At 44.7% G+C, this 922,746-nt stretch carries 733 protein-coding genes, 1 tRNA gene, 13 pseudogenes and 6 riboswitches (2 of these 753 running past the window's edge); of the genes and pseudogenes, 280 read left to right on the top strand and 467 right to left on the bottom strand.

The window, feature by feature from the left end; genetic code table 11:
* From ASG93_RS04460 to ASG93_RS04440, 5 genes are all read left to right on the top strand, one after another.
* Nucleotides 1–1,429: the 3' portion of an AraC family transcriptional regulator gene (locus tag ASG93_RS04460; protein WP_056829189.1), read on the top strand. It extends 824 nt beyond the left edge of the window; 1,429 of the gene's 2,253 nt are visible here — the last part of the coding sequence; its start codon lies off the left edge, out of view; it ends in the stop codon at nucleotides 1,427–1,429.
* A gap of 190 nt (nucleotides 1,430–1,619) precedes the next feature.
* Nucleotides 1,620–2,360 (top strand): SDR family NAD(P)-dependent oxidoreductase, encoded by a 741-nt coding sequence (locus tag ASG93_RS04455; RefSeq protein ID WP_056829187.1) that lies wholly within the window; start codon nucleotides 1,620–1,622, stop codon nucleotides 2,358–2,360.
* A gap of 12 nt (nucleotides 2,361–2,372) precedes the next feature.
* Complete coding sequence (locus tag ASG93_RS04450) at nucleotides 2,373–3,470, top strand: enolase C-terminal domain-like protein (RefSeq protein ID WP_056829185.1); 1,098 nt, start codon at nucleotides 2,373–2,375, stop codon at nucleotides 3,468–3,470.
* A gap of 3 nt (nucleotides 3,471–3,473) precedes the next feature.
* Nucleotides 3,474–3,794 carry an L-rhamnose mutarotase gene (locus tag ASG93_RS04445; protein WP_082614683.1) on the top strand — a complete coding sequence of 107 codons (321 nt, stop codon included), beginning with the start codon at nucleotides 3,474–3,476 and terminating at the stop codon, nucleotides 3,792–3,794.
* Between the two features lie 205 nt (nucleotides 3,795–3,999).
* Entirely contained in the window at nucleotides 4,000–7,419 is a 3,420-nt protein-coding gene (locus ASG93_RS04440; protein WP_056829181.1) for a discoidin domain-containing protein, read from the top strand.
* Nucleotides 7,420–7,485: 66 nt separating this feature from the next.
* On the opposite strand, the gene ASG93_RS04435 is transcribed toward ASG93_RS04440, so the two are convergent.
* Complete coding sequence (locus ASG93_RS04435; protein WP_056829179.1) at nucleotides 7,486–9,315, bottom strand: sensor histidine kinase; 1,830 nt, start codon at nucleotides 9,313–9,315, stop codon at nucleotides 7,486–7,488.
* A complete protein-coding gene (locus ASG93_RS04430; RefSeq protein ID WP_056829178.1) occupies nucleotides 9,312–10,868 on the bottom strand; it encodes a response regulator transcription factor in 1,557 nt (518 codons plus the stop codon). The genes ASG93_RS04435 and ASG93_RS04430 overlap by 4 nt, the downstream gene beginning before the upstream one ends.
* A 152-nt stretch (nucleotides 10,869–11,020) precedes the next feature.
* On the opposite strand from ASG93_RS04430, the gene ASG93_RS04425 reads away from it, so the two are divergent.
* The 10 genes from ASG93_RS04425 to ASG93_RS04380 all read left to right on the top strand — a co-directional run bounded on the left by ASG93_RS04425 (nucleotide 11,021) and on the right by ASG93_RS04380 (nucleotide 24,113).
* Nucleotides 11,021–11,971 carry an ABC transporter permease gene (locus ASG93_RS04425; RefSeq protein ID WP_056829175.1) on the top strand — a complete coding sequence of 317 codons (951 nt, stop codon included), beginning with the start codon at nucleotides 11,021–11,023 and terminating at the stop codon, nucleotides 11,969–11,971.
* Between the two features lie 17 nt (nucleotides 11,972–11,988).
* Nucleotides 11,989–12,885, top strand: a complete 897-nt coding sequence (locus ASG93_RS04420) for a carbohydrate ABC transporter permease (RefSeq protein ID WP_056829174.1) — start codon at nucleotides 11,989–11,991, stop codon at nucleotides 12,883–12,885.
* Between the two features lie 46 nt (nucleotides 12,886–12,931).
* A complete protein-coding gene (locus tag ASG93_RS04415; protein ID WP_056829172.1) occupies nucleotides 12,932–14,674 on the top strand; it encodes a hypothetical protein in 1,743 nt (580 codons plus the stop codon).
* Between the two features lie 119 nt (nucleotides 14,675–14,793).
* A complete protein-coding gene (locus tag ASG93_RS04410) occupies nucleotides 14,794–17,064 on the top strand; it encodes a DUF5703 domain-containing protein (RefSeq protein WP_056829170.1) in 2,271 nt (756 codons plus the stop codon).
* A gap of 66 nt (nucleotides 17,065–17,130) precedes the next feature.
* Nucleotides 17,131–17,397, top strand: a complete 267-nt coding sequence (locus tag ASG93_RS04405; protein WP_156410782.1) for a hypothetical protein — start codon at nucleotides 17,131–17,133, stop codon at nucleotides 17,395–17,397.
* Between the two features lie 77 nt (nucleotides 17,398–17,474).
* A complete protein-coding gene (locus ASG93_RS04400; protein ID WP_056829166.1) occupies nucleotides 17,475–19,739 on the top strand; it encodes a hypothetical protein in 2,265 nt (754 codons plus the stop codon).
* 136 nt (nucleotides 19,740–19,875) lie between these two features.
* Nucleotides 19,876–20,775, top strand: coding sequence for an aldo/keto reductase (locus ASG93_RS04395; RefSeq protein WP_056829164.1), 900 nt, complete (start codon nucleotides 19,876–19,878; stop codon nucleotides 20,773–20,775).
* A gap of 33 nt (nucleotides 20,776–20,808) precedes the next feature.
* Complete coding sequence (locus tag ASG93_RS04390) at nucleotides 20,809–22,743, top strand: hypothetical protein (protein WP_056829162.1); 1,935 nt, start codon at nucleotides 20,809–20,811, stop codon at nucleotides 22,741–22,743.
* Complete coding sequence (locus ASG93_RS04385) at nucleotides 22,740–23,588, top strand: amidohydrolase family protein (protein ID WP_056829161.1); 849 nt, start codon at nucleotides 22,740–22,742, stop codon at nucleotides 23,586–23,588. The genes ASG93_RS04390 and ASG93_RS04385 overlap by 4 nt, the downstream gene beginning before the upstream one ends.
* A gap of 237 nt (nucleotides 23,589–23,825) precedes the next feature.
* A complete protein-coding gene (locus ASG93_RS04380; RefSeq protein WP_056829159.1) occupies nucleotides 23,826–24,113 on the top strand; it encodes a hypothetical protein in 288 nt (95 codons plus the stop codon).
* 126 nt (nucleotides 24,114–24,239) lie between these two features.
* On the opposite strand, the gene ASG93_RS34815 is transcribed toward ASG93_RS04380, so the two are convergent.
* Nucleotides 24,240–24,377 (bottom strand): hypothetical protein, encoded by a 138-nt coding sequence (locus ASG93_RS34815; protein WP_156410781.1) that lies wholly within the window; start codon nucleotides 24,375–24,377, stop codon nucleotides 24,240–24,242.
* A 196-nt stretch (nucleotides 24,378–24,573) separates the two neighbouring features.
* Here ASG93_RS34815 and ASG93_RS04375 point away from each other — a divergent pair, with 196 nt between their 5' ends.
* The 4 genes from ASG93_RS04375 to ASG93_RS04355 all read left to right on the top strand — a co-directional run bounded on the left by ASG93_RS04375 (nucleotide 24,574) and on the right by ASG93_RS04355 (nucleotide 28,111).
* A complete protein-coding gene (locus tag ASG93_RS04375; RefSeq protein WP_056829157.1) occupies nucleotides 24,574–25,341 on the top strand; it encodes a GTP cyclohydrolase II in 768 nt (255 codons plus the stop codon).
* Entirely contained in the window at nucleotides 25,334–26,458 is a 1,125-nt protein-coding gene (ribD, locus tag ASG93_RS04370) for a bifunctional diaminohydroxyphosphoribosylaminopyrimidine deaminase/5-amino-6-(5-phosphoribosylamino)uracil reductase RibD (RefSeq protein WP_056829155.1), read from the top strand. The genes ASG93_RS04375 and ribD overlap by 8 nt, the downstream gene beginning before the upstream one ends.
* Before the next feature lie 627 nt (nucleotides 26,459–27,085).
* Entirely contained in the window at nucleotides 27,086–27,451 is a 366-nt protein-coding gene (locus ASG93_RS04360) for a group I truncated hemoglobin (RefSeq protein WP_414858836.1), read from the top strand.
* Nucleotides 27,452–27,586: 135 nt separating this feature from the next.
* Nucleotides 27,587–28,111 carry a DoxX family membrane protein gene (locus ASG93_RS04355; protein ID WP_056829150.1) on the top strand — a complete coding sequence of 175 codons (525 nt, stop codon included), beginning with the start codon at nucleotides 27,587–27,589 and terminating at the stop codon, nucleotides 28,109–28,111.
* 101 nt (nucleotides 28,112–28,212) lie between these two features.
* Here ASG93_RS04355 and ASG93_RS04350 read toward each other — a convergent pair whose 3' ends face one another.
* A complete protein-coding gene (locus tag ASG93_RS04350; protein WP_056829148.1) occupies nucleotides 28,213–28,935 on the bottom strand; it encodes a Crp/Fnr family transcriptional regulator in 723 nt (240 codons plus the stop codon).
* A 171-nt stretch (nucleotides 28,936–29,106) separates the two neighbouring features.
* On the opposite strand from ASG93_RS04350, the gene ASG93_RS04345 reads away from it, so the two are divergent.
* From ASG93_RS04345 to pflA, 7 genes are all read left to right on the top strand, one after another.
* Nucleotides 29,107–29,718, top strand: a complete 612-nt coding sequence (locus ASG93_RS04345) for a molybdenum cofactor guanylyltransferase (RefSeq protein WP_235550715.1) — start codon at nucleotides 29,107–29,109, stop codon at nucleotides 29,716–29,718.
* Between the two features lie 107 nt (nucleotides 29,719–29,825).
* Entirely contained in the window at nucleotides 29,826–29,981 is a 156-nt protein-coding gene (locus ASG93_RS34810; protein ID WP_156410780.1) for a cytochrome c oxidase subunit 2A, read from the top strand.
* Nucleotides 29,982–30,008: 27 nt separating this feature from the next.
* Nucleotides 30,009–30,479, top strand: coding sequence for a cytochrome c oxidase subunit II (locus ASG93_RS04340; RefSeq protein ID WP_056829146.1), 471 nt, complete (start codon nucleotides 30,009–30,011; stop codon nucleotides 30,477–30,479).
* A gap of 32 nt (nucleotides 30,480–30,511) precedes the next feature.
* Entirely contained in the window at nucleotides 30,512–32,176 is a 1,665-nt protein-coding gene (locus ASG93_RS04335) for a cbb3-type cytochrome c oxidase subunit I (protein ID WP_056829144.1), read from the top strand.
* A gap of 230 nt (nucleotides 32,177–32,406) precedes the next feature.
* The gene (adhE, locus tag ASG93_RS04330; protein WP_056829142.1) at nucleotides 32,407–35,013 is read left to right on the top strand and encodes a bifunctional acetaldehyde-CoA/alcohol dehydrogenase; all 2,607 of its coding nucleotides are present in this window, start codon (nucleotides 32,407–32,409) and stop codon (nucleotides 35,011–35,013) included.
* A 26-nt stretch (nucleotides 35,014–35,039) separates the two neighbouring features.
* Complete coding sequence (gene pflB, locus ASG93_RS04325; protein ID WP_056829139.1) at nucleotides 35,040–37,298, top strand: formate C-acetyltransferase; 2,259 nt, start codon at nucleotides 35,040–35,042, stop codon at nucleotides 37,296–37,298.
* A 22-nt stretch (nucleotides 37,299–37,320) separates the two neighbouring features.
* Entirely contained in the window at nucleotides 37,321–38,052 is a 732-nt protein-coding gene (gene pflA / locus ASG93_RS04320; protein ID WP_056829136.1) for a pyruvate formate-lyase-activating protein, read from the top strand.
* 112 nt (nucleotides 38,053–38,164) lie between these two features.
* On the opposite strand, the gene ASG93_RS04315 is transcribed toward pflA, so the two are convergent.
* Nucleotides 38,165–38,368 carry a hypothetical protein gene (locus ASG93_RS04315; protein ID WP_056829134.1) on the bottom strand — a complete coding sequence of 68 codons (204 nt, stop codon included), beginning with the start codon at nucleotides 38,366–38,368 and terminating at the stop codon, nucleotides 38,165–38,167.
* 421 nt (nucleotides 38,369–38,789) lie between these two features.
* Between ASG93_RS04315 and ASG93_RS04310 the strand changes: the two genes are divergently transcribed.
* Complete coding sequence (locus tag ASG93_RS04310) at nucleotides 38,790–39,332, top strand: hemerythrin domain-containing protein (protein ID WP_056829133.1); 543 nt, start codon at nucleotides 38,790–38,792, stop codon at nucleotides 39,330–39,332.
* Between the two features lie 237 nt (nucleotides 39,333–39,569).
* Here ASG93_RS04310 and ASG93_RS04305 read toward each other — a convergent pair whose 3' ends face one another.
* Nucleotides 39,570–40,586 (bottom strand): acyltransferase family protein, encoded by a 1,017-nt coding sequence (locus ASG93_RS04305; protein ID WP_082614681.1) that lies wholly within the window; start codon nucleotides 40,584–40,586, stop codon nucleotides 39,570–39,572.
* Between the two features lie 172 nt (nucleotides 40,587–40,758).
* On the opposite strand from ASG93_RS04305, the gene ASG93_RS04300 reads away from it, so the two are divergent.
* From ASG93_RS04300 to ASG93_RS04255, 10 genes are all read left to right on the top strand, one after another.
* Complete coding sequence (locus ASG93_RS04300) at nucleotides 40,759–41,286, top strand: hemerythrin domain-containing protein (RefSeq protein ID WP_056829129.1); 528 nt, start codon at nucleotides 40,759–40,761, stop codon at nucleotides 41,284–41,286.
* Between the two features lie 245 nt (nucleotides 41,287–41,531).
* A complete protein-coding gene (locus ASG93_RS04295; RefSeq protein ID WP_056829127.1) occupies nucleotides 41,532–42,572 on the top strand; it encodes a hypothetical protein in 1,041 nt (346 codons plus the stop codon).
* Nucleotides 42,559–44,730, top strand: coding sequence for a molybdopterin oxidoreductase family protein (locus ASG93_RS04290; protein ID WP_056829125.1), 2,172 nt, complete (start codon nucleotides 42,559–42,561; stop codon nucleotides 44,728–44,730). Before ASG93_RS04295 ends, ASG93_RS04290 begins: the two co-directional genes overlap by 14 nt.
* Nucleotides 44,727–45,290 carry a 4Fe-4S dicluster domain-containing protein gene (locus ASG93_RS04285; protein WP_056829123.1) on the top strand — a complete coding sequence of 188 codons (564 nt, stop codon included), beginning with the start codon at nucleotides 44,727–44,729 and terminating at the stop codon, nucleotides 45,288–45,290. The genes ASG93_RS04290 and ASG93_RS04285 overlap by 4 nt, the downstream gene beginning before the upstream one ends.
* 25 nt (nucleotides 45,291–45,315) lie before the next feature.
* Nucleotides 45,316–45,852, top strand: coding sequence for a Rieske 2Fe-2S domain-containing protein (locus ASG93_RS04280; RefSeq protein WP_056829121.1), 537 nt, complete (start codon nucleotides 45,316–45,318; stop codon nucleotides 45,850–45,852).
* Entirely contained in the window at nucleotides 45,842–46,030 is a 189-nt protein-coding gene (locus ASG93_RS04275; protein WP_056829119.1) for a hypothetical protein, read from the top strand. Before ASG93_RS04280 ends, ASG93_RS04275 begins: the two co-directional genes overlap by 11 nt.
* Nucleotides 46,027–47,532, top strand: a complete 1,506-nt coding sequence (locus ASG93_RS04270) for an MFS transporter (RefSeq protein ID WP_056829117.1) — start codon at nucleotides 46,027–46,029, stop codon at nucleotides 47,530–47,532. The genes ASG93_RS04275 and ASG93_RS04270 overlap by 4 nt, the downstream gene beginning before the upstream one ends.
* Before the next feature lie 15 nt (nucleotides 47,533–47,547).
* A complete protein-coding gene (locus ASG93_RS04265; RefSeq protein WP_056829115.1) occupies nucleotides 47,548–47,889 on the top strand; it encodes a hypothetical protein in 342 nt (113 codons plus the stop codon).
* Nucleotides 47,886–48,176 (top strand): hypothetical protein, encoded by a 291-nt coding sequence (locus ASG93_RS04260; protein ID WP_056829113.1) that lies wholly within the window; start codon nucleotides 47,886–47,888, stop codon nucleotides 48,174–48,176. The genes ASG93_RS04265 and ASG93_RS04260 overlap by 4 nt, the downstream gene beginning before the upstream one ends.
* 133 nt (nucleotides 48,177–48,309) lie before the next feature.
* On the top strand, nucleotides 48,310–48,537 hold the full coding sequence (locus ASG93_RS04255) for a hypothetical protein (RefSeq protein WP_056829111.1): 228 nt from the start codon (nucleotides 48,310–48,312) through the stop codon (nucleotides 48,535–48,537).
* Nucleotides 48,538–48,591: 54 nt separating this feature from the next.
* On the opposite strand, the gene ASG93_RS04250 is transcribed toward ASG93_RS04255, so the two are convergent.
* Complete coding sequence (locus tag ASG93_RS04250) at nucleotides 48,592–49,314, bottom strand: Crp/Fnr family transcriptional regulator (protein ID WP_056829331.1); 723 nt, start codon at nucleotides 49,312–49,314, stop codon at nucleotides 48,592–48,594.
* A 337-nt stretch (nucleotides 49,315–49,651) separates the two neighbouring features.
* Here ASG93_RS04250 and ASG93_RS04245 point away from each other — a divergent pair, with 337 nt between their 5' ends.
* The 7 genes from ASG93_RS04245 (at nucleotide 49,652) to ASG93_RS04215 (ending at nucleotide 54,187) form a co-directional block, all read left to right on the top strand.
* Complete coding sequence (locus ASG93_RS04245; protein ID WP_056829109.1) at nucleotides 49,652–50,113, top strand: GAF domain-containing protein; 462 nt, start codon at nucleotides 49,652–49,654, stop codon at nucleotides 50,111–50,113.
* A gap of 88 nt (nucleotides 50,114–50,201) precedes the next feature.
* Entirely contained in the window at nucleotides 50,202–50,855 is a 654-nt protein-coding gene (locus ASG93_RS04240; protein WP_056829107.1) for a response regulator, read from the top strand.
* Nucleotides 50,848–51,960 (top strand): PAS domain-containing protein, encoded by a 1,113-nt coding sequence (locus ASG93_RS04235; protein ID WP_056829105.1) that lies wholly within the window; start codon nucleotides 50,848–50,850, stop codon nucleotides 51,958–51,960. The genes ASG93_RS04240 and ASG93_RS04235 overlap by 8 nt, the downstream gene beginning before the upstream one ends.
* A gap of 154 nt (nucleotides 51,961–52,114) precedes the next feature.
* A complete protein-coding gene (locus ASG93_RS04230; RefSeq protein ID WP_056829103.1) occupies nucleotides 52,115–52,885 on the top strand; it encodes a formate/nitrite transporter family protein in 771 nt (256 codons plus the stop codon).
* A 109-nt stretch (nucleotides 52,886–52,994) separates the two neighbouring features.
* The gene (locus tag ASG93_RS04225) at nucleotides 52,995–53,363 is read left to right on the top strand and encodes a globin (protein WP_056829101.1); all 369 of its coding nucleotides are present in this window, start codon (nucleotides 52,995–52,997) and stop codon (nucleotides 53,361–53,363) included.
* A gap of 309 nt (nucleotides 53,364–53,672) precedes the next feature.
* Complete coding sequence (locus tag ASG93_RS04220; protein WP_056829099.1) at nucleotides 53,673–53,861, top strand: helix-turn-helix domain-containing protein; 189 nt, start codon at nucleotides 53,673–53,675, stop codon at nucleotides 53,859–53,861.
* Nucleotides 53,861–54,187 carry a hypothetical protein gene (locus tag ASG93_RS04215; protein ID WP_056829097.1) on the top strand — a complete coding sequence of 109 codons (327 nt, stop codon included), beginning with the start codon at nucleotides 53,861–53,863 and terminating at the stop codon, nucleotides 54,185–54,187. The genes ASG93_RS04220 and ASG93_RS04215 overlap by 1 nt, the downstream gene beginning before the upstream one ends.
* A gap of 738 nt (nucleotides 54,188–54,925) precedes the next feature.
* Here the strand turns inward: ASG93_RS04215 and ASG93_RS04200 are convergent.
* Both ASG93_RS04200 and ASG93_RS04195 read right to left on the bottom strand, forming a co-directional pair.
* On the bottom strand, nucleotides 54,926–56,647 hold the full coding sequence (locus ASG93_RS04200; RefSeq protein WP_056829090.1) for a SulP family inorganic anion transporter: 1,722 nt from the start codon (nucleotides 56,645–56,647) through the stop codon (nucleotides 54,926–54,928).
* A gap of 146 nt (nucleotides 56,648–56,793) precedes the next feature.
* The gene (locus ASG93_RS04195) at nucleotides 56,794–57,120 is read right to left on the bottom strand and encodes an ArsR/SmtB family transcription factor (RefSeq protein ID WP_056829088.1); all 327 of its coding nucleotides are present in this window, start codon (nucleotides 57,118–57,120) and stop codon (nucleotides 56,794–56,796) included.
* A 193-nt stretch (nucleotides 57,121–57,313) separates the two neighbouring features.
* On the opposite strand from ASG93_RS04195, the gene ASG93_RS04190 reads away from it, so the two are divergent.
* From ASG93_RS04190 to ASG93_RS04170, 5 genes are all read left to right on the top strand, one after another.
* Entirely contained in the window at nucleotides 57,314–57,910 is a 597-nt protein-coding gene (locus tag ASG93_RS04190; RefSeq protein WP_056829085.1) for a hypothetical protein, read from the top strand.
* An 18-nt stretch (nucleotides 57,911–57,928) separates the two neighbouring features.
* Entirely contained in the window at nucleotides 57,929–58,486 is a 558-nt protein-coding gene (locus tag ASG93_RS04185; protein ID WP_056829083.1) for a hypothetical protein, read from the top strand.
* A gap of 109 nt (nucleotides 58,487–58,595) precedes the next feature.
* Nucleotides 58,596–60,062 carry a spore germination protein gene (locus ASG93_RS04180; protein WP_056829081.1) on the top strand — a complete coding sequence of 489 codons (1,467 nt, stop codon included), beginning with the start codon at nucleotides 58,596–58,598 and terminating at the stop codon, nucleotides 60,060–60,062.
* A gap of 17 nt (nucleotides 60,063–60,079) precedes the next feature.
* On the top strand, nucleotides 60,080–61,189 hold the full coding sequence (locus ASG93_RS04175; protein ID WP_056829079.1) for a GerAB/ArcD/ProY family transporter: 1,110 nt from the start codon (nucleotides 60,080–60,082) through the stop codon (nucleotides 61,187–61,189).
* 24 nt (nucleotides 61,190–61,213) lie between these two features.
* Nucleotides 61,214–62,335 (top strand): Ger(x)C family spore germination protein, encoded by a 1,122-nt coding sequence (locus tag ASG93_RS04170; RefSeq protein WP_056829078.1) that lies wholly within the window; start codon nucleotides 61,214–61,216, stop codon nucleotides 62,333–62,335.
* A gap of 67 nt (nucleotides 62,336–62,402) precedes the next feature.
* Here ASG93_RS04170 and ASG93_RS04165 read toward each other — a convergent pair whose 3' ends face one another.
* The 4 genes from ASG93_RS04165 to ASG93_RS04150 form a co-directional block, all read right to left on the bottom strand.
* On the bottom strand, nucleotides 62,403–63,353 hold the full coding sequence (locus ASG93_RS04165) for an MBL fold metallo-hydrolase (RefSeq protein WP_056829075.1): 951 nt from the start codon (nucleotides 63,351–63,353) through the stop codon (nucleotides 62,403–62,405).
* A gap of 121 nt (nucleotides 63,354–63,474) precedes the next feature.
* Entirely contained in the window at nucleotides 63,475–63,855 is a 381-nt protein-coding gene (locus ASG93_RS04160) for a DoxX family protein (protein ID WP_056829073.1), read from the bottom strand.
* A gap of 174 nt (nucleotides 63,856–64,029) precedes the next feature.
* On the bottom strand, nucleotides 64,030–64,692 hold the full coding sequence (locus ASG93_RS04155; RefSeq protein WP_056829071.1) for a response regulator: 663 nt from the start codon (nucleotides 64,690–64,692) through the stop codon (nucleotides 64,030–64,032).
* A complete protein-coding gene (locus tag ASG93_RS04150) occupies nucleotides 64,689–65,912 on the bottom strand; it encodes a sensor histidine kinase (protein ID WP_056829069.1) in 1,224 nt (407 codons plus the stop codon). The genes ASG93_RS04155 and ASG93_RS04150 overlap by 4 nt, the downstream gene beginning before the upstream one ends.
* A 326-nt stretch (nucleotides 65,913–66,238) precedes the next feature.
* Between ASG93_RS04150 and ASG93_RS04145 the strand changes: the two genes are divergently transcribed.
* Together ASG93_RS04145 and ASG93_RS04140 are read left to right on the top strand one after the other, a co-directional pair.
* Nucleotides 66,239–67,633 carry an MFS transporter gene (locus tag ASG93_RS04145; RefSeq protein WP_056829067.1) on the top strand — a complete coding sequence of 465 codons (1,395 nt, stop codon included), beginning with the start codon at nucleotides 66,239–66,241 and terminating at the stop codon, nucleotides 67,631–67,633.
* Nucleotides 67,634–67,789: 156 nt separating this feature from the next.
* A complete protein-coding gene (locus ASG93_RS04140; protein ID WP_056829065.1) occupies nucleotides 67,790–69,457 on the top strand; it encodes a ribonuclease J in 1,668 nt (555 codons plus the stop codon).
* A gap of 160 nt (nucleotides 69,458–69,617) precedes the next feature.
* Here ASG93_RS04140 and ASG93_RS04135 read toward each other — a convergent pair whose 3' ends face one another.
* From ASG93_RS04135 to ASG93_RS04115, 5 genes are all read right to left on the bottom strand, one after another.
* Nucleotides 69,618–70,061, bottom strand: a complete 444-nt coding sequence (locus ASG93_RS04135) for a DoxX family protein (protein ID WP_056829063.1) — start codon at nucleotides 70,059–70,061, stop codon at nucleotides 69,618–69,620.
* A gap of 20 nt (nucleotides 70,062–70,081) precedes the next feature.
* A complete protein-coding gene (locus tag ASG93_RS04130) occupies nucleotides 70,082–70,684 on the bottom strand; it encodes a TetR/AcrR family transcriptional regulator (protein ID WP_056829061.1) in 603 nt (200 codons plus the stop codon).
* A gap of 165 nt (nucleotides 70,685–70,849) precedes the next feature.
* Complete coding sequence (locus ASG93_RS04125; RefSeq protein ID WP_056829059.1) at nucleotides 70,850–71,842, bottom strand: zinc-binding dehydrogenase; 993 nt, start codon at nucleotides 71,840–71,842, stop codon at nucleotides 70,850–70,852.
* Nucleotides 71,843–71,919: 77 nt separating this feature from the next.
* Nucleotides 71,920–72,750, bottom strand: coding sequence for a hypothetical protein (locus tag ASG93_RS04120; RefSeq protein WP_056829057.1), 831 nt, complete (start codon nucleotides 72,748–72,750; stop codon nucleotides 71,920–71,922).
* A 569-nt stretch (nucleotides 72,751–73,319) separates the two neighbouring features.
* Nucleotides 73,320–74,024, bottom strand: coding sequence for a response regulator transcription factor (locus ASG93_RS04115; RefSeq protein ID WP_056829055.1), 705 nt, complete (start codon nucleotides 74,022–74,024; stop codon nucleotides 73,320–73,322).
* A 272-nt stretch (nucleotides 74,025–74,296) separates the two neighbouring features.
* On the opposite strand from ASG93_RS04115, the gene ASG93_RS04110 reads away from it, so the two are divergent.
* The 4 genes from ASG93_RS04110 to ASG93_RS04095 all read left to right on the top strand — a co-directional run bounded on the left by ASG93_RS04110 (nucleotide 74,297) and on the right by ASG93_RS04095 (nucleotide 79,940).
* Nucleotides 74,297–75,580 carry an EAL domain-containing protein gene (locus ASG93_RS04110; protein WP_056829053.1) on the top strand — a complete coding sequence of 428 codons (1,284 nt, stop codon included), beginning with the start codon at nucleotides 74,297–74,299 and terminating at the stop codon, nucleotides 75,578–75,580.
* Between the two features lie 35 nt (nucleotides 75,581–75,615).
* A complete protein-coding gene (locus ASG93_RS04105) occupies nucleotides 75,616–78,843 on the top strand; it encodes a response regulator (RefSeq protein ID WP_056829051.1) in 3,228 nt (1,075 codons plus the stop codon).
* Between the two features lie 49 nt (nucleotides 78,844–78,892).
* Nucleotides 78,893–79,636: a PhzF family phenazine biosynthesis protein gene (locus ASG93_RS04100; RefSeq protein WP_235550714.1), complete on the top strand. Its 744-nt coding sequence runs from the start codon at nucleotides 78,893–78,895 to the stop codon at nucleotides 79,634–79,636.
* A 97-nt stretch (nucleotides 79,637–79,733) separates the two neighbouring features.
* Nucleotides 79,734–79,940: a hypothetical protein gene (locus ASG93_RS04095; RefSeq protein WP_056829047.1), complete on the top strand. Its 207-nt coding sequence runs from the start codon at nucleotides 79,734–79,736 to the stop codon at nucleotides 79,938–79,940.
* Nucleotides 79,941–80,454: 514 nt separating this feature from the next.
* Here ASG93_RS04095 and modB read toward each other — a convergent pair.
* Nucleotides 80,455–81,126: a molybdate ABC transporter permease subunit gene (gene modB / locus ASG93_RS04090; protein ID WP_056829328.1), complete on the bottom strand. Its 672-nt coding sequence runs from the start codon at nucleotides 81,124–81,126 to the stop codon at nucleotides 80,455–80,457.
* 2 nt (nucleotides 81,127–81,128) lie between these two features.
* Nucleotides 81,129–81,947, bottom strand: coding sequence for a molybdate ABC transporter substrate-binding protein (gene modA / locus ASG93_RS04085; RefSeq protein ID WP_056829045.1), 819 nt, complete (start codon nucleotides 81,945–81,947; stop codon nucleotides 81,129–81,131).
* 167 nt (nucleotides 81,948–82,114) lie between these two features.
* On the opposite strand from modA, the gene ASG93_RS04080 reads away from it, so the two are divergent.
* A complete protein-coding gene (locus ASG93_RS04080) occupies nucleotides 82,115–83,074 on the top strand; it encodes a helix-turn-helix transcriptional regulator (protein WP_056829043.1) in 960 nt (319 codons plus the stop codon).
* Nucleotides 83,075–83,511: 437 nt separating this feature from the next.
* Here the strand turns inward: ASG93_RS04080 and ASG93_RS04075 are convergent, their stop codons facing one another.
* Together ASG93_RS04075 and ASG93_RS04070 are read right to left on the bottom strand one after the other, a co-directional pair.
* Entirely contained in the window at nucleotides 83,512–85,068 is a 1,557-nt protein-coding gene (locus tag ASG93_RS04075; protein ID WP_029195725.1) for an ABC-F family ATP-binding cassette domain-containing protein, read from the bottom strand.
* A 234-nt stretch (nucleotides 85,069–85,302) separates the two neighbouring features.
* Nucleotides 85,303–86,052 carry a spermidine synthase gene (locus tag ASG93_RS04070; RefSeq protein WP_056829040.1) on the bottom strand — a complete coding sequence of 250 codons (750 nt, stop codon included), beginning with the start codon at nucleotides 86,050–86,052 and terminating at the stop codon, nucleotides 85,303–85,305.
* A 365-nt stretch (nucleotides 86,053–86,417) separates the two neighbouring features.
* Between ASG93_RS04070 and ASG93_RS36150 the strand changes: the two genes are divergently transcribed.
* Together ASG93_RS36150 and ASG93_RS04060 are read left to right on the top strand one after the other, a co-directional pair.
* Nucleotides 86,418–86,675 (top strand): WYL domain-containing protein, encoded by a 258-nt coding sequence (locus ASG93_RS36150; protein ID WP_056829038.1) that lies wholly within the window; start codon nucleotides 86,418–86,420, stop codon nucleotides 86,673–86,675.
* 63 nt (nucleotides 86,676–86,738) lie between these two features.
* A complete protein-coding gene (locus ASG93_RS04060) occupies nucleotides 86,739–87,125 on the top strand; it encodes a GyrI-like domain-containing protein (RefSeq protein ID WP_056829036.1) in 387 nt (128 codons plus the stop codon).
* Nucleotides 87,126–87,862: 737 nt separating this feature from the next.
* Here ASG93_RS04060 and ASG93_RS33820 read toward each other — a convergent pair.
* Entirely contained in the window at nucleotides 87,863–88,126 is a 264-nt protein-coding gene (locus ASG93_RS33820) for a hypothetical protein (RefSeq protein ID WP_057303991.1), read from the bottom strand.
* A 196-nt stretch (nucleotides 88,127–88,322) separates the two neighbouring features.
* On the bottom strand, nucleotides 88,323–89,219 hold the full coding sequence (locus ASG93_RS04055; protein ID WP_056829034.1) for an AraC family transcriptional regulator: 897 nt from the start codon (nucleotides 89,217–89,219) through the stop codon (nucleotides 88,323–88,325).
* A 122-nt stretch (nucleotides 89,220–89,341) separates the two neighbouring features.
* On the opposite strand from ASG93_RS04055, the gene ASG93_RS04050 reads away from it, so the two are divergent.
* From ASG93_RS04050 to ASG93_RS04035, 4 genes are all read left to right on the top strand, one after another.
* Nucleotides 89,342–90,418, top strand: a complete 1,077-nt coding sequence (locus ASG93_RS04050; RefSeq protein ID WP_056829032.1) for a Gfo/Idh/MocA family protein — start codon at nucleotides 89,342–89,344, stop codon at nucleotides 90,416–90,418.
* Between the two features lie 22 nt (nucleotides 90,419–90,440).
* Entirely contained in the window at nucleotides 90,441–91,277 is an 837-nt protein-coding gene (locus ASG93_RS04045; RefSeq protein ID WP_056829030.1) for a sugar phosphate isomerase/epimerase family protein, read from the top strand.
* Nucleotides 91,278–91,534: 257 nt separating this feature from the next.
* On the top strand, nucleotides 91,535–92,011 hold the full coding sequence (locus ASG93_RS04040) for a hypothetical protein (RefSeq protein ID WP_056829028.1): 477 nt from the start codon (nucleotides 91,535–91,537) through the stop codon (nucleotides 92,009–92,011).
* Nucleotides 92,012–92,037: 26 nt separating this feature from the next.
* Nucleotides 92,038–92,322, top strand: coding sequence for a hypothetical protein (locus tag ASG93_RS04035; RefSeq protein ID WP_047683294.1), 285 nt, complete (start codon nucleotides 92,038–92,040; stop codon nucleotides 92,320–92,322).
* Between the two features lie 44 nt (nucleotides 92,323–92,366).
* On the opposite strand, the gene ASG93_RS04030 is transcribed toward ASG93_RS04035, so the two are convergent.
* Entirely contained in the window at nucleotides 92,367–94,688 is a 2,322-nt protein-coding gene (locus ASG93_RS04030) for an AraC family transcriptional regulator (RefSeq protein ID WP_056829026.1), read from the bottom strand.
* A 155-nt stretch (nucleotides 94,689–94,843) separates the two neighbouring features.
* On the opposite strand from ASG93_RS04030, the gene ASG93_RS04025 reads away from it, so the two are divergent.
* The 5 genes from ASG93_RS04025 to ASG93_RS04005 all read left to right on the top strand — a co-directional run bounded on the left by ASG93_RS04025 (nucleotide 94,844) and on the right by ASG93_RS04005 (nucleotide 101,310).
* Nucleotides 94,844–96,364 (top strand): extracellular solute-binding protein, encoded by a 1,521-nt coding sequence (locus ASG93_RS04025; protein WP_056829024.1) that lies wholly within the window; start codon nucleotides 94,844–94,846, stop codon nucleotides 96,362–96,364.
* Nucleotides 96,365–96,651: 287 nt separating this feature from the next.
* On the top strand, nucleotides 96,652–98,178 hold the full coding sequence (locus tag ASG93_RS04020) for an extracellular solute-binding protein (protein WP_056829023.1): 1,527 nt from the start codon (nucleotides 96,652–96,654) through the stop codon (nucleotides 98,176–98,178).
* A 104-nt stretch (nucleotides 98,179–98,282) separates the two neighbouring features.
* Nucleotides 98,283–99,233 (top strand): ABC transporter permease, encoded by a 951-nt coding sequence (locus ASG93_RS04015; RefSeq protein ID WP_056829022.1) that lies wholly within the window; start codon nucleotides 98,283–98,285, stop codon nucleotides 99,231–99,233.
* Nucleotides 99,234–99,284: 51 nt separating this feature from the next.
* Nucleotides 99,285–100,160: a carbohydrate ABC transporter permease gene (locus ASG93_RS04010; protein ID WP_056829020.1), complete on the top strand. Its 876-nt coding sequence runs from the start codon at nucleotides 99,285–99,287 to the stop codon at nucleotides 100,158–100,160.
* A gap of 55 nt (nucleotides 100,161–100,215) precedes the next feature.
* The gene (locus tag ASG93_RS04005) at nucleotides 100,216–101,310 is read left to right on the top strand and encodes a glycoside hydrolase family 105 protein (protein ID WP_056829016.1); all 1,095 of its coding nucleotides are present in this window, start codon (nucleotides 100,216–100,218) and stop codon (nucleotides 101,308–101,310) included.
* Between the two features lie 92 nt (nucleotides 101,311–101,402).
* On the opposite strand, the gene ASG93_RS04000 is transcribed toward ASG93_RS04005, so the two are convergent.
* Nucleotides 101,403–102,527 (bottom strand): GerAB/ArcD/ProY family transporter, encoded by a 1,125-nt coding sequence (locus ASG93_RS04000; RefSeq protein ID WP_056829326.1) that lies wholly within the window; start codon nucleotides 102,525–102,527, stop codon nucleotides 101,403–101,405.
* Nucleotides 102,528–102,692: 165 nt separating this feature from the next.
* Here ASG93_RS04000 and ASG93_RS35680 point away from each other — a divergent pair, with 165 nt between their 5' ends.
* The 3 genes from ASG93_RS35680 to ASG93_RS03985 are packed head-to-tail and all read left to right on the top strand — an operon-like array spanning nucleotide 102,693 to nucleotide 105,813.
* Nucleotides 102,693–102,926 carry a hypothetical protein gene (locus ASG93_RS35680; RefSeq protein ID WP_056829013.1) on the top strand — a complete coding sequence of 78 codons (234 nt, stop codon included), beginning with the start codon at nucleotides 102,693–102,695 and terminating at the stop codon, nucleotides 102,924–102,926.
* A gap of 17 nt (nucleotides 102,927–102,943) precedes the next feature.
* Complete coding sequence (locus tag ASG93_RS03990; protein WP_082614679.1) at nucleotides 102,944–104,560, top strand: spore germination protein; 1,617 nt, start codon at nucleotides 102,944–102,946, stop codon at nucleotides 104,558–104,560.
* A gap of 26 nt (nucleotides 104,561–104,586) precedes the next feature.
* The gene (locus ASG93_RS03985; RefSeq protein ID WP_056829012.1) at nucleotides 104,587–105,813 is read left to right on the top strand and encodes a Ger(x)C family spore germination protein; all 1,227 of its coding nucleotides are present in this window, start codon (nucleotides 104,587–104,589) and stop codon (nucleotides 105,811–105,813) included.
* A gap of 352 nt (nucleotides 105,814–106,165) precedes the next feature.
* On the opposite strand, the gene ASG93_RS03975 is transcribed toward ASG93_RS03985, so the two are convergent.
* The 3 genes from ASG93_RS03975 to ASG93_RS03965 form a co-directional block, all read right to left on the bottom strand.
* Nucleotides 106,166–107,788, bottom strand: a complete 1,623-nt coding sequence (locus ASG93_RS03975; protein WP_056829008.1) for a GMC oxidoreductase — start codon at nucleotides 107,786–107,788, stop codon at nucleotides 106,166–106,168.
* Nucleotides 107,789–107,801: 13 nt separating this feature from the next.
* Nucleotides 107,802–109,493, bottom strand: coding sequence for a GMC oxidoreductase (locus ASG93_RS03970; RefSeq protein WP_082614678.1), 1,692 nt, complete (start codon nucleotides 109,491–109,493; stop codon nucleotides 107,802–107,804).
* A gap of 252 nt (nucleotides 109,494–109,745) precedes the next feature.
* Complete coding sequence (locus ASG93_RS03965) at nucleotides 109,746–110,639, bottom strand: SDR family oxidoreductase (RefSeq protein WP_156410778.1); 894 nt, start codon at nucleotides 110,637–110,639, stop codon at nucleotides 109,746–109,748.
* Between the two features lie 216 nt (nucleotides 110,640–110,855).
* Here ASG93_RS03965 and ASG93_RS03960 point away from each other — a divergent pair, with 216 nt between their 5' ends.
* The 3 genes from ASG93_RS03960 to ASG93_RS03945 all read left to right on the top strand — a co-directional run bounded on the left by ASG93_RS03960 (nucleotide 110,856) and on the right by ASG93_RS03945 (nucleotide 114,242).
* Nucleotides 110,856–111,560 (top strand): ThuA domain-containing protein, encoded by a 705-nt coding sequence (locus ASG93_RS03960; protein WP_082614677.1) that lies wholly within the window; start codon nucleotides 110,856–110,858, stop codon nucleotides 111,558–111,560.
* 966 nt (nucleotides 111,561–112,526) lie between these two features.
* Complete coding sequence (locus ASG93_RS03950) at nucleotides 112,527–113,240, top strand: metallophosphoesterase family protein (protein WP_056829005.1); 714 nt, start codon at nucleotides 112,527–112,529, stop codon at nucleotides 113,238–113,240.
* Between the two features lie 96 nt (nucleotides 113,241–113,336).
* Nucleotides 113,337–114,242 carry an AraC family transcriptional regulator gene (locus ASG93_RS03945; RefSeq protein ID WP_056829004.1) on the top strand — a complete coding sequence of 302 codons (906 nt, stop codon included), beginning with the start codon at nucleotides 113,337–113,339 and terminating at the stop codon, nucleotides 114,240–114,242.
* Between the two features lie 158 nt (nucleotides 114,243–114,400).
* Here ASG93_RS03945 and murA read toward each other — a convergent pair whose 3' ends face one another.
* The 4 genes from murA to ASG93_RS03925 form a co-directional block, all read right to left on the bottom strand.
* Nucleotides 114,401–115,684, bottom strand: coding sequence for a UDP-N-acetylglucosamine 1-carboxyvinyltransferase (murA, locus tag ASG93_RS03940; RefSeq protein WP_056829003.1), 1,284 nt, complete (start codon nucleotides 115,682–115,684; stop codon nucleotides 114,401–114,403).
* Nucleotides 115,685–115,709: 25 nt separating this feature from the next.
* Nucleotides 115,710–116,486, bottom strand: a complete 777-nt coding sequence (locus ASG93_RS03935; protein ID WP_056829001.1) for a DeoR/GlpR family DNA-binding transcription regulator — start codon at nucleotides 116,484–116,486, stop codon at nucleotides 115,710–115,712.
* A 179-nt stretch (nucleotides 116,487–116,665) separates the two neighbouring features.
* Nucleotides 116,666–117,022, bottom strand: a complete 357-nt coding sequence (locus ASG93_RS03930; protein ID WP_056828999.1) for a DoxX family protein — start codon at nucleotides 117,020–117,022, stop codon at nucleotides 116,666–116,668.
* A 29-nt stretch (nucleotides 117,023–117,051) separates the two neighbouring features.
* Nucleotides 117,052–117,819, bottom strand: coding sequence for a DODA-type extradiol aromatic ring-opening family dioxygenase (locus ASG93_RS03925; RefSeq protein WP_056828997.1), 768 nt, complete (start codon nucleotides 117,817–117,819; stop codon nucleotides 117,052–117,054).
* Nucleotides 117,820–117,998: 179 nt separating this feature from the next.
* Between ASG93_RS03925 and ASG93_RS03920 the strand changes: the two genes are divergently transcribed.
* A complete protein-coding gene (locus ASG93_RS03920) occupies nucleotides 117,999–118,313 on the top strand; it encodes a winged helix-turn-helix transcriptional regulator (RefSeq protein ID WP_056828995.1) in 315 nt (104 codons plus the stop codon).
* Between the two features lie 937 nt (nucleotides 118,314–119,250).
* Here ASG93_RS03920 and ASG93_RS03915 read toward each other — a convergent pair.
* From ASG93_RS03915 to ASG93_RS03905, 3 genes are read right to left on the bottom strand one after another with little or no spacing between them, the layout of a single operon-like run.
* Nucleotides 119,251–119,631: an ArsR/SmtB family transcription factor gene (locus ASG93_RS03915; protein ID WP_056828993.1), complete on the bottom strand. Its 381-nt coding sequence runs from the start codon at nucleotides 119,629–119,631 to the stop codon at nucleotides 119,251–119,253.
* Nucleotide 119,632: 1 nt separating this feature from the next.
* Entirely contained in the window at nucleotides 119,633–120,058 is a 426-nt protein-coding gene (locus ASG93_RS03910) for an SRPBCC family protein (protein WP_056828991.1), read from the bottom strand.
* Nucleotides 120,059–120,086: 28 nt separating this feature from the next.
* The gene (locus tag ASG93_RS03905; RefSeq protein WP_056828990.1) at nucleotides 120,087–120,467 is read right to left on the bottom strand and encodes a hypothetical protein; all 381 of its coding nucleotides are present in this window, start codon (nucleotides 120,465–120,467) and stop codon (nucleotides 120,087–120,089) included.
* Between the two features lie 238 nt (nucleotides 120,468–120,705).
* On the opposite strand from ASG93_RS03905, the gene ASG93_RS03900 reads away from it, so the two are divergent.
* From ASG93_RS03900 to ASG93_RS37055, 7 genes and pseudogenes are all read left to right on the top strand, one after another.
* Complete coding sequence (locus ASG93_RS03900) at nucleotides 120,706–121,707, top strand: Gfo/Idh/MocA family protein (RefSeq protein ID WP_056828988.1); 1,002 nt, start codon at nucleotides 120,706–120,708, stop codon at nucleotides 121,705–121,707.
* Nucleotides 121,708–122,235: 528 nt separating this feature from the next.
* Nucleotides 122,236–122,874: an Hsp33 family molecular chaperone HslO gene (locus tag ASG93_RS03895; RefSeq protein WP_056828986.1), complete on the top strand. Its 639-nt coding sequence runs from the start codon at nucleotides 122,236–122,238 to the stop codon at nucleotides 122,872–122,874.
* 11 nt (nucleotides 122,875–122,885) lie between these two features.
* On the top strand, nucleotides 122,886–123,596 hold the full coding sequence (locus ASG93_RS03890) for a MerR family transcriptional regulator (RefSeq protein ID WP_056828984.1): 711 nt from the start codon (nucleotides 122,886–122,888) through the stop codon (nucleotides 123,594–123,596).
* Nucleotides 123,597–123,863: 267 nt separating this feature from the next.
* Complete coding sequence (locus ASG93_RS03885) at nucleotides 123,864–124,328, top strand: hypothetical protein (RefSeq protein ID WP_056828980.1); 465 nt, start codon at nucleotides 123,864–123,866, stop codon at nucleotides 124,326–124,328.
* Between the two features lie 135 nt (nucleotides 124,329–124,463).
* Nucleotides 124,464–124,565: pseudogene (locus tag ASG93_RS37060) on the top strand (TIGR00730 family Rossman fold protein); the annotation flags it as partial.
* Between the two features lie 524 nt (nucleotides 124,566–125,089).
* On the top strand, nucleotides 125,090–125,362 hold the full coding sequence (locus ASG93_RS03880; RefSeq protein ID WP_056828978.1) for a type II toxin-antitoxin system Phd/YefM family antitoxin: 273 nt from the start codon (nucleotides 125,090–125,092) through the stop codon (nucleotides 125,360–125,362).
* A gap of 120 nt (nucleotides 125,363–125,482) precedes the next feature.
* A complete protein-coding gene (locus ASG93_RS37055) occupies nucleotides 125,483–125,674 on the top strand; it encodes a type II toxin-antitoxin system RelE/ParE family toxin (RefSeq protein WP_414858835.1) in 192 nt (63 codons plus the stop codon).
* A 91-nt stretch (nucleotides 125,675–125,765) separates the two neighbouring features.
* Here the strand turns inward: ASG93_RS37055 and ASG93_RS03875 are convergent, their stop codons facing one another.
* Complete coding sequence (locus ASG93_RS03875; RefSeq protein ID WP_056828976.1) at nucleotides 125,766–127,115, bottom strand: APC family permease; 1,350 nt, start codon at nucleotides 127,113–127,115, stop codon at nucleotides 125,766–125,768.
* Nucleotides 127,116–127,200: 85 nt separating this feature from the next.
* A riboswitch (guanidine-I (ykkC/yxkD leader) is annotated at nucleotides 127,201–127,305 on the bottom strand.
* Between the two features lie 191 nt (nucleotides 127,306–127,496).
* Nucleotides 127,497–127,595, top strand: a riboswitch (guanidine-I (ykkC/yxkD leader).
* 68 nt (nucleotides 127,596–127,663) lie between these two features.
* Between ASG93_RS03875 and ASG93_RS03870 the strand changes: the two genes are divergently transcribed.
* The 4 genes from ASG93_RS03870 to atzF are packed head-to-tail and all read left to right on the top strand — an operon-like array spanning nucleotide 127,664 to nucleotide 134,651.
* Nucleotides 127,664–128,383, top strand: a complete 720-nt coding sequence (locus ASG93_RS03870) for an urea amidolyase associated protein UAAP1 (RefSeq protein WP_056828974.1) — start codon at nucleotides 127,664–127,666, stop codon at nucleotides 128,381–128,383.
* A gap of 31 nt (nucleotides 128,384–128,414) precedes the next feature.
* On the top strand, nucleotides 128,415–129,068 hold the full coding sequence (locus ASG93_RS03865; protein ID WP_056828973.1) for an urea amidolyase associated protein UAAP2: 654 nt from the start codon (nucleotides 128,415–128,417) through the stop codon (nucleotides 129,066–129,068).
* 57 nt (nucleotides 129,069–129,125) lie between these two features.
* The gene (gene uca, locus ASG93_RS03860) at nucleotides 129,126–132,746 is read left to right on the top strand and encodes an urea carboxylase (protein WP_056829314.1); all 3,621 of its coding nucleotides are present in this window, start codon (nucleotides 129,126–129,128) and stop codon (nucleotides 132,744–132,746) included.
* Between the two features lie 21 nt (nucleotides 132,747–132,767).
* Nucleotides 132,768–134,651, top strand: coding sequence for an allophanate hydrolase (gene atzF, locus ASG93_RS03855; protein ID WP_082614675.1), 1,884 nt, complete (start codon nucleotides 132,768–132,770; stop codon nucleotides 134,649–134,651).
* Between the two features lie 611 nt (nucleotides 134,652–135,262).
* Here atzF and ASG93_RS03850 read toward each other — a convergent pair.
* From ASG93_RS03850 to ASG93_RS03830, 5 genes are all read right to left on the bottom strand, one after another.
* Entirely contained in the window at nucleotides 135,263–137,149 is a 1,887-nt protein-coding gene (locus ASG93_RS03850; protein ID WP_156410775.1) for an acyltransferase family protein, read from the bottom strand.
* 1,087 nt (nucleotides 137,150–138,236) lie between these two features.
* Nucleotides 138,237–139,349, bottom strand: a complete 1,113-nt coding sequence (locus ASG93_RS03845) for an ABC transporter substrate-binding protein (RefSeq protein ID WP_056828972.1) — start codon at nucleotides 139,347–139,349, stop codon at nucleotides 138,237–138,239.
* A 37-nt stretch (nucleotides 139,350–139,386) separates the two neighbouring features.
* Nucleotides 139,387–140,550, bottom strand: a complete 1,164-nt coding sequence (locus ASG93_RS03840; protein WP_056828971.1) for an amidohydrolase family protein — start codon at nucleotides 140,548–140,550, stop codon at nucleotides 139,387–139,389.
* A 34-nt stretch (nucleotides 140,551–140,584) separates the two neighbouring features.
* On the bottom strand, nucleotides 140,585–142,177 hold the full coding sequence (locus ASG93_RS03835; protein WP_056828969.1) for a PucR family transcriptional regulator: 1,593 nt from the start codon (nucleotides 142,175–142,177) through the stop codon (nucleotides 140,585–140,587).
* Nucleotides 142,177–143,448 carry an amidohydrolase family protein gene (locus ASG93_RS03830; RefSeq protein WP_056828967.1) on the bottom strand — a complete coding sequence of 424 codons (1,272 nt, stop codon included), beginning with the start codon at nucleotides 143,446–143,448 and terminating at the stop codon, nucleotides 142,177–142,179. Before ASG93_RS03830 ends, ASG93_RS03835 begins: the two co-directional genes overlap by 1 nt.
* A 584-nt stretch (nucleotides 143,449–144,032) precedes the next feature.
* On the opposite strand from ASG93_RS03830, the gene ASG93_RS03825 reads away from it, so the two are divergent.
* The 3 genes from ASG93_RS03825 to ASG93_RS03815 all read left to right on the top strand — a co-directional run bounded on the left by ASG93_RS03825 (nucleotide 144,033) and on the right by ASG93_RS03815 (nucleotide 148,764).
* Complete coding sequence (locus ASG93_RS03825) at nucleotides 144,033–146,708, top strand: YhgE/Pip domain-containing protein (RefSeq protein ID WP_056828966.1); 2,676 nt, start codon at nucleotides 144,033–144,035, stop codon at nucleotides 146,706–146,708.
* Between the two features lie 203 nt (nucleotides 146,709–146,911).
* On the top strand, nucleotides 146,912–147,586 hold the full coding sequence (locus tag ASG93_RS03820; RefSeq protein ID WP_156410774.1) for a phosphatase PAP2 family protein: 675 nt from the start codon (nucleotides 146,912–146,914) through the stop codon (nucleotides 147,584–147,586).
* Nucleotides 147,583–148,764, top strand: coding sequence for an MGDG synthase family glycosyltransferase (locus ASG93_RS03815; RefSeq protein WP_056828964.1), 1,182 nt, complete (start codon nucleotides 147,583–147,585; stop codon nucleotides 148,762–148,764). The genes ASG93_RS03820 and ASG93_RS03815 overlap by 4 nt, the downstream gene beginning before the upstream one ends.
* Nucleotides 148,765–149,170: 406 nt before the next feature.
* Here ASG93_RS03815 and ASG93_RS03805 read toward each other — a convergent pair whose 3' ends face one another.
* The 4 genes from ASG93_RS03805 to ASG93_RS03790 form a co-directional block, all read right to left on the bottom strand.
* Nucleotides 149,171–150,079, bottom strand: a complete 909-nt coding sequence (locus tag ASG93_RS03805) for an ArsR/SmtB family transcription factor (RefSeq protein ID WP_056828961.1) — start codon at nucleotides 150,077–150,079, stop codon at nucleotides 149,171–149,173.
* A gap of 1,353 nt (nucleotides 150,080–151,432) precedes the next feature.
* Nucleotides 151,433–151,915 (bottom strand): hypothetical protein, encoded by a 483-nt coding sequence (locus tag ASG93_RS03800; RefSeq protein ID WP_321166669.1) that lies wholly within the window; start codon nucleotides 151,913–151,915, stop codon nucleotides 151,433–151,435.
* 122 nt (nucleotides 151,916–152,037) lie between these two features.
* Nucleotides 152,038–153,051, bottom strand: a complete 1,014-nt coding sequence (locus ASG93_RS03795) for a LacI family DNA-binding transcriptional regulator (protein WP_056828960.1) — start codon at nucleotides 153,049–153,051, stop codon at nucleotides 152,038–152,040.
* Between the two features lie 131 nt (nucleotides 153,052–153,182).
* Nucleotides 153,183–153,770 (bottom strand): AAA family ATPase, encoded by a 588-nt coding sequence (locus ASG93_RS03790; protein ID WP_056828958.1) that lies wholly within the window; start codon nucleotides 153,768–153,770, stop codon nucleotides 153,183–153,185.
* A gap of 195 nt (nucleotides 153,771–153,965) precedes the next feature.
* Here ASG93_RS03790 and ASG93_RS03785 point away from each other — a divergent pair, with 195 nt between their 5' ends.
* Nucleotides 153,966–155,195, top strand: coding sequence for a serine hydrolase domain-containing protein (locus ASG93_RS03785; protein ID WP_056828957.1), 1,230 nt, complete (start codon nucleotides 153,966–153,968; stop codon nucleotides 155,193–155,195).
* Between the two features lie 149 nt (nucleotides 155,196–155,344).
* On the opposite strand, the gene ASG93_RS03780 is transcribed toward ASG93_RS03785, so the two are convergent.
* Entirely contained in the window at nucleotides 155,345–156,088 is a 744-nt protein-coding gene (locus ASG93_RS03780; RefSeq protein ID WP_056828955.1) for a GDSL-type esterase/lipase family protein, read from the bottom strand.
* A 168-nt stretch (nucleotides 156,089–156,256) separates the two neighbouring features.
* Here ASG93_RS03780 and ASG93_RS03775 point away from each other — a divergent pair, with 168 nt between their 5' ends.
* The 7 genes from ASG93_RS03775 to ASG93_RS03745 all read left to right on the top strand — a co-directional run bounded on the left by ASG93_RS03775 (nucleotide 156,257) and on the right by ASG93_RS03745 (nucleotide 165,382).
* On the top strand, nucleotides 156,257–156,589 hold the full coding sequence (locus tag ASG93_RS03775) for a DUF3024 domain-containing protein (RefSeq protein WP_056828954.1): 333 nt from the start codon (nucleotides 156,257–156,259) through the stop codon (nucleotides 156,587–156,589).
* A gap of 378 nt (nucleotides 156,590–156,967) precedes the next feature.
* A complete protein-coding gene (locus ASG93_RS03770; RefSeq protein WP_056828953.1) occupies nucleotides 156,968–158,413 on the top strand; it encodes a DEAD/DEAH box helicase in 1,446 nt (481 codons plus the stop codon).
* A 199-nt stretch (nucleotides 158,414–158,612) separates the two neighbouring features.
* Nucleotides 158,613–159,557, top strand: coding sequence for a carbohydrate ABC transporter permease (locus ASG93_RS03765; RefSeq protein WP_056828952.1), 945 nt, complete (start codon nucleotides 158,613–158,615; stop codon nucleotides 159,555–159,557).
* A 20-nt stretch (nucleotides 159,558–159,577) separates the two neighbouring features.
* Nucleotides 159,578–160,405: a carbohydrate ABC transporter permease gene (locus ASG93_RS03760; protein ID WP_056828950.1), complete on the top strand. Its 828-nt coding sequence runs from the start codon at nucleotides 159,578–159,580 to the stop codon at nucleotides 160,403–160,405.
* A 117-nt stretch (nucleotides 160,406–160,522) separates the two neighbouring features.
* Nucleotides 160,523–161,866, top strand: a complete 1,344-nt coding sequence (locus ASG93_RS03755; RefSeq protein WP_056828948.1) for an ABC transporter substrate-binding protein — start codon at nucleotides 160,523–160,525, stop codon at nucleotides 161,864–161,866.
* Nucleotides 161,867–161,966: 100 nt separating this feature from the next.
* The gene (locus tag ASG93_RS03750) at nucleotides 161,967–163,754 is read left to right on the top strand and encodes a sensor histidine kinase (RefSeq protein ID WP_056828947.1); all 1,788 of its coding nucleotides are present in this window, start codon (nucleotides 161,967–161,969) and stop codon (nucleotides 163,752–163,754) included.
* A gap of 2 nt (nucleotides 163,755–163,756) precedes the next feature.
* The gene (locus ASG93_RS03745) at nucleotides 163,757–165,382 is read left to right on the top strand and encodes a helix-turn-helix domain-containing protein (RefSeq protein WP_056828946.1); all 1,626 of its coding nucleotides are present in this window, start codon (nucleotides 163,757–163,759) and stop codon (nucleotides 165,380–165,382) included.
* Nucleotides 165,383–165,471: 89 nt separating this feature from the next.
* Here ASG93_RS03745 and ASG93_RS03740 read toward each other — a convergent pair whose 3' ends face one another.
* The gene (locus tag ASG93_RS03740; protein WP_056828944.1) at nucleotides 165,472–166,719 is read right to left on the bottom strand and encodes an ankyrin repeat domain-containing protein; all 1,248 of its coding nucleotides are present in this window, start codon (nucleotides 166,717–166,719) and stop codon (nucleotides 165,472–165,474) included.
* A gap of 396 nt (nucleotides 166,720–167,115) precedes the next feature.
* Here ASG93_RS03740 and ASG93_RS03735 point away from each other — a divergent pair, with 396 nt between their 5' ends.
* From ASG93_RS03735 to ASG93_RS03715, 5 genes are all read left to right on the top strand, one after another.
* Complete coding sequence (locus ASG93_RS03735; protein ID WP_056828941.1) at nucleotides 167,116–167,307, top strand: hypothetical protein; 192 nt, start codon at nucleotides 167,116–167,118, stop codon at nucleotides 167,305–167,307.
* A gap of 404 nt (nucleotides 167,308–167,711) precedes the next feature.
* The gene (locus ASG93_RS03730) at nucleotides 167,712–168,110 is read left to right on the top strand and encodes a MarR family winged helix-turn-helix transcriptional regulator (protein WP_235550713.1); all 399 of its coding nucleotides are present in this window, start codon (nucleotides 167,712–167,714) and stop codon (nucleotides 168,108–168,110) included.
* Nucleotides 168,111–168,157: 47 nt separating this feature from the next.
* On the top strand, nucleotides 168,158–169,501 hold the full coding sequence (locus ASG93_RS03725; protein ID WP_056828935.1) for an SCP2 sterol-binding domain-containing protein: 1,344 nt from the start codon (nucleotides 168,158–168,160) through the stop codon (nucleotides 169,499–169,501).
* A gap of 26 nt (nucleotides 169,502–169,527) precedes the next feature.
* A complete protein-coding gene (locus ASG93_RS03720; protein WP_056828933.1) occupies nucleotides 169,528–170,310 on the top strand; it encodes an SDR family oxidoreductase in 783 nt (260 codons plus the stop codon).
* A gap of 392 nt (nucleotides 170,311–170,702) precedes the next feature.
* On the top strand, nucleotides 170,703–170,987 hold the full coding sequence (locus ASG93_RS03715) for a hypothetical protein (protein WP_056828930.1): 285 nt from the start codon (nucleotides 170,703–170,705) through the stop codon (nucleotides 170,985–170,987).
* Between the two features lie 63 nt (nucleotides 170,988–171,050).
* On the opposite strand, the gene ASG93_RS03710 is transcribed toward ASG93_RS03715, so the two are convergent.
* Nucleotides 171,051–172,013: an L-lactate dehydrogenase gene (locus ASG93_RS03710; protein WP_056828927.1), complete on the bottom strand. Its 963-nt coding sequence runs from the start codon at nucleotides 172,011–172,013 to the stop codon at nucleotides 171,051–171,053.
* Nucleotides 172,014–172,363: 350 nt separating this feature from the next.
* Between ASG93_RS03710 and ASG93_RS03705 the strand changes: the two genes are divergently transcribed.
* The 8 genes from ASG93_RS03705 to ASG93_RS03670 all read left to right on the top strand — a co-directional run bounded on the left by ASG93_RS03705 (nucleotide 172,364) and on the right by ASG93_RS03670 (nucleotide 178,366).
* The gene (locus tag ASG93_RS03705; protein ID WP_056828925.1) at nucleotides 172,364–172,609 is read left to right on the top strand and encodes a dihydrodipicolinate synthase family protein; all 246 of its coding nucleotides are present in this window, start codon (nucleotides 172,364–172,366) and stop codon (nucleotides 172,607–172,609) included.
* Between the two features lie 110 nt (nucleotides 172,610–172,719).
* Nucleotides 172,720–173,184 carry a DUF4871 domain-containing protein gene (locus ASG93_RS03700; protein WP_056828923.1) on the top strand — a complete coding sequence of 155 codons (465 nt, stop codon included), beginning with the start codon at nucleotides 172,720–172,722 and terminating at the stop codon, nucleotides 173,182–173,184.
* 553 nt (nucleotides 173,185–173,737) lie between these two features.
* Nucleotides 173,738–174,391 (top strand): hypothetical protein, encoded by a 654-nt coding sequence (locus tag ASG93_RS03695; protein ID WP_056828921.1) that lies wholly within the window; start codon nucleotides 173,738–173,740, stop codon nucleotides 174,389–174,391.
* The gene (locus ASG93_RS03690) at nucleotides 174,378–175,559 is read left to right on the top strand and encodes a hypothetical protein (protein WP_056828919.1); all 1,182 of its coding nucleotides are present in this window, start codon (nucleotides 174,378–174,380) and stop codon (nucleotides 175,557–175,559) included. Before ASG93_RS03695 ends, ASG93_RS03690 begins: the two co-directional genes overlap by 14 nt.
* An 86-nt stretch (nucleotides 175,560–175,645) precedes the next feature.
* Nucleotides 175,646–176,656 (top strand): pre-toxin TG domain-containing protein, encoded by a 1,011-nt coding sequence (locus ASG93_RS03685; protein WP_162262820.1) that lies wholly within the window; start codon nucleotides 175,646–175,648, stop codon nucleotides 176,654–176,656.
* A 40-nt stretch (nucleotides 176,657–176,696) separates the two neighbouring features.
* Complete coding sequence (gene cdiI, locus ASG93_RS03680) at nucleotides 176,697–177,062, top strand: ribonuclease toxin immunity protein CdiI (RefSeq protein ID WP_056828915.1); 366 nt, start codon at nucleotides 176,697–176,699, stop codon at nucleotides 177,060–177,062.
* Between the two features lie 134 nt (nucleotides 177,063–177,196).
* Nucleotides 177,197–177,403 (top strand): hypothetical protein, encoded by a 207-nt coding sequence (locus ASG93_RS03675; protein ID WP_056828914.1) that lies wholly within the window; start codon nucleotides 177,197–177,199, stop codon nucleotides 177,401–177,403.
* Nucleotides 177,404–177,505: 102 nt separating this feature from the next.
* Complete coding sequence (locus ASG93_RS03670) at nucleotides 177,506–178,366, top strand: phosphotransferase (RefSeq protein ID WP_056828912.1); 861 nt, start codon at nucleotides 177,506–177,508, stop codon at nucleotides 178,364–178,366.
* A gap of 449 nt (nucleotides 178,367–178,815) precedes the next feature.
* Here the strand turns inward: ASG93_RS03670 and ASG93_RS03665 are convergent, their stop codons facing one another.
* The 3 genes from ASG93_RS03665 to ASG93_RS03655 all read right to left on the bottom strand — a co-directional run bounded on the left by ASG93_RS03665 (nucleotide 178,816) and on the right by ASG93_RS03655 (nucleotide 184,414).
* On the bottom strand, nucleotides 178,816–181,887 hold the full coding sequence (locus tag ASG93_RS03665; RefSeq protein WP_056828910.1) for an endo-1,4-beta-xylanase: 3,072 nt from the start codon (nucleotides 181,885–181,887) through the stop codon (nucleotides 178,816–178,818).
* Nucleotides 181,888–182,178: 291 nt separating this feature from the next.
* Nucleotides 182,179–182,589 carry an HNH endonuclease gene (locus tag ASG93_RS03660; RefSeq protein WP_056828907.1) on the bottom strand — a complete coding sequence of 137 codons (411 nt, stop codon included), beginning with the start codon at nucleotides 182,587–182,589 and terminating at the stop codon, nucleotides 182,179–182,181.
* 448 nt (nucleotides 182,590–183,037) lie between these two features.
* Nucleotides 183,038–184,414, bottom strand: a complete 1,377-nt coding sequence (locus tag ASG93_RS03655) for a hypothetical protein (protein ID WP_156410773.1) — start codon at nucleotides 184,412–184,414, stop codon at nucleotides 183,038–183,040.
* A gap of 169 nt (nucleotides 184,415–184,583) precedes the next feature.
* Here ASG93_RS03655 and ASG93_RS03650 point away from each other — a divergent pair, with 169 nt between their 5' ends.
* Nucleotides 184,584–185,015, top strand: coding sequence for a hypothetical protein (locus tag ASG93_RS03650; RefSeq protein WP_056828903.1), 432 nt, complete (start codon nucleotides 184,584–184,586; stop codon nucleotides 185,013–185,015).
* 151 nt (nucleotides 185,016–185,166) lie between these two features.
* Nucleotides 185,167–186,012 carry a phosphotransferase gene (locus ASG93_RS03645; protein ID WP_056828902.1) on the top strand — a complete coding sequence of 282 codons (846 nt, stop codon included), beginning with the start codon at nucleotides 185,167–185,169 and terminating at the stop codon, nucleotides 186,010–186,012.
* 80 nt (nucleotides 186,013–186,092) lie between these two features.
* Here ASG93_RS03645 and ASG93_RS03640 read toward each other — a convergent pair whose 3' ends face one another.
* Complete coding sequence (locus ASG93_RS03640) at nucleotides 186,093–186,497, bottom strand: hypothetical protein (protein WP_056828900.1); 405 nt, start codon at nucleotides 186,495–186,497, stop codon at nucleotides 186,093–186,095.
* A 27-nt stretch (nucleotides 186,498–186,524) separates the two neighbouring features.
* Nucleotides 186,525–186,962 (bottom strand): DUF4878 domain-containing protein, encoded by a 438-nt coding sequence (locus tag ASG93_RS03635; protein ID WP_056828898.1) that lies wholly within the window; start codon nucleotides 186,960–186,962, stop codon nucleotides 186,525–186,527.
* Between the two features lie 962 nt (nucleotides 186,963–187,924).
* Here ASG93_RS03635 and ASG93_RS03630 point away from each other — a divergent pair.
* Nucleotides 187,925–191,497, top strand: coding sequence for an OmpL47-type beta-barrel domain-containing protein (locus tag ASG93_RS03630; protein WP_056828896.1), 3,573 nt, complete (start codon nucleotides 187,925–187,927; stop codon nucleotides 191,495–191,497).
* 224 nt (nucleotides 191,498–191,721) lie between these two features.
* Here the strand turns inward: ASG93_RS03630 and ASG93_RS03625 are convergent, their stop codons facing one another.
* Nucleotides 191,722–191,979, bottom strand: a complete 258-nt coding sequence (locus ASG93_RS03625; protein WP_056828894.1) for a hypothetical protein — start codon at nucleotides 191,977–191,979, stop codon at nucleotides 191,722–191,724.
* A gap of 599 nt (nucleotides 191,980–192,578) precedes the next feature.
* Nucleotides 192,579–193,259 (bottom strand): hypothetical protein, encoded by a 681-nt coding sequence (locus ASG93_RS03620; protein WP_056828892.1) that lies wholly within the window; start codon nucleotides 193,257–193,259, stop codon nucleotides 192,579–192,581.
* A gap of 532 nt (nucleotides 193,260–193,791) precedes the next feature.
* Between ASG93_RS03620 and ASG93_RS35830 the strand changes: the two genes are divergently transcribed.
* Complete coding sequence (locus ASG93_RS35830; RefSeq protein ID WP_200984435.1) at nucleotides 193,792–193,956, top strand: hypothetical protein; 165 nt, start codon at nucleotides 193,792–193,794, stop codon at nucleotides 193,954–193,956.
* Between the two features lie 325 nt (nucleotides 193,957–194,281).
* Nucleotides 194,282–195,502, top strand: coding sequence for a multidrug effflux MFS transporter (locus ASG93_RS03610; protein WP_056828888.1), 1,221 nt, complete (start codon nucleotides 194,282–194,284; stop codon nucleotides 195,500–195,502).
* 339 nt (nucleotides 195,503–195,841) lie between these two features.
* Here ASG93_RS03610 and ASG93_RS36920 read toward each other — a convergent pair whose 3' ends face one another.
* The 3 genes from ASG93_RS36920 to ASG93_RS03595 all read right to left on the bottom strand — a co-directional run bounded on the left by ASG93_RS36920 (nucleotide 195,842) and on the right by ASG93_RS03595 (nucleotide 197,988).
* Nucleotides 195,842–196,207, bottom strand: a complete 366-nt coding sequence (locus ASG93_RS36920; protein ID WP_321166668.1) for a DedA family protein — start codon at nucleotides 196,205–196,207, stop codon at nucleotides 195,842–195,844.
* A 221-nt stretch (nucleotides 196,208–196,428) separates the two neighbouring features.
* Nucleotides 196,429–196,890 (bottom strand): GNAT family N-acetyltransferase, encoded by a 462-nt coding sequence (locus ASG93_RS03600; protein ID WP_056828885.1) that lies wholly within the window; start codon nucleotides 196,888–196,890, stop codon nucleotides 196,429–196,431.
* A gap of 147 nt (nucleotides 196,891–197,037) precedes the next feature.
* A complete protein-coding gene (locus tag ASG93_RS03595; RefSeq protein ID WP_056828883.1) occupies nucleotides 197,038–197,988 on the bottom strand; it encodes a DNA-3-methyladenine glycosylase family protein in 951 nt (316 codons plus the stop codon).
* A 155-nt stretch (nucleotides 197,989–198,143) separates the two neighbouring features.
* Between ASG93_RS03595 and ASG93_RS03590 the strand changes: the two genes are divergently transcribed.
* The 3 genes from ASG93_RS03590 to ASG93_RS03580 all read left to right on the top strand — a co-directional run bounded on the left by ASG93_RS03590 (nucleotide 198,144) and on the right by ASG93_RS03580 (nucleotide 200,694).
* A complete protein-coding gene (locus ASG93_RS03590; RefSeq protein ID WP_321166667.1) occupies nucleotides 198,144–198,686 on the top strand; it encodes a bifunctional transcriptional activator/DNA repair enzyme AdaA in 543 nt (180 codons plus the stop codon).
* 23 nt (nucleotides 198,687–198,709) lie between these two features.
* Complete coding sequence (locus tag ASG93_RS36915; RefSeq protein ID WP_321166666.1) at nucleotides 198,710–199,597, top strand: methylated-DNA--[protein]-cysteine S-methyltransferase; 888 nt, start codon at nucleotides 198,710–198,712, stop codon at nucleotides 199,595–199,597.
* Nucleotides 199,598–199,875: 278 nt separating this feature from the next.
* Nucleotides 199,876–200,694, top strand: coding sequence for an SPL family radical SAM protein (locus tag ASG93_RS03580; RefSeq protein ID WP_056828878.1), 819 nt, complete (start codon nucleotides 199,876–199,878; stop codon nucleotides 200,692–200,694).
* 47 nt (nucleotides 200,695–200,741) lie between these two features.
* Here ASG93_RS03580 and ASG93_RS03575 read toward each other — a convergent pair whose 3' ends face one another.
* The gene (locus tag ASG93_RS03575) at nucleotides 200,742–201,683 is read right to left on the bottom strand and encodes a helix-turn-helix domain-containing protein (protein WP_056828875.1); all 942 of its coding nucleotides are present in this window, start codon (nucleotides 201,681–201,683) and stop codon (nucleotides 200,742–200,744) included.
* 209 nt (nucleotides 201,684–201,892) lie between these two features.
* Between ASG93_RS03575 and ASG93_RS03570 the strand changes: the two genes are divergently transcribed.
* Nucleotides 201,893–202,630: a ThuA domain-containing protein gene (locus ASG93_RS03570; RefSeq protein ID WP_047678043.1), complete on the top strand. Its 738-nt coding sequence runs from the start codon at nucleotides 201,893–201,895 to the stop codon at nucleotides 202,628–202,630.
* A 1,145-nt stretch (nucleotides 202,631–203,775) separates the two neighbouring features.
* Here ASG93_RS03570 and ASG93_RS35825 read toward each other — a convergent pair.
* The 5 genes from ASG93_RS35825 to ASG93_RS03550 form a co-directional block, all read right to left on the bottom strand.
* Entirely contained in the window at nucleotides 203,776–203,934 is a 159-nt protein-coding gene (locus tag ASG93_RS35825; RefSeq protein ID WP_200984434.1) for a hypothetical protein, read from the bottom strand.
* 63 nt (nucleotides 203,935–203,997) lie between these two features.
* Complete coding sequence (locus ASG93_RS03565) at nucleotides 203,998–204,321, bottom strand: winged helix-turn-helix transcriptional regulator (RefSeq protein WP_056828873.1); 324 nt, start codon at nucleotides 204,319–204,321, stop codon at nucleotides 203,998–204,000.
* 154 nt (nucleotides 204,322–204,475) lie between these two features.
* Nucleotides 204,476–206,044, bottom strand: a complete 1,569-nt coding sequence (locus tag ASG93_RS03560; RefSeq protein WP_235550712.1) for a sensor histidine kinase — start codon at nucleotides 206,042–206,044, stop codon at nucleotides 204,476–204,478.
* On the bottom strand, nucleotides 206,041–206,736 hold the full coding sequence (locus ASG93_RS03555) for a response regulator transcription factor (protein ID WP_056829304.1): 696 nt from the start codon (nucleotides 206,734–206,736) through the stop codon (nucleotides 206,041–206,043). The genes ASG93_RS03560 and ASG93_RS03555 overlap by 4 nt, the downstream gene beginning before the upstream one ends.
* A 101-nt stretch (nucleotides 206,737–206,837) precedes the next feature.
* Nucleotides 206,838–207,584 (bottom strand): hypothetical protein, encoded by a 747-nt coding sequence (locus ASG93_RS03550; protein ID WP_056828871.1) that lies wholly within the window; start codon nucleotides 207,582–207,584, stop codon nucleotides 206,838–206,840.
* Nucleotides 207,585–207,766: 182 nt separating this feature from the next.
* Between ASG93_RS03550 and ASG93_RS03545 the strand changes: the two genes are divergently transcribed.
* On the top strand, nucleotides 207,767–208,063 hold the full coding sequence (locus ASG93_RS03545) for a Rieske (2Fe-2S) protein (protein WP_056828869.1): 297 nt from the start codon (nucleotides 207,767–207,769) through the stop codon (nucleotides 208,061–208,063).
* A gap of 6 nt (nucleotides 208,064–208,069) precedes the next feature.
* On the opposite strand, the gene ASG93_RS03540 is transcribed toward ASG93_RS03545, so the two are convergent.
* The 3 genes from ASG93_RS03540 to ASG93_RS03530 form a co-directional block, all read right to left on the bottom strand.
* Complete coding sequence (locus ASG93_RS03540) at nucleotides 208,070–208,411, bottom strand: YrdB family protein (protein ID WP_056828867.1); 342 nt, start codon at nucleotides 208,409–208,411, stop codon at nucleotides 208,070–208,072.
* A 321-nt stretch (nucleotides 208,412–208,732) separates the two neighbouring features.
* A complete protein-coding gene (locus tag ASG93_RS03535) occupies nucleotides 208,733–209,575 on the bottom strand; it encodes an SDR family oxidoreductase (RefSeq protein ID WP_200984433.1) in 843 nt (280 codons plus the stop codon).
* A 112-nt stretch (nucleotides 209,576–209,687) separates the two neighbouring features.
* Nucleotides 209,688–210,101: a MarR family winged helix-turn-helix transcriptional regulator gene (locus ASG93_RS03530; protein ID WP_056828865.1), complete on the bottom strand. Its 414-nt coding sequence runs from the start codon at nucleotides 210,099–210,101 to the stop codon at nucleotides 209,688–209,690.
* A gap of 239 nt (nucleotides 210,102–210,340) precedes the next feature.
* Here ASG93_RS03530 and ASG93_RS03525 point away from each other — a divergent pair, with 239 nt between their 5' ends.
* A complete protein-coding gene (locus ASG93_RS03525) occupies nucleotides 210,341–210,595 on the top strand; it encodes a winged helix-turn-helix domain-containing protein (protein WP_082614673.1) in 255 nt (84 codons plus the stop codon).
* A gap of 576 nt (nucleotides 210,596–211,171) precedes the next feature.
* Here the strand turns inward: ASG93_RS03525 and ASG93_RS03520 are convergent.
* Together ASG93_RS03520 and ASG93_RS03515 are read right to left on the bottom strand one after the other, a co-directional pair.
* Nucleotides 211,172–211,384, bottom strand: a complete 213-nt coding sequence (locus tag ASG93_RS03520; protein WP_056828860.1) for a hypothetical protein — start codon at nucleotides 211,382–211,384, stop codon at nucleotides 211,172–211,174.
* Between the two features lie 180 nt (nucleotides 211,385–211,564).
* Complete coding sequence (locus tag ASG93_RS03515) at nucleotides 211,565–212,176, bottom strand: biotin transporter BioY (protein WP_056828858.1); 612 nt, start codon at nucleotides 212,174–212,176, stop codon at nucleotides 211,565–211,567.
* 119 nt (nucleotides 212,177–212,295) lie between these two features.
* On the opposite strand from ASG93_RS03515, the gene ASG93_RS03510 reads away from it, so the two are divergent.
* The 5 genes from ASG93_RS03510 to ASG93_RS03490 all read left to right on the top strand — a co-directional run bounded on the left by ASG93_RS03510 (nucleotide 212,296) and on the right by ASG93_RS03490 (nucleotide 218,919).
* Complete coding sequence (locus ASG93_RS03510; RefSeq protein ID WP_056828856.1) at nucleotides 212,296–213,135, top strand: ATP-binding cassette domain-containing protein; 840 nt, start codon at nucleotides 212,296–212,298, stop codon at nucleotides 213,133–213,135.
* Nucleotides 213,126–214,799, top strand: coding sequence for an ATP-binding cassette domain-containing protein (locus ASG93_RS03505; RefSeq protein ID WP_056828854.1), 1,674 nt, complete (start codon nucleotides 213,126–213,128; stop codon nucleotides 214,797–214,799). Before ASG93_RS03510 ends, ASG93_RS03505 begins: the two co-directional genes overlap by 10 nt.
* Nucleotides 214,800–215,149: 350 nt before the next feature.
* Nucleotides 215,150–216,607 carry a putative glycoside hydrolase gene (locus tag ASG93_RS33795; RefSeq protein WP_056828852.1) on the top strand — a complete coding sequence of 486 codons (1,458 nt, stop codon included), beginning with the start codon at nucleotides 215,150–215,152 and terminating at the stop codon, nucleotides 216,605–216,607.
* Nucleotides 216,608–216,752: 145 nt separating this feature from the next.
* The gene (locus ASG93_RS03495) at nucleotides 216,753–217,526 is read left to right on the top strand and encodes an EcsC family protein (RefSeq protein ID WP_056828850.1); all 774 of its coding nucleotides are present in this window, start codon (nucleotides 216,753–216,755) and stop codon (nucleotides 217,524–217,526) included.
* Nucleotides 217,527–217,689: 163 nt separating this feature from the next.
* Entirely contained in the window at nucleotides 217,690–218,919 is a 1,230-nt protein-coding gene (locus tag ASG93_RS03490; RefSeq protein ID WP_056828848.1) for an NAD(P)/FAD-dependent oxidoreductase, read from the top strand.
* A 284-nt stretch (nucleotides 218,920–219,203) separates the two neighbouring features.
* On the opposite strand, the gene ASG93_RS03485 is transcribed toward ASG93_RS03490, so the two are convergent.
* The 3 genes from ASG93_RS03485 to ASG93_RS03475 form a co-directional block, all read right to left on the bottom strand.
* On the bottom strand, nucleotides 219,204–220,781 hold the full coding sequence (locus ASG93_RS03485) for an MDR family MFS transporter (protein ID WP_063891748.1): 1,578 nt from the start codon (nucleotides 220,779–220,781) through the stop codon (nucleotides 219,204–219,206).
* Between the two features lie 753 nt (nucleotides 220,782–221,534).
* On the bottom strand, nucleotides 221,535–221,870 hold the full coding sequence (locus ASG93_RS03480; RefSeq protein WP_056828847.1) for a type II toxin-antitoxin system PemK/MazF family toxin: 336 nt from the start codon (nucleotides 221,868–221,870) through the stop codon (nucleotides 221,535–221,537).
* A complete protein-coding gene (locus ASG93_RS03475) occupies nucleotides 221,867–222,169 on the bottom strand; it encodes an AbrB/MazE/SpoVT family DNA-binding domain-containing protein (protein WP_056828845.1) in 303 nt (100 codons plus the stop codon). The genes ASG93_RS03480 and ASG93_RS03475 overlap by 4 nt, the downstream gene beginning before the upstream one ends.
* 263 nt (nucleotides 222,170–222,432) lie before the next feature.
* Nucleotides 222,433–222,583: riboswitch (cyclic di-AMP (ydaO/yuaA leader) on the top strand.
* Between the two features lie 97 nt (nucleotides 222,584–222,680).
* Between ASG93_RS03475 and ASG93_RS03470 the strand changes: the two genes are divergently transcribed.
* The 3 genes from ASG93_RS03470 (at nucleotide 222,681) to ASG93_RS03460 (ending at nucleotide 225,816) form a co-directional block, all read left to right on the top strand.
* Nucleotides 222,681–224,516 carry an APC family permease gene (locus ASG93_RS03470; protein WP_056828843.1) on the top strand — a complete coding sequence of 612 codons (1,836 nt, stop codon included), beginning with the start codon at nucleotides 222,681–222,683 and terminating at the stop codon, nucleotides 224,514–224,516.
* Nucleotides 224,517–224,560: 44 nt separating this feature from the next.
* Nucleotides 224,561–224,821, top strand: coding sequence for a YqkE family protein (locus ASG93_RS03465; RefSeq protein ID WP_056828841.1), 261 nt, complete (start codon nucleotides 224,561–224,563; stop codon nucleotides 224,819–224,821).
* 116 nt (nucleotides 224,822–224,937) lie between these two features.
* A complete protein-coding gene (locus ASG93_RS03460; protein ID WP_200984432.1) occupies nucleotides 224,938–225,816 on the top strand; it encodes a polysaccharide deacetylase family protein in 879 nt (292 codons plus the stop codon).
* A gap of 16 nt (nucleotides 225,817–225,832) precedes the next feature.
* On the opposite strand, the gene ASG93_RS03455 is transcribed toward ASG93_RS03460, so the two are convergent.
* Nucleotides 225,833–226,048 (bottom strand): hypothetical protein, encoded by a 216-nt coding sequence (locus ASG93_RS03455; protein ID WP_056828839.1) that lies wholly within the window; start codon nucleotides 226,046–226,048, stop codon nucleotides 225,833–225,835.
* Nucleotides 226,049–226,196: 148 nt separating this feature from the next.
* Here ASG93_RS03455 and ASG93_RS03450 point away from each other — a divergent pair, with 148 nt between their 5' ends.
* From ASG93_RS03450 to ASG93_RS03440, 3 genes are all read left to right on the top strand, one after another.
* Nucleotides 226,197–227,609 (top strand): hypothetical protein, encoded by a 1,413-nt coding sequence (locus tag ASG93_RS03450; RefSeq protein ID WP_056828837.1) that lies wholly within the window; start codon nucleotides 226,197–226,199, stop codon nucleotides 227,607–227,609.
* Nucleotides 227,610–228,045: 436 nt separating this feature from the next.
* Nucleotides 228,046–228,612: an NUDIX hydrolase gene (locus tag ASG93_RS03445; RefSeq protein WP_056828835.1), complete on the top strand. Its 567-nt coding sequence runs from the start codon at nucleotides 228,046–228,048 to the stop codon at nucleotides 228,610–228,612.
* A 56-nt stretch (nucleotides 228,613–228,668) separates the two neighbouring features.
* Nucleotides 228,669–229,040, top strand: a complete 372-nt coding sequence (locus ASG93_RS03440; RefSeq protein WP_235550711.1) for a DUF1284 domain-containing protein — start codon at nucleotides 228,669–228,671, stop codon at nucleotides 229,038–229,040.
* Nucleotides 229,041–229,073: 33 nt separating this feature from the next.
* Here the strand turns inward: ASG93_RS03440 and ASG93_RS03435 are convergent, their stop codons facing one another.
* From ASG93_RS03435 to ASG93_RS03425, 3 genes are all read right to left on the bottom strand, one after another.
* On the bottom strand, nucleotides 229,074–229,721 hold the full coding sequence (locus ASG93_RS03435; RefSeq protein ID WP_056828832.1) for an SOS response-associated peptidase: 648 nt from the start codon (nucleotides 229,719–229,721) through the stop codon (nucleotides 229,074–229,076).
* Nucleotides 229,722–229,908: 187 nt separating this feature from the next.
* Nucleotides 229,909–231,000: a GGDEF domain-containing protein gene (locus ASG93_RS03430; RefSeq protein ID WP_056828830.1), complete on the bottom strand. Its 1,092-nt coding sequence runs from the start codon at nucleotides 230,998–231,000 to the stop codon at nucleotides 229,909–229,911.
* A gap of 176 nt (nucleotides 231,001–231,176) precedes the next feature.
* Complete coding sequence (locus ASG93_RS03425) at nucleotides 231,177–231,836, bottom strand: TetR/AcrR family transcriptional regulator (protein ID WP_056828828.1); 660 nt, start codon at nucleotides 231,834–231,836, stop codon at nucleotides 231,177–231,179.
* A 276-nt stretch (nucleotides 231,837–232,112) separates the two neighbouring features.
* Between ASG93_RS03425 and ASG93_RS03420 the strand changes: the two genes are divergently transcribed.
* Nucleotides 232,113–232,946: an SDR family NAD(P)-dependent oxidoreductase gene (locus tag ASG93_RS03420; RefSeq protein ID WP_056828826.1), complete on the top strand. Its 834-nt coding sequence runs from the start codon at nucleotides 232,113–232,115 to the stop codon at nucleotides 232,944–232,946.
* A gap of 82 nt (nucleotides 232,947–233,028) precedes the next feature.
* Nucleotides 233,029–233,657: pseudogene (locus ASG93_RS36910) on the top strand (SMP-30/gluconolactonase/LRE family protein); the annotation flags it as partial.
* Between the two features lie 850 nt (nucleotides 233,658–234,507).
* On the opposite strand, the gene ASG93_RS03410 reads toward ASG93_RS36910, so the two are convergent.
* Together ASG93_RS03410 and ASG93_RS03405 are read right to left on the bottom strand one after the other, a co-directional pair.
* The gene (locus tag ASG93_RS03410) at nucleotides 234,508–235,359 is read right to left on the bottom strand and encodes a DMT family transporter (RefSeq protein WP_056828824.1); all 852 of its coding nucleotides are present in this window, start codon (nucleotides 235,357–235,359) and stop codon (nucleotides 234,508–234,510) included.
* A 28-nt stretch (nucleotides 235,360–235,387) separates the two neighbouring features.
* Complete coding sequence (locus ASG93_RS03405; protein WP_056828822.1) at nucleotides 235,388–236,332, bottom strand: metallophosphoesterase family protein; 945 nt, start codon at nucleotides 236,330–236,332, stop codon at nucleotides 235,388–235,390.
* A 439-nt stretch (nucleotides 236,333–236,771) separates the two neighbouring features.
* Here ASG93_RS03405 and ASG93_RS03400 point away from each other — a divergent pair, with 439 nt between their 5' ends.
* The 5 genes from ASG93_RS03400 (at nucleotide 236,772) to ASG93_RS03380 (ending at nucleotide 243,788) form a co-directional block, all read left to right on the top strand.
* Nucleotides 236,772–237,542 (top strand): DeoR/GlpR family DNA-binding transcription regulator, encoded by a 771-nt coding sequence (locus ASG93_RS03400; protein WP_056828820.1) that lies wholly within the window; start codon nucleotides 236,772–236,774, stop codon nucleotides 237,540–237,542.
* A 240-nt stretch (nucleotides 237,543–237,782) separates the two neighbouring features.
* Nucleotides 237,783–239,429: a hypothetical protein gene (locus ASG93_RS03395; protein WP_056828818.1), complete on the top strand. Its 1,647-nt coding sequence runs from the start codon at nucleotides 237,783–237,785 to the stop codon at nucleotides 239,427–239,429.
* 57 nt (nucleotides 239,430–239,486) lie between these two features.
* Nucleotides 239,487–240,404, top strand: a complete 918-nt coding sequence (locus ASG93_RS03390; protein WP_056828816.1) for an ABC transporter permease — start codon at nucleotides 239,487–239,489, stop codon at nucleotides 240,402–240,404.
* A 54-nt stretch (nucleotides 240,405–240,458) separates the two neighbouring features.
* Nucleotides 240,459–241,337 carry a carbohydrate ABC transporter permease gene (locus ASG93_RS03385; RefSeq protein ID WP_056828814.1) on the top strand — a complete coding sequence of 293 codons (879 nt, stop codon included), beginning with the start codon at nucleotides 240,459–240,461 and terminating at the stop codon, nucleotides 241,335–241,337.
* Nucleotides 241,338–241,508: 171 nt separating this feature from the next.
* Nucleotides 241,509–243,788, top strand: a complete 2,280-nt coding sequence (locus ASG93_RS03380; RefSeq protein WP_056828812.1) for a helix-turn-helix domain-containing protein — start codon at nucleotides 241,509–241,511, stop codon at nucleotides 243,786–243,788.
* A 103-nt stretch (nucleotides 243,789–243,891) separates the two neighbouring features.
* Here ASG93_RS03380 and ASG93_RS03375 read toward each other — a convergent pair whose 3' ends face one another.
* Entirely contained in the window at nucleotides 243,892–244,806 is a 915-nt protein-coding gene (locus ASG93_RS03375; protein ID WP_056828810.1) for an AraC family transcriptional regulator, read from the bottom strand.
* 164 nt (nucleotides 244,807–244,970) lie between these two features.
* Between ASG93_RS03375 and ASG93_RS03370 the strand changes: the two genes are divergently transcribed.
* From ASG93_RS03370 to ASG93_RS03340, 7 genes are all read left to right on the top strand, one after another.
* Complete coding sequence (locus ASG93_RS03370; protein ID WP_056828805.1) at nucleotides 244,971–246,731, top strand: glycoside hydrolase family 35 protein; 1,761 nt, start codon at nucleotides 244,971–244,973, stop codon at nucleotides 246,729–246,731.
* 22 nt (nucleotides 246,732–246,753) lie between these two features.
* A complete protein-coding gene (locus ASG93_RS03365; protein WP_056828803.1) occupies nucleotides 246,754–247,590 on the top strand; it encodes an alkaline phosphatase family protein in 837 nt (278 codons plus the stop codon).
* Nucleotides 247,591–247,856: 266 nt separating this feature from the next.
* A complete protein-coding gene (locus ASG93_RS03355; RefSeq protein WP_056828799.1) occupies nucleotides 247,857–248,828 on the top strand; it encodes a CapA family protein in 972 nt (323 codons plus the stop codon).
* 103 nt (nucleotides 248,829–248,931) lie between these two features.
* Entirely contained in the window at nucleotides 248,932–249,144 is a 213-nt protein-coding gene (locus tag ASG93_RS37050) for a helix-turn-helix domain-containing protein (RefSeq protein WP_082614697.1), read from the top strand.
* Nucleotides 249,145–249,407: 263 nt separating this feature from the next.
* Complete coding sequence (locus tag ASG93_RS03350; protein ID WP_056828797.1) at nucleotides 249,408–251,078, top strand: polysaccharide deacetylase family protein; 1,671 nt, start codon at nucleotides 249,408–249,410, stop codon at nucleotides 251,076–251,078.
* 106 nt (nucleotides 251,079–251,184) lie between these two features.
* The gene (locus ASG93_RS03345; protein ID WP_235550710.1) at nucleotides 251,185–252,180 is read left to right on the top strand and encodes a glycosyl hydrolase family 8; all 996 of its coding nucleotides are present in this window, start codon (nucleotides 251,185–251,187) and stop codon (nucleotides 252,178–252,180) included.
* Nucleotides 252,181–252,263: 83 nt separating this feature from the next.
* A riboswitch (cyclic di-GMP riboswitch) is annotated at nucleotides 252,264–252,346 on the top strand.
* 28 nt (nucleotides 252,347–252,374) lie between these two features.
* Complete coding sequence (locus ASG93_RS03340; RefSeq protein WP_056828793.1) at nucleotides 252,375–253,484, top strand: hypothetical protein; 1,110 nt, start codon at nucleotides 252,375–252,377, stop codon at nucleotides 253,482–253,484.
* A 181-nt stretch (nucleotides 253,485–253,665) separates the two neighbouring features.
* Here the strand turns inward: ASG93_RS03340 and ASG93_RS03335 are convergent, their stop codons facing one another.
* Genes ASG93_RS03335 through ASG93_RS03325 form a run of 3 tightly spaced genes read right to left on the bottom strand, consistent with a single transcriptional unit; the run spans nucleotide 253,666 to nucleotide 258,176 of the window.
* Entirely contained in the window at nucleotides 253,666–256,143 is a 2,478-nt protein-coding gene (locus ASG93_RS03335) for a stalk domain-containing protein (protein WP_056828791.1), read from the bottom strand.
* A 16-nt stretch (nucleotides 256,144–256,159) separates the two neighbouring features.
* Nucleotides 256,160–257,374 carry a glycosyltransferase family 2 protein gene (locus tag ASG93_RS03330; protein WP_056828789.1) on the bottom strand — a complete coding sequence of 405 codons (1,215 nt, stop codon included), beginning with the start codon at nucleotides 257,372–257,374 and terminating at the stop codon, nucleotides 256,160–256,162.
* A gap of 22 nt (nucleotides 257,375–257,396) precedes the next feature.
* On the bottom strand, nucleotides 257,397–258,176 hold the full coding sequence (locus ASG93_RS03325) for a hypothetical protein (protein WP_056828787.1): 780 nt from the start codon (nucleotides 258,174–258,176) through the stop codon (nucleotides 257,397–257,399).
* 587 nt (nucleotides 258,177–258,763) lie between these two features.
* Between ASG93_RS03325 and ASG93_RS03320 the strand changes: the two genes are divergently transcribed.
* From ASG93_RS03320 to ASG93_RS03270, 12 genes are all read left to right on the top strand, one after another.
* Nucleotides 258,764–259,492, top strand: a complete 729-nt coding sequence (locus ASG93_RS03320) for an amino acid ABC transporter ATP-binding protein (RefSeq protein ID WP_056828785.1) — start codon at nucleotides 258,764–258,766, stop codon at nucleotides 259,490–259,492.
* Nucleotides 259,493–259,511: 19 nt separating this feature from the next.
* The gene (locus tag ASG93_RS03315; RefSeq protein WP_056828783.1) at nucleotides 259,512–260,384 is read left to right on the top strand and encodes a glutamate ABC transporter substrate-binding protein; all 873 of its coding nucleotides are present in this window, start codon (nucleotides 259,512–259,514) and stop codon (nucleotides 260,382–260,384) included.
* Between the two features lie 69 nt (nucleotides 260,385–260,453).
* Complete coding sequence (locus ASG93_RS03310; RefSeq protein WP_056828781.1) at nucleotides 260,454–261,107, top strand: amino acid ABC transporter permease; 654 nt, start codon at nucleotides 260,454–260,456, stop codon at nucleotides 261,105–261,107.
* A 20-nt stretch (nucleotides 261,108–261,127) separates the two neighbouring features.
* Nucleotides 261,128–261,778 carry an amino acid ABC transporter permease gene (locus ASG93_RS03305; RefSeq protein WP_056828779.1) on the top strand — a complete coding sequence of 217 codons (651 nt, stop codon included), beginning with the start codon at nucleotides 261,128–261,130 and terminating at the stop codon, nucleotides 261,776–261,778.
* A gap of 34 nt (nucleotides 261,779–261,812) precedes the next feature.
* Nucleotides 261,813–262,574: a TSUP family transporter gene (locus ASG93_RS03300; RefSeq protein WP_056828777.1), complete on the top strand. Its 762-nt coding sequence runs from the start codon at nucleotides 261,813–261,815 to the stop codon at nucleotides 262,572–262,574.
* Nucleotides 262,559–263,869 carry a sensor histidine kinase gene (locus ASG93_RS03295; protein ID WP_056828775.1) on the top strand — a complete coding sequence of 437 codons (1,311 nt, stop codon included), beginning with the start codon at nucleotides 262,559–262,561 and terminating at the stop codon, nucleotides 263,867–263,869. The genes ASG93_RS03300 and ASG93_RS03295 overlap by 16 nt, the downstream gene beginning before the upstream one ends.
* A gap of 5 nt (nucleotides 263,870–263,874) precedes the next feature.
* Nucleotides 263,875–264,777 carry a response regulator gene (locus ASG93_RS03290; RefSeq protein WP_082614670.1) on the top strand — a complete coding sequence of 301 codons (903 nt, stop codon included), beginning with the start codon at nucleotides 263,875–263,877 and terminating at the stop codon, nucleotides 264,775–264,777.
* A 137-nt stretch (nucleotides 264,778–264,914) separates the two neighbouring features.
* Nucleotides 264,915–265,064 (top strand): hypothetical protein, encoded by a 150-nt coding sequence (locus tag ASG93_RS34795; protein WP_156410771.1) that lies wholly within the window; start codon nucleotides 264,915–264,917, stop codon nucleotides 265,062–265,064.
* Between the two features lie 263 nt (nucleotides 265,065–265,327).
* A complete protein-coding gene (locus ASG93_RS03285) occupies nucleotides 265,328–266,725 on the top strand; it encodes an ABC transporter substrate-binding protein (RefSeq protein ID WP_056828771.1) in 1,398 nt (465 codons plus the stop codon).
* Between the two features lie 107 nt (nucleotides 266,726–266,832).
* Nucleotides 266,833–267,723 (top strand): carbohydrate ABC transporter permease, encoded by an 891-nt coding sequence (locus ASG93_RS34790; RefSeq protein ID WP_056828769.1) that lies wholly within the window; start codon nucleotides 266,833–266,835, stop codon nucleotides 267,721–267,723.
* 27 nt (nucleotides 267,724–267,750) lie between these two features.
* Entirely contained in the window at nucleotides 267,751–268,590 is an 840-nt protein-coding gene (locus ASG93_RS34785; protein ID WP_056828767.1) for a carbohydrate ABC transporter permease, read from the top strand.
* 67 nt (nucleotides 268,591–268,657) lie between these two features.
* Complete coding sequence (locus ASG93_RS03270) at nucleotides 268,658–269,635, top strand: family 43 glycosylhydrolase (RefSeq protein WP_056828765.1); 978 nt, start codon at nucleotides 268,658–268,660, stop codon at nucleotides 269,633–269,635.
* Nucleotides 269,636–269,786: 151 nt separating this feature from the next.
* Here ASG93_RS03270 and ASG93_RS03265 read toward each other — a convergent pair whose 3' ends face one another.
* Nucleotides 269,787–270,707, bottom strand: coding sequence for an ArsR family transcriptional regulator (locus ASG93_RS03265; RefSeq protein WP_056828764.1), 921 nt, complete (start codon nucleotides 270,705–270,707; stop codon nucleotides 269,787–269,789).
* A 116-nt stretch (nucleotides 270,708–270,823) separates the two neighbouring features.
* Complete coding sequence (locus ASG93_RS03260) at nucleotides 270,824–272,263, bottom strand: glycoside hydrolase family 43 protein (RefSeq protein ID WP_056829297.1); 1,440 nt, start codon at nucleotides 272,261–272,263, stop codon at nucleotides 270,824–270,826.
* A 245-nt stretch (nucleotides 272,264–272,508) separates the two neighbouring features.
* Here ASG93_RS03260 and ASG93_RS03255 point away from each other — a divergent pair, with 245 nt between their 5' ends.
* Nucleotides 272,509–276,330, top strand: coding sequence for a family 43 glycosylhydrolase (locus tag ASG93_RS03255; protein ID WP_063891747.1), 3,822 nt, complete (start codon nucleotides 272,509–272,511; stop codon nucleotides 276,328–276,330).
* Nucleotides 276,331–276,453: 123 nt separating this feature from the next.
* On the opposite strand, the gene ASG93_RS03250 is transcribed toward ASG93_RS03255, so the two are convergent.
* Entirely contained in the window at nucleotides 276,454–277,539 is a 1,086-nt protein-coding gene (locus ASG93_RS03250) for a GntR family transcriptional regulator (protein ID WP_056828762.1), read from the bottom strand.
* A gap of 402 nt (nucleotides 277,540–277,941) precedes the next feature.
* Between ASG93_RS03250 and ASG93_RS03245 the strand changes: the two genes are divergently transcribed.
* The 10 genes from ASG93_RS03245 to ASG93_RS03200 all read left to right on the top strand — a co-directional run bounded on the left by ASG93_RS03245 (nucleotide 277,942) and on the right by ASG93_RS03200 (nucleotide 286,501).
* Nucleotides 277,942–279,282, top strand: coding sequence for an ABC transporter substrate-binding protein (locus ASG93_RS03245; RefSeq protein WP_056828759.1), 1,341 nt, complete (start codon nucleotides 277,942–277,944; stop codon nucleotides 279,280–279,282).
* A gap of 84 nt (nucleotides 279,283–279,366) precedes the next feature.
* The gene (locus ASG93_RS03240) at nucleotides 279,367–280,224 is read left to right on the top strand and encodes a carbohydrate ABC transporter permease (RefSeq protein WP_056828757.1); all 858 of its coding nucleotides are present in this window, start codon (nucleotides 279,367–279,369) and stop codon (nucleotides 280,222–280,224) included.
* Nucleotides 280,221–281,063, top strand: coding sequence for a carbohydrate ABC transporter permease (locus ASG93_RS03235; protein WP_235550709.1), 843 nt, complete (start codon nucleotides 280,221–280,223; stop codon nucleotides 281,061–281,063). Before ASG93_RS03240 ends, ASG93_RS03235 begins: the two co-directional genes overlap by 4 nt.
* 43 nt (nucleotides 281,064–281,106) lie before the next feature.
* Nucleotides 281,107–282,087: a family 43 glycosylhydrolase gene (locus ASG93_RS03230; RefSeq protein WP_056829295.1), complete on the top strand. Its 981-nt coding sequence runs from the start codon at nucleotides 281,107–281,109 to the stop codon at nucleotides 282,085–282,087.
* A 154-nt stretch (nucleotides 282,088–282,241) separates the two neighbouring features.
* A complete protein-coding gene (locus ASG93_RS03225; RefSeq protein WP_056828753.1) occupies nucleotides 282,242–282,940 on the top strand; it encodes a pirin family protein in 699 nt (232 codons plus the stop codon).
* 25 nt (nucleotides 282,941–282,965) lie between these two features.
* Entirely contained in the window at nucleotides 282,966–283,298 is a 333-nt protein-coding gene (locus tag ASG93_RS03220; protein WP_056828751.1) for a hypothetical protein, read from the top strand.
* A 73-nt stretch (nucleotides 283,299–283,371) separates the two neighbouring features.
* Complete coding sequence (locus ASG93_RS03215) at nucleotides 283,372–284,460, top strand: nitric oxide synthase oxygenase (protein WP_056828749.1); 1,089 nt, start codon at nucleotides 283,372–283,374, stop codon at nucleotides 284,458–284,460.
* Nucleotides 284,461–284,688: 228 nt separating this feature from the next.
* Nucleotides 284,689–285,570, top strand: a complete 882-nt coding sequence (gene rarD, locus ASG93_RS03210) for an EamA family transporter RarD (protein WP_056828747.1) — start codon at nucleotides 284,689–284,691, stop codon at nucleotides 285,568–285,570.
* A 1-nt stretch (nucleotide 285,571) separates the two neighbouring features.
* Nucleotides 285,572–285,895 carry a hypothetical protein gene (locus ASG93_RS03205; RefSeq protein ID WP_056828745.1) on the top strand — a complete coding sequence of 108 codons (324 nt, stop codon included), beginning with the start codon at nucleotides 285,572–285,574 and terminating at the stop codon, nucleotides 285,893–285,895.
* Nucleotides 285,896–285,982: 87 nt separating this feature from the next.
* Entirely contained in the window at nucleotides 285,983–286,501 is a 519-nt protein-coding gene (locus ASG93_RS03200) for a YbjN domain-containing protein (RefSeq protein WP_056828743.1), read from the top strand.
* A 65-nt stretch (nucleotides 286,502–286,566) separates the two neighbouring features.
* Here the strand turns inward: ASG93_RS03200 and ASG93_RS03195 are convergent, their stop codons facing one another.
* Together ASG93_RS03195 and ASG93_RS03190 are read right to left on the bottom strand one after the other, a co-directional pair.
* A complete protein-coding gene (locus ASG93_RS03195; protein ID WP_056828741.1) occupies nucleotides 286,567–287,202 on the bottom strand; it encodes a hypothetical protein in 636 nt (211 codons plus the stop codon).
* A 561-nt stretch (nucleotides 287,203–287,763) separates the two neighbouring features.
* Nucleotides 287,764–288,747 carry a bile acid:sodium symporter family protein gene (locus ASG93_RS03190; protein WP_056828739.1) on the bottom strand — a complete coding sequence of 328 codons (984 nt, stop codon included), beginning with the start codon at nucleotides 288,745–288,747 and terminating at the stop codon, nucleotides 287,764–287,766.
* Nucleotides 288,748–289,011: 264 nt separating this feature from the next.
* Here ASG93_RS03190 and ASG93_RS03185 point away from each other — a divergent pair, with 264 nt between their 5' ends.
* The 10 genes from ASG93_RS03185 (at nucleotide 289,012) to ASG93_RS03140 (ending at nucleotide 298,123) form a co-directional block, all read left to right on the top strand.
* Complete coding sequence (locus ASG93_RS03185) at nucleotides 289,012–289,212, top strand: hypothetical protein (protein ID WP_056828737.1); 201 nt, start codon at nucleotides 289,012–289,014, stop codon at nucleotides 289,210–289,212.
* A 57-nt stretch (nucleotides 289,213–289,269) separates the two neighbouring features.
* Nucleotides 289,270–289,368: riboswitch (TPP riboswitch) on the top strand.
* A gap of 293 nt (nucleotides 289,369–289,661) precedes the next feature.
* Nucleotides 289,662–290,282 (top strand): thiamine phosphate synthase, encoded by a 621-nt coding sequence (locus tag ASG93_RS03180; protein ID WP_056828735.1) that lies wholly within the window; start codon nucleotides 289,662–289,664, stop codon nucleotides 290,280–290,282.
* Nucleotides 290,283–291,671: a glycine oxidase ThiO gene (thiO, locus tag ASG93_RS03175; protein WP_063891746.1), complete on the top strand. Its 1,389-nt coding sequence runs from the start codon at nucleotides 290,283–290,285 to the stop codon at nucleotides 291,669–291,671. It abuts the gene before it with no gap.
* Nucleotides 291,655–291,858 carry a sulfur carrier protein ThiS gene (gene thiS, locus ASG93_RS03170; protein WP_056828733.1) on the top strand — a complete coding sequence of 68 codons (204 nt, stop codon included), beginning with the start codon at nucleotides 291,655–291,657 and terminating at the stop codon, nucleotides 291,856–291,858. The genes thiO and thiS overlap by 17 nt, the downstream gene beginning before the upstream one ends.
* A gap of 5 nt (nucleotides 291,859–291,863) precedes the next feature.
* Complete coding sequence (locus ASG93_RS03165) at nucleotides 291,864–292,631, top strand: thiazole synthase (protein WP_056828730.1); 768 nt, start codon at nucleotides 291,864–291,866, stop codon at nucleotides 292,629–292,631.
* A gap of 182 nt (nucleotides 292,632–292,813) precedes the next feature.
* Nucleotides 292,814–293,680, top strand: a complete 867-nt coding sequence (thiD, locus tag ASG93_RS03160) for a bifunctional hydroxymethylpyrimidine kinase/phosphomethylpyrimidine kinase (protein ID WP_056828728.1) — start codon at nucleotides 292,814–292,816, stop codon at nucleotides 293,678–293,680.
* A complete protein-coding gene (gene thiE, locus ASG93_RS03155) occupies nucleotides 293,677–294,321 on the top strand; it encodes a thiamine phosphate synthase (protein WP_056828726.1) in 645 nt (214 codons plus the stop codon). Before thiD ends, thiE begins: the two co-directional genes overlap by 4 nt.
* Before the next feature lie 13 nt (nucleotides 294,322–294,334).
* Nucleotides 294,335–296,119 (top strand): phosphomethylpyrimidine synthase ThiC, encoded by a 1,785-nt coding sequence (thiC, locus tag ASG93_RS03150; protein WP_056828725.1) that lies wholly within the window; start codon nucleotides 294,335–294,337, stop codon nucleotides 296,117–296,119.
* Nucleotides 296,120–296,398: 279 nt separating this feature from the next.
* Nucleotides 296,399–297,004, top strand: coding sequence for an ArsR/SmtB family transcription factor (locus tag ASG93_RS03145; protein WP_056828723.1), 606 nt, complete (start codon nucleotides 296,399–296,401; stop codon nucleotides 297,002–297,004).
* A gap of 3 nt (nucleotides 297,005–297,007) precedes the next feature.
* The gene (locus ASG93_RS03140) at nucleotides 297,008–298,123 is read left to right on the top strand and encodes an aminopeptidase (RefSeq protein WP_056828721.1); all 1,116 of its coding nucleotides are present in this window, start codon (nucleotides 297,008–297,010) and stop codon (nucleotides 298,121–298,123) included.
* Nucleotides 298,124–298,659: 536 nt separating this feature from the next.
* Here the strand turns inward: ASG93_RS03140 and ASG93_RS03135 are convergent.
* Nucleotides 298,660–299,511 carry an AraC family transcriptional regulator gene (locus tag ASG93_RS03135; protein ID WP_056828719.1) on the bottom strand — a complete coding sequence of 284 codons (852 nt, stop codon included), beginning with the start codon at nucleotides 299,509–299,511 and terminating at the stop codon, nucleotides 298,660–298,662.
* Nucleotides 299,512–299,774: 263 nt separating this feature from the next.
* Between ASG93_RS03135 and ASG93_RS03130 the strand changes: the two genes are divergently transcribed.
* The 5 genes from ASG93_RS03130 (at nucleotide 299,775) to ASG93_RS03110 (ending at nucleotide 305,362) form a co-directional block, all read left to right on the top strand.
* Complete coding sequence (locus tag ASG93_RS03130) at nucleotides 299,775–300,626, top strand: sugar phosphate isomerase/epimerase family protein (protein ID WP_056828717.1); 852 nt, start codon at nucleotides 299,775–299,777, stop codon at nucleotides 300,624–300,626.
* A gap of 128 nt (nucleotides 300,627–300,754) precedes the next feature.
* A complete protein-coding gene (locus ASG93_RS03125) occupies nucleotides 300,755–301,429 on the top strand; it encodes a TVP38/TMEM64 family protein (RefSeq protein ID WP_056828714.1) in 675 nt (224 codons plus the stop codon).
* Between the two features lie 973 nt (nucleotides 301,430–302,402).
* Nucleotides 302,403–303,344, top strand: coding sequence for an aldo/keto reductase (locus ASG93_RS03120; RefSeq protein WP_056828712.1), 942 nt, complete (start codon nucleotides 302,403–302,405; stop codon nucleotides 303,342–303,344).
* Nucleotides 303,341–304,096, top strand: a complete 756-nt coding sequence (locus ASG93_RS03115; RefSeq protein WP_235550708.1) for a sugar phosphate isomerase/epimerase family protein — start codon at nucleotides 303,341–303,343, stop codon at nucleotides 304,094–304,096. Before ASG93_RS03120 ends, ASG93_RS03115 begins: the two co-directional genes overlap by 4 nt.
* A 237-nt stretch (nucleotides 304,097–304,333) precedes the next feature.
* Nucleotides 304,334–305,362: an LLM class flavin-dependent oxidoreductase gene (locus ASG93_RS03110; protein WP_056828710.1), complete on the top strand. Its 1,029-nt coding sequence runs from the start codon at nucleotides 304,334–304,336 to the stop codon at nucleotides 305,360–305,362.
* Nucleotides 305,363–305,463: 101 nt separating this feature from the next.
* Here ASG93_RS03110 and ASG93_RS03105 read toward each other — a convergent pair whose 3' ends face one another.
* Nucleotides 305,464–305,772: a hypothetical protein gene (locus ASG93_RS03105; protein WP_056828707.1), complete on the bottom strand. Its 309-nt coding sequence runs from the start codon at nucleotides 305,770–305,772 to the stop codon at nucleotides 305,464–305,466.
* Nucleotides 305,773–305,848: 76 nt separating this feature from the next.
* Between ASG93_RS03105 and infC the strand changes: the two genes are divergently transcribed.
* Complete coding sequence (gene infC, locus ASG93_RS03100; RefSeq protein ID WP_056828705.1) at nucleotides 305,849–306,334, top strand: translation initiation factor IF-3; 486 nt, start codon at nucleotides 305,849–305,851, stop codon at nucleotides 306,332–306,334.
* 642 nt (nucleotides 306,335–306,976) lie between these two features.
* Here the strand turns inward: infC and ASG93_RS03095 are convergent.
* Nucleotides 306,977–307,570 (bottom strand): C39 family peptidase, encoded by a 594-nt coding sequence (locus ASG93_RS03095; RefSeq protein WP_056828703.1) that lies wholly within the window; start codon nucleotides 307,568–307,570, stop codon nucleotides 306,977–306,979.
* A 1-nt stretch (nucleotide 307,571) separates the two neighbouring features.
* Here ASG93_RS03095 and ASG93_RS34780 point away from each other — a divergent pair, with 1 nt between their 5' ends.
* The 3 genes from ASG93_RS34780 to ASG93_RS03080 all read left to right on the top strand — a co-directional run bounded on the left by ASG93_RS34780 (nucleotide 307,572) and on the right by ASG93_RS03080 (nucleotide 309,938).
* A complete protein-coding gene (locus ASG93_RS34780) occupies nucleotides 307,572–307,874 on the top strand; it encodes a hypothetical protein (RefSeq protein WP_056828701.1) in 303 nt (100 codons plus the stop codon).
* A 310-nt stretch (nucleotides 307,875–308,184) separates the two neighbouring features.
* A complete protein-coding gene (locus tag ASG93_RS03085; RefSeq protein ID WP_056828699.1) occupies nucleotides 308,185–308,691 on the top strand; it encodes a hypothetical protein in 507 nt (168 codons plus the stop codon).
* Nucleotides 308,688–309,938, top strand: a complete 1,251-nt coding sequence (locus ASG93_RS03080) for a M48 family metallopeptidase (RefSeq protein ID WP_056828697.1) — start codon at nucleotides 308,688–308,690, stop codon at nucleotides 309,936–309,938. Before ASG93_RS03085 ends, ASG93_RS03080 begins: the two co-directional genes overlap by 4 nt.
* A 380-nt stretch (nucleotides 309,939–310,318) precedes the next feature.
* Here ASG93_RS03080 and ASG93_RS03075 read toward each other — a convergent pair whose 3' ends face one another.
* From ASG93_RS03075 to ASG93_RS03060, 4 genes are all read right to left on the bottom strand, one after another.
* Nucleotides 310,319–311,467, bottom strand: a complete 1,149-nt coding sequence (locus tag ASG93_RS03075) for a conserved virulence factor C family protein (protein WP_056828695.1) — start codon at nucleotides 311,465–311,467, stop codon at nucleotides 310,319–310,321.
* Nucleotides 311,468–311,639: 172 nt separating this feature from the next.
* Nucleotides 311,640–312,227, bottom strand: a complete 588-nt coding sequence (locus ASG93_RS03070) for a guanylate kinase (protein ID WP_056828693.1) — start codon at nucleotides 312,225–312,227, stop codon at nucleotides 311,640–311,642.
* Nucleotides 312,228–312,383: 156 nt separating this feature from the next.
* Nucleotides 312,384–314,426, bottom strand: a complete 2,043-nt coding sequence (locus ASG93_RS03065; RefSeq protein WP_063891745.1) for a DEAD/DEAH box helicase — start codon at nucleotides 314,424–314,426, stop codon at nucleotides 312,384–312,386.
* Between the two features lie 199 nt (nucleotides 314,427–314,625).
* Nucleotides 314,626–315,306: a hypothetical protein gene (locus tag ASG93_RS03060; RefSeq protein WP_056828691.1), complete on the bottom strand. Its 681-nt coding sequence runs from the start codon at nucleotides 315,304–315,306 to the stop codon at nucleotides 314,626–314,628.
* Between the two features lie 278 nt (nucleotides 315,307–315,584).
* Here ASG93_RS03060 and coxB point away from each other — a divergent pair, with 278 nt between their 5' ends.
* From coxB to ASG93_RS03010, 11 genes are all read left to right on the top strand, one after another.
* Nucleotides 315,585–316,601 carry a cytochrome c oxidase subunit II gene (gene coxB / locus ASG93_RS03055; RefSeq protein ID WP_056828689.1) on the top strand — a complete coding sequence of 339 codons (1,017 nt, stop codon included), beginning with the start codon at nucleotides 315,585–315,587 and terminating at the stop codon, nucleotides 316,599–316,601.
* Nucleotides 316,602–316,667: 66 nt separating this feature from the next.
* Nucleotides 316,668–318,500: a cytochrome c oxidase subunit I gene (gene ctaD / locus ASG93_RS03050; RefSeq protein ID WP_200984447.1), complete on the top strand. Its 1,833-nt coding sequence runs from the start codon at nucleotides 316,668–316,670 to the stop codon at nucleotides 318,498–318,500.
* Entirely contained in the window at nucleotides 318,497–319,111 is a 615-nt protein-coding gene (locus tag ASG93_RS03045; protein ID WP_056828684.1) for a cytochrome (ubi)quinol oxidase subunit III, read from the top strand. Before ctaD ends, ASG93_RS03045 begins: the two co-directional genes overlap by 4 nt.
* A 1-nt stretch (nucleotide 319,112) precedes the next feature.
* Nucleotides 319,113–319,430 (top strand): cytochrome C oxidase subunit IV family protein, encoded by a 318-nt coding sequence (locus ASG93_RS03040; RefSeq protein ID WP_056828681.1) that lies wholly within the window; start codon nucleotides 319,113–319,115, stop codon nucleotides 319,428–319,430.
* Between the two features lie 75 nt (nucleotides 319,431–319,505).
* Complete coding sequence (locus tag ASG93_RS03035; RefSeq protein ID WP_056828678.1) at nucleotides 319,506–320,363, top strand: cytochrome c oxidase assembly protein; 858 nt, start codon at nucleotides 319,506–319,508, stop codon at nucleotides 320,361–320,363.
* Between the two features lie 9 nt (nucleotides 320,364–320,372).
* The gene (locus ASG93_RS03030; protein WP_047687104.1) at nucleotides 320,373–320,834 is read left to right on the top strand and encodes a DUF420 domain-containing protein; all 462 of its coding nucleotides are present in this window, start codon (nucleotides 320,373–320,375) and stop codon (nucleotides 320,832–320,834) included.
* Between the two features lie 126 nt (nucleotides 320,835–320,960).
* Nucleotides 320,961–321,866, top strand: a complete 906-nt coding sequence (locus ASG93_RS03025) for an ABC transporter ATP-binding protein (protein WP_056828676.1) — start codon at nucleotides 320,961–320,963, stop codon at nucleotides 321,864–321,866.
* On the top strand, nucleotides 321,859–323,145 hold the full coding sequence (locus ASG93_RS03020; RefSeq protein ID WP_056828673.1) for an ABC transporter permease: 1,287 nt from the start codon (nucleotides 321,859–321,861) through the stop codon (nucleotides 323,143–323,145). The genes ASG93_RS03025 and ASG93_RS03020 overlap by 8 nt, the downstream gene beginning before the upstream one ends.
* Nucleotides 323,146–323,903: 758 nt before the next feature.
* Entirely contained in the window at nucleotides 323,904–324,161 is a 258-nt protein-coding gene (locus ASG93_RS34775) for a hypothetical protein (protein WP_156410770.1), read from the top strand.
* Between the two features lie 86 nt (nucleotides 324,162–324,247).
* Nucleotides 324,248–324,427 carry an ATP-binding protein gene (locus tag ASG93_RS33780; protein ID WP_414858834.1) on the top strand — a complete coding sequence of 60 codons (180 nt, stop codon included), beginning with the start codon at nucleotides 324,248–324,250 and terminating at the stop codon, nucleotides 324,425–324,427.
* 268 nt (nucleotides 324,428–324,695) lie between these two features.
* On the top strand, nucleotides 324,696–334,346 hold the full coding sequence (locus tag ASG93_RS03010) for a glycoside hydrolase (protein WP_056828670.1): 9,651 nt from the start codon (nucleotides 324,696–324,698) through the stop codon (nucleotides 334,344–334,346).
* Nucleotides 334,347–334,889: 543 nt separating this feature from the next.
* Here the strand turns inward: ASG93_RS03010 and ASG93_RS03005 are convergent.
* Nucleotides 334,890–337,493, bottom strand: coding sequence for a PAS domain S-box protein (locus tag ASG93_RS03005; RefSeq protein WP_056828668.1), 2,604 nt, complete (start codon nucleotides 337,491–337,493; stop codon nucleotides 334,890–334,892).
* Between the two features lie 210 nt (nucleotides 337,494–337,703).
* Nucleotides 337,704–338,594, bottom strand: a complete 891-nt coding sequence (locus ASG93_RS03000) for a LysR family transcriptional regulator (RefSeq protein WP_056828666.1) — start codon at nucleotides 338,592–338,594, stop codon at nucleotides 337,704–337,706.
* 174 nt (nucleotides 338,595–338,768) lie between these two features.
* Between ASG93_RS03000 and ASG93_RS02995 the strand changes: the two genes are divergently transcribed.
* From ASG93_RS02995 to ASG93_RS02975, 5 genes are read left to right on the top strand one after another with little or no spacing between them, the layout of a single operon-like run.
* Complete coding sequence (locus ASG93_RS02995; protein WP_056828664.1) at nucleotides 338,769–340,148, top strand: GntP family permease; 1,380 nt, start codon at nucleotides 338,769–338,771, stop codon at nucleotides 340,146–340,148.
* Between the two features lie 24 nt (nucleotides 340,149–340,172).
* A complete protein-coding gene (locus ASG93_RS02990) occupies nucleotides 340,173–340,958 on the top strand; it encodes a 3-hydroxybutyrate dehydrogenase (protein WP_056828662.1) in 786 nt (261 codons plus the stop codon).
* A 41-nt stretch (nucleotides 340,959–340,999) separates the two neighbouring features.
* On the top strand, nucleotides 341,000–341,707 hold the full coding sequence (locus tag ASG93_RS02985; RefSeq protein ID WP_056828660.1) for a CoA transferase subunit A: 708 nt from the start codon (nucleotides 341,000–341,002) through the stop codon (nucleotides 341,705–341,707).
* Nucleotides 341,704–342,384 carry a 3-oxoacid CoA-transferase subunit B gene (locus ASG93_RS02980; RefSeq protein ID WP_056828659.1) on the top strand — a complete coding sequence of 227 codons (681 nt, stop codon included), beginning with the start codon at nucleotides 341,704–341,706 and terminating at the stop codon, nucleotides 342,382–342,384. Before ASG93_RS02985 ends, ASG93_RS02980 begins: the two co-directional genes overlap by 4 nt.
* A complete protein-coding gene (locus tag ASG93_RS02975; RefSeq protein WP_056828657.1) occupies nucleotides 342,377–343,561 on the top strand; it encodes an acetyl-CoA C-acetyltransferase in 1,185 nt (394 codons plus the stop codon). Before ASG93_RS02980 ends, ASG93_RS02975 begins: the two co-directional genes overlap by 8 nt.
* A gap of 529 nt (nucleotides 343,562–344,090) precedes the next feature.
* Here ASG93_RS02975 and ASG93_RS02970 read toward each other — a convergent pair.
* The 5 genes from ASG93_RS02970 to nagA form a co-directional block, all read right to left on the bottom strand.
* Complete coding sequence (locus tag ASG93_RS02970) at nucleotides 344,091–344,990, bottom strand: fumarylacetoacetate hydrolase family protein (RefSeq protein WP_056828654.1); 900 nt, start codon at nucleotides 344,988–344,990, stop codon at nucleotides 344,091–344,093.
* Between the two features lie 112 nt (nucleotides 344,991–345,102).
* The gene (locus ASG93_RS02965) at nucleotides 345,103–345,876 is read right to left on the bottom strand and encodes an SDR family NAD(P)-dependent oxidoreductase (protein WP_056828652.1); all 774 of its coding nucleotides are present in this window, start codon (nucleotides 345,874–345,876) and stop codon (nucleotides 345,103–345,105) included.
* Between the two features lie 14 nt (nucleotides 345,877–345,890).
* Nucleotides 345,891–346,640 carry an IclR family transcriptional regulator gene (locus ASG93_RS02960; RefSeq protein ID WP_056828650.1) on the bottom strand — a complete coding sequence of 250 codons (750 nt, stop codon included), beginning with the start codon at nucleotides 346,638–346,640 and terminating at the stop codon, nucleotides 345,891–345,893.
* 1,172 nt (nucleotides 346,641–347,812) lie between these two features.
* Nucleotides 347,813–349,099 (bottom strand): IS110 family transposase, encoded by a 1,287-nt coding sequence (locus ASG93_RS02955; RefSeq protein ID WP_056828648.1) that lies wholly within the window; start codon nucleotides 349,097–349,099, stop codon nucleotides 347,813–347,815.
* Between the two features lie 577 nt (nucleotides 349,100–349,676).
* Nucleotides 349,677–350,834 (bottom strand): N-acetylglucosamine-6-phosphate deacetylase, encoded by a 1,158-nt coding sequence (gene nagA / locus ASG93_RS02945; protein WP_056828643.1) that lies wholly within the window; start codon nucleotides 350,832–350,834, stop codon nucleotides 349,677–349,679.
* 265 nt (nucleotides 350,835–351,099) lie between these two features.
* Between nagA and ASG93_RS02940 the strand changes: the two genes are divergently transcribed.
* Entirely contained in the window at nucleotides 351,100–353,463 is a 2,364-nt protein-coding gene (locus tag ASG93_RS02940) for an immune inhibitor A domain-containing protein (RefSeq protein ID WP_156410769.1), read from the top strand.
* A gap of 365 nt (nucleotides 353,464–353,828) precedes the next feature.
* On the opposite strand, the gene ASG93_RS02935 is transcribed toward ASG93_RS02940, so the two are convergent.
* The 9 genes from ASG93_RS02935 to ASG93_RS02895 form a co-directional block, all read right to left on the bottom strand.
* Nucleotides 353,829–354,914: an NAD(P)H-dependent flavin oxidoreductase gene (locus ASG93_RS02935; protein WP_056829290.1), complete on the bottom strand. Its 1,086-nt coding sequence runs from the start codon at nucleotides 354,912–354,914 to the stop codon at nucleotides 353,829–353,831.
* Between the two features lie 183 nt (nucleotides 354,915–355,097).
* Nucleotides 355,098–355,862, bottom strand: coding sequence for a glycerophosphodiester phosphodiesterase (locus ASG93_RS02930; RefSeq protein ID WP_056828639.1), 765 nt, complete (start codon nucleotides 355,860–355,862; stop codon nucleotides 355,098–355,100).
* An 18-nt stretch (nucleotides 355,863–355,880) separates the two neighbouring features.
* Nucleotides 355,881–356,873 (bottom strand): CehA/McbA family metallohydrolase, encoded by a 993-nt coding sequence (locus tag ASG93_RS02925; protein WP_056828637.1) that lies wholly within the window; start codon nucleotides 356,871–356,873, stop codon nucleotides 355,881–355,883.
* Nucleotides 356,874–356,877: 4 nt separating this feature from the next.
* On the bottom strand, nucleotides 356,878–357,342 hold the full coding sequence (locus tag ASG93_RS02920) for a hypothetical protein (RefSeq protein WP_056828635.1): 465 nt from the start codon (nucleotides 357,340–357,342) through the stop codon (nucleotides 356,878–356,880).
* Nucleotides 357,339–358,184, bottom strand: coding sequence for an ABC transporter permease (locus tag ASG93_RS02915; protein ID WP_056828633.1), 846 nt, complete (start codon nucleotides 358,182–358,184; stop codon nucleotides 357,339–357,341). Before ASG93_RS02915 ends, ASG93_RS02920 begins: the two co-directional genes overlap by 4 nt.
* Entirely contained in the window at nucleotides 358,181–359,362 is a 1,182-nt protein-coding gene (locus ASG93_RS02910) for an extracellular solute-binding protein (protein WP_056828631.1), read from the bottom strand. Before ASG93_RS02910 ends, ASG93_RS02915 begins: the two co-directional genes overlap by 4 nt.
* 25 nt (nucleotides 359,363–359,387) lie before the next feature.
* Nucleotides 359,388–360,419, bottom strand: a complete 1,032-nt coding sequence (locus tag ASG93_RS02905) for an ABC transporter ATP-binding protein (RefSeq protein ID WP_056828630.1) — start codon at nucleotides 360,417–360,419, stop codon at nucleotides 359,388–359,390.
* A gap of 96 nt (nucleotides 360,420–360,515) precedes the next feature.
* A complete protein-coding gene (locus ASG93_RS02900; RefSeq protein WP_056828627.1) occupies nucleotides 360,516–361,340 on the bottom strand; it encodes an ABC transporter permease in 825 nt (274 codons plus the stop codon).
* A gap of 29 nt (nucleotides 361,341–361,369) precedes the next feature.
* Entirely contained in the window at nucleotides 361,370–362,377 is a 1,008-nt protein-coding gene (locus ASG93_RS02895) for a LacI family DNA-binding transcriptional regulator (protein ID WP_056828625.1), read from the bottom strand.
* 300 nt (nucleotides 362,378–362,677) lie between these two features.
* Between ASG93_RS02895 and ASG93_RS02890 the strand changes: the two genes are divergently transcribed.
* Nucleotides 362,678–363,313, top strand: coding sequence for an FMN-dependent NADH-azoreductase (locus ASG93_RS02890; RefSeq protein WP_056828624.1), 636 nt, complete (start codon nucleotides 362,678–362,680; stop codon nucleotides 363,311–363,313).
* Nucleotides 363,314–363,688: 375 nt separating this feature from the next.
* Here ASG93_RS02890 and ASG93_RS02885 read toward each other — a convergent pair whose 3' ends face one another.
* From ASG93_RS02885 to ASG93_RS02870, 4 genes are all read right to left on the bottom strand, one after another.
* Nucleotides 363,689–364,651, bottom strand: a complete 963-nt coding sequence (locus ASG93_RS02885; RefSeq protein WP_056828622.1) for a DMT family transporter — start codon at nucleotides 364,649–364,651, stop codon at nucleotides 363,689–363,691.
* 161 nt (nucleotides 364,652–364,812) lie between these two features.
* A riboswitch (FMN riboswitch) is annotated at nucleotides 364,813–364,958 on the bottom strand.
* Between the two features lie 118 nt (nucleotides 364,959–365,076).
* A complete protein-coding gene (locus ASG93_RS35820; RefSeq protein ID WP_056828620.1) occupies nucleotides 365,077–365,628 on the bottom strand; it encodes a hypothetical protein in 552 nt (183 codons plus the stop codon).
* Between the two features lie 181 nt (nucleotides 365,629–365,809).
* Complete coding sequence (locus tag ASG93_RS02875) at nucleotides 365,810–366,169, bottom strand: hypothetical protein (protein WP_321166665.1); 360 nt, start codon at nucleotides 366,167–366,169, stop codon at nucleotides 365,810–365,812.
* A gap of 88 nt (nucleotides 366,170–366,257) precedes the next feature.
* Nucleotides 366,258–366,839, bottom strand: a complete 582-nt coding sequence (locus ASG93_RS02870) for a CBO0543 family protein (RefSeq protein WP_063891744.1) — start codon at nucleotides 366,837–366,839, stop codon at nucleotides 366,258–366,260.
* Between the two features lie 161 nt (nucleotides 366,840–367,000).
* On the opposite strand from ASG93_RS02870, the gene ASG93_RS02865 reads away from it, so the two are divergent.
* Nucleotides 367,001–368,317 carry an MFS transporter gene (locus ASG93_RS02865; RefSeq protein WP_056828616.1) on the top strand — a complete coding sequence of 439 codons (1,317 nt, stop codon included), beginning with the start codon at nucleotides 367,001–367,003 and terminating at the stop codon, nucleotides 368,315–368,317.
* Here ASG93_RS02865 and ASG93_RS02860 read toward each other — a convergent pair.
* The 9 genes from ASG93_RS02860 to ASG93_RS02825 all read right to left on the bottom strand — a co-directional run bounded on the left by ASG93_RS02860 (nucleotide 368,295) and on the right by ASG93_RS02825 (nucleotide 375,124).
* Nucleotides 368,295–368,702, bottom strand: a complete 408-nt coding sequence (locus tag ASG93_RS02860) for an alpha-amylase family glycosyl hydrolase (RefSeq protein WP_056828614.1) — start codon at nucleotides 368,700–368,702, stop codon at nucleotides 368,295–368,297. The two genes, ASG93_RS02865 and ASG93_RS02860, sit on opposite strands and share 23 nt — an antisense overlap.
* A gap of 9 nt (nucleotides 368,703–368,711) precedes the next feature.
* The gene (locus ASG93_RS36135; RefSeq protein ID WP_235550707.1) at nucleotides 368,712–368,855 is read right to left on the bottom strand and encodes a hypothetical protein; all 144 of its coding nucleotides are present in this window, start codon (nucleotides 368,853–368,855) and stop codon (nucleotides 368,712–368,714) included.
* Nucleotides 368,856–369,596: 741 nt separating this feature from the next.
* Nucleotides 369,597–369,860, bottom strand: coding sequence for a hypothetical protein (locus tag ASG93_RS02855; RefSeq protein WP_056828612.1), 264 nt, complete (start codon nucleotides 369,858–369,860; stop codon nucleotides 369,597–369,599).
* 50 nt (nucleotides 369,861–369,910) lie between these two features.
* Nucleotides 369,911–370,108 (bottom strand): hypothetical protein, encoded by a 198-nt coding sequence (locus ASG93_RS02850; protein WP_056828610.1) that lies wholly within the window; start codon nucleotides 370,106–370,108, stop codon nucleotides 369,911–369,913.
* 444 nt (nucleotides 370,109–370,552) lie between these two features.
* Nucleotides 370,553–371,305 carry an amino acid ABC transporter ATP-binding protein gene (locus ASG93_RS02845; protein WP_056828608.1) on the bottom strand — a complete coding sequence of 251 codons (753 nt, stop codon included), beginning with the start codon at nucleotides 371,303–371,305 and terminating at the stop codon, nucleotides 370,553–370,555.
* Nucleotides 371,306–371,315: 10 nt separating this feature from the next.
* Nucleotides 371,316–371,984 carry an amino acid ABC transporter permease gene (locus ASG93_RS02840; protein WP_056828606.1) on the bottom strand — a complete coding sequence of 223 codons (669 nt, stop codon included), beginning with the start codon at nucleotides 371,982–371,984 and terminating at the stop codon, nucleotides 371,316–371,318.
* 11 nt (nucleotides 371,985–371,995) lie between these two features.
* Entirely contained in the window at nucleotides 371,996–372,853 is an 858-nt protein-coding gene (locus tag ASG93_RS02835) for an amino acid ABC transporter substrate-binding protein (RefSeq protein WP_056828604.1), read from the bottom strand.
* Between the two features lie 115 nt (nucleotides 372,854–372,968).
* The gene (locus ASG93_RS02830) at nucleotides 372,969–374,156 is read right to left on the bottom strand and encodes a benzoate/H(+) symporter BenE family transporter (protein WP_082614666.1); all 1,188 of its coding nucleotides are present in this window, start codon (nucleotides 374,154–374,156) and stop codon (nucleotides 372,969–372,971) included.
* A 140-nt stretch (nucleotides 374,157–374,296) separates the two neighbouring features.
* Nucleotides 374,297–375,124 (bottom strand): LysR family transcriptional regulator, encoded by an 828-nt coding sequence (locus tag ASG93_RS02825; RefSeq protein WP_056828602.1) that lies wholly within the window; start codon nucleotides 375,122–375,124, stop codon nucleotides 374,297–374,299.
* 117 nt (nucleotides 375,125–375,241) lie between these two features.
* Here ASG93_RS02825 and ASG93_RS02820 point away from each other — a divergent pair, with 117 nt between their 5' ends.
* The 7 genes from ASG93_RS02820 to cydS all read left to right on the top strand — a co-directional run bounded on the left by ASG93_RS02820 (nucleotide 375,242) and on the right by cydS (nucleotide 383,099).
* A complete protein-coding gene (locus ASG93_RS02820) occupies nucleotides 375,242–376,474 on the top strand; it encodes a cysteine desulfurase (RefSeq protein WP_056828599.1) in 1,233 nt (410 codons plus the stop codon).
* Nucleotides 376,475–376,702: 228 nt separating this feature from the next.
* The gene (locus tag ASG93_RS02815; RefSeq protein WP_056828597.1) at nucleotides 376,703–378,139 is read left to right on the top strand and encodes a PLP-dependent aminotransferase family protein; all 1,437 of its coding nucleotides are present in this window, start codon (nucleotides 376,703–376,705) and stop codon (nucleotides 378,137–378,139) included.
* Nucleotides 378,140–378,296: 157 nt separating this feature from the next.
* A complete protein-coding gene (locus tag ASG93_RS02810; RefSeq protein ID WP_056828595.1) occupies nucleotides 378,297–378,866 on the top strand; it encodes a TetR/AcrR family transcriptional regulator in 570 nt (189 codons plus the stop codon).
* 62 nt (nucleotides 378,867–378,928) lie between these two features.
* Nucleotides 378,929–380,305, top strand: a complete 1,377-nt coding sequence (locus tag ASG93_RS02805; protein ID WP_056828593.1) for an MFS transporter — start codon at nucleotides 378,929–378,931, stop codon at nucleotides 380,303–380,305.
* A gap of 312 nt (nucleotides 380,306–380,617) precedes the next feature.
* Nucleotides 380,618–381,961: a cytochrome ubiquinol oxidase subunit I gene (locus ASG93_RS02800; RefSeq protein WP_056828591.1), complete on the top strand. Its 1,344-nt coding sequence runs from the start codon at nucleotides 380,618–380,620 to the stop codon at nucleotides 381,959–381,961.
* Nucleotides 381,958–382,989, top strand: a complete 1,032-nt coding sequence (locus ASG93_RS02795; protein ID WP_056828589.1) for a cytochrome d ubiquinol oxidase subunit II — start codon at nucleotides 381,958–381,960, stop codon at nucleotides 382,987–382,989. The genes ASG93_RS02800 and ASG93_RS02795 overlap by 4 nt, the downstream gene beginning before the upstream one ends.
* 5 nt (nucleotides 382,990–382,994) lie before the next feature.
* Complete coding sequence (gene cydS / locus ASG93_RS37045) at nucleotides 382,995–383,099, top strand: cytochrome bd oxidase small subunit CydS (protein ID WP_414858833.1); 105 nt, start codon at nucleotides 382,995–382,997, stop codon at nucleotides 383,097–383,099.
* Between the two features lie 262 nt (nucleotides 383,100–383,361).
* On the opposite strand, the gene ASG93_RS33770 is transcribed toward cydS, so the two are convergent.
* The 5 genes from ASG93_RS33770 to ASG93_RS02775 all read right to left on the bottom strand — a co-directional run bounded on the left by ASG93_RS33770 (nucleotide 383,362) and on the right by ASG93_RS02775 (nucleotide 389,302).
* The gene (locus ASG93_RS33770) at nucleotides 383,362–383,511 is read right to left on the bottom strand and encodes an aspartyl-phosphate phosphatase Spo0E family protein (protein ID WP_082614665.1); all 150 of its coding nucleotides are present in this window, start codon (nucleotides 383,509–383,511) and stop codon (nucleotides 383,362–383,364) included.
* A gap of 679 nt (nucleotides 383,512–384,190) precedes the next feature.
* Complete coding sequence (locus ASG93_RS02790) at nucleotides 384,191–384,700, bottom strand: SRPBCC domain-containing protein (protein ID WP_056828587.1); 510 nt, start codon at nucleotides 384,698–384,700, stop codon at nucleotides 384,191–384,193.
* Between the two features lie 24 nt (nucleotides 384,701–384,724).
* A complete protein-coding gene (locus tag ASG93_RS02785) occupies nucleotides 384,725–385,048 on the bottom strand; it encodes an ArsR/SmtB family transcription factor (protein WP_056829286.1) in 324 nt (107 codons plus the stop codon).
* 661 nt (nucleotides 385,049–385,709) lie between these two features.
* Complete coding sequence (gene cysI, locus ASG93_RS02780) at nucleotides 385,710–387,431, bottom strand: assimilatory sulfite reductase (NADPH) hemoprotein subunit (protein WP_056828585.1); 1,722 nt, start codon at nucleotides 387,429–387,431, stop codon at nucleotides 385,710–385,712.
* 38 nt (nucleotides 387,432–387,469) lie between these two features.
* The gene (locus tag ASG93_RS02775) at nucleotides 387,470–389,302 is read right to left on the bottom strand and encodes an assimilatory sulfite reductase (NADPH) flavoprotein subunit (protein WP_056828583.1); all 1,833 of its coding nucleotides are present in this window, start codon (nucleotides 389,300–389,302) and stop codon (nucleotides 387,470–387,472) included.
* Nucleotides 389,303–389,545: 243 nt separating this feature from the next.
* Between ASG93_RS02775 and ASG93_RS02770 the strand changes: the two genes are divergently transcribed.
* Nucleotides 389,546–389,737, top strand: a complete 192-nt coding sequence (locus ASG93_RS02770; protein ID WP_056828581.1) for a hypothetical protein — start codon at nucleotides 389,546–389,548, stop codon at nucleotides 389,735–389,737.
* A gap of 94 nt (nucleotides 389,738–389,831) precedes the next feature.
* On the opposite strand, the gene ASG93_RS02765 is transcribed toward ASG93_RS02770, so the two are convergent.
* From ASG93_RS02765 to ASG93_RS02745, 6 genes are all read right to left on the bottom strand, one after another.
* Complete coding sequence (locus ASG93_RS02765) at nucleotides 389,832–390,632, bottom strand: pyruvate, water dikinase regulatory protein (RefSeq protein ID WP_047679976.1); 801 nt, start codon at nucleotides 390,630–390,632, stop codon at nucleotides 389,832–389,834.
* Nucleotides 390,633–390,645: 13 nt separating this feature from the next.
* Complete coding sequence (locus tag ASG93_RS02760) at nucleotides 390,646–391,254, bottom strand: helix-turn-helix transcriptional regulator (RefSeq protein ID WP_056828579.1); 609 nt, start codon at nucleotides 391,252–391,254, stop codon at nucleotides 390,646–390,648.
* 80 nt (nucleotides 391,255–391,334) lie between these two features.
* A complete protein-coding gene (ppdK, locus tag ASG93_RS02755) occupies nucleotides 391,335–394,016 on the bottom strand; it encodes a pyruvate, phosphate dikinase (RefSeq protein ID WP_056828577.1) in 2,682 nt (893 codons plus the stop codon).
* Nucleotides 394,016–394,192: a GapA-binding peptide SR1P gene (locus tag ASG93_RS33765; RefSeq protein ID WP_082614664.1), complete on the bottom strand. Its 177-nt coding sequence runs from the start codon at nucleotides 394,190–394,192 to the stop codon at nucleotides 394,016–394,018. The genes ppdK and ASG93_RS33765 overlap by 1 nt, the downstream gene beginning before the upstream one ends.
* Nucleotides 394,171–395,226, bottom strand: a complete 1,056-nt coding sequence (gene gap / locus ASG93_RS02750) for a type I glyceraldehyde-3-phosphate dehydrogenase (RefSeq protein ID WP_056828575.1) — start codon at nucleotides 395,224–395,226, stop codon at nucleotides 394,171–394,173. The genes ASG93_RS33765 and gap overlap by 22 nt, the downstream gene beginning before the upstream one ends.
* 783 nt (nucleotides 395,227–396,009) lie before the next feature.
* A complete protein-coding gene (locus tag ASG93_RS02745) occupies nucleotides 396,010–396,912 on the bottom strand; it encodes an NAD(P)/FAD-dependent oxidoreductase (protein ID WP_056828573.1) in 903 nt (300 codons plus the stop codon).
* Nucleotides 396,913–397,327: 415 nt separating this feature from the next.
* On the opposite strand from ASG93_RS02745, the gene ASG93_RS02740 reads away from it, so the two are divergent.
* Nucleotides 397,328–397,936 carry a hypothetical protein gene (locus ASG93_RS02740; protein WP_156410767.1) on the top strand — a complete coding sequence of 203 codons (609 nt, stop codon included), beginning with the start codon at nucleotides 397,328–397,330 and terminating at the stop codon, nucleotides 397,934–397,936.
* A gap of 866 nt (nucleotides 397,937–398,802) precedes the next feature.
* On the opposite strand, the gene murQ is transcribed toward ASG93_RS02740, so the two are convergent.
* The 7 genes from murQ to ASG93_RS02705 are packed head-to-tail and all read right to left on the bottom strand — an operon-like array spanning nucleotide 398,803 to nucleotide 405,825.
* On the bottom strand, nucleotides 398,803–399,714 hold the full coding sequence (gene murQ / locus ASG93_RS02735) for an N-acetylmuramic acid 6-phosphate etherase (RefSeq protein ID WP_056828569.1): 912 nt from the start codon (nucleotides 399,712–399,714) through the stop codon (nucleotides 398,803–398,805).
* Nucleotides 399,715–399,753: 39 nt separating this feature from the next.
* Entirely contained in the window at nucleotides 399,754–400,776 is a 1,023-nt protein-coding gene (locus ASG93_RS02730; RefSeq protein ID WP_056828567.1) for an N-acetylglucosamine kinase, read from the bottom strand.
* Between the two features lies 1 nt (nucleotide 400,777).
* Nucleotides 400,778–401,602: a carbohydrate ABC transporter permease gene (locus tag ASG93_RS02725; RefSeq protein WP_056828564.1), complete on the bottom strand. Its 825-nt coding sequence runs from the start codon at nucleotides 401,600–401,602 to the stop codon at nucleotides 400,778–400,780.
* A 47-nt stretch (nucleotides 401,603–401,649) separates the two neighbouring features.
* Nucleotides 401,650–402,579 carry a carbohydrate ABC transporter permease gene (locus ASG93_RS02720; RefSeq protein WP_056828562.1) on the bottom strand — a complete coding sequence of 310 codons (930 nt, stop codon included), beginning with the start codon at nucleotides 402,577–402,579 and terminating at the stop codon, nucleotides 401,650–401,652.
* A gap of 30 nt (nucleotides 402,580–402,609) precedes the next feature.
* Entirely contained in the window at nucleotides 402,610–403,911 is a 1,302-nt protein-coding gene (locus ASG93_RS02715; protein WP_056828560.1) for an ABC transporter substrate-binding protein, read from the bottom strand.
* Nucleotides 403,912–403,952: 41 nt separating this feature from the next.
* Entirely contained in the window at nucleotides 403,953–404,975 is a 1,023-nt protein-coding gene (locus ASG93_RS02710; RefSeq protein ID WP_063891742.1) for a serine hydrolase domain-containing protein, read from the bottom strand.
* Nucleotides 404,968–405,825 carry a MurR/RpiR family transcriptional regulator gene (locus ASG93_RS02705; protein WP_056828558.1) on the bottom strand — a complete coding sequence of 286 codons (858 nt, stop codon included), beginning with the start codon at nucleotides 405,823–405,825 and terminating at the stop codon, nucleotides 404,968–404,970. The genes ASG93_RS02710 and ASG93_RS02705 overlap by 8 nt, the downstream gene beginning before the upstream one ends.
* A 499-nt stretch (nucleotides 405,826–406,324) precedes the next feature.
* On the opposite strand from ASG93_RS02705, the gene ASG93_RS34765 reads away from it, so the two are divergent.
* Nucleotides 406,325–406,489, top strand: a complete 165-nt coding sequence (locus tag ASG93_RS34765) for a hypothetical protein (protein ID WP_156410766.1) — start codon at nucleotides 406,325–406,327, stop codon at nucleotides 406,487–406,489.
* Nucleotides 406,490–406,702: 213 nt separating this feature from the next.
* Here the strand turns inward: ASG93_RS34765 and ASG93_RS37040 are convergent, their stop codons facing one another.
* From ASG93_RS37040 to ASG93_RS02635, 15 genes are all read right to left on the bottom strand, one after another.
* Nucleotides 406,703–406,822, bottom strand: a complete 120-nt coding sequence (locus tag ASG93_RS37040; RefSeq protein ID WP_082614663.1) for a MerR family DNA-binding transcriptional regulator — start codon at nucleotides 406,820–406,822, stop codon at nucleotides 406,703–406,705.
* Between the two features lie 105 nt (nucleotides 406,823–406,927).
* Entirely contained in the window at nucleotides 406,928–407,776 is an 849-nt protein-coding gene (locus ASG93_RS02700; protein ID WP_235550706.1) for an SDR family NAD(P)-dependent oxidoreductase, read from the bottom strand.
* Nucleotides 407,777–407,887: 111 nt separating this feature from the next.
* On the bottom strand, nucleotides 407,888–408,655 hold the full coding sequence (locus ASG93_RS02695; RefSeq protein ID WP_056828556.1) for a YheC/YheD family protein: 768 nt from the start codon (nucleotides 408,653–408,655) through the stop codon (nucleotides 407,888–407,890).
* Nucleotides 408,656–408,838: 183 nt separating this feature from the next.
* Nucleotides 408,839–409,180, bottom strand: a complete 342-nt coding sequence (locus ASG93_RS02690; protein WP_056828554.1) for a hypothetical protein — start codon at nucleotides 409,178–409,180, stop codon at nucleotides 408,839–408,841.
* A 969-nt stretch (nucleotides 409,181–410,149) separates the two neighbouring features.
* Nucleotides 410,150–411,292 carry an N-methyl-L-tryptophan oxidase gene (solA, locus tag ASG93_RS02685; protein WP_056828551.1) on the bottom strand — a complete coding sequence of 381 codons (1,143 nt, stop codon included), beginning with the start codon at nucleotides 411,290–411,292 and terminating at the stop codon, nucleotides 410,150–410,152.
* A gap of 23 nt (nucleotides 411,293–411,315) precedes the next feature.
* Entirely contained in the window at nucleotides 411,316–411,939 is a 624-nt protein-coding gene (locus ASG93_RS02680; RefSeq protein WP_056828549.1) for a HutD family protein, read from the bottom strand.
* An 85-nt stretch (nucleotides 411,940–412,024) separates the two neighbouring features.
* Nucleotides 412,025–413,308, bottom strand: a complete 1,284-nt coding sequence (locus ASG93_RS02675; RefSeq protein ID WP_056828547.1) for an NADP-dependent malic enzyme — start codon at nucleotides 413,306–413,308, stop codon at nucleotides 412,025–412,027.
* A gap of 39 nt (nucleotides 413,309–413,347) precedes the next feature.
* A complete protein-coding gene (locus ASG93_RS02670; protein WP_056828545.1) occupies nucleotides 413,348–414,628 on the bottom strand; it encodes a Glu/Leu/Phe/Val family dehydrogenase in 1,281 nt (426 codons plus the stop codon).
* Nucleotides 414,629–414,658: 30 nt separating this feature from the next.
* Entirely contained in the window at nucleotides 414,659–415,942 is a 1,284-nt protein-coding gene (gene hutI, locus ASG93_RS02665; RefSeq protein ID WP_056828543.1) for an imidazolonepropionase, read from the bottom strand.
* 79 nt (nucleotides 415,943–416,021) lie between these two features.
* Entirely contained in the window at nucleotides 416,022–417,686 is a 1,665-nt protein-coding gene (gene hutU / locus ASG93_RS02660; protein ID WP_056828541.1) for a urocanate hydratase, read from the bottom strand.
* Between the two features lie 30 nt (nucleotides 417,687–417,716).
* Nucleotides 417,717–418,685, bottom strand: a complete 969-nt coding sequence (locus tag ASG93_RS02655; protein WP_056828540.1) for an agmatinase family protein — start codon at nucleotides 418,683–418,685, stop codon at nucleotides 417,717–417,719.
* Nucleotides 418,686–418,890: 205 nt separating this feature from the next.
* Nucleotides 418,891–420,084 (bottom strand): helix-turn-helix domain-containing protein, encoded by a 1,194-nt coding sequence (locus tag ASG93_RS02650; RefSeq protein ID WP_056828538.1) that lies wholly within the window; start codon nucleotides 420,082–420,084, stop codon nucleotides 418,891–418,893.
* 77 nt (nucleotides 420,085–420,161) lie between these two features.
* Nucleotides 420,162–421,721, bottom strand: coding sequence for a histidine ammonia-lyase (gene hutH / locus ASG93_RS02645; RefSeq protein ID WP_056828536.1), 1,560 nt, complete (start codon nucleotides 421,719–421,721; stop codon nucleotides 420,162–420,164).
* Between the two features lie 98 nt (nucleotides 421,722–421,819).
* Nucleotides 421,820–423,151: an MFS transporter gene (locus ASG93_RS02640; RefSeq protein ID WP_056828533.1), complete on the bottom strand. Its 1,332-nt coding sequence runs from the start codon at nucleotides 423,149–423,151 to the stop codon at nucleotides 421,820–421,822.
* Nucleotides 423,152–423,682: 531 nt separating this feature from the next.
* On the bottom strand, nucleotides 423,683–426,358 hold the full coding sequence (locus ASG93_RS02635; protein ID WP_056828531.1) for a glycosyl hydrolase-related protein: 2,676 nt from the start codon (nucleotides 426,356–426,358) through the stop codon (nucleotides 423,683–423,685).
* 143 nt (nucleotides 426,359–426,501) lie between these two features.
* Between ASG93_RS02635 and ASG93_RS02630 the strand changes: the two genes are divergently transcribed.
* Nucleotides 426,502–427,392: an AraC family transcriptional regulator gene (locus tag ASG93_RS02630; protein ID WP_056828529.1), complete on the top strand. Its 891-nt coding sequence runs from the start codon at nucleotides 426,502–426,504 to the stop codon at nucleotides 427,390–427,392.
* A gap of 155 nt (nucleotides 427,393–427,547) precedes the next feature.
* On the opposite strand, the gene ASG93_RS02625 is transcribed toward ASG93_RS02630, so the two are convergent.
* From ASG93_RS02625 to ASG93_RS02540, 18 genes are all read right to left on the bottom strand, one after another.
* Nucleotides 427,548–429,902, bottom strand: coding sequence for a glycosyl hydrolase family 95 catalytic domain-containing protein (locus ASG93_RS02625; protein WP_063891741.1), 2,355 nt, complete (start codon nucleotides 429,900–429,902; stop codon nucleotides 427,548–427,550).
* Between the two features lie 228 nt (nucleotides 429,903–430,130).
* Nucleotides 430,131–430,580: a discoidin domain-containing protein gene (locus ASG93_RS02620; protein WP_056828527.1), complete on the bottom strand. Its 450-nt coding sequence runs from the start codon at nucleotides 430,578–430,580 to the stop codon at nucleotides 430,131–430,133.
* A gap of 181 nt (nucleotides 430,581–430,761) precedes the next feature.
* Entirely contained in the window at nucleotides 430,762–434,220 is a 3,459-nt protein-coding gene (locus ASG93_RS02615) for a discoidin domain-containing protein (RefSeq protein WP_056828525.1), read from the bottom strand.
* Between the two features lie 18 nt (nucleotides 434,221–434,238).
* Nucleotides 434,239–437,679, bottom strand: a complete 3,441-nt coding sequence (locus ASG93_RS02610) for a discoidin domain-containing protein (protein WP_056828523.1) — start codon at nucleotides 437,677–437,679, stop codon at nucleotides 434,239–434,241.
* A 260-nt stretch (nucleotides 437,680–437,939) separates the two neighbouring features.
* On the bottom strand, nucleotides 437,940–439,361 hold the full coding sequence (locus ASG93_RS02605) for an alpha-L-fucosidase (protein ID WP_235550729.1): 1,422 nt from the start codon (nucleotides 439,359–439,361) through the stop codon (nucleotides 437,940–437,942).
* 79 nt (nucleotides 439,362–439,440) lie between these two features.
* On the bottom strand, nucleotides 439,441–439,776 hold the full coding sequence (locus ASG93_RS02600; RefSeq protein WP_056828518.1) for a glycoside hydrolase family 95-like protein: 336 nt from the start codon (nucleotides 439,774–439,776) through the stop codon (nucleotides 439,441–439,443).
* Nucleotides 439,773–439,967: a hypothetical protein gene (locus ASG93_RS02595; RefSeq protein ID WP_056828516.1), complete on the bottom strand. Its 195-nt coding sequence runs from the start codon at nucleotides 439,965–439,967 to the stop codon at nucleotides 439,773–439,775. The genes ASG93_RS02600 and ASG93_RS02595 overlap by 4 nt, the downstream gene beginning before the upstream one ends.
* A gap of 39 nt (nucleotides 439,968–440,006) precedes the next feature.
* The gene (locus ASG93_RS02590; protein WP_056828514.1) at nucleotides 440,007–440,846 is read right to left on the bottom strand and encodes a carbohydrate ABC transporter permease; all 840 of its coding nucleotides are present in this window, start codon (nucleotides 440,844–440,846) and stop codon (nucleotides 440,007–440,009) included.
* 13 nt (nucleotides 440,847–440,859) lie between these two features.
* Entirely contained in the window at nucleotides 440,860–441,753 is an 894-nt protein-coding gene (locus ASG93_RS02585; RefSeq protein ID WP_056828512.1) for a carbohydrate ABC transporter permease, read from the bottom strand.
* Nucleotides 441,754–441,831: 78 nt separating this feature from the next.
* Nucleotides 441,832–443,184, bottom strand: coding sequence for an ABC transporter substrate-binding protein (locus ASG93_RS02580; RefSeq protein ID WP_056828509.1), 1,353 nt, complete (start codon nucleotides 443,182–443,184; stop codon nucleotides 441,832–441,834).
* 114 nt (nucleotides 443,185–443,298) lie between these two features.
* Nucleotides 443,299–444,876: an AraC family transcriptional regulator gene (locus ASG93_RS02575; RefSeq protein WP_056828507.1), complete on the bottom strand. Its 1,578-nt coding sequence runs from the start codon at nucleotides 444,874–444,876 to the stop codon at nucleotides 443,299–443,301.
* Between the two features lie 11 nt (nucleotides 444,877–444,887).
* Entirely contained in the window at nucleotides 444,888–446,696 is a 1,809-nt protein-coding gene (locus tag ASG93_RS02570; protein ID WP_056828505.1) for a sensor histidine kinase, read from the bottom strand.
* A gap of 35 nt (nucleotides 446,697–446,731) precedes the next feature.
* Entirely contained in the window at nucleotides 446,732–447,031 is a 300-nt protein-coding gene (locus tag ASG93_RS02565; protein WP_056828504.1) for a hypothetical protein, read from the bottom strand.
* Entirely contained in the window at nucleotides 447,028–449,889 is a 2,862-nt protein-coding gene (locus ASG93_RS02560; protein ID WP_056828502.1) for a right-handed parallel beta-helix repeat-containing protein, read from the bottom strand. The genes ASG93_RS02565 and ASG93_RS02560 overlap by 4 nt, the downstream gene beginning before the upstream one ends.
* Nucleotides 449,886–451,751: a heparinase II/III family protein gene (locus ASG93_RS02555; RefSeq protein ID WP_056828501.1), complete on the bottom strand. Its 1,866-nt coding sequence runs from the start codon at nucleotides 451,749–451,751 to the stop codon at nucleotides 449,886–449,888. Before ASG93_RS02555 ends, ASG93_RS02560 begins: the two co-directional genes overlap by 4 nt.
* A 79-nt stretch (nucleotides 451,752–451,830) precedes the next feature.
* Entirely contained in the window at nucleotides 451,831–453,312 is a 1,482-nt protein-coding gene (locus ASG93_RS02550; RefSeq protein ID WP_056828499.1) for an ABC transporter substrate-binding protein, read from the bottom strand.
* Nucleotides 453,313–453,386: 74 nt separating this feature from the next.
* Nucleotides 453,387–454,280, bottom strand: coding sequence for a carbohydrate ABC transporter permease (locus tag ASG93_RS02545; RefSeq protein ID WP_056828497.1), 894 nt, complete (start codon nucleotides 454,278–454,280; stop codon nucleotides 453,387–453,389).
* Nucleotides 454,281–454,301: 21 nt separating this feature from the next.
* Nucleotides 454,302–455,222, bottom strand: coding sequence for an ABC transporter permease (locus tag ASG93_RS02540; protein WP_056828495.1), 921 nt, complete (start codon nucleotides 455,220–455,222; stop codon nucleotides 454,302–454,304).
* Between the two features lie 200 nt (nucleotides 455,223–455,422).
* Here ASG93_RS02540 and ASG93_RS02535 point away from each other — a divergent pair, with 200 nt between their 5' ends.
* Nucleotides 455,423–457,804, top strand: a complete 2,382-nt coding sequence (locus ASG93_RS02535) for an AraC family transcriptional regulator (RefSeq protein ID WP_056828493.1) — start codon at nucleotides 455,423–455,425, stop codon at nucleotides 457,802–457,804.
* Nucleotides 457,805–457,866: 62 nt separating this feature from the next.
* Here the strand turns inward: ASG93_RS02535 and ASG93_RS02530 are convergent, their stop codons facing one another.
* Entirely contained in the window at nucleotides 457,867–458,745 is an 879-nt protein-coding gene (locus ASG93_RS02530) for a helix-turn-helix domain-containing protein (protein ID WP_056828491.1), read from the bottom strand.
* Nucleotides 458,746–458,888: 143 nt separating this feature from the next.
* Here ASG93_RS02530 and ASG93_RS02525 point away from each other — a divergent pair, with 143 nt between their 5' ends.
* Nucleotides 458,889–460,469 carry a HEAT repeat domain-containing protein gene (locus ASG93_RS02525; protein ID WP_056828489.1) on the top strand — a complete coding sequence of 527 codons (1,581 nt, stop codon included), beginning with the start codon at nucleotides 458,889–458,891 and terminating at the stop codon, nucleotides 460,467–460,469.
* A 287-nt stretch (nucleotides 460,470–460,756) separates the two neighbouring features.
* Here the strand turns inward: ASG93_RS02525 and ASG93_RS02520 are convergent, their stop codons facing one another.
* On the bottom strand, nucleotides 460,757–461,695 hold the full coding sequence (locus tag ASG93_RS02520; RefSeq protein WP_056828487.1) for a hypothetical protein: 939 nt from the start codon (nucleotides 461,693–461,695) through the stop codon (nucleotides 460,757–460,759).
* Between the two features lie 116 nt (nucleotides 461,696–461,811).
* The gene (locus ASG93_RS02515; RefSeq protein WP_235550705.1) at nucleotides 461,812–465,174 is read right to left on the bottom strand and encodes a DUF5107 domain-containing protein; all 3,363 of its coding nucleotides are present in this window, start codon (nucleotides 465,172–465,174) and stop codon (nucleotides 461,812–461,814) included.
* Nucleotides 465,175–465,291: 117 nt separating this feature from the next.
* On the opposite strand from ASG93_RS02515, the gene ASG93_RS02510 reads away from it, so the two are divergent.
* Nucleotides 465,292–466,182 (top strand): AraC family transcriptional regulator, encoded by an 891-nt coding sequence (locus tag ASG93_RS02510; RefSeq protein WP_056828485.1) that lies wholly within the window; start codon nucleotides 465,292–465,294, stop codon nucleotides 466,180–466,182.
* 37 nt (nucleotides 466,183–466,219) lie between these two features.
* On the opposite strand, the pseudogene ASG93_RS02505 reads toward ASG93_RS02510, so the two are convergent.
* From ASG93_RS02505 to ASG93_RS02475, 7 genes and pseudogenes are all read right to left on the bottom strand, one after another.
* Nucleotides 466,220–466,428, bottom strand: a pseudogene (locus ASG93_RS02505) (Fe-S oxidoreductase); the annotation flags it as partial.
* Nucleotides 466,429–466,480: 52 nt separating this feature from the next.
* Nucleotides 466,481–466,828, bottom strand: coding sequence for a hypothetical protein (locus ASG93_RS02500; protein ID WP_162262819.1), 348 nt, complete (start codon nucleotides 466,826–466,828; stop codon nucleotides 466,481–466,483).
* A gap of 23 nt (nucleotides 466,829–466,851) precedes the next feature.
* Nucleotides 466,852–468,912 (bottom strand): hypothetical protein, encoded by a 2,061-nt coding sequence (locus ASG93_RS02495; protein ID WP_056828477.1) that lies wholly within the window; start codon nucleotides 468,910–468,912, stop codon nucleotides 466,852–466,854.
* 274 nt (nucleotides 468,913–469,186) lie between these two features.
* Nucleotides 469,187–473,893 carry an OmpL47-type beta-barrel domain-containing protein gene (locus ASG93_RS02490; RefSeq protein ID WP_056828475.1) on the bottom strand — a complete coding sequence of 1,569 codons (4,707 nt, stop codon included), beginning with the start codon at nucleotides 473,891–473,893 and terminating at the stop codon, nucleotides 469,187–469,189.
* A gap of 124 nt (nucleotides 473,894–474,017) precedes the next feature.
* Nucleotides 474,018–475,625 (bottom strand): ABC transporter substrate-binding protein, encoded by a 1,608-nt coding sequence (locus tag ASG93_RS02485; protein WP_056828473.1) that lies wholly within the window; start codon nucleotides 475,623–475,625, stop codon nucleotides 474,018–474,020.
* An 87-nt stretch (nucleotides 475,626–475,712) separates the two neighbouring features.
* Nucleotides 475,713–476,606, bottom strand: coding sequence for a carbohydrate ABC transporter permease (locus ASG93_RS02480; protein WP_056828470.1), 894 nt, complete (start codon nucleotides 476,604–476,606; stop codon nucleotides 475,713–475,715).
* 35 nt (nucleotides 476,607–476,641) lie between these two features.
* Nucleotides 476,642–477,610, bottom strand: coding sequence for an ABC transporter permease (locus tag ASG93_RS02475; RefSeq protein WP_063891740.1), 969 nt, complete (start codon nucleotides 477,608–477,610; stop codon nucleotides 476,642–476,644).
* A gap of 227 nt (nucleotides 477,611–477,837) precedes the next feature.
* Between ASG93_RS02475 and ASG93_RS02470 the strand changes: the two genes are divergently transcribed.
* Both ASG93_RS02470 and ASG93_RS02465 read left to right on the top strand, forming a co-directional pair.
* Entirely contained in the window at nucleotides 477,838–479,439 is a 1,602-nt protein-coding gene (locus ASG93_RS02470) for a response regulator transcription factor (RefSeq protein WP_056828469.1), read from the top strand.
* Nucleotides 479,423–481,231 (top strand): sensor histidine kinase, encoded by a 1,809-nt coding sequence (locus ASG93_RS02465; protein ID WP_056828467.1) that lies wholly within the window; start codon nucleotides 479,423–479,425, stop codon nucleotides 481,229–481,231. Before ASG93_RS02470 ends, ASG93_RS02465 begins: the two co-directional genes overlap by 17 nt.
* Before the next feature lie 55 nt (nucleotides 481,232–481,286).
* Here the strand turns inward: ASG93_RS02465 and ASG93_RS02460 are convergent, their stop codons facing one another.
* The 5 genes from ASG93_RS02460 to ASG93_RS02440 are packed head-to-tail and all read right to left on the bottom strand — an operon-like array spanning nucleotide 481,287 to nucleotide 486,876.
* Nucleotides 481,287–481,958, bottom strand: a complete 672-nt coding sequence (locus ASG93_RS02460; RefSeq protein ID WP_056828465.1) for a hypothetical protein — start codon at nucleotides 481,956–481,958, stop codon at nucleotides 481,287–481,289.
* Nucleotides 481,955–482,839: an amidohydrolase family protein gene (locus ASG93_RS02455; RefSeq protein ID WP_056828463.1), complete on the bottom strand. Its 885-nt coding sequence runs from the start codon at nucleotides 482,837–482,839 to the stop codon at nucleotides 481,955–481,957. Before ASG93_RS02455 ends, ASG93_RS02460 begins: the two co-directional genes overlap by 4 nt.
* Before the next feature lie 25 nt (nucleotides 482,840–482,864).
* Nucleotides 482,865–484,799 carry a hypothetical protein gene (locus tag ASG93_RS02450; RefSeq protein ID WP_056828461.1) on the bottom strand — a complete coding sequence of 645 codons (1,935 nt, stop codon included), beginning with the start codon at nucleotides 484,797–484,799 and terminating at the stop codon, nucleotides 482,865–482,867.
* A 13-nt stretch (nucleotides 484,800–484,812) separates the two neighbouring features.
* A complete protein-coding gene (locus tag ASG93_RS02445; protein ID WP_056828459.1) occupies nucleotides 484,813–485,958 on the bottom strand; it encodes a glycoside hydrolase family 88 protein in 1,146 nt (381 codons plus the stop codon).
* A 15-nt stretch (nucleotides 485,959–485,973) separates the two neighbouring features.
* Nucleotides 485,974–486,876 carry an aldo/keto reductase gene (locus tag ASG93_RS02440; protein ID WP_056828457.1) on the bottom strand — a complete coding sequence of 301 codons (903 nt, stop codon included), beginning with the start codon at nucleotides 486,874–486,876 and terminating at the stop codon, nucleotides 485,974–485,976.
* 162 nt (nucleotides 486,877–487,038) lie between these two features.
* On the opposite strand from ASG93_RS02440, the pseudogene ASG93_RS37035 reads away from it, so the two are divergent.
* Nucleotides 487,039–487,173, top strand: a pseudogene (locus tag ASG93_RS37035) (hypothetical protein); the annotation flags it as partial.
* Between the two features lie 112 nt (nucleotides 487,174–487,285).
* Entirely contained in the window at nucleotides 487,286–488,158 is an 873-nt protein-coding gene (locus ASG93_RS02435) for an AraC family transcriptional regulator (RefSeq protein WP_056828455.1), read from the top strand.
* Between the two features lie 4 nt (nucleotides 488,159–488,162).
* Here the strand turns inward: ASG93_RS02435 and ASG93_RS02430 are convergent, their stop codons facing one another.
* The 5 genes from ASG93_RS02430 to ASG93_RS02410 all read right to left on the bottom strand — a co-directional run bounded on the left by ASG93_RS02430 (nucleotide 488,163) and on the right by ASG93_RS02410 (nucleotide 495,136).
* A complete protein-coding gene (locus ASG93_RS02430) occupies nucleotides 488,163–488,663 on the bottom strand; it encodes an NUDIX domain-containing protein (RefSeq protein WP_056828453.1) in 501 nt (166 codons plus the stop codon).
* Between the two features lie 754 nt (nucleotides 488,664–489,417).
* Nucleotides 489,418–491,463: an alpha-galactosidase gene (locus ASG93_RS02425; protein WP_056828451.1), complete on the bottom strand. Its 2,046-nt coding sequence runs from the start codon at nucleotides 491,461–491,463 to the stop codon at nucleotides 489,418–489,420.
* Between the two features lie 85 nt (nucleotides 491,464–491,548).
* Entirely contained in the window at nucleotides 491,549–493,168 is a 1,620-nt protein-coding gene (locus ASG93_RS02420; RefSeq protein ID WP_056828450.1) for an extracellular solute-binding protein, read from the bottom strand.
* Between the two features lie 122 nt (nucleotides 493,169–493,290).
* Nucleotides 493,291–494,181 (bottom strand): carbohydrate ABC transporter permease, encoded by an 891-nt coding sequence (locus ASG93_RS02415; protein WP_056828448.1) that lies wholly within the window; start codon nucleotides 494,179–494,181, stop codon nucleotides 493,291–493,293.
* 31 nt (nucleotides 494,182–494,212) lie between these two features.
* Nucleotides 494,213–495,136, bottom strand: coding sequence for an ABC transporter permease (locus ASG93_RS02410; RefSeq protein WP_056828446.1), 924 nt, complete (start codon nucleotides 495,134–495,136; stop codon nucleotides 494,213–494,215).
* A 229-nt stretch (nucleotides 495,137–495,365) separates the two neighbouring features.
* On the opposite strand from ASG93_RS02410, the gene ASG93_RS02405 reads away from it, so the two are divergent.
* Both ASG93_RS02405 and ASG93_RS02400 read left to right on the top strand, forming a co-directional pair.
* Nucleotides 495,366–496,904 carry a response regulator transcription factor gene (locus ASG93_RS02405; RefSeq protein ID WP_056828444.1) on the top strand — a complete coding sequence of 513 codons (1,539 nt, stop codon included), beginning with the start codon at nucleotides 495,366–495,368 and terminating at the stop codon, nucleotides 496,902–496,904.
* A 17-nt stretch (nucleotides 496,905–496,921) separates the two neighbouring features.
* Entirely contained in the window at nucleotides 496,922–498,676 is a 1,755-nt protein-coding gene (locus ASG93_RS02400; RefSeq protein ID WP_056828442.1) for a sensor histidine kinase, read from the top strand.
* Nucleotides 498,677–499,407: 731 nt separating this feature from the next.
* On the opposite strand, the gene ASG93_RS02395 is transcribed toward ASG93_RS02400, so the two are convergent.
* Nucleotides 499,408–503,532, bottom strand: coding sequence for a carbohydrate-binding protein (locus ASG93_RS02395; RefSeq protein WP_056828440.1), 4,125 nt, complete (start codon nucleotides 503,530–503,532; stop codon nucleotides 499,408–499,410).
* 163 nt (nucleotides 503,533–503,695) lie between these two features.
* Nucleotides 503,696–504,589 carry a LysR family transcriptional regulator gene (locus ASG93_RS02390; protein ID WP_056828438.1) on the bottom strand — a complete coding sequence of 298 codons (894 nt, stop codon included), beginning with the start codon at nucleotides 504,587–504,589 and terminating at the stop codon, nucleotides 503,696–503,698.
* A gap of 124 nt (nucleotides 504,590–504,713) precedes the next feature.
* Here ASG93_RS02390 and ASG93_RS02385 point away from each other — a divergent pair, with 124 nt between their 5' ends.
* Nucleotides 504,714–505,454 carry an SDR family NAD(P)-dependent oxidoreductase gene (locus ASG93_RS02385; RefSeq protein WP_056828436.1) on the top strand — a complete coding sequence of 247 codons (741 nt, stop codon included), beginning with the start codon at nucleotides 504,714–504,716 and terminating at the stop codon, nucleotides 505,452–505,454.
* Between the two features lie 133 nt (nucleotides 505,455–505,587).
* Here the strand turns inward: ASG93_RS02385 and ASG93_RS02380 are convergent, their stop codons facing one another.
* The 3 genes from ASG93_RS02380 to ASG93_RS02370 form a co-directional block, all read right to left on the bottom strand.
* Nucleotides 505,588–506,043 carry a CBS domain-containing protein gene (locus ASG93_RS02380; protein WP_056828434.1) on the bottom strand — a complete coding sequence of 152 codons (456 nt, stop codon included), beginning with the start codon at nucleotides 506,041–506,043 and terminating at the stop codon, nucleotides 505,588–505,590.
* 321 nt (nucleotides 506,044–506,364) lie between these two features.
* Nucleotides 506,365–507,075 carry a YebC/PmpR family DNA-binding transcriptional regulator gene (locus ASG93_RS02375; protein ID WP_056828432.1) on the bottom strand — a complete coding sequence of 237 codons (711 nt, stop codon included), beginning with the start codon at nucleotides 507,073–507,075 and terminating at the stop codon, nucleotides 506,365–506,367.
* A gap of 803 nt (nucleotides 507,076–507,878) precedes the next feature.
* Nucleotides 507,879–508,751 (bottom strand): NAD-dependent epimerase/dehydratase family protein, encoded by an 873-nt coding sequence (locus ASG93_RS02370; protein ID WP_056828430.1) that lies wholly within the window; start codon nucleotides 508,749–508,751, stop codon nucleotides 507,879–507,881.
* 334 nt (nucleotides 508,752–509,085) lie between these two features.
* Here ASG93_RS02370 and ASG93_RS02365 point away from each other — a divergent pair, with 334 nt between their 5' ends.
* Nucleotides 509,086–509,997 carry a M48 family metalloprotease gene (locus tag ASG93_RS02365; protein WP_056828428.1) on the top strand — a complete coding sequence of 304 codons (912 nt, stop codon included), beginning with the start codon at nucleotides 509,086–509,088 and terminating at the stop codon, nucleotides 509,995–509,997.
* A gap of 133 nt (nucleotides 509,998–510,130) precedes the next feature.
* On the opposite strand, the gene ASG93_RS02360 is transcribed toward ASG93_RS02365, so the two are convergent.
* Nucleotides 510,131–510,973, bottom strand: a complete 843-nt coding sequence (locus ASG93_RS02360) for an AraC family transcriptional regulator (RefSeq protein WP_056828426.1) — start codon at nucleotides 510,971–510,973, stop codon at nucleotides 510,131–510,133.
* Between the two features lie 140 nt (nucleotides 510,974–511,113).
* On the opposite strand from ASG93_RS02360, the gene ASG93_RS02355 reads away from it, so the two are divergent.
* A complete protein-coding gene (locus tag ASG93_RS02355) occupies nucleotides 511,114–512,796 on the top strand; it encodes an acyltransferase (protein WP_056828424.1) in 1,683 nt (560 codons plus the stop codon).
* Nucleotides 512,797–513,139: 343 nt separating this feature from the next.
* Here ASG93_RS02355 and ppsA read toward each other — a convergent pair whose 3' ends face one another.
* The 4 genes from ppsA to ASG93_RS02335 form a co-directional block, all read right to left on the bottom strand.
* Complete coding sequence (gene ppsA, locus ASG93_RS02350; RefSeq protein WP_056828422.1) at nucleotides 513,140–515,734, bottom strand: phosphoenolpyruvate synthase; 2,595 nt, start codon at nucleotides 515,732–515,734, stop codon at nucleotides 513,140–513,142.
* Nucleotides 515,735–516,077: 343 nt separating this feature from the next.
* Nucleotides 516,078–517,268 (bottom strand): ThiF family adenylyltransferase, encoded by a 1,191-nt coding sequence (locus ASG93_RS02345; RefSeq protein ID WP_056828420.1) that lies wholly within the window; start codon nucleotides 517,266–517,268, stop codon nucleotides 516,078–516,080.
* A 144-nt stretch (nucleotides 517,269–517,412) separates the two neighbouring features.
* Nucleotides 517,413–518,675 carry a hypothetical protein gene (locus ASG93_RS02340; RefSeq protein ID WP_056828418.1) on the bottom strand — a complete coding sequence of 421 codons (1,263 nt, stop codon included), beginning with the start codon at nucleotides 518,673–518,675 and terminating at the stop codon, nucleotides 517,413–517,415.
* Between the two features lie 464 nt (nucleotides 518,676–519,139).
* A complete protein-coding gene (locus ASG93_RS02335; RefSeq protein ID WP_063891758.1) occupies nucleotides 519,140–519,736 on the bottom strand; it encodes a response regulator in 597 nt (198 codons plus the stop codon).
* Between the two features lie 64 nt (nucleotides 519,737–519,800).
* Here ASG93_RS02335 and ASG93_RS02330 point away from each other — a divergent pair, with 64 nt between their 5' ends.
* From ASG93_RS02330 to ASG93_RS02320, 3 genes are all read left to right on the top strand, one after another.
* Nucleotides 519,801–521,255 carry a sensor histidine kinase gene (locus ASG93_RS02330; RefSeq protein WP_156410762.1) on the top strand — a complete coding sequence of 485 codons (1,455 nt, stop codon included), beginning with the start codon at nucleotides 519,801–519,803 and terminating at the stop codon, nucleotides 521,253–521,255.
* A 104-nt stretch (nucleotides 521,256–521,359) separates the two neighbouring features.
* A complete protein-coding gene (locus tag ASG93_RS02325; protein ID WP_056828411.1) occupies nucleotides 521,360–521,836 on the top strand; it encodes a hypothetical protein in 477 nt (158 codons plus the stop codon).
* A 140-nt stretch (nucleotides 521,837–521,976) separates the two neighbouring features.
* A complete protein-coding gene (locus tag ASG93_RS02320; protein ID WP_056828409.1) occupies nucleotides 521,977–523,380 on the top strand; it encodes a sensor histidine kinase in 1,404 nt (467 codons plus the stop codon).
* A 36-nt stretch (nucleotides 523,381–523,416) separates the two neighbouring features.
* On the opposite strand, the gene ASG93_RS02315 is transcribed toward ASG93_RS02320, so the two are convergent.
* Together ASG93_RS02315 and ASG93_RS02310 are read right to left on the bottom strand one after the other, a co-directional pair.
* Nucleotides 523,417–524,229: a polysaccharide deacetylase family protein gene (locus ASG93_RS02315; RefSeq protein ID WP_056828407.1), complete on the bottom strand. Its 813-nt coding sequence runs from the start codon at nucleotides 524,227–524,229 to the stop codon at nucleotides 523,417–523,419.
* An 83-nt stretch (nucleotides 524,230–524,312) separates the two neighbouring features.
* On the bottom strand, nucleotides 524,313–525,989 hold the full coding sequence (locus ASG93_RS02310; RefSeq protein ID WP_056828405.1) for an S-layer homology domain-containing protein: 1,677 nt from the start codon (nucleotides 525,987–525,989) through the stop codon (nucleotides 524,313–524,315).
* 231 nt (nucleotides 525,990–526,220) lie between these two features.
* On the opposite strand from ASG93_RS02310, the gene ASG93_RS33755 reads away from it, so the two are divergent.
* Together ASG93_RS33755 and ASG93_RS33750 are read left to right on the top strand one after the other, a co-directional pair.
* Nucleotides 526,221–526,595 (top strand): S-adenosylmethionine decarboxylase, encoded by a 375-nt coding sequence (locus ASG93_RS33755; protein ID WP_082614654.1) that lies wholly within the window; start codon nucleotides 526,221–526,223, stop codon nucleotides 526,593–526,595.
* Nucleotides 526,596–526,692: 97 nt separating this feature from the next.
* Nucleotides 526,693–527,022 carry an SET domain-containing protein gene (locus tag ASG93_RS33750; RefSeq protein ID WP_082614653.1) on the top strand — a complete coding sequence of 110 codons (330 nt, stop codon included), beginning with the start codon at nucleotides 526,693–526,695 and terminating at the stop codon, nucleotides 527,020–527,022.
* Between the two features lie 92 nt (nucleotides 527,023–527,114).
* Here ASG93_RS33750 and ASG93_RS02300 read toward each other — a convergent pair whose 3' ends face one another.
* The 18 genes and pseudogenes from ASG93_RS02300 to ASG93_RS02220 all read right to left on the bottom strand — a co-directional run bounded on the left by ASG93_RS02300 (nucleotide 527,115) and on the right by ASG93_RS02220 (nucleotide 544,375).
* Complete coding sequence (locus tag ASG93_RS02300) at nucleotides 527,115–527,573, bottom strand: type II toxin-antitoxin system VapC family toxin (protein WP_056828402.1); 459 nt, start codon at nucleotides 527,571–527,573, stop codon at nucleotides 527,115–527,117.
* Between the two features lie 13 nt (nucleotides 527,574–527,586).
* A complete protein-coding gene (locus ASG93_RS02295) occupies nucleotides 527,587–527,889 on the bottom strand; it encodes a hypothetical protein (RefSeq protein WP_056828400.1) in 303 nt (100 codons plus the stop codon).
* A gap of 107 nt (nucleotides 527,890–527,996) precedes the next feature.
* Nucleotides 527,997–528,665 (bottom strand): hypothetical protein, encoded by a 669-nt coding sequence (locus tag ASG93_RS02290; protein ID WP_056828398.1) that lies wholly within the window; start codon nucleotides 528,663–528,665, stop codon nucleotides 527,997–527,999.
* Between the two features lie 52 nt (nucleotides 528,666–528,717).
* Complete coding sequence (locus tag ASG93_RS02285) at nucleotides 528,718–529,188, bottom strand: NUDIX hydrolase (protein ID WP_056828397.1); 471 nt, start codon at nucleotides 529,186–529,188, stop codon at nucleotides 528,718–528,720.
* Nucleotides 529,189–529,305: 117 nt separating this feature from the next.
* A complete protein-coding gene (locus tag ASG93_RS02280) occupies nucleotides 529,306–529,755 on the bottom strand; it encodes a GNAT family N-acetyltransferase (RefSeq protein ID WP_056828395.1) in 450 nt (149 codons plus the stop codon).
* Nucleotides 529,756–529,844: 89 nt separating this feature from the next.
* A complete protein-coding gene (locus ASG93_RS02275; RefSeq protein WP_056828394.1) occupies nucleotides 529,845–530,606 on the bottom strand; it encodes an SDR family NAD(P)-dependent oxidoreductase in 762 nt (253 codons plus the stop codon).
* 111 nt (nucleotides 530,607–530,717) lie between these two features.
* Nucleotides 530,718–530,948: an aldo/keto reductase gene (locus ASG93_RS02270; protein WP_056828392.1), complete on the bottom strand. Its 231-nt coding sequence runs from the start codon at nucleotides 530,946–530,948 to the stop codon at nucleotides 530,718–530,720.
* A gap of 59 nt (nucleotides 530,949–531,007) precedes the next feature.
* Nucleotides 531,008–531,169 (bottom strand): annotated as a pseudogene (locus ASG93_RS33745) (NIPSNAP family protein); the annotation flags it as partial.
* A gap of 298 nt (nucleotides 531,170–531,467) precedes the next feature.
* Nucleotides 531,468–531,683, bottom strand: coding sequence for a hypothetical protein (locus ASG93_RS02265; protein ID WP_056828390.1), 216 nt, complete (start codon nucleotides 531,681–531,683; stop codon nucleotides 531,468–531,470).
* Nucleotides 531,684–531,834: 151 nt separating this feature from the next.
* Entirely contained in the window at nucleotides 531,835–533,403 is a 1,569-nt protein-coding gene (locus ASG93_RS02260; protein WP_056828388.1) for an FMN-binding glutamate synthase family protein, read from the bottom strand.
* 164 nt (nucleotides 533,404–533,567) lie between these two features.
* Nucleotides 533,568–534,065, bottom strand: a complete 498-nt coding sequence (locus ASG93_RS02255) for an AAA family ATPase (RefSeq protein ID WP_056828387.1) — start codon at nucleotides 534,063–534,065, stop codon at nucleotides 533,568–533,570.
* A 309-nt stretch (nucleotides 534,066–534,374) separates the two neighbouring features.
* A complete protein-coding gene (locus ASG93_RS02250; protein ID WP_056828385.1) occupies nucleotides 534,375–535,247 on the bottom strand; it encodes a sugar phosphate isomerase/epimerase family protein in 873 nt (290 codons plus the stop codon).
* Nucleotides 535,248–535,285: 38 nt separating this feature from the next.
* Entirely contained in the window at nucleotides 535,286–536,521 is a 1,236-nt protein-coding gene (locus ASG93_RS02245; protein ID WP_056829276.1) for an alpha-L-fucosidase, read from the bottom strand.
* Between the two features lie 71 nt (nucleotides 536,522–536,592).
* Nucleotides 536,593–538,287: an ABC transporter substrate-binding protein gene (locus ASG93_RS02240; protein WP_056828383.1), complete on the bottom strand. Its 1,695-nt coding sequence runs from the start codon at nucleotides 538,285–538,287 to the stop codon at nucleotides 536,593–536,595.
* Between the two features lie 120 nt (nucleotides 538,288–538,407).
* Nucleotides 538,408–539,307 (bottom strand): carbohydrate ABC transporter permease, encoded by a 900-nt coding sequence (locus ASG93_RS02235; RefSeq protein WP_056828381.1) that lies wholly within the window; start codon nucleotides 539,305–539,307, stop codon nucleotides 538,408–538,410.
* A gap of 71 nt (nucleotides 539,308–539,378) precedes the next feature.
* Nucleotides 539,379–540,305, bottom strand: a complete 927-nt coding sequence (locus ASG93_RS02230) for an ABC transporter permease (protein ID WP_235550728.1) — start codon at nucleotides 540,303–540,305, stop codon at nucleotides 539,379–539,381.
* A gap of 291 nt (nucleotides 540,306–540,596) precedes the next feature.
* On the bottom strand, nucleotides 540,597–542,834 hold the full coding sequence (locus ASG93_RS02225; RefSeq protein ID WP_056828377.1) for a helix-turn-helix domain-containing protein: 2,238 nt from the start codon (nucleotides 542,832–542,834) through the stop codon (nucleotides 540,597–540,599).
* Nucleotides 542,835–542,998: 164 nt separating this feature from the next.
* Nucleotides 542,999–544,375, bottom strand: a complete 1,377-nt coding sequence (locus ASG93_RS02220; RefSeq protein WP_056828375.1) for an MFS transporter — start codon at nucleotides 544,373–544,375, stop codon at nucleotides 542,999–543,001.
* A gap of 182 nt (nucleotides 544,376–544,557) precedes the next feature.
* On the opposite strand from ASG93_RS02220, the gene ASG93_RS02215 reads away from it, so the two are divergent.
* Nucleotides 544,558–545,139, top strand: a complete 582-nt coding sequence (locus ASG93_RS02215; RefSeq protein WP_056828374.1) for a TetR/AcrR family transcriptional regulator — start codon at nucleotides 544,558–544,560, stop codon at nucleotides 545,137–545,139.
* Nucleotides 545,140–545,537: 398 nt separating this feature from the next.
* On the top strand, nucleotides 545,538–545,723 hold the full coding sequence (locus ASG93_RS02210; protein ID WP_056828372.1) for a PspC domain-containing protein: 186 nt from the start codon (nucleotides 545,538–545,540) through the stop codon (nucleotides 545,721–545,723).
* 520 nt (nucleotides 545,724–546,243) lie between these two features.
* On the opposite strand, the gene ASG93_RS02205 is transcribed toward ASG93_RS02210, so the two are convergent.
* The 10 genes from ASG93_RS02205 to ASG93_RS02165 all read right to left on the bottom strand — a co-directional run bounded on the left by ASG93_RS02205 (nucleotide 546,244) and on the right by ASG93_RS02165 (nucleotide 560,225).
* A complete protein-coding gene (locus ASG93_RS02205; RefSeq protein WP_056828370.1) occupies nucleotides 546,244–547,074 on the bottom strand; it encodes a carbohydrate ABC transporter permease in 831 nt (276 codons plus the stop codon).
* A 1-nt stretch (nucleotide 547,075) separates the two neighbouring features.
* Complete coding sequence (locus tag ASG93_RS02200; RefSeq protein ID WP_056828368.1) at nucleotides 547,076–547,981, bottom strand: carbohydrate ABC transporter permease; 906 nt, start codon at nucleotides 547,979–547,981, stop codon at nucleotides 547,076–547,078.
* A 75-nt stretch (nucleotides 547,982–548,056) separates the two neighbouring features.
* Nucleotides 548,057–549,394, bottom strand: a complete 1,338-nt coding sequence (locus ASG93_RS02195; protein ID WP_056828366.1) for an ABC transporter substrate-binding protein — start codon at nucleotides 549,392–549,394, stop codon at nucleotides 548,057–548,059.
* A 229-nt stretch (nucleotides 549,395–549,623) separates the two neighbouring features.
* Nucleotides 549,624–551,225 (bottom strand): response regulator, encoded by a 1,602-nt coding sequence (locus ASG93_RS02190; protein ID WP_235550702.1) that lies wholly within the window; start codon nucleotides 551,223–551,225, stop codon nucleotides 549,624–549,626.
* Nucleotides 551,197–552,990 carry a sensor histidine kinase gene (locus tag ASG93_RS02185; RefSeq protein ID WP_056828364.1) on the bottom strand — a complete coding sequence of 598 codons (1,794 nt, stop codon included), beginning with the start codon at nucleotides 552,988–552,990 and terminating at the stop codon, nucleotides 551,197–551,199. Before ASG93_RS02185 ends, ASG93_RS02190 begins: the two co-directional genes overlap by 29 nt.
* Before the next feature lie 121 nt (nucleotides 552,991–553,111).
* Nucleotides 553,112–554,554, bottom strand: coding sequence for a glycosyl hydrolase family 28 protein (locus tag ASG93_RS02180; RefSeq protein WP_056828362.1), 1,443 nt, complete (start codon nucleotides 554,552–554,554; stop codon nucleotides 553,112–553,114).
* A 48-nt stretch (nucleotides 554,555–554,602) separates the two neighbouring features.
* A complete protein-coding gene (locus ASG93_RS02175; protein ID WP_235550701.1) occupies nucleotides 554,603–557,083 on the bottom strand; it encodes an alginate lyase family protein in 2,481 nt (826 codons plus the stop codon).
* A gap of 91 nt (nucleotides 557,084–557,174) precedes the next feature.
* The gene (locus ASG93_RS36130) at nucleotides 557,175–558,008 is read right to left on the bottom strand and encodes a hypothetical protein (protein WP_235550700.1); all 834 of its coding nucleotides are present in this window, start codon (nucleotides 558,006–558,008) and stop codon (nucleotides 557,175–557,177) included.
* A 41-nt stretch (nucleotides 558,009–558,049) separates the two neighbouring features.
* Entirely contained in the window at nucleotides 558,050–559,075 is a 1,026-nt protein-coding gene (locus tag ASG93_RS02170) for an alpha/beta hydrolase family protein (protein WP_056828360.1), read from the bottom strand.
* A 28-nt stretch (nucleotides 559,076–559,103) separates the two neighbouring features.
* On the bottom strand, nucleotides 559,104–560,225 hold the full coding sequence (locus ASG93_RS02165) for a glycoside hydrolase family 88 protein (protein WP_056828358.1): 1,122 nt from the start codon (nucleotides 560,223–560,225) through the stop codon (nucleotides 559,104–559,106).
* A gap of 108 nt (nucleotides 560,226–560,333) precedes the next feature.
* Here ASG93_RS02165 and ASG93_RS02160 point away from each other — a divergent pair, with 108 nt between their 5' ends.
* Nucleotides 560,334–561,248 carry an AraC family transcriptional regulator gene (locus tag ASG93_RS02160; protein WP_056828356.1) on the top strand — a complete coding sequence of 305 codons (915 nt, stop codon included), beginning with the start codon at nucleotides 560,334–560,336 and terminating at the stop codon, nucleotides 561,246–561,248.
* Here ASG93_RS02160 and ASG93_RS02155 read toward each other — a convergent pair.
* The gene (locus tag ASG93_RS02155) at nucleotides 561,202–562,341 is read right to left on the bottom strand and encodes a beta-L-arabinofuranosidase domain-containing protein (protein ID WP_268795981.1); all 1,140 of its coding nucleotides are present in this window, start codon (nucleotides 562,339–562,341) and stop codon (nucleotides 561,202–561,204) included. The genes ASG93_RS02160 and ASG93_RS02155 overlap by 47 nt on opposite strands.
* Nucleotides 562,334–562,504, bottom strand: coding sequence for a beta-L-arabinofuranosidase domain-containing protein (locus ASG93_RS36755; RefSeq protein ID WP_268795980.1), 171 nt, complete (start codon nucleotides 562,502–562,504; stop codon nucleotides 562,334–562,336). Before ASG93_RS36755 ends, ASG93_RS02155 begins: the two co-directional genes overlap by 8 nt.
* A 131-nt stretch (nucleotides 562,505–562,635) precedes the next feature.
* On the opposite strand from ASG93_RS36755, the gene ASG93_RS02150 reads away from it, so the two are divergent.
* Complete coding sequence (locus tag ASG93_RS02150; RefSeq protein WP_082614651.1) at nucleotides 562,636–563,064, top strand: helix-turn-helix domain-containing protein; 429 nt, start codon at nucleotides 562,636–562,638, stop codon at nucleotides 563,062–563,064.
* A 246-nt stretch (nucleotides 563,065–563,310) separates the two neighbouring features.
* Here ASG93_RS02150 and ASG93_RS02145 read toward each other — a convergent pair whose 3' ends face one another.
* From ASG93_RS02145 to ASG93_RS02095, 11 genes are all read right to left on the bottom strand, one after another.
* The gene (locus ASG93_RS02145; protein ID WP_056828352.1) at nucleotides 563,311–564,501 is read right to left on the bottom strand and encodes a glycoside hydrolase family 88 protein; all 1,191 of its coding nucleotides are present in this window, start codon (nucleotides 564,499–564,501) and stop codon (nucleotides 563,311–563,313) included.
* A 37-nt stretch (nucleotides 564,502–564,538) separates the two neighbouring features.
* Nucleotides 564,539–565,387 (bottom strand): alpha/beta fold hydrolase, encoded by an 849-nt coding sequence (locus tag ASG93_RS02140; protein ID WP_056828350.1) that lies wholly within the window; start codon nucleotides 565,385–565,387, stop codon nucleotides 564,539–564,541.
* A gap of 18 nt (nucleotides 565,388–565,405) precedes the next feature.
* Nucleotides 565,406–567,007, bottom strand: a complete 1,602-nt coding sequence (locus ASG93_RS02135; RefSeq protein ID WP_056828348.1) for a glycoside hydrolase family 43 protein — start codon at nucleotides 567,005–567,007, stop codon at nucleotides 565,406–565,408.
* A 59-nt stretch (nucleotides 567,008–567,066) separates the two neighbouring features.
* Nucleotides 567,067–569,133, bottom strand: a complete 2,067-nt coding sequence (locus ASG93_RS02130) for a TIM-barrel domain-containing protein (RefSeq protein ID WP_056828346.1) — start codon at nucleotides 569,131–569,133, stop codon at nucleotides 567,067–567,069.
* Nucleotides 569,134–570,032: 899 nt separating this feature from the next.
* Nucleotides 570,033–573,533 (bottom strand): OmpL47-type beta-barrel domain-containing protein, encoded by a 3,501-nt coding sequence (locus ASG93_RS35675; protein ID WP_056828344.1) that lies wholly within the window; start codon nucleotides 573,531–573,533, stop codon nucleotides 570,033–570,035.
* Nucleotides 573,534–573,748: 215 nt separating this feature from the next.
* Nucleotides 573,749–575,362, bottom strand: a complete 1,614-nt coding sequence (locus tag ASG93_RS02120) for an ABC transporter substrate-binding protein (protein ID WP_056828342.1) — start codon at nucleotides 575,360–575,362, stop codon at nucleotides 573,749–573,751.
* Nucleotides 575,363–575,425: 63 nt separating this feature from the next.
* Nucleotides 575,426–576,313: a carbohydrate ABC transporter permease gene (locus ASG93_RS02115; RefSeq protein ID WP_056828340.1), complete on the bottom strand. Its 888-nt coding sequence runs from the start codon at nucleotides 576,311–576,313 to the stop codon at nucleotides 575,426–575,428.
* A gap of 18 nt (nucleotides 576,314–576,331) precedes the next feature.
* Entirely contained in the window at nucleotides 576,332–577,315 is a 984-nt protein-coding gene (locus ASG93_RS02110) for an ABC transporter permease (protein ID WP_056828338.1), read from the bottom strand.
* 311 nt (nucleotides 577,316–577,626) lie between these two features.
* A complete protein-coding gene (locus tag ASG93_RS02105) occupies nucleotides 577,627–581,058 on the bottom strand; it encodes a hypothetical protein (protein ID WP_056828336.1) in 3,432 nt (1,143 codons plus the stop codon).
* A 158-nt stretch (nucleotides 581,059–581,216) separates the two neighbouring features.
* The gene (locus ASG93_RS02100) at nucleotides 581,217–583,565 is read right to left on the bottom strand and encodes an AraC family transcriptional regulator (RefSeq protein WP_056828334.1); all 2,349 of its coding nucleotides are present in this window, start codon (nucleotides 583,563–583,565) and stop codon (nucleotides 581,217–581,219) included.
* Nucleotides 583,566–583,674: 109 nt separating this feature from the next.
* The gene (locus tag ASG93_RS02095) at nucleotides 583,675–584,454 is read right to left on the bottom strand and encodes a helix-turn-helix domain-containing protein (protein WP_056828332.1); all 780 of its coding nucleotides are present in this window, start codon (nucleotides 584,452–584,454) and stop codon (nucleotides 583,675–583,677) included.
* 119 nt (nucleotides 584,455–584,573) lie between these two features.
* On the opposite strand from ASG93_RS02095, the gene ASG93_RS02090 reads away from it, so the two are divergent.
* Entirely contained in the window at nucleotides 584,574–586,964 is a 2,391-nt protein-coding gene (locus tag ASG93_RS02090; RefSeq protein WP_056828330.1) for an alpha-L-arabinofuranosidase C-terminal domain-containing protein, read from the top strand.
* 227 nt (nucleotides 586,965–587,191) lie between these two features.
* Here the strand turns inward: ASG93_RS02090 and ASG93_RS02085 are convergent, their stop codons facing one another.
* Entirely contained in the window at nucleotides 587,192–589,174 is a 1,983-nt protein-coding gene (locus ASG93_RS02085) for a beta-galactosidase (protein ID WP_056828327.1), read from the bottom strand.
* Between the two features lie 377 nt (nucleotides 589,175–589,551).
* Here ASG93_RS02085 and ASG93_RS33740 point away from each other — a divergent pair, with 377 nt between their 5' ends.
* Nucleotides 589,552–591,624 (top strand): AbfB domain-containing protein, encoded by a 2,073-nt coding sequence (locus ASG93_RS33740; protein ID WP_082614650.1) that lies wholly within the window; start codon nucleotides 589,552–589,554, stop codon nucleotides 591,622–591,624.
* A gap of 454 nt (nucleotides 591,625–592,078) precedes the next feature.
* Here ASG93_RS33740 and ASG93_RS33570 read toward each other — a convergent pair whose 3' ends face one another.
* From ASG93_RS33570 to ASG93_RS02010, 13 genes are all read right to left on the bottom strand, one after another.
* The gene (locus ASG93_RS33570) at nucleotides 592,079–597,715 is read right to left on the bottom strand and encodes a putative Ig domain-containing protein (RefSeq protein ID WP_063891739.1); all 5,637 of its coding nucleotides are present in this window, start codon (nucleotides 597,713–597,715) and stop codon (nucleotides 592,079–592,081) included.
* 143 nt (nucleotides 597,716–597,858) lie between these two features.
* The gene (locus ASG93_RS02065; protein WP_056828322.1) at nucleotides 597,859–603,864 is read right to left on the bottom strand and encodes a discoidin domain-containing protein; all 6,006 of its coding nucleotides are present in this window, start codon (nucleotides 603,862–603,864) and stop codon (nucleotides 597,859–597,861) included.
* A 239-nt stretch (nucleotides 603,865–604,103) separates the two neighbouring features.
* Nucleotides 604,104–605,468 (bottom strand): glycosyl hydrolase family 28 protein, encoded by a 1,365-nt coding sequence (locus ASG93_RS02060; protein WP_056828320.1) that lies wholly within the window; start codon nucleotides 605,466–605,468, stop codon nucleotides 604,104–604,106.
* A gap of 114 nt (nucleotides 605,469–605,582) precedes the next feature.
* Nucleotides 605,583–607,145, bottom strand: a complete 1,563-nt coding sequence (locus tag ASG93_RS02055; RefSeq protein ID WP_056828319.1) for an extracellular solute-binding protein — start codon at nucleotides 607,143–607,145, stop codon at nucleotides 605,583–605,585.
* Nucleotides 607,146–607,231: 86 nt separating this feature from the next.
* On the bottom strand, nucleotides 607,232–608,095 hold the full coding sequence (locus tag ASG93_RS02050) for a carbohydrate ABC transporter permease (protein WP_056828317.1): 864 nt from the start codon (nucleotides 608,093–608,095) through the stop codon (nucleotides 607,232–607,234).
* Nucleotides 608,096–608,123: 28 nt separating this feature from the next.
* Nucleotides 608,124–609,098 (bottom strand): ABC transporter permease, encoded by a 975-nt coding sequence (locus ASG93_RS02045; RefSeq protein ID WP_056828315.1) that lies wholly within the window; start codon nucleotides 609,096–609,098, stop codon nucleotides 608,124–608,126.
* 205 nt (nucleotides 609,099–609,303) lie between these two features.
* Nucleotides 609,304–611,535: a helix-turn-helix domain-containing protein gene (locus ASG93_RS02040; protein WP_056828312.1), complete on the bottom strand. Its 2,232-nt coding sequence runs from the start codon at nucleotides 611,533–611,535 to the stop codon at nucleotides 609,304–609,306.
* Nucleotides 611,536–611,696: 161 nt separating this feature from the next.
* Nucleotides 611,697–612,890, bottom strand: coding sequence for a helix-turn-helix domain-containing protein (locus ASG93_RS02035; RefSeq protein WP_056828310.1), 1,194 nt, complete (start codon nucleotides 612,888–612,890; stop codon nucleotides 611,697–611,699).
* Nucleotides 612,887–614,302, bottom strand: coding sequence for an amino acid permease (locus ASG93_RS02030; RefSeq protein WP_056828308.1), 1,416 nt, complete (start codon nucleotides 614,300–614,302; stop codon nucleotides 612,887–612,889). The genes ASG93_RS02035 and ASG93_RS02030 overlap by 4 nt, the downstream gene beginning before the upstream one ends.
* Nucleotides 614,303–614,394: 92 nt before the next feature.
* Nucleotides 614,395–614,871 (bottom strand): hut operon transcriptional regulator HutP, encoded by a 477-nt coding sequence (gene hutP / locus ASG93_RS02025; protein WP_056828306.1) that lies wholly within the window; start codon nucleotides 614,869–614,871, stop codon nucleotides 614,395–614,397.
* Nucleotides 614,872–615,111: 240 nt separating this feature from the next.
* Complete coding sequence (gene hutH, locus ASG93_RS02020; RefSeq protein ID WP_082614648.1) at nucleotides 615,112–616,671, bottom strand: histidine ammonia-lyase; 1,560 nt, start codon at nucleotides 616,669–616,671, stop codon at nucleotides 615,112–615,114.
* Nucleotides 616,672–617,004: 333 nt separating this feature from the next.
* Nucleotides 617,005–617,448 carry a carboxymuconolactone decarboxylase family protein gene (locus ASG93_RS02015; protein ID WP_056828304.1) on the bottom strand — a complete coding sequence of 148 codons (444 nt, stop codon included), beginning with the start codon at nucleotides 617,446–617,448 and terminating at the stop codon, nucleotides 617,005–617,007.
* 37 nt (nucleotides 617,449–617,485) lie between these two features.
* Nucleotides 617,486–618,403, bottom strand: a complete 918-nt coding sequence (locus ASG93_RS02010; protein WP_235550699.1) for an RNA polymerase sigma-70 factor — start codon at nucleotides 618,401–618,403, stop codon at nucleotides 617,486–617,488.
* A 170-nt stretch (nucleotides 618,404–618,573) separates the two neighbouring features.
* On the opposite strand from ASG93_RS02010, the gene ASG93_RS02005 reads away from it, so the two are divergent.
* Nucleotides 618,574–619,674, top strand: a complete 1,101-nt coding sequence (locus ASG93_RS02005; protein ID WP_082614647.1) for an alpha/beta hydrolase — start codon at nucleotides 618,574–618,576, stop codon at nucleotides 619,672–619,674.
* A 278-nt stretch (nucleotides 619,675–619,952) separates the two neighbouring features.
* Here ASG93_RS02005 and ASG93_RS02000 read toward each other — a convergent pair whose 3' ends face one another.
* The 16 genes from ASG93_RS02000 to ASG93_RS01920 all read right to left on the bottom strand — a co-directional run bounded on the left by ASG93_RS02000 (nucleotide 619,953) and on the right by ASG93_RS01920 (nucleotide 643,729).
* On the bottom strand, nucleotides 619,953–621,173 hold the full coding sequence (locus ASG93_RS02000; protein WP_056828299.1) for a metallophosphoesterase: 1,221 nt from the start codon (nucleotides 621,171–621,173) through the stop codon (nucleotides 619,953–619,955).
* Between the two features lie 405 nt (nucleotides 621,174–621,578).
* On the bottom strand, nucleotides 621,579–622,832 hold the full coding sequence (locus ASG93_RS01995) for an MFS transporter (RefSeq protein ID WP_056828297.1): 1,254 nt from the start codon (nucleotides 622,830–622,832) through the stop codon (nucleotides 621,579–621,581).
* 167 nt (nucleotides 622,833–622,999) lie between these two features.
* Entirely contained in the window at nucleotides 623,000–624,895 is a 1,896-nt protein-coding gene (locus tag ASG93_RS01990) for a heparinase II/III domain-containing protein (RefSeq protein WP_156410760.1), read from the bottom strand.
* Between the two features lie 182 nt (nucleotides 624,896–625,077).
* Nucleotides 625,078–626,643 (bottom strand): extracellular solute-binding protein, encoded by a 1,566-nt coding sequence (locus ASG93_RS01985; RefSeq protein WP_056828293.1) that lies wholly within the window; start codon nucleotides 626,641–626,643, stop codon nucleotides 625,078–625,080.
* Between the two features lie 113 nt (nucleotides 626,644–626,756).
* Nucleotides 626,757–627,617, bottom strand: coding sequence for a carbohydrate ABC transporter permease (locus tag ASG93_RS01980; RefSeq protein ID WP_056828292.1), 861 nt, complete (start codon nucleotides 627,615–627,617; stop codon nucleotides 626,757–626,759).
* Nucleotide 627,618: 1 nt separating this feature from the next.
* Entirely contained in the window at nucleotides 627,619–628,536 is a 918-nt protein-coding gene (locus ASG93_RS01975; RefSeq protein WP_056828290.1) for an ABC transporter permease, read from the bottom strand.
* Nucleotides 628,537–628,754: 218 nt separating this feature from the next.
* On the bottom strand, nucleotides 628,755–634,283 hold the full coding sequence (locus ASG93_RS01965) for an endo-alpha-N-acetylgalactosaminidase family protein (protein WP_056828285.1): 5,529 nt from the start codon (nucleotides 634,281–634,283) through the stop codon (nucleotides 628,755–628,757).
* Nucleotides 634,284–634,793: 510 nt separating this feature from the next.
* On the bottom strand, nucleotides 634,794–637,103 hold the full coding sequence (locus ASG93_RS01960; RefSeq protein ID WP_056828283.1) for a helix-turn-helix domain-containing protein: 2,310 nt from the start codon (nucleotides 637,101–637,103) through the stop codon (nucleotides 634,794–634,796).
* Nucleotides 637,104–637,208: 105 nt separating this feature from the next.
* The gene (locus tag ASG93_RS01955; protein WP_235550698.1) at nucleotides 637,209–637,976 is read right to left on the bottom strand and encodes a sugar phosphate isomerase/epimerase family protein; all 768 of its coding nucleotides are present in this window, start codon (nucleotides 637,974–637,976) and stop codon (nucleotides 637,209–637,211) included.
* A gap of 196 nt (nucleotides 637,977–638,172) precedes the next feature.
* Entirely contained in the window at nucleotides 638,173–640,095 is a 1,923-nt protein-coding gene (locus ASG93_RS01950; RefSeq protein WP_156410759.1) for a glycosyl hydrolase family 95 catalytic domain-containing protein, read from the bottom strand.
* Complete coding sequence (locus tag ASG93_RS01945; RefSeq protein ID WP_156410758.1) at nucleotides 640,025–640,528, bottom strand: hypothetical protein; 504 nt, start codon at nucleotides 640,526–640,528, stop codon at nucleotides 640,025–640,027. Before ASG93_RS01945 ends, ASG93_RS01950 begins: the two co-directional genes overlap by 71 nt.
* 195 nt (nucleotides 640,529–640,723) lie before the next feature.
* Nucleotides 640,724–641,410, bottom strand: coding sequence for a DUF4386 domain-containing protein (locus ASG93_RS01940; RefSeq protein ID WP_056828275.1), 687 nt, complete (start codon nucleotides 641,408–641,410; stop codon nucleotides 640,724–640,726).
* 81 nt (nucleotides 641,411–641,491) lie between these two features.
* Nucleotides 641,492–641,893 (bottom strand): hypothetical protein, encoded by a 402-nt coding sequence (locus ASG93_RS01935; RefSeq protein WP_056828273.1) that lies wholly within the window; start codon nucleotides 641,891–641,893, stop codon nucleotides 641,492–641,494.
* An 18-nt stretch (nucleotides 641,894–641,911) separates the two neighbouring features.
* Nucleotides 641,912–642,610 (bottom strand): ATP-binding cassette domain-containing protein, encoded by a 699-nt coding sequence (locus ASG93_RS01930; protein ID WP_056829267.1) that lies wholly within the window; start codon nucleotides 642,608–642,610, stop codon nucleotides 641,912–641,914.
* Nucleotides 642,611–642,620: 10 nt separating this feature from the next.
* Nucleotides 642,621–642,986, bottom strand: coding sequence for a GntR family transcriptional regulator (locus ASG93_RS01925; RefSeq protein WP_056828271.1), 366 nt, complete (start codon nucleotides 642,984–642,986; stop codon nucleotides 642,621–642,623).
* 2 nt (nucleotides 642,987–642,988) lie between these two features.
* Nucleotides 642,989–643,729: a hypothetical protein gene (locus ASG93_RS01920; protein WP_056828269.1), complete on the bottom strand. Its 741-nt coding sequence runs from the start codon at nucleotides 643,727–643,729 to the stop codon at nucleotides 642,989–642,991.
* 272 nt (nucleotides 643,730–644,001) lie between these two features.
* Between ASG93_RS01920 and ASG93_RS01915 the strand changes: the two genes are divergently transcribed.
* The 3 genes from ASG93_RS01915 to ASG93_RS01905 all read left to right on the top strand — a co-directional run bounded on the left by ASG93_RS01915 (nucleotide 644,002) and on the right by ASG93_RS01905 (nucleotide 646,348).
* Nucleotides 644,002–644,307: a hypothetical protein gene (locus ASG93_RS01915; RefSeq protein ID WP_056828266.1), complete on the top strand. Its 306-nt coding sequence runs from the start codon at nucleotides 644,002–644,004 to the stop codon at nucleotides 644,305–644,307.
* The gene (locus ASG93_RS01910; RefSeq protein ID WP_056828264.1) at nucleotides 644,294–644,974 is read left to right on the top strand and encodes a PspA/IM30 family protein; all 681 of its coding nucleotides are present in this window, start codon (nucleotides 644,294–644,296) and stop codon (nucleotides 644,972–644,974) included. Before ASG93_RS01915 ends, ASG93_RS01910 begins: the two co-directional genes overlap by 14 nt.
* A 273-nt stretch (nucleotides 644,975–645,247) precedes the next feature.
* The gene (locus ASG93_RS01905) at nucleotides 645,248–646,348 is read left to right on the top strand and encodes a GerAB/ArcD/ProY family transporter (RefSeq protein ID WP_056828262.1); all 1,101 of its coding nucleotides are present in this window, start codon (nucleotides 645,248–645,250) and stop codon (nucleotides 646,346–646,348) included.
* On the opposite strand, the gene ASG93_RS01900 is transcribed toward ASG93_RS01905, so the two are convergent.
* The 10 genes from ASG93_RS01900 to ASG93_RS01855 form a co-directional block, all read right to left on the bottom strand.
* Nucleotides 646,337–646,570, bottom strand: coding sequence for a hypothetical protein (locus tag ASG93_RS01900; protein WP_056828260.1), 234 nt, complete (start codon nucleotides 646,568–646,570; stop codon nucleotides 646,337–646,339). The genes ASG93_RS01905 and ASG93_RS01900 overlap by 12 nt on opposite strands.
* Nucleotides 646,567–647,748, bottom strand: coding sequence for a Ger(x)C family spore germination protein (locus tag ASG93_RS01895; RefSeq protein ID WP_056828259.1), 1,182 nt, complete (start codon nucleotides 647,746–647,748; stop codon nucleotides 646,567–646,569). The genes ASG93_RS01900 and ASG93_RS01895 overlap by 4 nt, the downstream gene beginning before the upstream one ends.
* Complete coding sequence (locus ASG93_RS01890) at nucleotides 647,749–649,281, bottom strand: spore germination protein (protein WP_063891738.1); 1,533 nt, start codon at nucleotides 649,279–649,281, stop codon at nucleotides 647,749–647,751.
* A gap of 179 nt (nucleotides 649,282–649,460) precedes the next feature.
* On the bottom strand, nucleotides 649,461–652,493 hold the full coding sequence (locus tag ASG93_RS01885) for a glycoside hydrolase family 2 TIM barrel-domain containing protein (RefSeq protein ID WP_056828258.1): 3,033 nt from the start codon (nucleotides 652,491–652,493) through the stop codon (nucleotides 649,461–649,463).
* Between the two features lie 74 nt (nucleotides 652,494–652,567).
* Nucleotides 652,568–653,392, bottom strand: a complete 825-nt coding sequence (locus ASG93_RS01880) for a carbohydrate ABC transporter permease (protein ID WP_056828257.1) — start codon at nucleotides 653,390–653,392, stop codon at nucleotides 652,568–652,570.
* Nucleotides 653,385–654,224 (bottom strand): carbohydrate ABC transporter permease, encoded by an 840-nt coding sequence (locus ASG93_RS01875; protein ID WP_156410790.1) that lies wholly within the window; start codon nucleotides 654,222–654,224, stop codon nucleotides 653,385–653,387. The genes ASG93_RS01880 and ASG93_RS01875 overlap by 8 nt, the downstream gene beginning before the upstream one ends.
* Nucleotides 654,225–654,410: 186 nt before the next feature.
* A complete protein-coding gene (locus ASG93_RS01870; protein WP_056828255.1) occupies nucleotides 654,411–655,724 on the bottom strand; it encodes an ABC transporter substrate-binding protein in 1,314 nt (437 codons plus the stop codon).
* Nucleotides 655,725–655,910: 186 nt separating this feature from the next.
* Nucleotides 655,911–657,686, bottom strand: coding sequence for a sensor histidine kinase (locus tag ASG93_RS01865; RefSeq protein ID WP_056828254.1), 1,776 nt, complete (start codon nucleotides 657,684–657,686; stop codon nucleotides 655,911–655,913).
* 3 nt (nucleotides 657,687–657,689) lie between these two features.
* Entirely contained in the window at nucleotides 657,690–659,267 is a 1,578-nt protein-coding gene (locus ASG93_RS01860; RefSeq protein WP_056828253.1) for a response regulator transcription factor, read from the bottom strand.
* A 40-nt stretch (nucleotides 659,268–659,307) separates the two neighbouring features.
* Entirely contained in the window at nucleotides 659,308–660,210 is a 903-nt protein-coding gene (locus tag ASG93_RS01855; protein ID WP_056828250.1) for an ArsR/SmtB family transcription factor, read from the bottom strand.
* A gap of 156 nt (nucleotides 660,211–660,366) precedes the next feature.
* Here ASG93_RS01855 and ASG93_RS01850 point away from each other — a divergent pair, with 156 nt between their 5' ends.
* Nucleotides 660,367–661,878 (top strand): alpha-N-arabinofuranosidase, encoded by a 1,512-nt coding sequence (locus ASG93_RS01850; RefSeq protein WP_056828248.1) that lies wholly within the window; start codon nucleotides 660,367–660,369, stop codon nucleotides 661,876–661,878.
* Nucleotides 661,879–661,987: 109 nt separating this feature from the next.
* Here the strand turns inward: ASG93_RS01850 and ASG93_RS01845 are convergent, their stop codons facing one another.
* Nucleotides 661,988–662,875, bottom strand: coding sequence for a prohibitin family protein (locus ASG93_RS01845; protein ID WP_056828246.1), 888 nt, complete (start codon nucleotides 662,873–662,875; stop codon nucleotides 661,988–661,990).
* Nucleotides 662,876–663,129: 254 nt separating this feature from the next.
* Here ASG93_RS01845 and ASG93_RS01840 point away from each other — a divergent pair, with 254 nt between their 5' ends.
* Genes ASG93_RS01840 through ASG93_RS01830 form a run of 3 tightly spaced genes read left to right on the top strand, consistent with a single transcriptional unit; the run spans nucleotide 663,130 to nucleotide 666,763 of the window.
* On the top strand, nucleotides 663,130–664,569 hold the full coding sequence (locus ASG93_RS01840) for a spore germination protein (RefSeq protein ID WP_056828244.1): 1,440 nt from the start codon (nucleotides 663,130–663,132) through the stop codon (nucleotides 664,567–664,569).
* The gene (locus ASG93_RS01835; protein ID WP_056828241.1) at nucleotides 664,566–665,666 is read left to right on the top strand and encodes a GerAB/ArcD/ProY family transporter; all 1,101 of its coding nucleotides are present in this window, start codon (nucleotides 664,566–664,568) and stop codon (nucleotides 665,664–665,666) included. The genes ASG93_RS01840 and ASG93_RS01835 overlap by 4 nt, the downstream gene beginning before the upstream one ends.
* A complete protein-coding gene (locus ASG93_RS01830) occupies nucleotides 665,663–666,763 on the top strand; it encodes a Ger(x)C family spore germination protein (RefSeq protein WP_056828239.1) in 1,101 nt (366 codons plus the stop codon). The genes ASG93_RS01835 and ASG93_RS01830 overlap by 4 nt, the downstream gene beginning before the upstream one ends.
* A gap of 109 nt (nucleotides 666,764–666,872) precedes the next feature.
* Here ASG93_RS01830 and ASG93_RS01825 read toward each other — a convergent pair whose 3' ends face one another.
* The 31 genes and pseudogenes from ASG93_RS01825 to ASG93_RS37015 form a co-directional block, all read right to left on the bottom strand.
* Nucleotides 666,873–668,123 (bottom strand): BNR-4 repeat-containing protein, encoded by a 1,251-nt coding sequence (locus tag ASG93_RS01825; protein ID WP_056828237.1) that lies wholly within the window; start codon nucleotides 668,121–668,123, stop codon nucleotides 666,873–666,875.
* A 21-nt stretch (nucleotides 668,124–668,144) separates the two neighbouring features.
* Nucleotides 668,145–670,331: a helix-turn-helix domain-containing protein gene (locus ASG93_RS01820; RefSeq protein ID WP_056828235.1), complete on the bottom strand. Its 2,187-nt coding sequence runs from the start codon at nucleotides 670,329–670,331 to the stop codon at nucleotides 668,145–668,147.
* An 86-nt stretch (nucleotides 670,332–670,417) separates the two neighbouring features.
* A complete protein-coding gene (locus ASG93_RS01815; RefSeq protein WP_056828233.1) occupies nucleotides 670,418–672,883 on the bottom strand; it encodes a polysaccharide lyase family 8 super-sandwich domain-containing protein in 2,466 nt (821 codons plus the stop codon).
* Nucleotides 672,884–672,903: 20 nt separating this feature from the next.
* Nucleotides 672,904–673,794, bottom strand: a complete 891-nt coding sequence (locus tag ASG93_RS01810) for a carbohydrate ABC transporter permease (protein ID WP_056828231.1) — start codon at nucleotides 673,792–673,794, stop codon at nucleotides 672,904–672,906.
* An 18-nt stretch (nucleotides 673,795–673,812) separates the two neighbouring features.
* On the bottom strand, nucleotides 673,813–674,784 hold the full coding sequence (locus ASG93_RS01805) for an ABC transporter permease (RefSeq protein WP_235550697.1): 972 nt from the start codon (nucleotides 674,782–674,784) through the stop codon (nucleotides 673,813–673,815).
* Between the two features lie 112 nt (nucleotides 674,785–674,896).
* Nucleotides 674,897–676,522, bottom strand: coding sequence for a hypothetical protein (locus tag ASG93_RS01800; RefSeq protein WP_056828229.1), 1,626 nt, complete (start codon nucleotides 676,520–676,522; stop codon nucleotides 674,897–674,899).
* A gap of 149 nt (nucleotides 676,523–676,671) precedes the next feature.
* Nucleotides 676,672–678,093 (bottom strand): PAS domain S-box protein, encoded by a 1,422-nt coding sequence (locus tag ASG93_RS01795; protein ID WP_056828226.1) that lies wholly within the window; start codon nucleotides 678,091–678,093, stop codon nucleotides 676,672–676,674.
* Nucleotides 678,094–678,942: 849 nt separating this feature from the next.
* Nucleotides 678,943–679,265: pseudogene (locus ASG93_RS37030) on the bottom strand (PxKF domain-containing protein); the annotation flags it as partial.
* Nucleotide 679,266: 1 nt separating this feature from the next.
* The coding region (locus tag ASG93_RS37025) for an immunoglobulin-like domain-containing protein (protein WP_414858839.1) at nucleotides 679,267–682,528 on the bottom strand (3,262 nt) is incomplete at its 3' end.
* Between the two features lie 2,020 nt (nucleotides 682,529–684,548).
* Entirely contained in the window at nucleotides 684,549–685,649 is a 1,101-nt protein-coding gene (locus ASG93_RS01780; protein ID WP_056828220.1) for an ATP-binding protein, read from the bottom strand.
* A gap of 215 nt (nucleotides 685,650–685,864) precedes the next feature.
* Nucleotides 685,865–687,487: an extracellular solute-binding protein gene (locus ASG93_RS01775; RefSeq protein WP_056828218.1), complete on the bottom strand. Its 1,623-nt coding sequence runs from the start codon at nucleotides 687,485–687,487 to the stop codon at nucleotides 685,865–685,867.
* A gap of 30 nt (nucleotides 687,488–687,517) precedes the next feature.
* Nucleotides 687,518–688,405 (bottom strand): carbohydrate ABC transporter permease, encoded by an 888-nt coding sequence (locus ASG93_RS01770; protein WP_056828215.1) that lies wholly within the window; start codon nucleotides 688,403–688,405, stop codon nucleotides 687,518–687,520.
* 7 nt (nucleotides 688,406–688,412) lie between these two features.
* On the bottom strand, nucleotides 688,413–689,393 hold the full coding sequence (locus ASG93_RS01765; RefSeq protein WP_056828213.1) for an ABC transporter permease: 981 nt from the start codon (nucleotides 689,391–689,393) through the stop codon (nucleotides 688,413–688,415).
* Nucleotides 689,394–689,719: 326 nt separating this feature from the next.
* The gene (locus ASG93_RS01760) at nucleotides 689,720–693,613 is read right to left on the bottom strand and encodes an Ig-like domain-containing protein (RefSeq protein ID WP_056828211.1); all 3,894 of its coding nucleotides are present in this window, start codon (nucleotides 693,611–693,613) and stop codon (nucleotides 689,720–689,722) included.
* 252 nt (nucleotides 693,614–693,865) lie between these two features.
* Nucleotides 693,866–696,016, bottom strand: a complete 2,151-nt coding sequence (locus tag ASG93_RS01755; protein ID WP_162262818.1) for a helix-turn-helix domain-containing protein — start codon at nucleotides 696,014–696,016, stop codon at nucleotides 693,866–693,868.
* Nucleotides 696,017–696,134: 118 nt separating this feature from the next.
* Nucleotides 696,135–699,143: a chondroitinase family polysaccharide lyase gene (locus ASG93_RS01750; RefSeq protein ID WP_056828207.1), complete on the bottom strand. Its 3,009-nt coding sequence runs from the start codon at nucleotides 699,141–699,143 to the stop codon at nucleotides 696,135–696,137.
* A 128-nt stretch (nucleotides 699,144–699,271) separates the two neighbouring features.
* Nucleotides 699,272–700,867 carry a response regulator transcription factor gene (locus ASG93_RS01745; protein ID WP_056828206.1) on the bottom strand — a complete coding sequence of 532 codons (1,596 nt, stop codon included), beginning with the start codon at nucleotides 700,865–700,867 and terminating at the stop codon, nucleotides 699,272–699,274.
* Nucleotides 700,868–700,893: 26 nt separating this feature from the next.
* Nucleotides 700,894–702,615 (bottom strand): sensor histidine kinase, encoded by a 1,722-nt coding sequence (locus ASG93_RS01740; protein WP_056828204.1) that lies wholly within the window; start codon nucleotides 702,613–702,615, stop codon nucleotides 700,894–700,896.
* 102 nt (nucleotides 702,616–702,717) lie between these two features.
* A complete protein-coding gene (locus ASG93_RS01735; RefSeq protein WP_056828202.1) occupies nucleotides 702,718–704,073 on the bottom strand; it encodes an ABC transporter substrate-binding protein in 1,356 nt (451 codons plus the stop codon).
* Between the two features lie 114 nt (nucleotides 704,074–704,187).
* Nucleotides 704,188–705,018: a carbohydrate ABC transporter permease gene (locus ASG93_RS01730; protein ID WP_056828200.1), complete on the bottom strand. Its 831-nt coding sequence runs from the start codon at nucleotides 705,016–705,018 to the stop codon at nucleotides 704,188–704,190.
* A gap of 15 nt (nucleotides 705,019–705,033) precedes the next feature.
* Nucleotides 705,034–705,969 (bottom strand): carbohydrate ABC transporter permease, encoded by a 936-nt coding sequence (locus ASG93_RS01725; RefSeq protein ID WP_056829262.1) that lies wholly within the window; start codon nucleotides 705,967–705,969, stop codon nucleotides 705,034–705,036.
* A 221-nt stretch (nucleotides 705,970–706,190) separates the two neighbouring features.
* Nucleotides 706,191–707,237 (bottom strand): glycoside hydrolase family protein, encoded by a 1,047-nt coding sequence (locus tag ASG93_RS01720; protein ID WP_235550696.1) that lies wholly within the window; start codon nucleotides 707,235–707,237, stop codon nucleotides 706,191–706,193.
* A 90-nt stretch (nucleotides 707,238–707,327) separates the two neighbouring features.
* Entirely contained in the window at nucleotides 707,328–708,281 is a 954-nt protein-coding gene (locus ASG93_RS01715; RefSeq protein WP_056828198.1) for an alpha-L-fucosidase, read from the bottom strand.
* Nucleotides 708,282–708,528: 247 nt separating this feature from the next.
* On the bottom strand, nucleotides 708,529–710,610 hold the full coding sequence (locus tag ASG93_RS01710; RefSeq protein ID WP_056828195.1) for a DUF5054 domain-containing protein: 2,082 nt from the start codon (nucleotides 710,608–710,610) through the stop codon (nucleotides 708,529–708,531).
* A gap of 14 nt (nucleotides 710,611–710,624) precedes the next feature.
* Nucleotides 710,625–711,518, bottom strand: coding sequence for a carbohydrate ABC transporter permease (locus ASG93_RS01705; protein WP_056828193.1), 894 nt, complete (start codon nucleotides 711,516–711,518; stop codon nucleotides 710,625–710,627).
* Between the two features lie 16 nt (nucleotides 711,519–711,534).
* Nucleotides 711,535–712,425, bottom strand: coding sequence for an ABC transporter permease (locus ASG93_RS01700; protein WP_056828190.1), 891 nt, complete (start codon nucleotides 712,423–712,425; stop codon nucleotides 711,535–711,537).
* Between the two features lie 75 nt (nucleotides 712,426–712,500).
* Nucleotides 712,501–714,162, bottom strand: a complete 1,662-nt coding sequence (locus ASG93_RS01695) for a hypothetical protein (RefSeq protein ID WP_056828187.1) — start codon at nucleotides 714,160–714,162, stop codon at nucleotides 712,501–712,503.
* Between the two features lie 141 nt (nucleotides 714,163–714,303).
* Entirely contained in the window at nucleotides 714,304–716,067 is a 1,764-nt protein-coding gene (locus ASG93_RS01690) for a sensor histidine kinase (RefSeq protein WP_056828185.1), read from the bottom strand.
* A complete protein-coding gene (locus ASG93_RS01685) occupies nucleotides 716,064–717,461 on the bottom strand; it encodes a response regulator (RefSeq protein WP_056828183.1) in 1,398 nt (465 codons plus the stop codon). The genes ASG93_RS01690 and ASG93_RS01685 overlap by 4 nt, the downstream gene beginning before the upstream one ends.
* Nucleotides 717,462–717,690: 229 nt before the next feature.
* Entirely contained in the window at nucleotides 717,691–717,993 is a 303-nt protein-coding gene (locus tag ASG93_RS37020; RefSeq protein ID WP_200984428.1) for a hypothetical protein, read from the bottom strand.
* A 12-nt stretch (nucleotides 717,994–718,005) separates the two neighbouring features.
* A partial coding sequence (locus tag ASG93_RS37015) for an immunoglobulin-like domain-containing protein (RefSeq protein ID WP_414858838.1) occupies nucleotides 718,006–722,086 on the bottom strand: 4,081 nt, incomplete at its 3' end.
* Nucleotides 722,087–723,097: 1,011 nt separating this feature from the next.
* Between ASG93_RS37015 and ASG93_RS01670 the strand changes: the two genes are divergently transcribed.
* Nucleotides 723,098–724,918, top strand: a complete 1,821-nt coding sequence (locus ASG93_RS01670; RefSeq protein WP_056828178.1) for a PAS domain-containing sensor histidine kinase — start codon at nucleotides 723,098–723,100, stop codon at nucleotides 724,916–724,918.
* Between the two features lie 240 nt (nucleotides 724,919–725,158).
* On the opposite strand, the gene ASG93_RS01665 is transcribed toward ASG93_RS01670, so the two are convergent.
* From ASG93_RS01665 to ASG93_RS01650, 4 genes are all read right to left on the bottom strand, one after another.
* Complete coding sequence (locus ASG93_RS01665) at nucleotides 725,159–726,286, bottom strand: Ger(x)C family spore germination protein (protein WP_056828176.1); 1,128 nt, start codon at nucleotides 726,284–726,286, stop codon at nucleotides 725,159–725,161.
* Nucleotides 726,287–726,291: 5 nt separating this feature from the next.
* Complete coding sequence (locus tag ASG93_RS01660) at nucleotides 726,292–727,386, bottom strand: GerAB/ArcD/ProY family transporter (RefSeq protein WP_056828175.1); 1,095 nt, start codon at nucleotides 727,384–727,386, stop codon at nucleotides 726,292–726,294.
* A complete protein-coding gene (locus tag ASG93_RS01655; protein ID WP_082614639.1) occupies nucleotides 727,383–728,921 on the bottom strand; it encodes a spore germination protein in 1,539 nt (512 codons plus the stop codon). Before ASG93_RS01655 ends, ASG93_RS01660 begins: the two co-directional genes overlap by 4 nt.
* Nucleotides 728,922–729,096: 175 nt before the next feature.
* Nucleotides 729,097–729,567 (bottom strand): prolyl oligopeptidase family serine peptidase, encoded by a 471-nt coding sequence (locus ASG93_RS01650; protein ID WP_235550695.1) that lies wholly within the window; start codon nucleotides 729,565–729,567, stop codon nucleotides 729,097–729,099.
* Nucleotides 729,568–730,030: 463 nt separating this feature from the next.
* Between ASG93_RS01650 and ASG93_RS01645 the strand changes: the two genes are divergently transcribed.
* Complete coding sequence (locus ASG93_RS01645) at nucleotides 730,031–731,293, top strand: cytochrome P450 family protein (RefSeq protein ID WP_056828173.1); 1,263 nt, start codon at nucleotides 730,031–730,033, stop codon at nucleotides 731,291–731,293.
* 88 nt (nucleotides 731,294–731,381) lie between these two features.
* On the opposite strand, the gene ASG93_RS01640 is transcribed toward ASG93_RS01645, so the two are convergent.
* The 11 genes from ASG93_RS01640 to ASG93_RS01590 all read right to left on the bottom strand — a co-directional run bounded on the left by ASG93_RS01640 (nucleotide 731,382) and on the right by ASG93_RS01590 (nucleotide 747,037).
* The gene (locus tag ASG93_RS01640; RefSeq protein ID WP_235550725.1) at nucleotides 731,382–732,359 is read right to left on the bottom strand and encodes a LacI family DNA-binding transcriptional regulator; all 978 of its coding nucleotides are present in this window, start codon (nucleotides 732,357–732,359) and stop codon (nucleotides 731,382–731,384) included.
* 277 nt (nucleotides 732,360–732,636) lie between these two features.
* Nucleotides 732,637–733,731: a glycoside hydrolase family 172 protein gene (locus ASG93_RS01635; protein WP_056828169.1), complete on the bottom strand. Its 1,095-nt coding sequence runs from the start codon at nucleotides 733,729–733,731 to the stop codon at nucleotides 732,637–732,639.
* A 35-nt stretch (nucleotides 733,732–733,766) separates the two neighbouring features.
* Nucleotides 733,767–734,579: a carbohydrate ABC transporter permease gene (locus ASG93_RS01630; protein WP_056828167.1), complete on the bottom strand. Its 813-nt coding sequence runs from the start codon at nucleotides 734,577–734,579 to the stop codon at nucleotides 733,767–733,769.
* Between the two features lie 11 nt (nucleotides 734,580–734,590).
* Nucleotides 734,591–735,478 (bottom strand): carbohydrate ABC transporter permease, encoded by an 888-nt coding sequence (locus tag ASG93_RS01625; RefSeq protein ID WP_200984427.1) that lies wholly within the window; start codon nucleotides 735,476–735,478, stop codon nucleotides 734,591–734,593.
* Nucleotides 735,479–735,556: 78 nt separating this feature from the next.
* Nucleotides 735,557–736,888, bottom strand: coding sequence for an ABC transporter substrate-binding protein (locus ASG93_RS01620; protein WP_056828165.1), 1,332 nt, complete (start codon nucleotides 736,886–736,888; stop codon nucleotides 735,557–735,559).
* Between the two features lie 88 nt (nucleotides 736,889–736,976).
* Complete coding sequence (locus ASG93_RS01615; protein ID WP_056828160.1) at nucleotides 736,977–738,323, bottom strand: ABC transporter substrate-binding protein; 1,347 nt, start codon at nucleotides 738,321–738,323, stop codon at nucleotides 736,977–736,979.
* Between the two features lies 1 nt (nucleotide 738,324).
* Nucleotides 738,325–739,893: a response regulator gene (locus ASG93_RS01610; RefSeq protein ID WP_056828157.1), complete on the bottom strand. Its 1,569-nt coding sequence runs from the start codon at nucleotides 739,891–739,893 to the stop codon at nucleotides 738,325–738,327.
* Between the two features lie 21 nt (nucleotides 739,894–739,914).
* Nucleotides 739,915–741,693: a sensor histidine kinase gene (locus ASG93_RS01605; protein ID WP_056828155.1), complete on the bottom strand. Its 1,779-nt coding sequence runs from the start codon at nucleotides 741,691–741,693 to the stop codon at nucleotides 739,915–739,917.
* 138 nt (nucleotides 741,694–741,831) lie between these two features.
* Nucleotides 741,832–743,505, bottom strand: coding sequence for a ribulokinase (locus tag ASG93_RS01600; protein WP_056828153.1), 1,674 nt, complete (start codon nucleotides 743,503–743,505; stop codon nucleotides 741,832–741,834).
* A 23-nt stretch (nucleotides 743,506–743,528) separates the two neighbouring features.
* Complete coding sequence (locus ASG93_RS01595) at nucleotides 743,529–745,322, bottom strand: L-fucose isomerase (RefSeq protein WP_056828151.1); 1,794 nt, start codon at nucleotides 745,320–745,322, stop codon at nucleotides 743,529–743,531.
* 632 nt (nucleotides 745,323–745,954) lie between these two features.
* Nucleotides 745,955–747,037, bottom strand: coding sequence for a glycoside hydrolase family 172 protein (locus ASG93_RS01590; RefSeq protein ID WP_056828149.1), 1,083 nt, complete (start codon nucleotides 747,035–747,037; stop codon nucleotides 745,955–745,957).
* Between the two features lie 118 nt (nucleotides 747,038–747,155).
* Between ASG93_RS01590 and ASG93_RS01585 the strand changes: the two genes are divergently transcribed.
* Nucleotides 747,156–748,043: a helix-turn-helix domain-containing protein gene (locus ASG93_RS01585; protein ID WP_056828148.1), complete on the top strand. Its 888-nt coding sequence runs from the start codon at nucleotides 747,156–747,158 to the stop codon at nucleotides 748,041–748,043.
* Between the two features lie 23 nt (nucleotides 748,044–748,066).
* Here ASG93_RS01585 and ASG93_RS01580 read toward each other — a convergent pair whose 3' ends face one another.
* From ASG93_RS01580 to ASG93_RS01550, 7 genes are all read right to left on the bottom strand, one after another.
* Complete coding sequence (locus tag ASG93_RS01580; protein ID WP_056828146.1) at nucleotides 748,067–749,044, bottom strand: ABC transporter ATP-binding protein; 978 nt, start codon at nucleotides 749,042–749,044, stop codon at nucleotides 748,067–748,069.
* Complete coding sequence (locus ASG93_RS01575; protein WP_056828144.1) at nucleotides 749,034–750,032, bottom strand: ABC transporter ATP-binding protein; 999 nt, start codon at nucleotides 750,030–750,032, stop codon at nucleotides 749,034–749,036. Before ASG93_RS01575 ends, ASG93_RS01580 begins: the two co-directional genes overlap by 11 nt.
* A gap of 1 nt (nucleotide 750,033) precedes the next feature.
* Nucleotides 750,034–750,858, bottom strand: coding sequence for an ABC transporter permease (locus ASG93_RS01570; protein ID WP_056828142.1), 825 nt, complete (start codon nucleotides 750,856–750,858; stop codon nucleotides 750,034–750,036).
* Between the two features lie 56 nt (nucleotides 750,859–750,914).
* On the bottom strand, nucleotides 750,915–751,913 hold the full coding sequence (locus ASG93_RS01565) for an ABC transporter permease (protein ID WP_056828141.1): 999 nt from the start codon (nucleotides 751,911–751,913) through the stop codon (nucleotides 750,915–750,917).
* Nucleotides 751,914–752,017: 104 nt separating this feature from the next.
* Complete coding sequence (locus ASG93_RS01560; RefSeq protein ID WP_200984426.1) at nucleotides 752,018–753,991, bottom strand: ABC transporter substrate-binding protein; 1,974 nt, start codon at nucleotides 753,989–753,991, stop codon at nucleotides 752,018–752,020.
* 96 nt (nucleotides 753,992–754,087) lie between these two features.
* The gene (locus ASG93_RS01555; protein ID WP_056828137.1) at nucleotides 754,088–755,554 is read right to left on the bottom strand and encodes a response regulator; all 1,467 of its coding nucleotides are present in this window, start codon (nucleotides 755,552–755,554) and stop codon (nucleotides 754,088–754,090) included.
* Between the two features lie 36 nt (nucleotides 755,555–755,590).
* On the bottom strand, nucleotides 755,591–757,273 hold the full coding sequence (locus ASG93_RS01550; RefSeq protein ID WP_056828135.1) for a sensor histidine kinase: 1,683 nt from the start codon (nucleotides 757,271–757,273) through the stop codon (nucleotides 755,591–755,593).
* A 1,000-nt stretch (nucleotides 757,274–758,273) separates the two neighbouring features.
* Between ASG93_RS01550 and ASG93_RS36905 the strand changes: the two are divergent.
* Nucleotides 758,274–762,509: pseudogene (locus tag ASG93_RS36905) on the top strand (DUF6359 domain-containing protein); the annotation flags it as partial.
* A 132-nt stretch (nucleotides 762,510–762,641) separates the two neighbouring features.
* On the opposite strand, the gene ASG93_RS01540 reads toward ASG93_RS36905, so the two are convergent.
* Together ASG93_RS01540 and ASG93_RS34745 are read right to left on the bottom strand one after the other, a co-directional pair.
* On the bottom strand, nucleotides 762,642–762,893 hold the full coding sequence (locus ASG93_RS01540; RefSeq protein ID WP_056828132.1) for a Ger(x)C family spore germination C-terminal domain-containing protein: 252 nt from the start codon (nucleotides 762,891–762,893) through the stop codon (nucleotides 762,642–762,644).
* A gap of 97 nt (nucleotides 762,894–762,990) precedes the next feature.
* On the bottom strand, nucleotides 762,991–763,140 hold the full coding sequence (locus ASG93_RS34745; RefSeq protein WP_156410757.1) for a hypothetical protein: 150 nt from the start codon (nucleotides 763,138–763,140) through the stop codon (nucleotides 762,991–762,993).
* Nucleotides 763,141–763,361: 221 nt separating this feature from the next.
* Here ASG93_RS34745 and ASG93_RS01530 point away from each other — a divergent pair, with 221 nt between their 5' ends.
* On the top strand, nucleotides 763,362–764,117 hold the full coding sequence (locus ASG93_RS01530; protein WP_235550724.1) for a YheC/YheD family protein: 756 nt from the start codon (nucleotides 763,362–763,364) through the stop codon (nucleotides 764,115–764,117).
* A 141-nt stretch (nucleotides 764,118–764,258) separates the two neighbouring features.
* Here ASG93_RS01530 and ASG93_RS01525 read toward each other — a convergent pair whose 3' ends face one another.
* The 13 genes from ASG93_RS01525 to ASG93_RS01460 all read right to left on the bottom strand — a co-directional run bounded on the left by ASG93_RS01525 (nucleotide 764,259) and on the right by ASG93_RS01460 (nucleotide 783,108).
* Nucleotides 764,259–766,007 (bottom strand): sensor histidine kinase, encoded by a 1,749-nt coding sequence (locus ASG93_RS01525; RefSeq protein ID WP_056828126.1) that lies wholly within the window; start codon nucleotides 766,005–766,007, stop codon nucleotides 764,259–764,261.
* A 9-nt stretch (nucleotides 766,008–766,016) separates the two neighbouring features.
* On the bottom strand, nucleotides 766,017–767,591 hold the full coding sequence (locus tag ASG93_RS01520; RefSeq protein WP_056828124.1) for a response regulator: 1,575 nt from the start codon (nucleotides 767,589–767,591) through the stop codon (nucleotides 766,017–766,019).
* Between the two features lie 77 nt (nucleotides 767,592–767,668).
* Complete coding sequence (locus tag ASG93_RS01515) at nucleotides 767,669–769,297, bottom strand: extracellular solute-binding protein (protein ID WP_056828123.1); 1,629 nt, start codon at nucleotides 769,295–769,297, stop codon at nucleotides 767,669–767,671.
* Between the two features lie 67 nt (nucleotides 769,298–769,364).
* Nucleotides 769,365–770,258, bottom strand: a complete 894-nt coding sequence (locus ASG93_RS01510; protein ID WP_056828121.1) for a carbohydrate ABC transporter permease — start codon at nucleotides 770,256–770,258, stop codon at nucleotides 769,365–769,367.
* A gap of 25 nt (nucleotides 770,259–770,283) precedes the next feature.
* On the bottom strand, nucleotides 770,284–771,198 hold the full coding sequence (locus ASG93_RS01505) for an ABC transporter permease (protein WP_056828119.1): 915 nt from the start codon (nucleotides 771,196–771,198) through the stop codon (nucleotides 770,284–770,286).
* A 116-nt stretch (nucleotides 771,199–771,314) separates the two neighbouring features.
* Entirely contained in the window at nucleotides 771,315–773,762 is a 2,448-nt protein-coding gene (locus tag ASG93_RS01500) for a glycoside hydrolase family 2 protein (protein ID WP_056828118.1), read from the bottom strand.
* Between the two features lie 320 nt (nucleotides 773,763–774,082).
* A complete protein-coding gene (locus ASG93_RS01490) occupies nucleotides 774,083–775,345 on the bottom strand; it encodes a Gfo/Idh/MocA family protein (RefSeq protein ID WP_056828114.1) in 1,263 nt (420 codons plus the stop codon).
* A gap of 616 nt (nucleotides 775,346–775,961) precedes the next feature.
* Entirely contained in the window at nucleotides 775,962–777,068 is a 1,107-nt protein-coding gene (locus ASG93_RS01485; RefSeq protein ID WP_056828112.1) for a Gfo/Idh/MocA family protein, read from the bottom strand.
* Nucleotides 777,069–777,151: 83 nt separating this feature from the next.
* The gene (locus ASG93_RS01480; protein ID WP_056828110.1) at nucleotides 777,152–778,027 is read right to left on the bottom strand and encodes an ROK family protein; all 876 of its coding nucleotides are present in this window, start codon (nucleotides 778,025–778,027) and stop codon (nucleotides 777,152–777,154) included.
* Nucleotides 778,028–778,057: 30 nt separating this feature from the next.
* Complete coding sequence (locus ASG93_RS01475) at nucleotides 778,058–779,548, bottom strand: glycoside hydrolase family 32 protein (protein WP_056828108.1); 1,491 nt, start codon at nucleotides 779,546–779,548, stop codon at nucleotides 778,058–778,060.
* 78 nt (nucleotides 779,549–779,626) lie between these two features.
* Nucleotides 779,627–781,225 (bottom strand): ABC transporter substrate-binding protein, encoded by a 1,599-nt coding sequence (locus ASG93_RS01470; protein WP_056828106.1) that lies wholly within the window; start codon nucleotides 781,223–781,225, stop codon nucleotides 779,627–779,629.
* 48 nt (nucleotides 781,226–781,273) lie between these two features.
* Nucleotides 781,274–782,155: a carbohydrate ABC transporter permease gene (locus tag ASG93_RS01465; RefSeq protein ID WP_056828104.1), complete on the bottom strand. Its 882-nt coding sequence runs from the start codon at nucleotides 782,153–782,155 to the stop codon at nucleotides 781,274–781,276.
* Nucleotides 782,156–782,172: 17 nt separating this feature from the next.
* Nucleotides 782,173–783,108 (bottom strand): ABC transporter permease, encoded by a 936-nt coding sequence (locus ASG93_RS01460; protein ID WP_056829254.1) that lies wholly within the window; start codon nucleotides 783,106–783,108, stop codon nucleotides 782,173–782,175.
* 545 nt (nucleotides 783,109–783,653) lie between these two features.
* Here ASG93_RS01460 and ASG93_RS01455 point away from each other — a divergent pair.
* Nucleotides 783,654–784,703, top strand: a complete 1,050-nt coding sequence (locus tag ASG93_RS01455) for a LacI family DNA-binding transcriptional regulator (protein WP_056828101.1) — start codon at nucleotides 783,654–783,656, stop codon at nucleotides 784,701–784,703.
* Nucleotides 784,704–784,852: 149 nt separating this feature from the next.
* Here ASG93_RS01455 and ASG93_RS01450 read toward each other — a convergent pair whose 3' ends face one another.
* From ASG93_RS01450 to mdcA, 11 genes are all read right to left on the bottom strand, one after another.
* The gene (locus tag ASG93_RS01450) at nucleotides 784,853–786,379 is read right to left on the bottom strand and encodes a cation acetate symporter (RefSeq protein ID WP_056828099.1); all 1,527 of its coding nucleotides are present in this window, start codon (nucleotides 786,377–786,379) and stop codon (nucleotides 784,853–784,855) included.
* A 13-nt stretch (nucleotides 786,380–786,392) separates the two neighbouring features.
* A complete protein-coding gene (locus ASG93_RS01445; RefSeq protein WP_056828097.1) occupies nucleotides 786,393–786,716 on the bottom strand; it encodes a DUF485 domain-containing protein in 324 nt (107 codons plus the stop codon).
* Between the two features lie 235 nt (nucleotides 786,717–786,951).
* A complete protein-coding gene (locus ASG93_RS34740) occupies nucleotides 786,952–787,101 on the bottom strand; it encodes a hypothetical protein (RefSeq protein ID WP_156410754.1) in 150 nt (49 codons plus the stop codon).
* Between the two features lie 392 nt (nucleotides 787,102–787,493).
* Nucleotides 787,494–788,258 carry a malonate transporter subunit MadM gene (gene madM / locus ASG93_RS01440; RefSeq protein ID WP_056828095.1) on the bottom strand — a complete coding sequence of 255 codons (765 nt, stop codon included), beginning with the start codon at nucleotides 788,256–788,258 and terminating at the stop codon, nucleotides 787,494–787,496.
* 26 nt (nucleotides 788,259–788,284) lie between these two features.
* The gene (gene madL / locus ASG93_RS01435) at nucleotides 788,285–788,683 is read right to left on the bottom strand and encodes a malonate transporter subunit MadL (protein ID WP_056828093.1); all 399 of its coding nucleotides are present in this window, start codon (nucleotides 788,681–788,683) and stop codon (nucleotides 788,285–788,287) included.
* An 87-nt stretch (nucleotides 788,684–788,770) separates the two neighbouring features.
* On the bottom strand, nucleotides 788,771–789,709 hold the full coding sequence (gene mdcH / locus ASG93_RS01430; RefSeq protein ID WP_056828091.1) for a malonate decarboxylase subunit epsilon: 939 nt from the start codon (nucleotides 789,707–789,709) through the stop codon (nucleotides 788,771–788,773).
* Nucleotides 789,612–790,340, bottom strand: coding sequence for a malonate decarboxylase holo-ACP synthase (locus ASG93_RS01425; RefSeq protein WP_082614634.1), 729 nt, complete (start codon nucleotides 790,338–790,340; stop codon nucleotides 789,612–789,614). Before ASG93_RS01425 ends, mdcH begins: the two co-directional genes overlap by 98 nt.
* Complete coding sequence (locus tag ASG93_RS01420; RefSeq protein ID WP_056828088.1) at nucleotides 790,331–792,046, bottom strand: biotin-independent malonate decarboxylase subunit beta; 1,716 nt, start codon at nucleotides 792,044–792,046, stop codon at nucleotides 790,331–790,333. The genes ASG93_RS01425 and ASG93_RS01420 overlap by 10 nt, the downstream gene beginning before the upstream one ends.
* Nucleotides 792,043–792,336 carry a malonate decarboxylase subunit delta gene (locus ASG93_RS01415; RefSeq protein ID WP_056828086.1) on the bottom strand — a complete coding sequence of 98 codons (294 nt, stop codon included), beginning with the start codon at nucleotides 792,334–792,336 and terminating at the stop codon, nucleotides 792,043–792,045. The genes ASG93_RS01420 and ASG93_RS01415 overlap by 4 nt, the downstream gene beginning before the upstream one ends.
* Nucleotides 792,311–793,207, bottom strand: coding sequence for a triphosphoribosyl-dephospho-CoA synthase (locus ASG93_RS01410; RefSeq protein WP_063891736.1), 897 nt, complete (start codon nucleotides 793,205–793,207; stop codon nucleotides 792,311–792,313). The genes ASG93_RS01415 and ASG93_RS01410 overlap by 26 nt, the downstream gene beginning before the upstream one ends.
* A gap of 10 nt (nucleotides 793,208–793,217) precedes the next feature.
* On the bottom strand, nucleotides 793,218–794,870 hold the full coding sequence (gene mdcA, locus ASG93_RS01405; protein ID WP_414858832.1) for a malonate decarboxylase subunit alpha: 1,653 nt from the start codon (nucleotides 794,868–794,870) through the stop codon (nucleotides 793,218–793,220).
* 166 nt (nucleotides 794,871–795,036) lie between these two features.
* Here mdcA and ASG93_RS01400 point away from each other — a divergent pair, with 166 nt between their 5' ends.
* Nucleotides 795,037–795,915 carry a LysR family transcriptional regulator gene (locus tag ASG93_RS01400; RefSeq protein ID WP_056828082.1) on the top strand — a complete coding sequence of 293 codons (879 nt, stop codon included), beginning with the start codon at nucleotides 795,037–795,039 and terminating at the stop codon, nucleotides 795,913–795,915.
* A 201-nt stretch (nucleotides 795,916–796,116) separates the two neighbouring features.
* Here the strand turns inward: ASG93_RS01400 and ASG93_RS01395 are convergent, their stop codons facing one another.
* From ASG93_RS01395 to ASG93_RS01310, 19 genes and pseudogenes are all read right to left on the bottom strand, one after another.
* Nucleotides 796,117–798,099: a YjhG/YagF family D-xylonate dehydratase gene (locus ASG93_RS01395; RefSeq protein ID WP_056828079.1), complete on the bottom strand. Its 1,983-nt coding sequence runs from the start codon at nucleotides 798,097–798,099 to the stop codon at nucleotides 796,117–796,119.
* Between the two features lie 46 nt (nucleotides 798,100–798,145).
* The gene (gene gucD / locus ASG93_RS01390; RefSeq protein ID WP_056828077.1) at nucleotides 798,146–799,615 is read right to left on the bottom strand and encodes an alpha-ketoglutaric semialdehyde dehydrogenase GucD; all 1,470 of its coding nucleotides are present in this window, start codon (nucleotides 799,613–799,615) and stop codon (nucleotides 798,146–798,148) included.
* A gap of 53 nt (nucleotides 799,616–799,668) precedes the next feature.
* Nucleotides 799,669–800,550 (bottom strand): fumarylacetoacetate hydrolase family protein, encoded by an 882-nt coding sequence (locus ASG93_RS01385; protein ID WP_056828075.1) that lies wholly within the window; start codon nucleotides 800,548–800,550, stop codon nucleotides 799,669–799,671.
* An 85-nt stretch (nucleotides 800,551–800,635) separates the two neighbouring features.
* Nucleotides 800,636–801,400 (bottom strand): IclR family transcriptional regulator, encoded by a 765-nt coding sequence (locus ASG93_RS01380; RefSeq protein ID WP_056828073.1) that lies wholly within the window; start codon nucleotides 801,398–801,400, stop codon nucleotides 800,636–800,638.
* A gap of 81 nt (nucleotides 801,401–801,481) precedes the next feature.
* On the bottom strand, nucleotides 801,482–803,026 hold the full coding sequence (locus ASG93_RS01375; protein ID WP_056828071.1) for a glycoside hydrolase 43 family protein: 1,545 nt from the start codon (nucleotides 803,024–803,026) through the stop codon (nucleotides 801,482–801,484).
* A gap of 31 nt (nucleotides 803,027–803,057) precedes the next feature.
* Nucleotides 803,058–804,473, bottom strand: coding sequence for a family 43 glycosylhydrolase (locus tag ASG93_RS01370; protein ID WP_056828069.1), 1,416 nt, complete (start codon nucleotides 804,471–804,473; stop codon nucleotides 803,058–803,060).
* A gap of 38 nt (nucleotides 804,474–804,511) precedes the next feature.
* On the bottom strand, nucleotides 804,512–806,839 hold the full coding sequence (locus ASG93_RS01365) for a glycosyl hydrolase family 95 catalytic domain-containing protein (protein WP_056828068.1): 2,328 nt from the start codon (nucleotides 806,837–806,839) through the stop codon (nucleotides 804,512–804,514).
* Between the two features lie 42 nt (nucleotides 806,840–806,881).
* Nucleotides 806,882–807,670, bottom strand: coding sequence for a helix-turn-helix transcriptional regulator (locus ASG93_RS01360; protein WP_235550694.1), 789 nt, complete (start codon nucleotides 807,668–807,670; stop codon nucleotides 806,882–806,884).
* A gap of 297 nt (nucleotides 807,671–807,967) precedes the next feature.
* Nucleotides 807,968–809,500 (bottom strand): carboxylesterase/lipase family protein, encoded by a 1,533-nt coding sequence (locus ASG93_RS01355; protein ID WP_056828063.1) that lies wholly within the window; start codon nucleotides 809,498–809,500, stop codon nucleotides 807,968–807,970.
* A 161-nt stretch (nucleotides 809,501–809,661) separates the two neighbouring features.
* Nucleotides 809,662–811,461, bottom strand: coding sequence for a hypothetical protein (locus ASG93_RS01350; protein ID WP_056828061.1), 1,800 nt, complete (start codon nucleotides 811,459–811,461; stop codon nucleotides 809,662–809,664).
* A gap of 43 nt (nucleotides 811,462–811,504) precedes the next feature.
* Complete coding sequence (locus ASG93_RS01345) at nucleotides 811,505–812,473, bottom strand: carbohydrate ABC transporter permease (RefSeq protein ID WP_156410753.1); 969 nt, start codon at nucleotides 812,471–812,473, stop codon at nucleotides 811,505–811,507.
* Nucleotides 812,470–813,393, bottom strand: coding sequence for an ABC transporter permease subunit (locus ASG93_RS01340; protein WP_056828060.1), 924 nt, complete (start codon nucleotides 813,391–813,393; stop codon nucleotides 812,470–812,472). The genes ASG93_RS01345 and ASG93_RS01340 overlap by 4 nt, the downstream gene beginning before the upstream one ends.
* A 373-nt stretch (nucleotides 813,394–813,766) precedes the next feature.
* Nucleotides 813,767–816,055 carry a stalk domain-containing protein gene (locus tag ASG93_RS01335; protein WP_056828057.1) on the bottom strand — a complete coding sequence of 763 codons (2,289 nt, stop codon included), beginning with the start codon at nucleotides 816,053–816,055 and terminating at the stop codon, nucleotides 813,767–813,769.
* A 152-nt stretch (nucleotides 816,056–816,207) separates the two neighbouring features.
* The gene (locus ASG93_RS01330; protein WP_056828055.1) at nucleotides 816,208–817,029 is read right to left on the bottom strand and encodes an AraC family transcriptional regulator; all 822 of its coding nucleotides are present in this window, start codon (nucleotides 817,027–817,029) and stop codon (nucleotides 816,208–816,210) included.
* A gap of 385 nt (nucleotides 817,030–817,414) precedes the next feature.
* A complete protein-coding gene (locus ASG93_RS01325) occupies nucleotides 817,415–817,645 on the bottom strand; it encodes a hypothetical protein (protein WP_056828054.1) in 231 nt (76 codons plus the stop codon).
* A 285-nt stretch (nucleotides 817,646–817,930) separates the two neighbouring features.
* Nucleotides 817,931–818,149 (bottom strand): helix-turn-helix domain-containing protein, encoded by a 219-nt coding sequence (locus ASG93_RS01320; protein WP_056828052.1) that lies wholly within the window; start codon nucleotides 818,147–818,149, stop codon nucleotides 817,931–817,933.
* Between the two features lie 10 nt (nucleotides 818,150–818,159).
* Entirely contained in the window at nucleotides 818,160–818,642 is a 483-nt protein-coding gene (locus ASG93_RS01315; protein ID WP_056828051.1) for a DUF2975 domain-containing protein, read from the bottom strand.
* Between the two features lie 36 nt (nucleotides 818,643–818,678).
* Nucleotides 818,679–818,830: pseudogene (locus ASG93_RS33730) on the bottom strand (DUF2975 domain-containing protein); the annotation flags it as partial.
* Between the two features lie 236 nt (nucleotides 818,831–819,066).
* Nucleotides 819,067–819,345, bottom strand: coding sequence for a hypothetical protein (locus tag ASG93_RS01310; protein ID WP_056828049.1), 279 nt, complete (start codon nucleotides 819,343–819,345; stop codon nucleotides 819,067–819,069).
* A gap of 206 nt (nucleotides 819,346–819,551) precedes the next feature.
* Here ASG93_RS01310 and ASG93_RS01305 point away from each other — a divergent pair, with 206 nt between their 5' ends.
* Together ASG93_RS01305 and ASG93_RS01300 are read left to right on the top strand one after the other, a co-directional pair.
* The gene (locus tag ASG93_RS01305; protein WP_056828047.1) at nucleotides 819,552–819,833 is read left to right on the top strand and encodes an ArsR/SmtB family transcription factor; all 282 of its coding nucleotides are present in this window, start codon (nucleotides 819,552–819,554) and stop codon (nucleotides 819,831–819,833) included.
* A 68-nt stretch (nucleotides 819,834–819,901) separates the two neighbouring features.
* The gene (locus ASG93_RS01300; RefSeq protein ID WP_056828045.1) at nucleotides 819,902–821,098 is read left to right on the top strand and encodes an MFS transporter; all 1,197 of its coding nucleotides are present in this window, start codon (nucleotides 819,902–819,904) and stop codon (nucleotides 821,096–821,098) included.
* Between the two features lie 528 nt (nucleotides 821,099–821,626).
* On the opposite strand, the gene ASG93_RS01295 is transcribed toward ASG93_RS01300, so the two are convergent.
* From ASG93_RS01295 to ASG93_RS01265, 7 genes are all read right to left on the bottom strand, one after another.
* Nucleotides 821,627–822,550, bottom strand: a complete 924-nt coding sequence (locus ASG93_RS01295) for a multidrug resistance efflux transporter family protein (protein WP_056828043.1) — start codon at nucleotides 822,548–822,550, stop codon at nucleotides 821,627–821,629.
* On the bottom strand, nucleotides 822,547–823,254 hold the full coding sequence (locus tag ASG93_RS01290; protein WP_056828041.1) for an ABC transporter ATP-binding protein: 708 nt from the start codon (nucleotides 823,252–823,254) through the stop codon (nucleotides 822,547–822,549). The genes ASG93_RS01295 and ASG93_RS01290 overlap by 4 nt, the downstream gene beginning before the upstream one ends.
* Nucleotides 823,251–824,036, bottom strand: coding sequence for an ABC transporter ATP-binding protein (locus tag ASG93_RS01285; protein ID WP_056828039.1), 786 nt, complete (start codon nucleotides 824,034–824,036; stop codon nucleotides 823,251–823,253). The genes ASG93_RS01290 and ASG93_RS01285 overlap by 4 nt, the downstream gene beginning before the upstream one ends.
* Nucleotides 824,033–825,274, bottom strand: a complete 1,242-nt coding sequence (locus tag ASG93_RS01280; protein WP_056829250.1) for a branched-chain amino acid ABC transporter permease — start codon at nucleotides 825,272–825,274, stop codon at nucleotides 824,033–824,035. The genes ASG93_RS01285 and ASG93_RS01280 overlap by 4 nt, the downstream gene beginning before the upstream one ends.
* A 9-nt stretch (nucleotides 825,275–825,283) precedes the next feature.
* Nucleotides 825,284–826,270 carry a branched-chain amino acid ABC transporter permease gene (locus ASG93_RS01275; RefSeq protein WP_056828037.1) on the bottom strand — a complete coding sequence of 329 codons (987 nt, stop codon included), beginning with the start codon at nucleotides 826,268–826,270 and terminating at the stop codon, nucleotides 825,284–825,286.
* A 96-nt stretch (nucleotides 826,271–826,366) separates the two neighbouring features.
* Nucleotides 826,367–827,599 (bottom strand): branched-chain amino acid ABC transporter substrate-binding protein, encoded by a 1,233-nt coding sequence (locus tag ASG93_RS01270; protein ID WP_056828034.1) that lies wholly within the window; start codon nucleotides 827,597–827,599, stop codon nucleotides 826,367–826,369.
* A 300-nt stretch (nucleotides 827,600–827,899) separates the two neighbouring features.
* Nucleotides 827,900–828,124 (bottom strand): hypothetical protein, encoded by a 225-nt coding sequence (locus tag ASG93_RS01265; RefSeq protein ID WP_056828032.1) that lies wholly within the window; start codon nucleotides 828,122–828,124, stop codon nucleotides 827,900–827,902.
* 249 nt (nucleotides 828,125–828,373) lie between these two features.
* Between ASG93_RS01265 and ASG93_RS01260 the strand changes: the two genes are divergently transcribed.
* Nucleotides 828,374–828,595 carry a hypothetical protein gene (locus ASG93_RS01260; protein ID WP_056828030.1) on the top strand — a complete coding sequence of 74 codons (222 nt, stop codon included), beginning with the start codon at nucleotides 828,374–828,376 and terminating at the stop codon, nucleotides 828,593–828,595.
* Nucleotides 828,596–828,768: 173 nt separating this feature from the next.
* Here the strand turns inward: ASG93_RS01260 and ASG93_RS01255 are convergent, their stop codons facing one another.
* From ASG93_RS01255 to ASG93_RS01240, 4 genes are all read right to left on the bottom strand, one after another.
* Nucleotides 828,769–829,269, bottom strand: a complete 501-nt coding sequence (locus tag ASG93_RS01255) for a GNAT family N-acetyltransferase (protein WP_056828029.1) — start codon at nucleotides 829,267–829,269, stop codon at nucleotides 828,769–828,771.
* A gap of 95 nt (nucleotides 829,270–829,364) precedes the next feature.
* The gene (locus ASG93_RS01250; RefSeq protein ID WP_056828027.1) at nucleotides 829,365–830,039 is read right to left on the bottom strand and encodes an alpha/beta hydrolase-fold protein; all 675 of its coding nucleotides are present in this window, start codon (nucleotides 830,037–830,039) and stop codon (nucleotides 829,365–829,367) included.
* 189 nt (nucleotides 830,040–830,228) lie between these two features.
* The gene (locus tag ASG93_RS01245) at nucleotides 830,229–830,819 is read right to left on the bottom strand and encodes a YdcF family protein (RefSeq protein WP_056828026.1); all 591 of its coding nucleotides are present in this window, start codon (nucleotides 830,817–830,819) and stop codon (nucleotides 830,229–830,231) included.
* Nucleotides 830,820–831,365: 546 nt separating this feature from the next.
* Nucleotides 831,366–831,707, bottom strand: coding sequence for a hypothetical protein (locus tag ASG93_RS01240; RefSeq protein WP_056828024.1), 342 nt, complete (start codon nucleotides 831,705–831,707; stop codon nucleotides 831,366–831,368).
* Nucleotides 831,708–831,980: 273 nt separating this feature from the next.
* Here ASG93_RS01240 and ASG93_RS01235 point away from each other — a divergent pair, with 273 nt between their 5' ends.
* The gene (locus ASG93_RS01235; RefSeq protein WP_056828022.1) at nucleotides 831,981–832,490 is read left to right on the top strand and encodes a tetratricopeptide repeat protein; all 510 of its coding nucleotides are present in this window, start codon (nucleotides 831,981–831,983) and stop codon (nucleotides 832,488–832,490) included.
* Between the two features lie 1,583 nt (nucleotides 832,491–834,073).
* On the opposite strand, the gene ASG93_RS01225 is transcribed toward ASG93_RS01235, so the two are convergent.
* The 13 genes from ASG93_RS01225 to ASG93_RS01165 all read right to left on the bottom strand — a co-directional run bounded on the left by ASG93_RS01225 (nucleotide 834,074) and on the right by ASG93_RS01165 (nucleotide 850,954).
* Nucleotides 834,074–836,623, bottom strand: coding sequence for an ABC transporter substrate-binding protein (locus ASG93_RS01225; RefSeq protein WP_162262816.1), 2,550 nt, complete (start codon nucleotides 836,621–836,623; stop codon nucleotides 834,074–834,076).
* A gap of 901 nt (nucleotides 836,624–837,524) precedes the next feature.
* Nucleotides 837,525–837,896, bottom strand: a complete 372-nt coding sequence (locus tag ASG93_RS01220; RefSeq protein ID WP_056828015.1) for an NUDIX hydrolase — start codon at nucleotides 837,894–837,896, stop codon at nucleotides 837,525–837,527.
* 894 nt (nucleotides 837,897–838,790) lie between these two features.
* Nucleotides 838,791–839,018, bottom strand: coding sequence for a hypothetical protein (locus ASG93_RS01215; protein ID WP_056828014.1), 228 nt, complete (start codon nucleotides 839,016–839,018; stop codon nucleotides 838,791–838,793).
* Nucleotides 839,019–839,552: 534 nt separating this feature from the next.
* Nucleotides 839,553–839,846: a histidine phosphatase family protein gene (locus ASG93_RS01210; RefSeq protein WP_056828012.1), complete on the bottom strand. Its 294-nt coding sequence runs from the start codon at nucleotides 839,844–839,846 to the stop codon at nucleotides 839,553–839,555.
* A 324-nt stretch (nucleotides 839,847–840,170) separates the two neighbouring features.
* Nucleotides 840,171–841,067 (bottom strand): RCC1 domain-containing protein, encoded by an 897-nt coding sequence (locus ASG93_RS01205; protein ID WP_056829248.1) that lies wholly within the window; start codon nucleotides 841,065–841,067, stop codon nucleotides 840,171–840,173.
* A gap of 26 nt (nucleotides 841,068–841,093) precedes the next feature.
* Nucleotides 841,094–841,573, bottom strand: a complete 480-nt coding sequence (locus ASG93_RS01200) for a DinB family protein (RefSeq protein WP_056828010.1) — start codon at nucleotides 841,571–841,573, stop codon at nucleotides 841,094–841,096.
* A gap of 374 nt (nucleotides 841,574–841,947) precedes the next feature.
* The gene (locus ASG93_RS01195) at nucleotides 841,948–842,307 is read right to left on the bottom strand and encodes an AAA family ATPase (protein WP_235550693.1); all 360 of its coding nucleotides are present in this window, start codon (nucleotides 842,305–842,307) and stop codon (nucleotides 841,948–841,950) included.
* Nucleotides 842,308–842,469: 162 nt separating this feature from the next.
* Nucleotides 842,470–844,089, bottom strand: coding sequence for a DUF5050 domain-containing protein (locus ASG93_RS01190; RefSeq protein WP_056828007.1), 1,620 nt, complete (start codon nucleotides 844,087–844,089; stop codon nucleotides 842,470–842,472).
* A 363-nt stretch (nucleotides 844,090–844,452) separates the two neighbouring features.
* The gene (locus ASG93_RS01185; protein WP_156410750.1) at nucleotides 844,453–845,445 is read right to left on the bottom strand and encodes a S41 family peptidase; all 993 of its coding nucleotides are present in this window, start codon (nucleotides 845,443–845,445) and stop codon (nucleotides 844,453–844,455) included.
* A gap of 306 nt (nucleotides 845,446–845,751) precedes the next feature.
* Nucleotides 845,752–846,186 carry a hypothetical protein gene (locus ASG93_RS01180; RefSeq protein WP_056828003.1) on the bottom strand — a complete coding sequence of 145 codons (435 nt, stop codon included), beginning with the start codon at nucleotides 846,184–846,186 and terminating at the stop codon, nucleotides 845,752–845,754.
* Nucleotides 846,187–846,643: 457 nt separating this feature from the next.
* Nucleotides 846,644–848,383: an ABC-F family ATP-binding cassette domain-containing protein gene (locus ASG93_RS01175; protein ID WP_056828001.1), complete on the bottom strand. Its 1,740-nt coding sequence runs from the start codon at nucleotides 848,381–848,383 to the stop codon at nucleotides 846,644–846,646.
* Nucleotides 848,384–849,278: 895 nt separating this feature from the next.
* Complete coding sequence (locus ASG93_RS01170; RefSeq protein WP_056827999.1) at nucleotides 849,279–850,619, bottom strand: FtsW/RodA/SpoVE family cell cycle protein; 1,341 nt, start codon at nucleotides 850,617–850,619, stop codon at nucleotides 849,279–849,281.
* Entirely contained in the window at nucleotides 850,616–850,954 is a 339-nt protein-coding gene (locus ASG93_RS01165) for a PadR family transcriptional regulator (RefSeq protein WP_056827997.1), read from the bottom strand. The genes ASG93_RS01170 and ASG93_RS01165 overlap by 4 nt, the downstream gene beginning before the upstream one ends.
* A gap of 161 nt (nucleotides 850,955–851,115) precedes the next feature.
* Between ASG93_RS01165 and ASG93_RS01160 the strand changes: the two genes are divergently transcribed.
* Nucleotides 851,116–851,286 carry a hypothetical protein gene (locus tag ASG93_RS01160; protein ID WP_414858831.1) on the top strand — a complete coding sequence of 57 codons (171 nt, stop codon included), beginning with the start codon at nucleotides 851,116–851,118 and terminating at the stop codon, nucleotides 851,284–851,286.
* 466 nt (nucleotides 851,287–851,752) lie between these two features.
* Complete coding sequence (locus ASG93_RS01155; RefSeq protein WP_056827993.1) at nucleotides 851,753–852,145, top strand: hypothetical protein; 393 nt, start codon at nucleotides 851,753–851,755, stop codon at nucleotides 852,143–852,145.
* A 148-nt stretch (nucleotides 852,146–852,293) separates the two neighbouring features.
* Here ASG93_RS01155 and ASG93_RS01150 read toward each other — a convergent pair whose 3' ends face one another.
* From ASG93_RS01150 to ASG93_RS01135, 4 genes are all read right to left on the bottom strand, one after another.
* The gene (locus ASG93_RS01150; RefSeq protein ID WP_056827991.1) at nucleotides 852,294–852,830 is read right to left on the bottom strand and encodes a hypothetical protein; all 537 of its coding nucleotides are present in this window, start codon (nucleotides 852,828–852,830) and stop codon (nucleotides 852,294–852,296) included.
* 144 nt (nucleotides 852,831–852,974) lie between these two features.
* A complete protein-coding gene (locus ASG93_RS37010; protein ID WP_056827989.1) occupies nucleotides 852,975–853,271 on the bottom strand; it encodes a winged helix-turn-helix domain-containing protein in 297 nt (98 codons plus the stop codon).
* Nucleotides 853,272–853,542: 271 nt separating this feature from the next.
* Nucleotides 853,543–854,715, bottom strand: a complete 1,173-nt coding sequence (locus tag ASG93_RS01140; RefSeq protein WP_056827987.1) for a DUF4317 domain-containing protein — start codon at nucleotides 854,713–854,715, stop codon at nucleotides 853,543–853,545.
* Nucleotides 854,716–855,178: 463 nt separating this feature from the next.
* On the bottom strand, nucleotides 855,179–855,727 hold the full coding sequence (locus ASG93_RS01135; RefSeq protein WP_056827984.1) for a VanZ family protein: 549 nt from the start codon (nucleotides 855,725–855,727) through the stop codon (nucleotides 855,179–855,181).
* 308 nt (nucleotides 855,728–856,035) lie between these two features.
* Here ASG93_RS01135 and ASG93_RS01130 point away from each other — a divergent pair, with 308 nt between their 5' ends.
* Nucleotides 856,036–856,815 (top strand): hypothetical protein, encoded by a 780-nt coding sequence (locus tag ASG93_RS01130; RefSeq protein ID WP_056827982.1) that lies wholly within the window; start codon nucleotides 856,036–856,038, stop codon nucleotides 856,813–856,815.
* 425 nt (nucleotides 856,816–857,240) lie between these two features.
* Here ASG93_RS01130 and ASG93_RS01125 read toward each other — a convergent pair whose 3' ends face one another.
* Entirely contained in the window at nucleotides 857,241–857,897 is a 657-nt protein-coding gene (locus ASG93_RS01125) for an RICIN domain-containing protein (RefSeq protein ID WP_056827980.1), read from the bottom strand.
* A gap of 267 nt (nucleotides 857,898–858,164) precedes the next feature.
* Between ASG93_RS01125 and ASG93_RS01120 the strand changes: the two genes are divergently transcribed.
* Entirely contained in the window at nucleotides 858,165–859,331 is a 1,167-nt protein-coding gene (locus ASG93_RS01120; protein WP_056827978.1) for a Fe-Mn family superoxide dismutase, read from the top strand.
* A gap of 78 nt (nucleotides 859,332–859,409) precedes the next feature.
* Here the strand turns inward: ASG93_RS01120 and ASG93_RS01115 are convergent, their stop codons facing one another.
* Both ASG93_RS01115 and ASG93_RS01110 read right to left on the bottom strand, forming a co-directional pair.
* Nucleotides 859,410–859,979, bottom strand: a complete 570-nt coding sequence (locus ASG93_RS01115) for a GNAT family N-acetyltransferase (RefSeq protein WP_056827976.1) — start codon at nucleotides 859,977–859,979, stop codon at nucleotides 859,410–859,412.
* A 739-nt stretch (nucleotides 859,980–860,718) separates the two neighbouring features.
* On the bottom strand, nucleotides 860,719–861,687 hold the full coding sequence (locus ASG93_RS01110; RefSeq protein ID WP_056827973.1) for an AraC family transcriptional regulator: 969 nt from the start codon (nucleotides 861,685–861,687) through the stop codon (nucleotides 860,719–860,721).
* A gap of 186 nt (nucleotides 861,688–861,873) precedes the next feature.
* Here ASG93_RS01110 and ASG93_RS01105 point away from each other — a divergent pair, with 186 nt between their 5' ends.
* Nucleotides 861,874–863,286: an MFS transporter gene (locus ASG93_RS01105; RefSeq protein WP_235550692.1), complete on the top strand. Its 1,413-nt coding sequence runs from the start codon at nucleotides 861,874–861,876 to the stop codon at nucleotides 863,284–863,286.
* A gap of 890 nt (nucleotides 863,287–864,176) precedes the next feature.
* On the opposite strand, the gene ASG93_RS01100 is transcribed toward ASG93_RS01105, so the two are convergent.
* The 4 genes and pseudogenes from ASG93_RS01100 to ASG93_RS01085 form a co-directional block, all read right to left on the bottom strand.
* The gene (locus ASG93_RS01100; protein WP_056827972.1) at nucleotides 864,177–864,902 is read right to left on the bottom strand and encodes a RibD family protein; all 726 of its coding nucleotides are present in this window, start codon (nucleotides 864,900–864,902) and stop codon (nucleotides 864,177–864,179) included.
* A gap of 48 nt (nucleotides 864,903–864,950) precedes the next feature.
* Nucleotides 864,951–865,484: a cyclophilin-like fold protein gene (locus ASG93_RS34735; protein ID WP_056827970.1), complete on the bottom strand. Its 534-nt coding sequence runs from the start codon at nucleotides 865,482–865,484 to the stop codon at nucleotides 864,951–864,953.
* A gap of 161 nt (nucleotides 865,485–865,645) precedes the next feature.
* Nucleotides 865,646–866,220: pseudogene (locus tag ASG93_RS01090) on the bottom strand (DUF3737 family protein).
* An 11-nt stretch (nucleotides 866,221–866,231) separates the two neighbouring features.
* Complete coding sequence (locus tag ASG93_RS01085) at nucleotides 866,232–866,471, bottom strand: tautomerase family protein (protein WP_268795979.1); 240 nt, start codon at nucleotides 866,469–866,471, stop codon at nucleotides 866,232–866,234.
* 468 nt (nucleotides 866,472–866,939) lie between these two features.
* Here ASG93_RS01085 and ASG93_RS01080 point away from each other — a divergent pair, with 468 nt between their 5' ends.
* Entirely contained in the window at nucleotides 866,940–867,524 is a 585-nt protein-coding gene (locus tag ASG93_RS01080) for a TetR/AcrR family transcriptional regulator (RefSeq protein WP_056827966.1), read from the top strand.
* A 7-nt stretch (nucleotides 867,525–867,531) separates the two neighbouring features.
* The gene (gene map / locus ASG93_RS01075) at nucleotides 867,532–868,278 is read left to right on the top strand and encodes a type I methionyl aminopeptidase (protein WP_056827964.1); all 747 of its coding nucleotides are present in this window, start codon (nucleotides 867,532–867,534) and stop codon (nucleotides 868,276–868,278) included.
* A gap of 907 nt (nucleotides 868,279–869,185) precedes the next feature.
* Here the strand turns inward: map and ASG93_RS01070 are convergent.
* The 10 genes and pseudogenes from ASG93_RS01070 to ASG93_RS01030 all read right to left on the bottom strand — a co-directional run bounded on the left by ASG93_RS01070 (nucleotide 869,186) and on the right by ASG93_RS01030 (nucleotide 876,602).
* Nucleotides 869,186–869,497 (bottom strand): Ger(x)C family spore germination C-terminal domain-containing protein, encoded by a 312-nt coding sequence (locus ASG93_RS01070; protein ID WP_056827963.1) that lies wholly within the window; start codon nucleotides 869,495–869,497, stop codon nucleotides 869,186–869,188.
* Nucleotides 869,494–869,631: a spore germination protein gene (locus ASG93_RS33715; protein ID WP_082614630.1), complete on the bottom strand. Its 138-nt coding sequence runs from the start codon at nucleotides 869,629–869,631 to the stop codon at nucleotides 869,494–869,496. The genes ASG93_RS01070 and ASG93_RS33715 overlap by 4 nt, the downstream gene beginning before the upstream one ends.
* Before the next feature lie 163 nt (nucleotides 869,632–869,794).
* Entirely contained in the window at nucleotides 869,795–870,541 is a 747-nt protein-coding gene (locus ASG93_RS01065; protein WP_056827961.1) for an SDR family oxidoreductase, read from the bottom strand.
* A 216-nt stretch (nucleotides 870,542–870,757) separates the two neighbouring features.
* Nucleotides 870,758–871,928, bottom strand: a pseudogene (locus ASG93_RS01060) (MFS transporter).
* A gap of 56 nt (nucleotides 871,929–871,984) precedes the next feature.
* A complete protein-coding gene (locus tag ASG93_RS01055; RefSeq protein ID WP_056827959.1) occupies nucleotides 871,985–872,947 on the bottom strand; it encodes a phosphatidylinositol-specific phospholipase C/glycerophosphodiester phosphodiesterase family protein in 963 nt (320 codons plus the stop codon).
* Nucleotides 872,948–873,013: 66 nt separating this feature from the next.
* Nucleotides 873,014–873,515, bottom strand: a pseudogene (locus tag ASG93_RS33565) (redoxin domain-containing protein).
* Between the two features lie 33 nt (nucleotides 873,516–873,548).
* Nucleotides 873,549–873,890, bottom strand: a pseudogene (gene ccsA, locus ASG93_RS01045) (cytochrome c biogenesis protein CcsA); the annotation flags it as partial.
* Between the two features lie 219 nt (nucleotides 873,891–874,109).
* Nucleotides 874,110–874,535, bottom strand: a complete 426-nt coding sequence (locus tag ASG93_RS35810; RefSeq protein ID WP_056827955.1) for a hypothetical protein — start codon at nucleotides 874,533–874,535, stop codon at nucleotides 874,110–874,112.
* A gap of 64 nt (nucleotides 874,536–874,599) precedes the next feature.
* Complete coding sequence (locus tag ASG93_RS01035; RefSeq protein WP_056827953.1) at nucleotides 874,600–875,658, bottom strand: metallophosphoesterase family protein; 1,059 nt, start codon at nucleotides 875,656–875,658, stop codon at nucleotides 874,600–874,602.
* Nucleotides 875,659–875,762: 104 nt separating this feature from the next.
* Nucleotides 875,763–876,602, bottom strand: coding sequence for an SDR family NAD(P)-dependent oxidoreductase (locus ASG93_RS01030; protein WP_056829244.1), 840 nt, complete (start codon nucleotides 876,600–876,602; stop codon nucleotides 875,763–875,765).
* A 205-nt stretch (nucleotides 876,603–876,807) separates the two neighbouring features.
* On the opposite strand from ASG93_RS01030, the gene ASG93_RS01025 reads away from it, so the two are divergent.
* Nucleotides 876,808–877,353, top strand: a complete 546-nt coding sequence (locus ASG93_RS01025) for a TetR/AcrR family transcriptional regulator (protein WP_056827952.1) — start codon at nucleotides 876,808–876,810, stop codon at nucleotides 877,351–877,353.
* 183 nt (nucleotides 877,354–877,536) lie between these two features.
* A complete protein-coding gene (locus ASG93_RS35805) occupies nucleotides 877,537–877,719 on the top strand; it encodes a stalk domain-containing protein (RefSeq protein WP_200984424.1) in 183 nt (60 codons plus the stop codon).
* A 634-nt stretch (nucleotides 877,720–878,353) separates the two neighbouring features.
* Here ASG93_RS35805 and ASG93_RS01015 read toward each other — a convergent pair.
* From ASG93_RS01015 to ASG93_RS00995, 5 genes and pseudogenes are all read right to left on the bottom strand, one after another.
* A pseudogene (locus ASG93_RS01015) lies at nucleotides 878,354–879,563 on the bottom strand (NAD-dependent malic enzyme).
* 54 nt (nucleotides 879,564–879,617) lie between these two features.
* Complete coding sequence (locus tag ASG93_RS01010; protein ID WP_056827948.1) at nucleotides 879,618–880,751, bottom strand: MFS transporter; 1,134 nt, start codon at nucleotides 880,749–880,751, stop codon at nucleotides 879,618–879,620.
* Nucleotides 880,752–880,768: 17 nt separating this feature from the next.
* Nucleotides 880,769–881,926 (bottom strand): 2-methylaconitate cis-trans isomerase PrpF family protein, encoded by a 1,158-nt coding sequence (locus tag ASG93_RS01005; protein ID WP_056827946.1) that lies wholly within the window; start codon nucleotides 881,924–881,926, stop codon nucleotides 880,769–880,771.
* Between the two features lie 299 nt (nucleotides 881,927–882,225).
* On the bottom strand, nucleotides 882,226–883,617 hold the full coding sequence (locus ASG93_RS01000) for an MFS transporter (protein ID WP_235550723.1): 1,392 nt from the start codon (nucleotides 883,615–883,617) through the stop codon (nucleotides 882,226–882,228).
* Nucleotides 883,618–884,258: 641 nt separating this feature from the next.
* The gene (locus ASG93_RS00995) at nucleotides 884,259–884,567 is read right to left on the bottom strand and encodes a hypothetical protein (RefSeq protein WP_056827942.1); all 309 of its coding nucleotides are present in this window, start codon (nucleotides 884,565–884,567) and stop codon (nucleotides 884,259–884,261) included.
* Between the two features lie 279 nt (nucleotides 884,568–884,846).
* Between ASG93_RS00995 and ASG93_RS00990 the strand changes: the two genes are divergently transcribed.
* The gene (locus tag ASG93_RS00990) at nucleotides 884,847–885,710 is read left to right on the top strand and encodes a LysR family transcriptional regulator (RefSeq protein ID WP_056827940.1); all 864 of its coding nucleotides are present in this window, start codon (nucleotides 884,847–884,849) and stop codon (nucleotides 885,708–885,710) included.
* A 398-nt stretch (nucleotides 885,711–886,108) separates the two neighbouring features.
* Here the strand turns inward: ASG93_RS00990 and ASG93_RS00985 are convergent, their stop codons facing one another.
* On the bottom strand, nucleotides 886,109–888,739 hold the full coding sequence (locus tag ASG93_RS00985; RefSeq protein WP_056827938.1) for an adenosylcobalamin-dependent ribonucleoside-diphosphate reductase: 2,631 nt from the start codon (nucleotides 888,737–888,739) through the stop codon (nucleotides 886,109–886,111).
* 424 nt (nucleotides 888,740–889,163) lie between these two features.
* Between ASG93_RS00985 and dat the strand changes: the two genes are divergently transcribed.
* Nucleotides 889,164–889,994: a D-amino-acid transaminase gene (gene dat / locus ASG93_RS00980; protein ID WP_056827935.1), complete on the top strand. Its 831-nt coding sequence runs from the start codon at nucleotides 889,164–889,166 to the stop codon at nucleotides 889,992–889,994.
* Nucleotides 889,995–890,422: 428 nt separating this feature from the next.
* Here dat and ASG93_RS00975 read toward each other — a convergent pair whose 3' ends face one another.
* The gene (locus tag ASG93_RS00975) at nucleotides 890,423–891,262 is read right to left on the bottom strand and encodes a biotin/lipoate A/B protein ligase family protein (RefSeq protein WP_056827933.1); all 840 of its coding nucleotides are present in this window, start codon (nucleotides 891,260–891,262) and stop codon (nucleotides 890,423–890,425) included.
* 886 nt (nucleotides 891,263–892,148) lie between these two features.
* Between ASG93_RS00975 and ASG93_RS00970 the strand changes: the two genes are divergently transcribed.
* From ASG93_RS00970 to ASG93_RS00960, 3 genes are all read left to right on the top strand, one after another.
* Nucleotides 892,149–893,939: a DEAD/DEAH box helicase gene (locus tag ASG93_RS00970; protein WP_056827931.1), complete on the top strand. Its 1,791-nt coding sequence runs from the start codon at nucleotides 892,149–892,151 to the stop codon at nucleotides 893,937–893,939.
* Nucleotides 893,936–894,964 carry a YqhG family protein gene (locus ASG93_RS00965; RefSeq protein WP_056827930.1) on the top strand — a complete coding sequence of 343 codons (1,029 nt, stop codon included), beginning with the start codon at nucleotides 893,936–893,938 and terminating at the stop codon, nucleotides 894,962–894,964. Before ASG93_RS00970 ends, ASG93_RS00965 begins: the two co-directional genes overlap by 4 nt.
* 124 nt (nucleotides 894,965–895,088) lie before the next feature.
* Nucleotides 895,089–896,039, top strand: a complete 951-nt coding sequence (locus ASG93_RS00960) for a hypothetical protein (RefSeq protein WP_056827928.1) — start codon at nucleotides 895,089–895,091, stop codon at nucleotides 896,037–896,039.
* Nucleotides 896,040–896,084: 45 nt separating this feature from the next.
* On the opposite strand, the gene ASG93_RS00955 is transcribed toward ASG93_RS00960, so the two are convergent.
* The 3 genes from ASG93_RS00955 to ASG93_RS00945 all read right to left on the bottom strand — a co-directional run bounded on the left by ASG93_RS00955 (nucleotide 896,085) and on the right by ASG93_RS00945 (nucleotide 897,420).
* On the bottom strand, nucleotides 896,085–896,735 hold the full coding sequence (locus tag ASG93_RS00955) for an SGNH/GDSL hydrolase family protein (protein WP_056827926.1): 651 nt from the start codon (nucleotides 896,733–896,735) through the stop codon (nucleotides 896,085–896,087).
* A gap of 132 nt (nucleotides 896,736–896,867) precedes the next feature.
* Nucleotides 896,868–897,059 carry a YqzE family protein gene (locus ASG93_RS00950; RefSeq protein ID WP_056827924.1) on the bottom strand — a complete coding sequence of 64 codons (192 nt, stop codon included), beginning with the start codon at nucleotides 897,057–897,059 and terminating at the stop codon, nucleotides 896,868–896,870.
* 79 nt (nucleotides 897,060–897,138) lie between these two features.
* Nucleotides 897,139–897,420, bottom strand: a complete 282-nt coding sequence (locus ASG93_RS00945; RefSeq protein WP_056827922.1) for a hypothetical protein — start codon at nucleotides 897,418–897,420, stop codon at nucleotides 897,139–897,141.
* Nucleotides 897,421–897,577: 157 nt separating this feature from the next.
* On the opposite strand from ASG93_RS00945, the gene ASG93_RS00940 reads away from it, so the two are divergent.
* Entirely contained in the window at nucleotides 897,578–897,814 is a 237-nt protein-coding gene (locus ASG93_RS00940; RefSeq protein ID WP_056827920.1) for a hypothetical protein, read from the top strand.
* Nucleotides 897,815–897,993: 179 nt separating this feature from the next.
* Here ASG93_RS00940 and ASG93_RS00935 read toward each other — a convergent pair whose 3' ends face one another.
* Nucleotides 897,994–898,647, bottom strand: coding sequence for a Bax inhibitor-1 family protein (locus ASG93_RS00935; RefSeq protein ID WP_056827919.1), 654 nt, complete (start codon nucleotides 898,645–898,647; stop codon nucleotides 897,994–897,996).
* Nucleotides 898,648–898,780: 133 nt separating this feature from the next.
* A tRNA-Leu gene (locus ASG93_RS00930) sits at nucleotides 898,781–898,864 on the bottom strand.
* Nucleotides 898,865–899,012: 148 nt separating this feature from the next.
* On the opposite strand from ASG93_RS00930, the gene ASG93_RS00925 reads away from it, so the two are divergent.
* Nucleotides 899,013–899,192: a hypothetical protein gene (locus ASG93_RS00925; protein WP_056827916.1), complete on the top strand. Its 180-nt coding sequence runs from the start codon at nucleotides 899,013–899,015 to the stop codon at nucleotides 899,190–899,192.
* 27 nt (nucleotides 899,193–899,219) lie between these two features.
* On the opposite strand, the gene ASG93_RS00920 is transcribed toward ASG93_RS00925, so the two are convergent.
* Both ASG93_RS00920 and ASG93_RS00915 read right to left on the bottom strand, forming a co-directional pair.
* Nucleotides 899,220–899,990 (bottom strand): adenosylcobinamide amidohydrolase, encoded by a 771-nt coding sequence (locus ASG93_RS00920; RefSeq protein WP_235550690.1) that lies wholly within the window; start codon nucleotides 899,988–899,990, stop codon nucleotides 899,220–899,222.
* Nucleotides 899,980–900,243 carry a hypothetical protein gene (locus ASG93_RS00915; RefSeq protein ID WP_321166664.1) on the bottom strand — a complete coding sequence of 88 codons (264 nt, stop codon included), beginning with the start codon at nucleotides 900,241–900,243 and terminating at the stop codon, nucleotides 899,980–899,982. The genes ASG93_RS00920 and ASG93_RS00915 overlap by 11 nt, the downstream gene beginning before the upstream one ends.
* Before the next feature lie 152 nt (nucleotides 900,244–900,395).
* Between ASG93_RS00915 and ASG93_RS00910 the strand changes: the two genes are divergently transcribed.
* Nucleotides 900,396–900,722, top strand: coding sequence for a hypothetical protein (locus ASG93_RS00910; protein ID WP_056827910.1), 327 nt, complete (start codon nucleotides 900,396–900,398; stop codon nucleotides 900,720–900,722).
* A 516-nt stretch (nucleotides 900,723–901,238) separates the two neighbouring features.
* On the opposite strand, the gene ASG93_RS00905 is transcribed toward ASG93_RS00910, so the two are convergent.
* Entirely contained in the window at nucleotides 901,239–901,565 is a 327-nt protein-coding gene (locus ASG93_RS00905; RefSeq protein ID WP_056827908.1) for a hypothetical protein, read from the bottom strand.
* 80 nt (nucleotides 901,566–901,645) lie between these two features.
* Entirely contained in the window at nucleotides 901,646–902,215 is a 570-nt protein-coding gene (locus ASG93_RS00900) for a xanthine phosphoribosyltransferase (protein ID WP_056827906.1), read from the bottom strand.
* 270 nt (nucleotides 902,216–902,485) lie between these two features.
* On the opposite strand from ASG93_RS00900, the gene ASG93_RS00895 reads away from it, so the two are divergent.
* A complete protein-coding gene (locus ASG93_RS00895) occupies nucleotides 902,486–903,202 on the top strand; it encodes a hypothetical protein (protein ID WP_056827904.1) in 717 nt (238 codons plus the stop codon).
* Between the two features lie 81 nt (nucleotides 903,203–903,283).
* Here the strand turns inward: ASG93_RS00895 and ASG93_RS00890 are convergent, their stop codons facing one another.
* Nucleotides 903,284–903,889, bottom strand: a complete 606-nt coding sequence (locus tag ASG93_RS00890) for a DedA family protein (RefSeq protein WP_056827902.1) — start codon at nucleotides 903,887–903,889, stop codon at nucleotides 903,284–903,286.
* 141 nt (nucleotides 903,890–904,030) lie between these two features.
* On the opposite strand from ASG93_RS00890, the gene ASG93_RS00885 reads away from it, so the two are divergent.
* Nucleotides 904,031–905,071: a hypothetical protein gene (locus ASG93_RS00885; protein ID WP_056827900.1), complete on the top strand. Its 1,041-nt coding sequence runs from the start codon at nucleotides 904,031–904,033 to the stop codon at nucleotides 905,069–905,071.
* Here the strand turns inward: ASG93_RS00885 and ASG93_RS00880 are convergent.
* Genes ASG93_RS00880 through ASG93_RS00860 form a run of 5 tightly spaced genes read right to left on the bottom strand, consistent with a single transcriptional unit; the run spans nucleotide 905,003 to nucleotide 911,474 of the window.
* Nucleotides 905,003–905,440, bottom strand: a complete 438-nt coding sequence (locus ASG93_RS00880) for a hypothetical protein (RefSeq protein WP_056827898.1) — start codon at nucleotides 905,438–905,440, stop codon at nucleotides 905,003–905,005. The genes ASG93_RS00885 and ASG93_RS00880 overlap by 69 nt on opposite strands.
* A gap of 32 nt (nucleotides 905,441–905,472) precedes the next feature.
* Nucleotides 905,473–905,751, bottom strand: coding sequence for a hypothetical protein (locus tag ASG93_RS00875; RefSeq protein WP_056827896.1), 279 nt, complete (start codon nucleotides 905,749–905,751; stop codon nucleotides 905,473–905,475).
* 26 nt (nucleotides 905,752–905,777) lie between these two features.
* The gene (locus ASG93_RS00870) at nucleotides 905,778–909,011 is read right to left on the bottom strand and encodes an AAA family ATPase (protein ID WP_056827894.1); all 3,234 of its coding nucleotides are present in this window, start codon (nucleotides 909,009–909,011) and stop codon (nucleotides 905,778–905,780) included.
* A complete protein-coding gene (locus ASG93_RS00865; RefSeq protein ID WP_056827891.1) occupies nucleotides 909,008–910,285 on the bottom strand; it encodes a metallophosphoesterase family protein in 1,278 nt (425 codons plus the stop codon). The genes ASG93_RS00870 and ASG93_RS00865 overlap by 4 nt, the downstream gene beginning before the upstream one ends.
* A 19-nt stretch (nucleotides 910,286–910,304) precedes the next feature.
* Nucleotides 910,305–911,474 carry a glycosyltransferase family 4 protein gene (locus ASG93_RS00860; protein ID WP_056827889.1) on the bottom strand — a complete coding sequence of 390 codons (1,170 nt, stop codon included), beginning with the start codon at nucleotides 911,472–911,474 and terminating at the stop codon, nucleotides 910,305–910,307.
* 172 nt (nucleotides 911,475–911,646) lie between these two features.
* Between ASG93_RS00860 and ASG93_RS00855 the strand changes: the two genes are divergently transcribed.
* Complete coding sequence (locus tag ASG93_RS00855) at nucleotides 911,647–912,783, top strand: GGDEF domain-containing protein (RefSeq protein ID WP_056827887.1); 1,137 nt, start codon at nucleotides 911,647–911,649, stop codon at nucleotides 912,781–912,783.
* Between the two features lie 716 nt (nucleotides 912,784–913,499).
* On the opposite strand, the gene ASG93_RS00850 is transcribed toward ASG93_RS00855, so the two are convergent.
* The gene (locus tag ASG93_RS00850; RefSeq protein ID WP_056827885.1) at nucleotides 913,500–913,853 is read right to left on the bottom strand and encodes a DUF1304 domain-containing protein; all 354 of its coding nucleotides are present in this window, start codon (nucleotides 913,851–913,853) and stop codon (nucleotides 913,500–913,502) included.
* 241 nt (nucleotides 913,854–914,094) lie between these two features.
* Between ASG93_RS00850 and ASG93_RS00845 the strand changes: the two genes are divergently transcribed.
* Nucleotides 914,095–915,036, top strand: a complete 942-nt coding sequence (locus tag ASG93_RS00845) for an aldo/keto reductase family protein (RefSeq protein WP_056827883.1) — start codon at nucleotides 914,095–914,097, stop codon at nucleotides 915,034–915,036.
* Nucleotides 915,037–916,164: 1,128 nt separating this feature from the next.
* On the opposite strand, the gene ASG93_RS36110 is transcribed toward ASG93_RS00845, so the two are convergent.
* The 12 genes from ASG93_RS36110 to ASG93_RS00800 form a co-directional block, all read right to left on the bottom strand.
* Entirely contained in the window at nucleotides 916,165–916,233 is a 69-nt protein-coding gene (locus ASG93_RS36110) for a putative holin-like toxin (RefSeq protein ID WP_235550722.1), read from the bottom strand.
* Between the two features lie 796 nt (nucleotides 916,234–917,029).
* Nucleotides 917,030–917,125: a putative holin-like toxin gene (locus tag ASG93_RS36900; RefSeq protein WP_321166662.1), complete on the bottom strand. Its 96-nt coding sequence runs from the start codon at nucleotides 917,123–917,125 to the stop codon at nucleotides 917,030–917,032.
* Between the two features lie 512 nt (nucleotides 917,126–917,637).
* A complete protein-coding gene (locus tag ASG93_RS36100) occupies nucleotides 917,638–917,967 on the bottom strand; it encodes a low molecular weight protein tyrosine phosphatase family protein (RefSeq protein ID WP_056827880.1) in 330 nt (109 codons plus the stop codon).
* Between the two features lie 277 nt (nucleotides 917,968–918,244).
* On the bottom strand, nucleotides 918,245–918,604 hold the full coding sequence (locus ASG93_RS00830; RefSeq protein WP_056827878.1) for a DinB family protein: 360 nt from the start codon (nucleotides 918,602–918,604) through the stop codon (nucleotides 918,245–918,247).
* A 184-nt stretch (nucleotides 918,605–918,788) separates the two neighbouring features.
* Entirely contained in the window at nucleotides 918,789–918,965 is a 177-nt protein-coding gene (locus ASG93_RS34730; protein ID WP_156410749.1) for a hypothetical protein, read from the bottom strand.
* Nucleotides 918,966–919,324: 359 nt separating this feature from the next.
* Nucleotides 919,325–919,750 carry an NUDIX hydrolase gene (locus ASG93_RS00825; protein ID WP_056827876.1) on the bottom strand — a complete coding sequence of 142 codons (426 nt, stop codon included), beginning with the start codon at nucleotides 919,748–919,750 and terminating at the stop codon, nucleotides 919,325–919,327.
* 90 nt (nucleotides 919,751–919,840) lie between these two features.
* Nucleotides 919,841–920,287 carry a hypothetical protein gene (locus ASG93_RS00820; protein WP_056827874.1) on the bottom strand — a complete coding sequence of 149 codons (447 nt, stop codon included), beginning with the start codon at nucleotides 920,285–920,287 and terminating at the stop codon, nucleotides 919,841–919,843.
* Between the two features lie 155 nt (nucleotides 920,288–920,442).
* Nucleotides 920,443–920,583: a hypothetical protein gene (locus ASG93_RS34725; RefSeq protein WP_156410748.1), complete on the bottom strand. Its 141-nt coding sequence runs from the start codon at nucleotides 920,581–920,583 to the stop codon at nucleotides 920,443–920,445.
* Nucleotides 920,584–920,603: 20 nt separating this feature from the next.
* The gene (locus ASG93_RS00815) at nucleotides 920,604–921,134 is read right to left on the bottom strand and encodes a DinB family protein (RefSeq protein ID WP_056827873.1); all 531 of its coding nucleotides are present in this window, start codon (nucleotides 921,132–921,134) and stop codon (nucleotides 920,604–920,606) included.
* A 190-nt stretch (nucleotides 921,135–921,324) separates the two neighbouring features.
* A complete protein-coding gene (locus ASG93_RS00810) occupies nucleotides 921,325–921,621 on the bottom strand; it encodes a DUF6509 family protein (protein ID WP_056827871.1) in 297 nt (98 codons plus the stop codon).
* An 83-nt stretch (nucleotides 921,622–921,704) separates the two neighbouring features.
* Nucleotides 921,705–921,956: a transporter suffix domain-containing protein gene (locus ASG93_RS00805; RefSeq protein WP_056827868.1), complete on the bottom strand. Its 252-nt coding sequence runs from the start codon at nucleotides 921,954–921,956 to the stop codon at nucleotides 921,705–921,707.
* Nucleotides 921,957–922,585: 629 nt separating this feature from the next.
* Nucleotides 922,586–922,746, bottom strand: partial view of an alginate lyase family protein gene (locus tag ASG93_RS00800; protein WP_235550689.1) — the 3' end only. It continues 961 nt past the right edge of the window; only the last 161 of its 1,122 coding nucleotides appear in the window; the start codon falls outside the window, past its right edge; its stop codon occupies nucleotides 922,586–922,588.

The raw sequence follows: 922,746 nt of genomic DNA, 5'->3' as shown, positions 1-922,746 counted from the left end.
CATTACGTATGCATCAACAGAGGCATTTGATTGGAAGTTGATCAGCATTACACCCTATAACGAAATCGTAAAAGATATTGAAAGATTGAAAGCAAAAACGTATCTCTTTGTTTTTGGCTTCATTATCGGAAGTGTGTTGTTGTCATTATATTTTTCACGAAGACTCTACACGCCAATCAAAGCCGTCATTCAGAACTACAACATGTTAGAAAATGAGAAGAAGAATGACTTCTACTATAAGAAACAAGACTTTCTACGGAAAATGCTTCATACAGATGACCTTATCTTGACGGAGTCTATGCATAAGCAATTTGACAAATATAAGATAAAACTTGAACCTAGAGAGCCCATTTTACTTATCCTTATCAAGCTAGATAACTTTATGGATTTCAATGCGAAGTACAATCTGGCGGATCGAAACTTATTGAAATTCGGCATCGTTAACATTGTTTCTGAGCTGTATGCGAATATGTATCCATTTGAATGTATTGAGACGGAAGAGGATCAGATTCTCATTGTCATGAACGGCAGCTCTCTAGAATTACCTTCAAAAAATGAACGATTGGTGGCGCTAGTTAAAGAAATTCAGCATAATACAGAGAAATACTTGAATATCTCAACATCGTTCACCTTTAGTGAACCATTCGAATCGTTAACAAGTTTGAACTTTCAGTACTTGAAAACGCTTGATTTATCCTATTACAGATTGATTTTAGGTCATAAATCGCTCATCTTTTATGATCATTTACCGATTAAGGCAGAGGATTTCAAGTATCCGCAAGACCAGGACAAGGCATTGATGGAAGCATTAATTCAAGGTCAAGCAGAAGATGCGAAAAAAATAGTATTCGATATTATCCGAAATGCTTCCCAGTATAGCTATACGGTTCTAAATTCCGTGCTCATTCAATTGCTTATATCCATTCGGTACGCGATTGAAATCGTAGAAGCTAACCATTCCATGAAAGTGAATTTTAATTTCAATATGTATTTCATTAAGCTTCAAAAGATTGAAACATTAAAGCAAATTGAATCCGACTTTAATGAATTATTTGAGGATATTTCGATGGCGCTAGAAGCTAAAAAAGATAATAAATACGTTCAATTAATTGAGGATGTCAATCAAATTATCCATAAAGAGTTTTCAAATCCGGCTTTGTCCTTAGATATGATTGCAGAACAGGTAAATTTAAATCCAGAATATCTAAGGAAGTTATTAAAAAAGCATCAATTAATCTCTGTGAACGATCTTATCAATCAAGTTCGATTGAAGTATGCTAGTGAGCTTATAACTTCCACTGAGGATTCCATCAATGCTATTATGGAAAAATCGGGTTTTCTAAGTCGCAGCCACTTTTTTACCCTGTTTAAGAAAGCTTATGGAATAACGCCTAATCAATTTAGAAGTAATGCAAAATCGAATAAATAAGTAAATCCGGACATGTGGAATCATCGCGTGTCTGTTTTTTTGCCTAAAACTCTGAATTTAGTACTCATGTATGGAATCAGAACCTTGATCTGACGGTTAACAGAACTAAAGTATGGTTTCCGAAATTGGTTCTTTATTCATGGGTACTTATATTGAATCTAAAGTAAATATTCAACAGGAGGAACGCCATATGTTACGAAAAGTAGCCCTGGTAACAGGCGGTGCATCAGGTATTGGCAAAGGAATTGCACGCCGTCTAGCCGAGGATGGATATGAAGTGGTCATTGCAGACCGAAACTCATCACTTATAGATGAAGTTATTAATGAAATTACAGCATCATCTGGGTCCGCATATAAGGAAGTCATTGATGTGTCAGATGAACAAGCGATCAACGAGCTGTTTCAAAGTTGGTCCGGGCGATATGGACGGTTAGATGTCCTCGTCAATAATGCTGCAACGAACAAACCCAAATCACTGATCGAGACGGAGCCGGTAGATTGGGATTTTGTGATGGATGTCAATCTTAAAAGTGTATATTTGTTCAGCCGCGGAGGATATCCGTTTTTGAAAGAGAGCCAAGGAGCCGTCGTGAACATCTCCTCCATTATGGGACAACAGCTCTTGTCCAGCGGGAATACGTCCTATGGAGTAAGCAAGGCTGGAGTCAACTATTTGACTCGAGTTCTAGCCAAGGAATGGTTGAAAGATCATATTCGAGTGAATGCGATTGTACCAGCCGCGGTAGATACACCTTTGTTAAGAGCAGGCTTATCCGAAGAAGGGAAACAGTCGCTCGAAGATAGCATCAGTAAAGGCATGATTCAAACCCCTGAACAGATAGCGGGAGTTGTTTCCCTATTTCTTAGACCGGAAGCATCCATTATTACCGGCACCTGCCTTGTAGCAGATGGCGGAAGCCAACTTGTGTGAGGAGAGATAACGATGAAAATAACAGATGTAAGAGTATATTTGTCCAAGCAAGCGAAGGATAGTCGAAAATTCGGTTGGAGAGATGGACTTGCTGGACCTGATGTTTACGGGAATACGAGCAATGCCTTACTTCGAATTATGACAGATGAGGGGATCGAAGGTTACGCTACTTATAGCAATGCGGATTATTTGGCGACGATAGCCAAGAAGTATTTTAGAGATCTGTTAATTGGAGAGGATCCTCTTCAAAAGGAACTAATCTATCATAAAATATGGGAAATCGACCGTTTAGATTATTTTCCATTACCGTTCTTTGGGCTTGTAGACGTTGCTCTATGGGATATCGCATCCAAAAAGGCACAAATTCCTCTGTATCAAATGATTGGCGGATTCCGCGAGAAAGCCATGGCTTATGCAAGCACGGCGACATACAAAACGATTGAAGAATTCATGGATGTTGCCGATCAATGTCTAGCGAGAGGCTACAAAGGCATTAAACTCCATGCATGGGGAGATGCTCGTAGAGATGCAGAGCTCTGTCAAGCATTGCGAGCAAGAGTAGGTAAAGATATTTATCTTATGTACGACGGTTCAGCAGGATTTGATTTCCAGGATGCTTTCTACTTAGGTAAAGCACTTGAAGAAGCTGACTATTATTGGTACGAAGAACCCATGCGGGAATACAGTATTTACGCTTATCGTAAGCTTGCAGATAAGTTGAAGGTACCTTTGTTAGTAGCAGAGACTTCACAAGGGAGCTTCTATAATTCTGCGGATTTCGTTCATTTCGGCAAAGGTGATATGGTCCGAATCAGTGCGGGCCTCAAAGGTGGAATTACCGGTGCAATGAAAATCGCACATATGGCAGAGTCTTTTAATCTTCGGGCAGAAGTTCATGGCGGCGGTGATCTGTGCATGCATTTGATTGCAGCGTTCCGCAATACGTCCTTTTACGAAGCCTTTGTTTGGGATAATCCAATTAACAATAATCCGGAAGTGGATTCAGATGGCTTTGTTCATGTTTCAAAGAAACCTGGGATATCTCATGATATTGACTTTGAGAAGATTGAGAGAGAAGCCTATTCATCGTTCTCTGTATTGGACTCTTAGGATATGAAAACATCACAATTACTAATGGCTATCCTTCATGAGCATAAAATTGAGGAGTATGAAAGACTTCATAACCATATCCCGGATGAAATTGTAAAGCAGTTGCTCGAAGACGGTTATACCAATGTGCGAATTTATAGGAAGGGTATTACTTTAATCATCCACATGGAAAATGATGAAGAAATGAGAGTTCCCAATCGAAAACCCAATGCAGCTGTTGAGGACGCATGGCACAAAGTAACAAGTGATTGTTTCTTACAATCATGGGAGCCTTTATCAGAAATTTTTAAAATTAATGATGTTATTTTATATCCAGAAAGCTAAGAGTAAAGCCTTAAAGATGCTGGTAAACCCCCAGAATGAAGTCAATTGCTTACTGGGGGTATCGCTTTATATTCAATCCAATTAAGGAAGTAAATTACTATGTAGCAGTTCAATGGAAGGAAAGCCTAGTTTTCCAGGTGCGAACCTGAAACCGCATACATAATGCCTGAGTTTAAACATTTAAAATTGAAAGTGAGGTAAATTGATGAAAAAAACGTTTGCATTTATAGTTATGTTCTGTATGCTTCTTTCCACTTTCATGATGATCAGCTCCACTGTGAAAGCATCCGCTGCTGTTCAAACAACATTCTATGTTTCTCCAACAGGAAGTGATGTTAATCCAGGGTCACAGGCTCAACCATTTCAGACAATAGGTCAAGCACAAACCGCGGTACGTGCTATTAACAGCAATATGACAGGTGATATAGTTGTCATTCTAATGGACGGAACTTATAACTTAACATCGACGTTAACGTTCACTTCATTGGATTCAGGGACGAATGGCTTTAACGTTATTTATAGAGCTGATACCGCTTCCACGCCAGTAATCAGTGGCGGCACTTCAATTACAGGATGGACGCTCGATGATGCAGCTAAAAACATTTATAAGGCAAATGTAGGTACTTCCCTCCAAACAAGACAATTGTATGTCGACGGAGTGAGAGCTGTCCGTGCAAGAGGAGATAATTTATCTGGTTTTACAAAAACAAGCATAGGATATACATTGCCTTCAACTGGAACCTATGCCAACATGGCAAGCTGGGGAAATGTAAGTGATATTGAAGTTGCCGCTAAAGGGTATCCATGGCAACAAAGTCGCTTAGGGATTGCCTCCATCAGCGGATCGGCTGTAACTATGAAGCAACCAGGTTGGTCTTATGCTCCATCGAACACTGGTACTAATGGTTGGGTTGAAAACGCTTACGAATTATTGGATACCGCAGGGGAGTGGTATTTAAATCGTACTACAGGATATATGTACTATATCCCACGTACTGGTGAAAACATGTCGACATCCTCTTTTATTGCGGGTACACTTGAAACGTTAATAAGTGGCGCTGGGACACTAGATGCTCCTGTACACAATATTCAATTCGATGGGATTACCTTCACATATAATACATGGTTGATGCCAAATACGAATGCCGGATACCCTGATAATCAGGGAGGAGTGATCATTATTGAATCAACCGACCCGGAACCGGAAAATCACAAAATGTTAACTCCGGCAGGAGTAGCGTTTAAAGCTGCAAAATCTATTACCGTTAAAAACTGTACCTTCACACACATAGGTAATGCCGGTTTAGGTTTCGATCGAGGCAGTCAGAACAATGTTATTGACCACAACACATTTACCGATCTTTCAGGCAGTGGTATCACGTTAGGTAATATCTTGGTTGATGATAACCACCCAACAGATTCAAGAAATATCACAAGTAATAATAACATAACGAATAATACGATCTCGAATATCGGTGTGGAATATTTTGATACTGTGGGTATTTTTGGAGGCTACACAGTTGGAGCCAAGATTCAACACAACACCCTTTACAATTTACCGTATTCCGGCATCTCTTGGGGCTGGGGCTGGGGGTATCATGACACGCTTGGAACACCCGTATCCCAAAATAACATCATTAGTCATAACCTCATTCATGATATCATGCAAACGATGAATGATGGTGGGGGTATTTACACACTTGGCAGTCAACAAGGTTCTAAAGTATACAACAATTACATCTATGCGATTAAAAACCTTTACGCACATCTGTACCGTGATAACGGAACGTCCGGTTATTTTGATACAAACAACGTCATCAGCTCGTTGGATTCAACCAACTCTTGGTGGTATTATACAAATACAGGTAGTGGCGGGTATTGGAACGCCAATAACAATAAATCATATTATAACTACTTTTCATCTGATTTGATTCTACATGGAACTGGCGGTACTAATGCTGTCGGCAACAATTATTCAGTAACCAATTATGCATGGGATGCTACGGCTCAAGCGATTATTGCAAATGCGGGAGTTGATGGAGGGGATGGTCCGGCTCCGAATTTCAATTTGCCTGCAGCACCGCCAGCATTGCCATCCATACCGCAATCCCAGATTACTGCGACAGCGACGAGTTATCATGCCGGTGCTGAGCCAAGTAAAGCACTTGACGGAAGTACAGCAAGTATATGGCACTCGGAATGGAGTCCGATGGCGAACTTGCCGCAGTCTATTACTCTGAATTTAGGCGGCACCTACAATGTTGACAAACTTAGGTATTTACCGCGAACAGATGCTTCTTCGAATGGGAATATAACGGCTTACAATATTTATACAAGCACAGATGGTATGAATTTTACAAAAGTGGCGAACGCGGGTACTTGGGTGGACGATAATACCGAGAAATCAGCCGCATTTGCACCTACGAACGCTGCGTTTATTAGACTTGAAGCCACGGCTGGTCATGGCGGGTTTGCGTGTGCTGCAGAAATTAATGTAGAGCTGACACCAAGTACAGTACCACAATCCCAAATCTCGGCAACAGCAACAAGTAATTTTGCTGGTAGTGAACCGAGTAAAGCAATAGATGGCAGTTCTTCGACCATGTGGCATACGGCGTTTAATGGTTCAACAGGAGTTCCTACTGTAAGCCTTCCTCAGTCCATTACGTTAAACTTAGGTGCAACTTATAACGTTGCCCAATTAAGATACTTGCCAAGGCAGGATGCTAGCTTGAATGGCAACATTACCAGCTATAACATATATACAAGTACAGATGGCACGAACTTTACTAAAATAGTGAACGGTGGTACTTGGGCAGATGACGCCAATCCGAAAGCCATGTCATTTACTCCGGTCAATGCTTCTTATGTCAAATTAGAAGCGATAGCTGCACATGGAGGATTTGCTTCGGCAGCTGAGATCAATATCGATACACTTGGCAATCCAATCACATTTACACCGCCAGCAACATCGAATCTTAAGCTTTGGCTGAAAGCGGATACAGGTGTGGTAGCTGACGTAAATGGAAAAGTAAGCTCTTGGTCAGACCAATCAGGAGTTGCCAACCATTCCGTGCAAGCTACTTCAGGTTATCAGCCTACATTAGTAAGTAATGTAGTTAATGGAAATCCAGTTATCCGATTTGATGGGGTTAACGACAATCTATTGTCATCCGGTGTAACGGGTTCAATGAATACGTCAACTGTGATTTTTGTGCTCAAACCTCAAGCAGTTACCAATTATAACCAAAGTATAGGCGCGGCTGGGGGTTGGGGACAATTCCAGTTCCACACGACATCGACGGGGCAGGTATATGTTGGAACCAGTGCGAGTTCAAGAATTACCCCGACAGATGGACCTGGTGCAAATACCTTGGTTGCAAATACATGGTCTAAGTTTGCCTATGTACTGAATAATGGCTCCGCCAAATTGTTTAAAAACGGAGTCCAACTTGCTTCCAAAACCATTAGTAATCCTGCTTCGTGGACAGGGTTTACACTAGGAAATAACGGAAGTAATACTATTAACGGTGATATCGCAGAGGTGATTGTTTACAATTCAGCTCTATCCGATACGGATCGCCAAAGTATTGAAACCTATTTGCAAACGAAGTATGGGTTTTAAGGACAAATGAACTTATGAAAAACTGGATCAGCGGCTACATGCCGACTGATCCAGTTTTTTGTTGTTTCATATTATTGTGGGCAGTGCAGCAAATCGTTCTGAATTCATTTCTTTGATTTCCTCCGGCTTCAAGCAAGGAATTCGCAGTGTAATACGGCTTCCATTCGAACCATCACTTTCGATGTCCAGACCATAGGAAGAACCGAACAGCAGTTTGATCCGCTCATTCGCGTTGTGCAGGCCAATGCTTCCTGTCGTTGATGGAGAAGTCGTATTTAGCTTTTGTTTAAGCTCACTAAGCTTGTCCGATGTGATCCCAATGCCATTATCCGCAATGGTTATGCAAATCGTATTGCCTTCTTGGTAACCAAGAATGGACAATTCATTATCTTGTCTTCCGCGGTCAAATCCATGAATAAGGTAGTTTTCTACAATGGGCTGAAGAATTAATTTAATGATTCCACAGTGCTTAATCTCATCTTGGATGTCGATATGGAACTGAAATAAGTTTTGATACCTGACTTCAAAAATGTTCAGATACATTTGGCAAAATTCAATTTCTTCAGCGATCGTAACGACGGAATCCGCTTTTAATGAAGCTCTAAATAACGTTGCGAGGGAATAAATCATTTGCCCGCCCTCGTCATTCCCGTCGATTTCCAATCTTGCTCGAATCGCCTCTAACGAATTGTAAAGAAAATGAGGGTTAATTTGATTTTCAAGAATTTTCATTTCAGCAATCTTCTGCTGCAACTCATAGACGTATGACTTATTAATATAGTCCTGCAGGTTGTCGCACATTTTGTTAAAGTGTATGGCGATTTGTTCGAATTCATTGTCTTTATTTGTTAAAGGAATTCTATGGAGTAAATTGCTTTTAACCGTTTTCCCCATGGCACTAACGATTCGATTGACTCTTTTCGATATGATTCCCGTTACAAAAAAATAAACGGAGAAGATCAATAAGAGAAGGATAATCGCAGCCAAATAAATTGAGTTATTAAAAATATTCAATTGTTTATTCAAGGTAGATTTAGGTAAAACGGAAGCGAAAATGAATTTACTCTCATCCGAATTGACGACATTCACAATACTTTCCTCTGCTAATTGTGCGGATTCTGATGATTGCCCTATTTTATCAAAATAAGGATACTTCTTACCGTAATAGGTGGAAGATGAGTCGAATACGACATCCCCTTCTTTGGTTAAAATCAACAGATAACCCTTCATATCTTTGCCGAATTGAATGACGGTGTTTTGAAGGTCTTCCATGCCAAACTCGATAATGAATCTTCCTAGAAATAAGCTGGATCGAGGGTAATAAAAGTTACTGGCCATTCCAAAATAGTACGTGGAACTTTGGCGTGCATGATAAGCACCTAAATGCGCTGGCAAAATAAAACTTACCTGGGATGGATTCTGCAGTTGAGGAATGTTTTTAGTAATAGGATCTGTAAAATCAGCAAAAGCATAATTTAAATCATATAAATACAAGTACGCTTTTTTCGTCGTGCTATTATACAAAATGAGATGGCTAATATTCTTGTCCACACTTACAAGGTCGTCCAGTTTATTAACCATTGTTTGCTTCTCGAACGAGTTTTGGGCATAGGATTCACTAGGTTCCTCATCTCCCATCATGCCCATGATGTAGTTGTTCAAGTCTTGATCATTATAAATTTTCAATAAAATATCTCGGATTGTTTTTGACCGATTATCCATAATATTTTGCATGGCGGCGATCATTTGTTGGTGGATACCGATTTGGCCCTTTTTTAATAGCTCAATGGAGTTGTTGGCAACATATCGCGTGAATCCATAAAGCGCAAATGAAAGTATGAGGATATACAGCAACAAGATTTTAGTAAACAGTTTGATCTGGAAAAATTTTTTCATTTGAATTGTGCTGGAGAGACCCCAGTCGCCTTTTTGAAAATTTTATAAAAATGACTAGGTTCCAAATATCCGACCTTGGCGGATATATCGGTTACCTTCATGTCGGTACGTAGAAGAAGTTCTTTGGCTTTCTCGATTCGTAAATGGTTGAGGTAATTACTAAATAGGATGCCTGTTTCCTTGCGAAATAGCTGCCCTAGATAGGAAGCATTGACATTGAACTGAAAGGAGAGTGTTTTTAATGAAAGATCCTGCTCTGAATTTTCTTTGACGTAATCCAAAATTTGTTTGATTGTTGCATTTGTCGCGTTGTCTCCCACTGAAAGTAAGTCGCAAGCGGTACTGATCGTATCATATACCAGTCCAATTAGGTCCTCGTATCGATCCGACGCAGCAAAGCGCTGATACAGATTTCTAAAGGTTAAAGGGATATGTTCAAGATGAATGATCGTATTTTTTACCGTATTGGAGACTTGAAATAAGAGCTCTAGGATCGCATTTTTAAACATGACAGGTGTTATCTGGCTATTGCCATGGAGTCTACCGAATGCGATTTGGGTGATTTCAAGGCATTCTTCTTTTTTGTTAGATAGGATGAAATTATTAATTTGTTCAAGTGGCAAATCGAGATACCATTCACCATCGTTTCTGTACTTTTCAATATCATCGGATGTAATAAGGCTATTAGGCGGTAACAGAAAAGCGTAACCCTGTAATTCCTTTGCTGTATTGTAACTTCGATAAGCGGTGAATAAGTCAGATTCTATATGGCCAATTGTACAGAGTAATTGCAGTTCAGTTTGTGTGGTTAGTGAGGTTAGGAAAGGATACAGTCTTTCATGCAAAGACAAGTCCTCATTCTTAAAATAACGCTCAGGCAGGACCGCAACGAGATCGTAAGTTGAATCACAGAACGACAAATCCTTGAGTGTTGCCCCGAACTGTTGCAAAAGAAAATCTTGAACGACGAGTGCCCCCGTATGCTTTTCCAAATTACTGTCAAGATTGAGTATTTTAAAAAGTACAATGCGATACTCATCCATATTAGTGTCAAATCGAGCCATTTCCGCTTTCTCTCGAAATTCTGTTTTTGTCACAGAGTTGGTTACCCAGCGATGGAGGAAGCTTTCTCGAAACGCGTTCATCTGCTCGTTCATGTTAATTTGGCGATCGGAATCTGCTTGCAGCTTGTCTACGACACCGGTTAGGGTCACGAGCAACTCAGATTTATCAAGAGGTTTTAACAAATAGTTTTCCACGCCTAATTTGATAGCTTCTTTCACGTATGTAAAGTCGTCATGTCCGCTTAAAATAACAATTTTAACCTGGGTACCCTTTTCCCGTATGTGTTGGATAAGCTCAATTCCATCCATTTGGGGCATTCGAATGTCTGTAAGTAGAATATCGACGTGATGTTTATCCATCCAGTCGAGGGCATCTAGACCACTGTAAGCGTTGCCGATAACTTCAAGTCCTAGATCATCCCAAATGGGTGATTTCATAAGTGCTTCTGCTACAATCGGCTCGTCGTCAACAATCAGTACATTATACATGTTCGAGTCCCTCCAGTTGCTTCCTATCATAGCAAATTAAAAATGAAAATGAAAACGCTCTATAATTTTGACAGATGGATCTAGAGTTTAAACAATTGAGATGGGAACAGCTCCGGTATAACATTGGTAAGGAAGGAGGGGATACACAGAACATGAGCAGTCAAGCAAAAAAACGCGTTGTAACCGTTTCCCAAAAGGAAGGAAAAAAGCTTTTTTACCTATCGATACCATTCATTTTACTTGTATTCGTTTTTTCTTACTTGCCGCTTTACGGTTGGATTTATGCTTTTTTTGACTACAAACCAGGGTATAAACTTTTTGATACGGAATTTAAAGGCTTCTTCTTTTTCAAGATGCTTTTGAGCGATCCAATGACAGTTGATGAAGTGAAAAGGGTCATGTCGAATACGCTTGGCATGAGCGTACTGAGTTTAGTAGTTCAAATATTACCTTTAATTTTTGCAGTATTCCTGGTGGAGATTAAATTTGAACCGCTCAAGAAAGCCGTCCAAACGCTAACTACACTTCCGAATTTTCTAAGTTGGCCACTTGTGTATGCGTTTGCTTTCTCTATGTTTTCAGAATCAGACGGGTTTATAAACAAATTTCTCATGCATCTCCATATCATTGAAGAACCCATTAGTATGCTTGTCAGTTCTGACCATGTTTGGTTGACCCAAACAGCTTACTTGGCGTGGAAGACGATTGGCTGGACGGCCATTATTTATATCGCAGCGGTGACGTCTATTGACAGTGAGCTTTACGAGGCGGCACGAATTGATGGGGCTGGCAGGTTCCGGGCCATGAAATATATTACGATTCCTTATCTGATGCCAACCTTTTTTGTTCTCATGCTGTTAAGCGTGGCCAACTTTCTGAATAACGGTCTTGAGCAATACTTGATATTTCAAAATGCATTGAACAAAGATTCAATCGAAGTGCTTGATCTCTATGTCTACAACATCGGCATTCGCAATGGGATGTCCGGATACAATTATTCTTTCGCTACCGCCGTTGGCATCTTGAAATCAGTCGTCAGCGTTGCGCTTTTGTTCTCAGTTAACTACGTATCGAAGAAGGTTCGTGGAGAAGGCATTATTTAAGAAGGGATTGTACACCCATGAAACAAAAAGTGACAATCGGAAATCTAAGTTTCAGTCTTATCAACAGCACGATATTTATCCTATTTGCAATCATATGTATTTTCCCGCTGTACTATATTTTCGTACTTACCTTAAGCAACAACCAGTGGGCTGCCTCAGGTGCCCTCGTCCTGTATCCAAAAGGTTTCCATATTGAAAACTACGTGCAGGTGTTGAAGCTGAATGGCATTGGGATGGCGTTAGGGGTTTCCGTATTAAAAACCGTCATCGGTACGGCTTTGACACTAGCTGGCTCATCTTTCTTGGCCTACTTGTTTACGAAGCCGAACATGTACATGAAAAGGTTTTTGTACCGTTTCGTTATCATAACCATGTATTTTAATGCGGGACTGATTCCATGGTATATCAATATGAAAAATCTACACCTGATGAATACGTTTGCCGTATACATCATTCCTTATATTATTGCTCCGTTCTATGTGATTCTTATCAAAACATTTATAGAAAGTATTCCTAAGGCATTGGAAGAGTCAGCGCAGATCGATGGTGCAGGAGTATTCCGGATTTTCTGGAGCATACTAGTACCACTATCTAAACCTATTTTGGCTACCGTGGCTGTTTTCGAATGTGTCAATCAGTGGAATAATCTGCGGGACAATTTGTTTTTGATTACGGATTCGAGACTGAACACGCTGCAGTTTGTGTTGTATAAGTTCATGTCCGAAGCAGATGCATTGGCAAGAAAGATCATGGTTGATGGTGGAGCGAGTTTATCGGCATCGAGCTTTAAGTTAACGCCGACAGCTGTCAGCATGACAATTGCAATGGTTGTTATTCTTCCTATTGTCTGCATATATCCCTTCATGCAACGCTATTTTACCAAAGGGATAATGTTGGGTGCAGTAAAAGGTTAGAATTCAATAAATAGGTAAGCCAAATTGATTGAGGGGGAAGCACCAAATGAAAAAGAATTTCACGAGTATTGCAGGCATGCTTTTAGTCGGAACGATGGCGATCAGTATGACAGGGTGTGGAAGCACAAAGACGGAATCGACGACTGAATCCGCCAAGCCTTCAACAGCAGCAACATCTTCCGCAACAGCGAGTACGGCATTGGAGCCTGTAAAAATTCAAGCTCTGATTGGACCTAGTTCCCTGTCAGGCATACAAAGCGATGAATTATCTAAAGAGATTTTCGAAAAGAAATTCGGGTTGAAAATGGATTACATATTCGCTGGAGATAAATTCGACGAGAGGTTGTCCGCTATTATGGCTAGCGGTGATATGCCGGATTTGATCGAATTCAAAGATAAGAAACAATTTGAGAGCGCTGTCAAAGCGGGCGTTCTAATGTCACTGGATGATTTAGTTGCACAACATGGTCCTAATATTACTAATAACTTGCCTTCTATGCTTCAGTATATGCGAGATAACTATAGTAACGGTACGGGGAAACTGTTTGGCTTGGCTTCTCAGATTGGTGCTGGACAGCCGACGAACTTACTTCATATGGCTCTCTATTCGAGATGGGATCTATACAAGAAAATCGGATCGCCAGAATTAAAAACGTATGATGATCTGTTGCAAGCGTTGAAGAAAATGCAAGCTGAGTATCCTGCTACCGCCACTGGACAGAAAGTCTATCCGCTGCAATTATGGAGCGACTGGGATTCTATTAGTATGAGCCTTGTCGACTTCACTGTGCCAGGATATATGGGGGTCAATGCGAACGCTGGTACTTTGCAGTTTACGGAATACGATCCGGCTTCCAAGCAAATCAAGAGTGTATTCGATGCCGATAGCAAGTACTTCCAAGGTGTAGATTTCTATTATAAAGCGAAAAAGATGGGGCTTCTAGATCCGGACTCCATTTCCCAAAAATGGCCGAATGCGGAAACGAAAACGAAGGAAGGCCGTACGCTAACTGCACTATGGGGATGGCAATCACAAATCTTTAATGGCAACGATTTTGTGAAAAACAATCCACAAGCTGGTTTGGTTCCGTTATTCCCGAAAGACGAGGCTAAATTCCTTGTACAAGCGGAGCTGCCAGTAGGTGGTGGATACGTATTCGGAATCGGCAAAAACTCCAAGAATGCGGATCGCATTATTAAACTGCTTAACTACGCTTCAACCGCACAAGGCTCGACTGAACTCATGAACGGTGTAGAAGGCAAAGCGTTTATGATCAAAAACGGCAAAGCTGAATATGCTCCGGAGTATTTAGACAAAGTGATGAAAAACGACCCTTCAACGGCTGGGTATGAAAGCTTCACGATGCTTAGCAAGTGGAACATCGACCCAAGAACGAACGAGCCTATTACTCACGAAGGTTGGTCACAGTTTGTGAAGCAGAACCTGACGGCCGCTGAACAGGAGTGGACGAAAGCTAACAACGTTTCGAACGTGTATGAATACGCCAAGAAAAATCTGAAAGTTGTTCAAGACGACGGGGTCACAGCTCTAGCGGGCGCTCCTACAGATGATATTAAGGTCATTCAACAAAAACTGGGAGAGTTGCTTAAGACAGCATCATGGAAAATGGTTTACGCTGGAAGTGACAATGAATACAATACGCTCAAACAAGATTTGATGGACAAAGCATCTAAATTGGGTGCCGATAAAAACTTCACTTGGGCGAAAGCTGAATATACCGCTGCTGCTCAAAAAGCATCTAAGTACAAGCAATACTCGGTTAGGTAATGGCTTCAGGTCATAAATAGGAGTTAATGGATCGCGGTTATATTTGGACATCTTTCACCTCCAAGTAGACCGCGGTTTTCATATGCAGAGGCTTAATAGCGAGAAAGGAATTCAATAATATGAAACATCTTGTTGAGAACTATGATGTGATTTGGAAGTCTCCTAGCCAAAATGCTGCGGGATCGATGCCGATCGGGAACGGCGATATCGGGCTTAACGTGTGGGTCGAAGAAGAAGGGGATTTGATCTTTTATATAGGGAAAACAGATGCCTGGGATGAATCCCATCGCTTGCTGAAACTGGGTCGAGTACGTTTGAAATTGAGCCCTAACCCTTTCGAAATAGGCATGGAATTCGAGCAACGACTGCATCTCATTGATGGCGAAATAATCATTTACTTAGGTAAGCATGATGAGGGTGTAAGGCTTCGTATTTGGGTAGATGCCTACTCGCCAGTTGTGCATATTGAAATTAAAAGCAAGCAAGAGGTGAATTGTGAGGTTGAGCTGGAGCTTTGGCGGAATGAGGCTAGGCCAATGGTCTTGGAGGATAAGCGTGAAGGCAGGACATCTGGCGGATCGGATTGCTCGCATAGTGAACAAGGGCTGATTGCCGCAGGCTTGAATCCTTGTATCACGGCGGATACCGTTGTTCCAGCATCTTCAGACAGAGCAGGCAGCCTGACGTGGTACCACCGCAATGAAACGTCGATTTGGAACGGGGAGCTTGTCCATCAGGGGATGGAGGCGTTTGCCTCTGAGGCAAACGATCCGCTAATGCATCTCACAACTGGTGGAAAGATCTGGGGGGAAGACTTTGTTGCGGTCAACACCACGTCAATTAAGACTCGGCAGCCATCTACAAAGATTCATTTGTCTGCTTGTTTATTAACGAAGCAAGCGGTTGACGTGAGCGATTGGATGAGCGAGCTTGACGCGAAAGCGGCAGAAGCTTCACGGATTCCGATAGAACAAGCGCGAGAGGCACATCGTCAGTGGTGGAAGTCGTTTTGGGAGCGCAGTTGGATCCACGTGAGCGGAGGTGATCTTCATGAAACGGAGGTTTTATCATCCTCTTGGCATTTGCATCGGTATACGGTTGCTTGCACGGCAAGAGGAAACTTCCCGGTCAAATTCAATGGATCTATCTTCAATATAGACGGAAACCATGATGTCCTTAACCAATTTTGCCACCAAGGTTATGATGCTGACTTTAGAGCTTGGGGGGGATGCTTTTGGTTCCAAAATCAACGACATATTTACTGGCCGATGCTCGCAGCCGGGGATTTCGATGGCATGCTGCCGTTTTTTAAGATGTATTTGGATGCACTGCCTTTTGCCAAAGCACATACGCAAGCGTGGTTTCAACATGATGGAGCCTTTTTTCCAGAGACGATGTATTTCTGGGGTGGATACAACCGAACAGATTACGGCCAACTACCAGCATCCGAGCGAACAGACATATCGCTTACAGACAGCGGTTATGTCCGGAGATACTGGCAGGGCGGGCTTGAGCTGCTTTGCATGATGCTCGATTATCAGGCTCACACGATGAATGAGGGGTTCTTATCAACAACGCTGCTGCCGATCGCGACGGAGATCATTCGTTTTTATAACGAGCATTATCCGAGGAATTCGGCGGGTAAGCTCCTGATCGAACCTGCACAGGCTTTAGAGACATTATGGGATGTAACGAATCCGCTGCCGGAGATCGCAGGACTCATGAAATCACTGAATGGTTTACTTGCCCTATCAGCAGATCACGTCCCGCAAACCACAAAGGATATGTGGCATAAGTTGTTATCCGAACTTCCTCCGATTCCAGTGAAGACTGTAGAAGGCAAGCAGTATATTGATGCCTGCGAGGAAAGTCGCGGAGAATCGCATAATTACGAGAATATTGGCCTGTATTCCGTATTTCCGTATCGTTTGTTCGGTGTAAATAAGCCTGGACTGGATATTGTTCAGAACACGTACTGGATGAGAACTTTCGAAGGGATGTATAAATGTTGGGGGACGGATAATATATTTGCTGCTTATCTTGGGTTAACGGATGAGGCTAGGAAAAACCTCGCTATGCGCTATACGCTACATGACGGTTATAGGTTCCCTACTTTTTACGTCGAAGGAGACTGGGTTCCTGATCATGATAACGGTGGCGTCGCCCAGCAAACTTTGCAAGCCATGCTGATGCAAACAGATGGGCGTGAAATCGTGCTGTTTCCTGCTTGGCCAGAGGAATGGGATGTGGAGTTCAAGCTTCATGCGCCGATGAACACGATCGTAGAAGCGAAGCTCAAGGGGAATAGGCTGGAATATTTGAAGGTCGAGCCATCCTGGCGTAGAGAGGATATTGTTATTTGGAACGGTGTAAAGGAAATGTCGACATAAGGGAAGTCTACGAAATAGTGATTTAACGGCGACGATTTTTATGGTATTTCATTCGAGGAGGTAATAATGATGATGTACAAACGTACAAAAAGCATTTTGAAAAAATGTGTTCCTCTCATTCTTTGTCTTTCCTTAATCTTAACCTCGCTTTTGCTGGTGAATCCGATCGTAGTGAACGCTACGAGTAGTACTTATTATGTTGATGCTGCAAATGATGCAGATACCAATGATGGAATGACTTTACTAACACCCTACAAAACGATTCAGAAAGCCGCGAGTATGGCACAAGCCGGGGATACAGTCAATATCAGAGGGGGCACTTTAATAGATTGAGAAAAGGGCAGGGACTTCATATCCTGCCCTTACAATAATTCATTGTGATTCAGTCAGTGAAAGGAATGGTAGTTTGTATGGAGCTTCGCGAACGGTTTTTCGAACAATTTAATCTATGTCTAGATGCTGTTATAACACCATTTAAAGCTTCACATCCAGTAGATTCACAAAGTATCTGTCTTGTGGATCAGGACTTACAGCGCCACAAAACTAATTATAATGGAGCAGAATGGGAAGTAACTTCCGAGATTTCGCTTGTGCAAGATTGTAAAGATGCAGTGGATCTAGACGTGTCATTCCGAGTATGTGAAGGATATTCTGAAAATACGAATGTGGCTATACGTTTAAATTTCGATAAATGGTCAACCGACAATTATGTCCTGATGCCTTCAGCGGTATACAATGGCAATCGTTTTGAGGTCAGAAAAATAGGGTATCCGCCTCAATTGTGTGAGGAAAAGGATCTTGGCGCGGATGTACCTACGATAATTTCCGATGTTCCAAGGCTAAATATCGGTGAAGAACAGTCGAGAATTCAACTTCTGACAGGAGATCTCGCAACACCGGCAGTTGGCTTTGCAGATTTTCAAAGTAAACAGGGATTCTGGCTTCTGACTGAGCAGGGTACGATTGTTGGTGACTCGGGCATTACAATGGAAGAAGATGCTGCAAATCAGATATGCGCAATTTCGATTTCAGCTCCTGGTGTCCGAGAAGATGTCAGGTATACGGTTTGTGATACAAATTATCCTTCTGAAGATAACGGTGCAGACTTCAAAGAAGGGGATACAGTCCATCTAAAGATGAGACTATTCTTTTTCAAATGTGAGGATGTCCAAGCTATATTCGACTATTTCACTGAAATTAGAAAGGATCTAACGGGAGAAGTTACGTTAAGACATGAACTGCCTTTTTCAGGTGCGTGGGAAATTCAAGAGAATAAATATAATGAACAGAACTGGGTGGAGCAATATGGCTATTACTCGGTTGGTACGTTGGAAGGTGTCCATCAAGACTGGCAGATCGGATGGGTTGGAGGTCTTATGGCCACATACCCGATGCTTGTTGAAGGCTCGAGCCTTACTAGAGAAAGAGCGTTGCGAAATTTTGACTTTGTATTCAATGGAGGTCAAGATGAATCAGGATTTTTTCACGGCTGTTGGCACAAAGGCAGCTGGTATGGCGACCATTTTACAAACTTAGATGAAAAGTGGCATTTGATTCGTAAAAGCAGTGATGCTTTGTACTATATCATCAAACAATTCATGCTTATCAGCAAGATGGAGCCAGCTCGAGCAATACCTGAGAAATGGACGGATGGCACGAGGAAATGTGCCGATGCCTTTGTGAAGCTGTGGACGAGATATCGGCAGTTTGGGCAATTTATAGATACGGAAACAGGTGAAATCATCATCGGAGGATCTGCCAGTGCCGGAATAGCTCCAGCTGGTCTTGCGTTAGCTTATCAATTCTTCGGGGAACAGAAATATCTCGATACAGCAGAAGAAGCTGCCATCTATTATTACGATCATTTTGTTAAAAAGGGATATACAACTGGAGGTCCAGGGGAAATATTGCAGTGTCCGGACAGTGAATCTGCTTTTGGGCTATTAGAGTCGTTTGTCGTCTTATATGAGGTTATAGGAGAAAAAAAGTGGCTTGAAAAAGCTGTTGATATGGCTAACCAATGTTTCACATGGTGTGTTTCTTATGATTTTGAATTTCCCAAGGAGTCGACTTTCGGTAAATTGACTATGCGTTCAGCAGGCTCCGTATATGCCAATGTTCAAAATAAGCATGGCTCACCAGGCATATGCACGCTTTCAGGAGATTCGCTTTTCAAGCTTTACCGTTATACAGGTAATTTGAAATACTTGGAGCTCATCCAGGAAATTTCGCACAACCTGACTCAATATTTATCGAGAGAAGACAGACCCATCCTTGCCTCTAACGGTAAAGCTATGCCTGCAGGATGGATGAATGAACGGGTCGAAATGAGCGATTGGCTGGAGCCAGTAGGAGAGATCTTCTATGGTTCGTGTTGGTGTGAGGTTTCAAACATGCTGACCTATGCAGAAGTTCCAGGACTGTATGTGCAAACAGATAGCGGCTTTGTTGCTGCTATGGATCATATTGACTATGAAGTTAAAGAAAATACAGATGATAGATTGGTTCTAAACGTCATAAATCCGACTTGTTTTAAGGCGAAAATAAAAGTTTTCGAAGAGACATCTTCGTCGATGGATCGTATTTTAGGTCAGAATGCTTTATTGGGATGCAAACATGTAGAACTTGAGCCTCAATCCTCAGTGGAGCTTGTTTTGGATAAAAATCGGATTTAAGAACTGATATCTGATTTAAGAACTTTTATTTTGCTAGTTATAGAACTGATCAATGGTATAAGAAATTGTACTTGTTTTAAGGCCTGATAGGATTAGATTATGACCAGTAAACCTTATATAGAAAGAGGAGAGAAACATGGAGTATACGACATTTGGTAAGACAGGCTTAAAGGTATCCAAATTAGGTTTGGGAGGAGCTCCGCTTGCAGGAGATTTCGGTAAGACGGATGATGGCGAAGTGCAGCGATTGATTCATGAGGCTATCGGTTCGGGTGTCAATTTCATTGATACTGCGCCTAAATACGGTAGCGGAGAATCGGAGCGACGCATTGGCAAAGCACTTAAAGGACTCAGAGATCAAATTGTCATAGCATCTAAAGCAACGCGATTCGACATGAGCTATGATTACGAAACGACCATTCGTTCTGTTGAAGAAAGCCTACAAAGGCTGGAGACAGATTATATCGATATATTGCAAATTCATGATGTAGAAACGCAGTCTTACGAGCTCATTATGAACGAGACGATACCGGCTTTGGAGAAACTGCGGCAGGACGGGAAAATCCGTTTTCTCGGTGTGTCGACGAGGGTTCTACCTTTGATGATGACCTATATGAGAACTTTGAAATTCGATGCGATTCAATTTTACGCGCGATATATGCTCATCGATCATACTGCTAAAGATGAGGTAATGCCGCTTGCTAATAAGCTGGGAATAGGTGTCATTAACGGCAGCGTCCTAGGTTTAGGCATGTTGGCAGACGCTCCTGCTCACTTCTTGGAAGAAGATGTTCGAATGAAGTCTTTAAAGCAAATTGAACAATTAGCTTTCTTACGTAAGACGGAGCCGAAAGGGTTGGTTGAGCCCGCAATGCGGTTCAGTTTAAGTAACCCTGACATTCATATTACTCTCACAGGGACAGCTTCACTTCAATCGCTGCGGACCAATTTGTCATTTTGTGACGGAAAAGGCTTGGAGCCTGAAGAACTGCACAAAGTGTATGGGCTATTTCAAGGCCAAGCGTTGTTTGATTAATCTAACGGCATGAATCGGAAGGAGAAATGTGCAATGAATTCATCTCATAATCACGAGCCGTTCGCATACGTTCGTGCCTCAGAGCGAATCGTTCCCCCGCAGTGGGCTTTACAGGAACAGCTGTTGTTTGAAACCTTAAACAAGGCTGCCAAAGAGTTCGTGGAGCGCTATACGCATCCGGACGGAACGCTTATTTGGTTCGAGCATTGGCCAGGTATGGACGGGTCGGATGATCCCTATGAAGGGTTTATGAATCTGGCTCTCCTTTATGTACTTGGAGGAAGCAGCGAGCTGCATGAGATGTCCCGCAAAATATGGGAGGGCATAACGTGGCAGTGGACGGAATACGGACAAATTCACCGTGAGTTTGATGCTTATTATGATTGGATGCATCACGGAGAAGGTTACTTGTATTTGTATTTTCTTGGGCTGGCAGGACCTGCAACACCGAAGGATCGGCAGCGGGCAAAGAAGTTCGCAGCGATGTATACGGGGGATGATGCAGAAGCGCCAAACTATGATAAGGATCTGAAGTTGATCAGATCACCGCTAACTGGCAGTCGCGGTCCTCGGTTTGAGGTTTCGGAGGAAGATTGGAGTACGCACAGGGGGATTTTGGACGATTACTTAGCTCCGTATGAAGATATTCCTGGGGTAGACTTTGCAAGCATGAAGTGCGCCTGGTCGAATGATGTGGTTTATCGTAATTTGATCGCCATGATGAATGAGCGAATGAATCGCGGTGACGTACCGCTGAATTTAAACGCAACTGGTTTGATTACCCATGCGTTCTTGCATGCTGGCGATGAGAGCTTGCGAAGCTGGGTAGTTGATTATTTGAATGCTTGGCAGGAGCGAACACGTCAGAACGGCGGTATTATCCCTGATAATGTAGGTTTAACAGGGCAAATTGGTGAGTACAACGATGGCAAATGGTGGGGAGGCTATTATGGTTGGCGTTGGCCTCATGGCTTCATGACCATCATTGAGCCATTGACGAATGCCTGTATGAATACAGTGTTGCTAACTGGAGACATGAAGGGGTTGCAGCTTGCTAGAGAGCAGCTTGATCGAAATTGGGAGCTTCGTAAGGAGCAGGATGGCAAGATAATAGTGCCTAATAAGCATTTTGATAGCGGTTGGACGGACTACAAGGAAGCGATGCCGAAATATCCGATCTACTTGTGGTCGATGTCGATGGCGGATGAAGATTTGGAGAGAATCGAACGCATTCCGAAAGATCACGACTGGAATGAAGTAATCGTACCTGCTTTTTCTGGGAGAGACCCTAAAACTGGACGGGAAACCAAACATTATATTGGCAATACGCAACCTTGGTATCAATTTATTCGCGGACTTAATCCAGATTATCCAGAGCGTATCTTAGACGCCAACTATGAGATGATAGGTAATCAACTGGCCAAAATGAGATCACCTGAAGGAGATCCGCGCAACTGGTCGGAGCACTATAATGAGGGTATTTACTCGGCCATTCATATCTGGCAAGAGATGTGTCCGCTTTATTTCGAAGGACTAGTGCAGCTGACACTTGGCGGGCCTATGCACATATCGCATGGGGGGCTGCAGCATGGACGCGTTAGATACTTTGATGCTGATGCCAAACGACCAGGGCTTCCAACCGGCGTATCCGCGTTGGTGGATAAATTGACAAAGGAATCAGTGACACTGTACTTGGTTAATACAAACCAGTTTGCAGATAGAGATTTAATTGTTCAAGCTGGTGTATTCGGGGAGCATCAATTTCTACATGGGGAAATTCTCAATGTCCAAGGTGATGTAATTGAAAAGATCGCAGTAGATCATAAATGGCTTTATGTATCTGTTCCTGCTGGAACAGGCATCACGATAAAGCTGGCGATGGAGCGCTATGTTCGAACCCCAACATACGATATGCCTTGGACGGACGCTGATAAGCATACAATCATTCGGGGGCGAGAAGTTAAATGATAATTGATGCACATCAACATTATTGGAAGCTTGCGCGTGGGGATTATGACTGGCTGACTCCGGAATCAGGAGCTGTCTTATTTCAAGATTATATGCCAGAACACTTAAAGCCGGAATTGCTGAGGTGCGGTGTAAGTGGAACAGTTCTGGTTCAAGCAGCCCAGACGATGGAAGAGACTGAATTTATGCTAGAGATTTGTAGACAAGAGGAAAATGTGCTTGGGGTGGTAGGTTGGCTTGATCTAAATGGCGTCGATTTTTCAGAACATTACCTTCGTTTTCGAGAAAACTCAGACTTTGTAGGCATCCGTCCAAACCTAAGAATACCTGAAGATGGAGATTGGTCATGTAATCTGAAGCAACTCAGTAATCTAGCTCTGCTTGCAGTGGATGGCTTTCCTATTGATCTCCTTATTGGGCCAATGGATCTACCTAATATCGTGAAGCTTCTGGAACTCCTTCCAAAACTTACAGTTGTCGTTGATCATCTTGCTTGTCCAGACATTTCAGGAAATGGGTTTGATGCTTGGGTGGAAAGCATGAATCAGATTGCTCAGTTTGAGAATACAGTATGCAAGCTGTCAGGGCTAGCAACTGGTGCTGGTGGAATGCCATGGAAGGCTGTCGATGTTGCACCTTATGTCGAGCGTATCTACGATATGTTTGGATCGGAACGAATTTTATTCGGAAGCGACTGGCCCGTTTGTTTACAAGCGGGCGGCTTCACTGAGATTTTAGAAATAGCGCATAAGGCGATGCCATCTTCGCTGACGACCCTACAAAGGAATGCTATTTTTGGAGGGAATGCCGTTCGTATATACGGATTGGATCTGAAAGAGTTATAGAGTTAGGGCATGCAGAAACAGTAGGGATTAGTTCAATGTAAACAACTAATAATGTAACCAGGTTAGTTTAACGTGTAACGATAATAGTGCATTAAACAAATGACCAGTCTAACACTTTATTTTCGTGTTTTGACTGGTCATTTGTTTATTAAGATCGTATTGTCTAAAACTTATTTTTGAAAGGCAAACGATTTTCCCGTGTAAAAAGCGCGTCATAATACGAGTGAACGTACGCCATTGTCCGGAGAATCCGTAACGCTCCGAATTGTTAATGATCGTCATGAGGTAAGCTTGTACTTCCGTGACTTGAATGGACAGTGGACCAAATTGGACCCCGGTTTCGAAATGTCCGGCTTCCATCATAATGTATTAGGCAACTTTCTAAGTCTCCGCATTGCGTTGAACGCTACCGGCGTAGGCAATGTGAAGTTTAGCGAATTTTCCTATCGGGCAGGTACTCCTGATGGCTTACAAGATGTCCGTTTTTCTAAAGCCGCAGCCAGGTATGTCCCGGCTGCTTGCTAATGCGCTGAACCGGGGATTGCGGGGGCGATTTTTTGGTCTTCGTATTTCGCGGCCATAACGCTCGTGACCTCTTCGCTAAGGTTGACTTGGTCGTATATTCTGCCTTACGTGTTCGGATTGGCGATACTAAGTCTCTTCGTAAGCTGGACGGTTGATTTCCGGGAGCTGCAGCAGGCTGAAACGGAGCGCCTCAACAGGTGCCGGCTGTGAAGCAGGGGAATAAGGCTTTTCCATTCGGCCTCGGAATGTATTTAACAAGTGCATAATCGGTCTTCATCCGATTGTGCCGGTGACCGTTCTTGCGAGCGGCATCGATCCGCTCAGCATGCGTGCTGGTCATTTATCTGTTGGTTGTTGGGAATCTGGCCCCTTGATGTTGAAAGCTACATAGCAGGGCTTTTTTTGCACATATTAAAACATGAAACATTTGCCTAATCCGCAATACAAAGGAGACTTTCTCATGCCTGCATTAAAGAGCTTTGACCCTAAAGTGATTTCGCTTTTACAAGAGAAAATAAAACTGATCAAAACGGACAAAGGAGCCATATATCTTGTCGGCCCCATTAAACTGCCGGTTAACTTACTTGGGGAAACAGCCCAGTTTAATTGGTACTGCTGGCTCAATTGCAGCGAAGTGACGGAAGATTTTGAACGTATTGTCGCCAAATTATCTGCTGCTAATTTAGCTGAATTTCAACAATCAAGTGTACTTGTCCATGGGGATTTTGAAAATGCTGATCATGCCTTGATCCGGTTTCACTCGATCTGTCATACCGGAGATATTTTTGGCAGCAAGCGATGTGACTGCGGATATCAGCTCAAACAGTCGATAAAACATATTGCCGAGCATGGAAGCGGCGCGTTATTTTATCTGGCCAATCATGAAGGAAGAGGCATCGGGCTCTTCAGCAAAGCACTCGCCTATATCCTACAGGAAAACGGATATGATACCGTGGATGCCAATCTCCAGCTTGGTTTCGTTGATGATTCCCGCGATTACAGCGATGCGATAAAGGTTTTGCAGGCGCTTCGTATAAAGCCGGTCACATTGATCACAAACAATCCAAGAAAATTAGATGCACTTAGTAAGGCAGGTCTGGATGTAGAAGATCGCGTGCAGCTTTGGGGGGATGTCTCCGAGTATAACGAGAAATATTTGAAAACGAAAATCGAGCGGTCCGGACACTTGAACGAAGGCAAAGGCGAAGGTTGTTGCAATAATGACTAATCACGAAATTTACATGAGGCTTGCCTTACAAAATGCGATGGCTATGAAAGGGCAGACAGATCCGAACCCGCTTGTTGGCTCTGTCATTGTGAATGATAACCGTATTGTAGGGGTTGGGGTTCATATGAAGGCAGGTGAACCCCATGCAGAAATTCATGCGATCCGTATGGCCGGTGAACACACCCATGGAGCAACAATCTACGTAACGCTGGAACCTTGTTCACATTACGGTAGAACCGGTCCTTGTGCTGTGGCAATTGTAAAAGCCGGTATCAAACGGGTAGTCATTGCCGCGTTGGATCCTAATCCAGTCGTATCGGGGAGGGGGGTCGCCATACTGCAGGAAGCCGGCATCGAAGTCATCGTCGGTGTATGTGAAGAAGAATCCCGTAAAATGAATGAGGTTTTCAATAAATTTATCGTCCAGCAGACGCCATTTGTAACCCTAAAATCCGCTGTCACGATGGATGGGAAGATTGCAAGTTTTTCATCGGATAGCAAATGGATTACCTCCGATTTAGCGCGCGAGGACGTCCATATGCTTCGAAATCAGAACGCCGCGATCCTTGTTGGCGTCAACACCGTTATCAAGGACGATCCAGAGCTTACAACAAGATTGCCTAACGGTAGGAATCCTATACGCGTGATCCTGGATTCCACTTTGCGTTTGCCTCTTGAAGCAAAGGTGGTATCCGATGGACAAGCCCCAACATGGGTTTTTACGACAAAGTCTCATGAGCCTGAAAAGAGAAAAACACTGGAGTCAGCCGGTGTCCATATATTTGTAACAGAACAGTCCGGCAGGGTCAATCCATCCGAGGTTCTTCAAGTACTAGGTAAGCAGTTGATCTCTTCTCTATTGATTGAAGGCGGCAGCGAAATCAATGCCTCATTTTTTGAAAATAAGCTTGTAGATAAAATGATTATTTACATGGCCCCCAAATTAATTGGCGGCAGGAATGCGCCGACGTTTCTAGAAGGAACCGGAATTGAGAAAATGAGCGACGCTGTAGAGCTATCCGATGTAAGCGTGCAATCTTTGGGCAAAGATTTTAAATTTACTGGATATCCGGTATATAAAGAGGGATATTCGGATTCGATATTGATGACACACTGATCAATTTGCGTTTAGGACTATCCATGTTCTGCCTATTCATTTTTAACAGTGGTAACTTTGTTCTCCCTTCCATGATCATCATTCTCATCGTAAGAGCGAATGATTACGATTGGGATGGTCATTTTGGGAACCATGATGACAAGATTTATTCCATTTGGAGGAATCATATTGACTTTCGAATCAGATTTCTAACTAGACTTTCGACGATTATATCTCTAATATTGTTGTTTTCCTCCTCCAAAATGTGAATAATATATTGTTCATTCGGTTTAGAAGCTCTGAAAATTACGTTTTTTTTATCTATTAGAATTACGTCATGGCCACAATCCTTAAGACATTGTTCATAATCATTCAAAGTTGGCTTTTGATTCTCCTCCAAGAAAATAATGCCCCTTAAAAGGGAACTTTTATCATGGTGGATTACTTTAAAATGAACGGTGAATTCTCTTTTCATAAATAGAATCATCTCCCTGTTCTCACACTAGATTAATTTTAAGTTCATTATAAATAAGATGATTGCGGGAAGCTGTGATATTTATTACACCTGTCAATAACGTACAGTGAATAAAACGTTCGTCTTAAGCGAATTATATGGTTGATAATTATTGGCAGGAGGGGGATGTAAGTTTGCAAACCCAAGAAACGCTTTATGATAAATTAGGCGGGGAAGAGGTAATCTCCAAGGTGGTGGATTATTTTTACACGCTGGTTCTAGCAGATAAAACTGTCGAAAAGTTTTTCCTTAACACGGATATGGAGAAACAACGGAAGCATCAAACCAAGTTTATTAGCTTCGCATTAGGTGGTCCTAACCAATATTCAGGATCATCCATGTCAAAAGCACATGAGGGTATGAATATTCAACCCGAACATTTTTCTGCCATTGTAAAGCACCTACATGACGCGCTTGCTCATTTTCAAGTAGATGAATCAGATATCAAAGAAGCCCTAAGTCATGTTGCACCTTTAAGAGATGATATTCTTTTCAAATGAAAAGTAAAGGAATGGGAGCTAAATGACCCGTTCTTTTTTGATTTGGAAGAATATTCATCAAAGTGACTTTTCTCACATACACTTCATTTTCTTCGACCTATAATAAAATCATAAAGGACGAAGGAGATGGTTCAAATGATGAAATGGTTAAGGGAAAATAATTACGCTGCAATGCTGTTAACGATCATCCGTTTGTATGTCGGTTGGGAATGGATGCTAGCTGGATGGCACAAAATCACAGGTGAAAAAGCTTTCGACGCTACAGGATATCTAAAAGGAGCAATTGCTAAGCCTGTTCTTGAGAGTGGAACAACAGATATGGTTTATGCGAATTATGTTGCTTTCTTGAAAAATTTCGCTCTTCCGCATATTGGGTGGTTTAATGTCATGGTTCCTTGGGGTGAGCTCTTGGTTGGTTTGGGCCTACTGATAGGTGCGTTGACTACAGCAGCAATTTTCTTCGGCTTAATGATGAATTTTATGTATATGTTTGCTGGAACGGTCAGCGCGAATCCATGGTTAATACTCCTGGGATTTTTCATCATAGCGGCTGGCGCTAATGCAGGTAAATTTGGTGTGGACCATATGATCCTTCCCTACCTGCACAAATGGTTTGATAAGATCTTAGAACGATGCCATTTAAAACCTAAATTGAGATAAGATGAGGGCATAATCCAATGTTAAATAGTGATAACACCTGTTCTTCTACTCCGTAATCTGAGAGTAAGAATAGGTGTTTATTTATGTTTAGCATGCAGTGCTTACATTCTACAGATGTCTTTAGGGCAACTTTCGCAATGGCAAATATTCTGAAGATACGATAGATCTTTTACAAGGATATGATTATTTTCGATGTGGATGGCATTTGCTCTCCGAAGCTCACTTAGCATTCGATTTACACTCTCTCGCGTAGCCCCGATCATATCAGCAAGTTCTGTATGGGTATGCGTCTTTGTGATTAAAATGTGGTTGCCTTGCTCTTTACCATAGGAGTTAGTAAGTCTGATAAGAAGCGAACATAAGGCGCCATGTTTACCAAACATCATCAAATCGCGGAACTTGGTCTGCGTCATACGATGGACAAGTCCCATCCATTTCATGAATTCAACAGCTAGATCTCCATTTTGCCAGAGCAATACCTCTAAATCCTTCTGCAAAATAACCCCGATGACACTATCCTCGATTACCTCTGCATTGAAGATATGAGTGGATTGGCAAAAAGGGTCAACTTGACCAAATAGATCGCCTTCCTGATACATGTACAAAATAAAGTGCCTTCCTTCATCCGTAGACTTTGTCATTTTAACTCGTCCGCTCTTGATAAAGTATAACTTGTCAGCGATGTCTCCCTCCCAGAAGAGACGCGACCCCTTTGTGACTTTTGACTCGTACATGATTTGCTGTAGTTTAGCTAGATTATCGGCAGAAAGGCATTCTGTATTCCGGACACCCACTTCTTCATGCAAAGAAACTCTTTCGTTCATTCGTCTCATCCCTCCAATTCCCAAATCAGCTTATATAGTATATCTCTTTTTTTAAATCGTTCGATGTGATTTGTGTCACAACAGGTATTACGGGAGTGTGACATTTTTCACTTACAGGCGAAGTTATTTTGTCTAAAGTGGACCTATACAAGAATTTGAAAAGGAGAAGTGATGGGTATGCTTTCAGGAGTTATTTTGGCTGGTGGAGCTAACCGTCGAATGAATGGAGAACTGAAGGCATTGCTTCCGTTTGGCGGAAAGCCTCTTATTGTCCGACAAATAGATAGTATGAGGGAAATATGCGATGAGTTGATTATTGTTACCAATGATCCCAAGCCCTATCTAAACAAAGTCGATCGTTCCGTTCGTATTATTACGGATTTTTTTGCAGGTCATGGGCCTCTTGGCGGTATGCACGCCGCATTATCTCTAGCTAAACATACTTCCGTCTGGGTAGTTGGGTGCGATATGCCCTTTATATCTAGTAAAGCCGCTCAGTTGATGTTGCAAAGAAAGCTGGATGGATTTGAGGCCGTTGTTCCCTTGGTGGCCGGCGAGCTTTATCCATTGCATGGCATTTATGATCGAACCTGTGCGTCCTACATCGTACCTCTATTACATCAAGGGGAAACCAAAGTTTCAGCCTTGCTAAACCGTGTTTTTTGGAGCGAGCTAGGGGATCGTTTCTTACTTGAGAATGGCGTTGATTTGAATTTTGTTTCCAATATCAAGACGTTTGAGGACTATGAGGCCATACAGTACTTGGAAAATCAACAGAAGTAACGAATTGTTCATGATTACCATTGGAGATCGTGAGAAAAGTCACAGTGAAGGAAGGGGGAATTTAATAAGATCAACGCAAGGAGTTCACACAACAGGGGGTGTTTGGTATGAGTAGCCGAAAAGAAGATGCACAAGGTTCTGAAATCACTAAAACAGATCATGAACCTTCCCTAAATGGAACCTTTGCCTCGGTTTTGCTATTAGGACTCTTCTTGGTTATCAGTTGGGTCGCGGTATTTATTCTTTTTATATCCAGACAGTAAAACACAATGTAAAGGGTGGTCTAGATTATGCATATCCATAAACTCGAAAAAATCTGGTTAACCATTGGGATCGTCATGCTGTTTGTATTTCTAGCTGTGCTGGGGGTCTCAGCATTTGCAATGGGAGTCAAGCCTCCAAGTGCGCATCACCATCAGATTGATCCTGCTAAGGTGACGGAAACCGAGCCTTTCGATAAGCCTGGACTGCACCTCATCGATGACAATAAGTATGAGGCGGTCATGACAGCATTTACGTTCGGCTATGCGCCGGATAAGATGGAAATTCCTGTAGGAGCGACTATCAACTTTATAGTAACAACGCAAGATGTGGTACACGGCTTTGAGATTCCTGGCACGAACATCAACATGATGCTTGTTCCCGGAGAAGTTAGTCACGTAAGCCACACATTTACGAAACCGGGTGAATACTTGATCCTGTGCAATGAATATTGCGGCGGTGCACATGAATTTATGAAAACAACCATTATCGTTAAATAATAGAAGATTAGGGTGGAAAGGTGGAAGACAACGTGAGAACGGGACATTTATCGTTGAAGTCTCATAAATTTGATCTCAAGGATGGTAAGCTTGTTGTCGCCTATATCCTTGTAGCATTCATAGCGCTGCTCATCGGCGGTATTGCAGGACTACTTCAAACGATGGTGAAGAGCGGAACGATTAATTTACCTTATGGAATTGGTTATTACGAGCTGTTAACCGCGCACGGGGTTTTGATGGCGATTGTGTTTACAACGTATTTTATTATCGGCTTTATTTATTCTGGCATGTCCTATACGTTAGGTGGCAAACTGCTTCCAGTGGTTCATAGAATGGGGTGGGCTGGATTTGTTTTCATGACAGCAGGGACCATTCTTGGAGTTGTCATGGTATTAACAGGAAAGGCTAGCGTACTGTACACCTTCTATGCACCTTTGAAAGCATCCCCCTACTTTTATATAGGTTTAGCGATGCTGGTGGTAGGAAGCTGGATCAGCGGTTGGGGCATTTTTTATCAGTATAAATATTGGAAAAGGACACATGCAGGCAAGCTGTCTCCGCTATTCGCCTTTATGTCTGTTGTGACGTTCCTGATGTGGCAAATCGCAACAATCGGGGTTGCGGCGGAGGTGTTGATTCAACTCATTCCTTGGTCCTTCGGCTGGGTGGAAACCATTAATGTGATGTTGAGCCGAACTTTGTTCTGGTACTTCGGACATCCACTGGTTTATTTCTGGCTAATGCCGGCTTATATTTGCTGGTATGTGATAATTCCGAAAATTATTGGAGGCAAAATATACAGCGATGCGCTCGCCAGACTCTCCTTTATTCTCTTGTTATTATTCTCGATTCCGGTAGGCTTTCACCATCAGTTAATGGAGCCCGGTATTAGTTCTTTTTGGAAATACTTACAGGTCATATTGACATTTATGGTGGTCATTCCGTCTCTTATGACGGTATTCTCTCTATTTGCGACTTTTGAGCTGAATGGTCGTGCTCTAGGGGCAAAGGGGCTATTCGGGTGGGTGAAAAAGATGCCCTGGAAGGATGTCCGATTCTTCGCTCCTTTCATGGGAATGCTGATCTTTATCCCTGCTGGAGCAGGCGGTCTGATCAACGCAAGTAATCAAATGAATGCCGTTATTCATAATACCTTATGGGTTACCGGGCACTTTCACTTAACGGTTGCGACAAGTGTCGCGCTGACATTCTTTGGGATTACATATTGGTTAATCCCAGTTGTTACCGGACGTGTGTTAACAGCCCGAATGAATAAATTAGGCATTATCCAAACCATCATATGGTGTGTGGGCATGTTCTTCATGTCAGGTGCTATGCATCTAGTCGGATTGTTCGGCGCACCGAGGCGAACAGCTTTCACGAACTATGAAGGAAGTGCCGATGCAGCGGGCTGGATGCCGTATTACGTCTTCATGGCAATTGGCGGAACCGTGTTATTCATCGGTGTGCTGCTTATGGTCTATAACGTCTTTGCCTTGTTGCGTGCGCCTAAAGGGGAGACCGAGTATCCGATAGGCGAGGCTATGGAATCAGCGGAAGCAACGCCGGCCTATTTGGATCGTTGGCGGATTTGGATCACGGTATCGATTCTGTTAATATTGTTTGCTTATACAATACCACTGATGGATATGATCATAAATCCAGCCCCGGGTTCAAAAGGTTTCATCACTTGGTAATCAACGAAATGCAGGGTGGCAGCAGGCGGCAATTTTATGAAAATAGAACTGCCGCTTTACTTGTAAATTAGAATGTGAAATTATTCACAAAACAGTCAAGGAAGAAATCGCTTTAACTTTTCGTATTGTGATTTTTATCATAGTTAGGGTACCTGATTAAGCTTAATCTAAGGGTAGAAACAACAAGTTAACGGCTTCACATGGAATGAAAATAAAGGAGTGATAGAATCATGACAACCAAAGAAGCGAAGATGAATGAACGGATTTCAGCGCAAGAGGAAGTGGGCCGGCTGGTGGCCAGAGCGAAAGAAGCACAGCAGCAATTTCTAAAGCTGGATCAAGATCAGGTAGACCATATCATTCAGCAAATGGCATTAGCCGGCATCGATAGGCACATGGTTCTCGCTAAGCTTGCTGTGGAGGAAACCGGCCGTGGTGTGTATGAAGATAAAATTACCAAAAATTTATTCGCTACTGAATATATTTATCACAGTATCAAAAATAACAAGACGGTCGGTGTGATTGAGGAAAACGCGTATGAGAACTACCGAATGGTGGCTGAGCCCGTGGGCATTATCGCTGGTGTTACGCCTGTCACGAATCCGACTTCGACGACGATGTTCAAGTCATTAATTGCGACAAAAACTCGCAACCCGATCATCTTCGCCTTCCATCCATCTGCGCAGCAATCAAGTGCTTCGGCAGCAGCGACTTTACTGGATGCGGCAGTTAAGGCCGGCGCACCAGAGCATTGTATTCAATGGGTGAAGCACCCATCTGTGGAAGCTACCCAGCTGCTGATGAATCATCCCGATGTGGCGCTTGTTCTAGCTACGGGAGGCTCTTCAATGGTGAAAGCAGCCTATAGCACCGGCAAGCCAGCCTTGGGCGTCGGACCTGGCAATGTTCCTTGCTTCATAGAGAAGACAGCGAATTTGCCGCAGGCTGTGAATGACTTGATCCTATCTAAGACCTTTGATAACGGCATGATTTGCGCCTCCGAACAAGCAGTCATTATTGAGGAATCGCTCTACGCGGAAACAAAAAAATTGATGACAGAGCAGGGCTGTTACTTTTTAAATAAAGAAGAAACGGAAGCTGTCTCCAAATTAGTGATTAACAGTGAGAAATGTGCGGTTAACGCGGTTATTGTCGGTCAATCTTCTGTGAAAATAGCCGAGATGGCTGGGATTAAGGTGCCTATGGCAACGAAGATACTGGTCGCAGAGCTAGCCGGCGTCGGTGAGGCATTCCCGTTATCAGCTGAAAAGCTAAGCCCTGTGCTCGCTTGTTACAAAGTGAAGAACGCGGAGCAAGGCATTGACCGGGCTGTGGAAGTGGTGAAATTCGGCGGCATGGGACATTCCTCTGTCATTCACTCACAGAATCCGGAGGTCATCCAGGCGTTCGCAGGTAAGCTTCAAACAGGACGTGTCATTGTTAACTCACCTTCCACGCATGGCGCTATCGGGGACATTTATAATACGAACTTGCCTTCCTTAACACTAGGCTGCGGCTCATATGGTCATAACTCCACAACCTCTAACGTGAGCGCCGTGAATCTGATCAATGTGAAGCGGGTTGCTTACCGCACCGTCAATATGCAGTGGTTCAAGATACCGCCGAAGATTTATTTTGAAAAGGGAGCTACTCAGTATTTAGAAAAAATGCCGGACATTACACGGGTCATGATTGTCACGGATCCCATGATGGTGAAGCTCGGTTACGTAGAGCGCGTTGAATATTACCTCCGCAAGCGACAACTGCCTGTGTATATCGAAGTGTTTTCCGATGTGGAACCTGATCCGTCCGTTGAAACAGTAGAACGCGGTCGGGCACAGATGGCAAGCTTCCAGCCGGATTGCATTATCGCCTTGGGCGGCGGGTCACCGATGGATGCGGCTAAAGCGATGTGGCTGTTCTACGAATACCCAGATACCAGCTTTGATGCCTTAAAGCAAAAATTCATGGATATCCGTAAACGGGTTTACAAATATCCGCGTCTGGGACGCAAAGCGAAATTTGTAGCCATTCCTACGACATCGGGGACAGGTTCGGAAGTGACGTCTTTCGCCGTAATTACAGATAAAGAGAAGGGCAATACCAAGTACCCGCTTGCTGATTATGAGCTTACACCGGATGTTGCCATTATTGATCCTGATTATGTATACAGCTTGCCGAAGACCGCGGTAGCCGACACCGGTATGGATGTCCTAACTCATGCTATTGAAGCGTATGTGTCTGTGATGGCGAACGATTATTCTGACGGATTAGCGATGAAAGCCATCCAATTAGTGTTCCAAAACTTAGAGAAATCGTATGCCACAGGAGATCCTCTTGCACGTGAGAAGATGCATAATGCCTCAACAATAGCCGGTATGGCCTTTGCGAATGCTTTCCTTGGTATTAATCACAGCTTGGCGCATAAATGGGGCGGCGAATATCACACAGCTCATGGACGTACCAACGCGATTCTGATGCCGCATGTCATTCGCTATAATGCTCAAAAGCCGACGAAGTTCACTTCGTTCCCGAAATACGATCACTTCGTAGCGGATCAACGCTACGCAGAAATCGCCCGCATGCTGGGACTTCCCGCTAAGACAACCGAAGAAGGCGTGAACAGCCTTATCGAGGCGATCCGCAAGCTAAACAAAATCCTCGGTATTCCGGAGAAATTTCAGGATCTTGGGTTCCAGGCGGAGCAATTCGAGACGCGTGTAGATTACTTGGCGGATCGCGCGTTTGAAGATCAGTGTACAACAGCGAATCCTCGGATGCCGTTAGTGACTGAGCTGGCTGACGTGTATCGAAATGCTTTTTACGGTAAGTTTTAATCGTGCATAATTAAGGAGGCTTCATCATGGCGACACGGGAGCAAGAGATACGGATAGAGAATGGTTGGAGAGAATTTACCCAAGGGAACTGGGAAACGTCCATCGATGTAAACGACTTTATTGCTAAAAACATAACCGTCTACACAGGAGATTATGCCTTCCTGGCAGGTCCAACAGAAGCGACGAATGAGCTATGGCGGATGGTAAGTACGCTAACCCAGCAAGAGCGAGAGAACGGAGGCGTGCTGGACATTGATGTCCAGACGATCTCCACGATTACCTCCCATGCGCCAGGCTATATCGCACAGAATAAGGAGAAAATCGTAGGTCTGCAAACCGATGCTCCTTTGAAGCGTTCCGTACAACCTTTCGGCGGTATTCGGATGGTTATCGACGCTTGTGAGGCTTATGGCTTTAAGCTGCCGGAGGAAATTGTTCGGGTGTTTACCGATATTCGCAAAACGCATAACCAAGGTGTGTTCGACGCGTACACTTCCGAGATGAAAACCGCACGTAAGGCTGCTATCATTACGGGTCTGCCAGATGCTTATGGGCGCGGTCGCATTATTGGCGATTACCGACGTGTTGCTCTGTACGGTGTAGACCGGCTAATCCAAGAGAAGAAGAATGATCTTCTGCTGCTGGAAGTGGACGCGATCACAGAGGATGTCATCCGGCTGCGTGAAGAGCTATCCGAACAAATCCGCAGTCTCGGTGAATTAAAGCAGATGGCCAGAACCTACGGTTACGATATTGCGAAGGGGGCTGTTAACGCCACCGAAGCGGTGCAATGGTTGTACTTTGCTTATTTAGCAGCCATTAAGGAGCAGAATGGTGCGGCGATGAGCCTTGGTCGCGTATCAAGCTTTCTTGATATTTATATCGAACGGGATTTACGCGAGGGGACGCTGACGGAAGCAGAGGCGCAAGAGCTTGTTGACCATTTTGTCATGAAGCTTCGTATCGTCAAATTTCTGCGCACCCCTGACTATAACGAGCTTTTCAGCGGCGACCCTACCTGGGTGACAGAGTCGATTGGCGGCATGGGCATGGACGGTAGAGCGCGTGTAACGAAAAATTCGTTCCGTTTCCTGCATACTTTATATAACTTGGGCCCTGCCCCTGAACCTAATCTGACTGTTCTGTGGTCGACTCAGCTGCCGGAGGGCTTTAAGGCTTATTGTGCTAAGGTATCCGTTGAGACCAGTTCGATTCAATATGAGAATGATGATCTGATGAGGCCTTATTATGGGGATGACTACGGCATTGCTTGCTGTGTATCCGCTATGCGGGTCGGCAAGCAGATGCAATTCTTTGGCGCCCGCGCCAATTTAGCCAAAGCGCTGCTCTATGCGATTAACGGCGGAGTGGATGAGAAGCTAGGAATACAGGTAGGCCCACAATTAACACCGTTAACCTCCGAGGTTCTGAATTACGAAGAAGTGGCGGAGAGATTTGATACGGTCATGGAGTGGCTGGCGAAGCTGTATGTTAATACACTTAACGTCATTCATTATATGCATGATAAATACTGCTATGAGCGGCTGGAGATGGCTCTTCACGACCGCGAGATTATACGCACCATGGCTACTGGTATCGCAGGATTATCCGTCGTAGCTGATTCGCTTAGCGCCATTAAGTATGCGAAGGTCCGCCCGATCCGCAATGAGAAGGGCATTGCCGTCGATTTCCAAATTGAAGGCGAATACCCGCAGTATGGCAATAATGATGAGCGTGTCGATACGATTGCCGTGCAAGTAACGGAAACATTCATGAATAAGATCAGGAAGCACAAGACGTATCGCGGTTCTGTACCAACCATGTCCGTTCTAACGATTACATCCAATGTCGTGTATGGGAAAAAGACAGGAAGCACACCGGATGGCCGCAAAGCCGGAGAACCCTTCGCACCAGGCGCCAATCCTATGCATGGACGTGACCGCAAAGGTGCGTTGGCTTCATTGGCATCTGTCGCAAAGCTCCCTTACGAGCATTGCCTTGATGGCATATCCAACACGTTCTCCATCGTACCGAAGGCTCTCGGTCGTGAAGAAGAGACACGCAACTCCAATCTGGTCGCGTTGCTCGATGGCTATATGGCGAATCATGGACATCATTTGAATATTAATGTATTTGATCGATCCAAGTTGTTGGATGCTATGGAGCATCCAGAGCTCTATCCACAATTGACGATCCGTGTTTCCGGCTATGCGGTAAATTTCATCAAGCTGACCAAGGAACAGCAGCTTGATGTGATCCATCGTACTTTTCACGGCACGATGTAACGATAGAAAGGGGTGCAGACCGATGAAAGGACGCATACATTCCTTCGACACCTTTGGCACCGTTGATGGTCCGGGCATCCGCTTTGTTCTCTTCATGCAGGGCTGCGCGCTGCAGTGTAAGTACTGCCATAATCCGGATTCATGGGAGATGAATACGGGCAGGCAGATGGATGTAGAGGAGATTATGAATGAGATTGAACCTTACCTAGCGTATTATCGTCATTCAGGCGGCGGGATTACAGTAACGGGTGGGGAGCCGACTTTGCAGGCTCCTTTCCTAGCCCGTTTGTTCGCTGAGTGCAAACGGCGCTGGGGTCTGCATACCGCGCTGGATACGAATGGCTTTTGTGAGCCGAGTCATGCGCAAGAGCTTTTGAATGCGACCGATTTAGTACTACTCGATCTGAAACAGATTGATCCTGCTAAGCACGTTGCCCTTACGGCACAGCCTAACGATCGTATCAAGCGCTTTGCTGAACATCTGAGTGAGATCGATAAGCCTGTTTGGATTCGTCATGTGCTTGTACCCGGATGGACGGATGACTACAAGGATCTAATCGAGCTGGGCATGTTCATCGGTTCATTGCGTAATGTTAGTAAATTTGAACTGCTGCCCTATCACAGAATGGGCGTCTACAAATGGCAGCAAATGGGGAAGGAATACCCGCTCGAACAATGTCCTACGCCAACAGATCAGGAGGTAGCCCGAGCGAGGAGACTCATTGAGATGGGCGTTCTTGCATGGCTTAAATAGCAATTTGCATATAGTAAAGAGGCGTTCCATCTTGCCTGATCTCATTTTAAAATAAAAACCAGTAGTGCCGGAGATATGCCAGCATTACTGGTTATATGGTTTTGCAGGGGAGTCATAGCAGGTACTCCTCCTGAAGGCCAGCTTGATGAAGATACTTCATCGCAGTCATATTGTCCGTCTGTGGTTCGAATTGCTGTTGTGTAATTTGTTCATCCTGATCTTGTATCCCACCAACTCTTTCAGCAAATAACTTGCCATACTCGCAGCAGAAATCATCTCGCAATTCTTCTAAATTTTCGTTATACAGGGTTGTCATAGTAACCACTCCTTCTCATTTGGTATGATTTCATTATATATCTTGCCTATGTGTATGTATGTGATATTTTTCACATAGTTATCTGCTCCATGTGTATATTTCTTGTCACCATAGCAGCAACTCTTCGAATGAATGTGATAGGGGTCACAATATCAGTCGTTCCCAGCAAAAAGATTATTGAAATCATTCATAAAGAGATGCGCTCGAACAAGTGGAATTGAATTATATAGGCGAGGTTGCAACGCGCTATCGTTATCAGGGCTCTCAGGATCGATAAGACTAGCACAGACGACTCCCGCACATAAGGCTGAAATGTCTCATATCGGCGGTTAGTGTGATGTATCGCACAGCGAGAACATGCTCTTGAAGCTATACTAAAGATAGATCGCAAACGAAATAATTACCTTGGGAGGGACTCTGTATGGCGATATATTCCACAGGCTATACCTCGGGAATTGCTTCTTCAAACCCAGAGGAGCTTGCTTTTGCTACGGATCGTTTAAGGGTAGAGCATGAAGAATTGAGAGAAATCGTAAGGATGCTCGAAACGAGTGCCAAGGAACTGATTCTATTGGATGATTCGGTGAAGGGCATACAGCTTGTCCAAGAACTCAGAAAACAGACCGATCAATTTGTGAATGAACTGGAACGACATGCAGAATGGGAGGACCAGGAATTGTTTCCGTTCCTGTTAACGTATTTTCATCGGCAATCTGCTCCCTCTATGATGCCTTCTTTCTGGGTATTGGAAAAAGACCATCAACTTGGCATGTCGTTTATCCAATCCTTTCAAGAAGCTGTTATTGAGATAACACCTCTCGTTGTGAAGAAGCGATTAGCGGAAACGGCAGCGCATCTCTTACAGGCATGTTTGATATTAAATGACCACTTTACCATGGAAGAACAACTTATTTTTCCATTAATGGAGAAAGTACTGACAGATTTGGAATCCTTTTTCTCATAGGAGATAAGCCGAATGAATCTGATTGTACATGGAAAAGATTTAACAGTAACCCCATGACGGTATTTTTATAGACCTATTATAACTGCATGACTGAAGGAGGTGTGGGTTATTCTGCCATGCCTCTTTTTTTGAAGAATAAGAAGTATAAGGTTTCTGCGGCGTGAGAGATCTCCTTTAGGCTAGGTTCGACAACGTCAGTATTGGAAAACGATGTGCAGCAGAATTCTTCTTTTCAGCCTAAGCCCTGTATTTTTCAGCTAACCAACGCTCCCAAAGAGATAAATTTGGTTCAATAAGAGGTCGACTGAACCGGCGTACCCACTCTTGTGATAGCAGCCAGGTAAGTGCGACGGCAAGCAGCAAGACGAGAGTCATTTGTGCAGAAGTGTGCACATGCGAGAAAAGTCCCATTGAAATCGCTGTTTTCGTAATAAGCGCGTGCAGCAAGAACACATATACGGTATATTTGCCCCATTCTGTAAGGATAGACGGTTTGCGAGGAACGAAGCTCAAGAAGCAAAAGGAAGCAATAGATTCCAACGCATACACGCCTAAGCGATATCCGCCCGTATACCAATAAAAGGAACCTAGCTCCCTATTAGTGAAACTGCTATATAACCATTTGGGATCCAACGGGATTACGTTCAGAAAGATCAGGACACCCAGCAGGACAATTGCGCTTAACCACTTGTTCATGCGAACGATCTGCTTAGGGATCATATTGAGGTGAAAATAGTATCCGACTAAGAAGAAAGGGAAGAAGACGAGCGTCCTGGAAAAGCTGAGCATCGTTCCGCTAAAAGGCGCGTATCCGACGAGTATCCCAAGAATAACAGAGAATACAAGGGGATGCTGCATTTTTGTGAAGAGCAGAAGGAGCAATCGCCAACAGAAATGGCTGAATAAAAACCACAATAACGAATACGGAATGAAAAATGAATAACGTACACCCGGCGCGTGGAAAGCCAACGAATCGAGCAGAGAGTAGAGGCTTTGGAAGATAAGATAATGATAAAAAATCATCTGCAGACTTTTGATTCCTGTGACATCCAGACGGAAATTTTTAGAGAAATATCCGGTTACCATGACAAACATGGGGATATGAAAGGTGTAAATGCCCAGATATAAGGAATGGAAAACTGCACTTTGTTGAATCAGGGGTTCTATACAATTGGCGATGACTACGAACAAAATGAGCAGAAATTTAGCGTTTAACATAAATGTATGCGAAGCAGCATTATCTTCTTTACCCACGACCATTACCTCCATTACGGAAACAATTCCTTTTCTTCTAATGTAAACCTAGCGTAAGCATGCCGCAGTGATTAAAGTCACGAAATAGAAACAAGAGTTGTGATACTCCTCACAGAGAATGCTGAGATTAAGGCATACAATGTGATTAAAGCGATAAAAGGAGGAATCATGTATGGTTATTGATCTTGGGATGCCGTTAGATGACGCTCAGACTTCAAGTCTTCAAGAGGTTCTGGGGCGGTTAAAGGACGAACATGGCGCGTTAAAAAGAGAGCTTGACCATGTCCAGGAAATGACAAGTCATATGGTCGGCATGCTTGGCTCGGAAGAGTCAAAGCGTTTGCTTCAAGAAATTCGAAAACAAATGGTAAACTTCATGCAGCAGCTTGAGGCTCATGAACACTGGGAGGAAGCGGAGGTATTGCCCCTCCTTACCGGGTATGCGAATCAGGGGATGGAGCCCACCTTTCTCACCTCAACTTGGGTTCTGGAAGAGGATCATAAACAAGCGGAACGGTTTGTTCGCTCATTTCTTGAGTATGCGGACCAATGTAAAGGTGCCGACAGCATAAAGCTGAAGAAGGCGATCTCGCTGCTTAGTGTGGCCTGTTCTGTCTTATCCGAGCATCTGCTATCCGAAGAGGAGATGGTTTTCCCGGTTGCGAATGAAATGCTGGAGCGATATTTACGACACATCTAATTGAGAAGTGTTTTCAAATAATGTGACGGCTGTCACACAAGCTTGCCTGTCTTCATTTACACGCTAAGGCTGCGGCGTTCCCTTGGATCTGAAAGATCTTATGGAAGGCCGTTTTTTGTCCATATAGTGACGACCAAAAATATGTGTCAGAGATGGGGTACATAGTGATTTTTCTCACAGTGTTGCAGGCCCGACTCATGGTTTAATACATCTATGAGATCACAAGTGAAGGGGCAATGGTAATCATGGATCGAGCGTTCGCGTCAAAATTCGCCAAATGTGTCTTTCTGGTTGTTTGCGGATTAATTATTCTCATGGGAGTCGGTTCAAGGTTTTTTACACATATTGACTTGGCTTTATACGGGTATATGGTAGGAACCGTAGTTTTCATTTGCGGATTCTTTTATCGTTTTATTGCTTGGGGGGAACGCCCGCCTACGAAAATTATTTTGAAAAAAGGCATAAAGCTGTTATTTCGAAAAAGCACGCCTCAGACAACCACTGAGCATCTACTCACGTACCGCTTTATCTGGAATCGCGGGTGGTATCGCTGGACACAGCACGTTCTTCTAGGTTGGGGATGTATCTTGTCTGCCTTCGTTACTTTCCCGCTGGTGTTTGGTTGGATGTACTTCACGATGGCGGAGAACGGAACATACACGGTTGTTGGCTTCGGGATCGACCTCATGAATATAAAGGCGGATGGGCTTCTCGGATTTTTATTTTATAATGCGTTGAATATAACAGCCTTCATGGTGATTGGCGGAGTATGCATGGCCTTATATCGCAGGCTTAAAAATATGCAGGCTCGTGCGGAACAAACATTTATCTATGATTTTCTCCCGCTGTATATGCTGCTGTTCGTTAGCTTGACAGGATTGCTGCTCACCTTCTGCAACATATTCCTTCACGGCTATGGACATTCGGTTGTCACATTAGTTCACCAATGGTCCGTTATCGTGACGCTGATTTATATACCTTTCGGTAAGCTTGCTCACATACCATTCCGTCCTATGAGTGTGTTTGCGCGGAATTACAGAGAACATTACGCAGAGCAACAAATGAAAAGCTGCAAGGTTTGCGGAACTGACTTTGTATCTGTCGAGCAATCCAATGATGTCATCGCTGTACTTAAAGTGAACGAGATTGAATTCAAAACAGAGGAAGGCTTCCACTTGGCAGAGCTTTGCCTGCCATGCCGCCGGAAATACCGAATGTCTCGATTTACAGGTATACCGACCCATCAGATTCGCGTAAAGGAGAGCAACCAGCATGCAAAAGGATAAGTTCTTTAAGACAATAGCGAATAAAACCCACCCGAACGAAACATTGGTTAAAACCCACTGCTCTTACTGCGGCATGCAGTGCGGGATGAATTTGCGGGTCGATACTTCTTCAAATAAAATTATCGGCGTCGAGCCGCGATATGATTGGCCTGTGACACTAGGAAAGATGTGTCCCAAAGGTGTGACGGCCTATCAGCAAACCAATCACGATGATCGCCTGCTGCGTCCATTAATCCGTGACGATGCATCGCTCAAAGGAACGAAGGAAGGCTTCCGCGAAGCCAGCTGGGAAGAGGCCTACGCGTTGATCGTGCAAAGATTTCAAGAGATGCAAGGCAAGTACGGCAAGGACTCCCTTTCTGTATTCAGCGGTGTATCGATGACCAATGAGAAATGTTATTTGACAGGGAAATTCGCCCGAGTCGCGCTGCAAACGCGTTACATTGATTACAACGGCCGATTCTGTATGTCAAGTGCAGCGGCAGGTTTTCTTCGCAGCTTTGGCGTTGACAGAGGATCCACACTACCGTGGACCGATTTGCATGAGACGGATTGCTTGTTCATCGCCGGCAGCAATACAGCCGAGTGTCACCCGACCTCTATGTTCCGCGTATGGGAAGTGCAGAATCGCGGCGGTTATTTGATTGTAGCAGATCCCCGGGAAACGCCTATCGCCAGGCGGGCGGATGTTCATCTCGATTTACGTCCAGGTACGGACTTGGCGCTTGCCAATTGCATGATCAATCTACTGATTCAAAATGGTCACGTAGATGCTGAATTTGTTGCCAATCATACCAACGGCTTTGATGAAATGAAAGAGGTTGTGAAGGAATTCACGCCTGGATATACAAGCGAAATCACGGGAGTTGCTCCTGAGAAATTGATTCGAGCTGCAGAGATTTACGGTAAAGCTCCTAATGCCATCGTTATGTTCGCTCGCGGCATTGAACAACAAATTAAAGGGTCCGATAATGTATCAGCCTACACGAATATGTGCTTGGTCACTGGGAAGATCGGCCGTCCAAAGTCAGGTGTAGCCACTTTTACCGGGCAAGGAAATGGTCAAGGCGGAAGAGAGCACGGACAAAAAGCGGATGCCCTACCTGGGTACCGCAAAATTACAAATCCGAAGCACGTTGAAGAGGTGTGCAAGGTGTGGGGGATCAAGCCGGAAGAGATGCCGCAGCCTGGTGTCTCGGCTTATGAAATGTTTGAGCTAATGCAAGACAAAACGATTCGCGGCTTGTACCTGCTTTGCTCGAATCCGGCCGTTTCTGCGCCAAACCTAAACTTCGTTCGCTCTGCTTTAAAAAATCTGGACTTCATGGTCTGCTCAGATATGTACTTATCCGAATCGGCCGAGTTTGCCGATGTTGTACTGCCATCCGTAACCTGGTCAGAAGATGAAGGTACAGTGACGAATCTGGAAGGACGGATCATCAAGATTAATAAGGCGCAAGAGCCTATTGGCGAATCGAAACCTGACTGGCTGATTCAAGTAGAACTCGCGGAGCGACTAGGCAGAGGGCAGTATTTCGGCCATCTGAAGACCGCCAGGGATGTAGCGGACGAATTCCGTCTTGCCTCCAAAGGCGGATATGCGGATTATTATGGAGCCACTTGGGAGAAGATCGACAAGCAAGACGGTGTATTCTGGCCATGCCGCGACGAAGCAGATCCGGGTACGCCGCATATGTTCCTTGATCACAAGTTCTACCATGCGGACGGCAGAGCGAAGCTATGCGCGCTCCCTTACAGACCACCGGCCGAGGAGCCTTGTGAGCAATACCCGCTACGTCTTACGACAGGCCGGGTTGTTTATCACTACTTGTCCGGGAATCAAACAAGAAGAATTCCTTTCCTGCGGGACATGTGTCCGGAGCCTTACGTCGAAGTTCATCCAGAAACAGCGGAGCGGTACAACATCGCACACGACGAGGTCATCCGGTTGTATACACGGCGCGGAGAAGCCTTTTATAAAGTGAAAATCATAGAAGCGATTCGTAAAGATACCGTATTCGTTCCTTATCATTTCGGCCACGAGCAGTCGATTAATCTGCTTACGATTGCGGCGTTGGACCCCATGTCCAAAATGCCGGAGTTTAAGGCTTGCGCAGCACAGATCGCAAAGCAACCTGAGAGGATGAACATCCGATGAAACAACATCTATACATTGAAATGGATAATTGCATCGGCTGTCGAAGCTGTTTGGCTGCTTGTACACAATGCGGAGGCCACGATGAACGAAATCGGAATTATGTGTATGATGTGAATCCGCTAGTAACCCGCCAAACGATTCCTTTGATGTGTCTTCACTGTGTGAATCCAGCCTGTGCGAGAAGCTGTCCGGCTCAGGCCATTCAGATCACCGAAGAAGGTGCTGTGCTTTCAGCATTAGTTGAGAAATGTATCGGCTGTCAGAATTGCACCATCGCATGCCCTTACGGTATACCGAAATTCGATGAAGAACAGAATCTGATGTATAAATGTGATCTTTGCTACGATCGTACCCAAGAGGGCATCCCTCCCATGTGTGCATCCGTTTGTCCGACGAATACACTTCAATGGGTGACAGAGGAAGAACTAGCAGCGAAGAAAGCCCAGCATAAGCTGGGAAAATGGACGGCAAGTCATCAACCTTTCGAGCCGCTGGAGGGAGAAACGAATGTAAAGATTAGCCTCCCGGGCATTCTGCAAGGGAAACAAAAATTGTTCTAATCTACTTGTGATGGGGTGAGCCTGTATGGAACAGGACAACAAGCAGGGTAATAATCATAGTCCTTTTAAAGAAGATAATTATACGCACAATATAAGAAAAAATGATGAAAGAAAATTGGATCGACGCGGCTTTATGAAGACGCTGGTTGGTGCAGCAGGCGTGTTCGCAGTATCGACCCTGCCATGGGGGGCGCTCGCAGCAAAAGAACTGACGGGGCTAACGAAAAAATCGTACCCCCAGCTGAAAATCGCGGATATCAGCTCGCTTAAGGTTGGCGATGCGACCCAGTTCGCTTATCCGGGCGAGCACGATTCGGCTCTACTAATTCGCCTTGGCGAGAATGAGTATAAAGCTTACCAAAATGCGTGTACGCACCTCAAGTGTCCCGTGTTTTGGAGTAAAGAGAAGGATGAAATGGTCTGTCCTTGCCATCACGGCATTTTCGATGCCAGAACCGGGTCACCCACAGCAGGGCCGCCAAAGAGACCCTTGCCAGAGGTTATCCTGAAGAAGGAGCAAGGCGCGATTTATGCGACTGGAGTGAAACGATATGAAGCGTAGCTACGTCGGCGTTATTTTATTATGTATAGTCTTGTTTCTTAACATCGTTTGTACACAAAAGGCAGTGAATGCTTACTATTTTGAGCATTACCGAACAGTTATTGTTTATGCTGTGTTGAATGGTTTGTTATTCCCTGTTGCAGCTTGGATCTATCGACGGGAGCGTGATGTGAAATGAATATCAAAAAAGTACAATTGCCTCTTCAAACCGTCAGTCTTGTACTAGGTTTCATGGTATGGGTAATCTTATCTTCGTTAATGCCATTTATTAAAGAGACGATTAAATTAACCCCCTCGCAGCTCACCTGGGTAACCGCTATTCCTATATTGTTCGGCTCCGTGATGCGGGTGCCTGTGGGGTATTGGACGAATCGATACGGGGCAAGAAAGCTGTTCGCGATCAGCTTTATACTATTGCTTGCGCCTGTTTACTGGGTCAGCCAAGCGAATTCCTTTGGGGATCTCATTATTGGAGGGTTCTTCTTGGGGATTGGTGGAGCTGTATTCTCGGTAGGTGTGACCTCCTTGCCTAAATATTATCCCAAAGAACGTCATGGCTTCGTTAACGGGATTTATGGGATCGGTAATCTTGGAACGGCGCTTTCCACCTTTGGAGCACCTGTCGTAGCTAATCAAATAGGATGGTCCAAAACCGTAATGCTCTACAGTATTTTGCTAATTACTATGGCTGTATTGAATTTTTTTGCCGGAGATCGCAAAGAGCCTCCAGTACAAACATCCCTTGTCGAGCAAATTAAAGGAGTTTCCGGGAATCCCAAGCTATGGCTCTTGTGCTTATTCTACTTTCTTACTTTCGGATCCTTTGTTGCTTTCACGGTCTATTTACCGAATTTTATGGTCAGCAGCTTTCATCTGTCCAAAGTAGATGCAGGGATGCGTACGGGCGGATTTATCGTGCTGGCAACAGCAATGAGACCTATCGGGGGCTACCTAGGGGATAAATTTAACCCATTCAAAATTCTTATGTTTGTTTTTGCAGGCTTGACGGTTTCTGGTATCCTACTCTCTTTTGCTCCATCGATGACTTGGTACACAGTAGGCTGCTTGACCATTGCCCTGTGTGCCGGAACAGGTAATGGTACCATATTTAAATTGGTTCCTATGTATTTCACCAAGCAAGCTGGTATTGCGAATGGTATCATTTCAGCTATGGGCGGTTTGGGTGGATTTTTCCCGCCGCTGCTGCTTACCTTCCTATTCAAGCTGACAGGTCATTATGCTATTGGATTCATGGCCTTATCACAGGTGGCTTTGGCCAGCTTGATTCTCATTGTTTGGATGTTTTATCAGGAGAAATTAGGTCTGTCATCTAAGATTATTGAGAATACGGTTGAAGGCATCATGGTGACTGATATAAATGGAAAGATCCGTTCCGTTAATGCTGCCTTCACAGAGCTGACAGGTTATGAATCTAAAGAAGTTATGGGTATGACGCCTAGTGTATTGAAATCAGGGAAACAGGATCGTGCTTTTTACGATACCATGTGGGATAACATTCGCGGTCAGGGCTTCTGGCAAGGTGAAATTTGGAATCGTAAAAAGAATGGTGATATTTATCTGGAATGGCTCACGATAAGCGCAGTTAAGAATGAGGCCGGGGATGTCGTCTATTATTCGGGAATGTTTAGCGATATTACCAAACAAAGAGGCTTTATGTAGGAGGGAAGATGGACAATGCCGAGTGAGTTTGCTTTGGATTTATGCTTTATTCGTGAACATGCGAAGTCTCCCTTCTCTACGATCATCGAGCAGCAATTAAATGAGCTTTTCGCAGGTAAGGGAACCTGGTATATTGATCTACGCGAACAAGAGGGGCTCGATATCGCAGTTGCCGAAGTCAAAGGTTTAGCGATTTGGGAAAGTGAAGAGGAAGTTCTGAGTTATATAGAAGAGTACACAGCGTGCAGTCTGACTTCTGAACATGATTGCTGGAATCATCTCCAAGGGTATCAGGTGAAGGTATCGCCCAAAGCAGATGCAGGTTGCTGCCGCTTAAAGAAGGAGGCACATGTATGAAGTGGGAAGAAAAATTATCACGGTGGCTTGGTACTCAAATTGAAGTGCACATTGAGGATCAGGCAGGACTCGACCCTGTAGCACCTCCCCAAAAAATGAAACTTGAGAAGATACGCATTTCCGAAGACCAAGATTATGTTCAAATGTATATGAACGAACATCAGTTTCTGGCCGTACCCTTAAGGGGAGAAGAACTTACGAGCTTAGTAAGTACGGAGAATGGCGCGGTACTTAGATCAGCTGACCTTTCGGCGGAATTGGTGTATAAAGTCCATTTCGGTTCATAGAACTTAATCAAAATGAAATAAATACAAAAGAACCATTTTCAGCCCTTCCATTCAGGCTTTAAATGGTTTTTTTGGTTGTCAAGGGGGGAAACTAAAGTTATCAGGGGAATATAGAACAAAGGGGGTGGATGCAATGGATTGTGATCAAAGTGAATCACAATGCGGAATCGATTCCGCAACGCTCAAGGGTATTTTAGAGAAATCGCTTGAGGTTGAGACAGAGTTACTCCGGACATACACCATAACTTCAGAACGGCTGCACGGTAATGAACAACTGAAAGACAGACTGCAGAATTTTGCTGAAGGGAACGCAAAAAGGTCTCGGCAATTAATCGAGGAATTAGAACAGATGAAATCGTAAAATAAACAAACATGCAAAGAAAGGACTCCACATCACTAGAATGTGGAGTCCTTTCTACATACGGCATATTTCCAGCGGGCAGTCTTCGCAGTGGCAGATATCGCGGAGGAACGTCACATTCTTAATGATAATGTGCCCATTATGAAACTCGACAACATCTTCCTTCTTCATATCGCTTAACATGCGATTGACGCTTTCACGCGTAGACCCAATCATATCGGCCATTTCGGAATTGTTGATCTTATAGTTTATCTGGATATGTTCACCTTTGGGTACGCCATAGGAATTACTTAATCTTATTAATAAAGAACAGAGCGCACCTGGCTTGCCATACATCATTAAATCGCGAAATTTCGTTTCTGTCATACGGTGCATGAGCCCCATCCATTTCATAAATTCAATGGCAAGGTCGCCATGCTGCCATAGCAGGACCTCGAGGTCTTTGCGCTGAATCACACCAATTTGACAATCTTCAGTTACTTCTGCACTGAAGCTCTGCAAAGAGTTCTGAAAGGGATCCATCTGTCCGAATAAATCACCCGTCTGATGCAAATATAGAATGAAGCTTTTACCCGTTTCAGACAACTTGGTGATGCGAACTCCACCTTGGATTACGTAATACAATTTGTCTGCTGTGTCGCCTTCCCGGAACAAAAAATCGCCCTTAGCAGCACACTTCACATACATAATGCTTTGCAGTCTTTCAAAATTTTCTTCAGAGAAAAAATTCATAATTCCTTTATGAGCTTTCGATTTCGCTTGATTGCAGGTTCTCATTTCTTCTTTTACTAAATCGTTCATGGCCATGGGGACCAACTCCTCAACGTTTCTTCGTTATCTTCATCATAACCGCTTCTCTTGGTTTTGATTATCGGGAGTTCTACTGATCTTTGAAGGTGAAACTCCCTATCTTATTGTGAGAAAAATCATAGTTTAATCCCTTACTTCTCTGACCATACGCTAAGGGCAAAATGGCGAAAAGATTACTTAAATTCCTGATGAGGAAATCAGGGTTTTCCCTGACTTACAAGGAGAGTAGAAAAGTCTACAATGATAAGTAAGGAGAATAAGCAAGGAGATTCTGTACGGTTGCGTCGAAACGGAGGTGGCCAGTATGGCGATTGGCGATGCAAAGATGTTAATAGAACTGGAGCTTTTGCGAAGCTTGACGTCAAGTGATTTCATTGCGTTGGCGCCTCTTCAAGATCATTCGGGGCGCGTCAGCTGGAAATATGTATTGGGAAACAGTAATAATCGGTATCAACAAATGGTGATAAAAATAGGTGTAGGATTAGCAGGTTCCGCTCTGCGTCTAGGCAGATGGGTAAAGCTCGATGATACACATCCAAAATTTAGTCAAGAAAGACTTCAAAGCCCTCTCATGCTTGCGGAGCAATTGCAGACGGCAGCTGTATTTCCACTCATGTCTAATTCTAGCTCTCAGATAACGGGGTTGCTCTTCATCGGTAAACGAGAACAAACCAGATTTGAACACTACGAATTGCTTGCGGTCCACGATAAAATTGACACATTTGCTTCGTATCTGGAGGAAAATAAAGGAGAAACCGCGAAATGAGTTCCCTTACTGGAATTCATTTTTTTTGTTAAGATAAGAATAGAATAAGATGGATCGGTATCATTAGCCGGTTACGAGGGGGATGGGTATGCTGAAAGTTCTGGTAGTGGATGATCACGCCGTAGTTAGGTCGGGATTAATGATGCTTCTCCATGGCAAGCACAATATAGAAGTAATCGGGGAAGCAGCGGATGGTGAAGAGGGGATCCAAGCAGCCCAATTGCTGAAACCGGATGTGGTCTTGATGGACCTTAATATGCCTTCTGGCATGGATGGGCTTACCGCGACAACGGAACTGAGACGTTTAATGCCTGACTTAGCCATTTTGATATTAACTATGCATGACGATGACGAATACTTATTCAGAGCTATTCACGTTGGCGCTTCAGGATATATATTAAAGAGTGCGCCGCACGAGGAGCTGTTGACGGCTATCCGCTCCGTTGCCGCGGGGAATGCCTATCTATATCCAACGGCGACGAAGAGGCTCATGAATGAATATATAGAACGGTTGAAGCAAGGCGAAAATACGGACACATTTGCATCACTTTCAGAGCGTGAAAAGGAAGTTCTAGCTCTAATTGCCAAAGGATTCTCGAATAAAGAAATCGCGGAACAATTGATCATCAGCGTGAAAACAGTGGAGTCACATAAAAGTAATGTGATGGAGAAACTAGGTCTCAAGACGAGACCGGAATTAGTGAAATATGCGGTGAAGAAAGGGCTGTTGAACTTTGAGTGAAGATTCGAATCGAGAGTTCCCGGAAGTCATTGGCGAAAATGTAACCGAGTTATTAAGTCGACTTGATGATCATATCTCGGACTCGTTGTTTCAGCAGGATTTGAGACAGTCACTTAAGCAATTATCCAATGTTAAATTTGCTCTCGACGAATCATCGATTGTAGCCGTTACAGACCATAAAGGAAAGATTCTATATGTGAATGATAAATTTTGTGAAATCTCCAAGTATCCACGAACTGAACTAATAGGTCGAGATCATCGGATTATTAATTCCGGATATCATGAGAAGGAATTCATGTCAGATTTGTGGCAAACGATTTCATCGGGGCAAGTATGGCGTGGCGAGATCAAAAACAAAGGCAAAGACGGCAGTTTCTATTGGGTAGATACAACCATCGTTCCATTTGTGGATGAACAGGGGCAATCCTATCAATATCTTGCCATTCGAAATGAAGTTACGGAGCTAAAGCGGGTGCAAGAAGAACTCCAGCTGATGATGTCGCAGGTTATGCAAATCCAAGAAGAAGAACGTAGGAAGTTTTCCCGTGAGCTGCATGATGGTATTGGTCAAAGTCTCTTTTCCTTATTGATCCAGATGGATCGGTTGATTGGGGAAGGGGAGTCGGAGAATTCGGAAATAACGCTTCTTAGGCAAAATGTCTCTGGAATTATCGAAGAAGTACGAAGTTTGGCTTGGCAGATCCGACCTTCCGTATTAGATGATCTGGGCGTAGTGCCAGCGATTCGTACGTATATTGAAAATTTCACCAATCATTACGGTATGCGGGTAAAGCTGGATAGTAATTTGCGCAGACGACTTGGAGCACTTGAGGAAACTACCGTATATCGTGTGATACAAGAAGCTCTTACCAATATTGCCAAGTATGCGGATGTATCAGAAGCCAGTGTTGTTGTTCATGAGATTGACTCTTATGTCGAGGTTCGAATAGCGGACAGTGGAAAAGGTTTTGCTAGAAATAGCATTGCTAAAGGAGTAGGCCTTTTTAGTATGGAAGAGCGAGCTAAAAGTATTGGCGGCAAAGTAACGATTGACTCCGTAGTCGGAGAAGGAACCATAGTGACTTTGATGGTTCCTATGAAATGATCGTTCGAGTGGCTCTGTTTGTAAAAGGATATGACTCCTTGTGTTTGATGGGTCATGTCCTCTTTAGATTATATTTATTTTGTGATTTAATTCACATACTTTTCCTTGTGGATGCTCTAAACTGAAGTAAATGGCCATGGAGGAGGAAGTCAACATGGGATTTATGAAGCCGGAGCAGATATGGGAACAAACGGTGGAAGCAGGAACTAAAAAGGTAAACTTTGGGTTTAGAAAGCAACTCGTTCTCGGTTTTTTAGGCGGCGTTTATATTGCCTTGGGCTTTTTGCTGTATATTAGGGTCAGCGCGGTATTTCCGGCTCCATGGAGTGACGTTGGCAGCATATTCGGGGCTGCTGTGTTTCCGTTGGGTCTGATAGTAACGATCATTGCAGGCGGCGAACTTCTTACTGGGAATATGATGGCGGTTCCTGCAGCGCTCTTTTCCGGAAAGATCAAATTTCACCAGCTAGTCAATAATTGGGCTGTCATTACAGTTGGAAACTTCCTAGGAGCTGTATTCATTGCCTATGTGTTCGGGCATCTAGTTGGTTTAACAGAACATGGCGTTTATTTAACTAAACTTGTAAAGCTTGTCCACGCTAAAACAGCGGAACCCTTCTCAGCAGCGCTTTTGTCGGGTATTGGCTGTAACTGGTTAGTTGGGCTTGCCGTTTGGTTAGCCTATGGGACAGATGATGATACAGGTAAAATAATAGGTGTATGGTTTCCTACAATGGCTTTTGTAGCGATCGGATTTCAACACGTCGTTGCTAATATGTTTGTCATTCCCGCGGCCATTTTCGCAAATCAGGCAACTTGGATGGATTTTTCGAAAAATTTGGTACCGGTGTACATGGGGAATTTAATTGGCGGTGCTTTATTTGTCGCGGGAATATATGCGGTGGTTTATCGTCGTTCTAATTAGAGGGTGAAATTTTGCAAGTGTGATTTGGATAACATCTTTAGTTAAAGGTATCGTGTAAACTAGGGCGAATAATATTACTAACTGAATTGAAAGGGCGGCGATTACAGTCATGGAGCTGTATGATTATATTGGTGGAGAAACGACAATACGAAATATTGTGGACGCGTTTTATCCAAAAGTTCTGGCACATCCTTTGCTTGCACCTATATTTCCAGAGGATTTGGAACCATTGATTGAAAAGCAGTTTCAGTTTTTAACTCAATTTTTTGGCGGGCCTTCTTTATATACAGACGAACATGGTAATCCAATGATGAGGGCCAGACATGCGCCTTTTCCGATTACTAGGGATCGGGCAGATGCTTGGCTTGCGTGCATGCAAAGAACACTTGAGGAAGTTGTTCCTTCAAATGAAGTGCGTTCAATTATTTTAGACCGTTTGAAAGGTCCGGCATACTTTTTTGTAAATAAAGAAGAATAGAGTGTGTTTCAACACGCAGACTTGGCACAAAATGCTGACTCTGTTTTTTTACATTTTTAACGGAATTCAGCGAGAATTCCCCCATCCTCTACAGGTGGCGGGATGAATCGCTGTCTTCTTTGTTCTGTTGTATTTTTTATTAAACGTGATATCCATCACAATCTGGAGCTCCACATTCTCGTATACTTAAGCTGTGATTGAGAACGAGTATTTAGGAGGATGGTTAATCATAGATCAATTCACAACAAGCAAGGGCCTGAAACACTTCGAGTGAAAATCGGGAAGCAAGGCTAAAGGGGGATTTCATAGATGGCAGAAGTGGAAGTTCTTAACCCTACCACTCTTCGCATAACCGCAACGGCCAATGCGATCGGTACGACCAGGGAGACGGTTAACCGTCTGCTTAATCAGCTTCGCAAGGAGGGTATCGTAGAAACAGATCATTCGGGGTTTGTGATTCATGATATCGAGGTGCTCTGGCATTGGAGAGAGAACTAATGCTCTTCCATATTCATATTGATACTTCTCTAATTGGAAACGATTGGGTGTTTCTAATTCGTGGTGGTCGAGCTCATATAGGGGCCGTAGTCATCGCATATGCCCATGGGGATAAGATCCATTGTAAGTCATTATCCGTACCTGGACATCGAGAAGAACAGTTAGCGACGGAAATGGCCATATATGCAGCGCATGAGCTTAAGCAAACGGTAACCGTGATAATGGGCATACACGTTGATCATGCAACGAAGCAAGATATTCAGGAGATCATCGCGTCTGTTCATCATGCAATGACGCAGGAAATTATACGGATTAAGGCTGGTTGAATTGGTTCCAAGACTCCTTTGCTTCTTTTTTGTTTGGCATTGGGGTCATTCGCAGAGTCCTTTGATAAAACATTCTTAACATGGTAAGAAGGTACTCCATTTCTAACTCCAGCGATTCGCTCAGTTGTTCCGCGGGCCAATGCATGTAACTTTCGATTTTACTAGTACTAATTGAAGTTTGTGTATAGTACTTCATATTTTGAACCTCCTATGTAGAGTTTTACACAAAGTGTATTCTTTTAAATTGCACGAGTCAGTGAGATTAATCACTAAAAAGGAAAATTGGTCAGTGACATATCTCACAGAGTACTAGTTAGAAAAGTAGTACATTAAAAGTAAATGATTGGGGCTGAGGATGAATGATCACTTGCGAACAATGTGGTAAGACAAATGGGTCTAGGAAGAAAGGAAACAGTTGGGTCTGTGTGGATTGCAAAATAGGGGATGTTAAAACTACCCTGATGAACCGAGGGGGCAAAGTTACGATTGTTAGAGAGAAAATAATAGGCTATGAAATTGAAAAAGGTGGAGTTAATAGAAAGTTCTGATAATCAAGGCCGTGGAGATAGATAGGGAAATTGTGACTTATGGTCATAAATAAAGTTTGAAGCAAATAGGTGTTCACTCTACTGAGTGAACACCTATTATTTTTTGGGGATGGAAGAAATTAGATGAATGAACAGGCAAGGAACGAGTGCTTTGAGTATGAAATCCTTCTTCGAAGAGATCAGGCTATAGCTAAACTCTCGGGTTTGATAGTTGACGGCATTCACGGAACGCAAAATGCTTACACCCAAGACATTGAGATTGGTTAAGCTTGGTTAATGCAAAGCTAACCGCGTCACCTGTTTTTTCGAAAAAGTGTTCCTGCCCAATGTATTCGTCTAATCCTGTTTTTTGAAGCATTTGGTGTGGTTGGTTTTGTAGTTCGGAAATGATTACGCTGCCACCGTGCTTGTTAAAGTGCTTGACGATACTTGATAAATTGGATTCCCCTGTTGTGTCCAGATAGGGAACATTGCCCATTTTCAATATTAACACTTTGGGTTTGTAATGGATTTCGTCCATAATGGATTTCTCAAACATATTGGCAACCCCAAAGAACAAAGCTCCTTCGACGGTGTAGATACTGATTTGAGGGCAATTATGCTGCTCATTAACCATATGTGCTGCTACTTTTTCATTTTTATTAGAAGGGTCGGGCAAGACCTTTGCAGTAACTAGAAGGCCGCTCATATGTTTCACGAAAATGATACCTGACAAGACTAATCCAACTTCAACGGCTGTTGTCAGATCTGTAAAAACAGTAAGAAGAAAGGTAATAAGCAAAACGAATGACTCCGCAGTTTTGGTTTTTAAAACGTGAGCGAACTCTTTACGTTCACTCATATTCCAAGCAACAACCATTAAAATGGGGGCCATACTCGCAAGCGGGATGTTCGAAGCATATGGAGCAAATAAGAACAAAACCAACAGGACGACAATACCGTGAATGACCCCAGAGAAGGGAGACTCTGCTCCGCTTTTAATATTTGTTGCGGTTCGTGCAATAGCCCCTGTTGCAGGAATACCTCCGAGCAACGGAGTTATCATATTAGCGATACCTTGACCAATCAATTCACGATTGCTGTTATGTCTGCTTCCTGACATTCCGTCAGCAACTACGGCTGAAAGTAAGGATTCAATGCCACCTAACATGGCTATTACAAAAGCGGGTTTTATTAAAGATTGAATGTGTTCAATAGAGAGTGCAGGAAAGTGTAGGCCAGGCAGGTTATTTGGAATTGAACCATAGGTAGAACCGATGGTTGCAACTTTGTCAGGATAGAATAGGGATGCTGCAACCGTAGAAATTAATATTCCCACTAATGAGCCAGGAATTCGAGGTAACAGCTTTGGTGTCAGAATGATAAGCACCAGACAAATCACAGCAGTTAAGACACTGTACCTATTGATTGTTGACATGTGAATGCCTAATTCCTTCATATTGGCAAGAAACTCTTGATGTTTCTCAAGATTATGCAATCCAAGGAAATTGGCAATTTGTCCTGTGAAGATGGTAACGGCAATTCCTGTGGTAAATCCTATTGTGACAGGACGTGGAATAAATTTAATTACACCACCTAATTTAAAAATTCCCATGAATAGCAGAATGACTCCTGCCATAAAACCTGCGATAAGCAAGTTTTCGTACCCATACTGCATCACAATTGCAAACAGAATGGGTATAAATGCTCCGGTTGGACCGCCAATTTGAAATTTTGAACCACCAAATAATGAGATTAGTATTCCAGCTACAAACGTAGTATACAACCCGTATTCAGGCTTTACGCCTGAAGCAATTGCAAACGCCATTCCTAATGGAATGGCGACAATACCAACGATCAAACCTGAAATTAAGTCTTTTTGAAATTTTTTTCCATTATAGCCTTGGAATCTGCCGCTAAAAGAGAATTTCATATTGAATCTCACCGACCTAAATATCTGATTATTTGAATATATATAAAATCATATATCTAAAATAATTTGGTGTCAATTTGATATTTTCTAGTTAAACAAAAAGAAGCAAATCGAGAATAACAACCCGATTCACTCCTTTTTGTGAATTACTGATTTTTTATATTTTCTAACATTGAAATAGCATTCACAAGATGATTGTCAAAAATCTGCTTGGTAACCGTAAGCAGGTCTTTAATTAATGGGTCTGTTAGAGAGTATACCACAGAGGTTCCGTCTTTAATCCCACGGACGACGTTTTTATTTCTTAATACGGCTAACTGTTGTGAAACGGCAGAACCTTCACTGCCCAATATCGTTTGTATCTCATTAACGTTTTTGTCGCCTTCGACTAAAACTTCAAGGATTCTTATGCGCAATGGGTGTGCTAACGCCTTGAAAAAATCGGCTTTAAAATGCTGTATTTCTTGATACATAGCGTTCTCCCCTACATATTAATATTCGAACATTTGAATATATAGAATATCATATCACAAGTTGGAAAGCATGGAAGCAAGTTTCAAAAGCCTTTGCGTTTTTAAATACTTTTCAGTTATAGTATAAGTTATAAATATTCAAAAAATCAAATATATTGTTATTTGAAACTATGAGGATAAGGGTTGGGTCTGAATGCTCGTTGGTGACGAATTGTATATAGCTACAAGAAGGTATCTAATCGAATATGGCATGCAGCATTTAAATGGAGTAGGGGCAGACCATATTTGTAAAGTGTGCATTCAAAATGGCGGTTCTTGTTGCCGCAGTTGTAGTCACTTAGTAGACGGTGTGGGCTGTCAGAATAGAAATACAAGCTGCACGTCTTGGTTATGCGGATACTTAAAATTATTATTTTACAAGGCAGGATTGATTAAAGATTGGGATACATTTTGGGATGAAGTTCCTGGTATTGAATTTCGAAAGGATTCTACCCCTCCACTAGTGAAAATGACAACGCATCTTGAAGTTCCTATGATGAGAGAACTGGGCGAAGCGCTTGCGAATGATCTTAAAATGAAGCTCGGCAGAGATAAGAATAATCTCGATTTCATTGTATTGGCTAGGGATTTAGATGATCTTATTGATGAGATTGAATTTGCTGATCATTCGGATATTGCTGCTCACTTAATAAAGAGGCTCAATTATTTAATCAAAGACTTTCATGAGTTTCATCAAGCCATAAAAAACATTGAATTACACAAATGGGGAGAGAAAACGGCTCAAGTGTAAGAGGAGGGATTCAATCTAATGACTACTTCTAGACAGATGGTTATTGAGCAGGGGCTTGATTACTTAAGAGATGTTGGCTCAGACCAACTATGTAACATTTGTATAGCTAATGGAGGATCATGCTGTAAAGGCTGCAGAAACTTATCATTCAAAAGTGGTTGTAGAATGCGCAATACAAGTTGTACGGCATGGTTATGTGGATTTCTCAGGTACTTTCTTTATGAAGTAGATCTTCTTGAAGAATGGCATTCATTTTGGAAACAAGTGCCTGGGCGGGATTATCGGGAAGACTATACACCAGATTATTTTGAATTTCAAAAAACGTTAAGAAAACAAGACCTTCGTTTTCTTAGCTACGAACTTGCAGAGGATTTAAAAATATGTTCTCGAAATAATCCTGAACAAGGTTACATTATTGATTTAAGAGAAAGAATCGATCATAATTTGGATCTTTTGTTTGACTGGGAAAATAAACCAGAAAAAAGGGCTCTTATTAAAAGTGACTTAGGCGCACTATCGAGCGAGTTTTACCGATTTCACAAAGCTCTTGAAACTTACCGCCAGATAAAAGTTTGAAAAGAGAAAGTTTATGTAAATGGCTTCGCCTTTTTAAAAGGCGAAGCCATTAGCTTTCCAATGCATAACTTGGAGAAAAAAATGGATACTATGGTTAAAGGTGATATGTATGGATTTACCGGGTTCCGTTGATCTTTTCGAAGAAACATTGAAAAGTCTGCTCCATAATTGCTCGGATCTTATCGTCAAACATGCTAATGATGACCTTAATCTCATTTATTTCTGTAATTTAGTTGACGCTAATCTCGTTAACAATCAACTGCTCAGCTCCCTACAGCAAACTCGGCTAGAACCATTCTCGATGGAGGGACTTGCTCAATTAATCCCTATTGGCCAGACGGACCTTACTTGTGAAATGGAGCAAGTCATTATCCTGCTGCTGCGCGGTTGGACAGTGGTTTATAAAGTTGGACAAACAGACGCCATACTGGCCAATACCTCTAAGCAACCAAAACGATCTCCATCTATAGCCGAAATCGAAACGAATGTGATCGGTCCTCAGATCGGATTCACCGAATCATTGGAAACGAATCTGGGTATCGTTCGCAGCTATATTGCGCATGAGGATCTATGTAATGAATCATTTGAAATTGGTGAAATAACGAGAACTCAGGTGCAATTGCTTTACTTGAAAGATGTCGCAGAAGAACAGACCGTTAATACGCTGCGTCAACGTATATCGGAACTAGAAATAGACGGTGTCATCGCGAGCACTCTGCTGGTGCAGCTTATTGAAGATAATTCGATGTCCATTTTTCCTCAAATGATCTTAACCGAACGACCCGATCGTGTCAGCTTTAGCTTATTGGAGGGCAAAGTCGTTCTGCTTGTCAATGGCAGCAATTTTGCAATTGTAGGACCGAGTACATTCCTTGATTTTTTCAAATCACCGGAAGATCATTACCTGCATTGGAATATTGCCATGTTCATAAGAGGATTGAGGTTCTTGGCTATCTTCATTTCCATCTTGCTAACCCCAGCTTATGTGGCTGCTTTAACGTTTCATTATGAGATGATTCCTCCTAGTCTGCTCGTTCCTCTAGCCCAGTCGCGATCCAAAGTACCGTTTCCTCCTTTGTTTGAATCGTTATTTCTGGAGGTAACAATTGAGCTTCTACGGGAAGCAGGGGCTAGACTTCCGACTAAGGTTGGACAAACGATGGGCATTGTGGGTGGTATTGTTATCGGACAAGCGGCGGTTCAAGCCGGATTTACGAGCAACATCTTAATTATGATTGTCGCCTTAGCAGCTCTGTCTTCGTTTACCACACCCATATACTTAATGGGTATTAGCATTCGATTCGTTCGTTTTCCGATGATTATTGCTGCGGGCATTTGGGGTGGGATCGGCATTGTGTTCACGATTTGTTTATTACTTATGCATCTGTTACGTCAAACGAGCCTTGGACATCCGTATATGCATCCGATCTATCCTCCAAGGTGGAGGGACATGATAGATACGGTAATTCGACTTCCTTTTCCAATTCTCGCCGCTCGTTCTACCTTTACACGCACGCCGAATAAGCAAAGATTCAATAAGAATCAAGCGAAGCAGAAAAAAGATATCGACGAGTAGACAGGTGATGGGAAAAAGTGGAGATTTCGGATAAACCGAGGCAAGGTTTACTGTTTCAAGCGTTCCTACTTGTTTTTGTAATTAGCAAAGCCCAATTGGGGGTGGGCGTGCTCGGATTCCAGCGAGTCATTTTTAAATTTGCGGGTCATGATGCTTGGATTTCGGTGATTGTGTCCGGTTTAGCTGCACATCTTTCCATTTGGGTGATGATTCGCACGCTAGCGCATTATGATTCTGCAGACTTGTTCGGTATTCATTATGCATTATTCGGAAAATGGGTAGGGCGGATTCTTAGCCTCCTGTTTATGACGTATTTCGCATTCTACGTCTTGACGATCTCCCGCACGTATATTGAAGCTGTTCAGTCGTGGATATTTCCTGATATCCCAACATGGCTCCTCATGCTGCTTCTCATTACGCTAATTGCTTATGGTTTGACAGGCGGAATTCGAGTGATTATTGGTATATGCCTGTTTGGTTTTGGATGTTGGGTCGTAACGACACTATTTTTTTACGCGGCGATAAGGCATGCCCAGTGGAGTTTCTTGCTTCCTATCATGGAAGCCTCGCCTTCCCAGGTGTTACAAGGAGCGGGTAAAATGCCGCTGACGCTTGCTGGATTCGAGGTCATTTTCTTTCTGTATCCGTTCATTAGAGATCAACAAAACGCTAATCGTTATGCTCAAATAGGTGTTCTTCTTAGCAACCTGTTTTATTTGTTCGTCATGGTCATTTCTATCGTTTATTATAGTCAAAATCAGATGCCAAAAACGATTTGGGCTACGTTTAGTTTTTTGAAAATTATCCGATTTCCGTTCCTGGAACGATTCGAATACATTGCGATTCCGCTCTGGATGCTTATCCTAGTATGCAACTTATTGTTATTTACATGGGTCATCCTACGTGGAATGAAGCGTGTTTTTCAGCAAAATCAAAAGCGGACGTTAGCCGTATTCTGTGTCATTCTTTTCGCATGCTCCTTTCTGTTCCAAAAACACGGACAAATCTATAAGATGAACTCTATCTTGAACTCCATGTCGACCTATATGGTCTTTCTTTATCCACCCCTTCTCTTTCTGTTGGTGAAATCCGTACATGCTTTTAAAAAAAGAAACGTTCAACGTTAGGATTACTCTCAGGGAGTGAAATACGTGAGAAGATCGCTTCGCCTCTCGTTATTGTTGAGCACAGTCGTTCTGTTCTCGGGATGTGTCAAACCATACATTTTAGAGAATTTGGCACTCGGCATTATTGTCGGTTTTGACTCTCTGGAAAAAGAACGCATACTCACAACTACGGTTTTGCATAAAATCGATCCGAGTGCCAGAGAAAAGACGCAGGTTGTAGCCAGTACGGCATATACCGGTAAAGGTACGCGCATTTCTTCGAATCGAGAGCTTAGTAAATATTTGGTTGGCGGACAGGTGCGGGTCGTCATGTACGGCAAAAAGCTTGCCTCCAAAGGGATCATCGATCTGGCAGATACCTTATCCCGTGACCCAACACTCGGCGATATGATCTATCTTTGCGTAAGCGATGACGAAGCTTCACATATTTTAACGCATCGCTATCGGGAAATATCGAATATTGGCATGTATCTCTTTGAGAATTTGAGACAAAATTCGGAGAGAGAGGAGCTTCCTTCCCCCACACTCCAAGATTTTCTTCGGGATTATTACAGTGAAGGCAAAGATCCAGTCGTTCCTTTGCTGAAACGAAAGGGCAACGAAATTTATATCAAAGGACTGGCTTTATTTCATGATGACCTCATGGTTCACGAAGCTTCGCCGCGGCAAGGATTTCTGCTGAAAGTAATGCTCAATCAGAAGAGGATGGGTTTCTTCGAACTTATAGCAGATGCTGAACCTTTGGCGAAGTACATGAAGCATCCAGATAAAGAGGTTAAAATTGTGTTTACCACTGTGAAAAGCAGCAGTAAAATTAAGCTTCTTGACTCGAAAGTACCCGAATTTATGTTATCGGTGTCCTTGCACGGGGATCTTCAAGAAATTTCGGCTCCTTATTCCTTTGATAAACCCGGGTCTGTACCAGCATTAGAGAAAGGAATTGAAAAAAAACTGAAAAAGGAAATAGAAACATTCATCGCGAGTTTGCAATCGAATGAATCTGATGCTGTCGGGTTCGGTGAGGTTTATCGGAGCCATATAAGAGACTCAAAGCTAACCAAAGCAAAGTGGCACCCTATGTTCAGAGAAGCAAAAATCAATGTTCGCGTAAATTTCACATTGAGACATACCGGTGCGATTGAGTGAAAATGAAGGCTCAGAAAAGCAAAAGCTGCCATTGGCTTAGTCCAAGGCAGCTTTATTGCTTTGTCAGTCAGTCGACCAGTGTTTCCCCGTGTTTCAGCAGTTTAAGACGACTTGAGTCGAGCTCCCTCCGCTGCCAATCGGCCAACAACCGATCAAGTGCTTCCTGCGGTGTATCATCGGCTAGCCGGAACGCCCCATAATGCATCGGGATGAACGTCGCGGCTTCAACATCAAGAAACGCCTGAATCGCCTCCTCCGGCGTAACGTGCTGCATCCCCATAAACCACTCCGGCTCGTAAGCGCCGATTGGCATGAGTGCATAGCGGATACCTGGAAACCTCGCTCCGATGTCGCGGAAGCCTTGGAAGTATCCGCTGTCTCCGGCAAAATAAATCGCATCGTTGTTCCCTGCGCCATCCATTGAATTCTCTGATGATCGATTGATCACCCAGCCGCCCCAAAGCGAACTGTTTGTATCCGTCAGCGTACGCCGAGTCCAATGCTGCGCTGGAACGAAATGGAACTCCAGCGGCCCGACCGTCGTCTTCCCCCACCAAGGCAGCTCGTGGACCGTACTCAGCCCAAGCCGCCGCATCATCAAGCCAAGTCCTTCAGGAACTAGTGCGACAGGCGAGCCTTTCAGCTTGCGCAATGATCCGACGTGCAGGTGATCATAATGCGAATGAGACAGCAAGACGATATCAACCGGCGGTATTTCATCGAGTGTAAGCCCTGGTGCCTCCAGTCTTCGGGCAAAGCCCATCCGGTTCGCCCATACCGGATCTGTAACGATCGTCAAGCCAGCCATCTGCAGCAGGAAAGTCGAATGTCCTATCCATGTGATCGTTGTTTCGCTGCTGTTATGAATAAGCAGCTCTTGCTGCTTATTCTCCGCTTGGCCGATGCGTAAGGTGAGATCCTTGACTTTCCCTTTACGTTCTTGCTGCCATCGGCGAATTTCTTTCCATGTTTTCACCTTCGCAGCTGGATCTGCATTGCTATAACGCTTGCGTGCCATAGACCGCTACTCCCCTCACAAAACCACCATAAGTACTCTTCATACACATAAAGATGTAGAATCTTTAAGCTTTTGTCAATGGAGATAGTTCAAATGATGAGGTTACTGGATCAATGAATCCTTATTCGCGATTGAATGATGTTGCAGAAAGTTTTCTGAGGAAGTAGTAGGAAAGCAGAACAAACAATAAGACGACGACAGACTTAATACTTCCCATCGGATTTCCGACCGCATTTTCTGACCAAAAGGCAGATATACAATCAATCGTAAAACCGGCATATGCCCATTCTTTTAGCTTGTTAAATCTTGGAACAAGAAGAACAATGATACCTATGAGTTTGGCTACTCCAAGAATAGTTAGAAAGTAGGCTGGATAGCCCAACAGCTGAGTCGATTCTGCTAATGTTTTCGGGGTTCGCAATAGTTCATTGACGGCACTGAGTAAGAATCCAATTAGTGTACAAATCGTAATTACCCAATACGTAATTTTAATTTTCTTCATTTTAATAACTCCTTGTATCCTATTTTTTTTGTCTTTCTTACACTTTGATTTTATCAAGAACAAGACGTGAGCAAATCAATGAAAAGTCATGTCTTCACAAAGAAAAAGGCAGAACGTTTGATCGCTAAAGTATGATTAAACTCATACTCTATGTCAAAAGTCATGCCTTTTTCATTATATTTGATGACGAACAGAGAATACGGCTGCTTGTGTTCGGTCGCGCAATCCTAGCTTAGCTATGAGATTCGAAACGTGATTTTTCACTGTACCTTCCGTGATATTAAGCAAGCCTGCGATCTCTTTATTATTTAAACCTTGACCTAATAAAGTTAGGACCTCTTTCTCTCGTTCGGTCAGAAGATTGAGGCCGCTAGGCTCATTAATATGTAAAGGATGAGCGTTATCCGGATGCCATTCCGACATTTTTTTTAACTCTTTAAGCAGCGTTGCTGTGATATCTGGTTGAAGGACGCTCCCGCCATTGTATACCGTTTGAATCGCACTTACGATTGCCTCAGAGGGCATATCTTTCAACAAATAGCCATGGACGCCTTTTTCCAAAACCCTTAAAATTAACTCCGCGTCATCGAAAGTGGTCAGAATCAGTACCTTGATCTCCGGTAAAGCCCTAAGAATCAATTCCGTTCCTTCCACGCCATCCATGCCAGGCATTCGGATATCCATCAATACCACATCGGGTCGCAATTCAAGCGCCTTCGTATAGGCATCTCTCCCATCCACCGCTGTTCCAATGACTTCCATGCCCTGTTCCAGCCCGATGATGGTCGCAAGTCCCTCCCTCATGAGCCTCTGATCGTCTACGATGAGGATTTTCAATGATATACACGCTCCATTTCCGTTACTGGATAAGGGAATTGCACTTCAACAGAAAAACCTTCTTGCTGATCCATGCCAAAATGCACCTTTCCTTTTAACTCTCTGACTCTTTCTTGCAAATTGATTAAACCAAACCCCGGCTTCAGTTCGGCAGGAACCTCTCCGTCATTACGTATGCATAGAGAAAAATCGGTCTCCGAATAGGTTAACAAGATTTTCGCATTTTTCGCATGACCGTGTTTATGAGCATTCGTCAGTGACTCCTGCACAATTCGATAGGCCGTTAATTGGAGATCACCTCGTAGTGCGACTGGTATCCCTTTTACTTCAAAAGTTGTTTGAACCTCGGCAAATTTGGTAAACTCCTCAGCAAGCTTCCCAAGGCTATCATTTAAGGAAGTTGACGTAACTGGCTCATCTCGAATAGCCCTTACCGAAAGCCGGACCTCTTGCAAAGATGATCTTATTAAATCTTCACATGCTAGATAGGTTTGTTCACTGCGTAAAGGATCCAGACTGCTTAGCTTGCGGGCTGCTTGCATTTGAACCAATAATGCCGTCAGTTTATGACCTACCGTATCATGAATTTCTCGGGCAATTCGCACTCTTTCCCTGGTCGCTGCCCACTCCTCCGCTTTGAGAGCATAGTCCTGAAGCCGCTCATGGGATTGCACCAATTGTGCATACAACTGCATCGTATCCCGACGTGCGCGTTGATAAAAATTGATTAGAGAGCTCACAATACCTGCGAAAACAATGTATGAACAGGTAATAAAATAGCCAATTTCATCAATTCGTTTAGTTAAATACCATTCAATACTGCCCATCGTAATGATATAGACGACCAACAGAAGCAAGCATGTAATAATTAGCATCCGGGTGTTCTTTAAAAACATTAAAATCGCTAAGGCTGTAATTCCAATAAATAAATGGTTCGGGAAATTTCCGCCAATATAGACATAACCATAAGAGGCGGATACCAAGAAATCTAAGATGAGAATGTGAAATAGCCAATTGTGTTTTTTTTGCATCTTCAAATAAAATAAATGAACCAGAAGAAAAACCGCCAATGAAAAGACAACAAAACTTAGGCCCCAAAAAATCGTAATTGAATTCTGAAAATAAAAAACACCGGTTAAAGCCAAATCAAAAGCAAGCTTTATGCCGAAAAACAGCCTCCACGAAAGGCTCTTTTTTATGTTGTCCGTTTCTTGGATCATTTTCTTCTTCACCTCATTATAATCGGATATACAATGACCTCCATAGATTCATCCGTAACTCATTAGCTACAGATAATGGTACACAGATTCGGGGAATTGTGCAAAAGAAACATGGAAAAGGGAAAGTGTTTACTGAGTTTCACTGCAATAATAGGAGGAAGTTAAGTTGCTTATTAGATCTGGGAGGAAAAAGTTAATTGGATTGGTTCATTGACATGCGTATGCCGCCATGCTAAACTGTAACGAAATTGATTATAGATAATGAACTTCAGCATATCGTTTAGCAACCATGGGATAGACAATCTTGAGCAGGGAGGATCATTCGTATGTCAACCGTTTTACCGCAAGATGAGCAACCATCTGTAACAGAGGCACCCGGTATTATCCGAGAACGGACGGTCTCCTGGTTACTCTGCATGACTATTATTCTAGTCGTTATGAACACGATGATGTTCAATTTGGCATTGCCCAAAATCGCTGTCCAATTCGCGCTCAACCCTTCGACCGCATCATGGATCGTGACGGGCTACTCCATCGTCTTTGCCATATCATCGATTACTTTCAGCCGATTGTCCGATTTCGTGCCCATTCGAAGGCTCTTTACGGCGGCGCTGCTGGCATTGGGCGGGGCATCCGTGATTGGCATGTTCAGCGACGGATTTGGGCTGCTGCTTATTACGAGGCTTATTCAAGCTGCTGGTGCTGGTGCTATTCCTTCGCTCGCAATCGTGCTTGTCACTCGTTACATTCCTGTGTCTCGCAGAGGGATGGCCATGTCGTTCATTTTGTCAGCCGCCTCACTTGGCCTCGGGCTTGGTCCTGTCGTCGGCGGATCGATCGTTCAGTATCTGGGGTGGCATTTCCTATTTGTGATCACCGGCCTAACCCTGCTGCTGATCCCGGTTTTCCTGCTCATACTTCCCCGGGAAAAGGCGGAGCGCGGCTCGTTTGATTTCATTGGCGCCGTCCTGATCGGGATGGGGACGACAGGTTTGCTGCTCTTCCTCACATCTAAGAGCATGGTAGCACTCGTTGTTGGCGTGATTGCCTTGGCATTGTTCGCGGTGCGTATCCGCAAAGCGAGGAATCCATTCGTCCTGCCCGCGTTATTCGGCGACAGACAATATCTGGCGCTTGGTGCTATCGGCATTACCGCCTACATGATCAGCTTCGCCTTCTTGTTCCTCGCCCCGCAAATGCTGGCCAGAGTCTTCGGTTTAACGCCGGCCGTATCGGGTCTTGTGCTCTTTCCAGGTGCGCTTCTTGCCATGCTGGTATCCAACCGGGTGGGTCGCCTCATCGACCGATATGGTAACGGCGCGCTCCTCCGCTATACGCCTTGGCTGCTGCTGGTTTCGACCGTTTTACTGGCGCTGACTGCCGTCCATTCCTTTTATGGGCTTGCCGCCGTCTATGTACTGACGAGCATCAGCATCACTTCCATCTCCAGTGCGGTCTCCAACGAGCTTTCACGGCAGTTGACGAAGGAACGAATCGGCTCGGGTATGGGCTTATTCCAGCTGCTGCAATTTTTCAGCGGGGCTTTCGCCGTAGCTATCTCGGGGAGTGCACTCGTCTGGCAGAAGACACTGCCAACCGAGCGCGCGTTCGGTAATCTCATCTGGGGCATGGTCGGAATCGCTATATTGACCATCGTCTTCGCCTTTATTTATCGCGGCTATGCTAGAAAGCGAACAAGTGCCGTTGCTACTCTGGCTTAATATAGATTAACAAAGAGGATCCCGCGCGGATCCTTTTTGTGTTTTAACAAGGAGCTTCGAATTCAGAAAATGGTTATTAGGAGAAAAATCGGAGTATAGGTTATCCCCAATCTGGAAAAATTAAAGCGAATATGTAAATTTGGGGGGGCTTTTCAGGTGAGCAAGACAGACCATCAGTTATCTGTTTTCTCTTTAGGCGGTATCAACGAAATCGGTAAAAATATGTATGTGGTGCAATACGGCGATGATATCATTGTCATTGATTGCGGCTCAAAGTTTCCGGATGAAAGCTTGCTCGGTATTGACTTGATCGTTCCGGATATTGCCTATTTACTCGAAAATAGCGATAAAGTCCGCGCACTGATTATTACGCATGGACATGAAGATCATATCGGGGGCATTCCATATATACGAAGACAATTGAACATGCCGATTTATGCAACCAGGCTAACGCTTGGGCTAATTGAAGGTAAGCTGAGAGAGGCTGGACTGCTTGCAGATACGAAATTTATTGAAATTAACTCCGATTCGAGCATCGAGCTAGGACAAATCACGTCTACCTTTTTCAAAACAAACCATAGTATCCCTGATTGCTTGGGGGTTGTTTTTCATACACCTGAAGGAACGGTCGTACATACGGGAGATTTCAAATTTGATTTGACCCCTGTGGGCAATCAATATCCCGATATTCATAAGATGGCGGAGATTGGGAAGAACGGTATTCTACTTCTATTATCAGAAAGCACGAATGCTGAACGCCCTGGCTACACACCTTCGGAAAGTCTTGTAGGTAAGCATATTGAAGATGCCTTTCATAAAGCGAAGCAAAAAGTGTTCATAGCCACCTTTGCCTCCAATGTTCATAGGCTTCAGCAAGTCGTGGATGCTGCTCAGGCAACGAATCGGAAATTAGCTTTACTTGGCCGCAGTATGGTCAATGTGGTAAGAATTGCTTCCGAGCTTGGCTACCTAACGGTCCCCGAAGGGATGCTGGTGGAAGCGGGAGAAGTCAATCGGATGGCTTCCGATCAAATAGCGATCTTATGTACCGGTAGTCAGGGGGAACCGATGGCTGCTTTATCGCGCTTGTCCCGTTCCAATTATCGTCAGGTAGAAATCATGCGCGGAGATACCGTTATTCTATCCTCATCCCCGATTCCGGGAAATGAACGCAACGTATCGAAGACCGTTGATAATTTATTCAGCCTAGGGGCAGAAGTGATTTATGGTTCGAGCTCAGCTACAGGCATGCACGTATCCGGGCATGGGAGCCAAGAAGAGCTGAAGTTAATGCTCACGCTCATGAAGCCGAAGTATTTTATTCCGATTCATGGCGAATTTAGAATGCTTCATCAGCACCGTATTTTGGCGGAAGGCGTCGGCGTGGACCCGGCTAACATCTACATTTTAAATAATGGCGATGTCGTGGATGTTAAGAACGAAGTGGCAACTCAGAGCCGCAAAGTGTACGCGGGGAATACCCTTGTCGATGGATTAGGGGATGTTGGCAACATTGTTCTGCGTGACCGCAAACAACTGGCCGAAGATGGCATCTTGATCGTGGTCCTACTGCTTAGTAAGAGTGATGGTAAAATTTTGTCCGGTCCGGATATCATCTCCCGCGGGTTTGTCTATGTTCGAGAGTCGGAAGACCTGATGGATCAAGCCAATATTCTAGCAACAGAAACGATAAACAGGCTTCAAAAAGAAAACTTTAATCAGTGGAATGTGCTTAAAACGAATGTAAAAGAGGTTCTAGGCAGGCTCTTTTATGAAAAGACGGGCAGGAGACCCGTTATTCTTACGATACTTACGGAGATCTAGATAACAAGGAAGTGGCGCGCGCCGCCCGCTGGTATGGCCCCTCATAAGGATGATTTTCATCCTTATGGCGGGGTTGCTCGGCGGCGGCCGCGAGATAGTGTGTTTTTCATCGCTAACGCTATACCATCGCGCACCATGCGCGGGGTTGCTCGGCCGAAGGTCAGCTAGCACTACCCGCCAAGAGAACCGCCGCGAGAAACACGATCTGCAGCAGCGTTCGAGCGAGCAGCTTAGGCGTAGGTCTCCCGCCGATGGTTAATCGTTCCCGGGCTGCCTTTACATTGGCTGGGAACATGGCTATCAGCAGAATCGCCAAGCAGATGGAAGCCACGCGGGAGGTAGCGGGGAGGAGAATGCCGATGGCTCCGGCAATTTCCAGCCCACCAGTGGCGGTAATCAACCAACTCGGCCTTGGGAATGCGGCAGGAACCATCCGGATCAGATCTTGTCGGTTTTTACCCCAGTGAGCGGAAGCGGTAACCAGCAGCATGATGGCCACCGCTCCTTGAAGCGGAGTTTGCCAACTGTCGAAATAGGACCAGCCGAACAGACCTAGGAGCCTAAATAGCGTAAACGAAACAATAAGCACATAAAAAGGTATCATGAGTATCCCTCCATTAAAGTCTATTGGCTTGATTTGCCTTTTAACATATCTCTCATAAACAATGAATAATCTTGGGTATTAAAAGAAGTCCCAGTCAGTGGAATCGAGGAGCGCAAGCGAAAACCGAGTGAGAGCAGAACGAACATCTCCGCTGTTTTGTCCGTATCCACGGACTCCGGAATGACCCCATGTTCTTGGCCCGTCATTATCCACTGTTTGGATACGTGCACAGACCGCTCATAATACTGCTTGAGCACATCCGCTACCAGAGGCTGATCCTCTTTTCCAAGTAAATACATCAGTACCTTATTCGTTACCTCCTGACCATCTTCCAATTCCGATAAACTTGCTGTGATCTTCTGCATAGGATTATCAAATGTGGGGTGGTCTTGATCCACTTCGTTCATAAATCGATTGTTGCTCACTTCAAGCCGCTCTTGCAGTACCCAAGCGAAGATTTCGTCTTTACTCTTCACATAATGGAAGATAGCCCCCTTTGACAATCCTGATTTCTCCATAATGTCTTTCATTGTGATTGAGTGGCATCCTTTTTCCCGTATCAGCTCTTTAGTTGAATCCAGTAGCAGCGTCGTTGTTTGCTGCCTGCGTTCCTCTTGCTTCAAAGTCATCCCTCCGAGTACGTTTGTAACCTCATGTGTCGATTATCACTATATACACATTATATATACCGACCATCGGTTTGTAAATAGGCTTTAATTATTATTGGACTATATTAAATTAAGCGCATGCCGCCCAAATGGCGCATGCGCTTATTTATATGCCAATATCTAGACAGGCAGCAAAAGCACTTTGCCCGAAGTCATATTCGCCGTATACTGCTTGATGGCATCAACGGTTTGATTCATCGGGAAGTTTTGGCTAATCTCGGTTTGGATATGTGATCCGATTGATTTTTTCATCGAGCCCTGCAGGGCAAGAAGTTCAAAAATAGATTGCGTTTTCACCCAATCGGATGCCCAGAATCCTGCGATACGTTTCCGGCGGAAAACAAGATCATCGGCGTTGATCGTTGTCGTTTTTCCTCCCAGAAGGCCGTATTGGAAAATGGTAGCGCCATCAGGGAGCGCCGACAGTACGAGGCCCGTTAAGTCGCCTCCTACGGCATCAAAGCACACGGTAGCTCCTAGTTCATGGGACTTCATCTTTAAGTCCTTCTCGAAGGTATCTGAGCTGCTGTTAACGATATGTTGTCCGCCTATTTCTCTCAGCAGCAGTTCTTGTTCTTCCTTGCGAACAACACTGATCACAGGAATGCCATGCTCTAGGCCGAGTTTCACAAGAATTCTGCCAAGTGCACTTGCACCGGCAGTTTGAACGATGGCTTTGGATTTATGCTGCTTCGCTATCTTTACCATGGCCATGGCACTCGCCGGATTGACGAAGAAGACAGCACCCTGCTCATCGGATACATGATCAGGCAGCACCATGCAGGTCATAGCACTCGCCTTGGTGTAGGGCGCCCAAGAGCCGTAAACTTCGGATACGAAGGCGACACGCTTCCCTTTTAACATACGTGCGACAAGGCTGCTGCCTGTTGCGATGACGGTTCCGCATCCTTCCATGCCGCCAACCGAAGGCAGTTCACGTTGTATCCCATAATTACCGTGCAGAAATAATAAGTCGGCGGGATTAATGGAGGCAGCATGTACTTTAATCAGCACCTCACCGCTGTTTATGTCCGGAATGGCAGTCTCGCCAAATTCAATACCTGAAATCCCTCCATACTCCTTGATCATAACGGCATTCATTATCTTCGTCATGCGAGTAAACCCACCTTATCTATTTGCGTATAATGTTCTCTAATGATTATATATGACTGCTGCAAAAGTGGGAATATTTATAACTGTCTGATAAATCCATGAGCGACATTGAGATCCGATGGCATGAATTTCGTAGCGCCTGATTTGATTAAACCAGCAAGAACGACACAATTAGAGGCAATGGCCCCGCGCATCCATTTGGGATCGAAGGGAGAGTTAGCTTCTAGGGTTTGGAGGTCCTGAGCTGCCAATTGTCTGGTTAGTAGGGTGAAATCACTTCTATGGCAGTACAGATCATCCTCAAGCTCGATCTGGAAATGACGCAAATACGTTTTCTCACCGCCCGTATAGGCAAACTGCTCTAAGGAAGCCGGTAATCGGCAGGAGAGCCATTTGATACAAGTTGCAATCTGTCTTTGATCAGGAGGTCCAAGTAAGTTGAATTGTTGGTTAAGATCCGAGATGCCGAATGGAATCAGATAAGGAGCTTCGCTTTCACTCGTGATAATTTGGATGCTGCCTCCCCCGGCATTAATCACATCAAGGTCACTGGGGATATCCGATTCGGCTATCGCTTTCTTCAGCAAGTCAGCCTCCTCTTTTTGGCTAATGGTTCTATAAGCAATCCTCAAATTCTTGCAAACTTCCTGCATATGTTCGGACAAATGTGGTGATCTTCGCATCGCTTCTGTACCAATAGCTTCGATGTCTCCTTGGCCGAGGCCGTCGATAAAGGAGCATTGCGTAGAAAGCAAAGACTTTAAAGTACCTTCAATAGACGGCAGGTCCACCCCGCTCTCCAGAAGCTCCCAGGTTAGAACATCCACTTGCTCAATATGATCGTTTGATTTCCTGAACACTTTGGCACTATGACTTCCCAAATCCAAAATTAATTTATTACTGTGCATAAGATCTCACCCATTTGTTCCATAGTTTGGTTATCCCCTAGCGTGGTCTCAGAAATCCAATACTAAAGGATTAATGATTTCTATGTCAACCAATTTTTGCTAAAAATTAGTAAAAGATTGTATTAAGATCTAGTTTCAACAAATTGCATTTTTTTACGACACATACAGAATGAAGTCAGAACGAGTAGGGGTATAGATGCAAGGATTTGCAGCTTAAGTTGAAACTCTTGAAAGAAGTTATTTGCGAAGGTTGAGGCGAAGCAAGTTAAGCCCAGAACTTAATCTGCTGAGAGGGGTTCTAAATTGGAATCCGTCGATATACTCACTTGAGGATACTGTTTGAATGCCCCCCCCGATTCGTGGCGTTGAACAATTAATAGCCACTTTCCACGCAAATAGAAGCCCCCAAAGGCTCTTATTCCTCCAAGTAGCTATCTATTCCGCCCTATCAACGACAAATAAGAGCCCCCAAAGACTCTTATCTCTCTCAGTGGCTAGCTTTCCCATCTACGACAAATAAATAAAGGGCTGCCCTCAAGGTCTAATTGACCTTTTGGAACAGCCCATTTTCACATGACAAATTTATAGCCTACGCCCCACACGGTTTTTATGTATTTCGGTTCTTTGGGATTGACTTCAATTTTTCTGCGCAAATTCGTAATATGAACGTCAATGGCACGGTCGTTTATGTAGGAATCGAAACCACGAAGTGCATTTATGAGATCTTCTCTGCGGTAAACGCGTTCGGGATGCTCGTACAGCAGCCGGATAAGCTCGAATTCCGAGAACGTCATTTCGATGGATTCGCCTCGGACGCAGAGCGTTCTTTTTTCCAAATTAATGTTTAAATCCGTGGCTGGTACGGTAACTTCATGCTCTACCTGAAGTTTTGTCGTCTCGGTAGGGTGTCCTAATTTGAAACGACGTAAGAGTGCTTGTATTCTGGCTTTCATCTCATGCATGCTGAATGGTTTGCATATGTAATCGTCTGCACCCACTGTGAATGCTTCAATCTTTTCGCTCACTCTGGAGTCGGATGAAATGATAATAATAGGCACAGGAGTTAAGTTCCGGAGGGAAGTACACAGCTCAATTCCTTCAAAATCAGGAAGATTGAGATCGAGAAGAATGAGATCCGGTTCGAATTCATGCAATGCTGCAAGGCCTTCCTGGCCGTTGTGGGACCTTAGGACTAGGAACTCTTCCTCTTTCAGATACATACAGATCATTTCACCGATAATATCATCGTCCTCAATTAGTAGAACTCTGTCCATTAGAAACTCCCCCAAACTAAGCTAAATTTTCCAATTCAAAAATTCGTGAAATGAACAGAGGGAATGCACGTCCTAACAATTTACTCATTAATTCTATTATACGGTGTCGAAATTTAAGAGTAAACCGCTATCATTGACATTTTAAGAGAAATTGTTAGTAAATTATTAGCGAAATTAGTAGGAGGAATTCGTACCATTTATGTAAGTAACCTAATAAGTGGAAAGTATAATAGAGATAATGCGTATTTATTGCTTGTAAAGGTGGTGGGGAAATGGGTCTTTTGGACGGGTATGGTGTTCTAATCTTAAGTGAATCAAGTGAATTAATATCAGAAGTTGAGGCCTTAATCGAGAAGGATACACAGTTCGTAATGACAGGTATGGCGAAGCATGGAAATACCGTACTTGATTGCATCTTGGCTAGTAAACCTGATTTGGTCATCATTGATTTAGATATGGATAACTCAGATGGTCATCTTGCGCTTCATCTTATTATGAATCATAATCCTATTCCTGTTGTAGTACTTAGTACGCATACACCCGAAGGTTCTATGAAGACCATTCAAGCGATGCGGCTAGGTGCGGCAGATTATTTTCATAAAGAAATGCTATCTCAGGAATTGAAAAATAAAATTGTGACCTCCTATTTTCTGGAACGATGCAAAATGACCATTCAGAACGGGATTCAAGGCATCTATGACTCTCACTTCTATGCAACAGGAATTGCAGAAACAGTACTTTCTGCCCCTCAGCCACATAGACAAGATCAGTTCCAAAGGCGCATGGACATCGAGTTTCACTTGCGAAGAGCGATTGATAATCATGAATTTCATCTTGTTTATCAACCAGTAGTTGATGTATATTCGAATCGAATTGTAGGGCTAGAGAGCCTGATTCGTTGGTATAATCCTACTTTGGGTCAGGTGCCTCCTTCTGATTTTATCCCTATAGCCGAGGAAAGCAGTCTTATTCATGAAATAGGGGAATGGGTACTGAAGGAAGCCTGCATGCAGAATAAGCGGTGGCAGGAAGCTGGCCTGTCCAAAGTGTTCGTTGCAGTTAATCTGTCTAGACGACAGTTCAATGATAGCCGACTTAGCCGGATGATTCAGACTATTTTGGAGAAAACAGGCCTCCAGCCCAAGTACTTGGAGCTCGAAATTACTGAAAGTATGAGTATGCAAGTTGAGCTGGCCGCAGACGCGCTTCGTCAGTTGAAGAAGCTGGGTGTTCGCGTCGCGATGGATGATTTTGGAACCGGGTACAGCTCACTCGGGTATCTCAGAGATTTTCCCATTGATAAATTAAAAATTGACCAATCTTTTATTAAGGGATTGATACAAAGCCAAGTGAATGCGGTAATCGTAAACACGATGGTCACGATGGCTAGAAATTTGAATCTTCTCGTTGTAGCGGAAGGGGTAGAGACAGAGGAGGAGCTTCAAGTACTGCGGGAGTGCGGCTGCAGGCTGGTCCAAGGCTATTATTTCAGCCAGCCGGTCAAGGCGAAGCGTATAGAGGAAATGCTGCATCTAGAAACCAAACAAACAGGATAACGTGATTATCCTGCATTCTAAGTCGATAGAGGCTGGTGAGTACTCTGCTTCACTCCTTGATTACCAATTTTGCTATTATAACGATTTTTGTATTATTTGTGGAACAGCTTTCCATCACGATGAAACTGAATGAGAAGCCTGCTTGGCTCTATAAGGTTTTTATTGGGCTTTCATATGGCATGTTGGTTTTTGTCCTCTTACACTTCAGTATCCCTGTTGATGATCACGTTATTTTTAACTTTCGCGGAATAGCCCTACTGCTTTCAATTTATCTAGGAGGATTCCTCTCCTTAAGTATTACATATGTTTGCTTATGGATAGGGCGTTACATTTTTGAAGGTCACATAGAAATTCCTCAGCTGGTATTTGGGATGATCGCTGTCACAGGGACTAGTATGATATTTGCTAGAATGCGTTCGTATTGGCTTAAATGGATATATGGAGGGGCAATTTTCTATCCGTCCTATTATACGATGATGTGGTTTGTTTATCGAACACCGTTTGATGTCTTTTATAGATATATTTTCATTCAGCTGCTTTGTTTATTTCTTGTTGCTTGTTTTCTGCGATATTTACTCCGGGCTCGTGAGTATAAACAACAGATCTATCAAGTGGAGCAGGAACTGATCAATATGCTGAGATTTCAGGCAGGATTCACGTTCAAATTCCATAAACACCGAGATCAATACGTTTACATCTTATTTGAAGGACAGCTGGTCTATCATCTTGGTCTGAGACCGAGTCTATTCATCGGCAATAAATTGGACGAAATCCATGTATTAAGTGAGGAGTTTAAACAATTCCTAAAGCAGCATTATGATAAAGCTTGGCAGGGTGAACGAGTCTCGTATGAATATGATTGCAGCGGCTCTACGATCCTTGTTAACCTACAACCCATTTATAAATATGGTTCCGTCAATGAAGTGATTGGATCTGCCGTGGATGTGACCGAGCACCGTGCAGCGCAAATCAAAGCGAGAGTCAGAGATGAGCAATATCGGACATTGGTGGAAAATTCGGAGGACTTTATTTTCAAATTTCGACTGGACGGAAGCATCTCCTCTACGAACTACAAAATGTACCAGACCTTTCACCTAGAGCCTGAGCAAGTAAGAGGACAGCAATTAACGGATCTGGTCCAGATGGATGACACCAAGAAGTGGCAGCGGACATTCGAACAAACGATTGAGATGCGGAAAACGCAGCAATTTGCAATCCATTTCCTGCTTCCGGATGGCAATCAGCATGCGTATAACGTCACCTTGTCCCCTTTATTCAATGAGGATAAAACAGAAATCACCGGGGTCACCGGTACGGTACACGATATAACCGACTTGAAGAAGCGGGAAGAAGCGGATGAGTCCAACAGGGCGAAGAGTAAGTTTCTTGCTAGGATGAGTCATGAAATACGCACTCCCCTTAACGGTATTATTGGACTTTCTTTACTCTTACAACGAACAGAATTGACGACGATTCAAAAAGAATATTTGGACAAAATTGAGTGTTCCTCGAATGTCCTGCTTACGACGATTAACGATATTCTTGATTTCTCCAAAATTGAAGCGGGTAAAATGACCTTAGAGATGGTGGATTTCTCACTAGAACTATCACTTCAAAAGGTTGCCGATCTAGTCAGCGTATCTATAGGCAAGAAGCGAGTCGAGATCATGCTGGATACTCCAGCAGATTTACCGGATATCGTTAGCGGGGATTCCTTCCGTCTCGAACAAGTACTCATTAATTTATCTAATAATGCGATTAAATTTACCAAGCAAGGCTATATCCGATTGAAAGTTCGGGTCGAGAGATATGTGGACGAAGGGGTCGTTGTTTCGTTTGCGATGGAAGACTCTGGAATTGGCATTTCCAAGGAGCAGCTATCGCAGCTATTCGTACCGTTCTCGCAAGCAGATACATCCATAAGCCGCAGGTATGGCGGTACCGGGTTAGGACTTGTCATTTGTCAGCATTTGGTGCATTCTATGGGGGGTGTTTTGCAGGTGGATACAGTCCTTGGGGAAGGCAGCCGCTTTTATTTTAGCCTGATGTTTGGCACAAAGGGGGATGTAAGGGAAGAGACGAAAAGCCTGCACAAGCACGCTGGGCTGCCGCAGGGGAATAACCGTGTGCTCTTATCTGAAGATCATCCAGTTGTAGCGCAGCATATATCGGAGCTCCTTGGTTCCTTTCAATATCACGTGGATACAGTTACATCTTTATCTGATTTATTTGCTTCTTTGGAACATGATAGCAAGACAAATTCTGCAAAAGACTATTTATTCCTAGATATGCAAATGGATCAAATGCAGCATCCTGCCACTTGGCGCCGTGTCGTAGATGCGATAGATCGCACACAGACGAGAGTGATTGCGTTTACAACACTTGAAGGCAGAGATGAAATGTTCGAATTGCCATCGGAACTGAAAGCGGATGCAATTATTGTTAAGCCCGTCAGCAGGCTGACGTTGCAGAAAAGTTTACATGCTTTGAATCAACGTAGACTGGAGGCATTTCAAGCCACTGCTAACAATGCCATTGAAGAAAGCAACTCGTTGTCCTCCATGTCCAAAGGTAGCATTTTAGTTGCGGAAGATCATGAAATTAATCAATTGGTGATTATTGGACTTCTTGAACAATTAGGTTACCAAGCGGTTATCGCGCAGAATGGCTATGAAGTTCTGGAACTTGTTGATCAGCAGGAATGGAAGCTTATTCTAATGGATATTCATATGCCTGAGATGGATGGTTATGAGGCAACACATCGGCTGAGGAAGCTCAAAGGGATGAATAAGATCCCGATCATTGCCCTTACAGCAGATGTCATGATGCAGGACCGGCCGGATATTATTAAGCTTGGGCTGAATGACATCCTGATTAAGCCAGTAGATGAAAAGCAGCTTTCCGATATGCTGGAGAAGTGGCTAAATCCGAGTTGGTTATTTGAAATCGAGGGTGCAGACACCACGCAAATCATGCGAAATATCGATCACAAAATACACATTTTTCAATATATGATGGAGAAATTTAAGCAGGATTACCGTAACTTCTCAGAGCAACTCCTCCCATTTATCATCAAACAGGAGAATGCGACTGCACGCAGAATGGTTCATACGCTTAAAGGTATTGCCGCCAATTTCTACGCGGAGCCGTTGTTAACGGCGGTTCTGGCTTTGGAAAAACAGATGGAAAACGAAATCAATTTGGATGTCTGTCATGAGGGAATTGTACGCATTCAGATGGAGATCGATCGATACTTGGCGTGAAGCGAGATGTCCCGCAAGCGAATGATCGGAGTCGTTAGATGTTGTAAAGTTGGAAGCTGCCGCGGCAGCTTTTTCTTTTTTGGGGAAGAAAAAAATATATAATAGGGAGAACCTCTGTGGTCACGCCACAATGGCAACTATTTATGCATTAAAAACAAGAGGGGTGCTTGGAGATCAAACTGAATTGACGATTGAAACAAAAGCAGGCGTATTATCGATTAGACTTGACTCACAACTGAATAAAGGGATTTACATAATGATGCAGCAGGCCCTTCCGCAATTCCAAGAGTTCAATGGTTCACTGAAAGATTTGGCATCTGTTATGGGAATTCAAGAAGAAGATATAGAAACCAATCTACCAACAGTGTATGGAAGCACGGGCATATGGACGTTGTTAGTCCCGATAAAAAACCTTAGTGCTTTCAGAACAATGAAACCGAATAATAAGCAATTTCCAGAGGTATTAAAAGAAATGCCAAAGGCGTCCGTACACCCTTTTTGCTTAGAGACATACGATGTGAATGCGCAAATGCATGCTCGTCATTTTTCATCTCCCTATTCCGGCACGATTGAGGATCCGGTTACTGGCACCGCTTCTGGTATAATGGGAGCTTATTATGCCAAATATATGAACAAGGAGACTGACTCTCCACTAAATCTTTTGATTGAGCAAGGCCATGAAATGGGCAGGGATGGCAGAATTCACGTAACAGTAACACGAAACAATGATTGGTATGGCATAGAGATTAAAGGTACTGCTGTTCATGTAAAGGATTTCGAGGTTTCGATATAATATTATGCGGCTTACAGATATGTCGCTGGAATGAAATACTCTCCATTGAGTAACAATAACGTGAATGTATTTTGTTATGGACAACGGAGGGATTTCTTTGGATCAAAAAGAATTGCATAAGAAGCTTGGACGTCCAGTTAGCTGGGCCATAACCTCGAATCCTGAAGAGAACGCGGATAACGCTATCTCGAATCATGTGGACCAGACAGATGAAGAAGTTCCGTCTAACTATCAGGCGATGGGTGAGAGCTATAGCGATACGACTAACTTTGAAGTTAATAAAGAGCCCGGCAGATTGAATTGAAATGAAAAATAGAAGGAGCCATCATACAGCTGTTGAGTAAGGAAATGGGTGCGAAATCAACTTCAGATTCATCTTTCCGGCTAAAGGACTGGAGCGACGTTAATCCCCGAAAAAGATTGAATTTGAAAATCTAATGGACTCGGCAGCCCTTAATCTACTTCAAATTGCGAAAATAAGATAGATTGAAACCGAATAACAGCGCTGAAGTCCGTAAGCTCGGAATCATCGCTCCAAATAGGCTTTTAACGGCATCCAGGTCCGTTAAACGTCTATTTCCGGTTGCGATAGCCACGGGAAAATAGCTTTGGAATATCGGTCATATCTTTGAGCGCCTTATCCGTTAATCGGTGGGGCGCTTTATTGCACGTTGGACAATCGCTAAAAATTGACGGGACCTATTCATGTTGGTGAGAAGGCACATTTAATAGATTAACCTCAATAATTAAACAAGTCCGGAAAATATAAATGAAACGCTTATAAGTTTTCCGGGCAGTTGTCTTCATATCCAAATTCTCTAATTCTTGGGCTTGTGATTTGCGAATAACATCAGTCCGAAAGAAATAATGATTATGGCTCCTGCCCAGTACCAAGCGAGGGTTTGATCACCAGATTCAACAGCAATATAGATGGCGGTAGGCAGTGTTTGGGTTTTGTGAGGGATGTTGCCTGCTATCATAAGCGTTGCACCGAATTCCCCCAGCCCCCGAGCAAAGCCAAGAATGTAAGCTGCCGTAACAGAGCGCCATGCCAAAGGTAAGGTGATATAGCGTAGAACTTGCCACTCGTTTGCTCCTGTTGATCTCCCTGCATCCTCCAGATCTTTGTTAACCGAGGAAAATCCGGTTTTCATCGTTTGATAGACTAATGGAAAAGCCACCACGATTGAAGCGATTACGGCTGCCCCCCATGTAAATATGATCGACTGATTGAAGAAACTCTCCATGAGGTACCCAATCCAACTCTTTTTACCCAGTAGGACCAGCAAGATAAAGCCTACGACTGTCGGAGGCAATACCAAAGGCAGAAGAAACGTAGTTTCTAACAACGTCTTTCCTCGAAAGCTCCGCCGCGACATTCCCCAAGCTGCTAATCCGCCAATCAGAAGAACAAAAACACTGGATACGACGGCAACCTTTAATGAAAGGAGTATCGGATAAGCAAATTCTGTCCAGTTCATCTGTTTCATCATCATTTTGGAATAGAGAATCCGTATTTTACAAACACATCTTGGGCTTCTTTACTTTGAAGATAGGTGTAAAAGTCAGCAGTTTCTTTGCCGTGTTTTGTTGCTTTTACAATACCGGCAGGATATTCAATGGGCGTGTACGTTATTGGATCAACACTAAAAGCTATTTTCACGTTTTTTGAAGTCAATGCATCGGTCTTATAAACAAAACCGGCTTCGGCATTCCCGGACTCCACATAGGTAAGTACTTGGCGTACATCCTTGGCCTGCACGATTTTGCCTTGAAGCGTATCCCAAAGCTTCGCGTTAGTCAATGCTTCTTTGGCATAGCTGCCAGCAGGGACTGTTTGCGGCTCTCCGACTGCTAAGTGCTTGATCGTTTCGTTTGTTAAATCTTCTATTTTTTGTACGGTCACTTTGCCATCAGCAGGAACAACGAGAACCAGTTCATTGATTAGCAAGTTTTTTTGCTGTGATGGTTCAATCAACTGCTTGTCGACAAGTGTTTTCATATTTTTAGTTGCTGCCGAAAAGAATAAATCTGCTGGAGCCCCTTGTTCGATTTGCTGTTGCAGAGCCCCTGAAGCTCCGAAGTTAAAATTGAGTTTAATTTGTTTGTTTTTATTCTCGTAATTCGTTTGAATTTCTTTGAATGCATCGGTTAAGCTTGCGGCTGCAGAAATCGTTAATTCTACTTTCTCAGTGGGTACTGGTGTTGAACTTGCAGCAGGTTGCTCCTTTTTGCTCGCACAACCTGTGATGATCATAGCAGTTATAACAAAAGATGATAAAACATAACTAAACATTCTTAACTTTAACATTTTGTCCCCTCCGGGGTTAAATTTATATCTATTTAATTATAAATAGAATAGTATATTTATTGATCATTATATAAAACCATATTTAATTAGTAAACAACGGGATTGAATTACCCTATTTATCCGCTTATGATAGATGATAATGAAAAACATGCTTTTGGAGGTTTACTATGACAGCTGACGTTTCCTATACAACGGAAGAGATATCTAAACTTTTGAAAATCTCCAAGCTAACCGTCTATGATCTAATTAAAAAAGGGGATCTGCCTGCCTACCGTGTCGGAAAGCAAATGCGAGTAGATGCATCGGATCTCGAGGCATATAAAACACGCACGAAAGGAGGTATAGCCTCAACTCCCAAAAAGGATCTGGCTGAACCTCATGCACAGCAGCGAGTTCATGCTCAGGCTGGCTCATCTTCGAAACAATCTCTTGTTATAACTGGACAAGATGTTAGTTTGGACATTTTAGCCAAACATATAGAGAGACATGTAGCCAATTACAGACCGCTTCGTTCTTACGTGGGAAGTCTGGATAGTTTAATTTCGATGTATAAGGGTGAATCTGATATTGTCAGCACCCACTTGCTGGATGGTGACACAGGCGAATATAACATTCCCTATATCCGAAAATTGCTGACGGGTTCTTCCTATCTGGTTATGAATCTCGTTTCACGATCGGCCGGCCTTTACGTTAAGCAAGGAAATCCTAAACAGATCTACGGCTGGGCTGACCTCAAGAAGCCTGGACTTCAATTGGTCAATCGTGAAAAAGGTTCCGGCGCACGTGTTCTTCTCGATGAGCAGCTCCGTCTTCATGGAATCCCATATCAGTTGCTAAGCGGATATGAGCAGGAGGAATCGAATCACATGGGCGTGGCTGGTAAGGTCGCCACAGGTGAAGCGGATTTCGGAGTCGGGATTGAAAAAGCAGCCTATATGGTTGGCGGCGTTGAGTTCATTCCACTTATTCAAGAGCGATATGACCTTGTCATGTTAAAGAAACCGGAGAACCTGGAATGGATTGATCGACTTAAGCAAGTCTTACAATCCGAATCCTTCCATAATGAACTGCGTCCTATCCAAGGTTATGACTTATCTCAGACAGGACGCATTTTATTCGAGACTTAATGGATCAAAACGATGTATTTTTAAAACATGCCAATTCACTAAAACACAAGTGAAAATGGCATGTTTTTTTGTTTTTGTCGCGTTGGTGGAGAAGAAGGAGTAATTCCGTCTAAGGACTGATTTTTATCCGGGTGATCTCATTTACAATAAATTCAAAGAGAAGAACGGTCACGGAAGAGTGGTGAGAATGCTGCATTATTGGCTTGGAATAGTGAGAAAACAGATCATATGGTGCAGTTGTAATTGTATTCCTATATATGTGCGCTGGGGAGTTCGAGTGGGATGGTTCATTCGAACGATTCTCATTCCCATGAAACGCATGTATATGATGATGACGCGGGGGAAGATGCCAGTTTGAAATATCATCATGCGACTCATGCATGAATATAAAAAGCTTACCTAATCGCAAGCGATTAGATAAGCTCCTTAGTTACAGTTTAAAACACTTTCGTCGTCCAAGATTCACAGTTCCATGTTTCAGTTACGACATCCCGATAAAAGTCCGGTTCATGGGAAATCAGCAGGATGCTGCCTTTGTACGCCTGGAGAGCACGCTTCAGCTCATCTTTCGCATCGACATCCAAGTGGTTCGTCGGCTCATCGAGCACGAGGAGGTTCGTTTCGCGGTTGATCAGCTTGCAAAGCCTAACCTTTGCTTTCTCCCCACCGCTGAGTACCACTACTTTACTCTCGATATGCTTGGTTGTGAGACCGCATTTGGCTAACGCCGCGCGTACTTCGAATTGTGAGAACGAGGGGAACTCATTCCACACTTCTTCAATACAGGTGTTGTTATTGGAATCCTTGATCTCCTGTTGGAAGTAACCAATTTGGAGGTTATCGCCTTTTTGTACAGATCCGGACAGCGACTTGATTTCACCTAAAATACTGCGCAGCAAGGTTGTTTTACCGATTCCGTTTGCCCCTACAAGCGCGATCTTCTGACCTCGCTCCATGCGAAGGTTGAGCGGTCTGGATAAGGGATCTTCGTAACCGATGACGAGATCTGTCGCCTCAAAAATCAGCTTACCAGCCGTTCTACCTTCCTTGAAATTAAACTGCGGCTTCGGTTTTTCTCTGCCCAGCTCGATGACTTCCATTTTGTCCAGCTTCTTTTGCCGAGACATCGCCATATTGCGTGTCGCGACACTCGCTTTGTTACGGGCAACGAAGTCCTTCAGTTCAGAAATTTCCTGCTGTTGACGCTTATATGCGGATTCAAGCTGGGACTTTCTCATTTCGTGAACCTGCTGGAAATGCTCGTAATCGCCAACATAGCGGTTTAAGGCTTGATTTTCCATATGATAAATCAGGTTGATAACGCTGTTAAGGAACGGAATGTCATGTGAGATGAGAATGAAGGCATTCTCATACTCTTGCAGGTAGCGTTTCAGCCATTCGATATGCTGTTCATCGAGATAGTTCGTCGGCTCGTCGAGGAGCAGAATGTCCGGTTTTTCGAGCAAAAGCTTCGCAAGCAATACTTTCGTTCGCTGCCCACCGCTTAAATCATTGACGTCCTTATCCAATCCAATATCCGTAAGACCAAGTCCACGAGCGGTTTCTTCGATCTTGGCATCGATCATGTAAAAATCTTGATTCGTCAGTGTATCCTGAATCGTTCCAACATCTTCAAGCATTTGCTCAAGCTCTTCTGGCGTTACGTCGCCCATCTTGGCGTACATATCGTTCATTTCCTGTTCCATGTCGAACAGATATTGAAAGGCTCCCTTTAAGATGTCACGGATCGAAAGTCCCTTGTTCAGTACGGCATGTTGATCCAAGTAACCAACGCGCATACGTTTGGACCATTCGACCTTGCCGTCATCCGGCTGGAGCTTACCTGTAATAATGTTCATGAAGGTGGACTTTCCTTCACCGTTAGCGCCAATGAGTCCGATGTGCTCGCCCTTGAGTAGGCGGAAGGATACATCGTTGAAGATGGCGCGGTCTCCAAAGCCGTGACTTAATCGTTCTACGTTTAATATGCTCATGAATTGACACCTTTTCTTTTGATCTATTCTTTCTTTATTCCTATTTTATTATAAATGATAGGTAACGAACAACACCAAAAAAGACCATCCCGATTTAGAGCAGCTAGTGCATGTCCCGGCTTCTCGGACCCGGCGGCCGTGCTTCGGCTCGCAGAGCTATCGCTGTAAGCGCATTTTCACGCTTAATTGTTCGGGCGCTTCAGGTTAAGCGCATATTCCAGCACTTATCCGTTATCACTTTGGACTGCTGTCCCTAATAACATAACCTTGTCCAAGCTCAATCTCAGTGAAACCCGCCATGTGGCGCGTTTGAAATCCGATAGGCTTATTTCTGCCCATAATAAGGATATTTAGGACGTCCGCGGCACCCTCAGATGGCAGGGCAAACGATTTGATATAAGCATATTCCTCGCTAAGCGTCGTATGAATAGCGTTTAGAAGCTGATCATTCTCACCTTTGCCTATTAGATTCATGATGATAGACCCCTGCGAATCGAGTTTTTCCTTCGTTATCCTGAAAAATTCCCTGGACGTTAAATGCAGAGGAGTACCCTTCTCCGTAAAGGCGTCTAAAATAATATAATCGTACGTCTGCGGGTCTTCACACTCAAGAATTTGGCGTCCATCACCAATATTTACATTCTCCTTGCGGTATCCAAAATAACGCTTGCTTAACTCCACAACCCTATCATCGAGCTCCGCTACTTTAAATCGTTTCTCCGAATAATGCCCTGCAATCGTTCCGATTCCGTGCCCAATGACAAATACATCCTCGAAAGATGGGGTGTTAAAATCCATTAAATGGATAATCGCACGCGGATATTCAAAAAGGATTCGTTCGGGATGATTCAAATCCATCGCACCTTGTATAGCCTTATTGGAAAACTCTAATACTCGGAAGTTTCCTTTTTCCCCATAAAGTTCTGGCGTGTCATATACCGATATTTCGTGGTTGTTGCTGGTCTCTTTGAACAGTAAGTCCAAGTCATGCAGCTCCTTCTTATATAAGAAAATGTATGAATTATTTAGGCAATGTGGTAATTTGATCAAACAAGGATGGTGCCCATGAAAACAGCGAGAATGTTCTCCATACTTATCTATTTATTAAAGAAAAAATTAATTTCAGCTGATGAACTAGCGGGTGAATTTAGAAACGATTGAAGAGGAAACCAAAGTGAAGATAAAAAAAGTACTCTCGATCATTGATGAGGGGAATAAAATTTGTATTCACTATGTCTCCCAAACAGCGATTATATCTAATCGAATCATTCAACCATTAAAATTAAATTTTATGAATAGGAGTCATATATGACAATACTCGAACTGCTTATACGGAGGCAACGGAAGACTTGACCGCAAAGTCCGTTAAAGTAGAGAAGATTGTATTACTGTTTTCAAAAAGTGAACTTGGTAAGTTGTACGATTTTTTTACGGATGATGAAATATCGGTACTTGAAGATGGGAGCTTAAAGGTAATCTTTCATTATGACAGCGCTAAAAATATATTGCCATTCCTACTCATGTTTGGCAGGCATATAAAGATATTATCTCCACTATGGCTTAAAAATGAATATCAGAATGAAATTAAATTTATTTGCGAATGCTGACAGACTGTTGTCATATTATGAATGTTATATTTTCTATATGAAAACGAATTGGAGGAAATATACATGTATGCAGCAGTGACTGAAAAATTTATTTATGGCAAGAAAATAAGAACAAATAATCAACATACAGACCAAATCCTTGATCTATGGGAAGAGTTTCTTCGTTTAAATGTAAAAGGTGATATCTATGCTGTTTATAATAATTATTCTAGTGATTTTACAGGTGATTATGATTTGCACATTGGTTCGGAAGAAAAATTTATTGATGAAAGCAGTGTCCTAATTCTAGCAGGAAACTACCATGTTGTAGAAGTAGATAATACGGATCCGCAAGGCGTCTTTCATGCATGGGTGGATATCTGGAAAAGTGATATTAATAGAGCGTATGAAACCGATTTTGAATTTTACTCTCAAGATGGCAGTATAAAGATATTTCTATCGGTAGTATAAGGAACAGGAGAAAGATCCACAACCCATTGTTGTGGATCTTTCTGTCTATTTAAGTAGATAAGAGAGTATAAGTTTTATACTGTTGCTTCGCATCTACCTTGACGAACGCGTCGTCCTAGAAGGACGACGAAGTCGTTTGTCCTTGTCAGCTTCTTCAATTCACCTAACGATGAAAGTCGATTAGGGGATAAGATAAAGACTGCTTCGAGCAGCGTGTCGGAGAGGGGAAACCGTTCGTCTCGTCCCGACTGGGTCCGCCTATACAGACTCGCTCGTCCGTTGCGTTCTATTGATGTAGTGACTCATTTAGGCATCAATCACCGAACTGCCATTCGAACGCTAGTCGCTCTGTACGAAGGATTGGTTTACCGCTGTCACAGGGGCAGCAGGCAAAAACGTCGTGCGACTCGAACTTCAACGAAGCGCAAATCAGCTTTTGCAGAATGGCTGCATTTATACATCCTTTTTACCCCTTATTTAGTTCGGTAAATAAAATGCCTGCAAAAATACACTTTTTCGCAGCTACTTCTCAGGTATAAGCAGAAATGCTGCAATAATACTGTATATTTGCAGGAATTCTTCCCTAATCGTCGCATTCGATTGAAAAAGCCTGCACTTATGCAGGCTTTTTCAGTAGATAAGAGAGAGAGTATAAGTTTTATATTTTTTCTTCGCGTCTACCTTGACAAACGCGTTCGTCCTAGAAGGAAGACGTAGTCGTTTATCCTTGTAGCCAATTATCGATTGCGTTGTAACACCAAATATCCACTAAAACTTGACGTTTTTTTCTGGAACACGATTTTAAAACCAATGTCATGGTCTAATAAGCAGTTTAAGGCATTGATAAGTAATCCATTGGGAACCAACGTAAATCTGCAGGGTTGAGCACTTCCAATAACACGAGCAGCAATAATCCTGCGTGCTGAGCCTGGGCGAAGAGGGTTTCTTGTCCAACTGATCAATATTAAATCCGGCTGTAAAACAGCTTTTGCACGAGCCATTCTGATCACCTCGCTTCTAAACTAGATTCTTTATATAAGATGCAAAGTAGATTCATAATGTGCTAAGTAAAAGGCGGAGTAATGAACACTTGAATGTACGACAAAAAAGACCTCTCAGCTGCCGACTACGGCGTGTGAGGTCTTGGCCCAGGACTGAGAAGGCCGTTTCCGGCTTCTCAGCGGGCTTGTCGACGGTTTATCCTTGCGTCACTCGTCGACCATACTCGGCTTTGCGATAGTCCTTCGGCACGATGCCTTTGCTTTCCCGAAAAATGCGGGAAAATGTCTTATAAGAACCGTACCCGACTTCCAAGGCAATCTCCGTCACGCTCATGTCGGTGGATACAAGCAGGCTGCACGCATGGCGCAGGCGCAGATCATGCAGGAAATGAACGAACGTTTGGCCGGTCGTTTGTTTAATGACCTCGCTAATGCGGGATACACTCATCGTGAACCGTGTCGCGAGGTCAGATAAGGCCAGATCCTCTTGATAGTTCCGGTGGATGTAGTGAATGATGGGCCACACGGAAGGACTCGTTTTGGCCCCAGAGAGTGGCGTGATGGCCGTAACCTCAGCCTGCCCCGCTTGTTTCCAACGATAACGATCGAACCGAACAAGGATTTCCTTCAATCTCGCTTTCAGCAGCGTTTGCCTGTAGCGTTCGTTCGCGTTGTACTCTTTGTACATATCTTCAATGAGAGCACTCATTTGCTGTTGATCTTGCCCACTCAGCTGGACATAGCCCGGCAAGGTATTCGTATCATTAAACAGGCCAGACAAGCCCTGATCGTTCCCTGGCTCCATAAGCAGGTCCATGCTGAACGAGCAGTTGAACAGGACTAGATGCTCTCCCGGATCTGTGAAAATTTCATGCACCTGATAGGGCAGTACGAACGTAAAGGTGCCTGGTGTCATTATATGTTTCACATCGTTTATGGTTTCTGCTCCTCGGCCATGAACGACATAAGAGAACTCTAAGTAATCATGGCGATGTGCCCGAAAGCCGCGGTCAAGCGTATTCCTGCTGAAGTGGAAAGGGAAAGACGATTCCATATTAGGATACGTTTTTAGATAATCGGGAAAGTACGTCATAGTGAGGCTGATCTCCTTCGAAAAAATGGGACGTTTTCCGAAATAACGGTACGACTTCTTGCTGCACTTATTTTACCATAAAAGGAGATCGAACAGGATGTGCATATGAGGAGGAACGAACAGTGGGAAGCGTTAACAAAATTAGAGTAGGTATTATTGGAGCGGGGAATATTGGCGGGGTTCACATTCGTGAATTTTCGAAGCTAGGTAATTTATGTGAAATTACGGCGATTACGGATACCTATCTGCCACTTGCGGAAGCGCGCGCACAGGAACACGGTATTGCTTACGTGCCAGCAACCCCTGAAGAACTTATACAAAGTGCAAATGTAGATGCTGTCATTATCGGCGTGCCTAATATGCACCATGCTTCGCTTGCCGTACAAGCGATTGAAGCAGGCAAGCATGTGCTGATTGAGAAGCCAATGGGTATCAATGCGGAAGCGGCCAAACAAATTTACAAGGCTAGTCAAGCATCGGATAAAGTCGTTATGATTGGTCACCAAATGCGCTGGGAATCCGTGCCGCTTCAGATCAAGGAGCAGGTCGATGCTGGTGAGCTCGGTAAAATTTATACAGCGAAAACAGGTTGGTTCCGCCGCAAGGGTATTCCCGGTTGGGGCACTTGGTTTACGAAAATGGAGGAGTCAGGCGGAGGCCCGCTGATTGATATTGGCGTTCATATGCTGGATCTTGCCCTCTACTTGATGGGGAATCCGAAGCCGGTTTCGGTATCGGGCGCTACATATGCCGAATTCGGGCCTCGCCGCAAAGGAATCGGTACATGGGGTACGCCGAACTGGAACGGTACGTACGACGTTGAAGATTTGGCAACTGCTTTGATTCGCATGGAAGATGGCAGCACGCTGACGCTGGAAGTAAGCTGGGCTGTGCATATGGATACGGACAATACGCCGTTCGTTCACCTGATGGGAACAGATGGCGGAGCGAGCTATCGCGGGGCTAACGGTAAGCTGTTAACGGAGAAGTTTAACAAAGCGATCGAGACCGATCTGAAGAAACCGGATGATGATGAAGGTGAACGTCTGCGCCTCAGCCGCCATTTCCTAGATTGCATTCGCGAAGGCAAACAACCGATTACATCGGCACTCTCCGGCTATACGAACAATTTAATTCTCGATGCCATTTACGAATCTTCACGAACTGGGAATGAAGTGAAGCTGAATTGGAACGAATAACATCACACTTGGAGGGATTAACATGCTTAGAGGATTAACAGGTGCTGGACTCGGCAAGCTTGAAAGTAATGAACAATTCATAGAGTTGGCTGCAAAATATGGCTTCGGGGCCGTCGACATCGACGCGCTTGGTTTAGTAGAGAGCTACAGTGTAGATGGGGCACGTGAGCTGCTCAATAAACATGGTCTCATCATTGGTTCCATCGGTTTGCCGGTTGAATGGCGAGGGACGGAAGAAACTTTCCGCGCAGACTTGCCGAAGCTGACGCAGGCAGCCGCCGCCGCTGCTGCGCTTGGATGTAGAAGCTGCTGCACGTACGTGTTACCTTCAACAGATTTGGGCGCTGCGCATTTCATGGCGTTAGCCACACGCAGACTGCGTACTTGTGCTCAAATCCTAGGCGCCTACGGCATCCGTCTTGGACTAGAGTTCGTGGGTCCGCATCATCTGCGTACCCGTTGGAAGCATCCGTTCATCTGGACGCTGGATGAGACGCTGGATTGGATTGACGCCATTGGCGAGAGCAATGTCGGCTTATTGTTCGACGCGTACCATTGGTACACGAACGAGCTAACAGTGGCCGATATTGAGAAGCTTCGCGCCGAGCAGATCGTGCATGTCCACATCAACGACGCACCAGACGTTCCTGTGGAGGAAGTGTTGGATAACGCACGTTTATATCCAGGTGAGGGTGTAATCGACTTGGCAGGCTTCCTGCAAGGGTTGCAGCGTATTGGTTATAAGGGGGCTGTCTCTCAGGAAATATTGACGGCAGCGCCGCCAACAGAATCCCCTGAGAGCTTAGTTCAGCGTTCCAAAGCCGGCTTCGACAAAGTGTATGCGGCGGCTGGGATTTAATTTTTAACATCGTTAATGAGAAAGGGCTCGCCTGTAGTGAGGATGGCATAGACGTGATGAAGAAGCTTGCTGGCGCAAGCGTTCACGGCCACCTTACATGGGCGTGCCCTCTTTTTTATATCGGCAAAATTTTATTCGACAAAGGTTCCTAAAATCCACCCCGAGAGTATGACAACCTTTTTATCCATTTTCTTATAGTATTTTCTTGTCCATAGAACACAAAACATCATGAATTCAAAGGAGATATCAAAGGGGAAATGGAACAAGAAGACTATATCGCAGAGGCAACCTTTCAGGCCAACATTTCATACCTCATTCAAGCCCAAACGAAAAAGCAAGCCTTAGAACAGGTTGCATACGAATTAAACGAAACCAACATCCAGCTTAATGAAATTACGCTAGAGAATGAGTTAGGGGACTCCAACGTTTTTATGGTTCAAGAAGTTGAAAAATTGGATTGGTATGATGTGGATCATACAGAGTGCTGTAATCAATTTAGGGTGTTTGGTCGTATGCAACTGCTTATTATCCTAAGGAAACAGAATGACCCTATGAAAGACGTCGAACAAGCCAACTACCATATGCCTCAGTCACTTGTATACGGTAAACCAGTTTTGACGATATCAGAAGGCTATAAGCACATATTTTTAACCGTTTCACAACATAAAATGGAGTGGAAAACCAAGCTTCAGGAAAAGGAAATGGAAACTGTGCTTTTGAGTAAACTTGCCTAACAATAAATGAAAGAGAGGATACGATCATGGAAATCAAAAAGAAAAATGACATTGGAGCGATTTTGGATAACTTTTCTACGTTTGCAAAATGGGACGCTTCAGGAGAGAAACTCTACCTTGTGTTTGCTGACAACAAACGCGGAGGGCAATGGACTTTGATGAACTACTCCGATGACCGTTTCAGCGTTCATGGACTTGGCCAAGACTATGAAGATGAGCAAGAATCGTTCTTTGAAGAACGTAACAGTGTTGTATCGTTTTTATGGGATAATCGTGCGGCACTCAAAGCTGCCGTAAAACCGACAACCTAGCATTTGGTTGCTAGGATTAGGGATAAGCAAGGAAGGCAAGGAACCTATCTGCTAGGTGCCGAGCCTTCTTTCTTTTTGTCCCGATACTGGCCGGGGGTTAATCCTTCTTGCTTGCGGAACGAACGGATGAAGTTTTGCGAATTGTTATAGCGCAGCTTGGAAGAGATATCTTTGATTGGCATATCGGTTTCGGACAGCCATTTCTTAGCCATATTGAACCGGTAGGTCGATAAGTAGTCACTGAAGGAACAGTTCGTTTCTTTGCGGAAAATACTGCTCAAATAATTCGCGTTATAATGCAGCCGGGAGGCACATTCTTCAAGCGTCAGGTCAGTATCGTAGTAGTGCTGCACAAGATCAATAATCTTCTCGGAGATGTTGTGGTACTGGGCATCCTGCCGGTCGCGATAAATGCGAATCAGCGGGTGAATGACTTCTGTCCAGAACCAGTCCTCGATTTCGGCTGCCATATGCAAACTCAGGAGCTCCTCGAAAAGGGACCCTTTGTTCGGATGGATCTGATTCAAGCCGATTCCGGATTCCTGCATCACCATGAGCAGGTTGTTGAGCAGCCGTGCCAGAGGGATTTGATACTCCTGCGGCGTCAGCGGAGCTGCGAATACCGCTTGCAGCAGCTGCTTCAGCAGCTCTTTGGACTTATCCTTTTCGGCTAGCTTGATCGTATCCATCAATTCATTTTCGATCGGCTTCGGATAGTTTAAATTCAAGTAATGCTTCCCTGAGTTAATATTTTCATATTGAATGATGATGCCCTCACCCAGCTTGATGCGATGCTTCAAAGCCTCTAGACCTTCCCGATAGGCCATCGCCATCTGCGAGAAAGCATGAATTGGGAGGCTCATTCCGATGCTAACATGGAGATTCAGGTAGCTATAGATATGCTGCTGCATCTGCTCGGTTAATGCATAAACGGTATTGCGAAAAGCAGCTTCTTCGTTATCGGCACTTCCGATCAAGGTGACCACGGTTTGGTCAATAATGATAGGTGCGAGACGCTGCTGCGAGGGAATCAGTTCCTCGATCATATTATGCACAGCGAAGAGCAGCAGCTCCATATCTCGTTTTTCGTAACGCGTATTGTCGATAGAATCGATCTGCATCGTGATTACAGACATCGTTTTCCACTCTTCAATGTGCCTGTTATAGCCGAATTGCGCCAGCTTCTCCAGCAGCTCGCTCTGTTTGATATGTCCTTGAAAAGCCTTGATTAGGAAAAACGTCCGTACCTGGCCGATATGCTGGTGGACTTCTCTTTCCAGTTGGGACTTCGATTGGAACAAGGTATGGACATGCTCGCTGATCATCTGGAACTCGTTGGCCTTCCGCTTCTGATTGACGGTCACAAGCCCGCCGATTTGGTTCAAAAGAAGCTGGATCGGCGAATACATTTTACGCGAACCTAGCCAAGCTAAAACCATGGAGAGGAGCAGCATCAGGACGCATACATAGATCGTATAGGTCCCGATTTTACTGGATTCCTTTGTCAAACTGTCGATGGAGGTTAGGGATAAATAGGTCCAGTTGTTGAGGTTGGAGCGCAGGAAGGAGACTGAGTAAGGCTTCTCGTTAATACTCGCTGAGAATTGACCCATTGGCGCCTCTAACTGCTTCAAATTTGCAAGCCCTGCTTCGGTGATGGATTTGCCGATGAGGCTTGGATCCGGATGCATGAGAATTCGATTCTGTTCATCCATAATCAGGATATCATCCAGATGCTCGGTATCGTTTTGGATCAAATCCTGCAGGCTGCAGGCAGGAATGTTAGCCAGAGCCAGGCCGTATTTCTCCAGACCGGTAGTGGGCAGCTTTTTAACCAGAGAAATACTGTAGTCACAGGTAACACTTCGCGCATTTTCTTCGGTGAAAAACCACTTGGATGGATTAAGCGTCCAAACGCTGTTCTCCTGTGTGTTCATCAGGCTCATAAGCTTATCGTAATAAGGGTAGCTGTTATAGCGGTACAAGCCCGAGTTCTTAATCATCCAGTTCTCTCTGGCATTGATCAAGATGACATCTTCCAGCTTGGTATCAAAAGATTGCATATAACGAATTTCGCTGCGCAGGTCATCATACATCATGAAATCGTTTACAGTTAGCGGCATATCCATCGCCTTCTTGAGCACGGTAGAGTTGATGACCTGATTAAGTGTATGGTTGACAGTCGTTAATTTCTGCTCTACATTAGATTTGATTTGGGTGATTAACTGCATTTTACCTTCGTTGACATTCTTTTGAATTTCGCTCGACGAGGTGACGAAGGCGAAAGCGCCGATGAAGATCACCGGCAAAGTGCTGAGCAGGAACCCAAATATGGTCATTTTGCTAAGGAAACTTAAAGAGCGCATCGCATCCAACACCTATCTATCTTGAGGATGATCATTCGGGCTATCTATGTATTGTAGTCAAGACTTGCATGAAGAGCAATAATCATCTGAGTGACGGATAATCATTTTCTCCGATTCTGACTATAAAACACTGCTGTTATAAGGGGGAAGCACTCATGAGAACAAGTTTATGCGGCAAAGGTTTCAAGCTCTTTGGTCTCCTTATGATAGGGCTATTAATGGTTGTTTTGGTTAGTGCTTGTCAGAGCAGCTCCCAAAAGACAGAGGATGTGAACGGCAATCGTCCCGTTATATCGATCATGGTACCGCTGCACTTTCCGCATCCGCCCATTCCTGAATTGGTTCAGGAAATCGAGAATCGCACACAAACGAAGCTTGATCTAAACTGGGTTCCAGACGGCATATATACCGATAAAATGAACACCGCACTCACCACAAACTCATTGAAAAAAGCAACCTATGTGAAATATACGGACTACATGCTGATGAAAAATTCGATCCGTTCCGGCGCATTCTGGGATATCGGACCTTACTTGGCGGAATACCCGAATCTGAAACAACTGAACAAGGAGATTTTGGGTCAGGCAGCTGTCGATGGCAAAATCTATGGCTTGTACACCGAGCGGCCTTCCTCTCGGCAGGGCATTATTATTCGTGAGGATTGGCTGAACAATCTGAAGCTGGCCAAGCCGACGAATCTGGATGAGCTGTATCAGGTACTGAAAGCTTTCACGTTCGGGGATCCTGATCTGAATGGGAAGGCAGATACCATCGGTCTGACGGACCGGAATGATTTGGTTTTTGGCGCGTTCAAAACGATCAGTTCTTATTTAGGTACTCCGAATAATTGGGGTACTGATGGCGCTGGGAAGCTAGTACCTGAGTTCGAAACCCAGGCTTACGTAGACACGATGAACTATATGAAGAAACTGTATGACGAGAAGCTGATCAATGCCGACTTCGCAGTCACCAGTAAGGAAGTTCAGCGCGATAAACTCATTCGCGGGATTGCAGGCGTCTATATTGGCAGCATGCAGGATGTGCAGCGTCTTTCGGATGAAGCTCATTTGAGCAACCCGGCGGTGAAGTTCACGCTAGTCAATCATATCGAAGGCCCGAATGGTTTTCGGATTTGGTCGATTCCCAACTATAGTGCGCTCTACCTGTTCTCGAAAAAAGCGATTCGTACCGAAGCGGAACTTAGGCAGGTGCTGCAATTTTTTGATCGTACGATGGATAAAGATGTAGCCAACTTGATGAAGTACGGGCTGGAGGGGCGTCATTACACAGCCAAGGGGGATCAAGTTCAACTCACGGAGGAAACCTCCAAGATCCGAGTGAATGAGGTGAATGCGCTGTATGCCCTCATGATTGCCGATCTGAATAATCCGAAGGTCATGCGCGTCTCGGAGAGCGAGTCCTTGTCACAGCTAGCGGACCGGCTGAGCCTAGACAACGAGAAAAACATCGTCAAAGACCCGACCGTTGGTCTGGAGTCGAAAACCTACGACGAGCGAGGCGTCGAATTGTACAAAATTGTGTCTGACGCTACGTACAATTACATTTTGGGGAAACTGGACAAAGCCGCGTTCCAGCAAGAGATTGAGCGTTGGAAGCGGAATGGCGGCGGCCAGATGATAAGAGAGTACAATGAGGCCTATGGTAGGCGAGGTTGAGGATGGGGAAGGGGAAACCGCTGGCGCTGGTGCGCGGCGGTTTTTTTGTGTTTTGGTGCGCTGCTGGAGGAGTTGAGGTCAACAGAGGGAGGCTCGGTTTAGGCTGAGACGATGATTTTCATCGTTAAAGTCGCCGGAGACGATAATCATCTCCCCGACCGATAATCATCATCTCACATCTCATGCCAAACCAGGCCTAGATGAGTAAATGATTATTTCGGTACCTCCCTGCGGCCGTATAGTGTGGAACTTGTAGCACACAACAATTTCGCGGAGGTCTAACCAATATGAAGAGAAAATTAGTCTCGATTCCACTTAGTGTTCTGCTTGTCTCCAGCTTTGCGCTGGCAGCTTGTTCAGACGGGGGGAAGTCAACTCCTGCAGCTACGACTAGCGTGGAGTCGCCTAAAGCAACAGCTGATAACAAACCGACGGCGATCACGATTATGGCACCGCTAAACACGGCGCAAACGCCGCCGGATACAATCATTAAAGAACTCGAAAAGTTAACAAATACGAAGCTAACGTATCAATTTTTCCCGGCGGATACGTATGAGGAGAAGCTGAATACAACGTTCGCTACAGGCGCACTGCCGCAAGTTACTTACCTGAAAAATCAGGCGACATTTATTCAGATGAAATCAGCCATTCGTGACGGGCAATTCTGGGAAATTGGTCCTTTGCTGAAGGACTTTCCGAACCTGAGTAAATTGAAATCCACGACTAATGACAATACGAAAGTGGATGGCAAGCTTTACACACTCTATCGCGGTGTAGACATTGCCCGTCAAGGCCTTATCTACCGGAAAGATTGGGCGGATAAGCTGGGACTGAAGCCACCTGCAACAACAGAAGATTTGGCTGCCATGATGAAGGCATTTACTGAAAATGATCCTGACGGCAATGGCAAAAAGGATACCATCGGCTTAACGGATCGTAACGATCTCATTTACGGATCATTCAAAACCGTTGCCACTTGGTTCGGCGTACCGAACAATTGGGGCGTTAAAGATGGCAAGCTGCAGCCTGAGTTCATGTTCCCCGAATATGTAGCGACGATGGATTACTACAAGAAGCTGCGTGATGGTGGACTTATCAACAAGGACTTCGCAGCTACAAGTAAAACGGATCAGCAAAAGCTGTTCACCAACGGTACAGCGGGTATGTACATCGGTGCCATGACAGATGTTTCATCTCTCAATAAAGATTTGATTAAGAACGTGCCTACAGCTGTAGTAGATGTGCACAGTATGGTCGCAGGGCCAAGCGGTAAATTCGCAGCATGGGCTCTTCCTGGCTATGCGAATGTCGTTCTGTTCCCGAAATCCGCTACGAAAACAGAAGCTGAGCTAAAGAAGATCTTGGCCTTCTTTGACAAAATGATGACGCCTGAAGTTGCCAATGTTGCCAACTGGGGCATTAAAGATGTTAACTACAGCGTAATCGACAACAAAGCGAAGAAGCTGGATGAAGAGAAATGGACACGCGAAGTTAAGCCGTTCACGGACGCGGCTATTGGTGATGAAGATACTTCCGGCAGATACTTGGGTATTCCTACGATTCCTGCGCAAGGTAAAGCAGATGAACTCAAGATTGCCAATCTGAAGTTCGCTGTGCAGGATCCAGCAGCTGCTCTGGATTCAAAAACGAACCAGGAGAAGGGCGTTCAACTTCAAGACTTGATTAAAGATGCAACGAACAAATATATCTATGGCACGCTTGATAAGGCTGGTTTTGACAAGGCTATTGAGGATTGGAAAAGTCGTGGCGGCAACAAAATTATCGAAGAATACAACGCTGTTTATAAAAAATAAGAAGTTCGCAGTAAATCACACCGGTTAAAAAGCGGGGAGGCTGCTGTGTCATCAGTAGCAGTCTTTCGCCCTTTATATGAATCGCCCGGAAAGGAAGAAGTCGTATGCAGGAAGTGAATGTAGCACAACGTATGATGGCTAGGAAACAAAGCAGTGAGCTGGGTAGACGACTTTGGAAAAACAAATGGATCTATGTCATGCTGCTGCCGGGAGTCTTATACTTTCTCGTTTTCAAATATATTCCTATGTACGGATTGATCATTTCGTTTCAGAATTATAAACCTTTTAAAGGGATTAGCGGGAGTGAATGGGTTGGTTTAGAGCATTTCCGGCGTTTGTTTACAGAGCCCGATTTCTTAATTATTTTAAGCAATACATTAATTTTATTTGTCATGAATCTCTTGTTTTATTTCCCGATTCCGATCATTCTGGCGCTCATGCTGAATGAGGTCAAAGGGGATCTTTTCAAAAAAGCATTTCAAACGATCGTCTATCTGCCACACTTTATGTCCTGGGTTATTATTGTTTCGATCAGTTTCGTTATGCTGACGATGGACGGCGGGATTATCAATGATATTATTGAGTTTTTCGGATTTGAAAAGATCAATTTCTTATTAGCACCGGAGTGGTTTAGACCGATCTATATTCTTCAGGTCATTTGGCGAGAAGCGGGTTGGGGCACGATTATTTATCTGGCGGCGATTGCTTCCATCGATCCTGGGTTGTACGAGGCTGCGCGTATGGATGGTGCAGGACGGATTAGACAAATGTGGCATATTACTTTGCCAGCTATTCGAAGTGTCATCATTGTTTTGTTAATTTTGAAAATTGGTGCGGTTCTCGAACTCGGTTTTGAACATGTCTACTTGCTTCTCAACTCCATGAACCGAAATGTTGCGGAGATCATTGATACTTATGTATATACGGCAGGGTTAAAACAAGGGCAGTTCAGTTACAGTGCTGCTATCGGATTGTTCAAATCGTTTATTGGACTTGTGCTGGTGATGCTAGTTAACCGAATTGCCAAGAAGATGGGCGAAGAGGGCGTTTATTAAATGCTTACGAAGAAAGTTTTGCTAAAGCAAAACTCTTAGGAGGTGTAAATCATGGTTGAAGATACTACGATTGGCGGCAGAATGTTTGGCATCATCAATTACTTGTTACTAACGATTATTGGTCTCATTACGCTTATCCCCTTTGTACATGTTGTAGCGGGGTCGTTTACGACCAGCGCGGAAATGGCAGCCAAGAAATTTGTCATCATTCCGACGGATTGGAGCATAGAGGCCTATCGATTCATTTTCTCAACGAATACGATTTTTAAAGCCATGGGCGTTTCGATTGGTACTACGCTTGCGGGAACGATCATCAGTATGTTTATCACAGCTTTGATGGCCTACGGTTTATCCCGTCAAGACGTGGATGGAAGAAAAATCATTATGTTTCTTGTTGTGTTTACGATGTTGTTTCACGGCGGCTTGGTTCCGACCTTCCTGGTTGTGAAGGAACTGGGGATGATCGATACCTACGCGTCGTTGATTCTTCCTTCTGCGATTAGTGCCTTTAATTTAATTATTTTGAAAAATTTCTTTCAAAACATCCCAGAGGGACTCGAAGAGTCAGCCAAGATCGATGGCTGCAGCGACTTTGGTATTTTGTTCCGAATTGTGCTGCCTTTATCGATGCCGGCTATCGCAACCATCTCGTTATTTTACGCTGTGACGTACTGGAACACTTACCTCAGCGCGATTCTTTACTTAAATGAGAGTGCGAAGTGGCCGATTCAGGTCCTTCTCAGACAAATTGTCGTGCTTGCCAGCGGGATGGATGTCAGTGCGGATTTGGATAGTGTCACACCGCCTCCTGCGCAATCGATCAAGATGGCTGTTATCGTCGTGGCGACTTTACCGATCTTGTGTGTGTATCCGTTCTTGCAAAAGCACTTTGCTAAAGGGGCTATGATCGGCTCCATAAAGGGATAAGGAAGGGATTTCAATTAATCCGAAAATCTATTTTGACATAGAGAGGAAATTCAATATGACTCATCATTTTGTAAAATCACCCATCGAATGGGCAAGAGCTGCCTGCGATTCAATTATGAGCACTTACACGCCTATGGAGCTGCCACCCGCTGAGCGTTGGCATTATCACCAAGGTGTATTTTTATGCGGCATGGAAATGCTTTGGGAAGCTGAACAGGATGATCGCTATGACGCCTACATTCAGGCATATGTCGATGGTTTGATCGACGAGCATGGCAATCTCTATTTCGCACGGGATGAGCTTGATGCGGTTCAAGCGGGGCTTTTGTTGTTCCGATTGGACAAACGGACAGGACACAGCAAATACCGAATCGCTGCGGATAAGCTGAGAAACTTGCTGAACACGCTGAATCTCACTTCGGAGGGCGGTTACTGGCATAAAGACAAATATGCTTTCAACATGTGGTTGGACGGATTGTATATGGCAGGCATCTTCTCATTGAAATATGCGAATGCTTACGGAGACCTCGGCTTGCGTGGAACCGTACTGCATCAAGAGAAACTGATGCGCAAATATATGAAAGATGAAGAGACAGGGCTGCTGTACCATGCCTGGGACGAAAGCCGGAAGATGCCATGGGCGGATACCGAAACCGGCTGTTCACCTGAATTCTGGGGCCGTTCACTGGGCTGGTATGGCCTAGCAGTAGCGCAGTTTCTTGATGAGCTCCCAATGGACGAACCAGGGCGCGAAGAGTTAGTTAACTCGCTGCGTGATTTCGTTCATGCGTTGATTCGTTATCAGGATCCAGAGAGCGGACTGTGGTATCAAATCGTTGACAAGGGTGATCAGCCCGATAATTGGCTGGAGACATCATGTACCAATCTATTCGTATACACGATTGCCAAAGCGATTAAGCACGGGGTTGTCGGTCAAGAATGTGTGGATGCAGCCGTGAAGGGATATGAGGGTCTGATTCGAACGTTGAAATTCGATGAGCAGGAACGAGTGATCTTACCGCTGATCTGCATCGGAACATCAGCCGGTGATTATGAGAACTATGTGACTCGACCAACAAGTGAGAATGACCTGCATGGTGTTGGTACATTCGTGATGGCGTGTGTAGAAATGGAGTCACTCATGAAGTAAGAATCCGAAGAGCTAAAATTGATTTTTGTGTTAAAAAGGCTGGACACATATTTGTGTTCAGCCTTATTTTTTTAAATAATTTTTGTAAATCGTTATTGGCTTTGTCGTAATTTAGGATCTCTGTAGGATAGTGATTTTTGGTGAAAGTAAGCTGCTACCAGTAACAAACTAGGTATTACAAATTGTAAAGGAAGTTGAACATAGGTCATGTTAAATTTAAAACCTACAGCTAGGTGCTCGGCATATGTTTTTGTCATGACATGACCAAGAGGGGCAGTGATCGCTGCAATCGGAATAAGAACGTAATGGTAACTCTTCAAATTAAATAAATGGGCTGTTCCAACCGCGGCACCATAGATGTAAACACCAACTTTGAAAAACCCCCCTGCTACCATTAGCAGAATAACTACGGCATCGATCCGCTCAAGAAAATCCGCCACAGAGGCCATTCGTATAGTCGATAATAAAGGATAGTTTAACATACCGTACAACTGAGGTCCAAGAACGGAGATCATGCCTACTATATTAAGGGATAATAAAACTCCTGCTGCCAAAACTGCAGTCATCCCCACCTTTTTAAGCTTCGTATTATCTTTTAATGTTGGCCAAATCATAGTGAATGCGACTAATTCCCCAAAAGGAAGGCTGGTAAGGGTTGGGAATGACTCTTTCCATACGTTTTTTATTCCTGTACCAAGTACAGGTGTAAGCTGTTTCAGGTCTACAACTCCTGAAGCATAAACGATGATCCATGTGCTAATGGATATTAACAGAACACCGGGAACCACCATTTCTGCCATCCGTCCAAACACTTCAATACCACCGCGGAGCGTATAAATAATTACGGCTACAAAAGTTGCAAGAATAAAAATATCTGGGGTTCCAACTAAAATTGTAGAAAGCATGAGATCGGAGAAATCTCGACTGATCCTCGCAGCTTGAGATGTGAAATAAATAATATAAGTGATACTGAGTGGATATCCAATATACCTACCTGAAACTTTTTGAATGATTTGGATCAAGGAATCATTTGGGTAAAACCCAGATAATTTGGTGAAGACGGACATTAAAATAAGCCCCAACACCATGCCGATTAATACGGCGAGCCAAGCATCTTGTTTAGCTTCCGCTCCTAACGTAAAAATGACAGCACTTCCTATTTCAAAAGCTAACATCATAAGAAAGAGTTGTTTGAAACCTATTTTCTCTTGATTCATATCGCCTTCATCCCATTTCTGTGAATTAGATATCATTATTAACGTTCACTTCTTTTTTAAACGAAAATTTGATGAATTAGGTATTATTTACCTTGATTTGTCGAAAGATAATAGTTGGAAATTGTAAGTAGAACTGCTTAAACCTTACTTATCAGGGGAGAACGGATGAAGAATATTCGTAATCTAGGTTTTGCCTTCGTGCTCACCGCTTTCATTGGATGGTGTATATATGTTTACTTACAGGAAATTTCGTCGAATTTATGGGTCCATCCCCATTTTTACACGTTTACTGTTTTGGAAATGCTGTTGGCTGCTATGGGAGCTTTCTACATGATCATTATGGTTATTATGTTAGCAGGTCATCTTTTCTTAACGTTGTTGAAAAAAATAAAGGCTTAATGGTGAGGGGATTTGGCATGGAAAAGGGAAAGTTAGGTTGGTTGAAAAGTTTAGTGGCTTCTCAACGAAAGAATACGAACTTTCTTGAACAATCATCCGCAATCCTCAGGGAACCATTGAAAAGTGATCTGCTTAGCTCGAATCTTTTACAGAATGTAGGACAATTAAAAACGATATTTGATCGATCTTCCGATATTGTATTTAGGGATTTTCAAGTGGGTGAGACTCAAAAAGGGACTCTTCTTTTTTTAGATGGCCTTGTCAACATGAAATTGATTGACGATGACGTCATAAAACCTCTATTGGAATATGGGAAAAATCAATTGACACAAGCCATGCTTCGTTACGAGGGAATGGAGGATTTTCTTAGTAAACAAGTGATCTCTGCTGCACAAATAAGCAGTGGGACAAGTTTTCAAGATGTGATAGATCATGTGTTGTCCGGGGATACCGTATTGATTCTAGACGGTGTAGAACGGGCCTTATTCGTCAGTGCAAGAGAATGGGAGTCCCGTTCGGTTGAAGAACCGGCGACTGAAGCGGTGATCCGCGGCCCTAGGGACGGATTTACGGAAAACCTGCGGACAAATACTAGTCTCATTCGCAGGCGATTGAAAACCCCCCAGCTTAAAATGGAAGCGATGAATGTAGGGCGATTATCAAAAACAGAAATCGTCATTACTTACTTGGATAACATTGCTGATGAAACGCTAGTGGCGGAAGTCCGTGAAAGAATCAGCAGGATTGATATCGATGCAATTCTCGAAAGCGGATATATCGAGGAGTTCATTGAAGACACTCCGAGTTCCATTTTCCCTCAGGTGCAGAGTACGGAAAGACCGGATAAAGTCGTTGGCAATTTATTGGAAGGGAAAGTAGCGATTATCATCGATAATACGCCTTTTGCCTTGTATGTTCCGGTTACCTTTTATGAAATGCTGCAGGCGAGTGAAGATTATTATGGGCGCTTTATGATTTCGACAGCGATCCGCTGGATACGCTTTTTGTTTCTGGTGATTGCCTTGTTTTTGCCATCTTTGTATATTGCTCTATTAACATTTCATCAGGAATTGGTTCCGTCAACTCTGTTATACAGTGTGGCTTCCTCCCGTGAAACGGTCCCATTTCCGGCTATTGTTGAAGCCTTGCTAATGGAAATAGCCTTTGAAGGATTGCGGGAAGCTGGCGTGCGTTTGCCTAGGCCGGTAGGACAGTCGGTGAGTATTGTCGGAGCTTTGGTGATTGGTCAGGCGGCTGTTCAGGCGGGCATTGTTTCCGCCCCGATGGTTATTGTCGTATCCATCACCGGTATCGCTTCTTTTATCATTCCCAGCTTTAGCCAGGCGGTCGCGATCAGAATGCTGCGTTTTCCCATGATGTTTTTAGCTGGATCGCTGGGGTTATACGGAATACTATTAGGCATGTTGTTCATCATGAGCCATATGTGCCGCCTTCGCTCGTTTGGTATGCCCTATTTGTCACCTTTAGCCCCTTTGCATTTTGGTGACCTTAAAGATGTGCTTGTTCGGGTGCCTTGGTGGCAAATGACGGATCGTCCGGAAGAAGGAGCAAAAAGAAATCCGCACCGAATGAAACAGCCGTTGCGTCCAGTTCCACCGAACCGCAAGGAGTAGGATTTACTACGGAAGGGTAATGTTGGATGAGAACACGAATTGTATGGGGTTTGATCCTTCTGATGATGCCGATTCTCTCGGGCTGCTGGAGTCGGATAGAGGTCAATGATTTAGCGTTTGTAACCGCAGCAGGAATCGATAAGATGGAGGATGGCAAAATCCGTTTAGCACTGCAGGTGGCTATTCCGAGAATGTTAGGCGCTGCAGGCCAAGGTGGCATTGGCGGGGGAAAAGACATTGGAGCTAAAGCGGTATGGATCGTTTCAGAAAAGGGGGAAACGATTTTGGATGCCTATCGAAGACTCCAAGAAAAACTGCCACGCCGAATATTCTTTTCCCACAGCGCAATTATTATTTTTGGCGAACAAATGGCCCGGGACGGAGTTTCACCGGTACTCGATTTTTTTATTAGACAGCGGGAAGCGCGAATGCGCAGTTACATCTTATTCACAAAAGGGGAGGCTGTAAAGATTCTCAAGTTTATCCCCAAACTCGAAAGAATACCCGCTGAAATCATGAGAGAGGAAGTTAAACAGCACATTGGTGTAAGGATGAATCTGAAGGATTTTGTTCATATGCTTGTGACGGAAGGGGTAGAACCGATTGCTGCTGAAATGGAACTCGTGCCTTCGAGCTTAACGAGTGGAGGGGATTCCAAGGTGCCATCTCCGTCAAATGTGGAAACCAACCTTTCGGTCAAAGGCTCAGCCATATTCAAAAAGGATAAATTAATCGGTTGGATGAATGACCTAGAGACGAGAGGAGTTCTCTGGCTTCGCAACGAAATGAAAACGGGTGTTGTTACGGTAAACATTCCGAAGGAAAAGGGAAATGGAAAAATAAGCGTTTTAATATTGAAGGCCGAGACCCAAATCAAACCTATTCTTAGGGATGGAGAATTAAGCGTGGAAGTGAAGGTAAGAGCTGAGCACGAACTTTATGAGAATAACTCGAAATTGGATGTGAGTGATCCTAAAGTCATTCATTTTGTGGAAAATAAGTTGGAAGATGATCTTAAGCAAAGAATTCAACTGGTACTCGATATGGCACAAAAAAAATTCAAATCAGATATTTTCGGATTTGGAATCGCTGTAGAACGGAGATATCCAAAAGAGTGGAAGAATAAGTTTAAAGAACATTGGGAGGAGGAATTCCCAAAGCTGAAAGTCGATACCACGGCTGATGTGATAGTAAACCGTACAGGATTAACGAATAAACCTCTTATTTTGAAAGAGAAGGAGTCAGAAAGATAATGAAAGTCATCCTGATTTTAGTTCTTTTTGTACTTCTTGCTTCTCGAGATGTGCCTGGAATGATTAGGAATAAAAACTATCACAAAGACCTGGTTGTATACAGTTTTTTGATGCTTGCCGGGTTGACCTTGAACTTTCTCGTTGTATTCCATGTTTACCTTCCGATCTGGCCGAAAGATTGAAAAGGAGCACGAAATCTTGATCGCTTGCGATTGGTTGTCTGGCAGCCTATGATTTTCCGCTGGAGTTTTCGTATCCGGAATTATGCTTGGAGCAGTGAAGGAATAACGCGAACGAAAACTCCGTGTATAAGGAAACTACTGAATGTAAAAAGGTATAGATTTATTGGGTCTTATTTGAGCTGCCGGATGATATAATCCGCCGTGCGTATAGCTAGAGCCGCCATCGTGAGCGTCGGATTTGCTGCGCCCAGAACCGGAAAAATGCTGTTATCCGCCACATAGAGACCAGGTACACCATGAATTTGCCCGTACCGGTCGGTTGCCGAGGTGGCTGGATCGTCGCCCATCCGGCAGGTTCCGGCTTCGTGGTCGCCGGCTACCGGCTCATCGGGGACCAAAGAGACGAGCGGGGCTCCAATCACGGACGTAACCCGTTTTACCTCTTCCGCAGCCTGCCCAAGAATGGCTTTATCTGCTTCATTGTAATCAAGGTGAATTTGAAGCTCAGGCATGCCGTATTCGTCGCGTCTGTACGGATCGAGTGTGATTTTATTTTCGTACCGCGGCTGGATCTTACCGAAGCCGGCAACAAACAATTCCATTTCTTCTTGGAACGGGATTTGTTTGTCATGATAAGAATGATAACCGATCGGTCCTTCCAGCACAATTTGGTAAGGAAGCTTCTCGGTTTCGGGAATCAATATGCCGATCGGACCTAATACATACGGATAATCTTTGCGATTGAATTTGGCTGTTCCTCTGACAGCAGAGTGATTGATCAGATAATGGCCGATCGCGTCTCCTCGGATCCCTGAATGCAGAAGGATACGTGGAGTTCCGAGAGTGCTTGCACTCAAGACGACGGTTTTCGCTTTCAGGACATAGGATCGTTTATCGGGTGTCATTACATGAACGCCTGCGACACGCCCTTTTTCGGTTACCACTTGTACGGCGCGGGCCAGCACAGCCAAATCGTACGACTTTCGATACAGCGCTTTGGCGAGAAACGAGATCGAGCTGAAATAGACGTTGGAGTGAATTTCGCCGTACCTGGTCGGTTCCATATCCACGGCTAGCGGCTCGTTCACCGCTGTGGGATACGGGCCGTTCCGAAGTTGATTGAGTAAAAGTTGGTTCATCGGGGATCCTTCGGTATATACATTTGTAACATGCATGGCTTGTTCGGCGATATTGTAGTACATGTCCATCTCCCACCCAGGTACAGGCCATTGCTCGGGAGTGAGATACATGCGCGGACTAACCCCCGACCAGACCAATGACCTGCCTCCGACAGCGATAAGCTGCCGAAGTCTTGTGCCGGAGACCGGAATTTTTAAACGCGGACTGTTATACGCCAAGTCGTTCCAACGCTTAAAGTCTATGGTTTCGATATTTCGTGCATGAGTTGGCAGGATCAGATTACCCGCCTCTACGACACCGATCTTCTTGCCGTTCTTTCTCCATTGCTCGCACAATCGCCAGAGTACCGCTCCTCCGCCAGGCCCGGTGCCTACGATAAGTACATCATACTCGGTTTGACTCATTTTCTCCAAGGAGCTTGTCGGTATCCAAGATACCTCGGAGACCGGGGCGGGAGTTACCTGGATACTGCCGGACTCCGAATAGGCCCGTCTCTCGGAAGCGGCGAGAGGAAGATAAACGGGAAATCCGGTAAGAGGATGATCTGGATCAGGAATTCGGAAGTTTAAAGTTATTAGATCTGATAAGTTAATGTGAAACTTTTGAGCAATTTTTCTGAGCGTATCGCTTTTGTCTGCCACATAAATCCGCATGGATTTCACATCCTTATCGTTCATCTCGCTGCTGTTGGATATAATCTGCTGTACGAATGGCCAAAGCAACGGTAGTGAGCGTTGGATTGGATGCACCGCTGGCGGGAATGACACTGTTGTCGGCCACAAAAAGACCTGATATGCCGAAGACCTCGCCATACCGATTTACTGCCGCATTACGTGAATCATTTCCCATCCGGCAAGTGCCCATCTCATGTATTTCTTCACCCGGCAATCTCAAGCAGACTTCCGAACCGCCGTTAGTTAGCAAGGTCGCATTCATGACATAACTCGCCTGTTTAACGCCCTCAGCCATTTGGCGGATAACTTCAAGATCACGATCATTATAGGAGAAGCAAACCTGAAGCTCCTGCATTCCATACTCATCCCTTTTTTGGGGATCCAATGAAACGTAGTTTTCGTACCGCGATTCAACCTTGCCTGACGCTTGCATATCGACCCTCCATTCCTGCTGCAGTGGTTCTGTCTTATAATGATACCAGTAATATTGACCTGGACCGTACATCTGTATTTGATAGGGGCGTTCTTCCGTTTGGGGTAATAAAATGTTAAGTGTGCCTAGGACTTCCGGAAATTCAAGACGGCTTATGATTGCATTGCCAACTACTCTCGAATGATTGGTCAGGTAATGACCGACCGCTTCGCCTTTGATTCCCGAGTTCAGTAAAATGCGTGGAGTTTCCAGTGTGCTTGCGGATAGAACTACAGTTTCTGCTAAGATATCATAAGTTTTTTTATCCGGAGACATGACCCTGACACCGGCCGCTCTCCCTTTTTCCGTCAGCACCTGGACTGCGCGGGCCCTCACAGTTAAATCGAACGGCTTCCGATTCAAGGCTCGTGCAAGAAATAACATCGAACTGAAAAATACATTCGAATGAAGTTCTCCATACTTGGTCTGTCCAAGATCGACAGCTACCGGCATGTCTTCGGCTTCTGGAAACCCCTGCGTCTGAAGACGTTCAAGAAGCTTTTGCGTTAACAATGACCCCTGGGAGTAGTTTCGAGTCACGCTCATCACTTTTTCGGCAATGCGATAGTAATAATCCATTTCTTTTAAAGGAACGGGCCACTTCATTATTTCGGTGGGATGCATACGGGGAGATACCGCGTTCCAAATCATGGTTCTTCCGCCTAAAGCTAAAAACTGTTGAAAAGCCAAGGGAAACGATGCGTCTATTAAATCAGGAACCGGACATACAGGCTGCGATTCCCCGACTTTTTTCCAAAACTTGGGATTGCTCCAATATTTAACGTATCGCTCAGCATCCATTGTCGCAATGTTTTGGGCGTGCGTCGGCAGCATAAGATCACCGGCTTCAATAACTCCTATTCGTTTCCCGCTTTTCACCCAATGTTCGCATAATCGCCAAAGGACCGCTCCACCCCCGGCGCCTGTCCCGACAATGAGAACATCATAATGCGTCCGGGCCATCTGTTCCAGTGAGGTAAGGGGAATCCAATGATCCAGATAATCCGGTAGCGGCTCCACCGGACAAAGGTGAAGGCTGGCCTGCGCATTGCCGGAAGGATTTAAGGAAGGAAGCTTGATTTGTAAGCCGGTGATATTTCGATCAAGAGCTGTAATGTGTGGATTAAGGGAGGTGAGTTGTTCCAATTCGATATCATTTTTTTTTGCAATTTTGAAGAGAGTATCGCCATCACTCGCAATGTATATCCTCAATACCACCAGATCCTTTCAAAACGATACAAGATACACCGCAATCTTCACTTTGCCCCGGCAGCAGTAGCGGATAGATAGGAGTTGTTCTACATATCGACACGCGGTCTAGTCATAAATGTGTCGCATTTATCCTGAAAAATATCTATGTATATCTATGTCGTCGAATGTTGATTTATTCTTTCAAACATCATTGTGATTTCGGGAACCCGTCAACATTTTAACGTAAAAATGTTGACGGGTTCCCTGAATCGGTTATTGACCGAAAGACGACCCTCCGTTCACATGGATCACCTGACCCATCACATAAGTGGAATCGTCGGATGCCAGGTAGACGTATGCGGGCGCAAGCTCCCAAGGCTGGGCGTCCCGTTTCATAGGATTATCAAAACCGGCCGACATATAAAGCTCCGGAGGCAGCGATGCCGGTTGTAGAGGCGTCCACGTTCTACCCGGAGCAACTGCATTTACACGGATTCCGCGATCGATCAGCGACATGCTCAAGGAACGCGTAAACGTGCTAATCGCGCCTTTGGTCGCCGAATAGTCGATCAACCCTTTAAATCCGATACTTGCGGTTTCGGAAGAGGTGTTGACGATCGTACTTCCGGGTTTCAAGTAAGGGAGGGCCGCTTTGGTGAGATAGAACATCGCAAAAATATTTGTTCGAAAGGTCCGTTCCAGCTGTTCGCGCGTAATGCCTTCGATGCTTTCCTGATAAAACTGCACCGCCGCATTGTTGACCAGGCAGTCGACTCGGCCGAAAGTGCGGATCGTCATTTCCACCACATGCCCGCAAAACGATTCATCTCCGATATCTCCGGCGAGCGTGAGGCACCTTCGGCCCAATTGATTGACCCTTGCCAATGTCTCCTGGGCATCCCCGTGTTCATTGTAATAAACGACGACGATGTCCGCTCCTTCTTTGGCGAACGCGTACGCCACAGCCCTTCCAATCCCGCTGTCTCCGCCCGTTATAATCGCAACTTTATCGCGCAGCTTTCCGCTTCCAGCATAAGCGGGGTTTTCGGAAACGGGCCTTGGAATCATGATTGATTCGATACCGGGCTGCTGTGGCTGATATTGCGGCAGATAATAAATCGGAATCCTTTTACAATCGGTATAACTTCCGTAAGTGGGCTTCATCATATCCCGTCCTTCTTGTGAATTGAGATATCATAACATATGCCCATTGCGGATTGGTTGTGCCGTCGGAGCCGGTTCATCATCCTTCTTCTAACTTTTGTTTCAGGTGTGTGGGTATCGCTGAAAATAATATACCTGATTCCTCTTCTGTTAATTTATGTGCAGATGATGCATATAATGCTCTGACAGGCGATTACTAATGAGGGGAGAAGGGGACGTATGAAAAGAGCATTCACTTTACGGTTTTCCCATAAGTCCTCGAACGATATACAGCTCGGGAAGAAGAAGGCGTTAATTGTCCAAGGAGGATGGAAAGGCCATTTCCCTAAAGAGATCTCGGGTATTCTTGCAGGGATCTTGAGGGAAGAAAACTTCGATGTGGAGATTTCCGATACCTTGGATGTTTTTCTGGATCGGGAAAAATTAAAACAAGTGGATCTGATAGTTCCGGTCTGGACCCTCGGCACCCTGACGGAGGAGCAGTTGAATTCGTTCCTGTCCGCGGTGGAAAGCGGCACCGGCGTTGCAGGGCTTCATGGGGGCTTGGTCGATGCTTTTCGCTGTGAAATCAGATATCAGCTCATGGTCGGCGGGCAGTTTGTTTGGCATGCCACGAAGAACGTTACTTACCGGGTGCACATCACGGATCCGAATCACCCTCTTGTGAAGGGAATTCCGGACTTTACTGTCAGAACGGAACAGTTTTATATGCTTGTCGACCCAGCCAACGATGTGCTGGCCACCACCAATTTTGAAATATCTCCGCCTGAGGTTTGGAGACCGGTCGTTATGCCAACGGTGTGGATCAAAAAATACGGTAAAGGCCGGGTGTACGCCAATACATTAGGACACTCTCCGGAAATCGTAACCATACCTCAAGTTATCGAGATGATAAGACGAGGGTTGGTTTGGGCCGCGAGGTAAACGGATTACTTGTCAAACAAGTAACAGAAACGAAACCGGTGTACGGCATAATTTAAGAGCCTATTTGTAGATCAGCCCCTCTTGTGCAAACGGAATGTAAATAAACTTCCGTAAATGTACAAGAGGGTTTTTTAACGTGTAGCCAGGGATGTTTAAGTTAACTAAAGCAATTTCCGTCATTTTTGAGTAATAAACATCCTAGTTAAGTTATTATGCCTATGACTCATTTTTGATTTTGGACCAGAATATAAAGTCTCGGCGAAAGCATTTTCTTTCCAAGCTAGAAGAGGTTTCCCTAACCGCTCTGAAGGAATGAATGTATATGGATCCAACGATGGATTGAATTGGATTTTATTAACGGAGACTTTTACGACAAATACAGAAGCAATGGAGACCCTCCGAGTAAAAGAATACTTAGTTAACGAATCATTTAGATATTTGAAATTCCAAGTGGCTTATCCTGGTATTCCTACGGATCCTGCATATCCAGGTATCTCATCTTTCGCGGAATTTAGGATAGATGGAACCAGATATGAAGTGAACGAATAAAGCGGTCGTTCGTGTGGAACAAAGATCTACAAAGGCGTAAACTTCACAGCAGTGTTCTACGACGCTCGTAATGTTGGTATGGTACACTCGTAGGCGTGGAGTCCGTCGTCACGGATACCGCTCCACGTAACCCATACCGCCTTGGCGTCTACAGTCTTCAGCACCGCCCTCAAAGGCGACGTACATCCATAGTAACAGGAAGTTGAAAGCGAGGACGTCCAACAGGACGTCCTTTTCATGTTTCTTACGTAAGATTAATGATAATTAAGGAATCCCGAATAAACCAAACTATGGTAAAATAATACGTGAATCATAGAAATACGCATAGATTAAGAGTTTGCTAGGACATGTTCTAGAACAAATAGATACCCATAAATAGACGGATTTGCCGGAGCACGCCATCAGGAGGAACAGGATATGAAAAGAACATTAGCTGTAAGCGATATACATGGCTGTGTGGATGAGTTCAAGCAATTACTCGATAAAGTAAATTTTAATGCTGTAGAAGACCAGCTCGTGCTGCTTGGTGATTACGTGGATCGAGGGCCGCAAAGTCGGGAAACCGTGGAATTCGTTATGCATTTGGTGCGAGAAAAGGGAGCAATTGCGCTCAAAGGGAATCATGACCAACGTTTTGTGGATGTTCTGGGGGACGTTGATTCATTGACGGAAATGAAGTTTTTTGAGCATGGAGGCATCCAAACATTTAAAAGTTTCTGCGGGTCCGAGGAGCTTGATTTGAAACAATCGAAAGAACGAATCCGAGCAAAGTTCAGCAATCATATTTCATTTTTAAATAATCTTCCGTATTATCACGAGGACGAGACTCACATTTATGTACATGCGGGGCTTAATCCTGCATTTTTAGATTGGAAAACCCAGCCAGAAAGGGACTTTATGTGGATTCGAGCTCCTTTTGTCCAGCAGCGAACGGTCGTTAAAAAAACAGTCGTATTTGGGCATACGCCGGCCAAAGATATTCACGGAAAAGCAGATGTTTGGTTTGATCGTGATAAAATCGGCATTGATGGCGGCTGCGCATACGGCTTACAAATGAATTGCTTGGAAATCAAGGGCAGAAATCAGTACAAGACCTATTCGGTTGCTTCCAAAGGCAGTTGGAAATCATAAATGCGATGATACCGCGTACGCCTATTAGCAAGAAAGATCAAGAACCATTATTTTAAATAGCTTACACTGTGTTTAGAATGCTGGAGGGGGCAACCGATGGACACCGATTATTTTGTGCAGATTCAGAAGACTTTGGATTATATTGAAAATCACCTATCCGAGCCTTTATCTGTTGCTTGTTTAGCTCAAGTCGCTTGTTTCTCTGACTTCCATTTTCATAGAGTCTTTCAAACCATGGTGGGAGAAGCTGTGATGGAGTATGTTCGGAAAAGAAGATTAGCGAGCGCGGCCTATCAGATTGCGCATACGGAGAAGAAGTTGATCGATATTGCCCTCGACAATGGGTTCCAGTCCCACGAGAATTTCACTCGAGCATTCAAAAAAGTTTTTGAACGTACGCCGCTTGCTTACCGTAAACAAGGCATACTGACGCCAGTTTATGCGAAAGCGAATGTGCTGCAAAGAAAATTCAACCCTTATTTAGGAGGAATTCGAATGGAATATCAACTGAAGACGAAGCCTGCTTTTAAACTGATTGGCTATGAACTGAGAACGTCCTGCAAAGAGGGAAGAAACCATCGTGAAATCCCTGCATTCTGGGGCTCGTATCTTCAAGAGGGCAAGGGGAGTCGCATTCCCAATCGCTTACATGCAAATTCACAAGTTGAGCTGGGCATTTGTACGGATTTCAACATGGAGACTGGTGATTTAAGTTACATCATCGGAATGGAGGCCACAGGTTTCGAAGGTGTGCAAGCCGATCTGGTGTGCCGAGAATTCCCTGAGGCAAGGTATGCTGTGTTCACAACGCCAAAGGTTACTCAGGATCAGTTTGTCGCATCCATTCAGAGCACGTGGAAATCCATTTTTGAAGAATGGTTTCCTCATTCTGGCTATGAGCATGCAGGAAGCGCGGAGTTCGAACTGTATGATGAACGCTGTAACCCGTCCAAAAATGAGCTTGTACAAATGGACATTTATATTCCGATTAAGGAAAAATAGAGCAGCATGTCTGTAACAAATAGGAATCATTTGTAACCAAAATGACATCTGGTTTTCATCTGGCTTTAAGGTTCGGAGCCTATACTGAAATTCGACCCCCTTTTTAAATATATATACTTGAAGACCCGCAGCCCGTTGCTGTGGGTCTCTTTTTTTATTTAGGCGCCGAATTCGACCTCTTTGTCGGGAAGGCCGCGAACCTCGATCGTGGTACCTAGGGAACGAAATGTATCGACGATGTTTTCATATCCTCTTTCAAAATGTTCTACGCCGGTAATGGTAGTTCTGCCTTCTGCCATCAACCCGCCTATCAGCAGGCAGATGCCGGCCCTAATATCTGTGGCGTGGACCAGATTGCCTCGTAAGGGTACACCGCCTTTGACGAAAGCAGTTCCCGAACGAACCTTGATATCAGCTCCGAGTCGTATTAATTGCCCTACATGACTGAATCTTTTGGGATAAATTGTATCCGTAATGATGCTTTTTCCTCCGGCTTTGGTAAGAAGTGCCGTCAGCGGTTGTTGTAAATCGGTAGCAAATCCGGGATACATGGCCGTCCTGACCCGCGTTGCTTTGAGTATCCCTGAAGAGTGCGCTGTGATGGAGTTGTCGCCGAATTCGAAAAATAACCCAATCTCAGTAAGTTTGGCAATACACGAGCCGAGATGTTCCGGAATGATATCTTCAACGGTTATCGTACCGCCGGTTGCACCCGCGGCCATAAGTAAGGCTCCCGCGATCAACCGATCCGGAATGACGGTATAGGAGCAGCCATTCAGATAAGTAACGCCTTCGATGTGAATGGTATCGGTTCCGGCGCCTTTGATGTTAGCGCCCATATGATTCAATAGGTTGGCGGTATCAACCACTTCCGGATCTTTCGCCGCGTTGCGAAGGATCGTGCGCCCTTTAGCTCTTACAGCGGCCAATAAGCTGTTGATCGTTGCTCCGGACGTAATCATATCGAAGTAAATATCTGCGCCGCGCAGCTCGCGAGCTTCCACTTCATAGTAGTCTTCGTGAAACGTAAATCTAGCCCCCATAGCGGTCAATGCTTTGATATGTTGATCGATGGGGCGGCTTACAAAATCATCCCCTCCGGGATATCCGATAATGACTTTACCGTATTTAGCAAGCAAAGCACCAACAAAATAATAGGCTGTACGGATTTTGGATGCTTTGAATGGGTCAATGGAAGTGGAGTGAATAGCACGAGGATCGATAATTACATCGCTTGTGGACTCGCGAAACATATGGACACCGAGGTCATCCGCTATTTGTCGAATAATGTGAAAGTCTGCAATCTCGGGAATGCCAGTTAGCCTTACTCGCTCATCGGCTAAACAAGCTGCTGCCAATAAAGCTAACGAACTATTTTTGGAGCCAGGAATCTTGACGTTCCCATTCAAGTTCATAGATTGAACCACTTCAATTGCTTTCACCCTGCATCTTCCTTCCATATCCAGATCAATTGTGTTCTACCGGTGCGATGATAACTTCCACACCCTGATTCTTAATCTTCTGAACATCCTCTTCTGCGGTCTCCGCATCCGTGATAATCAAATCTAACTGTCGGGTAGTTACGGAACAAGCAAACATATCGATTCCTATTTTTTCATGTGGTGCTAACCCGATTTTTTTTCGGGAAATGTCACATACAGCTCTTGTAAAGCTTGCTCCCTCCGGAGTGGCTGTGCTTATACCTTTGGCTGACAGGCCGCCTCCTGTTACGAAACATATATCCAAAGAAAACTTCCTTACCTGCTCAATCGCTAACGGGTCAATCATATTACCAGAAGCAGCTCGAAGCTTGCCGCCAATTAAATAGGAGTCAATGTTGTCATATTCTCTTATGCATTGGGCGATTTTGAGCGAATTCGTTACAATCGTGAAAGGTATATGTTTAGGCAAATATGTGAGCATACCATAATGAATCCCTGCTCCACCTATAAAAACGGCATCATTGGATTGAATATAGGAAGCAGCCAACTTGGAAATCGCATGTTGGTGTGGCATTGCTGCACCATATCGGATAGATTCCGTTTGTGGCAAAGTTCGAACCTTGGCTACAGGCATGGCGCCGCCGTACGTTTTCTTAAGCAGGCCCATTTCTTCCATCATGGTAAGATCTCTTCGAATAGAGTCGACGGATAATTGAAACTGATCGGCAAGATCTTTGGCAACAACTCGTTCGTCCTTTTGAAGGATAGATAAAATCAACTGTCTGCGTTCTTCAGCTAACATTAGTATGCCCCTTTTTTTAGAAAAATGGAAAAGATTTCTGTATTTATTTTATTCCGTATGTCTCGTCTTTGTCAATTATTATGCTCATTATTCTTCTTGAAGTTTCATGTTTTTTCATATTGATGAATAAAAAAGGCTTATCCCACGCTCATCTACAAGATGATAACAGGAAAAGCCTTTTATGCGCGCTTGGAGCGCCCTAGCACAACGATCAATGCCAGCATGAGAAAAAGAAGCGGAAGTGCCGCGGCTTTCATTCCTTGGCCTGATCGGACATGAGTTAGCATAGCGCCAGCCATTATAACTACAATAGTGCCAGCGGAGTAGAACGCGATGCGCGGCTTCCAGAAGCCGATAATCAGCCCGATTCCAGCTAATAATTCAATCGCCCCAACGATATACATGAAACTTAAACCATATCCATATGTCGTTGTGAATGCCTCCACTTGTATGGGGTGAGCTGCTAATTTCAAAATGCCAAACATCAAAAAAGCTGCTGCCAACAAGCCTTGTAGAATGCGAATTGTCCATTTCAATGAAAAGACACCTCATTATGAGCTTTCTGTTAAAATGAGACCGAAAGATAGCTGAGCGAACCGACTTCGTAGCTGCGATGAATCACTTCGGCGGGACGCTTTGGATCCCCGCTGCCCATTGTAATAAAGAGCGGAATGAAATGCTCTGGTCTTGGTACGGCCATGCGAGCATTCGGAGCTAAAGTGGCGTAGTCGAACAGCGCCTCCAGATTCTGCGTTTGCATGTTGCGGATGAGCCATTCATCGAAATCAACAGCCCAAGCGTCTGGCTCTTTGGCATCCCAATTGAGAGCTCGTAAGTTATGCACAGTAGCGCCGCTTCCGATAATCAGAATATCCTCCTGATCGAGACCGCGCAGAGCTTCGCCAATGCGATACTGCTCCGCAGGCGGCAAGTACGGGTTAACTGACACTTGAATGACTGGGCATTCAGGTAGCGGGAACATCCGTAAAAGCGGAACCCAAGAACCGTGGTCAAGCCCGCGCTGTGAATCCAAATTCACAGGGATGCCTTTCGCCGTGAAGCGGTCAGCGATTATTCGAGCCAGTTCCACATCCCCTTTGGCTGGATATTTGATTTGAAACAGTTCATCCGGGAAGCCGCGGAAATCGTAGATGGTGTCATATACGTCATTGGTGGACGAAATGGTGAGTACCTCTGTTTCCCAATGAGCCGTGAAGATGACAATCGCTTTCGGGGAAAGCTTCTTGCCATAGTCGAGCAGGAATTGCGTGCAAGCTGTATCTTGAATAGCCATCATGGGAGATCCGTGTCCTACAAATATGGGTGAAATCATTATAAAAACACTCCTTTATAAATTACTTTTCTTATTATTACTTAAATTCACTTAGTTACTTTATGTAACTGATATTACGTCAAATTTGTAGTTTCGTCAAGTAACTAAATTACTTTTTGTAACCTTGTATATCCGTGTCAACTTACTCTATAATAAATAGACATATAGAGGTGATAAACATGGAACGCAACCTACTGTGTCCTCGTTTCGAGAAAGCTGTAGAAATCCTCAGCAAGCGCTGGACATCGCTTATTGTTTTTCAATTACTATCAGGCCCGCAGCGGTTCATAAATATCGATCAGGCACTTCCCAATTTGAGCGGCAAGGTATTGTCGGAGCGACTGAAGGAGCTTGAGCATGAAGGTATCGTTAAGAGGGTAGTATTCCCAGAAAGTCCCGTCCGTATCGAATATTCACTTACGGACAAGGGGCAAGCATTGGCTCCGATATTCGGCGAGATTGCGAAATGGTCACAAGAGTGGCTGCCGGTTTAGGAATAGTGTAAAAAAAGGTCATCCAACCTGTGGAAATCTGCAGGGTAGATGGCCTTTTTTGTTTTGGAGGACCTGAGAGACTCCGAAATATACGCGAGCGAACCTTGGGTGTACGTTGTAGCGCGGCGTGAAGGCTGTCAGCTTATTCATGGAAATTGGCATTTATAGCCTTCTTCAATTAAATACCAGCCTCTACCATCTGGTGGATCATTCACTCCGCCGTGCTACAGCGATCCCTTTTCACTTATCTGTTATTGTCTGATAACTAAAATATCGCGAGGAGGGGTCCCGGTACTTTGGATCTGTTGAATTTGGGAATTTGTAAGGTTGCGTCCTACTAAAATTAAGGAAGAAGTTAGATTATTGAAATTACCTAAATTCGACACGTTTTGGCGTCCACGAAATATGCGAATGGATCCCTGAAAGTTAATTCGTGAAAACAAAACTAGTGTCACAGAATCTGTGGTTGAAACATTTCTTAGACGGAAACTGGAAAGGACGTTATCAAAACGAAACGCTCCTAAATCTCGAACTGCTACACCTCCACGTCTAAGAACAATCCGCCGATTTGTAAAATTATTGCCAGAAAAAAGTTGGAGCCTTACATCTGTGTTTGCCAATCCTATCACCCTTTCTTTTGGAATGATATATTCTATGATTGATTCATAGGAAAGGTTTGGACAAATATGCGCTATAAAGCTTGATGGAACAAAATGAATATGGAGGAACTTAATGATGTTGTAGGAAATGCAACAATTCAACGAATGAAAGACGCTCACTAGAGGTAGGGGAGAACGAGTTGTCTAAGACTTTCACTTGAGAGTGTGTGGGGAGAAGGAGTCGCTGGAGAGCCAACAATCTATTGTCCCAAATAATGCAAATGGAATGAAGTTAAGAAAAGCCGAGGGTTCGAGGAACCGACGGCTAGTAGTCTTGATTATTCATGTTTCGTAGGATCGACCAATTCCAGAGCGGATAAAGCATTTCCGCCTTCTTCATCGTCCGATTCCACGAACCGTTTGAGCACGTTTAACTTGTTTTCCCAATAGCGTTCGTAATAGGATAGCCAACGCTTCAACTCCATTAGCGGTTCTGCCTCCAGCCTGTATCGGGTCTCGCGGCCGACTTTGCGTTCTTTCACCAACCCGGCATCAGCCAAAATACGAAGATGCTTAGACACCGCGGTGCGGCTCATCGGGAAATGCCCGGAGATAACCGTTACGGGCATCTCTTGCTCTCCCAGCAACTGCAACACCTGACGGCGGGTTGGATCGGCGATCGCTTGAAAGACGTCATGCTTCTGCGAGGGGACTGCCATCTTAAGCCTCGACGTGAGCAGCCAGTTTCTTCGCCAGGCCAACCCAGCCCATCGACATTGTTTCGCGAACAGCTGTGTGAGGTTGACCGAATTCCGTAACTTTATCCGCATCCCAGCCGGAGTGGATGAGAGTGAATTCTGTTTTGTCTTCTAAATCGGTCAATTCAAAAGTCAGCGACCAATCTTTGCCCCATGCGAAAGATAGACGGTTTGGCGGGTCGAGCTCGGTTACTTTACAAGGGGATTTGCCGAAAGGTCCTGCTTCCAAGTGAAATTCATAACCAACTTCTGGTTTGAAATTATTGGGCATGAGCCAGGCTGCGATGCCATCAGATGTCGCTACGGCATTCCAAACCTTTTGAATCGGTGCGTTAAAAACAAGTGTTTGCTTGATATCCGGCAATGTGCCTTGAGTCTGATTTTCCATAAATAAGTAGCCTCCAATAAATATTTTTTTAGGATTTCGTTTTTACTTTACTCTTATGACGCAAACGCAGGGCCGACCATTTATCGTCCACCGCAACATTGCTTACAAGACGATAGTCCGTATTTTCATCCATCAACTTCCATAGAATGTCTCGGTTAATGTCGGTTTTCACCTTCGAGCTTTGCTTCGGATAGGTGATCCAGAACACAGCTTCATCGTTCAAATAGGCAATCGCTTTAGGTGCCCATTCAGCCACCTCGGCAGCATTGTTAACAAAAAGCTGAACGAAATCGTAGGTGCCATTCAGCTCCTCATTATCCTCAATCCCAAGCTTGTAGCCTTCGGGTGCCTGAAGAACGAGGGCTCGTCCTTGCTTGTAGCGCAGCTTCTTCAACAATTCGTCCTGCATCGTAAGTCATTCCTTCCTATATGTCCTTTTCGTATTGTGTCCAAAAGATTAGGTTTTCCAAAGGTATTACAATACGAAACCAAATGGTTACACAAAGGATTATACGAAACCTTTTGGTTTCATGTCAAGGGGGGGTTATTATGGGGAAATTCTGACTTCATGTTTATGTACATTTTTTCAACAACTCTGAAATCATGGTATAGTTATGAAAAACAAGAGTGGAATAAAGGAGAACGAAATGATACGTTTTGCTGTTATAGGAACCAATTGGATTACGGAAGAATTCATTCATGCTGCCCGCGAGACAGGGGAGTTCGCCTTAACTGCCGTTTACTCGCGTACAGAGGAGAAAGCTGCGGAATTCGCTCAGAAATTTGAGGTTCCTCATATCTATACAAGCCTAGAAACGTTTGCACAAAGTAAGGAATTCGATGCGGTTTATATTGCGAGTCCGAACTCATTTCACGCGGAATACGCGATACTCTGTATGAATCATGGCAAGCATGTTATCTGCGAAAAGCCTGCGGCATCCAATGTCGCCGAGCTCTCATCGATAATTAAGGCAGCGCAAACGAATAAAGTGGTGTTCATGGAAGCCCTCAAGTCCACACTGCTTCCTAATTTCAAGGCAATTCAAGACAATTTACATAAGCTAGGAAAAATTCGTCGTTATTTTGCGAGCTATTGCCAATATTCCTCGAGATATGATGCCTATAAGCAGGGGAAGGTACTGAATGCGTTCAATCCCATTTTTTCCAATGGCTCATTAATGGATTTAGGCGTTTATTGTATTTATCCGTTGGCGGTGCTTTTTGGCGCTCCGGAACGTGTACAAGCAAGCGGAGTACTGTTGGAGTCGGGCGTAGATGGCGAGGGCAGCCTGCTTCTTAGCTACAAAGAGATGGATGCTGTGATTATGCACTCCAAAATTTCGAGCTCCTATTTACCTGCAGAAATTCAGGGAGAGCACGCGACGATGGTCATCGATAAAATCAACACGCCTGAAAAAGTTGAAATCCGTTACCGAGATGGATCAGTGGAAAACCTGACGCGGGAGCAAGCTGTAAGAAACATGCGCTATGAAGCAGAAGAATTTATTCGGCTTATCAAAAGCGGAGCATTGGAGTCCACGACGAACTCACATGCGAATTCAAGCATTGCCATGGCTATTATGGATGAGGCTAGGAAGCAGATGGGGCTTGTTTTTCCTGCTGACCGGAAGTCGGAACATTCCGAGTAAGTAAGGTGGCTTTCTTGCGAATGAATCAAAGCATTACTGAAGGATCACTTCGCCACAAGCATGTAAAGAATAATGAGTTTTGACGTCTTTTTGGGCAAGAGTGGCTATCAAGATTGAGTGAGCTCGATATAGGCAAGTGGAGTAAAGTGTGCTAAATAATGCACCGAACACCGAATACCAAGAGCCAGCACTAAAGCTAACACCCACAACAAACTATTCCCTAGAATTTATACGATTTGGGGTGAGCGAAGCTTACCCCTTATTTATTTGAGTTGGGAGAAAGGTCGAAATACCTCAGCTTGAGGTATTTGATTGGATTATATCCAATGATGTCTCATGACATCGGCGGTTAGGGTTAGTTCCATTGGAATTATACAGTGGAATATGTGCAAATAGCGATGCGGATAAATCGCTGGGAACCGTATCACAAAAGTGATAAAGCGGAGAAAAAACATTTTTTAAAATCAAAAAGCACTTGTGTATCACGTTACGTGATACAGTAAAATTGACCTTTAAGAGGTGATAGAAATGAATAATATTATAAAAATGCTTTCAGCAAACAAAGACTTTAGAATGGTTATTGCTGATACACATCAAATTTCAGAAAAAGCATTAAGTGAATTTACAGGAACTCATTGTATACGCAAGTTTTTGGAGCAGATCATTACAAATTGTACACTATTATCTGCCATAAATGATTTTAATGCAAAAATAAGTTTTTCTTTTCGTCTTTCTCAAGGAGTCTCTATTTTTTGTCAAATCACAGATTCAAAATTTAGTATTGAGTATAAAGATAAACTTAATGAATTTGATGGAACTGTAGCTGATTTATTTGACAATAAATCTGTAGTGTCAATAACAACAGGGAATTGGGAAACAGGATTACACACAGGGACAGTTGAGGCGTCTATGGATAGTGTCGTTATGCTATTGTCTCATTTTACAGTACAGAGCGAACAGCTTCCAAGTCATTTTATAATGGCAGGGGATAATTCTTCAAGAGGGCTTTTGATGCAACCTTTACCATTTGCTGATGAAAAATTAATTTCTAAAAGTGATGATGAATTGGTATACCTATCAAGGGAGTTAGAACAAGTTGATTGGAATCATGTTGCAAATATGTATAGTCATTTGGCAAATGTAATATCAGAAAACAAGATAGAATAGAGTGTATAACTATGGAACAATATATAAAAATTAAAGAGCTTTCTGAATTGACTGGTGTAAGTGTACGAACATTACAATACTATGATGAAATAAACCTACTCACCCCAGCATATACCAATGAGTATGGTCATCGATTATATGATTCAAATTCTTTTTCGAAAGTTTTCGTAATCATTTCACTTAAAAATATAGGGATGAGTTTAAATAACATTAATCAATATGTAAATAATAATGATTTTGATATTCGGCTTTTTATTAAAGAAGAAAAACGTAGGATTGAGACAGCAATTACAGATTTACAATTACGTTTAATGCGATTATCCAGTCTTGATGAGCAGGTTAGCGAAAAGCAAGATATAACCCCTTATATTCTTCCGTTTTTTTCACAAATAACAAATGATACTAGAATTTCAAAATTACAGATTGAAAACTTGGCACAGAAAAAGGATACAAATTTTATCTTCAATATAAAAGGTTGGAATGAATTTATAAAAGACTTGAATTTTTGCTTAGAGCATAAATTGTCTTCAAAAGATAAGAAAACAATTAAATGTATTGAATATTGGAAGGAGAACATTCTTGAGGCAAATCAAGTATCCGATGATATGATAAAATTTGCAGAAGAATTTTATCAAAAAAATCCCACAAATACTTTTGGAATTACAGAGGATAATTATAAATATTTAGTCGGATTGATTAATGAATATGATAAAAATCAATAAATTCAATATGAATTTCAACATAATCAACATTCTTCCTTACTATTCATTGATGTCAAATATACCTTCCTGATCATTAAAACGATACTTGCCTTGCGGACAACACGGAGAATCGCCATCCAACAATTTTCTATTTGAATCATTTTTGCTATAATATTTGTGGATAAGAGGATGTATTTGAAGTTTGGCTATATGCGTGGTTCTACATTGAGGAATGGCTTAGTTTTTGATTCCTTTTGTTAGGGAATAAAGCGAAATGGAGAGATGGAAATGTCGTATATCGTTGATTTTAAAGATGTGTCTACGGTTGGTTTAGAGTCTTCACCAGTCGTGGAAGCGCTCGCTGGTTTACGTGCTAATGAAGCTCGTTACTTTATGAACAAATACAAGCATGAATTTACGGTTGAGCCAGCTAGCGAAAGTCAAGAGAGCCTTGAGTATGTGAACCGAATTTTGAAAGAAGAACGTGGTATTGAGTTTGCGGCCAAACCTTTAGAAACGTCGCGTTTTCAAGTGGAAAATATTCAATTTACCTATGTCTTTTATGAGGATGGTCTTGCGCTCAATGTCATGTATACGGTTGATGATCCTAAGAAGCGGGCCGTTGGCTTTAAGCTTTCTGAGGGGATGGAGGTACCAAAGGAGTTAGAAGCGAAGTTTAAGTTTGCCAGGCAGAAGTCTAAACTAGCCGGAACAATTCGGGGCTCGTATTTTGTAATTAAAGGACAATATTAAAGTAAGCAAAAGCGCAAGTGGAGGAATCCGGCCATTGTGGTCTGTGTCATCTAGAAAGAATTGGATTCCTTATGGAGGAAGTTGGGGAAACAGCAAGAGCAGTCAGGGCAATTGAAATTGGAAGAGATCGACCAGATGCTGGGACGAGTTGCTGATGCAGTATTAGCTGCTGGAGGCAAAGTCACTGGTGTAATGCCCCGAAACCTTTTCAAAGGTGAAATGGTCCATTCTGGTTTGAGGTAATCAGTTGGTCGCAATTGGGCATTAAAATCATAAAGTATATACCACCAAAGCAGGTCAATAAGTGGAATGAACTCACATAGAGATAAAAGTCGCCAATGTGGCGACTTTTATTGTTTTACCACTATTAATGATAAGGTGAAAACCGTATCACAAGTAACGGCAAGTTTTATTTGGAAAAGCTTGAGGAGGTATTGAGAACTCCGAGGTCGGATCGAGCAATTGTATATGATATTTCGAATACAATGAGCCGGTATGTGGCGATATGAGTGATTGTATATGATATTTCGAATACAATGAGCCGGTATGTGGCGATATGAGTGATTGTATATGATATTTCGAATATAATGAGCTGGGATGTTTCAATCAGATCCGTACGCTATGGCAAATATGTTATACCTTGCCGTTACAGACAGCGCGGTGAACCTTATCATTAATAACGGTAAAGCGGAGGGAGCAATAACTGTTGTTTTAATGATATAATATCGTCAGAATAATGTCATTCAATGGAGTTGATGAAAATGAATATTAAGCCGTCTACTACAATTCGACAGGATTATAATGGCTTTTCAAAATACTGCCATGAAATAGATGAGCCGGTTATACTTACACGTAATGGAGAAGCGGATCTGGTTGTGATGAGTCATGAAGCATTTCGACGTATGGAAGCCCGTATCAAGTTACAATCGAAGTTGCTGATTGCGGAAAAGCAGGTTGCTGAGGGAGAGCAATTAATTGAACATGACCTAGTCATAGGAAATATGCGGAGGAAGCTGAATGCCGCGAAAGAATAAGGTCAAATATACTCCCGCAAAGCAATTGATGATATGGACGAGATTTTCTCGTTTATATCGCAAGACAATGTGTCAGCCGCAGAAAACCTCTTGGAAAAGTTAGATCTTTAAATTGCAGAATTGGCGGATTTTCCAAATAAGGGTTCGGTATTGTCGGATGAGGAATATACACTTGTACAGCGTGGATATCGATTTATTATCGTGCATCCATATCTGGTTTTTTACAGGATTATTGAAAATACTGTCATCATTCACCGCATGTTGCATGGGCGTCGGGATTATCTTCGTGAGTTGTTTGGCTCGATGGAATAAAAGATGCAAAACAAATTGTTAGGATAAAATTGCGGATTCGCTTTAAACCTAAAAAGGACCGTCAGGATGATTCCTGGCGGTTTTTCTCGTTCTATTCCAAAGACCCAGAAGGACTGCCACTGCCAGTGATGATTGGTCTTTTCGACGCCGATAGCAATCGAACCGAACGCTTTCGCATCAAATGATACACAATGCCCGCGAGGAGCCATACGCCTCCCATCCATAGGGCATCTTTGTCGAGCAAAGACAGCAGATAGCCAATGAAACAGGCTCCGATCAACGGCATAATGAGATAGAGGAACGTCATCTTCGGCGAGCGCTGCTTATCTTTGATGTATTTTTGAGCGATAACGGAGATATTTACAAAGAAGAAGGCCGTCAATGCCCCGAAATTCACGAATTTCACAGCATTGTCTAGCGATATAACCAGAGCGAGCAGAGAGACGACGCTGACGATCACAATGTTAGTGACGGGTGTGTTGAACTTAGGATGCAGGGAACCGAACACCCGTTTAGGGAGAACGGAATCGCGCCCCATCACAAAGAGGAGACGAGAAACGCTAGTTACCGATGATAAGCCTTGGGTAAAAATGGCGAGTATAAGTACGGTGATGAACACAGAGCTAAGTGCGGCTCCGCCGACGAGCTTCACGATCTCGAAACCAGCCGAATCCATATCGACGAAGGTTAGCTGTGGATAAACCAGCTGTGTCAGGAAAGACGGCACCAGATACAGGATACTGGCTGTAATGATGATGATCATGATGGCCCGAGGGATCGTTTTCTCGGAGTTTTTGGTTTCTTCGGACATGGTCGTGATCGTGTCAAAGCCTAGAAAGGAGAAGCAGATCATCGAAGCTCCGGCAAGAATGGTGGAGAAGGGTACTTCGGTTTGCAGGAATGGCTGCAGCGGATGAACATCTCCGGTGATATTTCGGAAAAGGAAGAAACAGAAGACCGCTATAAAAAGAATCTGAATCCAAACGAACAGCTTGCTGATATTTGCAGAAAACTTAATGCCAATAATATTTACGATTCCGAGGACGATATTGAGCCCGATGATCCAGACATAAGCCGGAATGGACGGGAACTGGGCGTGAAGATAGATGCCGAAGGTGAGGCAGGCAATGATGGGGGAGAAAAAGTAGTCAAGGAGCAGCGCCCAGCCGACCAGGAAGCCTAAGTAGGGATGGATGCTTTTCTTCGTATAGGTGTAAGCGGAGCCTGATGTGGGAAAAGATTTGGACATAACGCCATAGCTGTACGCGGTGAAAAAGATGGCAATGAAAGCAAGCAGGTAAGCTTGCGTCAGCATGCCATGCGCATTCTCATAAGCAATGCCATAGATGGAGAAATAAATCATAGGCGTCATCCATGCAAGCCCCATGTAAACGACTTGGGATAGGTTTAAAGATTGGCGTAAAGTAACTTCTGTTTTCATAGTGACACTCCCTTATCATTGTTTGCCGTTGATCATACAGGGGCGTATATGCAAAAAAGCCAAGGAGATATCTATGAAACAGATATCCTCCCGGGCTTTTATCCCTCCGTGAACACAGGGTTAGCTGTGCGTTTTCTCTTGGTCCAGACCGAGGCTGTCATGCCCTCGCGGAACCCTAGAAAACCATGTATGTGATGAATCATTACTTACCTATTGGTGAAAGTGGCATTTTACTTGCTTGTGTTAGATATCAGCCTTATGTGTAAGTTAATATAACACAAAGTTAAGCGCGTGAGAAGTATTTTAGATAAAATACGGAATAAATCTAGAACTTATTGACACATACCATTAACGATGTTATGTTTAGTAACACAAACGAATACGATTGTTTACTAGGGTTCCGCCGGTCATGACCGGGCTGGTCCGAGAGTAAACCGCTCTTACCTAAGAGCGCCACGGAAGGATAAAAACCTGGGAGATATCACCAAGACATGAGTCTTGTGATGTCTCCCTTTTTGTTTAACGACATGGCAAAGGAGATGGGTAGCATGGATAACATTTGGAGCAAGACAATAGGGCCGGGCGGCAAGTGGTCAGGAGCGATTGGTAGAGGGAAGTTGATTCGTTTTACGGCGCTGGAGGCGGGAGCGAATGTGTCTATACAAGTATTCCACGCGCAGGATCTTACGGAGCGCTACAATATGCCGGATACGCTGAAAGCCCAGTATACAGCCCATTTGACACGCGGTAACGTTCTGATGAGTGACAATGGCCGAGCGTTAGTGAGCATTGTGGAGGACAGTATCGGTTGGCATGATCCGCTTAGTGGATACACAAGCCGTGCGGCTACGGATGCCAAGTACGGGACGACGAATTTCCAAGAGCAGCGAAATGAATGGCTGCGGAGCGGGCAGGAGAACTTCGCGGTAGAGCTGGTGCGTAATGGCCTTAGCATGCGCGATATGATGCCGGTTGTGAATTTATTTTCCAAAGTGTCTTGTGATGATAATGGGGATATGCATTTTAGTGCTGCTCATTGTCCTGAGAGAGCGACGGTTACGCTGCGTACGGAATTAGATGCCTTGCTCGTTTTATCAAACACGCCAAACCCGCTAGACCCAAGATCAACGTATCCATCTGTACCTGTCAAAATGGAGGTGCTTTCCGCATCGCCTGTGGGTGAAGATGATTATTGCTTGAATTACCGCCCGGAAAATCGCCGAGCTTTTGAAAATACATGGGAATATCACACGCTACTTGGCTTATGAAATAAGCGAAAAATGCTGAGGAGGAACTGAAATGGCTGTATTTAATCGTGTAGAAAGCCCTCGTAAAGTCGAGGATGCCAGCTATAGCGAAGTTATTCAAGCGGGAGACGGCTGGATGCGTGTTTTGAAGCCAGGGCAAGTGCTGCGCATTGTTGATCTGGAAGGGAACCAGGCGGCAGACACGTTGTTTTATGATGCAGAGAATCCGGAAGATCATTATAGTGCGGTTGCGACGATTGCAGGTCAAAACAACATTTATCTCAGCACCGGCTCTGTCCTCCGGGCAGAATCCGGTAAGGAATTGCTTGAAATCGTAGCCGACACCTGCGGGCGCCATGATACGGTCGGGGGTTCGTGCTCGGCTCAAAGCAACACGGTACGTTACTCGCACGATAAGCTATCGATGCATAATTGCCGAGATACGTTTATGCTGCAGCTTGCTCAGCACGAAAGCGGAGCATATACGAAGCGGGATTTGGCGCCGAATATTAACTTCTTTATGAATGTACCTGTCACACCAGATGGTGGACTGAAGTTCGATGATGGCGTTTCCGCTCCGGGCTGCTATGTTGAGGTTCAGTCGCTAGGCAGCTCTATGGTGCTTATCAGCAACTGCCCGCAGCTTAATAATCCATGTAATGCCTATAATCCGACGCCGATTCAGGTTCTTATTTGGGAGAATTAAGTTCCTTTGCTTAAGAGGAGATAGATGGTCTACGAAATTCTGAGGGGTGTGGATACGATGTTTACGAAAGTGCTGATTGCTAATCGTGGCGCTATCGCTGTACGTATTGAGCGTACTTTACGCAAGCTCGGGGTTGCGTCCGTTGCTGTTTATACAGGGGCAGATCAAGATAGTTTACATGTGGATGGTGCGGATGAAGCTGTTCTGATCGGGGAGGGACCGGCGAAGGAAAGCTATTTGAATACAGAGCTGATTTTGAAAACAGCGCTGGAAACCGGTGCGCAGGCGATACATCCCGGTTACGGCTTTCTAAGTGAAAATGCCGATTTCGCTCGTGCTTGCCGTGAAAATGGCATTGTGTTCATCGGACCAACGCCAGAGCAAATGGAAATGTTCGGACTCAAGCATTCTGCACGGGAAATCGCTGAAAGAGCGGGCGTACCGATGCTGCCGGGAACACCGCTGATTACGGAACTGGACGAGGCATTAGCTGAAGCTGCACGTATTGGTTACCCTGTTATTCTCAAAAGCACAGCAGGCGGTGGCGGCATTGGGATGCGCGTCTGCGCAGATGAGACCACATTAAGAGCCGCTTATGACGGCGTCCGCCATTTGGCAGAGACGAATTTCAAAAACGGCGGCATGTTCCTTGAAAAATATATCGCGAGAGCGCGCCACGTTGAGGTGCAAATTTTCGGTAATGACTTCGGGGAAGTCGTTACGCTGGGTGAGCGAGATTGTTCCATTCAGCGTCGTAACCAGAAGGTTATTGAAGAAAGTCCGGCTCCGAATTTGTCGGATGAAGTGCGTGAGGCGATGTTCGCTTCGGCGAAGCGTCTTGCTGCGGAAGTGGGCTATCGCAGTGCGGGTACCGTTGAATATCTTTATGATCCTGAGACGTTTGAGTTTTACTTCCTTGAGGTCAATACCAGACTTCAGGTTGAGCACGGTGTGACGGAAGAAGTGTTGGGTATTGACCTAGTCGAGTGGATGGTGCTTGAAGCGGCTAATGAGCTTACCAATATTCAATCGCTTATCCGTAAGCCGGTAGGGCACAGCATTCAAGCGCGGATTTATGCGGAGGACTGCCTTGAGCAGTTCCGTCCAAGTGCAGGGCAGCTGGATCGGGCGGTCTTCTCTGATAAAGCAAGGAATGAGACATGGGTTCGGGATGGCCTTACGGTCACAACCCTTTACGATCCGATGCTGGCTAAAATCATTGTCCACGGTACAGACCGTTTGGACGCTATTCGTAAATTGATCGAAGCGTTGGCGGAAACGCGCATGTACGGTATTACAACGAACCTGCAGTATTTACAGGCTCTTCTGCAAGAGAAAGATTGCGTAGACGGGAACGTCTTCACGCAATTGTTGAATACGTTCGAGCCAGTGGAACGGGCTCTGGAGGTTGTAGACGGCGGGATTCAAACCACCGTTCAGGACTTCCCGGGGCGCATCCGCCACTGGGACGTGGGTGTACCCCCTTGCGGACCGATGGATCCGCTATCGTTCCGCATCGGAAACAAGCTGCTCGGTAACGCTGACGATGCCTGCGGATTGGAAATGACACTGCGCGGAGGTTCTTATAAGTTCCGCAGCGACATGTGGTTCTGCGTCACTGGCGCAGATATGCAAGCGGAGTTGGGTGGAACGGCTATTGTAGCGTATAGGCCGGTGTTGGCAGCTCGCGGTCAAGTGCTGAGCTTCGGCGAGGCCAAGGAAGGTATGCGCACTTATCTTCTGATTGGCGGCGGCTTGGATATGCCGAAAATTCTCGGCAGCTCATCCACGTTTACGCTGGGCGGTTTCGGTGGTCATGGCGGCCGAGCACTGCGTACGGGAGATGTGCTCGGTGTGAATGAAGGCGGAAGTCCCGTTCAAGAGGCGGCAGAGCTTGCTCTGGAGCATCGTCCTGTGATGACGCGAGAGTGGACGATCGGTGTGATTCCTGGACCTCATTGTACAGGTGAGTTTTTGCACGCGGAATACTTGGATCAATTGACGGAAACGAGTTGGGAAGTTCATTTTAACTCCTCGAGGACGGGGGTTCGTTTGAAAGGACCTGCTCCGCTGTGGACGCGGGAAGATGGCGGTGAAGCGGGGCTTCATCCATCCAATATTCACGATAATGCGTATGCGGTCGGTACGCTGGATTTGACGGGGGATATGCCTATTCTGCTTGGACCTGACGGCCCGAGCCTTGGCGGTTTCGTCTGTCCAGTGACGACGGCTTCGGCTGAGTTTTGGAAGCTGGGGCAGCTTCATCCGGGTGATACCATTCGATTCCATTTGCTAACACTTCCGGAAGCGGAAGCCTTGCGCGATCTGCAGGAAAGCAATTTGCGTGCGATTGGTGAGGGGGATTTCGGGCGGCTGGTTCTTAGGCAGCTTCCTTCTGTTAATGAAGAGCTTACGCCGGAATATCCGCGTCTTTTCCATGAAACAGCTAATCGCAGATTTCCAATTACGATCCGCTGCTGCGGAGATCAGAACTTGCTTGTTGAGTATGGCGAGCTTGAGTTAGATTTGCTGCTGCGGTTCCAAGTGCAGGTTTTGATGCAAGCGATTGTGAAAAGCGGCTCGATTCCGGTGCTGGATTTAACGCCAGGGATTCGTTCCTTGCAAATTCACATCGATCCTTCACAAATAACGGTAAGTGAAGCGTGTAAGAAAATTGTTGAGATTGATGCAGCGCTGCCTCCATTAGAAGAGTTCCGCGTACCTTCACGTATCGTTCGATTGCCGCTTTCTTGGGATGACCCCGCGACACAGCTGGCGATTCAGCGTTATCGACAAGGGGTGCGTCCAGATGCGCCTTGGTGCCCTAGTAACCTGGAATTCATTCAACGCATTAATGGTTTAGAGACAATTGATGATGTTAAAAAGATTGTTTATGACGCTAATTATTTGGTGCTTGGATTAGGTGACGTGTATTTGGGGGCTCCTGTAGCCACGCCTGTCGACCCGCGTCATCGTCTAGTCACAACGAAATATAACCCTGCACGAACATGGACACCGGAAAATGCCGTTGGTATCGGCGGTGCTTACATGTGTGTGTATGGGATGGAAGGTCCGGGAGGTTATCAATTCGTAGGACGTACCATTCAAATGTGGAATCGCCTTCGCTCTACGGAAAGCTTTAAGGCGGGTAAGCCTTGGTTGTTAAGGTTCTTTGATCAAATCCAATTCTATGAGGTCAGCGCAGAGGAGCTGCTGCAATTACGTGAAGACTTCCCTCGGGGCCGGTATGAAGCAGATATTCAGGAAACGACATTTGACTTAGGTGAATATTTGCAATTCCTAGGTTCGATAGAAGAGAGTGCGGAAACATTCCGTAAACAGCAGCAGGATGCTTTTAAAGCGGAGCGGGAGAGCTGGAAGGCGAAGGGATTAGCTGAGTACGTATCTGAACAAGAAACTGTGAATGAGGCACCAGAGGATGAATTGCCGGCGGGGACTGTTGCTGTGCGCGGAATTATGCCGGGAAGTGTTTGGAAAGTGCTTGTATCTCCGGGTGAACAAGTGAAGAAGGGCGATCAACTGGCAATTCTCGAAAGTATGAAAATGGAGTTTCCGCAGCATGCGCCATGCGATGGGTATGTTTCGATGATTCAGGTGAAGCCGGGGGATCAAGTTCATGCCGGACAGCTGATTCTCGGTATTGCACAATCTGCTTAAGGAGAGAGAGGTGTCTTATCAATGACTGAGGCTAATGAGGTGGAAAAGATCGAAAAGAATGAGGACATTGAGAAGATTAACGGCATTAATATAGCTAAGGAATTAAGTATCTCATGGCTGCGGGATAAGTACGAGAAACAAGAATTAACTCCGCATGAAGTGATAGCGGCTATTGTGCAGCGCGCATCGAACGATGAGACTATGAATATTTGGATTACACCGCCGATGATGGATGTCATTCAGCCTTACCTGGAAAGATTAAAATCAGTTTCTATGGCTGATGCGCCGTTATGGGGGATTCCATTTGCGATCAAGGATAACATTGATCTGGCTGGGGTACCGACGACGGCTGGCTGCGCGGAGTATGCATATACACCAGCGGAGCATGCAGGCGTAGTGGAAAGATTGATTGCCGCAGGGGCGATTCCGGTCGGCAAGACGAACTTGGACCAGTTCGCGACAGGGCTTGTCGGCGCGAGAAGTCCCTATGGCGACGCGCATAACGCGCTTCGCCCGGAACTGATCAGCGGCGGCTCGAGCTCAGGCTCGGCCGTCTCGGTAGCTCGTGGGCAAGCGGCGTTCTCGCTTGGCACAGATACAGCAGGCTCGGGCCGCGTGCCTGCTGCGCTCAACCGATTGGTTGGTTATAAGCCGAGTCTCGGCGCCTGGCCAACCAAAGGTGTAGTACCTGCCTGTGCGAGTTTAGACTGTATCACAGTCTTCGCGCACAGCTTGGATGACGCGCTCGCCGTAGACGGCGTAGTGCGCGGGCTTCACGCAGATGACCCTTGGTCGCGCAGCGTGACTAGGGAAGCGGCTAAGCTTCCGGCCAAAGTTTTTCTGCCTGAAGGTGAATTAGGTTTTTATGGTCCTTATGCTTCGGAGTACCGCGCTGCGTGGGACGCTGCTGTTGAGAAATTGAAGGGATTAAGTGTTAATTTGAACATCCCGGTTGAATATATCGATGCTACATTGTTCGCCGAAGCGGCGGCAATTCTATATGAGGGTCCATGGGTGGCCGAAAGATGGGCGGCCTTGGGCAGCTTTATCGATGCGAATCCGGGCATCGCGTACCCCGTCACGGAAAAGATCCTCCGTTCAGGCTCCGCTGCGGAGTACGATGCTGCATCCGTATTCCACGCGATGCATAAGCTGCAGCAGTTCAAGCTGGAAGCTCGCAAACTGCTGAAGGGTGCCGTGCTTGTCATGCCTACCTGCGGGGGGACGTGGACGCGCGAGCAAGTGCTGGCCGACCCTATAGCCACGAATCGGGATATGGGGCGCTACACGAATCATTGCAATCTGCTTGATTTGTGCGGTGTTGCTGTGCCTGCGGGTGATGCGGCGCCGCAGACACCTTTTGGCATCACGTTCTTCGCGCTCGCTGAAGAAGAGAGCTTGATCTGCGGCGCAGCCGAGCAGTTCGTGGCGGGTGCTGTGGACGCCGAACTGGAATCGGCTGCTGGGGCGAGCGCGCCGCGTGCTGCAGGCTCGGCGGCGGATGAGGTTGCCGTGGCAGCGGCGCCGACGACGCTGGTCGCGGTCTGCGGCTTACACATGCGCGGCTACCCGCTGGAGAAGCAAATGCTAGGCTGTGGAGCGCGGTTCATCCGGGAGGATGAGACCGCAGCGAAGTACAGCCTGGTGAAGCTGCCATCCACGCCGGCGAAGCCGGGGTTGGTGAAGCAGCAGCAGGGCGGCGCAGCCATCCTGCTGGAGGTGTGGGAGATGCCGCTGGAAGCATTCGGCGGCTTTGCGGCTGCGATCCCAGCTCCGCTGGGGATCGGGAAGGTTGAGCTCCGGGACGGCACGGAAGTCCCGGGCTTCGTTTGCGAAGCTTACGCGGCCGCAAGCGCGGAAGATGTAACAGCTTTGCGCACATGGCGCAAAGTGGTGCCTTTATAAGAGGCGGATGTTTCTGCCTGCTGCTGAGTTTTTGGCACGATTCAGAAGTGAATACCAACACGTATCCATGAGGACTTCAGCCATTAGGGGGAGGTCCTTTGGGGCCAGAGTTGATCTCAACGGAACGACATGCCGCTAAAGTGGATGAAATGAGCTGAAAATTGAATTAGCGGAACAAGAGAGACCGTCGATTAATATAAGTTTTTTAAGCCGCAGTTCTCATGCAGCAATACCCCTTGGTCGCGGCTTCTGCCGGACGAAGGGGTCTTCAGGTCTCATTCCGAATTTTTGCCGCTTCTACGAGCTTGTGGTGATCACTAATAAATATGGAGCGTCCTATTTTTGTTCGTTGTGCATTGCACTTGGATAGGACGCGCTGTACAATTGATCGTTTTAAAAAAAGCTGGTAACCCTCTTCTTTATCATTGCGTGCTATACGAGCTGTTGTTTTACCTTGTGGGAACGTTACAAGATTACGTTTTTCAACATAGGGTTAAGGGGAATTCCACGTATTTTTTAAAAAAGGACATCGTTAGAAATAGACCTTCTAGCATACGAGTTTGCTGTTTTTTGCTTTGCCACTTATAGTCTATTGCAATACTGCAATACTCTCACTGCCGAATGGCTTTCGCGACAAGTTCGGCGTAGAACTTAGCCCCCTCCTGTTTTAGATGAACGCCGTCTTCGCTGAAGTAATTATCCTTTCCTTGACTTAAAGAATACCAGTCTACAAGTGTAGCATTCTGATAATCTGCAGAGACTTCCTTTAGGACTGAATTGACTGTGTCTTGCCATTTTTTCGGAACACGAGTATTCACAAGTACGATTTGCTGAACTTCACCGAGTGATGTAAGTAATTTTCGTAGTTCTTTGCTGTTAAACGGCCCGTTGGTACCTAGCTCAATAATAACCCGACTGCCAAGTTTCCCATTCGCTTTGAGCTGATCGACTACTTCTTGAGCTTGTGACATTTGCCTGCCAACCTTGCCGTCGATCACGATGCCTGGCAGATTTTTTTTCAGAAAAGGAGCGGCATCAAGGATAACCGAATCGCCAATAGCTGTAACCCCTTTATCGGACTCTTCCTTGGTGATTGGGGTATTGATTATCTGATCTTTAGGATTAGGAGTTTTAGGTAATTCTGTTAGTGTATTTATTGATTCCTCATTTTTAGAATGTGACGAAGTGTCGGATTGATCTTTCATATTTTGAACAGCAGTTTCTGGAGTTGCTTTGACTGAAACGGACGAATCCACTTTGTTGCTGCAGGATACAGATAAAAATAGGAGTGGGATTACTGTGATAATAAATAACAGTTGACGATAAATTAGCTTCGGATTCATGTTCATTTTTCTCCACATTTTTCCTAATAAACCATTGCGTATAGGCTCCTCGATGTATTTCCATGATAATGCGGCAAGGAGAAGACTAGCCACTAATTGAAGAAAAATACGAATAATGCCCGAGGGATTGGTTTCAACAGTAGGACTAGTTAGCATGATGACAGGGTAATGCCAAATATAAAGACTATAGGAGCGAACGCCGATCCAGCGCAAAGGACCACATCCCATGAGCCTTGCAAGGCGGCTTGCCGGATGCGCGAGTACTGCGACTACAATCGCAGATGTGATAGAGAAAAACATAAGCCCGCCATAGTAGAGATAGTCTCCGTATTCATTAGTTCGCCAAATCATAAGAATGATGATGAATAATCCAATTCCTCCAGTCAAATCCAAGAAATTTCGAGATCTACGAGATATATTTGCAGTTATATTCTGACTTGGCCAGACGATGGCAAGAGCAGCACCAAATAGCAGAGCGAATACTCTGGTGTCAGTGCCGTAGTAGACTCGACTTGGATCCATTCCCGGTACGTAGATCATCGCCATAGCTAGTACAGAAGCAGTTGCACCAACAAGTGTGAGTAAGAAAACTTTGCCTCTTTGAGGTGCAATACGCAACAGAATGATGAGAACTAATGGCCATATAAGGTAAAACTGCTCTTCAACTGCCAAAGACCAAAGATGTCCGATAGGAGAAGGAGGGCCAAAACTTTCGAAATACGATACCTCATGGGAAATAAGCCACCAGTTATTGAAATAAAGAGCTGCTGAAAGAAAGTCGGTTTTCAATGCGATTAATCGGGATTTGTCGAACAGGATCAACCATATGACAACAAAGGCTAACATTGTGAACATTGCTGGCAGCAATCGACGCGCTCGTCTTATCAAGAATTCTTTCAGATCGAGCCTCTTGTTTTGTTTCCACTGAGTGATGAGTTGATCCGTGATCAGGTAACCGGACAGAACAAAGAAAATCCCGACCCCCAAGAGCCCTCCAGAAGCCCATTTAAGGTTGAAATGATAAGCGATTACTGCCATTACAGAAAGTGCTCTAAGCCCATCTAATCCCGGCATGTAACGTTTAATTCCGGAACTATGCTTAACCAGCTGTCCTCTCTTGTTGTTATGATGAAACGTTCCCAAGGTGTCTTTCATTGTCCTCAATCCCTCGCCTTATATCTTAATGTCAATAAGACGAACGATTAGTTTAAAAAGTTTACATGTATATTTCACTAAATTTATGATGAAAACACCAAAGTAGCGTCACTACGTTCCGCGTACCAACCCCATATTTGCATTTTCGCCGAAATAGAGGCTCCTCGTTCCCCGTCAACTTAGATTAGCTGCTTATATTCACTATGCTCGCGAACATAGATCGGAGTGTTGATCGCGTAGATGAGGGCGTAATTAGTGATCAGTTGGCCTGCGGCCACCAAAGAAAGAATTGGCTCGAAAACCGAGCCTATTTTCTAGTAGATAAAGAAAGTATAACTTTTATACTTTTGCTTCGCATCTACCTTGATAAACGCTTTCGTCCCTGAAGGGTGACGAAGTCGTTTATCCTTGTCAGCTTCTTCAATTCGCCTAACGATGAAAGTCGATTAGGGGACAAGATAAAGACTGCTTCGAGCAGCGTATCGGAGAGGGGAAACCGTTCGTCTCGTCTCGACTGGGTCCGCCTATGCAGACTCGCTCGTCCGCTGCGTTCTATTGATGTAGTGACTCATTTAGGCATCAATCACCGAACTGCCGTTCGAATGCTGCAGTCGCTCTGCACGAAGGGGTGAATTTCTGCTGTCACAGGAGCAGCAGGCAAAAACGTTGTACGATACGAACTTCAACGAAGCACAAATCAGCTTTTGTAGAATGGCTGCATTTATACATCCTTTTTACCTCTTTTTTAGCTCGGTAAATAAAATACCTGCAAAAATACACTTTTTCGCAGCTACTTCTCAGGTATAAGCAGAAAGGCTGCAATAATACTGTATATTTGCAGGGATTCCTCTCTAATCGTCGGATTCGACTGAAAAGACTGCACTTATGCAGGCTTTTTCAGTAGATAAAGAAGTATAAGTTTTATACTTTTGCTTCGCATCTACCTTGACAAACGTGCTCGTCCCTGAAGGACGACGGAGTCGTTTATCCTTGGGTGAAACCCGCGATGTAGCAAGGAAAAGTACGCTGAGAAGTCGCTTTCCTCCGATCGGTTCATCACGATTCTCCGCGCCGTGCTACTTCGCCATCAAAAACTCATTCGTATATAAATCCTTAACCGGGATGTCATCTTAATCATGCCGGCTTCTTTCATCTGGCTTACAAGTGTTTTCCAACGATCTTCGGACATGTAGCCAACCCCATGTGCTTTAGCGTCTCCGCCAAAAATGTAATCTTTTGCAACGTCTTGCGCGTCTTTCAAGTGATCCACGTCGTAATCCTTGTTTACTCCGTTAAGCGCATTATTCACTTCATCAGCATGAGCATAATAGTAGTCCCAGCCTTCGGTTGTTGCTTTTAAGTATCTTTTGATCAAGTCTGGATTCTTTTTGATGAAGTCATCGGTTGCGATGACGACGTTGCCGTAGGGGTTGTAGCCAAGGTCGGCATTGAGGAACCAAGCGACGTCAACGCCTTGTTTTTTCAAGACGTAAGGTTCATTGGTGGCAAAGCCTTGCGTGATGGAGTCTTTATCTGCGCTAAAGCCAGCGAGGGAGCCGGTGTAATTTTGAACTTGGACTTTATCGAGTTTATATTTGTAGCTGATGTATTGCCAGAAGGGGAAGCCTACAGCTGTGTACACCTTGCGCCCGTTCAAGTCTTCGATTTTCTTAATGCCGGAGTCTTTGTGGTAGATCAGGTTTTGCGGATTTGTCTGCAAGTTCGCGTAGATCACTTTAACGGGGATGCCTTCTTTGCGCGCGAGTACGACTTCGTCGGCGTTAGCCATGGCGAATTGTACCTTGCCTGATGCGACTAGCTGAATGTTGGATACTTGTGGCCCGCCTTGCTGCAAGGTGACGTCTAGGCCCGCTTTCTCATAAAAATGGGCGACTTGCGCGGCGTAGTGTCCGCCCATCTCTGGTTGTGCAAACCAACTCATCGCCTGAGTAACTTTATCCGGTTGCTTAGATGTCGGAGTATTTCCATCTGTTGTTGATGTTGGTTTGGCTGTTGAAGTTGATGCTGTTCCATCTGTTGTCCCTGTTGGTTTGGCTGTTGACGTTGATTCTGTTCCTCCTGTTGTTGCTGTTGAACCAGCATTTGTACTTGTTGCTGAATTGTTCGTTCCGCAAGCTGTGAGAAGGATGACCATGGCAATGGCGGCCGTGTTAACCTTTGTTGTCCCCAGTAATTTCATTGAAATCTCCCCATTCTCTTTCGGTTATCGTTCCCTTTTAAATCTTCCAAGCGCTCTGCAATTGTTTCCCTGCGACTGGCACGCCTCGAACGCTGACGATCTCACGCGGAGGGGCGGCAGCTACCGCATGCTCAGCATTTATCGCATCAAGCAATATGAAATCTGCAGTGTCCCCAATCTGGAAAGCAGCTGCTGTGGAACCTAAGTAAGGGTAAACGGATCGCAGTCGTTCATCGTCATTCCAGCGGTTCATGTCCGCCATTCTTCGGCCTCTCGCAAGCTGATCGGTGAATCCGAAGGGTGTCCAAGCGTCCAAACCGGTATGGTCGGAGCCGAAGTAGACTCTCACACCTTGCGAGGTTAACAGCGTTACGCGAGGCATAGCTGAGTCAATGGGAACGCTTGTGACAATAGCAATGTCCAACATGGCTAGCCGTTCTGCAATAGCCAAAGATTCAGCTTCTGACACTTGGCCTAGGCAATAAGCGTGACTGATAGTGACTTTGCCGTTTTTGCCGCTTTGCTCGGTGTAGTCCATAATTCGCTCTAGGGTGAATAATCCCAGATGCCCAGGATCGTGCAAGTGAATATCGACCTCTGCGTCATGAGCAACACTTAGCTCGAATATCGCACTCAAACAGGCTTCTATATCCCGGTCAACGCCTGCGGGGTCAACACCCCCGACGATAGAAGCTCCTTCTTGAAGTGCTTGCTTGATGAGGCTAACCGACTGTGAACGGATTAATCCTTGCTGAGGGAAAGCGACGATTTCGATGTCCAGCGTGCCTTTGAACTCCTCTTTCAACCCCTGAACCATCTCCAAGTGCGTCAGTCCAATCTCGGGATCGATGTCGGCGTGGACGCGAAGTCGTGTAGTTCCGAAGGCCAACATTTGCTGTAAAATCGCTCGTGCACGCTCCTTCTGTCCGCTTTTCATAGGCGCTAGCAGATCCTTTTCCATTTGAAACTGTTTGAATAATGAATCGACCTTTCGTCGTGAAACCCACTCTCGATCCGGGAAAGCTTTATCCAAATGCACATGATAATCTTTAAAAGTAGGCAGCATCAGCATCCCTTGTGCATCCCAAGTCATCCTCTCCCGATCACTCGCCTGAGGTACGATTTGGGCAATGACGCCTTGATCCAAATAGATGTCGTGCAGGCCGCCGTTAACTTGAACGTTACTTAACCACTGTCCCATGAAACTGCTCCTTTCATCTTAATTTCCAATGCTGCTAATGCTTGCTAGTTTGTAAATAGTTTCGGAAAAGAAAGGCCAGCTTTAAGCGCAATACGTCACTCATTTTTTTGAAATCCATCTGCAGGATGTCAGCGATTTTCTCAAGTCGATAAGAAACTGTATTGCGATGAATGAATAAAAGTCGGCTCGTTTCATTGATGGAACCGTCATATTCGAGGTACACCTCGAGCGTTAATGCCAGCTCTTGATCAATATGTTTGTTATTGCCGAAGATGGGCTCCAGAACGTAATTGTAGTAGCTGCGCATCGCTTCCTTAGAAAGGTGCTGGAACAATGAGAAAAGCTCGATAGATTCATGATGCAAAACGGTTTGGTTCATGCGCAGCCTGTGGGCCGCACGGCTAGTTTCCAAACACTCGTTATAGGCGTCGTACACCAGCTCCGGATGAGCCTTGGCTCGACTAACCCAGCAATTCAAGTTAGAAGCGGAAGTTCTTGTTGTCAAATTAGATAGGCAGGATGTAAGGGCAGCGATAAATTCTTTCTTATGGAACAACTGTTCCTCCGGTAAAGCGAAGATCGAAAGCAATCCATCGGCGATATAGAGGTGTTCTGACTCATAATGCTGCATGATGGGGTGATAAATGAGCTCCTGACGCACTTCATTCAACAGTCTTTTGACATTCGGATGCTCAGGCGCGACGGTTGTAAACACACACTGATAAGTGGCGGAAAGCACGCTTAGGTGATAGATCTTGCAGCTTTTCATAAAATCATGAAAGGAGAGCTCTCTTCCGAAGAAGTCCGTAAAAACCTGGCTAAGCGCATGCTGTCGAGAAGGGTCTTTGCCTTGTTGAATATCCAAACCAAGATGATACGTTAATATTTCGGCCGCTTGGTAAAATAAGGCTTCTTCTTCTTTGAGCGTGAGCGGAGAATTCAGATACACTTTGAAAAAGCCCGTGCAGCCCTGAGGGTCCATCAAAGGAATGCGAAAACACCGCGTATCTCCGAAGCCTTCCCATTGCACGTTTTTGTGCCATGGCCACTGATGCAGCAGGATGTCTTCCGCCCACGAGGTATTATGAAATAGAACATTTCCACTATGCCCGAACACGGCAATGGGCTGCCCCAAAATCCCCGAAATCATATGGAAAATATCCGACGATTCCTTATGTCGCAGTGCAAACTGCATGAGTTGTTTTTGTTTTTCCAGAATGGTTTGCAGTTTTTTGGTCGTTTTGGTGTGTTCGGCGTTGAAGAGAGCGTCCATCTGATCGGAAAAGGTGAATTCATACGGAAGCTCAAGAATGGGGATATCTAATCGATTTGCTTCATCGAATAATTCCTGTGGAATTTGAGACCAATAGCGGCCTACTTTGATGCCTAGGCCTGCACCGCCGCGTTCGTTTAACATGCGTAGTAACGTTAAAGCTACTTCCAGGTGGTCTTTCATGGCGAAGGCGGTGGTAAACAGCATCTCACCGGACTTGACCCAATCGCCGGCATCGGGAGCATCCATCACATTGACGGATCTTAAAATGCGGGATACGCCTTTCTGTCCAGCCACCAGCTTCGCATGAGATAACGGGTAAATCGTTAGCGCTTCTTCAACAGTCAGATGCATCAGGACCCCGCCTTTCGTTCATCAAGAACCGCATTCTCATGGTAAAAGGTCGTTTGCTTCATAGTGGTAGCGACCAGCTTGCCTTTCTTCCATACGTACAGCCTCGGGGCTCGTTCGTAGACAACACTCCGAAGGTCAAAGGCATCACATAAGACAAGATCAGCGTATGAGCCAACATGCAATCCGTAATGATCAATCTGAAGGGCCCCAGCGGCGCGAGTTGTTGCCATTTCGGCAATCGTTACCATATCCTGTTTGGAACCCATATAGGCGGTCTGTGCGAGAAGCAGTCCGGTATCCAGAGGATCCGCCGTTCCAAAGGGGGTGAAAGGATTTTGAATATTATTGCTCCCAAAGATTACATTAACGCCTTGCTCTAATAGCAAGGAGACAGGAGTTAAGCCGCGGCGGGGGCGATGATCATCGCCACGACCGTTCAAATAGAGATCCGTCGCCGGCAAACACATGACGTGAATATGAGCATCTGCAATTGACTTGCAGATTTTTTTGGCTTGCTCATAAGGGAGGGAACCTAGGGAGGTGAGGTGGCCAACGCTTACACGCCCTTGCATGTCGTACTCGTGTGTCATTCGAATAATCGTGAGAATCGCCAGCATCTGCGGGTCATCGGAGAAATCTACGTGTAAATCCAGAGGCTTATTGAAGGTACGGGCTAGTTTGAAAATAATGCTTAGATGCTCCTCAAGATTGGGATCTTGATACGTAATGCCGCCGACCACATCAGCTCCAAGCTGTAAGGCTTTTCTCAGTAGTTCTTCTGTACCTGGCTGCTTAATAATACCTTCTTGAGGAAAGGCCACGATCTGTAAGGTAAGGGCATCATGATAACGTTTTTTTAGCTGCAACATGACTTCGAGGCCGATGAGTTCGACGATCGGGTCAATTTCTACATGACAACGCATGTGTGTAACGCCGTGAGCTATCGCTTGTCGAATCACTTGCACAGAACGAGTCTCGATATCTTCTTTCGTGAACGTCCGTTTAAGCTCTAAGGTTGATGCCATGGCTTGCTGTATCGTGAGGGCTTCTTCCTTCATTTGATTCAAAAGAAAAGCTTTATCCAAATGGATATGCGGTTCTATTAATCCAGGGAGCAGCACACGTCCATGAGCTTCAATGATGTTTCCTCCGCTGAAGGAGTCAGGTTGATGCTCACTCAGGAAAACAATCCTTTCCTCTTTAATGCCGATATCCATGAATGTGCTGAAATGAGGATTAGAGAAACGTTGGATGATCAAATCTGGTTCCATGCCACTGCACCTCTAATTTGTGTGTTAGTTAATATAACATTTAAATGACTTTGTTAAGTGAATTATAGGTCTGAAATGTAAAATGAGTCAATTTAATGTCAGGATAATTGTGTATTTTAATAAAAAAGGCATTGAAATTGTGATTTTGTAAATTTCAATGTAGGAATAACTAACATTGATGATGCTTCCGCACTTATCCTCCCTCTTTTCATCGATTTAAAATAGCTCTCTCCAACGGGAATCTGCTTCTTCCACCCTCACCTTTCAACCTGTGCTCTGATCTCTGTTCTTTGACCTCTGTTCCTTGTCCCTCTTTTTACGACTCTATACTGATCCATTAGAACTTATCCACAAAGTTACCCACAATATCAACATGTCCACAGAGCAGACTGTGTATAATAAATCGGACAATTTATACACATATCCACAGGACAACTTATCCACAACCATGACGTTTTCTAACGCGGAGAAGAACTCCTTTAGATGGATCCATTGGGGGGGGGGGGGGGGGGAGGGCAAATAGGTGTATGGTAACTTAGGTAGAAGGTAATATTAACCATATCGTTGAAAGCTGTGGAGGTATTATGAAGAAAATTTTGAGCATTTATTTAACGGATCTTAGGAACTTGTGGAAAGTGCCCACAGGTCTTTTTCTTATGATTGCACTAGCTATTTTACCGTCCGTGTATGCCTGGATTAATCTAGAGGCCATGTGGGATCCCTATGCGAATACGTCTGGTATCAAAATTGCTGTAACAAGCAAAGACCAGGGGGCCGTTGTCCAAGAGAAAGCTATTAATATCGGTAATGAAGTTGTGGATAATTTGAAAAATAATCATTCCTTGGGTTGGACATTTGTGAACGAGCAGGAGGCTCTGGACGGTGTTGAGCGAGGGGATTATTACGCAAGTTTGATCATTCCGGACGATTTTTCGCGAAAAATAACGAGTATTGTGGATGGATCGATGGAAAAGCCGGAGATTTTATATACGGTAAATGAGAAAATCAATGCGGTTGCACCTAAAATTACGAGCAAAGGCGCTTCCAATGTGACTGCGCAAATCAGCGAAAATTTTATTAAAACGGTGAGCACGTCTATTTTGACGCGAATGAAAGAGCTCGGTATTGATTTGGAGAAAGAGTTACCAACCATTCGGAATATGGAGTCAAGGATCTTTGAGTTGGAAAAGCGCTTGCCGGAAATTACGGCTATGGGTGACAAAGCGCTTGAGATCGAGCAGAAGCTGCCCGAAATCAAGGAGAAGGGGCAGAAAATCGTTGAGCTCGAGAAACGGATTCCCGAAATAGATCGGGCCGGAGATACAGTTCTAAAGATAGAAGAGCGTTGGCCAAAGATTGAAGCGGCTGCACAAGAGGTGTTGGTCATTCAACAGAAGCTGCCGGAGATCCAACGTGCCGCTGACCGTATCGCAGAGCTGGATCAGAACTTCGGCAAGGTCGAAGAGGCTCTAAACACGGCGATTGATAAATCACGCAAGGCGGACGAAATTGTTACCGCTGCGTTAAACGCCCTGCCTAAAGTGGAGGCCATTGCTGCGCAAGGTGGTGCTTTTGCAACCCAATTGGCCAACTTTCTGCAAAATAATGATGCGGCGTTCCAAGCGCTTATCCCCATCGTGAAGCAGAATTTGATCTTGCTTCAGCAGACAGCGGATGCTGTAACTCAGCTTACTGGTTTGCTCCAAGATGCTAATCTTGACCCGCAGAAAGCTTTGGCTGCTATAGGTCTGATCACGGATCGCCTGACTGCGGGCGTGACGGTCATCGACCGGACAGTCGATCTGTTTACGCGATTGAACACATACTTACCGAATGGTCTGCTTTCCGATTCCATAGACCGTTTGAACAGTGTCAAATCCAAGTTCAATAACCAACTTCAAACGTTAAGTAAGATCCAATCGGCCATTCAGCGCGGGGAAAAGCCGGCGAAAGACCTTGTGGATAATTTGAATACATTGTCCAAAGAGGCGAGCAGCACAATAGGCAATATCTTGTCGCGTTACGATTCAGAAATTGTTCCGAACATCACTAAAGCACTGGGTCAATTGAAGTCTACCGCCCAAAACTCAGCTGCTGTACTGCAGACACTGCAGTCCCAGCTGCCGAATATCAAAGAGATCTTAGTGGATGCGCAGAGCGGCATTCATTTCGCGCAAGCTCAGCTTGATATGCTGCAAAAGGATTTGCCGACTATTCGTGCGAAGGTGCATGATGCGTCAACAACCCTTCAGACCAAAATGAACGAGTTCACCAACGCAATTAATGAAGCCGCGCCGTTCGTTCGTAATGATCTTCCTAAAGTCGAGCAAAAGCTGCATGAGGCAGCAGACTTTGTGCGCAATGATTTGCCGGCGGCTGAGGATGAAATCCGTAAATTATCCGATCTGTACCAGACGAAATTTCCGGAGGTCGAGAGTGCCGTTCATTTAGCGGCCAACCTTGTACGTAACGATCTGCCAGCATTTGAGGTGGCTGTCCGCAAGGCTGCGGATCAAATCCGTAAGGTAGAAGGCGGGGGCAGTATCGAAGAAATTCTGCGACTGCTGCAAAATGATATTCAGAAGCAAAGCGATTTCCTCGCGAATCCTGTACTAATTAAAGAGGATAGGCGTTTTCCTATTCCGAATTATGGGTCGGCCATGTCGCCCTTTTATACAACGCTATCCCTGTGGGTAGGCGCCATGCTGCTTGTTTCGATGATGAGAGTGGATGTGGATAACCCGGACGGCTTGCTGAAGACGCACCATATCTACTTTGGACGCATGCTCATCTTCCTGACGGTTGGATGTCTCCAAGCCATCATCGTCACGCTCGGTGATATGTACCTCTTGGGTACATATGTTGTGGATAAGTTTTGGTTCATTCTGTTTGCGATTCTTATCAGCAAAGTGTTCATCACCATCACGTACACATTGGTCTCCGTATTCGGAAACATAGGCAAAGGCATTGCAATCATCTTCCTTGTGCTTCAGTTTTCCAGCTCCGGGGGTACTTTTCCGGTTAGCACAGCATCGCCTTTTTTCCAAAAGCTTAACCCGCTCGTACCGTTCACTTATGCGGTAGGTATCATGCGGGAGGCGGTTGGCGGTATGCTGCTCTCTGTGGTGCTTAGAGATGTGTTCTTCCTTTGCTTGTTCATTGCGATTTGCTACGTCATTGCTCTAGCGCTGAAAAAGCCGCTCAGCGGCTATACCCAGAGAGTTGCGGAGAAGGCGAAGCGGACGAAGCTGATTTCTTGAAGAAAGTTATGTATGATTTTTTAGACTTGTGCATAGTCACAGGTCTTTTCTGTGTATTACTCCTTTTTGCGAAAATAGAACTTAGACTTTGGTCTAGGTTTTTTCGCGACCTTTGGCTAACCAAAGACAGTACCTTGGTGCGTTAAGAACTTTTTGGATCTCTTTTATAATATAGATAACGTAAAGGAGAGCGAGGAATTGATGTGAAAAAAACTTCGTGGTGGTCGTATGTAATGGCTTGCAGCGGCTTGCTGTTGATCCCCTTAGTGGGTCTCATCTACATTCATCTGAATCAGGCGGACGGGGTGGCTTACAGCTTAGTTACGGATTTAGATCGGCAAATTCCATTTATGAAGAGCTTTGTTATACCTTACCTGTCTTGGTATGGATTTCTGTTGGTTGGGTTCTTATATTTGGTTTATAAGGATCGCAGCATGTACTATAAAACACTTTTTCAGTTCATAATGGGTCTGCTCCTGTGTTATGGGGTATATGCTATATATCAGACCACTGTTCCTCGGCCGGAGCTAACCGGAAGCGATTGGCTGCTGCGGATGGTACAGTGGGTGTATCGCTCAGATCAACCGTTTAACTGTTTTCCAAGTACACATGTGTTAACTTCGTATTTAATGATGAAAGCCTATTTAAAATCAACAGCTATATCTTGGCACTATAAAATAATGGTTTCGAGCATGTCATTGCTCATTATTGTATCTACGCTGCTCGTAAAACAGCATGTTCTTCTGGATATAGTGGGTGCGGTGCTAGTTTCTGAGGGTGTCGTGTACGTCGTAGAACGCTTTAGAATTGGTTTGCTGAAAGAATCGGTGGCTGTGAATACGCAGCAGCGAAAGTTCGAAGGGGGACTTAGAAGATGAAACGTAGGGACAAACTATTAATCCTGACAGGCAGCCTAGGGGACGGGCATAATAAAGCGGCGCAAGCAATTCTGGAAGCTGCACGGTTTTATAAACCGGATGTGGATGTGAAAGTGGTTGATTTCCTGGAGTGGACGCATCCTTACCTGCATTCAGTAGGCAAATATTGTTATATGCAGTGGGTGAAAAGTCTGCCTTCGGTTTACGGGTATTTGTACCGCAAGACGCGGGAGGACAATACATTGTCTCATATGTTTAAAAAGATGAAATCGTTCAGCACCGATAGGATGCTGGAACTTCTGCAAGAAGAGGAGCCGACGGAAGTGGTGTGCACCTTTCCAGGGGCAGCCGCGGCGATGTCGTACTTGAAATGTAATGGACTAACGACGGTGCCTACAGTGACAGTGATGACCGATTATACGGATCATAGTTACTGGGTTCATCCCGGTACGGATCGTTATCTCGTTGGCGCCGAGCATGTGAAGCAATCGCTCCTGCGTTACCGGATTCCGGAGCAGCGTATTGTGGTGACGGGTATTCCGATTCGAAGGCCTTTCACACAAACGTATGATCGTAATGAGCTCCGTGATAAGCATGGTTTACAGCGTGATATGCCTACCGTGCTGGTGATGGGCGGCGGGCATGGCTTGATTGGCAAGCAGTTCAAGTCTGTGCTGCAATCAGACGATTTGGCGGTGCCGGTGCAGTTTGTATTCGTATGCGGACGCAACGAGAAGCTGAAGCAGCAGCTAGAGGAGGAGCTAGGCGGCGAGAAAACGCGTCATCGCGTAATGGTAACAGGCTTCGTGGATCATGTCCACGAGCTGATGGCTTTATCCGATCTGATCGTGACGAAGCCGGGAGGACTTACCGTATCCGAGGCGCTCGCACTCGAGCTGCCGATGATGCTGTACAAGCCGATACCTGGACAAGAGCAGGATAATGCGGCATTTCTTGTTGGCCTTGGAGCGGCGATTGAAGTGAAGAATGCGGCGGAGCTGAAAAGACAACTGCTCGAGGTTATCGCCAACAAGTCTTTGCTGGTGAAACTTAAGAAGAATGCCAAGCTTAGTCTGCAGAACCAAGATGCTCTTCACACGCTGAATGCGATATTGGATACTCACCATCATTTCATCCCTGCACTTGATGGCCTGCAGCTAGCCTATGCAAATGTGTGATAAGTTGGGCCATCAACCATGGATGTAAAGTTAGCTTTGTTTCGGGAGTCCCTTTCTCCCTCTTTTTCCCCTTCGAAAAGCACCGTACTTTGGCTCAAATTGTACAGGTGCTTTTTGCTGTCAAGTTTGGTGTCAATGTGGGGTGTAGGAAGTTTTTTCTGATTTAAATCCGTGGAAGGAGTATTTACTTGACAAGTTGTTTTTGTCAATAAAAATGGGGGGCAGTGGAAATTGGCCGATATTGAATGCCGCTACTACTTGCGCTTCGCGCCTCACCGTGGTTGGTGCTAAGGCCAACAATATGGTCAGTACCGAGGCGAGCCTCCAGTCGAAGCCTACTGCCGGCACCACTCCGGCCACCCTACCTTTCGCCCCGCGAACTAAGGGGGCCCATTAGCATTTGATCCTACTTGTCCTCATGCATCGTAACCACGATGTCTTGCTCGTAATTTCCAAATTGCTTGCCGAACAAAGTAACGCCGCCGCAGTTGGTGGAGTCTTCTAAGGATGCAATTCGAAAATGGATGTCTTTTGCGAAAGAAATATCTAAGTCTTGGATGGTGATGTCCGAAATCTTCGTTCCGTCCAAATAAGAGCCTTGCTGATTGACAGTGATGATTTTCAAAAGACCGTGCTGAGTGAAACCATTTCCCCACCAATCCGGGGATAGCACACCTCTTTGTTTTCCAAAATCGCCAGGGCTTGTCCACTGACCTAGAGGAGTCTTATTGATAAAGAAAGAAATATCGGATAGCCAATTCTCGTTATACCCCGGGGCCTCGGAACAGATTTCAAAAGAGATTTCCATCGAGCGAAGCTTCTGATTGCTGTGAAAAAAATTAGGGATTCTATATTCCACATAGCCGCTACCGAACCAGAGGATCCCGGCGTGCACATGTTGGGGATCAGCAAAATATCTCGGATCATCAATGACGCCAATGATTTGCGTAGGAGAAGCAAGACCGCAGGTAGGCCTTACCTCGAAGGATGAGTATTGGCCAACCGGAATTGAAATCGTATTCGTCGGATGTTCATATGGTTTCTTTGCCTTGAACTGAAGCATGGCTTGCTCGAGCTGCAGATAACATACTTTCTGTGTTCCGCGAACACCTGTCATACTTTCGGACATAACAATTCCGGCTTGTTCTAGCTTCTGTATATGCTTGGTCACAATGGCAGATGAAATCTCCAACCGCTGTGATAATTGTTTGATATTCAAAGGTTCTTCACCTAGGAGCTCAATGATTTTCACTCGGGTCTCCGAGGAGAAACATTCTAGGAAGTACATATTTTTGGTTGAAACCTCAATTTGCATAGTGGAACCTCATTCTAATGTTTTAATTCATTGTATAACTTGCAGGTTAATTAAACAACGTTTAAAAGAGTGTTTGAATGCCTGGTTTCCTTAAATTGCAGTATTTGAATTTTGTGCAACTAAGCAGGTACTGCTTTATTTTGCTCAACTACGATCCCCGGCTAATGGCCGCTCCAATACGGCTCGCTCCAATTGTTGTATGTCTAATTAGTGGTGGTTGTCGCACGATTGCTCGAGTACCCTGAATGGCGTGTGTCCGACTAAAGATTATCCCTTACCCGCCGAACTGTTGTATTTTGTGCAACAATCCGGCGGTTTCTTTGGACAAATTGGCTTATTGTTGTATCGCGTACAACAATTTGGTGCGAATCGCTCGGAAATAGGCGTTTTAAGCTCGAATTGTTGTACGAAGTACAACAATAGCAGTCTAATCAGGCGTAAGGAAGGTATATTGTTGCACAAAATACAACTTGGACTATCGTGTTCACGGGGATTTTCAATTGTCGGGTACCCAACATGTGGTGGATGTCCAACTGCTCGATGCAACTATAGTTGCTCTATTGATACATGTTAGACTACTGGTTGCTCAATTGATGAATTAGACTAAATGGTTGCCCAATAGGAGCATGTCCATCTAATGATTACCTCAATGGATGCATGTCTAAGTAGTGGTGGTTGTTGCCTGATTGGTGCGAATGCTCTAATTGGTGCATTCCGACTAAAGATTATCCCTTACCCGCCGAAATGTTGTATTTTGTGCAACAATTCGGCGGTTCCTTTGGACAAATTGGCTTTTTGTTGTACTGCGTACAACAATTTGGTGTGAATCGCTCAGAAATAGGCGTTTTAAGCTCGAATTGTTGTACGAAGTACAACAATAGCAGTCTACTCCGGCGTAAGGAAGGTATATTGTTGCACAAAATACAACTTGGTCTATCGTGTTCACGGGGATTTTCAATTGTCGGGTACCCAACATGTGGTGGATGTCCAACTGCTAGATGCTAACTAAAGTTACCCGGATTGATGCATGTGCAAGTAGTGGATGCTCAATAATAATTCTCCCCAAATGGTGGTGGATACCCGTCAGAGAGACCGGGTAGTTGAAGTGAGACAAACACTTGGTGAGTCTATATATTACTGCTTTGTGTTGTTTATTCATCAACCCATGCCACTAAAGCAAATGCTGCCAAGCGCCCTCCTTCAGCTCATAGTAACAGGCATATTTGCCTCGCGTAGTCGAGCGCAGGATGCCCTTTTCGACTAAAAGGTACAGCCATTTACGTGCCGTCCGAAAATTCACATCACAGTGCATGATGATATCTTTGGGGCGAATCGGCTTTCCTGCATTTACAGCTAACCTAAGGACTTCTTTTTCTTCTGGAGAGATAGAAGAGGCTGATAAATTGCGGAGGAGATGTGTCCAATAACAAGCTGCAGCAGCATACGGCATACCTCGGGACGGCTTTGGATATCATCGAAGGAGAAATGAATCATTGTCCACCCCATTCCTGTGAGGAATGTATCTCGGTTTAGGGCGTAACTGAATTTCTCGCGGTCCATGTCTTTGATATGGCTTTGATACCCGTCGCACTCAATTCCAAAACGACCAAATGGGGTGAGGAACGCAAAGTCGAGGAATTGCGACTTGCGATTCCAGTCGTAGATCTCATATTCCGGGTGTAAGTTGTCGAAGTTTCCGAATATTGGCCACCACACCTGTTGGAGCAGCATCTTTTCCGCATAGTTGTGTCCCCTAATTAAACGCCCCTTTCTTTCGCCGCTTCTGCGAGCATGATGCTTTTCTATGAACGATTGATGTGCTAGTTCAAATGGCATTTGGCAAACGCCTCCTTATAAAAGAATAAAAAAACGCCCTTGCGCCACATGGCTCAAGGACGTTCTTCGACTAATAGACATTATAACATTTTCTGGTGGACAGAGGAATTCAAAAGATTACCTTATCCCAGCGCTTTACAAGAATCACGCTCGATGAGTTTTCCGTAGATGGAAATCTTCGCAGGGCTTCCTCCGGCATCGATTTTGCGAATGAGAAAATCCACGGCCTCATAACCAAGCTGTTCCCGCTGGACTTGGATCGTCGTTAAGCGAGGAGCGATCATTTGTGCCGCTTCAATGTCACCAAACCCAACAACAGAGATATCCCCCGGTACCTTGTGACCTTTGGAAATAAGGATTTGAATGAGGGAGATCGCAATGCGATCATCCGCACAAAACCAGGCTGACGGCATGGAAATCATCGTGTCGAGATAATCTGCTAACTGGGCGGGGGTGGAATTTAGTGCCTCGAGTGGTGAGGAATTGACGATACTGTGATTTGTATCGATTGCCAGCCCTGCATCAGATAAGGCATTTTGGTACCCGGACCAGCGTTCTTTGAAGCTCTTCGACTTACTAATCGCACCGATAAAACCGATCAGTTTGTGACCTTTGTTAATAAGATGGGTGACGATTTTGTAAGCCTCTTCGGCATTCGCTGTCACAACAGCGTCAAGCTGCAAACTATCGTAATAATGATCCACCGTAATGAGGGGAATTCCCAAGTCAAAGAGCATTCGAACATAGTTAAGGTGAAGGACACCAACGAGTAATATGCCTTGAAATTCTATTTCATGATAAAGCTCCGGTAGGATAAGTTGATCCTCCATCTCCTGTGTAACACCGCAGATAATGGCATTGTAACCATTTTCTTTGGCTCTTTTTTCTATAGACCAGAACACTTCGTAGTAGAAGATTTTATCATTACGAATGTTTTCGGGGATTAAGACGAGCAGGTTCCCGCGTTTCTTTTTTGTTCTGGTATCTGTCCGGTAGTTCAACTGATTAGCTGCTTCGAAAATACGAAAGCGTAATTCTTCGCTGACGCCAGCTTTATTATTAAGGGCCAGGGAGACTGCATTCTTGGAAATGCCCAACTTATCGGCGATGTCTTGCATGGAGGTTTTCGAGTTCATTTATGTATTGCTCCTTGAGAAGTATGTAAATCCTATTTGTATTCTATAAGTATAGGAGTCTTTTGTAAAGTTTGGTCAATCAACAAATCACTTTACAAATGGATATTGTAAATGTTTGTTAATTGGATCATTTAGCTTCTAAAAATGAAATTCTCAAGTTCATCTAGCTTTACAGATGAAAACGGTCCTGAATTATCGAAATAGAGAATTGAAAAAGGATCTATTAACCATTTGATTTCCCTGCGAACGAGTGACTGGCTAAAATGCTTCCAGTTGTCCAGCTTCCAAACATCCAAAGCGGAGCCTCTAGCCTGAATACGTTCTTGGTAGGCTTTTTCGCTTGGTAAATAGACAAAAACAGCCCTAACGCATACATCGTTAATCGTAGCACCAGCGTTTGAAAGTTCCTTTTCCAGCCAAAACGGATCTGCTAGTTCTTTGGTGAAAGGTCCGACAACAATAGCATCCAAGCCTAGCTCGAGATTCTCAAGTGCTGCGTCAATTGTTATGCGGTATCCCAAATCGCGACAGTATGTCTTGTATGTGGGGGAATCACGGTCGTTCGGGTCTTGTCCGGCAAGGGTCATGATCGTTTCTGCCGCGGGTCGGAGCAGCGTGTCCATATCCAGGAAAGCTCCTCCGTGCTTGCGTGCCCAGGCCTTGGCGAGAGTCGTTTTCCCTGCTCCGGCAGGACCTATGAAGAATATGAGTTTTCGCATGCCTAACCTCCGATAAAGTTACCTTAAGGTATTTGTACGAATATTGTAACATAAGGGGCTCAAATCACATGAAATTCAGCAAATGTTCAGCTAATATTAAGGTTCTATTAAGGTTTAAGTCATAATTACTTCACACTTATCAAGTAAAATACATACCACAGGGGGCTAAAAACCATACTGGAAGGAAAGATAGAGATGAAAAATAAAAATAAACCACTTATCGGAAGTGGAAATAAAACAGCAGCCCTTTCTTTATCAGCGTCTGGAACCCAAAATAAACAAGTTCATATTTTGAACACATCGATTCCGCAAATGACCATCAATTCTGATAGTATTTCTGAAAAAAGGGCTAATGATTGGCCTACCCAAGGTTGGAAAACGTCAACGCCAGAGGCGCAAGGGATGAACTCGGCTGGGCTAGCCAAGATGCTCGAAGTTTTTCGCGACCAGCAGGTACATAGTGTGGCGGTTATTCGTAACGGACATTTGGTTGCTGAAGCTTATAATGAGAGTACCCAAGCTGGCTTGCCGCAAGATGTGAAGTCCGTGACCAAAAGCGTGACGTCCGCATTAATCGGCATTGCCTTGTCTGAGCGGAAGCTGATCAGTTTGGATCAGAGGCTTGCTACTTTTTTTCCTGAGCTGGAAAGTGATCCGCTGAAGTCAAAAATTATGTTAAAGCATTTGCTTAACATGACCTCGGGGCTAGCATGGAACAATGAGAATGAACAATCCTCAACCGAAATGATGTACTCATCGGACTGGGTGCAATATGTGCTGGAATGTCCGGCTAAGCACCAGCCTGGCGCAGTATTTAATTATAGCAATGGTGATGCGCATCTTCTGTCTGCTGTACTGCACAAGGTAACAGGTGAGTCCATGCTTGACTATGCCAAATCCCGCTTATTCGAACCGCTTGGTATAACAGATGTAAACTGGAATCATGATCCTGGGGGGTGCACGATTGGGGCTTGGGCTATGGCTTTAACGTTAAGAGACATGGCCAAAATTGGCTATCTGTATCTGAAGGAAGGCCAGTGGGAAGACAAGACCATTATGCCAAAGTCATGGATCCGGGAGTCGGTGACTAAGCGCATATTCCTCAATTACAGTAATGGTACACAAGGTGGATACGGCTATTATTGGTGGTCCAAGCCTTTGGCCCAGGGGCTAGTCAGAGGAAGCAAAAAGCAGCATGAAGTGTTCTATGCATCTGGTTCAGGCGGAAGACGCATATTTGTCGTTCCTGATCTGCAAGTAGTCGTTGCAGCTACCGCGCATTCGGCCGATGTGGACATGCCGGAACTGCTGCTGAACCATGTGGTTGGGGCTATTCGATCGGATAAGCCGATTCCAGAGAATTCGGTTGCTTTTGCTGGGATGGGTCAGGCTATTGGGACTTTTAAGATGGGATTAGAGGTTTAAAAAAGGTTATAGAATAATGAAGGAGCTGCTGCGGCAGCTCCTTTTGTTTGTGTAAGTAGATAAGAAAGTATAAGTTTTATACATTTGCTTCGCATCTACCTTGACAAACGCGCTCGTCCCTGAAGGACGACGGAGTCGTTTATCCTTGATTAAATAATAATTCCTTTGTTCGACAAAGTTTTGCTTAAAACATCTGCCATTATGTTGTAGCCGAGCACATTTGGATGAAGGGAGTCGTCCGACAATTCGGATCGCAACGTTTTACCGTCCGGACCCACGAGATTGGCATGATAGTCAACATAGATAACTCCTTCATAATCCGCCATATGTTTTAGAGCTTGGTTTGAGAATGCAAGTAGTTCATTACGGACACTTGTACTGTTGTTGGGACAACGAATCAACGTTTCGAAGGGGAAGCAAGGAATATCTCTGCCAGTAGGCAGGTTCGAACCGACAATCGGCATAATGCCGCTGCTCTTGGACAATCGAACCATCGACGTAATATTGCTTATAATTTCATGATTGATTTGTTCAGGTGTTCTTCGTTCGTACACGTCTACAGCATCAAGTCTCCATGTATTGTTCGTTCCCCCTAAAATATGAACATATTTGGGCTTTAACTGAATAACATCAGCCGGAAAACGTCGAAGCATAATTGGTGTTATATCTCCAGAAATCCCGCGGTTGATAATGAATTTGCTAGAAGAACCGAAATAGACTTGTAAATCCCAAAATTGTGTGATGGATTCACCGATGAAAACAAAATCAACTGCGATATGATGAAACAGGATTTGTTCGTTATAGCCATCGTAAGCGGTACGCAATTGGTCAGCGGCTGCACGGAATGAAAAGTTGCCTGGCCTGATGAATGGTACTCTTTGTCTAGTGGACAAAAAATCCCCTACTTTCCGAATAATCGTTTCAATTTATGTGTATAAGAAATTCCTGCATAAAAGAACAGGATCGACAGAGGTTAAACAAAATTTTCAAGAAGTACTTGAGTTTTTAAAGCAAAATGGCATATATTTTGAAGATAATCTTGAATAATATGAGGTGGAACTATGTTTGACGAATTCACAAAGAAACGATTAGAGAACATTTTGCAGGCATATATTGAGAAGAAGATTCCCAAACATTTAAACAATCAGGTTCGGTTGATATATAAATTTAGAGGGAATAATGTGACACTCATTGAGGAAAGGGAACCATATATCGGTACGGAATGGACGCAATTAGATATAGCGCAGTTCAGATTGGAATCAAATGAATGGAAAGTCTATTGGAGAGACAGTAAGGATAAGTGGCACTGGGTTGATTATATCGATCCCGATAATAATTTTGAAAAACAATTGCAATTAGTTGATCAGGACAATACAGGCGTGTTTTGGGGATAAAGTTTGTGAGAGCTTGAATACCCGCGGCAAGGCATTAAAAAAGCGATCTCTATTGAATTAAAGGAAAGGGAACGTCGATCCTCTATTCGCCTCAAAATACGCACATAACCCACCAAAAGAGGCAAATAGAGCACCCACGTTCCGCTTCACCTCCCAAATGGAAGGAAATCGGGTATATAGCGAACTGACGTTCCGCCTGAATATGAGGATGACGTTCTTGCTCCTTATCCTCACCAGCATAAAGGCTAATTTGTCTTTACGCCTCCGTCATTGTAATGCCCTGGCAACTCCCCTGCGCTAACCTCAACCCGCTTTTTTTGTTCCCGAGGCAAGATGTAGTAATATAGGAAGAACAGCAAGAAGAAGGGGAGTTTATTCGTGGGTATTAGAAGTTTTACGGATTATAAATTGAGCGAGGATATCATCCGCGCCTTACACAGCCTTGGATACGAGCAGCCGACAGATGTGCAGAACGAAGTGATCCCTATCGCGCTGCAGGAGAAGGATCTCACCGTTAAGTCACGAACAGGAAGCGGGAAGACAGCGGCGTTCGGTATACCGATTTGTGAATTGGTGGAGTGGGAAGAAAACAGACCGCAGGCGCTGATTTTGACACCGACGAGAGAGCTCGCCGATCAAGTGAAGCAGGATATCACGAATATCGGGAGATTCAAGCGGATTAAAGCGGTGGCTCTGTATGGGAAGCAGCCGTTTGCCAAGCAGAAGATTGAGCTGCACCAGAAGTGCCATGTGGTTGTCGGTACGCCGGGCCGCGTGCTGGATCATATTCAGAAAGGGACGCTGGACCTGGAGCGGCTGAAATATCTAGTCATCGATGAAGCGGATGAGATGCTGCGGATGGGCTTCATTGAGCAGGTGGGGGCGATTATTGATGAGCTGCCGACGGATCGCATGACGATGTTATTTTCAGCGACGCTTCCGAATGACGTGGAACAATTGTGCCATCAATACATGCGTAATCCTATCGATATTGAGATTCAAACGCCTGAGGCATCCAAGGTGCAGATTGAGCATTCGATCATAACGGTTCGAGAAAACGATAAGTTTAATGTGCTTAAGGATGTCTTCGTGGTGGAGAATCCCGATAATTGCATCATTTTCTGCCGGACGCAAGAGCATGTCGACTACTTATATAGACAGTTGGAGCAGCTAGATTATCCGTGCGACAAAATCCACGGGGGCATGATACAGGACGATCGATTCCTGGTCATGAATGCTTTCAAAAGAGGGGAATTCCGTTTCTTAGTTGCCACGGATGTCGCGGCGCGAGGGATTGATGTGGAGGATATCACGCATGTCATTAATTACGATCTTCCGCTTGAAAAAGAAAGCTATGTCCACCGCATCGGAAGAACGGGACGTGCGGGGAAGACGGGCAAGGCGATTACGTTTGTTACGCCAAATGAGGACAAGTTTCTAGCTGATATTGAAGGCTATCTTGGATTCGAAATACCGAGAAAAGACGCTCCTACGGCGGAAGAGATTGCTCTTGGTCAATCGGCTTTTGATCAGAAAATGCAGGCTACGCCTGTCATTAAGAGGGATAAAAGGGACCAACTGAATAAGGGGATCATGAAGCTCTATTTTAACGGCGGGAAAAAGAAAAAGATTCGAGCGGTAGACTTTGTGGGAACCTTGGCCAAAATTGAAGGTGTGACGGCGGACGATATCGGTATCATTACGATACAGGATAATGTGTCGTATGTGGATATTCTTAATGGTAAGGGCCCGCTGGTGCTCAAAATTATGAAGAATACGACGATCAAAGGCAAGCTGCTGAAGGTGCATGAAGCGAATAAGTAGAATCACGATCCGGTTAGCCTTTAGGGCTTATCGGATTTTTTGCCGTTTGTGGTTGACCACTGCCATGCGGAGGTGCTGCAAAGTGCTCTCAGGATTCGCGCGCACAGGTTAAAATTTTACCCAAACGGGTCAATTAATTGACTTACCGATTCTTCTCCACCAAGGTAGACTAAAGAAAACACGACATGGGGTGAATTTTATGGCTACCAAAATACATTTACAAGCAGGCACCATTCCCTCCGTACAAGTGAAGCGGAAGCGGTCCATGCAGCAGGTGCGCGAGGATCTGGTCGGATACGCATTCGTCAGTCCCATGATACTTGGGTTATTTATTTTTACTTTATTTCCAATCATAGCTTCCTTTTTCCTAAGTTTTACGAATTGGAACTTTGTTGCCGGATTTTCTAAAGTGAAATTTCTCGGCTTAGATAATTTTGTTAAGCTTGTGCATGACTCTGTCTTCCTTCTATCACTCAAAAATAACCTGATTCTTATGATTGTAGTGCCGCTAACCTTGATCTTTTCACTCGTTCTGGCGGTTATCATTGATAAGAAAATTCATTTTAAAGACTTCTTTAAAGTTGTTTATTTCATTCCTTACATCTCGAGTGTTGTTGCTGTTGCAATTGTGTTTCAGGTATTGTTCCACCCAACCTACGGACCGATTAATCAGATATTAATCGACTGGGGGATAGCGAACCCGCCAAAATGGCTAGCTGATCCGGATTTTGCTTTATATTGTGTGATGGGACTTATGATTTGGGTGAGTATTGGATATAACATGATTATATTTATGGCTGGTTTGCAGTCGATTCCAAATGATCTTTATGAAGCTGCGGATATTGATGGCGCTTCGAAGTTGAGACAATTTTTCAGCATAACGGTGCCGCTCTTATCGCCAACCACATTCTTTTTACTTGTAACAGGCATAATAGGGACATTTAAAGCGTTCGATGTTATTTCCGTTCTAACAGGCGGCGGTCCTGCGAATTCAACCAGTGTGGTCGTATATCGTTTGTATGAAACAGCTTTCGTAAATCTACAATCCGGCTATGCCTCCGCGATGGCTATTGTGCTGCTGGTCTTTGTCCTCCTGATTACACTCGTTCAGTGGTTTGGACAACGTAGATGGGTCAATTACTAGAGAAGAAGGAGGAGTAACCGATGGACAAGTTTCGAAATGTTAAAAAAGCGCTGCTAACTATCCTCATGTTAATCATAGGCATATTGTTCATGTCTCCCTTCTTATGGATGATATCCGCATCTATGAAGCCGGAAGCTGATGTGTTTCTATATCCGATTCAGTGGATCCCGAAGCATTGGAATTTGATTGAAAATTATAAGACGGTTTGGTCGACGAAGTTCTCCCTGTATTACTGGAATTCTATCAAGGTTTCTGTTTTGACTACGGCGCTCTCTGTCCTGCTTTCCTCCATGGCAGCCTATGCATTCTCGAAGATCAAGTTTCGCGGCCGTCATGTACTCTTTGTTCTCGTTCTGGCGATTTATATGATTCCCAGTCAAGCGATACTCGTTCCGCAGTTCCTATTGTTCCGCTGGATGGGCTTGTTCGACAGTCACTTTGGTTTAATTTTGCTTGGTTCCTTCAGTGTTCTCGGGACTTTCATGCTTCGCCAGTTCTATATGGGCATTCATGAGGAGTTTATCGAGTCAGCGCGAATGGATGGAGCGGGTCATGTCCGAATTTTCTTCTCTATCTGTACACCGCTTGTACGTCCGGCGATCGCTACTTATGCGATTCTGCGTTTTATCTGGACATGGAATGACTATCAGAACCCGCTAATTTTCTTGAGAACGAAAGATTTATTCACACTGCCTCTCGGCATCAGATCCTTTGCTGATTTAAATGGAGAGTTCTACTCACTCATCATGGCCGCTTCTGTATCGGCAATCGTCCCTTTACTCATTATTTTCATCATTGGGCAAAAGCAAGTTATCGAGGGAATCTCGACGGGTGGGGTTAAGGGTTAAAAAGTCAAAAAATGAGTGCATGAGGTTAAAATAGTGCCTCGTGTGCTCCAAACAAGTTTGTTACGATCGATCATGTAAAGGTTTTCAAAATAACGAACACAACTTGGAGGGGTTCCTATGAAAAAGAGTTTATTAGTACTAAGCGGTGTCCTAGCAATCAGTACTGCACTTGCAGGCTGTGGCAAAGGAGAGACACCAGCAGCGGATAAGGGTAAGGATGCAGCAGCAACGGCTAAAGCTCCGGTTACAATTAAAGTACAAGGCTGGTACACCGAGGCTCAAGGGAACTGGAACGCGACTGTTGAAGCTTACAATAAAACGCACCCGAACGTAAAAGTTGTTTATGAAGGCATGTCCGAGAAGGGCGATTCCCAAGAAGGGATGAAAAAGCTTGATCTATTAGCCGCTTCCGGTGAGCAAATGGACGTGGTTATGTACTCAAGTGCACCCGAATTCGCTCAACGCGTAGGAGCAGGTATCTTGGAGCCCCTTGATGATTATTTGAAGAAAGATAACATTGTTGTTAAAGATGAATATAAGCTTGATCCGGTTGTAAACGGCAAATATTATGCTCTGCCCGGTAAAATGGCTGAATGGTTCGTTATATTGAACAAAGATAAGTTGGATGAAGCGAAACTGCCTGTGCCAACAGAGTGGACCTGGGATGATTATGCGGAGTATGCTAAGAAATTGACCAAGGGTGAAGGCGCAGCCAAGCAGTACGGATCCTACTTCCATACATGGAAAGAATACGCGGAATTGGCACTGAACAGCGACATGGATAACGCTTACCTTGTGAAACCTGACGGTACACAGAATATCGATAATCCGAAGGTTCGTTTCTCCCTCGATTTACGTAACAAAATGGAAAATGTGGACAAAACATCCGTTCCTTACTTTGAAGTTGTATCGCAGAAAATGGTTTACCGTGACGTTTTCTATGCTGGTAAAACTGCGATGTTAGCAACAGGTAACTGGATGGTAGGTGAACTGGCGCTGAATGCGAAATTTAAGACAGTGTTTGCTCCATATCCGAAGTACGACGCGAAAGATGAGAACGGTCTAACGATTGGAGGCGCGGACTTCGTGGGTGTCGCAGCAAATTCCAAGAATAAGCAGGCGGCATATGACTTTGTGAAATGGTATACGACGGAAGGAATTCAAACACAGGGTCTGTTCTTCTCTGGTTGGAAGAAAGCCGATTTGGCTAAGAATGTAGATTCGATTCTGAAAAATGGTAAACCAGAACAAGCTGCCATGATAGATAAGGATTCATTGCTAGCTACGTTGAAAGTAAATAAAGCAACGAAGCTTGTTATTCCTCCAACTTATGCCCTGCAGCAAGAGAAGGAATTCTTAACGCAAGTTGAGCTGTTCCTGACAGGCAAGCAGGATCTGGAGAAAACAATTCAAACAGCAAAAACGAAAATTGAAGATATCCGTAAAAGCAATGCCAAGTAGTTATTAACGAACAGCGCATCAATCCTGATATAATGAAAGAGGAGGCCTAGGGCTCCTCTTTTTCCCATTTCTTGATTCAACCGAAAGGCAGGAGAGTGCAGTGCCGAGCTGGCTTCGTACTTTATCACTACGCAATAAATTGGTGCTGACGATTCTGATTTGTCTCGTTCTTCCTTCCATCGTTTCCATGAACGTCTCCAGTCTGCTAACACGGGATGCCGTGAGGTCGCAAGTGGCTGATAACTCGCAGGAATCGATGCGGATCGTCAATCAAATCGTAAACGGACAAATGAAAAATATGCTTTATGTGATGAATTTCATTCAATTTGATGAGGATCTGCAGCCTTCTATTCGGGAGTTAGGCCGGGCAAATGACCAGACAGATAAAGGGGATGTCTTGGCGTATAAACAAACGATTATCAAGAAAATGACAACGGTCATCAATTCATTTGGTAATTTGTACGTCACACTGCTTTTGCCTAATGGTGAATATGTGGCTTCGTATTCAACCTTTGCTTTTAACCCGAATGAATTCCTGCGAAAAAGTTGGTTTAGCGATGTGGAAAAGGCGTCCGGTTATAATGTCAAATGGATAGGCGCTGAACCCAATTATAGTCAAGCAACCGATCAACCTTATGTATTGGCGGCAGCAAAACCGCTGCGTACAAATGGACTAACGTACGGTTATGTGGTTGTTGGGCTGGAATTAAGTACAATTCAACAGTTATTTGATCAATATAAAAATAATGAATCGATGGTCATTGTTGACGGTCAGGGGCGTATTCTGGTGGATAAAGACTCCACCGCCATTGGTCATCCATTTCCTTACTATGATCAGCTTCCGGCGCAGGATGGGTCTTCTTTTGTAAAGGTAGGTGGAGAAGATTACATATTGCATAGCAATCATTTAACGCCTGAATGGAAGCTTGTGAATATGAGTCCTTATAAAAGCGCTGCACAAAAAATTGAGTCTTTCCGGAAGACTGATTTTCTGATTCAATTATTCTTTTTAATCCTATTCGCCGTAGTGCTCCTTTATATGGTGCGTACGCTTACGAAACCGATTGCGCGGCTTGTCCAAACCGTAGTCCGCATTGAATCCGGTCAACTGAGTGAGCGTTCTAACATCAGTGGTGGAGATGAAGTAGGGCGGCTTGGTTATGTATTCGACCGAATGATCGACCGTATTGAACGGATGTTAGAAGAGAACCGCCGCGAACAAGAATTAAAGCGCAAGGCAGAGCTAGCGATGCTGCAGGCGCAAATTAATCCGCATTTTTTATTTAATGTGCTCAATTCGATCCGTCTGAAAATCATGATGAAAGGTGATTCTGAGAATGCGGAGCTGATCAGTTCATTGTCATCACTGTTACGAATGACGATTAACCGCAACAATGAATACATTTCGCTGCATGAGGAGATTGAGATTAACGAACATTATATTCGACTGTTAAATTCTCGGCACGGTGATCGGATTCAACTGCAGATTTCTGCGGCTTCAGATACCCTTCTGTTTGAAATACCTAGGTTTTTATTGCAACCGCTTATTGAGAACGCTTATATACATGGACTTAAAAGTAAGGCAGGGGAAATTACAATAGCTTCGAGGATTTGTGAGGATGGGAGGCTGCAGGTGGAGGTTAGAGATTCGGGTGTCGGGATGCCCCCTGAACGTCTAGCTGCACTTCGCAATCATTTGGATGTCGTTCCTGCCCAGCAATTTCAAGAAACAAGCAGCCCTTCCTTGTCGGGCATTGGTCTTCACAATGTATTTGAACGTCTTCGTTTAATATATGGTCATCGTTTCGAGTATGAAATCGAAAGCGGGCCAGATCAGGGAACGCAGATTGTGCTGCGCTTTCCTCAACAAGCAGGAAAGGAGGGTTAACTATGTACTCCGTTATTATTGTGGACGATGATTTGCCTGTGCTTGAATTTCTGAAGACTTCAATTAGGTGGGCAGAATTAGGGTATACATTGACAGGCGCTTACGAGAATCCACTGGATGCGCTCGAAGCAGGACGCCAGGAAAAGACAGATGTGCTTATAAGCGATATTGGGATGCCAGGCATGAATGGACTGGAGCTCATCGGGCATCTGCGTGAGATTCATCCTCACGTGAAGGCCGTTATTCTATCCTGTCACGATGACTTTCAGTTTGCGCAAACAGCGATGAAGCTGTCGGTGAGCGAATATATCTTGAAGGAAACGATGAACGTTGGCAACATTTCCGAGTTGCTGGGAAGGCTGAAGGAACAGTTGGACGCGGAGGTCCAAATATTGTCTAAGAGCCGTAAGCTTGAGAAGGAGGTTTATCAACATCGCGGTGCGTCCAAGCGTCAATTTATCCGCAGTACGGTGAACGAGCCCTTGTTTGATGCGGACGAGTGGACGCTAAAAGCGGAAGGATTCGGTATCCGACTTGGAAAACAAGGCGTACTTCCTGTCTTCGGTTACGCGAATCGTGTGAAAGAGGCAGACAATCGCTTTCAATCCAAGGATTTGTTTGAATACACCATCCAGAATATTGTGGAAGAGCTGCTTGTCGATCAGAAGGAGACAGCGCTTTTCACTTATGATACCGGGGAATTTGTTTTATTGTTTCCACATTACTCGGAGCTTCACGTCAACAACAGCCAAAAGGTGGAGCAGACGCTAAGGCAACTGCAGAGCAGCTTACAGCAATACACGAAGCTAGCATTCACCTTTCTAACGGGAAGCCCTGTCAAGGATGCGCGATCTTTGAAGGATCAATTGATTCGAATGGTCGAAGGGAAGAATCTGCGATTTTATCTGCCGGAGTCATCTATCATCAAATTGGGTCATGTCAGAGATGGATTCGGGGACGGAGGGTTGCTGCTAGCACAGTACTCCGAAGCTCTAGATGAGTTTCGGAGTGTCGTTTTCGATGAACGATTGGATATGATCGACGTATTTGTTTCGAAGTGGATAGATTTTATCCAATATAATCGGTTTCATCCGATGGAAGTAAAGGAATGGCTGCTGAAGATGATTCTCGATGTAAGGATGAGGCTCAAGTCGCTGCAGCATTATCAGTCAACCTTCTCTTCGGAGCTCTTGCATCATGATGTTCATGAATTGTCGTCTCTCCGTGAGCTTGAGCTGTGGCTCAAGGAATACCTTCAGCAGGCCATTCAATGGGCAGGTCAGGTATATCGCGAGTCACATAACCGTGAAATTCTGGAGTGTCAACGATTTGTATATCATCATCTGCATATGAAAATATCCCTCGAAGATGCTGCCACCCATCTGCATCTGCATCCAAGCTATTTAAGCCGATTGTTCAAACGGGAAACCGGGGAGAATTTCATCGAATACGTCACAAGGCTGAAAATGGAAAAAGCGAAGGAACTCTTGGAAATCACGGACAAGAGCGTTGAACAGATTTCCGATTCGTTAGGCTACGAGAATAAGAATTATTTCGGCAAGCTGTTCAAAGCACATACGGGGTTTGTGCCGAATGCTTATCGTGGACAAACGAAGGCGAACCAATAAAAAGATGGGACTGACGGATTGCCGTTTGTCCCGTCTTTTGTGACGCCGCCACAATAAGGAGGGCCCCTTTAGTATTATTTTTCTAAGGACTACTTACCCTCTAATAGTTTCACTATTAGAGCTCTTTTCTCCTCATCTATAATTTTCCTAGCTTTATCAAGGGGGGTGAGCCCGTTACTGTCTATCAGCTCAAGCTTCGAACCTTTTTTCAATAACAATCGAATGACCTCTACGTTGCTATCCAAGGCGTGATAATTAAATTCAACAGCATAGGAGAGTGCTGTATTGCCTTTCTCATCTACTGCATTGACATCCGCATTAGCATGGATCAGCAACTCGGCCATCGTATAGATATCTTGGACCGAATCATAACCGGTAGGATCAACAGCTCTCATAAGTGGAGTGATTCCCGCCCAGTTGCTCTTGGCAATCTCATTGGGGTCTGCCCTGTGTTCGAGTAACATTCCCATAATTTGTATGGATTGAGGCATAGCCATATTTACTGCCGCAAGCAGCGGCGTTTCCCCATCGGCATTAGCTGCGTGCACATCAGCTTTATACGCCAGAAGTCCTTTTATAATCTCTACGCTCTCGTCAGTTAATCCTGAATTGGCGAAAGGACGAAGCGCCGAGAGCAGTGCCCCATTTCCTAAGTTCGGATCCGCTCCCATAGCAAGCATCTTGTTAACCAGACCTAGCTGTTTTTTACTCGATACTTGCATAAGCGGGGTTATTCCATTTGCGCTTCTTACATTCACGTTAGCTTTGGCATTCAAAAGATTTTCAGTTAAATAAATGGCTCGTTCAGTAGCATAGTGCAGCGGTGTATAACCGTTTGAATCATCTACGATGTTGAGATCAACTTGCTTTTGAATCAAAAGGTCAACTAGATCAGAAACGTGCGGCTTATCTTGGAACATGTGAGCAGAACTGAAGATTTGAAGAAAAACTAGATTAAGATCCACAGGAGCTATCGCATCTACCTGCTGCTTTGTTTCTTCCAGATTTCCACGCTCAGCTGTTCCGAATAATTGAAGTGCAGTCATTTCAATTCTCGTCTTGTTTTGCTCCTTCGGGGTCCCATATGTAATCGATATTTGCTGTTCAGTCTCGTTGTATGCTACTTGAGCTCTCATACTTTCAGCTACGAAGCGGATTGGCACGTAGGCATGTCCGTTATAATTCAAAACGGTGTATTCACTATCCAACTGCTTAGAAACCCCATTAAAAAGAAAGCTAACCTGATACTTGATAGCTTGTATAGCGTCTGACCCATAAACTGTCGTAGATAAGGTAAGACCAGCCCCCAATACCATCCCAATCACTATTTTTTTCAATTTGCACTTCTCCTTTTTATAATTAAATAAAGGTACCACTCGCCATTCATATTCATAGATCGTTATACTTTATACGAAAATTTCCAGTTTTTGTTTCTTGAAATAATGACATGAGTTATGCTGATGAAGTGAATTTCTGTAAATATCCTTGCATAGGAGCCCACTGGAAGTTCGGTATCCATGATCTTTAGCGCTTATTTGCCCGTAGTAGCGTCCAATTGGATGGATTTTTATGAAATAAGGTCCACTGTGTCCGTAAGAACCGAGAAACAGTGGTTAATCAGCATTTAAACGGAAAATTAGCGATCTTGCTTTGATTCCTTGAATTCCTGAATAAAAAGTAAATATAAGGCGAATAATTGCCTAGTAATGAAATCAACCTTTAGGAGGCTTGCAATGACTGAAAACAACCAGTTTAATGAAGTCGAAGACTTCGTGAGCTTTGAAGCTATGTCGGTTATGACTGCTGCTGAGATGCCAGATGAAAGCGAAAATCCTGATGATCGTGATCCGAAGAAAGATAATCAATTCGATAATCAATTCTTATATCCGCCGATTAATCCGCATCCCCGAAATGACTTAGAATAGTGTCATCTGCCAATGTACCCCGACAATTAATATCCAATGAAGTTTGGTTCTCTTCAAAGGGAACGATAGCTCGCATGAGGCTGCCGACAAAGCAGTCTTTTTTTCACCTTCGGTCAGTTTACTTCAAGTTGATTTGCGAAAAATTAAGGTTTCTGGAAGGAAATTCAAACTGATGAAAGAATATAATACTCCCGGAAGACCTGTTGATTATGCCGACACAACAAATCCTCGTCGGAAGAACAGAAACTGAGGCAAATGTTCATAACGATTGTAAAAGAAGAAAGCGGCGATGATTATAAAGTTTGACATCGATACAATACGTGTATATACTCATATTCATGAGAGAACATAATTCAACTTCAGATTTTTCAGGGATGACCGATTATACAGCAGAGTGCGCTTGCTTGAATTTAAGAAAAGCGTCCCGGTTCATTACCAGTTTATATGATGAATATTTAAGACCAGTCGGGCTTCGGGCAACCCAATTGTCTATCCTTATGGCACTTGAACAAGCCGGGTCTGTCACCATTACATCTCTCTCCGAAATACTTCTGATGGATAGGACCACATTGCCACGGGATCTCAAGCCGCTTGAGAGACAGGGATGGGTGTCGGTCACGGAAGGTGAGGATCGCAGGAAACGATTTATTGCTCTGACACCCGATGGCCGGGACCTTCTTAAGAGTGCACTGCCGTTATGGGAACAGGCGCAAATCCGCATTCGAGACTATATGGGCGATGACCCTTATAAAGGTTTGCTCGGTCAGTTGTCTGATATCGTTAAGCTGAACAAGAGAGATTAATTTTTTTTCACCAAAAACGTGTATATACACCCAATGGGAAAGGATGGATGAAAGTGGCCGATATGAAAAAACATCCCACAGTTTTGCGTTACTACGAATCCACTGCGCAATCCGTCACTCTTGACAACGAAACGCTTGATTATGAGTGGATACGTGAATTGTGTCTTGAGGCCGGAGCTGACGATGTCGGGGTTATATCCATTGAACGCTCCGAACTAGATGATCAGCGTGATGATATTCTTTCCGCATTTCCGCATGCTAAGACGATGATCAGTTTCGTTGCCAGAATGAATCGAGAACCGATCCGCACACCAGCGAGATCCCTTGCCAATATTGAATTTCATCATACCGGCGATAAGGTAGCGGAGACAGCCCATCACATCGTGTCCGCATTGGAAGCGCGAGGGATACGGGCTTTAAATGCAGCCATGGGTTTCCCGATGGAGATGGATAAGTTTCCCGGCAAGACCTGGGTCGTTTCGCTCAAACCTGTTGCCGTTGCGGCAGGGTTAGGCCATATGGGTATCCATCGCAACGTGATTCATCCGAAATTCGGAAACTTCATTCTGCTTGGCGCCGTTATGATTGATGCCCGGGTCAACAAGGAAGACCGGCCGATTGACTACAACCCGTGTCTGGAATGCAAGCTTTGCGTATCTGCCTGCCCTGTGGGCGCGATCGGTGCGGACGGACAATTTAATTTTTCTTCATGCGCTACGCACAATTATCGTGAGTTTATGGGCGGTTTCAGCGACTTTGTGGAAACGGTCGTGGACAGTAAGAATTTCAAAGAGTACCGGAATGAAGTACCGATAACCGAAACGACTTCCTGGTGGCAAAGTTTGAGTTTCGGGGCTAACTACAAAGCGGCTTATTGCTTATCGGTTTGTCCGGCGGGCGATGATGTGATCGGGCCGTTTCTGAAAGACCGTAAAGGGTTCATGAATGATATATTAAAGCCGTTGCAGGCCAAAGAGGAGACGATCTATGTAACTCCTGGCTCCGATGCGGAAGCATATGTCATGAAACGTTTTCCCCATAAAACGGTAAAACGCGTCGGGAATGGACTCAGGCCGAATACGATCCGCCTTTTGATCACCCTGATGCCTCATGCATTTCAGCCGAAGCAGGCAACGGGTTTAAACAGCACCTATCATTTTACATTCACCGGAGATGAAACGAGACAAACGACAATCGACATTCGTGACAATAAGCTCCAGATTAGGGACGGTTTTCACGGCAAGCCGGATATTCAAATTACGGTGGATAGCAAAACGTGGCTTAAGATCGTGGGGAAGGAAAAAAATGTGGCTGCGGCATTGTTGACAAGAAAGCTGCGGATCAAAGGGAACCCCAAATTGTTGATGAAATTTGAGAAATGCTTTGCTTAATAAGAATAGAGAAAGGATTGATTTTTATGAAAATGGATTCCAACACAATTCTTATAACGGGTGGAACATCCGGGATTGGACTCGAGCTTGCTGCTCAGCTCCTTCAGCGTGGGAATACGGTAATTATTACCGGCCGGGATCAGTCCAAGCTGGATCTAGCAAAAAAGAAACTGCCAAACGTTCACACATTTCAGTGTGATGTAAGCAATCCAAAGGCAATTTCTGATCTTTTTGAAAAAGTAATCAGTCAATTTCCAGAACTGAATTTTCTGATTAATAACGCTGGGGTTATGCGTGCATTAAATCTTCATACCAAAGACGTTGATTTAGAGGATATCAATAGCGAGATTGAAATTAACCTCAGCGGTTCGATCCGTATGGTGAAACAATTCTTAACGCATTTAAAGGCGAAGAAATCCGCTGCGATTATAAATGTCTCATCCGCGCTTGCATTTGTTCCTTATCCGGTATTGCCGGTATATTGTGCGACGAAAGCCGGTATTCATTCATTTACACAATCACTGCGAATGCAGCTAAAAAATTCGAATATTAAAGTATTTGAATTGGCGCCTCCAACTATTCAGACCCCTTTAATTAAAGCTCTTGATGGCTACGAGATCAAAGGCGTAAAACCAATGGATGCCGGTAAGATGGTTAGGTACACAATCGAGGGTCTGGAAAAGGATCGCTTCGAAATCCTGCCGGGTCAGAGCAGTTTGCTGAAGTTCATGAGTCGTGTTGCACCTCAGTTTATGTTAAATCAGATGAGCAAAACTGTTGATATAATGCTCGCTCAAACCAAGAGTTAACTATACGGAACTGTATTCAAGCATCGGTCTATTCGGACCTAGATGCCTGAAGTTGATTAAGCTAACGGAAACGATAGTGAAGGAGCTTGCCTCTCGGCAGCTCTTTTTTGTTCATTCAAGTAACGGGCAGGTTTCAGGAATATTGTTAAAAAGGAGTGTAGATTGATGAGTAAAATAAACATTAATAAAATCGCTTCTTATTTTGGATATTTGAATTTGTTCGATTTAGAATGCAAAAATCTCAATAAATATTTCTGATAAAATCGTTCAACTAACAAGGGGCTGCCGCGTAGCAGCCCTTCACTCTGCTAAGGGGCAGGAATCTGAAGTTACACGCTACAATATAATGTGTAAAATTTGAGTAAAAACTAAAACTGAAGGAGGGGATTTTCGTGGATATTTTATTTGCCTTACTGGCTTTTTTCTTTATGATGTTATTCCTAAGCACACTTCGTGCGTTGATAAATAAGGATGAAGTAAATAGTAGCTTCCTCTGTATTGTTTGGATGTTTATTTTGGGTTTGTATATATGTTTTTGCACAGTAGGTATTGTTACGCTAACGAGGAAAGAGAGTTTAATGAAAGCGAAGGGGAGGCGGAAAATGTTTAGAGATGCACAACATGCATGGAATCCAGCTCCAGAAGAAATCACTTTATGCAGTCGGCGTATGTGTTGACACCGGATTCGAAGTTTTGGACCTGCGGTTGGATTGGATTCCCTTGTTGTTCCGTTGTGGGCATCACAAACTGCCGATAAAAGATGCTTGAAGAAGGTGCTTATGAATTACGCTGCAGGAGTAACGAAATTTCTCTTGTTCCATATTATCGAGATGTAGCTCAACTACTTCCTTAACGCCATCTCGAGATATGATGGCCGGAACGCCAACACATACGTTTCTCTCACCGTATTCTCCATCTAAGATCGCGGACACGGCGATAATCTTGTGATCGTCGTTTAATACAGATCGAGTGATGAAAGCCAATGCATTGCCGATACCAAAAGAAGTGGATCCTTTAAGGTTGAATATTTCCCATCCTGCCAGTTTGGTCCGTTGCTCCAATTGGTCAAGATCGACGAGACCGAATCGATGCGGATGCTGGCTTATGATCTGATGCAACGGTTTACCGCCAATAGTTACGTGTGACCAAGCCACGAACTGGGATTCACCATGTTCGCCCATTACATACCCTTGTACGCTCTTCGGTTCGACTGGAAAGATTTCAGATAAGATCTTTTTCAGCCGTGAACAATCGATGGAGGTGCCTGTTCCGATCACACGATTTCGTGGAAGACTGGATAGTTTCCATACAGTATATGTAATGATGTCTACAGGATTTGTGGCGACAAGGAAGATTCCGTTAAACCCGCTTTGCATGATCGGTTGAATGATATCCTTCATGATATGAATGGAAGATTCCATAAGATCAAGACGATTTTGATCTTTGTTCATGCTTGCCCCGGGTGTCAGAATCACAACGTCCACATCCCCACATTGATCGTAATTGCCCGCAAATACTTGGGTGCGCGAGTGAGTGAAGTCCATGCAGTGAGACAGGTCTAATGCTTGGGCCAATGCGTATTCTGGTGTGCGATTAATAAGCATTAATTCTTCGCAAACGGATTGATTGATTATGGCGTAAGCACAGTTTGAACCAACTAATCCCATCCCGACAATAGCGACTTTCCTTGGTTTCCAAGCCATAATTACCTTCCTCCTTCAAACAAATAACGCCTGGTATATTATATATGTTGTTTTGTTTGTACCATGTGACTAAACATGACGCAAAACCAAGATTTTCGGTTGATACGCAACTTTTTCTAACATGGACATCCAGTCTTTTGTTGGAAAGAAAATTGTAAAACCTCCGAGATCCTGTCAAAGCTCAGTAGCATGCTTTTTGGCTGGGTGACGTTCAAGACGGGCAGATTACGTTAATGAAGGATAAGGAAATTGGTCCAATAAAATAAATAATAATTGTACCTTTTAATTTTTCTGATTGTGATTTATGTTCGTAAATAAAGATATTTCACATTTGAAAGGATGTATTTATTATGTTTACAGGCTTAGCTGCATTTCCTCTAACTCCAATGAATGAGAGGGGAATAAATGAGCAGGCTTTAATACAATTGCTCAAACGTTTAACTTCAGCAAAAGTTGATTCGTTCGGAGTTTTAGGATCGACTGGCAGTTATGTTTATCTCAATCGGGAAGAACTACTGCGTGTTACTCAACTCGTAATGGAGTACGCCGAGGGGATACCAGTAATGATTGGAATAAGTACTTTACGTACAAAATAGTTTGAGTGTACGAAAGTTATGAAATAGCCACTTTTTACATATGGATAAATTTGGCATCAACGGATCAACTAATAAATGGTTCACAACGTCTAAATTCATGGAGGTGTCCAGTGAAGAAAGTATTTGTAATAATCATTATTCTGTTTGTAATGTCAATAGCAACTGGATGTAGTAAACAGGTAGAGAAGAAGAGCGAAGTTCAAGTAAGTCCTCTTTTTAAAAGCGAAGGTTATAATCTTCAGGGCGTTGAAGGGAAAATCGGGATACTAGCACCTGGTGGATTTGTAGCCAACAAACCGAATAAGTATATGTGGCATTTTTGGGGAACGAAAGATGAATTAGCGCAAACTCCTTTCAAAGTTGAAGCCATTGATTTGAATACTGGTGAAAAACATCAAACTTTACTTGTGGGAACGGGAACTGTCTGGGAATACAACTACGGCTTAGGTGGTCCCAATAATGGTGCTGATGCTCATTTGCCTTCAAGTTTGAAACTGCCGCACTCAGGTAAATGGCAGCTAGATGCATATTTAGGTGGTAATTTATTTGGAAGCATCGTAATTAATGTGAGTTAACGTTTTAAAAAACTTGGCAATTTTCACGTATCGGATGGGCGTCAGATCAATCTTATTGAAATGACACCTAAAGCATTTACATAATCAAGGTAGTACATCTGGTCAGATTACACTACCGGGAAACTATAGTTAAGGGGCTTGCTTCGCGGCAGCTCCTCTTTACTTTATTAAAGTAACGGGGCAGGCAAGAAATCCACCGATGAAGCAAGATGTAAAACTTGCCGACAATCAATATTTTGTTTTAGCAGACCAATGGTGGAGAAGTGCGTATAGTTCCAATATGATTGGTGCAATCCCAAAGGAATATATTAAACATTCAGTGACCACACCATCATGAAAGAACCTATTTTATTATGGCAACCCTTTCTCAAGTAACTTGTAAGAAAACAAATGAGAAAAAATACAAAATATTTTCAAACCTGATGCCCATAAATTACCAGTATCGATTCGAAATATTTAGAGTATGAAAAAAAACTATTTGGAGGCTGATAATAGGTTTGAAACATGTCCGCTTTAATTGCAGGAACGACAAAAATCGGGGAAGAGTTAATCTTTGGATGAACCCGATAGGAGGGAAATTAGTATAAAGACAAAAACGTTTATTTTCGCTGCGCTTTTTTTATCGACTGGGGCTTCATTGCTGGTTTATATTTTTTCGGGTATTTCCATGCTATACACTTTGTTAGGCGTTCTGATACTGGCATTCATGATTGGAAGTTTGATTTGGAGAAGAGTATCTTCCGAAAAACATGCGGAATTCAAGCGGCTTATCGGTTACGGCACAATAGCCGGCATCCTGGCTACATGCCTTTACGATCTTTCCCGATTCATATTAATAAAGGTGACGGGCATACAATTCTGGCCGTTTGATATTTTCGGGATTTTCGGAAAAGCGCTCGTCGGCGAGCAAGCGACCGGTCTTTGGGTTAGCATTCTAGGGGCATTGTTTCATATCGCCAACGGTACTGCATTCGGAATCGCTTATACAGTTGCATTCGGCCGCAAAGGCATCCGGGGCGGCTTGATGTGGGCGATGATCCTTGAACTGGCGATGGTTACCGTATATCCGGGTTGGCTTAACGTAAAAGCGCTTGATGAGCTCATTTCGGTTTCCATGATTGGACACTTCGTATATGGGGTCGTGCTGGGATATACGGCCAGGAAATTAATCTTGAGAAAGGAGTCCTTACACCATGTCTCAGCCTAAGCCGGTTCATGAGCGGATCGTTCGATTTTGGTGGGTTCAACTGCCCTTTCGGGCCTGCCGGTTCTCCAAAAAACTCCCGTACACGTTCTTGGACGGCCTATACTTGGCGGCATGGCCGACAGTGGCTGCTTGGGCCCCTTTGCTGGCATTATTGGCCGGTCTGGTGATCGGGTGGTGGCACCCGGGGTTCGAAAACGTCTTAAGCGAATCGCTGGTGATGCTCATGATTGCAGTAATTGTGGGAACTAGCAGCGCGAATCTCGGCCTTCTCTTTATCGTCGGCTTTAGCTTCGGCGATTTTTTTCTTCATCACACAAACTGGACTCAGGTCGGATGGCGGCGGAACGAAGGGGTTTTTGAGCATGTAATCAAGGTGAGGATCCCACTTTTGATCGAGTATGGTCTATTATATATGTTAGTGGTGAAAATTCCCATGGTCACCAAGGCGCTATCCGCTCAGCTCAGAGTTCCCTTCCTGCCTTTGAAAGCCAGTTTCAGCGTTGCAGCGGCACTTTACGTAGTGCTTACCGGAATTTTCGTTTATTTCTGGACGCAAACCGTGCCGGTGCTGATAAGGCCGGTATTCACCTGGGTTTCAACCAATCCTCCGGCGAAGGCAACCGTTCCTTTGCAGCATTACGAGTGGGTCATCATCTTTGTTGCGATCGTAATCGCCGTCGTTCGAATGCTGCTTCAGGGGATGACGGCGTTTCACAGCGAGCTCGGAAAGCCGCTTGAGGAGCTGGAGCGAGAGCTGCGGGATCTTCCCCCTGTGGAATCGCTTGAAGACCTGTTAAATCCTTGGTTTTTAACGGCGTTTGCCGCGTTGTGGTCGATTCTGCTGATTGCGGGTGTATACAAGTCGTGGATCGATCCTGTGCTTATCGGAGCGTTAATTTTTGTGCTGCTGGCGGTCCGCCGACAGTTAATTCCCGTTCCTCTCGGAGTCTGGCCGAAGTTGATGGATAAAATTCCGATGCTTATCCGTTTGGTATTCGGGTTTATACTTATTAAAATCATTTCATCGGCGATTTTGGTACATATGATGCGCACCACGGATACATTCCGGCCGCTGCTTCTGATGACCGCAGTTTCAATGTTGATTATTTTCCTGCTGACTCCCCAGCTTCCTGTTGTCCAATCGAAGGAAGGTGAGCCGTTGAAATGAAACGTTGTTCCCCTTTATGGACGCTGATCGGAGTGTTTTTGTTATTTTCTTTTCCGGACGTGGCGTTGGCCGACAATTGCGGGAGCTTGACCGATTGTTTCAATACGCAGAGAGCCGCCGTCGCAGCGACCGTTGGTTTGGGGATATTCGCCACATTGCTCAGTATCGGGCTAAATTTTGTCCCCGTCGTCGGACAGGTGAAGGGCATTATCGAAGCGATCACGGGCAAGGACCTGATCACCGGCGAAAAACTCGAAACCTGGGAAAGGGCGATGAATCTCGTTCCGTTCGGCGCTATAGGGAAATTGGGCAAATTAGGCGATATGATGGATGCCGGCGGGGATCTTGGCAAAGGATTGCGCCATGCCGACGAGCTGGACGAATTGGCGGATGCCGGCCGGGCGGGACGGACCGAAGTCCCTTCCGGAGGTTCGCGCAGGGCGGTTGATGTTGACGCCGGAAGTGGGCCAAGGCAATCGCGAGATGCAGACGGCGAAAGCACCCCAACACCGGAGGCCGGTTCCGGTGGCGCTTCCAAACCACCTAACGATGGCGGCGGGCGAGGCAGTTCCTCCGGCCACGGCGACAGCGACCCAATCCAACCGAATGATGGTGAAGGCGGAAAACCAAAAGTTCTCCTTTACAAATTAAGGCCCGGATATGATACACACTTCTCAGAAGTTGAAGATGTAGTCTGGAAGAAGGGGAGAGGTATTCTTGGGGGACACAATCTTCATAATTTTGAAGAGGTATTTACTAATAATGGTTGGAATATGGATGACTTAATTGTATCTAGAACTCCTCATCCTACAATCAATGGTGTCTATGAAATAAAATATCAATTACCCGCCAAAGATATGACAGGTAAAATAATTGAAGGGCAGTATAAAAACATTCCCTTCCCGAAGACTGTGTACGACCCGAGTGTAATACCGGATGAACGAATGTTAGAGTGGGGGCGGCAGGCAATGGCAGATGCTACACAGTCATCAAATGGAAGGATTCTAACTGGTACTGCCCCGAACGGACTTAAGTTTCAAGGATATATTGAAAACGGTGAAATAACTAACTTCTTCCCGATCCTTGAGAAGCCATAATTTTTTACTAATTTTAAATTAATACCTTAAGGAGTATCTTATGATCAATGAAAATAAGAGGGAAAAAGACCTGATAGAATTATATTACGCTAATTTAGGCCAATCTTACTTTTTGGATGCCATAAAAAATTATTGTGACAGACAAGGCTTTGGAATAGGGGCTATATGGTGTCTTTTCGCGAATGAACTTCAACCTTGGGAAGAGGGCTATTTTGGAGAGACCGGTGTAGCATACTTTTATGAACACCCTGCTGTGGAGAAGGATGAGGTACTGGTTGTTGACTACGATGATTTTTTCTATTATCTGCAAAAGGCCAGTAAAGATTTTATAGAACGTAATCCCAGTAGAGAGAATGAGATTTTCCAATACCTAGAAAAAATAAAGAGAACATTAAAATTGGTATAAATGATGATTCAATTTTTTCCCAATCATTATTGAACGAGGTGGGGGTGGGGGAACCTGTGAGTAAAATTTTGGTTCGAAGGCGGCACTGTTGTATGAATAATTTTGGCTGTTGAGGGACGGAGAACGAGAGTTGAATGACTTATACCATGGAGCTGCCGGGGAACGACTCATCTCAGAGTTCAAACTGGATATCACCATTATGGCAAGAAGGGTGGTTGAAGATCTTCATCCAAATCGACATTAAGCTGACGAATAACGTTAGCTCAATACAAAACGAAACGAGGCTGCCGGAACAAACGGCAGTCTCCATTACGTTAACGGCGCATAGTTGGTTAAAGTAAAACTATATCTTGTATACCCTCCAAAACCAACATATGATATAAGAAAGTTAAATGGCGAAAATTTACATTCCAATTAATTGTGGTTCCAAGGGGAAATGAATAATGTTAGAAAAAGAAAATGTAAACAGTATCCTCAATATTCTTTATGACGAAGGCATAATTGATAACAAAGTTATTGCAACCAATAATAAGACCGGTACTACTGATGGTATTGTTTATTTTCTTTCAGAGCATAATGAACCAAAATATGTTCTGAAAATTGACCATCCGCATCAAATTGCTTTGACCGAACAATTTCTTGGAACGTATCGGCACCTGAAACTTTTTCCTGAAATTCTTTATACTGACCCTGCAAAAGCGTATATCGTGTATACATACATTACAGGTACAACTCATTATGATCGTGGATTAAAAATAAATTGGCTGACCATCTTAGTAAAAGAACTTTTCAATAATTACGAAAATTATGTACAAACGGACGAATGGGGAAGACTAGGATCTCCGATTCAATCTTGGCGTGAGTGGAACTACCGTAGTTTGGTGGATACGAGAAATGATTGGGGAAACCTTTTATCCATTGAGGATTACAATAGGGTAGAATCAATATTTGAGAACATATCGAAAAATGAAGATCAAAAATTAAGATATTTGTTACATGGGGATACTGGTGTGCATAATTTTGTGTTTTATAAACGCTCTGTCGTTGGTGTTATCGACCCATCACCGATGATTGGTCCTATGCTATACGATTTCACTTACGCTTTTTGCTCTTCTCCAGACGATTTGAACCTAGAAACTTTAATGGCAGCTTTTGATTTGCTCCATCATGAGCCTATTGAAAAATCAAGGTTGATTGATGAAGTCATCTTTCAACTTTATTGTCGAATTGGAATCTGTATACATTTCCATCCGCATGATTTGGAGGATTACTTAAAAGCGTGGGAATATTGGAAGTCGGTGTAACGAAACCATTACTAATGTGAAGGCAGGCAGTCGATGATTTATTGCCTACCCTTAACAAGCGGAAAACGATAGCGGAACAGCGGATGCCTGGGCATCCTTTTTTTGTTAACTGTACTAAACGGGCAGTTATCTACAATCAACTGTGTTAAAATATGGATGTAAAAGAGTTGTTGAAAGCACGATTTTATTTAAAGCAAAATAGGTGGAGTGGGTATAAAGGAACTGACAAACAACCGATGTAAGGGTCCCGCCCTATCTCCGACAGGTACTTTCGTCGATACGCTTTTACGCACAGATTTCGCCATACGCAAGTATCCTAGCTAGGCGGGGCTTGGCCCTCCCACGACCGGACTTTCACCGGCTAGAAGATTCGTGCCTCTGGGCACGCCGTTACTAAAAAACTGCCCGCACGCGATAACCGCATGCGGGCAGTTCTGTGCTACTCTAGCTTACTTGTTACCTAGGGACTGAAGGATACTCTGCACCAATGCCGCGTATCCAGCCTCCAGTGCTTTCCCTGTCTGGGCGCTCACTTCATTGCTGAGGGCGTTCAGGGCATTGTCTACCTGCTTGGCGTCGCTGCTGGCCGCATGCACCTGCTTCACCTTCGCCAACAGGCTGTTTAACACCTCTGGTTTCGTAATGAAGCCATTAACACTGCCGGATTGGAACAACGAGTCCAGATGCGCGGTATCCATATAAACGGTAATTTGACGAGTGACCGTAACGGAATTCCCCGCCTTATCGCGTGCTGTCACTATGATGGGATGTACTCCGAGCGATAGACTCAATGGTGCCGCTTCAATCAAGCTGGATGCAGGCTTTCCGTCCAAAGTGACGGACACCGAATCCAAGCCGCTAGTTGCATCGGATACCACAATCGGATACTTCAGGGCATCACTAATCAGAACCTTCGTGATGTTCGGCATCGTGATCGTGGGGGCTGTCAGATCGATCTGAATGATCTTCTCCTTCACCGCTTCCTTGTTGCCCGCCCGGTCCACGCTGTAGTAACGAAGAGTGTGGATCCCTTCCGAAGTAATCGACACAGAATTGCCGGTGGTATAGGCTCCTTCGTCCAGGCTGTAATACGTGGAAGCAACTCCGCTGCCTTCATCGGTCGCTTGGAGGACCACGTTCACGGGATGGGTCTGCCACCCGGTTGGGACGTTGTCCATGGTTACAGGAGGTACCGTGTCGGACCCTGCGACAAGTTGCAACGTGCCAATCTTGAATAGATCCTGATAAGCCGTTCCGCTAGCGTCGTTCCAAGCGTAAGCGCCAATGCGCGCACCATTCATCGCTTCGTTCACCTGAACGTCAAAGCCAATATTAGTGCCAACCGTAGGCGTAATATCAACAAGCGGAATCTTCATCTCGACGGTATAGGAGTACGTATCCTCGTTGACCGTCGCAGAGGTCATCGTCGTCGCTTTGCCCTGATTGTCCGCCATGTTCGCGTCTACCGACGCAAAGCCGTCATATCGAACACGGTAATGCCCGGCAGCGTTCGTGTACATGGAGCCACCGGTACCGTTCAGTAGATCAATAAACGTTTCGAATGAATCCTGCTCCCAAGGGTTTCCGTTCCCCTTGTCCAAAGGTTCGGACGGATCTTTGGTCACCTTCGCGAGTACGTACAGGTTCGCGTTGTCCCACAACATGCGAGCGGTAGCGGCTGGCATGTGCGCACCCGTCTTCGTGTTGCCCGCCTGCGTTACATTGATATCGGTAGGAGTTGTCGTATTCCAAATGTCGTCCATCTTGCCGTCGATCGTCGGCGTTCCCATTGCAGCTGTTGCAGTTTTGCCCCCCGCAGGCTTCGCCGGAGCTTTGTAACCCTCAAGGTATTTGGTCGGGTCAATCACGGCCCAAAACGCGTCTTTCGGGTACAGCTTGCCGTCGAACAGCAACGGGCTCCCGGAAGACAACCAGCTGTTGGTGTCGGTCAGCCCCCAGAATGTGATGCGCTGCACCGTGTCCGCGAACGCAGAATCGGTATAAACTTGCATCAACCGCGCGTACTGTGCGGCTTGGGCTGTTTTCTGATCGTCAGTCAGCGTTCCGCCCGAGCCAGCGGAGATATCCAGCTCACTGATCGAGACTTTGATGCCAATATCCTTGAACATCTGGATCGTCTTGCGCGTATTGCTAGGGTTGGTGCCGAGGCCGTCATGCTCTTGCATGCCGACTCCCTGAATGAGTTGCTTGCCAGGGTGACCCACAGCCCAACGGTCATTGATGTCTTTCACCATGTCGCGAACTGCGGCGGCCTTGTTCTGGTCGTCCATGCTATAGTCGTTGTAGTACAACAGGACGTTGTAATTCGGCTCTGCTGCACGGGCATCCTTGAACGCCTGTTCGACGTAGTTATCGTCCGTCGCCTTGAGCCACGGGGTGGATTTCAGGTAGCTTTGCCAGTCTGTCGGACTAAGAGAGCTGTCACGGACGGATCCACCCATCGCTTCGTTGACGACGTCCCACGAGATGATGTTCTGCGTGCTCGCGTTGAACTTGTCGTCAAAATGCTTGAGAACCGCGTTAATATAGTCGTTCATGTTCGCATACGCCCCAGCCGCGGTCAGACCTGGGTTGGACGGAGTCGGGTCGGAGTCGGAGATCTTAGCGTTGTTCAGCCACGGAATCGACTGCCCTTCCCAGACGAGCGTATGCCCATGTATTTTTAGGCCATTGTCGATCGCGCTCTGAAGCTCCGTGTCCGCTTCGTTAAAGTCCAGATCCGCGACGTTATGCGTAGAGGCGCTGGTACCGATCAGCGAAGCTGGCTTCGTCGCGTTTTCAGGCGTCACAACGCCGAACTGGGCTTTCAGGACGGGCATGATTGGGTCTTGCATGTAATATGGGCCGATGATGCTGCCCATCAAATAATTCGGGTACGTTTTCTTAATGCTTGGCAAGGTGAGTACATCCGGGTTAATCGTTGGTGTTGTTGCAGCACTAATACTATTAACAGTAGTTAATGTAGCCGTTCCACTTTGTTTAAAGAGACCAACCGTTTGATCGTCAAAGTTGGATGTGTAAACAACCTCGCCGCTTGTTGCGTTTTTAACAACAAAGTTGTCGATGTAGTAAGTTATATTCTTTGCATCTGTAGCTCCGTTATCGCCGGTTTTAACAAACTGAATCTGTCCACCGCTTGCCGCTAGATAAGTATATGTCGCATCGTAGTGAGTCCAAGCGGGGCTTGCCGCACTTAAAGTCCCTGTATTTTTAATCCAGTTGTAGTTTCCGTTGGTTTGCAGAACAATACCCGCCACATCTTGGTCAGGGGTGTATAAGTCATATGAGAAGGTATAGGCTGTGTCGGCAGCGAGGTTCAAGCCACTGACATCTGTGGCTATTTGTGCACCATCATACTGTTTTCCGCCTGTGGTTTGAACTTTTAAAACATAATTTCCGTTCGTACTTGCCGCACTTGCCTTTTGCGCGATCCCAAACTGCGGCAAAAACAATGCAACCGCAAGCACTAACATCAAAATCTGCTTAATCCGTTTGTTCATCGTGTTACTTCCCCTCCTGTTGATAAATTGAGTAACCAAATTAAAGCGTTTACATTTTATTGAAACTTTTCCTCCTTTCTGAGAATATCAACTCAATGATAATGTAAATGTAAGCGTTTTACACTACACGGATTAAAGAAGGAGCCTCCTCATTTTATAGGTCCCCGCATATTGTACCAGAACCGTCTCCCGGACCCGAGCAGACTGCACCGAACCTCTGCACGTCACCATCGATGTGAAAAAAACTACGACGGCATAAAAAATACCTCAAGGCGGTGAAGAGTACTTGCATCAGTTCGCTCGACGATGGTTATGTTTAGCTTTAATGATGCGGTAACAGAGCTTTAAAGAATTCGGCACGGAGAGTAATTTTTCTAAAAGATAGGAGAACGCTGAACGATTTCCTCGTTTCGTATTGCATTCAATGCAAGAAGCGAGTAAGTTTTGGGGAAGATCTGAGCCTCCTTTGCTTGAAGGGACAATATGATCTACAGTCGTTGCGCGACGTCCACACCACAAACAAGTGTAATGATCCCGTTTTAATGCAGCTTTTCTATACTCTCGAAATGAGAATGGGTTGTAAAGTAATTGGATTGTCTGCTCGTCGATCCAGACGGCACGGGCTCGATTAACTTCCCTCCAAGCCCGGTGAAGTAAACATGGGGTTAGTTTTTGGCCATCCACATTGAGCACTCTTATCATAGTTAATCGCCTCCTAAGGCTAAAGTTAGTATAACCACACACAATTTGATTATTTAATACGTAGATATGTATGTTGGAGACGAGAGGAGTATCGGATATCTTTAATACCTTAACAGTTTGATAACGTCGAAGAAGCCTTGTATGGGAAAGCATCCCTGCAAGGCTTTTTTTTGAATTGGGCTCTGTTAAAACTCGATGTTGATTTTATCATTAAACTAAATGGCAGTTATGCGAAATAGTCACATTTGGTGATGGCAATTTTTGAAGGTTTTTTGTTTAGGCGAAATATTGGTGAGGCGATTGTTTCCAATAAAGCGTTATTATCCCTTTTAGTTTGCCTAACTTGAAAAGTAAACCACCTTATTCCGCTAACGGAAACGTTAGTTGATCATAACAAGGAGCAAAAGGTTCCTAAAAGAATGTGAATCGCAACATCCGAAACAAATCTCTATTTGATTCCCTTATTGTAGATGTAACTCTGCGGCACGTCGCCGGCCGCGGTCTTTTGCCCCGTTTCCAGATTGATTATCCACAGCTTGCTGCCCACCAGCACTTCACTGTCCATGCCGCGGTATAGCACATAACGCCCGTCTTTCGATAGAGCATCGAGATGACCGTTTACTTCATGTTTGCGAATATCCCCAGTTACGACGTCGATATCGAGCACCGATCGATCTTCGCTCTCTGCAACGAGCCTGCTTCCTACGCTGTCCAGTAGTACCGCATAGCCGTACTTGGCGCCGTCGACTAGCACTTTCTCGCCCGTCCCGTCGGCATTGACGAGATGGATGCTGAATGCTTGTTTCTTGCTTAGGACAGCATTCTTATTCGACTCGAACGCAATCGCTCTGCCGTCATTGACCGGCGTCGGTCGGGACGCCCAGTAAAGGATCGTCTTTGACTCTCCGCTGCCCGGGTTCTCCAACTGCACGCGTTTGAGCAGGTTGTCGTAAGCTTCAGCCGGAAATAGGTATCGCTCCGTTTTCCCGTCTCGAGCCAACACCGTAATATTGTTCGTCGAACCATCCTGCTTAATCTGTTCACCTGTCGCCACTGTTAAATTGCTGCGCGGCAGCGTAAATTCGATATCGCCCACTTTGAACACAGCTCTACGCGGTTCCGCCAAGTAATAGGCAAATTCACTCGGCAGCAGCTTAACGTTCCGGTCTTGCCAATAAAAGCTTACTCCATCGTCCTGGATGACATTCGAGTAGCCGATCGATTTTCCCGTATCGATCACAAATCGGTACATTTTCGGATCGCCGTTCGTTTGGTTCGGCGTATAGCTTTCGCGGTCTTCGCTGCGTTTTAGGAGTGAAACGAAGAACGAAGCGCTTCCGCTCTGCATCTCCGCAATCGGCTTATCGTCCGAATACTCCTTATAAATACCCGCTCTCTTTACGGTTTGTTCCGCCGGCTCAAGCGAAACCGATAGTTCCTGCATTTTTTGGTCGTTCGCATACAGCCTATAGCCGTTGAACGCTTTCGGATCCTTGACGGCTACGACGGAATGATCAGAATAACCTTCTACCGCAAAAACATCAGTTCCTTTTGCCAGGAATGCGGCATCACCGTCCTTCGTCTTATAACCTGGATTGTGGACGTTGTCCGCGACTTGGAACGCAACCTCGCCAATTTTAACGCCTATTTTCGCTGGATCCATCAAGACTGCATTCCAGTAATGGCTGTACGAAATACCGTTCAGCTTCAGGAAGTCGACCCAATCAATGATCGCTTGCCCACCAATGCCCCAGCATCCGGACAACAACGCGATCGTTAACAACAACACGCATGCTGCACTCGATAGTCGTCTGATAGTCGCCACTCCTTCATTCTGTTCTTGCTACAATAGACGAGAAATATCCCCAAAGGTTTCATCCTAGTCTGTTACTTAACTAAACGAAGAAAGATAGTGAAACTGATAGATTGCGAGGGACGGGCAGTTTAACGCAACAAATCTCCATTTTTTTCGTCTGAAAAGCAAAGGGGGGCGTATGCGGAAACCTATTTTAGCATGTGTTATTTTAGTTCTTGTGGTTGGAATGGTAGTTCTGTATAAGTTTCAATTACCAGCTTCGCTTAGTTATGATGAAATTGCACCATTAGGAGATGTCGTTAAGATAGAATATCGTCACGGGGGAAACGGCTTATTCTATGAGACAGAGAAAAAGACAGAAATTAATCATTTAATCCAGTCATTGAAAGCAACCACATATCGTAAGATAAAGCCGAATCCATGGACTGGTGGCGGAGGTCTTCAACTGTACGATAAAGAAAACAAAAAAATAATAGGCATGTCGTTTGGACCGAATCAAGATATCCAAATCAATGAAGTTTATTTTCATATGACTAATGATATTAATGACCGACTAAAGACCTTTTTTGATGAATTTTTAATTGATAATAATGTCGTCAAGGGTAAATGAGGTTAAGCTAAATGAAAAGTACAGCAGACGTATCGGTTGCTTTTCAAACGGGTAGATTGTATCGACAATAGGGTCTGGAAAAAAGAGGATTATTAGTGCCTTTCTTGAATAATAAAAAGCTATTGACTCGAACTATAAAGTGGGTGATGGCATGAACTTACAGACACTTTTCCTAGAACAGATCCTTGCACAGTCTTCATTAGGTGGACATGCAAGCGATGTATGGCTTGTAAATACAATTTCCGGTGAATACATTGTAAGATCATCGGGAGTGGATGAAAGTGTGGATGCTCCATTTTTGTGGGTTTGTAGGAACTTATTCGGAATTGAATTGAGCCGCACATATGATATTGAAAGGATCAACCATTTCTTACAGCAAACAACAACTAAAATTTGTGTGCCTAATGTTCTTTCAAAGGGATTAATTGACGGAAGACGATTTGTAATTGTAGAGAAAATGAAGGGCTCACCGCTCGATTTCTTAAATAAGCCGGCAGAGATGATGAAAGAATTTGGTAGAACCATTGGTGAAATTCATGCACGTGAATTTTATGAATGCGGTGCCCCGAACGGTATTTTTCGATATACCTTAAGGGATTTCCCTCGAAAACTTACAAACACGATATGTAACCTGTCCTCACGATATTACTTGTCCAATGATACTGTTACCAAAATGACAGAGTATTACTGTTCACTAGCCTCTAAATTGCCCGTCCCCAAAAGTGCCTCATATATAATGTTGGATATGGATCCACGACAGTTTCTTGCAGACGAGAAGCGAGTGAGAGCAATAGTTGATACTGAAGCCTATGTAATAGGACCGAGAGAATTCGAACTCTCGGCTTTGGAATGTTCCCTAGATCAATTCGGTGCAGATAACTTTATGACTGGGTACCGCTCAGTACTGCCTTTCCCTGACTTAACTCCCGTCCGTGATGTCTATCGGTTCATGTTCTACTTAATGGAAATAAAAGGCCCTTCTGTTGATAAAGTATAGTACAAACCCACGAAAAAATAAATTATTCCAATTGTAAATAAAAAAAAGATTCGGGAGCAACCCAAACCTCATCATTTTTACTAATTATAGACATTGCCCGCGCCTTGAGTAGAACACGAGGATGCATTATTGCGTAATCTTATTTGCATTTGTTGATTTGTAGCTACATTACTCCAGCTTTTTGTATACCAAGTTCCAGGCTGGGTGTAATTTCCATTAACAGTTTGGATGGAACCGTAAGTTGTATCGCCAAAGGTTCCATTTTTGACTAAAGCATATTCCATACTAGTATTACTACCACAAGCACCGACTTGCCAACCACTTATGGAAGGACTGGAATTTTGATTTGTAAAAAGATCTCCATATAACTGATTACCATAATATTGAATGGTAAATTCATAATAGTCCACGCTACTTGCAAAAGCAGCTTGTCCAAAAGAACCGAATAATACTAACGATAAAATTAATGTGCGAATTTTTTTCATAAATTAGTGAGTCTCCATTTTGATAAATTACTCTTTAAAATTGTTAGGGTCATATGGAGTATCCTGACCAACTACTATTTTCCATTGGTTACCTTCTTTTATGACAGGGAATAATCTTTGCACTTTTCCAGCGCTTTTTGTTTTGGTATCTACAGATAAAAGATAATGAGTATCATCCTCTTTTTTTACTGATAATACTTTTGTGCTAATTACGTCATCTTTAGGTAATTTTTTGTAATTTTCATTTTGGATATTCACATCCTCAAAACGTAAGTCTTTTGTGTACTTGACCATATCATCCGCGTTCCCAGATTTAATGGCGGATATGTAAGCATCAAATGTTTGCTCAATTTCCTTTTCGGGAGTAATTGAGGCACTAGTTTGATCAGATACAAAGATTGTTGTTACAGTTAAAGTACCTGCAACTGCCAATCCAAGTAATGCCACTTTAAATTTCTTTTTCATACAAAAGTCTCCTTCACTAACAAATTTTTATAACTCACACAATGAATATACAGATATTAACAAATAATGTATATAGGACTCGAATTCTATATTTTTCCAAATCCACTAGGCACATGGGTAGATGGGTAAAGTTGACATTTTGATTATGATAGTTGGTCTTCATTTCCACATTACTTCAGCAAACTTAGTAAGAGAGTTGAATAAGAAAACGATAAGGCCGCCGATAAAACGCTCGGTAGCTTTCATTAAGCTAAACGTTGAACTATAGTTGAGGGGCTTGCTTCGGCAGCTCCTCTTTTGTTTATTAAAGTAACGAGTAGTGAGATTCTGTAAAATGATGGAGCTTTTGTGAATGCTGAACGTGCTTGTTTTTTCTGAGTGCATGTTCATCTCAACAAAAGTATTCTTCAGTAAGCGAGGTAAACCTCTCGGATAAAGTAGATTCGGATCGAAAAGAAATATTGAGAAATTTAATGACGTTGTTTTTACACGACTTATCCGAATTCATTGAAGGCATAAATTTAAATTCGGATAATGGGCTTTTCGAATTAGCCAGGCACAAACCAACACTCCAGCCTTAAAATTTTGGGAAAGTGTCTATGAATTAAATTTGGTAATGCCTTATGAAAAAAGAAGAGATCGAGGAAGGAATAAGCGTAGTTTATCAATACTTCAAAACTCATTAATTATTCAACGGAAACGTAAGTTGAACTTTATTCTACCCGTGATTACGAAAACCGGATTCCTTTGTAGTAAAGGATTCGGTTTTTTCATTGCAAAAATTCGGGAAATAATCTATGGCGTTTGTACACCTGCACAAACTTCCTTATCTTTACAAAAAAATATCACCTTCCCTTTTTAAATCATGGTAAAATTTAGGGGCACATTTGGGCTTGTCTGTCCATAAAGCCTCTGATTATGAAGAAGTTTTTTTACTCAGCAAACGCTAAGGAGGAATTGTAATGAGTAGGCTAGCAGGATGGAAAACTAAACTTTTTAAAACAACACTTGCCTTAACAATCGCGTTACCGTTTCAAGTATTGGCCACAAGCAGTTGGCAAGCAGTTATGGCGGAAGGACCGACTGATCCGGCTCCATTCATTGAAGCCAAAGTTGTGAATGAAAATGCAGGCAAGAAAGTGCTTTTCGACAATACGCATGAACAAACCGCTGGAGCGGCCGATTGGGTAATTGATGGCGCCTTCTCTGATTTCGCTAATGCTTTAGCGAATAATGGTTATTATGTGAAAGAGCTGCGCAAAACGACACCCATTACCTTGAGTGATTTGAGTGGATACGATGTATTCGTCGTTGCAGAGTCGAATGTTCCTTATAAGACGAGCGAGCAGGCTGCTCTTGAGCAATATGTGCAAGGCGGTGGCAGTATCTTCTTTATCGGAGATCACTATAATGCAGACCGCAACAAGAACCGTTGGGACGGTTCGGAAGTATTTAATGGCTACCGTAGAGGCGCATGGACGAACCCAGCCAGTGGAATGAACGCTGAGGAGACCGCTTCGTCGGCGATGCAGGATGTAGCTAGTTCGGATTGGTTGGCTACACAGTTCGGTTTGCGTTTCCGCTATAACGCTTTGGGAGATATTACGGCGAATCAAATTGTAGCGCCAGAGCAAGCTTTCGGGATTACCAGCGGTGTCTCGACAGTAGCTATGCATGCAGGTTCAACATTAGCCATTCTTGATCCGACAAAGGCCAAGGGGATTGTCTACCTGCCGCAAACAAGCGATGCTTGGGCGAATGCAGTCGATCAAGGTGTATATAACGGAGGCGGAATTGCCGAAGGTCCTTATGTGGCTGTTGCTAAATCGGGTGCAGGCAAGGCTGGATTTATCGGCGATTCCTCACCGGTCGAAGATGCGACACCGAAATATGTCCGTGAGGATACGGGTGCGAAGAAGACGACCTATGACGGCTTTAAAGAGCAGAATGATGGTGTGCTGCTTGTAAATATGGTGAACTGGCTCTCGAAGAAAGAAAGCTATACAAGCTTATCTCAGGTTAGCGGTTTGCAGTTGGATCAACCGACAGCGCTGCTGCCTTTTGAAGATCCGGCTGCGTCAACGGAACCACAGCCAGAGCCTTGGGCTGCGCCAGACGCAGGCTACAAATGGTATGACCGCAGCACTTTTAAAGCGGGGTCATATGGCGGACCTGCGGCAACTGCTAGTGCAGCATACAGCTTTGTGCATCAAGCAACACTGCCCAATGCAGTGGACTTCCCAGTGAGGGTAGTTGTGGATAACCTTCCTGCGTCTACGACTGTAGCGGGGTTCAGTATGGGGATTTATTTGGTCAGCGGGGGCACTCAAATTGCCATGATTCAAAATGCAGACGGCACATGGCCTGCTGTATACGGGTACAGCTCTACGTTCAGCGTGACCTCAGATATTAACGGACATGCTTCCAAAGATTTGCAGGTTCGAATTAAGCCGGGAACGACGGCTGCGGCCAACTTGAGGCTGCGTCAAAACGGAACGAACCTGAAGACCGAAGCCGTTACGCTTGGCAACGTTCCGGCTGAACCGTTACCGGAAGAGCAGGATCCAATTCCGGCGAAGATCACCGTCGCTGAAGCACGGGGGAAAGCTTCAGGAACATTGGTGACTGTGGAGGGTGTTGTAACTACGGAGCCAGGATCATTTGGCGGGCAATCTTTTTACTTGCAGGATGCTTCTGGCGGTCTGTACGTGTTCCAGAGCTTGAGTGGATTCCATCTTGGAGACACCATGAAGGTGACGGCTTCGACAGCGCTATTTAACACGGAGTTCGAGTTAACGAATCCAGTGGAAATTGCCAAAACAGGGGTCGCTGCTGTGCCTATACCAGTAGCTGTAACAGCTGTAACTTACGAGAATCAAGGTCAATTGGTTGAGCTTAGCAATGTGACGATTAGCAATATCATCAGCGCTTCACCGACTGGATCTTTTGAATTTGATGCGGTTAGCGGAGCGGTAAGCAATCATGTTCGAGTCGATGCACGGACTGGATTAACACAAAGTGCGTTCCCGTATCAGGCAGGTCAAACCGTGAATATCCAAGGTGTCGCAGCCATTTTCAAAGGTGTATTCCAGTTGAAACCAAGAGGATTGAGCGATTTCACCAAAGTGGCTGACACCGTGGCACCTGTGACGACAGCGGCATTATCTGCTACTCCCAATAGCGAGGGCTGGTATAAAGAAGATGTGACGGTTACCCTGACAGCTGTGGATGAATCTGCGAGTGCGGTGGGGACCGAATATAGTATCAATGGTGGGACATCAACTGCTTACGTGGCACCCATTGTCATTCAAAACGAGGGAACGAGTACGATCGGATATTTCTCAACAGATGCAGCAGGGAATGTGGAAGCGGCGAAATCTTTGCAGGTGAAATTAGATAAAACAGCACCCGTTGCTGTTTTGACGGAGTCCGGTCACCCTGTGGCGGATGTGACAGATGCGGATACGCTGAGATTTGATTTGAACAGTACAGATGCACACTCCGGTGTGGCTGCGCAGACGTTGACTTTGGATGGCGCTGTGATTAACAGCGGTCAAACCATTGCTGCAGGAAGTCTAGCATTAGGTGCACATGCTGTACAATACAGTGTAGTGGATGCAGCGGGCAATTTGGTGCAATCGACACAAACTTTCAACGTGAGTGCGAGTGTTACATTCAGTCAAGCTACGCTTACTGCTGATGTGGTGTCGTTGAAGCCGTATGAAACGACGGCTACTCACGTTACAGGTACATTAAGCAATGGAGCGCCTGCTGATCTTAGTAGTGCTGTAGTTGCTTACAATACAAGCAATGGAGCCGCAGCTACTGTAGATGCGACAGGTAAAGTTAGTGCTTTGGCAGAAGGTACAACGCAAATTACTGCTACCGTCACGCTGAACGGAAAAACAGTACAAACCAACGCTGTGACTATCACAGTTGTGAAGCCGTTATCGGTTGGAGCGCCTGGTAAGCCAGTTTTATCAGATAACAGTGGTCGTGCAACTGGATTAAAAGATGGTAACTACACCGTCACAATGAACATGTGGTGGGGGAATAACGGCTCCGTGTTCAAGCTGTACGAAAATGGTGTACTGATCAGTACGCAAACATTAACAGACGCGTCTCCAGCAGCACAAGTGACTAAAGTAGATGTGAAAGGTAAAGCGAACGGCACTTATACGTATACGAGTGAACTTATTAATTCCTTCGGAACAACGGCTAGCAGCCCACTTGTAGTCAATATTACAGACGCATTGCCAGGTAAACCAGTACTATCCCAAGATAATTGGGATGGAGATGGCAACTATAAGGTGACGATGAACATGTGGTGGGGCACCAACGCTACCGAGTATCGCCTATACGAAAATGGTATATTAATCGAAACCAAGAGCTTAACCGCAGCTTCTCCGAATGCTCAAAGCGCAGTGTCAACGATTGCCGGCAGAGCCATTGGTGTGTATGAGTACCGCAGCGAGTTGGTCAATGCGGGTGGTGCCACTTCGAGTGACAAGATTACGGTGAAAGTTACGAAGTGAGTAACTAGGTAAGAGATGGAGTAAGTAACGAGTAAGAGATGAAGTGAGTGACGAAGTAAGAGATGACGTAAGAGAAGAAGTAAGTAACGACGTTTTGGAAAAAAGGCCTTTAACGACTTCGCTTGGAGTTGTTGAGGTTCTTTTTTTCTTCTGGGTTAGGGGGACGGAAGAGTGGTCTTGAGTCCATAGTCCAATTGCCACCTCTTGCAGTAATCCATTGCACTCTAGTACCTTATGCCAAAGCAGTCTAAAATCCAGCCCATAGCTGACTCTACTAGCAAACCGCCAGTAGTTTGAATGTAAAGTCCAGTAGCCAAAAGCCTCAAGCCCCGACCAAGGCCATGTAGCCCGACTAAAGTAGAACACCCGCCAGTAGCTAAGAATTCAAGTTCCCCAACCGCAACCGTAACCGCAACCGCAACCGCAACCGCAACCGCAACCGCAACCGCAACCGCAACCGCAACCCCGTAATTTTGCCACATACCGTCTTGTTAGAAACCCGACGTGTCCGCAGCAACAGATGCAGAAAGTGCAGCAAATTATGAGTTTTTCACCGATTTGAGAAGAAAAGATGCATTTAGTACATCAAATATCATCGCTATAGCTGAGATTTGCTATTATTGGCTGAATTAGCTGCACTTTTTGCATGTCTTCTCATGAAAAAAGTCTGTAGGATGAAATTTGCTGCACTTTTTGCATCAAAAGATATTATTACTGTCGCCCGAGTCGGGATTCCCTATTACGTGCCCCATCCTTATCCCCTTTCTACATCAACATTTATATGTCCATCCCCATCGTCGTATCCCACCTCATCCCCATCCGCATCCCCGTCCTCATCGCCATAACCAGCCTACATACCCAATCCTCATCCCTATCTCCATTTTTCATCTTTTTCCGTACCCGTGGCACTCATTCCCGACTACAAGTAAAGAGCAAGCTACTTCCAAGTAATCTAATAATTCTGCACACGAGCTAATATTTGGCGAGGTATCCTGTAGTTTTTCCGAGTGCAACTTTAGTGTAAAGCAGCTCTTCCGCAAACGAGTGTTCATCGAGCAATCAATCAAATGCCCAGAGCCAGCTAGTCTACAAAATCCATGACCCCGCGAGCGAGCTCGTATTGGACGACTCTGCCTCCTGCGGTACGGCATATTGGATTTAGCCATCCTTTGGTACTTAACGATTGAAGAAGTCGTACGGCTGTTCGATGGTTTATTGCGAAGTGTTCTTTAACATCTACGGGGCGTATGGGTCTAGCTAGCTGGTGGAGCAGTCGGATGACCTCTTTTTCAGCTAGGATGGCTCGGTTCGTAGGCGAGGGGGCAGACTGATAGCGGCTCAAAAGCATGCGGAGTAAGGTGATACATAGCTCAGGGCGGTGAGCAACATCGTCGTAAGCGAACGAGACAACTCGAAAGCCAAGGGCGTGGAGGAATATTTCTCGGTTTAACTCTTCGCAATATCGTTTGCGATCCATGTCCAGCACATGGGGGCCGAAGCCTTTGATTTCCCAAATGAATTTCACGTCACCGGGTAAGTAGGCGAAATCCCCGAAGTATGAACGTCCTCTCCAATCTATAACTTCGTATTCAGGGTGTAAATGCTCAAAATCCCCAATTAGCGGAAACCAGACTTGTTCCAAAAAAAGGGCCTCCGCATGTTGGTGCCCGCGTTCAAGTCTGCCTCTGCGTTCTCCAGATCTGCGGGAGATATGGGAGTCGATAAAGACTTGGTGCTTCTCATGAAAATGTAAACGACTCATATGTTCAGCTCCTCTTCGTATAAATAAAAAAACGCCCCTAATTCATCCAAGATGAATAGGGACGTTCTTCGTCACATTAGCACTTATTATAGTCGAAAGGCGAATAGTTGGCTATACCGGCTTTGCTCGGGGTTATGATTTGCTGGCATTTGTTATTCACCTTCGATAACGGTCGGCTTGGGATGTGTGTTCTATGTATAAAAATGTAAAGAAGATGGCACCATGGTCATTATATGATGTATTGAATGGTGGGTGTTAATGGGCATGGGAATAGGAATAGTGAAAACGGCAATATGCTCTTACTGCGATCAACCAGCCACATTTCGAATCGGAAATGTTGACTATGAACAGCACGCTTGTGACAAACATGAGGATGCCGCGCATAGCAAGTTTGATAGAGTGACTGGTGAAGATTCGTGGAGGATGATTTCAATGGCCTCACATGGCTTTCCTGAGCCTTGAAATTATTCATTGTATGTTCTGTGAAATGTTGGTACATAATATCAATATTATTCTTCGAAGGAGGCATAAAATGGATATAGAAATGTTTGAAGAAAATCTAGAAACGACTGTTGAGGCATCGGATATTTTGTCTGTACCAGAAGGAGCGAAAGAGTTTGTCGATATAATTGGTGACGAAAAGCTCGATGGATACGGTAACCCAGCATCAAACTTTGATACACAACAAAGGACATAAATCGAACTCCCCGTGAAAATGGGGAGTTTTTTTATTAAAAGAAAATACCACTAGCGGGGGCTAGTGGTTGGACTTGTAGGAATATTTCTCGGTTTAACTATCGCATACCGTTTGCGATCCATGTCCTGTACATGGGGGCCGAAGCCTTTGATTTCACAAATGAATTTCACCTCACCAGGTAAATAGTCAAAATCCCCGAAATACGAGTTGCCGACTCTGCATTTGTTATATCCGCTTAGCGCAGCTTTGTAAAAGTTACCTACTAGACAAAATCACATCCCGATGGTAGCGTGAATTTACTACGAATGAAAGTTTGTGATGCGTGATGTCCAATCCTCTTGCTTCCCAAGTGAGAGTATCTTCAAGTCGTTCAAGCCGTTTATGGATCGTGCTCGTGCTCGGTTCACTAGCCTCTTTCGGCCCACTCTCGCTCGATATGTACTTACCCGCGCTGCCTGTGCTCGCGAATGATCTTCATACGACTACCTCGCTGGCGCAAATGAGTTTAACTGCCTGCATGCTCGGCCTATCGATCGGTCAGCTCATCGCCGGTTCGGTGAGTGATGTGCGCGGAAGGCGAATGCCACTGCTGATCGGACTCGTTATTTATGCGATTTCCTCGGTTCTATGCATGTTCTCGCCAACGATCTGGTTATTTCTGGGTCTGCGTTTCATTCAAGGTATGGCTGGCGCAGCTGGCATCGTCATTTCTCGTGCGATTGTTCGGGATATGTATGAAGGAGTGGAGCTGACGAAATTTTTTGCCCTTCTAATGTTGGTCAATGGGGCAGCCCCTATTCTTGCTCCCATCGTAGGTGGACAAATTTTGCAATTCACCTCATGGCGTGGCGTATTTCTGGTTTTGAGCCTGGTCGGTGTGGTTATGCTCATTGCTACTGTACTCAGCTTGAAGGAGACACACCCGCCAGAGCGGCGTTCCAAAGGCGGTCTCACCAACACGCTTCGAACGTTCGGCGGCCTGATCACAGACCGTATGTTCATGGGCTATGCGTTAACGCAAGGACTCGTTTTTGCCGGCATGTTTGCCTATATATCGGGTTCCCCGTTCGTGCTGCAGGATATTTTTGGCGTTTCCCCGCAAATGTTCAGTCTTTGCTTCGCAATTAACGGTCTGGGTGTTATCATAACCGGTCAAATCACGGGCAAGCTAGCAGGTAAAATAAGCAACCCTCGATTGCTAGCTGGCGGGCTTGCCATTGCCGCTTTCGGAGGCTTGTTACTGTTCATTTCGACCCTTATCGGGGCAGGGTTATATGCGATTTTGGCGGCTTTTTTCTTCATCGTTTCTAGCGTAGGACCTGTCTCTATAGCAACTTCCTCCCTAGCTCTTCAAAATCAAGGGAAAACAGCGGGCAGTGCCGCAGCATTGTTAGGTTTGCTTTCTTTTATCATAGGAGGTCTAGTTGCTCCGTTGGTCGGTATTGGCGGGAGCCAAACCGCAGTTCCGTTAAGCATCATCATAACCGTGATGGAAATAGGAGCGATCCTATGTTTTATTTTACTCACCCGTAAAAAGGCATTATAAAAAAATCAAATAAAGGTTGCCTCTTTGGATCTTATTAAGACCGAAGGGGCAACCTTTTTCGTATATAAAGGGGTAATTGCTTTATTGAGGCTTTTGCAGCCCCGTTTTCAATCGATTACGCCATTTAACAAGTAGTAAAATAGCCACCGGAATACACAACCCAATCAAGGTATAAACCAAAAACTTTTCAACCAACATAAAAATGATAAGCCACTGATCACCGAAAAGGTAACCAATTCCGAAAAATACAATCACCCATAAAGCTGAGCCAGTGAAGGCAAATAAAGCGAAAATTCGGTATGGAACGCGGATGATGCCTACAAAATAAAAAATAAACTGTCAGATTCCCGGTATGAAATAACTGAAAAGCAGCAATTTGTTTCCGTACTTCGCGTAATATCCTCTAGATTTCTCCAGATGTGCGGGCTTCAAAAATAGCAGTTTGCCATAACGTTCGATCAGAGGCGTTCCCAGTCTATATCCGATCCAATAAGTAATCGTCATGCCGAGTATAGATCCAACCCAAGCCGCAACCATGGCCAAGAACCAATTAAGCACCCCTTTATAAGCTAAAAAACCCGTATACGTCATCGTCGTATTTCCCGGAGGAATCGGAAGCGCAATAGCGTCCAATGGCAGACCGATCAACAATACCCAATAACCATATTGTGCAAATAATTGTTCAATTAGTCCCATAAACTTCATGACCTATGCACTCCTTGTAACCAAAAAAGAGAATATTAGTAGTAGTTGTTTGCTTAGTATACTACTTCAAGTAAAGCCATGAACCGTTTGAAAGTCAAGTTTTGACCAAGACCTAAGTCTAGTTATCGGTGCTTAGACAGACGACAGATAAAACCATAGCAATAAATAAAGGCTGCCGCTTTCGATCGTAAAAGACCGAAGGGGCAACCTTTTTCTCACATTTAGGCGATTTCTTTTTGATAGAGAATAACATTGAATCCATCAATAACGGCAGGGCCTTGCAGGATATAACCGTTTTTCTCAAAAAGCTTCTGGGCGCCGAATTGATTGGATAGTGTATCTAAAATTAGCTGCTTCATACCGAGTTCTTTGGCTCTTTGCTCCAAACGGTCTAAGATCATTTGACCATAGCCTTTTTGCTGAAAGCTGGGATGTACGCGTAATCGTTTGATTTCGGCTTTGTTGTTATCGAGGATTTTCAAACCTCCCATGGCAAAGACGGTGCCATTCTCACCTGTACCTACCAGAAATTCCCCGCCTGACTGCAAATATTGCTCATCAATATGTAGGATATCGTGATAGTGCTGATGAGTAGGTTCTACTTTCGCTTCTGAGATGACTAATAAATGAATTCTCCAAACATCGTCATGATCTAGCGTAGAATAGCGTCGAATTTGTATCATAGAATATCTCTCCTCTTTGTTCTTGCTATAAATGTAATATAAACTAACGTGTAATCGATAACAAATCACGTTTTCTTATATGGAACCATAGAAAAACAAATAAATGCTAGAGATACATAACACATACGTTACATGAATTAAGAGATATCAATACAATACACGCCATAAGTAAAAAGTTGCGTAAGCTTCCCAACCATTCCATCCTTCAGCAAGCTGGCAAATGTGGGAAATTGTCGGTTTCTGCTCTAAACCTAGCACATGCTTCAGTGCATTGTGCAAGCCAACGTCGGCAAGAGGGAAAGCAGCAGGGTTCCGCAAGCAGCGCATCAGCACATAATTGGCCGTCCACGGACCGATACCGCGAATACGCAACAGCTCTTTCTCCATTTGGGCAAAATCGTTCCGCCTCAGCAGCTCCTCTTTAACGAGCAGCCCCTCAACCATCAACTTGGCGACGCCGATTAAGTATTCAGCCTTTTTACCTGTGAACTGTAAGGCAGTCAAGGCATCAGGCGTGAGCTCGGCAATTCGCTCTGGTGTAGGAAATGCCCAATACGTTCGTCCTTCCCAATCTAGCCGTGTGCCGAAGGCTTCAACAAGACGTCTTTTGAGCGTATAGGCAAAAGTCAGGTTGATTTGCTGTCCGATAATGCCCCAGCTCATCGCTTCGAATAGATCTGGAATCCCCATTACGCGCAGCCCGTAAAAGTCCTGTGTGACTTGCCGCAGCAGAGGATCACCCTTGGCCAACTCGTAGAACGGCGTAAGGTCGGTGCCGAGATCAAACCACTCCCACACATAACGAGCCACGTTTTCACGAGTTGAGGGGGTGAGGGGACCGCCCGGACTATAGATAAGTTGAATGCGCAGCTGTGAATTATCCTCACTGTTGACAGCGATTAGGACATGGTTATCCTGGGCCGGAAGCAACTTGTAAATAGCCAAGTTATCCACATGGAATAGGCATTCATTGATTGATCGGGATAAGTAACCGAGATTTTGCTCATATCGAAAAGGATCAGGAAGCGGCAGTGTAAGGGAGTTCGTCTGCTCGCACCAATTTAGGATAGAAGGGTCAAAGGATTGAAGAAGTGGCATGTTAAGTTCTCCTCTTATCTGATAAAGTTTCTTCCTCTATTATCGCTGAAGGCGGCTTTCGTAATCTTGCTTTCTCATCTCTCTTCCCTTACAAGAGCAGGATAGTTTGGGTATACTGAGCTAGTAGGGAAATGGAGCTGAGAGGAGCGGTAGTCATGCAAGAACGGTTTTGGAAAGCGATTGTTACGAATGATGCGGCTTATGATGGTACGTTTTATTATGCGGTGACGACAACTGGGATCTTCTGCAGACCATCCTGCAAATCAAGGCTGCCTAAGAAGGAGAATGTTCGGATTTTTGGGAACCGCCAAGCGGCTTTCTCGGAAAATTATCGTCCTTGCAAAAGGTGCAGGCCAGACGGCGTGAGGCTGCCTGATGAAGAATGGGTGTCTCTTATGGCGGCTCACATCGAAGAGCATTATGCCGAGCCTATGACGCTGACTATCCTGGCAGATCACTTTTATGCGAGTGTCTATCATCTGCAAAGGACGTTCAAACGCGTACAGGGCGTCACGCCTTTAACTTATCTTCAACAAGTACGCATCGAAGCGGCCAAACGGCTGCTTGTAGAGACGAATGCTCCTGTGAATGCGATTGGTGCTCAGGTGGGGATACCGAATGCGGCACATTTTGCCACGATGTTTCAAAAAAAGACCGGTTTTTCGCCATCGGAATTCCGTCAAATACAATCAATTTAAACATAACCGAGGAGGGTTCGAAGATGCAAACTATGCGGGTGGGATCTGAGGAGCAAACTGAACAGGGAGTGTCGGAGGTGCAGACCATGGGGGGGAAGTCTGAGATTCAAACCGAACAGGCGAAGTCAGAGGCGCAAACCGAACAGATACAAACCAAGCAGGGGAAGTCTGAGATGCAAACCAAGCGGGCGAAGCCAGAGATGCAAACCAAACAAGCGAAGCCAGAGATGCAAACCGAACAAGCGAAGTCTGAGATGCAAACCGAACAAGCGAAGTCTGAGATGCAAACCAAGCAAGCGAAGTCTGAGATGCAAACCGAACAAGTGAAGTCAGAGATGCAAACCAAACAAGCGAAGTCTGAGATGCAAACCGTACCGGCCAAGTCTGTCTACTGGGGAGTCGTTCGTATATTAGAGAATAACTTTTTGATGGCGGCAACGGATGAGGGGCTTTGCTATTTGCAATTTCATGAGGCGGATCCTGCAGCTGGTGTTGATGAGGGTGCGTGGTTGGAGTTAGCGAAATGGGCACGTGCGCAGCTGCCTGAGCCTAACTGGGGAGAGGATGCAGAGAAGCTGCAGCCCTATATCCTTCAATTAGAGGAGTACTTGAAAGGAGTACGTACGACATTTACTTTGCCGTTGGATCTGCGTGGTACTACTTTTCAGCAGTCGGTGTGGCGTGTGCTTCATGAGATTCCACATGGCGAAACGTTTAGTTATTCACAGGTAGCCCAGGAGCTGGATAAAATAAGTGCCGTTAGGGCTGTAGGCACTGCTATTGGGGCTAACCCGGTGCTTATCGTGGTGCCGTGTCATCGTGTAGTGGGGAAGGATGGATCGCTAACTGGCTACCGTGGCGGACTTCGGAACAAGGAGAAGCTGCTGAGGTTGGAGCGAGCGGGAATGTGAATGGATGTGGGTACACTAAACTCTAATCCATTGGAGTTATTACAATACTTTTAAATTCTGGCCTGCGGATAACCGATTCCATTGGAGATTATCCAATCAAAACTCATAGAAACGGCAAATTTCATGGAAAATAAAAAATTCCATTGGAGTTATTCCAATGAAAGTTCAAAAGTTAAAGGTAAAATAGGGATTACATTGTATTCTCTCCAATGGAATAGATGAAGTTAGATTATCTAAGTTCTCGAGGAGAAGATCTCGAAAAAAGTGGAGATGAGTCTATGAAGATTGACGTATACCGAAAGACGGCGAAGCAGCTGCTCACGAAAGCGAGCGGCTTTCTTCAGGGGTACACTCACACGCTAAACCCCTATACCGGCTGCTCCTTCGCCTGTTCCTACTGCTACGTGAGGCAGATGCCGGTCGCATTATTCCGCAGCGACCCATGGGGCGGTTGGGTCGACGTGAAAGAAAATGCGGCCGCGCTTCTAGCGAAGGAGCTGGCCAAAGCGAAGAGCAAAGCGCCGGTAACGATCTTCATGTCATCGGCCACGGATCCCTACCAGCCGATCGAACATAAGGAGCGAATCACCCGTTCGCTCCTGGAGGTGATGTCCGCGAATCCGCCGGACTTCTTGTTCGTTCAGACCCGCAGCCCGCTGGTGACACGGGATGCGGACCTGTTAAAGCTGCTCGGCGAACGCGTAAGAGTCAGCATGACGGTCGAGACCGACCGCGAGGATATACGCCGAGCGTTCTCGCCGTCCGCGCCGCCGATTCCGGCGCGGCTAAACGCCCTCCGCGAGCTCGCAGCCCGCGGCATTCCCGTGCAGGCCACGATAGCGCCAGCGCTGCCGAGCTCGAAGCATTTCGCCGAGCAGCTTGCGGGCATCGTGGATCGGGTGTGCATCGACGATTACTTCATGGGCGATGGCAGTGGAGGCAAGCGCACGGAACGCATCGGCGTGCGCGCGATTTATGACGCGCTGGAGCTGCCCAACTGGTACAGTCGGGATGCGTACGAGCGCGTGCGCGAACAGCTCCTGCGGCATTTCCCGCAGGAGCGTGTGTTTGTCAGCCAACAAGGCTTCCTGCCTTGATGGATATAACAAAGCCTCCTTCGGGATTTCCCGTGGAGGCTAGCACGCTAATCCGCCTGCGCAAGCAGAGGCGTCAGTTCTGATTGGCTGCGCATCCGTTGTTTAAATTCTTTGGGCGAGCATTGATTATGCCGCTTAAAAAGCTTGTAGAACTGCGCCATATTCAGTATGCCTACTTCAAAGCTTACTTCCATAATGCTGAGGTCGCCTGTCAACAGGAGACGCTCGGCTTTTTTGATCCGCTTGTAATTAACGTAATCGACGAAGGATATCCCCATTACCTTTTTGAAATACTTAATAAAGTAATGATAGCTCAAATTGAGCACACTGCACATGTCTTCGACCGAAATCCGTTCGCTCAGATGCTCGTCGATAAAGTCTAGCGCCGGACGCACACGAGAAATGCCGGAGTCCTCGGCCAGTGCCGAGAAATCTCTTTTGTCATTGCGCAGCATTAAAAGCAAGAGATTTTTGATCGCTGCACTGATCGCCAACTCGTACCCAATCTTGCGGGATTGCGACTCTTCGTAAATCTGCATGATGAAGTTGTAAGCCGCTTGTTTGACAGCTGCATTGCCTTGAAACAGCTCATTAAATTGCTCAAGTGGATGAGTCAACTCCGAGAAACAGTGCAGGTAGGGCATGGTGCTAAGGTCAAAATGCTGCTTTAGATCAATCTGGAAAACGATTTGCCTTAAGGCATCCGCTGAATGCTTATACGTACGATGCGGCTGAGAAGAGCCCAAGACCATGACATCTCCAGGTGCCATCACCGTATAATCGTGCTTCGTTTGGATGCCGAGTTGCCCTTCTATGACCACAAGAAATTCAACTTGCATATGTGAATGCCAACGCCAAGGAGTTGGAGGCCCGAACTGCGGGGTATCTGAACTCATTTCCCAAATTTTCAAAAAGAGCAAAGGGTTCTGGTAAATGACTTCCTCATTAACGATCTCGGTGAAGGTGCCAGAGCTATGTATAGGGTCCATGGATTTGTATACCTCACTACTGTGAAAGACATTTTTGAATACGTAAAAAGTGGCGGAATGTAAGGTTTATCAGTATTGAGTATATCATTGTTTGAAGGGGAAGGACACTATTGAATAAGAACTAGGCAGGATCTTGCCTTTATTTTCGGCGAGGGAGTGACTATACTCAAAAGTATGAATGAATACGCTACCTTGGAGGGAATAAGAAGATGAGTCAGAAGCTTAGAGTAACAGTTTGGAACGAGTTCCGCCATGAAAAAGAAAACGAAGTCGTACGAGCAGCGTATCCGGATGGTATCCATACAGCGATTGGTGAAGGGTTAAGCGGAGCAGTTGATGTCACTTATGCGACATTAGATGATGCTGAACATGGCTTGTCCGAAGAAGTCTTGAATAACACAGATGTACTCATCTGGTGGGGACATAAGGCGCATAACGAAGTACAGGATGAGATCGTTGACCGCGTTCAAAAGCGTGTATGGCAAGGCATGGGGCTTATCGTGCTCCATTCCGGACACTTCTCCAAAGTGTTCAAAAAGCTGATGGGCACTTCTTGTGACCTCAAATGGCGTGAAGCGGATGAGAAGGAACGTCTTTGGGTTGTTGCTCCGGGTCATCCAATCGTTGAAGGCATCGGCGAGTACATCGATCTTGAAGCAGAGGAAATGTACGGTGAGCATTTTGATATCCCTCAGCCGGACGAGCTGATCATGGTTTCATGGTTCGAAGGCGGCGAAGTTTTCCGCAGCGGATGTACGTTCAACCGCGGCAATGGGAAGATTTTCTACTTCCGTCCTGGACACGAGACGTACCGTACGTACTACAATGAACAAATCCGCCGTGTTATCAGTAATGCGGTTCACTGGGCGGCTCCATCCACACGTGAGTACCCGAAATACGGTAACCACAAGCCGCTTGAAGAGATTAAAGCAAAAGTCAAAGCTTAATTGTTATTTGATGGAATGCTCCCGTTTTCGGGGGCATTTTTATTAGCGCACAAAAATTGTGCGCAAGGACRGCARATCCGTCGCSACCGGGGGCTAGCGCACAAAAATTGTGCGCAAGGACGRCARATCCGTCGCSACCGGGGGCTATTACACAGTCAGACCTAAATCAGTGACTCAGCAGAAGATCGTGTATCACATGGAAAGAGCAATAATCCAAATAATTCACTCACAGTTTAAGTGCTGATGCTGTACTAGATTAGTAGCTTATATCTACTATGCTCGCTAACATAGATACCTTATTGTGGAGTAATTAACCTCTTAGAGCTACTTTTGGTTAGAATTGCTTTATTTTTGTAGAATCCACATTCTTGGTCGCATGATGTTGTATAAAGTGCAACAATTCTGCCTAGAATCGACCTCATATCCTTTCGATGTTGCCATAATGTACAACAATTTAGCTCCAAACAGGAGATTTTGTGACAAATGGGTTCGAATTGTTGTACAAACTACAACTTTTACTAGCAAAAGAGCTTTTTGGCATGTGAAATGTTTCAGAATCTATAACATTGGTAATCACGATAGCTCATCGAAATCGAAGTTGCCAAGTTAGCTGTGGTTAAAGCTTACTTTGGGCACTTTGAACTCATTCTATCGAAGTAGCAATCGTTATCAATAGACATTAAAAATTGACCCCGGCGAATACCGAATAATGGAGCCATCTTGCAGAACAGAATAGGGGTGGGTGTGAGGGTGGAAAGGAACTTTGCGGTGGGCCCCACCATCCCTCCCCGTGCTCAAAAAGTATGGGTTTGCATGTAAAAGGACCGTCAGGGTGATCTGATGTTTTTTTTGTTTGCGATGGTTGTTAGGTGGGTAGGGCATTAGGGGGAGGTCCTTTTTTGGCCGAGTTAAACTTAACGGAACGTCAATCCGCTAAAGTGGATGAAATGCGCTAAAAATTGAATCAATGGAACGAGGGAGTGTTATTTGATCAAATTTGTGGTATTCGAAGCTAAAAACAACGAAATAGCGGCGCTACGTTCCACATTTGCTTGAATTAGTTCACTTTGTAAAGCGTCCGCCCCTCATCTAAAAACAAGAAGACCACCCCGTTGGCATTATCCCCTGGATGGTCTTCTTTAGCATCATTTCTTTATTAGATTCAGCTTAAGAGCCTGCTCTTCCGTTAAAATAAACTCCTCCTGAGGCCATATCTCCTCATCTTTATCTCTCCCGAAGAGACGAAGTATCTCTGACCAGACCCCTTTTTCCATAGCTTCCGAAGCTGAAATCATGATCTTCAAAGCAAACACCTCCTGAGATTAGTTACTTGTATACCATTTTAGCTCAGCGATTAAACTAATGAGTTAGTATGGAGCCACACATTTTTCCTTCATATGCTGCTCCCCCCAGTTGCACATGGCATCTAGAATGGGTTTGAATGACCAACCATAATCGGTTAAGGAGTAGACCACTTTCGGCGGCACTTGATCATAACTTGTTCTTTTCACCATTCCGTCTTGTTCCAATTCGCGTAACTGTTGGGTAAGCATCTTCTGGGTGATGTCGGGAATTAACCTTTTTAATTCGCTTGTTCGTTTGTCCCCTTTGTCCAAATGGCACAGGATGACGACCTTCCATTTACCACCGATCACATCGAGTGTGGCTTCAACTGGAATGTTATAGGCCATAGTCGTAAACCTCCTTTTAAAAATAAGGGTACGATATAGTATCTATATACCTTTAATGTATCTATACTAATTCAAAGTGCGTACTTTCAAAAAGTTCGTATACAAATATAATAGCATTCAGAGCCAAGATGTTAAAGTGTGCGGCCGTTTGTGCTCATGAAACTTTAGGGACAGTTGATTTGTTCGTCTGCTTTCCTAGCTCGATGTAAAAGGCTACGCCATCTTTCTGGTTCGCCGCGCGAACGGTCATGCCGTGATGGTCCATGATTTGTTTCACGATGGCGAGTCCGAGTCCGAATTGACCATCTCCGCCGGAGCGGAAGGGCTCGAAAAGGCTATCCGCGATGGCTTGATCAAGAAGCGGGCCATCATTACTTATACAAAACTCAGATAAAGAGGGTTGCCCTTTTACTGTATTCTCATTGTCGAGTGACTGAGATTTAACGACGATGCGGATACAGCTTTTGGCATAGCGGAGCTGGTTGTCGAGCATATTTTCCAAGGCAATTTTCCATTGTTCCTGATCACCGATTAGTGTGGCATGAGGTGCTAGATCCATCTCCCACTTAATTTCAGGACGACGGTACCGCAGTCGCTCAACCACGTCTTCAATGACAGCATCGATCTCAAAAGGTTGAAAGGGCTTCTCTCGGGCCGTCAAATAGTTCAGCTTATTCAGCAGCAGCAGGTCGCGAATCCGTTTCTCCAGCCGCTCGCCCTCTTTCATAATAACGCCAACGCTCTCATTGAGGGTTCCCTTCGGATAGACGCCGTCTTGAATAGATTGCGCATAGCTGCGAATCACCATCACAGGTGTTTTCAGCTCGTGAGACGTATGCTGCAGGAAGAACTGCTGCGCCCGATCCTGGCGCACTAGCCGCTGCCGCATGGATTCAATCGCTTTGGCTAGCCGGCCAATCTCATCCTTGCGGCTTGTTGTGATGGGCTCGTGCCAGTCACGTTCGGCCATCCGCCCGACATGGCGCTCCATCTGAACGAGTGGACGTGTGAAGTAGCGAGCTATTCCCAGACAGGGGAGCCAGCTAATGACGATAAGACCTACCATCAGCAGCATGAGCCGGCCAAACATCGTCATCACAAGATCGTTGCGATAATTTCCCCAAGCATACGAGACGATGAAGTTGGGCTTCGTTAGATCACCTTCTTTGCGAATCACATAGAAGATACTTTTATTATCAATATTCCGCGTATATTTCTCTACGGGCAGCTGTTGTGCGAAGGCATCATGCTCCATAGCCTGCATGAAGGGCTCGCTAATAGCAGCGCTCGAAGCAAAAGTTTGATTGCTGGCAGCAGTACCGCTTATCATGAAATGCTGAATCGCTGGTCCGCTCAATGTAGCTTGAAGTGGAGCAGTTGCCCGTATCGCCATAGTTGAATTAGGGAGGATGCTGTCGGCTTTATTTAGGTCCATTTTCTGTACGAACAAAATGCGCTTGTCCATAGGTATACCCTGTACAAAGCTGGGAACCGGAAGTTGAATGGTTGGCTCCGCTGGGATTGCCAAAGTTGCCGATTTGCTGGTTTCCACACGAAGACCGCTCTGTGTATCGAGTAAAATATCATACAACTGCTCAGTGAAGAATCCCTTCAGTGTCCAAGGAAGCAGGATAGCGAGCAATGTGAAAATCAATAGTGTTAAGGAGGCGAATGCTCCCCATAGCTTAACGGCAAGAGGCCAATTTCCCAGACGCATTCTCATGCTTTCACCATCCTATATCCGTAACCATATACGGTTTCAAGCCGCAATTCCGGCAGTTTACGGCGTAATCTTCGCACCAAATCGTCAACGACACGATCCGTACCGAAGTAATCGATGCCCCAGACAGCGGTAAGCACCTGCTGGCGTTCAAGCACCTGTCCATGGTGATTCACCAGGTAAAGCAGCAGGTCGAATTCCTTCGACGTAAGCTCCGGGTTCATTCCATCGGCGTCAGTCACGATGCGGCCTTGCTCATCGATCACATAGGGACCAACTGTCAGCTTCACTCGGCGTTCTTGAGTGGCTGTCAGGGATCCGCCAAGTCGGTCCCCATAGACGCGTTCAAGTAATTTACGTGTGCGAATCACGAGCTCCCGAGGTAAAAAGGGCTTGGCCAGATAGTCATCACTGCCTAGCTCTAGTCCAATAATCCGGTCAATATCTGCATCCCTCGCGGAGATAAAGATAACAGGCTGCATCGGTTGATCCGCCTTGATTTCCCGCATGAGCTGATAACCATCCACGCCGGGCAGCATAATATCGAGGACCCACAAGTCCGGCCGCTCCGAGATTGCATCTCGGGCTGAGGTTCCGTCGGGGAACGAGCGCACTTGCCACCCCTCTTTTTCTAAATACGCTGCCAGCACGCCTCTTAAATCCTCTTCATCTTCCACTAGATAGATGTGATACATCTGCATAATCTCCTACTCTCCTGATTACATAGGGAAAAAGTGGAGCCGATCAGCTCAAAAAATGCGATCGGTTCCACTAGATTCAATTAGCTAAACAATCTTTATTTCTCAGTTGGTGTTTGAATTTCTGTTTTCAATTTCTTCGTCAACTCGCGAAGCTCTTCGGTTTGCTTCACATAATCCTTCAACAATTCAGGCAAAAGGCTTTTAATCGCCGCAGTATCATCTGCTTCCACCGCTTCTGTTAATTTCTGCTGACGTTTGAAAGCTTCGGACGGCTCCGCTTTCATTATATCACCAGCTACTGCGCCCTCATATGGGATTGCTTGGGTAACCAGCTGTTTGATCATGATATCTTTGGCAGGCGGCGTAATAACACCATCTGTCGCGATTTCAGCAGAGGCGGCGGTAACGGAAGCTGATAGCCCTTCCAATTGAAGCGCTTCGTCTTCAGTCAGGACTTTCGCATCCGTTTTACCAGTCGCAGTATCTTTCTTAATGATCACTTTTTTGGAAAAAGTAGGCTTTGGAAATTCATTTTCTACCTGTTTGCGATCTTCCAGCGCCTTCTTCCAGTCGGATAAGGTTTCTGGGGCATAGGTACTGGCAAGCAGCTTCCAGTAGTTTCGCTCATGCGATGGCTGCATCAGTAAACCTGAGCTAGCGCTAGTTGCACGGAACATCATGACTGGTTTGCTGCCTTCAGGTTGTGAGATTTGGACGGCTTGGGCCGATTTCTTGTCTTTGGTCGTGTCTGCTGCGGATGCACTTACGGCTCCGAATGCGATAGTTGCGATTACGGCTAGCAAACTAGTTTGAGCTGCACGTTTTTTCCATTGTGTTTTCATTTTAGAAAACTCCTCTCGGTATATGTAACTTGTAGGGGATGTTAGGCATTTCCCTTACACCCTTACTGTACCGAAAGATTATGGACATCCTATCGTAACATTGTGGGAAATTATGTGTAGAAACTTGTGGATTGCGATAAACTGTTAAGACGGAGTATCAACATTTTGCTAGGAGGATTAGGATGAAAGAAATTGAACTGGGTCCGGAAGAGCGATTCACAGATTTACCTGCAGAAGTTGAGGTTGAAAGTCAAAAGTACTGGATTTTGAAAAACGACGAACTGGGTAGCTACCGTTTAGTGTCGCGCAAATGTCCGCATGCTGGAGGTTTGGTAGAAGAGGAAAGCGGGGAGCTGGTATGTCCCTTGCATGATTGGGAATTCGATTCTCATAGTGGCGTATGTCTGAACGTGCCTTCAAAAAGTCTAACCGCGTATACCATTATTGTAAAAGATGGGCTGCTCGTCGCCCAAATGTAATGCTTTTTATTGTTCCCAGAGGAACTTCAGAATGCGATGAAGGATGTAAAAAAGGCCGAAACAAATTGCCAGAGAATGTTTGCCAGTTACGTAAAGGGCAATAATGGCAACTGCGAAAATAACGAGTTCGATGATAAATTGGAGAGGCTGAAGGGCGGTTATTGATGCTTTCGGTGAAACGAACATGCCCCATAGGATGGCTGCAAGAAGTGGAGTGCCAATGCCCAGAATACCTTTGAGCAGCCACCCGTTGCTGACGTGAAATCCCCAATAACAAAGGGAAGCAAGGATGCAAAGTTCTAACAGAAAACGTAAGCCCAAATTGGCGGCTTTCATCATGATCATCATGATAACAACACTCCCTTTCACAAATAAACTAATATTATAATCATATATTAACTAATGGTATTAGCTTATGCGATCTTTTTTTCTGTTTAAAAAAAAGGTTGGAACGTCGATCCGTTATTCCGTTGTATTTACCTTCGGATAGCGCTAATTTCATTGAATAACGCCTTCACGTTCCGCAAACTCAATTTTTAGCGCATTTCATCCATATTAGCGGATTGTCGTTCCGTTAAGACAAACGCTACGCAAAAAAAGACCTCCCCCTGAAGGGGAAAGTCCTCATGGATACTTCAGATGTATATCCCATCTCATTTGATTTGTTTGTTACATATTCAAATTCAGCTTACGTGTGTTGAGCATGCCATCCAGACCCGTTGGATCTTGACTCACTTTATATTGGACGAAAGCTTCCGCAGCCTCCGATGTTCGAATGCGCAATGGCTTCGGATGCAGTTCCGTGACTAATTTAACCATCACCTCTGCAACAGATTCAGATGTTTGCGGCACCGAATTTCGCTTGGCGAAGGTGTCCAAATACTCTGTGATCATCGGCTTATATTCATCCTCTAGGATGCCGCCTGTTTTTTGAACGTGACCGAGGACGGTGCTGTTAAAATTAGTTGCAATCGCTCCTGGCTCAAGCAGTGTGACATCAATATTGAACATAGGCTTGTAGTAGGTAGCCATACTTTCTAACAAACCCTCAACAGCAAATTTAGCAGCGCAATAAATCTCATTAAAGGGTTGACCGACTAAGCCGCCAACACTCGTTGTCGCCACCAGATGCCCAGCATCTGACTTGCGAAGAAGCGGAAGCCCAGCTCGAATCGTATGCATAACCCCATACACATTCGTATCAAAAACGTTATGAATCTCCTCCATAGTCGCTTGCCCCAAGGCTCTCAAAAATCCAAAGCCTGCGTTGCAGAACAAAACGTCAAGGTGACCGTGGTTCTTTTCGATAACGGTAAATGCCTGTTCCATTGATTCAGGGCTGGTGACTTCCATTTCGATAAAATGGAGATTAGCCTGATGGCCGTACTGCTCTTGATCACGTTCCACATTGCGTGTACCAGCGTAAACCGTCCAACCCATCTCTGAAAATTTCAATGCAGTCGCTAATCCTATGCCGGATGAAGCTCCAGTAATCGCCATAATTTTATTCACTCAAAACACTCCTTGTGTGTTTAATCGTTGAACTGTTCACAAACTAAACAATACAAGGATTAAACAAATTAGTCAAGACTGAAAATTAAAAATTCCCAACAGGACGTTGGGATTAGAGAGGTAATTTTTCTAAGAGTTGTTTGAGTGAAGCTAATTCTTCCTTGGAATAAGGGGTGAATAGCTGTTCAATTTTGTTATTATACGCAGCTAAAATGTTAATGATCAGTTCATTTCCTTTATCCGTCATTTGAACGAGCTGACTTCTGCGACTAGTGGGATGCGGCTTGCGGACGACCAAGCCCTGCAATTCCAATTTATCTAACAGTTGAGTGATAGCTCCTCTAGTTAGCCCGAATTCATTAGAGATATCCACAGCTATGCATTCAGGGTGTTTGCGCAGAAACTCCAAGACATACATCATAATCGGTGTAATGTGAAAGTGAGGCAGCACCTGCATCAAATAGGAGGAGATGACATTTTTAATTTCGCGAAATTTGGTCGTAATCAATTCTTGGTCATTTTCCATAAGAAGCCGCCCTTTTTTTGTATAGTTTCTATACATTATAACAAAAAAGTGACCCACAGCAACGGGCCGCGGGTCTAAGTATATTTTAAAGGGGGGTCGAACTTTATTATAGGCTTACTTTATTAAAACTAGATGAATCTAAGGTTTCATTTTCATTACATTTTTGCTAATGGTAAAATAGAGCTAATGAACACATCTAAGAATAGTGTTGCTAGAGCGGAGGAACTTTGTTTTGAAACATAAAGTTTAAGGAGACCGAGTATAACTTGTTTGCTCTGCTCTTGCAGCATGCAGGCAAAGTTATGACCCATGAGCAGCTGCTGAGCGACATCTGGGGAAGTGAATACTGCGATGAAGTTGAATATCTGCGGGTCACGATAGCGAGAATTCGCCAAAAGATCAAGAACCTTGCAGAGGGGCAGGAGACTGTGGAGATTATTGTAACCTACCCTGGCGTGGGTACATGGCGAAGCATGGGTGAGTGTGTGAAATGAAATGCATACAAGCGGCCGTGAGATAAGCAACTCCCCATAGTAAGATCCAATAGAAAAGGCTCCTTGACCGTATATCGGGTAAGGGGCATTGGTTTCTCATCACATGCAAAATAAGCTGAGAGAGCTGAAATAGACTTTTCACCGTCGGATAAGTAGCAAAATGTTGCTGAGAGCTCGAAAAGGACTTCTCGAAGTCAGAAGGATGCTTGTTAACCGACGAAAGTATGCTGAGAGAGCCGAAATGGACTTCTCACCGTCGGAAAAGTAGCAAAGTGTTGCTGAGAAGTCCGAAAAGGACGTCTCAGATCCAAAAGGATGCTTGTTAAACATAAATGAATGCTGAGAGAGCCGAAATGGACTTCTCATCGCCTGAAAAGTTACACGTCAGCGGCTGAAACGATGTTTTATATCGCTAAAGTAGGAGTTTTGCGTTAAGAGGACACTTTAGTGATGTAAATCATCATTAAATAGTGTCTGAAGTCCATCATTTTGATGATAAAGCCGCTGAGACGATGATTTTCATCACTAACGTTTATTTCTGGCTGCCATGAGACTTTTTAACGATGAAAAACCACCTTACCGGCTAAGCAGCTGCACATCCAGAGTCCAATCTGGAATCTCGAAGTAGTGGACTGAACCAGACTCCAAGTCAACAACGGTCATGCCGTTCCAACCGCTATCGGCATAAGTAACGCTGCCTGGCGTACCGACCGTCTGCGCTGGCGGCGACCATTTGGTGCATACGGGACAGAGGGATTTCAGGGCATTACAATCGAATAAAAATTCCATGCTGCACATTACAAAATCGTAAAAATTTGATATCCTCACTCGAAAAGCAATACAAAAAACGGCCTTGCAGCCGTAAAAGATTTGAGTATGAGCTCAGATCTTCTACGGACTGTAAGGCCGTTGTTCACTACTGTGGGAAAGTGCTAGCATTGACACGTATAAAAGGTAAAATTCAAAGTTTTAAACGCTAAGATCTGTAGGACTATTACTTTTAACCACGCTATGTGAAGAGGATCCCGTAAGTCTTTGCGGGGGGAATACTTGGCGAACAGGTGCAATGATAAGTGCTGCAACCACAGCTTTGATGGCATCACCAATTAAGAATGGATAGCACGCTGCAGCCATGGCTTTGGCGAATGTATAAGCAGGTACTTTGTACATTAACCAAGGAACTCCGGCCAGATACAGAATGAGAGAGCCGAATACTTCAAGGACCAAGAAGGCGGCGATGTAACCCATGATGCCATTCACGCGAATACGAGGTAAAATAAGACCGATAAGCATAGCGGAAATAGGCCAAATCATAATGAAGCCTCCGGTAGGTCCGAGGACGACACCTAAACCTCCATTCCCGTGAAGCAGGGGAAAGCCGATGGCAGTGAGGACGACAACGAGTGCCATACTAAGGAATCCATAACGAGCTCCCAGAAGTCCGCCAGCTAGCATAACCGCCAGTGTTTGTAACGTAATAGGCACGGGTGTCAAAGGAAGAGAAATTTTCGCAAAGCTGAATAAAACGAGAATAGCGGCAAATAGTGCACTAAAAACAACGCCGCGAAGAGTGAGTTTCATATTGTTCATCGCTCCTGGTTCTGTTATTGTAAAATATATTGTCAACCAAATTAATTGACATTGGTTAACAATACAGATGATAGCACATCTTTTGTGAAAGTGAAAGGAACATTTTATATATGATAAACAGAGAGATTTTAGCTTCTTTGGAGAAAGCCTCCGTCATCTATCGAACAGAATCGGGAGAAGGAAGGCAAGTGTGGTCCGATGTCTCCATGGATATTCGTCAGGGTGAGTGGATTGTCGTCATAGGACCCAATGGCAGCGGCAAAAGCACACTAGCCAGCGTATTACTTGGTTTAAGTCCGCTCTCCGGTGGGCAGTTCGTGCATAATGAAGACCAGCATTGGTTAACTCGAGGTGTGCTGCAAATACCGGATGCCCAGTTTGTTGGAGATACAGTTCAGGAAGAGCTAGACTACCTGCTGAATGGGCAGTATTTAAGCACAGAAGCGCGTAAAGAGTGGTACCTTGAAACTTTATCTGCCGTTGGATTGACGATCCCGATAGAGCGGATGCTTAACACGTTATCCGGTGGGCAAAAGCAGCTGGTGAATCTAGCAGCAGCACTTGCTGCTCATCCAGCGATCCTTGTTTTAGATGAGCCAACTGCAATGCTGGACCCTGCGGCAAGGAAGGAAGTGCGCCAAGCGGTAAGTCAAGCGCATAAACAGGGGACGACGATTGTGTGGATTACCCATCGTTTGGAAGAGTTGGCGGAAGCTACGCGTGTCGTTGGTTTTGGAGAGGGACGGATTACCTTTGATGGGGAGCCGAGAGTGTTTTTTTATGGGGAAGGGGGAGAGTTCCCTGTCATGACACCTTGTATGGAGTTGGGGTTTGATCCGCCTTTTGTGGTTAAGACAGCCATTGGTCTACTGCAGCGAGGTTGTCAGCTAGACCTCCTCCCGATAGATATGGAAGAGCTGGCTAAGGCGGTGTCGTCCTTATGCCCATAGCTCTGAGGGATATTCGAGTAGATGCTCCGGATGACGCTAACAATCAACTGCTGAAGGATATTAACTTTACTTTGTCGGATGGATCGATAACCTTGTTGATTGGTCATACGGGTTCTGGAAAATCAACATTGCTGCAGGTCATGGCCGGAATTCTGGAACCAACCTTAGGAACGATTACCCTTGAAGAGCAGCCATTGTGGCACAAGCGGAAAGTTGACCAAGCCCATCTCCTGCGTCTAGGTATAATATTTCAATTCCCCGAGCAGCAGCTGTTCGCGCGCAATGTACGCCAAGAATTCGCGTACTCCTTGCGCCCTTACAGGCTCGGGGCGGACGAACGCGAGCGCCGCATTCGCGACGCTTGCGCAGACCTGGATCCACGTGGCGTCATCGCCATGGATCGCTCGCCTTTCTCGCTGAGCGGCGGCGAGCAGCGCCGGCTCGCGCTGGCCACAACCTTCGCCACTGCGCCGGATTGGCTCCTCATGGATGAGCCAACTGCCGGCTTAGAGGCGGCAGCCGTCCGCGAATTGCTATGCATCATTCGCGTACGCGAGCGTGGCGGCTTCGTCATCGCCACGCACGACCTGGACACGTTCTTTCCGCTAGCGGACCGTGTCCTTGTTCTAGACCGCGGCGCGCTCGTCTTCGACGGCTCGCCGGAAGAGCTTTGCCGCGCGCCGGAGGTGCTGACGCGCGCGGGGGTCGGCCTCCCGAGCTGCGTGGAGGCCGCTATAGAGCTGGCGCGCTATGGCATAGCCATCGCGCCGGACCGGCTCACGCCGGCGCTTGCCGCGCCGGCGATCGCAGAGGCGCTGCGCGAACGCGGCAGCGCCAGCACAAGCCCGGCGCCGCAAGCGGCAGCGCCGGGCCCGCAGGCCGCGCGCGAAGCTGGCGTGGCAGCGAAGCCGCCGCAGGCCGCGTGGCTGCGGGTCGACCCGCGCGCGAAGTGGCTGCTCTACCTGCTGCTCGTCATCGGGACGATGCAGCAGCAGCAGTGGAGCGGCCTCGCGGTAGCCATGCTGCTCCTCAGCCTCGCGTTTCTCGGCCTCCCGCGCTCCGTCCTTCGCGGCAGCATGAAGATCGCCCTGCCATTCCTGATCTTCATGTTCATTTCGATCCTTCTGGCCGGGCTGGACTGGTCAACTGCCGAAGGACAGTTTCCGCTTGGTTTCTCGGCGGAGCGCGGCTGGAGCACGGCACTCACGTTAACACGTTTGTTTCTCGTCCTCATGGCAGGCTATTGGCTAGCCGTCACGACGCCTTATGGTCAGCTAGTGCAAGGGTTCAATTGGGCCTTGAAGTATTTCCACAAAGTGAAGCTCCCGGTTGAATCGTTTTCTTTGGCCGTCTCCTTGATTTTCCGCTTCATTCCGCTCATCCTGCGGGAGTGGCAGCGGTTCTCAGCCATCGTAAGAGCCAGAGGCAAAGCTTCCATCCGCCCAGGTGCTGTTCGCTCGCGTGATATCCCGGCGCTGGTCGTCCCCTTGCTGCTCGCTATGTTTCATAAGGCAGAGCAAATGACCATTGCGATGGAACTGAAAAAAATCGACAGCAAACAGCTGCTGCTAAAGAAAAACACTTTACAGTGGCGAGGTATGGACACCATAATCGTTGCCGCGGGCATTCTTTGTTTTTCATTACTACTGTACATGCAATCATAAATTCCGGGGGCTGTCCCAAATGTAGATAAATCTACTTGGGACAGCCCCTTAAGTCCTATAGCTTTTCAGGGACATTCGAATCAAGAAAGGCTACTTGCAATCAAAATAGTACAGGCAAAGAAGATAATTTTTTCTATTTTACTCTCCACATAATTGTACTCTCTATTTATTTCTTTTTTTAGCCGCATGGCATCAAGGTGCATAGTTTATTTACTTCACGAATATTTCAATATTGAGCATCGAATTTCCCGCTAATGGGCAGGGCAATTCTATAGTCCATACAACACCCTTTAATTACCAAAAATGTAACTACTAAAAATCAAGTGATTTTGGGAAAAGGGGAGATTATCGTGAAGAAACAAGGACTTATTTTTATCATGATATTTGTAATGCTCGCGACGTCAGCTTGTAAAACGTCAAAAGTCGTTTTAGACACGCCAAATCCATCAGAACAGCCTCCTACAACTATACAAGAGTTCACGCCCACACCCACGCCCACGCCATCGCCCTCAGATTCACCAATCGCTGTTTCGCCCACACCTGCAGCGAGTCAAGCACCTGCATTTGATCCCCCAGTACACTTCAATTATCCAGATGCTGTGCGTGGCATTTATGTAACAGGTTGGTCAGCTGGTGGTGATCGTATGCTTAAACTTCTATCACTTCTTGATAACACCGAACTAAATGCAATGGTAATAGATATAAAGGATGATGATGGATATATCACATTTAGGCCAGAGGGAATATTTGCAGAATTTGGCCAGCCTTATATAAAAAATCCACAAGCGCTCATGAAAATTCTTGAACAGCATAAAATCTACCCTATTGCTCGTATTGTTTCCTTTAAAGACACGGTTTTGGCAAAAAAACGTCCAGATCTTTCTTACATAGATGGCGACAGTATATGGCGCAATGCTAATAGAGACGGGTTTATCAACCCATTTCTTAAAGAAACATGGGATCATAATGTAGAGATAGCCAAATTAGCTGCAGAACTTGGGTTTAGAGAAATACAATTTGATTATGTTCGATTCCCAGAAGGCTTCGAAAGCAGAGACAAAATTCTTAAGTATTCAATGGGTGATTACACGGATAAAAAACCAACTAAATTTGTACAAGAAGAAAAAGACTATGCTGAAGCCTCTAAGAAATATCAAGACGATTTGTCTTCTTTACAGATAAAGTTGACAGATGCTACGGATACTTATAATTCAGTGAAAACCGAATCAAATAAAAAAGCAATGGACGATGCCCAAAAGAGTGTGTCTGACTTAAAAAAAGAAGTACCCCAAGCACCGGATTTTAGCGATAAAGCGCGTTTGACACAGCTTCGTGTTGATGCTATCAGCGACTTTGTCGCATATGCCAAAGAACAACTAAAACCGTATAATGTAAATGTCTCTGTTGATATCTTCGGATATACAGCTACATTGCCTGAAGCTCCAGGTATCGGTCAGAACTTTAACCGCATTTCTAGCTCCGTAGATGTTATTTCGGCTATGATTTATCCAAGTCATTGGTCCAATGGTTATTTCGGAATCTCAAAACCAGATAAAGAGCCATATAAACTTGTTACCGAATATATGAAAGCCGAAAAAGGGAAGTTTGCACAACTCCAAACTCCACCGCTATCACGTCCTTGGATTCAAGACTTTACAGCAAGCTGGTTAGGTTCCGGCAATTACATTAAATATGGTAAAGTTGAGGTAGAAGCACAAATTAAAGCTTTAAAAGATGCTGGTGTTAATGAATACCTAATCTGGAATGCTAACAATTCATACTCTGAAGGTGTAACATATATACCATAGATGACCAACGAGTATTCTCTGAACTATTCATCCACGATAACAGGCTACCGAATTTATCGGTAGCCTGTTCAACTAACACGTCATCTTGAGACCAACCGCCCCGTATACTATACTTAAATAAAGAACAGGGACGGCGGTGACGACAATGGACACAGCGTACACAATTTACGAGCAGCAGATGTTGAAAAAGCTGAAACGCTGGGAAATCCGGCAGCAGAGGACACCTAACCTGATGGAGAGAGCATCCAAATCCGTTCAAACCAGCATCAATAATTTGATCCCAGATAAGGTTCATAAGACGATAACCGCGACCGTCAAAGGGATCGTGCAAACGACCCTATTCGGTATGAATTACATCCCCAAAACCGGCCCGTTATACGGTGCCTCCTTAGCAGATAGCGATGCCAAAGCTGAGGAGTTACTATCCCTTTATAAAAAGATTGCCGCAGCAGAAGGAGCTGGTACGGGAGCAGGGGGGATCCTGCTAGGTCTGGCAGATTTCCCGATTCTGATCGGCATTAAATTGAAATTCCTATTTGAACTGGCGCATGCGTACGGCTACTCGACCAAAGATTATAGGGAGCGGTTGTTCATTCTCTATGTGTTTCAGCTAGCCTTTTCCAGTCCGAATAAAAAGCCGGATCTTCTTCATACCATTAAGAATTGGCACACCATTTCTCATTCCTTTCCACCAGCTGAGGATTATATGAATCAAGTGGATTGGCAGCAGCTGCAGCAGGAATACCGGGATACGATTGATTTTCGTAAAATGCTTCAGCTTGTCCCCGGCATCGGGGCAGTGGTGGGCGCTTGGGCGAACTTTGGTTTGCTGGAGGAGCTCGGTGTGGCAGGAATGAACTGTTTTCGATTACGCCGATTACATGATAAAACAGAGAACGAGGGCTTTGTTTCCAAATAAAACTTTTATTATTCAATAATTGGTCAAATTCATAGTGATTTCTGATGAGAAATAGCATATGATAGAAGAAAGAGTCGTCAAACGGCTCTTCTTATAAAAGTATGTGATATTTTTCACAAATATATGTGATTTATTTCACAAAACTTCGGAGGAGAGGATTTCAATGAGCAAACCGAAAGTGGTTATTCTTGGCGCAGGTTACGGTGGTCTGGTCACAGCTATTAGGCTTCAGAAGCAGATGAAAGCAAGTGAGATGGATGTGACCTTGGTGAACAAACATGACTATCACTACATCACGACGCATCTGCATATGCCGGCTGCCGGTACCGATCATCACGATAATGCCCGTGTGGCGATTGCGGATTTGATTGATGAGCATAAGATTCATTTTGTGAAATCAACGGTAAGTCAAATTTTGCCTGAGGAAAAGAAGGTTGTGCTCGGCGATAGAGACCTCTCCTACGATTATTTGGTTATTGGGCTGGGGAGTGAGACCGAGACATTCGGTATTCCTGGGATGAATGAATATGCGATGTCGATTAAGAGCATTAATAGCGTTCGCTTTATTCGCCAGCATATTGAATATATGTTTGCCAAGTCAAAAATGGAGCCAAAGAGAGAAGATTACCTCACCTTTGTGGTTGGGGGCGCAGGCTTCACTGGAACAGAGTTTGTAGGGGAATTGGCGGATCGGATCCCTGTGCTGAGCAGGACATATGACGTTGACCCGTCTACTGTGCAAATCATAAATATCGAAGCCTCTCCATCGGCGCTGCCTCCCGGTCTGCCTGAAGATCTTGTCGAATACGGCATGGAAGTCATGCGCCGTAAAGGTGTCCATTATAAACTATCCACACCCATTAAGGAGTGCACGCCGGATGGCGTTATTTTGGGCAATGGGGAGTTCATTCGTGCAGGCACCGTTGTTTGGTCGGGAGGCATTCGCGGGAATTCCTTGTTACAGCAAGCAGGATTCGATGTGCAGCGGGGAAGAGTCAAGGTGGACGAGTGCTTGCGCTCCTACCAGTATCCGGATGTATTCATTACAGGTGATTGCTCCATTGTGATGAGCCCTGAGGGGACGCCTTATCCGGCGAATGCCCAGATTGCCGTTCAGCAAGGCTACAACGTAGCAAGAAATCTCCTTTATGCCGTTCGCGGCCGCGACCTTAAGCCCTTCGCCTACGATTTCAAAGGGACCGTGGCTTCCTTGGGCAGAGGAGAGGCAGTTGGCCTGCTCAAAGTGAAGAAAGTTAAAGGGAAGTTTGCCGCTCTCCTGAAAAAAGTCATCGATGCTCGCTATTTATACCTCATTGGCGGCATCCCGCTCATCTGGAAAAAAATGATTTTCAAACAAAAAACAACAGCCCGCAATTATCACGTACCGAATTGAATAAGAAGCAAAAACTGGATTGAGAAGATCAGAAAATAAACTGATTTTCTCTCCAGTTTTTTGCTTAACGTGAGGGAGTATGTCCAAGCTTACTCGCTTTTTGTATCGTTACCTATCGATTTTGCGGAGCTGGGTGAGATTGTGGAGGCATACAAGTTGTACAGCGTACAACAATTTCCTTGATTTCTTCTGGTTAAGCTAAGAGATGTTGTAACGCTGTACATCAATTTAGCCTTTTTATAGTAAGGGTGGGGTAAGCCATTTATTTTTGTAATGTATTTTGGTCATGTATTTGTAGTCAGCGATTCTTTTGCAGTCCGAGCATCTCTTGCAGTCAAAGCTTCTTCTGAGTTCGTCATAGATTCTTTTGCAGCCAATGCCTCTTCCCTATTCGTCAGCACTTCTTTTCTCATAAACAAGCAAGCTATGAAAGCTACGATGGCAAAAAAGATGCCTATGGCGAAAATGTGTTGGAACGCCTCTGTAAATACCATTTTGATCTGCAGCAATAAGTCTGCTGAGAGCCCCTGTGGGATGCCTCCATTTAGTATTGTCTCTGCCGTTCCTTCTGGAAATTGGTCCGATAATCCGGATAAACCTCTGGCGATATTTCTAGAAAGCAAGCTTCCGAAGATACTGAACCCTAGCGTGGTGCCAATAGCCTGTAACAACTGCACGGTTGCAACCCCGACTCCGCTGTGTTCTTGCGCAACGGACTCTTGTACGATCAGATTGTCTGAACCAAAGAGAACGCCGATCCCAAGCCCCAAAATGAAGAATCCCGCGATAATGTAGATAACTGTTGTATCAATCTGTATGCGTGATAGCAGGATATAGCTTACGATCGGGAAGATGAACGATACGATGAAAAGATTCTTGTAGGCAACCTTCGTTATGAGATTACCGCAAAGAATACTCGCGGGAATCGCTCCCGCCATGAACGCAAGCATCAAGTAACCAGACGCAGTGGGTGACATACCCATGACCGTCTGAGCGAAAAACGGGAACCCGTACATGCCTCCCATGATGCCAAGCATCGTCAGGAAAACAATGCAGGACAAAACAACGATGGATCGGTTTCTGAAGAGAACAAGCGGGATAATCGGTTCCTTGGCCTTCGACTCGATTCGGATAAAGAGCGTGGTGAATATAGCGAATAACGCCAATAAGCCGATAATAACAGGGGACGACCACGTATAGCCTTTGATGTCGATCAAGACCGGAGCCAGAAGAAGGGAGAGCATGGCAAGAACGAGTGTGAAGGCTCCTGCCCAGTCAATGGATTTTTTCTCGGTGCTGACCGTTTCACGCAAGCCTTTGGAAACGATAAAGGCAGCGATAAGTCCTATAGGAATGTTGATCAGAAAGATCCAATGCCAGCTCACATAGCTCACGAAATACCCGCCAATCGTAGGTCCGATCAGCTGTGGCAGAATCAGTAACGGACCGACAAGGCTCTGGACCTTGGCACGCTGCTCCAGCGGAAATGTATCGCCGATGATGATCATCGCTAAAGGCATGAGCCCGCCGGCTCCGATTCCTTGAACGCCTCTTCCGATTAGCAGTATGGTCATCGAATCCGCGAGTCCGCTGATGATGGATCCGACCATAAATAGAGCGACACAGCTTAAATAAATCTTCTTGCGACCATAAATATCGGCAAGCTTGCCAAAGATCGGCATGAACATCGTAATCGAGAGCATATAAATTCCTGCTACCCAACCATAGAGCGACATGCCGTGCAGATCACGAATAATGGTCGGCAGAGCCGTAGATACGACTGTTTGATCCAGCTCTGAGAATACTAGGCCTAACAGCAGACCGATTAGAACTAACGTTTTGTTGTTTCCTTGCTTTTTCATGATTACACCTCATCGTTCATTAAATTCCTCAACGCTTCTCTAAGCATAGAGCTATAAGGTGTTTCACTCATCAGGCGCAAGCTTTAAAAAGTTCTCGGTCTGGGGATGTAGTTTTTGAACGCGGGTTTAACGTAAAAAAGCCCTTTCGGGCTTTCATGGCTTGGGGCTATGTTTTAGTCTTTTCTATTCTTATACTCACGAATCAATCGTATTAAATTTCAAATTCTCGCTACCTCTAATATTCACCGCTTCTGAACTATTTAATAGGGTAAAGGATAAAGGGATGCTTGCATCACCTGCGACTATTGCGGAGAAGTTGATTGATTTACTACTAAGTGACCAATTTGCCCAAGGTATTGTCGTTGAAGAGCTTTGAAAATCCAAAATGAAAGAAGATCACGAATAGCCCGTTTCCTTTTCCTGAAAAACAAGGCTATCAGTCGATCTGGGTATCCAGGCTGGATGTTTCTTTCAAAATTTGAATGGTACGTATTCGGGTAATACCTATAATGTGAAAGTAAATGCAGCGAGGGCTGTAAATTTTCGGCATAACCGTTTTGTTTAGTGTTGCCTATGTGAGTTCTTGTTCCAGACAAAAAGGAAGATTCAAATAAATGAGAGAATTAGAAAAGCAGGTTGTACTAGAATGTTTCGGCATTACGACTCTCGGGCGTAGCTTGCTTTGCACAAGTCCATCCGTCGTTAATCGAATAAGCATAAGTAAAGCCCTTTCGAGAATCTCGAGGGCTTTACTTATGCCAAAATGGATCGTGTATTCCGAAGGATAGTTTTCATGAAATCGGAATCAACAGGAACGTTTGCAACTATTTTTATTTTACGCTTTCTTATGTCTAAACTTTTTAACTGATCCGTAAGGACGGCACCAGTGAAAGGAAGTCCCTCTGGAAGCGGTACTTCAAAAGCATATTCCTTTGTTTGGTTGGTTATTGGACAAACGAATGCAAAGCCAGTTAATTGGTTAAAATCTACTTCAGATAATACAATTGCGGGACGACGACCAGCTTGCTCTCGCCCAGCTTGCGGGTCAAAATCAAGCCAAATTAGATCCCCGCGTGTTGGGATTGTCAAATCAGCTCGTCTCCTTCAACACCAAAATCTATTTCTTCATGGCTTTGTGAATTCGCTTTGATTTTGGAGAGAAGTGTAGTTAGATGATTGCGCAGTTCCTCGTTTGTTTCTTGTGGCTTAATTACGGGCCGAAGAAGGATCTCATTATCAGCAGTCACCATAATTTGCAATTCTGCACCTTCCTCAAGGTTAAGAAGCTTCAAGAATTGATTAGGAATACGGACTGCGCTGCTGTTACCCCATTTACTAAGCGTGGCAGTTGTCATTAGAATCCATTCCTTTCCTTTATTGTTCTCCAATTATATCGCACTCCTTACAACGTGTATATACATAAGATATACATTAAACGTGCATTTGATACCACAAATAGCACCATGCCTACGGTACTATTAGCCAAATGTTCAAAAAACCACGATGTAATAAGAGAATGGAAGTAAATCAATGAATCGCATGACTGTAAGCGCATTATTGAGTGAATGTAGGGTTGGAGTTATCTTTTTAAGTTTTTTCAATCCTTTACTATGCTGCAAGAAGAGAGTAGTATTCAACTCGTACGTTACAGTTGAATATTTCGCTTAATTTTCTTATTAGAAAAGCGGGGGAACCATAAGTTTCATGGGGTGAGTAAAGGTGCTTACGTTTGGCACCAATTAGGGCAGATTCTCGCGGCCCGAACCCGACAGCTAACCTCGTAAGCGACCGTGAGAAGGAGAACATGTGTATAAACACAAGGTCTATCCTTGTGTTTTTTTGCGTCCTAAACCGCAAGGTTATGTCAGATATTAGGTTTAATTGGGGGAACTATCACGAATGACAAGCGACTCATTGAAAAAAATTATGTTTGGCAAACCGCTTAAATCCAGCGAAATGGAATCCGAAAAAATGCAAGTTTGGAAAGGACTGCCGATCCTATCCTCTGATGCCTTATCGTCAGTTGCTTACGGAACTGAGCAGATTCTTTTAGAACTTGCGACCGTGGGGGTTGCCGCTTTTGCGTTTTCTTTGCCCATTGCGGTATCCATTATTGCTCTGATTATGCTGCTAGTTTTGAGCTATAGGCAAGTGATAGAGGCCTACCCGCAAGGTGGCGGAGCGTATATGGTTTCCAAAGAAAACCTGGGTATGGTTTGGGGGAGACTGACTGGGGTTTCGCTGCTTATTGACTATACACTTACTGTTGCCGTTTCGATCTCTGCCGGCGTGCAGGCGATAACATCAGCTTTTCCATCGGCGGTGCCGTATATTGTTCCGATTACTCTAGTTCTTGTGTGGATCATGGTTTGGCTTAATTTGCGAGGAACTTCGGAATCAGGTACGATTTTCGCTATTCCGACGTACTTTTTTATTCTTTGTATATTACTGTTAGTGGGCAAAGGCATATACGATATGATGACGGGATCCATGAATACGCATCCCATAGCGTTTGCTCCGAGCTCAATGACAAGCTCATTAACGTTATTCGTCCTTTTAAAAGCATTCTCTTCCGGGTGTTCGGCCGTGACAGGGATCGAGGCCATCTCCGATGCCGTGCCGCATTTCCGCTCACCATCCGTTAAAAACGCGAAGCGAACATTAGTATCCTTAGGGACACTTTTGGCTATCGTGTTTGGAGGCGTAACGGTGATAGCTTTGGGATATGGTATTGTACCTGATCCTAATGGCCATACCTCGGTATTATCGATGGTGACAGAGCAGGCTTTTGGTCGTGGGGCGATGTACTATGCAACTCAAATCGGTACTATGCTCATTCTGGTTTTGGCTGCTAATACTAGCTTCAACGGCTTTCCAATCTTAGCATCCATTATGGCACAGGATAAAAACTTCCCGCGAATGTTCTCATTCCGAGGAGACCGACTTTCGTTTCACTATGGGATTATCACACTTGGTGTACTAGCCAGTATTCTTCTTATTGGTTTCAAAGGTAAGACTGATGCACTCATTCCTCTATATGCGATAGGCGTGTTTTTATCTTTTACACTTGCGCAAGGCGGCTTGGTTCGTAAATGGTTGAGAGAGCGAGTGAAAGGTTGGATCGGAAAGCTGCTCATCAATGGTTTAGGTGGGATCGTTTCTCTTGCTGTTTTACTCATATTTTCCATAACGAAATTTACCGAAGGTGCATGGATTGTTATTATTATAACCCCGCTGCTGCTTTGGATAATTACGAAAATCAGTCATCACTATGATGATGTAGCGAAGCAATTGCGTATTGATATAACGATTGAACGGGTTTGTACGAAGGAGCCTTTGATTATTGTGCCTGTGGCGGGCATTCATCGGGTTGTAGCACAGTCCTTGAACTATGCGAAATCGTTGTCGCCAAACGTGATTGCCTTCTACGTATCGTTCTCAGATGAAGATGAAGAATTGATGCAGGAGAAGTGGGAGAAGTGGGATCCTGGCGTTCGATTGGTTGTTTTTAAATCACGTTATCGGACGATACTGAAGCCGTTGGCTGAATTTATTGAGAGAATTGACACGCATGTTTCGGAAAAACAAAATATTATGGTCATTCTACCGCAATTTATGCCGAAAAAATGGTGGCATCGACTGCTCCATAACCAGTCTGCTGCACGCATACGTTCAAAGCTGCAAGCAGATAAAGATATCGTCGTGGCTACGGTACCGTATCATTTGCACGAGTAGAAGTGTACAATAATAGGGAGAAACTGAACTGAGGTGAACCCGTTATGGCAAAGAAAAAATGGTCGTCTACTCCTGCTGTTACCAGCGTGCAAGATAAACCGGCAACACTTAAGGATTTGCTGCGCCCAGAAATACTTGAGGGACTCAAAGCGCAGGCTGACGCCATGAAAGCAGAGGAACAAGCGAAGAAAGATGCAGAGAGAGCGAAGGCGGATGCTGCTCGCAAAGCGGAAGAAAAACGGCTTGAGAATGATTTTGGACATCTGCTTTCTAAAAGCAGTCTAGATTGGCGAAAGCACAAATGAGGGAGCGCACAGTGTGCCTCCTTTTCTTTCTTTTCGTTATGTTAGCGTTGTCATCCTGTGAGAGGGGTAACAGAGAGGCAGCTCAAGGGACTGCTGAAGTAAGTGGTGCACCGACAGTGACAACGACACCAACAACGGTACCAATACCAACAACGACACCAATCGTACATAAAGAGGGACCGACAACATCAGCGTCATCGACGCCAATCCCAGAAGCTCAGGGCACACCGACGATTCCATCGGTGGCTCCAAGCGACCCAAGTTCATCGACTAGTCCGGATTTTCCGTCTTTGGAAAAGACCTTGATCGAGCGTTACGGAAACGCTAAACCAACGAAATGGGGCGAAAATGTCCCTGGCGTTCAGACTCATCTTACGACGAAGGAACAAGTGATTGCGCTGACTTTTGACGCATGTGGAGGGAAGGAGGGCAGTGGGTACGATGAGAAGCTGATCGACTATTTGATTAAGGAGAACATCCCGGCTACCTTATTTATCAATGCGAGATGGATAACGGCCAATAAGGACATATTTGCCAAATTAGCCGCAAACCCACTGTTTGAGATTGAAAATCATGGGACCGAGCATCGGCCCTTGTCCGTAAATGGCAGGTTGGCGTATGGCATCGCTGGAACTAAGAGCGTGAACGATGTTATTCACGAAGTGAAAGACAATGCTGACCAGATCGAGAAGCTGACTGGACGGCGTCCTTTGTTTTTTCGCTCGGGCACAGCCTATTATGATGATATTGCAGCAGGAGTTGTTCATGATTTAGGCTTTCAGCTGGCTGGTTACAATGTACTCGGAGATGCTGGAGCGACCTATAACACAGAGCAGGTATACAAAGCGCTGCTAAAAGCCCGAAGCGGTTCTATCGTACTAGCGCATATGAACCACCCGGAGAAAGATACGGCAGAAGGTATCATGAAAGCAATTCCTGAGCTAAAAAAAGAAGGGTACCGCTTCGTTCTCCTAGCTTCCTATACCTTAAACTAAGCGATAGCTTCAGCAGCTATCGTTTTTTCATTTCAAAAAATTCACAAGCCTCTCGATCATAATATGTCAAATCACTAACACGAGTTTGTACGACGACCATTTTTTCACTGAAACGCAATACAACCGCATTGGAATCCACGATATGATCATCTTTGAAAACACGGACGACAGCCTGTCTTTCAACAGCATCTTGAAAATCTGAATCCGTTACTAAGCGTTGATTTCTAGCCATCCTCGGCATTCCCCTTACTTGGTTAAAATAGTTCTTCTATTGTACCACAAGGTGTCGCTCAACCCGAATTCACACGAACTCCTCCGCCCAGCCTAGCATACAATGTAGCACCAAATGCTGTATGGGCAGAGAGGATGCGTGATCTAGGGTGGTCATTCAATTATTGCCGATTCATTGGGTTTATTTCGTATTTATCGGTTTTATTCTTACTCTTTTAATCAAGCGCAGAGACACAACGATGATTTGTGTGGTTGGTATTTTCGCGCTTGGCTTGCTGGCAACGGAAACGCTCAGCGGCTCTGTTTCTGGTATTTTCAACAGCTTCATTTATGCGACCAAGGAGCTGATGGGAACCATCATGATCATCTCCATTATTGTAGCGATGAGCCGCGTGCTCATTCGAACTGGCATTAATGAAACCATGGTCGCTCCGCTAACCCGTTTTATGCGAACGCCTGCTTTGGCTTTCTGGGGTATCGGTATCATTATGATGGTGACGTCATGGTTTTTCTGGCCGTCTCCCGGTGTTGCGCTCATTGGGGCTGTTCTATTGCCTGTGGCCGTCCGTGTTGGTCTGCCAGCGCTAGGTGCAGCTATGGCGATGAACTTATTCGGACATGGGATTGCGCTTTCGGGGGATTACATTATACAGGGAGCTCCTAAATTAACAGCGGATGCAGCTGGATTGCCGGTGACTGCCGTCATGGAGGCTAGTATTCCGCTGGTTATCGTGATGGGGCTTGTCACGACGATAACCGCTTTTTGGATGATGCGGCGGGATATGAAGAACGGAACGTGGCGGAATGGACTCGTGGCGAGTGGTCCAGGGGATAGCGGCTCACTTATTTCAGCAACTGGGCAAGCCAAGATTAATTTAGCGCCGCGTTTAAAGAAAATGTTAGCGATTATGATTCCTCTGCTCTTCGCCTTAGACGTTATTGCGATGTTCGTGCTCCATCTTCAAGGGGGAGATGCGACGGCGCTCGTCGGGGGCACCGCCGTATTCATTCTGATTGCGGTAACGCTGCTCGCGCATCGGAATCAAGGACTGGAACAAACGACTTCTTACCTCATCGAAGGTTTTGTATTCGGTTTCAAAGTATTCGGCCCCGTGATCCCGATCGCCGCTTTCTTCTATCTAGGCGATTCCGCCTTCACGGAGCTGTTCGGCAAAGTACTTCCGCAAGGCTCGCACGGGATCGTGAACGATCTGGGTGTAGCGCTTGCGGGGCAAGTGCCGCTGAATGGCGCGGTCGGTGCCGTAACGCTCACCGTCGTCGGCGCCATAACGGGCCTTGACGGCTCCGGCTTCTCCGGCATCTCCCTCGCGGGCTCGATTGCACAGCTATTCGCAACCGCCATCGGCTCCGGCGCGGCTGTGCTCACCGCGCTCGGGCAAGTGGCCGCCATCTGGGTCGGCGGCGGCACGTTGATCCCGTGGGCGCTGATCCCAGCAGCGGCCATCTGCGGCGTGAGTCCGTTCGAGCTGGCGCGACGGAATCTGCTGCCTGTGCTCATCGGCCTCGCGGTGACGACGGTCGTGGCGATGTTTTTGGTGTAACTAGAGACAGCATCGTCTAACTAGTTGTAACCAGTGAAATCTGCCACCTTGCACCAGTCATCCATCACACGGCCCCGCCTACACACGGCCCCGTCACCCCGCCACCCTGTGGGCTCCATCATAGGTGTGACGGGTTTTTCTTACGGTAGTCAAATCCGCGAAATAAGAGTCTTTGGGAGCTTCTATTTGCGCAGAAAGTGGGTAATGGAGTGGAATAAGAGCCTTTGGGACCTTTTGTTTGCACAGAATCAACTTCGTTTCCTAATTCAGCGATATCGCAAGACAAGAGCAGGAAGTATCTCCAATTTCCCATTCAATGAACGGAAAACGTACGGGATCGGAGTTGCCTATTGTCCACTTTAAGCAGTAAGCTTACATACAGTGAACTCGAATGGAAGTTGGAACTCAAGACTATAGGAAGTTGGAGATGAGATAGATGGAAGCCAAGTTTTGTATGGCCTGCGGAGCCGCTATGGAGTCGCGCGATGTGGATGGCACGATAAGAAGAGCTTGTACGGTGTGCAGCTTTGTTCATTGGGGTAACTATAGCATCGGTGTTGGCGCACTCGTGATGAAGGATGAGAAGATGCTGCTTGTACGCAGGGCTCAGGAGCCAGGAAAAGGCCGATGGACCAACCCGGGCGGCTATATTGAGCAGCATGAGCTGATTCAAGATACGATTGAGCGCGAAGTGTTGGAGGAGTGCGGAGTCAAAGCGGTTGTCAATCGCCTAGTAGCCGTAAGGGATTTGCCTAGAAGTATACATAATGTATACATTGCTTTTGAAATGGATTACATCAGCGGTGAGCCTCAGCCAGACGGCGTGGAGGTCGACGCAGCGGGATTTTACAGCTTGGCTGAGATGGAAGCGATGAATGTGGCGGATTTTACACGCTGGCTCATTGATGTTGCCCTACATTCCAAAACAACCGGGCTAGTCGAAGATAAAGATCCAATCATCAAAATGAAAGGGTACGGATTGTACCGTGTCCCTAAAATATGACGAAGGCGATCCAATTGAGAGGACATCACTTACTTTGTCTGATAGGATACAGAGGAATGGGTTATTCGAAAGAGTTTTGCGAAAACATGACGACTGTCTACGAGGAATTGCGTCAAAAGCCCGAAACGATGATCCGCATTGTTCTTGGACCCGATGATCTTTGCGCAGCTTTCCCGAAGGATCAAGAAGCGCATTGTGAAAATAGGACCGTCTATCAGCACGATGCAGAAATCGTCACCAAGCTTGGCTTGCAAGTGGAGATGGAGCTGAGCTGGTCGGAGATTTGTAGGCAAGTGGCCGATCGTGTGAAACCTGACGACATTGGCCACCTATGTGCCACATGCCGTTGGGAGCCATACGGTGTTTGTGCGGAAGGGGTACGTTTGATCGGGGAGGGTGGCGACTTGCCGCCCGTCACTACCAAATAAGAGGGCATGCGTGTAGAACGCAGCCCTCTTTTTTCATACAAAAACACTGACATCCGAACCGCTTTCTAGCTTCTCTTCAGGAGATGACAAAACATTTGCAACCATAAGCAAATCATCTACAGGTCGAAGGATGGATCTGAGGAGTCTGCTGTCTCTCATCTCTGGCTGCAGCCACATCTCGGCCTGATCTTGGTCGAGTATCGCAGGCATTCTGCGTTGATAAGGAGAGACAAGTGAGTTCGCTTCTGTCATCAGCATCATACACGTACGAAGCTCCTCTTCACCAGATGGAGCCCGCCAGACATCATACAGTCCCGCGATGCCGAAAGTGCCGCTGCGCATTTTGAACTTAATCCACTCTGTCGCTTTTCCCTCCGTCACGCTAATATAAAATCCACTGCAAGGAATGATACAGCGCTGCTTTCTGACGATACGCTCGAAGACGACATTAGTGAAGATCGAATCGCGGTCCCCGCATACGGCATCTTTTGCCCAGAACGGCATCAGACCCCAACGGAATTCATCAAGGATACGTTCTCCCTTTTTGTTCATCATCACAGCGGAAACCGACTCTGTCGGCCGCACCTCATAACGATTAGAGCTATACGATAGCAGCCGATCAATACGGAATTGTTTAACAAGCTCGTTGACATCAGCAAGAATAGATATGGATTGACACATCGTTTTACCACCTCATTTGGTTTTGGCTATTATTTGCCTAATTAACCAAATACATGTATGAGGCCTATCATTTTATTTACACAACCAGCAGCTTCAGCATCATTTCCTTCATATTATGTTCCTGGAATGGCTTAGAAACGAAATCCAAAAAAAGCTAGAAGCCCTAGGCTCCTAGCTGATGAACAATCTATTCAGAAATATGTGAATGAATGCGGTTTTTCCCATTTCTCTTGGCGGTATACAAGCATTCATCAACAAGCTGGAACCAGGCTTTTTTCATCGTATTGCGATTATAGCTAGCAAGTCCGATACTCATCGTTAACGGTTGACCCGGCATCTCAGGAATTTCGGTATTCCGGATGATTTCCATTAATTTTTCGCAAATATGTAAAACTTCCGCGTGTGATTTGCCTACAAACAGAACGGCGAATTCCTCACCGCCATAGCGAAAAGACATATCGTCAGGGCCGAGCGCGTCTTTCAGAATGGAGCCGATCGTTTTGAGAACCATGTCACCGACCCAATGCCCGTAGGTATCGTTAATCCTTTTGAAATTATCAATATCGATAAGAGCAAGCTCAAGCGGCGTATCATGGGGCATATGTGAAATCAGATGATCGGTATGTTCTTGAAAAGAACGATGATTAAACAGCTCGGTGAGCGCATCCACTTTGGAAAGTCGATCAATCATCACATTTCGAATAAGGAGATCCTGTTCGCGAACGACCGAATCTTTTAACTCTGTAATGAGAAATAGCCCTTTATTCATGATGACAAAGCACACAAGTGCGGTTGAGGTGAGGACTGTAAAGGACACGATCACATCAGAAGTTGTTAGGGCATACCCTTGAAATACCTGACAAACTAGTAATGAAATGAAATATACAATGCCTAAAATATAAGCGAAAATAATAGTTTTCTTTTGGAAATAGATTGAGGCTAAAATAATAGGGATACTAATTAATTCGTAGCTGCTCATCAGCTCGGGAATACAGATAATAAAGATGCTAACCATGGTCATGGTCCATGTAATCATGATAAAATCGCTGTATCGTTTCAGAAAGTGAATAGCCAAATAACCGGCTCCCATTAAGATGAGCTGTAGGCAAGCCGTAATGATTTGAACCTGCATGTACCGGTTAAACCATTGCGGCGGCTGATCATAACAATGATAGAAGAATCCAAGAATAGCAACTACTTCATAGAATAATAGGATCCACCATAAAATATGTATAAGTTTTCGATTCCATCTATGATCATTAGCCGGAAGTTGTTCCATGTAGTGGAGGCCACTTTCCTTTCGGTTTGGCGATAATTGGAAAAACATTTTGTGCCTTATCAGATCATTGTAAAGAATAACCCCCCGTTTAGGCAAGATGTTTACGAAGGGGAATACGACAAATAGCCCCCATCTATCAAGTTAGGAGCTATTTTCTACCGGATCAGGATTCCGCATTAGGCGCTATGATTTGGCAACAATGATCCCGCAATTAAAGACAACGTTTGCTTGTATACCGCATGGGCTGATAGTACATCTCCTAAGTGCCCACCCATGTAAAGATGAATCACGCCATGGAGCGAGGACCAGACGATACGTACAACGGATTCCGTGTCATACTGGCCTGGGATCAGTCCTTGCTCTTGTGCATTGCTGACCACGGTCAATAATTGCCGCATGGCTGTTACGGTGCCATGCATGCTTTCCTCGTCCGGTTTGAAGTCTGCGAAGGCTCCTCCGAACATCAGCTTATAATAGCTGGAGTAACGCTGCCCGAATTGCCAAAAGGCTTCGCCTAGATTCAGCAAATGCTGTGCCGGATCGGCTGCTTGCGGCGTCCCCTCGAATTCGTTAGCGAGCAGCTTGCAACCTTCCAGATACAACTGCTGAGCCAAGCCCTCTTTATTGACAAATAAGCTATAAATGATTTTAGTCGAGCAATCCATTTTCTGCGCTACTTTACGCACCGTAACGGCTTCTGGACCCTCTTCTTGCAAGAGCGTTGCCGCTGCATCAACAACAAGTTTGCGGAGATTTTCAATATTTTGTAAGCGAGCCTCTTGGTAGGTTTTCAGCACTCGAGTGTTCGTATTAACGGAGTTATCCTGGTCGCTCATAATCATCTTCCTTCGGTTATCATGTTTTCGTCAGGAAACAAAGTTTCCTAATTTCTATCAAAATTTTATACAGTTGATGGGTAGTTGTCAATGAGACATGGAATGCTCCAAGATCGTATTGACTTTCTTAAAAAGCGTGGTTACAATGAAATTAATTGGAAACACTGTTACCAGATAAGTGAAAACTCTTAATTTCTTGGGAATTGAGGATTCCTTTAACTATTCGGTAACGATGTTTCGTTATTATAACATAGTAACTAAAAGGAGAGTAGCACTATGAAAATTCAAGGAAAATGGACGCTAGTCACGGGAGCTTCTTCCGGTATTGGAGAGCAATTCGCGAGACAACTAGCCAAACAAGGCAGCCATTTGGCACTTGTGGCCCGATCGAAGGGCAAGCTGGAGAGCTTGGCATCAGAGCTCATAAAGATGTATGGCATCAAAGCCGAGGTAATTGCTATGGATCTTGCGAAAGAGGGAGCGCCCAGCGAGTTATATCGGCAATGTCAACTTTTGAAAGTGGAGATCGAACTGCTGATCAACAATGCAGGCTTTGCTACACATGGTTTGTTCGAACAAGTGTCAGGTGAGCGTCAACATGAAGAAGTGATGCTCAATGTCGCCGCTGTTGTAGATATGACCCACTTGTTCTTGCCGGACATGTTGAGCAAAAGCTCAGGTGCAGTTATCAATGTTGCATCAACCGCTGGATTTCAGCCGCTTCCCTATATGGCGGTATATGGGGCGACGAAAGCTTTCGTCTTGTCGTTTACTCAAGCGCTATGGTGGGAAAATCGAAACCGCGGCGTAAAATTCATCGCACTTTGTCCGGGTTCGACAGATACCAGCTTCTTTAATGTCGTAGGAACGGAAGAAGCATCCGTCGGAAAGAAAGACACGCCGGAAAGAGTCGTGGAGGTTGCACTTCGCGCGTTGAATGTAGGGAAAGCGTATGTCGTTCCGGGTGTGCAGAATTATATCGGGGCGCAGTTATCACGATTCATAACACGCAAGCAAGGTCTTCGGCTTGTTGGAGGCATGCTTCGACCGCGTGAAGGATCCGGCAGTCATAAGAATTTGGGTAATCAATCTGATCTTGCAGGGCAATGACAAGCTGGAACGAGCAAAAGCTCTCGGTGCATGGTAAACGATCAACTATTCGGAAGTTCCCGATTGGGATAAAGCAGAGTTAGAGCTTGATATTACCCGGGACGGCTCCATTTATTTTTCCGATACCTCGAACTATGGACGTGTGACTTTCAGAGAAATCGCCGAAAACAAGCCGCATGGACGCTTGCTGAAGTACGATCCTATGACCAAACAGATGACCGTCCTGTTAGAAAGCCTCTATTTTGCGAACGGGGTTGCCTTGTCTACGGATGAAGATTTCGTGCTTGTGGCGGAATCGTATCACTATCAGTTGACCAGATACTGGCTCAAGGGTCCAAGAAGGGGACATCTGATATTTTTGCGGACAATCTCGCAGGTTTTCCAGATAACATTACGCGTGATGAACAAGGTCATTTCTGGGTCGGGATCTTCACGACTCGCCTTTCTTTTGCAGATCAGATGCATCGCAGCCCGTGGTTGGCAGGCATCATGGCCAAATTGCCGGAGTCTCTGCTTAGCGGCGCAAGCGCACCGGCGAAGCATGGGCTTGCTGCGGAGTTCGGCCCGCAGGGAGAGCTTATCGGAAGCTGGCATGATCCGGAAGGTTCGCTGAATGGCGTAACAACGGCTGCAAGCCATAACGGATATTTATATATAGGTACAGCACCTGGAGGCAGCAAAGGCGTTCATCGCGTGCTTTTAACAAAATAATGTTGGAATCCGGGAGGGGGCTGATTTACAGCGATTATGGTCGCGGATTAGGATCGGTTAAATAATTAGTGATAAAGCATCCATGTCAGTAACCAACTTTTAAGGTGGTACTTACTTGGATGTTTTTTTTTGAAAATAACTCCAATACTTTGGTATCCCTAACCTTTTCAAATCTCTGTATAAGATCCACTAGGGGGATTTTATTCAGATAAATGGACGAGGTAGAAAGACGAGGAGTAGGGTTAGGGGGGGAAAGCCGTCGATTCATTCCCGCAACGGGTAGGCACGACTCCAAAACTCGATTTTAGAGTCGTTCAGCACCCTCATGAAGATAGATGAGCTATATTGGTTACCAATGTTGTAAAGTCTACAACAATTCACACGCCGAAAGGCTATTTTACAGGTTGAAGTTGTAGTTTGTACAACATTTCGAACCAATTTGTCCTGAAAAACCCTGTATCAGGTAGAATTGTTGCACGTAATACAACAACGAAGGGAGAAAGTCGGGATTTTGGCAGAAACTGTTGCACTTTTTACAACATCAATTCAACCGAGTATAAGGATTCATACATCAGGCAATCTCAAGTAGAATATATGACGATGGATTCCTTAGTGTTCTAGCATATTACCATAACCCATATTTTGTCAATTCAATCAAATAGGCTCATGCAACTGCGCATGGGCCTACTTGGATTTTGTTGTTTCCTTCTAAATAACGTCTTTCGTTTCAGTCTGCCAAACGAGAATAGTAAATCGCTAGAATAACCAGTTACAATGCGGCTATAACTAGAACGTTCGTTCTGCATCTTAACAAAAAAAAGTGGCATGAAGCAAGGGGAGTCCCCCCTGTTTAGCCAAAAAAGCTAATGATCAGAATGCCGGTCAAGATGAGAATGGAGCAAATAATTCTTAGTGTGCCTTGCTTCTCTTTGAGCACAACAATGCCCAGAATTGTAGCAAATACAGTGCCAATCTCACGAATGGGTGAGATATGGGCGACAGGGGCATATTTCATAGCGAACAAAAATAACAAATAAGATCCGGGATTGAGGATCGCACCCAGTAAAATGATCTTGGCGTTCAGCTTCCATTCGACGCGAAGTTGTTTAGAAGAGCGTACAATCGGCATTAGTGCTGCCATGAACCCGATGTTTGTAACCTCCAATAAGGAGATAGCAGAGACATGCTGAAGGTTAATGCGATCAACAAAAACGTAACATGTCGTACACAGGCCGACACTAAGGGCCATAAGGAATGGCTTAACAGTTCCGGAGGATGCTTGTTTACGGGTGAAAATGCCGCTAAGCCAAATGAAACCGAAGACCATGCAGAGCAGACCTATCCAACCGTATAGGGATAGGGATTCACGAAGGAACAAGACGCTGCCAATCGGAATGAAGAGCGTGCTAGTGCCTCGCATAATCGGATACACCTGGGACAGGTCGCCCATATTGTAAGTGCGTGCCAACAACAGGGAGTAGACGCTTTGCAAACACGCAGATAAAAGTAAGAATCCGTAGGCTTGTAGAGATAAAGGGGTAAGCCATAGTTCCCTGATTAAATAAGGAAGAAGTCCGATTGTGGCTATCATCATGATAGACCATAGGAAGACGCTTTTATTCTGGCTTCTTTTGGTGAATAAGCTCCAGACCGCGTGCGAAAGACCTGAAGCTGCGACTAGTAAAATTGAAACGATAAACAAATGATCATCTCCAAACGATTAGGTAGGGTTATCCCCCAGGTTGGTGTTCGGGTTGATCACGGATTACCGTACCGTCTGCCAGTCGCAGCCAGGATTCGAAAGAGCGCTCTCCTTCGCGAAGTCGAATGATCCGGGCACCGCGCGGGAAGCCGTCTTTGCCATAGGTATTATAACCTGTTGCTCTTCCGTAGCAGAGACGTACTCCGTGAAGGTCGCCCCAATAATCGTTGACGTGGTCGTGGCCGCAGAAGGTTCCGATGACATCGCCCATTTCAACTATAGCTGTAAACAAGCCCGAATTGACGGGAGGGCAGCAGACATGTTCAAACTTGTTGCCATAGCACGTCTCATTGTCCCAAACTTGTTTGTATTCCGGAAGCGGGATGTGAAAGAAAGCCAAGGCAAGGTATTCCTGCTCCCCGATGCTCGATTGGAACTTGCGGGATTCCTCCCTGTACCAGTCGATCTGATTGCTGCGAATCCAATCATAACCGTGGATATGCGGGAGCGCAGAGCGATCCCCGGAATCAAAGAAGTACAATGCAGCAGCGGTCTGACCATTGGAGCCCAAAATGGATATCGTGTAGTTGCCGACACCTTTAATTTCTTCTGGTCCTCGCTGGGCAACGGTATGGGAATGCTCCAGCACGGTCTGCATGAGCTCATCTCTAGTGATGGCAGTTTCTGTATCGTGGTTGCCGAATACAACGGCCCATGGAATACCGCGAGATTCGGCCGTATGAACGGCATCGCGAAACGCTTGATGCGGATTCTCGCAAACAGGTTCACCGGAAGCCCCTGTATAAATGACGTCGCCAGTAAATACGACAAGGTCAGGACGCTCTGCTTCTAACACTTCTTCCATTAGACGACGTGTTTGCTGATCCTCATCCCCACCATTTTCCCAATGTAAATCGGTGAACTGGACGATGGTAAAAGTTCGACCTTCGCGAAAGGCAAGCGGATACTGCACGATAAATGTCCTCCTGAAAGTTGTGTTTATGTAGTAATCATGTTGTTTCTTTATGATATAATGTTGTTTGTTGGCTATTGTATCGCTGGTTTGCCATACTGTCAATGAAGAAATTTTTGATAAAATGATTGAAAGCAAGCGTGAAACCGTATTCAAGAATATGGCTCGTGGGGGACGGTTTTTTTCACAAAAATGAGTGATTAAGCAAGAAATGCCGATATACGGTACGGAGTTCAGCAATGAAAACTTATTCATTTCGTGAGCAGATCAATCAACTGATCGCTTCGCTGGCTAAGGATAAGCCGATCCGTTGACATCGTAAGCGCCACCTTATAAACTGGATGAAAACAACAGGAAACATCACGATGTGGATATCATCGGTCAATAGCTGATGCTTACGATGCCAGTTTTCCTTAGGGAAAACTCTTAGGAGGCCATTATGTCATTAACATACGAAGATCGCAGGATGACCATTCTAAACCATTTGGAGATGGAAGGGAAAGTGCAGGTGCATCACCTGTCTGAGATGCTTAATGTCTCGACGGAAACGGTACGGCGGGACTTAGATCGGCTCGAAAAGGAAGGCAAGCTTCGCAAAGTGTACGGAGGCGCTGTCAAAATGCGCATCGAGCTGGTCGAGCCACCTTTTCTTAGGCGGGCGCAGATGATGAAGCCGGAGAAAGCGGGCATCGGCAAGCTGGCTGCCTCTTTGGTCCAAGACGGCGAAACGATTATGTTGGATAATGGTACGACGACGATTGAAATTTTGCCTTACCTGAAGGATCGTACGAATGTAACCTTGATCACCCATTCTGTTCCGATTCTCAATCTGGCCATGGAAATGTTCCGGGGAAGAATTATTTTTGCAGGCGGGGAAGTGAACATGGAGTGTCAGGCCGTAACAGGCTCGCTAACGGATCAGCTTCTGGACCAATTTAAGGTAAACAAAGCGTTTATCTCTGCCACCGGCATTTCACTCGCGGACGGCATCACCGACTTCCATTTGGCGGAAGCCATCATTTCACGGAAAATGATGCAGCGTGCCGAGGAAGCCATTCTGGTAGCGGATCATTCTAAATTCGGTATGTCTACGTTCGCTAAAGTGTCAAAGCTCGAAGATATCTCGATGCTCATTACCGATCCGGGCTGCTCGAAGGAATGGATCGATACGATTGAGGCGCTCGGCATTGAAGTGCTGATCAGCGACTAATAGGAAAATCGCCATCAACCGGCTCTCTTAGCGGCGAAAGGGGCGATTTTTTCTTTGTAAACAAGGGAATTCTCAAATAATGAGGATGGTACAAAAAAAAGCGACGTCTATTCCTAAGAAAACAATACGAATGAATAATCGACGATATACGACATCATGTGACGTGAGATATGCTTCTTTCACAGGGTAAATCTGCTTCACGGCGTTAGCGCCGGACTACGATATAAGGGGAGTGTTTCCATGAAAAGAAGATTTCAATTTAAAATGCTGCCGATCGCTGCAACCATTCTTACATTATCGCTTGCAACCGCTTGCGGAAACGCTGGGTCTACCAAAGATGCTGCTAAGGGCAGCACAGCGCCAACCGCAACGACAGCTTCTAAAGATCCTGTGAAGGTGACATTATGGACACCAATGAATCCGAACGCCAAAGCAGTCGTCAAAAGCTTGAACGAGCTGCCTATGGTGAAAGAGTGGGCCAAGAAAACAAACGTAACTTTTGATTTCCAACATTCTTCTGGAAACACACCACAAGATGATGTTCAGCAATACGGTGTCATGGTTGCTTCTAATAATCTGCCGGATTCGATGCTTTGGAATTGGAACAGTGTGCAGGGCGGAACATCCAAAATGTTCAAAGACGGCACGATTATTAAACTGAATGATTTAATTGAAAAGAATGCGCCGAATTTGAAGAAAATTATGGACGCTAACCCTCAGATCGCCAAACAGATCAAGGCGGATAACGGTGATATTTATGCGATGCCTCACTTGAAGGTAGGTCAATATGGCCAGTACAAGACTTTCAGCGGCATGGTCATTCGTCAGGATTGGCTGGATGAGCTCGGACTGAAATCACCAGAAACGATGGATGAGTGGGAAACGGTGCTCAAAGCGTTCAAAGAGAAGAAAGGCGCAATTCCTTTCACACTGAACAAATCCTATCCGATGTCATTTGCTGACTTCGCAGGCGCATACGGTGTTGCGGGAATGTCGACTATTGCCAATGCAAGCAGCTTCTTTATCGATAATGGCAAAGTAAAATTCGGACCTGCACAGCCAGAGTTCAAACAATATTTGACAACGATGCAAAAATGGTACAAGGAAGGTCTGATCGATCCGGACTTCGCTTCCAATGATTCCAAAACGATGGATGCCAAAGTAACTTCCGGCAAAGCGGGAGCGTTCTACGGCTTCATCGGCGGAAGCATCGGTACGTATACACCGGCACTGCAGAAGACAGACCCGAAAGCGAAGCTTTCTGCTGTCCAATATCCCGTGTTGAAAAAGGGCGACGAGCCTAAATTCGTGCAAGCGTCATGGGAATACGACAATGTTGGAACGGTTATTACGAGTGCGAACAAACATGCGGCAGAAACGGTAAAAGCCTTGGACTATCTGTATAGTGAAGAAGGCGCAATGCTCAAAAACTTCGGTATCGAAGGTCAAACGTACACGAAAGTAGACGGTCAACCGAAGTACACGGACCTGATTTTGAAAAATCCGGACAATCTTCCAATCGGTCAAGCGATGGCTAAATATTTTATCGCCAACTACGGCTTTTCCGGTTTGGATGATGACCGTTACAACGATCAGTATTACCAGTTGCCGTCTCAAAAAGATGCGGTAAAACTATACGCTAAATATGCGAATAATGCCTACAAAGTGATGTTACCTCCTGTGGTTCTGTCTACAGATGAGGCGAAGGAGTCTGCGAAGATTTTAAACGATGTGAGCACGCTGCTGACGGAGCAAATCACCAAAGTTGTAATGGGTGCTGCAAAAGTTGAAGATTACGACAAAACAGTAGAGCAAGTGAAGAAGATGAATATGGACCGTGCTGTGGAGATCTACCAAGCGGCAACAGATCGTTACAACAAACGCTAAAAAGTTCGCGGGGAGCTGGACTCCCCTTTTTCATCACACGTTTAAGGAAGTGAAAACATGGCCCATTCCATTCGGGTTTTACTAGATGACATAAGAAAAAATCGCGCGATCTACCTGATGGTACTGCCGGTTGTGCTGTACTTCTTCATTTTTAAATATTTCCCGATGTATGGCGCCGTTATCGCCTTCAAGGATTTTAGTCCTGCGAAAGGCATTTGGGGCAGCGATTGGGTAGGCTTTCAGCATTTCAAAGATTTCTTTCAAAGCTATTATTTTGTCCGCGTGCTGCGCAATACGTTTCTGATCAGCTTTTATAACTTGATATTCGGCTTCCCAGCACCGATTATTCTTGCGATCCTTTTGAATGAACTTCGCCAGAAGCTTTTTAAATCAATTGTGCAGACGGTGTCCTACTTGCCGCATTTCATCTCGATTGTGGTCATTTCAGGGTTAATTATTGACTTCACAAACCGTGGCGGTATTGTGAATTCCATCATTATGTTCTTTGGCGGGCAAGATTCTGCTCTAATGAATAATGCAGAGAATTTCCGTACCATTTTCGTCAGCACATCTGTTTGGCAAGAACTTGGTTGGTCATCCATCATTTATTTGGCCGCGCTTAGCGGGATCAACCCAGAGTTGTACGAAGCTGTTCGCGTGGATGGGGCAGGAAGGTTCCGCCAAATCTGGAGTGTAACGCTTCCGGGACTCATTCCAACGATTATGATTCTGCTCATTCTCCGCATTGGCGGATTGATGGAGGTCGGCTTCGAGAAGGTCGTTCTGCTTTATAATCCAAATACGTATGAAACGGCGGATGTGATTTCGTCCTTTGTTTATCGTGAAGGGCTGGCACAAGGGAATGATTATAGCTATACAACGGCCGTGGGGCTGTTTCAATCCATGATCAACTTTATTTTACTTATTAGCGCTAACAGCATATCCCGCCGATTCTCCGGCAGCCGGTTGTGGTAGCTTACGCTTACGATGTCAGCTTTTCTTATGAAAAGCTCTCAGGGGGAACTAACAATGAAATTAAGCGCAACTGAGCGTCTATTCGATATCGGTAATGCGATTCTGATGATTTTGCTTATCGTCTGTACGTTATATCCGTTCTACTATGTACTCATGGCTTCTATCAGCGATTCCAATTTGCTAATTCAGCATTCCGGGTTGTTGTTGAAACCGCTGGGGTTTAACCTCGGCGCTTTTCAGAAAGTGATTGCGAATCCCAACATTTTGACCGGATATGGGAATACATTGCTCATCTTGATAGTGGGTACGGCGGTTAATCTGTTTTTTACTACGCTTGGGGCCTACGCGCTGTCCAGAAAGTTCGTGATGCGGAAGTTCTTGATGATCTGCATCGTGTTCACGATGTATTTCAGCGGCGGATTGATTCCGACCTACTTGTTAATTAACAACTATCTGCACATGGGAAATAGCTACCTTGCACTCATCTTGCCCGTGGCGATCAGCACGTGGAACTTGATTATTATGCGAACTTCGTTCGAAGCGATCCCTGAGGGTTTGATGGAATCCGCTAAGATTGACGGCGCAGGTGAATGGCGCATTTTGTTCCAGATAGTGGTGCCGCTGTCCATGCCTGTTATTGCCGTAATGGTGCTATACTATGGGGTAGCCCATTGGAATTCTTGGTTTAATGCGATGCTGTTCCTTCACGATCGGGAGAAATTCCCGCTGCAGTTGATTCTTCGAGAAATTCTGGTGCAAAACAGCACGGATTCGATGACCACAGGAACGGGGAATGCGAACGACACGCAAGCGATTGGGGAAAGTATTAAATATGCAACGATCATGGTTGCTACCTTGCCGATTCTGATTGCCTATCCTTTTTTACAGAAATATTTTGTGAAAGGCGTCATGGTTGGCGCGCTCAAAGAATAAAGACCAGGCCTGTTCTCTTTTGGATTTTCAAAAGGGGGCGGGATATTTGGTTTTTTCCACATTCTGTGAGGGAATCACTAAAAATGATGATGATACAAAAATCGTAGATGTACTTGAGCGGATGAAGATGGGATAATACTGCATACAGCATGAGTAAGGGAGGACATCTTTGTGAAGCGGAGCGTATTTTTATTTTGGCTTTACTCGAACTTAACCATTCTATGTATTCCCATCGTCATCACGATGTTGGTTCTTTTTCAGTCGCAGCATTTATTGAACTCCGAGGTCATTAGATCCAACAAAGCGCTGCTTAACCAGGTTAAGCAATCGCTGGACAATCAGTTCAAAGATATTAAGCGGATGGGTCTCCAGCTTTCCCTGGATCCAAAAGTCATTAAGTATGTTAATCAAGCTGATTTCAACAGTTCGCAAGTCAAGATCGATACACTGGATCTGATCACTTCGCTTCGTTCTTATGCCGCTTCGAATGGGGATATTAACGATTTATATGTTTATATGAAAAAAGGGCATTTCGGGGTTACGACATCGACAATGAATCAAGATGAGCTCCTTTTCCAATTGCTCCACGCAGGAAATAAAGGCATCACCATGAAGCAGTGGAGCGACAGTATGGAGAAAATCTACTATGGAAATTTCCTTCAATTCGCTGACGATGACATGGTGTACATGCAGTCACTGCCGATTCAGAATGCGAGTGAAGCGCCGGCAACGCTTGTTGTTATGCTGAATGCAGAACGCTTGAAAGCAGCTATCTCGAATATTCAGATTGCTCAAGCAGGCAGTGTGCTGATACTCGATTCCACCAATAAGCTGCTGATGACAGCAGGCGATTCGGATCATGTATCCGATATTGATTTCGAGCAGATCAACTCAGCGGAAGGCTCATTTAGTCAAAAATGGGGCCAGGAAGAGGTAACGGTTTCTTACGTTTCTTCGGTTGAAAACGATTGGAAGTATGTGTCCATTGTTCCTACGAAAATTTATTCAGCGAAAGTAAGTCAATTGCGCAGTTGGATTTATGCGGGCTTATTTATGTGTGTTTTCGTCGGTGGTCCGATGTCCATCTGGCTGACGCGAAGACATTATATGCCGATCCGCCGCATGGTGGACTTGGTTTCTCCGAAGGTGAAGTCCAATCTCGAAGGGATTGGGAATGAATTCTCACTGCTCCAGTCCTTCATGTCGGAAAATGAAGCTTTGCAGGTTACGGCAAACCGCACCATCCAGAAGCAGCAAGACGTGCTGCGCAGCCATTTTCTGGCGCGGCTGCTCAAAGGCAGAGTCGAGAGCGGTTCTGCACTCGCGCAATCGATGGAATCGTTTGACCTGCGGTTCGAGACGAACCGTTTTGCGGTCTTGCTGTTTCATATTGGCGACTATGATGCCTTATTTAATGATAATAGGTCGCGCGATGCGGAGTCCAAATTACAGTATGTTTATTATATCGTGACGAACATTACGGAGGAGCTGATCGGCCGAAAACATACCGTGTTCACGACCGAAGTGGACGGTATGATTGCTTTTCTGGTAAATATTCAGAACGACGACGAAGCTCGGACGAAGCAGGAATTGATTGAGATTGCGCAAGAGGCGCAGTCCATTATTCAGGGGAATTTTTATATTCAACTGACGATAGGAATCAGTGATATCCATCCGCTTTTGACCGGAATCCCCCTTGGATTCGACGAAGCGCTGGAGGCGCTTGAATATAAATTTGTCATTGGCCCGAGCCAGATCATCCCTTTTGATCGGATCAAACGACCGAAGAATGAGCTGTATTACCCGCTGGATATGGAACGGCAGCTGATCAATCATATTCGAACCGGGCAGTACGAGGAGGCCATGGAGGCCGTCAGTGAACTGATCGTAACGAATGTGTCCGACGGCACGTTGTCGCTGCAGCTCGGCAAGCTTCTCATGTTTGAGCTGATCGGCACAATCTTGAAGGCTATCGAGCATCTGGATCAGGGACCTAATGAACTGGCGGTAGAGAAGCATGCGCTCATTAAACAATTGACCCAGTGCGAGTCCTTCGTGGAAATTGAAGATGAGATTTATAAGTTTTTGAAAACCGTCTGTGACTACGTCGATTCTAAGAAGAAGAGTCATAATACGAATCTGAAGGATCAAGTGCTGAGTTATATTGATGAGCATTTGGCGGATATGGATTTGAGCCTGACCTCGCTGTCTCTGAAGTTTGAAGTCAATGCGCCTTATTTGTCACGCTTCATCAAAGAGCAATCCGGTGAAACGTTTATTGATTACGTCAATAAACAACGTGTCCAGCTGGCTAAGCAGTTAATGACGGAAACCGATGATACGATTACGGAGATTACGCAAAAAGTCGGTTTCTCGAACAGTAATACCTTCATCAGGGTGTTTAAACGCTATGAAGGTATTACGCCGGGGCAATTTAGAAAAGGAGAATGAGGCAAGGTTGAAAAAGCCCCTCTTATACAGATGAAGAGGAACGTAGAAGCGTTATTTCGTGATATACACGTTGGAAATGGGATAGCGGAACGTCGTAGTTCCGCTAAAGTACGAGCGGCTGCTGTTTGATATGATGCTTCGGCTTGAATTCACTTGGCGATTGGCCGGTCCAGCGCCGGAACTGCCGCGAGAAGTGGCTAGCTGAATGGAAGCCGAGTTTCTCTGCAATGTCGGTCATCGGCAAATTGGTTGTGACGAGCAGCTCTTTGGCTAGATTCAGCTTTTGTCGGCTGACATACTGGCGCGGCGATAGTCCGTACACTTTGGAGAAGAGCTTGCTGCACTGACTGCGGCTCAGATTGAGCTCTTTCGCAACCCCCGCGACGGACGCCTCTTCGCAGAGACCGAGCGATAGCTTTTCTTCAATCGCATGGGCGACATCCGCTATGAACAAGGAGGCGTGTTTGTCCACCGTAGGCGCATGGTTTTGTTTGTACGATGAATCATGTTCGCGCAGTAAATGAAGTACATCATGGATGATAAGCAGGGTGTAGGACTGCAGCAGCAGTTTATCCTCGAAGCGCAGAAAATGCTGTTCTTGCTCCGCGTCCTCTGTCCGATTGCGATTCATGATAGCTTCTAGTTCGCTTATGTAGAACTGAAGCTTGCTTTGCTCCGCATCTTGATGATGGATGTGCCGATAAGGAGTAGTCGAGAGCAGGCTGCGTATTTCGGTATCATCGAGATCGAAATGCACATTAAAGTAACCGTAATTGGTGGCAGCGCTATTTAAGGATTGATGCCTGACGCCGGATTTGATTAGCAGCCAGTCTCCTTGCCGCATCGTAATCGATTCACGGTTCATTTCTTGCACAACTTCACCCTCCGAGCAATAAAGCAGCTCAAACAAATGATGATGATGCCGAGGATAGTGCCATCCTGGAGGCTGCAAGCCAAAATGGCATCCTACAACTTGTAAGGTATTGGTCATATTCGGAAAACGGTACAAATCATCCATGAAGGGCTCCTTCCGTTCGTCATCGCTGTACGATCCATCATAACATTTTAATTGGCACATTTGGTATAGAAGATGATCCATTTGGAGATTGAGAGAGAAGTGCTTTTTCAGCGATGATGAAGGTGAAATAAACCAAATCGCAATCATAATCCGGAGGGATCATTATGGCTAATTTACAAGTGGGAAATAAGCAATTTCTATTAGATGGGGAACCATTTCAAATGTTGTCTGGAGCTATTCATTATTTTCGCGTCGTGCCTGAGTATTGGGAAGATCGTTTATTGAAGCTCAAAGCCTGCGGGTTTAATACCGTGGAGACCTATATTCCTTGGAATTTGCATGAACCCCAGGAAAATGCGTTTAAGTTCGACGGAATAGCGAACATCGTGAGATTTGTGGAGCAGGCTGGCGAGGCGGGTCTGCATGTGATCGTGCGACCTAGCCCTTACATTTGTGCAGAGTGGGATTTTGGCGGATTACCAGCATGGCTCTTGAAATATTCGGATATTCGGCTTCGCTGCATGGATCGGGCTTATCTGGAGAAAGTCGATCGTTACTATGACGCGCTGATCCCTAGATTGGTTCCGCTGCTTAGCACAAATGGTGGACCTATCATCGCGATGCAGATTGAAAATGAATATGGCAGCTACGGCAATGATATAGCGTATTTAACGTATTTGCGGGATGGACTTATCAAGCGCGGTGTAGATGTTATGCTGTTCACGTCTGATGGTCCGGGTGACGGCATGCTGCAGGGCGGGACGATTCCTGACACGCTTGCCACGGTGAACTTCGGTTCTAAGCCGGAGGAAGCTTTTGATAAGTTTCGCGAGTATCGTGTTGATGAGCCGCTCGTTTGCATGGAGTACTGGAACGGTTGGTTTGATCACTGGTTGAAGCCTCACCACACGCGTGAAGCGGGCGATGTTGCAGACGTATTCGACCGTATGCTTCGCGCTGGCGCCTCAGTGAATTTCTACATGTTCCACGGCGGGACGAACTTTGGCTTCTACAACGGAGCGAACCATGACGGTAAATATGGAGCGACAATCACCAGCTACGACTATGATTCGCCTTTGTCTGAATGCGGTGATGTGACGGAGAAATATATAGCTGTCCGTGGCGTCATCGCAGGTTATCTAGGCAAAGATGTTAAGGATTTCCCAGAATTACCTGCACCTATTAAGAAGAAAAACTATGGTCGTATTACGTTGACCGAACAAGCAGATCTGCTTGACCATTTGTCATATCTCACTGAGACCGTGAAGAGTACTTGTCCAGAGCCGATGGAGAAGCTTGGTCAAAGCTACGGTTTCATTGTGTATTCCACGCACGTGTCCGGGCCGCGTTCCGGTGAGAACCTGCACCTGCAAGAGGTACACGACCGTGCGCAAGTCTTCTTGGACGGTGTCTACCAAGGCACGGTGGAAAGATGGGACTCGCGTCCACTCCCGATAGACATTCCTGCTCAAGGCGCGAAGTTGGACATTGTAGTCGAGAACATGGGACGCGTCAACTATGGTCCGAAGTTAAAAGACTACAAAGGCATTACAGAGGGTGTGCGGATGAACAATCAGTTCTTGTTTGATTGGACGATATATCCACTCCCACTGGAAGATTTGACGGCGATTCCATTTGGAGGCTTCGCTGAGGTGAGTGAAAGGAATGATCGACCTGCCTTTTATCGTGGGGAATTTACCGTAGAAGAAGCGGGGGACACGTTCATTCGTTTGGACAGCTGGTCGAAAGGCGTTGTCTGGATTAACGGGTTTAACTTGGGCCGTTATTGGGAGAAAGGGCCGCAGCAAACGTTGTATCTGCCGGCGCCATTACTGCGAATTGGACGCAATGAAATTATCGTATTTGAATTACATCATACGGAGAAGCCGGTCATCGAACTGACGGATACGCCAGATTTGGGATAACTTGTACTCGGAGGGATTGACAATGGCATCGACAATAGCAGTCAAAAGAGTCATCATTCTTGGCATAGATGGAGCGGGGGCGTTTGTCAGCGAAGCTGATGCGCCGTATATCGATGCGCTCCTCCTGGGTGGAGCCAAAACGGATCATGCCCAGACCGTCTTTCCCTCTATTAGCGGGGAGTGCTGGGGTTCTCTGCTGCATGGTGTAACGCCGGAGAGACATGAGTCCCATTTGAATATTAAAATGGAACGGAACTACCCGGCAGTCTCGGCAAGGCCCTCCTTATTTCAAATCATTAGTGAGGCCAAACCTAACAGCAAGTTGGCTTCCTTTGTCTCATGGGAGCCGATCCAGACCGGAATCATTGAAGAGAACGATGCGGTTTATAAATACGCTGCACCGGATGAAGAATTGGTTCCTGCCATTGCCGCGTATATCCGTAACAATCCGGATTTTGAGCTGCTATTCGTTCAGTTGGATGAAGTGGATGCTGCCGGCCATAGGCATGGGTATGGCGCCGAGGAGTACTTAATGGCTATCTCGCGTGCAGATGATCAAATCGGTGAGATCAGTAAAGCCATTCTAGATGCAGGAATGCTGGAAGATAGTCTGATTATTGTAACGACGGATCATGGCGGCGGGGGCTTGGATGCCTTCAATCATGGCAGCGATCATCCTAAAGACATGACGATTTTCTGGGGCTGTCGCGGTCCTGGCGTTCTCTCAGAGGCTGATTTGGCTGGCCTGACTATTATGGATACGGCCGCCGTCGTGCTGTCAGCGCTAGGCTTACCATTCCCGGATGATTGGGATGCCAAGCTTCCGAGCGGGTTGCTGGTGAAACCGGAGAAGCGCTGAAGGGTGAAGTATGGCGACTGGAGCTAGCCAGACGCCGAATGTAATAAGAGCGAATCGTCGTCTCAAATTTATCGTAAAGGAACCTCCAAATCCACAAGTCGAACCCGAACCCGAACCCGAACCCGAACCCGAACCCGAACCCGAACCCGAACCCGAACCCGAACCCGAACCCCGGTCTCCCAACCAGCGCGGACTCTAAGCCCTGCCTATTTTACAATCAACAACCCCTTTCATCGAATAATGTGCTCATGAGAGGAGGGAACGCGTTGGAGCAAATAACGATTGCTGCTGTCGGAGATTTGTTGATGAAAAGTGAAATCATTGACTCTGCTAAACAAGGAGACGGATACTCGTTTGATTCTATTTTTGAACCCATTAAACCTTATCTAAAGAACCACGATCTAACGATTGGTAATCTGGAGACGACCTTCTCTGGGAACAGGCAATTAGGAAGGATGGGAGTCCGTCCCAAATGCAATTGTCCAATAGAACGAAGGAATCCGAGAACCGGATACCCCGTATTCAATTGCCCGGATGCACTGGCAGCAACGCTGAAAAAAGCAGGGTTTCATGTACTGACAACTTCCAATAACCACTGTATGGATGGTGGCGCAGCTGGCTTGAAGCGAACATTGAAGGTCCTTGAACAACACGGGCTCAAGCATACAGGTACCTCTCGTACCCTTGATGAAGCTAATCAGCATCTGATAATGCGTGTAAGGGAGGTAAATATTGGCATTTTAGCCTATACCAAAGGGACGAATGCCATACCTGTTCCTCATCGATGGATGGTGGATCCCTTGGATCGAAAAAAGATGACTGCAGATATCCGCCAATTGAAAAAGAAAACTGATTTCATCATAGTCTGCTTACATTTCGGGAAAGAGTATCAGACGTATCCGGGCAGAGATCAGAAGCAATTGATGCAGTTCCTCTTTAAACAGGGCGCTAACGTAGTCTTGGGTTCACATCCACATGTGCTGCACCCGGTAACTCAGACCGTAGTGAAAGACATCGATGGTAAGGCGCGCAACCGAGTCGCTGCATCCTCCTTAGGTAACTTCGTATCGTCGAAGCTGACGAAAAGTGAGAATACGATTCGGGGAATGATTTTGTCATTGACTCTAACTAAAAATGAAAGTGGCGTCGTAGATGTCCTGAAAATTGACGAAATTCCAACGATAGTGGAGAAGAGGAAAGCGGATAAGACTACGTTTACAGTTGTTCCGGTTAGATAAACATCAGAAATGAAAAGTGCCTTTGTCCGTTCAAATCGCACGGGAAGGGCACTTTTGTTGCATTTGATAAAAAGCAACTTGAAAAAACACCGATTTAGCTTGGCTGCGTTTCAAGATATTCTCGAACAACCTAAGATCTCGCGTCGTATCTTGGAAAGCCGATTTCAGAAAGCATTGGCTACTCCTAGAAACTAATCTTCCCTTAACCGTCATCGCCGAACGCATCGGTTTCAAACATACAGAATATATGAGTGTAGTCTTCAAAAGAGCAACTGGGATCAGGCCAGGGCAGTTTCGGCAGCAGAATAAACATTGAATGCAAGATTTGTAGAGTTTTTTGTATGCACCGAACGGTGTGTTTATTCTTGTCCAAATAAAAGGATATTTGCAATTAGAACATGATCTTTAATTCCTAGTGGACAATATTGAGCCTTAAACCATATTTTGTGGTAAAATGATCAAGTCAAAAAAATAGTTCATATGAGTTTGTGTAACTTCCTGCCGTCATTACGCTATTTTAGGAAAAGATCCGTATTTATCATAGACCGAACAAGGTAGAAAAGGTGGAAACGAGTTTATATGCGAAAAATTACTTTACTAATACTTATTGTTACCTTTTTGATTTCTGATGTGGCCACAGTAAAAGGAAACGAATCCGATAACCTTCATAAGGTGTTAATTATCTACAGCCTGAAAGATGAAGCCGATATGAAACAGGTGAAAATATTAGACATATTGGTAGGACATTTTACAAAAGATAGTACCATTATTTCTGACCAAGAGATTGATTCTGTAGATAAGAATAATTATACTCATATTTTATATATTGGTTTACAGAAGAAAACGCTAGAACCTAGACTAATTGATTATATTGAACTGTTCAATGGTCCTGTCTTTCTAATTAATAACAATATTGAACAATTTACGAAACGGTTTTCTTTCGTACATACCAAAGGAGCTACAATTGTCAATTCTGTTAAATCAATTAAAAATGGTCTGGAACAAAGTCTACCAGAAGGCCGATTAGCAACAATTTTAGAAACAAGTGATGTTTTAACCCGTGTATTGGTTGAAGGTAAAACAAAAACGGGGAGTGTTCCTATATTAATTAATAAAGATCAGTCCTATTATTTAGCTATTGAATCTTTGTTTAATCCAATAGGTAATATTGTGGGAGAAACTCTCTTTGCTTTCTTTAATGAAGGAAATAGTAAGGGGAAAACTCTGTATCTCCGTCTTGAGGATGTCCATCCTAAAACAGAGGTTCGAAAATTAAAGCAAATTGCCGAATATCTAAAGAATATGAACATTCCTTATATGGTTGCGGTTATTCCCGTATATACAAATCCCAAAACGCATAAGGAGATGCATCTTAAAGATGCACCTGAGCTTGTAAGCGTGCTAAGGTATATGCAGGATAACGGCGGCAGTATTATTATGCACGGCTATAGACACCAATATCGCGATTCTGAAACTGGAGAAGGATTCGAATATTGGGATGTTGAGCAGGATAGACCCATTATGCAAGATAGAAACGAAAAAACACTAACCAAAAACGATTTCAATTCAGAGCAAGCCTACAAAGAATATGTAGAAAAAAGTGAGAAATTCGAAAGTGACTATATTGAAAATACTCTTAATAAGGGCGTACAAGAGTTAGTAACTCATAAACTTTACCCACTTGCATTTGAAGCACCTCATTACGCAATGTCACAAAATGGTTATAAAATTACTGCACAACATTTCACTACCTATGTAGGGCAACTCCAAATATCTAATCTAACATGGAAGAGTGATTATGCACCCCTATTTGAAACTAAGCCCAACTATTTACATGGAATGAACCTGCTGCCTGAAACTATTGGGTTTATTGCTCAAAATGATGAAAATGCTTTAAATAATATGGTGTCTCTTGCATCTAAATATAATAATTATTCTGATGTTTATATTTCCGCATTCTATCACCCTTATTTAGGGTTGGAAAAGCTTAAAAATGTAATAGAGAAATTACAAACGATACCAGATGCAAATTGGCTTGACCTAAAAAAACGCAATAATAAGGTAGAGGTATCAGGAGTTACCATTGTTTCTGATTCAGGAGATATTAAGGTTGATAAAGCGCCTTTCGCAAGTGATTATGAGAGGAATTACACGATTAAAAAACGTGTGATTTGGTATGGAATTCCCCTAACCATTCTTGTTTTGGTGCTTCTCATCATATGGCGGAATAAAAAACAAAGAAATAAGTGAAGGTGCGCAAATGATTTCTTTATTCAGATATTATAAAATAATTTGTGTTTTGTTATTGATGGTTATAAGCGGAATTACTATCACCTATTTCCTGAAGGATTATAAAATGAAAATATCAACTTCAGCTACAGAGAAGTTCATTCAGCAATACATGATCAATCCAAATGGAACATTTGCCACCTATCTAATGGATGACGTTTCGGTAAATGCTGATACAGTTGCAGGGAGAGAGGCACTTTCTGAATCAATGGGCCTCTGGATGCAATATGCTGTATTAAAGCAGGATCAAAGCATGTTTGAAAGTAGTTATCGATTATTGAAGAGTCACTTTATATCTCCACAAAATTATATTATTTGGAAACTATCACCTAATGGACAAGTTTCAGTTACAACAAATGCCTTGGGTGACGATTTTAGAATAATAGATTCCCTTTTAAATGCCTCTATTTTATGGAATGATGACGAGTATCAGGAACTAGCAAAGGAAATATCAGATACTTTGGTCACTTCCGTTCAAATGAATGGGTATTTTGTAGATTTTCATGATTTTTTGAGAGATGAGTCTCCTAGCACGCTTAGCTTGCCGTATGTTGATATATCAGCTTTGAAAAAAATGAATCAGAAAGGAATAATTGATAATTCAACTTATGTAAAGTATTCAGATTTGCTTTTGAAAATGCCAGATGATGGCGTGTTTTTCCCAAAAGTATTTGATGTAAATACGAAACAATATGTATTTGACGAATCTGTCAATATAATTGACCAATTAATCGTTGGGATACATTGTGCCGAACTTGGGCGTAAATCAGAGGGGCTTATTTCTTTTCTAAAGACAGAATTTGAACATCAAGGTAAACTTATGGGACGTTTTACGAGAGCTAACAGGAAGGCTGATGTAACTTATGAATCCCCATCCATTTATGGATTGGCAATCCTTCTTGCAATAAAGTCGGATGACCATGACTGGGCTAAGAAGCTATATAAGCGTATGATATCTTTACGGGATCAAGACAAATCTTACATCGGAGGCTATGTGTTCGATAAAAATACACATATTTTTGATAATTTATTCCCTCTTTTAGCGGAAACTGCAATAAAATGAGTCTAAGGTACTAGGAAGTTTTTGTCGAAAAGAAGTATGCTAGGTAATAAGAAAGAAAAGAATTAAAATATCAGTTCAACTCTTTTTTTAAAAGGCAAAGCTATCGAAAGATAGTGACGCAAAGCCACGGGTCTAAAGCGACTGCTATGACCGCCGGGCTACCGGTTTTTCTTAAATCGTGAGGAGTGAGTCATATGCTAAATGCTTTTTCGTGTATTCGCAAATTAAATATTATGTTAATTGGTTTTTTAATCTTCAGTATTATTCCTACTGATTTTGCAGCAGCCTCATCAGTATCCCCTACGGAATCCTTCATTATCAACAATCTGTACAATCCTAATCAAACTATTGCTACTCGCCTAACTAACGCAACGAGTTCATCAGACCCTGATACAGCAGGCGGAAGAGAAGCTTTATCCGAATCCTTAGGGCTTTGGATGAAGTATGCATTAAGTAAAAATGATAAAAATTTATTTGATACCAGTTATCAATTATTAAATTCTTATTTTACGACAAGCCAAGGATCAGTGTATTGGAAATTGTCATCTGACGGAACAAGTCATGTAACTACAAATGCAATGATTGATGATCATATTATTATTGAATCTTTATACACTGCTTTTGAGCAATGGAAGTCCCCGGAGTATAAAACAACTGCGGACAAGTTGAGCAATACAAGCAAAACCCATAATATGTTAAATGGTTATTTTGTTGATTATTACGATTTTAATTCTTTGTACACCGTGGATAATATTACCCTATCTTATATAGTTCCATCTGCCTTGAATCAAATGCTTAAGTATCAACAACTGGATAAAGCAACTGTAACGAAAAATATTAATTTGCTAAAATCGCTCCCAACTGACAATTCATTCTTCCCAAAGAGCTATGTAGCAAAGACTAAAAAGTATATCTATGACAATCAGATTAACATGATTGATCAAGTGTATATTGCTCTTCACCGAGCTGAGAACGGCGTGTCTTCCCCCGCACTTTATACATTATTGAAAACTGATTTCTACAAGCATAACCAACTGGTTTCAGGCTATGACCGTTTATCCAAATCACCGAATTTGAATGCGGAATGTCCTGGTCTCTATGGTTTAACTATCTTATATGCTTTGGAGGCGGGGGATCAGCATTTTGCAGTTGATTTATATAATAGAATGATCATGTTACGAGTTTCAGACCAAACAAGTCCATATTATGGTGGTTATGTTTTTGATAACGATTCCTATTCCTTTAATAATTTATATGCTCTAGTAGGCGAACAAACATTAATCAATTTGGGATTAGTTTACTAAAAAAAGAAACTAACTAATGAATATAAAGAAACAGCCTACTCGGCATTATGCTGAGCAGGCTGTTTCTTTGTTCGTAGATAAGAAAGTATAAGTTTTATACTTTTGCTTCGCATCTATCTTGACAAACGCGCTCGTCTCTGAAGGACGACGGAGTCGTTTATCCTTGCTTCATCCTCTTTTACTATTTATGCTTGACGATAATCGTCTTTGTGTCATTGTTCCATTCTACGGATTGGTGAAATCCTTCGCCTACGAAGCGAATGGGTATCATAGTTCGATTGTTTATGATTTGGGGAGCAACTTCTAATTGAATATCTGCCCCGTTAGCTCTAGCGAGTTTGTTCTGAATTTGAGTCCAGATCGTATATCCATTAAGAGCTGCTTCAACAGACTTAAATTCATCATTCCATTTAAAAGAAGCTTTTAATGCAAGAAGTAAATCTGTTAATGGAAAGAGAGCAACACCATCTTCAATGACAGGAGGTTCTGTAAATTCGACAATCTTTCCTTCAATAGAAACATTAACTTTAGTGCTAATACCTTTAAATTCTACAGTATTATTGCCCACGGGGAGCTCTATGACGAAGTGTCCTTTACGATAATAAATGGTTGGTTCTATTCGTTTGCCATTTAGAAGTACAGCTTCCGGCATCTTATTTAATTCAACTGCTTTTAGATGCTTCTCATTGTATGTAAGTGTGAGCCCATTAGAAGTTCGAGTACTATTAAGGAGTTCGCCATTGAAATTAGTGATCCACAACTGGTCGTCTTCATCCCTAGGTGTTAATTTCAATGTATAATTACCTTTAGGCAGCATGATGCCATTCGTTCCGCCAGCAGGCCACTGAGAGCCGTTGATCGAAGCTTCATACATAGGACCTTTGGGACCTGTGTCAAAAATAAAAGAAGTGGGAGCATTGATTCTGGTTTCCGTTGGTGAAATGGAAGTAGAAGAAACTACTGAACCAAGTGCGTAAGAAGCATATTTATAATTATCTAAATTTGAAGCTTTAGGTTCATAAATAGCAATTTGTTTGAAGTTTTTTGCGCCCTCAGCGATTAAGGAAGTAAATTCAAGTCCAGTTTGTCTCATTGTCGGACGGTTTCCCTGATCTGCCCGGTCGATAATGTTGATATCGAGAGATAAAGTATTTGAAGATAAAAGCTCTTCATTATGTACACGGGCCATCATATTATAACGATCAGGTCCCTTGTTCCAAAGTGTGAAAGGATCTTCTACTACAAAATCAAAATCATATTTAGATTGGAGCGCGAGCAACTCCTTCATATCAACGCCTATTTCTTTGCCTAGCTCCTTTTCGATCGACGTATCCACATTGGTAATAATTACATCTAGCGGCCGTGACCAAGCATGAGCAGAGATATAATTTAGTAATTCATTATGATGTTTTGTGATAAGCTTAATACGTTCTTGCACATAGGATTGAAGTAATTTCGCATCCTTTTGGAAGTAGTTCTGGCTTTCTAGAGTAAATATCTCTTGGGGATCGACCCCGTACTGTTTCTTGAAAGTCTGACGAAAATTATCACTCATTGGTGTAATTACATCATTTTGCAAAAAATCAGTATTGGGAGATTCAAAATACAATTCAGATATATTAACTCCATCCCAATCAAAGGCATCTAAATCTTGTTTAATTACTTCTTTTACGGCTTCCATACATTCTGGGATTTCTAGCGCCATTAAATATCGCCAATCAATATGGGCATCCTGACCACTTGCAGTCTTTTGTCTCCACTCTGGATGTTCGTCCCAGAAGGCTTTTGAAACCATCGGTAGTTCAAACCAACTATAAACTAGAAGACCGTTAACATGTGCTGCAGCAATAAATTTACTGAAGAAGCTGTTAATTAGATCAGGACTATACCAGTTGCTCAAAAATACCTTTTGGATTCCCATGTTCTTAAGACGCGATGCAAGTATTTCTGGATCCTGGTCATAATAGTAACCCCAATCGATAAAAGCAGATAATCGGTCAATTTTAATACTTGATTGCATATTTAAATAATCGAATAATATCTCATGAAAGAAAGGGAATCGATCAATTCCCCATGAATCTTTAACGTCAAGTGGAACGCCTAGATAAATAAATTTTCCTTGACCGATCTGACCGCCACTGATTACAGGGGAACCAGAGTTTTTATCACTTACAAATGTTTGTCCCTGGTAAACCGAAAAGACACGCATCTTAAGTTGCTCATTCCAGTGTATAGCCGTGTCTTTATGCATTTGGTCCACTACATCACGGACGTTGATGATTTCCGGATTAATCTTCAGACCAAGCTTACCTGCAAAGTCTGAAGGACCCTCTGTAATGATATTCATTCCTTTGTTAGTCTCTTTAATAAGAAGGTCCTGTAACTGCGGTTCTAAGGAAGATGCAGCCTCTTCAGGAATAATAACAACTTTTACCTTTGACCAATCAATGGTCTCGGAGATCCAATTAATTTGTAATCTGAGCCCAACAGAGAGCAAAGCTTGTACATAAGGTTTAGCAAAAGATTCATTCGAATGATCCTTAACTAATACAATATAGGAATTACGCTGAATAACTTCTGCTTGAGTTTTGGTGGATAGCCCTTGAAATAATATAGAAACTAATAGAAAAATTGATAGCAATTTAAACAATTTACTCAAAAGGCTTACCTCCATACTAAAATCTAACCGTCTTATCCCAAATAACTTCAGCTTTCGTAAGAAATCTTTTAATTTGGAAGTAAAGAGCTCTTACCAGTAGTACCATAAATAATTGTGCATACGTAAAATACATAATAACGGCTATAAAAATATTAGCGGGTGTTACTGCGCGATCAACCGTCAATGCGCTTAAGAGCTGCATTAAGTAAACAAGATAAGATTGAAACCATAAGATAAGTAACGGTGTTGTAATGTCTGTTTGGGCATGACCAAACAGTCCCATGAAGAACCAAATGTCAGAAACAATTAATAGAAAGACAAATCCGATGTAAACAAACAATTGCTGAATTGAATGGACTAATGTCCGGCCAGTGAACCATTCCTTTGTTCGGAAGCTTTTTAGAATAATATAAATGTTGCCTTCCATCCACCGTGTACGTTGTTTTAACCAAACACGAAACGTCTCTGGTTCTTGCTCCCAAGTGCGGGATTCAGGTACAATCGGAAGCAAACCTCCTGCTGCTGTTATCGTCATAGTTAGATCAGCATCTTCAGCGAGTGCATAAGGGTCCCAACCGCCATGTCTAAGCATAACTTCTCTCGAAACCAACATATTTGTTCCAGTCAATGAGCCCGTGTTGAACATAATCCAACGACCACTTTGCATTAATAACTGAAAAACTTTAAACTCAAGGGCAATCATTCGTGTAAGCCAGTTTCGCGACTCGTTGAGTGTCCATACATATCCTACAGCACCCACAGCATCTGGTACTTGTACAGCACGTTCTACTAGCAGCTTAAGAGCATCTGGTTCTGGTTGATTATCGGCGTCATAAACAGCAATATACTCCGAATTAGAAATGGATAATCCATGATTTAATACCCTGGATTTTCCACTTGGTTTTCCAGGAGGGACTTTAATATGCTTAATTCTAGGGAAAGTATTTGCATAGAACTCTGCGATTTCACCAGTTTCATCTTTTGAATTATCATTCAATAAATAAATAGTTAATTCACCGGGATACTCTAGCTTAACCATGGTATCCAATGTAGCTGCCACGACTTTGCCCTCGTTATGAGCAGGAATAAATATGCTAACACTTGGATAATGATCAAGTGGCTTAAAATTATTAGGCTTTGACCGGAATAAAATCCCGGATATTGTTAATACAGAATAAAAAACTAAGAGTAACCAAAACAAACCTGAAGTAATAATCATTAAGTTATTCATTTCTTGACCAGCCTCCCTGATATTAAGCTATTGCTGCCTTTAATACAATGGACTGGGTACTGCTCCACTCATCAGGAAGTTCAATAAGTTCTGAACTAAAAAGGTCGCTATCTATTGTAAGTTCATCTTGAAGAAAGTTTCTGAATCTGTTCTCAACAACCAGTGCACCTTCGACATTCGTGTTTTGCAGCATGATAACAATTTCCGAATTAGACATTTTTCCGACAAGATCATACTTATCCCTAACCGATTTTAGACTTGCATTGACGAAGGAATCATATAGGCTTTTAATAGCAAATTCCTTGTTGAATGTGTTTATTTTGATCTTTAGTAAATAGCCCTTTTCCGTTCTACGTCTCATTGCGATAAATATGGTTTCCATGCGATACATAAACTCGTTCATAGTTAAGATTGCTACCCCATCTTCAAACTTTTGAAGCAGATGAAGTTCTTCTCTCATCTTTGTATACTCTTGCCCATATTTAATGAGTTGTGCTACGGTCATCCATAAACATATAACTGATGACATGAACGTTAAATTTTTTAAGATAGCTTCTAATTGTAATAAGCTTCCCCATTGATTTATGTACCCTTGTATCGCAAGCCAGAAGCCTGCTCCAAGCATCTGAATGACTAACACAGCAAAACTTTGAAGGGGTCTTAAAAATAAAAAAAGAATCGCTAAAGATACAATTATTCCACTAAAAACAACGAGTTCAATTTTTTCCGAAACATTAACAAGGAGCACTAAAGAGATGACGAGTAAAATAAACATAATGATTATAAGCTTTTCGCGTTTCAAAATTCCCTCACCTTTTCGGCACTAATTTTAGGACTAATTACCTAATTATATAATCATTATAAATCATAATCTATTATTATCAACAAAATTTTACCTATTTCGCTATAAATGTCGGAAAGATTAATAATCAAAGTTGTGAATAAACTATCCTGAGCAATTACAAGGATTTAATCTAAACTCACACAAAGATGTTGAGGACAACAATTATAGTTATGAAACTTGATTGAATGCGTGGTAAATTTATTATTATCACTGAGAATTCTCATTCTGGGAACATGAAATAGATGCCTTGATAATCGCTGCGTTTCTGAAGGAATCAATTCGATCCTTATGCCCTCGCCGACCTGATTGAGGAGTAATGCCTATGATAACTTGTCTGGTTCCATGCCCGCAAGGATGGTCTGAAGCGCTCTGTACCCATCGACAAGAGGATTGGAAACAAGGTTCGTCATCTTGCTGTCATAGTTTTTTTCTAACTAAATGTCGGATTGCATAAGATCCCATAGTTTTTTCCTTATCATTTAAATGTGTCAATTAACATAACAAACAGTTTACATCTATATTGATCCATCGAAGGGGGGGTTCCATTGATCTCATTTCGTCAAGTAGAGAAGCATTACGGCGATTTTCATGTGCTCAAAGAAATTAATCTTCAGATTAAGCAGGGTGAGGTCGTTGTCGTTGTAGGTCCGTCTGGTTCGGGCAAGAGTACGCTGCTTAGGTGTATCAACCGACTGGAAACCATCACAAGCGGTGAGCTTATCGTGAATGAGTACAAGGTTAGCGATAAGAAGATGGATTTGAACAAGCTCCGTCGTGATATCGGCATGGTATTCCAGCATTTCAATCTCTATCCGCATAAGAAAGTGATCGATAACATTACGCTTGCACCGATGAAGGTGCATGGTATGGCTAAGAAAGAAGCCGAGGAGATCGCGATGTATTTCCTGGATAAGGTTGGTATTCAGGATAAGGCGTACAGTTTTCCTTCACAGTTATCTGGCGGACAGCAGCAGCGTGTGGCTATTGCAAGGGGACTGGCGATGAAGCCGAAAATTATGTTGTTTGATGAGCCCACATCAGCCTTGGATCCGGAAATGGTTGGAGAGGTTCTTGATGTCATGAAGGCGCTTGCAAATGAAGGAATGACGATGGTTGTGGTTACGCACGAGATGGGCTTTGCCCGTGAAGTAGCCGATCGTGTTGTTTTTATGGACAAAGGTCAGATTGTAGAAGAGTCACCTCCAGAGGAATTCTTCGTCAACCCTCGTGAAGAAAGAGCGAAATTATTTCTGAATCGGGTACTTAACCATTAATAAGGAGATGAACAAAACCATGATGTCAAAAAAGTGGAATTTCATGTTTATGTTAATTACGATATTCGCATTGGCGGGGTGCGGCTCTAACAGCACAAAAGGGGGCGCATCAAGCACTCCGGCTAGTTCTCCAGCAGCAAGCAGCGCTCCAAGCACTGCGAAGCCGGCAGGCGGAGCGTCCGTTCTGGATGATATTAAAAGCAGAGGCAAAATTGTCGTTGGTGTGAAATTTGATACCAAGCTATTCGGTTTGAAGAACCCGACTGGCGGGGAAGTTGAAGGCTTCGACGTCGACATTGCGAAAGCATTAGCCAAAGAAATTCTCGGCGATGAGAAGAAAATTGAGTTGAAAGAAGTAACGTCCAAGACGCGCATTCCGATGCTCGACAACAAAGAAATTGACATGATTGTTGCGACGATGACGATTACCGAAGAGCGGAAGAAACAAGTTGAGTTTTCCAATGTTTATTTTAAAGCCGGACAATCTTTGCTCGTTAAGAAAGGCAGCCCTATTAAGAGTGTAGCGGATGTTAAAAAAGGAACGAAAGTATTAGCTGTAAAAGGCTCTACTTCCGTTGCGAATATTAAAGCCAAATCTCCAGATGCCACCATCCTTGAGTTTGATAATTACCAAGATGCTTTCAGCGCCCTGAAAGCGGGTCAAGGGGACACGTTGACCACAGATAATGCCATCCTCTACGGCATGATGGTACAAGATAAGAACTTCGAAGTGGTTGGCGAACCGTTTACGGATGAGCCTTATGGTATCGCAATTAAGAAAGGCGAGACTGCTCTTACAACTGCTGTGAATGATGGACTGAAGAAGTTGGATTCAAGCGGTGAATACGCGAAAATCTACGAGAAATGGATTGGCAAAGCGCCAACCAAATAAGAGTAACAAGAATAAAAGAAGAGATGGGTGGCAGCTGCTGCCCATCTTCTGTCTATGAGGGGGGAGCGCATGCCGGATTTCTCGATTTTTACCGATTATTTTGATATCTACATGAAGGGCTTCTTCAACACGATCATTGCCAGCGTTATTGCGTTAATTGGTAGCTTTGTGCTGGGTACGATCATTGCCATTTTTCGTATTGGATCGGTGAAGCCGCTGCAATGGCTAGGGACTGCCTATGTAGAGTTCATTCGAAACATACCGCTCTTGCTTGTTGTATTCGTGTTCTTCTACGGGCTGCCGTCCATCGGCATTACCCTTAGCGGATTCGTATGCGGGACCTTAGGCCTTACGGTGTATACGGCAGCTTTTATCGCGGAAGCGATCCGAGCAGGCATTATGTCGGTGCCCAAAGGCCAATCTGAGGCTGCACAATCCTCGGGACTGACTTATGTCCAAACCATGTGGCATATCGTCCTTCCGCAAGCGATCAAAATTGTGATACCGCCGCTTAGCAATCAATTTATTAACCTCGTTAAGAACTCGTCGGTACTTGGCGTATTCGCAGGTTTTGACCTCATGTATTTCGGGGATCAGGTCGCAAGTGAGACCTATGCTACGTTCGATACCTATATCTTCGTTGCTGTGCTTTATTTGATACTCACGCTGCCGCTAAGTTACGTGGCCTTGCGTCTAGAACGTAAATTAGCTCGTACGGACTGACTTTAGAGGGAGGTGAACGAATGGATATCATGCAGGCTTTCTCAGCTGATAATGTAATGTTTGTATTTGAGGGTTTTTATATGACACTTAAAGTTGCTGCGATCTCTATTGTATTTAGCTTTATCGTGGGGTGTGTTGTCGGTACAATCAGGTATACGAAGCTGCCCGTTGTTTCACCCATTCTGGCCATAGCAGTCGAGCTTATTCGCAATTTACCACTGCTGTTAATCATATTTTTCTCGAGGTTCGCCTTGCCGGATGTAGGAATTAAACTCGGACCCATGAATGCAACGATCTTGGCTTTAACGTTATTTGAAGGCGCGATGATTGCGGAGATTGTGCGAAGCGGCCTGAATTCCATCGATAAAGGGCAGATTGAAGCCGCTAGATCTTCAGGACTAGGCTATGTGCAAACCCTTTGGCATATTGTTCTGCCTCAAGGGCTGCGCCGAATGATGCCGCCGCTCGTGAGTCAATTTATATCTCTGTTAAAAGATACGTCTCTTGCCATTGTTATTTCCTTGCCTGAACTGATGCATCATGCGAAAATAGTAATTGGACAAAGCTACAGTTATACCATTCCTATTCTATTTTTAGTGGCTATTCTGTATTTCGCTGTGAATTATGCGCTATCCTTAGCAGCCCGCAGGATGGAATCAAGATTGGTATAAGAGGAATTTAACATCCAGAAGGAGTCTTGGCATCATGTTACATGTAAGTTGGGAAATGATGATATTCATCATCATCGGTGGTTTTGTGGCGGCATATGTAGATTCAGTCGTTGGCGGAGGGGGGCTAATCGCTCTTCCGGTTCTGCTGGCAACGGGATTACCCCCGGCTGTCGCGTTAGGAACGAACAAATTGGCGGGCACCATGTCTTCCCTGACGAGTACGATTTCTTTCATGCGGTCTGGGAATGTCGATCTGAAAGCCGTACGCGGTTTGTTCTTTTTGTCTCTCTTGGGAGCTGTATGCGGAACGATGGTGCTGCGGCAAATTCCATCTGATTTCTTAAGGCCGTTGGTTGTCGTAATGCTTATATTGATCACCATCTATACTCTTTTTCGCAAAAATTGGGGGGATCTTTCTACCTTCCGCCAATTCTCAACGAAAACAGCGATGTTAATGGGCTTCGCAGCATTCGGTTTGGGCTTTTATGATGGTTTCTTCGGACCGGGGACCGGTTCCTTTCTTATTTTTGTATTTCTGATGTTAGGATTCGATTTCGTCAAAGCGGCCGGCAATTCAAAGGTACTCAATTTCGGGAGCAACGTGGCAAGTTTGGTTACTTTCATGGTTCTGGGATCCATTAATTATGGGATAGGCATCCCGATGGGAATAGCTATGGTTTGTGGATCTTTGCTGGGATCACGTACGGCGATCCGCAAAGGCTCAGCGTATGTCCGACCGCTATTTCTTACCGTTTGCATCATCCTCATTGGTAAACAGATATGGGATATCTTGTAGGGGGTGAAAGGCTGGGACGCTTAAAGAACGAAGGGCTGCAAATGCTTCTCGTCGCTATTGTGACGGCTATAGCCGGAGAATTTAAGATCACACCTTTCAGTGGCGAAATGTTTCGGATTGGTCTTGGCAGCAGCGCCTTTCTACTCAGTTTGCTTTTGATGAAGCATCTGCCTTATGTCTATACAGGTATCGTTACTGGAGTTTCTGTTCTGCTATTTCGGACGTTGGAAGATGGTATCCTATTACATGGGGCAATATCTTTCACCGCGAGCGCGCAAACGCATTTATCAGCCGCATTTTATTATATGGCCTTTGCGATTGCCATGAACTTCATTAAACGGAATTGGGACCAATTCCACCCTTTTGTTCTTGGGTTGTTCTTATCGGTTATTGATCTTATGTCCAATGAGATTGAATTGCTGGCGCGCAGCTTGATTTTTCATTCAGTGAACATGTTTACGGAGCAATTACTGTATATCACAGTTACCGCTGTCGTGCGGAGCTACTTTGTGGTTGGTATCTACAACAGTGTGAGCATTAATCAGATGCGAGTCGTGCATAATGAGCAGCAGAAGCGCATGGAACAGATGTTAAATACGAATAGCGGTTTATATGGCGAAGTATTTTACTTGCGGAAGTCGATGGATACGATTGAGCAAATAACAGCCAAGAGCCACAATTTATATGAAAAAATCAATGGCGCGGGGTTAAAAAGCTACTCTCGTACCATTTTGGAAATTACCCAGCAAATTCATGAGGTCAAAAAAGATTCGCAGCGCATCCTGGCCGGGTTGTTAAAGCTGTTCGATCGCGATTTCGCTTCCGATATGAGGCTGGCCGAAGTCGTGGAGTTCGCTATTAAGTCCAACCTGGGTTACAGTGCGATGCTTGGCAAAAAGATTCAATTCAAAAGCGACATTCAAACGGACTATTGTTCAGATCAATACCTCCCCCTTTTAACCGTAATCAATAATCTCGTGTCTAATGCCGTAGAAGCGATTGAAGATCATGGATCGATTCTCGTTAGTGCTTATGAGCAAGGTGCAGAGACAATCATAATCGTAGCCGACAATGGTGTTGGCATTTCTGAACAGGATCGAGATATGATTTTTGCACCTGGATTTACGACCAAATTCAATCAGGAGGGCTTTGCCGCGACAGGGATTGGACTCTCGCATGTGCGAGATATTGTTCATTCTTTAGGTGGAGACATTCATTTACGCTCTGACGAGCCTGGATTTCAGACCACATTTGTGATTACGATATTGACCGATACGTTGAAAATAGGAGCGTAGAGATCATGCTGTCATTCGGAATTGTTGACGATGATGCGGTAAGTAGGCTGATGCTGCAAAAGATCATTGAAAAAGGCGGTTTAGGCGAAGTCGTTGGTACGGCTGGCAGCGGGAGCGAAGGCGAGAAGGTCCTTCTGGAAACCACACCGGATGTCGTGGTCATTGATTTATTAATGCCGGATCAGGATGGCATAGAGACGATTATTCGATTGAAGGAGCAAGGTTATCAAGGAAAATACGTGATGATTTCGCAAATTGAAAATAAAGAAATGATTGGCAAGGCCTATCAAGCTGGTGTTGAGTTCTATATTCAAAAACCAATTAATAAAATTGAAGTGGAAGCGGTGCTGTCCAAGGTTAACGAGCAGTGGAACATCAGCCGCTCCTTGCAGGAGATTAAAGAATCTTTAACCAAGCTGAGTTTACTGCATACAAGCCCTGAGAGTACTCGTAAAAAACGCAGTGTCCGCGAAATTATGCAGCCCATTCTCATGGATATGGGGATCGTAGGGGACGCTGGCAGTCGCGACTTGATGGACATTATGGAACATCTTGCACAACATCATAAAGCGGAAGGAATTCCGCCGCTCAAGGAGCTTTATGAAATTGTATCCAGATGCCATAAGGTAAAGGAAGCGGATGTTGAAAAAGAAGGCAAAGCCGTCGAACAACGGATTCGCCGTACCGTCATGGGGGCATTAACCCATATCGCGAGTATCGGCTTGACGGATTACAGCAATCCGAAATTTGAGCATTATGCGCCTCTTTATTTTGAATTCCAGGATGTGCGTATGAAGATGAAAGAAATCGATGAGAACTCGAAGCCGGAGAAGGGCAAGGTCAATATTAAGAAATTTCTCCAAGTTCTCTATCTTGAGGTTACGGATAAGATGCGCAGCGAGTATTAGAGATAGGGCAGATAAAATTAGCGTAGATAAGAAACCTCAAACGGATAAATCCGAAAGGTCGTAGGAATTTTCCTGCGGCCTTTTTTTGTTTGGTTGCGCTGGGATAGGGTCTTTCAAAATTAGGAGGATCCTTTATCATGTTAATCATTAACGGTCAAAATATAAAATTCATGCTGCCTGGGAGGCTTCCACTACAGCAGTCTAAAGAGAAGGGCAGTCGGAATCTATGTATTCCGCTGCCCTTCTTTCTTCACTTTTGGGTGCCTATTCTTCATCTCATTAGTTAATATATATATAAACGATACAGATAGTATTTGCCCGTTTTTCATGTTTTTGAAGAAGTAATTGACTTTGAAAGCGTTTTGAATTAGTATTTAGGTAATAAATATATTTAATTATTAATATATTAACTAACTATCTAAATTGACTGCAAGGCCAGTGTCAGCAATTTTTTTCATTCAATTTTTAAATATTGATTCCATATTTAAAAGCGTTTTCATAGTGCCTCACAAGCGCTATTGAATAATAAAAAAATCTAGGAGGGGTTTACATGGTAGGGAAAAAAGGACTTTTATCCACTTTATCGCTTTCACTAATTGTTGGCACAACGCTTGTGGGCTGCAGCAGCAGTAAGGGCGTCGGCAAAACCGAAGCTACAGCTACCTCTGCAGCAACTGCTGCCAGCAGCAGTCAAAGCACAGAAAAGAAGGAAATGGCCTTCATGTTCAGGGGAGGCCCTGACGAGGAGAAAGCGTACAAAAAGATCGTTGAGAAATACGAAGGCAGCCACCCGGGTGTTACGGTCAAAGTCATCATGACGACTGCGGATCAATATGCGACGAAGCTGAAGGCAGCTATTACGGGAAAAAGCGTCCCTGACGTGTTCTACTATGGCCCCGGTGATCTGAGAGCCTATGTGAACAGCGGTATTTTGCTGGATATTACGAAGTATGTTGAGAGTTATAAGGATGTCGACATCAAGAACATATGGCCGACTGGCATTAATCTCTACCGTTATGACGGCAAGCAGGTAGGCCAAGGCAACATTTACGGTATGCCGAAAGATTTAGGTCCGTTCGCCCTTGGGTATAACAAGACGATGTTCCAGAAAGCGGGCATCCCGCTGCCGGACAAGAATAAGCCGTACACTTGGGATGAGTTTATCAAAGTGAACCAGCAGCTGACCAAGGATACGAATGGCGACGGCAAGCTGGATCAATGGGGAACAGGCTTCAATGTCAATTGGTCCTTGCAAAGCTTTGTATGGAGCAATGGCGCGGACTGGCTCGATTCGACGAAAACGAAAGTGGCGATTGACGATCCGAAGTTCGCCGAAGCGCTGCAATATTTCGCTGATATGCAAAACAAATACAAAATCACGCCTTCGATTGCCGAAGCGCAAACGCTCGATACGTATCAACGCTGGATGAAAGGACAGATGGCCTTCTTCCCGGTAGGTCCATGGGATATGAGCACGTATGAGAAGCTGCCGTTTGAATACGATTTGATTCCGTACCCGGCAGGCTCGACCGGCAAAACGGCAACTTGGTTAGGCTCCCTCGGCATTGGTGTATCCAGCAAAACGAAGTATCCGCAAGAAGCGGCCGAGCTTGTTATGGCGCTGACAGCCTCCAAAGAAGGGATGAAGGAGCTTGTTGACGCCAAGGTTCAAATTCCGAATTTGATGGATATGGCAAAAGACTGGGCTGCCGATACGTCCACAAAACCGGCCAATAAACAAGAGTTCATGAAAATCGTTCAGGATTACGGAAGAGGGCTTCCGGGCAACTATACCTACAATGAAGAATGGTATCAGCTTTTCTTCACGGATATTCAGCCTGTGATGGACGGCAAAGTAACGGCTGCAGACTACGTGAAGCAGGAACAGCCAAAAATGCAAAAGCTTCTGGATAAAGCGATCGAACAAGAGAAAAAAACAACGAAATAAGGCAAAGCAAATGCGGGTATTTAACCCGATTGAAATGATGTTAGTTGCTATTGTGAGCAGCAAGGCAGCTAACATCATTTTCCTATCGAATTCATCAGGGGTGAAATATGAAAACCAAATCCAAGCTCTACCGCAAAGAGATGTATAACGGATATTTATTTATCCTTCCGCCAGTTCTTGGATTTCTATTATTCGGTCTATTTCCGGTGGTCTACTCGTTTTACGGCTCTTTTACGGACTGGGACGGGTTAGGACATATGGATTTTATCGGTTTGGGCAACTACAAGGATATTTTCACGGATGAACTGTTTTATAAAGCCATGTTTAACACGTTATTTATGATGCTTGGCATTCCGGTCGGAATCTTCATGTCCTTGATGCTTGCATTAGGCTTGAACCGCAGAATACCGGGAACGACGGTTTTTCGCGTTGTTTATTATATTCCGGTCATTTCTTCTCTGGCGGCGATCTCCATCTTGTGGCAATGGGCGTATAACGGCGACTATGGTCTTGTTAATCAGTTTTTGGATCTCTTCGGCATTAAGGGCCCGAACTGGTTGATGGATAAATATACAGTGAAACCTGCGATTATGATCATGGCGATCTGGAAGGGCTTGGGCTTCTCCATGCTTCTGTATTTGGCTGCGCTTCAGAGTATTCCTAAGGACTACTACGAAGCCGCACAGCTCGATGGCGCGAATGCACTGCAAACGCTGAGAAAGATTACTTGGCCGATGGTCAAACCTGTCACCTTCTTTATCGTAGTCACCAGCATCATCGGGGGCTCGCAGATTTTTATCGAGGTCAACATCATGACGTCTACCGGGGGGGCGGAATACAGCTCAGCTTCGGTTGTGTTTTATGTATTCCAAAAAGCTTTTGGCAATCTGCAAATGGGCTATGCATCCGCTATGGCGGTCATACTGGGCGTTTTCATATTTATCGTTACGCTGATTCAATTCAAAATGAACGAAAGAACGTCCTATGATATCGATTAAATCCGGCGTGAAAGGAGTGTAGCAGGCATGCAAACAACTAAACGAAAAATAACGAACTTCTTTATATTTATTATTTTATCTATCGGCGGTATCTTCATGGTTGCCCCATTGCTTTGGATGGCATCGACTTCATTTAAATCCAGAGATGATGTATTTGCCTTGCCGCCCAAATGGATACCGGATCCGTTTCATTTTGAGAAGTATAGCGAGATTTGGGAAAAGGGACCTTTACTTAGCGGGTTTGAAAACAGTTTGATTGTTGCCCTTTCGGTAACGATCGTTGGTACGCTTATATCAAGTCTGGCGGCCTTTGCCTTCTCAAAACTGAAATTTCCTCACAAGAATAAACTCTTCTTGATGCTGATCGCTTCCATTATGATTCCTTACCCGGTTGTGATGATTCCGCAGTTTATGATGTTTTCGAAAATCGGATGGGTCGATACGCTGCTGCCGCTCATTATTCCCGGACTTTTTGGGAACGTGGCGATGATCTTCTTCTTGCGCCAGTTTTTGACCAGCATTCCGAATGCGCTTGTGGAAGCGGCCAAAATCGACGGGTCTTCCTATTTCGGCATTTTCTCGAAAGTGATATTTCCCTTAATGGCGCCAGGGGTCGCGGCTCAGTTGATTTTATGGTTTATGGCGATCTGGAACGATTATTTGGGGCCGATCATTTATTTGAATTCGCCGGAAAAACAAACGCTGCAATTGGTGATTGCCAATTTCAACGCCGCTTATGCGATTCAAACGGATTATCCGTTGATCATGGCGGCGTCGACGATTGCGCTGCTGCCTGTTCTGATCGTATTTATTGTGTTCCAGAGACAGATTATCGAGTCTGTTGCGATTTCCGGTATTAAAGGTTAACAAAGCTTTTCAGTTTTATGCTTAATAGATTAATAGATATATACCCAGGAGAACGGAGATTAACATCATGAACAAATTGAAAGACACGAATTTATATGCAAATCCGCTTATTGAGCAGCGCGCCGATCCATGGATCTATAAGCATACCGATGGAGCCTATTATTTCACGGCTTCCGTCCCGGAGTACGACCGCATTGAGCTTCGCCGTGCCGAGGCGATTTCTTCTCTAAGCAAGGCCGAGGCAGCAGTCATTTGGAGGAAACGTTCAGAAGGTAAGCTAAGCTCACATATTTGGGCGCCGGAGCTGCATAATATCGATGGCGCTTGGTATGTATATTTTGCGGCTGCCAGAACCGGAGCCAATGGGGAAGGTTTTTTTGATCACCGCATGTATGTGTTGGAATGCAAGTCAGAGGACCCGCTAACGGGAGAGTGGACGGAAAAAGGTCAAATCCATACCGATTGGGAATCGTTCTCCCTGGATGCAACGACTTTTGAACATCATGGCCAGCAGTATCTGGTTTGGGCGCAAAGTGATCCGAACATTCCGGGAAACTCGAATCTGTATATTGCGCAGATGGAGAATCCGTGGACGATTAAAAGTCCTCAGGTTATGCTGACCAAGCCTGAGCTGCCTTGGGAGACCATTGGCTTCCTGGTCAACGAGGGGGCGGCTGTGCTTAAGCGCAACGGAAAAATATTTATTACCTATTCCGCCAGCGCGACAGATCATAATTATTGCATGGGCATGATTAGCATACCCGATACGAAAGACGTCCTGAACCCGGATAACTGGAGCAAATCGCAGACTCCTGTGTTTGCAACCTGTGAGCCAAACGGACAATATGGACCGGGACACAATAGCTTCACCGTGTCGGAGGATGGCGAGGATCTGATCGTCTATCATGCGAGAAATTACAAGGAGATCGTAGGTGATCCGCTCTATGATTTCAATCGGCATACGCGGGTTCAAGGTTTTACCTGGAATGCGGATGGCACGCCTAACTTCGGCGTTCCAAGAGCGGATAACGTGGAAGGCAGATAAGGTGAGCTAGAAAAACGCGGCTGTCCCAAAAGGGAATGACGGAGCGCTGCAACCGCTCTGTACGAAGGGGAACAGCCAAAATAAAACGAAGGAGCTATCCCTCAGGTCCTCATAGACCTTTCGGGACAGCTCCTTTGTTCTTTGTCCTTATTTACTCTTCTGTCTGTGGCTTATTGTAGTAAAGCCGCAGGACAATATCCTGATTGTAATTGCCGAAGCCTTTGCCGAACAAAGTAACTCCACCGACGTTCTCCGATTCCTTTTCTGCGCAAATCTTTAAGGTCCACTGACGATCCCATACGTTCACTTGCTCGAGTGTAACATCGGATAAACGGTTGCCGTCCATGAAGGTGCCGTCCGAAGAAATGCTCAGGTGCTTGAGCAATCCGTACTGGTTGACGTCTTCCGGCCACCAAGATGGGCTATATTTTCCCCGTTTATCGCCGAAATCTCCAGGGCTCGTCCAAGTACCCAGCTTAATCTTGTTCAAGTAAAACGTAATATCTGAAGGCCAATTGTTATTCGTCAAAGGAGCCTCTGAAGATATTTCCATGGAAATGACCAGTTTCTGCGGGTTCTGAGTGGATAATAGGAAATTAGGGATTTTATATTCGACAAACCCTTCGCTAAACCAAAGAATTTTTGCGTGAAAACGCTCTGAATCCAGAAAGTAACGAGGATCGTCCACTTCTCCTATGAATCTCTCGGTTGTAGCTATTCCGCATGTCGGTTCCACCATGAAATCGGTATAATGACCGATTGATAATACGCTTTCGTGGTATTCCCGGATATTCTCCGGCTTCAATGGGAAAAGAATCTCAGCCTGCTCTACCTGAAGGGTGCACATCTTTTGTGCGCCTCCTTTGCCAGGCAGCATATCGGTTCTGATGACACCGGCTTTCTCCAGCTTCTTGACGTGCATCGTCATAATTGCGCTGCTTAAACCGAGTGCATCCGCCAACTCGCGAAGATTCATAGACCGATTGGCCAAGAGTTGTATGATGTTGAGCCGGACACTGCTGGCCATGGCTTCGTAGAAAGGGAGTGATTTTTCAGTAGCATCCAGTTCCATTTGTTCTTCTCCCAAAAAGTTGTTAGTTTGATTTTTGTCGAAAACATTAACAATAACGTAACATTAATATTAACATTAATGTTAATGCAAAAATATGAATTATGCAAATATAGTTTTCATCTCTTTTTATAAACGTGGCTTCCCCAAACAGCAACGCCGTCTTTGGACAAAGCCGTGAAGGTCATCACATTCCGTAAAATTCCGTTATCCCACTGGCGCAAGAAAATGCCTGAATAGCTAACACCATCGATTGTAAGTTCGGCCGAGTGATCGCTGGTGAGCTTCCATTTGCCGCTTACATTTCCTGAGATGCTGCCGTCTTCGGACAGTTGAATCACGACCGGCTCTTTCACCTCGGCTGAAATGCTTTTTCCGTGGTTTACCAAATTATATTCCCCGGCGATTTCTTTATTGGCATACTTGCCGGCAGTTTCGCCAGCATACCGGTGCGGAGCGACGACAGGCCAGCCTTCCGGATTCATAAACATTTGATGGACCCTAACCTCATGCGCTTCTCCACTGGAAGGGAACCGGGTGTGGAAAATAAGGAAATACCGGCCGCTTTTGCCGTCATAGTAAGCAGAATTATGTCCGGGAGAAACATAAGCCGTTCCCATACCGGGCAATTCGCCCTCAACATTTTCCAAATTAACGTTACCCATCAGCTTCGCCCCGAAAGGCTCGATAGACCGATCATCGAACAAGGTTCCGGGTTTACCGTGAGCATCGAGCATATCGTTCCCTGATGTGTCATAATAGGGACCGTCAGGTTTCTTGGAGCGGGCCACCCGGATATTGTAACCGCCATTTACGTCCAGACCGCCGTAGGAAAGAAACAAATAGTAGTAGTCCGTATCCGGGCTGTACATGATATAAGGTCCTTCAATCCGGCTGTGATTGCCGCCGAGCAGCTTTTTGCCATATCCCTGGTTCGGGTAAGGGAGTCCCGTTTTGGGATCCATTTTCAGCATATAAATGCCGCCGGAGTAGGACCCGTAAACCATCCACAGGTTCTTGTCCTTGTCAAAAAATGTGTTGGGATCTACCGTATTCGGGTGCATGGTCGCATCATAGACGGTTCCGTCTTCGCTGGGCTGTCCCCACATGCCGGATTTCAAGAAGATGCCCTTATCCTTATATGGACCTTCGATGTTGTCCGCGACGGCAACGCCGAGAGCCGATCTTGGCGAGTCGCCTTTGCAAGCATCGTAATACATGTAAAATTTACCGTCATCCAATTGGACAACGTCAGGCGCCCAGAGGGTATCCGACTGTGCCCAATCAAAGGTAGCTTTCAGCTCTTCTTTGACATTCGGTATTAACTTGTTTCCATTCTGCACGCCTGAAGAAATTTGCGTCCAATTCATCAAGTCATCCGATTTCGCCGAAGCCAAATGGGAACCGAAAACGTAAAACGTATCTTTCACCTTAATGACGGAGGGATCGTGAACGGATACGTTTTGAAAAGCGGGAGGCTTTTCGGGAAAAGTATGGCTGCATGATGTTAATAAAAATATGGATAATAGAAAAGTGGTAACTTTAGCTGCTGGTATCAAAATCAATTGCGCCTCCTCTCGATATAGACTAAATGATGATCTATTTTCCCAGTGTAGTCAATAATAAAAATATTAAATTATTAATATTTATTTTAACATATTTCCTTGCATTTAGTATTAATTTAGTTATAAAATTGTTACGAATACAACATCGCGGAAAGGAGTCATATGAATCATTTAGGAATCATTCTCAACAAGCTAATTGTATGCGCTTTCAACTGGTATCAAAAAAAAGGAGGAGTTTTATGCATAGAAATACATTTCGAAAGTTGTCATCAGTTGCAATGACCTTATTAATAGCGTCTAGCTTAATTGTACCTAGTACTGTCTTTGCTGAGGAAACCAGTCCATCGGTACAGCTAAAAGAGCCTAAAGCCAGAGTGTCTGTACACGACCCTTCTGTCGTTAAGGACGGTAACACGTATTACGTGTTCGGTTCCCATATTGAGGCGGCCAAGTCAACCGATTTAAAAAATTGGACCCGATTCACGAATGGCTATACGACGCCAGGCAATACGCTTTTTGGAGATTTATCGAAAAATCTGGCAGGCTCTTTTGTATGGGCAGGCGAAAACGATGGCGATAGCTTGGGGGGATATGCCGTATGGGCTCCCGATGCTTTATGGAATCCGGACTATATCAACTCGGACGGAACAAAAGGCGCTTATTTGGTCTACTATTGCACATCTTCAACCTATAAGCGCTCCGCGATTGGTTATGCGGTTTCCAAAAATATAGAAGGACCCTATACCTATGTGGATACCATTGTCTATTCCGGCATTACAAGCGTGAATAATTATGACGGCAAGTCAAGCACCGGCGCCATTACTCTTAATAGCGCTCCAACGAGCTATAGTAAAATAAATACCAAATATTCGAATACGAATATTCAAAAACTCATTAGTAATGGGACATTAGCAGGTCCAAGATCCAGTTGGTTTAACAATGACGGTTCTTATAATACAAGTTCTTTTCCAAATGCTATTGATCCCGGCTTGTTCTATGATAAGGATGGGAAACTATGGATGGCGTACGGTTCATGGTCCGGAGGCATTTTTGTCCTGCAAATCGATAAAACTACAGGTAAAGCCATCTATCCGGGGCAGGACACCGGCAGTCCTTTTACCGACCGATATTTTGGAACGAAAATTGCAGGCGGATATGGCAAGTCAGGTGAAGGTCCTTTTGTCGTATACGATAAGGATACAGGCTACTATTACCTGTATGTAACTTACGGAGGGCTAAATGCAACCGGCGGTTATAATATGAGAATGTTCAGGTCGGTTAAGCCGGACGGCCCTTATGTAGATGGCAGTGGGAAAAATGCTGTTTTACCTTCCAATACAGACAATTCCCCCTATGGCATAAAGCTTATGGGCAACTACAAATTCAGCAGCATAAGTTCAGGTTACAGATCGCCCGGTCATAATTCTTCCTTCATCGATTCAGACGGCCAGATGTATCTTCTTTATCACACCAGATTTGATAATGGTACAGAATATCATGAAGTAAGAGTACATCAGATGTTCATTAATGAAGACGGTTGGCCTGTAGTGGCTCCTTACGAAAATAATGGTGACGCCATTTCTCAGACCGGTTATGGGATGGATGAAATTGCCGGTACTTATGAATTTATTAATCATGGTACATCCAATAGCGGCGCTTCCATGCTCCCTACATTACAAGTAAACTTGAATAAAGACTATACGATCACCGGTGATATAACAGGGACATGGAGTATGACGAACGGTTCCTATTACATGAAAATTGTTTATAATGGCATCACGTATAAAGGTGTATTCTTTAAACAAAACGATGAATCCAAATATGACTCCAAGGTTATGACATTTAGCGCTGTTGGCAGCAACAATCAGGTTATTTGGGGAAGTAAGTATATAGATGACCGTATGGCAGTTCAGATTGCGGCTAATAATTTGCGGGATCAAATTCCGGGTACTGTAAGAGGAGATATCGCCTTATCTGCAGCAGGTGACTATGGTACAACCATTGCATGGTCATCCAGCGATAAGTATCTACTTGCTCCGACAGGTGCGGTGAATCGTCTTGATGAGGATGTGCCGGTTACGTTAACAGCACGAGTCACGAAAGGTACTGCATCGGCAGAGCAATCTTTTTCAACGACTGTAAAGGGGAAATCATACGCACTCAATGAGAAGCCGATTTACCAATATGATTTTGAGTCAGTGAATAATTCGGCTGTAGTCAACAACGGAAGTAAATCGGGAAATGCCACTTTATCCGGTACGGCTTCAATTGCAAAGGATGGCCAAAGAGGTAATGTACTGCAGCTCACCAATGCAGCTAAAGCCATTAAAGCCAATTATCTTGCTTTGCCGGCGGATACCTTCGATGGCATGACAGAAAACGGATTCACTGTAGGCATGTGGGTAAATGCTGATACTTTGAGCCCCAACTACTGGCCGCACAGCGCTTTATTTGAAGCCAATGCAGGAGGTCAAAATGCATATCCGGTAACAAGAATAAGCGCCAACTTATTCGGCAGAATTAATTCCAACGGCGCGTGGGCGGATGCAACGGCCATTTCAAAATCATTGACAGGGAACACATGGCAGTATGTAACCTATACAGTAAATTCACAAGGTATTGCCGTATATTTAGACGGTATCAAAGTTGGAACTGCACATACGGATTTAACGCAAAGCTTTTCCAATAATTCGCTTTCCGCTGCTAAGGATGTAAGAGTTGGAAGCGGCAACATTTGGGGCGATGCCGATATCGCATCTGCGAAATTTGACAATGTGGCTGTATATAATCGCGCATTAACAGAAGACGAGGTAGATGCCTTATACAATAAGGAAAGCTTAAACTTTGTATTGGACAAATCAGGACTTGTAAAAGCTTTGTTATCAGCTTCCAATGAGCTCAATAGCGATGTAGAAGGAGATAAGGCTTCATTGCAAACGGCAATAACAGCAGCGGAAACGGTACTAACAAGTACCGCGATAACATCCCAGAAGGATATAGATGCAGCAGTAATCGCGCTGAACACTGCCATAGAAAATTTTAGAGAGATTAGCACAGTGACTATAACAGTGGATAACACTGCGGTTGCTAAAACGAAAACGGTAAACCTAAGCTTAACGGCAAAAGACCAGTTCGGCGTAACCATAGGGCTCAGAGATGCTAAAATCGAGTATTTCAGCAGTAATCCGCAAATAGTATCTATTCAGGATGGAGTCATTACAGCGAATGAGATCGGGAGTGCAGAAATTGCGATATATGTGACAACGCAAACCGGCAGGGTAATCAAATCTAATACCATCGCGGTACAAGTTCTGCCGATATTGGAAAAAGTAAGGGTGATGTCTGATAAAAGCTTTTTAAAAGCAGGTGCCACAGCACAATTGTCTATTGAAGGCTTTATGACAGGTGGAACACAGGCAGATTTGAGTAAGGCGCAAATCACATACACTAGCGATAATAAGCAAATAGCAGCGGTAGATCACAATGGAGTCGTGACTCCGGTAAGTGAAGGACCCGTGTATATTAAGGTTTCGGTAAGCTTGGATGATATAACCAGAGAAGAAAGCGTTGAATTGGTTATGGATTATACGCCGCCGGCCATCACCGTTACCGGGCTGGTGTATGGCACACTCAGCGATGCCGGAGATATGACGCCGACCATTGCGCTAAGTGATGACTTGTCTGGAGTTGACACCAGCAAGACAACGGTGACGTTGGATTCGAATGAAGATCAGCAAGGGACAACAATCCCTCTGTATACGTTGCCGCTTGGTTCACATACGCTTATTGTTACGGCGACTGATTTGGCAGGGAACACTGGCAGCAAAGCCGTATCGTTCCAAACCACGACAAGTATCGAGTCATTGCAGGCATTGATAACACGCTTTGCGAATGCCGGGTGGATCGATAATGCGGGTATCGCGAACAGCTTGCAGAAGAAATTGGCCGCGAACAATTTGGATGGTTTTGCGAGCGAAGTGAAGGCGCAAAACGGTAAACACATTTTAAGTCAAGCAGCAAACTACTTGCTCCGGGATGCCCAATATTTGTTTCAGAAATAATAAGGCTTACCCCCTTTAGAAAAGATATGAAATAAGCCGCTTATCTCAGTAATGAGGTTGGCGGCTTGTATCATATGTATAGTCTTCAATGGCCCGTTGTTGGTTAATGCTTTCGATCTGTTGTTATAGAAGCTCAGGGTCAACATGTTTCAAACTGACAGGGACTACAATTTTCAAGGGATCGTATTCTCCTTGAATTTGCTTGATCAGGATGTCCACAGCAGATCGGGCCATAGTTTGTTCATCTTGACTAATAAAAGGGATGCCGAGAAGATCGGGATCGTCGAAGGAAATTAGCTTAATGTCTGAATTCCTGTCTAAGTTATGCAAACCTTGATGTGTTAAGTTTGTCATTTCAGCAGTTAAAGTCAAGGCGGCGCTAATGTGCGAATGATGATACAGAAAGTCTGTTATATAAGCCAAAGGATCCCCATTACGGAGTAGATGAATCGGAACATGACACCAAAGGCTCTTATCGATTAACATTCCGTTGTCAACATAGGCTCTCTCGAAACCGGATGTCCGGTCTTCAATAGAAGTGTTTGTTTTATCGGGCGAAATGAGAGCGATTTGCTTGTGGTCTTTTTTTAATAACAGAGATACTGCCTCATAGACTCCTCCGAAGTTATCAGCTGTAATCCGATAGGTGTCGATATTCCTTAAATACCGGTCTATTAAAACAAGAGGAAATTTATCTAAGGATAGGCGGAGCAAAGATTCATTATAAGTTTCATCTTCCGTTGGGAAAACAATGAATCCCTTGATCTCCTTGGATTGAATAAGCTCACTTATTGCCCGTGACTCTTTCAAAGAAGACTCCCGGGTGATATGCAATACGAGCTGATACCCTGCTTCATTTATATAATATTCCACATAGTCTAAAAGTCTTTGAATTACTTTGGTTTTTAAAGTTGGAATGATGAATCCAATATAGTTGCCATCTTGCTGTCCCCTTGTTTGTTCGAGTGGTTTAGTTCGATCCATGAGCTCGATTTCCGGAGAGACAAAGGTTCCCTTTCCTTGTATACGAACGATGAGCCCTTCATCCGCAAGGGCTGAGAGTGCGTTCTTGACCGTGATTTTGCTTACCATATATTCTTCCATAATTTCTTGCTCGGAAGGAACCCGGTCCTTAGGCCTCAGTTCTCCTGACATGATCTTGCTTCTTATCATATGTCGGATTTGTTGATATAGAGGGGTTTTGCTCAACAGAGGGACCTCCAATCTTGGTGAGAATGTGGAATAGTTCTTGTATACTATTCATTTATATTTTATCAGTAAATATTGAAAAATGATATATTTTATATTGAATATTAAATAAATGAATTAATGAGTATTTTATAACCAATTTGGTATATTAATTCCGAAATGTTAGACATATAATATAATTAATACAACGCTTTCATTTCAAAAAAAACCCAAAGAGAGGAGATTGAATGAAACAAACGGTTGTCAAAGTAATATCGTTCGTACTAGCAATCTTCATTCTAGTAACTTGTACTTGCTTCACGATTGCAAGCGCTTACGGTCCTAGTACCCTATATGCATCTTCATATAAGCGGCTTTATCCGAGAGGTTAAGCATAAAACAAATTCATGGAGGTCTTAGAAAATGAAAAAACTCACGACAATCTGTTTTGCATCAACACTTGTTGTATCAGCCCTGTCCGGTTGTACAGCAAAAGATAGCACTTCCACAAGTTCTCCTGCTGCCAGTACAGCTGCTACAGCTGCTGCAACGACTGCTCCGGCAGCCAACGACAAAAAGGTCACATTAACGGTAGCGCACTACATGGTGGAAAAACCCAAAGTGGAAACCTTCAAAAAGCTTACGGAAAGCTTCACCAAAGCTAATCCGAATATTACGTTTGATATTCAAGTTCAGCCTGTAGATAAGTTTTCTGAAAATATGAAAATGAAAATTGTGGGAGGGGATGAACCCGATATTATTTTCGGACGCCCTGCCGGAATGGTGGAATTTACGAAAGCAGGCGACTTTCTCGATGTCACGAATGAACCGTTTACACAAAAGATCGATGATAAATTTAAACCGAATGTAAGTTATGACGGCAAAGTATACGGATTACCTATTGATTTGATGACGAATGGCGTTATCTATAACAAGGATATTTTCAAACAAAACGGTATTGAAATTCCGAAGACTTACTCGGATTTAGTGAAAGCGGCAGAAACGTTAAAGGCTAAAGGAATTCCAGCCTTTGCCGCATCTTGGAAAGACGGGGCATCTTATATGAGCTTCATGTGGCCGGATATGTGGGGCGGACCGCTCGTGAAAATGCCGGATTATGCAGGATCGATCACCTCCGGACAAAAGAAATTTGCCGACCTTCCTGAATACAAAGGCTTCCTGACAAGGGTGAACGAGTTAAGTCAATATGCGAATTCAGATGCTAAGGATATCGACTATGACAGATCCCTTCAATATTTCGCTCAAGGCAAGGCAGCTATGGATATTATGGGAAGCTTTGCAATCGGAACGATTCGTAATTATAATCCTCAGGGCAACTTTGGCGTGTTTATGTTCCCTTCCTATGATAAAGCGGAGGATAACTATATGACATTGTCCACGGACAATACTTGGATGATCGGTAGTCACTCGAAAAACCTGGATGCAGCGAAAAAATTCTTTGCTTACATGGCTTCAGACGAGGGAGCACAAATTTGGGCAGATGGCGTACAAACGATCAGCGCTTTGAAAAACAATGTGAAGCCAAGTAATGTGGATTCGATGGCTAGCGATTTTCTGGATATCTACAAGTCCGGTAAGGTCGTGAATAACCAAGTAAAACCACTCTGGTACGGTCAGTTTGATGACTCCTGGCAAAAAGTAATGACGAAATTCTTATACGCCGATCCGAAAAAAAGAAACGTAGATGATTTGCAAAAAGAATTGGATACCACATTTGCTAAAATTGTCGCAAGTAACAAATAAGTCGATGAATTAGTAATTATGCTCTCGGTCAGGGTTTCCGGACCGAGAGATATTTCATTGAATAACCGATATGGGGATGAGTGGATGAAGAGAAAATACAGAGATGAATTAGTGAAGTTTACATTTCTAATTCCAGCACTCCTTTTTTTTACGCTGGTTGTTATTATTCCGTTTGTCAGGGGATTTAATATTGCATTCACCAATTGGGACGGGCTTGCCCCAAGCTATAAATATGTGGGGCTTCGCAATCTGATTATGTTATTCAAGGACGAAGAAGTCTTGGGTCCGCTCAAAAATACATTATTTTTCGCTTTCGTTACTACGTTTTTTGTTAATATATTTGGATTGATTCTAGCGGTGGCGCTGGATGTTAAATTTAAAGGTGTCAATTTTTTGAAGGCTGTCATCTTTATGCCTATGGTGATCAGTCTCGTGTTGGCAGCTGTCATTTGGCGCTATGTTTATAGCGATATTTTTCCGATTATTTTCCACACATCAAATGGACTTTTAGGGAGTCCCGAGACCGTTATGTGGGGAATCGCCATCATTTGTATTTGGAAGGAAACAGGGCTTGCTATGGTTGTCTATTTTGCCGGATTGCAAACGATTCCGAAGGATATGTATGAGTCCGCTCGCATTGACGGCGCGAATCAAATTCAGCAGTTTTTCAAAATCACGGTTCCGATGTTAATGCCCGCATTTACGTATTGTATTCCACTATGGCTAGGTACAGGTTTAAGACAATTCGATTATTCGGTTGTTGCTACCAAGGGCGGACCTGGTCGAGCATCAGAAACAATGGCCATGTACGTATATAACTATGAATTTCCTTATTTCAAAGCAGGATATGGACAAATGGCAGCTTTAGTTTTATTCGCCCTAATTCTAGTCATTACATTAATCGTCACGCGTTATTTAAGAGGAAAAGAGGTGGAATTTTGATCGAGGAAACTTCTCACTCACGAAAATGGTCGAAGGCCGTCAGAGTCGCCGTTTTATACATCGTTGCTGCCTTGTTTTTATTTCCATTTTATATAGCTATTGTGTACTCACTCAAAACGCCAGTAGAAACAGCAAAGTCTCCACTCAGCTTTCCCGTGCATTTCGCGTGGGAGAACTATACGAAGGCAATCGAAGCAGCTAATTTTTTTGTGGCATTAAAAAATAGCTTTATAGTGACAACGGCAACTGTTATTCTTGCGGTCCTTGTATGTTCTATGGGCGCTTACGTCATTTCGAGAAACAACAACAAATTTTATAATTTCTTCTATTTTCTCTTTATGTCGTCTATTATGCTTCCCTTTCAGGTCATTATGTTTCCACTCTATAAGACATGGGTTAATCTAGGGCTTTTGAATACACTTCATGGATTGACTATTTCATTAGTGGGCATACAAATTGGGTATTTTTGTTTCCTTTATGTCGGATTTATCAAGACAGTTCCCAGGGAACTGGAAGAAGCCGCGATGATAGACGGCGCTTCGCGGTATCGGACCTTTTTTAGCATCATATTCCCGCTGCTGAAACCGATCAATATGACGATTATCGTACTCAGCGCATTAGGAGCGTGGAATGATTTCGTCGTTTCCATGGTCATCGTGCAAAAGAAGGCTGTCTCTACATTACCGCTTGTTCAATTTCAATTCTTCGGACAGTATACATCTGAGGTTAATATGGCTTTTGCAGCTATCCTGATGTCGATGGTTCCAATCATGTTATTTTATTTGGCAGCCCAGAAATACATTATTGGCGGTGTTACCGCCGGTGCAGTAAAAGGGTAGGTAAAGGATGAAAATTAGAAGTGATAAAAGAAAGGATTACGATATGAAAAAAGAGTTGGAAAAAGCAACGATTTCAGGAGATTATATAAATCCTGTCGTTGAGCAGCGTGCTGATCCTTGGGTATATAAACATACGGATGGGTATTATTATTTCACAGCATCTGTACCTGAGTTTGACCGCATTGAAGTTAGACGATCTCGTCATATTCAGAAGTTGGGCGAAGCAAATCCGGTAGTCATATGGGAAAAGCATCAATTCGGTCTTATGAGCTCGCATATTTGGGCCCCTGAAATTCACTATATCGGCGGCAAATGGTATGTATATTTTGCGGCGGCTCCGTCTGGCGACACCATTAACGGCATGTTTAACCACCGCATGTTCGTCCTGGAAAATACTTCGGAAAACCCGCTTGAAGGAGCTTGGTCAGAAAAAGGGCAAATCATTACTGCATGGGAATCCTTTGCCCTGGATGCGACAACGTTCGAGCATAAAGGGACACAGTATCTGGTATGGGCACAAAACGATCCGAATATACCAGGGAATTCCAATTTATACTTGGCTCCAATGGCCAATCCTTGGACGCTGCAAGGCCCGCAGATTATGCTCTCCAAACCAGAATTGGTATGGGAAACGATAGGGTTCCTCGTAAATGAAGGACCGGCGGTTATTAAGAAAAATGGCAACATTTTCATCAGCTTCTCGGCAAGTGCAACCGACTTTAACTATTGTATGGGCCTGCTAACAGCTTCGGAAGACGCCGATCTTCTGGATCCACAGTCATGGACGAAGTCCAAATCGCCTGTACTGACTACAGATGAAAGCATCCGTCTCTTTGGACCCGGACACAATAGCTTCGCAGTTTCGGAGGACGGCACTCAGGATATCTTCGTCTTCCACGCGAGAAATTATAAAGAAATTGTAGGCGACCCGCTTTACGATCCGAATCGTCACACCTTTGTCCGAGTACTGAAGTGGCACGCGAATGGCACGCCGGATTTTGTTGGCTCCGTATTAGGCGCCTAGAGCGGCTAAACCGATCTATAACCTCGTCCTCATGCTAATGAGAGATGAGGTTTTTTTGTCGTCTGGGAGAGCGAGCTTTCCGCCACCGTTCTGACATGGAAGTCGGTAGTCCATATATGATAAGCTATACGTATTAAAGAAGGAGGCGATTGCTGTGATTCAAGTTTTCCCTGCACATGCGCGTAATACAACCGATCTGGGCTGGCTAAAGAGCCATAAGAATTTTTCGTTCGGCGATTATTTTGACGAGGACAATGTAGGTTTTGGGGTTATGCGTGTTTGTAATGACGATGATATTGCTGCCGGTCGGGGCTTCGGTCCACATCCCCATAGCGACATGGAGATTGTCAGCATCGTTCTCAGCGGAGCAATTAAACACGAAGATAGCTTGGGGCATGTTGCGGTAACAGGAGTGAATGGCGTGCAGCGGATGTCAGCAGGAAGCGGCGTTATCCATGCCGAGTACAATGCATCGGATACGGAACCGATGAGTCTCTTTCAGCTGTGGTTCATGCCTTCTAAGCGGGGCTTGGAGCCATCCTTTGAGAATGTTATCTATGAGCCTGAAGCAATGATAAACACTTTGCTGCCGGTAGTTACGCCCGAGGGGGGCGAACATGCAGCCAAGATCCATCAGGATATGAGCATTTACCTCAGCAAGCTGGAAGCGGGAAAAGAGCTTGTGTTTGAACAAGCAGAGAATCGACGCATTTTTCTTATGCTTATAAGCGGGAAGTTATCTGCCAATGATGCGGTATTGGAAACTAAGGATAGCGCTCGTATGGAAGCGGAACAGACAGTTGCAATTCGCGCGATAGAAGATACACATTTCATGCTAATCGATCTGCCATAACGGATGATGAAGGAGGGCAATGCGGATGAAGGAAGTCTTTTTAATTAAGCATGCAGTGGGCGGTCGGGCGTTCGTAGATACAGGTAAACATCCGATCCCCTACACGTGGGAGCATGTTGGAGACCAATGGGTCTTTACCGTACAGATAGAGAAAAAGGAAGATATCGCTGAGCTTTTGAAATGGAAAGAGGAACTTAATGTTTTCCTATTTCAGGAGTTTGAGAATAAGCCAACGAAGAAATTATGGTTCTATGTAGGCGATGATTCCGTTCATTATTCGGAGGAACAAGGCGAGTTAACCATTGTAGCAAAGTCTCAAATCGTATACATTCCTGATCAGTTTAGTGCGCAATTGTAACTCAACATAGGGAGAGCTGTGCAGGTGTCAAATGCTTGTGGGGCTCTCCTTTCCCCGGATTGGAGTCACACCTATGAAAGTGCAGGATCAATTACTAGAGAAAGCTATCCCTTTTATCCAGGAATGTTATAGTGAACTAGGCCAAAGCTCGGGCGAAATCGAGGCTCGTCTTGCCCAAATTACCGAAGCCATTAGGTACAAAGGTTACTACGAACATACCCGTCAAGAACTTGAGCATGGGGCCAAAATGGCATGGCGCAACAGCAACCGTTGTATCGGGCGATTGTTCTGGGAAACATTGGCGGTACACGATTCTCGTTATATTGAAACAGAAGAACAGATGGCTGAGGCACTTTTTCGTCATATAGAAACGGCAACCAATGGCGGCAAAATCCGTCCAGTGATTACGATTTTCCCTCCTACGAACGATTCGGCTCAGAGAGCCTTTATTCATAATGACCAACTGATCCGTTACGCGGGCTATGAAACTGACAATGGGATTCTCGGTGACCCAGCTTCTATTCAAATAACTTCTTTATGCCAATCACTTGGATGGCAGGGGGCCGGTACGCCTTATGACGTGCTGCCGCTTGTTGTTCAAATGGGAGACCGGAAACCGAAGCTGTTTGAGATTCCTGCTGAGCTCGTCTTGGAAGTGGATATTACACATCCGGATTTAGCAGAGTTCGATGATTTGCATCTCAAATGGTATGTCGTACCGATCGTCTCGAATATGTACCTTGAAATCGGAGGGATTCATTACCTCGCCGCGCCATTCAATGGTTGGTATATGGGCACTGAAATCGGGGCGCGAAACTTTGCAGATGAAGCGAGATATGACATGCTGCCGCGTGTAGCGTCTATCATGGGGCTGGATACTCGGCGTGACGCCTCTCTTTGGAAAGATAGAGCGCTTGTTGAGTTAAATGTGGCTGTGCTGCATTCGTTTCAACAGCAGGGTGTAGCTATTGTGGATCATCATACGGCGGCGAGGCAATTTAGGAGTTTTGAAGAGAAGGAGCAGAAGGTCGGTCGTGATGTCACGGGTGACTGGTCGTGGCTGATCCCGCCGCTATCTCCGGCGACGACGCATATTTTTCATCAGCATTATTCAAATGAAGTGAAGCTGCCTAACTTTTTTTATCACATAAGAAAAGTATAAGTTTTCGGTTCCCGAAAACCGCTTTCTTATTGGCGATAAAACCTAATATAGGGATCTTTGGTCGTGGACCAAAGTCTCTCCTCGTTTAACGCGGTCGCTCATCTATGAATGACCTCGTGTAGTCGGGTCCCCGGAAATCGGGGATTTATTATTTGGGAAATTGACCGGTGGACAAATTTCGAGATTCATAGAATTGTGTTACTAGACATTGAAAAGAGGATTTTTACAATGAAAAAAGGGCTTTGGTACGCCATAATTGCCTATACCGCATGGGGCTTGCTGCCTGTTTATTGGAGGTCTTTTGAATCTCTGCTTGCGGGTGAAATATTGTCTCACCGCGTCATCTGGTCTTTTGTATTCATGGCGATTCTATTGCTGATAGGGAAAAACCGCTGGAATGAATTTCGTAAAATGCTTACGAACCGGAAAGCGGTGCTCCAGGTTGGAGTCAGCAGCATTTTAATCAGCTCCAATTGGCTAATATTCATTTGGGCCGTTAATAACGGGCATGTTATCGAGACGAGTCTCGGGTATTATATTACCCCGTTGATAAATATCATGCTAGCGGTCCTGTTTCTACGCGAAAAACCAAGCGGCAGCCAGTGGGTGGCCGTTGCTTTGGCGGGTGCCGGCGTTTTGCTGGCAACCATCGATTATGGCAGATTCCCATGGGTGTCTCTCTCACTAGCGCTTTCCTTCGGGCTGTATAGTCTTGTGAAAAAGAGGGTTTCCTACGATGCCTCTATCGGGTTGGCAGGGGAAACCGTCATTGTCTTCCCTATAGCAGTCGCTTATATTGCCTACTTACACTTCGCACATCATGATTCCGCATGGACATTACCGCCGGTCTCTTTAGCGATGCTATTATTGTCAGGAGTGGCGACTGCTTTGCCTCTACTATGGTTTGCTAAAGCGGCTGCTCGGTTGCCACTTTCCATGCTGGGATTCATTCAGTATATAGGTCCTTCCATTACGCTGCTGTTAAGTGTGTTCCTATTTAAAGAGAAATTCTCCCCCGTGCTTCTCATCAGCTTCTCCTTGATTTGGACCGCACTGATTGTTTATGCACTCGCGTCGATGCGAGTGGCCAGGACTTCAGTGGCGAAGTAGCTTGGAAGCAAAAGGGGCCGAAGAAGGTTATGCGCAGGCTTTGCGTGATAAAGACAATGCTAGAAGTCAGCTCGAAGCAATGAAAAACTACGAACTGGCCAAAGAAATGAAGAACATCAATGTGAAGCGGACGACACGCGGCGGCTTGCAAATTGGCTTAGAGTTAACTAAAATTGCAGCAGACATTGCAACATTGACTGGGGGCGGAGCGCAAGTTGGAACGCCGCTCAAAATTATCGCTTCCGGCGTTAGCGCTGCTATGCCGCTGCTTGCGAGGTCTTTGAAACAAGCGGGCCGCGATCGCGCCTCCAAAGCTGGCGCATAGGGAATTACCGAAGTTTGAGAACAGTACTAAATTGCGAGACAGCTTGTTTGAAGCCATGGCCCAAAGAGAGTAGGAGAGTGTACATACATGTTGCCAGATAAAATACATGCGCGTCATTTGGCGCAGTTAGGCTTCTTAAAGGAGATTCTGGATGAGACAGGCCTAGCTACGAATTTATTGGAAAAATCCGAAGCGATTCCGCTTCACGTGTTAATGGCAGGATTTCAAGAGGATAAAAAAGGGCGTGAACGTTTCCTGCACTTTAGTTTTTTACCTCTGAACGATGATGATATTGTTGCCATTCAGTTGCTGCAAATTTACAGTACACTGCCCTTTCACCTGCAAGAAGGATCGCGCGATGCCGTGGCTTCTGTTCTGCTGGAAATTAACACAAGATTGCCGATCGGTCATTTTGGCATCAATGAACAGAATGAGCTGCACTATCGGTATGTGTATAGTATTTCAGCGTCCCGCACTTTTGAGAGCGAAGGAGTGTTGGAAATTCTCAGCTTGTTCGTCTACATGTGCGATATGTTCGCTGAGCATGTTGAATTAGTAGCGAGCGGTGAAGCTTCTGCTGAGCAAGTTGTTCAATCTTTGAGATAGTTAAGGTAAACCCGAAAAACCGATTCCTTCCTTGTAGGAGATCGGTTTTTTGGCAATATCATACGCTATTTGATTTTAGTCTGCAGCAGTTCGATAAGCTGCTTACCGGGATCTCTCATTTGGCCGCCAGCAGGACGATTTCCATTAGCATTCTTGCCGTTGGTTTGATCGGGTGCGTTAGCGTTTGGTTGTGCAGAAGCATCTGGTTTATTTTCTGTATTTCCAGATCCACCATTTCGTTTGCCCTTGCCATCACCGGCGTTTCCGTTATTCCCAGGACCATTTGCACCGCCGTTTCCTCGATTGCTCATACGCGCAGCCGAATCTTCTATGAATTTCTTCTGGGCATCCGTGAGCTTTTCATACAGTTTGGTCTTGTTTTCATCACTAAGTTCTGCTTTTGTAACGATATCTTGGGCAACGGGCAGCATGGCTTGAGCCTGTTCCTTCGTGATGGTAAGTCCATCTGCTTTGTCAAGCATGAGCAGGGTCTGGAACGTACTAAACATTTGTCTTTGCGCTGCATTCATGACGGGTCGGTCTTGAGCCTTTTGCTTCCCGTCTGCCTGGGATTGTTCGTTTTGTTGTTGCGGTTGTGCTGAGCTTGCTGCAGCAGGTTGGGAGGATGACGGGTTCCCACAACCGCTTAGTAATACGGGGATAAGAATGCATAAGCCCGCTATTTTCTTCATTTTCATCATACTATGTATCACTCCTATTAATCATCTTCTTCACAATCGTACATGACAATTATGAAAAATCTGAGAAGAGAAGCTGAATAATACATAAAAGTTAGCTTAAAATGTGCTGAGGTGAAAGAGAAAGTTAGTGCCTGCTCAAGCAATAGTCTTTTTATATGAAAGGAAATATGCAGTTATGGGGAGGTACTATTCATGCAGGAGCTTGTTGGAGAGTGCAAGGCATGTAAAAAGCCAATTTTCTGCAATGATGGATTTATTGACGGCGTAGTGTTAGACGATAACACGTTACTATGCTTCGAATGTTTCGATGAAGAGAGCGAAATCAGCAGCTAGCGGATTAACGTCGCTCCAGTCCTTTAGCCGGGAAAGATGAATCAGAAGTTGATTTCGCACCCATTTCCTTACTCAACAGCTGTATGTCGATTGGTCAGTCGTACCAAGGATAAACGACTCCGTCGTCCTTCAGGACGAGCGCGTTTGTCAAGGTAGATGCGAAGCAAAAGTATAAAATTTATACTTTCTTATCTACAAAAAAAAGAAGCTGCTCGGGCAGCTCCTAAATTAAACTTGTTTCACACTCTTGGCCGTTAAGTTGGGAATATCACTTTTCAAAGCATAGCGTCTGTTCAATAGGTAGCCGAAAAGGGAAGCCAGCGATTGCTGGAACAGCATGCCTAGTACAACGGGGACAGACACAGGAGGCGGGAAGTAGGCAACGGCGAGTACTGCGCCAGCACTAATATTACGCATCCCACTGTTAAACGTAAGTGCAACGACGATATCTTGTTCCCAGCGCATGAGCTTAGCGACCAGCCAACCAAGGATGTAACCAAGTGAGGCTATAGAGAGTACAAATCCGGCTAAACCTAGTAATTTAGCATTAAAATCACGTAAATAAGGGGCGATCACGGAGCTGTTGATAGCGACAACGATGCCCATGGTTATTTTCGAAAAAGGACCTAGACGGCCACTCCATTGTTCCTTAATTTTGCCGCGTGTCCATTGATTCAGCATCATGCCAATGATTGAAGGTAGAACGATCATTAGGAACAGGCCTTTCATCATCGCGAAGGAGTCCATCTGTACTTTGGTGCCAATTAACGCAGATAGTGTGTAGGGAACGACAAAGGGTGAAAGTATGGTGTCCATGAGAATAATCGATAATGTGAGCACGGTATTTCCGCGATAAATAGCAACCCAGACGAAGCTTGTAATACCAGTAGGTATGGCTGCTGCTAAAATGAGACCGGTTATCGTCATGGGCTCTTGGCTATATACGACATGCCCGAGACCCATCGCAATCAGCGGCATCGCGACATGTAGAATCAACAATGTGGTTATGAGTGGAAGAGGCTGAACGACCACTTTGACAAATTCTTTGAAGCTGGAGCTTATGCTGCCTGCGAAGGTCATAAAGGCAAACAACCAAGGGGATAAAAAGGTGAATCCGGATAAATGACTGCCTAGCAAAACACCGATAAGAACACTGACTGGTGTGATTAGCGGCAAGATTTTTTCTAATTGGCGATTCAATTGAGACAGCATTTAGGTGAACTTCCTTCCTTTAAACTTCATAGGCAGCTTTGTCTCCCTATTATATGAGCTGGAAGGGGTAGTGACTAGACCCTCATTGTTATGAATGGAAATCAGGCGAGCATTTTATGCCTCTGATGAAATAGTAAAAAGGTAATTTAGAGTTATGAAAACGTTTGCAATGAATTTGACTATTGGATATAATTGGGTATTGGTAAGGTGTTTACACCGTGTAAACAGGTATTTGTAGAATAGCTCTCACCGAGGAGTGTTTGCATGACAAGCAGATGGGAACAGGCTTATTCCGACGCAGGCGCCGAAGATCCAGGCGTGAAAGAAGCCAGACAATGGCTGGAGAGTATTCCCAATGACACGGAGCCACTTGTCAAACCTGAGCAAGCCTTGGTTGTTACCCAGATTTTGGGGGCTATTTATGAATCGGCAAAACAGGGAAAACGATTGAATTTTGATCAATAAAAATTTCTATTTCCAATCGTTTGATGACGTGCTATGATATTTATCAATTGAATACGAATGAATCCCTAGGGGCGCCGCAAGGCTGAGACAGAGCAATCTGAACCCTTCGAACCTGAACTGGGTCATACCAGCGGAGGAAAGTGGAACGATCATTGGAGCCCCATCTTTGCATGTTTATTAGGCGGCGCAACCTACAACCACTTTTCTTTGGAAAAGTGGTTTTTTTCATGCCTGAAATTGAGAAATTTGAGCTGGCTGGTGGGTTAGCGGTGTTTTTCATAGTTAAAGTAGCTGATTACTGGTTTCGAGTGAGTATCGAGCAGCTTTAAGGATGTTTTATAACGTTAAAGTCAGAGTGAAGGGGAAAAGAGCCTCCATAGCGATGTAAAACATGCTTAAAACAAGAAAGTTAAGCTGAATAAGGCAGAAAAAAGGAGTTGAGTCTCTTAATGACTGGGTATGAACTGCATGTCATTTCCAATGGCAAGCTGGCGTGGACAGAGCTGGCGGCGGTTGCAGCTAAGATTCACCCCTATGTCACGGCCATTCATATACGTGAAAAAAAGAAATCATTAGACGAGATCTTCCTTGGTGTGCAGTTTCTGCTCGAAACAGGTATTCCGGCGAAAAGCCTATATATCAATGGTTACCCTTCAATTGTCACGGCTGCGGCATTAGGCGGATTACAGCTTCAGGGCAGTACCCCGCCGCTTTCAACCCAAAGAGAATTTTGTCAGGGAGTGCAAAGGACCGGCGTATCGATACATAGTGCGGAGGAAGCTAAGCAGCGAGAGCAGGAGGGGGCGGATTATGTGATGTTTGGTCATATTTTTGCTTCTGATTCTAAGGTGGGCATCCCGCCTAGGGGATTGAAGTCGCTCAAAGATGTGGCAACCCAAGTATCAATTCCGATTATTGCGATCGGAGGCATGAGGCCTGAACGGGTAAGCTCAGTTTTGGAGGCGGGAGCTTCCGGTATAGCTGTGATGAGCGGGATATGGGAAGCGGAAGATCCGCTAGCAGCAGTGAAGGCTTACGTGAGCGAGCTAGAGCGAAAGGAGGTGGGATAAATGAAACGAATGAACGATGTGATCATCGTTGGCGGCGGGGTTATTGGTTCTTCAATCGCCTATAACCTGGCAAAGCGAGGCCAGTCCGTCCTGCTCCTCGAGCGCGGGAGGCTCGGCATGGAAGCCTCGTCGGCGGCGGCGGGCATGCTCGGAGCACAATCCGAGATGGAGGATACGGGGCCGCTTTTCCAGTGGGCTGGGCAAAGCCGAGCGATGTTCCCCCAGCTGAGCGAGGAACTGAAAGCTCTCACGGGCATCGACATCGGTCTCGTCCGTGAAGGTCTGCTGAACGTGGCGCTCAGCGACGTTCAAGAGCAGGAGCTTCGCGCGAGGGAGAAGCTCCAACGCGCAGCGGGCGAGCAGGCGGAGTGGCTGAGCGCTGCTGCAGCCGCCAAGCTCGAGCCCGCCTTGAGCGGGGCGACGCGCGGAGCCTTATACCTGCCGGGTGATGGGCAGGTGGAGGCGCCGCTGCTGGCGGCGGCGTTCGCGCAGGCAGCCAGGGTGCTGGGGGCGAAGGTGCAAGAATTCGCCCAGGTACAAGGGCTGCTGACGGAGCGAGGCCGAGCCGTCGGCGTGATGACGAGCGAAGGTCCGCTCTATAGCGACCACGTCGTCGTGGCGGCTGGCACGTGGAGCGGACAGCTAATGGCAGGTATCGGCGTCGACCTGCCGGTATATCCCGTGAAAGGCGAGTGCTTCTCTGTCCTTACGACGAAGCCGCTGCTCAGGAAGACCCTGTTCACGACAGGGTGTTATATCGTCCCGAAAGCCGGAGGACGACTGCTGGTCGGCGCGACGGTAGTGCCGAACAGTTACGACCGCAAGGTGTCGCTGGCTGGGCTGGCTGAGCTGATGGATCGCGCGAGGCTGCTCATGCCCGCACTAGGCGAAGCCGAGTGGGAGAAAGCTTGGTCGGGTCTGCGGCCACAGACGACAGACGGGCTGCCGTACATCGGCAAAGTTCCGGCGTACGATGGTTTATATGCCGCTTGCGGACATTACCGCAATGGGATTTTGCTCAGTCCGGTCACCGGTAAGGTGATCGCGGATTTGGTTTTGGAAGGGGGAGAGGACGCCTTTCAGCCTGAGCTTGAGCTGGGATTTGGGATTGGATCTGAGACAGGATACGGATCAGAGATAAGATCAGGGACAGGACACGAGGCAGGATCTGAGGCAGAATCAGGATCGGAGATAGAAACAGAGACTGGATCAGTGACTGGATCAGAGAGAAGATCTTACTCAGGAATACAGACGTGCCCAGCTATGGAATCGTTGCTCGATGCTTTTAGCCCTGATCTATCTGGGCAATCGAAGCGGATTGGGCGGCGTGAAGGGAACCTATTTTCAGCTACAGGAAAGGAGCTGCACAGCATTGAAGCTGCACATTAATGGGCAAAACGTAGACATTCCAGATTCGATCCGAACCATTGAAGAGCTGCTCGCGCATTTTGATTTGAGTGAGAAAATGCTCGTCGTGGAACATAATGAAAACATTTTACAAAAAGAAGATCACGCGAAAGTTGAGCTTTCCGAAGGACATAAAATCGAAATCGTTCATTTTGTTGGAGGGGGATAATTCTTATGTTAAAAATCGGTCCTTATGAGTTTCGTTCACGGTTATTGCTTGGCACGGGGAAATTTCCGGATTTCGATATTCAGAAGCAGGCGGTTGAGGTTAGTGAATCTCAGATTTTGACGTTTGCGGTGCGACGTATGAATATTTTTGAAGCGAGTCAGCCTAATTTCTTATCGATGCTGGATGTGTCGAATTTCACCTTATTGCCGAATACGGCAGGCGCCAAAACAGCCGATGAAGCTGTACGCATCGCGAGACTAGCGAAGGCTTCCGGACTATGCGACATGATCAAAGTCGAAGTTATTGGAGACGAAATGACGCTGCTGCCTGACCCGGTTGAAACGTTGAAAGCCTCGGAAATGCTGCTGGAGGAGGGCTTCATCGTGCTGCCATACACATCAGATGATGTTCTTTTAGCCAAACGCTTGCAAGCCCTCGGTGTTCATGCCATTATGCCTGGCGCATCGCCAATCGGAACAGGTCAAGGCATCATTAATCCGCTGAACCTGAGCTTCATAATTGAGCAAGCGACCGTACCTGTCATCGTCGATGCCGGCATTGGCGCTCCTTCGGACGCAGCACTTGCTATGGAGATGGGAGCCGATGGTGTGCTGCTCAACACCGCAGTGTCGGGTGCCAAGGATCCGGTCAAAATGGCCTACGCCATGAAATTGGCGATTGAAGCCGGACGTGCCGGATTCGAAGCGGGCCGTATTCCGAAGAAGCGATATGCTTCGGCCAGCAGTCCGATGGAGGGTTTTAGTCGCGTTTAGTCGGGGAAGAGCAAAAGTGAGAATCTGAGAAAGCCGAAAATGACGTCTCGCGTGAGGGAAAGCAGATGTTCCATCGTGAGCGGTCGAATATGGCCTTCTCGGCTGGTGTTACCGGGGCTGAAGCAAGAGTGTGTGTCTGAGAGGGCGGACATGAAGAAGTTGAAGCTGAAAGGAGGAGCAAGATGTCTGTTTACAAAGCATTAACGATCGCGGGCTCGGATAGCGGAGGTGGTGCGGGGATTCAAGCAGACCTGAAGACGTTCCAAGAGCTGGGCGTTTATGGGATGTCGGTCATTACCGCGGTGACTGCGCAGAATACGCTGGGTGTTCAAGGGGTTTATCCGATGAACGCTGAGGCGATCGAGCAGCAATTGGCCTCTATTGGGGATGATTTATCTCCAGATGCGCTCAAAACAGGGATGTTATTCAGTGGTGAGATTATACGAATCGTAGCGGCTGCGATACAAAATTACAAGTGGAAGCGTATCGTGGTCGACCCTGTGATGATAGCCAAAGGCGGAGCCTCCTTGCTTCAACAAGAGGCTATCGATGCGATGATTCACTCGTTATTGCCGCTGGCCGATGTGGTTACGCCGAACATACCAGAAGCTGAAGCGCTTAGCGGCATGCAAATAACGGACAGCGAGTCGCGTCAACAGGCTGCGAAGCGGATTCATCTCTATGGCTGCAAGAACGTGATGATAAAAGGCGGTCATGAAGTGAATACGGAGCATGCAACTGATTTGCTCTATGACGGGAAGACTTTCACGGAGTTTTCGTCCAGACGTTTGGTTACCAAGCACACGCACGGTACAGGTTGCACGTTTGCTGCGGCAGTTACTTCGGGACTTGCGCAGGGCTTAACGACGAAAGAAGCCATCCAACTGGCAAAAAGATTCATCCAAGCTGCAATTGCGGAGCCATTACATATAGGAAGCGGTCATGGTCCTACGAATCATTGGGCTTATCAACGTGGAGTTAGAGCCAGTAATGCTGACTTGGAAGACATTTTCGTCAACGAGGATGTTTTCATACGAGGTGCACGATGAATAGCGAGCAGCTGCGCAAGGCGCTGCGTTTGTACTTGGTCATGGGCAGCCCGAACTGTGCCGGGGCTGACCCGGCTGTGGTGCTGGAGGCCGCGATTGCCGGCGGCATCACGATGTTTCAGTTCCGCGAGAAGGGCGCCGGAGCCCTGCAGGGGGCGGCGAAGCTCGAGCTGGGCGCGCGGCTGCGCCGCTTGTGCGCGCAGCACGCGATCCCCTTCATCGTCAACGATGATGAAGGGCTCGCTCTAGAGCTTGAGGCCGATGGTATTCACATCGGCCAAGAAGACGCCCCAGCCGCCGCCGTGCGGCAGCGGCTGAAACAAATGATCGTGGGCGTCTCAGCCCACGATCTTGGCGAAGCCCGGTCGGCGCTCGCCGAAGGCGCCGACTATCTGGGCGTAGGCCCCCAATACGCCACGCGCACCAAGCTGGATGCGCGTGAGGTCCAGGGGCCTGCCGTCATCCAGCGGATTCGCGCAGGCGGCATCCGGCTGCCGCTCGTAGGCATCGGAGGCATCGATGCCTCGAATGCATCCCACGTCATCCGCGCAGGAGCGGATGGAGTAGCCGTAGTCAGCGCGATTGCAAGCGCGCACTCACCACGTGAAGCAGCAGATGAGCTGCTTAGAAACATCAAATAGAGGAGGAATTTATATGACAACGACTAATAGTAGTTCCGTGAAAGACGTCCAAATTTCAACATTTCCAGGAAGTAAAAAGGTGTATGTAAAAGGCTCAAGACCCGATATTCAAGTGCCAATGAGGGAAATTTCTTTGGGAACCTCCACGAATATTCACGGAGAGGAAGTAGCTAACGAGCCTGTGCAGGTTTATGATACAAGTGGTGTTTATACCGATACAGAACAGATAACGGATATCCGTAAGGGTCTTCCAGCTAATCGCTTAACATGGATTGAAGAACGTGGTGACGTTGAATCTTACGTTGGACGTGAAGTGAAGCCAGAAGATAATGGGCTTGCATCTCCAGATGCAAGAGGGGCCGCTGAAATATTCCCAGGCTTACACCGCAGACCGCTCCGAGCTAAGCAAGGTTGTAATGTGACACAGATGCATTATGCACGCCAAGGCATCGTGACACCGGAAATGGAGTACATTGCGATTCGAGAGAATCTTGATGCTGAATTCGTTCGTAAAGAGGTCGCTATTGGTCGTGCCATCATTCCTTCCAATATCAATCATCCTGAAAGTGAGCCGATGATTATCGGACGCAACTTCCTTGTGAAAATTAATGCTAATATCGGAAATTCCGCCGTCGCTTCTTCTATTGAGGAAGAAGTCGAGAAGATGACGTGGGCCACCCGTTGGGGCGCTGACACGATCATGGATTTATCGACGGGCAAAAACATTCATACTACACGCGAATGGATCATCCGCAACTCCCCGGTTCCTGTTGGAACGGTGCCGCTGTATCAAGCACTCGAAAAAGTGAACGGCAAAGCGGAAGACCTCACCTGGGAAGTTTTCCGTGACACGCTAATTGAGCAAGCCGAGCAGGGGGTCAGCTACTTCACCATTCATGCCGGTGTACTCCTGCGTTACGTTCCTATGACAGCGAAGCGCGTAACGGGTATCGTCTCCCGTGGTGGATCCATCATGGCTGCATGGTGCCTAGCCCACCACCAAGAGAACTTCCTTTATACGCATTTCGAAGATATTTGCGAAATTATGAAAGCTTACGACGTCGCCTTCTCCCTTGGTGACGGGCTGCGCCCTGGTTCGATCGCGGATGCGAACGATGAAGCCCAATTCGCCGAACTGGAAACACTGGGTGAATTGACGCAAATCGCTTGGAAGCATGATGTCCAAGTGATGGTTGAAGGCCCAGGCCACGTGCCGATGCACCTGGTCAAAGAAAACATGGACCGTCAGTTGGAAGTTTGCCAAGAAGCGCCTTTCTACACGCTTGGACCGCTGACGACCGACATTGCGCCAGGCTATGACCATATCACCTCTGCCATTGGGGCAGCGATGATCGGCTGGTTCGGCACGGCGATGTTGTGCTATGTGACGCCGAAGGAGCATCTCGGCCTGCCGAACAAAGAGGACGTACGCGTTGGAGTTATCACGTACAAGATTGCCGCGCATGCTGCCGATTTGGCTAAAGGCCATCCGGGAGCGCAAATTCGTGACAACGCGCTGTCGAAGGCGCGCTTCGAGTTCCGCTGGCGCGATCAGTTCAATCTCTCGCTCGATCCGGAACGCGCGATCGAATACCACGATGAGACGCTGCCGGCCGAGGGCGCGAAGACGGCGCACTTCTGCTCCATGTGTGGACCGAAATTTTGCAGTATGCGCATTACGCAGGATATAAGGCAGTACGCACACGCGCAAGGGCTTGATGAAGAGTCTGCGCGAAACAGCGGCATGGATGAGAAGTCCAAAGAATTCCGTGAAGCAGGAAGCCAAATTTATCGATAAAAATGAGGGACGTTTCCACCATTAATGGGTGACAGAAACGTCCCTTTTTGCTACCATAGAGAAAAGCTTAACTTCGTTAATCCTTTAAAGCGTTGAAACGATCGAAAAAGGAGACTTTCATGCTTGCTGAGACTGCAATTGACATGAAATCCTTTTGGCATTATGATACGGTTAAAAAGATTTGACCGTCGTTTAATTAATCTCATTAAGAGATTTAGAGTTGACCATGAGCGCATGTTTCAAGGCTAGATTGGTACAATAGAGGGAGGTCGAGTCCATATGAAGCTGCAACCGGTTTTTATTATTGAAGAACTTGAGCAATTAAAAACGATAAGCGATCCGCTTCGCGCTAAGGTGTTACTTTATTTAATAGAGAAAGCATACACCGGTCAGCAGTTGGCCAAAATGCTGGGAATGGCGCGTGCGAAAGTGCATTATCATTTGAATGAGCTTGAGAAGCATAGCTTGATTTCGGTCGTTCGTACGGAACTCAAGAATGGTATTTTGCAAAAGTTTTATCGTGCTGTAGCCCGCGGCTTCGTCCCTAGTGAAAAATTGCTGCCATACGTCTCAGAGGTAGAGAATTACTATCGCGAGAGGACGCTTAGCGTACTTGGACGTGCCAGACGCAGAGCGATTAATGCCCCTGAAGAGGCGTTTCAGATTCCATCTTCTGATCGTACACAATGGCCGATTATCATGACCCAGGTCGAAGTCAAAATGAGCAAAGAGAAATATGCAGAATGGCTGAGAAAGTTTCGTGCTCTTATCTTTGAGCTCGATGCGTCGCAGGAAGAAAATGGGGAGTGGTTTTATTTGACTACGGTCGGCTTTCAAACGAATGAGCCGTCTTTTGACCCTGTTGTAGAAGAAGAGGAGAGATAAAGCATGCTAGATCCAAGACTAACGAAGCTCGCAGATGTGCTTGTGAATTATTCGGTTAAAGCGCAGCCTGGCGAAAATATTTTGATAGAAGCGTATGGCATTGATTCAGCTCTTGTGAAAGAGCTCGTGAAAAAGGTTCACGCAGCTGGCGCGCATCCTTTCGTCAATGTTAGAGATCACATAATTATGCGTCAACTCATCATGAACGGTACAGAAGCTCAAATGCAAACATGGGCAGATGCCGATGCTTTCCAAATGAAACAAATGCAAGGCTACATAGGTGTGCGCGGCGGAGCCAATATTTATGAACTGTCGGATATTCCGGCAGATCGGATGAAGCTATACAATTCGATTTATTATCAACAAGTTCATTTTGATGTCCGGATTAAAGATACGAGATGGGTCGTTCTGCGTTACCCAACGTCTTCCATGGCGCAGCTTGCCAGCATGAGTACGGATGAGTTTGAGGAGTTCTACTTCAACGTATGTACGATGAATTACGGTAAAATGTCCAAAGCTATGGATGCTTTGAAAGCCCTAATGGATCGCACAGATAAGGTGCGTCTAGTTGGTCCAGGCACGGATTTGACGTTCTCGATTAAAGGAATCGGCGGCGTTAAATGCGATGGGGAGCTCAACATCCCGGATGGCGAGGTGTACTCCGCACCGGTCCGTGAGTCAGTGAATGGTATCATTTCCTACAATACGCCAACGCCTCATGATGGCTTCATTTTCGAGAATATCGTACTTGAATTCGAAAATGGTAAAATCATCAAAGCGACAGCTAACGATACAGATCGAATTAATGAAATTTTCGATATGGATGAAGGTTCACGTTATATAGGGGAATTCGCGATTGGCGTGAATCCTTACATTAAAGAGCCGATGAAAGATACGCTTTTCGATGAGAAAATCGACGGCAGTTTCCACTTTACACCAGGTAATTGCTACGATGATGCCTTTAACGGCAACAAATCTTCCTTGCACTGGGATATCGTGAATATCCAACGTCCGGAATACGGCGGCGGCGAAATTTGGTTTGACGATGTGCTCATTCGTAAGGACGGTATTTTCGTACTGCCTGAGCTTCTGCAGCTGAATCCGGAAAATTTGAAATAGAATAGACGAGGGGTTCGGTAGTCAAATAGCTAGCTGCAAATTTACGAGGGATCTCCTCGAATCAGTTTGATGTATTTTGTGCAGCAAATTTGACTCTAACGCGCTTATATGCATGATTTAACTGCAAAAAGTGCAGCAAAATTCGGCGATCAGGCTGTCTTTTACTCAAAATCGGGAAAAAAGATGCACTCTCTGCAGCAAGTCAACTCGTATAGAGTGATTCCTCGAGAAATTAATGCACTTTATGCAGTTACTTGGCATCAGAGTTAGCGCTCTCCTAGTCTCCGGATTTCATTCTGTTCTGATTACCCTCTCCACAGTCCCAACAAAAAAAGGTTGTCCAAAGTCATGAAGACTTGGGCGACCTTTTTCTGTGTGGTGACTTTTTTCAATTCTGTCTAGCACCCTTTTCAATGGCACTTCTTCAATTTCTGTCTAGCGCCCTTTTCAATGTTCTTCAATTTCTGTCTAGCTCTCTTGTTCATCAGCACCATTTCCATTCGCTATCATGCACTGTTCCATACGCCATTTCGCGCTCAAACCCGCCGCTGCTGCGCCTGGTACTGACGAGGAGGAAGGCCGACAGCCTTCTTAAACGTCCTAATAAAGTTGGAGTAGTCGTTGAAGCCTGCTAGCTGGCAGGTATCTGTGACTGTTGAGCCTTCGCGCAGCAGCTGTTTCGCTTTGGCAATGCGCTTGAACAAAATGTGCTCATGAATGGTGCTTCCTGTGTGTTTTTTGAACAGTCTGCATAGGTAGGAACGATTCATGAACACGACGTGTTCCAGTACCTCGAGCGACAGATCTTGATCTAAATTTTCGTCAATGTAGGTGAATAGAGAGGAGAGCTTGTCGGGAATCATGATCTGTTCCTCTTGTTTGCCTTGATTTTGAAAAACTCGATTGATAAACACGAGCAGCTCGATAAAGGCTGAAACAAAGAGGATTTCCGATCCTGGGAGCGCTTGAGGCCTTTTATGCGTCTCCATACGCTCATAAAGCTTCATGATGTCATCAATCTGCTGTGGAGTCAGCCGCATCCGGTTTTGCTCACCAAATATACGGTTATTGAAGCAGTCGAGCAAGTTAAACTGCGGAGAACTAAACGCCTCCACTAGCGTAGGATTGAAATGGATCACGACATTCTCATATCGCTGTTTTTTGGATTGAAAATTAGGGCGATGCAATTCATTACTGTGCATGATCAGCAGATCCCCATACTGCAGGGGGTAAACCTGTTTTTCGATGAAGTAGTGAACGTCTCCAGTTAGGAAAAAGTATATTTCATAGTGATCCTGATGCTGGTGGAAATCCAATGGAAGCGGCTCATGGGTCACGCCATGTCGAAAATTGATCATGCGATGTAGATTCTGGTAAAGTTCCTGCATGTGAAGCTCTCCTCTATTTAGCTGGAGTCAATATTAGCAAACTTTTGCCCAATTAATGCAATGAATACGTTTTTATTATACTGCAAAATAAAGAATAGATAAACAATCAACCTGCTCTGAAGCATATTCCGTCCGAATAGAGCTTTAGCTCGATCGGAGTCTAAACTTACCATTTAAAGCGGTTATACATCACCGAATTGCTTCGATAAGAGTTTAGACAATACTTTGCGGGGGCCCCAAATGAAATTAGGAGGCATATTCAAATGAAATTATCCGTATTTACTGTAGCGACACCTGACCTGACACCAGAAGAACTAGCCAAGGCGGCAGTTATTGCCGGAATTGAAGGCATTGAATGGCGTTTTAAAGATGTTTCTGCTGACGCGGTGAATGAGAAGCCATCTTTCTGGAGAAATAATCTTTGTTCCATTAATCCGAATGGTTCGGATGAAGATTTGGAACGTTTCCGACTTGCTGCTGTTAACAATAACTTGGTGAATTTGAGTGTGACTCCTTACTTAAACGCTTGTAATGTTGCAGAGACCGAGCATGTTTTCAAAACGGCTCAGAAAATAGGAGCGTCCTTCATTCGTATTGGTGTTCCCGGCTATGACAAGAGTAAAAATTATAATGACTTGTATGCAACGGCTGTGGATTACTTACATCATGTGCAGGAATTTGCTCAGCAGTATGGCGTTAAAGCCTTAGCTGAAATTCACCATAATACGATCACGCCAAGTGCTGGATTGGCACATCGACTGGTTTCGGGCTTTAATCCGGATTACATTGGTGTTCTGCATGATGCGGGCAACATGGTCCATGAAGGATACGAGAATTACCGCATGGGTCTTGAGCTGCTGGGACCTTATCTAGCGCATGTTCATGTTAAAAATGCAAGATGGTTGCCAACCGGCGAAGAGCAAGATGGCATCAAGCTTTGGAAAAGCGAGTGGTCACCACTAAGCGAAGGTATCGTCAATTGGAAACAATTGTTGAGTGACCTAAAAGCGGTCGGCTACGATGGTTACCTCGGCATTGAAGATTTCAGCGGTCAATATGGTTCGCAGGATATGTTGAATAACTTCGCTTCGAAAGTGAAGCAATGGTTGGCATAAATGATTGTATGTTCTTAGGAGTCTCACCGTCTTCAGCGGGTGGGGCTTTTTTGCATGCCAATGGTTGATATTTAGTCCTTGCTTTGTGTAAGATTGAACCCAAGAACTCTGGGCAAAGGAGGGGAGCTATGGCGCGCTCGAAATCGCTCTGGATACTATTGTTATGGTTTATAATCGCTGTCGCGGGTCTGCTTGTTTTGAAATGGACCGGTGTATGGGAGCGCTTGGATCTGGATTGGCTGACCGGTTGGCTGCGTGACTTAGGTCCACTTGGCGGGCTGCTATATATTATTGTTTACACGCTTCGTCCATTGGTGTTATTCCCGGCGACGCCGTTGACCCTGTATGGGGGCTATGTGTTTGGAGCTTTCTGGGGGACTATCTATGATATTATTGGGGCTGGCGCTGGGGCGATGCTTTCTTTCTATATTACTCGCAAATGGGGTCGCAACAGCTTTCAGCGGATTTTGCGAAATAAGAAGCTGCAGTCTTTCGATCAGAAGGCCGAAGACAAAGGCTTTATGGTCGTCCTGTATATGCGGCTAATGCCTTTCTTTCCTTTCGATGGCGTGAGTTATGGGGCAGGACTGTCCAAAATTCGCTTCTGGGACTATACGTGGGGAACGCTGATAGGTATAATTCCGGGTGCCGTTGTTTATAACGTTTTTGGCGCATCGCTGCAAGATATTGGATCGGGTAAGTTTTATGCCGCAGTTGGAATGTACATCGCTTTTGCGTTAATACCGCTGCTTCTGAAAAAGGCACAGGCTCTAAGGACTCGCGATCGGAAAAAGCGTATATAGAAGGTGTAGGGGGAGAATTGCGAAATGCAGGGGAAATCGTGGTAGCCAGATTTATCTAGGTGCTCATGATCCAAGTGATGAAAGACAAAAGGGCCGTCAGGATTGTCCTGACGGCTTTTTTGATTAGGGGTAAGCTGGGAATCCTATGATGGTTAGCCTCAGAGAGGCAAGTTGTTGTACAACGTACAACAATTTCCCTGATTTCTTCTCGGTATGCTTAGAATGTTGTATGCCGTACAACAATTTAGCCTTTTTAGAGGCTATAGTGCTACTTTTGGCTGAAAATGTTGTATGTTATACAATAATCGCGAGGAAAACGCGGATTTGCTTGCATAAAGTTGTACAAAATACATCTTTACACGTGTGAGTATATAACTTGGGCGTAGCTAACTTTCTTTCAAACACTCTCGCCTCAAGAAAGTCGTCAGGTGTTTGTTTACATAAATAGGGAGCATATGTTTCAGTATCCAAAAAGTCGGAATCTTATCTATGATTCACCGCGTCTATAGGTTTTTTCAGAAGAAATAGTTAGGTTTGAAAAAGAACCATTTGGTGATCGGTTAGGCTGGCAGAAACGGAAGTCGTATCCTTATTCAGGTTAGAACTTTAAATACTTTATAGATTTATGCCATTGTCAAAAGAAGGTAATCGATTTATACTATGAATCAGAAGCATATAAAATCTTCTGGTATCGATACCAGAACGCCTTTTACGTATTTCAGATGCAACATCATTGGATATTTTAACACTATTTCTGGTATCGATACCAGAGGCTTTGGACCGCATGAGAGTTATATCGACAAGCGTCAAAGAGTGAAAAGAGTGAAAAGAGGACAGATACTTCCTGGCGGTCGATGAGATGTTTGAAGATTCACGCTTGAACTCCGTTAGATGCCGGTATTTAAAGAGGATGATTAGAACGGCAGCCGTACTTATTGGTGTGGGTCAGTCAATGTTTGAAGGAGGATTCAGGATGAGATATATGTACATCAAGGGCGTAGACAAACCCATTTCCCGGTTGTTCATGGGAACGGGAGATTTGAGAAAATTGGAAGAGCCTGAGCGGATGATGCTCGATGCTTACATTCGCGCTGGAGGCAATGCCTTCGATACCGCTCATCAATATCGTGGCAAAGAACTGATTCTCGGCCAATGGCTTGCGGAACAGAGGAACCGGGGAAAGGTGGTCATTCTAACGAAGGGTGCTCATCATGATGACGGCAGCCCGGGTCCACGAGTAAACCCGCAAGCGATCCGCAAGGATTTAACGGAGAGTCTAGAAAGGCTAGGAACGGAGTATGTCGATCTATATGCGCTGCACCGAGACGATCCGAGCGTGGCGGTCGGACCGATCATCGAAGAGCTGAATGTACACCTTGAGGCCAAGCGAATCCGGGCTATTGGAGCGTCTAACTGGTCCCATAAGCGAATCCAGGAAGCGAATGAGTATGCGGCTGCCCATAAACTCGCAGGTTTCACATTCAACAGTCCGAATCTTAGTCTTGCCAAGCCTAACGAACCCCGCTGGGAGGGCTGTGTTTCGGCTGATGAGGTTACCTGCGATTGGCATTCGGTCAATCAATTGCCATTGTTGGCATGGTCCGCCCAAGCTGGCGGATTTTTCTCAGGAAAATTCACGCCAGACAATCGTGCGGATGAGGAAATGGTACGCGTGTACTATAGTGAAAATAACTGGGAACGTTATCGTCGTGCCGCGAAGCTAGCGGAAGAGAAACAGGTAACACCGATTCAAATAGCCTTATCCTACGTTCTTAATCAGACTTTCCCGACATGTGCAATCATTGGGCCTCGAAACCCCAAGGAACTGGATTCCTCGATACAAGCAATGAATTTGCCTTTAACTGAGCAAGAGGTCGAATGGTTGGATTTGAAAAGGGAGGAGATGGCGGAATGATTAAACATAAATTGGCTGCGCAATTATATACGTTGAGAAACGAATTGAAAAAAGATTTCCCAAGCGTGCTGAGAGAGCTGAAAAAGATGGGATGGGCGGCCGTCCAAATCGATGGGTTACATGGAAACCCTGCAAAAGATATTGCTGCGGTTATGAATGAAATTGACTTGCAAACGGCTGGTATGCATGTTGGTTTGGAGCGATTGAAGAACGATATGGACGCTGTATTGGAGGAGGCACGCCTTTTCGATACGAAGGATCTGATCTGCCATTCCCTACCGGATGGGCTGCAAAATCCAGAAGGATATGCTAGTGTGCGTCAAGATTTGTTGCAAGCCGCTTCCAAAGTCAGTGGCATGGGATACCGCGTAGGGTATCATAATCACGATTTTGAATTTCATACGACAATCGGCGGGAAATTTGCGCTGGCATTTTTGCTGGAAGATCCGGCTATTTATGCAGAGATTGACACCTACTGGGTAAAAAAGGCGGATCAAGATCCGCTGTCCTTCATGCAAAATTATGCTTTTCGTATGCCAATCCTTCATCTGAAGGATATTACAGCAGACGAAAGAAAATATTTCGCTGAAATCGGAACGGGATTGATTGATTTCGCACCAATTCTGAAGTGGGGATTGCAAAATGGTGTAGAATGGTTCGCTGTTGAGCAAGATTATTGCCCGGGAAACCCGATGGATAGCCTGGCGTTAAGTTATGCCAATTTGCTCAAGTTAGAGAAATTGATTCATTGAAGTGGAGAGAGACTGGTGCTGCGTATCCTTGAGTTTGGCAGCTTCAAACAGGGGGTTAATAAAAAAGCAGTCATAAAATTTCCTCTTAACCATACACTTTTAGTAAGTAAGAGGAATGGATTAATCAAAATTTAACAATCCGGGACAACGCCAATAGGGGTTTGTCCTTTTTCTTTTGTTGGTCGGACGTTGTATAATCAAGATCATCGGCAGATGACTCAGAAAGAAGGGATGACAATGCTGAAGTTAAGTATTCTTGATCAGTCACCGGTATCATCCGGGTTTACGCATAGCGAGGCTTTACAGCAAACCATTGGGTTGGCACAGGTGGCGGACCGTCTCGGCTACACCCGATTCTGGGTGTCGGAGCATCATAACTCGGCAGGCCTTGCCGGCTCCTCGCCAGAGGTGCTCCTCTCCACGCTGGCAGCCCGTACGAGTCGTATTCGACTAGGCTCCGGCGGCGTGCTGCTGCCCCATTACAGCTCCTACAAGGTCGCTGAGAATTTCCGTATGCTCGAGGCGCTCTATCCGGGGCGCATCGACCTTGGCATCGGGCGTGCGCCCGGAGGCACGCCGCTTACGGCCAAAGCGCTGCGAGGCATCAGCGCTGACATGTTCGAAGGACTTGAGCGGTTCCCAGCGCAAGTCACAGATCTTCTTGGGTTCCTCGCCGACTCGGTGGAACCCGGGCATGTGTTCGAGGGCATCCGGGCCACCCCTTTGGTGGACTCGATGCCCCAGGTGTGGCTGCTCGGCTCCACCGGGCAGAGCGGGGTTTATGCCTCGCAAGCAGGCGCAGCGTTCTGCTTCGCGCACTTCATCAACGGAGCGGGCGGACAGCATGCGGTGCGCAGCTACCGCAGCTCATTCCAACCGTCCGCGCTGAATGTCGTACCGCAGGCGACGGTGTGTATCTATGTGCTGTGCGCAGAGACGCAGGCGGAGGCCGAGGGGCTTGCGGCTTCGATTGATTTGCGCATCCTGCAAACGGAAAAGGGCGAATTCACAGGAGTGAAATCGCCCGAAGAAGCGGCTGACTATGTGTACTCAGATTGGGATCAAACAAGGGTAAGGGACAATCGATCCCGTATGATTATTGGTGATCCAAACCAAGTGAGAGAGCAACTGCTGAAACTAGCCGAAAGCTACCAAGTCGATGAAGTGATGGTCGTGACTGGCGGCTACCGCTATGAAACGAGACTGCAAACAATTGAATTGTTGGCTGAAGCTTTTAACCTTGAGATGAGGCAGCATGCTTTTTAAGTAGATAAGAAAGTATAAGTTTTATTACACTTCGCGTCATCAGTCTTGACAAACGCGCTCGTCCCAGAAGGACGACGGAGTCATTTATCCTTGGAGAACGATTAACGGTTCTTTCTCGGCCGCTTATCGATTTCTTGTGTGACGATGAAGGCTAGCTCCTCATTGCCGAATAGAGAAAGTACGCCTAGTACAGTGTCGTCAGGGACTTCACCGGCTTCATCTTTGGGAACCGTTAAATCAAGAGCTTGCTGCAGAGCTTCGTTATTAGGTTGGTCTGGATATGCGCTATGATAAAGCGCAGCAGGATCCAAATCATGGTTGATACACCATTGCGCAAAAACGAGGATCATCATATGCTCTTCACGTTTGTAATTTTCGATCATTTGCTCTTCTAATTGTTTATTATTCATATTGGGTTAGACATCTCCTTAAACAACCTCTTCCTGTTGATGGGTTCATTATAGCGAAAGATTAGGTGTAATCACAATGATTAAGAATGAGAAAATCAAAGCATCCGAAGTTCATGTTACGGGATTACTTGGCGAAGATCTGGGCGTAATGTCCACGAAGGAAGCACTGCAGCTAGCGAAGCAGCTGAAAGTGGATTTAATCTGCACCTCTCTGATGAGCAGTCCACCTCCCTGTAAACTCATTGGCGCGGGGCAAGCGAAGCAAGAAGCACTGCAGGAAAAGCAGCAGGCCCGCAAGCGGGAGCAACCACCTAAAGTCAAGGAGCTCCGCTTAACGCCTCACATCGAAGATCATGACCTAGAGACGAAGAGGCAGCAGGCGGAGCGCATTCTGCAAGGCGGTGACGCTGTGCTGCTGGTCGTGAAGATTTCAGGCAAAGAAGGCGCGAAGGCAAAAGAATTGCTTGAGACGCTGACCAAAGATTTGAGCTCGCATGGACGTAAGCACACAGGCATACAGCTTAGCGGTAAGCAAGCGGCTGTGCAAATGGATCCCTTATAAAAAAAGCCTGGACTACTCGGCATAGATCGAGCGGTTCATGCTTTTTTTAAGTAGTTCCATGCTGCGTTGCGGCATCACTGATGAATGAAAATTTTTAACTTTCAGGGCAGAAAGTATAAGTTTTATACTTTTGCTTCGCACCTACCTTGACAAACGCGCTCGTCCCAGAAGGACGACGGAGTCGTTTATCCTTGACATAAAAGTATAAGTTTCGAGGTAGAGCTAGGACTCCCCCTTTCTAATTTTTTTGTCAGCTTCTTCAATTCGCCTAATGATGAGAGTCGATTAGGGGACAAAATAAAGACTGTGTGATACGAACTTCAATGAAGCGCAGATCAGCTTTTGTAGAATGGCTGCATGTATACATCCTTTTTACCTCTTATTTAGCTCGGTAAGTAAAATGCATGCAAAAATACACTTTTTCGCAGCTACTTCTCAGGTACAAGCAGAAATGCTTCAATAATACTGTATATTTGCAGGAATTCCTCCCTAATCGTCGGACTCGATTGAAAAGCCTGCACTTATGCAGGCTTTTTTAGTAGACAAGAAAGTATAAGTTTTATACTGGTGCTTCGCACCTAGCTTGACAAACGCGCTCGTTCCAGAAGGGACGACAGAGTCGTTTATCCTTGAGGCGCTCTGTTAATTAACTGTAATCGCTTGAGAACCCATCTGTTCCCAGACTATTTTGAAATCAGATAAAACATAAGCTTCCTGCTTTCCGGTCATAGGATCGTTCATATAGGCGTAATCGTCGTCCCAGCCTGTTAAGAGTAAGGCGTGCTCGGGTTGATACCACTCGACCGGCTGCCCCTCCTCATCTTGCCATTCCATCTCCAGATAAGGTGTATCCATATGTTCGGTTGCCCAGATCATGGCTGGTTTTCCTTGTGCAATAATCGTGAGCAAATCATCAAAGGCAATGCCAGACAAATCCCTAACTCGACCGGGTAACCATTGATCCAGCATGTCCGCGATCGGCTTATGATAAATACCATAACCTACCTCATAAGGGCTGCCTACAAACACATTTTTGGGATTACTGCCAATAAATGCTCCGTCGTCATTCACATAGGGCAACTCGCCTAAGGGGAGTGCATTAGCGACCTCCTCTTTGGATACGGGGACTCCAGCCCAGTTTAGCAGCATCGTGGCAACGACTGCTTCGCATCCGTTCGGAAGCTCGGGCAATTGCGATAGAGCAGTAACATTTTCTAACTGAAAATGATGATTCATCTTGGGTTTAATCGACGGTACAGTCGAAGGTATTGATATTGTCACTGGTACTGTCACTGGTACTGTCACTGGTACTGGTACTTGTACTTGTACTTGTGCTGGTTGTTCTGTACCATCCAGATTTGGTTTAGTAGCGGATATAGGTAATACCTTCTCTAGAGCAGGGGATGTAGGCATAGCGATTGCCAAACCAAAGATGCTGAATATCATTAAAAAGCAACAAGTTATTTTCTTCATTTCCCACGTCCAATCTGGGTTGTCTTCTCATTACAACATGGGTAAATGGAAAAATCAAATAAAGTGACTGACTACCTATTTTTGCAAATTGAAAATGATCAAACCACAACCAATGCACATACAATAACAACTGTCGCATAGTCTAGGAGAACGGGTGACCGCGCATTTGCCCATGATTTTATTAGATTTATGAACCGAAAAAGGCTTGGCGTATTTGTTCGTAGAAAGTATAAGTTTTATAATTTTGCTTCGCATCTACCTTGACAACCGCGCTCGTCCCTGAAGGACGACGGAGTCGTTTATCCTTGGTGAGGTATAAGCTCATGGAATAGGGTAAAATGGGAGAATGACCCGTTCAATGGACATAGGAGAGACATATGAATAAACACGAGGATCAGAAAAAGGCGATGGAACAAATCGCAATTGATATTTTTCTGGATTTATACAATGTGAATAATGAGGTTCCCCTACAGATGGTTCAGCAGCAAGAAAAGCCTGACGCGCTGCTTAAGGATGCCAGAAATAATCGAGTAGGGTTAGAAGTCACCCATCTGTTCTACGATACCGAGGAAGCACGGCTTATGCTGTCGCGTTCCCAGTTGACTAAGCCTAGCGCCGAAGGAATTGATACGTTTATTCAGGTCATTAATGACCGCATTCAAAGTAAGGAACATAAATTAAAAGATTACTCTCATGATTATCCCTGTATGCTGCTTATTCGTAATCTATCTCTTTTGTTTGGGATGTCCGATATACTTGGCCGGAAGCGTAATCTGGTCCTAAGAAATGGACATTTCACCCAAGTGTGGCTGCTGTCTAGAGACTTTACACCAGACTGGTTATTGATTAATTTGAACGAAGTTGGCCGTGGAGGTATGAAATGAAGCGTTTCTACATAGGTCTTGTCGTAACCTTCTGTGTATATGCGTTAACCTTAATCGTATATTTCTTAAAAGGGAATTTATTCAAAATCCCACTTGAACTTATTGGAACCAGTGCTGACCCTCATACGTTCATGACCACACAAGAAATTACGAAGGCTGAGTCCTTGTCACGCATACGGTCGTTAGCTTTTTTCCTAAGTACTCCGCTACAGATGGGTGTCCTAGTGGCCCTGCTGGGAATTGCAGTACGGTTTCGCCGTGTGGCAGAAAGGATGTTCCGCGCCTCCTTCCTGCAGATGGTTGCTTTTGTATTTTTATTTACCTTGCTTATGGACGTGCTCTTGCTGCCGATTGATTATTTCCTGTTCAAAATCGATCAGGCTTACGGGTTGTCCACGGAAATGCTAGCCTTATTCTGGAGTGATCATGGCAAAGATTTTCTGATTAATGTCTTGGGTACGACAGTTATCGTATGGATTTTCAGAGGGGTGCTAAAATGGAGTCCTAACCGTTGGTGGCTCTGGTTCTGGCTGGTATCTATTCCGCTAATTTTGTTCGTCACCTTCATCCAGCCCGTTGTGCTGGACCCGCTGTATCACGACTTTCAACCGCTCCAAAATCAAGAGCTAAAGGCACAAATTCTCCAGCTTGCTGCGCGGTCACAGATCCCTGCGGATCAAGTATATGAAGTCAATATGTCTGAGAGGACTAATACAATTAATGCCTATGTGAACGGCATTGGGGGGAATGCCCGTATCGTTCTTTGGGACACGATACTGCAGAAGCTGCAGCCTGATGAGATTTTGACCGTGATGGCTCATGAAATGGGACATTACGCCGAACGGCATATCTATCTAGGAATTGCCTACGGAATCCTTCTTAGTTTTATCGGTTTCTGGTTTGCCTTTCATTCTTATCGTTGGTTTATTCGGCGATGGGGTTCAATTTGGGGAATTCGAGGGGAAAACGATTTAGCTGCTCTGCCGATCTTACTGCTTATTGTGACGATTATGAGTTTTGCCTCGGCGCCAGCGCAAAATGCGTTCTCAAGAGTCATCGAGCATCGTGCAGATGCCTATGCTATGAAAATGACGGGAGACGGCAGCGCCGCGATCCGCGCCTTTCAACATATTGCCAAAGAAAATCTCAGCCCCGTCACGCAACCGAAGCTGGTTCAGTGGTTTCGTGGCTCGCATCCAACGATTTTGGAGCGGATTTTGTATTTCGAGCAGTTTGAAAAGCGTTAGGTCGCTGTCCCCTGTTTATTACGTAAAAAAAGCACGGAAGGTAGCCAGATTTTCTGGTTAGCGTCCGTGCTTCTGTTTTTTGAAACAATGGAGAATTAGCAAGGCTAGTTGTACTGTGTACAACAATTTTCCTTGATTTCCTCTTAGAAGCTGAGAATGTTGTATGTTCTACAACAATTTAGATATTTTATAGGCTATATGGCTATTTTTGGTTGGAATTATTGTATTTTGTACAACATTCGTGAGGAAAAGGGTGATTAGCGTACCTAAAAGTTGTACAAAGTACAACTCTACACGGATAAGCAAGCAATGCTTCTGCATCATTGGGGTTTCACATACCGCCATACACAATGTACTTAGACAGCTTGTTCATTGAAACACTATTCGTTTCTACGAGTCATTTGCTGCCATACGGAGCCTTCGGCGGCATGCCCGCCTTCGATACGCTCGAGTGCGATTTTCACCTGCATGCGCACTTCGAATTCAGGATCGTCGACAGCTTCGTGCAGGGCACTCAGCACGGTATTGTCTCCGACTTCGTACAAGAAGCGCGCCGCGCGCCAGCGGACTAGCTTGTTGCGGTCTTTGAGCGCCTTCGCCATGGCCGGCATGGCGGCAGGGTCTCCGAGGTCGGACAATGTATCGCCTGCGGTCCGCCGAACGGAAGGTGTATCGTCTTCGAGGGCACGATACAGGAAGGGCAGTACCTCGGGTTCCTTAATATCCCCGAGGTACACGGTTGCTAGTCGCCGAATCGACGTGTTCTCGTCCTGCAGGGCATGGACGAGAAGGGGCAGCGTCTCGAGCGACGGCTGGATCTTCTGAAGCGCGGCGTAGCGCAGCTTCCAGTCGCTGTTGCGCAGCTGCGCAAGGGCTGCGCTAGCATCTTCAACCTCCGCGGATTCCTCCGCGGGGGCTTCTTCTGAGGTCTCCCGCATCGCGAGGGAGACCAAGCTTTCGACGCGGGCGTCGTCGTAAGAAGCGTCCAGCTCCTGGACGACTTCGCCCGCGATTTCTCCGAGCTCGCCGTAGCGTACGCCGAGTTCCTCGAGCTTCCGCTCCTTAATCAGGTTCGGCGATGCCGTACCTGCGCGAACTGCCGCCTCAGTGAAGCGCTGCGGCATTCCTACGCGCACTTCCTCTGCGCCAGCGCGGACCCTCACCTGGAGCGGAATGCCACGAAACATCTGCACGAGGACTTGTGCCTCACCGAATGCGGTTTCAGCCGTGGGCTGCTGTTCCGGAGGCAGGCCTCCGTCTGCAGATGGCTGCGCTTCGCCAAAAATCTCAAGGGCTCTGGCCAGAATGAACTGCCAGTCCCCCTTAGAGGTGCGGTCTACGGCAATGAAGTCCGCTGCGTGGAACACACTGATCACGCCTTGGACAGCTAGCAATTGTCCCATATTTTCAGGTGCTTGCTTGCTGTTTTCTTTCGTATATGTTTTTCGCACACCAGTAGGTAGCGACTCATCCATATTGAGCTTCATCGAGTTCGGGCTAGGTGTAGGTTCAATTGATATAATTTTCAAGTGGACAACTCCTTTATGAAGGCATCACGGCCGTTAACTGTTACGCAAGGATAAACGACTCCGTCGTCCTTCAGGGACGAGCGCGTTTGTCAAGGTAGATGCGAAGCAAAAGTATAAAACTTATACTTTCTTATCTACTGGACCCGGACGAAGTTCCGTCCAGGTCTGTTATTTAATCTAAATCAACTAAATTGCGATTTAAGTACTGATCCAACGTTTTCGTTAAATCAAACACGGTATGCGCTAGATCAACATTCTCAAACACATGATCACATTGGTCACGGAAAGCTAATTCCTCTTCGTAATAAGAGAGATACTTTGAAATGAGTTCTTCAGAATCTCCGCTTTCTTTCATCCGTTGTTCAAGTTTATCACGCCCGGCATGAATGAAGATAAGGACTACGTGATCTCCGTAAATCTTTTTGAGGGTTTCGGCGCCAAAGCGGTTCAAGATTAAATAAATGCTTCCGCTGAGCTCGAACATGTGTTCAATATCTGCACTTTTGATGCCATACAAATGGTCATTAACTGTACTAACCTCAATGAATTCATCAGCAGCTTGCGCTTTAACAAACTCAGCAGGAGAGATAAAGTGATAATCTTGACCATCTTCTTCGGTAGCCTTCGGAGGTCTGGTGGTATAAGAGATGACTTGCTTCATGCCGAGCGTAGAGCCTGACATTTCCGCGACCGTCTTACGACCAGCACCGTGAGGACCGGTGAATACAAAAATCATTTCCTTGTCCTTTAATGCGTACATGGAACATACCTCCTTAATGGGAATTGTGGGGGGTAAATCCTACGTGCGTGCAACGGTATGAAACGATTTTTGATTAGTAGGATCACTTGCAACCGTATTTATATTTTACAACGTTCGGGTTATTCGGTAAAGTCTTGCTTGGAAAGCGCTTTTTTCCTAACGCTTTCCGCCACGCCCACCACCGCGAGGTGCACTGCCGCGGGAACCGCCTGATTGACCGCCGCGAGGCGAGCTGGATCTGTCGCCCCGCGGCGCTCCGCCACGAGCCCCGAAGCTGTCACCGCGAGGCGCACTGCCGCGTGCTCCACGCTCGGCACTGTCGCCGCGCCCGCGTGCCTGGCCGCCGCGTTCGCCGCCAGCTTGCCCGCCCCGCGGAGCGTTCGGTCTGTCACCCCGTGGCGCTCCGCCACGGGCTCCAAAGCCTTCACCCCGCGGCGCTCCGCCACGGGCTCCAAAGCCCTCGCCCCGCGGCGCTGCTGCCCCGCGAGCTCCGCGCTCCGCACTGTCGCCACGGCCTTTGCCGCCGCGAATCGTACGTGACGCGCTTGCTGCGTCGTCACGGCCCGTGCCGGCATACTTATTATATGGCGAGTAAGACTTATCGCCATGAGGAGCAGAACGTCTCCGCTCTGTACCTTCACCGCGACCTTCAGCGCGAGGTGCTCGTTCAGCTGCATTTCCGCCGCTCCATGACTTAGTGACGCGTGCTTTAGCTGCGTTCATGTTGTCACCGCGACCTGGCCCAGCATTCGTCGCTGCTGGGCGCTCCTTACTCTCAGCGCGTCCCCATGTGTTCGGATTACGTTCCGAGTTAACCTTCTCAGGACGTGGGCCCGTACGTGCACTTCCAGGTGCTGCGGTTCGCGAACCGAATTTATCGCCTCTAGAGGACGAACTTCTAGTTCCATATTGAACGTTGTCTCGACCGCCACGGCTAGCTTCACGAGCGCCTGATCTTCCGCTGCGTCCGCTGGCTGCACTGTTTCTTTCATTACGGCCCCCGCGTGATTGGCCGGCGCTGCTTCTGCGCGCGGAACCTCGGCCATCCGTGTCTACATATTCCTCAGAGTTGGAACGAACACGTCTTTGCTGCTGTTCCGGACTTCTCAAGGACATCCGAATCCCTTTTTCGATTAATTCAATGGTAGGCATATCTCGCTGTGTAGCAAAAGTAACAGCTACACCCGATTCACCAGCACGGCCAGTTCGGCCAATACGGTGAATGTAGCTCTCGGCATCTTGCGGGACATCATAATTGAAAATATGAGTGACGCCTTCAACATCTAAGCCGCGAGCTGCGATATCCGTTGCAACCAAAAGTTCGATTCGCCCGTCTCTGAAACGCTTCATGACTTGCTCGCGCTTCGCTTGAGACAAATCACCGTGAAGCTCATCCGACATTAAGCCGATTTCCTGCAAAACCTCATTGAGCGCTATAGCCTTAGCTTTCGTCCGACAGAAAATCATCGCAAGATATGGCTTATATTCTTTAATGGCTGCGATCAAAGCATCTTGCTTGTCTCGATCTGTCGTTGGAACAAGGACTTGTTTAATTTCTGTCAAAGTCACTTGTTTACTTTGAATTTTAATTTCCTTAGCTTCTTTCATATAAGCTTTGGATAGGTTTACGACCTGCTCAGGCATAGTTGCAGAGAAGAGGAGCGTTTGACGATAAGGCGACGTTTGGGCAATGATATCCTTCACTTCATGAAGGAAGCCCATATGCAGCATTTGATCGGCTTCATCTAATACAAGTATTTTCAATTTATAGAAGTTGATAGAACCGCGGCGAAGGTGATCAAGCAATCTTCCCGGTGTCCCTACTACTATATGTATGTTGCCTTGTAGCTTTCTAAGCTGCTTTTCTACATCTTGCCCGCCATATGCGGCCAAAACCTTTGCTCCTGTAACTGGGACGAGGATTTTCAGCTCGTTGCTAATTTGAATAGCTAATTCACGTGTCGGTGTCAATATAAGTGCTTGGACATCTGGGCTTTCTACATCAATTGTTTCTAATATAGGAAGTACGAAGGCAAGGGTTTTACCTGTACCTGTTTGGGCTTGTGCGATAACATCTGTACCTTTTAATAAAACAGGAATCGCTTCTTTTTGAATGGGGGTCGGTTCTACGACTCCTCCAGATTGTAAAACGTTGACAAGACTTTCTCTAATTCCTAATGAGGCAAATCCGTTTGACATGGTAAATTGGCCAGCTCCCTTTTTCCTGCTAATATGGGACTTTGGTCATTGACCAGAGTCTCTCCTTGTTAAAGACGATTCCCTCATTGTACAGGAATGCCAGACAAATGAAAACAGGAGCCGACCAACAAGCAGTGTAATTACTACTTTATATAGAAGGAATTTTCATGAATTCAAGTAGTTTGCTTCTACATTATTGTTAAGGCAATACTTGCGCAGTGCCGAAAACGCGAGTAACCGTTTGATTGAAATCCGTTAATAACGGCGTCAGAGAATGGCCTTTCCAGCTTTCTTGGGCGTAGTTGTTCATCTTATTAAGGAAATCACGGTTTGCTGAAATGTATACATCCATGATGTTAGGCTGCAGCGTACGAATTTTCTCGGCCATAGCTTGTTTGAATCGATGAGAAAGCATATCGTGGTGCACGGCAGTTTCATAACTATTGAAGCCATTGTTTAAATCATTGGACGGCATGGTGTCATTGAATGGCGCATGATCGTTATAAAAGCCTTTGTTAGTCCCCTGATTATTCGTCTCTCTGGTGGAACCCTTGGTACCAACAGCACTGCTGTCAATCATTAGAGCGACGTAAGCATTTTGATCCGTAGTCATGACGATGGCTGTATTTACCCCATTCATAGCATGTAATTGATTGGATAGAAATTGGCTGTATTCCAGCTTTGCATTGTTGTGCGTAACTGGACCATAGAGCTGTTGGGTTTGATAAGCTCTTTCGGTTTCCTCTGTTTTTTCGACAGGGGCGCCAAAATTCGTGTGGTCGGGACTTTTCCCATATTCTCTTCCATTCTCTCCACAACCGGATAATGTGAGCAGGAGGAATATCATTCCACAAATCGGAAAACCTAACTTCCTGAGCATCAAAAGAGACCTCCCATATACGTTGTAATGTTCATAGGATGGGATGTTTCTGCGCTTTTATTCGTGATCTCAAATAAAGGCTTTTATGCATAAAGAGGCGGGTGTATGGAAATAACCATGGAGGGAAAATATATCGCTACAGAGCGGTTTAAGAACAATTTGTGAACTTCCCTCCAGCGATTGACAAAAACTTTTCACGAATTTATAGTTAATAAAGTGAATTGACATGGGCATGGCCTTCGTGGTAAAAATATTGTTTTAAAAGTGGGGTTGATACAATGAGTCGATTGAAAAAGTTATGGCGTCTGGTGCCCCTTTTAGCGGCAATGACGTTCTTGCTAACCGGGTGTGGAGACCCAACCTTGTCTGCTTTAGTGCCAAAAGGTCCTGTGGCAACCGAGCAGCTTTATTTAATGAAATTAAGTCTCTTTATCATGGTTTTTGTCGTAATTGTCGTATTTGCGATTTATGTGTATGTATTAATTCGCTTTCGTAAGCGTGAAGGTGATAATAGCATACCTAAGCAAGTTGAAGGTAGCCACGTGCTTGAGATTATCTGGACAGTCGTTCCGATTCTTCTTCTGTTAGTACTTGCGGTGCCGACAGTGTCCTACACGTTTAAGCATTCAACGAATTACAATAAGGACAAAGATGCGGTTCATGTCAAAGTAACTGCACATCAATTCTGGTGGCAGTTTGAATATCCCGATTTAGGCATCGCTACAGCTCAAGAGCTTGTCGTACCTAAGGATAAAATTATTGCATTCGATCTTGTTTCAGCTGATGTGGCTCATGCCTTCTGGGTACCATCCCTAGGTGGTAAAGTGGATACAAATCCAGGAATCCATAATACGCTTTATCTTAAAGCTGACGAAATCGCAACCTTCCAAGGAAGATGTACAGAGCTTTGTGGAGCCTCGCATGCCTTGATGAACTTTACCGTTCAAGCGAAATCTGAAGCCGATTTCAATGCTTGGGTCGCGAAAATGAAAGCTCCTGCTACTGTGCCGGCAACTGCACAAAAGGGTGAAGAGCTTTTCAAAGAAAATTGTATGTCTTGTCACGCTGTTAATGCAAACGGTCCTGGTGTTGCTCCTAACCTTAAAGGTTTCGCTGATCGCGATACACTTGCCGGAATTCTGGAACACACTCCTGAGAAAATGGCATTGTGGATACATAATCCGCAAGAACAAAAACCGGGCAACAAAATGCCGGCTTTTGGTAAAGAAGCAGGCGGTAAGCTTGATGACGGTCAAATTAAAGATATTGTTCAGTACTTACAGACTTTGAAATAAACTTCTCAGGTAAAGGAGGTTAATACGTTGGCTCACTCTCATCCAGTAAAAAAACATACCGGTCTGATGGATTGGCTTACAACAGTCGATCATAAGAAAATCGGTATCCTGTACTTAATAGCGGGCGGCTTCTTCTTCCTCGTAGGAGGACTTGAAGCTCTCTTGATTCGGATTCAACTCGCTTATCCCGATCAACACATTTTTATCGGCGATTCATTTAACCAATTAACTACGATGCACGGAACAACGATGATTTTCTTTGCGGCTATGCCGGTCATCTTCGCATTCATGAATGCCATCGTTCCTCTACAAATTGGTGCAAGGGACGTTGCGTTCCCTTTCGTTAACGCACTTGGTCTCTGGTTGTTCATCGCAGGTGGCGTATTAATGAACACGAGTTGGTTCTTGGGTGGTGCACCTGATGCCGGTTGGACGGGGTATGCTCCATTATCCTCGATAACGGACACCGGTTGGGGACAAACACTTCAAAACAACCTGCAAGGTACTGATTTCTACGTACTAGGGTTACAAATTGCAGGAATCGGTACTTTAATCGGGGGGATTAACTTCCTCGTTACGATTATTAACATGCGTGCACCAGGTCTTACGTATATGCGTATGCCGATGTTCACATGGTCTGCTTTCGTTACTTCTGGTTTGATCGTACTTGCATTCCCAGCGATTACGGTTGCCCTTGTTGAGCTTATGTTTGACCGTATCTTCGGAGGTGCATTCTTTGATGCAGCCAGAGGCGGTAACAATGTACTATGGGAGCATTTATTTTGGATTTTTGGGCATCCCGAAGTTTACATTTTGATTCTTCCAGCTTTCGGTATTATTTCTGAGATCGTTTCGACTTTCTCGAAAAAACGTCTTTTCGGATACAGCTCCATGGTATTTGCAACAGTTTTGATTGGTTTCCTAGGCTTCATGGTTTGGGTTCACCATATGTTTACAGCAGGTTTAGGTCCTGTAGCCAATTCCATCTTCGCGATTGCTACTATGGCGATTGCAGTTCCAACTGGCGTAAAGATCTTTAACTGGTTATTCACACTTTGGGGCGGACAAATTCGCTTCACAACAGCGAATATTTTCGCAACAGCCTTTATCCCAACATTCGTAATGGGTGGAACGACAGGGGTTATGCTTGCGATACCAGCAGCAGACTTCCAGTATCATGATACGTATTTCGTTGTTGCACACTTTCACTATGTTATCGTTGGTGGTCTAGTGCTTGGCTTGTTCGCGGGTCTTTACTACTGGTGGCCAAAAATGTTCGGACGTATGCTGAACGAAGGAATGGGCAAACTGCATTTCTGGTTGTTCTTCATCGGCTTCCATTTAACATTCTTCCCTCAGCATTTCTTGGGACTCATGGGAATGCCGCGTCGTGTCTTTACGTACCAACCTGGACATGAACTCGAAGTGGGTAACTTCGTATCAACGGTAGGCGCGTTCTTGATGGGTATCGGTACATTGGTATTCCTGATCAACATTATTACAACACAAAGAAAACCAGTTACGGCCCCTTCAGATCCATGGGATGGACGTACATTGGAGTGGACGATTCCTTCACCTGCACCTGAGTATAATTTTAAACAAACACCGCTTGTTCGCGGATTAGATGCATTCTGGAAAGAAAAAATGGCGGGTAATAAAGAGATGACTCCGGCAGAACCAGTTGGTTCGATTCATATGCCTTCCGCATCTATATTGCCGCTTGTTATGTCCGCTGGTTTGTTCATTGCAGGATTTGGTTTTATGTACCGAAACTACTATGTAGCTGCCGCGGGTATCATTGTTACATTTATTGCAATGTTCTTGCGTTCCGTATATGACGATCATGGTTGGCATATTGAACCGGAAGAGCTTGAAGATGACAAGGGGGTAAAGGCATGAGTACTCATCATACGGGCGCACTGCCTGCAAATCCGGAAACGGCTACCCTCGAAGGGAAAAATAAAGTCCTCGGATTTTGGTTATTCCTTGGTGCCGAGGTTGTATTGTTCGGTTGTTTATTCGCAACCTACATTGCGCTTCGCAACTCGGTTCCAGATGGTCCTACAGCGGAAGAACTTTTCGATCTTAAAACAGTGGGCTGGTCCACTTTTATCCTCTTAACATCGAGTTTGACTAGTGTATTCGCGATTATTGCGATGCATAGACAAAAGCTTGGTCAATTGCTTGGATGGCTTGTTGTTACTGTTTTGTTCGGCCTTACCTTCTTAGGGCTTGAAATTACTGAGTTTGTTGCTTATGTGCACGAAGGTCACAAGTTCACAACAAGTGCTTTCTCTACTTCGTTCTATACTTTAGTCGGGTTCCATGGAGCTCACGTAGCATTCGGTGTTTGCTGGATTACGCTGTTGGTTTTGCAAGGACTCAAAAAAGGTCTTACGGTTGTTACAGCACCTAAGTTTTATGTAGCAGCCTTGTATTGGCACTTTATTGACTTAGTCTGGGTATTTATCTTCACAGTCGTTTACCTGATGGGGAAGGTGGGTCACTAAGATGAGCAGCAATTCTCATGATACACACGCACCTAGCAAACGAGTTAAGCATGAATCACCATTGAACCATTACTTGTCTTACATTATCTCGATTCTTCTCACGATGTTGGCTTTCGCTGTCGTTCTTTACGGAGACTTGGATCGTTCCTTTATTTTAATCTTTATCGTTACTTTGGCACTTGTGCAAGCTTTGATCCAGCTTCTGTTCTGGATGCATGCCAAAGAAAGAGGACACTTATTCCCGCTAATATTTATCGGGGCAGGAGCTTTCGTAGCTCTGACTGGTGTTGTTACAGCCGTATATTGGATGTGGTGGTAAGCCATCAGGAAGAGGCAACTTTGTCTAGACAAAGTGCCTCCTCTTTTTTTAGCAGAAAGGAGATAGAGATTAGCTATGAGCCAAATTGGTGGATTTTTCGATTTGTGGAATCCTGTTACACTGTTGGTGGTCGTCGTTGTCGGATATGTCTATAGTCGATTTGTCGCTAAGGGGAATGGGAATTTCGCAGATGCCGAGCCAGTTTCGGTTAAGCAGAAGCTATGTTTCTATACAGGGCTCGCCCTGTTCTACATAGGACAAGGGAGTCCGATTAACTACATCGGTCATCATTATTTGTTCAGTGCGCATATGCTGCAGCAAACGATTGTTTATTTAATTGTTCCTATATTTATATGGTTAGGTACGCCTGCTTGGGTGCTCCGTCTCTTTATGCAAAATCGTGTATTCCGCGGCACATTTTCATTTTTCACACGTCCGCTGATCGCGCTGTTTTTGTTCAATATGTTATTCTCCATCTATCACATGCCTTTTATTATGGACGGTTTGATGAAGAATGATGTGTTACTTGTAAGTTATCATACGGTGCTTCTGATCACTGCGTTCATGATGTGGTTCCCTGTATTTTGTCCACTTCCGGAGCTCAATCGCTTGAATGACCTGAAGAAATTGGCGTATATTTTCGGCAATGGTATGTTGTTGACACCTGCCTGTGCGCTTATCATATTTGCTGATTCGGTCATTTATGAGATGTATTCGAACGTTACTGTGCCTTTTGCTCATTTGTCTCCGCTCGATGATCAACAACTTGGAGGCGTTATTATGAAAATCATCCAAGAAATGGTATATGGAGCTACACTTGCCTATATTTTCTTCAGATGGTACCGTAGAGAGCGTAAGGAAGATGACGATATGGAGCTTGTTGAGACACAAGAGAGCTTGAATAACCAAGGCGGGAATTGGAATCGCGCTTAGAAAGGATTTATGGAGATGCACATTTTACCAACTATTTCTACGATGTTTATCGTTATCAGTGCCATATTTGTTGGTTTCGGCTGGTATCATATTGTAAGAGGAAATCGGGAAACGCATCAAAAGCTGATGGTTCTTGGAGCAATCTTCGCACTGGCGTTTTTCATCATTTACATGTCCCGTACCTTGTTTGAAGGAAATACGGCATTTGGCGGGCCTGAGAGTCTGAAGCTGCCGTATCACTTATTCTTGTTCTTCCATATTACGCTGGCAACGGTGGGTGGAGTGCTTGGGTTAATCACATTATGGTTTGCTTACAAAAACAAATTTCTAAAACATAAAAAAATCGGACGAGTCGCGGCGATTGTATGGCTGCTTACGGCGCCTACGGGCGTCTTGGTGTATGTTTTGCTGTATTTGATGTATCCAGGTGGGACAACGAAGCCAGTGATTGATGCGATTTTTGGCTTGTAAAGAGAAGCTGAATGTGTGAGTTATGCTCACAACATTCGGCTTTTTTTATATCCCGTTTTTTCCAAATATTGTGGTAAACTAATTCATGTGCAAATTATCACGTTATCTAAGGAAGGTGGTTAAAAGGTGACATATCCTTTGATCGTTGATCATGTAACGAAGCAATACGGGGAAAAAACGGCAGTGAATGACATCCAACTTCGTGTAAAGCAGGGCGAGATATATGGGTTGCTTGGGGCTAATGGAGCTGGGAAGACAACGACGATGCGGATGGTATTAGGTCTTATCTACCCGGATCATGGAAGCATAAAGTGGAAGGGGCAAGGCTATCGGGAAGAGCTGAGACAGCTGATGGGCTATTTGCCAGAAGAACGAGGTTTGTATCCGAAGGTCAAAGTTTGCGATCAGATCATCTATTTAGGAGAGCTGCGTGGTCTTTCCCGTAAACAAGCGGAAGCAAATTTGAAGCTGTGGTTGGAGCGATTTGACGTCCCCGAATACTACAACAAGAAGGTAGAGGAGCTCTCCAAGGGAAACCAGCAGAAGATCCAATTCATCGCTGCAGTCATACATAACCCGGAAATACTCATTCTGGATGAAGCTTTTAGTGGACTTGACCCTGTGAATGTGGAACTGCTGAAAACAACTGTGAAAAGCTTACGCGACAAAGGAAAAACGATACTTTTTTCCAGTCATCGTATGGATCATGTGGAGGAGCTGTGCGAGCATATTTGCATTCTGCATCGTTCCAATACGCTTGTGCAAGGCAGCTTGAAGGATATTAAAGCAACGTTTCCCAAAGAGAGAATCATACTGGAGACCGAGAATCCGATTGAAGATTTGGAGAAGCTTCCAGGCGTTACTGCGGTTGAAAAGCATCTGACTGGGTATGAAGTACGTATTCGTGACGCGGCGGCGGCACAGCATATTCTCAAACATGCCATGGGGCAGTCCAACGTATATCGGTTTCAGTTGATGGAACCAACGCTAAATGAAATCTTTATCCAGAAGGTGGGGAGCGCCCATGAATAGAATCATGACCGTTATTCAATTCACTTTCATGACTCGTTTTCGGTCCAAATCGTTTCGTGTGATGAGTGTGATTCTGATTTTGCTATTATCCATTATGATTCATTTGCCTGCACTCATTGATAAACTTTCTTCCCATGAAGCGACGAAGATTGGTGTCTTCGAGGGCAAACAAACGGAGCTTGCTGGTAAGCTCGCGGCATTTTATAATAATCAGCCGAATCCGGATATTGTGATTATTCCACTTCGTGATGCAGGTAGTACGGCAGCGAATGAAGCCTTAGGTAAGCAGCAGATCGCTGATGAGAAGATCAAGGGATATTTGGAATTTACAGATGTCGTTACAGCTGGTTTTCCGAAAATGGTGTACAAATCCGAAGGCACGATGGAATTTTCGTTAAAAGGCAAGCTTCAGACCGCTCTTCAGCTTATTAAAACAGACGCAGCCCTACAAGGAGCAGGTCTCGCAGCCGAACAAAAGGCCAATATTCAAGCTCCGGTTTTCTTAGAGACTGTGCAAATCTCAATCAATGACAAGGCTTTATCTGGTAAAACGGAATCACAAATGGTGATGTCCTATGCGCTTGTATATGTCATGCTATTCATGCTTTACATGGGGGTAATCGGCTTTGGCAACATGGTTGCGATGGAAATTACATCGGAAAAAAGCTCTCGTGTGATGGAGCTGCTTATCACTAGTGTATCGCCGCTCAAGCAGATGTTTGGCAAAATCATCGGGATCTGTCTGCTCGCTTTAACGCAAGTAGCTCTGTTGATTGCCGTAATTGTCATCAATTTAAATCTATCTGGCAGCAGCAAACTAATTACGGAGCTGCACCTTAATTGGTCCGATTTACAAATGTCACTTATCGTATATTTCTTAATCTTCTATCTGTTAGGGTTCTTCATCTATGCAACTGTTTTTGCAGCTGTAGGTTCGCTTGTTAGCCGAACGGAAGATGTGGGTCAGGCTATTATGCCAGTCACCATGCTCATTGTGGCAGCCTTCATGATTGCCATGTTCGGACTGAATAACCCAAATGCCGAATTCGTTGTTACGATGTCGTTCGTACCGTTCTTTTCACCGCTTATCATGTTCCTGCGCATAGGGATGAGTAGTCCATCTATTTGGCAAATATGGCTATCCATCGCCATTCAATTGGCATCAATCGGTGCTATGGCTTGGCTTGCTGCTAAGATCTATCGCACTGGCGTGTTGATGTACGGCAAACGTCCATCGTGGCGGGAGCTGCGGAAGGCTATGCAGGCGTATAAGGTGTAGGGAAGTAGATTCATGAAGGAAAAGCGTATATACGAAGCAATCCCGAATTAATGCTGTATCCAGGAATCATGATTCTCCTCGTCGTAGTTTCCTTCAATGTAGTGGGGGAAGCTCTATCTGAACGATTAGGCGTTAAGAGAGACGGATTAAAAAAGGGATGAGACCATTGGTTGAAGAAAAAGGTAATATTCTACAGGTGGAGAACCTGCAAGTAACAGTAAATACGGGGCAGGGAACGCTTCCCCTTATTCATAACATCAATTTCGCACTAAAACCCGGTCGTGATGATGTATCCTGGGGCAATGATAATAATTATAGTCATGGCTTTCCACCAACTAGGGGAGACGCTAAGAGATCGACTAGATCCTAATTTGAGCTAACTCCTTATTCTAACAGAGCGAGTACCCCTGAAGGGGAGAAAAGTTTCGTGATGATTAAATCCCTTGACCAATTGGTTAAGGGATTTTGTTGTTCTATTGAGAAAATTGATGGCGGAGGAATTAGTGAAAGTTTAGCTATTGATTGAACCTAGGTAAGTGCCGTGTGCAACTATAGAGTTTAACCATAGACTGTTTTTGTGAGTCAACATCACAAAAATAGTTGGATATGTGAGATCCTGCCTCGACCAATGGAACCAGTTTGTCAATAAGAAGAAAGGCTTTAATCTGGAATAATCTTGTCTGGATTAAGAACTCGATTCTTTTGTTTAAAAAGAAATGAAAAAGGTAATTCATCAAATGAACAAAGGAGAGAGATGAATGTCTAAAGAATTCCATTTAACTACAACTCGAAGAGTACCTTTGAAAACACAAAAAAGGATAAAAAATATTTCCCCTGGTTTGATTGGAAGAGTTGTTGTTGTTCGAACACTATTTAACACTTTCACAGGTTGTTTATTAAGTGTTGGGCTAAACTCAATACGCATACGGATTTTTAGCGGTATTGACAGATTATTTATAACGATTCGAATTCCAATTGGTATTATCATTGATATATTTCGTTTTCCATGCCCGTGATGAGGCAAATATAAGTCGAAGAAAGGAGCCAACGCGGCTGGTTGGGCACACCAAGAATGACCTGAAGCCTGCTTCTCCTAGAGCATTTGCCCGTTATTTTTCAACGATTTTATCGTGTGGACGATTCCCGAACAAGAAGTCAAGGAGGAACAGGACTGGGACTGTCTTTATGTAAATGGATTGTAGAGGCTCAAAAAGGATCGATTGAGGTTCGTAGTAAGCCTCATCAAGGAACTACAGTGATTGTAAATTTGTTAACTAGTTAATCCCCTCATACAAGGATCGTCTAATTTGTGAAATGTATAAGAAATCAGTGAATTATTGAAGGAAAAAAGCTGTGAGATAATATTCACGGCTTTTTTATATGGGCGAAGTTTACAAAAAGCAAAGTTTTGTTATAGATTTTGATGTTTCCTTTAATGTAAGCGATTTCATTTATTTCTATACTATCCTTATTGGCTAATGATCAGAAATCAACTGCCTATGAAATGGGTTTCATAACGAAGCGATAAATGGATTTGAAGGAGGATAAAGATGTTAAAACGAACCCTGGCAATGATCACTTCCGTTCTGGTAGCGGTAAGCCCTATTGCATCGACAGCAACGCATGCTGCAGATGTTAACAGGACTTTAGTGAACATCAATGCAAGCTCAACTTTTCAAACTATTGATAACTTTGGCGCTTCAGACGCGTGGTCTATGGATCCGATTGGAAAGGAATGGTCTGAAAGCAATAAAGAGAAGATTGCCGATTTATTGTTTTCACAGGACAAGGGGATCGGCTTATCAGGTTGGCGGTTTAACATTGGAGCTGGTTCCAGCGATACGGATGAAGGTATTATTACGATCCCTTGGAGAAGGGCGGAAAGTTTTAAGAAAGATGAGAATAGTGCTTATGATTGGTCGAAGCAGGCGGGCCAGCAATGGTTTTTGAAAGCAGCAAATGATAGAGGTGTTAAAGATCTTATTGGATTTGTGAACAGCCCGCCAGTATGGATGACCAAGAACGGACATGCCCAGCCGGATGCTTCCGTAGGTTCTACCAATCTTAAATCGGGGTATGAGGGCAAGTTCGCCGGGTTTTTGGCGGATGTTATGGATCATTTCGATAAATCAGGCATTCATTTTAATTATGTTAGCCCCATAAACGAACCTACTTGGGATTGGAATGGAGCCGGTCAAGAGGCGAACCGCTATAACAACACGGATATCATTAATGTCATTAATAGTCTCTATGCAGAGCTCCAGAATAAGAATTTAATGACCAAAATTAGTGCTCCGGATGGCGTAGAAATCCTGTCCCTGCTTGACGATGCCAAATATGCGCAATTTATGGCCACCTCTCAAAATCCTAACGATAACAAACTGCAATATCAGGGAGGAAGCAATAAATTAAATGTAGGCAAGTACCGGGAATATATAAAGGACCTTCTAGGCAACCCGGAAATAGCTTCGAAAATAAGTAACAAGATCGCTTCACATTCTTATTGGTCGGATACAGTTTCGGACCGGAATGGGGACCGCTTGGGGGAATTGCGGAAGCTGCTGTGGGAGAATATTCAAAGCACCTTGCCGGGTTCCTCCTACTGGATGAGTGAATATTGCATTCTGGGCGATGTCGGGGAAATGCAGGGGAATGGAAGGGATTTGGGTATAGATCCTGCACTTTTGATAGCGCGTACGATTCATTATGATCTGTCTGTTGCGAATGCATCCGCTTGGCAATGGTGGACGGCTGTATCCAAAGGAGATTATAAAGATGGTCTAATCTATACGGATTATGGTATGCCGGGAGACGAGCAATCCATCTATACGTCCAAAATGTTATGGGCGCTCGGGAACTATAGTAAATTTATTCGTCCAGGCGCTAAGCGGATAGCCATGAGCGGATTGGCGGAGAATGATCCCAAGGGGCTGATGGGGTCGGCATATTTGCATGAGAGCAATCATAAATTGACTTCCGTCTATGTGAACTATACCAATGAGGATAAACCGGTTACCGTTCAACTTAACTCTTTGCCGGACGGAAAAAAAGTCTATCATCTTACGCCGTATGTGACGAACGCAAATGAAAGTTTGGCTCAGCATGACATGGTAACGGCCGATGCAGACGGGACTTTTCAGTACACCATTCCCGCGAGGTCCATTGTGACATTGGACGGCAGCTATGTGTCGACTGACCAGGCACCGGAGAAACCGGGTATTGACTCCGTCAAGTCCTTGAATAAAGCAGCAGAAATCAAGATACACGAGGTTGCAGGAGCTGAAAGCTATAAGATCGTCTACGGTACATCCCCGGACAATATGAATATGACTGCAGGTCCTGTGACGGGTACAAACTACACGCTTCTTGGGCTAGAGAATCAATCTGCCTATTATTTGCAGGCAATAGCAGTGAACCGGAACGGTGACAGTTCACCTTCGGATACGGTATCCGTGACGCCGAAGCTGAGTCCGCCACAACAGGTTTCCGCTAATCCCGTCGATGGAGGGGTCGAAATCGGGTTCTCCGGCGATCCTCATGTTCCGCATTATCTGGCAAAGTGGGGGACCGCCAGCGGTACATACATCGGTACTGTAGAGATCGCAGGCCAAGATGGATTATATAAAGGCTCCCTGACAGGATTAACCAACGGAAGTTCCTATTACTTGGTGATCCAAGCTCAGGACGGGGCGGAATCCAGCACCTTGTCCCCCGAGATGACAGTAATGCCTACTGTACAACCGCCAAGCAAGCTGATCACCATTCCAGGCGACGGCAAAGTTCAACTTGAATTCCCCGAGGTGCAAGGCGTCACCCGCTATTCTTTGGAGATGACGACGGAGAATGGGGAGCCAACCATCTTAGAGCTCCCTACGAATTCTGCAACTGTTGATCATCTGACCAACGGACAAAGTTATTCCTTCCGAGTCTCTTCTGTTGGTGTAGGTGGAGTCGGTCAACCAACAGCGAACATTCAAGCAACGCCTCAAGCCGAAGCCATTACGTGGGAAGATGATTTCCAGAATTCTTCCATGAGTTCCTACAATCCGGACGTCAGTGTATGGAATATAGAAAATGGTTTGCTGAAGCATCAATCCGGAGGAGATAACCAAGGAGAGCTTTCCATCAAAAATGTCAATATAATTGACGGAACTATCTCTGTTACGGCCAAACATTCGGAGTTAGGCGCCGATTGGGGAATTGTATTCCGCGGCACGGATTATAATCATGCTTATTCTTTCGTATTTGAGAACGATGCTCTGTTCTTGCGGAAGAATGGTACGAATTTGACCAAACCGAAGGCCTTCTCGGCTAAGCTGAACCAGCTGTACCAGTTAAAAATCGTTTTGGATGGTCCGCATATTCAGGCATATTCGGATGGCGAGCTGATCTTTGATGTGCTGGATTCCACTTACAGCAGCGGTATGGTGGGACTGCATAGTTGGAGTAATGCGCAGTTTAGCTATTTAAAGGTTACCCGGGCGGATGGCTTAATGAAAGCTCCGGAGATATATACCGTTCATATCGGCAACCATCGGATTGACCTGAAGTACGCGGAAGTCGATGGGGCAACCGCCTATACGGTACAATACGGCACAACATCCGATAACTTGCAGAATACATTGGCCGTAAGTGGAGGAAATGCTGCAGTAACCGGACTTAGCAATAATCAAGTTTATTATTTTAAGGTTGTGGCCACGAATGGCAGCATACAGACCGAATCAAGTGTAAAATCGGGTGTACCCCGCGATATCCAGGAACCGCAGCTGCTTTATTATGTGGATGCTGGTGACGGAAGTCCGGGGACTTTAGAAGATGGAGAGTCATTTGGGGCCCTGAACGGAGTGGAGGATCAAGCCTACGGGGTGGATCCGGTTACTGGGAATATGTGGGGCTATGCAGCTGATGGTGATGCCACTTGGGCCCGAACAGACGCGAGCGGCAATTTCGAGACCATTCGGCAATATGACGGGAACGACTTGAATAAAGGTCTTGCCTATAAATTCAATCTTCCTAATGGGACATATCGGGTTACGGTCGGATTCTTCGATCCTTGGCATGATAGTAACCGCAAGATGGATTTGACCATTAACGGGACAACGAAGTTAACGGATTATGTGATTGGCAATAGCCAGGAAGCAAAGCAGTTTGACTCCATCCCTGTGTCGAATGGTCAGCTTGAAGTGAAGGTTATCAAGAAGGCCGGCCCTAAGCCTATGCTAAGTTGGATCAAGGTAGAGAAGGATTTGCTTTATTATGTAGATGCCGGAGATTCGAGCCCTGTTAAATTGGAAGCAGGCGAGGAATTTGGTGTCCGAAACGGCGTGGAAGATCAAGCCTATCAGGAAGATCCTGTGACAGGATACAAGTGGGGCTATGACGCCGATGATTCTCAAACTTGGGCAAATCAAAATGAAGATCGCTGGAATAGCATTCGCCAGTACGATGGCAGTACAAACGGCAAAGGCCTTAGCTATCGGTTTGAAGTGCCTAACGGTATGTATAATCTGGATCTGGGTTTCGATGATCCTTGGGATAGTTCCGACCGGGTGATGGATCTTGAAGTAGAAGGACAAAAAGTTCTTACCAACTATTTGACCGGATCAGGTCAAGACGTGAAACGGGTAGTGGGTATTTCAGTTACGGATGGAGAGCTTGACGTAAAGATTACGAAGCAAGGCAACAGTAAGCCGCTTATCAGTTGGCTCACGGTTCAGCATGATAACGGCATTCCCGTTCAACCGGTTATCAAACGCGTAGTTGAAGGGGATTCCAAGGTTACCCTGTATTTTGACGAGACCCTTAATGCCACTTATGACCTTGCTTATGGCACAGATCAAGGAAGCCTTACGCATCATGTTTCTGTGTCGGGAAATGTCAATCATTATACCGCCCAGAACCTGACAAATGGCACACCGTATTATTTCGCGTTAGCTACGGTTAGAGGGGACTTGTCCAGCCCCCTATCTGATGTGAAAACATCGACTCCTGTGGGCCCTGCGGACCCTAATCTTTATTATTTTGTTGATGCGGGAGCGACGGCCGTTCAAAACGGGGTTACACTCGGCGTGAAACAATCGGTTCCCGATCAGATTTTTGGAGTTGACCCTATCTCCGGAAAAAGCTGGGGATATGTTGCGGATGACGGGAAAACGTGGGCCAAGAGCGATGAAACAGATCCATACCTGTCAATTCGCCAATATGACGGAAATGACAATGGGAAGGGAATCGCTTATAAATTTGAAGTTCCCCACGGAACTTATACCGTACAAATGGGTTTTGACGATCCTTGGGACTCATCATCCCGATTGATGGACATCTCTATTCAAAACGACCTCAAACTTCAAAATTATGTGGTTGGCGACAAGCGGGAGATCAAGGAATTTACTGTGGACGTGGACACGGACCAGCTTGAGGTAAAACTGGTTAAGGCAGGCTCCGACAAGCCTGCTGTAGGCTGGATTTCCGTACGTTATGTGAAGCCGCTTCCACCACCAGTCAACACAGGTCCGAAGCTATGGTACAAATTCAATGAGGGCAGTGGGACTACGGTGGGTGATTCTACTGGAAACGGCCATACCGGAACACTGAGTGAAGGCGCATCATGGGGAACAGCGAATAATGGCAGTGGTGCTGTCACGCTGAATGGAGTAGGCGGCTTCGTACAGCTGCCAAATGGGATTCTGTCTGATATAACGGATGTCACAGTGGCAACGAATGTGTTTATCGATCCAACCGTCAGCAATCCTTACTGGATCTTTACGTTTGGTTCAGCAGATGACCCTGCTTCGGCTCCCGGTACGAAATATTTTGGTATGCTGACCGATGGAAGCGGCAGTTCCCGTGTCAGCATCACGAATGACAGATGGTCTGCGGAACAGAACGTATCGAAGGGTTCATCCATTGCCAAGGGCGTGTGGAAGAATGTGGCTGTGACCTTATCCGGCACCACTATGGCCTTCTATGAGGATGGGAACAAGATCGCTGAAAAATCAAACGTAACGCTGTCTCCCAAGGATATGGAGGCGACTATAGCCAACTATATCGGCAAGCCTGCTTATCCCGCAGATCACTACTTGAAAGGGCAGATCTCTGATTTTCGATTATATAACCGCGCTTTATCTGCCGATGAAATCAAGCATGTCTGGATGGAGTCTCTGACCGATAGCGAGGCTGTTCAGGCGGTTAAAGATGGGTTGAATCTCGGTGATACTACGGCTGTGGTCAGCAACTTGACGCTCCCGATTACCTATGCAGCCGGGGTGAATATAACATGGAGTTCCGATCGTACGGATATTATAACCGTTGATGGCAAGGTGACCAGGCCATTGGACGCAGATACGACAGTTCATTTAACTGCAAGTATCAGTAAAGGGTCTGCGACGGACACCAAAACCATTACGGTAACCGTTTTGAAAGCAGGAGATGTGGTCGGGCTGGATTCCCGCTCCTATGTGCTATTTTTCAACCAAGCACACGAGACGAAAGTTACTGTAACCCATCCGAACGGATCCGTGGAAGATGTTACGGGTTTAGCCACGTATGAATCCTCGGATTCGAATGTTGCCAAAGTTGACGGTTCGGGAAGGGTGATGGGGCTCCATAAAGGAACTGCAGTTATTACGGTTACTTACAAAGGAGAGACATACCCAGTTACTGTAACGGTACAGAATGAAATGTTGCTTTGGTACAAACTGGATGAAACCAGTGGTACTTCTGCAATAGACTCATCGGGGAATGGGAATGACGGGGTACTCAAAAACGGAGCTACCTGGGGACAAGGAATTGGAGGCAGCTCCCTTCAATTAAGTGGCGGTTACAATGGCGCCTATGTACAAATGCCAAATAACCTTCTCCAAGGGGTTGACGATTTAACGATATCGGCCTTCATGAAGATGGATGCAACGGCAACGGCGCCGCAATGGCTGGCGACATTCAGCAATACGACTAATGGATATATCTACTTCGCGCCGACTCTGAGCGGCAAGTTCAGATACGCCATCACGCCTACGAACTGGAGCGGAGAGAGTGGTGTAGCCAGCAGTTCAATTCCTGTCAACTCCTGGAGGCAGGTTGCAGTGACCTATTCTTCCGTGACAGGAACAGCCACCTTGTATGTGGACGGAGTTGCCGTACAAACCAATGAGATTTCTAAAAAGCCGAGCAGTCTGGAACCGACCAATGCCAACTTTATTGGCAAGCCGTGGCCTAATTATGGCGACCCCTATTTTAAAGGCAACGTTAGCGACTTCCGCCTATATAGCAGGGCATTGAATGCATCGGAAATTCAGGTGATCTATGGAAGCAAGTTGGGCGATATGTTTATTACAGATCAGATGGATCTGACCCTCGGGGATACCAGCGCTGTACAAGACAACTTGACGCTCCCGTCCAGAGGTTTGTATGGAAGTGCCATCACCTGGACTTCGAGCAATGAAGCTGTGGTCAATAGCCAGACGGGAGCGGTAACACGTCCTGCAGCGGTCTCCGGTAACGCAACGGTAACGCTGACGGCGACGCTCAGTAATGGTCAGGCGACAGCAACCAAAACCTTTACTGTAACCGTCATGAAGCAGCTTGCAGATGCTGAGAAATTAAAACACGATGCTGAGAAGCTGACGGTGCATAACATCGACGATGTCCGCGGTAATCTGACATTGCCTGTACAAGGTGACTACGGCTCCTTGATTTCATGGCACTCAGAGGATGCTGCGGTTGTTACACCGACCGGTGAGGTGAAACGTCCCGTATCGGGCAGCGGTGATGTGGAAATCAAGCTGACGGCAACACTCCGGTTGAATGACGAAGTTCTAACCAAGGCGTTTCTTGCTCATATCAAGGAGTTGCCGGCGAAGCCGGACTATGCAGGCTATCTGTTTGCCTACTTTATCGGTGAAGGCACGAAAGATGGCGAACAGCTCTACATGGCATCGAGTAATGGGAATAATCCACTGAACTGGAACAATTTGAACAATGGCAAACCTGTATTTACGTCTCATCTGGGTGAAAAAGGGGTTAGAGACCCCTCTATTGTGAGGTCCCCGGACGGCGATAAGTTTTACATGATCGCAACGGATCTTAATATCTATAGCAATGGGGATTGGACTCGGGCACAAACAACGGGCAGCACTTCATTGTTGATCTGGGAATCTTCGGACCTGATCCACTGGTCCAACCAAAGGCTGGTTAAGGTATCTTCCGATTTGGCAGGAAATACTTGGGCACCGGAAGCGTTTTATGACAAAACGACTGGAGAATATGTGGTATTCTGGGCATCGAAGATCTATAGTGATGCATCAAAGTCGGGCAGTCCGAACGAACGAATGATGTATGCGAAGACGCGGGATTTTTATACCTTTACGGAAGCCCAAGAGTATTACAATCCCGGTTATTCGGTCATTGATACAACGATGATTGAAAATAACGGGAAGATTTACAGATTTACCAAGGATGAGCGTGATTTCAACGCTACCACTGCGCCTAACGGAAAGATGGTTTTCGAGGAATCAGGTAACGCCATTTTCGGCAACTTCACTATGATTAAAGAAGGGATCGGGAAAGGGAGCATCCCTGCTGGAGAAGGACCACTGGTGTTCAAAGCCAACGGAGAAAATAAATGGTATCTGTTCATCGATTACTTCTCCGGCGGGGGTTACAAGCCTTTCTATACCACTGATCTGGCATCAGGCATATGGACACCGGCTTCTAGCGGATACAGCCTCCCAACGCCGGCGCCGAGGCATGGAACGGTGCTTCCGATCACAGCGGAAGAGTTGGCGAGAATCACTGGGACGCTACCGGTAGAAGTTGCACCTGCAGTAAGTGAAGTGACTAACGTGACGCTGGATCAGCAGGCTCTCGCATTAAAACCCGGGCAGACAGCTGGGCTGAAGGCGACCGTTGTCCCCGACCTTGCAGGGAACAAGACCGTCCTGTGGTCAAGCAGCAATGAATCGGTCGCCATCGTGGGCAACACGGGAAATGTGACCGCGATCGGCAGCGGAACTGCTGCGATTACGGCGACTACGGTGGATGGCGGAAGGATTGCCACGGCTCAGGTCACGGTTTTACCTGTAATACCGCCAACGACTAGCGATGACGCTCCTGCAGGCTGGGTGAACAAAGACGTTACGGTAACGCTCACGGCTAGTGACAGCGGCTCCGGCGTAGCCGGCACCTACTACACCGTGGATGGCGGTGCAGAGCAACAAGGCACCTCCGTTACCATCACGGCCGAGGGCAATCATATGATCTCGTATTGGAGCGTTGACAAGATAGGCAACGCCGAATCCCCCCATACGGCGGTTGTACAGTTGGATAAAACCTCCCCAACCATCACAGGCGCTCCGACGACTAGCGCAAACGCGAGTGGTTGGTACCCCAGTGATGTGACGGTTCATTTTACCTGTACGGATGCCTTGTCCGGTACTGCTAGCTGCGCGCAGGATAGCACCATCTCTACCGAGGGCGCGAACCAAAGGGTGAAGGGAGACGCGGCGGATAGTGCAGGGAATACTGCTTCCGTTACAGTGAACGGAATTAGCATCGACAAAACGGCGCCGACAACGTCCGACAATGCTCCCGCAGGCTGGTCGAACAAAGACGTTACAGTAACGTTCACGGCTAGCGACAGCGGCTCCGGCGTAGCCGGCACCTACTACACCGTGGATGGCGGTGCAGAGCAACAAGGCACCTCCGTTGCCATCACGGTCGAGGGCAATCATACGATCTCGTATTGGAGCGTTGACAAGGTAGGCAATACGGAGTCACCACATACGGCAGTCGTGCAAATTGACAAAACGGCACCTTCATTGAATTTGGTTTTGGATAAAACAACTTTGTGGCCGCCAAATCATCAATTGATTACTGTGACAGCAAGTGTATACACCAATGATAGCCTTTCTGGAATCTCATCTATTGTTCTTACATCCATCACAAGCAACGAGCCTGATAATGGGTTAGGTGATGGAGATAAGACAAACGACATCCAAGGCGCACAATTCGGTACATTGGATACTGAATTTATGCTTCGTGCTGAACAATCTGACAATGATAACAACAAAGATAACCATAACGATAAAAATAAGGGAAAGGACAAAGGACGAATATACACCGTCACCTATACAGCTATTGATTTTGCAGGAAATAAAACGACCAATACAGCGACTGTTAAAGTTTCAAATAACCAATCTAGCAAGTAAGGATGGAGCTTGCGAATCGAAATATAAGAATTTATATGTTTTGGGTTTTGGGGTAAGCGAAGCTTACCCCTTATTTATTTGAGTTAGGAGAAAGGTCGGAATACCTGAACTTGAGGGATTTGATTGGATTATATCCAATGATGTCTCATGACATCGGCGGTTGGGGTTAGTTCCATTGGATTTATACAGTAGAATCTGTGGATATGGCTCTGAAGAGCTGGTTTTGGAGCATTCTGTTGGATTAACTCCAATGGAAGCGGGCAAACAAGATGAATGAGCTCGATTTGATTGTATTTTATCCAATGGAGTAAAGCATGACGCTGCTGCACCAGCTGATACGGATGGTGCAGGTGGAGCAGGTTTTATCGTGTGATGCGGATAAATCGTGGGGAACCTTACCATAAGTAAGGCAAATTGTTTGGATAAAACTGCATCGAAAAGAGGAGATGAATACAAAATTGCAGATTCGTATTAAACATAAAAAGGACCGTCAGGATGATTGACGGTTTTTCTTTAGTATCATAGCATGAATAATACGATCCCTTAATGCGCGATAGGAAGACTTACCTCTATCGTTGTCCCTTTATTTTCCTCGCTAAACACCGCGATTTCTCCATGATGGTTTTCTATAATCCTTTTACTGACCATGAAGCCTAGTCCGGTTCCCTTTTCTTTTGTTGTGTAGAAGGGCTCTCCCAGCTTAGAAAGAATGTGTGCAGGAATCCCACACCCTTGATCAATAAAGCGAAGCAATAGTTGATTTGGATTTTCATTGTTACTTTTTAATTGAATAACGATATTACCGCCTTTCGGCATAGCCTCTATCGCATTTTTAATAAAGTTAATACACACTTGTTTCAATTGATTTTCATCACACAGAATAAGGGGAATTTCCGGATCAAACTCCGTGATGATTTGAACATTGTTGATAATGGCTTGCGTATCTAATAGGGTGGTCACTTGCGCTAGGAGCATCCGAATGTCTGTAAGTTCCGTTTGAATGATTTGAGGCTTTGCTAGAATTAATAGCTCACTTAGAATCATTTCAATTCTTTCGATTTCGGAAACCATGATGTCCAAATACATTTTTTTTTCGACAATGCCAGATTTCATGAGTTGAACGAATCCTTTAATTGCAGTGATCGGATTGCGAATTTCATGAGCAATTCCTGCCGCTAATTGACCCGCAATGGATAACTTTTCTGACCTAATCAAGAGCTCTTCCGCTTGCTTTTTGTCAGTGATATCTCTTAGGATCACAGCCCAACCATTAATATGTCCATTCTCACCCCGCATAGCGAAACTTGAAATCATAACTGTAAGAAGTACGCCATCTTTTCTTTTTCTAATCGTTTCATATCCTTCGATGGCCTCAATCGATTTAATTCTAGCTAGATTACGAACGACCTCTGGTTGGAGTTCAAGTGGAATATTGGGTAATTCAAGGATATGGAGTCCAACAATTTCGGACTCCGTCCATCCATATGTTTTTTCAAAGGCATGATTGAATCTTACGACTCTATCTCCCAAATTAAGGATAAGAATCGGATCCACATTTCGATCAATAAAGGATTCAAGCTGATCTTTTGCTGCTTTCAGCTCTTGCTCCGCACGTTTTCTTTCACTAATATCTCTTCCCACAGCTAATACTTTAACAATTTCCCTGCCTTCATTACGAATGATTTTTGCCGTTGTTTCAAACCAGACATAGTTTCCTTGTTTATGGCGAACTCGGCATGTAAACGTATCTACATCTGATTTTAGCAGAATACTTTTATCGATAAAGGAGGCAACATCATCCGGGTGCCAGAAGTCGATTGCGACTTTGCCCACATATTCATCAGGCTCATATCCAAGTAAAGTCCTAATAGCAGGGGAAACATAACTAACTACGCCATCAGGCGTTGCAAATGTAATAATATCCTGCGCATTCTCTGAAATGAGTTGGTATAGACTTTGACTTTCTTCTAGCCTTTTCCACAATTCATTTCGGTATGTAATGTCGCTAGCAATTCCGTAGACACCAATGATTTGCCGATTGACAAAGATCGGGACATTGGTCACGTCAAAGGTCGTATATCTCCCGTTCTTATTGATACCTGATGCCTCGTATCGTTGTGCAATACCTTTTGCCGCTTGAATGAAATGTTGCTCTACCTTTTCGAAATCTGTAGAATCTACGACTGACCGAAAGTTTAGCGGATTCTCTATCATTTCCTGCTTCGTATAACCCATCAGTTCCTCAAAAGTTTGATTAATAGAGGTATAGTTGCCCTCCAAATCCATCGAATAAATTAAATCCGGATGATAGTCGAAAAGGGATTTATAACGCTGCTCGTTGTCCTGCAAGTTACGCTCTTTCTTGATTTGTTCGGTGATATCTCTGGAAACGATGATAATTTCTTTCATTTCACCTGTTTCTGAATCTAGAAGGGTACTGCTTGTCGACTCGATCCATATATATATCCCATCCTTTTTTCGCAAACGGACGATCTTGTTAGACTGCTTGTCTGTTTGAAGGATAGTTATATGATCCTGAGTTCCGAGTAGGACATCTTCAGGATGAAGGAATTCATTACCTGACTTCCCGATCATTTCTTCAGGCGTATAGCCAAGAACTTCATAACAGGAAGGAGATGCATAGAGATAGGTTCCGTCGGGGTTGTGCGTGGTAATGAAATCAAAAGCATGCTCTACAACGGATCGATAGCGCTGTTCTCTTTCTATTAATAGGCGGTTTTTCTTCTGTATTTCGTTATATGTCCTTTTTTGGTCGGAGATATTGATCACCTGAGATATGAAAAAGAGGGGTTCTCCAGCATTATTTTTCACTAAGGAGACCGTTATTTGTACCCATACAATCTCGCCCTGCTGGTTAATCAGGCGTTTTTCCATCTGGTATGACTCTCTCATACCCTCTATTAATTGGTCCCTATATGCAAGATCAAGGTTTAAGTCATCGGGATGTGTCATTTCTTGAACGCTCTTAAGGAGCAATTCTTCCTCAGATAAGCCTAAGATCGAGCAGACAGTTGAATTTGCTTTGAGCACGCTCCCATTAATGGCTACGAGAACCATACCAATCGGAGCATATTGAAAAGCCTGAAAAAATAAGGTTTGATTCTCTAGCTGTTGCTCAATGGTCATTTCGTAACCCCCTGATTGAACTCGATGTATGAAATCTTCTATAGCGTTGATCCTTTCTCCTTCTCGCTTTTCAAATCAATTACCCAGTTGCTCTTTTTTCGGATTCGATGATACACTAAGACGCGAAATCAGATTGAGCGGGGAGCGACTCATGCCCAGAATAGGACAGTATGAGGAGTGGAAGAAAACGAATTAATAAGGCTTGATACGTCAGTTCTGTGTCTCCGACAGCTCTTGGCTAAAGGAAATAAACTCACGCATTGCGTATGAGACGTAGTGATCCTTAGGCCAAATAATGACTAAATTCCAGGGAATAGAAGGCTCTGTTAAAGGTAGTGTAAGTACATCGGGACAAGTGATTTTACTGCAAATCGTCTCGGGTATGATAGAAATACCTGCATTCGAAGCAACCATTTCGGCCAAAAGGTCCCACTGCGAGCTTTCATAGACAACGGAAGGATCGAATCCAATGGATCGACAGGCATGAATGACATGATTTCGTACGGCATAGCCGCTAGGAAACAGGATAAAGGGTTCATTTCTAAGCTGCAGCAGAGATACGCTGGATTGCTCAGCTAGCTGATGAGAGCGATGGATGATGAGTGCTAATTTTTGAAAGAGAAAAGGCAAGGTTTCAAAGTTAGACGTGTCTACAGGCCCAACCACGACACCGAGATCAAGCTTTCGATTTTGCACAAGACTTTCCACATTCTTAGCGCCTTCTTCGACAAGTTGGAAGTGGATATTTGGATGTTTAATTTGGAACTTTGCGATAACTCGTGTAAAGAAAACGGAACCTACTACTGGGGGCAACCCTATGGTAATGGTTCCTTTTTTTAGGTTGGAGACATCATCTAAGAGGTGATGAAGATCTTGGACAGCCTGAACGATGACTTGAAATTGTTGAACGGCAATCTCGCCCGAGTCCGTCAATTGAACATACTTACCTGAACGATCAAATAAAGTAGCGCCCAGTTCTTCTTCTATATTTTTCACCATTTTGCTAAGTGTTGGTTGTGAGAGGTGAAGGGCTTCGGCCGCTTTGGTAAAATTCATGTGTTTAGCAATTTCAAGCAGATAAGTTAACTGGCGTAAATCCAAAGGATCATCCCTCCCCGATCCATAGCATTTTTTCATGATTGTCATTCCAAATATGAATTTTACCTCTTGCGTATCTGCATGTAAACTGAAATTAATCCAAATGTAATTGAAACCGTTTATTCATACCAGACAAGTTGGAAGCGCTTTACAAATGACGATAAAGGAGAACAGAACATGTTTATTGAGATTGTAGCGATTGTGTTATCCTTAGGCCTGCTGATGTTTTTTGCTTACAGAGGCTATCCGGTCATCGTGTTCGCACCGATTTTCACCTTGCTGGCCGTATTGATTTCGGGGATTGCCTTAATGCCGAGCTATACAGAAGTGTATATGGTGAACGCAGCGAATTATGTGAAAAACTTTTTCCCGATTTTCCTATTGGGCGCTGTGTTCGGTAAAGTGATGGAATTGAACGGTGCGGCATCCTCCATTGCGCAATCGTTAGTGAAGGCATTAGGATCCAAAAGAGCGATGCTTTCTGTTGTTCTTGCTTGTGGTATCTTAACGTACGGCGGTGTTTCTTTATTTGTGGTAGCGTTTGCAGTCTACCCTTTCGCTGTTTCGATCTTCCGAGAAGCGAATATTCCGAAGAGATTGATTCCCGGTACGATCGCTTTGGGAGCGTTTACTTTTACAATGGATGCCCTTCCAGGGACACCGCAAATTCAAAATATTATTCCTACAACCTATTTCGGAACGGATTCTTACGCGGCTCCAATCCTTGGCATTATTGGCGGTCTTATCGTATTTGGCTTAGGGCTGTTCTGGTTGGAACGCAGACGTAAGCAAGCGGAAGCTGCTGGTGAAGGCTATGGCTTAGGTCATAAGAATGAGCCTGAGGGGCTAGAGAATCAGAAATATCCGAATCTCTGGGTGTCCATCATCCCATTGGTGCTGGTCTTGGTATTTAACTATTTGCTGAGCAGAGGCTTCTTAACGGTAAACAATTGGTATTCAGCTGAACTTTTGAAAACGTTTAATATTGCCAACGTAAAAACAGTGTCGTCCTCTTGGGCATTGATCGTGGCCTTGCTCATCGGTATTCTTTCGGCGATCTGCATTAATGCGCGTGTTGTCCAAAGTAAATTGGCGGCAGGATTGACTGCAGCGGCAATAGGGGCACTTCTTGCCATTTTCAACACAGCGTCTGAAGTAGGTTTCGGTAATGTCGTAAAAACGCTGCCGGGCTTCAAGGCGATTCAAGGTTGGATTTTGGGCTTAAGTTCCCATCCGCTTATCTCTGAAGCCATTTCCGTGAATGTTCTGGCCGGCGTAACAGGCTCTGCATCAGGAGGGCTGTCCATCGCTTTGGAAGTCATGGGTAAGCAATATATGGAAGCAGCCAATAATGCAGGGATTAGCCCGGAATTGTTACACCGGATTGCTTCGATGGCATCAGGCGGGATGGATACGCTTCCTCATAATGGTGCCGTTATCACACTCCTTGCCATTACAGGTCTGACACATCGACAGTCGTACAAGGATATTTTCGCAATTACGGTTATCAAAACAGTAACGGTTCTCGTGCTCGCGATCATTTTATCGATTTTTTAAAAGTTAAAGATGGAGGTATACGCAATGACCAGGTTCTTGGAAAATAAAGTCGCTTTAATAACAGGAGCTGCAAGCGGTATCGGTCTTGAAATCGCTCGCACTTATGCACGGGAAGGAGCCAAGGTGGCCATTTCCGACATCAATGTAGAACAAGCGAATCTGGCTGCGCTGCGGTTGCAGGAAGAAGGCTTTGAAGCCATAGGGGTCAAATGTGATGTAACACAGGAGCCACAATTTGTCGAAGCCATTGAAACCGTGGTTCGAACCTATAAACGGCTGGACATTCTCGTCAATAATGCAGGCTTGCAGCATGTTGCACCTATTGAGGATTTCCCCGTAGAAAAGTTTGAATTCATGATCAAGGTGATGCTGACGGGCGCTTTTATCGGAATTAAACATGCTTTTCCTATCATGAAGGAACAAGGCTTTGGCCGGATTATTAATATGGCTTCGATCAACGGAGTCATTGGATTTGCAGGCAAAGCGGCCTATAACAGCGCAAAGCACGGGTTGATTGGTTTGACGAAGGTAGCGGCACTGGAAGGTGCTGCCCACGGTATCACGGTGAACGCTTTGTGCCCGGGTTATGTAGATACACCTCTCGTTAGAGGGCAGCTGCAGGACTTGGCGAAAACGCGCAATGTTCCTTTGGAAAGTGTCCTTGAAGAAGTTATTTATCCTTTGGTTCCACAAAGGCGCCTATTAGCTGTAGAGGAAATTGCTGACTATGCGATGTTGATTGCAAGCGATAAATTACGAGGTGTAACGGGAGCTTCCCTATTAATTGACGGCGGATATACAGCACAGTAAATATAGATCAACCTAGGGATAGGAATAGGAGAGGGATCATCATGAATAAAATATGTTCTTCCATGGAGGAAGCTGTAGCGGATATTCGTGACGGAGCCACGTTAATTGTTGGCGGTTTCGGGCTTTGCGGGATTCCAGAGAACTTGATTGCGGCGCTTAAAGTGCAAGGGACCAAAGATTTATGCGTAGTTAGCAACAACTGCGGGGTTGATGATTGCGGACTTGGACTGCTGCTGGCCAACAAACAAATCAAGAAAATGATTTCCTCCTACGTGGGAGAAAACAAAACGTTTGAGCAGCAGTTCTTAAGCGGAGAACTCGAAGTGGAGCTGGTTCCACAAGGGACGCTTGCCGAACGAATTCGCGCTGGCGGAGCCGGCATTCCGGGGTTTTATACAGCTTCGGGCGTAGGCACTTTAGTAGCGGAAGGCAAAGAGCACAAAACATTTGAAGGACGCACCTATTTGTTGGAAAAAGGGATCATTGGTGATTTTGCCTTGGTCAAGGCTTGGAAAGCTGACCCGCTGGGCAATTTGGTTTTCCGCAAAACATCGCGCAACTTTAATCCGCTGGCAGCAGCCGCAGGGAAAGTGACGATCGTTGAGGTGGAAGAAATTGTGCAGGTAGGCGAGCTAAGTCCGGACGATATTCATACGCCAGGTATTTATGTGCAGCGTATTATAAAGGGTGCGTCCTATGAAAAACGGGTTGAGCGTCTCACCGTTCGAAGTAAGGAGGTATCGGCATGAAAAACGACCGTTTAGCGATTATCAAATGCGCAGTCGAAGAAATAAAAGATGGCATGTATGTCAATTTAGGCATTGGTTTGCCGACACTTGTCGCTAATTATATTCCCCCGGAAATGACGGTTATGCTGCAATCGGAAAATGGGCTTCTGGGCATCGGTGCCTACCCTTACGCAGGAGAAGAAGATCCGGATTTGATTAATGCAGGCAAAGAAACGGTAACCGCTGTAGCGGGCGCATCTTTTTTTGACAGTGCAGAGTCGTTCGCTATGATCCGAGGCGGCCATATTGATTTGGCTATTCTTGGCGGTATGGAGGTAGCGGAGAACGGTGATCTTGCCAACTGGATGATTCCTGGAAAAATGGTGAAAGGGATGGGCGGCGCTATGGATTTGGTCAACGGCGCCAAACGGATCATTGTCATCATGGAACATGTGAATAAATCTGGTGAGTCGAAGGTTAAAAAGGCATGCACCCTGCCGCTGACAGGCAAAGGGGTAGTGAATCGTCTGATCACGGATTTAGCCGTTTTTGATTTTACCAAAGAGGGCATGGTGTTATCCAGCATACAGCCAGGCGTAACGATGGAAGAGGTTCTCGTGAGCACCGAAGCACGTTTTACCATTAGCCCTCTCCTACAAAGTGAATTTCAGATAAGTAAAGGAGATCGTTATGAGTAGAGAAGTCGTCATCGTTAGCGCAGTTCGAACAGCCGTTGGCAGCTTTCAGGGAGCCTTGGCGGACATATCTGCTCCGCAGCTGGGCAGTACGGTTATCCAAGAGGCTCTGAAGAGAGCTAATCTGGTTGACAGCCAAGTAGACGAAGTCATCATGGGTAACGTGCTTCAAGCTGGACTAGGGCAAAACCCAGCGCGACAAGCTTGGCTGAAGGCGGGGTATTCGCAACTTGTTCCAGCGATGACGATTAACAAAGTGTGTGGTTCGGGCCTTAAGGCCGTCATGCTGGCGGCACAGTCTGTGAGCCTTGGAGATGCAGATACCGTGGTGGCAGGCGGTATGGAAAATATGACGCAGGCGCCCTATCTGCTGTCAGGGGCTCGTTCGGGCCTGCGGCTTGGTGACAGCACGATGGTGGATTCGATGATTCGGGATGGATTATGGTGCGCAATGTGCGACATCCATATGGGCATCACGGCCGAGAATATAGCGGAGCATCATCGCGTTACACGTGCAGAGCAGGATGAGTTCGCCGCTTGGAGCCAGCTGAAGGCGGAACAGGCGATTGCATCCGGCAGATTCAAGGATGAGATCGTGCCTGTTGCCATCCCGCAAAGAAAAGGCGATCCGGTGCAGTTCGCGCAGGATGAGTTTCCTCGGGCGGGTACGACGGCTGAAGTTCTGGGTAAGCTCCGTCCAGCTTTCAAGAAAGAGGGAACGGTTACGGCTGGCAACGCTTCTGGCATTAATGACGGAGCCGCTGCGCTGGTTGTTATGTCTGCAGCTAAGGCTAAGGAGCTTGGACTTAAGCCCTTAGCTCGAATTAAGGGCTACGCGAATGCAGCCTTAGATCCATCCATGATGGGTATGGGGCCTGTTGATGCTGTTCTTAAACTTCTACGCAAATCAGGCGTTTCATTAGATAGCGTTGACTTATTTGAGTTGAATGAAGCCTTTGCTTCGCAGTCTTTAGCCGTTGGCCGCGAGCTGGGTGTTGCATCAGAGAAGTTAAATGTCAATGGAGGATCGATTGCCATTGGACACCCGATTGGCGCAAGCGGAGCCCGCATTCTGGTTACGCTGCTGCATGAGCTGGAGAAGAGAGAGGGCAAGCTGGGTGTGGCTGCTTTATGTATTGGCGGCGGACAAGGTGTAGCGATGATGGTTGAGCGAGGATAAGAAGGGAGCTGGCCCAAAAGCCTTTTTGGGATGGTTATGCCTTTGCCTTAACCAGAATTTTGCCCGAGGGAACGTCGATGCGCTAATTGGACGAAAAACACTGATATACATGAGGAAGAGGAACAACGATGTGTTAATTGGACAAAAACACTGGAATACATGAGGAAGAGGAACAACGATGCGTTATTTTACGGTTTTTGCCTCTGAATTGTTCATTTCGCCCAAAATAGCGCACTCACGTTCCTCTTTTTTTGACTTCTAGTGTAAATTTCCCGAAATAACGAATCGTTGTTCCTCTTGCTTGAGTTCAGGTAGCATCCTTTGCCCAAAATCTGCTTAAGAAAGCAGCAATATACAAAAAAACGGTGGGATACGTATACGTATAAACCTGCTGTTCAGTATTTTTTTGAGCATAGGACTAATTTAAAGAAAAGAGGGCTGCCCACAAGTAGATTTATCTACATTGGGGTTAGCCCTTTTTGCTGAATAGTAGATATTCAGTTTTAGGATTTTATAACGCGAAAGCTAGTTACTCGCTAACCATGCGATTAGTCAGGCTGCCTAATTTCTCAATAGAAATAGTCACCACATCACCAGCTTGCAGGTATACACGCTTATCAACTGGATCGCCGAGCACAACACCTTCCGGTGTACCAGTTAGAATGATGTCTCCCGGAAATAGCGTCATGTGCTGAGAAATATAGCTGACGATTTCGTCGCAGTGGAAAATCATATCCGCTGTGTTCGAGTTTTGACGCACTTTGCCGTTGACAGTTGTGCTGATCTTGAGGTCATTCGGATTGCCAACTTCATCGGCCGTCACTAGATAAGGGCCGAGTGGACTGAAGTCATCGCACGATTTGCCCAGCAGCCATTGCTGGGTCCGCATTTGAAGATCACGCGCTGAGAGGTCATTCACGCAGCAGTATCCGTACACGTGCTCCAAAGCTTCTTCTTTGGGCACATATTTGGCCTGTTTACCCATCACGATGACTAGCTCGGCTTCGTAATCGACTTCCTTGGTTACACGAGGTAGTGCAATGTCATGCCCGTGTCCGGTAAGCGTATTACTAAATTTGTTGAAAAGAATCGGGTACTGCGGGATCGGGGCATTCGTTTCTTCGGCATGCTTGCGATAGTTCAGACCTACGCAAATGATTTTGTTAGGATGCGTAACGCAAGGGCCGTAAATCAGTGTCTCTTCGCTCAGCAGCAAGGAAGCACGATCTTCGCGCTCAAGTACAAGATTAACAAGGTTAAGTAATGCATCGTTAGCTGATGCCCCGCCACTAATGGCTTCGTGAACAGTGGTAGGGACTGTGAATGCTGGCGACAGCTGGTTGACAGCTTGAACGACATCCAGCACGCCAAACTCGGTCTGGACGCCTAGGTTGAACGTATCATTTTTCCTGAAAGTAAGCAGTTTCATTAGAAAAACCTCCTGAATGAATGGATGAATGAATAAATGAGTAAGTGAATGAAAAAATGAAAAAATGAAAAAATGAAAAAATGAATAAATAAAGCAGAATAGGGGCCGCTACTTAAGCGTTTTTGCCGAAAGTCACGCCGCCATCAATATATAACGGTGAACCCATCATGAATTTGGAATCATCTGAAGCGAGGAACAATGCCGCTTGTGCGACGTCTTCCGGACGGCCTAATTCGTTGCTTAGCTGTCTAGTTTTTAATGAGGCGATGGCAGCTTCTGGGTCGTCATAGGAAGTGCGGAGATAATTTTCTACGAATGGGGTTAAAATGGTCCCCGGCAGCAACGCATTCACCCGGATGCCATAGGCGGCATAATCCACCTGCATGGATTTGGTCAATGCGAGGACAGCGCCTTTGGTTGCTGCGTAAGATGCCCGGCGGGCCAGACCTATTTCAGCGATACAGGAAGACATGTTAATAATAGAACCGGATTTGCGTTCCATCATATGTGGCACGACATACTTAGAAGGTAAGAATACACCTTTGACATTAACGCTCATGATGCGGTCCCAGGCGTCAGGTTCTAGCTCATGAAGCGCGCCTACACCGCTAATTCCGGCATTGTTAAAAAGCACGTCAATACGGCCATGTGTCTGTATGATTTGCTCTACCATCTGACTGACGGACTCGGCTTGGGTAACGTCCGCTTGTATGTACGCAGCAGCTCCGCCAGCCCCAATAATTTCATCCGCCGTCTCCTGCCCTTTGATGACGTCGAGATCGTTCACGATGACTTGCGCGCCTTCTTGCCCAAATAAGAGAGCGGTACTTTTGCCGATTCCTGATCCTGCACCAGTGATGAGAATGACTTTGTCTTGTAAACGCATGTGAATTCTCCTTTTTATTCGGATAGTTGGTGTGCCAACCTACAAACTTCCTCTATACAGATATGCTTCTTCTGCTCCCATTGAGGCAGCATCATGGAGCAGCTGACAGCGGCAATGACTTGGCCTTGAGCATTACGGATCGGAGCCGCCGCGCAGCTAAAACCAAGCACGGCTTCCTCCAAGTCTAGCGCATAGCCTTGTTGTCGGATTTGCTCTAAGCTTTGCTTTAATGCTTGTAAAGAAGTAATGGAATGAACCGTTAAATGTGGAAATGGTTCATGGTCAGAACGATAAAGCGAATCCATTTCCTCATCGCTTAGATCAGCCAGCATGACCTTACCGAGTGCGGTGGCATGTGCAGGCAACCGCATGCCTGGTTCAGAAGCGAGCCTAACAGGCGTAGGCGCTTCCTCTTTGGCGATATAGAGGACTTCTTTGCCATCTAATTTGGCGAGTTGGAAAGATTCGCCCAGCTTCAGCTTAGATATGGCTGCTTCCTTATGGAAGGAATCATTCAAATCTCGCTGCTGCATGGAGGCATGGCCGAAACGAGACAATTCTCTTCCTAACCGGTAGGTTTCTCCGGTCTCCTTTTCGATCCATCCCAAGTTCTCCATGGTTAGTAACAACGAGTACATCGAGCTTTTGTTAATGGCGAGCGTTCGAGACAAGTCGATGAGCTTCAACTCACCGGGATGCAGAGAGATTTCTTTGAGGATCAGGTGTGCACGTTCGATGGCCGGAACGCGGTATTTATCATCCAAGTTAGGGCCTCCTTGTTCGCAAAGCGATGTTTCAATACATTGCGTTTCTGTTGTGTAGTTTTGTATATGAAACCAAGTTTATGTGATAGAACCATTTTATCATATTATAAGTAAAAAAACGAGAACCCCCGTGAGGAATTCTCGTTTTTTTTCAGTTGATCCGGATGTGTGTGCTGTAGCGCCGCATTGAGGTGGCCAATCAGCTTCGGTTCAACCTATACTCGCTCGTCTTCTAAGTCGACGGAGTGGTTAGTCTATGGCCGACAAGATTAGGACAATAATTCCCTTAGCTTCGTCATTAATCCTTTGTAGTAAGGGGAGATTAGGTTACCTGCAATTACATGTTGTACAACGTACAACAATTTCCTTCGTTTCTTCCCGCTAAGCAGGAGATGTTGTATTTTGTACAACAATTTAGCGGGATTTCGCGCAAAACGGTTACTTTGAGGCAGAATTGTTGTACGTTCTGCAACATTTGGGCGAGTTGGTACGGTTTTGCTTGTGTAAAGTTGTAGAAAAGAGTCAATTTCATAATAAAAGTTCGATTTCTTCAAGTATGAATTCGGGAGAAAAGAATCGGATAAGAGCCTTTAGAGACTGCTATTTCTTCATTTCCANAGAGTCAATTTCATAATAAAAGTTCGATTTCTTCAAGTATGAATTCGGGAGAAAAGAATCGGATAAGAGCCTTTAGAGACTGCTATTTCTTCATTTCCAGCATATTTTGTAAAAATAAGAGTCCCTAGACTCTTAACGTTCAAGTAAAGTGTAGAATTCAAACCAATTACAGAATTAAGAAAGAGATTTATCCGTTTAAATGCCCTGATTTTTAATACTTAAACAAAGATGACATATTCAGTTAGACAGGCGGAAGTCCCTGGGCGGCTTGAAGGGCATGCAGGAATAAAAGGAAGTATAAAATTTCCCGTTATATTCCATATACTGCACAATTCCCCACACTTCCCTTGGAGGTTCACACTCCCATGTCTCAACGGGTCTACGCCCTGACCTTCCTTCGTTTTACCTGACCAAGGGGTGGAGGCCAATGATGTTCTTTTGATGGGTCTGTGCCCTTTAGTCTCCAGCATTTGGTACTCCGTGCTTTCTTTGTAGTCAGCCAAATCTTACGAATGAGCCAATATACATACGATTATAGGGTGTTAAAGATATTATTACGCTGCTACTTTTAACGCAACGGCTTTTTCTCCTTGGAATGCTTCGCCGCTATGGGCCATGGCTACCAGGATACGCGCTAACTTACCAATGAGCTTAAAGATGGATCGCATCTTCTTCATTTTCTTCACTTGGACGTTGGTTTCATGCCACTGTTTGAATGCTGGATTGTTGGCAACTAAACCAATCACAGCCAGATACAAATATTTACGCAGTTGCCTTCTCCCTCGCTTGGATATGACGATTTGCCCTTTCTTTTTGCCGGACGTGCTCTCGGCCAAATTGAGACCGGCCAGTGACATTAGCTGGCGACCATGTGCATAGCGCTTCAAATCACCTGCATTAGCAAGTATGACGGCAATGTAAAGCGGGCTTAATCCCTTGATGGTACTCAGCAGGTTCATCGTTTGGGGGATCTCCTGGAGGAGTACAGATAGCTCTTGACCCATCTCTTCTAATCGTTTTGTAAGGCGTTCGTATTCATCTAGCAAACGTATGATTTCCCGACGGGCTTGCTCCGCAGTTTCACGGGCACCCACAGTAGTATGGGCTAAATGCATCAATTCCACTGCTTTACAAAGGCCTAGGCGTCCACCTGCACGCTGCATACCGGCTTTTCGCCAACCATCCACGACCTGCTCTGCGGTTAGCGAGTGCAAGTCAGAAGGAAGTGGAAAAGACTTTAATGTGGCAATCCCGCGAGGACAGTCCCACTCCTTAAAGAACGTGGTGAACTCTGGGTAATGGATATCCAGCCAGCGTACGATTCTGTTACTTACATTTGCTCTTAGATCACTCCAGTATTCTCTTTCATTCACCGTATGACGAAGCCGTTTGTAAAAGGCATCCTGGGTTCTGAGTTCGGAATAATAGCCTCTAGACACAACATCTGCGATGACGAGCGCATCCTTCGCATCACTCTTAGACTGACAATTATCACGATTCTCTTTGTTTCGTTTGGTCGTAAGTGGGTTGACTAGTACCACCTCCACGCTTTGTTCGAGAAGCCAATCCGCTAGGTTGAACCAATAATGACCGGTTGACTCCATTCCCATGATGACTGCTTGGAGTTTGTACTTTGTTTGTAAGGAACGGACCCAGTTTAAAAGTTTTCGGAATCCTGCTTCATTGTTGGAAAACGAAATGCCGCGTCCTTGCTCAATTCCTCTAAAGTTTACGGCACGTGCAACATGTGTTTCTTTAGCAATGTCGATGCCGACGACGAGGTGAGAAATGGTAATTCGTTCAATGCGTTGATTTTGGGACATAGATTGTTTAAACTTCATAGTAGAGCGTCCTCCTTGGATGATGGGCTATTAAGGGCATTGACCCGTTGCAACCCCATCGTACAGGAGACGCTCCTTTTATTTCAAAGGCCAAATATTAGCGTCTACAGGAATGTTCTTATCCATCGTACAGGAGACGCTCCTTTTATTTCAAAGGCCAAATATTAGCGTCTACAGGAATGTTCTTATTGACCACCTTTAGCTACTTTTTCTCGAAATAGAAGCTTTTAGGGACTCTTAGCATGAGAATACGGCTAAACTGTTGCATAAAAATCTGCTGCTTTGTGAGAAGAAACCAGCTATTGTTGTCTAGAAGTTGATAAAATACCGCCCCCCTGTGAAACTCAGGTATCACAATCACAATCACAATCTCGGCCAAACAGAATCCATAGAGAAAGGCAAAAAAGGCGTAAGCATTGCTTACGCCCAAACTCTACAAATCAAAAAATCCCCCGCACGCATTGACGGGGGATTTTTCATCTTTTGCTCTTGAAGCTCGCCGACTCGTCCAATCTCGTCCTAGCTCGCCAGATCGTCCAAGATCATCCAAACTCGTCCTAGCTCATCCAATCTTGCACTAGCTCGTCTGGCTGTAAATCCTGCCACTGATCATCGTCCATGCAACTTGGAATTTGTCATCCAACAAGACCATGTCCGCATCGGCGCCGATGGCGATCCTGCCCTTATGCGTCAGGCCTAGCAGATCCGCGGGGGTACGTGACGCCATCGTGACGGCGTCCTCTAACGAGATGCCCAACTCCACGGTATTTCTCAACGCCTCGCTCATCGTGACCGTACTGGAAGCGAGTGTTCCGTCCTGCAATTGGGCGACTCCTCCTACGACTTTCACTGCGTGCCCGCCGAATTGGTAGTCCCCGTCGCCCAGTCCCATCGCATGGAGCGCGTCCGTGATAAGGACCATCCCTTCCGCTCCTTTGATCTTATGCATCAGCCTTACAATAGCGGGATGAAGGTGAACATGGTCCACAATCGCTTGCAAGCTAACATGCGGCTGCTCGAAAGCAGCGACAACCAGACCCGGGTCACGGTGATGAATCGGACGCATGCCGTTGAAGCAATGCGTAATATGGCTTGCCCCCAGACGGAAAGCCTCTGTGGCTTCGTCATATGTAGCATCGGAATGAGCAATCGCCACGATAATTCCTCGTTCTCGCAGGTAGGAGACCATCTCCATCCCGCCAGGGAGCTCAGGTGCAATGGTGACCATTTTCAACAGAGAGCCCGCTTGCTCCACAACCCGCTCCATTTCTGCAATATCCGGATGCCTAAGATAGGCTTCATTCTGCATACCTTTTCGTTTTATATTCAAATAAGGACCTTCGGTATGAATCCCGACAATCGACGCGCCTCGTTCCTTACCTGCCACTTGCTTGACATTGTCAATCATTCGCAGTAAGTCCTCCATTTTGGAGCTTACCGACGTAGCCAAGAATGAGGTACATCCCGTGGCAGCACATGTCTCTGATACGACTTCGATACTCCGAACGGTGCCATCCATCATGTCATAGCCTTTCGCCCCATGAATGTGGACGTCAATCATGCCAGGAATTAACAGCTTACCCTCCCCATCGAGAATATCAAGTCCCTCCGAGTAAACGAGCTCACCTTCCACAATCGCGGTGATCCGGCCATTTTCCACACATACCGAACCTTGTTCTATGATTCCTGTCTCAGCTATAACTCGAACATTCGTAATCCATTTCGAAGTTTTCACTTTGAATCCCCCCGTCTTAAAAATTCAGGTTCAGTATACTAGAGTCTAGTTAAAAATAAAAGAGTACAAATTACGGTGTCGGGTTGCGCACTTTTGTCATAATCAAAACCCGCATAAAATCAATAAAATAGTCGAAATAGGAAATATATGGGTCAAATTACACAGGACTAACAGCACTTACTAGAATAGTCAAACTATTATTTAATTTTAATATACCATTGGTTAAATATGGATTAGTTTCATACTCTATTATGTAGGAGGTTTCATTTTGAAAAAAAGCACCTTGAAAATTACTAGATTTTTACTCGCAACGAGTTTAACAGCAGGACTATTCACAACATCATCTGCATTCGCAGCTGGATCCGAGTACTCAGAGGCAATTGAAGCATCGCCGGTAGATTTTAATATTGTAGACGATGAGCGTTTGGCAAAAGGGTTAATGGACAGAGGGCTGTTAAGCAAAAGTGCTACGCCTGAACAAATAGCCAAAGCCGTCAAATCATACATATCCACCAAAAACAATAAAAGTGTTAAATCAAAAGAAGACACAGATCATAATGATATAGACAAAAAGTCAAAGGATTTTATTGAGAAGCAGAAAACCAAGCTGTTATCTCAACTGAACAATGGCCAAGAGAACTTCAAAAAAGGTAATCCAAATGGCATACCCGTTCCATCAGCAAAACAAGATCAATACAACGGTCCTGCACGCGAAGATAAAGTACTCGTACTTTTGACTGAATTTTCCGACTTCAAACACAATAACGTCATACAAGAGCCTGGTTACATGTACGCAAACGATTTCAACCGCGATCATTACCAGAAGCTTATGTTTGGAGATACAGATTTCACCTTATTCGATGGTTCTAAAATCCAAACCTTTAAACAGTATTATGAAGAGCAATCCGGCGGCAGTTATACCGTAAATGGGTACGTATCCGATTGGTTAACCGTTCCTGGTCAAGCTGCCCAATACGGAGATGATAATCCAGCTGGCGGTCATGATAACTTAAACCCTAAGGGCCCTCGTGATTTAGTGAAAGATGCTCTAAATGCGGCAGCAGCATCCGGCATTAATCTGGCTGATTATGACAAATTTGACCAATACGATATAGATGGGGATGGCAACCAAAACGAACCCGATGGGATCATTGACCATCTGATGATTATTCATGCAGGAACGGGACAAGAAGCTGGCGGCGGACAATTAGGCGATAATGCCATTTGGTCTCACCGTTGGACTCTAAATGGTGTGTATCCTATTGCCGGCACAACTGCGGGCGTTGACTATTGGGGTGGCCGTATGGCAGCTTATGACTATACCATTCAGCCTGAAGATGGCGCCGTAGGTGTTTTTGCTCACGAATTCGGTCATGACTTAGGACTGCCAGATGAGTATGATACCCAGTATACCGGACAAGGTGAGCCCGTTGCTTCTTGGTCCATTATGAGCGGCGGTAGCTGGAACGGGAAAATAGCCGGCACTACACCTAGCTCTTTTTCTCCTCAAAATAAAGAGTTTTTCCAGAAAACAATGGGCGGAAACTGGGCAAATGTGAGTGAAATTGATGCCGCTGACATTACGAAACTAGGTACGTCTGCCATCATTGATCAAAGTGTAACGAAGTCGAAAAACCCAGGTATTATTAAAGTTAATTTACCGGATAAGGCCGTTCCAGGTATTCAACCCGCATTCGGTGCACGCTATTATTACAGTACAAAAGGCGATAACCTTCATACCACACTCTCAACTCCTGAGTTTGATTTAACCCAAGCACAAACGGCTGCATTTGATTTTAAAACTTTATATGATGTCGAGTTTGAGTATGACTACTTAACAGTTACAGCATCAACCTATAATGAACAAGTTACCCTCGATGTCATTGGCGACAATGATACGAACGGTGACGCACGCGCGGAAACTACGAATGGAGCTTGGGTAGATAAGTCCTATGATCTAAGCCATTTCGCCGGTAAAAAGGTTACCCTCCACTTTGACTACGTCACAGATGGCGGACTTGCATTGAATGGTTTTGCAATGGATAATGCGAAATTAACTGTAAATGGTCAAGTCGTATTCTCAGACGATGCTGAAGGCGCTCCTAAATTTAACTTGGACGGCTTTGTAGTTTCGAATGGTGTAGAATTTAAGAAGCACTATTACTATCTGGAATGGAGAAACTACGCCGGAGCAGACAAAGCTCTTGCCTACAGCCGTGGTGTCAAATATAACACCGGACTTGTCGTTTGGTATGCAGATGATAGTTATCTAGACAACTGGGTCGGTATCCATCCAGGACAAGGTTTCCTTGGCGTTGTAGATTCTCATTCCGATGCTTTAGTGTTCCAAAAGGATGGACAGGATTCCTTCGCGCAAACGACTCGCTATCAAGTTGCAGATGCGGCCTTCTCCTTAGACAAGACGCCTTCGTGGTACATTAACAACCCAACCAGAGGAGAGTACAATTATAAATCCTTACAAGGTGTTGAGGAATTCTCAGATTCCAATAGCTATATGAATTCATTAATTCCAGACGCTGGACGCCTAGTGCCGAACTATGGATTGAAGTTCCGAGTCGTCGGTGAAGCTAAAGATAATTCTGCTGGATTAGTTTGGATTCATAAATGATCTTAATAATGATACGGTAACCAGATTAGCTGAGGGGAGCGTCGATCTGCTATTTGGTCGAGCCCCTCCAAAATCATGAGGATGAGGAACGACGATGCGTTATTTGGGCGAAAAACACCGAAATTAGGAGGATGCGGAACGTAGAGGCGTTATTTCGCGGTTTTTGCCATTGGATCATGCTTTTTTGATCAAATAGCGTCCCTTGGTTCCACTCATTCGATTTCAAACGCAGATTTCCCAAAATAGCGAATCGACGTTCCGCCAAATAGAAATCGGGTGACTTACCCTTGCAATGGACAGAAAAACAAAAAAATGAGGCGGTAAGATTGACCTTGCCGCCTCATTTTTTTGTTTTTCTGTGCCCCTTAACTTTCCACCGATAATATGGTCATAGCCTGTTGGATCGTTTCAGCAACAATATGCTCCGCTTTTTGTCCCGACGTAAGCATTCTTGTACCTTGTCCTGCCCACAAGGACATATAGTCGGCATTGCTTTGACTAGCGGCAGCATTCCTAATATCTCTTGTAGCGGTATTTTGCGTTGGAAAAGGAAGTGGCTCTACGCCGCTCGCATCCCATTGCCTGATGAATTGGTTGGATACCCCTCTAGCTGGTCGGCCTGAGAATACCTTGGTAATGACTGTACTCTCTTCGGTGCTATTCAATAATGCCTCCTGGTAGGAGGCATGAGCCCCAGATTCATGAGAAGTCAAAAAACGTGTCCCCATCTGTACACCTTGCGCTCCAAGAACAAGAGCAGCGACAAGCCCACGACCATCCATTATGCCGCCAGCAGCAACGACAGGAATCTGAACACAATCAACAATTTGCGGAACCAAAGCAAACGTGCCGATGTTTGCACCCATAGGATGATTCGAAATGTCGAATGTTCCCCGGTGCCCGCCAGCTTCGCTTCCTTGTGCAACTATGGCATCACAACCGGACTGCTCAGCAAGGATAGCTTCATTAACCGTAGTAACCATGGTGACAATTCGCATGCCGGCCGATTTAGCTTGTCGCATGAGGGGTTCAGGAAGAACACCAAATGCCGTGCTAATGACAGGCACTTTTTCTTCTAAGACTACCGCAAACTGCTCCTCAAAGTAGTCCGGAGTTACCACGAGCTCCTCAGCTGCTTGTACGATTCCAAGCTGGTTTCTTACCTGGTTAAGCTCTCGCTGAACTTCCTTCAGTCTGTCATTCTTGTCCGTCATTTGAATGGAAAATAAATTCACCCCAAATGGCGCATCCGTTAGCTCACGGATCTCCTGAATGGCCTTGCGGATTGCACTAGGCGCCATATAGGCAGCCCCCAGCGTCCCAAGTCCGCCTGCGTTAGAGACAGCTGCCACCAACTCAACTGTTCCAGGGCCTCCCGCCATACCCGCAAGGAAGATTGGATAACGAATATTAAAAAGTTGACAAATGTCTGTTTCAAGTTGAATTCTCATCGTATCCCCCATAGAGATCATCTTTAAATAAGTTGAAAGCATTGCGGCCATTCCATTTTCGGATGGAAATTGTACAGCAGTCCCTCTGTATATAATAGCATTAACCCATAGAGATTTGAAAATCAGGGGCTTTTGATCGAGAAATTGCACCAGCAAGCTTGAACTCATGGACGTAGATTTCAATCATGAACGCTCACCCAGCATCTTTTGCTTCAATTCCACCAAATCTGTAACATTTCGTGTGGTAATAGAAGCAACACCCAAATCCGCATACTGAATCATTAAATCTTCTTCATTCACAGTCCATACATAAACCGGCAGTCCTAGGGATTTGGTATAATCCATTAGCTCTTGGCTCACGATGCTGTAATGGATGTTGATGCCAAAGCAGGAGGCTGTAAGTGCATCTTCGCAGGTTTTTAACATAGCGTCTTTATACGGAAGTGTTTTAAACAGGTTATGGTCGGTATTCAGCAGTTTGCGCATTTCTGGGTTCAATCGCTCAGCTAGCATCGCACGATCGATCTCACAGCCGGATAAAAAAGCTTGCTCCAACATCCCATATTGCTTTACCAAAGCAGCGACAGGTTCGATACTTTCATCCACTTTCAAATCCAAATTCACGACTTTACCCGAAGCTTTGATAAGCGGCAGCATGTCTTCAAGTCGGCAGATTCGAATCGTTTCACGTTGTTCACCATGAGTGACCGCGTACTGAAGCTCTCTTAATACTTCAAAGGACATTTGCGAAATGGACAATTTCAAGCCATCAACGGTAACCCATTCATCATCATGAGCCAAAACCGGGATGCCGTCCTTCGTCACTCTAATGTCTTCCTCGACCACGTCTGCACCGAGCCTAAGCCCTGTTTGCACGGAATCAAGCGTATGATCAATCGTGTTCATGCTGCCGCAGTGAGCGGTTATGAGCGGAAATCGATTACCCATGCTACCAAACACTCCCTTTCATCGATCCACATATATAGCATTCGAAAAGGCGATCAATGTGCGAACTCCACGAACGTTACCTTTTAACTCAGCCCGAATCCATAGAAGTTCATCGCCAGGAATTTCAATCTCGTAATTCGGCTGATCCATAGTCACGAATTGCTCGCTTAGAACACCGGTATTCCCTATCAAGTTTAGCGTATAATGGGGTTCCTGAAAATCCCAAATCTCTTTGCGCAGATGATAATCTATGTTTACATGGACCTTATAACTGTGGCTGCGATCCTGCCTAGGAACGACGTCACCGACACCATAGGCCGCAGTATCTGTCCAAATTTCTAGCGTTACCAAGGGTCCCATGGTTACCGAAGCTTTACCAGCCGCGAGTGCACGCACCGCCCGGTTCGTCACAGTCTCTTCCCCGTCATCGATGTCGAGATACGTCACCGATACAGGTTCATCCGTTTGCTCTTGGGCATGCCAATCTCGCCCTGACGTGGCCGCAATCCGGTAGCCTTCATTCAGCTTGTCAGTCCATAATCGGTAGGCACGGTCATTGTCCGTTTTAATCGAAGGGAACGTGCCCGACCAAACCTCGATATAGTCAATATCGTTCCAATCCTCGATGTTGAATTCCCAGAAGCAGCCTGTACAAATTGGACTTCCTATGCGATAAGGATGTGCCATACCGACAATCCCCCCGCTCCTATGAACATCGGCAATCCCTTTATGGATATCATCTGGGCCCGCCGGACGCCAATCAACAAAATGGGTCAGACCAATCGTAACCATATGCCCATAAAAGGTCGTCCATTCCATCCCGGAAATAATCGAAACTCCGGTTTCATGCTCCACGGCATCTTTATCATGTAAACCCGTCATGGTATTGTGGTCGGTCAAAGCAATGCAATCGAAACCAAGCGCTTTGGCGCCACTCGCCAGCTCCATGAGCGTTTGTCTTCCATCGCTGTGGAAAGTATGACTGTGTAATTCGCAAGCAATCCAGGTCATGCCGCTATTCCTCCACTCGATGAATTTGCAATGCGTAACGGCAGCTTTCTGTAACAATCGCATGCAAACTTAACGTAACGTGCCACATGCCTGCTAGCATTTTACCGCTAACAAAACCTGGTGAAGCTTCCAATTCACTAATAACCAAAAGCTGATCAGGATCATGCCGATGCCCCGCACCGCGGTGCCGTTCGGGGTCGTCGACGGATACGGTTATTAAGTTTTTCAGCGGCAGGAAGGATTCCCATTTCGCTTGAATTCGCTCCCGCTGATTGGGTTCCGTATACTTGTCTATACTCTCAAAAATCATCGTTTTCGATTGTTCCTGATCATCTAGATTTTTGGGTTCATAAGCAAAATGGATCCTTAGCTTACCACCCTGAGCTCCTAAGTGAAACCGATACGATATATGGGTTTTGGAGGAATTGGGATGTACAATTCCTTGTACATCCAGAATAAGTTGATTCATCGTGACCTCGCGCTCTCTTCCGTGATCATACTGCGGATATAAAAGTATCCCATTACTGAACATAGCAGGAACGTAAAGAAAGCGATAGCCGCAGCTAGTTGTTTTTCTTGGAAAACACCGAAAACTTGTTCCATGGATACCCCTAGCATTTGTGGAGCATTGGGTCCAATCAGAAATGGTGCCGTAAACGAACCGATCACGCCCATGAACACAAAAGTAATGGCAACGAGCAAAGTCTTATAAGTAAGCGGCAAAATGAAGCGGACGAAGATTTGCAATCTGCGTGCCCCAACATCCTTCGCACTTTCAATGACAGAATTGGGAACAGCGGATAAAGCCGACCCAAGCAGCATCGTTGTAAATGGAATGTTAAACCACAAATTAGCGATAATAATCCCCTTCATATCAAAAATAATACGGGGCATCTCCCCTCCGTTGATCAGAAGTAACATGCGGGATACCCAACCGTGGTTGCCAAGCAGTTGAATTAAACCGTACGTTGCGATAACGGATGGGATAAAGATTGGTATCATATACATGTTGCGAATCCATTTCACCATCGAACCGTTATTGAACCTCATATAAGCCGCTAGGGCGTAGCTGATAATTAGTACGAGAATGACCGAAACAATCGTTACTTCCAGTGTAAAAATAATGTTGGAGCGCATCAGCTTATCGGTAAATAAATACGTATAATTGGACAAATCGTAACCGCCAGACTTATTGGTCAAGCTTTCTTTGAAGGAAATGATGATCGGAATGACGACAGTGACAAAGAGCAATAAAAAAGAGGGGATGACCAGAAGCAATCCCAGTATCCCCATTTTCATTTGTTTACTCATTGGGCAGCAACTTCACTTTGCCAGCGTTTGGTCATATCTTTGTCCAGTTCGCCGATATTGAAGGAGCGGAATCCTTCGGATGCACCTTTGAATGAGTCTTGAATTTCTTTGGACATATTGGAAAGCTTGATCCCTGGGAAACCATGCATTTTGTCTACAACCACGGCTTGTGCCTCAGAAGAAAGAACGAAGTTCAAGAATTTGTATACGGCATCCTTCTTTTCAGATAGCTTAGGTACCATTAAGTAGGTTGGTCCGCCGTTAAATCCAGGCTTGATTTGCGCCATTTTTGTTGTTTTTGGAAGCTGACCTTTCGCCAATTGCTCAAGAACCATATCTGACCATGCCGGTATCATATCCACTTCACCACTTGTCAATAAATCTAAAGTACCTTGGTTTTTCTTTGGATATATTCCTTTGCCGTAAACGGATTTCCCCAGATCCTTGAGCAGCGCAAAGCCTTGATCCCACCCTTTTTCAACACTTGGATCGGAATTATGGATAGCTTCTTCTGGCAGGAATTTATACAGCGTTGTCGCTACAAAAGAATTTCCGGAACCCCCTGTGGATGGATCATTGTAAGCGAATTTGGCTGGATTTTTCTTAATCCAATCATACAGATCATCCAAATTAGTTGGAGGTGTCTTTACTTTATCACTGTTATATGCCAATACGACCGCAGAGGAACGATAAGGAATAGCGAGATTGGAGATATCTTTTAACGTTTTCTCATCGACATTTGCCAAGTTTTTAATTTTGTCACCTGGCAAAGTGTCCCATAGGCCATCTTTTTGCCCGCGAGTTACATAAGACAAGCCATCTTCATATAAATCGATATCGCCTGAGCCTTTGTTAGCTTGCTTGGCAGCCGTAATACGGTCATAGGTTGGTTGTGCACCTGTTCCCGAAGGAATGTAAACGGGTTTCACTTTAACATCCGCATTTTGTTTCTCGAACATAGGAATCAGCGTATCCCATAGATCTTTTACATTTTGTGAGCCGGTAAAATAGAAGTTAAACTCGACAGGCTGTTGTTTAGTACCAGCTGTTTCCTTGGCCGGACTGGAGCTTTGAGCTGCGGAACCTGCATTTGTTGAAGAACTGCCGCACCCGGATACAAAAACAGCGGTAGCGGTCATTAATGTCACTAACATAACAGCGGATATCTTGCGAAACATAGATAATTCCTCCTTGGATATGGGTCTAATTTTCTGGATAGGCTAAAACTTTGGCAAAGTTTACTTTTACTTGTTGCCCTGTATAAAAATCCTTGACGAAATCCCGTGGTTGAAACGCCCGGATTGTACCGTACTCTGGCAAATCGATGGACACTTCGGCATAATGCCCAAGTACCATAACCTGTTTGATCACTCCGGAAAGGCCTTGTCCCTCTTCCCCTTCTATCATCACGTCTTCAGGTCGAACAGCCACATTTACTTGCCCGGACAGTTTTTTTGTATTTGGAAAACTTAGATGCCCTACGGTCAACCCGCCGGCTGTGATCACCCCTTTCAAAAAGTTCATTTTACCGATAAATTGGGAAACAAAAAGCGAACTCGGTTCATCGTAAATTTCTTGTGGAGTAGCAATTTGCTCAATATTGCCTTGGTTCATAACGACAATGCGATCTGAAATCGATAGCGCTTCTTCTTGATCATGAGTGACAAATACCATAGTAAGACCTGTCTTAGATTGAATTTCTCGCAGCTCTTCTCTCATTTCATGACGAAGCTTCGCATCGAGTGCAGAAAAGGGTTCATCCAGCAAAAGAACGGCAGGCTTAAGGAGCAGGGATCTCGCAACCGCTATCCGCTGCTGCTGACCGCCTGAAAGTTGACCTGGATATTTAAGCTCTGCTCCAGGCAAGCGAACCAGCTGAAGCACTTCGTTAACAGCCTTATCGATATCAGCCTTTTTCATCTTGCGTATTTTGAGACCGAATGCCAGGTTGTCAAAAACCGTCATATGCGGCCATAGATTGTAACCTTGAAACACCATGGAAGTCGGACGTTTTTCCGGAGGTGCTTTTAGCACGCTTTTACCCTCAATGAGAATGTCGCCTGAATCGGGGTCGAGAAATCCTCCGATGCTGCGAAGCACCGTTGTTTTACCGCACCCTGAAGGGCCCAGCAGTGTAATTAACTCGCCTTTGCGAACATCCAGGGAGATTCCAGTTACGCCTTCTCCTGTTTTATAACGCTTCGTCAATTGTTGAACGGAAAGCTGAATTTCCATAAGTGCCCCCTAAAAGTTTTGTTGGGCGTTGCTTCTAAGCGATACTTCGAAACAAAACTCGCATCGGAACCATACGCTTTGCTAACTAGTCTATCGTCATTTGAGTTGGAAGCCACTGGACATAATATCTGCACTTACAAATCGCTGCGCTGCCAGCAGGAGGATGATCGTAGGCGCCGTCAGAATAATAGAAAATACAGCGCCAGCGTAGGCTGGATAATCACTGATGATCGAGTACATGACGATCGGCATCGTTTTATAATTGGGGATGCCCACCAGGAAGGTGCCCTGAGCCTCATCAAGCGAGTTAAGGAAAGTAAAGATCGAAGCCACGATAATACCTGGCATCGCCATCGGCAGCGTAATACTGCGGAAAACACGGAACGGGCTCGCCCCCACATCCCTCGCGGATTCCTCCTGAGCTGTATGCACATTGCGGAAAGCAGCCGTTGGAATCCAGGTCATGAACATGAGCACATTGATCATATGGATCAAAACAACGCCTATCAAAGTGTTCATCAGTCCGAGTTTGTAAAAGAGTACAGCGATCGAAACATAAAGTCCCATTTTCGGAAAAGCATGTGTCAGTAGAAATGAGAACAAAAAGAATCGACTAAGTGGAAAACGTATGCGGGCAAACGCATAGGCTGCTGGGATACAAAGCACAATAGATAGTGCAGTCACGATGGATGCGATCATAAATGACAAGCCGATCGATTTCGCAATATCCTCCTGCTGGAACACAAATGTCCACCATTTCAATGACCATTCGTGCGGCAAGACATCCGGGTAAGCCCATTTGCCTGTAAAAGCCAGTATAGCCAGGTTGAGCAGTGGGCCTAAGAAAAAGATAACGAACACAACAAGTATGATAAATTCCATGATTTTCCGTGGGCCTATCGCTTTTAAATACCAACGCATACGGACTAACCACTCCTTTTCGAGAGAATTTACTCAGTTGATTGCCGGACAATCAATCTGGGTACAAGCTGCTTGGGATTCTCAATGTTCGCTTCCTGGCGGATAAGCTTGTCTAACAAGCTAAAGGCCTGGGTTCCCATCTCCTCTGTATTCACCCTGATGGTTGTTAACGAGGGTGAGAACATAGCGGCAAAATCAATATCATCAAAGCCTACAACCGCCACCTGTTCAGGAATGCGTATCGATTGTTCCAACATAAACTTCATGGCACCCAGCGCTATCATATCGTTGGTGGCAAATAGCGCTGTAAACCCGCCTGCACGAAACTGCTCCCAATGGCTGCGCATTAACTCATACCCTTCTCCGAAGGTGGAAGTCGATGCCTGCAAGATCGATGATGTTGGGATCGGTGCCCCCATTCCTGCCATGTAATTCTTAAAACCTTTAAGCCTCAAATTGTGGCTGCGATGCGTCTGCGGCCCTGCGATCACGAAAATCTGACGATGTCCTACATCTGTTAGGTACTCGGCGACCATCCGCCCGCCTTCCTCGTCTTGATTGACAATATGCATGACCCCGTCGACATCCGTGGAACCATTGACCATCACGTAGGGAACTCCGAAGTTAGCGATGTAATCAATGACGTTCTGCTGCAAGCGGCTGATCAGGATCAGTCCATCCACCCTTTTTTCCATCATGAAATCAGCAGACCGCAGTGACATTTCATGATCCGTCGTAACGAAAACGGAATAATTTAAGCTTGCAGCTGTCATTAAAATGGCATCAAGAATCTTGCCATAAAACGGATGCGACGCAATAGGATGGTGCCGGCGATAAATCAGGACGCCAATGTTATGCGTTCTCTGTGAAACCATAGCCCTCGCCACTGCGTTGGGCTTATATTGCAATTCTTCAATCAGCTGGAGCACCTTATCGCGTACCTCCAAGCTGGTATAGCCCTTGCCAGAAATCACTCGCGATACGGTTGATTTGGATACACCGGCACGCAGGGCAATTTCCTTAATCGTAAGCTCCATGCTGCAACCTCATTTCTTCATGTGAGACCGTTCCCACATATTTAAAATAACGCTGAACTATTTGTCGCGTGTTAACCACAAGATAACAATTTGTAAATCTTCAAAAGTATCAAACACCTTGATTACTTTCTTATGCTGCTTTTCATAAAAAAAGACCGCCTCTTTGCGAGCTAAACATGCTCCTTGAGCGATCCTTTTTTGAACATATTATAAGTTACTAATTTATTGTTTGAAATTTACGCAAAATAAGTTATAATAACAACTGTAATTATTATAAGTATAGAAGGGAAGTTATTAATTATGGCAACAGTACTTTATATCACTGCTCACCCGCACGATCACCAAACATCTTTCAGCCTAGCGGTAGGTAAAGAATTTGTCGAGGCGTACCGTGAAGCGAATCCATCAGATGAGGTTATTTCTGTGGATCTGTTCAAAGAAGATATTCCTCAAATTGATGCTGATGTATTCAGCGGTTGGGGAAAACTTCAATCAGGAACAGCTTTTGACCAGTTGTCTGATGCAGAAAAAGCAAAAGTAGCACGTTTAGGTGCTCTCGTTGACCAATTCGTAGCTGCAGATAAATATGTTTTCGTTTCTCCAATGTGGAACTTCTCATTCCCTCCAGTATTGAAAGCTTACATTGATGCAGTTTCCGTAGCAGGTAAAACTTTCAAATATACAGAAAGTGGTCCAGTTGGTTTGTTGACAAACAAAAAAGGACTACACATTCAAGCGAGCGGCGGCATTTATTCCGAAGGCCCTGCTGCAGCATTTGAAAGTGGCTTCAGCTACCTGAAAAAAGTCTCACAATTCTACGGTATCCCGTCCTTCGAAGGCATTTTTGTTGAAGGCATGGCTGTAGCGCCGGATCAAGCGCAATCCATTAAAGAAAAAGCAATTGCAAAAGCAAAAGATCTTGCAACTCGTTTCTAAGAAAAAAGAAAGGGTTGTCGTGTCCCATAAGGGTAAATATTCACTTAGGGGCACAGAAAACAAAAAAAATGAGATGGCAAGGGTTCCTTGCCATCTCATTTTTTGTTTTCTATCGATTGCCAAGCAAATGTCGACTGACCTCATGTTCGCGGAACGTCGATTCGTTATTTTAGGAAATTTATACTAAAAATCAAGTATGAGGAACATGAGGGCGCTATTTAATCAAAATGAACGATCGGGAGGCAGAAACAGCAAAATAGCGCATCGTCGTTCCTCTTCCTCATGTATTTAGGTGTTTTTCATCCAAATAGCGCATCTACGTTCTCTCAGCAAATCTAGTTACTTTAGATGATCGAAATTCTTGTTTGATATGGCTTAAACATTTCTTTTACTGCGGCTCATTAACCATAGGGTTAACCAAATAAATACAAAACCTACTAGTTGCCCTAAGGTCAGCTTTTGACCAAATACGATCCAGTTAATGCATACACCCACAGCTGGGAAAGCTAGCTCAGCTAGCGTTGCAAAGAATGCCTTCGTCGATGACAGCCCCTTATAATAGAGGAGCATGCTGATCAACCCTGGAAAAAAGGCCTGAAACAGCAGGTTGACTGCGATAAGTGTCAGATCACCACTAGAACCGCCTACATGCCAAGTATCACCACTTACCAAAAGAACAACCGTTAGCAGCGGGATCGCCATCAGGAAGCGAAGTGATGTGACAACAGGGAAATCCAAGTTTTTTTGAAGCAGGAACTTTCCCATGACGGTCGATCCACCCCATAAGACAGCCGCCAGAATTGAAAATAAGCAGCTTAGCGTGCCTAAATCCTTCAAGCCCATCCTCGGTGAACCAAAACCAAACGTTAATAGATACGTGCCTAGCAGCGCCATTACGATATAGGCAAAAAATTTGGAAGGCAGTGTCTCTTTAAGCAGTAAACGAGCCAATACAATGGCGAATAAGGGCTGCAGCTTCTGCAAAAGCAGCACGGAGTTTGCACTCCCGTGAGCGAAAGCTGAAGTGAAGAGTATGGTGGCTATGGCAGACCCACCCCAAGAAATAAATAAAAGAGCGCCTATAACTGCTAGTGATATTTTGCCGGCTAAGGACTTACGGAACTTGATCAGCACCGGAAGCGCATAGCAGGCCAGCAGCAAATGCTCAATGAACACAATTTGAGAAGAGGTGAAACTCTTCAACAATAATATTCGAAAAAGAGGGTCCAACCCCCAAAGGGTAGCTCCGAGTGCTACATACCAGATCCCATTGATACCCCTGCTGCTTGATGAATACAAACTTGCGCGCTTACTGCCTAGCTTAAATACATTTTCCAATTCAAAAACCTCCCAATAGGAGAGACTTTGAGAGATTAGCTCAAAGATCCCTAGATGATGTTTTGAATTGAACCCTCTAAAGAGACAATATACCCCTGTTGACAAGCAACAGGGGCATTGACAAACAGACCTATTAAAAATTGAATTTTTAACAAGTTGTCCTTCACCTTCTCTCATCCGGACTATACCGTCGGCCTTGGAGTTTCACCAAGTCAGTCCCAGTCTATACAGGCTAGGAGTCGCGGGCTTCAGATACTTACGTATCCTCACCGCCGGTAGGGAATTACACCCTGCCCCGAAGGTTCAAATCTTATTTTCGTTTGTTTATTTGGTTCAAAATAAACGCATAACGTTGAAAGTGATGTTAACACCGATCAATAAAAAAAGCAAGGATTTTCATCTTTGCTTGTCTCTTCCTATATGTTTCACTCTGATATATACCAACTTCTTCTCGCGGTGATTTCACGTTGTGCTTTTAATAGAATCCGTAAGGCCCGATCAATTTCTTCCTCTGCCCTTCTCAGTTTGTCAGCCGTGACATTGCGCTTTGAGGCTCCGAGTGCATCTATCGCTTCATTAATTTTGTCACTAATTTCTTCTCTTGAGACTCTCGTCATACCATTTCTCCCCTCCCTTGCACTCGGGCTTCTCATATATCTATTATTCACAATTTCTGTTTCCTGCATTTCAAATAAATTTCTTGGAAATTCATTCCTCACTATTTCTTTTTTCATTGTTTCTTTAATAACTTTTTCTTGCTTCGCTGGTTCTTTCTTCACTGGTTCTTTCTTCGCTAGTTCTTTCTTCACTGGCGCCTTCTTCACTGCTTCTTGCTTCGTTGGTGCTTTCTTCACTGCTTCTTGCTTCGCTGGTGCTTTCTTCACTGCTTCTTGCTTCGCTGGTGCTTTCTTCACTGCTTCTTGCTTCGCTGGTGCTTTCTTCGCTGGTTCTTTGTTCACTACTACTTTTTTCGGCATTACTTTTCACCCCCCAATCACCCCGCACTTTATCTTATGCTTACGAGAGATATGACGATTGGGTATATATGGACTCACATGATATATAATCCTATTAGTCAAAAAACCATAGACGAACACACAAGTAATAGATACAAAAAAAGGATCTCCATCTGTCTTATATATCCGACAGGGATACCCTTTATAATATCGAGTGGCGTCGTTTTAAAAAAAGAAACATAATAATGCCTATCGCAATGCCAACGAATGAAAACAGCATAGGCAGCCATACTGGACCCATGAGAATACCGAAAGGCTGAAGCTCATCCGAATAGATGATGCCTACTGTCCCCAGAAAAGCTCCTGATACAAAAGGCATATACGCATACTCTGCCGTATCTCCCCCGTCTTTATAAGCATCCCAAATTCCAAACATGTAGAGACAAGGGTAAAACATGAGCCAATGATAATCGGTTTGCTGGATGGCCTCTTGAATGTTTCCTTTAAAACTGTCGATAATAATTTGATTGAGATCTGACATGTAATTCACGATAAATTCCATTAGAATTAACATAATTCCTTTGATATATTTCCCATTTAAAAACTGACCAAACCCAGGGAGTGCGATAGCCCATAATAATTTCTCAATTTTATTGGATTTGTGCATAGTTGTCATTTGGCAGTCGGTAATTTGCTGAACTTGCTATGAACTCAGGTGAAGGCATCTTGCTATGGGGTCGTTCCTCTACGAAATTTCTTTCTCTTACATTTATCTCAGGCGTAATCCTTTTTAATAAACCAACAAACCCTCTTATCGTAAACAAAGTAAAGTTAAGGGATGCAAATGTATGCAAAACAGACCAGGATTTCCATCTAAACAAATCCGTTTTCCTCTCTAAAAACCATTGAAGCAAAGTCATTGGTACACTAAAGAATAGACTTCTCGTGATGAGTTCACGAGGTTTGCTTTGATAAGAGTATCTTATCCAAATTACACTTAACAGCGGATAAAATAAAAAATCGTACAAAATATTGGTATCAAATACTTTGGACAAAGGACGAACGGGGTACGATATATGTCCTTTTTTAATAAAGAAGGAATCTATCGAACTCGATAAAACGCACTTCGTGAAGAATACGGTTAAATACATGAGCAGATTATTACGTTTCAAAATGAATGGAGCAGCAGCTAATGATGAGGCAAATAAAATTCGTAATAATATCTTTTCCAACCCGTTTTCCCCCTTTAATTGCTTTCTTCCTTTACCTGTAGTGTGGATAAAAAACACACTATTATTCATGAAAGGAATAGCCAGCTCTTTTTATGTAGGAGTGACATTTGTATAATAGGGGATAGATAACACACATCTCTAGTTAGACAGGATGGGAATGGATGAACGATAAAATTGTTATGCCAGTATGGACGATTGGCTTGTTCATCGTTGTCATGAATACGACGATGTTCAATGTTTCTATCCCTAGTATTATTCAAGATCTTGGCATCACGGCAGATCTCGGATCTTGGGTGATCTCGAGTTACTCCATCGGATATGCCTTATCGACAGTTATTTATAGCAGACTCTCAGATGTCTTACCGATTCGTAAACTGCTGATCGCGGGGCTCTTGGTGCTGGGTTTTTCATCGATTTTCGGATTATTTGCCCGGGAATTCCATGCTTTGCTTATGGCTCGTATTCTTCAGTCAGCAGGCGCAGGGGTGATGGCAGGCCTTGGTTTGGTTCTGGCAAGTCGATATATTCCAATTGAAAGACGAGGGTCAGCCATCGCCATGATTTCTGCAGGAAGTGCTATGGCTTTCGGGCTCGGTCCGATCGTTGGCGGCTTAATCAGTGAATATTTTGGCTGGAACGAATTGTTCGCAATTACTTGTCTGGTTCTGGTTATTCTTCCTATTCTAGTGCATCTGCTTCCCAAAGAAAATGCGGCAGCCTTTCGGTTCGATATTCTGGGTGCTTTCTTAACAATCGTAAATGCAACTACGCTGCTGTTAGCTGTGACGCAAGTTTCTGCCGCCTGGCTTGCTGCCAGTTGTCTTTCATTGCTCGTACATACTTGGCACTTGAAACGAGCAAACAATACGTTCATTAACCCTGAACTATTGAGAAATCCAACTTATCTTAAACTGGTTACGATCGGGTTTTGCATCTTGGTGTTGAACCTTGGTAATTTATTTTTAATGCCGTTGGTGTTAGCCAAGGTGTTCGATCAATCGGCTATGATGATTGGCTTAACCATTGCGCCAGGGGCCATTTTGTCGGCCTTCTTAACACGATTTGTCGGACGCTGGATAGATCGAAACGGGAATCTACGTTTTATGTTTATCGGGCATTGTATGTTATCTTTGGTGATGATTGCTTTTTATACGACTCTTGGCGCTTCTCCACTTGTTATTCTTCTTGGATATCTTTGTTTTTCGCCTGCTTTTTCAGCAACGATAGCATCATTGAACAACGAGACCTCACGTATTCTTCCAAAATCATTAATAGGTTCTGGCATGGGACTTATGCAGCTTATCCAATTTTTTGGAGGCTCAATTTCAGTTGCGATTTGTGGAATCCTACTCGAAATTCAAAAGAATACGCCAATTCCTTATTCCTTCAAATACGTTTATGGCCTTTTATTTTTGGTAGGTCTGGGTTCCCTAGGCATGTTGCTGTGGTACAAGCTTACTGTATCAAAACAAACTTGATAAATCTTTTTCTATTTGGACAATCTATATATGATTGTTTCATAATGATAAAACCAATTCTTCCGAATTGCGAATGAACGTTAGTTCGCCCTTCCAAAATGCTGGATGGTTCGTAAAGCATTTCTTGGAAAGCTGTACTTATAAGAGTTATAAAACTATAAAATCGTTCTGCGTAGGGGTCGCCATATTTACCTAATCTTCCTTCATGTCCAACTTCGTTGAAAGGCATCAGCCAAAGTGTATTTATTCCCAAATTTTTGAAATAATCGATTTTGTCTGTTAGCCCATTAAAACCATCATCGGTAAACGCCCTGATATGAAGCTCATAAATCACTGATTTTTCAATCCATTCGGGACTTGGGATAGCCGTAAAATTTTCATACATATATCCAGGTTATTCTTTGGAAATTTCAAGGGTTCTGATCCATACTTCTCCTTGCTCAGTTACCGTAATAGCCGAGTTATGTTGCCCATCCATATCTGTGAAATACGCAAATCTTACGCCATTTGGCCCTTTTATCGGAAAGTTAGCTAACATTGAAAGAGGCTCCTTCGTATTAATCTCTTCTCTTATTGTAGCTGTAGAGAAAAAGGCTGCCCATATCCGAGTCCGTTAAAAAAACTGCTAGGGAAGATTACCCTGAAGGTCCTTATGCATGCAAACCCATACATTTTGAGCACGGAGAGGAATGGATGTGGGGTTCCAACCGCTGTTGAAGTCGTGTTTTGTTAATTTATTATGCGGTATAAACACGACTTCAAAGGCGGCCCACCGCAAAGCGCCTTTCCACCCTCACACCCCCCTCTTCTGTTCTACAAGATGGCTCCATTATTCGGTATTCGCCGGGGGCATCTACTTCGATAGAATGAGTTCAAAGTGCCCAAAATAAGCTTTAACCACAGTTAACTTGGCAACTTCGATTTCGATCAACTATCGTGATTACCAATGTTGTAGATTCTGCAACAATTCACATGCCAAAAGGCTATTTTGTTAGTAAAAGTTGTAGTTTGTACAACAATTCGAACCTATTTGTCACAAAATCTCCTGTTTGGAGCTAAAAAACTAGAAAGGGTGTACCACTAGCTCTACCTTGAAACTTTTACTTTCTATTATGTTAAAAAAAGAGGAAGCAAGAAACTTGCCACCTCATTTGCATCAGAAATAACCTCAAAAGATATTCGAACCAGCTCTGTATTCAACATTTCTCCCAAATAAATGATATCATAAGATCCCACTGGAAGATTCAGATCAGTGAATACGAGTCTCCCATCCGGCTGACTAGCCGAATTGGTTCTTATATGCGCTATGATCCTTCAAAATTCGTGTCATTGTTTCAAACTCTTTTTGCTTGCCATTGTTAGTCACATGACCAATATGCATAATGCCCTGACTATCGGGTGAAGCTTCCCTGATATCCCGTAAAGCATGGATGAAATTCAGCGAATGCACGCCTTCTACATTATCTTTAACATGTGTATCTGTAATGACGATGAATTTGACAATCGGCTTTTCGTATTGCTCCTCATTGAAATGCTCCGCCATTTATTTCACGCCTTTGCGTTTTTGGTATTAATCAATCCTTTCGAGTATGACTATCTTTTACTTAGAAAATCACAATTTGCCTTCACGAATTTTTCTCCAGTGGTGCTTACAACTAATTCGTCATCATGAGATTGAATGATAACATTTTCACCTATTTGTTCACCTTGTATAAAGATTGAGATGGGCTGTCGAAATACCCGCATCCTTTCAAAGTCAGAAGCTTCTACCAGTTTACGTTGTTTGGGCATGTTTTTTCTCCTTTTAAGCTTTAACGTGATTATATTATTGCATAAATAAGGATCAATTCCTATGAAAAAGACCTTCTCAAATGTCCTAAAAAGACAAAGGAAAGTCCTGTTTTTTATGATTATTCAGTTGCCCATGATTGCTTGGACGTTTGGATTAGATAAACCCATTTATCGCCAGCCAAAATCCCCTTGTGATAATACCCTTCGAGGTAGCCATTCTCCCCGGCATTCAGCCGTCTTAGCTCAAGTTGAATAGGTGTGAGGAAGTCCTGCAAATAGGCAATCCTAGTATTATTAATTTCTCTCCCCTAAACCTTTTCGGAAATTTCATAGTACTTCCCCCTCTCAATTTAGAGAGCAGCATCTTGAAAAATAAAAATAGACTGCCGAAAGATCCAGCAGCCCTAGTATCGTTCATCCTAGCCTTATGGCAAATAGCTATTATTAGTTGCTTGCCCCGCTAAGTCTAGATAAAAACAATCTTGTTCTATCTTGTTCAGGATGATTAAACAAAGAATCGGGAGTACCCTGCTCAATAATACTGCCATCGTTCATAAAGACAACCGTATCCGCTACTTCCTTAGCGAATTGCATTTCATGCGTAACAATCATCATAGTCATACCTTCCACGGCCAAGTCTTTCATGACTTTAAGCACTTCCCCCACAAGCTCAGGGTCTAAGGCGGAAGTTGGCTCATCAAATAAGAGCACTTCGGGATCTACGGCCAATGCTCGGGCTATACCTACTCGCTGCTGTTGTCCTCCGGAAAGCTGATGCGGATAAGAGCTAGCCTTGTCCTCTAAACCGACCTTCCTAAGCAGTTCGACCGCTTTACTTTTAGCCTCTTGCCTGCTTCTTTTCTTCACAACGACCTGAGCTGCCGTCACATTTTGTAATACCGTTAAATGAGGAAATAAATGATAGGACTGAAAAACCATCCCTGTCTTTTTCCTTAAAGCGAGGATCTCACTCTGTTTTGGCTTATCTTTTTCAGTAAATGTAAGATGAGCGTTCCCTACCTCAATTGTGCCTTTATCAGGAATTTCTAGAGCGTTAATAGAACGAAGCAAGGTAGATTTCCCGGAGCCGGAGGGACCGATGACAACCATCACTTTGCCTCTCTCTAAGGCAATATTGATACCTTTTAACACCTGCTGAGAACCGAAGGCCTTGAATAGATTGTTGATTGTAATCATACATCCACCACTATCTAGCCGTATGAAGGTCAAACTTTTTCTCCAAACGACCTTGAATATTTGAAAGAATTGTACTAAGCACTAGATAAATGAGTGCAGCTTCACAATAAAGCAATAAGGGTTCATAAACGGTAGCCGTAATTTGCTGAGCTTTTTGAAACATTTCCGTCACCGTGACAGTAGCTGCGAGTGAGGTGTCTTTCACCAAGCTTATGAACGAGTTAAAAAGTGATGGAATCGAAATACGAATGGCTTGGGGCAATATGATGACCCGCAGCGCTTGAAGCTTAGTCATTCCGAGCGAATAGGATGCTTCCCATTGTCCCTTTGGTGTCGAGAGCAGAGCTCCACGAATAATCTCAGATCCATAGGCGCCAATACTTAAGGTAAATCCTATAACAGCTGATGGGAAAGCATCCAGTGTAATCCCGATACTTGGCAGTCCATAAAAAATAATAAACAACTGCACCAGCAAAGGCGTGCCCCGAATGATCCACACGTAAAAACGTGCTGCCTGAACAAGAGGTTTAATATCAGAAATACGAATTAATGCGGTTACCAAGGCAAGACAAATCCCCAGTGTAAATGCGATTAAAGTCAAAGGTACTGTAAAAGCAACCCCTGCCTTAAGCAGGGGAAGGAATGAGTCTATGAAGATATGCCATTTTCTATCGTCCATGTTAGATAACCCTACTTCGATACGTCTTGGCCAAAGTATTTTTCGGAAATTTTGAGATAGGTTCCATCTTTCTTCAAATCAGCCAATGCTACATTAACCGCATCAACAAGCTCTTGATTACCCTTGTTTAACAAAACGGCACTTTGCGATGCTTCCTTGGTCTCATCGACGACTTGAATAGCTACATCCGGTTTTTGTTTTTTCAAATCCAGGTAAGACAGCCCATCATTAATGGTGGCATCAATACGTTTGGACAGCAGCAGATCGATGGCTTGATTAAATCCGTCGGTTTGTACAATCTCTGCACCATTGGATTTAGCAATCTCGGTTAAGTTGCTTGTTAATGATTGCCCTGCTTTTTTACCTTTCAAATCAGTTAATTTTTTAATATCTTTATTGTCTTTGTGTACAATCAAAACGGATTTAGACACAATATATGGATCTGAGAAATCGTATTTCACTTTACGGTCTTCTTTAATGGTAACTTCGTTCACAACAATATCAAATCGTTTGGAATCCAGCCCAGCAAACATGCCATCCCATTTGGTTTCGATGAATTCGGCTTGAACACCAATTTTCTTAGCGATTTCTTGAGCAATCTCTACATCGAACCCTGTTAATTTCCCATCCTTGTCATGGAACGTGAAAGGTGCGTAAGTCCCTTCCGTTCCTATACGAATCTTCCCATTTGCTTTGATCGTACCCAACAAGTTTTGAGTTGCTTGTCCGGGTGTTTCTTTCGCCGCTGCTTCTTTGGTTGCTGCCGCAGATGGAGATGGTTTATTAGCCGTTTCTTTTGTTCCGCATGCAGTAAATATAAGAGAGCTCGCTAGAAGCAGCATGCCCGCCGATAGATATTGTTTTTTCATTTGAAGACCTCCATGTTGTTTATTTGAACTTTTGTCATCTTATCACTACTAACTTTATTCAGTCAAGAAATATTCCTACTGTTTCAGTTGGATTAAATTACTGATGCGACGCCCATTAAATCTGCCTTCCCCGTACTGTTCTCTTGTTGAACTTTCCTTCACCGAAAATTTGCGCTGAAATGATCCCTACCAGCAAAGACCATACAGGCGAGGATACCCCAATAAATGAGACGTTGGAAATCGCGATTAGAAAAGTAAACAGCGTCGAATATCGATAAGACGACTCCGAGAACGCAGCTTGCATGCTATTTAACAATACTGCCAGGAGGGCAAATCCTGATAGCATCGTAATAAAAGCGGAAGGGAGCATTTCAATAATCACAATGACTTTCCATGCAAATAAACCGAATAAAGTGACTAGTCCCCCGGAAACTAGTGCCGCACCTATCCGATATTCTTTCGGACCTGCTTCCTTACTGCTGCACAGCGCTGTCATCATCCCACCAATGTTCACGGCATGACCACCAAAAAAACCGGCGATTAGCGTGCCAATCCCTGAAAGTATAAGCGTCTGGTTAACTGGAGGCTGATAATCATTTTTCTTCAAAGCAGCTAAAGCCACGGCAATATCGTTAGTCAAAATCAGAACGGCAAGCGGAATTGCAATCGAGAAGAAACTGTGCATGGTAAAGGAAGGAATAATGATATGGGGTAAAGCAAATTTGGAAGCTTCCGGGACTGCCTGAAAATCATGCCCGATGACAAGCCCCAACACCCCGAAAAGGATCACTCCTAGTAGCTGAGGGATTGATTTCGAAATTTTGGGTGTTATAAAAAAACCTAAAATGGCCATTCCGCCAATCAGAGGTGAATGCTTTAACGCCGGAATGATATTCACCACATATTGAAGAACCAGACCGGCTAGCATTGCATCAATGAAAGGCTTAGGGATAAAATCCAACGCTTTACTGAATAATCCCGTAAAGCCGAATACAGCGATAAGTCCACCCGCCATAATGAAACCGCCTGCCAATTCACTCAAATTAAATTGATCGACAACCGTGCTTAGATAAGCAACAGCCGTGATCGAGTGTGCCCCAGCAAAAGGGATCTTGTATGTCCACGTCAATACCAAATTTAGAATGCCGCCTAAGCAGTAAACACAGAACAACCAGGAAATAAGCTGCGAGCGGCTAAATCCCGCTGTTTCCGCACAATTTATGATCATGATGGCGCCGCTCGTGCAGGCCATCAAAGATGACATAACACCGGTCGATAGGTTTTGTGTATTCAGAGCTGACATATACCTCACCAATCTATCATTTCGTTATTTTCTATGAGAATGTGACTACTCATTTACCTAATAGTAGCTTAGCGTCATGGGCAAGTAACCACCCAATTTCGAGATTTCTTCCCCAACCAATCCCGCCATTCTTGCTTGTCTCATCCGTCCTCTCCATTCCTTAAATGATTCAAGAAATACCAAACGCTGTTGGACAGACGCTCGGCAGGCCGTGTAATAACACTCGCTACGACGGGTATTGGAGTGAACGTTGTCCATGGCTGCAGCCTCCCATAAGATAGCTCAAAACCGGCTGCTGATTCCAGGATCACTCCGTACCCCATTCCCTGAATCACAAATTGTTTAACGGTCTCGGTGGAGTCGAGATGCATGATCTCCATATCCCATGTATCGCTTATAGGTAAGGATTCAATATCACGAGGAACGATCATCTTTCGGCTATGGAATGACAACGAAGGTTGAATACCTATCAATCGCTCCTGAGCAAATGGCGTGACTCGAAATGAAAAATGGTCATCTGGCGGCTGCAGCGTCATTCCGATATCAATGCTGCCCATTCTGACTAATCGCTCAATTTCCTCATCCGTTCTTGTTTGCAGTTCTACGGTGATATCGGAATAGGTTTGAGTAAACGAATACATGATTTTCGGTAACAAATAAGTGGCGACTACCTGGGAGGCGGCTACAATGATTTTGCCTCGGTTCCCTAGGCGATATTCCTCCATGGCCCGATAAATCTGCCCTTCCAAGGACAGCATGGTCTCTGCATATTCCATCAGAGTAAGTCCTGCATCCGTCACAGCGATATCCCGGCCAACCACCGTAAACAGGGGAACTCCTACTTCCTGCTCTAAACGCTTAAGCCGCATGGAAATCGCAGGTTGGCTCACATAGGTTTCCTTGGCAACTTGAGTAATGCTCCCCTTTTTAATAACTTGCATGAACAAGGACAAGTGTTTCGTATTCATAAGCGCCCCCAAATATATATAAGTAAAATATTATGATTACATAATTTTAATAGTATTTGTATTATAGATCAAATCATGTCATTCTATAGTCAATCTTTGAAGGGAAGTGTTTTCTCCATGAATATCCAAGAAATAAGAGACCAATTTCCGATTTTAAAGCAGCAAGTAAATGGACATCCTCTGGTGTATTTAGATAGTTCAGCCACATCTCAGAAGCCCTATGCTGTCATTGAAGCTTTACGGGATTATTATACGAATTACAACTCCAATGTTCATCGCGGTGCACATACATTAGGTTCATTAGCTACAGATGCATTTGAAAATGCCAGGGAAAAAGTCAAATCGTTTATCCATGCCAAGGAGTCGGCTGAGATCGTGTTTACTCGCGGAACTACCGCTTCATTAAATCTAGTCGCCCAATGTTATGTGAAAGAGTTTCTTCAAGAAGGCGATGAAATCTTAATCACCTTAATGGAGCATCACAGCAATCTCATCCCATGGCAGCAAGCAGCTAAAAAAACGGGCGCAACGCTTCGCTATATTCCCATCCAACCTGATGGCACCATTCGCTTAGAGGATGTGGAAGAAGCTATCACTTCGAAAACTAAGTTCGTATCCATAACCCACGTTTCCAACGTCATGGGAACTATTCATCCTGTAAAGCAGATTGCGGAACTTGCCCACCGTCACGGGGCCGTGATTTGCGTTGATGCAGCTCAAAGCGCACCGCATCTTCAGTTAGATGTTCAAGATTTGGATTGTGACTTTATGGCCATTTCCGGTCATAAAATGGCGGGCCCTACCGGCATCGGTGTTCTGTATGGCAAGAAAGTCCTCTTGGAAAAAATGGCGCCTTATGAATATGGCGGAGAAATGATCGATCACGTGGACTTATATGAATCTACTTGGAAGGATCTTCCTTGGAAGTTTGAAGGCGGAACGCCGAATATTGCAGGGGCAATCGGGCTAGGTGCCGCAATAGATTTCCTACAACAAATCGGGTTAACTAACATTCGTCTGCATGAGAATCAACTGGTCAGCTATGCATTGGAGCAGCTTTCACAGATTGAAGAAATTTCGATCTATGGCCCTAGACAGCCCGAACTAAGAAGCGGCTTAGTCACTTTCAATGTATCAGATGTGCATCCCCATGATCTCGCAACCGTTCTGGATTCGGAAGGAATTGCTATTCGAGCAGGTCATCACTGCTGCCAGCCTTTGATGAGATGGCTTAACGTTTCATCCACAGCACGTGCAAGCTTTTATCTTTACAACACGGTAGAAGATATTGATGCTCTTGTGAAGGGCTTGAAGCGGGCGATATCTTATTTCAACTACGTATCTCAGTGATGACAATGTGATGGAATAAAGGGTTCTCCACAGCTAAAAGCTTGGAATATTTTCCAATTATTCTGTGAATAATAACCAGACCCTTGCTTCATTCTTGCCCATTTTATCCCCACCATTATGAAAAGATTAGCGAGTTTGTCAAATATTCTACTCGAGAGTTCAACAACGAATTCATGAACTATATTATACTATGGAATAAATTGATATTTCTCTAAGATGGTGGTATACATGCGCAAACCTGACCGAACGAGTAAAAAACCTCTCTATCAACAGATCTCAGATGAGATGGAGAGGAGTATTATACATGGCGAATATCCGCCCGGAAGTTTCTTGCCTTCTGAACGTAAGCTAGCCGAACGACTGGAAGTAAACCGAAGCACGGTCATACAGGCTTATGAGGAATTACGTGCAAGAGGAATAGTGGAAAGTATCAGCGGAAGCGGTACCATGGTCAGCAACCATATTTGGGGTATTAGGCCCAATTTAACACCCAATTGGCGTCAATATGTGGAAGGCGGCACATTTGCTCCCAACCTTCCCTATATCCGTCGAGTCCGTGAGGTTCTACGTGAAAGGGAATCGATCATTGACTTTGCTAGTGGCGAGTTATCTGCAGACTTATTCCCCAATGAGTCGATTAAGCAATTAATGAGGAACATTCCTTTCGAAGCGTACTTAGGATATGACGATCCGAGTGGGTATTTGCCGCTTAGAGAGACGCTTGTGGGTTTTCTGGAGGAAAGATTACGTATTCGAGCGACGGAAGCTTCCATCCTTATCACTTCCGGCTCACAGCAATCTCTTTATTTGATTATGCAATGTTTGTTAGCTCCTGGGGATGCGGTTGCGATTGAAGATCCGTCCTATTACTATTCTTTGTCCATGTTCCAATCTGCCGGGCTTCGCATTTATCGCTTACCCGTGAAAGAAAATGGCATCGATCCCGAAGACATTATGACTTTGTACCGCCAACATCGCATACGTATGATTTTTTTGAATCCGAACTATCAGAACCCAACTGGGACGATCCTTCATTCATCTAAAAGAGAGTCCTTGCTGAAGATCGCTGCTGAACTCGGTATACCCATCGTAGAAGATGATCCGTTCAGCCTTACTTCCTTTGATCATTCTCCTCCTGATACGTTGAAGTCTATCGATACTCACGGTTCCGTTCTCTATGTCGGTTCCTTATCCAAAGTTGCAGCTTCAGGATTACGGATCGGTTGGTTGGTAGCTCCACAGGCTGTCGTACAACGATTAGCTGATGCTCGCCAGCAGATGGACTTTGGCCTAAGCATTGTCCCGCAGTGGCTTGCTAATAAATTTCTGGGATCGGAATTGTTTGATCAACATACGCATTTCCTAAGAGACTCCCTTTCTCTGAAGCAGCATCTCATGATCCGATCCCTTCAACAAGAGTTACCCGATCAACTCAGCTTTACCCCAGCTCGAGGAGGTCTTAATCTATGGTGCAAGATGAAGGACAAGGTTGACGATCAGAAGTTATTGGAGGAAGCGATCAAACGAGGAGTTGTGTTTATGCCAGGAACCGTATTTGGCTCTGAGCCCGGATATCTTAGATTAAGCTTTGCTCGTCCCTCTATGGATAAGATCGCTCCTGGCATCTCCAAATTAGCTCAGGCCTTTCATGCATTAACACAGTAATGTGAATAGAATTGTGGAAGCTGCCCTTCGCTATTTAAATCGGAAGGGCAGCTTATTGTTTGACTAAAAAATTTGTGCTTCCAGTCCTTGACATTGCAACATGACACTAATACAATAATAATGTAAGTAAGTACTTGCATTAAAGAAGGGTAGATCAATGAGCAACAATCCAAGTACAAGTGATAAACTTCTGTTAGCCACAATCAATCTCATGGCAGAAAAAGGTTATGATGGTACGACGACCAAGGAAATCGCTGCGGCGGCCGGAGTGAACGAAGTCACATTATTTCGCCATTTCGGCACGAAAGAGAAGCTGCTTACGGCTGCCTTCAATCGTTATCATTATGCCTTAGAGATGACAAGGCTTTTTAACGAATCTCTGACAGGCGAGCTGCATGAGGACCTTCTTATCATCAGTCGAAAGTATCATAATCTCATGAATCGGAATAGAAAACTGTTTCAGATCATTCAAAAAGGAAGCAGCAGCCTCCCTCCAGAAGTATATCAGGAGGCCCACCGCCATCCTCAGGAACTTAAGAAGCTTATAACGAATTATTTGGTTTCCATGTCGGAGCAAGGTAAAGTGATCAGTTCAAAACCTGATATCCACGCATATGCTTTCATGTTGATGAATAATGGTGCGTTCAATAGCAGCATGTCCCCCGTAGATTTGGACGAATTTATCGAAGAAAGCGTACGGTTATTCGCTAGGGCATTAACTCCCTAGCTTTTTTATAAATTAAATGCAAGTATGTGCTTGCATTCATACCCAAAAAGGAGAGATGAATCATGAATTCTGAAACCATGCTGCAAAAAGGCCCTATCTTAATGCGATTATTGATGTTTACCGTTATGATGTCATCGATGAGCGCCTTAATGTTTAACATTGTGCTTCCGCAAATCAGCGAGGAGTTTCATCTTACCCTTGCTCAGGTGAGTTGGCTGTCATCCGCCTATACGCTTATCTACGCGTTTGGAACTGTGACTTATGGGAAATTGGCGGACAGATTCCAACTGAAGAGCCTACTGACGTTCGGAATGACGTTGTTTGCGGCGGGTTCACTTATGGGACTCGTTTCCCAAACCTTCTGGTTCGCACTTCTTGGAAGATGCCTGCAATCTGCGGGGGCTGCGGCTATTCCGGCCATTGCGCTGATTATCCCTGTACGTTATTTTGCGCCTGAGAAGAGAGGCTCCGCATTAAGCATGACAGCCGTCGGGCTTGCGCTCGGAAGCGCTCTTGCGCCAGTTTTTTCCGCTACTATCGTCAGCTTTGTGAATTGGAGATGGCTGTTTCTGCCTTCCCTATTGATTTTGTTACTGCTGCCGTTGTATCGAAAATATCTCGAGCATGAAGAGAAACAAGCTCCGCGTAAATTCGATTGGCTTGGCGGAAGCTTGCTCGCCGCATCCATTGCCCTGCTTCTGCTAGGGGTCACGAATCGAACCTGGTGGTATTTGGTTGTCGGTTTAGCGACCTTAATCCTCTTCATCGTTCGAATTCGTACCGTCGAAGACCCCTTTATCCAACCTCGATTGTTTCGTAACAAGAAGTATACCATAGCAATAACGCTGACGTTTCTCATAAGTGGCATAGGCGTTTCCTTGTACTTCTTAACCCCGATTCTGTTTTCACAAGTTTATCATCTTGGTTCGAATTGGATCGGTTTCGCCATGGTCCCTGCGGCAGCAGCCTCCGCCCTTCTGGGGCGAAAAGGCGGAAAACTGGCGGATCTGAAGGGCAATTCCTATCTATTCTCTGTTGCATCCGGTTCTTTAATTTTTTGTTTTGTCTTATTGTCCATCTTTACAGGCATCTCGCCGCTATGGATTTCATTCTTTTTGATATTCGGAAACGTAGGCCAATCTTTCTTGCAAATTGCCATGTCCAATTCCATTTCAAGATCATTGCCCAAAGATCAGATTGGAGTTGGTATGGGACTTTTCTCGATGGTCAGTTTTATTGCTCAAGGAATAGCTGCAGGCGTTTACGGAATTGTTGCCGCACAGGGTTCATCCATGCATTGGAATCCATTAAATGTCGATCCGAACAGTTACCTATTCAGTAATTTTTATCTCATTCTTGCCGCATTGCATGTGGGGATCTTGCTCTTCTACCACGTGCAATTCCGAACCAAGAATGCAAGTGTTGCAATCGAACACTGAACATATTAGTGACATAATATCGGCTTCCATAGGAATTCGAACGAAAAACCCTCAGGCATATTGCCTGAGGGTTTTCATCTTACTCAGAGTAAAATTTCATTATATTGGCATTCTAATAGGGTGTAACCATTCATTCTGACCCGTACAGTAGGTGAATCAAATAGATAAGTACAAAAAGCAAGAGAAATGGTTAATATGGCTCTGCATCCTTATTGCTTCTCTCATGCTTCTTTCCTGGCTCCGACAAATGTTCGCAAATTCGCACTAACTGATATCCCAAGCAATTTTAAGTTGAAAAGGAGTACATCACATATGTCCTATGATCCCGTGCTTTACAGCCGAATGCTCACAGAGCTCACATTCGCCTTCCATATTATCTTCGCTACCGTAGGTGTCGGTATTCCCATCATGATCGCATTCGCCGAATGGACTGGCATTAAACGAAACGATCCTTACTACATACTTCTTGCGCGGCGTTGGGCCCGCGGCTTCGTCATAACCGTCGCTGTTGGTGTTGTCACTGGAACCGCGATAGGTCTACAGCTGAGCCTGCTGTGGCCGAGCTTTATGCGTGTTGCCGGCCAAGCGATTGCTTTGCCTTTGTTTATGGAGACCTTCGCCTTTTTCTTTGAAGCTATCTTCTTAGGCATCTATCTATACACTTGGGATCGCTTCCGCAAGCCTATCACTCATTTCCTGCTCAGCATTCCGGTCATGCTCGGATCTTCAGCGTCTGCTTTTTTTATCACTACTGTTAACGCGTTTATGAATACCCCGCAGGGTTTTAAGCTAGAGAACGGCTCCATTACAAACATTCAGCCGCTTATAGCTATGTTCAATCCCGCTACCCCAACGAAGGTAGCACATGTGCTTTCTTCGGCTTATATGACAAGCTCCTTCGTCCTTGCGGCGATTGCCGGCGCTGCTTTGCTTAAGAAGCGCGATTCGCTTTATCACCGCAAAGCGCTCAAGCTAACGATGGTCGCTGCTCTTATTTTTTCAATGTCAACTGCACTGATTGGAGATCTCTCCGGGAAATTTTTGGCTAAATACCAACCCGAGAAGCTGGCTGCCGCTGAATGGCATTTTGAAACGGCTAAACAGGTGCCGCTTGTTCTAGGTGGGATTTTAACAGAAGATCATCAGATTAAATACGGGTTTAAAATCCCATTCGCCCTAAGCATTCTAGCTCACGATAACCCGAATTCGGTCGTTCAGGGCTTAAATGAAACACCTGTTGATGAGCGGCCCCCTCTTATTGTTCATTATTACTTTGATTCGATGGTCACGATAGGCATCTTCCTTACGGTACTTTCTATGCTAACTGTTTGGATGGTTTACAAATTAAAAAGTATCCAATATCCAAGTTGGGTGTTGAGGTTGATCATCCTTTCAGGCCCCCTTGCCATTTTGGGGATTGAATTGGGTTGGATTTATGCGGAGGTAGGCAGACAGCCTTGGATCCTTCGAGGTTATATGAAGACCGTCCATGGAGCGACCACCTCCACACATGTGGATCTGATGCTCCTTTTGTTCTGCATCCTATATGTAGCGATTGGGTTAACTTTGGTCAAAGTGCTTAGGAAAATGTTCACGAACAGCGATGTACAAGATGAACTCAAGAGCAGAGGCATTGAAGGGGGACCTACACAGTGAAGTATGAGTTAATTGGCATTACGGTCTTATGGATATTTCTGTACGGCTATTTGATCGTTGCTTCCATTGATTTCGGGGCAGGCTTCTTCAGTTATTACTCCTACGCTACCGGAAAAAAACATCTGGTTGAAAACATCATCAAACGTTACCTATCACCCGTATGGGAGGTTACGAATGTTTTCCTTGTTTTCTTCTTTGTCGGTATAGTCGGCTTTTTTCCAGATAGCTCGTATTACTTTGGAACAGCCCTTTTGGTGCCTGGCAGCATCGCGATTGTTCTACTTGCCATACGCGGCTCTTATTATGCTTTTAGTATTTATGGACAAATGCAAAAACAAAGCCACTTGTATACCTTTTTATATGGAGCTACCGGCCTCCTCATTCCTGCTTCCTTATCTACCGTCCTGACGATATCAGAGGGTGGCTATATGACAGAGGAGAATGGCAAGGTTATTTTACACTTTGGCAAGCTCTTCACAAGCTCTTATTCCTGGTCGGTCGTGCTCCTTGCACTTGTCAGCGTACTTTACATTTCTGCGATGTTTCTTTCCTACTATGCCAACAAAGCGCAGGACTATGAAGCACTTGAAATCGTCCGGGGATACGCACTAGGTTGGAGTCCGCCAACAATCGTGTGCAGTATATTTGTTTTTTTCGCTATTCGCTGGCACAATCCGGAGCATTTCCAGGCTATGCTTGATCTGTCTTGGATGTTCATTGCTTCCTTACTATGCTTCATAGCTGCCGTCTATCTGGTTTATAAACGAAAAAGCTTTGGCTGGGCATTTATTCTTGTCATGCTGCAATTCGCTTTTGCTATCTTCGGATATGGAGCTTCCCACTTGCCGTATATCCTTTATCCGTTCATTACCATTCACCAAAATTTCACGAACGATGCGATGGCTATCTCCCTAATTGTCGTTTTCCTTGCAGGACTATGTCTGCTTATTCCATCACTTGTTTTACTAATGCGACTGTTCCTGTTCGACGCTGAATATGTGCGAGGGAATCCCACCAAGAAAGGGTGATAAGGATGGAATTTTTTCTGCTTATGATTGCGCCTTTGCTGCTTGTGGCTTTTTCAATCGGAATTTTGTTCATGATGTTCTCTAGAGGGCAGGATAGGTTTCCCGAATAACCCATTTGAATAACTACGAAGCTGGAGGAAGGTGAAACGGCGTTTCTTCTGTTCTTGGATGCTTTTCCTTCCACCAACACCAATACCAACATCAACACCAACACCAACACCAACACCAACACCAACACCAACACCAACACTAACACTAACACTAACACTAACACTAACACTAACACTAACACCAAAAGTCTAATAGATTTTAAATAACAAAAAAAGGATATACATATGCATATCCCCTGACCCATTCTCTATGTAAGTAATATTATTTTAACTCTTGAAAGTTAACAATATATTCATCTAATTTTTGACTAAGATCTACTACTTTCTCGTGCGTTAAACTTCCATGTAAATATGCTTCTTCGATCATTTCAGTACGCAATGCTTCGATTTTTTCTAATAATAGTAGTTCCATATCAGATATTCACACCAATTCTGTTCAATAATGGTTTGTATAATACCTATTATAAAACAGGATGCTGAAAAAGGTAATGATTGGCTCGATAAACTTTATGACAAATTTGTGAAATATTATTTCAACATTTAATAAAATTTCTGTTTTTTTGCAACTTCATGTCATTTGCTGATGATAGTTATCTAACAAGATCGAACATGGTTGTATGGAACGACAAAGTTGTATTTCAAACAACAATAAGCAACCTAAACTGCGTTATTCACGCGATAATTGTGAAATATATCCAGTTAAAGTCGCTTTATTGCCTATAAAAAGGCTCAATTATTTCAGGAAGAGTGCCCCACTGGTTAAAATGCAAACTGAGACGATGTTTTTCATCGCTAAAGTTACGTATGAGTGATTATGAGTAAATGTAACGATGAAAAACATCGTAACAGTCGCAAGAAGAATGCCTAACTGGCTAAAATGCAAGCTAAGACGATGTTTTTCCTCGTTAAAGTTGCGTGTGAGCGATTACGAGTGAGTGTAACGATGAAAAACATCGCTACACTCGCAAGAAGAGTGCCTAACTGGTTAAAATGCAAACATCGCTACACTTACTCAGATTACATCGTTATACCCACTAACTCCGAAAAAAACAAGCCGCCGGCTCTATGCCGAACGGCCTCGTGATAAGAGATTATTGAATGGATTGCAGATGCTCGGAAAGACGATCATAAGTTTCAGTAATTCCTTGCTCCATCCCCATCTCCATGACGGCTTTGAGCGCTTCAGCAGATTCGTATTGTGCGCGGTTGATAAGCTTGGTCTTGCCTTCATGCTCTACAAAAGTCATCGTTATCTGAGACGATGGCATACCCTCATTTTCATTCCCTTCGGCATCCGAGAAGTAATCGACGTAAGCGATTTTCTCCGCCTCAACGATTTCCCCATAGACTGCTTTCCCCCAAGATTCATATCCGTAGAAATCTCCTTGATTCGGATCGATACACTTCATGCAGTAATGCCAGATACCACCTGAACGAAAATCGACGTTGCAAACCGTAAGCGTCCAACCGCGAGGTCCCCACCAATGCTTCAGGTGTTCAGCTTCGGTGAATGCTTTGAATACAAGCTCGCGCGGCGCGTTAAAAACACGCTCCAAAATTAGTACCTGACCTTCTACCTTAGTAGTCATTTGATTTGACATTGAAAATCCTCCTAAAATTTGGTTTTATTTATTTTCTTTGTTTCTCAGCTTCTGAAGGTAATTCTTCAGAGCATCAAGTCGTTCATCCCAGACACTGCGGTAGGTTTCAAGCCAAGTGTCCAGTTCTTGAAATGGTTCCAATCGCAGTTTGTAGTTCCGGCGATTGGCGACTGCCTGCACCTCGACTAGTCCGGCCTCCAATAGTACACGTAGATGCTTCGAGGCTTGAGGCTGGCGAAGCCCAAGACCATCGGCGATATCCCCTACAGTCAAGGGACCTTCTAACAAGAGCTCAACAATGCGTAAACGGTTGGGTTCGGCCAGTGCGATAAATGTTGTATTATCCATGATGATGATTTCTAGTTCCAGTTCCAGTTCCAGTTCCAGTTCCAGTTCCAGTTCCAGTTCCAGTTCCAGTTCCACTTCTAGTCAAGTCAGGCCACCTCGTTTCGTTAACAAGTTATTTAACTTCTAATAACAATATACCCTAATTGGAATATTCCTGTCAAGGAATATTCGAAATTAATTTAGTACTCGAACCATCTACTTTATTTGGTGTAAAATCAGGAATTACTAAAAACAGATGAAAACAATAACCGAATGCTCCGGAAATGAATTTCCGGAGCATTCGGCGTGTACTTCACGACCTGATAAATAGATAATTCACTTAAAGTTATGCAAAATTACAATAGGATTTTTTGAAAGAAGCACTACCGTGCTCTAGCATCCGGTCACGACGAATCAGACGACCTTGCGCACAATTTTTGTGCGCTAGCGTCCGGTCGCGACCGATCCGACGACCTTGCGCACAATTTTTGTGCGCTAGTATACCTTCTCTCTCTACTACCAAATTTACCAAAATAATTAGAAAGGGAGATCCTCATGCTCTACCTCGAAACTTATACTTTCTGGCGTATCTACACAAAAAAAAGAAGTGCGTCTAAGTGACACACTTCTTCGCATTTCCGATAATTTCCGGAAACATATTTAAAATGGGTTAAACCAGATTTTATGAATGAAAATCTTGTCCGGAACGAACTTCTTTGACATAGCCGGCGCGAATGACAAAATCGCCAAAATGCTCGTTTTCTTGCCGTTCCTTCGCATATTGATTCACAATCGGTCGCAGCGACTCCAGTATTTCCACTTCACCGATGTTTTCCTTATACAGCTTGTTCAGTCGATTTCCGGAATGCCCACCGCCCAAATACATGTTGTATTTGCCAGGTGCCTTACCAATGAACGCGATTTCCGCCAGCATTGGACGGGCGCATCCGTTCGGACAACCGGTCATGCGGATAATGATCTCTTTATCACTCAACCCGGCTTCTTCCAACATCGGCTCGATTTTATCCATTAATTCTGGAAGGTAACGCTCCGCTTCAGCCATCGCCATGCCGCAAGTCGGCAGAGACACACAGGCCATAGAGCTTCTGCGCAATGCGGAGTACTGAAGTCCATCCGTAAGACCATATTCTTTGATCAGCTCTTCGATCTTTTTCTTCTTCTGAGTGCTCACATTACCGATCACCAGATTCTGGTTCGCCGTAAGTCTGAAGTCCCCGTTATGCACTTTGGCAATTTCACGAAGCCCGGTCATCAGCAGGTAGTTATCTTCGTCTTTCACACGACCGTTTTGGATAAACAGGTTGAAATGCCATTTCCCGTTGCTACCCTTCACCCAGCCATAGCGATCTCCATTATGATCAAAATGATATGGACGCGCTGCTTCCAGCTTCCAGCCTAAACGAGCGGTTAGTTCACCAACGAACCAATCAATGCCGCGGTCATCAATCGTATATTTAAAACGAGCATGTTTTCGCACAGAGCGATCACCATAATCACGTTGAATCGTAACCGTCTTCTCTGCCAAATCAATCATCTGATCCGGCGTGATGAATCCAATCACTTGAGCTACTTGCGGGTAAGTCAACGGATCGCCATGGCTCATCCCCATGCCGCCACCTACAGATACATTGAAGCCTTTCAGACGTCCATCTTCAACAATAGCAATGAAACCCAAATCCTGTGAGAAGACATCCACATCATTGGAAGGTGGTACCGCAATACCGATTTTGAACTTACGCGGCAAATACACCTTTCCATAGATCGGCTCTTGTTCAACGCCGTCTTGACTGTCCACTACTTTTTCGCCGTCAAGCCAGATCTCGTGATAGGCTTTGGTCTGTGGATCAAGATGGTTGCTAACGCGGCTTGCCCATTCGTATACTTCAGCATGAACTTCCGACTGGTAAGGATTCGGATTACACATGACGTTACGGTTAACGTCACCGCACGCAGCCAGCGTACTTAACAACGAATCATTCACTTCACGGATCGTCTTCTTCAAATTCCACTTCAACACACCGTGAAGCTGGAAAGATTGACGCGTCGTCAGACGGATCGTTCCGTTTGCATACTTCTGTGCGACCTGATCCATCATCAACCATTGCTCTGGTGTAACGATTCCGCCAGCGGCACGCACACGAAGCATGAACTGATAAGCCGGCTCCAGCTTCTGCTTTTGCCGTTCATTGCGCAGATCCCTGTCGTCCTGCATATAGCTTCCGTGAAACTTCATCAAACGGTTATCATCCTCAGGGATGGACCCCGTAATTGCATCTTTCAGCGTATCTTCGAGACTCCCACGCAAGTAATTGGTTCTAGTTTTAATGTGCTCGACTTCGCTGTGCGGCGCACTGTTCTTTGAAAGTAAATTATTTTCTGACATATTGGCCTTTCTCCTCTCGCGATCTTTGGGATCTGAACTTAGTAAACATCCCTCTGATAACGTTTTTGCTGTTGCATACGGGTCAAATACTCCGCTGCTTCTTCCGGGCTAAATCCGCCCTCTTGCTCAATAATTGTTGCCAGAGTGGCATGAACGTCGTGTGCCATTTTCTTTTCGTCACCACATACGTACACGCTTGCACCTTCTTGAAGCCATTTATAGAGCTCAGCGCTCTTCTCAAGCATCCTATGCTGGACATATACTTTCTGGTCGGTATCACGGGAGAACGCAACATCCATACGGGTCAACACGCCATCCTTAAGCCATTTCTGCCATTCAACCTGATAAAGGAAATCTGTGGAGAAATGCTGATCACCATAGAAGAGCCATGATTTGCCTTCGGCCCCAGTCTCTTCTCTTTCTCCGAGAAAGGCTCTGAACGGAGCGACGCCCGTGCCAGGTCCGATCATAATGATCGGTGTATCCGGGTTCTCGGGAAGCTTGAAGTTCGGGTTGTTTTGAATGTAAACTGGCAGCGTTTCGCCGGATGTGATTCGCTCAGCCAGTTGCACGGAGCACACGCCGTAACGTTCTCTTCCTCGGGCTTCATAACGAACCGTGCGGACGGTAACATGAACTTCATCCGGGAAAGCCTTGGAACTGCTTGCGATTGAGTAAAGTCGAGCAGGCATTTTCCGAAGGATCGCTACGAATTCGCCTGCAGGTACGCCCTTAAGGGAGTAATCCTGCACCAAATCTAATAAATCCCGCCCACTGATGTATGCTTTAAGATCTTGCTCACGTCCTGCAGCCAACAATTCTTGCAGCCCATTGCTTGAAGTAAGCTTTGCCACTTGCTCCATTAACGGCTTCGTCAGTACCGTAATTTCAAAATTACGAAGCAGTGCCTCGCGCAATGAACGTTTCTCGCCGTTCTTATTAATTGTAACTTGCTCTTCGGCTTTCCAACCCATGGCTTCGATCAATTCGTCCACAAGGCGAGGGTGGTTCTCCGGATAGATGCCTAAGCAGTCACCAGGTTCATATTGAAGATTGGCTCCCTCAAGGGAGATCTCAACGTGGCGGGTTTCGCGGTCCGATCCACGGCCATTCAGATTCAAGTTCTCAAGAACCTCAGCTTGGAACGGATTTGTTCTCGAATATTCGGATTCAGTACCGCTTTCAACAGCCGCTGAGGCACCACTTACAACAGTTGAGACCGCTGAAGCTTCACTTAAAGAGTCTAATACGGAACTCATCCACTCTTCAGCCGGCTCATCGAAATCCACGTCACAGTCAACGCGCGGCGCAAGGCGTTTGCCGCCCAGCTCTTCCAAACGTTTGTCGAAATCTTTACCAGTTTGGCAGAATAGCTCGTAAGAAGTATCTCCAAGTGAAAGCACGGAAAACCGCAGATCTGTAAGTTTAGGAGCTCTCTTGCTATGAAGAAACTCATGGAAGGAAATCGCGTTATCCGGTGGATCTCCTTCTCCGTGGGTACTCACTAGAACAAGCAAGTTTTGAACCTTTTTCAAGTTATTAGGTTTGAAGTCTGCCATCGAGGAGAGCGTTACCTGAAAACCTTGCTCTTCAAGCTTTTTGGACATTTTCTTCGCTAACCCTTGAGATTTACCCGTCTGTGATCCGAAGAGTACAGTCACCTCTTTAGAGATTACCGGCGCATTCGCCGCCAAAGTTGCTAAGGGAGCCACAGGCGCTGCACCCGGAGTCGTCACAACTGCTGACCCCTGAATTGCCGCAAGATACCCGTTCAGCCAGATTCGTTGTGTTTCCGTTAGTGTAGGAAGTAATCGATTAAGCAATTCTACTTGTTCCTGATTAAAAGGACTGTTTGTTACTTGAAGTACCAAGAATATCCACCTCTCATAGCCTGCAATGATAGTAATTCCTATTATACATTTTTCGCATTATTTTCACTCTCTTGAAACTATCATGTATGTCGAAATTGGTCAATTAGAATGATCTTATGTGATCTATCAGTAATATTGATAAAGGGATAAAAACCTTTTACCGGATGTTAAAAGTATAGACCGATATTAACAGTCATAGACGAATATTATAGGATACAGGATCTAAACAAAGGAGCTTCACTAATGAGATTTGTTACAGAAACGAGATTAAAACGATTGGAAGAATTGATCCAATTGATTCCTGAATACGACGAAAGAAGCCACGCTCTTCATCTATTGAATTCGATTCGTACAGATATCGATGATAACTATGCGGAAATTGAAAAACCGATCAGTTTAAGCGGCTTGAAACGACGGCCTAACGACCGGAAATAAAATAGCAAAAAAAAAAAAAAAAACGAGCCTCTAGAATCGCTTCTAAAGTTCGTTATCGTTTAAGTAATTCTATAATTAAACCAGTATTCCGCGGTTACATGGCGTCCAGTATAATACCCGCCGTTTCCTCTATTGCTTTTTCAGTAACATCGATCACTGTACATCCAAGCTGCTTATACAATCCGAATGCATACTCCAGCTCTTCCGCCACTCTTTCTAATGCTGAATACTTAGCGCCAAAAGGCAGCCCAACAGCTTTCAGCCGTTCTGTACGGATCTTCACAAGCTGCTCAGCGCTCATCGTCAATCCGATCATTTTGCTTTTGTTAAGTGTAAACAACCCTTGCGGCGGCTTTACTTCCGGCACTAATGGATAGTTAGCTACTTTGTACCCTTTATGTGCTAAATAAATACTTAGCGGTGTTTTCGACGTCCTTGAAACACCTAGTAGAACAATATGAGCTTGTTTTAAAGCGCTCGTGTCTTTTCCGTCATCGCTTTTAACCGCAAACTCGATCGCTTCGACCCGCTTATAATATTCTTCGTCCATTTGGTGCAGTAACCCTGCTTTCCTTTTGGGAGAATCATTAAAAGTATCAATGAATGCCTGCATAACAGGACCAAGGATGTCTATGCTGGTCACGTTCAAGCGAATCGCTTCTTGACGCATCATCTCTCTTAATTCCGGAAGAACGAGCGTGTAAACAACAAAACTGCCAAGTCTGGAAGCTTCCTCCATCATACTTCGGATTTCTTCCTCCGTACGCATCGTTCCAAAACGTCTAACATGAACTTGACTAGCGTTAAACTGACGAATTGTCGCTTGAACTACCGTGTTTGCGGTTTCCCCAACCGAGTCCGAACAAACGAATATCGTATGGACTTTCTCCTCCACCCGTGAATACCTCCTAATTCGCAGCTAGTTCCAACATTAATTTGGTCATGGTTGTTTTCGTGATTCGTCCAATAACGGCATACTGGTCTTGTTCAGGTTCCAAACTCACAACGGGCAGGCTATCAACTTGATGATGAATCATTTTTCGTGCGGCATCAATGACGTGGTCCTCCGGACTTACGGTAACGATGTTCGGGTGTCTCGTCATCACAAGACTAATCGGCATGGAAGGAGCACTCGCATTGCCTAATGTTACCTTTAACAAATCTTTTCTAGAGACAATGCCAACTAATGCCCGATTACTGCTCACAATCATCAGGGTACCCACATTCTCAAGAAACAGAGAGACGACGGCATCATTCACCGTAGCTGTTTCTTGAAGAACGACAGGTAAGCCCATCACATCTTTCACATAAATGCCATCAAGCTTTTTGTACGAAGATTCTTCACGCTCCAGCGTTTTGCCGAGAAAATAACCAACCTTCGGCTTCGCATCCAAATAACCTAGCATAACTAGCAGAGCAAGGTCGGAACGAATGGTAGGACGGGCGATTCCGAGCATTTCTGCTAGGTTTTCGCCGGTAATTGGCGCATGTTTTTTTACGCGTTCTATGATTTCCATTTGACGGGATGTAAGTTCTATCGTATTTCCCTCCCTGAACTTTCATGTTCATCCCAATTTTAACCTATTTTCTCGCAGTATCAAATGGCTTGGGCTACTTTTTGTTCACCGGGAACACCATGCTTGATGAACGCTTGCGCCGCTGCTATTCGAGCCAAAGGAATTCGGTATGGGGAACAGCTAACATAATCCAATCCGGTCAAGTGACAAAAGAAAATCGACTCTTTATCTCCGCCATGTTCCCCGCAAATGCCCGTTTTGAGTGACGGCTTAACGAGCCTCCCCGCATTCACGGCTAAGTCAATCAATTGTCCGACGCCTTCCGTGTCAAGCACTTGAAACGGATTATGGGGCAGCAGCTTCTGATCGACATAGTGGGATAGAAATTTACCCTCCGCATCGTCGCGGCTATAACCATACGTCATTTGTGTCAAGTCATTGGTGCCAAAAGAGAAGAAATCGGCATAAGCGACTATTTGGCGCGCAGTCAGAGCCGCTCGCGGAACCTCAATCATAGTCCCGACCTTGTACGGACAATCTCTCAGTTTATCTTTCCCCAGCACTTGTTCCGCAACAAAATCAACAAGCTCCCTCAAAATTTTCAGTTCATTGGCATGGCCCACGAGTGGAATCATGATTTCTGGAAGAACTCGGATACCTCTCTCGATACAACCTGAAGCTGCACGGAAGATGGCCTCTATCTGCATATCATAAATCTCCGGATAGACAATTCCTAATCTGCAGCCCCGCTGTCCTAGCATTGGGTTAGCCTCATGGAGAGCTTGCACTTTGCGGAGAAGGTGAGCGTTCTCATCTCTTTCTATGTCTGACCCACCATTACCAAAAGTCAGCTCCGCATGTCTCTTTTGCAGATCTTCGAGGTTGGGCAAAAACTCATGCAAAGGCGGATCCAGCAACCGAATCGTTACGGGGAGACCATCCATTTCCTCGAACATGCCTTCAAAATCTGACTTCTGCATGGGAAGCAGCTGTGCAAGAGCCTTCAAGCGTTCCTCTTTGTCATCCGCGAGGATCATACGTTGAACAACAGGCAGACGAGTTGGCGAGAAAAACATATGCTCTGTTCGGCATAAACCGATCCCTTGAGCTCCCAGCTGTCTGGCAATTTTCGCATCTTCCGGATTATCTGCATTCGCGTATACTTTCAGCGTACGAATCTCATCCGCCCACTTCAGCATAACGAGAAGCTCATCCGTCATTCTGGCTTCCCGCAATGGCATTGCACCGACAATAACGCGTCCGGTTGCGCCATCTAACGTAATCCAATCGCCTTCTTCTACGACTCTGCTTCCCGCCAACATCCGCTTCTCATCCAGCACAATTCGAACTTCTTCGCAGCCGCACACGCAAGGTTTACCCATTCCTCTTGCCACAACAGCGGCATGGCTCGTCATCCCTCCGCGGCTCGTGAGCACACCTTCCGATGCAATCACGCCATGAATATCTTCGGGTGTTGTTTCGTTTCTTGCCAGAATGACCGTCTTGCCGGCACGGTTCCATTCTGCAGCTGTGTCAGCATCAAACACAAGCTGACCAACCGCTGCGCCAGGCGAAGCCGGAAGTCCTTTGGCCAACACATCCTTTACAGCCTCTTCATTGATACCTCTATGCAGCAGCTGATCAAGATGCGACACTTCGATGCGCTCAACGGCTTCCTGCTTAGTCAATAATCCTTCATGGACTAAATCGACGGCAATCTTTAGCGCAGCTTGGGCATTTCGTTTCCCGTTACGCGTTTGCAGCAGGTATAGCTTATTATTTTCCACCGTAAATTCAATATCCTGCATATCTTTGTAATGCTTCTCTAACTGTTTGGATGCCTGGAACAACTGCTCATAAATCAGAGGCATTTCGCTTTGCAGCGCGGCGATCGCCAGCGGTGTTCTGATGCCTGCAACGACATCTTCCCCCTGTGCATTAATCAGGTATTCACCAAAAAATGTATTCTCACCCGTGGATGGGTTTCTCGTAAAGACAACCCCTGTGCCGCAGCTGCTGCCCATATTGCCAAATACCATGCTCTGAATGTTCACAGCTGTCCCTTGCTCATCAGGAATCCGATTTATTTTGCGGTAAATCTGAGCTCTTTGATTGTTCCATGACTTGAATACGGCCTCAACAGCTAATCGCAACTGCTCATAGACATGCTGAGGAAAAGCTTGGCCTGTTTTAGCCAGAATGCACGCTTTGTAATCTTCAATAAGACGCTTCCAACCGCCAGCTGTAACATCCTGATCTTGATGGACGCCCTCTTTCTCTTTTAAACGGTGCAGCAGCTGCTCGAAATGGTAGGCTTCAATGCCAAGGACCACGTTTCCAAACATCTGCATTAAACGACGGTAGCAATCGTAAGCGAACTTTTCATTGTTTGTTAGCGCTGCCAACCCTTGAACAGTTAAGTCGTTGAGACCTAGATTCAAAATGGTATCCATCATACCCGGCATCGAAGACACAGAACCGGATCGTACGGAAACAAGAAGTGGATTGTTGGCATCTCCGAACGTTTGTCCCTTTTGTTTCTCTAACTGCTTGAGAGCTTCTGCAATTTGTTCAAGCAATCCCTCTGAGATCCGATTACCAACCTTAAAAAAAGCTAAGCAGGCCTCTGTTGTAATGGTGAAACCCGGTGGTACAGGAAGCCCAGCACGAGTCATCTCAGCGAGATTGGCCCCCTTTCCTCCCAATAAAGCTTTCATTGAAGCATTTCCCTCCTGAAAGGGTACCACTTGTTTCTGAATCATCACTTGTTAGCCTCCTTATTTTTTTCGAGACATTGGGCTGAATTACACAAGCCATAGAATTTTTTGTATCCGTCCGTAGGTAACGTTGCAATCACTTCATTACATGATTTACAAATGATAACACCAAGATCATACCGATGAATGGCCGCCATTGTTACATGGTTTGTGTTAGACATTTCGTTTCCTCCTTTAGTTGTGTGCTTTCAGCACGTGACATATGAGCTACTAAATCAATAACTCGGTTTGTGTAACCCCATTCGTTGTCATACCAGGCCAGCAGCTTAATTTGGTTTTCGAACGTCATAATGCTAAGACCGTCGATGATGGCAGATTTCTCATTACCTATATAATCCGCAGAAACAAGCGGCAATTCATTGTAGTCAACAAACGTTCCTATTAGCCCGGCAATCGCCTTCTTGATGGCGGACTTCACATCATCAACGCTAACTTTACGGCCGACCACTACTTGAAGATCTAACAGAGAAACATCTTGTGTTGGTACGCGAACGGAGACGCCTTGAATTTGCGATGCGAGATGAGGAATCACATCGATTAGAGCTTTTCCCACGCCAGTCGAAGTCGGAATAATCGAATTTGTACATGCCCTTGCGCGTCGAAGATCTTTATGCGGGTTATCCATATGATTTTGATCATTCGTAAAAGCATGTACCGTTGTCATCCAACCCTGTTTGACTGAAAACGCTTCATCTAGAATATGTAGAACTGGTGCGATACAGTTGGTTGTACAGGAAGCTGCAGATACCAAACGATGCTGCTTCGGATCATAATTCTTTTCATTCACTCCCATGACGACCGTGAGGTCCATGTTCGTCCCTGGTGCAGTAATCAAAACCTTCTTGGCTCCAGCAAATAAATGTCGTTCAGCGCCATGCCGATGATTGAACTTTCCAGTTGCATCCACAACCAATTGGGCACCATAATCCTCCCACGGCAATAAATCAGGTTCTCTTTCACAAATGACGGAAATCAGCTTTCCGTTAATCTTCATTAAGTTGTCATTTAACACATCAATTTTCGCATCCCAAGTGCCATGAACCGAGTCATATTTCAACAAATGGGCTAATACATGAATGGGGCTTGTTGAGTTGATCACATTGACTTCAAACTCCTGCTGTTTGTCGGACAATGCTTTTCTCAGACATAGCCTCCCGATTCTACCTGTACCACTAATTCCAACTCGCATCTCCATCCTCCAATTCGTTAATACGTTATTTAGTATGTCATAAATGTATCACAAGGTTATATAATGTACAATATATATTTTAAAGTTCACAGAAATATCATTATTCGCCCTTATAATAGCGCTTTATATTTATATATGACGTCATATATGTCGTCATACTTAAGGCATAAGAAATCTGATCAACTCCAACTCTGTGGAGTAATTTCGGACATATACGCTGCTAATCTGCGGATCATAGGGAACGAGGAGCCGTTATTTCGGGGATTATGCCAATACGGGGCCGATACGCGGAACGTGTGGCCGCTATTTTGCCGTTTTCCCGGTTTTTACACCACAAATGCGGGAAATAGAGGCTCCTCGTTCCGCGAAAATCTGGTGATTCCAGGTGCGGGTTGAGTTTGAGATATAGATAAAAGAACTATGAATGCGGCTTGCCTGTGATTGGGCCATGTGATGGATGTGCTCCTTTATTGGAGTATATAGTAGAAAGTTGAGTGCGAGGGCAGGTAGATCATCAAGAATATGTTCACAGGTGGGTGAACATTAATATTTTGGCTACTTGCAGAAGAAGAGGCTATATTGGAGAATCGATACGGAAATAGACGGTTGAGCGGTTTACGGTTAGGGGACTGGTGTGACCACATAAGAAAGCGGTTTTCGGAAACAGAAAACTTATACTTTCTGTGGTTAAAAAACCGCCATACGACGGTTAGTCATATGGCGGTACTTAAACATGACTGAAAAACAATACGATTTTTAGGTGTCACCCAATCGCCGAACTAAAAACGGTCATGAGATGAATTCCTCCATCAAATCCATATTCACACCAACAGCCGATTTGCTGCCGTCGGCCGCAGCATAAATTAATTGCGAAGGCATGAAATACGACGCATCTCCGGCGGCAAATAAACCCGTGACCGAACTTCTTCCAAACTCATCCGTCTTAATTCCACCTAATTCCGTCATTTCGCAGCCCAAGCTTTCTCCAAATGTTGCTTTTGGCACAAATTTAGGGGTAACGAATCCACCGGCTCTCAGGATATGAGTACCATCTGTAAATCGGACCTGTTCAAGCAATCCATTTTGACCGATAAAGGCCGTAATTGGTTGTTCCATGACCTTAATTCCCTTCGATTCAAGCCATTCTTTTTGCTGATCCGACAATGATGCATGACCGTTCGTGCATAGTACCACGTCCTTACTCCAATTGAGAAGAAGTTTAGCCGTATGGAAAGCAGTCGGAAACTCGGAGACAACAACAAGCGGTTGATCCCGAAGCTCCCAGCCGTCACAGTAGGGACAATTAAACAAACTTTTCCCATATAACGGATAAAAACCTTCGATCTCGGGAAAAATTTCCTTTACACCCGTGGCCAAAATCAGTTTTCGCGATTGAACGCTAAAACCAGATAAAGTGAACATCTCAAATCCATATTCGGTCTTGTTAACAGAAGTAACCTCGGTTCGCCATTGATTAACTGACGGATAACGCAGCACTTCTTCATAGGCAATACGTCTGAATTCGGCCGGTGCCATGCCATCTCGCGTAATAAATCCATGAGAAGCGTGCGTTACGGCATTTCTAGGCTGATTATTGTCAATCAAGGCCACGCTTCTCCTTGCTCTGCCTAATACCAGTGCTGCATTCAAACCCGCTGGTCCACCGCCAATAATGGCACAATCATAAATCATGATGATCATCTCCTATTCAAAATTATAATTAGGTCATAATAGATTCTTAATATCTATAATAGCTTTACAAAAATGACTTAGCTCAAACTTGTATTTACTTTGTGAGCCAAATCAATCAAAATCTCTCTTATTACAGACTTAATATATCTATAATATCTACTTATTAAATATGTGTCAAGATATGCCTCTCTCGTCAAAATGACTTGATCAAACAGAATTATTCGGAATATGGACGATGGATTTTGGGTAGAAATGGAAAGAGGGAACTCGATTTAGCTATTTCCCGAGCAATGAATGAAGAGCCAACATACATTTTTATTCCTAAATGATTGAGGCGTCTTGTTTTTAGAGTAAAATGTATTTGTTCAATATTTACTTAAAAGACTAATTTAGGAATTCGAGGCGAGTAATGGAGATGCAAAAGCAAAAACACAAAGATAAATGGAACGACCTCTTTGAACTAGCCCTGTATGCGACTGCTGCAGTCTGCTTGGTTTATTTTTGGTTGAAAGGCATTCCTGCAAAAATGTTTCAGGCCGTTTTGATCGTTGCCGTACTGCTGATCATCCGATTCGTGGTCAAAATCACAAAAACAACAATGTTTGCTGCGTTGCGGTTTTCCGTTCTATTGTTCATTTTTGTCTCCATGTTTATGGCAAACGAGTTTGGATTTTATAAAGTAATCCCTTACCTGGATAAAATCGAGCATCTCTTTTCGGGCTTGATTCTTTGCTTCGTCGGTTTATTAGTTTATATGAAAGCAAGTAACGGCGAGAAAGAGGCCGCGCCGAATGCGCAGGTTGCCGTGTGGTTTTGCCTTTTCTTTTCCACCGCCATGGCCGGCGTTTGGGAAATCTACGAGTATACGACGGATGGTCTGTTCGGTCTCCATTCCCAAAATGGTAGCTTAATCGACACAATGACAGATATCATTTGCGGTACCATAGGCGCCGTTGCGACCAGTATTTATCTAGCCTTCAAGGCGAAGCGGAAAAAAATGCCTCTGATTGACGTTCAATCCTGACTCGTGATCAGGTATATCCATTCAGACAAAAAAAAGACCAACCTAAAGTTTGAATGACTTAGATTGGTCTATTTTGCTTCTATTTAGTGTTATACCTCAGTGTACTACTCAATCCACGGACCACATCAGGCGCCTGAATCCTACTCCCATTGGATCAACTCCAATGAAAGTAGAGATTTGGCAGCATGGAATCCGATTTCATTGGAATATTTCCAATGAAATTGCATTTTTCGAAGCTTATGAGCCGATTCCATTGGAAATATTCCAATAGAACTATTCATTTCATGCTGATTACCGATCCGAATGTTCCAGCTAATCTTATCGTTGAATCCCGATGGTAACAATTTCGCAAGGACCTATCGGTAAAGAAATTTGGCCTTCGGCGTCAGCTTCAATGCTCGGGCCGTGTACTTCCATAATCGTACTCTTATAGAAGGAGTCTCGCGCCAATTTCGCTGTATCCGGGCCTCCGAGACAGCCTTTTCTGCCTTCTAAGGGGTAAGCTTCGCATACCCCAAACCCAAAACATATCAATACTGGCGTGTTGAGAAAAAACCTAAAGCCCCGCCTCAGGTCCTTTTATGTAACGCATACTTTTGGCTCATGAAGAGGGGCTGGGATACGGTTCCAACCAATTCTTGAAATCCTCTTATATTGTAAGCGCCTTTTCAACTCTTAACGGACAGCTCGCGCGGCGGTAGTAATGCTGGTTCGAGCCTCTCAACATGAAACCCTTTCATTTCTATTTTCATTCTTTAACACTTATCCACAGATCGGCATCTTTCATAATTTCCTATACAATAATAAAAAATGCCTAAACTGAATACTATCAGCCTAGGCATATAATGTTTAAATAGAATGGTTTCTTATTGAGCTTGTTCAAGCTGCTTTACAGCATTACCGAAATGATCATTTACTTGTACAAGCGCATCCAAAGCCTTCTCGCGGCTTACGCCAAACATCAGCATCAAAATGGCGACTCTTGCATCTCCCTTGGCTTCCATTCCGACGCGGCGGGCTGATTCTTCATCTGTGCCTGTCGCCTCTTGAATAATCCGCACGGTACGATCCCTGAGCTTCTTATTCGTCGCCTGAACATTTACCATCAGATTACCATACACCTTGCCCATCTGAATCATCACGGTCGTGGAGATCATGTTGAGAACCATTTTTTGCGCAGTTCCCGCCTTTAACCTTGTCGATCCTGTTATAATCTCAGGCCCGACAGGCACCTCAATTGGATACTTCGCTACTCTACTTAGCTGCGTATCCCGGTTACAGCTTATGCCGATCGTCGATAGACCCAGCCGGTTAGCCTCTCGTATGGCGCCAATCACATAAGGAGCGGTTCCGCTTGCTGTAATGCCGACGACAACATCACCAGCCCGTGCAACATCTGCTATCGCACGTACACCAGCTTCCTCATCATCTTCGGCGTTCTCTACAGCTGAACGAATGGCTATTTCGCCTCCAGCAATAATGCCGTTCACAAGTTCTGGCTCTACACCGAACGTAGGCGGACATTCGGATGCATCTAGAACGCCGAGACGACCACTGGTTCCAGCACCGATATAGAATAGTCGACCGCCGTGAGTCATGGCCTCGACCACCGCTTCAGCTGCAGCAGAGATTTGCGGTAAAGCTTCGTTTACGGAATGAGCTACCGTTTGGTCTTCTTCATTCATAAGCGTCACGATCTCCCGAACAGTCAGTCGGTCAAGGTGACTAGACTTTGCATTTCTCTGCTCGGTAACCGCTTGATTCACTTGTTGTACCACGTTACCTTGCCTCCTTTGTATCAATACGTTACTTAGCATCTATTTACGGAAGATAAATGCTGCCATTCGTTGTTTCATGACTTCCGTTAATTCGAAGCCACGCTCCTGTAAGGCAAGTAGATAGGCTCCAATTACTGGCGGGCGTTCGAGCAGCCGGACATCGAACATGCCGGACTGTATCAACGGTGTTTGCATAAAGCGTTTTTCGAACATTTGGTCTGAAAATAAGCCCCCCGTTATCACAAGAGGGATTGTTTTTCCCACTAAGTGATCATGGCTATCGCTTTCCTCAATCGGCTGTTGTTCCCCCATGGAGGCTATGACCGTCTTTACGAGTTCTTCTAGCTCTTGAATCGCTTCTTCCACGAGCTTAACAGCAATCGGATCTCCATCTGCTGCTGCCCGCATGACAAGCTTGGAACCATCCGCAATCATGGTCCGTACATTGTCCTGGCCATAAATCGTGTTGATCAATTGCCCCGGGTGCTGCAAGGACCAACGCTCAAGAACTAACTCCGTCAAAGCTGTAGGCTCACCTCGACCGTCATACGCTCGCATAACTGCAACAAGCGCTTTCCGCCCAAGATCAAACCCGCTTCCTTCATCGCCGAGTAAATAGCCCCAGCCTCCGACTCTTACAAATCCGCCCGTCGCTGGATCAAATCCATAAGCGATCGAGCCTGTGCCTGAAATGAGCGCAATGCCCTTCTGTCCCCAAGTACCGGCGGCCAGAGCGGTCACTGCATCATTGTGGACGGTGATCGGAACACCTTCCGGCAATTCCGTTTGCAGCCAGTCGCTGATTCGTTTCCGGTCTTCGGGACGGTCACTCCCAGCAAGTCCGAGGAAAATCCCGCCTAACTGGGACATGTCCGTACCCGATTGGTCTAATACGTCCCGGATGAGTGTGAGCAAAACTTGCTGAACATCCTCCCATGGACGGGACTTCACACTGCTGGATTCTCCGCGGCTTTCAGCCAAAATGCTGCCTTCCGCATCACCGAGAATGCAAACCGTTTTGGTCCCTCCGCCGTCAATGCCAATATATCTAGTTTCAGCCATATTATTTCACCGCTCCTGCCGTCATGCCTTCCATAAACTGTTTCGACGCTAGGAAAAACATGACGATCATCGGCACGGAAGCCAACGTGAGCCCGGCGAATAGCATACTTAAATCTGTAGAATACTGTCCGAAAAGTGACAGCATGCCCACCGGTATCGTCTTTTTCATATCGTCTTGGATAAAAATCAGCGGGAAAAAGAAATCGTTCCACGCCATAATAAAATTCATAATCATGACCGTCCCCAGTGCAGGGCGAATAAGCGGCAGCAATACGTGCCACATAACACCGAAATCCGAAGATCCATCGATACGCGCTGCTTCCTCTAGCTCCTTCGGCAGCGTTCTAAAAAAACCAGTTAAAATCAAGACAGCAAGCGGCATTCCAATCGCTGTATAGACGCTAACGAGCGACCAAACGCTATTCAAAAGAGCTAGCTTTTTCATCAATAAGAACAGCGGTACGATCCCAAGCTTAATTGGAATCATCATGCCTAAAAGGAAAAAGAAGAACAGCAAACCATTCCAACGGAATGGATATCTGGCGATATAAAACGATGCCAAAACGCCAAACAGCAAAATCAAAACGACGGAAACGCTACTAACCACGACACTGTTCCAAAAATAAGTTCCAAACGGAATTTGATGGATTAGCTTACTATATGCCGTAAACGATATAGAAGTCGGAAGCGACATCGGGTTTTTCAAAATCTGGATATTCGTCTTGAAAGAGGAGGTCAGCATCAGAAAGATCGGATACAAACTGACCAGTGCACCCACGTACGCCGCAGCATATTGGAGCCCCCGAACGGATTTGTTGGTTTTCATGTCTGCCTCCTAATATAGGGATCTTTGGCGTAGTCCAAAGTCTCTCATTATGAATGAGCCGATTGGTTCCTAGTGAAGTATAGAAAGAATGCGGAAATGGTCGCGATAATGAAAAATAGGACTACTGCCAATGCCGAACCCAGGCCCAATGCGACCGAATCGCCGCCAGACGAGCCGCCAAACGCAATCCGATAAAAGAACACAGCAAGCGTGTCGGTGGAGTTGTAAGGTTCTCCTTGCGAACCTTCCATGGCATAGATGAGTTCGAACGCTTCGAAAGCATGAATAAAGGTAAACACAGTTATTATAATTAGTGACTGACTCATCATCGGCAGGATAATGGAACGGATCAGGCGAGAACCTTTTACTCCGTCCAATCTGGCCGCTTCAATAACTTCTGTCGAAATAGCGTGTAAACCTGCGAGAAATATCAACATGGAGAAACCTACGCCAAACCAGCTGTTGACGATTGTAATGGAGGTTAACGCATAAGCCGGATCCCCGAGCCAAGGCTTAGCCCACGAAACCAGGCCGATCTTTTTGAGCAGTACATTAACAATACCGTTGTTCGGGTTCAACATGAGTTTCCACAAAAAACCTACGACGATGACAGAAAGCAGTCTCGGTAAAAAGTAAGCCATTTTCAGAAAGTTCGAACCCTTAAGTTTGCTGTACACAAAATAAGCGAGCACGAACGCAATCACGTTCTGAACAGCCATTTCAACAGCAAAATAATAAAGATTATGACCAAACGCATTCCAAAATAAATGGTTGAACGGTTCTTTTGTAAACAGGCTCACAAAGTTGCCCAGCCCCACAAACTCCCCGCGGGTGAGACCCTTCCAGTCATAAAAGCTGTAACCGAAAGCCGAAAGGATCGGATAGATCACGAAAAGAATGTAAACTGCGAGGGCAGGAACCGGGAACAGATGAACGGCTCCCTTTTTCCACCAAGACGATTTTGCAAAGTTATTCATGTGCCCCCACCCCTCTTCTTAAAAATAGATTTATTTCTTAGGCTTGAACCATGTATCGGCACTCTTCTGAACTTCTTCCGCTACTTGCTCCGGAGTCAGTTTGTTTAAATACATGCCTTGAATTGAGTTTTCTAATGTAGCTTTGGTTGTAGGGTTGCCTGCATTGAAATAGACAACGGATGCGTAAGGTGTAGAAATCGTATCTGCATTCTTAGCAATTTTGGCTACAAGCGGATCTTTCGCCGCTACACCTGGGATTGTGCTTGGTTTTTGCAGTTCATTTACCGCTAGAGCTCCAAACTCTTTCGTAGTCAAAAACTCCATAAATTTCAGAGCTTCCGCTTTATGAGCAGATTTCGCATTCACTGCAAAAGAGCCGTCTACCCAAGTCGTAACCGTTGCTTTACCATCCGCTTTCATCGGCGGAACTGGGAATACATCCATCTGTAAATCTGGATTCGTTTTCTTCATAACGGCATATTCCCAATCGCCCATGACCATCATAGCGGCTTGCTCGGAAACAAACATGTTTCTCATATCATCCATACCGATCCCTACATAATTATCAGGGAAGTACGGGGTCATATCTTTGAGCATTTTAATTGAACTTACATATTCCGGGCTTTTGAAATTCGCATCGCCAGCAAGTATCTTCTTAATGAAATCAGTACCGTAAACGGACGGTGCAAGTGTACCTTGAGTCAGGGAAAGAATCCAACCTTCCTTAGAGCCGAAAGCAAACGGAGTTACTTTATTTTTCTTCAAAGTATCCGCCGTTTTCAACAACTCATCCCACGTTTTAGGCTCTGAAAGATTATATTTTTGGAAGATTTTCTTATTGTAAAATACTTGCGTGGAGCTGAATACAGTCGGTACGCCGTAGACTTTACCATCTGATCCTGTAGCGGCCAGCAAAGTGTCCTTCGAGAATACGTCCATTCCTTTGAGGCTGGTTAACGGCTCTAAATAACCGGCATCTGCTAACACAGCACCTGCCGCATAAGGACGAAGATGAATAATATCAGGGCCATTTCCACTTTGCAGGCCTGTGTTTAGGGCTGTATTGTATTCCGTATTTTTAGTCGGCTTGAAATCGATATCGATGTTCGGGTTGTTTTTCTTAAATTCAGCAATGATTTTAGCATAAGCATCCGCATCTTCCGTACGCCAGCTGCCCATTGTCAACTTCACTTTTTCCTGAGGTGCTGCCGATGGCGCTGTACTAGCTCCACCAGGGGTTGCGCTAGGAGTTGCGGTATTGCTGCTGCAAGCGACAAGCATGGAAGAAGCAGCGACCATAGTTAATAATGCCCCACTGAATAAACGTTTCATTTAGAAAGCCTCCCTTTAATGTTTACTTATCTATGTTAACCTCATGATAGAAATGAGGACAAAACCGCTTCATGCAAAATTGGACGCAGCTCCCGGATCTTGTTGTTTCGGCCCAAATGAACGGCATTGGTAAGAAATACGACGCTGATACCCTGTTCGGGCGCAACCCACAAGCTCGTTCCGGTAAATCCTGTATGACCGAAACTACCTGTAGGCCAGCTTTCTCCGCAGCTAGGGACGTCAGCGGAATCATCCTTGAGTTCCCAGCCAAGTCCGCGGCCGCGTACTGGAGCCGAAGTAGCTTCTCGCATCAGCGATGGCGGAACAATATTCCACTGCTCCGGCTGTAACCACCATGCCGCATAGCGTGCTAGGTCGTCCGCTGATGCGAATAATCCCGCGCTGCCGGTAACACCGCCGAGGTGGAAGCTCTTTTCATCGTGAACTTCACCGATGATGTAGGCTCCGTCTATCAGCTCGGTTGCGGCAATGCGATCTTGAAGTTCGGAGCCGGGGTTAAAAACCGTATGCCGCATATCAAGTGGATCGAATATATGCTGCTTAACGAAGCGATCCAACGGCTCGCCAGACACACGCTCTATAATGATCCCAAGGAGGATCATACCGAGATCACTATACAGCTTTTCCTTACCTGGCTGAAATAAAAGCTCTTGCCCCAGAATTTCCTCGATTAGGTTTGGCCGAGCTGCTTTACGCGGAAGGTAAGGTAAATCCGGCGGCAGCCCGGACGCATGCATCAATAGATGACGCAGCGTGACTTGCGGGTGGCGGAATGCAGGCAAGTAAGCCTGCACGGAGCTGTCCAGCGACAGCTTCTCTTTGGCCACTAGTACCAGAATGGCTGGAAGCGCAGCGGTTACCTTCGTAAGGGATGCGATGTCGAACATTGTGTTCAGACGAATCGGATGTTCCTTTGTGCCGTCGGAGAATGCTCCATATGATTTTTGGTATCGAAAGCGGTTCGATATCGTAATGTCTAGAACAGCGCCTGGCAAGAGCCCATCGCGCACCCATCCTTCCACCAAGCGATCCACTTTATCCATTGCGTTTTCCCGCCATGACGGCTTGCCGCGTCTTTTCTAGAGATTTGATGCTTTCCTCATAATGACGCCCTGCGATTCCGGCGTACAAAATATCGATCACATTCAATTGAGAAATCCTTGAGGCCATCGCCCCGCTGCGGATACTCTTCTCTAAAGTGCTTATAAATAACTGTATATCCGCAAGCTCCGATACCGGATTGGCTCCAAACCGGGTCAGCGTAATGACTGAGGCACCGTTGTTCTTAGCAATAGCCAGCGCGCGAATCATGTCTTCGGTTTGGCCTGAATAAGAAATGCCGAAGACGACGTCACCGGGAATTAGATTGGCCGCAATAGTTGCTTGAGCATCAAAACCTGTGCCGATTTCACACCAGCGATTAATACGCGTTAACTTTTGCATAAAATCCTTCGCGATAACCGCTGAAGCACCTACCCCGAACACGCCGACTTTTCTTGCGCTGCTCAGCGAATTAATTGCTTTTTCTACACTTTCCGGAGAGAGTACCGTTAAAGTATCTTGGATTGAAACAATATTGTTATTGGATACTGATTTAATGAGATCTACGATAGATCCGTCGGTACGGATTTCTTGGTACGATTCTGTAGGCAGCGACGATTGTGATAAATCACCCGCGATCCTCAGCTTCAGCTCTCGAAATCCTTTACAGTGAAGGGAGCGTGAAAGCCTTACAATTGTTGCTTCGCTTACGTCAGCAAACTCTGCCAGCTTCTGCACGGAAAGGCTGACGACCTGTTCCGGATGCTCCATAATATATTGTGCGGCCTTGCGCTCCATGGGCTTTAAGCTCCCCATCGCCTCTTCTATACTTACTAATCCACCTTTTAACATGGGAGTCACCCTCTACGGTTTCATGTGTAGCTTTGAACTTGCATACCCTTATTATAGATTTTTATTTCACTTTGTCTATACATTTCTGAAATTTTATTTCACACTAAACCATAAACATACAAATAAACGGACCTGTTCGCATCTTTTGCGATAGGACCGTTTTTTGTTATACTAATGTGTTTTTTATTGCATTATCTTAGGAACATGAGTTATGTAGTATCTGGATTTAATTGGATATAAGCTAAAATACGATCAATATCATTGGAGAAAATCCAATAGATTACTTGTTCAGACATGAGAAATCGTACTTTCATTGGAAAAAATCCAATGAAATCCAAAATTCCCCATTCGTGTCATCTCTATGCGCAAATGAGTAAAACAGTGGATAAATTCCAATGGATCAAGGGTATTTCCAGAAATTCACTTCAACTGCATAGGTCATGTTAGGAAGTAAAGCGGTCTTCAGCTTCAATTCTCTTCTGGAATAAGTAGGGTGATTGTGTCTACTTCCTCCGGCGCCAAACGGATGCTGGCAGCGGCGAGGTTCTCCTTAAGGAAATCGATGCTGGCTGTCCCGGGGATTGGCAGCATCCGCGGCGAGGTTAGTGATTTTAACCTGGGTGAGGAAGATCAAGTCGAGACCGGCCTGAATGATGCTTTATGAGGTCCTGATAATGTATAAGTTTAAAGTCCATTACAGCCAAAGCATCTTGCATTTCATTTATCTTTTATGTTCATAAAGTATGCTGTAGCAGCTATCGTAATCATGAGCGGATGCCAAGGTCATATACCGTTCAATTTCCTTCAGCGGCATGTTGGTTCTTTTTAGCTTCGTCACGAAAATTATACGACCCTAATCTTCCTTATCGTATTCACGTTACCCATTTTTATTGCGCCTTATTGTAGGCATCAGTCCGATTTTCTCATAATAACGTATCGTATCATAACTGAGTCCAGTCTTTTCGGATATCTCAGCGATTGAAAATGTTGGCTCCATTCTTCTCCTTCTTTCTATGTAATTTGGACAAGACGCCTGTTCACTCAGACGTCTTTATTCCAAAGATTTTACTTTATTATTATCTCGGAAAAGACTTTTTTGCGCTCAGGCCCTGAACTTTATATGGGTCATTTCCTCACTAATTTGCCAAAGTCGTTCCGCAAAATCCGGATCGATCGCCCAAGGAAGTACGCCAATAAGCGTTTGCCCCATTCCTTTCAGATCAAAATCAGGAATGACTTCGGCGATATCGGCATCTAAACAGTAAACGCCTCCTTTACCCTCAAGCTGAGGACTGGTCGCGTACCAAACGCTCGTAGCCGCTCCCTGCTCAGTAGTCTTATATACTCCACCTATTGCACTTTCTTCCTCTGATAAAAATCGCGCCAAATCAGTCATAATTCTGCCAGGATGAACAGAGAAGGCGTTGACACCGTGTTCTTGACCGCGCTTGTCCAGTGCAACGGCAAAAAGCGCGTTAGCTGACTTGGACTGGCCGTAGGCCTTCCATTTATCGTATTCCCGTCGTTCGAAATTAAGATCCTCAAAATCAACGCCACCGAAGCGAACGCCAGTTGAAGAAACAGAGACTACCCGCGCGCTTCTCGCCTGTTTCAAGGCCGGCCAAAGCCGTAACGTCAACTGGAAATGACCCAAATGATTGGTTGCAAATTGGGATTCGTAACCGCGCGCGTCACGTACTAGCGGAGGAGCCATGATGCCGGCGTTATTGATCAAGATATCCAGCGGTCGTCCAGAGTCCAGAAACCGCTGCACGAATGCGTCGATTGAAGCAGGATCGATTAGATCCATCTCCTCCAGCTCAACCCGAGGGATGCCTGCAACCGATGCGCGAGCTTTCTCTGGTGTACGTGCGGGTACAATTACTGTCGCACCTGCTTCAGCCAGAGCGCGGGTTGTTTCAAGTCCGACGCCTGAGTACCCGCCAGTCACGATGGCGATTTAAGTCTCGAACCTTCGCAATGTTAGAATACGCGATGAGAAAGAAAGCGAGTGGCAAATGCTAAAAACCCACGAAGTTCGCGGGTTAAGTTTGAAGCCTATTCACTTTCGTCTTATCTTGCCGGCTCTTAAAGATTTTAAATATGAATTTCTAAGGAACTTAATCTGTCTATACATGGTTTTATCGCTGAGTTTTCCAAACAAGCCATGGGAGGGATAGTCAAAATTCACTTCAATGATCCATATCCTACGATGTTGATCAACAGCAAAATCGATGCCTATTTGGGAAGAATACTTGTAATAGTTGAATCGGTTACAAATACGATAGCTTATACGAATTAGTTCTTGAATCATTTTTTGCTGCTCATTCTTGGATAAACGAAGTGCTGCGGATAAAGCATTTCCAATTGGAGTCGCATATCCTCCTCCTCTATTCACATTGGTAATAACGCTAGATTGTCCCGCAACTTTGGCTAACATTCCCGAATACTGCCAGCTATTTTGTGAGTTGCGCATCATCATAACTCTGATATCAAAAGGTCTTTCTTTGAGTTTTGCTAAATCAATTGTTTTTTGGATGATATAAAGGCTATTTGATGATTGTTTTCGAACAGCGTTATAGGTGGTTTCTAGCGTTCTACAAGTTTTGACATTCCCTTTCACTTTGACTATTCGATATTGTCCATTCGCTAACCAAGTCTTGATGATACCTTTACCCATATGGGACATATTCGGTTTGATGTAAACCGAGTGATACCGCCTCATGAACTGAAAAAAAGAATTCCGATTCAATACGGATGTCGGCGGCAAATAGGAACGGATATGACGATCCTTAGAAAAAAATAAATGTAGACCTAACTTACCAGGCATTCAATCCCCGCCTTCATTAGAATACGCTATTTTTTTACAAAAAAAGGCCACCTAAATGGGTAGGTGGTTTAGAGGAATCATGAGTCTGACACTGTTATTTATATGTCGAATTCGAGAATTTGTTCCATGATCACCGACCACTTTGCTCACGTGAGGCAAGCGGTCCAGCTATTTCAAAGTCGCTTATTGTTGATCGTCATTCATTTCGTTATCTTGTTCGTTTTGCTCTCCGTCTGCTTGTTCTTGTTTCGTGATTTTTCCAGTCTGTTCTGCGTCATTTGCAACCTCTTGATCCTGACCATTGGCATCTTCGGCAACTTCTTGATCTTGATCTTGTTGTTCTGTATTGTCCGCTGCTTCTTTGTCTTTTTCGTTGTTACTTACCTGATTTGTCATCATTTGTGGAGATAAAGTCCCCACTGTATTAGCAAATGCTGTTGTATGTAACAGTCCAACAACACCGCTTCCTAGCACTAAACTTGCTGCTGCTGTACCTACAATGATCTTCTTACTAATCAATTTCATCGTTTCATTCCACCTCATCAATTGTATTTTACTTACACAAATAAGTGTATCCACAATCTCTGATAGTACTATGAATGCCGTATGAGATTTAAATAAGGATTAACGACTCCGTCGTCCTTCTGGAACGAGCGCGTTTGTCAAGGTAGATGCGGAGCAAAAGTATAAAGATTATACTTTCTTAGCTACGAACAGATAAGTGCGAAAAACGCTTACAGTAGGAGCTTTTCGAGCCGAAGCTCGTCGGCAGTGTCGGAGATGTCGGAAATCGACTTCTCAGCTGACGCCCGTGCTAATTAAGCGCGGAAAACGCGCTTAATCATGCTGCCTCGAACAGATAAGCGCGAAAAACGGGCTGTCGATTAATTGTGGACAGTTTTAAAGTGCACGGACACATGGCAGAGAATGTATATGATTTTTCGGATACATATACAGAATCAGGGCTCAAATCACTTGTGTGTGCCGCTCATTATGTATGATTTTTCGCATACATTTTGTGGTCTCCCGCAGAATTTCCGAAGTTATGAACAGTTAATCGACAGGCTCAAAAACGCGCTTACAGCGGGAGTCCCCGAGCCGATGCTCGTCGGCAGTGTCGGAGAGGTCGGAAATCGACTTCTCAGCTGACCGTCCTTACTGATTAAGTGCCGAAAACGCGCTTAATCGTGTTTCCCCGAACAAATAAGCGCGAAAAACGCGCTTACAGCAGCAGCTCCCCGAGCCGAAGCTCGCCGACGGTGTCGGAGAGGTCTGAAATCGACTTCTCAGCTGACCGTCCTTACTGATTAAGTGCGTAAAACACGCTTAATCATCCTGCCTCGAACAGATAAGCGCGAAAAACGCACTTACAGCAGCAGCTCCCCGAGCCGATGCTCGCCGACGGTGTCGGGGAGGTCGGAAATCGACTTCTCCGCTGACCGTCCTTTTCTTTTTGTAAGATATCTAGCACAAAACTAGCGAGGACTCATTCTGTTAATACCCGTTCTTAAAACGGTTCATTGAAAATAAAGAAATGTCATGCTCACTTTTGCCTTTTGTAATTAGCTGGCATAAGATTTCCCCGACTACACTGCTGAACTTAAACCCGTGGCCGGAAAATCCAGCAGCAAAGGCGATATGCGGATACTCTGGATGTGTATCTATGATGAAATTTTCATCGGGAGTAAGGGTGTAAGTGCAGGTTTTTCCCTTGCGCAGCTTCGTATTGGCAAGAGGCATAAACCGGCTTAAAAACATTCTTAAGTCTTCTTCATCCTCCTGCAGTGCCCCAAACTCGGGAATTGCTTCATCCGGATTAATCCGAAGTCCCCCATCATGACGTCCTACCTTAAGACCAGCTCCCCCCATGCTGGGAAAACCGTAATAATGTCCCAAGGAGGTTTCAAACGTAAACGCCGGAAACTGTTCCTCTCCGAATAAAAAGTCATCTGCTTCAAACCAGGCAAAGGTTTTTCTTTTGGTAACAAGCGGTGGATGGATATTCATAAGAGGAAGCAGCTTCGAAGACCAAGCCCCTGCTGTAACGATTAGGGCGCGTCCTGTATAACTTTCATTGGCTGTTTGGACCGTCACCCCGGCAGAATCAATAGACAACTCTTGTACGGATGTATTCGTTAAGATAGTAACTTGATGATGCTCCAACAGTTCCCGATAAGCACGAATACATTCCTCGCTTTTAAGCACGCCTGAATCCGATTCGAAGCAGCCCACGTAGCCATCTGGAAGCGAAATGCCAGGCCATACAGTATGAATTTTACTGGAATCCACAGTTTGTAGCGGAAGTGAATAGGCTTCGGAGCTAGAAACAACTTGTTGTAGAAAGGTTGAATCACGAGTGCCTACATTCAGCACCCCGGTTTGGCAGAACAGTTTTCTTCCCGACTCTCGCTCCAAATCAAACCAAAGCTGCTGGGCTCTGAGGGCTAGCGGGACATAGCTCGTCCCTTCGCCATAGGCATGCCGGATGATACGGGTATCGCCGTGATGTGCCCCGCGATCGTGCGGAGGGTTAAATGAATCCAGCAGCAAAACACTTTTCCCCTCCAGAGACAAGTAATAGCCTGCAGCCATCCCCATCGAACCGGCACCAACAATGATTACGTCATAGTTCATCATTCCATCACTTCCTCAGAAAAAATTCAACTCACAATACTGGCACGAATGACATATGCTGCAGATTCATTACCAGAATGGCTTATCCTAATATTCACCTTATCTAGTGATGCTTTCCATGATAATACGCAGAAGTCGCCTTTCTCTAACCTTAGAGACTGATCTTCATTAATACTAACGTTTATTCGGCCATCCGAACAATAAAAAGCTTCTGTTACTAGTGAAAATTCCACATCATCCTTGTGACATTCGATCTCATATGAAGTTCCTTCTTTGATCAATAAAGCTTCTAGTTCTCCCCGGCATCCCGCCGCTGTGATGAGATTGAAGTCTGTTACCTTCCCCATACTCCGAGTGACCCATCCTCCGCTAAAGCTCTCCTGCTCGTAGGGCTTTACCCCCACCTGATGTGATCCTTCATATTCGAGAATCACCTCTCCCTCTATAATCATAAGCTTTCTCCAAAAATCAGGAAGGCAGGTAAACAAAGAATGCTCATCATGAATGCGGGCCGTGCTGATTCTCCATAAAAAATTTCGTTTATTATACTCCGCGTGTTCAGGATATATGGCTAGCTGTGTTGTTGTTCCCCCCGACCAAGTGGTCGTTATTTGCATATGCTTCTTAATGACTTTGACTGAATAAGACATGTAAGCATCTCCTTGAAATTATCCATAACCGAATGAAAAAAGGACCTGGAAAAACCAAGTCCCGCATAACTAGTCCGAACAATGCCTACTCTTCCTTTGTCATGTCAGCGTACCAAGAAAAATACGAACCTACCGCATCGTTTTTGCGGATCCGTTTCTTTGTTCTATCCTTAACCTCTTCCGCATTGATGTATAATCTTGCGCACCCCGTATCCATAGCTGCTTGAGCAACCGCAGCAGCCACATTCGGAGCAATCATCGGTTCAAAAGGATGAGGAATTACATAGTCCCGATTTAACTTATCTGCTGGAACCAAACCGGCAATGGCGTACACAGCGGCTAGTTTCATTGCCTCATTAATCTCTCTAGCACGTACATCTAGTACGCCGCGAAAAATGCCAGGAAACGCCAATACATTGTTGATTTGGTTGGGAAAATCAGAGCGTCCTGTGCCAATGATCGCAGCTCCGGCGGCTTTCGCTTCCTCCGGCATAATCTCCGGTACCGGATTCGCTAAGGCAAATATGATGGAATCTCGATTCATGGAACTGACCATTTCTTTCGTAAGCGCCCCCGCCGCGGAAACACCAATGAAAACATCGGCTCCTCTCACTGCATCGGCTAGCTTACCTGTTAGACGATCTTTATTCGTCATCCGTGCTATTTCCAGCTTGAATGGATTCATGCCTTCTTGTCTTTCTTCATAGATAATACCTTTCGTATCGCATACGATGATATCCTTAGCACCCATATGGCCCAGAAGCTTCATGGCCGCTATGCCGGCTGCCCCTGCCCCATTAATGACCACACGAATTTGATCCATCGTTTTGTCGACTAATTGGAGAGCGTTGATTAATCCAGCCGCAATGACTATAGCCGTACCATGCTGATCATCATGGAAAACAGGAATAGCGCATTCCTTTTTCAACCTCTCTTCAATTTCAAAACAATCCGGGGCTGCGATGTCTTCTAAATTAATTCCGCCGAATGAAGGTGAAAGCTGCTTAACTGTCTCAATCACTTTCTCTTTATCCAACGCATCTAAACAGATCGGAATCGCATCGACACCGGCAAATACTTTGAAAAGCAAAGCCTTTCCCTCCATCACCGGCATAGCCGCATGCGGACCGATATTTCCCAAACCGAGTACAGCCGTTCCATTGGTAACAACGGCAACCAGGTTTCCTTTCATCGTATATTCGTATACTTTATCTTTTTCAATAAAAATCTCTTTACAAGGCTCTGCAACTCCCGGGGAGTAGGCAAGACTCAAATCACGGACAGTGCCTACCGGAACCTTGGCGAGAATCTCCAGCTTTCCGGTATACTTTTTATGCATGTGAAGAGCATCTTCACGTAACTTGTTCATGATTCATCACCTTCCAAGGCATTTTGTTCAGAGCATAGATTAGATCCAGCCGCGCCATTTGATCGCTTCGACCATTCGCTTTAAACCAACGATATAGGCCGCCAATCTCATGTCGATTTGCTTCTGCAAGGATAACTGATAGACGTTGTTAAATGATTTTTTCAATATTTGCTGAAGCTTTTCATTCACTTCTTCTTCATTCCAATAATATCCTTGATTGTTTTGGACCCATTCAAAGTACGATACGATGACCCCGCCAGAGCTGGCAAGCACGTCTGGAACGATCAAAACGCCTTTATTGGTCAAAATTTCAGTAGCCTTCAAAGTCGTCGGTCCGTTAGCCGCTTCCACCAAAATCTTTGCCTTAATGTCAGCCGCATTGTCTTCAGTGATCTGGTTTTCAATCGCAGCCGGCACTAAAATATCACAGTCTTGGATTAACAGCTCTTGGTTCGAGATGGCATTCGGGAACAAATTCGTCACCGTTCCGAAAGAATCCCGTCGATCTAATAAATACTGCACGTCCAAGCCTTCAGGATCATAGAGCGCCCCTAGCGCATCCGAAATGCCTACCACTTTGGCTCCAGCCTCGTGTAGGAACTGAGCAAGAAAGCTGCCTGCATTGCCAAAGCCTTGGATAATGACGCGCGCGCCTTCAATCGGAATCCCAGCAACATGAGCCGCTTCTCTAAGCAACAGCACTACGCCCATGGCGGTAGATGATTCTCTTCCAATCGATCCTCCCAAGACGAGCGGCTTGCCGGTAATAAAACCTGGCGAATCGAATTCCCGAATCCGGCTGTATTCATCCATCATCCACGCCATAATTTGTGAATTCGTGAACACGTCCGGCGCCGGAATATCCTTGGTCGGCCCGACAAGCTGGCTGATTGCCCGTACGTAACCACGGCTTAACCGTTCCAACTCGCCGAAGGACAGCGTGCGCGGATCACACTGAATCCCGCCTTTGCCTCCGCCGTAAGGCAGATCGGCAATGCCGCATTTGATGGTCATCCACATGGAAAGAGCCTTCACTTCGTCTTCAGTGACCCCGGGATGGAAGCGAATACCCCCCTTTGTCGGTCCAACCGCATCATTATGCTGCGCGCGGTACCCTGTGAATACCTTTACCGAACCGTCGTCCATTTTCGCAGGAATGCGTACGGTTAGCAAGCGAAGCGGTTCCTTTAGCAATTCGTAAAGGGATTCTGCACATCCCATTTTATCTAGAGCAGCTTGGATAACAAGCTGCGTTCTGTTCAAAACATTCAAGCTTTCCGCTTGCACAGGCTTCTCTTTTACTTCCGTCGGAGCTTCCATGCTGATCCCCCCCAAGTCTTAGTACACCTTTTAATGAATCCGATTGCCGTCCGAGACGACCATTTTTCCTTGCTTGAATACGGAATGAACATGGTTGATCCCGAAGTGATAAGGCAGATAGGCCAAGTTATCCGCATTGAAAATAACCAAATCGGCCTGTTTGCCCGCTTCCAAACTGCCTATGGTAGCCGCTTTTCCGATCGCGTGAGCCGCATTGATCGTCACAGCCGTCAGGACTTCCTCTGGCGACATCCCTAAATTCAGATAGCCCAGCGTCATGACGAGCTGTATAGATTCCGTTGGCGAACTCCCTGGATTATAATCCGTGGACAAAGCAACGGGGAGTCCAATTTCAATCATCTTACGTGCACGAGCGTGATGCTTCAGCCTTAAATTAAAAGAAGTAGCTGGCAGACAGACGGCAATGACGCCGGCACTTTGCATCGCTTCCAACCCTTCGTCCGATGCGGCAATCAAATGCTCAGCAGATGTGCAGCCGAGTTTACCGGCAAGCTGCGCGCCGCCCATCGGCTCGATTTCGTCCGCATGGATTTTCAGACCGAAGCCCATCGCTTTTGCGGCCAACAGGATTTGCTCCGATTCTTCTACGGAGAATACGCCGTGCTCACAAAACACATCGCAAAATTCAGCAAGTCCCTGACGTTTCACTTCGGGGAGCATTTCTTCAATGAGTAGCTGAACGAATTCTTGTGACCGACCCTTATATTCTTCCGGCACCATATGAGCACCCATGAACGTAGACACCAGATCAACCGGATGTTCCTGATTGAGTTTGCGAGTGACTCGGAGCTGCTTAAGCTCATCCTCCAGCGTTAGACCATATCCGCTCTTGGCTTCTGCTGTGGTAACCCCATAAGAAAGCATCGTATCCAAGCTTTTTTTAGCCTTTACGTACAACTCATCCTCCGAAGCCTGACGGGTTGAACGGACTGTGCTGAGAATCCCGCCGCCTTGAGCCAAAATTTCTAAATAAGAAGCGCCTTTCAGCTTTAAGGCTAATTCATTCTCTCGAGAGCCGCCGTGAACCAAATGCGTATGAGGGTCAATAAGTCCAGGGGTAACAAGCTTACCCTCAGCATCATACTTAGAAGTTACCGGCCGTTCACCGATTTGAGCCAAAACTTCATCTTCCGATCCCGCTGCAACAATGATACCGTCTGTGATTGCCACAGCTCCTCTTCGAACTGCTGCAACCTCTGACATTTCATCGCCTCGGCGCGGTTCCTGAGTTCCTTGCATCGTGATCAGCGTACCAATGTTATGGATCAGCAGGTCAATCCGATTGTTCTCCATCGTTTCTCCCCCTCGAAATACAGCAAGCCCGATCGGGCTTGCTGCGAGTTTTCATCATTCTTTTATATATTCAGAACCTTTAGATACCCATCATCGGTACGCGAACGCCGCGTTCCTTCGCCGTTTGAATGGCAATGTCATAACCCGCATCTGCGTGACGGATGACGCCCATTCCAGGGTCTGTGTTCAAGACACGAGCTAATCTTTCATCCGCTTCTTTGGAACCGTCCGCAACAACAACCATACCTGCGTGCAGGGAGTAACCCATGCCTACTCCGCCGCCATGATGGACGGAAACCCAGCTCGCACCGGATGCTGTATTCACAAGAGCATTCAAGATAGCCCAGTCGCCAACTACATCGCTGCCGTCCTTCATGGACTCAGTCTCACGGTTTGGCGAAGCCACGGAACCGCAATCCAGGTGATCACGTCCGATAACGATCGGCGCGGATAATTCTCCATTGCGTACCATTTCGTTAATCGCCAGACCCATCTTGGCCCGTTCCCCGTACCCTAACCAGCAAATACGAGCTGGCAAACCTTGGAATGCGACTTTTTCTCTAGCCAATTCGATCCATTTACGCAGATGCGCATTTTCTGGGAACAGTTTCAATGCAAGTTCATCGGTTTTATAGATATCCTCCGGATTACCGGACAATGCTGCCCAGCGGAACGGTCCTTTCCCTTCGCAGAAGAGCGGACGAATATAAGCCGGAACAAATCCAGGGAAATTAAAGGCATCCTTAACCCCTTCATCCAGAGCCACTTGACGGATGTTGTTACCATAATCAAATACGGTTGACCCCAGCTTTTGAAGATCAAGCATCGCCTGAACATGGTCAGCCATCGACTTTTTGGACAGCTTCACATACTGCGTTGGATCGTTTTTACGCAAGTCAGCCGCAGCTTCCAATGAATAACCGACCGGCACATAGCCGTTAAGCGGATCGTGAGCCGAAGTTTGATCGGTTACGAAATCAGGCACAATTCCTCGTTTCACAAATTCCGCGAACACCTCTGCAGCGTTTCCTACTAGCCCAATAGCGAGCGCTCTCCCCTCAGCTTTCGCTTCGTTCGCAAGCTTCAACGCTTCATCCAGATCGTAAACCATGACGTCGCAATAACGAGTGTCGATTCTGCGTTGAATACGAGTCGGATCTACGTCTACACCTATGACTACGCCTTCGTTCATCGTTACAGCGAGAGGTTGAGCGCCGCCCATACCGCCAAGTCCTGCCGTTAATGTCAGAGTACCTCTTAAAGTGCCTCCCGAATGCTGCCTAGCTGCCTCAGCGAAGGTCTCATACGTACCTTGCAAAATGCCTTGCGTTCCGATATAAATCCAGCTGCCAGCCGTCATTTGACCGTACATCATAAGTCCCTGTTTATCGAGTTCATGGAACGTTTCCCAGTTGGCATAGGCCGGAACAATCACCGAGTTGGAGATGAGAACACGCGGCGCATGCGAATGCGTTCTGAATACACCAACCGGTTTCCCGGATTGTACTAGCAGCGTTTCATCCTCTTCCAGGTTCGTTAAACATTCTACGATCTTGTCATAAGATTCCCAGTTCCGTGCCGCTTTCCCAATTCCGCCGTAGACAACAAGATCTTCCGGACGTTCTGCTACATCAGGGTCCAGGTTGTTCATCAACATGCGCAGGACAGCTTCTTGCTGCCAACCTTTTGCTGTAAGTTTCGTTCCGTGTGCTGCTCGAATTGTACGTTTGTTAGTTTGTTCCATGAATAGTCACTCCTCTATGTTGTGTTTAAATTAAATTCGTTTCATATATCCCGTCAAGAAAGTCAAGATAACATGCAAGGTAGTCCTGACCGTTGCTCTGCGGGGATCCTGCATAGGATCTACACAAACAATATCAAAGCCTCGGACCTTAGGATGCTGTCCTAATAGGAATACAGCTTCCAGCAACTGCCATGAGGTCATTCCGGCTGGAACGAGCGCTGGCACACCAGGTGCATAAGCTTGATCAAGTACATCCATGTCAACCGTTACATAAATCGCATCCGTCCCGTCACCGGCAACCTCCAGCGCCTTTTCCACCAAAGCTTCGATTCCTTCTTTGGCTACCTGACGCGCCGTGTATTGAGTAATTCCTTGCTCCATCGCATATTCATGATATGCTCTTGAATTCGCGAAGCTGTGAAGTCCGATTTGCGCAATATGGCGGCCGCAGACCGTCCCCGATTCGATCAACCCGCGGATTGGCGTTCCATTGGAAGGACCTCCGTCCTCCAGATTTCGGACATCCATATGGGAGTCAAGCTGAACGATGCCTACCTTTCCACCAACATGGTGCTTAAACGCTTTCACTGAGGGGCAAGTAATGGAATGATCACCGCCAGCAATAATCGGGAACAAATGAGGCATGGCTGCGTAAATGTTCTTCAGTCCTTGTTCGATATTGGCATGACAGCGCAGCAGATCCGTCACATGCATTTGAATATCACCAAGATCACGTGCCTGCAATTCCTGCAAATCGACACCGTGGTCGATACTGTACGTCGTGACATTTGCAAACAATTCGCGCAGGGCATTCGGTGTCATCGAAGCGCCTGAAATACTGATTGACGTCTTAGAAAGCGGAACGCCGATGAAACCGACTTGGACTTCTTCCTCGCCTTCCCAAGGGGTCAACCACTGGGATACCTTGGTCTCGAATCGATCCCGCCAATTGGACTGTCGTACGAATTCTGGCGGATTCAGCAGTTCAATTTGTCTCAAAGCTGCTTCCCTCCTGTAGGTTGATGAAATAAAGTTTGTTTGTTTCTATGTTTACATCTTACTTAAAAAAAAGGCATCTGAATCTAGCCAAATTTGCGGAAAGATAGCACAATATTACGCTTTAATCTAGAAGTGAATATTTGTTTGAAAACGCTTAAAAGCCAACCCCTGGGCGGATTGGCTTTAAGTTTCTATTGCTATAACACTAGCACTGGGCCGATGACCGATAGTCCGTCGGGCTGCACCCCATAATCATTTTAAATTTCCTTGCAAAATAGTTCGCATCCTGAAAACCGACTCGCGCAGCAATCTCTTGCATGGTTAATTCCGTTTTCTCTAACAAATAAACCGCCTTCTCAATACGAACTTTATTTAGAAAGTCGACAAAGCTTAAACCCGCTTCTTTTTTGAATATATGGGCAAAATAATGGGTGCTTAAGTAACAATGCTGGGCAATTTCTTTTAATAACAATTTGTCTTGATGATGTTCTCTTATATAAACAATGGCGGATCGTACAATGGGGGACACCTCTAAAGCATGATCGTCCGATACTTGCTTGGCTAACTTCCTCCAGTATGCGCACAGCTTTTTAACAAATTTGTCATAGCGAATGGTACTGTACAAATCTTGAAGCATTCGCGCATTTTCAGATAAAATTTCAGAAGCATTACCTCCTAAGTCGACAACCATTCTTGACAAAGAAAGTACTAGATCATAAGCTTCCGACTTAAATAGATCAATATTATGCTTATACGATTGGGAAAGATTTTCTAATAACTCGACCAAATAAGCAATCGAGCCTTCTTCATCGCCGATCCGGACACGTGACAGCAATTCGATTTTCTCTTCTTGGGTCACCGGCTTTGCACGGTCTTCCTGAATGCTTCTTTGTCCTTCATATTGAAAAATCATCCGGTTTCCTTGAAAGAAACGGTCGATCAATGATTCTTTGGCTTCGCTGTAGGAAAGATGAAGCTTGTAAGGATCTTCATAATAGGTGCCAATTCCGGCTGAAACGGAAAAGCCCTTCGTATCCACGAAGTTTTGAATTTTCCGGACCATGCCATACGTAATTTGCTTATAAGTCGGTTCTACGGGCTGAATCGATTGGAGTTCCAATAATACGGCTAACACGCCTTCTCCCACCCATACCCACAAGAATGGCAAGGTGATACTTTCAAAAATGGCTTCCACCAGCACTTGCCCGATCTCAATACTCCATTGCAATGACTTGTCCAAAGCCAAATCGGTATAACGGTCTATGGACAAAACGATAACGACTTGGGGCCGCGGTTCGATGCCAAGCCGCTCACGCATTTCTTCAAAATCCGCTTCATGGATTAACGTCCCGGATATGAGAAGCTGCGAAAAGGAGGCTTGAGCCGTATCCAATTTCATTGTCTATTCACCTCCCCTACCTTAAAAAAGGAAGCCGCTTTGCTCCTAAACTTCAGAGAAAACTGCTTCCATTTATTTTATTCTATTTCACCTATCATGTCTTCAACAACCTTAACGATGTCGCCCTCATGAATTTGATGATAGATCGTCACGATGTCCGGATAGAAAAAGCGGTCTTCCTCCACCGTTGGCACTTGCATTCGTATCAGGTTATAGACCCCCTCAATAACTGGAGAAGATTTCATCGGACGATGAAAATCGAGTGCTTGTACAGCCGTCATTAATTCAATCGCCAAAATATACGACAGCTTCTTCGAAATCTGATAGGCTTTCTTCGAGGCCGCATACGCGAAACTGACAACATCTTCTTGATTGGCGCTAGTGGGAACACTTTCTACGGAGGCTGGATGAGAAAGAATCCTGATTTCCCCGAGCAGCCCAACAGCTGTATATTGAGGAATCATATATCCATTGTTTAATCCCGGATTTCTCACTAAATAACTAGGCATCTCGCTCAGGTGAAAATTCACTAATCGATCGATTCGTCTCTCCGCTATTTTTCCCAAATTACCCATGGCTATACACATGATATCTGCCTGGATGCCGACATAAGTGCCGTCAAAATTGCCTCCCATTAAGGCAATCCCGTCGTCTTCCTCGGGAACAATAACAGGATTATCACTTACAGAGTTAAGCTCATTATTAATGGTGTAGGCGGCATCCTTCAAATTTCTTTTAGAAGCTCCATGAACCTGAGGGATGCATCTTAAACTTAAAGCATCCTGCACGCGATAGTTTTTATACGTTTCGGCAATTTCACTGTCTTTAAGGATTCGCAATAAATTTTGTGCCGTCTTGGCCTGCTCCTCATGTTGTTTTAAAGCATGGAGCCTTGGATCGAAGGCATGAATCGTACCTTTTAAAGCTTCGAATGATATTGCGCCCGCAATATCAGCTGTTTTCACCGCTTGAATGGCATTAAATAGGGTTAATATGGCCATAGCTGTGACAGATGACGACCCGTTAGTCAGCGCCAGCCCTTCTTTACAGCTTAATGTCGCAGGGGTTAACCCTGCTCTCTCGAGCGCCTCTCTGCCTGGAAGGAGTTCCTCCTTGTGCCAAGCTTTGCCCTCCCCAATTAGCACTAACGCCATATGTGCTTCCGGGGCAAGATACCCGACGGATCCATCGCCTGGAGCAAACGGCGTGACTCCTTGATTTAAGAGCGATGCTATGAGCTCTAGCAGTTCTAATCGGACGCCGGAATAGCCACGCCCCAAATGAATAAGCATCATAAGTTGAATAGCTCTGACAACTTCTTTCTCCAGTGGATCGCCTACGGAAACCGCATGAGATCTAACAATGTTGCGCTGCAGGGTTTCGGCATCTTCGGTTGAGATGATCTCTGTCACATTGCTCCCGAAGCCAGTCGTTACGCCATAAATGATGCGGTTTTCGTTTAAAAATTTCTCGATAAGCTGTCTGGATTGCTTGACGCGATCGCAGTAGCTTTGTGAAAAAGATACTCTTGCCCCATAACGGGCCACAGCAACAAATTCGGAAATAGAGATCGGATGATCGCCAAGAATCACTTTATTTATGTCTTTAGGATGGATGGGAGCAGCAGCAATTTTCATGAAAAACATCTCCTTTAAAACCAATACATACTAGGGAATAGATGTCGGTTAAATAATGCATACAAGAGATGTCTGAAGACATCTCTTGTAAAAGTTTTTTAATGATATTGGATGTCATCATCCAGGGCAAGTGATTTCGTCTCCGGCGCCCAGGCAATGGAAACAATGGTCCCGATCAGCAGAACTATTGTCATACCAATCATAGAAGGGGTTAGTCCCATGGAATTAATTGTTACCGGCAACAGAAATGTTCCAACTGCCGAACCGATGCGGCTTATTGCAGTCACGACACCGACACCAGATCCCCGGATTTCGGTTGGAAAGAGCTCGGCTGGATATACTAAGGTAAGATTGGAAGCGGCTGACATGACGAAGGTAAATAAACAAAAGATCGTAATAGCCACGATGTGTGAACCAGCAGGTAAAAGTGTAAGCGCAAGCAAGGAGATTGTAAGAATAATAAACGTGTTAATCGTAAAGCTTCTGCGCGAATATTTCTCGGTAAACCACAGACCGGCAATCGAACCGACAAGCAGGAATAAATTTAAAATCGTGTCCATAAGGAACGTCTCTTCAAATCCCATTTTAGCTAAAATATCCGGTAGGAACGTATAAATTGCGAAATAGGGAAGCACTTGACAGACATAGAAGAGACCGCCAAATGCCGTACGCTTCCAAAGCTGTTTTCCGAAAAGGTCTTGAAACCGGTACGTTTTGGAGGTATGATCCAAACGCGTTTCATCAAGCTCCGCAAGTGGACCGATATGCTTCTTCACGATTTCCCTTGCTTCCTCCATACGCCCCATGCTAATGAGCCATCTTGGGGATTCAGGTGTTCCGATCCGCATTAGAAGAACGATTACTGCCGGGATAGCCGCACTTGCGAGCATCCACCGCCAGGAATCCGGGCCGGTCTTTAGCAGATAATAACCGACAAGGTTTGATACCACATATCCGACAGTCCACATAACATTTAGGAAGGAGAGTAAAAAGCCCCGATGCTTTCTAGGTGCAAACTCGGCAAGCAGCGTCGACCCAATCGCGTAATCGCCACCCAATGCAAAACCAATCAATATACGCAGGATGAACAGAATCGTAGGATCTTGTACAAAAAATTGTAAGAAAGATGCTAAAGCAATGACTACGAAATTAGCAAGGAAGATTTTCTGTCTGCCTATTCGGTCGGATAATCCTCCGAGGAGCAGACTGCCGAAAAAGAGTCCGATCAACGCTGAACTTCCTATTAATCCACTCCAAATCGGGCTAAGGTTCATTTGAGGTCCAATCAAAGTTAGAGCCATTCCTATAATACCAAGAGCATATCCATCGGAAAAATTAGATCCAAACGTAAGCGCTGTAATTTTCAGATGAAACTTATTGAGTGGAGCATCATCAATCTTATAAGGTTTCATGGATAATTGTACGGACATTGAGTAACCCCCCGTTTTGAAAATCGAATTTTAAAATTTCTTGTCTGGTTCATCTTTTTCTACAATTTTATCAGGTTAAGAGTGAATGCGCCCCCTTCCGTAATGTTAATTAACTAGCACGATTTTGCTTTCCAATTTAGAACCAGACTGCTCTGATCCTTATGGAATGTGACGAATAAAGTGATACAATCCATTCCTTTTCTTAGTTTTCAAAGCTATTTAAGCGTTTTCAAAATAGCAATGTTCCTTTGAGATAAGCTGCTGTAAACAAAGTATAATCGCTCATTATGGATTGCGCTCTAGATAATAATTCGGATCACTAGCACAATATTGCTGGAAAGAAATGCAGCTAACAAAGTATTTGAAACAATTTGGGATTTGGGGCTGCTATAATTCATTCAGCATTCCCAATTTCACAATAAAAATAACCATACAGCAGTTGCTGAATGGTTATTTTTCAAATATAAATGAACCAGATCTGAGATGCATTCACATCGCCAGTAATGCGCCTTGCCGAAATATAGGGGGCATCTATCGGTCCGATCGGTTAAGAATTATATTGAAATAAAGCATTTGTTTTGCTTGAAGACTTATTTCAAGCGTCTCATTCCGAACGTTCTTTATTTCACTTTGTATTTCTTCTAAAGCATTTGTTTGATAGGCGGCGATTATCTTTTTGTTGGGAAAATTAAGCTGAGCATCTACGGGTTGGTCCGTACAATTACTTAGACGAATTACGATTCCCGCACCTTCCTCAGCTGGCTTTACATCGAATACCTGAACACCTTCCCCAATCACTTGAAGGAATTGGCCTGCTTCCTCCTCTTTGCAATGAATAACGGGATAGGTAAGAATTGGTGATACTGCTCTTATAGCAGACTCCATAACTTCAGCTTGTTTAAAGGATTTAAAGGTGGACAAGTAATATGTGAATGTATGATATCCAGGTTGACGCGCTCTAAAATTGGTTTCCCAGTAATTGTTCATCGGCCAAGCTAACAAGAGTGGATTGGTCTGCTTATCAATGCTTCTCTGCTCTTTACCGAAATTAAAGTCCCCCACTTGTACAAGCGGCGCATCGGAACAGACCAAAGTTACACCATGCTGATCGTCGTAGACAGAAACGCTCTTGTCAACCGTAAGATAATCCCTGCATACGCCTGGCAGCTGCTCAGCATCCAGTTCAACCCATTGTCCAGCTGTATCATAGTGGCAACGCCATTCTTGAACATTCAAAGGAATGGCAAAGTAAGTGCCTTCTGGTGTCGTTATGTCTTGTTTATAGAAGGATGCCTTCATTTCAATATCATCACGGTAACTGAAGAAAGTAAAACTCTGTTCTAAATTATCTACACCAAAGGCATCCCATTGTAAGATCAAGGTCGTGCTATTCGCGCTACGCTCAACTTTACATGACTTGAATTGGGTATAGGTTTCGCGCTTAGCCTTCCAATCATTGTTCCAGCAGCTTATGCTGTTATTACTTTTTTCAATATCTCTTGGAAATAAGGTTCTGCGATGATTCGGATGATAGAGGGGATCAATCGTCTCCTGGACATATTGGAACAAACTGTAGGGACTATTGGAGTCAAGAACCTCCCAATTCTGCCCTTTATCGTATAAACTTAAGATTCGACCTGTTGATGGATCAAACGAACACCTATGGAAAGGGGTTTCAATCAGCCCCTCCTCGATCATGACTAAACCATTCTTAGTTTTGACTGGTGAAAACGGCTCGACAAAATCCTTGATTTCACCTGGATTTATTTCAAGAGCTTCGGAATACTCAGCTTCCTGCAAAGCTTTAATTGGCAGTTTCAACCAGCTAAACGCAGGCAGTTCAACCGTACCATAGCTGACTACCGAATTATTTGACTCGTTGTTCATCAGCACTTCACGCGATCTGAGATCATAGAGATGACGTCCTTTCTCCAAGTAGCTAGAAGGAATCTTTATGTCATATTTAATAGGTACAGAAGATGGATTCACAAGCATTATCCCTTCCGGCTCTCTCGATTGTTGCGGATTGTCTGCTAATTTCTCCATTTGTGTCCCCAATAAATAGCCTGTTAAACTATTGCCTAAATAAGCATAATGCGCTTTGTGCGCCCATTGAATATCGGTATCCAATGCATTGGGATCAGCTATGGAAAACCAAACTCCCCAAGTATGCTCATCGTAGAGATTGATTTGATCCCATGCTTGTTTTTTAGCTTTCACATAAGACGCGCTGCCTTTGGCTCCAAATGCTTCTAAAAGATCTACGGCTTTCATTCCTTGCTTGGTTCGGCGATTCAACTTCGTTTCTTTCGCTGAGCTAGCTGAACCGAAGTTCCAATAATCCGTCCAGTCGCCAGCATGCGTCTGCAGACGAGTTTCCTGCTTCTTCACTTTGGCATATAATTGCTCTGGCGTAACAAAGGATAGGGTAATCTCCCTTTGTTCCTCGTTCCATACCTTAAACAATTCGGCCAGCTCTTTATCCGGAGAATTGTTATCATAGGCAGGAATATTCGTTGAGGTCAAATAAATAAAATCAAATGGGTAGTCCGGATTTGCTTCGATTTTCTCTAAATACTTGGTTAATCCTTTTGCAACATCATCGGTAGAATTATTCTCGGGATAACAGATTTGCGAAAACAGCGAATAATGCTCGCCGTTGAATGAGAGCAGCTTTCTGCCATCTGGTGCTTGCCAATGGAATGCAGAAGGGCGTGTTAGTGGAATGCCGCCCATATGAATATTAATACCCGTGATATAAAACTCTACACCGGCATCAAGTAATAATTGACTGTAAGGCCAAGGCTGACCGTTAATATCATGATTAATGGCGCATTTAATTTCACAGCCTAATCGTTCACGTAACTCTCTAATTGGATAAAGCATTCTCGTAATCTGCTCTGGCGTACAAAGCGGAGTCGTATGTAAGTAAGTAGCGGCTATACTCATTTGGCCATTAGCCAGAAATCGTTTAAAATCCGTAATCTGCTTCTCCGTTGCTAGTTCCAACCATAGTAAAACAGGATAAGTGGCTTCACAGGTCCACCGAAATTTATTCGATTCTGACCAATGCTCCGTGGACTCACATAGTAACAACGCTTGGTCAATATATTCCTTCTGCATTTCTAATAAGATCGGTTGAGCATGGGTATATCCAACATCCAAGTGACTATGATGTAAAATCAATACTTCTTTAATCTTAGACATTTCCAATATCCTCTTTTCTAAATCGAATTTAGTATACGATGCTCTTATTGTAAGCGCTTAGACTGTCCATGTATTTGCAAAAACTCGACATGTTTTTTATAATTAACGGACATTGTTTCCATATACAAAAAGGGGATGCTGCCATGTCTATCTCTTCATCCGTTTATATAGAAGGAATGCGTCGTTTGAATCTGAATACGCCTATATTAATAGGAAAAGATGCGACATTCCGTGTTCATTATTGGGGTGGGGTACAAGATCATATCGATACACCTATTCATCAGCACTCGATATTTGAGATCTGTTATGTCCTTGATGGGGTTGGCATCTATTCGGAGTTGGGGATCGAATATCCATTGCTCAAACACACATTGTTTATTTCACGCCCAAATATCAAGCATCAAATTAGTAACGGCCAATCGCTCTTCCTAATTTTTGTTTCATTCGAACTCTTTGAGGAAGAATCTTCAGCAGCAGCTATTGAATTATTTCGCCAAATGGCAGCAACAACAAAAATAATCATATCTGATGCAGCAGATACGACTACGATTCGCATTTGGGAGGCATTATTACTGCAAACTCAAGAGAATCAGAAACTTTTTCAAGATAGCATCCAAGCCCTTTCCATTGCATTACTTACCTCATTCACCAATGTCTTTATTGAACAATCAGATAAGGCAGGGCTTCGGAAAAAACGGAATATGAATAATTCTTCCGAGGCAAGCATCAATCATGCCATTTTATATATACAAGATAACCTTGCATCTCGCTTTCTGACCCAAGCTGCCGTAGCTGATTACCTCCATATATCCGGACGTCAATTGGCTCGGATATTTCAAAATAATCTTGGACAAACATTTAAAGAATACGTCCGTAATGAACGAATCCGTAAGGCAGCTTTAATGCTTTCAACTACCAGAAATACAATAAAACAAATCTCGGAGGAGACCGGCTTTGATAACGTCCATTACTTTACAACTGTCTTCTCTGAAGTTATGGGCGTATCACCTGGTAAGTTTGTTGATACAACATGAAAAAAAGCACACTAATCGCAAATTATTCTATTCATTCGATCCATGCTTTTTTCGAAAAATCAAAACGGTTCTATGACAACATTATCGGCAAATCATAATTCGCTATAAGACAAAAAAGTGGTTGATCAGAATAACACTCTGCTCAACCACTTCTTTTACAAGATGAACTTTAATTGAACAGGAGACTTGGCTTTAAGCTCAATCTGTGTTCTTTGCTCAACCACAATTAACTCAATCATCTGATCTACCTTGGTTGCACATAGATTTACTTGCGCTTCCTTTAGGTTTAGATCCCACTCAAGTGTAACTTCTATACTGCCATGCGCCAGTATCGGTCCTGCCTTACCCTGCTCCCAGCTTTGAGGCAAGCTATGGAGAACACGAATTTTCCCTGGCGTGGAGAGCATCAGCATTTCTTGAACGACAGCGCACCAGCCCATATTTGCATCAATTTGAAAAGGCGCCATTGGCAATTCAAACGTCAGACCCATATCGCGCCAATCATTACACAGTGTAAATAGGTTGCTCAATAAATTCGCTCTGCTTAGCTTATCGAAACACTTGATTGCTTCTTCGCCTTTCCCCATACGAGCATAGGCATTTGCAATATACATAAACGACCAAGCACATTGTTCTCTCAGTGTTACATCATTTGAACGGTTTTCAACCGCTTTAACGAAAGGATTATACTGATCTGGTGAGCTATCCATATCGATTTCTGACCCTGGAAATAACGGATAGATATGCGCCAAATGACGATGCTGATCATTATCATCATAATCAGGATGCATCCACTCACGAATCGCTCCATCCTCATTCGTTTGATAAGCCGGAATTCGTACCAACATATCTCTCCACTTTGCAATTTCATCCTCATACATGTCTACTAATGGAGCCAGAGTAAGTAAACTTGTTAACACTTCCTTCGCTACTGCATAATCCATAGTCGCATTCATCGTTGTTTCCATGACACCGCCGGATTCATAACCATCCAGATTCGACGCTTTCACATAATTACTTGGCGTGTTTTCCGGGGAAATAGACGGACTAATGACAATGAATCCATCCTCGCCAATCGTGAAATAATCCTCATAGAACAATGCGGTTTCATAAAGAAACGGCAAGGCACGCCCACGAAGAAATTCTTCGTCTAACGTATACTGATAATACTTCACATAGAATTGAGCAATCCAGCCTGCACCCGAAATCCAATGGATAATGTGAGGATACACAATTTTCATCAAACCGGATTCAGGTGTGGTCGGCGCTGGAACAAAAACCCCTCTGCAGCCGAATAATTGTTTAGCATTGGTTCTGAAATCCTCCAACTTACCATCCATATAATCAAATACAGGATGCAATAGCTCCGGCATATTACCGCTTAACGCTTGCCAATAGATCATTTGCAAATTTAAATTGACCATATGAAACGCCCATAATGCGTTATATTCTCCGCACCATAATCCATACAGGTGGCAAGGCTGTCCGCCTTCACGCGTGCTGGAAATAAGCAGATAACGACCAAATGACCACATTTTTTCCATCAGCGCTAAAGATTGTTTCCCCTTATACGCTTCCATCAGATATTCTTCATTATATTTATCTCTGTCCTGGGCACCTAAATCAAACTTCATCGCATGAAACAATCGAGAATGTTCACAGGCATGTCGCTCCAAAAGAGTAGAATAATCAGAATCTATTCCGCTGAGTTCTCTTTTCAACCTCTTCCATTGTTGATTCCTTTCACCATTCACGAATAGTCGAATGAAGATCAAAACCCGATTGGCATCTTTGATTTGTAAGGAACCATGCTTATCCGAGATGCTTCCACCGTCTAACTCAACTCTTGCTACGGCTCCAAAATCCATTCCACTATCATTCTTCACAGCATAGTAAAGATTGTTTTCTTCGCCATAAGTATGTTTATTCTCTGCTAATGAAAGCTCCAATGCCGTTCTGAATGGTTCTGGCTCTCCATTGCCATGTAAATCAAATTTCATGATATAAGAAATGTGACCAGGCTCTGAACATCGAAGTTCATAAACAAGGATGTCATCCGTACGGGACGCAAACAAAACCCTTTCATACCTAGCTGTTCCTTCGAGCCAAGAAACGGTTACTTCACCAGTATCCATATTCAACGCCCTACTGTAATCTTGGAAACCTTTACTTTCATGCATGATGATATGCAAATCACCTAGTGGCAGAGGCAGCGCATGTTCAGCGTTATACCCCGCTTCTGTTAATGCATTGGAAAGCACGTGGTCAGCTACTTCAGCTTTTCCCTGAATTAACAATTCACGAGCATGCGGAAGCTTGCCGCTTACATCGGGGAGGTCAGCCGTGATTCCTTGTGTCCACAAATCCGCATGATTTAGTAATATCGTTTCTTTATAAACACCTCCGTAGACAGAAGCCCCTAGTACACCATTGCCAACAGGTATAGCCTCTCGCCATTTTGCTCCCCAATAGGATGAGGGATACATATTCTTCGATAAGTTTCTGTTCACGATATATAAACTCCCTTCTATCCTTTATTAATAAATATATAAATTGATCAGATTTTAAAGAGTGATTAATAATATTATATAAAGTACGCTTTTCACTTCATATACAAGTAAATTTGGTGGAAATGTTGATTTTTTTTGGATAAAAAAAAGAAGCAGCCCGATGCGTGAACACCTTGACGCTTCTTCTTTGTATGATTGCTTTCATTCACCCAAAGCAATTGTTACCCATTACGCATCTTGTGTCGTAAAGCTTCCAGTATGGTCAACATACATAGAGTAAGTACTATCATCTGTTGAAAACTCGATTTTATATTTTCCACCTAATCCCGACTGTTGGTAGAAAGTCGTATTCACATTAGAAATCGAATAGTTCGCTCCCAAATCCACCTTTAACCAAGATGGATCTGCCAATCCGCTGCCTTGCGCCCAACGTGTCGACGAACTGCCGTCAACAGCTTTGGAAGCATCGTAGGAACTTGAATAGATCGATGAAGCGGTTGCCGTTTTCCCTTGGGAAATCGGAATTAAGCTTCCATATACTTTGAATTCATATATGCTGCTGCCTTGTCCTTGCGTAGCCGTTAGTGTGATTCTCATGTATCTGGCAGTGATTGATACTGCATTGGTATCCGTGTTCGAAGCCTGTGTGGTAAAGCTTCCAGTATGATCATAATACATGCTGTACGTACTATCGTCTGTTGAATTTACCTCTTTAGAGCGATTTCATGGAAACTTCTTAGTTACATGATTATAGTAAGTGATCGCACAAAAAGAACAAAGGGTTTTAAATTTCCACTTGTACCCTTTGTTCTTTTAAGTCTGTGCACCGATAAATCGCTTCAACTTCAATTAAATTATTCTAGTGATTATACACTTCAAACTCCCAAATCGATGGAGCAGCGGTTGCGCTCGTTATATTTAGCCTAACTTTACTTGCGGTTACTGTCGTAAATGTATTCGTTTCCGTTGCAGCCGGAATTGTACCCGTATAGGCATCAATCCAACTGGAACCGTTCCAATACTGAATTTTGTAACCTGTGATCCTATTGCCGTAATCTTTGTATTCTTTCATAACGATTTGATTAAATGTGGTATCAACTCCGAAATCCACTTCCATCGTTGCACTAGTTGTTCCGGTATCCGTAGCCCATCTTGTAGTTCCAAGACCATCTACTGCTTTTCCACCATTGTAGGTTGCATTGTTCTGGTAGAAGTTGCTCACCGTAACCGATTTATTTAACGCGAGGTTAACAGGCGGTAGCGGAACTTGGTAAACTTCAAGCTCCCAGATGGATGGAGCAGCGGTTGCGCTTGTGATGTTAAGCCTCATTTTCGTTGCGTTTACCGTTGGAAACGTAATCGTTTCTACCGGCGCCAATGTCGTACCCGTATAGGCATCGACCCAACCGGAACCGTTCCAATACTGGATTTTGTAGCCTGCGACCCGATTACCATAAGCCTTGTACTCTTTAATGATAACTTGATTAAACGCGGTGCTCACTCCAAAGTCCACTTCCATGGTTGCGGCAGTCGTTCCTGTATTCGTTGCCCATCTCGTTGTATCGCTTCCGTCCACCGCTTTAGCGCCGCTATATGTGGCGTCGTTTTGATAGATATCGCTCACCGCAACCGATTTGTTGAGCGCCAAATTCGAGGAGTATTCGGAATAGTCGTAAACCTTGAATGCATCAACCATCAAACTTTGAGTCGTATTATTTACGATCTTAATCTTGTGCACCCCTGGCGCTAATCCGGTTTTACGATAGACCGTTTGCTGAACAAAGCGATTCGTCGTATTCTCGCTTATCGTTTTATCTAAGTTGCCGTCGATATATACCGAAGCATTGTTGGTATTCGACGGCCCGATGTCAGAAATCACGTCAATACCTGAACCGTAGAATTCATATTCCAAGTAACTACCCGAAGTCGATGTAAGGTGACCCGTATTCTGAAAGTCGTAATAAGACCCTGATGACTTTCTGTTTACGTCGTTGCTCCACGTGCCGGAATAAAGAATACCGGAAAGACTATCGTCAAAAATGACACCGGCATTGTTTTTTAAATAATCGTATTGCGACTCCAATCCGGCGTTGTTCATAATGTCAACGGCAGCCGTAGGCCAATTTCCGTTGGTTACGACAGTCGTGTTCGTCAAGCTGTTCCCGTTAGAATTTGGACTTCCCCACGTCGCGCCGTTTTCGGTGAAGTTGTTGTTAGCCACATTATTCGAGGCAACGGGTCCGCCGTTTTGAGCAAAATACCAATAGGGAACATAATTCTTAACCACGTTATTATTCACGCTAAAGTTATTCGTCCCATTGTCTAGATAGATGGCACCGTAAGGCGCATAGTCGCCTGTAATATAGTTGTAAGCGATCGATGAATTCGGTTGTCGGCTTAACGTATAGATACTGCCTCCGTCGTGCAAATACATCATGACATTCGACACTTTGTTGTAATTAATAGCATTGTCGCTTGAGTATGGCGTCGATGGCTCAAGCCCCCAGCCCCAACCTGCAGAAATTCCTGAATACGGCATATTGTCTACTTCATTGTGCAACAGTTGCAAGTTTTTCGTATACCCGGAGAATATGCCGGTTGTCTGCAGATACTGTACGCCAGTCGTCGTAATGTAGTTATTCGCAACGGTATTATTCAGCGTTTGTTGCGAGGCATTCGTATTCGCGTAATCGTTCACGTCGCCGATATGAATACCGCCGGCGGAAATATCGTAGAAACTGTTTCCTACGACGGTATTGTTCTGACTCGCGTTCTCGAACAACAACCCCGTCCCGCCTAGATGTCTAAACGTATTCCCCTCGATCGCGATATTACTCGCGTTATTGAATTCCACATTCCCGTCGATATTTTTCATTGTTTGCCAATAATTATTGTAAGAGCCGTTCGTTAGTGTTCTCGCATTTTCGTTCCAAATCGCATTGGCTTGACCGCCGCCAATACCGTTGCTAGATAACGGCCCCAGCCAGGTTCCATACTCGAAGGTCAATCCGATCAGCTTAATATGATGCAACGGCGTACCCGATGCTCCCGTTCCGCTGACTATTTGCTCAACTTGCGGAATCATTACCGTCGCGGTGCTTAAATCCTCAAAGCTTCTTGGGATGTAATACATGTACCCGTCTGTAACATTGTAATAGAAATAACCCTGCGCATTCAGAAGTTCATATGCGTTTTCGATCCAACTTATGCCACCGCTCCTCACGCCCGAGTGGGGATTCGTAAAATTCTGCCAGCAAGGCTGTTGCATGACGATGGAATTGCCCGTAATAGAGGATACGGGGCAGCTCTTGAACTGCGCGCTTACCATTAACGCGATTCTGATTTGATCTGGATTTCCCCAAGCTGACATATTGGAATATATCGGATTAGTTGGATTAACGATGGAAAGGTCAGGAGACGGTCCGTTAACCATTCGAATGTCATGCGTACCCGCGGACAAGCCGGTAATGCTGAATATAGGTTGCTGAACTTGGCGCGCACCGCTAGTGTATTCGCTCACCTTCTGAACGAATGTTCCATCGATGAATACGTTTACGTTATCGATATAATCGGGATGTTTCTCGGCAATAATATCGATTCCCGTCCCTGTAAACGTATACTGCGCGGAATCTCCGGACGTTGTCGTATAGTGCACGTCATTGTTAAGATCATTTAATCCTCTTGAAGTACTGTATGCCCAACTACCCGTATAAACGATATTCGTGTCATTGTCGGGAACGATGGAAGTCGATGCGCCATCGTAAACTTTAAATGCGTCCAATAACATGTATTTACTTGAACTTGCATTAATGCTGATTCCATTGGGATTGTATTCGCCGCGCGCAACGTTTGCCCGTACGCCATTTACGTACATTTGCAAAATGCCCGTGGACTGCCCGACATAGGAACGCCAAATGTTTTTACCCGCGTCATGTTGCGTCCAATTCGTAAGCGACGTTCCTCCGCTAATGACCGGATGCGCTCCTGGGTTCGCTTGATAAATCACGTTATACCCGTTCGTACCTGAATCATGAACGGTCGCGTTTTCTTGCAGCTGGAAAGTGGACGATAGCGCATATGTACCGTCCAAGAGGTTAACGACGATATCTCCGGTCATATTCTGGTTGATCAATCTAACTTGAGACTGCACGGTCTGAAGGGTACACGGACTAACCAACGTACAATCCGTGCCGCTGCCGGCTGGTGAAACATAAAGCGTACTTTGTACAGCTGCATGAACTTCTCCGGAATAAGCAATAAAACTTGAAGATACTAGTATTAGAGCCATTAAAAATGAAAAGATTTTGTTTTTTCTCATTGAACATCCCCCTCAAATTTAGTAAACTTCGAACTCCCAGATCGTCGGGCCATTCATCCCGTTCGTAATGTTGAGCCTTACTTTGCTTGCATTTACGGATGGAAACGTAACTGTTTCAATGGCAGCAGGCGTCCCTCCTGTGTAAGCATCTAGCCAACTTGATCCGTCCCAATACTGAATTTTATACCCAGTTATGCGATTGCCGTAGTCCTTGTCTTCTTTGAACACGACTTTATTGAAAGTAGTGATTGATCCGAGATCAACTTCCAAAGTCGCGCTTGTCGTTGAAGCATCTGTAGCCCATCTTGTTGTCCCTACGCCGTCAACTGCCTTTGCTCCGTTATAGGCGGAATTGTTCTGGTAGTAATTGCTGACGGTTGTATTTTTATTCAAGGCGAGATTTACGAGAGAGACAGGAGAGACAGGAGATCCGTAGACATCGAATTGATAGATGCCCCCACCTTGACTTTGCGTATCGGTTTCTGTAATCCTCATGTATCGCGCAGTAATCGAACCCGCATTTTTATCTGTATTTGATGTCTGTGTTGCATAAGCAGCTGTTTTATCCGAATACATAAAATAAGTGATATCATCTGTCGAATACTCTATTTTGTATTTTACTCCCAAGCCTGATATCCAGTAAAAATTTGTATTGACACTTGATATTTTATAAACCGCACCCAAGTCAACCTTCACCCAAGGTGTAGTATCTCCGCTGGCTTGCCCCCATCGAGTCGTCGTATCGCCATCAACAGCTTTGGAAGAGTCATATTCGTTCGAATAGTTCGAGGAAGCGGTGGACAGTTTACCTTGCGAAATTGGAACAACACTTCCATAAACTTTAAATGCGTCCAAAGTCAGTTTATTATTCGTTCCGTTTACGATCTTAATTTCGTGCAAACTAGGCGTTAAACCCGATACACTTAACACAGTCTGCTGGCTAAACAAACTAGAGCTCAGTTCGTTTAGAGTTGTCTGTTGCAGAACTCCGTCAATATACACTTGCGCGTTGTTTGAATAAGTCGAATTGGTTTCGGCAATTACGTCGATACCCGTTCCAACGAACAGATAAGTTAAAGAATCCCCTGAAGTCGAGGTGTAATGCGCGCTGTTTTGATAGTCAAACGGACCATTCTGACGTCTATTTAGATCGCTCGTCCAAGATCCGGAATAAGTGATGCCCGGGTCGGTATCGTCTGCAGTGACGCCTGCTTTGTTTTTCAAATATTGATACTCATCTTCCAACCCGGCATTATTCATAATGCTCATTGCAGCAGTCGGCCAGTTTCCATTGGTAACTAAAGTAGTATTGGTAAGTGAATTTCCATATGCATTCGCAATACTGGAATTACTTTTGTCCGTGAAGTTATCCTTTACCGTATTATTCATTGCATTATAACCTGCGCAACAATTCGCCCCAATCCAATATGTTTTCACATTTTGAATGACATTATTACTAACGGTGTAGAAGTTAGTTCCATTATCCAAACCTATGGAACCAAAAACATCGAATATATTTTTAAGATAGTTATTCGACATTATTGAGTCTGGCTGGTAACCCAGCGTATATATGGCTCCGCCTTCGGTAAGTCTGAACAATGAATTCGTTATCTTGTTGTAACTGATATTATTGCTATTGGAATACGGTGTTGACGATTCCATTCCCCAACCCCAGCCAACGGAAATACCGGAATAAGGTGCATTATCAATCTCATTGTGCAATACCTGCAAATTAGTGTTGTATCCTGCAAAAATGGCTGTCGTCTGAGGATACTGCACACCGGTATTTATTATATAGTTATCCTGAACCGTATTGTTTTTTGACTGCATCGAAGAACTCGTGTTCGCGTAATCATTTACGTCTCCAATTTCAATTCCACCAGCTGAAATATCCGAGAAGCTGTTCCCAATGACGGTGTTGTTTTGGCTGGCATTCTCTAGTACAAGCCCTGTACCGCCCATATGTCTAAATACATTTCCCTGAACGATGATGTTGTTGGCATTGCTAAAACTCACATTACCAGTAATTTTCATCATGGTTTGCCAAAATTCGTTGTAGCTACCGTTGGTAATTGAACTTGCATTTTCATTATAATAAAAGTCCCCTTGCCCACCGCTCACACCGTTGCTTGACATCGGCGCCAACCATGTCCCATATTCAAAAGTCAGCCCGATAAACTTAAGATTGTGAAGCGGCATTCCCAAAGCGCCCGAACCGCTGACTAATTGTTCCACTTGGGGAACAACCACCGTCGCAGTGCTTAAATTCTCATAACTCCTCGGAATGTAGTACATGTAGCCGTCAGTAATATTATAATAAAATTGGCCTGGTGAGCTTAGTAGTTCGTATGCGTTTTCGACCCAATCTATACCAGTTATACCATAATGAGGATTCCTTGCATTTTGCCAACAAGGTTGTTGCATAGTAATTGAACTGCCAGAAATTGAGGAAACTGGGCAACCAAAGTACGCCGCGCTATGGAGACCAACCAGTCTGATTTGGCTCGGATTTCCCCATGTAGACATATTATAATTTGAATTGGTGTTCGTTAAATCTCCTGCAGGATAGATAATTTTAATCGTGTGCGAGCCAGCGGATAATCCTGTTTTACTGTAGATCGTTTGTTGACCTAATCGTGTGCTGGTCGTTTCACTGACCGTTTGATCTAATACACCATCGATGTACACCTGCACGGCGTTCGAATGCGCAGGATCGGTCTCAGCCAGTACATCGATACCCGTGCCAGTAAACGTATACTGTGCAAAAGCAGATTTCGCTGATGTGTACTGTATGTCATTATTGTAGTCGGTGACTCCATATGAGTTTCTGCCATTGCTTAGACTCCACGAACCGGAATAGGTAATACCTGTATCCGTGTTATTCACCATAGTTGATGTTGAGCCGTTGTGTACATTGAAAGCATCTAATGTCATGTATTGAGTTCCATTGATGGAAAAACCAGAAAGCTTATTCTCACCACGAGCAACGTATGCTCGTACACCGTTAACGTACATTTGCAGAATTCCCGTGGACTGCCCGACATAGGAACGCCAAATGTTTTTACCCGCGTCATACTGTGACCAACCGGTTAATTGCTTGCCACCGCTGAAAACAGGATGTGCTCCTGGAAACGCTTGATAAATAATGTTAAATCCATTCGTACCGGAGTCATGAATGGTAGCGCTTTCATTTAATTGGAAAGTGGATGACAATGTGTATGTTCCGCCCAAGAAATAAACGATAATGTCTCCTGTCATATTCTGGTTTACAGCTCTAACTTGAGTCTGAGCGGTTTGAAGCGAACATGGACTAGCAAACGTACAATCCGTGCCGCTGCCGGCTGGTGAAACATACAGAGTACTTTGTACAGCTGCATGAATTTCTCCGGAATAAGCAATAAAACTTGTTGATACCAGGAATAAGGCCATTAATAATGAAAAGACTTTGCTTTTTCTCATTAAGCATCTCCCGTTCTAATAGATTGATTGACCTGATAATTGCCTCTGAAAGTTGAATCTTTGAAGTGGTTTGTACTTACAAAGCGCACTATTTATCTTCGAGCCGCATCCCCCCTTTCATTGAATGTAGTCCATGCTTATTGTAAGCGGTTGCAATATTTAATTTTGCTATGGCATTGATTCCGTTCATCCAACTCATTTCATAAGCAACACTCAATGCAAAACCATTTATAGATGGCATTGCATTGAATTAGCTACTATTAAACTATTGTTGTACCATTTCTTGGATCCGGGATAATTCCTTCAATGGCATGCTCGAAGGTTAATTCGATAATGGTATCCAAAGGGTCACGATACTGGTCGGAAATGGAAATTTCAATTCCCTCCGCTGTTTGTCTTACAGAAGCTTTTCCACCTGTGATCACACTATAACATATGACCTTGTTTTCTATCTCAGGTATGAATAGGTTGTCAATATGCCATTCCCTTCCTTCCATATTTCCTTTCCAATACAACACATGTATATAAATTTTATTTTCCTTCCATGTACACCCTCCCCATTCACTTGAGGGAACAGGTCCTCCTCTCGTGCCGTAAATCGAATGTCCATACATGCTTAACCAATTCCCGATTTCTTTGAAGCGTTCAGCATGCTCTAATTCGATGTTTCCTTCCGAAGTCGGACCTACGTTTAAAAGCAAATTCCCCCCACCTATAGCGCAACCAACGACAATATCCAAACATTCTTTCAAGGATTTGACACCGCATGTAGGATTCCATGACCAACTATCAAGATGAATTGTGTTTGCCGATTCCCATGGACGATGCGTTTGGTAGGCACCAATAACCATTTCCGGGGTATCATAATCTCCCGGTACAGATGATCGATTGTTAATTACAATACCAGGCTGCAGTTTCCGCGCCATATCATAAAGTTCCATACTTTCCCAGTGTTCGGGAATAAACATGCTTGGATACCAAGCATCTAGCCAAAGAATGCTGACTTTCCCGTAATTCGTTAGAAGTTCTTTGACCTGTTCATGCATGTAAGTAACAAACCGCCCGTGATGTTCTCCAAAATAATCGGGATGATACCAATCCCGCTGGCTAAAATAAATGCCAAACGCCAAACCTGCCTTCTCACATGCTACAGCCAGCTCTTTAAGCACGTCACGTCCTATAGGGGAATGCATAATGTTGTACTCTGTCGTTTTCGTATCCCAAAGGCAGAAACCGTCATGATGCTTAGCAATAAAGACGACATACTTTTGACCTGCTTCTTTCGCAATTTCCACCCATTCATCCGCATTGAATCTTATGGGATTAAATTGTTTATACAGATTGTCATAAATTTCTACCGGCACTTCGTCTCCAGGTTTCTCGGGTCCTCTTGTACCACCACGGGACCATCCGATTTCAGTTCCTACAAGGGAACAAGGTCCCCAATGAATAAACATTCCGAATTTCGCATCGATCCACCACTCCATTTCATCAGGCGTTGCGAAGGAGTGCTTATCCCATTCAGCTTGTTTGAAATGTTCCAGTCCCGAATAATGATTTGGTTGAGGCGTCTCCGTAATGATTGAAGTTTGCGCCCTTATACTGACAACCCCTTGACCTGATTGTTGCGTTGGTTTAATAATTCCATGGATGAGTGCAGGCTCATTTATTTTTTCTTCCATGCTGCTCAAATTATTCACGACTCCCCTCTCTTCGAATCATCATGTAAAGTACAATTATCCGATCAGAAACGAACTTCTCCTAATTATGCAATTGGAAAGTGCATTCAAACGGCTCGTTTCTTATTACCTGTAATTGCTTTCGCTCGTTACCTACAACCAACTCTATCGTCTGGTCAGCTTTAGCAGCATGCAGAGTTACTTGCACTTCCTTTTGGGTCATATCCCACTTGATCAAAACTTCAATACCGCTATGTGCAAGCAATGGGCCTGCTTCGCCACGTACCCAACTGCCCGGTAATGCAGGAAGAATACGGATTTTCCCAGGCGTTGAGATCATCAGCATATCCTGTACAACGGCACTCCATCCCATATTCGCATCAATCTGAAAAGGCGCCCAAGGCAGGTCGATCGTCAAGCCCATATCCCGCCAATCGCTGGAATGTTTCGTGCCGTTCTTCTGTTCTTAGTAACTTCTTTGCTCGGTAAAACCCGATCTGCTTCTCTGGCTCTTTCTTGCTTCAAGAGTTCACGAACAAGCGGTAATTTGCCGCTGATATCCGGAAGATCAGGTGTAATCCCTTGCCACCAAAGATCCGCATGATTCATGAGAACAGTTTCTGTTTCTGTCTATCGTTTCTCAACTCCTTACCCTTTTACCGCACCGGCGGTCAGACCTTTCTCTACATACTCCTGCAATAAAATGTAAATGAGAATTGTGGGAATATTAACAATAATGATAGCCGCGCAGAGACCAGCATAATCCGTTGTAAAAAAACCTGAAAAGTTCATTAATCCTAAAGATAAGGTACGCAAAGCTTCTTTTTTGATAAAAAGCATGGCAAGAATTAAATCATTCCATGAAGACAAGAAGCCTAAGATCGCCATCGTGGAAATCGCGGGTTTGGCCAGTGGCAGAATGACTTTGTAGTAAATCGTACCTAGACCTGCTCCATCCATAATTGCAGCTTCCTCTAATTCAGCAGGGAGTGATTTCATGAATCCTGTGATAACAAAGATCATGTACGGAATGCCGCCTGCGATGTAAATGGAAATCAAAAATAAATAGCTGTTCACCTTTAAAGAGACATAAATTTGAGCAAGCGGAATCAATACGGCGTGGATCGGAATCATCATTCCAGCAACAAAGAAAAAGAAGATAAACGCAAGATAGCGGGCTTTAAATCTGCCTAAGACGAAAGCCGCCATCGTAGAGAATAGCAACCCGATCACAACATAGGTCCCGCACAAAAATAGGCTGTTAAAAAAGTACTTCCCGATTTTCCCCTTTACCCATGCATTCTTATAATTCTCCCATTGAAATACACTAGGCAAGCCAAAGTAATTGGTAAATATTTCGTTATTCATTTTTAAAGAAGTAATCAGTGTATAAATTAAGGGATAAATAAAGATAAGTGAAGCAATCAGCAATGCGCCATAAATAACTATCTTTCCAACATCTATGTTTCTGACACGTATTGTCTCCATTAAGTTCCAACTCCTAATATTCTAAGGTATCACGCTTCATGACACGATTGGATATGATTGTAATGATGAATCCAAATAAGAAGATAATCGTGGATACCGCACTCGCTGGCCCAAAACGACCATTGGTAAAGGCTTCGGTAAACATAAAAGTGGTCAATACATCCCCAGCGTGATCTATACCTGCCTTGCCATTTGTAAGCACATAAATAATATCAAATGCTTTCAACGATCCGATGAGCAATAAAACAACATTTATTTTCAGAGCTTCCCAAATTAAAGGAACCACAACATGCCATAATCTTTGAAGGGCATTCGCACCATCGATTTTTGAAGCCTCAACGATAGAATCCGGAATAGAGACAAGTCCTGATAAAAAAATAATCATGACAATTCCTACACCCTGCCAACAGCTAACGAGTACGATTACATTTAATACCGTTGTCGGATCGACGAGCCAAGCATGTATAAGATCTCCTTTTCCCAATTTGATTAGCAGCGAATCAAGTAATCCACTTTGAGGGTACAAAATGAACTGCCACAGAAGTGAGATGGATGTAGCGGACATAATAACTGGCATAAAAAATGCCGCTTTAAGAATGCGAATTCCCTTAATTTTCATGTTTAATAACACAGCCAACAAGAAACCCATTGGGATTTGAATAGCAATATTCAAAACCATAAAATACATCGTATTACGAAAAGGTTTCCAAAATTCGGAGTCAGAAAGGACTTGCTTATAATTATGGAATCCGACGTAGATCATATCGACTCCGCCGATTCCATTCCAGCTGTGGAAGGACAAATAAAAAGATTTGCAGATAGGGTAGACTAATAATGCTGTATAAAAAAACAGAGCTGGTAACAGGAATAAGACAATCCGTACATATTGCTTTTGTAATCTTTCCATGTTGATTTCATCTCCATCTCTCTCTAAATATAGAATAGGCGTAAAAGTCAATTCACTTCTACGCCTATTGACTATTCGTTATTTATTCTTTGCAATCGCATCATCCATTTGTTTGACAGCATCTTGTGGTGTCGTATGTTTGCCAAACACTTCTAACGTAATATCATAAAACTTGGTATTTACGGCCTTAACAGGTTCTGGTCCAATCGCATCGCCAGCGAACGTTTTACCTGTAGACATAGCTTTCGAAACCTCAGCTACTAGTGGTCCCGCTTTCGCTGGGTCAACGTCTGCTTTTACAGCAGTCAGGTCATGAGCTGTTTCTTGAATTAATTTGGACGTAGCTGTACTTGTTAATGCTTTTACCAATTCAATCGCCATATCTTTTTGATGTCCAGTTACTTTACTAGAGATGGCAAATGCGTCAGAGGTGCCGCCCATCCAAGTATCTTTATTTGCTTCTTTGCCTTCAAAATAAGGGAACGGGAAGAATCCGACTTTATCTTTAAACCCTGCAGGCGCGTCTTTTCCAGTCGATTCACCAATCGTCCAAGAGCCCGAATATCGCATTGCTGCTTTCCCATTATTAAAATCCGCGATTTCACCCGCATACTTCCCACCGATATAATTTTTACCGAACGCACCTGCATCTACAAGGTCTTTCATTTTGCTGAACACATCAATGACTTGTGGCGAATTATACGGCAATTTACGTTCAGCCAAATCCTTTGACAATTGAGTGCCATTCAGTTTATAGGAGATTGCTGTGAATAAATGCTCGGTTCTCCAAGTTTCTGCGGCAAGTGACCAAGGCGTAATACTCGAACCATTGAGTTTATTAATAACTGCTAGAAGTTCATTCCATGTCTTTGGCGGTTCTACACCTGCCTTTTGAAATAACTCTTTGTTGTAATAGAATCCAGTGACAAATGCACCAATTGGCGCAGCATAGTATCCTTCGGTACCTAATTTATAGTTATCCAAAGCCCCTGCGATAAATCCGTCTTTCCACTTGGAATCCGCATTGAGGACACTAGTCAATTCTAATATTTTTTTATTTTTCACATAGTCATTATCAGCAGCCAATCCATATACTGTAAATATTTCGGGTAAATTATCCGATGCCAGGTCGACTTTCAGTTTTTGAGAGGGATCGGCTGCAAACTCTTTTTCAACCGTAACTTCCGGATGTTTCTTGGTGAATTCGTCAATCGTCTGCGCAATGGCTGGTCCAAAAGGATGTTCAGGCGTATAAACAGCAGAAATCCGGAGAGTTACCTTTTCTGCAGGCTTCTGAGTCGCTGCGGCTGTGGCTGATGGTGTAACAGAAGCCGTTGATTGTGCTTCCTGCTTTGTACCGCAAGCGCTAAGCGCCATGGACATTATTAATAGAGAACCTACCGCTACTGATACTTGCTTTCTTTTCATCATATCTATTGACCTCCCTATTTTGTTTGTTGCTCTACAATGTCATTATATAAAGGTCAATCCTCTTATTATAGGCGTGAAAATTTGGTGAAAATGTTGATTTTTTTTGGATTGCTATCATTGATTACGATATTCTCTCGGCGTCATCCCAAAGGTTTTCTTGAAAACCGTACTAAAATAACGCTCATCCTCAAACCCTACCAACGCAGCAATCTGATTAATTTTAATTTCACGATGCTTTAAGTAGTCACAAGCTTTATTCATTCGGATAGAAGTAACGTACGTTACAAATCCCACTCCGGTAATTTCTTTAAAGAGGTCGCTTAGGTATGCCGCATTCATATGTAATTGCGCGGCTAATTGAGTTAAGGACAAGTTCTCATTGTAATGGTTTTGGATGTACTCTATCATTTCGCTGACTGCGTTCTTGCCATCGGTATTTGTCTTCTTATTAATGGCAAGACTCACTGTATAAAAGTGTTTCACAAGTTCTCTTCTCATATGTTCTAAGTCATCATATTTCATTGGATTCGTTTGAAAGTCCCTATAGGATATCGGCAATGGGGTGTGCTCTGCAGCTTCAATCAACCACCGTTCTCCTAATAACCAGCACATATCTAATAGCTGCCGTAATGATTTGGATGTTCTCACCGTTGCGAAAGCCTTCTCCATCATTTGAGAAATCGTTTCTGTTATCCCAGACAAGCTGCTAAGAACAACTTGGTTATACAAATCTTTCTCTAGCTCCAAGGAGTATCCGACATGCCCCTCTTGCTCCATAGAAGATTGGTATACAGTTTGTAAGGCATTTGGCATAAAGATCGAATAAGTCAAGGCATGCATAGCCTCTTGATAACAAAGCCCGAGGCCTGTCGGCTGCTCATGAATGGAAGAAATGCTGCATCGTACATGGAAGAACTTCAAACGTTTTACCCATTGCAATACACGCTCCACATAGTCGTTGATTTGAGTCGCCATAACATCTTCTTGAAGATTATTATTGTATAGAATGGCATGTAAAACTCCCTGATGCTGAAAGACAATTCCTTGAAGCACATCACCAAACAAGTCGGACATAAAATTGCTCATGATATAGTAAATTAACGTGATTTCCGAGATACCTTTCCCATTCATGATGGACTCTGAGTTTTGAACTCGGAAAGAAACACAAGCAAAACGACACTTTTCCAAATCTGTTTGCAAAGATCGCGATAAATTTCTGGTGACGTCATTACGACCCTCGATCAAATCCACGACTAGCTTTTCTTTCATTGCATTCACCATCAGAGTTTGATCGGCATCGTTTGGCTGTACAAAATCCTGTTTTCTTTCACGCACTGCTTTATGGAATGCATCCAGCAGATCTTTCTTAACGACTGGCTTTAACAAGTAATCCACAACGTGTAGATGAATGGCACGTTTGGCGTACTCAAAATCATTGTAACCGCTCACAATAATAAACCCTGCCATGGGCAATAAGGTAGTAGCCGCTTCTATAAAGGACAGCCCGTCCAATCCGGGCATGCGAATATCGACAAACAGAATGTCAAACTCTGACTTTTGAATTTTTTGCAAAGCTTCATCAGCATTTCCGGCTTCTTGTATATCTGAAATCTCATAAATCGTGGATTCCAGCATCGAGCGAATTCCTCTTCTCATCCAGACTTCATCATCAATAATTAATACTTTGAGCACGTTTAGTCACCTCACAATGTAATAATAGGCACTTTGATATGAACGGAGGTACCCGAACCAACCTTGCTTTGGAGCTTGACACCATATTCTGGTCCATAACGCAATCGCATACGATCATTCACATTCGTAATTCCAATTCCAGTATTCATTTCATTTCCCAGTATTTCCACTTCACCATTTAGTGCAAGTGATAACGCATGAACTTTCTCCTCCGGTATGCCAACTCCATTATCAAAGATTTTAATAAGCAGATGATCCCCTTCTTTTTGTGCGCTAACGACCAGCATCCCTTTACCTATCTTCGGCTCCAAGCCATGGAAAATCGCATTTTCGACAATCGGCTGCAGGGTAAATTTCATTAGTTGATATTGAAGAACATCGTCCTCCAGTTGAAAGATCGCCTCGATGCGATTTTCATACCGAATGCTCTGAATCGTCATGTAATTCTTAATGTTTTCAATCTCTTCCGATAATGGCACTAATTCAGATCCGGATTTCACGCTATATCTAAATAAATCGCTAACTGCTTTGCAGATGACACTGATCTCTTGAACACCTTTGATTTCGGCCATACAGCTAATCGAATTCAGTGTATTATATAAAAAATGAGGGTTGATTTGGGACTGCAATGCCGTTAGCTGAGCCTCCTTTTCTTTAATCGACACTTTATAGACTGTATTGATCAATTCCGATATTTTAACGATCATGTCGTTATATGCATGAACCAAGGAACCCACTTCGTCCTTTGTCTTAATGCCCTCGACCATCTTGAAATTCTCGTTACCCATGTTTTTCATGGCTTTAAATAACTGTTTGATTGGCGATGTAATGGAGGACGACAACGCAAATGAAATCAAAAGAAGAATGCCTAATGAACTTAACGAAATAAAGATGATTGTATTTTTAATAGCAATGCTGCTGGGTTTTAACAAAGGATCTAAATCAGTCTCAGTAATATACCACCAACCAACGGATTGGGAATAAAAGTAAGTCACTAATTTTCGATGACCATTAATTTGCAGGACTTGATTTGTCTTATCCTTCGTTAACTCGGCGGGCAGCCAAGAAGATTGAAATGGTTCTCCTAACCGTTCTTGGTCATTGCTGTAAACTAAGTTTTTGTCTCCGTCCAAAATATAAAATTGGTTATTGTTGTTTTGAAGCGGAGATACAATTTTTTGTATGGCCTCCAAGTCAAGGTCGACGTACATAACACCGATTTCTTCTTTGTTTTCCTTACTTAAAATACTTCTTCCGATGGAGAAGATATATCGCGGTGTTTGCGTGACGTAATAGTCGGCTTTATGGGTGGGGATAATAACCCGTTCCCCTTTCAATTCTTTCATCTTCCTAAACGAAGGCTGATCGACGAAGGAATAGAATGGGGTTATATCACTTCTGGATGTCTTGTAGTATTTATTATTCGTATCGTCAAAGATATAAATGCCGATAATATCACTTCTTAAGCCGATTAAAACATCCACCGTATTAAAAAGCTTTTCCTCGGCTTCCTTTCTTTGAATCCCAATCTTATATTTCAAACTTTTCAGGGTTTGTTGTATCTCCGTGGAATAGTCGGGGGCTTTCGTAATCTTCTCTATTTCATTCATATAGTTTTCAATGTTGGAATTGACAATGCCCGTCATCTCAAATTTGTCCTGTGATAGTACGGTTTGCACGGTCTCGACGGATTTATTGTAATACAAAAAGGCCGGAATCAGCAGGGCTGGAATCAGGATGAGGATATAGGAGTATATTAATTTCGTTCTTATTTGATTTCTGTAATCAAAAAAGCTCAGCACGGTACGTATAAGCCGCATAGGTGTCCTCCATATAACACTTAAAGATATACCTATCATAGTGTGTTAGAGAATTTTTTGCCATACCAATAGTTAGGATATTTTGAAACAAACTGATTTTTAATTGTCTCCGTGGCAGCCATTTCATTAATTTTGTCGTCTTTGGTAGACGAAAATTCCAGCATATCTGCATGCAAAATTGAGTAGGCCCATGCACAATTGCATGGGCCTATCACAGATCCGGAATTGCGGGTCATCACATCCCAAATTTCGCTTACCCCGATCCCTAAACATATAAATTCTGGCGTGAACAAAGGGATTGAATCTTTCATTTCAGTCCCTTTGTTCTCTTTCACTGAATATTTACATCATCAAAATACGATGTGTTCGTATTTCCAGACCATAAATCTCCTATCATGATCCTATTGAAATTAGTGACGCCTGTAGGTGATGAAACAAGTGTGCCGTCGATATACATATCTACTTTCGTTCCTGAAGTATAGTCCCACTTGAACTCATGCCAGCCCGTGGTTCTGGTTACGGTTGTAGCAGAATGTGTACCGCCTAACCGTATTGAATATTTCGTTGTCGAAGTCGGGGTATTGACCTCTATCCCCCGAATGGTAACATTGTCATCGACAAAGCTTGCAACTTGCATGTTCGTCGCGCTCGCATTGTCATAGAACCACATTGAAACCACTTTGTTGTAGCTTGAGTTGAAATTTTGAGTAATGGCATCCAAATCCTCATTGACGATATAGCTATTGCTTCCGGAATGCTTAATAGCTGTACTGGTTGATGGAGTCCCCTTTCCTGGTACAACCACCCAATTACCCAGTCCGCTTTCGAAACCGTCAAACGAGTATATGGATTGGTAAACAGTTGGATCCAGCACAAGTCCTGCATCATCGGCATAAGCTTCTCCGGCTCCAGCAGACGTTTTCTTGAAGTAAATCGTGGCGCTTGTATTCGTTGCCCCTGTTTTAAAATTGACCTTAACAAAGGTCCAAGTGGCACTGCTGGATGGCGTCGATACATCGGATCCACCGTAATTCATGACACCCAAAACTGCCGTTTCACCTGCCGGCGTTCTAAGCCAACCTCCAGCGATATAATTCGTATTCGGCTGCAGGCCTGTAATCGTCTGTGCCACACCATCAACAGCGCCGCTAAGCTTCACTCCATATAGCTGTGAACGGGACATGCCAGCATTTGCGGCTTTACCCCAGTGATTATCGTTCAGCGCTACGGCGTTGCCTGCGTCCGTTGTTGACCAATTGGTTAGGTTCCCCAGCTCAAATCCTGCGTTCTTAACCAAATTCATATTAGGTGTACTTGGCATAGAATAGGTCGGACTAGGCGGAGTCGTAAAATTGTGACCAGCTGTCCAATTGGTCCCTCCGTACTCATAAGCTCCAATATCTGGAGCACTGCCCACATAGCCGTCTGTAATGCCAGGTATGACGATTCCTGCATCTTTGGCCGCTGAAGTCGAAAGCAGCTGATAATCATGACCTGCTTCATTTACAAATCCCGGGGAGGTCGTGAGATTGCTGCCGTAGGTTGTATACGCAGCAACTTCTGGGTCATACCCTTTAATAATGTTGTTAAAGATACGATCCCCGTACATATCATTTGTAAAAATATTCCCCCAAGCTTGAACCATTCCCGCATTCGTCCATGAGGTATTATTGTAGACAAGGTTGTATTCCGAAGGTATGTTCAATTGCATACCGGCGTTATTCCAAGTCACATTATGATGAATGATAAAATTGTTGGTGTAATTATCCAGATAAATACCCATTCCTAAACTTGCAGATTTGGCATCGTGCACCCAATTGTGATGAATCTCCGTATTTCCTCCATCTGTATTCGGTCCATAGAGCATACCAAGGTCATTGGTTAGCCAGCCTGCATTATATACATTGTTATATTGAATGTCATTTGCGCTCATCCCAGCATAGAAGTAGATGGTAACCCTTCCTGCATCACTCACGGTATTATGGCTAATCAAGCTATTTACCCCTTTAAGGTTCACTAACCCTTCCCAATCAGGCACATAACCCCCATCATGGATATAGTTGTTAATTACTTGGTTTGAGTTGCCTTTTACCGTAACAAGACTACCGGAGCTATAGGCAAGCTCGCTGTCTCTGATGACATTATTGGTTCCATCCAAAATGATGCCAAGATTGGATTGCTCATTCGCTAGCGTATTGAGTTTATTATGCGAAATATATTTGCTGACGATGCCTTGGAGCATACAGTTATTGGTCAAACTGTCCATTTGAATGGTAGAAGCTATTATTTGAATGCCTTTAATATCCACATAGCCTTTACCGGATAAATCGAAGGCTGTCATTCTTTTTTTCGCTTCGACGGTTTGGCTTGAAGGGCTTCCTCCTCCTGGTGCCCATAAGTAGAGCATGGCGCCTGCCGAATCATACCACCACTCTTTTTCCACATCCAAAGCACCTTTAATCCCTGACAAATAATATTTGTTACCTGATGCGGGAACATAAGAGGCTCCCGTTGACTTTAAAGCACCAAATGTCAGTTTCTTCGTTGCTGCATCATATGCTGTAATCGTTGAAGTCATGGCAATCCAAGCGCTTCCGCTTGTCGTCCAAAGTGTGGCCCCATTCCAGAATCCAGTCCCTCCAGGCAGATTCGTATCTACGATATGCGTCAAATCCGATCCAGATTGCGCCGTTGCTCGGGTCGGCTGCAGCAATGTACCCGTCTGGTTAGGCCAACGTGCTTCATCCATCATGGCACCGTTCACAAACACTTGATTACCTGCCCCTAAGGTCCAAGTCATCGGAGCTTTATAAATATTCCCACTGTCCAGTGTCCACCCTGAGATGACGTCATTTCCACTTACAATTACGGTTTCACCCGGATAATTCTGATACGTAATCTTGTTACCAGCGGTCCCGGAATTAACTGGGGTAACTGTTTCACGATAGGTCCCACCTCTTACGTTGACCGTATCACCAGCTTGTGCCGTGAGCGCAGCCTTTTGAATGGTCAGAAAAGGGGTACTAACAGACGTCCCATTGTTGGAATCGCTTCCATTTGTGGCTACATAATAAGTGGTTCCTGCGGCATTCACTTCAGCGTTGGGTACTGCTGCAGACAAGGGGGCGATAATTAAGGCACTCAGCATGCATTTCAATAAATGACTCTTCCATCCGCTTGTGTTCCCATTCATTTGCACTCGCTCCTCTCACTCATTTCAAAACGAAACTCGAAAATCATCTCCCGTTCCAATTGCGTACGATTCAACACGATTCGGTAGAATGGCGTCCCTGTTTTATAGTGAGAATCCACCCATATGTGCTCTATTTCAATTTCCCACTTCTCCGGATTGTAGAGCAATGTTACCGTATTCATCTGTAAACGTCCGGAGCTTGTCACCTGAGGCCTCACACTACTTATAAACACTTCTTGAAAGGTTAAAGGTGTATTCGAGAAGGTGGCTCTATCCGTAATAACCAACTGCGGGATCTTATGTAACGGACGCTCCCATACAAATTCGCGAGTGAGACATTCCAATGAACCACAGTCGTATGCTTTCGTCAAATCCATGACAACTTGCACGTTGTCTTCTGATATTTGGCTGTAAAGAATCTCAGACCGGTACGATGTTCCAAACCCTTGTCTGCAGCCATCTACAATCGGAACTGAATGTCCATGAGAACCTGCGTTGATCATCTCGTACCGAAAGCGAGGTTGGAAATATTGCTTGGTATAGCGCCCTAGCCCTATATCTGCCAGTACGTTCTGACCGTCTACATGTAAAATAAAATGTCCAAGATCATTATGATTATGGGGCTCTTCATTATGACCTCCTTTGGCAGCAAAAGCTATGATTCGACCTCTTGAATCCCTTACCTTCGAGATCACCCATTGATTCCCAGTAAACACCTTTTCTTGAAGCCTCTCTTCGTCATTCTCCGAGATCAACAATTCCATGCTTGGTGACCAAAGCATCTGCCTAGTGGAATCCAGCCAATTTCCTGGAACTGGGCTCATTCGATACTCTTCAATGGGAAGCTGTAGAGATGGCACATAGTGCTGTAACCGGTGAATAAGTCCAGAATTCAAGGTTACTTCATCAGCCGAATCGGAGAAATTGACGACTTTCCCCCCAGTTAGCATGCAAAATTGCGGGAACTTTGAGATGGGTTCGACCTTCTCATCCGTGAGGAGAGAAATACGCCCATCAGTTCGTTCCTTCAACAATTCAGCAAAATAAACAAAATGTGAAAACCCATATTGCCAATAGGCTGGCCCTTCCGGTGTCGCACCCTGCTCGTCAAAGCCTGAGAGGTAATTCCGCAGCACCCCAATCACTCGCCAAAGCATTCCCGCCAGCTTCTCACTGTCATCGATCATATAGATAGCCGTTGCTCCAATACTTGCTGAGCAAACTGCCGGCCAATTGTTTGTTTTCAATTCCCAGTTTTGCGGAGTGGCGTCATGGAAATAGACTTGAAATATGCGCCTATCTATCTCCTCATTCACACGATGAACCACCCAGGGATGCAATCTATCTCCCAGCAAATGTACCGTTTCTGCTAGCGTGAAGGCGGTCATAGCTGACAACAGGTCTACCGTTTCACGAGGTGGTGCTGGTTGATCCCAAATGCCGTTCGGGTAATCATTTCGGTAGAGTCCAACATGCGCTGGTAAAACCCAGGTATATTCATTACAAACGTTCCAGATAGCATTCTCTAACCCTGTCTTCCATTCCAGCTTATCCTCCGTCATGGCAAGCATGCTGAACGCATGGATTCCTGCATACAATTGATCTCGCTTTGACTGGTAAATCGCTCTATCTCCTGTATCACCAAACAAAGTGAACTCCGTAAAAAGCGGTGCTCGGATGGGATTTTCAAGCAGTTGTGCCGCTTCCTCCTCCAATGAACACCAGAATTCCGAATAATTCACATCTTCCCTGATTCGTCTCCAATTATCAGAAGAGTTTGCTTCTGCATAAAGTGAACGCGGTAGATGCTGCGTCTCCTCCAAAGCGTTCTTAAGCTGCCGAAAAGTTAATTGCCGTAGCATCTTATACTTCCCCTCCTCAGAAATATATGAAAGGGGGAACCGCATAAAGCTAGATCCCCCACTATAGATAAGTTAAACACTATTTCTGTGTTTTTCTCCACTCATCAACTTGCTTTTGGATTTCAGCAAGCACTTTATCCTGACCTGCCGCTTTTCGTTTATCGCTGTAAAGTTTCATCATTTTGTCCGGATCATCAAGTCCGTTTATAAGAATTGGCCTAAACTCGGTTGTTATAGCAGTTAATTGAGCAACTTCATTTTCAACATTTGTACGATCGAAATTGAAGCTAATGGTAGGGTCAATGAGAGAAGAATCATTCAGTTTCTTCGTTTGCTCCCATACATCATCCGCCTGTCCGGGTACGACAAAGCTATTAAATTCGTTGCCGAATAACCAGCCAGGTACGGTATAAGCATTTGGTTTCGGTTCGATGCGGTTAGCAGAAACTTTCGTATAATCTTGTCCTTCGATACCAAATTTCAGCAAGTTGAACAGCTCTTTATTTGTATCGATCAAGTTGATCAACATCATCGCGCGATCCGGGTTTTTCGACGTAGTGCTTATTGCGTTCAACGTACTAGTAACAGCAGATTTACTAATAACTGAAGGACCTGTTACGAGAGGCACAACATCAAAACCATATGATGACTTTAAATCGGCTTCATTTCCTGGTTTCTGACGGCTGTATCGGCTGAATACTTTTCCAGCCTTGATTAAGGATAACTCATCTTTCAGAGTAGCAACGTCCTGCGGGAAGAAGCCTTTTTGGTACCATTCTCTCATAAGCTTAAATTGAGGAGCCAACTGCTCAAATTGGTTATAAACTTTCCATGTCTTTGTATCTAGTACAAATGTATCAACAACTAATGAAACAGTATCCTTGTATGCAACATTAATTCCATTACCGTCTCTAACGGCAGATATGCCTGGTTCTCCATCTTTAATCGTCTGGAAAACAGGGGTTAAATCTTCTAACGACTTCACTTTGTTCAAATCGATTTTGTATTTATCTACAAGATCCTTCTTCAACCACATTCCTGGCTGATCTCCCATTATTTGGTTATTCGGAACGCCATACGTTTTCCCATTGACTCTAACGGCATCCCAAATTTCCTTTTTAAACATTTTAGTCAAATCTGGATATCTTACCAACAGATCGTCTAACGGAATATACGCTCCTTTACTGACGTTATTCAAATAGTTATTTACCCAGCTTGCAGTAAAAGCGATGTCATATTCTTCTCCTGAAGACATAACTAGCTGCATCTTTTTGTCGTAATCTGCTGGAGCGACATATTTGAATTCAACCGTTGCCTTGATTTTGTCATTGATAATTTCGTTTGCTTTTTGCATGACAGCAGCCACGTTCTTAGGCTCAGCGCTTCTCAAGTACCAAACTAACTTTACAGGCTTTAATTCTTCAGGCTTTTGGGTCACAGCTGTTTTGGCAGTGCTGGTACTGCTCGGACTCTCCGTCTTTGCAGAACAACCTGCTAAAAGAACCCCTATTGTCATAATTGAAGTTAAAACCACACTCATCTTACGAATATTATTTACCATGCACAAACCCTCCATGTTTATTTATTTTATTTTAAAACTAGAATTTGTAATTCTAGTCTTAATTCATTCTTAGGCTAACCTTTGACCGCGCCCACAGTTAATCCTTTGGCGAAATACTTTTGAAAGAACGGAAAAACAAATAGCATTGGCGCTATTGCTAGCATACACATGGCCATTCTGGCTGATTCGCTCGGTAATTGACTTAAAGCTGCCGAATCCACCAGTCCGCCATCTTGCATATTTTTCAAAATTTCTTGGATGTTACTCAACATTACCTGCAGTAAATATTGGAGTGGAAACATGGATTGTTTGTTAATAAATAGAAGCGAACTGAACCAAGAATTCCAGTAGACAAGTATTGTCAAAAGCCCTACTGTTGCTAAGACTGGTGTTGATAATGGAACAATTATCGTTAGGTAAATTCTCATCTCGCTTGCGCCATCGATTTTAGCAGATTCGACTAAGGAGTCCGGCAGCGCTTTGAAGAAAGTTCGCATCAGAAACATGTTCCAGATGTTCCCTAATAAAGGGAGAATCAATGCCCAATACGTATTTTGAACATGGAAAACTTTCGTCATAAGAATATAGTAAGGAACAATCCCCCCACTGAATAACGTTGTAAAGAATAAATAAAAAGTAAGGAATTTACTGTATTTAAAATCTGACCTTGATAAGGCATAAGCACACATGGAGATCATAAGCACCGATACAAAGGTACCTACCGAGGCCATGAGTATCGTAACTTTATACGCGTTAATAATGGTCATAGGATGCTCCAAAATATAACGGTAAGCGCCAAAATCAAGCTTCAACGGAATCAAACGGTAACCAAACTTCGAAATATCCACTTCATTGGATAGTGAGATAGACACAATTGCCCAAAGCGGGATTACAAACAAAGCGGAAATAGCTATGAAAAATAGATGAATCGGCAGCATGGAAAGCTGATATTTCCTGGAACTAACCATTCCCACTCCTCCTCCTTTTCTCTAAAATAACGAATTGTCTGAATTTATTTTACGCGCCAACGCATTCGTACCGAGAACAAGCAGTAAACCTAGAACCGATTTCGTTAGACCAGCTGCACTTGACATGCCAACATTTCCTGAATCAGTTAACGCTCTAAAAATATAAGTATCGATAACGTCCGTTGAGCTGTATACGGTTGGCGAATTCATTGGAAGCTGGTAGAACAAGCCGAAATCAGCTGTAAAGATATGTCCAATCGCTAAAATCGTGAGAATGGTCATTAGCGGAAACAGGAAAGGTACAGAGATTTTGGTAAGAATCTGCCACTTGCCCGCTCCATCCATTTTGGCCGCCTCATAATAGGTAGGGTCAACGCCTAAGAGCCCCGCATAATAAATGATGGCCCCTATCCCTATCTCTTTCCACATGTTAGCTATTGGCATTATGTAGATCCAGGAACCCGATTTATTGTACCAATCTACCGTTCCTAAACCGAGTTCTCCTAACCATTGATTCAACATCCCCGATCTTGGATTTAAAAAAGAGTAGGCCATGTAGGCGACCACTACCCATGATAAGAAATGAGGGTAGAACATGATCGACTGGTACGTTTTGAGAAGTTTCTTACTTGTTATTTCGTATAAAAGCAAGGCTACAAACACGGACCCTAGCAAATTAAGAACAATAAACATTGAATTGTAACCCAACGTATTACGGACAATTCGCCAGAGATCGGGGGACCCGAATAAAAACTTAAAATTACTGAAACCCACCCATTCACTGCCTAAAATACCTTTGTTGAACTGGTACCTTTTGAAAGCGACCATGGCTCCAAACATAGGTACATAACTGAAAATAGTTACATAAATCACGAGTGGTAAAGTCAAAGCAAGTAACACTTTATTTTTTTTGAAATCTTTCCAAATTTGTCTTAGCTGCATGATTCCAAGCCTCCTTCTGGCATTTATCGTAACAGATTATTTACTGGGCAAGATAGGCACAAAAACTAAGAATCGGTTTAAATACAGGGTTTAAATTATGTGAATGAGTTCAATCTTGACTAATTCAATTCCAAATTTGTTGACTTTCATCTATAATAAATCAAACAACACCGGACTTTTTATCGTAAAGGGTGAATCGCATGAAGAAGAGATTTTTTCATACTGGACAGCTTTATTTTTATAGCATGTTTACGAAAATCACCTTCTTACTTACGTTGATTATGCTCGCACTCTTACTGTTTCTACACATCAACTTTACGAGCTATAGTATCGGGCTGCTCAATTCGTCGAATCAGAAACTAATGAACCAGATTTATCAAAATGCGCTGCAAATTAATAACTCCGTGCGAACTTACGCAACGGCCATTTTCAACAACCCAAATACATCCAAATTAATGCTTAGCGAAGACATTTCCATTCTTGATGAACTTAACAGCATTAAGACCATTGATACTTCTTTAGGAAGTGCGCCATTTATTTATTCCGCTTATGTATATAACGGGAAAACGAACACCTACTATGTGATTGGGCCGAATACAGTCACTCGGAAGGATCAGTTTTACGATACGGAACTGGCTAACATGTTTAAGGATCCGAAGCAACTCCAGTCTCACACACCTATTCCCAGAAAAATTCCAGTATCAGAATTAGATCCAACGAAGTACGAAAATGTATTTTCCTACATCCTGCCTGAATATTTTCCTGATAAACAGTTGAAAAATGCACTTGTTATTAATGTCCGAATGGATTGGATCTTCAATTCGTTAGCTTCCTATCAAGAAACGGATTCCCTAAATGGCAATAACATCCTAATTATCGATCACAATGGAAAAGTCATTGCAAATTCTGATCAAGAAAAGGAGTTATTCTTAAGCAGCTTGTCGGGCGAACCATTGGTTTCTCAAATTTTAGGCTCCACCAACAAATCGGGCGTTTTCACAGCTGACTTTAGAGGCACTTCATCCATCATTACTTACATTTCTTACGAAACTTCACCATGGATTCTGGTTAACATTACCCCTTACAAATATATTGCAGGAACAGTAAGTAAGTTGAAAGCGATTACAGTAACGATAGGACTCGTCATGCTCATTATCTGTCTTATTACAGGCTTTCTACTTTCCAAAAATCTGTATCATCCCGTGCGAAATCTCAGAAAAACAATTGGACGTCTGAACAAAACACAGGAACCTGATCAGGATCATAACAATGAATTCGAGTACATCACCGATTCCATTCAGTCCACCCATTATCAGCTGACATCGCTTGAGGATTTCCGCAAAACCAATTTATTCACGTTAAAACAAACGTATATGAAGGATCTCCTTTTAAGTAAAAATGTAAAAGAAGTCGATTATGAAGAGTTTTTCAAACAACATAATGTTCATTTTGATCCAAGAAGCTCTATAGCCCTTATTCTGTTCAAAATCGATCATTATGCGGCCTTTCATGCCAATTACAGCTCGAAAGACCAATCCTTATTGAAATACTCACTACTTAATATAGCCAATGAAATCGTGCATCCTACCTATCCATGCGAGTCTATCGATGCGGGAAGGGATCATGTGGTTACTTTATTAAATATGGACATATTTGGCGAGAACGAACGTGAGTCCACAGCTCACAACGAGCGTGTGAAGAGCTTGATACAAGAGATTCAGCATGTGTATGCCAAATACTGCTCCATTAGCGTTTCTGCCTTTATTAGCGCCCCTGTTGCATCGATTAAGGATGTTCGCGCATTATATGAAAGAACGCTGGAGCTATCCCACTATCGTATCAAATACGGTCATGGTTGCCTGTTAACACAACAAGCTATGAGTAAGGTGACATGGTCCGACTTTAATATCAATACGGCTTCTGTCCAACATTTTCTAGATTGTATTCAGAAAGCCAAATTAGAAGAGGCCAAAACAGCCTACTGGAATTTGATAGAGGAACTGACAGACTGCAGCTTCAATATCATCATGTTCACGTTATCGCATTTGTCCTCCAGCATCTTCAATATGGTTAACCTCATGGAAAAGAATGGCACTATATCCTTTGGTCTGGATTTCGTTTCCTTTGACAATACAATCAAATCAATGGAAGTATTCGACGAGATCAATACGGAGTTCATAGCCCTAGTAGGCACAATTGTAGGCAAAATAGAACAAAATCGAAACGAAAAATCCGACATCGTCGTTTCCAACGCCATCCGATTCATTGAAGCCCATTATATGGATAAATCCTTATCTTCCAATAAGGTAGCAGATCAATTTAAGTTGACGCCTGCTTATTTAGGCAAACTATTCCGTGAGTATTCTTCTCGTTCTATCGCCGACTACATATCAGAAATCCGTCTAGTTAAAGCATCGGAATTGCTCAAGGAATCTCCTCTAAATGTAGATGAAATTATTGAGAAAATCGGTTGGGAAAACAAAAAACATTTCTTCACTTTGTTTAAAAAACGCTTTGGAACAACTCCTACCGAGTATCGGCTAAAATCAACAGTAAGCGACATTCAGGAAATGTCGCAGTAGGTAGTAATTAGTAGCGGCCTTTCTCCTATTCGAGAAGGCCACTTCTTTCATAATGAAATTGCTCAAGAGTTGTATTTGAGTAGATTCGCTTCTCGGAACTCTCGTGGTGATAAGCCGTTTAACTTGCGGAATAGCTTTGAAAAATAATGCAAAGACGAAAATCCGTGCTTGTCTGCAATCTCGGTGATGCTCAGATTCGTAAAGAGCAGATCGTCCTTCGCCCGATTGATCCTGAATTGGATGACATACTGTGTTGGCGGCAATCCGGTTGCATCTTTGAACAAATCAAAAAAGTATCCACGGCTTATGCGCAGCTCTCTGTAATAGATTTCTAAAGGCTGCAGATTGCCTTGTACGAGATCTTGATCCAATCGCTCGAGCAATTTGGACATGCGGAGATTGGGGATATGCTCCTCTTTTAGGGCAAAGGTTAGAAAAAACTCAATAAACTGCTGGAAGCTGCTCTGGACCTTTAGACTGCGAACGTAAGTCCGCTCGTTTGTATAGTTATTTTCGGTATAAAACTTCTCGAAGAAATCCATCCACAACCGCAGCTTCTCCACTTTCACATGCTCGGGTAAAGAATAAGGAAATGCAGGTCCGATCAAAGTAGGAACCAGGGTGGCTGCATCATAGCAGATCATGCTCGGTTGGGTGAATTCGTCCCGACGGTCCATGTATGACCAATCGAAATAACAACAAACGTGAACCATCGGGTCCTGGCTGTCGGCAACCCAATGGTGCGGCTGCCCTGCTGGTATGTACACGAGAGAACCGGCTGCTGTTTCATAAGAACGACCATTGGTGTGAATAACACCTCTTCCCTCGCTGATCAAATATAGGGAGGAGGCATAACTGATCCGATTGTTGCTAGCCTGCCTTTTGGAGAATGGGTACCGTGTTGCATAGTACACGTACGGATGTAAGTCGGCGAAATCCAACCACGGTCACCACCTTATTCGTAAAAATTAAATTGTATTTGATATGACGATTGTACAAATAATTGACGATTTTGCAAATACAAATTATTCCGAATACTGTAATGTTTATAAGTGACGATGAAGATTTCTAAGGAGGAAATAACATGTTAGATAGCAAGTATTTGTTGACAGATGAGCAAATGATACAATTTATTACCAAAGGCTATCTGGTACTTCAGAACGACATGCCTCACCAACTTCATGTGAGCATCATGAATCAGATCCATCACGTTATGCATAATGAAGGCAACCCTGGCAACAACATTCTGCCCCGTGTCCCGGACATTCAGCAGCTATTCGATACTTCAATCGTCAAGGGAGCCCTACGCAGTGTACTTGGATCAGACTATTACATGCATCCACATCGCCACTGTCATTATAACCAACCTGGAAATCAGACGCCGGGTGGCGGAAAATGGCACAAAGACGGCTATTGGTCTTCCATGCGCAGTCATCGGCCGTGGTGGGCGATGCTTTTCTATTACACCCACGATATTACCGAAGATTTAGGGCCAACTGCGATCATGCCAGGCACTCAATACTACGAGAAATTCCTCGGCGACCAAGGTGAGACGCTGCTGCCCACAGGCAAGGCGGGTACTATGGTACTTGTGCATTTCGACTTGTGGCACAAAGCTTCGCTGAATGTATCAGAACTAGATCGTTATATGCTTAAGTTTCAATTTCTCCGATTGAGCGCACCAGAGTTTCCGAGCTGGAATCATCAAAGCAGGGAGATGATTGTGCCGGAAGGAACGCCAGCTATCCATATGAATTTATGGCAAGATGTATGGGATTGGCTCCGCGGAGAACCTACGGCAATGCAGGTTGGCGCGCCAAAGAACGCGGAGCGATTGTTGGCATTACGGCAAGAGCTTGAGTCCGAGAATGCGGCCCATCGCGGGCAGGCGGCGGACGAATTGGGACGCATCGGAGCAGAAGCGGCTTCTTGCGCTCCCTCGCTAGCGCTTTTATTGAACGATCCGGTGGAAACGACCGCTTTGAATGCAGCCTATGCGCTTGGACACCTTGGAACTCAAGGGATCGAAATGCTGATCAAGCAAATTACGGACGGGTCGAACCTGACAGCGGAACGAGCCGCATACGGATTGCAAGGAGCTGGCATTGAGGCGATTCCCGAGCTTCTCCGTGTTATGAAGCATGAGGATGAGAAGCGCAGGGCGTTGGCAGTTTTCGTACTCGGGATGATAGGATCTTCCGAAGGTGAAGTCGTACCCACACTTATCTCAAGCTTACAGGATCAAAGTGAATGGGTTCGCCGGAATGCGGTTGAATCATTAGGTATGCTCAAGAATGCTGGTGAACAGGTTGTTTCGGCATTAGCAAAAGTATTGAAGGATTCTGTACGATATGAAGCTGACGACGATACTTCAGAATCGAATCATACGGATTCGAAAAAGTCGTATGTAGGCGATCAACCCTACATTACGAATAAGGTCGGATATACGGCGGCGCTTTCACTGCTGCGCACCGGTAATATTGGCGATGTGCAGGAAGCCGTCCGCTCCTTGGAGCAAGCGCTTTACAGCAAAGACCGTTACGTCAGAGCTTATGCAGCGGAAACACTTACCCATCTGCGAACGGGCGAAGCGGTTGATATCTTGATCCGATATTACCGCACTTCCCGCTGGTGTCCGGATACAAGTAAAGTCAGTACCTTCTAGGGGCCTTTTACTAACTTAACATGAAAACGGGGTTGTCCTATAAGTAGGTAAATCTACTTGAGGACAGCTCTGTAAGTTTGACCTTATGGATCATTCGAATCGTATTCAGCAAGCAAATGAATACTTCCATTGGAAAAATTCCAATGGAAGTGAGTCTCATGCTTCAAAATTCGCACTTATATTGGAAATTTTCCAATGGAATTGGCTTATAGGTTATCAATTCCCTACTTCCACTGGATTTCATCCAATGCAAGTAGCATGCAGCTTTGAATTGTTGTTTTCTTGCACTAATTTATGACTACTTCAATAAACCACTTGTACTCCCCGTTAGCTTCGACAGTGGCCGTTTCGTTATGTCGCAAAGCATGGGAAAGATCATCCATCTTTCCTGTCGCAGGCTCAATTGCAAAATGATAATGACCGCCATATCCACCATAATTAGCCCAAATCGCTAAATAAGGTACTTGTTCCGGAGGAAACCGGAGCGTAACTGCTTCGCCTGTCGCAGGATCGCTAAGCTGGGCCCAACCGTTCTTAACCTTCTTTGCGAACCAATATTTTTCTGCAAATTTCCCTTCGGCTGGCTCGATCATGCTAAGATCTACGCTTCCGTTATCCGTTTGAATGAGCGGCCAAGATTTCCTGTCATTAAAAACGCCTAGACGCTCCTGTTCTGAATAAGAGATCTCAATTTCTGTCATATTGTTCGGAACGTTCAATACCATACCTTCTCGGACTCGAAATAAGGGATGTGCCGCCCAAAGAAAGGAAAAAGGCGATGAGGCATGATTCTTTAAACAATAATCAATTCGCAATGTATCTTCATCTGCAAAAGAATACACCTTTTCCAACGTATATGGAAAATGCACACCATTTACTCGGCAATATAACTCATCGCCCAGACTATGACTGCTCCATTCCAAGGACCATACTTCCCCATGGTCTGGGATCATCTGGTTCTTCCACGGTTTTTCCGGATAGAAGCACTTGTTAATGCTTGGAAACATTTCATCCCAGCCGCTCTCGTCTCCCGTCGAGAAGGAAGAACCAAAACCTGTGTTTCCCAAAGGTTTACCGCTTCGCCAGAGCCACTCCCGGTTCGTTTTTCGATTCACAAGCGATGTTACCTTACTGCCGAGACTCGGAATCACGGTTAACGAAATCCCATTTGTTTGTCCAACCCAAGTTAAATAGCCTTCACTTTCGATTTGTGTCCAGCTTCCCAAGTCTATCCCTCAATTCATCTTTTTGATAACCTGCAAATAGAAAAAGCGCCACTCTGTCGAATGGCAGCTTACTAGGTAATTATTACCAACTCTACTCGTTCACTTCACCTAATTATTTAGCACAAACGAAGGTGAGTACTCGCCCCTTGGTGATTTTTATCTAAACGAAGCACTTCTTCCAGCTGCAATTTAGCTTGTTCAAGCTTGCCGATTCCTATGAAGCCCAGCGCCATCATATAGTTGCAGTGGATTTCATTACGCTTGTTAAGATCGTCTTCGAACACAAGGAAATCCGGCAGCGAGACAGCGAAATAATCGAATTTCACTTGATCGAAAATATGCTTTTCAGCATAGTCAATGAGTTTGTTGAATCGGCGCTTAGCCTCTTTTTCATTTAGCAGCTTCAACCATGCCAAGCCTTGGTAAAAAATCATATCCGGTGGCTGATCGTTATAGTACATCACGCTGGCTGGCTCATCCAGACCTAAGGACGCCTTCTCGAAAAACGCTAATGCGTTATCCGTCATGTTCAAACCTTCAAAAGCACAGCCTAAATAGTAAAAGATTTGGTTATCTTGTGCTCCGGCAAGCTTTCCTTCACCGAGGTTTTCAGGAAAATGAAGCGCTTTTTGCAAAAGTTCAAGCGCTTGCTTGTATTGAGCTTCATCTAGTGCGCGTTTGGCCAACTCTACATGTGAATAAATGTACTGACCGGTTACCTTGCCCTCCCCGCCTTCCCAGGGATGAAAATTCCGAGAAACCAGAGCCTCTGCAGCCTGCTCGTGTTTGCCTTGTGCATTGAGTAGTGTAACGTATTCCAAATAGAGATCGTCGCGCTGAACGACTAAATCCTTGTGCTTTTCAAGTTTTTCAAAACGATTCTCCGACGAGTAACCGAGCTTTTTGTAAAGCTGATCAAGCTCATAAAACACCCTTGCGTCATTCTGCTGGCGTTCAAACGCTGTTTCCAAGGACACAAGAGACGCTTGAGCGTTACCGCGTTTATTGAAATAGGCTAGCGCTAAATTGCGGTGAACGGTTGCGAAATCGCCGCGAATATCCCGGGAAGATTCCCAATGGCAGATTGCGTCTTCGTAACGTCTTTTGTCGTACAGCAAGTTACCTAGATAGTAATGCGCTTTATCGTCATTGGCATTGAATGCAATGGCGCTTTCCAATATAAGCAGATCGAACCAACTGTTCGGGAAGCAATAATCCGGAGCCGCTGCATTTCCGTGTTGCCGGTGTTTTGCTGCGCCTTCCAGGTTGCCCGCTTTCTCATGTAAGTAACCGAGTGTATAGTGCAGCATCGGGTATGCATCCGTGTTCTCGTTCTGAACAATTCGATTTAGTACGTCAATCGCCTCGGCATATAAACCGCTCCCGGCATAGTCCGCTGCGAGGTTCAAGTAATTATGAGCATCGCCGCGCATGAGCAGGATTAATTCTCCAAGCACACGATCGGCGCTATCTCGGTCTCCTTGGGCTAAATTCACTAGATAGCATTCGTTATACGCTCCAAAATCAGCAATATCAAGCTTAAGTGTTTCTTGGGCAAAAGCGAGCGCATTCTCGCCCGATCCTAATTTGCGCAGCAAGGCTGTTTTCAAATGGCGCGCCTTATAGTTGTGCGCATTACGGATGAGCGAACGCTCAACTAATTCTAGCGCCTCTTCATAATTCCCTTTTTCGCAGGCGATCTGAGCGAGTGAAAAGTAGCCGCTGTCCTGCCAAGCTGCAGACCAGACTGCTTTATAAAAGGCGGTGAAAGCTTCATCCAAACGATCCTGCAGTTTTAGAGACACACCCAACTGGTAGTAGGCTTCGCTGTCGTACGGATTCGGGTTACGCCACGTAAGCGACTTCACCGCCGTGCGGAAATGCCCTTCGGCCTCGCGGAACAAACAGCGGCGGAGCAGCAGCGTTCCATACGCGACATTGATTCGGATATCGTTCGGATCGCGCTTGAGCCCCTCCAAATAGTAATCGTCCGGCTCGAACGTTGCATGGCGGTACTGTTCCAGGTGCAATCCGGCCAAATATAGCTGCTCGTTCGAAATCAGTTCCTGCGGTTCTTGAAGCGGCTTGGCCGCATCTGGCACCTGTTCAATCGAAGGTTTAATTGGACGATAGGATACGAGCAAAATGCCTTTTTGATCCCAAACTTGCACCAACAAATCATGCGGTCTATCTGCTTCGTCAAGTATAATCACCGATTTATACGTTGAGACTGGTGATAATTCAAGTTTTTCCTTTAAATAGGTGCGCTTACGGCTTTTTAGCTCCACAACAGCATCCGGGAAAAGCGAAGTTGCATAAACATGAACAACCGCTTCACGGGTTGCTTCATCGACTTCAAGATTAACCGCGGCATCGATTGTCGCATTTTTGACGACCCCAATATTTTTGTACGGCATAAAGTACTGCTTGAACGATTTCTCCTCATACGGCTGCAGCCAAGTAAAATCCGGTTGATTGTCGGTATATACGCCTGTCATCAATTCGATATACGGCCCGTCTTCGTCGGTCAGATTGCGGTCCCATGCTTGCCCGAATTCACCGTTCCCCCACGTCCACTGCTTTTTCCCTGGGGAAATATGGTGGTTAGCGACGTGCAATAGACCTGCCTGTACGCCGTGATCATAACCGCCGACAAAGTTGTAATCGGATTTGTACGCCATATAAGAAGTTGGAACCGGAATGTTCTTGTACCGCGAGATATCAACGCCAGCGGAATAGTCCATTTTGTAGTAGGTGCCGGTTGCAATCGGGAATCGGGACACATCCCGCTTACCGTGATCGAATACAGCCGTAACGTCCTGCGGAAATACGGATTGCGTATTTTCGTTAACAGCAACCGCCGGATTCGCCCACCACAGGAAGGTTTGCGGTTCTGGTGTACGGTTGTAAAGCTGCGCTGAGATCTCCAAATACGCCTTACCTGGATACAACGTAAAACCAGCGGTTACCTTCGTGCCGTACATGCGATCAATCTCGCTCACCCATGCCGTTGCGCTTCCATCCTCGTTCACTGTGAAGCGATATTCTACGGGGCCGAATGTGTTGGGACGATGATGCTGCGGCCAGTTGAACTCGATACCTCCTGAGATCCACGGTCCGGCGAGACCAACAAGCGCAGGCTTGATCACTCTGTTGTAATAAACGAAATCGTATTGATTCGTTTTGTCCAACGCGCGATAGATCCGTCCTCCGAGCTCCGGCATCATTTCAATTCGAACATATTCGTTTTCAAGAATAACCAGTCGATAGCTTTTCATCACTTTCTCGTCTGCTATTTTATCAATGACAGGATGCGGATAGACGCGTCCGGAGCTGCCTTGATACACCCGTTTTTCCAAGAACATTGGATTAGGATTGGGCGCTCCGATTCCGTAAGTTGGGATTTCAACCTCTTCTTCCCACACTCGAACCGCTTGACCGTTCTGCTGAGCCATTGAATCTGTCTTTTCACTTCTCATTAGATGACCTCCTGCTAGATGATATCTCTAATTTACTTCTAGGACTCCGTTCTGCCAATTGACGAAATGCGGTTTATGATGGATGATATTCTTATTTCAATAAGAGGTGTGAGATTGATGGAAACGATTATGAAACCAGAGGGCTTCCAAGAGGAATGGCTTCATGTCATGCCCGACTATATTTTGAAAGAATTAGAGCAATCTGAATTAACCAAGCACCTATATATCAGCGATATCGGCGTATTTCCGCGAGCCCAGTACCATTATCGGGAACGATCTGATGGAAGCAATGCCCATATTGTTATCTACTGCACGGATGGCGAAGGATGGATCGAGCTTGAAAATCGGAAGCCCCTGCAATTAACCGCGCGGCATTTGGCCGTCATACCTGCAGGCATACCGCACCGTTACGGAGCATCTTCCCATTTACCCTGGAGTATTCACTGGTTTCATTTGCATGGCGATCATGCCGCTCCATTAATTAAAATGTACAATTTGTACGAGGGCTCCATTTATTTGCCGCATATCATAAACGCAAAGTTTCTGGCGGAATTCGAACACTGCTATGAATTGCTTTCGAATAAAGCGTATTCTATGGCTATACAAGTCCATGTTTCCAATGTCTTTCGGGAGCTTTTGAGTGATATCGGAATGAGTTCAGCGGGGTCTACGCAAGACAAAAAAAGGGAGAACTATATGGAAAGCGCCATCCAGTACATGAACGACCATTTGGAGGTTTCCATTACACTCTCCGATTTAGCCAAGCATACTGGGGTCTCGAAACAGCATTTGATTTTTTTATTCAAGAAGGAAACCGGCTTTCCGCCAGTAGAGTACTTTTTACGTCTCAAAATTCAAAAAGCGAGCCAAATGCTCGATTTGACCGCCCTCACGATCAAAGAAATCGGAAGCGCGATCGGCATATCCGATGCCTACTACTTCTCCAGACTTTTTAAGAAAATGATGGGAGTTTCCCCAACCGAATATCGTAAAATACCGAAAGGGTAGCGATGAGCCTAAGAATAGACCCTTCATAATTGTGCACTTTTACGCCTAATAACCGACTACCGTGACAGACGGGTGATAAGTAACTTTGTGAGGAAACATAGCTCCCAAGTCGGAAACACCCAGTACTTGAACGAGGAATTGCGTAAATTCGTATGTTTTCTCAACAAGACGGTTCGCCTTAGCTAAATTCACAGGATCATGCTCAAAAAACTTCGGATAATAATGATGGATCATACTCGTACATGAAACTTTCATGAGATCTCTTCCCTTCCTAAAGCGATAGCAAATAGACTTCTCGTTACTTGCGTGCTAACTTGGTAATACGGCCGAATTGCGTCCACTCCGCCACATAGACATTGTGCTGTGAATCGACGCAAATGCCATGTGGACAAATCATCTGCCCTGGCTCGGACCCTTTTCCGCCCCAAGAGCGGATTGGCACACCTTTGGCGTCATACTGATGAATCCAGTGTTGACCATACCCGTCGGTAACATAGATATCGCCATTTGGTGCGACACAAACGTCAGTTGGAATAAACTTACGCTCGCTGTCGTAAACACTTGGAAGTTCAGGCGTTTCAATCGTTAATACCGATTCCCCATCCATCGTCATTTTCACCATAAGTTCTCTTTTGGTATCTGTCACGTACAAATACTCGCCGTCGACTTCTAAGCCTGCTCTAATGTGAAATGAAGCTTGATTTCCTTCTGAGCATCCTTGCTGCTCCATTGCGCGAGACGATAGTTGCCATTTCGATTCGGCATCAGCCCGGGAAGAAGCTCTAGTTCCACTTTATCCGATTCAACTTCAGGTTGAATCGTATAGATAGCATTCGAATAATGGGCGAAAAGCTTATTACCTTCGACGCGGATGACCGTCTCATCCGTTCCGTTAGACACGAGCACCGGAACCGTTACACCAATTGCGGATAATTCCGTATCCTCTGCAGCCTCCACCGACCATGCCGTTGTCACGCCATCGTGTGCAATGCGATAAGATTCTGTGATCGCCGCTACACCCTCGATGCCAGTCCTCGGCATCAAATCACCAATAGCTCTTAAAATAGCTGGGTGTTGATCCTCATCCGGTGAACGCAAATCCATGTCGTTTATAAGCTGAAGTCCCGTAGACTCGTAGCGTAGTTTGAAAGATAGTGCATCGCCATTTTCCTCCCCACTTTCAAGCAAAGCATGCCAATGCAGCTTCTCAGGATGGGTTGGTGTCCCGTTGTCATTCAAGGAATGAAACGTTTCGTGCTTTCTTCTGCCATAGTTAGATAACCTGTGCCACGTACCGTGTGCATCCCTCCATGTCAAGCCTATAGCTGCTGGCGTATGGGGGCGCGGAATGATTTGTTTAGCCACAAAATAATTCAAATGAATATTGCCGTTGAGCCCAGCTATCCCCATCGAGAGCGCCGTTTCCTCCAGATAATCCGCTTTGTGGAGCCTCACCCATCCGGTTGCGTCATGACCCATTTGCGCAGCAGTATCCATTACGAGATGATAAGCTCCTTGCTGAGGTCCCGTAGTAGCATAAATCCGGTTAAAGGACTCAATCGGCACGACATATCCGCCCAAATCCGAAGGTGCTGCCTTCTCGCGTATGCTTTCGTCAGCACTTTCAAAGCACGAAGCAGCAATTTGAGCGGCATACAAGCTGTATGTCGAATAATAGGCATAGAACTCCCAACCGTTACGGAGACCGCTATCGAACCGATTTTTCAACAACCGAAATTGGGTGGGATCCTCTATCCAGCGCAGAATGGATTGTAGTGCTTTGCGTGCAGCTCGTTTAAAGATACCTGCCCATTCTCGATCTCCTTCTTTGGCATAAAGCGTGGCTTCCCGTTCACACAGATTGGCAAAGGTCAGTTCATTCCAAATAATCTGGTTACTCCTGCCTCCGCAGCTCGTCCCCCCGGTGGTAGACTGCATAAACAGCATCGTTTGAGCCCCTTTGCGAAGTTGCCTTTCTAGAAATGTCTTCCATTCGCCGTTATAACCGGCATCTATTAACCCGCTAAGCTGTTGACGCGCAGCCAAATCATAGGCGACCGGAATATTCGGATCGCGGTATAGTCCTTCACACGTAAAACGCGGCATTTGCGGTTTCAAATACTTGTCAATGAAAGCCATAGAGTCCGTGAAACCTTCATTTAGCCTCATCATTTCGCCATGCATGGCATAAGTAGCCCAGTTACGGATGGTACGAATGTCTGGAAAACTTCGAACCGTTTGGCAATACGTTACCTCAGGCTCAACGTTGGACAAACTCGCTTTCCAGCTATCGCTCCACTCCTTATCTACAATCGGCGCCAAAAGCTGATACGCCCGAACCAGCATGTGCGTAGTGAAATCGGCATGGTCATCAGGGACTTTATTCTCACCCAAACAGGTACTGGCCCAATCCATCGCGAGCAAAATCTGTTCTTTGAGATCCTTGCTGCGATCGTTGGCAAGTAGAATAGCTCCGGCTTTTACAAATGCAGCGGTTGCATATTCGTGTTCTTTGCCATCGCTTGGATCCAGAATCCCCCCGTATTCACTTAAAAATGGGGCGAATTGACGAACTCGCGCTTCGGCAAAGTCCAAATATTTGTCACGAGTTATTCCGGTTTCTTCGAGATCATCTAACTTGCCTTTTTGTTTAAACGCGTCGATGTCTTGCTGAATCGGGTTTACCCCAGATAAGCTTTCTAAATAGTCCAGTTCGTTGGCTGTAAACATGCTGTACCTCCGATAATATGTCCTGTCATCTTAAACAGCTTGCTGAGCTTGCGTACTATCTCCATTATATTGATGGTCAAGTAATGGGGAAACTACTTCATGCTGGATCCTCCATTAGTCATTGTACTTTACAAAGTCACCGCAAAGTTTTCCTAAACTGCACTGAATTGTTGTTTTTTTGCACATGTTGAAAATCATAGATTCATCATAGAGATGGGGCTACCCAAAGTTCGGATAGCCCAAATTCTCATGAGTGATTCAATTATGAACGGATTTATTTAAGGCTATTTTGTAGAAAACTTGCATCCCTAAGCAAATAGGCTTCTGCTTCACTTGAAATATGCTTGCCGCTTTGCGCCTGCACTTCATTTATGAAGCTGTTCAAGTTACCTTTTTCCAGTTCCTTCTGTAAGCTATTAGCAATTCCGCCGTTATCGATCCAGTTGTTACCTGTAAAGCGAGTTACCATTGCTATTAAGGAATCGATATTGGTGATGGTCTGGAATGTTACCGTCTCACTTTGCGTATTCCCCGCTAGGTCACTCGATGTTACTGTAAGCGTGTGTGAGCCAAGCGTTAACGAATAAAGCGGAATCGTTGTTGATTGCTTCACAATCTGGCCATCTAGTGTAACGGTTGTCTTGCTGTTATCCACGCCAGATAAATCATCGGTCACGGATAATTGCAGCGTTAAATCCCCGGAATCGCTGTAGCTGTTGCCATTAATAGGCGAAGAGATGGTAATGCTCGGTGTGTGTGCATCCAGATTGAACGAGATGTTCCGTGCTGTTTCCACGTTCCCCGCGTTGTCAACCGATCGATACATGATGGTATAGCTGCCGTCTAGATTTATGGTTACCGGTGCCTGGTAAGCTTGCCAGTTAACGCCTTCATCAACGCTGTATTCAATTGTGGCCACGCCTGATAAAGTATCTTCTGCTGCGAGGCTTACGGTCACCTCATCTACATACCACCCGTTCTGTCCGTTAGGCCCGGCCGCTGTCACTGCTGCTTTAATGACAGGTGCGGTTCTATCGATTTTAATTGTTACTGATTTCTGAGTTTCCTGATTGCCTGCAGTATCAATGCTGTAGTACTTGAGCTCATTCAAGCCTTCTTCATCAATTTGAACCGTATTTCCTTCTGCGAACGGACTACCGTTTAGGCTGTAGAAGGTTTGAGCAACGCCACTACCTACATCCGTTGCTGTTAACTGGATCGTCTGTGCAGCTTGATGCCAACCGCTCTGCGCATCATCGGTCGTCACAGGAGAAGTAATATCCAGTATGCGAACCGTCACTGTGGAGACATCTGAATTTACAAAACCATCGTTTACGATGAAGCTAAATGTATCTGTACCGATTGCACCAGGGTTTGGCGTGTACGTAAATGCTCCCGTTGCTGGGTCCGTAATCACTGTCGTTCCTTTCGTACCATTGCTAACGATGCTGTAAGTCAGTGGATCTTGGTTTGCATCGCTCGCAGATAAAATGCCGCTAATAGCTCTATTTTGCGGAGTCGTCAATTCAGAGCTTACGCCTACAGGCTTACTATTGGCATCTTTGATATTGATATCATCAAAATACACGGTGTTTGTATTTCCAGACCAAAAATCTCCTATCCTTATCTTGTTGAAACTAGTTACGCCAGTCACGCCTGTCGGTGGTGTTATGAGTATCCCATCGATATACATATCCAGTTTAGTACCAGAGGTATAGTCCCACTTGAACTCATGCCAGCCTAGGCTTCTGTTTACGGTTGTTGCCGTAATTGCACCACCAAGTCGTACCGAATATTTCGTTGTCGAAGTCGGAGTATTGACCATGATAGCCCGATTCGTTACACCATCATCTACGTAAGCTGCCGTTTGCATGTTCGTCTTGTTGAAATTGTCATAAAACCACATCGTAACCACTTTGTTATAGCTAGTATTGAAAGTTTGCGTGATGTTATCAACATCTTCATTAACGATGTAGCTGTTGCTGCCGGAATGCGTAATTGCAGTAGAGGTCGATTTAGAACCAGCTGATGCTACCCAGTTATCCAATCCGTTTTCAAAGCCCTCAAATGCGTTTAAAGATTGATAAACAGGAGCTGGAATGTTATTCTCTGACAAACCAAACTCATCCACATAACCTCTCAATCCGCCGCCACCTGTTTTCGTTGCATATATGGTAGCACTGGTACTGTTTGGCCCTGTTGTAAAGGAAAAATTGTCAGGACGACTTCCTGCACCGACAACGTTATTGCCAGCATTTATGCTACTTTTACTTAATGTCTTTGGAGTACCACTGACATCAAAACCGCTTGCTCCCAATACAAGGCTGTCCGTAGCAGGATTAGGGGTAGAATTAAATAATGTAAAGTCACCGAAATAACAATTAATAGCCGCCGCTGGGTTGGTGTTAGTAAATACCAAATATACGTCATGCGTCCCTACTACCGAAGAAAGCGGTATACCTCTTCTATAGAACCATTGGCCATTTTGTGCTGTGTCTAAGTTCATTGCATCCGTGGCAACTAGAGTACCCGTAGTAGGGCTATCAATATACATTTTAATTGTACCGGTACTGGAATTAGCGACTGTACCAAAGTTCACAGAGTTGTACAGCGCAGAGGATCCAAAATTAATTTGATTGAATTTTAGAGTAGTCGTCGTTCCCGGAATGATGTAACTATTCATTGAACGGTATTTCGTATTCGTAACAGGTGTGCTAGCGGCGGTATCCATGGTGCTTGCCACAACCTGTTGTCCCATTACCTTACCCCAAACACTAACATTATAGGTGGTGTTTGGTTTCAGCCCTGTTACCGTCTGGGAAATCTTATCGCCATCGTTCAAGACAACACCGTAAGAACCACTTCTTATCAAACCGCTGGTTCTAAAATCCCATCCGTTTTGTGTTACGATTTGAGGAGAACCGGTGGTAGTCCAACCACTCATATCACCAGTAGGGAAACCGCCATTTACGAGCAATTGCTTGTAAGGAATATTATGAAGCTGGAAAATTGGATTGATATTGGCAGCATTGGTTAAGTCGCTTCCCGCTTTCCATGTCACTCCGGGCTGAATAGCGCCCATGACAGGGTAAGCGGAAGTGAATCCGTCAGTAACACCGGGTAACGCAACACTACGGTAGTCGTTCGGGTTCTGCAAAGCAAAATTGTTGCCAGCAGCATTTACAAAAATAGGAGCAAGAGCTGCAGTAGTACCTATAGTATTAAATTGTTCAAAGGCGCCACCTGAGGTCTGAGAGTTGTAAGTATTTGCTGCAAAAATATTGCCGACGACCGTGGTTCCGAAGGAGCCTGTTCCATCGTAGGCAGCACCCCAACTGCTAAGACTCGTAGGGCAGTTGTATACCGTATTATTTAACAAAATCATACGTTCATTGGGGGTGTTGATTAGGAAACCCACACTAACGTTATAAACGATGTTGTTATAAACCGCGGCATTGAAGGACACATTATCGAAATAAATGCCTTCACCCGCAGTATCATGCACGGTATTGTGGTGGATCTCTGAGCTGCCAAAATCGCTGTTTGAGACGTAAAACACACCGCCGTCATAGGAAATCTTCATACAATCATGTATGTCATTGTACTGGAATATTGAACTGGTGAAAAAACCGCCAATGGCAGCACGTCCTCCGTTGTACACACTGTTATGACTAATCAGATGATTGTATCCATTAACGTTTATACCGTCGGCATAAAGTCCATAACGATTAAAATCGTGAATGTCATTATTAATCACATTGTTATCATGGCCTTTGACAATGATCCCAAATCCATACATATTTTTAATTTCACAATCGCGAACGGTGTTGTGGTCGCCATCCAATGTAAAGCCAGAAACAAAACCACCCAAAGTTGTATTAGCAGCAAAAGGTTGGTTAGTGGAATCGACCATTTCAATGGTCGCGCCCTTGAATGTGTTGGAGCTGGAATTCGCAAAGTTGATACCGGCAGCACGTACATTAATTCCACTGATGGTGATACCTGTACGACCAGATAAGTCGAAAACATACTCTCTGCTCTTCGCCTCAATAGTCCCAGTATTTGGATCCGCTCCACCTGGTACAGATACATACAAATTCTTGTTCGCAACATCCTTGTACCATACTGCTGTAGGTATGCCACTTACCGGATTTGCCACATCATGAATCAATGCATGATAAGAGTTAGTGATATAAAAACCAAAGCCTGGATTGCCGCTTTGTGGATAGTAACCGGAAGCCGTGTAAGGCCACTCAACCTGCAGGGTATTTCCGGTGTTACCCGTAATCTTTCCGGTGTACACCACAAATCCATTATTTACCGAGGAAACAAGCAAAGCCCCTTGCAAATCATTTGCTATTGTAGTAGGCACTGTGTACGAGCTACTAACCGCAACGCTGTTAAATTGTAAATTAGCTCCTCCGTTTGTTACAACAGGACTGCTAGGATTTGATGTATATTTTGCGTATTTTGTCTTGTCAAACATCTTACTGTCCGGGATGTTAGGCCATCTTGCCGGACTCAACGATGTGGTATTCCCACTGGCATCCGTATAATAGACAATATTGCCATAACCGTTATTGTAATCCCAACTCATTGGCGCCGAATAGATACCAGCATCTGCTGTGGGCGTCCATCCAGTGACCAAATCACCTCCAGACAAAGTAACGTTGTCACCATTGTAGTTCTGAAACGTCACCCCATCACTTTTAGGTATGACTGTTTCACGGTAAACACCTGCCATAATTTTGACTTTGTCGCCAGAAACCGCAACATCGGCAGCTTTTTGGATCGTCTTAAAAGCTGCCAATGTGGACTGACCATTGTTAGAGTCGTTTCCGTTCGTGCCATCAACATAGAAGTTTGTTTCCGTCGATGCAAAAGTTTTTGACGGTATCGATAGAATTGGTGTGCAAATCATTAGCATCGCTAATACCAGGGCCATCCATTTGTAAGTCTTAGTTTCACTTGCTTGAAGCATTCTCATTACCTCCTATTAGCACTTTGTAAGCGTTATCATCATTTAGTAGACATATTATAAAAAGGAGCCATTACTTGCTCTGTTAACAAGCAATGACCCCTTTCTTTCATAAGTTTACTTTAAATTATTTTTTTGTTTTGAAGAATTCGTCAACTTGCTTTTGTAGCTCAGCGATTACTTTGTCTGAACCTGCTTTTTTCATTTTGTCAATGAATTCCGCATATTTTTTATCAGAGTCAGCAATTGCTCCTGATTCTAGGACAAGCGCGTTACCTGTACCTGCATACTCTTTAACAACTGCGGCAATTTGTGCAAGTTCTGTTTTAACTGGATCAAGAGTAGGCTTAAATCCAAGTAATGGAGAAACGGTTGCACCAGCATTCGTATCCTTCCAAATTTGTGTGAAATTAGCTGGATTAGCTTGCGTTTCGAAACTATTTGCTGTATTACCCATAGCCCAGTTAGATACGCCATATTTAGAATCAGCAGTCCCTTGGCCTGAGTAACCGATTGTTTCAATTTTATTATCGGATATTTTCTTATAATGCTTACCTTCGATGCCCCAAACAAGAAGGTTGTAAAGATCTTTGCCTTTTGCAGTATCTAATAAATTAATAAGCTGCATAGCGCGTTCTGGGTTTTTGGATGTTCTAGTAACAGCTAAATTAGTAGCATCGGATAATGCGGAAATGACATACTTCTCTTCCATTGGAATTACCTGAATCGGGAAGCCATATCTTGTGCTATCAATCTTCGATTGATCTTCAACACTTCCAACCATGGTATGGAACCAAGCAATGTTTCCGTCCGGCTTACCTTCATCCTGACGTTGATTTTGCAAACTCAACATATCTTTGCGGATGTAACCTTTAGTATACCAATCCGTCATTGTTTTGATAAACAGCTGCTCTTGCGGTGTGTCATACCAGTTGATAACCTTTAAGCTTTTCGGGTCTTTCAAATCACCTACTAATTTGAAAGGCGCGGTTGCTGAGATTAACATATTGTGATGTTGCATTCCCGTAAGTACATTCGGGCTAAAACCTTTGCGTAATTGGTTGTTCTGCTTCAATTTCTCTAGGTAACCTTCGATAACAGCGAAAGACTCTTTGGATACAGGACCATTCTTGTAGAACGTTTCTTGAGCTACTTTCGGATCGATGTATCCTTTATCAATAAACTCTTTCGGTACACGCAGGGTTGGACGGCTATCTACCGCTTGCTGATAGTTTGGAATCGCATACAATTTACCATTTACACGAGCGCGATCCAATACCCAAGCAGGAATCTCTTTCTTGAGTTCAGGTGCGTATTTATCAACTAAAGCATCCAACTCGATATAAGATCCTTTGTTGACCTCACTTGGAAAATCCAATGCATAGCCTGTCCATGCAATGTCAATTTGCTCTGATGAAGCTGCCATTAGCTTCCATTTTTCAGCGTATTCCGCACCAGTAACGGGTACGAATTCTACCTTCGTATTAGGTAATACCATTGCCAATCGCTTGTTAAACTCATCCCAAACCTCTTGAGCATCTGCTTGCTTGCCTGGACTCAAAGTTACAAACTTCAGTGTTACCGGCTTTGCTGCTTCCTTTGCTGCAGGTTTTACATCAGTGCTTGCGCTTGTGCTTGTTTGGGGTGAATCCGTTTTACCGCAACCAGATACGATTAACGCTGTAGCCATACTAAGAATTATCGTCTTACTAAACACACTTTTAAGCGTTTTCACTTGATATCCCCCTTATAATCTGCTCGAATATTATATTATACAAGTATGGAACTTAGCTATAAGTCCATACTTGGTATAAACAGGTAATCACCCTTTTACAGCTCCAACCGTAAGTCCTTTTGAAAAATATTTTTGAAAAAATGGAAATACCATCAGAAGTGGTCCTGCGGCCACGATCGCCATAGCAAATCTAATTGATTCAGACGGCAGCTTATACAGATTTACATTCTCCATATTCACGTTATAAGTCATTGAAGTTTTAAGGAATTCCATTTCCATTAAGATTCGTTGCAACAGAAATTGCAATGTGTACAGCCTCTCATCACGAATATAAATTAAGGATGTAAACCAATCATTCCATTTGTCCAGTAGTACGAACAATGCGATAGTCGCAAGAGCTGGTTTAGACAGCGGAAGAATAATTTGCCAATAAACTCGAAATTCACTGGCCCCATCCATTTTGGCCGATTCAACCAGGGCATCCGGTAAGCCTTGAAAAAATGTACGTAAAATAATGATATAGAAGGCATTGGCCAGCGTTGGGAGAATATACACAAAGATCGTATTATTGATATGAAGATACTGAGTAATGAGGATATAGCTTGGAATCAATCCGCCACCGAACAGCATCGTGAAGAAAATAAAGAGAGTAATGGTTCTGCGCAGCTTGAAACTTTTTCTAGACAGCGCATAAGCGCAAGTGGACATGACAATCAATCCACAAATCATGCCACTTACCGCCTGAACGGATGTTGTTAGATAGGCATATAGGATTTGCTGTGGCTTTCCGAATATAAGGCGATATGCCTCAAGATCAAACTCAACAGGGATTAACTTGTACCCATACTTCAACAATGATTCCTCATTGGAGAATGAGACAGCGATGACTAGAAGAAATGGAATGAGAAACGCTAAACTGAATAGAATCATGAACACATGAAGCAACGTATTACCAATTTTAGCCCTAAATGAATTAGGCATACTTAACCGCCTCCTACTTACTCATTTATACACAATTAGAATAGAGCATTTTCCGGTCTTACTTTCGTTACAATCCAGTTACTGATTACGATTAGGATAAGTCCGACCACCGATTGGAACAATCCAACAGCAGCCGATATACCGAAGTCCCCTGCACGTAATCCACGATACACGTAAGTGTCAATGACATCCGTTGTTGGATACAATACGCCGATATCCCTTGGTATTTGATAAAATAAGCCAAAATCTCCTCTAAATAGGTTACCAATCGCCAGGATGATAATGATAGTTAAAACAGGCGTTAGCGAAGGTAGCGAAATAGCAAATATTTGTCTCATCTTTCCTGCACCATCAATTTTAGCGGCTTCATACAATTCCGGGTCAACGCTCATTAAGGCTGCGTAATAGATGATGGAGCTTAATCCAACCGTCTTCCAAATTTCGACAGAGACGATAATGTAAGGCCAATACTTGGAGTTGGAGTAAACATCTAACGACTCAAAACCGAAGAATTGGATCAATTGATTGAAATAACCTAATGTGGGATTGAATAACGCATATGTCATATACCCAACTAGTACCCATGATAAAAATTTCGGCATAATCATGGCTGTTTGATAGAATTTCAATGCCAATTTCCCACGAACCTCAAACAACAAGAGTGCAACTGTCACAGCTGCTATATTTCCCAAGACGATAAAAACACCAGCATAGCTTACTGTATTTCTTGTAATTCGCCATGCATCCATAGATGTGAAGAAGTATTCGAAATTTTTGAATCCGACCCAAGCACTCCCCATGATGCCTTCGCTATACTTATAATCTTTAAAAGCAAGTATGACTCCGAACATCGGTGTATAGTGAAAAATGAGGTAATATAAAATTGCCGGTAAGGTTAGGATAAATAATGCTATATTCTCTTTAACTAATCGTTTAAATGAATTGCTCCTGAAAGGCTTAGCGACTGTTTTATCAGGTATCTTATTTAAAACCGTATCTCTCATATTGCTTCCCCCTCTTCGTACTTTTATTTTAAGAAATAGGTGTATAACTGAATAGGGAGCCAAATTAAACATACGGCAACGATGTTGCGCAATTCGACAAATTATGGGCACTAAAAGCAATAAAAGTCACTTTTTTCAACTCATTATGCGAAACTCCTTCGAAAGACTCCTATAATTAAGTCGCGATGAGCTATAATAGCTTCAGAACATCGAGAGGATGAAGTTCCATGTACAAGCTTGTTCTGGTTGACGACGAAGAGATTGTTCGCAGGGGATTGAAGTATTTCCTGGATTGGGAATCACTTGGATTTCAAATCGTTGCTGATTTTGAGGATGGTAAAGAAGCCATCGAGTACTTAAAAACCCATGAGGTTGACCTCGTGTTAACCGATATTCGCATGGCAGAGATCAATGGTCTCCAGTTAGCTAAGCATATTTATGAGCATTCCCCCCATATTCGTGTCATTATCATTAGCGGATACAAGGACTTTGACTATGCGCAACAAGCCATTCAATATAATGTCGAACATTATTTGTTAAAACCTACGAAATACGATGAAATCACTGAAGTGTTTCAGGCTTTAAAACAAAAGATGGACAAACTAAAAACTCAACATATGAATCAGCAGCAGCAATCCGTTCGCTTCCATGAGCTTCTTCCTCTATTGAAAGAACAATTTTATACGGACTTAGTGATGGGGGCGTTACGGAATACGGAGGAGCTTAATAAACGAATCAACTTGTTATCCCTTTCACTAGATCCTGCTCATTGTCCCTGCGCTTTAGTTGAACTGGAGCTGTGTGAGCCCGAGAAGCTTTCCATGAAACGGGAAAAACTTACTTACTCGTTAAAGAGCATTTTCCATGCAGAGAATGGCAATTTCATGTATAAAGCTGTTTTCAATGATTATCAGGGGTTGAAATTAATTGCCTTTCCAACCCATTCAATAAGCCAAGACATTCTTCGTGAGCAGCTACTCGGGGAGCTTGATGTAATGATTTCACGAATCCGGAACAACTTCGACATAGTGCTTCGGTATCAAATCAGTGCGACGTTCCCTAATGTGATTGAGCTTGCCCGATTTAGTGAACCTTTAAAGTTAGTATTTGAAGAAACGCGAGGGAAAGATCGGCTGGATCCGTTGGAATATGAGAAGCTCTTGGAAAAGTACAAGGTATTCTTAGCGAATGTGACCGATGGTCAAAAAGAAGAAACGATGAGTTTAATTGACCGCTTCCTTGACGAGTTTCGCGACTTGCCTATTACGTTTGTTCATCGATTAATTATGGACCTGTTTGCGATGGTATTTCGCTATTACTCTGATCGGGGATTGGTTGGCAAGATACCTCATGAGACCGTTCACAATTACCATGTTGTCATTGAAATCAATGAGTTAGAAGATATACGTAAGTGGGCCAAGCAGTACATTAGCGATCTCATGGTTCTCAATGTGACTTCCAAAGAAACCAATGCAAAGCTGATCGTGGACGCCGCACAGAAGTATATCATTCATAACTTTCATCGAGATTTGTCACTCGAAGAGGTCGCTAATCACGTTTTCTTAAATCACATTTACTTTAGCCGAATCTTCAAACAAACCACGGGAACCAATTATATTGATTATTTAACACAACTCCGCATTCAGAAAGCGATAGAATTGCTGGAATCCCGCGAATATAAAATTCATGAGATTACGGAAAAAGTAGGCTATCTCAATAGTAAGTACTTTACTCGATTATTTAAACAAACTACAGGCGTCAATCCTAAGGATTATATTCGCCAACAAAGCCTGCTTTCACAAGGTGCTGACCATGAAAACAAACCGTAATTTAATTCAAGCCGTGCGCATGTACAAGTTCCAGAGTCTCTTTATCAAGAGCTTAATTCTCATTTTCCTGCTGGTTATCGTACCGTTCGCCGGTTTGAGCGTCGTTATGTATTTTCAGATGAATAAGGCCATAGAGACGGAAGTAAGTGGCGTTAACATGAACTCCCTTTACCGCGTGAAGGATAGTATCGATAATATCTTCAAACAAATGGACCACGTTTCGTTGGAAATGATCTATCAAGATGATGTTTCGGCCTTCATGTTAACAGATATCACCAATAACAATCTTACAGCCAATATGAAATCCATTCATGATAAAATCTCCATGTACACACGCTCCTTTAAGTATATTGATTCCTTATACGTCTTCTCTGAGCGAAATCAGTACATGCTTTCCAATCGACTAGACTCATCCCTAATAGAGTTTGATGACAAGACCTGGTCCGGTAACGTGTATCAAAAAATAGAAAAAAATATGTCCTACCGTGATCTTCGTAAACGGAATGATATTTATCCGTTCTACATCTCATTTACACGGCCTGCCTACCTCTATGAGAACAAAATTGGTGCGGTGACCGCTAATATTGATATCGAAGAGCTTCGTAAATTTTCAAATCAAACGACGGAACAATCCGAAAACACGTATATCATCGACGGAGATGTCGTCGTGTACAGCCTTAATCGCAACGAGTTCATGGCCAATATTCATAGTGTTAATCTTCTGAACGCGGCAGATGCCCTTACCAAAATTGGTGAACCTCATTCTTCTATTAAGACCATTCATGGACAAAAGTATATTCTTTCCGTGCTCCCCTCTGGGGATAATGGCCTAACCTATATTTCGCTATTACCGTTAAAAAATTACGAGCAAAAAATGAAAGATCTCCGTGCCTTTTTGTATGTGTTTTTTGGCGTTGGTGCGATCATTGTCTTAGTTGTTTCCTTATTAATCTCCATTAAGACATTCTCACCTGTTAATCAGATCATGTCCATGATTGAAGATCAGGAGAAGTTAGAACCCTTAATGGCCTCCAGCGAAAAAAGCAAATGGAACGAGGTTAGAACAATCACCAATTCGATCTTCCGAACCCTAGATGCGAAGAAAGGCTTAGAACAAGAGCTGCAACTGCGCTTGCATTCCTTACGGAAAGCGCAAACAATCGCCTTACAGAATCAGACGACACCACATTTCTTATACAACACCTTGGAAACCATTAAATATCTGGCGATCGAGTTAACGAAAGGACACAATCCCGTGTCCAACATGGTAACAGCACTATCTGACCTGTTGCGCCGAAGTCTAGATACAGACAATCCTTTAACTGATATCCGAGATGAGATCCAGCATGCCAAACAATATGTGGGGATCATGCAGGCCAGATATCCGAACAAGTTCGACGTGATATGGCAAATCCAAGAAAGTATTCTTAGCTGCCATATCTTAAAAATCTCCATCCAACCCTTATTGGAAAATGCTTTCCAACATGGAATTATTCCCACGCGAAACCCAGGTCAGATTATCATTACAGGGTTGCGTACCTCGGATGGCATTGTGATCACCGTTTCTGATAATGGACAGGGGATACCTGACACTCAGCTGAAGAAACTTCAACAAAGCATGTCTGGCGGGGTTAATTTGGAGGAAAAGCATATTGGGTTAAAAAACTTAAACCAACGTATTAAATTAATATTTGGTGAAGAATATGGCGTATTCCTTACCGAAAACCTCCACAAAGGTACCGCGGTGTTCATTGTTATTCCGGAAAATATAGACATAGATGAAATCGAATAAGTGGCTGAAATGGTAACAGCCGGTTACGAGTCACTTGACTCATAACCGGCTGTTGTCACATGATTCGCTCCATTTTACGCCACAAATGCTGCCCCTCTGGCGCTTCTTCCCATGGCTCGAAATGAGGGTACATCACCTCATGCCAATTGATCGGAGAATTTTTTGTAGTCAGTAATCCTTGACGTTTTGTTGCGCTCACCCTAGAAGGTAATTCATGATAGGAGAATAAGAACCTACCGAAAGAACCGATCAAATAGGATTGATTGAAGCTCTCCGGGAACTCTTCTTGCTTCTGATAATGATAGTAGATATAGCTCGATACCATATCCGGTTTCAATCTGGCGATTGAGCCTACTCGATCCTCAACCGATCGGCTGCCATGCCAGGAATCCGTGTCTTCCGGCAATCCGTCATGAAAAACGTCTATCATTGGGATTGCAAGTCTGTATAGCCTATCACTAGAACTGTCGCAAACATTAGGTTCAGTTGGCCACTTCTCTAGGTATCGATCGAAAGACATCGGCCAATCCCAGACTGGCGCACTCGAACTACCTAATACCTCCGTATAGACACAAACGTACAGATCGCAAGAGAACACGGAGACATTCGATAGCCCTAACGATGCCCACTCTTTACGTAGCGCGTTTGCATCTTCTTTAACAATTTGCTGGAATTCGTTAGCCGTTCCTATGCGAAGTTGGGAGTAGTAGAGGAATCTATGAATCATATTTCGCTCTCCTCAATCCCAAAATAAAATGCCTTGGCATTGTTATTGCGTACGCTTGCGCGCTCCATGTCGTTCCACTGCTTAGGCAGCAGCTGCTCGAATAATTGAACAACATCGCTATAGGTGCCCGCCATTAAGGCTACCGGCCAGTCACTGCCGAACATAATGCGTTGGGGGCCGAACTTTTCGGCAGTGTAATCAATATACGGCGCTAACCGCTCAGGATTCATACCACCAGCCGGTGTGATCATGCCTGACCATTTGCAATACACATTAGTGAAACCAGAAAGCTCGGCAATGTATGCCGACCAAAGTTCTAATTCACCATTACGAATTGGTGGACCACCTAGATGGTTAATAACGGCCTTTAAGTGAGGCACGAACCTAAGGCATTTAAGTACCGTTGGCATATTTTCCGGTCCGATCAGCAGGTCAACGGGGAAACCATCTTTCTCTAACACACGAAGATGTTCTACCAGACGATCCGGAACTTGCTCTGTATTTGGCTCGAAGACGGAACGGTCCAACCTGATCCCAACGAATTGCGGGTTGTTACGTAAACGTCGATATTCGTCAACGAAGGAATCCGCGAACGGATCCAGCCAACCTACAACACCGAGAATTCGCTCATCTTTACCCGCCAGCTCAAGCAGAAATTCCGTCTCTGCTATTGTCGGTGCTGCCTGTACGGCGATAAATCCACGCACGGAGCTAGCAGCCTCAGAACCTAACAGATCGGTTGGCAAATAATTCTGGTATAGAACGGAATTGCTCGGCTTCAGCCAATGATAATCGCCACGCTCCAGCTTCCAGAAGTGGACATGGCTATCGAGATAGGGAAGGTTAACATCTCTAGTTGATGACTGACGATTAAATGTCATAGCTTACAATCTCCTCATATGCTTACTATTCTAGGTTACGGCCTCGAATAAGCTTAGCTATCGAACTTTCCACTTCAGCACTCCACGGCGTTTCATAGGTTGGTTGATTCACATAACGTTTCATACCTAGTTTCAATTGAATTCCTGCCCCAGGTGCTAGAGTGACGGGTAACCATTTCCCATCGAGCTCTCCCTCTCCAACCTTTTGTCCGCTTTGATTAAAGCTCTCCATATAGGTAAACTGGTGCTCACCGAAACTACCCGCTTGCACGATCAATTCGCGTTCACTGAACGCCGATAAGTTCACAAGCGTTAAGGTGACAAACTCATCACCAAGCGCTTCCACCAAAGCACCTATGTCCTCTGGAAGACCGCATCTCTTTCGGTCTGCATCGAAATAACGCACTCTGGCATGTTGTAATCCACCGTGAGAAATGTGCATAGGAGCGCCTAGCATCATTTGCAGTAAGCCTTCGAAGTAGACAGGAGAAAATTCCTGCCACTCATGAATACTGTATGGATGATCCCAATCCCAGCTGGTTGGATCCCCCTTAGGAGAGCGAAGCTTCTCCAATTGAATCGCGATTAGCTCCAGATTTTGCTGCAAAATCCGCTCTGGATAGTCTGGGAATTGCCCTCTCATATATAAGTACCAAGGTACTGTATTCGCAATATAATGCTTGGTTTCCTTGCGGGTAACCGGATTTCTGCCAGAAATCGTGGGCATATCGATCAACCGGAAATGATCTTCATAGGGAATCCGGTCTACACGTGCTGCATCTTCCTCAGCCATCGATATCGTCCATAAATAAATCGGGTAGGTTGGAACTTGGATTCTGTAGTCTGTCCAGCCGGAATCAAAATGCTTATTCGGAACATGCCATTTCCCATTAATTTCTTTGCCTAGATCCCAATTTCGGTCCAATTGCGAACGTGCCAAATCTAATTTGCTCCGATCACCAGAAAGAAGCACAGCGTTCATACCAGCATTGGTTAGCGGTTCGATGATGGACATGAATCCGTGCGGCCAACGGTAGCCGTAGTAACCTCCCCACCATTTGCCATCGTTGTACTCACCTATGATATCGCTTAATCCGACGTTGTCTGGAATTAATCCGCCGTTACGAAGCGTACGCTCTTCCCACGCGGTCAAATAGTCCAATACCCACTGCCGATAAGATTCATCGCCCGTGTACATAAACGCATTGGTGATCAAGCCGGTTGCGTTCAAATTCAGCGGGACATCTCCCTTCGCTTTCCGTTCGTTCATTCGGCTAATGATTTCACGGTAGATGTTATCATCTGACCACTTGCACTTCCCGCTTGCGAAGTCTACACCTGGAATGTCCTCGAACGGTGCCAAATAATCATCGAGCACACCTCTATGAGTTACCCAGTCCTCTTCCGTCATCTGAAAGCGTGGTCCCTTGCTGCCCGTAATTGGCGAGCGCATCAGCTTTCGTTCTGCATCATAGTTAGGCACTTCCGGATTCTTACCGGTGTATAACTCAGCAAACTTAACAGCACGCTGACGATTCTTCAACAGATGCGGATCGGACAAGCCAAGGAAATAGAAATATAAGGAACCCTCGCCGTGATGCATCCAGTCATAATACGCATCAAATTCATTATGAATTTGACCATATTCAGTCCACTGCCAAGTAATCGCATCAAACATAAGGCGGGACAAACGCAGAATCTCTTCATTGCCGCCAAGTGCGTAAAGCAGGGATAAATTCATAAACGCTTCATAGGGATCGTCCGATCCGTCCATTCCTGGCCAGTCTTCACGCCAAACGATCGTCCCATCTTCTCGTGTATATCTACGTACATATTCCACTGCGGCCTCGTTCAATGTATCGATTAACTTCCGCTCCATGAGCGCCCAAGTTGGCGCTGTCCATGAATCACGTGCACAGATGTGACCTGTTGTTGGATTGGATTTGCTAGTGTGTGTCATTGGATGTTTCCTCCTACCAGAATGTATCATGTACGCCGCGCAGCTTACAAACTGCTTCCGCGAAGAAATAGTCCCCATAGATCATTGGTACGTTAACGTGCGTCTTCTTAGGTCGATTGGCAGTTCCCATCCGAAGAATCGCTTCCTCGCTAGGATCATCCCAAGTCGTGTATTTTTCATTTAATTTAAAAATCAGGTTCTCGGCCGCACGGCGATAAAGCTCAGACTCGCCCACAGGTACCAACAAGCTCAATTCCAACATGCCGCTGGCTGCACAGGCTGACGCGCTAGAATCCATAGCCATACCTTCTTCCCAAGGAGCTCGGAAATCCCAAGGCGGTAATCCATCTTCGGGAACATTGGCCAGGAAAAAATGCGCTGCACGTTTAGCTGCATCGATATATCGTTGATCTCCCGTGTAACGTGCGCTAAGTGCCATGCCGTATAACGCCCACGCAGTACCGCGCGACCATGCTGAATCCGGCGAGTAGCCTTGTCCCCCTAGCGCTTCTTGTCTCTCTCCAGACTCAGGATCGAAGCACACAATATGGTGTGACGATCCATCTGGACGCAGAAAATCACGCAAAGTCGTATCCGCATGAAGAGCAGCCACATGCCGAAAACGAGGGTCGCCCGACTCCTGACTTGCCCAATAGAGCAGCGGCAGATTCATCATACAGTCAATAATAGCCCAACCAACCCGCTCCGGTTGGTTCCAAGCGCGAATGAATTTGCCCTTCACATTGAAACGCCCAACTAGATGACTCGCGGCTGTCATTGCCCGTCGCTTTGAATCTTCACAACCAAGCAGCTTGTATTGTGCTACGGAAGATAAGCTCCACATAAACCCTACGTCATGATGCAGGGGATAAAAGTCGGTAAGCACGGGATCCATCAATGCTTCGATCTGTGCTGCTGTATCTTTGAGCTGATCTTCCTTAGACTCGCGATAAATCAGCCACAGAAGGCCTGGCCAGAACCCATTCGTCCACCAATCCGCTTCTTCACTATTATACTTTCCATCATAGGAGATATATGGGAAATCAGCGCCAATGGTTTCGCTCATTTGTCCCACTTTGCCGATAATTTGTTGCCAAAGCTCCTCTACCCATGGTGAATTCGCTGCATCCGCTCCAACGCTTGTTACTACTTTAGACATTGTCAACATCCCCTCTTACATTAATGGCTGACCTGGAAATAGAGAAAGCAGCCGATCCAATTCATCTTGCGGTAAGCCAACGCCATCGCAATAGCTGGCATTTAGGCCTAGCGAACGTAACGAAGTCGTCCCGGTTAAGGTCACCGTAATGTCTGGGCTAGCCAGGCTAAATCGCATGGCAGGCTCAATCAACCCTTTGGGCTCCGACTTACGAAGGAAGGCTATCTCTTGGATTCGTCGCTGCGCTTCTGTAAACATCGGCGAATCCTGCTTCATAAATGGCGCAGGAGCCTCAGCAAGCAGACCCATTCCGAGAACGCTTCCATTAATGACAGAAACGCCATGCTCTCTGGCCGTCGGTAACAGTTCATCCATGGCCGTATAATCAATAAGCATATAACGACAGAACGTCTGTATCGAATCGATATGTCCTGATCGAATAAATGGTAGCAACAGAGACGGATTAAATGCATTGACCCCAATAGCGCGAACCTTTCCCTGCTCCTTCAGTTTAAGAAAGGCGGGGATCGTTTCGTTCATTCCTATTTCCGAGTTCGACTCGGAAAGCTCGTGCATTTGAATGAGATCCACATAATCTGTGCCTAGACGCTTCAAACTTTCCTCAACGGAAAGAATCGTATTCTCGTACGTATAGGGCACACCTCGCATAACAGCTTTGGTAGCAAGGAAGACTTTGTCCCTTTTCCCCTGAAGCGCCAACCCAATTCGTCTTTCGCTTTCTCCTCTTCCATATAGCGGTGCTGTATCGATAAAGTTAACCCCGAGCTCTAAGGCCCGATTGATCACCTCAGTTACTTGTTCATCCGAGACCGGACCGTAATCCCCGCCAAGCGGAGCGCCCCCAAGACCTAGCTTCGAAACTCGAACTCCCGTTTTGCCAAATGTGGTATATTCCACTATGTTCACATCCTTACTTGTCTTCATTCATTGATACTACTATTATAATTCACTAGGTCATTTTTTAGTTTTGCTGTATGACACTGAAATGTTGTTATTTTGCACAACCCTCAGTTGTTACATGGATAACGTATAATAAAAAACCTCTTTATTCACAAAAAGAGACAAATTGCTAAAGCTGTAAATGCAACACTTATTTCATTGAATGATGCTCCGAAAGCTTATCAAGATTTTGATCGAGGCGTTTCGCGGAAATTTAACTCACATATTAGGCAATGGCTCTCTTGCATTATATAAAATTCGTCGGTTTCAAAGTTACACTGTATTGCATGGAATTGTTGTTTTCTTGTCATGATTGATTACGACATGTTACACTATTCTGAGCTAATCATCAGGAGGCATCCAGACGATGAAATTCTTAGAAGATGTAGAACTACATGAAATCCCCTATCGCTTCAGCTATCGCAAGATAACGACTGAGAATTATAAAGGATTCTACCATTGCCATCAGGGTTTGGAGTTTTTATATGTGCATCAAGGCACTGGTCAAATTGTGGTAAATAGCAAAGTCTACACGATTCAGTCTGGCACCTTCCTCTACCTGCAACCGTATCAACTACATCACATTCAAGTTGAAGTTCGTCCGGATGCCCCGTTCGAGCGAACGATAATCTCTTTAGAGCCCTCTATATTTGAACCCTATTTCTCTTCATTTCCACACTTGAATGCTTATTTTCAGCATTTATGGAAAAATGAACTCGAAGAGCAGGTGCTCCAGCAAATTGATAATAATAGCTTTATCAGCCAGTTATTTCAGCATCATCATGCAGGGTTTTCCAAATACCAGCTCGATGCCAAACAGCAAAATTTCGCTTTACTCCTGCTGCAGATTTTTCAATTCCTCTATGCAGAAGGATTTGGAAATCCAATTGAAAATGGCAATGGATTAAATCCACAAAGACAGCTTCGTTATTCTGAAAAAATCATGAATTGGCTAGAGGGGCATTATTCCGATGAAATTTCACTCGATGCGTTAGCGGATCATCTGCATATATCCAAATATTATGTATCTCGTATCTTTAAACAAGAAACTGGCGCTACTTTGATGGATTATATTCTCGCCAGACGTATCAGACAAGCCTGTCTGTTATTAATAACAAGCAACAAAGGAATTGAGCAGATCAGCATTGAGGTGGGGATGAACAATTTTCCTTATTTCTGCCAGGCTTTCAAAAAGCTTGTAGGCACAACACCGATGAAATACAGAAAAAAACTGCGTTAGCTTATTATTCCAAAATTAATGTTCCAACGAATTTTTTATAATCTTTAAACACTCTTTCGTGATGTCTTGCAAAAAGCTCGTTCGAAGCTTCTGGAAGATTATCTAGTTGATAAAAGTTGGCATCTACGCTCTCACCAGTCTCTTTTTCAAGAGTACCTTTCCACTCATCTACTCGAAATAAATATTCAATTACATGATGCTCGTTCCCCCAACCGTCCGTGAATGCTTGTGTTGATGGAGATGAATAAACAGCAATTAGAGTTGCTCGAAGAACGTCAAGCCCTGTTTCTTCTTTGACTTCACGCTTCATTGCATCAAACACGGATTCGTCTAGTTCCATAGCTCCAGCGGGCATACCCCATTTTCTATCACCACTACGCCTTATGAACAAGGCACGACCTTCACCATCCAATACTATGGCCCGTACCGAGTTTACTATTATTTTTTGCATTCCAACCACTTTGCGAAGCTTACCTAAATAGGAATCCTGCCAACTACCACTCATATTTGCTCACCCTTCGGGGAATCATATATTTTCGTTCCTTCTCTCGAATTTAATTCTAGCTTTCATATTGACCTGTTGTAAACCATGTGACGTGCTCCGTTATTGGAGGGTATAGTTAAAAGTTTGGTGCGAGGGCATGTAAATAGAAATCAGTTCAAATACCGATAAACAACTGGTCAAATCCAACTCTGTGGAGTGATTTTGGACATATAAGCTGCTAATCTGAGGATCGCGTGGAACGAGGATCCTCTATTTCGGTGATTATACCGCTGCAGGGCCCGTACGCGGAACGAGGGGGCGTTATTTTGGTGTTTCACCGGTTTTTACACCTCGAAAGCGGGAAATAGAGGCTCCTCGTTCCGCGAAAACTTGAAATACGCGTTTTTTCGCTCAGGCTTCTACGTTCAGCGAAAGTCTGGTGATGCCGGGTCCGGGTTGAATTTCGGATGCAGATAGAAAAACTAAGGGTACGGCTTGCCTGTGAATGGGCATGAGATGGATGCACTCCTTTATTGGAGTATATTGTAGAAAGTTGAGTGAGAGGGCAGGTAGATAATCAAGAATATGTTCACAGGTGGGTGAACATTAATTATTTGGCTACTTGGCAGAAGGAGCGTCTGTATTGGAGAATCGACACGAAATGGACAGTTGAGCGGTTTACGATATGGACTGGGACTGGTTGGGCTTAGTTTTCGGGAACCGAAAACCGCGATCTAATGTGGTTAGAAAAGAGCTGCCTAAGCAGCTCTTCCCTCTAAAAAATCAACTTAAGAATCTTCGACTCAGCCGGCTCTAAGCGAACGCTTATGTCTCCTGACGATTGATTGGCGGTTTCTTCCCAGAGATCATGCAGCTCGTACGCCGAATTTTGGGACTGACCCAAACGCTCCATGGATATACGTTTCTCAACCACTTCATCTTTATTATAGTTAAACACAGCTATCAAACAGTCCTCATCTGCCATTTGAAAAAAAATATCAGCAGAAGCCGCATCAGTATTTCCCTCAAGCGGAATAAAACTTTTCCCTGTCTTTGCAATTTTCAGCAGCTCCGGCCGAGTCAACCAGTCCTCTGCCCTGGTTCTTGCTTCCTCTTTGCGGAAATCGTCCCCCATGAGAAGAACCGTTCCGGCAATAAGGGAAGCGTTTAGACGACTCCTACCTTCCTGCACCATCGTAGGTTCTTGGTTAAAGCTCTTATACAGAACGGTATGGTCAGGATCATTGAACGGATATATAGTTCCATTCATCCACCAACCATATGTGAGTGAATTCAACATATACTCTGTATCCTTCAGTGTACCGAAAGCATCACAAGAGATGCGCCTGCTATGGGCGTATTGATGTGGAAACATTGGCGCGATGGATAAGTTGATAAAGAATGGACGCCCAATAACCTGGGGATCAAGCCTGTTCTTGATCAGCGCCATGGCAAGGTTGTACGCTTGAAGCCCTGTACGCACTTCCTTATCGAAGTGCACGCCTTCCAAAGCACCGTGTCCAAGGAAGTCGAGTTTAATGTACTCGAAGCCCCACCTAACAAAACGTTCAAGATGCCACTCCGTCCGCATCAGATTGCCTGGGTGCGTAGGATCAATTGCCAGTCCGCCGTCCAATTCGGGTAAAATTTCCCCGTGCTCATCCCGCAGCAGTAGATCTCTGTACGTATACTTGCCGTCCGTTCCTTCCACAACCCGGTCGAAATCGTTCCCCCAGAAGGCAAAAGGGGTCCAATAAATGCCGGCCTTTTGACCATTGTCACGAACGTGACACACCGCGTCTTCAAGCTGTTCCTGCGAAAGGTTCGTCCAGAAGGAATCAAAATTTATATAGACCGTCCCCTGATGATGAAACCCGCCATCGTATAAGCTCTTTAAGAAGTCCGACGTATGGGTGTAAAGCTCGTAGTCGAGTTCTCCACCGGCCGCCGACCAGCTATTCCATCCGAACGGAACGCCGTGTTCCCATTGTAGAGATGGAGCTATCACAGCATTAGCTTTTCCGTATTCCTCCAGTCCGGTTCTGTAATCCGCAAACATGCCCACAAAGATACGCGGTGAAGCAATTGTTTTGCCGATCAGCGCACCGTGAGGAATGGCATCCCGCGTATACTCGCCTGCTGCTCCACCGTATACCTCCAGATGATGAATAGCCGCTCCTTCATGTCCGACCACTTTCAGACCGGTTTTCCAAGTATCATGAGTAACAGAACCAATAACTAGCCCCTTTCTCGATGCAGGTTCGAAAATAGCCGTTACCTCATAGCTTTCCAGCTGATTCGGCATGGCAGTAGATTCGTAACGTACCCACTTGTCGTTATCGAAAGGCACCAACAGCGCGCGCAGTTCCTCTGCCGCCATTTCCAAAGCTGATGATCCCTTAGCTGCATTCACCTTCAATGGCGAAATATAGTTGGTCTCCAATGTTTCCGTTTCGCCTTCCAACTCGACCTGAACGAAATAGTATGGCACTTTTTCATAAAGCCAAAACGTCTGCGTCATAACCGGAAGCGACTCAGCCGAATGAATCACAGAGAAGCGGCAGCCCGTGCCGAAATCATCACGGATCATTTGAGCGCCGCCAGCGGAAAGTTTGTGCTCCGAATATTCGGTCGAAGAAACGTATTTGCCTCCTTCGACTACTCCGATCCGCGCTGCGCTATAAGCGCCGCTCAAGCGGCTTCCGGAATCCCATTCATATTCGGTTAATCCGCTTGCCAGATCGACGATAATTCGGCATAACCTATTCTCTACAACCACTTGCCCGTTCAACGCTTGAAAGCTCACCGTACTGGATATCATCTTTATCCACTCCTTCATGCCTATAGACATTTAAATGAAGAAGGAAGCCGGAACAGTCCCACGGCTTCCTAATCTGCATCCTCTCTTATTTCCAAAGATCCAAGCGTTTCTTGTAGTTGTCATTTATGATTTTCTCCACTTTCTCATCGCCTGCTGCCTTCATATCGGTAAGCATTTTATCGAACAGAGCGGCTGCATCCGTATCGGTCTTGGAGATGATGACTTTCGTAATCGTTTGGCTCATAATATCTGAAATCTTCTGGCTGACGAGCGCATCCGGGGTGCCGCCGGCAGGGCCGAGATTATCATAAGCCGACGTTTCCCACACCGTATCGGACAAGTTCTTCAGTGCCATCTGGTCGATCTCGCCACGCTGGTAACGGCCCGGCAAATCATACGGCGTACCGTCGGAGCCTTTACCGTTCTTCACGAACCAAGTCCATTTGCGAATACCTGTTTTCTTTGCGAAGTTATCCCAATCGTCTTTAAAGCCTTGAAGAACTTCCGGACGCGGCGTATGCTTGCCGTCCTTCATATCCCAGTGCACACCCTCTATCCCCCACATGAGAAGGTATTGGCCTTCTTCGCTAGCTAGGAAGTCAATGAGTTTCATCGTTCTTTCTGGATTTTTATTCGTCTTTGTGATCGCAATCGCATCCCAACCGAGCGAGCTTTTTGGCCCTAAGGTCGTTTTTGCCGGGTCAACGCCAGGTCCCACAAGCTTATACGGATAAAGCTGCTTTTCAGGTCCGCCTGCTTTCTTAAGCACACCGTTAGGCGTACCAAAATCCCAATATGCGCCTGGTGATGCAAATACGAGTCCGCTAGAAATTTTTTGCTCCCACGTTTGTTTCTTATTGACAGGCCATTCCGGATCAATTAAGCCCTCTCGGTACAGCTTATTCAAGTACATCAGCATGTCCTTATATTTCGGGTCCTTCACATCGTACTTCAGTGTTCCATTATCTTCGTAGTATGTCTTCATCCCCCACATGCCTTTAAACGTTCCGAGCACAGCGCCCATATTTTCACCGTTGAAGCTCATCGGGAATACGTCTTTGCCGTCCACTTTGCCAAGCTTTGTTTTAAAATCCTTCAGCAGCGCCTCGAATTCATCTGCCGTGAACGGCTTTCCACCTTCAGCTTTGTCCGGAGCAATCTGTTTAAGCCAATCCTTGCGCATATTTATGCCGAATACAGGCTCATTCTCCGGGCCGTACCAGTTAGAAAGATAGTAGTTTTTTCCGTCGGTAAACCGTGTCTTTTTCAAAGTGTCCCCATACATTTTCTGCACGTTGGGACCATATTTCGCAATCAGATCATCCAGCGGAATAATCGCCCCTGCGGCGATGTACTTACTAACGATATCTCCTCCGCGGTCCATTAGTACAAGATCCGGCAGATCGCTGCTGGCGAGCATCAGATTCAGCTTTTCGGAAGGATTGCCCGTTGGCTGCTGAATTTCGATCGTTACGCCCGTCCGTTTCGTAATTTCTTTGGCAACCTCGTTCGTGAAGGCGTCGCCTGTATTTTTATCAAAGAAAGTCATTTTAATCGGTGTCAGCTCGTTTGCTTTGTTATCGCTTGTGGCTGCTGGCTTATCGCTTGGCGTAGCCGTATTTTCTTTGGTAGAGCAACCGGCGATGACGGAACCGATAAGAACCGTTGAAAGCAGCACGTTGAACGTTTTCCTGGTCTTGAACATGGAATAAAATCCCCCTTGACTAATTGTATTAGAAACAAAGATTACATTACTTACTAGGATATCGCCCTATCCACTACGGACTGCGCTCCCAACCACCGCCTTTCAGGAATGAGAAAGCTGGACTAGGCTTTAACTGCTCCAACCGTCATGCCTTTGACAAAATACTTTTGCAAGAACGGATACACAATGACAATGGGCAGCGTTGCAACGATCGTTGCCGCCATGCGGATCGAATCCGACGATACCGCGAGGCGTTTAGCTGAATCCGCCATCTGCTGCGCATCCGACACCATGGAAGACGTCTGATACTGATTCAAAATTTTGACGAGAACAGCCTGCAACGTCTTCAATTCAGGCTTATAGGTGAATACATAGGAATCGAACCAAGAATTCCAATGGCCGATCGCCGTAAACAATCCTATCGTAGCAAGTACCGGAGTCGTCAGCGGCAACACGATCTTGATGAAAATCTGCAGATCGTTCGCGCCGTCCATCTTCGCTGATTCATCTAATTCCCCTGGAAGCTGCTGAATAAATGTACGTACCAATATCATATAAAACACATTCATAAGACCTGGCGCAATGTACACCCAGAAGGTATCAATAAGGTGCAGGCTCTTTAAGATCATATAGTAGGGGATTAAGCCGCCGCCGAAATACATCGTGAATATGAAGAACAGTGTGATGAACTTCCCGCCGACCAAATCGCGCTTGCTGAGCGGGTAAGAAAGCAGACAGATGACCAGAACAGCGAGAGGCGTGCCGATCAGTGTGCGTGCTAACGTCACTTTAACCCCATTAATAATTTCCTGATCGCCTAAAATCTGCGTATAGCTTGTTAAGGAAAACACCCTCGGCCAGAAATAAACGCCGCCCCGGATCGTATCCTCCGCACTGTTTAGAGACAGCACAAGAATGTTCCAGAAGGGGTAGAACGTTACGATAAACACCAGAAAGAGAAACACATAAACGAACCAGGCGAAGACGATATCGCCACTCGATCTTGTTCTCACTCAGACCCACCCTTTCCTATCTTTTTCTTATTTAGAATAAAGATTGTTGATTCATTCGCTTAGACAGCGTATTCACGCTAACGACTAGAATAAAGGCAATGACCGATTTGAACAACCCTACCGCAGCGCCATAAGAGAACATGCCGTTCTGCAGTCCGTATCTGTACGTATAGGTATCGATTACGTCTGAATATTTCAAGATGGTGTTGTTTTGCAACAAATACTGCTGATCGAACCCCGCGTTCAAGATACCTCCGATTGACAAAATCGCCAGAATGACGATCGTAGGACGTAATGACGGAAGTGTGACGTGAACCATTTGGCGCATGCGGCTGGCGCCGTCAACTCTTGCTGCTTCATATAGTTCGGGATTAATCGCGGAAATTGCAGCCAAATACATGATGGCGTTAAATCCCATATCTTTCCACATATTGGATACCGCAATGATCCCCCAGAAATAATGGCCGTTTTGGAAAAATTGCACCGGTTGCTCCGTGATGTGCATGAGCATCAACAGCTTATTAATCAGCCCCTGCGAAGAAAGCAATGTTATGATGATGTTTGCTGCTATGACCCAAGATATAAAGTGAGGCAAGTACGATACCGTTTGTACCACTTTTTTGAATAAGCCGGTCTTCACCTCATTGATCATTAGGGCTAGCAAAATCGGGGCCGGAAATCCAACTAACAGCGATAAGAAGCTTTGCGCAATCGTATTGCGCATGATGATATAAAAATCACCGCTTGTAAAGAAGTACCGAAACCACTCGAAGCCGACAAACTTACTCGTAAAAAACTGGTGGAAAAAGGAACCTCCCCCGGGCGAGTAATTGATGAACGCCATGTACAAGCCGAACATCGGACCATAGGAAAATAAGATGGTAGAGATGAAGGCGGGCAGGATCATTAAGTATAAATATTTTTGTCCTTTCATCCTTCTGAGTCGCGCTTCCATATGTATAACCCGCCTTTTCCAGGCTGCGGCGGCTTGTGCCGCTCCGTCACAACCATAATCATTTTGTATATTCTCATTATAAGAATGAGCACAAAACAATTCTATACAAGCATCTTCAGAAACGTATTCCAAATGAACGATCCTTTTGCGAGGTCATTGTTTATTTGAGCTATACGTTTTACAATAAAATCGGTAATATCAAGCGTTTAGAAAGGTGGTAGCGCTTTCGATGTACAGCATACTGCTTGTAGACGATGAAAAAATGGAGCTCGAGATGCTGGCCGACTACGTTCGTTGGGGAGACATGGGCATTCGTGTCGCTGGAACGGCGAAGAACGGCAGAGAAGCGCTTCAGCGCATGGAGGAGCTTCGTCCTGATATCATATTAACGGACGTTCGTATGCCGATTATGGACGGACTAGAATTCAGCAGACGGGCCAAACAGATCAATCGCAATGTTCAGATCGCATTCCTAAGTGGCCACGATGAGTTTCAATATATTAAAGCGGCATTATCCGTGGAAGCTATCGGCTATTTATTAAAGCCCCTCGACATGGGAGAGCTCCAGCATTTAATGGAGAAAGTCAAACAAAAGTGCGAGGAATTCCGGATTTCCTCCCAAACCTCGGAAGTACTAAAGGAATCCTATTTGAGGGAGCTGATCCTGGAAAGCAGTCCCCTGGTTAGATCACAATGGATTGAGAAATTGTTACTGCTTCCATCCATGATGCCTGCGAGCGGTTTTTATCAAATATTATATATATCGGTTGACCCTGTCAGCCATTATGGTGTGGAGCTCGTGATAACTATCCGAAATTTCGCGCAGACGGAAATACCCCGTTCCTTTCTATGTCAGATCAAAGAAGGAACCTTCGTACTTCTCTGTCACAAGCTTGATACTCCGTCAATTGAGCTTAGCCATGCATCGGAGCAGCTAATTCAGTATGTCAACAACAGAAACGCCGCCATCATTTCAATCGGTGTATCCGACATTGGCATGGGCCTCGAAAGCCTATACGATTTATGCGCAGGCGCCAAACGAGCGAATGAAAGCAAATTTTATTTCGGCTTGGGATCGTGTACTAAGGCAGATCAAGCCGTTGAGCCAGTGTACAAAGAGGTGAACCCTGAACCGGCAATTGCCTCCCTTTGTCATGCCATTTCCCACTTGCAGGAATCCACGGCTATCACCGTGATTCAAGACTTTTTTGACGCTATGCGCACCTCGAAGGTCGACAGGGATCTGGTATGCTCAAGCTCTTTGCGCCTTATTACGGCGATAGAGCAGCATTTTGCCCATTTAATCGGGGGTGACTCCGTCAATTCTATGTATGTCGACGATTGGAAGCGTATAGCCAATTATTCAACCATAAACGAAATCGAAGATCACATCCTGGATGTCTGCCGTTCCATCCTCTCCCTTATGAAGGAAAAGGACAAGGACAAGAATCTTCATATCATTCATCAAATCGCTAGTCTCATCGACCGCAGCTTCAGCAGACAGTTGACCATCGAGGATATCGCTAAACAGGTGTATCTGTCACCCAATTACGTGCGAACCATATTTAAGGACAAAACCGGAGAAACGATATTAGAATATTTGACACGTGTGCGGATTCATCATGCTGCTGAACTGCTCAAAGACAAATCCAAAAAAATCCATGAGATCGCTGCATCCGTTGGCTACGAAAACGTCTCTTATTTTTGCTCTGTGTTTCAGAAATTCAAAGGAACGACACCCAACGAATACCGGAAAAAACTTTTATGATACAAGGACGATTACCCATGCCACTCCGGTTTGTAGTCAAAACGTTTCTTAATCTCAGTTTGCGCAGCAAGCTGTTCGCCGTCTTTTGCATCGTTTCGATCTTACCGTTGTTATTTTTCGTCAAATATTCATACGACACGACCACAAGGGAGCTAACGACGCAAATCTATACCAATATGATTGCAACGACAGAACAAATTAACGCCAACTTGGAAACGAAGCTAGATTCCTATTCGAAAATATCCGCATCCATTTATTTGGATAATACGCTGCGCCTGCTGCTGACCAAAGATTACACCGAGAACAGTACAGAGTACTTGGATTCGTACATTTATTTCAATAATGTGATTAATAATGTACTGGCCACGAATCCCGACATTCGCGCGGTATCCATCTACACGAGCAATACGACATTTCCTGCGGACAGCGTATATATTAAGCGAATTGATGATGCGGCAAAATCAACCAATTGGTACGAGTCGATTGCTCATTCTTACGGTAATGTGACTTATAGCGTATCCGCAACTACGGCTGTCACCGAACCTGTATTCAAGCTGGCGCGTTTGCTCAATAACAACAGCCTTAACTTTCCTTACGGTATTCTTACGTTCGATATCGCCGAAGCCGACATTTATCGGCTCATGGAAAAGGAAGATAAACAAAAAGATATTTATATCGTTAACGAGTACGGCAATATCTTATCTAATCGCAACAAAGCGCTCCTGAACCAAAATATCGGCACCTTTATCCCCGGTACTTTCGGCGAGAAAAGTTCTGGAAGCTTCGACAGCATGTACAATGGTGAGAAATCGCTGGTCGTTTACAACACAATCAAGAATGGCTGGAAAACGATTTCCGTCATCCCCTATAAGAGCTTCATTACGAACGCTCAAATCGCCTCGAAGAGAATTCTAATCATGGCTTTGAGCAGCATAGCGATCTCCGTTGTTTTGATTTATATAACCGCACGGTTCTTCACCAAACGGATCGAATCACTGCTTCAAGTCATTCGGCGGATAGAACGGGAAGATTTCAATGTTAACATGACGTTTATGGGGCATGACGAAATTGGCCAGTTATCCTTTGCCTTCAAAAAAATGACAGGCCGCCTGAAAGAACTGATCAACGAGGTCTATAAGAAGGAAATATCGAAGAAAGAAGCGGAAATGAACATGCTGCAAGCCCAAATCAATCCGCATTTTTTATATAATACGTTGGCGTCCATCTCCGCATTAGCCGTTAAGCACAGAGATAACACCATTAGCGAAATGGTTTCGCACCTTGCCAAGTTTTATCGAATTTCCTTAAATAAAGGAAAAATGATACTGCCCATTAGTGAAGAAATCAAACTCACCAAGTATTACATCGCCATCCAGCAGCACCGGTTCGAGGGACTGCTTCGACTCCATTATGCGATTGACGATTCCGTACTTGTTTATCAGACGGTCAAGCTGGCATTACAGCCATTTGTCGAAAACGCCATCAATCATGCGGTTTGGGACGATGAAGTGGGAATTAATATCATCGTCAAGGTGTACAAGGATGCTCGTGATATTTATCTGGAAGTGATCGACGACGGGATGGGCATGCGGACTGAAACACTGGAACGTGCTCTGAATAAAACGGACAACGTCTCGGGGTATGGGATCTCCAATGTGGACCAGCGGATCAAATTAGCCTTTGGCGACGAATACGGTGTTACGCTTTATAGTAAATTCGGCATCGGAACGAAGGCGCAAATTCGTATTCCGCTGCATGGTATTCGTTCATAGGCATGATTAGAAAATATACGGCTTGCGCCGTAATTGGGTGAGGCTTAGGTCAATGCAGATCAGGCTGCGCCCAAGAGAAGTAACGCTTATGCGCGGTTGAACGATGTTGTAAAAAATGCAACAATTTCAGCCAATATCCGCCTCATTCCCCTTGATGTTGCATAACGTACAACAATTTGGACCATATACAGGCCATTTCGCAACAAATGGGTTCGAATTGTTGTACAAACTACAACATCAGCTTGCAAAATAGCCTATGACGCGTGGATTTTTGTACAAACTACAACATTGGCTAACCGCGATAGCCTATCTATCTTCACGAAGGTGTTCGTCGCCTACCCCTAACCTCCAAAAATTGTAAATAAAGAGTGACACTTAGAGGGGCAGCTTTTTCATGGATACATTGCAACCATCAGGGCAGGCTTCCACTAAAGGGAACGTAGAGACTCTATTTACGTGAAATATGCTCTAATTCAAGAAACGAGGAACGTAGCGACGCTATTCCATTGTTTTTAGCTTCGAATAGCACAAATTTCATCAAATAAAGCCCTCTCGTTCCGCTAATTCAATTTTCAGCGCATTTCATCCACTTTAGAGGCTTGTCGTTCCGTTAAGAACAACTCTAACCAAAAAGGACCTCCCCTATTGGCGGAAGTCCTCATGGATACATCTTCTAGATAGATATCCCTCAGGGTCTATAACCCTTTTGGGACAGCCTCTTATCCTTACAGCTATTTACTGGCATTTTTGATCAAGTAATCGATGTCGGCGATGAGGATCACTGAGAATTCTTTGGTGATCTTTTTGTCGGTTAAAGCTTCCACAAAGATGCGCAGCGCCTTTAATTGGCGGACAGTCACTTCTTTATTGTTGCTACGAATAATCGCTTCCACTTTGGTAAGCAACTCCTTGCCTTTGTCTGAAATCGTTATCGAACCGTTCGCAACACCGATGTTGATGAGATCCATGAAATGATTGGCATCGATCTGTACCTGTAGCGTATACGTATTCGCCGTTACATTGCCGGCCATATCCGCCCCGGTGATCTCGATCACATGGTTTCCAACGGCTAAAGCTGCAGGAGCAGCTTTGATTGGATTGCCCACAATTTTCTTATCCAATTGAACGGAGCTATTGCTTACACCGCTTAACGCATCCGTGATCTGAACAGGCAAGCTCAACGAATCTGTTTGCCAGATGGTTAATGGATCGGTTATTCGGACAACGGGTGCTGTGCGATCAATGCCGACAGTCGCTTGCTTAGCTTCCTCCACATTACCGTATCGGTCCTTCGAACGATAATGAATGCTGTATACACCTTCCTCGGATAGCGTTACAGGTCCGTTAACCGTTACCCAATTTCCACCGTTCAGCTGATATTCAGTCAACAGTAATCCGGTGCCTCCTGGCTGATCCGCTGCGTTAAATGTCATAGTAATGTCTTTGTTGGTAAAGGTTCCGGAGCCGCTGATCCCATCGAAGACGACACTCGTGGCAGGGGCAATTGAATCAAGCTGAAGCTTAAACAATTTAGACTCGGCCGGCTTCAGGGTTACGATCATCTTACCGCTCACCTTATCCTCGGTTCCTGCCCATAAATCCGTTCGTAGATAGTTACTGATGCCATTCAATCCCGCACGGGCCAGATCGATGGACTTCGTCGAAGAGGAAGCACCGTTGTAATTGAAGACAGCCACATAATACGTACCATTGTCGTTCAGTACGAACGTATCGGCCGCATTTGCTCCAGAGTTCCCTTCGACCGCTTCAAAAGCTTTACCTAGTAAAGCAACTCGGTTAATTGCCTTGTTCGTCAACAATTCGTTCATGTAGGCTTGAGCGCTCTCATTACGAACGTCATCGGAATCCAAGAATACTGTGCCGGAAATAACGGCAGAATTTACTCTGCTGCGCGCTTCGTCCAAGGAACTTGCCCTCGACAACGCCATATGATCTGGGTCCGTGTACGGGTAAATCGTACCATTCTGCCACCAACCATAGGTGAGCGCGTTCAGCTCATATTCCGTTTCACTGATTTTGCCATACACATCGCAAGAGATTCGACGGCTGTGTGCATATTGACTGGGGAATAACGGCGCAATCGATTCGCTAATGAACATGCTGCCGTCAATGACACTGTTCACGTAGGCCATCCCTTGGTTATAAGCTTGAATACCAGTAGTCACGGTTGGGTCAGCATGCTTCCCTTCCAAAGAACCGTGCGTTAAAAAGTCCAATTTGATATAAGTGAAACCTAAAGCCTTAAATTTGCCCAAATAATAATCCATTCGTGCCTTCGTGCCCGGATGAGTCGGATCAAGCGCATAGGCGCCGTCCAAAGTAGGCAAGATTTTCCCAGTGCTATCCTTCAATACAATGTCTTCGTACGTATATTGATTGTTCGTACCCTCGACAGTTTGACTCATATTATTGCCCCAGTAAACGAAGGGTCCCCAATAAATACCGGCTTGCTGACCATTTTGACGGATGGTTGCCACCGCATTTTGCAGCTGGGTATCCGTTAAATTATCCCAATAGGAGTCCAAGTTAATGTAGAGTGCACCTTTGTTGTTAAAAGAATTGTTTTTAAGGTGTGTATTGAAGTAATTCGACGTATCTATGACATCTTGGTAGGTGAGATTGCTGCCGAAGGCCCCCCAACTGTTCCAGCCCACCGGAACTTCTTGGGCAACAGAGCCATGGAAGCTTAATGGCGGAGTGAACACGGCGTTCGCACGTCCATATTCCTCAAGACCTGAACGGTAATCGGCAAAATAGCCGACAAACACGGTTGGTGATGTTAATTCAGTACCAGAAATGCTTCCATGAGGCACAGCGTCGTGCGTTATGTTGGAGGATGCTCCGCCATACACCGTCAGGTTATTCAATTTGTTATTAAAACCGTTCCATGTAATACCCGTCTTCCACGTATCGTGAGTGACGGAGCCGATCACGATACCATTCCGATTCGCGTTATCATAAATAGCCGTTACTTCATAACCCGTGTTCGAAGTGTTGATCGTTTGGGCCTTATACCGAATCCAATTATCATTATCAAATGGGACAAATAGCGCTCTGTTATCCGCATAGCTTCCAATATCCACACCGCCGCTATTGCTCACGACGACAGGAGCAATATTATTTGTGGTCATAGATGAAGCATTCACCGCTTTTAATTGAGTCAGGAAGAAGCTCTTTCCTTCATACACGGTATAGATTTGATGAAGCGCAGGTTTACCAGGCGATTCGTTGATGACAGTAAACCGAAGCCCAGTACCGAAACCGTCATGAACCGGGACGATCGCAGCATCCGATAAGGTATGATGGGTATAACTCTTGCTGGTGACTAGTTCGCCTAATTGTAAGCTGCCGTATACGCCTTTTACAATTTTGGCATCCTTCCAGGAATAATCCGCCAGACCGCTGTCTGTATGATACGAAATGGTCGTCTCACCGTTCGAAAAAGTCGCGCCATACGTATAATGCGTTACGGTGATGGAACCGTACTGTTTCGACTCGCCAGGATCGCCAAGACTTCCGCCGACGTTATCATCTTCGCCAGGAACCGGTTCAATCTTGGGACCGACCACGATTTTATCCAAATCCGGGGAGTAGCCGTTGCCGTCAGCAAACTGGATCGTATTGCTGCCAGCCACTAAAGCTAAAGGAATTACGTACGTACTCACCGTGTTCCAGTCAGGTGTTTTCGGAAAATCATACGTTTCAGCGGCTCCGCCGTTTATACTGACTTGTACAGAACGAGGATCGCCGGATATATAAGAAACCGTTACTTGATAATTCCCGGTTGATCCCACCTCGACATCATTAAATCGCAGGGAGCTGCCTTGATATAAATTGCCGACTTTTTTGCCAGCAGAACAGCTGCTGCAACTCGAAATGCTTGCCTTGCCGGTCAGTGTGTTAGTAGAAGACTCCGCTTCATACGTAACAATTTTGGGCGTTACTGCAATCTTGTCGATATCAGGGGAGTAAGCATTTCCGTCAGACAAGATGATCGTATTGCTGCCCGCCGTTAAAGAAAGATCAACGTCAAATGTGCCGACCGTATTCCAATCCGTCGTTTTCGGCAGATCAAAGAGCTCGGACGCCCCTCCGTTCGCACTGACTTGAACAGACCTGGGATCGCCGGAAATATAGTACAGTTTCACCGTGTAGATACCGGGTGCATTCACTTGGATTTGATTGAATTGTAACGAGCTTCCTTGATACAGATTGCCGACTTTCTTACCTCCTGAACACGTGCCGCAATTGGACACGGAAGCTTTGCCAGCAAGCATATTTTCAGCAGACTCCGCCTCGTAATATTGGACGTATGTCGGCTGCTGCGGTTCGCTTCCGCCTCCTCCACCGGGAATTGTAGTGGGCGCTACAACGATCTTGTCAATGTCCGGCGAATACCAGTTACCGTCGTCGAACACGATACCATTCGTACCGGCATTTAATTGAAGCGTGACATCAAAAGTGCCAACCGTGCTCCAGTCAGCCGTTTTGGGAAAATCGAAATTTCCCGCAATCCCCCCATTTACACGGATGTTCACGGAACGAGGATCGCCGGATATGTAAGAAACTGACACCTTATAGCTTCCAGCTTCGCTCACGGTAATTCCATTGAATTGCAGCGAGCTTCCTTGATAGAGCCCGCCTACCTTCTTTCCGCCCGAGCATACGGTGCATTCAGCTACGGATGCGTTACCGCTTAAAACATTAACCGCGGCTTCCGCTTCATAGGTTTGACTTTCCGCATACGCTGTTTGGACGCCAATACCCGCATTGGTTGGGACCGTCATAAACAAAAGCATGAATAATGCAACCCATTTCGCAATCCTTTCTCGCATAAAATCTCTCCTTCTACAATATAATTACATTCATGTCCATTATAGGAATGAAATCAAAGAGATCTCTACACGATTATTTTCAGAAATATAACGATAATTAACGGTCTTTGTAATTTGCTAGCAAAAAACCCACAGCAACGGGCTGAGGGTCTGAGTTTTTGAGTCAATCAGGGAATTGTTCAAGAAGTTCTTGCTTCAGAAATTGGTAAAGCTTTGAGCTTGCCAGTTTCAACGGATATTCCGATGGCTTGGAGAGAATGCCGAAAGTCATGTCTATAAGGTTGCCGCTCATAGGTCGAATCGTGGTACCTGCAGGAACTGGTTTCAAAATAATCTCTGGCACAAGGGCAATACCAAGTCCGCTTTCGACGTAATATTTCAAAGCTGTCATACTGCCAATCTCCATAGTATCTATTGGAATGTTCCTCGATTCCTGCAATACCATCTCAAGTTTTCTGCGGTAAGGACAAGTTGCTGACGTGATGAGCAGGCGATGTCCCGGAATATCCTCCGGCGCAATAACCGCTTTTTGGGCAAGTGGATGGTTCTCAGGCAGCAAGACCACAAACTCTTCCTTAAATAAGGGTTCAAAGATGAGCTCGGATCCCAGATCCGGTGCCGAACAAAGAGCCAAGTCAATATCCCCTTTGAGAAGCCGCTCGCTCAACGTTGGCGTGTTCGCAAATTCCACAGAGATACGAATTTTCGGAAATTGTGTTAAAAACCTCTCTAAGATTGCAGGTAGCCGATAACTGGCAGTTGGCTCCGTCACCCCTAAACGGATATTCCCGCTTTCGCCTAATTTCAAATCCGACAAGTTCGTTTCTAATTGCTCTATATTTTTTACAATTTGCAAGCTCTGTTCGTAGAACAGTCTCCCGGCTTCGGTTAAGCGGATTTTTTTTGCCCGTTCTATAAGCTGAACGCCCAAGTCGGATTCAAGCTTTTGAATTTGCATCGTAACGGTGGATTGCACATAATTCATTTCATCAGCTGCACGGTTAAAACTACCGTACTTTACAATCATTTGAAACGTTTTTAATGTTTTGAGATCCATCGTAATACCTCTAGCTCCGAGTTCATTTTTTTTGAACATATCAATCAATTAATTCAATTATACAAATATAAACTAGCAATATACAATCATTAATATCATAGTGCAGCAAAAGGAGATGACTAATATGGATTTAAAAGACAAAGTGGCATTAGTTACTGGAGGAGGTACAGGGATCGGAAGGGCTACTTGCCTGGCACTTGCTGAGCGAGGGGCAATCGTCGGTGTGAACTATTCGCGTTCTAAAGCCGATGCGGAAGAAACAGCACAAATCATTAATTTAAATGGCGGACGAGCAATTGCCGTGCAAGCCGATGTCTCTCAAGACAAGGAAGTCAGGGAAATGGTTGATACCTTGGTACAACAATTCGGAACGATTGATTTGCTTGTGAATAATGCCAGCATTACACGACATATCCCCTTTGATGATCTAGAAGCAGTAACGGAAGAAGTATGGGACGAACTTTATGGTGTTAACGTTAAAGGGATGTTTAACTGCGCACGAGCTGTTGCCCCTTATATGAAAATGAATAAACAAGGAGCGATCGTCAATCTCGGCAGTATAGCGGGACAAACAGGATTAGGCTCCTCTCTTCCATACGTCGTATCCAAAGCGGCAATTCACGGTCTTACGAAATCGTTAGCACGAGCCTTAGCTCCAGATATTAGAGTCAACTGCGTTGCACCGGGAGCCGTCGCGACAAGATGGTGGGCTGGAAGGGAAGAACATATGAAGAGGTTAGCTCCTAACCTTCTGCTGCAGCGCATTTCAACACCTGAAGATATTGCTCAATTTATCTGTGCAGCCTTGGAACAAGAAGCAATGACAGGTCAGATCATTACTGTGGATAGTGGACAAACGTTATAATCAATTAAAAACAAGGAGCAGCTGCAGTCTGCTCCTTGTTCTTTGTATACACCCTCTATCTTGCCTATGATCACCCCACCTGCTGAGGGATTTTTTTCTCATTGCTGTATTTTTTCTTCTTTCGTTAGTGCCCTTATAAAATGGATTGGAAGGAATGCCGAATAACATCGCCCCTGCTGATTATTCCGACAAGTACGCCTTGCTTAAGAACCGGCAGTTTTTTTATTCGCTTTTTACCCAATATGGCAGCAATTTGCTCAATATCCTCATCGGAGTCTACGGCAATCACCTTCTTTTGGGCGATTTTCATGACATTCAAAGGAAGCAAGCTGCGAACTCTTTCATGAAACTCTTCTTTATCTCCCTTGATGACTGCTGTGTAGAAATAAGTACCAAAGACCTGGTCCTCATGCTTTCCGATATAGCGCATAATATCTCCATCACTAAGGTAAGCGACCACTTCATTCCGATCGTTAACAACGGGAAGCCCACTGATTCTGTGTTTAATAAATTTCTCAATCACGTCGCGTACAGTATCGCCTTCTTTTACTTTGTAGACTTGACGAACCATGATTTCATTTGCCTTAATGACGATTCCCCTCCTGTTTGTATGACGAAACTATATACTTGCATTATACAATTAAATGATGTAATTGGTCTTTGGAAGATCATCAATTGTTAGGAGTATGATGCTTCCTCTGCTTACCAACTTCAACATAGGTCCCTTAATAAGGCAGACAGATCTCGTAGATGGATCCATATTGAAATGGCTGTCATTAACAAGAACTTTCTATTTAAAAAACTCGATCAAATTCTCGTTAACTATGGTAGCATTCAAAAAAAGACTGGTTCCTGTTACGTACAGGAACCAGCTTTTTTCGTTGTTCTATGAGACCAATTTTCTTTTTGGTTATTCCACGTTATGATACACCTGTTGCACGTCCTCTAAATCTTCCAAAGCATCAATCAATTTATCGAATTGAGCTTGACCTTCTTCCGATAAGGTGACGTTGTTTTGAGCTAACATCGTCAGTTCAGCAATGGCAAACTCCGTGATTCCAGCCTTTTTGAATGATTCTTGAACAGCATGGAACTGCTCCGGATCAGCGTAAACCATCACGATGTCATCCTCTTCAGTAATGTCACGAACGTCTACATCCGCTTCCAGCAAAATTTCCATGATGTCATCAATGCTCTTGCCTTCAATACCGATGACAGCCGTAGCATCGAACATGTAAGCGACTGAGCCGTTTACACCCATATTACCGCCATTTTTACTAAATGCTGCACGTACGCTTGAAGCAGTACGGTTCACATTATTCGTGAGAGCGTCCACAATGACCATCGCACCGTTTGGTCCAAAGCCCTCATAACGAAGCTCCTCATAAATTTCATCTGAGCTGCCTTTTGCTTTATCGATGGCGCGGTCAATAATTGCTTTCGGCACATTATAGGTTTTTGCCCGTTCGAGTACAACTTTCAGAGCACGATTCGCTTCAGGGTCCGGTTCACCCTTCCGAGCTGCTACATAAATTTCAAGGCCGAACTTAGCATAAATTCGACTTGTATTTGCATCTTTAGAGGCTTTCTTCTCTTTAATGTTATTCCACTTTCGGCCCACGATTGATCCCACTTTCTATTATTATTTCATTATTATAATAACCCATTTTCATTCTAAATGGAAAAAAATTTGCATCATTATTCACGTACTCATGTTTTTCGTTGTTGAAAACATACCACGGAGGCGCGGGACTGACTGCTGAGAAGTCGATTTTCGACTTCTCACGCTCTACCGGCGAGCTTCCGCTCGCGGAGCTCTCGCTGAAAGCGCGCTTTTCGCGCCTATTGGTTCGGTGGCGCTCGAATAAGCGCGGTTTCCGCGCTTACACAGGGCGGACGCGCTGGACTGACTCCTGAGAAGTCGACTTTCGACTTCTCAGGCTCTACCGGCGAGCTTCCGCTTGCGAAGCTCTCGCTGAAAGCGCGCTTTTCGCGCCTATTTGTTCGGTGGCGCTCGAATAAGCGCGGTTTCCGCGCTTTCACAGGGCGGACGCGCGGGACTGCCTGCTGAGAAGTCGATTGTCGACTTCTCAGGCTCTACCGACGAGCTTCGGCTCGCGGAGCTCTCGCTGAAAGCGCGGTTTTCGCGCCTATTGGTTCGGTGGCGCACGAATAAGCGCGGTTTCCGCGCTTACCTAGCGCGGAGGCGCGGGACTGACTGCTGAGAAGTCGATTTTCGACTTCTCACGCTCTACCGGCGAGCTTCCGCTTGCGAAGCTCTCGCTGAAAGCCAGTCGAATATCGAAATAACGAAAATTAGCACAAAAAAGGCTTACGCATACAAGATACAAGCATAAGCCTTTTAAGTGGTTGTGCATCCGTCATTCGACACCTAACCAACGGTACAGCTTCTTTGAACGACTATCACATTGCTGGGATTTCAGAAGGCACCTTCAAGTGTGTTACATCGATCCCCTTCTCATCACGTGCTTTTAAGTCTTTTAAAAAATCAAGGAAGCCATAACGAGGTTTCCATCCAATTGCCTTTTCAGCTTCAGAAAGGTCATGTTGTTCCACTTGCTCGGGCAATTCGATTTCGTATTTATTTAGCAAATCAATTGCGCCTGGAACCTGTTTCTCACACCACTCTGGTCCATAATTTTTGAAGTCTTGGACTACATCTATCGGCATGCCATGATTCGTATGAACAATTGTACGAAAAAGCCCCACTTTTTTCTCCAAAACCGCCTTGACAGAAGCAACTGTAGCTTCAGCAACATCCCTTCTATCCACTCCATTACGAAGCAAACGTGCTCCGAATTCTAAGTAGGGGCGAGGTATGAACTCATGGTAACGAAGCATAGCTATTGATGCACCGGTCATTTCATGATAAGTCTTACACAGATCTTCCCCAATTACTTTACTTACGCCATAGACCGACCACCATCCATATGCCATGGAAGAAGCATATACAATAGATTGAATCCCAGCTTGTCTGCATGCTTCCAGAACATGGAATGTCCCATCCACATTTACAGCAAAAATCGTTTCATCGCTAACGGGTGGGTTATGTGCACAATGCCATGCTGCTAGATGAACAACCGCATCCATGCCATTTACCGCTGCACGTACATCACCCGGGCTTCTCGTGTCACACCTAACGAATTCGATTTCTTTCAAATCGTCCACACTTGGAGGGATAACATCTGCCATCCTAACCGAAAAACCGGCTTGAATTAATGCTCTGCAGACAGCTTGACCACCATTGCCGGCAGCACCGGTAACAAGAACTTTCATGATTTCACACCACCTAACTTCGTATTTAGGTTATCTATTCGTCATCCTCAATGATACACCTGCAATTGGATAAAATAACTAGTTTAGTATTTTTTCAATTTTGCTAAACCTCAATACTTTCCATTTATTTCATGTTATTATGTCAGTATCTAAGAACTAGGAGGAATATCTAGAATTTTATGAAATCAACTCTACATTCTCTAGCTTGAAATTGTTGACTTTACTTGCTTCTTCATTTATCCATTTAGTTAGTTTATGCTTCTTCCTATTAGGACTTTATTTAATTAAAAGTGATTTTTCGAATGTACTCTTTATCCTATTAGGCATATATCTAATGGTGATAGCTTGGATTACCCGTCCGAAACCAAATAAGCTTCCTCATCCTCCTCTCGCTAGAGAGCATTATCCAAACTTGTACAAGATGACTGATGAAATCTCATCCGTATTAAATGCTGATAAGGTTTATGGAATTATTATTGATGAGAAATTTAATGCCTCATTTACTCAAATTGGTTGGAAACAGAAGAAAATACTTCGTTTAGGGTTACCCTTGCTGTTCGTTTTAAATAAAGATGAACTTGTTGCTCTCATCTCCCATGAAATCGCTCATGGAATAACTGGTGATCTCAATAGAGGCTTATGGGTTGGTTCGGCAATTAACACATTATCTTCTTGGTTTCAAATCACAAATCCGGACAAGATTTTTGATACACAATACCGTTCTGGTGCATTTTTTATGATTTTTGCCAATATAATTCTGCTTCTAGTATCAAAGATTTTGTATTTACTCTTGTACTTACTTTGCCATCTCAATTGGCGTGACTCTCAACGTGCTGAATATTTGGCAGATCAATTTGCGGCCAAAACAGCAGGAAAAGCAGCAATCCTTTCGCTGCTAAATAAGCTGCATCTCCAAAATTTATTTGAATTCACTATACTTAAAGTTATTAACACAAAGAGAGAGGGTCATTTTTTTGAAGATTTTGTTGAGCAAGTCTTAACGATACCTGGAAAAGAACTAGAAAGGATAAAAAGAACAGAGCTTTTAGATAACTCATTTTTAGATGCTACTCACCCACCTACTGGTAATCGGATTACTTATATAAACTCTTTGGATCTAGACCAACCTGAACATATTATTAAAAATGAGACCTATCAGCTCATTATGAAAGAGATGACAAAATTACATGGATCAATTGAAAAAAGTATATTGGAAGATTATAAACTCAAATACCTTCAATATTAATTTTCTGACAATAAGGTGTCCAATTACTTGTTCGATTGAGAAAAACGAATTATAAGTCTTGAGATAAACGTATCATATCCCTGCATTGTATACCGTTTTCAAAAATTGACAGATATTCACCAACTCAACAACTCTAGCGTTTCCCTGAATCTCTATACACCGACGGGGCATTCCCCGTCTTCGACTTAAACATTTTGCTAAAATGAAACTCATCTCCGTAGCCACAAGCCATCGCAATATCCCTCATCGACATATCCGTAAACACCAGCAGTTGTTTTGCATGTCCGACCCGAATCGACTGAAGATACTGCTTCGGTGTTTGCTGAAGCTGCTTCAGGAACATCTTACGCGAATAGGATTCAGAAATTCCGAATCGATCGGCAAGCTCACTTAGCTTGATATTGGCTGAATAATGGGTCTCCAGATAATTTTTCATGTGTGCAAAAGCTTCTTTGGCTGGGCGATCTTCCATCTCCTCTTCCTTGATCTCATGAAGGAACTGTATGAGCTCGAGCAGCTTCAGCTGATCCAGCAGCGTTCCTCCCTGATCACCAGGTATCCAGCCTTCGATCAGACTTTGAAAAATTTCATTTACATTCTTCGTCTGCTCGCTTGTGAACGTTCTCAAGAATGGAAAAGGCAGCATAGAAAGCGGCTCTACGCTCCCCCACGCTCTCCGTCTATACGGCAGATAGCCAATATCCGTTAGTACCATGAGTATCCTTACAGGATTCTCCGCATCCGTTTTCATGTTGAGGCGAAAGCCTGGTTTCAGGTAGGCCAGATGCCCTTTTCGAACCCGATAGGACTCCCCTTCTTCATCTGTAAAAGTCCCCTCTCCACCCGCAATCCAATAAAAGGTATGCACATCCGTTGTTTGCCGAATATCCGTCCAACCAGGCATTGTATGTTTATCGAACACCCATAACACACGCAGTGCCAGATTGTTTACTGCTATCCCTTCCATTAGTTCCATCACTCACTCCCCAATTAACTTTACTCGATTGTAGCATAGGAAGGAGCGTTTTTTACAAATGAAAATAACTGTTTTCGCTATTCTATTTGATTTATTAAATCTGATACATTAAGAAAAGAACATCCTTAGGAGGAGACTTTATGGATAAAACACTAGAAAGTTCGCAGCTTTGGCAGGATGAGGAACTTGATTATATGCCCTGGATACGGACTACGGAAGATCAGCGCCAGAGGCAAAAAGAATGGCAGCAATTTCTTGCAAGCAGGTACGACGCGGAGTTTGGAACGAGCAGCTATGTTTCTCGGAAAGCTCATTTCTTTCCTGAGCGATTTGCCATCGGAGAGAAAAGCTACATCGCGGGAGGCGCAACGGTTCGCGGGGAACTTATTCAGATCGGCAGCAACAGCACAGTCAATGCCTATGCGATCGTTGCCGGCCGTGTTCAGATCGGTGACGGGGTCCGCATTGCGTCACACGTATCCATCTTCGGTTTCAATCACGGTTATGAAGATACGACGCGACCCATCTATCAGCAACCTTCAACCACGGAGGGGATCATCATCGAGGATGATGTATGGATCGGCGCGAATGCAGTCGTGCTGGATGGCGTCACAATTGGCGCCCACAGCATTGTTGCGGCTGGGGCGATCGTCACCAAGGATGTTCCGGCTTATGCCATTGCCGCTGGCAATCCCGCCAAAGTCATCCGCAACCGCTTAGAGGGAACCCGTACGTCCGCTGCGCCTTCTTCAGATCTGGAGAGCGCTTTGACTGCTTTTGGGGCGAAAGTGAAAGCGCAGCATCAGGAGATGCTCGCCTATTACTACGTACAAACAGAGGATGGACAAATCTACTTGGATAAGTCTGTGCCCAGTACCAAAAAAACAGTCCGCGCATGGTGCGACGCTATCGAAATCGCTGCCTTGTTCGACTCGCTGCCACCCGGTTTGAGCAAAGAAGAACTTATCACCAAGCTGCGCGGCTTCCAAGATCCAGTAAGCGGTCTATTACCTGATCCTTGGAATCCTCCAATGGCTGACAATGATCCTTCACGGTTGACGGATCATTTGTCCCGTTATCACCTTTTGGCCGTTGGCTACGCTTTGGAACTGCTGGATGCAACGTTGCCCTATCCTATTCGTGCCGTGGAGGAGCTGAAAGGTGGTCCACTTTATAGCAAGTTGGAGTCGCTACCTTGGAAAACTAATGCCTGGTCGGCCGGCGATTGGATTGACTGCTTCGGGACTGGGGTTTACTTAAATCAGAAGCATTGCGGCGGCAAGCTGCCTCATGATTTGTTCGGTTGGCTGTATGCCCAAGCGGACCCGTTTAGCGGCATGTGGGGACTGCCAACTCCTGAAGAGCAATGGCTGCAGCCAGTGAACGGCTTCTACCGGCTGACCCGTGGAACGTTCGCCCAGTTTGGGCTGCCGCTTCCCTACCCTGAAGCGGCCATCGATACGATTTTGGCGCACAGCCGCAACCGCAAATTTTTCCGACATGATTTGGGGAACGCTTGCAATGTCCTTGATGTGATTCACCCTCTGTGGCTATGCGCAAAGCAAACCGATTACCGCAGATACGAAGCCGTGCAATGGGCAAAGGAGCAGCTAAATCGGGCGCTTGATCAATGGGTTGATGGCGAAGGCTTCAGTTTCGAGCTGGAGCGCTCGTTCCATCCGGGCCTGCAAGGAACGGAAATGTGGCTGAGCATTATTTGGCTGCTGGCCGATCTATGCGGCTACAGCTCGCTGCTTGGCTACAAGCCAAAGGGCGTGCATCGACCAGATCCAGCTATTCAGCTTCAGCCTACGTGGAAGTAGATCAGTCGATTTTTTCATAAAAGAGGTAGAAAGATAGAGACGGATGGCCTTGTAAAAATACTTTTCTAAACTAAATTACCCGTTTAGCTTAATCGTAAAAGTCTCCACTTTCCTACGATCCGTCGGGGATGAGATAATGTTCTTGTCACCCGACATTTGTCTTCTCATATATTGTTACACATTATATTATGTGTTTTTTCGATCATCAAATAAATAAGTTCTTAAAGCCTAAGATGGGTAGATAAAAGGAAGGACGAACAGGGTAACCGCCATTTTATCCATGACAGGTTGCATTTAATTACCGTCCATTATGACAGAGGCTCTTACTTGACGTATTCAGCCATTACAATATTTCGATATACCCTTCTGTTCCATGTACGCGAATTCGTTGCCCATCTTTTATCAGTTTGGTAGCATTCTCCACCCCAACAACTGCTGGCAAGCCATATTCACGTGCGATAACTGCTCCATGGGTCATCAGTCCACCAACTTCGGTGACTAGTCCTTTAATGGATACAAACAATGGTGTCCAGCCAGGGTCAGTAAAGGAGGTAACTAATATATCTCCATCTGAAAGAGCAGCTTCTTCCATGTTTAAGATGACACGTGCTCGTCCTTCTATCACTCCGGAAGAAACAGGTAGACCTACAATCGCATTGGCTGGCAGATTCTCTCGTTTGTACTCACCTGCAATGATTTCACCATCAGACGTGATTACACGTGGAGGAGTTAGTTTTTCAAAAAATTTGTAATCGTCTTTTCGTTTGTTGATGATCTGATAATCAAGTTTGTTTGTGCGGACGACTTCGTGAAGTTCTTCAAAAGAGAGATAGTAGATATCTTCTTTTTCATGAATAACGCCCGCTTGTACGAGCTGTTCGGCTTCTTTCAGTAAAGCTTGCTTATATACGAAGTAGCGATTAATCATGCCGTATTTTGGATATTCACGATAACCGATGAAATTCCGGATTAGGCTGATCATTCGTTTTGTTTCTTTGGCTTTTTGTTCACTATCCGGTAATTGCTTCAATCGATCTATTAACTCTTGTTCTTTGTCCAAAGCTTCCTGGCGCCCTTGCTCAAATTTTCGATGGCCAGCATTAGGCTCAAAGTTTTTGATGTTACCCAGAATCATGGGGACAAGTGTAATTGGTTTTTCGCTCCAACGAGTTTTCGTAATATCGATTTCTCCGGCACATCGCATCCCGTATTTATTGAGATATGCATATATAGCGTCTTGAATTTTCTGTCCACCATCAAACTTAACGAGTTCATCCAAAAAGTTATCATCTTTTACATGCTGCAAAAAATCAATTACTTCTTGATAAGAACGAACCACATCTGCGACATCCAATAGCGCCAGACCCATTTCCGAAGTAATATTGCCCGGTACAGATTGAGAAAGAGTATCTGCTGCGTTTTTTTCGCCTAACCACTCGTTCATGTTTTCATTGATCCATGATGTAGCATTTATAGCAGCCATAAACACAGCCGAACTTTGTGGGTCAAATAAGATCTTCTTTAATTGCTGGATATCTTCCAGGATAAAATCAAACAAATCCGATCCCGATTTCACTTGGATGTTTTGTTTTAACTCTTCTATCGATGTTTGACTACGCTTAATCAAATCAGAAACGATTGTCGGATCGTTCTCGAATTGTGCCAGCATATCTGTATTACTTCTGCCCGGAATCGGTGCTGTTTGATCATTTGGTAACAATTTTATAAAATCTCGCTCTATTATGGTCATGAGTGCGCCTTTTATGAGCGGATCGGATCCCACGGTATTTAATAAAGTTTCCCGGCCGACAGGTGTAGCCAGCCTGGGTGCAACATCAACAAACAACCTCCCACCGGCTTTACGCATAGGTGCAGGAGTAATTAACAGGTAAAAAGACAATCCCAATGGTTTTATGGGAGCTGTCATCATTTGTTGATGACCAACAGATAGATAGACGTGATTTTTTTGATCATTCGCTTCAGGGATCGGGTATAAAGTAGTGATCGGCCGACTCTGGACAATATAAAATGTATCATCAGTCAAACACCATTCGATATCTTGCGGGCAGCCAAAATAAGCTTCGATCTGTCTTCCGATGCGTGCCAGTTGTAAAATTTGTTGCTCAGTTAGTGTTTGAGACATCTGCTGATCAGGATCGACCTGCTTTGTCTCTGTTCCGCCTTCTTCCCTTCCATAGATAGCCAATTTTTTGGTTGCGATCCTCTTCTCGACGATTTCCTCTTCCTGTACTTGATAACAATCGGCAGATACCAAGCCAGAGACCAGCGCTTCTCCAAGTCCAAAACTGGCATCGATGGATAGCAGCTTTCGGTTAGAGGTTATTGGATCAGCGGTAAATAATATCCCCGAAGCCCGAGGGAAAACCATTCTTTGAATGATAACGGATAAATATACTTGACTGTGGTCGAATCCATTTTGCATACGGTAGATTACCGCGCGATCCGTAAATAGCGAAGCCCAACATTTGCTGATATGCTGCAAGATCGCATCTTTGCCGATGATATTTAAATAAGTATCTTGTTGACCGGCAAAAGAAGCATGCGGCAAATCTTCAGCAGTCGCGCTAGAACGCACTGCATAAGCATGTTCCTCGCCAAATTGGGAGAGATAGTGAGCAACTGCTTTCACAACATCGGAAGGGATTTCTACTTCCGTAACGATTTGTCGAATCTTCCTGCTGATTTCACCAATTTGGTCTCGATCCTCTACCTTTAGCATGGTTAGTCGATCCAACAAAGCATGATACGTTTCGTTTTGTTCGATGGCTTTTTGGTACCCCACTGTTGTAACACAAAATCCTTCCGGTACTTGTATCCCTTGAATTTTTGATAATTCCCCTAAATTCAATCCTTTTCCGCCAACGAGCCAAAGCTGCGTTTTTTCCATTCCCTGAAAACCGAGAACCAAAGTACTCATTCAACATCTCTCCTCACCATTAAATTGAGAAAAAACAATTGACAAGAGCTTACCGGCATGGTATATTCAAAGTGTAAGATGCAATAATTATGCCGATGTAAATTGTCAAAGTCGTAATCAGATTATATCATCGTGTCTGTTTATATGCAATATAAAAGAACCTGATAAAATACTCAGGTTCTTTTTTGATTTCCCGCTATCAATAGTCACATCAACAACAATGGTTCGAGCCGAACCCCTCAAAAATACCATTTCCCTTGCCCAAACGACAATAATCTTTTAATTAGTTGCCAATCCTGTTGTTTTCACCGTTTTAACCGGTTTGATTTTGATTTTTTTCAAGCTAATAACCTCCTCTGCATTTTTGGGTTGATTCTTCCAAGTCACGAAAAAACCGGAAAATAGGTTCCTTACCCTTGCCATGACCGCATGTAGGGCAATCCGGGGATGGGCTGGAGAAGTCCATCTTGATTTGCGTTTGAAAGGTCTCGAAATGAATGGAAACCACTTTTCCTTCCGATTGCGCAGCATTCGCCCTTGTGATCATGCGCACCACTTCCCCGCACACCATCCCGGTTAAAAGCATGTAATTAGGCGCTATTGCTGTGCTGGGCATTTTAAAGCCGGAGGAGACATAACTCTGGATGAATGGGAGATAGTCCTCATCCTGCCGGCTGTGTAAAAGATAATTGCAATCCAGGCAGCCTGTTTTTCCAGGGACGACGGTATATAGCTGCCCTTCTACAGCATTCACCCCACCACCGATAAAAGGAATGCCGTGCTTTACGCAAGCCTGATTTACCCAACGTTCCAACAAAAAATGAGGCTGATCTGCGGAAAGCACCACGAAGTCGCTATCAGCGATGGCATTTTCCGCATCTTCGGTTGATCTTATTTCGCCCGGAATACATTCCAGTTCCATCCGGGAATGAAATCTGCGGATAAAATCCTTCGCCGCATCAATCTTTCGTCTGCCGATATCCTCTTCTTTAAATAACAGCTGTCGGTTCAAGTTGCTCAATTCAACGTTATCAAAATCGACAATTCGAACGTTTTCGACGCCTAGACCTGCAAGGTTAAACAGCACGCCCGAGCCGAGGGTTCCGACGCCGATAACGGTTATTTTCGCATGTTTGAGCCCTCGCTGCATCTCCCAAGGACTGTTTGCTAGTCTGGAAGCGGAAGTAAAATAGTTCAAATTCGCTTTATACCTCTCCAGCTCCGTAGATGAAAAGCTGCCGTATGCGGCTGACGCCTGGTTATCGAGCAAACCGATAGCATCAAGCGCGCTAATTATCTCAGAAAGCTCTTCTGCTGTAACCGTTGTATCGAGGCTCTGGAGTTCGGCCAAAATCTGATTGATTGTTTGGGTTCCATCCATCCGCCCAATAAGCTGCTGAATGAACCCGTCCTCATCTTCTATTTCAACAGCACGATCAGGAAAAAGTTCGCCGACGCGAATCAACCCTTTTTCCTGTTCCCTGATAAATACCGTTTTTTTCACCATCGGCTTCAAGGTCATATTCAAAGTCACGTTCTTCCCTCCGATTTCCCTGATATTTCTTACAGGGACGTAATAAGCGGGTAGCCATAGATTGCCAAGGCTCCCCTGCCTATTACCTGCTGTTCTTTGTGCGATAGGGATTAGTTCAGAGTGAGACCTGTCGTTTTAACTGTTTTAACGGGTTTGATTGTAATTTTTTTCAATTTGCTCACCTCCTTTCAAGCCATTTTTCATGAACCTGCTTCTAATCGATTTGATCCATGACCAGGTGAGAACTGCGCTTGGAAGCAAACATAAACCGATCAGCAGTATGCCGGCTGCGAAGCTCCACGATAGAAGAGGCATTTTGGACATTTGTGCAATCGAAGCGCTTATGAACCTGTATAGATTCGGAAGTTGAACGAGGATCCATATTGTTACCGTTACCAAACCCCCGACCATATAGAACCAGGCAAATCCATAGATGATTTTCTTTTCCATGACTGAGACTTCATCCCATTGTTCGGTCAATTGGGGATTTGAATTAAAGCGGCATTTGAAGTATAAAAATGTATGCTCCAGCAGATTCGGGCAGCGGAAATAATTCGTGAACACATAATATAAATCGGTTTTCATAAAAAATAGAAACTGGAATAGGATAAGCGCAGTTAAATTACAGTTGATCAAACGGATCGTGTACAGGACATTCTCATTCATAACGATCATTTGCAGATCATGAAGCCACTCAAGCCATACGCCTGCTGATAAAAAAACAATATCCCAGCACATTCCGGCTATAAAGGCGCTGTATCTTTGATTTCGCGGAACAACGACAATGCCGGACATATCAGTTTCAGCGACCGGAAATATCAACCTGTGGCCAAGTCCGATTCTGCAATTGACTCCCAAAGAACGAGCGGATATCAAATGTGCAAATTCATGAAGAAAGAGAAGAAACCAAGCTGCTGCAAGGGAAAATGTTATGTTCAATGGTGTAGAAGGAGTAAGTAGGAAGTCTTTATAACTCGGGATGTATGCGGGATGAAGGAATACGATGCCCGCAGCGGATAGAAGTATGGCGAAATACATGAAATAAGAGATCGGATTGAAGAAAAAACGGCCGGTTTTGGCATGAAGCCAAGTGAAATGTTCTTGGATCTGCACACGGCTATTTACGATATTGCCATCTAAGCGGTACACGAGTTTATGATCTTCTATTAACTCTTCGACAAAAGCGGAAACGTCGAAAGGCTCAATGTATTTTTGATACAAGTTGTGTTCAGTTTCTCCGATTGTTAATCCTCGCTGTATTAATTCAATGGTTTCGTGCCCAATTGCAGGCAGCAAGATGAACGTATTAGTTTCCGTACGGCCAATGACCACTTCGGCTTCATTTTCTTTATGAAAAACGAGCTCGTGCATCTCGATGATACTGTGTTTTCCCACCTTCATTTTCATTTGCTTCTGTTATCACCCCTTCGGATACATTCAATGCTGCCCTTCGTACTCATTAACTTTGGCCATGGCGTGATCGCTGGAACCGTAAAGACCGGAAACAAGTAAAGTGGCAGCTATCAACAGACAAAACGCAACCTTTCTCATCATAAAACATCCTCCTTTGGAAAAATTCTGACCTCATGAATCATCTTAACAATTTGTTTGTCATCGGCCATCTATCGAATGATATATAAACCGATTATATTTGCTTAGCCTTCATTATGATTTATGTTCTGCATGCTGAGAAGGATGATTTTTTTCACCCTCCCCTGAGTATCTCTGCAATGTCGGAGCGTATTTCATTTCGTGCAACATCTGAAGCAGAAGAATTGTCTCCTTTGATGAAACGAAGTCTCCGGCAAAAGCCTTGGAATCGTTTTGAAAAATAAAAAAAACCCATTTACGGGGATCTTAATTTTCATTCTTCATTTGTCTTGATGGTCTTCACTCCACAACTTGTTTTTAATGCTTTTCAACTGCGTTTTGATCGTGTTGACCGATTTGAACAGCTTTTCGGAAATTTGCGTCTTGCTCAAACCCTTCGCTCTCAGTTTATAAACCTCTCTTTCCATCGGTGTAAGGACGTTTAGCTGCATTTCCCGAACAAGGACTGGCGCCGAATCCGGATGTATGGACGACCTACCGGCGTAAGCGTCCCTAATCGCTCCCAGGATGTCCTGGCAGCTGGATTTCGTAATAAAATTTACAGCGCCATTCTGAAATGAACGGAGAATGACATCCTCTTCGTCCAAGGAAGTCAGCATGACAATCCGGATCAGACGTTGCGGCGTCGACAGGCGGTATATATCCCGGGCCACATCCAAACCGTCGAGATTGTTATCCGTCAAATTGATATCGAGCAAGACGACATTCGCCTCACTCTGCTGAAAAAAAGCGATTGCTTCCTCTCGGGAGGAGACAATTCCTACCACCTCGATATCCGCTTCGGCTCCCAAGTCTTCCGACAATCGCTTCTTCCAAAATGCGTCGTCCTCCACTAGCAAAACTTTTATTTTGTGCACGAACATACCCTCTTTTACTAAATCCGTTTTTCCATTAATATCTTCATTATATGGGTTTCTTTTTTTGAATAAAAGATTAATTTTTGGGGAGGTATTCCATATCATTTATATTCTTATGTGCATTTCCTTATGGACGATTGCGACTTTACTGATTCGAAGCGGCAAATCCGGATTTTCATTGGCCATGGGAATCGCTTTTATCATTGGGGGCAGCAGCAGTTTTGCAGTGTCCATGAACCTTATCGTTATTCCCTTCCTGGAAAAGCATCATGTTCTCCAGCTTCTGGTCAAGCAGACGTTGATTGCTGTAACGATCGTTGGAGCTTATTTGTACTGGTACTTTTTTCACTGGGCAACACTCGTCGCCTCCATTTATTTTTGCAACTGGACGTTCAAATGGAGAAAAACAATCATTGTCCTGCTGGCGATTCCGCCTATTCTTTTGCTGATCTCCCATCTCGCCACGAGACCACCTCATATTATAGATATCGAGTCTATCCGGTATAAAGCCGGCATGTATATGTTGGCCGCTTGTCTTTTATTCGTTATCGGGTGTTGGAAAGAACGAAATGCACTTATCCGGAAGAGCCGCGTGCGAACGGCTAGCGTAACAATCATGGCCCTCGTTTGGTCCTATTCTATGGATTTTATCGGCGCATCGCGGCTATCTTTTGAGAGTACCGGCCTGATTATCGAAAGCAACGATCTATGGCAGTTCAATTATTTGCTCATCCTGTTGATGTTGGTCAGTTTCATCGTGTTTGGCGTGAAATATGGTATTTGGGGTATCAAAATTCGGTTTGAGCGAGAAAAATACGATTACTCGATGAGAGCGCTCACGTTAGGCACTTCCATATTAAACCACTCGATCAAAAACGAGCTGTCCAAAATCAACTATTTGAATGAACGAACGAAAGCTTATCTGGAAAAAGGATTACATGAAACGGCGGTCGAACAGCTTGAAATCGTCGATCAAGTGACGAGCCATGTGCTGAATATGATCCATCGAATCAAGGAGAAGGCGAACGATATTGTGTTGGTGGAACGCCCTTATCCGCTCAGAACAATGATCGACTATACCGTTCAATCGTTAACCCCTGTCGTCGAAGCTAAGAACATGACCATCGTTTGGAGCTGCGAAGCGGACGGACAATTGGTATGCGACATCGAACATATGAAGGAAGTATTGAACAACCTGTGTTTAAACGCGGTGGATGCGATGCAGCCAGACAAAGGGATTTTGGAAATTTCAACCAATGTCATCATGAAAAAATTGACGATTGCCATAAAAGATAACGGCACCGGTATTTCCGCTGACAATATCGAGAATATATTCAATCCCTTCTTTACGACGAAGCGGAATCCGGACCGATTTGGGCTCGGTCTTAGTTATTGTTACAACGTCATGCACAAACATGGCGGTTCCATTCATTTGTCTGAGACGGAATATAACAAAGGCACCACCTTCTTGTTATGCTTTCCGGGCAAAATGTTTAAGGCGAGGCAAATACTCAGCTGACGCTGGGGTGAAAAAAATCATACTCCCCTGATCTTAAAGTATCGACTATACTCATATTTGTCGAACGAAATTTATTTAATCGAGAAGAGGAGTGTTAAAAGAAAATGAGAAAAACGTTATTCATGATTCTGAGTTTTGTTATGATTTTTGCAACTCTTGCTGTAGGGGAAGGAAATAAGGCGCACGCCGCAACGACTTATTACAAATATTCCCTTAGTCCGTACGTATCCTCCGAAACCGTTGATGGTAGCTGTCTATCCACCTATGCGTTGCAAAATCCCAATAGCCAGTATTGCACAGTATATTCCTATACGGACTTCGTAGACGCATCGGTAAGCGATCAGCTTTATAATTTCAGAAAACAATTAGGGCAACCTCAGTCACCTTCCATATACTACTACAGTCACTCCTATTATGCGAACGTAGGACCCGTATGGACGCCGGTCGTAACGTACAGAAAGAAAGTCTTCAACGTTTACGTCGACGAATACGATACGGCTACGAACAAATTACTAGGGAGAACAACAATCCCCGGGGGCTATACGCTAATCCATTTGCCGTCTGTTCAATGGTATTCATGAAGATAACAAAAAAAACCTTTCGGGGTTTTTTTTGTCTCCAAATTAAACCTAATTCAATGCCGGAATATGTATAATAAGGAGGACGTTTCTTTCTTGCCCATCAAATAGTTTCGGAGGGGGTCACCATCATTTACATCCTTATGTTCCTATCTGTATGGACGATCGCTACGATCCTGATCCGCAACGGTAAATCCGGATTCCCGCTAGCCATGGGGATTTGTTTGATCATTGGGGGATGCGGCAGTTTTGCGGTTTCTCTGAGTCTGATCGTAATTCCTTTCCTTGTTAAACACTTTGCCCTTTCACCCCAGGTCCATCAGTCACTGAACGTAATCAGTCTGATGGCAGCGTATTTGTACAGCTATTTTGTGGACTGGGCATTCCTCTCCAGTTCCATTTATTTTTTCAATCGGACGTTCAGGCGAAATAAGACCGTTATTGCGCTGCTGGCGATTCCGCCTATCCTTGCGTTGATCCGCCATCTCGCCACTAAACCGCCGCATATTATCGAAATGGATTCAATCCGGTTTATAGCCGGGGTGTATATGCTGGCCAGCTGTCTTTTATTTATTCTCGGGAGTTGGAAGGAACGAAATATTCTGATCCGAAGGAGCCGTGTACGAACGGCAAGCGTAACGATCATGCTTATGGTTTGGTCGTATTCGATGGATTTTCTCGGCACATCTCGGCTGTCGTTCGAGAGCGACGGACTTGTTTTTGAAAGCAACGGTTTATGGCATTTCAATTATTTGCTTATCCTGTTGATGGTGGTTTTTTTTATAGTTTTTGGCGTGAAATACGGCATTTGGGGAATCAAAGTGCATTTTGAGCAAGAAAAATACGATTACTCAATGAGAGCGCTCACATTAGGCACATCCATATTAAACCACTCGATAAAAAACGAGTTGTCCAAAATCAACTACTTGAATGAACGGACGAAAACCCATATTCTAAACGGGAAGCCCGAAACGGCGATCGAACAGTTGACGGTCATCGACCATTTGACCAGACATATGTTGTACATGATCAATCGGATCAAGGAGAAGACAAACGACATCGTTCTGCTCGAGAGCCCTTATCCGCTCCGGACTATTATTGACTATGCCGTTCAAACGTTATCGCCCATCGTCGAAGCGAAAAACATGACCATCGTATGGAGTTGTGAAGCGAACGGAAAATTGATGTGCGATATCGAGCATGTAAAGGAAGTATTGAACAACTTGTGTTTAAATGCAGTCGATGCGATGCGGCCGGGTGAAGGAACTTTGGAAATTTCAACGAATGTTGTCAAGAACAAATTGACGATCACCGTCAAAGACAACGGCTCCGGTATCGCTGAGGGAAATATCGGGAAAATATTTGATCCGTTCTTCACGACGAAGCGGAGTCCGGAACGGTTTGGCCTTGGTCTTAGCTATTGCTACGGCGTCATGCATAAGCACGGCGGCTCCATCGTTTTGGCTGAAACGGAAAGGAACAAAGGAACAACTATTTTGCTGCTATTTCCTAGAAAGAGATTCAAGATTCAATCTGCGATGGAGTAGAATTATAGAAATTATTTTAATTGAGCAGTTTCCATCTCAATGAGGCACCGTTACTAATGTATACCCCTTCTTTCTTATGCCTTTAATAATGTCCGGCAAAGCCGCTATGGTAGAAGGATGATCATGCATAACGATAATGCTGCCAGATTGAACTTGAGCTAACACACTTTTAACGACTTTGGAAGGGTCCGTTGTTGCCCAATCTTTGGGATCTTCATTCCACAGCACCATTTGCATGTGGTGTTCTTCCGTTACGAGCTTGGTATCGTTGTTATAGGCACCGTAGGGCGGACGAAATAATGTGACCGGGTGCTTATCGAGCTTTATAATTTTATTTAGACCGCTATTAAACTCATTTCCCTGTGCGTCATAGGTCATTTGCGACATGTGAGGATGCGTGTCCGAATGATAACCAACCTCATGACCCTCATAGACAGCCTCTGTCACAGACTGCGGAAAAGCAGCCGCATTTTGTCCAATGAAGAAAAAAGTGACATGTGTGTTTTGTTCCTTTAGAACTTTGAGCAGCTCCTCCGTATATTTCGTCGGACCGTCATCAATGGTTATTGCTACTTGACCTTTTCCAACCGAATAAATGGGCTTTAAGGCTGACTTCTTCGTCTGCTTCTTCGCATCTGATACTACGGGTTCTTCCTTTGGGGAACCTGTCTCAAATCCAACCGACTCCTTAATCGGGCTAGAGGCTGATGTATTGTTCGTAGGAACTATGCCAAGTTTAGGTGTAACAGTAGGATCGGGCGAAGCCGTGGGATTTACTGAAGAAAGGGCACCAGGAACGCTGGAAGTAGCAGCTTGCTCACACCCCGTTAACGAAAGGATAATAAGCATACTAATTATTGAGCACCGAGAAAGTTTCATAGTCAACCTACCCATGTAATATTTGCTTTATATTGTATTTGAGAAATCTCATTCTATGATCCATAAGTGATATTTACTGTTAGTGAGGTATAGCCCGTTAACCTTGTGTCAGCACCAAATTCGTAGGTCACTCTTCCAACGTTGTTATTCATAATTATATTATTGGTTAGCGCAGTTTTCATAACGGATTGCGCACTCCCTAAAGAGCTTTTATAACGAAAAATGATCTGGCTCTGCCCAGCTGAAATCCCTCTTTGAAGTAAGGCCTGAACCGCGGATATGGAATCAGCCGTGTTCTCAGCCGTCTCTCCGGAGAGTCCTGTAGAAGTCAGCAATGCTTGAGAAGCGGCTGCATTCATAGTGCCCGACTGTACTTCTTGTCCCAGCGCTTGAATAAAATCTTGAGACGCAGCCGGGTAAGTCCCCGTCCATGTATGATCGTGCTTTATTTGAGCATCTGTCAAATTAAAGTAATGATACATCAATCTACCTTTCACATCAGGAACAGGATCATCCCATGTCGTATCCAGATGGTACCAATTACCGCCAAGCTTGACCAAATTCCATGTATGCAGTTGGCCTCCGGCATCGCCTTCCACAATTTTATTCGAGATGCCAGCCTCAGTAAGCAACCGATATGTAAGCAATGCATATCCTTGACAGACGGTTGTGCCTTTACTTAATCCGCCGTATGCTGTATGTTCGACCAAAGTTTGATCATAAGCCAGATGGGAGATCACGTAATCATGCACAGCCTTCTCTTTCTCGAAATCGTTCATCCCGGCATGGGTGATTGAAGCTACTATAGTCTTAGCCTGTTCGGAAACATAATCAGTTTGCGCTTTAGACTCCAAATAGGAGACTTTGAACGTAACCGTCGCTACACCGTCATATTCATAATTCATGCCATGATAAATGTAATGCAAATAGTCATTATCCGCTAGCAGTGCATTGACATAACTTTTAATTTGTTGGAATTCGTTCGGATCGTTTAATTTAATTTGAAAATCAGTTTCTTGTTTTAGCAAATTGTCCTTGAGTGTTTGCTGCCATGATGGCAAAGCAGCCTCCTGTGTCGTCCCCGTATCTGAAGCAGTTGACGTCCAAGTGCTACCCGGCACATCCTTCATAGATTGGGCTAGCAAAGCAGCCATTTCCTGTCTTGTCATGTTGTCGCGCGGACGGTAAGACCAACTTTCCCCTGATTTACGTGCATCAATAGCATACCAGCCTTTAGACAGTACACCGCTAATCGCAGGGACCGCCCATGCATCGGGGGAGTCTTGAAACTTGAGAGCAGCGGGTGCAGCAATGCCTTTACTTTGGGCTAACCGCCATATCATTGTGGCGGCTTCTTCTCGTTTCACCGGCTGTTCGGGTGTGAAGGTGCTAGCGCTCGTACCCTCAATGATCCCTGCTTGATAAGCCGCACGTACATACGGAGCAGCCCAATGACTTTGAATATCTTGAAAAGGTATTGACGAACCGTCATCCTTCAACTGAAAAGCAACTGCTATAAATTTAGCGAACTGTGCGCGAGTCAGCGTCTTAGACGGACCGAACTGCCCCGGCGCAACACCGTCCGTGACACCTAGCCGTCCAAGATCATTGATATAGGATAGATAGGGACTTGAACTAGAGACATCGGCAAAACTACTGGCGGAAGCTTCCGTTACGTTCCAAAGAGAGATCAGGCTGACCATAGATGCGATTAGACCTAGTTTCTTCATGTTGTAGCCCTCCTCATTTTCTTATATAAACTCATAGATGAACCTACTCCTAATCCCTAAAATAACATAGCTAAATTAAGCTCGGATTAAAGTTAAATTAATTTTCTTATGGCTACACATTTTTTGCACGGATATTCTTTTCAATACGATGTGGATATTTAGCATTCTTAATAACGCTTACGGGGACTCCGCAATATGATATATCAACATAATAAGAAAAGGAGCTTCCACATGTATAAAAGAATTCTTCATGACGGGAAACTTTGTTACGGCAAGCACGCTTTGTTCCACCTAGAGAACTGCAATGAACGTATTTTAAGCATAGAAGCGATTCAAACATTTATTTCTGAGTTGGTGCAAGAAATCGATATGATAGCTTTTGGCGAATGTCAATGCTTCCGTTTCGGCGAGGGCGACGAAATTGGAATATCAGGCGTTCAGTTAATTTATACAAGCAGCATCACTATACACACCAACGATATACATCGGGAGGGTTATTTGGATGTATTTAGCTGCAAAGATTTTTCAGAGGATCAAGTCACTGCTAGCATTAATCAATTTTTCTCACCTGAGCGCATTGAATGTCAAACCGTTATTAGAGAATAAAGACCGGTTTTACCCGAACCATTTCGACCATCATCCGAACGAACCTACCAAAGATAAATTTGCTATCTCCTATGATCAAAAGTATGGAGAAGGCGTGATGGCAAAAATGTTTTTTCGCAAAGGAGAACTTCTTTTCCGTTTTCACGGTACCCTCCTGGATTATCAAACCCTCTATACTTTACAAAAAAAGCAGGGCTTGTATATTGAAGACCCTTACTTTATGGGTAAAATATTACATCGCTGTGACCCCAATACAACAGTTGATATGGAAGAGCAAGTATTTTGGGCGAGTAAAGACATTAGACCAGGTGATCTTATTACGATGGATTACGAATCTACAGAAGATAAGCTGTACAGAAGTTTTCATTGCCAGTGCGAGTCCCGCAATTGCCGCAAGCTGATCTCGGGAAAAGGGACACATAGCTAATCTGTATAAAAACAAAATGGAGTTCTGCCAATTATGCTGGCAAAACTCCTTAGTCTGTTAAAGATTCCCTCGCGATGCAAGCCCCTCAGGTGCTAATTGGATGGAATGATTCGAATATCCTTATCCAAATTGGCAAGCATCATGAAATTGCGATTGAAAGTAAAGATGCGTTTTACCTGATAATAGGACATGGTCACAGCAGTGAATGCTTCGCCTAGCGAGAAACGGAGTTCAGGCCTGTCCATAAGCAGTCTGCGCGATTCCCCCTCTAATTCGGGGCCGCTGGAGACGAGCGCCAGCTTGCTTTTACTCACTGCTTTATCAATTGCATTTAGAAAATATTCCGCCTGCTGATAGCTGTATTCATTGCGAAGCCATTCGTGAAGATCAAATATAATGGAGTTTGTCGTTATGTAATTACGTTCAAGATCATGCAAATCCAGAAACAGGGAACGGGCTTTCGCATAGTGGGGGTCTTCAGGGTTCATTAGAGCGGCTAAAGCTGTTTCATCCAGAAAAATTGCATCCTGAACGTTCAAGTGGTTATCCATATGTCAGCACTCCTTAATCCTCTAGTTTGCAAATACCATCCAAATACAGAAGCGGGTTATCTTCCTTTTGATCCACTGAGATGGGCGTTGATTTGTATGGGGCGCCTGCCAAGTGTTTGACAATGATTCCATTGACGATCTCTTGCACGGTCGTATGCTGCATATCGGCGATTGCTTTCAGCTGGTCATAATATTGCGGATTGAGTTCTATAGTGCCTTCTTCTTGTTCTTCACTTCTTGAAGAAATGAATTCGGAAGCGCTAGACTTCGCTTTTTCGAATTGATTTTGAATGAAGCGTTTGTAATTATTCGCCATCGTGATTCACTCCTTATGCATAGCTTTTATAACGATTCGTCGAATTCTGTCGATTTCAGGGGGTACGGATAGCTCTAAGATCACTCTAAAATTCGCTATAAGATCTATCAATTCATCATCTTTATTCTTAACTTGTAAAGAAACCATGATGTAAAAAGTGATTCATTTGCCTTATGCCATGAAACTTTATCTATAAAGTAAAAATCTTGAGGCTCCACTGTAATTTTTGTAATTGGTTTTACTGGTGTTCTGCTTATCCACTCATCAAATGAAACAATTGAACTATTTGTACTTTCAAAAGATTCTTGGGGTAGAAAATATACAATACCGTTCGTCCAAGGGTTTTTATTCATAGTGTTCTGAGTCAACGAGAAAAAATAGTATTTATTATTGTTTTTGCGTATTTTAAAACAGGCGTTTCTAAAATTATCAACTAACTTGTGCCGATCAAATACAGCATAAAATAAAGACCAAGTTCCATCTTTCGTTGCAAATACCGCCTCAACGTATTGTCCATTATAAAGTGTCTGTCTTCTGGTTTCGAATTCTAGAATTCCCTCCTTGTTTGATCCGTGCATGATTACTGGCTTGGAAGAGGAAATGTATTGGATAAAACGATATTTCGGATAACTGCATGAATAAATAATTTCAGAATTTTCCCTAATGGCATCCGAGTAGATTTTGTCGTATTCCACGACTTCATGAGGTGAAAACTTTAGTAGAGAAGACCGATAAAATAAAAGTCCCATAAGCATTGAAACGAATTTATTTATCATTTTTTCTCTCCTCAAGATTAATGAAAGAGGTTCACTTCACTCTTATAAATCATTAGCTATCGTTTCCCGTTATCAAAGTTTTGTACCTGTTTATTATTTCTTTGTGACTTCTTGGTATGTTCTCTGGCAGTTCATCAATATTAATAAACTCCAAACTCATGGATTCTTCATCATTAATTCTTAAAATACCACTAAACTCCTTTGTCCAATAAGCTGTAACAACAACATAAAATTCATCACCATTGGGAGCTTTGATAAAATTTTCTTTGCCCGAAAAAACATCAATTAAATTAAGATTTCTAACCGCGAGTCCTGTTTCCTCATACACTTCTCTCTGAGCAGTCTCTATGGTAGACTCCCCCAACTCCATTAATCCGCCCGGTAAACCATAACGACCTACTGGATGATGCATCCGTTTTTGCAGTAAAATTTTATTTTCATCATTAGTAATAATAACCACCGAACCAACAAGAATCAGTGGAATATGGCCTACTATTTTTCTTAAGTCTTCTACATAGCCCATATACTTCTCCCATCGAAGGAATTATTGTTATAGTAATTCTATATTTCCATGTACAGCCTTGCCGATCGTGCAGGCAGCCTCGCATTGTTGTCGATTGAACAAATGTTTTCCGAAAGTTTAATCATCAAATTTTTTTATAAAATTTTTTTGGTCCTTTGTAAACATATAGCCGCGTCGTTCGTAGAACCCGTGAGCATGTATTCGACTTGGGTGGGATAACAGTTTCATCCCAGAAAATCCATTGTCCTTTCCCCACTGTTCAAGACGCTCAATCAACATGCTGCCCTTACCTTGATTTCTATCATTTTTTTTAACAACAAATCCCAAGACGTTTACTAAAGATTCGGAAAAAAGTAATTCATACGGGCTTCCATGAATATATCCAATTACTTCTTTGTTTTGTTCGTAAACAAAGATGATATCTTTAGTTTTCTTTGTAATGATTTCAATCTTCTCTATTACTTTCTCTTTAGAGAATACATTCAGATTTGGGTTAAATTCTTGATTCAACAAATAAATATCGTGATAATCAGTTACCCTAATTTCCCTGACATTGGCTTCTTTCATAATTGAATGCCCCAATTCATTGTCCATTTTAGACGTTAATCGCTAAAAAGCGGACTTCTTCATCTGTACCCGCATATCGGATCATGCCTTTATATCGTCGGCATTACGTTTCCGCCATTTACGGGAATAAATGCTCCCGTAATAAAACTCGCCAAATCAGAAGCCAGAAACGCTACCGCATTGGCAATTTCCTGATCGGTGCCGCGACGTTTCATCGGTACATGGCTCTCATACGACTCTTGGCGTTCCGTAAGGTTTTCCCGATCCTTATCGCTGATCGTCCAACCTGGCGCCACTTGGTTAACAGTCACCTGATGTTCGCCGACTTCCTTTGCCAGTACCCGATACAATCCGTCCATCCCTCGTTTGCCGCTCACGTAGGCGGATTGGGAAGGGAAGTTTTGCATGGAGCATTCCGTATTAATACCGATAACCCTGCCCTTTTTGCGTTTCACCATGTCCGGTATGAATGCCTTTGCGAGCAGTACACTTTGTAAAACGCACGATTCAAACTGGCTGATGTAGTCTTCCATTGGCTGATCGAGTACCGATGTCCATTTGTACTGAATAACGGCATTGGCAACTACAATATCTACTGCCCCTGTAAGTTCCAGCGCGCGATCCTTCATCGCGATGACCTCATCCGCTTTGGTCACATCGGCTTGAACAGTAACAGTACGGCGCCCGATACCTTCGATCTCAGCCTGTAACTCTGCCGCCTTAGATTCATTCTGATTGTAGTGAATAACAATATCCGCTCCACACAGGGCCAGTGTTCGGGCCATGACACGGCCAAGCTGTCCCGAAGCACCGGTGATAAGCGCTGTTTGACCTCTCAAATCAATATTCATATAAACTCTCCCTCTCATCGTCATGAAGTGCAATTGCACTTTATTCAGCTATTTTGCGAATTTCAGCAAGTGTAGCTTCATCCAAAGTCAGCTCGACGGCCGGCAGTACACTTAAGATGTGACCGTATCCGGCCAATGCATTTGATACAAATCAATATAATCGGTACCAAGGCGACGCAGCGATGCTTCCGCTTCACGAAGGATGGAGCCGTAGGTTCCGTTCTTGGAAATGTTATTGTTTTCGTCCCAAACCAGACCGCATTGGGTTGCCCCAAGCGCTGGCCCAGCCTCCACCCCCGATTGCCCAGGAGCCGAAGCCAATAACTGAAATTTCTGGACCATTCTTGCCAAGTCTACGATATCTCATGCGTGTAACTCCTCCTGCTTCCACAACAATTTATTTATACTTTAAAATATTCCGCTCGTTTCATAAAAATCTGCTCGACGTGTTCAACAATTTTTCCATTCTGCTCGGATTTTTGTTTCACTTCGTTCCATTCCTTGTCCTGCGCGAAAGTTTCCCACTGTCTTGTCCGTTCTTCCATGCTTTCGTATTTCATCGTATAATATAGCTTGGGTTATTATTTTCAATTATAGATAATGATTCCTGACTTGAGAAGGAGTGAAAAAGTTTAAACTAAGTTACTTTTAAGTTAACTGTAGCTTCCCCCGTACTGTCGATTTTTTGAAAAAAGGAAATAACGACACCCTCTTTAAAGAGTGCCGTTATTTGTCGATCCCGCAAACATACTTTTGCTAATGTGGTAAGGAAGGCCGCAGCTGCCGCCGATATTGCTCCGGCGAGCAGCCTGCAATTCTTTCTCGAGATGTTCGAGCCGAATCGTTTGAGTCAAGTGACGTTCAATATAAGATAAAATAGATCGATTCGAACTCGGATTTCTCCTCTTCGTTTAAAAGGATCACATAGTTGCCAAGCTTCTCGAATGGCTCCAGAACATTCGTCATAAACAGATGCTCCGCCGCCGCACGGACGTAAGACTGGTCAAAATTAATCAGTGTGCGTACGTACGGAAACCCATCGAGACTGCATGGCGAGTGAAGTGTCAATCCGTGCATGACAATGAGTGTCCCCCGGAGAACGAGTCTGCCAATTACCTCAATAAATAAAGCAGATCGCCTCGGCGTCTGCTTTATTTGTCTATATTTATTAGTAAATTCGTTTTCTAAACTTCGGAAGTGGTAACTGCTTCGTATGCTATTTATATTATCAGGATTCTGGATAAGGAAACAAATCAACGATTCGTATGCATTGACCACTTTCGTTCGTAAACACAACATGTTCTCGCCTAAATCCACGTGGACTCTCCAAGCCACAGGCTGCAGCCAGTGAGAATAAGCCTTCCCTCAGTTGAAGAATGTAGTTCATTACTCGCCATTGCTTTTCCTCTGGAGCCAGCGCAGCCTGATATTTGGAATCCGTAGTTGTAATGCCGGTTGGGCACTTACCGGTGTGGCACTGCATCGCCATGATGCAGCCATTAGCCATCATAAAGCCGCGAGCGGAGTTAACACAGTCGGCACCCAATGCTAGGGCGATTGCAACTTTATCAGGCGTTATGAGTTTACCGGAAGCGAAAATTTTGAAACGGTCGCGCACGCCGAATTTTCTAGCTAAATCGTCGAGGATGAGTAACGCGGCAAAGAGCGGCAATCCCATGCCATCCGCCATCGCCTTAAAAGTCGCTCCAGAACCCCCCTCGGAACCGTCTACTGTAATGAAATCCGGATAGATATCCAACTCTACCATAGAACGGAAAAACGGCTCTAGACGCTTCGGATCACCTACGACGATTTTAATGCCCACCGGCTTACCTCCTTCTTCTTGAAGAGTGCTTATGAAACGGAGCGCTTCCTCCGGATTGGTTAGAAATTCAAACCGATTCGGCGAATTCACCGTCTTCCCAACAGGCACCAAACGAGCTGCCGCGACTTTCTCAGTTACCTTTGAGCCTTCGAGGTGCCCGCCACGTATTTTGGCGCCCTGATGAAACTTCAATTCAAAAGCCTTGATACTTGGGACCTTAGCTTTGTGCTTGTATTCCTCTATGGAGAAGCGGCCGCTATCATCTCGGAAGCCAAACATCCCAGGCCCGATCTGTGAAATGATATCGACCCCCGTGGCTAGATGTACATCAGCAACTCCGCCTTCACCGGTATTGATCCATGAGCCGCTCGCCATCCTTGCTCCGCTACCTGTGGACTGAATATAATGCTCGCCGACTGCTCCGTAGGAAGTGGCTGAAGCGCCGAACATTCCTTTGAGCCGCCAAGGGTTTTTGCGGTTTTCACCTACCACTATGACATCGTCATCATCCAGCAACCAAGGTCTTACTTGTTCTTCAACGAATTTTTCCTTCCGAGTAAAAAGCCCCTCGTCGCTAATTACATATTTTTTTCCGAGTACCATCCCTTTATTATCCACCCTAAGCTCACTAGTCAGATTCGGAAACATGGAATTGGACAAATAGAAACCGGGCTTCTCATAATCGCGCCTGCCGCCGAATGAGATGAGATCCGTTCGGTATTTCGCCGCATACACAATACCGACAAAATCGGCTCGCGAGAAAGGCTTCCCTTCCGTATCATTGTCAAACCAGTATTGGCGGAACTCGGGCCCGAGCTTTTCAAGCAAGTATCGCAGCCAACCAAGGAACGGGTGGGAGCGGATGATGGAATGCTTTGGTTTTTTGGATAAAGCATACATATAACCAAAAAAAATGAGTGGTGGCAAAATAATGATAGCCATCAGTATGACCAACAGGACAATATGTACCATATAGAAAAACCTCCGAATCGCTAAAAGTGAATTAAATATAGTATTCCATCTTATTCCAATTTAAGACATGTTAGTAATAGTTAGCTACGTTAATCTGTCCATTCGTACTATATTGCCCCGTTTTGGCCAACAGCAAAAAGAGACCCAAAGCAACGGCTGCGGGTCTAAGTTTTATATCCATTTACCCATTCACTTATTCGAAGAGCCACTTCATGTACATCCGTTTTAGTATCGACAGTCGGCATTGGTGGTGTGTATGCTTTGTCAGCATTTTCAAGCAACCACTTGGCAAAGGATTTATGATCTTGAATCATTTCCTCTGACCAGTTCCTTGCACGTAATCGTAATTCACGGGTTTCATCGTCACAATGTAAGTTCAAATAGTAAATATGCTTGAAGTATGGATAATCCTCACACTTTTCAACATCCCACGGCATCATGGTTCCACATATTATTGATATTCGCCCGCTTTCGGCGATATTTCTAGCAACACGAAGCCAAATATTTTGAATTTTGCTCCAATCGTCTCCAACAAATGGATGAATGGAATCAATGTCGAAAATATCAACATCTGGCAATAATCCTCTGAGCTCCTTAATAACAGTTGTCTTCCCAGAACCACTTGCACCTGATACTATAAACAACGGTAATGTTTCGTCCATGCTTCTTCCCCCTTGAAATGTTTTGAATTATTTTCTACCTTAGGAGAAAAACCAAATATTGTAAAGTGAAACTTTGAATTTAGCTTGCAACACTCGAACAAATAAGCGCGAAAAACGCGCTTACAGCGAGTGCTCTGCGAGCCGATGCTCGCCCACTTAGTCCGAGAAGCCGGAAATCGACTTCTCGGCAAACTGTCTCGCGCATCCATTTATATCAATTCTTCAAAAAGACAACCCTGATTTTATACTTTCTGGCATATTGAGAAAAAAGCAGCCAATCCATTTTGGACGGCTGCCTTTGTCTTTCACCTAAATTTCATTCCACAATTTCCTTAAGTTATTCATACCAATCCGCGAACCGATTTCGCAGTCTTCCATCCCTTCAAATTCTACGGTTACATAGCCGTCATAGCCCGAGTTTTTGATCAGCTTTATGATTTCTCTGATCTCAATGTCCCCATGGCCGACGATCGCGCCCCTTAAGTAATTACCGTTTGTAGTCCGGAACCAATTGCCTTCTCCCGGGTCTTGATAGTACGGTCTGAAATAAAAGTCTTTAAAATGAATTAAAGAAGCATAAGGCAGATTTTTGCGCACGCCGACAAGCGGCGCTTCGTCCACGCACATAAAATTACCTACATCCAATGTCGTTTTAAAATTGGGGCGGTTCACTCCGGCCAGCACACGCTGCACCCGGTCACTCGCCTGCACGGAGAAACCGTGATTTTCAATCGTTGTCGTAATGCCGAAGTTTGCCGCATAGTCGGCAATAATTTGGCTTCCGTGAACGATGAGCGGTAAACTGGTTTCAAAGTATCCGATTGTCATTTTCTCCAGTGGCAGTGTAAATGCGGTAACGTCATGGCGCATATGCCTCATGCCCAATCGATGCACGAGATCAACGTGCTGCTTGACGCGCTCCATCTCCGCTTCGAACTCTTCCTCCGTCGCCTGCACGAAGTTAGCTGGAATGGAATAATTCGACAAGTCAATGCCGAGCGATCCCGCCTTTTCCCTGAGTGCATCCGCCAGCTCTAGGTTATCCACAAGCGTATAGCCATACGGAACGAGCTCCAGATGCTCGCCGCCGTTGTCTTTCACCCATTGAACAACATCCAGAATGGTCATTTTTCCCGACTTCAACGCTGGCAGCAAACTATAAGAACTAAGCCCGATTTTCACCTTCATACCTCCAAGTATTCATCAATTAACACCTTGAGTCAGCCTATCGAGTAAGCGGCAAATCTGCGTGTAATCGGCGTCGCTGCGCACGCGGTAAACCGGACTCTCAGTTCACTTGTCTTTACCGCTGCAAATTTGTCGATTTTTTTGTGACCGATGGCGCTGCCATTTACAAGCTCCACCCACTCGCCCTTATACTTCGCTTCGAGCACATATTCCCGTACCCGTTCGCCGTATGCGATGTCTTCCATCAATATAACATGGTCGACGGATTGCTCGCCATCCAAATGAAGTGTTGCTTCCATGCCTTCTCCTGTTGTGACAGCTAGCGGAGCATCAAACCGGCGACGGATTTCGTCGCCCAGTTCGATTACTCGCTGCACGTCCACATCCGGCAGTAAACCGCGGTCATCGGGAGCCACGTTTAACAGCATTGTCGCGCCATGCCCCACAGAGCGGTAGTAAAGATCCATCAAGTGTTCCAAACTATGGAGGCTGCTCTCGTCATCCGGATGCCAAAACCAATGACGTTTGCGGATCGGCACGTCGCACTCGGCCGGCACCCAAGACGTAGTTCCTTCCATCCATGTAAGCATATCGCTTGTGAACATGCTCTCTCTAGCGCTCTCCGCCGTATTCCAGCATGGGTATGGGGCGACGCCGTCTTCGTTTCCAACCCAGCGAATCGTCGGCTGTCCCATATTGAATACCATCGCATCCGGTTGGTACTGGTTAACAAGTCCGATAATTCTCTTCCAATCGTACTCTCGTCCCTGAGAGCCTGCCCCATCAAACCATACCTCGACGAGCGGGCCGTAATGTGTCAATAGCTCCGTCAGTTGTTCCGCATAGAAATCGTCGTATGCCGCTTTGTCCGAATAGCATGGCTCATGCCGGTCCCAAGGCGACAAGTACAAACCGAAATGCAAGCCTTCCTCCCGGCAGGCATCGGACACTTCGCGGACAACGTCCCCTTGTCCGTCTTTCCATGGGCTCGACTTGACCGAATAATCGGTCGTCTTCGTTGGCCATAAGCAGAACCCGTCATGATGCTTCGCAGTCAAAACAAAATATTTAAACCCGGCCTGTTTGGCCGTCCTTACCCACTGGCGCGCATCCAGCTGCGCTGGATTGAATTTCAGCGGTGAGTCCGTTCCCTCTCCCCATTCCTGATCGCAAAAGGTGTTCATGCCAAAATGACAAAACATGCCCAGCTCCAAGTCCTGCCAGGCCAACTGCTGCAGGGTCGGTTTCGCTAAAACGTCAGTATCCATGAATGAGCCACACTCGCTTTCTTTTATTTCTTTGAAATCATAACAGATCCGAAGGCGGAACATATTTTGCATTACTTTTTGGCAATCGCCTTTTGATAAATATCGATATACTTGCCTAGCTGCAGGCCGTCAAAACCTTTTACATAGCTATCCCAATCTTTCTCGATGTCTTTACTGCCCGTAATGAACTGCGCCATGTTGGACTTAATGTAATCGCGAATTGTCGTTTTCAATTGGGCTGCCACTTCCGCATCTTCCAGTGCGATGAACACGCTGGACGGGTACATTTGCTTCGATTGGAAAGGTTCATATTTCGCCGACTCACGCTTCAGTCGAACTTCGTATGCGCCTTCAGCAAGCGGATCTTGAAGGGCTGCCCACGAATCGCGGTATTGGAATGTGCGGAGAGACGGACCAATCTGTTCCCAACCATCATTGTGCGTCGTTTTGGTATCAGCATTCGGAATAATCGCATATTTCGCCGGCTTGCCGTTCATATCCTGCTCTCCGTCCTTCGCTTTGCGCCACCCTTGACCTTCCGGACCGTGCTCTTCAAGCACGATCGCTTCTTCCGTGTACAAATAATCGGCCAAACGGATTGCGGCAATTTGTTGTTCTTTCGTCGCTTTATTCGTAATCGCCATCTGCGAGCTGCCCACTCCCGCAAAATACCCTGCTTGCTGCACACCGTTCGGCCCTTTGAGCGGAGGGACGGTTACATACTCTTTATGGCGCGGGTGCTTTTCGTCCGGCGAGTGCGCGTAACTGATCAAAGCTGTAGTAATGCCTCCCATCACATTTGCGTCCTGGCGGTTGCCGAGCTGCTGAATCGCGTCGGAATTTTGCGTAAATGACGCTGGATCGATTAGTCCTTCCTTATATAACTTGTTCAGGTACAGCAGTCCCTGCTTCCATTCTGCCTTATTGGCGGACAAGTCCACTTTGCCGTCCTTCAACTGGAGGAACGTGCCGCTGTCTTTGTCTACTTGGTCGTCGATAATGAACGAATTCATCAAAAAGGAGGAGATATTGCCTGCCCACATGTCGTCTGAACCCGTAAGCGGAATTTCGTCTTTTTTACCGTTGCCGTTCGGATCTTTTTCCTTAAATGCTTTAAGCACTTCGTAAAACTCATCCGTCGTTGTCGGCATTTTCAGCCCGAGCTTATTGAGCCATGATTGGTTAATCCAAAGCTTCTGTGCGTAGTTGCAGTGATAGCACTCGTTTATTTGCGGAAGCGCATAAATGTTGCCATCCGGTGCCGTGATGGAGCTCTTCAGATAAGGCAGATCGGCCATCGCTTTCTTGAAGTTCGGCGCGTATTTATCAATCAAATCGTTCAGCGGAATAAACACGCCCTGCTTGCCGTACTTCATCTGCTCATCTTTGGTCAAGGACCCATGTAGAATCACTTCCGGATAATCTCCGCTTGCCAGCATGAGTTGTTTGCGGTCGTTAAGCGCTTTGTCAGGTACGAGATCCCATTTAATTTGAATGTTCGTCTTGTCCTGAACGTATTTCGTAAATGTATTGGTCTCCATGTTCTCGATGCTGGCGAGCTGAGGTGCAAACATTTTAATCGTCATCGGTTTCTTTACGATCGGGTATTGTCCTACTGGTGAGAACACATCGGTCGCGACGGGCGCGCTGGTTGAAGGTGTGTTTGCTGCAGGCTTATCGGATTCTGTGCTGCAAGCGCTCAAAACGAGCGAAAAGCTCAGAGCTACCCCCATCGTACCCGTGTAAGCTTTATTCCATTTTTTCATATAAATGACTCCTCCCATTTTATCGAACCCTGCCATTTGAACCCAAAGGAAGTAATCTAAGCTGCACGACGAACTCACCACCACCTTTCATGTGAAATGGGCTGTTTGGCCGCCAAGTCGTTATCCTTTCAATGAACCAATCATGACGCCCTTCACAAAATGCTTCTGCACGAACGGATATATGATCAGTACGGGGGCACTCGCAACAACGATAAGCGAATACTTGAGCAAGTCCTTCAGCCCCTGCTGAGCCAACATTTGATCGACTTTGGACACCATAGTCGGATCGATCGTGTTCAGAATCAGAATGTTGCGCAGCACGATTTGCAAAGGGAATAAATTCGGCGATTTCAGGAAAATCAAGGCATCGAAGTAAGCGTTCCAATGGCCGACTGCATACATCAGCGTTAGGACAGCCAGAATCGGTTTGGAGAGCGGAAGCACGATACTGGTAATGAACCGGATGTCGCTGCACCCGTCGAGTTCAGCAGCTTCGGCGATCTCATCGGGAATCGTTGTCTGGAAAAAGGTGCGGGCGACAATAACCTGAAACACCGCCATCGCTCCCGGCAAGATCATCGCCCAGCGAGAATCGAGCAAATGCAGGTTTTTCACGACCAGATAGAACGGGATAAGCCCTCCGTCGAACATCATCGTGATGACTAGGAGTACCATAATAAAATTGCGGCCATAGAACGTTTTTCGGGCTAGCGGATAAGCAAGCATTACGGTCAATGCAACGTTGACGGCCGTACCAGCGACTGCATAAATAAGCGAATTCATGTAACCGGATACGATTTGCGGATTCCGGAACACCGCTTTATAGCCCTCAAGCGTAAACTCGACTGGAAACAACCATACCTTACCGGATACGACCGCTTGCGGTGAGCTAAACGATGAGCTGATGATGAAAATGAGCGGGAACAGGACGACGATCAGCACCACTGTTAATAGCATGTAGATGCCGAGCAGAAACAACCGGTCGCCCTTTGATTCCCGAATCGTTGTCGTTTTTAACATAAATGATCCTCCTTACTGCAGACTGACGCTCCGAAATTGTGCGCAACATCGGGTGCTTGCGGCTCCGTCTGTTACCACAAGCTCGAATTGGACAGCTTCTTGGCTATATAGTTGACACCAACGAGAAGAATCAGGTTGATAACTGAATTGAAGAAGCCGATTGCTGCTGAGAAGCTGAAGCTGGAGCTAAGCAGCCCCACCTTGTACACATAGGTCGAAATGACTTCCGAAGTGCTGACGTTGAGTGGATTTTGCATCAAATATATTTTTTCGAAGCCAAGCTTCATAATGTTGCCTAAATTCAATATAAGCAGGATGACGGAAACCGGGATAAGACTTGGGATATCGATATGGATGATCTTCTGCGGTCTGGACGCCCCATCCACTTTAGCCGATTCATACAGTTCAGGGTTAACGCCTGACAGAGCCGCTATATAAATGATGGCTCCGTAACCGGTATACTGCCAAACATCCGACCAGACATAGATCGATTTGAACAAGCTGGGGATGCCCATGAAGTTTGTGTTTTCCACGCCGAGCAGTTGCAGAAACTTACTGATGATTCCGACGTTCGGCGACAGTGTTACGATGAGAATGGACACCATGATAACCGTCGAAATAAAGTAAGGCGCGTAAGTGACCATCTGCACACTCTTTTTGAAAAATCCGTTGCGTATTTCATTCAAAGCCAGCGCCAGGAGGATTGGGGCCGGAAAGCCGACAAGCAAACCGTACATACTGATGCCAAGTGTGTTCTTCATATACAACCAAAAATTCGGCGATTCAAAAAATTGTTCAAAATATTTCAACCCGACCCAGGGGCTTCCCCAAATGCCTTTGATGACGTTGTAGTCTTTGAAAGCAATGACGACACCAGCCATCGGAATGTACTTAAAAATGACCAAGTAAAGCAGCGGCAGCAATACTACTACATATAACTGCCAGTGACGCTTCATCTTTTTCCTAACCATGTTAAAAGATGACTTGCTGCCGGGCATTGCCGTTTTATGCTGCTTTCGAATCTTTGGAGGTACGGTCGTCCTTATTTCCTTTTGAATGATTGACATATGCTCCTTCTCCTTTCATCTGTACTGATTGCGCTTGCATAACCTAATACTAGATTGCGCATACAGGCTGCTGCAAGAAACAAGAATCGTGGCCCTAACCATTTTCGCATAGGCTATAAATACGCGCAGCTCCGGTTATTAGCCGGAGCTGCTGCTTGAAAACCATTATGAAACTGATAGGTGAACAAGCTCTGCAAACTCTTTTCTACCGCTTAACCAATTTCACCCAGTCTGCCTGCGTGCCGCTTCCTCGCGGAATTCGCTAGGGGAGCACCCGACCACTTTCTTGAACGCGCGACTAAATGAAATTGCACTCGTATAACCGACCTGCTCGGCTACCTCCTGCATGGAAGCATGCGATTCCGCAAGGAGACTTTGTGCAACCTGCATGCGGATATCGATCAGGAAGTCGACGAACTTCTGTCCGGTCTCTTCCTTAAACAGTTTACTTACATATTTGGCATTGATGTTGAAGTTTGAACTGAGATATTCAAGCGACATATTCGGATTAGCGTATTGCTCTTCGATGAATTTCCGCATATCGCGAATCGTAGCAGCATGCAGACGCTGCTCCTGCGCTTCCTGCAAAACGGTGCCCAGACTATTCAGCACGGCTAAAGTCTCCTCCCGCATTTGATCGAGAGAATGGCAATTATCAATCGTTTCACTAAGCTTCGGCAAACCGTCCCGTACCCATATTTCTTGAAACTCTTTCGTCATTCCCGTCATTTCCCGGCCCAAATAGTAAATAAGATAATTCATCAGATTCGTAATTTCGTCCTTCGTCAGCAGCCCCAGTTTCATTTCGCCAAACAGCTCGTCGTACTTCGTCCTCCATTCTTCTTCAAGCAATCTGAACGAATGAACAATGGATCGAATCGCGTTCAGATGCGAGAACACCTCATCTTGACCGTGATTTGCGATGTCCTTGCTTGTAATGAGCCGGTTTTCCCCGAGCACAATTTTGTGTTTCAGCGCTGTAAGCGCCTCTTTGTACGAATTTGCAACATCGGAAAGTTGTACAACCTGCTCGCCGATACCGATCGTTACCGTAAACTTCAGGTTATCCTGCGTCCAAACACGAACGCTCTCAAAAAGCTCGAGAATCGCAGAATGCTCGCTAGCCTCCTCCTCGCTGTCGACGAACACCATGACGCTGAGATGTGACGCGGAAGTCCACTCTGCCCACAGCTCGAGCTCATGCTTGGGGGCAAGCTCTTGTATGACACTGCGAAGCGCAAATTTAAGCAGATTCTGATCTATGCGTGAGTATTGACGGCAAAAGTCATTATATTTATCCATTTCGATCACAAGTACCACTTGTCCATCGGAAGGGCGCGGAAGCTGCAGACTGCTCGTTTCTTCCATCCATTCCTCGATCGTTAAGCCCGAACCGCCTTCAATGAGCTGATGAAACAAGTACCTTGTTCGAAGATGCATGTCTTCTTTGTGCTTTTGCTGATACTGATTGGACTGCTCAATAATATTGACGAGCGCCGATTCGATGAACGAAAACTCGTCGCCGCCCTCCTTGGACACACTACCCGATAGTGGAAGACGGTAACCGCGAATACGCGCTACAATCTGCTCAAGCGGTTTCGAATTGCGTCTAGTCACATAAACGAGCCATATGAATCCAAACACAATCATCGCGATCCCGATAATAAACCACACGTTATACAGCGAGGAGACGATATGAAATACCTTACCGTTGACAAGTCCGCTTTGAAAGGACCATCCCGTATAGCTCGATACGTAATTGGAGAATACCTTTGCTTGTTCCTTAGAGTTCGGATCCTTAAACAACTCGTTGCCTGTCGCGTCCTGGACCCCGATAAAGCTAGCTTTCGAATCGTACAAGTCGGCGATATTTTTTTGCAGAGAATCGGTCGCCACGTTGACAACGATCATTCCTTTCTCGCTCGTTATGAACGGCGCTCCTCGGACCAGACTGACAACAGGCTTGCTGCCTTTCACCTCAAACTGCTCAAAGTCTCTAACACCCGTCCAGTGCTTGGACAGTTGCGGAACCATGGCCCGTTTAATGAACGGCTCATCCTTATAATTGCTGAGTTGATCGCTTGTCGCGTTACTGAGAACGAAATTATCTTCAAAGCGCACCAAATAGATCGAATCGATAATGGGATAGGAAGTGATCATATCCTGCATTTTTTTTACCGCACTTATGTTGATGTAAACGTTATCTTTTGCGTCATTATTAAAGAAATCAATCAATTGCTTATTGTTAATCGATTCGGTCATCACCATATTGTCAATCGCTTTCAGGGAGGTGTCGATCAGGCGCATTGCCTGCAGGGACAGCATTTTGTTGGCGTTCAGCGCTTCCTTCCGGCTTTGCTCGCTAAGCAGTTGAAAAAATACGAAAAACGTAAACGTGACAACGATAAAAAAGATCGGTATATACGAAAGCAGCAGCCGTTTAAATAACGTTTTTCCCATGATCAGCCTCCAGTTTAGAATACCTGCTAATGATTATTTCTTTATTCAGAGGTTATTCCCTTCTCCTGCTGTGAATCGAGCTCCCCAAATCAAAGACTTTACGACCCGAATAACAAAAAACCAGTCACACGAAATAAGTGTTGGACTGGTTTCACCATAAATTCTTATGCAATTTGGGGTTTTCTTACTGTTAATCTGAGATACCCGATCGCGCAACCGATGGATAAAATGACAACCACTGCCAGTCCCCAGTAGATATTGCTATAAGCATTCGCTGGAGGAATGTTTTTCTGCCAAACAAGAGCACTGGCTGATATAGCGACACCGAAGGCTCCGCTAAAAAATTGAAGAAGCTGAAACAGACCGAGTCCAGAGCCAATCTGCGAAGGCAGCAGTATTCTAGACATTTCATTGGATACACTGCTATTCAAAATCGTGATACTAACACTCATTAGCATGTAAATCAACATAATCGAAACAAATGAAGTTCCTTCGAACAAGGCGAACAAAATGACAGATGCGAGAAGGAACAACGGAAGAAATCTGATAATCGTGTTGTTTCCACGCGCATCAATGATACGCCCAACCCGCCCGGAAACGAATACGGCTAATATCGAACCTGGGAAAATCACAAGTCCAGCTTGAATAGCACTTAGGCCATACTGTTTAACAAGGATTTGCGGCATTAGGAATAGTGTTGCAAAACTAGAGAGATAAGCCGCGATTCCTACTGCTCCTAGAATGAGAAAAGACCGATTTTTGAATAGCGATGGGAGTACGAAAGGCTCTTTAACCGAACGAATGCGGACGATAAATAAAGCAAGCGCGATAAGCCCAATCATCAGCATGAACCATGAATGGTTGGTTAAGAAAAGCAGGAGTCCTGTCGTTCCAACGCCAATAAATAGTGCGCCTAGAGCATCAAAGGACCCTTTACGCGGCTCCTCTTTAGGAATGAGAACTACAAAGAAAGGCACTAATAGCAAAGTAACAGCCGTCACGATGAACAAAATATGCCAGCCTAAGTATTCGACAATGGCTCCACCGACAACCGGGCCTAATCCAAGACCTAGCGATATGGAAGACATGATCATAGCCATCGCCTTACCCCGCCGCTCAACCGGAACATACCGGGAAATCAAGTTTAGGGACAAGGCAGGGATTGAACCTGCCCCGGCTGCTTGCAGAATCCGGACGATTAGCAGCATGATAAAATTGTGGCTGAACAATCCGGCGATTGCCGCTAGGCTGAGAAATAAAATTCCTATAATAAATAGCCTTCGGATTGGAATGAAATCAGCTAATCGGCTATACGTAATGGATGCCATCGCGAAAACAATGGAGTAACCTGTTACAATCCACGATGTAGATGAAGCAGACAGATGGAAATCTTTTGAAACAGCAGGTAAAGCCAAATTAAACATCATCGTATTCATGATGACGAGTACGATCGTTATACCGAGTAGAAGGGTAACCACACCCTCTTTCATAACACCTTGATCTTTCACATGGTTAGAAATGTTCTTTATCTTAAACGTCATTGTTTACCCTCCTCTAAGCCCAACTATACGCCATTTAAGAATGATCAGTCAAATATAATATTTGGATATGAGGATATATTCTTTTTTTTAGGCCCGTACCGATTCAATTCCCAAAGAATATTAGCTATTTATTTTGACTAATCGTTCTTAAATAATTATACTATCCTTAAGGAGGTTATCTTATGCCCAGACCCAAAGAATTTGATCAAGAACTCGCATTAGATAAAGCCATGGAACTATTTTGGCAGCAAGGCTATGAAAGAACTTCTATTCAAGACCTCGTGGAACAGACGGGTGTTCACCGCGGGAGCCTGTATGATACGTTCGGAGATAAAAATCAATTTTTCTTGACCTGCCTGGATCGGTTCCGTCAAGTTCCCAAATATAGACTTTCTTCCATCTTAGAGGAAGAAGGTTCTCCTAAAGAGGTGCTTTCCCGTTTCTTTGAAAAGGTGATCGACAGTGCCTTGGGTAACGGTACGCAACGAAGGGGATGTTTTATAGCAAATACGGCCATGGAACTGGCAGCAATCGATCCCGGTATCGCCAGTAGGGTTGAAGCTTATAACCTCGATATGGAGTCCCGATTTTATCAATTTCTGTTGAAGGCGCAAAAAGATGGGAAAATGAAGTTCCACCATACGCTGCGCGAGCTTTCACGGTTTTTGGTTAATACGCGCAACGGCCTTTATGTAATGGGCAAAACTGCTTCAGATCGCCAATCTCTGCAGGATGTTGTGAATGTGGCTTTATCTATTTTGTGATTCGTGAACAGCCATTTATAAGTTTCTCATAGATTAAATCATAGGAAAGTCGCAAATTGCGACTTTCTATTTAGTATGGTATAAAATTGTAAAACTTATAAGGAAGTTCCCTCCCTATCCATCTTCAGATACTTTTCCTTTGAATAAATTTCACACTTAATAAGTTTAACAAATTTACTTAACACTAAGGTGTTGTTATTAAATCGAATCCACTACCCTATCCTGAGATTGATAATCACTCCATTCAGCCCAAACTCCCCTTAAGTACTGTAGCTTCCCCGACTTTAGTACAGCTTCCATAACCGTCGGTGGTCCGTTTTCGTTGAAGTTCGAAGAAGCTACAATAAAGACATAAGAACGAAGCAGACATTGCTTACATTTGAGAGGAGACTTATTATATGAACAAATTATTCAGATCCACTACAGACAGTAAATTAACCGGCCTTTGCGGAGGACTTGCTGAATGGCTCGGAGTTAATTCAACCATTATTCGTCTAATCCTTGTTTTGGCTGCTCTGTGCAGCTTCGGGACCATCACACTGCTTTACTTCATCGGCTGTATCCTTGTCCCGAAAATGATATAAAAAATAGCCGCATGCTCCGGAAATGAATTTTCAGAGCATGCGGCGTGTACTTCACGACCTAATAAATGGATAATTCACTTAAAGTTAAATTATAATAGGATTTTTTGAAGAAGCACTACCTTGTGCGCTAGCGCCCTGTGGCGACCGATCTGACGACATTGCGCACAATTTTTGTGCGCTAGCGCCCGGTGGCGGCGGATCTGACTACCTTGCGCACAATTTTTGTGCGCTAGCGCCCGGTGGCGACCGATCTGACGACCTTGCGCACAATTTTTGTGCGCTAGCGCCCGGTGGCGACCTTGCGCACAATTTTTGTGCGCTAGCGCCCGGTGGCGACCGATCTGACGACCTTGCGCACAATTTTTGTGCGCTAGCGCCCGGTGGCGACCGATCTGACGACCTTGCGCACAATTTTTGTGCGCTAGCGCCCGGTGGCGACCGATCCGACGACCTTGCGCACAATTTTTGTGCGCTAGCGCCCGGTGGCGACCGATCCGACGACCTTGCGCACAATTATAGCTCAGCCCTTTGTGGCTCCTGCTGCAACTCCTTTGATGAAATACTTTTGCAGCGCGATAAATGCGATAAGAACGGGAACAATAGACATGGCCGTACCTGCAAAAACCATATCCCAACGAGACGCATACTCGCCTACAAAACCAAATATTTCTACAATCATCGTTTTTGGCTTATCAGACGGAAGCACAAGGCTAGGCATCAAGAAGTCATTCCAAATTCCGAGGCCTTGAAGCACTACCATACTTGCTGTACACGGTCCCAGGAGAGGAAACACAATACGCCAAAATATACCGTATTTAGAACACCCATCAATCTCAGCCGCTTCCTCAATCTCGCGAGGAACTCCCTTCAAGAAGCTCGTATACAGCAAGCATCCGAAACCGACCGAACCGGAAATATAGATGAGAACCGGGGATCCCAAACTCCCATATAAGCCTAGTAGTTTCATTTCCTTGAACAATGGAATCATATACACTTGAAAAGGAATCATCATTCCGGCTAAAAAGTAAACATACACAAGATATGTCCACATTTTGTTCGTCCGCTCAATCGCATAAGCCGCCATCGGAATAACACCGACCATGCATATAATCGAAACCAAGGTCAAGAAAATACTATTCAACATCGCACGAGGAAAATCTGTCTTTGTCAACAAAAATTGAAAGCTTTCTACATACAAGCTCGTTGGAAATGCGATCGCGTCTCGCAATATTTCCCCGTTGCTTTTAAATGCCGATATGAGAGTGAAATAAATAGGGAAAAAGAAAATGACGGCGATGACTAAGGTGATGACAAAGAGGAGCAGATCCAATCCTTTCTTTTGTATTTGCATGTTACATCTGAACCTCCCTTTTGCGAAGAACCTTAATTTGAATAATGGATACAATCATAATCAGTATGAATAAAACAAGCGAAAGCGCCGTTCCATATCCTTGTCTCAGCTCACCAAAACCTACTTTATAGATGATATAAGTCAATGTTTCTGTTGAGAAACCAGGACCGCCATCGGTCATAACGGCGATTTGATCGAATATTTTCAAAGATCCAATCATCGACAGCATCATACATACCGTAAAGGCACCCGCAAGCAAAGGAAATGTAATATGTCTGAATTGCTGCCAGCGGTTTGCCCCATCAATACTTGCCGCTTCGGTTAATTCAGGCGGGATCCCTTGAAGACCGGCTAAATAAATAATCATATAGTAGCCTGATGCCTTCCAAACCGTAAAGATGATGATCGCGATGAGTGCATAATCTGGATTTCCAAGCCAATCAAGCTTTAGAGAAGATAAATTTAACTTATCCAGTATCTGCGTAAGCACACCGAAGTTATAGTTCAAAATAATCGTCCATACGAAACCCAATACGATACCGCTTAGTAAAACTGGCAAATAAAATACGCTTCTAAAGAGGTTTCGGAACCATTTTACTTGATCAACTAGCATGGCCAAGGCTAAAGCAACTACATTCTCGAAAACAACCAAAACGATAGAAAGAATGAGTGTATTTTTGAGAGCGTTATGCACGCGGTCACTGTGCCACATTTCTACAAAGTTATCAAAGCCAATATAACGGATATCATTACTTATTCCATCCCATGAAGTAAAACTTAGATACACGCTGCCTAAGGTAGGAACAATTACGAACATGGTATATAGAATAAAAGCTGGTAAAAGAAATAGTACGGAATAGGAAATCCACAACCTCTTTTTCTTTTCTGGTTGTATGGTGGTTGCCATTCTCTCACGCTCCAATCGACTTAGAGAAGGAAAACCTCCGCTGCCTGCAGAGGTTCCTTCATTTGTAGCCTAATATTATTTTTTCATTGCTTTAACAGCAGCATCCCATTCTGCATCCGCTTTTTTCATTTGTTCTACGCTGAAGTCCTTTTTAATTATCCAATCCTGAGCAAGCTTATAGAACCAGTTGCGCCATGTTGGAGGCATTTGATTCTCACCCCAGAACGCATTGATTTGAAGGGATTTAATTGTCTTCGGATCAGCCATCAAATCGAGAACCTCTTTAAGCTGGGGACTAGCTTCATAACTGATTTTCTCTTTGGTAGAAGGAATAGCGCTTGCTGCCTTCAGATAAGCTGCATAATTGTCTTTGCTGAAGAAGAACTTAATAAATTCACTCATCGCTGCCACTTTATCCGGATCTTTAGCTGCCGCAGCAGATAACGACCAACCAGAAGGTTTCGCCAACCCGTTCACAATAATTCTGCCTTTTTGATCTGGAACCGGATAGAAACCAAATTCGAATTTAGGATCTGCTTGCGCAATTTGCGGGAACATCCAAGGACCGGAGAACAAGCTAGCCGCTTTGCCTGTTACAAGCATCGAAGCCGTTTGGTTATCAGCTGTACTCATGAAGCCCGGATCAACATATCCTTTGGTGAAAAGCTCAGTGAAAAGCGTCATTGCTTTCATTGGTCCAGCGTCCGTGAAACTTACTTGGCCTTTAGAACGCTTGGAATTCCAATTAGGGTCATCACCAAGAACTTCATCCATCAAATATTTATTAATCCAGAAGCCCCAGTGGAAAATATCCTTACCACCCATTACGATTGGCGAAATGCCTTTGGCCTTCAACTTCTCTTGTGCTGCAAGAAAGTCAGCATAAGTCTTAGGCTCTTCTGTTATGCCTGCATCTGCATAAGCCTTTTTGCTATAAATAATCCCATGTGGCGCTTCCAAAGAGATAGGCGCATTATAGACTTTACCGTTTACTTGAGGAATGGAATCGAATAATCCTTGCAGTTCCTTAGGCAATTCTGCAAGCTTGCCATTGTCTGCGAATAGCTGTGTGTCACGCATCTCAACCAAATCCGGGAATTCGCCAACAGCATCTTTCGTTTTTAAGAAGTCGAGGTAGGATGCAGAAGTAACCTCAGTGAGATTTTTAATTTTGATATGTGGAAATGCCTTGCCGAAGGCGGCAATTGAATCTTCCACCGCTTTTTTCGTCGCTGGATCGCCTGGTGCATAAATGATACTGAAAGTTACGTCTTTCTTAGGTGCTTCGCTCACTTTAGCTGAAGCTGCGGGAGAAGCGCTGGAACCTGTGTTCGATGCTTTACCTCCGCATCCCGTTAATGCAAGGGCTAGAGCTGTCGAGCCTGCTAATACTTTTGCAAATTTATTTACCATCTTAGATAAACCTCCCTATATATTCAATCCCTTAGACGAAAGCATATTGGCCGCTTCATTATTGCCCGTCCACATTAGCATCCGCTTTCATGACTTAAGATTAACATATGTATTTTTGCTTTAGAATGAAGTTTTTTAAGCTTAATATGCAGCATTTAAAGATAAAAACCTCTAACCGAATCCTGATACAATGGTGCCAGGTGTCTGTTAAAGGTTAAAGAGCTTGCGTTCATTGCTTCTGAGATTTGTATTCTTGCGGAAGCTTACCGAAGTGTTTCTTAAACATATCACTAAACTGCCTGGTGTTGTTGTATCCTACTAATTCCGCGATTTCATAGACCATCTTGTCGGTTTGTAGCAGCAATTTGACAGCTTGCTTCATTCGTACATCCGTTACATACTGTTTGAAATTTTCATTGGTATGCTTTTTGAAGAAGCTGCTGAAATAATAAGAGTTCATATAGATCATGGAAGCAATACTCTCAAGCGTAATGTTTTCGCTGTAATGCTGTTCAATATACTCTTTCACAAATTTCATTTGCTGGGCTTCTTTACCTCCGCTAGCCAAATGCAATTGTTCGAGCATATTCGTTACTTTTAAATTCACAAAGGCCTTTAACTCTTCAAATCGATGAAACTGATGCATCCTGTGAAGCCAATCCTGCTGTTCCTGCAAGGATGCACTTGATGGGATTCCGAATCCGGCCAGCTCCTCGGTTACTTCGGTAAGCACCGAATAACAGCTCATTACCGCGGCTTCTTTACTTCCACGCGATGAAGCTTCCACTTGCTTGAACAGTTCTTCGGTTATTTGTGACAGTTGATCCTTCTCTTTAGCAAGCAATGCTTGGATAATCGATTGTCTTAATTGACCTAATTGGTGCTCCGAAGCATGTATTTCCTTAGTTAAGGACCACAAAGGTATCACTTTACCTGTGCCAGTAAAATAACTGCTTTTTAATGAGTGAAGTGCTGCTGTATAGGAGCTCTTGATCTCCCGAAAATTGGAAACTGTTTTTCCAATACTAACCGTTACGCCTATTTTCAAATAATAACGAATCTTGTCCAATATATCTTCGCATAAGGGAAGGATGTCCCGTTCTGCTGAATGATTAACAATCACACATAAATTTTCCGACTTGCGAATCACAACACCCATTCCATACTCGCGGATAAGCTCATCTGCCATATTGGTAATCGCAAACAGCAATAGACGCTTCTCATGCTCCTCCCACCTGTTATCCGCAGCCTGCAGCCGCTCAAGCTCAATGACCAAAATCGTGAACTTTTCATAAGAAAAAAGGATTTCCAAGGATTGTAGCTTTCGCTCCACCTCCTCGATGCGAATATCGCCCTCTGTTAACCGATCGAATAATTCCTCTAGCTGTGTTTTTTTGTCCTTCTGCTCGTAGACGGCTAGTTTTCCTTTAGAAGACTGTTCATTGTGTTCTTCCTGGAGCATAGCTATAGCTTTATGCACGGCTTCACGTAATAGATTCTTTTCAATAGGCTTCACTAAATAATCTACCGCACCGTACGCAAGCGCATCCTTCGCATAAGAGAATTCTTGATAGGCACTTATAAAGATGACCTTCGTATGAAGCCCTTGATTCTGAATTTCCTTAATCACATCAATTCCTGTGCCGTCAGGCATACTAATATCGGTGATAACCAAATCAGGATTTTCTTGCTCGATGAGCTCCATAAGCCCCTTTCCCGTCCATGCTTCTCCAACAATCTCAATGCCGAGCTCTTGCCAGGGGATTAGTTTCCTCAAGCCTTTAATGATAATAGGCTCATCATCAGCTATTATGGCGTTCAGCACTTGCATTCACCTCTCCTAATGGAATGACCATCCTTACGGAGGTTCCGATATGTTTCGTGCTATTGATCTCTAAGCCGTAGTCCGGTCCGTAGAGCGTTACAATACGATCGTGGACATTCTTTAATCCAATGCTGCTTCCTCCAGAGTCTAGAGAATAGCTGCTTTCCAGCTTTTGACGAACCTGATGAAGCGTTTCCTCCGTCATGCCGACACCGTCGTCATCGACCGTCACACAAAGCAGATTATCCGCAAGCTCCTCCGCTGTGATTCGAATTGTCCCTTTACCCGACTTCGGCATAATGCCATGATAAATCGCATTCTCAACGATAGGTTGGATCGAGAGCTTAGGTAAAGAACAACTTAGCACATCCCCTTCAAAACGAAAATCCATAGATAGCTTATGCTCCCCATAACGGAGCTCCATAAGCCGGAAATATTGTTCGATGTTTGTTTTCTCCTCTTGCAAGGCAACTGTTTCTTGGCCATAATCAAGCACATACTTCAATTGATGCGATAACGACAAAATCATATCTCCTACTTCATTGTCATCGTTAGCTACCGCACTCATTCGAATAACCTCAAGGGTATTATACAAGTAATGGGGCCTAATTTGATTCTTTAAAGCGTTAAGCTCCGCATGCTTTTGTTTGATCTGAGCAACATAAACCTCCTCAATGTAAGATTGCAAGCGCACAACCATTTTGTTGAAACCTCGAGATAACAACCCGAGTTCATCCGCAGTTTGCACGGTTACTTGGGTATCGAAATTTCCTGATTCTACCTTAGCCATTTCTCTAGTAATACTGCGAATCGGCTTAGAGAATCTTCTAGAGAACCAGATCGCTACCAAGATAAGCGATACGATACAAAGACCGACGACAATCGCGATTGTATTAATGATTTTCCTGGTTCTCATAACCAGCTCATCTTTATATAGCTCGCCAACAATTTTCCAGGCAACATTGGCATTATCTTTCTGCATCCGATAATATTCGTTTGAATCTTTCTGCACATAGGTTTGACCTATAGATGCTCGATCACTGCTATATAGGATTCTGTTATTTTGATCCAGTACATAGACCACATCTTTAGAGTTCAACATCATTTGTTGGAAAATTTCATCGAATGCCCCCATGCTTACATCCATATATAAGGAACCTACAATTTCCCCTTCAACACCTGGAGCATTTACCACATTCAATAGGTTTCGGCCAAAGGTAAGCACTTGTTGATTGGAACCGAGATAGTAGTTATCAAGATGGGTAGGGAAATAAGACAGCAGATTGCGATTCTGTTGGAGCACTTCCCCCCACTCTCGATCAGGGAATTGATAACGAAAATCGAAAGTTCTATTCTGTTTGGTCACCGTTTGATAAGCGCCATTCGGGAATACGAAGAATACACTTTGCAAATGCCGGTCTGTATACAGCACCGTTTGCAGAAAATCATCCACTGTCCGAGTCAAGCGATAGTCACCCTCAAGGGTTTGTGCTGCAATAGTCTCTCCAAGTATTTGCCCTTTGTTCGTACCATAAGAATACATTAGCTTGGATTCATTATTATACCGGGTATACAAGTCATCCACATTTTTACTTGCGAACAGCAGCATTTGTTCAAAATTGGTAACGGCATATCTTTCCAAATAGTTGCTAAACGTATTCAATGAAATATAGCTGAGCGCGAGCAAAGGAATTAACCCTACGATAATAAAGGAAAATGTAAACTTGGCGAAGATGCTTTGTCTAAATCGTAATTTGGAGAAAGAATTCAAACGATCGCCTCATTCCTTAACACTGGACTTCTATCCCTATCATAACAAAATTCACAAATTGCGACAAAAAAATCCCCGCATCTCTAAGATACAAGGATAATTAATGCAAATACTACTAATATTACTCGCTAAAAGAAACGCGCTTTGCATGCTCATTAAGCTCAATGTTCCCCTGCTCAGGGTTCAGAATCAATTGGCCATTGATCCGAAGATTGATGAATTGGACACCTTCCACAGCCCGTTCTGCATCATAGCCATAAATGCGATTCGGGTTCGCGTTCCTTCCGTTATACGAAACGTTCTTAAACATAATGTTTTCAATTCGTTTACCTGCAACAGGGTTATAATCCTTGTTCCAAACTACACGAATGTCAAACAATTGGCCAAGTTCGAATTCTTCTACCCGAATATTATCATACGTCACATTACGGACCGTATTCTTATCTCCGGCATTAATCGCCATCGCTCCCCAATAGTTAACCTGCGGCTCATGGTGCTCTAGGATATCGATATTTTCGAACAACACATTTTCAATCGTATCACCATCCCGGTGATGGTCACCGTGAATTCCGATCATCAACGCATGGGCGACATCCGCCCAAAATATCGAATTGCGCACCGTCAGATTTCTCGCATCTCCCTGATAGTCCCAGCGTGTACCATAAAAGGCAATGCAGTCATCGGATGTGCGTAAAAAGACATCATCAATCTCGATGTTCGAGCTCGCCATCATATCGATGCCGTCCGACCAACCGCGTGTACTAAACGACTTGAAGTTTCGTATGAAGATATGCTCCGACTTCCCGATATAAATACTATAATGTGGTGGATCTAACGTCATGATGCCTTCGATGGTTATATTTGTGGAAAACTGGATTCGGATGCCTCGAAACGCAGAGAAACGATGAAAGTCAGACAAATAGAGGAACCCTCTGCCCCGAATCTGGACATTCTCCACATGCTCGCAAACGAGCGATCCTACTACGATTGCACCTCCAGCAATATAAACGGTCGTGTTTGACGGTATTCGCAGGATGGTTTCCTCCAAATAATGCATACCTGGAGCAAAGTAAATGACTTCCGGCGTCTTACCACTTGGCAGAACAGGAGCTGCGGCCAAGCGATAGATATCCTCGGTACGATGTATGGCAGGCTTCAGCACAAGTACTTTCGGATCGTCCTGTTGTGGAACATTCTCTTCTAACGGATTGGCAAAAAGATGAAGGTTACCGAAACGCTCACCGTTGATTTCGATAGACAGCTTACTTGGTCGATCCAGTGAAAAATCTACCCTATTTTCGTCGCTCGAAAATGATATCTGTGAAGATAGCGGACGTATAGCTACTTGGTCTACTGCTTGGTTTAGCGCTGTAACCTGAACCTCAACCGTTCCTTCCATGTCAAAATAAACCATCGATGCTGAGCGAACGTTATGCATATCTACCTTCACTTCATAAACGAACAGCTGCTGCCACTCTTGTCCAGGTGTTCGAACACTTACAGAAAAGTCACTCCGTCCAATTGCACCTTTTGGCGCCTCATAAACGATTAATCTGCTAGTCATAATTTCCTCCTGAGTATACGTAAGTTGATTGCCAGATGCACCACCAGATTATCTACCGCACGCTAATTCATTATGAATGAGAATACCATTTTTGTATTCCATGATATTTACTGTTATTTCGTCATGTTCTATTTGATTAACACTTATGATTTGTGTTCTGCCGTCTTTAAGAATCACTTCGACCGTATTTGCATCGGCAGCCTGCACGGATACAATCATGCTTTCCGTCTCGAAAGGTTCCACGATGGTGATATAGCGGCCAATTTTATCCTTAGTTTTAGGTCTTACAGCATATGTTTTACGTCTTTGGGCTTCGTCACCAGGGAAGGCATCGGCTCCAATCAATCCTACAAAACGCACAGCATTCATTCCTGATAAATCAAGAGTTAGGGTGCCAAACTTGTCATGGTCAACTGGGCTTGTAGGTATGGCCGCCGGATATTCATTTCCTACGATCGTAACCCGTCCCCCCTCGTAATCCTTACCTATACCGAAGCCACGATCAATATTTTCGTAGACTACGTCTAAATCGCAAAAATTTTTCAGTCTGCCATCTGCTGTGATCACATAAGCCTCACCCCAGAAAAGACCTTGTTTTGTTTTTTGCGGATATTTTTGTTCGTTGTAGGTAGGCTTATTTTTGACTCTTAGCGTTAATGCTCTAGCCCCTTGAAGATCTATCTCACATTTCCTCTCGCTTAGGAGCCATGCGCCAAACTCGCCTTCTGCCTTCACTTTACCATCTACTTCTACCTGGTACTCTAAAGGTATCGTATATCCATGATCCTCTGCCGTTCTGCCTACGATTTGAATCGATTGTTTAGGCCAAGCGGTGTGTACATCCATTTTCAATAAGCCTGGTGTATTATGAGCTGTTCTTGTACCACGCATATCCTCGCCTTCACCAAAGATGGTTTCAAAGCTTGCGACACTGGTGCCGGCTGCTTCATACCACTGACAATCCGTTATAAATTGCGCATCGGACAAAGGATTTTCGGTAAATTGACTAGTATGCTTCCATTCACCCAAGGTATCAGTCTTTATTCCTTTGAATCCTTTTATTTGGAACAAACTATCATATTGATGCTCTGTTTCGCCTTTAAGATAATCAAATAAAACAAGATAATCGTCGGTTACCCCCATCACTCTTTTTTGCGTGATTGGTTCTGTGAAATCTGACAATTCTCCATATGGAGGGGCAGCTTGCACTTCCGGCAATGAACTCGCATTCATCTTGCTTCTTTCTTCTAACGTTTCGGTCTCATTGTAAATCATTCCGCCATATGGAGGATAGGACCACTTTGAATTAGTCTCTATTGCAACTGCTTGAATCGCTTTTCCGCTATAAAATAACAATCTTTTGGAATCACTTGGCACCTGCATTTTTTCATCGACTACGACCATATTTTTGGTCATCGAGTTTTGGACATAGAATTTGTACATAAAATGCGGATAACCCCACCATACATGCTCAGGGTTAAAAAAGCTGCGTCCATAACGCATAATGGACAAGACTTCCGTACGATCAAAATGTCCATGAGCATATCCATGTGAGCCATATCGAATAACAGCTTGGATTTGGTCCTTCTGCTCTCTATTTTCAGTCTGACTTCTTAACATGGCTATGCCCACATTATCCGCATAAGCATTGTTTTTAACATAAGAAGAACGATATTCAGGCAATTCAGCATGTCCGAATATCGGGTCCACATTGACATTTTGATGGATAACAGGGATGTACTCTGGGTCCTTATAATAGCGATAAGCCAAGTCGAAAGTCGAGCCAAAGTGCACTCCCTCTAATTTCCTTTCATCGGAATCACTAATACCGAACATAACCCCCCTGTAATCCAAAAATGGGATCGTCGCATCGAACATGTCTTTGATACAGACATAGTTTTTTCTATTGCCCCCCCACTTTTTGTTATACATCCCGAATCTTACTTTTGCATCTTCACCGTTATAGGTACTATTCACTTCATCATTAAACGGGATCGGGAAATGGGTATGCAAAATGTTAATTCCGAAAGGAAGCAAGGCATGTGCGGTGTGGATATACATCGAGGATACCCAGGTGTTATACCCTACGGAACATTCATGCCACCAGCCGTCATTAAACAATCCATATTTCAAGTGATGAATGGATCCCCCCATACCGAATGCAAAACGTAAGGCTCGCTCGATATCTTGGATAGCCAGTGCACAATAAAAAGCTCCAGTTATTTCCGATAACAACCAATTAGAAATATGCCCTTGATGTATATGTTTATCTAAGATATCCATGTAGATACGGAACGTTTTTTCTATCCCTTTGTGTTCTTCAGGCGTCAAAACACCTGCTTGATGAATAATATCATAGGGGATCGCTAGGTGCTGGAAAAAATGTCCTTCCTGAACATAGCTCTGGCTGCAGCCTTTTTTCTTTTTCGGATACCCTATTTCATCATCTATGAAATAGCGCAGGAATGTAGCCACTTTCTCAGCGTATTTGATATCTTCAGTAAGCGCATAAGCATAGGCGGCTGACATGATATTGTGCTCTTCACTTGTGTTATAGCAGTAATTTCGTTCTTCTATTGGAGGTTTGACTTCCCATGCATTCGCTGTTGCTATTAATTTATCATACTCCGGTTTGAATTTCGGATACTTGTCTCTTCTGCTTTGTTTCTTTCCACTGCTGCTTATTATGATAAATATAAGGATGCGGTAATCTTCTTAATGTTTTGAACTCTACGGTAACCGCACTCTCACTGGCTCCATTAGCGATAAGTTTTAGAATCGTATTTTCATGTCCGCCCGCTGCCATATAATCATGTACTTTTACGATCGCTGTTATGTCCTGTCTGGCATTCGGCTCTAATACAAACTTGGCTGGCGTAACAATAGGAAATAAAGACTCCCAGCCTTCAAATACTTGTTTGATGACAACATGTTGTCTGGTTTCCGAACAATTATATACACTCATCGTATATACGACTTCTTCACCTGCATCACCGGATTTACCCAACACATTCGTTTCAACAAATATTTTATCCCCTCGATGAAGGCTTGCCGAAATTAATTCAGCATTTCCCTGCAGTTCAAAGCTTTTCAGAAATCTCCAAATATCCCCTTTACTCATTTCTATTTCAAAATCGGACAGCTTCAGCTGTACATCATGCTTCCCAGACCCCGCAAGTAGAATTCTGGCGATAACACTCCGATTATCGATAAAGCCAGCTTTGACCGTTATTTCAGTTTCCTCATCATGCGCGTTCAAATGAAGCTTCAGTCCATGCCAACCCATTGCTTCAAGCGCAGAGTCATTGCCTCTTTCAAAACCAATGGGATACCAGCCTACAGCATTAGGGGGTGTTGGATATTCAATGTTTATAGTCTCTCTTAAATCATAACCGTGATCGCTTTGTTGTCCTGCAACATGCCATTCTTCCAAGAGATGAATACGATTTAACACAAGCTCACCTCCATATTGTTATAATTGCAAGACGAACTTCCTTATGATCGCAGGCACTCTGCAAGCCAATCAAAGGACTTACGTCCCGATATTTCGTGACTGCCCGGAAAAATATCCGATTGGAAATAATCCAGAGCATTCATGCCATTATAAATTTCCTTAAGCTCCGCAATAGCCTCGCGAACATGTTCTACCGGAAAGATTGGATCGTTCTCGCCTGATTCAACAAATAAATTACGAGGGGCTATTAAGCTGATGAGCTCCGGTTGTTCGGCACCAGGCAGGATACCGGGCAAGTAATTGTCGATGCAGTGATGCATGGCAAGAATACTTCCCCGAAACGTATTCGTCCACCCGGCAAGCACGGCAGCCTTAATACGGTCATCTAATCCTGCCGTAAATGCGCTGATCAGACCTCCTCCGGAGAAGCCGAAAATTCCGATGCGGCTAGCTATGACATCATCTCGAGATTGTATGTAATCCAGCGCCCGGATGGCCTCGTAAACCCGCATGCCCGCTAGTGTCCTACCGAACATCAACAATTGGGACGAAAGCGTGCCGCAGGAGCTGTAGTTCGGATTCGCTTGAATCTCTTCTGCCATCCGACGCACTCCGAAACCCATGATTTCCGGGATGACCACAAGCAGCCCCCTCTTCACTAGTTCGACAGCAAAACGGTTATGGATTCCGGGTTCGCCCAGCACGCTGCCGTTCGGAGCCAGACCAACTGCGTCTCGTTGACCATTGCCATGTCCATGGCAAGCCAGCACCGCAGGCCATGAGCCTTTTCCATCTTTCGGTACCAACACCATGACAGGGACATTCACGGATTCCATGGTTGAATATTGGATGTGCTCAAGATAATAATCGCCGTAATCCTTCGTCTCCAGCACGATTGGCTGAAGCGGTGTTACCGCTTCCGGGAAGCTTCCCAGCGCTTGCTTTAATCGGCCGCAAAGCTCCTGACGATCTACTCCGGAATGCTTCTTTCCTGACCGCTGCTTAAGTCGCTCCTTTTCCGTTTCCTCGTACAATCGCTTCAGAAATTCATCCGTTGTCCATTTCATATTGTTCTCCTCTCTTCCAACACATCCATCAAAAGATGCGGTGCTTCCATCCATTAAGCTTCGAGATCGCTTCCACATAGTAATAATCGCCATAAATAAGCGAGACATCAATAAACGAAGTGCCGCTGCCAGTAGCATGCAGCAAAATGGCTTCGTGCTCCGGCTGATCCCAAGTCGCATAGTTCTCAGTCAGCGAACGAAGGATCCGCTCTGCTGCACCGGCGTACAACCTCTTTTCTCCTGCCGGTACGAAATCTGCAAGATCAAGTAAGGCTGAAGCGGCAATCGCTGCTGCTGAGGTGTCCCTCGACATACCCGCTTCCGATTCTAAGCGGAAATCCCAATACGGGACGTGATCCTCAGGCAGCGCGGCAATGAAGTAATGCGCGATCCTCTTCGCTGTATGAAGAAACCGTTCATCCTCCGTGTGACGATACGTATTCACAAAACCGTATAATCCCCAGGCCGTACCACGGCTCCATGATGATTCCGGAGATAAGCCCTGGCCGCCAAAGTTTTCGATATAAGCACCCGTCTCGGCGTCGAACGAAAGGATGTGCTTCGTCGATCCATCCTCCCGGATGCCATACGCCATCGTCGTCTCAGCATGACGAATCGCCATATGCTTATACCTAGGATCGCCAGTCACCTTGCTAGCCCAGAACAAAAGAGAGATGTTCAGCATGCAATCGATAATGACCCAGCCGGGTACTGGTTTACCGTCAGGTCCATTATTCCAGGCTCGAATATAACGACCAACAGGGTTATAACGTGCTGCTAGAAAATTCGCTGCTTCAATCCCTCGGCGGAATCCATCCGCATCCCCCGTTAACGTATTTTTGATAACAGCTGTTGGCAGAAATTGAAATCCTACGTCATGATGAAGCTCCTCCGTTGGTTTTATGAACCACTCTTCCAGAATTCCATCCCAGTGCCAGGCGGCCTCTTTATAGTAATCCTTGCCTGTCATGTCATTCATGATCCACAATATGCCCGGCCAGAAGCCAGTCGTCCACCAATCGGAGCCGATGTCGTCAAACTTGCCATCTTCCCCTGCGAAATGCGGGCATTTCGTACCCATTTGATCAATCGTATGTGTAACTTTTCTATCGAGCCTTGCCATGATGTCTTCCCAATATGCTGTACTCATTATGAATACCCCCATCTGTTTTTATCTATTATAGATCATCATTTCACGCAAAAGTTATGTTACAATATCAATAAATGTTCATATTTTGTCATATAGGAGGGTAGACATATGAACCGACTATTCGAACCTGTTATCTTTGATCATAAAGACATCGTTTGGGATTATCACCTCAGGTCTGAACATGACTTCAAAGGTTACTATCACTGGCATCAATGCTGCGAAGCAGTCTTCGTACACGAAGGGCAGGGCAGCATCGTCCTCAATCGGCAAGCCTACGAAATCAGACGAGGAATGTTCTTCTTCTTCCAGCCTTTTCAGCTCCATCGTATCCACGCTATGGTTAGTCCTGAGACACCCTATGTTCGATCCATCTTTTATGTGGATCCTGTTCTCATTGATCAACAATTACGTCCTTTTCCGAAAAAGCGCGCCCTTTTTACTGCATTATGGCAAGGTAGAGACCGTAATCATGCCTATGATCTTTCCCTACAAGCAGAATCGATAGAATGGATTTACTCCTCCTTTGATCGCAATCACGATGTCAACGCTCGCGATTGTGAAGATATCACTTTGCTTTTGCTGCAACTTTTGAATGTTGTGGACAGTGTGTACTCAGAAGTGAAAGACGTACAAGAGGCGCTGCGCAGAAATCCGCGTTACTCAGAAACGATTATGAGTTGGATCGAAAAGCATTATCAGGATGACGTTAGTCTTGACGATTTGGCAAAAGAAACACATCTGTCCACGAGCTACATTTCCAGAGTTTTTCGTCAGGAGACAGGCAGCAGCGTAACGGATTACTTGACGGCCAGACGAATGAAACAAGCCTGCAGACTGCTTGAGACGACGGATTTGGCGGTTGAGGAAATCGGTATTCGAATCGGCATACCGAACGCCTCTTACTTTATTCAACTCTTCAAAAGGGTGGTCGGAACGACTCCGCTCAAATACAGGAATGACAGAGGTACACCATCTCTTAAGACGTCTGTATTGGAAAATAAATCGAATAGCTTTCGTCTTTAACCTCATACAAAGGAATGAACCTAAATCCTCGGTCCGCCCCTTTAGTGCGGTAATATCCGGGATTCCACCAACCGTGGTTCCGCTCTCGATCAAGGACCAGCATCGTTTCCGGACGGAAAGGATCTCCAGAAAGCACCCGCTCCTCTTCAGTTAATCCCGCAAGCACGATCGGACCATCCAAGAACGCATAGGTGCCTGGCTCGCCAGGAAGTGGTTCAGCCGTTAACGCCTTCGAGAATTCGCTGGTAATCGTATCGCCACTAAGCCATTCTCGAGTGAGTTGGAAGAAGGACGATGCTTTTGCAACTCCCTGCGCCTGTTCGACGCCATTCACTGAAATCTTTGGGTGGCCCTTCAGCCACCAAGGCAAGCGCAGCTTCAATGTAAATGTAGAAATTATCTCAACCTTGACGGTAATTTTATAAATGAAGCTGTCAAGACGTTGAACCGGAATGGGCGGAATGTTCACTTTCGTAATCGCGGTCATACCTTCAACAGACCAGTTGTTAAGTGGATAAATGCCGTGCTGTCCGTCCTGCTCCAAGCGGATACTTAACAAGCTGCCGCCGTAATTACAGTGCAGCTCGGAGGGCAGCCATTGACAGACAGTGATTCCGCTCTCTTCCTCCAGGAAAATTTGCGACTCATAGGATGCGTTAGCCTGCATGAGCGTTCCGTGACAGCACCAGAAATGCTGCGTCGGCGAGCCCCATATTTTTTTGCTGCCTGCAGCTGCGCCGAGGAAATAGGAAACCATGCCAGTATCCCCATGTTGATGAGCAAGCACACCATTCATAAACCGACGCTCCCAATAGTCAGCATAAATGGGATCACCCGTCCAGCGGAGCAGCACATGGGCAAGTCGCATCATGTTGTAGTTGCAGCAGTGCTCCTGACCGACGCCGAGTCTGGCAGCCATTTCGTTTGCCGGCATCCATAGCTCGCCATTATCGCCTGCCCCTGTAGATACATAACCGCGATTTGTAACGGCAATAGCCCAGAAAGCTTCCACTATTTTGCGGTACCGTTCATCCCCTGTTACTTCCCATACCCGTGCTGCACCAAGAATTTCAGGAATTTGTGTATTAGGCATGCTTGTTCGTCAGCACACCTTTTCCTTCCATCAGTGCATCGAAAAATCGCCGCCGATCATATCTTCGTATGAGCTCGAGATGCTTCTCATCGCCGGTGATCCCATACAGATCCGCCCAAGCTTCAAGCATGCCTCCGATCTCAAGATCAAGCAGATCGTCCATTTGCTCCTCCGAGAATTGTCCCGTTCAGCGATAAAACCAGGCTGCGATGCCTGACATCAGCTGTACCGCATGTTCATTGTCCGTAATCGCGTAGATTTCATACAATCCCATAAGATTCAGCTGCTCACAAGATGACACGGACAAGTTTGAACGTCTATCAATTCTTCCTTGAACTGCATGCGGCCGCTTCCGATCAGGACGGAATCACCGAAGCTGCCCGTCGGACAACTGAACGTATCATGGCCTATTTGGTGGCACACCTCGAGGACCCTTTCGATGCAGCCAGACTGCAAACACACTTGAACATGAATTACAGCTACCTTTCTGCCTCATTCAAAAGAGCAACGGGCAAAAGCATCGTAGAGACTCATACGATGTTAAAGCTGAACAAGGCGATCGAGTTGACGCGGCTAAGCTCACTGAACTTAACGGAGATTAGTGAGCGGCTCGGATATCAGAATCCTTTTTACTTTAGCAGAGTGTTCAAGAAAGTATATGGCGAATCGCCATCAGCGTACATGCGGCAATTCTACAAGTCATCAAACGATAGAAGGAATTGAAACGATGTATGTGACAAAATAGACCTCTCAGCTGGATTTCGCTGGCGCGTGCTTCGCCAGAGCGCCAAAAAAGACCTCTCAGCTGCCGACTACGGCGCTTGAGGTCTGGGTTGCGGGCTGAGAAGGCCTTTTCCGACTTCTCAGCTGGTTTTCGCTGGCGTGTGCTTTGCCAAAGCGCCAAAAAAGACCTCTCAGCTGCCGACTACGGCGCTTGAGGTCTGGATTGACGGGCTGAGAAGGCCTTAATTACCAGTAAGGCTTCCAATCTTTCACTATGCGAATTAATGCTTCGAAATAGAAATAATCGCCCCAAATGTTGCACTCGTCGATGCCCATCCCGCGTGGCTTGTTGTACACGGCGTGGATCAACACGCCACTCGACTCTGGGTAATTCTTGGCTGTGTAATTTTCGTGAAGTGATTTCAGGATGTGCAGTGCCGCATTCTCGTAGACGTTCTTCGACGGGTCTAGAAGCGGCAAATGCCTGGAGAGTTCGAGCAAACCGCATGCGGCAATCGCAGCCGCCGAGCTATCCCTCTCCTGTTCATTGCCTTCCAAGAAGATCAAATCCCAATAACAGATAAGATCGTCCGGCAGACGGTTAAGAAAATAGTTCGACAGCTTCTTGGTCAATTCAAGCAGTTCTTTATCACCCGTATATAAATAGCTGAGCGGGAAGCCGCTGATTCCCCAAGCTTGACCACGCGACCAGCATGTATCGTCGGCATAGCCTTGATGCGTTCTTCCGAATCTCGGCAATCCGGTTTCCACATCCATATAATAAGTATGGTACGTCGATGCATCGTCTCTGACAATAAAGGCAGCTGCCTGCTTGACGTGACTTCTCGCTGCTTCGGCGTACTTCGGTTCGCCCGACACTTCAGTCGCCCAGTACAAAAGCGGCAGATTTAAGTTGCAGTCAATAATCATTCTGCCCTGCTGTTCAGGGTCGCTGAGTTCCCCCCAAGCCTGTACGATGCCTGCTTTATCAAAATAACGTTCCATTAATAAATCCGCTGCGAGCAGCGCTGTCTGCTTCGCCTCTTCATTGCCGGTTAGCTTGTAAGCGGCGACACAAGACAGGGAATACAGAAAACCAATATCGTGCGTATTCGTTTCGATCCGTTTCTCTACGCGCTCCTTGTAGCCTTGAAGTTGGCTTTCCGCGACATGACGGTATTTGTCATCTCCGGTATACTCGTAAGCAAGCCATAGCATACCCGTCCAGAAGCTTGAAGTCCACTCCACATTGTCAATGGCGGGGTAAATCAGATTTTCGCTTGCAGGCGCCGGAAATTGATGCGTGAATGCTTCAAGGTTACGATCGATTTGCTTAAGGATAAAAGCAATGGCTTCCTCTGCATATGTTGAATCTATGGCTGGCGGTTGTCCAAACTGCTCCAGACGGCTCAATGGTTCCAAATTAATCGCATGCACAGGTTATCACTCTTTCTATTCATTGTAGACTATCCTCTTATTTACACTGTTCTTCAAAAAAGAGCTCCAGCACGTTCGTAAAAACTTCCGGTCGCTCCATATTGGAAAAATGACCTGCATCCGCGATACCCACTCTGCGGGCGGATGGCACTAGAGCGAACAGCTTTTCCGACGAACGGATGCTGCCCTCCCAGTCGTCGCCTCCGATGATGACAAGTAGAGGCGTTCCGCTACTTCGTTCTCGAAGGCCACGAGTAAGTGCCGGACCGATCAGACACTTGGGCTCTTGATGCCTTAGCGTCCACGCGGACCAGTCGCTGACCATGCTCCACAGCTGCTCACTGATTTCTTCCTTGTATGCTCCGCAGCCATCCATCAAATTAGCGAACCACTCGTCTACCTTTGCCTGGATAGCCGGATCGCGACGGTCAGGTCTTGAAGATGGGGTCTCTTGGGCGGAATCGGTGTCCTGCTGCGGTTCTTTGCCCGACTCTTCTTCATCCGCATAGATGGCTCCGCCTGCAACCGAAGCGGTCATCGTATGCTCCGGATACAGATGTTGAAAATCCAGCGCCACAAAAGCCCCCAAGGATAAACCGACGATATGCGCTTGGTTAACGCCCAGATGATTCATCAGCTTGTACAGATCCTCAGCATGCAAATAATCTTCACCCTCTTGAGGCATATCCGAAAGGCCATAGCCTCTTAAGTCATAGCGAATGACCTGATAGCGGGAAGCCAAACTTGCAAACTGAGCATCCCACATTCTACGATCTACGGAATGTGCGTGAATCAGGACGACAGCTGGTCCTGATCCGGAGACTTCGTAGTACAACTCTTTTCCGGCGATATCGAGACGTCCAGAATGGATTTCCCGCATATTCATATGTAACCTATCCTTTCCTTACATAAGCTCACGATAAGTAAAATAATCAAAATCAGCATGATGTCCGCCACCGCTCATATCCTGTGCGCATATGCCGACCATTGCGCCTGTAAAACCCAGCTTTCCACCGTATTCGTCGGAAAGGACGCCGAAATCAAGCGCAGGCCCGATGGAAGGCCAACTGCTTCCGTCTGCGCTGACAGCAAACTGAATCACTCCTTGCTCAATCGTCACTCGCAAATAGCAGCGTTCCCAGCCATCGGCAATAACGACGCTTTCTAGAAGCTCTTCGTATTTACCCCCGACACTTTTGGCCACGCCAATATGTTTGCCCAAGCGTTCGTCATGACTGATGCGCAGATAATAATAATCCAGCTCGTCATAGTAGCAAACGAGACCAGCCATATGAAAAAACGATTGCGGATCGAACTCGACACAGGTTTCCGCTTCGCACTCAAAGTGCTGCACGCGTCGTGCCACCATACTTTGTTTATGCCAGGAATTCAGAGACTCCCTGCCGCTTAAGCGAAGATAGCCCGGACGCTCCTGCAAAGAGAGCCAGCTTTCATCAGCCGGCGTTCGCAGCGTACTGAAATGAATATTCAGTTGAGGAGCATCGAAATCATCCCGCTCCGGAATAGGGGCAAATGGATGCGGCTCCAGCCCTGGAGCTGCGACTTCAAGCGAAGGAAGCCGGGTGCCATTTTCAAGACGTGGCCATCCATCCTCCGTCCATACGATCCGCTGGATCAATGTTTCGCGTCCGAGCGGGTTCAAACGTCTTCCATCAGGCAATACGCGTATCCCCAGATGGGAGATATACCATTCTCCGTTCTGTGTTTCTACGAAGGCCGCATGGCCTGCATTTTGCAGCGGATGTTCACGATCATAAGCCGTCGTCATCATCGGATTGTCCGGAGCTGTTTCGTACGGTCCTTCGATATTACGGGAACGGGCGACGGTAACTGCGTGGTTGCATCCGGTGCCACCTTCTGCAGTTATCAAATAATAGTAGCCGTCCTTCTTGAACATACTTGGCCCCTCGGTGACGCCAATCTCGGTTCCTCGATAAATAACCGACTCCTCTCCAACCAGCCTGCCCTCGGCATGATTGTATTCCTGCATCAAAATACCGCTAAAGCGCGGATGGCCTGTCCGGAAATCCCAGCGCATCTGCATCAGCCATTTGCGTCCATCGTCATCGTGGAAAAACGCCGGATCGAATCCTTTGGCGTTCAGATAGATCGGCTCTGACCATGGACCCATGATATTTTCAGCTGTAATCAAGTAATTGTGCAGATCTTTAAACACACCCTTACGTCCCACTACATTCGTATAAAGCAGATAGAACGTACCGTTATCGTAAGTCAGATTCGGCGCCCAAATACCGCCTGAGCTCGGTACGCCAAGTAAATCAAGTTGGCTGCCCTTGGATAGCGGATAGGTCAGCAGCTGCCAATGAACCATATCTCGCGAATGATAGATCGCAACCCCCGGAAACCACTCGAATGTCGACGTTGCAATATAATAGTCGTCACCGACCCGCACCATCCACGGATCCGGGTTAAAGCCGGGTAGCACGGGGTTCGTAATTTTCAACTTTGCTTCTGATATTGTCATTTTGTTCCTCCTGCTATTCTTTTTACATATATGTCGTTTTGTTCTTTAACTTATTTCCTTTAAACGGATTCCCAGTCGATTATGTTATATCGTTTGCCCGTATAGCTGCCTATGCGTTCAACATCAACACCTTCGTTCCAAGTCAGCTTCACCCAATTAAAGCTGCCTTCCCGGTATTCGAATGTTGTTCCGTCATCCTCATACAGGAAGCAATCTGACGGTCTGTCTCCATAAGCTCTAACAGTGATGTCGAAGGTGGCATCCTCGGAAATATACGGCAGAGGTTTGGCAAGCGGCAGTAGCGTACCGTCCTTTACGAAGACCGGAATACGTTCCAAGCCCGGCGCAAAGGTGTAGGCTTGTCCGCCTTCGTAGACCTCATTTGTCCAGAAACACCGCCAGCGGCCTTTCGGCAAATACACATCGCGCTCTGATGTACCTGTTATGATTGGTGCCACAAGGATAGAATCACCCATCATGTAGGCATCGTCGATTTCGTACGTATTGGGGTCATCCGGGTAATCCATGACAAGCGCCCGGAAAGGCGGCAACCCTTCCATACTATATTTCGCGTAGCTTGTATACAGGTAAGGAATCAATGTCATACGTATTTCGAACAGCTTGCGGCAAATATCTCGAATATCCTCGTAATTATCGAGGAATTCACCACGTATGTTCTTCTCACGATCCACTTGCATCCATGGCGGATTCGGAATTCTCCAGCAGTTGAGCAGAGCCATTGGCGAGAATACTGCCGTTTGAATCCTGCGAATCAAATCCTCGGGGGATTCCGCTTGACGGACTTCGGGCGACCATAGAAGCCCGGAGAATCCGCAGTTCACGACACCGCGTATAAACACCTTGTGATTGTATAGATCACTGTAAAGCACAAAGGGAAGCGGCGAAGCAAGAGCTCCGGAGGATCGGACTTGAGATAGCGTCCTTCGGCCAAGCGCCTCGAAAGGAGCCTGAATAGCGGATTGATACAGCGTTCCCAGTTGGTTGTGCATCTGCTCCCCGTCCATCCCTGACGGGAATGTTGCTATATCCGGGAAGGACCAATTCGAATGCACAAAGTCGGAGCTGTCACATTCATCTAATTTAAATCCGGATATCCCTTTTTCTACAAACTCCTTCAAATGATGCTTGGCGAAGATGTCTCTGGCTTCCTTTACGTACAGGTCGGGGACAAGACCTTCCCAAACCTCGTAATCGCCGGAATAAGGCATCAACTCTTCGTACATTGGGGAAGTCGGATGCACAAAGAGATGCTCCCAGAGGTTAACCCGGTAACTCATATCGTATAATTCATCGAGCATCCCTTCATGGTCCGGGAAACGGCTTTCATCCCATACAAAAGAGCAAGAATAAGCTTTTGTTTGCCAACCGGGCTCAAAGCCAAACACATCGACCGGCATTCCATCATCCCGGAAGCAATTCGCGAGCCGCATGACACCCTCACGTGATGCCGCACTGTAAGCCCGGTACCACATCCCGAGTCCCCACATAGGAGGAAGAACTCCTCCTCCAGAAAATAGATTATACCGCTGCACGGCATTCACCATATCCGGACCTTCAAACAAATACACATCAATGCCTTCGGCCGATGGAATATCGACAACAACCGATCGATCACCCTCCGTAGTCTGGTAGCCGTACAATTCTATTTCAGAGGTCCCGATTTCCTTCTGTTCAAATTTCTTGTTCTCCGAAGCCCCTTTACGCAAATTAGTCCCGCAGTAGAAAGTTGCGTAGCGCGATGTGTCAACGAAGACGCCATATCCTGCGGTTGTTACATAAAACGGTACTGGTGCATGACTGTCTCCTGTATCGGCCACGGGATCGCTGTTGACGCGAATTACTTTCTTTCTGCCTGTGTGATCCACACGATGCAGCTGCAGCCCAAAACCATAAATATGTTCCTCGGCTTTCAGAGGAAGTTCAAGATATATCCCTCTTGCCGATTGCCTAATCACGATGTCACTAAGCGAGAAAGGCGAAACTCCATGGCAATCGAGTTTCGCAAGTTCTTCCGTTCTCACTTCCGTTTCACGCAGATTGACTGGCGTGTGGGATTCGGGCTTTCCGAAACGCACTTTCCAAATGCCATTTGCTATTTTTTCCATCACAAACCTTCTTTTCAGTGTTTTGTCCAAAAGCAAGCCAATTATTTGATCAATACCAAGCGATATTTGTTTAGATTATATCCCTTCTTCCATCGAAAAAGTCATAATAAGATATGAGAAAATGTTTGAATTTTGTCCACTTTGGAGGAAATATGAACCGGCTGTTCGAACCCGTTTTTGCTTATGATTTGCAGTTACAAACAAGAGAACAAATGAAAGGAAAATCGACGTTTTGTTCAAATTTCATTTTTCTCTTTTGTTGACATTGAGGTTACCTCCTTCAGAGAATCAGTGTCCAACAGTACAACAATGGTCTCGTCACTCTCTCCGCCTCTCGTTATTTCATCTTGCTGAATTTCAGCAAAACCAAAAAGGATTAAAACATGTAATAATTTTTATATCACCCCTTTCATGACATGAGTTATGTAGTATCTGGATTTAATTAGATAAGCTAAAATACGATCAATAACATTGGAGAAAATCCAATAGATTACTTGTTCAGTCATGAGATATCGTACTTTCATTGGATAAAATCCAATGAAATCCAAATTTCCCCATCCTAATTATCATTTGGAAGCAGTTTGATTGGAAAATATCCAATAGATCGTGTCATCTCTATGCGCAAATGAGTAAAACAGTGGATAAATTAGGTCATGTCATGATTGCAATAAGTAATGGATTGGATTCCCGATAAATGGCTTATTCAGCCTTTATCGGGAATCCGTCTAGAACATAGCAATGTCGGTTGATTTTGCGATTCGTTGCACAGTTGCCGTACCGCTGCTTCAAATACGGCATCCTTTATCGGGAGGAAAGCACTATTACCTTTCTCCCGAAACAAGTATGCTTCTTAATGATTTCCGGACTGACCCTGATTTCCTGATTGATTGTTATTGCCATTACCGGATTCCGGATTGATCATGCGGCACCGTGACGGTTGCAGTTGTCACCGTTTTGTTCCCCGCTTTATCGGTTGCCGTGTAGGTGATCGTATATATTCGATCTTTTTCTGCACGTAAACTAAATGAAGTGGCAGCTGTACCGAAACTGGCCTGAATATCACCTTTACCGCTATCAGGTTGGTTGCTCGTGATGGAGGTTAACACCACAGATTCAACACCTGAAATAGCATCGCTCGGATTCACCGTAGCATTGACCGCTATCATTTTATGATCCGCCGGCCAAATGGACGTCTTATCCAACTGTACGTTTAGTGCTGGCGCCGTCTTATCAACCTTAAACTCGACGGTTTTGAGTTGTTCGACATTGCCAGCTTGATCCTTGCTGCGGTAACCGAACTTATACATTCCTTCGCTGAAGGCAGGAATAGAACCGGTATAGGTAGTCCACGCCCCGTCATTCACCTGATATTCCGTTGTCACTGCTCCTCCATACACGTTGGCGGTAACGGATAAGCTCACCGATACATCCGTCGTGTACCAACTATTGTTGCCGTTAGGGGCGGCCGGACTTAATGTTGCTGCAGTTACAGGGGCAATTTTATAAATGTTGCTTACTGTCATGCTGGTGATATTGGATTCATTGCCTACGGCATCCGTTCCTCTTGCGTACACGGTGTCATTATCGGAAACAATAACTGAGGCGGTGTATGCTGTCCATGCGCCGCTTTCACCCACTTTGTATTCTTTCACCGCTGCGTCAACCGGGTAGCTGATCGTAACAGTGACACCTTGGTTGGTCGGTGCTGTGGTATCTACAGCTAATTTTGCATCTGCGGGTGCGATATGATCGATATTGCTGACAATGTAGTTCGTCTCATTCGATATGTTACCAGCAGCGTCCTTGCTCCGTGCATATACAGTGTCGTTTGCAGAAACAACCACAGGAGCCCCATAAGCTGTCCATGTGCCGCTTTCGCCTACTTTGTACTCCTTCACAGCTGCATCAGCTGGATAGCTGATCGTTACAGTGACGTCGTGGTTAGTCGGCGCTGTCATATCTGCAGCGAAGGTGGCATCGGCCGGAGCGGTCGCATCCAGCTTGAATGAGACGTTACGGGCAAATTCTACGCCGCCCCCGCTATCCCTCGATTCATACCAAACTGAATACTGGCCATCCTGATCGAACGCAATCGGTCCCGCATAGGTTTGCCAAGTTTGCCCTTCATCAAGGCTATAAACGGTGTTTTTCACTTGAAGTGCCGAAGCGGATGCCGATAACGCCAGGGTGACTGGATGCACGTACCACCCATCTTGTCCATCCGGCGCCATAATCGAAATTGTGGCCGTTGTGACTGGCGAATCGATCGGGGTTTGATAATCGAAGCGCCCGTAATCGTTAGTTACATTGTCTACATTCGCCTTCAACAGCCCCGTTGCCGAATCGACAGTCACATATTTGCCGTTCAGCATCGACTTCATGACATTGCCAGAACCGTTATTGGTGTAAGCAAACGTTTGTTCAGTTCCGATAGTGTTCGAATTGGCCAATAATGTGCCATCCGACATCACGGTTAAATATTTGTTGTTGGCAAGCGACCGGTACGCGTACAAATTGCTTGTGCCAAGGTATTCGATAGCATACCGGTACGACATCGCCTCGTTCTTGAGGATAAGTGTCGGACGGTTGCCGGCTGTAGTCGCCTCTTTGGTGCTGTAATCCACCCCATCACCGCTCAAAAGAGATTGCATACGGATGGAAAGCTTCTTATCCCCGGATTGGGCCAGTTCCGCGTTCAATTGATTCGTCACATCAAATTGGATAAAGCCTGCTGCCTTCGGTTTCGGCCAAGTGGCAAGAATGGCGCTGGAGGTCGGTTTCGTATTCCAGGTAACACCGCTCTCAGTCCAACTGTCGTCCGCTACATAATCCGCTTCCGTATTGCCTACGTTGGCGCCTACCGATGCGGCGTACAGCCTCACGGTAGCGGAATCGACCTTGGTTCCAGCGTATCCGCTCAGGTCAAATTTGAGATAAGCTTCCCGTGTGAAATCCGCTGTAGACAACTTGCTTGTCATCGTTGCATCCGCGCCATAATTAATTTTGGCGGACGTGCCTCCCCGCACAGAAGCATCAGCCGCAGAGATGAACTGCTGTTCCACGGAAGCCGGAGATTGATCGTTAATGACGACGATAGATTTGCCCGCACCGCGGTTTGTCATCGTAATCGTTTCCGACTTACCCCACTGATCGGAATGCGGGGTATCTTGGCTGTTGAATAACAGTCCCCCATATGACGGGAAGTCTAGGGCAAACGCTTGAAACGGTTGTCTCGCTATCACTTGTTTGGTATAGGGCAGCATGGATTCCGGCAAACCAGTATTATTCACATAAAGGTTATAGACCTGCTGGTATATGGGGCTGAAATTGCCCCGCCCGATCGGCGAAATCGCCAGTCCGGGGATCCACGAGTAGCCTTTCGCCATGTCGTCCAGCGTGTAGCCTACACCCGGGATCGGTGTATAAGAAACGTCGTATCCCAAGTTGTATTTCGCGGTGTATTCGATGCCTTTGAGCAGTCGGTACGTATTGTTCGGATAAGAGTACATATCGCCGCCGCTCGGAACCGCTACCCGCTGATTCCAGCCGATCTGTGCCGCTTCGGCCAGACCTGCGAGACCGCCCTGAGTGTGGCCTTGGTCACGCCCGCTTTCCTGAACCTCGCCGTCGTCATTCAGAATATAGTGCATGACAGTCCCGTTGCCTGCACCGTTCTTATAATAATCAACGGCTTGATTGTAGATTTCTTTATTTTCCGTCCAAACGCCGAAGCTGAGATTGAAGACCGTATCGACGGCATCCCAGTTTCCGTTAGCCCAACCGCCGTTCACCTGGCCGTACGTGCTCGTCAGCGGATAAAAAACGTTCGTCATCATCTCGGTAAATTTGCTTATATCCGCTGATGACCACCCCGCATTACTGGATCGAATGATCTCGGCGGCGTTCAACAGCTTGTACCCATAGATGCTGGCCGCCAATTGGGCGTCATGCCCCTGGATAGAGGTCAAATTGTAGGACCAACCGTTCAGAAGTTGGATCGCATGATCCGCATAGGCTTGGTCTCCGGAAATATACCACTCGATCGCATTCATAAGTGCTGCCGATGCGCTGTAATACAGATTGGTATTTCCTTTATTCCCATTCACAGAATCGTTTCTGTAAACAATAGGATCAAAGTTTGATGGGGCATAATTCAAAGAAGCTGTTGGATTCGCTTTCAAATTGTTCCATTCGTAAATTGCCGGAGCTTGATTAGAAGCAACTTGCAGTTTCATGCGATCCAGATCAGCCTGTGTAAAGATCATGCCGGGATGGACAAAACTTGCGTCGGCAGCGGCTGACTGCGGCTGGCCGACGGCACCAGCGAACAAAGCCAGTGGCAACACCAAGCCTAAAATAAGTTTAGAGACAAGTTTTTTTCTCAATCGGTTGATTCGCATATCGACTCCTCCAAGTTTTCGATGATTATAAAATACTTAAATATACGGCCTCAAGCTGATAAGAAAGCGCTCTCATTTCAGTCCTCAAACAAGCCCTGCCATGGTTCCGATCAAGAAAAAGTCTTCTCATCACTGCAAGACATGGCCTGCGCAGCATGGCTGAGAGCCGATCTCATGTATGTTCAGCATAAGATCGGCCGCCTGCCTGCACCTTTTTACTTGCCGCCCTTATCGAGGTAATCTTGAAGTTGCTTCTTCAGCTCGACGCGGAGCTTATCCATGCCAAGAGCATCCATCTCGCCTTTCAGCTTGGTCACTTGCGCTTCCCAATCCTTTATTTGACCATCTTTGAGCAGCTGGTTGAAAGGATCGGTTTTGGATGCGATGTTAGCGATTTCCGCTTTAAAGTTGGTGTTATCGAACTGGAACTTTCTCAGCCCTGCCAAAAAATACGTATCCGGTTTCGCCGAGTATTCGAAATATTTTTTCACCTTGTCGTCCAGATCGCTGTTCAAACGGATCATCGCAGGATTCCAGGTGAGTTCGTAGCCAGGGAAATTGTAGTTTTTTGCCTCGTCGAGCAATTTGATCTGATTGTCGCCAACCGCCTGCCAATGCTTGCCCGGGATGCCGTATTCAAACAGATCGTGATTGTCCTTGCTGCTGTACAGCCAGTCAAAGAACTTCATCGTTCTGTCAATATTTTTGGAATTGGCCGGGATCGCTATGGAGTTGTTCGACCTGTAGTCCACACCAATGGCTTGCGGCTTCATATCCCGAGATTTCGGATTGAGCACGAACATTTCCAAATCCGCTCCGGGGATCGTCTCCTGCAGCTTTTTCTTGTCTTGGGCATATTCGGACAAGGTTGCATAGAAGGAAGCCGCTTTACCAGACATGAAGTATCCTTTGTCATCCTTCTGGCTAACAACATCTTTCTCCAGGTATTTGTTCCACTCCGCCCACTTGTCGTATTGAGGGAGCGCTGTCTTCATTGAATTGTACGGCGCCGGCAGCTTGGCCCATTCCGATGCCGGATCACCTACCTCGACAATATCTTGGACTTTCTTCAAATCGTCGGACAAGTGGACCCAGAATGACCACCCCGCGAGCCCAACTGAACGTACCGTCGGCATATCAGGGTTTACACTATCTATTCCCGTAATATCCTGGTACCCTCTATTGCCCCGCAGCGCAAGCGGCGTCATACCTTTATCGTTCTCTAGCACTTTATCATAAAATTTCTGTAAATCGTCATAGCTGTTGATTGGCGGAAGCCCGTATTTCTCGCGCAGGTCTTTGCGCAGGTAGACGACGGTAATATCAAAGAAATATTGCGTAAACGGAATCGTGTACAAGTGTCCGTCGAACCTTTTGTTCGCTTCTACAAACTCCGAAGGAAACGCTTTCTTGAGGCCAGGATAGGCGTCGTTATTGAAGTATTTGTCAAGCTGGGCATATGCGCCCTGCGGCACAAGCTCCTTCAGGTTAAAGAAATCGGCATCGAAGACGAAATCCATCTCTTCGCCAGCAGCCATCATCAGCTTGGTCTTTTGTTTGTGATCGGCTGCCGGATTCCATTGAATGTTGAGCTTTGTGTTCAAGTTGTCCTTGGTACGTTTCTCGAATTCATCTAACACCACCTGCATGTCCTTCGGCTGATCGCCGAACAGCATTCCCTTCAGCGTAACCGGCGCCGGAGCTGCCGCTTGCTTGCCAGTGTCATTCGGGGCCGAACTTGCCGGATCGTTCTTGCCGTTACTACATGCCGCCGTCGTTCCGAGCACGGTTAATGCAAGGAGTGCGGCTGAAATTGTTTTTGCTTTCATGTTTGTTTTTCCTCCCTTTATGTTTCAATTCGTTTATACTAAACCGCTGAATAATAAGCGGGATTAGCCTTTGACGGCACCAACCAGCAAGCCTTTGACAAAGTATTTCTGCAGAAACGGATATAGGAAAATAATGGGACCTATCGTCACAATCGTTGTTGCCAGCCGAACCGTTATCGCCGGAGGAATGTAATCCGGAATGTTGACGTTGGCGCTTGGAGCCACCTGGTTGATAAAATCCAAATTGTTCATAATGCGCTGAATCAAATATTGCAGCGGATACTTATGCGGATCGTTGATATAAAGAAGTGCGCTAAACCAATTGTTCCAGTACCCTAACGCATAGAACAGTCCAATCGTTGCGATTGCGGGAAGCGAAATCGGCAAAATGATGCGGAACAAAATATAGGCGTCATTGGCTCCGTCGATTTTAGCGGATTCCGAGAGCGAATCGTCGATGGTAGCGAAGAAGTTTCGCAGCAGGAACATGTTCCACGCGCTTATCATGCTTGGAATAATCAGCACCCAGATCGAATCCTTCATGCCCAAATATTTGGATATAAGTAGATAGGAGGTGACCAGACCGCCATGGAAAAGCAGCGTGAAATAGACGTAGAAAGCGATTGCATTACGGTACTTCACAGTTTTCGACGAGATGGCGTAGGACAATGCGCTGGTGAACAGCATCGACAGCGCAGTGCCGATTAAGGTAACGAACATCGTTACACCATAGGCCCGATAGATGGTATTGTCTTGAAAAATCAGCTTATAGGCTTCCAGACTGAATTTCTTGGGCAACAGCATATACCCGTTCTTAACAATTTCAGACTCCGTAGTAAATGAGCTGGCTACAACGGCATAGAACGGTACTAAGCAATACACTGAAAAGATAGCGATGATAACGTAAAATGTCGCTTTGAGCAGCCTATCTGATATACTTTCCTTTATCATTCTAATACTCCCTTCCTGCTAGAAGATGGCGGAATCCGGCGCCGTTTTCTTGGCGACAGCATTGACGGTTACGACAAGCACGAATCCGATGAACGATTGCAAAAAGCCTACGGCGGCCGCCATCCCCAAATCACCGAGGTCCATCAAGGCGCGGAATACGTACGTGTCTATGACGTCCGTCGTTGGATACAGCATCGGATTACGTCCGATAATCGCATAAATTAAGCCAAAATCGCCGTTGAATATGCCGCCCACTGACAGGATAGTCAGCAAGATAATCGTAGGTTTCAATAACGGCATCGTAATGAACCTAATTTTCTGTAGGCGGCTGGCGCCGTCCATAGAAGCGGACTCATAAACCTCCGGGTTGATTCCGGCGATTGTGGCCATGTAGACTATGGAGCCGAATCCGGCGCCATGCCAAATTTTCAGAAGCACTAGAATGATAGGCCAATATTGTGGCGATGACAAGAAAGTGATCGGCGCGATACCGAATCCCCCGAGAATTTGATTAATAAAGCCTCCATCCGTCGCGACGAATGCGGTCATAAACATGGCCACAACCGTCCATGAGAGGAAGTGAGGAAAGATCATCACCGACTGCGATACTTTCTTGAACGTCTTTCCGCCGATTTCCGTCACCATGATTGCAATGACTACGGCGGCAATTGTTCCAAACGCAATGAACAAAATATTAAGAAACAACGTATTACTCACGACCTTGAGCCAGTCGTTCGTTCGAAAGAAAAATTCGAAATTTTTCAGTCCGACGAACTTGCTCCCCGTTATTCCCTTCATTACGTTGAAATCCTGGAAAGCAATAACAATGCCTCCCATTGGAAGATAAGCGAATACAAAGAACCATATCATCCCGGGAAGGGCTAAAGCGTACATAAATTTATTGCGGAGCAGTTCATAAAAGAAGCGCCCGACGACTCCATGATTTTTCTTAATGCGGCTGCCTGAGTATTCAGGGCGTACTGCCGACAATGTCTCGTCCATCTTAGTCCCTCCTCTAATTTACCCCACAAAGTGACGTATTGCTTCGAAGCATATTCCGCCCGCATTGAGTAGAAAACTCAATCGGCGTCTAAACTTTCCGCTTAAGGCGGTCATGCATCTTGGACTTGCTTCGATAAGAGTTTATACATTACTTTGCGGGGACCCCGTAATATTTAATCTCGAACGATACCCTTACTATAGGATCATTGTTGGTAATGCGAAAGTTTGGATTTCGTATAAAAGCTTTAAATGCTCATCAAAGATCAGGTGTAAAATCTCACTATTTTGGTTGAATCGTAACGATTTGCGGTTTATTTCGCCGTTTCTTCTCGCACGATAACGCCGTTTACAAGCTCCCGGACATGAACGTGAATGCCTTTCCCGTCTCCTTCCAGACCTCGAATCGACAACACTTGCGTCCGTCCGTCGGCGAGATCAACGGTCAGTTCTCCCGGCGAGGAAGCATCAGCTGATACAATTGCCGAATCTCCTTCGTGCGGTTCAATAACCGTCAGGAAGTATGCTTCTTTGCCAACGCTGCGGACACTAATGGTTTTCCTCCGGGCGGTATCGTTGCCAAGCGGATAATCGCCGCCGATGGTCCCTTCGAAGCTGACAGCGTCGAGACCGTTCAAGTCAAATACCGCTTCGGCTGGCTGCCCGAAATCTAAAGGCTCAAACGGCAGCGCACTCTCATAGCTATCCCCTGCCAGATGCACCGGACCTCCGTAATAATCGATACCGATGCCGTTCCCGCGATCTACATTGTCGTAACGGACGGGCAAATCGGAGAGGTGAATACGATGGCCGGCCTTAGTCACAACAAAGGGATCTCCCCAGAAGATGGTTTTCTTGGCTGCTCTATCCGTTCCGACCAGCAGCTTAAGCTCCTTCATGCCTGTAAGATCAATCTGTACGCTTCTTTTCCCCAATATCCAGGCGCCGAAACGTCCTTCCGCAAGCGTCACTCCATCTCCAGACACCTTGTAGCTTATCGTCTTGTTGATCTGGTCGGCCTCGGCATACCATCCGGTCATAACCTCCTGCCGCCGCGGCCATAGCGAATGCACATCGAGATTCATAGGGCCATTCTCGTTGTACATGGCGTGGCGGCCGTCACTATCATCCTTTACCCGGTCGTATTGGTGGGAAAACCGGATTTGCACGGGAGCTTCGCATTCATACCAATCGCAGTCGGTTATGAACTGGCCGGAGCCGTAAGGATCGTCGTTCATTTGCCCCGTATGGCGAATGTGCCGCTTCCGCTCTGCCGCAAGGTCCCGGAAGCCCTGATAATGATGAAGGCAGTCGAACGTATGCGTTTCTTCACCTCGCAGGTAGTCCGCCACTATGACATAATCATCCGTCACCGCGACTAGCCTGCGCTGCAGAACCTGCTCGGAATACGTTCCGACATTCCCCTGTTTTCTATCGATGGCAGGAACCGGAACGTCGCGGCCCTCGATCAGACTTCTCTCCTCCGGGAACGTCTCTGGGTACGGTGTTTGGCCTCCGTACGGCGGATCGCTCCACCTTGCCGACGTCTGGGCGGCACAAACGTTCAGCATCGAACCGTTGTAGAACAACAGGCGATTCGACGGCACCGGCTCCTGCATGCGCTCATCGACGACGACCATATTGTGGGACATGGAAGCCTGCACCCACATCTTGAACATGAACGAATTGTAGCCGAACCAAGAGGCGAGGGGGCCGTATGCGTTTCTGCCATGCCGCATCAAAGCAGACAGTCCCATCCGGTCGAAATGTCCGTGGTAACCACCGTGGCTGCCGTATTTCACCACAGCCTGGAGCTGTGAGGAAGGCGCAACACCCGCTTTCCGTGAGCGCAGCAAAGCCAATCCGACGTTGTCGGCATAAACGGATCGTTCGTCATGGCGTACCGGCGGCTCGGGCAGTTCCCCTACTCCGTAAATCAAGTCACGTCTGTCCGCAGTGCGAATAACGGATACATATTTCGGATCGCGCCAAACATAATAAGCCAGATCGTACCATTTCACCATATCCTTCGCCGTAGAGTCGTTGGCGCCGAACAGAATGCCGCGGTCGTCGATGAAAGGCAGCATAGCATCCCAGACGTCTCGCACCGATCTGCCATTGCGGTGAACCGGCCCGTATTTCTCGAACGACATGCCGAGGAAAGGCTTCTCCTTTGTCATTGACCAAGGCGAAAGCATTGCATTCCTTCTATAAGAGGGCGGCACACACCAATTTTTCAGATTGAGACCCCAAGGCTCGCAAGCCTGAACCAGGCGCGTAAACATATCGGCGAACAAGATAACATAGTTGGTTGCCCCTTCGAAATACCAGCCGTCATCCATGACGCCGGTTGCCACCATGTCTACAAAACCGCCCGGTCCGTGGAGGAAGCGCTGAATAAAGTGCATGTCTTGGATGACCAAGCTGCACAGGAACGCTCCGACCATGCCGCCGGATGGAATATTATTCGTATCCCCGTCGGTGATCATCCAATCGACCTTCTCGATAAAGAGTCGGAATGCCGCCTTGATCCTGCGGTGGTCCTCCTCCGTCCAGCATTCCGCATCGTAAACCAAGTCGTAGACGGAGGCGATATCCAGCATCAGTTCGCCTTCGTGTATGAGCCCGCCGGTACTTACCTTTACAGCCCTGGGAGTCGGCAATGCTCTCTCTTCGCGGGAGGCATAAATGTGTAGAAACGGAGCATCCGTAGCCGGATATCCGGTCTCAGGATCTGCGAACCTCTTCAAGAAGCATACAGCCTTCTCGAGTAAATCCGCTCGGCCGGTGAGCTTCCATGCAACGCCTGTCGCGTGCAGATGAAACCGCTGTGACAGCTCGAAGGCGTGAGGCTTTCCTGCTCCCAATGCCTCGGGAACAACCCATTCCTCCGCCATTCGGACATAATTGCCCAACTCTCTCCTCGCCCAGTCGTAGGTATTGGCATTTCGTTTGACCTGCTCCCACCCGGCTTCCGTATGCATAATATAAGGATGGTGGAGCTCTCGTACGGTATGCAAGGTCATTCGTTTAGCGTAGTTGGCGTTACCATTCGGTATTGCCTTAATCGTATGTTTCTCAAACCCACCTGGAGCGATTCCATCGTGAACCGCAGTCCGCAGCGATGCCATGCCTGATTGGCCGGGATCAAGAAGAAGAAGCTTCGGTTCGAGCAGTAAATCCATAGATTCGTACCCGTAACGTTCCAAGCTGAGAGTTACAGCCTGCGTTTCGTCCGTTTCATTGCGGACCGTCAGGTCGTAGACAACGGTTTCTCCCGGTTCAGCCGATCGGGACAGCTGCTCCGCATGTAAGGAAATCCGACCTAGCGTCTTTAGCCGAAGCCTTCTGACTTGCAACTCCTCCACTTGTCCGCCCGCAACAATTTGAGCCTTCATGCCCACCCTGCTTACCATGCGCCAAAATGCGGGTACAGCATGGGAATAATCGAATTCAGTGAACGATACTTCTATTGTTGTCCAGCCTTCGCCGCTCACTGCCGCGGCAGCCGTCGTAAAAGGAATATATTCCGGTCTGCCAATTGCAAGCGGATAAATTCGGAATGTCAGCAGAATCGTTGTATTCTTTGGAAGATTAACCTCCAGCGAAAGAGCGTCCCATGGCCGCCAATCCTGCGCCTTATCGTATTCGAAGATCGCCTCCGCCTCATGGCTTAGAAGTGCATAATCCGTATCGGATCCGCTCATCCCTGTCCATAAGGAGAGATTTTCGATAGTCTTTGTCATTCAATCACGCCTTCCGAATCGTTATCTTAGAAATAAATACAACTGGGCCTTGGGCTCGACTCTTATCTTAGTCGAGCTCAAGGCCCAGTCATAGTTCAAGTTTCGATCATAATAAACGATCGGCAACGATTTAAAGCTTTGAAATCCGACCACTTTCATTAAACGTTACTTTCGCTGTCCTCTAATATGTTAAATTTCGCCTGCTTACGGAAATGGTCGGGTGTTTTACCGCAGTGCTTCTTGAACGACACATAGAAATAATTCGTGTTCTCGAATCCCACCATCTCACCGATCCTGTTCGCCGGCAGATCCGTCTGAAGCAGCAGGTCCTTCGCTTTCGCGAATCGGTACTCCGTCAAATAGACGGTCATCGTTTGCCCCACGATATCTTTGAACACTTTGCGCATGTAATTGGTTGATAATCCTCCGACCTCCACTAGCGTATCCACGGTCAAGCCCGAGGAGCTGTAATTTTCATGAATATGCTGGAGCACTTTGTCGACAATCCATTTGTTCTTTTGCAGCGATTGCTGATCTCTCTGGCCGATCGAGTTCTGGCATATACTTAAGTACCACTGCTCGATCTCTTCCATCGTTTCCATCAAATATAACTGCTTGCTAAGGGAGCCAATATCCATGCGGGTCTCTTCATGATCGGACGCTCCCATAGATTTGGAAACCCGTACGATCGCGATCAGCAACTGGGCAAACACCAGCATCATCTCGTCGAATGAAGCCGTCCGTACCTTAGCGATAAACTCCCCAACAGCCGCACTCGTCTTCCCCAAATCCCCCTGTTTCATGCTGTCAGTTACTTGCTTCTCCAGCAGCATGACCTGACTTTCCTGCAGCGCTTCTCGCGTTTCCGAGAAATCTTGGCCTACCAAACAACCCGGTCCGAGCACGATTCTGTATCGCGAGGCGTCGTATGCGGCGCTCCAGGAAAGCTTGATCTGTGTCAAACCATGAACAAGCGTACCCGCTGCTGCGGAAACGGACAGCTTCAAATATTTGCGAACATTCATCTGAATGTCCTGAAGCGCAGCTGCAAGCCGTTGATCCGCATTCGTCATATCCTCCGGGATATTGGCAACGAGCGCAATTTCATCCTCTCCGCAATCGAAGCAGACCGTCCGGAACGTATCAGATCCAATCTCAACTGCGATATTGGAAACCGCATATTTAAACAAAGAAATATCCGTTTGCTTATAGGCATCCTGCAAGCTGCGAAAGGAATCGATTCGCAGCAAACATACAAGAAATTGAGGATATTCGAATGCTATGCCTACTTGTTTGAGTTTACGCGCCATCTCGGCATCGTCCGTCCAGCTGCCGGTAATCAGCAGCCGCAGCACTTCATTGCGTTTCGCAGATTGATAGTCCGTGACGCTGGTTTGCAAATCCTGAATTTTATTCTCCAAATAAGCAAATGTCCCGCTCAGCAAGTCCAGCTCAGAAACGGGCTTCTGCTGCCTTGAATCGAGGGAAGAGTCGCGAACGCTTCGGATCAGACGATGAATCGGGCCGTAAATGAGGCGGGTAAAGAAGCCGCCAAGCCCTAGTACGGTCAATAGCAGGATCGTCGTTACCGATAAAATATATTGCTTCATTTCCTGCACATTACGGAGTAGACTCTCATAGTCGATAACACCTATGAAGGTCCAGCCCAAGCTGTCGGATTTGATATATGAGATGCGGTAGCTTCGGCCGGCCTGTGTGATCTCCATAGTACCTCTGGGCTCGCTGGAAGCGCTGATTTTCTGTACATAGCTTTGATCCGACATATTCGTGTTAATCTTTGAGCTGTCCGTATGAGAAATCACTGTACCTTGCTTGTTCAGAATCATCGAGTGAAACGAACTGCTGCCAGCCCCGCTCATGATCATTCTTTGCAAGGTTTGCTGATTCAGATTCACGACCATGGCGCCGTTCGCATTCTTTCCGATGGAGTTAAAATAAACAATGGAGATCAGATCGTTGTCATACTGTCTCGTATCGATGTCATACCGAATATGACGCGAAAAAAATATACCAGACTTAGAAGGCTGTAAGTTACCCAGCAGCTGGTTCATCTCTTGGTCGTAGAAATCGTTAAAGGTCCGCACGGTGGATAACGAGGAGAATACAAGTTTCTTTTGATAATTTAACAAATAAATCGAGTGTATCAATGGATTGGTATTGCTGAGTTCATACAGCTTACCGCCTATTCTTCCCAATTCAGTCGTATTGAAATCCACGTTATAAAAACCGTACTGGACATCCGCGCTCTGGAAAGCGCTAGCAAAATTATCATACATTGAGTTCAGCAAAATGTTCGCCGCGTTATATGACTGCTCAACGGAGCGATCTGCAGATCGATTGATTTCATTCGTCAAATTCCTTGAAACTTTAGAAGTGATAACAAACGTCAAGACACCGATGATCAGCAGTCCGACAAGCACATACGACGATACAATCCGGATCAGAAAGTTTTTGTTGCGCATGAACGACGTGATGTTATGGATCATAGCTTTCCCCCCCGTTTTATTGTAGCATCACCCGAATTAATGTTAAAGGGAATAGTTTTGTGGGAAAAAGGCAGACTGATCGTTTTCGAATACATCAGGTTTTTCTTTGTTAACGTTGCGACCTGTACCCGCTTGGCGTTACGCCAACGAAGCGTTTAAACTGGCGCATAAAGTGGGTATCGTTTTCATATCCGCACATCTTCGAAATGGCAGCTATGGATAGCGAGCTGTTCCCCAGAAGATACTTGGCATATTCCAGCCTGCTGTTGATGATCTCAGAAACAACCGAACACCCGAATAGTTCCTTATAGATATGCTGGAAATACGACTTGCTCAAATTGACGCGCGAAGCAATCTTTTCTACCGATAAATGGATTTGGGGCGAACTGTACAACTCGCCCCGCAGGTCGGAAAATTCGTGGAAATATCGGCTCATTTTATCGGGCAGAGCGGCTCTTTCAAAAAGATTGCGCAGCTTCATAAAAAGCGTTCTTATCTCGGAGTCAATAATCTTATCGCGCAGCGAACCGCCCTGCCTGTAGATATTCTGCAATTCTCGGATGCATCTGGTAATCACAAGCGGATCTATGGCCTTGATGAGCGTGTCAAATGGAAAATTCAACTGCAAAAGGAAATCCAAGAATTCATTACCTTCACAATGGAACCAGTCGTTGACGAACGGATTCTCCAATTCCCGGTAGAGATGGGTGGTTTCGGGGCGGAATATGATGTAGGAATTTTTTTCTGCTGTGAGCAGCCTTCCGTCCAGAACAACCTCCGAATTGCTTCTAAAAAAAACAAAGGCATAATTTCCAGCCCCTGCCGGACGATCAATCGTGATCCCGTCTCTATGAATAAAATCATATCCGCAACTAATCATATGAATCATATTGCATCTCCATAAAAAGCACGATAGGTAAGTTTTTAGCCATTATAATTTATTGTTTCCAAATGAACAAGCACATAAAATTAAAACTAATAAAAAGCAGTAAAGGAGACGAAAAAGCGATGAAAGCTCAAGCAACGTTGAAAATATATACACAAGAGCGGGGGGCTGAATTAGGCGACCTGTTTGGCATTTTTTTCGAGGATTTGAATCATGCGGCGGACGGAGGGCTTTATGCGGAGCTTGTTCAAAACCGTTCTTTCGAATTTGACCCGATCGATCGTGCAGAGTATCATGCCTTAACGGCCTGGGAGAAAGTCGAACGAGGCAACGGAAAGGCAGAAATCACGGTAGAAGACAGCTATCCTTTAAACACGCGTAACCCTCATTATGTGGCCATTGATATCTTATCAGAGGGTAATGGCGTCGGGATTATGAATTTGGGATTTAATAGCGGTATTCCTGTAAAACAAGGAGAAAAATATCAGTTCTCAGTTTATGCCAGGCGGGAAGCCAGTTTTGACGAGCCAGTTAAAGTAACTGTTGAGAGTGTGGATGGTACTGTTCATGCCGAAGCATCGATCACGGTACATTCATCCGAATGGACCAAATACGGCGCGACATTTATAGCAAATGCCACAGATAACAGCAGTCGTCTTGTGATAGCTGCCAAAGGAAAAGGAAAACTTTATCTCGATATGGTATCGCTTTTTCCGGAAAAGACATTTCGCAACCGGCCAAACGGCATGCGGGAAGACATTGCAACGCTGCTCGCGGACTTGAAGCCGAAGTTTATGCGTTTCCCTGGCGGCTGTCTGATCCATGACGGTTCTTTGAATCCTGATGATAGAAATTCTATGTACCGATGGAAGAACACTTTGGGCGATATTGCGCAAAGACCGGCAAGACGCAACAATTGGAACTACAATCAGACATTAGGTTTGGGTTATTATGAATACTTTCTATTCTGTGAGGATATTGGCGCAAAACCAATTCCAATCCTGCCGGGTGGATATGACCCGCATCATAAACGTATCGTTCCTCTTGAGGATTTGGGTCCCTGGATCCAAGACGCGCTGGATTTGATCGAATTTGCGGGTGGCGACCCTTCAACAGAGTGGGGGGCAATACGAGCTGAACTGGGTCACCCGGAACCGTTTGGCCTGGAATATATCGGTATCGGAAACGAAGAAGTGGGAGAACCGTTTTTTGAACGTTATCCTTATTTCCACAGAGCAATCAAAGAGAAATATCCGGACATCAAAGTCATCAACTCCAGTGGTCCATTTGCGGCCGGAGGCGAATATGAGCGCGGCTGGAATTCCGCAAAAGAAAATAAATCGGATCTTGTGGACGAGCATTATTATCAGTCGCCGGAATGGTTTCTGGCACATTATAACCGATACGATGCCTTCAAAGCTGATGAGCCCAAAGTCTTTTTGGGAGAATATGCTTCATGGGGAAACACGTATTATAACGCACTAGTAGAAGCTGCTTTTATGACGGGTCTGGAGAAAAATGCTCATGCAGTAGGGCTGGCCTGTTATGCGCCGATGCTTTGCAATGTCGATTATGTTAACTGGAAACCGGACTTGATTTGGTTCAACAATCACGAAGTATTCGGAACGGCAAACTATTATGTGCAAAAGCTGTTTATGCACCATCAAGGAGATCAACTATTACAAATTGAAACAACAGGATTGGAGAAAAAACATAAAAAAACGGTTAAGCCGATAAACGGAGCTTTTTCACTTGGGACAGACCTTTGTTCTATAGAGTTTTGGGATATTAAACTGGTAAACAATGATACCGGAGAAACGAAAGATTTGAACAACTTATCTGCCGAGCTTTCGCTTTCGGATATGAAGGAAGACCGAGTCAATGGAACGGCAAAGCAAACGCTGGAGCTGGGAGAAACAGATTGGGAGAACTATTCGCTGAGTCTGAAAGCAAGAAAAATCAGCGGACCGAAAGGTTTCAACCTATATTTTGGAAAAAGCGACGATAACAATCAGCTAATCTGGGAAATTGGCGGGTGGCAGAATCAGGATTCGCTTCTGGCTTCTAGAGTGAATGGCAGGACATCAGTCCTAACCCAAAGTATATTTAATTTGGAACCGGACATTGAACACGAATTTACTTTAGAAGTGTCGGGAAGACAGATCCGTGCCTCTATCGACAACGTGTTATTCAATGACACGGAAGACAAGCTTCCGGTAATCGAACCCCTTTATTATTCAGCAAGTTTCGAACGTTCGACAGGGGATGTCATCGTTAAGGTTGTAAATGTGCAGGAGAATAGTGTTCATACGCAGGTTGTTTTGGAGGATTTGCAAACAACAACTTTGACAGTTGATGTGTCCGAAATGTCCGGGCATGCGCTTGATGACGAAAATAGTTTTACGTCGCCTGAGCGGGTGTTGCCAAAACAGAAGCAATTTAGGGTGGAAGGCTGCAGTTTTTCTTACGAATTTCCGAAGCATTCTATTACTGTATTTAGATTAAATAAGTGAAAGTCTAAACAGCTTGAGCCCGGTAATTAGCCGGGCTCAAGCTGTTTCGTCTGCACAATATATCGTTTGTCGTTCTTCCAATCCTCTTCCATGTCCGAATAAAAGCTCATCGTTTTTTTTCAACCTGAAGTAAGATTTTGCTGACGGAATCCGTGACCTTCTTCTCGATAATACACTCTGCGATCGTGTTCCAAATGACGAAGGAACATGAAAAAACTGTACTTCCACTAAAATCCAGTCTTCGGAATTTCCATCGGAACTTGGTCCAAAGGCTGTTTGCGGCCTATTCGGACCTCATACATGTTTCGATGGGCCAGCTTCATCTGGTCCACAAAAGCTTGATATGGCCGCTGGCAGACGTCGACCGCTCCGATTTGATAATTCTCTCCGTCAAACCGCCCTAGTACAGGCTGATCATTAAGCTGAAAATAATGAACCCCAATCAATTCCGGAATCACGGCAGCTTGTTCCACATAATACAGGTATGCGAGCCCCCTATCTTCCTGGGTGGTAACAGCCCGAATGCCATAAGCAAGCATTCCGGCATCCGCAGCTCCGAAATGAAATTCGCCGATCATTACCGGTCTCTCTAACCTCTTGCTGATACGCTCGATAAGTTCCCTGTCCGGTTGAAACTGATAGCAATTGATGCTAAACACATCGAAAGCTTCGCAGCCTTCCAATATGTCATCGTTTGCCACCCAAGCATAACGCATGCCCATGTTCAAATGATGGGGATCCGCTTCTTTGCAAAAACGTGCAGGAATTTCCACATATCGCCGGATCATCATACGGTTAAATAAAGCAAAATCTTGCTGGCGCACCCAATTATCGTTAAACTCCACTTTCCCGTTATCTAACAAATCCCGGAAATCTTGGTAGGAAGCCTCCCAGGCAGTATTCCACCCCGCAACTGTCTCATACTTTTCCTTCAACCATTCGATAAACCTTTGTTTACTTGCAAATGGAATAGGATTCCGCAGCATGGCCTCCGTCAAATTCAAGCCGTCAACGAATGCCCAGTGGGGTTCATTCCGCATAAAATATCCCACTAACCGTTTATCTTCTTTCATGGAAATAAGCTGTTTCGCAAAATCTGCAGAATTCCACTCATATTCCGGGTCGTAAACGTCAGGAAAATCCCGAAAGATTGTTTCTTTCGTGGACGGAAACCCTTCCATCGGATATACATACGGAAGCTCGGATCGGCTGATAAAATCCGGTTGGGACCAATTCCCTATCGTATTGATTCCCCAATCCTTCAAACGATGCTCCGTCAGCTCCGTCCAAACTTCCCGCCAATTCTCACCAAAAACACGAATCATATTGGACACGGCCAAACAATAACCATGCGGCGTCCATGCATCGCGAAACGGCCCGTCTTTATCCGGAAGCGGAGGCATCAAATGCTCCATGCCGGAAACCCGCATTTCACTATAGGGCCCTACACAGTCCATTCCCGTACTGAACAGCGCATACCCGTCCGGATCTACAAACCACCAACGCATCCCGTCGAATTCAGTCCGGAAATAACCGGTAGAGGGAAAGCGAATCTCCTTCCATCCGCCGTATAAGCCTGTATCCGATGTGCAGGCATCGGAACGTTCTCGTGCAAGATGAAACTGTGCCTTCAACTCCCGTTCCAATTCATCACTGGACTCTGTTTTTCCCGGCCAATCCTTCCAAGAAAGCTGCCCGAGCTCATCGATATAAGGCTGTGGCTCGAAAAGGAAATCCGGCTTTGATCGGGTCAACCGTAACCCTGAAACTTCGAACCGTCTGGCGGAAACCGATGGAATCGTAGAGATCGAGAACCTGTCTATCCGGTTCCGATCCACAGAAGAATCGCCCCTGAGAACGGTTTGCAGAACTCCTGGAAAACGGTCCAAAAACAGCTTTTCTCCGTTTAAGGCTTTTAAAGGAAAGCACACTCGTGTTTGAACATTCGGAAGTACGCCGAAATGAACGGAAATCGAACGGCCGCACTCTTCCTGAAATGTAAAGATAATGACTAATACGTCATGTGATTCGTGGTACACATCCGCAGTCATGAATTCATAATCGACCCATATCTCTTGCGGATAATGGGATATATCCAGATGGACGCCGCCGCCATCCGAAGAAGTTTCCACGATAAAATGATCTTCGCTTACCACTTGCAGCCTCACTTCCGGGCGGCACCTAAACGTATTTGCCATGAAAACCTTCATGTTCTCCCCAACACTCCTCTCTCAGTTGAACCAAATCCACGCATGATTTCCTATGATGCCATTCGCCTCGTCCCGGACCCCCACCGTATCTTTAAAAATAACAAAATGGCAGCGCTTTATCCATTGCAATAATATCAGATTTGTTGTAATTTCTTTCAATTCAACTGACCACTTGCCATAAAAAGCGGAATACCTAAACATAAAAAGAAATCACAAGAAATTGAATAAATGTGCAATGGAAAACGCTTTCATCAGGGGCTAAACTAAGGTAATTAAAGGAGGTGCTGCTCTCAAAACAATCGACCTACGCTAGTACAGGAGACTCGTTGGTCCTTAGTTCGTATTTTGTTATCAAAATTTAAAGGAGATGATTTGAGATGAAGAAGATTTTAGCGTTTTCAATTATTTTATGCCTTCTGGTTAGCATGATTGGGTTTGTTAAGGAAGGGCAAGCAGCTACGGACTTTGTACATCCTGGCATCCTACATACACAAGCAGATTTCGACCGCATGAAGCAGATGGTTAACGCGGGCACACAGCCGTATCTGGACGGTTATAACCAGCTGGTTAACAGCCCTCTTTCATCATCCAATTGGACCCAGCGCGCTACGGCTACGATCACTCGCGGGGGCACAGGCGACAATGTATCCTTGTTGTACATCGATGTTGCCCGTGCTTATCAGAATGCCTTGCTATGGAAGATCACCGGCAATACGGCTAACGGCGACACGGCGCGCAACATTCTGAACGCCTGGTCGTCCACACTTACGACGGTCACCGGTGATGCCGACCGTTATTTGGCTGCCGGACTTTATGGATATCAGTTGGCAAACGTGTCAGAGATTATGCGCGATTACCCCGGTTTCAATGTGACCCAGATGCAAACCATGCTGCTGAATGTATTTTACAAGCCTCTTAACGAGCGCTTCCTTATCGGTAATGAATACGGCGCGGATCACAACGACGCATTCATCCAAAATTACCGGGCGAACTGGGATCTGTGCAATATGGCGGCGACGGTTGCGATTGGCATTTTTACTGACCGCCGGGACATCTACAACATAGGCATCGAATACTTTAAACACGGCGCTGGAAACGGATCCATCTATAATGCGATTCCATTCCTGCACCCGGGTGGGCTCGCACAGTGGGAGGAGTCCGGGCGCGATCAGGCGCACACGCAAATGGGCATTGGACTCATGGCAGCAACGAGTGAAATGGCTTGGAATCAAGGTGACGACTTGTATGGATGGGCCAATAACCGTTTCATGCGCGCCGCCGAATACGTCGCCAAATATAACAACGGAGATGATAACGTACCGTTTGCGACCTACGAACGGGGGACCAGCACAAACGGCGCCATTCAAACAGAAACGGTAATATCCAGCGCCAGCCGCAATGAATTGCGTCCAGTTTGGGAAATGATTTACAACCATTACGCAAACCGAAAGGGGCTATCGGTGCCCAATATTGCCGCACGCGCACAGCTCGTGAGACCTGAAGGCGGTCCTAATACTCAATATCCTTCAACATTCGACCAATCCGGACTTGGTACACTTCTCTATACCCGGCCGTCCGGCAGCGGTGGAACGGCAACTCTACCTGCTGGAAATATTCCCGACGGCACTTATCGTTTCATTGTACGCCTTAGCGGCAAGGCTATGGATGCAGCCGGAACATCAAATGGTGCAAATGTTCAGCAATGGACATCTAATGGAGGAACTAATCAACAATGGACTGTTACCCATCTTGGCGGCGGCCAATATAGCGTCAAGGATGTGCGGAGCGGACTATCATTGGATGTAGCAAGCCAGTCTTTGGATAATGGCGGCAATTTACAATTGTGGAGCTCTAATGGCGGAGACAATCAGAAGTTTGCTTTTATCCCTGTCGGCAGCGGTTATGTCCGCATCACCCCTGTGAATAGCAACAAACCGGCTGACGTGAGCAATGCCTCTACCGCAGATGGCGCCAATGTGCAGCAATGGCGATATGCGCTTGGCACTAACCAACAATGGAGGCTCGAACCGATATCCGTAAACGTTCGCTTGCAATCGTATAACTATCCGGACCGTTACGTGCGGCATAGTAGCTATCGTGCACAGATAGATGCCAATGTTACTCCGGTTCAAGACTCACAATTCAAGATGGTTGCCGGATTGGCTGATTCGAGCGGCGTTTCGTTCGAGTCCATTAACTTCCCAGGTCGATTCCTGCGTGTCCGTTCCAATGGTGAGGTATGGCTGGATCAGAACGATAGCACGACAACTTTCGCAAATGATGCAACCTTCCGCCGCGTAGCAGGATTAGCGGATGCCCAAAAATCGTCCTTCCAAATGTGGACGGATTCAACCAGATATTTGCGCCACTCCAATTATCTGTTGTATGCCCAGATCGGGTCAGGATCGACATTTAACGCCGATGCGACTTTTACTGAAGTCACTCCGTAAAGCCAGTAAAGTCTGCGAATTCCGCGTCCATGATTATGCTCTGAGCGCAGCTTAGGTCGTATGTCACGGGATATAACTTCCTATCACCAATCATGCTCCGTAGTGGAATCAAGGTGACGTATGTTACGGACTCCAGTGACGTTAAATGCGGCAAAATGAAGCTCTTCGAGCTCTAACGGACCCAGTAGCCGCTATATCGCGGTAATCATCCCGAATCAGCCGTTCGCGCAGCAGATAACGTCCCCTGAGTCCGCTAAAACGCTGATTGATAGAATTCCGGCCGAATAAGGTCCATACGGTCCGTTTAGATCCCAAATAGTGAAGTCGACGACTTCTTTAAATCCACCCTGCAAATCAGCAAATTTTACTAAATTTATAAATGGTTTGAATTTTATGTCTCCAATCAAGAAGCCCCCATACCTTCAATGCTGAGGTTGGGGGCTTCTTTTAACGTTTACTTCTTGCCTAACTGATCATGAGGTACGGTGACGGTTACGGACTTAACGGTTTTGTTGCCGGCTTTGTCTGTCGCCGTATACGTAATGGTATAGATCCGTCCGGTGTCTTTCCCCGAGCGTTCCGCCCGCAGGTTGAACGTTTGATCAAAGGTACCGTACTCGGCATTTTGGATATCGATCGGCAGATCATCGTTGCTCGTGCCTTGATCCGGTTCATTGCTCGTAATCGATGTCAGGACGATCGACGTGATGCCGGATCCGCTATCGCTGCCGTAAACCTGCGCAGTGACCGTATCGAGCTTATGATTCGGCGGCCAAAGCACCGTCTTATCGAGCACAACATCGAGCAGCGGCGAAATCGTATCGACAACGTTGATGTCCACCGTCATGGATGCCGCCGCACCTCTTGCATCGTATACGTTAAATGTCACGCCATAGCTGCCGAGTACTTTCGGCGTCCAACCAAATTGACCGGTTAGCGCATTGAAGGAAGCTCCCTCCGGCAATACATTCGCATGATAGGTTAGCGCATCTCCGTCTGCATCCGTCGCATACACGGAGAAGGTAACGGTGGTGCCGGCTTCCACAGTCATAGGCTGGATCGGCGAGAAGACCGGAATCTCATTGAGTGCCTTCAGCACGGCAATCACATCCGCGGTAGCCGCATCAATGATCTCCTGTGTGGCGGCAGCCGGGACAGCATTCATTTTGTCAAGTGCATTCTGCAGAGCTTGCCATTGATCCGCCGGATACTTGGAGCCGTCCAGCGCTTTGGCTTTCAAATTCATGACATCGATCAGAGTTCGGTCGATCGGCTTCTCGTAGAACTCGAGCTCGGCGACGTTCGAGCTCCCGCTTGGAGAATAGAAGCGCAGATAACGGAAGGCCGCCCCATTCGTGATTGCGCCTGAATTCCATGCCAACGAACCGATGCCGTTAATCGTATAAAGATCGGTCCAGTTCGTTCCATCGCCCGAACCTTGAATGATCGAGCCGTTGATCCGGGGCACAAAATTGCTTCTCGGATAGAACCTAACGCTGCCGATGGATTTGGCATTGCCTTCACCCAAATCGATGAGAATCCAGCTTGGGTTGGCCGTGGTATCGGTATATGTGCCCGTATTGCCGTCAAACGCCCGCCATCCGTTCACTGCGGCCGACCCTGCGCTAGCGTTAGGCCAGGCTACAGTGGAAGCAACGACCATTGAAGACGTCACGTCAACTTTCGGCGCAGGGAGCGTAATTGTCTGTACAAGCGCCGCTTCGGCCCCAGCGAGCTGCGTGACAAGCGCCGCTTTATCGGCACCCGGCAAAGCGAGCGCAGCTTGGATCCGTTCGAATTCCTTCTGATACAGATAGTAGCTGCCCTTGGTATAGCCATCCGGCTTCAACATGCCGAGTTTGACCTTAAAATCAACCGTTTGACTGATCGTAAACAATCCGTTGCTCACTTTAAAGGTCACAAAGTTGTCGCCGTAATTCGTATGAGCGGGAGTCCATGTGAAGATACCCGTGACCGGGTCGAGCGCCGCGCCCGAAGGCAGCTTAGCAGCGCTGTAAGTCAGTGTCGCCCCAGTCGGATCCGTCCCTTTCACCTGAAACATAAACGCTTGACTTGACGCAAGCTCCATCGTTCCACTCTGGGCGATGACCGGTTGACCTTTGACGGTGAGCTTGACGGTGCGGGAAGTAGCCCCTCCGTTCGCTGCAGCGGTTAAGGTTACGGTATAGACTCCTCCCTGCGTTTTGTCCGGCGTCCATACGACCGTACGCTTATCCGCATCGAAAACCGCTCCTTGCGGCAGTCCGCTGACACTGAATACAGTGCCGGCAACGGAGTTCAATTGATGAAGCTTGAAGGTGAGCTGATTACCCGCTATAACGGTTTTATCCGCTACGGGAGCGATTGCCGGAACGCCCGGCAGATAGATCAGACTTTCGTAGGCCGCCCGTAAACTATCGACTGCGGCATCAAGCTGAGTCTGGCTTGCGCCAGTATTGGAGGCGACAGCTTGCGCCGCAGGGATAGTCTGCTGCAACGCTTGTACGCTGTCAGCCGTATAGATGCCGGCATTGCCTGCTGCAGCAGCTTGATCCAGCAAGTACGTAAGCAAGCTGTTGTCAGCCCCATACCCTGTTTGGTTAAACAGGGCCCCAATCTCGGCATCGCTTAAGACGCGATTGTATACGCGAAACTCGTCGACCATGCCGTTAAACAGCGGATCAGCAAACTGGCTTTTGCCGATGTAGTTCGTGCCAGGCATGAAATCGCTTGGTTTGATTGTGAAACCGCTTTTGGTCGCTTTCAGTGCGCCATCCACATACAGCTTCGCCGTACCATTCCCCAGCGTCACCGCCACATGCACCCATTGATTGGCCGGCATTTGCGCAGTTTCCACGGATTGTTCGCTGCTGCCGTTCTTGATATCGAAAAGAAGCTTATTAGTGCCCGATCTCGGCGTAAGGAACATGTATTGATTGGTGTTGTTGCCAAAATCGAAGATCCGCTGCCACTGGCTGCTTCCCTTCCAATACACCCAGGTTGAGAGAGTGATCTCGTTGTAATTGGACATGGGGTGAGAGGCCGGCAGCATGACGTAACTATTCGTTCCGTTCAGGTTGAGCGCTTGCCCGACCTTTCCTGCCTCGTAAGCTGCGGTTCCAAATACGGTTCCGTCAGTGGACGAAGAAAACCCGAACGTATTCTTTGCGTTTCCTTCGAACGAATACAATGACGTCGTGTACGGTACCAACAAACTGCGGGCATCATAAATTTCGTTAATCAGCTCTTGCTCGGTATAATCAGGATTGCCGACGGCGTTCTTCACATATTCCAATTCTTTCTGGAACAGGTAATAGCTTTGTTTCGTATAATTTTCGGCAGGCAGCGTCGCCGCTTCCGCCAGCGCTTCGGTAATAGTGCCCGGAATTTTATCAACCATCTCATGGCGTTCTCCAAAGATTCTAAATTCGGACAATTCAATCATGGTGCTCGAAGGCTGAATCATTTGAATCTTCAGGTAGCGGAACTGCTGATTTTTGAGATCATCTTGTACCTCAAGTCTTTGCATATCTTCAGTAACCGTTGTCAAGCCGGGCGTTAACCGGGTCCAATTGACTCTATCATTGGATCCAAATATGGCAGTACCGCCGATCCGTTCGGGGAAACTGGCTCTTACCTGGAGCCCGAAGGCATTGGCCGACACTTTGTAGTTGGGCCCAAAATCCATGAAATAGCTCAAATTCTGAGCCAAGTAATACCCTGCAAAACTGCCTGCATAATTATCCATCAGCATGGGCAATTGAGTTCCAAAGGTTGAACTGACAAACATATTGGCATAGTTCATGCTTCCGTCGCTTAACAGTGGCGTCAATAATTGAAGACCTTCCACTGCATTGTTCAAGTCCGATAATTTCTGATAGAAATCATCGTCGGATGCGCTGGAGATCAATTTCATGACCTCTGCATACGCTCGATTATAATTGTCAAGAGTTGCACTAATATAATTTGTAGTGGCATTATATGGAGCGATTATTGCGCTTACTGCCGATTGCCGGTCATTGGTTACGACAACTGTAACATCCTTCGCTGTAATCGCGGTTCCGTCCGACGCCCCCACTACGAAGGAATAGGTTCCGGCTTGTGTCGGCTTCCAGGAAAATGCGCCGGTGCTCTCATTGAACACAGCACCCTGAGGTAAATTATCTGCCTGATAAGTGACTACATCGGAGCTACTAGCGTCTACTGCGGAGAAATCGTATTTGATCGTTGCCTGAGACCCGACATTGGTAAATAAATGTAAAGCTGCATTTCCTGCTGCAAATACAGGAGGCGTCAGCAATGTTCCCGCTTGATAATTAAGGTGGTCAATGTCAACTGTAGTGCCGGTTCCTTTTACATTGAAATAAGCGAGATCCCCCAAACCTTGGAAGTCATTCATTTTATAAGTCACATATCTCCACTGCCCCTTCGTATCCGGCAGCGTCAACGTATCGTTAATACTATAGCTCATTTCCAGCTTGGCTACCCCATTGGTCCGAATCTTGATTCCAATGGTTTTCTCTCCGGTGCCCGAACCGACAAGCGCAATTTTGCTTCCCGCTTCCGTTGCCTTGATCTGGACGAAGGAAGTATTTCCCTCTTGTTTTGTCGTAGAATTACTGTCAAAAGCCGTATAACGATCTTCAATTTCTCTCAATGGTTCTGTTATTGTTTTTACAAGATACTTTGTACCCTCAGCCTCAGCTGCTTTAGGTATGAAGAGCCAGAAATCTCCTCCTCCATCTACGCCATCCCAATTGTAAATCACTCGGTCAGCGAACATTTGGGTAAAGTATGGGGCTCTTTCTTTGATATTGATTCCCTTGACATACTTATAGTAATAGAACAGCTCCCACGTATTTTGAGTCAATCTTCCTCTGTATTGCTGTGACAGTTCTTTATAAATAATAGTTGGTTTTCCATTGGCATCGGTATGTGCCGCCACAGGAATCCATGGTGTATCATAACCGAGCATGAACTTGGCAAAATATTCAGCAGCATCCAGGATTCGATCATTCAGGAATTCATACGGGCCTACAGCATTCGACGCTGTGGAAACCGTCCCCTCTACCGGATCGACTTTTGTTCCCTGGGCAAGCAATAAACGTGCTAATATTTCCATATTGGTGACGTCTCCGGCGCCGTGCGCCTGGTCCCGGCCCATTTCCACTTGCTGTACTACCGGGGGATCTACAACCTCACCTGTCAATTCATTTTTCGTCACCAATCTGAATAATTGCTTGATGGAGCCATTTTGCCCCTGGTCTACAGCGGTCTTGTTAACGGTAAACCACTCTACTCCCTCATTGTACCGGTCTCTGTTGCCGGTAAAGATATAACCTGCCATAGCTCCAAGCAGCGGATAGAGATGCTGGTTCATAAAATAGTCATTACGATGCTGAAGCGTTTCTATGACCGGGGTAATCAGGTTCGTTGTAAAATCGGCCGTATCTTTGTCCGTCCATTGCAATCCTGCTGTTTGATAACTGGAATATCTCAAGATTTCCGCAGCGGTAACCATACGGTTGAGAGGTATCCCCGAGTGAATATGCGCATCGGTATAATACGCGTATTGCGCAGGATCCATCTGGGACCAAATGCGAATAATACGCATGGCATTTGCCCGATAAGTCTCATCACCGGTTACAACATACAAAATAGCTTGAGTATAAGCCTTCAAACTATCTGCTATAAATTTGGATTCGACGCCCTGACTATTAAAAGCATATGTACCCGGTTTCGTAGGATCAGTGCCGCTCTGATTGCTGGACGTGACGGTCTTTGAAGAGGCAGAAGATAATAGCATTTGATTAAAATAGGTATTCCAAGGTTCCTTTTGCGCCCGTACCTCTGTCCTCACATTTTCAAGCATATCCTTGGTAAGTCCAACACCGGGATGTTTGAAACCGCTTGCATCAATGACCTCATTGATCATTGGTTGATAATCCGTAATCACGGATTGAGCTGTTGTATCCGCTGCAGCTACTCCCGCCGCTAAAGGCAAGATCGTTGCCATTAAACAAAAGGAAACAAGTATAGCCAACTTACGCTTTAGACTATTTCCAAATCTACGCCTTTTCCGAAGCTCCATTATGTACGCCTCCATTTAATTATAATATCAACGGGAAACTGAAATTCAGTTGCGTTGTGCCGACGTTAGCACCTTTCGAGAGAATTTATTGAAGCCGGGAGGAGACATTATGTCTTCCTTCCGGTTTCATGTGATTCTTCTTATTAATGGCTAGATTGATCGTGAGGCACGGTGACGGTTACAGATACAGGTGTTTTGTTGCCCGCTTTATCAGTAGCCGTGTACGTGATGGTGTAGATATTTCCTCTTTCCGCACGCACGCTGAATGAAGTGGCGGCTGTACCGAAATTGGCAAGAATATCCCCTTTACCGCTATCCGGCAGATTGCTTGTAATGGAGGTCAACACCACAGATTCAACTTCTGAACCGGCATCAGTCGAAAGCAGAGTGGCATTGATAGGCACCATGGTATGATTCGGCGGCCAAATCGACGTCTTATCCAACTGGACAGATAATACAGGAGCTGTCTTATCCACTTTGAACTCAATCGTTTTGAGTTGTTCTAGGTTGCCGGCTTCATCTTTACTGTGGTAACCCACCTTATAAGCTCCATCACCAAAGGAAGGAATGGATCCAGTATATAATATCCAGTCACCGTCATTGATCTGGTACTCCGTTGTCACAGCTCCTCCATATACACTGGCGTATACCGATAAACTAACGGTAACATCCGATGTGTACCAGCTGTTCTTGCCGTTAGGCGTAGCAGGGTTTAACGTTGCGGTGGTAATAGGAGCAATCTTATAAATATTGCTTACAATCATGCTGGTTACATTCGATACATTGCCTACAGCATCCATTCCTCTTGCATATACGGTCTCATTGTCTTGGACAACAACGGATTCCGTATAGGCTGTCCACGGGCCGCCTTCGCCCACTTTGTACTCCTTCACCGCCGCATCGGACGGATAGGTGGCCGTTACGGTGACACCTTGATTGGTCGGAGCTGTGGTATCTACTGCCAGGGTCGCATCGGCAGGTGCGATATGATCGATGTTGCCAACCATATATTGAGTGACATTCGATACGTTGCCCGCAGCATCCGTACCTTTTGCATACACTGTGCTATTGTCGGAGACAACCACAGGAGCGCCGTAAGCGGTCCAAATGCCGTTATTGCCTATCTTGTATTCCTTCACCGCAGCATCGTCCGGATAGGTGACCGTTACAGTGACATCCTGGTTAGTCGGCGCTGTAACGTCTGCGGACAATACGGCGTCCGCAGGCGGCATCCTGTCGATATTACTTACGGTATAGCTGGTTACATTCGAAACATTGCCTGCAATGTCCTTACTTTGTGCATAGACGGTAACATTGTCGGATATGGTCACAGGCGAAGCATACGCAGTCCATGTGCCGTTATCTCCTACTTTGTACTCCTTGACCGTCACGTTGTCCGGATAGCTGATCGTCAAGGTGACATTACCATTGGTCGGATCTGTCATGTCAGCCGTGAAGATGGCGTCCGAAGGTGCTGTCTTGTAAATGTTGCTGACCGCGTAGCTCGCCACGTCCGAGACATTGCCAGCAGCATCCGCACTTCGTGCATACACCGTTACGTTGTCGGAAACCGTTACAGGAGCCGTGTACGCGGTCCATACGCCGTTATCCCCCACTTTGTACTCCATCACCGCCGCGTCAAGCGGATAATAGATGGTTACATGAACATCTTTGTTGGTCGGCACTGTCATATCTGCATACAAGCCGGCCACAACAGGCGGAGTAGTATCGGTGATGTTTACAGTGACTGTATGCTGCTGTTCCACATTGCCTGCCCAGTCCACGCTCCAATATACGATCGTATGGGTTCCATCGGTGGTCAATGTAACCATGTTCCCAGTTTGCTGCGCGCCGCCGTCTACTTTGAAGTAGGTCGCCGCCAAACCGGAGCTTTCATCAACGGCATTGAGGCTTACCGTCGTATTATTGTTGACCCCTCCCTGCGATGCATTATCGGTTGTTACCGGAGGCGTCACGTCCGCCGCTTTCACAACCCCATGGAATCTCACTTCAGTCATATTCCCGTACCAAGTGTTGCCATTGAAAATTCGGATATAACGGTACGGTACTTTACTGGCAACCGCTAAGGTTTGCCAATCCATCGTTTTTCCCGCTGCTGCTGTGAGCGTCGTCCATGTCGTATTATCGTTGGAGCCTTGGATCACGGTACCACTAATTCTCGTATAATTGGTATCTTGTCTTGCAATCAACTCCACATTCGTCAGGGTAGCTTGATTGCCTGCCTTAAAGTCAAAGATAATGTAACTCCCTGTTCCGGAGTTGGTGCTGCCTATACGAAAATCGGATAACGTACCTAAATTGCTGTCAAACAGACTATTCACCTGTGATAAGGTTGTTGCTGCAGATCTGCCTGAAGTAGAATCGATTAAATTCGTGATGCTGGTCACATTTTTAATCGTATCCGACTCGTCAACAAGGTACAGCGAAGTGCCGTCGGTTGCAGAAGAGACCGGGTATCCGTCCTTTCCATTTTGCTGCTTGTAATTAATGGCGAATTTCACGGTTCCCGCTGCTGCGCCTTGAGGTAAGGTCGCAGCGGCCGTAAAGTTGATATTATCCGTCGTGCTGACCGTTGCAGCCTGGCCTTGAATCGTGACATTGACGGTATTAATCGCTTCTTTTGCTGTGAAGGCTAATTTGACTGTGTTCCCCGGAACAATCCTCTTATTAAGGTTCTGACTCGAGCTAATTGAAGCCGACTGGATTTTGTTAATAGATTCCGTCACGCCATACAATCTCAGTTCAGCCATATTCCCATACCAATTGTTCCCGTTGGTTATACGGATATAGCGATACGGTTGTGTGCCGCTGATGGTTAAGGTCTGCCAAACATCTGTCTTACCTGCTGCGTTAGAAATGGTGGTCCAATTCGTATTATCGTTGGAGCCCTGAACCACTGTACCGCTGATTCTGGTGTAGTTACTATCTTGCCTAGAAATTACGTCGACCTTCGAAAGCGTTGCCTGGCCACCTTCTTTAAAGTCGAAGGTGATATAGGCTCCGTAACCGCTGCCATTTAGCCGAAAATCCGTTATAGTGCCTAAATTGTTGTCAAACAATGTACTTGCCGTTGCCAGCAGATCTGTCTGGTTTCTTCCACTGGAATCTATTAATGTGGTAATATCCAGCAGATTGCTGATCAGCCCTATCTGGTCGGCAATGTTCAATGCAGAGCCATCGGTTGTGAAGATGGTCGGTGCGGCATCATTACCTGCAGCCGTTTTGTAGTTGATGTTAAATTTAACTGTACCTGCTGCAGCATTGCTATTGACTACCCATGCAGCTGTCCAGTTCAAATTGTCGGCAGTTGTAACTGTTGCGGTTTGCCCTTGAATCGTTACATTCACATTATTAATCGGTTCTGTCGATGTGAAGTTCAGTTTCACCGTGTTGCCTGCAACAATTCGGTTTTTCAAGCTCTGATCCGAGCTGATGGAAACCGACGAAAGCTTGTTTACCGCCTCATGGCGTTCTCCAAAGATTCTGAATTCAGCCACTTCAAGCATGGAACTCGATGGTTGAATCATTTGCATTTTCAAGAAGCGGAATTGCTGGTTTTTGAGGTCATCTTGCACTGCAAGTGTTTGCATATCTTCCGTAACCGTTGTCAGACTGGGGGTTAACCGGGTCCAATTCTCTTTATCATTGGAACCAAACATGGCTACACCGCCGATACGTTCCGGAAAACTGGCTCTTACTTGAAGCTCGAAAGCATTCGCCGACACTTTATAACTAGGCCCAAAATCCATGATATGACTCAAATTCTGAGCTACACAAAAACATACAAAGCTATCAGGAGTATTATCCAAAAGGTTTGGCACTGCAGTGCCAAAGGTTGAAGTAACAAACATATTGGCATAATTCATGCTTCCGTCGTTTAAGGGCGGGGTCAATTGTTGAAGCCCTTCAACTGCACTATTCAAGCTCACCATTTTCTGATAGAACACATCATCGGATGCGCTGGAGATCAAATTCATCACGTCAGCATACGCTTGATTATAAGTATCAACTGTTGACGAAACATAACTGATATTAGCATTATACGGAGCGATGACTGCGCTCACTACCGATTGCCGGTCACTGGTTACTACAACTTTAACGTCCTTCGTGGTAACCGTAGTTCCGTCTGACGCCCCCACTACAAAAGAATAAGTTCCGGCTTGTGTCGGATTCCACGAAAATGCTCCGGTGCTCTCATTAAATACAGCGCCCACAGGTTTATTATCCATCTGATAAGCGACTACATCAGTTGCGCTCGAGTCCGTTGCGGAGAAATCATAATTGATCGTGGTAGTAGACCCTACATAGGTAAATATATTCAAATCTGCATTTCCCGCCGTAAATACCGGAGGCGTCAGAAGTGTTCCTGCTTGCACGTTAATGTGGTCGATATCAACCGTCGTGCCAGTGCCTTTAATAGTGATATAAAGGAGATCACCCAAACCTTGGTAAGCATTAAACGTATAATCCACATATTTCCACTGCCCCTTTGTATCCGGCAGCGTCAACGTATCGCCAAACGCCTCCATTTTAGCTACGCCATTGGTCCGAATCTTGAATCCGATGTTTCTTGTCCCGTTGGCGTAACCGGTAATTGCAATTTTGCTTCCTGCTTCCGTTGCGTTGATCCGGGCATAGGAAGTCGTTCCATCTTGCATGGTAGCGGAGTTGCTGTCCAATGATGTGTATCGGTCTTCAATTTCCCTGTATGGATCCACAATAGGCTTCACAAGATACTTGGTACCCTCAGCCTCGGCTGCCGGAGGAATAAAGAGCCAGAAATCTCCGCCTCCATCTACGCCATCCCAGTTGTAAGACACCCGCTCGGAGAACATTTTGGTAAAGTTAGGAGCTCTTTCTTCCATATTGATGCCTCTGACATACTTATAGTAATAGAACAGCTCCCACGTATTTTGTGTCAGCCTTCCTCTATAACCGCCTGCCAGTTGTTTGTAAATAATGGTTGGATTGCCATTGGCATCGGTATGGGCCGCAGTGGGAACCCACGGTGTATCGTAACCCAACATGTAGCGGGCAAAAAACTCGGAGGCGTCCAGGATTCGATCATTCAGAAATTCGTAGGGACCTACAGCATTCGGCGCAGTGGAAACCGTCCCCTGTACCGGATCTACCTTTGTTCCCTGGGCAAGTAATAAACGTGATAATATTTCCGTATTAGTGACGTCTCCGGCGCCGTGCGCTTGATCCCGGCCCATTTCAACATGCTGAACTACCGGAGGATTAACCGTCTCACCTGTTAAGTCATTTTTATCCACTAATCTGAATAATTGCTTAATGGCACCGTTTTGCCCTTGGTCTACAGCGGTCTTATTAACGGTAAACCACTCTACTCCCTCCTTGTACCTGTCCAGGTTTCCAGTAAATATATAACCTGCCATGGCCCCGATCAGCGGATAAAGATGCTGGTTCATAAAATGGCTATTATCATGCAGAAAAGTTTCGGTTACCGGAGTAATCAGGTTATTCGTAAAATCGGTTGTATCTTTATCCGTCCACAGAAGATCCGTTGTTTGATTGCTGGAATATCTCAAGATTTCTGCGGCGGTAACCATCCGGTTGAGCGGGATTCCTGCATGAATATGCGCATCGGTATAATATGCGTATTGCGCAGGATCCATCTGGGACCATATGCGGATAATATGCATCGCATTGGCCCGATAAGTCTCATCTCCGGTTACAACATACAGAATCGCCTGGGTATACGCTTTCAAAGCATCTGCAATAAATTTGGATTCAACGCCCTGACTATTAAAAGCATAAGTGCCCGGTTTCGTAGAGTCGGTGCCGCTCTGATTGCTGGACGTGACGGTCTTAGAAGCGGATGAAGAGGTAAGCATTGCGTTAAAATAAGTATTCCAAGGTTCTTTTTGTGCCCGAACCTCGGTCCTCATATTCTCAAGAACATCCTTGGTCAGTCCGACACCGGGATGTTTGAATCCGCTTGCATCAATTGTCTCAGTAATCGTTGGCTGATAATCCGTGACAATCGATGTTGTATCTGCTGCAGCTACTCCTGCCGCTAAAGGCAGGATCGTGGCCATAAAAGTAATGGAAACAACAATAGACAAAATGCGCTTAAACGTATTTCTTAAACTAAACACTTTCATTTGTACTCCCCCATTCATTCTGCTGTGCCTTGGTGTAATATCACCCTAGATAAGGACAATGCTCAAACAACTTTTCCGAATCTTTATCTTTATTCACCTCCACAGAACCCCTTTTTTTACAACAATCAAACAAGCATCTTTCAGCACTTTCACAATGAATCCTATCAAAATGAAAGCGCTCTATCCATTGCAAAATTATTCAATTTCATCAGATTTCTTTCAATCCGCCCACTCATCACTTACATTTTTGAAATCACCTTGACATTTTGTACATAAGACCCTATTAAGATATCATCCGAATCCAATTCCAGCTGTCGGCCGTTCACTAATACATTCTCAAAGGTTACGCCGTCCACAACCCGGGTTTCATCAAAACCCTCAATACGGGACGGATTTTCGCAAATACCGTTAAAGACGATATCTTTAAAGTGGATATTCTCTACCCGTTTTCCCGGATGCGGATTATATTTCGGATTATGAACGACCCGGATGTTGAAAAGCTCTCCGAGCTCAAATTGTTCAATCCGGATATTTTCGTACCTGATGTTTCGGACAGTATTATTGTCCCCTGGATTGATGGCCATACATCCCCAATAATCGCGCTGCGGTTCGTGATGCTCCAAAATGTCGATGTTCTCAAATACGATGTCTTCAATGACATTTCCACCGTTTTCAGAATCCCCATGGGTTCCGATATTCATGGGATGGGCAACATCTGCCCAAAGGATCGAGTTTCGAACCGTAACGTGCCGGCTGTCTCCGTCAAACTCCCCGCGGTGTCCGTATATGGCGATACAATCATCGGAAGTTCGCAGAAAGACGTCGTCGATGTCAATATGAGAACAGGACATCATGTCGATGCCGTCCGACCAACCTCGGGTACTGAACGTCTTAAGGTTACGGATTGAGATATGTTCGGATTGTCCGATCAGTACGGTATAGTGTGGTGGATCAACCGTGATAATTCCTTCTATCGTGATGTTCTTTGAGAAGGTGATCTGAACTCCACGATAATAGGTGGTTTTTTCAAAATCCGACATATAGAGCAGCCCCCTGCCCCTTATCGTCACATCATGTACATGCTCGCACACTAACGCCCCTACAACAACGGCACCTCCAGCGATATAAACCGTTTTCCCGGAGGGAATGCGCAATTGGGGCTCCTCCAAAATATGCATGCCTGGTCCAAAGTAAATCACATCGGGATCTGCCAGATCGGGAACGTTCTCTTCCAATGGATTTGCAAAAATGTGAAGATTATGGAACCGATCTCCATTCACTTCCAATGATAATTTACGCGGACGATCAAGCATGAACGCCACCCGGTTACCGTTATATGCACAATCGAGACCTGATGATAAGGGGCGAATCACCGCTTCCTTTACAACTCCTATGTTCTTAAACACCTCTACTTCGACGGGTCCGGAGCAATCGAAATAAACCATGGAGGCATTTCGCACGTCATGCATGTCAACTTTCACGTTATAACAAAACAACTCCTGCCACTCGCCTTGCTCCGATCGGACTCGCACCGTAAAATCGAAATTGCGGACCGCTTCTGTGGGTGCGGGATATGTAATCAAATGATTTTGAACCGTATTCACTAGACTTCTCCTCCAAAATCACTTTTATTTGTAAAATAAAGGGCCGGGAAAGGTTGGAACATGACTTGCATGTTCCAACCGACCGGCCTATAAATGAAGTAATATTATTGAAAGTTACTTCTTATTCCGCTCTGCATACACCTTGGTGACTTCATCCGTCAATTCTTGACCGCCGGATTTCAGCCAATTCGCCTTGAAATCGTCAAAGGCTTTATCCGTATCCGCTTCGCCTGTGACCGCTTTAATCAAATAAGCGTCTTCGAGTGTTTGCAGATTCGCCCAATATTTCGTTTTGGTGCTCAAAATGGCCACACCCAAAATATCTCTGAGCGGCTCATAACCGGTATCCAGCTTCACTTTCAAGTCCTGCAATTCTTTGCTCGTCGTATATTTGATCTTGGAAGTATCTACAGCATTGAGCGGATTGTAGAAGCTGCCGGCGCCTACTTTTTGCACAATAGCCTCCGGTGCCGTTTTTGGTATGACAAAGTCGCCTTCCTGATCGTAGTTAAGGCCCTTTTGACCAAACACCGTCAGCAGCCAGAACTCATCATTTGTTGCAATGTAATCAAGAATTTGCTCAATCTTTATACGTTTAGCTTCATCCTTCTCGAGCTGAGCGCCTAACAGAACAGGAGCTTGACGCGCGCCGTACGAGAAGCCGTACGCTTTGCCTGCTGGACCGATAACCGGCTTTCCGGCGATAACGTTCTGACCCTTGTCCATTCCGGGCTTCGCAATAAATCCGGAGGTCTTAGCGAAGTTCCCCCACCCCATGTTATCGACCATACCGATCTTTTGGGCGGCGAATTTTTCATTGAGCTGGTTGTTGTCGGTCGTAATGAACTCCGGATCTATAAGTCCGCCCTTGTACCACTTGTTGAGAAGCTTGAGCGCCTGACGGGTTTCTTCCGTGATCCCGCCATATACGATTTTACCGTCGGAGCCTGTCTTGAACTGATACGGCGATACGCCGTAAGCCGAGAATACGGAGGTGAACATTTGGATCGGGAGCTTGCCTCGGCCCGATAGACCGAATGTATCCTTCTTCCCATTGCCGTCCGGATCGTTATTGACGAATTTGGTAAGTACATCCTCAAGCTCCGCGAGTGTTTTCGGCGGCTCATTGTAGCCAATCTTCTTCAGCCAAGCCTCGTTGTAACCGGGTATGAAGCCTGAATTGCCGCTCGGCCATACTTTCGGAATCCCCCAGTTCTTGCCTTTGTAGTTGCCAACACCCCACGCGCTGGAATCAACCGAATCCAGTGCTTTGATATAATTCGGCATCGATTTTTTGATTTCATCCGGGTTAAGGCTGGCAATGACACCTTGATCAGCCCAACCAGCCATATCGGTTTCGTTCGCATCGATCGGGAAAATGTCAGGAATTTGACCTGAGGCAAGCAGAACGTTGAATTTATCCTTCCAGGACGCGCGTTCCAATTTGACGTTTGTAATCTTGACGTTGAATTTTGCTTCTATTTGCTTCTGCACGTAGTTGCCGTCAGCTTCCGGAGAATTAAAGTCATTCGCCCACGTAATTTCAATCGGTTTCTCCGTCGCTCCCGGTTTCGTTGATCCAGCCGGCGTTTGTGTCGCGGATTTTTCTGCGCCGCATCCAGCAGCAATAAGTGACATCGACAAGACGATAGAAGTCATTCCCAACCATTTTTTCATTCTTTTTATCCTCCCTTTTTTTAAAAACAATTTATATATTTAGACGAACACTACAAGAGTGATCTGTTTAAATCAGGTGAAATACGTTATCCCTTAAGCGAGCCGACTAAGGTTCCCTTAACAAAATACTTCTGTAGAAACGGATAAATAATCAGGATTGGCAGTGCAGTAAACATAATGGCTGCAGCTTTGACGGTGTCCTGCGTATCAAACAATGTTGGGACGGGTAGAAGGGGGTCGCCCTCGGTCGTAATTACTAGCCGTCTTAAGAAAGTTTGAAGCACGAACAGCTTTGGGTCCTGAAGATAGATAAGCGCATCGAACCACGCGTTCCAGTGCCCGACGGCAGACCAAAGCCCAAGTGTAGCCAAAACCGGCTTCGATAGCGGAAGTACAAGGGTGAACAAAATTCGCAAGTCGCTTGCCCCGTCAATTTTGGCCGAGTCCTCCAATTCCTCCGGAATGTTCATAAAGAAATTGCGGAGAATAAGCAACGAATAGGTGCTGATCAAGCCCGGGATAATCAAGGCCCATCGCGAATCGATCATTCCGAGCGACTTGATCAAGAGATAGGAAGGAATGAGCCCTCCGCTAAAAAACATCGTAATGACGATAAACATCATGTAAAAGCTGCGATGCGGAAGATGTTTCTTCGCGAGCGGGTATGCTCCCATCGACATAATAAGGAGCGTTAGAAACGTCCCGACAACGGTACGAAAAACCGTGTTCCCTAGAGCAAGCCATATGTGATTATCTGTCAACACCCGATTCCAGGCGAATAGCGATATCTTCTGCGGGTACCAATGCATACCAGGCCGAAGCGCCTCCGCAGACGTACTGAAGGAAATCGAGAGAATGTGGATAAATGGATAGACCATACAAATGCTGAGCATAATGATAAATCCGATCAAGAAAACCTGAAACACCTTTTCTCCGTAGCTAATCTTCATGTTTGATCATTCCTTTCCGGCCATTACGTTAGGTAATTCCTTCTTGGCCCATTTTTTTCACAATATAATTGGTAAACAGAACCAACGTCAACGCGATCACATTCTTGAATAATCCGACAGCCGTCGTCAGGCTGAACTGAGCGTTTTGCAGCCCCACCCGGTACACATACGTGTCCAAAATATCGGATACGCCATATACGGCAGGTGAATATAAATTGAGGATTTGGTCGAATCCTGCATCCAGTACGCCGCCGACCCGCAAGATAAATAAGATGCTGATAACCGGAAGAATGGAAGGAAGCGTAATATGCAAGGTTTGCTTCCAGCGATTAGCTCCGTCAAGGACAGCAGCTTCGTACATTTGCTGATCCACACCGGCCAATGCGGCCAAATAGATGATCATTCCCCAGCCGACTTCTTTCCAAATGGCAGATACAACCAGTGTAAACCTAAAGTAGGTTTCGGATCCCAGAAAATAGACCGGTTCAAACCCGAGCAAATGGATAAAATAATTGACGACCCCGCTATTCGGAGAAAGCATCGTAATCATAATGCCCCCGAGCACGATCCATGATAGAAAGTGAGGCAAATACGAAATCGTTTGAGCGATCTTCTTGAATATCGAGAGCCGGATTTCGTTAAACAGCAAAGCCAATATGATCGGGGCCGGAAAGCCGAATAGGATATGATAAAAGCTGATCACGACCGTATTCTTCATGATTTTCCAAAAGTCTGGGGACATAACAAACAAATAATGAAAGTGCTTGAAACCCACCCAAGGGCTTTCCCCTATTCCTTTCATAATATAAAAATCTTTAAATGCCAATTGAATGCCATACATGGGACCGTAATGAAAAATGGCATACCAGATCAACATGGGAGTTAGCAACAGGAACAAATACTTGTTCTTCTTATATTCTCTCCATGTTTGTGACAATCTCGATTCCGTTTTTTTATCAATCTTTTTGCTTACACTGATTTCAGAGGTGGTTGCCGGATTCATGCTCATAAACTCCTTTCATAGATGAGGCTAGTACCTCGTTTCATGCCTTTACTCTATACAGTTGAAAGCGTTTTTTCTATTGTAATATTGTTCAATTTCCTAAGAATTCTTTCAGTTCGGATTGCATTTTCTTTAATGAATCCGTGATAATCGCGTTCCGCAAAAAAAAATCAGCCTGCATAGGCTGATTGATGAGTATTCCCCACTAGATTGCTTTCACATCTGCGTGTTTCGCCTGCCGGTACTGAACAGGTGTGACGCCGAAACGTGCTTTAAATTTGTTATGAAAATATTGCGGGTTGCGATACCCGGCGAGAGACGCGATTTCCGTGACGGACAAGCTGGCGTCATTACGAAGCAGATCTGCGGCTTTATTCAGCCTGGCACGAGTGACATATTCGGTAAACGATTCCCTCATGACTTCGCCGAACAAGGTTGATATATAGGCTGGAGCGAGCGAAGCCATTTCGGAAAGAAGATTCAACGAAAGGTCTTCGTGCAAATGTTCGTCGATATAAGCTTTCAATTTTAATATTACATCCGTATGCGCATGATTGCCCGATTCGTTTACATGAACAGCAATCTGCCGCGAGAGGCTTCTAATCGCTTCCATTGTGGCCGATAGCGTATCTTTTTTCAGTTCATCAAACAGATTGGAAGGAGGAACCAATTGTTGTAAATCCAACTCGATCACGACCTGATACAGCGTGGAAACCAGCTGAAGCAGCGCCAATTCTACCGCTTCGAGCTGCAGGCTCTGTTCCTCCAGGATACCCTCGAATTCATCGGTAAACTGATTCGCTCCGTTTACATTCCCGACCTTCAATGCATTTTTATAGAGATCAAACGAAAACATGTACGGCGACGGGTTCAATGCAGAAATCTTCGAGTGTTGAATAATTGCTTCCTGACCATAAAAAAAGCAATAACGATAAGCTTGCTGCGCCAATTGATAAGAGAGAGGGATTTCTTCGAGCGATTGAACCAAAGAGCCGATCGCAGCCCCGAATCGGATCTCATCACGAATTACCTCTTTTACCCGAACTAAATCTGCAGCAATCGCCTCATCATCAACCTTGTCGCGGGAATCAAAGTAGAAGATGATAGCTGCTTCCCTCAGGTTCAAGCAGACAATTTCGTTGCGTACGGAGTGATCAATCTGCTCATAACGCTGCTTGAACTCCTTACTGTGACCTTCGATGAGCGGAATATACGCTACAAGAAAGTGGCAGTCCTGAGGCAAGTCGTCCATATTCTCCAGACCAAGGCTGGCACCCAAAACAAGATTTTTCATCTCATTCGTTTTCGCCAGGGATTCCAGGGTCTCGATTTTTTGTCCCATGATATTCAGCGCGTCGCCGATGATTGCGTATTCGTTCATTTGGGACTGCGCCGAATTGGGTTGATGCAGGCTGCGGATATGCTGTACAAGCCTTTTCATTGGAATATAAAATCGTTTTGAAATCATGTAGGAAATGACAAACCCTAACAAGAGTACCAAGCTGCAGCCTATGAATATTTTTGTTTTGATTTGTTGGGAAGCTAATACAAACGTATTTATTGGACGAACCATTGCATAGGTCCAACCGTTCCCCGACTTCGATTTGTCGAGGTACGACATTACAATTGTGCCGCTCTTGTCATCAGCGATTTCCCGAACGGTCTGACCGGATCCAATTACGTTCTGAAGAAGCTGAATTTCGTCCGGATTCGAATCCGTTGTTTGAACGATCAAATTCCCGACCGCATCAAATATATAAAGCCTTTCGTTCTGGGAGTTCATAATTTTGGCAGCAGCCTGTTTGACGTACTCCTGCTCGACATCAACAAACAAGTATCCTTTAGGCATAGCGCTTGGGATGTTATACGGAAGCTTAACGACATAAGTCATCACCTGCTTCTCTTCGGTGATACTAGGGTTTGTGTCCGGCAATGTTCGGGTTATCCATTGGTTGGGAGCAATTTGCTGCAGCTGCCCGATGAAAGCGGCGTCTGTAGAGTTATCAGGCTTCATAAAAAAGGAATTGCTGTCAACGACATAATTTCCCGTACGAAAATAGGCCGTCATTTTAGAAGCACCTTCAATTGCCAATTTATAATTATCGAGATCCTGGCGAAACGACGCAATACGGCTGAGGTTGCCTTCCCAACCGTTGTCCAACAAATAATTCAAATTGGAATTATTCTGAATGAATATGGTGGATAAAGCTTTATTCTGGAGATTGTCTTCGAATCTTCTAAGCAGCGTTTGTTCGACATAATCCTTTGCGGTATTGAGTCGGTTTTGGCTGTCCTTGGCAATTTCGCCAACCATCAATCGATTGGCTTGAGAATATAGGTAACCTCCCGTAAGCCCGATCAGGACGACAGCCAAAATCGTGTAGGATAAGATGAGACGGGTAAAAAATGTATCTCTGTACTTGGGCAGAACTCTCATAATAAGCCCCCTTTAACCTTCTCGGATCATTCATCCGGTTCATCAGTATGCGCTTTCATTACTTTAACATATATTGTACCACGTTTGCATGATGCCTTGCATGTAGAGAAAAAACCCAATCACATCAATAAGAGTGATTGGGTTCCTGAAGCAAATGAGCGTTAGCACTGAATAGATGACCGATAGTCCGTAGGACTGCAGCCCATAACGATTTTAAACTTACGGGTAAAGTAGTTCGCGTCTTGAAAACCAACACTTGCGGCAATCTCTTGTACGGCTAGGCCCGTATTTTCCAAAAAATATACGGCTTTTTCAATTCGAACCTTATTTAAAAAGTCAATAAAACTTAAACCCGCTTCTCTTTTGAATAAATGGGCAAAATAATGGATGCTCAAACAACAATGCTGAGCAATTTCCTTTAACAGCATTTTTTCCTGATGATGCTCCTTAATATATACGATTGCGGAACGGACGATTGGGGATACCTCAAATGCATGCTCTACCGTTACCTGCCTCGCGAGCTTCCTCCAATATTCGCACAGCTTTTTAACAAATTTGTCATATCGAATGGTACTATACAAGTCTTCAAGCATCTTCGCATTTTCGGATAAGATATCAGATGCATTTCCGCCTAAATCGACTACCATCCTTGACAAAGAGAGTACCAGATCATAGGCTTCCGCCTTGAACAGATTAATATTATGTTTGTACGATTGGGCAAGCCGTTCTATTAACTCAACCAAATAAGCAATAGAGCCTTCTTCATCGCCAATGCGGACACGTGACAGCAACTCGATTTTTTCCTCTTGGGTCACTAGCTTAGTCCGTCCTTGTTGATTACTTCTTTGCCGATCATATTGAAAAACCATCCGGTTACCTTGAAAAAAACGGTCGATCAATGATTCTTTGGCTTCGTTAAAAGATAGGTGAAGCTTATATGGATCTTCATAATAAGTTCCTATTCCGGCCGAGACGGAAAATCCTCTCGTATCTATGAAATTTTGAATTTTCCGGACGATACGGACAATAACTGGTTTATTGAATGGATCCGCTGGTTGAACTGCTCCTAAATCCAAAAGGACGGCCAGCACTCCTTCTCCCACCCAAACCCACAAAAAAGGCAAAGTAATATTTTCATATATCGCTTCAACCAACTGCTGCCCGATCTCTATACGCCATTGCAATGGCTTATCCATGGCAAAATCGGTGAAACGATCAATGGACAAAACCATGACTACTTGAGGACGTATTCCTATTCCAAGCCGCTCACGTATTTCTTTAAAGTCCCCTTCATGGATTAACGTTCCAGAAATAAGGAGTTGAGCAAAGGCCGCTTGGGCCGTATCCAATTTCATAGTTGTTCCGAATGACCAACCGTTTGCTCATGTTTCGAGCGATAAAACAGATGGTAAACGCCATAACATACTATGGTAAAAGGGATTCCGTAGTAAAGAGCGATCTTTTGTTCTTTATCGAACGCCAAACCGACTAATGCAACTAGACACAGGATAATGGCAAGAATGGGCACAAGCGGGAATAGCTTTACTTTATATTTTAAATCGTCCAGGCGGTTCCCCTCGGCCATATAGCGACGGCGGAATAAATATTGGGACAAGGCAACCCCCATCCAAACGAGAATTCCGGCGAATCCAGAAATACCGCTCAGCCACAGAAAGACGGTGTCCGGGGCTACGATACTTGAAATCAAGGCAACAGACGCAACGATGGCGCTTACGATCAGAGCCCGAAACGGTACGCCATTAGAAGTCAACTTACTCAGGTAAGGGCTGGCCATATTGCTCTTCGACAGCGACCACAGCATACGGGAGGAGGCATATAAACCGGAGTTGCTTGCCGAGAGAAGCGCTGTCAAAATGACAAAATTCATGATATCCGCCGCAAAAGGAATTCCCATTTTATCAAAAACAAGCACAAATGGACTATCCGTAAGGCCGGCTTCGTTCCAAGGGATTAAGGAGCTTAAGATAAATATAGACGCTACGAATAAAAATAAGATCCTCCATATCGTATTTCGCGTCGCCTTCGGAATCTCTTTTTCAGGATTTTCACTTTCGCCTGCAGCAATGCCGATCAGTTCCGTTCCCTGATAGCTGAAATTAACGGCTACCATGGTCATGAATACCGGAACGAAGCCGTGTGGAAATAATCCTCCATCGTGGGTGAAGCCTGATCGAATCGGAGCCGAGCTGAGGCCTTCGAAAGGAATGATTCCCATGATCGCGGCAATTCCTAATAAAACGAACAAAGTAATCGTGATGACTTTAATGCTTGAAAACCAGAACTCGGATTCAGCAAAGAGGCTCGCCGAGATGGCATTCAAAAGGAACATGAATGCAATGATTAGTGCGATCCAGGCCCAAGCCGGAACATCAGGGAACCATCGGTTCATTAACATTCCGGCACCGACCCATTCCGAAGCGACGGCTACAATCCAGTTGATCCAGTACAACCAGCCTATTGTAAATCCGGTTGCTGGACCTATAAACTTCGTTGCATATACCTGAAAGGAACCCGTCACCGGCATAATAACAGCCAGTTCAGCTAGACAGAGCATGACTAGATACATTAAAAGTCCGCCGGACAAATAAGACAGAATCACACCGCCGGGTCCTGCTTGATTGATCAAATACCCCGTACTTACAAATAAGCCTGTTCCGATAGCACCTCCTAACGAAATCATATACAAATGCCTGCTTTTCATGGAACGTTTCAGCTGGTCGTTGCTTTCCTTTATTACGCTTGCCATATGAAGAATACCCCTTTTCAGTTAATTTAGCACGGAAAGCGCTTTCATACACTTCGCAAATAAGGGATTTCTCCCCATCACTCTTCACGTCATTAAATATGATTGTACCCAAACCCTAACACATCGTGTTCAAAGCCTTTTTTTGGAGCGCCGATCGTTCCGTAAATGCAGACACTTAACCATTCTTCAGAATAACCTGATATTTCGACCGTTCCTCTTGTAATGCAAAATGTTAGTCCCACTGTACGCAAAATATCCCCGAATTGGACTGTCCCTCTCCCAATCCCCTGAATCGCTTCAAGGATGGCATGATATAACGAATGAACTTCCCGATAAGAGTTCGGATCGATAACCTTGTTCGATTTGGCGCTGGTTTCAATCGCCGTCACGACTTTTACCAAATCCATTGCGCCGACCTTTCCAATCGTATATCGGTATCCTCTTCTCTTCATTTCATTCTCAATATCCGCACCTGCCTCTTCATTGTGCAGCATGACCAAGAGCGAAGTTAGCTTTCCCATCGTATAATTACTGCAGTCGAAAAATTTTCTTTCATTAAGGTTACTCATTGATATCATCCTTTCTATTGTGTAACCTTCCAAAAAAAACAAAAAACTTCGCATTGAAGGATGGAATTTCCTTCATGCCAAGCTCATTCTATTGACTATAGGCTAAATAGAGCACTAGATTACTTGTCTTGATTATACCAGAGTACATCTTTCTGTCAATATCAAACCTTCCATATATAAAACGGACCGTTTAAAGCCAGAGGAAGGGCAGAAAACGGTCCTATACACAATTCAAGACTTTCAGTTATTGAATCCCTTTACTACCTCCGACATGCTCAAAGCTACATCGGTTTGCTTCATCCAATCCGCTATCTTTTGAAAATCAGGAGAAAGCACACGATCCGCTTCAAGCGCTGGAACTAGATTGCGGCACTGGTCATAGAGCCATTTGGTCCCGAGCCCGAGTAGCTGCGGATCGCGGAAATCAGCCGCTTGAGCCCCGCACAACAGCTCAATGGCGAGAACGGAATAAGCATTCTCCACGATTTGCTTCGCTTTCCTTGCAGCAATAGTTCCCATGCTCACATGATCCTCCTGATTCCCCGAAGACGGAATGGAATCCACGCTTGCAGGATGAGCCATCGACTTATTCTCGGAAACGACTGCTGCGGCTGCATATTGAGCGATCATAAAACCGGACTCAAGACCTCCATTTTTCGTTAAGAAAGGCGGAAGGTTCTCATTTAAGTGAGGATTGACTAATCTTTCTATCCGCCGTTCAGAAATATTGGCCAGTTCTGATGCGCTGATGGACAGATGATCCATCGGCAGGGCAATCGGCTGCCCGTGAAAATTACCGCCCGAAATCACTCGCTCCTCATCCACAAAAATTAAGGGATTATCTGTAGCTGAATTGATCTCAATTTCAAGCTTTTCGGCAATATAAGCCAGCGCATCGCGGCTTGCCCCGTGAACCTGTGGCGCGCAGCGCAACGAATAGGCATCCTGCACCCTTCGTTCCCCCTGGTTCGTCATTAATTTGCTCCCAGAGGTTAACCGTCTTATATTTTCTGCAGATTGACTTTGCCCTTTATGCGGACGAATAATATGGGTTAAAGGATCAAATGCGTCCCGGACACCGAACAACGCTTCGCACGTTAATGCAACCGTGCAATCGGCCCAGTTTGCCAGATTCATGGCATCCCGGCATGCCAATGTGCCTACAGCCGTCATGACTTGCGTCCCGTTGATAAGGGCTAATCCCTCTTTTGCCTCCAGGGTTACTGGAACAAGCCCGGCAAGATTCATGGCCTGGCCGCCCGGGAACCGATTGCCGCGATAATAAGCTTCTCCTTCACCGACGAGCACGAGCGCCAAATGAGAAAGCGGAGCCAGATCACCGCTCGCGCCGAGCGAACCTTTTTCCGGTATGACAGGCGTCACCCCTTGATTCAGCATACCAACCATCAATTGGACGACCTCCGGACGAATACCGGAGTAACCGAGCGCGAGTGCATTAACGCGCAGCAGCATAATCGCTCTTGCAATTTCGATCGAGAACGGCATACCGATTCCGCAAGCGTGACTTCGAATGAGATTCAACTGAAGGGTTTTGGCGTCATCGCCGGAAATATAGGTGTCGCTAAATTTTCCGAAGCCTGTTGTCAAGCCGTAGACCACTTTTTTCTCACTCAACAATTTTTCCACATAGGCTCTGCTCTTCGCCATTTTGCGAATGCTCTCTTCTTGCAACTCAACCTTGGCGTTGAAGCGCGCAACCTGAACGACCTGCTCGATCGTTAATGCCCCTCCGCCCACTAATACCACGTTTTGATCTTTCATCTGTTCTGTTATTAACATATCCGCACCCGCTTTACTAGTAGTATAGGTAGCGGCTTCTAATGACTATAGGCTAAAGGCCGATGCTTCCATCATTGAAATCCTTGCCATAAACTCGTTTCTTTCCCAAAAAAACAAAAAAGAATGCACTTGGATAAGGAATCAATTCTTCCCTCATTCAAAGCTGCATTCTATTCACTAATAACTATATAGAGCTCAATAAATATTTTACACCTTTAAAGGAGCGTAGTCAACAAAATTTTCAACTATTCCTATTAAAGTAAAGATGGAAATCTATTCCAAATAAAAAGAAAATCCGCCATTTAGGCGGATAGGAATCAAACTATTTTCTTGTTACCTGGCATCAGGGAACATTCCGGTAGAAATGGCAATGCGGTTCCAAGCATTAATCGTATTGATCGCCATGATAAGCGTCACAAATTCCTTTTCGTCAAAATGCTCCCGCACTTTCTCATAAACGGCTTGTGGTACACCATTCTCCGAGATTCGGGTTACCGTTTCTGTCAACTCCAGCAATGCTCTTTCTTTATCGGAATAAAATGGAGCTTCACGCCATGCAGTGAGCAAATTAATCCTTTGCTCGGTTTCACCCATGTTCCGCAAATCTCTTGTATGCATGTCGATACAATAAGCGCAACCGTTGATTTGTGACGCTCTTATTTTGATAAGCTCATATAACTTTGCATCTAAACCGCTTGTTTTAATAAAGCCTTCCAGTTTCAGCATCGTTTGCAATGCTTCTGGATTTACTTGACTATACGTTAATCTGACTTCCATGTGAATCTCCTCCATTACGACTATTTTATACTTACCTCTATAAGACAAATAAGTCCGGAGATTTGTGACAATCCAGCACTGAAGATATATGTTGAAGTTTATCTGGATTCAAAATCTGAAAAACCTGATTTGCTTGCAACTGATTCGCATCCATATCAAAGCAGATGACGATATCAGCGATTTGATCCTTTACGAGTACAAGACCGGTTTGACCGTTAATGAGAATTGGAAGCCATTTCCCTTGCAGCGAACCTTTTGCTGCAATACCTGCGAAGAAAGCCAATATGCGTTGCTTGCCGAAAATGGTTTTGAGAGCTGCTCGTCTTTTTCCCCCGCCATCTGAAATCAGTACGGCATCATCGGTCAGCAAGGAGACAAAATCTTTAAAATTCCCCGTATGGACAGCATACAAAAATTTCTTTACAAGTGGTTCTGATTCCCCAAGTTCCCCCAAATTCCGTTCCTTTCCTTGGTTAACCTTCACTTTTGCTCGACTATAGATTTTACGGCAATTGATTTCCGTTTTATTTAGCATTTCTGCGACCTCGCCGTACTCATAGCCAAGCACTTCTCTCAGCACGAAGACAGCTCTCTCCACAGATGATAACTCTTGCAGCAGTACAAGGAAAGCATAGGAAATGGTTTCGTCTTGAACGACCTGTCCCATGGGATCATGGTTGTTTACCATAATCAGCGGTTCGGGCAGCCAAGCTCCAACGTAAATTTCTCTTTGCTTGCTAGCCGAGTTCAAGTAATTCAGGCAGCGATTGGTCATCATTTTGACTAAATATGATTTCAGGTTGTTGATGTTATCCGTATCTAACGTTTTAAGAGATGTAAAAAGATCCTGCACCATATCTTCCGCGTCAGACACTGAGCCTAGCATCCGGTAACCTACTGAGAATAGTAGATGCTTATACGTGCGATAAATCGTTTCGAAGTCCATAAGTGCCATATATCTCCAATCTTCTATATGATTTTCCTACTTTTACAAGTATAACGATTATTCAAGCTATCGTCCTCAGTTTACCCCCTCTTTGTGGTTCAAACCTTCTGAGGTACCACATAAGAATATTTGATTCTGGAAATATTAATGAAAAATAACATTAATTAGAGGAGTCAATCATGAATAAAAAAGGAATAACATTAGCAGCAACCAGCTTAACTTTCTTGCTTGTAGCCGCTGGCTGTAGTCCATTGAATTCAAATGGAGTAAAAACATCTCTAGCTAATCCAACTCAAGTACAAATTAACAATGATTCACAATCTTCACAACAACCCGTCAAGCAGAACGAAATTATCCTTGAACCGGCAGCTCAGAAGTTTGTAGAAGAAACCGCTAACCCACCTTATCCGTTTGATCTTGGGCCGGTAAAAGCCCGTGAGGCTCTTGATAAACTTCAATCCGCTCCAGTTAAAAAGCCTCCTGTGGATATACAAGATCTAACGATCCCGGGCGGACCTACCGGAAAGGTTTCCATACGGATCATAAAACCGAAAAACGCACCAAAAAATCTCCCCATCATTCTGTATACTCATGGGGGCGGTTGGGTATTGGGTAACGCACATACGCATGATCGGCTTATACGTGAGCTTGCAGTAGGTTCACAATCAGCCGTCGTTTTCCCAAATTATAGTCTTTCACCAGAAGCCAAATATCCGGTTGCCCTAGAAGAAGTGTACACGGTCTTAGATTGGGTGGCTAAAAACGGCAAGAAGTACGGGATGAATGAGAATAAAATTACGGTAGCCGGCGATAGTGTCGGAGGGAATATCACAGCAGCAATTACACTGCTTGCCAAAGATCGCAAGGGTCCGAAAATCGAGAAGCAGCTGCTTTTTTATCCAGTAACTGATGCTGCGTTCGATACGCCTTCGTATCATCAGTTCGCTACCGGTTACTACCTCCGGCGCGATACGATGCAATGGTTCTGGGACCAATACGCGCCTAATCCGAAGCAAAGAGAAGAAATTTATGCCTCTCCACTTCGAGCTTCTGTAGAGCAACTAAAAGGGCTTCCTAAAGCACTAATCATTAATGGTGAAGATGACGTATTACGAGATGAGGGAGAGGCTTACGCCAACAAGCTTAGACAAGCAGGGATTCCGGTAACTTCAGTGCGCTTTCGAGGCATTATCCACGACTTTGTCATGCTTAATGACTTGGCTGAAACCGAATCAACTCGCGGCGCTATGCTTCTCAGCAATGCTTGGCTAAAGCAATAGTTCTAATCGTTCGAAGCCTGTTGTTTGGCAGACATTGATGCATATTTTAGCACATAAAAAAGCATATAAAAAAACCACCCTGTGATTATTAGTCGCAAGGTGGTTCATTTCTATAAAGTTATCAGGCCCAATATAAAAATGATAAGAATGATGCCAGGGTATAAACGGAAGAGCTGTCCCGAGGGACAGCTCTTTGTTATGGTTGCACTTCGTGTTCAAGCAGTCTCTCATACGTACTCGACTCAACGGATGTCTTGTGCGCTAGCCACATCGCGTGGCTAAGACTTCATAATCTTCTCCTGCTTCTTGTTTTCCGGGATCGGAGCGGGCTCCGCACTTTGGTCGTTCGCGGTAAGATCGATGCCGTAGTCCTTGGCGAACACCATAAAGGTATTAACAAGAACGTTCTCGGCGTGTTCGTCGAGCTGGAATACCCGGGCGCCACGCAGACGATTCCGATCTGCGCCGGGCAAACCGTAAGCGCCGAAGCCCGTGCTTCCGGCATAGCCCAATAACACGCCATAGTAGTTGCCGTGATACGTATTGACATGATCATGGCCGCAAAAGATGCCCTTGACATCGCCTCTGGCCTGAATTGCTGAGAACATGCCACTATTGATCGGACCAGGGCATTCATCTTCGTTCCGTTCCCCCACAATCTGGTGCTTGCCGACGGCCCTTGCATGGTCAGCCTCGGACCTTCCGTCCGCGCTTGCGTACCACATGAATCGGTGCTCCCAGAGAGGGATATGAATGAACATAAGCGAAGGCACTTTATAACCCTGTTTCTCCTCCAGCTTTTTGGAGGTTTCGTAATACCATGCTACTTGATCGAACCGCAGCCAGTCCCAGACCGGATATCCTTCGAAGTCTTGCCCAGCTATCGTATGGGGCGCATACCTTCCACTATCCAGCAGCCAGAGGTTGAAGGCCGCCTTCGACCCTTTGGAGGACTGGATCAACAGGTTGGTATTCCCCGTCCCGGTAATCCCTCGTTCTCCGGGCTGGTTCACATTATATTTGTACGCCATATAAAATTGCAGCATATCCTCTTCGCCCAGACCACCGCTCGGAGTCGAGTCTTCGTCGTGATTCCCAAAGGTTACAGCCCACTTGATTCCGCGCTGCTCCATTGGCTGGGCAATGTTGTTCATTGCCTGCTTCATCTCTATCGCCGTATTGCAGCCCGAGCTAATGTTGTCGCCGTTAAGGACGACAACATCCGGCTTTTCAGCATCGAGCACTTTCTCCATCAGCTCTACGGTCCGCCGATCGATATGCTCGTCGTCCTGCATGTCGTTGAACTGGACGATTTTGAACTTTCCGTCGTTGTTGAATTGCAGCTTCACATTGTCGTTGGTTGCGGCTTGTACCTTTCCTCCGCCAAACAATTCGGCGGGAACACCCGCCGATCCGAGCGTGATCGCCAGCGCACCTGCCCCTCCGACTTTAATAAAATCCCTCCTGCTCATGCTCTTACTTGTTTCATCAAGGCTCATCGAACAGATACCTCCTACTATTTATTGAGATAACCACACTCCTAATCTATCTAAAAAATGTGTGATGTGTATTAATTCGATCTAAAGGTTATGTAAATCTATTAATCTATGAAGGCTATTTTGCAACTTGAAGTTGCATTTCGTACAACATTTTGAGCCCTTTTGTTGCAAAACCGCCTGAATCGGGCTTAATTGTTACACATTATGCAACATTGAGGGGAGATAAGCGGGATCTAGACAGTAAATGTTGCACTTTCTACAACATCATTCAAGCGAGAATATCGATTGGACGAACGATATCTTGAAAGTGGACGGAAATTTTGCGGCAGACAACCCAGGTCTCCCTTAGCTTTAACATTAGTGATGGTACCCGTTTTTTCCAGCCCAATGACTTTCACGTCCACGTCAAGACTGTCCTTGCAGTCTCCGATCCAGCATGCCCTGCACGAACCACGCATAAACGGCATAGCCCGCCAGTATGGCAACCGCCGTAAGAAGGAAGGGCAGCGAATAATGATTTCCAGCCAAAATATATCCCGCCCAGTAAGAGGCGATCGTATTGCCGATGCTGCGCGATACCGTCCGCATGACTGCGAACAAGTTGCGTTCTTCTTCGGCGACAGCTGACATGCATTCGCTGTCCATCAGGTTGTTTAACATCGTGAAGCCCGTCCCGCGAATAAGCAGCAGTACCGCAAATACGGAGGCCGGCATAGCGAGCGCCATCAGCGCCACGACAAACATGTTATACAGAAACAGGAACACGAACGTCTTGCGGCTGCCCCATCTCTCTACAACATAAGGCATAACGATCGAGCCGAGAAAGAAGAAAAATCCGGATAAAGCGAGCAAACCCGATATGTTGCCGTCCTCCATCTGAAATCGGAATTTCAGGATGACGTTCAGGAACGGGCTAAGCAGCCCGAACGTAAAGCCGGAGTTGAAAATAAGCAACGAAAGCAGCAGCAGAAAATACATCGTATTCCCTCTCTTCGGCCGGTCCGAAGGCTTCGCTGATTGAACACCGCTCATATCATCTGCCGCAGCGTTTTTCACCCTTGCATGTGTAGACGGAAGCAGCAATCCCCGTAATATACCAGAGAGCGCCAGACATCCGCCGGCAACGAAGAATGCAAACTGGTACAATGTGGTATGCCCAGGCAGCCAAACCGGCAGGTAACCGCCGAGCCATGTGCCGAGGCCAGTAAAAAATGTAAATACGGCGAACAGCAACGAATACGCGCTAGTCTCTTCTTTCTTGCTTCGGCAATATTGGAAGATCAACTGAATTTCAGAGTTCACGATTGCTGTAATGCCGAGTGACCAGATGAGCTGCGCTGCGGTAACCGTACCAAGGCTGGTTCCGAAGCCAAAGAGCACGAGCGACAGGAATGCCAGAAGCATGCCGGTGACGAGCATCGTTTTGCGCCCAACGTGCTTCACGATGAAACCTGCCGGCAGACTGGCCAGGCCAATTGTCAGCGCCCCCATCGACGTTATTCTGCCGATGTCGCTTTTGGAGAAGCCGAGGTCTAAGAGATGTAAATTAAGGATGAGGCCTAAGATGCCCACCCCGATGCCAAACAAGCTTTCGGTCGCGATGAACCGCTTCACGCCAGGAGATAAATCACGAACTAAATTAACGGTGTACGTCCACATAGATGCACCTTTCATCTTGCTACTGTATGTGCTTTATCTTACATGGCAGTGGCATCCAGTTCAATCCTAATTCTCCGAAAAGACCCAAAATTGAAAGATTGGCCGATTTCACTACGCCTACATCTCGTAATTTACTAATCGATTATTCCAGACAACGGGATTACATATCACTTCCTAATGTTCATTGTCCACACAGAAGCATTGACAGGAAACTTTGCCTTCAGAGTTATTCTATAAAGAAACTCACCCCAAACAACCTGTAATTTTTCATCGGTTAGAGTGATTTCTTCGAAGTATGCAATCAGTTGGCTTCCGTCATAATCGATCCGTAATTGCTCGCCTGCCGCATTCCGCAGCAGGATCGTTCCTGTATTTTCAATTTGAGGCATGTCCGGGGTTATCAAATTCAGCTGAATAGCATCGGTTTCTTGACTGAGTTCAAAATCGTCCACGATCTCGATATATGCTTCTTCATTTCGATGAAAGTTGAACGTGCGTTTCCACGTGCCCAATCCTGACTCTTGAGGATACGAACCGGCAATGTTCATCGAGATTTGCGCTAATTCATCTTCGCTCCGGTAGCTTACTTCACTTGCTTTGAAGGCACTTCCCGCCTGCTGCTGAATCCCGTTTACTAGGGGTACATTGTGATAGGCGGACTTCATCGTCCAAATTTCGTAACGCTGTAAACTAAACGTCTTGGCGGTATACGTTTCGACACCGATATCAATAAGAAAAGGGCTCCCGTCCGAATATACAAGGAAATGACCGATATCATTATGATTATGGCTCTCATCGTTATGGCCCCCTTTAACGGCCAGATACAAACCACGGCTGGAGCCTTCTTGTTCCCTCGCTGTCATAACTTGGATACTGTTCAGCCATGCATCGCGAACAAATGGGGGCGTTTCTTTTTTCCCTATAATTTTGTCATCCAGAAAAAAGGAAGGTATCATGCGATGCAGCGTCAGCCATCTAGAGAGCGGCGGTTTGTTCGTTTGGTACGCAGATGACGCCAATCTTATCAATTGCCGATCCCCAATCCTAAATCCGTATCGATACGCGATATCAGCTGCTATTTCAAATTTAGCGCTGCTATCGGCAAAGTTGACAAAGTTGGTATCGTCAATGTGAACTCTGTATAAGTAGCGTCCGATTTCTTTAATCAATGGCTCATTATACAAGTTCATCTTGCCTTGGGAAGCTTCGTAAAATAGTTCCAGGCAGTCAAACAATGCCCCGCCGGCACGATCCCAGTAAACCGGACCTTCATCGCATCCACCGTCCGTACTGCAATCGCCGATATACCGATCAAGGGTGCGCATGACCTTTTCTATTGCCCGATAACGACGCTCATCGCTTCTCTCCAGCAGAAGGAAAGCAGAAAGACAGTTGGAGTTGATCCACGGATTCCAGTTGTTCATTTTACGATTCGTTTGCAGCCCCATCCACCACAAGTCGTTGCGTTCCAGATATGGATCAAAAATGCGGCGCTTCATTTCCATACGAATTCGACCGCATATATTGGGACTAACTGCATCCAGCGGTTTTTGCAAAAGGTAATGTGTTGTTGCCATTAAACTGGCCGTCTCCGAGGCAAACAAATCGATGTATTGGTCGGAAATATTAGGTATACAGTCGGATGAACTTGCTTTGGAAATTACCATATGAGCGGGAATTACCCAGGAGGATTCTTCGCATATGGTCCAGATCCCATTCATGATCTGATCGGTAAAGCGGCCTGCTCCCTCCATACATTCTGCAAGAACTAAGGAAGTGAGTGCAATCCTGCGTTCCTCATATTTGTTCTGAAATCGGACAACATTTCCATTTTTTGAATATTCCATGTAATCTACAGCCGTAATTGCCGGCCATGAAAAGCCAAGGTGAGTTTCTCCCTTAGAAATCCAATGTTTTTGGATGGAACTGGGAATTAAATCCCATATTTCTCTATTCTCAACCTTTGGGTAAGGATGATAGTTTCCATAAGCAGTTATTAGTCTGGAAATATCATTCGCATATCGCTCCACAAGCATATTATTCACTCTTCCTTTGAGATTCAAATTATACGCATCCAAACAAGGATAAACGATTCCGTCGTCCTTCTGGGACGAGCGCGTTTGTCAAGTTAGATGCGAAGCAAAAGTATAAAACTTATACTTTTTTATCTAATAAAAAAAAAGGCACGGTAAACACCGCACCCGCCGTCATATGCAAATCGCTATTATTGCGTAGTTTATCGTACTTATTTGCCGCCAGTTTTCGCTTTATAGGCGTCGTTCACTTCTTTGGCGAGCTTCTGGTAGGAAGCATCGTCAAGCATCGATTTAACGAATTTGTCCCAATCTTCCAAACTGTTTTTGCCTACAAGCGTATTAATTTCATTGTCATAAATTTTCTTGAGGAAGTCAGCGCCCTTCTCTGCATTTGTTGGTGTATTAATCCCTGTGGCTGGATCCAGAATAGAATTCTTGTTAATGCTGTCAACGAGATCATGATCATATTTAATGATTTCAGGTGACATATCTCCATTCTCGGCTCTTGCATATTTGTTAAAGTAGCTAGGGATCCATTGACCCGGGTTTGGATACTGATTCGCCTTACCCGCATCTGTTTGAACGACAATCGTTGGAATGTTCGTATCTGTATAGTCTTTATCCTTGACGCCATAATTGATTTGTTTCCAACCTTCTAGCGTGTTGCCGTAATCCATGAGTTCCAAAATTTTCTTCATTTTGTCCTCAGGAACTTTCTTGTTGATCATCAATTGTCCGAAATTCCCTGAACTACGTTCATAGTAATGTTTGCCATCCGGGGCAACAGGAAGCTCATATGCTACAGCATCTGCTTTGGGATTCGTCTTCTGCAGTTCTTTAATCATGTTTGGAGAATTGTAAATGTCGACAATGTTTCCGATGTACATACCGATTTTGCCCTGGATGAACATATCCTTTAACTGCTGTGCTTTCATGACCGGGTAATCAGGTACAATTAAGCCTTCCTTGAATGCTTTGCTCCAATAAGTAAGAGCTGTTTTCATTTGTGGAGTTGTGAAAGCCGGAATCAATTTATCTGAGCTGTCCTTCGCCCATCCTTGCGAAATACCCCCGGCCGTAGAGGAACCGAACATCGAAAATAAGTAAGTTTGAGGCCCAGGAGTAGAATACGATGCAAAACCGTAAGTATCAGGCTTGCCATCGCCATCCGGATCGTTCTTAGTAAACGCCTCCATGACTTTATACATGTCGTCCGTTGTCTTTGGTACCTGCAAGCCTAATTTATCCAGCCAGTCTTTACGAATAATCAATGACTCATGACCATCCTGCGGTCTGACTCGCGGTACACCCATCGTTTTGCCGTTAAACGAAAGAGCGCTATATATGCCTGCGTCAATTTTGGATAAATTCGGGTAGTTCTTGATATAAGGCGTCAAATCCCAGAAAGCACCTTGCTGAAGCGCTTGCGTCCAATTTTGCTTCGTAATGTCCCATACAACCGTCAAATCCGGTAAGTCGTTGGACGAGAGCATGACGTTGACTTTGTCGTCGTAGTTATTAGAAGGGACATATGAAGCATTGATTTTAACATTGAGTTTCTGGTTGACTTGCCCAATCGCTTCCAAATCATTCTTAGGCACATCATTGTAAGTAGGTGCGATGATCGTAATTTCAGTAAGCGCCTTAGCTGCCTCTTTTGTAGCTGACGGTTGTGTCGAATCCGCTTTTTTGTCCGTACCGCTTCCGCAAGCAGTTGTAAGTATTAACAACGCCGCTGTAGCAGTAAGACCTACCATGTTAAAATGTTTTTTCATTGATTGTTCCCCCTAAGCTATTTTTGTACTGCGTTATTAATTTCCTCTAAAAAACACTCAACCTTATTGAACCATGCCTAAGAACGGCATCCCCCCTTCAAAGGACATCTGCCTTAGCCCTTCACCGAGCCAAGCGTCAAGCCTTTCACAAAATATTTCTGAAGAAACGGATAGACCATGACAATAGGAACAGCTGCAAGGACAACGGCTGCCATTTTCACGGTTTCGGTGGGTACAACCGCTCCCGATGATTCTCCGTAATCAGCTCCGGCAGAGCTTGCGGACAGCATTTGCTGCAAGACGACTTGGAGTGGCCGCAGCGTGTCCTTATTGATGTACAACACACCACCAAAATAAGTGTTCCAGTAGCCAACGCCGTAAAACAAACTGAAAGCAGCGATAACTGGGAGCGAGATCGGAAGTATGATCCGGAAAAAGATACCGACATCCGAGCAGCCATCGATTTTACCTGATTCCTCAAGCTCGGCTGGCACGTCTTGAAAGAAGCTTTTCATCAGTAATACATAGAAGGCAGTCGCCAAGCCTGGCAGGACTAGTGCCCAAAAGCTGTTCAAGAGGCCTAGATTCCGGATCAGCAAATAGTTAGGCATGATGCCGGGATTAAACAGCATCGTGAACAGGATAGCCGTGAGGATAAAATTGCGGCCTTTTAGCCTTCTGCGCGATAAGCCGTACGCTAATCCGGAGGTCACCAGCAGCGCACAGACCGTGCCTACAATGGTTAATGCCGTTGTGAGTAGCAGTGAATTCACGAATTGATTGGACGACAAGATGTAGCGATATGATGCAATACTCCATGAATGTGGAAACAACATAACTGGTGTCGTTATAAATTCATGCGGATCCGTGAAGGATACGATCGTGATATAGATGAAAGGCACTACCGTAGATACGGAAAATAGAAACAGCGCCGTATAGATAACAACGTCTAACCATTTGGAGGAATGTTTCATGCTAGTATACCCCTTCCTCTCCCATTTTCTTAGCGATGCGGTTTGCTGCAACCACCAAGATTAAACCTACGACCGATTTGAACATGCCTGCAGCAACGGCGAAGCTGAACCGGCCCTGCTGGACCCCAACGCGGTATGCGTAAGTATCGAAGACGTCGCCTATACTTTCTACAGGCGCGCTATTCATCAGATATACCTGCTCGAAGCCGACGTCCATAACCGTCCCCAATCGAAGGATGAGCAGCACCACAATCGTTGACTTAATGCCCGGAAGCGTGATATACAGCAACTGCTTCCAGCGGCTTGCTCCGTCGATTTCCGCCGCTTCATATTGTTCGGGATTGATGCTCGTCAGCGCCGCCAAGAAAATAATGGTGCCATATCCGGCATCCTTCCAAATGCTTTGCGCGGTCAGCAAAAGCCAAAACGTATTGGCGTTCGTCAGAAAATCGATTTTCGTCCCGCCCATGTCCGCAATCAGCCCATTCACAACGCCGGACGACTTGCTAAGCAGGATGAAGCATATCCCCGCGATGACAACCCAAGAAACGAAATGGGGCAGATATATCGCCGTTTGTACAAGCTTCTTGAACTTTAAGCGCCGTACTTCGTTGAGCATGAGAGCCAGAATGATCGGCGCCGGGAAAAAGAACAGGATGTTCAGGAAACTAATCGCCATCGTGTTCCTCAGTAGTTTAAAGAAGTCGGGATTCGTCAGGAAATCAATGAAATACTTGAAGCCGACCCATTCGCTCTTCCAGAAACCGAGGAATGGAGAATAGTTTTGGAACGCCAGCGTCAGCCCCCACATCGAACCGTATTTGAAGATGAGAAAGAACAAAATGCCTGGCGCCATAAGCAGATATAAATACCTATCTCTTTTTAGGGCTACAGCCCAATCCTTTAAGAATAATGTCATATGTCATCACCTCTTGTTGCGACTTGCGCAGATTTCATAATCGAAATATACGATTGATCTTCTGTAACAAACAAGGCGCAATTATTGCGAGGAGCTCGGCAGCGCTTCGGACGGTTCACGGAATGCTGCGAACGGGCAATTGTCGCATTTTTTGCGGAAGAAATAAGTAATAAGAACGCGATCAAGAGCGATGGCTCCTGACCGCGTTCTTATTGGAATTATTTGGACCAATCTACAATAATGCTATTGGCATCTATTATAAAAATTTGTTTCGCATAGGCTGAAATTTCACCTTGATTCGCTTTCTCGATTTGCTTCAACACATCCTCCATATGCTTAATTGCTTGATCATTATGGCCCTTGCTTAATTGGTCTAGAGACTGAGTAAATTTGTTTGTAATTTGTGTCCCGAGCGATCCGTTTATTTCGCCTGATGCCATAAATTTTGCGATAAGCTGCTGCAAAGCATTTGCACTTGTCGTAACGTTCACACTAATCGTGGTTAGCGTACGATTTCCAGCCCGGTCGGTCACAACTGCTTGAATCACATGGTTGCCTAGTTGACCTTCCCAATTCACAATTTTCTGTTCCGCTGAAGTCTCTCCTCCATCGATGGTTATCGTTTGTGAAGCTACTCCAGACAATGGATCCTCAGATTGGATAACTAGCGTTAGCAATTCGTTATCTTGGAATGTTGCCCCATTCACTAATGGGCTGCCATTTGCAGTGAGCACCGTTGTTGGTGCTGTCTGATCGATATTGACCGTCATCGTTTTAGGAGTTTCAACATTTCCAGCACGGTCCGTCGATCGATACTGAACCTGATAAGTTCCATCGCTTAGTACGAGTGGAGCCGTATAAGGCACGAATCCATAGGTCGACTGCAAGACGCTCGAACCAAGGATGACATTCAATGAATATTCTGTAGAAGCTGGACCAGAATTATCGTCTTGAGATTCAAGCTTTACAGATACATCTGAAGTATACCAATCACCAGTGCCTTTCACTCCGTCCAAAGTTGCTTCGGTTGAAGGAGGAATGCCATCTGGTGCTCCAATCCTTTCGTCGGAATTACCGCTTTCTCCACCTGAGTTATAGGCGCTGATGGCGAAATAATAGGTTACTCCATTTTGAAGTCCCTCAATGGTAGTGCTGGAAACATTGCCAGCATCGACCGATGACGTATACAAACCGCTGGCTGTTCCGTATTTGACTTTATAACCAGTTGCTCCTGTTGATTGCGTCCAATTCAAGGTAAGCTTTCCGTTACCGGATACGATATTGTCCAGAATCGGCGTTGACGGAGGAGCAGACTCGCGGATCACGGTCAACGCATACGTTTTCGTCGTTAAGTCTTGAGCCGTCACGACAATATTGATCGTATTGCTGCCTGCTTGCAGGCTGATCGGTTCGCTTGCTTGGCCACTCGCAGCCTGCTGTCCGCTTACCATCAACGTCGCATTCGCATCATAAACAGACGCCATTATTGTTATGCTGCTCACATCGTTGCCCACATTCGCCGTGTACGATGTCGTTTCCGCTGCAAATGCCGGATTCAATTGTCCGCTCGACAAGCTCAGCCCTTTCAGATCTGCGTTGTTTGATGGCAGGCTAATTGGTGATGTAAGTGTCATATCAATTATTGCAACGTCTCCCATCGGCACAATAACATTCGTGCGTGACGCATCCAAGTATCCCGTTTTACTTACCGTTACGGAATAGCTGGAGCCTGAAGGTATATCCGTTATGGCATATGTTCCGTCCGCCGCTGTATAAACTGAACCATACACGGAACTGGTGACAGATGCTGTCACGGTTGCGCCTGAAACTGGCATATTACTGCTGTCTACAACCTTGCCTCTAATGCTTCCTGGTGCGTTATACTCCACTACAGGCCAGTATTGCGCTATACTATTTTCCTTAGTCGCGAACTGACTATCGGAAGAACCGCCTCTCAGGAGTGCATTCGTTAATTTTATGGATATGTTTTTATCTTGGCTAGCCAGCGCACTCTTGGCCATATTCGTCACATCAATGACAAATGCAGTGTTAAGATCAGGCATAATAGGACTTGCATTCAATTTAGCCCCTAATACGGATGGCTTATTGTTCCAAGTTATGGCAGACTCGCTCCAATTATTCTGGACTTGCTCGACATTAATCCCCGGCGATACAGCACCAGCCGTCGTTGGATATAGCTTAATCTTTGCGCTGGTCACATTGGCTGGTATACGCTCCAAGTTAAATTTGTAGAAGGCCTCACGGTTATAGCCGACTGCATCAAACTTGACGAGAGCTGTTTGATCAGCACCAAAGTTCGTATTTGCTGATCCGCCATCACGTACATATGCATCCGCTGCTGCAACGATTGAAATCGCATTCAATGACGCAGCGCTAACAGGTGCGCTCCAATCCGTTGTCTCCGTCGTATTCTTTGCCCTTACTCGATAGGTATGCGTAGAATTGAGAGCCAACCCGGAATGCATGTAAGGAGAGACAGCAGGTGTTACTACTTGGCCATCTACTTCCAGATCATATTCGGTTGCTAAATCCGCCTCATTCCAGCTTACGCTAATCTGGGATGGGCTTAAAGCAGTCGCTTTTAACCCTGTTGGTACAGCCAAAGGAGGCAGTGAGGGTAAAACGTCAATCGCAAAGTCATCAATGACAAAGTCAATCATGCCTCCCCCGTTCTTTATAAAAGAAACGTAGGCATCCTCATAGTTACCAGTTAAAAATGTCTTAGTAAATGTTGAATATGCGGAGCCGTTGACTGATGCAGGAATTGGCACATTGGACAAAGTGATTGCACCGTTGTTTCCTTTGACAGCAACAGAATAGGCTCCACTGTTTATCTGACCAAGCTGATAATTAAAGCTCATCTTATACAGGGTATTGGGCTGCAGTTTGACGTTGTACGGCACAGTCCTCATGTATTCGCCTGTTTCAGTTGAAGTGGTCTGCCTCATCTTCAATGAATAATTACCGTTGATCGTATCGGTCGTAAAACCATTATGAAACTCCGATCTGTGAATGCGACCGACCAGCTTAGTCTGTACAAAAGGTCCTATGCCTTCGTCATTGCTCTCAAAGTCTTCGAAGAAATAGTGACTTCCAAATGGCGTGGTATTCATTTCTACAATACGCACGTCATCAAGGTACATATAAGATGCAGAAGTCCCTGCATTTGCCTTGAAATAAATGTCTGCACTAGTGTGATTGGAGGGAACGGTAAATTCCAACTTAATTCTCTGCATGTTATTACGACTATACCTTAGCGTGTTATAATACTGGTTTGTAAGTTCCGATTTTTCCATAGTGTTCGTAACTTCAGATCCACCATAGTTGTTAACACCGATCGTTCCAGTCCTTCCATTAACCTCCATCCAAGCAGAAAGTTGATAGGTCTTGCCCGGGGTCAGCCCTGTTAGGGTCTGGCTCAATGTCGCATCCGCACCATTGTTTCCGTTCACATTCAGATAGGTCTCACCAACGTTGCTGTTCGATATTTGAATATGGCTTGTGCTACCACTAGTAGACGCTATAGTCCACGCTGAGGTTGCGGGCGATAAGTCGTGGCTGTCAAAACCAGGATCTTTCACAAATCCGCCTTCTCCCCAAGTCATTACAGGGTTGGTTTGCTCACTTTTGTAGATGACATAGGGCGTATTCGCAGTTGCGTCAATCGTTACTTGACCGTTCGTTACACCCAGGTCCTTCACAAATGTTTTGCCCGTATCGGATAATTGATACAGCTTCACCTTGTCCATCCCAGACCAACTGTCCGGAAGGTCCCAGGTCGTGCTTCCTCCGGCCGTGTTATAGTGGTAGATCTTGGTCTCACTCTGGGGATCCCAAGGGATGAACACTTTGGCACTTACGTTGCTTATGTTATAGGTTGAAGTATCATAATTGTTCTGATAAGCAGCAATCTTTTTATTGTCCTTGTATAACTCAACTACCGGATTAGGCTCTGGCGTTGTTTCTTTGACATATACATTGTTAGTGAAATCGATCCTGTTGTTTGTCCACTTCATAATGTCAAAGTTCTGCATATACTTCATCAGCAGATTGTTGGTAAAGAATATTTTCATTTGGCTTATCAAGCCGGTATTATTACCTTGGTCGTCGTTGCCGTCGTCCCCGTAACCCATGGAGCCTGCATGCCTTGATTTCAGCAGCATAGGGTTGAAACCGAAGGAATCTGCAACGCCGTTCTTCATAAACCTGACTACTTGGCTCTTCATCTGCGGCACATGATTCCATACAGCATAGTCTTCAAGTGCCCCCTGGAATTCCGTGCCCACAGCCCAACCGTTTTTATTTAATTCTGTTCCCAGCTTCCACTCTGGATATCCCTGAAAATAATACACATCAACATAAACCCACTTCAGGCCTGGAACATTTGATTTAAGCTCTGCGAGCCTGTCAGCCAATCCATGACTCCCCAAATTAGTGGCATCTTTGTACTGGTCAATAAGGTACGCCTGGTCCAGGGAATTCCAACCGGGCGCGTGCGGCTGTCTGAGAAGACCTTCACTGTAGTATTGCGCTTCCGGATAAGCCTCAGTAGCATTGATATGTACCCCTACGCTAGTGTTATATTTAGCAGCCTCATTCACAAAATAATTAAGATCAGTCAGACCCCCTGCTCTCTTATTGATGTTGATTCCGTAGTCAGGGTGATTTGAATCATGGCCTTCAGCCTGATGTCCCTTATATTCCAAGAACTGTCCGAAGCCGTCAGTATACAGGTTTATCTTCTTGACCATATCGAGTGTCCTCAGGAAGGGCCACTGGGCAAGACTTCCACGGGTATATGCAATACCGGCAAAGCTCTTTTTAATTGTGTCTGCACCATATGGAATTTTCATAATCTGCCTGTATGCAATGGCGCCATCCTGCCAGTCTACTTTACTGTCATTATTTATATCTGGTGTAATGGTGATTTTGGCATATGGCAATTCCATAATCTCCGTTGGCACTTCTCTGTAAGTCCAAGCATTATTCCATGCACCCATTCTCTTATACGAGGTCTTGCTCACCGTCTGGTAGTAGTATCTGGTTTCAAACTTGTCGCCCAGAATCTTGCTCCCTGTGGTCGGCGTCGTATTAATGGCGTTATTATACATAGTTGCTGCAAGCTTGTCGGTATTCAGAATAAGATAAGATTTTGCCACCGGGTTTGCGTCAACTGCCTTAGTAGATAATGTGTTGTATTCTTCCTTGGAATTATCATCGTAATTGACGGAACCCTTGACATCAACCCCTGTTTCCTGTGCACCAGCCTGATCATCACGGATGGATATCAGGTTTTGGTTCGGAATTTCAAAGGTCATTACTTTCGTCGCGCCGTTTTCGGCAATATCGCTTACCTTGAATTCGACGATGTTGTCGGTAACTTTGAAATACAAAGTCATTGTTACCCCAATACTTGAAATGTTCAGTGTATAGGTTATCGTGTCTCCTGTTTTAACACTTGTTACCGTTGGTGTGTAAGTTGTACCGTTGATTTTAACCTGATTCATCGTGTCTTCATTTCCGTAAAATACGGCATTTTGAGACGCACCAGCCCTGAGCCATTGGTATTGAACAATTCTGGGAAAAGCGTCGTCCACGGTCACGCTCATACTAGTTGACTGAATGGTGGCCTGACTTGCTGCCAGCACTGTCGTCTCGCCAAGAAACGATAGATTACTGAATGAGTAAAATTGTGCCAAGAAAAACAAAAGCGTCAGCATGATCATCTTACATTTTCTTCCTAAACTCTTTTGAATAAATTTACTCCTGTTTGACATAATTAGAAACCTCCATCTGCTCCTCCATATCTTTAAAGCGCTTTCAGATCAATCAATGAAATGTGGATATTTACACGAAATCCGTCATCTTTCATCACCTCTTGTTACTTGAGCTAAGAAACTAAACGTAATATACAATCAAAATATTGTATCCTACAAGGCGCAATTGTTGCACGTCTTCTTTCATGTGTAGAATTCTACTATTGCACTATTGTCGCAATTTTTGCATGTAGCTGGAGGACCCAGTCAGAAGTGCGATTACTTGGTCTATTATGCAAGGATAAACGACTCCGTCGTCCTTCAGGGACGAGCGCGTTGGTCAAGGTAGATGCGAAGCAAAAGTATAAAACTTATACGCTTATCTACTAAAAAAGATACGCTCCAGGGCTTCGTACCCGTGAGCATACCTTTTTATGGAACACGAACATGTCCGCCACCGAATAGTCCCCTTCAAAATCATTATGGCTCTAACGAATGAGGTTTTTGTACCGATTCCCGGTACTGTCCGGGTGTGATGCCGACCAACTTCTTAAAGACGCGCATGAAATTTTGCCGTTGATACCCGACTAAACTGGAAACCTCGTTAACAGGTAAATCGGTCTCCAATAAGATTTGCTTCGCTTTCTGGATACGGTAATCCGTCAAATAGTCAATGAAGACGGTCTGCTGCATTTTTTTAAACCATTTACTGAGCTGAAATGTGCTGACACCGCAATGATCTGCACACTCTTCGAGTGAAATATCCCGATTGTAATTGTCGTGAATATAATGGACGGCTGTCTTCACCATGAGCTCATATTCCCCGTGGCGATTCCCCTGAACGGCAGCGATAATTGGCGCTATCAAGGCGGTTACGAACCATTTGTTGATGTCCTCCATGCTTTTCAATTTACGGATATAGGAGTATGGATCATCTTGTCCGAACAGTTGTTTCGGCTCCACGTGCAATGCGTAGGCGGTACGCAGCGTAGCGGCCAGCAGCTGATTGTAATAGAGAAGCACACCTTCTGGTGATCCCGCCAGCCTTTTGACCGCAACCGAGAAATCGTTCAACATCCGCTCCGCTTCCTCTTGATTGCCGAGTTTCAGTGAATTCTCGTAATGCTGTTCCAGTTCGACTGGATAGATGCCTTCGCTAACGCTTGCCCCCTCGTCCCGAAGTACTTTATTTCTCCCAACAATGATACGTGATTCGAGCGCGAACATCGCTTGGCGGTACATCTCCGGCAGCTCCTTCACTTCATAAGCGGTCCCGCTTAGACCGGCCGTCACGGGGAGATGCACAAAATTAGCGAGCGCTTCCCTCATCCTGTCAGCAAATATGAAAAAATCGGGCTCCTCCTTGTCCCACCTATGAGCATCCGGAACGCTCCATATCCATGTAACAAGACTATCGTTCAAAACGCTAACCGTAACACCTTGCCAGCCGCACTCTGAAGAAAGCTCATCGATAATGTTTTTCATGGCGAACAGTATGAGTTCCTTGTCATTGTCACGGAACTTCCCTTTCTGATTCGCATTCATGTCAATGGCTATTGCAATAACGGCAAACTCTGCTTGCTCCGGAAGCCGGTACCGTCTGAGCAGCTCGTTCATCTGCACAGCGGTATAATGGGCAAACTGGCCTTGAAGCAGCTGCAGTACGAACGTCTCGCGAATGATTGGCAGTTGTTGTGACAACTCGTTCTCCAATTGTGAAGCCGTATGTTTCAAATCCAGCCAACTGCGATGAACGAAGCCCATTTCGTCGGTATCAAATTCCGTATGGGATTCTCCTTTCATGCTCGTCAGCAAGCGCTCAACGGGACGATAGATCCTCCGACTTCCCAAGAACGACACGATAACGCCGACAAGCAGGAAAAAGAATACAATTCCCATCGTCATGAACGCGATGCCTCTCGATTTTGCGCGCAACTCTTTTACCGGAATAACATCGATATATTTCCAATGGCTGTAATTCGAAGTGATACCTGTAACCAGATAAGTAGTGTCGTTCCAGGTAAAATTATACTTCGACTGGGCATCAGCCGCCTTCAGGATGTGCTCATAGAAGTTAGTCGGCTGCATTAGCTCTGAGGATGTAGCTACTACTCCTCCATTCTCGTTCACCACGAACATGAACTGTCCTTTATAGACGGTCGAATCCCCGATGATATCGCGAATTAGACTCGAATCTACTGACGCTAGAACGAGTCCAATTGGATCGCTGCTGACAAGCGGAAACTTGTTCATCAGCGTAATCCCTCTACTCTTCTCAGCATAGGACGTCACAGGGAACGTTTCTTCCAACCAGCGCAGCCTGTAATCTTTCTTTAATTCATTATCGAGCTTTTCACGAGAAAATAAGCCGTCTGGACGAATGACTCCACTTGTCGGAGACATATACGCAATACCGGGGATATAGAGCGCTAGCTCTCGCAAATCTTTGTTTGTATTTTGGAAAGCCCCAAGGGTCTTGCACACTTTACTGAAGAAGTCTATCTGATCGGCACTTAAATTCTCATTATAGTCGGACAAAAAATAAGGTGTATTCAGTAATTGCAGCAGATTAATCTGAATCGTCTGCAGCTTATTATCGACATTATCGGAAGCAGTTTTCAGAAATTGATAATTGGCCTTATTCACTTCGGTCTCTACAACAGACGAGGAATAGAGGTAGCTGCCTAGTCCGGTAATAACCGTTGGTACAATAGAAATAAATAATGAGACCGTAATCATTCTCCGCAGCATGGATTTCTTCTGTTTGGTAAACAAAGACAGCCGATTCAAATCGTTGCCCCCTCACTTTGTAAGCGTTCACAATTATACACTCTAACCGAAAACGCTTGTCGCATGCAAGGCTCTTTTTTTGCCATGTACAAATTGCGGGTATTATTAAACATCCACACCAAGGTTCCTCAAATAATTGAAGCTGGTCGCCAAGCATTCAAATGGATTGCGGCCATAACAGTCGTCTTGTTCAACCGGAGCCCATTCAACACTAACCTGTTTACATGCCTCCAAAATCCGGATGTAATTCATATTACCTTCGCCAATCTCGGCAAATCGCTGCTCCATATCACTCGTGACTGCAAAATCTTTCAAATGAACAAGTTTCATTCTTCCTTTCAATTTGTTTATCCATTCTATCGGATCCGCTCCTCCAGATTGTACCCAGTAGAGATCAAGTAAGAATTCCATAGCTTCAGGGTCTGTCTCCTCCATGAGGATTTCCAACCCGGTTTTCCCGCCAAATTTGGCGAACTCAAAAGAATGGTTATGATAAAAGAATTGCAATCCTGCCTGCTTTAATTTTCTTCCAATGTCCGTTGCTTCTTTGGCGAAAGTCACATATCCTTCTTGGCTGTTGCGATATTCCGCCGGCATACCTCCTAATCCCACATATTTGCAATCCCAAATCTTATGCTTTTCAATAACAGCATCCAAATTGTTAGTTAAATCCGCATATGGAATGTGGGTCGCACAGATGGTCAGTTGCTCCCGGTCTGCGATTTCTTTCAATTCACTATTGCCGATAGGACCTATTCCTGAAACTTGAATGGCGTTATAACCGATTTGTTTAACCTTTCTAAGACTGATCGAGATATCCTCGGGAGTTTTCAGATAATCCCTTATTGTATAGAGCTGTGCTGCTATTTTCATTTTCATCACTCGCTTTCATAGAATATTGAAGCAACTCAAGGATAAACGACTCCGTCGTCCTTCAGGGACGAGTGCGTTTGTCAAGGTATGCGATATACATCCATACTATAACGGAATCCCTTACCTTTGCGCTAGGAACGATTCTATCCAATGTATGCAAAATTTTGACCTTCATGGAGAAAATCAAACTAGGATGTTACAACTCGGTAATCATGCAGGACTCCCCTGCTTGCAAAGAGATTGTCAAAATGTCTTTCATTCCGCAAACGAGCTCCTCCATGTTATCGTCGATCCGAATTTGCAGTCTTTCGCTCGCGAAATCGTTCTGCACTCGGAAAAAACCGCTGCGTTCAGCATTCAGTTCCACATAGTCGAGTCGGTTTGCACGCCATCGCGCCGAGACGAGTACGCCCATCTCCCCGCGGAAATCGCGGAACTCGACGTCATTTGCCGCCCATTTCCGGGGAATCGCCGGAAACGCTCGAATCGTCCCGCCGTCCGTATGCAGCAGCATTTCCTGAAGTGCGGAAATGGCGGCAAAGTTGCCTTCGAGCGTGAATGGACGGTAATGAAACATGCAAACGCCCGCCTTTTTATAATCACCATTCAGATGGAACCCATTCGGCGAGCATGTGTACTGCCACATTTGCTGCAGATGATAAATCGCTGCTTCTCCGTTACCCTGCTGCGCGTACATAGCAGCCGCCCAAGCAAACGAATAGCCGACCCATTGGCCCTTACCGAGCACTTCCAGATTAGCGATCGTCGCATCGGCAATCTTGCGATCCCGCTCCGAACCACGTCGGTCAAGCAGCTGCAGCGGATAAATGGCCATCATATGAGACATATGTCGGTGGCTTTCCATGAGGCATTCTTCCTTATTGACCATCAGCACGTTACGCTCGTTAACGGCAAGCTCCGGGAGTTTGCCCAGCAGATCCGCCCATCTTTCCGCTTCAGCGGCATAAGCGAGCCTTTCTGCCATATCGTGCAATCGCCTGAACAAATAAATAAGGAGCGCCAAATCGTAGTTGCTGATCGGCTCCAGCCATGCTTTGAGCGAATTGTCGTGAATCTCCGGCGAGCTCGATACTGGCAGACGCAGCTTGCCGTCTTCTCCCAGAGTCAGCCAGCGCTGCAAGCAGTCCGCCGTTTCCTTGAAGTACACGTATGCTTTGTTGCGCAAGAAATCGCCGTTGCCCGTATATAGCCAGTAATGGTCGAACGCCTGACATACCCAAATGTGGTTCGTAATGCTCATACTATACATCGGCCATCCGCCCATCGCACCGCCGGTAAGCGTCATGACAGATGGAAGATTGATGCCCGGAGCATCAAAGAAGCTTTGCGCGAACCGCTTCGCCTCCGGTCGCAAGTCCCACAAGAAGTCGAGGAAGCTCTCCCCTTCTTCCAGATGATTCGCTTTCAAATAGTGCCAGTAGCTGAGCTGCGTATTCAAGTCGTGATGGTAGTCGCCTTTCCATGGGGGGAGCTGGCCTTCGTCCGCCGTCCACACCCCTTGCAGCGGCATTGGCGGAGAGCCTTTGCGCGAGCAGGATGCGAACAGGTAGTTGTTCAAGTACCACATCTTCTCCGCTTCCGCGTCCGGCAAAGCGATCGAGCTCTTGCCCCAATAGCGTCCCCACCACGCGCAATGATCTTGGAATGCGGCGTCAAACCCGGCGTCCAGCGCATTAATAACCTTCCGTTTGGCATTCTCCAGCCACTGCTCGCCGTCATGGTTCGCAGCGATCGTATAGACCGCTTCCCAATGGTTATTCGCCGTTTGCCGTTCGGCTACAAGAATGGCATATTCAAGTTCTTGGCATGTTCGCTGATAAAACCAGCGGACATCTCCTTCCTCATGCATTGTGGCGGCCGGGTAGCCGAGCCGGGTTAGGCTCGTATGGAAAACGGGGTCTGCCGTATGATTCAGTAGTGCACCGGCGTAATCGGGCGGTACGATGTCCAGCCGTCCTTCCTTAAAAGCAGCGCCGGTTATTTTGATATAGCCGAGGCCGTTAACTGCATGCAGGTAACTAGTCACCTTAACAATACGATCGCCGAAAGCCATATCGACATGCGCGCATGCCTCGCGGATTGCGAGATGGCTCCTCATATGATCCGCCGGCCTCCCAAAATGCAGCTCCAGCCGACCGGCCGGAAGCTTGGTTGGGTACCGGATATTTTTCGTAGATGCTGTCAAATCGGCTGAGCAGCCCTTCCTGGTCACCGCGCCGAACACATTCGATCATTCCCGCATAGGTGAACCCGGCGTCCAGCACCTCCGGCGTCAGCCGCAAATCCCACAAATCGCCGCGGTCCAGGCTGAACCGAAGCGGCTTCCCATTTCCCCACAGGAGGCATCCCGTTAATCCGTTGCCAAGCGGCAGCGCCTCGTCCCATCTTGTGATCGGCTGATCGAATATCAGATCATGCTTGTTCATCCTATTTACCTCCCCGCATAAGCAGACACTCCTAAATTTCACCGTTCGTATGATTCGCGATATCTTTCTCTTTATACTCGCCCCACGGGATGCGCGTTCATTCAATATTCACTTTGGCTCCCATGTACTTCTCTATTTCCTTCTCGTATTCCTGCTGCACGATTGTGCTTGTCGGATCGCCGCCAAAATGCGGGATAACAACTTAGATCAGCTTCTACATCATAAAATCTCCAACAAAACCCCGAGGCTGCCCCCGGGGTTTATTTGCATTCGCAATTGTTATTATTTATGAGCCAATTTTTATTGTTGCAGAACTCGTTGATTGAATCCTTTAACGATGAGCCATACCGCGAGAATCATTTCATTAGCTGCTACTGGCAGCGCCAAAACAGCACCCCAAAAAGAAACTTGTTGAATGACACCGAACATGACTAACAAGGCACAAGTAAATACAAGTGTTGCCCCTGTCATACCCAAGATGGGAATAAACCTGGGTACGAGCTTGGATTTATAAAATATATAACTGTACATCATCGTGTTGATGCCCAGCATGAAAAGTGGCCCAAGCAGAAAGGTCCAGTCATGTATGGCTTTTAATACGATACCCGAAGCTTGAAAAGAGGCGGTATCCGGAGCCGCTGCTGCTGCAAACTCCCGGCTTAAGGTCAACAGAGACAGTACGCTGATTATACCAATAGTAATAATAATGGCTTCAAGGAACCTGAAGCAAACATGCCAAAGAGCAATCGTTTCATTATATTTTCTTAAAATTGGAAACATTGTAGTTGCAGTACCAACCGCTGAAACGACAAGAATTAACTCCATAAGCGCTCCCAGTATCACTTGGTTGGCATGTTCAGAGCCCTTCATCAGGTAGTCCGGACCATTTAGGATAGGATCGTATAAAATAAGACCAATTATCGCCGTAACCGCTGCAAGTATAAACAGTACTCCTACAATTAATGCGCTCTTTTTATTAGTATTCATTTATTTATCTCCTTTTTTGAATTTAATTCCTTACAGCAATGACCACGTTCCCAGACCATGGGCTGCGCTGTCTATCTTCCCTCAGCGCCACCGATCTCCGTGCTTCTTCGCATAGTGCGCAAACACAAAGCGCCAAGGGATGATGAAAGGAAAAATCACGACTATCAAGCATTCTAAGGCTATCGCCAAGGTTGACTCGTCCATTTGACCGGAGGTCCACAGTGGGAGCGCAACAACAATAAGCCATATCGACTTCCACAACAATTCCCACAGAAGCAACGGCAGCATTTGCAGCGGATACCGCAACCCCAGAACTGACAGAGCCGAAAAGGCCGCCAGCATGCATTGGACCACTCCTTCCATAAGTTCCCATGGCTTTTCGTGGTGGATGACTCCAGGCCATACCACGATTCCGAGCCCCACGACGATAAGAAGGTACAGCGCCCTCAGCAAATAAAGACGAAACAATGAGACCTCGTTCATTCTACCTCCCAATGATTATTAGACATAATTCTTCTTCATCCAATCCGTGATACCAAGACCCTCTGATTCATGTAATTCATCCACATCAGCCATTCTAAGTAATGATCCGCCTTTGATCGCAATGAAGCAGTCCAGTAATGATTCAATTTCTGTAATCTCATGGCTTGTCATGATGAGGGTCTGAGATTCCAAGTCAACATAAGAAATCATTCCTTTAACGATAGATTCTCGTACCATGGGGTCAAGTCCGGACAACGGTTCATCCATTAGGATGTAGGGTACTTCTCTGGCCAAAGTAAGCATGATTTTTAATCGACCACGATTTCCTTTCGAGAGATCTTTGATTTTCATATGAGGCTCCAGCTGCATAAACTTCATGATTTCTTCCGCTTTGGCCATGTTAAAGTCCGTATATTGGGAAGCCTGAAAATCCATCGCTTCACGTACTGTGAATATAGAATAAAAAGAACCAAGCTCCGATAAATAAGAGACCACTTTGCTGATTCTTCGATTGGCAGTCTCTCCATTTACGGTTACCCTCCCACTCGTTGGAAGCGACAGTCCAGAAATGAGTCTCAATAGCGTTGACTTCCCACTGCCGTTTTCACCCACAATGCCAATAATTTTACCTACGGGCAAAGTGACTGAAATGTTATGGAGTACGGGCTGCTTAACATATTTTTTAGAAACATTCGTCAATTGAATCAAATTACTCATCTCCTTTTTTTCAATCAAACTTGCTTAAGTGATCCTGGAGCCCTGATATGATTTCATGCGAGCTGAATCCCATTTCCTTCATCACCTGGATAAATGATAGGATCTGCTCATTTTTTAAAATTTCACGTTGTTGAACCAAGCGATCCTCTTGTTCCGTGACAAATGTACCTTGACCTCTTTTCGTTTCCAGGATACCCTCACGCTCCAATTCACTGTAAGTACGCTGAATTGTGTTTGGATTAACATTGTATTTGACACCCATTTCTCGGACAGAGGGAAGCTTCTCACCTGCCTTCAATTCTTTGCTAACAATCTGCCGATTGATTCGATCCGCTAATTGCAAATATATAGGCTTTGAAGCATTAAATTCTTCCATTCCTACACCTCAACTTTATTGTCAACGATCCACGCGCTCAGAAAGAATAATCCAATGATGATCATGAAGGTATACAAATATTCTCCTGCATATGTTTGTATGGGTTGTATTGAAAACGTAGGAAAATGATAGGTCATACTCCCCCATTTCGTTACTAAACTATACAGTTTAGTGGATTCCAATAGGACATCTATCCAATAAGGTATGATAACTGCCCCAATAACGACTAACCAACTCCAACGCCCGATGGAGAATTTAAGGGATTGGTATAGCGCCCAAAGAAATAACACCCAAACGCCAATTATGATAGAAATGATAATAATATGAAGAAATATGATTATTCCCGATGTCCAAGCATCCGTCCAATACGCTTCAATTAAGTTGAACTTGGGTATGATTAGCAATCCAGACATCACATATAACATCACTAGTGAAATAATGAGCATCAACAACCCGTTCAGTATCTTACTAATTAACAAACTAGATGCTGGCCCGGGATTATGCAGCCATAGATGCAGCTGATTTGCCTCTGTTCTCAAACTGATAAAGACAATCATCGGAACATATAAAATATGTAAAACAACAGCAACTGCTAAGGGTATGAAAATAAGTAAGGTATGATCTGCTTTCATCTCCATATATAACGTCAACAAGACAATCAATAAATTCATGACAAGTCCTACGAAAAATACGGTTCTTGTTAATTTAAAATCTTTTTTTAATAAAGCTACCCATGCCCTCATCCAAATCTCTCCTTCTTAATAAAAGAAACAAATATTGTATTAACGTAATAGTACACTAAGACGTTATGTCATGTAAATAGGCAATAAAAAAAAGCAAGAATGAAAACCTTCTTTACTTTTGGAAGCATTGAAAACGTATTTTTTCCGGAACGTACATTCAGCGTATTTTCAGCAACCTTTCAATTATGATTCAGTTGGCTTTAACTTGTCCTTAAGAAATCAAGCCTATACTTCTAAATGTAAGACAAACCATAGAGAGGAAGGAATGAGAGATGGGAGAAAGGCATATAAGCGGCTCGGAATACTGGCACCAATTCAGAGGCAGTTCCTATGAAGGTATACACCATGGCTTTCATGGATCGCCACTTCTGAGCATCGTATTGATGCTTGTCATTGTTTTCATTGGATATTTATTGTGGAGAAGATTTCGAACACATAAGCAGAATAACGGGTTTACAAAAATCGATGCTGCCACGCCGCCGGTTTACTATCAAATGCCCTTAAGTCACAGGGCGAGCATGTTAGACGAATGGGAACGCAACATTCACAAGGAGGAGAAAACAAATGGGAATTTTTAAAAGAGTAAAAGACATTGCATTGGCCGATATCAATGAAATGCTCGATAAAATGGAAAATCCGATCTACATGATCAAGCAGTACCTTAGAGATCTGGAGGAACAAATCGCTACCGCTAAGAACGCGCTCACGAATCAGTTGATAGCAGAGCGCAATTTTGATGCGTTAATCAGCGAGCTTGAGCAGCTCATCGGTAAACGTGTCCGACAAGCAAATCTAGCCCTCGATCGGGATGATGAAACGATCGCACAGCTCGCTATAGAAGAAAAGCTCATTTGCGAAAATAGGCTCCTCATGTATCGAGAGCAGTATCAAACCGTGAAGCAGCAAATCGCCATACTGCAAGAAACGCTTCATTCTTCGAAGGCGCTGTATGACGAGCTGCAAAGCCAAAAGTGGTTTCTAATGTCCAGAGCAAATGGCGCTCGGGCTATGCGAGACCTGAACCGTGTCGTCGCTTCCGTAGATACGGATGCCATTCGAAAAGGTTTTTCCAGAATGGAGGAACAGGTATGGCAGATGGAAGCGAGAGCCGCCGCAGACTCTCAGGTCGATCGATTTTATCACAATCCCGCCTCGGCTGGAACGAATAGCCTTATCAAGAACGAGGTTCAGCAGGAACTGGAGCGGCTTAAAGCTGAGAGAAAGCAGGTTATATTATCTACCTGACAATAATAGTACCAAAAAAAGACGGCCTCTTAAGAAACTTAAGAGTGTCGTCTTTTTACATCTGAAACCGGTTGTTGTTGACAAGAACATGATGTCTTTGCCTTATGCCCCTTACCCGCGTTCATGGCAGAAGCACCAATGTATCTTGCCTGCCTTCCCAGCCTTAACTTTTTGAATCGTTACTTTAGGAAAAGTGTATTTATTTTGTTTAAACAAGTTAACTAAGGATAAAATAGGGAGATATCAACTACGCATAAAGGTTGTGAAAATAGAGTGCAATTAAGCGGAAAAATATCCGGAAATCAGTTAAGCTTACTTTTTTTCACCTTTATTGTTTCTACGCTCATTTTATCTGTACCTGGAATTATGGTATCTATCGCCAAGCAGAATGCCTGGCTGTCTATTTTTCCAGCTTCGCTTACGGGAGTCGTGAACATCTGGGTACTGACCGCTCTGTCCAAACGTTATCCCGGTCAATCGATCATGCAATACACTGTCAAGATTTGTGGGAACTGGGCGGGCAAAATATTAGGATTTTATTTGACTTATTATTTATTTTTCTTTATTTCCAGCACTGTAAACGAGCATGCCGGTTTTCTTAACACCATCCTTCTGATGAATACTCCCTCTTTGGCTCTGATCGTCTCCATTTTGTTATTGTCCTGCTTGGCCGTACTGGCAGGAGTAGAAGCTATCGCCAGGTGCAATGAAGTGATTGTTTTCATTATCATCGTCCTACTGATCCCTGTCTTCATTTTCTCTTTCCGGGATGTTGAACTGGCCCGCTTGACCCCGTTTTTAGCGGAGGGAATGCTTCCGGTACTTAAGGGCGCAGTGGTTCCGTCCGCCTGGATGAGCCAATTCTTTTTTTTGGGATGGTTCTTCCCATATTTAAACGAAAAGCCGCAAAATGTCCGAATGAGTTTGTTATCGGCAATGGGAGGGGTTGTCCTGTTGATCATAGCTATCGACATCGTTACCATTATGATGTTCGGTCCGATAACGCCTCGTATGAAATTCGCTTTTTTGAAAGTCATCCAATATATTGGAATCATCGGACCCGTGGAAAGGTTGGAGGCGATTGCGATTGCCATATGGATTTTTGGGATTTTCATTAAGATTTCGATGCTGCTCTATATGTTTTGCATAAGTACAAGCCAGTTGTTCGGCACGTCAAATTATCGAAAATCCGTTGTGCCGGTAACTCTGTTATCCGCTGTCGGCTCAGTCTGGATTTTCAAAAATGAAGCTGAATTTCAAGCCTGGATTACTTTCACCTATCCAATATTGGCACTCTTTACGCAAAGCCTGCTCCCGTTGATATTGCTTGCCGTTGATACTCTCAAAATAAAAACCGCAAAGCTATGGGGATAAAATCATTTTCCCCAGGGGTTCGAATAGCAATTTGTAAGGAACGACAAGGCTAGGTAGTTCCACGCCCGCTATTAGAAGCGCGCCAATGATAGCGGTTACGGTCATAATTAGTGCATAAATCCAAGCCTCCCGCTTCTCATTACTCCCCCATAAACGACGAAATTGAAATAAAGTATACGCGCAAATACACAATACATATCCTGTAGACATGACAAGTTTCACTTTATAATCTCCTTTTCTTTCAATTGCAAGGAAGGGCCGACAACTCCTGTATTGCTGATGGTGAGGTTCACGGATACGGAAATTTCAGCCGCTGCAAAATACCTATCCCATTGTTCCTCTACGATCCGCCACTTTTGTGGATCTTTTCTTTGCAATTGCTGGCCAAAGCCTACGATATCCGTTTTGTATTGGGTTTGTATTTTACGCAAGAACACCTTCAAATCATGTTCAACCTGATTTTCCAACGCCTTTTTGATAAGCTTATGGTTGTTCGGTTGGCTTACGTCGAGCCGGGAATTGTTTTCAACCAGATTTCCCGTTCCTTTTATACCGACATGAAATTGAAGATGATTTCCTTTCATATTCGGTTCAATTATGACTTCGCTGCTCGTTAAAATATAACCCGCATTCCCCTTTCCTTCAGGCAGAATGGCAACGATTTTATCCGTCTTCTTGTTTTTCTTAAACCAGAGAAAAGCGTGCGTTTCCTCATTATTCAAAAAGCCGACCAATGCAGACGATTTAAAAATTGCGGTACCTTTCATACGAAATAGTTCGTCCTTATCTTTTTGCGACGAGCTAAAAAAATGAGTCGGCTCCAAAACACCGACCGCCGGATATATTCCCTCACTCGCTGAGGCTATCAAAAAATCCCGCAGCGTAGTGGATACGCCATCGCCCCTCATAATTTGCATTTCTTTCAAGGCTTCCGCGGGAACCAGTTCATAGGGGTAAGGGACTTGCAGCAAATCCTCAGCTTTCATTCCTCTGACAACAAATATGTACGTTTTTAACCGGTTCCGCGGTTGGCGGCTGAAAGAGTCCAGAATGTCGTTAATGCCATGTCTGGCCAAAGATTCCCCGATTAATATAACACTGCGATGCGAAAAGAAAAGCGTTCTAGACATTTTTTGCTGAAGCTTTTGTTCAAGATCTGACAAACTTTTCCCAACCTCTGAAATCAGAAAGAATCTGTCCCCTTCTTTAGAGCTTCCTCCGGTAGTTTGCGAGGATGGGGAAGGCACAGAAATCTGAAGTGTCGCCCGTATGTTACCGTCTTCCAACAAGTCCAGCCCCGTTCCCATAACCAAACCGATATCATTGATTTCCATGCGATCCCAACAGCCTGTAATGACCAGTGGAATCAATAAAATCCCGATTCGTAACCATCGTTTCAACTATTCTCCTCCTTCACGCTGTTGCGCTTTAGTAGCACTTTCGTAAGTGGGTGCGGATAGGCCGACGCCATTTTTTCGGGGAAACCGGAGCCAAGCATCTTTAAGCGCTCTTATGGAAAAGGGAGCCACCGGTGTAAAATAGGGAACTCCGAAAGATTTCAAATGCACAACGTGGAGTAAAATTCCCAAAAAACCGAGCGCTATACCGTATAATCCCAGCGATCCCGCCAAGAAGATGATCGGAAACCGAAGCAAACGGATCCCATTGGCAAAATTAAATCGCGGGATAACAAAGGCGGCAATACCTGTCGTAGATACGACGATAACGGTGGGAGCCGAAATAATGCCCGCCTGTACGGCCGCCTGCCCGATGACCAGCACACCGACGATGCTTACTGTCTGCCCTATCGTTCTTGGTAAACGAAGCCCGGCCTCGCGTAAAGCTTCAAACATGATTTCCATCAACAAGACTTCTATCATAATCGGCAATGGCACCGGTTCCCGAGCGGAGGCGATGCTCAACAATAAACTGGTGGGTATCATTTCCTGATGATACGTGGTCACCGCTACAAAAAAAGAAGGGGCAAAGACAACAATAAACAAGAAAATAAATCGGATCCACCGCACGAAAGTAGCTATCGGGTAACTTAGATAGTAATCTTCGCTTGCCTGCATACCGGTCCAAAAAGTAACTGGAACAACAAGAACGAAAGGGGTATTATCGACCAGAATTGCTACTCTACCTTCTAATAGTCCCCCTGCTACGACATCAGGCCGTTCTGTGACTTGAAACGTTGGAAAAAGGGGGAATGGATTGTCTTGCCGCATCATTTCCTGAATGTAACCACTCTCTAATACACCATCAATCTGGATAGAGGCGATTTTATCTCGTACCTGGTTAACGACCGATTCATCGGCAAGTCCTTCGATATAAGTCACTAATACACTAGTTTCCGTAATCTCGCCTACGGTGAAGGCTTCCGTTTTCAGACGAGGAGTACGAATATAGTTGCGCAACAGCCCTACATTCACGGATTGCCTTTCGATGAATCCCTCTTTGGGACCACGGATAACCGGTTCCGACGAAGGTTCTTCGATGCTCCGATGAACCAAGTTATTTACTGGAATACAAACGGCACTCGCTTCACCAGCAGTAAACACGATGGCATACCCGCGCAGCATAAGTTTGACGATATCCGCCCAATTCGACGACGTTACTGATTTAACGACAGGAATTGACTCGCTATCCCATGTTTCCGATTCTTCAGCACTCCGTTTATATGGTTTTAAGACAAGCTCGCTCAATTTTTTTTCGCCAGTTAAAGTTTCAAGATAGACAATTAATCGCTGGACCTTCCCGTCAACCTCATAAATGTTGTGGCAAACCAAATCCGAGCATCCGAGAAACATTTGTTTCACAAAGGCTTCGTTTTGTTCGATATTAGACGTTACAACTTCCTTTTCCAGAATATTTTTATCTTCAACCATAAGGGGCGGACTGCTCACAAACCATTTCCGTAGCCATGTCGTCACTGTATAAAATCCTTCCATTGACACTTTTGCTATTTATAGAATGTCTTGGAAAAGAGTTAATTATCCCTATTTGAGAACAACAAAGCTACGGAATTGAAAAAGTGGTTGAGAGGGATCATCTGTCCCCACTCAACCACTTTTCTTTGTTTTCACCGTTCAAAGCACATCGATTAGAGCCATCATAGCCGGTGAATATTGAATTCGAACGCTAGGTCTTGATCGGCTTTGATCAGATACTCATCATGTACCGGCGCTCCCCAGCTGTCGTCACCGCCTACGCCCATCTGTCTGCCCGCTACCGTGACGACCGTGTAATGAACGTTCGGCAGCTCGTAATGATGGTAGGCATTTTCCAACTCAAATGCCGTAAACGGTGAAATGTTACATTCCACCGGCTGAGCAGCCGGTGCGGTTATGCGAATCCCGTGGCCATCGTTGTTCGTAATGTTCACACGGCGGACGCCTGTACGGTTCCCCGACTCTTGCGGTACGACATATCCAGACACATTATCAGCAGCGTCATTCTTGAACACCCCAAGCCTAGCTCCGAAGGCACGATCGATATAGTTCTCCTCCGGTCCCATCGCGTACCAATCCAAATGGAAATAATCAGCTGGAACCTTGAACGACAACGCGAATATCGGCAGGTTCGGAAGACCAGTTGCTCCATCGTAACGAGATTTGACGTTCAAACTGCCGTCGGCATACACCGTGTATGCAACCGTCACTAGAACGTCCGCGCTGATGCTAAGCTTGTATTGAAACGTTACTGTTACGCTTCCCGCTTGCTCCGTCAATTCGACGCCGATACATTTGCGCGTTAAGCTGGCCGCGTACCAAGCACCTGAGTCAAAGCCAAGCGAGAATCCTTTATCGTTATCCGTTGTCGCACGCCAGAATAACGGCGCTGGCGGAATGGCGATCATCTCTCGGCCGGCATAGTTCAGTGAAATCAGGCTTCCCGCCTGCTTCGAGAACATGATACTAAAATCTCGTCCATGAACCCCTATGTTTACATCGCCATCCACGACTCTGAATGATCCTTCAGGTTGTGCAGACGAAGCCAGATCATCAACCAGAAATACGTATTGTCCGAACGAAACCTCATAGCCGGCTTCTGCCCATAGAGTGCTCTCCTTTAAATTGAGCGACGCATGTACGACATACTCACCTGGCTCATCAACAGACGGCAGCTCAAGCGGCACATGAGCCTCGCTTTGCGCCGGAATGTCGATATGCCTCTTGCCTCGGAATATCTCCTTGCCTTCAAGATGAAGAACAACGACTAGATCATAGGCATCCGTACCTTCGAACAGGTTCTCGTTCGTCACCTTCACACCTTGGCGATCTGGCGCAAGCTTGATGTTCTGGTACAAGAACTTCACTTCCTGCATCTTTGGCGACACCTTGCGGTCCGCGTAAACGATACCGTTCGTGCAGAAATTATAGTCCGTGGCGCGGTCGCCAAAATCGCCGCCGAATGCGAGAAACTCTTTGCCGTAACGATCTTTCTTGACGATCACCTGATCGATATAATCCCAGATAAAGCCACCTTGATACATGGCATATTTCTGTTCAAGCTCTGTATATTTATGCATGCCGCCTACCGAATTACCCATCGCGTGCATATACTCACAGCTTATATAAGGCTTCTGCGGGTTATCGTTCAAATAGACCTCAATGTCTGCCGGCTTCGCATACATGCGGCTCTCCATATCGCTCGTATCGTTATACTTGCGGTTATGAAAAACCCCTTCATAGTGAACAAGCCGGCTAGGATCCATCTTCCGGAAATAGTTGGACACGTTCAGCAGGACTTCACCCGCATAGGCTTCGTTACCGACCGACCAGATCAGAATAGAAGGATGGTTCTTATCGCGCTCGACCATCGAAATCGCCCGGTCCATCACGATATCTTGCCATTCCGGCTTATTCGCTGGAATATTCCAAGACGGCTCTACTGCGCCCATCTTCTGCCATGAACCATGTGTTTCCAAATTCATCTCATCAATGACATAGATTCCATAGATGTCACACAATTCGTACCATAACGACTGATTCGGATAGTGTGACGTCCGGACGGCATTTAAGTTGTTGCGTTTTAGCGTAGCAATATCCCACAACATATCTTCCTTCGTAATGGCCCGCCCTCTGCGGCTGTTGAATTCATGACGGTTCACGCCCTTGAAGACGATTCGTTTGCCGTTAAGGTGCATAATTTTATTGATCATTTCAAATTTGCGGAAGCCGACCTTCTGCGAAATAACCTCAACAAGCGTGCCCTCTTGATCATATACGCTGACGTATAGATCGTACAAATACGGCTTCTCTGCACTCCAAGGAGTAACTTGTCCAGCATCGATAGACAACGATATAGCTTCGATGGTGGACACTTCGGAGCGAGCCGTCGCAACAGTATGCCCTGCCGCGTCCTTCAATTCGAGCAAGAAGCTAGCTGACTGCATGCTCGACAGCTTCAAATCCGCACGAAGGCTGCCATTCGCATATGCAGCATCCAGATCAGTATGGACAAAAAGATCGCGAACGTGAATGCTCGGTAGGGTATATAAATAAACATCGCGGAAAATACCTGAGAATCGCCAGAAATCTTGATCTTCCAGCCAGCTGCCTGTGCTTCTTTGATACACCTCTACAGCAAGCTTATTCTCACCTTCCTGCAGGAACGGCGTCAGGTCGAATTCCGCCGGTGTGAAGCTGTCTTCGCTATAGCCGACAAATTCACCGTTCAACCACAAGTAAAAGGCTGACTCCACACCCTGAAACGATATGTAGACGGGCCTGCCCTTCATATGATCAGGCAGTGTGAAGTACTTCACATAACTGCCGACCGGATTATCATTTTCCGGAATAGCTGGCGGACGAATATCGTGATGTCCATCCCATGGATACATCGTATTTACATACTGCGGCTTTCCGTAACCCTGCAATTGAATGTGGCCTGGCACTTCAATTTGACGCCAACTGTCGCACTCGTAATCGAGCTGGTGGAACAACTCGGGACGGTCAGCAGGCTTCACGGAGTAGTTGAATTTCCAACTGCCGTTCAGGCCATGCCGCAGCGACATCGGCGCTGTTGCTTCTGCTTCCTCTAACGTTTTATAATAACGGTGATCGGAATGCGCCGGCAGACGGTTCACAGCAAATACTCCTACATCTGTAAGCCAGCTTAGGTTTGGCTTCGTCAATTTCATTACATTTTCCCCCGTAAAGTTATTTAAAAGCCAGGTGATATGCGCTGTATGCGTAATCACCTGACTTGTTTTTTCTATTTCACCGAGCCTGTCATACCTGCTACAAAATGCTTCTGCATGAGGAAGAAGACGAGCGCAGTCGGAATCGTCGAAATCACGATAGCCATCATAATAATCCCATAATCTGGTGAATAGCTTGATCCCAAATTCGATATCAGCATAGGTATTGTTTTCTTCTCCGGCGATTGCAGAACGATGAGCGGCCATAAATAGTTGTTCCAGCTTGACATGAACGTAATGATGCCCGCTGCGGCGTATGTCGTCTTCATCGTTGGCATGAAAATACGGAAGAATAGACTTAATTCGTTCAGCCCGTCAATTCGGCCGGCCTCCAAGAGTTCCCTCGGAAACATCTTCGTATTTTGACGGAAGAAGAAAATAAGAAAGGCCGTGGTGAATGTCGGCAGAACAACGCCGGACACGGTATCCAGCCCGATAAATGGAATAACGCGCGAGATACCGCCGAACATTTGAAACAACGGTACCATGATAGCCGCGAACGGAATCATCATCGACAGCAATAGAATGTTAAATACGACGTCCTTCGCCTTACTTCTATAAATTTCAAAGCCGTACCCAGCTAAGGAGCCGATTAACATGGCCAGCACAGTCGTTGTAATCGAAATTTTTGCGGAGCTCAGCAAGGCTGGCAGAAAATCTACGGAACTAAACAAGTTTGTTATATTTTCCACTAGGTGGCTTCCGGGAAGTAATCTTCCCTTCGTCACATCGGCCGACTTATTGGTAGCGCTGATTATCATCCATAGAAACGGAAATATGGAAATAAACGCAGCGACACTCAGAAATATATAAATAAAGACACGTTTCCATTTATCCATTATTATCACCCGCTGCTTTAAACTGAATAAATGCCAATATAATGATCATAATCACGATGGAATACGACACGGTTGCCGCATATCCGAAATCCGCTGAATATTTAAAGGATAAGTTGTAAATGTACTGGGAAATGGACATCGACGCGTTCCCCGGTCCGCCCTTCGTAATGTTAACAACTTCATCAAACAACTGCAGCGTACCAATTGTCGATGTAATGGAAGTAAATAAAATGATGGGCTTGAGCAGTGGCATTGTTATTCCAAAAAACTGTCTCGTTGATGAAGCTCCATCAATTTTGGCAGCCTCGTAAATCGATTGATCGATATTTTGAAGCGCGGACAAGTAGAAGATCATATTATAGCCTGTCCAGCGCCATGTGATTGCAAGAATAACCGTCACTTTCGCCCAGAACGGATCCGTGATCCATTGAATCGGGCCTGCAATAAGATGAATCTTGATCAGAAGTTTATTAACCAAGCCCTCCGTTGCAAACAAATATTTAAAAATAACGGAATACGCTACAAGCGAGGTAACAGCCGGCAAGAAAATCGCCGTACGGAAAAAGCCTTTCAATTTCAACTTACTGTCATTCAATAGCACAGAGATAAACATAGCAAGAACAATCATCAGTGGAACCTGGATAATCAAATAAATAAACGTGTTCTTAACCGCGGTTATAAACGTTTTATCGCTAAACAGACGAGCGTAGTTATTGAAGCCGACGAAGGATAAATTCATTCCCTTACCCGATTTAAATGATAATAGAAGAGCTTGAATCATGGGATAGAAATAGAACGTTGCAATCATGATGACCGCCAGGATAATAAACATCCAACCAGTCAAGTTAGCTCTTGTGCGAATATTTACGCCAGGCCTCGCTGCTTTCACGTTAGCCTAACCCCTTTCTTTACGGAAATAAAACCATGGAACTTCCTCCAACTCCTGCAACCGGAACGTTAACATAGGAATCAGGAGAAGGCGAAGCCCCAGGTTTTATGAATGGCCGTATAATCTACATTATTTAACTTGTGTTTCTGCTTGAGCTTGAGCGTCGCTTAACACTTTGTCGATATCCGCACCTTTTAAATAATTTTGCATTTGGACGACAAGGATATCTTCAATCGCATACGTATGCAAACCATAGTTCACTTTTGGAATTTGCTCTGTCCATTTGGCGAAATCGGCAATTACTTTTTGACCACCGAAGAATTCGTCAGCTTGCGTATATGCCGGTCCGGATGCCGCAGCTTTCAACGTACCGATTGCACCAATCTCTGTAACAAGCTTCTGATACAAGTCAACGTCAGACCCAAATGTTTGTTTCAAGAAATCTGCCGCAGCTTCTTTTCCATCGACGTTCATGACGTACCACGAGCTGCCGCCAAGGTTCGATGCATGGACGGATTTTGGGTTGTTTGTCAGTTTGGGGAACGGAACGACAGCCCATTTGCCGGACTGCGACGCTTCTTTTTTAACCGAAGCCGTAATCCAGTTACCGGTTGGAATCGTAGCTACATCGCCACTGTTGAATGCGCCAACGAATTGGCTCCAATCCGATGTGGCCTTCACAATGTCCGCTTTCATTATTTCTTTATAGGTTTCAGCCGCTTCCTTCAAGGCCGCATTACCTGCCAAGTTAGGCGTCTTTCCGTCTTCTTTTAAATACCAAGAGCCTGCGGACTGAATCATCATGCGAATAAGCCCAAGATCGTTCGGATCTTGCGTTAGCAGTTGTTTGCCTGTTTTGGCTTTCACCGCTTTACCGATCTCAATCAATTTCTTCCAGTCGATATCCTGCAGATCCTCAACCTTGTAACCCGCTTGCTCTAAGTAATCTTTTCTTACAAACAATCCAGCAACGCCGGAATCAAATGGAACGCCATATTGTTTGCCATTTACACTTGTAGGTCCAATTTTGTAATCGGCGAAATCAGTCGGTTTAATCACATTTGTTAATTCAAAGAACGAATCAGGATAAGCTTGCAGGAAGCTTTGTGCACGATAATCTTCGATTAATACAATTGTCGGCAAGCTTTTTGTCGTACCTGCATTCAAACCTGCGTTCAATTTCTGAATGATATCGGCTTGCGCGTTTTCCACAATGTTGATCTTCAAACCGGAATTGGGATTTTTCGCATCGTAAGCCGCTTTTGCACGCTCCATAGCACCAATATTAAATACTTTATCCCACGCCCATACTGTAATTTCCTTCGCAGCTGCTGGCGTAGCTTCAGCGGTTTTTCCACCCGTATTCGGCACATTATTCCCTTTGCTCGCGCATGCCGTCAATAGTACTAAGCTGGCCAATAGAATGGCGAGTACTTTTTTCACAAAAATTCAGCCCCTTTAAATTACTGTAAATTAGTATTGAAAGCGTTTGCCGGCTAACAATAATCATTATAACAATTCGTTAAAATGATCCGTTAGTAATATATTTGTGTGGATTTGTCATTCTATTGTTTGCTTTCTATTGGTTTATTATGTGAATAGCAAATAATTTGTTTATTGGTATTTTTTTTAGGTATGAAGGAGTGGAAGCTTTATTTTCACTCTCGTTCCCTCGCCGATGTTACTCACAATGGTAACGCCGAATTCCTCTCCATAAAGCAGTGATACACGGTCATGTACATTTCGAATTCCAATACCGGAGAAAAAACGGCTGCTGCTAACGGAGCTCTGCGAATTATTCCCATGATCAAAGCCTTTCATTCCAATGCCGTTGTCGATGACCTCGCAGACCAGCGCATTGGCCTCGCGAGATACCAGTACATAAATGTACCCTTCGTTCCTTTCATGAAAAGCATGAAAAAAGGCATTTTCGATAAAAGGCTGGATGATGAGCTTGGGAACATGATAAGACATACAATCTTCGGCTATAAAATAATCAACTTTGATCTGCTCACCGTAACGCACGTGATTAATAAAGACATAATTTTTCAAATTAACCAGTTCTTCCTCAACGGTTATCGTTTCACTAATGTTGCTGACCGTATTCTGTAGAAGGGAGATAAGGGAGTTGATGGTCGCGGCGGCTTTCTCCTTATTCCCCTGCTGGACCAAAATTTTCACGGATGCCAAAGTATTGTATAGAAAATGCGGGTTAATCTGCATTTGCAGAGCGGATAGCTCCGCGTTACGCTGGTCCTTCTGTGTCTGAATCAGCTTCTTTATATAATCGTTAAGCTCATCCAGCATGTAATTGTAGGCATGTCCGAGCTCCTTGATTTCGTAGCTGCCAGTAACCGTGATATAATTATCGAAATTATTTTCCGTAATGCCCGACATTTGTCTGGCTAGCAGGGTCAATGACTTTGTTAAACGTCTGGAAATAAGAAATACAATAAGCAGAGCTGCGAACACGATAGCCATACAGATAAGCGCAACCCTTTTGACATCGACCATCTGGCTAAGCACCATTTGTTTATCAATGAGATTGACTAGATAAAAATCATACGTAGGAAGGTATTCCGAAAGCACTAGACTATTTTTCCCCATTACACTTACATCTTTGACATTTATTTTTTTTTGTTCCATTTCTTTTGCATAGCCAAGTAAATCATGCGCCTCTTCTCCGATTAATTCTTGGCGGTTACTCGATACGACATTGCCCGAACGATCCAATATAATAACGTCGTTGCCATCGCTTGTGAAGTTCGTGAAGAACCGCTTAAAGTCACTTTCACGTATGGCAAAATAAAGAACACCATATGGATTGCCGCTCGTTCTCTCCATAAGTGCCCTAGAAGCGACAATCACTGGGTCAGCTTCAGACGAATTGGTTATGCTGTCTTTATCCAATTGATAGATAAGCCGCTTTGGCGCGACAAGGGTATTGACGGTTAACATGCTCTTTCTCAGCTTTTCCAATGAGCTCGGCCAATAATAGCTGTCCGTCGAGTGGCTTTTCCCATTCATTCCACTGATCGTAATTGTAACTGGGTAGGCTGCTACAGTAGACTGAATCCGTTTCATCTGCTGGCTAGCCTCATACTGACTTTGCACAGCAGAAAGTGTGTCCATATCCGTATTCGTCAGAAACTCTTTTATCGTGCCGTTCTGCAGCACATTATTCGATGCCGTAACGATAGAATAATTGAACGATTCGAAATTCGCTTGAATCTGGCTAATGATTTTTGAGTTCGTAATACTGAATGTATTCATGAAGAGCCGCTCCGACATTTGAATCGTGACAAGTGAAGTGAGGAGTGACACGGAAATAATACTAACCACCGTGACGATAAACATTTTAATAAAAAGACTGTGATATTTAAATTTGTCCAGAAGTCTCCTCATAACCTAGTTCCTTTTCTTGTTGAGATGAAGTTTTTTGTAGTGGCTCGGTGACATGCCCGTTAATTTCTTGAAAACTTTTGTAAAATAACTATGGTCCGAATAACCTACTTTTTCGCTAATTTCGGATATAGATGCGGAATCCTGTTCCAGCAAATCCGCTGCTTTCTCGACTCTAATCTTGTTCAAATATTCGCTGAAGCCTTCTTTATTATGCGATGTGAAATAACTCGACAAATAAGAAGGATTAAAATGAAAATGCTTAGCTATTTCCGTTAGGCTGAGTGGCTCAGCGTAATGCTGGTGGATATAATCAAGAAGCATCGTCATATTGGGATTTCCACTCGTTGACCGCTTCGTTTTTATAACAGCGTTTGTTTCCTGAATAAATGTCTCAAGAAGCCTGATCGCTTCGCTGACATGCGACGCTTCGCCTATCGATTTGAAATAAACATATTTCGCTTCTTCCAAGTTCTTCATATCCAATTCCAAACGCCCAAGCACAATTGTTATATTAAAAATGATGTTTCCCAAAAAGGACTTGAACTCAAACACATCCGTTTGATAATGCTTTGACGCGGCTTGCACATACCCCAATAACTCATGGAAGGCCTCTTCGAACTGTTGTCGATTCATTAGTTCGGTAAAGCGAGTCATATTAAATTTCGCAACCTCTTCAGTATGTTTCGGCAGTTCCCCATATACAACTAAATTGTTGGAGGTAGGTAAAAAAAAGCGATAGGCGTTTATTTTCAGGAACCCCTCCCTAAAGTTCGTGCCGAGCAGTCTCAAATCGCTAAATACCTCACCGACTGTCCAGCCAATCTCCAGCTGCTGATTCCTAGTCCAAGCGGCAAGCTTCCGAACGATAAATGTGAATCGATCCCACTCGCTCTTGTCCATGTTTACCAGCATAACAACCATGTTAGGATCAGTGGGAACGGGATAATAAACCGCCTGATCGAAGCCGCTATCCAACTCAGCAGCAATTTTCGCCATGCATTGTGAAGCGGTATATTGATCCTTGCTCTTGCTCGGCAATTGCTTGAGATCAGCTCCCAGCAGGATGTAACTTGGATATGGAAAAGCAGCGGTGATATCTTTAAAATCGTCATCAACCTCATAACCGGAAATAAGCTTATCGATGACACCCTTAATGGACAAGCTGCCATCGTCATTTGACTCTTCCAGCTTTAAAGAGGGAATCTTACGCGCGGTGCGCTTCAATATGTCGAGCAGCTGCTCAGCTTCAAGCTTTGGCTTTAATATATAATCAGCAACCCCGCTTTGAAAGGTGGACCTCACATAATCAAACTCGCCAAAACTACTTAAGATGATCACTTCAATTTCCGGAAACTGCGACTTTATCACACGAGTAAGCTCCGCTCCTCCCATAACAGGCATCACGATATCCGTAATAACGATTTGCGGCTGCAACCGCTCTATTTGTTCAAGAGCTTCCTTGCCGTTGGAAGCTTCTCCAACGATCTGAAACCCCTCTTGTTCCCAATACAACAAGTGCTTGATACCCTGTCTGACTAAAATTTCATCATCTACAATAAGTACACGACAAGAACGTGCCATCCCTTTACCTCCGCAATAAATTTCTATTACCTTCCTCAAATCACTCGTAATAACTTCGAATTAAGATGTCTTGATCGTAGTTGCCGAAACCCTTGCCGAATAAGGTTAAACCTCCTCGACCTCGAGAGGTATCTTCAGCACTTATTCGCAATGTCCACTGCGTGCTATCCCATTGTACATCCTTGATCGTGACATCCGAAATTTGCTGCCCATCTATGAATGTACCGTTTGCATTTATTCGAAGTACTTTCATTAATCCGTATTGATTGACGTCAGAATGCCACCAATCTGGTGACAATCTACCTCTCATTCGACCAAAATCTCCGGGACTCGTCCACATTCCCAGTAATTTATCATTGATTGTAAATCGGATGTCCGAAGGCCAGTTTTCATTAATATGGGGAGCTTCGGAACCGATTTCCATGGAGATTTCAATTTCTTGTACGATTTGATCTTTGAAGAGATAGTTGGGTAATTTATATTCGACAAACCCTCTAGCAAACCACAAAATGCCTGCATGAACGCGTTCAGGATCCAAAAAATAGGTCGGATTATCGTAATAACCGATCATCTTTTCTGTTGTTGCAATTCCACACGTAGGGGAAGCCGCGAAATCCGTGTATTGGCCGACAGGCATAGCAACCTCTACGAATTTTCTTTTCAACATAGAAGAACGGGATAATTTTATTTGCAGGTACTCCGTTGACAACGAACAATACTTATAGGTCCCGCCGTTAACCCTTTTCATTTTATAGCTTACGAGCCCTGCTTTCTGCAGTTTGGTAACGTGCGTACTGACAATTGCACTGCTTAGGTAAAGCTCAGAAGCCAATTCTTTAATATGCATCTCTTTTGTATATAATAAATCAATAATCTGCAGCCGCACCTCGCTCGCCAATGCTTCGTAGACCTGAAGCGATTCCGAATCCGTTGATAAATACATGATTACACGCCCATTCTTGAATTAGTAATTTACTTAATTCTATATTTTTCGTTTATAGGTTATTGATTGTATTTATCTATTATGATAAATATTATATAGAATATCAATAATTATGATTTAATCATTCCATTAATTCAACTAGGAGGATTATATGCTATGTCCATGAAATCGACTATGCTTATTGACAAGAATTTCACCATTTCAGAAGTAGATCCCCGGCTCTATGGGTCATTTATCGAACACCTAGGACGTGCCGTATATGGCGGAATTTATGAGCCAAACCATCCAACCGCAGATGAGAACGGCTTTCGACGCGATGCTCTGGATGCTATTCGTTCACTGAATGTTCCCATCATTCGCTATCCAGGCGGGAATTTTGTATCCGGCTATAACTGGGAGGACGGTGTTGGTCCAAAGGCCGAGCGGAAGCGTCTATTGGATCTAGCTTGGTGGACAACCGAAACCAATGAGATGGGAACAAATGAATTCGCGGATTGGGCTAAACTAGTTGGTTCAGAAGTCATGATGGCCGTTAATCTGGGTACCCGCGGCGTTGATGCGGCTAGAAATCTCGTCGAATATTGCAACCATCCTTCTGGTTCTTACTGGAGCGATCTGCGAATATCACATGGATATAAAGATCCGCATAATTTCAAAACGTGGTGCCTTGGGAATGAAATGGATGGCCCTTGGCAAATCGGAGCAAAAACGGCAGTCGAATATGGCAGATTAGCGAATGAAACGGCCAAAGTTATGCGCTGGGTTGACCCATCCATAGAGCTTGTGGCATGCGGCAGCTCAACAAGTGGAATGAGTACGTTCGCTGATTGGGAGGCTACCGTGCTCGATCTTACCTACGATCAAGTGGATTATTTATCCTTGCACTCCTATTACAATAATAATGCGAATGATACATCTAATTTCTTGGCGAAATCGCTTGATATGGATCAATTCATTTACAGTGTAACAGCTATTTGCGATTACATGAAAGCGAAGAAACGGAGCAAGAAAAAGCTCATGCTTTCAATGGATGAATGGAACGTTTGGAATACCATCGGATCAAGCCGTGCTGATGAACGTTGGCAGGTTGCACCGCCTGAATTCGAAGATGTTTATACGCTCGAAGATGCTCTTGCAGTAGGCTGCTTCCTGATTACACTGCTGAAACATGCGGATCGTGTTAAAATGGCGTGCATAGCCCAATTGATTAATGTGATTGCACCGATTATGACTGAAAATGGAGGCCCTCTTTGGCTGCAAACCACTTATTATCCGTACCTTCATGCTTCCTTGTACGGTAGAGGAACGGTGCTTCACCCCATTACTTCATCACCTAAATACGATTCAAAGGATTTCACCGACGTTCCGTATCTAGAGGCAATCAGTGTTTTCAATGAAGAGCAAGGTGAAGTGACGATCTTCGCTGTAAATCGTCATTTATCAGAGGGACTCGAGCTTAACGTTGACGTCCGCAGCTTCGGTGAAGTTAGCATTCTCGAGCATATCGTGTTGGAGAATGAAGATTTAAAAGCGACCAACACAAAAACGAAGCCCGACAATGTCGTCCCTCATAAAGCCGGTAACGCCAAAACCGACGACGGATATGTTAAGACTATGCTTAGCAAAGCTTCATGGAACGTTATTCGACTACAAATAAAAAAAAAATAGCTATCAAAACTATTAAAAGACAACCTTCTGATCCCCATAGGGACCGCTAAGGTTGTCTCTTTATAGTTGGTCAATATCCAGTGAGAGTCAGTCGATTACCAATTATTAATTACTTCTTAGAAGGATCGGCAGCAACAGGAGTTTTGCTAGGTAACATATTAATCAAAGATCCATTACCCCAAGCATCTGGAACGTCACCCTTCCATACTTTAAGAAATTGATAATCTACTAGGTTCGAAGTAATGGATTTTGCTAACTCTTCATTACCTTTTGCTTGCTGTTGAGCGACATACAGATCTGCATCCGCTTTAGCTTTAGCTACTTTAGCGTCGGCTTCAGCTTTTACTACACTTTGTTGCGCATCGATCTTTGCCTTTTCTAAATCGTTCTGAGCTTTCATCGCATTCTGAGCCGCAATCTGCTTTTGTTCAATGGATTGATTAAATGCATCCGAGAAAGTAAAGTTTACGATGGAAATATCTTTGACGTCAATATGATAACCATTCAACGATTTCTTCAGCAGATCATTTGTTTCTAAAGCTACTTGCTCTCGCTTCGAAATTAATTCCTCTGCACTGTACTTAGCCGTAACTTCCTTAAAGATTTCTTGTACGTGTGGGCTGATTACTTTTGAGTCGAAGTCTGTTCCTACATCCTTCAACAAATCATAGGCAGATCCTTTGTCGATTGTATAGTTAACAGCAACGTGACTGTGTACAGGCTGTAAGTCTTTTGATGAAGCAGCAGCGTCTGATTCAGCTTTGGCCACCTGAGTATTCACAGTTATGATGCTTGTTATGAAAGGCCATTTCCAGTGAGGTCCCGGTTCTAAAGGGGTTGAACTTACGCTTCCCAATGTTTTACGAAACCCAATATGCCCATTCTCCACTGTGCTAAACATGGAGAACCCTAATACTAGAACTACTACAACTCCGACTCCTACATTCATGCTTTTGACTAACGGCGAGCCCTTTCTCGTGTTCATACCTGTTTCCATGGTTGCACTCTCCTGATAAATGAATTTTTTATTAGTGTTATTCATACATAATTTTAACTATACCTACATTTAGTCATCTTGAAGCCCATAACTCGTCCATGGTTGATAGAATCGCGGTAATCCTAACGGCCATTATAATAGGTTGGAGAATCAGCTTTGCAATCGTTGACGTTTGCCTATGCAAATAGCCTTTACATATTTTTGAAATTTATTGGATAAATTAAGGAAATCGGTGATGGAGGGAGGAAAAACGTGTGAAGCTAAGTCCATCGATTGAAGCTACAGAGCAATATTTCAAACAGCTTTTCGCAGAACAAAGCGACTTTCAATCGAAACAGCTGTACATTGGGGGAACGGAGTATAGGCTGTATTATTTCGACACGTTGATTGATTCCTCCCACGTTCAAGATTTTATTCTGAAGCCGCTGCTTCTCCGTCCGAAGGACGCGGTCCGCGACGTCGTGTCAATTCTCGACTATGCTGAAACCGAGCTATTCGAGGAAGCGGCTCAAGCAATACTGGACGGCAAAGCCGTGTTGCATCGCGGCGGAGAGAGCTGGCTTTACCTGCTCGGGGTGGATTTAAAGAAGGAGCGCTCCATCAATATCCCGACCAATGAGCGGGTTTTACGCGGTGCGAACGAAGCGTTCATTGAAAATTTAGATACAAATATCAATCTGATGCGCAAGCTAATCAACTCTACGGAGTTCGTCGTAAAAACGTATACGATAGGGCGGCTCTCGCAAACGAGGGTGGCTGTCATGTACATAAAGTCGATTGCGAATACGGCGATCATAGAGGAAATGGACAGAAGACTCAGAAGCATTGACATTGACTATGTCGAGGCGCCTGGATTTATCGATGAGTTAATCCGAGAGAAGAAATTCAGCCTGTTTCCACAACTGCTCATAACGGAAAGGCCTGACCGCGCACGTGCCTATTTGATGGAGGGGAAGGTCGTCCTCGGAACTGCAGGGTCACCAGACACGATCATCCTGCCGGTAACGTTCTGGTCTTTTTTCCATAGCCCAGATGATTACCAAATAGGTTGGCTGTTAGGCTCATTCTTTCGGCTTTTGCGTATCTGCTCCTTTTTTATTACGATTGGCCTGCCTGCCATATATGTGGCGGTCAGTGCCTTTAATCCGCAGCTGCTGCCGATCAATTTCGTCAATACGCTGCAGAGCTCACTGAAATACGTCACGTTTCCTCCGGTATTCGAGGCGCTTTCGATGATGATCATGCTTGAGATTTTAAGAGAAGCGACTGTTCGGCTGGCGAGTCCCGTCGGCCAAACGATCGGCGTAGTTGGCGGTATTGTAATCGGAACAGTGGTCGTGCAGTCAAATTTGGTTTCCAATACAATGGTTATCGTTGCCGCTTTAACGGGCCTGGCCTCCTTTATCATGCCTTCGTACGAGATGAGCAGCGCAGTTCGCCTGCTAAGCTATCCTGCGCTCATACTTTCCTCGTATTTCGGTCTATTTGGCCTCGCCTTCTTCTTCATGATAATTTTTATACATTTGTGTCAAATGAATACGATGGGACTCCCTTACTATTCGCCGCCCTTCTCCTTGAGCGATGTGAAGGATACGCTGTTTCGCGCACCGATTTGGAGCTTGCGCAAGCGGCCGGAAGGAACGGCGCCGAGCAATCGAACAAGGATGCGGAATCCAAGGAGTTGGAAACGTTGAAAAAGGAAGAAAACATCACCGGAAGACAGCTGATCTCGCTCGTGATCATGATGCAGCTTGGAACGGAAATAATATCTCTTCCCCATGCAGAGGCCGAGGTTTCCGGGCATGATGCTTGGCTGGCTGTTTTGCTAAGCGGACTGGCCGCACAAGTAGGCATCGTGCTGATTTGGTGGCTTGGCAGCCGATATCCGGCACGGAATTTCTATGCCTATCTCCCACTAATTGTAGGCAAACCGATTGGAGCTTGCATCAAATTATTGTATGGATGCTATTACGCCATTTCCGGACTCTTGCTAACATTGCTTTATACCGACATCATAAAAAGATGGGTATTTTTGCTGACGCCTAGGTGGGTAATCATTCTTATGCTTCTTATTGTGTGCGGCTATGCGGCAACGTCAACGCTGAAGAAGCTTGCTTATGTATCGCAAACCTTTATTTTCTACTATTTCATTAGTTTTATGCTGATCGTTCTTAGTGGAATTTACGGACTTGACGTAAGAAACTTACTGCCGGTTTTACCCGACGGCTGGTATCCGGTTATGAAGGGAGCATATGTTTCATTTAGCGCTTTTGTCGGGTATGATCTGCTCCTTTATGCCTACCCGTATGTAAAGACCCAAAGCAAAAAGAAGCTGCTTCTAACGATATCGCTTGCGAACGCCTGCACAGTCGTGTACGATGTCACGGTCTGCCTGATCTGCTCAATGAAGTTCAGCTTGGCACAGCTCAAGGTTATTCCGGAACCGATCATTTTTATATTAAAGAGCTATCAAGTTGAGACGCTGCAGAGCATTGACATATTGTTCCTCATCTTCTATGTATGCATTATATCGACAACGATCTATGTGTATTTCTTTTTGGCCGCTAAAGCCTTCCTTCATCTACGCAGTCAGGGCTTGGGCAAGCAGCATATTTGGGTATGGGCGATTGTATGCGTTTGTTTCATAGGAGGTTTTTTCCTGACCAAGCGTAGTGCCATTTTGCAGTTTTCCTCGATTCAGGACAAACTGTCGATCATTATGATCGCCATTCTGCCACTCATCCTGCTCTTGATTTCCAAGCTGCGAGGCACCGGGAGGAGCGGCATATGAAGAGAGTGATTGCAGCGCTAATCATCTGCCTGCTGCTGACAGGATGCTGGGATCAGGTTCAGCTGAAGAAGATGCTTTTTGTTGACGTTATCGGAATCGATTTCGAGGGTGACAGCAAGGAAATCAAGGTAGACTATGTGATTTCCTCTCTCCAACAAGTTGCTCAGGGAGGAGGCAAGCCGAAAAACTTACACATTGCGTCAAAGGGCGATAACCTCTATGACGCCGCGGCTAAGACATACAAGGAAATGCCTGGCAACCTTGCTGCACTCGAGACCAGGTTGTTTCTAATTAGCACCAGATTCGCTAAAGATCAGCCGCTGAGCTATCTAGATATGACCGGTCAATTTATAGCCAATCCGTTGTATGGCTATTTAGCCGTGTATGACGGCGATCTATCGAAGCTGCTGTCTAAGGAGAAAATTAAAGAACAGACCTTATCGGAATTTCTGGTAGGCTTATTGGATGAGGAAAAACGGAGAGGAAGAATTCCTTCAAACAAAGTAGTCCACTATATACTCGGTGGAGCCGAGTTCATTAACGACTTCGTGCTCAATCGGTTCGAGCCTTATGAGAATGGGGCTCGCCTTGCAGGTACTTCTTTGTTTAGCGACGGGAAGTATACCGGAGTAAATCTAAATGATGAGGATACCCAGATAGCCTATCTAATGAATGGCGCTAGGGGTAGAAACCAGCCGATTATTAGTAAAACTGACGAAAAGAATTATACGGTTCTAATACAGAATGCCAAACAGAATTTCCATATTATCTCTAATGGTGACAACCTCCGCGAAATTGAAATCTCGTTAAAACTGGATCTTAAATTAGTCGAGGAAGGACATGAAGATTATAAGAAACACACGAAGAAAATGCTCACAAAGCTGGAAAACGAAATCGCAGCTGATATAACTACAAAGGCAACTAACGTGATTGCAACCTTGCAGAAGGCCAATTGCGATTATTTGCAGCTAGGGCATGAGGTGGCTGCCTATCATCCGAAGCTGTTCGAAGGATTGAACTGGCGAAAGCAGTATCCGAAGATCAGTATTAAGCCAAAAGTTAAGATTAGGATTCTTAATACCGGCATTTTGGACTAACGAAAGCAAGCCTGCGGCTGATTACGCTGCAGGCTTGTCTGAATTTTTGTATTGCTCTAAGTATTACCTCTCGTCTACCAGCGGACTAATTTTCAACGACTTTTGAAGATTACGCCTGGCAAGGCAGTCCCACCGTGTAAATGGACCATTTACCAGAGTAGTCCGAAAAGGCCTCCCCCCAATTGATTTGTCCAAGAAGCAATTGAACCTCCGGCTTGTGGTTTTTGATAAAATTCGTGTAAGGCGCATAATATGCCCCATTATCAAAAGGAATTTCGGTATTTCCTTCATGAAGCCAAGTGATACCCCCGTCGCACGATTGCCGGACGACCAGCATGTTTCCGGACAAAAGAGCGATCCTCAGCCTGCCATCCGAGGGATTCAGCTCCATGTCCCTGAATTCGCAGGTTGTATCATCAATCGTTTGAATCGACCATTGCCCGCCGGACCATCTGGCTGCGTGAACTACACCCTTAGGCCGGTTGTGATCCCTGTAGCCATAAGCGACGACAGGCGCTCCTGTGAGGGGATCGACAGCCGTTACAGGGCATAAAATGGTATGGCTGAAATCGTCGGCGGGCTCCGCGGTTTCGATCAAACATTTTCCCATCATATGATCAAAGTCGATGCATGTGCCAAGGTCCGTTCCATCTGCGCTGTACATTCGATCGTTCGACGGATCGAAGGAAGCAAAGAAACAGCCGCGCCCTTCTCTGGCGTGCCCCTTTGGTCCGCCCCACATGGACCACGTCAAGTGGACTTTGCCTTGGTGATCCCCGTTCCCCGGCTCGTACACCGTTCCGAATGCATAAACCTCGTCGAATTTATCCGAATCGTTCTTGCCGCTGTCGATAATGGTAACCGGCTCGGACCAAGTAGCCCCGCAGTCGCTAGAGCGGATGAAACGGTAAGTCCGATAGGGATAACGGTTATCGTCATTGCACGAATAAAAGACATAGATCTTATCCCCTACGACAACTGGCGCAGGGTAACAGTTCCGATCATCGCTGATGGTTTTGCGGGTCCATTCGCCCGATAATGAATGCGGCTCCGGGGCAGCGAGCTGATACAATTCCTGAGAGTGCCTAGCATAAAAAATCAACGGTCTGCCGTCAGGAGCTTGCACCATACCGGGGTAATTGTGATAATCCCAGGTACCTGTCATGCCGTTGGCGATAACTTTGATACTCTGCCCCCACACATGATCATCATGATGGAAGCTTCTTACATATACATCCATTTCCGGCCCATTCCAGGCGACAAACGTTTGATTGCAATTGGGGTCGAAATAACCAGCTCCTATCGGTCTTTGACATCCAAAGCTACCGTTTACCGCGATTTGATAAGGTTTAATCTGCATGATGCTACTCTCCAATATGATCTATTTCTTTTTTTCCTTCACATACTGTCCGGGAGTCAATCCGGTTATCTGTTTGAATCGGCGTATGAAGCTGGAGGAATTCAAATAGCCTACCTGAATGGATATTTCATTAAGGTTTGAATCACTTGACAGTAACAGTTCTTTCGCCTTATTCATCCTTAAATTCGTTGTATATTCAATAATCGTTTGTCCGGTCTGATTTTTGAAGTACTGGCTTAAGTTCGTAAGTGTCATTCCGAAATGGTCAGCCATATTTTGAATAGAGAAATCACAATCCGCAAAATAGCTTTGAATATAGGAGGCCGCATCATTGATAAGGCTTTGATCCTTTACGGCTTTACTCTCGCGGATAGACGTACATATATGGGAACAAAAGTTTTTAACAAGGTTTGTAAGTTCTTCAATCGTCTCAAATTCAGCAAGCATAGAGGCATTCGGATATTCGCCTTTAGGAAGCAAAAGCTCCTTGTTAACTTCTGCAAAAGTCCGCCAGACAATGTTCAAGATATCAAAGCAAAGCCCTCTTGCAACAAAAAGAGGGGTATTGCAAGTTTTCATATAATTGATGATATTGTTCAACGCATATTCAATTTCCAGGTCATTGCCCTGTTTGATCAAGCTTTTCAAAATATCAAGCTCTTTATGCGGATAGGAGTCCAACGAATCATCCTGATTGGATAATTCGTCATTGAAAATAATGCCGCCATTCCCTTTCACTAAACGGTAATCAAGAGCGGCAGAGGCTTCCACATAGGATTGCGGAATAATTTTAACATCCTCGTATACGTTGCCAACCCCAATTGTTGTTTGAATACTTATAGCTTCTTTCAAATGAATTTGAAAAGCGTCAAGCTCCGCCATAAGACATTCCGATTGAATCTCATCCAGAGACAAAATACACACCATTTTCTTTTGATCCAAATGTTCCCTGACATACCCATTGAAAAAAAGGTTGACCGTGCTTTCAAATTGATCCAACAACTCCGGAACAGCCTGAGATTTTATGGAATGAGGTGTATGCAAGAGAACAATGATCACCAAATGAAGCGGATTTCTAAAAGATATCGCAAAGGGCTCCCCCTGCTGCTTTAGATCATCCGGCGTATGAATCCGCCCCTTGAGAAGACTATCCAGAATAAAGTCCTTGGAAGCGATTCGGGTACTGGATATTAAACTTTTATTCTGATTGGAAAGATAATCGATCGTATTTTTTACCGGTTTATAGTTGGTTCGCATGTTGAAATAGATGACAATACTTCCAATCACTAAAAGCAGGATCACTACGAGAATAAAATCAACCTGGATGCCATCCGTCTTTTTCAGAACTTCATTAACAGGAGTAAAAGAAATGTATTTCCAGCCCGTTTCATTAGACTTCAATACAGACATGAACATCTTCTGATTGTCCACTGAAACCGTTTGGGTAAAATGATTCTCGTTGCTGCCGAGATACTCGATAAGACGATCCGCCGATAAACGAATAGCATTATTAGAAGCGGTAATAACTTGATTATTCTTATCCAGAATCATAATACTTGAATGATATCCGCCAAAATTGTCTTTAATAATTTTGGTAAAAAACTGCTCATCCACCAAAAAAAGAACCGTTGTTTTGGCGTCAACGCCGAAACTGGAAATGGGGAAAATAAAAGTTACAATTCTTGACTGCTCACGATCATACTTGATAACATCCTCGGCAGAACGTACTTTTGGAACCTTTAGCGAATTGATATCTCTTTTAAAATCCTCTTCATTCCAAGAACTGTATCTAAATGCTTGATTAATAAATAACGGTATAGAATACGAGCTTGTGCTGGAGTAAATAAACGAATCGCCTCGAAAATAGACCATCATGTCTTTAATTAGGCTGTTCGAAACCAAATATTTGCCAAGTTCACGCTGCGCATCGATAGCAAGATTCGGATCATTCAAACCGTAATAGGGATTTAAGCTCCTGTTCATTTGAATATGGGTTTGTATGCTATCAAATTGCTTAATATTGGCGTCTACGATATACATGACACGATTTAACGTATTTGCGTTATTGGCAATTAACTCGTCCTTAAGTACACCTATGAATTGGTTATTTACAAAAAATACCATAATTGCAATGCAAATAAATAAAATAATGACATAAGACATCAGATATTTAAAAAATAAAGCTTTTTCCTGTATGTAAGATTTCATCACTTCAGCCCCCATAGGAAATCCTAATACAACTTTACAGGGTTTGCCAAGGAAACATTATGATGTAAATAAATAAAATAATGACATTAGACAGCAATTATATTGACAACGACCGTATTCGGCTTGCCGACAACAGGAATTCCAGGCATTTTGATTGGAACTGCATGCCATTCATTGTCAATGGTAATCCCTACACCAACAAGCGGAATGGTCAAGTAAATGATGAGTTCATCCAAATTTACATCCTGATAAGGGTCGCTTGCCGTAATAAACAGCTTGTCTCCCTCTTGTTCCAACATGACTACAGCAGGTTTGGAAACTTTCATCTTCAATGACTCTGTTATACATGTAGTTTCATGATCAAAGAATACAGCCTGAATCAAGCTATTGTTGTTATTGGCCACAGCTTGCAGTTTGGTTGTGTTGGAAATGATTTGAACAGGATTTGAAGCCAGATACGACTGCGGCTTCTGATCGCCTGCATACATGAGATACGAATACTTGCTCTGGGCAGGCGCCTGTCCATGATTCACCCAAATTTGGAATATCGGGCACAGCTCATTGTCTGCCTGGCTATTTGAAAAGTTGAGCAGTTCCCAGTGCGTTATCCTTTCCTCTGCCAGCATGACGACTTCCCCGGACGTATGCTCAGGAAGCACCGCATAAAGGATGCCATCCTGCTTGACCCAAGGAATATCCTTACTGCTGGATTCGTACCCTTTAAGTGTTACCTTTACACCATTATTGTCCATTCCGAAAGTCTCTATCGAAGGACTCCCTGCCGTATGATACAAAATATCCGTTGCCCATTTCGTCTGATTGATCGAGGTCCGTATCTCGCTGCCCAATTCCGGCCGATAATCAGATATCCCCGCGCCTAGGCAGACAATCGTATCTTCCATAATAAAATAACTCTTGTACGCCTTCACACCGAAGATTTCATTACTGCCATCCTCATGGATAACACCGGCTCCATCAACACTCTTCTGATCAACTTTTTCAAAGATAAATCCTGCGGCGCCGTTATCATTGCGGGCGACTCCTCCCGCGTAAGGATGAATACTGTTATAACCAGACCAGTTGGTTGCGGGCACAAGCTTTGCAGTTTCTATATAGCGGGCTGTTATGCCAGGTAAAGAAGCAAGTTCCCAGGCCCCTTTGCTTTCAGCCCATTCAGTGCCGTCTCTTGCTATGACATAGGAACCATCCGCTGTAAATAGATTAAGCTTATCTGCCATAATATGGGCGAATTCTACACCGTCGCAACGATTTGAAGCCATATTCAAATAGAAATACAGCTTATCCGTTTTCTTGATTAAATCATCATTGTTCCAGAAGTAGCGCACTCCTTTGTAGTAACCTGAAGGATACCCGTCCATCCTTTGGATATCTTTATAATCAAGAAGATCGTTCATTTCTTTCAACTGTTCTTCCGTTAACAAATAACTGAAATTTTCTATCAGTAATTGTGCTAAATCATAAATATAGCTGACGTCATCTTTCATCTTCCTTGTAAAAATATGCCTAGACTGCATCGGTGCGTCCCAGCCCTTGTAATGACTCCAACTGAGACCGCGAATAAAGTTGATCAGCCAATCCATATTACCGCAAGTGATCTCTTCTTCCCATGGTGTTCCTTTCAATTCCTTGATGATATTCAAACCACTCAGTATGCCGTCTTTTGGATAGCCGCTGTTGTAGGCTTGCGGACCATGCCCCCAACCGAAGCCGTCGGCGCATATCCCTTCATTCCAAAAAGATACGTTACTGTTGGTATGAGAAGTCGGCGTAAAAATATGGCTAACAACATGAGTCATGGTATCTATCATTTCTACGGATTGAAGCACCACTGCCGCATAAAAGGAAGGACGATAGGTCAGCGCATTCCCTCCCACCCACCAGACATGCTGTCGGAACCGCTCAGGACTGATCGGGTGGCTGTCGGTATGATCACCGCGAAGCGGCAATGTCCATGCCTGTAGCGCACATCGGCTCAGTTGCTTATGTACTTCCCTTGTCAGCGGGTCTTCCATTGTTACCTTTTCTACCGCTTCCATATCGTCAAGAAAGAAAAAAAACAGATTCACAGCAGCAACAGGGATAGCAAAAACAGAGCCGTGAAATCGGGTAGCCCCCGTATCCTCCCTGTCCGCTTCCATTTTGCAATAATAAGAAACGCCTTTAAAAATCCTGGATTTCAAATTTTCATCCTGCAGCGGTTTTTCGCGGGACCAATGAAAGGGTTCAGCAATCGTCGCAAGCCGCAGGATAGCAACATTCAAGTCCTTGAAAGAATCGCTCAAATCTATAAAGCGGCCCTCTTCTGTTAACTGTGAAATATAATGGTCACGCTGATTAAATTCCATATAGACTTTTGAACGAAATGGAGTGTAAGCCAATTGCTTTCGTAATTCCTCTAAAGCTTGCATCTTGATTACATGCATAAGGGCCGTATTGACGTTTGGTTGATGCACACATTCACTGCATGCCCAGGCACTACGCCAGTAAGACTCAGGGATCAGATCAGCATTTAAGTCGATATCTAAATTCATAAAAATACCCCCTCGAAGTCTTAGCCTTTTATAGATCCAACCATAACTCCTTTGATAAAGTACCTCTGAAGAAAAGGATACAAGAGCAGCATCGGAACGCTTGCCACAATTATGACGCCATATTTGATCTGCTCTGCAATAATTCGGGTTTCCTCAACCAATGTAATATCTTCGGTCATGGCAGACATATTCTGTGACTGGATCAGGATTGATCTTAAGATTAACTGGAGCGGAAACTTCTCTGAGCTATTTAAAAATATCATCGCCTTAAAATAATCATTCCAATGTCCCACGCCATAGTAAAGAGCCAATACGGCCATCACGGCCTTGGACAAAGGAAGTACCATTGTTATAAAAAACCTAAAGGGCGAGCATCCGTCAATAGCGGCCGCCTGTTCCAGTTCTTCCGAAATATTGGATTCAAGAAAGGTACGTGTGATGATGATGTTAAACACCCCGACCGCGCCGAGGATAATCATCGCCATCGCTGTGTCGCGAAGCCCCAGACTCTTGACCAACAAATAATGCGGAATTAAACCTCCGCTAAAGTACATTGTGATCATAAGTATGATCATAATCCATTTGCGCCCCGAGAAATATTTGCGGGATAAAGGGAAGGCAATCATCATGGTCAATATAACATTGAGCGTAGTTCCTGCCACCGTATATAAAAGGGTATTGCCATATCCCGTCCAAATCCTTGTATCCCGAAATATTCTTTCATACCCTTCCAGAGTAATGCCTTTGGGGAGCACAAAGACATTTCCGCTGACCACATCATTTGGATTCGATATGGAAGCTATGACAACGAAATATAAAGGGTATAAAACGATAAGCAGGAAAAATCCAAGCACAGAATAATTAATCATATCAAATATGAGATCCTCTTTGGATCTTTTAATTGTTTTCATCGTCGCCACACTCCTTTCCTACCAGAGACTGGAACCGCTCAATTTTTTAGCAATACGGTTTGCGCTGACCAGCAATATAATATTGATAACCGTACTGAAAAGACCAATGGCCGTTGAATAGCTGAACTGATTGCCTTCAATACCAATCTTGTATACATAGGTTGAAATAACTTCAGATGCATCAATATTTAGAGCATTTTGCAGCAAGTAGGCTTTCTGGAAACCTACATTCATGACATGCCCAATTCCAAGAATAAACAAAATGACCATCGTTTGCGAAATTCCCGGAATATCTACATGCCGGATGATCTGAAACTTGCTGGCCCCATCCACTTTTGCAGCTTCGTATAATTCAGGGCTTATCGACGATAGGGCAGCAATATAAATAATGGTTCCCCACCCGGCATTCTGCCAAATGCCTGACCATACAAAGATGCTCTTCCACAAATCCGGACGCGCCATAAAGTTGATTTTTTCTCCTCCAAAAGCAGTGATAATATTGTTGACCACACCGATACTGGGTGATAAAAATATGATCAGCATGCTGGAGAGAACCACGACTGATATAAAATGCGGCGCATAAGTGACCGTTTGAACAATCTTTTTGAAACGTTGGCTTCTCACCTGATTTAACAGCAATGCAAGTATAATAGGTATTGGAAAACCTGCAACCAATTCATAGACACTTACGCCGAGCGTATTTTTTAACACCGCCATGAACTGGTACGATTCAAAAAATCTTTCAAAATGCTTAAATCCTACCCAAGGACTGCCCCATATGCCCTTTGAAATCATAAAATCTTTGAACGCCAGCTGGATTCCATACATGGGAACATAATCGAATAGGATGATGTATATAAGTGCAGGAAGGCACAAAAAGTATAACTGATAATCGCGAGAGAATACTTTTTTTAGAAGCCTTTTCGTTGTGACTTGCGGGTATTCCTCTGTTTTCACATGATTCTTTGATGCCAATTTTGCAATTTCCACAACGGTCCATCTCCTTCATCGAGAGTGCGTGATAGTAACTTCCAATATGCTATAACAAGGCAGTTGAAGCTTTTGAAAGCTTAAAACTGCCTTGTTACACTTCTATATAGGACTATTTCGTTCTGTCATAGGCCTTCTGGTCAATTTTCACAAAATCATCCATCCCGAGTTTTTTCAACTGGTTCACGTATTCATTCCAATCGGCTTCAACCCCGCCGCTATAGATCCACTTTGCCGTCATTTTGGTTACATATTGCCCGATATCGTTGCCAACAATGGTGTAACGTTCCGAGTCCTTTTGATCCATGAAAGGATTAAAATAAACTTCTTTTTGGAAGTAGGGGCCATATATCTTTTCCGCTTCTTCCTTGGATATCGTGGCGGCTGATTTTTTACTCCATTTAAAATCTTGCGCAAGTATAGCGTATAAGGAGAAATTCACAGGTGAATCTACCGATTTTTCAACTCCTGTAAATTGTTTCCCGTCCGGCTTCAATATTTCTTCGAACACCCCGTTATCCAGTTTTTTCAGGTATTTATCGTAGGAGCCATTCAAATTTTGTATGGATGCATCCGTATCGTAATGCAAGTCTGCCCATTTCAACAAGATTTCCGGGTTTTTCGCCTTGTTGGTAATCGCAAAAGCAATATTGAAATTCGCAGGCGTTACCCTTTTCGCCCACCGTTGCTTGCCATCCGGACCTTTAAGCGGAGGTCCATAAACAAACACATCGCTGCCAATTGGCGTATTAAATTGTGCTGTTGACCAGCCAATAGCGACACCTACAGACGGAACTTTACTTGTGAGCTTAGCGGTGTATGCGGAGCCATCCATAGTAAAAGCTTCTTTGTCGATCAGTCCTTCGGACGCTAATTTATTCAGGTATTTCATGGCCTCTTTATATTCCGGCTGACCGGGTACAAAAATGACTTTTCCATCTTTGACATCAACCCAATTTTGAGGCAGGACGAGTCCGGTAAAACCAATCAAGGAAGAAATTCCATTTATTTTATCTACTGTTCCATTCGTACCAAAACGGAAGGTAAAAGGAATTTCGTCGTCCTTGCCGTTGCCGTTTAAATCCTTCGACGCCTTGATCGCTTTCAGGTATTCGTAGAATTCATCCGTTGTGGTTGGAATCTTCAAACCCAGTTTATCAAGCCAAAGCCTGTTGTATAGTATGGTATCATTGGTATTGGTCGTGGCTTCTTGATACGCAGGCAAGCCATAAACATGTCCGTCAGGAGCTGTCATTTGCTTAAGCAAATCTGGGTTTTTTTCTATCAATTTTGTCAAATTGGGCATGATATCCTTATTGATCATCTTTTCCATAGGAATAAGCAAGCCCTGAGAACCGTAATTCGTGTATTCATTGCCATCAATGACAAAGCCTCCATAGAGTGCGTCCGGCAGATCGCCGCTGGCAAAGGCCAGCTTGCTTTTTTGCTTATACGCATCTCCTGTGCCCCAATCCTGCCATTCAATCTGGACGTTGGATTTCTTCTCATACTGCTCGTTCCAGGCCGTCAATGTTTGATAGGGTTTAAAACCGTCGCTTCTGCTTTGTACGAAAGAATACTTCACTTTTTCCTTTAGAGGAAATTCCACGGACTGTACATTTGGCGACTTCTGGGACGAATCCGCCCCTTTGCCTGCATCCTTGTCGCTACTGCAGCCTGTCATCATAACTGAAGCAAGCATGCTGAGTGCGATGAAAGACGATACTTTCTTCTTCATCTAAGACCCTCTCCTTTGTAGACTGATTGTTGAAAGCGCTTAACATTCACGTGTTTTATATTAGTACAACGCTTTTCTGACGTATATAAACATTATTTTAGTCATATGCAGAATTCCAATTTAACCTTGTAAGCCGCGTGCCGCAAGGTTCATGGCGCATAATCCCTCATATCGCACTGAATTTCTACCTCTACTGTTGTGCCGACATTAGGTTTGCTTCGAATCGTTAACGTGCCTTGATGCGCTTTAAGAATTTGTTGACAAATCGTTATGCCTAAACCATTCCCATCGTCCTTCGTTGAAAAAAATGGCTCCCCCAACTTCGCCAATTGATCCTCCGGAATACCGACGCCTTGATCCTCAATGCAAATCAGAGCATTGAATTCGTCCTTCTGTTTCAGCGATATACTCACCACCCCGCCGGTCGTCATTGATTCGATTGCATTTTTAATAATATTCATTATCACTTGTTTGATTTGATTCGGTTCACAAAGGACTTTCTTCAGATTTGCCTCAGCCTCCAGCTGCAAGTCTACATTAAACAGAAGCGCCTGAGGCTGCATCAATCGAACGACACTCACAACCAGCGGCCTGAGTTCGTTTTCTGTATAAGTTACCGAGTGCGGCTTGGCAAGCGTCATAAATTCATTCACGATGTAATTGATCCGTTCCAGTTCCTCCAACATAATGTCGATATATTTCGTATTTATAGCTTTGAGAATTTGCGCGAAACCCTTGAGCGATGTTAACGGATTGCGAATTTCATGGGCAATCCCGGCGGCGAGCTTACCGATAATCGAAAGCTTCTCTGAAGTCCGTACGTATTCTTCCGTATTCTTTCTCTCTGTCATATCTCTGACAACGCTCTGAAAAATCGGAGATCCCAATTGTTCATCTACATAGACCGATGATATTTCAACATCGAGCTCGGTCCCGTCAAGCACTTTCATCCTGTAACTTTGAAATCCCAAAAAACCATCGCTATGAATAGCTTGATTCATTCGGCTTGCGATCTTCGGGTGATCTTCCGGCGAGAAAAACTCAAAAATAGAACGGCCGATGAATTCTTGGCTGCTATTCGCTCTAAAGAACCTGATACCGATATCATTGACAATCTGGATGACGCCGTTACAGTGCAAAATAACGGGATCGGGCGATAACTGCAACAACCTTTGGAATCGTGTCTCGCTTTCGATAAGCTTGGCCTCAGCCCGTTTACGATCCGTTATATCTCTGAAAAATAATAGAATGAACGAAGTCCCGTGAAATTTAACGGGAACCGCTCGAAGCTCGACATCTACGGCTTTACCGTCCAAACGAACGAGCTTGATCTCTATCACCTCTGAGGCTTTGCCTTCTAGTAGCAACATGTGAGTCAGCTTCGCCATTTCCGTAAATCCCGGATGTATGAAATGCAGCACTCGTTCTCCGATAAGGATTTCGGGAGTTTCTGCTCCGATGAGCCGAGAGGCGGCGGCATTCGCATACGAAATGCGAGATTTGGAATAAACGACGATGGGTTCAGGCGAACATTCAACCAGTGCCCGATACCGCTCCTCGTTTTCTTGCAATCCTTCTTCAGTCGTCTTCTTCTGTGTGATCTCTCTTTCCCCACCTTCAAGTTATGTAACCCATATTGACCAAACATATAGAATTGTAATTATTGCACCTTTCTTTTTTGAGGTATATACGCATTTTTTTCATGATAGACAGAATTATACAATCAAGCTGTATACATATGAAAATGCACCTCGCATTTGGTTAATTGGGATGGTGTGGCAACTTCCATTTCCCCATTTCATGCATCGGTGCATGTTGTTTTTCAAACTTCATTACGAACCAGTTAAATGAAATCGCTTACTAACAAGAAAGACAAAATTGCCATGCTGTACTTCGTATTCACTGCATCCTATTGGTTGTCGGGTGCGCTTAGAATTATAGTAATTGGATGCGCATACCATTCGAGACGGCACCTCTATATAACCATAGAGTATATATAAAAAGTTGCTTTATGTATGTGTATATATTTTACCTGTATGTGCAAACTCATTACTTTCTCTTTACAGCAAAACTCACAGTATGGTAATATTTGGAATTAACTAAATATTTACACTGAATAACCTTTGAAGCAAAATTCTTTATTGATACTGGAATCGAGCCCTGATTTTTAGCCAGAAATAAAACTACGGTGGACACCGTTTTTCACAGCGTCCACCGTAGATTCTTACTTAATAGCTCTTTTACAGATTCAGACCGAGATCAAGGTTCCCATTTAGAACTCGGAGGATCATCGTTACTGCCCAAGGTGTCCACTGTACTTTTGTGAAAAGTATAGTGGACGCCAGACGGTCTCTACGCCGGGGGTTAATCAATCAGCCTTGAAAAAAAACGAGGCTGGTGATTTTATTTAACTTATTCAATCATCCTATTTTAGATCTCAAACTGAATGTAATTTTAAGAGGAGCTGTTGAAACAAGTGTATAGGTTGAAGGTAATACAACTTCAACTTGATATTTCCCAGCTTCCAGATTTTTGGTGCTCAAATTAAAGATATATTGATTAACTGTATTATCATTACGGAAAAGCGTTCCTGTGGAGGCGTCAGTCGAGATCACATCTTCAATATCTGTTCCATCTACATCAGCTGACAAGTATGTGACTTTTATTGATGCACTTAAATTGGATACGTATTGATTTAAAGCGTCCGTTAGCTGGAATTTCACTGGGACTGTGCTTCCTTGTTNCTGACAAGTATGTGACTTTTATTGATGCACTTAAATTGGATACGTATTGATTTAAAGCGTCCGTTAGCTGGAATTTCACTGGGACTGTGCTTCCTTGTTGGAAAACACTTGAACCATCCAAGTTTATCGGTTTTAAAATTCCACTAAACTTATAGACGTTTATGACTTGAACCGTTCTCGTAGCGATTGCTGTGTTTCCAGCATGATCATGGACAGTGTACGTAATTGAATAAGTACCCTCTTTGGATGTGTCAACTGTTCCGGTTGTTACAATCGAGCTTGTTACATCGCCATCCACATTGTCAGTAGCTGTCGCCCCAGCATCTGTGTAAGTCGAGCCCACGTAAACTGTTATAGAATCAGAGCCTGATAACGTAATGGTCGGCGCAGTTGCATTCACCGTAACCGCCGCCGCGCTGCTCGGTGTGGCGGCATTCGTCATAACGCTAAATGTCGGAAGATTGAACACGGCATAAGCGTTACCTGGAATGGACACATTAGGACTAAACAACAATTGCACACCTGTACCCGTTAGACTGAATGGAGTGTATTGCTCCAGGGTTATAACCGTAGAATTGCCAATCTCAGTCATGTCTTTTACTTTCGCTCCGTATCCGGACCCGTCCCCGAATCGGATTTGAATCCACTTTCCTGTATACAAATCTTTATTATAGACTTGGCCAGTAACGGTAATTGTGTTATCCCTTACAACCGGGTCAAGCGCCGGATTGATGGAAGCTGTTGTCGCAGCCGTGATCGCCAATTGTTGCGTATCGCAGCCAGTTACACTTGCATTCTGTTCCGTCACTTTGCCAGGTCCGTATACATAGGAATACACAAGCTTGCCGGTCGCCGCATCGATTCTAGCAACGGCAACGCTTCCGGCAAAGGTAATGCCTTTAAAGGTGCGCTCTGTCGTATCGCCGCTCGTATAAATCATATCCACGTAGTTATCGCTTGTCACGACGGCAACGTTCGTCATTGGGTCGTTATCAGCCGGTTTCAACCACTCGACGTTGGTAATCTTGCCTGTTTGACCTTGTCTGAACATTTCATGCACAGCGCCAAACTGCGTAATTTGACTGCTATCGGATACAATGTTCCTTCTGACAAGATGAGGCGCTACAACATTCGGCTCATCCGCCTTGGTTGTTACCGCTCTCTCTCTTGGAATACTTGATAAGAACACATCTGAACCGCTTACCCCATTCATAAACGTATGAATAGTGGATCCTGTTTGTTGCCCTGTCCATGTATAAGAGAAGCTGTTATCTCCGGACCCTGCTTGTGGATTAAGCAGTTGATTCATGTCGGAAAGCAAGCCTGTCGTACTGTTGATACTTGTTAAATAGTTCTGCAAGTTGGATTTGCCTGTAGCCGCGAGCTGGATACCTTGCATCTGAACGTCCATGCCCTCCAATTCTGGGCCACGCTCGAAAATTTCATGTGCCTGACCGCCCTGCAAGCGGGTTAAATCGAACGTATAGTTACGGTTTCCTCCCAGATTGACTAACATGACCATTCTGCGCTTCATGGCTGCATCGTTAGCTCCTGGATCAGAAGCTTCTACAAGCTGCACTTGTTGACCATTTGCTGTTCCTGGATCATAAGCTAATAGCGCAGGCTTTTCCCAAGCTCCGGTGGAAACTGTATTTGCTCCATCTTGTCTCCATACCCAAGGCATATTTCTCCATAGTGGACGCATAGATGGATAACGCAAGGTTTGGTTTCCATCTTCGTAAGTCGGATGAACGTAGCCTGTGTATGGCAGCATTTCTACGCCAGCTCCCCATAGATCGAGGGACAAGAAGTTGGTGTGTGTATGGCTACCCGAGAAACCAAGATCGGTAGGCTGAAACAACAATCCAGCATGAGTCGCTTCCGTTTGATCGCCTTGGAATAAACCATAATAACCAAGACCTGGCAACTCGATATTCTTCAATCCAACGCTGGTAATCGGTTGGGGCTGTGGACTTCCTAATTTTCCATAAGTGTCGTTAATCGGAATCGGGGTTCCATCAGGATAAACCATTTGGACGCTGCCGAAATTTTGGGTTTGTTTCAATAACGGCCATCGGGAGCTGAGATCCGTATGATTCAAGCTGAGTCCCAATTTAGAATCTACGTAGCCTTGTGGATCTGTCCAATCTTTTAAAGCCGCAAGTGTGCTATTAGTATTGCCCGCCACTTGATCTCCGTATGCGGTTGTTTCTTCATTCCACATCCCGTCGGAGAAGTAAAATTTTCCTGTAAACAGTTGGTCATAAGTACTAATCACGGCACGGATCATCTCGGGGTCGTTCAGAAGCATGCCTGTAACAACAGCAGATCGACCCCCGTATGGTGTAATATTATTCAACTCCATACTATTGATGAGTCGCAGACATTCGTAAGCATCTGGGCTTAGCCAGAACCCTTCAATCGTTTGCTTCACTTCTGCAGCAGAGATGCCGGGAACAATTTGACCCCAAATATCAGAGTTAATTAAGCTGCCATACGTGTAAACGGCATCTTGCGGAAACTGATAATTCCCTCCCCAGAAATCCGTGTAATTGTGATTCACTACAATACGAGGATAATCTAACGCTTGATAATACAGAATGAGAGCCGCTTTTCTTTGATATTTTTGATCTGAAGTTAATTGATAAAGCTGAGCAAATAGTCTTGCATATTTTTCAAATTTCGAATGCTGATCTGGATTTTGAAGCGCAGCGGACGCTGATTGTACGGCCTGAATGAAACTTGTATCGTCCATATCCGAATAATTCGCCAAATCAGGGAATGTTGTCATAATTTGGTCGTAATTATACGAAAGTTCTGGTCGGTACGATGATGTCAGAACCAAGGCAAGATCACTAGAACTGATTGCCTGTGAATTCCACGAATGTGTCGGTTGCTGTACCGTAACGTTGAATGTTTTGCTGACACCTGATGCCTGTTCCGTTGCTGTCACCGTGGCTACGCCTGTATGCATGGCAAGAAGTCCATTGCCGATAATTTTAGCTACATTCGGATCTGAAGACGTCCACGTTACGTTTTCGACATAAGCGGGATTCGGAACAGTCTGATAGGAAAGCACAGCTGCTTTTCCTAGATCCACGGTCAAATCAGGAATAATTAAATCTTGAACCGTCTGAACGATTGAACCCGCTTTCAAATAGGCAATCCTCGTTTGACTTGCTGTCTTATTCGCATTTGTATTTTGAGTTATTTTGTTTTGGTATACGCCTACCCAATTGCCCAAATCCTGATTGTCGACCATCTGTGCTCCGTTAATCCAAGCACTGTAACGATGACCCGGCGTGTCGAGATCAATAACGATGTCATACCATTGATTCGCTGCATAAGGGCCAAGCACATTTCCTTTGGAGTCTTTTATATTGCCATTCTGATCAAAAACAAGTAATGTTGGCCAGGCAGCCGTCCCTGAGGGTGGAGTCATGCTCTTTACCTCAAAGATACTTCTTAAAGAATTCGTATTGTTGAATTGCAGCCGGGTTTGAATTCCGAACCGGTCCGTTTTATTAATAGCCGCTTTAAAAGAACCGACAGAAGCACTATCTGCTTCTAATAAAAACGACTTGGAACCGGCTGCATCGGTATCGAGTCCAGCCAAATTACTTCCTGCTGTTCTTGCAACAGCGCCCAATAAATACTTATCTAGCGTGTACGTTCCATTCGCAAATGTTGGGACGTCTACATTAAAGTTGACGTTCGTGAAATCTCCATTGATCAAAACAGGAGGCTTAGTTACCGTTACCGCCACTGCGTTGCTTGTTGCTGTTGCTGTCGTATTTCCCGGTGCATTGTTGTTCGTATTCGTCACCATAACATAGTAATACGTTGTGCCAACCGCCGCCGTAGGTGCAGCATACGATGCGCTCGTCGCTCCGCCTATCGCTGTCCCGCCGCTATTGCTGCCCGTCGTATTGTTGTACCACTGGTAACTAAGCGTTCCCCCGTCACTCACACTGGCTGCTATGCTTAGGATCGGGCTGCTGGCCCCTTGGCCCACCGTCGAACCTGCAGGCTGCGTGTCGATACTCGGCGTTACTGCATTATTGGGGTCGGTAACTGTACCTGCTTTAAAGAAGGCTAACGTCATTCTTCCAGTTGATGTTACTTTATCTTGAATTAATTTATGCTGCACAATACCATTTGTATTAGAAAAAGAAGTGCCCACATCAAGATTGTCTACAACCAATACCCCGTTGACCCAGGCACTGTATTGATGGTTGGGAACATCAACATCGTACACGACGTCATACCACTGATCGGCTGCATATGTACCAACTATATTTCCTTTCGAATCCAGGAATTGTCCAGAACTATTCGTTTTAATCAGAGTTGTGAAAGCACCATTAGAACTTTTAAGCTCGGAGAGACTTCTGTTCGTTGTAGTATTATTAAATTTCACCTTAAATTCAATACCAAATCGGTTTGTTTTAGCTGCAAACGATTTAAAGGTATTTATCGTTGTTGCTATCCCAGTAGTTGGGGTGGAATCGATGTAAAATACATTGGAACCGTTGTCAGTTACATTTCCATACGAATTGTTGCCCGAAGTATAACCACTAACCACACCCAAAAAAGCATTATCCAAAGATGTACTTGGTGGATTTGGGCCGGGAGTTGCATTAAAATTAAGATTCGTCATATCGCCGCCGACGATAATAGGCGACCTTGCCGCTGCTGACACTGTGCCCAGCATCGGGAATGTCGAAGTCATGAGGAGCATTGACATTAAAAAAAGCAACACTCGTTTTCCAATTCTCATGTATAATTCCCCCATCAAGGTAATTTAATTCACTAAGGTAAACGCTTCCAATTCAATGTTAACAAATAACAAAAGCTACTATCATTAGCAAGACTTGCCTAAACTGTTTTCCAATCTTTAATTAAGCCCCTCCTGACTTAGAAGATAACTTACCTGTTCAATTAACAGCTCTCAACTTAGTACAATCGTGATGTTCCTTATTTTTTTCAGTTTCCAACATTCACCCCCACATAACCATAGAATATATAAAAAGTTGTTTTATGTATGTGTATAAATTTTACCTGTATGTGCAATATATCCACTCCCATTTTACGGTAAAGCTCCCAAAAGGGAATATTTGTCATATTTAGAATTCCAATCAAACTTTAAACAAAGAAAATACACCTCGCATTTGGTTAATAGGGATGGCGTGGTAACTTCCATTTCCCCATTTCATGCCAGGCTGTTTGATGTTAATAGATTTTGAGAATCATTAATCAATGAAAAAAATTCCAAAATATTCTACTTAATGGGGGAAAGTAATGTTAACGGTTGTACCTCTACCTTGCTCACTTTCAATAAACATAGTACCTTTGTGTGCTTCAATAATATTGTAACATACCATTAATCCCAAGCCCGTCCCCTTCTCCTTAGTAGTAAAGAAAGGTTGACCAAGTTTAAGGATCTGTTCTTGGGGAATGCCATCCCCCTGATCGATGAAACGGAGTAATACTTTTTCACTACTTACTTGACTCTGAATAATTAAATTCCCTCCGTCAGGCATTGCTTCAATTGCATTTTTCATAATATTTATAAATACCTGTTTTAGTTGATTCTCATCACAAAAAATTGGAGGAATGTTTTCTTCAAGTTCATAATTTATTTGTACATTGTTAATAATAGCTTGTGCTTCTAAAAGAAAAATTACGTTATCTATAAGTATTTTTAAATTATTTTGTTTCATATTGGCAATCTGAGGTTTTGATAGCAACATGAACTCATTTACAATTAAGTTTATGCGATCCAGTTCCTCCAACATGATTGCACAATAGGGTTCGTTATACTTACTTATCATTAATTGTGTGAATCCTTTAAGAGCAGTTAGTGGATTACGTATTTCATGGGCAACTCCTGCAGCTAATTGTCCAATAGCAGAAAGTTTGTCAGTTCTCTTTAAAAATTCATCATTTCTTTTCCTTGCAGAGATATCTCTTATCACACTTTGTATAACTGCCCTACCTAGGAAATTAAACGCCTCTACACTAGAGATTTCAGCTTCAATGTTTTCTCCATCGTTACGAATTAATTCAATGGGGATGAATTCTAGGTCGTTATCTTCATCTCCAACTTCGAGAAGACAACTTTTTACTATCCTATGGTAATCAATATGAATAAAGTCAAAAATTGATCTTCCGATCATTTCCACTTGAGAATCCGCACCAATCAGTTTTAAAGCTGCTCTATTTAAGAAGGTAAGAATTCCCTCGCTATGTACGATTATTGGTTCTGGGGAGATCTCAACCATGCGTCGAAAACGGTGTTCACTCACGTGCAACATAGATTGCTTTGTAGTAAGATTTTGACTCCTTCTAATATGCTGGTTTCGATGTGTAGGGTTGATTCTCATAGCTCATTTCCTTTTTAATCATTCAAATTTAGTAATTAGAAGTCAAAGCGTTGTATAGCACGGGCCGTCGAACATACAGGCTACTTGCAGAAAAATGACCGAATCTCAATCGGCAAGCCGATCGAGATTCGGTGTGTAGATTGCGCGGTTGCCCGCACAGCCAAGGGCCCAACTACCCACGTCACGGCCAGTATAAAAACGACGTTCGGTTACTCTTATTTCAATGCCTTATACCGGTCGTATACCTGCTGGTATATCTTCATCATTTTATCAAGGCCCATGTCATTCAACTTCTTCACATAGTCGTCCCATTCATTCTCAATGCCGCCGGACATCATCCATTTCGCGTACATTTTGCTTACGTACGAGTCGATGTCAGTCAAATAGCGGGATATTTGGTCGCTTTCTTCGGCCGTTAAATACGTTTTCGGGAATGCGTTGTCGATGAGATACTTGCCGTATACATTATCGACGTCGACTTTCGTCCGTTTGCCTGAAGGGACAATCACTTTCAAGTCATCAACAGCCTTTGTCACTGCCCATACTGAATATGAGCCAGCCGGAGCTTTTCTGAATTCGTCTTCGTTAGCACCCGCCGGAAGCGTTGATATATCGTATTTACCGTCTGGTCGCTCCTTCAAGGCGTCGCTGCCAATCACTCCATTAGAAAGTTGAAGTGAAGCTACCGGTGTGTATATATAATCGATCCAGCGGATCGTCGCTTCCGGATGCTTATTTACCTTCGTAATGGCGAAAGAACCTCTCGCCAAAATACTGCTCGCATAGTCCGCCCACACCGGATCCTTGCCGTTCGGTCCTTTCAAAGGAGGAAGCGATACATAATCCTGGTTGTTCGGGTTCCAGTCGAATGCGACTCCCACAATTCCATTGGTTGTTTTCGAGGTTAAAACCTTGCTATCCTGCGTGAAGCTTTCCGGATCAGCCAAACCTTCGGCAAACAGCTTATTGAAATATTGGATGGCTTCCTTAAAAGCCGGCTGCACTGCGGTGTAAATCACTTTGTCGTTTTCCACAGACAAGTGGTTGTTTCCCGCTTTGTGCATGTCTCGGTCAATGCGGCCGAACGCCCCAAAGAAGGCGTTGACGTCGTTGTTCGGGTAACTCGGGTTGTTTATGAACGACAGCGGTATCTGATCCTTCTTATTTTTGCCGCCGAGATCATTTTCTTTAAACGCTTTCAGCGTTTTGTACAGCTCGTCGGTCGTCGTCGGCATTGGAAGCTTCAGCTCGTCGAGCCATTTTTTGTTGATGAACATGGTGGACTTCGTTCGCGGGTAGCTTTCGTTGATCGTCGGCAGCGAATAGATGTGGCCGTCCGGCGCCGTCAGCTGCTTTTTATAAGTCGGATTGTCCTGAAGCAGCTTTTTGACATTGGGCGCATATTTGTCGATCAAGCCCTCTAGCGGAATGAGAACGCCTTGCGATCCGTACTTCACAATATCCGTTTCTTCGTTCAAAATACCGTGCGCATAGAACGCGTCGGGCAGCTCGCCGCCGGCGAACAGCAGGTTTTTCTTCTCCTGCCAGGCGCTTCCCGGTGTCAAATTCCAATTGATATGGATGTTCGTTTTGGCTTCGATATCCTGATAAATCTTATAGTCGTTCAAATCTTTGCCTGAAGGCGGCTTGAAGCCGGCAATGTTCAAGGTTATCTTCTCCTTGGCGATCGGGAAACCGGTCGCGTTCACGTTCGCCGACACTGCTTCCGATTTTTTGCCGCTCTCCGCCGGAGTGTCTTTTCCCCCGCCGCAGCCTGTAAGTACGACTGCCATTGCGATCGTCATTCCAATTGTAACTTTTGGCCATTTCTTGTTCATCGTACTATTCCCCTTTTCTGTTAAATGAATTTACCCCTTTAGTGAGCCCACCAGTGCGCCTTTGACAAAGTAACGCTGGAGGAACGGGTACAAGATGAGCATCGGCAAGCTGGATACGATAATAATGCCGTACTTCATCAGCTCCAACTTTTTCTGTTGCTCTAGTGATCCATCCTGTAAATCCTGCAGATCAGAGCCTTCGTTCATGATGAGAATGTTCCGCAAAATGATCTGCAGCGGCTGCATGCTGTTGCTTTTCAAATAAATAAGTGCCTGTAAGTACGAGTTCCAGTGGCCTACCGCATAGAACAGCACCATAACTGCCACAATCGGCAGCGCCAGCGGAATGGCGATTTTCCAAAAGAATTTCAAGTTCGAGCATCCGTCCATTTGCGCCGATTCGAGCAGCTCGCCCGGCAAGTTCGACTGGAAAAACGTCCGCGCGATAATGACGTTGAAGACGGAAACCGCGTTCGGAATAATCATCGCCCACGTCGTGTCGAGCATGCCCAGGTCTTTGACAAGCAGATAGCTCGGAATGAGCCCGCCGCCGAAAAAAATCGTAAACACAAGCAGGAACATGAAGACGTTCCGGCCGATTAGATCCGACCGCGACAGTACATAGCCCGCCGTAACCGTCAGTACGACGTTGATCATCGTTCCCGTCACCGTATACCATAACGAATTTTTGAAACCAAGCCAAATGGATGGTTCGGCGAACAGCCTTCTGTAGCCATCCCACGTAATTTTCTCGAAAAAAAACAATAGTTTTCCGGAATAAACCAGGTTCGGATCCGTTATGGAAGCGATAACGACAAAATAAAGCGGATAAAGGACGAGTATCACCAAAATCGAAATGAGCGTGTAATTGCAGAAATCGAACAGGATGTCCGCCCTTGTTTTTGTCAGCTTCATCATTTCCCTCCTACCATAAGCTGGTCTGTTTAAGCGATTTTGCGATTTTGTTTACGCTGATTAGCAGAACAAAGTTGATGACGGTGTTGAACAGCCCAATCGCCGAAGCGTAGCTGTATTGCGCCTGCACGAGCCCAGCCTTATAGACGTACGTCTGGATCGTTTCGGACGAATCGACGTTGAGCTGGTTTTGCATCAGGTACACTTTCTCGAACCCGACGCTCATCATATGGCCCATGTTCATGATCAGCATGATAATAACGGTTGGCATGATCGACGGAATATCGATGTGAAAGACGCGCTGCAGCTTCGATGCCCCGTCTACAGTCGCCGCTTCGTGCAAATCCGGATTGACGGCGGTTAGTGCGGCCAAATATATGATCGTTCCCCAACCTACATTTTGCCACACGCCGGAAAAAACGAACACTGTTTTGAACCAATCGGCACTTCCCATAAAGAAGATCGGCTCGATGCCAAACAGTCCGAGAAGACTGTTGACTGCGCCCGTCTTCGGCGAAAGCAGCAGGTAAACGATACCGACGACAACGACAGTGGAGATGAAATGAGGCGCGTAGGTAATCGTTTGCACGATACGTTTGAACCTGTCGCTCGTCAATTGATTGATCATCAGCGCAAGAATGATTGGCGCCGGGAACGCTACGAGCAGCTCATAAATGCTAATACCGAGCGTGTTTCGGATAATCGTGAAGAGCTGGTACGATTCGAAAAAACGCTCAAAGTTGTCGAACCCCACCCAGGGGCTTTCCGCCATGCCTTTGATCGGATTGAAATTCTTGAACGCAATTTGCAACCCGTACATTGGGAAGTAGTGGAAAATAAAAAAGTAGGCGAGCGTCGGCAACAACAATAAGTAAAGATCGAAGTTTCGGACGATTCGCTTGATGGATTTTACAAATTCAGTTTTGGCTGCTTGTCTGATGCTGCGTCCTGCCGATAGTTCAGCTACTGCCGTTTCGATTTGCTGTGACATGTTTTTTGTTCACCTCCGTAAAAAGTCAAGTCTCATGTTGAAAACATTTTCTATACTTACTTTTAACACAACTCTGTCAGCAGGTACATAAGCCAGATCGCCAAATCAGATGTGCGAGATTTGATATTCCCCCGTTTGGCGGCAGAATCTGCGATTATTGAGCGTGGATTTTGTTTACAGTTATCAGAAGGTTATCTCTCCCTTGAAAAAAAGAACCGCCTGTTCCATATTGGATAAGGGCGGTTCTGTCATCCATATTTTACGGAATACTATTTACTGGTTCTACGGGACCCGTTACTAGAACGTGAATCATCTCACATAGTGAACTATTTCTGAGACAATACATACCGAGCATCTCGAAGTAAATATTTTGCCGCTTCACTTGAAATGTGCTTCCCGCTTTGCGCCTGCACTGCGCTCACAAAATCAACCAGATCGTTCGCGGCCAACTTGCTTTGCAAGCTGTTGGAGATACCAGCGCTATCAATCCACTGTTTATTTGTAAAAAGCGTTACCAGCGCCTGAATGGATTGGATACTTGCCTTTGTTTGGAACACCACCGATGTGCTGCCTACGTTCCCAGCCAAATCGCTTGACGTGACGGTATACGTATGCGAACCAAGCGGCAACGTGTACAAAGCAATTGTTGCATCTTGCTGTACCCCGTAAGTATCCAGAGTTACCGTTGTCTTACTGTTGTCAACCCCGGACAAATTGTCGCTCAGCGCAATGACCGGCGTAACAGCAGGGTCATCACTGTACGTACCGTACACCAAGCCGGTTACCGTAATTTCTGGCGGTGTAAAATCCGATTTATATTTCGGAAGATTGAACACGACATAAGCTTTACCCGGAATGAACACATTCGGGCTGAACAACAATTGCACACCCGTATCCGTCAGGCTGAAAGGAGTGTATTGCTCCAAGGTTATAACCGTAGAATTTCCAACCTCAGTCAAGCCCTTCACTTTCACTCCGATTCCGGATCCGTCCCCGAACCTGGTTTGGAGCCACTGTCCTTTCAGCAGGTCTTTATTCGGGAATTTTCCATTAACGGTGATCGTATTCTCCCTTACGGCCGGGTCGAGCGCCATATTAGTGGAAGCTGTCGTTGCTGCCGTGATCTCCAATACTTGCGTATCGTAGCCGGTCAAACTTGCATTCTGTTCCGTCACTTTGCCAGATCCGTATACATAGGAATACACAAGCTTGCCTGTCGCCGCATCGATTCTGGCAACGGCGATGCTTCCGGCAAAGGTGATGCCGTTAAAGGTACGCTCTTTCGTATCGCCGCTCGTATAAATCATGTCCACGTATGTATTGCTTGTCACGACGGCAACGTTCGTCATCGGGTCTCCATCGTCCGGCTTCAACCACTCGACGTTGGTTACATCGCCTGTTTGACCTTGTCTGTATATTTCATGCACAGCGCCATATTGTGTAATTTGGGCGCTATCGGACACAATGTTTCTTCTGACGAGGTGAGGCGTCACATACTTGGTTTCATCCGCTTTCGTTGTAATTCTTCTTGCTGTCGGCATCGTAGATAAAAACACGTCCGAACCGCTTACCCCATTCATGAAGGTGTGAATGGACGAGCCCGTTTGTTGTCCTTTCCATGTAAAGGAGAAGCTGTTATTCCCGGACCCGGCCTTCGGGTTCTGTAGGAGCTGCATGTAGGTCATTAAGCCCTGTGTACTGTTGATACTGGTCAAATAGTTCTGCAAGTTGGCTTGGCCAGTGGCCGTGAGCTGAGTTCCTTGCACCTGGACATCCATATTTTCCAATTCTGGGCCGCGCTGGAATATTTCATGTGCCTGACCGCCCTGCATGCGGGTCAGATCAAAGGTGTAGTTGCGGTTCCCGTCCAAATTGACCAGCATGATTAATCTTCGGTTCATCGCTGCGCCTATTCCGTCCGGTCCGGGGTCGGAAGCTTCCACGAGCTGCACCTGTTTGCCGTTCGCCGTTCCGGGATCGTAAGCTATTAACTCGGGTTTTTCCCATAATCCTGTTGCTTTCGCATTCGCCCCGTCTTGTCTCCATACCCACGGCATATTTCTCCAAAGCGGTGTAAACGAAGGATAACGCAAGGTAGCCCCGCTTCCATCCGCATAGCTGGTTGTATTCACGTAACCCGTGTGCGGCAGCATTTCGACTCCGGCCCCCCACAGGTCGAGGGATAAAAAGTTCTCATGCGTATGGCCGCCAAACCCAATATCTGTTGGCTGATACAACAACCCGGCGTGGGTAGCCTCATTTGTATCTCCCTGGAACAGGCCGTAATAGCCGAGGCCCGGCAATTCGATATTTTTCAATCCGTTGCCGACAATAGGCAGCGGTTGCGGATTTCCAGTTTTGCCGTAAGTATCATTGATTGGAATTGCTGTTCCGTCCGGATAAATCATCTTGACGGAGTTAAAGCCAAGGGTCTGTTGGAGCAATGGCCATCTTGGGTTCAGATCCGTTTTATCCAACTTGAGTCCCAGTTTGGTATCCACATAGCCAGCCGGATCGGTCCAGTCTTTCAGCACATCCACGGTCGTCTTCGCATTATTGGATACCTGATCCCCGTAGCTGGTCGTTTCTTCATACCACATGGCGTCGTTAAAATAATTGTTGCCGTTAAGAAGCCGATCGTAGATGTCGATGACTTCACGGATCAGATACGGATCATTTAGAAGCATGGCCGTTACAACAGAGGATCGGCCTCCGTATGGGGTGATATTGTTCAATCTCATGCTGTTTATGGCTCTTATACACTCATAGGCGGCAGGTCTGAGCCACAGACCTTCAATGGTTTGTTTAACCTCTCCAGCGGAAATGTTAGGGACAAGCTGCCCCCAAATATCCGAGTCAATAAGGAGGCCATAAGCAGCGACCACATTTTGTGGAAACTCGTTATTTCCTACATAAAAATCGCTATAGTTATGGTTCACCACAATGCGTGGATAATCCAGTGCCTGATAATAGAGGATGAGAGCAGCTTTTCTTGCATATTTTGGGTCATTGGTCAGCTTATAAAGCTGGGCGAAAAGTCTTGCGTAACGTTCAAAGCTGGTATGACTATCTGGATTAGGAATCTGGGCTGAGGCCGCTTTCACCGCCTGGATAAAATCGCTTTCATTCATATCCATATAGGTTTGGAGCTGAGGGTTCAAGTTCATGATTTGGTCGGAGCTGTAATTCATCTCAGGCCGATACCCAACCCAAAGAACCGCTGCCAGATCATCGGCGCTAATGGCGTGAGAGCTCCATGTATGAGCTGGTTCTTGCACTGTAACCTGGAAAGACTTGCTTATCCCGCTATAAGATTCAGTCGCAGTAATCGTTGCCACGCCGGTATTTAGCGCGAGCAGTCCGTTACCTACTACTTTTGCGACACTCGGATCCGAGGATGTCCAGGTTACATTTGTCACATAGGCCGGATTTGGAACCGTCTGGTAGGTTAAAACGGCAGCTTTCCCTTTATCCACAGTCATATCGGGAATAACAAGAGCTTGAAGCGGAGGAACAATGGTACCCGCTTTCACATATGCGATCATTGTCTGGCTTGCCGTCTTGCTAGCATTTGTATATTGCGTGATATTATTTTGGTATAAGCCGGTCCAATTGCCCAAATCCTGGTTGTTGATCATTTGCGTTCCGTTGATCCAGACACTATACCAATGGTTTGGCGTGTCCACATCGACAACGATGTCGTACCATTGATTCGCTGCATAGGGACCGAGTACTTTCCCATTGGAGTCTTTGATATTTCCATACTGATCAAAAACAAGCAGCGTTGGCCAGGCAGCAGTCCCTGTCGTCGGGGGCGTGCTCTTCATCTGGAAGACGTTTCTTTGAGAATTCGTATTGTTGAATTCCATCCGGGTTTGAATACCGAACCGGTCCGTTTTATTAATGCCGCCTTTATACGATCCGACATTGGCTGTATCCGCTTCCATCAAAAAAGCCTTGGAACCGTCTACATTGGTGACCACTCCTGCCAGATTACTGCCCGCTGTCGTTGCAACCGCTCCTAAAAGTCTCGGTTCCGGCGTGTACGTTCCATTCGTAACTGTGGGGACATTTACATTAAAATCCACGCTTGTGAAATCGCCAGAGACCAACACAGGGTTCGTTTGCGCTGCGGCTAAAACAGTGGCAGACATGGGAATGATCGAGGCGAATAGCAGCATCGATATTAATAAAACGATCGTTTGTTTACCAATTTTCACGCATGTTCCTCCTAGTTTTGTTTTGTTGCTTCACTTCACTTGACAATCGAATCATATATTACTTGAGAATTCACCTCTCTTCCCAAACAAGCATCTAATCTTATCTCCCTCATCATAATCTTCCTTTTCCCACCTTTATATAAGCGCTTTCATTTTTCGATATGCGGATTTTGTCCAGATCTCCGAATCGGTCATTTTTGACCTGATATATGCCGAATACAGCAATGCGCCCCTCTTTAGGAGGAGCGCATATTACTGATGCTGCTTACGGTATTCACCAGGCGTGACACCGACCGACTGCTTGAACTTGCGGATAAAGCTGGATACGTCACTGTAACCGACCTGTTGGACGACGTCTTTCACGGTACTGTCGTTCATCTGCAGCAGACGCTTTGCCTGATCGATTCGGAGCTCGTTCATGTAGTCCATGACGGTCCGGCCGGTCTGTTCCTTGAAATAACGGCTTAAATAAGACAAGGAGAGCGAAAAATGATCGGCGATCTTCTGTACAGAGAAATCGTAATCTCCGTAATGCCGCGAAATGTACTTCGTGATCTGTTCGATCAAAGCGACCGGAGAAACAGGCTTCCTCGCCTCTAGCGAATCGCATAACGAAGCGCAGGCGGTCGTCAACAAATCTGCGATTTCATCCAGCGTCGTATAATCGGTAAGTGTCAGCACGTCGGGGAAACTTCCGTTTGCGCTTCCGAGACTTCTCTTTTCAGTGAAGCCGATAAACTTGCGGATCATGTCGAAGCATAACTCCCGCGCGATAAACAGCGTGAGCCCGCTCTGCTTCATACGCATGGCGATTTGCCCGACGGCGTCGGCAATGCGGACGGCTTCTCCGTGCTGGAGCACGAGATCCAGATCTTCCAGCACCAGCCGCGGATTCAGGACATCTGCATGGTCGTGCGCCATTAGTTCCTCAAAAAAGATCGCCCGCTGATTGCCTTTAATCAGCTTATAATCGATCGCAGTCGATGCTTCCAAATAAGAACGGCCGACTTGCGCCAGCTCCTCGTAACGGTTGCCGACACCCATCGCGATCGGCGCTTGGAAGACGGCAGTCAAGTGCCCATGCAGGTGGTCCATCCACATTCTCCAAGCTTCCGTCGAACAGCCTGACGATAAAATAAACATCGTCCGTCTGTCTTCCAGGCTGTCTTTGCAGTAGCCGACAACTTCGTCCCCAAACTGCTCATCAACTTCTTCAGTCAGATTGTTTTTAAGAGGGACAAGGGAGCCGGGAAACTCCAGTATGAGTACGGCGGTTTTCTTAAAAGGCAGAATGACGTCTATCTCTTCCCCCCGTTTATTGAATGCTTCAGCCGATTCAAACTCACCCTTCAGCAGGCTGGCAAGTAAGTGTTCCTTGATAGCGAAACGGTTTTCTTCCAGCTTGCGGCCAAGGCTCCGATTCGAATCGGCCATGTCATGAATGACGCTTCCGATTGCTTCAAATTCATTCGCCTTACGAATCGATTGCCCGCGAATCGCCTCGACGAGCATTGCCAACCTTTTGACCGGATTGTAGTTAAATACCATGACCAAGTAGACAAGCGCACAGCCAGCGAGAAATATGACCGCCATCCGGCTCGCCCATTGCCATATCGCATGGTTAACCGGCGCGACGAGGAGAGATTCGGGCAGCATCGTCACGTAGGTAAACCCGCTTTTATCCGATTTCTGGAATGAAACCACATAATCTGTATGTTGAATCGTCATTCTCCGGTACTGCGACTCGCCGCTAACGAGTTTGTCATAGAAGGCTGAACCCCGAAGATAATCCGCCTGCTTTTGCGCCGCCAGCACGCGCCCGTTTTGGTCGAACACGAGCGCATTTCCTTCCGGCATTGACAATTCGAGATTGAGTCCTTTGAGCAATGCATCTTCCTTCAGCAGGAACAGGATGGTACCATACGGATGATGGCTGTTGATCGGAATCGGAACGACATAAGTAACGATCCGCTGATCGGGAAGCCCCTCGATTTTTACATCCTCTGCCGGCCGCATCAGCGGTTTTGTCAAGTTGTTCAAATCATCGTTTAACTGCTTTGCCGTCCAAGCGGAGTACCGGTAATATTCGTCGATAAACTGGTTCAGCTTGTAAATGCTTAACGAGGAGAACAAATAGTCGGTACCGCGGATATGCAGGGCGATCTCCTGGATGCTATCGTCCACAACCTTGCTTTCTAACGCCTTTTTGCCCTGGTACACGTTGAAGAAATCGTTCGTTAGCCCATAGGGCGACAGCTCGGAATCGCTCGTAATTTGACCCGCGATGCGGTTCATCAATATAAGCTTCCGGTCGACTTCGTCCTGCAGCTTGTTCAAGAGAGCCTGATTGTTTCGTACAACTTCGCCCCCGACAATATTGGTCAGCTGGTCGTAACCAGTCACTCCCAAAAAAAACAACGGCAGCAAAAATATCGCAATGTAGGAGAAAAGATATCGATAAAAGACCGGTAGTCGGTTAATCGCGGATTTCACCCTTTCGCCTCCTGCTTCGATCATGATGTTAGTTCGTTTCAGCTTTTACTAGTACGAATTCGCGCGGCATCGCGTCCATGCACGTTAACTCGACGACTGTACTGCCCGTTTTGCCCGCAAAGACACGGAAGCCGTCTGCCGCCGTTTGATTTGTCCATTGTCCCTTCAATGTGATACGCATCGTATGTGCCATGCTATCTGCATGTACCCATTTGCGAGAATAGACACTGACTTCCTTCTGCACACCCTGTTCGTTATATTGATCCTCCTCAATTCCCGCATACAGGCGAAGGTCGGGGTCGACAGCGCTGACGATCAGCTTGTCTCCATCCTCCCGAATCATCACCATTGACGGCGTATCGACGCCGACCAGATGTCCGGTATCGACATGATCGTCCGCTTCGAGAAGCGCATAGCCGGTAGTGCGGCTCTCGGCATCCCTTACGATATGTGCCGTACGATCTTGACGCAGCACGGTATAGGCAGCCGTTTCGAGTGCTTGCATGCGTTGGCAAAAGGCAAGGGTACGCTCGCGGTCCGTCCCGACCAGTATCGCATATTCATAACTGCCATCTTTAGGCGCAGCCCCGTGGTCCAGCCAAGCTGCGGCAAAATCCCCTTGGGTATCGACGTCCGTCGCTTGATGCTTGGAGTGCTGCGTCATTCTTGACACGGTCAACGTTTGTCCAGTTGGGACGTAATATCCATTTTTTTTATTATCCAGCATCCACACCGGGTTTTCCAATTGCATTTTGTTAAGATAAGGAAACTCCCCAACCGGAGTCGTTCCGTTTACCCAGATCGGATCGTCATGAGTGGGCAAATGGTTTTGAAACATTGTCGTTTCAGTCGAACATGCGGCGTTGTCGTTCTCGATACCCGTGCCGAGGCAGACGATCCGATCATCGAAGAAGAACACCGATTTACGGGCGCGATGGCTTCCTTCGTATTTCGGATTTTCATGCAGCTTCATCGCGAACATCCCGTTGCGTCCTTCTAGATGAAGTCCACCTGCATACGTCTCATCCGAAAGAAGCATTTCTTCGAAGCCGCTGAATGTGTCGACGTTGCGGACGTCCGAGCGCATCTCCGCTATCGGTTTATGTACGGTCGTCGTTCCCGGCCACCGGTTCCAATCCCAGCCGTCGTGACGGTAGCCGCTATCTTCGTTATTGATCGGCTCGCCTTGGCTCATAATCTGGAGATGTCCGTGTGAAATGTACCGGCCGTAAAGATTGGCGTTCACGTACGTTTCGTTCGCCCACAAATAGCGGCTATGTCCACGCATGCCTGCCAGCCATGAGCCGCGCCGGTGAATGGCCAGCGCCGCATAGTTCATCGTCCAATGACCGTTCGGATCCGCTTCCGGGACGATACCCGCCTCTATAAAGCGGTGTGCCGCCTCCGTAAGCTCTCCCGGCTCCAACAGCCGCAGGTAAGCGGCGGCTACCTCTTCGTCGATCGGCCTGGCACCGTCAGGTGTGCCGGACTGCGCCAGAAAGGCAAAAGGCTCCGGATCCAGCGCCCATTTGCCTGTAGGGTGACGCGCGGCCAGGCTGAGCAGCCATTCACGCTTGTTGCTGTACAGCCGCATCGCAAGAAGCGCCTTGCGTATCGTTTCATGCGCTTGTTCGCTGACGCGGTAAGGCGTTCCGCTCATTATGTACATAACCGGCGTCACACCTTGAAAGCCGCCTACCGCATATGCCGGATAGTGGTTGACGTGATGATAGGCGGAGCCGTCGATTTTATAGGCCGCGTGCAAGCCCCGAGCTGGCAGCAGGGATTGACTGAGCCACTCGCGGAACGCTTCCAGTTCCCTTACCTTCTCCGCCGTTTCGTCCATGATCAGCAAGCTGGCGATCATCCCGTGCAGCGTTGTGTTGAAGATATCGATATTGCCTTCCACGTCGGCAAGCGGCGTGTGGATGCGGCCGGCGCCGCTGTACCAGCGCATCGTCCGCTGCGTCCTCCCCAGTCTTCCCGCCGCCTTCAGCACACCTCTCATCAGGAAGACAGCCGGATAATAGTCGCGGAAGTTGTAGCCGAAATGATGGACTGTCCCTTGCGAGCTGCCATACGTCCATCCCTGATCGTCCAGATGGTCGAGTACGCTTATGAACATCGCCTGCAGCTCCGTTTTTTCCTCCTCTCGTTGGGAGGATCGGAAGCAGACCGCCGTTTCCATCAGGAACAGGGTTATTTCGCTTAGCTGAACACTGTTAGAGAGCGTCTTAAGCTCCTCCTTCAGCGGTTGCGGGAAATGGTCGAAGAACAGCTCAATCGGCCGCCCTACAATGGAATCCCCTCTGCGTTCGATCCCAAACTCGGCAAAACGACGATAGAGCTTATTGACGTCCTCCTGTGTAACGGTTTGTTTTTTGTAAAAAAGCGCCTCGAACCGTTCGTTCATTCGCGTATGAGCCTCCGTTTGTTCCGGCGTCACGGCCACCGGAACCGCCTGCAGCGGCTCCAGCTGTTCAAAAGCGTACAGCGCAAGCCAATGCGCGTTGGCTGAAACATCCGCGTCCGTGTTTACGAACGGAACCTGGAAATCCCTCGTATGATAACGCGGATCGATCGGGGTGTTCAGCATCAATTGATCGATGAACAGAGTCCCGGGTTCCACTTCCTTCGGCATGCGGATTGTGATCGTATCCATGTCCGGATGCGGCGTCCCTTCCATGTCGCGTTCGTAAGCGACCCAAGCTGTACGCCATCCGCAGAAATTCAGCTCAAATTCAAACGAGCAATCGGTGAGATTCCCGCCGTGACCGAATTCGAACGCAAGCCGCCCACCAAGTGGCGCCGGATTATAAACCCAGACGGCGAACGAGTCGCGCGCCTGGCTTATCGTCCCTTCCCGAAACGGACGATAGCCGATCGGCTGCTTCAAAGTGATACACGAAGACGCATTGTATTCCCACTGCAGACTGGAAGAGCCGTCTTTATAATGCCGGTCGCTGATCGATAAACGGGACCGCGAGTCGCACGTAAAACATGCCGGGATACCGTTTTCAAAACTATATATGGTCATCGAATACTCCTTTTTCCTCATGTACTTTAAATCGAATCAATACTTTAGCTTAAGCAACGCGCATGCCGATTGTAAATAGGCGGTTTCGTTGCGCGTATATGCGAAATCTCTACTTGCTTGTGGCAGTCCTATATCTTTCCTACCTTACCTTTATAGTCAACTGGGCTAATTCCATTATATTTCTTGAAAACCTTCGAGAAATATGTGCGGTCTGAATAACCGAGCTTAGCTGCGATCATTTCGATCGTCAGCTCTCTGTTTTTTAACATTTGAAGCGCAATTTTCATCTTATAATGGTGTACATAATCAGTGAAATTGAGCCCAGTCATTTTTTTGAAGAACCTCGAAAAGTAGCTCGGATTCAAATACAAATGATTGGCGATTGCGACCAAGGAAATATTTTCAGATAGATGCTCCAAAATATAACGATCAATCAACTGCTTCTTGTGTTTATCAATCCCATGTGTTTCTTCTGAATCAACTTCGAGCATGATAGCACGAACCCGTTCTTTTACACTTTGCAATGTCTCTTGCATACGCACTGTTTTTTCTAAGTCTGAGTGAAATGAGGAATGATCCTTGTCATAACCTGACTCACTCTCTAATAGTCGTACCCACTGAGATATGTGAGATATGAATGAAAAAGGCGATGACTTTTCTGCTGCTGCTCGCTCCGCCGCGCTATCCAAAATATCTGAAATGGCGACTAGATCTTCATCACGATAAGCATGGAGCAGCTTTTCTTTAAAGTTCTCCTCTTTAGTCTCGAACTCATTAAACGTAAAGCAAGAAAATTTGGATGGCATCTTATGGAGGGAAGCTTTTTCATAATAAAGTCCTAAATTGTACTGCTTCAGTTCCCCATATGTCTTGCCAATTCCCGTTAAACCGTGAAACTCATAGCTGAACACAATAAAGGTTTCAAGCCTTAGGTACTTTTCAGCCTTGCTCTGCAGATCTAAAGCAAATTGACGAAATGACTCAGCAGGGTTGATAGCCAAATTATGACGATAATTCATTACACAATGTAACTCCAGCCCCTCATCGGCAAAAACTGAAATGCCATCCATACTGTTAGCTAGCTCTTGAGCAATGTTATATAACCCGTAGTAGATAAGCTGCTTGTCCTTTAATCCGTAGCTTCTGATTAGTGAAGAATAATCAATGTGGATCAGCCCAAGCATATAGGAAGGTTCTTTCCACTCGATCCCGAGTCTCCTGCCTGAGTTTAAATTCGTTTCCGAATGATCCCCGAAGAGGATTTGCTTCCAGAACGAACGCTTCAGCAAATCCCGATTTCTGGCTATTTCCTCTTGAAAGGACAAGCTTTCTGTACTTTCCTTCATATGGCCAATGAGCTTGACTGCTTTTTCAACGCTTTGCTTCAGCGTATCGGCATTCAACTCGTCTTTAATTAAATAATCATCTGCATTTAATTTGACTGCTTGCCTAGCGTAATGGAAATCCTCGTGACAAGTAAGAAAGATGATCCTCACACTAGGCTGAAGCTTTTTAAGCTGTTCGGATAGTTCGATTCCATCCATTTTCGCCATACCAATATCTGTAATAACGAGATTCGGCTTCGTTTCTTGAAATAATTGCAATGCTTTGGCCCCGGAATGAGCGGTCGCCACAACTTGCAAGCCTAGTTCACTCCATGGAATTAGATGGAGTAAATATTTAATCATCGGAGCATCGTCATCTACGAGCATTACTTTAAACATGGTATGCGCTCCTTTGCTTGATTTCTTTATCTGATTGGAAACTGTAAATTAATCGATACTCCACCAAACTCATTTGAACTAATGCCCATTTTGACTTCTACGCCATATGTTAATCTAAGCCTATTATATACATTAGCCAACCCGATACTTCGGTTAGAAGCCTCTGGTTCCACTCTTGATTGCAGCACCCTGATTTGTAACTGATCCATTTCCAACTTAGTCATTCCTGTACCATTGTCTTTAACTTCGATCAGGCACTTCTCACTAACTTTCTTCACGTTAACCCAAATTGCCGCATCATCCGGAATCTCGTAAAAACCATGTAGTATAGCGTTTTCGACCAAGGGTTGCAGCAGTAGTCGCGGGATGTCAATGTCCTCCATCTCAACTTCAAGAGAGATGTGAAGCCCAATTCGCATATTATTGCGCATCTGCATAATTTCCACATAATCTTCTAATAACTTGCATTCTTGTTTTAAATAACACTTCTCATTAACGCGCATGTAGGCCCTAAGCAAGCTCATTAATGCATTAATTTGCCTGCTATTTGCAGAGTCCCCTTCCGTTATTAAGTTGCATTTAATCGAATTCAGCGTATTCAACAGAAAATGAGGCTGGATTTGCGAGAACAAGGCATCAAGCTCAATAATCCGTTTCTCTTCTTGCTCCTGCTCGACTTCTGTAATGAGCAGGTTTATCTGATCAAGCATCTCATTAAAGGACTTACCAAGCACGGCAACTTCGTCTGTCCCGCTAACTGGAAAGCGTATTAGCCTGTCACCGCTGCCGAACTGATCTGCTGTTTTGCGAAGCTTGTTTAAGGGAGTATGAAGTGTTTTGGCGATGAAAAACGATATGATGATAAAAGCTAGTATGCACAAGGATAAAATAATGGCATAAAAACTGAATACCTTGGATATTTCCGAGGTAATTTCCTTTGAAGAAAACTGGTACACTAGCTTCCATCTTGCTCGAGGAATTGTGGACTGCACTTCCAGCTCATACTTTCGGTCCAGTAACGAGTTCTCTTTTGGATAACTATAAATAAGTTCTCCTTCGGAGGTATACAGCTGAAATTGACCTGAACCGCTTCTGGCGAAGGTATGTTCAAAGTATTCAGAGGGTATGCCCACGTACAACGTTCCGATCATTTCCCCATTGTCGGCATTTCGAATGACTTTCACAGCAAAATAAAACGACTCTGCCTCAGGGGTGTACATCTGTTTGATTCGTTCCCCTTTTAACCATTGGACGGGACTCGCACTCATATTATTGTTCAATTTAGAAAGGTTTATTTGGGACAGCCAACGGGTTAAATCCGTATAGTCCAAGGAGTTGTTGGTAGCATAGCTGACAAAATTGCTTTTGTTAACATAGAACACTTGTGCATTTAGTCCTGAAGTTTTCGAAAAGGCTATATCTAGATATTCGGATATACGTTTAGTGGTGAAGTAGTCTTTCGACGAGCTCAGCTTCTGAACATCCTTGAAGGAAAACAAATCATTGTAAAAACTACTATCTTTGTTACTGAATACATAAGAGGCGTAAATGATATCCTCCACATTTTTGTTCAAGTCAGATGAAATGACATTAACGACACTCTGATTCGTATCGTGCACCTTGTCTATGACCATGCTTTTTACCAAAGTATAAGACACTAAAGTAACGAATGTGAGCGGAAGCAGAATAAATATTGCAAATGATAGTTGGGTTTTCCTGTAAAATGAAAATCTCATTAGCCATTTCATGCTCTCTTAACTCCAGTCTCTCAAATTCTTTGTTATCCACAATAGCATATATAATCGGATACTTGAGAACAGAGAAAGGCAGCCTGCTGGCCGCCTTTAACCTTACTTTTTGTTTTGTTGAATAATTTTATTCGCATCATCAATCATTTGTTTTTGTGCAACTTCTGGTGTCAGATTATCAAGCAAGAATTTGCTCAATCCGTTTTCCAGTACCGGCTTCAACTGGCTGGAGTACGAGGTAGAGTAGGATGGGTCGTAAACAGATTTAATGCGCTTGTCGAACAGTGTTGCAGAAAGGGAGTTAACATCAATCAAATCCGTTTTGTCACCTACGAGCGCTTTAAGAACTTTATCTTTATCGACATCTTTCAAACCTGGCAAGTCACGGATAAGGTCCAATTGCTGTGTTAAGTATTTGGCAAATTCATAAGATTCTTTCTTATACTTCGAGCTTTTCCCTACGCTTACAAAGCCTCCACCGAGATTGGACGTTCCGACCTCTACATTTTTAGAGGAGACAGGCATCGGCGCGAATACGGTTTTGAACGTATGTGGGAATTTAGTTTTATCCTTAATCAGATTCAAGACAAAGTTTGCAGTAGGAATCATTGCTGCCTTGCCGCCCAGGAACTCGGAATCGTAACGCAGCTTGCCGCCAATAATGTCCGAGTAAAGCTTAACGGATTGATCGTCTTTCTCCATTGCACGACGAAGATTAAAGAAATTTTTGAACGACTCGTCTCCGAAAACCGGCGTTTGATCCTTTTTCAAATATGGATTTGGCAGCTCGGTATAGGCTGTCATGTTCGCATATTCTCCCCAAGTATGGAAGAAAGCGCCGTATTGTTTGGTATCACCGCTACCTTTCGTCATCTTCTTCGCGTATTCGCGGAAATCATCCCAAGTCCAGCCCCATGTTGGAACAGGCAATTTTGCAGCGTCAAGAGCATCTTTGTTAATTGCAACCAACCATAGCTGACTGCTATTTTCCAGTCCGTATACCTTACCATCGTATTTCGGTGTCATGAAGTACGTATTATCAGCATTGATATTGTCTTTTTTCAGATATTCATCGAGTGGCTCTAATACACCGCGGGCTGCCCTTTCAGTTACGAAGTCAACATTTGAAAAATCTGTTACGTCGATGCTTTCTCCGGATGCAGCCATGAGATCAAGCTTCTTGTAAAAATCCAGTGTGTTTCCATTATTGACTAATTGCACATTCTCTACATGAATATTTGGGTTCTTCTTCTCAAAGTTACCAATAATTTGATTGATCTGCTCAATGGATGGGCCAGTAGCCCAGTTGTAATATTTAATCGTCACTGGATTGGCAGCGGTAGCAGTTGCAGTTGGAGTCGCCGTCGCGTTCGGTGAAGTAGCGGCTTGCTGTTTTCCACAGCCTGCCAACATGGAGACTGCCAACCCTGATACTAAAATCATTTTTAAAGCTTTCATGTTTGTTCCCCCTAGAACTATTTGAATTGGACTGTGTTGATAAACCTATTGTATATGGTTATTTCACTTCGCTGTGTGCACTATTTCGATAAGAATGTGCACTATTTTTGTTTTTTATCCTTTGACACCGCCGCCGGCAATTCCATTGATCACTTGTTTTTGTAAAAGAATAAAGATAATGACTAGCGGAATAATCGCAGAGACTGAAGCCATCATTGTGATTGCATAGCTGGTGGCATATTCATCTTTGAAAGCTCCCATGCCCAAAGGAATTGTAAATAATTTTTTATTCATCAAGAAGATCAGAGGATTCTGATAGTCATTCCAAGTCCACAGAAATTTCAGGATTCCGACCGTTGCAACGATCGGCTTAGCCATAGGCAGTGCGATTTGCCAATAAATTCGTAAAAAACCTGCTCCATCGATCTTGGCCGCTTCTAAATATTCATGGTGAATGCTCAACATGAACTGTCTCATTAAGAACGTTAAGGCAATAGAGAAAGCCCCCATCAAAATCAAGGCTGCATGTGTATTGTATAGACCGAGCCATTTGATCATAATAAATCGAGGAACCAATGTCGACTCTGCTGGAACCAGATAAAAAGATAACAATAAGATGAACATCTGATTTTTGAAAGGAAAGTTGAGCTTTGCAAATGCAAATCCAGCCATCGACGAGAAAAGCAATGTGAGTAATGTCAAAATGCACGCTATTTTCAAGGAGTTGAAGTAATTCAAACCGAATGGAACGGTTCCCATCCACACGGTTTTGAAATTGTTGATAAAATTCCAATCCGTAGGAATCCATTGAATCGGGAACGCCATTACATCTTTTTCAATTTTCGAGGCAGCAGATATCATCCATAGTAATGGTGATAAAAATAATAGTGATAAGAGTCCCATGATTACAGTAATGACAGTCTTTGTTATTGTGGTTGTACCCATCGTTTCACCAACTCTCTAAAATTGTTTCTTTTGAATCCGCCACGTAATGGCAGTTACAACGGATATAATGAGAAATAAGACCCAAGACAATGCCGATGCATAACCCATTCGGAAGTTTTTAAAACCTTCTTCATAAATATAATATACAAGTACGTTTGTGGAATTATTAGGACCACCCTCTGTCAAAAAGGCAATTAAATCGAAAACTTTAAAGGAAGCGACGATGGATGTGATGCTAAGGAAAAAAGTCGTCGGTCCAAGCAGAGGCAATGTAATACTCAACAACTTCTGAAACCAGTTCGCCCCGTCGATGGATGCTGACTCGTACAGATCTTCCGGAATATTCGTTAATCCAGCCATGTAGATGACGATGTTATAGCCGATATTCATCCAAACGGCTACAATAATAATTGCCCATAGGGCGAAATCTGTGCTTCCTAGCCACTTAGGCGGATCAGAAATACCTAAGCTCATAAGCAAATGATTGACCGGCCCTTTTGAAGGGTGGAACAGCGCTGTAAACACGGTTGCTACAGCAACACCTGTTGCAATATAAGGAATGAAAAAAACGACTTTGAAATACTCCTTGAGGTATACGACTGAATTGATAATAACCGCTAAAACCAAGCCAAGCGCCATGCCTATTGGAACAGTTACTAACGAGTAGAGCGCATTGTTCTTTAGCGCGAGGTATAACTTCGTATCCGTTAACAACCCTTTAAAATTATCCAATCCAACAAAATGAATGGCTTTTACACCGCCTACCAAGTTCCACTCCGTAAAGCTCAAATATAGCGAGAATAACAAAGGGAAAACACCTAATAGTAGAATGCCAAGAAATTCAGGTGCAACAAACATTAAACCTACAGCAGATTCTCTTCGCTGATTTGTCCAAAAGGATCGTTTACGAACCTTTGGCTGCACCTCTACCCTGTTCATGTCCAAATTCATTGCCACTTCGACTCACTCCTTCTCTATTTGTTTCACGTTTCCGCGATCGTTGTATTGTAATGATAATCAAAAAAATAACAATCAACGAGATATGGATTTTACCCAAGTGTGCAAAATGTTTACCTTTTAGGCTCATTTCGCATCATTACTCCGAATAGCGTGCTACATTAAGTGCTAATAATGACAAAGCAGCCAGGATAACCTGACCGCTCCAATGAAACTTATTTTTTTAGAGGGATAACCATGTTCCACGTATTTTCTGCATGTGTAAATTCGCCAGGACCATCTGCTGTAGCAAAAAACATATGGGTCGGCTTATTATCTTCAAATAAGATGAATGGTCTCTCTAGACTTCCCATTTTTTGCTCCGTTCCATCATTCCACTTGATTATGCGCGTGTATGATTTCTGGCCTTTAATAGCTTCCCATTTCAAGCCGTCTCTTGATCGTGCCAAAATTCCCCCATGGTACTCGCCGCATATATTGCCGGTCATATCCTTGGCGATCATTTCATACCCGCCTGCCACTTGATATATAAACGGATCCTCTAAATTAAAAATCTCAGTTGGAAAAATAGATTCTTCTGATAAAGCCTTATAGGGCCCCATATAGTGATCGGCACGAGCCACACCAAATGACATTTCAAAACTATGCAAAAATGTCGGATAAGGCTTTGATTTATAGGTTCTCGTCTTATACACGAGCAGAACGGATCCATCTTCATGAATACATGGCGCCGGATTGGAAGTGAAAAAGTTGTCAAACTTGCTTGGTCTTGGCTGCAAAATGGGGCTGTCCAGTCTCTCCCATGGGCCCAATATACTCTTGGAAGTGGCAATGCCTATCCGCTTATTTGAACGAGCTACTATACATCTTGGATCATTCAGGACAAGTTGTTCATCGGATGATACATCCTTGAATGGGTGGGTTGACCCCATATAGTATAAAATGTACGTGTCCTTATGTTTGACAATCTGCGGGTTATGAGTGCTTCTACCATCCCAGTATTCAGCTCCTCTGGAAGGCAAAACAACTTCTTCAAACTGGTAGGATCCCTCAGGTGTATCCGAAACAGCTCGTACAATCTCTGATGCAACAAGCCAGCCTGGGTGCATAGGCAGGTCTTTGGACCATCTTGAGGCAAACATATGATATCTGTTGTCTTCGCCCTTTATAACAGAGCCGCACCAAACCCAATAGCCTTCCATTCTAAAACCGCCGTTTCTAGGCGCTGGAAGCATTTTTTTATACAGCATCAAATCATTCATCTACTATTACCCCTATCATTAATTAACTTTTGAATACGAATAATTTTACTTTGAAAATTACCCAAATATTTCTTGCGTCATCATGTTTTATCATTCAAATATCTCTTTCCTTTCATCCAATCTTTTCGAAACTCGATGCAGCATCTCAACGGACTTCTCAGCCATTGAACCATCCTCGTAAATGCCAATGTTAATCGTTGCGGCAGCGCCTCTCATCTTGCAGGCAACGATATATTCGTAAAGCTCATCTTCCGAAACCTTCGGCGGAACAATCTCGCCAGGTGCATCCCAATGCCCCCAAGAGCAATCGAGCCAGAATAGTACATGCGGCTGCATGCCAGTTGGAAGCTCCTCAGGTGGATACTTCCCAAAGTCTGCCTCGCCTGCTAGGAAATCCTCTGTATCAAACACATAGTTCATTGAGTTCGCACCCGGACACATCGAAATGGCAGCTTCGGAATTCCCTGACCTTACTGCCGCAAACCATAAATCGCGGTCAAAGCGGGTGTTATCCCATTCCCGGGTTCTTAAGAATGATTTTTCCGCAGCATTGTAGCAACCATCAAACCACCAGCCGTCCGCCAAACGCCCAAATTTATCGGAATACTCTTTAACAAATATCATGTACTTTTTCATAAACTCACTTTTATCAGACGGATGAAGATCCCAACCAAAGGCTTCTCGCAATTTTTCAACGTTGGCGTCAACTTCGGTAGGCAGATAGGCAATAAACTTGTTGCCTGATTCTTTCACTCGGACCGCAAGCTCAAGCGCGAGATCGCGCCTTGAACAGCAGCCTGGCGCAATGCTTTCAAGATACTTGTTGTAAGAGCAATAATACCCGGTGTTTTGTCCCAGTGTAAAAATTAGCCAGTCAGCACCTGAATGGTTAAATTGTTCCATGAATGTTTCCATGTCAAATTTATCGATCATTCGATTAAAATCCTGTTCATGCTCGCCTGACCTGGGCTGTGTGTGACTTAAATAATGAACCATCACGCCAAAATGCTTCACTTCTTTCATCCATATTGCATTTCCTGACATCCCAATTTCTCCTTTAATTTCATTTCATTACTTCGAACGGATAACCCTACGTCAATGAGCGAGTATCTAATCTTATTATAAAAAGCAGTAGACTTTTTGAGTGTATTTAAATTCTACCTAACTGTGCACTTTCATTACTTTCTGCAGCTAAATTTGAAAACGGGCTGGAGCTTGTGGATCATCCCACAAGCTCCAGCCCGCCATTTTTCCTTTCGCATTTGTATCATGCTGTTATGTTAAAACTCTATTATCTATTAGACCTGAACCGTAATCGGAATCGGTATTTCATATCTTCCTCGAACCACATGCGAAAATTGGTTCCCCATACGTTGTTATGCAAATTAAAATGAAATCCACCTTCCAATGGAGCGAACGTATTGTTAAATTGCAGCAATCTTCTTTCACCCGGACATACGATGGGAGCATCCAACGTCTCGATTATGAGACTCCCATCCGCACCTTCATAATAAAGTCCTGTATTCACAGCGTGCATATTCCGGTTGCCGTTCTTAACTACCGATAACGGCGAAATCCGTGTACCCAGTTTATCCATCATCCACATGTTCGGATTGTCAACAAATGGGACAAACGAGAACCAACTTGCTTCTGGCAAACGGCATGCCGGTTTATCCTTCCAGTTCAATTCCACATCAATGTTCAAATCGTTATGATGGAACGTGTATACTATCTCAAGCTGATGAGGTGCGCCATAATGATTGCAAGCATCGGAAGGCATCTCCATTTGAGCCCATACTTTGTCGGCGTCCTCTTCTCTTTCCAATTGAAGGCTTCTTAGTATCGGACGGTACTGCTTATTCTCCGGAGCTGGATCTGCATATTCGATACCGGGCTTCCCGTGATCGGGAATCGCCCAATAATAATGCTGTTTCATGTTAATCGTGTATTCCTTAAAATAACGGTCGTAGTTTACTTTGCCGAACGTTTCGTAATGGAAGACAGCCAACCTATTTTCATCATTGGCCCATATTTTCCCATTGGTATCGACCAGTTGTTCGATAGAACCGTCGGAAGCAAAGCTAACACGGAATTTCCCTAACGAATAGCATCGGTTCATTTCAAGATTTTCAATGTTAGCGGCGTTATTCGAATGATTAGAACGGACAGGGGTCAGGTTGTCTAACACTTTCATCGCTTCGATTTGCAACTCTGAACTAAGCGCTGACACCGCCTGATCCAAATAGGCGCGCTGCTCCTCCCACGAGCTTTCAAAGTGACGATAGCTGCGCTCTTTACGAGCAAGTCGATTAAATGCATCGTATGCGCCTTGAACCTCTTCATTCCTAAGTTGATCCCTCGATCTCGCCGCCGCAAAATCCGCTGCAGAGTAATTTACGTAATCCGCCAAATAGGTTTTCTCATCTAACCCCCAAGTATGCTCTGGGATTAACATGAGACGATTGCAGAACTTACCGTAACTTTCGCCATTTGGATCTAACGAACCTGTTTTCACCCATTTATCTCTTAATCGAAGCATTTCCCGGTAACGCGCCGCTTTCAAGGGATCGGAAGCCGTGCCGTGAATCCACGAATCACCAATTTCCTCACTGACGACTGGAAGCACATGCTTACACTGCAGCAACTTTTCGGCGAATGCGTCCAGTGTTGACGCAGCAATTACCGCACCTGGGTATTCGGCTTGCAATCGGCTGTAAATTTTATCCATTTCTTCTAAGGAAGAAGGACCGCTATTATCACCTGTGTGGGCAAAATAGAGCACATCCTCTAATCCCTCCACTTCCAGAACTTGACCATAATCATCGGCATAGTTCACGATCAGCTCGGAGCCGTCGCTCGCCCTCCAAACAAACGCTTGCGGGACGCTCGGAGGCTTGCAGGAAGGATTTACTCCCACATGCAAATAACGAATTCCGTTTCTAGCCAATATAGGCACGATGCCAATCGTATGTCCGGGGACATCCGTCATTTTCGCAGCAATCGTCTTTTTCCCGAATCGTTGATCCAACTTCTTGGAAATCGACAAGCCATATTCAAGCAGAGTTTTATCCATCAGTTCCGTATGAGTTGTAAAAGGAAGACCGTGCCAGGCAATTTCTCCTCTGCTAATCGCTTGCTCCATTTGGATCCGCTGCTCTTCTGATGCGGATTGCAAATATTCCTCGATCAACCAAGACCCAACTGTCCAAATAAATTTCGACCGTCTATCCTCTCTTCCCATACGTTCTGACAATGATAAAGCCTGCGGAATAAACAAATTCATATACTTGTCAACCACATTAGCCGCAAGATCGGTAAACCCGATATCCAAATGTGTTTTGAAAATAACATGTACTTTTTTAACTGTCGTCATAATTCGACCTTCCTTCATTCTTTCACAGATCCGAGCACGATTCCGTGAATAAAATATCTTTGCAAAAATGGATAGATCACCAATAATGGGAGCATCGTCACAATAAGCTTGGCGGAATTAAGCGTTTTATCCGAAGCTTTAAATAGTTTTATTAATTCTTCGGTGGTTAAAGAGCTTAGTAATTGCGGATCGATCCGTACCACCAGCTGTTGAATATACGTCTGAAGCGGATAGTTTTCCGGCTTATTCATAAAAATTAATCCGTCAAAAAAGGAGTTCCAATGCCCGACAATACTAAAAAGTGTCACTGTTGCCAATGCAGGAAGCGATATCGGAATAAAAATTCGTAAGAGCGTATTAATGGGTCCTGCTCCATCTACAACCGCCGCCTCCGAAAGCTCCTTAGGTAAATTTCTGAAAAAATTCATAATCAGAATGACGTTAAATATCGGTACGGCCCCAGGTAATACTAGCGCCCAAATGGAATTCAGCAGATGCAGCTCAGCTACGGTTATATAAAGAGGGATGAGCCCGCCTGAAAAAAGCATACAAAACACCAAGAACCACATATACATGTTTCGCCCAGGAAACCTGTTCGATTCTTTTGACAATGGATATGCCATCAGGACCGTTAATATAAAGTTGATCGCTCCGCCGATCGCAACTCGCTTCACTGACACAAGAAAAGCTTGAAAAAATTTATGATCTTGCAAGATGATCTGATAAGAGGACCAATTGAATCCAACCGGCCATACGGTCACGATTCCTGCATTCGCCGCGGATTTATCGCTAAAGGAGAGAGCCAGCGTATACCATAGTGGAAATAATGACATGCAAAATATGAGAATCAATATCAAATAATTACCAAAATCAGCGCTTCGGCTAAGCCACGTTCTAGACTGAACCATAAAAATTTCCTCCCCCCTAAAAGATTCGATAATTAGCAAATTTGCTCGCCAGCTTATAGGATAATGCGATCAACAAGATAGCAACGACTGATTTCAGTAAGCCGACGGAAGTCGCCAAGCCATACTGAAAATTGACGAGCCCCACCCGGTAAACGTAGGTATCGATAATGTCACCGGAACTGTAAACTAGCGGGTTATATAAGTTAAACACTTGGTCGAAGCCAGCATTTAAGATATTTCCTAAGCTTAGCGTAGATAACAAAATGATCGTTGACATAATACCGGGAAGCGTTATATGTCTCAGCTTGCTTAACCTGCCGGCACCATCTATTTCCGCCGCTTCATACAAGGCGGGGTTAATTCCGGCCAGTGCCGCTAAATACACAATAGCGCTGAAGCCAAATTCCTTCCAAACGTCACTTCCGACGATAATATAGCGAAACCAACTATTATTCGCCAAAAAAAGAATAGGATCAATACCAAATAGGCCAAAAATTCGGTTAATAATCCCGTCTAAGGAAAGCATGGTGGTCAAAATCCCCGACAAAATTACCCAAGATATAAAATGCGGCAAATACACCACCGTTTGCACCCATCGCTTAAACCATCGAGTTCGAACCTCATTTAAGATCAGCGCGAAGGTAACGGGCACAATGAGCCCTGCTATTATTTTCATGGAAGCTATAATAATGGTGTTTAGAAATACAATTCGGCTGTCCGGGATCTGAAGCATGAACTTGAAATTATCGAGACCGATCCACTCTTGCTTGAATATCGGAATGCCTGGTATAAAATTTTGGAACGCAATGACGGCCCCAAACATTGGGATCAGGCTGAACAGGATGAGGAAGACCATTCCCGGTAGCAGCATTAAATGATAGGTGATGAGCCATTTGCTCGACCTCATACCCAAACCTCCAATCGATTCTGAATAAAGGAGAAGCGCCATGCGAAAGGCTGGCGCTCCCCTGACCTTCATGTTTTAGTGGTTCATTTCTTGTGTAACTTCGTTAGTGATATCCTTACCGCCAAGGCTATTCCATTGAGAGACGAAAGAATCAAAGCTATCCAGCGGTGCTTCTCCCATAATAATCTTCAGGAAGGTTTCATTTTCAAGTTTTTGTAAAGTAGCCAACTTCTGATCCATGGATTTCGTTTTTCCGAAAAATACATTTCTGACCATGCTGATTTTATCGGACCCCATCAATTGAGAACCATCCATTCTAGCCATTGCATCGCTCCAGGCGTTTATATCTTTTTTCGGGTTGTCCTTATTTTGCATTACATGATCATAATAAGATTTTAGTTCCGCATTTAAAGAAGCCGGATTTTTTGCATCAACGGCCTTTTTAAGCTCCGCTGAAGTTTGGTACACCGTGTCTTCCGGACCCACTTGCAGTGAAAACGGCCACAGCCCCCACATCGCGCCAACTCCTGGCACATCCTTGTAAATATCTTTCGCTCCCAGATCAAACTGTCTAATGCCGTCATATTCCACATTCAGGGCTCTGACAACCGCCTCCGGATTCGCATACCCTTTACGAACGACAAGAAAACTGCTTGTCGGGTCTTGATCTGCGGTATTAAATTTACCTTTCGTATCAAGTGGCGCAAGGAACGGCTTCCATTCCGCCGCGGGATCATTCTTGACGGAATCTGGCAGCGGCCAATACGAAATCCACCATGGACCAAAAACAATGCCTACCTGGTTGTTGGCAATTACTTCGTTAGGATCTTTACGGAGCGCAAATTCTTTGTCAATAATACCCTTAGCATAAAGATCATGCAGCTTACCTAATGCTGTCTTCATCTCAGGCAATGTCGAGCTGTAGACGACCTTGCCAGAAGCATCTTTAAGCCATTGGCCCTTGTAGGCATTCATCGCACCGAAAATCGGGTCGAAGCCGTTGTTAGCATTCCAGCCTGCAAGCGTCGGCATACCTGTAAAGCCAATCGTCCCTTTTCCGCTAGCATTCTTATCAACAAATGTTTTCGCGATGTTTTCCAGATCGTCGAGCGATTGAGGCGCTTTCAATCCAAACTTGTCTAACCAATCCTGACGAATCCATGTAATGTTAAATTGCTGACCAATATTCGTATTCGGAAGCGCCATCAGCTTTCCATTAAACGTCGCCCGTCCCAGAACGCGGTTATCATAGGATTTATATAGCCCTTTGATATAATCATTCGCATTGTCATTATACACTTTTGTAAGATCTTCAATGAGGTTGGCTGCTGCAAGCTGCTTCAATTGCTGCTCGTTTACAATAAATGCGTCTGGTAAATCATTGCCTGCGATCGACACGCCAATCTTTTGAGCATAAGCATCCGGGGTCTCTACTTGCCAAGTTAAGTTAACCTTTACATTAAGCTTTTTCTCCACGTAACGAAGATACTCATTGTTTCCTACTGTATCGCCATTTGGAAGCTTTAAATCTTTGGTGTTGTATGCTTTAGCGATATTGAGGGTAACAGGCTGATCGTACTTGACATATGGACCTTTTGAAGCTGCACTAGGCGTGGTTGAAGCATTGCTGCCAGGCGCTGCCGAACTAGAAGGCGCAACCTCATTCTTTGTCTGGCTGCAAGCGCTAACAACTATCATTAGCGAAGCCAGGGCTAACATGGACCATTTTTTTGACATCTTCCTTTTGCCCCCTCTGAATGAATCTGAACTACATCTTAAGAGTAGCAGTAAGCTGAAATGATCCGAGAGAGAATTGTGGTGTTTTCAGGTGGAAATTCGTCTTTTTAATAAAACAATGGAATCGTTTCGACCGTTTTCCTACTCGTTCTGACCATTTTCATACTTCGGCTTTCGTAGTGGAATGGTTAATGTTACAACGGTACCATGTCCTTTCAAGCTTTCAATAGTAAAACTGCTATGATCACCGTAATACGTTTGCATCATTCGTTTGACATAGTCGAGACCGATACCTAATCCTGATTCCTTTAATGGATTTTTCTCTTCCATCATCACTCTTGAAATTTCTTCCGTGGTCATTCCTCTCCCATTATCCTTAACTTCAACTTGCATGGTATGCTTGTCGCTCCTTCGGATGCTGACTGTGATCTTACCGGTTTCATCATGAAGACCATGATAAATCGCATTCTCCACAATGGGTTGAAGGATAAATCGTGGAATTTCGATGCCCTGCAAGCCTTCATCAATCTCGGACAATACTTGAAAATCATAATCATAACGAATCCTCTGTAAGGTTACATAGTCTTGTAAGGCTTCAAGTTCAACTTTGAGCGGCACGATTTCCCCCTTTTTCCCAAGGTTGTAGTTAAGTACAAGTGTGAAAACGGAAACAAGCCGGTCGATTTCGGATTGTCCGTTCATTTTGGCCAGCCATTGAATCGTATTTAGTGTATTGTGAATGAAATGGGGATTAATCTGGTAGAGCAGCTTTTCAACTTCAAGCTTCCGCTTATTCGTTTCACGCTGTTCAACATCGGTAATCAATTCTTGAATTCGATTTCTCATTTGAAATGATTTACGCGTCAGCGCATCAAATTCAGCTATGTTCGTATAAGCAACAGTTGAATCGAAGCGGTCATCCGCTAGCAGCTCGATTTGCTTGCCCACACTCTTTAATGGACGATACACCATTCCCCATAATATGTAAGCAAACATCAAGCTGATGAGCAAGCTTGTGCACACGATTAAAGTGAATCTCACAAGCCATGAATAGAACTCATTCTCATAATCCTTTTTATTGATGACCGCGAGCAGAGTCCAGCCTTGTTCATTCCGCTGTCCGAAAATATATGTATTAGCTTTGACTGTCTTAAACGAGACTGGTGATGGTTCCACTTCAAACCGCATGCCCGGCTTAAAGGATTCCGCTGCATCGCTATAAACAATGATACCTTCATCATTGATCAGCACATTGGATGCGGGCATTCCATACTGCTGCTTGTTCAACATATTTTCGAACAATTTAAGATTTGTCTCGATATAAATGTAAGCCTGATTCGTTTCATCCAAGTTGTTCGGATTATAAACCGGCCTTAGCAACGAAAAAACCTGGTTATCCCCATATCGATATAGTGTGCGATGCGGACCTGAAAAAACGCCGCCTTTCCACTTCGCAAGCAAGGGGAGATTTGAGAAATCTGCATCAGGGCGAATCACCAAATTTTGAAACGGAATTTCGTTCTCTTTTGACAAGCGGTACAAAATGATACCCAGATCAGGGTTCGTAAAGTTTACCAGGTTGAGATTACTTTGTATGGCCTGACTAAGCTCTAATTTTTGATAACTGCTGTCCATCGACATATAACTTAGCAACTTTTGCCCCACGCTGCCCTCATTCGTAAGCTGTAATGAAGCGTAATCCATATTGTTGAGCGTGCTTTGAAGGCTAGAGCTGGTCAGCTTCAATGTATTGAACAAACCCGATTCAATTTTTTTGCTGGTACTATTTTTAAAAGAGACTACGGAAACTGCACCTAATAGGAATAAGGGGATCAATGTACTTAACAATAAGATGATGATCATTCGTGATTTTAAAGTAGGTGTAAGAAGGTTAAATCGCTTCATTCTTTTTCCCCGCTATTTGAGATTCGTTGTTTGCGATAATCGTTCGGATTGATCCCATAGTGATCGCGAAATAGTTTGCTGAAATATTTTTCATCCTGAAAACCGGTTTGTTCGGCGATTTGATAAATAGGGAGATTCGTTTCGTTTAAATAATCGACAGCCTTGCGCAGCCGTATTTCTTTTAAATATTCGCCATAGGGCTTCCTCACCGTTTCTTTAAAGATTTGGCTGAAATAGCCCCCGCTCATTAAATACTTGGCTGCCAATTCATCCCGGCTAAAAGAGTAATCGGTTGTTTGTTGGATATGTCTAATCGCTTTCACCAGATTTACGACGATTTCCGCCCCATATGAATGTTGCTTCATTTCATTCCGAATGGCTGTTCGAGTCTCCTTAAACCAATCTACCAAAAATGTCCAAAGCAGAAATTGATCATTGTTTTGTAAGCGCTTTCTGTCTGGTTCGTTTTGTACAATTTCAAGCCAAGGCGTCATTAATTCATTCATCAAGTTGTGTACTTTATTCGGCTCGGGCATTGCATGTACCATTTTTTTGAGTAATACGGCAAAATGTTCATCGTCATAGATCCAGCGCATATCGAGCCACTGATCCTCCACCAAACGCCACTCTTCATCAGAATTCAACCGAAACTCAGATATCGTCTTCAAAGAAAGCTTTCCCATCTTTTGGCCGGGCTCGAAATGATAAAATTGAATGAATGGCACTATGACTCGAAGTCGATCATAGAAAAACGGAGTCGATTGCGGATTCCTTCCCTCTACATCCAGCCAGATCGAATTCGTTTGCCAGGATATACAGGATTGGGCTTGAACGTATGCATCGCTATGTTTCATGGAAGTGATGAACCACACACCATTGTCTATTTTGATTACCAATTCAGGTTCTATAAATTCTAAAGGGAACTGTTCGGATTTGTCCTCGCCAACGAGCACGTGACCGCAAATCTCATATTCATTACTTGCGCAGCTCTCAGCGGGAATTCGATTCTGCTTTTCCTTGATGATTCGGCTGGTGATCCGTTCAAGAGCATGCTCTATCATTTCTTGGTCAAGCTGTGTCTTAATGATATAATCAATCGCACCAAGTCGCAGAGCTTCCTGAATATAGGTAAAGTCCTGATGGCAGGTAAGCACAACCATCCAAGTGTAGGGAAAGCGCTCTCCAATTATTTTCATCAATTCAAGACCACCCATAATAGGCATTGTCAAATCAACAAAAATAAGATCTACTGCATGTTCCTGCAGAATTTCAAGAGCAAGTTCGCCGTTCCCCGCTTCTCCAACAACTTCAATCCCATATTTATCCCATGGAAAAATAGAAATGATTCCTTTTCGAACGAGCTTTTCATCATCGACGATAATGGCTTTGAGCATTAGATACACCTCGATCTATTAGAATGAATCCATGAAGATCAGGCACCATTCCCTCAAATGTCAAAGGCTGAAATCGTGGGAATCAGTGAGCTAAACGCAGAAAATCTTATTGCTTCATTATAAATTGAAATGACTCTGACATCCAATATGTTATCGGCATTTATAAAAATGAAAAACGGGCTGGAGTTTGCGAATCATGCACACAAACTCCATCGCCCGCCACCCGCAATCATCCTATTTTAGATCTCAAACCGAATGTAATTTTAAGAGGAGTTGTTGAAACAAGTGTATAGGTTGAAGGCAATACAACTTCAACTTGATATTTCCCAGCTTCCAGATTTTTGGTGTTCAAATTAAAGATATATTGATTAGCTGTATTATCATAACGGAAAAGCGTCCCTGTGGAAGCGTCAGTCGAAATCACATCTTCAATATCTGTTCCATTTACATCAGCTGACAAGTATGTGACTTTTATTGATGCACTTAAATTGGATACGTATTGATTTAAAGCGTCCGTTAGCTGGAATTTCACTGGGACTGTGCNGGCACATCCTCTGCAAAACGGTGCGGAGAAGGAATATCATCCCTGACAAGTATGTGACTTTTATTGATGCACTTAAATTGGATACGTATTGATTTAAAGCGTCCGTTAGCTGGAATTTCACTGGGACTGTGCTTCCTTGTTTGAAAACACTTGAACCATCCAAGTTTATCGGTTGTAAAATTCCACTAAACTTATAGACGTTTATTACTTGAACAGTTCTCGTAGCGATTGCTGTGTTTCCAGCATGATCTTGGACACCGTACGTAATTGAATAAATACCCTCTTTGGATGTATCAACTGTTCCGGTTGTTACAATCGAGCTCGTTACATCGCCATCTACATTGTCAGTAGCTGTCGCCCCAGCGTCTGTGTAAGTCGAACCCAAGTAAGCTGTTAAAGAATTAGAGCCTGATACCATTATGGTTGGCGCAGTCGAATCCACATTTTTAAATTTCGGAAGATTAAACACGACATAAGCCTTACCTGGAATTGACACCACTGGGAAGAATATCGTCTCAACACCTTGATCGGTCACTCGGAAAGGATTGAAGGTTTCTACTGTAAGCACAGTGGAATCCGCAAGTTCGGTGACGTCTTCTACCTTCAGTCCGTATCCCGAACCGTCGCCGAATCTTGTCAGGATTCTTTGACCTTTTAATGCCTCTGGATTCGAGAATTTGCCTTTAACGGTAATTGTATTTTTCCTACCGTCCGGATCTAAAGCCGTATTGAGGGATGATGTCGTTGCAGCAATAATATCCAACTGCTGCGTGTCATTGCCGATTAAAATATGCGCCTGCTCCGCTACTTTCCCCTGTCCGTTCACATAAGTAAACAGAAGCTTGCCTGTCGTTGCATCGATTCGGGCCAAGGCAGCACTTCCGGCAAAGGTGATGCCGTTATAGCTGCGCTCTTTGGTATCGTTGCTAGCATAAATAATGTCGTTGTACTTGCCGCTATGCACGACGGCAATGCTTGTCATCGGGTCCTTATCGTCTGGTGTCACCCAATCGACACTACCCACCAGGTCCATTTCGCCATTGCCGATCGCTTCATGAACGGCGCCGAATTGCGTAATTTGGTTGGTGTCGGACACAATGTGTCTTCTGATAAGATTAGGCGTCAAATAATTCGCTTCATCCGCTTTCGTATTAATTCTTCTAGCCGTTGGCATCTTCGTCAAAAATACGTCCGAACCGTTTACCCCATTCATGAAGGTGTGCACGGCCGCTCTCGTTTGTTGCCCCGTCCATGTAAAGTCGAAGCTGTTATTAATTCCTACCCCTGCCTGTGGGTTCTTCAGAAGATCTCTGTCGACAGACAAGCCTTGTGTGCTATTGATGCTAGTCAAATAGGTCTTCAAATCCGGTTTTCCCGTATCTGTCAATTGGATACCATTCATCTGGACATTCATGTCTTCCAGCTCTGATCCCCGTTGGTAAATTTCATGCGCCTGACCGCCCTGCATGCGGGTCAAGTCAAACGTATAATTGCGGTTGCCGTCCAGATTGACCATCATCATCATTCTGCGGTTCATTGTCGCGCCTTTGCCTGCTACTCCCGGGTCGGATCCTTCCACCAGCTGCACCTTCTTGCCGTTCGCATCTCCAGAGTCGTATGCCAATAGTGCGGGCTCAGTCCAATCATCGCTCGCTACCTCATTCGCTCCGTCTTGTCTCCATACCCACGGCATGCTCATCCAGTGCGGCCTGAACGATGGGAAGCGCAGGTTGGCGCCGCTGCCGTCTGGATACCCGCCGGTGTGTACGTAGCCTGTATAAGGCAATAGCTCAACTCCCCCACCCCACAGGTCAAGGGATAACCAGTTAGTATGTGTATGGCCGCCGGCAAAGCCCCGGTTCGTATGCTGGAACAGTAATCCGGCGCGGGTTGCCTCTGTCGTGTCGCCCTGGAATAATCCGTAATATCCCAAGCCCGGCAACTCAATGTTTTTCAATCCCTTGCTGACCAGAGGCAGCGGCTGAGGGCTCCCCAGCTTAGGGTCGGAATCGTTTATCGGCACTGCAGTGCCATCCGGATAAATCAGTTGGTTTGTGGCAAAGCCAAGCGATTGCTGCAACAATGGCCACCTTGGAGTTAAATCGGATTGATTCAGGTGAATTCCGAATGCGGTGTCCTGATAGTCAGCGGGATCGGTCCAGTCCTTGATCACATTGATGGTGGTCACCGTATTATTGGCTACCTGGTCTCCATAATGGGAGGTTTCTTCATACCACATACCGTCCGAAAGATGACTGCTGCCGTCCCAAAGCCGATCAAGGAAATTTACGGCCTGATGAATCATATCCGGATCATTAAGAAGCAGAGCCGTGACAGCACCGGATCGTGTACCATAAGGCGTTATATTGTCGAGTCGCATGCTGTTCATTTCTCTGTAAGTCTCGTAGGCACCGGGCCTAATCCAAAACTCTTGAATCGTTTGCTTTACCTCCGCGGCGGAAAGCGAAGGGTCAAGCTGGCCCCATATATCGGAATCAAATAACGCGCCGTAGGCATAGACGGTATCCTGGGGGAATACGTTATTCCCCGAATAAAAGTCGCTGTAGTTGTGGTTCAACACAATGCGAGGATAATCCAGCGCCTGATAATAGAGAATGAGGGCGGATCTTCTTGCGTATTTCGGATCGTTCGTCAGTTTGTAAAGCTGAGCGTAAAGTCTGGCGTACTTTTCAAACTTGGATCGCGTATTTGGAAAAATTAGTTTTGCCGAATCCTGGGATACGGTCTGGATAAACGTACTCTCATCCATGTTCAGATACGTTTGAAGTTCTGGCCATGTGGTCATGATTTGGTCGAAGCTGTAATCGACTTCGGGTCTATAGCCTACCCATAGAACGGATTTCAGATCATCGGCGCTAATGGAATGCGCGTTCCATTGGTGAACAGGTTCTTGGACAGTAACCTGAAAAGACTTGCTAATCCCGCTGTAAGATTCGGTCGCGGTAATGGTTGCCGTTCCTGTATTGAGTGCCAGCAATCCGTTTCCTATTACTTTTGCGACTCCGGGATTGGAGGATGTCCAGGTGATCTTTTCTACATAGGCCGGATTCGGAACCGTCTGGTAGGTTAAAATAGCTGCTTTTCCTTTATCCATAGTCATATCGGGAACAATAAGATCTTGAAGCGGCGGAACAATATCGCCGACTTTCAAATTGGCAATCAAGGTGCGGCTTGGCGTTTTACTTGCATTTGTATTTTGAGTAATTTTATTTTGATAGATGCCAATCCAATTGCCCAAATCCAGATTGTTGACTCTCAGAACGCCATCGATCCAAACACGATATCGATGGTTTGGAGTATCGAGATCAATGACGATGTCATACCATTGGTTTACTGCATAATTACCTAACACATTCCCTTTGAAGTCCTTGATCTTCCCAGCATTATCAAACGAGAGCAAGCTGGACCAAGCAGGCGAGCCTGTCGGCGGAGTCGTGCTCGTGCTCTTCATCTCGAAGATCGATCTTGTTGAATCCGTATTGTTGAATTTAAGCCGGGTTTGGAGAGCTATTCTATTCGTGTTATTAATGCCGGCTTTATACGATCCGATACCGCTTGTAACCGCTTCTAAATAGAACACGTCGCTAGTACCGTCGCTCACAAGCCCTGCGCTATTCTGCGGAGCACCGCTCGCGTCTTTTGTTGGCGTAATCGTCCCAAGAAATGACGAATCTAACGTTATTACACCCGTGTTGGCTACCTGGAGATTATACTGGTTAAAATCAATGTTCACGATTGATGGGTTGATGAGAACAGGTGAAAGCGGCGCTTTCACCGTAATGTCGATGGAAGCGGTAATGGAAGGATTTAGCACGGACGAAACCGTTATCGTCGCCGTTCCTGAAGCCATGCCAGTGATTACGCCTTGGTTGTCCACTTTCACAATATTCACGTTGCTGGAAACCCAGTTAAAGCTCTGTTCTGTCGTATTTGACGGTGTTTTAACCAGTGTCAACGGAGTGGATTGATTGATGAAGAAGTCCCCGCTCAACGGCTGAATAGAGAGCCCTGACAGAGGCACCGGGTCGCTGATCGAACCCGCTTTCACGGTGGCGATCATCATCCGGCTAGGGGTTTTGCTTGCATTATTACCTTGGATAAGTTTGCTTTGGTACACGCCGACCCAATTGCCCAAATCGAGATTGTCTACCTTTAGCGCTCCGTTGATCCAGACGCTGTACCGATGGTTGGGCGAGTCCAGATCTACAACGATGTCGTACCATTGATCCGCCGCATAGGTGCCGAGCACATTATTTTTCGAATCTTTGATATTTCCATACTCATCAAAAACAAGCAACGTCGGCCATGCAGCAGTTCCTGACGGCGGGGTTATGCTCTTCATCTCAAAGATGCTTCTGCGCGAATCTGTATTATTGAATTTCACTCGGGTTTCAATGCCGAATCGATCCGTTTTATTAATGCCGGCTTTATACGAACCGATACCGACTGTATCCGCTTCCATAGAAAATGCCTTGGAACCGTTTCCGGCATCGACTAGCCCCGCCAAATTGCTGCCCGTTGTCGTTGCAACCGTTCCCAATAATTTCGTATCCAGCGTATATGTTCCATTCGTAACAGTGGTAGCGCTTACATTAAAATCAATGTTCGTGAAATCTCCGGAGACGTTAACAGGCTCCCTTTGCCCTGCTGCTGAAACTTCAGCAACCACGGGAAATGTCGAGGCCACTAGCAATATCGATAAAAAGATTAGCATTATATGTTTTCCAATTTTCATACAAATTCCCTCCGTGGTTTAGAATATCGATCCAATTCAATTGAATAGAAGATAGTCTCAATCCATTTACCTATTTCCTGTACGGATTTCAACGGTAAACAAGACTGTACTTTTTATGTGTTTCGTTCCATCATTTGAATCCCCCTCCCACAATACGGACATCTAGTCATAGTATAAACAGTAGAGCACTTTGGGAGGGTGCATAATATTTACCTGAATGTGCAGTTTTACTACTTTCTAATCACCCAAAACAAACAAATGTCTAACCCAGGCTGTACCTGGAACAGACATTAGATATATACTAATCGTAATCTGTATTTAAGGCAGGTATAACCCATGGATAAAGACACTCTTCAAACAAATCTAAGCAAACAAAATATCTGCATGGATGAACTGCTTCAGTCTCTTTTCGAATCCACGACTGACGCTATTTCTAATAGAGACATGCAGGGAAATATACTTCTCGTCAATAGTGCCTTTGAAAAAACTTACGGCTGGACATATCAAGATCTGACAAATGACCCCTACTGCTTGGTACCTGAAAATTACATAAACGAGACGAAAGAAATATTTCATCAGATTAAATTCTCTGGAAAGAAAATTTCGGGATATGAGACCGTACGTAAACGAAAAGATGGTACGATTGTTCATGTATGCCTAACAGCTTCCCCTATAAGAGATTCAGCAGGTAATATCATTGGCACTTCAGTTATCGCCAGAGATATTTCAGACCGCAAAAAGGCTGAAGAAGCATTGCTGGAAAGTGAGGCTAACTACCGAATACTAGTGGAAAATACAAACGACATTATAAGTACCTATGATTTGAACATGAAAAAAATATTTGTATCTCCTTCTGTAGAGCTTCATTTGGGATACACCCCGTATGAATATCTTCAGGCGGGAACTTTTGATTGTATTCACCCTGATGATGTAAAAACAATAGTAGATCTACATCAATCAATCTTTACGCATAAAAAAAATGTTCAAATCGAGTTCAGATTAAAACATAAAAATGGATCGTGGGTGTATTTGGAGTCGCATTATGTGCCTATTTTATCTGTGAACACTGAGATAGAGAGCTATCTGGTAGTTTCACGAAATATCTCAGAACGAAAACGATCAGAAGAAGCTTTACGGAAGAGTGAGGAACAATACAGGTTCATTGCTGAAAATACAGCAGACTTCATTTCTGTGATTGATAAGTATGGTAATGTAACGTACAGTTCTCCTTCACATGTAAAAAAGTTAGGCACCGATACAATTTACTTTGAAAATATCCATCTTGACGATGCTTCTATCGTCTGCGAACGGTTTTCATACATGCTTCAAACGAAAACTCCCGTTCTTTGTGTATATCGATACAGACTTGAGAATGGGAACTGGATCCATTTGGAATCAAGAGGAATGCCTTTCTTCAGCACTGATGGCGAATTTCAATACTTTTTCAACGTTACACGTGATATTACGGAGAGGAAACAAAACGAAGAACTTCTCCTGAGAACAGAAAAGCTGTCAGTCATGGGAGAATTGGCTGCAAGTATTGCCCACGAAATAAGAAATCCACTTACCTCACTAAAGGGCTTTATTCAATATTTACAACCCTCACTTTCAGAGAATTCTGCTTTTACTGACATTATGTTGTCTGAACTAGATCGAATCAACTTTATCGTGAGTGAACTGCTTGTCTTGGCGAAGCCGCAAAATCTCCATGTGAAACCGGTTCTTTTGCACACTATCATAGAAAACGTTGTAAAGTTGCTTGAATCCGAAGCTAATTTAAGAAATGTCGAAATTATGACAGAACTTGTAAACACATCTGTTTCGATCAACTGTGATCAAAATCAATTAAAACAAGTATTTATCAACATCATGAAGAATTCCCTAGATGCCATCACATCAAAAGGCGAAATCAGTATTCAAACAAAACTTCTAAGTGACAACCTCGTCCTTATTCGTTTTACTGATAACGGCTGCGGCATTTCGCAGGAGCTGCTGCCCAGACTTGGGGAACCTTTTTACACTACAAAAGAGAAGGGAACAGGATTAGGTTTACTAGTTAGTAACAAAATAATTATAGATCATCAAGGCAGTATCAACATCACAAGTGAAATCAACAAGGGTACAATCGTAGAGATCACTTTTCCTATCTCCACATGAAGCTCTCCATGGAAAAATTTCAAAAAAACGTGACTTGTCGGCTTTAACGAATGATCATGTTTCCCTTCGCCAGCTTATAAAACTAAAGGGCATCAAAAAGGGGCAAGTCGAATGTACACATTCGTCGCCCCATTAACTTAATTTTATCGTTATACTTTTTCCGAAATAAGTACTCCATAAGCCACAAGCTCAACCGTCCGCTCTGCATCGTGAGATTGTCCTCAAATGCCCCAAAAATCCTCACTTTATAGCCCCCATGCTTTTCAAAGTGATTTTAGTGGATACGTTTATGTCTGCATTCGCTAACGCTTCACCCCAATGATCCTGTACCTTCTCATAAGAGCTGTATTGAAAAGCTCGTGCATATAATCCCAGTCCGATGGGATCGATTTTATGCTTTTGAAATTTCTTGAGCAAGTTTTCCAGCTCGATATTCACCTGTTTTTCTACCATTCGTTCCAAATTTTCTGGTTCTTTTCTCATGTCGTACGGAAATAGCCGCTCTAACAAGACCATATTCATCTTGACATGAATATCGAAATGGAATTTTCCCTGGCGGTATGATGACTTTATGCCGGTTTTTGTGTCATTAGCGCGAAAGCTTAAATATTGGCCTTGACTGAATAAATCGCTTTTCCTTTCGCCGGGAATAGGGACAGTCAAGGATAGATCACCGTTTTTTGTTTGGTTCTGCAATATTCGAAGCAGTATGTTTTCCTGAAGCTTTAATGAAGTCACATACTTCCCTTCTTCATCCAAAAGAGCCGTACCATGAATCATCAACTCAGATCCCGGTCCAGTCTGAAGTTCGGTGATAGCAGGAGTAATACCTTTGTCCAGCATTTGCCGATGAAGATCTTGCAGTGTCGTTTTTACGGTTTCTGATCTTTTATCGCCTGTATCGATCATTTGTGTTAATGCCAGGGAAAGCCTCGGTTTATCGGAAGGATTAGATTTAAAGAGGTCTTCCAAGGGTCCGTCTACCTCCACGACGCTGGCATTAACTGTCAGTTTCGGGTCGCGATAAAAAAGGTCCAATAAAGTAAACCAGTCTTTATGCTGAAGCACACGTCTGCTAACAAGAATTTCTTGGATTTTTCCGCCAAGTACGGATCCCAAAGTTCCGGCATCCAATTTTCCTCTGGCCTGTCGAATCGAATTTGCTTTTGTATGGAACTCATCTTTTTTCTTCTTTGCTTCTTTACTAAATACAGGACTAGTTTCATAAATAATAAGATTGTTATTTTGATCCAGATCAATTCCTAACGATAAAGCGAAAGTGACATCCTCTATTTCGATTCGGTCGTAACAACCCGAAAGGACAACAGCCAGAATGAGTAATAAAAGCATCGACAGGCATCGTTTCATGCAGTTCACCTCATTTTCAGACGATCCCGAATACATACGTATATCCATAAACAGAGTGGAAATAGGAACCCAAACACCCTGCCGAATTGCCCAATAAGCTTCAGCCAATGTTCAACCTGGTTAAAAGTAGGGATATAGAAAAAAGTGTAGGCGATAAAAAGCAACAATAACACAAGCAAAGCTCTGCTGTAGTCCTTCTTGCCTAAAAGCCAACTCATGCAAAAAAGAGACCAGAACAAATAAGGCATCCAAGTCGTAGAAATGATAAATAGGTAAAAAGCTAGAAACAATATCTCCAACCGAGCTGCAAATCGAAACTCCAACACCTTTAAGAGGTTCACCGTAGGCTCGTTATACTGTGTAATTTCGTCAGGACTAAAAAAAACAAAACAGGTCAAGGTAATGTACAAAAAAACAATCATCGTTAGTGTGTTGGCGATCACAATACCACTAGACGCCGCTTGTTTCTTTTGTAAATAAGGATATAGCATGAAAGCAGTTTCAAACCCCATGAACGAGGATATCGTAGATGAGGATGCCGACAGTACCGGCTCCCAGCCTTTTTTGAATAAGGGAAGCAGATGAAGGAAGTAATGGTTTTCGCTCAAAGCCAACAAATAAAACAATAACATTCCGATCAACAGGAAAAACACAAGTTCCGCGTAGCGCCCCAATATGCGGACTCCGCCACGAACCGCGAGATATGTCGGGATTGCAAATAACGTCAATACAATGTAATCGGGGGTTAGCGGTAAAATCCAAGATTTGATTACAAGCATCGTCCGAACCATGATCGTGATTGCTGTAAAACCGAAGCCTGCGGCAACGATGACAGCCAAAACTCTTGCCGCCGGGCGGCCAAAATACTGTTGAAACAATTCGAGCAACGATCCGTTTGGACACCTCTTCATGATTTGAATGATAAGTAAACTGGCAACAACCGAGATAGCCCAATTTATGATTATCGAAATCCACCCGTCAGTCCCTGCCTTTTCAGCCAATAAGCGAGGAAGATTAGCGATCCCCGCTCCTACTTGCGTACCGTGAATGAGAAAAATGTACTGCATGAACGTGACTTCGTTACACGCGTATTTCTTCATGTATCGTCACCCTCGGGGCGATTCGAGCCCTGTCTTTGTAATTGAACTGGCCTTGTACTCAAAGGACGCTTATCCATTTTCCAGAGAGGCATTCGAATGAATGTATCTTTCCAATCTGCCAAACGGATCGGCGCGAATGGGGTTCCATAGGGTGTCCCGAGCGATTCGAGCGAGATGAGATGCAGCACCAATGTCATGAGTCCGATCACCAGGCCGACGATCCCAAAGAGAGAGGTAATGATCATCATCGGAAAGCGAAGCAAACGGATCGCCGCGGACATATCATAGTTTGGAATAATGAAAGAGGCTATGGCGGTCGATGCAACGACGATAATCATCAAATTGCTTACGATCCCTGCCTGTACGGCGGCCTGGCCGACGACGATCGCTCCCACGACTCCGATCGATTGTCCTACAGGCGCCGGGAGACGTATTCCTGCTTCTCTGATCATTTCCAGCATAATCTCCATAAGCAGAGCTTCAAGAATAGACGGAAATGGAACTTGCGCTCTATATTCTCCAATATTCAACAACAACTTCAATGGAATCATTTCGTAATTAAATGAAATCAACGAGATGTACCCAGCCGGTAAACATATGGCCATGAAGAACCCCACAAATCTCAACATACGTATAATAGAAGCAACACTCCAGCGCATGCTGTAATCATCAACGCTTTGGAAAAAACTCGTAAACCCCGCAGGCGCGATTAACACACTTGGAGAACGATCGACGACAACGGCGAGTCTCCCTTGCAGAATCTGCGAAGCGACAGCATCCGGACGTTCCGTTAAAATGAATTGAGGGAACGGGGAGTACGGATTATCCTCTATTAATTCAGCCAATTCCCCGGTGTTGATGATGGCGTCGATATCCAATTTAACGATGCGATCTTCCAATTCTTTCAAGAGCTCAGGGTGAGCAACATCAGCTAAAAATAAAATAGAAAGCGTGCACTCTGCTCTGCTGCCTACCATGAGCTGCCTGATCTTCAACTCCTTATTAGGAATATAACGGCGAATCATGGCAATACTTTGGCTGCCGGTTTCCACCAATCCTTGGTGCGCCCCTCTCATAGAGGTCTCAAGTTGCGGGTCTTCAATGGCCCTTTGCGGCCATCCTTGGCTATCTATGACGAGGGCGGAGCTGCTGCCATCGACGAACAGAACGCTTTTGCCATGTAAAATAGCACTTTCTACTTCTCTCCACTCATTTGTCTGTTTCATTTGTCCTATCGTGACAGACAGATCGAAAAGGGTATTGCCACTTCCCTCCTTATGCTTCAGCGGGTCAATTACATTATTGTTTATGGAGTTTTTATCTACGAGTCCTTCAAGAAAAACGAGTACAGCTTGACACTTTAACTGTTTAACTTCAAGCTGCCTTATTGCAAGATCAGGGGTCTCAGTAAAAGCTGAGCGGATTTCATCAACATTACTTGCCAGGACGGAATGTATAGAACGTTTTATTATGCCTTTGTCGATATCATGTCTCGTTCCTTGTCTTGCTTTCATATATTTCCTAAACCATTTCATCATTGTTCCCTCCAAACACGTTAACTCCATTATTTGCCAAAAGCCTCATCTTCATTCAGGTGTGTTGCTTATACGGTAGTTCTAAAATCAAAAAAAACATACTCTCCCTTGTTTATATTCGGGTAACAGCATGTTTGTCGTCTTCTTATCCTTGCATAATATGAAAATTCCCCTATCAATCTACGTTTTTAATGAACGAGAAATACACATTCTTCGCACCGGCCTTAATCAAGCGCTTATAAGTCGGTATTACAGTTTCCTCCGGTTTCACAATCAAATCATCCTTGGAATGGGTAAACCAAATCGGCACGTGCTTAATCGCCTCGATATCCGCATCACTGATGACGTCATTGAACAGCGCTTCGCAAACCGGATATGCCGCAGCGAATAAATCCGGATAGTCCAGCACCATACTCATGGTCATAAATCCCCCATTGGAGCAGCCGCCGATATAGATTCGGTGAATGTCGATTGCCGCATCGTTCCTGAGAATGAACTCATCAATCAGAGCCTTCAAGGCCTCCCCATACTTGGACTTACCTGTCTTGCCGTACTGTCCGCTGCCGTCGTTCATCCAGAAGATCGGTGTCTGCGGTACCAATATGTAAGCACCGCCAAATTTGGCTTGGATTGCATCGCTGGCCAAGTTCACCGCCTTGTTGCCCGTACAATGGTCGGATCCTGTCCGCCCTCTCCAGCTCCGTGCAACCAGATGATGAGTGGCCGCCTGCCGTTTCCAGTCTGCGGCACGAAGTAGCCATACTTTAGCGGCTCCTCTTCATAGTGTTAATAAAAAAAAATGACTAGGATCCTAAGGACCTTAGTCATTTATTGTTCCATTTTTAATTTACATTTTCAGCATTCTTGTCTTTTAAATAAAGCTTAAGCAACATAAATGTAATCATAAGATTATTACTTTACACTTTGGCACATAATCGTAGCTTGCAAGAAACAGCTCTCCGTATATAATCTAATTTATACAGTGTTAATTATCTAACACTTTGTAAATTAAGTCTAGAGAAGTATGTTACTTGATCTCCGCAGCCAGACCATGTCATTTTGAAGGACTTCAACTAAAATAAAAGGCACTTTGAGAAAGGAAGATCGTCATGAACATTTCTGATCAAAACGTAACAGGAAAAGCAGCTTTCAACATATTTAGTGGAGCCAGCGGTGAAAACACATTTCCGATATTTGCACAAATGAGGGCAATGGGATCTGTTGTTCCTATCTCGTTTCCGATGGGTGGAACGGATCGACAAGCCTGGATGGTCACACGTATGGAAGAGGCAATGCAGGTACTTAAAAATCATGCCCGCTTTACTGTAGACGCTAGCTCTATCGATGGCAACAACGACATTAGGCAATCCTTAACTGGCAACGCTGATCCATCCGCTCCACCTACCTTCTTTACCGGTTATTCCATGCTCACTGTAGATGAGCCCGATCATCGCCGGTTGCGCGGGCTGGTGTCTAAAGTGTTCACACCAAGATATATGGAAAGCTTACGCCCTCGCGTGCAGAAGATTGCCGACGAATTACTCGACCGAGTGCAAGCACAAGGCGAGATGGATCTCGTTAAGGATTATGCCGCTCCCTTACCGATCAACGTCATTTCTGATATGCTCGGGGTGCCTCAAGAAGACCGGGCACAGGTCCATGTCTGGTCTAATGTGATCGCGCACGGTCTGGGCCTGGGAAAGCTGGATCCGGGTGTCGCGGAGCACATACGAACCTTCGGCGAATACACCGCCCACTTAGTGGCCGACAAGCGCCGGCATCCTGCCGATGATTTGATTAGCCAGTTGATCGCCATCGAAGAGGAGGGGGATCGACTCAGCGAAGCGGAACTGAATTCGATGATCACGCTATTGATCTTTGCCGGCCATGAGACAACCTCAAACCTGATCGCCAACGGCTCCTTAGTGTTGCTGGATCATCCCGAGCAGCTGGAGAAGCTTAAGGCCGACCTCAGTCTAGTTCCTTCGGCCGTCGAAGAACTGCTGCGCTTCAATGGGCCCTCCACAATCCTGGGACCGCGTTATGCTACTGAAGATACCGAGCTCGCCGGGCAGCAGATCAAGAAGGGGGACATGGTTATTGTCTTAACGAAGTCAGTGAATCGGGATGAGCTGCAGTATACGCAGCCAGAGGAGCTGGATATTACACGCAAAATCAATCGTCATCTCGCCTTTGGACAAGGTATCCATATGTGCTTGGGGGCACCGCTTGCCCGCGTGGAGGCAGATATTGCTTTTACCACCCTACTAAGGCGTATGCCCAACCTTCGGTTGCGCATTTCTAGGGACAGTGTCAACTGGCAGTTTACGCTGAGCTCACAGGGGTTAGCCGACCTGCCCGTCACTTTTTAGAGTTGTGAGCAAAAAGGCTGCCTATCAAATAGGCAGCCTTTTTGCTTCATTCAAATCTAATGGTGTTATAGTATGTTATTCATAACTATTACTTCGATGGAACAAGGTGTGGCATTAAGATTATATTTTGTACAGAATCGGCATCACCGTTTAACCGCTTAATTAACAAATCACCAATCGTTTCCCCAAGCTCCTGAGGATTTTGCATAATGACAGATAGTTTATGGTGAAACAAAGAAGAAAATTCAAGATTGCCGAATGAAACCACTTCGATGCTATCCAGCGGTATTCTTAATTCTTGTAAACCCAAATAAAGACCGAAAGTCATTTCGTTATTTGCTGAAAAAATAGCGGTCGGGCGATCAGGTAATTGGCTGAAGTAGCGAATACCTTCAATGCCCGATTCTCTGGTGTAATCACCTTCAAACATGAATTCATTCGATGGCGTTATCCCCGCTTCCTCCAGCCCAATAATCGCGCCTTGCCTTCTTTCCCTTGCGGTACTAATCGTCTTGGGACCATTAATAATACCTATTCGCGTATGCTTTTTCTCCAGTAAATACTCAATTGCAGACTTAGAGGCGTAAATATTGTCTTCTGTTACTGTATCCAGTTTTAGGTTGGAAAAACGACGGTCAGCCAAAATGACATGTATGCCTGAATCACTGATTGCTTGAATTTGATCCTTGTTCTCACCGGTACCGGCAAGAATGAGAGCCTCAACTCTTTTTTCCGTCAAAAATTCGAGAGCTTCCCTTTCTTTCTCAGGATTCTCTTCGGTGTCGATAAAAAGCAGATGATAGCCTTGTTGGAAACAGCGATGCTGAATCGAACGAGCAATTTTCATAAAATAAGGATTCGTCATATCAGGCAGAACAATTCCCACACTGCGTGACTTTTCTTGTTTTAAACTTCTAGCTATCGCATTTGGTTGGTAGTTAAATTTGCGAATGACTTCCAACACCTGCTGCTTGATTTCCTCACTCACATAACCGGAATTGTTCATAACACGCGAAATCGTTGCTGTGGACACCCCTGCTTCTTTAGCTATATCCTTGATTGTCATTTTGACCAAGAGGATCCATCCTTTACATCGGAGTCATCGAGTCGATTCTCCATGTTAACGTTACCACATTAATACTATCTGGAGAATTTCGTTTCGTCAATAAATGAAGATGGCTAGTGCGCGTACAACAAAAAGATCGCCAATCTTCCCCTCTCCAGCGATATTTCCCTGGAAATAAGCGATTAGTATTATCTAGTATGTTATCGTTTACATACCGTAAATGCGAATAACCGCAGCCTTCAATAATGAGAGCAGCGGTTATTCAATTGGATTATAATCAATAATCAAAACATGTTTTCAAGTCATTCTGATTGAAGGTTAAAATATCAGCAAGTGGCAATCTTTTGGCTACAGGCAAAATAATGGGATGATCTTTATGAGGCTCCGTCTGATACCAATATGCGGTACTGGAATAATCGTCACTGCGATGGTTATTATGTCCATGTTCAATTGTCACTTTAATGGACGTGTCGAACATCACAGGATCTTCAATGTGGAACCGATACGCTGAGATTTTGCCTGACCAGTTCGGACCTCCGCCTAGGATAAGACCATGATTTGGCGTACATTGTTCCTGCTGAGGACACCAAGCCGTATTGAAATAATCTTCCATCCCCGTTCCATGGAGTGAAGGCGGCCATGGTTCGCCATCAATGAAGATCATATCGTCCCCTTCTCCATACCAGTTCCATTCCCGCGTCATACGCAGGTTATGAATGTTCAGGTTGCAGCCGACATAATGGCCCTTTCCAACTGCATCCAACATCACATAGTTGCCGTCGCCCGTTATATTTTTTCCTCCGAATTCAAAAAGCGCATTGGAAATGGTATCCTCGATACCATCCGTAAGTTCGCGGCGCCAAATGGCATGAAACCTAAGCTCGCTATCGATCGGGAATGCATATTGTTCGTAATCGATATAGTAGTAAAATTTGATCGGTTGATCGGCATCGGATTCGACCTCAATTCTGGCATTGCGGCCAAACGGCATCGGGAAGAAGCAATTCAGCGCTCTTCCATCTTCCGGACTCATCGCAAGGGGCGCAGAGCTGAAGTTTTTCGTAATGCCGTGTCCCATACCGAAGAAGTCGCCAATCGGAGCCTGTACACTCGGATTCTCTTCCCCATCCCAATACATCTTGAGTACGACTTTTCGGTGCAGGTATGTTTCGATTGCAGCGTCGTCAAGCGGAGCCATTGTCATCCAAATATGCGTAATACAGCCGGAGCCGTCAATATCAAATATTTTGATTTTTTCTCCTGGGTACAGCTTGCTATAGTCACGGTTTCCTCCTGTTGTATCATAGCTGGAAGCCCTTTTGCGTTTACCTTGGCGAGTGCGGTACAAATCTCTTAACGATGATCCTAACATAATGGAATCAGCTCCTTGTTGTTATTGAACCGGCATCATTTAATGCCGGTCATTTTGATTCCTTCTACCAAATATCTCTGCATAAAGAAGAACAATAAGAAAGTAGGCAATGCGGCTATTACGGCCGCTGCAAGCACAATATTCCACGGAGTCACATAACCCCCGCCAACCAAGTTAGCCAGTTGTACCTGAATGACCCACATCGTCTCTTTTTGCGTAATGATGAGAGGCCAGATATAGGAATTCCAATTGGCTAAGAAAAATCCAATGGTTAATGGAGCAATAATCGGCATGGAAAGCGGCAATGCGATTCGGAAAAACGTCCCTGCTTGAGAAAGCCCTTCTATATAGGCTGCCTCTTCGAGCTCTTTTGGAAATTCCCGATAAAACTGGCGGAACAGAAAAATTCCATAAGCGTTAAAAATGGCAGGTATGATCAAACCGGCAAAAGAGTTGGTCATGCCTAAATTTTTTGTAATTAAATAGAGTGGCAGCATGATCACAGCGAATGGGATCATTAATGTGCTGAGCATCCATGCAAAGATGACATTTTTCCCTGGAAATTGAAAGCGAGCAAGCGCATAGCCGGACATCGCATGGAACAGCATGGCAATCGCAGTCACGGTAGTAGACACAATAACGGAGTTCATAATCGACCTAAGCAAATGCGACGAGGTGACAGCCTCTACAAAATTGGAAAACTCAATTTCAGTCGGCCATAGTTGAATGTCGAAAATATGAGTCTCTGAACGAAAAGATCCGATAAACAGCATGTAAATGGGAAAAATCATGGCGACCCCGACAATGATCGAAACCGCCCTCCATATGATCCGGTTCATTATTCTCATAGTAGCACCGCCTAATCTTTAGAAGAGAAAAATTTGAGTTGTATCATCGAAAATGCGAAAACAATCAGGAACAAGACAAACGCGAGCGCGGAAGAATACCCCATATTCAACATTTGGAACGCTTGTTTAAAGATATAAAGTACGCTAACCTCCGTTGAATCCATCGGTCCGCCTTTTGTCATAACGATGATATGGTCGAAAATTTGAAAGGACGCGATCGTCGTGACAATCAAAATAAACGTATTCGTTTCCCGCAATAAGGGGAATGTGATATGCCGAAAGCTTTGAAAGCGGGTTGCCCCGTCAATATGGGCCGCTTCGAAATAATCAATCGGAATTTCCTTGATAGCTGATAGAAAAATAGTCATGTTATAGCCTAAGTTAATCCAAAGCAAGGTGAGAATGACACAATAAATGGCTTGTGTAGGAGACCCAAGAAATTGCTGGGTTCCGATTCCGATCAAAGAAAGCAGCTGGTTGGCAAGGCCGTTCCTAGGATCGAGCAAAAACATCGCAATGATCGCTGAAATGACCGATGTGACGGCAAATGGCAGGAGAAACATCGTTCTGACCACGCCCATCGTCTTACCACGAAGCCCATTCACTAACAATGCGGAAAGCAAAGCGAGACAAAATAACAAAGGCACATAAACAACACTAAACAGCAAGGTTCTGGTTACGGAATGCCACCACTGATCGTCCGAGAGTAAGGTTACATAGTTCTGAAACCCAACGTACACTTTCGGCGATAGCGCGTTCCATTCATGCAAACTTACATAAAAAGCATATAGAATCGGTATAAAAACAAATATCATCAATCCCAACATATTGGGAAGCAAGAAGCTGTAAGCCGTAACCCATTCTCGAATCATGCGGGCATTGCTGCGTCTTGGAGTCACTCTTTACCCCTCCCCGATCATAGAAAGGGGAAACGACTTGCAGTTTTACGGAGCAAGCCGTCCCCCCCAGATTCTAAGTTATTTCTGTTTGCTTATAATATCCGTGATTTTCGTATCGATGGTTTTAGCAGCGTCAGCACCTGACATTTTACCGAACATCACATATTGCATCGCATCGCCAACTGCATCGACCACTTCAGACGGATAGCGCGGTTCTGGAATCGCGGAGTTGTAAATTTCTTCAGTGAACACTTTACGCAGACCTTTGTTATAAATGTCCTTACCTTTCTCAACGACGGATTTACGCGGGGAGTACGCGAATTTCACTTCTGTCCCCCATTTCAACGCGTGACTAAGATCCGATGAACCGAATGCCCACATCACGAACTTAGCTGCTTCAGCCGCATGCTTGCTTTGCCCGTTGACAGCCATTTTCCAACCGCCTGCATCGGTTGCTGCTTTGCCGCCTGCAGGAGTCGGAATTGGAGCTAAACCGATCTGAACGTCCTTATATTTTTCTTCAATTCGATTGATGGCCCATGTTCCGACAATTTGCATAGCCGCGGTTTTGTTGCCCAAGTTATCAATTTCCCAAGGGCCGAGCTGCAGTTTTTTCGGAGACAGACCTTCTTTAAAGAAGCTTCCCCAGAAATCGAGTGCTTTTGCCGTCTCTGGTGTGTTGAACGTAGATTTGGTTCCATCTGCGCTCAGCACGTTTCCGCCTTGCTGCCACAGGAACGGGTACCAAATAAAGTTAAAGTATGGGCCTTTATCCGGCGGGATAATCAGACCGGCTACCTTATCTGTTGTCAGTTTTTTCGCAGCTGCATGGAGTTCATCCCACGTCTTCGGCACTTGTACACCAGCTTTATCCAACATTTCCTTGTTATAATAAAGACCTAGTGTTTCCAATTCAAAAGGAAGGGCCATGATTTTTCCGTTATAAGTTACAGCATCCAGTGATGCGGGAAGAAAATCTTCTTTAACTCCAGCTGCGAAATCCGGTGTTAAATCCTTCATCAAGCCGGATTTAGCGAATTTCATAAAATCACCGGGACTGATCATGTAAATATCAGGACCTTCTCCGCTGGCAAAGCCAGTAGGAAGCTTGGTAGTTGTGTAGGAAGCTTGATCATACGTTGAATACTCAATTTGCACTTGATCCTGTGATTTGTTGTACTCATCGACCAAATCTTTGAAGAACTTGCTCTCAGCTTCCGTGTGAAAGTCCCAGAAAGCCAGTTTGACTTTGTCTTTCTTAGCGGAGCTTGTTTCCTTGGCTGCGCCTGCGCTGTTCGGTGTCGAACTGCTTGTTTCTTTCGTATTCGTTGTCGATGTACCGCAACCTAATTGTAAAACCAATGCCGAGCTAACCGCAGCGACCCCTAACACTTTCCATGTCTTTTTCATAGCTTATATCCCCTTTCATTTCGTCTACATCCTGAGTATAATCCGGGGGAACAGCTGTACATAACGAGAAATAATTTAGTTAGGTGGACTATTTTTGGATTTTGGACAGGAAGCGGTCGATCTTCTCTTCCATGCTTTGAGCCACTTCTTTACCGGATAACCCGCTGTACAGTAAGCTCTGTAACGACTGGGTAAATATCCGGTTGATTTCTTCGGGATATTGCGGTTCCATCCGCTCCGTACCGAAAATTTCATTCGTAAAGACCGCTCGAAGACCGCGCCGGTAATAGTCGGAACCAGCTTCCATGACGGACTTGCGCGGGGAATAAGCAAACTTCACATCGCTGCACCATCTGAGCGGTATGCTCGTATCGCCGGAAAAAGCCCACATCACAAACTTCGCGGCTTCGCTTGCATAATCGCTTCGCGAGTTCACCGCAATTTTCCAGCCGCCTGCAATCGTGAGACGATTCCCGCCATCCGGCGTCGGCAGAGGAACGACACCGATCGGCTGATCGGCGTATTGCGTTTCCAGCATGCGAATATTCCATGTCCCGCTCACCTGCATCGCCGTTTCGCCATTCGTCATAATGCCAATATCCGTTGCCGGCCGTGATGGCTGCATATTAATTAACCCCTGATTCACCATACCCCGGAAAAAATTGTACATCTCCTCGCCTTTCGTATGGCTCAGTCCGAGATTCTTACCGTCATCTGAGATTAAATCTGCACCGGTTTGCCAAAAAAACGGAAGCCAGGAGAAGTTCTGATAAACACCGCCGAACGTCTCTATCGTTAAACCGCTTACACGTGACGATCTCAGCTTCTGCGCCGCCTCCATCATCTCATTCCAGGTTTTGGGCGGCGATATCTCATGCTTTTGAAACATCGATTTATTGTAAAATAAACCCATTAATTCAGTTTCGATCGGAACCGCATAAATATTGTTATACAAAGTAACGGAATCGAGAGCTGCTGGGTAGAAATCCTCTTTCATTGCCGGTGTAAAATACGAGTCCAGCGGCATTAACATGCTGACATCCGCTAGACGTTTGATCATGGGTGATGATACAAAAAAGATATCCGGACCCGTTCCGGATGCAAATGAAGCGAGCAGTCTTTCCCCCGTAAAATAATCATCGCTGGACACGTACTCCACTTTGATTTCTATATCCGGATGCAGCTGCTGATACTGCTTGCCCAGCTCCTGCCAAAATTCAAACTCCTTGGACGTATGGAATGACCATAAGCGAAGCACCCTCTTAGGCGCATTCGTATCCTTGCTTTGCCCTCCCTGCGAACGAAACAGCTTGTCGAGTTCCGGTGATCTTGCTGATTCCGTGCTTTGTTCACAGGAAATTAGCATGCTGAACATAGCTACGACAAGCAGCAGCTTTTGGGCAAGCATTACCCTCATTGCAATTGATTTTTTCATGTCAATCCTCCTTCCGGAAGAAAAACTGTCGGTATTCTGCGGGGGTGACACCCATTTTTTTCTTGAATAACCGCGAAAAATATTTTACTTCCTGATAGCCGACCATTTGCGCAATTTCATACAATCTTAACCCAGCATCCATCATTAGCGTCTTCGCCCTATCCATACGAAGCCCAGTTAAATATTCAACGAACGAACTGCCGGTTTCGAGTTTAAAATAAGAGCTAAAATAGCTCGGATTCATTTGCACTTGCCGCGCCGCGTCTTCTAGCGAAATATCTTGCGAATAGTTCGATTGCATGTAGGAGAGCGCCTTTTCGATGGTCCGATTCTGCTTCTGCGTTCTATTCCATTCCATAGACACCATACATGATTCAATAAGGCTTAACATAAATTCAACATACTCTTCGAGTGTAAAGTTCCTGTCAAATAAGTCGATAGGACGAGCCATATTCGCGAGAACTAGATCGTACATTTTTTGTTCATAGGTCAATCGAATAACGGCGGAAACCAATTGTAAGCAAAACCTCCGAAACAACCGGAACGAAACATTTCTTTGTTTGACCGTTTCTATGAACTCGGTCAGAACGAGCGAAGATGGATGGGACTGACCGCTTCGAATCGACTTGATTAGCTCCATCTCCAACGCATTCGGGTAGCCAACCTCAATGATGTCCTCCATTTTCAAATCGTCGTAATCGCTTACCGTTCCACACCCGTAAAGCCATTTATTTTGTAGGGCTACGCGTGCATGCTGCAGAATTTCCGGCAGCTCGAGGTAAGAGTCCGTGATGTCGCTGATCCCGATGGAAATCGATATTTTGAGCCAGCGGCTGACTTCTTCAATGCTTGTTTTGGCTAACTGTCTCGTATCGTTTTCATTAATCGTAAGAAAGAACAATTGAGCACCGCTCACGAATAAAAAGTGGGAATCCGAGTATGTTTTCATCCCGGTAACATCCTGGACAATATTACGGACGGCAAACAAAACCAACTGTCTGTCCCCCCATTGATCCTCGTTGATAAGTTCATCAATGAGATCTACTTCAATGACCATGATCCGAAACGTAGAAATATCGTTAGGGATTAAAGGGCTGAGCTGCCTCGGCGGCTCTTTCTCCTCCTGGAGTCCGAGCAGCCAATCCTTCCACAGCTTCGAATAATTCGGCCGGCTGGAGCTGGTCTGAGACACAGCTGGAACCAATTGTCGTTCCTTCTTCACTCTTTTCAGCACACTCTCGATGTCCTCAGGCTTCAGAGGCTTTAACAAGTAATCGAAAGCGCCATATTTAACGGCCGTCTGCGCATATTCAAAATATCCATATCCCGATAAGATAACGACATGTACCGGAAATTCCTTCAAATGACTGAGAAGATCCAACCCGTTCATATGCGGCATGCGGATATCCGTGATGACCAGATCAGGCATCTCTTTTTTGACCGCCTCCAGCGCATCATACCCATTCTTGGCTTCACCGATCACAATCCAATCATTGTCAAGCTTCGGAATTAGACTCGTTAGACCTCTGCGAACTCTCGGCTCGTCATCTACCACTAAAACCTTGTACATGTTGATCTCCCCCGTTGTGTCTTAGCGAATATAAGGCAGGACAATGGTGACGATGGTACCTTCTCCATAGACCGAATTTATCGTCGTCCCGTAGCTCGGCCCATACTCCATCTTCAACCGCTCATCCAAATTGTAGATGCCGATTCCATGGCTTCGGCGTTCTTTAATTTGTTGGAGCTTATCCGCTGAAATACCGCCGCCGTTATCTTCAACGATGACCGTAAGATTCATCTCTTCTTCACTCCCGGTTCTTTGAACCGTGATCCGAATGACGCCGTCTGTATCGATATCTTCCATCCCATGGATGATCGAATTTTCTAAGTAAGGTTGAAACAGTAATCTTGGTACTTTTAAATCCAACGTATCAATTTTCACATCAAAAATGACTTCAAATTTATCTTCAAATCTCATTTCTTGTAAGTAAGCGTAATTTTGCGCCCACTTTAGCTCCTCTTCGATCGTAACCAGCTGTTCACCCGGCTTGATGGCATATCTCATAATATCGCTCAGAGAAGTAATCATACGGCTGATTCGGCTTTGGTCATTCTCAATCGCCATCCAGTTGATCGCATCAAGTGAATTGTAGACAAAATGCGGATTGATCTGAGCCTGAAGCGCCCTGACCTCAGCTTCTTTTTCCTTATTGGAAATCAACCTGACTTCCTTAATCAAGTCGTTTATTCTTCCACGCATTCCGAGAAACGCGGCCTGCAGCATGCCCATTTCATCTGAAGATTGGGATAGCGGCATCATTTCGAAATTGTCTTTTTGAATATGCTTCATCGCCATTGCCATTTGACGGATCGGGCGTGTAATATAACTCGATGTAAACGCTGCCAGCAAAATGAATAAAGCGGCGAAGGCAACGACCGTTGCCGCTAGGAAACGCTTCAGATCGTTGGTTTGCGCGTTCAAATCGGACTGCGGCACAAAGGAGAAATAATACCAACCGTTATAGGCGGAACGCAGGAATGTGCCCCGATAAGTACTGCCGTTAATTTCCTGAGTAAAGCGCCCGTCTTCCTGTAGATCCAATTGATTAAAGAAAGGATAAGTCGACAAATTAATGCCGTAGGCATCGGGATTTCGGTTCCATATCAAGTTGCCTTGATGATCGGTAATTAATAATACGTTATTCGGGCTCACTTGAACGTTACTGATGATTTTATCTAAAGCATCGATTTTTACGTTAGCAATTAAGGTGCCCAACGTTTGAAGAGAATCATACACATCCTTGACTTGCATGCCTACTGCAAAATAATGCGAAGGCTTGGAATTGTACTGATTAGGCGGAAGCTCATAGCTTGGCAGCCAAACAGCCCGTCCGGTACCTAAAGAAATGAAACGGTCCCACATCGGATGATCTCGGTAAAATTGCGTAAAAAGGTTAGGTCCTTTAAAATCACCGAAATACGCAGCTTTAAGCGTAAACAAATAGATGGAATCCAAATCATCCTTCCCTCTCAGGAAGTCGCGAAGAAAGCGATTCACGGAATCGTCGCTCAGTGATATCTGATCACTTGACTTCGTTTCAATAGAATCACTGAGTTGCTTAATGATATCTTCATGCTCATAAATATCGTTCAATTGGGATTCGTATCCCTTGAGAAGCTGGCTAACGTTTTGATTGACGAGTGTGAGTACCTGCAGCCCTTCTTTATCTGTTCTTTGTGACACGAGGTCTTTGGAACTCTGGTAGAACAAGATGCCGAATATCATTAATGGCGATAAAATAAACAACACGAGAATAATCATTAATTTCGTCCGCAGATTCCAATTTTTCAGGAACGATACATGCATCGACCGTTTCTCCAATTCAAATAGTCTTTGACAGAAGTATAACATAGCTATCTGAAACGCAGTCATCACTATCATCCATGTAAAAGATGAAAGAAAAAGTGCTTTACACCTTGGTAGGTAAAAGCACCTGCAGCATATTTATGCGTTTCTGATCCGTCTCACATTTTTCATAACACTATCTATATCCTTACCGAATACATCATGAAGCCGTTTATATTGGTTGTATAAGTCCTCATAAATCTTAACATTCCCAGGAATCGGGCTTACGGTCTCCTCTTTAACTCTGGCCATAAACACGGCTGCCTCTTGGATCGAGTTGTAACCGCCTGCCTTAGAACCAGCTACAACCGCTGCAAACATCGCTGCACCGATAGCGGGAGTTAATTCGGTGTCAGACAGCTTGATCTCCATATTGTTCACATCCGCGTAAATCTGCATGAGAAGCTTATTGCGTTTCGGCAGGCCTCCACAGGCGTACAGTTCATTCACGTCCAGGCCGCCTTTGCGGAAAGCTTCTACAATCGTACGCGTACCGAAAGCTGTGGCTTCGAGAAGCGCCCGATAAATGTCTTCAGGCTTCGTACTAAGTGTCATCCCTAGTATCAATCCGGTCAAGTCTGCATCCATTAAGGTGGAACGATTGCCGTTATGCCAGTCCAGCGCCAACAACCCGCTTTCGCCAGGTTGCAGCTGAGAAGCCTTTTCCTCCAGAAGTTCATGAATGGAAATGCCTTTCTCTTGAGCTTCGGTTTGCACATATGCCGGTACGGACTCCTCAACGAACCATGCAAAGATATCACCAACCGCAGATTGACCGGCTTCGTATCCGAATAAGCCTGGAATAATGCCGTCTTCTACGACCCCGCAAATCCCCTCCACTGCACGTTCTTCCTCGGCAAGAAGCATGTGACAAGTAGAAGTGCCCATCACCATGACCATCTTCCCCGGAGAAACTACGCCAACAGCGGGTACCGCAGCATGGGCATCAATATTGCCCACGGCAACGGCGATTCCTGGACAAAGATTCATCTGTTCGGCCATTTCCGGAAGCAAGCTTCCGGCCAAACTTCCGAGTGGCGATACCTCTCCACGCAGCTTCGTTGCATATAAATCAGCGAAGCCGGGGTGCAGCTGCTCCAAAAACTCGCTGGATGGATATCCTTCGTTTTTGTGCCAGTTGGATTTGTAACCGGCTGTGCAGCTGTTTCTTTTCAGCTGGCCGGTCATTTGCGCGACGATCCAGTCAGCGGCTTCTACGAATAAATCGGCCTGAGCGTAAACTTCTGGATCCTCTTTTAAAATTTGCAAGCTCTTCGCCAGCATCCACTCCGAGGAAAGCTTGCCGCCGTAACGCTGCAGCCACTGTTCTCCGCGCGCTTCGGCCAGCTTATTAATAGCTGTCGCTTCCTCTTGCGCCGCATGATGCTTCCATAGCTTCAACCATGCGTGAGGCCGCTCCTTCCATTCATCTTTCAGGCAAAGCGGATGAAACTCCGTATCTACAGGCAGCATGGTACAAGCCGTAAAATCGATGCCAACGCCGATCACCTGAGACCGATCAATCCCGGAAGCTTTGATCACGGCAGGTACGGAAGTACGCAGCACTTCCAAGTAATCATCCGGATGCTGCAAAGCCCATTCCGGCTTCAGTTTCATGCCATTAGAGGGAAGAAACTCATCCATCACGCCGTGGCGATAGGGTGTTACATGTACGGCTTCCTCATATCCATTCTGAATATCAACGAGCACCGCACGGCCCGATTGGGTTCCATAATCAATTCCGATTGTAAAAAGCCTGTTTGTTGCTGGCATAAGTACCTCCTAAGCGTTTTGCTTTAACGATATAACGGTCCGAAGTTCGCGCATGCGCGAAAATCGGCACCCGTAGGTTCCATCACGCCGAATGCAGTCCAGGTGCTCGGACGGAAAACGCGATCTTCCGGAACGTTATGCATGCATACCGGAATGCGCAGCATGGATGCCAGCGTAATCAAATCGCCGCCAATGTGACCGTAGCTGAGCGCACCGTGATTGGAACCCCAGTTATTCATCACAGAGTATACATCCTTGTAAACACCTTCGCCCGTAAGGTTCGGAACGAACCAAGTTGTCGGCCATGTCGGATTCGAACGTTGGTCGAGCTTGTCATGAACGTCGTCCGGGAGCTCAACCGTATAGCCCTCAGCAAGTTGAAGAACGGGACCAAGCCCTTTGATCAAATTAATGCGAGCCATGGTAACCGGCATTCCTTCACGTGTCGTGAAATCGGTTGAATACCCGCCTCCGCGGAAAAAGTCAACGGCTGGGCACCACTGCGTCGCTTCCAGACACTGCTTCGCTTCGTCCTGCGTGATTTCCCAGAACGGTTTCATTGCAGGCTTTCCGTCTTTCTCTTGTCTGCCGGTTCCATCCAGTGCCGCCGGGCCGGAGTTAATAAGGTGTATAATTCCGTTTGCTGCCATTCCTATCAGCTGATGGCCTGTTACGCGCTTCACCGCATCCGGACTCCAGTACGTGCGCACATCAGCGAATATTTGTGCCGCGTCGGTCAAGAGGTGACCGAAAAGCATCGTAATTCCGTTGAGCGTATCATTCTCAGTCGCAAGCATGTATGGCTCGCGGATGCCGTTCCAATCAAAGGAGCTTGTCAAAATTGCTTCCATGAAGTCACCGTTCGGGAAGTGATCCGTCCAAGCTCGTTGGCCTTGGAACCCCGCTGCAATCGCGTTGCGTCCGAGCGCTTCCTCGCCGTAACCCAATTGCGCGAGCTTCGGATTGCCCACCATCATGTCACGGGCGATGAGCGTCATTTTCACCACAGTCTCCCAATCGCCTTGCTTCTGCTCATCTGATCTTGTCAGATGCGGCGGATTCACATCCTGCCCAATTTGACAGTTTTCTTTGGTCCACCCGAGAGCTTTCTCAAACTCCTCAGGATCATAAATTCCGCGTTCCATTCTGCGCACAAATTCGCTCATATCTACGTACTCGTTTCTCATGCCCAAGTAATTTTGGAAAAAGTTCTCATCTACAATGCAGCCTGCGATTCCCATCGATACAGATCCCATCGACAAATACGATTTCCCTCGCATCGTTGCTACCGCAAGCCCCGCTTTAGCAAATTGCAGCAATCTGGCCTGAACATCTTCAGGGATGGAATTGTCCCCCATATCCTGCACGTCTTTGCCGTAAATGCTGAATGCGGGCAGCCCTTTCTGGTTATGGGCGCTTAATGCTGCAGCCAGATAAACGGCCCCTGGGCGTTCAGTTCCATTGAAGCCCCAGATCGCTTTGGGCATATGAGGATCCGTATCCATTGTTTCCGTAGGATAACACCAGGATGGAGTTACTGTAATCGTTAGCCCGACACCTGCTCGAGCAAATTTTTCCGCTGCCTGTGCGGCTTCCGCAACTCCTCCGATACAGGTGTCGGAGATTACGCATTCGACATCCAACCCGTTAGAGTGTTTGATATTCTCAATTAAGAAACGAGCTACTGTAACGGCCATGTCCATGGTGACGTCTTCTAACGACTCGCGAATACCGCCTCTTCTCCCATCAATGACAGGACGAATGCCGATTTTGGGCATAGAACCTTTCAAACGGTTTTCAACTTTAACATTTTCCATGTTTGATCACTCCAGCTCTTTTGAAATTAGTGTGTAATCGATTACGTAATCGTTTACACATATTTTAATTCCGCAAACCTTCGTCTGTCAACCACATTTTTCTTATTCATTCCACACATTTTCCGAAAATAAAAATAGTCACCCCGCCTAAAAAATTTCCCCTTACATCGCGTCTTTTCTTAGCTTATACTGTCATGCAAATCGCCTCCATTTTCCATTGCCAAAATGAACGTCGATGCGTTATTTGGACGAAAAACACCCTAAATCATGAGGAAGAGGAACGACGATGCGTTATCTCGTGGTTTTTTGCCTCCATATCGTTCCTATTGATCAAATAGCGCACTCATGTTCCTCTTATTCGATTTCAAGCACAGATTTCCCAAAATAACGTTCCGACGTTTCCCTAACTAGAGCTCAAGTGACTTTTCTTTGCAATCGACAGATAAACCAAAAAAATGAGAAGGCAAGAATAACCTTGCCACCTCATTTTTTTGGTTTTCTGTGCCCTAGTGAATTTATTTACTTTCATGGTGGTGGTCGTAAGGCCATATTAGTTTGGGACAGCCCCTTCTGTCTTCCTGATTAATTACGTTATGCAAGCTCGACCACACGGTCCCATTCGGGCCACATCGTTAAATGACCTCCCGTTCATCATTCCCTGGCAACTCAGGAAACCTCGCATGAGGCTCAGCCTGATACCAGAACACAGTCGAGGCAATATCGCTTTGCTGCGGCAAATATCTTCTTCCGGAACGCCAACCCAAATCTTGGATCGTCACCTTTAGCTCCTGTTCGAAACGGATCGGATCCATCACATGCCAGCGATACATGCCAAAGCGCTGCTGGCTGCGGTATAGTCCATCAGGCTTAATGACCTGGTGCATCCCCAGAAATGGTGTCGAATAAGTGCCATACTGCCCTTGCGGCTGTTCCCAATTCCAAGCCCCGCCAAAATAATCCTCAGTTCCGGTACCGCATATCGTCGGGAATTCATCGTCACCATCCATGTAGAATTTAATTTCTCCTTCTCCCCACCAGCCTGTATTGTTGACCTGCCAAGCCAAGTAAGTGCCCACGTAATGCCCTTTGCCTTTCACGCCGTCGATAAGTGTATGAACACCCTTATAAGGTACAGGGTTGCTTCTTCTCCATTGCGCATGCAAATAAGCCATGTCTTCCGGCACTTCAGTCAACGTATAGTCGACTTGGTAATACAGGACGACCTTATCCGGTTCAAGGTTTTCAACTGTAATCTTGGCAGATTTGCGGAAAGGCATTAACCAGTAGCTGTTCATTCCCCCTGCCGGGTTGACAGCTATCGGAATCGAATTGACATTACATCGTTCCTGCCAGCCATTGCAAAAAAAGTCGCCGAGCGGGACTTCGATGGAAGGCTCCGTCTCCTCATCCCAGTACATACGGATAATGAGGTTGCGCCAATGGCTGGGGAAGCAGGTCAACCATATATGTTGAATAGCTCCCGGCCCTGCGATTTCTGCCATTGTAAAAATCGCTCCGGCTTCAATCTCTACCGATGGAGACAACTTCCAGCCGATGCCCAAATCCCTTGCGCAATCGGCGCCTGTTCCCTCTACCGCCATGCCTCCTTTTCCATTGTCACCTTGGAAATTCTCCGCGCTGATGGATCGAGTCTTGGCATTCGATAGTCGCGCCAAGCTTCCCATTCCCATATCCAAACCATTAAACATAACCATGCCGTCTCTCTCCTATCCGTTTTTAATTTAAGGGTTACCTCTTGCTCTCCACCTGTTAACCCATATATAATGTAAACGTTTACCGTCCATTCTTGCTTTAGTGGAGGCGAAGATTTTCATGGAAACAGATAAAAAAAATCTCCTCATGCATCTCTCTCCGAACGTACGCAGAGCGTGGAACCATCGTGTACCTGAGATGAAGATGAAACCAAGAATTATTTTCGATTATGAGCTCTTGTATTTGGAACGAGGCATACTTCGTGTCCGGATTGAAGAAACGGTTTACACCCTTGAGCCGGGCGACATCGTTCTTTTTAAACCTGGGAAGGAACATGAATTCCTAGGGTCAGCCGGTGAAAGCTGGATGCCGCACATTCATTTCGATGTGCTGTACTACGACAATTTTGAGGATGTTCCCATTAATTTCAAAAGGAAGACCGAGTGTCAGGAAATCGAGACTTCCTGGATTCGTCCGGACGTGCTTAGCCATATTTTAAACATTCCCGATGTCATACGGATTAAGAATCACAGTGAGATTCATGTAAGCCTGATTCAATTGATTCATGCCTACGAAAGAAGCGATACGGACTTCCCGATCCTTCAAAAATCCCTGACGCTTAGAATCCTTTATCTGATCTTGAAAGGCCTGGAGCCGGCCGCGGGTTCCCCGTTTGTCCTTCATCAAACCGCTTTGGAAAACACTGTCACGCACATTATAGAAAACTATGGTCAGCCTATCAGTCTTGATGATTTATCAAAAATAGCATGCCTGAGCGTTTACCATTTCTCAAGACTGTTCAAGCAAAAATTTGGACTCTCCCCCCATCAATTTCAAATGAAATATCGGTTTGAAAAAGCGAAGGAACTCATGATCTACAGCCAGCTTTCCTTGACATCCATCGCCGAAAAGATCGGCTATAGCAGCGTTTTCGCCTTCAGTAAGGCATTCAAACAATCTGAAGGCGTGTCACCGAGGCAATTTATGCAGACGTTTCCTGGTATCTAGCTGAGAATCCAAACCCTTGTCATTTAGCTGTAATCATTGTGCTTAAAACAAAGAACCATGTGTTCCTTATCGAGCTGGACCTTTTGGGGACTCATCGAACGGCAAATATCCTTGGCATACGAACAGCGATTTGCAAATTTACAGCCGTCAAGCCTGTACTCCTTGTCTTCCATATCAGGAAGCACGATATCTTCATTCCATTTCTTTCCCACTCTTGGTATTGAATCTAACAATAATTCCGTATACGGATGTGATGGCTTATTCAATATAAGTTTCGCATCGCCGAACTCAATTAATTGCCCGCGATACATCGTCGCAATATAGTCGCTAACATAGTAGGCAGTTGAAAGGTCGTGCGTAATGTAAATAAAATTAACCTTGTACTCGTCTTTGAGCTTTTTAAACAAGTTCACAATATTCATACGCAGGGAAGCATCAATCATCGCTACAGGTTCATCGGCGACAATCAAACTCGGTTTAGGAATCAATGCACGCGCGATAGAAATCCTTTGCAGCTCTCCGCCGGAAAATTGATTCGGAAATTTCCCTCTAATATGGTCAAGTTCAAGCCCAACTGAATGCAAGACTTCACTTACAACCGTTTGGGCTTCTTGCTTATTCTTGGCGATCTCCAGGTTCAATGCCGTCTCAAATAAATAAGTGTCCACCGTTTTTCTCATGCTGAATGAGGTGAAGGGGTTCTGGAAAATGGGTTGTACTTTCTTTAAGAACTCTTTGCGGTTTTTTCGTTTGTCATAATAAGACAAAGGGATTCCATCTATCTTAATCTCACCTGATGACGGTTCCTGAAGTCGCAGAATCATTCTGGCCAGTGTCGTTTTCCCACATCCGGATTCGCCTACGATACTCATAATTTGCGGTTTGTCGCCTGGCAGTTTCAGGTCGATCTTGTCTACAGCTACGATTTTCTTACCCAACAGCATGCCGCCGATTTTAAATTGCCGTGAGAGATTATTGATTTCTAACCGATTATGCGCCATGTCTCTCCACCTCCACCGCAATATCCATATCACTCAGCAAGTGGCAGCTGGCAAAATGATCGGCCCCAACCTCATATCGAGCCGGTACCCTTGTGCGGCATAAGTCCATAGCAACAGGGCATCTTGCAGCAAACCTGCATCCTGCAGGGGGTTGTTTCAAACTAGGAGGCGTGCCTGGAATTCCTTCCTTCTGACTGTTGTCACCTACTTTAGGCAATGCGTTAATTAACATTTTGGTATACGGATGCTGGGGATTAGTGAAGATCTGTTCCGTCGGTCCAACTTCGATCATTTGCCCAGCATACATAATGCCCATTCGATTCGTGATTTGATAATGAACCCCCATATCATGGGATACGATAACCATAGAGTTCCCCATTTTCTTTTGGACGCGGGACAGCATGGTCAGAATTCCTCTTTGGACGATAACGTCCAGTGCGGTTGTCGGTTCGTCAGCCAGTACAATTTCCGGATGGAGAAATGTAGCCAGTGCAATCAATACACGCTGCCGCATCCCTCCGCTTAATTGATGGGGATATGCGTTCAACACCTCCGGCGAAAGCTCTAATTCTTTTAAGTAGGCCGCAATTTCGGCTTCCAGCTCTTTTTTGTTCTTTTTATCATGGTATTTGCTGATTGCGTCAAAAAACTGGCTTTTGATTCTGGTCACAGGATTCATTACGTGCATGGCACCCTGCGGTACATAAGAAATGATCTTCCACCAACTTTTGTGGATGTCGCCGTTTTTATAAACCAGCGGATTGCCATTTTTATCTGTCGAGTGGATCTCCACTGAGCCTTCCGAAATTTCCAATGGATAGCTGATCAAATCATACATGACTTTCAGCAATGTCGATTTGCCGCAGCCTGACTCACCTGCAATTCCAAAAATTTCATTTTTTCGAACTTCAAAATTGACATGGTCCACTGCTTTCACGTATTCGGTCAGCATGTTGTATTGTGCGCTTACGTTATTTAATCGCAGCATGTTATTTCCCCCTCCTTAACGCAGAATATTGCTGATATCCCGTCATTGTCAGGAACAGGGCAATAAAGATAAGAGCAATGGCGAGGACCGGCGATCCAATCCACCACCACCGTTCGGCTAACATAGCCTGATGTTGGTTTGCCCAGTAGATCATCGTTCCGAGTGTCGCTTTCTCATTACTGGATAATCCAATTACCGCCAAACCGGATTCAGCTCCGATCGCAACCAGAATCGTATTGACAAAATTGGCCACAGACCAACCTGCAACAAAGGGAAATATCTCTTTGACAATAATTTTAAATGTACCCTGCCCGGAAAATATCGCGGTATTAATAAATTCGCGTTCACTTAACGATAGTGCCATGGAGCGAAGCTGTCTGGCTGGCCAAGGCCAGTTAAAAATGATCAGGATGACCGTCATAAACAATAAGGGTTCCCTGCCCTTCATAATACTCTGAAACAAAATCAAAATAGGAAGATAAGGGATAACGATAAAGGAATCGGAAAGTACGGTTATAATTCTATCCAGCGCTCCCCCTTTGAATCCGGCTAAAAGCCCGAGCAAAGCGCCAACTAATGTTGCGAAAAAGGCGACCATTATGCCTATGATGAAGGAGTTTTGAACAGATTTGGCCAACAGCCAGAACGTATCTTGACCGAGGTTCGTCGTCCCGAAAATATGCATCGAACTTGGTTTCAAATTTTTTGTGTATGTTCCCCATTCAAGAGGATTACCTGAGTGAAATAACGGAGCAATAAATCCTAAAATCAGAAATACCCCCAGAATGAACATGCCGGTTTTCAAACGAAAGTTCCAATTTTTCATGCCATTTCCTCCTGAGAGTTTTGCGGAGCAAAACTGGCTTCATAAGCATCCGCTTGCTACTTATAACGCACCCGGGGATCCAAGAACGGATATAAGAAGTCTACAATAAAAGTTGCACCTGCCACAGCAACTATGGATAATGTAATCGTCCCCATGATCAAATTATAATCCGCTTGCAGGATGCCACCCAAGATCAGCGTTCCGACTCCCGGATAGCCAAATAAAATTTCCGTTATTAAGGCTCCATTAAATATGGAACCGAGCTGCAGCGCCAGCATGGTGACTTGAGGCAATGCGGCATTAGGCAGCACATACTTCGTCATAATTTTTCTTTCTTTCAACCCTTTCAGCCGGGCGAAATACACATAATCTTCTTCAGCAATTCCGGAAGACAGCGTCTTCATACTAATGACCCACCAACCGGTTCCCACCAAGATGATGGATAGAGCCGGTAATGCCGAGTTAACAACCAAACTCTTTATATGTTCCCATGTAAAACCATCCCCCATAAAATTCGCCGAAAGCGGAAAGATGGGAATAATATACGCAAACAACATGATCAAAACTAAGGCAAAAATGTAATACGGAATCGGATATAGGGCAATAGCGAAAGCTTCCAATGCTTTGGAATAGGCTTTTTCTTTGCGAAATCCCGCCAATAGTCCGATGGCATTCCCGATGAGCCAAGATATGACGGTGGAAATAAGCAGCAATGCCATCGTCCACGGCAGCGCACGGCCGATCATCTCATTTACCGGCGTCGGATATTGGGAGAAGGATGGCCCGAAGTCATGTGTAAAAATAACTCTCTTGATAAATCCGACATACTGCTGAAAGATGGATCCTTTCAAACCAAACAATTCATTCAACGTATTACGCATAGATTCAATTGCCGCTGGCTCTAAAAAAGCCGACTTGGAAGTCAATCGCCCGATAAAAGCTTCTACAGGACTCGACGGCATCAGTCTCGGGATGAAAAAGACGGTTGTCATTCCAATAAAAATGACGAGTACAAACGTTATTACTCTGGAAAGCAAAAACTTATAAAATCCCACAGGAGTCACTTCCCCTCGTTTAACATCTAGATCCAATGGTAAGGCTAAAATCGCACACCGAGCCAAACGGGCCCGGTATGCGACCTAAGTTGGATAAAAAGGTTTTACTTACCCGTAGGCTTGAAGTGAGGCGTGTAGTATTTAAACTGTGACCACCACCACCACGGGCCTTCAAATGCATTTTTAGATGTTTGGAAACCAGTCCAATAATACGTATCGACAGGAACGAACTTCGAGGTGCCGAACATAGGGATGAATGGCATACCTTTAACGAATTCCTTATTGATTTCAGTAATATGGCTAATAACCTTAGGGTCGCTGCTTTGCATGCTGGCTAATTCATCGATCAATGAGCTTACTTTGTCGTTGGCCCAGCGATTGCGGTTACCTGGCGCTTGTTTTCCATTATCAACAATGTATTGTTTATGCCAACCTTGGAAGTTAGCGGTGCTGTCAGGCAGCAATCCGCAAGCCGGCCAATAGGAACCAACCTCAAATGCGCCAGTAGATTCGCTATCCCAGAATGTAGCGCCATCCATTTGTTGTACATTTGCGTCAATGCCGTTCTTTTTCCAGCTGTCTGCTACCGCAAATGCAAGTCGCATGGATTGCACTTCGAAGTTGGCAGGTGCGTTGATCGTCACTTTCCATGGCGTGCCGTCAGGTTTCAACCATTTGTCGCCTTGCTTCTTGAATCCGGCTTTTTCAAGCAGTTTACCGGCTTCGGCAGGATCGTATTTATACCAGCCTACCCCAAAGGTGTTTACAGCTTCTTTCATATCCGTCGGCAAACCTTTAATACCTTGCTGCTTCAACATTTCCACCATGTCAGTCGCATAGCTTTCATCAAAAGGCTTGTAACCGTCGCTCAGTTGAAACTCTTTAAGCCAACCCAACATAGGCTTGTGGTATTTCTCTTGCAGCACAGAAATCGGTGGCAGTTGGATTGGTGAAACTCTCAGCATCCCGCCAAAGGTAGCCAAGGACACATTCTTGATATCCGTCATCAAAGCCATCGCCCAACGTACGTCCTCATTGTTGTACGGGGCTTTCGAAGCGTTAAAAGACATACCTCGTTCACAAGGGTCGTTCATATCTGCGTAAGGGAAGTTTTCATACCAGGCAAGAGCCGTTTTGTTCTTTTGACGGAGTACATCCCAGCTCTCAGGCGTAATATCCTGCAGAATGTCCATGTCATGTTGAATGGATGCGATGATCCGTTTTTCTTCTGGCCCGAAGAACTTGAACAGGATGTATTGCGCGCCTGGCTCGCCAACGATTTTACCGATATCGCTTTTTTGCCAGTCTTTACGTTTCTCATAGAGGAACCAGTTCCCCTGAGGATCACGTGATTTCAACGTATACGGTCCGAGACCGACAGGATCCTTGAACTTAAATTTCGTCGGATCTTCCTTTTCCCAAATATGTTTAGGCATGACTCGGAAGGCAGTTCCCCAGATGACTACACCTAATTTTTGAGCTAATCTGGTTTCAGGGTTAACCGTTTCTACCTCGATCGTATATTTATCTAGCGCTTTCATACTTTTCACGAGGCTCGCATAGTAACCGCTGTATCCGAGTTCTTTTGTTTTAATGATCATATCTGACGTGTACACGACATCATCTGACGTGAATTCCACACCATCGGACCAAGCTAAGCCCTCTTGCAGCTTGAATTTAAATTTCGTATTGGTGTTGTCTAGAGGTTCCGGAAATGTCGCCGCCAAGTCAGGAATTTGTTCCCCTTTTTCTGTATTAATTTCCCATAAGCTTGAGAAAATCAATTGATGGAACCCGGCATCCATCGGCACCGCACCTGGCACGTATGGATTCACCAGATCCGGGTCAGCGGTTTTACCGCTCAAAATGTCGACAATCAGTGTTTGATTTCTTGGCGTACCGACATCGGTCATTTTCCCTCCACCCACAGTGTTTGCAGCAGTTGCAGCTGCACTTGCCATTGGTTTACCCGAGTCTGTGCTTGCAGGTTCTTTGGTATTAGTCGCTTCTTCACTGCATGCACTCATCAGCAGCATTAACGTTAAAACCAAGCTGATAAAACCTTGCTTTTTTCTCACTTCGACTCCTCCTTTGTACGATTTATTAGATTGTATCAGCTGTGCAAAATTAAAAATTTTAATAATCTTTGATTTCTTTTAAAAGCATTAGCACTTTTATGAAACCGTTTTCTGAAAATCCTTTGGGCTCATATTTTCAACGTTTTTAAACACGGTGCTAAAATAAGCAGCATCTTGAAAACCTACCATTTCGGCCACTTGATACACTTTTAAATCCCTTTGTCTTAAAAATTGCTTCGCCATACGCACCCTGACTTGATTCAAATATTCACTGAAAGTGATATTCATATATTTCTTGAATTGGGTGCTAAAATACCATGGATTCAGAAATACGGTGTCCGAAACCGTCTTCAAGCATAGATCTTCCATATAATGAGTTTCGATATATTTCTTCACAACATGAATGTATTGAGGCGTAGGCCCTTCGACATGCAAATTCGTAACGATGTCCATGATCATATTTTTCAACCAATCCAATAACGTTCGGTAGGTGGGCAACAGATTGATTTTTTCAATATAATCCGCAAATTCCCCGCAAATAGGTTGAAGCCCATGATCCATCAATTGATGTTCCAAATAAAGTACTTCTTTCACTGCCTCATTCTTCAGTAATTTCGGATCCCAGAAAGAGTCTCTGTGAGACAGTTGACTCCACTTCGTTTCCAGATAGTGATTTAATTTTTCGAAATCTCCGTTCATTAAATATTTCCCCAGTGTCTCGCTTGAAAAATAATGACTAAAATGCTGTGTTTTTTGCTTGTCCGCATATTTCTGGTACATCTCCACATCCAAAACGATGGTCATTTCATTGAATTGTAGAAAGTCAATCATTTCCACACAAAAATTAAAGGTTTGTTTCAAACGCGCCGTGCCACGATGGCAGTCAGCGACGGCCCAGTTCGTGGAATAACCTCTCTGGAACAAGCTTTGACGATAACTGTAAAATCGCTGCCTTGCTGCGGATACATCTAAGGAATGTTGAAAAAGGATTACGTAATGATGATCAACCGCGATACATTCAACATATTCCTTCGGCATATTCCCTTTCTTCAATTCTTGTTTGAGATGCTCCATAAATCCCGAATCTGTGCACCCTTGAACAGAAACAACGGCCATTTTTAGGTTATCGTAATCGGCATACTTTTCGAACCATTCTTGCTCGTCCGAAATAGCCGCTTTTTTATTACGCTGCACGATACCTTCTTCAAGCTTACGTAAAATGTCCAAGATACTCTGATAGTGACATGGCTTTAATAAATAATCATACGCCCCGTTCTTCATTGTCTGTCTGACGAATTCAAAATCGTCGTATCCGCTCAAAACAACCACTTCGGTTTGCGGGTATAACGTCCGAATCTGTTTCGTAAATTCGATTCCGTCCATATCAGGCATCTTCACATCCGTAATCACGACATCGACGCAAATATCTTGTAGAATGATCAGTGCCTCCGCAGCGCTTTGAACCATGCTTATGACTTCGTAATTCGGGCAATATCTGTTCAAAATATGTGAAATTCCTTGTAACACGGTCTTCTCATCATCAACGAGCATCATTTTGAGCATATAAAGGTTCCCCCTCTTTATATTTAAAGATAGCGCTCACATCACTGCCGCCAGATTTATCTCTTTTTTAATGCCCAGTCTCACTTTAATTGTTGTTCCTTTACCGACTACACTTTCAATAGAAACTCCATATTCCTCTCCATACATATACTTCGCTCTTTGGTGAACGAGTTGGATCCCCAGCCCCGCTTCCTCGCTTACAGACTCGCAAGTTGACAAGAGCATCTGAATTTTCCCCTCTGACATGCCAATCCCATTATCGGCCACCTCAAAATATAAACCATCCGAATCCATATATCCCCGAATTCGGATAATTCCATCATGCTTCATATCCTGGAAGGCATATTTAATGGCATTTTCCACCAATGGTTGAATGACCAGCTTAGGAATTTTATAGTCCGCTATCTCATGTTGAATCTCAAATTCATATCGCAATTTATCTTCATATCTCATTCTTTGGATCATCAAATAGTTCGCTAACTGTTCCATGTCTTCAGTCACTGTCACAAACTCATTTTTATGCGATATCGAGTACCTGAGAATATTGGAGAGAGCAACAATACTTCCTCCAATCTCCTCTTCTTCTTTCATAATGGCCTTCCAATAAATCATATCTAACGAATTATACAAAAAATGAGGATTTAACTTGGAGAGTAAGCTCAATAATTCCGCTTTCCTATGATGCGTCTGCTGCTGGTAGATCGTTTCAATCAGATGATTAATCCGTTCTACCATGTAATTGAAATGAAAGAAGATTGTTCTAAATTCATCATTGCTCTTATGATCCAGAACAACTTGTAAGTTGCCTTGCTGAACACTTTCCATCCCTCTCATGATCTTTCTTAAAGGCCGCAAAATGGCCTGTGCCGTTGCGACCGCGAATGCCATAATAGCCGCTAGAATACAGATGACCATAAAAATAAAAATACGATTGAACTGGTCGATTTGATGTAAAATTTCGGCTTGAGGCACAGCGCCAATGATCTTCCATCCCTTTTCCTCGAGCTCATATTCCACTTGGGAACTGAGCATATTGTCCAGAACAGACACCGGTTTTCCAATGAACTCCCGATTTTTCGCGTAAATGATCGTATTATCTTTGGCAAGATAGGCCTTCCCTTCCTTTCCCAGATGCACTTCATCTAAAATCTGACTAAAAAGGAGTTCATTCAGACTAATTTTGAGTATGCCCAAACGATCTTTTTCATGAATCAGACAAAGGACGGAGAAGGAATACGGTTCCGACTGTAAATCCGTCCATACCATTTCATCTGGATTGTGTTTGAAACCCCCATTTAACAACTTTTTAATCGTTTCATCCGCTTCAAAAACAGCAGTCGAGTAGTATAAATTAATTGGCTGTGAGCTGACTGGAAAGATGTAGATATTGTCTATCCATTCCATATTGGTTGTTCTTAATATTTCATTACTGATTTTGTATTTGGCGATATTGTAATTAATCGTATGATTTTTAAGATCCGATAAATAATTTTTCACTACTTGATTATTTCTCATCCCTAATGCCAAATTAATAAACTGCTTCGTTTGAAGCTCCACCCGTTTTCCAACCTGATTAACGGTTTCTTGAAAATAGGTGTCCGACTTTTTTAAAATAATGGCGCCCATCCAATGCTGAAATATCCCGATCTGCAACAGTAAGATAAGACTGGAAAAAAGTATAAAAAATAGGATGATCTTCGACTTGAGCGAAGTATGCATGCCATTCTCCTTTGCAAAGAGGTTCATACTCAAATTGTAATCCCATTTATCAAATAAAGATTTAGCCGAACTGAACAAAACATATCCCAAATTGCTCAATTGAATGATGGCGTAAAAAAACAGGCTACCCGTAAGAGGCGGCCTGTAATGCTTTATTGTAGATAATACCGCCCTGGGACAAGACCGACGTATTGCTCGGATGGGCGGAATCGCGGGTGCTTGCGTAAATGTAAATACTGTAGCGCTAGAAATATTGCCAACAATGATCGATTCTAGAACAATCATTGATAAAACAATCATTGATAGGGTAAGGAGAGAATACGAGGGAGCTGTGTTTCGAACGGAAATAAAGCGAAGAAATAGAATCAAGGAGTTTTCTATTACAGGAATGGTCGAGTAGGCCAGTGGGGATTCGTTCATTTTATATTAGAGACAATTGCCGTAAATGATGATTTCGGACCTACTGAATCATTGCCCTCTTGCGGGAAGCCTTTCGGCCATATTGTTAAAAAAAGAATTAATCAAGAAATTTATTAGGTAAAGAATTCTGGAATTTGATAAAAAAAAGAACAAATAATGTGATATTCCAGAATAAATTAGAAAACGGAGCCCGCAAACCCGCGTCGCTCCGTTTTTGTTGTTTCATAATTAATTGGAATTTTAAATACCCGCGGCGAAACTGAGGGTTTGTTGCAGACTCGTCTAACCTCCCCAGCCGACCAGTATTCCGTTAACGAAAGGAATCATATGCTCTTCCAAAAAAAACCACAACGGCTTAATTAAATTTTATACAAATCTTAACATTCGTGTAATTGTCCAATAACAATAGATAATTATACTAGGTTGGTAGTCTTATTTTTCCAAATAGGAGGTAAGTTCACAAATGAGAATTCGTTTTTTCAAAAGATTATCGTGGATAGCGCTTGCGGCGATCATGGTACTATCCAACGTAATCGGATTTATACCCGGTACGGCTTCGGCCACCAATGCCGACGGTTCCTTAACCGTTGCCGAAGCGATTGCCAATAACAGCGGAACCGGAACCGTGGAAGGGTACATAGTCGGACATGCCACCGGTTCTTTGGCAGCCAACTTCGCAGCACCGTTCGGGAATGATTTTAACATCTTGATTGCAGATTCCTCAACCGAACGCGACAAAAGCAAAATGGTAGACGTTCAGCTGGTATCGTCAACGGATCGAGCCCAATTCGGACTCAAAACGAATCCCGCCAATATCGGCAAAAAAGTGAAAGTAACGGGGACTCTTACCGCTTACAACTCGTTCCCCGGGTTAAAAGCTCCTACTGCGGTTTCCTTTCTCGACGACACCACACCACCTCCGCAAACTGTCATTTCCATTGCCAATGCGAAAAAAGCCACAGGAACAGTTACCATTGCAGGTGTCGTTACGGCAGATAACTCCGCTATCGGGGCCGGCAAGCTCTCCACGTTTATGCAGGATAGCACCGGCGGCATCAACATCTTCAGCGCCTCCCCGGCCAGCTTTCCGGATTTAAAAGAAGGCGACCAAATTCAAGTTACGGGATCGATTACTTCCTATAAAGATTTGACGGAGATCGCTCCTACCGCTATTACGGTGACGGCCCGCAATCAAGCCGTTCCCGCTCCTGTTCAAGTTTCCTTATCCGATCTTCAAGACCCTGCGAAGGCAGAGCCGTATGAAGGCCAGCTTGTGCATCTGACCGGCTATTTCAAGGTCGTTCCGGCAACCCCGGCCGGTGGCGGTTACAACATCCAAGTCGTCGATCAACAGTTTAACGGGACTACGGTTCGTATTATTGACGGATCCATGGATATGGCTGCCGCTCTACAAGATAAGTGGTATGACGTTACCGGTATTTTAGGGCAATATACCTCCTATCAAGTTATCCCGAGGAAAGCATCGGATGTCGTTCTTTCCGCTAACCAACCACCTTTGTATCCGACTCAGCCCGGAGATTATGAAGCAACCGTCGCTCGGGTCGTAGACGGAGATACGATCGCTTTGCAAAGTCCTGTACTAGGAGCGACGAACGTTCGTTTCTTGAACATCGACACTCCGGAGTCGGACGGTTACATCAATTTAAACGGCGGCGTCAAGACACCGGCGGACCAGAACCAATTGGATCAGGGGCTGGCAGCCAAGCACTATATGGAAACCCTTTTGCAGCCGGGTGACCCAGTCGTCTTGAAGGTCGGTGAAGAAGCAACGGACCATTACGGCCGCTTATTGGCTCAAGTCGTCCGCAAATCCGATAACCTGAACGTGAACCTGGATATGGTGAACAAAGGCTACGCGGTAACTTACTTCATTTGGCCGATTGGCACCGCCGACGAGTACAATATGTATCAAAATGCCGTCAAAGCGGCGAAGGACCAAGCATTAATCATCTGGAACCCCGCTAACCCGCTGCAAGAGCTTCCGTTCGTCTTCCGGGCCCGTTTCTCGGGAGAAGGCCTGACGCGTCCTGTCGGAAACTCCGACACTAAAGTTTATGTCAACAAAGAAGAATGGGCCACCATCCCTGTAGAAAAGCGCATTTTCTTCAATACTGAAACCGACGCAATAGCCAACGGATATGTAAAAGCGGGTCAAGTGCAGGTTCCTCCGCTTCCGGACGGTACTGGCAAAAAAGTACTGTTTGACAACACGCACGGACAAACGGCCGGAGCAGCCGACTGGGTCATTGACGGTGCTTTCTCCGATTTCGCCGACGGCTTGAAAGCGGTCGGTTTTACGGTCGATGCACTAGAGCGCCCGATTCCTTATACGTTCGGCGAACAAGCCGTTACCTATGAGCAGCTCAAAAATTACGATGTATTCGTTATCGGGGAAGCCAATATCCCCTATAAGAAGTCCGAACAAGACGCAATGCTTCAATACGTGAAGGATGGCGGCAGCATTTACTTCATCGCCGACCACTACAACGCGGACCGCAACAAAAACCGGTGGGACGCTTCGGAGGTTATGAACGGGTACCGCCGTGGCGCATGGGACAACCCGGCCAAAGGAATGTCGGCGGAAGAAGCGGCATCCCCGGCAATGCAAGGGGTGGAAAGCTCCGACTGGTTATCCCAAAACTTCGGCGTCCGCTTCCGTTACAACGCACTTGGCGACGTAGATAACCTGACAGATGTCGTACCGGCGAACCAATCGTTCGGCATTACAGCAGGGGTGGGCTCGGTAGCGATGCATGCAGGATCCACTCTCGCGGTTATGGATCCGACGAAGGCCAAAGGTCTCGTTTATGTTCCTGCCAACGTTCCTGCTTGGGCCAATGCCGTAGATAGCGGTGTTTATAATGGTGGAGGCCGTTCGGAAGGCCCGTTCGCGGCCGTAGCGAAGATTGGTTCGGGAAAAGCTGCATTTATCGGCGACTCTTCTCCGGTAGAAGATGCCACTCCGAAATATTTGCGCGAAGAGAACGGCGCCAAGAAGACCACTTATGATGGCTTCAAGGGTGAAGCGAACGATTCCACTTTCCTGGTTCAAACCGTCGAATGGCTGGCGAATCATGAAAGCTACACCAACTTGGCGCAAGTTGCGGGACTTCAATTGGATCAACCGACGCAGCTGTCCGATTTCGAGAGCCCAGCGCAATCCTCAGAGCCTCAGCCGGAACCATGGTCTGCTCCGGATCCAGGCTATAAGTGGTACGAGCCGACTACGTTCAAACCGGGTTCTTACGGTTCCACGCAGCAGCCGCCGACTCAAGCGCTGTATAAATTCGTTCATCAGAGCACGCTGCCGAGCGTTCAGCAGTTCCAAATCCGTGTAACGGCGGATAACCTGCTGCCGGGGCAAACCATATCGAATCTGACGGTCGGCATCTATCTGGCAGGCGGAACCCAAGTAGCGAAGTTCCAAAATGCCGAAGGCACGTGGCCGACAAGCTACGGCTACAGCGCCGGCTTCTCCGTTACGGCAGACGCCACAGGCCATGCCTATAAAGATTTGACGGTTCAAATCAACCCGGCTGCATCGGGTGCAGCTAACTTAAGACTGAAAGTGGGCGGCAGCAACCAGATTACGGAAGCCGTATCGATCGCAGACGTTCCTGCCGAACCGCTGCCGAAAGACCATCCGCCGGTTCCGGACAAAATCTCAATCGCAGATGCCCGCTTGAAAGCCGACAATACCTTTGTAACGGTGGAAGGCGTCATAACCTCGGAGCCGGGAGCATTCGGCAGTCAAGGCTTCTACCTGCAGGACGATACAGCCGGCATTTATGTGTTCCAGAGCGCAACCGGCTATCATGCAGGCGACAAAATCACGATTAGTGCGAAGAAGACGGCTTTCAACACCGAGCTGGAATTGGCCGATCCTATCGTGCTTGAGAAAATCGCTACAGCCGCCCTGCCGGCAGCCATCGTTCAATCGTCGCTGAATGATGACAACCAAGGACGTCTGGTGAAGCTGGAAAACGTTACGATTCAAAACTATAAAACGGCGTCGCCCGCAGGCTCCTTTGAATTTGACGTAGTAAACGGAACGACCTCCACGCACGTTCGTGCGGATGCTCGGGCCGGAATCAGCTATACGGAGTTCCAAACGAAATTCCCTGCCGGAACTATCGTGCATATTACGGGCATCTCCTCGATTTTTAAAGGATTTTACCAGCTGAAGCCGCTGTCCATCGGCGTTGTAGAGCTTGCAGACGTCATTCCTCCGACTGCAACCGTGGCATACAGCATGACGGAATCTACGAACCAAGACGTCACCGCCACGATCACAACGAGTGAACCGGTTACGATCACCAATAACGGCGGCTCGACGAGCTACACGTTCAATGATAACGGCAGCTTCACGTTCGAGTTCAAGGACGCAGCTGGTAACGTAGGAAGCGTAACGGCAATCGTAAGCAACATCGATAAGATCGCTCCGACACTCAAGCTCTCGGTCGATAAATCGTTACTTGAACAAAATAATCATAAGATGATTCCGATCAACGTCACTGTACAAGCGGATGGAACCGGCACCGACATCGCATCCGTCTTGCTGACCTCGATCACATCGAATGAGCCTGACAACGGACTGGGCGACGGCGATACGGTGAACGACATCCAGGATGCGGCTATCGGAACTTACGACACATCGTTCAGCCTCCGCGCAGAGCGGTCCGGCAAAGGTAGCGGCCGAATTTATACGATAACGTACACAGCCACCGATCTGGCTGGAAATTCAACAACCGCTTCAACTCAAGTGATCGTTCCTAACAGCCAAAAGCAACAATAATAACAACGGTAACAACAATAACGGCAGCCACAATAATTTTCTTCTTCAGAATCCAATCCGCCGGCTTTTTTAAATGGATGTAAGACAAAGCGATAGAGGTCCATCCCTATTGACTTCGGAGAGAACTCGGTTTCACTTAATCTCATCCGTATAGCTTTTCATCTTTAGTCCGGTTCTTCTTATATATATGGAGACGTCGGCCTTAAGCACTGCGCGCTTGAACTCTTCGTTCCAGTTTTGACGAACCTTTTTGAAAGCGGCCGTATCCTGTCTGTACATATCTTCACCGAATCCAAAAATATCGGATCCGTATTCGACCTGCACCTTCTTCTTCCAGTATTCGTGCAGCGCTAAGCAATGGGAAGGTTGCCCTTGCTCTTGCATCTATGCCAATCGTGCTAATTTGGATGATACAGGAGAAAACCATAACAAATGAACTAGCCAAGATAGCAAACACACCGACGCGCCGAGCTTTCGAGAACTACGAGGCGAACGGAATGAACATTGTGAATGCGATCAACTCACCAAACGGAAAAGTAATCAAGCTCGGGAACACAGCTTTAATAATCGATCCGATACCTTCGCCCATAACGGGCAACAAGAGGCTTAAGAATACAAATATAAACGTCAAAGAAGTGGAACGACTCCTTTTGGTACATTTTAATTTATGAAGTTCATTTCGAAAAATTTTTATTCGACAAATCAGACTTGGTTATTCCCTCATTGTTCGCCAATGGCAGAATATGAATAAGTCCAGTGAGTTCAATGAAGAGTCTAGCTGTTAGTTGTCCCTTTCCAATAACCTCATTCCCTCATATGCTGTTGTCAAAAAGGATGAGAGCCTTGAGAATTGTGGATCGGCTGGCCAAATGGAAAATGCATCGTTTTTACGAGAGGAACCCCTTGCTCGCGAAACATCTGCCGCCTACGGCGGTGATGACACCTTCCTCTCTGGCTATTTTTCTCGGCAAATACAAAACGGTGTACATCAAAGGCAATACCGTTCATACAGGCAAAGCGGTGATCAAAGCATGGAAAACAGCGGCTGGCTACAAGTACGTTTGGAAAACCGGAAAAGTGCTCAGCGCCTCATCACCGGCTGATTTATTCCAGCAAATCAAGCGTCGCATGCCCCACGAGCTGTTTATTTTGCAACAGGGAATCGATCTAGCCCGGGTGAAAGGCAGAGCCTTCGACGTGCGCGTGATGATAATGCGGAACCGCCGCCGCCGCTGGCATTATGCAGGCATGATCGCAAAAATTCACGGGCCGAGGAGCGTAGTTTCCAACTATTCAGCAGGCGCGAGTTACACGAGCATCGAGAATGCTTTAGGTAAGGCCGGTTTTACCGCCAAAAAAGTTGAGGGAATCAAGCGGCGGATGATCGCTCTCAGCCGAGCCATCATTTTTTATTCCGAGAAGTACCCTTTCTTTTCTTACCAGAGCGGGATCGATCTGGCGGTAGACAAGAAGGGCAATATATGGATCATTGAGGTTAACCTTCATAATCCGGGTCATTTTGTTTTCAAAGTGCTGAAAGACAACTCTTACCAGACCATCAAACATCTTTTTACCGAATACTGTAAATATAACAAGCGACGGATATAAAAAAAAACATGGCTATTCCATAATTAATTAGAAAACGGAGCCCGCTAACCTGCGTGGCTCCGTTTTTGTTGTTTCAGAATTCATTGGAATTTGAGCAGCATTTCAAACGGAACGAAGTCATAGCGGCCGAGACCATTTTCCTCACGTATCATATGGCTGACGATATTCCTCCCTGTATACCGGTAAGACGATACGAACTGTCGTACCGATCCCCAAACCGCTGTGCAGCGTGATGCCGAACGATTCTCCGAATTGCAGCTTGATCCGGTCATTGACGTTCCGAATGCCGTAGCCGATACTTTGATCTTTATCAGCGAATATTTTGAGAATGGTTTCCGGGCTCATCCCGATTCCATTATCGATCACTTTGAACACAATATTTCCTTCTTCGAGATACGCGACAATGCGGATATGCAAACGTTCCTCGAACATGGCATGCTCGAGCGCGTTTTCAACGAAAGGCTGAAAGATCAACTTCACCGTGTCATACTCCAATACGGAGAAATGAATGTCATAGCTGACATCCAACCGATCGACATGCTTAATCTTTTGAATATCGATATAAGATTGAACCTGGCGGATCTCCTCGCGAATCGGGATGATCGGTCTTCCTTGATTCAAGGTCAACCGGTAAAATGTGGCCAGTCCGCTCACCATCCTGTGCAGCTTGTCCACTTCGCCCAAACGGCCCAACCTGCTGATCGAGGATAATGTATTGTATAGAAAATGCGGTTTGATCTGGGCCTGCAGAGCCTCAAGCTCCGCCTCTTTTTTTCGAAGGTTGCTGACGTATACCTCTTGAATCAATGCTTCGATATTTTCCGCCATCTCATTGAACGCGCCCGCGATACGGGCAAACTCGTCCGTGCCGGTAAAACGGATGCGTTTGGAAAAATTGCCTTCTTGAAAGGATTGAAGCGACTGGACGATTTTTCGGATATGCTTGGTGAAGTAGGCGGATATAAATGCGCCAAGCGCCAAAAAAATCGTAAGGCTGAGTAAACATACAAGCAATGTGACATTTCTAACCTTATTGACCCCTTTCTCCAGCTCATGGAGCGGGACAAGCGCCATAACCTCCCAATTCAATCCCTCGAGCGGCTCGCGAATTTGCAAATAACGCTCGGGCTGCGTAGTCCAGTCATGGGGCAAAGGATTCTGAATGCTTTGATAAATAAGGGTATTCCGTTCGTCCGTTACGGCAAAGTAGCTCGGGACACCTGTATTGCTGTTGCCGTAGTTCAAGTTTTCAAACAGATCATCCATTTTGACCGTAATGCGCATAAAGCCTATTGGGGAGACTGTATGAAAATCCATCATTTTTCTAAGGAGCGAAACGTTGCCGAATTTGGCGTCCGTATCCACTTGCTCCCACAACGAATCCGTCTTCAAAGCACTGAACATGCGGGTCCAATCGAGGCCTTCGATTCGCTCAAAATGAAACAGCTCGTATTTCTTTCCTTTCGACAACGGATCCTGTTCCGTGTTACCGAAAAAAATCTCAGGGAGCGTATCGTTATGCAAAAACAAATCCAATGCGATCTGGTTTGATGTCAAATTTAAAGCGGCCTCCAATCGCGGAACTACATTGTTGGAGGTTATCTGATAGCTGTCGTATGGCTCCACCCTTTTAATTAATACCTGCTGGAGTGATTGATCCAGGTAGACTTGTTTATCGACACGTTCGACCACTTTCATCTTCTCGAGGATATTGTCGCGAACCTGCTTCAACGTTCCGGTTGCATTTTGAATTGTCTGCTCTTTTACATACTGGACAGATGTCGTATACGCATAATAGCCGATCGAAACGACCGGAATCATCACCAGCAGGAAATAAGAAATCATCAGTTTATATCCAAACGAAACCGTAATATGGGGAAAACGTTTCATCCTTTTCACCTAACTTTGTTTACGGTAGTCTACAGGGGCAAGACCGAAGGTCATCTTGAAATGCCGGCTAAATAAGGTAAGATTCTGGTAACCAACCCGGTTTGCAGCTTCGTATATTTTTATTTTCGGATCGTGTAAAAGCTCTTTCGCCTTCTCCATCCGTTTCCTTGTCACGAAATCGCCAAATGATTCATTCGTTGCCTCTTTAAACACGTAACCAAGGTAATTGGGCGAGAAACCGAATTGCTTCGCGACATCTCTCAGTTGCAGCGAATTCTCTAGATGCTCCGCGACGTATTGCTCGATTTCGCCGATCAGCTTCCGATTCGGATTTTTCTTTTTTAAATGCAGATGCTCGGAAACTTCGAACAGCCGTCGGCGCAGCCAGGCTTTGATATCGTCGATCGTTTCAAATTCATAAAGCGCATTCAAGCTATTCAGCTCTATGCTTAACAAATCATAGAAATTAGCATTCAGCGACCGCAGGAAAAAATCGATCTTGGAAATCACGTATAAAGCAAAGTTATAGACGGTGAGCTTATCCTTCAAGCTGTGGACCAGATTGAACAGCTGCTCCAAGCAATCGTAAATGCGGACAAGCTCATAATTGGCGGTAGCCGCAAGCATCGCTTCCATGATTAGTTCAAGGTCGGAGGTCGATTTGACAATCTCCCCCTCCGTATCTGAGAGCGTAATAACCCGGCATTTACCAATAAACATTTTAGTAGCGAGCGCATCCCCGGCCTGCCGGTAAGAGCGCGGCATGTCCTGGATGTCCGATACCGGCGAGCCCAGTCCGACGGTAATGGTCTGGCTCGAATGCGTTCGCACATGATCGACCAGAGACTGCATGGATGTTACCGGATCGATATCCGCACCGGATAAGACGAGCACAATTTTGTCATCATCCGTATTGCAATAAAACCCAAGCTGATGCATGTGAATAAAATCGGCGGCCAAACGAAGAACATGTTCAAAGGCGTACGATTTCTGATCGTCGGAAAACTGCTTCAGCTTCCACGCCCGATCGTCGATTTCAATAATACCGACGCTGCCTTGCCCGACCTGCAGGCGAATGCGGCGCCCGTCGTAAAGAAAGTCAAGCTTCTGAAAATCGATGGCTCCCTTCAACCACTGAAGCAGCATTTCGTTTTGCAGCAGCGGGATCGACTCCTCGATTTGCGATTCTTTCTTTTGCCGTTCCCGTTCGTAATTTAATTGCTCTTTGACCAGCTGCAGCGTATTGAGCAGTTCCTGATCGTCCACCGGCTTCAGAATATAAGAGCTGGCATTCATCTTAATCGCCTTTTGGGCAAATTGGAATTCGTCGTGCCCGCTTATAAAAATAATTTTCAGCTCGGGTGCTAAACTTCTAGCCTGTTCTGCAAGCTCCAATCCGGTCATAATCGGCATCTTGATGTCGGTTATCAGGATATCCACCTTTTGTTCCCGCAGCACTTTCATTGCGGCAAATCCGCTGTTCGCTTTCCCGACGATCGTCATGTCCAGCTTCTCCCACGGCATGAACCGCTGAAGCACTTCCAAATCCAATTGTTCGTCGTCTACAAGCAGCACGTTGTACATGATTATCATCCCTGTATATGGAATATGGAGAGCATACTGTAGAGTATACTCTCCTAACGGTGAGTCAAACAAATAAATTATTTTCCACCAATTTTCTTTAGATTATCCTGCCATTTCTTCTGGACAAAATCGATAACCTTCGGAAAGCCGGCCTTTTTCATATCGTCGTTCGTTTTGGCCAAAATCGACAGGACCTCGTCATCGTTCTTCGCATAAATCATTTTAGAGAATCCCTGGTCAAAAATATCTTTCGCGGCCTGCAAGACAATGCCTTCATCGGAATCGCCCTGCGGGTCCGTATTGGCAAAGGCGGTAATATCCATGGACGTTTTCCAGGTAACGTTGACCTGCTGCGTCGTTGTGAAATCTCTCTCGGATTCCTTAAGCTGCTTGTCTCTGGCAACCTTGGACAAGTCAACCCAGGTCGCGTTGCCAACCATCATATTATCGGAAATGTGCAGCTTGTCAAGCTCTGCTTTGTCCATTGTTTTATATTTGTTGTTCGGAATCGGAATGCCGTTCTCATCTTTTTTGTCCCAAAGCAATCCCTGAGGGCCGAACCAAAGGACGGCTTGCCCTTCATCGCTGGTCGCCCAATCGAGGAAAGCGAAAATGCGTTCCGGATCTTTTGCTTTCTTCGTGATGACGATTTTGCCGCCGCCTTCTCTTCCCGTATAGTTCGGATAAATTTTGTTTTTATCGAGACCGTCCTTATGCACTGGCCAAATAAATTCGTATCCGCTTTCAGGATCCTGTGCTCTGAGCTTCGAGTTCGGAACGCGGGCCCTGCTGGAAAGATTCGCTTCGATCGCGACAGCTACTTTGCCTTGGCTGAGCTTTTCGATCATTTGATCCGTTTTTTGGGTAAAGACGTCCTGCGTCATCAGCTTGTTGCGGAACATCTTGCTGGCGAAGAGCATGAAATCCTTGAAAGCCGGATCTTCCGTAATCGGCTTCAGTGTATTGCCTTCCGGATAGAACATTCTGGTTATAAAGAAGGGCGGACTGTTTTCTTTGAATGCTGAATACATCATTTTGATCGCGCTAGGATTGCCGACTTCAAGCGGAATGACGTTCGGATATTTCTCTTTGACCGTGCGCAGGTAGCTTTCCAAATCCGCTAAAGTGTCAAGTTTCGGAGAACCGAGTTCTTTATATATTTTCCGGTTGACGGCATAGCCGCCATTGCCATTCAAATGATCGCCGCCCACGTACCAATCCGGAAGCAGATACAGCTTGCCGTCACTCGATCGGTTGATGTTGATGATTTTATCGCCGGCCGACTTTTTCAGATTCGGGTATTTGTCGAGATATTGATCAAGCGGGACCAATTGGCCTTCGCTGATCAAGCGGTCCAGCTCGGGGCCCGCCCCCAGTGCAATAACGTCCGGCAGATCGCCGCTGGCGTACATGGCGTTAAACTTTTGCTTGGCGTTGCCGTTCGTAGGCACGTAGTTGAGTAAGACTTTCTTGTTATCCTGAATCCATTTTGTTGTTACCGTTTCTCCCCAAGGTGCGGGCTGCCAGTCGTCGTCGAAATTGTAATAGCTAAAGGAAAGCGGCTTATCCATTTCCTTCGTAGGCGAAGCGCTTTCTTTCCCTTCTGCCGGTTTGGCGGCGCCATTGTCGCTCCCGCATCCGGTAAGCAGCGTGCCAAGCACTAGCGCTGCTGCTGCTGAACCGGCGAACCATGTTTTCTTTCTCATGTGACACTTTCCCCTTTCGTAATCACTACTATATGTTAAAGCCTTCGCCGGCATCTAACAACAAGCATTATTCTTTCAGCGAACCGACAAGCACACCTTTGACAAAGTACTTTTGTACAAACGGATAGACGAGCATAATCGGGATGGTCGCCACCATCGTCGTGGACATCACAATCGATTTGTGCGTTACGCTCTGCAAGCCGAGCAAAAACTCCTGCTTCGTTGCACTTACTTGAGTGGAAGACTCGACGGCAAGAATCGAGCGGATCGTTTGGTTCAAGAGAACCTGGATGGGAAGCAGCTTCTGATTCGTAATATAGATCGAAGCGTCAAACCAGGCATTCCAATGGCCCACTGCCGTGAACAGCGACAAGGTGGCGATGACAGGCCCGGATACCGGAAGAACAATCCGAAAAAAGATGCCGAGATGATTGCAGCCATCGATCTTGGCTGATTCCTCAAGTCCATCTGGAAGCCCCTGGAAAAACGTGCGGAATATAATCATATTCCAGACGCTGATCATACCGGGTATGACTAGCACCCAGAAGGTATTCATCAGATGCAGCTCTTTGATCAACAGGTAGGTCGGAATGAGTCCTCCGCCAAAGTACATCGTGATCACGCAAATGATCATGTAAAATTTCTTGCCGATCAAATCCCGTTTGGTCATCGCATAAGCGAACATGGAAGAAAACGCGATGGATAGAAAGGTGCCTACAACCGTTCTCGCAACAGTGACCCAAAAGGCATGAATCATTCGGTTATCCTTGAAAACGTACCGGTAATTTTCCAGCGTAAATTCCCGGGGCCATAAGGTGATGCCTCCCGCAGCTGTGTCATTGCCGTCGTTAAATGAAATAACAAGTGAATTCCAGAACGGATACAAGGTTAAGAAAGCGAGAATAATCAAACAGGAATAAATCACAATATCAATTACATAGTCCTCAGTTGAGCGCTTCAAGCTGTCTCCTCCTTTCTGAACGCGCTTACCATAGACTGGTCCTGCCCAGCCTTCTGGCTACCCAGTTGGCGACAACGAGCAGTCCGACACTGATGACACCTTTGAAGAATCCGGCGGCCGTCGCATAGGAATAACGGTAGTTTTCAATTCCTACACGATAAACGTACGTATCGATGATTTCAGATACGGGTCTCAAGACCACGTTCGTTCCCTGATTCGTCAACAGTAAAATTTCTTCAAATCCTGCATTTAAAATTTGACTCACCGACAAAATCAAAAAGATGACAATAACCGGGGAGATCGAAGGTATCGTAATCGAAAATAACTTCCTCAAACGTCCGGCGCCGTCAATCGAGGCCGCCTCGTACAAATGAGGATCGACACCGGCAATAGCCGCTAAATAGACGATCGCGCCGAACCCGATCTCTTTCCATACGCCAGAGGCAATCAAGATCGTCCAGAAATATTCGGGAATCGACAGCCAGTTGACCGATTCCTTAATCAAGTCGAACTTTTGCAAGACCATGTTCAGGCTCCCGTTATCGACGGACAGCATCGAGATGACGAACCCTGAGACGATAACCCAGGATATAAAATGCGGCAAATAACTGATCGTCTGGACGAAGCGCTTAAACGCGCCATTTTTGATTTCGTTCAGCATTAAAGCGAGAGCAATGGGCGCTGGAAAACCCACAAGCAGTTTAAGCAAACTGATTACAACCGTATTGCGCATAATCAGCCAAAATTCCGGAGCATTGAAAAACATTCGGAAATGTTTAAATCCAACCCAATTGCTCCCTAGAAATCCTTTTGCCGGACTGTAGTCCTGAAATGCCGTCAGCACCCCCCACATCGGAATATAGGAAAAGATGACGATCAGGAGAATGGCCGGAATCACCATAATTTGCAAATCCCATTGCTGTAGAAAACGTCTTGCCATCACGCTCACCTCATTATTCCGTCTTGCAGTATCTAATTTGATTCTAGCGGTTATCCAAAATGAAAAATACTGCCGCTATCAACGAAACCTGCACTTGATCAACAAAGTATTTTCCTTTATTTACTTTCAAACTTGGCCGCGGTCGGCTTTAAACCTGTAGAATACGCTTTTACGACAATTTCCCCAGGCGTTTCCCGGGATTGAAGCAGCACAGTCACGATACCGGCTTCTGCCCGTACCGGATTTGCACCAACGATAACGGCAGGACCCTCAATATCAAACAAAACCTCATTGCCTTCGGAAGGCACCACGGTCCCATTCGCGTCCTTGATTTCGGCATAGACAAACACAAAATCCGCGCCGTCTGCGGCAAGTTCCTTCCCGCTCTTGTCGATGCGGATGGATAGGTCCTTGGGCTCCAGCGGCGTACGAACAGCGCATTGTACGGCTTCTTTGCCGCCTATTCGCGCGATAGCACTCAACTCCCCGGGCACATATGTCACACCGGTAAAGGTAAACGGAGCATGCGCCAAATTGCGGCAGTTACCGCCGTCATGCGGGAACACCTTCATATCGCCGGCATCCGTTTTTCCTTGTACGCTTCCGTCCTTCCCCTTGTGCTGCTCTTCATCCGTTAACCAATAGTCCACTTCATAACCGGTAATACGTTCACCGTATTCCGTGTCCGGACCTTGATCAGGCAGTTGTACGCCGACCGATACTCCATTGACGAACAGCTCTACCTCTTCGCAGTTGGAATAGACGACGACTTTCGCCGGCGAGGTGCGTTCTGACCATTCATTCGCGATGAAAACCATCGGTCCGCTGTCGACATGTTCGTGAACGATTTCCGGTTTTCTTTGGCTTTGATAAAAGTAGTACACATATTTAGGCAGCCGGAACGTATCGAGCGCCCCGCATTCAGATAACCGCGGATAACAGCCCCGATTATGGTCGATACCGACCCACGAGGCGTCCCCAAGCGACCAACGGTTGCCGCGGTTCCGGTTCAGCGACCATTGATAATTCCAGGCTTGCAGCAGCAGCTTCTGCTCTCCAGCGCCGCGCGATACTCGGCTCGTGCTCTCGTGACCGCCGAACTCGTAATCCCCGTACTCTCTGTCGAACCCTCCTTTGTCAGGAAGGACCTCCTCCAGAGGACGTGTCAAATTCTCGTCGTTCCATAGTGTATAAGGCACGTCAAAATTGACGTAAGATGGATTCGTCCGTCCGATCGTATCCCCGGATGTAAACATTTGATCCCCGGGATACTCTTCATGCGCAATCAGATGACATTCATGAAAAAATTCGTCCGTTGCCCCTTTTCTGCGGTGGTACGTTTCGTTCAAGCTTACCTCCCACATGATGACAGACGGGCGGTTCCGGTCGCGGCGAATCATATCCCGGATGTTCTGGCGGACAAGATCCTGGAATTCGCCTTCCTCACAGTACTGCCAGCCCGGCACCGGTTCGACAACCATCAGTCCGAGTTCGTCGCAAGCGTCAAGAAAGGCGGGCGCCTGCGGGTAATGGCCAAGCCTGACGAAGTTGAATCCGGCTTCCTTCAGCTTCCTAGCATCGCGGTAATGCGCGTTGTTCGAAGCTGCATTCCCGATATAGGGAAACTGCTGGTGGCGGTTCGTTCCACGAATGACAAGCCTTTCTCCGTTAATCGCAAAGCCGGTTGCTTTACTGAACGCAATCGTACGGATGCCTATGCGGGTGTAAACCTCGTCCTCCGTATGGCCGTCGCCTATGGTTTTCGTATGCAGCGTGTACAAATAGGGACTGTCCGGATGCCAAAGCCGTGGTTTCGTTACCTTCAGCGCTTGCCCGAATGTTTGCTCTTCCCCTGCATAAACCGTCTCACTCGAACTCTCGGCTGAAACAACATGCCGGCCCTCTTGATCGAGAAGGGTTGTCACGACTTTTACTGTTTTGACCGCGTTATGCTCATTAAGCACATGAGTCTGAACTTCGACCATAGCCGAATCTTGCGAGACGTCTGCATACCTGACAAAAGTCCCGCCACCCGCCGCTTTTCCGGCGCAAACGGCGTCCGTGACATGAAGCTTCTCCGTGATATGCAGCCGCACATTGCGGTAAAGACCGCCGAAATAGGAAAAATCCAAGCTCTCAAGCGGCTTTCCCGGCGGTATGGTTCCGCTGTTTCGGTTATCGAGCCGAACGGCTACCACATTGGGCCCATCGAAATCGACATCATCCGTGATGTCCACCGTAAATGGCAAAAAACCGCCTTTATGGTTGAGCTTATACGTTCCGTTGACCCATACGTTAGCATGTTGCATAGCCGCTTCGAATTCTACAACAATTTTCTTTCCCGTATCTTCTTCGTGTACGGTAAAATGCTTGCGATACCAGCAAATCCCTTGAAAATGCAGATCGACATGCACGGATTCGATTGCGGGGGTATGGGGTAAACATACGGTGTCCCAGCCTTCATCCGAAAATTGTTTCCGTTCGGCGCCAATGATATCCTCACGAATGAATTTCCAGTTTCTATTGAAATTTATAGTTTGTCTGGAGCGATTTTTTAGTGTCATGTAGGACTTCCTCCCTAGCAACGATCATGATGTATAGCTGACAAAAAAAGATGTTTCGGAATGAACGTTCCCGAAACATCTTTATCAGAATTTTCCGAACCGAACATAAACCAGTTAAGTTTACACATATTTTGACTCGCGCCACGAAACACAAGTTGCCATTTCCATTGTCAGCAATCCATCCATTTGTAGTTTCTGTAACATTTCTTCTCATTGTCGTAGACCTCCATTTCGCTTCCGAATCATCAGAATCAGAGTTATACGCGCAAATCAAGATTTATCATGCCAGTCGGAAACGGTTCTGACATTATGCAGCCGCTTTAATCCGGTGTGTTCATTATGCTTTTATAAAATTCATTCAGCTCAACCGACTTGCCATTATGAAGTCTCGAATGCTCGGCAGCGAAGGCCATCATATGGCTTCTTACGGAAGCCGAGGCCGAGGAGAGGCTTTCTCCGCCTGCAAAGCTTCGGACCTCGCTTAAGAAACTGCGTACAATGCCGCTGTCCCCTCCGCCGTGACCGCTTGTTTGCAGCGGAATTTCAATGACGGTTTCCTCATGGGTCAAGAAATCGCGCACAACGATTTTGTTATCCTCAGCCCGAATTTCGCCACACGTTCCCATGATTTGAATTCTCCGCTCCTGGTGCCTCGTAAATCCGCACATGCTGAACATGGCGGTAGCACCGTTCGCAAACTCCATATTGACCACTTGATGATCAACCACGTTATTATCGCTTTTATAAACACAGCGCCCGTAGTTTGTCTCTTGAAGTCCTTTGACGATATTTTCTTTGGTCAGCTCATTGACGAAATGGCGCGCCCAGCTCTTGCCTTCCCCGAGGTAAAACCGGGGAGCGGAATATGGGCATTTGGACTCGACAGCGCATCCGCCGATACAATAGTCGGTAGCTCCCTCGGGCGCATTCTCCGAACGAAAATGCATCAGTGAACCGTATGAGCTGACACGCTCGCACGGCTGATCCATCAGCCAGGATAATACGTCCATATCGTGGCACGATTTGGCCAATATCATCGGGCTTGACGTCTCCGAATTGTTCCAATTTCCTCGTACAAAGCTATGGGCGATATGCCAATATCCTACATTTTCGTTCAATTGAATCGACACAACCTGCCCTATTTTGCCATCGGAAATAACTCGTTTTATTGCAGACCAAAACGGCGTATAGCGAAGCACATGGCAAATCGTTAAAAGACGTTCGTTTTCCTTTGACACCAGCTCCATTTCAATACACTCCATCGGAGATGGCGACATCGGCTTCTCTAGCAGAACATGATATTTTTTCTCCAATGCCTGCATGGTCGGCTCGTAATGCATCTGGTCCTGTGTGCAAATGACGGCGATATCTGCCATTTGCGGTCGCCCCAGCAGCTGCTCCCAAGATTCAAAGCAACAATCAGACGGTATATTATGAAGCCCGGCAAAATTACTTCTTCGGCTTTCACTTGCTTCGGCAACGGCGACAAACTTCAGTTCATGCGGATAATCGAGCGCATAAGGCGCGTAACTCTGTGCGCCTCTAGCACCTGCGCCGATCAATATAGCGGTTAATTGGGTCATTTTCATCCATCTCCTCTATGCCTAATTGTATTAAGGGAGGGGAGATAGTTCTAGTTATCAAACCAACGAAAAGTGCACTATATCAACGAACTTTCCCCCAGCTTTTCGGGAAGCTGTTACGGAGATTTAATCAAATATCATTATTTTTCAAGGTTTAAGGCTGCTCGATGACACGATTGAACTGCCGGATGCTGACATGTTCCGAGCTCCGATGTATATACTTTAATGAATCACTCAGGTAGATCATTCCCCTGCCACGGATGGCGACGTTTTGTACGGCGTCGCAAACCAGTGAACCGATCAATGCGGCTCCACCGTCTATGTAAACCGTCTTGCCTGAGGGTATTCTGATACCGTTTCTTCAATATAATGCATGCCAGGGGCGAAATATAATCCAATAGGACTGCCCCAAGTTTTATGAGACAGCCCCGTTACATTCCTTTTCAAATTTCTAAGTTTATTAAGGTACAAGATTCCTTGTAATTTCCCTAAGTTTACATAAGTATTCCTGCTAAGATCATTAAAAAGTTTGAAAACCCGATCTTAAGATCGGGTTTTCAAACTTTTACAAGAACAGGAAAAAATATATCAATTCATTTCAATCATTCTCCGAATCTTACTTCATTTCCGCCAAAACTGTATCTTCATACGCATGCTTGCCGCCACGGAGTATGTCTTGTACGTTAACCGGTTGGCCGATGGTTGCCGCTTCCAATGCGGCGAATACAACCCCCAAAGCTTCAAGACCTCGTTCCGCGCTGGATATTGGAGGTTTTCCGTCCGCAATCGCTTCCCATAATTCCACATAGGAATGGGCGAACGGATTTTGAACGACATCGGACGCATACTTCTCAATCAGCGCCGGCATCGTAACGATTTCCCCGTCCTCGAGTGTAATTTGCTGTCCTGGGCGGAAGCAGCCCTTACTTCCGTAGATCCATACACCTCCTGTTCTTTCCCCATGAGCGGAAGAAGCGCACATCCAGTGACCGAGAGCCCCGTTCTCATAACGGAAAACCGTCACTGCCGTATCTTCTCCGGTCGGTTGAATTGTTACCTTCCCATCGCTGAGCTCTTTTTCAAAAATTTCGGTATAGGCAAAGACTTCTTTGATAGGTCCGTTCACTTCCGTAAAAAAGTGAGTCCGGTGGACGCCATGGTCATTAATCCAGCCCGCCCCCGCTTGTCCTTTCATATGACGCCACGGCGTTCCGGCGAAGAAGCCCCGCTTGATTGTTGTAGTCGCATAATCCATGATCATATAGACGGAACCGATCATTCCATCCTTTACCGCTCTGGCAGCAGCTACATTCCCTGCCCCTAACACGCTTGGCTCGGCTAACGTTAACACCCGATTATATTTCTTGGCATCCGCGATCATTTTACGTCCAAAAGAAGGTGAAATGGCTAGCGGTTTTTGCATCTGTACATGGACTCCCGCAGCAAAACAGTCTTCCGCAACCGTATGATGCAAGTCGTGGTTGATGAGGATCGAAACGGCATCCGGTTTGTCTTTTTCCAGCATTTCGCGATAATCCGTATAAACAGCAGGACAAGTTCCTAATAGTTTTTCAACTTCCGCTGCGAAAGCCTCGGCTCGCTCAAGCCTAATATCACAGACTGCCGATAATTCAAAGGTATCCCTGTTCTCTTTCTTTAATTGTGCCAATCCTTCAAGGTGTGCTATAGAAATCACTCCACAGCCGATGAAACCCAGTTTCATTTGAATTCCTCCCAAATCGTATTCAACGAATAAATATGTAAAGAGCTGGAGGTACGTTCAATTTCAAGTAATTTCTTGGTGTGCTAAATACCCAAAGCTTGCTTAGCCAAGGCCAGTGCACCGCAAAGGCCAGCGTTGCCGCCTAGAGCGGGTTGTACAATGTAACTATCGTTGTCCTCTGAAAAAGCAGGATGCTGTACATATCCGTTCAACAGTTTACGAACTTGTTCGCGTATAAGCGGGAATAAGTGAGATTGGTTCATAACGCCGCCGCCGATAATGATTTTCTCCGGAGAAAGAATGAGCGCGTAATTGACTAGTGCCTGAGCGATATAATAGCTTTCCATTTCCCAAGCAGAATGAGTATCTCCAAGTTCAAACGCCTTCGATCCCCAACGATCCTCCAGCGCCGGTCCGGCCGCCAGTCCTTCCAAACAATCTTTGTGAAAGGGGCAGTGTCCTTCATAGCTGTCATCCGGATGCCGCCGTACAAGAATGTGCCCCATTTCCGGATGGGTCAAACCATGAACGAGCTTGCCTTCAACGATTGCACCCGCACCGATCCCGGTTCCGACCGTCATGTACAGGCAGCTGTTCAACCCTGCTGCTGCCCCCCATGTTGCTTCCCCCAAGGCAGCTGTATTCACATCGGTATCAAAACCAATGGGGATGTCAAAGTACCGCTTCAAATGCTCTACGATCCGGTAACCGCTCCAGTGCGGCTTTGGCGTTTTTGTTACGGAACCATAAGCCGGGCTCTGCGGGTTCACATCGATCGGGCCGAAGGTTCCGATTCCAATCGCTTGTATCTCCTTAGCTGCAAAGAAATCCATCGCATTGCCGAGCGTAGCTTCTGGTGTCGTTGTTGGGATAGAGATGCGGTCAAGGATTTCGCCATCTGCCGTACCAATTCCGCATACGAACTTTGTCCCGCCGCCTTCGATAGCGCCTAATAACATTTCGTTTCCCTCACAATCATCGTCACTTTGTTATACCATCACTGCCGAATATATTGAATTCAATGGATGAAGCGCTAGAGAAATAACCTTGGCCTTTCCACCATACACATATAGTTCCAAACCTGTACTGGACGGTTCCGGAAAAATTTGATCGGTAATCACCGTCTCCCCGTCATTCGCAAATACTTCAACGGAGGAATTATCGACAAAAAGATGCAGCTTGAGCCGTCCGTTTTGAAGCTCCATTTGTACATCATGCTTACAAGCAAAAGCATGATGAAATCCGCTTACACCGGAGTTACATCGATCAACAAACAATGTCTGCGTGGCGGTATTGTAGCCGACTACCGTTTCTTCTTGCTCCGATTTCCGAAGCTTAAAACCGACTTCCGATGCTTCACCCAAATCGATTTCACATTCGAGCTCATAGATATCACTGTTCGCGTCCGAAAGTATATTTTGACCGGGATTAACTGTAACCTCTTCCCAAACCTGCGTTTCTAACCGAAGCTTCTGCAAATCCGTCACAGGTTTTTGAACCAAACGGATTCCAGATTGCCCCCTCCACAGGGACAACACCCGTGGCAGAGTCATTGCGCTTCTCCAACTTGTTGTTGGGGTGAGATTTGCATACTTCCAATTGCTCATCCAGCCGATAAACAGCTTTCCTTTATCCGATCTATGAACATCCGACCATGTTACACCGGCATAGTTATCTCTTCCATGATCCAACCACAATACGGTTTCAGGAGAAGCATCGTTCGTAAATGTACTTCCGTCAAAGCTCCCGACAAAATATTGTGTCCTTGAACCTTCTGCCATCTGCGGATGATCTCCGATGCTGACGATCAGCACCCATTTGGTTTCTTCAGCAAGACCTTCTACAGGAAGCTCAATTAAATCCGGGCATTCCCATACTCCTGCGTGCGAGCCATCTGCGGCACCGAACTCACTTGCAAAAGACCATTCCTTTAAATTGGCAGACGTATAGAAATGAACACGGTCACACGCTGCAAGCACCATTACCCACTGCTGCTTTGCAGCATGCCAGAATACTTTAGGATCCCGGAAATCCGTTATTTGCTCGTTGCACAGCACAGGATTTCCCTCATACATCACCCACGTTCTGCCTTTATCCACACTATATGCAAGGCTTTGCCGTTGTCTCGAGCGTTCGGAATCCGGATACTGATCCGCGTGGGTGAAAATAGCAACTAAACCCGGCTTACCGGAGAAAAATCCGCTGGTATCCTCCCAATCCACTACTGCGCTTCCGGAAAATATAAATCCGTTTTGATCCGGCTTTAACGCAATCGGACGATGCTCCCAATGGGTCAAGTCCGTACTGATTGCATGACCCCAATGCATCGGTCCCCAAGTTGTACCTTCCGGATAATGCTGATAAAACAAGTGATATTCCCCATCGAAATATACCATTCCATTCGGATCGTTCATCCACTTAGTCGGCGGTGTAAAATGAAACTGGGGCCGGTACTTTTCTCTATACAGAATAGTTGACATCTCTTCCACTCCTCTATTTTAAAAAATCCAGAGCGTCACCTTCATATTGGATTCGCTCCGGCGGTCTTATAACTAAACTTATTTTTTTACGTTTCTGTCGTAACCTGCTTGTTTTATCTTCAACCAATCTTGTAGACCCAGACGGTCCAATTCTTTTAAATAACCAGCCCATTCAGCTTCAATTTTCCCATTCTGAATCCACTCGGTCCGTTTTCTCAGCACATAGGCAAACATATCTGTTTCAATCGCAGTAAGTCGATCCAATTCTTCAAGAGAGAAGAACACTTTTGGATATATATTTTTAGCTTTCATGTCCGGGACCATCACCTTTTTCATTAGGTCCAATCTCCATGCGGCATCGTCTGGCTTCGTCGTAACATTGCCATAGTAAGAATCCAATATCGCCAATGGTCCGCCAACAAAGGTTTTTTGTCTCAATTCCCAAGGGGACATTCCGTTCAACGGTAAATGTTTCAGCATTTTTTTAGATTCATCGAATTCAAAGATGTTTTGCTGTGTTTTATCCCCGTAAGTACCCCAGTTGTTTTGTACGGATTGGGTCGGATCGTACAGGGAATCAATCCATTTTGCCGTTGTTTCGATATTTTTATTTGATTTGGTGATAACCATTCTTCCTCTATCGAAGCCCATTCCGTTCGTTCTCGTTACGTTTTTCCAGCCATTCGGCCCTTCAAGCGCAGGCATAAGGTCATATTTATCGTTCATGCCTGTGATATTTCCCTTATCCCATGTAAAATATAGACCATAACGATTTTCTTTTCCTTTAGCTAGATAGGTATTCCAATCCTGCGTAGGCGCCTCAACATCCATTAAACCTTCTTTATATAATTCATTTAGAAACTTGACGCCTTCCTTAAAGCTATTATCAGCAGATGTGAAAATAACCTTTCCCTCATCACTGACAACTGTATGGTCCCAGTTTTCACCCAGACCGAAGGAGCCGAATAAGAAAGCTAAGTCCTCTCCGCCGGTTTTATTAATAAAGGACATAGGTATTTCATCCGCTTTTCCATTACCGTTCGGGTCTTTTGTTTTAAAAGCAATCAAAACTTGTTTTAATTCTTCCGTCGTTTTAGGCATTTTCAAGCCTAACTTATTTAGCCATTCCACATTAATCCAAGGAAAATCGTCGACAGAATGGATACTTTCCTTACCCGCGCCCAGCTCCTCAATCCATGGGAATGAATAAATATGGCCATCTGATGCCGTAATCATCGATTTATATTGCGGCGCTTTCTCCAAAACCTTCTTGAAATTTGGCATTTGTTTTTCAATAATGTCATCGAGCGGAATAATGGTTCCGTCCTTTGCCAATTTAAGCAAATCGTAGTCACCCAAGGCTGCATCGAAAATCGCATCTGGAAGGTCACCGCTGGCAATCGCTAAATTTCTCTTCTCCGCAAACGAATCCCACGGATAATTCTCCCAATCAATGTGTATTCCCGTCTTTTCTTCTAGACGTTGGAATATCACCTTTTTATTAGGATCTTCGGGAGCTAGCGGTGAGCTTTGTGTCATAAACTTCAAAGCGGCTTTCGCTGTTGTACCTGGGGCAGCACTTGATGCTGCCGGCTCGCCCGATTTTTTGCTGCTGCACCCCGTTACTGCCAATAATGCCGCCATTGAAATGAATAATGCCTTTTGGGAATGTTTCATAAGAATAACCCTCCTCATTTTCGGAAAACTTATATGTTTGCCGATCCATTATTTTAATGAACCGACCAAGACACCCTTTTCAAAATACTTTTGGAAAAAAGGATACATAACAAGTAGCGGGAGACTGGAAATGACAATGGACGAATACTTAATGATCTCAGATAGCCGTTTCAGTTCTGCCATAGCCAATTGGTCCGCAATCATGCCAGGATTTACTTGATTCTGAATTAAGATAGATCTTAAAACCAACTGTAGAGGCAGCAAATTAGCACTCTTCAAATAAATTAACGCGTCGAAATAAGAATTCCATTGACCTACGAATGCATATAGAGCTAATACGAAAATAATTGGTTTAGATAGAGGGAGAACAATCTTGAAGAAGATACGCACCTCAGATGCGCCATCGACCTTGGCTGCCTCGTTCAATTCGTTCGGAATTCCACTAAAGAAGGTTCTTGCCAAAACAATATTCCAAACATTTACAGCCGTTGGTAGGATGATCGCCCATACCGTATCTAACATTCCCAAGTTTTTTATCACCAAATAGGTTGGAATCAATCCACCGCCGAAAAACATGGTGACGACAAACAGGATCGTAAAAAACTTTTTACCTACGAAACCAGCAACCGATAAAGGGTAGCCGGCAAAAATGGAGACAACGACGGTAACAAAAGAAAATGCAACGGAGTAAAAAAGAGCATTTACAAATCCCCGGATCATCGCATGATTCGATAAGATGACTTTATACCCTTGAACACTATAATCCGCAAGATGGAAAGAGATCCCTTTATTTAACAGTGCAGTCGGCTCCATAAACGATGCCACGACTACATAAATTAAGGGAACTACAACGATTAATACAGCAAAGAACAATAGAATGTAATTGATGGTCAGAATAAAACGGTCCAATCGAGTAGGCTTAAAATTCATACAGCATCTCCTTTCTTTTAATAGAGGCCTTCACCTTCATTTAATTTCTTCACGACAATATTAACGAGGATAAGCAAAACGACATTAATAACGGAGTTAAATAGACCAACCGCAGAGGAATAGGCGTAATTTCCTGCTTGCAAACCAATTTTATACACATAGGTTGGAATGATCTCTGAAGTCGGAACATTCATTGCCGTTTGCATCAAATAGGCTTTCTCAAATCCAATTGCCATAATGCCGCCGGCAGCTAAGATGAATACGATTGCCATAACCGGTTTAATCGTAGGCAAGTCGATGTGTTTGATTCTTTGCAGCAGGTTAGCTCCATCAATGGTTGCAGCATTATGGAGTTCGGGGTCAACGCCGGCTAATGCAGCTACATATATAATCGATGACCAGCCTGCTCCCTGCCAAATGCCAGATAAGATATAAAGCGTCCGAAAATAATCCGGGTCTGACATAAAATTAATAGGATGGCCAGTAATCAGGGTTAGAATCTTATTAATCGGCCCTACCGGCGATAAGAAAACGAATAGCATCCCGACAACAACGACAACCGATATAAAGTTTGGTGCATATAAGACCAATTGAATCCTTTTTTTTACACCTGCTTTACGCAATTGATTCAGCATGAGCGCTAATAAGATGGGAACCGGGAAACCAAGTATGAGTCCGTAAGCACTAAGTTTCAGCGTGCTCATGAAAATAACTTCAAAGTTTGGTGAGGTTAAAAATTTCGTAAAATGCTTTAATCCCACCCATTCACTGCCGAAAATCCCTTTGCTCGGACTAAAGTCCTTAAAAGCAATGACCGCCCCGTACATGGGCACGTACTTAAAAATGATCGTCAGAATGAAGGCTGGTGCCATCAATAGGTACAGAAAAGAATTTTTCCCCATATAATTGATTTTACTTATTAATGTATGACTTCTTTGTTTAACAGCTCTCATGTCAACCTCTGCCACTTCTTGCAAGATTGCCCCCCCTAACTGAATATTCACAAATTATTCAATTGCACAAATAATTTATTACAATTGTGTTTTTTCACATGCAAACCCCTTGGAAGTAAGGGCTTACATTTTTCGTTTTATCCGATCGACCACAATTACAATTTACACACAATATTTAATTTAGTCAACATAATTTTTATATAATTTGTTCATATGCAAACAAAATAAGATGCATATAACCACATCAAATCAATAATTTTGTTTATTCCCATCCGTTTTTTCTTGTTTCAAAGGATAAAACAAAGAAAACAGAATATGACATCTGGATTCGTAATTTCATTTGCACAAATTTATTTGTGCATTTGTTTGCATTAATTAGCTTAAATGTCGCATCATCTTCAAGTTGCAAATGCACTAATTTATGAGTTAATATTTGTTCATTTGTAACACTTCCAATTGACGTTTTAATTATAATGTTATACATTTAGTTTAAACTAATCATTCATTGATCCGAGTACTGATGTTGTTCACAAAGGAGTAAGCACATGAATAAAGAAAAAATCACCATACAGTATATCGCGGACTCCTTGGGGCTATCCAGGAATACGGTTTCTAAAGCTCTAAACGGCAGTGAAAGTATTCCTGCAGAAACAAGAAATAAAGTATTAAAACGTGCGATTGAATTAAATTATAAACAATTTGCTCTTATTGATACGGACACGTTAACCACCAAAAATACGGGCAACATTGCACTTTTAACGTCAAATATGCCGAGCAATAGTCATTTTGGCGCTTCATCGCTAAGCGGGCTTGAGAAAAAAATCAGTTCCGATGGTTTTAATCTCTCCATTCACATTGTTCGAGAATCGGACATTTCTTCTTTAGTACTTCCTAATAATTTTGATACTAAAAAAGTAGACGGAATCGTTTGTATTGAGTTATTTGACAAGAAATACACCCAATTAATCAATTCCTTAGGAATTCCAGCTATTTTTATAGATTCCACAGCGGATATCTTTTATCCCGAACTTCATGCAGATATCATTCTAATGGAAAACGAACATAGTACTTATTTAATGACAAAGAAATTAATCGATAATGGCTATACAAATATTGGCTTTATTGGTGACTATAATCATTGTAAAAGCTTTAATGAAAGATGGTCTGGATTTAACAGGGCATTACTTGGCTCTCATTTACAACTCGACCCTTTATTTTGCATAGTTGAAGAAGATCGATATATTGCGGATCCAAAATGGTTAGAGAATCGGTTGGATAACATGAACAACCTTCCGGCTGCATTTGTTTGTGCGAATGATTTTATTGCCATTAATGTGATGAGGATATTAAAAAATAAGCATGTACAAATACCGGAGGATATTGTTATCAGCGGTTTTGATAACTCTCCTGAGTCGCAGATCGTAGAACCTCATTTATCAACCGTCCATATATTCAGAGAGGAAATAGGAATTCTGGCTGCTGAAATATTGTTGTCTAGGGTTGAGAACCCTCTCAAGCCACCTCAAATTACTCATGTTCAAACGAAGCCGATATTCCGTGAATCTACGGGGAATTTAAACGAATCTAATTTATGAAACCATTAAACAATAAACCGCTGCACCTTATGAATGGCGCAGCGGTTTAAATTATTACTTCAGCTTGCTTTAGAACATTTAAAGTTGGCCGCAGACTGCAGATGCACAACAGCATTTATCGTGACAGCGTCGGATTTATACATGCTGGCTTACAGCATCATATTTGATCTCACCTGGATCTCGTCGTACTTGGCACGATCTGCCTGCTTACGGGAAAGCAGCGTACCGATAATCGCCCCGATAAAACCAAGCGGGATCGAAATGATGCCCGGATTCGTGAGTGTAAACCACGGGTCCCCGACGAGAATCGCTTTCCCGGCAACGGGATTCCACACACTTGGACTCATCGCAACCAGTATGAGCGCGCTGATCAAACCCGCAAGCATACCGGTTACCGCGCCGGTTGTATTGAACCTTTTCCAGTAAATTGTAAACAGAATCACCGGTAAATTCGCACTGGCCGCAATCGCGAAAGCGACCGATACGAGGAATGCGACGTTGAGCTTCGAGGCTAGCAGCGATAAGAGAATAGAAAGCACCGCAACCCCGACGGACGCCCAGCGGGCTACCTTCATTTGCTCTTTCTCGGTCGCCTGACCGCGGCGAAGAATGTGGCTGTAAAAGTCGTGCGCAAACGCCGAAGCTGCCGATAGCACTAAGCCTGTAACGACGGCGAGAATCGTTGCGAACGCGACCGCCGAGATGAAGGCGAAGAAGAACTCGCCACCCAGTGCGCGTGCCAGTAATGGAGCAGCCATATTGCCGCCTTTATCGGCAGCAACAATGTTGTCATAGCCGACGAACGCAGCGGCGCCGAAGCCGAGGAAGATCGTCATGACATAGAAAATACCGATTAGCCAAGTCGCATAGACGACTGAGCTTCTGGCGGTAATCGCATCCTTGACTGTGAAGAAACGGATAAGAATATGCGGCAGGCCCGCGGTTCCGAGCACCAACGCTAGGTTAAGGGACAGCGTATCCAGCGGGATTTTATACTTGTTGCCGGGATTGAGGAAGCTGATCTTCAGCGGGGTTGCAGTTTTCATGCTTTCAAACATTTCCGTAATGCTGAAATGAAACTTCGCGAACACGATGAGCGAAATAATGAGCGTCCCGCCCATTAAAAAGATCGCTTTAATGATCTGCACCCAAGACGTCGCCCGCATGCCACCGAATACGACGTATACCGTCATTAAGGCGCCTACAATCAGAACGGACTGCGTGTACGAAAGCCCAAGCAGCAGCTTAATCAGTGCACCCGCTCCAACGAGCTGGGCGATCATATAGAAAATAGATATCGTCACTGTATTCAGCGCTGCGATTCCGCGAACTTTCTTATCGTCGAAACGGGCGGCAATCATATCCGCCATCGTGTATTTCCCCAAATTACGCAGCGGCTCCGCCACGAGATAAAGGACGACGAGATAGGCCACGAGGAAGCCGATGCTGTAGAAGAATCCATCAAAACCCGAAAGAGCGATTGTACCCGCGATACCGAGAAACGAGGCTGCGGACATGTAGTCTCCCGCAATAGCGAGTCCATTTTGCCAACCGGTTAAGCCACCGCCAGCTGTGTAGAATTCATTCGTCGAATTTGTTTTCTTCGCCGCATAATACGTAATAATGAGTGTAATCGCTACGATCCCTAAAAATAGCCAAAAAGCAGTAGCATGCATGATCGTTACCCCCTCACAGTTTCAATTCATCTCGAATCGAATCTAACATCGCATCGAACTGCTTTGCTTTCTTATGGTATATGATACAAAGCACCCATGTCATAATGAACTGGGCAAAAGCGAACACCCAAGCCCAGGAAATAGGGCCGATGGCTGCGTGGTTAAGGAATGTGGTATACGCCGTAAAAATAGGCAGAAGAAAGTAAAAAGCAAAAAAGAATACGGTTAACGGTACTATAAATCGCCGTTTCTGCCTCAAAAGTGTCTGAAACTGAGTTGAATTTACGATGTCCGTATAGCTTTTCAGTTTCGAAGATTCGGCAAATCGAGGGTCCATGCGTTTCGCCTCCTAGGCATGAAATTGAAAGCTTTCGTCAGAGAACGCTTTCAACATTAAACATATTAAACAACGGTTAATAATATACAAACAAAAAAAACCAAGCTCTACGTTTGGCAGATGTATGAGAAGTGAGTTCCTGCTCTCCGTTAATAAGGCCTCTTTTGAAGGAACTAAAAACGCATGTCGCCAAAGGGATAATCCCCCTATGACAACATGCGCTTCGATTAAATCGTTAGGTGGTATTTTTTGACTTATCCTTCTTACCATCTTCAATTGAATATGCCATCCCCCCATTTGGGGCATGATCCAATATTACATTGACTTCTTTCGTTTGCCCAGTTTTTGAATCCACTGAAGTAACGGTTTCCTTTTGCTCATCCACGTTTTTTCACCTCCGCTTTTAGAATGTACATTTTCTTGATAAAACATCCCATTAGGCCTGGGTCATAATAACCTTCTCTGTTTGTTGCATAAAGAGTGGCATTCGCTTCCGTTAAAGTGCAACAGCTCGTTGTTTTGATTCAACTTTATTCGAACTAGGGATTATGGCAAAAGTAACCCTTTAATTTCCTTACCTAGTTTGTCATTTGCGTTGTTATGCTATTCCGCTCTTTAAAAGTAAAGGAGCAGCGGCAGCTGCTCCTTTTGTTGAACTAAAGTTCCTCTTAGTTCAATCGCTAATCTCTCGTTTCCGTTTTGCAAGTTGTCAAATATGAAACAAAAACCACTCAGCGATATGACAGCATGGGAGTTCCTTAGACCAATTGTCAGTCGTCAGCCCAGAAGGGCCCTAGTTATCAGGAATAATATGGACGGGCAAAACAAGCAGCCAATTCCTGTGTGAAAGGTGGATGTGATCGCACCATAAGGCACCAGCTTAGGATCTGTTGCTGCTAAGCCGGCTGCAACACCGCTAGCAGTACCCATTGTTCCTCCATACACCAGCGCTGTACGAGGATTATCTAGTCCGATATACTTCGCGATAAACGGCGTTGTAGACATAACTAAAATGGATTTAATGACGCCTGTCGCAATACTTAAAGCAATGATACTGGAATTAGCACCGATCGCTGCTCCGGTCACAGGTCCCACAATGTACGTTACTGCCCCCGCTCCAATAGTTGTGAGAGCAACGGGATCAGTGTACCCGAATGCTAAAGCAACGAAAACTCCAGAGGCGAATTGAAACAAGATCCCAATTATTAATCCAAGAAATCCGCGCACTCCCGCTTGCTTCACTTCATCTAAACTCGCACCGAAGACGGTGGAAACGATCGCAAAATCTCGAAGCATGCCGCCGCCAAGCAAACCGATCCCAGCAAACATAGGGATATCGGCAAGCCCCTTTTGTCCACCTGTAATTGTACCGCCGTAATAAGCAAGAATAAGTCCGATAATGATGGCTATCGCTGAACCATGCACTCTCCCCTTGGTCAACTTCCCTGAAAGCAAGTATGAAAAGTACATCACAACCCCAACTACGGTAAAAGCAGTAACTAGACTATAATTTTTCAAAATGTTATGAATTGCCTCCAGCATACAATCTCCTCCTTTCTACGTATGGATCAAACATGAAGTTCATTTTTTAATTTCTTTTCGATATCCGCTTTCTGGCGGCTCTCCTTGCTCATAATTGGGACTAGCGCATAAGAGAAAGCCACTGCGGAGATGGCTGCAAGTATAGCCACCGGGCCGCCTTTTAATGCCGCTAATACGTTTTGTTGTGCTGCCATAGCTACTACAATGGGAATGTACATGCCGCTCCAAAACTTTAACCCTTCTTGGGATGTTAACGTGAGTTTATTTTTTTTCTTCAAATAATCCGTAATGAGCAATAGCAGTAAGATAGCGATGCCTACCCCGCCAATATTGGCATTAACACCGAGCAACTTACCTAATAATTCCCCTACAAATACTCCTACTAGCGTGCTGATCGATAATAAGGCGACTCCATAAATAACCATTTATAAATCCCTCCTATTTTGTTGAACACAAACACACTGCAAGCGCTACCAATTTGTTATAGAATGGTTTGAAGGGTTTTCACTAAATTAAGCTCTATCATATTCATGCTCCCGGTTAACCAAGTAAACTGCCGAATCGAGCCTTGTCTCTTCCAATGCTATCGATTGGACAGACGGCAATGCCTGATGAGCAAGGCTCGTTAGTATATGACCTGGTGGCATTTCGAGAAATAAACGAACACCAAGCTCGCTCAAAAGAGTCGTAGCTTTATGCCAATGTACAATGTTAGCTACTCCGCAAGCAAGATCATCTCGAATCGCACCCGCCTTTCGCAATAATCGAGCGTTCGTGTTCGCTATATAAGGAAATCTGGGATCCTTGAGCTCAATCGACTCCATAGACCGTTTCAATTGATGTGAAACAGGATTGAGCAGCTTGCAATGGGAAGGAACTGTAACATGAAGAAGCTCGGCTTTACGCGCTCCGATCGCACGCGCTTCGATCAGCATCCTTTCGAGATGTTCGAGTTTGCCAGCAATGGTGATTTGTTGTGGACTGTTGAGGTTAGCGATGAACACTTCTTTATCCTGTTTAGATGCAGCTGCCACCATGGAACGTACCTTCTGTTCGCGTATGCCAACAATGACCCCCATTCCATACCCCGAAGGAAAGGAATTCTCCATCAGACTGGCACGTAATTTGACCAGATATAATGAATCCCTGAAATCAAGCGCTCCCGAAATTACAGCCGCACTAAACGCCCCTACCGAATGGCCTGCCACAAAATCGGGTAACGCACCATCCTGCAGCAGCGCGCGACCCGCAGCGACTTCCGATATGAGAAGAGCGAGCTGCACTGAAACGGTAGAAGCCAAAGCAGCGGAACTATGTAAGGAAAGTACGTCTTGCTGGAGGATTGACGACGCTTCATCCATGGTTGCCTCGACAGCAGGGTGTGCGGGCAGACTCTGCAGCATGCCGGGAAATTGAGAGCCTTGACCCGGAAATAAGAAAGCAACAGTCATTCCCTTCACCTCCTTCCCAAGGATTGTGTACTAAACAAGGTCCCAAACTCGTTCGCAGCAGAATGGAGCCTGAAGCTCTCGTATATTCCACTAGTGAGACTGCGCCAAATGGCGTTTCAAGCTGAACATCTAATCGAACCGGAAATTGCTCATGGAAATTGATTAGAGCCTGCGCAGACTCTTTTTCCAAAGGCTTCGGCGCGCGAAGAACAATGTCGATATCGCTTGCTTCGTGGACTGCAGGAAATCCGGTAGCCAGTTCAAATCCAATGCTTCCGGTTGGTCCCCACGAAAAGGCAAAGGACGAATAAAACGCGGTCAGCTCATCTAGAATCTCCAACACTTTCATCTTCGAGCGCAGTGGACTTGTTTTCCACCTCAATTGAGAAACGAGAAGCTCCGGTTCAACCTTCTCTACTATCGCATCCATTGGTAAATAGGCGGGAAAACGTAAGCTGCGCGTACTCCCGCGAATACCTACCGGCACCATCCCATCCTTTACAACATCGCGTCGCACTACTACCCAATTCGCCCGTTCCAAAGTGTTATGTACCCAATCTGGAATCGGAATATCGCTAACGAGGCATCTCACGGATTTCACCTTTAACAAATCGTGAACTTTTACCTCCATTGTTCCGCTAATTTAGAACGGACTGTAATGGAGGCGTTTCGATTTCTCTTGGCTTCTTCGGACAGAAGACGGCTGCCCAAGTCCTGAGGACATGCCCGTGAAGCCGAAATGGCATCCGTCAGCAACTCCCATTTAACCTTATTTATATCGATTGGCGACGGTTGGTCAGCGTTGATGCCGTGGGTCAAACTGTGCAAGGCACCCAAGGTTGCAAACGATTCGATGTCATAAGCGATTGCAGGGATCTCTCTGGCCGCTGCCTCCAGTTCCTCCAAGCTTCTTTTTGTAACTCTTGCCACTGATTTCCTGGACATAACCTGTACCGATACACCGGGGTCGTTCAGTGCGACTAAGCGGTTGGCCTGCAATCCATGTGCTAAAAATGCACCGGATATGGCATTTCCAACAATCAGAGCAATTACAGGGTGCCCCGCCAGACGTGCGCTGGCGTATGCATCCGCCGCAGCCGCACAAGCCAAGTAAATACCTAGCATTTCCTCGCGGTACCCATAAGCTTGACTAGGCACATCGACGATAGCCACAATCGCCCGGCGTTTCCCGTCTTTATCTTCTTCTATGGCTTGACGAACGTAACGGGCAATCGACCAGCCTTCATCCAGGCCTACTTCACCGTTTCGGGCGCGATAAAATCGATTGTTCGTATTCGGAATGACAGAAATATAACGCACCCGCTCGTTCCCGATATCCGAATCTGCGCAAAGAACAGAGGGAGCTCCGTTTTGCAGTGGTTTCCCATTTCCCGTCAATGCTTGAAACCATGTTCTACCCCTGCTTAACGAGCTGTCTGGTGTCGCTTGGCGCCAATGCTCTTCCAACGTTTCAAGCTGCTTTTCATCGGCTTCAAGAGGGGTCCTGCTCCACAAAGTTCTAAGTGTTTCCGGGCGGATCGTCAGGTCCGTTCCGATCGCCATCAGCCGTGAAAGAAATGCATTGACTTGAGCACTGCGAGGATTAACAAGCGATTTGTTCTTGTAGACATATCGTACCGAATGACGAATGTTATCAACGTCATCTTCAATAAGCATATCAGCCATTCCGGTTTCATAGCGCTGTTCACCGCCGACGGTTTGCCAAATCAACGGTCGGTCTCGTGAATCCCACTCCTCAATTCCGGCTTCCTGTTCGATCACCTCAGGCCCATTTAATTGAAGCCTGCCTTGTCGGGTCATAATTAACGCACTGCAAAGTCCGGCGGTAATGGACATTCCCCCAAAGCAGCCCAACATGCCGGCGATGACACACACTACAGGCTGATAACGGCGTAATGCGACAATTGCCGCGTGTATCTCCGCAATCGCGAGCAAGCCATAATTGCCCTCTTGCAGCCTGACTCCGCCTGTTTCCAGAAGCAATACAGCACGAGTGGGTATACCTTGCAAATTGTCTTGGAGAGCCAATTCCAGTGCCCCCGCGATTTTCGCACCTGACACTTCACCGATTCCGCCACCCTGAAAACCACTCTCTATTGCAGCAATAACTGCTGGTTGGCCTTCGATCGTACCTCTTCCAATGACAACACCATCATCACTCTGCGGTACGATTCCTTGAGATACAAGATGGGGGGATTCTATCTTCTCGAATGGACCCAGCAGCTCCCTGAATGTACCCGCATCGAGAACCGACTTGGCCCGCTCTCTCGCACTTAGCTCGATAAAACTATCTCTGACCTTAATGTTTGTAGTCATAATTCCAACACCTCTATAGCTTGAGCTAATCGTAAAGAGACGACCCCAGGCGTAGCCCCAAAATCGTTTATTTCTATTTGAGCAGCTATTTCATACCTCTGAAAGAATCGATCCATGACAGCTTTCCACGTATCACCAAATCCGTCTGATTGCGTGCGGATCTGAACTTGTGCTGTCCGTCCTGCCACAGGCTCAATCAAGATTTCCAAGTCTCCCGACCCTGCCACACCAACATGGGCGTTTCGGGAGATGGATAGCTTGGCATTATACTGAAACGTCAGCAGTTCCATGCAAAATATCCCCCCCAATTTTCTCGACTTGCAGCGATGTGATACTGAGGCAATCCAAAAACAGCGTGGCGGCCAGCAAATCTGCGCTACCGCCGGGTGAAGCATTTCTCACTAGAAGATCTTGATCCAGTTGTTGCAGCGCTTCCCATCCGGAGACGGAAGCGGCTCCGCCGAAATCGAGCACTCTCCGCGCACCAAGCTTTGCTATCCGTAACGTTTCCATGCCCCCACGATGAATCAAACAAGTATCGTCTAGGCAGGCCATAATCGCAAGCAATGCGTTCAATCGTGCTTGCTCCTCAGGGATATTGCGCCTGCGGGAGTCTCGCAACACGGGGAGTCCGACCTTCACAACATGCGGAAATCCATCCATCGCTTCTCCACGGGCACCTTTGACACCATATGTTTGCATAACTCTTGCACCATTTGAGCCTGGCGTTAACGCATAGCGGTCTGGAAATTGAGCTAAGGTTCCAGCTATGTCAGCTATTCTCTCCGGGGTTTCGCCGATGCTGCAAATAGCCGCGCTAGCAGTCAGCAAGCCTAAAGCCCAAATGGCACCGCGATGCGTATTTATGCCTCCGGTCGTCTGCAGCATATGGCGTTCTCCTTCACGCCCTATCCGTGCAAGCGTTTCCCGCAGTTCTTGTGTCGGCTTTCGGCCATAAGCTGCTAGGCCCATGGCCGCAAAAGCGCTATGCAGCGACCGAGCTGAAGCTAGCATCAGCGAAACGTCCATATCCTTATGACTGCCCGAGGACTTGAAATCTACCAAGCCAGGCTTAGGAGTCAACATAGCTTCATCTAATAATGCGGCCACGGCAATGTCGGCCAGCAACTGTCCGCATTGTTCCGCATTTCTCCATAACATGATCTTTCACCTACCAGCTGCGAAATTTTCCCGGCGGTTTATAAAGCCCATCTGACCATTCCACAAGCTCTTCAACACTTTTAGCCGCAAGTAATGACCGCTTGGCGTCCGTACGGCGAACACTCAAATCCTCCGGGAACGCGACCAAACCGTCTTCCCGTAATCGCTCGTTGAGAGACAGATTATGATTACGTCCCAGTGGCGTAACGCCGGCGATGGCAGCCAAAGCTAACTTGCGCTCTTCTAAATTGTTCGCTTTATACAAATAGGCGATTCCTTCTTCTGTAATCACGTGAGTGACGTCATCTCCGTAAATCATAACCGGAGCCACAGGCAAATTTGCATCCTGCCCTACTGCGATTGCATCCAAGGACTCTACAAATGTCGGCTGGTCACCCTTTTGGAACGTTTCAAACATTTGGACTACAAGTTTTTTCCCTCGGACGATAGGACCATCAGCGGTAATCATATTTTGCCAGGCCGGAGACGAATGTCTACGCCCATGAGGATTATTGCCCATATTAGGCGCTCCGCCAAACCCTGCTAGTCTCCCCAAAGTCACAGTGGATGAGTTACCTTCTTCATCCATTTGGAGCGTTGACCCAATGAACAGATCGATACCGTACAACCCGGCCATTTGGCAATAAGCACGGTTCGATCTGAGGCTGCCATCCCGTCCTGTGAAGAAAATGTCCGGCCGGGCGGCAACGTAATCTTCCATACCGACTTCCCCGCCAAAGCTATGGATACTCTCAACCCAGCCGCTCTCAATAGCCGGGATAAGGGTAGGGTGCGGATTCAGCGCCCAATGTTTGCAGATCTTCCCTCGCAGCCCCAGCTTTTCTCCGTACGTAGGAAGCAGCAACTCGATAGCTGCTGTATTAAATCCGATGCCATGATTGAGCGACTGCACTTGATGCCGTTCATAGACGCCGCGTATCGCCATCATGGCCATGAGGATTTGTGTCTCCGTAATGAGACGCGGGTCTCTTGTAAACAATGCTTCAAGCTGATAAGGCTTCTCCGCTACCACGACGACATCTACCCAGGACGCTGGAATGTCCACTCTGGGCAGTATATCCACGATTTCATTGACCTGTACGATGACGATCCCGTCGGAAAAAGCCGTCGCCTCCACAATCGTCGGGGTTTCCTCCGTATTGGGCCCGGTATAAAGGTTCCCGGCGCGGTCTGCTTTGTCTGCGGCGACCAAGGCGATATTAGGAATCAAGTCGATAAACATTCGGCCGTACAATTCCAAATAAGTATGAATAGCGCCGACATCGATCAAGCCATCTTCCATCATTTGCGAAATCCTCAAGCTTTGGGGTCCGGCGTAGCAAAAATCCAATTTGCGCGCAATGCCTTTTTCGAAGATATCAAGATGTTCAGGTCGGGAGATGCTGCTGATGAGCATATGCAGGTTGTTTACTTTACCGATGTCTAGCTTGGAGAGCACGCCTGAAAGAAAGGTGGCCTGCTTTTGATTATTCCCTTCTAAGACTACCCTATCCCCCGGACAAATCAACGATTCCATTGCATCGATAATACGATCTGTCGTAAGGATGGGACCATCCAGCCATGATTTCACCGAGCTCATGCGGCGGCTCTTATCATCACGTCTCTTTGTCCATTTGTGCTCTTCTTGCCATTGTTCCGCCACATCTACAACCTCCATAACGGATTACAGGACAAAAGCCTGCTAGGAACGTCTTTTATACAAGTTTTAGAAAACGCTTGCAATTCCATTTTAACTCCCGAATATGTATAATGTGAAATATATAAATTAACATATGTTATATAACTAAATATATATATGAGGGACGTTTATGGAATTATCGCAGTTACAATATTTTCGGCATGTAGCCCGAACCGAGAACATAAGCAAATCCGCCTTAGAGCTTCATATCTCTCAACCGGCACTCAGTAAAATGATTTTTATTCTGGAAAAGGACTTGGGAGTAAAGTTGTTTGACCGTCAAGGAAAGCACATCAAGTTAAACCATTTCGGAACTATGTTTTTAAAACGTGTGGAAATCGCTTTGGACGCATTAGAAGACGGACGCAGGGAACTTGAAGATGCAAGGGGCCGAATGATAGGGACACTTCATTTAAGTTTTGATGTAGCCTCTCATATCATGCCGGATTTGTTAAGAGAATTTCGTTTAATTCATCCCGAAGTTACTTTTCATCTTTTGCAGCACTTTAGAAATCCTACTCAGACGAAATTCGACTTCTGCATTACTTCATCGCCGGTTGAGTTAAGTGGTACAGCACAAATCGAGCTACTCAGGGAAGAGGTTTTTCTGGCCGTGCCAGAATCGCATCCCCTTGCTTCGATGAAAACAGTTCGTTTGTCCGATGTAGCGGAGGATGGTTTTATTACGTTAAAGCGAGGAAACAGCCTTCGTGAAACAACGGATGCTTTTTGTGCACGAGCCGGATTTAAGCCGCGCATTATTTTTGAAAGCGACGACCCGGCAATGGTACGAGGATTGATTCGCGTGGGCCAAGGAATAGCCTTTGTCCCGGCAATCACATGGAAAGGCACCACCGACTCTTCCGTTGTTTTGCTTCGTGTTACACATCCGGAATGCATGCGTATTATCGAGCTGCATTGGATGGAGGATCGGTATCTTTCCGTAGCCGCACAAGCTTTTCGTCAATTTACGAAAGATTACTTCTCCAGGCTTGGACAAAGTCTATAAACCCCCACCAATAAAATATGGAACAATTCTAACGAATTGTGGGAAATGATACAGTAAGTAAAAAAAAAAGAAGAAGAGAAAAGAAGTGTGATGTTTCATAAATAATTGTAAAACGGAGCCCGCAAACCCGCGTGACTCCGTTTATTTTGTTTCATAATTAATAGCAATTTGCCTTCTGCTGTACGATGCCTGCGAAAATGGCTAATCGTTTTGCACAGCCAAAGCTTTTTTTCCCGCTTCCAAGACAGCAAGAATCCGATCCACATCATAAACGCTCCCTGTCCAGGTTCCTCCGCTGACAGATTGTAATGCAGCCCATAAACGAGTATCATCAGGAAGCCCTTCGTCTGCTGCGAGCTCCGGGTGAGGGACTCGGGCAGCAAGCACACGGGCTCCTTCTTCGGGGGTCAGCACTTCGTCACCGTCGCCTAGAAAATGGATGCTGCCTTCCAAACTGTTACGATCAACTACGATGTCAATCGTATCTCCATCCCGCAGCTTACCAATCGGACCGCCAGCTAACGCTTCAGGTCCAACATGACCGATACAGGCACCTGTGGATACGCCCGAAAACCGCGCATCGGTAATTAGGGACACGTATTTGCCGAACGGCAAATGCTTTAGTGCTGAGGTTAATTGATAGGTCTCCTCCATCCCCGAACCCAACGGTCCGCGCCCCATCAACACCATAATATCGCCGGCTTGAATACCGCCGATCTTGATTGCCAAGATAGCCGCTTTCTCTGAGGTAAACACCTTGGCTTTGCCCCGATGGCGGTAAACCCCATCCTCTCCGACGGTTGTCGGGTCAATCGCCGTCGATTTAATCACTGATCCTTCCGGAGCCAGATTCCCCATAGGAAACGTAACCGTCGAGGTCAATCCCCTTTCTTTGGCACGTTCTGGACTCATGATGACGTTGTCCGGATCTATCCCGTCCATTTCCATAAGCAGACTTCTCATCCGCCCTCGGCGCTCGCTCGTTTCCCACCAATCCAGTACAGTCCCCAGCGTTTCACCGGTTACTGTCAACGCATTTTCTTTTAGTACCCCCAAACGGCGGAGATGCAGCATCACTTCCGGCACCCCTCCGGACAGAAACACTCGCACAGTCGGATGATATTCCGGACCATTCGGCAAAACGCTGACTAGTCTTGGTACGTCTTTATTGACACGAATCCAGTCTTGAACGGTCGGAACGGGCAGCCCTGCCGCATGAGCGAAGGCAGGAATGTGCAGCAGCAAATTGGTCGATCCGCCAATGGCCGCATGAACAACCATCGCATTATGGATGGACGCTTCGGTCAAAATATCCTTCATCCGGATTCCCTTTTCCTCGAGCGTCATCATAGCGCGGGCCGACTGCCTGGCCATCTCTTCCCATACGGGCTGTCCCGATGGTGCAAGCGCAGCGTGAGGCACCGTCATGCCCATAGCCTCTGCAATAACCTGCGAAGTAGCAGCCGTCCCAAGAAACTGGCAGCCTCCACCCGGTGTGGCACAAGCCCGGCAGCCGAGGTCGGCAGCGTCTTCCAGACTGATTTCACCATTAGCATACCTTGCACCTATGGTTTGGATTTTCCCAGCGTCCTCGCCCTCCGTGGGGGGTAATGTCACTCCGCCGGGCACAATTACGCAAGGAAGTTCGTGCATCCCGGCCAGAGCAATCATCATGGCGGGCAATCCTTTGTCGCAGGTTGCTACACCGAGCACACCTTTGCGCGTCGGCAAGGAGCGGATGAGACGCCGGAAAACGATCGCTGCATCGTTGCGGTAAGGAAGAGAGTCAAACATGCCTTCCGTACCCTGGGACCTACCGTCGCAAGGGTCGCTCACATATCCGGCGAAAGGAACCCCACCGCTTTCCGTGATCACCTCTGCTGCAGCCTGCGTCAGCAGACCAACTTCCCAGTGACCGGTATGATAGCCGAGTGCGACGGGACTGCCATCTTCCTTACGTATGCCTCCTTGCGTGCTTAACAAAAGATACTGTTTACCCTTCAGGCGGGAAGGTTTCCACCCCATTCCAACATTTTGGGTAAGACCGAACAACTCTCCGCTTGGAGCATGCAATAACAATTCTTTTGTAAATGGCAATGAGCCTTTTGGGCCTTGCGCGTGCGTACGGATCGTAAACAAATCGTTATTTTCATGAGCCATAATCGATTTTAATTGCTCTGTCATCAACCCTCACCCTTCCGAATTAGGTTTTATAGCAAAAGTTATACGCTTACGCTTTGAGAAATACCGTTTTTATCGAGGTATAAAATTCGATTGCCGCCTGACCTTGCTCGCGCGAATGAGAACTGGACTGCTTCATCCCGCCGAATGGGGCCTGCAGCTCCACCCCGGCTGTCTCGGAATTAATTCTTACCAAACCGGCGTCCATATCTTGAATAAACGAAAGAATATTGCTTATGCTTTGCGTGTAAATGGAAGCGCTCAGACCATAATCCGAATTGTTAGCCAGTTGAATGGCTTCTTCCATGGTTTCGACTTGAATTAGCGCGAGGACCGGGCCGAAAATCTCTTCCCGGGCAATCGCCATTTCTGGCGTTACTTTATCAAACACAGTGGGCTGAATATAGAAGCCTTCGGCGAGATCTGGATGATCCGGTGAAGCACCGCCGAACAACAGCTCAGCTCCTTCCTCTATTCCTTTTTGAATGTAGGACTGCACCGTTCTTAGCTGATTTTCGTTTGCGCAAGGGCCGAGCCATGTACCGGCATCTAATCCATGACCAACTGTTAAACCTTTTAATTTGCTCAGGAGCTTTTCTTTGAAAGTTTCATACACATCACGCATCACAATGACACGGCTTGTTGCCGTACATTTCTGTCCTGTCGACCGGATTCCGCCACTGATCGTCGCGTCAACCGCCAAATCCAAATCGGCATCCGCAGCGATAATGATCGGATTTTTCCCGCCCATCTCAAGCTGGTATTTCGCCCCTCTGGCTAGTGCCGCCTGACCGACCCGTTTGCCAACTTGATTGGAGCCGGTAAATGTGATTCCGTTTACATCCGGATGCTCTGCAAGTCCTTGCCCGATGATAGATCCGCTTCCAGTCACTAAATTGATAACTCCGGCAGGAAGTCCCGCTTCAGCGATGCATTCTACGATTTTAGCAGCCGTCACCGCCGTATCCTGAGCAGGCTTCAGCACGACCGTATTACCATAAATTAAGGCTGGCGCCATTTTCCATATCGGAATAGCCACTGGAAAATTCCAAGGTGAAATAACTCCGACAACCCCAAGCGGCACACGGGTCGTAAACATCAGCGCTTCGCTGTCCGTGGAGGGTATCACTTCTCCGATCTTCCGCATCCCTTCACCGGCATAGTAGCGCAGGATGGCGATCCCTCGTGCCGTTTCGCCTTTTGCTTCCGGCAATGTTTTGCCCATTTCACGCGTCATCGTCTCGGCAATTTCATCGATGCGTCTTTCCAGCGCATTAGCCGCTTTAAACAAGTAGTCGCCTCTTGCCGAGCCCGATAACTTTCTCCAACCTTGCTGTGCCGCTTTGGCGGACGCAACCGCTTGGTTCACTTCCTCCAATGACGACGACTGCACATAGCCCACGACTTCACTTCTTTTCGCAGGATTTATGCTGGGGACGGTTTGCCCAGTGCCGGCTGGACACCATTCACCGTTAATATAGTTTAAATAGGTTTGCCCTCCAACAAATACAGATGCCATATATATTCCTCCTTGAATGTATGTATTTTATAAATCAAATGTATAATTACAGATTAGCTTCCTGCACCTACAACATGATTGACTAGTGTCCCAATACCGGTAATCTCAATTTCGATCCGGTCTCCGTGAGCGAGTGTAAATTCGTTAGGCGGTACAATGCAAGTTCCCGTCAGCAGCACGGTTCCGTCAAACAATTCATTATCCCGAATCAAATATTCGGTCAATTCCTCAAGCTTTCGTTTTAGCTGATTGGTATTAGCCGTTCCCTCGACGGCTTTTTCCCCGTTGCGATATATTCGGCTTGTAATCTGCAAGTTGTAAGGGTCGTCTACCGTTTCGGCTAAACGGATCGCTGGTCCCAAGGAGCAGGAACGTTTCCATACTTTGGCTTGTGGCAGGTAGAGCGGATTCTCGCCTTCAATATCCCGGCAGCTCATATCATTGCCAATGGTGTACCCTACGATTTTCCCCTTAGCGTTCAGAACAAGCCCTAACTCCGGTTCAGGCACCTGCCACACGGAATCGCTTCGAAGTTGCACGTCGCCGCCTGGTCCTACCGTTCGGGCAGCCGTCGATTTGAAAAAAATCTCCGGACGCACAGCGTCATAAACTTTATCGTAAAAGGTCAAGGCATCCAGTTTGCCTTCGGTTGCCTCATAATTTCGCGCATCCCGGCTTCGCTCATACGTAACCCCAGCAGCCCAAACTTCGGGCGCTTCAATTGGAACCAGAAGCTGCAGCTGATCGACTTGACCTGATAGCGCTTCCCTATTTTCGATCGTTTTGAAAACCAACTCGAGCGGTGAAATCTCCGCTTCGTCAGCTTCTTGGATCAAGGTTAAAAAATCGCTTTGCGGCAGTGCGAAAATTTGTTCATTGTCATTAACTGCAGCTAGCTGTGAAAGCCCTTCATTTACAAAACGGATAATTTTCATAGATGGCTCACCCCTTGATTTTGTTTTACATTATAAAACAGCGTTCTCAAATTCTAATATAAAAAATGCCTGGACTCGACATGCTTTACAAAACTTGCCGAAACCCCAGGGTCTGTGAAATCGTCTCTGCTTCTTTCTTAAGTAGGGCAATATACTGCTTAAACAATAGGTCATCTACCGTTGAAATTAAAGTTGATATGCTGATCGCTGCTACAACCGAACCATTATGTTCGAAGATAGGAGCTGCAGCGCATCGTACGCCCGGTTCGTTCTCCTGATTGTCAATGGAGTACCCTTGCTCACTTACCTGATTCAATTCGTGAAGGAATGCCTCTCTGTCCGTAATCGTCGCTTCTGTAATCTTGGAGAAATGGTAATTCCGAAGGAGCATATCGATCTCATCCTTCGTTCTAAAGGCTGTCAGCACCTTTCCTACCGCGCTGCTATGAAGTGATATTCTGCGACCGATTCGGGAATAGCGAATCGCAGCTTTTTCCCCCTCAACTTTATCCAAATACACGCCTTCCTTCCCATCAAGAATAACGAGATGGGTTGTCTGACCTGTCTGCTCCGACAAAGCAGTCAAGTGCTTTCGGGCAACTGTACGGATGTCAAGGCCTTGCAGCATAAGCTGTCCCTTTTCCAGGAGCTTTAACCCTAACTTGTACTTTCCTGTTTCCATATCCTGATTGATATAACCGTGTAACTGAAGCGTTTTCAATAAGGAGTGTACTGTACTCTTGTGAAGCTCCATTCTCGCGCTGATTTCTGTAATTTTCAGCTCTGTCGTATGCTCGTCGAATAAATCCAATATTTTCAATGCTCTGTCCAGCGCTTGAATAATAGGCATGGTATCACTCCTATCCACAAGTCCATAATAATCTTTTACAACCATGCAATCAAGATAAAGTTATTATTTATCACTAGATCCTCAGGATTTCATCACATTGTACACGAACCTAGAAAACTGAGCCGTTCCTCCAATCTCCTTGGTAGAATATAGGAACAACCCGTAACGCGCCCCTACAAATTGATCCATTTTCCAGACCATATTATGGGTAATACCAAGCTTTTTCCAGTCTTCTCCGTCCATGTAATAAAACTCGCACTCGTCTGTATTATTCACGAAATTGCCATAAGCCTTCAAAGTAACTTTGTCACTGTCCACTGGAATCCTTGCATATTCCACCCCAGTCTCTTTGTCTACTAAGTTTCCGAAGATCGTTTTATCGTCTGTGGTTCTTGCCAACATGACCAAGTAGTATTGTCCAGCTTCCTTGGTAAGTGCAATGAAGCCATAGGTGCTGATCAAGAAGCACAAGCCTGCATAATCGCCATCCTTTAGCTCGCTTCCATCCAAGGTAACGATAGCTTCGCATGCGGGCCCCATTGCACGCTGTGTCAATGTATTTACCGAAAATGTTAAATTGGGATTAATTTTTCCAGATTGAATACGATATGTACCCGGCTTATCCGTTACGGACCACAAAATATCTGTCGGGATATGATTCCACTGCCAGTAGTCTTTCAGATGAACCTTGCCGTTCTCATCCGGCTTATAGAAGAAATCATCGCTTCCGACCAAAGGTTTGTATTCATATCCGGGTCTAGTACTCGGAATGTCGATATATGGGGGTGGCTTCCTATCGAATACCGGAACATCATTTTCCCAATGCAAAGGCACCAAGACAGGGATACGGCCAACGGCACCATGATCCTGAAACAAGAGGGCATACCATTTACCATCTGGCGTATCAACGATTCCGCCTTGTGCTATACCTGCATTAAAATACTCCATGTCATCATCAAACACCTCTCCGCCAACAAAGTCCCCCTCCAGGGAATCTGCTACAAAACAGGCTTGTGTTCTGCGACTATGTCTGGACTGTGTAATGTGTATAAAAAATGCGTAATATTTTCCATTAATCTTATAGATATGGGCACCTTCATAACCAAGATGATAAGGTCCTGTCTCCCTCACAATGATCCGGTTTAATCCACCAGGCTTGGGACCGGTCAAATCTTCCTTTAATTCTGTAAGATGAATCTCGGCATTTCCATATATAATATAAACTCTGCCATCATCATCAAACAAAAGCGAGCAATCATGATAGAATCCTTCGATATTCGGGTGCCTCATCCATGGTCCTGTGATTTCAAACGCAGAAAACAAATACGTTTGATGAGTATCGTTTGCTACGAAACATACATAATATTTACCTTGATGGTAACGCAAAGATGCCGCCCACATTCCCTTTCCATAGATCTGTCGGTCACCCTCCAGCCTCTGATCCGGTGTATCATCCAAAGCATCATATACATATGTTGCCACTTCCCAATGGATCAGGTCATACGACCTCAATATTACACACCCCGGCATAAAATGCATGGTCGTACTGACCATATAATAAGTATCCTCCACCCGGATCACATCGGGGTCCGGATAGTCAGCCCATATAATGGGATTCGGGTACATCGGCAATACCCCTTTCCTTCATTTATGTTGGTTATTCCAATGTGAACGAAGCTAGACTCGCGCCTCCCGTACCCGTATACGTGAAATACAAGGCTTGTATGCCATCCGGTATAACGAGATCCGTAGAATATTCCTTCCATATATTTGTAAAGTCAACCGATATCTTCCCGAGAGCAGGACCGTCCCATGATGTTTTCACTTCAAAGGCACCACGGCAATATCCACGCACCCTGATTTTGACTTTCTTGATCCCATCGCACTGAAAATATTTAAATCCGGCTGTTGCGGAATCCCTCATATTGGCGATATAACCGATCTCCTCATCTCCATCTTTCCCATCTTGGGTAATCTTCGGAAACCGACAGTCCATCCATTCCCCGGGAGCTCCTGTATACAACCCCTCATCACTGCAAAACAGATTGCAAGCCAGGTACGAAGGGTATTCCCCTCGACCGTCAAGCGGCCCTCCATTCGAACCGCAGGATGTCATTTCCACCTGCGGAATCGTACCATCCTCGCGGAATTCAATCTGTTCGATACAACCTTGCCGGCTGAAATTCGTTCCGTTGGTATGTCTATGATAAAAAATGTACCACTTTTCATTCATCTCAACAATGCTACCATGGTTATTGCCGCCATAATACATGGGTTTATTCGCCGGTTTGTATGAGTCGATATGAAGATCATTATTGCTGACAATGACTCCCTGATATACGAAATCCTTTGTTGGATATTTACTGGTCGCGTAGCACAGTTCATGCATAACGATGGATGAATAAATAAAATAATACGTATCGCCTTTCTTCCTTATAGAAGGAGCCTCAAAAAACGCATGCCCTTCGAATCCGCTGCCTTTGCTGTAAGGTTCACTTGGCGCGACAAATACCGGTTCCTCCAAAATCGTGAGCATATCGGGACCCAGGACCGTAGCCATGGCACCGCTTCTTGACTTGTCCCCAGCAGCACAGAAACCGGTATACAGGTACGTTCTTTCTCCTTCTGTCATCACTCCTGGATCAAATTGTGGCTCGTCGCCTTCTCTGTCTCCCAAACGTGTTCCATCGGCATATCGAACATAGCCATAAAATTCATATTTGCCGGCCGGGGTATCACAAACAGCGACCGAAACGATAGAAACCTTGTCAAGGACATAGTACAAATAATAACGTCCATCCGGACCAACCGTGACATCTGGCGCATACAGACACATGCTTCCATCGGGATTAAGCGGATCATCTGTTTTTTTGTAAATCACGCCTTCATACCGCCAGTCTGCCGGGTCATCCTCAGGTGCCGACCAACAGACATAATCGTTAAAGCAATACGTATGCCCATTGAAACGGTCATGAGAGCCATATACATAAACTCTCCCGTTAAAAACATACGGTTCTCCATCAGGAATATATTCCCATGATGGAAGATATGGATTTCGTGCTTGTTTTTTCATATTAATCTGTTCACTCCTTGCTAAATTGGATGTTTCTTTCATATACACTGCTTGGATTCGGCCTTAGCAAGTACATGAACCGCAGTCCCTGCCTCCGCCTCAAACGAATAGGTTGATGCGTCGAGTTGCGTTGGCTCGTAAATCTCCCCTTCAATCCTTAATTGGATGGGCAGATTGCAACGAATACGATACACCCCTTTATTATCCGGCTTCAGTACAGCATGCTGTAATTGACCGTCCTTCCATGCCATATCTACCGTTACCGCACCGCGGGCGCGAAGCCCCGTTACTTCACCATTGGACCAAGCATTAGGGAGAGCTGGTAACAAATGAATGGCGTCAGCATGGCTTTGCAGCAGCATTTCCGCGATACCCGCAGTCCCGCCAAAATTGCCGTCTATCTGAAACGGCGGATGGTTATCGAGAAGGTTGGGCAATGTAGAGTGCGTCAAAAGGGCAGTTACATTTTCATATGCTTCTTCCGCATCTCCCAGCCGAGCCCAAAAATTCACAATCCAGGCGCGACTCCAGCCTGTATGTCCGCCTCCGTTTGCAAGTCGTCTCTCAAGTGTCCGGCGAGCAGCAGCACTTAGGCTTGGTGTCTTCTCTGGAGTGATCTGTGTTCCCGGGTGCAAAGCGAACAAGTGTGAGATATGACGATGTCCTGGCTCCACTTCCTCATAATCTTCAATCCACTCCTGTATTTGTCCATGACGCCCAATCTGGGGCTGTGGCAGCTTATCCATTGTAAGTTTAAGCGTTGTCAAAAAGTCCATATCCGTCTCTAACTGTTCACCTGCCGCTAGACATGCGAGAAACAATTCGCGAGCAATCTGGCTATCCATGGATGGCCCATAGCAAAGCACGCCCGTTTCCCCATTCGGCAATCTATATGTGTTTTCAGGTGAGACAGAGGGGCAAGTGACAAGCACTCCACTAGGAAGTTCGACCATATAACCAACAAGAAAAGCAGCCGCTTCTTTCATCATCGGGTAAGCACGTTTCAGAAAAGCCTCATTCCGCTCGAATTGATAATGTTCCCAAAGATGCAGACATAACCATGCAAGACCAAGGGGCCAATATGTCGAGGGTAGATAAAGATCCTGCGGTGCGGTATCCGCCCAAATATCAGTATTGTGATGGGCAGCACTGCCACCGCACCCATACATGACTTGAGCGGTTCGGCGACCGTTTGGAATCATCCGTTCGATCAATTCAAAGAGAGGCTCATGGCATTCGGGTAAATTGCAGGTCTCGGCCGGCCAATAGTTCATTTGCGCATTAATGTTAATGGTAAATTTGCTGTCCCAGGCCGGCAACATATCCTTATTCCAAATCCCTTGTAAATTCGCAGGTAAAGATCCTGGTCTGCTTGAAGCAATAAGCAGATAACGGCCATACTGAAAATATAAAGCTAGAAGTCCGGGGTCTTCAGCTCCAGCTTTCATCCGTTCCAATCGTTTCGAGGTGTCTTGTTCCACAGCATTGAATGCAGCATCCAGCCTTAACGACGTCCGCTCATACAGTTTACAATAATCCTCAATGTGGTCCGTTAATAAATCGATATAAGTCCGTGAAGCAGCACGCTTGGCATTCGCAAACGCTGCGGATTCAGGATCGGACTCTCGAAAATCCGTGGCGGCGGAAATGACCAATGTGACGGCATCGGCATTGGTCACGACCAAGTGCTCCCCAATCGTACGCATTTGGCCTCCCTCTGGTTTGCACATCAACACACCGCAATAGTTAACACCTCCGCCACTATTGCCGCTCATCATGATCGAATTACCTTCTTCTGTGCGGATACGGTCTACGTATCGGAACCTTTCCCTTCCCATTCTTGCCGTAAAGGAAATTTGGCCCGGCGTATCAGCCGTCAATCGAATCACAATCGCGCCGTCCGGATAGCTCGCAAAGATCTTGCGACGATAATGAACCTTACCCGCCTTAAAGGAAATACTGACCACTGCTTCTGATAAATCGAGCTCCCGTTCATAATCGATGACTTCGTTATCGTCTAATGTTTGGAAATGAAGAAACAGATCGCCGAGCGGCACATAATGACGCTGGGTTTCAGGGATCGCAGTTAAGGCAAGCGAAGCGAGGGACTCGGCTTCTTTGAGCTTCCCTTCAAAAATGAGGCGGCGAATTTCCGGAAGATTTACCAAAGCATCCGGGTTATGCCGATCCCTCGGCCCTCCATACCATAAGGAATCTTCATTAAGCTGCAATCGTTCGGAGCATGGTCCTCCGAAAATCATAGCTCCCAGCCGTCCGTTGCCAATCGGAAATGCCTCGTCCCAATTCTTGGCTGGGGAGCGAAAAAATAGTCTTTCTTTGTACTCTAAACTTGCTTCATCACTCATGATGATTGTCTCCTTCACTTTACAATCGGATTCTATTATCAATCAGCGCCTCTCAACAGACGCGCCTTCCATCTGCTTGTGAAACTTTCTTGGTGTAAAGCCCGTAATCTGCTTGAATTGACGGCAGAAGTGCTCCACATTGTTATACCCGCAGCGTAAAGCGACCTCCGAGATGGATAGAGAGCCGTGCAACAAATATTCCTTGGCTTGACGGATGCGGCTTGTAATCACGTCATCCATACAAGAAATCCCGAAAGTCTTCTTGTAAATTGTCTGCAAATACCCAGGGCTGATGCGGATAGAGTCGGCCATTCTCGGAACCGCCCAGTCCTGGCTAGGATTACTGTAAATGGCGGTCCGAAGCGATAACAAGTTGTAGTATTTGGGCGTAATTGCTTCTTGAAAATAAGATTCCAGCAGCTTGTTAAACAGGGTTCTCAGTAAGCAGTCAATGGATGATTCTTTATAATCTTTTTGAAAAGAGTGTTCACTGACAAGGAGTTGGAATATTTTGTGGCAGTATTCAGGGTCATTCAATGAAAAAGGCACTCCGAATGGAAGCGATGTTTCCGTTACATACGATTCGTTGGATTCGAAACGAATCCAGTCATTCTTATATTGTTCCGCGCAGGCCCGATAATAAATTTTTTGATGGGGATGGTATAAAACTCCACTGTGTGCTGGGTACTCCTTCACTTCTTCATTCACCCAGAACAGGGCGGGTGTATGGGTCACGACGAGCAACCAACAGTTATGGCCCTCAGGGACATCGAACACAAAATTGCTTGCGTGCGCGGCATCATATTCAACATAGAAAATGTTGGTCATCATGATCCTCCAGTAACAAAAAAATGACAATACATCAATTATTTTTATTAGCATATATGACTGATTGAAAACAGTCAACGAAGCAACACCATCATCGTGAGCGTCCGAAACAGTGATAGTAATGGACATCATCCGATTCCGGAATCTTCAAAGAGACCTTGGTTGAAAAACCAAGGTCGTCTCGTAAGCTTGGTCATTAACCTCTAACGCCGAAGGCGGTCTTTACCGTCACGAACATCGGCCGCTTATTGAAATGAGAAGTTTGCCGTTTTTTTGAACCTCAATGCCACTCTTTGGAGATCAGGATATAGTTGCCGAATTCTTGAAATATTGTCTCACGAGGAGCTGCATCATATCGCTGGGTTGTTCCCTGGAAAACTCTGCTTGATCCACGAATCGCATGCCGTACGGTGCCTTTGGCGTATAGGACTCCCACCGTGGCAAGTCCTCTCCCGTAGAATCTTTGCCGTTCGGATCTCCAGAACGAATGAAGTTCGCCCAGTAATTGCACATTTGGCGGGCAAGATCGTAATGTTTGCCGACGAACGGCCTCCAGCATTTGGCGAGGGTCTCGAAGAAGAACCAGAGATCCACCGAGTGGAACGTTCCAGGGTTATCCCAACCCGGGATTCCCGCATCGAAATTGTAATAGTAAAGCGGGAGATTGGCGTCGGTGTCCGCATTGGCCTGCCCGGCAATCCGTATCGCGTATTCAATGCCGCTTACCGAAGCTTTTTTCAAGACCTCATCGAAGTTGCCTGACGGAAATCCGCAAACCTCAAGAAATTCATTGGCATCGTCATCGAATAAGTTGACGGCCAAGTTCTTGATTTCGTCCAGCGAATCGGTCTCTGGAGCACTGAAAAACTCGGATGACGTATGGCCGAACATCACCGGTACCTGCAAGCGCTTGTTTTGAAGGAACAATTCGAACGCGCTGCCAACACTGAACTTATTGTCGACGACGGTGCCCCAGAACGCCTTGTACTCCAGCATCTTGTCTCGGAGAGAAACCGCATCCAGCTTCCGGGCTTCCGCAAGCGAGGAAATGCCGAGAAATTCGAAGAATTGAACGCCTTCCTGTTCGGCTTCCGTTATATCGCGCAGAAACCTTGGCGTGCGGACTCCCGGGTAGAGCTCCGTGAATACCCCGCTCTGCACGATCGCTCTCTGAAAGAGGCCGTTATTCTGCGGTGAAGTAAGCTGGCTCATGACGCTTCCGCCGCCGGCAGATTGTCCGCCGATGGTGATGTTGCCCGGATCGCCGCCGAAAGCAGCGATATTGCGTTTGACCCATCTTGTAGCAGCTTGTTGGTCGAGATGGCCGAAGTTCGCGGGAGCTTCCGGCGATTCCGCCGTAATTTCAGGGTGGCATAGAAATCCAAACACGTTCAGACGATAGTTGATCGTAACCACGACAATGCCTCTTCGGGCGATGCGTTCCCCGTCAAACTCCATCTCGGCCGTATGACCGACCTGAAGGCCTCCTCCGAAATACCATACGTACACCGGCAGCTTTTCATCGGTACGGTTAGCCGGGGTCCACACGTTAAGGTAGAGGCAGTCCTCGTCCATGGCGATGTCCGGTTCCACGGCCCATTCCCGGGTATAAATATTGTTGTCGTCGATTTCTTGTCTGGCCTGCATCGAGACCGGCGCGAATTCGTACGCGTTGAGCACGCCCTCCCAGTCTTTGGCGGGCTGCGGAGCACGCCAGCGGTTCTCTCCTACGGGCGGAGCAGCAAACGGGATCCCTTTGAAACTTGTGATCCTGGGGTCGGCTGCCGGCAGCCCTTGTACCCATCCGTTTTCAACGTTTACGACTCTAAGCATGCTCGATTTCTCCTTTCATTAAGCGAACTCGTTCCACGAAAGCGTCTTCGCAAGAATCTGCAAAATATCATCGACGGACGATGTATTTGTATAAAATCAGAAAATGAATGAGGGATGTATAAGATCATACCTATCCCTCATTCATAAAAAAATTATAATTTTTACTTTTTAGCTAATGCATCGGCACGCATTTTAATAATCTTTTGCGCTTTTTCCGTATCCGAGGCAACTACATCATTCCAGCCGAGGCCTATCACATCTTTCTTCATCATTTCCCACAGCTTGTCGAACTCTGCTTGATTTTTTGCAAATACCATTTTCCAGGATGTGTTCTTTACATAGTCAGAAATCTGGCTGCGTTTGTTTTTAATATCTGATGAATCGCTTCCTAAACTTGTATTGATATTGGGGACGATATCGATCATCTTATGTTTCAAGTAGTAATCTGTTGCGTTTTCTGCATTATAAGTGTTCTGCCAATCCGTCGTTAGCGCTGTCTTGTTCGCTTCAATTGTTGGGCTCCAGTAATTGCTGTTATAGAACTCCCCTGTCTTTGGATCTTTGGCAAAATCGCTAATGATCATCGTGTTGAGCTTGCTTTGTCCGTCCTGGTATCCGCCGCCTCCGTACTCTTCCGGAACAGGTGTATTTTTCTGGAATGCGGTTTGACCCACTTCGGTCAGCTTAAACTTGCCGTCTGCCGTCTTCTCGTAGTTGAAGCCTTCAAATCCATTCACATAGTAACGCAGGCCTTCAGGAGAAGTAGTCCAATCCATGAATTCCATGATCCGATCGGGATCACTGGCTTTGGAACCGATAGCAAAAACTCTGCCGTTGCCGTAATAAGCATCGCTTGCCTGAATGATGTGTGTGTCAGCGATCGGAACAGCAACATTCCCATCACCTTTTTTACCTCTTTCAATTGAATTGTAGAACCCTGTTTCCCACGAATACCACAAGAGAAGTACCTGCTTGTTGGTTAGCTTTTCGGAAACTTTGTTCCAATCCTGGGTTGGTGAGTCAGGGTCAACCAAACCCATCTGATTTGCTTTAAAATAGAATTGCAGAATCTTCTTGTACATACTGTTGTCATCGATGAGCGGAACGATGTCGCCTTTTGCATTCAACTGGATGGTGGTGGTTCCTTCTGGCTGCTCATAACCGTACCAATTGCCTAACCAGCGTGCATTTTCCATAGTGCCTCTGCTGTCCCAATCCTTCCACAAGGTGATCGGAACGATCGGTTTACCGTCCGGAGTCTTGGGATATTTCTCATGCATTTGCTTCAGTACATTCAAAAGATCATCCAGATTGTTCAGCTTGGGAGCCCCAACTCCCTTGAAATAATCCCAAGGCATTATTGGGCTTGAGTAAGGGGTTTGTTCCGAGAATGTCGTTGGTGAAGTATCTGCCTCAAAAGTCGGCAAAGCATAAATCTTGCCATCCGGATTTACTTTTTGAAATGCTGCATTGAAAGGTTTGAAATGATTATCCACATATTTGGACAGGTTCTGCGTATTCTTGATCTTATCCGTGAGATCCATAACCAGACCGGCTGGAATTAATTCTTCCAACTGACTGTTATTGACGATCAGGAGATCACCCAAATTTCCTGCTGCCGATCTTGTCTTGTATAGCTGGTCGCCGGCAACCTGCGGAGCAAGAATGTTCAATGTGATATTGAACTTATCCTTAATAAGCTTTCCATACCACCCTTTCTGCTCGCCTTGATAATTTGCTGCATTATCAAAAACGGTAATGGTCAGCGGTTTACTGTGATCTAGCTCTGTACTAGCTTTGGATGTAGCCCCAGTACCGGAGTCTGGTGACTTACTTGGTGCCGTTGATGCAGCCTTATTGTTGGATTCGCCTCCACAGCCGGTCAATGCTACCGAAACCATGAAGAGGCAGGCAAACAACATCAACGTCGATTTTTTTACTGCTTTACTCCGCTTACTCATGTTCAACCCCCCATATTCTTTCAATTTATTATAACGGTGTAAGTTATCCCTTCACTGCACCGATCATAATCCCCTTTACAAAAAATCTTTGGAAAATCGGATAAATCAACAAAATAGGTGCTACAACAATAATGGTCACCGTCATTCGAATTGAAGTAGTGGTTTGCTTTGTTGCCAGACTTGTTATGGCTGTCGAACCGGCATTCTGCAGGTTTACCATGCTGGATATGGAACTTGCCTGATTAATATAGTTATATAGAATAAACTGCAAGCTATATAGTTTGCTCTCCGTAACCAACAACAACGTGTCCTGGAAGGAATTCCACTGATCCACTGCTGCGAATATGGCAACCGTAGCCAATATGGGCTTACAGATGGGCAACATGATTTTGAAAAAAAGGGTCATGGTCCCGGCCCCGTCGATACTTGCCGCATGTTGCAATTCCTTCGGCGTTGATTCCACGAAAGTCTTTACAAGAATGATGAAAAACGGAGCTACGATTGTCGGCAGAATATAGGCCAAAAAATTGTTTGTCAGATGCAAAGTCCTCATTGTTAAATACCACGGAATAACCCCAGCATTAAAAAACATGGTTAAAACCGTAAAGCGATACCAAAATTTTCTCCTCCACATATCCTCCTGGGTAAACATGAATCCTAAAAATGCGGAAGCCCCTACCGTCAAAGTGGTTCCGATCACGGTCCTTCCTACAGATATAACGGCTGCATCCCACAACCCCGGTATTTTAACTACATCCACGTAGTTATGGAATTGGATTTGCATCGGGTAAAAGATAACATCACCTTTGGCACTGAGATCGTTTGCACTTATCGTATTAATAATGATCGAGTAAAATGGATATACACAAACAAGCGCATACAGAGAAAACAGGAAATATATTAAAACAGTCATCATTTTGTCTGTTGGGCTGACCTGGACTTTAACTTTTCTAGTGAGATGGCTGCCAGGCACTTTATCATTCGGCGCCAGACCTACTGCTGTATCACTCATACAATACTCTCTCCTCTTAGTCTTTTTGATAGTCCATTTACAGAAAAGAGAAGTACAACACTAATCAAGCTCTTTAGCATACTGATCGCGACGGACACGGAATAGCTGCCGCCCCCCATTGCCAGGTTGTAAACATATAAGTCTAAAGCCTGTATGGAATCCTTGTTAAATGCATTTTGAAATACGAAATATTGCTCCAAGCCATTATTCAGAAAACTCGCAATTTGCAGCATCAACAAAACAAAATAGGTCGGCACCATACTCGGCAATACGATATGCCAGATCACCCGCATTCTTGTCGCGCCGTCTACATAGGCCGCTTCATATAGAGAATCATCTATACTCATAATCGCCGCTATATACAATATGGCTGACCAACCCAATGTTTTCCAAGTTGTCCATATCCACATCATAATCCAAACATGGTCGGAGTTTTGAAGAAGTAATACCGGGGAATCAATAAATCCAAATTGTTTCAAAAGGCCGTTGACTATACCTTCACTGGAGAACATTGAAAATGCCAGTGAATAGACCAATACCCAGCTGATGAAGTTCGGCAAGGTTGTTACCGTCTGTATAAACCTCCGGAAACGTACGGATTTGATCTCAGTCAGGAATATGGCAAAAACCATTGGAAGCCAGGAAAATAGCAGATTCAAGCCACTCATCCCAAATGTGTTCTTAAGTATTTGAAACGTTTGATCGATCTTTACTTGGTTTTCGACCAAGGTATGAAACCACTTCAGACCAACAAACGGCGATTGGGACAGCGGAATCGGCGGCGTATAGTCAAAGAATGCATAAACCCAACCATATAGCGGGTAATATGCAAAGACACCAAGTAAAACCATAAAAGGCATAATATAGAGAAATTTTATTATTGAGATGCTTTTCTTGCTGTATTTTTCTATTCGTTCCATGTCAGGCCCCCCATTTTGTATTCAACGTATTTATTGACTAATAACGATATCCAAAAAAATATATGGAGTGCCGAAATGGCAGTTTCACTCTACTCCAGCGCAAAAGGTCATCGACGAATTTGAGGACGCACCTTGTGTTGACAGCGTTTTCATTCGGTTTCGTTAAAGTTATTATAAAACATCAATTTTCTCAAAACAATGACCTATTCTCATCGATTATTGATCTATTCTCATATATCTCGGTGAATCTCTATGAATGGCATCTATGAACAGTGGAGAAAAGAACAAATATATAAAATTGATTATCGACATGGAAACTGGCGGGGGAAATGACCAAAGAAGCCTTGCATCGCAAGGCTCCTCTCTTCATCTTTTAAGGCAAATTTAATGTCGGCGTGCTATCGAAGAAATTCCACGGTTTCAACATCGCATGGACCCATTCCGTTGGCATAATAGGCCATTCTTCAGCACGAGCCACATGTGTAGCTCCCGTCGTGATCCATACCACGTCATCTGTGTTCTCAATCGATGCGTTGTCCGCTGTAAATTGACCTAAACCTGTATCCTTCGCCGTGCGATTTGGATACTTGCCTTCTGGATATCGTTCATCAGGATTGTAGGTTGTCACCCAAATTTGCTTATCCATAAAGCCTGCACGCTTGAACAGCCAGTCGTCAGCGCTGAATAGCGCACCTTTCGCAATCGGATGTGTACCGCCAGCAAAAGGAATAATTTGATAGGAGACCGGATTACCAACTTTGTTCTCTTTATTCGGATTGCTTAGAATTCGGATCGTGGAAGGATCGAATTTTTGCGCAGCTTCTTGTTCCGTTTTAACGGTTTGGTGCTCGGTGATCATAACACTTTTACGCGGTCCGCCATCCGTATTCTCAGCAACTTTTGGATCAATTTCCGTTAAGGAGTTATTCACTCCATCTACGTCCATATCGAGTCTAAAATTATAAATGTGCTGATGCGTTGTGCCCACAATATGATTATCGAGCAGTGTGCCATATTTCGTATCTTCAACCGCTGTTGAATCGTGCATATTATTGGTTACGACACCTTTGACCGCTTCAATCCCGGAGGCACCGACGTCAATTTTAATCGTACCATTCGGTTGAAGCACCCAATCGAAAATATAATCATAATTACCGACCGTAGATATCCAACGAACGACCAACTCTCTGCGCTCTTTACTATCTGTACCTTGCGCCGACATCGTATCATGGCGATACTCAGGTCCCGCATATTGTTCGAAAACAGCCATCGCATTCGGAACCGTACGCGGATTCCCTTGAGTGTCAGCAATGACAGCATCTAACAACATGGCGTTGTCAGGAACATCCTTCCCTTTGACAAGTGACGACGTCAATGTCCCCATACCATACTCCCCGGAATCAAAATACGTTTTGAAATACCAACCAATATCCGGATCCCCATAAGGTACGACCATGCCGCCAAGTGAGCCTTCGTACATGACTTTCCGCTTCTTCCCTTGATCGTTATACGTCATTGTCGAAAGAATCGGCCCAACCCGACTATCCAAGCGCAAGTGAAAATCCCAGTTCCCCCAAGAGATCATGTTTCCAGTTACATCGTAATTTTTGCCCGCTGGCTCCTCAATCGCAAGTGGCTTCTGGGCTAGCTTATCTGCAAAATTACGGCCATCATACGGATTGGCTTGCATCGGAACCGGGATAACCCCGCTATCCTCTATTTTAATGATTTGTTTCTTTTCCAGGTCGACAACAGCGACTAAATCTTCAATTGGGTGAGCCCAGAAGTTACCATCTCCTGTATCCAAATAGGAAACAACTTTCAAGAGACGGGCATCCTCAACTAGATCGTCTTCTCCTCCAAAATAACCAACCGTCAAAGGTGTTGTCACGACTTTTTTGATATCGGAAATGCCTCGCTTCGCGACTGCTTCCGCGTAATCCGCATCCCCTTCGATGACGCTTTGCACCGTAATCATATCGTCAAGGGTGACCATTCCTTGTGCGCCTTCCTTGGTTTCCCACTTGGACAGCTTCGCATCAGCAAGATTTACTTCACCCTCAATCACTTGCTTACCGTTCATAGCAACGAATTGAGCAACTCTCGGTAAACTTTTGCTTTTGCCGTCTGCTAGCACATAGCTCCACACATCGCTTTTCACTGGCGGTTTCAGAGAAATTTCCGTAAAAAGCATCGTCTCTTTGTACTTTTCTGATCCTTTTACAATACTGACCGCACCTTCAATCTCTTTGGCCGTCAGTGGATTCAATGGGTTGGTGTCATTCGATATACGAACGCTTGAAACAACGTCAGCTTGGAAAATTTCATTGATAAAATCATGATACACATACGTGATGCCATCCCTCATCACAACAGGCCCAACGAGTGTAAGCAGCTTTCCATTCACCTTCACATTTGCACTATTCAAATTGAGCTGAGCCACTTTGCCGTCCTTAACGACTTGAATCGTCTTCGACGTTTCATCCCAATACACCGCAGCTCCAAATTCCTCAAGCCTTTGTCGTAATGCTACGTATTCGTCTTCAAAGCTGCCACCATGTGCATAAGCCTGATGCGAACCAAATGGCATGAATGGCGTGATCGCCATTGTCAGCATGGTGCCAACGATTAAACTCTTTTTAAAAGAATTAGCAATTTTCATTCATGTAGTCCCCTTCTGTTATGGAGTGAAGTTAATCTCGATGTGGTTAGTATACTAGAAGGTTTTGCGGAAATATTGGAAAAATCGGCCCTTGCGTCAGGTTTCATGACATGAACACAAAAAAAAGACCACGTCGTGGTCCTTTCTATTCTTTACCCCTGTAAACAACGCTTCATCCAAGCATGCGGCGTCTCTTGATAGAACTTTTTAAACTCATTGATGAAATGCGGCTGATCATAGTAAAAGGCATTATCCGAAATGCTGTCCCAAATCACTGTGGATTGCCGATTTTCGATCAGCCCGTTTAGAGCATGCTGGAATCTCGTAATCTGGCTAAACACCTTAGGAGATAAGCCAACGAAATGCTCAAATTGCTTGCGGAGATAGCGTTCCGAATACGCCGTTTCGGTCGCCAAATCCTTTACACTTATGTTCCCTTTCGCCATAATCATCTGATTTAACGCAAAGCGGACTAAGCGTGAATCCTGCTGAATAGTTAAGACCTCACCAAGTACTCCCTTGAACAAGCGTATCTTTTCAGAGAACGTTGCTGCCGTAAGAATAGGCTCGACGCTCTTATTAGTCATCAAGATAAAATCTGATAATGGACAAGATTGACTAATCAAATCCTTCATATCAATCTTCGATCTACCTGTTACATGTAGGGAGAGAAAACGAACACCGAAGTAAACGGTATTTCTTTTCAAGGTGATCGTGTGTCTGGAAAGCACGGAGCCGTACACCTGGATGTCAGGCTGACTAGCTTCACAACTGAATAACATGTCCACATGACCGTCCGGAATCACTACGAAATCTGGAGATCCCACGCTTTTGGAGCGAAATTGATAAAATAAAGCGGGGATGTTGCGCGCGTCGCCATGCGCTTTGTATTCTTGATAATCAGCCGTATGCCACGCTATTTCAGGCTGCAAAGGGACATAACCATGGTTCGTATCCGTCATGAACTCATTCATCGCCTGCTCCCCCTCAAATATCCAATTGGTTTTAAATCATTATTTTAATGAGCAAACTAAATATTGTCAATATATATAACATATGTAGATATATTAAGTGACATGAACGGGCAGAGTTTCAAGTCTCCGACCAGTCCGTGGATCTTGCCAAGATCAGGAATCCTATATAAAAAAAGCTTGATTTCTCAAGCTTTCTCGCATCGGTTTATGTAGGCACCTTTGTGTCATTGGGCAGTTGCCGTTATACCACCGCCATGTGCTGCTTCAAAACATTAAGGTTAGCCAAAAACAGCCTGCCGTGTTTTACAACACAGCCAGGCTGTTTGGGAATTAGAGTGCCGACGCTGCTGTAAGTATCCTTTTAAAATGACTTACCGCCTTCGACTTAAATTAAGCTCTTCATGCCCCGCAGCCACTCATAAAAACCATCATCGAAAAAGAGATCAGGAATGTATGTCTGAGTGTAACTGCAATTAGGGCAAAGAAGTACCAACCCTTGTTCAAGCACCTTAGGGTATAATTTCTCGTGTTTACTGTTGTTTCCGCAAGTAAGAGGATGCACTCCTTCTGCCTGCTGGTAATCCTTAATACGTTGCTTAACATCCTCTTTGTTCATTTATATCCCCTTTATTTGTTGAGATCAGCATTATACCAAGATATTATACACGATGTACTCATCTACAACATAAAATAATCTAAGCGCCCATTAAATTTCAAGCCATCATCCGTGGGGCATCAATTTAACTTGTTTTCAGAATTCTCCCTTTCTTTTCCCTTGTAAAAATCGCATAAAAAAACCGGACCCTGTATTCTACAAAGGAATCCGGTTTTCGTAATTGGGTGGTAGCTAGAATTCGTTAACCTATCGTTTCCGTTAGCTTAAATAAATTAGTTGTCTGTTTTATTGAGTGTCTTCGTCGCTTTTGTACTCCAAAATATCACCTGGCTGACAATCCAAAGCCTTACATATCGCTTCTAATGTTGAAAAACGAACCGCTTTTGCTTTCCCATTTTTCATAACGGAAATATTTGCCATAGTAATTCCAACTCTCTCCGAAAGCTCCGTTACGCTCATTTTTCGTTTTGCCAACATCACATCAATATTAATAATAATTGCCATATCATCCACCTCAGACCGTCAAATCATTTTCTGATTTTATATTAATAGCTTCTTGTAAAAGTCTTTGGAGAACAGCAGCAAAAACGGCGATTACCATAGAGGCGAAAATAATGACCAATCCGATTGGTATGAAACTTGGAGGGTCAACTCTTTCCGCCATGAGATAGTAGAGTGGCATACCTAGCAGGTACAAGGTACTGATCGTGATGGCACAGTATTTTATATTTTTTAAAGCCTTTACCGATAATTCCGAGAACGCTTGGTTCTTATCAATATAACTTAAAAGTTTAAAAGCTTGATACAGAGCAAAGTAAAAAGGTATCGCCGCCGCGTACATATCGATTAAAACGAGAGATTTCATATAAGCAATATCTGGATACAATTCTCCAGCAAAATTCCCGATCTTAGGCACCAAAAATATGCACAATGCAAGAACTGGGATTCCTATAAAAATAACAGCTAGCTTTAAAAAGAGTGTCGTAACTTGTTTCATAAAAGCACCTCGTTAATTAAATTTTACCGAAACGTTAATCATTGTAAAAGCACATTTCTTTATAATCTTCAAAGATTTAAGGGATAATTCAGAGAAAGCATTGTTCTTTTCGATGTAGGTTAATAGTTTATATGCTTGATACAACGCAACGCAATACAGAATCCGTATGCACATACTAAAAAGGGGAATCCGGATGTACTCAACATGATTTTATCATATAATTTATCGTTTTACAATAAATTGGTAGTGTTTTTCATTATATTATTATTGTTATTTTTATATCCTTTAATTTCGACAAAAATAAAAAGCATTTCTCATTACTAAGAAATGCCCTTACTTTAAAATGTTGAATTTACAACTTGTTCAACAAAACTGCCCGTCCCTCGGTTTAGCAGAGAAAAGGGCTGCAACGCGGTCAATGTCATCAAGTTAAGCTGAAAGACAAAGTTGGAACGAAGCTAACAGCTGATTTATAGCGGATTTTGCGTGGATTCTGCTGCCCTAGGAGAATGGGTCGAATTGGCAAAATGTTTTTGCGAATCAGCGCTTCAACATCGGGCGGGGGTTCATCGCCGCGTGAGCGTAGGAAATGTCTACAAACGTGAACGGCAACCGTGAAGTTGACTTGGTATTGGTGCTGTTTATCCATTTGGGAAATGACTACGTGCGAGGTAATCATTTCAGCAAAATTGTACATGATCATCCTTGCGAAAATCTCTTGGAATCGATGCTTCATTTAGTCAGAATATAGAACTTAAAAAGCCCACAGGTGATTTATCATTTTCACCTGACGGCTCTTTTTTTATGGGCAAGCGAATGAAAATAACCCTATTTACTTTTATCCTAAGGTATGGTACCTTTATTTCGACAGATATAGAAATAATCACAATAAGCAAAGGTGAGGTAACGATGGTCGAGGATAACGCGGAGGTACGGCAAGCCGTCAAAGTATACAAAGCACTAGGGGAACCGACCCGGCTTAAAATTGCCCTGTTGCTTACCGAAGAGAGGAATTTGTGCTGCTCCGATATCGGAAACAAGCTGGAATCCATCGCTGGCTCGACACTATCCCATCACCTGAAGCAATTGACGGATTGCGGCCTACTCGATCTCCGTAAGGATGGAACGTACATCTACTACAGCGTGAACCGCGAAATAGCACAAAAGTATGCACCGTATTTGCTGGAATAATTTTTTTATCATTATTTCTATATTTCTAGAAATATAGATTATCGGACAGAGAGAGGAGTAAGAAAATCATGTCATACGCTTGGAAAATTTACATGTTGGCCGCCGTCAGTTTTCTTGTCGGAACGTCGGAGTTTATCATCGCAGGCATTTTGGATAAAGTTGCGGAGGATATCGGTGTCTCGGTGTCCGCTGCAGGACAGCTCATTACCGTTTTCTCGCTCGCTTACGCTTTCGGGACCCCTATCCTTATGGCCGTTACTGCTCGCCTGGAGCGACGGAAGCTGCTGCTTTACTCACTCGGCCTTTTCGTAATAGGAAACGGAATCGCCTTTATTTTGCCGGGATATGAATCTCTAATCGGATCTCGGATCATCTTGGCACTCAGTACCGGGGTGTTTGTCGTTACAGCCATGACCGTGGCCTCCAAGATGGCTCCGCCTGAAAAGCAAGGCAGCGCCATAGCGACACTCGTTATGGGCTTCAGTACCTCGCTGATCATCGGCGTTCCTCTTGGAAGGGTTGTCGCTTCCGCCTACGATTGGAAAACAATTTTCGGGGGAATCGGCGCACTCGGGCTGTTCGCTATGCTTGTTATTGCCTTCACGATTCCACAAACGGATGGCGAAGAACCAGTGCCGCTTCGCAAACAGTTGGCGCTGTTGAAGGAACGAAAAATCGTTTTGGCCTTGTCTGTAACCTTCTTCTGGATCGGTGGATATTCGATTGCCTATACGTACATTTCGCCGTTTCTACTTACCGTTACGGGATTGAGCGAAAAATGGGTGAGCATCGGATTGTTCGCTTTCGGCATCGCAAGCTTGATCGGTTCTAAGCTCGGAGGCTATAGCACAGACAAATGGGGATTCCCCCGCACGCTGGTCGGCGGCATGCTGCTGCACGCGGCAGCTCTAATCCTGTTATCGCTGGCAGCTCTATCCCCTGCTCTCGTGTTCCCGCTTCTCATGCTCTGGGCGTTCTCGGCCTGGTCGTCGGGTCCTACGCAGCAGGTTCATTTAATCACACTTGCTCCGGAAGCTTCCGGCATTATGCTTAGCCTAAACATGTCGGTCGTGCAGCTTGCCATGGCCGCCGGAGCGGGGATCGGGGGCATCGTCATAGAGCAAGCGTCGTTGCCAGCCATCAGTTGGATTGGGGCGGCGGGAGTTACCATCGCCGCGGGGACAGCCGCCGCATCGCTCGGACTATCTCGCTCCCATTCGCGCAGGAAGTTGGAAGAGCGAAACTTGAGGGAATCGGAAGCCTGATTAAACAAATAGGAAGCCAAATTTCACGATAGCTCTTCACTGTTCCGCAGAAGGCTGCCGATCCCCCGGTAGCCTTCTCTTTTGGAAGGCCTATACATTTGGAAAGATATGGTTGAGGTGTTCGTCGTAACACTCAATGCCCGAACCAATGATGTTGAATTCCTCCTTTATCACCTAAAACCCCCACGCAATACTACAATGCAGGGACATTTGCGCATTTTTTTACTGACACAAATTTCCCTACATAAAAATAATAAAAGCTTGGTTTCTCAAGCTTTTTCGAATTGGTTTATGTAAGCACTTTTGTGTCATTGGACACTTGTCTTGTCCAGTTGTCCGTTAAAGCAAAAGTGGTTGCACTCGTTCATTCTCTTTTCCGAAAACGCTTCCATTTCTTATATTTTACCGCACCCGGTTTTGCAAGTTTTACCCCAGTAACTCGTCATAAATTCATACAAAAATTGATTATCGGCACGTGAAAAAGAGAACCACCCCCATCGCGAGGACGATTCTCCCTTCTTTTGAAACCTATTGCACGCTAACTTGTTTCTCCGACAACAAACTATGAAGCATCATGCCCAGAACAACACTTAGCATACCGATCCAAGATAAAATAGAAGGAAAAGCAGCTTTAAGCAGCACCAATTCGCCGATGACTGTAAAAATAATTTCACCCGCCTGCGTCGCTTCCACTGCCGCCAATTGATGAACGGACCCCTTCACCTTATCCGTCGCCGAGAAAAAGAGTACGGTCGCTATGACTCCCGAACAAATGGCTACAATAGCAGACTGACCGCTTTGCCCTGCGCTCGGCGCGCCGGCATGAACAAGCGCATAGACCGAAAGCGCAATCCATAGCGGAAGACTGGCTATGGTCATTCCAAGAACGCGCTGGTAAGCATCCAGCCGCCCTAAGCAGACCTCCATCATCTTTCGATTGCCAAGCGGATAAGCAAAGGCTGCGAGAAGAACCGGCACCACGCCTAATAACGAGCTTTTGATGGAGAGATTACCGGCTTGTTCCGCCTGCATGACAGCTACACCAAATAAGATGATGAGAGACATCAGCAGACCTTTTAAAGGAATTTTATTCTTGCCGAATAATGGAGCAAGCAATGATCCCGCAACAATGGTAATTTGCCATGTCGCTGCAATGAGCCATCCCGGCCCATAAGCAGAGGAAAAACAGATCGGCACATAAAATAACCCGAATCCGACAAAACTCCAACCCATCCATACCCATGGCTGCTCCTTCATCGTGATCAGCAAGGCTCGTAAATTCCCTCTGATCAAGACGATCAACAGAAGAAGCGGAAACATGAAAAGATAACGAAGCGATGCGCTCCATATCCAATATCCGCCCGACAGCTCCATAGCCCGGTTCATGATGAAAGAGAACGAGAAAAAGAAGGAGGCCAGGATGCCGTAACCCATCGAGAGAAATCGTTTCATCCGGCCAGATAGGCTTCCTTCACTTGATTATTGATAAGCAGCAATTTGGCGTCATCCTCTAGAATGATCTCACCCGTTTGGATGACATAGCCGCGATGGGCGATTTGCAGCGCTTGAAAGGCATTCTGTTCCACAAGCAAAATCGTCATTCCCGTACGGTTCAGTTCCTGAATGATTTCGAAAATTTGATCCACAATGACCGGAGCCAACCCCATCGACGGTTCGTCAAGCAGCAATAGCTTCGGCTTCATCATGAGCGCGCGGGCGATCGCAAGCATTTGTTGTTCTCCTCCGCTCATCGTTCCACCGACTTGATTCAACCGTTCTTTCAAACGGGGGAAATAGACAAAGGACTGTTCCATGCGCTCTTTGATGATTTTTTTATCCTTTACCGAAAATCCTCCCATCTCCAGATTCTCCTTAACCGTGAGACGAGGGAATATACGCCGCCCCTCCGGCACATGGGCGATGCCTTCCATTGCCGTTTGGTGAGCCGGCCAAGCGGAGATGTTGTTTCCATTAAATAGGATGGAGCCCTTCGTTTTCACTTGACCGCTTATCGATTTAAGCGTTGTGGATTTCCCCGCTCCGTTGCAACCGATCAAGGTAACAATTTCCCCTTCATTCACATGTAACGTTATTCCCTTTAACGCATGGATACCGCCATAATAGGCCTGAACCTCGTGCAGCTCCAGCAAGCTCATGAAATCACCTCTTGTCTTAATGCGCTTTTACCCAAATAGGCTTCAATGACTCGCAGATTCGAACGAATCTCACGGGGAGATCCCTCGGCTATTTTTTCGCCGTGATCCAGCACGAGAATGTGATCGGAAAGATCCATAACGAGCTTCATATCGTGCTCAATTAATATAATCGAGATGTCCAATTCCCGCTGAATCCTGCGGATAAGCTCGGTCAATTCTACGGTTTCACGAGGATTCATGCCTGCAGCGGGTTCATCCAAAAGTAGCACCTTCGGTTTAGCCGCAAGTGCCCTCGCGATTTCCAGACGTCTTTGCGCTCCATAAGACAGGCTGTTCGCTTTTTCATTCAGCAGCAGCTCGAGACCGACATACTGCAAGATCCGGTAAGCTTCATCTATCGCTCTTTGTTCCTCCATTCGGACCTTAGGAAGACCCAGCAGCGTGCTGAATATACCCGCATTTAGATGAATGTGCATCCCAACCATCACATTTTCGATAACGGTCATGTTCCCGAATAACCTGATATTTTGAAAGGTACGGGCAATGCCCTTCTCGGTTATACGATCCGGCTTCACCTTTACGATCGACTTGCCTTCCAGTTCGATTTGGCCCTCATCAGGCGTATAAATGCCGGTGATCATATTGAAAAAGGTCGTTTTCCCGGCACCATTCGGGCCGATGACTGCTGAAATCTTACCTTTCCGAAACTCAAAATGAACACCGTTAACGGCAATCAAGCCGCCAAAGCGTTTGACCAGATTTTTAACACGCAGCACAGTCATTGGGCGATCCCTCCGTTTTGCCGGTTTACGCTCACCTTGCGATTCTTCGCAGGAATCAATCCGTTAGACTTAAAGATGGCGATCAGGATTAAGATAGCGCCAAAAATAAACCGCTGCATTTTGGACGGAGATAAGGCATTCGGAATATGAACCGCGCCTTGCAGCGTCAATTGGTTCAACCAGTTCGTGAATTCCGTCAGCACCTGCAGGTTGAGGATCGTCACGAGCGCAGCTCCGAGAATCACGCCTGGAACGCTTCCCATTCCCCCCAGAACAACCATGACCAAAATTGTCGTAGATTCAAGCAGGGTAAAGCTTGACGGATCAATAAACGTTTGTTTGGCGGCAAAGACGACGCCCATCATCCCGGAGAAGGACGCCCCAACGGCAAATGCGGTTAACTTGGTGCGAATTAACGGGATCCCCATCGACTGAGCGGCAATTTCGTTCTCCCGAACCGCTTTCCAGGAACGCCCTAACCGAGAATGCTCAAATCGCCTCACTCCGAAAATAACAAAAGCCAAGATGGCAAGCACTATAAAATAAAATTGGTGTGGATGCGTAAATTCGTAACCGAATAAATCGGGAGGCTTAATCGATGAAATCCCCATGGCTCCGTTCGTAATGTTCACCGGCTTTTCGAGGTTATTGAAGATGATCCGTATGATTTCCCCGAAACCCAGGGTGACAATAGCGAGATAATCCCCCTTCACCCTAAGTACCGGAAGCCCGAGAAGAACACCGAACAATGCAGCCATAAAGCCGCCGATGATAATAAAAAGCCAGAACGTGGTGCCGGAAAGCGGGAATAAATTCCCTGGTATGAAATGATTCGCTTGAGCGGTGGAAAAAATGCCGTATGTATAGGCCCCGATGGCAAAGAAAGCGACAAACCCCAGATCCAAAAGTCCCGCAAAGCCGACAACGATGTTCAATCCTAGCGCCATCGCGATATAAATGCCGCTCTGTGTTGCGACTTCCATATAGGAATCGTAGGCTGGCCCTCCGGAGGTAGCCAATGGAATAATCAAGATGAGTAGAGCGCCGCCGATGATCCATTTGATTCTGTGGCTGAAGGAGGTGTAGTAAAGCATGAGGAGAGAAGCAAGTAATAATAAAAAGGCCGTAACCGATTTTGCGGTAAAATATACGCTAAGCGAGGTAACCGCAACGAAAATAGCAAGCAGCAAGACTTGAATATTCGCATTTTGGAGCCATACCCGTTTGATTTTATCCATCGTCATGATCTACACCTTCTCTTTGACGGCTCTGCCAAACAAGCCTTCGGGTTTAAAAATCAGCACGATAATGAGAATCATGAACGAAAATACATCCTTATACTCGGCACCAAAGCTGCCGTTTGTCAGCAATCCAAGATTGGAAGATGCGAACATTTCCAATAGCCCGATAACGAGCCCGCCGAACATCGCTCCCCGTATGTTGCCGATACCGCCTAGCACGGCGGCTGTAAAAGCTTTTAAACCCAGTATATACCCGATAAACGGATCGATTGTCCCATACTGCTGGGCAAATAATACTCCCGTCGCGCCGCCTAATGAAGAACCGATGAAAAAGGTCAGCACGATGATTTTATTCACATTGATCGACATCAACGAAGCCGTTTCACGGTCTTGCGCAACCGCCCGCATGGCTACTCCCCATTTGCTTCGGTTGACGAACAAATCCAATCCGATCATCAGCAAAACAGCTACAGCGATAATAATAATCGTATTGATTTTCAAAGACGCGTCGCCGAACCAAGCGCCCAGAGAGGAAGTGCCGATTTTCACATTTTTATCGTATAACGTGATGCCGCTTACGATGTAGTTGCCTGTTTTCAACTCTGAAATAAAGCGAATGAGATCTTGGACCACAAAAGAAACCCCAATAGCGGAGATGAGCGAAATCAGCTTGGGCGCTTTCCTGAGAGGGCGATATGCAATTCGTTCTATTCCTACACCCATAACCCCCGTAAAAAGCATTGCGATCGCAAGGATAAGCACGTAAGCCAACCATCCTGGCATACCGGCAAGCCACCCGGTCGAATGAAAGACAAACAATACGGATGTACCCACGAATGCACCGGTCATAAAGACTTCTCCATGCGCAAAATTGATCAGCTCAAGAATACCGTACACCATGGTATAGCCTAACGCGACGACCGCATAAATAGCACCTAAAGCAAGGCCGTCGATCAATACCTGGGGGAGTGTGTGCAGGATGTTTAAAATCATGAAGCCTCTCCTTTCGGGATGAATGGATCATAAAGAGGTACGGCGTCAAAGCAAGCACATACCTCTTTACTGCAGGATCGTTCCATGAAATTAGGATTACTTGCTTACTTCAGAATTCATCGTTCCCGGATATGTAGGACCATCAAATTTATAAATGAATACTTTAGCATAAGTGTTATCACCTTTGCCATCAAAGCTAATTTTCGTTGCTACACCTTGGAAATCTTTCATGGCGCGCACCGCATCCCGAACTTTATCGCGGGCAGGCACTTTCCCGCCATTCGCAGCGGCCGCCGTCTTAATACCCTCTAGAATGACGGACATACAATCATAGGCGTATGCCGAGTAACCATCGGGGCTTTTACCGAATTTCGTTTTGTATTGGTCGGCCCATTTCTTGCCGTCTGCCGTTTTGGTAATATCCGTGGCTATGGAGGCGTACAAGGCATCTTTCACTTTATCTCCCGCAACATCAACCAGACCTTGAGAGTCCCAAGCGTCCCCACCCATAAATGGTGCCGTAATGCCTTTATCACGCGCTTGCTTGATGAGCAGTCCGCCTTCCCCGTATAATCCTCCGAAGAAGACGAAGTCCGGCTTTTTGCTAAGCGCAATGTTCAGTACGCCGTTGAAATCCTTCTCGCCTACTGTAATTCCCTCATACCCGACAATGGTAGCGCCCAGCTTCGTTGCCGCATCTTTAAATGCTTCGGCCAAGCCTTGTCCGTATGCGGTTTTGTCTTGAATGACAAAAATGTTTTTGGCTTTCACAGTTTTCACTGCATAATCAGCAGCCGCAGGTCCTTGGAAGTCGTCACGGGCAACGATTCGGTTCACGACTTTCAGATTACGATCCGTCACCTCCGTTGCCGTATTGGATGGCGATACCATGACTGCGTTATATTTCTCATAGACAACGGAGGAAGGAATGGCTACGCCGGAGTTCATATGCCCCACGATTCCGAGGATCGATTGATCCGCACCAATGATCTCGGCATTCGCAACACCTTTTTTCGGATCCCCTTGATCGTCGTAAGGGACGAGCTGCAGATCGAAACCAAGCTTGTCAAATTCCGCTTTATGATCATCCAAGGACAGCTGAGCACCTAGTTTAATAGCTTCGCCTTGAACGGCGCTTCCTCCGGACAAAGGAGACTGGGTGGCGATTTTGATAACGGTTTTTGCGCCTCCGCTGGTGGGTTTGGCTGTTTCTGCTGTTCCTGTGGCCGTACTAGTGCTTATACTGGTACTTCCGGTTCCGCAACCTGCCAACATACCTAGTGCAAGTGCCGAAACTGAGATCATAAGAACCGTCTTCTTCAAAATCATGAACCAACCTCCTAAGATAAATTAACATCGTCATTACATATTATGATAAATATAATAACATGTAATTGACACAAGATTACCGACATTGCGAACCTTACATCCATTATATTAACGGAATCGGATTTATACGTCAATATTTCTAACATAAAATTAGTGAAATCCGCGTAAAAGAGAAATATCCATTACATTAATATAACATATTATGTTATATCAATGTAATGGAAAACGAGAATAATTCAAATGCTCCAGGCAAAATAACTTCATCAGAACCACCAATGGTTCCATCCCTGTCAATATTCGTTAAGGTCTTTCTTTGGTTTGTGAATTCTTCCCAACATGATAGTCTTCCCATAGTGGGGCGATGTATTTTTCTAATGTTTTTACGACGTCATCTATTCGGCTCTCTTCGACATTTACAGTGTCATTTGAAATATCATTTCTAATTCGTATGAGCACAAATAAAGGGGGTAATGCTGCCTCACGAAGAGCCTTAATCATGTTTTCTTCTTGTGGAGAAATATCCATATCGTATCGTAATTCCTTTCTAGTAGATTTCTGCTCGAGATAATCTCATTATAAACCTTGACCTCAGTGTTAAGGTCAAGAGGAAGTAAGCTATTCAACTACGCTGCCCGATAGTTCAACGGTTACCGTTTATGCTGCAGCCTGTTGTCGTTTTGCTCTACTTCTGTGAGATTGTCAAACAGAGACCTTTGACCAAGGAAAATCTTTTTGCATATAATAAACGAATTTCAGGAAAGGTAGGTTGCAAACATGTATCAACCTCAACAAATACCCTATGTTCAACCATCCATTATTCAATCTGCACAACAAAATTACTTACATCATGCGGCATTAGCAGATCATTATGAAAGGCAAAGGATGATTAATGCCAGCAATTCTATTGAGTATTATCGTTATGCGGAGTTACAGTATTTTCACAAATCAAGAGCTTTTTTCTTCAAAGGTCAATTCTCAGCCATCGATGGACAGTGAAAAATAAGGTTTTAGACTGACCATGTTGGATTGACGCGCTTTTTATACGCGAAAATCGTTTACTTGATAAATAAGTTTTAGATTATTCGATCCTAATAAACAAAAACCAGTCAAAAACACAAAAATAATGTGTTAGACTGGTTCTTGGTTATTTCACTATCTTACCCGTTACTTCAATGAATAGAAGAAGTCCTATTACTGAACGATTGTACATATTTATTTAGATCTTCTCGAAATACTTCAGAATACTTTCCAGCGGTATATTGATTCACTACATCCCGCCAAAAATGTTTTGCTGGCTCATTTATTTTCATCTGGACCACTTTCCAATTCGCTTGGTATAAATTAAACGCCTGAACAGCCGCTAGTCTCCCTAAACCCCTTCTCCTATATTTATTGAGGACTAGAAAATCATATATGACATGTGTTGGATCGGGATCCGTATCGTAATTCTCAAAAAGTATAATTAAAAACCCAATGATTTGTTCCTTGTTACATATCAAATAAGGGTTCCATCTAGGGTCTTCCCAATAGTGATCCAAGTCTATATCAAACCGTCCATCTAAGCCCAAATCTTCCTCGGTATACTGACTAAAATCATAACGATAATATTGATATAGGTTGTAGAGGACTTCTTTTTGTTCAACTTTAACAGGCATAAGTTTAACTTCCATGATATATCTCCCACCTCTAAACCAGACTAACACACCTCTTACGAAATGTTATGGGAAAAACCATTATAACCAAACTATCCTGCCCGTTAGCGGAATCATCGGACAGGTGAATTTCTTTCGTGTCTCAACAACCACGTATACAATTCTTGATTGTTAAATGTCTTTTCCATGACTCTGTGGCTGTGACCTAGTTCTGAGTAGTATGTTGCTCTGATGTTTCCGCCTATATTTGTTATTGCTTTTACCATATCTTCTGTTCCTGATACACGGACAACATCATCGTCCACACAATGAAAAGCCCAAATTGGTACATCCTTTAGCATCATAGCCTTATCGGGTTGAAACCACCCTGAAATTGGTACTATGGCTGAAAAGAATTTTGGTGACCTTGAAGCAAAATCCCATGTTCCGTTTCCACCCATACTAAATCCAGTTAAATACACTCTGTCAGTATCAATAGGATAACTTGCAGTGATTTCGTCGACGAGTGCTATGACCGACTGGTATTCTTGTGTCCAATTAGAGTCTGTTGGGCACTGTGGAGTAACCACAATAAATGGGAAGTCAGTATTATTTTCGGCAATCCAATTTAGCCCATAGTTATTTAACAAACTTATATCTTCACCACGTTTCTTAATACCATGTAAAAACAGGATTAAGGGGTAATTAGTGTTTGGGCTGAATTCAAAATCATGTGGCAGAAATAATTGATAATTCATTCTCACCTTATATGGAACGTCTTTGGAAAATGTATGATTTGCTACAGACACTTTTAACCCTCCCACCTAACGCCTTTTATATAATAATTTATGTATTACTTTCCTTAGGGACATTGTAGAATCCTGCCCTTTAGTTGAGCAGGCTGCCGTTTGTGTTGGCAGCCTGCTCATATTGCTCTAGTTTCCGTTAATTAAGCGATGGTTGTGAATCACGTATGCACCTTTCAAGCTATATACCGTTTAATGAGTTAATTCAAAGAACGTAATACCAGCGACTTCCCGAAGAACGTAATACCTGAGATCGATGGGACGAATTTGAACAGGCTCTACACTCGTCTCTATGCCGATGCTTTTTGCCATTAGACTAGCTCTGAGAGCGTGAAAGCCGTGAGTAACCAATATGGCACTGGAATACCCGTGCTCTCTCATGATTGTTTGGCTGTTGAGTAGATTCTGTATGGTCGAGTGGGACTGCTCTTCTAGAAGCAGAGATGTCTCTGGCACTCCTTTCTCCATCAGATAGCTTTTCATCACTTGGGACTCGGAAAGTGAGTCTCCCGCCCCAATGCCTCCCGACAGAATCAAATGGTCAGTTAGCTTGTCACGGTAGACTTGAAGGGCGATATCAAGTCTTTCACGCATCGCGGTACTTGGCTTGCCTTCCCAAACGGCTGCTCCGAGGACAATGGCACAGTCGCTCGGTTGGCCATGGGAAGACCTCCATGTGCCCATCACCCGACTGCTCATCCATCCTACATACACAACTGTTAAAATTATTAGTGTGGCAATGACGAGTGCCGTGCGAACGTAAAGCTTTTTCTTAACTGTCACTGTTTCCTCCATGCTGTCTAGGACGTCTACTTGCTTGATAAACACCGTCGTTGTTGAATTCAGATTTCATCAAAAAATTATGTCTTACTTCGTGCATACCCCCCCTGTAATATAGTCAATTTTCCAACCGAAAATTGTACGGTCATAATATACCTCCGCATCTATGTTTCTTTCCGCATAGTTAGTAATTTTGGGGTCGCTTGGTCGCGGTACTTTTTCAAAACTCCATTTAGTGTCACAAATGTTTTTCCACTGACCAAACTCATTTTTGGTAATATACCTTTTTGCCCTATTCGATAAATCGAAATATGAAAGAGAGCTAATATCTCCCCTGATTGCAGATTTACGGATTACCTCTTCGCTCCATTTAACGTATATTAAGTCACTTATAAAAAGAGAATAAAGAGTAGGATTACTCCAATAGAAGGTTTTTTTCCATTGAAAAAATTACCCCCTTGTATTTTCTTACCCTTTTAGACGTTTTGTCCCCCATCATAGTTCGTTATCCTGCCCGTTAGTTGAGCGTTGCTGACGTGGGGTAGTTTATTAAACTCTCGTTTCCCGTTTCATTTTCTGACGAATAAAGTAAATTATCGTAAACAAGCAGTAAACAATAATAACCGAGAGCAAAAATTGGAGTTTATTGAACTCAATAACAGGATCAATGTCCAGAAAATCCATTTGTATGCCGAAACTACGTGGAAATCCTCCTTCGTATCCCAATCCAGAAGCAATTAAATCCTGATATACAAAAGGAATGGGGAAACCGAATTTTCCATTGTGCATTTCTTCGTAACTATTAAATGTGTGTCCAAAAAATGCAGAAAAGGAAACAACGAATATACTTAACGAAAACAAAATAAATAATGAAATGATTTGTTTTTTCATGTGTCCTCCCCTTATGAAATTTGAAACACAGAAGTCCTTTGTGAACTTGATGGTTTCAGTCATTTCTTACGTAAAAATCGTAGGCGTCATGTATTCAATATTACCACATTTTGGAACTATGCTGCCCTTTAGCTTAATGAGGCTGCGGATCGATTTCGCGGCAGCTTAATTTTGTAGTAATTGAACTAATGTTTCCTGTTAACTCAATGAGCGCCAGCTTTATGTTAAGATTGTCTTATCTCAACAGACTGCCAAACATAGGAATGGTGACATATGACTAGAGACGATTTTAGCAAATTGATTGAACGGCGCGAAGAAGGACGAGCCAAGCAAGATTTAGCGATCTTAAGCGAGGTTCGCGAGCACTTATTAGAACTATTGTCCAATTATCCTTATGATGCGGAGATCAACTACCAAACCGGAATCGCGCATGACAATTCTGACATGGGACGTCAGGCAATTCCATTTTATGTGCGAGCACTTGAATTGGGCCTATCTGGTCCTGATCTAGAAAGATGCCTAATGGGTCTGGGGAGTACATATCGCTACTGGGGGGACTACGAAAAAGCGGTGGAGACTTTGCGCAGAGGCGCTAGGGAATTTCCGGAGAACCGGGCAATTCAAGTGTTTCTCGCCATGGCGCTGTACAATAGCCAAAACTACAAGGAAAGCGTCGAACTGTTGGTCACCAATTTAATGGAAACTACTTCTGACGAAAAGCTTCATTATTTTAAGCGCGGGATATTGGCTTACAACGAAGACCTTGATGAAACTGCCGATTGAACATTACCTTATTACATAGGACGAACGAACATTCATTGACTGACGAGTTACTAAAAAGCAGCTTCTTAATTGAGGCTGCTGCTTTTAATTTATTAGGCCCGATACTTGAACAGGCTGCCGAGTATTCCGGCAGCCTGTATTATTATTGTTCTATCGTCAGCAATAGGTAAGCGTTTGATGCGATCTCCGGCTTTTCCCCTGCTCCACACGGAGCGTGCCAGTTTCCCAGCACTCCGCGTTCCATCTAACTGAGCGTACTAGATCATAAGTTCCTCGTTACTCACAGATTTGGGATTATTCACATCCCTATATTGTTAAGCTTGCACTGTGGCATCCCTTCCTTGAGTGATGTTCCCACGTTCATACCCGATCGGTGCAATTCACGCTTGGAAAATGATCGTTCTTTCAGTTAGACTTGGGGCTGTTCCTCCACTCCCATTACAGGAGATTCATCAGTCATGCCCCTGCCCTCACAAGGATAAATGCATTTCGGCATTTGCCTTATAGCAACCGCTTCGGGTGACAGCCCTTGTTACAGCGTTCCTTGTTTTCCAAGTCCCTTACAACCTAGCTTTCCGTTCTGGACTTAGGTGCTCCCTGTAGGCCTGCGAGCTGGATGCCGCCATTGTTCGGCATAGCGTATTTCATAGGAAACATTTTTACTTTACGCCACTCACCCCATCATTTGATGGTCCATGGGTTTTCCCTATGTTCTAACTTTAGACCCGTACTTTCGGTTGTTCGTCAGTCCCTTATGTCGGAACGATTCTCACCATATCCAGTTTTTCAGCCACGCGGCATATCAGTTGGCATACCTTTTCTATTAGAATGGCTCCAGCCTCCGTTCTGCCGAATCTACCTGTTCTTCAGACCCCATGACCTGTCTACCATGACGCCCGCAGGAGTATTGGCGGGATGGTTTCGGGAAACTTGGCTCCTTCATTCCCATCCTCGGTTGTAAAGTTAAGATTAATCACTTGTAATCTCCTGCTTTTCACGCTATTAGACGCTTATAGCAGAACTTGTCGAACGGTTTCCGATAAACCTCTTCGAAAGGATACCAGCATCCCCAATGCTAATATGAAAAAAATGACTGTAAGTTTTAAATTTGAACTAATAGGTAAATCGGCGACTCCAACTATTATTATGAGAAGAAACAAAAATTTCTGAAAAGTATTTTCAACCATAAGTTCCCTAACTTCTGTGCAGGCACTGCAAAAAGACCCAAAAACCCTACTGGGTCTCTTCTCATCAACAATTACAACAACTACCGTGGTTTTTAAATTTAAGTTTAAACAACTTTAGGTAATTATAACCGTACACTTATATTGAATTATTCTGCCATTTACTCGAATGGGCTACCAGTGTAAAGCGGTGAAAATTCACGGTATTTCTATGACTTAGCATCTTTTTGGGCAGACAAACGTTTTAATTTTTTTCCTTCTACCAGTGACAGTATAGATGAATTCAATTTAAAAACATCAAAAAGTCAGTATTCCTGTGAGTGGGAAGTACTGACTTTTTGATGTTTTTGTCTTACCCGTTATCCTTAGTTCCAAAAAGGCTCATATTTGAAATGCTTTTTATTTCACACTTGCCCATTTCAGCTCCCACTCTACGCCAAATGAAGGGAAAAATATGCCTTCGACGTTCGGTTTTCTTACGAAAATTCGGTTGCGGAAATATAGTGGCCCAACCGGCATTTCCTGCATCAAAATCTTTTCGGCGTCAACAAGCAGCTTCGATCGTGTTTCTGGATCAGTTTCATTGCGAGCGGAACTTACTAGTTCATCATATTGCGCGTTTGACCAATCGACTTCGTTAAATTCACCGCCCGTTCCCCACATATCTAAAAACGTCATCGGGTCGTTGTAATCAGCGCCCCATAAAGCAACGACAGCATCGAAGTCGTGTTTACTTTGCTTTTCTACACGGTTCATATGCAGGATTGGATCAGGAGTCATATCTATGCCAAGGTTGGTTTTCCATTGTGCTTGAATGAATTCGAGCGTTTTCTTTGCCGTTACCGTATCGTCTGATGTCAGCTTGAATGACGGCAGCGATGTCATCCCTAGCTCTTGCAGGCCTTCTGCAAATAGCTGCTTCGCTTTCACAGTGTCGAACTTCGGCTCAGTTAAATCTCCAGCAACTGCGCGGAAGCTTTGATTATTTCCGTCTAGCGTTCCGTTCGGTACAAAGCCTGTTGATGGTGCAGAACCATTGTTGAGAACCTTTTTGATGAACGCATAGCGATCAATAGCTAAGGTAAGTGCTTGCCGTACTTTTGCATTTGCGAAAGCAGGAAATTTTTTCTCTTGGAACATTAGATACGATGTAGTCAATTCCGGCTTAAATACGATATCCGGCTTACCTTGATACAGATTCAAAAAATCGGCACCAAGTTCGGAAACATCAGCCACGTTCGATGCATATAGATTGAGACCGGTTGATCCGTCTTTTACGATGTATACAGTGATCTTGTTCAGCTTCACATTCATTGCATCCCAATAGTTATCGTTTTTCACGAACTCGAGTGTTTGACCATGATTCCATTTAACTAGCTTGAATGGACCTGCGCCAATGACTTTATCAGCGTCAGTGCCATATTGGTTGCCTAGAGCTGCAACGAAATCCATTTTTTGCGGAAAGAAAACTGGGAATGCTAGAAGGCTTGGAAAGTACGCTACAGGACGTTCCAAATTGATTTCAAGTGTATTATCATCGATAGCTTTCAGACCAAGTGAGTCTTTTGCTTTCTTCACTGCGTTCGGTGTTTTAGCTTTCGTTACATCTTCACCGCCTTTGATCCGTTCGAGCAGAAAACTGTACTGCGCTTTTGTAGCAGGATCAAGGGTGCGTTTCCAAGCATTTACAAAGTCTGCAGCTTTCACCGACGTACCATCACTCCATTTGGCGTCTCGCAATGCAATTGTGTATGTTAGGCCATTATTCGTTATTTTCGGCATTTCTTTCGCCAGCCCTGGTTGCACTTTCCCATCTTTGTCAAGACGATATAAACCTTCGTTAAACGCATTGATCATCGTGAAGGCAGCATTCGCCGTTGCAATGGAGCTGTCCAATACTGGCGGTTCAGCAGAGAAATTAATTCCGATTTCCTGTGTGGCTACTTTATCAATTACAGGATTGCCATCTTTAAACAATCCTTTGAATTTAATACTGCCATCCTCATTGTATTGGATACCTTCGCCATTCGCCATACTATTATGGAACTCCCCTACAAAGAGGACCTTTCCGTCTGTAAAATAAATTTTTCCCTGTCCTTCGAATTTGAAATTCTTTGATTCACCTTCGAAGAAAAGCGCACCGCTTGGATCGTAATATTTCCCAATCCCTGTGGCTGTTCCATTAACCAGTTCACCTTTATAAACCCAACCATTACTTAAATAGAACGATCCATTACCGCCTATTATGTTGTCGCTCATTTTTATTTGATCGTACCAAAGCGTACCGTCTTCATTATAGAGCTTTCCTATCCCATTCATGAGGCCGTTAAACCATTGACCTTCATAATACTTCTGCCCACCCTGCCAATAAAGAGTACCTGTTCCGTTTATTTTATAATCTTTAAATTCACCTTCAAAAACGAGCTTTCCATCCGAATAGATTGAAACGTGGCCGTCTTTTTGATCCCCGACATAAGTCAGATTCTTGCTTGTTATGTAGAGTGTATTCTCCAAATAGTTAGATAGTCCATCACGAATCAGTACGGTATGATTTCTGGCATCCCAGATAACCTTCTTTCCGCTAGATTCTCCAATAAACCTTAAAGGGACAAATGTGCTGCCATCTTTGATTTCCGGTGCAATCGTTAACTCTTGTGGTTTGCCATCTACAATTGCCGTCGCACTCCCAATTTGGAGTCTAATTTCTAAATCGCTTGAGTAGCCTGTTATAGTCTGCGCCTCCCCATCCCAGCTAACAGCTAAACCAAGTTTTTCGAAAATAGAGCGGAACGGTACCATTGTTGTGCCCTCTTCAATAAACGGTTGTACTTCAAAATGAATCGCTTCTCCATTCAAAAGTACGGGAATAGAATCATCAGCCTGCGAAAGGCTTGGAATACTTGTTAATAGAGCTAATGATAATAGAAATGCTATTAGTTTCTTTCTCACAAATACAACCCCTTCCATTTTTTTGCAGCAAAAACTATGCACGGACATGTCTCCAATGCGAATAACCGATTTTGTATGGTTTTTCAATCAATTGGCAGCTTGGCGATCATGACCTGGATAGTAGCTTATCAGAAAAATTACAAGACTTTCAAATGAGTTGAAATTTTGCGTAAGTTCAACCGTTTACAAGGATATGTTACTATCTAATTGTAGATATTACCATATTTTAATAGACTAATGTTGCTGATACTCCAAAATAAGCAATATCATTCCTGAAAAAACTCGTTTATCCGATATATTTTGCCTGGTTTCAAACGATTCAAATGGAAATTCTTCAGCGTTACCAAGCATTTCTGGAACATAAACTAAGAGAGTTTTTCAGTTACGTTATCTTATTGAAGAAATCTGCCCTATCGCTTAATGACGAAGGGGAGCCGCTACGTCCTCTGCTACTCCAAATACGTATCGTAAGCTTTGCGAAAGTCAGTGATGGACCAAATAATCATCCGCGTCACTAAGACTTTTTAACACCTTGTTTGCAACTTTGTCGTATGCCCATCTGGAACAAACTGCTATCTCGATAATAAAACCACCACCATATTTATCGAATTGAATGTTAGAAGGTCTATTTTCTTTTCGGTTATTCTTCGGAAGTGCGGGAATGTACTCTTGAAGCCACGGTCGCGTAAGCTTGGAATAACGACGTTTTTGAGCGGACTTATCATTTTATCTCTCTCTATGGACAACTTAACTCCCCCAACTTTTTTTGTTCATTTAGACACAGGATTTCATAATTCGTTGCTTTATCTCTGCCCATTACTTCAACGAGGCTGCCGATTCATGCCGGCAGCCTCGTCTTGGTTTCTTATTGAACAAACGTTTCCGTTAGTTGAACAACTTATTATTCAATCCACTGTCTTGGTCCCACAGTATGGAAAAGATGCTTTCTATCATGATTTAATGCATCCTCAATACGCTTACATGTGAAATCACTAATCGGTTTAGGAAGTTCATCTCTTGAGCAGAATCTGCATTCTAAAATTTCAGGCGAACTTGGCTGAGGTACTCGATTATTATCGTTATTCGCAATGAAAACAAAATGATGCATGTCATAGTTCGGATCGTAGTATATACCAGTTAATTGCTCAACTCTGACTTCTAACCCTACTTCTTCATGTACTTCTCTTTTTGCAGTTTCCTCCGCAGACTCATTCTCTTCAGCTTTTCCGCCTGGCAGATCCCAATTGTTTTTGCCATAGCTATGTTTTACCAATAATACAAGTTTAGGGGCTTCAACACTATCCTGCCCTTTGGTGAACGAAAGGCTGCCGATCGTGTCGGCAGCCTATCAGGGTTGTTTGTTGAGCTATCGTTCTCCGTTTAGCACAATAAGCTTCCTTGCTCCTACTGCTTTTTCTTAAACGGTCTTAGCCTACATAAAAACAATTTAATAAATAAAGTGGCTATGTTTCAATCAAACTTGATATTGAAAAAATAGAAGTGGCTATTAAAGTGCGGTCTTTTGTTCTATATTCCGTATGATGCTGGGCGTTGCTTCATAAAATTAATGAACCAATTTGCTCATTTGTTCCACAAAATCTTCAGTATCGGGAGCACCTATATTCACTGCTGTTTTTTGACCGTTATATACTTCATTGAATAATGGGATTTCACGATTGTATTGCTCTTTAATATAATCATTAGCTCTTATCCCAGCCGAAGCAACCTTAATTAAAGTCTTATATTTCTACGGAGAAAATCCTTAATACAAAATTCAGCTATTACGCTTCGAGTGAAATTATCCGTACATACAAACATAATATTCATTAAAACAACTCCATTCCACAGACCATTTTATGGAATTATAGCAAATGAAACAGAGAGATTACTAGCAACATTTTCCGATTGGTTATTCAACTAATCTGCCCGTTACTTCAATGAAAAAAGGAGCTGCATCCTGCTAGCTCCTCCACTATCTTTTTTTCGTTAGCATAATGACCTAAACGGCTTATTTATTGCTATCACTAACCGCTATCCCCTCGAAGATCGCGCGATTGGGAATCATGTGTTTACTCGATAAGTTTCGTCTCATTACATAAGCAGGCTTGCTAGTACAAAGATGCTTCCATTACTGCTTTGTTTTGTTCTCATTTACGGAGCTTTGAATCTAATTGTATTGCTCCGGTAAAGCCTTAATAATCTCTTCATATTTTAGAGCGATAGTGATTTCCAAAATATGAACTGGATTTTGATGAGCGTAGGCTAACAGCAGTTCTTTATTGAACTCGTCATCGTTCATTTTCAAGCTTTTTCGGATTAACTCCATCATTGCTTTTTGACTCCTCGTATTCAACTGTTCAATTTTCTCCACAGCCAATTCAATTTCACTCTCCATAGCTACACTCCTAAGTCAGATTCGTTTGAGTTCTAACATAGTAATTCGGCGTTGTTTCGCGCTTTGTGGCTTGCAACGATGTGTATTCCGTAGGGATGAGTGACACAGTCGAATCCTGCCTTATCAGCTTACTTTTCTCTTATGAGAGTACTCCCATCTATTGTTTGAAATATTGATTCAATAAGCGTCCCTTGTCATTAAAACATTACCGCCCGTAAGGCGAGCAATGGCGTCGAAGTGATCGGAAGCCTTTGAAAGTGTTTATTGAACAATCGTTTCCGTTAGTTCAATATCGTCGTGATTATTCAGTAAGATTACATATACGAAGCGTCTACGTTAGCCGAATCATTTACTTTCGTTTTCTTATATTCACCTGATGAACTATAGCAGAAATAACAATCCAAATGAAAAATATGACATACATACTCACTAAGATTTGAAGATTATACCCTTAACGTAAATTTTACGTGCTCTTTTCTGACAATCAGCATTAGACTCTCCACCCGGCAAGGTATGATTAAGGTCATTAAAACTCTATCTGATACTAGACATTAACTCTGCACTTTCAATAATATTAGATGCAAAATGACGTTCTCTAAGATCTTCAAATACATTAATATCTAACTTTAAGTGCTCGGCCAATCCCTCAACACTAAGAATTGCTCGAGTATAAGGACTTGATATAATCATGTCAATTCCTTCACCTATAAGTAATTTCGTTGCTTTTTCAATCTCGATCTTTCCTTTTGGGGTAAGCCCTCTTGTTCTTTCATTTCCTTCATTGTATGGTGATTCTCCATGCCTAACCATATAGATAATTGTCTTCATACAGGGCTCCTTTAAATGATTTCATTAAATATCACACTGTGATTTCACATAACGTTATATTCACAAAGTTTATAAAATTATCCAACTCAGAAAATATTCGAGAAACAATTGAACTATCCTCCCGTCAATTAAAAAGAGGAGCAACTGCCAGCTGCGGCGTTCTGCTCCTTGGTTAATTAACTATCGTTCTTACGTTAGCTTAACGGAAAATGATACTATTCCCAATGGTGTCGCTTAAACGGTATGCTATAACCATCTTAATTCTGTGTCCCCGACGCATCGGCGCATAGCTTTCATTATTATATGTATTATTAATATTGAAAACTACTTGCCGGGTAGTTGGATGCCGCGCCAGCCGCTTACATCGCACTGGCCATATTCATTATCACCCACAGCAACCACCGTGCCGTCCGATTTAAGACCGACGGTATGGGCACAACCCGCCGCAATCGCCACAATATCGCGCCAATCTCTTACATTACATTGGCCATACTCATTCCAACCCACAGCCGCCAAAGTACCGTCCGATTTAAGGCCGATGGTATGATTACTACCCACCGCTATTGCCACAATACCGCGCCAGCCGCTTACATCGCATTGGTCATGTTTATTCAAACCTATAGCCGTCACCGTACCGTCCGATTTAAGACCGATTGTATGAAGATAACCCGCTGCGACAGCCACAATATCGCACCAGCCGCTTACATTGCATTGGCGATACCGATTATTACCTACAGCCGTCACCGTGCCGTCCAATTTAAGACCGATGGTATGCCAGTCACCCGCCGCGACCGCCACAATATCATACCAACCGCTTACATTGCATTCACCTTCATTATTTCGGCCCACTGCTATCACCGTGCCATCCGATTTAAGCCCAATGGTACGACGCCAACCCGCCGCAACCGCTACAATATAGCGCCAGTCGTTTACATCGCATTGGTCATGCTTATTCCAACCCACAGCCGCCACAGTACTATCAGATTTAAGACCGATTGTATGAGCATTACCCGTGTTCGTCGCCATATGAACATTACCAGCCACGACCGCCACAATATCGCGCCAGCCGCTTACATCACATTGGCCATATTTATTATCACCCACAGCCGTCACCGTTCCGTCAGATTTAAGCCCAACCGTATGACGACGACCCGCCGCTATGGTATCTTTAGGCCAGCGTTTCACCTTTAACGCCGCCTGTCCGAGCCATTCACCTTCAATGTTCACTTGTTTATCACCTTCTATTTTTAAAAAATGGTTAATTGCTTATCGCGATATGCCTTCTTAACCCTTTCAATTTGAGCAAGGTGGTTGCGGACATGTTCGATGCGGTATTCCATCAATTGCTTAAATGTGAACCGCCCCTGATCGACATACACTCCCACTCGCTCGCTTTGTTCAGTAGTTAGATTGTCTAGAATTGTCTTCATACTGGAACGCAGCAATTTGAACAGAAGTAGATACTGCTCGCGGTCCAGTAAATCATACCCCAAGTTATTCGCCCATGCGTCTTGATCAAATGAAATCAGAGTCGGCTCATCTTCCGCCAAGACTTTTTTTAGTCTAGTTGTGGACGAAATCTCTGAATCTGTCACATGTATGAGGATTTGATGAATGCTCCATTTGTCCGGGGCAGGCTTGAAACGAAACTCCACCTCTGTCAATCCTTCGATAGCATCCCGAAGCATTGCGTATCCTAAGGCATACTCCTTAATTAAGTCATCCAATTCAATCCCCCTCCTTTTTTAATGTAAACCGCAGACTAAAAAACCAACTAAAAAGTTATTCTTGTTTTTAGTAATTGTCCTTTTATTTCTTCTTCAACTATCCTGCCCGTTCGCGGGGAAAAGGCAGCCGATGGTCGGCTGCCTCCGTATCTTTATTGTAAGTATCCTGCCCGATAGTTGAGCAGGCTGCCAATGATGCCGGCAACCTGCTCGTCATGGTACCATCGTTTTCTGTTACGTAATCTTTGTCAGATTAGGGAAAGTTCAGGTTATTACTTAATCTGATCAGCTTATCATTGTATAGTTTTAACTTGGTATCAAAACTGCTTCTATTTTGTCAAAATCCCGTGTCCATTTATACATCATCTTTAACATCAAAAAATCTGGTTTATAATTACACTTTTCAATTCCGAGTTTTGCTTAAGGAATCGAGTTAGAATTCTTATTCTACGCTTCCACAATGAAGTATCAAGAAATATGATTGTATCTGCCATTTGATATAAACATTGATTGGATTCTCTATCAGTTCCTTCAAATATCCATGTTCCGTTTTTATCAATTTCCATTAAAACATCAATTTGCTCTTCTGCTGTACGCTTATACCGCCCCGTTAACGTTTGATGATGAACTATGGAATCGAGTTCATACCAAGGTACATTAATTTTCTTTGATAAGCGTTTTGCCAATGTCGTCTTACCACTAGCTACAATTCCAATAATGAGGATTTTTTTCATTCCTATTTTGGCTCCCTAATATCGGTGATACATATTTCTTCGTCAAATATGCAGGGATTCCTTTTAATGTAAGTTAAGCCATAGATAACTGCCCGTTACTTGAATGGACAAAAAGTTACCCGTTACCTTAGCTCTCTCCTCAGAGCTCTTGCCGTATTCCGATTATTTATCGGTCAACGATATCGTCCGTATGCCGGAGTCGCCGGAAGTAGCAACGAGAATGCCGTCGTCGGACGCATGTATGCGTGCAATTGGGTTCGCCACCTCCAGCAATAGGCGGCCAGAGCCGTCCAGCAGTTCCATTCCATAAGGTGCATCGTCGCCCATGACGCAGACCAGTCGGTCACTCTTCATCTGTACTGCCTTCACCGAATCACGTAGCATGATCCAGTCTTCGCCGTCCGGATTCTTCTTATACAGATTCGCATGGACGACCGTCCCGTCGAATGAGGGGGCAGGCGAGGTATAGAACACATTCCCGCCGGCCATTCCGAACCAACTCACCGAGCGCTCGGTGAGCTTCAACTCCCCTGTTCCGTCCATCTCGGAGCGGTATAGCGCGTTATCTGCATCCTTTACGTAATACAGCTTGTTGTCGATAACACGAAACCGGCTGACGGAGGCGTTTACCACTTTGACGGAGGTCCCGGTCTGATGATTAATCTTATAGATGTTGTTCAAGTTACTGTTATCCTTGGGGTATGTCGCCCCCATAACGTAAACGCTGTCCCCCACCACAGTCATGGATCCATCATCGCCTCCGACGCCGACACTGTTCGTGTCTACCGTCACATGCCTGCCGTACATCATGTCTGGACTACCTAGGAGCTTGATAGAAGATCGGTCCTGCCCGGAAGGCATGAGGGACAGGTTGCCCGCGAACGGAGGATTCCCGTCATTAGCGATAATGGTGCCATACCCCGTTTCGCGGAAATCTAGATAGCCCTGTTGCGCCACGGTCGCCTTGCCGTCAGCTGAGATCTTGACGTAGACATCGTAACCCATCGTAGCCCCGCCCACATGATAGTTCAACCAGAGGACTTCATCTCGAAACTCGAAGGAAACCCCATTCTGTATCCCTCGGCCATTGTCGATATTGTAGTCATACACGCTTTCCTTATCCGTCGGACTCTTGATCGGGGAGCGATAGACGTGATTCGTCGACCCCTGCGTCTCCACGAAGTAATAATACCCCTTGTATAAAGCCACATCGTTCTTCGAGGCGTAATCGGGGAGCCCCGTTTCTGCCAGCTGTGGATTATGGGACTGAATTGACAGGCCGTCCACCGTATCCCAGGTGTAATCCCAGCTAAACTGGTCATGCGCGAACTTCCAGGTAAGAGGGAAGTACGTCACGTCCCGGAAGCTGAGGAGCGGATACTCCTCCTTGGCGTTGTCGATGGTCTGACCGTTCACGGTAATGGCCGATGCAGGCACCTCCGCGCGATAGGATGCCGCATTGGGGTGATCCGACTTGTAAGAGACATAGGCCGAAGCCACCTGCCCCTGGGAAATCTGGAGCCCCTCCTGTTTGGACCAACTGGCTTCCAGCCCTAGCAGCCGAGAATCATACCAGGTCATAGGGAAGTACGTGATATCCTTATACACCAACAAGGGGTACTCGCGATACGCGTTTTCCACCAGGTGTCCATTCAATTTCACCTTATATCCTGGAATAATCACCTTCACATCCGCCGAATTGGCGTGCACCTGTCCGGTCTGGGCCAACATAGGCAGACTCAGTGATCCGATCAATGCGAATACAGCCAATTTATTCTTCATTTCAACTCCTCCTTCGCTACATCAATCATTACTAATATTGGACGAATCTGGAAGTTAAAAGTTGCAGTAACCCAATTAAAATACAGCCACCAACTCAATGTATTACTGCAAGAGATTGGAGAGGAACTGAAATGGAGGAATTAATCAGTGAGCTTGCTTAGCTTTTTGGAAGCTATATTCTAATGAATCTCGTTGAACTTTTATGCCCATTTGATGAGAAAACGGCAGCCGATTAAATGGCTACCGTCTCTTGGTGTTTATTGAACAAACGTTTTCCGTTAGCGCAATGAACTGGACAAAAACCTGTGTATCAGGGTGCTATTCACCAATACTATTCTTGAACTTTAATAGCAGGGCTTTAACCTATCTAAGGTTCAATATTTTTTTGATATCGGTCATTAACTGCTCTCGTCCAGGTTCCAAATTCTCGCTAAAGTGTTGCAATATATGTTGGAGGAGAAATTGATATGCCTTCTCATAAGCTTCATCACTGTTACTTTCGATATCCGGTAAAACTCCTATGCCCTCCCAGTTATCTTTGGTTATCGGGTTAATCGCACGTCCATTGGGAATAAAGACCTGAAAATGGTCATTTATGCGATGGATACTACCTGGATTTGCTTTTCCGCCAGTCTTTTCGCCAACAATCTTAACTCTTTTAATTGCTTGTAGACTATAGGCGAATTCTTCAGCGCCGGACCCTGTTTTTTGACTAGTCAGAAGATAAACAGGCTTACTCGAGCCGAATCTTTTCCCAGGTACAAAGGGCAAACTCCAAAATGATTGTGTGGCATCGTAAAATCGCCAATAAAGATCATTTAAATGCATTGGTGGGGAACCATCCAACAAATAACTGGCGATTAACGTCACCATAAATGAAGAGCCGCCGCCATTATTTCGGAGATCAATGATTAACCCGTCTGTATTCGCTAAAAAACTCATAGCGTGTGCTGCCGTTTCTCCTGCAAGCTCAGGATAAACGAATTCATTAATAACGAGATAACCTATATTACCTGGTAATCTCTCTACCCTTTCGAAGCCGTAGTTATTAAGTTTTTGGCGTAATTTGATGTCATCATCAGCGATTGAATCGTGCAATTGAAGAGGTAACGGAAGTTCACTAAAGTGAAGACCCAAATGTTTGTCATTACTTATTTTTTGCATATAACCCGTAATCTTCTGCGATAAGGCTAAGCCGCTCTCCACCTTGTAAAAGTCACCTTCAGAAAGCTTTTCAAGCAGAACCGTCTTCATAATTTCAGCAGTGTTTGGAAAAACATAATAATCAAGCAACAGAACTGCAAGAGATTCAACAGTATTATTAATAAAAACAGCTTCCAGTTTAATTGTAGTCAACCCCCATCTTTCTTTCCGCAGCGGCAGTTTATGAAGTTCTATTAACCCCACTATCTACCTTTTTTATTATATAATACAGAAAAATATAAAGTATATAACAGATTTAAAAAAACTCCATAAATACTACGTTTATACTGGTAATATGAAATGAAACAGATAGGAATATTTTATATAACAGATACAGCCTGATAGACCAACAGGTAATATCGCCACGCATAACTGCCCGTTAGAGCAACGACGGCAGCCGATCGCTTTGGCCGGCTGCCGTCGTGTCATCATTGAATTATAGTTCGCCGTTAGGTTAATCTAGTAACGTGCAATCACTTTCTTTAATGGACATTTTAACTGTTCCCCGATGGCTAAAACATCATGTTCAGAAATATCTATCGACGGGTTCAATATTTCTATTAAAAATCGAGCAAAGCCAGCCTCCCAGCTATAATTTAGTTCATTTAGTGTTGTCTTCTGATTACAACATGGGGTTATTGATGTGAGTTCGTGAAAAGAACTTTCTGAAGCTTTCTCCATTTTGTCTTGCCACCATTTGATCTCAATGTCACTAGAACAAAAAGGACATTTAATATCCTCAAAATTTTCTCCCTGATCTATGAAACGCACTTCATCGGTAATAACAATTTGTGCATTATACTGTTGTATCCATTCATCGATCATTTCAATACTTTTCGCAGTTGGAACATATTCTGGAATAGTTGGAATTAACTTAATAACGGTGGCAGACATCTTATCTCCACACCTCTCTGTCCTGTATCCTGATTTGAAATATAGGCTATATTCAAGACAATCACCACATAATCCTGCCCGTTAGCTTAATGCTCGCGGTCAGTCTACAACTTTATTTTCCTGGTTTATCACTTTATTTTTCAGTCTAACTCTTTATTTTCAATGAACATTCACTGACAAATAGGACTGTTAGCACTTAGTTTAATATTCGAGCAGTAAAAAGACACTGAGATCCTATTCATCAGTGTCTTTTTTGTTGATACTTTTCCTCCAACATCTTATTTCATCGTTGAACTCAGACTAATTCACTTTAGCTCTATTAGCTGTAACTGACTTTACGTTCTTGTTGGATGGTTGCCATTCACCCCAAGATTTAAGCTTTTTTACCATCCATTCGATCCGGAGTAGCAGTACAATAAATTGATTCTTGTAATCATTTCAATCAGAGCGTTATGATTTAAAGCAACTTAATCAGCTCTTCTAGCTCATCAACCAGTACTTTTGCAAGTTCAAAATCAGTATCTTTTAAAGCCAATTCTATTTTCATTTCAACTGATTTTTTATTTTGTTCAGTTTCTAGATAGTCTCTATTAAAATGACTAGCATAAATCATCTGTCTAAATTTTCGCATACTCATTTTTCTAATCGTCTTATCGTCAATGATTAAAACATAATCCATACCATTTACAACAGAATAGAAATCATGAGAAATCATGAGAATCGCACCTTTATAGTCTTCAATGGCTTTCTCCAGTGCTATTTGTGTATAGGTGTCTAAATGGCTTGTCGGTTCATCAAGAAGCAATACGTTTGCTTTACTGGCAGATACTTTAGCTAATTGAAGCATATTTTTTTCTCCACCAGATAAAGAGGCTATCTTTTGATTAACGATTTCTCCTTCAAAGCCATAGTTTAAAATATATGATCTAACCTCATCATACGTTTTAAACCCAGCATCGATGAATTCTTCTAGTATGGTATTAGAATCCTCGAGTACTTCGCCTTGATTCTGAGATAAATAAGCCACTTTAACATCAGCATTTATTTCAATTGAAGCATGATTATTTGTAAAGATATCTCGGAGTAAAGTCGTTTTCCCGGTACCGTTTGGACCAATAATGGCTACTTTATCCGTAGATTTTATCTCAAAGTTAACATTGTCTAAAAGCAATTCATCAAACGTAACACTATAATTAGTGACTTTTACAACAATCCTGTCTTCAATTTCATTCTCAATACCGAAACTGATATTCGGTTGCTTAATATCAACAAATGGCGCTTTAATTCTACGCGCTTCCAATCTTTCTTGAAACCTAACTCTAGCTTTTAATGCTCTCCCTCTAGATGCTTCTGAATTATACGTTGCGATAGCTCTAAGATTATCAATAATGTTATCGTATCTCTCAATTTCTTCTTGTTCAGCGACTGCGATTTCTTGCAACTCAATTTTTGTCTGAAGTAATGAGAAATTATACTCAATATACCGCCCATCAAACTCTTGGATCTCCATGTTTTCAAGGTGTAGAATTTTGTTGAAACAATGATTCAATAGATATCGGTTGTGCGTAACAACTAGTAGTAACCCTTTGTGAGAATTAATAAGATTTTTAAGCGCATTTAGGTTTTCAAAGTCTAAAAATACATCTGGTTCGTCCATAATTATTAAGTCTGGACTACTAAGCATTTCCTTCATCACTTGAATAAGTTTGAATTCCCCACCACTCAGGTCGGATACCCTAAGATCTTTAAGCTTCATGAGGTTTGCTAGATTTAGTTTCTTATTAATGTTGCTTTCAAAATCAGCCCCACCAATTGAATCAAATGTGTCTAATGCCAATTGATACTTTTCTAATAACGACTCAATATCCGATGATGTTTCCATTTCCGTACAAATAGCTGTTATTTCATTTTGTATCTTAATAAATTCTTCCCCTATATATTCAAAAACTGTTGTTTCTTTCGTTTTGTCGAATAGTGGGAATTGACTTACATGCCTAATTTTGCAAGTCGGATCTATTTCTAACCTGCCCTCGAACAAATATCTTTCTGGATCCATCAGTATATCGATCAATGTACTTTTCCCACTGCCACTTGTTCCTATAAAAGCGCAATGTTGCGCCTCTTCAAGCGTAAATGAAATGTTTTTATATAGTTCTTTTTGCGGAAATGAGAAGGATAAGTTATCAACTTTTATCATAGTATTACCTTTCTTTATAACTAAAATGGTGACTATTATTAGATGTATTGCAAAATCTAGATTACGAGTTTACCGTTGTAAGAGTAACACTTGTTACAACCAACTTCAATCAATTCACATTAAAGTTGTTCGTTAAATCGAAAAATACAACTTAGAATAAAATGATCACGCCTGTTGATTAGCCAGATACTAGATTTAGAAAGTTATACAAATAGACAATTTGTTCCTTAAATCGAATGATAGGTATTGATTTACAAGCGATTATGAATAGTTTTTAATAATCATATAACCACTTTAAAAGCACGTTTGCCATGAGTGCTGCGAACAAATGTTATGCGTCCACTTGATCGATCTCACTCAGTGTCCCTTATGATATCCCTATTGCATCAGCGAAAGCACCTTTTCACCAATAGTATTCATTATTTTACCCCATTTATTTTAAAAATAGGGCCCATCCTAATTTGATATTCAAAAAAATTCAATTCACAATAAAAGGCCAATCTTCCGAGTCTTGTATGTGTCTTGAGAAAATATAGTGTTAGACTGAACCCCTTGATGTTACGGGATTTATCAATTTAATTATCGTCAGATTAATAAAATTAAGTATTAGACTGGCCCTGAAATGAAACAGCGGCGGACTAGGACTCGAAAAATAAAGTCTTAGACTGCCGCTGTACTCTACTATTGAACTAACGTTACATTTATTGAACTAACGTTTCCATTAGTTTAATGGACTTGCTCAAATTAAATGGGATTTCATTTTTATAAGCTGTTGTAAATTTCTCAATTAGTTCTATTTTTACTTCTTCATTGCCAATTATAATGTCACAGTAAACAGGTAAAGGTGATATCTAAGGGATAGTGGCTAATCGGGTTGAAAAGATCTGCAATACGCCTAAGTAAACTGCCAAGTGCCGAGGTCTTTACGTCTATAGACACTAAGCATTAGACCGATTGATACAAATTGAAAAATAGCCAGTAATCCGCTATAGCTGATGAATGGAAGTTGAAACGAGCTATATGGCGCTAGACCGATAGACATGAGCATACTCCACGTAAATTGTGTTGTAAACACTGCCAAAAGGGCAGATACGATTGCTTTTCCATAGGGATCTTTCACCTTTCGGGTAACGCTAACTGTTTGCTGGAAGAACAGGGCTACCATAATAACCAGTGCAATTCCAGACCCCCAACCGAAACAGTAGATGAGGAAAGGGAACATCATCTCGGACTGAAGGATAGGCAAGTTGCTAAGTGGCGCACCAAAGCCATGACCCCACCAACCAGCGGAATGTATAGCCATTTTGGATTGAGTCAGCACATAATTCATTCCTAGCTTATCTTCATTTGGATGCGTAAAAGCGAAAAGACGGTTGGCTTGATAGGAATCATAGCTTAATTTAAGAATAAACAAACCAAATGCAGTTGCAAATAGTCCGCAATGCGCAGCGAGGATGGCTCGTTTTTTTCTCAAAACCAGTAGCAAAGTCAAGCATCCAATAAAGAACAGAACGAAATTATTGATCGAATGTGTGAATAAAATGAGTATACTTGGGAGCCAGACAGTTCCTACGTCGATCCAACTATTTCGAAGGAATGCTCGAAGATAGGATATGTTCGAACTAGTTCTTAATGGTTTGCTCCAAATACCAGCTAATGCAATGAGAAGCAAATAGGGGGAGAGTGCAGAGATATTCAGTTCGATAAGTCCCAAACTAACATAACCTCTAATTCCAATGATCTTATATCCAAATAGTAATACATAGCTAAGCAGCGTTATTGTACCCATATAGAGGACCCAAGAGTATCTTGCGAATTTACGATAGTTGCTGAAGCCAATCAACATCATCAAGCATGAGCCTATGCCAAAAAAAATAGCTTGTTTCATTCCAAGTGAACTGAGATAAGGACGATAGTAGGCAGCTTGAGCAGAAAATATGGCGACTAACCCAATCGTCATAAAAAGAACGACGATGGCAAGCAGCACCCAGTTAAATCGAGGCCGGTGGGCAAGATGAAACTGCCGTCCGATGACATCAGGAGTTCCCATTTGAGCGATTGACTCCTTAACAGCTGCATCCAAATCAATACCATTACTCAATTTCTCCTCAATTAACTCCTGCAAATGACTTTCAAGCTCCAGACGAACTTCTGCATGGACTTCTTTCGCTTTAATTTCACGGCAAACGTGTTTAAGGAACGTTGTGACCTCCTCAAGCTTTTGAAAGCTACTCATACGCCGCCCACCCCCACCCCGAGCACTCGATCAACCGTATCGCGAAAGAGTGACCATTCCTGTTTCTTCACCTTGAGCTCGCCCTTGCCGGCCTTCGTTATGCGATAATTCTTACGTTTCCGTCCCTCTTTCTCGTCCCAATACGCTTCCACATAGCCCTCTGACTCAAGTGTGTGCAAAATGGGATAAAGCGTGCCCTCTTTTAAAGTAAAAATGCCATCGGAGTGTTTTTCCATCTCTTTGGTCATCTCGTACCCGTACATGTCCTTACGATCCAAAAGGGTAAGAATGAGGATTATTGTGCTTCCTTTCATGAGTTCTTTATTAATCTTCATGAGTAGATGAGCTCCTTCCATAAATATAGAATTACGATGCATCGTTTATCTATGTATATTATAAAATGGAATGCTTCATTTAGCAACATTTGCCAAAATATTATGATCTTTTGAATCCGTGAAATTACGGAGTTTCATCTTTAATTACGATGTGCATGGTCATGAGTAACCAAGAATTTAAAGCCTTACACCACTACAATGTTCAGGTGAAAAAGCTGAAAAAGATGAAGTCTATCATGAAGTTATGTGGAAAACTAGCTCGACTCTTAGTAGGTATGGCCCGTAGTGATGAAGCATACAACCCCGATAAAATCTTTGCATTAGCTGCTTAAAATAAAAATTATCTCACGCAAGTTGGCGTATTCGCAGGAGACAAAGAAAGCACGGAGTATCGGGATACATTACGCAAAAGGGCTCCGACCCGTTCCGTTAGAAACACCGGCCCCCACCCCTTAGATAGATGTGACGAAGGAATGAAAGGGCTTTGACCCGTTGAGACATGGGAGTGAAAATCGCTAAGGGCATCGTGGAGAATACGTGCAGCATTTGGAATGAATTGGGTGAATCAACCACACCTCTGTTCCCGCATGCCTTTTAAACGACACATCCTAATATATCTCGCTATCTTTTCATTCATCATCGAAACCTAAAGGATGAAATCCTGCGAATAGACGAGCTTGCGTGAGGAAATCAAATCATACCGAGGGAGCGTAATACCTTTTTTAAACATTTGGACAAGGCAAAATGCTGTGAAGGAAAACATCGTCATGGGGAATATTAATTTGGGGTGAAAATTACATGTTTGGAAAGATACTCAGCTTACTTATCCTGTTTTGTTCTTTTACAACATTTGCACAAGCGTCGCCATTAATGAAAATTGAAACCACACCTGCTCCTGAAGGCAACTGGACATATATTCCAGAGGGTAGTGGGGAAATGGAAATTCATATTACAACCTCTTATGCAAAGAAAATAAAAGTGTGGAGAGTTCCAACTGGAACGCAACAATGGGGAAAGCGAAAACTCATTTGTGAAGAATCAGGCTTCAAAACTGATTGGATTTGTGTTTGGAAATATGATAAAGACGATACAATACACGACCATTTTGTAGTTGAAGTATTTGGTGAAGATTGGCGTATCCAAGATAGTATCAATGCTACTCGTAGACATTCTAAAAATCATCCTCAATAAAGTTTTGACTGATTGCGTTTTTCTGCCCTTAGCTTACTCGGCTGCCGTTTAATATCGGCAGCCGCGTCTTGTTAGTTGTTTGAGCTATCGTTTTCAGTTAGTTTAAAAAGAACCATCGAATGATGGCGCTTTTTGTGGTTTCCCACTCTTAATGGGTTACAGCTTTGTCATAAAAGGCTTGGTAAGCTTTCTCATAATCGTTTGGATAAAAGTTCACCATATTTGTCTTTGAACCGCCCCCGAATCCCATACCATTATAAAGTTGAACCTCGCCTTTTTTAATTACACAAATACTATTCTCATACGTAAGTGATATCCCACTTCCTTCATAATTCTTTAACAAAAGCATAACCTTTGTGCCTTTTTCAGGGAAATCATAGTTAACAGCACCTGGATTTATGAGATCTGTTCGGGAATCTCTATTTAATACAATTTCCTTTTGAGCGATATCACCTTTTAGAACGGACTCGATTGAAATCATTACTTCCTTGTGTATCGCTGTATATTCAGTAGTTTGTTTTTTTGTAGTAACGTTCTTTTTAATTTCCCCAACTACAATGTAATCTGATGTGTTAAGCATTCTCTCTGGCGATATTACAGACATTTTCGCTCTTAATTGTGGTAAAAAGGGATTTGACAATGCTAGGCAAAACATCAGCATAAGGAACAATCCAATTTTTCGCATATATTTCCTCCAATGGGAATGGTTTTATAATAACATCTCCCATTAGAGGAACGTCGATTCAACATTACTGCCCGTCCCTGAATGAAAAAGCAGCCGATCATTCTGGCCGACTGCCGTGGTGTTCGTATTGAACTAACGTTTCCGTTAGTTCAATGATGTCTGACTCATTAAGAACTGACTTCCTTTATCAGTAATGAGTAAGTTATTTTCTCCATCGTATTGAATATATCCATCTCTTAGTAGGGAAGTTCTTGCGTTAATTATCCGATTTCTATATGTATATCGTCTTCTGCATTTCACCATTTCCTTCAGATCTTCCTCCGATAACCGAAACAAAATAACTAAATCATTTATTATTCCATCTGTATTGTAAAGTTTTCGATCATTTAGTATCTGAAGGAATGGAAGTACGAATTCCCTATACGAAGGGATGCTAGACATTTTATTTCCTCATTTCAATAAATTAAAACGGTAGTTTCGGGATGTAGTTAGTTGAATTATAGTTCATCGTTAGCGTAATCGTTAGTGTGATGATCTCACCTGTCCTCTATGATACGGTTCTCCGCGCTGTCTGTAACGGCAAGTTTTAGAGCCACCATACACGCAGCTTGACTCACCTTTTCCAAAATTAACCGCATCCTATTGGCAAAGTCATATGATCAATTCCAACACTATTCTTCCAAACATGTTTAAATTGATTGTCACTCTGCACTCAACCTGGGAACAACATCTCCGTATTGAGCGTAAAGCCTTCAATCACGGCATCCTCGTCAACCTCAATCAAAATGCATCGTTTCCCCTGATAATTCACCTGTTTCACGAACTTCAAGTCTTGCGGACTGATCGAAATCGTAGCTACCTTTGTATCAATCTTTATCGATTTCGAATTAAACTTCGGAATAACACTGCTCGCTTTGAACTCATAGTTTCTGTCATCGACGACCGTCTGGAACGCTTGTTCCACCTTTTCCTTGGTCACGTTCCCTATGCCACTCGCCGTCAGCACGCGTTCCACATCGACATAATCCAGCTTCGGAGGCTCTTCCCCCTCATTGGACTCGATAATCTGATGTACTGCCTCGTACACATGAGCGATCGTGGAGGCATCAAGCTGATCTCCCGCCACTTCCTTCACGATTTCCTCGAAAATAGCTCTCTCTTCATGCGCCGTCACAGTCTTCTCGGCATTCAATACTTGATCGATAAACTGCCAATTCGGCTCATTCGCTTTCCCCATGCAATACAATATGCGATTCACGTCAGAGTAGTTGTCCGTCACGCTAGGATATAAAAATCCTTGCTCCGGCGTGTTCAATTTGATGATAGGATCGACGAAGACATTGTACTTATATTCCCTCTCGACATAATCGAACATGAGGATTTTACGTTGTTGCTCCGTGGAATTCACGCTGCACAAAATGAATAGATGCGAGAACATCTCGTCCTTCTCGCTCTCCTCGGCAGCTTCGTTCCTTTTCTTGGTTGGACGGGCCAATTGGCCGCGAACAAAAGTAACGACCATATCTCGTTCGTAATTGGTATCCTTCAGCATTTTCTCTACCATCAGGATCATCAGATCATGCCATTCTTCTGGATCACCGGTCACCAGCGCTTGATGGAGAAGTTCACGCGAAGGCTCCTCCGCTTCGTCCTGGAACTTTAACTCGATCATTTTCTGATCCAATTCGCCAGTCAGCAGTTTCTTGAAATTGCCCATATACAGCTCCTGCTTTTCCCTATCCAACATCGCAAACGGCTGACGTTCATGATGATAAATCTCACTGCTTTCCTTCATGATGTACACGTTAAGGATATCGTATATCTTTAACATTTCGTGGTCCAACTTAAGCTGCTTTCGAATATGCGCGAGTTCCTTTTTGTTCATGGTCCTTCAGACAACTCCCAACTAGTTTTATGAGGCGATCACAAAAGCAAATGCCCTTCACGAGAAGGGCATCTCACTATTACTTTTTATTATCGTGTCTTCAGGCCAAGTGTGCAACACTTTCAACATGTGACGAGTAGAAAGTGACAACAAACATGTCTTATCCGAAGGGATAGTGCTTGCTCAACTAACCCCAAATCCCTAGATAATGGTTGGCTTAATGATGCTGTTAGGTGGTGCTAGTGTGTCCTCGCCTCGAAGCATAACCCAATTCGAGTTATTAGGCAAAATCTTTTTTATATCCCAACACCATATTCTTGAGGATAAAGCCATACAGAAAGAATCACAGTTACTATTAAAAATAATACCCATGTAATAAAGTTCGATGTTCCATTACGTTTACTAAATTTATATCCCAGCTGCCGTCATATCGTAATTGAACTATTGTTTCCGTTAGCGCAATTCAGAGTCTCAATCTCACTATGAATAAAAAATATATTATAACAGGTAATCCTATAGCAGATGGTATTGTGATTATGGTACGTACTATTTTCTCATCTCGTATTATAAACGCTAAAAACTTATACCCTAAAATACCAATCAATCCACCCAAACAATTTAAAATTATGTCATCAATGTCTGATGTTCCGATGCCTAAAAGCCCCTGAGTGATTTCAACAGATAAACTCACAAAGAATATAAACAACAGATTGGTTATTACTCTTTTGTCCTTTTTGAATAATGACAAATAAGTACCAAGAGGAATAAGAATAACTATATTACCAACCACATTACTAAAAGCGAATTTTTTCATAGTCGCAGAACTTCCAAGAATATATTCCTTTATACTATAAAAAGGAATAAGATTGATTGACCTTTTTAAAGTCCTTTGACTATTAAACATCTCCAAAAGTGAAATTCTTGATAAGAACAATAATTTAATTAAAAAAACTATGTAACAAATGAAAACACCATATAAAAAGATTGTTTTAATTCGCTCCCATTTATTCATAATACCTCCATTTTTCATTTCATCCCTGCTTATTCTCTGACGTTCAGTTTATAAATTAAGTTCACTGAGTGAAAAAATCATTTTTACGTGCTTAATAAAGCGTAAAAAGATAGCATGAATAATTAATTAATGCACTTGTCGGATTTTTAATCTTGGGTTCCAAAATTTCCACTTGATATTCAACAGCGAATTGTCTTGCGATTCATCCCTTTCATATCCGCACATTCAAGTAACAATTTGAGTGTTTGTCCTATATCAGAATATGAAACAGAACATATATTATTGTATTGCAAAGGAGGTGCAAGTCATTGTCAGTTAAAAAAAATAATAATACTAGTTTAGTAAGGATTAAAAAACAACTGATAGCTATTAATAATGCTGTACTCCTCAATAGAAAGAAAATAATTGAATTTCGACAAACTTGCAAAAATAATAAGGAAATCTTATTCCAGATCAAAAAACAACTGAAGGCTATCAACAATAGAGTTCTCATTAATCAGCACACGATTGGAACTAAGTTAGTTCTCTCACGCAAACAATACGATAAAGAAGCCTTGAAAAGAATACTAAAACAACTTAAAACAATCAACCAAAATGTTCTTATTAATCAAAGGATGATTGAACGTCTCTTAACGCGCAAAAAATACAGTGACGAGATTAAAAAGAGTTTGAGAATGATCAACAAACAACTTAAAACAATCAGCAAGAACGTTATTCTTAGTCAACGTATTGTTGACAATTTAATTCAGCCACCCATTGTCTCATGCCCTGCGGGTCATATTTGTGTTCCTCTGCGATTGCTCGATGGGTTAGGTCTAGATTTAGATGTTGATCCCAGTGAACCAAGTATTAAAATCACTGTGAAAGTGTTCGGGCTATCTGTTTTATCCGGAACGATAAGTTTGAAGAATCCAACATTTTCCTTAGGCGGAGATTTTGGTCTTTTCGTTTTAGAATTGACTTTTAGAGGGGAATTTGGAGACATTGCTCATGGTCATTTTAGACTTATCTTGGGTGGTAGAGCATGCTTCGGAATATCTATTTTACGTACCTGTACCGATTTCAACCGAATCATTTTTGATAGATAATTCATAAGAAGCTCACGATTATGAATTATTCTGCCTGTTAGTTAAGCAAAAGGCAACGATCCGCTGGATTGTTGCCTTTTTGTATTATCGTTTTAAAAAAGAAGAGGTGCTGGGCAATCAAAGTCTCTCGAGTAATTAGTAGATGGGATTGAACTCGTCCATTATTGGTCACTTTACCTACAAAAACAGGGGAAAATCTTAGACGATTCAACTAAAATAATAGTGGATTTTTAGAAAACGGAGCCCGCAAACTGCGCAGCTCCGTTTTTGTTGTTGCAGAATTCATTAGAATTTTGTAAATTCCCAAAACAAAATGATGATTTGTTCCTTAGTTTGCTAGAAAAAAATTATGTGTGCCCATTGAAGGCATTCGCCTAGTTTTTTGTGCAAGAGTCAAGTAAATTAATCAATAAGTTGTTGCTAACTCATGGCTGCTCTACAATATTCCACTGTTGGTTCGCGCCGCCATTATACGTCCATTGATCAACTACGCCTCCGTCTGCCGTAGATCCTCCATTTACTTCCAACACCTTACCGCTGTTTTTGTTCACAATCTTGAAATAACCGTTATTGAGGTCTACGATACTCCATTGTTGGTTAAGACCGCCATTGTCAGTCCATTGATTGACTGTTCTGCCGTCTACAGTAGAAGCCCCATACACATCCAATAATTTACTGCTATTGCTATTAATAATCTTATATTTTCCGTTAGAATTAAAAGACTGCGTAATCGTAAACTTATCTGCAATAATATAACCTGTTCCAAGTACCCTTACCTTGAGCGTGTGCGTCCCAACATTCAATTGCGGACTGGTAAAAAGAAGCTGAGTCTCTGCATCCGAATTGGCGGACGTATCCACAGTCGTTTCGGCGCCGCCATCTATTGAAACTGCGGCAGTTCCTTTCGCAGAGCCCTTTGCCCCATACCAAGCAATTTGAGTTCCATTGAAAGTTATTGTAAAGGAGTCATTAGTAACGTTAGAATAATGATCATCGTTATTATAAGTACCCTGCCTGCTTTCATTAACCCATGAGCCTTGATAAGTGATTGAAGGACCAGTATCAGTTCGTAACGTTACCATATATATTGGCACTGCCAGTTAGCTGAATGACGCATCGTCAGTCTAATACTTTATTTTCGTGGTAATAAGGTTAGTAGTATAGATAAAAAGATCGCAATAATATAACCCATCTTATAGCTGCTCCCGAAGGTGACAACCGGGAATATTTGAAGCGGACGTTGTCTTTATCAATGTCTTTACCGCATTTAAGTCATGAACCAGACATAGGTCAACTTCACCTCCGAATACATTGTAAAAGGATGATGACGTCGGAAGGAGGTTGGCCTGATGTTATACGTATACGGCTCGCTGATGCCGCTTAGGTTGCTGGAAGAAATCCGCTTTTGGAAAATACAGGAGAAGGAGCATACGATCGTTATCCGTGAGCTCGTTCCGAATCTGGAATCACCGTATGTGGCGCTGCTGCAGCAATGGGAAAACGTCTTCGCGCAAACTGAGGCGGCAGCCAATCGATGGATCGAAGCCGTCATCCGCTCGAACGAGAAAGTCAGCCCCGAGCTGCGGCGGAACGTGGAAGCTTTGCTATATACGTCCACCGCACAATCCAGTGAATTCGTCAAGCAACTGTTCGCCATGCTGGAGCAAAGCGTTGCAGTCCGCAGCGTTCCGGCGGCTCCGACGGTCGTTCAGCACATCATTCGTGAATCAGAGTATTTTCTGGGCATATTACAAGCAGTTCTCACCGTACCGGACACACCTGCATTCACAACCGTTCCTGTTACGGGCTACCGAAATGACAGTACGACTTCAGGACCGAGCCCGTTGTTACCGGAAGGGGTGTGGAGCGATCCCTCCGCAGGCGCGAAGCCCGTGCCAATCGGCGGGCATACACTGCCGCCTCTACCTTATGGGTATGACGCGCTGGAGCCGTATATTGATGAAGCGACGATGCGGCTTCACCATGACAAGCACCACAAAAGCTATGTTGACGGCTTAAACAAAGCTGAGAAGATGATGGAGCAGTCGCGCAAATCCGGCGATTTTGACCTGATCAAGCACTGGGAGCGTGAAGCGGCTTTCAACGGTGCCGGGCATTACCTGCACACGATCTTCTGGAACGTTATGGCCCCAAAAATAGGCGGTAAGCCTACGGGACAGATCGTTGCTCAAATTGATCGAGACTTTGGCGGGCTTGACGCCTTTAAGAAGCATTTCTCCGCTGCCGCCGATAAGGCCGAGGGCGGAGGCTGGGCGATTCTCGTTTGGAGCCCGCGCAGCCACCGGCTTGAAATTTTACAGGCGGAGAAGCATCAGAATTTGTCTCAGTGGGACGTCATTCCTCTCCTCGTTCTCGATGTGTGGGAACATGCGTACTATTTGAAATATAAGAACGGACGCCCCAAATACATTGATGCCTGGTGGAACGTAGTTAATTGGCCGTACGTTAACGAACGGTTTATTGCTGCGCAAAAGCTGAAATGGCAGACTTATTGAAGCGGTCGAACGTTCGATTGAGTATCCAGAAAGGCTGCCATTAATTTGGCAGCCTTCAATATTGAAGTATAGTTCCCGTTAGCTTAACAACGGTTTTCTTTGGATGTCATTGAATCTCCCCATAACAATGGTGTTATAGTATTCACCGTCGGAAAGGATTTTGTCGTTTCTTAATATTCCTTCAATTTCAAAGCCAAGCCTTTTATACAGTTCAACGGCTTTAGTATTGGTTTCCAAGACATTCAGAGTTATCTTTTTTATGTCATTAGAGTCAGCCCAAGCCATAGACTCTTTTAGAAGATTTTTTCCTATCCCATATCCCCAAAAATCTTTAAGTACGCATACACCAAATTCGAGTTTATGAGAGAATCTCTTGAGGTATGTTCCTTCACATCTCGAGAAGCCAACGATACGTTTATCAGCGACAGCAACCAAAAATAAGTTTTTTGGACTGATCGTATCCGTATATATTAATTGTTCAAATCCAGTTACATCAATGAAAGCTTCTCCTCTTTCTCTGTCCAGATTCTCCGTCTCACCATCAATTTGTAGTCTTAACTCGGACAAATCTTTCGCATCGGTTTCGAAGGAAGACCTAATGGTGTAGGTCAGGCCATTCACACGAAAATCTTTATTGCTAATTATCACTTGATTGCCCCCTATATTACCTTTTACCATTCCCTTTTATTAATGCTAACGAAAGACTATAATTCTCACATAATTTATACCTTATATACTTCTATTGTGTGGTATTTTTATCCATTTGACTATGGAAAAATGTATCTTTAGCACCAGATACAATAGGCTCACAGAAAGAGGGATATTAATTTGTAACAAACTCACCGTTTCATCTCATTATTATAAAAAGTTATCTTCACCAAGGACTATCGAAAACAATTTTAATTAACAAATTAACTCAGAAAAATGTCATTTCATATTACATTTTTAAAACTTATCACTAATGTATAAACCAGTTATATTACAAACTAATTAAATCATCAGAAATACTAAAGTAATAGAAAAAAGCCCGTAGCAACAATGCACGGGCCAACGTCATTTATGTTCCAATCGAGTGACATTTTATCTTCCAATCACCGACATTTCATGTTACAACTCACAAACACAAAGCAAACAAACAAAGTCATGTGATATTTCATAATTAATTAGAAAAACGGAGCTGCGAACCCGCACAACTCCGTTTTTGTTGTTCCATAATTCGTTAGAATTTTGTAGTTGTCTAAGAAAAAAAATGATTTGTTCCTTAATTCGTTAGAAAAAAGTTTTTGAATTTGATATGCACCATAGTGAAAATCGCAGTTTAATTTCAGAATTCGTTAGAAAAATTCATCTTGTCCTTAGCCCATTTCCTTCGAGATGACATCCATCATTAACTATCCTCGAATCCCCCAGTGCAAGAAATTTTTCGCATCGCTTTCATATCTTGCAGAGGAGGCAGACCAAAAAGCCTCCGGTATTCCCGATTGAATTGCGAAGGACTTTCATAGCCTACTGTCAACGCGGCCATTGTTGCCCCCATTGGACCGTTCAACATCAGGCGCTTGGCTTCCTGAAGGCGAAGCTGCTTCTGATATTGCAAAGGCCCCATTGTTGTGATCGCTTTGAATTTATGATGCAGTCCCGAGGTACTCATGTTGCAGGATTTTGCGAGTTCCTCAACGGTAAACGAATTTGCGTAATTTTCTTTGATCCATTGGATCGCCTTTCCGACTCCATCCGCTCTTTGATCAATGAGCACCTTTTGGAAAAATAAGTGCCCAAATTCACCTGATAGTAAGTTAAAAATCATTTCCCTTTTGATCAGTTCGGACAGAAATCGAGCTTCTTTAGGCTTTTCGATTAGCTTCAATAACCGGAAAAATATGTTTAGCAGTTCGGCATCCGATTTTCCGATGAAGGCTCCGGCACTTAGATCTTTCTCCTCTGGTTCCGTGATGATTTCTGCCTCCATGACCACCGAAGCGATTTCTTGTGTCGTAAGATCGATACTCAAACTGATATAAGGCGATTCTTCCGTAGCACCAATGACTTGGGCGGAAGCCGGCATATCGATCAGCGACGCCAAATAATCACCTGCTGAGTAATGAAAGATATCTTGACCAAGGTAAAGCTTCTTAGTCCCTTGAAGGATCAGGCAAAAGGAAGGACTCAAAACACCTGATCTTCGCAGTGTCTCGTGACTGTTCCTGATAATAGAAAGGAACGGAACAATAGTTGGTGTCCGTCCATCCGACATGGTGATCCGATTCGTCATGGCAATGAGTTGATCCAACGCTCTCCTATGATTAGAAGCACTCATTCCATAGAAATCGTGGTTATCCAGTCTTTGTTCCGGCATGTATTCAATCCCTCCCAACCCTAACTAAATTATAACGGCATTGAAAAGAATTGCAATGGCTATTGCGTTATGTAAAAAATGCGATTTGCAGCTTTAGGCAATTTTCATGCAGGAACGGTCTACTTCCTTCTGCCGGTTCCGTCCATAATAAGTTTCAGAACACATCTTCTAAAGAAGGAAAGGAACATGTTTATGAATCAGTCCAAACGAATCATTTTAACCATTATTATCGCATGTCAACTTATCGTTGTGCTTGACGCCTCTATTATGGTAACGGCAATACCCCAAATCGGTCGTTCGCTTCATATGACGGCAACCAGCTTGACCTGGGTCCAAAATGGCTACATTTTGCCGTTTGGCGGTTTCTTGCTGCTTGGTGCCCGGGCAGGAGATCTTATGGGGCGAAGAAGAATGCTTAGTATAGGTATTGGATTATTTTCGCTAACCTCTATGCTGGCCGGTTTGGCGCCGACAGCTGAATTTTTGCTTGTTTCCCGTGCATTCCAAGGCTTTTCGGCTGCATTAGCAACACCTGCTGCGCTGGCATTGCTGTCAGCGAGCTTTGTAAAGGAGAAGGAACGTTCTAGAGCGATAGCGATGTACAGCGCGGTTTCGGCTGCAGGCGGCAGTATCGGTCTCATTCTTGGCGGATTCCTCACCGATTTTATTTCTTGGCGCGTCGGTATGTTTATCAATGTACCCATTGGGATTATTTTGCTGTATTTGGTACAGCGGTATATACAGAAAACAAGTACGAGGACCGGACGTTTTGATCTTTGGGGTGCTTTAGTCTCCGTAATCGGCATGACTGCGTTGGTATACGGCTTTGTTCAAGCTGCGGATCACGGTTGGGGGAAACCCGAAACATGGATTTCGCTTGCAGCCGGAATTGTTTCGTTAGCGGCATTCGTTCTTATTGAAGCTCGAGTGGCTGAACCGATTATCCCGCTCCGATTGTTAGCGAGCCGCCAGCGGTCCGGGGCTTATCTGGGAAGGTTCCTAGTTGTGGGCGGGAATTTTTCACTCTTTTTCTTTATCCCCCAATATTTGCAAAACGTTCTCGGTTTTAGCTCACTTGACGCAGGTTTAGCCTTCCTGCCTTTTACAGGCGCCCAGTTCGGTATGATGTACCTGATGCATGGGTTGGTGCACCGTTTTGGAAATAGGAAAGTCATGATAGCCGGTTTGCTATTCGCAATCATTGGTACACTCTGGATGAGCCAAATCGTCTCCGTGCAGGCTCACTTCTTTCCGCAAATGCTCATCCTCCTGACCATCATGGGCATTGGCGCCGGAATGGTTTTCCAACCGCTTACCGCTTTGGGGCTCTCGGGTGTGGATCCTCAAGATACTGGTGCGGCTTCGGGTCTAATTAATGTCGCACATCAAAGCGGTTCCTCGTTAGGTTTGGCTGTTCTCATAACCGTATTTGATGTAGCAATCCGTACGGATCAACCTTCAAAGATGCAATTTGCCCATGCTGTATCGGACTCCATATTGGGATCAGTAGTATTTATTACATCAGCCCTTGTTGTGACGCTTCTCTGCTTTGTTCCGACACGCCAACTTACTCGAAAACAAGCATTAACAGATTCTTGATGCAGGACTGGTGTAATTCGTCCACGGATACCTTCAATAAGAAAGTACTCATTTTGATAACTCATTATTTCCAACGAGTTTGAAATGCATCGTCTAACCAATTCTGCAACAAGTCTAACGAAATATGGAATTTAACACACAAAAAAAAATGCGTGGTGTCATATTTATTGAGAAAAGTATGCCCAAAATCGTTGATTTATCTAATATGCTCTAATATGATTTGGGCAACAAAAAAGTGCTTAAGGCTGACTATCGAAGTCAACTTTAAGCACTTTTTATAACTTGTTCTTCATTTGGATATTTCTTCTATATTTTCATTGAAGTAATCCCTGTTTATCCAGCATGTCAAAATCTTTAATAAGTTCATTACAGGTTTTAATTATATGCAACTCCGTAAGTTGGTCTTCATAAGAAGCAAATCTAAATGCTTTAATGAGAATTTCTTTAGTATAACCTGGGAGTCCGCCTGATGATATACAATTTATCGGTTACACTTTGTTGATTAAGACAAGATCTCTCGGAAAATGGTAGGAATGATTCAAACTCATTCAAGAATAAAAGATATTCAAGCAACGCTATGTGGAGTTTACAGGCGGTGAAACCAAATACACGGGTGGGACAGTAAATGAACTAGATGAAAACACTCCCGTCCTTCAGCGTGAGTTTTATGACTTCTACCGTACTCCACGGGGCGAATTCACTCCCTCGGTCTCGTCACCTGAACTCACGACCCATCCGACGCTGACCAGTAACGTCAAGTTCATGAATTTCTACCCGCTCACAGACATAGAGATGATTTCTCCTCGCCCCATGCTTTTCGTCAAAGTATTCGTAGTCAACACAAATGGTGCCTACTTGCAGGCACCATTTTCTTTTATATGTATTGATGATTAATCATGTTTTGTTACATACTTCAACCACAGCCCACTATCATCCAGTTTTTCGACTTCTTTTAAAAAGAAATTAACGGGATGCTGATTTGTTAAAAAAGAACTAGTTTCAAATAGTGTTACAGAGTTAGATGCACCATCTGCAATTGGAACTATAATCAGGCTTAATTCATCAATTAATCCCTCGTTCAAAAAGGATCCATTTAAAAAGCCTCCACCTTCTAACATTAATTTATCGATTGAAAAAAGTTTTTTTAACTTTTGCACAACGACAGTAAAATTCAATCGTTCTTTCCCACCGAAAATATAAGATATACCAATTCTTTTCAGATGGGCTAAGTAAGCATCAGTTACTTGCTCTGTAAGCACTTCTACTATGTGGTCTTCTGTCCTATGCTCATTCCATGATTGAATTGAATTTTCTGTCCATCCTAATTTCCCAGAAGGATCTACCGCTATTGCATAACTTTCAGCATTTTTGTTTGCAACGTAATCGGTTCTAGGGATAGGTGGGATATCTTCGTGTTTTAAATCTAATACATGTCCTAAGGTAAAGTGTTCCTCCATGGTAACCCTACCACACATCCAAGCTTTAACACCGTAACGCTCATGGATTTTTTCGTATAAATCTGTAAAATAAACTGCTCGCTCCATCTTCAAAAAATCTCCACTGATTTTCCCATCCAATGAAATTGACATGTGGCAAATTATATATGATCTTTCCAAGCTTATAACTCCTTTTTATGATAAAATACTGCCCCATTTATCTCACCTCTAATCTATTTTTTCAATTTTCACTGTAAATACACCAGTTATACTTGCAAGCTTTTCTATGCCAGATTCAATTTTCCCTAGTTTAATAAGTCCATTTGAATAATGAAAATCTCTATAAAATATAGCCAAATTTCCCCAAGGTGAATAATAAGTGAAATCTCCAACGGAAGGATCAATGCCTGATGGTGCATTTACTGTAGATAATCTTTTCTCTAGATAATTAATTTTTTCGGTTCCTGCATAATCTTCTAATGTTAATGTTAAAGGGAGTAATGTTAAAAAATCCCTGCTTGTCGGATTATCATTCATTTTCACAATTACTTCTTCGTTGTTAAAAGTCAATTTTATTCTACCCTCTGCTGCATGGCTATTCTCTTTTTTTGATTCATGAGTTGAATCAACTTGTTTTTCATTTGAATTATTACTCACAGTTTCACTTCCCTTGGTATTATTTCCATCGTAATTTTTTCCTCCGCAAGCAGCGAGCGTGAAGGCCATGGCCAAAGTGAAAGCCAGAAATAACACTTTTTTCATATTTAGTTCTCTCCTATATGGGGTATTCAATGCTTATGCCATCGAGCATTTCAGTGAGATACGAACAATCTACTTGTTCCACCAAGGGGTAATTGAAGCTGCAGAATCTCCTCCGTTCAATGAAACAGTTTCGCCAATATGGTAATATTGCTCCCTTCGTCTTACGCAATTGTATGTGTTGAGGTAAGCTGCTCAACCGATCCCCTCCTCCCAATGCCCTCATTTAATTCATACCTTGTATCGGCAGCAATTATTTCCGCGTCATCCAAAATTAATTCTCTAATGCTCTTTGCTTTTATCTCTCCAGAGATGGGATTCTTCACACTGTCAATTACGGTTGACGCTTCCACCTGAACGGTGGAATATTCGAAGGCTAAGTCCGTATTTATAATTATCCCATTTTTAACCACGACATGCTCCATGTAGCACATCCCTTGATTGCTCTCAATCGTACAATTGATGAAGGTGATGTTTTTAGAATTCCAGCCGAGATACTCGCCGATGATTACAGATCGTAGACTGTGACGTTTTCGCAATTCCAGAAAGCATCTTTAGAAATCAACTTTGAATTGTGGATCTCCACATTTTTAGCCCCATCAAAGGCATAGTTCCCGACCAAGGTAAGATCATCAATTTTGATATTTTCGCCATTCATGCCAAAGTAATCGCCTCTTGCGGTCACATGATTGAGATAAACATCCTTGCAGCTCCATAATGTCTCCTGCGCATTTGGCATATTCACGTTGATTAAGCTGATATCGCTTGCATGCCTGAATGTCTTTGGCGCCTCAAAAATAATGTAATATCCGGTTTATATACTTCATTTGCCCATTTCTCATTTGGGATTTCTTCAAACGAGACAGAAACACTTGGCTCACTTGCGTGCATTGTTTCTATGACCGCTTGCACAATTTTGTCAATAAGTTCTTTCATCTGGTCCTCAGATTGACCTGGAAAAAGTTTTACAATAATATGTGGCAAACACACGCTACAATCAACACGAACCGTTTATTCAACACATGTATATATTTTAAACGAAAAAGAGATGATTGCAATCGTCAAATTCGATCAGTTCGTTCTTTAATAAACAAATCATTTATAAATGTTGATTTGCCGGATGACGCAAACCTATTATTATCAAATGAAATCCCACTTAGTCATATTAGACTGACCCCAATAATAGAAACAGCGGTAGCCACGGACAAAAAAATACAGTCCTAGACTGCCGCTGTCTTATTGAACGCTATCGTTGTGCGTTAATGCTGCTACCGTCGCACACCCTACCTCCTCCGAAACTACCTGCCTGGAGTTCTGTCTTTGTTCAGTTCACTAAAGAACTTTAGTTCAATTAAATAACTTTATTTCTCTAACAGATAATTTGCATATCCCCGCCCCATGCGTTACTATCTTTATATCGACAAATTTGCAGGTCTATAAAAGGAGGTATACGCGTCCATGTGCCCCCGTACCAAAGAACAAAATGAGCTCATCCGCATGCAGCGCAGTGAACAGATCCTTGACGCCGCCGCACGCACCTACTTCCACACGGGCGGCAGCTTTGATATTCGCGACGTCGCCCGCGAGGCCGAGATCGGTTACGGCACGGTATACCATTATTACCCCAACCGACATTTATTAATAGAAGATTTGCTGGGCAGCGGCTTCGAGCGATGCGAGCAAGCCCTGGCAGAATGGGCAAACATCTACGGCGGCGGCCTGGATGAGAGGCAGATGTTGACGTATTGCAAGGCGCTGCTCCGGCTGTGGCAATCGGACGCCCGCGCATATCTCGTCTACAAAATGGCGGCGGAACATTATGCAGGCTTGCCTGAGAGGGATCGTAACTCCACCAAGAGACGATTTATGGAACGGCTGTACGTTCCGCTCCAGTCGATCGCCCAGCGCGAAGACGACAGTGTCGACCATATGCTTGCCGTGCTGGTTGGCTGCTGCGGGCTGCAATACTATGCGGGCACTTCCGAGCTGGACGTCGATCGAATCGCCAAGCTCGCGATGCAAGCTATTACGAAGGAGTCCTGATACGAACATGGTCATCTTAAAAAGCAAGCATGAAATCGAGGCTATCCGTAAGGCATGCCAAGTGGTGGCCGAATGCCATCGCACGATCGCCCCACTCATCAAACCGGGAATCACGACGAACGAGATTGAGCGCATATTCGAGGACATTATCTTGAAGCACGGCGCCAAGCCCTACACGAAGGGCTACAAGGGCTATCAATATGCGACCTGTGCCTCCGTCAACGACGTGATCGCTCATGGCTTTCCTAGAGATAAGCCACTTGAGGAGGGCGATATCGTGACGATCGACACGGTCGCGGAGCTCGACGGCTGGCTCGGCGATTCAGCCTGGAGCTATGCGGTCGGGAAGATCTCGCCGACAGCCGAGAAGCTGATGCGCGTCACGAAGGAATGCCTTGACCTCGGTATCGCGCAGGCGCGGCCCGGCAATCGGCTCGGCGACGTGACGAGCGCCATCCAGCGGCATGCCGAATCGAACGGATTCGGCGTCGTGCGTGACCTACTCGCGCATGGCATCGGCCGGGACCTGCACGAGGCGCCGAACTATGTGCATGTCGGCAAACCCGGCAAAGGCCTCCGCATCAAGGAAGGCATGGTGTTCACGATCGAGCCAATGATCACCGAAGGCACCTACTACATGACAATCGATCCGGACGGCTGGACCGCGCGGACGCTGGACCGCAAGCTCGCCGCCCAATACGAGCATACGATCGCCATCACGGCTGAAGGTCCACAAATCCTGACCGCGCAATAGAATAATTAGAAGTCGACCACGAGATGGTCGACTTCTTTTTTTCGTATTTGGCATAGCATCTTTCTTCGCCCGATACATGCGTTTATCCGCTTTCATCAATGGCATTTTCGGAAAATGGCTGGATCCGATACTACGGTGATCGATAACTCGTTCCCGTCTTCAACCCGAAGCGGGTTCGCGGACAGAGTAGGCTCAATGATCGTGATGAGGCTACTCTCTCCGCGATCACATGCCAGTACGAAGATTTCATCTCCGGCGAACCGCGCGACAAAATCGGAAACGCCGGCTGACTCTGACTATAACTGGGCTAGATGATGCAATGCAGGATCTCCCACATGGATGGACATGGGAGTCGTTAATCGAGCAATTCAGTCCTTTATTTCGAATGCGGTCCCATTGCGTTATTCTGCCCGTTACTTCAACGAGGCTGCCGATTAATGCCGGCAGCCTCGTCTTGGTTTCTTATTGAACAAACGTTTTTCGTTCTTTAACTCCTATATCTTTTGATATCTCTTTGGTCGAGAGAAAATCATCTAATAATTTAATGCATATTTCATTTTTATCGAAGTAAAATTTATTTAACCCCAACTCAGCACTCTTTATTTGGGAAGGATTAATTCTCCCTATTTGGAGCATTACCATCTTTAAAAGTGGACTGCTTTTGCTGTAATCATTATAGGAGTTCTCTTCATATTTTCAAGAATAATGTATTGATATAAGGGTTTCGTTCGTCGAAACATTGATCTGATATCCCAGCTATCCGATAATTTTGTTTCAATTAAGCTCTGTTTGAACACCTTCTTCGATATCCGATTCCGTCGACGATGCAAAAGCTGTCTAGACGTTGAGCGAACGATTTTTGTTCCAATTGGCTCAGTTTTGAATTGATGTGAGTAACGCCAGATCCTTAGGACCCTGAGAACTTGAACTTTGTTGATGCGATAAGGAAATAGACTCCCCAGTCAGGAAGGCTCATTACTTTAAAAAGAGGTTGTCCGGTCAAGCCTATTCGACGAATTTTCAAATTTGAATGAACTATAATTTCGGCATGAGCAAATTCCGTTTCCCAGTTTTTCTTCATACTCTTCCATTTCTGTGGATACTTCTCATGTATACCTTTGCTGAACCCGAAAATATCTGTTCCATATTGTTTTTGAACTTTGGTAATCATTTTGTTGGTTTGGTTATTGATGGACTGATTAAGTTTTTTCTCAATCATATTGCTTCAATAGCTGCTGGAAAAGGGATACCCTCCCTTACGGATGCAATGCTTAACAGTAATTGAGTGGGAATCAATTGCGAATGGAATGTGGTCGCGGCAACATATAAAGACGGCAACAAAATAGAAAGCATATAAAAAAATATGCGGATCAAGCGGACAAAGGTCGAATACAGAAATCAATCATAGTAATAATTAAAAAAATTGCCCCCAACAAGCTAAGGGCAATTTTATCATTAGGAGATTTTAAAGAAGTCGACCTGTAGGACGAATATTATTTCATAATCGCAACATCCATTAGATAACTTGTTTTGTTGGACGAATCAAGATTTCACTTACCGCAACAGTTTTAGGTGTGCTAATCACATAAGCTACTGCATCTGCGATATCGCTTGGTTTCAAAGAAAGACCTTCTCCTGCAGCCATAAGATTTTTTACCCTTTCCCGATCTTCAGGAGTATTAATAGTTGTATAAAGTTCAGTACTTACAGCACCTGGAGAAATGATCGTTGAACGAATATTGTTTTCTCTTTCTTCCTGCCGCAATCCCTCCATAATCGCTCTAACTGCAAACTTGGTACCGCAGTATACAGCAGATCCTGGATAAACAACATGTCCAGCTACGGAGTCGGTCGCAATAATATGACCGGATTGTTGTTTTTTCATGATCGGTAAAACCGCAGCAATTCCATTTAAAACACCCATAATGTTAATATCTAGCATTTGGCGCCACTCATCAAAGCGAGTTTCTGAAAGTAGCGCAGTTGGCATAACTCCAGCGTTATTATAGAGTACATCTACACGGCCATATTTTTCGATTGCCAAATCTACAACTGCTTGAACTTCCTCTTTTTTTGATACATCGGCAACTGCATATGAAATTTCAGCATTTGGCAATGACTCAACAAGAGATTTCAAGCGATCCTCTCGGCGAGCAGCAATTACTAATTTTGCTCCTTCTTGCGCAAGTTTCTTGGTAGTAGCTTCACCTATCCCACTTGATGCGCCCATAATAATAACAACTTTATCTTGAATATTTGACATACTAAGTAACACCCTTTCTTCTATTAGTTTGATGACAAACAAAATCATCGTCGATTGTTTAAGCAACATACGTTTATTATAAATAGAAACAGGATTCATACAATGGTTAAATTAGAGCAATGAGTTGTTTACTCAACAATTCATTAAAAATTGTCGAGTATGTTTAGAATGAATAAAGAAACTCAATAACGACTACACCGATATTATCCTTATTCCTTATCTAGAAAGTTGTTTTGTAGGACTAAGCATGTAGTTTCTTAGTAAAATAAATACCAACCCTAATACCGACGATAATAATCCCACTATTACGACGTATTGTGTACCTAATTCTGAAATAATTAATCCACCTACAGCTGTACCAATTGTAGTTCCTAAGTTAACGGATGATAAAAATAAGCCATTAGCGAAATCAGGAGCTTCTGGAGCTGCAGACGTAATCCAATATTGATTAATATTAGTTCCTATACCAGCCAATATTCCCCAAACTAAAGTAATGATTGCCATAGGTAAAGTAAATTGTCCTAATAAGAATAAAACAATGTAAACGGCTCCCAATGCAAAAGGAAAAGATACTACAGATTTGATCGCATTTTTAGTAAGTAACTTCCCTGCCACAATGTTTCCAATAATATTTGCCCCCCCCGAATATGACTAACATTAAACTAATTGATTTCCCAGAGGTATTCGTAACGGTTTTAAGATACTCAGCAAGATAACTATACACCCCAAATATGGCTGAATTTAGTAAAATGATAGCAACAATGGAAAGCCAAGTAATTGGTTTTTTTAATACCGCTAATTGAGCTCCGTAAGAAAGTCTTTCTTTAACAGGCATAGAAGGGAAAAATACTAATATAGCAATAAATACTATAGCATTTACGATGGCAAAGAATGCCATTGATATTTGAAACGAAACTGTACTAGCAAGAAAACTTGCGATTGGTACACCAATTACCATACCCGCAGATACTCCAATAAAAACTTTTGAAACAGCTTTTGGAGCTTCTTCCTTGCGAACTGAGTTAGCAGCCATTGTAAAAGCTGCTGAAAAATAGATTGGATGAAAAATGGCTGGAATCACACGTGCGATTATTTCAATGGCAAAGTTAGATGTAAATATAGAAACAATGTTACCTAAAACGAAAATACCAAGTACAAGTAACATAGCCTTCTTGCGATTTATCCCCGAAAATAATAACGGCATAGTAGGACCAGATATTGAAACAGTAAGTGCGAAGAAACTCACCAGCCACCCAGCCTTAGATATACTGATATGAAATTGATCAGCAATGTAGGGTAATATCCCTATAACTCCCATTTCAGTATTTATGATACCGAAAGCCCCTATGGTTAATATAAATATAAGTAAATTATTTCGTTTAGACAAAAAAGCAACTCCTTCTACCCCAGATACGATCTTACCCAATTTCTTCCTTATCTATATTAAATTTTCAGACCTAGTTCACAAACTGGAAATATTGTTTCATACAAATTTGCCAACAGCAAAGATAACCCGCTTTTTTTCTCTCCCCCTGTCTCTGCAGTCTCCAGAAACAGTCCCTTTCCTTTTCTGTCGGTATCCATATCTGGCGGCAATACGTCCGTATAAACTCCATAATTACCAGTTGCTTTTAATGCTGCAAATTCGGCTTCACTATTTATGGTAAATGCATATACGATGATGTTGTTTTCTTTCAATTTTTTCATAAAACGGCTTGTCAATCTCGCCGGATCTGTTGCCATCACCCGGATGTGATGTTCATTCATAAAAGAGATGATGGTGTCGACATCGTCGTTGATCATGTATATGGAATAGATCACATTTTTGAACGGGATGATTCCCATGACGATATCGTACATCTGAGGCGTATAGATTTCTGGAATGATTCTGTCGAGAATTTCGGGATCGATTTCTTCTGCTGTTTGCTTGATGATAGAAAATTGTTTTTGGATTATTGCAGGATCCAATTCTTTTGTATCAATATCCAAATACATATCTGGATGGGTCTGCAAGATCCTCGCGATGCACCTGAAATCAAGCGGTGAATAGTTATAGTGGATTTTCGTCGTCATAAATTTTTGATAAGGTACAATGCTCTCCGCCGGAACCGGCTGCTCCAATTTCATGTATAGATAGGGATCCCAGTCATGTCTTGCCACTAGTTTGCCGTCGGATGTTAAGATCAGATCAGTTTCAAAAAAACGGAATCCTTTTTTATAGTTCATTTCCCAAGCTTCGTAACTATTGGTGTTTTCAAATCCGTCTATTCCTCCCATGGCATGGGCTATCATCGTTTCGCCCAGAAATCCCTTTTCTTGCGCGTATGCCATGGATGGAATGGATACCGAAAAAAGCAACATTGCGGATGTCAATAACAGAATGAATCGTTTGATCAGATAATGCACTCTTTATACACTTCCCATAATCATTTTGGAATATTATTGCCAAAGGACAGCAGCGCATTATTCAACTTATAGTAAAATGTTGGTGAATATTGGCTCGGCATTCTTACACGGTTTTATTAATTCCATATAATTTGCTATATCTCTTTCAGCCATAGAACCGGTTATAACCTTTAGAACTTTTCCATTTTTGTCGATTAAGAATGTAGTAGGGATTGGGGTAATATCATAAGCCTCGGTAACAATTCGATTTTTATCTTTTAGAACAGCAAATGTGAGTCCATATTTTTTAATAAAAGATTCAATGGCAACATCACTTTCACCAACATTAACAGCTACTATTTCTACACCATGATCCCCAGAAATTCAAGAAAACACCTTTTCCGTTTAAGTCAGACAGTTGAACTTGTTTCCCTTCTATATCTTCAAGCACAAAATCCGGTGCTTGGTCTTCTGCCTGAACTCGAATATTCTCAGTGAAAAAATTCCGATAAAGAGAGTAAGTTATGGCTGAAATCATCACAAGTATTAGACTCAATCGAATAATAAATCTAAACCTTTTGTTTTTCATTTAAACTCCTTTGGTGAAAATTTCAAATCACCGTTACAAAAAATATAACGTTAAGCAAGAATGTAAGCCGGCAATGATTAGATTAACAAAAACTAAGTTGAAAATAATGATCTCAAAACCAATGACTCCAAGCCAGGCCGATTTCTCACCATGCCAACCTTTAGAGAGTCGTAAATGCAAATATGCAGCGTAAAATAACCATGTAATTAGTGCCCATACTTCCTTTGGATCCCATCCCCAAAAACGTGTCCAAGCAATTTGAGCCCAAATCATTGCAAAAACGAGTGCGCCTAAAGTAAATATTGGAAATCCGATTGCAACAGATGTATATCCAATTTCATCAACCATATCAAGCTTTATGTTCTTCGTTAACGGCCCACTCATCCAGATACACGCCGGCATTATTAATCAAAACGTCCAATCTTCCAAATGTCTCATTTATAGTAAGTGCCGCTTAACGGATGCTTTTTGATCATCGACATTCATCCGCACAAACGATACATCCAACCCTGACTGCTTAAGGTTTTGGGCAGCTGCATGACCCTTCTCTAGATCCCGACTCGCTAAAATGGCCTTAAAACCATTTATAGCCAATTATTTGACAAGCTCATATCCAATTCCTCGATTCGCGCCTGTGACAAGGGCAATTAGCTGATAGGAAAAGCCTTTCTCTTTGTCATAGGGAAACTCAACAGCCCAACCGTCCGAACCATTTAAATCCTCGTATATCAATTGCCGATTTTCTTCCAATCCATCCAGAAAGTTAACCCAAAAATACACTCTTTCTGCATTTTTCACGTGGGCCTCGATATGAAGCATACCACTTCCATTTGGCAGCATTACCGTAGAGAATTCATCTGCTGCAACGGGTAAGGTTTGTATCCATAGAATCTTCGGAGGGGGCAATGGTGACGCAAGCTGCAAGGCAGCCAGTATCAATCCAATCATTCTAGCTAACGTTCGTACAGAACGTGGAAGTAGATGCATTTTCTCAACAAAGCGAATTTTTTCTCGTGTCATAGCAGCATCCCCTAATTAATTGAAAACGGAAAGTCCACACTTGGTCTACATACAGACACTTGAATCAATCTGAAAGCGGCACAGCCCAATCTGCTTCTTTGATCCATGTCCGGTTGCTGAATTCGCGGCCACGCAACACAACCTTGTTGGTATATACCTCAACGAACAGGCCTTGCGCAGCACCCTTCCTTACATTCTCGTATTTGGTATTCATCACGATACCGATCGATGAGTTCTTAAACCAGTGGAACGTTTCTTTGATATAATGCTCCGTATTGACGGTAAAATCCTGATGCGTATGCCCTGAAAAAACGAATACGTTTCTGTAAGGTTTCAATATCTCTCGGAACTCCCTGGCTTTGATCAGCATGTGATTGCCTCCGTCCTGCCCTACCGGGGGCAGTTCTTGGTGAATCATGACAAACACCGGCTTCCCGTCTTTGTTTTCGGCCATCTTGCTCCGAAACCAGTTCAATTGCTCGTCCGAGTACCATGCGCCTTCTCCCACTTCCGGTTTTTCCTGAACATACGTTTCCTGCGACAGTAGAATAAAATGAAACCCGTTCAGCCGAACGTCATGGTAGGGCTTCTCGAGATTAAACATGGAGGTGAACGCCTGCCGAGCCATTGCATCAGTCTTGCCGTTCGGGAACGTGTCTTGACTCCACGCGCCATTCTTTCCGATCCAGACGTTATAATAGTCGTGGTTCCCCATATTGGCATATACGCGCGGAAGCTCGTATTGGGACATGATATTTTTGAATTCCCTGTAATCAGCCGGTGTTCCCGAATCGGTAATATCTCCGGTAATCATAATTGCTTGTGCTTTATCTCTGAATGTCTTTATATCATCAAGCGCTTTTCGCAGGTGGTTCGATTGAGCGGAAATACCCGAGTTTACATGCAGGTCGCTGATAATGAAAAAGGAAAGCAACGGTCCAGCGTCTTCCGTTGCTTGCTTCGCTTCTGTCATACCGACTTGTGGCGTTGCCGTCGCAGGCTTCGTTATATTTTCGTGACCCGCAGCCTCTCGAAATCGGCGGAACATAAAAAGCGCAGACAGGGTTAAAATACTTGCCCAAACGGCAGCGATCAGCCATTTGATAAAGTTGCGTCTTGTCATTGAGTAATAATGTCCTTTTCCAAATTATATTAATGATACTTGGGAGGCTCCTCCCCTATCTGTTTTCCTAGATATTCCGGGGCTCAGCTGTAGTTCCCCGGCGCCTATTCGTACTCATACGACAGTGATAAAGAGAGTTCACGGTAGGCTCCGATCTCAGCCTGGAGATTGGCGATCTTTTGTTCAGCGACGGTGATGGCATCTACACCCGCAATGAAGCGGTGAGGTGGTTGTTTCTCGTTTACAATTTTAATCAATGCTTGGGCAAGCTTTGCCGGATCGCCAACTTGTTTACCATTTTGGGCCTGCCACCACTCCAACTGTGCCGCTTTACGTTCCGCATAGTCTTCGATATTCAATTCAGCATAAGTTGACGACTTCTTCGTAAGAAGTTCGGTACGGAAGAACCCAGGATTGACGATTGTGGTACTAATCCCAAAAGGAGCAACTTCAGGCTGAAGCGACTCCATCCATCCCTCTAGACCAAATTTTGCCGCGCAGTAGGCGGAATTGAATTCGAATCCCTGGAGCCCGGCACCCGACGAAATCGAAATCACATGTCCAGAACGTTGTTTACGCATAATAGGAAGAACGGCTCGTGTAACATTCATTGGCCCAATGAGGACAGTGGCTAGTTGCTTTTCAACCTGCTCAGGGGTCAGTTCCTCGAAATAGCCTCCATAGAAGTTAGCAGCGTTGTTGACAAGTATGTCAATACGACCAAAACGTTCTACTACTGCTTTTACAGCCAACTCTGCGTCAGCAGAGTCAGTGACATCAAGTTTAACGACAAAAAGATTGTCTGATTCTCCCACAGCTTTCAAAACAGAATCCGTATTACGGCCTGAAGCGATTACTCTGTGGCCGGCAGACAAGGCTGCCTTTGCAATATCCATACCCAAACCACGACCGGCACCTGTAATAAACCAAGTTTTTACTTCCATCACTCTTTAAATCCCTCCCAAATTTTTATTACTTAATTTGAAACAACACCTTATCGTTAACGAATTTTATTTGATTAATCAACTTATGTCTATTATTATATAAGTAAGACTTTTATTTTCAATGGTTAAAGTAACGTAATATGTTGATAACTCAACACAGAGCTTGAAAATGTTAATTATAATGAAAGCTTGGTGGATATATACGATGAAAAAAGTGGATCGGAGAATTCTTAAATCACAAGAAGCTATGAAAAAAGCTGTTATTGAATTAATGACTGAAAAAAACTTCGATGATATTACAATTCAGGATATTGCCGACCGGGCAAACATAAACCGTGGTACCATTTATCTTCATTATCAGGACAAATTTGATTTATTGGATAAACTCATCGAAATGCACATTAACGAATTAGCGGAGATGGGTGAATGGGCTTGCAGGCTGGATTGGAACAATGGTCTTTTACCTTTTTTCGAATATTTTGAGAAAAACTATTTATTCTTTTCGACCATGTTAGTGAGTAAAGGAGCGCCTTCTTTTAGAACACGGCTTTTTGATTTTATTACGGAGGGCTTCATAGGTGAGATTGACAAAGAAAGCGGAAGAAATAAGGATTTAAGCGAAGACGTTATGCTTCAGTATACTGGGAACGCTTATGTAGGTGTCATTGAATGGTGGATCAGAAATGGAATGCCATCCTCACCTCAAGCAATGGCCAAACAAGTTGGGGCCTTGTTAGAAAGAAGCCTGTAGTCCATGTAAAACAAGAGCGTCCTGTTAAATTGTCAGTGCGCTCTTGAAGTCATGCATGCGTGTTCGTTACGGTTAATCCTTAAAATTAACTTTATTGCTATCAATGATTTGAGTGTCATCTTCAGTAGCAAATTCGCTGGTGGTGAACTAGCGGTATCCACTAAAATAGAGTCTAAAAGGGCATTGTCAACAAGCTCCAAAATAGATTTAAATGGCGAAGAGATTCAACTTTCAGCCTACAACATTGATGGAAACAACTATTTCAAGCTTCGAGATATCGCAAAAGTATTCAAAATTGGCGTTACATGGGATGGCAAGAACAACTCAGTAGGCATCGATACAAAGATTGATTATAAAGAGGAATAGCACCCAACAATTAAGAATCTCTCGCAGTCAACAGATGGTGTCTGAACACAGGCACCATCTTCTTATTAATGGTTATAGAACTTAATATAATTGATAGTAATCCTACGATTACGACGTATTGTGTACCAATTTCTGAAATAAATAAACCACCTACGGCCGCACCAAATGTTGTCTCTAAGTTAACTCCTCCTTAAAACTTGATATTGATATAAAGTCGCCAACACTCCTCTTTTTCGACAAAAGTCACAGTGTATCGTTTGTTATTCAAAACATCTTGACGCAGTGAACAACAAACGACTTATCTTACTACTCACGAAAGTTCAAAAAGCTACAAAAAAGCCTGTTGAGGCTTCAACAGACCATTTACATATTCATGTATATCCATTTTTTCCAAAAGAAAAAAGTAAATGAGCTTTGATTCTAATCACTAATAATTACTTATTATCAATTAACTTTTGTTTCTTTCAGCTTTTGCAATTCACCGGTCTCCTGTAGTATATAAGCCGGAAAAGAAGGATACCCAAATTCCAATACATCTGCGCAGCAGTCACATATTTTTTCTGAGATTTGCTTTTCCGCAAGATTGCAAAGGAGACATAATAAATTCTGATTCAAATGAATTCACATCCTTCAGTTATGCTTTTCCATACTCTTTCGGATTTCTACGGGCAACTCCGGTCTGAACAGCTGCTTTAATTACGCTGTCCCTTATGAGTTTTACTACATCCTGGTTAAACACACTTGGAATAATATATAGCTTATTAAGAGCTTTATCGGGAATTACTGATGCAATAGCCTGGGCGGCAGCAAGCTTCATTTCCTCGTTAATCGTTGTTGCCCGGCAATCAAGCGCCCCTCGAAATATACCAGGAAAACATAATACATTATTTATTTGATTTGGATAATCGGATCTACCGGTTGCAATTACTGCGGCAATATCCTCTATTTCTTCGGGAAGAATTTCCGGTGTAGGATTAGCCATACAAAAAACAATGGGGTGCGGCGCCATTTTCTGTACATCTTCTCTCTTTAAAACTCCGCCGCGAGATAACCCTATAAATACATCAGCGCCTTCAATCACATCATGTAATGAACCCAAACTTAGATTGCGGTTTGTATGTTTGGCATACCACTCCCACATTGGATTTTCAAATTTGCTGCCTTCAATAAGGGCGCCTTCCCGATCAACGCCTAAAGCATCTGGGCGAGGATATGTCCTCTAAGTTAATGCCGCCGAATGCAGGCGATATATGTTTAATAGTAGCTATGATTTCTTCAACATTCTGTGTATTTAAACAAATTGGAAAAGAATCCACATCGGCAAACTGCTTAAACAACATGGATTTCCCTTCCATAACAGGCATAGCCGAATATGGGCCAATGTTACCTAATCCCAGGACAGCACTTCCATCCGATACGACAGCAACAGTGTTTCTTTTTATAGTAAGGTTATAAGCGTTTTCTTGCTTTTCATGAATAGCCATGCAAACCCGTGCAACGTCAGGCGTATACACACGCGATAAATCTTCCCGATTTTGAATAGGTACTTTCAATTTTGTTTCTATTTTCCCGCCCAAATGAAGAAGAAATGTCCTATCAGAAACATGAACTAGTCGGACGCCAACTAAATTTTTGATAGCAATAACAATTTGTTCGATATGCTTTTGATCTGAGACTGTAACTGTGATATCACGAATGGTTGAATCTTCTCCCATTTGGAAAACATCAATAGCTATTACATCTCCACCATTTTCGTTTATTTCTGTTATGACTTGTCCGAAATTAATTTGCTCTGTATAGAGTTCCAATCTTAAAATAATACTTTTACCGCCAAAGTTATTCATCCCAATTACCTACCCTCAAAAAATTAACTTTCAAATTCAGTCCGATAATTGCTCTCACTGTTCATCTGCGCTGGATCTGGTCAGATACGCTCCACCGATTAGCAGTGCACTGCTGACATAAAACACTGAGACAAGCCCAACCGACGAACCTACTAAACCGAAAAAGAGTGGGGCTATCAATTGTGATAGCCGGTTCGACGCTAATCGGAGCCCTAGAACTTCGCCTGTTCTCATTTTTGGAGAAGCATTGTAGGTCGTAGTCATCGAAAGCGGTTGACCGCACCCCAGACCCGCCCCCATAAATGTGCTCAACACACAGAAAAAATAAAAATGACTTGTAAATGGGACCAGGAAAAATGAAATTCCTGCAGTAAAGATGGAGGCTAATAAGATTCGGTTCCGACCAAAGATCATAATAAGTTTAGGCAAGAAAAACCGGACTGCGACCATACTTATTCCCTGAATGGCTATAATCCATCCAATAACACTCGGTAAAATATTCTGTTGCTTAGCAAACAACGGAAAATATGCTACGAAAATATCTCGAGAATACAAAACAAGTGCACTTGAAACCAAAGCTTTCCTTAAAATTGGTATTTTCAATAAACTCATAGAACCGGAAAAGGCATGATCCGATTGTTCGTTCTTTCTAATAATGACAGGTATAAAGAATGAAATCGCAATCGGTATCAATCCAGTGAACATAGAAACGAGAAAAGCAAACGTATAAGAAAAATGTTCAACCAGATATCCTCCAACAACCGGACCTATGACGCTACCCAATGACATCGCCATGCTAAATATGCTGAAATATTGATCTCGATTCTTGGGGGTTGCAGCGTTGCCTAGCACGTTTTGGAGTGAAATATTTATAAAAAGCTGCGAAACGCCTATTATGGCTTGGGATGTGTATAGGGACCACATGGACGGATAACAAAAAGGGAACGCCATCCCTACCGTCATACCGACTGTGCCCAGAATAATTGGTAACCGATCGCCTACATAATCGGAGATTTTACCTGCATAAATGGCGAAAAATAGCGGAAAGAATGCGTAAAAAGCTGTTACCATACCAATTTCAAATGTATTAGCGCCCAAATGGGAAGCAAATAAGGTGACAACAGGTCTGGTGATATTCAACATGACTTGAAATCCTATTGTGATGATGATGACAACTCTTAATACCATATCGTTCACCTTTACTTCTAAGCACCTAACACAGAGGCAGGTACATACGAGTATCCGTCCATTAGCCTTCTTGCGGTCCTCCCACAAGCGGCGCGGACCACATTCCACTCTAAGTCCTCGTACTCCACTTTGGTCTCGACGTACATTGTACCTGATGGGTGTCCTATCCTTACGCCGGATCTCGGGGGTGCAATCTCGAAAGGAAGAGTTCCCGGAATTTTACACGCAGTTGCTAATGCCATAGCTCCGCTCACTGCATGTGCTTTATGCAAAGCACCCATAGTCATATACCGAGAAATAATGTCGACTTCCCCCTGTTTAATTTCTCTATTCGTCAGGGTTACATAATCTGTAGCAGCAGTAACCATGATGATCTTCGGTAAGGCGTGAGTAGATGGTTTAACGACCTCTCCCGGTTTAATGAGCCCAGCGAGGATGCCGCCCTGCACTCTTATTTTTTCTAACGTATCCAGCAGTTCCGTGTTTTGATTAACCTCTTGCTGCAACTCCGTCCCCTTGGCTCCTACATCCTCAGCCCTGACAATGACAATCGTATTGGCGCAATCAACAATACTAACTTCAAATCTCCTGCCGTCGTCAATTTGAACCGTATCCTTAGCATTGCCTGTTGGTAAAGTATTTCCTGTAAAGGTACCTCCCGAATTCAAAAAGTTCAGCATGATCTTCGAGGATACGCCGGGTACACCATCAATGGAGAAATCCCCATCATAGATGATTTGTCCATTAGCTACTGGTATTTCGGCTACAATGATTTTATCGATATTCGTATTATAAATATGGACCGCTGTAACAGGTTCCGTTAATGGGACAAATCCTTCTTCAGCAGCATAAAGTCCTACTGCCGTAACTAAATTTCCACAGGTCACTCTATAATCGATGACATGGTTTTCGACACTGACTTGACCAAAGGTATAATCGATATGTGCTCCGGGCCGCGAGGGCGGACCTACGATCGCTAGCTTACTCGTCAAACTTGTTCCCCCGCCCAACCCATCGATTTGACTGCTGTCCGGACTACCGAACATTCTCAAAATCAATTTATCCCTTTGGTCCGGATTGGAAGGGAGATCGTATTTTCGTAAGATCAGACCTTTGCTTGTACCTCCCCTCATGATGGTTGTCGGGATTTTTATCATTTGTCCGAAATCGTTCATCACGTACCACTCCTTAATAAAACATTTCTGTTTGATAATTCTTTTGACTTACAGATTTAAATGTATTAGAACGTTAGAAATAAATAAAATATTGTTTTTTTATAATATTCAATAAAAAATATTGATTTCTAAGTTTAAGGAAACATTACTTAATATGTGCTGCTCGGTATTCTCAAGTAATTTCATCTTAGAAACCCCGATGTGGAAATAAAAGTAATAACGAATTGGAGCTAGGCTGACCCAAAAAAAGACGATACAAAGCTCTACCTTGCTGCAGCGCCTTTATATCGTCTTTATAATTATTTCACAGTTACTGACGACTGTTGAACCTTTATCGGATCATCACTATTGATCTCGTCCAGATTACGCTTATTGGTCTTAGGACCGAAACTAAGTGCCACGGCTGAACCGATCCAAGTGGCGGCGATTAAAGAAAAGACACTCATATTCCCTAAGTGAATGATAAAATAACTTATAACGATTGGTCCCAAAACATTTGAAACTCTGCCGATACCATAAGTAAAACCATATCCTGTAGCTCTTATCTCAGTAGGGTATAATTCGGAGGTATACGTGTATAAATTCGAAGAGAATACTCTCTCCACTAGATTAACTAAAAATCCAAATGATATTAGAAACACAGGGTTAAAAGTCATTCCGTATAAAAGGACACAAATTGCAATTACTATGGACGATACGGCCAAATTCCACTTTCGTTCGAAACGGTCTGAAATAAAAGCGCCTACTAAAGCGCCTAACGGTGCACCAATCGTAATTAAAGAACTGTAAACTAATGATTTGTTCAATTCGATACCGTGCTGTACGAGTAGTGTTGGGACCCAGGAGGAAAATCCGTAGAAACCGATAGTTTGGAAAATCCACGTTAAAGTCAGAATCGACGTTCTGCCAAGGTATTTCCCTTTAAACAATTCGATAAGAGAACCTGTTTTCAATTGTGCCTTTGGCTTAAGGATAACTTCAGTAATAGTAGGCAATTCTCCCTTTTCCAGGCGAACAGTATCCTCGATTCTCTGCATAATGGCTTCTGCTTTTGTAAAATCTCCGCGGGCAAAGTGCCATCGGGGTATTTCTACAAGCTTACGAAGAAAGAAAATTGAGAGTAGCCCTAACGCACCCCACGCGAACACGTACCTCCATCCATCCGGTCCTAAAGTAACGAAATAACTCGAAGCCCAAGCAGTTAAAGGAATTCCGAGTAACCCCACCGCAATCGTTATACCTTGGTATTTGCCGCGAGAAGCAGAAGGGAAAAATTCACTGATATAAGTATTTGCGTTTACAAGAGCGGCTGAGGCTCCCATACCTGTTAAAAACCGCAAGACGCCTAGCGAAACCGGATCCCAAGCAAAAGCTGTTAATAAAGAAAGAATAGAGAAAAACATAGTGTTTGTAATAATGGCATTTCTTCTCCCAAATCTATCGGCTACCCATCCACCGAATGCAGAACCAAGAAACATTCCCAAAAAAGAACAAGATGTAACAATGCCAATCGTGCTCACGGACATTCCCCAATGTTTTTTTAATGCAGGTGCAACGTAAGAAAACGTATTGAGGTCGGCAAACTCAAAGAAATAAACAATAGCCAGAGCCGCTATAACTTTTTTATGAATACTTGTAATCGGTAGATGATCTAGACGGCTTGAAATATTGTTTCCGCTTTCATTTTGGATGATATTCAATTTTCTTTCCTCCATCGTAGTCATATAATTTGTAGTCTAAGCCTTCAGCATTCACCCGGGAGCAACAACTTAACTTTACCATCAGAATTGTTATAAAAAAAATATGCATTTTTTATCGTATTTAATAGAAATTTTAAATCTCTAATATTCCAAATTTATGAAGCCCAAAAAGTCTGCGCCTAAATAAGTATAAAACCTTCATGATGACCCCCTTAATTCTTGTTTAAATAAAGGGGCCAAGGTTTCTTTAGGTAAACTAAACTATATAGCGCCATAATGAATGGCTCGAAGATTTTGGCACCAAACGTCCATCGCCCCAGAAAAATACCTACGATTCCGCCGCTTAAAGCGCCGATGAAAAAACCTAGCAGGGGTCTCCTCAGCGGTTATTGCCAAATGGAAAAATAACTCCCCCGTTTTTTGCAAGCGATTTCAATAAATCAAGTGGCGTACTAATCCAAAATTTATCAATAAATCTCCCGGATCCGTACTGCCAACTTACCAATAATATAATTAATAGTACTAGGCGGATCGATGATAACTTAAAGAATCCAACACACTTTTTATTATGAATGAATGATTTGCCAGGTGCATGTCCACTCCAATCCGGCTATCCGACACTCTTGCTGAATTCATCTGCGTACCTCCATTTCAAATTCATCTTTAAGTGCATTCCATAGTTTTGAATACGCTTTCGTAAACTCGTCTAAAAAGCGTGTATTCATAACGTCTCTGGGCCTCGATATGTTGATATTCTCCATAAATTTAATGGTTCCAGGCAGTTTGCTAAATACCCCTACTCGGTCACCCAAAGTCACCGCCTCATCATGATCGTGTGTAACAGAGATGACTGTTTTTTGGGTTTCTTTCCAAATTTCCAATAATTTATCTTGCAGAATCAAGCGCATCTGAGCGTCCAAAGCCCCAAATGGCTCATCCATCAATAGGGTCTCTGGATTGTATGCTTATAATTTCTCTAAACTTGCCCTACTGTATTAAGGCCATTGCTCCCCCTACTTTCTTCTCGCTTGAATTAGGTTTGCTATAATAAGATGCTGCTTGCTAAAAGCCATTTATGGCTCTGTAAAATTAAATTACCATGTTCCATGGAATAAAACAAAGTGTTAAAATTTATAATAATCGATAAAATTATTTGATTCCTAACTCCACTTGTGTTTAAAATTAAACCATACTATTTTCATGAAATGAGTGATTTTATTATGGAAGAAAGAGACTGCATGTTATTACAAACACTTTTCGAACACCAAAATTTAACAAAAACTGCTGAGCTTTTATACGTATCTCAACCTTCTTTAAGTTACCGTATTCAACAATTAGAAAAGCAATTTGGGATCAAAATCATGTACCGGGGAAGAAGAGGTATAGAATTTACGCCTCAGGGTGAATATTTGGTGAGATATGCAAAGGATCTTCTACAGCAATTACAAAAAACAAAAGAGCATTTATTAAGTATGGATAATAAAATATCTGGTACACTAAAAATCGGTACTGCAAGCAGTCTAGGACGTTACAAACTCCCAGGAATGTTAAAAAAATTCCATACTGAATACCCCGATGTTGAGTTTAAAGTAACTTCAAACCGCAGCTCAGAATTAATAAATTCGGTATATAAGCAGGATGTCCATATCGGATTTATTCGAGGAGATTATAATTGGCCCGAAGAAAAACATCTAATTATGACAGAGAATATTTGGATTGTATCGAACAGAGAGATCTCATTAAACGATCTGCCAAAATTACCTAGAATCAGTTATAAAACGGACTTGTCCTTAGAAAATGTATTTGATAATTGGTGGAAGGAGACGTACTCAGTACCACCAACAGTAACAATGGAAGTAGATCATATGGAAACATGCAAAGAGATGGTATCCAGCGGATTTGGGTACGCGATACTTCCCAACATCGTCTTAGGAGATAATGAACACTTGCATCGTATACAACTAAGGACTAATTACGGGGAGCCTATCTTGCGTAAATCATGGATGATTTATCGAAAGGAATCTTTGCAAATATCACTAATTAATGCTTTTGTAGATTTTATACAGAATATGAAACTGATGTAAGGGTAAGTTCCTCACAATTCCATCACCCACATATAAATCAATAAAAAACATTGTTTTTTATTGATTTATATAAAAAATTATTATTTCTATTTATTGCGTCTAACTCAACCTAGAATTTGCTATACCTACCGTAAATGGAAAAACGAAACGACACTTCTCATTTTCTATGAGTGAGTGGCATTTCGTTTTCTATTATGACATTTCTCAATTACTCAAATTTGTCCTACATAACTCTGGTGAAGTCCCAGATACTCAGCAACATTGAGTTATTCGATGTATATTCATGCATTTACTTGCATATCTTTATTTTTGAAACAAAAACTGCAACAAATTTTGAAACATTTACAGTTATTTATGAAAAATAACAAAAAAACCAGGGCTCCCGCCCTGGCTCTTTCCTACGAACACCTGCTGTATCCGCAGTTGACGCAATTCTTACACCCTTCGCTGTTCACCAGCGAAGCGGAACCACACGACGGGCACAGGTCCTTCGGCGCAGCGTTAGCCGTGCTGCCGCTGTGACCCGTGTGCCCCGCTTCCACTACAGGTGCTGGTGCTGGCGCATCCAGCACTTCACTCGTCGCGGTCACGTAGTTCCGCGCGTCGTCTTGCTCGTTCATCACTTCGTCATGCTGCTCGAGCGCTTTGGCAACTGCGTCTGCGATAGACTCGACGCGGTTGTTGCCGAAGCCAATGGCGCCGGAACCGCCAATGCCTTTCAAGTGCTTCACGAGCAGCTTCACTTTATCGCCGTGGTCACCATAACGCAAGAACAAGGAACACACGCGGCCGAGTGCTTCGGACATCGCGAACACGTCGGAGCCTGCTTTTCCTACGTTGAGGAAGATTTCACTCGGCGTGCCGTTCATATCATTAATCGTGATATACGCCATCCCGAACGGGGTATTCACTTTATACGTTGCACCGCGTAGAATTTGCGGACGGCGCTTGTATTGTTTATCGAATACTTGCTCCGTCTTCGTATCCACATCTACAGCTAGTTTACCTGATAGATTAGTTAAGCTCTCTTCTTCTTTCACAGCTTCCGCGGCAACAGCCACTGGAGCTGCTTCTGCTTTCTTCTCTTCCTTTTTGTCCGCGCTTGTACTCAATACTTGCACATCTCGGCTGCCATCGCGGTAGATGGTTACACCTTTACAACCTAGATCGAAAGCCAATTCATATAAACGTTTCGTTTCTTCCACGGTGAAATCCGCAGGACAATTCGCTGTTTTGGAGATCGAGCTATCAACCCATGTCTGAATCGCAGCTTGCGCTCGGATATGATCCTCCGCAGTCAATGTCATGGAGGTTACGAAGTAGTCCGGCAGTTCTTGACCCGGATTCGCATCTTTCCACTCCTGTGCGATCGGCACATATTGTTTATCAAAGCCAAGACGGCTTTGACGATAATATTCAAAAGCAAAGTAAGGCTCAATACCAGTCGATGTACCCACCATTGTCCCCGTACTTCCAGTAGGAGCTTGGGTAATCACTGTTACGTTGCGCATGCCATTTTGCTTGATCGCTTCGCCAACTTCAGGGAATACTTTCGTCATGTTTTTCATAAAGCCGCTCTCAAGGAACTTATCTTCAATAAATTCTTTGAAAGAGCCTTTTTCTCCAGCAATTTCAGCCGATGCCAGATAAGCTTCTCTAGCCATAAAGCCATAGATTTTGTCCAAAAATACAAGCGATTCCGGACTTCCATATCGAACTTCCAATTTAATCATCAGTTCAGCAAGGCCCATAGTACCTAAACCTACGCGCCGCTCGCCTTGTTGATTCGTACGATTTTCTTCAAAATGATAAGGTGTCTTATCGATAACATTATCGAGAAAGCGAGTCGAATAACGAACGACTTTGGCCAAATCTGCCCAATCCACATCGTGTTTCTCCGCGTCATAAAACTTAGATAGATTAATAGCAGATAAGTTGCAAACCCCCCAAGCCGGAAGCCCCTGCTCCCCGCATGGATTCGTACAAATAATCGGATTGAAATACCAACTGTTGGACATTTGGTTGTAGTATTCCAGGAATACAACACCAGGCTCAGCTGATTTCCAAGCAGACTCAATGATTGTATGCCAAACATCACGTGCTCTTACTGTGCGATAAGGCTTGACGGATTTACCAAGCTTTTTCCAAGCATCTAAGTTGCCATCCCATTTATCGTTGTAATCAGGGTCTGTTGTATCTGGGAAAACAAGCTCCCACTCGAGATCTTCTTTAACGGCTTTCATAAATCCATTGCTTACACAAACGGATAAATTCGCATTCGTAATTTGACCCATCGTTGATTTCACCGTAATGAAATCCTCAAGATCTGGGTGCCAGTCGTTAATCATGAGCATTAGTGCTCCGCGACGGCTGCCGCCTTGTTCAATTAAGCCTGTTGTATAACTGAACAAACCACCCCAAGAAACAGCACCGCTGGATGAGCCATTCACACCTTTCACAACAGATCGACGTGGACGAAGGGAAGAGAGATTGATACCAACCCCACCGCCGCGCGACATAATTTCCGTCATTTCCGAGAGTGTGCTCATAATTCCGCCTCGGCTATCGTGTGGGGACGGGATCACATAGCAGTTAAACAGGGTCAGTTCATCACTTGCATCAGCACCAGCAGCAATACGTCCGCCTGGTACAAGCTTCCAATCATCAAGAATATATTTGAATTTATCTGTCCATTCTTTACGTTTCTCAGGGGTTGCTTCGACAGAGGCCATTGCACCTGCCAAGCGGTTCCACATTTCTTCCGGTGTCTTCTCAATATTTAAAGTGAGCTTTTCAACTGCGGATTCAACAGTCTCACCACTTCTTGTCTTTACTTTAACGGTATTGCCATTACGACTGATAATTTCGCCAACTTCTTTGGCAGGGAATTTAGGGTCATCCTTCGTTAAAACGAGAACGGTATCGCCCACCTTGGCCAAACTCGTATCCGCATTTTTGAGTGCATAACGATCCAAAAATATTTTCTCGCTTAATCCATCCAGCTTCTTATTAGACTGTACAATCCCCATCCATAATTCCCTCCCAATAAGCTACATACTCAGCTACAACTAAAATTAAAGTTACTTTATGAAGTTTATGTAAAATTACAATATGTGGTGTGCGAAATTCATTATACCTCACTATATATTGATCTTCTAATAGCCAAAGAACCAAATTTCGTTATTAAGACAGCCCTTAATCATATTAGCTAATCCTTACTTACTAATTCTCTCTTTTTCGCGATCAGAACAACCAAATTTAATCATTCAACCAAGCAAGATGAGATAGGCTATACAGCTCGTTTTGACGATCGTTAATTCCTCTGCTAACCTATAAATAGGATAACACATTTTATTTCTTTTTAGAACATTTGTTCGATAAATACTTTTTGGAAAATACGGAAAAAGGTTTCAGTACTACTTTCATAAGAAAACGCTTGAGGAGATGTTGGATATGTATTTCTTTAAAAATGAATTCGTCAACAAGAAGGACATTCTTCTTTCACCAGATGATCGTGGCTACTACTTTGGAGATGGGATATATGAAGTATTCCGGGTTTATAACGGGAAAATTTATGAGCAAGCTCCTCATATGCAGAGGCTCCAAAGAACCGCAAGTGAAGTGCGGATAGAACTGCCTTTTACTATTGAAAAAATGGGTCATATTCTCACGCAGCTTATTGAAAAGAATGGTCTCAATGAAGGCACTGTTTATATGCAAATTACTAGAGGCGAAGCTCCCCGGGCACATCCGTTCCCTGCTCAATCCGACCCCATTCTGATGGCCTACTGCACAGAGGTGCGCAGACCCATTGCTACAATACATAATGGCATTAATGCAATCACATTAGAGGATATCCGCTGGCTGAGATGTGATCTCAAAACGCTCAATCTTCTACCAAATGTCATGGCCAAACAAGCAGCGCTTGATCACGGGGTGCAAGAAGTCGTGCTGCATCGCAGTGGCACCGTCACAGAATGCAGCGCCTCTAATTTGATGATGATCAAGGATGGCGTACTTTACACGCACCCAGCTAATCATTTGATCCTTCATGGTATTACTCGGGCTGTCGTTTTGAGGTTAGCTCATTCACAAAATATCACTGTTAAAGAAGAACCTTTTACGACAGAGCAGCTTCTGCTCTCTGATGAAGCTTTTATCACAGGAACTACCGTGGAAATTACTCCAATCTTACAGATCGATGGCAAGGCAATTGGGACCGGCGCGCCAGGTCCGATTACACGTACTCTGCAGAATGAGTTTGAACGTACTTTTGCACAATAATGTTTTAATAGATATAGGATGTCCCAAAAGCGATTTTTGGATGTTATGCCTCTCTAACCCTTTACTGTAAAATGCTATGGTAACCAGAATTTGCTGAGGGAACGTCGATGCGTTAATTGGACGAAAACCACCCAAAATCATGAGGAAGAGGAACGTCGATGCGTTATTTCATTGTTTTTGCTTCCGGATCGTTCCTATTGATCAAATAGAGCACTCACGTTCCTCTTATTCAATTTCAAGCGCAGATTTCCCGAAATAAAGAATCGACGTTCCGCTAACTAGAAGTCAGGTCTACTTTCCCTCGCAGTCGACAGATAAACATAAAATGAGAAGACAAGAATAATCTTGCCTTCTCATTTTTTATTTTCTATGCCCCTAAATAAAAATTTTGGGATAGCCTCTTTTTGCACTTTCGCTCACGCTTTCGCTTAACGACGCAAATTCCACTCATCCGTACCATATTTCTCACGTACAAGTTGCTCAGAAAGTTCAATTTCATAAGGTGTCAACGATTCCTCAACTAGCTCCACGCCAAGCCCCAGCGCGATCTCACGACGAAATGCTTCCTCCACCTGACTAAGCGTCACCGCCTCTTTATCTTGCGCCCGAAGCAGTTCATTAATAGCCACAGCTTTCTTCAAAAAACTCTGTTTCATTCGATCCGCAACCTTCTCGTTCGAGAAACGCAGCATGCGAAATAGCTGATCTGTATCCATGTCGAGCAGGATGGAGCCGTGCTGCAGTACGACATTTCTTTGCCGAACCTGCGCACTGCCGGCGACTTTGCGTCCCTCAACAACCAGTTCATACCAGGAGGGGGAATCGAAGCAGGCCGCTGATCCGGCGGATGCGTACTTCTCCTTCTCCTCATCACTCGCGAGCTGCACCATTTCTGCGCCCAGTCCCAGCGCCCGAAATCCTTGCAAAAGCCCCTCGCTCAGCACGCGATAGGCTTCTGTCACATTACGCGGAATGCCCGGATAATCCTCGGCAACGATAATGCTGTACGTCAATTCCTTGTCGTGCAGCACGGCTCTACCTCCGGTTGGCCGACGCACGAAGCCAATTCCCTCATTGGCTACCGCTTCCTGATCGACTTCCGATGCCTTTTGAAAGTAGCCAATCGACAGCGTTGCCGGATTCCATCCGTAGAAACGAACCGTTGGAGGAACGAGCCCTTCACTATGAGCGGTCAGTATTGCTTCATCTAATGCCATATTTTCAGCAGGAGAACGATCTCCTGTATGTATAAATCGCCATGTCGTCATCTCTTTCTGTCACCCTTTCCCACTTTGCTATCCGAAGACAACCTATATCATATCATAAAATCGTACATACTTACGATGTTAGAGTCGGTGGAGAGCCGCGCCTGCTAATGAAATCCAGAACGAATACAAATAACTCCAAATGCAAGAGCTAGCTACTCCAAGTAATTAAACCTCCACACGGGAGCTGCAATTGGACGTTTTGTAGATGCTTTTTGCGGTAGCATCAATAGTTACGGTTTCAGAGTCTTCAGATTACTAACAAGTAGATGCAAAATGTGCAGCAAATCATCATCTATTTTCAATTAATAGCCATTATCATGCATTTTGTGCAGCAAAAATCCGAGTTCTAGCGCGATACGAGCAGTAATTGCCAGATTAGCTGCACTTTTTGCAGCATTTCTTTCAAATACGCTGTTACAGGCTGAATTTGATGCACTTTTTACATCAATTCAGGTTTCGCGCCACTTGGTGGACTTTTAACTTCGATACCGTTCACGACAACTTCTATGGAAAAGTTATGAAAGCGCCTCTTCTGGACATACTAACACGTATTCGACGTAAAACTGGTGAGCTTCGAATCATTTGCTGGCGGATCTGAAAACCCAGTACTGGTTCTCTCTCAGCAAAGTGTTGCTGAGAAGTCCAAAAAGGACTTCTCGGAGCCATAAGGATGCTTGTTAACCGACAAATATATGCTGAGAGAGCCGAAATGGACTTCTCATCGCCGTAAAAGTAGCTAAAGTGTTGCTGAGAAGTCTGAAATATAGACTTCTCAATTTTCTCACGAAAGCTCAGCTCATGCTTACAAAGTCAGCTTTCTAACGAAAACTCAGCTCATGCTTACGAAGTTAGTTTTGCTGCGCAAAACTTTAAGGAGGGCACATCAATGCGTCAACCTGAACAGCAAGAGAACATTCGCCCCATTCATAATCAGCTTGATATGCACTTTGAGAGGGACTGGTTTACTGAGCTGGATAATCGTGTGCGCGGAGGTGGTCCATGGGACGACTGGACGCTGTACCAGCTAGCCTACGAATCGGAAGAATCGAGGCTTATTTCGACGTTTGACGAGATGCAGTCCCTCGTTCATCTAGGGCAGCTTGAACCTATGGCTCATCAGATTGATACGGCGAAACGTGTGCTTAACGAGATGCGGGGTCGGGCTATTTTGGCCGATGAAGTTGGGCTTGGGAAAACGATTGAGGCTGGTTTGATTTTAAAAGAATACATGATCCGCGGCTTAGTCCGCAAAACGCTTATCCTCGTACCCGCTTCTCTTGTGCTGCAATGGGTCCGGGAATTGAATAGCAAATTCGGCATTCCAGCTGTTGCTCATAAAAAAGCCTATATGTGGAAGCAAAGCGACGTCATTGTGGCCTCTATGGACACCGCCAAACGTGATCCGCATCGCGAAATTGTCATGGGTCTTGAATATGACATGCTGATCGTCGACGAGGCCCACAAGCTCAAAAATAAGAAAACGACAAACTACACCTTCGTTAACGAACTGCGTAAAAAGTACTGCCTTTTGCTCACCGCCACACCGGTGCAGAATGACTTGAAAGAGCTATTCAATCTCATCACCCTGCTCAAGCCAGGTCAACTTGGGGTTCATAGCAGCTTCAAAACCAATTATGTGGTTGGCAAAAGGATACCGAAAAACGAGGGTCAGCTTCAACAGGAGCTATCCAAGGTTATGATTCGCAATCGTCGCGGCGAAGGCGGCGTTCATTATACCAAAAGGATTGTGAAGAACATTCCGCTCACGCTCTCAAATGATGAACAGGCACTCTACGAGGGTGTAACGAATTTCGTTCGAACCAGGTACCAAGAGAGCGCCGGTGATCTCAGCAGTATGCTCTCACTTATCACTTTGCAGCGCGAAGTCTGCAGTTCCCGGGACGCTGTCTTCATCACGCTCGTCAATTTGTTCAAGAAAACAGCCGAGGACTCGCCGCAGCGCGCCAAAATATGGGAGCTTGTTGAGCTGATTCGCAGTATCAAAGCGAACACCAAAGCAGAGACCACGATGAAGCTCATACAAGAAATTAATGATAAAGTCATCATTTTCACCGAATATCGCGCTTCCCAAGAGTATCTGCTCAATTATTTGAAGGAGCATAAAATAACAGCTGTCCCCTACAGAGGCGGTATGAATCGCGGTAAAAAAGATTGGATGATGGATTTATTCCGTAATCGGGTACAAGTCCTTGTCGCAACAGAGGCTGGCGGCGAGGGGATTAATCTACAGTTTTGCCATAACATGATTAATTTCGATCTGCCTTGGAACCCCATGCGTGTTGAACAGCGAATTGGCCGTGTGCATCGACTTGGACAAACGCATGATGTCAACATCTATAACCTTTCTACCCGAAACACGATTGAAGAGCATATTCTTTCTTTGCTGCACGAGAAAATCAATATGTTTGAGCTGGTTATCGGTCAACTTGATACCATCCTCGAGAAAATCGAGAAAAAAGGCTCACTCGAAACATCCTTATTCCGCATGGTCATGGAGGCTGGCTCAAGTGAAGATATACGCAGAAAGATCGATGAGCTAGGTCATTCGTTTACCGAGGTCAAATCGGAAATTGAACAAAATCCCGTATACGGGGCAGCCTTCCAAGGCATTCTTGATGCCGCTTACGGCACGCAAAACATCGAGGTAAGGCCATGAATAAACGCAACATCCATTCGTTCGTCATGCGCTTTCTTGAAGCTTATAACTGCACGATTTTAGAGAAATCACCAGCTTACGTCACTGCAAAACTCTCCCCTGAAGCAGATAGAGAGATGACAGGTCGCCCTTACTATTGGAGCTTCGTTGAACGAACAGGGGCTGCTGCCGAAACGATGACCTATAAGTTCATCTTCGACCCTGAACAGATGAAGCTGGAGACGAAAACGAAGTCCACCGCAACAGCTGTCAAAAGCCTACCTAATGTGGGGGCGCCCAGCCAAGGCCAGGGCCAGGGCCACGGTCAGAGCCAGAACCAGATCCAAGTTCCCCAGCCACCCGATGGAAACTCAGACAGCATTCTCGGCCGCTATTTCGGCTTCGTCCCTACGACTGTCATTTCCCAGCGGCTTCCGCAGGACGAAGTGACCTTCGGCAGTAGGCGCCTAGAACAAATGTTCACAATTGTCCGTGAACGCGGACGATTCGTTCATTTGTTTGAGGAACCCTTCCCGATGAGTGCTACCTATCACGCTGCGCTTGTCTATGACACCTGGTTCTGCGTGAATTACAAGGTAGAGCTAGCTTGCGACCGCAAACGGAGCGAGATTCACTCTCTCGCTATACAACTGAATAGCGGGGAAATTCGGGAACATTTTCATAAACATATGCTTACCAAGAGCCTCTCTCCGAAGCTTCCTGCGAATAGTCACATTTTACCTGACACGATTTCGCTTCCTAAAGCTATTAATGCCCTTGAGATGATGCTCGAGCGTAAAGTTAGTAGGTATGATCATTCTTGGGCCGATGAAGCTAACGAGCAGCACCGCAGCGAAATCAATCGTGTAGAAGCTTATTACAACGGTCTCTTGCTGAGCGCCGAACCTGACAAAAGAGACGAAATCGAAACCCAATGCCGCAACCGCCTGCAAGAAATTGACTGGCAGCATAAACCTCGTATTGCCGTATCTGTCATCAATTGCGGTTTGTTTCATTTAAACGCCGGACGAGCACCCAGGAACTGACGTCAGTCGCTAAAACATCGCAAAATTAACACTACAGGTTCTAACAATCTTTTTAAGGCATAAGAATTACAATAGATTAATAGGTTCATACCACTAGAGGATAACGATAGGTAGGTGAACGAGGATGAAATTGTGGACAACATGGACGGCGGCCTGCATTATTAGTATGGGCAGTTTATTATTCATACCACTCCACACCTCTGCAGGCGACTCCGTAGAACGGACAAGCTACACGCAGTCAGCAAGGGAAACGATAGCTAGTAACACAACGACGAAGCCATTACCAGAATTGCGGAGTGAATCCACTTTGACCGCTACGATCAACACTTGGCGAACAACTCTCGCTCGGGAATCGGGGTTTGAAAGCTGGGAGACAGCAACATGGAACAGTTACCCACTCGGGCCAGGCACACATGGTTGGGTAGTTATCCTCACCGATCATGGACAGGATGTTGGCTACATGATCGTACATGCCACGGACAAAGGCTCCTTCCGATTAACCGAATACGGAACTGGCAACAATCCGCTATTCAGCTTGACCACGCTGTATCGTTCTTTGGTACAGCAGGAACTAATTCCAACTACTACTTCTTACTCCGATTTTGTTCAAAATGATGCGATTATTTTAGATCGGCTTTACATGGACCAGCTAACCGCTGTATGGAAAGTAAGTTTGCAAGACCAAACGTACTATTTGGATGCCAAATCCGGAGAGCTGCTTCCGCTCAAAGAGGACCCTGCCCCGAGGATTACAGAGGATCGGCCAGAAGCAACCAATCTGTCGAGCAAAGCTCAAACGGCGTTATTTCCCGCCTTTGATCCTTATGATCGACTCCCATGGGTCCAAGGAAAGCCTATTCAAGTGACCAAACTGAGCGAACTTCAAAAGGCTTTAAACACTCAAGCTAAGTTAACCTATGTCACTGAGCTCTATAATGGTCAAGTCACGCTGCCGCTCGCTATTCTTGGTTATCAACAATGGGCAGATGGGGATTCCTACCTGACTTTAGACCATGTTGGATCACGTTACGTGCTGTTAGATAATGCTCTAAAGCTAGGACATATTTTCCCTTAAAAAAAGCCTTAGACCGCTGAATCCAGAGGTCTAAGGCTTTACGCTTTATTTCCAAGTAAAATCAATAGCTTTTAGAAAAGCTTTAGCTAAAATGGTATGTCCGACGTTGTTCGGATGTACACGATCCCATGCTATGTATGCAGGGTAGTAAGCCTGGAGAACAGGTTCGAAAGCAGCTTGCGTATTCACGAAAAGGGAACCCGTTTCTTCGGCTATCTGTTTCACGACTGCCCCGTATTGATCCATTTTGGCACGCATGGCATCTTGCGGATTCGGCTCTATGTAAAAGGGTGTCATCAATACAAGCCCTTTGACAAGAGGACGTGTCTGTTCGACTAACTCTCTTAACGTCTTTTCATAAGTCTCAATGCCCACTTGGTTTTCCTTTTGATGCGGTACATCAAAATGCCTCCATACGTCATTAATACCGATCATGATAGACAACCAATCCGGCTTCAAATCGATGACATCCGTTTGCCATCTGTCTTGGAGATCAAGCACCGTATTGCCGCTGGTACCCACATTAACAGTCCGAATTTGAAGCTCTGGATACGTTGCATTGATCAGCCCGTCTATGATAGAAACGTAGCCTTTACCTAAAGCTCCGAATAATCCTTCGCCAATCGGTCTTGATCGTTCGCAATCCGTAACGGAATCACCAATCATGACAAGCTTATTGTTTTTCTCAAGTTTCATTATGACTTCTTCCCCCAATTTATGGTTGTACGTTCGTCCTGACTATATTCGATATGGAGACTAAAAAACCTCTCGCACCATTCATCAGGTTTAACTAAATCTCCTGATTATAGGTGAAGAGGTTTTGTCATCTTACTTTTTGGATTTTGCTTGATCAATCAGCATTCGTGTGGCAAGCGGCAGCATGCCGAACCAACGTGTTTGCCAGCTTTCACGCTGTTCCTTGTTCATGGCTTTAACCTGCTGACGAACTTCCTTTGGTGTTTCTATATACGTGACAACTTGCTGCGTTATGTACTTAACCAGATCATCGCTTTTTGCCATATGTCCACCTGCCTTCTATCCCTATTTTAACCATAGAGACAGGAGCTTAAACTGGCGAAGGCAGGTGGAATATAGGATATTAACCGAGTTTGCCGCCACTCTCCGCAATGATTTTGTCTGCAAAAGATTTAATCGTGCTGCAACCAAGCAGCATCGGTTTATTATCACAATGCAATAACAAGGTTTGAGCGCTTGTATCCCACGCATATTGAAATCCGACATTCATGCCAACCACTGTAATCATGAACTTGCCTTGTGTTGTATTAGGAATCGTAATGCCCTGCTTTCTGCCGACTTGTTGTAAGGATTTGAATACCGAAGACGAAATCCCTCTATACGTCCATGTGCTGCAAGCCGCCATAGGTCATCTCCTCTCTCCCCTTATAGGATCATTAAATTGTATGAACAGAGAAAGGAAATCGTGCTTGTTTCATTAAAATCCATGGATCAGTTACACGTCTATTCATGGTATCCAAGCATACACTAGAGAAAGTAGAGAGAGAGAGGTGCTAGCTTGGATGTGGAAACAGATGCTGCTAACGGAGCAGCTAGAGATTCAAATGGATGAATCCAATCAGCTATTTGAGGTCAAATTGCGCAGAACCGAGCAGGAGGAAACAGCCATCGTTCAATTGAACCATGCTGAGCTCATCCAAATCCTGCATACCCTGCTCGAAATTAATCGAAGCTTCCGTGGAGATATCTCCTATTTTCAATCCGTTCAAGTTCAGGTCAAGCTAAGCTCGATCTCCTAAGATAGCTTATAACAAGGATAAACGACTCCGTCGTCTTCAGGGACGAGCGCGTTTGTCAAGACTGATGACGCGAAGTGTAATAAAATTTATACTTTCTTGTCTACGCACAAAAAGCACCTTCGCTTCCCACCCTACGGTGAGAAATCGAAAGTGCTTTTTTGGTGTTTTTGATGATCTGTTTAATCCCTGTTTACTCCAACAATTGAGGCTAAGAACCTCAAGATATACAAGAAGAGATTAATGAAATCGAGATAAATATTTAATGCTGCGAGTGGAACCTCTTCCGCCGATACACCATTACGATATTGAGCCACATCATAGAGAACCCAACCACTGAATATCAAGATACCGATCATTGACCATACTAGGTTCATCGCAGAACCAAAGTTAACGAACATACTGACCACACTCATAAGCACAAGTCCAATCGTTCCAGCAAACAAGAACCCGCCTAGAAAGCTGAAATCACGCTGCGAACGATGAGCATAGAAGGCAAGTCCGCCGAAAATGGCTGCAGTCGCGAAGAATGCACCTGATACAACGTGTGCGCCCAGTATACCGCCATACGCCATGATGACTGGGTATAGAGTAACCCCTGAAATCGCAGTAAATGCATAAAGAAAGCCGTATCCGATATGCTTGCCGCGAACACGAATAATGATTGCTGCCACCAGCATGACCACCTCAGCAATGACGAAAAGCATAATCATCGATGGCGGAACGACAATGGCACCGATCAATGTCCCCAGGAAGGAAACCAACAGGGAAATTGCAAACGTTTGAAGCACATGAGCAAAACTGCCAGAATGCGTAACCGTAATCGTTCTATCCATGAAACATCAGCCCCTTTGTAAGGATGTACAATCTATACTATGTATTATACCTAGTTTTCATGAAAGCCGCTACACACCTGCGCAAAAACAAAACAACCCCTCCGGATGTATCTGAAAGGGTTGTTGCTTCGTATGCGATCAAGAGGACTCGAACCTCCACGGGGGTAAGCCCACACGGACCTGAACCGTGCGCGTCTGCCAATTCCGCCATGATCGCGTATAGGTCTGCACTATGAACAATATCATAATAGCGGCGACAAAATCTAATATAACATGGAAAATGAGAGCTAGTCAACGGTACTTTTTACAATTCGTGAATAATTCCTCCCTACACTCCTAACCCTATTCGCAAAGGAGGAATGACTATGAATGAGGAAGAAATCAACGCCTTGGAACCGAAATATACAGGCAATCAAAGGAATCTCACAGAAGGTGAAGCTGAAGCCATTGTGCATGATCCTAACTACAAAAGCGAAGATGAGGATGAATCTGGACTAGGCGTGATTGCAACTGCAGCTGCTTACGGGGTATTCCGTAGATCTTAGATAGCATGCCCTACTTATCCACATGGATTAGTAGGGCGTTTGTTCATACAATTGACCGGAATGTATGATCGCTTCATATACCGTTCTTCCGATCAAGTAACCAAGCGCGGTCGCTGTACCCGCGTAATTGTAGGACTTGCCGCGGCACGTTGCAGCAATAAGTACGGCATCGGTTGTCGTTCCAGTCGCCGACTGACCCTCAACGACAATGCCTAATGCTTGAAGAGCCGCAACTTTAGCCTCCGTTGCCGTAATGACAGCATTAACCATGGCCGCATCGGTTAAGCAGCCGTTGATAACGACAATCGTGTTAATTGTTCCAGGATAAAGGGAAGCGGCGGGAAGTTCAGCTCCTGCTCTTGCTTTATTCCCCAACCCCACCGTAACCCATGAACAAACATGAAGGGGCTCCATTTCTGGCTTCATCGTAAGTTTCTGACCGAATTCGCTGTTATCACCGTCTTCGCCCGTATCCCAGGTAAGGCCGCAGTAGCCAACGTCCTTTACCTTCGCCGCGGTCAGCATACCCGCTGTCTCTTGAGGATTCAAACCTTCACGCCGGATGAAATCGTCCATCTCGCGAAGTGGATCAGCCTCATTATACAGCTTGTCCACTTGACGATTCATCATCACTTTATGCCTGCCGAATCCACCGCCCCACGGCGAAGAATTCAGCGTTCGCAAAGGATGTTTGCTGCAAATCCGCAAATACGTGCCTTGATGGGAACTTATCAGCTCCATGCGAATACCAGAGATAGGAACCTTCATTGATCCTATCCATGCATCCTTATTCGTCATCAGAAACGCCATCTGGTTCGATGGGATCCTGTGGAAGCATGAATTCAGGTGGTCTTTCGTTCTCGTATGGTTGATAGATATAATTGCGTGCAAGCTTCACGACTTTGCGGTTTTTCTTGCGAACTAACACACTCTCATCATCCCAAGCAACTACAATTCCACGCACATCATTCGTTGGACTGACGTCCCGAATAACACGCAGTAATGTGCTCTCAACTCTATATTGATCAAGCTGTTCTTCAGATATCATCATCTTACCTCCAACATGTCATACGTACTTCTTTAGCATACACCAATTCGCATTTAGATCAAACTTTACATAAAACCGCTTTACGGAGGTTAACTTAACTAATAACGAAACAAAGTTAACGCAAATAGCAAACTTACTCCATGGGAGGTTCTATAGTGGATAAAAAAACGTACTACGTCAACGTTGGCACGGGGGAAGTTCTAGAAGACAAAGGAGCACTTAATTTCGAATTCGAGATTATAGCAACCGAAGAAGAAATTGATAAGCTTCAAGAGCTTTTCGAGGAAACCGATAACTCCTCGCAAGGCAGCTACGCAACTTCCTGGCTTCCCTGGAAAGTTTATAACTCCAATGAGGTCAAAGAGGTCAATCAGGAATATGATTATTATTTAACTGAAGTGTATCGAACCCTTCACAAGCTCGGTTCCGTTCAAACGAAAAGGCATATTGAGAGCATGAACGTTTTAGAGAATGGCGTCTGAGTTAGAGGCAGTAGCAGAGGCAGTAGCAGAGGCAGTAGCAGAGGCAGTAGCAGAGGCAGTAGGAGTAGCAGTGTAAGTAGCAGTGTAAGAAACAGTCGGTAACAGTGTCAGATTCAGAAGTAGTGTCAGTAGCAGTGTCAGTAGCAGAAAAAGAGCATATGTCTGAGTCTTAACTCCGCTCCTACAGAATCGGAAAAAGCCGCCGTTACCGTTCCGTAAGGGAACGTCGATCCTCTATTTGTGCGATATAAGCCTAAATTAACGGTTAAAGGGAACGACGATTCGTTATTTCACTGTTTTGGTCCCTTAATCGTTGAATTTTCATCAAATAACGGCTCCTCGTTCCGCTAAACCAATTTTCAGCTCATTTTTCCAAAAATAGCGAATCGTAGTTCCTCAATTCAACAAAACGAAGGGAAAGCCATGAAGCCATGAAACCAACTCCACTTTATATCATAGAAAAAGGCCAACGGATCCTCTTCGGATCCACTGGCCTCTTCCTTATATGGGCATAAATTAACTAACATGTTCCTTCGAATCATTCGTTTCGAACCAGAAATCAAGGACTTTGCTAGACATTACGCGCTTCTGAATATATTCCACTTGTGCAGCGGAGAATTCTTGTTCCCATGCGATAGCTAGTTCTGTGCAAAGCTTTACAATCGTTAACAACTCGGACCATGCAACATATCGTTTGTACCAGAAAAATTGAGGATGTTCGATCATATACGGATACAGGTCATCAAACTCTGTATGCTTACAATCAAGCGCACGTTCAAAATGTGTTTTGGCTTCCCCAAGCTTTGTCATAAAATATTCAATGGAACCATTTTCGATACCCATAGATGTCAGCCTCCTCTCATACCATGTAATCATTATAAAGGATAAATCAGTTTGAGGGAAGACATGAACAAATTGTAAAATCAGTCAAAACGGATTTGCCCATTCGCCAGTGAGGAAATGCGAGCTAAGGATTCCACACGAATGCCACGCTCTCGAATCGAGCTTCCACCAGCTTGGAAAGATTTTTCAACCGCAATCCCTACACCAACAAGCTCCGCTTCCGCTTTTTCAATAATACGAATTAATCCGCGTGCAGCGTCTCCATTAGCAATAAAATCATCGATCAACAGAACTCGCTCGCCTTTGTGAAGCAAATGAGAGGATACCATAATGTCCGTTACAATCCCTTTGGTGAAGGAAGGCACACGCTCACTATACGTATCTTGATCCATAGTCAGCGTCTTCTTCCGGCGTGCAAATACCATGGGAACCTCGAGATGCAAAGCTGTCGTATAGGCAATCGGAATACCGGACGATTCTACGGTAAGCACCTTGTCAGGCTTCGTTTCTCTAAACAATCTTGCAAATTCTTTCCCCATCTCCATGATGAGACCAGGATCAACCTGATGATTAAGTATGGCATCCAGCTTTAGTACTTGATCCGATACGACTACACCGACCTCTAGGATCCGCTGTTTTAACAATTCCATGATTCTGGCCCCCTAATCCTGTCTATTATGAGTAAGTTACCATATTGATGAAGTAGGTTTCAAGTCCCAATTTGTAAATATCCCCCTTTTGAGATGAAACTTTTACTCTGCATAAGGTGTCTATATGTATATAGGCATCAGCATTTTAAAATTTGTTCTACAATTGCTCACATTTGGGTACCTTGATGCATTGAAATAGAACCAGAAAACAGTATGATTAGTAATGTTGCATTTTTCACATCAATTATTCGGCAGAAAGGATAGATGACGATGAACAACCTGCTTAGACCTATCATGCTTGGCTTTGTGCCAGTCGTATTTGCTTCATTCCTGTTAGCTGGATGTCAAGAGTCATCTGCTCCTTCCGGACAGCCTACTATAGATCCAACTAACCATGTTCAAAGTAGCTCGAATGCAGATAGCACACCTCCTGCGATCGCAGCAGCAACAACGACGCCAGCACCTTCAGCAACGCCGGAAGACATGGCGAAGCACGAGGCGCAAGTTGCCGGCACGTCCAAAACGGATCTAAGCGACATTCCGCAATTATCTGCAAGTGCGAAGCCAACGGCCAAGCCGAAGATTAAAGCAGAGGATGCGTATCAACAAGAGAAACCAACGTTGATGGGCTTGAAGCTTGGAACGAGTAAGGACGTTGTGCTCGAACGGTTTGGGAAGGCGAAGAAACAATTCGTGATGGATGCAGATGAAGACGCGATTCAAGTCTATGACTTCACCGATTTCTCCGTAGGCTTCAATAAGAAGGATGTTCTTGAGTTCGTTGACGTCCATTCCACGGAGATAGATCCTGGACTTCGCGGATTGCGCCTCGGGCAGAAAGTCCAAGACGCTATTGCCATTCTAGGCAAACCAGACACCAACTCAACCTATGTTCTCTCCTACAAGTCGCAAGGAACACTGCTTAAGCTTGATATTGATCCGACGGAGAGCACCATCCAATCGATTAAGCTTTTCGCAAACCATTAATTTCACAAAGAATACGAAATAAGACCATGAATGCTCCTCTTATAGGATGACACTCATGGTCTTATTTCATGTGTATGGGAATCAAATCGCTCTCCGCTTCCGGAAATGGAGGTAAATGGCCGTTCCTACAATGGCTATAACCGCTATACTCAATAAGCTTATTCCCATGTATTTATGTATTAATTGAAATAAACCTTCCAAGTTGCTGCCAATAAAATGCCCTAATGTTAAAAAGGTTGTACACCATAACAGCGCACCTGTACCTGCAAAGAACAAATACTTGTAAAACTTAACCCCGCTTACACCTGATAAATAACAGGTGAAATGACGAACCCCCGGCACGAAATATCCAAAGAAAACAGTCCAGAGCCCATACTTCTTAAACCAACCCTCGGCTCGTTCAATCCGGTTCGGAGTTAGTTTGAACCATTTGCCATACCGATAAAGAAAGGGTTTACCCACACGATGGCCTATTAAATAACTGACTACCATCCCTGTCATCGTGCCTGCGTAAATCACAATTAACGTTGTTCCAAAATCAAAGGGACCTCCAAGTGCCGTTAACGAACCCACGAAAGCCATGAGGGTTTCATCTGGTACGGGTACCCCAACGATTCCGGCAGACAGCAAAAGGTATAAAGCAATATATCCATAATGACTTATGAAATCATATAGAAATTCCTTCACAAAAGACTCACTCCCGCGTTGTACTTCGTCTTATTCATTCCCATTTTAACAGAAACGACAGCTTGCCCCAAGTTCCAGGCATGCACATGGGATTACGAACATACCTTGTACTATATCAAACGAAAGAAAGCGGGGCAATCTATGCGAACAGGTTCACAGATCGTCCGTGTTGCCTTTACCTACATTGGAACGGTTGTTGGAGCAGGGTTCGCTTCGGGACAGGAGATCCTGCAGTTTTTCACACGTTACGGCTGGTTAGCATCGTTGACGATTGCTTTATCCAGCATCCTTTTCATCTGGATTGGCATTAAACTCATGCTAATGGCTCATGATCTGAGGGCGGCATCGTATGAGGATTTGAATCGGGCCATTTTTGGTCAAAAAATCGGTAACGCCATTAGCTTGTTTATGATGCTCGTCCTTTTTGGGATTACAACCGTCATGCTCGCCGGGGGCGGAACCGTATTTGAGGAACAGCTGCACCTCTCTTACCAAACAGGACTCTTCGTGACCTTAGTACTCGCCTATTTCGTATTGTCCCGCGGAATTGGCGCTATTATGACAGTAAATTCAATCGTAGTTCCCATCATGCTGCTCTTCAGCCTGGTCATTGTTGTTTACACGTGGCATTCGCCAGCTTCAGGTAACTGGCTGCGCATTACAAGTGATGATCCCTTAGAAAAAATATGGTTCGCACCTTTCCTCTATACCGCCTTTAACTTAGCGATGGCCCAAGCCGTGCTCGTACCCATGGGAGCATCCATTCGCGATCGATCCGTTCTATACTGGGGCGGACTGCTCGGCGGTGCAGGCATTGGTCTGCTTCTGTTATCTGCACATTACGCACTCTCCGCACAAATGCCAGGTATCGCACAATTCGAGATCCCAATGGGAAATATTATTACCCGACTAGGGACCGTACCTCAAGTTGCTTATTTGCTCGTTATATACGGTGAAATTTTCACAACCTTTATTGCTGACGCCTACGGCTTGTCCCAGCAGCTTCAGCAGCGCATGAAACTAAACCCTAAGGTTATTTTGATTAGTATCCTAATTCTTAGCTATCTGATCAGTCAAATTGGTTTCAAAATATTGCTTTCCGCCTTGTATCCCTTATTTGGCTTTATCAGTGTGGTCTGGCTCATTCTGATGATCTGGCGTAACCGTAAGCGTGCGATGTAAGGCTCCTGACTGAATAAAACCAAGTACGACAACCAATCGTACAAACAAAAGAAGCATGCCCATAGCACAAATAATGATTCCTGTGAGCAGGTAGGAGAAATGGAAATTAGCAATAACCGTTTGGTCTCGCCAAACAGCAAATAGCTCGGCTAACAATAGTAAAAGACCGATGATAAATAATAAGATGACCGCGTAATCAATGGCCGTCCATCTGGAAAAGTATTTAACAGCAATTTCAACCAGACCTGCTGGTTTGGGTGCTGCCGCCTGCTGCTTCCAAAGCTGATGAACCATCCAGGCTGTATAGATGGCAACCCCTGTTACAAAAAGGCCCAGCAATCCACCTATGATGGCTAAAAGCATGTTCATAAAGCCGCCCCCCTTAATCAATCCTTATTGTGCTAGCCATGACGCAAGCCATAAATGAGAATAAGCGTTAATAGGAAACAGAAGACGGGAAGCGAATAAAGTAAGGGGAGAAGCAGCCAACTTGGAAGACTCATGGCTGGAAGCCAAAACAGCTGCAGACGCTTTTCTCCAACATGACTCTCATCTTCCATGGATAATTCGAAGGCTAAAGCTTCCGATGCTCCTTCATTCCATTCGATCTTCCCCTTCTTCCATCCGACCTGATAGGTAATTTCCCGATGCTCTTTCTTCTTATCGTTTCCTGATTCCACTTTCGATTCCTCCATTGCTAACGCTTCTACAAACGAATTAAGTGATTTCCGGGAATAACTCTCGCTGCCGCATCTCGCACATGACCGTGACAGGTAAAGAGCAGCACTTGATGCCTGCTGCTTAAGTCTGCAAGAACGCGCAGACAGCTTTCCATCCGTTCCTCATCGAAATTGACGAGTATATCGTCCATCACCAGCGGTAAAATAGCCTTGCCAGCATACTCCTGGGCGAGTGCAAAGCGCATGGATAAGTAGAGCTGCTCTGCTGTTCCTCGACTAAGCTGACTCGTATCAAGCGACTCTCCATTCGCTCTTATGGCTGCTAAACGCTGCTCCCCGAATGGCGCTTTGACATGGGTGAAGGCACCGTTCGTCATCTTCGCAAAGTAATCCGATGCTCGCAGAAGCACGCCGGGCTGCCGTTCATGCTCATAAATATCACGAGCTTTCTTCATCAGCAGTGAAGCGAAGGAAGCCACAGCGTATTGATCTACTTGCTGCCGAATGGTCGCTCGATAAGCTTCAGCTTGAAGAAGATGATCCGCATGTTCCGCCCCTTGCTCCAGCTTCTCAATTTGCCCCGCTAGCTTGCCAACAACCTCTCGAAGTTCATTCGTTTCCTGAGCAGTATCGGTAATTTGACCTTGAATAGATGCCATTTGAAGCGCGATATCCTCTTCTCCATGGGTTTCCAAAAGCTCGGTGTAACTGGCAAGTAAGGAGCGGCTTAGTAACGTTTCGAGCGAGGATTCCAGCAATGCTTGTTCTTCCGTCAGCTTCCTGCGTTCTTCCTGCTCTCTCTGATGAATACGCAGTTCTTCACCGTCACAGGCAGAGGCTTCCTGTAAAAGTTGTTCCAACCTTGTCCGTGTACGCTGCTCGTTGGTCTGCAGAAGCTGCAGCTCTTGCTCGGTTTCCGAATAAAGCTGCTCGCCATGCTTCTTCTCCGCAAGCAGCTTTACCTGTTCTTGCTCCTGTTCTTTCCACCGCTTGAGCGCGAATACGGGTTCTTGACGTACCGCTGGTGAAAACCGAAGGAGTGAACCTACTGTTTTGTCGTAGTGATCGATACTCGATACTAAAGTCTCAAGCTTGGACTCGATCTTATGAAGCTGACGAAGACTTTCCTGCCCCTGCTCAATCGTCTGGATGGTTTCTAGCAAGGCATCTGCGGATAACCGCATACTTAGTCCTAACGATTGCAGTAAGTGGCTCCAATCCGACTGCAGCTGTTCTGACTCCATGACAAGCTGCTCGAAATATCCGCATCGCTGAACTTCTTGCTGCTGAAGAGATTGCAGCATCTCTTTCGTATCCTGCAGCTTCTCTAGTTTACGCAGCAGCTCGCTGCGTTGCTGCTTATTTTGCTCAGCTTCCCGCATCCAAGCATCCAGTTGAGGCTGGAGCATCTCAAGAGGCATTGATGCGGAACTTGCCGGCTTCAAAGAATCGATAGTAGATGCTGCCGCAGCTTCAACATAGCCCGATTGCTGCTGGGAAAAAGGTTGAATTTGTTCTTGCAGGCGGCGCTCCAGCAAGCGAAGTTCTTCGCTCACACTTTCATCCCTGATCGGGGATGAAGTCATCGCACGGGAAGAGCGGTTCTCTTTCGCCTCACGATCGGAAACTAGCATATAGAGTGCAGTACCAGCAAAAAAAAGTAAGGCGCAGTTAGCCGCAACCCAACTGCTCTGCCATAACAGCAATAATGGCGTCAAGACGGCCAATAGGCCGGTTATCACTATGAATCGTTGACGAAGTCTCCGTGAGGCTATTTTGCCTGCTTTCGCTGCTTCTTCCAGACTAAGCTGGAACTGATTTTCCACAGCATCGCGTTCTTTTTGATGTGCAAGCTCTCTGATAAGCAGCTGCCAGCGCGCATAATCTCTCGCTATTTGGTGCAAGGCGGAAGATGGGTCTGCTCCTCCCCAACCGGGAGAGGCTGAACCATCGGTTCTTACCCCGCTTTTATGTAAATCGGATTCCAAGCTCCTTGCCGTGTCTTGGACACGGATGACCTGCTGCTGCAAGCTCTCCAGCTCTGTTCTGACGCGCAGCTCACTTTCCTTGCACTTATGAAACCGTTCTTTGTAAGACCGTACCTGTTCACGCAGCGAAATCGTTACCGAGAAAGAGGCTAACTCTGTCTCCTCCCAGTGAACATCTATTTGTTTAAGCAGCCTGTCTACCTGTGCGCGTTGGTGCTCCTGCTCCACACGCAATTGATCTACGCTGCGTTTATTCTCTTCATACGTGGCTGCTTGCTCCAGCCAATGATTCAGCTCGATCTGATGTTCGAGCAGATCAGGCTGGATTTGGATGGCGCTAAGCTGATTCTCCACGCTCATCTGCCGCAGCAAGAGCCGCGCGCGCTCCGCATGGACGCGCTCCAGCTCTGCCTCGAGCGCGTCCAGCCTCGCCGAGGCATGCTCGGGGAAGCCTGTCAGCGCGGGCAGCGCCGCAAGCTCCTGGCCGATCTGACGCAAGCGGATCCATCCGCTGCGCGCCTTGCCGGCCAGACCAAGCCTGTGCAGCTCCGCGCGCAGCGACTCCTGCTGCCCCTCCAGGGCAGCAATGCGCTCCTCCGCGGAGCGGCGCTCCGCCAGCAGCCGATCGTAGTCGGCTGCCGGGTCCCGGCTGCGGCGCAGCGACTGCTCCAGACCCTCAAGCTCCTTCAGGAGACGGTTCATCTCCTGATTGCGCCCGCGGGGTCTGTACAGGCCGTCGGCCTGCGCCGTCAGCTTGCGCTCGGCCTCCATGATGGCCGAGCCGCTCACACCAAGCCCAGCGCTATACAGATAGCCGCTGAGCTCGTCCGTCTGCAGCGTGCGAAGCTCCTGCAGCTCGGTTAAACCGAAGGCGAACAAGCTGCGGAAGAGGTCGGCCGATAGGCCGCCCAGCAGCGTGTTCAGCAGATCTTCGCCCCCGATGGTGCCACACCCAAGGGTAACCTTAACGAGCCCCGCAGAGGCTCGTCTGCCGCCGGCGGAGGGCGCATCATAGCGCTCGACGCGAATGAGCTGACCCTGCTCATCGAGCAGGGTTAGCGCGCCTCCATGGGCGCCGCCGCCCAGCGGCTCGTATCGTTCCAACCGGCTCTGACGAGTCGGGAAGCCGAACAGCACCGCGCGGACGAAGCCCATGAGCGTGCTCTTGCCCGCTTCGTTGGCGCCATAGAACAGCACCAGCGGGCTGTCCGTATCAAGCTGCCGCTCGCGCAGGCTGCCGAAGCCTTGAACCTGCATGGATACGATTCTCATCCATGTCCCCCCCCATCCGCTGACAACAGGTCCGCGGCTAATTCTTGTGCGGCGCGCAGCCACTCACGCAGCCGTTCTGGCTCCGCTGCAGCCGGATCACCGGCTGCTTGCGGCAAGCTCTGCAGCGCGGTCAGTGCCTCGCTTGCAAACAAGGCCAGCGCTTCGTCGTCGCCTTGCAGCGCAGCCGAATACCGCAGGAGGTCGCCTAGGAAGCTCTTCTCCTGCTGCAAGGCCTCGAGGTCGAGCTCACTTGCCGTTCGGTCCTCGATCGATTCCACCCAGACGAAGCAGCTCCGCTCATCTTCGTCCTCACGCAGCTCGGCGGTCAGCTCCTGCAGCGCCCGCCCTTTGCGCAGCAAGGCATGCACCGCGCTGCGCCCTTCCAGAACAAGTCGGACGACGGCGTCTCTGCCGTCCGCCTCTGCCCGAATCCGCTCGAGCTGCTCCCCGAGCCGGTCTTTCAATTCCTGCTCTGTCTGTATGCCTGCCGCAGACAGCCGCTCTTGGAACCAACGAACCTGATCCAACGCATGGAAGGTGAGCTCAGCTCGTCCAACTTCAGACATTTCGACGATATAACACCCGCGTGGTCCTGTTTCCCGAATGCTTCGTCCCTGCAGGTTCCCCGGGTAAACGATCGCCGGCTGCTGATGAAGCACATTCCTCGTATGTACATGGCCTAACGCCCAGTAGTTCATACCCGCTTCAAGCAAATCCTGCTTGCTGCAAGGGGCATAATTATCATGACCGGTATCACCGTCGACATTCGTATGAAGCAGGCCGATCTGACAGACGTTTTCTTGGCCCGCTCTAAATTTGACCGCTAAATTATCCGTTACCGCCGAATTTCGATACGAAATGCCATGAATCTGGGCAATGATGCCGCGATTCGGCTTTTCCACGTTAATCGTCTCCACTTGATCGCACGCAAAAAAATGGACTGCTGCCGGCCAATCCAGTTTCGCGGCACGTCCATCCTCCGGGTCATGATTACCATGAATAATGTAAGTAGGAATTCCCTGCTCCGCTAATTGCTCCAATGCTTTCTGGAAGCGAATTTGAGCGCGCAAGGAACGATCGGATACATCATAAACATCCCCACTAATGAGTACAAAATCTACCTGCTCTTGTATCGCTAAAGCCACGAGTTCCTTGAGCGCTTCAAACGTCGATTCCCGTATTCGCTCACGAACCCGTTCAGGCAGCGCCGACATGCCTTTGAACGGACTGTCCAGATGCAGATCGGCGGCATGCATAAACCGCAGTCGTTTCATCGCTCTAACGCCTTCCTATTCAGCTTTTTGGTTCATTCTCACTCTCATCTTTATCCGAATGATCGATAACTTGATAGCTTTCATACACACTTTTCAGCTGCCGAAGCACTCGGTTCAATGAATAGGTTTTCTTCGCCTTCTCCCAGGCCGTTCGTGCTAAATTGTAGCGGAAGGTTGGGTCAATGACGACTTTTTCCAAAGCATGGCTAAGCGCCATCGCATCACCAACCGGCACAAGCAAGCCGTTATGTCCATGTTCGATTTGCTCAGCAATCCCGCCGACATCGGTTCCGATCAGTGCTAACCAGCACAGAGCTGCTTCCGCAAATACAGACCCGAATGCCTCTGCGCGCGATGGCAGAACAAATACATCAAAGAAAGGCATAAACTCTTCTGGATGCAGCATATAGCCATAAAAAATCGTATCTTCATAAATATTATGCTGAATCGCAAGCTTCTCCAGCTCTTCTCGGCTTGGTCCATCGCCTATAATATGTAAAACAAAGGGATGACCGCGTTTTTTCAGCTCCCCGCAAGCAATCAGCAGCGTATCGAGCCCTTTGGCAGGCACTAAACGGCAAACGGTTATGAACTGAGTAACTGGATTTTCATGTGAAATCGGACGAAAACGCTTTTCGTCAAAACCATTTGGAATCACACCAATCCGTTCACTATCCTGCACATATTCCGCCATATATTGCTTGAACGAGTTAGAAACCGTGATGATCTGATCGACTCTTGCTTCAAGCTCCCCGTAAATTTGAGTTAGAAATTGATGCTCCAAGCCATTCTCTTGAATGCGTCCATTCAAAATAAGCTCTCTCTCAAAACTGGAGTGAATGGTCAAGATGACGGGTGTTTCCGGATAAATCTGCTTCATGGCAAGTGCCGCAATCGGATGATGGGCATGAATGATATCATATTTCTTGGAAATTCTCAGCTTCGTCCACCAAACATAATCCTTGTACGTCTGAATGTATTTATCAACGATCGGGTTTCCGGCATACTTCCGCCAATCAAAAGTGACGAACTCCACTTCCTCAGACCCCTTGCCCCGAATCCGCTTAGGTAGCGAAAATAATTCCATTTCCCAGCCTTTTTTATTAAATCGGTCCAAAATATAGGGAACCATGGATGACACCCCGCCCGGCTGTTCCGGGGGGAAAAACAATGCTTGCAATATGTTCATTGCATGAGCCCCTCTCCCAAATCCTTGAGCTTACCTTCTTATTGTAACTTGTGTGCGCCGAATAGAAAAGAGAACACCTTCGAGCCTTTACAATCGATTCTATCCCTCTCTCGCATTTTGCTTTATAATAGAGTCACTACATGTCGAAAAACAGGATTTTTTGGAGGAAAGTATGCACGTTGTTGATCTGCTTTTCGGTGAATTAGCTTCATTATTATCGAATGCCATTATCGTTGTCATTGTTGCCCTTATGTTCGTGATCTCTCTTCGATTATTTCTAGACCGTCGCAAAAAAGGCTACATGTCGATGACCATTTCACTAGTTATTGTAGGCATTCATTACCTTTTACAATTATATTTATCACTCAGCTCAATCAATACAAGTTTAACCGCCTACATGCTGCTAATGCTTAAAATAATATCCTTCATCCTTATTAATATGGGGATCTATCAATTATACAATCGCACGAATCGTAAACAGTACATATTCTTTTATGGCTTAATGATAATGGGTTTTGTCGTTTCTGTCCTTCATTTCAGTGTGCCAAATATGTATAGCGGGACGCATGAGCAAGTTAGATTGCTTCAGGATATTGGTCTCGAGCTCTATGTTTTTGTACTTATCTTTCTTTGTTTCTACACGATCCCGCCGTATATTGGCCAACAGGCCAAATATCAAATGGCACTGACGGTTTACTTTTTCATTCAATCTGTCCACCTTGTAAATGCCTATATGTATGGAAACGCTCAACCTTGGTTGTCATTTGCAGTCAATATCTTACCGGTTATTTATTATTTTTTATTGTTTATGCTGCTCTTTGAACGTGTCGTAGAGCTTATGCAAGCCATTTATAATTCATCCATCACGGACGGCCTTACACGTCTTTATAATCGCAAATTTTTCTATAACCGTGTTTCACAATATGTTGGACGGCATTTGCCTGTGTACATTTTATTTAGCGACATTGATAACTTCAAGAAGTTAAATGATACCCAAGGTCATCAGATGGGAGACGATGTGCTCAAGCAAGTTGCGCTGATTATGAAAGAAGAAGCCGAAGAGTGCGGCATAGCCGGCCGATACGGTGGAGAAGAGATGGTCGTCATGGTGACGGATCCTAGTGTCAAAATGGATGCGTTCGCAGAACGCGTTCGCAGTCGAATTGAGAAGGAAACGATTGTAACTGCAAGCATCGGCTACAGTAAGTACAAGAATGGCCTAAGCGCCGAAGAGCTTATCAAGCAGGCTGATGAAGCCATGTATAGAGCAAAAACGAGCGGCAAGAATAAGGTAGTCAGGTATGCCTAATGTCATGACTCCACCGCAACTTTCACAAGCGAACTGTGGGGGAACTGTGGCATCTCCTGAATCCATCCGATCTTAATTCTGCACAATCTTATGCGGTATATTTAAACAAGTCAAACAAACTTCACTGTCTGCCGTCCAGCCCTACCTGCAAAACGTACAACTTATTTTAGAGGATTTGCCGTTTTCAAGGTGTTTACCTGTAAAACCTGCATCTCATTTGCTCGAAAAGCGCCAACAGCGAATAAAGTGTTCGATTTAGATGTATCTTTTGCAGGACATCCCCTATCATTCTACTTTTTGTATGTTTTATCATGTATGAAATGCATTTAATTTCATCCGCTAACAGAAAGTAGTTGCTTACGGAATACTGTGGCTTGTTCTATTTGTTTTTTTCAGGTAATTATTGTTGCACTTTACTTTATGCAACATCTCTAGGGAGATAAGCGGGATTTTGGCAGAAATTGTTGTACTTTTTGCAATATGTAGCTAAACATCATAAACATTGTGTAATCTTCAACTACCCAAAACCCCTAACACATTACCAGATTGGTGCAAGCAGAGCCCAGATTCTGGATACGCGATGCATGTGTTAGAGAATTCATTTTAAATAAGGGAAGTCCCGAGTGCTACTCGGGACTTCCCTTATTTATTATCTTGCGAGAAAACCTAACTATGTAAGTCTGTGAATGACTGTTTACTTATGTCGTGTAGTGATCTTACAGAAGGACAAAAAGAAGAGCAATGACCGCAGGCAAACCCTGTACCAGCAAAATCGACTTTTTCGCTGTTGCCCCACCATACAAGGCAGCAATAATGACACAGATTAAGAAGAAAATCTCAATGGAACGACCTACGGATGCATCTGGATGAACGAGTCCCCAAACAAGACCAGCCGCAAGAAATCCATTGTATAAACCTTGATTAGCAGCAAGAGATTTGGTTTCCTGGGCTTGTTCCTTCGTCAGGCCGAAGGCTTTCAAACCGCGAGGTGTCGTCCATAAAAACATTTCCAATATTAGAATGTAGATATGCTCTATGGCTACGATGCCAACAAATAAAGAAGCTAACATGAATACCCCCTCCTTTCAACGTCATTTTACTTGAAAAGCTGTATTTTGGCTACAGAACTGGTTATCTTGATCTCACTTCATCTCCCTTACTTTCACGAATTCGTATCTACTTACCTCAAAGTAAGCGTCGCACCTCCAGGTAACTTAATCACCTATATGTCAGTTCTTACATTAACCTGAGAATGTCTTTATAATATAGATAGTTAGTATGATCCCATATTGCAGTAGGAGGTTAACAATCATGCAATATCGCAAACTCGGTAACAGCGGTCTCAAAGTTAGTGAAATCAGTCTTGGCAGTTGGCTCACATACGGTGGTTATGTCGGGGAAGACCCTGCCGTTCGTTCAATTGAACAAGCTTATGATTTGGGTGTTAATTTCTTTGATACAGCTAACGTATATGAACGCGGTGAAGCAGAAAAAGTGATGGGCAAAGCACTCTCTTCCTATCCACGGGAATCTTATGTCCTAGCTACAAAAGTGTTTAATACGATGGGCGATGGTCCTAACGATCGCGGATTATCCCGCAAGCATATTAAAGAACAGGCCGAAGCCAGTTTACGCCGACTGAATGCGGATTACATTGATATTTACTATTGCCACCGCTATGACCGCGAAACTCCGCTAGAAGAAACTTTGCGTGCATTGGACGATCTGGTCACACAAGGTAAGGTACTTTACATCGGTGTCAGCGAATGGACGCCAGCTCAGATTGTCGATGCCTATGCCATTGCAGACAAGCTTCTGTTAGATAAGCTCATTGTCAATCAACCGATCTACAACCTTTTCAATCGTTACATCGAAAAAGAAATTATCCCACTTGGCGAGGCTAAGGGATTCGGTCAGGTTGTCTTTTCGCCGCTTGCGCAGGGGCTTCTTACAGGCAAATATCGTCCAGGCCAACCCATCGCAGCCGATAGCCGAGCAAGCAGTAAGAATTGGAGCGATAAGCAATTAAACGAAGCTTCTTTGAATAAAGTGGCACAATTATCTGGAATTGCCGATGAACTTGGCATTAAGGTCTCTCAGCTGGCCATTGCTTGGATTCTTAGACAAAACAATGTGGCAAGTGCCCTTGTTGGCGCTAGCCGACCTGAGCAAGTCGTCGAAAACTGCGCAGCTAGCGGCATCCACTTGACGGAAGACGTGTTACAAAAGGTGGAAGACATCCTTCAAGGATGAGGAGTACCCCAATAGCTTGATGAAAATCCCTTACTTCGTGAGGGGTTTTTCTATGTTTTCTTGACCAAACGATCCGGAATGGATAAGATAATTTTCGAAATAACCCGCCAAAGCCTATATGACACCTATGGTACAAAAGGGAATTTGCGGGCTTTTGCCCAACATTTGAATCACGAACGATACTCGCTGACTCAAGTTGCAAAGTTAACCTCGGACCCAGAAGTCTTGGACGATATCGCTGAATTACCCTCTCAACACTTGGATTATAATGCAGTAGTTAATGACGCTTCATTTTATTTTACACATTCCAGACCGTTCGATCTAAAAAAAGTAAATGGATGTCATTTCATTCTTTTGGTAATTTTGGATTATTTCAGCACTTGATTACACGATTACATGACCTATGCAGTTCAATCCATTCCCTGGTGAAAGGCCGTGAATAACGTGAAGATATAGCTTTAACTGACTAGTTGCTTAGACGTTGATCACATCATCTGGAATTCTCCCATTCATTTCGAGCAGCATTTTCTTCGGAATCACTAAAAAAGGTTGTAACTACGGTAGGTTTCGTTTTAATCGTGCTTTTTAATGGAAATATCCAGGTTTTGGTACAAATATTCCATTTAAATCATATGCAACGGACACCAGGGACCTTGATTTGCTAATTAATCGCTGTTTCTCGATTCTTACGGACTCAGTGGACCTTATTTCATAATATTCCATCCAATTGGACGCCATTACAGGCGAATAAGAGCTACTGTGTCCGTTAGAAAACGATTTGCTCCTAACATTCACGAATAAAGGCTTCTGTGTCCGTTGGGGTAAAGCCTAAGCACCTCAGAAACTAAGAATGCCCCTACAGATCATGGATACCGATCTTCCAGTGGCAATGATTATATCATGAGGATTTTGATATATTGGGTTTTCTGATAATGTTGTTGTGTTCGCGACGCCTCACCCTTAAGGACCGTAGGTCCAGGCGCGATGCGCTTAGGTGGTGCAGGTGGGTCTTCTGAATCCGATTCCTCGAAATACTTTCAAGAGCCCTATATTAGCCTTTTATTCGTCTTTATCATTTTTTTATGGAAAAGAAAACCCACCTTCGGCTGCTAATCTTCGGGTGGGTTTTTACTTTCTCCTGCTGTTATTACCGATGTATGTTAAAAGAGCAATAATAAACATTCCAAAAAGGAACATGACCGTTATAGCATCCTTTACTTCCATGGCTCCAGGTCCGGCCGCGACTTATCTATAAAGTACTAAAGATCATTATTAATCCAATTGTTATTCCAACATGAAATATTGTTTCATTACTGAATAATAAATTTATTAAATTATTTTTCAGTTCTTCCTTCTTCTCTATAAGAAGGTACAGTAAATGACCAAAAATTAAACTTGATGAAAGTGAAAGAGTTAAAAATTGATATGAATCTATACAGTCTAGTAAGTAATTACATAGCAAAATAATGAATGAAAATACAAATCCAAACATGTAATAATTTAATCTTGAAAAGAATTTTTTTTTCATTGTTTCCCCTTTGTTAATAATAATAATTATACCGGTTTTCACATAACACTGTTGTGTTCCCGACATCTCACCGACTTAAGTCCCGTAGGGGCGGCCGCGACGCGGTCAGTCGGTGAGGTGTATCTGCTGAATATGCTTCCTCGAAATCCCTCTGGCAGACCAAGGTTCCGTAGGAGCAGCAGTGGGAACACGGTGTCATGTGATGGGGATGTCTTCTCAAACTCTTTCCATATTCTCTATTCTTCTTTTCAATTTTCGTTAGTTTTTTATCAGTCATTCGATTCATTTCTATTCCAAAATCAAGTTCAGATCATTATTGAAGCAATTATTTAAGTGTGTTATCATATTATTAATAAAGACCAAGTGCTGTAACACTTGGTCAGTACAATTGGCTTGGATGGTATATTCCCTTCAAGTTTAAGGAAACGAAAACCCACCTTCGGCAGCTAATCTTCGGGTGGTTTTTTACTTTCTCTTGTTGTTTAGGTTAATGTATGTTAAAAGAGCAATAATAAACATTCCAAAAAGGAACATGATCGTCATAGCATCCTTTACTTCCATGGCTTCACCTCCTTTCGAAGGGGAACCATGCCCACCCAAGATTCAATTGTATTTATATTTTACCTTTATTCCCCTTCACGCACAAGCGTTCTTATTCGCTTGTGCTTTGGTTATTTATAAGGGTTAAATTGATTTTTTTATAGCTCTGCATCCCTTTCATATAACGTTATTGTTTTCCCGAACCCGAGAACCTTAAGGCACTTAGTGCCAGCCGCGACGCGGTTAGGTTCGCAGAGGTTTATATGTTTTTAAAAATGGGTTTAATAAATTTCTTATAACGTTGTTGTGTTCCCGACGCCTCACCGACTTAAAGCCCGAAGGGCTGGCCGCGATGCGGTTAGTCGGTGCAGGTGTGTCTGCTGAATATGCTTCCCCGAAATTCCTCTTGCAGACCAAGGCTCTGTAGGAGCCGTAGTGGGAAAACGGAGTTATAAGATGTCGGGGGCTTCTTGGATTGCTTACAAAATGCTCTACAATTTCACTGATATATTTCATTGTTCATTGTCTAATCCTTAATCAGGAACTTCAATATATTCAGATACTCTTGATTTCAAGATTTCTATTAGTTCTTCATCCATAAATTGATAATCGTCCGGTATATCCAAACAGATTAATTGTTTATTTATTAACTTGTTTGAAAAATTTTCTTTAAGCCTTCTCGTATGTTTCTTCTCCATCACAAAAATCATATCCGACCAACCAATATGTCCTTCAGTAACTTTAATCCTTGCGTTTTCTTCTGTTCCTGCAGATCTAACTTCATAACCGTTGTATCCATGAAAAATCTTCTCAGCTGTTAAACTGCGCCATTTATTGCGGCTACAGATAAAAAGTAATTTAATGTCTTATCACCTGCCTTTAAATTTTTTTTGGTTTGATAAATGCACTTTAATAATGGGTTCCCCCGATTTCTTATAACGTTGTTGCATTCACAAACCCTCACCACCTTAAGGCACATAGTGCCGGCCACGATGCGGTTAGGTGCTGCAGGGTTATCTGCCTGATTAAACTTCCCTGAAATGCCTCCGGCAGACCAAGGGGCTTAAGCCCCGCAATATGAATTATCTGATGCTACTCGACTTCCTTGAATATTCTATATTCTTCTTTCACGCTATACATTTAAATGATGTGTCTCTTAGCATGTTGGCATAAAAAATAAACATATTGATAGACATCAATCTTTCCTAGATCATTTACTGTCATTGTTGTCTTATATAAAATTCCTTCACCATTTTTTATTTCAAAAAGTATATCTTTGCATTCATTAATTTCTCTTTCCAATAATGATTTAACTCTTATTAAATCCATCTCACCCTTCGGTTCCATATGCTCTGGCCTTTTCCACTTAAAAGAATTATGTTTTGAAACTTCCTCAAGATCTCCTAAATTATATTGATATCCTTCTAGCGCACTATTTAGATTGACTTTATTTGAAAGTTCTATTGATTTCTTTTTTCCTTTTCGAATTAGAATAAGCAAAAAAAAGGCTTAAAGGAGCGTCAGCGACTAGGTGGCTCTGCCACTTTACCTTGCAGGGTTGTCTGCCTGAATCCTCTTCCTCGAAATGCCTCGGGCAGACTAAGAGCCGTAAGACTCGCAGCGTGAATACTGTGTGTTAAGTGAAGTTACCTCCTTCTTCGAATTAGTTGCTATAATATTCACTTTAATCTTCTTTAGATTTTAAAACTATTACTCCACCTACTACTAAAGTGGTAACTATTAAAGACACTATATAGATAATGACATCGCTGTCGTGAGGTTGATGCAATAAGTCATAGAAATAAAAAAATTCAATAATTAAAATTATTATCCAAATACCTAATTGCCTTCTTAATCTCATTGCTTTGTCTCCATTTCTATTTTCTACAACGCGGGTCGAATGGATTTAGTCAATGCATACTGTCTAATAGCTTTTGAAATTCTGAGCAAAAAAATTCGATCACTGCTACTCTGGCATGCAATCATTAAATACATTTAAGGTGTATTATTGGAATCGTATTGCGGTAATTTCACTTAACGTTGTTCTATTCACGAACCCTCACTGGCTTAAGGCGCGTTAGCACCGGGTCCGAAGGACTTAACCAGTGCAGGGTTGTCTGCTGATTTCACTCCCTCGAAATCCCCGGGCAGACCAAGGAGCTGTAGGCTCCGTAGCGTAAATATGGTGTTAGATGATGCCTGCGACTTCTTGAGATATCCTCAAATATTCTTCTCATCATTAAACTCAACACAAAAAGGATGCATTTCAGGTCTTAAACAGTACTCAATTCTTTGTCTGAAATCTTTCCATTCAACTTTTTTTAGTGCTTCTTCTATCGGAAAGTAGCCTGACTCCAAGCTTTCTGAAGTTTGTATTAATTCTCCACCTATTGGCTTCGCTAAAAATAGGGTGTTACAAATTGAATTTCCTACGTTCTGAAATATTCCGCAGAATTTTATAATTTCTATGTCTATTCCTGATTCTTCTTTTGTTTCTCTTATTGCAGCATGACTTAAGGACTCTCCTACTTCTACTTGACCACCAGGCATCTCCCAGCCTCTTCTTGGTCCTTTGATAAGTAATAATTCGTTTTTTTCATTTATTACAATTGCAGCTGCCGAAACGATATGTTTGGGTGGATTCATCGCTTTACTCCTTAATAAGATTTTTTATGTATTTATGATCCAAGGTATTCTCGTCTTTAAATGCTTGCTCTCCACAGGTTTTATAAATTATTACTTCTTATTTACTTGTTTGTTTAATACTAAATTCTTTAATCCATTCTTTTCAAATTCTTCTTGATAAGTCTCTTCAATTTGATACTTTCTCTCGATGTGTTCTTCTTTCAGTTTCTTTATTAATCCTATTTCTTTTCTTATGTCTCTCTCGGCTAATTGTTGTGATAATTGTTCCCAGAAAGTATATTCGTCGTACTCTTCAATTACGGGCATTAAATTTTCTTCAAATTTCATTGTTGTAAAGTACTCTCCTGCTTCTTCCATCACTAACTGTCCTAATTGAAACTCCTTGGCATACGATAAAATATGTTGTTCAAGTTCTTTATAGTCAGTTTTAATTTCGTCCCCCTTAGCTCCTGTGCGATGTGAGTTCATCAACCAATCGCCTAAAAAAAGCATTTCAATTAATTTACGATATTGTTCTTTTGTTATTTCGATTTTCATCTTTGTCATTGCTCCCTTATAATTTTTAGTTACTCAATGTCTTTAGTCGATTTCCGTTAACGTTATTCTAGTGTTCTTGAACCCTCACCGACTTAAGGCCGATAGGCCGGCCGCGATGAAGTTATTACTTTTTTCTTTCATTCCGCAAAGAAAATTCATGCATCATGATGGTAATCTACACTCATATAATTATTTAGATTAAAGTTATAGAATCCATATTCATCATCTTCATTAAATTCCTGAAGTAAGGGATCGAAAAGTTCTTTAATATAGGCTTTGAATTCTTGAGTATTCAAAGATATCTCTCCTCGCTTCATTAATTTGACAGAAAATAATCAATATACATCCTTCTAAGTTGATTGATTTGAGCTTGATGATAGCGGCTATGGTCTGCCATATGCCATAGGCCCCAACGGATGGTAGCTTGCTTTTCATTTTCATGTCCAAAAGTGACAACTTTATCTAGATCAACATCAGTTAATTGTTCACATGAATCTTTCAACATTTTTATTACACTTTCATATTTTGACATCAGTGTGTTCAAAGGCATCCCTTTTACCATCGGAAGCCTATAATTTTCATCTATCATGGGACCATATTCCGCTTTTAATGACTCAGGAATTGGTTGTCCTTTTATTCTATAAACCCAATTCAGATCAACGTACATGATATGTTTTATTAACTGAGCGGTACTATTAAAATTGTTATTAGGTCCCTTGTAATCTACTTCTTCTTGCGACATGCCATCAGATATTAATCGTAGTCTTTGACTATTCTCTTTTACAGCGGAATATAGCATTCCCACAATAGTTGACATATTTGCTTCACCCTTTAAATCATAAAGCATCCTAGCTCTTCCTCCTCATACGCTATCAGGAATTTTGCGGATTTTAAAACAATATCCGCTTGGGAACGTGGAGCGCCTCATAATTCAATTCAATAAACCCCAGAATATCCCTGCATTCTTTCGCACTTTTTGCTCCATTAATTTAAAAAACCATCCAGGATGCAAGCATCTCGAATGGCGGTTCACTTACTTATTCATTTCCTTCATGAAAATGCTCTTTACAAAACGCTTCTACTGCGGCAACTTCATCATCCTCTAAATCAAAATCCAAATAGAGCTGCGTCGTTTTCTCGAAAAGCTCATATTTCATAATTCCAGACTTTACCTCTTCAACGTTATAGATAGCTCTGATATATAATCCGCTTTCCGAGTATAGTTCGTCATCTTCCTCAACTTCAATATCAATGAGAAATTCATAGCGCTGCCCCGTTAAAATCCCAAATGGATCTTTCACCAATTCCACGGTATAGCTTGTCATTGTAAACATTGGACCACCCCTTCTTCATCTGCAGGTTATAGTATACCTGAAAATAAGAAAAAAACTAAATTTTCGTGGTTATATCTATTCTTTTAATCTCCATCATTACTTGACTTATTCTGTTTTCGCGACCAGTTTTTAGGATTTAGATACCGTCTATATTTTCGTGCTACTTCTTTACCAAGAATGATGCCGCCTGTCCAGAACGCAATCTCGCTAACGATAAGAAGACCCGCGATCCAACCAGCCATCTCACTTCCGGTATGAATGAAGAATGGAATCGTAAATGCCGACAAAAGTGCAATCGCAGAGACGATCAGTAGTGCAATACCCAATTTTTTCAAATCAAACAACCCCCTACTTTCAACTCCTGCCCTTCAACTCTACTTGGATTTTCCAACATTATCAAGTTCTAGAAGGAAACCTGATTACTCCGCCTTTTATAGTCGTTCATCAAGCATATAAGCTGCTAATTTGATGATCGGAGGGAACGAGGAGCCTCTATTTCGATGATTATGCCGATACAGGCCGGTAAGCGGAACGTGGGGCCGTTATTTTGACGTTTACTGGTTTTTATGCCTCGAAAGTAAGAAATAGAGGATCCTTGTTCCGCGAAACCGTGAATTACGCATTTTCGAGCAAAATAAGGCATCTATGTTCCGCAACAATTCTAGTAGAATGCCTGCTTTTTTTCCTTTTCCCATTAAAATATCCTCCTCTTAACTTGGCATCATTTTCGAATCGAACAATCCTTTTAACCCTTTAAACTCCTTTCATTGTCGTCGAGTGCGCACTTTCCCTCAATTTTAAATAAATCATGAAGATAATAAATCTTCATAATCGTAAATTCATCTTTAAAATCGAAACTACAAACCCTCATTACCTAATCTGGATATTCAAATATAGGTGTAAACGTAAAAAAGGGAGTGTCCAGAGTTAGCAGACATCCCTTTACGACCTTGCCTCCATATTCTTACAACCAAAGCAGCGGTTGTCGGATGGCCATATTTCTGCGCACCTCCAAACTCACAGGGCTTTTATCCAGCTCGTGCCACAGCTTCAGCAAATCATCAGATTCGTAAACAAGCCCCGCGAATAATAAAAACGATATCCCAACAGGCCAGTCCTCAAAGC

This window comes from Paenibacillus sp. Soil787, from assembly GCF_001429545.1.
GTDB lineage: Bacteria > Bacillota > Bacilli > Paenibacillales > NBRC-103111 > Paenibacillus_E.
The sequence above is the reverse complement of the archived record's forward strand: the minus strand, read 5'-3'. Positions and strand labels throughout refer to the sequence as shown.

What these genes read in the sequence shown, in the direction of transcription:
- ASG93_RS01450 (WP_056828099.1), bottom strand. Translation starts at nt 786,379, where the DNA reads ATGCATGCTACTGCTTTTTGGCTATTTTTAGGGATCGTAGCGATTACA.
- ASG93_RS03580 (WP_056828878.1), top strand. Translation starts at nt 199,876, where the DNA reads ATGAAGATTGACGTATACCGAAAGACGGCGAAGCAGCTGCTCACGAAA.
- ASG93_RS01190 (WP_056828007.1), bottom strand. Translation starts at nt 844,089, where the DNA reads ATGAAGAATAAATTGGCTGTATTCGCATTGATCGGATCACTGAGTCTG.
- ASG93_RS02135 (WP_056828348.1), bottom strand. Translation starts at nt 567,007, where the DNA reads ATGACAATATCAGAAGCAAAGTTGAAAATTACGAACCCCGTGCTACCC.
- ASG93_RS03350 (WP_056828797.1), top strand. Translation starts at nt 249,408, where the DNA reads ATGCGAAAAATTACTTTACTAATACTTATTGTTACCTTTTTGATTTCT.
- ASG93_RS02160 (WP_056828356.1), top strand. Translation starts at nt 560,334, where the DNA reads ATGAACCGACTATTCGAACCTGTTATCTTTGATCATAAAGACATCGTT.
- ASG93_RS00900 (WP_056827906.1), bottom strand. Translation starts at nt 902,215, where the DNA reads ATGGAATTGTTAAAACAGCGGATCCTAGAGGTCGGTGTAGTCGTATCG.
- ASG93_RS02835 (WP_056828604.1), bottom strand. Translation starts at nt 372,853, where the DNA reads ATGAAAAAACAATATCTATCGGCGGGCATGCTGCTTCTAGCGAGCTCT.
- ASG93_RS03035 (WP_056828678.1), top strand. Translation starts at nt 319,506, where the DNA reads ATGAGCCAAATTGGTGGATTTTTCGATTTGTGGAATCCTGTTACACTG.
- ASG93_RS03960 (WP_082614677.1), top strand. Translation starts at nt 110,856, where the DNA reads ATGAAAAGAGCATTCACTTTACGGTTTTCCCATAAGTCCTCGAACGAT.
- ASG93_RS03105 (WP_056828707.1), bottom strand. Translation starts at nt 305,772, where the DNA reads ATGAATAATAAACAATTAGAAGAGCAAATGATCGAAAATTACAAACGT.
- ASG93_RS04245 (WP_056829109.1), top strand. Translation starts at nt 49,652, where the DNA reads ATGGCGATTGGCGATGCAAAGATGTTAATAGAACTGGAGCTTTTGCGA.
- ASG93_RS02340 (WP_056828418.1), bottom strand. Translation starts at nt 518,675, where the DNA reads ATGAAAATGAAGGTGGGAAAACACAGTATCATCGAGATGCACGAGCTC.
- ASG93_RS36915 (WP_321166666.1), top strand. Translation starts at nt 198,710, where the DNA reads ATGCAAACTATGCGGGTGGGATCTGAGGAGCAAACTGAACAGGGAGTG.
- ASG93_RS02725 (WP_056828564.1), bottom strand. Translation starts at nt 401,602, where the DNA reads ATGAAAACCAACAAATCCGTTCGGGGGCTCCAATATGCTGCGGCGTAC.
- ASG93_RS01705 (WP_056828193.1), bottom strand. Translation starts at nt 711,518, where the DNA reads ATGGTTCAGTCTAGAACGTGGCTTAGCCGAAGCGCTGATTTTGGTAAT.
- ASG93_RS35680 (WP_056829013.1), top strand. Translation starts at nt 102,693, where the DNA reads ATGAAGAATATTCGTAATCTAGGTTTTGCCTTCGTGCTCACCGCTTTC.
- ASG93_RS03505 (WP_056828854.1), top strand. Translation starts at nt 213,126, where the DNA reads ATGCCCATAGCTCTGAGGGATATTCGAGTAGATGCTCCGGATGACGCT.
- ASG93_RS02890 (WP_056828624.1), top strand. Translation starts at nt 362,678, where the DNA reads ATGGCAACAGTACTTTATATCACTGCTCACCCGCACGATCACCAAACA.
- madL (WP_056828093.1), bottom strand. Translation starts at nt 788,683, where the DNA reads ATGGTTATTTATGGAGTCGCCTTATTATCGATCAGCACGCTAGTAGGA.
- ASG93_RS03800 (WP_321166669.1), bottom strand. Translation starts at nt 151,915, where the DNA reads ATGCCATTTGAACTAGCACATCAATCGTTCATAGAAAAGCATCATGCT.
- ASG93_RS02045 (WP_056828315.1), bottom strand. Translation starts at nt 609,098, where the DNA reads ATGAATCCGGCAACCACCTCTGAAATCAGTGTAAGCAAAAAGATTGAT.
- ASG93_RS00915 (WP_321166664.1), bottom strand. Translation starts at nt 900,243, where the DNA reads ATGATGATATCTGAAGAACAGCTTGATCAATATAGAGTTGAGAGCACA.
- ASG93_RS00950 (WP_056827924.1), bottom strand. Translation starts at nt 897,059, where the DNA reads ATGGCAAAAAGCGATGATCTGGTTAAGTACATAACGCAGCAAGTTGTC.
- ASG93_RS36900 (WP_321166662.1), bottom strand. Translation starts at nt 917,125, where the DNA reads ATGGAAGTAAAGGATGCTATGACGATCATGTTCCTTTTTGGAATGTTT.
- ASG93_RS34810 (WP_156410780.1), top strand. Translation starts at nt 29,826, where the DNA reads ATGAGTAGCCGAAAAGAAGATGCACAAGGTTCTGAAATCACTAAAACA.
- ASG93_RS02510 (WP_056828485.1), top strand. Translation starts at nt 465,292, where the DNA reads ATGGAAACGATTATGAAACCAGAGGGCTTCCAAGAGGAATGGCTTCAT.
- ASG93_RS02475 (WP_063891740.1), bottom strand. Translation starts at nt 477,610, where the DNA reads ATGAGAGATACGGTTTTAAATAAGATACCTGATAAAACAGTCGCTAAG.
- ASG93_RS02405 (WP_056828444.1), top strand. Translation starts at nt 495,366, where the DNA reads ATGTACAGCATACTGCTTGTAGACGATGAAAAAATGGAGCTCGAGATG.
- mdcH (WP_056828091.1), bottom strand. Translation starts at nt 789,709, where the DNA reads ATGACTGTTGCTTTCTTATTTCCGGGTCAAGGCTCTCAATTTCCCGGC.
- ASG93_RS03785 (WP_056828957.1), top strand. Translation starts at nt 153,966, where the DNA reads ATGAAAAATAAAAATAAACCACTTATCGGAAGTGGAAATAAAACAGCA.
- ASG93_RS01550 (WP_056828135.1), bottom strand. Translation starts at nt 757,273, where the DNA reads ATGCATACTTCGCTCAAGTCGAAGATCATCCTATTTTTTATACTTTTT.
- ASG93_RS01125 (WP_056827980.1), bottom strand. Translation starts at nt 857,897, where the DNA reads ATGGTAACGTTACGAACTGATACTGGTCCTTCAATCACTTATCAAGGC.
- ASG93_RS01655 (WP_082614639.1), bottom strand. Translation starts at nt 728,921, where the DNA reads ATGAAATGGTTTAGGAAATATATGAAAGCAAGACAAGGAACGAGACAT.
- ASG93_RS01770 (WP_056828215.1), bottom strand. Translation starts at nt 688,405, where the DNA reads ATGATGAAGCTGACAAAAACAAGGGCGGACATCCTGTTCGATTTCTGC.
- ASG93_RS03875 (WP_056828976.1), bottom strand. Translation starts at nt 127,115, where the DNA reads ATGAAAACAGAAGTTACTTTACGCCAATCTTTAAACCTATCCCAAGTC.
- ASG93_RS01590 (WP_056828149.1), bottom strand. Translation starts at nt 747,037, where the DNA reads ATGGTTATGTTTAATGGTTTGGATATGGGAATGGGAAGCTTGGCGCGA.
- ASG93_RS03745 (WP_056828946.1), top strand. Translation starts at nt 163,757, where the DNA reads ATGTACTCCGTTATTATTGTGGACGATGATTTGCCTGTGCTTGAATTT.
- ASG93_RS02325 (WP_056828411.1), top strand. Translation starts at nt 521,360, where the DNA reads ATGAGAAAAACGTTATTCATGATTCTGAGTTTTGTTATGATTTTTGCA.
- ASG93_RS02540 (WP_056828495.1), bottom strand. Translation starts at nt 455,222, where the DNA reads ATGCAGCTAAGACAAATTTGGAAAGATTTCAAAAAAAATAAAGTGTTA.
- ASG93_RS03085 (WP_056828699.1), top strand. Translation starts at nt 308,185, where the DNA reads ATGAATAAACACGAGGATCAGAAAAAGGCGATGGAACAAATCGCAATT.
- ASG93_RS02935 (WP_056829290.1), bottom strand. Translation starts at nt 354,914, where the DNA reads ATGAGAATTCAACTTGAAACAGACATTTGTCAACTTTTTAATATTCGT.
- ASG93_RS01105 (WP_235550692.1), top strand. Translation starts at nt 861,874, where the DNA reads ATGTTTATGAATCAGTCCAAACGAATCATTTTAACCATTATTATCGCA.
- adhE (WP_056829142.1), top strand. Translation starts at nt 32,407, where the DNA reads ATGACAACCAAAGAAGCGAAGATGAATGAACGGATTTCAGCGCAAGAG.
- ASG93_RS01540 (WP_056828132.1), bottom strand. Translation starts at nt 762,893, where the DNA reads ATGCAAGAGCAAGGGCAACCTTCCCATTGCTTAGCGCTGCACGAATAC.
- ASG93_RS01800 (WP_056828229.1), bottom strand. Translation starts at nt 676,522, where the DNA reads ATGAAGAAGAAAGTATCGTCTTTCATCGCACTCAGCATGCTTGCTTCA.
- ASG93_RS04145 (WP_056829067.1), top strand. Translation starts at nt 66,239, where the DNA reads ATGTCAACCGTTTTACCGCAAGATGAGCAACCATCTGTAACAGAGGCA.
- ASG93_RS01065 (WP_056827961.1), bottom strand. Translation starts at nt 870,541, where the DNA reads ATGTCAAATATTCAAGATAAAGTTGTTATTATTATGGGCGCATCAAGT.
- ASG93_RS03610 (WP_056828888.1), top strand. Translation starts at nt 194,282, where the DNA reads ATGTCCAATCCTCTTGCTTCCCAAGTGAGAGTATCTTCAAGTCGTTCA.
- ASG93_RS01420 (WP_056828088.1), bottom strand. Translation starts at nt 792,046, where the DNA reads ATGACTACAAACATTAAGGTCAGAGATAGTTTTATCGAGCTAAGTGCG.
- ASG93_RS01300 (WP_056828045.1), top strand. Translation starts at nt 819,902, where the DNA reads ATGTCATACGCTTGGAAAATTTACATGTTGGCCGCCGTCAGTTTTCTT.
- ASG93_RS02030 (WP_056828308.1), bottom strand. Translation starts at nt 614,302, where the DNA reads ATGGCAAGCGTAATAAAGGAAAGCAACGACCAGCTGAAACGTTCCATG.
- ASG93_RS04440 (WP_056829181.1), top strand. Translation starts at nt 4,000, where the DNA reads ATGAAAAAAACGTTTGCATTTATAGTTATGTTCTGTATGCTTCTTTCC.
- hutU (WP_056828541.1), bottom strand. Translation starts at nt 417,686, where the DNA reads ATGGAACAAACTAACAAACGTACAATTCGAGCAGCACACGGAACGAAA.
- ASG93_RS01165 (WP_056827997.1), bottom strand. Translation starts at nt 850,954, where the DNA reads ATGAAGATTAATAAAGAACTCATGAAAGGAAGCACAATAATCCTCATT.
- ASG93_RS02430 (WP_056828453.1), bottom strand. Translation starts at nt 488,663, where the DNA reads ATGAGTGGTAGTTGGCAGGATTCCTATTTAGGTAAGCTTCGCAAAGTG.
- ASG93_RS01860 (WP_056828253.1), bottom strand. Translation starts at nt 659,267, where the DNA reads ATGGCACGTTCTTGTCGTGTACTTATTGTAGATGATGAAATTTTAGTC.
- ASG93_RS03885 (WP_056828980.1), top strand. Translation starts at nt 123,864, where the DNA reads ATGTCGTATATCGTTGATTTTAAAGATGTGTCTACGGTTGGTTTAGAG.
- ASG93_RS03965 (WP_156410778.1), bottom strand. Translation starts at nt 110,639, where the DNA reads ATGATGAAGCCCACTTACGGAAGTTATACCGATTGTAAAAGGATTCCG.
- ASG93_RS03045 (WP_056828684.1), top strand. Translation starts at nt 318,497, where the DNA reads ATGAGTACTCATCATACGGGCGCACTGCCTGCAAATCCGGAAACGGCT.
- ASG93_RS01385 (WP_056828075.1), bottom strand. Translation starts at nt 800,550, where the DNA reads ATGAAAATTATCCGTTTTGTAAATGAAGGGCTTTCACAGCTAGCTGCA.
- ASG93_RS01460 (WP_056829254.1), bottom strand. Translation starts at nt 783,108, where the DNA reads ATGAGAGCTGTTAAACAAAGAAGTCATACATTAATAAGTAAAATCAAT.
- ASG93_RS01715 (WP_056828198.1), bottom strand. Translation starts at nt 708,281, where the DNA reads ATGTCAGGAAATGCAATATGGATGAAAGAAGTGAAGCATTTTGGCGTG.
- ASG93_RS03395 (WP_056828818.1), top strand. Translation starts at nt 237,783, where the DNA reads ATGAAAAGAAGATTTCAATTTAAAATGCTGCCGATCGCTGCAACCATT.
- ASG93_RS04025 (WP_056829024.1), top strand. Translation starts at nt 94,844, where the DNA reads ATGAGAACAAGTTTATGCGGCAAAGGTTTCAAGCTCTTTGGTCTCCTT.
- ASG93_RS03220 (WP_056828751.1), top strand. Translation starts at nt 282,966, where the DNA reads ATGAAGGAAGTCTTTTTAATTAAGCATGCAGTGGGCGGTCGGGCGTTC.
- ASG93_RS04005 (WP_056829016.1), top strand. Translation starts at nt 100,216, where the DNA reads ATGACTCATCATTTTGTAAAATCACCCATCGAATGGGCAAGAGCTGCC.
- ASG93_RS03565 (WP_056828873.1), bottom strand. Translation starts at nt 204,321, where the DNA reads ATGGCCTATAACATTCCAGTTGAAGCCACACTCGATGTGATCGGTGGT.
- ASG93_RS02065 (WP_056828322.1), bottom strand. Translation starts at nt 603,864, where the DNA reads ATGAAAGTGTTTAGTTTAAGAAATACGTTTAAGCGCATTTTGTCTATT.
- ASG93_RS03790 (WP_056828958.1), bottom strand. Translation starts at nt 153,770, where the DNA reads ATGCGAAAACTCATATTCTTCATAGGTCCTGCCGGAGCAGGGAAAACG.
- ASG93_RS37040 (WP_082614663.1), bottom strand. Translation starts at nt 406,822, where the DNA reads ATGGAGCCAACATTTTCAATCGCTGAGATATCCGAAAAGACTGGACTC.
- ASG93_RS04290 (WP_056829125.1), top strand. Translation starts at nt 42,559, where the DNA reads ATGCAAAAGGATAAGTTCTTTAAGACAATAGCGAATAAAACCCACCCG.
- ASG93_RS04030 (WP_056829026.1), bottom strand. Translation starts at nt 94,688, where the DNA reads ATGCGCTCTTTAAGTTTCCTTAGCAAAATGACCATATTTGGGTTCCTG.
- ASG93_RS00990 (WP_056827940.1), top strand. Translation starts at nt 884,847, where the DNA reads ATGGAAGAAAGAGACTGCATGTTATTACAAACACTTTTCGAACACCAA.
- ASG93_RS01445 (WP_056828097.1), bottom strand. Translation starts at nt 786,716, where the DNA reads ATGGACCCTCGATTTGCCGAATCTTCGAAACTGAAAAGCTATACGGAC.
- ASG93_RS01615 (WP_056828160.1), bottom strand. Translation starts at nt 738,323, where the DNA reads ATGAAAAAATCAATTGCAATGAGGGTAATGCTTGCCCAAAAGCTGCTG.
- ASG93_RS02740 (WP_156410767.1), top strand. Translation starts at nt 397,328, where the DNA reads ATGCAAAAGCAAAAACACAAAGATAAATGGAACGACCTCTTTGAACTA.
- ASG93_RS01845 (WP_056828246.1), bottom strand. Translation starts at nt 662,875, where the DNA reads ATGGAAACAGGTATGAACACGAGAAAGGGCTCGCCGTTAGTCAAAAGC.
- ASG93_RS02150 (WP_082614651.1), top strand. Translation starts at nt 562,636, where the DNA reads ATGACACGGACAAGTTTGAACGTCTATCAATTCTTCCTTGAACTGCAT.
- madM (WP_056828095.1), bottom strand. Translation starts at nt 788,258, where the DNA reads ATGCTGGAGGCAATTCATAACATTTTGAAAAATTATAGTCTAGTTACT.
- ASG93_RS03845 (WP_056828972.1), bottom strand. Translation starts at nt 139,349, where the DNA reads ATGAAATTACTGGGGACAACAAAGGTTAACACGGCCGCCATTGCCATG.
- ASG93_RS02110 (WP_056828338.1), bottom strand. Translation starts at nt 577,315, where the DNA reads ATGGACGAGACATTGTCGGCAGTACGCCCTGAATACTCAGGCAGCCGC.
- ASG93_RS01820 (WP_056828235.1), bottom strand. Translation starts at nt 670,331, where the DNA reads ATGAAATCTTACATACAGGAAAAAGCTTTATTTTTTAAATATCTGATG.
- ASG93_RS01210 (WP_056828012.1), bottom strand. Translation starts at nt 839,846, where the DNA reads ATGAAGACAATTATCTATATGGTTAGGCATGGAGAATCACCATACAAT.
- ppsA (WP_056828422.1), bottom strand. Translation starts at nt 515,734, where the DNA reads ATGAGTACTTTGGTTCTCGGTTTTCAGGGAATGGAAAAAACGCAGCTT.
- ASG93_RS01255 (WP_056828029.1), bottom strand. Translation starts at nt 829,269, where the DNA reads ATGGAAGTTAAACTTATGCCTGTTAAAGTTGAACAAAAAGAAGTCCTC.
- ASG93_RS03485 (WP_063891748.1), bottom strand. Translation starts at nt 220,781, where the DNA reads ATGAAAAAGCAAGGAAACAACAAAACGTTAGTTCTAATCGGTCTGCTG.
- ASG93_RS02845 (WP_056828608.1), bottom strand. Translation starts at nt 371,305, where the DNA reads ATGATTACAATCAACAATCTATTCAAGGCCTTCGGTTCTCAGCAGGTG.
- ASG93_RS04135 (WP_056829063.1), bottom strand. Translation starts at nt 70,061, where the DNA reads ATGATACCTTTTTATGTGCTTATTGTTTCGTTTACGCTATTTAGGCTC.
- ASG93_RS02010 (WP_235550699.1), bottom strand. Translation starts at nt 618,403, where the DNA reads ATGGCACTTATGGACTTCGAAACGATTTATCGCACGTATAAGCATCTA.
- ASG93_RS04420 (WP_056829174.1), top strand. Translation starts at nt 11,989, where the DNA reads ATGAAACAAAAAGTGACAATCGGAAATCTAAGTTTCAGTCTTATCAAC.
- ASG93_RS01640 (WP_235550725.1), bottom strand. Translation starts at nt 732,359, where the DNA reads ATGACAATCAAGGATATAGCTAAAGAAGCAGGGGTGTCCACAGCAACG.
- ASG93_RS01745 (WP_056828206.1), bottom strand. Translation starts at nt 700,867, where the DNA reads ATGTTTAAAGTAATGCTCGTAGATGACGATGCTCCGATGATTAAATAT.
- ASG93_RS02975 (WP_056828657.1), top strand. Translation starts at nt 342,377, where the DNA reads ATGAGTAGAGAAGTCGTCATCGTTAGCGCAGTTCGAACAGCCGTTGGC.
- ASG93_RS04185 (WP_056829083.1), top strand. Translation starts at nt 57,929, where the DNA reads ATGACTACTTCTAGACAGATGGTTATTGAGCAGGGGCTTGATTACTTA.
- ASG93_RS02850 (WP_056828610.1), bottom strand. Translation starts at nt 370,108, where the DNA reads ATGCCCAAACAACGTAAACTGGTAGAAGCTTCTGACTTTGAAAGGATG.
- ASG93_RS03920 (WP_056828995.1), top strand. Translation starts at nt 117,999, where the DNA reads ATGGAACGCAACCTACTGTGTCCTCGTTTCGAGAAAGCTGTAGAAATC.
- ASG93_RS03190 (WP_056828739.1), bottom strand. Translation starts at nt 288,747, where the DNA reads ATGCTGTCTCAATTGAATCGCCAATTAGAAAAAATCTTGCCGCTAATC.
- ASG93_RS02470 (WP_056828469.1), top strand. Translation starts at nt 477,838, where the DNA reads ATGTACAAGCTTGTTCTGGTTGACGACGAAGAGATTGTTCGCAGGGGA.
- ASG93_RS02365 (WP_056828428.1), top strand. Translation starts at nt 509,086, where the DNA reads ATGGTGATAGCTTGGATTACCCGTCCGAAACCAAATAAGCTTCCTCAT.
- ASG93_RS01455 (WP_056828101.1), top strand. Translation starts at nt 783,654, where the DNA reads ATGAATAAAGAAAAAATCACCATACAGTATATCGCGGACTCCTTGGGG.
- ASG93_RS00935 (WP_056827919.1), bottom strand. Translation starts at nt 898,647, where the DNA reads ATGGATAGAACGATTACGGTTACGCATTCTGGCAGTTTTGCTCATGTG.
- ASG93_RS02310 (WP_056828405.1), bottom strand. Translation starts at nt 525,989, where the DNA reads ATGAAGAAACTAGGTCTAATCGCATCTATGGTCAGCCTGATCTCTCTT.
- ASG93_RS02275 (WP_056828394.1), bottom strand. Translation starts at nt 530,606, where the DNA reads ATGAATATTGATTTGAGAGGTCAAACAGCGCTTATCACCGGTGCTTCG.
- ASG93_RS02170 (WP_056828360.1), bottom strand. Translation starts at nt 559,075, where the DNA reads ATGAAATGGACAACGGATGAATTTCTGAAGCGATTGTACGAGGAAACG.
- ASG93_RS04165 (WP_056829075.1), bottom strand. Translation starts at nt 63,353, where the DNA reads ATGGCACGCAAGCGTTATAGCAATGCAGATCCAGCTGCGAAGGTGAAA.
- ASG93_RS03420 (WP_056828826.1), top strand. Translation starts at nt 232,113, where the DNA reads ATGAAAATTCAAGGAAAATGGACGCTAGTCACGGGAGCTTCTTCCGGT.
- ASG93_RS03915 (WP_056828993.1), bottom strand. Translation starts at nt 119,631, where the DNA reads ATGGCAGTCCCCTCGCAGAAGCATGACGTCTTTCAAGCGATCGCCGAT.
- ASG93_RS03705 (WP_056828925.1), top strand. Translation starts at nt 172,364, where the DNA reads ATGTTTACAGGCTTAGCTGCATTTCCTCTAACTCCAATGAATGAGAGG.
- ASG93_RS03725 (WP_056828935.1), top strand. Translation starts at nt 168,158, where the DNA reads ATGAAAGTGGCCGATATGAAAAAACATCCCACAGTTTTGCGTTACTAC.
- ASG93_RS00925 (WP_056827916.1), top strand. Translation starts at nt 899,013, where the DNA reads ATGAATGAGGAAGAAATCAACGCCTTGGAACCGAAATATACAGGCAAT.
- ASG93_RS01695 (WP_056828187.1), bottom strand. Translation starts at nt 714,162, where the DNA reads ATGTCAAAAAAATGGTCCATGTTAGCCCTGGCTTCGCTAATGATAGTT.
- thiD (WP_056828728.1), top strand. Translation starts at nt 292,814, where the DNA reads ATGTCTGTTTACAAAGCATTAACGATCGCGGGCTCGGATAGCGGAGGT.
- ASG93_RS01355 (WP_056828063.1), bottom strand. Translation starts at nt 809,500, where the DNA reads ATGCTTAGAGTCGTAAACGTTGAAAACGGATGGGTACAAGGGCTGCCG.
- ASG93_RS03115 (WP_235550708.1), top strand. Translation starts at nt 303,341, where the DNA reads ATGATTAAACATAAATTGGCTGCGCAATTATATACGTTGAGAAACGAA.
- thiO (WP_063891746.1), top strand. Translation starts at nt 290,283, where the DNA reads ATGAAACGAATGAACGATGTGATCATCGTTGGCGGCGGGGTTATTGGT.
- ASG93_RS00965 (WP_056827930.1), top strand. Translation starts at nt 893,936, where the DNA reads ATGAATAAACGCAACATCCATTCGTTCGTCATGCGCTTTCTTGAAGCT.
- ASG93_RS04300 (WP_056829129.1), top strand. Translation starts at nt 40,759, where the DNA reads ATGGTTATTGATCTTGGGATGCCGTTAGATGACGCTCAGACTTCAAGT.
- ASG93_RS02265 (WP_056828390.1), bottom strand. Translation starts at nt 531,683, where the DNA reads ATGCACGGATTGACACTTCACTCGCCATGCAGTCTCGATGGGTTTCCG.
- ASG93_RS01850 (WP_056828248.1), top strand. Translation starts at nt 660,367, where the DNA reads ATGTCCATGAAATCGACTATGCTTATTGACAAGAATTTCACCATTTCA.
- ASG93_RS02720 (WP_056828562.1), bottom strand. Translation starts at nt 402,579, where the DNA reads ATGAATAACTTTGCAAAATCGTCTTGGTGGAAAAAGGGAGCCGTTCAT.
- ASG93_RS02985 (WP_056828660.1), top strand. Translation starts at nt 341,000, where the DNA reads ATGAATAAAATATGTTCTTCCATGGAGGAAGCTGTAGCGGATATTCGT.
- ASG93_RS02195 (WP_056828366.1), bottom strand. Translation starts at nt 549,394, where the DNA reads ATGGTAAATAAATTTGCAAAAGTATTAGCAGGCTCGACAGCTCTAGCC.
- ASG93_RS03215 (WP_056828749.1), top strand. Translation starts at nt 283,372, where the DNA reads ATGAAAGTGCAGGATCAATTACTAGAGAAAGCTATCCCTTTTATCCAG.
- cydS (WP_414858833.1), top strand. Translation starts at nt 382,995, where the DNA reads ATGGAATTTTTTCTGCTTATGATTGCGCCTTTGCTGCTTGTGGCTTTT.
- ASG93_RS00865 (WP_056827891.1), bottom strand. Translation starts at nt 910,285, where the DNA reads ATGAAACGACTGCGGTTTATGCATGCCGCCGATCTGCATCTGGACAGT.
- cdiI (WP_056828915.1), top strand. Translation starts at nt 176,697, where the DNA reads ATGATCAATGAAAATAAGAGGGAAAAAGACCTGATAGAATTATATTAC.
- ASG93_RS00995 (WP_056827942.1), bottom strand. Translation starts at nt 884,567, where the DNA reads ATGGATGAGCCATTTGGGGCTTTGGACGCTCAGATGCGCTTGATTCTG.
- ASG93_RS35830 (WP_200984435.1), top strand. Translation starts at nt 193,792, where the DNA reads ATGGATATAGAAATGTTTGAAGAAAATCTAGAAACGACTGTTGAGGCA.
- ASG93_RS03630 (WP_056828896.1), top strand. Translation starts at nt 187,925, where the DNA reads ATGAGTAGGCTAGCAGGATGGAAAACTAAACTTTTTAAAACAACACTT.
- ASG93_RS03030 (WP_047687104.1), top strand. Translation starts at nt 320,373, where the DNA reads ATGGAGATGCACATTTTACCAACTATTTCTACGATGTTTATCGTTATC.
- ASG93_RS02165 (WP_056828358.1), bottom strand. Translation starts at nt 560,225, where the DNA reads ATGAGTACAGCATATTGGGAAGACATCATGGCAAGGCTCGATAGAAAA.
- modB (WP_056829328.1), bottom strand. Translation starts at nt 81,126, where the DNA reads ATGAAACAGATGAACTGGACAGAATTTGCTTATCCGATACTCCTTTCA.
- ASG93_RS03835 (WP_056828969.1), bottom strand. Translation starts at nt 142,177, where the DNA reads ATGCATCTGACTGTTGAAGAAGCGCTAACGATTTACCCGTTATCTCAT.
- ASG93_RS02710 (WP_063891742.1), bottom strand. Translation starts at nt 404,975, where the DNA reads ATGGATAAAGTGGATCGCTTGGTGGAAGGATGGGTGCGCGATGGGCTC.
- ASG93_RS03295 (WP_056828775.1), top strand. Translation starts at nt 262,559, where the DNA reads ATGGGATATCTTGTAGGGGGTGAAAGGCTGGGACGCTTAAAGAACGAA.
- ASG93_RS01415 (WP_056828086.1), bottom strand. Translation starts at nt 792,336, where the DNA reads ATGGAACTGCTGACGTTTCAGTATAATGCCAAGCTATCCATCTCCCGA.
- ASG93_RS02545 (WP_056828497.1), bottom strand. Translation starts at nt 454,280, where the DNA reads ATGGTTAGTTCCAGGAAATATCAGCTTTCCATGCTGCCGATTCATCTA.
- ASG93_RS01585 (WP_056828148.1), top strand. Translation starts at nt 747,156, where the DNA reads ATGGAAACAGATAAAAAAAATCTCCTCATGCATCTCTCTCCGAACGTA.
- ASG93_RS03070 (WP_056828693.1), bottom strand. Translation starts at nt 312,227, where the DNA reads ATGTACGCATTAAAGGACAAGGAAATGATTTTTGTATTCACCGGTCCT.
- ASG93_RS04385 (WP_056829161.1), top strand. Translation starts at nt 22,740, where the DNA reads ATGATAATTGATGCACATCAACATTATTGGAAGCTTGCGCGTGGGGAT.
- ASG93_RS02790 (WP_056828587.1), bottom strand. Translation starts at nt 384,700, where the DNA reads ATGTCAAATCAAATGACTACTAAGGTAGAAGGTCAGGTACTAATTTTG.
- ASG93_RS02965 (WP_056828652.1), bottom strand. Translation starts at nt 345,876, where the DNA reads ATGCGTTTACAAGACAAAGTCATTCTCATCACTGGTGCAGGATCAGGA.
- hutH (WP_082614648.1), bottom strand. Translation starts at nt 616,671, where the DNA reads ATGTTAATAACAGAACAGATGAAAGATCAAAACGTGGTATTAGTGGGC.
- ASG93_RS02760 (WP_056828579.1), bottom strand. Translation starts at nt 391,254, where the DNA reads ATGGAAATCATAGAACGCGTAAAAAAACATGCGCCAATTACCGGCGAA.
- ASG93_RS02240 (WP_056828383.1), bottom strand. Translation starts at nt 538,287, where the DNA reads ATGAAAAAATGGAATAAAGCTTACACGGGTACGATGGGGGTAGCTCTG.
- ASG93_RS03315 (WP_056828783.1), top strand. Translation starts at nt 259,512, where the DNA reads ATGATGTCAAAAAAGTGGAATTTCATGTTTATGTTAATTACGATATTC.
- pflA (WP_056829136.1), top strand. Translation starts at nt 37,321, where the DNA reads ATGAAAGGACGCATACATTCCTTCGACACCTTTGGCACCGTTGATGGT.
- ASG93_RS02465 (WP_056828467.1), top strand. Translation starts at nt 479,423, where the DNA reads ATGAAAACAAACCGTAATTTAATTCAAGCCGTGCGCATGTACAAGTTC.
- ASG93_RS03530 (WP_056828865.1), bottom strand. Translation starts at nt 210,101, where the DNA reads ATGGAAAATGACCAAGAATTGATTACGACCAAATTTCGCGAAATTAAA.
- ASG93_RS04115 (WP_056829055.1), bottom strand. Translation starts at nt 74,024, where the DNA reads ATGGACAGAGTTCTACTAATTGAGGACGATGATATTATCGGTGAAATG.
- ASG93_RS01160 (WP_414858831.1), top strand. Translation starts at nt 851,116, where the DNA reads ATGAGTAACCAAGAATTTAAAGCCTTACACCACTACAATGTTCAGGTG.
- ASG93_RS00940 (WP_056827920.1), top strand. Translation starts at nt 897,578, where the DNA reads ATGTGGAAACAGATGCTGCTAACGGAGCAGCTAGAGATTCAAATGGAT.
- ASG93_RS03975 (WP_056829008.1), bottom strand. Translation starts at nt 107,788, where the DNA reads ATGCGGATTTATGTGGCAGACAAAAGCGATACGCTCAGAAAAATTGCT.
- ASG93_RS01325 (WP_056828054.1), bottom strand. Translation starts at nt 817,645, where the DNA reads ATGAACAAAGAGGATGTTAAGCAACGTATTAAGGATTACCAGCAGGCA.
- ASG93_RS02910 (WP_056828631.1), bottom strand. Translation starts at nt 359,362, where the DNA reads ATGTTTCGCAAGATATCCGCTGTTATGTTAGTGACATTAATGACCGCT.
- ASG93_RS03545 (WP_056828869.1), top strand. Translation starts at nt 207,767, where the DNA reads ATGAAAGAAATTGAACTGGGTCCGGAAGAGCGATTCACAGATTTACCT.
- ASG93_RS03850 (WP_156410775.1), bottom strand. Translation starts at nt 137,149, where the DNA reads ATGAAAGACACCTTGGGAACGTTTCATCATAACAACAAGAGAGGACAG.
- ASG93_RS04280 (WP_056829121.1), top strand. Translation starts at nt 45,316, where the DNA reads ATGGAACAGGACAACAAGCAGGGTAATAATCATAGTCCTTTTAAAGAA.
- ASG93_RS01780 (WP_056828220.1), bottom strand. Translation starts at nt 685,649, where the DNA reads ATGAGAATCAACCCTACACATCGAAACCAGCATATTAGAAGGAGTCAA.
- ASG93_RS02875 (WP_321166665.1), bottom strand. Translation starts at nt 366,169, where the DNA reads ATGGAATTTATCGTGAATTACATGTCAGATCTCAATCAAATTATTATC.
- ASG93_RS02515 (WP_235550705.1), bottom strand. Translation starts at nt 465,174, where the DNA reads ATGAGAAGTGAAAAGACAGATTCAATGGCTCAGCAGAACGGTCAAGCG.
- ASG93_RS03400 (WP_056828820.1), top strand. Translation starts at nt 236,772, where the DNA reads ATGTCATTAACATACGAAGATCGCAGGATGACCATTCTAAACCATTTG.
- ASG93_RS01710 (WP_056828195.1), bottom strand. Translation starts at nt 710,610, where the DNA reads ATGACGACAGTTAAAAAAGTACATGTTATTTTCAAAACACATTTGGAT.
- ASG93_RS02595 (WP_056828516.1), bottom strand. Translation starts at nt 439,967, where the DNA reads ATGAATCATGCGGATCTTTGGTGGCAAGGGATTACACCTGATCTTCCG.
- hutP (WP_056828306.1), bottom strand. Translation starts at nt 614,871, where the DNA reads ATGAGTAACCTTAATGAAAGAAAATTTTTCGACTGCAGTAATTATACG.
- ASG93_RS01645 (WP_056828173.1), top strand. Translation starts at nt 730,031, where the DNA reads ATGAACATTTCTGATCAAAACGTAACAGGAAAAGCAGCTTTCAACATA.
- ASG93_RS01690 (WP_056828185.1), bottom strand. Translation starts at nt 716,067, where the DNA reads ATGAAGCGATTTAACCTTCTTACACCTACTTTAAAATCACGAATGATC.
- ASG93_RS01620 (WP_056828165.1), bottom strand. Translation starts at nt 736,888, where the DNA reads ATGAAAAAGACATGGAAAGTGTTAGGGGTCGCTGCGGTTAGCTCGGCA.
- ASG93_RS03425 (WP_056828828.1), bottom strand. Translation starts at nt 231,836, where the DNA reads ATGAGCGACCAGGATAACTCCGTTAATACGAACACTCGAGTGCTGAAA.
- ASG93_RS03300 (WP_056828777.1), top strand. Translation starts at nt 261,813, where the DNA reads ATGTTACATGTAAGTTGGGAAATGATGATATTCATCATCATCGGTGGT.
- ASG93_RS03440 (WP_235550711.1), top strand. Translation starts at nt 228,669, where the DNA reads ATGGGTTATTCGAAAGAGTTTTGCGAAAACATGACGACTGTCTACGAG.
- ASG93_RS02585 (WP_056828512.1), bottom strand. Translation starts at nt 441,753, where the DNA reads ATGGAAAGATTACAAAAGCAATATGTACGGATTGTCTTATTCCTGTTA.
- infC (WP_056828705.1), top strand. Translation starts at nt 305,849, where the DNA reads ATGATTAAGAATGAGAAAATCAAAGCATCCGAAGTTCATGTTACGGGA.
- ASG93_RS02200 (WP_056828368.1), bottom strand. Translation starts at nt 547,981, where the DNA reads ATGGCAACCACCATACAACCAGAAAAGAAAAAGAGGTTGTGGATTTCC.
- ASG93_RS01005 (WP_056827946.1), bottom strand. Translation starts at nt 881,926, where the DNA reads ATGAACGATTTCGGACAAATGATAAAAATCCCGACAACCATCATGAGG.
- ASG93_RS04035 (WP_047683294.1), top strand. Translation starts at nt 92,038, where the DNA reads ATGGAAATCAAAAAGAAAAATGACATTGGAGCGATTTTGGATAACTTT.
- ASG93_RS00975 (WP_056827933.1), bottom strand. Translation starts at nt 891,262, where the DNA reads ATGACGACATGGCGATTTATACATACAGGAGATCGTTCTCCTGCTGAA.
- ASG93_RS02535 (WP_056828493.1), top strand. Translation starts at nt 455,423, where the DNA reads ATGAAGAAGAGATTTTTTCATACTGGACAGCTTTATTTTTATAGCATG.
- ASG93_RS02215 (WP_056828374.1), top strand. Translation starts at nt 544,558, where the DNA reads ATGCCCAGACCCAAAGAATTTGATCAAGAACTCGCATTAGATAAAGCC.
- ASG93_RS04180 (WP_056829081.1), top strand. Translation starts at nt 58,596, where the DNA reads ATGGATTTACCGGGTTCCGTTGATCTTTTCGAAGAAACATTGAAAAGT.
- ASG93_RS03290 (WP_082614670.1), top strand. Translation starts at nt 263,875, where the DNA reads ATGCTGTCATTCGGAATTGTTGACGATGATGCGGTAAGTAGGCTGATG.
- ASG93_RS02610 (WP_056828523.1), bottom strand. Translation starts at nt 437,679, where the DNA reads ATGAGAAAAAGCAAAGTCTTTTCATTATTAATGGCCTTATTCCTGGTA.
- ASG93_RS01195 (WP_235550693.1), bottom strand. Translation starts at nt 842,307, where the DNA reads ATGAAAAAAATCCTCATTATTGGAATTGTAGCTAGTGGTAAGACGACA.
- ASG93_RS04255 (WP_056829111.1), top strand. Translation starts at nt 48,310, where the DNA reads ATGGATTGTGATCAAAGTGAATCACAATGCGGAATCGATTCCGCAACG.
- ASG93_RS02395 (WP_056828440.1), bottom strand. Translation starts at nt 503,532, where the DNA reads ATGCGAGAAAGGATTGCGAAATGGGTTGCATTATTCATGCTTTTGTTT.
- ASG93_RS02205 (WP_056828370.1), bottom strand. Translation starts at nt 547,074, where the DNA reads ATGCAAATACAAAAGAAAGGATTGGATCTGCTCCTCTTTGTCATCACC.
- ASG93_RS33570 (WP_063891739.1), bottom strand. Translation starts at nt 597,715, where the DNA reads ATGGAGCTTCGGAAAAGGCGTAGATTTGGAAATAGTCTAAAGCGTAAG.
- ASG93_RS04275 (WP_056829119.1), top strand. Translation starts at nt 45,842, where the DNA reads ATGAAGCGTAGCTACGTCGGCGTTATTTTATTATGTATAGTCTTGTTT.
- ASG93_RS01365 (WP_056828068.1), bottom strand. Translation starts at nt 806,839, where the DNA reads ATGAGTGATGAAGCAAGTTTAGAGTACAAAGAAAGACTATTTTTTCGC.
- ASG93_RS01720 (WP_235550696.1), bottom strand. Translation starts at nt 707,237, where the DNA reads ATGAATGATTTGATGCTGTATAAAAAAATGCTTCCAGCGCCTAGAAAC.
- ASG93_RS01765 (WP_056828213.1), bottom strand. Translation starts at nt 689,393, where the DNA reads ATGTCACAGCAAATCGAAACGGCAGTAGCTGAACTATCGGCAGGACGC.
- ASG93_RS04225 (WP_056829101.1), top strand. Translation starts at nt 52,995, where the DNA reads ATGGAGCTGTATGATTATATTGGTGGAGAAACGACAATACGAAATATT.
- pflB (WP_056829139.1), top strand. Translation starts at nt 35,040, where the DNA reads ATGGCGACACGGGAGCAAGAGATACGGATAGAGAATGGTTGGAGAGAA.
- ASG93_RS02100 (WP_056828334.1), bottom strand. Translation starts at nt 583,565, where the DNA reads ATGATCCATAACATCACGTCGTTCATGCGCAACAAAAACTTTCTGATC.
- ASG93_RS02055 (WP_056828319.1), bottom strand. Translation starts at nt 607,145, where the DNA reads ATGAAAAAATGGTTGGGAATGACTTCTATCGTCTTGTCGATGTCACTT.
- ASG93_RS03755 (WP_056828948.1), top strand. Translation starts at nt 160,523, where the DNA reads ATGAAAAAGAGTTTATTAGTACTAAGCGGTGTCCTAGCAATCAGTACT.
- ASG93_RS03200 (WP_056828743.1), top strand. Translation starts at nt 285,983, where the DNA reads ATGTTGCCAGATAAAATACATGCGCGTCATTTGGCGCAGTTAGGCTTC.
- ASG93_RS03040 (WP_056828681.1), top strand. Translation starts at nt 319,113, where the DNA reads ATGAGCAGCAATTCTCATGATACACACGCACCTAGCAAACGAGTTAAG.
- ASG93_RS02090 (WP_056828330.1), top strand. Translation starts at nt 584,574, where the DNA reads ATGAAAGCTCAAGCAACGTTGAAAATATATACACAAGAGCGGGGGGCT.
- ASG93_RS01580 (WP_056828146.1), bottom strand. Translation starts at nt 749,044, where the DNA reads ATGGCGCATAATCGGTTAGAAATCAATAATCTCTCACGGCAATTTAAA.
- ASG93_RS04400 (WP_056829166.1), top strand. Translation starts at nt 17,475, where the DNA reads ATGGAGCTTCGCGAACGGTTTTTCGAACAATTTAATCTATGTCTAGAT.
- ASG93_RS04215 (WP_056829097.1), top strand. Translation starts at nt 53,861, where the DNA reads ATGCTCTTCCATATTCATATTGATACTTCTCTAATTGGAAACGATTGG.
- ASG93_RS04375 (WP_056829157.1), top strand. Translation starts at nt 24,574, where the DNA reads ATGCCTGCATTAAAGAGCTTTGACCCTAAAGTGATTTCGCTTTTACAA.
- ASG93_RS03445 (WP_056828835.1), top strand. Translation starts at nt 228,046, where the DNA reads ATGGAAGCCAAGTTTTGTATGGCCTGCGGAGCCGCTATGGAGTCGCGC.
- ASG93_RS02785 (WP_056829286.1), bottom strand. Translation starts at nt 385,048, where the DNA reads ATGGATAATACAACATTTATCGCACTGGCCGAACCCAACCGTTTACGC.
- ASG93_RS02210 (WP_056828372.1), top strand. Translation starts at nt 545,538, where the DNA reads ATGAACAAATTATTCAGATCCACTACAGACAGTAAATTAACCGGCCTT.
- ASG93_RS03550 (WP_056828871.1), bottom strand. Translation starts at nt 207,584, where the DNA reads ATGAAAACACAATGGAAAAAACGTGCAGCTCAAACTAGTTTGCTAGCC.
- ASG93_RS01465 (WP_056828104.1), bottom strand. Translation starts at nt 782,155, where the DNA reads ATGAATTTTAAGCCTACTCGATTGGACCGTTTTATTCTGACCATCAAT.
- ASG93_RS02915 (WP_056828633.1), bottom strand. Translation starts at nt 358,184, where the DNA reads ATGAGTAAACAAATGAAAATGGGGATACTGGGATTGCTTCTGGTCATC.
- ASG93_RS02800 (WP_056828591.1), top strand. Translation starts at nt 380,618, where the DNA reads ATGTCCTATGATCCCGTGCTTTACAGCCGAATGCTCACAGAGCTCACA.
- ASG93_RS33715 (WP_082614630.1), bottom strand. Translation starts at nt 869,631, where the DNA reads ATGCTTTCTATTTTGTTGCCGTCTTTATATGTTGCCGCGACCACATTC.
- ASG93_RS01110 (WP_056827973.1), bottom strand. Translation starts at nt 861,687, where the DNA reads ATGCCGGAACAAAGACTGGATAACCACGATTTCTATGGAATGAGTGCT.
- ASG93_RS03185 (WP_056828737.1), top strand. Translation starts at nt 289,012, where the DNA reads ATGACAAGCAGATGGGAACAGGCTTATTCCGACGCAGGCGCCGAAGAT.
- ASG93_RS02355 (WP_056828424.1), top strand. Translation starts at nt 511,114, where the DNA reads ATGGATAAAACACTAGAAAGTTCGCAGCTTTGGCAGGATGAGGAACTT.
- ASG93_RS03020 (WP_056828673.1), top strand. Translation starts at nt 321,859, where the DNA reads ATGAATAGAATCATGACCGTTATTCAATTCACTTTCATGACTCGTTTT.
- ASG93_RS04285 (WP_056829123.1), top strand. Translation starts at nt 44,727, where the DNA reads ATGAAACAACATCTATACATTGAAATGGATAATTGCATCGGCTGTCGA.
- ASG93_RS02900 (WP_056828627.1), bottom strand. Translation starts at nt 361,340, where the DNA reads ATGCGTTGGTATTTAAAAGCGATAGGCCCACGGAAAATCATGGAATTT.
- ASG93_RS01030 (WP_056829244.1), bottom strand. Translation starts at nt 876,602, where the DNA reads ATGGAAGTAAAAACTTGGTTTATTACAGGTGCCGGTCGTGGTTTGGGT.
- ASG93_RS03120 (WP_056828712.1), top strand. Translation starts at nt 302,403, where the DNA reads ATGAGATATATGTACATCAAGGGCGTAGACAAACCCATTTCCCGGTTG.
- ASG93_RS01035 (WP_056827953.1), bottom strand. Translation starts at nt 875,658, where the DNA reads ATGACAAGACGCAACTTTATCAAATGGCTGATCGCTGCCGTTTGGGCA.
- ASG93_RS03690 (WP_056828919.1), top strand. Translation starts at nt 174,378, where the DNA reads ATGTCTCAGCCTAAGCCGGTTCATGAGCGGATCGTTCGATTTTGGTGG.
- ASG93_RS02320 (WP_056828409.1), top strand. Translation starts at nt 521,977, where the DNA reads ATGTTCCTATCTGTATGGACGATCGCTACGATCCTGATCCGCAACGGT.
- ASG93_RS01330 (WP_056828055.1), bottom strand. Translation starts at nt 817,029, where the DNA reads ATGAATGAGTTCATGACGGATACGAACCATGGTTATGTCCCTTTGCAG.
- ASG93_RS03130 (WP_056828717.1), top strand. Translation starts at nt 299,775, where the DNA reads ATGAAATTATCCGTATTTACTGTAGCGACACCTGACCTGACACCAGAA.
- thiC (WP_056828725.1), top strand. Translation starts at nt 294,335, where the DNA reads ATGACAACGACTAATAGTAGTTCCGTGAAAGACGTCCAAATTTCAACA.
- ASG93_RS03675 (WP_056828914.1), top strand. Translation starts at nt 177,197, where the DNA reads ATGACTTATACCATGGAGCTGCCGGGGAACGACTCATCTCAGAGTTCA.
- ASG93_RS33750 (WP_082614653.1), top strand. Translation starts at nt 526,693, where the DNA reads ATGGCAAAAATGTTTTTTCGCAAAGGAGAACTTCTTTTCCGTTTTCAC.
- ASG93_RS03660 (WP_056828907.1), bottom strand. Translation starts at nt 182,589, where the DNA reads ATGATAAGAGTGCTCAATGTGGATGGCCAAAAACTAACCCCATGTTTA.
- ASG93_RS02190 (WP_235550702.1), bottom strand. Translation starts at nt 551,225, where the DNA reads ATGCAAGTGCTGAACGCCATAATAGCTGATGATGAGCCTATTATCATT.
- ASG93_RS03390 (WP_056828816.1), top strand. Translation starts at nt 239,487, where the DNA reads ATGGCCCATTCCATTCGGGTTTTACTAGATGACATAAGAAAAAATCGC.
- ASG93_RS34785 (WP_056828767.1), top strand. Translation starts at nt 267,751, where the DNA reads ATGCAAACAACTAAACGAAAAATAACGAACTTCTTTATATTTATTATT.
- ASG93_RS02670 (WP_056828545.1), bottom strand. Translation starts at nt 414,628, where the DNA reads ATGGAAGCTCCGACGGAAGTAAAAGAGAAGCCTGTGCAAGCGGAAAGC.
- ASG93_RS04350 (WP_056829148.1), bottom strand. Translation starts at nt 28,935, where the DNA reads ATGAACGAAAGAGTTTCTTTGCATGAAGAAGTGGGTGTCCGGAATACA.
- ASG93_RS02435 (WP_056828455.1), top strand. Translation starts at nt 487,286, where the DNA reads ATGAAATTCTTAGAAGATGTAGAACTACATGAAATCCCCTATCGCTTC.
- ASG93_RS04340 (WP_056829146.1), top strand. Translation starts at nt 30,009, where the DNA reads ATGCATATCCATAAACTCGAAAAAATCTGGTTAACCATTGGGATCGTC.
- ASG93_RS03865 (WP_056828973.1), top strand. Translation starts at nt 128,415, where the DNA reads ATGGCTGTATTTAATCGTGTAGAAAGCCCTCGTAAAGTCGAGGATGCC.
- ASG93_RS01505 (WP_056828119.1), bottom strand. Translation starts at nt 771,198, where the DNA reads ATGGCAAGACGTTTTCTACAGCAATGGGATTTGCAAATTATGGTGATT.
- ASG93_RS01345 (WP_156410753.1), bottom strand. Translation starts at nt 812,473, where the DNA reads ATGAGTGATACAGCAGTAGGTCTGGCGCCGAATGATAAAGTGCCTGGC.
- ASG93_RS04080 (WP_056829043.1), top strand. Translation starts at nt 82,115, where the DNA reads ATGACAGCTGACGTTTCCTATACAACGGAAGAGATATCTAAACTTTTG.
- ASG93_RS00855 (WP_056827887.1), top strand. Translation starts at nt 911,647, where the DNA reads ATGCACGTTGTTGATCTGCTTTTCGGTGAATTAGCTTCATTATTATCG.
- ASG93_RS02390 (WP_056828438.1), bottom strand. Translation starts at nt 504,589, where the DNA reads ATGGATCTCAAAACATTAAAAACGTTTCAAATGATTGTAAAGTACGGT.
- ASG93_RS03285 (WP_056828771.1), top strand. Translation starts at nt 265,328, where the DNA reads ATGGTAGGGAAAAAAGGACTTTTATCCACTTTATCGCTTTCACTAATT.
- ASG93_RS03600 (WP_056828885.1), bottom strand. Translation starts at nt 196,890, where the DNA reads ATGATACAAATTCGACGCTATTCTACGCTAGATCATGACGATGTTTGG.
- ASG93_RS01370 (WP_056828069.1), bottom strand. Translation starts at nt 804,473, where the DNA reads ATGAAAAAACAAGCACGAAATCCATATCTTCCATCATGGGAATATATT.
- ASG93_RS03765 (WP_056828952.1), top strand. Translation starts at nt 158,613, where the DNA reads ATGGCTACCAAAATACATTTACAAGCAGGCACCATTCCCTCCGTACAA.
- ASG93_RS01825 (WP_056828237.1), bottom strand. Translation starts at nt 668,123, where the DNA reads ATGCAGATTAAACCTTATCAAATCGCGGTAAACGGTAGCTTTGGATGT.
- ASG93_RS02140 (WP_056828350.1), bottom strand. Translation starts at nt 565,387, where the DNA reads ATGAATATGCGGGAAATCCATTCTGGACGTCTCGATATCGCCGGAAAA.
- ASG93_RS02995 (WP_056828664.1), top strand. Translation starts at nt 338,769, where the DNA reads ATGTTTATTGAGATTGTAGCGATTGTGTTATCCTTAGGCCTGCTGATG.
- ASG93_RS03095 (WP_056828703.1), bottom strand. Translation starts at nt 307,570, where the DNA reads ATGAATCATCATTTTCAGTTAGAAAATGTTACTGCTCTATCGCAATTG.
- ASG93_RS04240 (WP_056829107.1), top strand. Translation starts at nt 50,202, where the DNA reads ATGCTGAAAGTTCTGGTAGTGGATGATCACGCCGTAGTTAGGTCGGGA.
- ASG93_RS04445 (WP_082614683.1), top strand. Translation starts at nt 3,474, where the DNA reads ATGAAAACATCACAATTACTAATGGCTATCCTTCATGAGCATAAAATT.
- ASG93_RS01475 (WP_056828108.1), bottom strand. Translation starts at nt 779,548, where the DNA reads ATGTCAACTATTCTGTATAGAGAAAAGTACCGGCCCCAGTTTCATTTT.
- ASG93_RS02035 (WP_056828310.1), bottom strand. Translation starts at nt 612,890, where the DNA reads ATGAAATTGGATACGGCCCAAGCGGCCTTTGCTCAACTCCTTATTTCT.
- ASG93_RS01520 (WP_056828124.1), bottom strand. Translation starts at nt 767,591, where the DNA reads ATGTACAACGTGCTGCTTGTAGACGACGAACAATTGGATTTGGAAGTG.
- ASG93_RS01470 (WP_056828106.1), bottom strand. Translation starts at nt 781,225, where the DNA reads ATGAAACATTCCCAAAAGGCATTATTCATTTCAATGGCGGCATTATTG.
- ASG93_RS01410 (WP_063891736.1), bottom strand. Translation starts at nt 793,207, where the DNA reads ATGTTATGGAGAAATGCGGAACAATGCGGACAGTTGCTGGCCGACATT.
- ASG93_RS04220 (WP_056829099.1), top strand. Translation starts at nt 53,673, where the DNA reads ATGGCAGAAGTGGAAGTTCTTAACCCTACCACTCTTCGCATAACCGCA.
- uca (WP_056829314.1), top strand. Translation starts at nt 129,126, where the DNA reads ATGTTTACGAAAGTGCTGATTGCTAATCGTGGCGCTATCGCTGTACGT.
- ASG93_RS03720 (WP_056828933.1), top strand. Translation starts at nt 169,528, where the DNA reads ATGAAAATGGATTCCAACACAATTCTTATAACGGGTGGAACATCCGGG.
- ASG93_RS01120 (WP_056827978.1), top strand. Translation starts at nt 858,165, where the DNA reads ATGTTATACGTATACGGCTCGCTGATGCCGCTTAGGTTGCTGGAAGAA.
- ASG93_RS01685 (WP_056828183.1), bottom strand. Translation starts at nt 717,461, where the DNA reads ATGCTCAAAGCCATTATCGTCGATGATGAAAAGCTCGTTCGAAAAGGA.
- ASG93_RS04250 (WP_056829331.1), bottom strand. Translation starts at nt 49,314, where the DNA reads ATGAGAACCTGCAATCAAGCGAAATCGAAAGCTCATAAAGGAATTATG.
- ASG93_RS01080 (WP_056827966.1), top strand. Translation starts at nt 866,940, where the DNA reads ATGTGCCCCCGTACCAAAGAACAAAATGAGCTCATCCGCATGCAGCGC.
- ASG93_RS03895 (WP_056828986.1), top strand. Translation starts at nt 122,236, where the DNA reads ATGAATAATATTATAAAAATGCTTTCAGCAAACAAAGACTTTAGAATG.
- ASG93_RS01965 (WP_056828285.1), bottom strand. Translation starts at nt 634,283, where the DNA reads ATGATCATGCTGACGCTTTTGTTTTTCTTGGCACAATTTTACTCATTC.
- ASG93_RS03775 (WP_056828954.1), top strand. Translation starts at nt 156,257, where the DNA reads ATGTTTGACGAATTCACAAAGAAACGATTAGAGAACATTTTGCAGGCA.
- ASG93_RS01395 (WP_056828079.1), bottom strand. Translation starts at nt 798,099, where the DNA reads ATGACAGAGCAATTAAAATCGATTATGGCTCATGAAAATAACGATTTG.
- ASG93_RS01500 (WP_056828118.1), bottom strand. Translation starts at nt 773,762, where the DNA reads ATGACACTAAAAAATCGCTCCAGACAAACTATAAATTTCAATAGAAAC.
- ASG93_RS04260 (WP_056829113.1), top strand. Translation starts at nt 47,886, where the DNA reads ATGAAGTGGGAAGAAAAATTATCACGGTGGCTTGGTACTCAAATTGAA.
- ASG93_RS01155 (WP_056827993.1), top strand. Translation starts at nt 851,753, where the DNA reads ATGTTTGGAAAGATACTCAGCTTACTTATCCTGTTTTGTTCTTTTACA.
- ASG93_RS04425 (WP_056829175.1), top strand. Translation starts at nt 11,021, where the DNA reads ATGAGCAGTCAAGCAAAAAAACGCGTTGTAACCGTTTCCCAAAAGGAA.
- modA (WP_056829045.1), bottom strand. Translation starts at nt 81,947, where the DNA reads ATGTTAAAGTTAAGAATGTTTAGTTATGTTTTATCATCTTTTGTTATA.
- ASG93_RS02230 (WP_235550728.1), bottom strand. Translation starts at nt 540,305, where the DNA reads ATGCCCGGCAGCAAGTCATCTTTTAACATGGTTAGGAAAAAGATGAAG.
- ASG93_RS01910 (WP_056828264.1), top strand. Translation starts at nt 644,294, where the DNA reads ATGGGAATTTTTAAAAGAGTAAAAGACATTGCATTGGCCGATATCAAT.
- ASG93_RS00850 (WP_056827885.1), bottom strand. Translation starts at nt 913,853, where the DNA reads ATGTTAGCTTCTTTATTTGTTGGCATCGTAGCCATAGAGCATATCTAC.
- ASG93_RS02385 (WP_056828436.1), top strand. Translation starts at nt 504,714, where the DNA reads ATGGATTTAAAAGACAAAGTGGCATTAGTTACTGGAGGAGGTACAGGG.
- ASG93_RS02550 (WP_056828499.1), bottom strand. Translation starts at nt 453,312, where the DNA reads ATGGTAAATAATATTCGTAAGATGAGTGTGGTTTTAACTTCAATTATG.
- ASG93_RS02680 (WP_056828549.1), bottom strand. Translation starts at nt 411,939, where the DNA reads ATGTCTTATTCAGTCAAAGTCATTAAGAAGCATATGCAAATAACGACC.
- ASG93_RS03340 (WP_056828793.1), top strand. Translation starts at nt 252,375, where the DNA reads ATGCTAAATGCTTTTTCGTGTATTCGCAAATTAAATATTATGTTAATT.
- ASG93_RS03145 (WP_056828723.1), top strand. Translation starts at nt 296,399, where the DNA reads ATGAAGCTGCAACCGGTTTTTATTATTGAAGAACTTGAGCAATTAAAA.
- ASG93_RS01400 (WP_056828082.1), top strand. Translation starts at nt 795,037, where the DNA reads ATGGAATTATCGCAGTTACAATATTTTCGGCATGTAGCCCGAACCGAG.
- ASG93_RS01985 (WP_056828293.1), bottom strand. Translation starts at nt 626,643, where the DNA reads ATGAAAAAACATTTTAACATGGTAGGTCTTACTGCTACAGCGGCGTTG.
- ASG93_RS01955 (WP_235550698.1), bottom strand. Translation starts at nt 637,976, where the DNA reads ATGAAAATAGCAGCACAGCTCTATACAATAAGGGATTATCTGAAAACT.
- atzF (WP_082614675.1), top strand. Translation starts at nt 132,768, where the DNA reads ATGACTGAGGCTAATGAGGTGGAAAAGATCGAAAAGAATGAGGACATT.
- ASG93_RS03345 (WP_235550710.1), top strand. Translation starts at nt 251,185, where the DNA reads ATGAAAATATCAACTTCAGCTACAGAGAAGTTCATTCAGCAATACATG.
- map (WP_056827964.1), top strand. Translation starts at nt 867,532, where the DNA reads ATGGTCATCTTAAAAAGCAAGCATGAAATCGAGGCTATCCGTAAGGCA.
- ASG93_RS34730 (WP_156410749.1), bottom strand. Translation starts at nt 918,965, where the DNA reads ATGAGATTAAGAAGGCAATTAGGTATTTGGATAATAATTTTAATTATT.
- ASG93_RS01290 (WP_056828041.1), bottom strand. Translation starts at nt 823,254, where the DNA reads ATGAGCTTGCTGGAGCTGCACGAGGTTCAGGCCTATTATGGCGGTATC.
- ASG93_RS01885 (WP_056828258.1), bottom strand. Translation starts at nt 652,493, where the DNA reads ATGAAATTGACGAAGCCAAACCTAAGCTGGCTTACAGATGTAGGAGTA.
- ASG93_RS04055 (WP_056829034.1), bottom strand. Translation starts at nt 89,219, where the DNA reads ATGACGTACTTTCCCGATTATCTAAAAACGTATCCTAATATGGAATCG.
- ASG93_RS04265 (WP_056829115.1), top strand. Translation starts at nt 47,548, where the DNA reads ATGCCGAGTGAGTTTGCTTTGGATTTATGCTTTATTCGTGAACATGCG.
- ASG93_RS01170 (WP_056827999.1), bottom strand. Translation starts at nt 850,619, where the DNA reads ATGAGTAGCTTTCAAAAGCTTGAGGAGGTCACAACGTTCCTTAAACAC.
- ASG93_RS02220 (WP_056828375.1), bottom strand. Translation starts at nt 544,375, where the DNA reads ATGACGTTTAAGATAAAGAACATTTCTAACCATGTGAAAGATCAAGGT.
- ASG93_RS02730 (WP_056828567.1), bottom strand. Translation starts at nt 400,776, where the DNA reads ATGGCTGAAACTAGATATATTGGCATTGACGGCGGAGGGACCAAAACG.
- ribD (WP_056829155.1), top strand. Translation starts at nt 25,334, where the DNA reads ATGACTAATCACGAAATTTACATGAGGCTTGCCTTACAAAATGCGATG.
- ASG93_RS03165 (WP_056828730.1), top strand. Translation starts at nt 291,864, where the DNA reads ATGTTAAAAATCGGTCCTTATGAGTTTCGTTCACGGTTATTGCTTGGC.
- ASG93_RS01025 (WP_056827952.1), top strand. Translation starts at nt 876,808, where the DNA reads ATGAAAAAAGTGGATCGGAGAATTCTTAAATCACAAGAAGCTATGAAA.
- ASG93_RS03815 (WP_056828964.1), top strand. Translation starts at nt 147,583, where the DNA reads ATGAAACGTAGGGACAAACTATTAATCCTGACAGGCAGCCTAGGGGAC.
- ASG93_RS03330 (WP_056828789.1), bottom strand. Translation starts at nt 257,374, where the DNA reads ATGAATAACTTAATGATTATTACTTCAGGTTTGTTTTGGTTACTCTTA.
- ASG93_RS00880 (WP_056827898.1), bottom strand. Translation starts at nt 905,440, where the DNA reads ATGAACATGCTTTTAGCCATCATAGGTGGATTGCTGGGCCTTTTTGTA.
- ASG93_RS34735 (WP_056827970.1), bottom strand. Translation starts at nt 865,484, where the DNA reads ATGAAAAAAGTGTTATTTCTGGCTTTCACTTTGGCCATGGCCTTCACG.
- ASG93_RS01920 (WP_056828269.1), bottom strand. Translation starts at nt 643,729, where the DNA reads ATGAGGGCATGGGTAGCTTTATTAAAAAAAGATTTTAAATTAACAAGA.
- rarD (WP_056828747.1), top strand. Translation starts at nt 284,689, where the DNA reads ATGAAAAAAGGGCTTTGGTACGCCATAATTGCCTATACCGCATGGGGC.
- ASG93_RS02820 (WP_056828599.1), top strand. Translation starts at nt 375,242, where the DNA reads ATGAATATCCAAGAAATAAGAGACCAATTTCCGATTTTAAAGCAGCAA.
- ASG93_RS02290 (WP_056828398.1), bottom strand. Translation starts at nt 528,665, where the DNA reads ATGATAAATAAATTCGTTTCAATGCTTATGGGACTTTTATTTTATCGG.
- ASG93_RS03520 (WP_056828860.1), bottom strand. Translation starts at nt 211,384, where the DNA reads ATGGAATTTTTATTCGATTGTAATGCCCTGAAATCCCTCTGTCCCGTA.
- ASG93_RS03635 (WP_056828898.1), bottom strand. Translation starts at nt 186,962, where the DNA reads ATGAAAAAGAAATTTAAAGTGGCATTACTTGGATTGGCAGTTGCAGGT.
- ASG93_RS02370 (WP_056828430.1), bottom strand. Translation starts at nt 508,751, where the DNA reads ATGAAAGTTCTTGTTACCGGTGCTGCCGGCAATGGTGGTCAAGCTGTC.
- ASG93_RS03265 (WP_056828764.1), bottom strand. Translation starts at nt 270,707, where the DNA reads ATGGAACTGGATGCTACTGAAAAATCACTCCCTTTCTACGAAGCCATG.
- ASG93_RS03180 (WP_056828735.1), top strand. Translation starts at nt 289,662, where the DNA reads ATGACTGGGTATGAACTGCATGTCATTTCCAATGGCAAGCTGGCGTGG.
- ASG93_RS02400 (WP_056828442.1), top strand. Translation starts at nt 496,922, where the DNA reads ATGCCACTCCGGTTTGTAGTCAAAACGTTTCTTAATCTCAGTTTGCGC.
- ASG93_RS01340 (WP_056828060.1), bottom strand. Translation starts at nt 813,393, where the DNA reads ATGGAACGAATAGAAAAATACAGCAAGAAAAGCATCTCAATAATAAAA.
- ASG93_RS01670 (WP_056828178.1), top strand. Translation starts at nt 723,098, where the DNA reads ATGGATAAAGACACTCTTCAAACAAATCTAAGCAAACAAAATATCTGC.
- ASG93_RS01260 (WP_056828030.1), top strand. Translation starts at nt 828,374, where the DNA reads ATGTATCAACCTCAACAAATACCCTATGTTCAACCATCCATTATTCAA.
- ASG93_RS03925 (WP_056828997.1), bottom strand. Translation starts at nt 117,819, where the DNA reads ATGATTTCACCCATATTTGTAGGACACGGATCTCCCATGATGGCTATT.
- gucD (WP_056828077.1), bottom strand. Translation starts at nt 799,615, where the DNA reads ATGGCATCTGTATTTGTTGGAGGGCAAACCTATTTAAACTATATTAAC.
- ASG93_RS03310 (WP_056828781.1), top strand. Translation starts at nt 260,454, where the DNA reads ATGCCGGATTTCTCGATTTTTACCGATTATTTTGATATCTACATGAAG.
- ASG93_RS04015 (WP_056829022.1), top strand. Translation starts at nt 98,283, where the DNA reads ATGCAGGAAGTGAATGTAGCACAACGTATGATGGCTAGGAAACAAAGC.
- ASG93_RS01350 (WP_056828061.1), bottom strand. Translation starts at nt 811,461, where the DNA reads ATGAGTAAGCGGAGTAAAGCAGTAAAAAAATCGACGTTGATGTTGTTT.
- ASG93_RS03570 (WP_047678043.1), top strand. Translation starts at nt 201,893, where the DNA reads ATGAGTCAGAAGCTTAGAGTAACAGTTTGGAACGAGTTCCGCCATGAA.
- ASG93_RS02605 (WP_235550729.1), bottom strand. Translation starts at nt 439,361, where the DNA reads ATGGAAGAAAAAATAAATGAGCCTGCACTCATCCATGGAATTATTAAA.
- ASG93_RS01740 (WP_056828204.1), bottom strand. Translation starts at nt 702,615, where the DNA reads ATGAAATGGCTAATGAGATTTTCATTTTACAGGAAAACCCAACTATCA.
- ASG93_RS36135 (WP_235550707.1), bottom strand. Translation starts at nt 368,855, where the DNA reads ATGTTAGCTAACTTTCCGATAAAAGGGCCAAATGGCGTAAGATTTGCG.
- ASG93_RS01555 (WP_056828137.1), bottom strand. Translation starts at nt 755,554, where the DNA reads ATGCTCAAAATGATGCTCGTTGATGATGAGAAGACCGTGTTACAAGGA.
- ASG93_RS04415 (WP_056829172.1), top strand. Translation starts at nt 12,932, where the DNA reads ATGAAAAAGAATTTCACGAGTATTGCAGGCATGCTTTTAGTCGGAACG.
- ASG93_RS03005 (WP_056828668.1), bottom strand. Translation starts at nt 337,493, where the DNA reads ATGACCATTGAGCAACAGCTAGAGAATCAAACCTTATTTTTTCAGGCT.
- ASG93_RS33765 (WP_082614664.1), bottom strand. Translation starts at nt 394,192, where the DNA reads ATGTCTAACACAAACCATGTAACAATGGCGGCCATTCATCGGTATGAT.
- ASG93_RS35820 (WP_056828620.1), bottom strand. Translation starts at nt 365,628, where the DNA reads ATGCCGAAAAAAGTAGTAGTGAACAAAGAACCAGCGAAGAAAGCACCA.
- ASG93_RS03370 (WP_056828805.1), top strand. Translation starts at nt 244,971, where the DNA reads ATGGCTAATTTACAAGTGGGAAATAAGCAATTTCTATTAGATGGGGAA.
- ASG93_RS01930 (WP_056829267.1), bottom strand. Translation starts at nt 642,610, where the DNA reads ATGAGTAATTTGATTCAATTGACGAATGTTTCTAAAAAATATGTTAAG.
- ASG93_RS02280 (WP_056828395.1), bottom strand. Translation starts at nt 529,755, where the DNA reads ATGAAAGAAGCCAATGTCAGGGAAATTAGGGTAACTGATTATCACGAT.
- ASG93_RS01995 (WP_056828297.1), bottom strand. Translation starts at nt 622,832, where the DNA reads ATGTGGACGTACACCGTTAATTTAGTTCGTGATTTATCTCCTGGCGTG.
- ASG93_RS03465 (WP_056828841.1), top strand. Translation starts at nt 224,561, where the DNA reads ATGGCAAAGAAAAAATGGTCGTCTACTCCTGCTGTTACCAGCGTGCAA.
- ASG93_RS02040 (WP_056828312.1), bottom strand. Translation starts at nt 611,535, where the DNA reads ATGAGAGTTCTGCCCAAGTACAGAGATACATTTTTTACCCGTCTCATC.
- ASG93_RS01575 (WP_056828144.1), bottom strand. Translation starts at nt 750,032, where the DNA reads ATGCTGCGATTAAATAACGTAAGCGCACAATACAACATGCTGACCGAA.
- ASG93_RS01180 (WP_056828003.1), bottom strand. Translation starts at nt 846,186, where the DNA reads ATGTCTGCCACCGTTATTAAGTTAATTCCAACTATTCCAGAATATGTT.
- ASG93_RS03540 (WP_056828867.1), bottom strand. Translation starts at nt 208,411, where the DNA reads ATGATGATCATGATGAAAGCCGCCAATTTGGGCTTACGTTTTCTGTTA.
- ASG93_RS01975 (WP_056828290.1), bottom strand. Translation starts at nt 628,536, where the DNA reads ATGACATTATTCTTAAAGGATTGGGCTGTAGCCCTAAAAAGAGATAGG.
- ASG93_RS03710 (WP_056828927.1), bottom strand. Translation starts at nt 172,013, where the DNA reads ATGGCTTGGAAACCAAGGAAAGTCGCTATTGTCGGGATGGGATTAGTT.
- ASG93_RS02675 (WP_056828547.1), bottom strand. Translation starts at nt 413,308, where the DNA reads ATGAACAAGTTACGTGAAGATGCTCTTCACATGCATAAAAAGTATACC.
- ASG93_RS01490 (WP_056828114.1), bottom strand. Translation starts at nt 775,345, where the DNA reads ATGACCCAATTAACCGCTATATTGATCGGCGCAGGTGCTAGAGGCGCA.
- ASG93_RS01750 (WP_056828207.1), bottom strand. Translation starts at nt 699,143, where the DNA reads ATGACCATATATAGTTTTGAAAACGGTATCCCGGCATGTTTTACGTGC.
- ASG93_RS01280 (WP_056829250.1), bottom strand. Translation starts at nt 825,274, where the DNA reads ATGGATAAAATCAAACGGGTATGGCTCCAAAATGCGAATATTCAAGTC.
- ASG93_RS01810 (WP_056828231.1), bottom strand. Translation starts at nt 673,794, where the DNA reads ATGAAAACAATTAAAAGATCCAAAGAGGATCTCATATTTGATATGATT.
- ASG93_RS02180 (WP_056828362.1), bottom strand. Translation starts at nt 554,554, where the DNA reads ATGACTAGCAGATTAATCGTTTATGAGGCGCCAAAAGGTGCAATTGGA.
- ASG93_RS00905 (WP_056827908.1), bottom strand. Translation starts at nt 901,565, where the DNA reads ATGGGTATCGAAAATGGTTCCATTGAATATTTTATGACAAAGCTTGGG.
- ASG93_RS00945 (WP_056827922.1), bottom strand. Translation starts at nt 897,420, where the DNA reads ATGGCGGCTTGCAGCACATGGACGTATAGAGGGATTTCGTCTTCGGTA.
- ASG93_RS34815 (WP_156410781.1), bottom strand. Translation starts at nt 24,377, where the DNA reads ATGCACTTGTTAAATACATTCCGAGGCCGAATGGAAAAGCCTTATTCC.
- ASG93_RS03825 (WP_056828966.1), top strand. Translation starts at nt 144,033, where the DNA reads ATGAAGAAAATTTTGAGCATTTATTTAACGGATCTTAGGAACTTGTGG.
- ASG93_RS00810 (WP_056827871.1), bottom strand. Translation starts at nt 921,621, where the DNA reads ATGTTTACAATGACAAGCTATACCGTGGAATTGGTGAAAGATCCATTT.
- ASG93_RS01635 (WP_056828169.1), bottom strand. Translation starts at nt 733,731, where the DNA reads ATGTTAGGATCATCGTTAAGAGATTTGTACCGCACTCGCCAAGGTAAA.
- ASG93_RS03555 (WP_056829304.1), bottom strand. Translation starts at nt 206,736, where the DNA reads ATGTATCACATCTATCTAGTGGAAGATGAAGAGGATTTAAGAGGCGTG.
- ASG93_RS02615 (WP_056828525.1), bottom strand. Translation starts at nt 434,220, where the DNA reads ATGAGAAAAAACAAAATCTTTTCATTTTTAATGGCTCTAATACTAGTA.
- ASG93_RS04010 (WP_056829020.1), top strand. Translation starts at nt 99,285, where the DNA reads ATGGTTGAAGATACTACGATTGGCGGCAGAATGTTTGGCATCATCAAT.
- hutI (WP_056828543.1), bottom strand. Translation starts at nt 415,942, where the DNA reads ATGGAGAACAATCGGATTGACCTGCTGATCCATAACATTGGTACGCTG.
- ASG93_RS02830 (WP_082614666.1), bottom strand. Translation starts at nt 374,156, where the DNA reads ATGTCAGCTCTGAATACACAAAACCTATCGACCGGTGTTATGTCATCT.
- ASG93_RS02840 (WP_056828606.1), bottom strand. Translation starts at nt 371,984, where the DNA reads ATGGACGATAGAAAATGGCATATCTTCATAGACTCATTCCTTCCCCTG.
- ASG93_RS02315 (WP_056828407.1), bottom strand. Translation starts at nt 524,229, where the DNA reads ATGCTTATTATCCTTTCGTTAACGGGGTGTGAGCAAGCTGCTACTTCC.
- ASG93_RS02905 (WP_056828630.1), bottom strand. Translation starts at nt 360,419, where the DNA reads ATGGAAATTCAGCTTTCCGTTCAACAATTGACGAAGCGTTATAAAACA.
- ASG93_RS04045 (WP_056829030.1), top strand. Translation starts at nt 90,441, where the DNA reads ATGCTTAGAGGATTAACAGGTGCTGGACTCGGCAAGCTTGAAAGTAAT.
- ASG93_RS03515 (WP_056828858.1), bottom strand. Translation starts at nt 212,176, where the DNA reads ATGAAACTCACTCTTCGCGGCGTTGTTTTTAGTGCACTATTTGCCGCT.
- ASG93_RS01010 (WP_056827948.1), bottom strand. Translation starts at nt 880,751, where the DNA reads ATGGTATTAAGAGTTGTCATCATCATCACAATAGGATTTCAAGTCATG.
- ASG93_RS00920 (WP_235550690.1), bottom strand. Translation starts at nt 899,990, where the DNA reads ATGACGAATAAGGATGCATGGATAGGATCAATGAAGGTTCCTATCTCT.
- ASG93_RS00815 (WP_056827873.1), bottom strand. Translation starts at nt 921,134, where the DNA reads ATGCTTTATGATTTAAAGGGTGAAGCAAATATGTCAACTATTGTGGGA.
- ASG93_RS04200 (WP_056829090.1), bottom strand. Translation starts at nt 56,647, where the DNA reads ATGAAATTCTCTTTTAGCGGCAGATTCCAAGGCTATAATGGAAAAAAA.
- ctaD (WP_200984447.1), top strand. Translation starts at nt 316,668, where the DNA reads ATGGATTGGCTTACAACAGTCGATCATAAGAAAATCGGTATCCTGTAC.
- ASG93_RS01865 (WP_056828254.1), bottom strand. Translation starts at nt 657,686, where the DNA reads ATGAGGAGACTTCTGGACAAATTTAAATATCACAGTCTTTTTATTAAA.
- ASG93_RS00970 (WP_056827931.1), top strand. Translation starts at nt 892,149, where the DNA reads ATGCGTCAACCTGAACAGCAAGAGAACATTCGCCCCATTCATAATCAG.
- ASG93_RS04125 (WP_056829059.1), bottom strand. Translation starts at nt 71,842, where the DNA reads ATGACGAAGATAATGAATGCCGTTATGATCAAGGAGTATGGAGGGATT.
- ASG93_RS03110 (WP_056828710.1), top strand. Translation starts at nt 304,334, where the DNA reads ATGCTGAAGTTAAGTATTCTTGATCAGTCACCGGTATCATCCGGGTTT.
- ASG93_RS02270 (WP_056828392.1), bottom strand. Translation starts at nt 530,948, where the DNA reads ATGGTCCAGAAATTTCAGTTATTGGCTTCGGCTCCTGGGCAATCGGGG.
- ASG93_RS03125 (WP_056828714.1), top strand. Translation starts at nt 300,755, where the DNA reads ATGGCGCGCTCGAAATCGCTCTGGATACTATTGTTATGGTTTATAATC.
- ASG93_RS03665 (WP_056828910.1), bottom strand. Translation starts at nt 181,887, where the DNA reads ATGAACAAACGGATTAAGCAGATTTTGATGTTAGTGCTTGCGGTTGCA.
- ASG93_RS02420 (WP_056828450.1), bottom strand. Translation starts at nt 493,168, where the DNA reads ATGTTCAAGACCAGGAAAACGTTCAACGTGCTGCTTTCAACGGTTCTT.
- ASG93_RS04310 (WP_056829133.1), top strand. Translation starts at nt 38,790, where the DNA reads ATGGCGATATATTCCACAGGCTATACCTCGGGAATTGCTTCTTCAAAC.
- ASG93_RS03470 (WP_056828843.1), top strand. Translation starts at nt 222,681, where the DNA reads ATGACAAGCGACTCATTGAAAAAAATTATGTTTGGCAAACCGCTTAAA.
- ASG93_RS00860 (WP_056827889.1), bottom strand. Translation starts at nt 911,474, where the DNA reads ATGAACATATTGCAAGCATTGTTTTTCCCCCCGGAACAGCCGGGCGGG.
- ASG93_RS02865 (WP_056828616.1), top strand. Translation starts at nt 367,001, where the DNA reads ATGAACGATAAAATTGTTATGCCAGTATGGACGATTGGCTTGTTCATC.
- cysI (WP_056828585.1), bottom strand. Translation starts at nt 387,431, where the DNA reads ATGTCAGAAAATAATTTACTTTCAAAGAACAGTGCGCCGCACAGCGAA.
- ASG93_RS01135 (WP_056827984.1), bottom strand. Translation starts at nt 855,727, where the DNA reads ATGAATAAATGGGAGCGAATTAAAACAATCTTTTTATATGGTGTTTTC.
- ASG93_RS35810 (WP_056827955.1), bottom strand. Translation starts at nt 874,535, where the DNA reads ATGACACGAGAAAAAATTCGCTTTGTTGAGAAAATGCATCTACTTCCA.
- ASG93_RS02650 (WP_056828538.1), bottom strand. Translation starts at nt 420,084, where the DNA reads ATGAAATTGGATACGGCTCAAGCCTCCTTTTCGCAGCTTCTCATATCC.
- ASG93_RS03950 (WP_056829005.1), top strand. Translation starts at nt 112,527, where the DNA reads ATGAAAAGAACATTAGCTGTAAGCGATATACATGGCTGTGTGGATGAG.
- ASG93_RS04110 (WP_056829053.1), top strand. Translation starts at nt 74,297, where the DNA reads ATGGGTCTTTTGGACGGGTATGGTGTTCTAATCTTAAGTGAATCAAGT.
- ASG93_RS02085 (WP_056828327.1), bottom strand. Translation starts at nt 589,174, where the DNA reads ATGAAGGTTTTCATGGCAAATACGTTTAGGTGCCGCCCGGAAGTGAGG.
- ppdK (WP_056828577.1), bottom strand. Translation starts at nt 394,016, where the DNA reads ATGATTCAGAAACAAGTGGTACCCTTTCAGGAGGGAAATGCTTCAATG.
- hutH (WP_056828536.1), bottom strand. Translation starts at nt 421,721, where the DNA reads ATGAAAATTGCTGCTGCTCCCATCCATCCTAAAGACATAAATAAAGTG.
- ASG93_RS03880 (WP_056828978.1), top strand. Translation starts at nt 125,090, where the DNA reads ATGAATATTAAGCCGTCTACTACAATTCGACAGGATTATAATGGCTTT.
- ASG93_RS03490 (WP_056828848.1), top strand. Translation starts at nt 217,690, where the DNA reads ATGAGCAAACCGAAAGTGGTTATTCTTGGCGCAGGTTACGGTGGTCTG.
- ASG93_RS02745 (WP_056828573.1), bottom strand. Translation starts at nt 396,912, where the DNA reads ATGATTTATGATTGTGCCATTATTGGCGGTGGACCAGCGGGTTTGAAT.
- ASG93_RS01070 (WP_056827963.1), bottom strand. Translation starts at nt 869,497, where the DNA reads ATGATTGAGAAAAAACTTAATCAGTCCATCAATAACCAAACCAACAAA.
- ASG93_RS02450 (WP_056828461.1), bottom strand. Translation starts at nt 484,799, where the DNA reads ATGACACACACTAGCAAATCCAATCCAACAACAGGTCACATCTGTGCA.
- ASG93_RS03245 (WP_056828759.1), top strand. Translation starts at nt 277,942, where the DNA reads ATGAAAAAACTCACGACAATCTGTTTTGCATCAACACTTGTTGTATCA.
- ASG93_RS02255 (WP_056828387.1), bottom strand. Translation starts at nt 534,065, where the DNA reads ATGGACGAAACATTACCGTTGTTTATAGTATCAGGTGCAAGTGGTTCT.
- ASG93_RS02810 (WP_056828595.1), top strand. Translation starts at nt 378,297, where the DNA reads ATGAGCAACAATCCAAGTACAAGTGATAAACTTCTGTTAGCCACAATC.
- ASG93_RS04270 (WP_056829117.1), top strand. Translation starts at nt 46,027, where the DNA reads ATGAATATCAAAAAAGTACAATTGCCTCTTCAAACCGTCAGTCTTGTA.
- ASG93_RS01240 (WP_056828024.1), bottom strand. Translation starts at nt 831,707, where the DNA reads ATGAAAAAACAAATCATTTCATTATTTATTTTGTTTTCGTTAAGTATA.
- ASG93_RS03270 (WP_056828765.1), top strand. Translation starts at nt 268,658, where the DNA reads ATGAACAAATTGAAAGACACGAATTTATATGCAAATCCGCTTATTGAG.
- ASG93_RS01595 (WP_056828151.1), bottom strand. Translation starts at nt 745,322, where the DNA reads ATGGAAAATGTTAAAGTTGAAAACCGTTTGAAAGGTTCTATGCCCAAA.
- ASG93_RS04000 (WP_056829326.1), bottom strand. Translation starts at nt 102,527, where the DNA reads ATGAATCAAGAGAAAATAGGTTTCAAACAACTCTTTCTTATGATGTTA.
- ASG93_RS03595 (WP_056828883.1), bottom strand. Translation starts at nt 197,988, where the DNA reads ATGCCACTTCTTCAATCCTTTGACCCTTCTATCCTAAATTGGTGCGAG.
- ASG93_RS34775 (WP_156410770.1), top strand. Translation starts at nt 323,904, where the DNA reads ATGTCTAAAGAATTCCATTTAACTACAACTCGAAGAGTACCTTTGAAA.
- ASG93_RS02490 (WP_056828475.1), bottom strand. Translation starts at nt 473,893, where the DNA reads ATGCTTCAAGCAAGTGAAACTAAGACTTACAAATGGATGGCCCTGGTA.
- ASG93_RS01140 (WP_056827987.1), bottom strand. Translation starts at nt 854,715, where the DNA reads ATGAACAAAAAGGAACTCGCGCATATTCGAAAGCAGCTTAAGTTGGAC.
- ASG93_RS01735 (WP_056828202.1), bottom strand. Translation starts at nt 704,073, where the DNA reads ATGAAAGCTTTAAAAATGATTTTAGTATCAGGGTTGGCAGTCTCCATG.
- ASG93_RS01730 (WP_056828200.1), bottom strand. Translation starts at nt 705,018, where the DNA reads ATGGGTACAACCACAATAACAAAGACTGTCATTACTGTAATCATGGGA.
- ASG93_RS33820 (WP_057303991.1), bottom strand. Translation starts at nt 88,126, where the DNA reads ATGGCTCGTGCAAAAGCTGTTTTACAGCCGGATTTAATATTGATCAGT.
- ASG93_RS03365 (WP_056828803.1), top strand. Translation starts at nt 246,754, where the DNA reads ATGGCATCGACAATAGCAGTCAAAAGAGTCATCATTCTTGGCATAGAT.
- ASG93_RS02295 (WP_056828400.1), bottom strand. Translation starts at nt 527,889, where the DNA reads ATGGCGAATAATTACAAACGCTTCATTCAAAATCAATTCGAAAAAGCG.
- ASG93_RS03230 (WP_056829295.1), top strand. Translation starts at nt 281,107, where the DNA reads ATGAAAAAAGAGTTGGAAAAAGCAACGATTTCAGGAGATTATATAAAT.
- ASG93_RS02015 (WP_056828304.1), bottom strand. Translation starts at nt 617,448, where the DNA reads ATGGAAGTCAGATTAACGTATAGTCAAGTAAATCCAGAAGCATTGCAA.
- ASG93_RS02570 (WP_056828505.1), bottom strand. Translation starts at nt 446,696, where the DNA reads ATGCGGCTTATACGTACCGTGCTGAGCTTTTTTGATTACAGAAATCAA.
- ASG93_RS03430 (WP_056828830.1), bottom strand. Translation starts at nt 231,000, where the DNA reads ATGGAACAACTTCCGGCTAATGATCATAGATGGAATCGAAAACTTATA.
- ASG93_RS04450 (WP_056829185.1), top strand. Translation starts at nt 2,373, where the DNA reads ATGAAAATAACAGATGTAAGAGTATATTTGTCCAAGCAAGCGAAGGAT.
- ASG93_RS02525 (WP_056828489.1), top strand. Translation starts at nt 458,889, where the DNA reads ATGTTAGATAGCAAGTATTTGTTGACAGATGAGCAAATGATACAATTT.
- ASG93_RS03625 (WP_056828894.1), bottom strand. Translation starts at nt 191,979, where the DNA reads ATGTGGCAAAATTACGGGGTTGCGGTTGCGGTTGCGGTTGCGGTTGCG.
- ASG93_RS04395 (WP_056829164.1), top strand. Translation starts at nt 19,876, where the DNA reads ATGGAGTATACGACATTTGGTAAGACAGGCTTAAAGGTATCCAAATTA.
- ASG93_RS03435 (WP_056828832.1), bottom strand. Translation starts at nt 229,721, where the DNA reads ATGTGTCAATCCATATCTATTCTTGCTGATGTCAACGAGCTTGTTAAA.
- ASG93_RS33755 (WP_082614654.1), top strand. Translation starts at nt 526,221, where the DNA reads ATGTATAAAAGAATTCTTCATGACGGGAAACTTTGTTACGGCAAGCAC.
- ASG93_RS02955 (WP_056828648.1), bottom strand. Translation starts at nt 349,099, where the DNA reads ATGAAGTTTAAACAATCTATGTCCCAAAATCAACGCATTGAACGAATT.
- ASG93_RS00960 (WP_056827928.1), top strand. Translation starts at nt 895,089, where the DNA reads ATGAAATTGTGGACAACATGGACGGCGGCCTGCATTATTAGTATGGGC.
- ASG93_RS02920 (WP_056828635.1), bottom strand. Translation starts at nt 357,342, where the DNA reads ATGAATCAACTTATTCTGGATGTACAAGGAATTGTACATCCCAATTCC.
- coxB (WP_056828689.1), top strand. Translation starts at nt 315,585, where the DNA reads ATGAGTCGATTGAAAAAGTTATGGCGTCTGGTGCCCCTTTTAGCGGCA.
- ASG93_RS02980 (WP_056828659.1), top strand. Translation starts at nt 341,704, where the DNA reads ATGAAAAACGACCGTTTAGCGATTATCAAATGCGCAGTCGAAGAAATA.
- ASG93_RS02620 (WP_056828527.1), bottom strand. Translation starts at nt 430,580, where the DNA reads ATGTATTATGATCATACTGGAAGCTTTACCACACAGGCTTCGAACACG.
- ASG93_RS03140 (WP_056828721.1), top strand. Translation starts at nt 297,008, where the DNA reads ATGCTAGATCCAAGACTAACGAAGCTCGCAGATGTGCTTGTGAATTAT.
- ASG93_RS01235 (WP_056828022.1), top strand. Translation starts at nt 831,981, where the DNA reads ATGACTAGAGACGATTTTAGCAAATTGATTGAACGGCGCGAAGAAGGA.
- ASG93_RS01925 (WP_056828271.1), bottom strand. Translation starts at nt 642,986, where the DNA reads ATGGAAGAATTTAATGCTTCAAAGCCTATATATTTGCAATTAGCGGAT.
- ASG93_RS04120 (WP_056829057.1), bottom strand. Translation starts at nt 72,750, where the DNA reads ATGCACAGTAATAAATTAATTTTGGATTTGGGAAGTCATAGTGCCAAA.
- ASG93_RS03240 (WP_056828757.1), top strand. Translation starts at nt 279,367, where the DNA reads ATGAAGAGAAAATACAGAGATGAATTAGTGAAGTTTACATTTCTAATT.
- ASG93_RS02895 (WP_056828625.1), bottom strand. Translation starts at nt 362,377, where the DNA reads ATGGAGCTTACGATTAAGGAAATTGCCCTGCGTGCCGGTGTATCCAAA.
- ASG93_RS02410 (WP_056828446.1), bottom strand. Translation starts at nt 495,136, where the DNA reads ATGGAAGCGCGACTCAGAAGGATGAAAGGACAAAAATATTTATACTTA.
- ASG93_RS01360 (WP_235550694.1), bottom strand. Translation starts at nt 807,670, where the DNA reads ATGATGACCAACATTTTCTATGTTGAATATGATGCCGCGCACGCAAGC.
- ASG93_RS01480 (WP_056828110.1), bottom strand. Translation starts at nt 778,027, where the DNA reads ATGTTATTAGGCGCTATCGAAGGCGGCGGGACAAAGTTCGTATGCGGA.
- ASG93_RS00870 (WP_056827894.1), bottom strand. Translation starts at nt 909,011, where the DNA reads ATGAGAATCGTATCCATGCAGGTTCAAGGCTTCGGCAGCCTGCGCGAG.
- ASG93_RS03305 (WP_056828779.1), top strand. Translation starts at nt 261,128, where the DNA reads ATGGATATCATGCAGGCTTTCTCAGCTGATAATGTAATGTTTGTATTT.
- ASG93_RS04390 (WP_056829162.1), top strand. Translation starts at nt 20,809, where the DNA reads ATGAATTCATCTCATAATCACGAGCCGTTCGCATACGTTCGTGCCTCA.
- ASG93_RS04060 (WP_056829036.1), top strand. Translation starts at nt 86,739, where the DNA reads ATGTATGCAGCAGTGACTGAAAAATTTATTTATGGCAAGAAAATAAGA.
- ASG93_RS04075 (WP_029195725.1), bottom strand. Translation starts at nt 85,068, where the DNA reads ATGAGCATATTAAACGTAGAACGATTAAGTCACGGCTTTGGAGACCGC.
- ASG93_RS03910 (WP_056828991.1), bottom strand. Translation starts at nt 120,058, where the DNA reads ATGGAAAATCAGACTCAAGGCACATTGCCGGATATCAAGCAAACACTT.
- dat (WP_056827935.1), top strand. Translation starts at nt 889,164, where the DNA reads ATGTATTTCTTTAAAAATGAATTCGTCAACAAGAAGGACATTCTTCTT.
- ASG93_RS03985 (WP_056829012.1), top strand. Translation starts at nt 104,587, where the DNA reads ATGAGAACACGAATTGTATGGGGTTTGATCCTTCTGATGATGCCGATT.
- ASG93_RS02285 (WP_056828397.1), bottom strand. Translation starts at nt 529,188, where the DNA reads ATGGGCTATGTAGAAGACTTAAGAAAAATAGTAGGCCATATTCCACTG.
- ASG93_RS02925 (WP_056828637.1), bottom strand. Translation starts at nt 356,873, where the DNA reads ATGACCTGGATTGCTTGCGAATTACACAGTCATACTTTCCACAGCGAT.
- ASG93_RS01915 (WP_056828266.1), top strand. Translation starts at nt 644,002, where the DNA reads ATGGGAGAAAGGCATATAAGCGGCTCGGAATACTGGCACCAATTCAGA.
- ASG93_RS00820 (WP_056827874.1), bottom strand. Translation starts at nt 920,287, where the DNA reads ATGAAAATCGAAATAACAAAAGAACAATATCGTAAATTAATTGAAATG.
- ASG93_RS04430 (WP_056829178.1), bottom strand. Translation starts at nt 10,868, where the DNA reads ATGTATAATGTACTGATTGTTGACGACGAGCCGATTGTAGCAGAAGCA.
- ASG93_RS04040 (WP_056829028.1), top strand. Translation starts at nt 91,535, where the DNA reads ATGGAACAAGAAGACTATATCGCAGAGGCAACCTTTCAGGCCAACATT.
- ASG93_RS02590 (WP_056828514.1), bottom strand. Translation starts at nt 440,846, where the DNA reads ATGGAGACAATACGTGTCAGAAACATAGATGTTGGAAAGATAGTTATT.
- ASG93_RS02000 (WP_056828299.1), bottom strand. Translation starts at nt 621,173, where the DNA reads ATGAGCCTTGATGAAACAAGTAAGAGCATGAGCAGGAGGGATTTTATT.
- ASG93_RS03905 (WP_056828990.1), bottom strand. Translation starts at nt 120,467, where the DNA reads ATGCAGGACGAATTGTTGAAGAAGCTGCGCTACAAGCAAGGACGAGCC.
- ASG93_RS03385 (WP_056828814.1), top strand. Translation starts at nt 240,459, where the DNA reads ATGAAATTAAGCGCAACTGAGCGTCTATTCGATATCGGTAATGCGATT.
- ASG93_RS37010 (WP_056827989.1), bottom strand. Translation starts at nt 853,271, where the DNA reads ATGTCTAGCATCCCTTCGTATAGGGAATTCGTACTTCCATTCCTTCAG.
- ASG93_RS01175 (WP_056828001.1), bottom strand. Translation starts at nt 848,383, where the DNA reads ATGATAAAAGTTGATAACTTATCCTTCTCATTTCCGCAAAAAGAACTA.
- ASG93_RS03805 (WP_056828961.1), bottom strand. Translation starts at nt 150,079, where the DNA reads ATGCAAATTGAGGTTTCAACCAAAAATATGTACTTCCTAGAATGTTTC.
- ASG93_RS02300 (WP_056828402.1), bottom strand. Translation starts at nt 527,573, where the DNA reads ATGGATAACCACTTGAACGTTCAGGATGCAATTTTTCTGGATGAAACA.
- ASG93_RS02050 (WP_056828317.1), bottom strand. Translation starts at nt 608,095, where the DNA reads ATGAAGATTAGCTACGGAGAAAAGGTGTTTCAGGTTTTCTTGATCGGA.
- ASG93_RS01940 (WP_056828275.1), bottom strand. Translation starts at nt 641,410, where the DNA reads ATGAATACTAATAAAAAGAGCGCATTAATTGTAGGAGTACTGTTTATA.
- solA (WP_056828551.1), bottom strand. Translation starts at nt 411,292, where the DNA reads ATGATGAACTATGACGTAATCATTGTTGGTGCCGGTTCGATGGGGATG.
- ASG93_RS04160 (WP_056829073.1), bottom strand. Translation starts at nt 63,855, where the DNA reads ATGAAGAAAATTAAAATTACGTATTGGGTAATTACGATTTGTACACTA.
- ASG93_RS02815 (WP_056828597.1), top strand. Translation starts at nt 376,703, where the DNA reads ATGCGCAAACCTGACCGAACGAGTAAAAAACCTCTCTATCAACAGATC.
- ASG93_RS02445 (WP_056828459.1), bottom strand. Translation starts at nt 485,958, where the DNA reads ATGTCTAAAGTAGTAACAAGCGTTGGAGCGGATGCAGCGAATTCACCA.
- ASG93_RS00885 (WP_056827900.1), top strand. Translation starts at nt 904,031, where the DNA reads ATGCGAACAGGTTCACAGATCGTCCGTGTTGCCTTTACCTACATTGGA.
- ASG93_RS02425 (WP_056828451.1), bottom strand. Translation starts at nt 491,463, where the DNA reads ATGATATCCAGTACGGTGAGCTTTCAAGCGTTGAACGGGCAAGTGGTT.
- ASG93_RS01630 (WP_056828167.1), bottom strand. Translation starts at nt 734,579, where the DNA reads ATGAGAATAATGAACCGGATCATATGGAGGGCGGTTTCGATCATTGTC.
- ASG93_RS03760 (WP_056828950.1), top strand. Translation starts at nt 159,578, where the DNA reads ATGGACAAGTTTCGAAATGTTAAAAAAGCGCTGCTAACTATCCTCATG.
- ASG93_RS01305 (WP_056828047.1), top strand. Translation starts at nt 819,552, where the DNA reads ATGGTCGAGGATAACGCGGAGGTACGGCAAGCCGTCAAAGTATACAAA.
- ASG93_RS02970 (WP_056828654.1), bottom strand. Translation starts at nt 344,990, where the DNA reads ATGAAACTGCTTACTTTCAGGAAAAATGATACGTTCAACCTAGGCGTC.
- ASG93_RS02005 (WP_082614647.1), top strand. Translation starts at nt 618,574, where the DNA reads ATGAATAAAAAAGGAATAACATTAGCAGCAACCAGCTTAACTTTCTTG.
- ASG93_RS03870 (WP_056828974.1), top strand. Translation starts at nt 127,664, where the DNA reads ATGGATAACATTTGGAGCAAGACAATAGGGCCGGGCGGCAAGTGGTCA.
- ASG93_RS01610 (WP_056828157.1), bottom strand. Translation starts at nt 739,893, where the DNA reads ATGTACAAGGTTTTAGTGGTAGATGACGAGCCGAGAGTTCGCAGAGGT.
- ASG93_RS02695 (WP_056828556.1), bottom strand. Translation starts at nt 408,655, where the DNA reads ATGCCTGGTAAGTTAGGTCTACATTTATTTTTTTCTAAGGATCGTCAT.
- ASG93_RS02245 (WP_056829276.1), bottom strand. Translation starts at nt 536,521, where the DNA reads ATGGATACTGACGTTTTAGCGAAACCGACCCTGCAGCAGTTGGCCTGG.
- ASG93_RS02855 (WP_056828612.1), bottom strand. Translation starts at nt 369,860, where the DNA reads ATGGCGGAGCATTTCAATGAGGAGCAATACGAAAAGCCGATTGTCAAA.
- ASG93_RS04355 (WP_056829150.1), top strand. Translation starts at nt 27,587, where the DNA reads ATGATGAAATGGTTAAGGGAAAATAATTACGCTGCAATGCTGTTAACG.
- ASG93_RS03900 (WP_056828988.1), top strand. Translation starts at nt 120,706, where the DNA reads ATGATACGTTTTGCTGTTATAGGAACCAATTGGATTACGGAAGAATTC.
- ASG93_RS01700 (WP_056828190.1), bottom strand. Translation starts at nt 712,425, where the DNA reads ATGAGGTCGAGCAAATGGCTCATCACCTATCATTTAATGCTGCTACCG.
- ASG93_RS02805 (WP_056828593.1), top strand. Translation starts at nt 378,929, where the DNA reads ATGAATTCTGAAACCATGCTGCAAAAAGGCCCTATCTTAATGCGATTA.
- ASG93_RS02930 (WP_056828639.1), bottom strand. Translation starts at nt 355,862, where the DNA reads ATGGGTAATCGATTTCCGCTCATAACCGCTCACTGCGGCAGCATGAAC.
- ASG93_RS33740 (WP_082614650.1), top strand. Translation starts at nt 589,552, where the DNA reads ATGAAGAAGATTTTAGCGTTTTCAATTATTTTATGCCTTCTGGTTAGC.
- ASG93_RS02115 (WP_056828340.1), bottom strand. Translation starts at nt 576,313, where the DNA reads ATGATAAAGGAAAGTATATCAGATAGGCTGCTCAAAGCGACATTTTAC.
- ASG93_RS01725 (WP_056829262.1), bottom strand. Translation starts at nt 705,969, where the DNA reads ATGAATTTGGACATGAACAGGGTAGAGGTGCAGCCAAAGGTTCGTAAA.
- ASG93_RS01815 (WP_056828233.1), bottom strand. Translation starts at nt 672,883, where the DNA reads ATGAATTTAGATATCGACTTAAATGCTGATCTGATCCCTGAGTCTTAC.
- ASG93_RS02715 (WP_056828560.1), bottom strand. Translation starts at nt 403,911, where the DNA reads ATGAAACGTTTATTCAGTGGGGCATTATTAACTATGGTCGCTGCTTCT.
- ASG93_RS03990 (WP_082614679.1), top strand. Translation starts at nt 102,944, where the DNA reads ATGGAAAAGGGAAAGTTAGGTTGGTTGAAAAGTTTAGTGGCTTCTCAA.
- ASG93_RS01335 (WP_056828057.1), bottom strand. Translation starts at nt 816,055, where the DNA reads ATGAAAATTGCTAATTCTTTTAAAAAGAGTTTAATCGTTGGCACCATG.
- ASG93_RS02260 (WP_056828388.1), bottom strand. Translation starts at nt 533,403, where the DNA reads ATGGTACATATTGTCCTGTTGGTCATACTGATGGCTATCATTATTTTG.
- ASG93_RS04345 (WP_235550715.1), top strand. Translation starts at nt 29,107, where the DNA reads ATGGGTATGCTTTCAGGAGTTATTTTGGCTGGTGGAGCTAACCGTCGA.
- thiE (WP_056828726.1), top strand. Translation starts at nt 293,677, where the DNA reads ATGAATAGCGAGCAGCTGCGCAAGGCGCTGCGTTTGTACTTGGTCATG.
- ASG93_RS01935 (WP_056828273.1), bottom strand. Translation starts at nt 641,893, where the DNA reads ATGAACGAGGTCTCATTGTTTCGTCTTTATTTGCTGAGGGCGCTGTAC.
- ASG93_RS01265 (WP_056828032.1), bottom strand. Translation starts at nt 828,124, where the DNA reads ATGGATATTTCTCCACAAGAAGAAAACATGATTAAGGCTCTTCGTGAG.
- ASG93_RS02560 (WP_056828502.1), bottom strand. Translation starts at nt 449,889, where the DNA reads ATGAATGGGAACACAAGCGGATGGAAGAGTCATTTATTGAAATGCATG.
- ASG93_RS01515 (WP_056828123.1), bottom strand. Translation starts at nt 769,297, where the DNA reads ATGAGAAAGAAAACATGGTTCGCCGGTTCAGCAGCAGCAGCGCTAGTG.
- ASG93_RS01310 (WP_056828049.1), bottom strand. Translation starts at nt 819,345, where the DNA reads ATGATCATGTACAATTTTGCTGAAATGATTACCTCGCACGTAGTCATT.
- ASG93_RS02495 (WP_056828477.1), bottom strand. Translation starts at nt 468,912, where the DNA reads ATGTTTACAGCCAACGAACTGGACTATTTAGAAAGCTTATCTGGGGTA.
- ASG93_RS01855 (WP_056828250.1), bottom strand. Translation starts at nt 660,210, where the DNA reads ATGTATTTATCAACGGATTCGGAATCGCTTCAGGTCTACGAAGCATTG.
- ASG93_RS02640 (WP_056828533.1), bottom strand. Translation starts at nt 423,151, where the DNA reads ATGTCCGTACAATTATCCATGAAACCTTATAAGATTGATGATGCTCCA.
- ASG93_RS36920 (WP_321166668.1), bottom strand. Translation starts at nt 196,207, where the DNA reads ATGAAGTTTATGGGACTAATTGAACAATTATTTGCACAATATGGTTAT.
- ASG93_RS03560 (WP_235550712.1), bottom strand. Translation starts at nt 206,044, where the DNA reads ATGAGAATGCGTCTGGGAAATTGGCCTCTTGCCGTTAAGCTATGGGGA.
- ASG93_RS04315 (WP_056829134.1), bottom strand. Translation starts at nt 38,368, where the DNA reads ATGACAACCCTGTATAACGAAAATTTAGAAGAATTGCGAGATGATTTC.
- ASG93_RS00895 (WP_056827904.1), top strand. Translation starts at nt 902,486, where the DNA reads ATGAACAACCTGCTTAGACCTATCATGCTTGGCTTTGTGCCAGTCGTA.
- ASG93_RS02690 (WP_056828554.1), bottom strand. Translation starts at nt 409,180, where the DNA reads ATGAAATTGATTAGTAAGAAGATCATTGTAGGTACAGCAGCAGCAAGT.
- ASG93_RS03010 (WP_056828670.1), top strand. Translation starts at nt 324,696, where the DNA reads ATGTTAAAACGAACCCTGGCAATGATCACTTCCGTTCTGGTAGCGGTA.
- ASG93_RS04195 (WP_056829088.1), bottom strand. Translation starts at nt 57,120, where the DNA reads ATGTATCAAGAAATACAGCATTTTAAAGCCGATTTTTTCAAGGCGTTA.
- ASG93_RS02480 (WP_056828470.1), bottom strand. Translation starts at nt 476,606, where the DNA reads ATGCCTAATTCATTTAGGGCTAAAATTGGTAATACGTTGCTTCATGTG.
- ASG93_RS01570 (WP_056828142.1), bottom strand. Translation starts at nt 750,858, where the DNA reads ATGAAAAATTGGAACTTTCGTTTGAAAACCGGCATGTTCATTCTGGGG.
- ASG93_RS00825 (WP_056827876.1), bottom strand. Translation starts at nt 919,750, where the DNA reads ATGAATCCACCCAAACATATCGTTTCGGCAGCTGCAATTGTAATAAAT.
- ASG93_RS02635 (WP_056828531.1), bottom strand. Translation starts at nt 426,358, where the DNA reads ATGTCTAAGATTAAAGAAGTATTGATTTTACATCATAGTCACTTGGAT.
- ASG93_RS33770 (WP_082614665.1), bottom strand. Translation starts at nt 383,511, where the DNA reads ATGGAACTACTATTATTAGAAAAAATCGAAGCATTGCGTACTGAAATG.
- ASG93_RS03935 (WP_056829001.1), bottom strand. Translation starts at nt 116,486, where the DNA reads ATGTTAGCTGAAGAACGCAGACAGTTGATTTTATCTATCCTTCAAAAG.
- ASG93_RS04410 (WP_056829170.1), top strand. Translation starts at nt 14,794, where the DNA reads ATGAAACATCTTGTTGAGAACTATGATGTGATTTGGAAGTCTCCTAGC.
- ASG93_RS04230 (WP_056829103.1), top strand. Translation starts at nt 52,115, where the DNA reads ATGGGATTTATGAAGCCGGAGCAGATATGGGAACAAACGGTGGAAGCA.
- ASG93_RS03670 (WP_056828912.1), top strand. Translation starts at nt 177,506, where the DNA reads ATGTTAGAAAAAGAAAATGTAAACAGTATCCTCAATATTCTTTATGAC.
- ASG93_RS03135 (WP_056828719.1), bottom strand. Translation starts at nt 299,511, where the DNA reads ATGCAGGAACTTTACCAGAATCTACATCGCATGATCAATTTTCGACAT.
- ASG93_RS01600 (WP_056828153.1), bottom strand. Translation starts at nt 743,505, where the DNA reads ATGCCAGCAACAAACAGGCTTTTTACAATCGGAATTGATTATGGAACC.
- ASG93_RS01320 (WP_056828052.1), bottom strand. Translation starts at nt 818,149, where the DNA reads ATGGCAATTATTATTAATATTGATGTGATGTTGGCAAAACGAAAAATG.
- ASG93_RS03640 (WP_056828900.1), bottom strand. Translation starts at nt 186,497, where the DNA reads ATGAAAAAAATTCGCACATTAATTTTATCGTTAGTATTATTCGGTTCT.
- ASG93_RS04455 (WP_056829187.1), top strand. Translation starts at nt 1,620, where the DNA reads ATGTTACGAAAAGTAGCCCTGGTAACAGGCGGTGCATCAGGTATTGGC.
- ASG93_RS01880 (WP_056828257.1), bottom strand. Translation starts at nt 653,392, where the DNA reads ATGGATAAATGGAAACGTGTCTTTATTTATATATTTCTGAGTGTCGCT.
- ASG93_RS03735 (WP_056828941.1), top strand. Translation starts at nt 167,116, where the DNA reads ATGACTGAAAACAACCAGTTTAATGAAGTCGAAGACTTCGTGAGCTTT.
- ASG93_RS03890 (WP_056828984.1), top strand. Translation starts at nt 122,886, where the DNA reads ATGGAACAATATATAAAAATTAAAGAGCTTTCTGAATTGACTGGTGTA.
- ASG93_RS01315 (WP_056828051.1), bottom strand. Translation starts at nt 818,642, where the DNA reads ATGAAACAAGTTACGACACTCTTTTTAAAGCTAGCTGTTATTTTTATA.
- ASG93_RS02455 (WP_056828463.1), bottom strand. Translation starts at nt 482,839, where the DNA reads ATGACATTTAATCGTCAGTCATCAACTAGAGATGTTAACCTTCCCTAT.
- ASG93_RS03645 (WP_056828902.1), top strand. Translation starts at nt 185,167, where the DNA reads ATGAACTTACAGACACTTTTCCTAGAACAGATCCTTGCACAGTCTTCA.
- ASG93_RS02580 (WP_056828509.1), bottom strand. Translation starts at nt 443,184, where the DNA reads ATGATGAAAAGAAAGCAAGTATCAGTAGCGGTAGGTTCTCTATTAATA.
- ASG93_RS02705 (WP_056828558.1), bottom strand. Translation starts at nt 405,825, where the DNA reads ATGTTAAAAGGTGGATTAGTAAGTATAGAAGAGGCGATGGGGAGCTTA.
- gap (WP_056828575.1), bottom strand. Translation starts at nt 395,226, where the DNA reads ATGGAGATGCGAGTTGGAATTAGTGGTACAGGTAGAATCGGGAGGCTA.
- ASG93_RS03080 (WP_056828697.1), top strand. Translation starts at nt 308,688, where the DNA reads ATGAAGCGTTTCTACATAGGTCTTGTCGTAACCTTCTGTGTATATGCG.
- ASG93_RS04190 (WP_056829085.1), top strand. Translation starts at nt 57,314, where the DNA reads ATGCTCGTTGGTGACGAATTGTATATAGCTACAAGAAGGTATCTAATC.
- ASG93_RS01830 (WP_056828239.1), top strand. Translation starts at nt 665,663, where the DNA reads ATGAAGAGAGTGATTGCAGCGCTAATCATCTGCCTGCTGCTGACAGGA.
- ASG93_RS02460 (WP_056828465.1), bottom strand. Translation starts at nt 481,958, where the DNA reads ATGATTCATAGATTCCTCTACTACTCCCAACTTCGCATAGGAACGGCT.
- ASG93_RS04405 (WP_156410782.1), top strand. Translation starts at nt 17,131, where the DNA reads ATGATGATGTACAAACGTACAAAAAGCATTTTGAAAAAATGTGTTCCT.
- ASG93_RS02155 (WP_268795981.1), bottom strand. Translation starts at nt 562,341, where the DNA reads ATGCCTAATACACAAATTCCTGAAATTCTTGGTGCAGCACGGGTATGG.
- ASG93_RS01375 (WP_056828071.1), bottom strand. Translation starts at nt 803,026, where the DNA reads ATGTACCCGAATCCCATTATATGGGCTGACTATCCGGACCCCGATGTG.
- ASG93_RS01660 (WP_056828175.1), bottom strand. Translation starts at nt 727,386, where the DNA reads ATGAAGAAATACGCGTGTAACGAAGTCACGTTCATGCAGTACATTTTT.
- ASG93_RS35675 (WP_056828344.1), bottom strand. Translation starts at nt 573,533, where the DNA reads ATGCGAATCAACCGATTGAGAAAAAAACTTGTCTCTAAACTTATTTTA.
- ASG93_RS01285 (WP_056828039.1), bottom strand. Translation starts at nt 824,036, where the DNA reads ATGACTGTGCTGCGTGTTAAAAATCTGGTCAAACGCTTTGGCGGCTTG.
- ASG93_RS01485 (WP_056828112.1), bottom strand. Translation starts at nt 777,068, where the DNA reads ATGAAACTGGGTTTCATCGGCTGTGGAGTGATTTCTATAGCACACCTT.
- ASG93_RS36755 (WP_268795980.1), bottom strand. Translation starts at nt 562,504, where the DNA reads ATGGACGATCTGCTTGATCTTGAGATCGGAGGCATGCTTGAAGCTTGG.
- ASG93_RS03840 (WP_056828971.1), bottom strand. Translation starts at nt 140,550, where the DNA reads ATGGGACAGTGGTTAAGTAACGTTCAAGTTAACGGCGGCCTGCACGAC.
- ASG93_RS02095 (WP_056828332.1), bottom strand. Translation starts at nt 584,454, where the DNA reads ATGATTCATATGATTAGTTGCGGATATGATTTTATTCATAGAGACGGG.
- ASG93_RS01525 (WP_056828126.1), bottom strand. Translation starts at nt 766,007, where the DNA reads ATGAAACGTTTTCCCCATATTACGGTTTCGTTTGGATATAAACTGATG.
- ASG93_RS01150 (WP_056827991.1), bottom strand. Translation starts at nt 852,830, where the DNA reads ATGCGAAAAATTGGATTGTTCCTTATGCTGATGTTTTGCCTAGCATTG.
- ASG93_RS02825 (WP_056828602.1), bottom strand. Translation starts at nt 375,124, where the DNA reads ATGAATACGAAACACTTGTCCTTGTTCATGCAAGTTATTAAAAAGGGG.
- ASG93_RS01950 (WP_156410759.1), bottom strand. Translation starts at nt 640,095, where the DNA reads ATGAGGAGCCATCTCGCAATCCGCGAGGCATGCGCGCATGTCGATATG.
- ASG93_RS02225 (WP_056828377.1), bottom strand. Translation starts at nt 542,834, where the DNA reads ATGGGAAAAACGTTATTTAAACGGCTGCTGCTTTCGTATATACCGATC.
- ASG93_RS03375 (WP_056828810.1), bottom strand. Translation starts at nt 244,806, where the DNA reads ATGGATGATTTGTACCGTTTTCCGAATATGACCAATACCTTACAAGTT.
- ASG93_RS02860 (WP_056828614.1), bottom strand. Translation starts at nt 368,702, where the DNA reads ATGTATGAAAATTTTACGGCTATCCCAAGTCCCGAATGGATTGAAAAA.
- ASG93_RS02175 (WP_235550701.1), bottom strand. Translation starts at nt 557,083, where the DNA reads ATGTCAGCCGCCTATGCTTATGCGCTTACTGAAGATATCAAATACGCT.
- ASG93_RS00955 (WP_056827926.1), bottom strand. Translation starts at nt 896,735, where the DNA reads ATGAAACTTGAGAAAAACAATAAGCTTGTCATGATTGGTGATTCCGTT.
- ASG93_RS00985 (WP_056827938.1), bottom strand. Translation starts at nt 888,739, where the DNA reads ATGGGGATTGTACAGTCTAATAAGAAGCTGGATGGATTAAGCGAGAAA.
- ASG93_RS04295 (WP_056829127.1), top strand. Translation starts at nt 41,532, where the DNA reads ATGGATCGAGCGTTCGCGTCAAAATTCGCCAAATGTGTCTTTCTGGTT.
- ASG93_RS03590 (WP_321166667.1), top strand. Translation starts at nt 198,144, where the DNA reads ATGCAAGAACGGTTTTGGAAAGCGATTGTTACGAATGATGCGGCTTAT.
- ASG93_RS02360 (WP_056828426.1), bottom strand. Translation starts at nt 510,973, where the DNA reads ATGGAACTAATGGAAGGGATAGCAGTAAACAATCTGGCACTGCGTGTG.
- ASG93_RS01425 (WP_082614634.1), bottom strand. Translation starts at nt 790,340, where the DNA reads ATGGAGGTAAAAGTTCACGATTTGTTAAAGGTGAAATCCGTGAGATGC.
- ASG93_RS03455 (WP_056828839.1), bottom strand. Translation starts at nt 226,048, where the DNA reads ATGGCTAGAAATCAACGCTTAGTAACGGATTCAGATTTTCAAGATGCT.
- ASG93_RS01380 (WP_056828073.1), bottom strand. Translation starts at nt 801,400, where the DNA reads ATGCCTATTATTCAAGCGCTGGACAGAGCATTGAAAATATTGGATTTA.
- ASG93_RS01270 (WP_056828034.1), bottom strand. Translation starts at nt 827,599, where the DNA reads ATGATTTTGAAGAAGACGGTTCTTATGATCTCAGTTTCGGCACTTGCA.
- ASG93_RS03195 (WP_056828741.1), bottom strand. Translation starts at nt 287,202, where the DNA reads ATGATGAAAATGAAGAAAATAGCGGGCTTATGCATTCTTATCCCCGTA.
- ASG93_RS01980 (WP_056828292.1), bottom strand. Translation starts at nt 627,617, where the DNA reads ATGAAACATTCCTCCAAATGGTTAGACGTTGTTATCTATACGGCGCTG.
- ASG93_RS02770 (WP_056828581.1), top strand. Translation starts at nt 389,546, where the DNA reads ATGAGATTTGTTACAGAAACGAGATTAAAACGATTGGAAGAATTGATC.
- ASG93_RS02130 (WP_056828346.1), bottom strand. Translation starts at nt 569,133, where the DNA reads ATGGAAAAAATAGCAAATGGCATTTGGAAAGTGCGTTTCGGAAAGCCC.
- ASG93_RS03945 (WP_056829004.1), top strand. Translation starts at nt 113,337, where the DNA reads ATGGACACCGATTATTTTGTGCAGATTCAGAAGACTTTGGATTATATT.
- ASG93_RS02555 (WP_056828501.1), bottom strand. Translation starts at nt 451,751, where the DNA reads ATGCTACGGCAATTAACTTTTCGGCAGCTTAAGAACGCTTTGGAGGAG.
- ASG93_RS01775 (WP_056828218.1), bottom strand. Translation starts at nt 687,487, where the DNA reads ATGAACAAGAAATGGCCAAAAGTTACAATTGGAATGACGATCGCAATG.
- ASG93_RS03065 (WP_063891745.1), bottom strand. Translation starts at nt 314,426, where the DNA reads ATGTCAAACGGATTTGCCTCATTAGGAATTAGAGAAAGTCTTGTCAAC.
- ASG93_RS03620 (WP_056828892.1), bottom strand. Translation starts at nt 193,259, where the DNA reads ATGAGTCGTTTACATTTTCATGAGAAGCACCAAGTCTTTATCGACTCC.
- ASG93_RS03255 (WP_063891747.1), top strand. Translation starts at nt 272,509, where the DNA reads ATGCATAGAAATACATTTCGAAAGTTGTCATCAGTTGCAATGACCTTA.
- ASG93_RS04435 (WP_056829179.1), bottom strand. Translation starts at nt 9,315, where the DNA reads ATGAAAAAATTTTTCCAGATCAAACTGTTTACTAAAATCTTGTTGCTG.
- ASG93_RS03795 (WP_056828960.1), bottom strand. Translation starts at nt 153,051, where the DNA reads ATGAACTCGAAAACCTCCATGCAAGACATCGCCGATAAGTTGGGCATT.
- ASG93_RS34795 (WP_156410771.1), top strand. Translation starts at nt 264,915, where the DNA reads ATGTTAATCATTAACGGTCAAAATATAAAATTCATGCTGCCTGGGAGG.
- ASG93_RS03830 (WP_056828967.1), bottom strand. Translation starts at nt 143,448, where the DNA reads ATGGAACCAGATTTGATCATCCAACGTTTCTCTAATCCTCATTTCAGC.
- ASG93_RS01875 (WP_156410790.1), bottom strand. Translation starts at nt 654,224, where the DNA reads ATGTTTATTATCCTGGCGGTCATCATGATTGCAACGTTCTATTTCTAT.
- ASG93_RS03650 (WP_056828903.1), top strand. Translation starts at nt 184,584, where the DNA reads ATGCGGAAACCTATTTTAGCATGTGTTATTTTAGTTCTTGTGGTTGGA.
- ASG93_RS01665 (WP_056828176.1), bottom strand. Translation starts at nt 726,286, where the DNA reads ATGAAACGATGCCTGTCGATGCTTTTATTACTCATTCTGGCTGTTGTC.
- ASG93_RS01275 (WP_056828037.1), bottom strand. Translation starts at nt 826,270, where the DNA reads ATGATTTTAAACATCCTGCACACACTCCCCCAGGTATTGATCGACGGC.
- ASG93_RS03060 (WP_056828691.1), bottom strand. Translation starts at nt 315,306, where the DNA reads ATGCTCAGGAAGTTAGGTTTTCCGATTTGTGGAATGATATTCCTCCTG.
- ASG93_RS01215 (WP_056828014.1), bottom strand. Translation starts at nt 839,018, where the DNA reads ATGGAGAGTGAAATTGAATTGGCTGTGGAGAAAATTGAACAGTTGAAT.
- ASG93_RS34790 (WP_056828769.1), top strand. Translation starts at nt 266,833, where the DNA reads ATGAAAACCAAATCCAAGCTCTACCGCAAAGAGATGTATAACGGATAT.
- ASG93_RS01295 (WP_056828043.1), bottom strand. Translation starts at nt 822,550, where the DNA reads ATGAAACGATTTCTCTCGATGGGTTACGGCATCCTGGCCTCCTTCTTT.
- ASG93_RS02630 (WP_056828529.1), top strand. Translation starts at nt 426,502, where the DNA reads ATGTCTATCTCTTCATCCGTTTATATAGAAGGAATGCGTCGTTTGAAT.
- ASG93_RS03495 (WP_056828850.1), top strand. Translation starts at nt 216,753, where the DNA reads ATGGACACAGCGTACACAATTTACGAGCAGCAGATGTTGAAAAAGCTG.
- ASG93_RS03510 (WP_056828856.1), top strand. Translation starts at nt 212,296, where the DNA reads ATGATAAACAGAGAGATTTTAGCTTCTTTGGAGAAAGCCTCCGTCATC.
- ASG93_RS04020 (WP_056829023.1), top strand. Translation starts at nt 96,652, where the DNA reads ATGAAGAGAAAATTAGTCTCGATTCCACTTAGTGTTCTGCTTGTCTCC.
- ASG93_RS00845 (WP_056827883.1), top strand. Translation starts at nt 914,095, where the DNA reads ATGCAATATCGCAAACTCGGTAACAGCGGTCTCAAAGTTAGTGAAATC.
- ASG93_RS02120 (WP_056828342.1), bottom strand. Translation starts at nt 575,362, where the DNA reads ATGAAAGCAAAAACAATTTCAGCCGCACTCCTTGCATTAACCGTGCTC.
- ASG93_RS03575 (WP_056828875.1), bottom strand. Translation starts at nt 201,683, where the DNA reads ATGGACCCTATACATAGCTCTGGCACCTTCACCGAGATCGTTAATGAG.
- ASG93_RS02235 (WP_056828381.1), bottom strand. Translation starts at nt 539,307, where the DNA reads ATGTTAAAAACGACAACGATTCGGGAATCAAAGGGCGACCGGTTGTTT.
- ASG93_RS04150 (WP_056829069.1), bottom strand. Translation starts at nt 65,912, where the DNA reads ATGATCCAAGAAACGGACAACATAAAAAAGAGCCTTTCGTGGAGGCTG.
- ASG93_RS02990 (WP_056828662.1), top strand. Translation starts at nt 340,173, where the DNA reads ATGACCAGGTTCTTGGAAAATAAAGTCGCTTTAATAACAGGAGCTGCA.
- ASG93_RS02105 (WP_056828336.1), bottom strand. Translation starts at nt 581,058, where the DNA reads ATGACAAAGACTATCGAAAATCTCTCCTTATGGACAGGGATGAGCGGA.
- ASG93_RS01605 (WP_056828155.1), bottom strand. Translation starts at nt 741,693, where the DNA reads ATGCATGTATCGTTCCTGAAAAATTGGAATCTGCGGACGAAATTAATG.